Below are 906,754 nucleotides of genomic sequence, written 5' to 3' on the forward strand. Positions count from 1 at the left end.
TCGCGAGAAGCCGACAATTCGTCAGCTCGTGCAGCGCCTCGCCGGGCGCGCGCGGCCATTGGGTGATTGCCGGTCCGCCGGAAAAGATCGCCGACAACATCCAGACCTGGTTCGAGAGCGGCGCCGCCGACGGCTTCAACGTCATGCCGCCCTGGCTGCCCGGCGGGTTCGATATCTTCGCCGACCGGGTCGTGCCGATCCTGCGCAAGCGCGGCCTGTTCCGTCACGACTATATGGGTACGACGCTGCGCGACCACTGCGGCTTGGACCGTCCGGCGAGCATCTATTCCCACTCCATTCAGGCGATCGCATGATCGTCTGACGTTGCCGAGGCCGTCCGTCCTTTTACGGATAACGACTTCCACTGAACTCTCATCACGAAGCGACGCGAAAATCGTTCCGCCAGACCACACGACACTGCCGGTTTAGACGGTCCTCGGGAACGAGCAACCTGAATGCTGCGGGGATCACCTAGTCGAATAGGCGAACTCTAGCGCCGCTCCCGTCGTCGATATATCGCGGATCACACAGGGAAATTTGTCGCCTCCGTGGTCGATCTCCGCTGCCTTCTTGACCCAGTGACGTGGCGCAATTCGTGTCTCGACCATCCGCCAGCCCTTCCGAGGCTCATACAGCTTTGTGAACCACTCAAATCCCAAACGAGTGCCTGATCTGTCTCAGCATAGCCATGGCAGCATCGGTATATTGTCCGTGCGTGAGATACTCATCGAGCTGCGATGCGCCAAATAGCAAGAGAGCTGCAATCGCTAAATTCTTGATCATGGTGGGCCTCAAAGAGAGACCGCCAACCGGGCTGGTCGGTTAAAGCATTTAGAAATTCGCTATCGCGTTTCGTGACCTAGTTGCAATCGCGAAAGGCTGGCACCAATTCGTGACGAAGTTGTAAATTTGCGGCAGGGACCATCAAAATTTATGGACCCTCAGATTTTATGAATGCATCAAATTCTATGGTTGCATCTGTCGTTCACGGTCGGAGAACTACGGGCCGAACGCAACCCGGCCCCCGTCACAAAGCCAAGGGTCCGGACCGTATCAATATCGACTGGTTTCTGATCAGGTCGCCCACTGCAGTCGTTGAGCCCATTCACCCCAAGGGCCATGCCGGTGATCCTGACGACCGACGAGGAGCGCGATGTATGGTTGCGCGCGCCATGGGACGAGGCGAAGGCGCTGCAGCGGCCGTTGCCGGACAGGACGCCCAAGATAGTCATGAGAGGGCCTGACAAGGAAGATTGGACTGCAGCTCGCGCGGACCAGGCCGCTGACAAGCCCACGGCTCCCGGCGTAGGCCAGCTCCTACCCATTCCGATGACCGAGCTAGACGCCCGTCCCCGCCCCGCGGTGCGAACAACGTTCCGAGGATTACGTTCTTTGGTGGTGGCAGGCGCAATCGGACGCTTTTGATGCACGGATATACGGCATACGTCCTCCGCCCCGACGACCGCATCTTGTGGCGTGTTGACCTGTTCTGCGGCAACGACGACGACGCGCGAGAACAAGCCCAATATCTAGCGACCGGCGACCAGCCGGTGGAGCTTTGGGATGGTGCCCGGAAAATTGGAAAGTTCGCACCGCTCCTGAATTGAGTTCTCCCCCGCTGCTCTCCGACGCGGCGAAGACGCCCGCCTTGGCTCCTGCAACACCGATCAACCAGCCTTGCGCTTCTTGGCGGGTGCTTTCTTAGAGCATGTTGTTTTTTACCGGGATCGGGATTCCCAGCTGGGAGAATTTCTGATTCAAGCTCCATGCTGGGGAACGTAGGCCAGCATGGATGACACGACCCTACTCGGAAGATATTCGCGAACGCGCTCTGGCGCGGGCTGACACCGGCGAGACGGTTCGTTCGATTGCCGAAGCACTTCAGATCAGTCCCTCCTGTGTGACAAAGTGGAAGTATCTGAGGCGGGAGACCGGAGGCCTGTCGCCCGGCAAGATTGGTGGTCACAAGAGGCCGGTTCTGTCCGGCGCCAACGCCGACTGGCTGCGCAAACGCGTTCGCTCGGGGCCGTTCACCCTGCGCAAGCTGACGAGGGAACTGGCGGCGCGCGGCATTGAGACAGACGTGCGGACAGTGTGGACTTTTGTTCACGCCGAGGGGCTGACCTTCAAAAAAACGATCAAGCCGGCCGAGCAAGATCGCCCCGACGTCGCCCGTATCCACCTGACGTGACAGCGGCGATGATCGAGGCATATAGGCAGAGGCAGGCGTCGCGGTGAGCTCGGGAAAGGTTCTTTGTTTTCGATCTTTTCTCATGTGCCGCTGGGTGCTGGCCTGCTTTAACCCCTGGTGGCCCCAGTTTGATTTTGGCAGTGGCCTGAATTGAAATGCTGAAACAAATTCTTGGCTTGGCCGTCTTCTAGGGGGCAACCAATATCGGCTGCCTCTCGCGAGAATGCGAAGACCCAGCCATGTGTGACAAGTGCGTCGAGATCGACAGAAGGATTAATCACCTCAGGGGACTGGCCTCCCGCATCCTTGACCAGCAAATGCTTGATGGAATCGACAAGCTGGTTGCCGAGTTGGCGGCCCAGAAGGCCGCGATTCACCCCGAGCAAAAACAGTAAAGCCGCCAACTGAGGCGACCTCTTTCATCCCATATCCGTTCATGACTGTTGGGCCGCACACAGAAAACACCCCGCCATGCGAGAACGTGACGGGGCTGCATTCCAAAGCATCACAAGGTCAGCACCCGGGCAGGGTCCTGACGGCAAGACGCTAGGTGCGATATCCTAATCAATCCTTACGAGTCCGCCTCAGTTGGCGGCCTCGTTCATGTCAAGCGGGGGGCGGAACATGATTAGGCTGCAGTTCTCTCTAGCCGATGCTCCAAGGTAGGCTTCACCGCTCATTCCATCGCAGCCCGCTCCCCCTCGCGAGCTTCTCGTCCCATAAATCAACATTTCAATTGCAAAGCGCTCTTCGGATAAACGCCGTTCAAGGAAGCGCTTCTCCACCTCACTGAGCTTACCGCGCAGCAGCCCCTGATAGTGTTTGATGTTGTTCTCGTGCGCACCCAATTTTGCAATCTTACGTTCGTCCAAGACACGCCTCCCTCATTCTTCTCGGAACGTCATTCTGAGAACGCTGCCCGGTAGCCACCTCTACTCGCAGGAGCTGACATCACGGTGACGGCCGCGTCTTGGCGCAACTGCGCGGGTGTTCTTGCTGGTCGAAGGTTCCGCGCTCTACGAAAAGCCAGCCCTGCGGTGCCATCCTGAGATGAGAAGAGGCCGCTCACGCGCGGCCCCTTGCCGGTTTTCACAAATGAAAATTCACACCAGATCAAATCTAGCCCCGGCAAGAACTCATTAACGTTTTCCGCAGGCAAAGTGGACTCCGGAAAAATCCCGGTATTCCCGTCCGAAACGCAAAGGCCCCGACGCAGGGCCGGATGCGTCGAGGCCTTTGGATGAGGAGTCAAAACTGTTGACGCGCGTCATCTTGGTTTGTTCCGGCGTAGGCCAGCAATTAGGGACCGAGGAACTTTGCGACCCCACGAAGCTTAAAATGCTGATGTTCCGGACCGGGAACCGAAAGGGGAAAGACGACCATGGAACGGCGGCGTGTGAAGCACGATATTTCATTGGAAGAACGGCTAATGATTGAAGCTGGAGAACTGCGCGACCGGGCCAAGAACATGCCGCCCTGCGTCGAGCGCGAGGCACTGATCCGGCGCGCGCGGCAGAATGAAGCTGCAGCGCACATGTCGGATTGGCTTACATCGCCGGGCCTGCAGCCGCCTGAGTAAAGCTCAGGAACCAAAGCCAGTGTTGGATTGCAATGCCGCGTTATTACTTTCACATCTTCTAGGAAGATGCAGGGCCCGACCCTGACGGCGAAGAATTGCCCGATAAGTACGCCGCATGGAAAGAGGCGACGGTCACGGCCGGACAGATGTTGCAGTGTATCGACGGGCGTCTTAAGCCCGGTCGAACAGCCTATTTGTGCTGCACATCAACGCCGAGAACCAAGATTAAGGCGGATAGTGCCCGATCTCGAATCGGCATACTGTGGACCCATGCCACGCTTGGGAAGACTACCTAGGCATCCTGCGGCGACTGATCGCGAAGGGCGACCCGGCCAGCCATCCGCTCGCCGAACGAGCCATCAAGGAATACTGGGAAGCCACCCTCCCGGGCGGCTGGAAAAGTGGGCTCCGATTGAAACAGGCAGATGTTATGGTCCAAGCCCGCGCTGTTCTCGGAGACCGGCGTTCGTTCGCTGAAACGATGAACGCCAAGATCGAAAAGAAGCTGTCAGAGTAAGGGGCGGCCTCAGTTCATAGGAGCGTAGTTTGAACCAAGGCGCCGCCCCATGAGCGTGGCAGACGACATCCTGCGCGAACTTAGATCGAACCCGGGTCAGACCGAATGCGAGCTGGCCGAACGCATCTTTGTCAACGGTGGCACTCAGCAACGAACCCACGCGACATGTCGCAACTGCTGTTGAAGTGGCCGAAGAATTCTTTGGCTTGCCTCGCAGGGAGAGCGGGACGCTGCCGCGATCAAATTGCACGTTTTGAACGTGCTCTTGGCCCGGGCTGCCGCATAGCGGCGCGGCGATTACGAGATCGAATAAGCCCAGCGAGGTCTGGAAGGTCTGAACATCCTCGGCATGAAGGTTGCGTAGCGCGGTTCTCCTAGCGCCGTCGTGCGCCCCAAATTCCCACCTGCACGGTCGCCTCGCGCAGTCGCTGAGCCAAAACTTCCACGGAATGTCTTGCCTTCTCTCTCCGCCGCCTCCGCGGGTGGATTCTCGGTCCGTTCTGATCGCTCATTAGCCCGGGGGCTTCCGTCATCGCCGAGGTTTCGTTCAAGTGTCCGTGCTGCACGAAGTCGGCGTCATTCGCGAACTCGAGGAGCACGGCTGGATTCAGGACCTCACGGACCCCGCATGCTCGCGAGCGCGCGTTAGATATCGGCGACACGCGTCCGGAGTGTCCGGGAACGACTGGAACGCCGCCGCTGGATGCCGGCTACTGAGCGACCAACATGTTGCCGCTGAACATGCCGCGCTTGAAAGCCGGAGCGGTCAAGTCGGCGCCGAACAGCACCTGGTCGGCATCGCGGTCGTCCGCACCCAGAGTCAGGCTCCCGCCCTCCAAGGGTAAATCCAGCGATCCTTGCCGCCGAGCGCCTTGCCATCGTGCCTGCCTGAAACTGGCCGGTTGAACCATCAGGCGTTGGATTAAATGCCGCCGCTTTCCGGCTCGGACCCCTTGACCCGCGCTGTGACACCATCCAATTACCATCCACATAGATGGTATCAAGGATGGAATCTATGACCGGCAACGTCCGCGAACTTCGACCAAAGCTCCCTGATACGGAGAAAATCACGATCAATCTTGGTTATGTCGATCTTGGTCAGGTCGATTTGATGGTCCAGGAGGGGTTCTATTCCAACCGCACAGATTTCATTCGAACGGCGATCCGCAACCAGCTCGAACGTCACGCGGACGTGGTCAAGCAGTCCGCCGCCCGAAAGAGTCTGGACCTCGGGCTGCGGAACTACAGTCGCGAAGACCTCGAGGCGGCCCAGCGCGCCGGTGAGATGCTGGACATCAATGTGCTAGGCCTCGCCACCATCGCCCAGGACGTTACGCCCGAGCTCGCTCGCGCCACGATTGCCTCGATCACCGTACTTGGAGCCTTGCACGCCAATCCGGCGGTCAAGTCCGCTCTCGCCGACAGGACGAGGTGAGGCGATGCTGAAACAGGACATTGTTCGAGAAGCCACACGCCTCACACGCGCCGGCCAGCTCGTCGAAGCCACCGCACTCCTCCAGCGCATGCTTCGCGGCGAGAACGTGCCATACGCTACCGCGCCCGCCCCCATCCGGCCCGCCCCTGCGGGAAGAGAGCCGCCCGCGATCGAAGCCAAGGCAAACCCCGCAGGAACGAGGCCCCCGCGGCGCGTGCTCCGCACCCCGGCGGATCTCCCCAAGAATCTTCCCGGGTTCGGACTCGGAGGGCCGCTACGGCGCGCCCCGTCCGCGGCGGATATCGTTCCGGACGGCGCCAGATTCGTCGAAGGCAACTACGCCAATGCCGCGGGAAGCCGCGCCTATCGGCTCTTCATTCCCAGCGGCTACCATGGACAGGCCATTCCCTTAGTGGTCATGCTGCACGGCTGCACGCAGTCGCCGGAGGACTTCGCCGCCGGCACGCGGATGAACTTCATTGCGGAAGAACAGATCTGCTTCGTCGCCTATCCCGCGCAGCGCGCCGAAGCGAACCAGGCGAAATGCTGGAATTGGTTTCGTCCTGGCGACCAAAAACGCGGCGGAGGCGAACCCTCGCTCATCGCCGGCATCACCCGCCAGGTCATGCGCGACCATTCGGTCGATCCACGCCGGGTCTACGTCGGCGGACTGTCGGCCGGCGCCGCGTCCGCCGCGGTCATGGGTGCGAGATACGGCGATCTATACGCGGCGATCGGCATACATTCCGGACTAGCCTGCGGGGCCGCCACCGACCTTCCCTCCGCCCTGGTCGCGATGCGGCAAGGCGGCGGGCCCGAAGCAATGTCGGGCGACGGCCAGACTATTCCAACGATCGTCTTCCATGGCGATCGCGACGCGACCGTGCATCCCGATAACGGCGGCCGAGTCGTCCGCCAGTCCATCGGCGGGACGAACACGAAGAAAAAAGTACATCGCGGGCGGGTTCCGGGAGGGCATGCGTACACCCGGACGGTCCATACTGACGCCGGCGGGCGCGCAATCCTCGAGCACTGGGGCATCCACGGAGCTGGACACGCATGGTCCGGAGGCAGCCCCGCCGGGTCCTACACCGATCCGGACGGACCGGACGCGACGAGAGAAATGCTGCGCTTCTTCCTCGAGCATTCGCTCCCACAGAGGTGAAGCTAGACCGTACCCATCAAGCCCCTGCCGTGGCAGACGAAGGCTACGTCTTGCTTCGCCCTGTTGGTCAAGTAAAAATGCTGGGTGCTGATTGCCGGCGAACGCAAGCGCCCCGCCGCTGGCTGCATCATCCAGCACCGGGGCGCGATTCTCGAATCGTCGTTGTGGGGCCTTACCTTCTGACGCCTGCTCCGTAGAGTTCTCGCTCACGACGGATATCGTCCACCGCGAGCGGCGGACTGGCCGCATCGAACCCGGTCCATCCCGACTTCTGCCAGGCTGCGCTCCGTTCCTGAAGATTTACAGACGACTCGTGAAGAACGGCGTCCAATCGCGAGCGGTCCTGTTCGGAGACGCGGGCCGAAACCAACGTCCCTCCGCGGCGGATGCCTTCGGCGTATCGCGAGGCATCTTCTTTCGATATTCCCGCTTCGGTCAGCGCGCCGATGATGCCGCCCGTCGCGGCGCCGGCCGCAGCGCCGACGGCGGTCGAGGCAAGCCACCCTGCAGCGACCACAGGGCCCAGACCCGGAATCGCCAGCAATCCAAGGCCGGCCAAAAGGCCGGCTGCGCCGCCAAGTCCTGCACCGATGCCGGCGCCCTTGCCGGCGCCTTCGGCTCGATCGTCAACCCTGTCGCGATCGCGGTCCACCTTGCCACCGCGGCTGTACCAGTTGTCGGAATTGTTGGCGACGATGCTGATGTCCGAGTGCGGGACGCCGTCCGCCTCCAGACGAGTGACGGCCCGCTGGGCATTGGAATAGTTGTCGTACAGGCGAGAAATAGTGGTGGTCATGATGGGAGGCTCCTGCTCACTTGGAGGGGTTTACGTTGCCCTGGAAGTCGATGCTCACGTCGGTTTTGGTCCCCGCTTTGTCGGCCTTGCCGCGCCAGACACCATGGCTGTCTTTCTGAAGACCCGACACATTGGAATAGCCGGCGGCCTCGATCCTCGACTTGGCTTGCCCCTCCGTGAAGCTGTTGCGGCCCGCCACCGCAGCGTTGGAGTTCTTCTGGTCCGAGCTGTTTACGGCGTTGTTGCCCGGCCCGCCCTGCGCAGGCTGAGTCTGAGCATTGACGTGAGCCGATCCCATCAGCATGAGAGCGGTTAGAATCGCAATTGATCGCGCCATTATTTCCTTCTCCGGCGTTGATTGTGTCGGTCGACAACAGGCGGAGTCCGAAATGGTTGCGATGCGGCGCGGACAGCTTGCCGCGGGGGCTACTTCTGAGGTGCCGGCGCCTGGACGTTCGAGTTGTTCGGATTCTGTTTATTGGCCTCGTGGTGGCCGATGGCACATCCCGCCGCCGCGCCAAGCTTGCCGTGTCCGGCCATGTGGCCGGCGACACCGCCGACGATGGCGCCCTTGATGCAGCCTTTGGCTTCCGCCGAGGAAATCGAAGCAAGTGCGAGAACACACGCCGCGGCCAGAATTACTTTCATGATTGCTCTCCAAAAACAAGGAATAGTGTAGGTCAAGTCTACCCGCCGCCTGTCGTTCCTCATTGAGGGAAGGAACGTTTGCCGCCGCAGGTCGGGTCGTTCGCGCAGAAGCGGCGCGGTCCATTACGTCGGGAGCCGGCCCTCAAGCAAAGCACAGGTTCGGCGTGCTCACGATTCCGCGGGGATGCCGATAGCCCGGCGCTGGACGCAATTGCCTCGGGCTGACCGCTTTGCATTGTGTCGGGAACGGAATCATCAAGCGGTGGTTACGACGATAGAGAGGAAGTAGTCATCATGCGCCGCTCGAAGCCCCACCCGATCCGTAACAAGCTTGACCTGACCGACCGTACCCAAGTGCGTCTCATCAGAAAGCGCCTGAGGCTGTCTGACACCGAGCTGGCCGTGATCGTCGGGCGCATCGGAAACTCCCTCGCCGCGATCAGGAAGGAGGCCGCGCTGCAAAGGGCAAGCTTGCCGTCGGTGGCGGCCGAAGTATCTGCCACAGCGGTGATCGCGTCGACGACAGGCGGCGAGCAAACGGAGTGCCGAACAGCATCCTTCTTCAGAAGCCATTTGCCCCGGCTCAACTCGTGATAGCTATTTCTCAATTGCTGAACGCTGCCGCACCAAAAGCGAGCCCGGAAGAACCAGATGACTGAGGCCGCCGTGCTGCTAGTCGAAGACGAAGCTTTGATCCCCATGATGCTGGTCGAGATGATCGAAGAGCTCGGGCATCGCGTCGTCGCCGAAGCGGATCAGTCGCGCAAGGCAAATCCCCTGCTGAGGTCACCGTGTTCGATCTCGCGATACTCGACATCAACGTCAACGGCGAAAGCATTCAGCCGGTCGCCGAAATGGTAGCGTCCCGAGGATTTCCGTTCTTTTTCCGCAGCGGCTATGGAGTCGCGGGCGTGCCTGAACAGTTTCAGGACGTGCCCGTACTGACGAAACCCGTGCTGAAACAGATGATCGATCGCATCTGGAACGACGAGCCTCCCGGCAGAACCCGATACTGACCTAGCGCGGTGGCGCCGCCTCGGCGCACGATTTCGATTCCGCGCGCTCGATTGGCGCGCCGTTCCAGACGCTACCCCCGGATCCTTTGTCGTCACAATTGCGGGGCAGTCGTTCGAATTGGCGCTCGGCGCCTCGGCGTATTTGTCCCGTGGCGCACGCCTTGAGTCACCTCACCGTTCACCATCGACGAACGCTACCGCGGTCCCCTTCGTCACGCTCTCCGCCACGCGCTCGGCATCCCAGTTCGCGAGGCGAACGCAGCCGTGAGACTCGGCCTTCGAGACCTTCCCCGGCTCAGACGTACCGTGGATTCCATATCCATCGGCGGACAAGTTGATCCAGACCGTGCCGACCGGATTGTTCGGGCCTGGCTTGATGGTGAACGGCTTGCCGGAATGGACGCCCTTGAAATGATAGTCGGGGTTGTAGCGGTAGGTAGGATTGCGGCTGACCTCGGTCACTTTCAGCGTGCCGGTCGGCGACGGCTTCTCTTTGCTTCCGACCGTCGCAGGATAGAAGCCGATCAAGGCGTTCGACTTGTCGAAGAGCGTCACCGTCTGCCTGGCCTTGTCGACCTCGACCCGGTCCGCTTTGGCGGGCGCGCCGGCACCGTTCTCTCCGGTATCCACGACGATGATCGTATCGCCGGCGCGATCGAAACGCTGCCCGGGGTTCATGGCAGCCAACAGCTGCTGGCTCATGTGGTATTTCTCGGCAAGACCCTCCCGCGGGCTCGTGAAGCCGAGCTTGGGAAGATCCTTCATGTCTTCCATCTTGGACGGCATCTTGCTCAGAAACGGCCCGGCGACGTCCTTTTCGGTGATGGTGTAGTTGGCGATCACGGGTCGGTCGTCCGTGCGGAGCGCTTGCCAGGCGTCTGCCGTCAGCTCATCCGAGCCCGGCAGTTGACGCGCTTCGGCGTAGGCCCGCAGAGCCTTCTTGGCATTCTCGCCGAACTTGCCGTCGATCTCGCCGGGCGAGAAGTGCGCACGGTCGAGCAGAACTTGCAGTCTGACGCCCGCCGGCGTCGCCTTCTCCGTCGACAGGGTCTTCTTCGACGGTTCGGCCGAATTGATTGCGTCGGACGTCATCTCCGCGCTCAACGCCGGACCCGCGATCGCGACAGCGATCAGGGCAGCACAGATCGGCTTTGCTCTCGCGAACCACATTCCGTGTCCTCCCGCGTAGCTGAGGGTTTCCGACCGCCTTGCGCCTCGGATGAGGCGGCCACCAGCTTCTGGTATTGAGCTTCGTATTCTCTCGCCATTCTCGTCGCGGAAAAGCGCTCTTCAAACCGCGCACGGATCGCTCGTCTGTCGAGGCGCGGCAGCTCGCCGACGGCACGGACGGCCTCCTCCTCGTTCCCGACGATGAAGCCGGTTACGCCGTGCTCGACCACCTCGGGAACGGATCCGGAGCGATAAGCGATCACGGGCGTCCCGCACGCCATCGCCTCGATCATCACGAGACCGAAAGGCTCCGGCCAATCGATCGGAAACAGAAGAGCAGCCGCCTCGCCGAGGAAAGGCTGCTTCCTCGCCTCGTCCACTTCGCCGATGAGCCGAACCGCCTTAGCGTCGACGTGCGGCTCGATGATCTTCTTGAAATAGCCGGTCTCCGCCCTCGGTATTTTGGCGGCGATGTGCAGCGGCATCCCGGCGGCGCGGGCGATGCGAATGGCGACCTCCGGTCCCTTTTCCGCCGTCAAGCGGCCCAAGAATGCCAAATAGGATCCCGGTTCGTAGCACGGGCGAAGCTGGTTTGAAGGCAGTCCGTGGTGGATCGTGCCGATCCATTTCGTTTCTGGCAGAGGGATCCGCTGATTGCCGGAAATCGAGACGAAAGGCGCATCGGGAAAGGCGCGAATGACGTCTGGCAGTCCGGGCAAGTCCAGCCGGCCGTGCATGGTGGTCAGGAACGGCACGCCAAGCCGGCCGAGGAGCGGAAGCGGCAACCAGTCGATATGGGAATGAATGACGTCGAAGTCGGTCGCGCGGTCGGCGATTGCTTCCAGGAGCACGGAGATGGCGGAATTTGAGTCGATCCCTTTCCGCCCAAGCCGCAGCGCGCGTGGCCACACAGAGTGAAGTTTCCCTCGGGTACGGGAATCGCCGCTCGCGAACAGGGTGACCTCGTGGCCTAGATCAACGAGCTCGTCCACCAGCCAGGCGACCACCCGCTCCGTGCCTCCGTAAAGTTTCGGCGGAACGCTTTCGGCCAGGGGGGCGATCTGGGCAATGCGCATGGTCCTACTGACCTCCTCCGAACACTGAACGCATCACCAGTACGGCGACCGCAGAAAAAAGGTACGAAAAGACGAGCAGCGTCCATTCTGGTCGGGAGCTTCCGGCAAGGATTCGCCCGAGCAGCGCCTCCATCCGCCTCAGCATTCTTCTTCGGGAAGTCGTGCCAAGTAGGCTAGTCTGAAGCTTGCGAGCTCTTCGACGTCGCCTTCGCGCGCTTCCGCTCTCCCATTCAGATGACGCTCGAGCAGGCAGCGTCGGCCATCCGCCGCGCCGACGCCTTCATGCGTCGCGCAATACACCGTCCAGGCCGTATCGACCGCCATCCTGATCGCAGTGTCTTGTGCCATTTCGAGCTCCGGGCTCGGCAATATCGTCGGATCGGCAACGCAGCCCGGAGACGAAAGTTTCTACTTTTTCCCGAAACGCTCGCGCCGGCGAATTCGATGGATGCTTATGAGAGCCAAATCACACGCGCCGGCTCGACCGTCCGCTAAGGTGGCCGTCGTCCCTGCCTTCTCGAGGAGATCGAACCATGGACTGCGCTGCCAAGGCACCGGCGCGCGCGAAACCGGTGGGGATCCGCCGAGGAATTCAAGACGGTGGCGACCTTCTGCGGCGCTGCCTTCATGGCATCTACGATGCGCGATTGGTTTATGCAGCCGTTCAATCCGAGCGGGGCCAAGCAAGCTAAATTCGCCATCATGGAGCCCAACCCGCCGTTCACGACGTTCGGAAGCGGCGCCCAGCCCTATGAAGCTCCATGGGTCAGTGAACTGGGTCGAATCCAACCGCGGCAAGCGTACAAAAAGACCCCGGGTGACCGATCACCAAAACAAAAGTCTTCGCGGTCCCGTAGAACCGTGGCGCGTTCTGGTTGCAACAGGGATAACTGCCGCGGTCGGCGTTAGCGCTGACGTCGCTCTTCGGTATCTTACTGCGAGCGCATAGGGGCCTGCTTTAGTGCTTGCTTACTGATGTAGCTGGATCGAGCCTATGCATCTTCAATACGCGAGGCGTTCCAACGGAACGCTCAACTTTAGCCGAAGGCCATTTCGTCGCCAGTCGTGTTCGATCTTGCCGCCCAGCTCATCGGTCACGCTGCGCTCCGCAAGAATGCTACCAAAGCCGCGCGCTTGCGGTGTCACATCGATCTCGGGGCCACCGGTTTCGTCCCAATCAAGATGGAAGTCATCACCGGTCGCGTCCCATGTGACGTGGATCGAACCATTCGGTTGGGAAAGTGCCCCGTACTTAACCGCATTCGTCGCGCTCTCATGCAACGCGAGGGCAAGCCCCGTTACGGCCTTCGCCCCCACAGGCACATCGGGTCCGTTTAAGACAATGCGGTCGGGCGAGCCGTCTTCATAGGGCTGCAAGACTGTGCGCACCAATGCATCCACCGTCGTCTGCTTGCTTGCGTGTTCTGTGCCCATAATGCCAGGACGGACCAAGTCCTTGGCCCGCAATAACGCATCCAGCCTTCCACGAAGAGCTTGGGCCATCTCCCGCGGAGTACGGGCAGACCGGGCACTCAGACTGATCAGGGAGTGAAAATTGGCGAAGATGTTTTTGACTCGATGATCCGCCTCCCGGGCCAGCAATCGTTGGCGCTCTTGCGCGTTCTTCTGGCTTGTTATGTCAACCACCACGCCGACGAAGCGAGCGATCTTACCGTGCTCGCCCGGCAAGCATTCGCCCCGCGCCTCGACCCAGCGAATACTCCCGTCCTTTCGCAGCAGCCGGTATTCCTGAACATATTTTTCTCCGGTCGCGACGGCGTGTTTGACCGCGTTGGCGATCCGCTCTGCGTCCTCGGGATGGATGCCCGCAAGGTAATCCGCCAACGGTGCGCCCTTGTCCCCTTTGGCGGGATCGACCGAGAACATTTCTGCAAATCGAGCATCCGAGTAGAAAGTGTCGGACTGCACATGCCAGTCAAATGTGCCTACCATTCCAGAAGCGTTCAGGGCTTGACGCAACCGCTCCTCGGTTTTCGCTAATGCCCGCTCCATCAAAACCCGCTGGGTCGTCTCCACGACAATGGCAAGTACGCCCGTGGGACGGCCATTCTCGCCCATCACGGGGCTGTAATCGAGGTTCATCCAGACCTGCTCGGGAAAGCCTTTACGGTGAAGCGTTAGTTCCTGGTCGCGGTACGAGAGCGTGCCTCCACCCAAGCCTACCTTCATCACGTTGTCGTTGAAGTCGGCGACCTCGGGCCAACCCTCTCGCACTTTCGATCCGAACAGGACGGGATGACGTCCTCCAGCGAAGACCGAGTAGGCATCGTTGTAGATCATGATGCCGTCCGGCCCCCACAGGAGCACGATGGGGACTGGCGAGCGTAGCAGTATTCCAACCGTGGTCTTCAGGCTTTGTGGCCACCCGGAGATCGGCCCCAAGCCAGTGTCGGTCCAGTCGCGAAGACGGATGAGCGCGCCCATCTCGCCGCCGCCGTAAGGAAAGCTATCGTTGTTCCCGGAAGGTGCCATGCGTCTGTTGGACAATCGACCAAAGGCGTATTTTCTACCGTGAAGATACTTTGGCATACAAGTGTGAAAGCAGCCATATGCTAATCGCCTGCGGTCCGCTTTGGTCCACATCACCGAGGAAGCGGAAGGCTGTGAGGCCAATCCAGCGCTGCGCGGCCGGTGAACCGCCACGAGGGAAAAGCGCAAGCTCCTCCGTGACCGCTAACGATTTCTTGCCGGGCCGTAGCGACGCTACGCGAGCGGGTTGCGTATCGATCCCGCGAGGCCTCGAAACTCGACTTGCGTTAAAGAGCTGCCGTGCCGTTTCAGTTTCCCGACAATTACCCCGGCGCTGACAGGAACATGGGCCGCCGGGCCGGATTGATTTCCGATCCTTGCCTGTGGCCGGGCACCCGAAATGACGCGCTTTGTTGTACTGATCGTCGAAGACGAAGTTCTGATCCGCATGCAGGCGGCCGACATGGTCGAGCAGGCGGGGTTTCATGCTCTCATGGCGGAGAACGCCGACCACGCCATCGCCATCCTTGAGGCACGAGACGATGTCCGGGTAATCTTCACTGATATCGAGATGCCCGGTTCCATGGATGGCTTGAAGCTCGCTGCAGCCGTGCGCGACCGTTGGCCGCCCATCGGGATTATTGCCACGTCGGGGGCCGTGGGTGTGGGGGATAAACTCCCGGCTGGCGGCCGGTTCATTCCCAAGCCTTACAGCCGTGCCGAAATTGAAATGCATCTCCGAGCGGTGACGGCGAGCTAACGCTCATGCGTGCTCCGATCTTTTCATTCTTGGCTTACGGGATGATACCGCGTTATGGCTTGCCGACGGACCGCAACTTCCAGATAGAGCCGCGCCGCGCGGACTCGCGTCGCGCGGCCGATATCCGCGCCTTCCAACACCCGCTGTAACCCAGCCCTTAGCCACTCCTCGACGCGGCGCAGCCGAACAATAATCAGCTCCGCCGTGATCTCGGCTTTCGCCGTCTGCTTGGACTTCGTATCCCCTGCACGTGTGCACGAGACGTACCACAACTGAAATCGCTCCGGCAGCGCGGCTTGCCGCCGCCGCCGCCCCCGTATTGAAATGAAAGAGGCCGCCAACTGAGGCGGCCTTACGTCACAGAAGTCACCAACAGGGCAACGCACGCGATCACTGTTGCCGTGCTTAAGGTCACAACGACAAGGGCTTGTTCACTGCGGGCTTTCAGTGCGGCATCATCCATCGATGTCCAACGCTAGATAGCCCATTCTGGTTTCTTGGAATCTAACATTTGTTAATCTTGCTCCAAGTCAAAACAGGCCACTGCGATTTCCAAACTAGGCCACTGGAGGTCGGAAACAGGCCAGATGCACCAAGAGAACAAAAAAGGACGAAAAGTCTAGTCTGACGTTGATCGAAAGATGGAGACCGCCAGTAGGGTGCGTCGCGCGTATCGTCTTCGAGGACACTCGAAAAAATCGTCGTTCTGTCCGACGCGGCGGGCCGCCGCCTCGCGGCCCGCCGCGACGACCTCACTCTACTTCTTGGACCACCGTGCGGCTCTCGGGATCCACCAACATGACATGCTCGCCCGAATACACGTAGCGGTATCGGGTGAGCGACGGGCCCCATTCCTGGGGAACCGCTTCAAGTTCGACCTCGCGCGGCACCGGTGTACCCACCACGATTCTTTCGCGGGTCTCGACAGGCCGTATCCTGTGCTCGGTGACATAGCTGTGGATGCGCGTGCGGTACTCCGGCTCGATTTGCACGGCCCCCGCATGGGCCCTGCCCGTTGTCTCGACAACGGTAGACTGGGCAAAGGCGCCGGTCGACAGCAGGGTCGCGGCCGCGGAAATCAGAAGCATCTTTTTCATCGGTCTCTCCTCGCCGCGACATGCGGCGAAATAGAACTTTCGTCGTCGCCGCAGGGTTCCAAGAAGGTTTCCCGCATGAGCCCAAAACTGGAGGGAACCTAACGCCTATCTGAAAATTGTATTCCCCGTTCCGGGCATGGAACAAGAGGGGAGAGACGATGGAGCGACGCCGCTTGAAGCACGATCTTTCGCTTGAAGAGAAGCTGGCGATTGAAGCCCAAGAGCAACGAGAGCGGGCTAAGAACATGCCGCCCTGCGTCGAGCGCGACGCCCTAATTCGGCGCGCGCGCCAGAATGAAGCCGCTGCGCATATGGCGGATTGGCTGACCTCACACGGCCTACAGTCGCCGACGTGAACAAAAGCGCTTTGGTTCCTCGGGGCTAGCTTTAAGAACGCCCATGTCATCATTCAAAGCCGAAGAATATCGCAAGAAGGCGGAGGCGGCAGTTTGGCAACGATGGCACTCAGCAACGAATTAACCCGATATGTCGCAAGCTCGTTGATGAAGGCTCCAGACTCGGGGCCAAAGCTCGGAGGGCGCGACTCCAAGAGCCATAGCGACTTCCTCGATGGGCAAGCCGTAGTTGCGGGACTGCGCACGCCACCGTTCTCTCAGAGGTTCGAATGTTGCCGATGGCATGTCAGTCGCCCCCTAGCGTCGGATCATTGACGGCGGCTACTTTGGGCGTCATTCATGTCTGGTCGTGATGGTATCGGTCCGGTACGATTTGTTCGGCGACGCGATTTTTACGCCTATCTCTGAAGTGCCAGTCCAGTGTTGCGTAGATCAACGCGGCAAGGCGATACCCTCAGGCCTTTAGAACCTCGGCCACCCCGATCTGAGTCTCAAACTGACGAGCCTTCGCAAGTAGTCTGTCCCTTTCAGGGCCGGGTTCTAATTGCGCCGCCTTTGATCTCGCCTCGTTGGCAGCTTGAGCAAGACGCTCTTCCAAGGAACTGCTCGGACGGCTTCGATTTCGTTTCACGGTCATATTCGTCTCGACACCAAAGCGACATGAACGCGGGAACAAATCGCAGGTTCCTATGTTGAGGGCAAAACGGGGAGCCTGCCATGGATATTGATCGGTGCCCGAAGTGCGAGAAGCGCATGAAGGCCGTCCTCACGGAATCTGGAAGAACGGACTTTCGATGTCTCCGTTGCGATGCCGTCGATCCGATGAAAACGGGCGCAGTAAAAAGGGCTGATAGTCTGCTACCTAAGGCCCTTGAACGAGCTGGCCCGTAGTAGCCCCTCTATTCAACGTCTGCCGAAAACTTCGGCTCGACCCGTATCGCTTTGGGCTTTTTGAGTGGCTTACTCAATTTACTCGTAGGACTGATTGCGGTCTCGAGCGCTTTGCGAATCTTCGCCGACGTAGTTCGATTCCAGCCCGTGCCCACTTCCCCATGTAGACCAGGTCTTTGCCCTCCCGCTTTCCGAGATAGAGCGCGGCTATGCCCGTAGGGTCTTTGACAAATCCGACGATTGGAAAGTGCCCGCGCTGGACCGTCTTCACCTTCAGCCATCCTTCATTCCTATCGGAGCGGTACGGCGCATCGGCGCGCTTTGAAACAATGCCCTCATAATTCAGTCGGCTGGCATGCTCGAATAACTCCTGCCCGTCACCTTGGATGTGCTCGCTGACGAGAACAGGTTGTTCGAGCTTGTAGGTATCGAACAGGCCTTGCAGGATGGCCTTGCGCTCAACCTGCGGTCTTTTGCGTAGGTCTTGACCATCCAACCATAGAAGATCGAAGGCATAGTACAGCAAACGGTCCTGGTCCGCTCTGGCTAGTTCGGCCTGTAGCTCGGAGAAGTTGGTGCGGCCCTCATGGACCACGACAACCTCTCCATCAATGATGGCTTGCCCGGGAACGTCGAAGGCGCCGGCAATAACGGAGAACCGTTTTACCCAGTTCAAGCCGTTGCGGGTGAAGGCTTTGGCTTTCCCGCGATCGAGATGGAGCCGGACTCGGTAACCGTCGTACTTGATCTCATGAATCCACTGCGCCCCCGAGGGAGCGTTGCTCCGCAGGGTCGCGAGCTGGGGCTTAATGAACCCCGGCATGTTCGCAGGGCAGGCGGTATACGCGCGTGACGTGGTCACGATGTGGGCCCTTCCTAGAGCCAGCTGTCCGCGATCGGCTGGGCCCGAAACTCGTTAGCCAAGCGTGCTTCCTCAATCCTCCGGCTGATCGGCAAGTCGGATGCGCGTGACCTCAGAACAGCGCAAGACGCGGCCGTATTCGCAGCGACGTACCGCGGTGCAGCGACTTCGCCGAAGCGAGAAACGCCGCCCTAAAGCCTTCGACCGCATGTTGCAAAATGCAAAAAGCCCGTCGGGGTAAAAAGTCCGACGGGCTCATAGATGTCGCGGTGCGAGCTACATATCCGCAGCGCCGGCTAAATTAGCGCTGCCGGATACGCTTCCGGTGCCGTCGGCGGCGCTTCACGCTAAGCACTCCTCACGCTTTCGGCGTGTCGGATGGGCCGCGAGAAATTCCAGGTCCTGGGCGATCACATACTCGGCGCCTTGGTCGGCAGATATCCACTCCTTTGTGGCTCGGGTTAGAGCTGAGGGGAAGTTGCACCTTCCGACTCGTCTCGAATTTTTGTAAACTGAAAATATGAAGAAATCAATTTCTGTAAACAAAAAATCGCGCGGACGACCTAGGAAGGTTGGCGGGGTTCATCCTGTTTCAGCCGTGCGCTTGCCCCCGGAGGTGGGAGCCGCAGTCGACAAATGGGCCAGCGCTCAGGCAGACATGCCAGCGCGCTCCGAAGCGATCCGCCGGCTAGTCGAGATCGGGTTGAAGGCGAAGAAGTGAGCGAGACTTTTTCAACTTCGGTTTTTGTCGTCGAGGCTGACCGTGTGCCGATCGTAGCCATTGCTGCCAAAAAATATCTCGAAGCCGAGGCCTTTTTTATGGACGAGAGGGTTCAAGCCAAACTCAAATCCCTTCATTCTAGCGGCAAACCTCTTTGCGATGATTACTCGATTCTTCGCATCCGCCTGGCTCATGCAGACGAAAGAGTGCGCTACTTCGACGCGCGCAATGCAGCACGAGATCGCTCCGTGGTCTTTCTGGTGAATCTGGATGAAGTGGATCCCACTTCGTTGCTTTAAGCGTCCTCTCTCCGACCGAACTGAGCGGCCCGCGGCCTCGTCTTTGAACCTTTATCCGGACAGGATAGACGCAACTGACCCGGGGATTTGAGCGCCCGGCGACCAAACGAACGCCGCCAAGCATCATATTCAGCTCGGGCGATCGGATGTAGGACAATCACGACCTGTTCACGTACCGCGTCGCGAAGATCGGATTCGCGGCCATCGCAGCGTTTGGCCGTGGATTCATAGGGCACTATGAACTTGGCTTCTCGCGACTGGCGATCAGGATCGGCTGCCTTATCATTGCAACCTTGACCGCGCTCATCGTCGAAACCAAATCGGCTGTTCATGACGGGGCCGACGTCAAGGACGACAACGCTTTCGTGACGGTGGCGTTGTTGTCCGCCATTGGATTACTCGTCTCCTTGTGCCTCGCGATCTGCAGCCCGGATCTGGGTCTCGGAATAAGTGCGGGTTTCTACTGATGCGGCCGATATCACCGGCGGCTTTTCCACACCCACGACGCGCAGTAGCCCGCCGCCGGGGAAGCTTGGTCAAACATGATGTTCGATAGCGTTCGAACCGTCTGTAGCGTCGACCGATCAAACATCGACCGATGATGGAATGATTTCTAGGCGCTTGGTAGGACGCAAACGATCATGCCGGCCCAACGAGAACTCTATCACAGTTCGAACGGTGATCGCTGGTCGCTCTGCCGCGACGACGACGGACGGGTGTTTGTGTTGCACCAAGCCAACCTTTCTTCCGGCGGTTCTTCAGCAAAAATTGAGATTGCAGACTTCCTCCCCCGGCAAAATGGGACCGGAGCAGCAAGCACTCTTTCAATTGATCGGTTCGCTGATCGATTAACCTCGCGCGCGTTTCCAAGATAGAAGAAAAACGTCGCAGTGCCAGACGTCGAACACTGAAGGCCGGCTCGATAACGTTCGCCGGCGGCACGATTGATTGCATTGTCGCGATCTGTCTGAAACCGGAGCTGTGCGCTCAAGGTGGCTTCGCCCGTCGGAATCCCAAACCGCTTTCAACTGATCACGAGCGGGCCTTCCTGGCCTTCTTTATCGTGGCCTTTTTCTCGATCCGCACGCCCTTAAACTTCTTGGCAGCCTTCTTCTTTTTGGGCCGCTTCAGTGCCATGAACTCGCCGGATGACCGGTCGCGCTTCGCCCATGCGGACGCGCGCCGAGTGTTGTCCTGGTCTGAGAGCATTTCTTGACTGCACCTTTGCGCGCGTTGTCGCCGATCGGCTTGTTGACTGCCACTGACCCCTCCTACCCGGCGTTCGCCGCGCCTGTTGCCATGGCGTGCTCCGGAGCCGTGATACGCACCTCATGGCCCTGGCGGAGAGCCAGCGAGGCCGCAGTAACGGCAGCCCCAAATGCCGCCTCTATCGTTTCGTAGACATTCTTGGCTCTGCCCCTTACCTCGACGTCGACAGACAAAAGCGCAGCGACCGCCAGCAGCAGTATAGCCGAGACGAGAAGCGCGAGAAAAAAGCGGTCCATGGCGGCCCACGGGCGGCCGATAGCATCGTTCCTCCCAGGACTGGAAGTTGGTCATGCGAAAATGTCCGGCGAATGCTCGCGGAGCCCGACAAGACAACGGCCATCGGGGACGCTACGCCGCAGGGCCGCTGTTGGCACTGTCCCGCTCCCCGCAGAGATTCCGTCGCCGCGAAAACAACGCCGCGTCCGCGCGAGTCGTTCCCTCTCAATTGGACGGCCTTCGCCAGCCCTGCCGAGAGTCATTGCTCGCAAATGAATTTCTCGGACCGGCCGCAATTCTCGCAGCGGAAGTTGATGAAGTCGGGCTCGCCTTCGCGAGCCTCGTAGTTGGCGAAAAGCATCAGCCTGCTGCAGCCAAGACACGCCGGATCCTCGCCTGTGTCGATCGGATAAAGCAGAAACTCCTGGTCAGAGGACATCTGGCGATCCAACGCTGCCGCATGCGAAGCGGCCCGGGCAAAACTCAACGTACCAGGACCGCCCGCCGCCGGCCGCGGGCATGAGGAGACGAGGCCGGCGTGCACTGAGTTGATTCCAGCTGACGGCGTTCGTTCCTAAGGGTGTGGCACGACAAAAGCTGCACCGACATTGCGCAGCAAGACTCGGCCCCTACGTTGTCGATCCCCCTCGCCCGCGACGCGCCCAGCCCGCGGCTAACGGCTTTGGATTAGGAACAACCGTTCTCTGTGTCTGTTGCTCGCACTCTTCAACAAACGGACAAAGTAGCAAACATAGCTTTAGCAGCAGCATTCATCTTCGGATCAATTGCGGCAGCGACCGCGCAAGGCGCCGGCGGCGGCGGGGGCGCTGGCGGAGGTGCAGGCGGCGCGGGCGCTGGAGGCGGCGGCGGTAACTGACCAGCGATCACCAACGGTCAGGGAGTTAGCAGCAGCGGGCGCTCCGTAAATCCTGGTGCGATCATGAACGACACGAAGGAGAAGCACCGCTGAACCATCTCCTGAGAGGCGGCCGTTCCGCCTCTCAGGCCTCAATTTCGGATGGGTCGTCCATCCAACCACGATACTCGCCAGCCGTTGAATTTGGCACACCGAACGTAGCGGTTAAGCAGGCGGAGACAACAGGTTGGGCCATGCAACGCATTTATCTGGCTATCGTCTTTGTAGGAGTTACGACGCTCGTGTTTGCCGTGCTCGTGGCCCTGAACGATATGATGAGCGGATGAAAACGACTGGATCGGGTGACCCTCATTGCAGAAAGCTGTCCCGGATATTCGAACGCCCCGCCGGCGCGGATCTGTTGGCATGGACGATCGGACGACGTCACCGCTTTATCATCAGAAGCGCGGCTGCGATCCACACAGGTGAAAGGCCAAGCAGCGTCGCGAACCAAAAGCCAGGGTCGCACGTTGATGTTCCAACCGGATGCTTCGGTTCATCGAAACAGACGCCGCTCGTCAACCGCGTCATAAGCGTGTTCACCCAGAGCGAAGCGCAACCCGCGCAAAAACGTTCAGTCGTGTCAATCGGCGTCGTGTCGTGAAGTTCGCCTTTATAGCCATTTGTACGGTGGCCATGATTGGCTGGACCATCGCGATTTTCTGGGCAGCCTTCAGTCTCGCCCGGTGGCTGTTCTTCTCATAACAGACCCCCGGGGCATATGCAGGGCTATCGCATGTGGCCGAGGAGTTCAAAAAGGAAGGCATCGTTCCATCCGGCGCGTTTGAGCTTGCCGCGCAGGGAGACTGTGGTGTCTGGGTGAGCCTGGGCGACGTTGAGGGCCAGGCGGCGAAGCACGGCCAGATTGGCCGGTCCGTTGTCTTTGCGATTGCGAGCAAGATCCTCGTCGAGGGTGACGTCGAGCGGCCAGTGAAGGCTATTTTCGATGCCCCAATGAGCGCGGACGATGCGCAGGACCTCTTTGCGGCTATAGGGGCGGCTCATCAGGAAGTAGCGCTCGACCGTGTCGTCCTGGCCCCGCTTGCTGGTGATGCGGGCAACAGCTTTGAGGCCTGGAAAGTCGTGCTTCCTGGCCATGTCGGGAGCCGGTGCAACGAGAGCAACACGCTTTTCGTTGCGTCCATGTTCAGCGTCTTTGGTGGTGAGCGAGGTCTTGCCCTTGCGTTTGGCGGCGCGGATTGCGGCTTTGGCATCCTCCAACAGAGTAGGCTGGTTCGCCTTCACCGCCAGCACGTAGTCGCCGCCCCGTTCCACGATCGCCTTGGCCATCGCGCGGTGGCAATGCAGGGCGTCGGCTGTGACCACGCAGCCCTTGAGCTGCAGAAGCGCAAGCAACTGCAGGGCGCCATCGGCTTCGTTGTTGTTCGGCGCCAGCACATTGGCGAGCGCCATGCGCGTCTGCGCCGCCCAGGCGGTCACCATCACCGGCGGCATGTGGCTCTTGCCGCGTTCGTAGCCGCGCCGCAACGCTTTGCCGTCGAGCGCGATCACCCCGCGTGGCCGCTTGATCTTCGCGCCTTGCGCAAAGGCCTTCATGAAGCGCCGAAACGCGACCTCAAACGCCTTCGGGTCAAGCATCCGGAACACCCGACTGAATGTGTCGTGGCTCGGCAGACCGTTCTTAAGCTCCAGCACATCCTGCCAAAGATAGGCCTTCATCCGGGCAAACAGCGCCATGTCGGTGCAACTCGTCGCCCCGCACAGCGTCGCCATCAGCGCGAGGAACAATATCTCGGTCAGGTCATGCAGCGCGTTGTCGGCCCGCGGGTCGGGCAACTCCGAAAAGCATTCCGCAAATCTCTGCATCGGCTGCTCCCTCAAGATCAGGAGCTATCCTCAGAATCCTTTTCTTCCGATTTGGCAACTACTTGCAGGCACGCACATGCGATTCCCCTGGGGGCATATGCGGCGGGCCGCCGGCTTAACAAAACAAAGCTGCCGCTACCGAGTTGTGAACGGTGCGGTGGCTCTTCAACTTGAGTGAATTTTCGACGCCCGCGGAACGAATACTCGCCCGTTCGGTGGCAAGACCAACAGCTGAAGCCACGTGAGATTCAATTAAATGTCCAGCGATGCTCCGCAGGTAGACTTCAGCGCTCCCGCTGGCCTTTACAAATGGCCATCTCTAGCAAATGCGCGCCGAGAAGATCGGGAGCCTTATTCGATCTTGGAAGGCACCCTTGATGCGTGCATCCGGTCGCTCATGGCCAAACCGGAGAAAGCCCGGCACCTCTACGAAATCCGTACGAAATCTCAGGCATCGATTGTGACGCCAATACTGTCTCCGGAGCACGTTGTGGAACTCGCCAAACTCCGAGATTTTCTTTGATTAGCCCGCTTGGCTCGCTAGGGCGGGACCACAGATACGCGACGCCGATCAGGGATCTGCACGGGAAATCTATTAGCCACTGCCAGGGCTACAAGCTCATTTGTCTCCAGGGCTATCTTCTGGGCCAGCATGACGTCCCCCGCTACGAGTTGGCCCGACGGCACGAAGCACCAACCCACGGTCGCGCGGCCTTCGTCGTCGATCTCGTAGACATTTGTCGCTGTCCCGCGATGGATACGAAAACGCTTGCCACTCTGGCAGCCGATCACGTCGAAACAACCTTTGGTGTCGAACTGGGCGCGCTGCTCTGACGAAAGCCACTCCCGCAAAAGCAGAACGCCACGCGCCTCGCTCACGCCTTCGCCAGTCCAAATTCGGTATCGCTCGCGCAGGCTGTGCAGTCTGCGCAAAAATTCCGACCAAATCCGCTCCATGGTTTGGCCGGTATCAGTCATCGGACGCCAGAGCATCGTTTTGACAATTAGCCGCCAACGAGGCGCGGATAGAATAGCGTTTCTTCCGCGCTTGGATCGAACGAGCGGGTCACGGTGACCGCGCCACTGGGATCACGGACAGCTGCCGTAAAGCCGCGGCCCTTCAGCATCTTGAACCGCTCCTCGGCTCTCTGGAGAGCCTCCGTATCATCTAAATTGAACGAATGCCGGGTGTCGCCGGTATGGTCCATCACGATTTGGACAGCCATGCGATAGCGCTCCTAAAGTTGCTGAGCCCCAGCTCAATAGTAGCGGCGTTCGGGGAAAAATCGCGATCAAAATAGCGGCATGATCCACGAAGGCCCTTCGGCTCCTCAGGCGATCGCTAGCGGGATGCTGCAGACACTGGCCCCGCTCTCATCGGTCACTGAAATCGAACAATTCTCGGCAAGAAGTTCTGGCCGTGAGACGCGCAGCGAGCGCGCGAGCTTTATGGCTTCAACCTGCGCAATGGTCTCATCCGGTAAGTCGTGGACTCCGTGATCCGACACAAAGCGGCTATCGACGAGCTTAAAGTGAAAGAGCGGCATCTAACATACCAAGCAATTTCAGTGCCAGCGCGCCATCTCGGGTGTTCATTGACCGCGCGGCCGATCAAACCGGCCCCGCTAGCATCGCCGCGATTGCGCGTACGCGGGCTCGACTGGCAATGGCGCATCAAACCATAGGAACGTTCAACAAGCACGGTGATTGGCTTCCAAAGCTATTCAAGGAGGACATCATGGCTTTGGATACAAAAGAGACCGGCAATCTGATTGGAAGCGACAAGGTCGAAGGCACCGCCGTTTACGGAGCCGACAGCAACAAGATCGGCAGCATCGAACGGGTGATGATCGACAAGACGAGCGGTAAAGTTTCATACGCCGTCCTCAGCTTCGGCGGCTTCCTAGGCATGGGTGATGACCACTATCCCCTGCCCTGGCAATCTCTGAAGTACGATACCAACCTGGGCGGCTACGTCGCGGGGATCACAGAAAGTCAGCTTAAGGGCGCGCCGAAGTACCGGGACGAATCGGGCTGGAATTGGAGCGATCCGGCGGTCGGCCGATCGGTGAACGACTACTATGGCGTTCCTTTCTAAGTTAAGCCCGCGGTCCAAGGCGGCAGTCGCGCATAAGCGGCGCCGCTTGCCTTCAACATCGGGTCGTGTGGAACAGCCCGCGAAGGAATGGAGGAAACCCGGTGTCAAAGGCCTATATCGAGCCCCGGCCCAAAGGGCGGCATGACGGAGCGCCGATCGAGGATTACGTCGTTGAGGATCAAGCCGACAGCATCTTGGCAGCCTATAAAACTCAGCGCGAGGCGATCGAGTGGGCAAAGCAGAACGGCCATACACCTCATGTCGCGCGAGTACGGCATCTGAATGACAAGAAGAAACCCGATCATTGGCGGGAAGTTTGAGGCACTGATTGAAGAGGGCTCTTGCCGCAGCCGCCGTTAGTTGAGTCGGAGCGCCGCTTGATGCAGCCAAGCTCGATGGCCAACCTTCCGATTAAGGTGAGTTCAAAAATACAGCACCGGATCTAGTTGGACAAGAAATCCGATGGCGCCATGATGAGATAGAACGCGCACCAGACAATTAACGCGGCAAATGTGCGCCCTGCAGCCACAGCTAAGATTTCTTTTCTGCTCATTCCAATTCCGTTAACACTCCTAATCAAGACCGCTCTAGGGTTCGGAGGTCTCAGGCTCGAATGCCGCGGAGACGTGATTGTTCCAGATTGCGGAGGAAGTTTGACTCACCGTGGTCGCTTGCAGCAGCCCCAGTCAAGCCGGAGCGTAGCATGAAAAGCGTGAGCGAAGCTTCGCGGTCCGACGATTCAGGAATGCCATCCAGCTCCCGGCGCCAAGTTTGATGTGCATTCACGTCTTACGACGGCGCCGTTGCGGCGTTCTTGGCCTCCGTGTCTTATGTCCCCCGAGGTGCGAGGGGCGTGGCCCGCGGATCCACCAGGGATCTGTCTCTCGGCACGCTGGCTGCACTTACGCTTGGGCTGTCCCTCTGGGTCATCTACGGCGCCCTTCGTGGTGATTGGGTGATCGTGTCCGCCAACGTCGTCGGCACGGCGCTCGCGGCCATAGTTCTCGGCTGCAAAATCCGCGATTCTGGCTGACGCCCCACCTCTGCGGCAGCCGCCGCCGGAACGATCTTGAGGATTTGCAGGTTGTAGTCGGAAAGAGAGGCATCGACGAGGCGATGGTCAATAGGCACGTTCGATCCGAAGCATCCCAACCGTCGTCACCCGGCTGGGCTTTTGCCTCGCTCTTGGCATTGTTGGGCATCGCGCTTGCCTTGGAATATTTATTTCCGGACCCTGCGGCAGAGTCGCCACCGCTTGCTTCCCACCGTGTCCGGCAGGCCGCCGCCGAGGCGCACGGACGTAGCCGTCGAGCAACGACGCCTTCGGAAATCCCGGCTCGTGGCTGGAAGGACATCGTGCTGCGCGTGTATTTAAATATCTCGAAGCATCGTCTCCTATCCCTTGCGGCGGGCATGACCTACTATAGCATATTGGCCATCTTTCCGGCCACTGCGGCTCTGGTCGCGGTCTATGGACTGTTCTCCGATCCTTCGACGATAGCGCGGCACCTCGATCAACTTGCCGGCTTTCTGCCCGACGGGGCCATCGAGGTCGCGCGCGAACAGCTTACAAGGGTGGCCTCGAAGGGATCGCAGACGCTCGGGCTCACATTTTTGGTGGGCCTCGGCGTTTCGCTATGGAGCTCGAACGCCGCGATGAAGTCGTTGTTCGACACGCTGAACATCGTCCATGACGAAGAGGAGCAACGCGGCTTCGTCAAGCTTAACGCGATATCGCTCTTATTCACTGTGGGCGGGATTCTATTCATCATCGCCGCGCTAGGTAGAGTCGAGGATGGGCGCGGTAGCTTGGGGCCAATGGCCAACGCCCCGTTTCCCATCCCCGCTCATCAAACCGGACGGGCCGATTTCCGGCATCCGGCTTTCCGACCAGCTTCACCGCAAGGCACGCGACGGGACCGCTCGGGGCAGGCGTTGGAGGCACAGAACGCCGAGTTCTCGATGAATAACATCGAATGTGAATCGGCGATTGCCGCGCCCTTGCACCTTGTGCCTTCGCGCGAGGAACCTGCGCAATCGTTCAAAGACGTATTGGTCGACGCTGCGGTATGCCTTGCTCCGCGAGCCGTAGCCAAAGTAGTTGGACCAGCCTCGCAGAGACCTGTTCAGCTTGTCACATACTTCCGGCCATGGATCGATATTGCTCGGCACCAGAAGATCGCCAATTCTTGTCTTGAACCGTTGCACACTCTTCTTGGACGGGCTTGCACCCAGATACCAATTCCCGTTCGCCTCAAACCGATGCGCGCCGAACGAGTAGCCGAGGAAGTCGAAGCGTTCCTGTCGGGCGTTTCTCAACGAAGTTTTCGCCTCGTTGATCGTCAACCCGAGCTTGGTCATCACCACCTTCGTCCACGCTAGTGCCTCCGCCGCACGACCGCGGCTGAGGATAACGAAGTCGTCGGCATAGGAGACGACGTGAGCCTGGAAGCTCTCGCCGCAGCCAGTCAAACGCCAATGCTTCAGGAACCGGTTCATGTAGATGTTGGCCAGCAGTGGACTTGCGACACCGCCTTGCGGCGTGCCACGCGTGTTTCGCTTGCCGCCACTCATACTCCGGGCTCCGTCCGCGTCCCGTTCCTCGATCGGCGCCCTCAGCCACATCTTGATGAGGCACAGGACGTTTCGATCCACCACACGCCGGGCTACTGACTTCATCAGCTCGGAATGCGGTATCGTATCGAAGTACTTGGACAAATCAGCATCAACTACGTCGGCATAGCCCCGGCATAAATGCCGGTGCACTTCCTTGACCGCGTCCACCGCCCCGCGAGCGGGCCGGTAGCCGTAGGCATTGTCCTCGAAGTCAGCCTCGAAGATGGGTTCGATCACGATCTTGGCGGCAGTCTGAATCACACGATCACGAATGGTCGGAATGCCGAGCGGACGCTCGCCACCATTCGCTTTGGGGATCATCACCCGCCGCACCGGATCAGGTCGGTACGTCTTCGAGACCAGTTCCGCGCGCAAGCCCGCCAACCATGCTTCCGGGCCCTGCTCCTCGATGCGAGCAAACGTCATCCCATCCACACCCGGTGCACCCGCATTAACGCGGGCGAGCCGATAGGCGTGGTCTAGGATGTCCTCGCGACAGATCTTGTCGTAGAGCAGATAGAAGCGGAAGGTGGGCTCCGCCTTCGCTTTGCAGTAGAGCTTTCTCTGAAGGCTCCGGATCTTATCAGGCGTTGTCAGGCTCATCACCAATCACCTTCACCTCACCATCTTCAAAAGCGCACCAGAAGTCGGGGCCCTTTGCTCCACCGGCATTACCCGGCATCAACGCTCCTACTGCCCCGTCCGACTCCCGCCGTGACCACCGCCTGATGCGATGCTGAGGCCGCTACCCTCGTCCGCGACGGGTCTCCCCCTGTAACTGCGAACTACCCTTCCGACGTGCCGTGCCCACTACCCCGGCGGATCGCGTGGGTGCGCGTGTCGATTGCTTCCCCACACGTGCGGCCTTCCCCAAATGACCGGAGGGTCGGCATCCGCATTAGAACTTTCGAGGCCTGCTCGGGCTTCACTTTTGTTACGGCCCATCAGATCGCTCAGCAGCCCACGGCTGCCTTCGTCGCAGGGCTCCGACCCAGCCAGTTACCCGGCCGAGCCGCCTGCCAGCTTCCGGACCAATCGACAATTATCCGGGTGAGTTCCTCCCTCACTGGTAGTTCGCGCCCTCGGGGCGCACGGTCCATCGTCGTCGTTCCCGTCATTCTAGACTACGTGGGATTTTCAGGCTGGGGCGACATCCTCGTGCGAGCCGGCCGGTGGCCAGCGATGTTCCTGGTCCTGACTTTCGCGTTGGCCATCATTTATCGCTACGGCGCGAGCCGCAAAGCACCGCGGTGGCGCTGGATCACATGGGGTAGCTCGATCGCGGCCCTGCTCTGGCTGATCGTCTCTGGAGGGTTTTCCTGGTACGCAGCAAACTTCGGCAATTTCAACGCGACGTACGGCTCGCTAGGTGCCGTCGTCGGCTTCATGACTTGGCTGTGGATTTCCGCGATCGTCATCCTGCTTGGAGCCGAGATCGACGCCGAGATGGAGCATCAGACGACTCAGGACAACACGACCGGCTTATCAAAGCCGATGGGAGTACGAGGCGCGCGTATGGCAGATACCGTCGGGGCGCCGCAAGGAAGGTGACATGACCAATCTTCTCAAGCTCCCGGCCTGGGCCGACAAGGAACATATCGATGCCGTGGTCGAGACCCCTCGCGGCAGCACCTGCAAGCTGGACTTCGATCCCGAACTGCGGGCGTTCACGCTCGCGAAGCCCCTGATGGCCGGTCTCGCCTACCCCTACACTGGGGCTTCATTCCGTCGACGAAGGCGGAAGACGGCGATCCGCTTGACGTATTTGTGATCCACGACGCCCAGACATATCCAGGCGTCGTCCTTCGATGCAGGCCTGTCGGGATCCTGGAGGTCGAACAGAAAAAGAAGAACAAGGCGAAGGAGAGAAACGACCGCGTCTTCGCGGTACCGGACCGTTCCCCCCTCGAGACCGATCTGGTGGACATCCGCCGCCTATCATCTCGCGCCCGCGAAGAACTGGAGCAGTTCTTTCGGGCTACGAACGCGCTCGAAGACAAGGAGATCGAATTCTTGGCCTGGCGCGGGCCTGCCCATGCCATCAAAGCAATCAAGCGGCTATCCTCTCGGGAGTAATGAAGGTCGAAGACACATGCCGGAGAGCAATACCTAGCTAGAAGCCGCCAGGCTATTTCGTAAATACCACAGCGCGGCACATCTCGCGGCGGCCAACCGCGTCCGGAATGTGATGCAAACTTTCAGAGAAAACTTGACCGCGCTCGGGGGCATACTCTCGGAGACCGCGCCAACCCTTGAAGGTACCGTCGTAGCGGTCTCCGCCGATCACGAGCACAATTTCGGCAAGCGCCCACAGTGCCAGATCGTGCTTGTGGCAAGCCATGGCGTTGAAGGAGACGCCCATGCTGAACCTTACGTCCGACATCGATATCTCGCTCGAAAACAACCGCGCCTTCCGAACCTCCGCCAAGTGCATCTCCTCCCAAGTGAACTGTTCACGGAAAGCGCTCCGGCCCGTTCGACCGGCGGCCGACGGTGTCGCACGTCATAGGCATCTTGACCTGCCCGGCGTCGACTACGATCTTGTTGTGAATTTCAATCTCGCTGACGTCGACTCGGTTTTCTGAGGTTTGGCTGCACAGGACGTCGCAAGTCTGCCAGGGAAACCACAGAGGTATCTCGCCTCTGAGGGCTCTGCCGTGAGGGCTGCCCCATGACCACGATATCGATCCGTTGATCCGGCGGCGCGATCTGGTCTTCTGTTGGCTCACCACTGCCACCCAACCGGCTCCAGTCAGGGGGAAGGCCGTGCCATGCCAGGGCGTATGCGGCAAGGCCGTGGAGACAGTCCTGCTTAAGGCAACGAGCGCACCTGACCACGGCGCAATCTAGCCAAACTAGCGCATCTGCGATCGATCGCAGGACTCTTCGAACAGTCATGATGATCCTTCATGCGTATCTGCAGAAAGGATCAGGGTCTCAGCCTGCGGGCGGATTTCAGAATTCGAGATTCAGGCTACAAGCGAAATAGGACCGATTGCGAGGTGGCAGAGTACCATCCAAGATCGCCAACTGAAAGCTTTTGGCCCCTACATGCAGTTCACCGACAAGCAGACGAAGTCGTGGCTGCCTTGGTGACGACTGGAAATGATCGGCACGCGGAACGTCCGGGCGAGACTGGCGCAGACCGACGCCGGGCCCTGCGCCATCGCCATCGACACTGTAACCACGATAACGATCGGCTTCGCGCAGCAATGGCTGGCGTGGCACGACGAAGAGAAGTTCAGCGTCAAGCGCGGGAATTACATTGTTTCCCGCGCGAACGCCGACTTCACTTCACGGGCGGAAGACCGGCCACGGCCGCATCCGATGGATTGTTCAGGCATTTCGGATGGCCAAAACCGCCGGCGCTGTGGCCGACGCCGCCTTGCCCGTTGGGCGCTTGGCCGGTTCCGCCAGTGCCGTCAGCGTTCGGCGTAATGTCAAAGATGATGTTGTCGGGATGGGTCGCATCCGCAACGCCCTTGACGCCCTGCAACTGATCGAGGCCGAGAGCATTTCGAACCCGCCAAGCCACCATGTGATCGGTGCAGGAGGTGTCCCCGCTGACGCCAACTCCGCCGACTTTGACGCCGTTTCGATAGAGAGCGAGGCCGCCTCCGAAAACATTCACGCCGCCGACGCGCTGGCCGACCATCGGATCGTTTGGCGTGCCAAACGATGAACCGGAGGATGGGCTAGGGCTAAAGTTCGCTGTGCTGATGCTATTACCGGGAAATGAGGGACGGTTGCCATAAGCGACTGCTGTGTCGACGGGGTTGCTGTGCTGCAGCCCGTAAAGGCTGCCGCCTGGCTGAACGGCGGTGAACAGGTTGGCTGTCGACAAGGCAAGGCCGGTCGGAAATAGACTGCCGGCGGGTGTAGCGCCGTGACCGACACTGAAGTCATTCGCGGTGTTGGCCTTCTGGGCCGAAATAGCGCGGCTGCCCAGCCATTGCGAGGTGCCTTGGCTGCCCGAGAAGGCGACTGCGCAGACTGTGCCGTCATTGGCGACAAGCGTCCCCCACATGTGGAAGCCGAGGCCGCCATTTGCTCCAGCAGCCGGTGTGATGGCGCCGACAAGCGCGGAACGAAGTTGCGAAAAGTCCGGTAGCGCGGAGCAATCCGCAAAAGCCGGGCCGGCCACCAAAGTAACGAGAGCGCCGATTGCGCGTGAGAGTACCCGCTGCTTGGAATTCATTGTACTGCTCCTCAGGGCGATGGGTGATGAACGAAAGGAGCGCGGCCCCCGGGGGCTCGCGCGACCGTTGTTTATTCAGGTAGGAAATCGAAAAGTCGAACCGGCAACCAACGAGGCCACGCAATATACAAAGACGACGAAGCTCGCCGCTCTTACGGAAATTCGTTAATCAGCTAGACGCTGTTCTTGGGACGCCATCATGACAGTGAGGGTGACTAATCGATTTGATGGACCCCTATGTAAGTCTACGATTAGGCGAAGCGGTTCACAGAAAATCGAACGCCGCAGCATCATGCTGCATTGTCATCGCAAACTGCTCTAGAGGACAGCGCTGTTCGCACTGGTCGCGTGCGCGACGATAAGCACGTCCGCGAAACCGGACGATGCCGGGCGCGTCAACAACGACGTTGCAGCTTGCAAACGCAAGGGCGATGCGGAGAACATCATTCACTTCGTCCGCTCGACCGAGCGGCCGTCATTTCGTGAATATCTATCGAGCCTGCTTGCGTCAGGCCGCTGCAAGATGATGGCGAAGGGAACTCCGGTCGTCGTTTCGTCCGAAGCACCATCAGGCGAGACGATTGCCGTGCGAGCGATCGGCGCAACCGAGCACCTGTTCGTCGACCACTATGCTGTGAGCGAGGCCGACTAGCTTTCGGGCTGCGCCCTGCTCGCCGACGGCTGGACGCCAACGCGCTCAGCCAAGCGCGGCCTTAAGATCAAGCGTGGCGCGAAACGGAACGCTCTTCTTGCCGACAAGCGCCGTTCCGTCGACCGTTGCCGTTCCGTCGCCGTACGTGCCTGTGAAGCCGCATGTTACCTCGCGGCCACCGAAGCCCCCGCTCCCAACCGCAAATGGATCGCTGACTTCACGTATGTGTGGACAGCGGAGGGCTGGCTCTACGTCGCCGCTGTCGTCGATCTCTTCTCCCGCCGTGTGGTTGGCTGGTCGATGCAGACCGCCATGACGGCACAGCTCGTCACTGACGCCCTGGTGATGGCGATCTGGCGGCGGGGCAAGCCGGCGTGTAACCGGCGAGCTTCAGGCGACCCCAGGCGCTCTGGTCGAGGAACAAGACAGAATTCGGCGTGCAGCCTGAACGCAAGCACAGGCAAGAGAGTGGGGCATACCAGCGACAAAGCGCCCGCCACGCCGGCCATCAGCGAGTTGATCCGAGACCGTTGATGCTTGAGAAACGTGATAAAGGCCGCCGGGCGTAAAGCGGCGGGCTCCAATCTCGAGCAAACAACCCTAATCTCAAGCTGTCTTGGTGAACAACGTCAGGACGCCGTCGACGATGTTGATCGCGACAACTTGCGACGAGCTAAGGCCCTTGGCCTTGAGCGCGGATGCCGCCTCCGGTGTCGCGTCAATAGACTTCCGAAGTGACTGAATATCGTCCTCGCTCGTGTGCGCCACGAGCTCATCGACTTTCGAGCGCACAGCCGGCTGCAGCTCCTTGACGTCGACGACCTGTATGCTCCGTATGACAGTACCGGACCGAGCTGCCGGTGCCTGTGCCTCAGACTGAGAGGGAGCTCCTTGTGCTTGCACGAAGGCCGGCGTCCCTAGGGACAGGGCCGCAATTATGATAGAGGCCGTAACGATGCGCATACTCACTCCTTTTCCCTTTTCAGTTAGAAGGACTAGCTAGAACGGTTCCTACTCCCGAAATTTGGCCAGTGTCTGATTCTGATGTGGCCATTCAGTGAAACCAATGCGGCTGCATGCACGCGGCCTCTTGGATGACCAGCGCTTGCACACCTCGAATTGCGGAGTGCCGCGAGCCAGCAATGGGCTCCTACTCAATCCCTCGTCTGCCGCCGGCTACGCTTTGTGGATTGAAGTTTGGATCGCACTTGTTGCTTCGGCCAGTCGTGGTCTTCCTCGAGAACGCGGACGCGGCCCACATCGTCATCGCAGATCAAAGCGTACTCGCTAACGTCGCCCTCCATCGGAATAAGCTTCAGAATGGTCTCTGGCGTCCAACTCAACGTGATGTCCAGATCACCCGGGAATATTTGCCAGCGCGACCCATCGTCGAGTTCGACAATGTGGCTTTCGGAGTGAGACACGATTCTCACGCTTCTACCTCTTCCATTTCCAGACCGTCGAGTTGACGCGCAACCCGCCGTTTTGTTCACACACGCAATTCTGAGTGGAACCTTCGCATTCACCATAGTCCTTCGGTAGTCCATGCGCCGCAGGCTGTTGTGATTGGCTTTCCGATGTTCTCATTTGGAACGACGGAACCGCGGCAAAGCAGCAAGCGGTCCGTTTTTTGGATGGCCAAGGGAGGGCATACGTTTTGGATGAGCGCCACGCCGATACCGCGGACCTTGGCGGCGGGTCTTGCAGGTTTCAGGGATCTTGGCGTCTCATCGCGACACCGCTGGTTCATCGGTTTCCAGTCGTGACCAGGGTCACGCCGCTGTCCGACGCCGTCATCATCGCGGCAGTGCTGCGCGAGCAGAGGCGTCAGGGACAGAGTTTCCTGATCTGCCCGCGTATTCAGAATTTGGACCCGATGTTGGCGCGGGTTCAGGCGGCTGCTCCGGATCTCCGCATCGTCTGCCTTCACGGCAGGTTGCCCGACGGACGGACGGAGAAGACGTCGCTACATCCAGGACTGCTGGAACGAACGGCTGTTCTTCAGCATGCAAAAGCCCAACCGGGGATGATTGCAATTGCCGGCGCCAGCCAAATAGCTGTTGCGGCGCCAGGCCGTGCCGTCGGGCTACAGGAGAGACAGATGCCCCGCTCGCTGCGATCTCAGCGACGTCCGCGCCTTGTCCCGCTCCACGTTCGCCGACGGCCCGCACCGGTGAATACCTCGAGCCGATGAACCGGCTTAATGATAGCATTATCAACTGTGTCCGTTCTAAGCCTAACGGTTTTGAGAACCACCAGACTCGCAGATCAGGACATCATCAGGAAGGTGACCGCGGAACACCGCTTACGGAAATCCGAAACAGGGCGCCGCCTCACCAGCACATGCGAGAAATACCTCCATCGCCATGTTCCGGGTCGACGTAGGGGCTGCCGCCGGCGCTGGTCGGGAAGAGAGCCGTCCAGACTACGCGTGTCGTCATGCCGCCAATTTCCATCCCCGATCGTTAGTCGTCGGTCTTATCCAGCACGTCGCGCACCTTGGCGGCCAGGTCGTTGAAGCTGAACGGTTTGACGATGAGGTGCACGCCATTGTCGAGCCGGCCGTGATGAACTATCGCATTGCGCGCATAACCGGTCGTGAACAGGACTTTTAGGGAGGGCCGGATGGTCTTGGCTTGGGCAGCGAGCTGAGCGCCGGTCATCCCGTTCGGCAGGACGACATCGGTGAACAGAAGATCGACGCGGAACTCCTGGTCGAGAAGCCGCAGGGCCGAAGGCCCATCGCGAGTCTCCAAGACGCGATAGCCAAGCTCCCGCAAGCTGTCGACGGAATATGCCCTGACGTCGTCGTCGTCCTCGACGACGAGCAACGTCTCTTCCTGATCTGCCTCCGGATTGAGGGGTTGGTCGAGCTCCGGTTCGGGGACCGCATCACCGGCGAGGCGTGGCAGGTAAAGCTTGACGGTCGTACCCTGACCTGGCTCGGAGTAGATCTTGACGTGGCCGCTCGACTGTTTGACGAAGCCATAGACTTGGCTGAGACCGAGTCCCGTACCCTTGCCGACCGGCTTCGTGGTGAAAAACGGCTCGAAAGCCTGTGCCACCGTTTGCGGGTCCATGCCAGCGCCGGTATCGGTGACCGAGATCAGGGCATACTGCCCCGCCAGGACTTCGGCGTGAGCAGCGGCATAGGCTTCGTCAATATGGGCATTGACTGTTTCAAGGGTCAACCGGCCGCCTTCCGGCATTGCGTCACGCGCGTTGACGGCAAGATTGAGGATCGCCGCCTCGAGCTCGTTGGGATCAACCTCGATCCGCCACAAGCCGGCACCAAGCACGGTCTCTACCGCGATCGTCTCGCCGAGCGTACGGTGAACCATGTCGGAAAGACCATTGATGAGGGCGTTGACATCGACGGGCTTAGGATCGAGCGGCTGCCGGCGCGAAAACGCGAGCAGGCGTTGGGTCAGCGCGGCCGCCCGCTGCGCGCCGTTTATCGCGTGCCGCATGGCGCGTTGCAGACGCGGCGAATCGGTAGGCAGATTCCGCTGCAAGGTCTCGATATTGCCGATGATCACTTGCAAAAGATTGTTGAAATCGTGGGCGACTCCACCAGTCAACTGACCAACGGCTTCCATTTTCTGGGACTGGCGTAACGCCTCTTCGTTGCGCCTGAGTTGCTCGGTACGCTCCACTACCTGTTTTTCAAGCGTGGCATTGAGTTGGGTAAGCGCCTCCTGGGTACGTTTGCGTTCAGCGATCTCGCGCCTCATCGCCTGCGAAAGATTCGCATTGTCGATCGCAACCGCTGCTTCCGCCGCCAATCCCGACAGACCGCGCTCCGACCGCTCCGAAAACATGCCAGGTCTGGCGTGACCGAAGAAGAGCCCGCCCAGCACCTCGCCCGTGCGAGACATCACCGGGACCGCTAGATAGCTGCGAACAGGCAGATGGCCCTCAGGCATTCCCCTGCGGGGCGCGTTCTTGCCGTAACGGGGATCCTGCGTGATATCGTCCGAACGCACGATCCCCTCACCGCTGAAGGTCGGCGCGAACACTTCCGTATTTCGGGGCATGGGAAACTTCGAGAATGCCTCGATCGGAGCGCCCGAAAGCGTGTAGAGCATGTAGCTTTCACCAGCTTCGTTGGTGATGTTATAGAAGAAAGCGCCAAATTCCGCACCGCTCAGCTCGACACCGGCGTCGGTAACGATTTGAACCAGCCGCTCTAGATCGGTCTGAACAGCAAGGGCAGAGCCAGCGCGGTTAAGAACCTCCAGCGCGCGGCGCTCTTCCTGCAAGATTTCCTCGATCTGACGCTGGTTCGTGCGATCTCGCAGGATCTTGACGAATCCGATAATCGCCCCGCCTTCGCGAATCGGACTTAACTCGCCTACCGCCCAGAAATGGCTGCCGTCCTTGCGCACGCGCCAGCCTTCCTCGCCGCCGCCTTTACCGTGCACCGTGGCGTCCTCGATCTCCTGGCGCAAAAACTCCTGCCCGTCATCGGGGAAAATGCGGCTGAGGGATTGGTCAAGCATTTCCGATTCGCTCCAGCCTAGAATGCGGCTCGCGCCAGTATTCCAACCGGTCACTCGACCCTGATCATCCGTGCTGATAATGGCCGTGTCGGTTGCTCCGTTGACAATTTGGCGCCATTGGGCTGCGGTGATTGTACTGCGCGTATTCTCGGCGCCATCCACATCACTCATCGGTGCTCCTGACAACCTGCGGGCACGCCATCACGACACCTCAAGAATCGAAATCGCAATTTGACGGTCCTGGACAAACTTCGACCGTTCAGGCCGGCGTCAGTTACTCGAGTATGTTTGACGGCCTCCACGGCAATGGATTTGACTTGGGCCAACGCCACACGCGCGCGGCGAGTTCCTGCTAAGGGCGCGTCGCGGGTAAAAGCCGCGTGTCTCCACTGCAAAATAGTTGGGAACCGATTGTCGTGATGGTTTCCTGTTCGTGCCCATTGCCGCGTCAAATTTGACAATCAGGCTATCCGTGGCGTGATTGGTGCCTCGCCCTTAAGGACCGATCACGGATGAGCGTTGGCCCGCAATCGCCGGGCGGCCAAGCGATGCACCTCTTTTCGAGCGGTGGATCCATGAACAGGAGCCGAGGGGTATCGCGTGGAAGAAGTCTGAACGCGGTCCGTGGAAAAGAGGCGAACTTGCACGTCCCTGGAAGGGGCCATTCGCGAGCGCGCCGGTATGCCGCAGGTGATTCCCTATGCTTTGCGGCACTCGAGCATCGTGCGCGGTCTCCGAAAGGGCTTGCCCATCCAAGGGCAAAGATCACACGTTCGAACCATGTCGGGTGCGCCCACCACTCCAGAATTGTTGCGATTCCTCCTCAATCTTCCATTCTAGCGTAGCTCGATGATTACTGGCTGCTTCGCTGAGTTACTTTGCCCGGCCTGGAAGCCGTTGGGTCGGGCTCAAACCAAATTAATCACGACGTCGATATGGCCGCGTGTTGCTTTGGAGTACGCGCACGTCTGATGTGCTTCATCCACCAGGGCCTGAGCGACTGCCCGCTCCACACCCGGCAGGCTGACGTTAAGGCGAGATCGGAGGAAGTAGGCGCCGTCAGCCAGGCAGAGATCGACTTCGGCCTCGATGGCCAAGCCAGTTGGGAGAGCGACCGTCCGTTGGCAGGCCGCAAGCGCGATGGCGCTTTCGAGGCTGGCCGACCAGGCGGCTGCAAAGAGTTGCTCCGGATTGGCGCCGATACGCCCGGAGCCGGGGGTTGAAAGCCTGATGTCGAGAAAGCCGTCAAAGCTGCGCGAGGCGCCGTATTCGCGACCTCCCGTGGTTCTGGTCTTGACGGGCCGGCGTGCACTGAGTCGATTCCCGCTGTCAGCGTTCGTTCCTAAGGGTCCGAAATGACATTGCTGTACCGAAGTTGCGCTACAGTGCGACATACCAAAGGGACATCCAGGAAGCGAAGCGCTGTTCGAGACGGCGATGAAAGACGTGGCGCCTTAGCCTCGAACTAGGAACGATTAAACAAACGGTGAGTTCGCTCCGAAGCGCAATCAAAAAGCAAAACCAAGGGGATTGAATATGACGCGATCCATGGAGGACCTTAGGCGGGAGTCCGAGCGCAACCGAGCGGAATTGGCCGCGACGGTCGAACGATTGAAGCAGGGAATAACGGACACCACCCAGGACCTCCGGCAAATGGTCTCGCCCCAGCACATCAAATCCGAAGTCTCCGGTTACGTGAGCGACAAGGCTCAAGGCTGGATCGAAAGCCTCAAGCGGCAAGCGATGGATAATCCGATGCGCGCGGTGGCCGCGGGAACAGCGGTGGCCGTTCCGCTGCTGAGATTGGCGCGGGGTGTGCCCCTGCCGCTTCTCATGGTCGCAGCGGGTCTAGCTTTGACCTCAAAGACTGTGCGCGATCGTGCTGCCGACGCGGCCGCGCCGGTTATGGAAAGGGCCGGGGAACTGATCGACCAGGCCGCCGTAAGCGCTGAGGCGGTAAGGAGTGGAGCGCAGGAGCAGTTCTCCGCGTCACAGGAGCGCGCCGCCGGTGCGGCCAACGGTGTCAAAGAGGCGGTCATGAGCGCGGCCGACGATCTCAGGACGCGAGCAACCGAGGCGGCAGGTAAGGTCGGCGACAAGATCACCGGCGGCATGGATGCCATCCAGGGTTCGGCTGCCGCCGCTCCTGAACAGGCGCGTCAGATCATCGGCGATAATGCCGCGCTGATCGGCGGGCTAGGTATCGCCATCGGAGCAATCATCGCGGCCGCTCTTCCGGAAACGAAGATCGAATCCCAAACCATGGGCCAAGCAAGCGATAACCTGAAACATGCTGCGGGCGAAGCGGCTCAATCCGGGCTGGAGGCAGCCAAGGATGCGACGTTGTCGGCTGCCGATGCTGCGACGAGAAGCGTCGGCGAAGCCGATCTCGGCAGGCACGCGAGCCGCATGACCCGAAATATGGCCGACACCCTCAAGGACGCGGCTGGTGAGGTTGTAGACGCAGCATTGAGCCCTTCCCAGAATTCCAACACTTGAGAGAGAAGTATCATGAGCGATCCAGACGTGATCAAGCCGGCTAATTTCGCCCAGAACAAGAGCTCCACGAGCGGTCTAAAGGAACAGATCGGCGATGCGGGGGCCCAGATTAAGCAGCGCGCCGGAGGGGCCTTGCAGGCGTCGGCGGACGCGGCACGTGATAAGTTCCATGAAGCGACGGATGCCGCCACGGAAGTCGCGAGTGGCGCCGTGGATCAGATTCAGAGCCGCGCACGGGAGCAGCAACGGACGGGAGCCGATTTCGTCGAGCGCCTAGCGGGAAACTTTCGACAAGCTGCCGGCGCCTGCGAAAGTGACGTGCCATTTGCCGCCCGTGGCATTAGTTCGGCGGCAGACTATGTCGAGGAAGCCGCCGCGAAGATTCGCGACGGCAGCTTCCGCGATCTGGTCGACGGAGCCACGGACTTCGCGAAGCGGCAACCGGCGGCGTTTCTCGGCATATCGGTGCTGGCCGGGTTCGCAGCGGTGCGTTTTCTGAAGGCTTCCGGCGGAAACGCCTCATCTTCGCCAGGAGGTGGGTCGAGCTCGTCCCGCGCGGGGACCGCTTATGCGAGCGAGGACGGATTCTCGGCGCAAACTTCTTCGGGCTCTGAGCCTGGACAGCAAAAAAATACATCCTCGCAAAGCGGCAGCGCGTCATGACCATCGACCAGGATATCAAAACTGGGCAGAATGATCTGCGGCACGTTTCCGGCTTGGTCAGCGATGCCATCGCCCAGTTCGCCAAGCTTTTCCAGACCGAGGTCGATCTGGCCAAGGCCGAACTTAGTGAAAAAGTTCAAAAGCTAGGCGGAGCAGTAGGACTTCTTGTTGGGGGCGCCGTCCTCGTCATCCCGGCCATAACTATGGGGCTGCTGGCCTTGTCATCAGCATTGATCGCTGCAGGGTGGTCGCAACCTTTGTCGTACCTGACCTCGGCGATCGTCGCCGCCGTCATCTCGGGCGCTTTATTCGCCGTCGGCATCAACCGGCTGGACGCGCGCAAGTTGGCGCCCCGAGAGACCATCCGGCAGCTCGAAAAGGACAAGGATACTGTGAAGGGAATGATGCGATGAGCGACAGGCAAACCGGCTTTTTCGACAGTCTGATCGCCGCGGCGCGGGTTAACCCGCTATCCGCCGCCCTGATCGGAGGCGGCGCATTGTGGCTTCTGGTCGGTGACGAGAGGCTGAAAGGCGCTGCGCGTTCCGCCGTCACTGCAGCGACCGATGTTGTCGACAGCGGCACGAGCAGTTTGGCGACGGCCGCATCCGAATTACGGCGAACCGCAGCACCTCCGATGGGGGCGGAGACGGATCGTGGAGGAGGTGGAGCGCGCGGGACCCTGCGCGCGGCCACCGGTGCCGCAGCCGACTCCATGTCGGAAGCAGGGGAGAATGTCCGCGACCGTTTCGACGAGGGTGTCGCCTTCGCTCGCGAACAATTCGGCAAGCTGGATAAACCGTTGCCGGTAAAGGAGACCTTGACGAAGGCCCAGTCTTCGCTTGGCGATATGCTCGAGAGGCAACCGCTTGTTTTGGGCGCGGTTGGCTTGGCGATCGGTGCTGCTGTGGCGGGCGCGTTTCGGACGTCAGACATCGAGGACCAGTACATCGGCGGGATCAGCGACGATGTGATGGGCGAATTGAGCAAGCGTGGGACCCAGGTATCAAAGGCGCTGCGCGAAGCCGCTGATACTGTTATCGCCGAGGTGAGCGATACCGGAGCCGAGGCCATGGATCGAGTGAAGCAGGCGGGCACGGATGCCGCTCAGACAGCCAAGGGTAAGGTGAATTCGTCTTAGAGCATTTTCGAGCGAAGTGGACGCCTGTGCCGTGCTCGGACGTGACGCGTCAACTCAGCTCGTTCCACCTCATCCAACTCCACAAAGCGTCGACCCATGGCCTAACCTCCCCAAATCTGGAGAGTCCGCTGTGAATGCTGATCGAACTTTGACCCCCCTCAATCATCGCACGCGCAGATCTAAACTCTTGATTTTATTGATGTGGGAACGGTGACCCCGGCGCCGATCGGCGTCCGGACCCCACGCCTATTGACACCGCTATCTCGCGCGCCGCGCTCCTACCGCGGCTAACCTCCGTCAGGTCCATCTCATCCCGAGCGAACTGTTCGATGCGCTGCGGACGCGCGGCTTCGAAGTCCGTCCGGGAAATCTCGGCGAGAACATCACAACGCTGGGTCTCGATCTCGAATGCCATCCTCTGGGCACCAGGCTTCGCCTTGGTGCCTCGGCGATCGTCCGGCTGACCGGCTTGCGCACGCCGTGCATACTGATCGATCGCTTCGAGGCCGGATTGAAGGATGAGCTCCGAGGCGGCTTGCTCGGACCGCGTTTCAGGGCCGGCGTCATGGCCGTCGTATCGGACGGAGGCGAAGTCTCGCCGGGGGACTCGATCCGCGCGGTCCTGCCTCCACCTCCCCACCTGACCCTTCCACCGCTTTGATCAGGTCGGCCGTGGTCAATCACCCGGCGTGAAGATCGTGGATGACGGGTCGCAGGCCGACCGTCGTGATGTCGATCGTCGCAAGCGTTGTGGGCAGCTTGAAGCGTCGCCGGCCCGCGCTTCCCGGATTCAGGTAGAGCACGCCGTCCACAGTCTCGATCTTCGGCACATGGGAGTGGCCGGACACGACGACGTCGATGCCGCGCGCGACCGGATCGATCTGCAAGGTTTTCAGATCGTGCAGCACGTAGATCGACCTCTCCGCCAGGCGAACAAGTTTGGTCTCCGCGTACGCGGCTGCCCAGTCGCCAGTATCCACGTTTCCTCGGATTGCAGTGACCGGGGCAAGGCAGCAAAGCGCTTTGATGATGTCGGGATCCCCGATGTCCCCGCCATGAAAGATGTGGTCGACGTCGCTCAGGAGACGCTCTGCCTCCGGCCTCAGTAGACCATGCGTGTCGGAGTTGATGCCGATCCTGTAGGTCATTGGTCGAGGTGCCCAGCATCGGCTTTCGGGTGGCGCCGCGTCTCGCCCGGGCGCGTGGCCATTGCGTCGAGGCGAGGGAACCAATCCCCCGCGGACTGCGGCTTCTCGAAAGAGGCGCCTTCATCGATCCAACCATCAAACTCCGAGCTTGGCCAGCCGGTCGATCAGTTCGACCTGGCCGGACAGTATCTTCGTCTTCGCGGTGTCGAGATCAAACCACTCCGCGCGGTCGATTTCCGGAAATGTCTGAAGGCGTCCGCTGCGGGGCGGCCACTCGATTTCGAACGAATTGCTGACGAGCCTTGCCGGATCGAATTCACCTTCTCCGTAGAAAGCGACCACGCGCTTACCGCCACGTTGCCGAATCTCGCCCAGCGGCCGTAACTGTCCGATGGATGCCGCCGAGCCGAGCTCCTCGGCGAATTCCCGACGTGCCGCCGCCTCCGGATCTTCCGTTGCTTCGATTTCGCCCTTTGCGATAGACCACGCTCCGTTGTCCTTGTTTCTCCAGAACGGTCCACCGGGGTGGACGAGCAGAACTTCAAGGCCATCGCGCCCGCGACGATACGCCAGGATGCCGGCGCTCGATTTAGCCTTGGACAAGCGGAGGCCGTCCGTCATCTCGGTGTCCCCGTGGCCTAGGTGGCAATATATGTGCCCGACGCGGCTTTCCCGACGGAATCCCCAGCGTCTACCGCGCGAGCCGGGAAGCTTCGAACACGGCGAACAGCGTGGCTGGTCCCGGGTACACCTCGACGCAACCGCCCTTTCGGAGTGAGCCTTCCGTAAAGCCACCGCAGAGGACGCCGATCGTCTCGATGCCGGCCTTCCTGGCCGCCTCGGCGTCATAGGGCGTGTCGCCGATCGCGACCGCGTCCGCGCCTTCGATCTTCAGTTTCTTCAGGACGATCTCAAACACGTCTGGCGCGGGCTTGGATTCTTCGGCGTCTTCGGCCGATGTCGAGACCTCGACCAAGTCGGTGATGTCCGCGATCTTCAAATACTCCTCGAGTTCGGCCTTCTTGGCCGACGATGCGATGGCGACGCGAAGCCCCGCATCGCGCACGCGACGCAGCAGGTCTGGGACCGCCGAGAACGGACGAATGAGCGGCAGGTACTTGCTCTTGAACCGCTTGCAGCGCCACTCTTCCAATTCCTTGCCGTGGTCGTGCTGGTCGTACGCGGACAGGAAGACGGGAATCAGCTTGTCGCCACCCTTGCCGATCTGGCCGCGGGCTTGTTCGAAACTGACGTCGTGACCGAACATCACCATGGCCTCGTGCCACGCGATGGCATGGAGATCGACGGAGTCTAGTAGTGTACCGTCGAGGTCGAAAATCGCGGCTTTCGGCATTCAAGCTCCTCCGGGCGGTTCCCGCCCGATCTTTGCGTATCAAGCGAATAGGGCGTGTTTTTCGCCTTGTGCCGGCTGAGGTCCGGCGAGCCGTCCTTCCACCAAGGCAGCGCCCTCGCGTGCCGATCCTGCTTGCGACGGGATATGCCGGATCGGAAGACGGCGACAGCCTCGATGTCTCGCGCCTGGGTAAGCCCTATACCCAGGATCAACTTGCCTCCGAGATCGCCCCCCTCCTTCCTGACTGCAACCCTCAGGTCGCCCCCATGCAGCCGTGGTCGCCGGTGCGGGTTGGCCTCCGGATGAATTGCTCGAGCGAAGCTCGCTAGTCGTTTTCGGCCACCATTCGACATCCGGCTTCATAGTCCCTCATGGCCTGCCGCAATTCGCGTTCGGCTCGGTACCAGAACTCGCTGTCCTCCCCACCGGTCGGTCACTCCGCTCCCAGAACTGATGGGCACGCTTCCGGATCTCGTCTTCGGCCGGGCTTTCCTTGGCCAGAGCCTGATCTTCCAATTCGAGGCTAAATTCTATGACGCGCGCGATGGTCTCCCGGTCCGAGATCCAGCGGGCGAGCATGCGGTATTTATCGGCCTTGGCACGAAGCTGAGCGATGTCTGGATCCTTGGCCACGGTGACCTCCGATTACTCATCTTAAGACGGCGGACGGCCCGAAAAGTTTCGCCCTCGGCCTTCCGATCAAGGTGACTTAGACGCTCGCCTTGGGACACCAGCCCTTCGTACCAGTCTCATCTTTCGGCGAGCACACCATCCCGCCGTCGAAGCGACCAGCCAGCCGAGCGATGCGCCGATGAAAGCCGCCGCTACCCCGCGTTCCACCGTCAGCGAAAAGACGATCGCGAACGCCAGCATGCCAAGAGCACCGAGAACGGCCCCCGCGGCATCGAGGGCGGCGGCCTCTTCACCGCGTCGCCGGCCGTCGAGTCCCGCCTCCCGTTTGCGCCTGATTTCGTGCTTTTCGATCAGGGTCGCGCTCGCGCAGAAGATGGCCGGGAGGGCCAGAAACAGGCCCCCGATCGATGCGCCATACCGACTGCTGACGAGCCCGGTGAAGACGGTGGCGGCCCCACCCAATGCGAACCTCACCAGGTATTCGTACCACCGGCCCTCTTTGAGTGAGGAAGGCGAAAAGCCGATCGCGCTCATGTCCGGCCCCCGGCGACCACCAATAAACCGAAGGCGACGATCAGCCAGGCGACAACGGCGATCAGCGTCGCCGGCGCTGCCCTCAACCGCGCCCGCATCAGGAGTTGGCAGACAACGATGCCATAGACAGCCAGCGCAATGGCGCCGGCCATCATCGACCAGGTCTGCTGGGCGGCGTACCCTACTCCGTGCTGGTAAATCGCTATGCCAAGCGTAGCCAGGGCAACCGAGGGAGCGGCCGCGAACAGTCCTGCAAAGCTCTTGGGACGCAGCATGTCCCCAAGCATGGCAAACGCCGACACCACGATGCCGCCGATAAGAAAGCGGACGACGTACTCCATCATCTGACTTTGCTCTTGGACGGGCCGCCGCTCGCAACACCGGCCCGGTGACCGATCTGATACTCAAGAACCGGCATAACCGTCATCCTGTGACGGCTTTGTCGAAAAGCCGGTCAGAAGACGAAGAAACCTCTCCAGGGCGGCTCCAATCGCGAATCCCGCGACCACGTCGCTCGCCCAGTGCGCCAGGACCAGCACGCGGGTCAGCGACAAGCCGACCGCCAGCGTGCGGACCGCCCAACGAGGTCCAGCCGGCAATCCGGCCGCTGCCGACGCCAGCGCACCCATGTGCAAAGCGTGGCCAGACGGAAAAGCGTCCTCCCGCTTACCGGAAAAAGAGATGCCGCGAATATGCCCGACGACGGTCTTGCGGTCCGGGCGCGTTTGGTCGACTAGACGCTTCATTCCGTGAGGCAGCAGCGACGCGGCTGCGGCAACCAGCAAGGCATGATTGCCGGCGCATCGCAAAGGTTCGCCGGCACGTCTAGTCGCCAGCCAACCTGCAGCGGCAAGGATTAGCAGGACCTTCTCGTCTGCGCCCCATGTTAAGGCCCGCGCCAGTTTTTCAGGAGCGGGGCCGGTGTTCCGGGCGATCGTACGAGCGACCGAGATATCCGCCTTCGTGGGTCGAACTTCAACGGGAAACCGCGATCCTAAACGCGGGCGGACTTGCCGGGATCTTGGTGCGAGGGGCATCGGAAAAAGCCAACTGTCTTGTGGGGCCTTCCAACGCACCACAAGGTTTCGAGTTTCATTTTTCTGTCACAAAAGGGACTGGAGATCTCTTGAGCCCACCGCCGAGTGTCCATTGCTGGCGTTCTTCATCGCGGTCGAGGCGTGGCCTCACCCGCCTTGGCGTATTGATCGGTATTCGGTTGGGAGCGCGATTTGGCTGGCAAAAAGCCGCCGGCTCCCGCCGCCGGGGTCGGAATTGCCGCTAAGACGCCGCCGGGGAGCCCGCGCCGGACGCCTTCGACTGGCCGGCTCATCGCCCTCCCCGACCTGATACCCATGCGAAGGCCTCCGGCGGCGTTAGCAGCTTGGATCTCATTCTTTCTTGCCGAAGATGCCGTCGACGACCTGCTTTGCTGTCTCGCTGATGATGCCGCCGGTGGCACCGTCGCCCTTGGCCATGGCCGACATGAAGCCTCGGCCTCCTTCAGTGTGAGGTGCGGAGGGAGCGGCGCGACATCGGGATCGATTTTCACTTCGAGCACCACCGGCCGATCGCTGGAGAGGGCTTCCTGCCACGCAGATGCCAATCTGTCCGGTGAATCCACGAAGATTCCCTTGAAGCCAAGCATCTCTCCGAACTTTGCGTAGGCGAAATCGGGAATGTCCTGCGAGGCGTCGAACCTTGGATTGCCCTCCATGACACGCTGTTCCCAGGTAACTTCGTTGAGGTCCTGATTGTTGAACACGCATACGATCCAGCGCGGATCCGCCCAGCGCTTCCAATATTTCTGCACCGTGATCAGTTCCGCCATGTTGTTCATCTGCATGGCGCCGTCGCCGACGAGCGCAATCACGGGGCGGTCCGGATGCGCGGACTTGGCGCCGATGGCGTATGGTACCGCCACCCCCATGGACGCCAAGCCTCCGGACAACGATGCGGACTGGCCCTGCTGCACCCGGTAGTCACGGGCAAACCAGTTGGCACAGGATCCGCTATCGCTGGTGACGATGGCGTTCGCCGGCAGCAAGGGCGACATTTCCCAGACAACGCGCTGCGGATTGACGGGTTTGGCCTCCGTCTTCGCGCGCCCTTCCAGCTTCTTCCACCATGCAGCAATGTTGGCCTCGATCGTCTTCGACCATTCCCGATCGTCCTGGCGTCGAATCAATGGGAGCAGCGCTTTCAAAGTGGCGGCGGCGTCGCCATGCAGGTTGACATCGGCCGGATAGCGCAGCGAGAGCATCGAGGCCTCGATGTCGATTTGAACGGCGCGAGCGGCCCCGTCCTTGGGCAGGAATTCCGACCACGGAAAACCTGTTCCAACCATCAGGAGCGTGTCGTACCCTTGCATCAGGTCCCAGCTAGGCTCGGTGCCGAGCAGGCCGATCGCGCCGGTGACGAACGGCAGGTCGTCCGGTAACACGTCCTTGCCCAGCAGCGCCTTCGCAACGCCGGCCCCAAGAAGGGTGGCCATCTCGATCAGTAGCGGCGCCGTCCCTCGGGCGCCAGCGCCGACGAGCATCGCTACTCTCTTGCCGGCGTTCAGGATCTCAGCCGCTTTTGATAGGTCGACATCTTCGGGAATGATCTTGGGTCTGGAGTAACCGACGCCCGACCGCGTGAAGCCGTGCGCCACGGCCGGCTCGACGTAGTCCTCGTCCTGGATGTCTTTCGGTAGGATGATGACCGTCGGCGCATTGTTGGCTTTTGCGACTCTGATACATCGGTCCAGAAGGTGCCGTACCTGGGCCGGCGAGGACGCCTCCTGGACGAATCCAGCAACGTCCGCGAACATGCGGTCAAGGTTGAGTTCTTGCTGGTAGCTGGCACCGCGGACCGTCGCTTCGGCCTGGCCGCAAATTGCTAGAACCGGAGCGTGATCGAGCTTGCCGTCGTAAAGGCCGGTGATCAGGTGGGTCGCCCCGGGACCGCCGGTCGACAGGCATACTCCCAGTTCGCCGCTGAATTTGGCGTGCGCGACTGCCATGAAGGCGGCCATTTCTTCGTGCCGGACCTGGATGAATTCGATGTTGCCAGCCCGCTGCAGCGCGCCGATCACGCCGTTGATGCCGTCCCCGGGATAACCGTAGATGCGGCGAACTCCCCAAGCATGTAGCCGTTCGACAACAAAATCACCGACCTTCATTTTCACAACTCCGGATTGGCGGGAAGCGACGCGTTCTTCTCGATCAGCCCCTGTTGCTTGAGTTCGGCCCAGAAATCGGAAGGAATCTTGGCCTGCAGCGAATTATAGTCCTCCTGAATCTGCTGAGCGCTTCGCGCGCCCACGACCAGAGCGACAGCGACGTCCGCTGCCGACGAGAACTGAAGCGCAGCGGTGCGCAAATCGACGCCGTACCGGGCGGCTATCGCCTTGAGCTTCTCCCTCTTGTCGATCACGGCGCCAGGGATATTGAAGTTCTCCTTGCCGTAGTTGTAGCGCGGACTGCCGGAAATGAACCCGGCATTGAGCGAGGAGCCGATGACGAGCGAAACGTTCTTTTTGCGCACGACCGGGAATAGCTCGTTTACCGCGCTGGCGTGATCGACCAACGAATATTGCCGGGCGCACAGACAGACGTCAGGATCAGCATCCTCCATGACCTTAAGGATGGGCAGCGGCGTATTCACGCCGATGCCCCAAGCCCGGATGATGCCTTCGTCGCGCATTTTCGAGAGAGCCGGAAATGCACCTTTGCGGGCGATTTCGTACTGCTCCTCCCAGCCGTTCGGAAAGAATGCAAAGTCAGGTGAAATGTCGTGCACGAACGCCACGTCCAGGCTGTCGACGCCGAGACGCTGGAGGCTATCCTCGATCGAGCGGCGAACGCCGTCGGCGGTATAATCGAACACGATATCGTTTGGAGAATCAGAAAACGGATAAATCTCTGCATGCTTGTTGTTCTTGGAAGCCTTGAAGAGCTTTCCGACCTTGGAGGAGAGCAGATAGTCTTCGCGCTTCTGGTTGTGCAAAAAGTGGCCGAAGCGGCGCTCGGAAAGTCCAAACCCATACCAAGGCGCCACGTCGAAATATCGCACGCCCACTGCCCACGCAGCTTCGAGAGTCGCCTCGGCATCCTTGTCGGTATGCTTGTTGAATTCGTTGCCGAGGGATACGCCGCCAAGTCCGAAACGAAACTCCGGTTTGTAGATCTGATGCGCTCGATTGGTCATTGCGGCGTGCCTCGTCCGTGGGTGAGGACTGAACAAAAGGCAAAGACGCAAGTTCCATAGCTGAGACCTTTGAGGCCAGCCGCGACGCTCACCCACAACGGCGAGAGAAGAGCCGAAGGTGGAACCGGCTGATCCGCGGAGACTTTTCTTATGGGCATCGCCGCGAGCTTCTTCGTTCGCCGAGGAGGTCGAAATGGATAAGCCGGTCGGCCCTGAAGGCGGCCCTGAGGGCAAGATTAACCCGTTATCCAGTTCGGAATTCGTCCGCGTGCGCGGAGCCCGCGAGCACAATCTCAAGAATATTTCGCTCGATATCCCGCGCAACGCCCTCGTCGTGTTCACCGGCGTCTCTGGTTCCGGCAAATCCTCCCTGGCGTTCGGGACACTCTATGCCGAGGCGCAACGCCGCTATCTGGAATCCGTCTCGCCGTACGCACGCCGTCTGTTTCACCAGATGGCGGTGCCCGAAGTCGATGAGATTGAGGGTTTGCCTCCTGCTGTAGCACTACAACAACAGCGCGGATCGCCGACCACGCGTTCTTCGGTGGGCAGCGTCACGACGTTGTCCAATCTGCTGCGCATGCTGTACTCCCGCGCCGGTGACTACCCCCGCGGGCAGCAACTGCTCTATGCGGAATCATTCTCGCCAAACACGCCCGAAGGCGCGTGTCCGAACTGCCACGGAATCGGCCGCGTCCACGAAGTTAAGGAACGTTCGCTTGTTCCGGACGACAGCCTCACCATTCGCGAGCGGGCGATTGCGGCATGGCCGACCGCCTGGCAAGGCCAAAATTTGCGCGATATTCTTATAACACTCGGCTACGACGTCGATACGCCCTGGCGCAAGCTGCCCAAGAAGGATCGCGACTGGATCCTGTTCACGAACGAGCAGCCGACGGCTCCTGTCTACGCCGGCTATGACGCAGCGGAGGTCAAACGCGCATTGCGTCGCAAGGAAGAGCCCAGCTACCAAGGCACTTTTACCGGCGCCCGGAAATACGTGCTGCAGACCTTCGCCACCACCCAGAGCGCGATGATGAAGCGTCGGGTGGCGCAGTTCCTCACCAGCAGCGACTGCCCGGCGTGTCACGGCAAGCGCCTTCGACCAGAGCCGTTGTCCGTGAAGTTCGCCGGACTCGATATCGCAGAATTTTCAAGGCTGCCCCTGAAGCGGATGGACGCGCTGTTGCAGCCATTTCTCGGCGGGAAGAACAAGACCTCGGCGACACACCCGGAAAAGGCGATGGTGATCCATCGCATCGTCGAGGATCTGCAGGCCCGGCTGGCGGTGTTATTGGATCTCGGGCTTGGCTACCTGACCCTCGAACGCAGCACACCGACACTTTCGCCGGGTGAACTGCAACGCCTGCGCCTGGCAACGCAAGTGCGCTCCAACCTGTTCGGGGTGGTGTATGTGTTGGACGAGCCGTCGGCCGGACTGCACCCAGCGGATACGGAAGCGCTATTGCGGGCGCTCGACCGGTTGAAGGCGGCCGGAAACTCGCTTTTCGTGGTCGAGCATGAGCCTGATGTCGTCAGGCATGCCGACTGGATCGTCGACGTCGGTCCCGGTGCCGGCGAGCACGGCGGAGAAGTGCTCTATAGCGGTCCGCTTGCCGGTCTCGCCCACATTCCGGCGTCGCTGACGCGGCGATACCTGTTCGACCGCAGCGGCGGAAACGCGAGAGAGCGCCGTCCGGCGCACGGTTGGCTCAAGCTCCGCGGCGTCACGCGCAACAACTTAGACCGGCTCGACGTCGATATTCCTCTCGGCGTGCTCACCAGCGTTACCGGCGTATCCGGATCCGGCAAGTCCAGCCTGGTCAGCCAGTTTCTGGTCGAGGCTGTCGCCGACAAACTCGGTCAGCACAGCGAAGCCGTCGAGGAAGATAGTGATGCGCTGGACGCAGGCATCGAGACCTTGGCCGGCGAAGTCACGGGATATGAAGGCATCAAGCGGCTGCTAGTCGTCGACCAAAAGCCGATCGGCCGGACCCCGCGCTCGAATCTCGCAACCTATACCGGGCTGTTCGACCACGTCCGCAAGCTGTTCGCAGCCACGAAGCAGGCTCGAGCCCGGCGCTACGACGCCGGCAGGTTCTCCTTCAACGTCCCCAAGGGCCGCTGCGAGACCTGCCAAGGCGAAGGCTTCGTCTGCGTCGAACTGCTGTTTCTTCCCAGCGTCTATGCGCCCTGCCCGACCTGCAAGGGCGCGCGCTACAACGCCAAGACGCTCGAGATCAAGATCCGTGACAAATCCATCGCAGACGTCTTGGCCATGACGGTGGATGCCGCCTTTGAGTTCTTTGCGGATAATCCGCCGCTCCAGCGATCGCTCCGCGTGATACGCGAAGTCGGTCTCGGCTACATCCGCCTCGGTCAATCGGCTACCGAACTGTCGGGCGGCGAGGCGCAGCGCGTCAAGCTGGCAACGGAACTGCAGAGGGCGCAGCGGGGCGCGACGATGTACATCCTCGACGAGCCGACGACAGGCCTCCATCCATTCGACGTCGACAAGCTGATGAGGCAACTAAATGGACTGGTGGCATCGGGCAATACCGTCATCGTCGTCGAACACGATTTGGACGTGATCGCGGGCAGCGACTGGATCATCGATATAGGTCCGGGCGCCGGGGACGAAGGCGGCGGGGTCGTTGCTTCCGGAACTCCCGAACAAATCGTCGCCTCGTCAAACAGCAGGACGTCATTGTATCTCGCGCGGGCTTTTGCGCGGCGGCCGCTTGATAGGCACTGAATCCATTCGTCTGTGTCAGAGAATTTTCAGCCGGCAAGTTCGCGCACCAACACGTCGTACTTGTCGTTGAGGACGACTGCTTGAAGTCAAAACGGTGGTTTCTTCAGATGCAGATAGCTCGGATTAAACTGAGCGATTTTCCGCAATCGTTCCCAATTTTTGACGTGCAGAATGCCCCTATGAAAATCCATTGTTCGCGACTTTCGAAGATCGCGCAGTGTCCGGTTTACCGTCGCAATCGATAGCCCAAGGGTTTCTCCTAGTTGCACGAGGCTGATCGGCACCTCAAATGTTTCATTTCGGGTTAGGCTGGACGCTCTCGCCCGGTAAAACAATTCGCAAAACAAATGCGCCATCCGCGCATTCCCGGTCCTTGCGCTGTTGTTAGTTATGGCCTCTCGAAAGATGGCGGCGTCGATCAGCGTCTCCCGCCATATTGCAAAGCAAACAGAAGGCCGCCGCTTGAAAGTCGCGAGAAGATCCTTGTGCGGTATCAGCGCGACGGATGCGGACCCTATCGCACATACGGCGTGATCCATCTGGTCGATGAACAGCGCCTGAGAATCCGGCATGTCACCTGCCAGATGATAAGAAAGATACTGTCGCTTTCCGCTTTCAAGTAGATGATAGCGGGCAAGCATTCCGGACGTGACAAGCGCCGAAACGCCGGGATCATCGCCCTGACGGATCAGATCCTCATTTGCCTTGAGCACTCGCACAACGCAATTCAAGGAATGGACCGCTTCGCGATCTTCCTGACTTAGGCGGGAATGCTCAGCGAGCTTTCTGATAAGTATCGAATTCGCTTCAGACAACAGACCTCCAAAAAGGCGAAGAAGTCGTATCAGGTGATACGTTGCCTGCCCTGCGGAAGATATAGCCTCTTCGGTACCGGTTGTCGTCCTTTTCGTTCGTCGCGAGACCACGGCGAGTAAGACACAGCGAACCGGAAACGTATTTGCTTCAGGACTTTCCGATGGATTCAAGTCGATGCCCGAAGTGCACGAGACGGTTGATGGCGATGACCGACCGGACGGGTCGCACGAAGCTGATCTGCCTGAAGTGCGACGATATCGATCCCATGAAGACCGACGTGGTCAAATGGACCGAAAGTAGCCTCGCAAGACCTGCCCGGCCGAAACCTGCCGCAGGTTAGCTCCCTCGGAACGAATCAACCAGCGACCTGTTCGCTTCCACACCCAATGAAGGTAGGTCCACGATGTATCATCACGTCAAGAAGCTCATGTTCACTGTCCGCGTCGATGAGCCCGATCCGCGGTTTGGCAATATGCTGCTCGAGCAGTTTGGTGGGGCGAATGGGGAACTCGCCGCGGCCATGCAATATTCAATTCAAGGGCTGAACTGCGAAGATCCGGACCGAAAGGATCTCTTGATGGACATCGGCACAGAAGAGCTCAGCCATCTTGAGGTTGTCGGCTGTCTAGCACGCTTGCACCTTAAGCCCTCGAAGTTCGATCGTGAGGCAGCCGAAGCTGACCCCTTGATAGCCATTGCCGGCGGCGGCGGGGTCAATCTTTTTAATTCGCAAGGCAATGCATGGACCGCAGACTATCTTAAGATCACCGGCGAGCTCGACGTCGATCTGCGCAGCAATATCGCTGCCGAAGCTCGAGCCAAAATCGTTTATGAGCGTCTGATCAATTTCTGCGATGATGTCGGCACCAAAGACGCTTTGCAGTTTTTGATGACGCGCGAAATCACTCACATGAAGGCTTTCTCCCTCGCGCTCGAAAGTATGGGCAAGCCTGCCTTCAGTATCGGCCGCGTCGCCCCTACTCCGGGTCTTGTGAACCAGTTCATCAATGATTCCACCGGCACGGGCGATTACGGAGATATCGACACTCGGGGTCCCTGGAACGAAGGTAATGACTGGGTTTTCACGGCTTCGCCGGCTCTCCAAGAGAAGGATGCGAACGAAGTGTCATCCGTCGTCGCCGAGAGTTCGCCGCCAGAAGCCCCGATGAGCTTTGACGAACTGTTGATTGACCAGTTGCGGGACATCCTGCACGCCGAAAAGCAACTGACAAAAGCACTTCCCAAGATGGCGGAGGCTGCTCGTTACGACCAACTACGGGAGCTATTCGAAATCCATTTGGCCGAGACCGAATTGCAGGTCGGGCGTCTCAATGAATGCTTTGAGTTGCTCGGAAAAAGCCCTCGGGCCAAAGTCTGCAAAGGCATGCTGGGACTCGTCGAGGAGGGGCAAGAAGTAGTAGAAGAAAATGCCAAAAAGGATGACGCGGCCTCTGATCTTGCACTGATCGGCGCGGCGCAACGGGTGGAGCACTACGAGATCTCGGGTTACTCCACCGCCCGTAACCTAGCACAGCAGTTGCGCCATTCGGCTGTCGTAGCATTGCTTTCGAAGTCACTGGCGGAGGAAGAAAACGCGGATCAATTGCTCAATCAGGTCGCGCGTTCGCTGATGTCTGTAGCTAAAATGCCTGAAGTCATTGAACAGACGGCCTTTGAGGCAGAGCCGGCTGCTGAGTAGCTCAAGTCGCAGCGCAATGGAGCGGTCCCGATTTGGTCCTTCTATGTTTGAGCATCGGCAGTGCCTCACACAGGACGATTGCATGCCTCTTAAGCTTCGCCAATAACCAATCAAAGCTTAATGCTGAAGTAGGTAGCCGTTAGCTGACACCTCGCCTTCGCGCTGGATGCAGCCTTGAACGGCCACCTCAAACTCGATCCCGGCGATTTGCCGCAGGGCGGCCGGGTTTGCGAAAGCCCTACAGCCCCAGATGAAGTCATGAAAACACTTCGAGAGTTGATTGCGGCCTAAGGACCGTTGCCTGCAACTTCGTTTATCGCCGCCATCACCTCGCCCGTCGCCGTCTGATGCACCATGTGGCCGTTCTTTGGAACGCGGTGAAACGCGCTCTGCGAAACGTCTGAATGCAATCTAGCCGATTGCGTGTCACTATCGATTAGCCGGTCCTCTTCTCCAGCGATGATGACGACCGGCATTTTGAGGTCCGCGTACTTATTCTCGAAATGGCTGGCATCCGGAATCATGAGCGCCGACTCGGCGGCCGAAGCGCGAATCTGGGAAGGGCGAAGCGCCATCTCCTTCGGGAACTGCTCGAACTTGGCAGGCGGCGACTTGGGTCCGAAGATCTTGGCCGTGATGAGCGGCCACATCAGCCTGCTGACGATGGGCGACAGCGTGTGGCCCAGAATATCACCTACAACTGGGACGGCCGGAGCCGACATGGCCACGACGTCCGGACGCAGCGTTGGATAGTAGTAACCCGAGGCGAGAACCAGGCCGCGCACCATGTCGGGGAAGTTGAGTCCAAGAGCCACCGCGACGGATGCGCCCCAGGAGTGTCCCAGCACGATCGCCTGTGAAACCCCGAGCCGCTGAAGCGCGCGCTGGATCAATTGGGCTTGGGCTACGGGCGTCCAGATGACGTTCCGCGGTCGACTGCTGTGGCCGAAACCGGGGCGGTCGATAATGATAACCCTGTAGTTCCTGGCGGCCAAATCGACCAGGCCACTGGATACAAAATCCTCGATCATGCTGCCGTTTCCATGCAGAAGCACCAGCGGCTCGCCAGAGCCTCGCTCCGTGTAGTGCAGGCGGACACCGTCCACCTCAAGAAACTGGCCGGCCGGCGGATTGTCGTGCTCTGCCTTCTTCGCCAGATGACGGTTCAGAAGCGCGGTCGCAGCCAGCGCCCCTGCTGCTACGATCGCGGCCACCGCGTACGAATGCCCGGCTGCAGCGTTACGGTCCCATCTGACGGATGTCGGAAGCCGCCTTAGTCGTTTCATTGGGGTCATGCTCACACCTGGGGCGCCTGCCCGAAATGTCGGGCACCGACAAATGTTGCAGTGCAGGGTGAACCGTTCGGAGCACGGATCGTTCCTTGCTGCTCTGCGCCTTGGCCGCTTTAGGCAGGCTTTGAAGGTCGATGTTGTCAGCCACTTCAAGGATTCGGAACCATCACGCGGTTTTACGGTTTTTGGAGTCGAATCATTGAGGAGCGAAACGATGGGTATCTTCACAAAAGACATCAAGACAATGGACGAACTGTTCCTGCATCAGTTGGAGGACATCTACTACGCGGAACAGCAACTCACGAAGGCCATTCCGAAAATGGCGGAAATGGCGACAAACGCCGACCTCAAGGCCGGTCTCAAGTCGCACGCGATCGATACGCAGAACCAGATTGAGCGTCTCGACAAGGTCTTCGCCAAGCTCGGTCAGCAACCCAAAGGCACCGACTGTCCCGCAATCGACGGACTGATCAAGGAGGCCAACGCGACCGCGGGCGAAGTCGAGGACAAGTCTGTCTTGGATGCGGCTATCGTCGCTAGTTCCCAGGCCGTCGAACACTACGAGATGTCGCGCTACGGCACGCTCATCGCTTGGGCCGAGGAACTGGGTCACGATGACGTCGTGCGCCTTTTGACCACGAACTTGAACGAGGAGAAGGCGGCCAACACCAAGCTGAATACGTTGGCGACACGGAAGGGCCTAAACAAAAAAGCTTCTGCTGCGTAGGGCGGATGTACCCCTGCAACGCAAGGAAGGCCCCGAACTCGTTCGGGGCCTTTCGAATTCGGAGGGTTAGCGCTGATTAGAACCAAATGCTGGTAATTCTGCCCAACGCGCTTCCAGCCTGTGAATGCTGATCGAAAATTGACCCCGACCGGCATCATTGTGACCCCCGTAGGCCATTGATTTCTCTAAGTTGGAATAATGGGACCCCAGCGCCGATCGCAGCCGGCCCCCACGCCGATACACAGGCCCGCACGCCGGACCGCATCCTACAGCATCTCGGATAGGGATACGGTTCGGGCGGTCTCCATGGATCGCGAAACGGCCGCCATGACTGCAATGTTGCCTGCGATCTGCTCTTCGGTGAACGGGTAGGGCGCCTCGCCATCGATCGAAAGCGCGAACTGCTCGAGGTTGGCGCGAACGGCATCCCTGCCCGGCAACGTTGTGACGATCGGGGCCGAGTCGCGGTGATGAACCGCAAGCGTGCTCGGACGGGCTTCGTCCGGATGGGATCCGTCGCGGACTTCCGCCCAGGCTTCGCTCCCGAAGATCGTTAAGCGCGAATAGAATGGCGTGGCGAGCACGGTGCTGAAGTACCCCGTCGCTTTCGAGGCGAAACCGACATGCACCGATAGCGTATCGTCATAGCCTGTGCTCGCCATGCGGGTTGCCGGGAACGCCGTCACCGTCTCGATCGGACCGATCAGATCGATAAAGAGGTCAGTCAAGTGAATGCCCGTCGCCGTCATCGCAAGCGGTACGCCACCCTGCTCGCTCACCCGCCAATTATTGCCGGCGATACCGCGCAGTTTGTCATGATGAAACTCCGCTTCGACGTGCATGATTGTACCGAAAGATCCGTCGACCACCAACTTCCGCAGTTCTTCCATCGCGGGCTCGAAACGTCGTTCATGCCCGACGCCGAGGCGGATTCCTGCGGCGCGACACGCGTTCATCGAACGACGTACTTCCTCCACGGAAAGTCCGACCGGCTTCTCGCAGAAGACGTGCTTGCCCGCTCGGGCCGCCATTTCGATCTGTCGGGCGTGCTCCGCATGCGGCGTGGCGAGGATCACCAGGTCGATAGAACGATCCGCGAGCACACCAGCGAAGTCCGTCGTGAAGGTTACCCCATACTTTTCCGCCCGCGCCCGATGCTCGTCTCGGCTTCCCACCGCCCGCACCACGCGAACGATCTCGGAGCCGGTCGTTTGCCGCAGTATGTGCTGACCCCACCAGCCAAGTCCCACGATCGCCGCATGTTTCGGGCCATTTGTTCGCTTCGTCCACGACGTCATCCGTTGAACTCCATCACGTACAGCCCGCCGTTGTAGTCGGTGCTGTAGATAATGCCCGAAGCATCGACGAAAATGTCCGCAGACTGGATGACTTTCGGCCTACCTGGACGGGTATCGACCAGACTGACCGGCGCCGGCGGGACCAAGGCGCCGACTTCTCGAGGCGCGTACCGGTCGCGGATGTCGAACACCCGTACCCCGGCGTTCTGATAAGTCGTGAAGACGAGTTCGGAGCTCACGAAGCTTCCCGGTCGGTTCTCATGAAGGTTGTGAGGACCAAAATGTCCCAGCTTCGCCTTATAGTCGACGTCCGCGGGCGACTTGAAGGTCGAGATGCTCACCGGATTGGACGGCTTGCGGATGTCAAACAACCAGATGAGCTTCTCACCGTCCTCTTGATGATCAAGCACAGCTTCGTCGAGCACCACGAGCAGATGGCGGTCTGGCAAAGGCAGGCAGTTGTGGGTTCCCCCGCCGAACGGAGGCGACCAATTCTTGTGCGCGATCAGCTTGGGTTCAGCGCGATTCTTGACGTCCAGGATGACCAGTCCGGCATCGCGCCAGGCTAGATAGGCCGTGTCGTCGTGAACGATTGGATGATGCAGGCCCTGCCGCCGCGTGGGATCCGCTCCCCCGGCTTCCCCCGCTCCGACGTTCATGCCGGGCAACCAATAGCGTCCTGCCTCCTTCGGGCGGGTGGGATCGTTCATATCGATCGTGATGAAGATGTAGTCGCTAAAGCCGTCTATCAAAGCCGACGCGTAGGCCCAGCGCCCGCCCGTGTACCAAAGCCGGTGGATACCGCCGCCGTCGATCGGCATGAAGCCGATCTCGCGCGGCGCCTCGCTGCGCGAGATGTCGTAAACGGCAAGTCCCGCCCGCCAATCGCGCGCCCGCTTCCCGACGTCGGCCGTACCGACTTTCCGCCCGATCTCGCCCTTGTAGTACGCCTTCTCGTCTTGAAACTCCGCCGCCGCGAACATGTCCTTGGCGTTGATTACAAGAAGGAGATCCTCGTGCGTCTGGAGGTGGATGTTCCAGGTGTTCTGAGCCGCAGGCACGTACTGCACCGGCTTCGGCAGCGCGGGGTCCCTTACGTCGATGACGCTGAAGCCCTTTGAGAACATGTGGCCGATGTACGCGAATCCGCGATGGACCATAAGCTGGACGCCGTCCGGACGACCGCCTTGATCGGTATGCCCGATCACCCGCATGTTGCGCGCCAGCTCGGCAACCGGAATATCTTGACTTCTCATGTTCCTACCGAAGCTCCTATGCCGAGTAAAGGAATGCGGACGACGCGGTATGCTTGAGTATGCCAGGGATGCTGTGGAACTCGCGCCAATGCTCGCTCTTTGCGCCCTCTCCAGGAGATCCCTGCTCCAACATGTATTCTCCGAGGCTTCGGCCTTGCGCCACGGCTTTGCCGGCAATGGGCAGACGTTCGCGTTCGAATTGGGCAAGGCCTTCGAACAAATCTGGACTGATTGAGAGCGCATCAGCCAATACCTCGGCGTCGGTACCGGCCTTGGCAATACCCATGCCCACGTGAGGTCGGGCTACCGCAGCCGCATCGCCGATCAGCGCGACGCGGCCGTAGACCATCCGATCGACGAGAAGGTCGTAGATGGGCGTGAAGAACGGTTTGGAGACCCGCGAGAGAATTTCCCACATTGGAGGAGGAAGGAAATTCCGAGCGTCCTCTTTGAGGCGCGCGATGACGTCGCCTCGAACCTTCGGCGGCGGGATCGAGACGGCGTGATGGACGCCGTCCTCGTCCACCAGCATTTCATTCAATTCGGCCTGGGCTACGGCCCGGTACCAGACCCAATTCCATCGGCGATGACCGGGACGGAGGTCGTTGTCCGGTCCGGCGATCGGATAGCCGATATTCTTGTTGTGGGGCGGCAGGAAGAACGCGAACTTGTCGAAGATCGCCTCGTGCGCCCCCTTCGAAATCAGCCCTTCGTCGGCGAGACCGCGCCAAACCACGTAGCCCGCGTAGGTCGGCTGGATTTCCGGAGCGAACATGTTCCGCACGACCGAGCGGAAGCCGTCGGCACCAACGAGGATGTCTCCGGTCACACGCTCGCCGTTCTCGAAGATCGCCGTAACGGAATCAGCCGTCTGCTCGATGGTTTTGAGATTGTAGCCCAGATGGTGCGTACCGTGCGGGATCGTGGCGCGCACGATCTGATGCAATCGGTCCCACGAGGTGACGATCTGCTCGTACGGCAGCCGTTCGATCACGTTGCCCTCCGAATCCAGAGCGACGCGCTCGTGCACCGTGACGCCGAGGTCAGTCAGTTGCGCGCCGCTCCGTTCCAGCGATTGGATGAGATCGGGATGGGTCACGATCCCTGCGCCACGTCCCCGAAGCTCGACGTCGCTGCGCTCGTAGATGTCCGTCTCCCAGCCGGCCTTGCGCAGCAGCGAGGCGGCGAATAGACCCGACATGGAGCCGCCGATCACGATCGCGCGGCGCGGAGATGAAGAACCGCTTGTCCTTGTCATCGTGAAGCTCCCTTATTCTTTCCGCATCTTGGAGAAATCGTACAGGCTCATCAGAACGACCCCGAGCAACGGTGGTCCGACGACCACCAGAAGCGAAGCGGTCGACCATCCGGCGGTTTCCACCAGCTTGCCGAAGAGCCAGCCGGCGAATGGCCCCGGGATATAGAATGCCGCCAGAGCGACGGCTCCGGCGTAGCCGATCAGGCTCGGATCCACGCTCCGCTGAACGACGGACATGAACCGCGTGAACAGGAACCCGCTCATCGTCAGGCCAAAGACCAGCGACAGCAGCAAGTGAAGTCTGAATTGCGGGAGGCCGTCGAACAGGATGTATCCGGCGGTGGCCATCAGAAGCAGGCCACCGACGATGCTCCTGTTGCTCATCTTGTCGCCCAGCCAACCGCCGAAGACGCCGAGCATGGCCCCGATGCCGTACATGCCGAGCGCCGCGCCGGCATCGATCACCGAGAATCCGAGCACGGTATGGGCGTAGTTCGCGTAGAGCGCCGAGTACGAGAAGAACGAGAACCCAACGCCGGCGAAGGACACTGCGCTGAGCATGAGATTGCGCGTCCAGATCGATGCGGTAGGTTTCTCGGCGTCCCGTGCGAGTGACGGGGTTGGGCCGGCGTCGGTGAACTCTAGCGGAAGCACGACTGCAGCGACGATGGCCACGACGATCCCGGCCACTCCGTAGGCATAGAACGAAACCGACCAGGAATTCGCCCAGCTTTCGAGCCGCGTCCCGAGAACGGGCCCGAGGAACGCGCCCAAACCGAAAAAGGTCTGCATCGCGCCCATGGCCGCGCCGCGCCGCGCACCGAAATAGGCCCCCATGCAGGCGAAGACGGCGCCTACTTGCAGCGCTTCCCCGACGCCCGTAAGCGCCCGCAAAACGGTCAAGCTGACGAAGCCGGTGGCGAACGGCGTCAGCAGAGTGAAAAGCGAGTAGCAGACGAGGCCGCCCAAAAGGACGTGACGGCGTCCCAATTTGGCCATGAACCAGCCGCTCAGGGCTGCGAAAATCGCCACGTTAACCGTGAAGACAGTACTCACGAAGCCGGCTTCCGGAAGCGTGAGGCCGAATTCCGCGCGGATGCTGCCGAGCAGCGCCGGAAAGACCTGACGGTCCATCGCGTTGAACATGTACGAGACGCCCAGCAGCAGAACCAGGCCGACCGCCTGGCGCATGCTCGACGATCTCGCGTCGGACTCCACCATCGGTGGAGATAAGGCTTCGTTCGTCATCATCGTTTCGTTCCTCCAGATTTTTATGTTTTCGGTTTTTTATTGTTCGGCCGGCATCTCGAACTTCAGCGACGCCAACTTCCTCAGAAGATCGGTCTCGGCCGACTGGCCTAGCGGCACGAGCGGCGGCCGCACGATCTTCCAGGCCTCGCGGCCGGAGAAATGCGCCAAGGCGGCCTTCATGGCTGGAATAAGTTCGAACGACTGGAACGTCCGCCGCAGTTCGTCTACTCGCGCCTGCAAAGCTCGCGTTTCGTGGCTCGGCCCATCTCCATCCAACGCGCGGAACAGGCGGCTGATCGCGGCGGGGTTGACGTTCACGGTCGCGCTAATGCAGCCCGCGCCGCCGATCGGCAGCGAGTCCGACAGGAAGACCTCGCTCGCGGGAAATACGTCGAACCCGTCCTTAGCGAAGTTCTCGATCATCGCCTTCGAATTGGCCCAATCGCCGGAGGAATCCTTCGCGCCGGCGATCACGCGAGGATACCGTTTGAGAAGCCGCTCGATCAGCGACAGCGTGATCGGCACGTGGGTGATTTGCGGAATGTGGTACAAATAGATAGCGAAGTTTGGTTCCGCGACGGCGTCGATGACTTCCGCGTAATACGAGAAGACGCCCTCCTCTGAGACATTCCTGAAGTAAAAGGGCGGCAGCATCAGCATCCCTGCTGCGCCGTTCTTCACCGCATGCCTTGTCAGGCGAACGGCATCCTTCACAGAGCAGGCACCCGTTCCGGGCATCAGTTTGTCCGCCGGGATGCCGGCCTCGAGCAGTTCGTCGGTCAGACCGATCCGCTCGTCGGTGCTGAGTGAAGCGGCCTCGGAATTCGTCCCGAAGATCGCCAGGCCGGCGCCATTGACGAGCAGCCACCGAGAGTGGGCCAGGAAAGCCGCAAAATCAGGCTCGCGATCGTGATCGAAGGGAGTGAGCACCGGCGCAAGAACGCCGGTTATTCTGTTTCTTCGTCTCGACACGTCTTCCTCCTCCCTCGTTCAGACCACATTTTCGACGGTGCTCGCCGCTGAACTCTCGCTTGCCTGCGGACGTTCGATCGCGGCATCGCTTCGCGGGAGTCCCATGGCCAGGATCTGAGCCAAGTGCACGGCGGTACGCCCGGTCATGTGTTTGACCTGTTCGCGGCAACTGAAACCGTTTGTGAGGATCACGGTGTCGGCAGGCTGCTTGCGCACCTCGGGCGCCAGAACCAATTCGGCGACGTCTCGAGAGAGTTCGGCATGGTCGGGATTGAAGCCGAACGAACCGGCCATTCCGCAGCAGCCGCTATCGAGCCAAGTCGTCCGGGCGCCGGCTCTCTCGAGCATCGCGCGGTCGCCCCTACTGCCGAACAGCGAGTTCTGGTGGCAGTGCGTGTGAACGAGCACTTCGACGTCCAGCGGCGGTGGCTCGTAGTCGTGCGCGAGGAGAAAATCCCCCAATAGCACGACGCTCTGCGAGATGCGCTGGGCCCGAGGATCGTCGGGAAACAACTTGGGCAATTCGTCCTTGAACACGGACAGGCATCCGGGCTCGAGACCCACGATGCCGACTGGCCGCTCCTGGTCTACCTCCAACATCGGCGACAGAACGTCAACGATCTCCCGCAGCCTGGCCTTCGCGAGCTCAAGATAGCCGAAATCGTACAACGGACGCCCGCAGCACAGATGCCGCTTTGGCAGGATTGGCTCGAAGCCGGCATCCCGAAGGACGGCAACGGCGGCTTCGGCGATCTCCGGCTGGAAGTTGTCGCAGAACGTGTCCAGCCAGAGGATCACCGTCGGTTTGCCGTGGACGTCGGCCGGCCGATCCGCGACGAACGAGCGGCGAAAACCGGTTTTGGCGAATTTCGGAAGATTCCGATCGTTCGCGACGCCGGCGACCCATTTCGAGACGGACGAAAGTAGCGGCGCATTCGTCATGAAGTTCGTGAGACGGGGCATCGCTGCGGCCAGTGGAGCCCAGTCGCCGATGCGTCCCATTGACCATGCCTGACGGGGACGCGATCTACGTTCGTAGTAGCGGGACAGGAACTCCGCCTTGTAAGACGCCATGTCGGTATGCGTCGGGCAGTCGCTGCGACAGCCCTTGCAACTGAGACACGTGTCCAGCGCTTCCTTTACGGCCTCGCTTGTCCAGCCGTCCCGGACCACGTTCCCCTGCAGCATCTCCCACAGCAGCCTGGCCCTGCCGCGGGTCGAATAGCGCTCTTCACCTGTAGCTCGGAAGCTCGGGCACATCGTCCCGCCTTTCGTCGCCCGGCACTTTCCCATGCCGACGCACCGCTCGACCGCGCGCTGAAATCCGTCGCCTTCTTGGCTCCGGAACGTCATGTGCGTCGAGATCGGGACGACCTTGTAATCAGGGCCGGCGCGAAGGTTCTCGTCGACGCGGTAGGCGTCGACGACCTTGCCGGGATTCAGGAGGCCATCGGGATTCCAAATACGCTTGAACCGGCGCATCGCCTCGAGCAGTTCGTCGCCGAACATGATCGGGAGGAATTCGCCCTTTGCTTGACCATCCCCGTGCTCGCCCGAAAGCGATCCGCCGAAAGCGACGACGAGCTCGGAAGCTTCCCGCACGAAATTTCTGTATTTCTCGACACCTTGCTTCGACCGAAGATCGAACGTGATGCGCGCGTGAACACAACCGTCGCCGAAATGGCCGAATAGAGAGGTCCGGTATCCGTACCGCCTCACGAGCGCATCGAAAGCGCGGAGGTAGTCTCCCAATCGATGCGGATCGACCGCCGCGTCCTCCCACCCTACCTGCGGGTCCGGAATTGCCGGATCGATCGACAACTGCGTAGCCGAAGCGCCGTTTTCCCGGATCGACCAGATCCGTTGTTGCATGGCCCGCTCCGTCACAATTTTCGTGCTCGGCCGTGGACCGTGCGGCCTGGTATGGAAGTAAGCGGCGGCTCTCTCCGCCTGTTCGACCGCCGCGCCTTCCGTATCCGCTCCGAATTCGAGGACGACCCAGGCATCCCCGGACGGCAATAGATCGATTTCGGCCTGGGCGAGACCGCGCGCCTGGAGGCCCCGAATGATCATCCGGTCGAGACCTTCGACGGCGATCGGACGAAAGCGCTCGTAATCCGGAACCGCATCTGCGGCGACGTAGATATCATCGAAGCCGAGAACGAGCAGAACTCGGTGGGGAGGACTGACGACAAGATCTACGGCTGCCTTGAGGATTAGTGCGCAGGTGCCTTCGGTCCCGACGAGCGCGCGAGCCAGATTGAACCCGTTTTCCGGAAGAAGCTGATCTAGATTCAAGCCGGATACGCGCCGCTTGATCGGCGGAAACCGCTTCCTGATCAGGTCGGCATAACGGTCCCGCAGCTCTTTAAGATCCCGATAAATCTCACCTTTGCGTCCCCCAGCCAATATGATCGCTTCGATTTCCTCTTCGGTCGTCGGCCCGACCCAAAATCGCTCTCCATCGTAGGTCATGATCTCGAGAGCGCGGACGTTCTCAAGCGTCTTGCCGGCCATTACCGAGTGGGCGCCGCAAGAATTGTTGCCGATCATTCCTCCGAGCGTGCAGCGACTATGGGTCGAGGGATCAGGCGCGAAAGTTAGGCCATGGCGCTCGGCCGCCGCGCGTAGCGAGTCGCAGACGACTCCCGGTTCGACTGTTGCGCTCTTTGTAATCGGATCGAGTTCTAGAATGCGGTTGCAGAACGCCGACAGATCGAAAACCACGGCCATGTTGACAGTCTGGCCGCTCATCGACGTGCCGGCGCCACGGACGAGCAACGGCACCCGATTTTCGTGACAGATGGCCACCCCCTTCAGGAAGTCGTCCATGGAGCGCGGCACGACAACCCCGATCGGCACCTGTCGGTAATTGGAGGCGTCGGACGCATAGACCGCCCTATGCGCGGTGTCGAAACGGACTGCCGCACCGAGCGCGTTACCCAGCGCCTCCTGAAGAGGTTTCCAATTCTGGTTCATGCGCCGCCTCGAATCCGTCTCAGAAACTCGACCAGCGCCGCTCCGATCTCATGCGGACAATCCTCTGGCACATAGTGCTTGGCCTCGACCGTGACCTCGGTCTGGTTTGGCCATTGGCGGCAATGCTCGCGAGCGGCGCCGGCCGTTCCGTGACCCTGCGCGGCGTTGATGAAGAGCTTGGGAAGATTCTTGCTGGCGCCCATCCATTCGCTGTAACACTTGACCCGATCGAACATGTCGGCGGGTTCGCCGTCGAATGGAATCTCACGGGGAAAGACGAGGGTCGGCAGCCTCGACTCACGCGTCGCGAACGGCTCCGCGTACACCGCTTTTTCTTCGTCGGTCAGCTTCCTAATGACACCGTATTCGAACAACATCTTCTCGACGAAGTAATTGTCGCGCAACACCATCGTCTCTCCCTCGGGTCCGCGCAGGGAGCGGAATATTCGCTGACGCTCTGGCGGCATGTCGGTCCACAGTCGAGGGCGGACCATCGCCTCCATGTAGACAACCCCAATCACGCTGTCGGGATAACGCGAGGCACGGTCGAAGCCGAGCGCTGCACCCCAATCCTGGATCACGAGCACAATATTGCTGGTCAAGCCCAGCTTGTCGAACCACTCGTCGAGGTAGGCGACATGGTCGAAGTATCGATAGGCAGCGCGCGGTGACTTGCTGGATTGGCCCATACCGATCAGATCGGGCGCCAGCACGCGACCAAATGGAAGCGCGTACGGAATAACGTTGCGCCACATGTAGGAGGACGTCGGGTTGCCGTGAAGGAAAACTATTGGGTCTCCTTGTCCGACGTCGACATAGGCCATCTCGGCATCAAGCACAGGCAGTCGTTTCATGTCGTATTCAATGTGCTTTGCACTATGCCGGTCAGCCATCATTGTCTCTCCGTGTGGTGCAGCAAAGTAAGCTGCTGGACATCTCCGCGTTCAAGTCATGGCTCATCGAAGTGAGGCTCCATAACGCCCACGTTTGAAAACTCGAATTTGCTTTTTCCTGACGAACGATCGCGAGACTAACGCCCTTCGGTGAAAAGGTCTCCATTCCGCTTAGGAATAAGGCTTATCACTCTCTGAGATTCCAAGAGGCGAGCCTAATGCAGCAGCACACCCGCAGGCCGCCGATCTCTCTTTCAGCTGGTGGATAGTGCGCCACCGGGTTGACGCGCCCTCCCCTGGCGCGCCACAGCTCCGAAGGCGACGAGGTCCGCGTCGCCCGCCGCGACAATGGCCCGGCGCTCTCACCGGTGAAACCGCCCGCCGCGATCAGTGTACGGCTGAATCTTTGCCGCAGATGCTAGGCGGCGATCGGAGCCTGACGCTTGGCGATCTCTTCTATGCCCTTGATGCGCGGTTCGACCACGTGCAGATAGGCGATGCCGAGGCGACCGAGCTTACCTGCCACATACCCGAAGGTCGCGACCGGATCGCTGTCCGACATCGAGCCATAGGTGCCGCTTGGCGAGAGGCGCACGCCGACGCGATCGGCTCCCCAGACGGAGATCGCGGCCTGAGTGACTTCCAGGAGGAAGCGTGCGCGATTTTCAACCGGGCCGCCATATTCATCCGTGCGCTTGTTGGTGCCGTCCTCGAGGAATTGATCGGGCAGGTAGCCGTTCGCGCCGTGGATTTCGACGCCATCAAAGCCGGCGCGCAGTCCGCGCCTGGCGGCGGCGCGAAATTCCTCGATAATCCCTGGAATCTCCTCCAGCGCAAGTGCGCGCGGCATCGAGAGCGGGACTTCTCCGTCTTGGGTATAGGCATGGCCTTCTGCCGCGATCGCTGACGGCAAGACCGGCGGCTGGCCGTTCGGCTTGAGTACCAGCCTAATTCGCCTGCCCTTCACATCATCACCATGCCGCCATCGCATAGGATGTTCTGACCTGTCATGTAGTCGGAGTCTGGAGACGCCAAAAATGCCGCGATGCCGACGATATCTCTGGGGATCGAGTATCGACCGAGCGGGATACCGACACTGAATTCGGTGATCGCTTGATCCGGCTCCTTGGTCAGACCCTTGTCAATGAATTCCCGGTCGAGCTGATCCCACATCGTCGTTTTAACGACGCCAGGCCCCATGCAATTGACGTTGATCTTGTGTTCCGCGAATTGTCGCGCAGCCGCCTGACTGAGTGCGGCCACAGCCCACTTTGATGCGCAATAGTGGGCAAAGGCTGGGTAGCTCTGCTTCGACGCGATCGAGCTCGTATTGATGATCTTGCCACCCTTGCCCTGCGCAATCATCTGCTTGGCGGCTTCCTGGATACCGATCATGACGCCCATGCCGTTGACGTCCATCAGTTTCCGCCAGCTCTTCTCGGTCATCTCCAGAAAGGTCGCATGTTCGATGATGCCGGCATTGTTGAACATAGCGTCGAGTTGACCGAACGCGTCAACCGTCCTTTTGATCATTGCCTGCACTTCTGCGCGGTTCACGACATCGACCTTGACGGCGATGGTCTTGACACCATGTTTTGCCGCAATGTCGCCGGCGGTTTTCCTTGCCGCCTCTTCGTTGATGTCGGCAACGGTGACGTTTGCTCCCCGTTCGGCCAGCCCATTGGCTAGTCCGGCCCCAATGCCAGTTGCGTTACCGGCACCCGTGACGATGATGTTTCGGCCTTGCAGTTGCTTTGGCATAGATTCCCTCCCTGTTGAGCAAGATGAGCCTTACGGGTGCCCGTCGGGGCATCCCGCTCACTGCCCCGGATGGGCAGCAATCACATTTCGTGATCGTTCCAAGAGCCGCGAGTGGCCTTTCGGTCTCGCCCAGGTCTGGCGGCGCCTGATCGCCCACGCCCCCAGCCAGCAAGCAATAGCTCCGAGACCAAAACCGGCTACAAGAAAACGAAGCCGGCGTAGCCGCCATCAGCGGCCTCCTTGCACTTCTCCAAATACAACGGAACGCCACCTGTGAAGTTAAGACTCTCTCGACGCTTGCCGGGAATGTTGGCGCCCATGTACCAGGAGTCGGCCTTCGGTATCAGACTCTGTTGGACGGTATCGTCGACGAACTGCGCCCAGGCGGCGTCGGACTCCCTCGTCGATTCACATTTTGCATAGCCATTGTCGAGAATGTGCTCGAAGAGTGCCAGCAGTATCTCACCCTGATATTCAGCTGAACTTGGTCCGTTCCAAAAGCCCGCTGGGCTTTGAGGGCCATAGAGCCAGAAGAAGTTGGGAAAGCCTGATGCCGACAGACCAAGCTGGGTACGAATCCCGTCTTTCCAGTATTCGTTCATCGTCAGCCCCCCGACGCCAGAGATCTTCATCTGCCTGATCGCGCCAGAGACCGCATCGAACCCGGTTGCAATTGCGATGATGTCGACTTCAAATTCGCCCTCGGCCGTGACGATGCTATTCGGCGTAATCCTCGTGATCGGGGTCCGGCGAAGGTCAACGAGCGTGACGTTGTCCTGATTGAAAATTTCGAAGAAGCCGTTTTCAAGCGAACACCGCTTCACGCCGAATGGATGAACCGGAACGGTCGGCGCGAGCATCTCCGCAATTTTTGGATCTCGGATTCGCGCGCGTACCTTGTCCCGCCAAAAGCTGTAGGCTTCAGCATTGATCTTCTCGTCGGAGAAGATGTCGTGGTAGTTCCCCAGCCAGAATGTGAAGCCCTCAGTGCTCCAAAGGCGCTCCCAGGTAGCCTGGCGCTCCTCCGGCGTCGCATCAGCGCCAGCCGTCTCAATAAGACCGAAATCGAAACCGCCGAAAGTATGCGCGCGCCGCTCAAATCTGGCCGGATAGTCCTTCTTCCGCTCCGCTTGAATTTCGTCGGTGAACTGAAGTTGATCCATCGGCAGACAGGTGTTTGGCGTTCGCTGGAAGACGGTTAGCTGCCTCGCGACTTTTGCCGCCTCTTGCGCCACCTGCACGCCCGTTGCGCCGGTCCCGACCACGGCGACACGCTTGCCCTTGAAACTCAGTCCTCCTTGCGGCCAGAGCGCGGTATGGTGCATCTGGCCTTTGAAAGTTTCGGCGCCTTCAATCTCAGGGGTGTACGGTGGCGAGCTGGTGCCGGTTGCGAGAATAACAAAGCGGGCCGTCATGATCTGGTCGTCGTTGATCCGCAGCTCCCAAATGTTGTCGTTCTCGACGTAGGTCGCCGCCCGCACCCAACTGTTCAACTGGACATCTTTTTTTAGATCCCATTTCGTATCGACGTAGTCGAAATACCGCCGCAACTCCTGCCAGTCAGGATATTGCTGTGTCCAGTTCCAGTCACGCCAAAGCTCCGGATCCGAATATTCGTAGATTGGCACGTGAGTGTCGACGCGGGCTCCAGGGTAGCAATTCCAATGCCATATGCCGCCGATGTCGGCGCCCGCGTCGATCACACGCACCGACAATCCGAGCTTGCGCAGCTTGTGCAGTTGGTAGAGGCCGGCAAAGCCGGCGCCCACAACAATGACATCAAAGTCGACATTCGATGCAGCGCCTGACATTCTTCTGTTTGCCATGAATCTCCCCACTTCAATTGCGGTTGATCGGTTGTGATGAAGGAGACGTGTCTCCTGAGCTACTGCGGGGCCGGAGGATCGGCCGCTAAAGCTGATAGACGGTCGCCGCGGTACTGAAAAACAGGTCGTCTTTCTCACTTTCCGAACAGCCTGTGGCGATCTTCTTGAAGGCATTCCAAAGCACGTCGTACGAGACCGCGTTTTTTTCTACCGGGAAGTTGCTTTGAAACATGCAGCGCTTGGAGCCAAAGGCCTCGATCGCGTGCTCGTAATAGTGACGCTGCTCTTTGACGATCTCGTCCGACGTGGGTGGTCGCGGGCGCCCCTCGAAACCGAAGCCTTGCCAGGGCATCAGGAGGCCGCCGAGCTTCAATGTCACGTTGCTGCATCCCGCCAGCTCGCTGATGTCCCTCGACCACTCCTGAAACACTTCGGCACGGCGGCCTGCGTAGGGGCCGACCCCGAGCGGTGACCCCATGTGGTCGAGAACGATTTTGACTTTTGGCTGGGCGCGAGCCAGAGAGATCAAATGCTCGATATGCGGATGGTAGATCCACGTCTCGTAAACGAGATCCATATCCTGGAGGACGGCAACGCCTTCTCTGAACTTCGGGTTCAGGAAAATTCTGCCTTCCTCAACATCGTCGAGGGACATCACCTCGGGCGAGGCGTCCCAGGGCGCCATCTGCCTGATTCCCCTGAATAGCCGGCTGGCAGCCCTATGCGCCTCAAGCACTTCCCTAACCCTGGCGCCCAGGCGCAGCTCGGCTGTTCCCACGATTCCAGAAACCTGGGCCTTCATTGGATCCTTGTGCGACTCCCGCGCTATCCCATCCGCCCAGTAGGTCTCGCCAACCGGCTTGAGTTCATCTGCGCCGTCCGTCCGATAACCCTCCCAGCATTGCAGGAAGACGGTTTTCTGTATCCGATGTCCGTTTGTGTCCCGCCACAGGTCCCTTAGGTCGTAGCGGGGAAAGGCTGGATTCTGGCTGAAGAAATGCTGGTGCGGGTCGATGACGCGGCGTGACGGCTCGACGATTTCCTCCCGCGTATGGGACAGCCAGTCCTCTCTCACGACAATTGCCAAGGTGGGTCTCCTTTGCAGACACTTCGCGCTCGCTGAGCGCACCCGCTCAACGCTGCTGTCGTTGACCTGAAAGAAGATCAGATCGCGAGGAACCCGCCGTCGACATAAAGTTCAGCGCCGGTCGTGTAGCTGGCTTCGTCGCTTGCGAGATATAGGATGGCGTAGGCGAGTTCGATGGGCTTGCCCATGCGCTTCATCGGGGTGCCCGACACGACCAGATCATTGAGCTCCCGACTTTGGGCCGCAACCATAGGCGTCTCGGTGATACCGGGATGAATTGAGTTACAACGGATACCATCATCAACATAGGTCAGCGCGGCATTCTTGGTCATGGTGCGCACGGCTCCCTTCGAAGCATGGTAAGCAGCAGCGCCTGGCGCGCCGATTGTGCCCCAGATAGAAGAGATGTTGACGATAGATCCCTTTTTCTGCTTTCGCATGGTTGGGACGACGGACTTCATGCCGAGGAACGGGCCGGTCTGGTTGACGGCAATCGTCCGATTCCACGACTCGAGCGAGCATTCTTGGATCGGCTCATATGTCAGAATACCCGCATTGTTGACGAGGACGTCGATGCGACCGTATTTCGCAACCGTCGCCTCTACGAGCTTCTTCCACTCGTCTTCCTTGGTGACATCAAGCCGCATACCTTCAACGTTGGGCCCGAACTTTTCTTTCGGCTCACCCAAATCGCCCACCACGACTTTTGCCCCTTCCTTGACGAACAGTTCGACGACAGCACGGCCGATGCCCTGATTGCCGCCTGTGACGATTGCAACTTTATCTTTCAGTCTCATTTGTTGGCCTCTGCCTGATGAACGGTCGAGCGCAACATTAGTCCGCTTCGGAGAAAAGTCTCCATTCCAGTTAGGAATAAGACCTATCACTCGCGATCCATCATCCGAAGTAGCGAGCCTGATATCTCACCAGCAGCGCACCGCAGCGCTTATCTCTCTTCAACGATGAGACAGTGCGCGACTGGTGTGGCGCGCCAGAGGCTGGCACGCCACAGCTCTTGTCCGGCCTCAGACTGCTGCCGGCGCCGTTTGGGTGTGGGTCGGATAGTCGATGTAGCCTCGCCCGTCGCCACCGTAGAACGTCGAGCGGTCGTAGCGGGCCAAAGGCAAATTGCGCCGGAGCCGTTCGGGCAGATCAGGGTTGGAGATGAAGTGGCGCCCGAACGCGACGAGATCCGCGTCGCCCGCCGCGACAATGGCCGCTGCGCTCTCGCCGGTGAATCCGCCGGCCGCGATCAAGGCGCGGCTGAATTTTTGCCGCAGATGCTGAGCGGCGATCGGAGCCTGGCCTTTGGCGATCTCTTCGATGCCCTTGATCCGCGGTTCGACCACGTGCAGGTAGGCGATGCCGAGGCGATCGAGCCTCCCTACCACATAACCGAACGTTGTGACCGGATCGCTGTCCGACATCGAGCCGTAAGTGCCGCTCGGTGCGAGGCGCACGCCGACGCGATCGGCTCCCCAGACGGAGATCGCGGCCTGCGCAATTTCCAGGAGAAAGCGCGCGCGGTTTTCGATGGGGCCGCCATATTCGTCCGTGCGCTTGTTGGTGCCGTCCTGGAGGAATTGATCGGGCAGGTAGCCGTTCGCGCCGTGAATTTCGACGCCATCAAAACCGGCGCGCAGCGCGCGCTCGGCGGCGGAACGAAATTCCTCGATAATCCCTGGAATCTCCTCCAGCGCGAGCGCGCGCGGCATAGAGAACGGGACTTCGCCGTTTTGGGTGTAGGCATGGCCCTCTGCTGCGATTGCGGACGGCGCGACCGGCGGCTCGCCGTTCGGCTGCAGATCGCTATGCGACTGCCGACCGACATGCCACAGTTGCAGGAAGATCCGGCCGCCCCTGGCATGAACAGCATCGGTGACGCGGCGCCATCCTTCGATCTGACGATCCGAATAGATGCCCGGCGCGCCGGCATAACCGTAACCGCGGATCGAGACCGGGGTCGCTTCGGAAACGATCAGGCCGCCCTTCGATGCGCGTTGGGAATAATACTCGATCATCAGGTCGCTTGGAATGTCGCCCGGATCGGACCGCATACGCGTCAGCGGCGCCATCACGACACGGTGGGAGAGTTGGTAGGGACCAATCTTGATCGATGAGAACAGCTTGCTCATGGTTATCTCCTTCAGGGTTGACGACGACCGGCCGATGGTCGCTGGATGTGGCGCCCCATCGGCCGTCTCTCGGGAAGTGCGACGGGATCGCAGTCGCGCTTCCTGCTTTCTTGCCGCTGTCAGGCCTTGATGGCGGCAGCCCGCTGCAGCACCGGGATCATGTCTTCCGGCTCAGGCCGACGCGTGTAATCGGGGTTCACTTCGGAATAGAGGATCGTGCCGTCCTGGCCGATCACGTAGCGGCCCGGCATCGGCAGGGTCCAGCTCGGATCGTCGTTGAACGTCGGCAGATCGTTCTTGAGGCTCTTGTAGAGCTCGATCAGATAGTCGGGCAACTCGAAGCGCAGGCCAAACGCGGCGCCGACCTTACCCTTCGCATCCGACAGAATTGGGAAAGAGAGCTTGTTCTGACGCACCGACTTGCGGCTGTTCGGCGCGGTCTGCGGCGAGATCGCAAGCAGCGAGGCGCCATACCTGTTGAACTCCGCCTTGGCGGCCTCCAGTGCCTGCAGCTCCATGTTACAGTACGGGCACCACACGCCGCGATAGAAGCTGACAACGAGCGGGCTTTTCTTCAAAAGCTCATCTGAACTGACGATGTTACCTTCGGGATCCTTCAGCGAGAAGGTCGGAGCCACGTCGCCGGCTTTCTTGGCGCGCTTGGCGGCGCCGGAGGCGATCAACTCGGCAGTGGCGCGATGCATGGTCTCGATCACGGAGTGAGGAACGTTGTAAGGCGGCTTGCCGGCTTCGAAATCAGCTTTGAAGGCATCGAGTTTGGCTTGCAGTGACATGGGCAGGTCTCCCTTGGTTTCGCGGGGGCTGATGGATCGGACTTACGCGGAAGAACCTAAAGGAGACCGACATGGAGGGTAGCGAGGCCGTTGGACTAGACCCTATTCCGCTCTGGAATAAAGACTTCAGCAGCCACGGCAGATGACCAGCTTGCGATCGAGTTCGACATCGAGATCCTGTTGCTGGCGCTCCCATGCCGACAGGAGCTCGTATTGGGGAACGGGAACCTCGGCTCTGGTCGGCTGCCGATGACCGGTCGGCGCAAGCCAAGGCGAATGCGAGGTCAGAACGGCTGGGTTGTTTTGATCGAACGCCGCAGCAGGCGAGAGCAGACCGAACAGGGCAATGCCGGCAACAAGTGCTACGGCAACGTTCGCCGGATGATTCTTGTTCGAGTTGGACATGGTGTGACACTCCTTCTCGCGGGCTCGAGATGAGCAGCTCCGCTTGTGGTGTCACCCTGACTGACCGCGCCAAGACGCTGAATGCCGGGCGGGATCGAATAGATGCTCGTTTGTCTCATGTGCCGCAGAAGCCGCCGCCTCATTAACTCTTTGTCACGGGTTGAAGCTGCGTTCGAAGAAATCGACAAAGGCCCGTGCTTTCGCCGTCGCGCCACGCCCGCTCGGAAATACCGCCCACAGATCAAGAGGCGGAAGAGTCCATTCCGACAACACCGCGCGCACCGCGCCCGAGCGGAGTTCCGGGGTGAACATCCATTCGGATGAAATGGTAAGCCCAGCATGGGCAAGCACTGCGGCTCTAACTCCTTCGGCCGCGGTCACCTTCAATCGACTTTGAACCTTGACCGTCGCTTCAGAACTATCACGCCGAAACGACCATACGCTGCCTTCGCCCTGCAGATACACGACAGCCTGATGCTTGCTGAGATCGGCAGGCGTTGCGGGGGTGCCGGCGCCCTCGAAGTAGCCAGGGGTACCCAACACCAGTCGCTTGCATCGACCAATGCGACGGACCGTCAGCGCCGAGTCCACCATTTTTCCCATTCGCAGCGCCAGATCGATACCCTCCTGCACAAGGTCGATCTGGCGGTCGTCGAGCACGACCTCCAGATTGAGGTCCGGGTGTTGTGTGAGGAATTGCGGCAACAGGGGAATGAGGTGAATGCGAGCAAATGTGACGGCGGCGCAGATGCGCAGCCGTCCCTTCAGCCCGGTGCCGGCGCCGCGCGCGGCGAGTTCCGCTTCGTCGGCCTCCTCGATCGCGCGCTTGGCGCGTTCGAAATAGCCGAGCCCCGCTTCGGTCGGCGTCAGTCCGCGCGTCGAGCGCGTGAGCAGCTTGACGCCCAGATGGTTTTCGAGTTGCGCGACCGTCTTCGAGACCGCCGGCTGCCCGACGCGAAGCTGCCGCGCGGCACCCGAGAAGGATCCCGTCTCAACCACCCGGATGAAAGTCTCCATCGAAGCTAGGCGATCCATCCTTGTTCTCCCCTATTCTTCCTGGGAATGAGCGATATTGCCCGGTCCTGTCTGCCACGGCAGCGGAAAATTGGCCATGTCTTCTCGCGACCCAAGCGGTGCCTGGGCGAGGATGGAGACGACTGATGACGCACTACAGACAATCCCACGCCGACGGCCGTGAGGCCCCGTCAGCTGCTTTCCGCTCCAGACCGCGCACGAAAAGGCTTATCGCCGGAGCGGTACGGACGCTCAACCTGACCATTGCGGATGCGCTCTATGCCTACGCTGTGACAGGCAGCGCCTTTGCAACGCTGATGGTGCTCGCCGCGCCGCATCTGGAAGTGTTGGTGCGCTGCATCTTCCACGGGAGGGGATGAGCAAGCAGTCCGCAGATCTGTCAGCCTCGGGACACGAACGGGAGCTGATACAATCGGCCAGTTGCATCTAGGTCCTCAACCTTCCATTCGCCGCCAACGCCCTGGATCATCCAGTTCAGGAACGCCCAGAGATCGGTATCGACATCTTCGTCGCTCAAGGGCTCCAATGCGTCGGCGAGCGCGTAAATTTCGATTCCGTCGGGAAAAAGTTCTCCGCTGCGACCAACGAACACAAGCAGGTAGATCATCCCGGAAGGCGCGCGGACATAGCCCGGCCGCGACGGGCCACCGGTATCGAGCGAGAAGCGCCGAATGAAAAATTCCCGAAATTCCGGGCAATGGCCGACGCGATCTTCCGCGAGTACGAGGGCCGTCCTCTTTCCTACGTGGCTGGGCTTCTCGATGACTTCGACTTCGGTCATGGCTTGCTCCTGTCAATGCGATCGAGGAAGTCGTTGATCTTTCGCGCGATCTCGGCCCCCGAATCCTCTTGAAGGAAGTGACGGCCGGTGACCAGCTCAGGGCCCTCCGCGTGCGGCAACAGCTCCTTGAAGCGCGCCGCGAATGTCTTGTGGTCAAAGACCTCATCTTCCCGTCCCCAAACCAGCAGCGAGGGGAATTTGGACTCCTTTAACTCACGTTCGAGCCATTGAAACCGCTCGAGACCACGTGCAGTGTCGTCAAGCGGGATCCAGCGCGGCCAGGTCCATGTGAGAAGGCGAGATCCCGGATCGGGCAGAATGCCCTCGTAAACATTCTGCGCCTCATCGCGAAATCTCTTCCTGTCAACCAGCGACAGATACATTCCACGGCCAGCCAGCGCGTTGCGCCCTCGATGCGAGCGCGCACGGCTAGCCGCGCCTGGTTTGTGGTGACACTCATCCCTGAATTTGCATTTCAATGCGGCAGAGATCGCCGCCGGGATAGAAGCCTTGCGCTACAAGGAGCGCACGATCCTGGTGCGGAAGACCAAGAACAAGCGCGAGCGGCTTCACCGACATCGCGCGTTGGTTCGATATGCCCCTCTACAAATGGAACGGGATTTGGTTCTCCAGCGATATGGGCGCGCTGCACTTCGTGTACCGCTGGCGTCTCATGTTGGGCTGGCTCGAAATTCGTCGTTTTAGGTAGCTTGTGCCGGCCAAGAAGGTATGGGCCGACGAGGGGCGCGTGCATCATGCGCCACGGAAATATCCGCTTGTGGAACTGGGCCGCGGGAAGCGGCTACGCCCAGGTGCTCATGATCACGAGCGCACGGACGCGGTTGGAATTTGAAAGTGCAAAGCCAAGACCGGTCGGACCCGCCCCAATCGTGACAAACCACGGTCGCGTTGCGAACGTCGAGTTGCCGGAGCAAGCCGGTCAGGTTTGCGATGTGACCGTCAAGACTGTGCGCCTGTTCGCGGACGGGCTTTTCCGAGAGGCCAAATCCAACCATGTCCGGGACGATCACGCGCCGGCCAGCAGCCGTAAGCGGCTTCACGAATTTCCGGTAGAGGAACCCCCACGCGGGGTTGCCGTGCAAGAGAACCACGGGGTCGCCGGCTCCCTCATCGATGTAGTGCATGCGCCAGCCATTGACTCGCCTGAATCTTGGCTCGTACGGCCATTCGTTATGCACAAACTGCCCAGGCAACGCGGCCTTGCTTGCACCATCGAGCTTCATTAGGCTCTCCTCCTTGCGAACGGCTAAGCTCATGGAAAGAAGATCACGGCCTGGCCGTTCAGGCCGGGCAGCCTGGCAACGGCGCCGAGGCAATCTCCTGTCTCGAAGTCGAAAGCGACGACTTCGTCCTGAGCCACACAATACAGTCGGGTGTTCGGCCCAAAGCGTAGGCCCCGCGGCTTCTGAAACCGCACACTATGATTTGGCACAAAGACCCGCACGAGACGCCCGTCAGCGTGGTCATATTCGCGAACCGTAGTCACCGCATTCGTTGCGCCGAACGGATGCTCGCTGCTTACCACAATATTGCCGTTTGGTGCGATCGCGAGGTCGAGCGGGCTGAGCTCTGGATCTTTAACCTTCCACGACGTTAGCATCAGGCGATCGGACTCGAACGCCAGAATGGTGTTGTCGCGCCGCCCGGTCCGACGCCGGAGGCGAGAAAAAGCCGGCCATCATGCCCGAAAGCAAAACCGCGCGGAAACGGAACGATGTGCGGCGGCAGGACGTATTCGCCCGCGCTGTTGAGCTCGCGCGTAAACGCCATGATGGTGCGCTCGCCGCGCAAACCGACATAATAGCGACCGTCCGGCCCAAAATTGCCGCCGCCGGGATTTAGTCCGTCGACGGCTTTGCTCGCCCGCACGACCACTCCGGCGCGGTCGAGCGCGACAATTCGGTTTGAACCGCTGTTGACGAAGAGCAACTTGTCAACCCGATAGAGCCCGAGCCCACGAGGATCGGCGATATCTGAATCGTCGCCGAAGACGCCGATCGGCTTGCCGTCGTCGGCAAAGGCAAGAACCTTTCCGTAACCTGCCCCGTTCGCACCGGTTGCAATTGTGACGAAGAGTGGCATGGTCAGTCTCGATACATCCTCAAGGCAAGACCCTTTGACGCTTCAGGCTATCGACAGCCGCGATCAGCGACTTTGCCGAGTCCATCCGCTCGGTAAATCCGAACTCGTTGATCTTGTTGACGTCCGAGATGACGTCCGTCTCGGTATGGAAGATGAAATCGCCAAATGGCCATCCGACAAGCTTTGATAGATCCGGCTGCACCAAATCGTGCCGTTCAGCGATGCGCTTCCAGACCGACCCCTTGTCAGCCATATGCTGCGCAAGCTTTAAGGGAACTGGCGCTGCCACGTCGAGACCGAGATGCCGGGCGATGTCCTCCCACATCCGTTCCCAGCGAAAGACGTCACCGTTAGTGACATTGAAGGCTTCACCCGAGGCCTTCTCCTCCGTGGCCGCCCACACGCTTGCCCTCGCAAGCAGGCCCGCATCCGTGAACTGAACAAGTTGCTGGTAGGCCGTATCAGTACCCGGAAATCGCAGCGGGATACCCAGTTCGCGCGACAACTCGGCAAAGACACCGACCACCAACGCGATATTCATCGGATTGCCGAAGATATCTCCCACCACGACATCCGGAATGAGCGCAACATTGTCCCAGTCGGCGCTCGATGCACGCGTCCTGAGCTGTGTCCGCTGCGAAAGGTAGATATTGGGCGGCATATGTGGCGGATCGCTTTCTCTGGCCGGCGTCCGAACGTTGGCGCCAAGATGTATGCCGTAGATCTTGAACCCCTCGTAGCTGACGACCCGCCTTAGCGGCGCCCCCACTGTGGTGAGGCCATCCAATAGGTTTCCAAGCATCTGCCCATTCCGCTCGGCTTCAACGGACAGGTTGGGGTCTGGATTCAGAGCCGCGTAAAACAGATGCGTTGTGTCATTGGCGGGCCTGACCGCGGCCGCGATCGCATCCCCATTGGTGAGATCGACAGTGATCGTCTCGATCTCGGCAATCGGCCGGCGCGCAAGCGCACGCACGATCCAGCCTTGTCGTTTCAATTCCATCGCCACCGAGTGGCCGACAATGCCGCTGCCGCCCGCGACGAGGGCTACGCGGTGAGTGCCGCTGTCCGTCATATCGAGCCTCCCGCTTACAACTTAAACTTCGTTGGCACGCTCAAAGCGCGCTTAGGCCGCCATCGACGACGAGATCGGCGCCGGCAATGTAGCTGCTCTCGTCGGAAGCCAGGAACAGCGCTGCGGCAGCAATCTCCTCGGGGCGACCAAGGCGGTTGAGCGGAGTGGCAGCAGTAAAGCTCGCCCGTATCGCGTCAGCGCCTTCCTTCGTTGCCGCCTGCGCGTCGATAATGGGCGTGTCGATCGCCCCGGGGCTGATCGCATTGACCCGGATGCCACGGTCCTTGAGTTCGGCCGTCCACGTGCGCACAAACGAGCGAACGCTGGCCTTGGTTGCGCTGTAAGCAGTGTAGCGGGGAATGCCCTTGAACGCGGCAATGGACGAAATCAGGATAATGGCGCCGCCGTCCCGGAAGAGAGGCAGTGCCTTCTGGACTGTGAAGAGAAGCCCGCGCACATTGATGCCGAAGGTCTTGTCGAAATTTTCTTCCGTCGCGTCGACCAGCGGTTCTGGATCAATGAACCCCGCGTTTGCAACCAGAATGTCGATCTTTCCCTTCTCTCTCTTGATTCGCTCATAGAGCCGATCGAGATCTTGGAAATTCTGCACGTCCCCTCGAATGGTCCCTACACCATCTCCAATAAGAGCGGCCGCCATATCGAGTTCACTCTGGCGGCGGCCAGCGATGTAGACAAAAGCACCTTCTTTCACAAACCGCTGGGCCGTCGCGAGCCCGAGGCCGCTGCTGCCGCCAGTTATGACAGCGACTTTGTTCTGCAAACTTTGCATCATTCTCTCCCTTCCGACTAAGATATCGACGCCATCCGGACTACTTCGCGGCTGGCGGCAGGAGCTTGTGGTCGATCAGCGACTGTAGTGCGTTGCGGAACGAGACCTCGGTATCCATTGTCTTTGTGAACCCGGCCTGGCGCAGCTTAACGGTGCTCACGAAGGCCCGAGGTCCCGCCGGGGCACCGTAAGCGAACGCGAAATCCGCATGCTGGTCCCCTTGGCCAACCAGTCCCCGCAGGTCCCGCGAGTGAAGACCATGTTTTGCGACGATTTTGTCCCAGACGCCGGCGTTTTCAGCGATGTAGGCCGTCACGCTCGTCGGCGTGTCCGGTCCGGTCTTGGCGCCCAGTGTTTCGGCGATGCCGGGCCACACATTGCGCCACTCGAACACGTCGCCGTTGGTGATGTTGAAAGCCTCGTTCGCCGCCTGGGGCGACTGCGCAGCCCAGACCATCACGTCCGCGACTAGGTCTGCATCGGCGGCCTCCCAGACAAACGACGGACCGCCGGGGAATCCAAACGGCTCACCCTTCTCGCGGCGGATGGCCGCGTAGACGCCGATAGCGGGGATAACGTTCAACGCGCCCGGGGTGGGACCGGTGACGAGCTGCGGCCGTAGAGCCGTATAGTTGAAGCCGTGCGTGGCGCCCGTCTCACCCACATAGGCTTCCTGGTCGAAGAAGAAGTTCGGGTGATCCTTGCGGGCGTCACGTTCGCGGGCCGGGATCGGGATCGGGTGCAAGTGCACCCCGTATACCTTCGTTCCCTGCAGGATGCTGACGTGCTGGAAATTGGAGGCGCTCCGCACGATCGGCTCCACCACGTTGCGCAGCATGGCATTGTTGGTGTCGATCTGCTCCTTGCTCGACCAGCCGGCGACCAGTTCAGGCTTCTCGTGCAGAGCCGTATAGGCGATGTGCGTGACGTCGGTCAGCGGCTCGAACGCGGCGCGGCTTTTTTCCTCGTCCCGCAAGTCGACCGACAGAAAGTCAATATTGCGGCCGCTGGGCAGCGCCGGCTTGCGGCGTGAAACGCCAACCACCTCCCAGCCGGCGGCGAGAAACTTCTCGATCGCGGCGACCCCCAGTAGTCCGCTTGCACCTGTGACCAGCACTTTCTTCGGAACGATCTTGCTTTGATTGGTCGTGCTCATGATTCCAAACCTCGTTGTGTGATGAGGAGCGCTACACGTGAACGTGGCTAAGCGGACGTTGCGTTAGCCTCGAGCCACTTCTCGGCGTCAAGATCGATCGCGGAGCCGACGAACACATCCGGCACCATGCCAGTCGGCTGGGGCTTCTGATATGCAATCTTGCTCTGATCGATGGACCGGCGCTCGGGCGCCTGCAGTTGTTCGGATGACGATTTCATCGCAATTCTCCTCCGCCATTAAGACGTGTTCGCCTCGTTCGTCAGCCCACCTAAGCCCTGCGCGCTGTTTGTCCGAACAGGATCTTCTTCCCTTCTTCCGTAACTGCCGGGCGGTTCGAGTACGGCTCGCCCCTCGCATAAGCCCGCTGCGTCGCGGGACGTCCTCGCACCGTGTCGAACCAGCGCCGCAGGTTCGGGAAATCGTCCAGATTTTGCTGCTGGCGCTTCCAGGGAACGACCCAGGGATAGGAAGCCATATCGGCGATGCTGTAGCCGTCGCCAAGGATGAATTTGCGGTTTTCGAGATGACGATCGAGCACGCCGTAGAGGCGGTTTGTCTCCTTGACATAGCGATCAACCGCGTAAGGGATTTTGCTCGGCGCGTAGAGCCCGAAATGGTGGTTCTGTCCAGCCATCGGCCCCAGGCCGCCGGCCTGCCAGAACAGCCACTCCGCCGCCGTCTTGCGGCCGCGTACATCCTTCGGCAGGAAGCGGTCGGTCTTTTCGGCGAGATACAAAAGGATGGCGCCCGACTCGAACACGCTAATCGATTCGCCGCCGTCAGCGGGTGCGCTATCAATCATCGCTGGCATGCGGTTGTTCGGCGAGATCGCGAGGAAATCGGGCTTGAACTGATCGCCGGTGCTGATGTCGACCGGGTGGATCGTGTAGTCCAGTCCGGCTTCCTCCAGGAACATTGTGATCTTGTGGCCGTTCGGCGTCGGCCAGTAATAGAGCTCAATCATCTTCAGTCTCCTTGTGCGCCCGATGCAACGCGCCTCCAATGTCTCCGCCGCGCGGAAGCAAGGAGCGGCCTTGCTCGTGCGTCAGCCGGCGGGCTTCAGCTTGCCAGGCGCGCTCCACTCGGCAGCCTTCATGAATGCATCAAGTGGCGTCTGCGCGAGGTGGTTGGTGTAGTTCGAGATCAGCTTGGTCGCGGCGAGGACGAGCACGTCTAGTATCGCGCGATTGCCGTAGCCCGCCGCCTTGAAGGCGGATACATCGGCTTCGCTAACCACACCGCGGGTGCGCGTCACCTTGGCTGCGAACTGGCGCAGGGCTTCGAGCTTGGAATCGGCGATCGGCCGCCCTTCACGGACGGCAGAGATCGCCTCCGGCTCGACCTTGGCTACACGGGACAGGTTCGTGTGGCCTGCCATGCAGTACGTGCATTCGTTCTCGTAGATGATTGCGATGTAGGCGATGTTGCGCTCCTGTGGCGTGAACGCCGTCTTCTCGGCGATGCCCCAGAGGGTGGCATAGGCCTCGAGCGCTGCGGGACTCTCGGCTAGCACGCGGTGCAGATTTGGAACGAGCCCCCAGGCGTTCTGAACGCCATCCAAAATTTCGATCGATGCCGCAGGTGCGCTGGCCGTGTCGTGAAGCGTGAAACCGTTGATCACTTCTCGTCTCCTTCGAATGATTTGGCGGTGACAAACTTGCGTATCCGCCGGCGCCGGGAAAGTCGCCTCAGAGCGATATCGTTTATTCCGGTCCGGAATGCACGAGCACCCCGGTTTTCGAGCGTCGCGCGGCGCGGTCATGCTGGGCGACGCGTACCACGTCCTGCTTCAGGAGATAGAACGAGACGGCGAGCAGCACGACGTCCTTCATCAGGAAGGGGACATTGCCTGTCATCGCGGGGAAACCTCCCGCAGCAACGTCCCAACCTTCCGGCATGAAGGGAATGATCGTGACCGTTGCGATGAAGGTACCGGTCGAGCCGAGGGCACCGAGGATGCCGAGCCGCTTGTCCCAGAAGCCGGCGAACAACAAGGTCCCGAATGCCCATTCCGAGACGCCCAGGAAATAGCTGGCGCCAGCGTGGCCGAATACGGGATAGAGCCAAAAGATCAGCGGCCCGTTGCTGATGAACGGGACCAATCTTTCGAATTCATACGGCCACCACTTCTGGTAACCGAAGAAGAAAAACATGATTACCATCGATGCGCGGACCAGATGGTAGTCGAGATCCTCGGTGAGCAGGCCGGACCGCCTTAGGATCAGGACGAAAGGACTGATTGCCGTGTTGAGAATCGCGTTCATTGTCGTAACTCCATGTGTCGAGCGTCGACATGCAGTCGCTCCGCGCGACCGCGGGAAGTCGATTTCAGTGTCGGACCGTCGCCGCAAAGCAAGGGCAGCCTCGATGCCGGGTCAGGCGGCGGGTTTGAGCTTGCCGGGCGGCGTCCACTCGGCGCCTTTCATGAACGAATCGTTCGGCGTCTCGGCGAGGTGGTTGGTATAGTTCGAGATCAGCTTGGTCGCGGCGAGAACCAGCACGTCGAGCACTGCACGATTGTCGTAGCCTGCGAACTTGAAGGCAGCGACGTCGGCCTGGCTCACCACGCCTCGCTGGCGGGTGACCTTCTCGGCGAACTGGCGCAGCGCTTCGAGCTTCGCGTCGGGAATGGGGCGCCCTTCGCGGACGGCTTCGATCACCGCATTGTCAATCTTCGCCATGCGCGAAAGGTTGGTGTGCCCCGCCATGCAATAGGTGCACTCGTTCTCGTAAATGATGGCGAGATAAACGATGTTGCGCTCCTGCGGCGTGAAATCCGTCTTCTCGGCAATGCCCCACAGTGTGCTGTAGGCCTCGAGCGCCGCCGGACTTTCGGCGAGGATGCGGTGCAGGTTGGGCACAAAACCCCAACCCTTCTGGATTCCGTTGAGGAACTCGGCAGAGGCTGCCGGCGCGGTGGTCGTCTCGTGAAGCGTGAATCCGTTGATCATTTGTCTTCTCCCTTCTGGAACGATGGGCGCACCATCGCCCATTCCCCGGCGCCGCGGCAGACGCGATCTGGCGATATCATTCATTCCGAGAGGGCATGGGGCCCCTTGGCTTAAGTGACCGCCGGCCCGTTGCGCGGGAGCGATCATCTCGGGGAGCGCAGAAGTTCTCATTGCGCTCCGCTGCCTCGACATGGCCCCTCATCTCCCGCGTGTGCGTTCTCCTGCAGATGGACAAGCCCGAAGAACCTAGTTGGAGGCGCAACCGTCGCGCCGTTTGTCCCCGTAGGCGAGTTAAACGTTCTAAGGAGTTGTTAAATGCGGCGGGCGTCCCAAGCGAAGCGCCTGCAGATTGCGAAACCACGGTGAGTTGCGTCGTCGTCAAATATCACGGCGATTGCGCAAGATGATCAATTGGACGATGCGATCATTGTGAGGCGTGAAATAAAAGGCCAGGACGAGTGGGTCTGGCAGACCGCGCTTGTCAAAATTGCCGTCAATATCGGCGGTAATAATAGAATTGTCGTAGTGCTTCACGACTTTTGTAACTGCGATTGTCAGTCCTTCGCCGATGATGTCCCGTTCTGCCCAAGCCCTGATCGCCGCTGTGCCCCAGTAGTCCCGTAGCTGATCGTTGACAAGCGCATCGTCAGCAAACGTGGCCATGAGCCGCTCCAAGTCAAAGCGGTTCGTCGCCTCGACGAAGGCAGCAACCAGAGGAGGGAGCGTTATTGGCGCCTTGAATGAAGAACCGGGGCTTGGCATGTAATCCACAACCGTCGGGATCAACAGCATTCTCAACAACATGCCCCAGTTGGTGGGCCTTAGGTCATTGTATGATGTAAAAACTTGTAAATCGGGCCGTTTCGCGCCGACTTGCTGAGCTCCAGGGGGCCGTAAGCGGCTTCTGGCACATCCGGCAAAGGCAGATCGAAAAATCCTCGGTGCGGCGTACGATCGTGGTTACAAGTTTCAAGAAGCGCACGCGCTGCGTCGGCATGGTCAGGTGCTGCTTACGACCGTACTTGCAAGCTCTCAAGGAGCGCGCGCGCCTGCTTGAGGTCCTCGGTTTGAAAGCCTTCCGTGAAGCGGTCGAGAACAAGAGCAAGCTCACGACATGACTGATCCCTCTGTCCGCCTTCGGAGAGCAGACGCGCCAAAGCCATCGTCGACCGAAGTTCCAAGGCGACCGCTGATTGGATGCGCGCGACTTCGATCGCTTCGCTAAGGCAGCTCATGGCCGCCGCCCGGCCCTGCCGCGGCATGGCCGCGAGGATCTGCGCCTTGATCCGCAGAAGTTCGGGCATGTCGTAGGTCGATCCGCAATCCTGCGCGCGCGCAATTGCGCCATTGACCGTGAGAAGAGCTTCGTCCAACTGCCCGGTCATGCGCAGGCCGTCGGCCAGCGCTCCCGCAAATAGCGTGAGCAGGATGTTCAGCTTTTTGACAGACAGGGTCTCCAGCGCGCTCCGCAGCAAATCGAGACCCGGCCCCACTTCGCCGCGGACAAGGGCAAGGGCTCCCTTCAGTCCGAGGCCGGCGGCGCGGTAGGGCTCGAGCGAGTGTCGTCTTGCGTATTCGATGAGCCGTTCGACGTAGTGGCCGGCAGTCCGATAGTCTCCGTTCCAAAGAAAGACCGGTGAACAGTAGGTCAGCGCAACGCAGGTCGTAAGCGGGTCATCTCGGCTCACCGCTCCGTCGACGGCCCTTTCCGCGATAACGCGCGCCTGGTCGGAAAAGCCGCGCAGCCACAACGTTCGGGCGAGGCTAATGGGGGCGTAGATGCGATGATCAAACCCGAAAAAGTTCGGGACGACCGCGTCAGGCTCCGCTGCGCGAGCCATGCCCCGCTCGCCGTAAAATTGGGCGGCGGCCTGGTCTCCCATGAAGTGGTGACATGTACCAAGCATGAAATCCGCGACAATAAGGCTCGCCGGGTCTTCGGCCATGGTTGCGCTCTGCTTCGCGGCCGCGAGCGCGCCACGGAAGTCGCCAAGGCGCATGAGAAGCCGATACAAGCCGTAAAGAAGCTCCAGTTGGTGACGCCGGTCACCGAACGAATTTTCCAGAGCAAGTCCGCGCGCGATCGCGGTACGGACCTGGTCGGCGTTCCCCCGAGTGTACATCGAGGATAGCGCAAGGGCCTCCTGGAGGATCATCTCCCGTCTTGTGCCACGGGCCGCCTCCGGGAGCCACGCAAGCGCCCGTTCGCACCACCGGTCGCACTCCTCAAGCAGCGACAATCCGACAAACAAGGGCGCTGCCCAGGTAGCGAGCTCCACGCCGACCGCGGCATCGCCATCGTCAGAGAATGCCCATTCTAGCGCCGCCCGCACATTGCCAATGTACGAGGTGTATCCCGAAAGGTCACGCTCACCGAACCTCGATTGAACGATCTCGTCATGCTGGAGAAAGCTGCAAAAGAAACTAGCGTGCCGCCGAGCGACGCGATTCGCTTCGCCTCGCTCGACGAGCTTTGCTCTCGCATAGGCGCGCGTTGTATCCAACAGCCGATAATGTGTGGATCTGTGTAGCTGGGTAGTCGATATCAGCGATTTCGCCAATAGGCTGTCGAGAGCCTCTGTAGATCTTGCCTCGTCCGTTTCCGTCTCGGACGCAACAGAACAAGCCGCCTCCAGGGTGAAGTCCCCCACAAATACCGATAGCCGTTCAAGAACAGTCCTTTCGTCCCCGGGAAGGAGGTTATAACTCCAATCGAGCATCGCGTTGAGGGTCTGGTGCCGGGGCAGCGCGGTTCGGCGTCCGTGCCAGAGCAAGCTGAAGCGATTGTCGAGTAGCTCCGCAATTCCACCAATCCCAAGAGTGCCGGCGCGACTGGCGGCAAGTTCGATGGCAAGCGCAATTCCATCGAGCCGGCGGCAGATCGCGGCGACGATTGGCGCATCCGCGTCGCTTAACGCTGCGGTATAACCGCCAGCCGTCGCCCGCTCCATAAATAGCTGAGCAGCCGGATATCCCAATACTTTCGCGGCAGTCGGATTGGCATCGCGGGGTGGGCAATCAAGTGAATGCAACAAATGAACGCGTTCACCTTCGACACGGAGCGCTTCGCGGCTGGTCGCCAGAATATGCGCTTGAGGCGCCTCGCTGACGATCCGTTCGGCCAACAGCGCCGCCGAGCCGATCACATGCTCGCAATTGTCGAGAATGAGGAGGATTTTTTTATCGCCGAGAAACGCCACAAGGCTGCCGAACGGGTCTTGGCTCTGAGTCATAAACCCGAGCGACGAGGCGACCGCCGTTGGGACGAAGTGAGGATTCGTCAAGGCGCTGAGATCGACAAATGAGACCGCGCCGCTGAAACCGCCAAGTAGCGCATGCGCAACGGAAACGGCCACAGTCGTCTTGCCTATGCCGCCTGGGCCGACGATACTCACGAAGCGTCCGGTGATGAGTTCCTGCGACACGGCCCGGACCGCTTCATCTCGACCGACCATCCGTGCCAATCGAGGCGGCAGCTTCCTGATTCGTCCGCCGTCGGCAGTTCCTTCGGCTGTAATGGACGACCCTGCCGGGTCTGAGACTGTCGCGACAAAACAATAACCGCGACCGGCAACGTTCGATATATAACGGGCGCCGTTGTCTCCGTCGCCTAGCGCCTTGCGCAGGGCGGTAATCTGAACGCGGAGATTGGTTTCATCCACCGTCACATTTGGCCACGCAAGCGAGATCAGCTCCTTGTAGCTGACGACCTCGCCGGCCCGCTCTACCAGGGCGATCAGGACGTCCAGCGCGCGTCCGCCAAGCAGTATCCGCTCGCCAGCCCGCTTAAGTAGCCTGCCGGCCACAAACAGCGTGAACGGACCGAAGGAAAACACGTCCCTTGGCTGGGAATTACTACGACCATTCATACAAGCGTTCCGCGTTCCTGATGAGCACCGCGGATATCTTCGCGAAGTGGGCTCATGAAGTGCCTTTTTGGCGCCGAACCCGCGCGCTTTCTATCGTGCGTGCTTGGTCTGATGGGCCGGTTGCCAACACCGCCTCCACTCAGCCGCGGCAGCACCTCCGCTATGAACCGCAATCGCCTTGGGAACAAGGAAGTACATCATAGGACGATGACGTGAGGTCGACAAGTTTGGAATCTGCACAGCGTCTTCCGCTAGGAAGAAAGATGCCGCAGCGCAAGTGCTTCCACTCTGGCATTCCGTACAGGAATAAGCGTTATTGCGGAGGTCGACCTGTCGAAGTCGCGACATGTAGGTCTGATCGCAATTTTTGATCGCCTCACCCGGCGGAGATCATTCCATGACATCGAAGCCCTCCGTAAGTGATTGCCGAACCGGTTCGTACGGCGATCGGGAGGTTCGGCGTCACGTTGAAAGATGTTCCGGCCGTTGAGCTGGGAGCGACGGCCATCAATGCCGCTCTTCAGCGATCCGGCTTGCAGGCCGATGAGATCGGCACGGTAGTCATGGGAAATACAGTGCAAGCCGGTAACAAGTTGAACCCGCGCGGCAGGCGACGATCCATGGTGGATTGCCGGTCCAAGTGCCTGCGATGACTGTGAATCGGGTCTGCGGCTCTGGCGCGGAAGCCATCGTTTCCGCCGCGCACGAAATCCTGATGGGTTCGGTGGATACGGCCATCGCTGGCGGTATGGAGAACATGGACGCAGCCCCGTACCTGGTTGCCCGTGGCCGATGGGGTCACCGCATGGGCGACGTGGTCCTCTACGACAGCGTCCTGCGCGACGGGCTCAACGACGCGTTTTCGGATGCACACTCGGGTTGGCATACGGAAGATCTGGTGACGAAGTTTGAGATCAGCCGCGCAGCCCAGGACGAATAGGCGGTGCGGTCACACCGGCGTTTCACGGCAGCGCAGGCAGCCGGAAACTTCGCTGACGAAATCGCACCCGTTGAAGTTCCTGGGCGGAAGGGACCGAGCGCGTTCAAAGCGGACGAGCATAACCAGCCGGATGCGACAATCGAGGCGCTGAGCAGGCTGAAGCCAGTTCCGCGATGACGGCACGATCACAGCCGGCAATGCCCCTGGGCTGAACACGGCCGCCGCGGCGATGGTGCTGGCGAGCGAGGCTTGGGCAGATAGACGTGGTCTAGCGCCCGTTGCGGCTCGCGGCGTATGGCATCGCTGCGGTCGAGCCGGGTCTGTTTGGCCTCGGTCCGATACCTGCCGTCAAACAAACGCTTGCACGCGCCGGCTGGAGCAACGGCGACGTCGAGCGTATTGAAATCAACGAGGCCTTCGCCGTCATAACGCTCGCGGTCATGCAAGAGCTCGAGCTGCCATCCGACATTGTCAATGTCGAGGGTGGCGCCATCGCACACGGTCATCCGATCGGGGCGACAGGGGCTGTCCTAACAACCCGACTGCTCCACTCAATGCGTCGAGACGGACTCAGGAGGGGTGTCGTTACGATGTGTATCGGTGGCGGCCAGGGAATCGCGCTGGCCCTTGAGATGATCGCTTAGCGGCTGGATCACCATGGCCGCGCGAACCTCAGTGATGCACCACCTCACTCGGCAGCGAGCGCCGTGAGTTCCTCGGCTTCGTGCAGGATCACCCCGGAGAGCGGGTCGAACTGGCCGACCCAGGGCTCACGCGCGAGCACTGACTTAGTGTGGGCGTAGCCAGCGTCCCAACGCTGTTTGATGCCGGCGTAGCTGAAATCAACATCCTTGGTGTGGTCCTCGTGATCGAGTTGCGGAGCAAGCAGCTGCACGACATGCATCCGGGTCTGGCAGCCGTAACTCATCAGCTCACGCATCTCCGGCCTTTCGTGCTCAGCCTCGGGCAATCGCGCCGCGAGTTCGTTGATGACATGGCGCAACCGGTGCGCCTGCTGGTGTCGCGTAATCTGACTGGCCATCCGGCTTGAATATTGGACGTCCTTGTGGCGGTTAAGGACTTCCGCCATCGTGCTCGGCTCAGCGCCTACCGGATTCCAGAGGTGGACCGTGAAGATGAGCGAATCCCTGCGGGGGTCGTCGTCCAGCACCACCTCAGTGGGCGTATTGGAGAGGATGCCGCCGTCCCAATACAGTTCGCCATCGACGCGCACCGCAGGAAACGCCGGCGGGAGCGCGCCGGACGCAATGATGTGTTTCACGTCCAGCTTGCAGCGGCGGCTGTCGAAATACGTCATCTGGCTCGTGCGAACGTGCGCCGCCCCGACTGTGAGGCGAGGGCTTACTTTGCTGATCAGATCGAAGTCGACGAGCTCGGCGAGAGTAGCCTCAAGCGGTGCCGTCGAGTAATAGCCGGCGCGGTCTGCGCCCAAGGGAAAAAAGTCACCGGCATGGGCGAACGGATTGGGCGTGAAGAAGCCGGGTATGCCACTCGTCAAGGTCGTCCAGTAGGACCACTTATCACTAAATCCCCGCAAGACACCGCGAAAGTCCAACTGCGAGCCACGCTGCACCCTGCCCCAGAATTCGATGAGGCGCGGCAGCCGGTCCTGCGGCGCGTTTCCTGCGATCAAGCTGGCATTGATCGCTCCGATCGACGTGCCAACGATCCAGTCCGGCTCGACGCCAGCTTCTTGCAGCGCCTGGTAGACGCCGGCCTGATAGGATCCTAATGCGCCGCCGCCCTGCAGCACAAGCACAACTTGCCCCGGAAGATTGGCGCGATCCAACGCGCGGCTCCGGGAGGCCGGCACTGTCAGCCGTTCGGTCGATTGCTTCATTTGAGACATCCTCCTTCGCTTGTCGTAATTTGCCCGCATCAATCTCCTGACGAAGCCCTGTCAACTATGGAACATGCTACAGGGGGAAGCGGTGTTCACCTCGGCCATAGAAGGCGCACCGCAGCAGCATCTTCAGATGTGGCGCTGCGATGATGGCGAGGCTAGCGATCGCCCTGCCCATTATCGCATAGGCGAAAGGCGCCCTGGCTGTTCCGCTCAGGGTTTGCTTGGCCTGGAGGGCAATGGGGTTCGCTCGGATCTACGGCTCATGCCTGCGCAGGTTTTCCGGACCGACATCGTGGCCGGATGTTCGTGGGTTCTCATCGCTCTCTCCTTGTAACAACCGCTTAGATGCCCAGAGAGCTGCCCAATTCGCGTAGGTCACGGCGGACAGGGCGCCTCCTCCACGCCACCAGACAACGAAAGCCCAAGTCTTTCTGTTGCGTGTGGAAGGCACCATCCCGCCAGCACACTATATGCAGCTACCTCTGCTGTTCACGATCCGAGAGCCTCTGAGCGAAACGTGCCAGGCGCTCCTGGAAGCGACCGATCTGTTCCAAGGCATTTCCCCGCTCCGGTCCAGGAGGTAGCTGCAAGGCAGTTTCCAGAAGTCTCATCAGCAAGACAAATAGATCGCGAACTTCCGCGGCCCTCGGTCTGCATGGAGTGGCGTCGCTCATCCTCTGCTCCTTTCGTCTCGTCGTGCTGCCAGCACATGGCGACGTCCACCTGCGTTTCCAGAGACAGATTTCGACGCTGCAGCGCCCGATGCGCTAATTCTCTGCGTGTCCGGACTTCCAACGCGTTTGACGGCGCAAAAGAAGGATGTTTCGATCGAAGTGGAAGCTGAGATCGCCCTCATCCTTCAAGGAAATGCCGAGGCTACATGCCGACCGACGCTTCGCAATTGGCTGCGGACCAACACGCTTACGCGGCTGTGTTCTTGCCGAGCCTTGGCATGCCATCGAGCTTCAGGCCCACCAGCTCTGAAAGTCGAGCTCACCGGATGTTCCCTGCCAGCTCGCGCTTCCAACCGGACAATATCGAACACTTCCTGCCGATACGCAGCGCGATCAGTAGGCTGTGTTTGGTTCGCAAGGAGGATTCGTCCAAGGCGCTGTAGCAAATGCACCTACACGCGGCGCCCGAATACACGCTCCCTGATGTTCGACCGATGCGGCGCTGGCATGCGCCCCGACCCTGACGTGTCGGAATGCGGTGTGATTCCCCGCGGCGAGCGCCGGAGCGGCGAACGAGGCTGCGGTGAGCAGTGCAATGGTGAGAAACTTTGCCTTGGTCATTTGAGTTCTCCATACATGAGGCGAGCCATTTCACTCGGCCAGGGGGAGGCCCGAAGTGAGGAACTCCTCCCGCGTATCAAGCTAGTGCATGCACACGAGCGGTAAATGCCCGCGAGGATCGAATGTATGCTCGTTCTACTCATGGACCGTTTTGTGAAAGGCGCTCCGCTCCGCATTATCGAAGAGCACTGCCAGATCAGTACCACGTGCAGCTACGAGCACCCGAAGGAGCCCGGGGAGAGGATTGGTATCCGCGGAGTTAATGCTGCACCCGCCTGACAGAGCTATTGAGAATATCGAGCGGAGTCCTCCGCCGTGCTTGGCCGGAGAAAAAGGCCGGCGTCATCGACGGATGACAGGACTATATCGGTCCTGGCATCTTGCCATGTCAGCGGGACCACATGCAGTTTCCCCCGCATCCCACTACCAGTAAGTGCGCGTCATATCGGCGGCATTGGCGCCAGCATGTCCGAACGAGCCATGCTTGGCGCCTTGTATCTTGCAAACACGTGCAAATCGACGGCCCTTACACCCCTTCGCTCTTGCGCATGATGAGGAGATCCGCTTGCCGCGAGACGGGCATCGCAAAGCCGAACATGTTCACAGCCGTGGCCAGCTCCAGATCCCTTAATGGATACTCCGGCTTGGCAGGATCGGTGAACCACCTGCCGACGTCCGACTTTATCACGCGATCGATGTATGGTTTGGGATCAGGCTGATCCCCATTTAGCAACGCCGCTATGTAGTCAGCACAGGCTTGATCCTCGTCGCCATCTCTATCATTCGTAATGCCGGTGATGATGAAGGTCACCGAACTCGGCTCGAGGGACCCGACATAGTCTGCGGTCGCGCGCGCCGTTGGAAAGCCCGTCGCAACGAGGTGCATGGCATTCACGGATCGATGCACACCTTGCGTCCCGTTGCTGGTGCGATGAATTAACCGACGGCCCGCGAGATTCTGCCCGGCGATTTCGGCCGTCGAATTGCTGAAATCAAACTCGGGAACAGCGAGCGTCGCGACCTCACCCATAATGAGTGAACCGGCGAACTTCTTCTTCAAGGCGAGCGCATCGTCGACTTTTGCGGCGAGCACGATGTCTTGAGCTCCGCGGTCGAAAGCGTATGCTGCCGTTGTGAAGGCCCGCAGGACATCAATGACCACCGCCACGCCGGTCGCCTCATGGCTGTACTCGATGTTCACACTCTGAATTTTCATTTACGCATTCCTTGGCCGGGCAAGAGGCGCTATCGACTTGAACTCTCTGACGGCCGCCGTCTGAGCAGCCTCGTTCGGAATGCGCTCCATGGCGGACCCGCCCAGGAAGCCCTCAACCCCGGTCGTCCGGTGAAGTACATACTCAGCCTCTCGCGCGGTCGAAATCGGTCCTCCATGCGCGAAAACCAATATCTCCGGGTTCACTGCCTTGGCTGCATCCGCAATCGCCTGGACATCGCTAACGGCTTGATCGAGCGTACGCGCCTTTGCCGCACCTACCGAGCCGGAGACGGTCAACCCCATATGCGTCACGATGACATCCGCACCGGCCTCAGCCATCTGCCTTGTTGTCGCCGGATCATAGCCCCAAGGGGCGGTTAGCAGGCCCATCTTGTGTGCCAAGTTGACGACCTCGACCTCCCGATCGAGCGACAGACCGGATCCTTCGAGGTTTTCTCGGAAGACTCCATCGATCAGTCCGACCGATGGCCAGTTGAGAACGCCGCTCACGCCGTGGCTCCGGAGTTCGTTCAGGTAATGCGGCCAATACCGGAATGGATCCGTGCCATTGATTCCACCGATCACCGGTGCCCTCTTGACCACGGGAACGATCTCCCGCGCCATCTCCAAGGTTAGAGCGTTAGCGTCACCATAGGCGAGCATTCCAGCGAGCGAGCTCGCTCCAGCCATGCGATACCGTGCTGTATTGTAAATGAAGATCAGATCGCATCCTCCCGCCTCGCAGCACTTTGCCGAAAGCCCGGTTCCGCAACCTGCAGCCATGATATAGCGGCCCGACGCCACCTCGGCTTTGAGTTTGTCCAAGATCGATTGGCGGTCCATCATGCTCTCCTTTTCTCAAGCGCGGCCCTTGGCCTCGTCAATGACCGTGATCAACCGCCTTGCCATGGCAACTGCAAACTCAGGATCGTTGATATGCGTGTCCATTTCGACGACTTCGACAACAGACGGTTCGATATGCAGCTTGATCGCCCGAAACAGAGCCGCATCGGCTTCGGGGTCATAGAATGGCTTGCCCGGCACGTCGATTGATGAGATTCCGCGCAGGGGCAGAAACAGGTGAACGGGCCCCTTTGCCTTGTTCAGTTTTTTCGCCAGGTGCTCTCCGAGCAGCCGGCTTTCCTCAATCGAGGTTCTCATGATTGTTACGTGCGGGTTGTGCCTTACGAACACCCGCTCGCTATGTTCCGGTGGAACTGTCGCGGGTGGACCGAAGTCGCATATGTCGAGCGCTCCAACACTTACGACCTGCGGGAGTCCAGCTTGCCCTGCCGCTTCAAGTCGATTGGACCCTGCACTGTGAATCCCGCCGACGAGCTCATCGACCAGTTCGGTCGTACTCACATCGAGGACGCCTACAAACGTCCCGTCCGCCGCAAGCGACTCGAAGGATTGGCCGCCCGCGCCGGCGGCATGAAACGCCACTACGTCGAATCCCTCTTGTTCAAGAACCTTGCGCGCGGCATCCACACATGGGGTCGTCACGCCGAACTGCGTTGCACCTATGACACCTCGGCCGCCTGCTCTGAACGTAGTTCGCTCAACCTTCGCCATTCCGACGATCGCCGCGGCAGCATTCTCGAGAATTCGCACCAGAAGAGCATTTATCCCTGCTATGTCCGCAAGGGGGTACATCATCGCGATGTCGGTTCCCCCGACATAGGGCCGGGTATTTCCGCTCGCGAGCGTCGACACCATCAGCTTCGGCACGCCGATCGGAAGGCCCTTCATCACCTCAGTGATCGCCGATGTGCCTCCCGAGCCACCGAGTCCGATGATGGCGTCAAATCTGCCCTCATCGTAAAGTCGCCGGACCACGCTACGCCCCCCGTCGGCCATTGCCGCAATCGCGCGGCCACGATCGCCCGCCTCTCTCAAAGCTTCCAGCGTGGTCCCCGCCGCAATTGCAATCTCCCTTGCGGGAATATCCGGCTCGATGGTCGGCTCGGCGGCAACGCTGATGTCGATCATCAGCGTCTCTATCCCCTCCGAGCTGATACGATCCCGCAACCATCCATAGGCTTCGCCCTTGGTGTCGAAGCACCCGAGTAGTACAATCGTCTTTTTAGTCATGGCATCCTCCCTGCGGCCGTTGTTCTCGCGACCTTGTTGGCCGTCTTCTTGCTTCAGATGGGTAGCGGCGTATTGGGACCGTCGGTGAATTCGACGGTGACGAATGAAAGTGGACCCTCGCCGATATTCGTCAGATCATGGGTGATGGACCCATCCGTTCCTGCCTTCAGGTGACGCGTCTCTCCGCGCGCGTACTCAAACTCGCAAACCTTGCCGTCACCGTATCTGGATCGACCGCGCCCGGAGTGACAGCCGTCCAGAAGTAGTCGAGCACATGTCGATGAAACGGTAACCGCTCGCCAGGTTGCAGGTTAATGAGCCAAACGCGGACGCGGTCTGTTTCGGACAACAGCACCTGACCGACGCGTCCGTTCCGGCCGCTTGCAGCGAGCTCGTCCAGAGCTGCTTGGTCAAAATCTTCGGACGGTTCGTTCAACTGAAAGCTTCGTTCCGATATCATTGGCATGACAACCATCCTCGGTAGATTGGACTGATAAGAGAGTTGCAGGCGCACTCGGCGTTCTAGTTGATGTCGCCCGTTCTTCGGGGTCGGCAGGCGCCGGTTCAGTGCGTAGCCATTGGCTCTTCGCGGAAGACGAGTTCGACCAGAATGCCGTTCGGCGTGCGTACAAATAGCCGCCGTTCGTTCAACTCCGGTAGATCCATCGTCGAATAAGGCAGAGCTTGCCGATCCAACTTTCCGCGGAAAGCTCCGTATCCCTCCAGCTTGAAGCCAACGTGATCGATTGTTTCCGCATCGCGACCGACATTGCGTCCGCCGCCGGGAATGAGATGAACAATTGGACGACTGCCGCGATAGAGCCAGTACCCTGGAAACGGAAAATCGGGGCGGTAACCGACTTCAAGGTCAAGTAGACCTTCGAGGAAACGGCGGGTTCCCTCGATATCACTCGTCCGCAGCGTTACGTGGTCGATCTCCATGACCGCTACCCGATGATGCCGCCACCATCGACCCGGATCGTCGAACCGGTCGCAAACGGTGTTGTCAGTGCAAACAAGACAGCATTAGCGACGTCCGAGGGCTGCCCTATGGTCTTCGCCGGCAGCGAAGCGGCGACGCGCTTGAACATCGCTTCACGGCTCTCCGCGTCCATCTTCGACCAAAGCGGAGTGTTGATTACACCGGGGGAAACGGTGTTTACCCTCACCGGCGAGAGCTCAAGGGCCAATCCGCGCCCCAGCCCTTCAAGCGCAGCATTGATGGCGCCCTGAAGGACTGAGGTTGCCGACGGCCGCTCACTCAGAAAGCCCGATATGAACGTCAGGGTGCCGCGCTCCGTAAACCTGGCTGCGCGAGCAATTCGGTAGGCTCCCCAGAACTTGCTTTCCATAGCGCTCTTGGCGTCCTCCAATGAAAGCTTCCGAATCGGACCACCGGGAGTCTGGGCCGCTGATACAACGACATGGTCCCAGGGATCGCGGGACGCAAAGAAGGCGTTGATGCCGGCTTCGTCCCCCGTATCGAGCGATACCGAATCGACATTGCCGTGCAGCTCCTTAACAGCGTCGGCCAACTTGTCAGCGGATCGCGATGCGATCGTAACTTTCGCACCGGCCGCAGCTGCTTGCCCCGCGACCGCAAGGCCGATACCCGAACTGCCGCCGACGACGAGAACACGTTGGTCGTTGAGGGACGCCATCTGCCGATCCTTTCAGTTTCGCCAAGACATCGAGCTGTCCTGCTCGCTGGCGGGAAAGTAGCGACTAGGCGTATCGGCCAGAATAGCGATTGCAGGCCAAGGTCTCTTGCGGTATCAGCAAGAATGTGAGCGACAACCTCCTCGATATGCTTGTCTTCGTACAGGTTGTTCAGGCCGGCAGCTTATCGGCTGCGGCTCGCGAACTGCACGTCTCACTGACGGTGGTCAGTCGAAAGTTGGGACGGCTCGAGGAGAGATTGGGCGTTCGCCTTCTCAACAGGACGACGCGATCGTTGACGCTGACTGAGGAGGGCGCTCGTTTCTACGAGCGCTGTGTCCGAATCCTGGCAGAGGTTAACGATGCTGAGGCAGAAGTAACCAATGGCCTGGATACCGCTGTCGGGTTGCTGCGCGTGACGTCAACTTTCGCCTTCGGTAGCCAACTGCTCGCACCATTGCTCCAAGAATTTCAGGATAGACATCCTGCGCTCCACGTCCATCTCGACACGCGGGACGCTGTCACGAACATTGTCGAGGGAGGGTACGATCTTGCTGTTCGATTCGGCGCGCTCGCTGATTCCAGCCTCATCGCGAAGCAATTGGCACCCAACAGGCGCGTGATTTGCGGTGCGCCATCCTATCTTCAACGACATGGATATCCCCGGACGATAGAGGATCTGCTCAGCCATAACGTGATCGTATTCGGGGATCCGCCGAATAATCATTGGACGTTTGCTGACGGACGAAGCATCACGGTTAGCGGGAAGCTCAGTTCAAACAATGGCGAGCTTGCCCACCGGTGGGCGCTGCGAGGAGCAGGGCTCATTCTGAAATCAATTTGGGACGTTCACGATGACCTGAGATCTGGTCAACTTGAGCAGGTTCTTCCAGACCTCAAGATGCCTGCGGCTCCGATCCACGCTGTTTTTCCCCACAACAGACTGACGCCCGCAAAGGTACGACTGTGCATTGACTTTTTGGCTGACCGCTTACGATCCTTACGCTTTGACCGATAAGTGCTGTCCCAGCCTCTGGCGCCGCTACGGCGTAAAGGGCAACCTCCCGACGCACGTTTCGCTTCAAGGGCTGATTAGAATGCGACTGCCCGAAGACAGAAGTCAGATCATGCCGATCCTCTCCACTGCGACCGACCGCGGAGGTTGCCCGCGATCTCCAACCCCTCAGCCAGGGGAACGACGGGTGCCACGCCGTTGACCGATCGTCAGGGAGTGACCTCGCGCAGTACGGCACAGATAGCTGTCATACGAGCAATTGGGTGCTGAACAAAGCGCGTCACCGCAGCCACCACTGGGCCCACATCCACGTCCGGTGCGCTCGCAGGGAGAAACTGAGCTAGCTCGCGGCCATGTATTTCGGCTTGCCGTCGTACGGCGCGTGTCAGCGCACACAATTCTCCGCTCGCGTGAAGCGGGACCAATAGCGTGCGAGCGAGCGCAAGATACGGCGGCCAGTACGAAAGGTGTCGATACATACTCGCGATCAGCTCCGTGTCGGAATCCTCTCCAAACGTGTTCAGTTCGCTAATGAGACGACGAACGTCCGGGGCAATCTTCTCGAGCGCAGGAAGTGGAGGAAGCACCTCTTTTCGCTCACGAACCGCAGCCCTCGGAAAACTCAGCGTCGCCGCGGGGACTGTGTACGCACCCTCGCCACCTCGTTCTGCAAATCGAACACAAAAGGCCGAGAGGCAAAGAAGCGCCAACACATTTGTATGGTGATAACTGTCAAGTATGGCCCGAATGCCGGATGACGCATCCTCATTAAGACCGGAGTTTGTCATCACGTCTGTTGAGAGGGACGGAATTTTCGGCAGGGCCAATTGCTGGAACACTTGATCGGTTCGAGCGGGTGCGTGCTCCAGATATAGCGGCCTTACGGTTGTCCATACCCACTCCAGCACCCCAGGCATCGTTGCGAGATGCCGCCAAACTAGATTTACGACGCCAACTTCGAGGGTCTCGCGTATATCGGAGAAGACTTTTCGGATCCTAGGAGGCGCGTCTGCCTCGGTTACAGCCGGGAGAGGATCGTGTGAAAACTCTGATGGGCTCATGGGCGAGCGATCACCTTACGGGGATGGAAGTTGCTCGTAACGTACTGCACCCCCCTCGCGTAGCGATATCTGGATGCGCTTCTTTGGCAGATCTCGATATTCCTCGATAGAATGATTGATAGTGCTGCGACCGCTTACCGGATCGCCAATCCTCCCCACCAACTACATCAAAGAGCGGTGAGCCACTCTTTCGTACGAAGGCACGAGATAGTCTGGAAGAACAGTCACTGTGGCTCGCATCGGACCTCGACCCGAACTATCCGGTTCCGGTTCTGCAGCAAGCGGTACACTGCGGCGACGGGTAAATCAAATGATCCGGTTCTGCTCGCCTTAATATCCTATTCTACGACGAACATGTAGATCGACCTGTACCGATTGACCTACGCGATGTATCGCATGGCGTGAAGAGGCAGAAGACAAAGGATCCACGAACTACCCGGCAATCGGCGGCAGCGGCATGACCGCTGCTCGCGTCATCACTAGGCCAACGAGGGCGCATCCCCGTCCTTGGCTTACCTGCGTCCATCGACCATATCAGCCCCGGCGATCTTCGCCGGGTCCGCATCGACGGGAGCCGCCGGCCTTGCGAAGATGTCCCGCCCCCCTGGCTCCTGCATCTTGCGCCACTGCGCCGGCGTGACGCCCATGTGGCTCTTGAAGGCGCGCTGGAAGGCGGCTTCAGATTGATATCCCACCGCCTCCGCCACGGCACCCGTCGAAAGAGACGACTTCCTCAACTCGTTCGCAGCCAGCGTCATCCGGATGTCGGTCAGGAGATCGGAGGCCGATCGTCCGAGCTTCTCCTGGAACTGGCGGGCAAGCGTAGCGCGCGACATATTGCACAGGCGCGCGAGGTCAGGCAGCGACCATGCGCGCGCAGGCTCGTTGAAGAGAGCGGCTACGGCCGGCGCTAGGCGCGGATGACCAGCAAGCGCGAGGAGACCGCGCGGTGCGCCTTCGGCCTCGCTTGCAAACCGCAGTACCAATGCGAACATTGCGGTCGACAGCGCATTCAGCATCGCGCGACCGCCGAGATGATCGTCAGCCGACTCGCCGCGCATCAGGGCGACCAGGCCGGCGAGTTGCGTGGCATTCTCTCTTCCGTCGTGACCGCGGGCATGCACGACCAGACGAGGCGGCAGATAGCTGCGCACAAGGCGGTCGTGCGGGGGCGCGATCGCGAAATGTCCGCACAACAGGTCCAGCCGCTCCCCCGTGCCGGCGTTCTCGCTGATGACGAGATTGAGCTCTTGGCGATTTCGCGCCGGCTTCGGCCGCGCGCCGCTGCCGTCATGCATGACATGGCGCGGATTGCCTGGCAGCAGCAGGATGTCGCCGGTCTGCAGCCGCAGCGGCTTGCCGCCGGCGGGTTCTTCCAAGACGGCCGAGCCCCCGACGACCGCATGATAGGGAATCTCGTTCGCCTCGCCCGGTCCCTGATCGATCCGCCACGGCGCGCCATAGGAGCAGCGCAAGTCCAGACGACCGCGCACCGGCATCAACTCGAACAGCCTGCTGAGCCAGTCCATGGCGATTTTCCTCACGAACCCAACTTGAGACGATAGAGCACATAGTTGAGCAAAATCGACATTACAAGTCTCACATGCCGCTCATATTGTCACTCCGCAATTGTTCACCAACAAAGGAGTGCATCATTTCCCGTCTTTCCGGTCCCAATCTCGAATCCGATGCCGGCCCGTCTGGCCAAGTTTACGCGCAGATTAAGAAGGCGATCGGCAGCGTGCCGAACACCTTTGCGGCCATCGCGGCCCACGGTCCAGCCGCGCCCAAGTCCGTCCTCGCCGCCGATACCGTGCTCGCGTCCGGATCGCTCAGCGAGCGCGATCAGGAAACCATCAAACTGATCATTAGCGGTGCCGCTGGCTGCGACTACTGTGTGGCCGCGCATAGTCTGCTCGGCAAGCTCGCAGGACTGAAGCCTGACGAGTTGATGAACATCCGCGATGGTAAGCCCACAGGCGATGCCGAGCGCGATGCGCTCGCCCGTTTCGTCCGCAAGCTCACAAGCTCTTTCCTCCCCTGCCGGCGATATTCGGTTTGGATCCCGTCGGGAAGGTCGCGAATCTAACGATTTCAGTGCGCATTTGGAAAAAATGGCCGAAACGCGCTCCAGTGATCTCAATAGGTTGCCGGCCATTTCCAAATGAAAGCGCATCGTCCGCAGCAGAATTTGGACCGAACTGGCTCGATGCACTCTGCGCAAGTGGGCGCGTGAGCAGGCGGCGGACCCGGGATCGGCGTTTCCCGGTGGCGAGAAGGACGCCGAAGGTCAGTTCTGCGGCCCTTATGACCCGGCTCTCACCGCGCGTGCCGAGCGCAGTCACCCAAGACAATAGCGGGCTATGGCTAATGAGAGGCGCTTGGGAGAGCCTGCTGGCGGAGGCCAGCGCGCATATCGAGATGGCGCTCGAGCCGGAGATCCAGCGGATCATCCTGCTCGACGGCCCGGCCTATCTGGGCGACCCATCGGAATGGCCAAGCACCAGCGCCTGCCTCGCCTCCATAAGGGCACGGCTTTCTGCGCTGATCGCGGACGGGGTCGTCAGGACCGTCGACGCCGACGCCGCCACGCGATTGTTGAGCGGCGCTGCCTTCAATGCAGCGCTGTGGGTCGCCGCCGGACCCGAGCCACGGGCAAGATTACCGAAGGCGATCGCCGCGTTCCGCATGATGGCGGAGGGGTTGCTCGCGACGAGCGTTCGATAGCGGGATCATCTTTCCATGCACGTCAGGTCTGGCCGAGCCACCCGGCGATCGCGCGGGCACTGTCGCCGTAAAAGGTGCGGTAAAGGTCTTCGGCGACATAGCCGATGTGCGGTGTCGCCAGCACATTAGGCAGTGTGCGGAACGGGTGGGCGAGCGGGAGAGGTTCTTCGGCGAAGACGTGCACCGCGTACCCGCCGATCCGTTGCGCGCCGAGTGTTTCGATCAGCGCCCCCTCATCCACGATCGGTCCGCGCGAGGTTTTTATCAGCCAAGCGTCGCTCTTCATCCGTGCGATCATCGCCTCGTCCACCAGCCGTCGGGTGCGCCGGCTAAGCAATGTATGAATCGTGAGGATGTCCGCTCGCGTGAATAGCTCCTCCTTGCTGACCGCCGTGGCGCCGGCCTCGGCTGCGTGCTGTGCGGTTAGGTTCTGGCTCCAGGCGATCACCTTCATGCCGAACGCCGAGCCGATCCGCGCGACGGCCCCGCCGATCCGCCCGAGGCCGAGGATGCCAAGTGTGCGATCCGACAATTCGCGCCCGAGGCGATGCTGCCAGCCGCATACGCGACGACGACGCTCTCAAGGAAGGTGGAGATGCTCGGGGCCGCGATCGAGGGCGGAGTAGGCCCAATCCTGGACGACTGCGCCCTCGGACAATCCAAACTCTGGCGGTTTCTCGTAACATCAGGACCAGCAGGCCGAAGGCGCTTCATTCGATATTTCCGACACGATCTCCGACGGCGACAAGGAGCCGCGACTTTCCGTGACCGGTTTTGAGGCGTTCCAAGTCAGTCTCGGGACCGGTCTCCCGGCGCGGCCGCCAAGAAGTGGCGGTCGTCTTCAATGGACAGCGGACTCCGAATTTCCAAATGCACTCGCAAAAAAGTCGGATTTCCATAGCAATATCAATTGGCTGGGGCGGGAGGGATCGAACCTCCGAATGGCGGAATCAAAATCCGTTTGATTATTCAAGTATTTCAACGCGCATTTGGAAAAAATGACCGAAACGCGCTCCAATAATCTCAATAGGTTGTAAGCCATTTCCAAATGAAAAACGGATCAGCCGCAGCAGAATTTGGACCGAACTGGGTCGACGCGCTCAAAGGTGCCGTCCTTGCGTGCCGATTTGTCGAACACGGTTACATGCGGCTCGATGCCGTGTTCATCGACCAGCCAGCCCAGCATGTCGGAAGAACCATAGGCACTGTTACCGAGGAGTAGCGATAGGGCAGCTTCTGACCTGCGGGACAAAGATAGACGTCCTCCGCAGCGACATTAAACGAAGTCCTGTTTGCCAAAACGACCTTTGGCGTTGATGCCCGAGGTGATCGGCTTCCGTAGATAGACCGTGACGCCGGCTTCCTCACAGGCCACAATTCTGCTCGCCGCTGTAGTATCCACGATCGGCGACCGCCTCGATGGCCTCCGAACCAATTGCTGCCCGCGCCCGTTCGGACCCAACGTTGGTAACCTCATGCGCAACAATGAGATGATACTTGGTGTCGACGGCACTTTGCACATTATAACCAACCATCCCGCTGCCTCGGCCACTTGTGGCCATCGAGCGAGCATCTGGATCAGTCAGCGAGACCTGCTTGTCTTCGGTCTGCATCATCTGGGCGTTCAGGCTGTTCAAGCGGTCAATCTCCTGACGCAACGTCGCAATCTTCTCGTTAAGCCGGGCGGGTCTTGGCCTCCGGTACCGCATCCCCCTGGCGATCGGCGCTCTGTGAGAGATCGCCGCTCGACGAGAACGCAACGACAGCAAGCTTGCTCAACGCGAGGCGCTCCGCCGTTCGGAGCGTGGCACTTTCCGTGTTGCAGACTATCGGAGAGTCCGGCTTCAGATGTCCGCCCTTGCCGGCGTTGAACGCCTGCACGATGTAGGGCAAGCCGTGGGGGAGCCGCAATTTGCTTCCCTGGAGCGACATCGCTGCAAGTAACGATCAGGCCGCGAGGCAGCGACCGCGTGCTGAAGATCGGTGGTAAAGGTCGCTATGCCACGATCAGCTCGAAGCATGAGGCCGCATGAACCTCATGAGTGTTGTTCGGACCGCTCCCTGCCGGGAGGGAGCGACGCCCGGCTTCATGCGCGCTCCGAGCAAACGTACATGTTCGGTCTGGAGAGCGCGCTCGACGAACTTGCCCAGGCATTGCGCATGGATAGCCCGTTCCATAGCGCTGACGCGGCGTCCTTGACCCTGGCGGACGGCAAGCTCACGGCGGCGGACGGACGTAGCGAACCGCGACAATGAAGCGGAGAGCGCTCAAACCCAAACAATCAAATGGATCGGCTGGTAGCCGTTGGATCCCGGATTTATGCACGTTAACGTGCGGAACATTTATGGGCCCATAAGCCTGAACGCGTTCACGATGGGTTCCAGCGCGGAACACCGTGGTTTTCCGGAATCCATTTTCCCCGTGGAAAAAGCTAATGAAATCTTGCCGAGGCTAGATATTTTTATCTCGGATTTATTTTAATGATTCTCAACCGGCAGGGGCCACAGCGTGAGTGGCCCCCTTTCGATTCTTGTACTCAGCCCCGTCGCCCGAGCGACTGAGCCGCGCACGAAACCATATTTCGGGACGCAAGAAGCGGGCTGGAAATAAATCCGGCCTGACTTGGTAGGTTTGTGTTCATGAGCATCTTTGACAGACATCGCGGCACGTTAGTTCCCATCCATGCGGACAACGCCAGTACAAGAGATTGGCTGGTTCTACTGGAAGCGGCCACCATTGTTGGCCACCAACGTGACAAGCTTCGGGTAGCTCTGACCACTCAGGAGCGAAAGCTGGTCAAAAGGCGTAGGCTGTTCGGCAAGCCGGAGCATTTTCTGGTCATAGATGGATATGATCCACGAATACACGCGGTCTATTTTTGTCCGCAGCTTTACAAGAACGAGGACGGCAGCCTTGTGGCCGCTGACTGGGACAGAAATTGGAAAGTTGATGGCTCAAGCCCTTGAGGGCGGAGCGATTGAGAAAGCCCCGTGGTACGAGCCTGCCGACAGCTTACCGAAGGAGCCTGTGATCAAATCTTCTCCCGGAATGGAGTTTGATAGTTTGGTTGTCGATGCGCCGAGCCCCGAAGCAAATAAGCCAGCGGCGCTCCGCGCGGTGGTAAGCACTGACAAGGCAAAGACCTGATCGCCCAGCGTTGCGCCGGTTCACGCGTCCCTCTGCTGATCGGACCGCGCGTTAACTCGGTCCCGTTGGCCCCTCAAATCTCCCAAGGGTACCTATTGGCGACTTTGGAGCTTCATCGGAGCGCCATTGCTGTGGCCTCTCGACGTCCGTTGTTCGGGGGTACAGCGGACGCCGCAGTGACCGAGCGCGACTTCCGAGTTTGACCCGGAGCGGTCCTCACTCTGATGATCAAAACGCAAGGTGGCGAGAACCCTTCGCCTCGTACAACTCTTGAGGCGACTTCAAATGAAAGGACCTCGCCGCATGGGACCACCACGTGCCAGTGCCGAGCGACGGATGCCCGCAACGCCAGTCAATTCACTTATTCGCCGGCACCGCTTCCATCAGAAGCGCGAGCGCATTTCTGAAACCCACGCCGCCAGGCCCATCGCCTTTATAGTGTCCCATGCGCACGACGACGAGATCGTGCGACGGGATGATCAGCGTTGTCTGACCGCCGGCGCCCGCCATGTAATAGGCGTCCCTCGGCACCGGAAACGTGCCAGTGCCATTAATCCAAAAGCCGGCGCCGTAGATTGGGCGGTTATCGGCTTCCCAGGCAGGCGCCAGAGTACTCACGAACTTGGCATACCCTTCGGGGAGAATGCGCTCGCCGTTCCAGATGCCGTCCTGCAAATAGAGGTTGCCAAGACGCGCCCAGTCGCGACCCGACCCAACTTCGTAGCCTTGACCCAGAAAATTCCCGAATGGGTCCGTTTCGATCACCATGGTACGTATGCCGAGCTTGTCAAACAGCGCCCGCTGCGGGAATGACAGATATTCCTCGCCTCGTTTCTCGACGCCAAGCCGCAGGAGGTAGCTTGTCAATACCGGATCGGTGTTGCGGTAGCGGCCGATCGTGTTCGGCGGCCACTGCTGCGGACGCGTCGCGGCATAGTGGTAGGAATTTATACCACCAGTGTAGAGATAGAGGTGATCTGGATAGGTGCCGGCAGGGTCGTAGTCAGGGTCCTGTGGCGCCTTGATCCGCAGGCCGCTCGACATGTGAAGTATGTCTGCGATCCGAATTTTCGCACGTGGGTCGTTGGCGGATTGCCACTCCGGAATTGGCGCCGGCTGCCAGAGATCGTACACACCCTCCTTGATCAGAATACCCAACAGCGTAGCGGTGAGGCTCTTGCCCATGGACCAGCCTTCAAGTGGCGTGCGCTCGTTCAAGCCCTCGCCGTAGCGCTCGGCTATGAGCCGACCGCGCCAGGTCACCACGAACGCAGCCGTCAACGAATCCGCCGTCTCGAATGCAGCGTTGACGGCTTGCTTGAGCTTCGTTTCGTCGATCTCCTTCGGAAGCGGTTGCGTCGGCAGCACGTCCCCCATTGGCCAAGGCTGGGTTGATGCATCTGGCAATGAACTTTTGACCGCGAGCGGAGTAAAAAGTACCGAGTTCTTTCCAACTGGGAGGGTCACGCAGCCTTGGCTGCCAAGGTATTTTGCGGTGAGCGTGACGCCGTTCGGCAAGGTGATATGGACGGACTGGTTCACGCGGTCGATGACCGGTTTGCCGACTTTCGCACGCTCGCTATAGGGACTCGTAAAATATCCGACGTTCTCGGCCGCAAACTCAGGCGAAAGCCCCGTCATGTACACCGCAGAGCACATGATCTTCGCAAATCCGGCCGTGTGATGCTCCAGTGGGTCGCCGGGCGGCGGCACATAAGGGGTATCGAGTTCGAAGGATTTTGCGCGCGCGATGAGAGCGTCTTTTGGCGAGGGCACCTCTTGCGAGGCCGCAGCCCCAACAACGAGCGCTACGATAAGGCCAGCAACGAAGGCTGCTTTCATGGTGCCCCCTCCGAAATCATGCGAATACGCCTCTGGCATCTCATCAAAGAGGGTATCAGTTCGCGTGGGCGTTTGAAATGGACGTGATGACCGCTCCGGCCCATCGCGACGAAGTTTGCATGCTTCGCAAAGGTCCCCTTCGAAAGGAATAGCCGACGTGATTTGCTGACCAAGAGTATTACGGCTCGTGACCCGGAGCAGACCTATCGCAGTTGTGTCGGCCGATGCTTCAGATGCCGGTGCGAACTCGATCTCACACAACTGGCCGCCTTATGGCGTCATCCCCTTGGCCTTGATGATGGCAACGGCTTCTGGTGACTTGAGATAGGTGATCAACGCCGTCGCGCCCACCGCCTCTTTGGCGTCCGCTGAGCGCGCCGCCGTGAATACGACGTCCTGCTGCAACTCGGCGGGAAACGGACCGACCACGTCGAGACCCGGCGCGGTAAGCACGTTAATGAGAAATATGCCAAGCTCGACCTCGCCTTTGGCGACCACTGCGACGACCTGTGCGGGATTAGGCTGCGCCTTCATTCTGGCTTTCATCGGCTCAACGATGCCAAGGCGCTCAAATACCTTCGCGATCGAATAGCCAGTAGCGCTCTCCGGTATCGAGGCGATGGACTGCGCCCTGAGCAAAGTCACCTTCAGCGCTTCGGGCGTGCTGATATCGGGCTTTGGCGCCCCGGTTCGCACTGCGACGCCCAAGCCGACACGGGCGATATCGAGCGTCGGTCCGGCTGCGAACCTTGCCCGCGCGGTGGAATCCTGCATCACGTCGACGGGCACGATACCGACATCGAATGGCTTGCCCGAGGCCGCCTCCTTGATCAGATTGGGTGTGGTTCCGAAAAAGATAACGAGCTTGTGGCCGGAAGCCTGCTCGAATTTAGGCTTGAGCTCTGCCCAAACCTCCGTCATGGCGCCCCCGGCCAGAATCTTGAGCTCAGCAGCCTGCGCGCTGGCGATGGGCAACAGGGCTATCGCCATGCCCAGCGTTGACGCAATTGCAGTGCAAAGCCCTTTCACGATATTCCCCTTTTATTCCGGCGCAACTCCACTTCATCGATGATGTTGCAGCGGTGTTGAGTATTTGCGCTTGTTGGCACTAACACAAGACGAACGGACGGACCCCGCCATCGGTGCTTGGTGCGCGATCTCTGCTCCTGGCCCGTCGCGACAAAAGCAGCATTCTCTCAGATGGCCGCTGTGGCAGGCAGACCAGACACATCCGACGGGCGGCTAGTTCGAGACGCATGCCCCGGGCGGACATGGTAGCGCGTGAAACCGATCACACTACCGGCGCTTTTCCAGAGATCTGCCGACCTCGCGCGCGCCGTCAATAAAAAGACGTGCCAAGGGACTTAGGGTTCGGTTTCTCAAAGTTACGATCCCGATCGGTCGCGGGTGCGCAGGGAATTCGACCGGTACACGCTTGAACGACATGTGCTGACTGTGAACCAGCATCGATAGTGGTAGCGTGGTGAGGAAACGCCCCGTTGCCAGCAGATGTTGATGCAACGGAATCGAAAGCGACAGCACTTGGGCGCGTGGCGGCTCCAGTCCGGCGGCACGGAACGCTCCTGCGATATACGACCCGACCGCCGTCTCCCATGGCGGTAGAACCCAGGGCTCGCCCGTCAAATCAGCCAGGGAAATCTCGCGCCGGCGGGTCCATTTGCTTTGTGTGCCAGCCAGGACGACGTGCCGATCGTCAAATATGATCTCCGCGTTCGTATCCTGCTCCAGTCGCAATCCGGTCATCGGGATCACCGCGAGTTCGATGCTGCGTTGACGGAGAGCGCGATCGTAAAGCGTCGTCGGATCGGCTGCGAAGACATTGAACGCGGCCTTCGGATGTCGTGTAGACAGGTGCTCGATCACCACCGCTACGAAGCCCCCAGCCAGCGGCTCCGAGCATCCGATCGTCAGCTCTCCGGCCGACGGATCGGTCAGGAATTCGATCTCTTTGACGCCCTGTCGAAGGTCGTCGAACACAGCGACGCCGCACTTGAGCAACGCGCGACCGAAGATGGTCGGTTCGATCCCCAGCGGGCTGCGATCGAGCAAATGGACACCGAGTGCCTCTTCGAGATCGGCAATCGCCTTCGAAACGGCGGGCTGCGACACAGCCAGCTCAGACGCCGCCTTTCCCATGCTGCCAGCTCGCGCGACCGAGAGCAGGATGTGGAGGTCGCGGAGCTTGAGACGTCGCCCGATGCGATCAGACCACTGCTTGGCCAAGGGTCATATCCAAATGAATATGGCAATGCCCAAAAGATAGAATTACCCGATTACGATCGATCGGACTAGCCTCTTCGGCGCGGATCCGGCGACCACAGTAACGCCGGCTAAACCGGCGAGAGGAAGCGCCATGCCCAACTCCAAGGCTCTGCAAACGCTCTGTCTGATTTTGTTCATTGTGGCCGGAATCGCAGATTCCGGCCACGCGCAGATATCCGATGACGTTATCAAAATTGGGGTGATTACCGACATGACAGGCCCATTGGCCAGCGCCACCGGCAGCGGGTCGGTTGAGGCGGCGCGGATGGCTGCGGAGGAGTTCGGCTTCTCGATCAACGGCCGCCCCATCGAAATCGTGTCAGCGGATCATCAAAACAAGCCAGACATCGGTTCAGCCATTGTTCGCCGATGGTTCGATGTCGAGCACGTGGACGCCGTTGCCGACATAGCAAACTCCGCTGTCGGATTTGCTATCGTGGAGGTGGCGCGGCCACGCAACAAGATTGTCCTGATCGGAGCCGGATCGTCGGATTTTACCGGCAAGGCCTGCGCGCCGACCAGCATCCAATGGACGTGGGACACCTACGGGGCCTCGACTGGGACCGTGAAGGCAATTTTCGGTCCCGGCGCCGAAACATGGTTCTTCATCACATCGGACTTCGCGTTTGGGCATGCCCTCGAGCGCGACGGGGCGGCTGCCGTCGCCAAGCTCGGGGGGACTGTGCTCGGACAAGTGCGGCCTCCCTTCGGAACCCCGGACTTCAGCTCTTTCCTGCTCCAGGCACAGCGGAGCAAAGCGTCCGTGATCGCCTTCGCTACCGCTGGCGCTGACACGGTGAATCTGATGAAGCAGGCGGCGGAGTTTGGCTTGGCGAGACCAAGAATCCGCGTGATCCCGATGCAGCTCATGATCGACGAGGTCAAGGCGATCGGTCTCGACCTGGGACAGGGCAACTACGCTCTCATGGCCTTCCACCACGAGCGATCATCGGAAGCCAAGGCGTGGTCGCAGCGCTTCTTCGAACGTATGCACGCAATGCCGACGGCGATCCAGGCCGGTACCTATTCGAGTGTGCGCCACTATTTGCAGGCGGTGAAGGATATCGACACTGACGAGCCGCTTGGCGTTGTCGCCAAAATGCGCGCGACGCCGATCAATGACATGTTTGCGAGTGGCGGATATATCCGCCAGGATGGCCGGATGGTGCACGACATGTACCTCACCCAGATCAAGACGCCGGCGGAATCGGCCGGTCCCTGGGATCTGGTAAAAATCCTCAAGACGATCCCGGGGGACGAAGCCTTTCGGCCGTTATCTGAGAGTGAATGTCCACTGGTACGCCGACCGGATTAACATGGTGGATGCCATGAGCGCGGCGCACCTGTCGCAAATGATCGAGGGTTATCGGGTCAGCCAGATCGTCGGCGCACTGGCTCGGCTCGGGATACCGGATTGCCTGTCGGATGGGCCGCTCGACTGCAACGTTCTCGCCGAAACCATCGGGTGCGAGCCGCAGGCCACCTATCGGCTGCTCCGCGCATCCGCTCATGTGGGGCTGGCCGCGGCCTTACCCGACCGCCGTTTCAGCCTCACGCCACTCGGCGAACTACTGCGATCGAACGTGTCCGGCTCGATGCGCGATTCGGCGATTGCGTTGACCGCCCCGGGTCACTGGCTTCCGTGGGGCCGCCTGACGGAGGCCGTGCGGCGCGGCGAGCACCAAGCGGTGGCTGCTCTCGGTCAAGAGCTCTTCGACTACTACGCGGTGAATCCATCCGAGGGCGACGCGTTCACCGGCACCATGGCCCGCCATTCCGCCTCAATTGCCGACGAGGTTGCGTCCGCGCTCGACACCACAGGGGCAAACCACGTCGTCGATGTTGGCGGGGCTTCCGGCACGCTGATTGCGGCACTCCTTAAGAAGAATGCCGAACTCCGCGGCACGATACTCGAGCGCGCGGATGTCGTGCCACGTGCAAGGGCCGCGCTCGCCGAGAGTGGATTATCCTCACGCTGCCAGATTATCGCGGGCGATTTTTTCGAAAGCGTGCCCACAGCAGACCTCCTTGTCCTCAAAAAAATCATTCATGACTGGGACGACGAGCAAAGCGTCAAAATCCTCGGTAACTGTGCTCGCGCCCTGCGCCCGCAGGGCCGTGTTGCTCTCGTAGAGTGTGTGATGCCTGAGGATGGACAATCAGGCCCGGCAGCCCTCTCTGACCTAAATATGCTCGTCCTTTTGCCGGGCCGGGAACGTAGCGCGGGACAATTCGCTGCGCTGCTTCGCGCTGCCGGGCTGCAACTCGACCGGATCACGGAGGTCGCCTCCTCCGCTCATTTGATCGAGGCATCGCTGATAGCATAGATACTTCCGCTTATGACCCAGGCTGTGTAAAAACGTCTTTCCTCCCCCAAAAACTGCACGCAACCGGGGACTATCCGTGTCAGACACGACGGTCTGAGCATATTTTTGCTTTGTCGGGTCCAGAGTCAACCCGGCCGCAAGCCCGGGCTACGCTGGCTACCTGAACGGTCACACGATACGCATAACAACACGAACTCTTCACGCCCGGATTGCCATCAGGAGTGGCTTGATGCCGACGATGTTCATTACGCGCGTGAGGTTGTAGGCGAGTACGTTCAGCGCCATTTCGGTCGCTACATTGGGCAACCGCTTCATCAGAAAGTGCGTCGCACCCATCCGCATCTTCAGTGTGGCGAACGGGTGCTCGACGGTTTCGCGGCGCACACGCATGGCTTGCGGGTTCTGATCGAGCCGCGTCTGCGCGGCCTCGACGACATGTTCATGTTCCCAGCGCTTGATGCGGCGCTCGTTGGACGTTGTGCATTGATCCTTGAACGGGCAGATGCGGCACGCCTTCGTCAAGTAAATCCGCATTTTCTGGCCATCTTCATCAGCGGTGAAGTGGTGCGCCAGCTTCTCGCCGGCCGGGCAGCGGTAGACATCGTCCTCGGCCAAATAAACAAAATCAGATTTCCCAAAACGGCCTGCCGACTTGGCGCCCGAGGTCTGCGGCTTGGGCAGAGTGACCGCGACCCCGGCCCGTTCGCAGGCCAGGATTTCTTCACCTTTAAAGTAGCCCCGATCCGCCACGACGTCCAAGTTACCGCTGCACAGCGCGGCTTTCGCCGCCTGCGCCATCGTCGCCAGTTGCGATCTATCGGTGCCGACGTTGGTGACCTCGTGCGCGACAATCAGATGGTTCGTGGTGTCGACCGCACTTTGTACGTTGTAGGCGACCATGCCTGAGCCGCGTCCGCTCGTTGCCATCGAGCGGCAATCGGGATCGGTCAGCGATATCTGCTTGTCGGGCGAGGCGAGCAATGCCTTCTCAATCGCGGCCAGCCGTTTTACCTCTTCTTCTAGCTTCGCCAGCTTTTCCTTAAGCCGCGTCTTGGTCAGAAGCACCGTTTCCGACGGCTCTTCTCCTGCGGCAGTCTGACGGTCGGCGGTGTCGAGTTGGTTCATGTAGCGCGCCACGCTCTCTTCGATCTGCTTCTGGCGGCGCTGGATCTTGCCCTGCGTGAAGTTGTTGTCGCGACTGTTCACGGCCTTGAACTTGCTGCCGTCGATGGCAACGCTGGCCTTCGTCAGCAAGCCCATCTTGCGGCACAACGCAACGAATTGCGCGCAAACTTTCCTGATCGCTGGGCCATTGTCCTTGCGGAAGTCCGCGATCGTTTTGTGATCCGGCGCGAGCCGTCCGGTCAACCACATCACCTCGATATTGCGGCCAGCCTCGCGCTCCAGCCGCCGGCTCGATTGGATCCGGTTGAGGTAGCCGTAAATGTAGAGCTTGAGCATCGGCGAAGGATGATACGCCGGCCGGCCGGTCGCTGCAGGATCAACACCATCGAACCCGAGGTCGCGCAGTTCCAACGCATCCACGAACACATCGACCGCCCGAATAGAATTGCCCTCGTCGACCCAATCATCGAGGCATCCCGGCAACAGCGTCGTCTGCTGGCGATCCGCCCCTTGAACGAAACCCTGCATCTCTTCCCCCGCCGATTCAGCAAGAGAATCATAGCATCGACTGGGTTTTCACACAGCCTGGACCCTCCTCAGACGTCATCGATCAACATTGCTGACCTAAGAACGACGGTTGATCTCGCTGTCCATAGTTAAATTATTCAGGTAATCTCATTCGCGGAGCTGCCAACGGGATTGGCCGAAGTCCAGCGATCTGTAGCCATCATGCCATTGGCTGGTCCGACAAACCTCAAACTTTTTTATTAGTCACGCATGCCAGGCCGTGCGTGCCCATTCCATTTGGTCACAGGAGGAGCAGATCATGAAAGCCAAATTCACTGTTGCCCTCGCGATGGTTGGAGGCTTTGCAGTCGGTGCCGCTGCCATCGAAGGCTTGCACGCGCAGGCAACGGCAGCCGGCTACGTTATCGCCGAAGTCACCGTTAAGGACCCGGAAAAATACAAGGCAGAATTCGTCCCGCCGGCTACCAAGGCAATCCGAGAGGCGGGCGGCAAATACATCGTGCAGGGAGGAAAAAATATCTCTTTTGAAGGTGAGCCACCGGCGCCGCGCGTAGTGGTGTTTCAGTTCGATAGCATCGACAAGGCACAGGCATGGTGGAATTCACAGGGTCGTAAGGATGCTGATGCCATCGGCAACAAATATGCAACGTTCCGTGTCTACGCAGCGGAAGGTGTACCGCAATAGATTGCGCCGGCGCTTTTATCTTCATGTTTTAGAATTTTCGGTGACGCGCAGAAATGTCCGCACCTAAAGCGAAGCCGAAAACAAGAGCATCTTGCTGCAGTGCATGAGTCCGTTGTTGGCCCAAATGCGAAGTCCGATCGGGCTCTGAAATTGTCTGGTCACCAGAGTAGAGCGGAAGTAATCGGCGCGCTGGCAAACCGACGCGAATGACCCAAAGCCGACCTTGCGGCCCTTAGGCCAGGACGGCTTCGACCACGCTCACCGGCGATTGTGTCGCCACGACGCGACTGAGGCGGAAACCAGCCTTGTCCAGCAGACGGGAATACTCGGCTTCCGTGCGTTCCTGGCCGCCGATCAGCACCAGCATCACCATGTCCAGTATTTTCCCCGGATGTGGAGCGTCGCCGGGAGGCAGGACCATCTCGACGATCAACAGCCGGCCATCGGGCTTCATGGCTTTGCGGCAATGGCCGAGAATTGTCAGGCACCGGTCGTCGTTCCAGTCGTGCAGGATGTGCGACAGGATGTAGGCATCGGCCCGTGACGGCACTGCCCGGAAAAAATCTCCAGCCTCCACGCTCACGCGATCGGAAACACCGTTCGCTTTGAGCAACTTCTCCGCGTCGACCACGACGTGCGGCCGATCGAACAACACGCCCCGCGGTTCCGGGTGTCGCGCAAGGATCGCGGCGAGCATATTGCCGGACGCTCCTCCGACATCGACGACCGTCTTGAATGTTGAAAAATCATAGGCTGCCGCGACCGCCGGAGGCTCGGCCCCATGAAGCCCGACCATTGCTCCACTAAACACCGATGCGGCTTCGGGATGTTTAGCAAGATAGTCGAAGAACGGCATTCCCTGTGCTTTTTCAAACCCCGTGCGACCCGTCTGCAAGGAATGGAGAAGGTTGGCAAAGCCGCTTCCAACCCAACTGCTGCCTGTCATGAGCAAGGTTGATCTGGCTGATCCTGGAGCGCCTGTCTTCAATGCCTCGCCGAGCTTCGTTAGCGAGAAATGTTGCCCTTCGCCTTCGGAAAGGAGTCCAAGACCGGCCATCGTCCTCATCAATCTGTGCAGGGACGGCGCATGGAGAGCCAGTGGGTCGGCCAGTTCAGTCGCGCTCTTTGGGCCATCAGCAAGTCTATCCGCCAACCCGAGCCTTGCGGCGATGTGCACGACATTGGCGACAGCTCCGGCTGTCCCCATTTGTATCAGCTGGACATGCGGTGGAAGGGACGGGGGCGCTGCCTGAATCGATTCGGTCATGACTTGCTCCTGGTTCGCAGCCGCTTCAGGACGACGTTTTGGGCCAGGCGAACGTCTCAGCGCATGGACGGGCACGCTTAACCAGCGGCTTACTTTTTTCTTATCGGCAGCTTATTCTTGCAGTTGCAACCGGTGCTGCCTCGACGATCGGAGGCCAGCCGAGGGAATGGCAGCTTGCGCTTTTTGTTCGAGAGCTTCGTATTCGATACGGACCGGCGCGAGTTGCATCGCGGCTCGGATGTTGTCGCCCTCGCGCCACAAGTATTCGACCTGCTCGAGTTTCTGATCCGCAACCGGGAGCGCGTCGTCAGCAAGGACGACCTCATCAATGCCATCTGGAACGGGCGTAGCGTGTCCGATGCTGCGCTGACAACTCGCCTGAATGCCGCGCGCAGCGCGATCGGGGATTCCGGCGGCGAACAGCGCTTGATCAAGACTCTGCCGCGAAGAGGCTTCCGTTTCGTCGGACCAGTCCAGCAGGAGCATGGACTTCCTGGTGTGCCGGTCGCCGACGACGGTCGGATCGAACCCTCAAAACCCCTCCTTGCGCTTCCCGACAAACCTTCCATTGCCGTGCTGCCCTTCCAGAATCTCAGCGACGATCCGGATCAGGACTATTTCGCCGACGGCATGGTTGAGGATATCATCACGGGATTGTCGCGCTCGAAACTGCTGTTCGTGATCTCGCGAAATTCAAGTTTCACCTACAGAGCAAAAGCGGTTGATATCAAGCGGGTCAGCCGTGAGCTTGGCGTTCGCTATGTACTGGAAGGCAGCGTACGCAAGGTAGGAAAAAAGGTTCGTGTGACCGGACAGCTGATCGACGCAACCACCGGCGCGCACATCTGGGCGGACAAGTTCGAGAGCGAACTCGAAGACCTCTTCGATGTGCAGGATCGCCTGACGAGCAGCGTGATAGGTGCGATGTCACCGCAGCTTGAGCGGGCCGAGATAGAGCGCGCACGGCGCAAACCGACCGAAAGCCTCGAAGCCTATGACTATTATCTGCGCTCCAAGTTCAGTATCTACCAGTGGACTCGAGAGGGCAGTGACGAAGCTCTCAGGATGACTAAGCTTGCCATCTCGATCGATCCTGCATTTGCCGTCGCCTGCGCTTCTGGAGCCAACATTTTCGGTCAGAAGAAAGGGTTCGGATGGATCGAGGACGTGGCCAAGGAACGGGCTGAAGGCCGACGGTTGGCCGAACGCGCAGTGCAGCTCGACCAGGACGATCCTTTGGTTCTTGCGCACGCGGCGCAAGTGTATTCCTACTTGCTCGAAGAGCCGGAGACCGGTTCAGCGTTTGCCGAGAGGGCCATCGCACTCGATCCCAATCTTGCATTGGCGCGCCTTTGGGCTGGCTGGGCACAGGTTTATCTCGGCAATCACGACGCAGCGATCGAGCAATTTTCGGCAGCCATTCGTTTGAGCCCGATCGATCCCCACTTGTTCGTGCCGCAAACCGGGATGGCCTTCGCTCATTTCTTTGCCGGGCGGTATGAAGAAAGTTTGCTTTGGGCCACGAGCGCCATTCAGCGCCAACCGAATTTTCCGGGCGCTCAGCGAATGCGAATGTCGAGCCTGGCGATGGCTGGGCGCGTTGACGAGGCCCGCCGCGCTCGCGACGCAGTTCTGCAAGCCGACCCCGCCTTGCGGGTTTCGAGCATTAAAACCGCGCCATTTCGCCGACACGAAGACGTCGAGAAATTGAGCGAAGGTTGGCGAAGAGCCGGCGTGCCCGAATGACCGCTTATGGCCCAAGGGCGCACTGCCGACACCCCTCATGGTGGTCCGCTTAGCGGAGCATCGCTGACGGCATTTGCTCACGCTGAGTTTTTCGCGTTTTGACCCCAAGCGGACCTGAGTGCGTACTCAAATCTTAAGCTGTGCGCCAGGCGTAGAGCGTGATATCGAAAGCTCTTCCTCGTTCATGTCCGCTGATACATCCGCAAAAAGAGGTGTGCTCAGATAACGTTCGCCGGTGTCTGGAAGCATGCAAAGAATGTTTGTCCCTTTATCGGCTTCCGCAGCAACCTTCAGCGCGCCGGCGAACGTCGCGCCCGACGTAATGCCGGCAAAAATTCCCTCCTTCGCAGCGAGCTCCTTGCTCCAATGAACGGCGTCGGGCCCGGGGGTTGGAATAACGCGATCGATGAATTGCATCGCGACGGCGGCGTCGGTGATCTTCGGAATGAAATCCGGCGTCCAGCCCTGCATCGGATGCGGCTTGAACGTGGGATGCGGTGCTGCCGGTGCTCCGTCCGGATTGCGGTCCTGCTTGATACCGCTGCCCAGTAGTTGGGCATCGGTTGGTTCGCAAACAACAATCTTGGTTTTGGGGCTCTCCTTCGCGAGCACCCGGCCGACGCCATTTAATGTGCCGCCGGTTCCGTAACCCGTGACCCAATAGTCCAATGTTTCCCCACGGAAATCGTCGAGTATCTCGCGCGCGGTTGTGCGGGAATGGATATCTGGATTGGCTTCATTCTCGAACTGCCGGGTCATGTACCCACGATGTGCCTTGGCAAGCTCGATGGCTTGTTGATCATGCCGACGGCGCGCTCGGCGGCAGGAGTTACGATAACCTTCGCTCCCAGGAACCGCATAAGCTTACGGCGCTCGACGCTAAACGGCTCTGCCATTGTGATCACAAGCGGATATCCTTTGCCCGCGCAAACCATGGCAAGACCAATTCCCGTGTTTCCACTGGTCGCTTCGATGACCGTCTGACCAGGTTTGAGCTCTCCTGACCTCTCGGCTGCCTCGATTACCCCGAGGGCCAATCGGTCCTTGACCGAGCCGAGGGGGTTGAAGGCCTCTATCTTGACGAACAGGTTCACGCCCTGCGGGGCCAAGCGGTTGATCCTCACCACTGGCGTGTTACCGATCGTCTCGTTGATATTTTCGTATTTCCGCCCCATGCTGCCCTCACCAAATTTTGCGTGTGGATTCAGCGCCGGTGCGGCCCGTTGCCTTGTCACTCAGCCAAAGTGAAGCAGCTGTTTCTGCGATCGCTCTGGGCCTCAGGTCCGCCGATCCTTTTGTATTTACGTCTCCGTTCGACGCGCAAAGTTCAATCGCCCGAATGATTTTGCCTGTCGGATTTTGCATCTAGCGCAAGTGCCCGGGCCTATGCTCTGATAGATTCAGCATTTTCGATCCAGGAGGCTGTTGTGCCCGGCGAGCGCGTGGAGCGTCGACTGGCGGCGGTGCTGGCGGCGGATGTCGCCGGCTATAGCCGCTTGATGGGCCGCGACGAGGAGCGCACACTCGCGCAGCTAAAGGCACTGCGAAAGACCCTCGTTGATCCGACTATCGCTGAGTACCGCGGTCGCATCGTCAAGACCACCGGCGACGGCATGCTGGTCGAGTTCGCCAGTGCCGTCGATGCCGCGCGCTGTGCAGTGGATACCCAGCAAGCCATGGCCAAACAGAACGCCGCCCTGCCGCCGGACTTCAGGATTGAATTTCGTATCGGAATTCACGTCGGCGACATCATAATCGACGACAACGATATCTTCGGCGATGGTGTCAACATAGCAGCCCGCCTAGAAGGGATCGCCGAACCTGGCGGTGTCTGTATTTCCGATGATGCGCACCGGCAAATTCGCGGAAAGGTCGATATTTCTTTCGAAAGCATCGGAGAGCAGACTTTAAAAAACATTGCCGAACCGATGCGAGTATGGCGAACACGTCCTATTGGCGAGGATGCGCTCGTGGACCAATCGAGTGCGCCTCCGGTAAAACGATCTCAAGCTCTCCCCTTACCCGACAAGCCGTCTATCGTCGTTCTGCCGTTCGACAACATGTCTGCCGAAGCCGGGCAAGACTTCCTCGCAGATGGAATCGTAGAAGCGATAACGGCAACGCTTTCCTGCGTTCGTTCCTTTTTCGTCATCGCACGGAGTTCGGCATTCACCTATAAAGGCCGGGCAACTAGTGCCCGCGACATCGGCAAAGAGCTTGGCGTCGCTTATTTGCTTGAGGGCAGCGTGCAGAAAGCCGGCAGCCGTCTCCGTATCACCGTCCAACTTATTGAGACCGAGGGAGGTGCACACGTCTGGAGCTCGCGCTACGACGGCACGATTGACGAATTCTTTGATCTCGAAGATCGAATAACGCAGCAAGTGGCAGGTGCACTGCAGCCTTCCATTCGCATTGCCGAAGTTGAGCGGTCACGACGTAAACGGCCCCAGGACCTGGGCAGCTACGACTATACCATGAGGGCCATGCCCCACGTCTGGGCACTAGAGAAGGACGAAAGCGCCAAGGCGATTAAACTCCTCGATAACGCGCTGATAATTGATCCCGAATACCCCTTGGCGCTGGCGCTTGCCGGCTGGTGCCACGCCCAACGCGCCGTCTACAATTGGGCGGATGATATCGTGGAGAGCCAGGCAATGGCGCGGTCGCTTGCCGAGCGGGCCGCGAACCTAAGCGGAGACGACCCGCTTGTCTTGGCAGTGCTCGGCGCTGTGCATACGTTTGTACGTAATCATGGGACCGCTCGCGTGCTACTTGAGCGCGCCCTTGCTCTTGACCCTAACTGCGCATGGGCTTGGAGTAGACTTGGATGGATCGACAATTATTCTGACCACCCGAACGAGGCCATCGAGAAGTTCGAACGCGCATTGCGCCTCAGCCCGATTGATCCGATGAATTTCAACAACCATGCGGGCATCGGCTCGGCGCATGAAATTTCGCAAGACTACGACAAAGCCGCGTCGCTGTATCGGCGCGCGCTGGAAGAGCAGCCCAACGCCCATTGGTTATATCGCAATCTGGCATCGACCTTGTCGGGTGCTGGCCGGATCGAAGAAGCTAAGGAGGCCTTTGCGAAGATGCTGCTCAGTTACCCAGATCTGACTGTTTCAAAATTTAAACAGGCAATGGTGTTTTCAAACGTGGCTCTCGACCGCATGGCAGAGAATCTCCGAAAGTTGGGCTTGCCGGATTAATCCGGCCTTGTCCTTTGATGATGATTCCTGCATGTGAATCGGCGTGGGGTCCGGGCGCCGATATGCGTGTTAAGCCGCTGACATCGTTGGTGTGAGCGGGGTCACTCGATGGCTCTGACTCACTTTCGATGATGAAGAAGCGCGCCGATCACCAAATTCACCGATCGATCTCGTTGAAAAGACTCTCGATTTTTCATCAATGCTTCTGGCCACAGAGGTGCGACCATGAGCTAACCGCGCTTCTCGGACAGAGCATGCTTATGTTGATGGAATGACTCAGTGAATCACCCTGATGCGAAGCGGCGCATCATCGAATTTGCGTCAGAGCCACTCGATGGCGCCGATCCACACCCGACGGCCACGAACTCAGTTTCGCTCGGCCTTTGCTCCCAGTTGCCGTCCCATAGCATCTCGAAGCGGTCTGCCATTCCAAGAGACGCTGGGAGAGCGTATGGTGCGCCTCATTATCCGCTGAACCTGGGAGGCAATCATGCAGTTCAGGACAACCGGACTACTGCTGCTCGGCGCGTTGGCGCTTCCCGCCTCAGGGATCGCACAAACTACCCCCGCTTCACCGACAATTACACGAACAGTCGTCGCTGCAACCAAACTGCCGACCGTCACGGACGTGCCGCTCCATTTCAAAGCGGTGAGCGTCACTCTTCAGCCAGACGAGAAGAGCGCCGTCTCGGCGGCCAACGGCATCCTTTACCAGATGTCGGGTTCGACCGAGGTCGTGTTCGATGGCAAGACCAAAACGCTCAACGCCGGCGAGGGGCTGTTCGTCTCCGGCGGAAGGACTGCGGCGCTTACGGCGGGCAGCGGAGGGCCATCTATTTTCCTCCACTTCTTTGTTGCTTCCGCTGTGGACCTGGGTCGGCCTGTCGAAACCGCACCCGCCGCCGTGAGAGAATTATATCGCACAGCGAATCCGATCCCCGACCTGAAGCCAGGCGGTTATGATCTCAATCTCACGCGAGTCACGTTTCCGGCGCAGATGCCCTCCAACCCGCCACACCATCGGTCAGGAGCGGCTTTGTACTTTATCATTTCCGGCACCGGGGCGAACACGGTAGACGGCAAGACAGAAGCAAGGGGACCGGGTTCCTTGATCTACGAACCCTACGCCGTCGTGCATCAATGGGGAAACCCAGGCGACGAGCCGTTGACGTTCTTGGCGTTCAACATCAATCCGGAAGGTGTGGCAGCCGTGCTTCCGGGTGCACCAGCAAACAATCAATAGCTACGGCGGGCGGACCGCCGCATCAGAGGACCGCTCGAATCCACATTTCCAGGAAGCGCTCGACTTTGTTCAGGAAGTTACTGAGCTTGCCGAGACCGACAGCCATCACCCTGAGATCCGCTTCAGCTGGGGTTATCCCACTGTCTCTCTGAGCACCGATAAACTCAAGGGACTGCCTGTGAAGCATCATGGCGAGTGGTTACTTGATCGCCTCGGATAGGTCCCTCGACTTCAAGCAGTGAGAAGCTACGATATGAACTGGCGAATTTAAGTCATGGTGGCAACGAACGGTCGCACGGTCACCGTATTCGGCGGAACCGGCTTTCTCGGCCGCCGCATCGTTCGGCATCTGCGCTCTCGCGGATTTCCCGTTCGGATCGCGTCAAGGCACCCGGATCGGGGGCACAGACAGTTTGGCCCTGATGATCCGCAGCTTCAATCCGTCCAGTCGGATATTCAAGACGAGCGGTCAGTCGCGGATGCGCTTGCCGGCGCCTACGGCGTTGTAAATGCGGTTAGCCTTTACGTCGAGCACGGACAGGAGACTTTTCATTCCGTTCACGTCGAGTCTGCCCAACGGGTAGCGGCTCAAGCACACCGTGCCGGAATCGATCGGCTCATTCATGTTTCAGGAATCGGCGCCGACGCCGCCTCGCCATCCCGCTACATCCGAAAGCGCGGCGAAGGCGAACTGGCAGTCCGGGCCGCGTTCGTCGAGGCACTTTTCATCCGCCCGGCGGTGATGTTCGGACCGGACGACGCGTTTCTCAATACCATCCTCACACTCCTCCGCCGGCTTCCAGTCAATCCGATGTTCGGCCGCGGCGTGACCAGATTGCAGCCGGCCTATGTGGAGGATGTTGCGGAGGCGATTGGTCAGACCATGCAGGGAGCGGAGGCGCCTTCAACGATCTTCGAGTTAGGCGGCCCTCGTGTCTACTCTTACGAGGAGTTTCTTAGAGCGGTGGCGCACCAAGCTGGACTTGCGCCTCGACTGATTCCAATCCCGTTTGCCGTTTGGCATGCACTCGCTTGGGCCTCCGAAATACTCCCGAGTCCGCTCCTCACGCGCAATCAAGTGGAACTGATGCAAATTGACACCGTGTCATCGCCGGAGGTCCCTGGATTTGTTGAACTTGGGATTACGCCGCACTCGGTCGAGGCAATACTCCAGAAGATGCTGCCGAATTCCGGATGAAAGAGGCTCCGCGATTTCGGTCGTCTCAATAATTGCTATCTGGACCACGGTCGAGGCCGGCCGAGCGGCCGAGGGTCGCGCCCCGTCGGCGGCCAAACTCGAGCGCATCACCGAATTTTTCAACAATGAGGTTGCCACGGGGAAGCTGCCGGGTGCCGTCATATTTGATCCAGCAACATGGCAAGCCGGTCTATCTGAAGTGTTTCGGTGTCCAGGACGTCGCGACCAACGTTCCGATGACTCCCGATACGATCTTCGCACTCCATTCGATGACAAAGCCGATTACCAGCGTCGCTGCGATGATGCTGATCGACGCAGGCAAGCTCTCGCTAACGGACCCGGGCTAATTCATTCCGGGATTTTCCTGTGAAGGTCGGCGTCAGTTATTCTGACACGCCTGACGGAAAGCACATTCTAAAGCTTGCCCTACTAGTAGATCGGCCGATAACCATTATGGACCTGCTGCGCCATACGTCAGGCATCACCTACGATTATATCGGCGGCAAACTGGTCATGAAGGCCTATTCGGAATCGAGCCTTTTCGACGGGCATTATACCAATCAGGTGTTTGCGAACCGCATCGCCAAATTGCCGCTGGCGCGGCAGCCCGGGACGCTTTGGCGTTACGGTCATTCGACAGACGTCGTCGGTCGCATCATCGAGATCATATTGGCAAGGCTGTCCTCTATCCGCTCGCCGAGCTAGAGGCATGGGATCGGAAGAATCTCGTGATCTGCCGTGCTATAAGAAGATCAAGCGGGACGGAGTTTGAGACATCGGGATGATCACGAACGGTCACCTAGAGGCCGCTGCGCAGCGCTCGCTGCCGCAAGGCGGCATCCGAGACGCGTCAGCTAAGGTGCGGCCCCGGTCCGCCCGCTGCTTCTAGCACCGCCGCCCGCCATTCGCGCTTGACTGGCAGGATGGGCGGCATCGGAGCAAGATCGGGTTCCGCAGTGGGCTCAGCGATCGAAACGATGTTCTCAGTCTGCGAGGCTTTGCGCATGAAGAGATTGTAAATCAGCCATTGCGCACGATGTCGCTTGCCGCGCATCGGAAAACGACTGGCGATCGAAGATTTCGAATAAAAGCCTTCATAGGCACTCCCCTGGCCGATGCGGAGCTCGTCGGCGGACATCTGCGCCGGGCGATAAACCACACGACCCTGGTCATACATTGTCCAATCATAAGACACGATGCGATTCGCCTTCTTGAGCTCATACCATGTGAGCGTTCCGGGGTAGGGCGTCAGCACCGAATAGGCGCAGGCGTCGTATTTGGACGCGATGTTGAAATCTACGGTTCGCTCGAAAACCGAACTGTCGTCTCCGTCGAACCCGAACATGAACAGGCCGAACACCATGATCCCGTAGGTATGCACCTTCTCCACGAGGGTCGCGAAGGTCTCCGGGCGATTGACGTGCTTGTGCACGCTGGTGAGCGTGTCGCGCGAGATCGACTCAAAGCCGATACTTAGCATTGTGCAGCCGCTTGCGGCAGCAAGCTCCAGCATGCGGTCGTCCTGCGCAAGCTTGGAAGTGACGCCGGCCTGCCATTGGATGCCACGCCCCCTCAAGGCGCGCATCACCTCCTTGGGACGCTCCGGCGTGCCAAAGAAATCGGCATCGTTTATCGAGATGGTGCTTGAACCGCAATTCTCGATCTCATGAATCACCTCATCGACCGGTCGGTAGCGGAACTTGAGGCCATTCATAAGGGGCTCCGCACAGAAGGTGCAGCCCTGATGGCAGCCGCGCGATGTCTGAACGAAGGTGCGGTTCACATAGCGATTCTTCTTCAGGAGATCGTAGCGGGGCATCGGCATCCCAACCATCGGATGCAGCGCATCTGACTTGTAAGGTCCGCGCATCGTCCCCTGTTCGAGATCGGTCAATAGTCTGTCGATCACAAGCTCCACCTCGCCGATGACGACCGCATCGCAGTGCGTCAGCGCTTCGCGCGGCATAAAGCTCGGGTGCACACCGCCCATCGCGACGGGAATACCCTTGGCACGGAACCGGTCGGCGATTTCATAGCCGCGATTGACGTAACTCGTCATCGCCGAAATCCCGACAAGGTCCGCCTTGAGGTCAAAGTCGATGGACTCTATGTTTTCGTCGGTGAGCACCACCTCGTAGCGGTCCCGCGGGATCGACGCAGCGACCGCGAGTAAGCCGGCCAACGGAGAATACAGCGCCCGGTTCAGGTAGATCGGACGGGTGGTGAGCGAATCGGTCTTCGGATTGATGAGATGGATGATGCGGGTACGCACGATATTCTCCTGCGATACAGCCGACACAAGCGTCTTACGAGATCGTCAGAATTTGATGGAAAGCAGGCATTTCAATGACGCTTGATCGCCAATGGCATGGGCCCTCTCATGGCGCGGCCGAAGCCGACTACAATGTCATGCTGCGATGCGACTTCAATCCCCGCGGAGTGCTTGAAGTGTTTCCTCAGGATGGCAAGAAAGCAGATGCCAACGCGATCTTCATCGGGAACAACACGCCTTATCGTTCATTATTTTGATTATGTGTGACGCATACAAAGCGCCGAGTCTAGGTCGCCATCGATATCCCAGCGATGGAGGCCGGAGGGAGTCGAGATGATTAGCATCGTGCTTGTTGGTTTGTTCTTACTGGCAGGTGTCTCTCTTTCGGTAGCGCAGAGTGGTCATCCTGGCACTCCGCAGGAGCAACAAGCATGCTCTCGCGACGCTTCACGTTTTTGCCGCAAGCAGCTTGGAGACGAGGGAGCGGTTCAGCAGTGCTTGCAGCAGAACCGCTCCGAACTAAGCTCGGCGTGCCGGAAGGTGTATGAAAGCCACGGTATGTAAGGCAACCCCGAAGTAGGCGGCCAGCGTTCTGCCCTCGTGCACGCGGGGGCGGAAAGCGCCTGCCGCCGCTCGCGCCGACTTGCGCTGCGCCTTCGGAGACGACTTCTTGGTGGCCATTTCCTTCGTCGCCTTCTTGCCTTCGATCGGCATCAGCATTTCTTTCTGCCCTCCGAAGCCCTTCGCCCTTCTTCGCGGGCTTTGTGCTTGTTTTCCCTAGCGGCGTAATTTGACTTTGGCAGTGGCCTCAATCGGTTGGGCCGATGTCTCAGTAGGACACCGACATGGATTGTGCATTTATGGGGCGAGAACAACTTTCACAGTTATCCTAGGTTATAGGTCGCAAGTTCCATTCGGCCGTCTGGTCCGCCATGGGGCGGTTCCAATGATGCAGGACATGAAGGCGCATTTGGTGAAGCTTCGGTCGAAGCTGAGGAGTTCGAATTGATCAGCAAGCTCGCGACCAACGCGACCAAGAAAGAACTGTTCGCAAAGCTCGCCGCGCATCCAACCGGCGCTGGCTGAGGAGATCGAGCGCACGATGGATGTCAAGCTAGCGGCATGAAAGGCGCCGCAGATAGCGGCCTCTTTCGTCATGTCTCGTGGAGCGGTCAGCCCGGGCCGCGCTTTGCCGCTCGGCTAATTTGAATTTAACGGTCGCGTGGCTACGTTGAAGGCATGCCATTCGATAGACGAACAGGAATCGAGACCAGGCTATCGCGGTACCGCCTCGTGGAGCAGCGGCTTGCTGCGGAACCTGACGCCGCCTCGAACGCCGAATTGAAGAGACTGCGCCGGATTATTGCCGATTTGGAACAGCAACTTGTCGAGCTAGATGAAAAGTAAAGGCCGCCGCTCAGCTTGGCTACCTGCTGGAGGGCATCGACGGGCGGATGCCGCAACATACCTCGCGACCGCAGCCTCGCCGCACGCGTACATTTCGCTTCTCGCCAGCTGATTGAGTGTTTACTGTTCCACTCGGCGCTTGCCACCTGCCGCCATCCGCGATGCACCGCCTGCGGTCGTGGCCAAGCGCTCTATTAGTTAGAGACTTTCATCTCTTACCGCCCCCGTCAGCTCTAGCCCCCGGACGGGGGCTTTTAATTGGTGGCCTGTTTCGACGAGGGGCCTATTTCGGCCAGTGCCACAGCGCGTGGCAGTAGGGTATTTCGCACTGTCCGAAGGGGTGATGCGCGCGAGGGGCTCGCCAAGCTAAGTCCCTCAAAGTGGCCCCAGTGGTTGGGCACTGGGGCCTGTCCTGTGGGGGACATGACCCCGGGATTTGGGGTGCGGTCCGGGGCTACAGAGTTGATTCCTGCTCGAACAAATCGTTCCTAACTTCCGCGTGCTTGCTACCGTGCCCGCCGATCTCCGTCCGTGGGCCAAACGTAGTTGACGACGGCTTCGTTGACCTTGGCGCGATCCTGTCGTTCCGCTTCGGACAGCCGCGGCCATCCAGCATGAGACGACTTTCGGGATGCTTGTTCGCCCACTGCCAATACAGATCGAAGGCGTCCACTGGATCCTCCGGCTCACGCTACTTGCGAGTTCCGGTTACTACGTCGGACCGCGGGCCGAGTTCCTGCTGTCTGGGAGCGCGAAGCGCTCGCTACCCGCCGTGACGAGGATATGCTCTCGGCATAACCGAGGCCATCACCACGACCGATAGCACCGCCGAGATAGCCAGGCTGATAAAGGTGACCGGGGCGATCGTCCATGAGCTGGATCGCCAGGGCGTGGCCGAAGCGGTCGCCGATCTCGGGTTCGACCCGATGGAGATGGCGGGGGTGGTGGTCCCCGCCGCGGATGGCGAGGTCATCCCGCTGTTTCGGCCGAGGTCAGCTCCTTGATTCTGAGCGCGAAGCGCTTGCCAGGTATGCTTGTCGGGGTAGACCGGAAACGCCAAGTCGGCCGTTCCAACGGCGGTTTTGATCCTTAGCAGCCGGTGCCGCGCTCGATTCCGATGTCATCTAGTGGTTCATCACAGTGATTTTGACGTTTTGATACCGAGCCATTCGAGGATCGGCAAGTTTTCGGGTGGCAGGAGAATCTCGATGCTTCGGGGAACGCCGGGCTGACGGCGAATGAAACCGTTTCGTTCGAGGGTGACGATCATTTGGTGGACTGACGGCGGGCTGACGCGGAAATGGCGCTGAATGTCGGCTTCGGCGGGCGGCTGTCCGAACATGTACGAATAGGTATGGATGAAAGCGAGGTAGTGACCCTGCTTCTCGGTTAAGCGCGCGCCTGATTTTTGACTCATGGATCGATTCGTCCCGGCCTCCGACAAGGAGGCAAAGCATGAATGTACGTTATCGGGTCGAATTGAGCCAAGCCGAGCGCGACGAACTGACGGCGATGCTCGGCGGCGGCAAGCACGCCGCCCGCAAGCTCAAGCGGGCGCAGATTTTGCTGGCGGCCGATAGGGGCCGCAGCGACGAGGAGATTGCCCGGACCGTGAGTGTCAGCCTTTCCACCCTCAGCCGGACCAAGCGCCGCTTCGTGGAAGGCAATCTGGAGCGGGCCTTGAGTGAGGAGCCGCGTCCGGGCGCAGAGCGCAAGCTGACCGGAAAGGAGGAGGCCCTGCTGGTGGCGACGGCATGCGCCAAGCCGCCTGCCGGCCGCAAACGCTGGACGCTGACGCTGCTGGCCGACACGATGGTCAAGCTCACCGATCACGACAGCCTGTCGGGCGAGACCGTGCGTCGCCGGCTGGCCGAGAACGACCTCAAACCATGGCGCAGGGACATGTGGTGCATTCCCCATGTCGACGGCGAATACGTCGCCCGCATGGAGGACGTGCTCGATCTCTACGCCGAGACGCCGGATCCCGCCCGGCCGCTGGTCTGCTTCGACGAGACCCCCGTCCAGCTGATCGGCGAGGTGCGCCAGCCGGTTCCGGCCCAACCGGGACAGCGCGAGCGCTACGATTACGAGTATCGCCGCAACGGCACCGTCAATCTCTTCGTCACCTTCGATCCGTATCGGGGCTGGCGCAACGTCAAGCTCACCGACCGCCGCGCCGCCGTGGACTACGCCCACTGCATGCGTGAGCTCGTCGACGTCCATTATCCCGACGCCGCCTGCATCCGTGTCGTGCAGGACAATTTGTCGATCCATAAGCCTGGGGCGCTGTATGAGGCCTTCGCGCCCGCCGAGGCCCGACGCATCCTGTGCCGCCTCGAATTCCACTACACCCCGAAGCACGCCAGTTGGCTCAACATGGTTGAGTGCGAGATCAGCGTGCTTCAGCGCCAGTGTCTCGGCCGCCGCATCGACGACCCCAAAAGGCTCCGAAATGAGATCACAGCATGGCAACGGCGGCGAAATAAAACCCGAGCCCGAATCAAATGGATGTTCACAACCGACAAAGCCCGCGCCAAACTCGGCCGCGCCTATCCAGCCACCGCCAAAGAGTCAAAATCACTGTGGTAGACCACTAGTGCCCGTAGCAGACCACGTAGACTGAGACATAGGCGCAGCTTTGCTTGTGGTCGCGAGATCGAAGTCGGCATTGGTTGCAAGGGCAGCAGCCTTCTTGGCATCGCGCGCTTCCGCAGCGACCGAACCTCCCCTGCCGCGAGGGCAAGAGATTGGGAACGAAAGTCCTCGCCGCGACTTGGGAGAGTGAGATCGCCGCTCGCCGTTAACGACACGGCGCATGTCGCGGATAGCCAAAGGTCCTTCCTGCAAGGACCCGCTGTTCTAAGTAACAAGCGCTCGCGCAGATAGCCAAAAGCGGCGGTCTCCAGTTCCATATTGCTAGCCGCTCGCTGGGCTCCGGCGACTGCTGTTCGCCGAAACGAGCGCTCCCTCCAGGAGCACTCCCGGCACCTGCTCTGTGGCTCCTTGCTTTAGATTCTCAAAAAGCGGTTGCTTGACTCGCTTGGCTCACCTTAGGGTCGGAAGCTGCCGTTTTGCCCTCCGAAGGCACATTGTTCGAATCGTGTCGGGCGCGCCAGATTGCCACCATTCGGAATAAAACCGCGAACTCGAAAGATTCCGGGCACTTCGAGCGTTAGCGTCCCATTGGGCGGCAAAACCAGTTTTCGACCATATCGAAATCGGATTTTTGCCGCTCCACATGATGGACATACCCAATCATCCGGAATGTCCGCCCAACGCGTGCCGGGTGGCAACATTCCATCCGGATCGCCCTCCGCTTCGCTGTAGGCGTATTCGTCGTGACACACGATTCAATTGGCCTCGGCGAAGACGGTCCGACCCGTCAGCCGGTGGAGCAGCTCGCGGCGCTGCGTGCGATCCCGCATCTTGCGGTCTATCGCCCGGGTGATGCGGTCGAGACCGCCGAATGCTGGGAAGCCATCCTCAATACCCCTCGCCAAGCCGCACTCCTCGCCCTCTCCCGCCAGCCGATGCCTTTGCTCCGCCGCGAGCCCGGCAGCGAGAACAAGTCGGCCAAGGGTGGCTATGTGCTGCAGGAAGCCGAGGGTGGCGAGCGCAAGCTCACCGTCCGCAGCACGGGTTCGGAACTGCATCTTGCCGTGCAAGCGCGGGATATTCTTCAGAAGCAAGGTATTCTGACGGCCGTCGTCTCCATGCCTTGCCGCCTGGTGTTCGAGCGGCAGGACGCCGCTTACAAGAAGGCAGTCCTCCGAAGAACTCGTGCGCGCGTCGCGGTGGAAGCCGCGGTCGAGCTCGGCTGGGAACGCTACGTCGGTCTCGAAGGCCGCTTCGTCGGGATGCACTCCCTCGGAGCGTCAGCAAAGATTGCCGGCGTCTACAAGAAATTCGACATCAAAGCCGACGCGGTCGTGCGTGCCGCGCATGAGACATTGGCCGAGGTGGCCGCTCTCTAGCTGTGGAATCTCAGGCGCATGATCGCGCGATCTCACTCCGCCGCATGAAGCGCCTTGTCTGGGGCTGACAGACAATTAGGAACCTGCCTGTGGCGCCGGTGTTGGGTGCACAAATCAACCCGCACCACGGAGCGAACCCATGCCGGAGAAAGACCTCAACGCCCTCTTCCTCGATACCCTCGAGGACATCTATTACGCGGAAAAGCAGATCTACAAGGCATTGCCGCGCATGGCCAAGGCTGCGGCCTCCGATGACCTACGCGCCGCGTTCGAGAAACATCATAACGAGACGGAAGGACACATCGAGCGGCTTGAGCAAATCTTTAAGATCATGGGCAAGCCAGCACGTGGCAAGAAGTGCGACGCGATCGAGGGCATTATCGACGAGGGCAAGGAGATCATGGAGGAATACGCCGATACGCTGGCGCTCGATCCGGGCCTTCTAGCCGCGGCGCAGGCGGTCGAACATTATGAGATCTCCCGCTATGGCACCTTGAAGGCCTGGGCGTCCAAGCTGGGCATGAAGGACGCGGTCAAGCTCCTCGACCAGACGCTAGCCGAGGAAAAGAAGACCGACGATACGCTCAGCAAGCTTGCGATCAGCGCCATCAATGCCGAAGCCGCCTGAAGGAGATATCCGATGAAGCGATTAATTCTGGCCGTTGCCATCGCGGGCGCGTTCACCTCGAGCGCCCTGTCCCCCGCGCTTGCCCAATCGGTGGGCGAAAAGACCGGCGTCAACTCCATTCTCGGCGTCGCACCGAAGACGGAGGATTTCATCAAGGAAGCCGCCATGAGCGACATGCTGGAGATCGAAGCGGCCAAGATTGCCCAGCAAAAGGGCAACGCGACCGAGAAGAAATTCGCCGATCAGATGATCACCGATCACACCAAGACGACCACGGAATTAAAGCAGATGGTCAGTGGCGAGATGAGTTCCGCACTGCCAACCAGCTTGGATGACAGCTCGCAAAAAAAGCTCGACAAGCTCCGCGACGCCAAGCCGGAGGATTTCGCCAGCGACTACGACCCGATGCAGGTCAGTGCGCACAAGGACGCGGTCTCGCTGTTCGAACGCTACGCCAAGGGCGGCGACAATTCGAAGCTCAAGGATTGGGCTGGCAAGACCCTGCCCACGCTGCAACACCATCTCGCGATGGCCGAGGACATGGACAAGAACCGTAAGTAGCCGGCAAGAGCACGGCCATTGGGACGACGCGGATGGAAGGCGATTCGCGGCGGAGTCGGTGTCCGCCCGCGGCGCCGTGTGCCAAGTGTTGGAGACGATCCTTCCTGGCAAGGCAGGCGAACTCCAGCGTTCCCTGATAGATTGCGTGCCGATTCCAGATCTGAGCAATTTTTCGGAATCTAAGTGATCCTTGGGAAACTCGATGGCCCGACGCACCAGCAGCGCCGATCTCCCGCTCCATGGCGGACGCGTGCCTCCTTGGCTGGCGGAGCGCATGACGACCTTGGGCACCATCATCACACAGGCCGTGGCCACCATTACGGCCGAGATGCGTTCCTGCAACGGGTCTCGCACCCATTCTGGTTCCATCTGGCTAGGCCAACCCTCCAGCGTCGCCAAACGCGTGCTGGGCGGATGGACGCATTCCTGGAGGAGACCGACGACAACAAGCGCATGCCGTCGTTCGGCAAAGTCGCGATCGTCCCGTCGCCGGTAATGAAGATGGCGCCCATCACTGCCATGCCGAGTTATTCCAGGCGCTGAACGACGTCGGCTTCACCGTTCCGGCTGGCGGCGCCACCTACTGGGTCGGCAAAGCGATGGGGTCGACCGACTACAAGGATATCGATAAGCCCTACGACAAGACGGTGTCGAGCGCGGCCTATCTCGCCCAAAGGCAGCAGCCTATCCTGGCGTAACCTAGGCGCGGAGCGAGACATGCCGCTTCATCCGACCTGGACCGAGATCGCCATCCGCCTTGCACTGACGATTCTGGGCTGGCGCCGTCATCGGCTTTGACCGTGGCGCGCGCGTGCATGTGGCCGGCCTGAGAACCACTATCCTGGTCGGACTTGCCGCCTCGCTGTCGATGATCCAGGTCAATCTGCTTCTGACCGTCGAAGGAAAGGGCTCGACCTCCTTCATCGAGAGGATCTGATGCGGCTCCCGCTCGGTGTATTGACGGTGGAGCGGTTCATTGGTGCGGTACAATCGTCAAGAAAGGCGACCTCGTCACCGGTGTGACGACGGCAGCGACGCTCTGGCTTGTAACCGTGATTGGCCTTTGTCTCGGCGGCGGCCAGCTCGCGCTTGGCTCCGTGGCTACGATCATCGGCTTTGCCACGCTCGCGGTCCTCAAACGGATCGACGTCAAGATACCACGGCGTCATCGCGCGGCGCTGACGGTTCATTGCGAAGCCGATCCAGGCGTGATCGAGGCTATCCCGAAGTTGATCGAACCATTGCATCACAAGGCCCGGTTCCAGGAGCAGCGACGTAACAACGGATCTACCAACACCGATTACGTGTTCGAAGTGTCCTGGCGACGTCCCGAGGACGCTCGTCCGCCGGTCGATCTCCTGCGGTTACTCGAGGAACGCTTTGTCATCATGTCCTTCGAACTGACGACAACGAACGGCAAATAGGTTGGCCGTCCATTAGCCGCCCGTGGCGGGCGGGAATATTCCCGGGGGACGGTAGCTTAACCGGTCCGAACCATATCCGAACGAGGCGGCAGGGAACTCGGGAATGGCTTGGCGACCATGAGAGCCGCACGCTCGTTATTCTCCAACTCAATCTTCTGGGCGAGCATCACGTCGCCTGCGGCAAGTGAGCCGACCGGTCGAAAGCACCAGCCCATAACGACGCGCCCCTTGGAATCCATTTCGTAGACGTTTGTCGAAGTCCCGTAACAAATGCGGTATCGCTTGCCGGAATCGGAGCCGATGACGTCGAAACGCTTGTGTTTTTCGAATTGCGACAATTGCTCCGGCGAAAGCCAATCGGACAGAAGCGCAATTCCGCGGGCCTCGATCCTCTCGTAAGCGCGCCACCGGGCCCGTATCGCCGACAGCGTTGCGCGCACCGTTCCGGCCGCGCGGCGGAGTGCCACGAGCGCTCCAAAGTCGAAGCGGACGATCATGGCGTCAACCGCCGACCAGTCTTGGATAAAACAGCGTCTCTTCCGCGGTGGGATCCAGCGAACGGATGAGCGCCGCCTCCCCGTGCGCTTTCCGTGTCGCGGCAGTGTAGCCGTCTGATGTCAGCTGCTTGAAACGCGCTTCCGCCCAGGCCAACTGCGCACTGTCCTCGGGATCGAAATAATGGCGGGAGTCTCCGGTGTGATCCATGATCAATAACGTTGCCATCATGGTCTCCTTTGCTGCCGTGACAATCTGGTCAGCAAGCCAAAGTTCCTAAGCTACGCGCGTGCCGCGGAACCGGCAGCCCTTCGATCGAGAGAATCGCCAGGGAGCGATAGCAACAATCCGGATTTTTGCATGTTGGTCCGCGTGAGCGTCGGGCGGCGCTATGGGGTTATCGCCGACAGCCTCGCTCACCTCCCACAGTGTCCAGGGAACCCAGCAGATGAGAAACGAAGGATTGACCAATCCGACCGGCCGATATCCGAAGCCTCCTTTCAAGAAGCAGTCTCAGCCGTGGCCCGGTCTGGCAAACGCGATGGACCCTCGCCCTGATCACGGTGAGACCAGCTACAAGGGATCGGGCCGCCTGGCGGGCCGAAAGGCGCTGATCACCGGCGGTGATTCCGGCATGGGCCGCGCGGCGGCGATTGCTTTCGCCCGGGAGGGCGCCGACGTTGCGATCAATTATTTTCCGACGGAAGAGCCGGACGCCCAAGACGTCATCGCCTTGATCAAGGCAGAGGGGCGTATCGGGCTTGCCATTCCGGGCGACCTCAAGAATGAGGCATTCTGCCGGGACCTGGTCGCGCGGGCGGTCGAAGGCCTTGGCGGCCTCGACATCGTTGTCAGCAATGCGGCCCGACAGCAATCGCGTGACTCCATCCTTGACGTGTCCTCGGACGATTTCGATGCGACGATGAAAACCAACATCTATGCGCCGTTCTGGATCATCAAGGCAGCGCTACCGCATCTGAAGCCGGGTTCATGCATCATCGGGACCGCGTCCGAACAGGCCTACGATCCCTCGCCAGAAATCTATGATTACGCACAGACCAAGGCTGCGACCATGAACTACGTGAAATCGCTGGCGAAGCAGCTCGGCCCGAAAGGCATCCGGGTAAACGCCGTAGCGCCCGGTCCAATCTGGACACCGTTGCAGGTCTCCGGGGGAGCCTCGATGGAAAAGCTCGAGAAGTTCGGCGGCCAGACACCGCTCGGCCGTCCGGGCCAGCCAGCAGAACTCGCCTCGATCTATGTCCAGCTCGCGGCGGCGGACGCCAGCTATGCGACAGGTCAGGTCTACGGGGCGGCGGGCGGATCGGGCCAGCCCTGACGCGTAGGCTGCCGCGGTCGAGCCGTTTGTCGACCAGCCATCACATCGGGGTCAGCAACAACCTTATTCCAGCTGACCCAGGCCGGCAGTATCCTCGCCTATAGGCGAACCGAGAGGGACTTCGATGTGGCAAGATAGCCCCTCAGCTCCAAAGATCATTTCGCTCTTGGCTTTCAACGATGCGACCAGAGCCCGCTCGATGAGTTCGCGGCCGAAGCCCTTTCTGGCCGGCGCCGCGGCGGTCGGAACCCCAGCCTCCATCCGGTCGAGTGCCAGTATTGGCGCCTTGCCGTCGCTTGCCGAAGGTCCCAGGAGATCGCGAGCGTGCCGCCGGAATGTTTAAGCGCCCCGTACTTCAGCGCATTGGTGCTCAACTCATGCAGGGCTAGACCGAGCGTCTGCAGGAGTTCGAAGTTTAACGCAATCGGCGGGCCGCTTATCTGAACCTTCTCGCCTTCGGTCGCACCGACGGCCTCGATTTCAAAACGGATCAGATCCCCGAGGTCAACCTTGTCGATCGGTCCGCCGCTCACGAGACTTTGCACGCGGCCAAGAGCGGCGAGTCTGGCGGACAACACATCAAGCTTCTCGCCCTTGCCGATCGTTCTGCGCGAAATCGATTGAACCACCGTCAACAGATTGCGCGTGCGGTGTTGGAGCTCCGAGATAAGTACGTTCTGCCGGCTCTCGGCAACCGTGATCGTGGTAATATCGACGAACGCAATTACGACACCTTCGATCTTCTGATTGCCGCCGCGATAAGGCGACAGCCGAACCAGATAATGCGTGGCGCCGTCCTCCGTCCGCACCCGCCGTTCGACAGTTCCGCCCTGGTCGAGAACCAGCCGGATTTCCCCGGCCAGGCCGGCAAGGTTGAGCCTGCTGGACAGATCCGTGATGGGACGGCCGCGGTCTCCGGGCAGAATATTGAATATTCTGGCGACCGTCGGCGTATAACTACGGATCGTCAGGCCCCGGTCCAGAAACACCGTCGCGACATCCGTGCTCTCGAACAGGTTCTGCGGGTCGCTATTGGCGCGGTCGAGCGCATCGACCTTGTTGCTCAGCTCGGCGTTGACGGTGTGCAGTTCCTCGTTGACGGACTGAAGCTCTTCTTTTGACGCCTCGAGCTCCTCGTTGGTGGATTGCATTTCCTCATTGACCGAAACCAACTCCTCGTTGGAGGATTTCAGTTCTTCCAGCGCGGTTTCGTATTCCTCGATCATGGATTGCAGTCGATCCCGCGTCTCGCGCAACTCTCGTTCCACGTGCAGCGCCGCGCCCTGGTGCGCGAAATTTGCGCGCGCCAGCGCTTCTTCGGGGCTGAGAACAGGACCCTGATCGAGAAACAGACGATTTCTCGGAACAGGCGCAAGCGGCGCAAGACGGCTGCTCCTATCCGGGGTCGGATCGACTGGAAATTGCCGATCAAGCGGGGCGTTGCTTGCGACTGCCCATTCTTGCGCCCACCAAAACAAAGTGACAGTCCGATGCCCCGCCGAAAACTGACTGATCGCTTGCAGATTGCCGTTGGTCTCTCCGAACACGATCAAGATCTTCTGAGCAAGGTGCCTAAAACGATCCGCTCGTTCGCGGATCGGGAGCCCATCGTACGTCTGGGCGAAAGCCCGACGCGGTGCGTTCTCCTGATCGAAGGTTTTGCAATCCGACAGAAAGTCGTGGCCGGCTACAATCGGATACTCGCATTCTACGTCCCGGGCGATGCGCCTGACCTTCACGCGCTACATCTTCCGGTCATGGACCACGATCTTACAAGCGCAGGGCCGGCAACGGCCGCGTTCATCTCGCATGCCAACATCAGGACTATGCTACGCAGCTCCTACTCCCTTACCGATGCCTTCTGGCGTGAGACCCTGGTTGATGCCGCGATATACCGGGAATGGGTGGCTAACGTCGGGGCGCGCAATGCGATCGGCAGAATCGCTCACGTCGTTTGTGAACTCGCAGCCCGGCTGGAAATCGTTGGGTTGTTGAAGGATAACGTATTCGAACCTCCCTTCACCCAAGCCAACATGCCGGACGCCTGCGGTCTATCGAATGTGCATGTCAACCGGAGCTTGCAAGAGCTGAGGCATCGCGGCCTCATCAAGTGGCAAGGACGGACGGTAACATTGCTCAACCGGAGGGGTCTGGAGGCCGTTGCCGAGTTTCAACCCGAATATCTGCATCAAGACCAATAGCGTGCAGGTTGAAGCACCTTGCGACAGAAATGCCCTTTATCGGCGACGGGTCGGAAATGCACGTCCGCGGCCGACGGCCGTGTAGAGGACGCTTGAACTGGCGGTCTGAAATCGGATGCAATATCCGGACGGGAACGCAGATCCAGCGAAGCTCGCAACGGGTCATCCGTTCTTTCCGGTCGCGGCCGCGCGCTGATGCACCGTCCCGACGGCTCTCGTCAGGTTATGGACAGTGTTGATCAGGGCTAGATGCGATAAGGCCTGCGGAAAGTTTCCCAACTGCCGTCGCGCGACGGGATCATATTCCTCAGCCAGAAGACCGACGTCGTTACGTAATGACAGCAGCCGTTCGAGTAGCCTGCGCGCATCATGGCATCGGCCCTGCAGGACATAATTGTCCGCTAGCCAGAACGTGCAGGCGAGAAAGGTGCCCTCGCCTGCCGGCAGTCCGTCGTCTCCTTTCTCTGTACGGTAGCGCTGCACCAGGCCATCGCGCATCAGGTCCTTCTCAATGGCAGCTATCGTGTTACGGATTCGGATATCGGAGGGCGGCAGAAAGCCGACCATCGCGGTCAGCAGAAGACTGGCGTCAAGCTCCGTCGAACCATAGGATTGCACAAAGCTGTTCTGAACCGGGTCGTAACCTTGCACGCAGACCTCGCGGTGAATGACATCCCGAATGCTGCGCCAATGCGCGACCGGTCCGTCCAGACCAAGTTCCTCGACCGAACGCACCGCTCGATCGAATGCGACCCAGGCCATGATCTTGGAATGCGTGAAGTGCCTGCGGTCGCCGCGAACCTCCCAGATTCCGCTGTCGGGCTGGTTCCAGACGGCTTCGAGATGATCGAGCAACCTGCGTTCCAGGCTCCAGCTCGCGCGGTCCGACGGAAGGCCTGCCTTTCGCGCCACGTAAAGGGCGTCGAGGAGTTCTCCGTAGACGTCGAGTTGAAGCTGCTTCGCCGCGGCGTTACCGACGCGTACTGGCGAAGACCCTGCATAACCAGGCAACCACGCGAGCTCACGTTCCTGTTGGTGGCGTTCGCCAGCCACGCCGTACATGATCTGCAAATCGCCAGGACTGCCGGCAATTGCGCGCAGCAGCCATTCTCGCCATGCCCTCGCCTCCTCGACGAACCCGGCGCCGAGCAGGGCATATAGCGTAAAGGTGGCATCGCGGAGCCAGCAGAAACGATAGTCCCAATTGCGACTGCCGCCGACTTTCTCGGGCAGCGAAGTCGTTCCGGCGGCAACAATGCCGCCGGTCTCGCGATGCGACAGCGCCTTCAATGTCAACAGCGAACGCATGACCGCCTCTGACCATTTGCCCTCCTTCGTAAAGCGGTTCGACCAGTTGGCCCAGAACCCCTCGACCTGAGCCAACGCTTCACCGGGCTGATGCGGCGCAGGTGCCGGATCGTAGGAGCGTGACCAACTGAGTATAAAGCTCACTTGCTCGCCGGCCGTGATGTCGAATTTTCCGACGGTAGTCAGTCCCTCGCCGCGCAACGGTACGTCAGCTGCGAGGATTAGCATGTCGGGACCGGCCGTGATTTCACGGCGGCCATCGTCGCGTCTCGACACCCAGGGCACGATGGAACCGAATTCGAAGCGAACGATCAACTCTGTATGCATCGTGACGGTGCCGCGCTGGCCCCTCACGATCCTGACGAGATCGGCAACACCCTCGCGGCGCGACATGAAATCGATCAGGCAGATCGCGCCGGTTTCCGTTTCGATAGTCGTTTCAAGAATCATCGTGTCGCCGCGATAGCGGCGTGTCACGCACACGGGCTCGGCAAGCGGCGCGATCAGCCAGCGGCCGTGTTTCGGCTCTCCCAGCAGCGCCGAGAAGCACGCTGCGCTGTCGAAGCGCGGAAAGCTAAGCCAGTCGATTGATCCGTCCCGGCCGACCAGGGCCATGGACTCGCAATTGCCGATGGCGGCGTAGTCCTCAATGCGAGCCGGCATGGCGCCTCAACCTTGCCCGCTGATCGCGTCGAAGCCGTGGTTCCGCGACCGAGGCCGTCGTCAGCATTCCGGCTGCAAATATCAGCAGACCGCCGACCAGCAACGGCATCACCCGCGAAAGTGTGCCACTCGTTATGACAGCGTCGTTCCTTGCCTCGCTTCCAAAGCGGCCATGGGTCCGATGCAAAGAGGGAACAGGCGAGACCAGATTATCTTTCCGTTCCGGAGAAACCGGCTGCGTGGTCTCCTGGCCCTGAAAGGCAAATTTTGCGAGGTAGCGATCGAGAAAAGCCGGTAGAACCATGTTTCCAAGGATGACTTCGAGCGTGCTCAATCCGATCCAGTATTCCCGTCGCGGATGCCGAACCGCGTTGAACACTGCTCCAGCAATGACTTCCGGCTCAAACACGGGTGCGACCGGGCGAGGCTGCCGGGGCATGTGCGTCCGTGCCCAGTCGAATTGCGGGGTGTTGACCGCGGGCAGTTCCATGATTGTCAGGGCGATCCGGCTGCCTTCATGGATCAGCTCGGTTCGAAGCGAGTTGGTGAAGCCGCGGATCGCATGCTTTGAACCGCAATACGCAGACTGCAGTGGAATTCCGCGGTAGGCAAGCGAGGAGCCGATTTGAATGATCTTGCCACGATTGACGCGACGCATGTGCCGTAGCGCCGCCATCGTTCCATGGACGACGCCAAGATAAGTCACTTCGGTGACGCGACGGAATTCATCCGGCGTCATCTGCCAGACCGGCGCGAACACCGTGACCATGGCATCGTTGATCCAGACATCGATGGCGCCGAAGGCCGTTTTGACTTCGTCCGCAGCCGCGAAGATCGCCTCGGCGTCGGATACATCGCCTGCAGCAACCACGGCGCTGCCGCCAAGCGTTTCGATCTCGCGCTTGACTTCTTCGAGAGCCGTGGCGTCCCGCGCGATCAAGCCGATGCGCCAGCCGGCAGAAGCAAAGCGATGCGCGATCGCCCGTCCTACGCCGGCGGAGGCGCCGGTGATCACCACAACCTCGGGAGACGATGCATGAACTGTCGTCATTGAAGCACTCCGGCAACCGCCCGGCCGAGTATCCACGTAGCCGTTCCGCGCCAACCAGGCGAAGACCCACTTGGGCATATCCTCGGGCGTCATCTTTCCATTCGTATCAACGCAAGTCTCGTCGTCGACAACCTTTATGCAACGCGTCGGTCTTCCCGGCGGTTGACGTTCAAGTCGCCGCGCCGGGCAAGATTGCGGATTCGATCCGCGGTCCGGCACGCGATGGCCTGGATCGTGAGCGACGGGTTGACGCCTCCCACGGTCGGGAACACCGAACCGTCGCAGATCCAGAGATTGGGCACATCCCAGCTGCGGCAATCAGCATCGACAACGCTGGTTTCGCGGTCGTCGCCCATCCGGGCGGTTCCGTTGAGATGACAGGTGTCATCTTCCTGAGTCCAGATATTCTTGGCGTCGACGGCCTGCAGGGCTCGCGTCATGAATTTCAACGAATGATCGATCAGTCGCTTGTCGTTGTCGCACCAGGAATAGGTGACGCGCGGGATGCGAAGCCCGTACTGGTCGACCTCATCGGCAAGCGTGACCCGATTGGTCTTCTGCGGCAGCATCTCGCCGACGATCTTCAACCCGACCACGTGGTTGTAGTTCTTCATCTCCTCGATCAGGCGCCCTCCCCACAGTCCGTGCGCGCTCATCAGGGTATTGGCCCATAACTGCGGCAGCGGACCCTGGCTCATGTAGCTGTAGCCGCCGAAGAAGTCCTTGCCGCTATCCTCGTAGTTCCAATGTTCGGTAATCGCCAGCGATGGCGGTCCCTTGTAGGAGCGAACCTCTTGATCCATCAGGCCCCAAACGGCCTGGTTGGACTGCGCCATCAGGTATTTCCCGACCAGCCCCGAACGGTTCGCCAAGCCGTCGGGAAACTTTCCGTTGGCCGAGTTCAGAAGCAACCGCGGCGTTTCGATCGCGTAGCCGGCGACGATGACGTTACGCGCCCGCTGGAAGTGCCAGGCGTCCTCGCGATGATAATGCACACCGGTTGCCAGCCCATGATCGTCCGTTTCCACTTGACCGACCATCGCGAGATCGCGGATCTCCGCGCCAGCCGCGAGGGCGCGCGGAATCCAGGTCACCAGCGCGCTTTGCTTGGCATTGGTCGAACAACCGGTCACGCAGAAGCCGCGATAGACGCAAGGATGTGCCAGCCCGCGCGGTGCCGACAAGGTCGCAAGCGGCGTTTCCGTCCACTTGACGCCCAGCGCTTCGCATCCCCTGGCCAACACGCGGGCGGCGGCATTCAGTGGATGCGCACGATACGGATAGCGCGGACGATGCGGTCCCCACGGATAAGTCACGGGGCCGGCAATCTTCAGCGCCTGCTCGACCTTCGTGTAGTAGCTCCACATCTCGCGCCAGTCGAGCGGCCAATCCGCGCCGTAGCCAAGCAAGCTGCGGGACTTGAACCATTCGGGCCGGAAGCGAAGGGAGACCATTGCGAAATGCACGGTCGAGCCCCCCACTGCCTTGCCGCTGTTGTTGCTGCCCATCCGCAGCGGATTGGCGCCGTCGACGATACGATCGTCGGTCCAGTAGAGTTTTGTCTGTTCTGATTCGTCGGAAGCAAAGTCCTCGAGCGGACGGAAGTAGGGGCCAGCGTCGAACGCTACGACCGAAAAGCCGTATTCGGCCAGCTTGCAAGCGAGCGTGCCGCCGCCCGCGCCGGTGCCGACGATCGCGAAATCGACCGTCTCATCCTCATTGTATTCGCGCATCGGGACCCATCCGCCTGGACGAAACACGTCGGGGGCGCGGCCGCGACGCGCGCGCGGGGTGTGCAAGGGATCATCGAAGGGATCATCGAACATGGCGATTGATCCGGAGCACAGATGCTTCCTCGGTATCCCTGGCTTCGGCGGCCTCCCAGGGATCGCGATCGCCAAAATCGAGACGGACGTAGCCGCGTGGGCTCGCCGGCCCTCCCCAGCCGATTTCGCTCCACGCCGCCGGATACGCGTAGTAGGCAAGCACGATGTCGCGTGCCATGCGCTTCTCGAAAAAGTCCTTTGGCCGCAACTCGCCCCACTCCGGCGCGTGCAATTCGCCGCGCTGCATGCGTTCAAGCAGCGAGACCTGCAGCCCCTCCGCCAGGCTGCGGAAGCTCTCCCCATAGGCCGATGCGGCTTCGGCATCGATCGCCCTGAGGCCGAGCCGCCAAGCCTCACCTTCTCTCGGCATTCCCCCCACGCGATAGCCGTCGGACGCGCCGCTGTAAAGCTTGTGATCGATCGACGCGGCCACCGGTATCGGCGCCCGCGTTGCCGGCTGCGGCACGATGCGCGCCGCGAGCGCATTGACCGTCTCGAACTCTTGCGCGGTAAAGAATCGTGGCTCGCGTTCGATGGCCAGCCGGCGCGTAACGACGCGGCGGGTCTGTTCATTCCAGGATGGGCCCATACGCTTGGACAGCACATCGTATCCAGGATAGCGGTTCTGACGGTCTGAGGGCCGGTCAAGCATCGGCATGATCCTCCATCAGCCCAAGCGCGGCGAGGCCGGCAAGCGCGAGACCTGCGAAACTCGGCGGCGCCGGTATCGGAGGCCCGTTCAGGATGTTCTGGGACCAGTTCCGCCATCCGCCCATGTTGCGGGACACGCCGTAAGCGTGAAAGCCCGCGCCGGCGAATCCCATGACGGCCAGCAGCCGCATCCACCAGCGTGTAAATGCATGCCGCCGTCCACGGCCGCCCGCCACCGTGGATGCGAGCAGCACGGCGCCGATCGGCGGCAGCGTCACCGGAAGCAGCATGAACGGATTGTGATACGCGCCCCGGAAATGCAGCAGGCCCGCTTCGCCTGTCGTCCCCAGCAAACCCGCGCTCACCACTGCGGCCGTGGTACGCCCGGCCGGCAGATCAAAAATTTCCGGTCGGGCTCCCGGTTCACTTTCGCGCACGCGCTCCGAGCAGTAGCCGACCAGGCCGGACAGCAGGATGGCCATCGGCGCTCCCAGCGGGGCAGCGTAAAACAGATTCTGCCAGCTGAAGCCGCCAAGCTTCTTCCCGACGTTGTAAAGATGGAAACCGGATCCGGCGAGACCGGTGGCCGCCGCCAACAGATAGACGGTGTCGCGCGCCCGATGGGCAAACGGCCGAATATCCGATGTGCCGTGGATGCTGGTGGCGAGCGTCAGCGCCGACACGATCAGCGGCGTGAACATCGCCCTGTTCTTGAAGGAGCCTCGATAGTGCTCGATGCCGCTGTCGGCGAGCACAGACGCCGCCAGCGTTCCGGCCGCGCGATTAAGTCGCCGTGCCGCGAGCACGGTGCTCTGTGTTTTTCTCCTTTGCGCGGGCTTAAGCATGACGTCGCGCCCGTTTCGGCTCCGACCGTTCGCGGCGGCCACTGGCCGCGCGAGTGCCGATCCAAGCGCCACTCCCGCAAGAGCAAGTCCCACATAGACAGGAAAGTTAGGATCGTTTGTTCGGCTCATGGGCATTCGACCGCATAACGCGCGGCATCCTGACGTTTGAAGGACAGTCCGTTGCCGGGACGCGACCGGTCGGGACTTATCGCGCCGTCGCGAGGCACCGGCGCGCCGTCGAACAGCAGGCGTTCAATCCGGACATGATCGTGAAACCATTCCAGGTGCCGCAACCGTGACGAGGCGCAAGCGACATGCAGATGCTGGGCCGGCGCGCAGTGCCCCGAAAGGTCGGTGTGAAAGGCCTCGCACAACGCGGCGATTTGCAGAAACGCGGTGATGCCACCGCAACGGGTCACGTCGGCTTGCTGCACATCGACCGCGTTTGCCTGCAACATCCGACGCACATAATCGACCGTATACGCATACTCGCCGGCAGCGATCTCCATTCCGGCCGGCACGCGCCTGCGCATCTCGCGCAACCCCTCGAGGTCGTCGGAGGAGACCGGCTCCTCGAACCAACCGACCCCCTGCTCGGCGAACTCATGCCCGAGTTCGAGCGCCTGCTGCACTCGATAGGCCCCGTTGGCGTCGACGAACAATACAGCTCGGTCACCGATCGCCCGCTTTGCCATCTGCACGCGATGAGGGTCCTCCTCGGGGTGCGAACCGACCTTCATCTTGACAAACGAACAGCCCTGCTCGCCGACCCACCCGCCAAGCTGTTCTTGAAGCTCATTGTCCGAATAGGTGGTGAAGCCGCCGCTTCCATAGATCGGCACGGAGTTGCGGTAGCTGCCCAGCAACAGGAAGAGTGGGACATCGAGAATCCGTGCCTTGAGATCATACAGTGCAGCGTCGACAGCGGAAATGGCAGTCGCCGCCAGTCCTTCCCGTCCCAGATTTCGGGCCTCGCGATGCATCGAAAGCCACGCGCCTTGCGGATTCAGGACATCGCAACCCTTGATGGTCGAAGCGAGCTTGTTGCAGATCAGCCTGACGATCGCAGCACTTGAATACGTATAGCCGATGCCGGTCTGGCCGCCACCTGCAATTTCGACGATGACCAGCGTCGTCGAATCCCAGCTGATCGTCCCATCGGCCTCGGGCCGGTCGGTCGGAACCTCGAACGCCTGCGCACGTACACTTTCGATCGAGACGTCCGGCTTCATGGTCAGCCTTTCCCGGGCAGAACGCTCGTAAGCAATTCCTTGGCGCTGTTTTTCAGCACGCTTCCGAGTTCGGGCTCCGAGGGGATCATGCTGACGAAGTTCTTGGCATCCTTGAGCGTGATATGCGGCGGCAAGGGCGGCACGTTCGGATCAGTGTAGGCCTCTAAAATCACCGGGCGGTCCGCCGACAGCGCCTCGTCCCACGCCCGTCCAACCAGATCGGGGTTGTCGACAAAAATGCCCTTCAGGCCGATCAGTTCGGCGTACTTGTGATAGGGAAAGTCCGGAATGCTCTGGGTGGATTCGGTCTTGCCTGCGCCGAGCTGAATCCGCTCCTCCCAGGTCACCTGGTTGAGATCGCGGTTGTTGAGCACGAGCACGATCAGCCGCGGATTCGACCATTGTTTCCAGTATTTGGAGATCGTGATCATCACATTGAGGCCGTTCATCTGCATCGCGCCGTCGCCCATGCAGGCGATCACCGTGCGATCGGGATAGGCCATCTTTCCAGCGAGCGCGTAGGGTGTTCCAGCGCCGAGCGAGGCTAGGCCGCCGGACAGTGACGCCTTCATGCCACGGCGCATCTTCAGGTCACGCGCGTACCAGTTCGCGACGGACCCGGAATCGGCGGTGATGATCGCGTTTTCCGGCAGCCGCGGCGACAATTCCCAGAATACCCGTTGCGGATTGAGCGGCTCGGCGCTGTCCATCGCGCGCGCTTTGAGCGTCTGCCACCAATCCTTGAGGCCATCCTCGACACCGCGCCGCCACGCGGATTCCTCCTTCTGGGTCAGCATCGGCAGCAGCGCACGCAAGGTCGTCGCACTGTCGCCGACCATATTGACCTCCATCGGATAGCGCAGGCTCAGCCTCGTGCCGTCGATGTCGATCTGAACCCCGCGCGCCGCGCCGGGTTTGGGTAGGAATTCGCTGTAGGGGAAGCAGGATCCGACCATCAGAAGGGTGTCGCAGTTTTTCATCAGGTCCCAGCTCGGCTTGGTTCCGAGCAGTCCGATCGAGCCGGTGACGAACGGAAGATCGTCCGGCACCGCCGCCTTGCCGAGCAGTGCTTTGGCAACGCCGGCCTGCAGCCGTTCCGCGACCGCAATGACCTCGTTGGTTGCATCGAGGGCGCCGGCGCCAACCAGCATCGCGACCTTTTTGCCGCTGTTGAGGACATCGGCGGCCGCTGAAAGCAAGCTGTCCTCGGGCAATTTGGCGGGACCAGCATAACCGATCCCCGTGTGGGTCGCGCCGTGCGCGAGCGGCGGATCTTCGTATCGGAGTTCCTGGAGATCGTTCGGCAATATCACGCAGGAGACGCCGCGCCTGTTGTCCGCGATACGCACGGCGCGGTCGATCAGGTGACGGACCTGTACCGGGACGCTCGCAAGCCCGACATATTCCGCCACATCCTTGAACAGGTCCTGGAGGTCGACCTCCTGCTGATAGCTGGCCCCGAGCCCGCTCCTTGCCTGCTGGCCGACAAGTGCAACAACCGGAACGTGATCCATCTTCGCGTCGTAGAGCCCGTTCAGAAGATGGATCGCCCCGGGACCGGAGGTCGCATAGCACAACCCGACCTGGCCGGTGAACTTCGCATGAGCCGACGCCATAAATGCCGCCATCTCCTCGTGGCGGACCTGGACGTACTCCATCTTGTCCTTGGCCCGTTCCAGCGCGACGTCGAGGCCGCCCACACCATCGCCGGGATAACCGTAGACCCGTTTCAATCCCCACTCTGACAGTCGATGCCAAACGAATTCGCTGATGTTCATGTGCGCGTTCCGAGATGAAGCCTTTGGGGAAGCCTTGGGCCGGATTAGTTTTGGCCGGATTAGATGGGCCTGACAGTTTCCAAACGTGGCTTGCGAACGAACGTTGCATCATGAGTTCGTTTTAACTTTCGTCCCGACGCTCGGAAGCCAATCGGATGACGCGCAGGACGTCCGGACCAATGGCCTTATCCGAACTGCAACTAAAGGACGGCCGTCCTCGACGAAGGTATCGACCGGTTTTCGCCCCGAATTGGAACCGAGGCTGGAGGTGCCGGTTTATTTGCAGAGCAGCAGGCGGGCTTTGCAGGAACGCGCCATGTCCGAAACCGATGCACCGGCCGAACGAAAAGACCAAGACCGAAAAGACCAACACAACGCCACCGTCGAATACGATGGGCCCGCGGGCGGGTGGGGATCGCTCAAGGGCATCGTCCAGATATTCGGAAAGGAATGGGACAGTCCCACTGCGCTCGACACCCTGAGGCGGCAGAACAAGCCGAAGGGGTTCATGTGCGTGTCCTGCTCGTGGGCCAAACCGGCCGACTACCACACGTTCGAATTCTGCGAGAACGGCGCCAAGGCGACGTTGTGGGAACTGACTTCCCGCCGCTGCACCCCTGATTTCTTTGCCAAGCACACCGTCACCGAGTTGCAGGGCTGGGACGATTATGACCTCGAGCAGCAAGGTCGGTTGACCCATCCGATGCGTTATGACGCCGCCACCGATCACTACGTGCCGTGCACCTGGGACGAGGCATTTGCTGCGATCGGTTCACAGCTCAAACTGCTCGATCCGAAATCGCTCATCTTCTATTCCTCGGGGCGCGCCAGTCTCGAGACTTCCTATCTCTACGCCCTGTTTGCGCGGCTATACGGCTGCAACAACCTGCCCGACAGCTCGAACATGTGTCACGAGACGACGTCGGTCGCGCTGAAGAAGTTGATCGGCGTCGGTGTCGGCACCGTCGTGTTCGACGATCTGAGCAACTGCGACGCCATGTTCTTCTTCGGCCAGAACACTGGATCGAATAGCCCGCGATTTCTGCATCCGCTGCAAGATGCGGCGAAACGCGGCGTACAGATCATCACCTTCAATCCGGTGCGGGAAAAGGGTCTCGAGACCTTCATCAATCCGCAAAATCCAACCGAGATGCTGACCGGCAGGGAAACACGCATCAGCAGCCAATATCACCAGGTCAAGATCGGCGGCGATATCGCGGTCATTCTTGGCATCTGCAAGCACGTGTTCGCCGCCGACGATGATGCCAAGGCAAAGGGCAAACGGGTGCTCGACGTCCCCTTCATCGAGCAGCACACACACGGCTTCGAGGAATTCGAGGCCAAGGTTCGCGGTACCCGGTGGAAAGACATCGAAGCTGCTTCCGGCTTGACCCGCGCCGCGATCGAGAGCGCCGCGCAGGTTTACGTCGAAGCCGATCGCGTCATCGGCATTTACGGCATGGGCCTGACTCAGCACGTTCATGGCTTCGAGAACGTCGCGATGTTGGTCAACATGCTGCTGCTCAAGGGCAACATCGGCCGGGACGGCACCGGCATTTCGCCGGTGCGCGGCCACTCGAATGTGCAGGGCCAGCGGACCGTGGGCATTTCCGAAAAACCCGAACTGGTGCCGCTCGACAAGCTCGCGAAGCAGTTCGGCTTCGAACCACCGCGTGAAAAGGGCATGAACACGGTCGAGGCCTGCGAAGGCATCTTGGCCGGCAAGGTGAAGGCATTCTTCGGCCTGGGCGGCAATTTCGTCCGCGCCATCCCCGAACGCGCGGCGATGGAAAAGGCCTGGACGAACATGGAGCTTACGGTTCAGATCGCGACCAAGCTCAATCATAGCCATCTGGTGAACGGCAAATCCGCATATCTTCTGCCGTGCCGCGGGCGCACCGAGTTGGACGTTCAGGCGAGCGGTCCGCAGGCCGTCACCATGGAAGATACTTTCAGCTGCATTCAAGGCTCGATCGGTTTGCGGAAACCGGCCAGCGTTCACCTGAAATCGGAAGTTGCGATCGTGGCGGGGATCGCGACGGCGACGCTGCCTCCCAATCCCAAGGTAAGATGGAACGAATGGGTCGGCGACTACGGTCTGGTTCGCGATCTCATCGCTGAAACCTATCCGGACGAATTCCACGACTTCAACGCGCGCATGTTTACCCCCGGCGGCTTCTACCGCGGCAATCCCGCGCGGGAGCGGATCTGGAAAACAAAGAGCGGCAAGGCGGAATTCACCGTTCCGGAAATCCTCACCTCGACAGGCTTCGGAGATGCGCCCGACCGCTATCGCCTGCTTACCATGCGCAGCAATGACCAGTTCAACACGACCATCTATGGCTTCAGCGACCGGCTTCGCGGCATCGAGGGCACGCGCCAGGTTCTGCTCATCAATCCGGCGGAGATTGAGCGCGCGGGACTTCGAGCCGGACAGATGGTGTCACTCGTCAGCGACGCCGAGGACGGCGTTCACCGGGAGGTCGGCCCGCTGAAGGTCACGCCGTACCAGTTGCCGGATGGCTGCGTGGCGTCCTACTACCCGGAAATGAACCCGCTGGTTCCGCTTTCGCATCATGACGAGCAATCCAAGACACCAGCCACGAAGTCGGTCCCCGTCAAGATTCGCGCCTAGACGGCAGCAATGCCGCCACCAAGAGTGAGCTGAAGAGACCGGTCTATGCAGATCTTCAGGCCCGGCGCCGACACGATCGCGACGATGGTCCTCGCCTCACTCGGTGTCATCCCGATACTCTCCGTCGGCCTTGCGTACCAACTCGCGGGGTCACCCTACGTCACGGCTCAAAATGTGACTCGCGACCAGCCGGTGCCCTTCAGCCATGAACATCATGTCGCCGGTCTCGGTCTGGACTGCCGCTATTGCCACACCTCGGTCGAGACGGCGAGCTTCGCAGGGCTGCCGCCGACCGAGACCTGCATGACCTGCCATTCCCAGCTGTGGACCAACGCCCCGATGCTGGCGCCGGTACGAACAAGCCTCGCCGATCATAGACCGATTGTCTGGCAGCGCGTGAACAGGCTGCCGGATTACGTCTACTTCGATCATTCGATCCATGTCGCCAAGGGCGTCGGCTGTTCGACCTGCCACGGCCCGGTCGATCAGATGAAGCTCACTCGTCAAGCCGCACCTCTTACCATGAGTTGGTGCCTCGACTGCCACCGCGATCCCGCCAAGGCGTTACGTCCGCGCGACGCCATCTTCAATACCGAATGGCAGCCGCCAGCCGACCACGATCGCCTCGCACGCGAGATGATGGCTGCCTATCACATCCGCACCGACCACCTCACGGACTGCTCGATATGCCACCGCTAGACGAGCTTCCCGTAAGGGGATCGCAGTTTCGCCGGCGCGGCGCAGTTGCGCTCAACCGGCGCCAGGCGCTCGGCCTGCTCGCGAGTGGAATTACCTCGGGTCTCGCGGCCTGCAGCAAGCCTGCCGAGGCGATCATTCCCTACGTCAGCATGCCCGAACGTGTGGTCCCCGGCGAGCCGTTGAAGTTCGCAACCACCCTGGCGCTTTCCGGCTTTGGGCGGGGAGCCATCGTTACATCCATCGACGGCCGGCCGATCAAGATCGAGGGCAACCCGCGTCATCCCGCCAGTCTGGGCGCAACCGATGTTTTTGCAGAAGCCGTGGTGTTGTCGCTCTACGATCCCGATCGCTCCAGGACTGCTCTCAATAACGGATCGATCGCGTCAGCACAGGCATTTCGGCAGGCGTTGCAAGCCGAACTCCGCGAGTTGCGACAACGCGGCGGCGAGGGCCTCCGTCTGCTCACCGGCAATGTCACGTCGCCGACACTTTTGCGGCAGATCGATACTCTGCTGCAGCTGTTTCCGAAAGCGGCGTGGCACGCCTATGACCCGATCGACGAAACCAACGCCAGCACCGGCGCAACCCAGGCTTACGGGCGGCCTCTGCGGACGGTGCCGAGACTGGAAGAGGCTCGGATTGTCGTCGTGCTCGATGCGGACCCGCTCGGTCACGGTCCCGATCAAATGCGCAACGCCCGCGGATTCGCCGCCCGCCGCAAGCCACATGCGGACAACTTTTCGCGGATTTACAGCATCGAGGCCGTGCCGACGCTGACCGGCGCGAAGTCTGATCATCGTATCAGCCTGCACCCGCGATTGATCGGCGAAGTCGCGATTGGGATCGCTCATGCGATGGGCGCCAGTCTTCGGCAAGCCGCACTTCCCGACGATACCATGCGCCTCGTGAAGCAGATGGTGGCCGATCTATCGGTCCATCACGGCAGCGCTCTCGTTCTAGCCGGCCGTGCGCTTCCGCCCGAGACCCATGCGCTGGTGCACTGGATCAACGCTCGCTTGCAAGCACCCGTCGACCTTATCGAGGCCGGCAAGACCCCTGCCGGGCATGAACCGGCCGCGATCGCCGACCTGGTCCAGGATCTCACATCAGGCGTCGTCCGCCAGCTCGTGATGGTCGGCGTAAATCCGGTCTATGACGCGCCTGCCGAACTGGAGTTTGCCCGCCATTCGGCAAAGGCCCGGTTTCGGCTGCATCTCGGATGCTATGTGGATGAGACGGCGGCACTTTCGAACTGGCACATTCCGCAAACCCACGAGCTTGAGGCCTGGTCCGATCTGCGTTCAAGCGACGGCACGGCGAGCCTGGTCCAGCCGCTCATACGACCCCTGTTCAAGAGTTCGACGGCCCACGAATTGCTGGCACTTCTGACGAATCGCGCCGATGCCACCCCCTACGAACTCGTGCGCGAGACCTGGCAGACGCACGCGGACGGCGACTTCGAGGCATGGTGGTCGCGCGCATTGCAAGATGGCATGATCGCCGGGACCGCGCCGGCGCCAGCGCCGAGCGGAGAACCCAGGCTGCCGGATATCGCGGCGCCTTCCCCGGACAGCAGCGACCTGACCGTGCTGCTGCACCCCGACCCCTGTTTGTGGGACGGTTCATTCGCCAATAACGCGTGGCTGCAGGAATGCCCCAAACCGCTGACCAAGCAAGTCTGGGGCAACGCTCTGGCACTCAATCCGCTGGCCGCCAAACGGCTTGGCCTCGAATCCGGCGACGTCGCCGTCATCGCGGCGGGGGGGCGATCGGTCGAGGCCCCCGCTATCATCCAGCCCGGCATCGCGGATGGTGTTGCCTGTCTTACGCTCGGGCTCGGACGTCGCCAGGCGGGCGAGATCGGAAGCGGCGTGGGCACCAACGCCTATCTCCTGCGCGCGACCGCCAATCCCTGGATCGTGAGCGATGCGACGATAAATCGGACCGGCCGCCGCGACGAGATCCTGACCACGCAGAACATTGTCCGCGACCTTGAAGACGTGCGCGAACTCTATCCGCTGCTTGCGCTTTCCGAAGCGGGCAAGACGCTGGACAAATCGGTGTCGAAGCCGGAGCCGAGCCTGCTGCCGGAGAGACCCAGGCCGGATGATGGCCATGCCTGGGCTATGGTGATCGACGCCGCAATATGCATCGGCTGCAATGCCTGCGTCGTTGCTTGCCAGGCGGAGAACAACGTACCGGTGGTCGGCCCGGAAGAAGTGGCCCGCGGCCGCGACATGCATTGGCTGCGGGTCGACGTCTACGACCATGGTTCGCCGGACAAGCCGAAGCCCGGCTTTCAGCCGGTCCCCTGCATGCATTGCGAGCAGGCGCCCTGCGAACCTGTTTGCCCGGTGGCGGCTTCAGTGCACGACGGCGAAGGACTGAACGTGCAGGTCTACAATCGTTGCGTCGGCACCCGCTTCTGCGAGGCGAATTGTCCTTACAAAGTGCGTCGCTTCAACTTCTTCGGCTACGCTGACGGCGAAGAATACGCCAATCTTGGCCTCGAGTCTTACCGGGCGCAAAAGAACCCGGAGGTCACGGTGCGTTCGCGCGGGGTGATGGAGAAGTGCACGTATTGTGTTCAGCGCATTAGCGCGGCCCGACGAACCGCCGAGCGCGAGGATCGGCCGATCGGCGCGGACGAGGTAAGGACGGCCTGCCAGAGCGCCTGCCCGACCAGAGCCATCACATTTGGCGATCTCCACTCCAGGGATGCTGCGATCAACCAGCAAAAGACCGACCCACGCCATTACGCGCTGCTGGCGCATCTCGGGACGCGGCCACGCACCACTTACCTCGCCGACATCCGCAATCCCGCACCGGGCCTGGACGAGGACGCAACATGACCCCGCCACTGCTCGAGCAAGGCCTTCCCACAGCCCATCGCTGGATCGCCGCAGAGCGCACCAGCGACGTCGGTATTACGCAGGCCGTCGCCGACCCGGTGTTCGATCCGGCCGGAAAAGCGTGGTGGATCGCCATGCTCGCGAGCCTGCCTTTCGTGCTCTGGCTGATCGGATCGATCGTCTGGCTGTTCTACCGGGGCATTGGCATCTGGGGCATCAACTCCACCGTCGTCTGGGGCGTCGCCATCGCGAACTACGTCTGGTGGATCGGCGTCGGTAATGCCGGCACGTTGATTTCGGCGATGCTGCTGCTGACGCGGCAGAAATGGCGCAGCTCGATCAACCGCTTCGCCGAGGCCATGACGCTGTTTGCGGTGACGATCGCCGGCCTGATGCCAATCGTCCATCTCGGGCGGCCGCTCTATGCCTACTGGCTGGCGCCCTATCCGAACACGATGGCGCTGTGGCCACAATGGCGCAGCGCGCTGGTGTGGGATTTCTGGGCCATCGTCAGCTATCTGCTGTTCTCGATTCTGTTCTGGTACGTCAGCCTCATTCCCGATCTCGCGACCATGCGGGACCGCTCGCGCACGCGCGCGGGTCAGTTGCTCTATGGCGCATTCGCGCTGGGCTGGCGCGGATCGGCGCGCCATTGGCACGGGCTGCAGACACTGCATACCACGATGGCCGCGCTCGGCGTTCCCCTGGTCTGTTCGGTGCATTCGATCGTGGGCCTCGATTTCGCCGCGAGCCTGATGCCGGGTTGGCAGGAAAGCATTTTCCCTCCCTATTTCGTGGTCGGCGCGATGTACTCCGGCTTCGCGATGGTGATCGTGCTGGCGCTGGCCATACGCTGGGGCCTCAACCTGCAGGCGATCATCACGCCGGCGCATTTCGAAGTCATGGGCCGCATCCTGCTGATGGCGTCGATCGTGATGGGCTATTCCTATGCGAGCGAATGGTTTTTCGGCTGGTACGGCGGCAAGCATAGCGACCGCGGCCTTGTCGCCTTCGAATTCACCGGGACCTATGCGCCGCTGTTCTGGGCGCTGCTCGCCTGCAACGTCGTTCTGCCGCAGGCGCTGTGGTTTCCCGGCGTGCGTTGGTCGCTGCCGGCGCTCTTCACGATCGCCATCGCGATCAACATCGGCATGTGGCTCGAGCGAATCCTGATCATCTGGAACACGCTGTCTCACGACTACATGCCCGCGTTGTGGCGCACATTCCACTTCACCTTCTGGGATTGGTCGTTCCTGATCGCGCCTCTGGGCCTTTTCGCATTCCTGTTCCTGATCTTTGTTCGCGTGGTGCCGGCGGTGTCGATGTTCGACATGCGCGATCTCGCACATCGGGAGGGTGCGGCATGACCGGCCCCCTGCTTGCCGAGTTTCGCGATCCCGAGACGCTGAGGGTCGCGCTGAGCCAGGTCAAGCAGGGCCGTCATCTTGCGCTCGATGCATTCACGCCCTACCCGCTGGAAGGCCTCGACGCGGAGCTCGCGATCCCGCCCTCCCGCATTCGCAATGCCATGCTGGCAGGCGGCCTTTCCGCCGCGGCTTTCGCCTTTGGGCTGCAGTGGTACAGCGCCGTTGTCGATTATCCCATCAACAGCGGCGGACGGCCGCTTAATTCCTGGCAGGTGTTTCTGCTGGTGCCTTTCGAGGTCGGCATCTTTGCGGCGGCGCTGTGCGGCGTGGTCGCGCTGCTGTGGTCCTGCGGCTTGCCGCGCCTGCATCATCCGCTGTTCGAGGTCCCCGGTTTCGAACGCGCCACGCAGGATCGCTTCTTCCTGCTCGCCGCTGCGGAAGATGACGACGAGGCCGCGCGCGATCTGCGCCGGCTGCTCGAGGCCGCAGGCGCTGTCGTGGTGACGGAGGTCCGTCACCCATGAGGCGCCGTATCCTGTTCTGCTTTCCGGCCGCGCTGCTGCTTGCAGGCTGTCACGACGATTCCATGACGCGCCAAAACCGCTATGGCACCTATACAAGGGCCGCGCTGTTTCCTGACGGGACCGAAGCACAAGCACCACCGCCGGGCGTTGTCGCGCTAGGCGACCTTGCGCGCGCGGATCAGGCCGCAAAGGCACCGCCGGTCGATGCGCAGCTTCTGGTGCGCGGCCACGAGCGCTATGACATCTATTGCTCGCCCTGCCACGGCCTCTCCGGAGACGGCGACGGCATGATCGTCCGGCGCGGCTTCCCGGCGCCGCCGTCGTACCATATCGCACGACTGCGCGAGGCTCCTGCGCAGCATTTCTTCGACGTCATCGCCGATGGATACGGCGTGATGTACTCCTACGCATCACGGGTGGAGCCACGAGATCGCTGGGCGATCGTCGCCTACCTTCGGGCACTGCAGCAATCCCGCTACACAAGGCTCGCGGACGCGCCGCAATCGTGGAGCAAGCTGCCATGAGGCTCGCGCTCGAGAAACCGGAGTTCGTCAACCTCGCCAGCCGGCCGCTCGCGGCCGGGGTCGCCTTGTTGCTCGGAGCGGAAGCGATTCTGCTCTTGCTGGGATTGCTGATTCCGATGCGGGGACTGCTGCGCGGCTGGCTTGTCGGCTTTGCGATCTGGAGCACCATTCCCATCGGCAGCATGACGCTGTTGCTCATCCACCGGCTGACCGGCGGCGAATGGGGTGTAGCCGCAGCGCCGGTGTTGCGCCCGGCCGCCGCCATGACGGCGGTGGCAGCCCTTGCCTTCCTGCCGATCCTGGTCGCGCTGCCTGAAATCTATCCCTGGGCCGCCGACCCGTCAGTCGTCCCGGCCGACGTCGCGCGGTGGTACCTCAACGCGCCATCGTTCTGGATTCGCGCAGTGGCCGCACTCGGTGGCTGGTCCTTTCTCGGCATCGTCTTTGCTGCGGGCATGGGCAGCCGGCTTCAGGCCGGACTTGGGCTGGCCTTTTTCGGTCTGACCATCAGCCTGGTTGCCGTCGACTGGTATCTCTCGGTCGAGCCGCATTATGAAGCCACCGCGTTCGCGGCGATGATCGCCATCCAGCAACTGCTCGCGGCCCTCGCCCTGCTGGCGGTGATGGCACCGCCGGACTTAAAGGATCAGGTTGCCGGCGACGTCGGCGGCCTCATGATCGCGGCGCTGCTCGGCGTCGTCTATCTCGAGTACATGACCTTTGCGATCGCGTGGTACGGCAACCTCGCCGAGAAGGCCGACTGGTTCCTGAAGCGAGGCACCACCGGATGGATCATCATCCTGGTGTTGGCGATCACGATCGGCGCCGCGATACCATTCGCAATGTTGCTGAAGCGGGCGAACCGCTTCAGCCGCCGCGCCTTGCGCCTGGCAGGAACCTTGATCCTGTTCGGCAGCGCGTTGCACATTTCGTGGCTGCTGGTGCCGGCGTTCGACGATCAAACCGGCGTTATCGCCGGCGCATGCGCGAGTCTGGTCGTGCTGGCGGCGGTTTCGCTTCTGATCGGACCGGCGCTTGCATCACTGGCGGAGGCTCGCCATGCCGAATGAGGAAATGGGCGGCCGTGTCGTGCCGCAGCCCCCGGACGTCGCGACCCGCATCGTGATCATCACGGTTACAGGCTTCCTGGGCTTCGTTGCTCTAACATTGATCGGCCTGTTCTTCTTTCTCAAGGCTGGCGCGCCCACCGCCTTGAGAAAGGCGGTCGAACGACCATTTCCGGAGCCCACGCTTCAGACCGCTCCGCAAGACGATCTGAAGCAGTTTGAACGCGAGCAGCGCGCAGCGCTTTCACGCTACCGCTGGGTCGATCGTTCGAAGGATTTGGTACAGATTCCGATCGATGAGGCCATGCGTATTGTCGCTGCCCGTGGCGATCATGCCTACGATCCGATCGAATCCTCCGCGAGCACGCCAAGCGCCCCCACTCCGAATGGAGCCCAGCCATGAGACGCGCGGCACTGGGAGTTGTTCTGGCCCTGTGGCCCACCATGGCGTTCGCGGGGCTCACCGAGCAGCAGATTGCACAAGTGACGTTGTCGCCGCCGCCGGGCGCAAGAGTGCCGATGTCGCTTCGGTTCAAAGATCTTCAAGGCCGCAGCGAAACGCTTGGCGAAGCGGTCGGCGGCCGTCCCACCTTGCTGCTTCCAGCCGACTTCACATGCACGCAGATTTGCGGGCCGGCGCTGTCCATTGCAGCGAGCGCGCTCGGCCAAACCGGCCTCCGGGCGGGCGACGACTACAGCCTCGTCGTGGTCGGCATCGACTCCAGGGACGATCTCGGCGATGCGCGCCGCTTCACCTCGGGCCAGGTCGGCGGCACCGGCGTGTCCGTGCTCAGCGGCACCGAGAGTTCAATCGATTCACTGATGGATGCGATCGGTTACCGTTTCCGGCGCGATGCGGCCAACAATGCCATCGCCCATCCGGCAGCCTATGTGGCTCTCACAGCCGATGGCCGGGTTTCACGCGTGCTCTCCAGCCTCGCCTTGCAACCGACCGATCTCCGCCTCGCGCTGATCGAGGCCGGCGGCGGCAAGATTGGAGGCCTGAGCGGACGGATCGCGTTGCTCTGTTACGGCTTCGACGCGACGCATGGCATTTACACCCGACAGATCGCAACGCTGCTGCGGATCGGCGGTGGTCTCACGGTCGCGATCCTGATCGCAGCACTTGGCCTGATGCTGTGGCGAACCGGAAAGCGGAGCGCGTCGGCATGAACCCGATTGTCGCGCTTCCCGAGGCTTCAACCCACGCTGTCCGGGTCGATCACATTTTCTTCGTTCTGCTGATCCTTTCAGGACTCGTGATGATCCTGGTATTCGCGCTCATCATCGTCCTGGCGGTCCGCTACCGCCGCGGGTCCAGCGCGAAACGCGGGCCGCTGCCCGAGATTGTCAGCCGGGAATTCGAGATCGGCTGGACGGCGGCCACCGCGTTCCTGTTCATATTCCTGTTCTGGTGGGCCGCCTCCGCCGATCTCGGCAGCCTTTCGGCGCCCGCCAACGCGCTCGAACTTCACGTCGTCGCCAAGCAGTGGATGTGGAAGGCCCAGCACCCCAACGGCGCCCGCGAGATCGATGCGCTGCACGTTCCGCTCGACCAGCCGGTCAGGCTGGTCATGACGTCGCAGGACGTCATTCATTCGTTCTTTGTTCCGGCCTTCCGCATCAAACAGGACGTGCTGCCCGGGCAGGACACGGAGATCTGGTTCAAGGCGACCAAGACCGGGGTATTTCCGCTGCTGTGCGCCGAATATTGCGGGACCGACCATTCCAGGATGCGCGGCCACATCGTGGTGATGCGGCAGGAAGAGTACGCGAAATGGCTGGCAGAACAGCCCGAGGGCGACGACCTTGCCCATCTGGGCGCGAAGCTGTTCGTAGCGCAAGGCTGCTCCGGTTGTCACGCAGAGGCGTCCAGCGTCCACGCGCCGAAGCTTGCCGGCCTCTACGGACGAACCGTGCAGCTTTCCGACGGACGTCAGGTCACGGCGGACGATGCATACATCCGCGATTCGATCCTCCAGCCCAAGCGCGACATCGTGGCCGGCTATCAGCCCATCATGCCGAGCTTCGCCGGGCTCCTGGACGACGGCGAAATCCAGGAGTTGTCCGCTTACATCCGCTCCTTGACGCAGGAGAACAACAATGACTGACGCTTTGCTGGCCGGCGACCTGCCGCTTCCGCCGCGTCCCGATTACCTCGAACACGGAACCTCGCTGGCGTCGTGGCTCACCACCACCGACCACAAGCGGATCGCGATCCTCTACGCCATCACGATAACCGTCTTCTTTTTCATGGGCGGCGCGGCCATCACCGCGGTTCGTCTTGAACTGCTGGCGCCGAACGGCGGACTGATGACGTCGGAGACCTACAACAGGCTGTTCTCGTTCCATGGCATTGTCATGGTCTGGTTCTTCCTGGTGCCGTCGATTCCGAACACGCTCGGCAATTTCCTGTTGCCCCTGATGATCGGTGCTCCCGACGTGGCGTTTCCACGGCTCAACCTGTTCAGCTGGTATCTGACGATCGCCGCCGGCGCCTTCACCGTGTATGCGCTGGTCGCGGGCGGCGTCGATACCGGCTGGACCTTCTACACGCCCTACTCGACGATGTTTTCGAATAGTCACGTCTTCGCGGCAGCCGCAGGCGTGTTCGTCGTCGGCTTCGCGAGCATCGCAACCGGAGTCAACTTCATCGCCACAACCCACATGCTGCGCGCGCCGGGGATGACCTGGTTCCGGCTGCCGCTGTTCGTGTGGGCGATCTACGCCACCTCCATCATCATGGTGCTGGCGACGCCGGTACTGGCGATTTCACTGTTGCTGTTGATCGCCGAGCGATGGCTGGGACTGCCTATTTTCAATCCGGCACAAGGTGGCGATCCGATCCTGTTCCAGCACCTGTTCTGGTTCTACTCCCACCCGGCCGTCTACATCATGGTGCTGCCGGCGATGGGCGTGGTCTCGGAGATCATTCCCTGCTTCGCACGCCGCCGCATCTTCGGTTACGATTTCATGGTCTACGCCATGATCGCGATCGCCGGCATCGGTTTTTTCGTGTGGGGACATCACATGTTCGTCTCGGGGCAGTCGCCCTATGCGAACCTGATCTTCTCGTTCCTGTCCTTCATCATTGCCGTGCCCTCCGCGATCAAGGTCTTCAACTGGACGGCTTCGCTTTACCGCGGCCAGATCAGTTTCGAATCCCCGATGCTCTATGGCCTCGGTTTCGTCGGGCTGTTCACGACCGGCGGCTTGTCAGGACTGTTCCTCGCCTCGATCCCGGTGGATGTGCATGTCACCGACACCTATTTCGTGGTGGCGCATTTTCATTACATCATGGTGGGAGGATCGGTGTCCGCTTTTTTCGGCGGATTGCATTTCTGGTGGCCGAAGATCACCGGCAAGATGTATCCCGAAACCTGGGCGAGGTTTGCCGCCATTCTCATGTACTTCGGCTTCAACATGACGTTCCTGCCGCAATTCTTCGCAGGCTATCTCGGGATGCCTCGGCGCTACCATACCTATCCGGCGGAATTTCAGATCTACAATGTGATGTCCTCTTCAGGCGCAGCCGTGCTGGCCGCCGCCTATTTGTTGCCGCTCGGCTACTTCGCATGGTCGCTGCTTTATGGAGAACGCGCCGGCAAGAATCCCTGGGACGCTACGGGATTGGAGTGGACCACGACGTCGCCACCGCCACCGAAGAACTTCGATCGTCAGCCACGCATCGATCGCGATCCCTATGACTATCACGCCGAGGGACAATCGGCCGGGCTCGATCCACCTGAGGTCCAGAACGCGCGAGACGTGCAATGAGCGAAGCAACGGAGCTGCTCAGGGAGCCGTGGGATTCGTTCGAGCGTCAGCGTGGAGCCGGCAAACTCGGAATTTGGGTGTTTTTGTCCAGCGAAGTGCTGTTCTTTGGCGCGCTTGTCCTGACCTACACGGTCTGCCGTGTCGATCATGTCGACGCGTTCGCAGCGGCGGGACGCGAAACCAACATCTGGTATGGCACAATAAATACTGCCGTCCTTCTGACCAGCAGCCTCACCATGGCGGTCGCCTCGCAGGCCGCAACCTCCCACGCGGCATTTCGCCGGCTCGTCTTGTGGTGCCTGACGGCGACGGCGGCGCTGGGCCTCGTCTTTTTGGTGGTCAAGGGATTTGAATACAAAGAGGATATCGACAAACATCTCGTACCGGGTTCGCACTTCGCGCTTAAGCAAGCCGGCGCCCAGTTGTTCTACGGCTTGTACTGGCTCATTACCGGCGTGCACGCCATCCACTTGACGATTGGCATCTTTCTGGTGAGCCGGCTCGCCCTCCTCGGCAGCCTGAGAGACCTGCAACTCGAGAATAGCCCCGAGATCGAGGTCACGGGACTGTACTGGCATCTGGTCGATGTCATCTGGATATTTCTCTATCCCCTGATCTATCTGCCGGGGCGAGCATCATGAGCCCGGATAACGCAAGCCGGCGCGTCAGCGCTTGGCGCCTGTGGCGCAGAAACGGCATCATCTGGATTTCGCTGTTGCTCCTGCTGATACTCAGCCTTGCTTTGGCTTATGTGCCGATGGGCGTTTTCACTCTAACCGCCGGCATTGTGATTGCATTTGTCAAAGCTGGACTCGTCGTTCTGCTGTTTATGGAACTGGCGAAGTCAAAGCCCTTGATCCAGCTCGCTGCGGTGTCGGGCGCCGTTTTCCTGACCGCCCTGTTTGCACTCACGCTCGCTGACGTGCTGACGCGCTTGGTTGGAGGATGATCGATTTGATTACGGTCAATTCTTCCACACTGATAGCGCTCCGAAGTACTCCGAGCTGCACGCGACGAACCGTTGGAGTGAAGGGATTCTTGTCGTCTTTGGCGAACCCTGCAGTTCGGCGCTCGGGACCCCACGCCGATTCACAGGGATCCCGGAAAAGCGGCTTTCGTCTGACCCAACAGATGTGATCGTGCAGGGCGAACGCCGTGGTGGGGACCGGCGCTCCTTCGCCCAAGGGGTGAATGCCTACATAGAAGAAAGCTAGAACGTAGGTGCTACCCAAGCCGTCTCAAACAAGACCCCGACGCTCTTGGGAGCGCCGGGGTCAATTGTGTCTAGTCACAGCGGCGGACCCTGCGGACCGAGCCGTCGTCACGCTCAATCGTGACGGTGCGGCATCCGCGATCATAATCATAGGCGCGATAAGCGGGTCGATCGTATCCGTAGGCCCGATAGGCGGGTCGATCGTAATCGCGGTAATAGTGCCGCTCTGGGCCCACGGTCACGCCGCCGACCGGCGTATCAACGGAAACCTGGGCTGACGCAGGTGCAACCGAGATCGGCGTGGTGATAGCGAAACCAGCAACCGCCAATACGCTAGCTAGTAACAGACGTCGCATAAGAGGTTCCTCCTGAGTTATTGCCCGTTGCGCTTAACGTTCCAAGGCAGGTGACGTTCCTGTGCTAGTGCCTTGTATGCGGATTGGAACTCGGCTCGCGGCTGATGCGCACCTGGCAGAACATAGCTGACGATCAGGCCCCCCTGCCTGTGAAGGCGTCGTCTTCGGCCATCTCCTCTTTCAAGATCACGCTGCAACAATCCGCCTCCACGCTTCCGAGGGGCAACGGCCTTTTGAGTACATCCGTCATCCGAGACAACGGCTCGGGCGTCGTGGGTTCCCGCTTCCAGCGTGCCGGGCGACACGCCCTCGGCTTCCGGTATCTCCGCATCGATGGGTCTTGCGCAAGCATACTCAGCTGTTCACCAAGATGATGGGCGAAAGGACTTGGCGGCCGATGGAACAACTGAGCCGCGCGTGCTAGCACGCATGGGAAACGTTTTTTTGACAGTGATATTGGTCAGCCTTGCGCTGCCGATCGGGACGAGCGCATCGGCCCTTCGGCGCGGCTTCCCCGGAAGCAGCCTCAGACGTTATCCTTAGACAGCGAAGTCCTTCGACCGGAAGCTGATGTTTGTCACCGGTGTTATTGGCAGGAAACTGTCGCACCGCATGACGGCTGAGGGACGCGCCCGACGACCCGACGCGTCCAAGGTGAGATCCGCTCTCGCGCAGAACGCTCCTCTTCCGATGTCAGATTGACCATCATGCCGTGGGCCTGTGTCCAAAAACCTGCAGAATAGCGGACTTGGTGATGCCCGCGCTAGCCTGCGCTTGGAACCTCAGCGATCAGATGAGCGTTTCTTGCCTTTGGCCTCATCCAGGTGACGGCATGCGCCACGCTCGCGAGTGCAGCGAACAGGTATTTCTGGAAAAGGCGTACTGTCCGCCTGCGCCAAAGCCACTGTCGCGGCCATTGAAGCCGATAGCCCTTATTCGGGCCTTAAAGCGCAACCCGCTCGAATGCTGGGCGGCTCAGCACTTCGAACAACCGATTGTTGCGGGCGGGTTGCCCGTTGGGCACGTGCTGCTCGTGCACGAACCTGCCGCCATCCGCCGCGTCCTGCTCGATAACGCCGGCAACTATCGGAAGGACCATCTGCAACGCCGAGTGTTGTCGGCAGGATTGAGCGAGGGCCTGTTGAGTGCCGAGGGCGAGCAATGGCGTCTCCAAAGACGTGTTCTCGCCCCGATCTTTGCGCGCAAAGCGGTCATGGATTTCACGTCCGCAATGATGGAGGCTGCCGAGGCCCTGGTCGAGCGGTGGCGTGATCTCGGCGACCAGATAACGATTGATGCCGCAGCGGAGATGGCACGCCTTACGCTCAATGTTCTCGAACGGACCATCTTCTCAGACGGGTTCGGGTCCGACGGAGAGCGCATACGGACCGCCATGGCAACGTATTTCAAAACGATTGGGAGGATCAGTCCGCTCGATCTTATTGGTGCACCCGACTTCATTCCGCGGCTCAGCCGGCTCCGCGTGCGCCCAACGCTCAAATTGTTCGAGTCCGCGGTCGACAACGTCATATCCGCCCGCCGTCGAGTTCTAGCTGAGCAGCAGCCGGATGCAGTGCCCGACGATCTGCTAACGCGTCTGCTTGAGGCCGCCGATACCGAGTCCGACGACGGCATGACGGAATCCGAGGTGCGATCGAACATTCTAACCTTTATAGCCGCTGGTCACGAGACGACGGCGAACGCCCTGAGCTGGGCAATTTTCCTGCTCTCTCAATCACCACGATGGCGCGAGCGGGTCGCCGCCGAAGCCGATCGCGAGCTGGCCGGCCCGATCGCAGGAATTGCGGATCGTCTCATAGAAACCCGGGCCGTCATCGAAGAAGCAATGCGCTTATATCCCCCAATTGCAGCAATCAGTCGCGTTGCCCTTGGTCGCGATGACCTGAAAGGCGAGCCGGTAAGCCCGGGGTCGCTGATCGTCATCTCGCCCTATGTGCTGCACAGGCATCGTTTGCTGTGGAATCGCGCCGATGTGTTCGACCCTCGCCGCTTTCTTGGCAACGCCCGCGAAAGGATAGATCGCTTTGCCTACCTTCCATTCGGCGTCGGTCCGCGGAAATGCATCGGCTCCGCCTTCTCGCTTCAAGAAGCTACGCTCGTACTTGCCATGCTCGCAAAGCATTTCACCTTTCAACCGAAGCCGGGGCACGTGGTGTGGCCTGTCCTGCAGGTGACATTGCGCCCGGCGAACGGGCTGCCCATGGTCGTCAAAAAGCGCTCATTGAACGGCTCTGGTCATCAAAACCAGCAGTCCGCGGCAAGGTGAATGCGTAAAGTCGTTCCGCCGTCGGACTATACCGCGGCTTGCGCCCGATGCCTTTCGTAATTCCAAAGACCCGAACGCATGATGCACTTGCCGCAATGGAAAAACGCCTTTTCGACAGCGACGATCATCGCGAGATCAGGGACCCGGCCATCGTCGACCATCATGTTCCTGATATTCTGATCCCGGACAATGATGGCCTGACCGGTCACGCGAAGCGTTTCGCGTTGGCCCGGAACAAAGAAGATCAAGCCGACTCTAGAATTCCCTAGCACGTTGTGGAAGGTATCGACGCGGCGGTTGCCACGACGGTCCGGTATAGCAAGGGTCGCGTCGTCGACACACCTTACGAATCCCGCGCTGTCTCCCTTTGGCGACAGATCAACGAAGCCGAACGAATCGACCGAACCCACAACGACGAATGGCGACGCGGCGACAAAGTTCCGGCATCGACCGTCGAGTTTGTTGAGAATCTTGCTGGTGAACCACCTGTTGGCTGGCCCGACGATTTTCCGCAAATCCGATTCGGTTGTGATCACTTCGCTGAACCGCTGATGAAGCGGTATTGCCATTGAATCCAAGTACCTTTCCTTCTCCGTACGGCAAAAGCCCCGCAGATACGGGTGCGCTAACGCTTAGTTGCGGCGGCAGTGCGCCCGCAAATTGATTTTAGGAGGGCAGCGCTTCAGTAGATCGTGTGATGTCCATGGAGGTCTGCCCGTTTTGGCCGGTTTGAAATCCTAATGGGAAATGGCCTTGCCGCGGAAGTGCGACAAGGGGCATGGGCAGCCTGATCGCCCTTCGCCACTTTCGCGACGCCACACACGGCCCCCGTCGTACGCTGATGTAGCTCCGTGAACCCGCCTTCGGTTGTGTGGCCGGGAGAACGCTGAATGAAATTCGTCGCCGATGTCGATCCGGCCCTATCGGTCAGGAAAGAGCTTGTCCCTCACATAGCGCGAGGTGGGCGTCAGCCGAATGCCACGCGGCTTGCGCCCACACCGCCTTGTCGATCTCTCCTTTGTCGCCGATTTTCAAAGGACCAGAGGTCTTTTCGGCAACAAAGATCGCGTCGCTCATTTTCCGGCCAGACCGGGGGTTTTTGCCTTCACTTCCTTCCATAGCCGGACCCGCCCCAGTTTGAGCTTCGGAAGTTCTTCCTTGATCTCTCGTCGAAGGCAGTCCTTTTCGCTCTCACGCTCGCGCTTCCGTCCACCAGGAAACATCCAAAGTTGGTCGCGCCTGCGTCGCACCAGAAGAACCTTTCCGCGCTTTGCCGCTACCAGCTTTGAAGACTTCGCGATTCCGCGAATTAACCGCTATTTTGCAAGAGATGCAGAAATCAGTGATTAGGACAATGCTTGATTCTAGGGATAAGTCGAAGATCACTTCCGCCCCGCGGGGACCGCCGGGCATGCGTCCACCGGTCCAAAAACTCTTTCTCGGGTTCCAAGGAACCATCCCCGTGACGGCAGAAGCTGGGAACGAAAGTCCCTCAAACGACTTGGAAGCATGAGACCGCCGCTCGCCGTCAAACCAAGCGGCGCAATGTCGCGGATAGCCAAAGGTCCTTCCTGCAAAGGGCCCGCTGTTTTAGAATTAAGCGCTCGCGCAGATAGCCAAAAGCGGCGGTCTCCATTTTCAGGGAGGACCACCAGCCATGATGCTCGCAAAGGAGAGCTATGTGAGGGTAGACGCTCGGTCGTGCGCTGGGACAAGAGCGGTCTTAGCGATAACTGGTCGAGCGCGGAGGAGTAAATGCCATCGGTGAAACTCCGTGCCTCAAAAATCTTGACTGAATACGCTGAAGCGCAATCCGAATTGGTCGGCAAAGCCATCGCCCTTACCGACGGAAAGGCAGGCACGGTCGAGCATGTTTGGCTGGATGAGTTGCACGGGCTTCGTATTTCGATCAAAGGTCATGATGGAAGGTGGCCGGTCTCAACCATCAAGTTCGCGGAGGATTAGCGCCTCGCATTGACATCAGCGTTCTGTAGTCGCGTAGTCATGCCACCACGTGCGCGCGACAACGGGACAAAAACAGACTCAAACAGAACGACAATGATGATGAAGAACCTCTGAATAAGATCCACGAGGCCGCTCTTTTTTGATCTTGGACCGGGCTCTGTGTTAGCTAGGTGGACGCGTCGCTGGTGTTGAGAAGCTGGGAAACGGCCACCTTCAAAATCGTCAATTGAAAACTCACGCCACGCTCGCGACGCTGAAATCATAAAATGGAGCGGAAGAGTACGTTCAGCCCCGACCAATTGTCTAGCTGCCTCTGTGCGGGTGACCTCCCAGCCTTGGTTCCCGAATTAACCTGCAACCGCAGCATCAAGCTTAACAAACGAGTTTCGTTGCGAGGTCGCGCCGACGAGGTAGCGTGATCCCGCCGGACATTGCCCATCGTCCGGTACTACCCCGGCAAAAGCCGTCGAGTGATCCTACTCCGCTCGGCGGCTTTGTTTAAAACGGCGCGGTGCGGTTTAGCCATGACGACCATGCAGCAAATACTTCATGCACCCACAGTCGAGAGGCGGGCGATCGGCCGAACGCGCATCAATCGCAACGCGCGGCTGTTGTTTTCCGGAGAAACTCGCGTCTTCTCGTGCTGCGTGCGTGATGTCACGAATGAAGGCGCAGGTATCCGCTTGGACGGCCCCCACGTCATTCCCATAAACTTTGATTTGTCCTTCGACAATTTCCGAACGGTCCGCAACTGCCGCCTGATTTGGCGAGACAACGATCTCATTGGCGTGGCTTTCGGGAGGGCGAAATGCGCGCCGCCAACCGAGAAAGTCTGCAGATGCTGAGGCAGGAGCTGCAAACCCACGTGGGCTGAAGTCTGGCATCTAGGCGAACGGCGCTTCGGAGACTGAAGGTCGTCTGTCCAACGTTACTTTGGGACCCGCGCGCCCTGGGCTAGCCTTGCAAATCATATTCAGCCTTGAGGCGGGCGGCGATCCGTTCGAGCATCTCGCGACGCTCCGCATCGTCGACGTTTCCCTCTTGCAGTACTTGGACCTTCCAACTGTCACCGTCAGGCTGCACTGAAAACGACATATCGGTCGGCTCATCGCAAATGTCCTCCATTTCCACCTTGATCGCGGCCTCAAGCTCAGCTGCGGTCTTGCTAGGCTTCTTCATGCTGCATCTCCGCCTAACTGCGCACTGCGGGACGTACAACGCCTGGAAAGCGGTTTTGCACCCATCCCGCGTTAATATCTTGTTAACGATTTACTTTTGGTCGGCCCTATCTGCGCGGCAGAGGTGTTCGCGCGCGCGAGACCCCCGGGCCTGTCATGCCCCCGGTGGGTGGATTTCGTTGGCGCGCCGCCAGGGTGTGTTTCGGCGTCGAAGTATATGACCCCCGTGCCATATGTCGATCGGCGTCAGGACCCCGTGCCGATCAACAGCCATCACACCTCGACGTCGCCTCTCTTCTCCATACGCAGGACGGACGGCTACTTGATTGCCAACGCCTCCGTGACCTTATCCTGAGCGAGGTCCGGGGTTAGATACGTCGCGAACCCTGCGTGCCAACGTTGCCCGGTTCCATGGAAAGACGATCTCGCCGCTCCAGCCGTTTGACATTTCCGCTTGGCCACGAAATCGGACATCTCTGACGACGGGGGTCCGGGCGCCCATAGGAACTGATCGCCAAATTCGAGAACTATCTGCGTGGGCCTGAGAAGTCCGCTCGGCCCGTGTGCGTCCGTTCTGGTGCAATCGCAGTACCAAATACGAGATCCCAAATGCCCGTCGTCACTCCAAAGTTGCCTGGCACTGGGTGGTAATGATGGCGAAGATGCCGGAGCCTATGGCTGTGGATCCACGACTTCTCATCAAGTTGCCAACGATGTACGGCATTGTGGATCAAGAGATACAACACATATCCGACGATTAGGCCGCTCGTCGTTCCGCTAGCAATCTCGACGTCGTCGCAAAGGAGCGCGAGAAGGAAAAAGAAAGAAGGGAAGCTGACGATGCTTACCCAAATCGGCGCTCCAATTAGGTCGCGAGGACGCGAGTGGTGCATCCCATGGAGGTCCCTAACGATAGGTACCTTATGGTAGACGAAACGATGCACTAGATATTCGGCAAGCGTCCACAGCATCATTCCAGACACAGCAGCGAACCACCAACGCAAGTGCAAGGCAAAGCCGCTGCGGTCGAGATCATAGACCAACGATCCACCGACAATGGTCGGGTAGACAAACAGCTCGGCGTGGAAAACGATCTTGTTCTGGTACACCCTCTTCTCTCCACCATGCGCACGGCTAATCGGGATGCTCAGGAGAGTGCCCGACGGGGGTCCTTCCCACAACCCGAATGCGCCCAAAATCAATATGATCTCATCATGATCTCATCATTTGGATGCGCTCATCACATTAGGACGACCGCTGCGACCATCAGCTCTTAATGCGGATAACTTTCGGGTCTCGCCATCAACAAACATTCATGGGACCGACGACACCGCAGGATTCCGGTCTCGCAGGCCGCATGTCAGGTTTTGGGCCTCCGTCCCACTTCGTGATTCAACTCGGCCTCGCGAGCCAATCGCTCCGCCTTCAATCGCTCGCGGTTTGCATGAAACGCCTGTTGGGCGCGCTCATACTCGGACATCGCGACTTTGGCGACCGCCTTCTTGAAGGCCTTGCGAGCGTCACGTTCGGCCGCGGTGGGAATCCTCCGCTCGGAAATCTGATTGCTCATTTACTACCCCTCCTCGGGCGCAAGCGGTCGAGCGCTCAACGGAGAGCGCACCACGGCAGCCACCTAGGTTTTCCTCCGGCTTGGGCTTTTGGGGTGAGAGTGCCAGAGGCAGGGATTCGACGCCTGACGAACCCGTTGGTTCCAATCGTCTTGGCATCCTGATCGGTCCAATGGTCTCATTTGTTAGTGCAGGATGGCACGCCCATCGCAAACGCCGAGGATCCGGCTGCCGCCGCCGACGTAGCCGAGCGCCTTACGATGAAGCACGACGCGAACTAGCAGCTTGATCGTTTCGTTGATGCGAAGAAGGTCCCCCTGCCAGTCATCAGCCGTCGATCAGGGTGCCGACAAGGTTCAGGAGCGCTTGGTGTTCTGGACCGTTGGCCCGATCCTTACCGCCTTCTGGCCCGTCCTCGACTCCAAGAACCCTTAGGCTCGACGGTGAGCTGGTCTCGGGCAGTCCACGCGGCGCAGAAGCATCATGGATCGCTCGTTTATTTCTCGCCCGGCTCACAGGTCCGACATTCATTGCGATCACGCTCGGTATACTGATTGCCTCGGCAGGTACAAGAGCATGATCGTAGAAGCGCTCCATACCGACATTCTGTTCTATCTGTCCGGCCTGCTGTCCCTGCTCGCGGCCTCGCGATTGTCAACCTGCACAATACGTGGTGCGCAGACTGGCGCGTCATCGTCACGGTACTTGGCTGGCTGATGACGATCGGCGGTAATTGCCGCAGATCGCGGTTGCGATCGGTCCGAACACTATGGCGGCCGCGCCTCCACGATCATAGTCGCACTGATCATCGGCCAGTGGGGTGGTTTCATCGCTTCCTCGCTTCGGAGGAGGCGACGACTTTTGGTGCATCCGTCATTTGAGACAACGGCCCGGGGCGTCGTGGGGTTCCCGCTTCCGGGCTTCCGAGCGACGCGCCTTCGGCAGGTCGTCCGCAAAGGACCTGGCGGATGAAACAGCTGAGAGCCGCCCGTGCTAGCACGCATGGGAAATGCTTTTTTGACAGTGATATTGGTCAACCTTGTTGATCGGGACGAGCGCATCGGTCGTTCTGCGCGGCTTCCCGGAAGCAGCCTCAGACCTGCTGCCGTGCCCATGATAGCGAAGCCCTTCGACCGCAAGTTAATGTTCGTCACCCGTCTTATCGGCGAGAAACAGTGAGACCGCTTTCGCGCAGAACGCTCCTCTTCGGACGTCAGATTGATTGACCATCAAGCCGTAAGCCTACATCAAATCGGTCGATGCAGCTTCCATTGCAATTACCTCCCGTGGCGCAGCGGAACCAAAGTTCCAATTGGCGTTGGAATCGGAACTGCAAGGGAAGACGCGAAACGGATCTAACGCGTTGTTGACATGCGGTAAGCGTTCGGTGCCGGTACCGACCCCGAACGGCGAACTGAGCTCAAATGCGTCTGGTGCGACGCCATCGACCCGCTGAAAACTGAAGTTAGCGATCGTGCGGTGGCTTTTGCCGCCTGACTTTTCGTATGTCCTAACTCCTCGCAAAATCAGGCTGCGATGCCAGGGAACGATTTAATGACGAGGGATCTCTTGCGCTCATTGGAATTGCCGCATTGGCTGATGTTGGCCGGTGCACTGCTGGTGATTGTGGGCTGCATTGGGCTTACGATCCGCCGGAGGAAGTCCACGGAAACTGACAACGATCCGGTAAGCAAGCCGGGCTTGGAAGCACATCCGAAGATGCCTCCGTTGCCGACCCTCTTGGATTCTCGCCGCAAGGTCACACGCATCGCATCAGATAATCGGATCGGCCAACATCGTTCAGCCGGGGCCGAAAATCATGGAGAGCAGGATCGCGGCCAATATAACCGTCCACCCGATTGACGTGGCGAAAGCTTGGCCTCGGCGATCCTGGCGATCCGCTGCTGCTTGTCGGCGACCCAGTCGGGCAACTCGTCGCCACGTTTGTTGCCGCGCAGTCTGTCGTCTTCGGTATCCGCGGCCTCAGCGGCGGCCAGCCGGCGATCGACCTCGGCCTGCAGTTGGGCCGACATCAGGTCGGACAGAGGCCGTATTCCTACGGCCTGCGGCGTATTAACGGTGCTTTCGATAGGTTGGTCGACAAGAAGGCCTTCACACCAAGAAAAGTCCCCCCTTGAAGGCGCTTCTCTTCCTCCGCAGTCCATTTTCGCTGCATGGCTGGCGATCTCAGCGGAGGCTCCAACCTGTTCCATGCCGCCATCAAATTTACCGCTCCGTTTATCCTACGTTACTGACCTTTTGCGGTGCCGCGTTCTGAATGTCGTCTGTGAATCTACCCGATCATGAGAGCCGACATGAACAAGCGCAAGCGCATCAAACAGGCAACGTCGCTAAGCTCCAGGCTTTTCCAGCTTGCAATAGCCGCCAAGGCGAAAGCCAGCGAACTACCGCCAGGCAGAGATCGCGAACTGCTGCTCAAGAAAGCGCGCGAAGCCGAGCGAGCAGTCCAGATTGAACAGCTGCTCACCACGCCGGGACAGGACCTACCCTATTAGGAGGCCGCGCCCCCGAAAGGTAATGTCTTATCTTTATGTGCGGAACCGAACATAGCGAGGAACGACAGGGAAGGCGCGTTCGTTGACGATCATCACCGCACGGCCGTCGGCATTCATCGGTGACAGAGAGCCAGATGCTCCCGCCTGATCAAGCGGAGAGCCCCCATGCCCCTGTATTTCTTTCATCTGCAATTTGGCAACGAGCTTTCAATCACGGAAGACGCGATCGAACTCTCGAACCTCTCCGAAGCCGAGCACGAAGCAGAAGGCGGGATGCGCGACCTCCTGATCGAAGCAATCAGGTTCGGTAAAGAGCGGCTCCCGGACGCATTCATCATCGCAGACGGCAGCGGCAAATCGCTTCTCAGGGTGTCGCTCTCATCGATTTTGCCCGAACCATTGAAAATCCCTATCGCGCGCGGGCCTTCTCGGCCTTCTTTTTGGCGACCTTTTTCTCAATCCGGGCGCCCTTGAACTTCTTGGCGGCCTTCTTCTTTTTGGGCCGCTTCAGCGCCATGAACTCGCCGGATGACCGATCGCGCTTCGCCCATGCGGACGCGCCGCCGAGCGTCGTCCTGGTCTGAGAGCGTTTCTTGACTGCACCTTTGCGCGCGTTGTCGCCGAGCGGCTTGTTGACTGCCACTGAAGCTGCTACCCGGCGTTCGCCGCGCCTGTTGCCGTGACACGACCAGGAGCTGTGATACGCACCTCGTGGCCCTGGCGAAGTGCGAGCGAGGCCGCAGTAACGGCAGCCTCGAATGCCGCCTCTATCGTTTCGTAGACATTCTCGGCTCTGCCGTCATGACTGACCTGCCACCTGCCGCCGCTGCCAATGATTTCGTAGGACGCGAGTCCCATCTCGTGCTCCTCAATGAGTGCTGGTGCGATGCCATTTCTCCAGATCGAGATCGGCCTCGCCGTTCTGCTGTTCCTTTTCAGGATTGCCCTTCCATGGCTTGTCGGTCTGTTTGTGCGATCCGGAATCCGTCTGCTGTCGCGGATCGTCTTTTGGCGTCTCTTTGCTCATGTGGAACCTCCTCATGGAAGAAGCGCCAGCGCTAGCGGATGTTCCACGGGCTCCGGAACGAATCAATTTGGTCTCGATTGAATCCGGGTTCTGTGGCGTGGAGTTACTTTATGCGTCGGTCCAATTGGACGCCGTCGATCGTCCCCGGCGATGCCCAAACTGTCTACCTTGTCGCCGACGATTTTGGTCCGATCGGACGCGCCTGGCGCGAGGCTGATCTGGAGACCGCCGACCTCGAAACCGTCATCCAGGATTTGCTCGCCGGCGAGTATTCCAACCCGATCAGGATCGTCGCCTTCAATACCGCCGAGCACTGGGCGGAGGACGTCTCCGAAGATATCGCCCGCGAGCTGCAGCACCGCTGCGACCTGCAACTGACCGATGTCCCCTCGCACCTGCAGGCCTTTGTCGATCGCCATGCCGCCCGCGACCGGCAGCAGCTCACGCTGCGGCTGGTCTAGCCGTGCCGTTTCAGCGCAAGAAGCCCCTGGCGATCGGCACCAAGGCGCTCTTTCTGGGCTTCGTGGCGCCCGCACTCGCCACGCCGATCGAGAAGGTGTCGAGCGGAGAGCGCTGGATTCATGAGATCAAGTTCGACGGCTACCGCGTCCAGGTTCACCTTGCCAACGAGGCCGTGAAGATATCCGCCGATGTTGCAGTGACTGGCCATTATTCGTTTGGTGCCAATCAACTTCACATCGTCAAGGCATTGGACCAAATTCTTGACCATCTCGAAGAAAACCACCAATTGAAGATTTAGTTGTCCTACTGAAACCTCCGACGCTTGAACGCAGCCACGCCGCGTCCGAAAACGAGGAATCGTCTGCAGAATCAACGACTGAGAGATTTAATATCGGTGCCACCGCCAACAACCAGCGCGTAGTTTTCAAAAAAGCTGCGACAGGATAGATTGATGTTGTTGGTCGCTTGGCTTGGTTCTGGATTTCAATAGTGCAAAAATCGACTCCAATCGCATCCCCATTTACGTCAGCTTTGATCGCAATGTGAATGCCGGATTCTTTTTCAACGCAGCGTGGCTCGGAGAGTTATGTGGTCAATTGGTCAACCAAAGTCGATTCAAGGACGCCGATGAAATTCGCGACGCTTCTTGTCTTTGGCTTCCTATCTGCTGGCGTTTGGTTGCACGGCAGCGCGAGAGGCCAGTCCTCAGTCGCTCCGCCGCTCTCGCTTGCTCCGCCGTCAACGGAGCAGCTTGCGGCGCCTCCGGCCACCACGACCAACAACGCTTGGCCGCCTACGGGGGCCCCCAAAGCGGCGCAGCCGCGAGCGACCGCCAAGAATTCCAAGCACCTGGCAAAGCTCAATAGCGGGGCGTCATCTGCTTCGAAGGATGCGTTCTCGCAAGCGGCGTCCGACAAGGCTTCGCCTACACCATTGATCGGCGGGCCTCGGCCGCCGCTTAATCCAGCCGTCGACTATGATGGCTTTAGCGTCGGCCCCATCGACGACAGTGACAGGTCAGGCGAGGCCGGACGATCCACGAGGTCACGCGCGGCAAAAGGCGTCAGGCCCAATTCGGGGACGAATAGCGTCGCGGGGCAGCAATCGGCTGATCAAGAAGATGAGGCGTTGAAAGGCAAGCTTACGATCTGCCGTGGCTGCAAGTAGTGAGTTGCCAATGATGGCAGGAGCTGTTGACCCGTTCGGAGATCGCCGAGGATCGGCTCAAGCAGATGATCGGGCACATGGCTCGGCAGATCATGGAAGCGATGAGATTCGAACTCGACCGGTCAGGATTACGCATCACGCGGGAAAGCATGTTCACCACCGCAACCAGATACAAAGAGCCATCTAGCAACCGCGATCGTGCAATGAAAATTACTCAAGAACAGCGTCGTGCGTGGATTGAAAAGACGGCGGGGAGCCCGTTCAATCTTTGGCTCGATGCACAGGTGAAAAACACGGATGGGTCCCTCAATCTCGACCGACTTTACAAAGTCGCTTCTGGCTACGGCATCAAAAATGACTATCGGCACCTAAACCCTGGTCAGCAGCGGATGACGATCGGAATCAAGCTACGAACAAAGGTGCCAAAATCCGCGTACGAAACGGCGTGACCAGCGGCCCAATTCCGCACCGGACTTCTGCACCGAAAACACTCCTCGTTGGTGCCAGCCCGCTTTAGCTAGCACACCCCCGAACTCGCACGGTCGACCAGAGGTCGCCTCTGAGCGGCCGTTAGCCTTAGGTTTATAACCTACCGGTAACGCCCGTATCTCCTCGCCGACCCGTCAGGCACTTCAGGCACTTGCGGCGGCCAAGGCTCGGGGCTCGTCCTAGGGAGTTCCAAGCTGCACTTAGCCCGCGAGAGCGCATCCGTCGCGGCAAAAGCTGAGGCCGACCGACACGCAGCGAACGTCCTGCCGATTATCAAAGCAAAGAAGGCGGGTGAACGCTGCACTTTCGCACTTTCGCGCGCTGAATCAGTTGCGGATGTACGCCGGACTGCATGCTCGTTCGCACCTGTTCCCAAGTGAGCGAGCCCCGCATAAGATGCAACGTGCGGGGGACGAAACACATGGCGGGCGAGGACAAATTACCCGAACACTATTGGCACGACGTGTTCAACCGTGCGTGGGGTAACACGCTTCATCGTGTAGGATGGGACACCACCAAGGCCATCCTGGCGACTGCTGTTTTCATCGGCTCGTGGATACTGGGCGGCGCCGTGTACTCTGCGACCGGTGGCTTCTTGATCGGCATCTTGATGCTGGCCCCCATCCTATTCGTTTGCGGTGTCATTCAAGCCCAAGCTGACATGTATCGCGATCACGCGAAGCGACAAAGCGTCGCACCATCGGGACTTCCCCTAGCGGCACCCCAGACCAACCACTTAGCAACCCCAACACCCGACTTTGAGATGTGGCGGCACAGGGAACAGGTCACGCTCTTGGAAGCCGCGCAGTTATCGGCAGGGGTTAGACCGAGCGTAAGTTGGGGGACGCGAGGAACTGTCAATGACCTACGCCATGCTCACTGGCGCCATTCAAAAAGGCGAACTCTCGTTTATTGCGGATGGTTCGATTGACTCGCATGCTCGCGATACCGTGCGGCAAATGCGACGGCAGAAGCCACGCCCGAACACGCAACTCACACGGCCGGTCTCAAGGCCTTCGCGGACAAAAACGGGTATGACCCTGAGTTCCTACGAGGTCGAAGCGCTGGAGCCCGATAGAAGCGTTTCGCGATGGTTCTCATTGCGGGGGTACCCCTGCTCTGTTGGGATGGACTGGGTATCACCTCGTCGTGCCGAACGGTGCCGAGTGTGAAGGGGGCCATCTGCCGGACTCTGGAGAGTCGCTGAGGGCGCACGGGATCGATGTGGCGGCTTCGCGGAGAAAGCGAACCAGCGAGTCCGTGACCGGAAAAAATAGGGATAATGTGGGTCACAGGAGCTGACCCGTTCCGTGAAATAAGACCCGGCGTCGCACTGGCAAGTGAAACCATTTCGAACTCTCGGGGGTTGGATTTGCCAGGAGAATTGGCGGTGAAGCGAATCCTGAAACCGGTCACTTATGTCCTGGCCGCCCTGTATTTCTTGTTGGACGCGGCTTTTATGGCCATCGCCAAGCCGATCTCGGACTGGCTTGCCAGGCATGTCGCGCTGAGGCGATTGAGCGCCTGGATCAGATCGTTGCGGCCCTACCCGTCGCTGGCGCTGTTCTCGGTACCGGTGATCATGCTGGAACCGGTCAAACCGGTGGCGGCTTATCTTGCGGCTACCGGCCAGCTGCTCAGCAGCGTAGTGACATTGATCGTTGGCGAACTTCTCAAGCTTGTGCTAGTCGAGCGCCTATTCAGCCTTACCCGGGACAAACTGATGAAAATTCCAGCCTTTGTCTGGGCGTATACAATATTCCGCGAAGCCAAGGCTTGGCTGGAAGCCACCGAGGCTTGGCAAGTCATCCGCGCAATCAGCAACGCCGCCCGCCAGCATCTAACCGAGATGAAAAAATCCGCTGCGGTGGCGTTTCGGCAGTCTTGAACACTGCGGTTGGCACCAATCCGAGAGAGGTCCCGGGCCTTCGAGCCCAGCATAGTGCAAATAGCAATCGCCTGTGCTGAGGCCAAGCGGCCTAGCGCCGCCATCTAATCCTGGCAGCTGCCGAAACTGCCGAAGAGCCGCTTAGTCAGCTGTGCGCTCAAAGCCACATCGGCGGAGGGTTAGATCAACGCGTTCGTGGTGTCTTTCGCACACTGAGGCGGTAACGTTGATCAGTTAGGTTAACGTGCGAGTTTCGTTGTGCTGTGGCCACTGGCCGTTATTGTCCCGCAAAACGAACTCTTTTGTTTTAATGATTGATCGCGATGAAAAGACCGCTCGAAGTTTTGAGGGAGGTAGTTTGCCCTGCCTGCGATGGCACGGGGCTTCAGAAGGTCAATCAGCCAACGCAACCGGGTCACAAGATCTTTCCCCCGAAATGCACACGATGTCTCGGAAAAGGTCGGATAAAGAAACCCGCCGGGCCGTGAGTCAAATCCATCCGCCGGTCGCACTAGAGCGCATTCTCCAAAAAAGTGAATCGGAGGGGATTCTCTAGACGGGCGAATGCTGATTCCATCTTTGCGACTGAGTCGGGGGGATCTGATGGGCAAGCCGTACAGCATGGATTTGCGCGAGCGGGTAGTTAAAGGCGGGGTCTCGACGCGCCAGGCGGCGGAGCGGTTTGCGGCAACGGGGGAAGTTCGCCCTGCCAAACAGGGCAAACCGAAGGGATCCGTGCTTGATGGGCACGCGGATTTCATTCTCCGCGCGCTTGCAGAGGCGCCCGACACCACGCGATCGTGCCTAGCAAGGCTCACCGCGCAAACGGCGCAACCGACCAATTTCTTTCGACGCCGCCTTCATCAAATCCCCTGCCGCCTCGTGCTCCCGACCAACCACAAATCCGGACACGAATGCCTGAGCTCTCCGATTGGCGCGGGGGGCATTCAGTGCAGCTTTCATGCCCAACTCGCGGTGCGCCATAAAATCGTTCAATGAGCCAAGGGCCGATTGAATTCTCTTGAGCCGGTCGGAAAGCCCCGCAAGCTCCTTGTGATCGCTATGGGCGTACAGGCTCTTGAAGAATTCGATGCCGTAACGGATTTTCTTTATTCTGATGCGAAGTTTGTGCCGTTGCGTCGGATCGAGTTCGTGCAAGCGTTTGCCTTGCTTGCGTGCCTTCCTGATCCGCCGGTCGAGCAACGCTGCCGCATAGGGACCAATCAATCGCTCGTCATGGGTTGGCGCCCTGTTTGTCTCGATCCATTCGAGCACATCGAGCAAAAGACGACGAAACCGGACCGACGCGACCGCGCGCTCAGCGCGTTTGAAGGCTGCGAGCCGTTGGGCGGCAAACTTCCTCTCGATAGCGCGAGAGCCGCGTTTTGGCACGTTCTCATGCGCAACGGGATGAACGCTATCTTTCAAGAATACGTCGATCTCACGAGCCGGCGCGAGCTCACGAGTGAGCCATTCGAGCTCAGCCTTGATCTGCGCGGTATTCGTTCGCGGAAGAACATTGTTGAAGAGCGAGATGGCAGCGCGCGTTCGCCGCAAGCCTACCCGCATCTGATGAATCGCCTCCGAATCAAGCGCACGCACGGCATCCGCATTGCATGCGAAATGCTGGAGCGTCGCAAAAGCAATCATGCGGAAGGCTTCGTTTGGCGATAATTCACGATCAAGCTGAGTAGGTGCTGCATGCATCGCTCTTTCGCCGTCATCTTCAAAGAGCCGATAGCCCTTCTCGGATTTCGATCGCAAATCGAGCTCGGCGCCGGTCTTGCGGCCGAACTTTCGCGCCAATGAAAACAAATCTGCCGGACGTCCGGATTTTAGTTCAAGCTCAAATTCGGCAATCGATCGCGAGCGGCCGCCGGCCGAGATCTTGCCGCGATCCACCGCGAGCTCAATCTCGCTGCGGCGGGTTCGAATCGTCTGGACGGCACGACGAACCGATGTACGAAAGATAGGCTTCAGCTTCCGGGATAACTTCTTGGCGTTGAGAGCAAAGAGCGGCGTATCTTTCGCTTTGGCAATGTCTGGCTTGAGGCGATCGACTTCGGCCTCCCATTCGCCACGCGTGAGGTTTCCTGAAGCAGTGGACTTTATCGTCTGCACAAATTTTTTGTCGACCTCGCGCACCCTCAGCGAGAGGTCACTCCGCTTGAGCTTGCGCTTATTCGTATCAAAATACGTCGAAACAAGATCTTGCTTGGACCATTCGTCGCGCCGCACGCCGGCGACCCCGCCCTTCGTCATGGCCGATAGCCCACGGGGCGAAGCTCGGAACTTCAATTCGGTTTCGACACTCATTGTCAATTGCAAAGACGCCGTCCCGGAAAGGTTCCCGTCGCCGGGCGTAAGATTCTTCTGACTGAGACTGCGTGGCTATAATTTCTGGACCAATGCCTGCCCCGATCCGACCCGAACCGTATCAAAATTGAAGGAGCAAACTGTCTCCCGACGCATTCAAGCAAGGACACGGATTCCGGTGGCGAACGCCAAGAAAGGCGCCAAAGACCACTTCGCCCGGCAGCGGTCACCCAGAGAAGTGAGTAAATGACGTCGCCTCGCCCCTTTCGAGGCGGCGCCGCCAGTTTCGCCTAATTCTTCCGACGAAAGAGCGCGTCCGACCTTCAGCAGCTACGGCGCCCCAACTCGTTATTTCGGCGATTTGGAGAGGACTGGAACCGACAGGCTTTCCCGGTCTTGAACCTAATATTTCAATCGATGGAGGATCCCATGCCCCGCGGCGACAAGTCCAGTTACACTGAGAAGCAAAAGCGCCAGGCCGAGCATATCGAGGAGGGCTACGAGCACCGCGGCGTTCCGGAGAAGGAGGCCGAACGGCGCGCCTGGGCGACCGTGAACAAGGAGACCCACGGCGGTAAGAAGAGCGGCTCCGGTCGCGGGACGGAAGAAGACCATTCTCCGTCGCGGAAGGGCGGTCGTCTGGGCGGCGCGGCGTCCGCGAAGCGGCCCGCTGCGGATCGGTCGCGATCGGCCAAGAAGGCGGCGCGGACCAGAAAGCGGCGCGCTGCCTGAAGACGCATAGGTTGCGCCAGGTTTGAGGCGCCAGGTCGTAGCGGAGAGGCCGGCGGAGGTCCAGGCGACGGGCAGATCGTCAACCCACCCGCGAATGAAAACCCATCTCGAATTGCGGGGCGCTTGCGCATCGTGGCAGGACAGCATGGAAAAGCCGACGGACGAGCAGATACGCCAGCGCGCCCACGAGTTCTGGGAGGCCGCCGGCAAACCCGAGGGACGGCAGAACCAGTTCTGGTTCGAAGCTGAGCGTGAGCTAGAACGACCAGACCCCGCGCTTAATCCTGATGAGAAATCCGGCACCTTCACCGAGTGAAGAGAGGGCCGCTTAGCGCAATTCGCGCCGCAGGCGCCACAGGGAGACGGCGACCGCGAACCAGATCAGCGAAGCTGCGGCGAGGCAAAGGGCTGGCTGCGAGTCGGGAGCCTGCCACCAGATCACGACCGCGAAACAAGCAAGGCCCACGCTTCCCCAGCCGGTCCCGGCGGCATCAAGGGCCGCCGCACCCCTGCCGCGCTCTTCGCCACGCAGGCCCTTTTGTTGCTTGCGCTCACGCTCAGGCTTTTCGATCAAGGTAGCACTCGCGCAGAAGATCGCTGGAAAGGCCAACATTAGCCCACCGGCCACCGGCCCGGCTCAGTCGGCCAGAAGGCCCGCCGCAACGGTCGTCAATCCGCCCAATGCAAAACGCACCACATATTCGTAAGGCCGTCCCTGCTTAAGCGCGGAAAGTTTGAAATGGACTATCATGACCATCACCCAATCAGAACCTGCTTGAGGCCTGCCGCCACTGCAAGCCAGAGCGCGAAAGCGACGAGGGTCGCCTTCGGTGCGGACCAGTTGGCCCGCATCAACAACTGACAGACAACGAGACTGTAAGCCCGAAAATCATCGAACGGCCTTCGATCGCAACGTACTCGCCGCCATGTTTCCAGAAGGCAAGGCCCAGCGTCGCGAGCGCAACCGAAGGCGCGGCGCCAAACAATCCCGCGAAGCTCTTGGGACGCAGCAGGTCGCCTATCACCGCAAAGAGGGAAACGACCACACCCCAATCAAAAAGCGCAGCGCGTAGTCCACCATTCCTTCGTGCTTTTCGATTCGATAAAAGGCATCTAGGATGATCCTGGACTCGGCATGCTGATCGCCAAACCGACGATGCAAAGGCCATTGCCGCTGTTGATCGATTTGAGAACGAGGCGCTGGTCGAGAACTATGAAAGGCGCTCGGCGCGTCCAAGCGAACGAGTCCTGATTGCGGCAGGGCCTTCGAAAAGTTCGGCGGCCCGCCCGATCATGATGTTGTCGATCGATATATATCTTGACCGGCCTGATGAGCGTGCCGGTCTCTAGCATACTTTCTCGACTACCATGCTGCGCCAGCGAAACTGGCTTTGAGTGTGGAGCGGATAATGCAGGTGAGACATTGGCGGCTCGCGAGCCAGCCCGCTCCGCTGCCGACGTCGAAGAGTTCAAGACGAAAGCTATCTTCTGCGGTCTGGGACTACTGAACTGATCTTCGTGCTTGCAGCCATGAGCTACGGCCTGGATCTCGCCGTCTTCTGAACGCTCAGCACGCAGTCTAGGAAGCGTTCGACCGCGCGCGTTCACGCCCCTTGCGCCGACGCTCGCGACGTTCGCGTCGCCGCCTCGCCCGCTCGGCGGGCTGCGGCAGCGCGGGTACCGCCGCATCTACTTTCTCGGCCGGGACCGTCTGTATCGCCTGCTCGACGCCGGGGCGCGCCTCCATGAATTCGAGGACGACTCGGCCCCTGGCGGTTATCTTCCAGCCACCGTTTTCGCGCGCGACGAGACCTTGCGAAAAGATGTCGAGGTCCGGCACGCGCGCAGCCAGTCGCCGGGTGCGGTCGGCCCAGTCCGGGCCGCTGGTCGCCAGGATCGCCATGTCGCGCTTGAGGTCAGCCATCCCGGCAAATCCATCCGGGTAGCTGATCAGGATCTTCAGCACCGTGATCTGAAAATTCACCTCCGTCCCCTTCGGCCGCTCAACGCCACGTGGTCGGCGCCTGCGAGAGAGCTTGGCGCCGACCTGCTTGAGCCCCTCCCGACGCCTCCCCGCTTCTCGCGGATTCCAGAATCTTAAGGCGACATGGGTGCGGGTTCCGATCTCGCGGCGCGAAGCGCTCTCGCAGATTTCGTCCGCGCAAAAGCGCGGTGGCGCAGGTATGGAACACGAAATGCCCCCATGAGGGAAAGCCCGATCTTACTTAGCGCAAGTTTTCGCTCTCGGAATTCGGAATCTTGGCATTGCAGAGGTCAGAGTGGTTGCCCTACTCCGAGGGCCGACGGGCGCAGGCCACGATGAAACGCCGTTGCAAGCCGCCGTTGCTGTCGACTGTCCCGCTCCTTACGCGAATCTGTTCTTACCTCGTCTCGCCTTTGGTCGGCGTGGTGTCGGGATTCTGGATACCGCCGGACTTCGGTATGACCGTGCCCTTCATATTCGTCGCGGGCATACTTGACAGGACTTCGATTCGGTTTTCAGGCTTGAGCGCCTTGCAGTCCATGCCGTAGATCAACTCGCCCTTGGCACTTTGGCCGATCGGAGGACAGTCTTTCAGTGCTGCAGGGTCGGCAGCCTTGTCTTGCGCAAACGATGCTGTCGAGAGCAGGAGTATCAGGGCGGCGGCGAGCTTCATCATGACTTTCCCCCACCTACTTGAGATCATGGCTCAATCGACCGAATCAGGACAAGTTCCAACCAACTCGATGCTTGCGCGTCTCGATCTCACGGCTTCCGCTTTTGTGTCGGCTCGCCACGAGCGGCCCAGCTTCCGTGGCCAACGCGCCAAGGGGTCTAATAGGAACGTTCCGATAAGCGGCCATGTTGCCTTCAAAACTACATTTCGGGAGGTTCGTATGGCAATCGAAGATCGTGAGACCGGAAATCTGATCGGTAGCGATAAAGTCGAAGGTACTGCCGTTTACGGAGCGGGAGACAAGAAGATCGGCTCGGTCAAACGCGTCATGTTGGACAAAGCAAGCGGCAAGGTCGCCTATGCCGTCCTTAGCTTTGGCGGCTTTCTCGGCATCGGCGATGATTTCTACCCGCTACCTTGGCAGTCGCTGAAGTATGATCAGCGTCTCGAAGGATACGTCACCGGCCTAACCGAGGACAAACTAAGGGGCGCTCCAAGATACGCCGGCGACGATGCGTGGAATTGGTCAGATCGCGCCAAAGCCAAGTCCATCGACGACTATTACGGCATCGCCCTTACCTAGCGAGGGGGGTGGCCCGAGTAACGACGCCGCTGTCATTGACGACGGCGCCTCGATGGCGCGCCATGGTGGGCTTGAACCCGGGATGCGAGCGCGGCGCTGATCGGCTCGCCTCTTGAAAGGCCGGCCCGCGTCGAGATTTTCGAAGTCCTCCACGCTTGCCTGTGCAGGGCCGCGACTCGGCAAGTGCCGGAGAGCCCAGAGGACGGCGTCGTAAACGGCGGCCGCTTCCGAATGCAATACCCGCAGGAACGAAGCCGCGCCACGCGCTCTTATTACCGATCTCGCGACTGCGAAACATTCTTCGATCTCCGCACTAAGGCAGGAGCCAACATCATGGCTGATTCCGCGCCGATTCCGCCTGTCAAGGCGGTTCCAAAACCCCGTGAGCAGCACTTGCGGGACATGGCAGACTGCATCCGCTTCCTGTCGATGGACGCAGTACAGCACGCCAAAAGCGGGCATCCAGGTGCACCGATGGGAATGGCCGACATCGCGACCGTCCTTTTCAGGGATTTCATGAAATTCGACGCGGCGGATCCGCATTGGTTCGACCGCGACCGCTTCGTGCTTTCGAACGGTCACGCCTCAATGCTGCTCTATAGCCTGCTGTATCTGACCGGATTCAAGGACATGACCTTGGACGAACTGAAGCGGTTCCGTCAGATCGACAGCAAGACGGCCGGCCATCCCGAGTACAAGCACGCCGACGGTATCGAGACGACCACCGGCCCGCTCGGCCAAGGCATCGCCGATGCGGTGGGCTTCGCGCTCGCCGAACGCATTCTGAACGCCAAGTTCGGTGACGACCTGTGCGACCACTTTACTTACGTCTTCATGGGCGACGGTTGCCTTATGGAGGGCATCAGCGAGGAAGCGATTTCGATGGCGGGCCACTACAAGTTCGGGCATCTGATCGCGTTCTGGGACAACAATTCAATCACGATCGATGGCCCTACCCGCTTGGCGGTTTCCGACGCCGAAACCCAGCGCTTTCGTGCCTCCGGCTGGCACGTCCAGGAGATCGACGGACACGACACCGATGCTATCCGCGACGCCATCGCGACCGCCCGTGCGGTCGTCGATAGGCCGTCAATGATCGCTTGCAAAACGATTATCGGGTTTGGCTTCCCGACCAAAGCCGGCACCGAGAAGGCTCACAGCGACGCACCCGGTGAGGACGAGATCGCCGGTGCCCGCAGGATCCTTGGCTGGGATTCGCCGCCGTTCGTGATCCCCGAACCGCTGCTGCGCGAGTGGCGTGAGATCGGCACGAAGGGCCGCGCGGCCCGAATGGCGTGGGCGGATCGAGTGGCGGCCACGTCGCCCGACTTGCGCTCGGAATTCGAACGTCGCAACGACGGCAAGTTGCCGATCGACTGGCAGAAGGCTATTGCGGCAGCCCGTGCCGAATTCATCGCCAGCGGCAAGGAAGTGGCGACGCGAGCTGCCAGCGGCACCGTCCTCAACCATCTGGCTGCGGCCATTCCCGAACTGCTGGGAGGCTCCGCAGACCTGACCACCTCGAACAACACCAAGGCCAAGGGCATGATCGAGATTAAGCCAGGAGAATACGGCGGCTCCTACATGCACTATGGCGTCAGGGAGCACGGTATGGCCGCCGCCATGAATGGCATCGCGCTGCACGGCGGTTTGATCCCCTACGGCGGAACCTTCCTCTGCTTCTCGGACTACTGCCGCCCGTCGATCCGCCTGGCGGCCATGATGCAGGTCCGGACGATCTTCGTCATGACTCACGATTCCATTGGCCTTGGCGAAGACGGTCCAACCCATCAGCCGAGCAACTTGCGGCGCTGCGGGCGATCCCGCATCTCGCGGTCTACCGCCCTGGCGACCCCGTCGAGACCGCCGAGTGCTGGGAAGCAATCCTGAACACGCCCCGTGAGGCCGCCATCCTCGCTCTCTCTCGTCAACCTATGCCGCTGCTCCGCCGTGAGCCCGGCAGCCAGAACAAGTCGGCCAAAGGCGGATACGTGCTGCAGGAAGCGGAAGGCGGCGAGCGCAAGCTCACCATCTTGAGCACGGGTTCAGAACTGCATCTAGCGGTCCAGGCGCGGGACATTCTTCAAAAGCGAGGGATCCCGACCGCCGTCGTCTCCATGCCATGCCGTTTGCTGTTTGAACAGCAGGATGCCGCCTACAAGAACGCGGTGCTTGGCAAGACCCGAGCGCGCGTCGCGGTTGAAGCCGCCGTCGAACTCGGATGGGAGCGGTACCTCGGCCTCGAAGGGCGGTTCGTCGGGATGCACTCATTCGGAACATCCGGAAAGATCGCCGACGTCTACCAAAAATTCGACATCAATGCCGAAGCTGTTGTGCGCGCCGCGGAAGAGACGCTGGCGGAGGTCACTGCTCTCTAGCTGGAGACTTAAGATATCATCAGTTCCTTAGCCTTGATTTCGGCAGACGCCCTCGAGCACCTTATCGGCACCTGGCTGCACCTTCCCGGGGCAGTCACGATAAGACTTCCGAGAGGCGAAGATGGCGACTTTGGAACTCGCGTGCCGTGCTTGGGTTGCAACGTGAGAGTTGTGTAAACGAACTCGCGTGACGCTAACGGTAAGGGCAAGCGACATGAAGTCGACAACACTGGCGGCAACTGCATTCGCACTCCTGATCTCGACATCGGCATTTGCGCAGTCGGTCGGCGAGAAAACCGGTGTGAATTCTACACTCGGTGTCAGCCCGACGACGGCGGATTTCGTCAAGGAAGCCGCGATGAGCGACATGACCGAAATAGAGGCCTCCAAGCTGGCGCAACAGCGTGGCAACGCCGCAGAGAAGACGTTCGCCAGGCAGATGATCACGGATCACACGGAGACGTCCGGGGAACTCAGGACAATGGCCCCCGGCAATGCGAAGACGGTGTTGCCAGAGACGCTCGACAGCTCCTCGCAAGACAAGATTGATAAGCTCAAAAACGCCAAGCCGGACGACTTTTCCTCCGATTTCGACGCCATGCAGGTCAGTGCGCACAAGGACGCCGTGTCGTTGTTCGAGCGCTACGCCAAGGGCGGCGACGACCCAAAGCTCAAGGACTGGGCCGCCAAAACCCTTCCCACGCTCCAGCATCATCTCGAGATGGCGCAAAATCTCGGGAAGACGAAGTAGGTCGAGCGGGTTTACGGAACGTTTCTGGCGAGCGGACAGCACGCCTGCGACATCCCTCATTGAAGCTCGTGTTCCTAACCGGCATTCGAAGCGGCGAAGCGCGCGGTCGCTTGGCCGAGAAATGCAAACTCCTACTAGAGCCAGACATCGAAGGACTAGTGCGGTGCTTCGGATGCTCGAGAAAGGAACGCGCATTTCCTTCGCCCCGTGGCCTTCCGGATCAATATAGGATCCGGCCGCATTTCCTCCCGACCAGGCGTGCCGGTGCCGTAGATGTTCCAATGTTCCAGGATCTCAGGTTCGCCGTCGGCGTGGGTCGCGCGGGTGTACTCCATCGCTTGCAACTTTTCAGCCTAGGCAGCGTTTGCGTTTGTAGGTAGCCGGAGATTTACAGATGTCACACGCATCGCAGATCAAAGAACACATGGACGTCATTTCGTCCGATCGGAAGACCGTAGGCAAAGTCGACCATCTCGACGGGCCCGACAAGATCCACGCCTGCGGCCGTCCGGTAGATGACAAAGAGCTCTGTCCGTTCGGGCGCATTGGCAGCACGAGGGACGAAACTAGACTTGCTTGGCTCGGTCCCGTGACGTCGGCGCCGGTCTTGCTGAGGTGCACATGTTGGTCGACATGCCTCGGCCGGCAAAACGGCGGAGGCCATCATGACCGAACTGGACAACAAAGAGCCCGCGCGTGGTTTTAACAGACGCGCGTTCATTGGCGGGGCGGTCGGCGCCGCAACTCTGCCCTTAGCGGTGAAAGCTGCCGGAGATGGGCAAGGTGCCTTTGCGGCAGTCGATCCCAGGTTGCCAGTCAACGTGACCCTTCAAGTCAACGGCACGGCTCGGTCTCTCGATATCGATGCCCGCACAACTCTGCTTGATGCACTCCGAGAGCATGTCGGTCTCACGGGTTCCAAAAAAGGCTGCGATCACGGCCAGTGCGGCGCTTGCACCGTGATGGTCGAGGGCCGACGGGTGCTTTCGTGCCTCACCTTGGCGTTGGCCGCCCAAGACCAGCCGATCACCACGATCGAGGGACTATCACAGGGCGACGAGCTGCATCCGATGCAGCAGGCCTTCATCGATCAGGACGCTTTCCAGTGTGGCTACTGCACGCCCGGACAGATCGTCTCGGCGATCGCTTGCGTCAAGGAAGGCCATGCCGGCAGCGATGGCGACATCCGCGAATACATGAGCGGCAACATCTGCCGCTGCGGCGCCTACCCGAACATCGTCGCCGCGGTCAAACAGGCGGCGCCGGCGATGTCGGACGAACAGAAGGGCTGAGCGCATGCGTCCCATCATCTACCAACGAGCGACCGACGGGCCATCCGCCATACGGGCACTGATCGCTATAGCGCCTGCCAACAATCCTGTCGTCACCGATGCCGGCATCCAGCCGCTCGCGGGCGGGACCACCCTGCTCGATCTGATGAAGCTCGACGTGATGCGGCCGCGCGTTCTCGTCGACATCAATCCGCTCTCGAACATTTGGTCTGCGATCAGCCTCGACGGCGGAAATCTGAAGCTTGGCGCCTTGGCACGCATGTCGGACGTCGCCGCGAACCTCGACATCCAGCGCAACTATCCGGTGATAGCGGACACGCTCAAGCTTGCCGCCAGCCCGCAGTTGCGGAACATGGCGTCGCTCGGTGGCAATGTTCTGCAGCGAACCCGCTGCACGTACTTCCGCGATGTCAGTTATGACAACTGCAACAAACGCCATCCGGGATCCGGATGCGCCGCGATGGACGGCTTCAACAGGACGCACGCGATTCTTGGCACAAGCGAACAGTGCATCGCGACTTACCCGGGCGACTTCGCGCAGGCGCTCATCGCCCTGGACGCCGTCGTGGAGATCACGGGCGAGTCTGGCGTGCGCAACCTGCCATTCGGCGAACTGCACAAAGCGCCGGGAACTTCACCGCAAGTCGAGACCTCCTTGATGCCGGGCGAACTAATCTCGGCCTTCTCGATCCAAGGACGCTGGCCGCGATCGACCTATCTCAAGGTCCGCGACCGCCAGTCCTACGAATTCGCCCTGTCTTCAGCCGCGATCGCGCTCGATATCCAGGACGGCGCGGTCCGCGACGCGCGGGTAGCACTCGGAGGCGTCGCCACCATCCCATGGCGGGCTCGCGAGGCAGAGGCGTTGCTTAAGGGCCAGAAATTCGACGAAGCGATCGCTATGCGGGCTGCCGAAGCGGCCTTCAAGAGCGCCACCGGCCGCAAACACAACGCCTTCAAAATCGCCCTCGGCAAGCGCGTCGTGTCACGCGCGCTGCACCAAGCCGCTACGATGGAGGTCTGAGATGTCGGTCGCCGCGCCCGAGCCGAAGGCCAACATGGGCCAGCCCATTCCGCGCTACGACGCCGTCGCCAAGGTGACCGGCAAGGCGCAGTACGGCGCAGATGTGGCGCTGATGAACCCCGTCTATGCCTATCTCATTACTAGTTCGATCGCGAAAGGACGCATCGAGGGGTTCGATCTGTCTGCCGCCAAGCAGGTTCGCGGCGTGGTCGACATCGTCACCCATGAGAATGCCGAGAAGTTGAAGGAAGCAAAGCTGTTCAGCAACGGCGGCTATTCGTCCAGCACCATTCAGCCGCTGAAGTCGCCAGACATCGCGCAGGCAGGCCAGATCGTCGCCGTCGTGCTGGCCGAGACCTTCGAGGCCGCCCGACAAGCGGCGTACGCTGTGACTGTCAATTATACCGCCGCCATTCCGACGACGACATTCGGCTCGCCGGGCACCACAACCGCCCCCGCGAAAGGTCAGTTGGCCCAATTCAAGGAAGACCCCAAGGTTGGCGACTTCGCCAAAGCGTTCGAGGCGGCCGAGGTCAAGATCACCGCCGAGTATGAAACGCCGCCGCAGCATCACAATCCGATGGAATTGTTCGCCACTACCTGCGCCTGGAACGGCGACAATCTGACGATCTACGAGCCGACGCAGTACGTCCACGGGCTCAAGAACGGCGTCGCCGAACAACTCGATATCGATGCCGACAAGGTCAGAATCATCAACTCATACGTCGGCGGCGCTTTCGGCTCGAAGGGATCCATGACGCCTCGGACGGCGATCATCGCCTCGATCGCCCGGCGGCTCGGGCGCCCTGTCAAGCTGGTCGCCACCCGAGACCAAGGCTTCACCATCGCCACGTTCCGCGCCGAGACTCGTCACCGGATCAAGCTTGGGGCCAGCCGCGATGGCAAGCTGACTTCGCTCCGCCACGAAGGCTGGGAGATCTCGTCCCGACCGGACCCCTACGCCGTCGGCGGTACCAAAACAACGACACGCATGTACGCCTGCCCCAACGTCGACAGCCTGGTGTCGATCGTGCGGGCCGATCGCAACACGCCCGGTTTCATGCGAGCACCACCTGAAGTACCCTACATGTTCGCGTTGGAAAGCGCGATGGACGAGCTCGCTTATGAACTGAAAATGGACCCAATCGAGCTTCGGCGCGTCAACGACACCATGAAAGAGCCGATCAAGGGCAACTCCTTCACGTCTCGGTCTCTCATGGCGTGCTTCGACGAGGGCGCGAAAGCTTTCGGATGGTCGCAGCGGAAGGCAGAGCCGAAGTCGATGGCTGACCGAGATTGGCTGGTCGGATACGGCTGTGCGACCAGTTCCTACCCGACGCAGATGGCGCCGGCTGCCGCCCGCGTGCGCCTGCAGCGCGACGGTAAGGTGAGAGTGCAGATCGCCGGCCATGAGATCGGCAACGGCGCCTACACTGTGATCGGTCAGGCCGCCGCCGAAAAGCTTGGCGTTCCAGTCGAGAAGGTGTCGGTTTTCATCGGCGACAGCGATCTCCCGCCGGCACCGGTGGCAGGCGGCTCGAACTCGACGGCGAGCACCTGCTCGACCGTCATCATGGTTTGCGAGCAGATCCGGCATAAGCTGTTCAAGGCGACGATGCCGAACGAGACCCTGATCGATAACGCGAAGGAAACGGTGGGCGCGGGGCAAACTCCGGTCACCCGCGCAGCGAAAGGCGATCGCCCGATCGACTATGAACGCGCGTTCGATGCGCTCGGGGTCAGCGTGATCGAGGAATACGGCGAGTGGAAGCCGGATGGGGCACCGATGGACGCGTTTCGCGCCATGAACAAGGGTCAAATGAGGATGGTCGGCGGTCCGGAGATGAAGGACAAGATCGCCTACGCGTTCGGGGCAGAATTCGTCGAGGTTCGGATCAACAGGTGGACCCACGAGATTAGAGTGCCACGGCTGCTTGGTGCCTTCGCAGCGGGTCACGTCATGAACCCTCGCACCGCCCGCAGCCAACTGATGGGTGGCCTCATTTGGGGAATGTCATCGGCACTCCACGAGGCAACCGAGATGGACGAACGCTATGCCCGCTACGTCAACGACAATCTGGCCGACTACCTGCTTCCGGTAAACGCCGACGTTGCGAGTGTCGAAGTGATCATGCTGCCGGAGCAGGACGATCACATCAATCCGGCGGGCGTGAAAGGGATCGGCGAGCTCGGCAATGTCGGCACCAATGCCGCAGTCTGCAACGCGATTTTCCACGCGACGGGTCAGCGGCTTCGAAAACTACCCGTAAGGCTCGAGCAACTGGATATTTGAGATCGGCTGTCCCTTCTGATCGGGGATTCACCAGGATCCTGAAACCGGTGGTCATTGGCACAAGCAACAACGACAGAGCAAGACGGGCCTCGCTGCTGGGCCGCCGGCACGATTTGGCTCTTTGACGCTTTCCGTTCTCGACGGTTCGATCGCTAATTGTGAATCGGCGTGGGGTCCGGACGCCGATCGGCACGTTAAGGCACTGACATCATTGGTGTGCGCGGGGGTCATTGGATGGCGCCGAATCACACCGCACGCCTATCCTCCCGTTAGCTCGCGCAGTGTCCCCGTGATCTCCGCCACGGTGTAGGGCTTGGGCAAAAACCGTCCGCCCTCGGGGAGCTCATAGTCACAAAGCCTGAGTCGACCTGAGGTCGCGATGATCTTGATCGGTGGCCAGCGGTTTCTGACCAGATGGGCTAACCGCAGGCCGTCTATCGAACCTGGCATCTGAATGTCGGTGAAGATCACGCGAATATCTGTTCGTGCTTCGAGCACGAGAATGGCCTCGGCCGCGTTTGCCGCCTCGATCACGTCGAACCCGGCATCCTCGATCATCGCTACGGCATGCCATCGCAAAAGTGCCTCGTCCTCGACGACGAGCACGACCGGGCGACGGCCAGCTAATTGCTGCATCGGACCCTACTGATTGTAGAATGATGGCAATTGGCGCTTTGAGACCCGCGTTTCTGCCGCAGGTGCGCTTCACCCAATTCCTAATGTCGGAAATCGGACATAGGCGGTGTTGGTGTGGCAATTCGCTTGTTGACTATTTGTTCCTGGAAGCGCCCGATACAAGGGAAGAAGTACCAAAGCTGCGTCAGAAACAGGCGCGTCTGCCCAATGACAATGTCGGACTTCCGACAGATGAGGGCTCTGACGACCACGTTTGTCCGACAGAAAGCACCGGTGTCCTTATAGGCAGGCACCTGAACGCCACTCGGCCGAAGCTTGGTCTTGAGACGGAAACCGGACGGACAACGGCCGCCGGTCGTCATAACGTATTCTTTTCCCGCGCGGCGCGTCCCCTCGGAGCTCGCACCCTACCCCTTGCGGTAAATCGCCCGACCGATCGGGCAAGGATACCGCAGGTGCACGCGCCTTCAACCACTCCGCTGGACAACAAGCTGCTCGCATCACTGCCGCGCCGCGAGTTTGACGTGCTCGCCACCCACCTAATAACAGTTGTGTTGCCGCAAGGCCATTCCGTCTACGAAGCAGGCGGCGAGGTCGAACAGGTCTATTTCCCTCACAACGGCATGTTTTCGTTGCTCGCCGTAATGCGCGACGGCAAGGCCATCGAGACCGCGACCGTCGGCCGCGAAGGCGTAGTTGGTGCAATGGCTGGATTGGGTCTCTACAAATCCCTTGTCCGAGTGAACGTTCAACTACCAATGACAGCCAGCAGGATACCCTCAGCAGCTTTCAGGAGGTCAGTCACCTCAAGCCAAGCGATACGAGACCTCTGCATAGGCTATAACGAGGTCCTCTTAACCCAAGCTCGCATTACGGCAGCCTGCAATGCACTGCATCCAATCGACCAACGCTTTTGCCGTTGGCTATTGCAGTCGGCCGACCGCGCGGCAAGCGATACCGTCATGCTGACGCAAGAGCTCCTTGCCGATATGCTCGGAGTGCGAAGGACGTCGGTGACAGAGGTCGCCATCAAGGTACAGGATCAAGGCATAATCACCTACGCGCGAGGCGTCATTAAGATATTGGACCGCGGCGCGCTCGAGCGGATGTCCTGTGAATGCTATCGGACGCTCGTCGAATATGAGGCCACTCTGACCAACTGAGCGGAGCGAGCTGTATGAAGTCGCCGCGGCTCGAGCGGCGGGGTCTTGACGAAACCCACAATCCGCTGCAGCAGCCCGATCTTTGTCGGCCACCGGACAGACGCCCGACCCCAAAGGGTCTTTAATTGCCCGCGGGCAAGGTAGTAAGGGCTGGAGAGGACCCAATGGTTCAACAGCGCAGACGGATCGAACACGAGCAGACCTTTGAACAACGGCTAGCAGAAGAGGCTCAACGCTTCAAAGAGGCAGCAGATCAGCTTCCTCCCGGCACAGCCCGCGAACTGCTTCTGCGGCGAGCCCGACAAGCCGGCACCGCCGCTCACATCAGCGAATGGTTGACATCGCCCGGGCTGCAGCCTCCTAAGCCATCTAAAACTTGCTGACCGATCAGAAGGGTAAGGCCGCTGCTAGGCTAAATAGAAGTCGAGGGCTCCCTTGATCCCCTGACGACCAAAGCCATCGAGCTATGGCGATCAGGTCGCATGATCGCGACATTCGAGCCCGACTTGGGACGGTGAGAATGATTATCGATCGACTATTAAGAGACCGCCCGTTTGAGCCGAAGATCTCTAGCCGCATCATGACGGCTTACGAGCAAGCGCTGCATACGCTCTGCGTCAAGGACCGTGACGACCCGCTCACGGAAATGATCGCGAAGACGATTATCAAGGTCGCTCAAACGGGTGTCGAAGACCCCGCAGAGATTTCGGCTCAGGCGATCAAGGAACCGGAAGTTCGGTGACCAAGCGACGGTAGACCGTGGGGCATGGCTGCGGAACGGAAGGAGACCCAATGTGTCCCTGATACTTACTGGCACTGGCGTATCTGCGCGCTCGTTCGTCGTTCTGGAAATTGTCGATGAAGAAAAAGCTTTTGAGGTCGCGCGACGGATCGCAGAAAGCACGGGGCGTGAAGTGACTGTGCGTGATGCGAACTGGGTAGAGCTGGTTATCATTCCGGGTGGAAAGAAGCACTGAGAGGCGCTCAGCCCTAAAAGTAAGGACCGCCTCAGTCCGCGACCCGCGCCACCTGTTGCTGTCACCTACTGGCCCATCGCGTTGGTCAGCAGGTGTCCGCTCTCGCGCCGCTTGTGGTGCTGAGCAGACGGTCAACCAATATGGCCGAACGGTCGTGATTTACGAGTCCCGTGGTGACGAGGGCTGCGTGTCGGGTAAGTGCTTCGCTGCGCTGGTCGGCCTGCTGAGCGGATGCTCTTGGATGATGATGCCACTCGGTCTGCAGGCGACGATTGCCGTCAGGCGCGCGAGCTGGCAATGTTGATCTGCACCAGTGAGGAAGCAGTTGAGACATTCATTGCGCATTGCGATGTCGCGGCGCGTGATTTGTTGATGCCTTTGATCCCTTAACGGAAATGATCGCGAAGAAGATAATCAAGATCGCGCAAACCGGCATCATGGACCCTGCACAGATTTCGGCCTTGGCGATCAAGGAATTGCAGCTTCGGTGAGGCCGCCGCTGCATCTCATGCCAACCCGCTTGGAACTAAAAGCGCAGTCGCCAAGTCGCTCGGGTGAGAGTACTCACGCGACTGCAATCGGTTCCCCTCCCGTATCATTCGCGTTGGCGAGCTGCGCGAGGTTGTTCGCGCTGGTGGCAGTGCATTCCTTGAAGTGTTCTGAGAGTGCAGCAGCCGCCAGGTGATCCCAGTACTCTGCCTCCGCGAGCAGCTTCCAGCTTCTGTCAGAATTGTATGCGGCACTCTGTCGGCACAGCGACGCCATCGCGCGCAAGCGGCGTGCGGTTTCCATGCGATCCTCCCGTCGTTTTCCCACCTTATTTTTTGTTTTTGCATCGGAGTTATCATGATTATGACTCAGAACTAATTTTTACGTTCTCGCGGCAGCGAATGGCGCGGTTGATTGCGAATTATTTTCGGTTCGGGTTCACATCAGTCTCGAAGCGTCCGAACACTGTCTCGTCGGGGAGCTGGCGGCAGCTTTATTCCGTGGAGACGCCACGTTATAGGCGATCGACGGCGTACCAAAGGCCAAGTTAGCGTGGGACATTTCGTACGGCATCTGATCCCCACGTCCCGGCGGCCATCTTAGGCAGCCTTGCTTGACATAAGCTCCCATGCCGCCAATCGCCCGGCTTCGGTCAGGCCCCCCAAAGCTCGATCTCCACTCGCCGCGCGTTTGATAATCCTGCGCGCGATGTAACGGCGCGCCGCATGATTATCGGTGCCCTTCGGCAAATGCTGACAGGCCCTTTCCAGTGCGACATCCATGTTGGCAAAGGTCCGACTGTCAAACCTTTCTGCAATCGCCATGATCGACCTCCTGAACAATCACTTCGGTGGGACGAATTCGGCGCTGCCGATCCATCACATCGCCTCGGAGCTAAGCGGGTCGGCCTGCACCTGAACGTCTTGGACGTTTCCGCACTTGGTGCAGCGCAATGTCCAGTGCTCGAAGCCGGGCCTGGCCTCGACCACGTGCAGTACGGTCATGCGGACTTGGCATCTAAGGCAGCGGGGATGCTGCATCGCCCGAGGCGGAAGGACGGATGGCGTTGACTGCGTTTCGGACATGGTGGTGCACGTCTGAGAGCAAATTCCAACTCCCATATTTAGAGCCGGAAATTTTCACTTTGCAATCACATTCTAGCGCCCGACGTGAACTGGGTGCGATGCAACGTGGGCTCTGAGGGGGTCTCAGTCGGAAAGCGATCCCACGCTAACTTGGCCTTTGGTGTGCCGTCGATAGCATGCGCGGCGTCTCGCAGAATATAAATCCGTTTTGATTATTCAAGTATTTCAACGCGCATTTGGAAATAATGACCGAAACGCGCTCCAATAATCTCAATAGGTTGTAAGCCATTTCCAAATGAAAAACGGATCAGCCGCAGCAGAATTTGGACCGAACTGGGTCGACGCGCTCAAAGGTGCGGTCCTTGCGTGCCGATTTGTCGAACACGGTTACATGCTGTTAATCGGCGCACAATATTGGCTCTGACGCTGCTCCGATTATTCTGCGCCGATTAGTCTGGCTTGAAGCAGATCGATTTTCCCGCGACCGTACATTTGACGTCTGACGAGTGTGAGGCGCGTGATCTGACCTTCAGTCTGCCCGTTGGACCACGGCGAAGTGATCGCCGCCCGCACTGCCGCCTCATCCTTGGCGACGCCGTTGGCGAACGAAGCCACGAGACTGGCGCGGGCGCGCTCGATCCATGGGGTGAGTCCCTTGCGCCGGATCATCACGTGGAATTCGGCGATGATCTCGCGCGCCTCGACCAGGTTTGGTACGCCAGCTTCGATCGCCGCGACCGTGACGGTCTCAGCCTTCGTAAGCAAATCCCGCCCGATGGTCATGAGGCGCGTAATCGTTCTGGCCGACGGAATCCGCTGAAGGTTTTGTGCGTCGGCCCTTTCAGCCCGTCGTCTGCGGGTCGTCCATTCGTCTGCGGGTCGTCCATTCGCTGATGACGCGAAGCGAGTCTCGGAAGCCACGCGCCGTCAAGCGGCGCCAAAGTTCAGCCCCGTTTCGACAGTCCGACGCCCACTGATCGTCGAGCCATGGTAAATGCAAGTCCAGCGAACTTTGCCGGGTCCGGAAGACATCGTTCCGTTCGCCACGGATCACCTGCCGTACGAGCTTCCTGCTATGGCCAGTCTGGCGCACGATCTGCTTGATACGCCGTTCTTCGACAGAGCCAGGCAGCTGCTCAAGCGTGACTTACCTCTTGCGAACATGCTCTTCGCCGTTCAGCCGCCACTGTTTGTCTTGGGCGCGCATTGTCGCGTTGCGAACTAATTATCCAGCTCTGCTTGCTCTTCAGGCGAGCGATCTCTCGGCGCGGACACGGTTCGGTGATCTCGCTTGACGACGCACTTCTTCAGGCGCGTGATTTCGGTTTACGCTTCATCCAATTGTACGGGAGAGGTCCAGGTTCGATCCGTTATGCGCCCACGGAAGGTCACTGCGCGAAGCCGAGATGACAATTTTATGACATAACAATGAACCCTCGGGCGAGTGGCGCGTTGCAAACCTACTTAGGTTCCGAAACCCGGTGCGATGCAAACGGAAACTGCAATTCAAGCCCTCGGCCTCGGGCGCCGGGCAACAAGCATTCCCCTTCCGATAACGGTTAGGCCGACGGAAGTTGATGTCGCAATCGCGGATGCGATCGCCCGCGATACGGCGCCTGCATCGGAGGAGATCGCCCGCGTCCTGACTTGGGGCGCGGACGAGAAAATCCTGCTGCTTCTGGCCGCTGCTGGCTGGATCGCCTCGCGCGGACGCAGCGAGCCGCTGCGGCGAGCCGGCAGTCACGCTCTGCTGGTCACGGTCGCTGCGTCATTGCTCCCGCATGGATTGAAGCTTTTCTTCAACCAGACCCGTCCGGACCGCCGGACCGTGGTTGGGCACCTCCATGGAATCGAACTGTCGGGCAAGCGCCAGGACGCCTTTCCTTCCGGTCACGCGCTGCACATGGGCGCGCTTGCATCTGCGGCCGGTGCATTGCCGACGGGCCCACGACGAGCGGTGCGGGCCCTCGCGGTCGGCCTCTCGCTGACGCGAATCCTGGTGCTGGCGCATTGGGCGAGCGATGTCGTCGCCGGTTTTGCGCTGGGAGCGATCCTGGAGCGGGCGCTCAGGCTGCAGACCGGCTATCCCGCCGAAGCTTCGGAGCGGGCCGAGCGCACCAAAGGCTTGGGGGGCAAGCAGATACCTGGGACACACGGCACCGGCAGTCACGTATCCCAACTCCGGAAGAAAGCGAAATGACGGAATATGTCATCCGCTTTTTGCTAGGAGGGTTCGTGGTGTCGGCTTTCGCGATGATCGGCGACATTCTACGTCCCAAGAGCTTCGCGGGGCTGTTCGGAGCGGCGCCCTCTGTCGCGCTCGCTACCCTCGGTATCGCCTTGTACCGGCACGGCGTCGATTATGCGGCCGTGCAGAGCCGAGGGATGATGGCGGGGGCGATTGCGCTCGCCGTGTACAGCGTCGCCGTCTGCCATCTGCTCATTCGCACACGACTGGGAGCCACGAGCGCGACGTTGCTCTCGCTGGTGGTCTGGCTGATCGTGGCGGTGGGCCTTCTGAACCTCACCGGGGTCCAGACATGACCCCGTTCCACTTTTCCCCGTCTTCGCTGCGGGAAGGCCGCTGGTACGAATACCTGATCCGCTTCGTGCTCGGCGGCGTCGCGACGGTGGTCACGGGGCTCATCAGCAGCCGTTTCGGAACCTCCATCGGGGGCCTCTTCCTGGCCGTTCCGGCCATCTTTTGCGCCAGCGCCACGTTGATCGAGGCGCATCAAATCCGCCGCAAGAGGGAGGCCGGCGTTCCCGGTAAACGACGCGGTAAGGAGGCGGCTGCGCTCGATGCCGCCGGCGCCGCGTTGGGTGCACTCGGACTGCTGGCCTTCGCGATCGTGTTTTCGCTTACGGTGAAGGCCAGCATCACGAGCGCCTTTATCGGTGCGTCGGCAGCATGGATGCTGGTGGCGGTGACGGGCTGGTACGTACGCCGAAGCTGGCGCTCGGTGCAGAGCGGAATAACCTCGGAGACAACCGCAACTCGGGACGGTGGTGGCGTCGTACGGGCCAATGGGACCAGCGGCATCGGGTCACGCTCTAGGCCCTCGCGTTGAGCGCGGTTGCCCGGGCACCGTATTGCGAATTCGGTCGTCGACTTGTGGCTGGGCCGATGAGGTCAGTATTAGACGTATCGTGTCGCAAGAGCGGAATGGAACGCCTTCCCCTTGGTCGCCGTTCTCGTGCTTGACAGCATTCGGAGGACCAAATGACGGATGGGCAAGAACACTTCGCCACCCTGCTGGGGGGGCGGCGATGGACCTGTGGGGCGACTGCCGCGCGACATCCAGGAAGCGCTGTTCGAGACGGCAATGAAGGGGCTCGACACAGAGCGTGAGGAACTCGCGCGCCTGCTGCACGACCGGCATCCCCGAACCCTGCATCCGAGGAAGCCGCATTGAGCACGTGAAGCCCTCCGCAGCGCTAATACCGCTGCACACCGTTCTCGCAAAGAGATCTGACAAGCAGTGCCGCTGTGACCTGCAGCTAACGGGGGTCCCTCGCGCCGTCAGGTCTTTGTCGATAGCCGATCTGGGCCACGGGCCGCGCCTTCTGCATCGTCTCACCCGCTTCAATTTCGGCGGTATCGTCAGCCCGCTGCTGTTCGGCTGGTTCATGGAACAGCACATGCCGCATAGGGTGTTCGGCGCCTCTGTTGTCTTCATGGTGCTGACCGTACTGCTGGCGCTCATATCAAGCGCAAGCCGCAAGCGTCCTGTATCCGGCTAAGAAGGCGAAGCCGAAGCGCATGAGCCGGACCGCTCCTGGCGATCGACATGTCTTCGGTGGCACGCGCGCAAGAACTTCAATCATCGACAAACGAGACCGGCGTGCCTTTTGATACCCGTTCGGCGACGCGTTCGGCATCCCAGTTCGTGAGCCGGACGCAGCCGTGCGACTCCGATTTGGAAACCTTCCCGGGCGAGGGGGTGCCATGGATGCCGTATCCCTCGCCTGAGAGATTGATCCAAACAGTGCCCACAGGATTGTTTGGACCAGGCCTGATGGTGAACGGCTTGCGGGTATGGACGCCCTTGAAGTGATAGGCCGGGTTGTAATGGTAAACCGGATTGCGGTCGATTTCGGTTATTTTCAGCAAGCCGGAAGGCGACGGCTTCTCCTCACTGCCGACAGTCGCCGGAAAGAAACCGATCATTGCGCTTGACTTGTCGAAAAGCTTCACCGTCTGCCGGGTTTTGTCGACTTCGACCCTGTCCGCCTTTTCCTGGTTCTGGTCAGTGCCGGTGTCGACCACGACGACGGTGTCTCCAGGCCGCGCAATATGCCCGCCGGGATTCAAGGCGGCCAGTAGATCCTCGCTTATATGGAATTTCTCGGCCAAGCCTTCTCGCGGGCTGGTGTAGGCCAGCTTCGGGATATCCTTCATGTTCTCCATCTTGGTCGGCAGCTTGCGAAGGAATGGGCCCGCGACGTCCTTTTGTTCAACGGTGTAACTCGCGGTTACCGGCCGGTCATCCGTAGCGAGTATCTTCCAGACGTCGTCAGTGACCTCGTCCGATTCCGGCAGGCCGTGCGCTTTTTCGTAAGCACGCAGCGCCTTCTTGGCGTTGTCTCCAAACTTGCCGTCGATCTCGCCCGGCGAGAAGTGGGCCCTATCGAGGAGGACTTGCAGCCGGACGCCTGCCGGCGTCGGCTTCTCGTTGGATAACGTCTTCTTCGATGGAACGGAGGAATTGATCGCGGACACGTTGAACTCGGCGCCGAGCGCAGAGCCTGTCGCAGATGCAATCATGAATCCGATAAAGAGGCACGTCGCGGGGTAAGGCTTCATGCCTGCAAGTCCACGTTTCCAGGAAAGACACTCATGCAAACGGGCGGCCTGCCCCTCTGTTCCTCGTTCAACTTCGCGGTCAAAACCGTTTTACGGCCGAGGTCGTCGTTGCGGTCTGCCTAACCGCCGTGTCAACGGACTCCGATGCAAGACGCGAATGAGCCGCAACGATCCAGACCACCCGCCTTTTAGGTAATTATCGCGTGCGGGCTTGGGCGTTTGTGGCGCAATCGGCGCAAGAAGCCCCCGTGACTGCCAGCCGAGCCGGCTCAGTTAAACTTGGTTCAGCCGCGTCGCGACGGGATGGCCGAATCCGGACTGCCGTGGCTTCGCAGCGCTCGAAGCGGTCGGCTTCTTCGCCAGCGTCCGGCGATGGTAGCCCCGAAGCAGGACGTCATCACGAATGTCGGCGCTTACCGACCGGGCGACGCGCTTCTTCTTGCGCCAGCTTCCGGTGATGCCCGAAGGGATAGAATTTCCGCGCGAAACGACCAGCAGGTCGCCGCCGCTCAAGTAGACGTCATACATTTTACTAAGACCCCCACCAGCGAGCGTAGCTCAGATGCATCGACCGGATGGTGGCCGGAGGACAACAGCTGCAAGGAATCGCTAGGCCGCGCGTCCGCGCAAGAGCGCTTGCATCGCATCGCGTGCAACCACCTGGAGCGCCCCCAGCGTCCGCTTTCCGCGTCGGGCGGCGCGCAGCAGCTTCCCAGCAACGAACTTCCTACTCTCGTGGTCCCCACCGGAGTTCGGCAGCGTCCTGCACGCGTCGTCCAAGACGACGTTCAGGTTGGCCGATGTGCGCTCGTCGAGTGTTTTCATCGGAATGCTCGAAATTCAAAGGGCGAACTGGGCTGCTCAAATTTTCAGCGATGCAGGATGAGGCCGATGAAGCTCCCGGACTAGCGTCGCGCCGACGTTTTCCCCGCTTTCCCCGGCAACCTGTCGGGCATCTGCGAACACCAAATGGAACGACGCGGTCTTCGGCCGTTCTAGAGCTGCCGCCGCGGCACCAGACGAGACGATAAGCCTCAAATTCGAGAAGATCCCACGCGGATCGAAGCCGCCAGAAGGTAGCGTATCGGCGGCGGAAACCTGATTCGAACAAGAGCGGATAGAGCTCTCAGGGTCAATGGACCGGCTGCGGCAGGCGTTCCCTCCACATGGCCCGCGTGGTTCCGGGTTTTTTTCAGCCGCCCGTGGAACAATGGCCGGCACGCTCGCTCCATCCGGTGCCGGAAGGTGATCGGCTGTCGCCGTGCCCGGAACAACTCCGAAAGTAGCTAGACCTGGAGCGAGGAAAGACTGGGTATCGGCCGCACGTGGTCCTACACTGGCGCCATCACTGGCTCGGCAAAAGGCGCCGGTGGCTGAGAGTGCTTTACGCTCCCGCCTGCAGCGAGGAGTCGTCGCGTTCGCTCCTCCGTCCGGAGACGAACCATGGATATCACCAGCGCACTCGTCAGAAAGCTCGGGATCGGCGCGAAGCTCGACGTCGAGGACATCAGCGGGATCCGGTCCCTTCCTATCGCGGTCAAACAATTGTCGAGCGGCGAAACGATCGCAAGCGAAGGCGAACTCGCGACCTCCTGCTGTCTCTGCATCGAAGGATTCATCTATCGCGCGAAGAACACCTCGGATGGCGACCGCCAGATCCTTTCGGTGCACATTCCCGGCGATATGCCCGACCTGCAGAGCCTTCACCTTCGCCTCATGGACCACGACCTCATCGCGATGACGCCGTGCACAGCCGGCTTTGTCCCGCACGCCGCCCTGCGGCGATTGGTGCGCAGCCGGGCGAACGTCGCGGAAGTGCTCTGGAGGGACACCCTGATCGACTCCGCGATTTTCAGGGAGTGGATGGTCAATCTCGGACAGCGGGAATCTCTCGGGCGCCTCGCCCACTTCGTACTCGAGATGCAACGACGGCTCGATGCCGTCGGCATGGTCGATGGCGGTTCGTTTCGGTGGCCGATCGTGCAGCACCAGATGGGCGAGGCCCTTGGAATCTCGGTCGTGCACGTCAACCGCGTACTGAAGGAGCTGCGCGAGATGGGCCTGATGGAGGTGCATGGCGGCATGCTCACGATATTGGACCAGGCCGGTTTGGTGGTGGTCGGGCAGTTCGACGCCGCCTACTTGCATGACGAGCAGATGCACTGAGATCGCCCTCCCCGCCGACGAGACGCAGTTCTTCAAGACGCCGGTCGGGTCGGTATGGAAAGGTTTCTCTGCCGCGGATATGAAATCCAAGGCACTCCGGAGCCCGGAAAGGTCTCGAGTGCGGTTCAAGCCGGTGAGGCCCCGGTATCTAGCAGCTGCGAGACCGCGGCAGCCAATTGCGCCGGCGCGAAGGGCTTCTGGATCAGGACGCTGCCGTCGACGCCCTGCGATTTCCAGTCCGGCGCGCTGGCGCTCGTCATATAGATTACAGGAAAGCCAGGCGAGATTTCCCTGATCTGCTGCGCCAGTTCCCAGCCGCTTATGCCACCGCCCGGGTTGACGTCGGTCAGCAGGACCCGACATCCCTCGCGGCCCCCGCGAAACGTGGACAGGGCCACCTCCCCCGAATGGACCGAGCAGGCCTCGAAACCGCCGTCGGACAAAGCGTCCTCGACGAACCTGGCGATGAGATCTTCATCCTCCGCGACCAGAACACGAACGGCATCACTCACTTCAAGTCTCCTCCGCGATCGAGCTAGGGCGGGCGGCGGTGCGTCGGCCCGCGGTCGGGCAGAGGAGCGAGCTTCGCCGTCGGCAGCCAGCCGCCAAAGTGTCGAGCCGCCTCAAGCCACCGGCACATCGTAATAGGCGTTCACGGACCGGGTGGTCGCGGGATCGCTCCAATTCCAACTGCTCTCGTCGGCGTATTTGGGGGCGCCGCGGAGTTGGTCCTGCGTGATGCCGGTGACGTAGCCGCCGAGGTTGGTGTCGTATTTCAGCGTCTGCCAGGGCAGCGGATAGTGGTCGTCACCGATGCCGAGCAGACCGCCGAAGCTGAGCACTGCGTACGACACCTTGCCGCTGACCTTGTCGATCATGACGCGCTCGATGTAGCCGACCTTTTCCCCATTGGCCCCGTACACGTTCGTGCCCTCCACCTTGTCGCTGCCGATCAGGCTGAACGTCTCGCGATCTTCCATGGCCATGTTGACCTCCTGGAGGTTGTCTTGGGAAGTAAACGGGACCACGATGTCTCCGTTCCCGGCAGAGTCCGCGGCAAAATGTTGGTCTTCCAGACATCGAACGGCCGGACCGGATGACGCGGCGGCAATGCCTGCCGGAACAAGTTGACAAGCGGAGGCCGAGGATGGAGCTAACCGATCTGGAACGCGAATTTCTGAGGAAGCTCCTTGGCGAATCCTGGGTTAGTCCGCCGACGTTCGACCATGAAATCGTAGCGCGGCTCGTGGAGCTGGGTCTCGTGGAAACCGAACCGCTTCCATCGGGAGAGATCGAATACCGCATCACCGACGTCGGGCGGGCGGCGGCTACCGCGTAAGCACAGATCAGCCAGCCCAGCGGATCGCCGAGTCAGGGGGCTTCGTAATCGTGCTGCCCCATTGAACTGCAGGGACCGTCGCCCGCCGTTGAACTACGGCGCCTGTCGCGGATAACCAAAGGTTTTACGACTCGCTATTCAGAACTAGCGCTCGCGAGGATAGCCAAAGGCTGCGGCCTCTCAGAATTTACCGTCTTTTTCTGCGCGCCGACTGGACCCCCTTATCCTCGCGGAGTCACGCGCCGCCTCCCCGGCGCGCTCGCGAGACCCATCCCGCACCCGACTTACCTGCCGCGCAGCGAGAGGCTGATCCGCGTTACGATATCGTCCCACTCGCGCTCTTCGCTCGCCGGGTAGTTGATCAGGACGCAGTGAATCAATCCACCCGAGAAGTTGCACCGGTCGTACCAGACCTTCTCGCCCTTATAGCTGGACACCGCGAAAAACCGAGGCGTCGTTCGCTTGTACTGAATGCGCGCGGGCGGATGCTTCTTTGCGAGAAATGCAGCGGGTGAATCGTTCGAGACGTTGGGGGCGGCCTGTATCGTAAGGTCGGCTCGGCCGTCGGCCGTCCGAAATCGCTGTCCGTAGCCGTCAGGCCGGCCCGCTTCGTCGGTAAAGATCGACGCCGGGAAATCGACAGAGGTACCGGTCTGCGGGATGGAATAGGTCGTCCACCTCACCGGTTGCGCAAAGGCCGCGGCGGTCAAAGTGACAAGTCCAAGGACGACCGCTGATACTGTCGATTTCATCGCGCCTCCTCCAGCACTCATGGAGACCTGATCCAGAAGGTCACTTCTGGCCCGACGGCGCCTGAGCATTCGAATTGTTCGGGTTCTTGTTCGCCTCATGATGGCCGATCACGCAGCCGGCGGCAGCGCCGAGCTTGGCGTGTCCCGCCACGTGGCCGGCGACGCCGCCGACGATGGCGCCCTTGATGCAGCCATTCGCGTCCGCGCCAGAGGTCGAAGTCAGCGCCATAGCCACGCATACCGCGGTGAAGATCCATTTCATGAGCTTTCTCCGGGTTCAGTTTCCGCGAGATCAATTCGATGCGGAGGCGGTCGTTCCTCCTGCGAGCACGTTCCTGACTGCAGCCCCGCGATTCGCTCGTCGGCAGCGAATTCGGTCTCGCCGGCGACCGCTCCCCAACCCTCTCGTCAAGGAGCAAGTCGCGGGCCTCCGAGTTTTCCATCCGTTAGAGTGAAATCATTCATGCTCGGAGAGGTCATGCGGGCGGTCAAGGAGAGCAAACGGTCCAAGAGGTCCCGCTTCCTCCGCGACGCGATGGTCGACGTGCAGATCGCCAGCCGCGGCATTCGCAGCAGGCGGGTCCTGTTGGCGATGCGGCAGGTGCCCCGCGAAATTTTCCTTGATCGGCGGTTCGCGGAGGCCGCGTACGAGGACAGCGCCGTACCGATCCGGAAAGGGCAAACCATCTCTCAGCCCTACATTGTCGCCAAGATGCTTGAGGCTGCCGCGATCGCTAAGTTAGACCGGGTGCTGGAGATCGGCGCGGGTTCGGGTTATCTGGCGGCACTCGCCACCAAGCTCGGGCGGGAGGTTTGCGCGATCGAGCGCCATCAAGCATTGGTGCAGCGCGCCCGATCGCGTCTTCGGCATCTCGGTTGCCGAAACGTGGATCTACGTCAGGCCGACGGGACCGCAGGATGGCCGGACGGCGGCGAGTTCGACGTGATCCTGGTGTCGGCCGCGAGCGCACAGATACCCCCGGCTCTCAAGGCTCAACTAGCTCAGTCGGGACGACTTCTTATCCCGCTTGGCGATCCTGACGATGTGCAGTGGCTGACGAAGCTGACACGCGAGCCGGACGGTCGTTCGCGCCGTCATGCGGATCGAGAGCCGTGGTGACCGGCGCGCGCCCGCTCCTCCTCCGTCAATTCGGCCGGCTGACCGTCGAGTTCTCGCAGACCGCTGGTGTGACCGTAGGGAAAGTCTACGGCAACCGCGATCCACTTCCAGCCCTCGGCTGCGATCGTCTCGGCCTCGGTCTTGAGCCTTTCGGTCACCAAACGATCGAGCAACGGGACATCCTGCAGCCAACCACCATCGTCATGTTCGAAGAGGTCACGCAGTACCGGACCGCCGGCCTGCTCATAGGTATCGAGCCCGATGAATTGGACGCGGCGGTCCGAGGCTCGCACGGTATTTTCCGTGAGCATCCGACGGATCTGGTAGGGTTCATCGAGGTGAGACCGGTTCACATGGTCCCAGACCTGCTCCTGACGCGCCTGGTCGCCGGTGACGGAAAAAGCCATCAGCTGCTCCAGCGTCATGCCGTCGTCGGCATAGACGTCGTGAAGCTTCGGCGACACGGAAGCCAGACGCAGCCGCTGCTTGACGATCGCCGGCGTCGTGAAATGCCGCGCCGCGATGTCCTCTTCGCTCATACCACCCTTACGGAGGATCTGGAATGCGCGGAATTGATCGAGCGGGTGCAGGCCGATCCGCTCATCGTTTTCGGCGAGCGAGTCGTCCTCGGCAATACCGCTGTCTCTTATCACACAGGGGACCGGTTGCGTCTTCGCCATCCGCTTCTGCTTCACCAAAAGCTCAAGGGCACGATACCGTCGACCGCCGGCCGGAACCTCGAACATGCCGGTCTCCGCGCCGTCTGAATCGACGACGGCGCGGACGCTGAGGCTTTGCAGTAGCGTGCGCTGCGCGATGCTCTCGGCCAATTGCTCGATCGAAACGCCGGCCTTGACGCGACGAACGTTGGACTGGCTCAAGACCAGCTTGTTGAAGGGGATGTCCCTGGACGGACTGAGCTTGATCTTCTGAACGGCGCTTACCATGTCGGATTCTCCGCGACGGGCGGTCGAAAGACTCTCTCTCGACCTCCAACCCGTCACGAAAATCACGGCCGTTCTCTCACTCTTCGATGCATCGCCGCGAGCGCAAGCCGAGACGGCCGAAGATACATCACGCGGCCTCCTCATTTCCCTCGCCGTCAACCGCGATCACGTGCGGTAGAAAGGCAAGCAGGAAATCGGCGGCCTTCGATGCCGCGCTCGCCGCGCGCACGACGGCGCGGTTGTCCTCGCGCAGCACCTCCAGCCACGAGCCGATGTAGTCGGCATGGCGCACGGTCGGCACGATGCCAAGCGAGGCGCAGACGAACGCGCCGGCCATCTCCGCGACCAACTCCTCGCGTGCGTAGGATTTGGAGCCGAACGAGCCCGAGAGATCCCGGCCGAGCCGGGAACCAGCGCCAGTCCAATGGCCATTATGCCGATATCGGCATAATGGCCATAATGCCGCGATCCGGATTATGCCGCATCTGCTCGACGGGGCGCGGTTGGCGGTATGATCGCGCCAATCCCATTCGGCATAATCTTCGTCGCTCCAACAACATGGAGCACGACGATCATGCCTCAATATATGCAGACCTGCATCGAGCCGTATCTGGACTCGTTCGCCGAGAGTTTTGCGGCGGAGAATTACACCGCCGGCACGGTGAAGACCTACCAATCGATCCTGCGGAAGGTGGGTCACGCGATGGATGTCGAGGGCATCAGCCCCTCGGCGTTGACGCTCGACATGGCCGAGCATCTGGGACGGAAGGTGCCGCGCAAGAAGACCGGCACGATATGGCCGTACAGGTTGGGCCGCCGGTTCGCGCAGCATCTGCTCGATATCGGCGTGACGCAGCCGGTGCCGTTGACGGAGGCGCAGCAGGCGCGCGCGACCCTGCTGGCGGACTTCGAGACCTATCTGGTCAAGCATCGCGGCCTGAGCCCGCGGACGATCTATCACACGCTACGGTTCGCCAACCGGTTCCTCGATCATCGCTTCGGTGATGAGATGGTTGATCCTGGGCGGTTGCGGCCTGCCGACGTGATCAGCTTCGTCGAGCATGTGTTGGCAGGCGCGCGTCGCGACAAAACGGTGGCGACGCACGTTCGTATCTTCCTGCAATATCTGTTCGGCAGCGGCGCGACAGCGACCAATCTGGCGCTGAGCGTGCCCAGGGCGGCGAAGCGCTGGGGCGCACGACTGCCGCGCCATCTATCGCCCGAGGGCGTCGAGGCGGTGCTCGCCTGCGTGCGCGACAACCCCCGGCACGGCGCTCGGGACTATGCGATGCTGCTCATCATGGCCCGGCTCGGCTTGCGTGCTGCCGAGGTCATCGCGATCCAGCTGGACGATATCGACTGGCGCGCGGGCGAACTCTTGGTGCGTGGCAAGGGGAAGCTCCACGATCGCGTGCCGATCAGCGCGGAGGTTGGCGAGGCGCTCAGCCGCTATCTGCGCGAGGAACGCGGACCCGCATCCTGCCGCACGATGTTCGTCACCCATCGCGCGCCGCACCGTCCGTTCAAGGACAGCCAGATCGTCAACGCCGTCCTCAAGGATGCGCTGAAGGCGACTGGCCAGAAGCCGGTAACGCCCTATGTGGGATCGCACCTGCTGCGTCATAGCCTTGCCACCCAGTTGGTGAACTCGGGTGCATCGCTCGACGAGGTGGGCGATGTGCTGCGGCACCGCTCACGCACATCGACCATGATATATGCCCGTCTCGACATCGACGGGCTGCGGTCGGTGGCAATGCCCTGGCCCGTGGCGGGGCGCGCGCAATGAGCCTCACCTCCCAGCTCGACCGCTATCTGGCTGTGCGGCGCCTCCTCGGCTACGACCTGAGCACCAGCGAGCGCATCCTTCGCCGCTTCACGCGGTTCGCCGACCGCGAGCGCGCGACGCATATCGACACGGCGCTGTTCCTGCGCTGGCACGCTACGCTCGGCGAGGCCAACAGCATGACGCGATCGGCGCGGCTTACCGCCGTGCGCCTCTTCGCGCAGTGGCTGAGCAGCTTCGATCCGGCGCATGAACCCCCGCCATGGGGCCTGTTGCCGGACACTGTCATGCGCTCGCGTCCGCATATCTACAGCGATGCCGAGGTCGCTTCGATTATCGCGGCCGCAAAGGCGCTGCCGTCGATCTGCGGGTTGCGCGGGCTGACCTGCTCGACGCTGTTCGCACTCATCGCCATCACGGGCTTGCGCGTCAGCGAGGCGCTCGCGCTCGATGGGGACGACCTTAACGCCGATAATGGTGTGCTGCGCGTCCGACAGGGCAAGAACGGCAAGGAACGGTTGCTGCCGCTCGACCCCAGCACCGTCGAGCGACTGCTCGACTATCGCGTCAAACGCGACCGGTTGATCGGTCGTCCGGCAATGCCGCTGTTCGTAACCGACAAGGCGACCCGGCTAACCGACTGTACGGCCCGCTACAACTTCGCGCAGGTATGCCAGCAGATCGGCTTGCGACCCGAGCAGCAATACCATCGGCATGGCCGGGGGCCACGCATCCACGACCTGCGCCACACCTTCGCCGTGCGCACGATGATCGACTGGTACCGGACCGGCAAGGACCCAGCGCGCGAGATGATCCGGCTGACGACCTATCTGGGTCATAGCAGCCCCTCCGGAACATACTGGTATCTGGAGGCGGTCCCGGAACTGCTCGATCTGGCGATGGCCCGCGCCACCGCGAGCGGCGGGGAGACGGCACAATGAACGCTATCACCTTGCCTGCGCTGATCCAGCGCTTCTTCACCGACCGGCTTTGCACGCAACTGGAGGCGAGCCGACATACGGTCGCCGGCTATCGCGATACGTTCCGGCTGCTGCTCAGATATGCGAGCGCTCGCCGCAAAAAGCCGCCGGTCAACCTGACGGTCGAAGACATCGACGCCGATCTGGTCGCGGACTTCCTCGCCCACACCGAGGCCGCGCGGGGTAATAGCGCTCGCAGCCGTAATACCCGGCTCGCCGCGATCCGATCGTTCTTCCGCTTCGTCGCGATGACCGATCCGACCCGGCTGCTGCACTGCCAGCGCATCCTCGCCATGCCCAATAAGCGCTATGTGAAGCGTGCGGTCACGTTCCTCGATGCTGAGGAAATGGCGGCGCTGTTGGCGGCTCCAGATCGTACAACATGGGCGGGGCGGCGCGATCATGCTCTGCTGCTGCTTGCGGTCCAGACAGGCCTGCGGGCTTCCGAACTGGTTGGCCTCACGCGGGGCGATGTCGTGCTGGGGACCGGCGCGCACATCCGTTGCACGGGCAAGGGCCGGAAGGAGCGCGCCACCCCGCTTCGCCGCGAGACAGCCAAGCTGCTGGCGACGTGGATCGGCACCGACAAGGATGAAGGCAAGCCGCTGTTCCCGTCGATCCGGGGCGAACGGCTGAGCCGTGACGCTCTTGAGCATCTGGTCCGCAAGCACTGCCTCACGGCGTCGCGCGTGTGCCCGAGCATCGGCACCAAGCGGGTCACGCCACATACGCTGCGCCACAGCACGGCGATGGACCTGCTCCACCACGGCGTCGATCAAGCGGTGATCGCGCTCTGGCTTGGTCACGAGAACGTCGAGACCACCCAGATCTACATCCATGCCGACATGCGGATGAAGGAAAAGGCGCTCGCGCGCGTCGCCGCCCCAGCGACGCCGCCGGGCCGGTTCCGGCCTGACGATCAACTCCTCGCGTTCCTGGAAGGGCTCTGATTATGCCGAACAGCCGCATGGCCAATGCCGGGCTATCCGGCCTCCAGCGCAGGCCATGCGGCATAATCTGGATCGCGGCATTATGCGAAAGTTCGTGGAACGCCGTCCGATGCCAGTTGATCGACTCGAAATACGCCGCCGGTGGTGGAACCTGAACGAAATCGCCAGTCGTGTTGTAGTAGGCGCGCGCGCCACCGATCCGGAAGTCAGCGCCAGTGGCCGCGATCAAGGCACTTGCCTGCGGCTCAATCCGGTCCGGGAGGGGCGGGACAACTGGGCCGCCGACGCCCTCTGGCAGGCCGTCGCACTGGTTGGTGTTAAAAACGGTAAAGCGCTTGAGGAACGGAATCGCGCCTGGCTCTTCGCCGGTTTCCGCGGCACGCTGACGTTCGCCCTCCGGCACGAAACGATCGGCGAATACGACGGTCGTACCCTGCTCGCCCTTCCTGACGTGGCCGCCGAGCCCAAGCGCCTGGCGAAAGGTCAGCCAGCTCTGGCCGGAGAAGCCACGTTCAATAACGGTACCCCACAGGATCAGCACATTGATTCCGGAATAGCCCCGCTGCGTCGAGGCATTCCGCGGCATGCCGAGTGGCGCCTTGATCGCCGCCGTCCCCCATGGCTGCACCCAAGGAATGCGGCCGGCCTCCAGTTCGGCGATGATCTTGTCGGTGATTTCGGTGTAAAGGCTTGCCCGACCCTGACCGGTGCGCGCGTGTGATTTCTGGCTAAGCATCGCGGTTCTCCGCGACGGGCGCCGGGAGCCTCTCTCCCAACCCTCAACCCGTCACGGCGAACCCGGCCGGCACTCTCAATCTCAAGGCGCGCTGACGCGAGACTCCACCGGAGAACGAAGGTCATCTCTGAACAGGGGTTCCGCGGAGCGCCGAAGCGAAGCGGAGCGGAGCCAGAGAAAAACGGCACCCGCAGGAGGGTCAGCATAGCGCCGACGCGCAAGCGGCGGGACCCGGGACCGAGTGCAGTCGCGAGACCGGTTAAGAAGGCACCCGACCGCGGGACAGTGATAGCGACGCCGGCATGCAATGACGGCGGGGCCCGCGAGCGAGTGCCTCCGGCGAGCGACACATTATGTGCGCGAGGGATCGAAGCCTGAGGGCCGAGACGCTGCGCGGCTCGGTTTACGAGAGCGCGATGCGGCATCAGCCGCACGCGCAGAAAACCAAGTCTGCAGGAAACTCATGCTCGCGGAAGCTGGACTTCCTCTCGACCCTTTGTCAGAGCGTCGTAAATCCGCACCTGAAGCATGGGAAAGCGCCTCTTCAATTCTTCCGCTCCTGACCAAGCCCCGTCTCTGGTCGTAAATTCGGCTTTGAATCGGCCGTCCACTTCGAGCGCATAACCCGAAGCAGGAAGCTCACCAACGGCTACCACCATTTTATTCCTTCGAAATAGTCTGACGGGGATTGATTAGACTGAGTCGCCCTGCACGGGCCAGACATCGCCGCCTGGAACTAACGGCCCCCACAGAGATTCCTAGCGAAGGAGCGGTTTCGATGCTGATGACGAAAGAGCGACGACCGGCGATCCGCACTCTGCGTGGCTGGGCGGTCTCGTGCTGCAGGAGGCCGGCGCCATCCGCGAGTGCGACGAGCACGGCTGGATGCAGGACCGTGCTGATCCGCACGCCCGCGAGCGCGTCTTCATTGACGCTCGCCAGGATCCGCCGCCGGGCGTGTCAGCCGACGCCGCTGCCCTCGCAATCGATGAAGTGCTGGATTCGATCGGCGACACCTGCCCCGAGTGCCCGCCCGAGACCTAGTGGTCTACCACAGTGATTTTGACTCTTTGGCGGTGGCTGGATAGGCGCGGCCGAGTTTGGCGCGGGCTTTGTCGGTTGTGAACATCCATTTGATTCGGGCTCGGGTTTTATTTCGCCGCCGTTGCCATGCTGTGATCTCATTTCGGAGCCTTTTGGGGTCGTCGATGCGGCGGCCGAGACACTGGCGCTGAAGCACGCTGATCTCGCACTCAACCATGTTGAGCCAACTGGCGTGCTTCGGGGTGTAGTGGAATTCGAGGCGGCACAGGATGCGTCGGGCCTCGGCGGGCGCGAAGGCCTCATACAGCGCCCCAGGCTTATGGATCGACAAATTGTCCTGCACGACACGGATGCAGGCGGCGTCGGGATAATGGACGTCGACGAGCTCACGCATGCAGTGGGCGTAGTCCACGGCGGCGCGGCGGTCGGTGAGCTTGACGTTGCGCCAGCCCCGATACGGATCGAAGGTGACGAAGAGATTGACGGTGCCGTTGCGGCGATACTCGTAATCGTAGCGCTCGCGCTGTCCCGGTTGGGCCGGAACCGGCTGGCGCACCTCGCCGATCAGCTGGACGGGGGTCTCGTCGAAGCAGACCAGCGGCCGGGCGGGATCCGGCGTCTCGGCGTAGAGATCGAGCACGTCCTCCATGCGGGCGACGTATTCGCCGTCGACATGGGGAATGCACCACATGTCCCTGCGCCATGGTTTGAGGTCGTTCTCGGCCAGCCGGCGACGCACGGTCTCGCCCGACAGGCTGTCGTGATCGGTGAGCTTGACCATCGTGTCGGCCAGCAGCGTCAGCGTCCAGCGTTTGCGGCCGGCAGGCGGCTTGGCGCATGCCGTCGCCACCAGCAGGGCCTCCTCCTTTCCGGTCAGCTTGCGCTCTGCGCCCGGACGCGGCTCCTCACTCAAGGCCCGCTCCAGATTGCCTTCCACGAAGCGGCGCTTGGTCCGGCTGACGGTGGAAAGGCTGACACTCACGGTCCGGGCAATCTCCTCGTCGCTGCGGCCCCTCTCGGCCGCCAGCAAAATCTGCGCCCGCTTGAGCTTGCGGGCGGCGTGCTTGCCGCCGCCGAGCATCGCCGTCAGTTCGTCGCGCTCGGCTTGGCTCAATTCGACCCGATAACGTACATTCATGCTTTGCCTCCTTGTCGGAGGCCGGGACGAATCGATCCATGAGTCAAAAATCAGGCGCGCGCTTAACCGAGAAGCAGGGTCACTACCTCGCTTTCATCCATACCTATTCGTACATGTTCGGACAGCCGCCCGCCGAAGCCGACATTCAGCGCCATTTCCGCGTCAGCCCGCCGTCAGTCCACCAAATGATCGTCACCCTCGAACGAAACGGTTTCATTCGCCGTCAGCCCGGCGTTCCCCGAAGCATCGAGATTCTCCTGCCACCCGAAAACTTGCCGATCCTCGAATGGCTCGGTATCAAAACGTCAAAATCACTGTGATGAACCACTAGATAGACAGGCGCCGGAGGGGCTCGGGCCGGCGAGGAAGTCCTTTTAGCGACCGAGCCCTTCTACATGCGCTTGCGCATGTTGCCGACCTTCTTGACCGCTTTCTTCACCGCCGACGCCGCTGGTTGGCCGTCACTGCTATTCACCCCATCAAGGACAAGCGCGCGTTCTCCGTGTCGCCGCTCAATACATCAAGAATGGCACGGTCAAATTCCCTCGAAAGGGTTGCGAGGCATTGATTTCCAGCTTCTTGGGTTTGGCTCAGAGAAACATGACGACTTGGTAGACGCAATTGTGAACCTGATCCTCAGGGTCGCGCAGGACGGCATCGAGCAAAAGGTTGTCCACTACGTCTAATCAGTGGCTCGAAGCCGAGCGCGATTTCCATGTAGTCGCGGTCGCCGCCGGCTATCGCCCTCTACACGGACAAGCCGCGTTGCGCAGACGGAGGACTACGAATGAGCGAAGAACGGGCGAATGAGATGAAGTATTTCTTCTGCTTTCGGCAGATCATACCGGCGCCGCCCGGTCGATGGGTCGTGGTGGGACCATTCGACACTTGTGAACAGGCGAAGGCAGAGCGGGATAAAGCCAAAGCTCGGGATGCTCATGTCACGGCACCGTTCGTAGCCAAGGACAAGGTCGAATCCCAAAGCAAGTGCGGCATCTTTTAGTCGAAGCAACTTTGAAAAATCTGTGTCGTGCGACATCGCAGGAAGAGCTGGCAAAATCACTGGGCGCATGCGTCGTGAAATGTTATCGTTGCCTGCTTTCTTGGAGAACTGCCCAATGACGCCAACAGAGACGAAGCTAACGGCTAGGTTTCAAGTTGAGCGGAAAGACGGGTCTCAGGAGACCGTAACCGAGCACACGACCTTTTTGATCCACAGAGGAGACGGCCATAGATCTCCAGCACAAATCGACTGGTATCTCGACGGTGACACCATGATCCGTGATCAGAATGATCACGACATCTTCAGAAACGGCCTTACGGGAGAGGAATTTCGAAGAGTTCGTTAGTCCTCTTATCGAGGGCGTCGCTTGGTCGTGCCCTTGCTCACGGCTGACCGGTCACGAAATTTATACTCTGCGCCCCGGACCGATTCGCGATTGGTCAAGCGCTGGGCAGCCTTCTCCCCCAGATAAGTTTTTAGATTGACCATTGCTGTAAGGCGCAGCCCCCAATATTTGTGTTCACGACAAGAGCTGGCCGAAGCGTGTAGGGGACACCGGTAGGCGGTAAACGTCCAAAAATCCCCAACCCGCTGGCTCAACGCGCGATGTCGGCTAAGTTAGGACCCCGCGCAGGGATGGGAGGACACCATGACGGTGTTACTCACTCTCGAAGCCAGCCAACCGAACGGCAAGACATATCGTCTTGGTTTCGGATGCAATCTGCATCTGGCTTCGATGATAGCTTTGTTGACCAGGTTGTTCTGAATGGACGGGACGCTCTGGAAACGGAGCGTCCTTTCCTTTTTAGGGCACGTTCTTTGACCGCACGAGATCCCGGTACTCGTCGAAACCAGCGTCCGAGAGAGCTGTACGGTCGGGCCTGGCGAAGTACTTTGCGATCCGTGCCGCGGTAACTTCTGCCGTAAGCGTGTAGGTCATCCCACGTAGCGGATGATGTTCGATTGTCAGAGAATCTCCTGGTGATTTGTCCCAGGAGTTCATGAGAGCGAACATATGTCTGATACGAAGAATTTCGAAGTTATCACAGCGGCGGCCGAGCGGCTTTCGGTGAGTCCCGGGCGGAGCTACCGCACCTGGTCGCGGGAGGAGAAGGATCGCATCGTCGGGGAAACGTTTGCGCCGGGGGCGAACGTGTCGGCGATAGCGCGCTGTCATGGGATCGATCCATCGCAGTTGTTTGCGTGGCGACGCAAGGCGCTGGCCTCGGGAATGGTGGCGCCGCTCTCTGGGGCGCGAGACCGAGCGGTTAAGTTCGCGCGCTTTGAGACCATGGCGGGGGAGATGGTGGAAATCGTCATCGGCGATGTCGTGGTGCGCGTTGGTGGAGATGTGGAGGCGGGGCGGCTTGCTGCTGTGATCCGGGCGGTTCGGCAGGCATGATCCCGGCGGGTGTTCAGGTTTACGTGGCCAGCACGCCGGTCGACTTCCGCAAGGGAGCCACGGGTTTGATGGCGCTGGTTCGAGATGGTGGGGCCGACCCCTTCAGCGGAGCACTGTACGTGTTCCGTTCGAAAAGGGCGGATCGGATCAAGGCGGTTTGGTGGGACGGCAGCGGGGTATGCCTGTTTGCCAAGACTCTCGAGGAGTCAAAGTTCTGCTGGCCGAGGATTGCGCCGACCCGGGTGCAGCTGAACCATGCGCAGTTGCTCGCGCTGATTGACGGGCTGGACTGGACGAAGGTGCGTCCGGTGGTTGTGAAGCGCCCAGAAACGGTAGGCTGACAAGCTGCGGCGAATTGAATCAGGGTGCTGAAAAGTTTGGAAGAGTGGCGGCGACTCTGCTGTGATGGCGACGATGACGACGCCCGTTACAGAGCTCCCGACGACGCTTGCCGAAGCCCACGCGCTGATCGTCGCCTTGGCGGAAGAGCGGGCGGCGATCGAGGCCGAGAACAGCCGCATTGCCGCTGCAAACACCGATCTTACGGCGATCAACAAGGCCGCCGATGCGCGGATCGTGGAGCTGACGGCGATCGTCAAAATGCTGGAGCGCACGCTTTACGGCACGCGGTCGGAACGCTTGCGCAGCGACAAGCTGAGCACGGAGCAGATCGCCTTCGTGTTCGAGGAGATTGAGACCGGCGTGTCGGCGGTTGAAGCCGAACTGGCCAAGGCTGGCGGCAAGGACATGCCGAAACGCGTGCCGCGGCCGCGCAAGGAGTTCGGGGCGCATCTGGAGCGGGTGGAGATCGTCATCGAGCCGGAGGTTCCTGCCGGGTGCGAGGGGCTGGAGAAGGTGCTGATCGGCGAGGACGTGTCGAAGCGGCTGGATGTGACGCCGGCGAAGTTCCGCGTGATCGTCACGCGCCGCCCGAAATACGCCTATCGCAACCGCGACGGCGTGGTACAGGCGCCAGCGCCTGCCCATTTGATCGAGAGCGGCCTTCCGACTGAAGCGCTTCTGGCCCAGATTGCCGTCTCCAAATATGCGGACGGGCTGCCGCTTTACCGGCAGGAAGCGATCTACGCCCGCGATCGGGTCGAGCTGGACCGCTCGTTGATGGCGCAGTGGATGGGCAAGGTCGGCTTCGAATTGCAGCCGCTGGCCGACTATGTGCTGGAAAAGGTCAAGCAAGGCGAACGGATCTTCGCCGATGAGACGACCCTGCCAACGCTCGCTCCCGGATCCGGCAAGACGCAAAAGGCCTGGCTGTGGGCTTATGCCCGTGACGACCGGCCGTTTGGCGGCATCGGTCCACCGATGGTCGCTTATCGCTTCGAGGACAGCCGTGGCGGCGAATGCGTCGAGCGCCATCTGGCAGGCTTTGCTGGCATCCTCCAGGTCGATGGCTATGCCGCCTATAATCGGCTCGCCAGGTCGGCGGGCGCCAACGAGGGAGTGCGGCTTGCAGCGTGCTTTGCCCACGTCAGGAGACGGTTCTACGAGCTTCACGTCAACGAGAGCTCGCGCCTGGCGACACAGACCGTCACCACCATGGTCGAGCTGTGGGAGATCGAGGCCGATATCCGCGGCCAGGATCCTGAGACGCGGCTGAATGCGCGCCAGCAAAGGTCCGCCCCCATCGTTGCGGCGCTGTTCGATCTGTGGGAGAAGGAGCTGCCGCGTCTGTCCGGCAAATCCAAGCTCGCCGAGGCGATCCGCTATGCCACATCCAGACGCGCCGCACTCGAGCGCTTTCTGAGCGACGGTCGTATCGAGATCGACTCCAATATCGTCGAGCGGACCATCAGACCCCAGGCAATCACAAGAAAAAATGCGCTCTTCGCGGGTAGCCCTGGTGGCGGCCGCTCCTGGGCGACCATCGCTACGCTTCTGCAGACCGCCAAAATGAACGACGTCGATCCACTCGCCTGGCTCACGCAAACGCTCGAGCGCATCGCGAACCGGTGGCCGATCACTCAGATCGATGCCCTCATGCCGTGGAACTTCAGAGCCTGAACGGCTTCGGCTACACGCTTACCTTCTGCCGACGAGTTCGTCAGATCGCAGTTAAAGGCCGTTATCGCCGTTTGCGGCGGCACTAGCTTGCCTGGATTTGGAACAAAGCCGGCAGCAACGCACGTATCCCGTATGTCCTCATACACCGCCGTCAGCAGTGCCTCATCGTCATGCGAGCCAATGAAGTCGTCGAGATAGACGGAGATACATACTCCCTTCTCCCTCGCGCGCTCTATGGCATCAGCAACCTCCGACTTCATCAGCGCTAGGCTTGCAAGCAACGGGGATTGCACGAAGCCAATAGGAAGGGCGTGCTTCGGTCCCGGCAACGGATTACGCACGCAGGACCACATAGCGAAAGTATTGGCTCCCGGATAACCCCACTGGCGCAACGCCCGCGTCACCCGCATTCGCGCGATCGAGTAGTAGAAGTTCTGGATGTCGATTTTGAAGAAGAAATGATTATTCAAGTGAGCATGTAGAGCCGCAACATGGCCGCCCTTTTTGAAATGGTACATGTAGTCGGGAAACGTGACGCGCCGTTTGAAATAGGCAAGCATGCGCCGGCCGCGACGCTCACATTTGTCATTAGGGACAAAGAACCACTTACCGCGCGAGGGATATTTGAACTTGTAATTGACGATCATGGCAGTTGGCGACCTTACCCACAATTTCGATCAGAAGCTTGACGACGGGCAGAACCGGTATCAACCATTCCGCGATCTTGCGGGTAAGGGTCGCCACACGTGCTAAAAATTTGCGCATGCGGCAATCTCCATAGTCCACCGCCAGCTACCCGCGACCCAATAACTTGGAGTCGTCAACCGAGAAGCATCTGATACGTCATGCTTCGCACGTCGCACCAGTTGTCCGAACCGAACGCCACGTACATGCATACGAAACGCCCGATGTCGCCAGGTCATCGCCAGCGGAGGACCTCAACGTAGAGATACGGTTCCAATATTCAAGGGACTCAAGGACCAATGTTCTATTTTTGTTCAATATGGAAGTTGAGACCCGGGCGGCGCCCTTACCCATAGTTAGCGGATCACGGCCCGTTGCAGCGGCGGTGTCGTGGACGATCGCACGCAGACGCGGCGATGCGTCTACCAAGAAGAGTTGGACCTACACACGTTGTCTGAACCCGTGGGAGAAACTTTCCGCTCGCCCGGCTGGAGAGCCCGCTGATGTGCCCACGCTGCGGATGTCGACGCGTCGTGATCGTATTCCGGCCGCCTGCGGAGCCACAGCGCAAAGCTGTGAAGCGGGCGTAGGCACCCGTGGAGCGGGTCGGGTCGCTCCCGCAACCACAATAAGCCGCCCCGATCTAATCAGAGCGGCTTTTTTCAACTTGGCTACTCGCGTTACTTCGCCGCGTTTTCCTTGAGCCACTTTTGGGAGCCGGCGCGTACGTTTTTGATGGCCTAGAACGTGTCCGGCCTGTTTGAGGAAGGCCTTGTTGCCGTCGCGCGTGCCAGCGCAAATTGATGGGCAATCGCACGCCAAAACTCAAGGCGACCTCACGGTCGCAGGTTTATTTTCTACCGAGCTTCTGTTCCGCCACAATGGCGCGCGTATCATCGAACCATACGTCGACCGACTGCGACAAGTCTCGTTGCAAAGCGCGCGACAATTCTCCAATGGTTGTCTTCAACGCTTCGTTGCTGGCTTGTTCAAGATCCGCGCGACCAAGACGCTCGCTTGCTCGGTTGGAGACGTAATCTAACAATAGCCCGCCGCTGGCTCCCAAAATCCAGCCGGCGAACGTCCCAAGCCCTGGGTCAACAACCGAACCGGCTACGGTACCGTAGATTTCAGGCTGCATACTTGCGACGGCCCGGCTGGCGATACCCAGAAAACTGCGGGCGAGAGCACGGTTGATTGTTGGACCGACCGATTTTGCGATCAGTCCAGTGACGACAAGGTCGCCCATTCCTTGGATAATGGCCCGAGAGGCCTCGTCGTCTGTCGAGTAGCGGGGCGCCTTCCATTTCTGGGCATCCCAATCAATCGTTAGATCAGCCTGTTTGAGCGGATCGACGACCTCCAGATGCTGCGTATATTGGCCTAAGAAACGTTGCACCCGGTCGTCGATCGTTGTGAGTGTCTCAAGATAACGTTGATGCGCCTCGGCAAATACTTGAGAAATGCCGGCTTGAATGGACGGATCGCGCAGCTCAGGTTTGAGGACGATCCGCTCGTAGTTTCTGATGAGGTAAGCTTCAACCTGGTTGCGGGCTCCTTCCACAAATCCTTGGACGTTATTGACGCCAATGCCATTCAGGCCTCCGACAGTTCCTTCCTTGAGAAGAAGGTAGGACCGACCCCACTCGTAATACCAGTCTGCATAATGCGTGATGCACTCCTGGCCGTCAGAAAATGCGTTGGCGAGGACCGCATCTATCCCGACCTGCACTTCGGCCTTGAGCCGGGCGCGTCCGGTTTCAAGATAGTCGAGTGTTTCGTTAATGAAGCGATCGAGATCGGTCTGCTCGACGAGCACCCGCTGGAGAGAGCCATCGCGATCTCGATAGATCAGCGTCTTGGGTGTCACGAAGGCGCGGGCGACATGGGTCTTGAACGTGGTGTGATCCACATGCACCGGCTCACGGTGCAGCATGCGTTGTTCTGCAGAATTCAGTAGTCCCGGAAGAATCCAGGCTGCAGCGAACGCGATCGCGATAAACCCGGCGGTCCCAAACGTATAGCGCACAGCCTGGGACAGTGCCCTGCCGAGCAGCTGGACCAACATTGATTGTTTTTGATTTTGAGGGGACCGCCTACGAACATTGCGTACCGTATCACTCCAAGCGTCGGCCACATCTGATGGCGTGTCTCGCACGGCTACAAGCTTCTCCATCCCCGAATCTCCTTCTTCGAGTCGAGACAGCCAGCTCCCGAGCGAGTTTTATGCGATTCCTTCTGCCCTCACAATCAACACTACGATACCGACAAAGCGGCCACATGTTAGGCGGCAGGCGCGCCGACCCACGGCGGAATCGTTAAAATAGCCACCTAGGTGACGAAAGCGATCGTAAGACGGCCAGGTGCAATTCCGTGATCAGGCGTTCAGTTCACCGTGATGGTCTAACGCGGTCATAAGAGCGCTATTAGCATTGGTGAAATTTTCCAGCTGATCAGCGAGTTCATATGCCCATTTCATTCCGTGAAAGAGATTGTTCCTGTAGCGAAGAATGATGATCAAGACCGTTGCCACCCTCGCAACTTCGTCATTGTTGCCACCACCGATGACCGATCGGACGAGCGGCATCTGATCTCCGGGACGCAAATGAAGATGCGCAAATTGATAGGTGAACTCGTTATTCGCAAAGTAGCGTTGTTTGAAGTAGGCCAACTCTGCGTCATAGGCGTCCGCCCGCAGAGCTCCGTTCTCGTGCCAGCGATGCACGGTGTCTCGTACGGTTCTGGCATTGCCACTATTGTTGAGTATTCGTGCCTCGAACAAGCTCCACAACAGCGAGAAATCGACGATGGCTTGTCGTTCCTCTACCGCGAGGTTGCTAAATCCCGGCGCATTGGCCAGTAGCCATTGCATGCTCATTGGAGTCGATTCCTTCGGGACGCACATCGGGAAGTTGAACGTTGGGACGAACTGACCGCGCTCAGGCGGCTTTTAGGAACCGGCTACGGCTCGGATGCACTTCGCTATCGTATCATAAACCGGCGAACTGACCGAACTACCGCAGGAGTGGATGAGCCGCAATCGACCCGGAGACCCTTCCACTCATCAGGGTGGAAATCGCGGTGCCGGCTCTCAAGCAGGATCAGGCGGAGCAATTTCCACCCGCAAGTCGTCGAGCACTCCAGCGAGACCAGGAGCGCGGATCAGCAGTCGGACGTCCGTCGCCCGCAATTTTGATACTGCGCGATGATACACGGCAAGGTTGGTTTGGCCGTTCAGCCGGGACGCGTAAATGATGCCGTCGGGGTGGCTGGGATGTTCGTGGAACGCGACCGACCACTGTCTGGCGAGTCGCTGGGACGACGCACGAGCAACGTCGGTCGGAACCCCCATGCGAATGGCGCCGTCCTTGCGCAAGTCTACCAACGTCAGAGCCGAGGTGACTTCGATCTGTGCATAGTTTTTTTCGTGGAGCTCCCCTTCGCCCATGAGCAGCGAGCCGTCTGTGCCGTCGCGTCGATCGCGCAGGACAGCCTCAAGGAAGCAAACCTTGAGGCTGTCGCCAAGGTACAACACCCCAAAACGATTGGCATCGATCCTTCGCCGCGGGTCGCTGAATCGACTGGGAGATTTGCCGTATCCGAGCGGGTCTGGATAACGCTCAAGATAAATTCGTCCGAACTGCTCACCCGTGGCCACGGTGTGGAGCTCAAGGCGCGACCCGGCAAACTTCGCCGGTGGCTCCTTGCCGGCCACCTAGCGAAAATCTCCTCGTCCGATGCTCTCGGCTGCCGCGAGCAAAGCTTCCTCCCGCCCCTGCTCCAAGGCTTGTCGCCCCGTCAGGCCATCGAGTTCCTCGTGAGGCTGCACCAGAAAACGGAAGACCGCCCAAGGGCCACCCAGCCGCTCTCGAAGAACCGGCAACTCTGGATACGGTTTTCCATCTCGATTGAGCTGCCAGAGCGGAAAGCGAAACCCGCGTTTGGCTCCGTCCAGGCCGAGAACAAGTCCGCTTTGCCGCTTTGAGTTAATCGTCACGCGCGTTGTGCGAAGCAGTTTCGCAAAGTCGTCAGCATTGACCATGTCTTTGCCCGAAAGAATCTCGGCCGCCCTGATCTGACCTCGTTCGCGAGCCGCTGCTAAGGCTCTTTCAAGCTTGGAATCGCCCCTTTCATTTTCTGCTGCTTCGCCTGCTGCCGGAGAAGTTGGTTGCTCGATAAACGTCGAGACAGCACCGCCACGAGAATCAACGTTGACCCGAAAGCTGATGGGACGCTTTTCCTTGGCGCTTTTTTCGACAACTTCGACGTATTGCTCGATCAACAGACCTACGTTTTCTGGTTCGACCGCCATGGCTTGGACAGCGGTTTTATATCCCTTGGTCTGGATATTCCGGAGGCGCTTAGCCACTACTCCCTTCAAATGAGTCATGAAGGATATTTTCGATAGCGACTTCTTCTTGCGAACTCGCGCGGCCGACTTTCGCGGTACCGCCTTCTTGGGATTTGCCATCGGCGTGGCTCCAATCAATAAAAGTGCTCGCGGTTAGCTAGATCAGTTCCGTCGTGACCCTAGACAGCGGTGGCGGGCACAATGCGACTACCAGTCGGGAAATGGGTCACTTCGATAAGTTCGTCAAGTCCGTAAAGTTGGATTAGCGTGCGCCGACTTGACAAGCGAATTTCTATTACCCATTTTAAGAGTACCACGTACGAAATGAGTAATACTCCATAAATGAGTAATAAAATGGACCGCCCGCCGTACGAAATACTCGGGAGATTGCTGGTCGAACTCCGCCACCAAGCGGGCATTGGCAGCCAAGCCGAGTTTGCCAAGCTGGTTAGAAGTACTCAACAGACGGTAAGTCGATGGGAATCGGGGCAAACGCGCCCCAGGGACAAGCAGATGCCATTGGTTGCCGCCGTCCTCAGGGTGGACCTGGCAGACCTCCTCGCCGCTGCCGGACTTACCCGCAAGACGGCGGTGGTGAGTTTTGATCAGCCCTTCCCGATCGATGGCCTCACACCCGACAGCTTCGAACGTTTTTGCCGACATTTCTTGCAGGCCACCTACCCCACCGCACGCGTCGAACACGCCGGCGGACACGGCCACACGCAAGACGGCCTCGACGTTACCGCCACCTTTCCTGACGGCCCAACGTTCAGCTTTCAGTGCAAGCGCGTCGACGAATTCGGGCCGCAGAAAGTCCATGCCGCCATTGCCAAGCACACGGTCGCCGCCACGAAGAAGATTTTGTTACTGACGAAGATTGCGAGTCCGCAAACTCGCGCGGCCATCAAGGATTATCCCGACTGGGAAATTTGGGACAAAGAGGACATCTCCTACAAAATCCGGCAGCTCTCTATCGATGATCAGGTGAGACTCGTCGACATCTTTTTCCGTGGTCAGCGCTTTGCCCTTCTCGGAGTTACCGAAGCTGGCCCCTGGGAGACGAGCGAAGAGTTTTTTGCCGCCTTTAATAATGCCGACGGTGTGTTCAACCACGTCTGGAATCTCGTCGGTCGTCAAGGCGATCTCGACGCGTTGGTGCAGGCCCTCAAGGATCCGACCGGAACTGCCGTGCTGCTGATGGGTACCGGTGGGTCGGGAAAATCGCGCGTTCTCAAGCAAGCAGTCGAGACGTTCGAAGCGGACAACAAAGGCGTTGTCGTCCGCTATCTGTCGCGCAACGCGGAGCTCACCAAGAAGAGCTTGGAGGATTTGGGCGACAGGCAAAAATTGCTTGTCGTTGATGACGCTCATGACCAGAGCGATCTGCAAATTCTCTTCCAATATGCAGCCGACCCTTCCAACAAAACCAAGCTGGTTCTCTCGTTCCGTCCCTACGGACTAGACCACATCAAGGCCCAGGCCAGCACGTTCTCCCTGGTCGGCGAGGCTCTCAGGCAAATTGCGCTTAAGCGCTTAACCCCTGAAGAGAGTGAACAACTCGCCACGCAAGTTCTGGCAAAGCATGGCGGGGAGCTATCGACGGCGAAAGACATTGCCCGCCTGACTCGCGACTGCCCCCTGGCTACCGTTGTTGGTGCTCAGGTCGTGGCCAAGGAAAAGCGTCAGTTTAATCTGGCTCAACAAGAGGACACGTTCCGGACCGTGCTCTTCTCCCGGTTCCAAGACATCATCGCCGGCCAGATCGGGAACAAGGGCGAAGCCGAGACAACCAAGAGACTCTTGCGGGTATTAGCGTTGTTGCAGCCCATCCATCCCGAAGACCAGGCGTTGCTTCGGGTCATCGAGCAGATTGAGGACATCGAACCGCACGATGCCAGTCGTATCATGCGATCGCTGACCGATGCAGGCGTCCTGTTTAAGCGCGGCTTACAGTTCAGGCTCTCGCCTGACGTATTGGCCGATTACATCATTGAAGAACATTGCGTCGGTCCCTTGGGTGCCTCCTCGGGATATGCCGAAAAGGTTTTCGATGTCGCTAATGAAAACCAGGTCGAGTATCTCCTCATCAACCTTAGCAGGCTCGACTGGCAGCGCTCGAATGGCGATCCCAGCAACAGCAAATTGGTTGACGGCGTTTGGAGCAGACTCAAGCCCGAGATGGATTACGGTGATCCACATATCAAGGCCGTTGCTGCGGTTGCCTACTACCAACCCGTCAAAGCCATCGAATTTGTTGAGCGATTGATCCGCGAAGGAAGGTTTCTTCGGCAACTTCCCGAAATTCTTCGCAACGCCGCATTCAATTTCGAACATGCGGCTCGCGCCTGCGAGGCGCTGTGGGAACTCGGTAAGGGTGATGCCCGCCCGCTTGGTCAAAACCCCGAGCACCCCATCCGCCTTCTGGCGGAATTGTGCGAAATCCAACCTAGTAAGCCGCTCATTTACAACGAGGTAATCGTTGACTTCGGGCTCAAACTACTTGAGCGGCCCGACTCCTGGCAACATGCCTACACGCCTCTGGATGTGCTGACCCCCATCTTTCACACCGAAGGGCACATCACCGAGTCGCGCAACTTCTCCCTTGCGTTCAAGCCGCATTTCGTGAACGTCAAAGCGATTGCGCCGCTGCGAAACAAGGTCTTGCATGCGATCATTCACCTCCTGTTCAACCCGGATGCCCGGATCGGGGTGTTGGCGGCCGAAGCGTTGGCTAACGCCTTCAGATATCCCATGGGTATGTTCAACAGCGCGCCCGCCGCGGAGACGCGTAATAAATGGACCGACATTTTTGTCGAAGGGTTTCAGGCAATAGAGAGCGCCCTCAAGGCGCGGGCCGCGGAAGGTCTCGTTCTATTTTCGGTATGGAAGGCCGTCTCATGGCACGCGTTGTTCGGCAACGACGACGCGGCTGTTGCCGCGCGCAAGCTTAAGGCCCTCCTACCTAACACGCTTGAGTTCCGAACCCTAACGGTTCTTATCGACGGCCACGGCGGCGAACTGAGACGAGTGGATCGGGCCAATTATGAGAGGAAATGGGCGGCTCATATCGCCGCCTTGGTCGACGATTTGACGGCCGTATATTCCGATGCGGAAGATCGTCGCGCCTTCATAGCGGGCCTGCTCGGTCGTATCACCAAAAACTACACGCGGTCATCGCCGGCGCCCTATCCTTTGTACGAAGCCATGATCCGGGCATCGATCGAGTTCTGCAGGGCGACACTCGACAACGCCTTGGCCGATCCCAAGTCCGAGACGGTCCGGTTCGTGTTTCGCGCGCTTACCGCCTTGTGGGACCACGACCGCGAGGAAGCACGTGCTGTTATCTCGAGGTTGCTGGCGACTGGGCATGAGACGCTGCGCGTCTCGGTTGCTCAATCCTATTCTAGGATTCTGAGCAGCGGCCTCTACAACGACGTGGATATTACCGTCCTGAAAGCGCTACTCGCCGATCCGGTCGAATGGGTGGCAAAAAATGCGATGATGAACTTAAGCAGCTTGCCGCAGGAGAAGGGTGACCTCGTCATTGAGCTTACGCATGCGGCGAACATCGGCGACTCCCACGTGTTAGCGGACGAACTTCTGACCGTTTTTACATTCCACCAATTGTTCAAAAGCCTGACTGCTGAAGATGCGAGCGTCCTCCTTGAAAAGCTGATGGCGGTCGCTCAACTCGACGGTCATTGGATCGAGGAATTTCTCGCCCAAGCTTCGGAAGCTTTTCCGAAAGAAACCATGGCCTTCTTCATGCATCGCGTCGAGCGCGCCGGCGAGAGCGAGGATTGGCATTACCGCCCGATCAACAACGGGCCTTATGGTCACGTCCCGCTGCGCTTTCGGGATTCTCCGATCCATGGTGAACTCCTAAGGGCGGTCGCGGAGTGGATGAGAACGGGAAAGAATAAGCCGTTTCTGTTTGGTTATCGCGCCAAAGAGCTCTTCGAAACCTGCTTCGGGCCATTCGATGGAGAGACTGTCACCTTTCTTGAAGAGTGGATTGCCACCTCCGATGAACACGACCTGCGCTTGATTGCCGATATTCTCGGCGAAGCCGATCCATCCTTTGTATTTACTCATCGACCGTTCGTTGAGCGGTACCTCGAAAAGACCAAGCAGGTAAGCCTGGACGCCGTAAAGCGGGCTATCGGCGCGCTCTTTGGCTCGGCCATTAGCGGCATTCGCATCGGAACGCCAGGAGAGCCGATGCAGCGAGATGTTTCTCTGAAGGATGAGAGCGAGAAAATCCTGCAATCGCTGCCAAGGTTCTCACCCGCCTACGAACTTTACAACGGATTGCGAAAACACGCCGAAGACGGCCTCGCGGACTCGCGGCGGACCAAGGAAGCATTTGAAGATTGATTGCCGACGGATGAGCAGCCATACCACCAACGACCTTCGCGACACCCTTCGGAAACTCAAGCCGACCGGCGAGGACGGTTTGAGGGACTGATGGCGACTGCCGATGAGGCGGAGCGGACGGCCGAGCGCATCGACCAGCATGTAGATCTTGGTGGTCAGTCCACCTCGGGAACGCCCCAGCGCCTGATCCTTGGCCCCCCTTTTCCGCTCGCCGCCTGCTGGTGTGTGTTTCGGCATGGAATAAGGACCCCGTATTCGGGGTAATCGGCATCCAATCGGGACCCCGGGACAAGGGTCCACAGTGGCTTCCATCAAGTCATGGAAGCCGAGGTTGGGATGCTGGTGGTGGAGACGATTGCGAAGATCCGTCGCGCCTATTTTGTTCATGGTCAGCCCATCAAGGCGATCTGCCGGGAGCTTGGCGTATCGCGCAAGGTGGTCCGCAAGGTCATCCGTTCGGAGGCGACGGAGTTCCGGTACGAGCGAGAGACGCAGCCGCTTCCGAAGATGGGCCCGTGGAGTGCCGAGCTTGACCGGTTGCTGGCGGCGAACGAGAGCAAGACGACGCGCGAACGGCTGACGCTGATCCGCTTGTTCGAAGAGCTTCGCGGCCTCGGATATGCCGGCGGCTACGACGCGGTTCGTCGCTATGCGCGGCGGTGGAGCCGAGAGCGTGGCGCCTCGACGACCTCAGCTTATGTGCCGTTGAGCTTTGCGCCCGGCGAAGCCTACCAGTTTGACTGGAGCCACGAAGTCGTCCTGTTGAGCGGGACCACGGTGGTGGTGAAGGCGGCGCATGTCCGGCTTTGCCACAGTCGGATGCTGTTTGTTCGGGCCTATCCGCGCGAGACGCAGGAGATGGTGTTTGACGCCCACAACCGGGCGTTCGCACTGTTCAAGGGGACTTGCCGGCGCGGCATCTACGACAACATGAAGACGGCGGTGGAGACGATCTTTGTCGGCAAAGGCCGCCTCTACAATCGGCGCTTCCTGCAGATGTGCAGCCATTATCTGGTCGATCCGGTTGCCTGCACGCCAGCGTCGGGCTGGGAGAAGGGACAGGTCGAGAACCAGGTCGGGTTGGTCCGCGAACGCTTCTTCACCCCGCGGCTGCGCTTCAAGACATTGGATGAGCTGAACGCCTGGCTGCTCGATAAATGTATCGCCTACGCCAAGGCTCATCGGCATCCAGAGTTCGCCGACCGGACTGTCTGGGAGATCTTCGAGGCCGAGCGACCCAATCTCGTGCCGTATGCAGGTCGGTTCGATGGCTTCCATGCCGTCCCGGCCTCGGTCTCCAAGACCTGTCTGGTGCGCTTCGACAACAACAAGTACTCGGTTGCGGCAAGCGCGGTCGGGCGGCCCATTGAGGTCCAGGCCTATGCTGACCGCATCGTGATCCGCCAGGACGGCCGGGTCGTTGCCGAACATCCGCGATCATTCGGTCGCGGCGAAACGGTCTACGACCCCTGGCACTATGTGCCCGTGCTGGTGCGCAAGCCCGGTGCCTTGCGTAATGGCGCTCCCTTCAAGGACTGGGTGCTGCCCGCAGCGATTGAGCGTGTACGGCGCAAGCTCGCCGGTGCCGATGATGGCAATCGACAGATGGTCGATATCCTCAATGCGGTGCTGACAGACGGATTGCCCGCGGTGGAAGCCGCCTGCGCCGAGGCGGTCGCTCATGGCGTTCATTCCGCTGATGTCGTGCTCAACATCCTGGCTCGTCAACGTGAACCTGCCCCACCGGCCAACATCATGACGCCGGCCGCCTTGACGCTTCGCTATGCGCCGATCGCCGATTGTGCCCGCTACGACAACCTCCGGAGGACAAACTGATGGAACGAACCCAAATCTTCGATCTCATGGGCGAGCTTAAGCTCTACGGTATGAAGGCCGCCTTCGACGAGATCATGGCGACCGCCGTCAAACGCCAGCACGAACCCCAGCGCATCGTCGGCGATCTGCTCTCCGCCGAGATCAACGAGAAGCAGGCCCGCTCGATCAAATACCAGCTCACCATCGCCAAGTTGCCGCTTGCCAAGGACATCGCAGACTTCCAGTTCGACGGCACGCCGATCAACCAGACGCTTGTCAATGATCTCGCCGGCGGCGGCTTCATCGCCCAGCAACGCAACGTCGTCCTGGTCGGCGGAACGGGCACCGGCAAGACCCATCTGGCCATTGCTATCGCGCGAAGCTGCATCCGATCCGGCGCCCGTGGCCGCTTCTATAACGTGGTCGACCTCGTCAACCGCCTTGAGACCGAGACCCGCAACGGGCGACAGGGCCGGCTTGCCGAGCACCTAACCCGCATGGACTTCATTGTCCTGGACGAGCTCGGATATTTGCCCTTTGCCCAGTCCGGCGGTCAGCTTCTCTTCCACCTCGTCAGCCGCCTTTATGAGCGCGCCTCCGTCCTCGTCACCACCAATCTGGCATTCGGCGAGTGGCCGAGCGTGTTCGGCGACGCCAAGATGACAACCGCGCTGCTCGATCGTTTGACTCATCACTGCGACATCGTCGAGACCGGTAACGACAGCTGGCGCTTTAAAAGCCGCGACGACGATCAAACAACCCGCGCTCGCGCCGTCTCCGCAACCCCGGCCAGCTCCGACGCCGCGAGCGCTACCATCAAGACTCGCCGATCAAAGGGGTCCCCTTTGGACGCCGATCGGGGGTCCCAGTCCAACGCCGATTGACATCAGCGGATTATTCTCAAACAGCTCAAAGAATCGGGGGCAGACCTGCGATACCATGGCGACTACGATTGGCCAGGAATTTCGATCGCCAACTATGTGATTGCGAAATACGGCGCCGTAACGTGGCATTTCTCAGCGGCAGACTACGTCGCCGCCGCCAAAAGCGCTCCTCAGCTCGCAATACCGCTCAGCGGACGGCCCGTCATCGCTTCATGGGATGCTGATCTCACCACGGCCATGATAAAGACCGGAATCAAGATCGAAGAGGAGGCCATCGCCGAGCGGATCATTGACCTTTTAGGCAAAGGGTCGCTACAGGCCTGACCAAATCCGAGAACGCACCCCGTCCGGACGATCGACCGCGAGTACGTCGACGATGGAGCAGATCTCGTCGGTTCGGCCCTAAGGGAGACTCCGCGCACGCGGCTGTTCCTCAACAATTTACATGCTTTCGGCGATTTCAAGGGAACCTGCATCGGGGAGAAACGAGCGACGCTAAGTTTGCTTAGGGCGAGGCTTAAGTTGAACAACATGGGTTAAGCCGCTCCTCGACGTCGTCGACCAGGGCTCCTCAAACTCCAAAATATCCTCGGTCTGAACCTGCGCCATTTCTAAGAATAATGCACAAGAGCTTGTTGATTTTGGCATCCGTACGTTGCATCTTCGCAGCAGAGTGGGCGCATCCTTACGTTTGTGGGCGAGTGGCATACCCACCCCGAAAGTTTCCCTACGCCTTCGTCAATCGATCTGAACACGTGGCGCGCCGTTACACGAAAGAACGCAACCGGCAGCACCGTCTTTCTCATCAGAGGATACGACGGCTGGTGGGCAGGCCTCGCTTGCGGGAACGTGCTCTCGAAACTGTCGATTGTCCCAACTGAGGATGACGCCTGACGGCGCGAATAGACGAGGTGAAGGGCTCGCTCTTGTTGGTGCGCGAACCCAACATTAGTTCGGTGTCAAGCAGCGCTAGAAGTGAGCGGACCACTACCTAGTCGCCGACGTCCGATCGTTGTCGTGACGATACGCCCAGTCGTAAATCGTGCAGGTGAGCCGCTGAGCGAATGGCATCGTGCTCGGTTCTGCGGCTTTCGGAGCGGATAGACTGACTTGTGACTGTTGTCCGCCAGCTTTCGCTCGTCGATTGTATCTCACGTGGCCCTCCTATTCGCACAAAAGCTCGACAGGACAAGAGTTGTGCGACAAGCAGCGTCAAATCGGCCGGACCGTTCCAGCGATCGTCACCTTCCTACCTCCCGGCTTCCAGAGCTACGGAGCGGGTCAATGATCTGAACGTCCTCGAAGTCCTTTTCATTGTCGCTCACGACGACGCACTCGTTGGCTTCGGCTACAGCGGCAATAATTGTGTCTAGCGCGCTTCGCGAACGGCCTTTGGCTTTACCGTTGGTCATCAGCCGCGCCCACACGAGGCCAGCTTTCTCGTCGAACGATAGGACGCGGCCAGCGAACAGCGCTTGCGGGCCTTCGGGGCCTGCGAACCATGTTTCAAGGCTGCTGCGCTTCTTGCCCTTCGGTTTCTCTAAGATGCCCCGGCGGATTTCGGCGACGGTAAGCGAAGCGATGAAGAGGTCGTCGTCTTTCTGAGCACCCATCCACGCCAACAGCGAGTCCGACGGCTCCGGCTTTATGACGTTGCTGATGATATTGGTATCAAGGAGGTAGCGCGTCACAGATCGACCTTACGCCCCTCATCTCGCGGACGGCTGAAGTCCATATCCGCGCCGACCATAGGTGAGCGACGCAGCGCGGCGAGAATACCGCCCGCTTTCGGAGGCTCGCCCGTCACTGCCTGCTGTATGGTCCGGCGGAGCTGCCCGGCTTCCGGGCCGCCCTCAGTCAATTTCCGGGCAAGAGATCGAAGCAGATCGCGGTCGGCGTCGAGCGCCTGGATCTCGAATCGCGCGATGCCACGCTCCGTCAGTCGGGACCGATAATTCTCGAGGGCTCTCTTCTGCGCAGTGTTGCTCATCGCGTGCTCCGTACTATATCCAGATATATAGCCGTATTTCCTTAGAGCGCAAGGTCGGTGGAATTGCTATCGGTCCCGGCCAATGAAGGCGGCTTCTCTAAGGCATTTTTGGATACCGGGGGGTTGCCACCGTGACAAGACACCCTCCTTCCAAGGGGGCGATCGCAAAAATTTTATTGCCACGACGATGGTCGACCCGTCCCCCGCCACTACGCTGCCCATCGCCAGCATTCGCCGTGATGCGCCGCAAGACATTGATTTGCAACAAATTTTCACCTTGCCAATGCTCCGTCACTTGGCGTCATTGTCGCGAAGCGGGGCATACCGCGCGAGGTCAAGGACGCGATCGTGGCGCGACGGAGACGTACAACAGCCGAAAGGCTTCGCGTGGTCCCAAGGCGGCCCGCGAACCGGCTGGGCCTGCGCCGTCGAAGGCCGCCACGTCTCATCAATCTGGTCCGGCTGCTGGCGCGACAGGCGCGGGGCTGCGTTCAGGCCGAAACAAACAGCCGGTGCGAGACCGGCTCCCGGAGTAAGGAGGTCGCCTCGTGAGAGTTGCGCTCTATGCTCGGTACACATCGGACAATCAGCGAGACGCCTCGATTGAGGATCAGTTGCGGCTCTGCCGCCTCCATGCCGAGAAGCAAGGCTGGACCGTCGTCGACAGCTATACCGATCGCGCGATCTCCGGCGCGTCACTCCTCATTCAAGAGCTGGGCAGCGACGCGATGCGCGGCATATTCGCCGTCGTGCTCGCAGAGGCGATGGATCGCCTGAGCCTCAATCAGGAGGATATCGCTGGACTATTCAAGCGTATGGCCTTCAGCGGAGTGCGTATCGTCATGCTGCCGGAAGATGACGTGACGCATTTAAGGGCCGACTTCGGCAGCTCGCGGTTCCGATGCCACGCTTTGCCATAATTCCAATGGGTTCCTGGCCGCGTCGTATGCCCGCTGCAATCGCAGCGGGATATTGCGGAGAGCAGACCGTCGAAGCATTTCTAAAACGAGTCGGCACGGAGTATCCTCAACCACGCGTGAAAGAAGGGAGGCGTCAGTTGTGGTTGAGAGACGATCTGGACCGAGCCATTGCCCCGGGCATCGTGCCGGGCGACCTCGCCGAGGATTTGTGACGTTGGAGCGCCCGCTTCCACGCTTCGTGGAGGTGCGTCGGCTTGCGCACGGTTCGGCCGCATTCTACTTCCGGATCCCGACCCATTACCGCAACCTCGGCTGCGAAATGGCGAATGAGCCACTTGGGACGAGCTACGAAGCCGCATGCGGCACTGACGGCAGAGGCGGACGCGCCGCCACGCTCAATGCCTTGTTCGATGAATGGAATAGCCAGCGCAGAGGGCAGCCGGGCGAGCAGGGAAAAATCGCGCGCTACGGCACCGTCGATTGGCTATTCCGGCAGTACAAGACGGAGAAGGCATACACTGAGAAGGTTTCACCTCGGTCGCGCCCCGACTACGAACGGATCATGCAATTGATCTGCGACACTGTCGGCAAGAGCGGCCGCCGGATCGGTGAACGGCAGATACTGGAAGTTACGCCAAGAGCCGCTGATAAGATCTACGACAAAATCATCAACGGCCCGAACGGCATCAGACTGCGGCAGGGAGAAAAGGTGGTCGGACTCTGCCGGAAGGTATGGCGGATCATGCGTCGTCTGCACCCGGAGCTGTTCGATAGGAAACACCCGAACCCCTGGGATGATTTCACCCTAAAGAGCCGTACCAGGACCAAGAAACACGCGGTCACCCGTGAGGAGGTCTAAAAGTTCGCGTGGGGCTGCATCAAGGAAGGCCGGCCTGAACCCGCGGCTGTCGCGGTGATCTGCTTTGAATGGCTGCAACGGCCGGAGAACGTGGTGGCCGGGTTTTTGACTTGGCCTGACTACCGCAGCAAGAACTGGCCGCATGCCGTGCGTATCGAGCACCACAAGAACAAGGCGCTGGTCTGGCACCCGCTCGAAGAGACCCTCGAAGGAGAAACCGTCAAGTTTTATGCCGAAGCTGAGGACGTTTTGAGCCATCTTCCCAAGCTTGGCGTCCCAATGATCATGCGTCGGGTCGAAAGAGGTGAGCGCAAGGGCGACGCCAAAGTATGGTCCTATCCCGGCATGGAAAAGGTCGTACAGCAGATGCGAAAGAAGATCGACGGCGTGTCGAAGCTATTCACGCTCGATGCCTGTCGACACGGCGGCATGACCGAGCTTGAGGAAGCCGAACTGACGGACGGCCAGGGACGTGCGCTTTCCGGACACAAGACCGCACAGGCCTATCGCGGTTACGCCAAGGAAACGATGGCGCGAGCGTTAGCTGCGACCCGGAAACGACACGCGCATCTCCTTGCGCAAAAGGAGATCGATCAACAGCAGGTTGCTGAGGATGCAGCATCGCCTCGAGATGAAACGCTAGCGACCAAGACCAGCACCGGCTCGCAAAGATAGACTTCGAGCTTCGTTCAACGCTTCAAAGGCCGGTGGCATTTTCGCCGGCGCCGGCATCCCGCGACGGGATAATCCCCAGCTGCCGAAAACTCAAATCCCCTACAGCAGTGAATGAGCAACGCTCAATTTCATTGACGATTTCGGCAGCCCGATTCATCCGAAAACGAACCCAGCACAGAATTTCCAAATGCGGGCTGAATCGAATTTCCAAACGCGCCGAAATCTTCGGCACGGCAAATAGAATTTACCTAACGAATTCAAAATCTTGAATATGGCTGGGGCGGGAGGGATCGAACCTCCGAATGGCGGAATCAAAATCCGCTGCCTTACCGCTTGGCTACGCCCCAACGTGCCGATCGAGGGCAACGCCGGTCTATAGAGTGAGGCCTCCGATTTCAACAGGGCGAGGCGCGAAATCCCGCGAAAGCGAGCGGCCGGGCGCAGTACCCCTAACATAAAGTGTCGCCGCGGTGGCCGAAACGGACCGCGCAGCGTCCGTTCGAAGAGTTGAGAGGCGGCGGGTTTCGTGGGAAGACGGTTGCCAAACGCCTTGTCGGGAGTAACGCCATGACCTACCGCGCGCCGATCAACGATATCCTGTTGTCCCTCAATCACGGCGCGGGGCTCGCCGCTGCCGTCAAGGCCGGCCATTACGGCGATTTCGACGGCGACATCACCGCCGCCGTGCTGGAAGAGGCCGGCAAGTTCGCCGGCGACGTGCTGGCGCCGTTGAACAAGGTCGGTGACGAGCACGGCATCAAGCTCGACAACGGCAAGGTGACGACGGCGCCCGGCTGGCCCGACGCCTATCAGCGCTGGACGGCTGCGGGGTGGAACGGGGTATCGGGACCGGAAGCCTTCGGCGGCCAGGGTCTGCCGCTCGCGATCAACGCCGCCTGCACCGAAATCTGGAGCGCGTCCAACGTCGCGTTCGGCCTCTGCCCGCTGCTGACGCTGTCCGCGATCGAGGCGCTCGATGCCCACGGCAGCGAGGAGCTCAAGACCATCTATCTGGAGAAGCTGGTCACCGGCGAATGGACCGGCACGATGCAGCTCACCGAGCCCAATGCCGGCTCCGATGTCGGCGCGCTGCGCACCCGCGCCGAAAAGCAGCCCGACGGCACCTATCGCATCAAGGGCACCAAGATCTTCATCACCTACGGTGAGCACGACATGACCGACAACATCGTGCATTTCGTGCTCGCACGACTGCCCGATGCGCCCGCCGGCACCAAGGGCATCTCGCTCTTCCTGGTTCCGAAATTCCTGGTCAACGCTGATGGCTCGCTCGGCGACCGCAACGACATCCATGCCTCTGGTGTTGAGCACAAGCTCGGCATGCATGCTTCGCCGACCTGCACCATGACGATGGGCGATAAAGGCGGCGCGATCGGCTATCTGATCGGCGAAGAGAATCAAGGCATGCGCTGCATGTTCACGATGATGAACCAGGCCCGCCTCGGCGTCGGCCTCGAAGGCGTCGGCATCGCCGACCGCGCCTATCAGCAGGCGCTCGCCTACGCGCAGGAGCGCCGCCAGGGAAAGGCCGTGGGCCGCAAGGTCGACGGCATGGATCCGATCATCGTGCATCCCGACGTCAAGCGCATGCTGATGCAGATGCGCACGATGACGGCGGCGGCACGCTCGATCTGCTACGCCACGGCGGTTGCGCTCGACGTCTCGGTGCGGGCCAAGGACGCCAAGGTGCGCAGCGAGGCCGCCGCGCGCGGCGCGCTGCTGACGCCGATCGCGAAGGCATTCTCCACCGACATCGGCAACGAGGTCGCCTATCTCGGCGTCCAGATCCATGGCGGCATGGGCTTCATCGAGGAGACCGGCGCCGCGCAGCATTATCGCGATGCCCGCATCACCTCGATCTATGAAGGCACTAACGGCATCCAGTCGATCGACCTCGTCACCCGCAAGCTCGGCGCCAATGGCGGCGCCTCGGTGTGGGCGCTGCTCGACGAACTCTCCGCGACGGTCAAGCAGGTCGAAGCCTCCAACGATCCGGCCTTCGGCACCACCGGCGCCAAGCTGCGCGACGCGCTCGCAGCCCTCGATCGCACCAGCAAGTGGCTGCTCGAGCGGCTTGCCGCCGCGCCGAACGATGCGCTCGCCGGCGCGACACCCTATCTGCGGTTGTTCGGCGCCACCCTCGGCGGCTGCATGCTCGCCGGCGAAGCGCTGGCCGCGAAAGCCAACGGCGAAGCCGAGCCGCAGCGCTACGTCGCGCTGGCGCGCTTCTTCGCCGAGAACCTCGCCGTGCAGGCGCCGTCGCTGGAGAAGACGGTGACCGACGGCGCGGAAGCGGTGAACGGCGCGGATGCGGTGTTGTTGGGGTAAGCTCCCAGCACGCGTCGTGCCGGACGATGCAGACCTGATTTTCGATACTCCGTCGAAATAGCTCACTTGCGGTGTCATCATCCGCGCATGCGCATGCGGGTGATCCAGTATTCCAGAGACGGTTGTGCTTGAGCCGATGGGCCGCGGCGTACTGGGTCGCCCGGTCCCAGTGCGCAATTGCGCACAAGGCCGGGCGATGACAACGGTGGTTGAGGACGCAGCTTCTCGGTCTCGCGACACGATTTGTCCGAGCTTTGCATTTCGTTTGCCCTCTCTCTTGGTAGAGGGCGCAGGGAAAGCCGGGTGCCGATCGCACCCATGGGCCCGGTGCAACAAAAAGCACCGGGGTAGGACCACAGGTGTAACCGGGAACAACCCGGCTTTCCCTGCGCGATGGGTTACGGCTTATACGTGCTCTCCCCGGTGAGACTGGGCTCTTTTGTCACCGTCACCAGCGAGAGACATTGCCCTCTCTGACGAGACACCTGCCACTAGGGCGTCAGGCCTGCACGACTTCGCCGTCCGCCTCATGCGCACTCGTCTGTTGCGCAATCGGCGTCCACCGCATCCCACCGCGCGTTCGTGACGTGCGCTCGCCCCTCGATCGGGTGGGACGGGAAGAGTCATACACTAAGTCGCACTTCCAATAAACCGAAATATTTTTATTCGAAGGACTTGCCTCGTCGGGCAAATCAGTGCTTGGCGCGCATTCTCTATCCGCGTACGAAAGCAGCGTCACGCATCCATCGTGTGAGGACAGACATGCAAGCTGACCTCGTTCAGACCTACCGCGCGTTTGCCTACAACAACGCATGGGCCAACCATCGCCTGCTCAGGGCATGCGCCCGTCTCAGTCAGGCGGAGTTTGCCGCCGCGCGGACCGGATTTTTCCCGAGCCTGCAGCAGACCCTGAACCACATCTATGTCATCGACCTGTTCTATGTCGACGCGCTGGAAGGCGGATGGCTCGGGCCGAAGGCGTGGGCGAACGAAGTGCCCTGCCCGTCGGTCGCCGAACTACAACCGGCGCAACGTGCGATCGACCAGCGCCTGATCGCGGTCTGCGATGCGCTGACGCCTGACCTGCTCGGCGATGTCGTGCGGATCAATCGCGACACCAGGGTGCAAACCGAACGGCGCGACCGCCTGCTGATGCATCTCTTCCAACACGATATCCATCATCGCGGCCAGGCCCACGCCATGCTCTCGGCAACGGCCGTCAAGCCGCCACAACTCGACGAGTTCTTCGCAGCCGGAGAAGCGCCGCTCAGGGCCAATGAGTTCGCGGAGCTCGGTTGGACGGAAGCCACCGTGTGGGGCGACTGATTGAACTCTTGAAGAGGCGATGTCCGCAACGGCACTTCGATCACGAGAACAAAAAGGTGCCAATCAAGAGCCCCGCCGCAAACGCCCACAGCCCCAAAGTGCAGGCTGAAACGACGCGGGCGAAGTTACGCAAATCTACGTCTTGCGAAGTCTCGTGGGATCGATCCGTCAACTGCAGGCACCCCCCTGCGATGGCCGCCTTGGTATCCTTCCCGAGCGCAGTAGTCTTCCCATAGGTGCCCAAATGAAGGCAACAGGCGATCACGCCGGATCACGGATTTGCACGACCGCGGGACTGGCCTGAAGATGCCGGAAGGGTCAGGAGGACGAACCCATGACACGCATCTGGACTATCATTGGCGTGGCCGACGTGCTCCGTAGCTACAGGTGGTATCAGTCGCTCCTTGGCCTGCCGGAAACGGCGCCAGCCCATGACTATTTCGGGCAAATCGTCGACCCGGATGGGACGGTGTTACTCTGTCTCCACGCTTGGGGCGCCCACGAGCATCCCACATTGACAAGTCCCGCCCACGCCAAGCCTGGCAACGGCCTCCTGTTGTTCTTCCGGGTCGACAATCATGACGCAGCATTGGCAAGGGCACGTCCCCTCGTCAGCCGGCTGGAAGAACAGCCGCATGTGAATCCGAATACCGGCACTCGGGAGTTTTCGCTGCGGGATCCTGACGGATACTACGTCACCATCAGTGCGCTCGATCCGGCCTGACCGCCCTGCTCGGATGCATCGAGGATCTCAGCCGACGTCCGGCATCCGCTCGAGCAGCTTGTCGAGCGTGATCGGTAATCGCGGACGCGCACGCCGGTCGCATTGTAGATCGCGTTGGCGACCGCCGCGGCGACGCCGCAGATGCCCAGCTCGCCGACGCCCTTGGCCTTCATCGGCGAGGAGATCGGATCGGTCTCGTCGAGGAAAATCACTTCCTGATGCGGGATATCGGCATGAACGGGCACCTCGTAGCCGGCGAGGTCGTGGTTGACGAAGAAGCCACGGCGCTTGTCGATCACCAGTTCTTCCATCAACGCAGCGCCAACGCCCATAGTCATTGCGCCGATCACCTGGCTACGCGCCGTCTTCGGATTAAGGATGCGGCCGGCCGCGCAGACCGCCAGCATCCGCCGCACCCGGATTTCCGCGGTCGCGATATCGACGCCGACCTCAACGAAATGCGCGCCGAAGGTCGATTCCTGATACTTCTTGTCGAGGTCGCCATATTCGATGCCGTCCTCGGCGGATAGACCGCCCTCGCCTGCCGCATCCGCGAGCGGCACGTTGCGATTGCCCGATTTGACCTGACCGTCGGCAAAGACGGCTTCGGCCGAATTGAAGCCGAGCTTCTGCGTCACCGCGTCGCGCAGCTTGACACAAGCAGCGTAAACGCCCGACGTCGAATTGTTGGCGCCGAACTGCCCGCCCGAGCCGGACGACACCGGAAAACTGGAATCGCCGAGCCGAACCTTCACGCGCTCGATCGGAATGCCCATCATCTCGGCCGCGGTTTGCGCAATGATGGTGTAGCTGCCGGTGCCGATGTCGGTCATGTCGGTTTCGACCGTTACAACGCCCGCTTTGTCGAGTTTGACGCGCGCGGCCGACTTCATCAGAAGGTTGTTGCGGAACGCAGCCGCGACGCCGATCCCGATCAGCCAGCCGCCGTCGCGGACCCGGCCCGGCTGCGGCTTGCGTTCGCTCCAGCCGAACCGCTCCGCACCCAGGCGCAGACATTCGGTCAACGCCCGCTTCGAGAAACGACGCTCAGGCTTTTCTGGATCGACCTGGGTGTCGTTGAGGATGCGAAGCTCGATGGGATCGATGCCAAGCTTCTCTGCCAGTTCGTCGACCGCGATCTCGAGCGCCATCATGCCGGGCGCCTCGCCCGGCGCGCGCATTGCGTTACCTTCCGGCAGATCGAGCAGTGCCGTCCGCGTCGCCGTCATGCGGTCGGCACCGGCATAGAGCAGGCGCGTCTGGTTGACCGCCGTCTCGGGCTGTCCGCCCGGCAAGTTACCCGACCAGCTCTCATGGCCGATCGCGGTGATCTTGCCGTCGTCAGTCGTGCCGATGCGTATGCGCTGAATGGTGGCGGGGCGATGGGTCGTGTTGTTGAAGATCAGCGGGCGCTGCAACGCGACCTTCACCGGCCGGTCGGCCGCGCGGGCGCCGAGCGCCGAGCGCCGCCATCAGGGAATCCGCGCGCGAAAACAGTTTTCCGCCGAAGCCGCCACCGATAAAGGGTGAATCCAGGCGGACGTTCTCCTTGGGCAGGCCGAGCGTCTTGGCCATGTCGGCCTGATTCCAGGCGATCATCTGGTTGGACGTCCAGAGCGTGAGCTTGTCGCCGTCCCACGCGGCGATCGATGCATGCGGCTCCATCATCGCGTGCGCCTCGTCCGGCGTGGTGTAGGTCGCATCGAGCTTGACGGGCGCCTTCGCGAAGGCGCCGGCGAAATCGCCGGTTGCGGTGTCGGGCGGACCGCCGACACCGGGCACTGGCTTACCGGTGTCAGCTACGGCGCTGAGATCGAAGGCGCCATCGGCGCGCGCATAATCGACATGCACAAGTTGCGCCGCCGAGCGCGCCTGTTCGAAGGTCTCGGCGACGACGACCGCGATGGCCTGGTGATAATGCTGGATCTCGGGGCCGCCGAGCAAATTGGCGACATTGTTTTCGCCTTTGCCTAGCTTGCCGGCGGTCTCGGCGGTAACGATCGCCAACACACCGGGGGCGGCCTTGGCGGCGGCCAGGTCCATCACCCGGATGCGGCCCTTTGCGATGGCCGACCCGATCACATAGCCGTAGGCCGCGTTCGGCGCGACGTCGTGGCGCTCATAGGCGTAAGGCGCGGTGCCCGTGGTCTTGAGCGGACCGTCGATACGGCTCATAGGCTTGCCGATGACCTTGAGCTGGTCGATCGGATTTTCAGTGGCGGGCGTATCGAATAGCATATCTCAGCCTTTCGCTTCCGCCAGCATGGCGTCGAGCGTGCGCTCGGCCAAAGCCAGCTTGAATGAATTCTGCTGGGTCGGTTTGGCACCGGCCAGCAGCTTCGCAGTCACGGCCCGGGCGCCCCGCGGCATCTCCGCCTCGGCCGCCTCGACGCGCCACGGCTTGTGCGCAACGCCGCCGAGTGCCACACGCCCGGTGCCGTCGCGCTGCACGATGGCACCGACCGACACCAGCGCGAAGGCGTAGGAGGCGCGGTCGCGAACCTTGCGGTAAATCTGCTTGCCGCCGACGGGCTTGGGCAGAACAACGGCGGTGATCAATTCACCCGTAGACAGGTTTGTCTCGAACTGTGGCGTATCACCGGGCAGGCGATACAAGTCCGCGATCGGAATGCTGCGCGTCGCACCGTCCGGCTTCACCGTCTCGACCGTGGCGTCGAGCGCGCGCATCGCGATCGCCATGTCGCTCGGATGGGTGGCGATGCACGCATCGCTCGATCCGATCACCGCGTGCTGCCGGCTGAAGCCGCCGATCGCAGCGCAGCCGCTGCCGGGCTCGCGCTTGTTGCAGGGCTGGTTGGTGTCGTAAAAATAAGGACAGCGCGTACGCTGGAGCAGATTTCCGGCGGTGGTCGCCTTGTTGCGCAGCTGGCCGGACGCGCCGGCGAGCAGCGCCCGCGACAGCAGACCGTAGTCGCGCCGCACCCTTGCGTCCGCGGCGAGATCGGTGTTGCGCACCAGCGCACCGATCCGCAGGCCGCCCTCCTGCGTCGCCTCGATTTTGTCCAGCGAAAGCCCGTTGACGTCGACCAGATGGGCCGGCGTCTCGATCTCGAGCTTCATCAGGTCGAGCAGATTGGTGCCGCCGGCGATGAATTTGGCCTCGCTGGTGCGCGCAGCCGCGGCCGCCGCCTCGCGCGGTGAGTGCGCGCGCTCGTAGGTAAAAGCTCTCATGCGTCCCTCCCGGCGACCTCGGTGATCGCCTCCGCAATGTTGGAATAGGCGCCGCAGCGGCAGATGTTGCCGCTCATTCGCTCGCGCAGCTCTGCATTGGTCAGCTGAGGTTGCGCATTGAGGTCGGCGCTGACATGGCTCGGAATGCCCGACTTGACTTCGCTGAGCACGGCGACCGCCGAGCAGATCTGCCCCGGCGTGCAATAGCCGCACTGATAGCCGCCGTGCTGAACGAAGGCGGCCTGCATCGGGTGCATCCTGTCGGGCGTGCCCAGCCCCTCGATGGTCGTGACGCTGTCGCCCTCGTGCATCACCGCGAGCGACAGGCATGAATTGATTCGCCGGCCGTTGACGATGACCGTGCAGGCGCCGCATTGACCGTGATCGCAGCCCTTCTTGCTGCCGGTCAGCTGCAAATTTTCGCGGAGCGCGTCGAGCAGCGTGGTGCGGGTGTCGAGTTCGAGCTCGTGCACCCCGCCGTTGACCTTGAAGGAGACTTTCATCATCGCTGGGGCTCCAGTTGAGACTGCCGATCCCTGCGCCGCCGCCAGCCGTGAGGGCGCCGTCGCAAAGACCGGCACGGCCAGCGAGCCGGCGCCGGCGATCAAAAGATGGCGCCGCGAAAGCTCCAAACCGCAGCGTTCCGGCATGCCGCGCTCCATGGTCGTGTTGCACTGCCTCAACTTGCGGGTCCGCCAAGTGTTTCAATTTGCTGTTTCAATTTGCGAACCGCGAGCAACTTTAGGCCCGCAGCGGCCGGGAATTAGGTGCAAAAACCTGCAAATACTTATCGATGGGGCTCACAGATCCCAGGCTCGGCGCGACCGTCGACCTGCATCGCCTAGTTAACTGCATTGCGCAGCTCTCATACCCGCGTAGGGGAAAACGCCCGGGAACACTTGGGGCTTGCAGCGGATCATGTAAGGTTGGTGTAAGGTTCATGTAAGGATAGCCGCGATGAGCTGGACTGGGCCGGCAGCGACGACGCCGGCCGCCGATGCAAGGGACCGCTTGATGACCGCGCATGTGATCGTGACCGACGAAGCCGCCACTCGCGTGATCAAGCTGCGCCGGCCCGAGAAGAAGAACGCGATCACCCACGAGATGTATCGCGCGATGGGCGACGCAATCGACAAGGCGCAGAACAATCCGAAGATCCGTTGCCTGATCGTCACCGGCGGTTCCGGTGTCTTCACCGCAGGCAATGATATCGAGGACCTCCTGAGCGAGGGCGCCTCGGAGGCCGATCCGCCGCACGCCTCCAACCAGATCAAGTTCCTCTATTCGCTGGCGCACAACGTCAAGCCGATCATCGCGGCCGTCGACGGCGTCGCGATGGGCATCGGCACCACCATGCTGTTCCATTGCGACTACGTGCTCGCCAGCACGACCGCGCGGTTCTCCACCCCGTTCAGCAATTTCGGCCTGGTGCCGGAGGGCGCCTCCAGCCTGCTGATGCCGCGCTGCATAGGTCATCAGCGCGCCTTCGCGATGCTGGTGATGGGACGCACCATGACGGCCGACGACGCCCGCGTCGCCGGTTTCGTCAACACGGTGGTGGCGCCGGGACATGCCGAGGTCGAGGCCCACAAGGTGGCGCGCGAGATCTGCGCGCTGCCGGCGGAGGCGGTGGCGATCTCGCGGCGGCTGATCCGGCTGCCGCCCGAAGACGTCACGCGCCGGATCGACCAGGAGAACCATTTGTTCGCCGAGCGCATGCGCTCCAAGGAAGCGATCGCCGCCTTCAGGGCGTTCATGGCGCGCACGAAGGATTGAACGCCAGCGTCGCAAAAATGTAGTGGCGATGCCCCATGGTCGTGTGCTCCATGGACAGGTCATGAACCGCTTCAATCGTTCGTCCCTCGCCGCCACGCTCTGCGCGCTCGCAATCGCGTTCGCAGTTTCCATGGCCAGTCCCTGCCTGGCGCAGAGCGCGGCGCCGGTGGACCTGCGCATTCTCGCCATCAACGATTTTCACGGCTATCTGCGGCCGCCGCCCGGCGGCATCCGCATCACCGATCCCGCCGATCCGACCAAGAAGATCATGGTGCCCGCCGGCGGCGCCGAGCGGATGGCGACCGCCGTCAAGAAGCTGCGCGAGGGGCACAAGAACAACATCTTCGTCGCGGCCGGCGACCTGATCGGCGCCAGCCCCTTCCTGTCGGCGATGTTCCACGACGAGCCGACCATCGAGTCGCTGTCGATGATGGGCCTTGCGATCTCCTCCGTCGGCAATCACGAGTTCGACGAGGGCAAGGACGAGTTGCTGCGGATGCAGAACGGCGGCTGCCACCCGGTCGACAATTGCCAGGGGCCGCATCCGTTCACCGGGGCAAGGTTCCACTATCTCGCCGCCAGCACGTTCGACAGGGCCACCGGCAAGAGCGTGTTTCCGCCTTACGAGATCAGGGAGTTCGATGGCATTCCAGTGGCCTTCATCGGGCTGACGCTGAAGGACACGCCGAACCTGGTGTCGCCAGCCGGCGTCGCGACGCTCGAGTTCCGCGACGAGGCCGAGACCGTCAACGCGCTGGTCCCCGAATTGAAGGCGCGCGGTGTCGAGGCAATCGTGGTGCTGATCCACCAGGGCGGCTTTCCGACAGGCGACTACAATGAATGCCCCGGCATCTCGGGGCCGATCGCCGACATCGTCAAGAAATTCGACAAGGCGGTCGACGTCGTGATCTCCGGCCACACTCACCAGGCCTATGTCTGCGAGATCGACGGACGGCTCGTCACCTCGGGCGACAAATACGGCACGCTGGTCACCGCGATCGACCTTCAGCTCGATCCGAAGACCCATGACGTGATCAGCGCCAAGGCCGACAACACCATCGTGCGGATCGGCAGCTATCACCGCGATCCCGAGCAGACCGCGCTGCTGGAATCCTACGACCGGCTGGCCGCGCCGATCGCCAATCGCCCCGCGGGCGCGGTGACCGAAACGCTGTCGCGCACGCCGATCGAGACCGGGGAAAGCGTGCTCGGCGACATCGTCGCCGACGCGCAGCTCCTTGCCACCAGTTCGGAACCGAATGGCGGCGCGGTGATCGCCTTCACCAATCCCGGCGGCGTGCGCACCGACATCGTCAAGCACGATGATGGTGCGGTCACCTATGCGGATATCTTCGCAAGCCAGCCGTTCCGCAACCAGCTCGTGACGATGACGCTGACCGGGCAGCAGCTCAAGGACGTGCTGGAGCAGCAATGGGCCGACCCGAAACGGCCGCGTCCGTTGCAGGTCTCCAAGGGCTTCGCCTATGCGTGGGATGCGACCAAGCCGGATGGCGCGCGCATCATCGCCGAGCGGATGTCGCTCGACGGCAAGCCGATCGACCCCAAGGCGAGCTACCGCGTGACCGTGAACAATTATCTGGCCGAAGGCGGCGACGGTTTCACGGTGTTCAAGGACGGCGCCGCGCAGCAGTTCGGCGCCTACGACGTCGACGCGCTGTACGCCTATTTCAAGACCAACAGCCCGGTCGGCCCGGCGGCGGGCGGCCGCATCGCGCGGGTGAATTGAGCCGGAACAGAGCCCCTTCGCCCTCTCGCCATGCGGGCAGATCGAATGCAGCCCTTTCCGGGGAGCGGTTAAGCGCCTAGATTAGGCCTTCGTCATACGCGCAGCATTTGCGCCGGGAATTCGCATGACACTGCTTCTGACGCATTCCGCCTGTCTCGACCATTTGACCCCTCCCGGACATCCCGAACGCCCCGACCGGCTGCGCGCCGTCGACGAGGTACTGGCGGAAGACCGCTTCAAGGCGCTGGTGCGTGATCTGGCGCCGGAGGGCGATCTCGACTCCGTGATGCTCTGCCATGGCGAGCATTATGTCGGTGAGCTCCGCCACATCGCGCCGAGCTCGGGCATGATTTATGTCGACGGCGACACCTCGATGTCGCCGGGGACCTGGGAAGCGGTGATGCGCGGCGTCGGCGGCGCGGTTGCCGCAGCCGATGCGGTGATGGCAGGCCAGCATCGAAACGCCTTCGTCGCGGTGCGCCCGCCGGGCCATCACGCCGAGAAATCGACGCCGATGGGGTTCTGCTTCTTCGACAACGCCGCGATCGCCGCGCGCCATGCGCAGCGCAAATTCGGCATCACGCGCGCCGCGGTGGTCGATTTCGACGTCCATCACGGCAACGGCACGCAGGACATCTTCTGGGCCGATCCGACCGTGATGTACTGCTCGACCCACCAGATGCCGTTGTTTCCCGGCACCGGCGCGATGAGCGAACGCGGCGAGCATGACACCATCGTCAACGCACCGCTGGCGCCCGAAGACGGCAGCGCCAAGTTCCGGGCAGCCTTCGAGAACCTGATCCTGCCGCAGCTACAGCGGTTCTCGCCCGAGCTCATCATCATCTCGGCCGGCTTCGACGCGCACCACCGCGATCCCCTGGCCTCGATCAACCTGAAAGCCGACGATTTCGGCTGGGTGACGCGCAAGCTGATGGATGTCGCCGACAAAAGCGCCGAGGGCCGCGTGGTCTCGGTGCTGGAGGGCGGCTACGATCTGCAGGGCCTCAAAGAGTCGGTGGCATCCCACGTCACCGCATTGATGGGCGCCTGAATCCCCGCCACAATACCTCCGCATAAATTCGATTGATTCTGCGCCACCGCAAACGGCGCAGTCGGGAACAGTGTATGGCCGAAAATACCCAGATGGACGTCAAGAAGCTCTCCTTCGAGCGCGCCATCGAGGAACTGGAATCGATCGTCAAGCGGCTCGAGGACGGCAAGGTCCCGCTCGAGGAGTCGGTCACGATCTACGAGCGTGGCGAGGCACTGAAGCGGCGCTGCGAGGAGCTGCTGCGCCAGGCGGAGGCCCGCGTCGACAAGATCACCACCGACGCCGCAGGCCAGGTGACCGGCACCGAACCACTGGACATCCAGTAGCGCCAAGGCGCGGATCGAATCAGCTGGCCGAGCGGCCGGCTGCCGCCGAAATAGGCGAGATGGAACCCGAAGGACGGCGCAACCATTGAAAAATCTAGATTTTTCAAGGCCGGGCATTGGAACCCAGCGCGGCTAGTGGGTTGGCTTTGACCGTCGCTTTAGTGTAATGCTTCCAGTTCTATGGGCATTTGGGGGCGGCGGGCGGCCGGATCATTCCGGCGGCAAGCGCTTCAAATGGTTCGGAAAACTGAACCGGGACGGGTGAAGAGCCGACCAACGTGCGGGATATCACGTGGTCCAATCCGGAGTGCATCTAGGCTACAGACCAGGCACCGGCCTGCCGGGGCGGTACCGAGTGTCTGGCTTTTCGCTGCGCGGTGAGCGCGCAACCCACCTCGCGTCGGGCCGTTCGTCCCGATAGGCAAAATTGGAATATCGCTGTGACCACATTTAGTAAAACGCCGCTTCTTGACACCATTCACACGCCGGAAGATCTGCGCAAGCTCAAGGTCGAGCAGGTGCAGCAGGTTGCCGACGAACTGCGGCAGGAAACCATCGACGCCGTGTCGGTGACCGGTGGGCATTTCGGCGCCGGCCTCGGCGTGGTCGAACTCACCACCGCCATCCACTACATCTTCGACACCCCGCGCGACCGCCTGATCTGGGACGTCGGCCACCAGGCCTATCCGCACAAGATCCTGACCGGGCGCCGCGACCGCATCCGCACCCTGCGCACCGGCGGCGGCCTTTCCGGCTTCACCAAGCGCACCGAGAGCGACTACGACCCGTTCGGCGCCGCGCACTCCTCGACCTCGATCTCGGCCGGCCTCGGCATGGCGGTCGCCCGCGACCTCGCCGGCGGCAAGAACAACGTTATCGCCGTGATCGGTGACGGCGCGATGTCGGCGGGCATGGCCTATGAGGCCATGAACAATGCCGGCGCCATGAACTCGCGCCTGATCGTGATCCTCAACGACAACGACATGTCGATCGCGCCGCCGGTCGGAGCGATGAGCGCCTATCTGTCGCGGCTCTATTCCGGCAAGACCTATCGCACGCTGCGCGAGGCGGCCAAGCAGATCAACAAGCGCCTGCCGAAGATCCTCGCCAACCGCGCCAACCGCGTCGAGGAATATTCCCGCGGCTTCATGATGGACGGCGGCACGCTGTTCGAGGAGCTCGGCTTCTATTATGTCGGCCCGATCGACGGCCACAATCTCGATCACCTGCTGCCGGTCCTGAAGAACGTCCGCGACATGGAGACCGGGCCGATCCTGGTTCATGTCGTCACGCAGAAGGGCAAGGGCTACGGCCCGGCGGAAGCCTCCGCCGACAAATACCACGCGGTGGTCAAGTTCGACGTCGCCACCGGCACCCAGGCGAAAGCAAAACCGAATGCGCCGGCCTACCAGAACGTGTTCGGCCAGAGCCTGGTCAAGGAAGCCGAGAAGGACGACAAGATCGTCGCCATCACCGCGGCGATGCCGTCCGGCACCGGCGTCGACATTTTCAACAAGGCGTTCCCGCAGCGCACCTTCGACGTCGGCATCGCCGAGCAGCATGCCGTGACGTTCGCCGCCGGTCTCGCGACAGAGGGCTACAAGCCGTTCTGCGCGATCTATTCGACCTTCCTGCAGCGCGGCTATGACCAGGTGGTCCATGACGTCGCGATCCAGAGCCTGCCGGTCCGCTTCGCGATCGACCGCGCCGGCCTGGTCGGCGCCGACGGCGCGACCCATGCCGGTTCGTTCGACAATGCCTATCTCGGCTGCCTGCCGAACTTCGTGATCATGGCCGCCTCCGACGAGGCCGAGATGGTTCACATGGTGGCAACCCAGGTTGCGATCAACGACCGCCCGAGCGCGCTGCGCTATCCGCGCGGCGAAGGCCGCGGCGTCGAGATGCCGGAAGTCGGCGTGCCGCTTCCGATCGGCAAGGGCCGCATCGTCCGCGAGGGCAAGAAGGTCGCGCTGCTGTCGCTCGGCACCCGCCTTGCCGAGTGCGAGAAGGCAGCCGACGAGCTCGCCGCCCACGGCCTGTCCGCCACCATCGCTGACGCGCGCTTCATGAAGCCGCTCGACGAAGACATGATCCTAAAGCTCGCGCGCGAGCACGAGATCCTGATCACCATCGAGGAAGGCTCGATCGGCGGCTTCGGTTCCCACGTCATGCAGCTGCTCTCCGACAACGGCATGCTGGATGGCGGCATGCGGATGCGCGCGATGATCCTGCCCGACGTGTTCCTCGACCATGACACGCCGGCGGCGATGTACGCCCGCGCGGGTCTCGACGCCAAGAGCATCGTTGCCAAGGTGTTCGAAACCCTCGGCAAGGATTATAAGACCGAGACCGTCAAGCTCGCGTAATCCTTCCGGGCGGCGCGGATGCGCCGGCAAGTCCATGATCGTCTATCTGGCAGGTCCTGACGTGTTCCTGCCGGATGCCGTGGAGATCGGCCGCCGCAAGGCGGAGATCTGCGCGCTGCATGGCCTGACCGGGCTTTATCCGCTCGATAATGCCGTCCAACCTGCCGCCGCCGGCGCGTCACTGACCATCTTCAAGAGCAACGAGGCGATGATGGAGTCTGCCGACGCCATCATCGCCAATTTGACGCCGTTTCGCGGCCCCAGTGCCGACGCAGGCACGGTCTATGAACTCGGCTACATGGCGGGATGCGGCAAGCTGTGCCTTGCCTACTCGAACGATCCCGGGTCCTACGCCAATCGGGTGGCGCGGCTGCATCGGGTGACGGCGGCACCCGACGGCCGCCTGATCGACGCCGACGGGCTGACAGTGGAAGAGTTTGGACTGCCGGACAATCTGATGATGATACACGCGCTCGAATTGCACGGCGCCCCGCTGGTGACGCCGAGAGAGGCGCCCGAGGACATCTGGCACGATCTCGCGCCCTTCGAGGCCTGCGTCCGGCTTGCGGCTGAGCGCGCGCGAAACCAGTCGGGCTTCCATTGACCGCCAATGACGACAGCGATGGGCCGGGTGGCAAGCGCATCGACGTGCTGCTGGTCGAACGCGGCCTGTTCGAGAGCCGGGCACGGGCGCGCGCGGCGATCGACGCCGGGCTCGTGATCGCCGACGGCAAACAGGTCGCGAAAGCCTCCGAGATCATCGCGGTGAACGCGCAGCTTTCCGCCGAGCCCGCGCACCCTTGGGTCTCACGCGGCGGCGTCAAGCTCGCCGGTGCGCTCGAGCACTATCCGATCGAGATCGAGGACCATGTCTGCCTCGACGTCGGCGCGTCCACCGGCGGCTTCACCGAGGTGCTGCTCGCCAACGGCGCCAGCCTGGTGTTTTCGATCGATGTCGGCCACGGCCAGTTGCATCCCTCGCTGCAGGGACATGCGAAGATCGTCTCGATGGAGGAGACCGACATCAGGAGCTTCGAAGGCAAGCGCCTGCCAGCGCGGCCCGATGTCGTCGTGGTCGACGTCAGCTTCATCTCGCTGAAGGCGGTGTTGCCGGTGGCGCTGTCGCTCGCGGCGGCGCCGATGCAACTGCTCGCGCTGATCAAGCCGCAGTTCGAGGCGCAACGAAAACACTCCAAGCGCGGCATCATCCGCAACGCGATGGTGCATCAGGAGATCTGCGACGACATCGCCGCGTTCGCCGCCTCGCTCGGCTGCACCGACATCCAGGTGTTCCCGTCCTCGATATCGGGCGGCGACGGCAATATCGAGTTCTTCATCGGCGCGCGCCGTGGCTGAAACCGTCACCATCGATCATGTCGGCCACCGCGGCGACGGCGTTGCGGTTGTGAACGGGCGCAGCGTCTACGTACCCTATACGCTCGGCGGCGAGATCGTCGAGGTCGAGGCGGCCGATAACGATCCCGACCGGCTGCGGCTGGCCCGTGTCATCAAGGCGAGCCCGGAGCGGATCGCGCCGTTCTGCGATTATTTCGGACAGTGCGGCGGCTGCGCGATCCAGCACTGGCAGGCGGATGCCTATCGCGCCTGGAAGCGCCGGATCGTGGTCGACACGCTGGCGCAAGCCGGCATCGCTTGCGAGGTCGCCGACATCGTCGACGCACATGGCGCCGGCCGCAGGCGCATCACCCTTCACGCCCGCCGCGGCACCGACGGCGAGCTGCGCATCGGCTTCGCCGCCGCAGGCAGCCACGCGATCGTTGCGATCGCGGATTGCCCGATCCTCGATCCGGGATTGCGCGGCGCGCTCGACGCCGCGCGCGCGGTTGCCGAGGCGTTGAAACCCACCAACAAGCCGCTCGACATCCAGATCACCGCGACCGGCAGCGGCCTCGACGTGGACGTCCGCGGCTCCGGCCCGGTGCCGACCGCCGTCATCACGGCGCTCTCGCGTATTGCCGAGCAGCACCGTCTGGCGCGGCTGACGCGCCATGGCGAGCTCGTGCTGATGCGCACCCCTCCGATCGTCACCATCGGCGCTGCGCAGGTTGCGCTGCCACCCGGCTCGTTCCTGCAAGCGACCGCGGCCGGCGAAGAGACCCTGGCCGCGCTGGTGCAGGATCGCTGCAAGCGCGCCAGACACATCGCCGACCTGTTCTGCGGCGTCGGGCCGTTCGCGCTGCGGCTCGCCGCGCGCACACGCGTGACCGCTTTCGACAGCGATGCCGCCGCCGTCATGGCGCTGCAGAAGGCTGCGATCACGACCAAGGGCCTGAAGCCGCTCAAGGCGGAGGCACGCGACCTGTTCCGCCGCCCGCTGATGCCGCAGGAATTGCGCGACTACGACACGATCGTGTTCGATCCGCCGCGGCAGGGCGCGCAAGCGGTCGTCACGCAGCTCGCCGCCAGCAAGGTGCCGACCGTCGTCGCAGTGTCCTGCAACGCCGCGACCTTCGCGCGCGACGCGCGGATCCTGATCGATGGCGGCTATCGAATCGAGGGCGTCACCCCGGTCGACCAGTTCCGCCACACCGCGCATGTCGAGCTGGTGGCGCGGTTTTCGCGCTGAGCAGGCGGGATGCATGAGAGCTCAACAAGCCGATTGCCGTCGCAGCGGCACGGTTTGATGGGTATCGCTGCGCTCCACCCATCCTACATGCTGAGATCCGTAGGATGGTGGAGCGAAGCGATACCCATCACTTCGCTGTGCTTCCCTGCGAACGCTCGCCGAACACATCACCGAGATCAGAGAGATCGCCGGCCCAGTCCTCGGGATAAATCGCCAGTTTCACCATCCGGTGAAAAGATGAATACGGCCAATCCACCACCCGCGTCACGTAGCCATGTTTGACCGGGTTGATGTGGATGTAATCGACGTGACGGGCGAAATCGCTCTGGTCCCGAATCGTGTGCTCCCAGTAGCGTCGTTGCCAGATCCCACGTTCGCCTTTGCCGGCGCGGCTCTCGGAGATTCGTTCGCTGGCCGGCAAGCTGCGCGAGAATGCCGTTTTGACCAATCGCCACCGCGTGGAGAAATCCGGATCAGCCTCGGGCATTGTCCAGACCGTATGCAGATGATCGGGCAGGACGACCATCGCCTCGATCGTGAACGGATGATCCCGCCGCGTCTCCCGAAATGCGGTCCGCAATTCATCGATGTGATCCGTCAACAGCCGCTGCCGTCGGTTCGCCAGATTGACGGTGAAGAAGAAGCTGCCACCCGCGATGAAGTTGCGACGGTAATCGGTCATGCTTCACATGGCGCGGTTTGATGGGTATCGCTACGCTCCACCCATCCTACGACACCATTACCTTCCCCACCTGTCCTGCCAGATCTTCTCGCCGATCAAGCAATTGACCCGTGGCTCCTTCTCGGCGGTCCGCACGACGGGCCGTTCCGGGGTGCGGCCGGCGACTTCGAGCAGGAGTTTGGTGCGGATCGCCTCCTTGAACTTCTCGCGGTCCTTGATTGTCACGACGAAAGAGCCCGGACCGCCGATCACGCAGTCCTCGTAGTACCAATCGAGATTTTCGATATCCATCGTGGAGTAGGACGGCTCCTTCACCATGATCGGAAGACCGTTGATGATGATGCCCTTCCCGAGCGCTGCTTCGCGCGCCGGCGTGATCGGTGTCCCGTTGTTGTTGGGCCCGTCGCCGGAAATATCGATCACGCGCCGCAGGCCGCGATACGGATTCTCGTCGAACAGCGGCATCGCGAAATAGATCGCGCCCGAGATCGAGGTACGCGAGGCACGGCGGACCGGCGTCTTCATGATCTCGGCCGAGACGGCATCCGCGGATTCAGGGCCGTCGATCACCCGCCAGGGGATGATGACCTTCTGATCGTTGGAGGCGGCCCATTCGAAATAGGTGATCGCGATCTTGCCGTTCGGGCCGGCCTTCAGCGCCTGCAAGAACTCCTTGGAGACGATCGCCTGCGCGTAGCCTTCGCGCTGGATCGCGAGTTCGTCCATGTCCATCGAATAGGAGACGTCGACCGCAAGGATCAACTCGATATCGACGCTCGGGGTGGACTCCTTTTCAACCAGCCGTTGGCCGGGCTGTGTTGCCGGCGCGGGCGCGGCAGCACCGGCCACATCGCCGCCGGCAAGTATGCCCGCGACAAGCACCGCTCCGATCGAGACATACCAGCGCATCGCGGCCCTCCCGTCGTACGAATGTCATCGTGACACGCAAATCAGGCGGCGAAAAGCACGAACATCGTTTGCTCTTCACATTCAGTTCAGAGCGTTTTCGAGCGAAGTGGGCACCGGTTCGCGTAAAGAAAACGCGTCAAAAGAAGAGAATCTGGAGCCTGTTCCGATTCCATCGGAACGGGCTTCAGGCACGGCACGCCTTGATTTGGGCGACAATCGCGTCGCACGCCGTGCCGTCGCCGCAATGAGCCCGTGCAAATCGGCCGGTTCCAACGAAGGCCGGAAGGTATTATCTTTACGCGTGCAACCATGAGGGAGGTGCCGGGCGATGCCCGATACCGTCGTCAAGCCGAAAACCAGGACGAAGACCAAGGTCGAGCGACCGCGCCTGCACAAGGTGATCCTCGTCAACGACGACTACACGCCGCGCGAATTCGTCGTCACCGTGCTGAAGGCGGAATTTCGCATGACCGACGATCAGGCCTACAAGGTGATGCTGGTCGCGCACCAGCGCGGCGTCTGCGTGGTCGCCGTGTTCGCCAGGGACATCGCCGAGACCAAGGCGACGCGCGCGACCGACGCCGGCCGCGCCAAGGGATATCCGCTGCTGTTCACCACCGAGCCGGAGGAGTAGCCGGCGATTACCGTTCCGCCGGCTGCGCAAGTTGAGCGCGCCGCTCCGCCGCGATGTCGGCGACAACGGCTCCCATCACCAGCGCGCCTCCGACGAGCGCGCGGACCGACGGCACCTCGGCAAACGCCAACCACACCCAGAAGGGCATCAGTGGTGTTTCGAGGGTGGCGACGAGCGACGCCTGTCCTGATGGCAACAACCGGGAGCCCAGCGTAAACAGCGTGAGGCCCAATCCAACCTGGCAGAACCCGAACATGGCGAGCACGCCGAGGTCTGGCGCCGTGACCGAGCCGAGCCCCTGCGCAAAGGGAATGCTGACCGCGCTGCCCAGAAAATTCGATAGTGCCGCTGCCGCGACCATCGAGGTGTCCCTGTGCCTGCGAATGGCGACCGTCATGACCGAAAGCGCCAGCATCATCACGCAGGCAAGACCGATGCCCCTGTAGTCAGCGATGCCGCCGGCGCCGCTGACGGTGACGACTACGCCTGTGAACGCCGCAACGCTGGCCAACAGCGTCCTCCGCTGCACCGCCTCCCGAAGCCATATCCAGGCGATCGCGGCAGCAGCAAACGGCTGGACGGCGATGATGATCGCGACATTGGCGACACTGGTGAGTTGCAAGGCCGGAATGAACGTCACCATGCCGACGGTCGAAAGGCCGGCCACCAGCCATCCGCTGGGGCGCATCGCGACGAGATCGCGTACGCCGCAGCCGCCTTGCATGACGACCAGGACCAACGCGATCGCGCCGCCGCCGAACAGCCCGCGCCAGAACAGGATGGTCCAGGAATCGAAGTGAAGCAGCCGGGTGAAGAACGCCGCGGTGCTCCATGCCACTGCCGCCGCAACGATCAGTGCAACACCGGCGCGATGCTGGGCGGCGATGTCGGACACGTCACGCCGCCTTTTTGTTTGCTCTAGGTAGAAGCCGCGTGCGGCGCATCGTCGTGCAGGCCATAGACCCGCGCGGCCTTCGAGAAGCCGGCGACCGGGAACTCGCCGAGATCGCTCCAGCCGCCGTCGCAAATGCCGGCGAAACGTTCGGAGGCGACGACGGTGCGGCCGAGGCGGCTCGCGATCTTCTCCAGCCGCGCGGCGAGATTGACCGCGGGCCCGATGCAGGTGAAGTCGAGCCGGTTGCCGCCACCGATATTTCCGTAGAGCACGCGGCCGAGATGCAGCGCGACGCCGAAGCGGAAGCGCTCGACGTCATCGCCATTGGGAAACTGCAATGCTGCGACACCGGCACGGGATTCGCGCGCAGCCTCCAGCACGCGGGAGCAGACCTGCGCCTCGTCACCGACATACTCGTCGACCGGAAACACCGCGAGCAGGCCGTCGCCCATGAATTTCAGCACCTCGCCGCCATTAGCGCGGATCGCCTGCACCTGACAGTCGAAATAGAGGTTGAGGATCTCCACCACGGTCTCGGACGGAAGGCGGTCTGACAAGGCGGTGAAGCCGCGCAGGTCCGACAGCCAGATCGCGGCATCCATCGTATCGGCATGGCCGCGCCTGATCTGGCCGCCGAGAATCTTTTCGCCGGCGCGGTTGCCCACATAGGTGTCGAGCAATAGCGTCGCGGTGCGGCGAAGCGTAACGATCTCGATGTAGCGCGCCAGCGGAACGGTGATCGACCGGATCGCGTTCAACTGCTCCTCGGTAAAGCCGCCGGGCTGCCTGGTGGTCCAGCTCGAAGCGTTGACGAAGCCGTCGGTGTAGACCAGCGGCAGCGCGATATAGTCGGTGACGCCTTCGGCGCGCAGATCCTCGATGATGGGAAACCGTGCGCTGGCGGGATCGTCGAGCCGCGCCCTTACCTCGAGCCCCTGCTTGAACACGATCGACAATGGGCTGGCGGCAAACTCCGGGGAGTCCTGAATGTTGTGATCGACAGTACCGACCTCGACCTCGGCGCCGGGCTTCCAGAGGAAATGCCGACCGAAGATCTCGGGATGCAGCGTGCGGACGAAGACGCCGACGCGCCACAGCGGCAGGCCGGCCCGCGCCAGCCGTTCGCAGCACTCCGCCATCATCTGCGGCGGGGTCGGGGCCGACCGCGCGCCGTCGATCATCCACGCGATGATGTCCCGTAGCTCCGACGCGTTCATGGCAGCTCCGCTGGCGAGCACCTGATCTCGCGATCAGTATATAGGCGATCAGCGCCCGGTCTGCCCGCGATCGCGCAGAAAATGATCGGCCAGCACGCAGGCCATCATGGCCTCGCCGACCGGCACCGCCCGGATGCCGACGCAGGGGTCGTGGCGGCCCTTGGTCAGGATGTCGGTGTCGGCGCCCTTGCGGTCCACCGTGCGTTGCGAGGTCAGGATCGAGGATGTCGGCTTGACCGCGAACCGCACCACCACCGGTTGGCCGGTCGAGATGCCGCCGAGAACGCCGCCGGCGTTGTTGGACAGAAACCGCGTGCCGTCATTGCCGGTCCTCATTTCGTCGGCATTCTCTTCGCCCGAGAGTTCGGCGGCGCCGAATCCCGCGCCGATCTCGACGCCCTTCACCGCATTGATGCTCATCATCGCCGCGGCGAGGTCGCCGTCGAGCTTGGCATAGATCGGCGCCCCGAGCCCGGCCGGCACGCCCTCGGCGACGACCTCGATGACAGCCCCGATCGAGGAGCCGCTCTTCCTGATGCCGTCGAGATAGGTTTCGAAGAACGCCGCCTTGTCCTTGTCGGGGCAGAAGAACGGATTGTTCGCGATCTCATTCCAGTCCCACTTCGCGCGGTCGATCTTGTGCGGTCCGATCTGCACCAGCGCGCCGCGCACCTTCACGTCGGGCAGGACCTTGCGCGCGATCGCGCCGGCGGCGACGCGGGTCGCGGTTTCGCGCGCCGAGGAACGGCCGCCGCCGCGATAGTCGCGCAGGCCGTATTTCGCCTCATAGGTGAAGTCGGCGTGGCCGGGGCGGAACTTGTCCTTGATCTCGGAATAGTCCTTGGAGCGTTGATCTGTGTTCTCGATCAACAGCGCGATCGGTGTGCCCGTCGTCACCTGAACGCCGGTCTCCGGATGCGCCATCACGCCGGACAGGATCTTCACCTCATCCGCCTCCTGGCGCTGGGTGGTGAAGCGCGACTGGCCGGGACGGCGGCGATCGAGATCGCGCTGGATCTCCTCCACGCTGAGCGGGATCAGCGGCGGGCAGCCATCGACCACGCAGCCGATCGCAACCCCGTGGCTCTCGCCGAAGGTCGTGACGCGGAACATGTGGCCGAAGGTGTTGAAGGACATGGTGTGTGGTATCTCGCAGGATCGGTAGCGTCAAACAGGTTCGTCATGCCTGGGCATAGCCGTCCGAAGGACGGCGTCGCTTCCGCTCGCCTATGCCCCGGGCATCCACGGCTTTCTTGCCGTGTGCGGCGCGTGGATGGCCGGGTCAAGCCGGCCATGACGTGGTGAGAGCTGCGCGCCTCTTAACTATACTTCCGCAAGCCGCCCTCAGCGAACACGTAGACCGCTCCTTGCTCGATGAAGAGGTCCGCGGCGCTGGCGGGGGTCTCGAAGCCGAGTGCCACCATCAGCGCCCGCGCGGTGCCGCCATGGGCAACCGTGACCGTGGCTGAGGTCACCGAGCCGTACCAGTCGGTCATCCGCGCCTGAACGTCGACATAGCTCTCGCCGCCGGGCGCCGACACCGTCCATTTCTCGACCTGGCGCCGCGCATAGAGCGCGGGGTCGGCGGCTTGCGCTTCCTTCAGCGTCGAGCCCTCCCACACGCCGTAGCCGATCTCGCGCAGCCGACTATCGAGCGCATAGTCGCCCAGCGGCAGGCCGAGCTCGGCGCGCACCAGCTCCATGGTCGCACGCGCCCGAATCAGCGGGCTTGCGACGAACGGCAGTGCAGCGGTATCGCGGCCGTCGCGCGCGAGCAGATCGGCGAGGATGCGCCCGGCATCGGCCGCCTGCCGGCGGCCGAGATCGTTCAGGGCAATGTCCTGCGCGCCCTGAAGCCTGCCTTCTGCGTTCCACGATGTCTCGCCGTGGCGGATGTAATAGATTGTCGGCACCGGCATGGCTCTGGCGGGCTAGTCCTTTGCGAGCGTGACATCCGGCGCGTCGAGCCGTTTCATGCCGACGACGTGGTAGCCGGAATCGACGTGATGTACCTCGCCGGTGACGCCACGCGACAGATCAGAGAGGAAGTACATTCCGCTGTCGCCGACCTCCTCGATGGTCACGTTGCGGCGCATCGGCGCGTGCAGCTCGGTCCATTTCAGCAGGTAGCGGGAGTCGGCGATGCCGGCAAATGCCAGCGTCTTGATCGGTCCGGCGGAGATCGCGTTGACGCGGATGTTCTTCTCGCCGAGATCGGCGGCGAGATAGCGCACGCTGGCCTCGAGTGCCGCCTTCGCCACGCCCATCACGTTGTAATGCGGCATCCACTTCTCGGCGCCGTAATAGGTCAGCGTCAGGATCGAGCCGCCGTCGGTCATCAGTCGCTCGGCGCGCTGGGCGATCGCGGTCAGCGAATAGCAGGAGATCAGCATGCTCTTCGAGAAATTCGGCTCCGAGGTGTCGATATAGCGGCCGTCGAGCTCGTCCTTGTCGGAGAAGGCGATCGCGTGCACGACGAAGTCGATCTTGCCCCATTGCGCCTTCAGGGCGTCGAACGCGGCATCGATGGTCGCGGCATCGGTGACGTCGCAATGGCCGAGCAGGAGCGCGTCGATCTCCTTGGCCAGCGGCTCGACCCGCTTCCTCAGCGCATCGCCCTGCCAGGTCAGGGCGACCTCGGCGCCGGCCGCGTGGCATGCCTTGGCGATGCCCCAGGCGATCGAACGGTTGTTGGCGACGCCCAGGATCACGCCGCGCTTGCCCTGCATCAGCCCTGAAATCTGCGACATGGGTTTCCCATCACGCTTCGAATTTTTCCGGTCTGGAGGTACACCAGCACTTTGGCCGGGTACAGCCTAAATTGGCCGCTGATAACTCCGGGTGCGCAAGTCCGCGCAGCCGGAATAGTCACGCAATTTGGGTGTTATGTTGGGCAAGGCGGTTGTCGCCGAGACCATCGAAGACGGGTATGCATGACCGCGTTTCGTCAAAGTGTCGAAGCCATGATCCCGGCGCTCCGTCGCTACGCCCGCGCGCTCACGCGCGACGCCGACATCGCCGACGATCTGGTGCAGGATACGCTGGTGCGCGCGCTGCGCTCGGAGCGGCTGTTTCTCGGCGGCGACGTCAGGAGCTGGCTCTATACGATCCTGACCAATTTGAACAAGAACCGCCGGCGTTCGCTCGCGCGGCGGCCACCATTGATGCCGCTGCTCGACAACAATGCCGATGCCAGCGGCACGGAGGCGGAGGGGCGCGATATCGCGCGCGCGCTGTCGACGCTGGTGGAGGAGCAGCGTTCGGTGCTGCTGCTGGTGATGCTGGAGGGCATGAGCTACCGCGAGGTCGCCGACATCCAGGGCGTGCCGATCGGCACCGTGATGTCGCGCCTCGCCCGCGCCCGCGCCCATGTCAGGGCGTCGCTGGACGGCGAGCGTCCGGCGCTCAGGCGGGTGAAATGACGAAACGATAAGGTGCGTGGCGAGCGTTATGCATGAACGATATCTGAACAGGATTTGGCAGAGACGACTGAAATGACCAACCCCAACATCCCCGTCACCGAAGACGAGCTTCATGCCTTTGTCGACAACGAGCTGCCGGCCGAACGCCGCGGCGACGTCGAGGCGTGGCTTGCGGCGCATCCCGACGACGCGGCACGGGTGCAGTCGTGGCGCGCGATGGCGGATGCGCTGCACGAGCGCTACGACTCGGTGCTCGACGAGGCCGTGCCGAAGCGGCTCGAGCTTGAGCGGCTGATGCGCCAGCCGCGGCGCTGGGTCTACGGCGCGATCGCGGCAACGCTCGCCGCCTTTATCGCCGGCGGCGGTGTCGGCTGGGTCGCCCGCGGCGCGGCCGCTACGCCGTCGACCTTCCAGAGCTTCACGCTCGATGCGCTCGATGCGCATCGTCTCTACGTGGTCGAGGTCCGCCATCCCGTGGAAGTGCCCGGCAGCGAACGTGACCATCTGCAACAATGGCTGACCAAGCGCTGCGGCTGGGATGTCCGGGCGCCGGAGCTGGCCGGGCTGAAGCTGGTCGGCGGCCGCCTGCTGCCCGGACCGAGCGGGCCGGCATCGTTCCTGATGTATGAGAGCACGTCCGGCGAACGCTTCACGGTCTACACCGCGAAGGCCAAGACCGAGGCCACCCAGATGCGCTACTCGCTCCAGGGCGGCGATGGCGCGCTGTTCTGGGCCGACCGCGGCGTCGCCTATGTGGTCTCAGGCGGCAGCGACCGCGGACGACTGACGCAGGTCGCGCAGGCGGTCTACGACCAGATGGAGAAGAGCGGCGGATGATGCCCGTAATTCTACGGAAGTTCACCCCTCGCGGACGCACGCAATTGCGGTGAGTGAATCCAGCCTCACTCAACGTCCCAATTCCGACATTGAAAACTTCGAATCGCGTCATTGGCGCGTCTCAATATCGCACCGGATGCTCACGCGAAGATGATTAGCGCCCGATCCGCCGATCGGCGCACGCGGCCTCGATTGGGGTTTGGTACCGCGCTGGTCCCCCTCTCGAGGCCGCACTTCTTCTTCCGTCGGGCCGATTGCTCGCCGCAGAATCGAACCGGGCCGCCTGTCATCCTTTGACGCGCTCTCAATGCCCGCTGTCTACCCCGGCAGACTCCGGGGCAGGTCAGTTTCGCATCTGATGCGCGTCGTCGGCGGTTAACCGAGGTCGCTGCGCGGATTGTAGGGGTGTTTATCGCGCCACGTTTGCATCAATGCCTCAAGGTCGGCATCGTTCCCATCGGGAAGGATGATGCGGGTGGTCACGTAGAGATCGCCTGAAACGCCTGCCTTCGGCAGACCCTTGCCCTTGAGGCGAAAGGTGCGGCCGCTCGAGGTGTTTTTCGGGATCGACAGCTCGACTGCGCTGCCAAGCGTCGGCACACGGACCTTGCCGCCGAGCACGGCCTCATAGAGCGTCACGGGCAGATCGATCCTGAGATCGTTGCCGTCGACCTTGAAGAACGGATGCGGCGCGATCGAGATCGTGATCAGGAGATCGCCCGGTGAATGACCGGGCGCGGTTTCGCCCTGTCCCTTCAGCCGGATCTGCTGGCCGGCGGTGACGCCTGCCGGAATCTTGACGTTGAGTTCGCGCCCCGTCGGCAGCCGGACGCGCTTCTCGCCGCCGCTGACCGACTCCTCCAGCGTAACCGTCATGGCGACGGAAAGGTCGAGGTCGACCCCGACCCCGCCGCCGTCGAATTCGAACGGGCTGGCTCGTCCCGCACGGGCACCCCCACGGCCGGCGTTGCCGAACATGCTGTTGAGAATGTCCTCGAAGCCGCCGCCACCCATGGCGCCGCCCGGACCGGTGCGGAACGTGTGGGTCTCGAATCCACCAGGACCAGCCCGGCCAGCCGTGCCGCCGCCGGGGAAACCCTGGAAGCGCGGCTTGCCATCGCCATCGATCTCGCCGCGGTCGAACTGCTTGCGCTTGTCCTCGTCGCCGATGATCTCGTTGGCGGTATTGAGCTCCGCAAAGCGGGCAGCCGCTTTCGGGTCGTTGTTGTTGGCGTCGGGATGATGCTTCTTGGCGAGCTTGCGATAGGCGCTCTTGATCGTCGCAGCGCTGGCGCTCCGCTGCACCCCCAAGACCTCATAGGGGTCGCGCATCCGTCACGTCTCCTTTAGGGAAAAACAGTCCTGAACTCGGAACCCACATGGCCCCAGTTCGCCTTTATGTGGGGGCTCAGTGGCATTTTTGCAACTGGTCCCGGCGTCGCAAATCGCTCGCAAACGCCGGTGCCGGCCGCTCAGGATTTTCTCCACGGCGTCAAACTACGAATTTCCCACCGTCCCCGTCCACCCTTGCAAGCGGCGCCCTGCAGCCAGGTCTCGGTGGTTCCATTGACGTAGCTGGCAAGGAAGTCCCGGCAGGACTGGCCGTCCTCGCCCGAATAGGCTTCGGCCAGCGGCGTCACCGAGCCGCGCGCACCGGTCTCGGGGTTCTCCCAGGGCTGGCTCGCATCCTTGTCACCCTTGGTGAGAACGTCGGAGGCGGCGTTGCGGGCGAAGGCGAGATCGCCCTCGGTCGGCATCTGTGCGTTCACCATGGTCGGGCTGATCGAGCCCGTCACATCCTTGTCGTCCATCCTGGCGAAAGCATCGCTGCGCGACAGGCTGCAGCCGCTTGCACCCACGCCAATTAGAATCAATGTCACCGCCGCGCCCGCGGGGCGGATCGCCGATAGGCCAACGCGCCCCCATGTCCTATATAGGGCTGATAACGCGTTCTGGGACGCGGGCAGATGCAAATCGGGACCCCTGACATGACCGACACGACCTCCATCAAACACCCGGCACCGTTAACATCGGGTGATTTTACCGCCGCAGCGGAGCCGTTTGCGCTGTTCGGTGAATGGTTTGCGGAGGCGGTCAAGTCCGAACCGAACGATCCGAATGCGATGGCGCTCGCCACCGTCGATGCCGACGGCCTGCCCGACGTTCGGATGGTGCTGATGAAGGGCTACGACGGCGACGGCTTCGTCTTCTACAGCCACATTGCGAGCGCCAAGGGCCGCGAATTGGCCGCAAATCCTAAGGCGGCTTTACTGTTTCACTGGAAATCGCTGCGCCGGCAGGTCCGTATCCGCGGCGCCGTCACACCGGTGACTGAGGCCGAGGCCGACAACTATTTCGCCACCCGGCCGAAACAGGCGCAGATCGGCGCCTGGGCCAGCAAGCAGTCGCAGCCGCTCGAAAGCCGGTTTGCCTTCGAGCAGGCGATCGCCAAGGTCACGGCGAAACACATCATCGGCGAGGTGCCGCGCCCGCCGGGCTGGAGCGGCTGGCGCATCACCCCCTCGCGCTTCGAGTTCTGGCACGATCGCCCCTACCGCCTGCACGACCGCATCGAATTCCGCCGCGACCGCACCGGCCAGGACTGGTCCAAGGTGCGGCTCTATCCCTAAAACTGATTTCATGGCCGGGCTTGACCCGGCCATCCACGTCTTGATCTTCAGTGCGTCGAAGACGTGGATGCCCGGCACAAGGCCGGGCATGACGACGAACGAAAGCAACCGCCGATGTCCCCTCCTTCCAACGCGCCGCGCCGTACCTTGCTGCTCACCGGCGCCAGCCGCGGCATCGGTCACGCCACCGCGATCCGGTTTTCATCCGCCGGCTGGCGCGTCATCACCTGCTCGCGGCATGCCTTTCCGGAAATCTGCCCGTGGGGCGCGGGACCGGAAGATCATATCGAGGTCGATTTCGGCGACCATGACGACACGGTTCGCGCGATCGCCGAAATCCGCAAGCGGCTGGTGAACGACGAGCTGCATGCGCTCGTCAACAACGCGGCGATCTCGCCGAAGGGCCAAGGCGGCGCGCGGCTCGGCACCATGGACACCGATATCGACACCTGGCTGCATGTGTTCCGCGTCAACTTCTTCGCGCCGATCATGCTGGCCCGCGGGCTGATCGATGAGCTCAAGCACGCCAAGGGCGCGGTGGTGAACGTCACCTCGATCGCGGGCTCGCGCGTGCATCCGTTCGCCGGCGTTGCTTATGCGACCTCGAAGGCGGCACTTGCTTCCCTCACGCGGGAAATGGCATCCGACTTCGGCCGCGTCGGCGTCCGCGTCAATTCGATCGCGCCGGGCGAGATAGATACCGCGATCCTGTCGCCCGGCACTGAGAAGATCGTCGAGCAGCAGATCCCGATGCATCGCCTCGGCACGCCGGACGAAGTTGCGAAGATCATCTACGTTCTGTGTACGGAAACCAGCTCTTACGTGAACGGTGCGGAAATCCACATTAACGGTGGTCAGCACGTCTAGGCGCTGGATGGGCTGGTCATTTCTGGGAAGGGAGTTGCCGGCCGCCGCCGCGGCCGCAATTCAGGAGATTGCTTCGATTGCGGATGCAATGAGGCAACCAGGCTTCTGCCTCTAGTCCGCGTAGAACCTGCGGGGCTTCTTCTCAAGCGGCTGCAGCGCGATGTCGTTCAACGCGCTGGAGCATTCGTCTTCGTTCTCACCATCGAGCAACGCAGCGCCACAGTAGCGACAGAGCCCCGGCGAGATCGCCTGCACCCTGCCCCCCGCGCGGTCCTGTTGATAGCGCGCAAAGTCAATGACGTTACGCCGTGGCGTTATGATTTTCTCAACCATTGCTGTCCTCCGGCTTCGAGGCGGGCGTTATCGCAGACAAGTTTCGCCCAAACGTTCAGCGCAACGCTCAAATTTTAGCAGAGGAAATAAGGCAGAAGGCGCGTCCCAAAACGCGACGCGCGCGCCGTTCCGATCAAATCAGTCCAGAGCCCCGGATTCTTGTTTGCCGCGTTTTATTCGCGCGAACCGGCATCCACTTCGCTCGAAAACGCTATCTACAGCCATTTCTTCCACTTGAAGATCCAGTACGGCACGATCGCCGCAGCCAGCATCATGACCAGCGCCAGCGGATAGCCGTGCGCCCATTCGAGTTCCGGCATCACCTTGAAGTTCATGCCGTAGATCGAGGCGATCAGCGTCGGCGGCATCAACACCACAGCCATTACCGAGAACAGCTTGATGATGTTGTTCTGCTCGAGATTGACGACGCCGAGCATGGCATCGAGCACGAAGGTGATCTTGCTGGAGAGATAGGAGGCGTGGTCGGTCAGCGAGGCGACGTCGCGCTGCATGGTCTTGAGCTGCTCACGCATGTCCTTTGACCATTTGACGCCCTCCACCACCGCGGAAAGAAAGGTGACGACGCGGCCGATCGACACCAGGCTTTCGCGAACCTTCGAGGTCAGGTCGCCCTTGCGTCCGATCGAGATCAGGATCTGCGAATAGCGCTTGGCGTTGCCGTGGCGTTCGCTCTCGGGCTCGAAGATGTCATGAGAAACCTGGTCGATATCGGCGCCGCAGCGCTCCAGAATGTCGGCGCAACGGTCGATCACCGCATCCAGCAATTCCATCAGCACCATCTCGCCGGTGATGCCGGGCGCGCAGGCGCGTGCCAGCTTGTTCTCGACCAGCGCGAAAGGCTTGGGCAGGTCGTAGCGCACCGTCACCAGGCGATGCCCCGACAGGATGAAGGTGACGGCGGTGGTGCGTGGCATGTCGGTGTCGGATTGACACATCAGCGTAGCCGTCATGTAGCGCGCGCCGTTCTCGAGATAGAGGCGGCTGGAAATCTCGATCTCCTGCATGTCCTCCCGGGTCGGAACCGCAATCCCTGCCAGCTTCTCGACCGCATGGTCCTCCTCCATGGTCGGTTTCACCAGATCGACCCAGACCGCGCTCTCGGGCAGCGCCGCCAAATCGGCCGTGGCGGCCTTCTTGAGTGAGACATCGGAGGGGACGAACACCGACAGCATAAGGAACTCCGGGAAACGGCGGGAAGGCGGGGAGACGGGCCTTTGGGGCTTAGCCCGATTCTGGCAAGCGCTTCATGACCGGTGCATTAACCGGGCGTCCATATTTGTGGCGGCCAGGCGGCGGCGACGTGGCGTGGATTCGACAACCGTTGCCTGTTTGCACAAAAATCCGCCCCGCGCCAGAAAACTTGCGGCAAAAAAGCCACAGACGACGTCTCGCAACGCGGGAGGGGCATCTAAACGCTGGGAATGATGGGAGGTTTCGGCGATAATGGCATTAATGGAATCGTGGCGTTTGGGGCGCAATAATGGCGCTTTGAGGCGCGGATTTTCGATTGGACCGTATCATGTCGCTCAAAATTACCTTGGGGATCCTGGCCGCCGGCCTGATGTTGTCGGGCTGCATGCAGGCCACGACCTATGAGGCAACCAACACCTCGAACTTCAAGCCGCACGACAAGGAGTTGCTCGCCAAGGCCAGCTTCGTCCAGACGCCGGTTGCCGAGCCGTTTCGTCGCGCCATCGTAGACTATCACCGCAAGGAAGCCCCGGGATCGATCGTGGTCGATTCGGACAACCACTATCTCTATTACGTGCTGAATGACGGCAAGGCGATCCGCTACGGCATCACCGTCGGCGAGGAAGCCATGGCTTGGTCCGGCATCGCCAAGGTCGGCAGCATGACCGAGTGGCCGGCCTGGCATCCGACCGCCGGCGAAATCTCCCGCCTCGGCGTACCGACCTTTGTGGCACCCGGCCCGGATAACCCGATGGGCTCGCGCGCAATGTACTTGTACGCGAACGGCAAGGACACCCTGTTCCGCATCCACGGCACCAACCAGCCGGAATATATCGGCGCGTCGATCTCCTCGGGCTGCATCCGGATGACTAACGTGGATGCCATCGACCTCTATAACCGCGTCAAGATCGGTACCGTCGTCGTGGTGCTGGAGCCGAAGCACGGCGACTCGCCGTACAATTCGCAGATGGCATTGCAGGGCGGCGGCGCCAACACCGGCGGCAGCGCCACGACCTACTGATCCGCCAAGAGATCTGAATGAGATCAAAGGCGCCGGCTTTGCCGGCGCTTTTTTGTTGGCGGCGGCGTGGTCTGCGTCGCAGCGTCAGGCGCGGGCTCCTCAACCTTGGCCGCATCGGGCTTGCCTTCATTGGGCTTGGCCGCGTCGGATTTGTCGGCGACCTCGCGCGGCGGCGCCTCTTCCGGGCGTTCGGCCGGCAACAGCGGCGCGACCTGCGGCAGCGGGTCGTACACGTTCCACTGGCAGATCCGGTAATTGTTGCGCCGTTCCATCAGGTCGAGATGGATGTGGTCCTCGTGGTACCAGTCCGAGCCCGGGCCGAGCACGGTGGAGAACCGCGCGCAGACCGAATGCAGCACGGTCTCGCGCAGATCGCGCGGCACATTGCGGTCGGTCAATGAGATCGACTTGCCGTTGGCAAGGCCGATGGCGCGCACGTCGAGCGCATTGGCGCGGCCATGCTCGGAGAGCGGCGCGCCGGTGACACGGTTGCGGCCGCGGCATTCGAAAGAGTCGAAATTGTCGAGAGTGCTGATCCCGCCGCCGAGGCTCTGCGCAAGCGGGGCGATGTCGGTACGGACCCAGTCGGCGATCGCGGTCGCCATCTTGCAGCGGAGGATCGCCGCGGGCTTCACGGCGACCTTCTGCCTGCCCGGCAGCACGATCGCTTCCAGCCGCACCAAATCCTCACCGCCGCAGCCGCCGGGGCCATGGATGTCGGGAATGCTGGGCGCGATCGCGATCTCCTCGGTCAGCGCCTGCCGGCAGGCCGAGAGCTGAGGTGCGGCAGGCGCCGCGGATTCGGCCGGCTTGGGTGCCTCGGCGGCAGGCCTGGGTGCCTCGACGGCAGGCCTGGGTGCCTCGACGGCAGGCCTGGCCGCCTCGGCCGGCGCTGCTGGAGGCTGCTGCCCGGCCGCGGGCTGTTGGGGCTCCGCCGCCGGCGCCTCGGGTGGGCGCGGCTTGGGTAGCGGCACCGCTGCGCGGCGCGCGATCGCGCGCGGCCTGGGCCGCCCGCCGCCGAACAGGTCATCCCAGGGGAAGCTGACCGGCCGTCGCGCCGCCTCCGCCGGCCCGGCTTGCATGCCAAGCCAGAGCAGCGCCACGGCAGCGGTAACCATTGCGGTGCCCCCGCAGCGAAACGCGTCATCAGCCCATTTTCGGCTTGCTTTCTCCGCGCTACAGTTCATGTCAATTCCATGATTTCACTGCCGGCCGCCCAAGACGCCGGTGGATCATGCGCGAGGATCGAGGAGGGATGTGCGTATGCTTGGCTTGATGCAAGACTGGCCGTTGCTGTGTCACAAGATTATTGAGCATGCAGCGAAATATCACGGCACGCAGGAGGTCGTGACGCGGTCGGTCGAAGGTCCGATTCATCGCACCAACTACGCCGAAATCCATGCCCGTGCACTGAAAGTCTCGCAGAGTCTGGAACGCGACGGCATCAAGCTAGGCGACCGCGTCGCCACCGTCGCCTGGAATACCTGGCGCCACCTCGAGGTCTGGTACGGCGTCATGGGGATCGGTGCGATCTGCCATACCGTCAATCCGCGCCTGTTCCCGGAACAGATCGCCTGGATCGTCAACCACGCCCAGGATCGCATTGTCATCACCGACCTCACGTTTGTTCCGGTGCTGGAGAAGATCGCAGGCCAGTTGCCGAGCGTCGAACGCTACGTGGTGCTGACCGACAAGGCGCATATGCCGGAGACGACGCTGAAGAACGCGGTCGCCTATGAGGACTGGATCGCGGCATCCGACGGCAAATTCCAGTGGGAGACCTTCGACGAGAACACGGCGGCGGCGATGTGCTACACGTCAGGCACGACGGGCGACCCCAAGGGGGTGCTCTATTCGCACCGATCCAACGTGTTGCACGCGCTGATGGCGAACTCGAAGGATGCGCTCGGCACCTCCGCCGCCGATACAATGCTTCCGGTGGTGCCGTTGTTCCATGCCAACAGCTGGGGCATCGCCTTCTCGGCGCCGTCGATGGGCACCAAGCTCGTGATGCCCGGCCCGAAGCTCGATGGCGCCTCGGTCTACGAGCTGCTGTCGACCGAGAAGGTCACCCACACCGCGGGGGTGCCGACGGTCTGGCTGATGCTGCTGCAATACATGGCCGCCAACAATCTCAAGCTGCCGGCTCTGCAGATGGTGATATGCGGCGGCTCGGCGATGCCGCGTTCGATGATCAAGGCGTTCCTCGACATGGGCAGCCAGGTGCGCCACGCGTGGGGCATGACCGAGATGAGCCCGCTCGGCACGCTGGCCACGCTGAAGCCGCCGTTCGACCAACGCGCCGGCGAGGAACGGCTCGACATCCTGCAGACCCAGGGCTATCCGCCCTACGGCGTGGAGATGAAGATCACCGACGATGCCGGCAAGGAGCTGCCATGGGACGGCAAGACCTTCGGGCGGCTGAAGGTCTCCGGGCCGGCGATCGCAAAAGCCTATTTCCGGGTCGATGCCAACATCCTCGACGAGGAAGGCTTTTTCGACACCGGCGACGTCTCGACGATGGACGAGCACGGCTATATGCGGATCACCGACCGCTCCAAAGACGTGATCAAGTCAGGCGGCGAGTGGATCTCCTCGATCGATCTTGAGAACCTTGCGGTCGGCCATCCGGCGGTCGCGGAAGCCGCCGTGATCGGCGTCCATCATCCCAAATGGGATGAGCGGCCGCTCTTGATCGTGCAGCTCAAGCAGGGCGAGAGCGCCTCGCGCGAGGACATCCTGAAGTACATGGACGGCAAGATCGCGAAATGGTGGATGCCCGACGACGTCGCCTTCGTCGACGGCATTCCACACACCGCAACCGGCAAGATCCTCAAGACCGCGCTGCGCGACCAGTTCAAGGACTACAGCTTCCCGCCCGCCGCGGCGTAGTTGTAACCCTCTCCTCTTGTGGAAGAGGGTTACGAGCGAAGCGAGGCGGGTGAGGGGTTCTCTCCGCGGATAGGGACCCCTCATCCGTCGCGGACTGCGCATAGCCGACGCAACGCGTCGGCGTCTCTTCGAAGAAACGGCGGCCAGAGGCCGCCTTTGGCCACCTTCTCCCACAAGGGGAGAAGGGAGGAGGCCCAAGCGCATAGCTCCCAAATCCCTTGAATTTGCCGCAGGTCCGTGGTCTCACACGGCCTTTGGAGCCGGTCCGCCCGGCGGAACAGCAACCGGCAGACTTCCCGACGATGGCGCGCAGGTTTTCCGCTCCCTACCAGCAGGAGCCCGTGTCCGGTCTCGCCACCTGGTCGCGCAATCTCGCCATCTTCTCCGTCGTCGCGGTGCTGGTCTCGATCATCATCGTCCGGTTCGGCTTCCTCGAGGTGAAGCCGGCGGTGATGACGTTCTTCGGCGCGCTGGGTTGCGCCGGCCTGTCGATCCTGGTCGGCCTCGCCGCCTTTGCCGCGATCTGGCAGAACGGCACCCGCGGCATGGGCCGGATCCTGCTCGCCTTCCTGATCGACGCCTCCGTGCTCGCCTACCCTGCCTACCTCACCTATCAGTACCGCAAGCTGCCGCGGATCTACGACATCACGACCGATCCGATCGACCCGCCGAGGTTCGAGGCGCTGGCGCGGTTGCGCACCGGGGAAGGCACCAATCCGGCGGCCTATGCCGGCCTCTATTCGGCCGAGCAGCAGCGCCTCGCCTACCCTGATATCGAGACCGTCGAGCTCGAAGCTCCGGTCAACCGCGCATTCGAGGTGACGCTGCGGCTGGTCAACCGCCGCAAATGGCTGGTCATCGACGAGCGCGCGCCACAGCCGCCACGCAGCATCGGCCGGATCGAGGCGGTGGCGCGCACGCCGATCATGGGTTTCCGCGAGGACGTTTCCATACGGGTCACCGCCGATGGCGAAGACTCGCGGGTCGATATCCGCTCCGCCTCGCGTTACTTCGACGCCGATCTCGGCAGCAATGCCGCACGCGTGAAGAGACTGATCGACGATATCAACACCGCGATCGACAATGGCGACGCCAAGCCTGCGCCGAAGAAACCGCCGGCCGCCCCGAAGGCGGCGGCGAAGACGGTAAAGAAATAGCGAATGGTGATTGGCGAATAGCGAGTAGGGAAGAGAGCCTCGTCCCCTCTCCCATTCGCTACTCCCTATTCGCCATTCGCCAGCCGATAGGTCCCGCCGATCACCGGATCGCTGTCCGTCGCCACGACCCCGCGCGCAACCAGATCCTCCAGATGCGCCAGCACGGAATAGCCGGCGGCATTGGCGAGCCGCGGATCGAGCCCGATATAGATCGCGCGCACCATGGTCGGGATGTCGGCCTCGCCCTTGGCCAGCCGATGCAGGATCGAGGCTTCGCGCGCCCGGCGATGACGCGTTAGGAAGCGGACATAGCGCGGGCCTTCCGGAATCTCCGGACCATGGCCCGAGAAGTATAGTTGCTCGGGCCGCCCCTCCAGCCGTTCCAGCGAGGCCATGTAGTCGATCATCGAGCCGTCGGGCGGCGCCACGATCGAGGTCGACCAGCCCATCACATGGTCGCCGACGAAATTGATGCTGCGCTCGCCCCAGGCGAACGCCAGATGATTGGCGGTGTGGCCGGGGGTAGCGACCGCCTCCAGCGCGAAGCCTGCGCCCTGGATGATGTCGCCGTGCTTGACCTGCACATCGGGACGGAAGTCGCGATCGGCACCGGATTCCGGATTGTGCTTCTCGCTCTCGAAGCGCGGACGCGAGGCACGGTGCGGTCCCTCGGCATAAACAGGCGCGCCGGTCGCAGCCTTGATCCGCGGCGTGTTCGGCGAATGGTCGCGATGGGTGTGGGTGACCAGGATATGCGTCACGGTCTCGCCCCTGACCGCGTCGAGCAGCGCCTTTGCGTGCGCCTCGTCGTCCGGACCGGGATCGATGATCGCGACCTTGCCCTGGCCTACGATATAGCTGACCGTGCCGGTGAAGGTGAACGGGCTCGGATTGTTGCAGAGGACGCGGCGCACGCCGGGGCGCACTTCCTCGACCACGCCGGGCTTGAGCGGGAAATCGCGGTTGAACGGGATGTCGTCGTTGTCGACCATTTGAATTGTTACTCCGACGTCATTCCGGGGCAGCCCGCCAGGGCTGAACCCGGAATCTCGAGATTCTCAGATGCGCAATTGCGCACCATAGTTCGATGCTGGCGCATCGCCCCGGAATGACGGTGAATGTTTACGAAAACGCCTGGATGCCGGTGATGGCGCGGCCGAGGATCAGGGCGTGGACGTCGTGGGTACCCTCGTAGGTGTTCACGGTTTCCAGGTTCGCGGCGTGGCGCATCACGTGATACTCAATCTGGATGCCGTTGCCGCCGTGCATATCGCGCGCCATGCGGGCGATGTCGAGCGCCTTGCCGCAATTGTTGCGTTTGACGATCGAGATCATCTCCGGGGCCATCTTGCCCTCGTCCATCAGGCGGCCGACGCGGAGTGAAGCTTGCAGGCCGAGCGCGATCTCGGTCTCCATGTCGGCGAGCTTCTTCTGCACCAGTTGGGTGGCGGCGAGCGGCCGGTTGAACTGCTTGCGGTCGAGCGTGTATTGCCGCGCGCGGTGCATGCAGTCTTCAGCGGCGCCCAGCGCGCCCCAGGAGATGCCGTAGCGGGCGCGGTTGAGGCAGCCGAACGGACCCTTGAGACCGGAGACGTTGGGCAGCAGTGCGCTTTCCGGCACCACCACATTGTCCATCACAATCTCGCCGGTGATCGAGGCTCGGAGCGAGAGCTTGCCGTCGATCTTCGGGGCCGACAGGCCCTTCACGCCCTTCTCGAGGATGAAGCCGCGGATCTGGTTGTCATGCGCCGCCGATTTGGCCCAGACCACGAAGACGTCGGCGATCGGCGCATTCGAGATCCACATCTTGCTGCCGTTGAGCCTGTAGCCGTCGGCCACCTTCTCGGCGCGGGTCTTCATGCCGCCTGGATCGGAACCGGCATCCGGCTCGGTCAGGCCGAAGCAACCGACCCACTCGCCGGTCGCAAGCTTGGGCAGGTATGTCTTGCGCTGCGTCTCGTCGCCATAGGCGTAGATCGGATACATCACCAGCGAGGTCTGCACCGAGTTCATCGAGCGATAGCCACTATCGACGCGCTCGATCTCGCGCGCCACGAGGCCATAGGCCACGTAGCTCGCATGGGCGCAGCCATATTCCTCAGGCAGCGTGACGCCGATCAGGCCGAGTTCGCCCATCTCGTTGAAGATCTCGCGGTCGGTCTTCTCGTCGAGATAGGCCTTGGTGACCCGCGGCAACAGCTTGTCCTGCGCATAGGCCCGCGCGGTGTCGCGGATCAGGCGCTCGTCTTCGGTCAACTGATCGTCAAGCAGGAACGGATCATCCCACTGGAAGCTGGCCGCAACCGGTTTGTCCTTGGCCTGGGGGCGCACGCTCATGAAACTTCCTTTCGCATCGTGTCTCGGAAATTGGCGGATAAGTTAAAGCGCTAGGCTGCGAAGCGCAATTGAATTGGGATCATCGTCATTCCGGGGCGTGCGATAGCGCGAACCCGGAATCTCGAGATTCCCCGGGGCGCAATCGCGCCCCTGAGGTTCGATGCCACGCATCGCCCCGGAATGACGTGCGTCAGCCGTCGAATTTCTCGTTACACACGATCTCGATGCCGAAACCGGACAGACCTTTGTAGTCGTGCACCGACGAAGTCAGATGGCGGATCGAGGTGACGCCGAGATCCCTGAGGATCTGCGCGCCGACGCCGACTTCGCGCCATTGCTTGTTGCGGTCGGCTTCCGCGCTCTTTTGTTCGCCGACCGGCTGGACCGGAACACCGGCGGCGCCATCGCGCAAATACACCAGCACGCCACGCCCTGCGAGCTTGAACTGCCGCAACACGGCTTCCATCCGCGCCGGGCCGGTGAACAGGTCCTTCACGATGTTGGGCTTGTGCAGCCGCGTCAGCACGCTCTTGCCGTCGCCGATGCCGTTGTAGACGAAAGCTGCGTGCATGATCTCGTCGAACGGTGAGCGGTAGGCATAACCCTGCAGCGGCCCGATCGGGCTTTCGGTGGTGAAGGTCGCGACGCGCTCGATCAGCTTCTCGCGGGCCTGGCGATAGGCGATCATGTCAGCGATCGTGACGTGCTTGAGCTTGTGGGCGGCGGCGAATTTCGCGACCTGCTCGCCCTTCATCACGGTGCCGTCGTCGTTCATCAGCTCGCTGATGACGCCGACCGGCGGCAGGCCGGAGAGCCTGCACAGGTCGACCGCAGCCTCGGTATGGCCCGAGCGCAACAGCACGCCACCGTCGCGCGCGATCAGCGGGAAGATGTGGCCCGGGCGCGCAAAATCGTTGGCGCCGGCGTTGGGATTGGCCAGCGCGCGGCAACAGGAGGCGCGCTCCTCGGCCGAAATGCCGGTGCCGCCGTCGGGCTTGTAGTCGATCGAGACGGTGAAGGCCGTGGTGTGGTTGGACTCGTTATGCGCCACCATCGGATCGAGCCGCAGCCGCCGCGCGTCCTCGGTCGTGATCGGCGCACAGACGATGCCGGAGGTGTGGCGGATGATGAAGGCCATCTTCTCCGCCGTACAGAACGACGCCGCGACGATCAGGTCGCCCTCGCCTTCCCGGTCGTCATCGTCGGTGACGACAACGAGTTCGCCCATTGCAAAGGCTTGCAGCACTTCCTGGATCGTATCGGCCATTGTCCTGACATCTCGTTGAATTGCAGGCAGTGGATTAGCCGGGTTCCGAACCCCGCGCCAGTATCATTATGCAACCCGCCATGCGTTGGGCAGGCATACCAGAAGGCCACCGACGGCCTACGGCAGCACTTCGCGCCGGTCGCCGAGCTGGACGTCCATCTCGGCGCGCTTGTCGTCGAGCAGGCCGGCGTCGGCGGCCTCGATCACGGCATAGAGTTCGCCGGCGTCGCTGATCCGGGTCACCGTCACGCAGTTGGCGCCGGCGGTGTAGAGATCGTCGACATCGGCCAACAGGTCCGCGGTCGCGACGATCTTCGCGGACGGGTTCAAATTGCGGACACGGCGCACCAGCTTTTGATTGTCGGGATGCGCCTGATCTCGCCGTGGCCGCCCTCTTCCGCACCCTCGCCGTCCTGGGCATGGTCGAGATCGCGCAGCCCGATCCGCTTTAGGGGACCGATCAGGCCGCGGACGACCTGATCGCTGCGGCCCATCACGAAGGTCGAGAGCACCGCCAGCACCACGAAGGCGAACGAAGCCGCATTCGCCGTCTCAGTCGCGATGTGGTTGGCCGCGATCCCGGTCTGGATCACCACCAGCGAGAATTCGGAGATTTGTGCCAAATTGATCGCCGGCAGCAGGCTGGCGCGCAGGCCCTGCTTCATCAGATAGAGTGGCGCGAACGTCGTCACCAGGCGGCTCGCCACCGTGAACGCCGCGATGACAAGCGCTAGCCCGATCACCGAGAGGCCGGGAATCGGGATCGTCATGCCGAGCGCGACGAAGAAGAGGGTGATGAAGAAATCCCTGAGCGTCGTGACCTTCGCGGTGACGTCGAGCGCATAGGGGAAGGTCGACAGCGAGACGCCGGCGACCAGCGAGCCCATCTCGCGCGACAAATGCAGCCGTTCGGCGATCTCGCCGATCAGGAAACACCAGGCGAGCGCGCCGAGCAGTACCAGCTCGGGCCGGCGCGCGATCTGGTGGAACAGTTTTGGCAGCACATAGCGGCTCAACACCAGTGCCGTCGCGACCAGCACGGCGACGCGGCCGATCGACAGCAGCACGACGCTGATCTGCAGATTGTCGAGGCTCGGCTGCACCGCGAGGAACAGGATCGCGAAGATGTCCTGCAATACCAGCACGCCGAGCGTGATCCGGCCCGGCAGCGTATCCAGCTCACGCTTCTCGTAGAGCACCTTGACGATGATGACGGTCGAGGACAGCGCGCAGGCGATGCAGAGATAGAGTGCATCGAACTTGCCGCCGCCGATCGCAAGCCCGATTCCCGCAAAGAACAGGATGCCGGCGAGACAGCCGCCCAAAAGCTGGCCGGCGCCGGCGAACAGGATCACCTTGCCGGCACGAACGATCTTCTTCAGGTCGATCTCCAGCCCGATCATGAACAGCATGAAGATCAGGCCAAGCTCGGAGATGACGCTGATCGACTCCTGGGACTTGACCCATCCCATGCCGAATGGACCAATGAAAAAGCCGGCGATAAGGTAGGCGAGGATCAGCGGCTGCCGGGAGAAATGGGCCAACAGCCCGAGCCCCCAGGCAAACAGAATACAGAGCGTGATATCGCCAATGAGTTCGTGCATGCGTCAAGACTTCCTGTGGCCGCGACCAAGGGGGAAGAGCGTGGGGATCAAGCAGGCAATGTGTCACATCCGCGCAGGCGGCTTTTTTCTGGCTATTCTCACCTGCCTGCTCACCGCGTACACGGACGGTGCCCTCGCACAATCTGCCGGAACCATTGAACAAAATTTTGCGAATTCACTGACCCCCGTGCCGTCGGAAGCTCTCACCGTGTCAGGAGCGTTCTATGTGCCGGTCTATTCCAGCGTGGCGATGAGCCAAGGCAAGCTCAGGGCCGATTTCTCGGTGACGCTGAGCGTGCACAACGCCTCCGAGACCAGGCCTCTGGTGCTGAAGCGGATCGCCTATTTCGACACATCAGGCAAGATGGTGGAGAGCTACCTCAAATCCCCGATCGCGCTAAAACCGTTCTCGACCGTGGAGGTCTTCATCGCCACCACGGATGTCAGGGGCGGCACCGGCGCCAATTTCGTGGTCGATTGGGCGGCAACGAGCGAAATCGCCGAACCGGTGGCGGAGGCGCTGATGGTCGGCGGCGTCGGCGCCGGACACTATGCCTTCATCAGCCAGGGCCGGTCGATCAAGCTGGTCGGCAAGAACTAACGCAAGAACTAACTCAGGGACGGCCGCGACAGGCCTTTTCAACAAAAAAACAAGACGGAGCGAAACATCCATGTCCACCTCACCCCAGTTCGACTTTGCACCGCTGCTCCCGGCCGGCCTGCCCGCGCCGGCCGCGCGGTGGACCGGACTTGCGAAGTACAGCTTCGTCGGCGGCAACAACGATCCCGAGCAGGTCCCGGTCGACGGGCTGCTGGAGGCGGTCAGCGCCGTGCTGAAGCGCGACGGCCGCAATCTCGCGACCTACAACCTCGCGCACGGGCCGCAAGGCTATTTGCCGCTGCGCCAATTCCTGACCGAGAAGCTGAAGCGCGACGCCCGGATCGCCTGTACGCCGGAGGAGGTCATGATCGTCTCCGGCTCGCTGCAGGCTCTCGACCTGGTCAATCAGACGCTGCTTGCCAAGGGCGATACCGTGCTGATCGAGCAGGAGACCTATCAGGGCTCGCTGAACCGATTGACCCGGCTCGGCGTCAACGCGGTCGGCATTCCGCTTGATAGCGAAGGCATCCGGATCGACGCGCTCGCCTCCGCGCTCGCCGACCACAAGCGGCGCGGCATCACGCCGAAATATATCTACACCATCCCGACGGTGCAGAATCCGACTGGAAGCATCCTTCCCGAGAGCCGCCGCGCCGAGATGCTGAAGCTCTCGCAGGAATATGGCGTGCCGATCTTCGAGGACGATTGCTATGCCGATTTGATCTGGAGCGGCGAGCGGCCGCCGGCGATCTACGCCATGAGCACGCATGGCGGCGTGATCCATATCGGCTCGTTCTCCAAGTCGATCGCGCCGGCGCTGCGCGTCGGCTTCATCGTCGCGCCCTGGGAGATGATGTCTCGGATGCTGGCGCTGAAGACCGACGCCGGCTCCGGCGCGCTGGAGCAGATGGTGCTCGCCGAATATTGCGCCCCGCATTTCGCGACCCACGTGCCGCGGCTGACACGCGGCCTGCGCGCAAAACTCGACACGCTGATGGAGGCGCTGAACGAGCAGTTCGGCACCGCGGCCGAATTCACGGCGCCGAAGGGCGGCATCTTCCTATGGGTCAAACTGCCCGACACTGTCGACACGCTCAAACTGTATCAGGCGGCGCTCGCCGCCGGCGTCTCGATCAACCCGGGACCGGAATGGTCGACCAGCAAGGCCCATTCCGGCAGCCGGCTGCGGCTGTGCTTCGCGAGCCCTTCACATCAGCAGATTCGAGAGGGCGTCGCCGTCCTCGCCGAGGTGTGCCGCAAGGAGTTTGGCGTGCCGACGCGAAGCAGCAATGTGGAGAAGCGTGGTTAGCGGTCTGCCTGCCGCAAGCTCCGCCCGCAATGACGGTTGCGTCGCGCATGCGACAACAGAATACCGTTCCTGAACAACCGTTCAGAAAACTCCTCCGATTCCTCCGGAACGTTTCCATCGCTGCGCTGTTTCATTCTCGCTCAAGTGAGGAGGACGAGAGATGAAGAAGTTTGGTTTGGTTTTTGCAGCGATTGGCGCGCTTGCCGTTGCGGTACCGTCGATTGCCAGCGCCGAGACCGTCGTGATCAAACACGGCGGGTACCATCACAGGGATCGCGCCTGGGATGCCCGTGCCGAAATGCGCCATGATCGCGGCTGGCACGGTGACCGGCACCATCATCACGACCGCATGCGGCATCGCCACTAAGGCATCGCCACCAAGACCGACACACAACGCCGACACAACGGAAAATGGCTCTTCCCGGAGCCATTTTCTTTGTCGAGATGCGGCGACCGTCTCAGCCGTTCAGATGTGCTGCGCCATGATCTGGCCGGGCCGCGCATCCGGCCGCGGCGCGATATCGACCGACCAGAGGTCGTGGTTGTCAACGTCCTTCAGCGTCACCGTCATCACGGAGGTTTTGCCGTCGATGTCGACGCGGCCGAAGAATTGCAGGCCGAAGCATGGCGCGAGGTTGTCGCCCTGCTCCGCGTTGCAGCCCTTCTGATACATCGCTTTGGGACCGAAGGTGTTGTCGAGCTCGCCTGGCGACCAAGTGCCGGCATGCAACGGACCGGAGACGAACTCCCAGAACGGCTCGAACTCCTGGAACACCGCGCGGTTCGGATCGTAGTGATGCGCGGCGGTGTAGTGCATGTCGGCGGTGAGCCACACCGTATTGCGCACGCCGGCGCGCTTCATGAAGGACAACAAATCTGCGATCTCATGCTCACGCCGCTCGGGCGGCCCGTCGCCGAGCGCGACGGCATCCAGGCTGATCAGGCCGATCGGCAGATCCGCCGCGATCACCTTCCAGGTCGCATCCGACGCCACCAGTTCGCGCTTCAACCAAGCGAGCTGGCTTTGGCCGAGGATGAAAGTCTTGTCCGGATCGCCCTCTTTATTCCAGGTCGAATCGCAGTAGGAGCGCATGTCGATGATGAAGACATCGAGCAGCGGCCCATAGGCGATCTTGCGATAGACCCGGCCATCGCGCTCCGGCATCAGCCGCATCGGCATGAACTCGTGGAAGGCGCGGCGCGCCCGCGCCACCAGAAGCGAGGTGCCATCGGCGTCGTAGCCGGTCGCGTCAGTAGTGCCGATCGGCGACCAGTCGTCGGCCACCTCGTGATCGTCCCATTGCGCGAACATCGGGACATCAGCATGGAAGGCGCCGAAATTGTCGTCGAGCCAGTTGTATTTGTAGTTGCCGCGGAACTCGTCGAGGCTGTGTGCAACGACGGATTTTTCTTGCGTGACGATGTTGCGCCAGACCTCGCCGTTCGGGAGCTCTAGCTCAGACGGCACCGTGCAGTCGGCATAGATGTGATCGCCGGAATGGATGAAGAAGTCGGGGCGGTCGTTCAGCATGGTGCGGTAGCTGCGCATGCCGCCCCGCGCGGCATCGATGCCCCAGCCCTGCCCTGCAACGTCGCCGGACCAGACGAACGAGACCGAACGCCGATCGACCGGCGCAGTGCGAAAGTGTCCGACGCGGCTCTCACCGACAACTCCGTCGCGATCGTCGAAGCGTAGGCGGTAGAAGATGCCCTGTCCCGGCGGCAGGCCATCGAGCAGCAGCTTTGCGGTGAAGTCGCGCTCGGGCAGCGCGTCGGTGGATGCCGTGCGCAAAATGGTCGCGAAGCTTTCGACCGTGGAGCATTCGACCTGCATCCGCGCCGCGCGGTCGGCCCGCGCCCAGATCACGCCGGAGTCGCTTGCAACGTCGCCGGACTGAATGCCGGCGATCTGCGGGCGGTCCGCGGCGCGGCTGAGATAAGGTCGTGCGAGCGAGCCCAATCCGGCGAGCGCCGCCGTGGAGGCGGAGCGTACTAGAAGCTGACGCCGCGTGACGCCTCGCCTCCTCGCGGGAATCGCTATCGCCATCGGAAAACCTTCGTCGAATCGCGACGACGGTTTTGCCTGCGCTGCTTGACTCGCGGCTTACGGTTTTACGACAGCGGGACGACTCTCAAGGGGCCTTCTCACCGATGCCAGTTGCAGATCCCGCCGGAGCGGCACGGCCAGGTCTGGATCCGGATATCGCGCGCCTCCGCGTCGAGCGGGTTGGTATGCCGCCGCGCCAGCTTGGCGCGCGCCGGAACGCGCGCGACCTTGTGCGGCCGCTGCGCCGGCGCTGTCACCCTGGTCGTACGCACCGGCTTCTGCGGCTCGACCTTCGGCTGTTCGACCCTCGGCTCGGTACTCGCCTGCGTGTCATTGCCGCGATCGCCATTCGCCTCGACCGGCACCGGCTCGAACTGCGCCGGCGGACCGAGCCGCTTGGGCGACAGCACGGCCGTCGAGAGATTGAGACCGAAATACTCGCTCGGGCGGTACTCGTCAGCGAAAGCCACGCCGCCCAACGCCAGGCACGCGGTACAAACAGCTGCAACAAAAACGCTTTTCAGGACCATGACGCGGCCTCCTGAAATCACTCAAAACGGAACAGGGTTGATGTAGGAACCCGGCCGCGCAAATCCAGCCGATGCTGCGGGCAGAGTTACCAGTCAACCATGGCGGCCGCGGAAAGTTCCCGCGGCCGGCCGCCCGCTCTACTCGGCCGCCTGCGCCACCGGCGGGCCGATCGCGCTTTCCAGCCGCGTACATTCGGCGCGGTAGCGGGCGACGTTGGCTTCCTTGATGTGGCCATACCCGCGCACCAGGTCCGCGGCCTTTGCCAGCGCCACCAGACGCGGCAGGTCGAGCGGCCTCTTGCCGTCGAGATGACGCAAGATCATCGCCGCATAGTCGACCGGTAACGCACGTTCCATCTTGCGCTCGGCGGTGTAGCCGAAAATGTCCAGCGCGGTGCCACGCAGGCCCTTCAGCCGCGCCAGCAGTCCGAACGCCTTGAACACCCATGGGCCGAACTCACGCTTCTGTAGATGCCCGGTGACGGGATCACGGCGCGCCAGCAGCGGGGGCGCCAGCAGCACCTTGACCCCGGAATCTCCCTCGAACTGCTCCGTCAGCGCCCGGGCGAACTCGCCGTCGGAATAGAGCCGGGCGACCTCGTACTCGTCCTTGTAGGCCATCAGCTTGAACAGGCCCTTTGCGAACGCCTCGGTCAGTTCCTGCGAGCCCGGCGCCGCCGCGGTCTCAGCCGCGCGCACGCGCGCAACGTCGTCAAGGTAGCGCCTGGAATAGGCGTCGTCCTGATAGTCGGCGAGGGTCTTGGCGCGCAGCGCGATCGCCTCGTCGAGCGTCCGCTTCACGGGCGCCGCGCCGGCGCTCTTGAAGCGGGCCGCGCTGACGACGCGCGGCAAATCGTGCGCCGCCAGCCGGCCCCACGAGAACGCCATCTTGTTCATCTCGATCGCGGCGCCGTTGAGTTCGATCGCCTTCAGGATGGCATCAAGCGACAGCGGGATCGCGCCGCGCTGGAACGCGAAACCGAGCATGAAGGCGTTGGTCGCGATGCTGTCGCCCATCAGCGCGGTGGCGAGGCCCGTGGCATCGAGGATGTCGAGATCATTTGATGTCACCGCGCCGTTCAGCGCGTCGCGCATCGCACCGGCTTCGAAATCGATGTCCGGGTCGATCACGAAGCTTGCGGTCGGCAACAGGTCGGCGTTGACGACGGCGCGGGTGACGCCGCGCTCGGCCCGGCTCAGCGCCGGGACGCTGGTGGCGACGACGAGGTCGCAGCCGAGGATCAGATTGGCATTGCCGGGCGCGATGCGGACGGTGGTGAGCATGTCGGTCGCCGGCGCGAGACGGACATGGCTCATGACCGCGCCGTTCTTCTGCGACAGGCCGGTGAAGTCGAGTGTGGAGCAGGCCAGGCCCTGGACGTGCGCGGCCATGCCGAGCAGCGCGCCGATGGTGATGACGCCAGTGCCGCCGATGCCGGTGATCAGGATGTTGTAGGGAGCGGCGAGCGCGGTAGCCGGCGGCGTCGGCAGATCCGCGAACAGCGCCTTTGGATCGACGGCGGTGCGATCGGCCTTGCGCAGCTTTGGATCCTGCACCATCACGAAGCTCGGGCAGAAACCTTCGATGCAGGAGAAATCCTTGTTGCAGTTCGACTGGTCGATGCGGCGCTTACGGCCGAACTCGGTCTCCAGTGGCTGCACCGAGACGCAGTTCGACGCGACCGAGCAGTCGCCGCAGCCTTCGCAGACGCGCTCATTGATGAAGACGCGCTTCGGCGGATCGGGGTAGAGCCCACGCTTGCGGCGGCGGCGCTTCTCGGCGGCGCAGGTCTGGTCGTAGATCAGGACCGTCAGGCCCTTGATGTCGCGCAGTTCGCGCTGCACGGCATCGAGCTCGCTGCGGTGATGCACGGTGGCGCCATCGGGGAAATAGTTCGCTGGATATTTGTCCGGCTCGTCAGAGACAATCGCGAGCCGTTTGGTCCCTTCGGCCGCGACCTGGTGCGCGATCTGCGACACCGAAAAACCACCCTCGGCGGGCTGGCCGCCGGTCATCGCCACCGCGTCGTTGTAGAGGATCTTGTAGGTGATGTTGACGCCCGCGGCGCCCGCGGCACGCAGCGCCAGCAGACCGGAATGGGTGTAGGTGCCGTCGCCGAGATTCTGGAACACGTGCTGTTCGTCGGTGAACGGCGCCTGTCCGATCCAGTTCACGCCCTCCGCGCCCATATGCGAGATCGTCGCGGTGCGGCGATTCGGCACCGACAACGCCATGCCGTGACAGCCGATGCCGGCCATGGCGCGGCTGCCCTCGGGGATCTTGGTCGAGGTGTTGTGCGGGCAGCCGGAACAAAAATACGGCGTGCGCGCCAGCTTGACGGCACCCGTGCCCTCGGCCGGACGATCGAACGCCTCGAGCTTGGCAAGGCGCTGCTCCAGCATCGGGCTGCGATGGCCGAGCTTGCGCAGCCGCGCGACCACGGCGGCCGCCACCATGGTCGGTGTCAGCTCGCCTTCACTTGGTAACAGTGGCGCACCGCTCTCGTCGCGCTTGCCGACCACCGAAGGGCGTCTCGCAGCGTCCATGTTGTAGAGGATACGGACGAGCTGATCCTCGATGAAGCCACGCTTCTCCTCGACCACGAGGACGTCTTGCAGGCCATCAGCGAACGCGCGCGCGCCGCGCTCTTCGAGCGGCCAGGTCAGCGCCACCTTGTAGATGCGCAGGCCTAGCGCCTGCGCGTCGGCATCCGTAATGCCGAGATCGGCGAGCGCTTGGCGCAGGTCGAGATAGGCCTTGCCGGTCGCCATGATGCCGAGCCGCGCGGGCTTCGAATCCAGCACGATACGGTCGAAGCGATTGACGCGGGTGAAGGCGGCGACCGCGTCCATCTTCGGACCGTGCAGGCGCCGTTCGGCCTCGAGCGACGGATCTGGCCAGCGGATCGAAAGGCCGCCGGGCGGCATCTCGAAATCGTCGGGCATGATGATCTTGATGCGATCGGGATCGCTGACGATCGAGGCCGAGCTCTCGACGGTCTCCGAGATCGCCTTGAAGCCGACCCAACAGCCGGAATAACGCGACAACGCAAAACCGAGGATGCCGAGATCGAGATAGTCCTGCAGCGTGGCCGGATTGACCACCGGCATCAGCGCCGAGGCGAACACCTGCTCGCTCTGATGGGCCAGCGTCGAGGACTGGCAGCCATGATCGTCACCGGCCAGCGCGATCACGCCGCCGTTCGGCGAAGTGCCGGCGGAATTGGCGTGCTTGAGTGCGTCGAGCGAGCGGTCGACGCCGGGGCCCTTGCCATACCAGATGCCGAACACGCCATCGACCTTGGCGCCCGGGAACATGCCGACCTGCTGGCTGCCCCACACCGCGGTCGCGGCCAGATCCTCATTGAGGCCCGGCACGAAGGCTATATCGTGCTCTTTCAGGAAGGATTTAGCGCGCCACAGCGCGTGGTCGTACATGCCGAGCGGCGAACCGCGGTAACCGGAGATGAAACCTGCGGTGTTCAGCCCTTGCGCGCGGTCGCGTTCGCGCTGCAACATGGGCAATCGGACCAGAGCCTGGGTACCGGAGAGGAAGATTCGTTTCACGTCCAACCGGTACTTGTCGTCCAGTCCAACTTCCATCAACGCCATCAGCCAGGCTCCCGTTTGTGCCGTGCCGGTCCGAACCGGTCTCATTATCTGCACAGGATCATGCATCAGCATGCACTGATTTTGCTATGCATGAACAGCCTTGTTCCATGGCCGCAGCACATATCTCGAGGTTGCGCCCGCATGCCCTTGCCGAACCGGACCTTCTTTGAAAAATTGGCAGTCAAAGGGAGAGACCAGGATGATTACAGTCGAAACCGCGTTCACGACGGAAATACTGGAGAACGGCAACCTGCTGGTGGGTCCCTGGCGCAGCCCGAAACAGATGCTTCAGGCCCAAATCTACGACGCCCACGCTTCGATTCATGACGACGCAACCGCGCAAAAGCTCGGCTTCCGGGGCGGCACGATCGAGGGACCCACGCACTTCAGCCAGTTCGCGCCCCTGTGCGAGCGGATCTGGGGCCGGGCCTGGTTCATGACCGGATGCTTGTCCGCGCACTACCGCAACCCCGTCTTCGAAGGCGAAGAGGTGCAAGCCCAGATCGAGAAGCCGAAACCGGGCCAGACCGTTTGCGCGATCGGGATGATCAAGCGCGACGGGACCGAGATTTTGCGCGGCACCGCTTCCATCGACGGCGACGGTACAGAAACAGCGCTCAGCCACCGGCTCGGCGAATTGAAGCCGCTGACCGACCCGGTCATCCTCGCCGACATCAAGGTCGGCATGAAGACGCCGCGTCAGGCAATCAAGATGGATTTCGACCAGAAGATGGGCGATCTCTATCCGTTTTCGCTGGCCGACAAGCTGAAGGTGATCACCGAACCATCAGACTATTATTCGCTGGAGCACAATCCCTGGGGCCGCGCCATCATCCCGATGGAAATGCTGAGCGTGCTGTTCCAGTACCGCGCGCGCGAAGACCGGCTGCCCGTCCGCGGCCCAGCTGTCGGACTGTTCGCCGATCAGGAAATCCGCCTGCTGCGTGGTCCGCTATTTCCGGGCGAGACCTATTGGGCCGAGCGCGAGGTCGTCGCACTCTCCGGCAGCAAGCGCACCGAAAGCATGTGGGTGCGCACGACCGTGTTCGATGCCGATAACGCAGTGGTCGCGACCATGCTGCTCAACGGCGCCAGCATGAAGCAGTCCTACGCCCATTATGACAGCGAGTACAAAGCGCTTTACGGCTGAACCAGCAGCCGCGCGTTCCCGCACGCCGCCGAACCAAGGACAACAACAATGGCCCGCCTGCCCTATCTCGAAGCCGATCAGGTCGCTCCTGAGTATCGCGACATGCTCAAGCGCAATACCAATCTGCACAAGCTCCTGGTCAACTCACCTGACATGGCGCGCGCCTTCAATGGCATCGGTGGCTATATCCGCTTCAAGAGTAAGCTCGATCCGCGCTTGCGCGAGCTCGCGATCCTGCAGGTTGGTTGGCTCGAGAAATCAGAGTACGAATTCACCCACCATGTGAAGATCGGCAAAGAGTTCGGCGTCACCGACGAGGACATTCAGGGCCTGATCGCGGAAACCGAAGGCAAGCCGTCGAAGCTCGAGCCGCTCGCCAAGGCGATCCTCAAGGGCGCCCGCGAGATGGTCCGCGAACTCGCGATGTCGGATGCGACCTTCGCGGAGATCAAGATGCACCTCTCCGACGAGCATATGACCGATCTGGTGCTGACCATCGCGTTCTACTGCGCCGTGGTCCGCGTGCTCGCCACGATGAAGATCGACAACGAACCCACTTACAAAGAGGTACTGCAGCAGTACCCGATACCGGGAGTGAAGTGAGATGCGCTTGCAGAATCGTGTCGCCATCGTCGTCGGCGCTGGACAGAGCCCTGGCGAAGGCATCGGCAACGGCCGTGCCACCGCGCTGACCTTCGCGCGGGAGGGCGCCAAGGTGCTGTGCGTCGATCACAATCTGGACTCGGCGCAGGAAACTGTCGATTTGATCACGGCCAAGGGCGGCGCCGCAGTCGCCTTCAGGGCCGACGTCACGAAAAATGCAGACCTCAAGGCGATGGTCACCGACGCGCATGGGCGCTGGGGCAGCGTCGATATCCTGCACAACAATGTCGGCGTCAGCCTGTCCGGCGGCGACGCCGAGCTGCTCGACATCACCGAGGAGGCATTCGAACGTTGCGTGGCGATCAACTTGAAGAGCTGCGTCCTTGCCGCCAAGCATGTGATCCCGATCATGCGGCAGCAGCAGCGCGGCTCCATCATCAACATCTCGTCGATCGCGGCGATCACGACCTACCCCTACGTCGCCTACAAGGCGACGAAATCGGCGATGATCGCTTTTACCGAGCAGCTCGCCTACCAGAATGCGCAATACGGCATTCGCGCCAATGTGATCCTGCCCGGACTGATGAACACGCCGATGGCTGTCGACACCCGCGCCCGCGAATTCAAGAAGAGCCGCGCCGAGGTCGAGGCCGAGCGCGACAGCAAGGTGCCGCTGCGCCACAAGATGGGCACCGGCTGGGATGTCGCGAACGCGGCGCTGTTCCTCGCATCCGACGAAGCCAACTTCATCACCGGTGTCACGTTGCCGGTCGATGGCGGCGCAAGCGTGCGGCGCGGTTAACCCAAGTTATAAATTCTCAAGCGATTAACTTCTGTGACGACGTCACGCATCAATGCACTGCACGATTCGAGAAAATTGAAACATTCCAATGACACGACGATGTGACGGCGTGTCCACATAAATCGAAATCCTGACTCGTTGTGGTCGCACGAACTTCATCTGCGCTGGGTATCTGGCACCCATGAATGGAAGCGCGTTGTCTGACGCGTTTTCTCCAGCGGATTGGTTACCGGTTCGCCGGAAACCGCTACGGAAAGTGCCTGAACCATGAACGAAGAACTCGACCTCGAACTGCGACCAGATCAGTGGGATGCGTTGAAAGCATTGCGGACTCCCGCAGAGAACCCTTCAAAACTGAGCCGGTTTGCCGTCGAAAGCCTCATTACGCTCGGCTATGTTGCGATGCGGGGCGATTCGTTTGTGTTGACGCCTGCGGGCCGCAAGGTGCTGGTCCGTGGCTCCTCGCAATTGCTGCTGGACATTGCAGCCTGACCTTTCCGAAATGTCATGAACGAGGCACGCGGCATCTTGCCGCGTGCGCTTTCCCGGAAAATCACCACATCGTCTGCCCCGCGCGCTCGGGCCATTCCCGATCGTATTTTTCGCCACCGACCGTATGCTCGCTCATCTCGGCGAGGATCTGGCCCGGCGTCGGCAAGGTCCTCGGGTCAACCTGCTTGTCTGGGTTCCAGAGATCGGAGCGCACGATCGCACGCGCGCACTGGAAGTACATTTCCTCGACCGTCATCACGATCACCGTGCGCGGCGCCTTGCCATCCATCTTGAAGGACGCGAGCAGTTCCGGCTCGGCGGACACAAGGCCGCGGCCATTGACGCGCAGCGTGCTGCCGGAGCCCGGGATCAGGAACAGCAGCGCAATGCGGGGATCGCGCACGATGTTGCGCAACGAATCGCAGCGGTTGTTGCCGCGACGGTCCGGCATCATCAGCGTCTTGTCGTCGTGGATGCGGACGAAGCCGGGCAAGTCGCCGCGTGGCGAACAGTCGAGCCCCTCGGGTCCGGAGGTCGCCAGCGACACGAAGGGCGATTTTTCGATGAGCACGCGGTAGAGCGGCGTTACGCGATCCGCCACCTTCACGGTCGAGGCGTCGTTCGGAAAACCGTAGATCGCCTCAAGCTGCTCGATCGATTCAATCACTGACATTCACATCCTCTCGTTGCTGCTAACCGTCCCAGCGCTCGCCTTTGATGATGCGAACCAGCTGACGCGCGTGATAGTCGGCCGTGCCGGAATTGACGATGGTGAAATCCGCCGTGGTCTCGTCGACGGTGCGGGCGAGCCGCTGCTCGAGCCGGCCGTCGCTGGCGCGCGCCCGCGCCGCGAGCCGCGCGGCGAGCACATCGGGCGGCGCGGTGATCGCGACCACAACGGCGCTGGCATAGTTGCCGCGCGCCGCGGATATCACCGTGCGCGAGACGTTCGCGATCACCGTGCGGCCGGCGCGGATGTCGTCATCGATCGTCCGCGACAACGCGTAGCGATGCCCATGCGCTTCCCAGTGCATGGCGTAATCACCGCCGGCAACCGCGCGCTGGAAGGTATCGGCGCTGACTTCCTCATTGTCTTCTGACGCCGAGGCCTCGCGGGTGATCAGGCGACGCGGGAACACAATGTTGCGGTCGTCGGCGCAGGCTGCTTTCGCTAACCCCAGCAGCGTGTCCTTGCCGGCGCCGCTCGGACCGACCACCAGGACGAGGCGGCCGGGGCCAATTGCGGTGACGCGTTGCTCGGCGATGACGGGGGCCTCGGTCATGCGACCCTGCCTCCTTCGCGCCAGACGCTGCGCACCACCGGCAGGTCGCGCGCGACATGCACGCGGATCAAGTCAGCGCGCCTGCCGACCGCGATCTCGCCACGATCGGCAAGCCCAACCGCCTCGGCCGGCGTCTTGGTCACGGTGCGGACGGCGGAGGCGAGATCAATCGCCGGCACGTGCTGCGGCAGCTGCAACGCCGCCATCAGCAGGCTCGACGGGATGTAGTCCGACGACAGGATGTCGAGCATCCCCTCGCGAGCGAGGTCGACGGCCGCGATGTTGCCGGAATGCGAGCCGCCGCGCACAACGTTGGGTGCTCCCATCAACACATCGATGCCGGCCGCGTGCAGCCCGCGCGCGGCCTCCATCGTGGTCGGGAATTCTGCAACCGCGACCTTGTCGTTGATCGCGTCCGTCACGTTCTCTTCGGTGGTGTCGTCGTGACTGGCCAGCGGAATCCTGTACTCATGCGCCAGCGCGACGATCGCGCGCATATTGGTCGCGGCATATTGCTTCTGATAGTCGAAGCGGCGTGCAAACAGCACGTCGAGCTGGGCATCGGTCATGCCGCCGCCCTTGCCGCGATAATAGTCGCGCAGCTTCACCTCGTCGCGGAACTGGCGCTGGCCCGGCGTGTGGTCCATCAGCGACATCAGCCGCACATCGGGCCGGTCGATCAGCTCCTTGGCCTCGGCAACCACATCCGGCATCGGAATTTCGCAGCGCAGATGTAGGAAGTGATCGGCGCGCAGCAGGTCCTCCTCGCGCGCAGCTGAAATTGCCGCCGCCAGCACACCGGCGCGGCCGTCGACATCCTCGGCGCCGTCCTCGCGCCAGACCCGCAGCGAATCCAGCACCGTGGTGATCCCTGACGTTGCGAGCTGACCGTCATAGGAGATCACGGCAGCGACCGGATTCCAGTACACCTTGGGCCGCGGCACATAGTGCATCTCAAGATGATCGGTGTGCAGCTCGATCAGCCCCGGCATGATCAGGTCGCCGCCGGCATCCTCGGCCGCCCCGGGTGCCCTGCCCTCGCCGAATTCAACGACCTTGCCGTCTGACATGGCGACCCAACCCTGCTCGATCACGCGGTCGGCGAGGACGACACGGGCGTTGCCGATGATGGTGTCTTGCTTGCCAGTCATTTCAAACGGTCCTTCAGGCAGAAGCGGCAAACGAGGTCACATCCACAATGCGGTCGGCGATCAGATGGCGGATCTCGTCGTCATGGACGATCGCGACCATCGCGACGCCCCTGGTCTTCTTCTCGGCGATCAGTTCGACCACCACGGCGCGGTTGGCGGCATCGAGCGAGGCGGTCGGCTCGTCCAGCAGCAGGATCGGCAGGTCCGAGATGAACCCCCGCGCGATGTTGACACGCTGCTGCTCGCCACCGGAGAAGGTCGAGGGCGGCAGCGCCCACAGCCGCTCCGGGATATTGAGCCGGCGCAGCAATCGGCCAGCGTGGCCGCGGGCCTCCTCGCGCGCCACGCCGTTGACGAACAGCGGCTCGGCGACGACGTCGATCGTCGCCACCCGCGGCACCGCGCGCAGGAACTGGCTGACATAGCCGATGGTCGAGCGGCGCACGCTCAGCACCTGGCGGGGTTCGGCGGTCGCGAGGTCGATCAGCGTACCATGGTGGCGGATGCCGATCCGGCCGCCGTCGCAGCGGTAATTGCCGAAGATCATCTTCAGGATCGAGGATTTTCCGGCGCCCGACGGGCCCGACAATACCACGCATTCGCCCGGCTCGACGTGGAACGAGACGCCGCGCACCACGGGCAGCTCGATGCCGCCCTGCAGATGCATGGTGAAGGTCTTTTCAGCGTTGGCAAGTTCGATCATCGCGGTCATTGGCACACTCATGCCGGAAGAATTGAGGAGACGAGCAGTTGTGTATAGGGCTCGTGGGGATCGTCGAGCACTTGATCGGTCAGACCGGTCTCGATGACACGGCCCCCCTTCATCACCATCACGCGGTGTGAGAGCAAGCGCGCAACCGCGAGATCGTGGGTCACGACGATGGCGGCAAGCCCGAGCTCGCTGACGAGGTTGCGCATCAGATCGAGCAGGCGCGCCTGCACCGAGACGTCGAGGCCGCCGGTCGCCTCGTCCATGAACACCAGCCGCGGCTCGGTGACGAGGTTGCGCGCGATCTGCAGCCGCTGCCGCATGCCGCCGGAGTAGGTCTTGGGCGCATCGTCGATACGGCCGACATCGATCTCGACCCGATCGAGCCAGTTCGAGGCGGTGTCGCGGATCCGGCCGTAATGATTCCAGCCGACCGCCATCAGCCGCTCGCCGACATTGGCGCCGGCCGAGACCGCCATGCGCAGCCCCTGCGCCGGATCCTGGTGCACATAGCCCCAGTCGGTACGGAACAGGAAGCGCCGCTCGGCTTCTCCGAGTTCGGCGAGGTCGCGCAGGACACCGTCACGCATCCGGTACGACACGCGCCCCGCGCTCGGCGCGAGCTGCGCCGACAGAAGCTGCAGCAAGGTCGACTTGCCCGAACCGGATTCGCCGACGATCGCCAGCACCTCACCGGGATAGAGCAAGAACGAGACGTCGCGGCACGCCGCGAGCTGGCCGTAATTCTTGGCAAGCCCCTCCGCGACCAGCAGCGGCTCGGCGTCGTCGAGGCTGAAAGGCTCAGACATGGGCCTTCTCCTTGTGTGGCGCCGCGCTCTCGGTGCCGTGGTGACCGGCCGCCTGGCGCTGTTCGCAGAAATCGGTGTCGGAGCAGACGAACATCCGCCCGCCTTTGTCATCGGTGAGGATCTCGTCGAGATAGGAATTATCGGCGCCGCACAGCGCGCACGGCGCATCGAAACGGTAGCGCGTGAACGGGTGATCCTCGAAATCCAGCGAGACCACCGTGGTATGCGGCGGGATCGCATAGATCCGCTTCTCACGGCCAGCGCCGAACAGCTGCAGTGCCGGGCAATTGTCCATCTTCGGATTGTCGAATTTCGGCGTCGGCGACGGATCCATCACATAGCGCGCATTCACCTTCACCGGATAGGCGTAGGCCGTCGCGATATGGCCGAAACGGGCGATGTCCTCGTAGAGCTTGACGTGCATCAGGCCATACTCGGCGAGCGCGTGCATGCGCCGCGTCTCGGTCTCGCGCGGCTCGAGGAAGCGCAGAGGTTCAGGAATCGGCACCTGATAGACCAGCACCTGCCCGGCATGCAGCGGCGCCTCGGGAATGCGATGCCGGGTCTGGATCACGGTTGCATCCGGCGTTGCGGTCGTGGTCGCGACGCCTGCGGTCTTGCCGAAGAATTTTCGGATCGAAATCGCGTTGGTGGTGTCGTCGGAACCCTGGTCGATCACCTTCAGCACATCGTCGGGACCGAGGATCGCCGCCGTCACCTGCACGCCACCGGTGCCCCAGCCATAAGGCATCGGCATTTCGCGACTGGCGAACGGCACCTGATAGCCGGGGATCGCGATCGCCTTCAGGATCGCGCGGCGGATCATCCGCTTGGTCTGTTCGTCGAGATAGGCGAAGTTGTATGTTGGCGCGTTCATTCCGCGGCCTCCTGCATTTCGGGAGCCTCATTCGCCTCGGCGAATTCCTGGCGCAGCTTGCGCAGCAGGCCAAGCTCGGACTGGAAGTCGACATAATGCGGCAGCTTCAGATGCTCCACGAAGCCTGTCGCCTGCACATTGTCGGAGTGCGACATCACGAACTCCTCGTCCTGCGCCGGCGCCGTGACCTCCTCATCCAGCTCGCGCGCCCGCAAGGAACGGTCGACCAGCGCCATCGACATGGTCTTGCGCTCGCTCTGCCCGAAGGCAAGGCCGTAACCGCGGGTGAAGCACGGCGCTTCGGTGGCCGAGCCCTTGAACTGGTTGACCATCTGGCACTCGGTCAGCGCGATCGCGCCGAGCGGCACGGCAAACCCGGCATCCTCGGCGAAGAACTCGACCTCGACCTCGCCGAAGCGGATTTCGCCGGCGAAGGGATGGTTGCGGCCATAGCCGCGCTGCGTGGAATAACCGAGCGCGAGCAGAAAACCCTCGTCGGCGCGCGCGAGGTTTTGCAGCCGCAGGTCACGATCGGCCGGGAAGTTCAGCGGCTCGCGCGTGAGATCGCCGACGGGTGCGTCGGCATCCGCCTGCGGCGACGTTTCGATCAGGCCGTCGCGGCCGAGGATGTCGGTCACGCGCGGCGTCGCCGCCTGAGACGCTTCCGCCGTCAACGGCTGCTCCGGCACGAAGCCCTCGGCAAGTTGCGGATCGAGCAGGCGATGGGTGTAGTCGAAAGTCGGTCCCAGGATCTGGCCGCCTGGAATGTCCTTGAAGGTCGATGAGACGCGACGCCGCACCTGCATTTCGCCGGTGTTGACCGGCTCGGTGGCGCCGAAGCGCGGCAGCGTGGCGCGGAAGGCGCGGACCAAAAAGATCGCCTCGATCATGTCGCCGCGGGCCTGCTTGATGGCGAGCGCCGCGAGCTCGCGGTCGTAGAGCGAGCCTTCGGTCATGACGCGGTCGACGCCGAGCGAGAGCTGTTCGGCGATCTGCGCCAGCGACACATCGGGCACATCGCGGTCGCCGCGCCGCTCATGCGCGAGCAGGCGATGAGCGTTCTCGATGGCGCGTTCGCCTCCCTTGACGGCTACATACATCGCTTACACTCCGCTTGCGACCAGCCGCGTGGTGCGGGGGATCGCGACAATGGCATCGTCATGGACCAGCACGACATCGATGCCGCGCGGGAACAGGGTTTCGTTGATGGTGAGCCGCTCGAACAGGTCGCGCGGCTGGATCATTGCCTGCAACAGCGCGGTGCCGTCGATGCCGGGACCCTTCAGCTCGAACGCCGGCCCTTGCGTCACGCTGTCGACCTGCAGGATCAGCGTGGTCGAACGATCCGGATATTCGTTGGTGCCGAACGCGAAGCGATCGAGCGCCGCAAGATTGCCGGCATCGCCGATCAGCGCGAAGCTGGCGATCGAGGAATCCGCAAGCACCGGCGCGCTGGTGTGGAACTTGAGCCACCTCGCGATATCCGGTGTCGCCGACATCGCGGCATCGAGCCAGATCGGCGTGTCGTGGTCGAACAGCGTCAGCGCGATCGCAGACGAGCCGCGCATCATGCCGGCGGGCGTTCCCGCTTGGGCCGTGATGCGCTGGACGTTGCCCGGGCGCGCCATTGCGTCCATGACAGAGCGGAAGGTCGACTGCGCCGACAACACCTTGTCGGCAAAGCCTGTGGGCAATTCGGCAACCGTCGTCATCGCATCATCCTTCACCGCGCACCATCGTGTAGAAATCGACCCGCGTCGCCGCGGTTTCCGCAGCCTTGCGGCCGCGTTCGGCGTCCAGGCTTGCGCGCAGCGGCGCGATCACCTTCGCCTCCACCTCGCCCGACAATTCCGCCGACTGCACCATGGCGTCGCACAACGCGATCATCTGCGCCTTCTGGCTGTCGCGGCCGAGCGTGTAGCCGAATCCGACATCGCCGGTCGCAAGCCGCACCGCCGCGCGCGACACCGTCGCCTCGCCCAGATTGAACGGCGCCCCGTCGCCGCCGATCCGCCCGCGCACCATCACGAGGCCGTTCTCCGGCTCGCGGAGGTTTTCATGTGCCGGCACCGCGATATCAGCTAGCCTTCCCGCGATCTCCGCAGCGCCGGACTGCGCCAGCACCGCCATCGCGGCCTTGCGCTGCGCTTCTTTGCCGTTCCGCACCATCGAGTTCATGAGCAACCTTGCCTGAATCAAGTTGTCTATGATAATAGACAACTTGATAGCGAAACGCCATGACTGTTTCGTGACAAATCGACGATTTCTGGTTATCACCGCGCCATGAGCATGCAGGAAAGTTCCGGCGTCGCCTTGTGGCGGCAGGTCGCCGACGGTATTGAGCGCGGCATCGCCGACGGCCGTTTTGCCGCGGGCGAAAAGCTGCCGGGCGAGGTCGAAATCGCTGAGACCTATCGCGTCAACCGCCACACCGTGCGGCGCGCGCTCGCGGCGCTCGCGGAACGCGGCCTGGTGCGCGCCGAACGCGGCAGCGGAACCTATGTCGAAGCGCAGCGATTGGCCTATCCGTTGCGGTCGCGAACACGGTTCTCCGAGATCGTCGGCGCCGGCGGCCACGAGCCTCGTGGCGAGCTGATCGACGCCGGCAGTGACGTCGCCACCCGTGAGATCGCGCGTGAACTCGGTTTGAAAACCGGCGCCCCCCTGATCCGGATCGAGTCGGTGCGGCTCGCCGACCGCACGCCGATCTGCGTCTCCACGACCTGGCTGTCGGCCGAACAGTTTCCCGACGCCGGCAGCGTATTCGCCGACGTCCACTCGATGACCAAATTGCTGGCGCATTACGGCATCAAGGATTACCGGCGCTCCTCGACCCGGATCACCGCTGCGATTGCGGACGCCACCGACGCCGCGCGGCTCGATCTCGCGCTGGGCCGTCCTGTGCTGGTTGTCGATTCGACCGACGTCGACACCGCGGACAAGCCGCTGGTCACCAAGCGCTCGCGCTTCGCAGCGGAGCGGGTGGAGTTTCTGGTGGAGAATAGTTGAGTATTCGTAGGGTGGACAGAGCGAAGCGTGCCCACCATCGCAAACACGCCGTGAATGGTGGCACGGCGCATCCGCGCCTTTGCCCACCCTACGAACTACGCAACTGCGCGCTGTCCAATAATCGCAAAGCGCAGCTTGCTCGAGATGAAGTCGATCACGGCGACCGCGATCAGGATCATCAGGATCAGGAACGACACCTTCTGCCATTCCAGCACCCGGATCTGCTCGGCGAGCTGCAGGCCGATGCCGCCGGCGCCTACGATGCCGATGATGGTGGCCGAGCGCGTGTTCGACTCGATGTAGTAAAGCACCTGGCCGGCGATGACAGGCAGTACCTGCGGCAGCAGGCCGAAGCGAATTTCATGCAGCGCGTTGCCGCCGGAGGCCTTGATGCCCTCGACCTGCTTGCGGTCGGCGGCCTCGATCGCTTCCGAGAACAGCTTTCCGAACGCGCCGAAATCCGAAACCATGATCGCCAGCACACCGGCGAACGGGCCGAGGCCGACCACGTTAATCCAGACCAGCGCCCAGATCAGCGTGTCGACGCCGCGGATCGAATCCAGGAAGCGGCGCACCGGAAAGCGGATCAGGTTCGAAGGGATGATGTTGCGCGCCGCCAACAGGCTGACCGGCAGCGCCAGGACGGCGGCCAGCGTGGTGCCGAGCAGCGCGATCGACAGCGTTTCACCCATCGCCTGCATGTAGAGCGGAAACGACGAGCCCGGGTTCGGCGGGATCATCATCATGGTGATCCAGCCGAGCTGGCTGACGCCCGAGATCAGCTTCGATGGCGAGAAGTCAAGGTCGACCAGCCCGAACGCGAAGATCGCGAGCGCGGCCACGATCATCGCCGGCGTCGCCAGCCGCGCCGAGGCGGGCCGCTGGAACACATCAGGATATTTCGCGCGCAGCTCGGCGGTGTCCGGCTTCGGCAACTGACTCATCGGCGCGTCTCCTTGCCGAACAACTGGGCGCGCAACCACCCCGTCGAGATGTCGATGATGAAGACGGTGACGATGATGGTGACAAGGATGGCGCTAACGTCGGAATAGTAGAACTTGCGGATCGCGACCATGAACTCCTGGCCGATGCCGCCAGCGCCAACGAAGCCCATCACAGAGGCTTCACGGACGTTGATCTCGAAACGCAGTAGCGCATAGCTGGCATAGCCGGTCACGACCTGCGGCAGCACCGCGAAACGCATGCAGGACAGCCAGCTTGCCCCGGTGGAGCGAATACCCTCGACCAGCTTCATGTCGGCATTCTCGACGATCTCGGCGAACAGCTTGCCGAGCGCGCCAGTCGAATGGATCGCGATCGCGAGCACGCCGGCCATCGGCCCGAGCCCGAAGGCGATCACGAAGATCAACGCGAACACGATGCCGGGCACGGTGCGGGCAAATTCCAGAAGGCGGCGTACCGTGAAGCGCAGCCAGGGCGATGGCGAGGTGTTGTGCGCGGCGAAGAAATTCAGCGCAAAGGCGAAGACCGCACCGATCAGCGTGCCGACATAGCTGATCAGGATCGTCTCACCGAGCAGCCGCAGCCACTTCTTCAGGCCCCAGAACCACTCGACCGGATTGGTCCAGACCCGCGCGCCGGAATCCAGCGTCAGGATACGATCGAAATAGCTGAGGAAATTGCCGAAATAGGTGAACAGCGTGCGCAGGTCCACTTCCGCGCCCACTGCGGCGATCAGCAACGCCGCGCAGAACACCGCGGCGGCAAGCGTCATCTTCAGCCGCTTGCGCGCCACGGCCTTGCGGTAGGCGTCGTTGAGCACCGCAAGCTGCGGGGCTGGAAGGATGGATACAGCCGTCGCCATTACGGACCAATCTGGTTAAGGGACGAGCGAAAAAGGGCCGGGTCGTCCAACCCGGCCCAATTCACTGGCCTTGCGCGATCAGGACGCCTTCTTGCGCAGATTGTCCACGAACTTGATCAGGTCGATGGTCTTGTCGTAGTCGGCGTTGGTGATCGGGGCCCACGGCTGGTTCTTGCCGTCGGAGAGCTTCTTGAAAGCTTCCGGATCCTTCTTGTCGGCCTCGAGGAAGGCCTTTTTGATCGCGGCCTTCATATCGTCAGGCAGGCTCTCGAGATAGGCGTAGGGCGAGTTGATGATGAGGTCGGACTTCACGATGATGCGGAAGTCTTCCTTCTTCAGCGGCGTGCCGTCGCTCGACTTCACCATGTTCTTGTTGAGCATGCGGGTGAGGTTCGAATCGTCGTCGGCGTTCCACCAATTGGCGGCGACGTCGACGGTGCCCTGCGCCAGCGCCAGCACAGCGTTCTCGTGGCTGCCGGTGAAGACCACCTTGGAGAAATAGGCGTCGGGATCGATGCCCATCGCGTTCAGCTTGAAGCGCGGCATGTTGTTGCCCGAGGTCGAGTTGGGGTCGACCAGGCCGAGGTTCTTGCCCTTGAGGTCCTCGATCTTGTGGTACGGGCTCTTGGCCAGCACATAGAACACCGAGTAGTAGCCCTTCGAGCCGTCGGAATTGACGTCGATCACGAAGGCGTCGGTCTTGACGCCGGTGACGCGGGCGCGGGCGAACGACGCCGGGCCGTAATAGCCGATCTGGATGTTGCCGGCGCGCTGACCTTCGATGACGGCAGCGTAGTCGTTGGCGACGCGCAGGACCACCTTGACGCCGAGCTCCTTTGATAGATAGCTCACGAACGGGGCGAAGCGGTCGGAGACGCCGGAGGCGTTCTCGGCCGGGACCACCGCGAAGGTGATCTCCGGATATTTGGTCTTCCAGTCTTCGGCCGAAGCCGAGCCGGCGAACGCCAGCGCGGCAGCGCCGGCCAGCACGATGCGACGAGTGATCATGGTAACCCCTCCATAAGTTGCGACGTTCAGGCGGCGGCGACGGAGCCGAGCGCCGGAACAGTTGCGCCATCGGGCGCGGGCAACGGCGCCCCGCCCATGACATCATTGGCCTCGAGGTCGTAGAGTTCTCGGGCGATGTGGTCGGTCAGCGTCGCCGGTGCGCCGTCGAACACGACGCGCCCTGCCGCCATGCCGATCAGGCGGTCGCAGTAGCTCCGCGCCAGATCGAGCGAGTGCAGATTGCAGAGTACCGTGATGCCGAAGTGCTTGTTGATGCGCAGTAGCGCATCCATCACGATCTTGGTGTTGCGCGGATCGAGCGAGGCGATCGGCTCGTCGGCAAGGATGATGTCGGGCTCCTGCACCAGCGCGCGCGCGATCGCGACGCGCTGCTGCTGGCCGCCGGAGAGCTGGTCGGCGCGCTGCGCCGCGAGCTGCGCGATGTCGAACTGCTCGAGCGCGGACATCGCCAGCGCTCTGTCGTGCTCCGGCCACATCTGCGCCAGCGACCGCCACGACGGAATCTGCGCCAAACGGCCCATCAGCACATTGGTCAACACGTCGAGCCGGCCGACCAGATTGAACTGCTGGAAGATCATCGCGGAGCGCGCGCGCCACTGCCGCAGCGCCTTGCCGTGCAGCGCTGTGACGTCGGTGCCTTCGAACAGGATGCGGCCGGAGGTCGGATCGGCGAGACGGTTGATCATCCGCAGCAATGTCGACTTGCCGGCGCCGGAGCGGCCGATCACGCCGACGAAGCTGCCCGGCGCAATCGAAAAGGACGCGTTGTCGACCGCGGCTTTTGTGCCGAAACGGCACGTCAAACCATCCACCACCAGCATGCAATGCTCCAACCGCGCCGCGTTGGGGCCATCGCTATCCCCGGTGTTTAACAGTTATGTGACGCGGCTGCTGCGGTGCGGCGATCGTACACACCACCATGGTTGCAGTCATCGCGATGTCATGCTGTTGTCATCAAGCACCTTGATGAGAGGCCCTCCTCGTTGGAAGTCGTGATGAATGTGGAGGCAATGATGGCCGGAAAAGCACTCTCGGTCGTACCGACAATCGATCCCACAGCATCGGTCCGCGAGAGCAAGCTCGGCACCTATACCGAGGTCGGCGCCCGCACCATCCTGGTCGAAGTCAGCATGGACGACTACTCTTATGTCGTGAACGACAGCCAGATCACCTACACTACGATCGGCAAGTTCTGTTCGATCGCGGCGATGACCCGGATCAATCCCGGCAATCATCCGATGCATCGCGCAACACAGGCGCATTTCACCTATCGTGCCAGCGCCTACTTTTCGGGCGAGAACGACGACACTGACTTCTTCAGCTGGCGACGTGCGCACCACGTGCATATCGGCCATGACGTCTGGGTCGGTCACGGCGCCGTGGTGCTGCCGGGACGCAACATCGGCACCGGAGCGGTCGTTGCCGCCGGGGCGATCGTGACCAAGGACGTGCCCGCCTATACTATTGTCGGCGGCAATCCGGCACGACCGATCAAACGGCGCTTTTCGGAAGCGGTCGCCGATCGTCTCACCGCGCTGGCGTGGTGGGAGTGGGATCATGAGACACTTCGCCGCGCCCTGCCCAATTTTCGCAAGCTTTCGGTGGAAGACTTCCTCGACAAGTACGAGGCCGAGGGTGCGGCCCAATCACACAGCGAACCACGGAGTGCCGCATCGTGACTGATATTTTCATCGAGGGCGGCCGCACGCTGGTGGACGGCGTGTTCGTCGAGACTTCGCTGCGGACGTCGGGCCGCGATATCGGCGCGCTTGACGGCGAGCAAGGCCGCACCGCGCTCCATATCAATGCCGGCGGGTTGCTGGTCTTGCCGGGCATCGTCGACCTGCACGGCGACGCCTTCGAGCGCCAGATGATGCCGCGTCCCGGCGTCGACTTCCCGACCGACGTCGCGCTTGTTGACAGCGACCGGCAGGTCATCGCCAACGGCATCACCACTGTCTTCCATGGCACGACCTGGTCGTGGGAGCCCGGTCTGCGCAGCGCCGAGAATGCGCGGAAGCTGCTTGAGGCGATCGAGGCGCTGCGGCCGCAGCTTGCCGCCGACACCCGCTTCCATCTGCGCCACGAGACCCACAATCTCGAAGCCGAAGCCGAGATCATTCAATGGCTCACCGAAGGCCGCATCGATTTGTTCGCCTTCAACGACCACAGCAACGTCAAGCCGAAGAAGCGCGGCCAGCTGGCCGAGCGCACCGGTCTTTCGCACGAGGCCGTCGGCGAACTGCTCGACCAGGTCGTCGCCCGCCGCCCCGACGTGCCCGCCTCGATCGCAAGCCTGGCGGCCGCCGCGCGCGCGGCCAATGTGCGCATGCTCTCGCATGACGACAACAGCCCTGCCATGCGCCAGGAGTTTCGCACGCTGGGCGTCACGATCGCCGAATTCCCCATCAACGAAGAGACCGCACGCGACGCCGCCGCGGCCGGTGACTTCATCGTGTTCGGCGCGCCCAATGTGGTACGCGGCGGCAGCCACACTGGCTGGACCAAGGCCTCCGACATGATCGCCGAGGGCCTCTGCTCGATATTGGCATCTGACTATTACTATCCGGCGCAGCTGCTCGCGGCGTTTCGCCTTGCCGCCGACGGCATCCTGCCGCTCGCCAAGGCCTGGGATCTGATCTCGTCGGCTCCGGCGCGCGCTGCCGGGCTCAAGGATCGCGGCGCGCTTGCGGCAGGCCACCGCGCCGACATCGTCGTCGTCGATGACAAGGTGCCGCTGCGGCCACGCATCGTGGCGGTCATTGCCGCCGGGCGGCTGGTGCATCTGACGGATGCCGGCCGGCTCGTCCATTCGCCCGCGCCGCGCAAGACGGTTGCGGCGGCGTAAAGCGGCCTTATTCTGGCGATCATGGCAAATCATCCGCGCTACGCGATCTACTACGCGCCGTCGTCCGACAGCGTGCTGCACCGCTTCGGTTCGACGCTGCTTGGCTACGACGCCGCTGATGGCGGCGACCTGCCCTTCCCCGATGGTGTCGCGTCCGACTGGCGCGAACTGACGCAGGACCCGCGCAAATACGGCTTCCACGCCACGCTGAAGGCGCCGATTTCGCTCGCTGACGGCAAGCGCGAGGCCGATCTCCGAGACGCCTGCGCCACCTTCGCGCGGCGTGCGCGGCACATTCCGGTGATCGAGCCAGTGGTCGATGCCATCAGCGGCTTCATCGCCGTGATTCCGGCTGTTCGTTCGGACGAACTCCAGCAGTTCGCCGCGGACTGCGTCACAGAGTTCGACGCATTCCGCGCACCGCTCTCTCCGGAAGATCGCGCGCGGCGCAACCCTGCGAAACTCACCGCGCGGCAGCGCGACTATCTGGATCGCTGGGGCTATCCTTACGTGATGGAGGAATTCCGCTTCCACATGACACTGACCGGGCGGCTGAACGACGAGCGGCGCGGTCCGACCGTGGCGTGGCTGCGGGAGCGGTTCGCGACGACGGGCCTCACGACGCTCGCAATCAACCGCATCGCGCTGTTCAGGCAGGACGACGCCGCGTCGCGCTTCCGGATCATCGGAAGCTGGCCGCTGCGTTCATAACGGCGCGCTACTCGTCCGGCCGGGTGCGGGCGATGATCTCAGCGGCGCCCTCGTCGAGCAGTTCCAGTCCCACCGCACGGCCGAGTTCGCGCGGGCGATCCGCGGCACCGTGCCTGACCACCTCGACGAAGCGATCCCCGGATACGTCGAGCACGGATGCGCGCAGCGTCATCTCGTGGCCCGCGATCATGGCGTGGCCGGCAATCGGCGAATTGCAGTGGCCGTTGAGGACCCACAGCACCTCGCGTTCGGCCTCGGCGCTGAGCCGCGCCTGTGCGTTGTCGATTCCCGCGAGGTGCGCACGCGTCGTCCAGTCAGTCTCGACGCATTCGACCGCGACGATGCCTTGGCCAACCGCCGGCAGCATTTCATCGACGGTAAAATCATGCGCGATGCGCGCGGTCATGCCGATGCGCTCGAGGCCGGAGCGCGCCATCACCAGTGCATCCGCCGGTCCGACCTCGCCTCCGTCAGGCAACCGCTGCTTGTCGCCGCGATCGAGCTTTGCGATCCGCGTGTCGGCAGCGCCGCGATACTGAATCACGGCAGCTTCGGGAAACAGCCGGCGCAGATAGGCGGCGCGGCGAACCGCATTGGTCCCGATCATGAAGCCCTTGCCGCGGGAGGCGCGGAAGGTCTCCAGCGACAGGCCGGACCTCAGCACGAGCGAATCGTTGGCAGCGTCGCGCGCGAGCATCGCCGCGATAACGAGACCGGGTGTCTCTTCATTGCCCGGCACGTCCTTCAGCGAATGCATCGCCGCCTGCAGCGTGCCGGATCGCATCGCCTCGCGGATCTCGGCGACGAAGGCACCGCCCTTGCCACCGTGCCGCAGCAGCTTGCTGGTCTGGTCCTGGTCGCCGCGGGTCTCGAACTTGACGACTTCGACGGCAAGGTCCGGCGCCGAGGCGCGCAGCAGCCGCGCGACCTCGTCGGTCTGCGCCAACGCCATCGCGCTTTTGCGCGTGCCAATCCGTAAAGCCTGTCCCGACACGGAATCTCCGCCGCAATTAGACGTCAACAGCGGGCATTAGAACAAAAGGCCTGTCAAAACAATGGTTTTTGCCCGCGCTAGACAGCACTCAAACGATGTCCTCGACCAATTCAACGCCGGCCTCCGTCATGGCCGCGGTGGCTGACACGAGCGAGCCCGCGAGATCGATGGCGCGGCAGCCCGACAACACGACCGCGGTCTTGAAGCCGAGACGCCGCGCATCGAGCGCCGAATACTGCACGCAGTAATCGGTCGCCAGTCCTGCCATGACAATGCGCTTCAGGCCGCGCTCGCGCAGATAGCCCACGAGCCCGGTCGGCGTCTTCAGGTCATTCTCGAAGAACGCCGAGTAGGAATTGATCGCCGGACGAAATCCCTTGCGGATGACGAGTTCGGCCTTGTCGGTGGCCAATTGCGGATGAAACGCCGCCCCCGGAGTGCCCTGGATGCAATGATCGGGCCATAATGTCTGCGGGCCATACGGCATCGTGATGGAGGAAAACGGCGCGGCTCCCGGATGCGAGGTCGCAAACGAACGGTGTCCCGTCGGGTGCCAATCCTGGGTCAGCACGACATGGTCGAACCGCTCCGCCAGCCGGTTGACGACGGGCACCACCGCGTCGCCATCCGCGACGGCCAGCGCCCCGCCCGGACAGAAGTCGTTCTGCACGTCGATGATGAGCAAAACGTCATCAGGCTGGATCTTCATCGCGCTCACGTTCCGATCCGGAGCGGAGCGCGCAGCTTGCGCAAACAGGCGATCACCGACAGCGCGGTGATGCGGCCCGTCTTCGGGTTCTCCGAGGGAATATTCTCGATCATCATCGAGAACCGCGCGGAATCGGAATCGACCTCGATGCGGTGGGTGTTGCGGGTCACCGTCGGGTCGGCCCAGATCTCGACCCGGGTGCGATCGGGGCCGATGCCGGCGAGCGACAGTGCCACCGCGACGTTGAGATTGGCCGGAAAGCCCTTTGCGGCGTCGCGCGCGCTGCCTTCGAAGATGCGCAACGGTTCGGTGATGCCTTCGATCTGGATGTTGTTCTCGACCAGATGCGGTGCGCCGAGCAGCCCCGCGATGGGCTTGCGCGTCACAAGCGTCGCCGAATGGATGGTCCCGACCGCGGCAGCGGTGACGGCGTCGAGCCCGATCAAGGCGCCGGTCGGCACGATGATCTGGCCGCCATGCGCCTTGGCGAGATCGATCAGGTCCGCGTTCTGCAACAGCGCGCCGACGCTGAGCACGACCGCGGTCTTGCCGCGCTCGACCACTGGCGCCACGATCGAGCGGACCACCTTGCTCGGCGCGCATTCGACCACGATGTCGGCGATTTCGGCGAGTTCTTCGATCGGCACCAGCTTCGGCGCGCTCTTGAGGCCTGCGAGCCAGCCGCGATGCTTGTCGGGGCTGTTCGCCGACACGGCCACGAGCGTCAGGCCCTCGATGCCCTGATCGAGCGCCTTGACGATATCAGCACCGATCGCGCCGAGCCCGGCGACTGCGACACGCGTCTTTGTCCCTCGCTCTCCCATCACTTCCCGCCGGCCAGCATCTTGACAAGGCGATAGAGATATTCCTCGCCATCGTAGAGCGATTTCACGAGCACGCGCTCGTCCTTGCCATGATTCCGGTTGTCATCGACGTCGGCAGCAAGCCCGGAATGGCCATAGGTCGGAATTCCCGCATTGCGCAGAAACAGGCCGTCGGTCGCACCGGCGCTCATGACCGGGACGATCGCGGCATCCGGCCAGAATTCCTTCGACAGCTTCTCGATCGATCCCATGATCTCCTCGTCGAGCGGCGACGGCGGGCTCAGCACGGCCTTGCCGCCCTTCACCTCGATCTGCTTGTCATCGAGCGCGCGCTCGATCTGGGCCTGGACGCCTTCGATCGGCTCGCCGGGCAGCACCCGGCAATTGACCCCTGCGGTCGCAAGCTGCGGCAGCGCGTTGATGGCGTGGCCGCCTTTCAACAGAGTGGCGACGCAGGTGGTGCGGAGCTGCGCATTGTATCCGGGGATCCCGGACAGCCGCGCCAGCGCCGCCGGGTCCGGCTGCGGCGCCAGGATGGCGCGGATATCGTCGGCGTTCTGCTTGCTCTCGGTCTCGGCGGTCTTGGCGAAATAGATCCGCGTCGTCTCATTGAGATTCATCGGGAAATCGTAGTTGGAGAGGCGAACCAGGCCTGCGGCGAGGCGATAGATCGCGTTGTCCTTGCGCGGCAGCGATGAGTGGCCGCCGCGGTCCGTCACCGTGAGCTGATAGCCGGTCGAGATTTTCTCGCTGGTCTGCACGCTGTTGCGGATCGCCTTGCCGTTCTTTAGGCCGACGCCACCGCCTTCGTTCAGCGCGAACTCGGCGTCGATCAGGTCGCGGTGGTTCTTGATCAGCCACTGGATGCCGAGGCCGTTGCTATCGCCGATCTCCTCGTCGGTCTCCAGCGCCACGATGATGTCGCGGTCGGGCTTGTAGCCCTCCTTCTTGTAGCGGATCAGATTGGTGATGAAGGAGGCCGCCATGTATTTGTCGTCGCTGCTGCCGCGCCCGTAGAAATAGCCGTCCTGCTCGGTGAGCTTGAACGGATCGAATGACCAGTCCTCGCGGTTGGCGGGGACGACGTCGAGATGGGCGACCAGCAGGATCGGCTTGCGCGCGCCCGAGCCGTGCAGCCGCGCCACCAGATTGCCCTTGTGCGGCGCCGGCGAGAACACGTGGACGTCGTCGTCGGAAAAGCCCGCCGCGCGCAGCCGTGCGCCCATCGCGTCGGCCGCCTTCTGCGTATCGCCGGTTGCGGTGGTCGTGTTGATCTCGACCAGCTCCTGGTAGATGCTGCGGGCAAATTGCTGCTGCTCGGTCAACCCGTCAGCCGCGGCGCCCGTTGCAAGCCACAGCGGACCGAGGACGGCCGATAGCAGCAGCGATCGACCTATTTTTCTGATTTTGTGCGACATCGCGCTCTCCCGGAATCCCACCGCCTCACCGGGCCGGATTCAGACAGGCGGCACGTGTTTTGGCAAGCGGGCGAGCCGTTTCATTTGCGCGCGCATGCCCCGCACTTTTGCTCACATTATTTGGCATCCTTATTCGGATCCTTGCTCCTGTCTTTGGCCGCGACCACCTCGATCTCGACCAGGAAACCCGGATTGGCGAGCGCGGCGACCCCGACCACGGAGCGCGCCGGCAGGTTCGGCTGGCTGCCGCCGAAGAACTGCGTGTAGCCCTCCATGAAGGCCTTGAAGTCCATCGGCGCCGACGTGCTGTGCACCAGGAACACCTGCATCTTGACGACGTCGCCCATGCTAAGCCCGAGCCCTTCCAGGACGCCCTTGATGCGGTTGAGCGCGCCGATGGTCTGGGTCCTGATGTCGCCATAGGCCTGCGGGCTCGACGGATCGGCGTCCTTGTTGATCACGGGCGGCACCTGGCCGCTGATATAAACCGTCGTGGCATTGCCGGTGACGGTGACGGCCTGCGCGATCGGGAACGTCGAGTTGGGGATCGGATGCCGGATCACGTCTGCAGAGGCAGTAGTCGCCGCGGCCGACAGCGCGGCGCCCAGCACGATGGTTGCAAGCTTCATGAGTCCCCCTCGATGTGTTTGAGCATGATCTTTCGGAAAACCGCTTCACACTTTTCCGGATCATGCTCTAATGGCGCGCGTCCTGGACGTCCCTGGCCGTCACCGCGTCCGGAAAGTCGTTGCCGAAATGCGTCCGCACATAATTCACAACGGCGGCAACCTGGCCATCGGTCATCATGTCGCCGAACGCCGGCATGCCGCGGCGGCCGTTGACGATGAGGAAGATCGGGTAACTGCCAGCTTCGAGGTTCTTGTTGCCGGCGAGCGACGGATAGGTCCCTGCCCCGACAGCCCCGGTCGCATCAGGCATGTGGCAGCCCTGGCAGACATTGGCGAACAATTCCTCGCCGGTCATCTCAACGAAGCGATAGCCGGAACTGAAGGTGCGCCGGCTCGCCGCGCTGTCCTGCCCGATGGCCGAGGTGGCCGACAGCAGCGTCAGTGCGGCGACCGCCGATATGCTGACTCGCATCATCATGTCTTCACCACGCGTTCATGCAGCCGCGCGATCGCGTCGAGCGAGGACAGGATCGCGCCCTCCTGCCACGCCGGCAGATCGGAGGCATGCTCGCCCGCCAGCACGATGCGGCCGTCGATCTGGCAGAGATTGCGGTAATGCTGCGCGCGCCCGGCATCGCTCCATTCACCGCTGCAGCCAAGCGTGAAGGGCACGCGATGCCAGGCCACCGCGACGCCGGTTTCGAACTCGCTTTTGTACTGCGGATGGATCATGGCGCCGAACTCGACGGCGCTGGCGACGCGTTCAGCGGGCGTCATCGCGGTGAACTCGTAGGCATTAGCGCCCTCGTATAGATAGGCGCCGAGCAGGATGCCGCGCCCAGTGCGGTTAAAGCCGTAGTTCGGATAGGCGATCTGCCGGATCGGCAGGTCGGTGAAGCTGATGCCGCCATAGATCGCCTCGTCCTCCTCCCAGAACCGGCGCTTGAATTGCAGCCCGATCTTCACCGAGTCGGCATAGGGCACCGCATCGATCGCGTTCTTCATGGGCGCGCTGACATCGACCGGCAACTGGCTCAGGATCGACAGCGGAATAGTGCAGACGCACCAATCGGCGGTTGCCTGCTGCACGACGGATGGATTTGTCGCATCGACATAGCTGACGGTGACGCCGGAGCCGTTCTGCTGGATTTGCGTCACCTTGGCGTTATAGCGGATGAGATCGCCGACCTCGCGCGCGAAGGCCTTTCCGATCATGTCCATTCCGCCGACCGGCTGAAACATCGTGGTCTGGAAATTGTAGCGCGAAAACGCCTGCAGATAGCGCCATAGCCGCGAGCGCAGAATCTCCGACAGTGCGATCGGATCGCTCAGCAGCGGATCGGCGGTCAGCCCGCCACCGGGATCGCGGGTATATCCCCGGAACTCGGCGGAGCCGAGATTGGAATTGTACTTGTAGTCGCGGTCGAGCGCGCCCCAGGCGCGCAGCGATTGCAGCAGGATCTCCTGGTCTTCCTTTGTGACCGTCTCGTCGAGCTTGCCTTGTTGGGTGACCTTGGCGAGCAGCTCCGATACCTGGCCCTGGAAATCCGCCTTGATGCTGCGCAGACGCTGCGGTTTGCCGTCGAATGCGCGTGCCGCATGCAGATAGGCGTTGTGGTTGATCTGGATGAAGGGTTCGAGCGCGACGTTGAGCCGCCGGCAATAATCGAGCAGCGCGCGATGGTGGTACGGAATCCGCCACGGGCCGGGATTGATGTAGAGCCCCTGCTCGAACTCGCAACTCTGCCTGAAGCCGCCGAGCTCGACAAAACTGTCGCCGCCGCGGATCGTCCAGTTGCGGCCGCCGGCGCGGCTGTTGAATTCGAGGATCTGGACCTTGTAGCCGGCCTTGCGCAGCTCCAGCGCCGCCGTCATGCCCGCCAGCCCTGCGCCGAGGATCAGCACGGAGGCGCCTTTCGGATCGCCGGGAAGCTCGAGCGGACCCTTGTAGGCGGACTCGGACGCAACGCCGAGGCTCGTCATTGCATGATACATCGCCGAGCTCCCGGCGATGGTACCGATCAGCGCGAGCAGGTCTCGCCGCTTGATCACAGGTCCGTTCTGCACCGGCGTTCACCCAGCCTTATTCATCGTATGGAGAGGGAAACGGTTGACGCGACCGCTGTCAAGAAAGGCCGCAGGCTTCCGCGCGCACCCACACGCGCTTTTGATGCATCAGACCACGCGCTCGAGATGCACGCGCCGGCAATCCATCTCGTAGTCGAGGCCTACCACCGGCGGCCGGTCGAAATGCCAGGTCAGGCCGTTGCGGAACACGCCGCGGCGGCCGAGTTCGCTTTCGAGGACCGGATACGCGTCGTGCACGGTGTAGAGTTGCACTGCGGTGGTGTCCTTCCAGGAGCCGCCGAACGCGCTCATCCGTCGCTCCATCTCGTTCAGCACCGATTTCGCCTTGGCCAGCATGCCGGCCGGGCTGGTGTCGCCGAGCGCGACGATGTGGTCGCGATAATTGGCCTTGCCTTCGACCGATTCCCCGCTGCCGGCCACGACGAAGCTCGCGGGCGCGTCCTTGGCGGCCGGCACCGTATATGAGAAGGCGTGGAAGCTCGGCTCGTTCGGCGGATCGATCTTCGGACAGACATTGCTGCGTGCCACCGGATTGACGCCGTCGCGCATCACGCCCCACTCGATCAGTGTCTTGATGTAGATTTCGTTGAACGCCTTGAAACCTTGCTCGGTGAACGGCGCCGGCGAGCGCAATTCGCAGGCGCCAAAGGCCGTGAGCGGACGCCCCGAGGCCTTGAGGATGTCAGCGATCCGGGCAAAGCCCGCCTTCAACGGCACCGGTTCAAAGAACCTGACGCGCTCGATGGCGAAGCCCGGAAGCGCACTGACGCCGCAGGAATACTGGCTGACGCCGGGCATGAAACGATAGCCGCTGTCGGGAGCCTCGATGGTGGTGGTCATTTCGCCTCTTTGGATGTGAACGTGATGGATTCGGTCGTCACCGCGACGTCTCCAATGCAGGATACACTCGATTCAAGATGCCAAACAACGCGGTGTCATCACCCGCCACCAGCGTAGTCCTGGCGAAAGCCAGGACCCGTAGCCACTGATGTTGGTTGTAGAAGGGAGTGCGGCCCCCGCGCCACAATAACTGGCATTTGGGGTAATGGGTCCTGGCTTTCGCCAGGGCGACGCGGAGTTGTTGCGCGGTCTGAACGTCATACGTTCGCCATCTCGCGACATGATTTGCCCGAGCTTTGCTCTTGGTTTTTCGCCCTCTTTAGGTAGAGGGCGCAGGGAAAGCCGGGTGCCGATCGCACCCATGGGCCCGGTGCAACAGAAAGCACCGGGGTAGGACCACAGGTGTAACCGGAAACAACCCGGCTTTCCCTGCGCGATGGGTTACGACTTATACGTGCTCTCCCCGGTGAGACTGGGCTTGCTTGTCACCGCCGTCAGCAAGAGACATCAGTCTCTCGCTGACAGGACACCTGCCACTAGGGCGTCAGGCCTGCACGACTTCGCCGTCCGCTTCATGCGCACTCGTCTGTTGCGCAATCGGCGTCCACCGCATCCCACCGCGCGTTCGTGACGTGCGCTCGCCCCTCAATCGGGTGGGACGGGCCATTCATACACCGAGTTTCGCTTCTGATAAATAGAAATATTTTTAACGCGACACCTTGCGCCGTCGGGCAAATCAGTGATCGGCGTGTGAGGGACGTACCGGCGGAAGGGTTCCCTCCCCCCTTGCGGGGACCCACAAGCGGGAGAGGGAGCCGAGTTCCTTCGCGGTTGCTATTCGACCTAATCTCATCCGCCCTAGCCTTGTGTGCGCTGCGCTTCTAGGCTGCGGCTGTAGCGCGACATCGCAAAACAGAACACGAAGTAGATCGCGCCGACGAAGACGTAGACTTCCACGCTGAAGGATTGCCAGGCCGGATCGACGATCGCGGTCTTCGCCGTCGTCAGCAAATCGAAGATGCCGATGATCAGGACCAGGCTGGTGTCCTTGAAGAAGGCGATGAAGGTGTTGACCAGCGGCGGGATCACGTGGCGGATCGCCTGCGGCAGCACGATCAGCGCGTTCTTCTGCCAGTAGGACAGCCCGATCGCATCCGCGGCCTCATATTGCCCGCGCGGCACGGCCTGCAGGCCGCCGCGTACGACTTCCGCGAGATAGGCGCCCGCGTAGAGGATGAAGGCGATCTGCGCGCGCAGCAATTTGTCGATGTTGACGCCGTTGGGCAGGAATAGCGGGAACATCACGCTCGCCATGAACAGCAGGCTGACCAGCGGGACGCCGCGGATCAACTCGACATAGAGCACGCAGAGCGAACGGATCGCCGGCAGTTTTGAACGCCGCCCGAGCGCGACCAGGATTCCAAGCGGGAAGCCGAAGGCGAGCCCGAAGGTCGCCAGGATCAGCGTCACCGGCAGGCCGCCCCAACGATCCTGCGAGACAAAGGACATGCCGAACAGGCCGCCCCACATCACAAGCCCGATCACGACCAGCGCGGCGCCCCAGAGCAGGATCAGCTCCTTGCGCCAGAAGCTGCGCCGGCTCGAGACCACGAACAGCGCGATGAAGATCGCGACCGCCAGCGCCGGCCGCCATTGCTCGTCGAATGGATAGGTACCGAACAGGATGAAGCGGTACTTTTCGGGGATCACCGCCCAGCAGGCGCCGAGACCGTGCACCGCGCGGCACGCGCTGGTGTCGCTGCCGGGCATGGTCCAGACCGCGTTGGCGATGCCCCATTGCCAGAGGCTGATGCAGGCCTTGCCGAGCACGGCCAGCATCAGCAATGTCACGATGCTGGACGGGATCGACGGGAACAGATTGGCGCGCAGCCACGCAGTAACCTGGCCACCGAGCGTCCGCGGCGCGCGCGACCTGATGACCGGAAGCGGATCCTGCGGGACATCTGCGACTGAGCTCATCTCAGCGCTCCACCAGCGCGATCCGCGCATTGTACCAGTTCATGAAGAAGCTGATGCCGAGGCTGATGGTGAGGAACACCATCATGATCAGCGCGATCGATTCGATCGCCTGCCCGGTCTGGTTCAGCGTCGTGTTGGCGATCGAGACGATGTCCTGGTAGCCGACCGCGACCGCAAGCGAGGAGTTCTTGGTCAGGTTCAAATACTGGCTCGTCATCGGGGGGATGATGACGCGCAGCGCCTGCGGCAGCACGATGTGCTGCAGGACGAAACCGCGTTTCAGCCCGAGCGCCTTGGCGGCATCCGATTGCCCGCGCGGCACGGACTGAATGCCGCTGCGCACGATCTCGGCGATGAAGGCGGAGGTGTAGGTGACGAGCGCGATCAAGAGCGCAAAATATTCCGGCGCCAGTGTCGCCCCGCCGACGAAATTGAAGCCGCGCAGCTCAGGCAGCGTGATGCCCCAGTCCGCACCCGCGAGATACGACACCAGCACCGGCAGCACGACAACGAGGCCAAGCGCATAGGACCAGGCCGGCCGCCTCTTGCCGTCCAGCATCTGCTGCGCGATCAGGCGACGCCTGACGAGGTGCAGTACGATCAGCCCGACGATCAACGCGAGGATCGTCCACCAATTGGATTCGTGCAGCGGGACCGATGGGATCACGAGGCCACGATTCGACAGGAATACGCCCTCGACCGGCTTCCATGCCTGCCGCGCCGCCGGCAACCCCTGCATCAGCACGTACCAGAACAGCAGCTGCAACAGGACCGGCAGGTCGCGCAGCACCTCGACATAGACGGCGGCGAGCCGCGACAGCAGCCAGTTCGACGACAGCCGCGCGATACCGATGAGCGTGCCGATGATGGTCGCCAGCACGATGCCGATGACGGCGACCCGCAGCGTATTGACGATACCGACGAGGAAGGCGCGCAGGTAGGTGTTCTTGGGGCTGTAGTCGATCCAGCTATCGGCGATCGGCATGCCGGCCTCACGGCCGAGGAAGGCGAAGCCGGTCGAGATGCGGCGCGCCGAGAGATTATGGACGGCGTTCGACCACAGCCAGGCGACAACAGCGATCGCGATGCCGACCACCACGATCTGCCAGAACAGCCCGGCGACGCGCGGATCGCTCAGCGACAGGCGCCAGGGGCGCGCAGGAGGGCGTTTCGGCGTCGATGTCGTCACAGCACAAGGATCCTCGTGAGAAGCGATCTTCTGCCATGCGCCGGGGGCGCACTTCATATGTTGCACCAAATCGTGATCTGTGCAACATATGTTTCATGGCCCAGGCTCAGCCGAAACCATCGCCCCTCAACGAATTGTGCAGCGCGCTGCCCTCGCTGCCGATGCGGTTGCAGGAGGTTGGTCGTTTTGTCGCGGCTAATGACTACGACGCCACGACGCGCTCGATGCGCGACCTCGCCTCTGTCGCCGGTGCCGATCCCGCTTCCTTTACCCGCCTCGCCAAGGCGCTCGGCTATTCCGGCTGGGATGAGTTGCGCGCCGCGCTGACCGAGGCGCGCCGGCCCGCGCAGGTGTCGCCGTTCTCCGGCCGCGCCAAGCGCCGCGCCGGGCCGAATGCCGATGTCACGCTGGTCAACGAGAAACTGGAGGCCGAAGCCGCAGGCCTTGCGCGCATCTCGTCGAGCGCGATCGCGGACGCTGCCCGTGCGTTGCACAGCGCTGATAGAATCTGGATCACGGGGTTTCGCAGCTGCCGCAGCGTCGCGGAGCTCCTGACCTACCAGCTCCGCCTGTTCCGTCCCGGCGCGGTGCAGCTGGTCGGCGGCTCCGGGCCGTTCGACCTCGACCACGGTGCGTTCCGACCCGGTGACGCCGTCGTCGTGCTCGGCTTTGCGCCCTACTCGACCGCCAGCATCGAGACCGCGCGCGCGGCGCACGAGGCCCGCGCCACGCTGATCGCGATCGCCGATACGATCAGCGCGCCGATGGCCGAGGGCGCCGACCACCTGCTGCTGTTCGAAGCCGCGACCTCCCCCGGCTTCTTTCCGAGCCTGACCGGCGCGATCGCCATCGCGCAGTCGCTGGCCGCCGTCACCTTCACGCTGGGCGGCGCGAGCGCCAAACGCAAGCTGGAAGAGACCGAGGGCCGGTTGGCCGAGATGTCGCAATATTTTGTCGAGAAAGGATGAGTGTCATGGCAGTCCCCTTGGCAGCCCCCTTGGCAGCCCCCAAGAGCCGCGTGATGCATCGAAGCCTGCGCGAGACCCCGCCAAAAGCGATCGGCGGCGACGGCGTTTGGCTGATCGCGGAGGATGGCCGCCGCATCCTCGATTCCTCGGGCGGTGCCGCGGTCTCCTGTCTCGGCCACCAGCATCCGCGCGTGCTTGCCGCCATTGCGAAGCAGGCCTCGACGCTCGCTTATGCCCATACCGGTTTCTTCTCGTCCGAGCCCGCCGAAGAACTCGCCGAGCGGTTGGTCGGACACGAGCCCGGCGGATTGGGCTACGTCTACTTCGTCAGCGGCGGCTCGGAGGCGATCGAGGCCTCGATCAAGCTGGCGCGGCAATATTTCATCGAGTGTGGCGAACCGAAGCGCGCACGCTTCATCGCACGCCGCCAGAGCTATCACGGCAACACGCTGGGCGCGCTGTCGGCCGGCGGCAACGCCTGGCGCCGCGAGCCCTATGCGCCGCTGCTGTCGCCCGCGTTCAGCCATGTCACGCCGGCCTTCGCCTATCACGAGAAGCACGACCATGAATCCGAGAGCGACTTCGTCAGCCGCCTCGCGGCCGATCTCGAGGCCGAATTCCAGCGGCTCGGCCCCGACACTGTTGCGGCCTTCATCGCCGAGCCCGTGGGCGGCGCCACTGCCGGCTGCGTGCCGCCGCCGGAGGGATACTTCAAGGCGGTGCGCGAAATCTGCAATCGCCACGGCGCGCTGCTGATCCTCGACGAGGTCATGTGCGGCATGGGCCGCACCGGCACGCTGCATGCTTGGGAGCAGGAAGGGATTTCGCCCGACATCCAGGCGATCGCCAAGGGGCTCGGTGGCGGCTATCAGCCGATCGGTGCGATGCTCGCCAGCAACGCCATCGTCGACACCGTGCGCAACGGCTCCGGCGCGTTCCAGCACGGCCATACCTATCTGGCGCATCCGCTGGCCTGCGCCGCCGCGCTCGAGGTGCAAAAGATCATCAGCGACGAAAAACTGCTCGACCAGGTCAAGGAGCGCGGCAAGCAGCTCGAGCAGCGGCTCACCGAGCGCTTCGGCAATCACCGCCACGTCGGCGACATCAGGGGCCGCGGCCTGTTCTGGGGAATCGAGCTGGTCGCCGATCGAGCTACGCGCCAGCCGTTCGATCCCAAGCTGAAACTGCACGCGCGGATCAAGTCGGCCGCCTTCGCAGGCGGGCTCGCCTGCTACCCCTCGGGCGGCACGGCCGACGGCCAGAGCGGCGACCATGTGCTGCTCGCCCCGCCCTACATCGCGACATCAGGCGACATCGACATGATCGTCGAAAGGCTAGGCGCTGCGGTCGACAGCGCGTTGAAGGATATTGGTCAGGGAGCATGATCCGGAAAAGTGGGTACCGGTTTTCCGACAGCATCATGCTCAAACACGAGGGGAGTAAAATGTACAGGGGCATTACCATTGCAGCATTGCTTGTCGCAGGCGTTTCAAGCGCAACGGCAGCGACACTCGACACCGTCAAGCAGCGCGGCACGCTGGTGTGCGGCGTCAGCGCCGGCTTCGCCGGTTTCTCGGCCCCGGACTCGCAAGGCAATTACAAGGGCCTCGACGTCGACTATTGCCGCGCGCTCGCCGCCGGCGTGCTCGGCGATCCCAACAAGGTGCGCTATGTCGCACTGACCGCGCAGAACCGCTTCACGGCGCTGCAGTCCGGCGAGATCGACGTGCTCTACCGCAACTCGACACAAACCTATCTGCGCGGCACCACGCTTGGCCTGCGCCAGGGCCCGGTCAATTTCTACGACGGCCAGGGTTTTGTGGTGAAGAAGGACACCGGCGTAAAGGACCTCAAGGGTCTGAACGGCGCCACCATTTGCGTTGCGCAAGGCACTACGCATGAGGTGACGCTCGGCGATTACGGCCGCGCCAACGGCATCGACTGGAAGCCTTTGGTGTTCGACCGGGTCGACACCATGTACCAGACCTTCTTCGGCGGCCGTTGCGATGCCATGACGCAAGATGCCTCTGCGCTCGCCGGCGCGGTCGCGACCGCAGCGCCGAAGGCGGACGATTATGTCGTGCTGCCGCAGACCATCAGCAAGGAGCCGCTCGGCCCGTTCACCCGCAACGGCGACGAGGTCTGGAGCGACATCATCACCTGGCTGCATTACGGCCTGGTCGAGGCTGAAGAGCTCGGCATCACGCAAGCCAATGTCGACGGAATGACGACGTCACAGGTGCCTGCGATCCAGCGCCTGGTCGGCGCATCAGGCGATCTCGGCTCGCGGCTCGGCCTCGACAACAGATGGCTGGTCGCGGCGATCAAGGCCGGCGGCAATTACGGCGAGATTTTTGAGCGCAATGTCGGCAAGGCGAGCCCGCTCAAGCTCGAACGCGGCCTCAACGCCAGCTGGACCAAGGGCGGCATGATGTACGCCATTCCGTTTAAGTAATAGTCTTCACCTCGCCCCGCTTGCGGGGAGAGGTCGGATAGCATCGAAGATGCGATCCGGGTGAGGGGGAGGCTCCGCGTACCTTCCTCTCAGCTATTATGACGATAGAGCCCCTCACCCCAACCCTCTAAGAGCGAGCTTCGCTCGTCTCGACCCCGTGAAGAACGGGGAGAGGGAGAAGAAGCAGCGACCATGCGCATCACGCTCATTCACGCCCTGAAGCACTCGATCGTGCCGATCGAAACGTCGTTCGCACGATTGTGGCCGCAGGCGCGGCTGATGAATCTGCTCGACGACAGCCTGTCGGCCGATCTCGCGCAGGACGGCAAGCTCACCGAACGCATGACCGAGCGCTTCCTGACCATGGGCCGCTATGCGGCCTCTACCGGCGCCGACGGCATTCTCTTCACCTGCTCCGCGTTCGGGCTCTGCATCGAGGCGGTCGCCCGCGAACACGCGCCGATGCCGGTGCTGAAGCCGAACGAGGCGATGATTGAACAAGCCGTCGCGAAAGGAAAAAAGATCGGCCTGCTCTCGACCTTCCCGCCAACGCTGGTCTCGATGCCGCCGGAGTTTCCCTCCTCGGTCCAGCTCGTGCCAAAGCTTGCCGAGGGCGCATTGGCCGCGCTCGACCGTGGCGACCGCGCCGAGCACGATCGGCTCGTGGTTGAAGCGTCGAGAGACCTGCGCGACTGCGACATGATCGCGCTCGCCCAGTACAGCATGGCGCCGGCGGCCGAGCGCGTCGCCGAGGCGACCGGCAAGCCGGTGCTGACGACGCCCGACAGCGCGGTGACGAAACTGAGGACGATGCTCGGGGTCGGTTAAGGAGTCCTAAAATCGTTCCGTCCGGCAAATTATGTGAACCACATCACATATCCGACCGGCAATTGAAGGTAACATCCCGCCGAGGGGCGCAGGCTGAATTCGATGGAAGACGCTAAAGCACCGAGCGCACCAACGGCACACCCTCAGGGGTCCGTCCAACGGAGCGGGGCATGGTCGATCCATCAGTGGCAAAGCAGCTTGTCCAGGCCATCATTGACAATTTGCCGAAACCTGTCCCCGGGCAGCGGCCGGTTCACACGCTCGGCATCGGCGTGGAGGCCAAATTCGTGGCGTCGGATGTGGCGCGCACCTATTGCATCGCAGAGCACTTCCAGGGACAGCCCGTCGACGTGTCGGTGAGATTCTCCAACGGATTGGGGGGGCCGGACCGGCATGATGGATGGTCCGACGTCCGGGGAATGGCGGTGCGTTTTCACCTGTCGGAGGGGCTGGGAAGCGACCTGATCGCCACGACGCTCGGCGAGTTCTTCGTCCGCAACGTCGATGACTTCTTCGAATTCTCGAAGATCGCGACGCTTGCGCCGTATCGAAGAGAACACTGGTGGCGGAAGTTTTGCGACCTCTTGAAGCTCAAGGTGCCGCCGCGCAACCCGTACCCGGGCGAAACCGAGAACGTCGATGCTGGAGCGCTCCATTATGCCGACCTGCATCGCTTTGCCCAGCTGGGCGTATTTCAGGTGGCTGCGATCGGCGCACCGGTGAGCTATGCCCGCGCGGCCTATTTCGCGGTCCACACCTTCTGGGTAACAGCTCCCGATGGCGTTCGCCGCCCCGTTCGCTTTTCCTGGCAGCCGGTCGCAGGCGTTTGCAACACCGATCCGGAGGCCGTGCCGCGCGATGACTATCTGCGCGCGGAGCTGCGAGACCGCCTGCGACGGTGGCCGGCCCGGTTCATGCTGATGATGACGATCGGCGAGGCGGGCGATGCGCTCGACGATCCCACCAAGCCTTGGCCGGGGACACGAATCCGGATCGCGATGGGGACCCTTACGCTGAACAAGGTAGCCGAAGATCAGGAAAAGGCTGGCGAACGCATCAGTTTCAATCCGAACCGTCTCGCACCAGGCATCGACGTCTCCATGGATCCGATCCTCGAGGCCCGCCTGGGCGCCTACGAAGCCTCGCGTGAAATGCGCGGCGGGTGTCCCTTCAAGTGGAGGCCGGACCATGCCAAGTGACGGAGGCTTGCTCGATCGCTTTGTGGACTGGCTGCCCACCACCCTCTTCTTCAAGCGCGCGGCGTCATGGATCCTGGTGCCGATATGGGCGCGAAAAACGCCGGTGAAACCTCTCCCCGGCGGTCCCCATCCGTCGTTCCAGTATGGTGACAATGTCCAGTGCATGATGAATCTGATCATGCCGCTCAAGGTCAAGTCGCCGATCGGACGAGCGGAAGCCGCGCTGGCGATCGCGCAAAACAAGGATGCGATCTATGCCGGATTGAACAACGTCGGCACGGTGCATTTCGCGCGCTTCGTCATCGTCGGCGACAACATTTGCATGCTCTCCGTCTATGACGGGGATTTCACCAATTACATTCGAGATTTCATCGCCACGATCGGCCAGGTGTTCAATGCTGTGGTCGAACTCGTCGAAGGCGGAGATGACGTGATCCCTTGCGAGGAGCATGTCGATGCGTTCATCCAGTGGGTGCACGAGCGCGACCTGTACCAGGTGCCGGACACCGCCACCGATTTTCTGAGAGACCAGGAAGCCTTGAATGGAGACACGGCCGTGTCCGGCAATGACGATCTGACCCTGCTTCCGCGCAAATTAGTCCTGCAGCTGCGCGCCAATCCGAACGTCTCGCTCGGCAACGGCTACCGGGCTTATCCCGGATTTTCGGTGGCTCAGGTCCGCAAACAACTCGGGTTAGGCTGGTGAGCGCCATGGTCGACCTCGCTGATCTGCAGGGCAATATCTTGCGCGGCTATACCAGGAAGCCGTACGTGCGCTACCTCATCCTGGAAGTCGCCAATCGCACCGCAGCCCGGCATTGGCTCACAGCCTCGGTATCCGGCCACCGTGACGATGTTCCGCAGATCACGCGCGGGGACTGGGGGACAAACAGGCCAAACACCTGCTTCAACATTGGCCTGACCTATGAGGGATTGGGCGCCCTCGGCACGCCGAGCGCTTCGCTTGCGATGTTCCCGAACGAGTTCATCGAAGGCATGACCGCCCGCGCCTTGAAGCTCGGGGATGTCGGGCCGAGCGCGCCGGAAAACTGGCCAGCTCCCTTCAACGAGCCCAGGCGGATCCATCTCATCGCGACGATCTACGCCGAGACGATCGAGCAGTTGGACGACGTCCAGACCCGCGCCCTCGCCGATACGAGCGCCCTCACACTGGTCGGTACCCGCGAGGGCTACAGCTTTCCCGAGGACCGCGTTCACTTCGGCTACCGCGACAACATCATGCAACCAAGGTTCGAGGGCATTCATGACTCGGATCGCTATGACGACGGACAACCCAAGGCCCCGCTCGGCACCGTGTTGCTGGGACATCGGACCAACCTGGAAGGTTTGAGGTGGCGGGTTCCTCAGCCTGAAGAGTTGGGACACAACGGCACCTTCAACGCCTTTCGCGTGTTGCAGCAGGACGTGGTTGGCTTCGAGGAATATCTCGATCAGGCCGCCTCCGATTTGCTCAAGCACAAGCAGGTCGAGGAATTGCTGCCGCGCGGCGCCGAAGCGAAAATCGGCGAAATCCTCTCGATCAAAGACCCGACGCCTCATGGTGCCTTGCGCGAGATCGTCGCCGCCAACCTGTGCGGCCGATGGCGCGATGGCACGCCGCTGGCCCTCTCGGCGGACCTGCCTGATCCCGACCTGATCAAGAAGAAGTTCGACTACGTCGGCGCGTCCGGTTGCCCCTACGGAGCCCATATCCGCCGGAGCAACCCGCGGGGCGGACAGATCGTGCAACGTATTGCGAACAACGGCCGGCGCCTCGTCCGGCGAGGCGTACCTTATGGACCAGCCTATGACCGGACGCTGCCCCGTAATCCGAACGGACCCGAGCCGGAACGAGGCCTCTTGGGCAACTTCATCGGGGCGAACCTTGGCGCCCAGTTCGAAGCCATGTCCTGCGATTGGCTGAATCTCGGCCTCCAGGACCCGCGCCTCACCGGATCCAACGATGCAATCACGGGCGCCAACGATCCCAACAACAGCTGGTTCGACCTGCCGCTCAAATCCGGTAGCACGATCCGGCTGCGGGGGTTGCCGCGATTTGTCCAGACGCGGGGCGGCGCCTATGCGTTCCTGCCGAGCCTCAGGGCGATCCGCTTCCTGGGATCGTTGACGACGTGAGCCGTTGGCGCCTGAGCTGCGGCCCCTCACCCGATTTGCTGCGCAAACCGATTCAACCCAACTCCATCCCGCTCTAGCTCAGCACTCTCACCAAATCATCGGCCTCACGCAGATCGCGGGAAGTTTCCGCGGATGCAAACTTCGCCCGGGTCGATATCAGCAGGTCTCGTGCGTCGGCGCGCTTGGACGCGCTCTCGCCGGCGCTGACCAGGCGCGCGATGCTGATCGCCGTGCGCAATTCCCAACCGACTGCCCCGACCTTCCTGGCAGAGGCAAGCGAGCGTTTGAACAAGCGCATGGCGGCCCGGTCGTCTCGCATTGGTTCCTGACACAACAGTGTGCCGTGGATCCGATAGATCTCGGCAGCAGCCCAGCGCTCGCCGGTTTGCTTCACCAGGGACTCGGCCGAAGCGGCGAAGCGGCGAGCCCTTTCTATCTGCCCGATCCGTCCGAATTCCGTGGCGAGCAGAATTCGATAGAGCGGAATCTGAATGCACCGATCCTCGACGGGTAGTTTTTCGAGCAGGCCGCACAGTTGTTCGAGCACCTCCGGCGCGGAACCTCGTGCCGCCAACGCAGAGGTCGCCCACAAAGGACCGATGACCCGGTACATCGGATAGCCATACTCGTCAGCGACCTTCAGGCCGCGTTCGACGCTGTCAAGGTTGGCCGCAAGATCGCCTTCATACCAGTGATCGGACACGCCAAGAATGGAGGCAAATGCCAGCATGAAAGGATGCCCGATCTCATTCGCGAGCTGCCGCGCCGTCTCACAGCACTCTCTGGCCCGGCCGGGCCGGCCCAGCAGCCATTCGATGTGTCCGGAATAGACCAGCGACACGATCAATGGATCATGCTGATAGATCTGGACCAGCTTGCCGTGGTCACGAGGATTGTAACGGGCGCTGATCAGAGCGGCGAGTTCGCTCGCCTGCTCCAGACGACCGAGAAAGAAATTGGCGATCAGGGCAGCGGTGTACGCCATGAGGGCAGCTTCGTCGTCGCGCCACTCCTCGGCCCTCCGGACGAAATCCTGCGCATGCTCGAGGCCCTTGGTGAGTTCGCAGTTGACGAGCTTCGCTATGGTACTTCCCCACAGCACCGTCGCCTTCTCGCGAGTGGTGCCATGGCTCGCACAAAGCTTGAGTGCGCGACTGTAGGATCCATAGACGTGCGGATCGGACCACCCTGCGTTTGCGGTGTAGGCCATCGCCAGGCTGGATTGCAGCGCGATTTCGGACTCGAAGCGCTGTTGCGAAGCGGGCAGCTTCGGAATCAGCGAGAGCCCCTCGCGCAGATGGGCCACGGCCTCCTTGGTGGCTGATCGGCTGAGCGCCGATTTGCCCGCCTGAAGCCAGGCCTCGATCGCTTCCGGAATATTGCCGGCGCGCGCATAGTGATACCCGAGCACGGCGGGCTGACTGCTCTCCCGGATCGCAGCCTCCTGAAGCAGCGATGATGCAACACGCGCATGCAGCTCGCGCCGCTCCTCCTTGAGTAGCGAGGAGTAGGCGACTTCCTGGATCATCGCGTGCTTGAACGCGAAGGTGGTGCCTTTGGATTTCTCAACGCGATACACAATCTCGGCGCTCTCCAGTGCCCGCAACGCGTGTTTCAGCGTTTGGTCGTTACCCGGAAGCACGTTGAAGACACCTTCATAATCGAATTGCCTGCCGAAGACGGAGGCGATCTGGGCGACACGCTTGGCCGGACCGAGGCGATCAAGGCGCTCCATCAGCGAGTCCTGAATGCTCGACGGCACCAGCGGTTCGGGCAATTTCTTGCTCAGCGCCACGCCGTCAGCGGCGAACTCGACCGTGCGGGCATCGATCACGGCCCGCGTAAACTCCTCGATGAAAAGCGGCACGCCATCCGTTCTCGCAACGATCTGGCTGGCGATCCGGCGCGGGACGATATCGCTGCCGGCAACGGCTGCCACCATTTGCTCGCATTCGCGCGGTGCCAGCTTCTGCAGAGCAATCCGTCGAACTGCCGGATCCGACAACCAGTCTGCCTTGTAGTCATCGCGATGTGTGATCAAGATCATCACCCGCTCGCCGGAACAGCGCTCCGCGATGCGTTCCACCAGTTCGATGGTGGTCGGGTCGATCCACTGGACGTCCTCCGCGACGATCAGGATCGGCCGCTTGCTCGAGGCCGCGATGAGAACATCGATGAACACCTCGAAAGCCCGGTCACGCTCAAAGGGAGAGCCGAGATCCGCGGGTTCGTATTCCGGGCAGGCGGGTATCGACAGGACAGCCCCGTAGTAGCTGAGTGCGTCTGCGACTTTGGGGGCTTCTCTTGCCAAAAACGAGCGCAATTTTGCCAATGCGAGTTCCGCATCGTCGGCCTGCTGGATGCCGGTCACGCGCCTGAGCCGCTCGATTTCCGGGGCAAGCGGCGTGTTAACGTGGAACGGCGAGCATTGCAGCGACACAACGCTCCGCCGAGAGGCATCGAGGGAGCTGCGGAACTGGCGGATCAGCCGTGACTTGCCGATGCCAGGTTCGCCGGAAATGACGCCGACCTGTCCTGAGCCCGCTACCGTCTGCTGCCACATCTCGGCAAGCAATGCGCTTTCGCTGGCTCGGTTGATCATCGGAGCAAGAGGCAACCTCTGCGCCCTGTCGAACCTGCTCTCGCTGGAGGCGAGCGCTTCCGCGCTCCAGGCGTCGACCGGCTCCTCCACGCCCTTGAGCGGTCGTCTGCCAAGCGGCGCGTAGCTGAACGTTCCGCGGGTCAGCTCGTAAGTGCTCGCGCCGACCACGACACCATTCTCATTAGCGAGGCCCTGCAGGCGGGCAGCAACATGTGCGGAGCTGCCGAACACTTCCCGCCGCTCGGGGGGCTCGCCGGGCACGCTGCCCACGACGACCACCCCCGTGTTCACCCCGATCCGCACACCAAGGCGGACGAAGCTGCCATCCGACAGCGGAAACTGATGTTCCTTGATCGCCGCGGCGACCGCGAGCGAAGCGCGCACCGCGCGTTCGGGATCATTTTCATGGGCTTGTGGCACGCCAAAATATGCCAACAATCCGTCGCCGATCAATCTCGCGATGTGACCGCCGTAGCGGTGAAGCTCCTCGTCGCAGATATCGCGGTAGGTTTTGATAATCGCAAAGAATTCTTCGGGATCGATGCGCTCACTCAGGGGTGTCGAGCCGACGATGTCGATAAATGCCACGGTAAGCTGCCGGCGCTCGGCATGCGGAGCCTCGCTCTCGACGTTCGCCGGCGACCGCGTCCACTGAAGTCCGCTCGCCTGATCCGCACTCGGCAGGCTACTCATGACGCCACCATGTTCCGTTTCCGCCGTACCTGCCGCGAGGCTAGATAGACCGCGAGCCTCCGGTTGACGCTGCCAAGCTGCCTGCACTCAGGCAGGAGGCCAGCAATCCCAAGGATTGAACACCACGGGCTCGCAGCCGTATAGCTGATTTTGCGCCGGAGGACTATGATTTGGAATGGCGATGCTTCCCATTCCCTCTTGAGGGCGGGTCCACCACCGCACGACGTTGTGCTCGCCGATCTTCGACTTTAGTCAAAAAGCTGTCGCAGGCGCGACGTAAACTGCTGGTGAGCTATGGGCCACTATCCGCCATCGGCAACCGCATCGTGGACGTTCAGATCGACGCCCTGCGGATCCTTGATTGTGGACACCGTGACCAGAGAGATCAGCGACAGTACCGCGATATAGACGCCGACACGCCAGGATTCGCCGTAGGTCCCGATGATCCATTGCGCGATCATCGGCGCGAAGGCGCCGCCGAGAATGGCGCCGAGCGCGTAGCCGATCGAGACGCCGGAATAACGCACCTTGGCCGGGAACAGCTCGGCGTAGAGCGCCGCCTGCGGCCCGTAGGACAGGCCGAGCGCGACGGTGAGGCCGACCGCGCCGATGAAGAACAGCAGCAGGTTCTTGGTGTCGATCAGGAACCACATCGGCACCGCCCACAGCACCATCAGCCCGTAGCCGATCTGGAAGCACCTGACGCGCCCGATCTTGTCGCCGAGGATGCCGCCCACCAGCGTGAAGATGAACCAACTCACGGCAGCCAGCGTTCCGCCGAGCAGGAGCTGCTCCGACGGCATCTTCAGCGTGTTGGCGCCGTAGCTGATGATGAAGGCGATCAGGATGTAGCCGGCCGCGTTGTTGGCCATGAAGATCAATGCGGTGCGCAGGATCTCCTTGCTGTGGTTGCGGAACAGCTCCTTGATCGGCGCGGCCGATTCCTTGCGCCGTCGCTGCATCGCCTGGAACACCGGAGATTCCTCGACGGTACGGCGGATCACGATGCCGACCACGATCAAGAGGATCGACAGCAGGAACGGGATGCGCCAGCCCCATTCGATCATCGCCTGCTTGCCAAGCGTCGTGGTGAGCACCCACAGCACGCCGGTCGCCAAAATCATGCCGAGCGGCGTGCCGATCTGCGGGAACGAGCCGAAGAAGCTGCGCCGGTCGCGAGGCGCCGACTCCACCGACATCAGCGCAGCCCCGCCCCATTCACCGCCGGCCGAGAATCCTGCAGGATGCGCAGCAGGATCAGGAGCGCCGGCGCCCAGGCGCCGATCTGCGCGTAGGTCGGCAGCATGCCGACCAGCGCGGTCGCAGCCCCCATCAGGAGCAGCGTGACGACGAGCATGTTCTTGCGCCCGAACCGGTCGCCGAGGTGGCCGCAGACGATGGCGCCGAGCGGACGGAACAGGAACGACAGGCCGAGCGTCGCAAACGACACGATCTGCGCCAGCAGCGGATTGTGCTGGTTCATCGGCGCGAAGAACAGCGCGCCGAACACCAGACCCGCTGCCTGCGCGTAGACGAAGAAGTCGTACCATTCGATCGTGGTGCCGACGAGCGTCGCGGTGAGAACCTTGCGTTCCTCATCCGACAGTTCAGCGCCGCGCGTGCGCGCCGACTGTTCGATAGACATGTGGCCTCCCCTGACCTGGTTCTTGTCCGTGCGGGGGCGCTCGATCTGCCGCGGCGCCATGCCCGCATGGTTTCTGTTGCCGGGATAGCAGAACTTCGCGCAGGGCACGAGCGAAATAGTTGCACACGCAACGGTTATGGGGATGGCGACGCCCGGCTCCTGACCGGGCTACCTCACCCGCGATTGACGGGCACCCATCCCAAAACGCCCGTTGTGCACCGCAGCAAGATGGCTATGGTTCGGAGTTCCCAAGAGGTGGATAAGTGTCTGAAATCAATGCCGATGCCTGGGTCTCCTCAGGCCACCGCCCGATGGGCTTTCCCGAATTCGTTGTCGTTATCGCTTCCATCATGGCGTTGAACCCGCTGGCGATGGACATGATGCTGCCGGCGCTGCCCAACATCCGCTCCGCATTTGGCATCGTCGACGCCAACCGTCCGCAGATGGTGCTGTCGATCTTCCTGGTCGGCTTCGGCGTCGGCCAGTTCATCATGGGCCCGCTGTCGGACCGGTTCGGCCGCCGCCCCGTGCTGCTCGGCGGCATGACGGTCTACTGCATCGCCGGCCTGCTCGCGATCATGGCGCCTTCCCTCGAGACGCTGCTGCTGGCGCGCGCGCTGCAAGGCCTCGGCACCGCGGCAACCCGCGTGATCGCGACCTCGATCGTGCGCGACTGCTACGCCGGACGGCGGATGGCGAGCGTGATGTCGCTGGCGATGATGGTGTTCATCGCGGTCCCCGTGATCGCGCCGTCATTCGGCCAGGCCGTGATGCTGCTGACGCATTGGCGCGGCATCTTCGTCATCCTGATGGTCTATGGCGTGATTGCGCTGGCCTGGAGCGCGCTGCGCATGCCGGAGACGCTGGCACCGGACAATCGCAAGTCGCTGGCGATCCCGGACGTGCTCTCCGCGTTCCGCCAGACCATCACCAACCGCCAGACACTCGGCTACGCGCTCGCCGCCGGCGCCGTGCAGGGCGCGCTGTTTGCCTTCGTATTCTCGTCGCAGCAGGTCTTCACCGAGATCTTCAAGCTCGGCCATTTCTTTCCGGTCGCCTTCGCGGCGTGTGCGGTCGGCGTCGCGATCGCCGGCTTCCTCAACTCCCGCATCGTCGGCCGCATCGGCATGCGCGTGATCTCGCACGCCGCGATATCAGGCTTTGCCGTCGTCGCCGCGGTGCTGTTCGTCGCGGTGAAGACCGATATGCTGTCGCTGCCGCTGTTCATGGCGCTGGCGGCGCTGATGATGTTCGCGTTCGGCCTGATGATGGCGAACTTCACCGCGCTCGCGATGGAGCCGCAGGGCAAGATCGCCGGCACCGCCTCCTCGCTCTACGGCACCATCACCACCCTGCTCGGGATCGGCATCGGCACCACCATCGGCCAGAACTATGACGGCACGCTCGTACCGTTCGCGACCGGCTTCTTCCTCTGCACGCTGGCCGCACTGGCGGTAGTGCTGGTGACGGAAAAGGGCCGCATGTTCCGACCGCACCATCATCCGATTTGATGACTACTTTCCGGGCACCGACGAAAACAGATAGACCAGCCCCTCCGTCATGGTCGGGTGCGTGACGATGAGATCGCGCAGGGTCGTGTAGGGCAGCCCCGCGCTCATCATCAACTGGACCGGTGCCAGCAGTTCGCCGGCGTTGACGCCGAGAGCGGTGAACCCGAGAATTCGATCGTCGTCGCCGATCAGCGCCTTCAGAAAGCCGTGGGTCTCACCGAGCGTCTGCGCTCTGAGCACGGCCGCCGTGGGAAGCTTCGCCAACCGATAGCCGAGGCCCTGCTGCCTGGCATCGGTCTCGCGCAGACCGATGTGCGCAAGCTCGGGATCGGTGAACAGCGCGTAGGGCACCTGGCGGCCGATGGTCGTACGCCTTTCGCCTCGGAGCGTTCGCTGCACGATACGGTAGTCGTCGAAAGCGATATGCGTGAAGTGGGGGCTGCCGGCGCAATCGCCCACCGCATAGACGTTGTCGGCGGTCGTCCGCAGCACCTCGTTCACCTCGATATGCCCGGTCGCGGTGAGTTTGATGCCGGCCTTTTCCAGTCCGATCCCGTCCGTGTTGGGCGCCCGGCCGACGGCTGCGAGAATGTGGGTGGCCCTGATGGTCTCCTCGCCGGCCGCGGTGCTTATCTTGACGACGACCCCATCTCCGGAGCGTCCCTCCACAGACTCGACCGTGGCGCCCAGCAGGAACCGGATGCCCTCCGCGGCAAGCAGTCTGCCGAGTTCGGCCGCGACATCTTCATCCTCGCGCGGCAGCAGCCGCCCGCTCCGGTCGATCACCGTCACCGCTGAGCCGAAGCGCGCCATGGCCTGCGCGAATTCCAGCCCGACATAGCCGCCGCCGAGGATCAGCAGATGTCCGGGCAAGGTATCGAGTTCGAGCTCTTCGACATGCGTCATCGGCTGCGCCTCGCGCAGACCGGCGATTTCGGGAATGATCGCGCGCGATCCCGTACTCACGATCACCGTGTCGGCGCTCAGTGACCGGGCACCGCCGTGCTCCAGCTCAACGGATAAGTTGCGGGGACCGGTGAACACGCCCCGACCGTGGATGAACTCGACGTGGTTGGCAGCGAAGCGCTTATTGTGAATCTCAACCAAGCCATTCACCATCGCGCGTTTGCGGTCGCGGACCACGGTCATGTCGATGCCGGGTGCCGGGGCGTTAAGTCCGAAGTCCTGCAGTCTCCGCGCGTACCAGGCTACTTTGGCGGAATGCACCACGTTCTTGCTCGGCAGACAGGCGATATTGGGACACGACCCGCCGACGTAGCGCCGCTCGACGAGCGCAACACGTTTGCCCTCGGCGCCGAGCGACCAAGAGAGGTATTTGCCGGCTTCTCCGCTACCGAGCACCAGAGCATCGAAGGTTTCGACCGGTGATCCTGCACTGACCATTTTTGAATTCCTTGCTTGTCGCGAACCGGCGCGCTTCAGGACCTCGCCCAAGCGGATGTCATGTGACCCTTACGCGTCCGAACGAAAGGTTAGCTGCCCGGCGTCAGGTTTTCTACGGTCCCGACAGCGGACGATGCCTTCGCCCGTTCCGCCGGAGGTGCCGACCGCTCGGATTGCCGCTTCCGCAGTACTCTGTCGCTGATATTACGCCTGGAGACTGATAGTGTCGGTCCCACGGGAGAAACCAGCCCCGTCACGAATGTAGAAATGTGGGTTCATGACGCAGTCTGTTGCGGGTCGTGATTCAACAAACATAAAAAGCGATGCGTTTTTCCTTATCGATCCGCGTCAGGGCGATGTCGAGGACGACGCTGCGAGTCCCGGACAAAGGTCGTTGCTCGCGATCGCCGGAAGTCTGCTGGTCGAAATCAGCCTGCCGAAGTTGCTGTTCGCCTGGACGGTTTCGCTGGTGTTGCCGGCAGTACTGCTCGGCCTCACGCCGCTGGTGGCAACCGCATGGCTCGCCACGGTTTCGGGGCATATTCTTGCGCTAACGGAAGTCGGCGCCGCACTGGTACTGGCCGTCCTCGCGGTGCTGGGATGGATCGGATGGCGGCCGTTGTTTCGGGTCGCCGAGACCAACTTCTGGTCGCTCAACGCGCTGGCCGTGCAGCCGGCCTATGTATTTTGCCGTGAGGCGCTGCGCCATCTGGCGGAGCGGACGTTCGCCCGGCATTTTACCCCGGCCGGGCGAGCGCGGATGCGCGCGACGAGTTCCGCCGTCGCCGGCATCACCGTGTGCGGATGCGCAGCGTTCATCGCGATTCTTGTTTGGCCGGGTTCGCGCTGGATCGGCACCGCGTCTGACCTCACGGTACCGCATCACTTGATCGTGCCGACCCTCTGCAACGCCATCGTCCTGGTGTCGTGTTATCTCACGCTCGCGGCGCTGGTCTGGGGCTTTGCGGATGCCAGCATGGACCAGCCGTTCGATCTTGCTGCATTCGATACCGCGCCAGCCGGTAGCCGCACATGGCGCGTCGCGCATCTTTCGGACCTTCATGTCGTTGGTGAGCGATATGGTTTTCGCATTGAAAGCGGACGCGGCGGTCCGTGCGGCAACGAACGTCTCGACCGCGTTATGGCTCGCCTCGAGGCCATCCATATCTCGCAGCCGCTCGATCTTGTGCTGGTCACCGGCGACATGACCGATGCCGGCCGCGCGACGGAATGGGCGGAGTTCTTCGACGCGGTGACGCGGCATCCCGCTCTCGCCGCACGCATGATGGTGTTGCCCGGCAACCACGACCTGAACATCGTCGATCGCGCCAATCCAGCGCGGCTCGACTTGCCGTTTAGCCCGGCCAAACGGCTGCGGCAGATGCGGACGCTGTCAGCGATGGCTGCGTTGCAGGGCGATTGCGCACGGGTAGACGGCGCCGGCAAACCTGCGCCGACGCTCAATGAGGCGCTGGCGCCGTATCGCCTGCGCATCGCGGCTTTCGCGGAGAGCGGCGGCCTGCGCCGCGCCGCCGGGCTCGGGCGCGTCTTCGACGATCAGTTCCCGATGATCCTGCCGCCCGATACGGAGGACGGTTTTGGCGTCGCTATCCTCAATTCCAACGCGGAAACGCATTTCTCCTTCACCAACGCACTCGGATTTGTCTCCGCCGAAGAAACCCGCCGCCTCACGACTGCGATCAGCAGGTTTCCGAAGGCGTGCTGGTTGATCGCCTTGCATCACCACTTGATCGAATATCCGATGCCGGTCACGGCGTTTTCCGAGCGCATCGGTACGGCGCTCGTCAACGGCAGCTGGTTTGTGCGCAAGCTCCGGCCGTTCGGGCCGCGCATCGTGGTCATGCACGGTCACCGCCATATCGACTGGATCGGCACCTGCGGTTCGGTAAGGATCGTCTCCGCCCCGTCGCCGGTGATGAAGTCGACAGATGACGCATCCACCCATTTCTACATTCACACGCTCGCTGCCGGTCCCGACGGGCCGCTTTATCTACTTGCGCCCGAGCGCATCGAGATCGCGGGGATCGAGCTTCGATCCGCTGACTAGTTGATCTGGTTGATTTTCGTCCGTAGCGGTCCGCCGAGCAGGTCGGCGAGCCACCGGCTCGACGGATGCTGGCCGCAGAAGCTGAGAATAGCGAGGGCGATCGGCACGCCGATGAAAGTCCCGAACAAGCCCCACAGAAAGGTAAAGAAGAAGATCGCGAACAGGACGACCAAGGGAGAGATCGAGAGCACGTTGCCTGATACGCGCGGCTCGATATAGCTGCCGACGACGAACTGGATGACATTGAGGCAGGCGAAGACGCCAAGAACCGCTTGCCAGGTGTCGAACCGCGTCATCGCCAGTAAAGTCGGAAACAGCGTAGCAATAAAAGGACCGATGAACGGGATATAGTTGAGCACGAAGGCGATCACCCCCCATTCAACCGCGAACGGCAGCCCGATGATCCAGGCGAACGCCCCGACGAGCAGGCCGGTCATGATGCTCATCTGCGTCCGCACCAGCAGGTATTTCCTGAACTTCTCCGCGGTCGCAGCGCTGCCGTCGAGAAGCACGCGCGCTGCCTCGCGGTTGTCGAGTCCTTCGATCTTCCGCCTGATATCGTCGACTTCCAGCAAACCCAGGATGACATAGACCAGTGCAATCAACCAGAAGCTGAGCGTGGTGTTGACGCGGCCCGCGACCTGCTGTGTCGCACGCAACAACCACGCAACGTTGAAATGCTCGGCCCACAGACCGGCGACCGATACGCCGTGGCCGTCGAGCCATGTTATCAAGTCAACATAAAGCGTTTGGTATCGTGGCGCATCCGCGATGAGCGAACGGCCTACCCGGCCGAAGCCCCAGACCACCATCGAGCCGAAAGCGAGGCATACTGTGATCGTTACAACGATCGTGATCGCCAGCGCCACGAGCTTCGGCATCCGCGCCTGCAGCCGGTTCTGCAACGGCCACACGATCGCGATGATGAAGATTGCGAGCGCAACAGGGGCAAACACCTTGTTTGCCTGCGCGACGGCGGCCGCGAGCAGGACCGCCGCAATGATCCCAACGGAGGTCTTCATGCCCCCACCATGGTTTGAAGCTCAAGTGCTTTGAGAAACATACCGGCAACTGCCGGAGACGCAAACTCAATCCAGCCAATTCAAGCCAGGTGACTGCTCTGGCTCATCGTCATCGCACAGCGATATCCGGGGCCGCAGGCATGCTCCCCGATATCGCTTATCCAGGCTGCAATTCTTGGGACGCGTCAGGCTTCCTTCGTCCGCCCCACACTGCTCCGTGCTCGCGCCGGAGCCATACGCCGCCGCGACGTGGCGAATCCCTCCATCCCGAGTTGCCATTGCAGGCCGACGATCGCGCCCTTGGTCGGCTGCAGCAAGCCTAGCGCGCTGAACAGCGTGAAGGGCAGCCAGATCGCCAGTTGCAGCCACGCCGGCGGCGCGTAGGTCATTTCCATCCAGAGCAGCGCCGGCACCACGATGTGACCGACCACGACGATGACGAGATAGGCCGGAAAATCGTCGGCGCGCTGCGGGGTGAAATCTTCGCCGCAGATTTCGCAATGGTCGGCGACCTTCAGGAAACGGCCGAACAAATGGCCGCGTCCGCAGTTCGGGCACTTCATCGTGAAGCCACGCAACATCGCTTTTGGCAGTGAGACCGTTTCCGTCATGGCCGTCGTCCTTGACCTGATCTGATGCTCCATACAATATGCATTGCGAGACCTACAATCAAAGACAATTCGCCGGATTGCATGGATTGGATCCCTACAGTTTCCGAATGGCACGGCCCGATGTTCCAGCGCATCGTCGACGCACTCGCGGCCGATATCGCCAGCGGCCGGCTGGTGCGCGGCGAGCGGCTGCCGACCCATCGCGCGCTGGCGTCGGCGCTGGACATCGATCTCACCACGGTGACGCGCGCCTATGGCGAGGCACGGCGCCGCGGGCTGCTGGATGCCCGCGTCGGCCAGGGCACTTTCGTCTCCGAGACCACCGCGCGCGCCGCATCCGATCTGCCGGCGCCTGTTAACATCGACCTGTCGATGAACCTGCCGCCGCAGCCGGTCGAGGCCAATCTCGATCTGCGCATCGCGCAAGGGTTGGCGACGCTGCGTGCCGACGCCGGCTTTTCCGCCTATCTCGGTTACGCGCGTCCCGGCGGCAGCGCGGACGAACGCGAAGTTGCGGCAAACTGGCTGCGGCCGCGCGTGCCGGAGGCATCGCCCGACCGCATCGTGATCTATCCGGGATCGCAGGCGATCATCTTCAACGCCCTGCTCGCGCTGACATCGCCAGGCGATGTGGCGTTGACGGAAGCTTTGACCTTTCCCGGCGTGAAGGCCGCGGCGGCGCGACTCGACATCCGCCTTGTCGGCGTCGCGATGGATGCGGAAGGTATCAGTCCCGATGCACTTGACGAGGCCTGCCGCAAGCACAAGCCGAAGGTGGTCTATCTGGTGCCGACACAGCAGAACCCGACCACCGCCACGATGAGCGCCGGCCGGCGCAAGGCGATCGCCGATATCATCCGCAAACGCGGCTGCGTGTTGATTGAGGACGACGTCTACGGCCCGCTCGAACCACAGGTCGCGCCGATCGCGACCTTGATCCCGGAACGCACCTACTACGCCGCGAGCATCGCAAAATGCATCGCGCCGGCGCTGCGCGTCGCCTATTTATTGGCGCCCGATCAGGCCGCCGAGCAGCGGATGCGCGCCGGGTTGCAGGCCACCATGCAGATGCCGCCGTCGCTGATGGTCGGGCTGGTTACGCAATGGCTGCGCTCCGGGGTTGCCGCCGAGATCATCCGTGCCATCCGCAACGAGGCGGCCGCGCGCCAGCAGCTCGCGTCACGTTTCCTCAGAGGTGTCGCCTATGCGGCACGGCCGGCCAGCCATCATCTCTGGATGCCGCTGCCAAAACATTTCGACGGCACCGACCTGTTGTCGCATCTGATGCGCAACGGACTGGCGGTCGTCGGCGAAGATGCCTTTGCGGTGGGAGGCGCCGCGCCGCGCGGCCTGCGCGTCTCGCTCGGCGCCGCGCGCAACCGCGCCGAATTGAGCAAGGCGCTGCAGATGTTGTCGGGCGCGGTCCTCACGCCGGTCGGCGCAACGCAAATTGTGTAAATTTCGACGATCATCGCCGGAATATTACCGCTGGAAAATACTATGTTACATGTGATGCCCACGCTAGAACTGCGGCATTCGAGGCATGAGGCAGGGCGCAGTATTAATGTCATGCAGCTTTGATCGGGCCGTCCATGTTGCCACGCGAGCCTTTCGCGCGGCGACGATAGCGATCGTGTGTCTTGCGCCGGTCACAATCCGCTCCGCGCGCGGGTCCGACATCCCTGCCCCGTCGCCGGAAAAGCTCGAGCGCATCACGGCGTTCTTCAACAACGAGGTCGGAAGCGGACGGATTCCGGGCGCCGTCATCCTGATCCAGCAGCACGGCAAGCCGGTCTATTTGAAGAGCTTCGGCTATCGCGACGTCACGACCAGGGCGCCGATGATGCCGGACACGATCTTCGCGCTGCATTCGATGACCAAGCCGATCACCAGCGTCGCCGCGATGATGCTGGTCGACGAGGGCAAATTGTCGCCGCAGGACCCGCTGTCCAAATACATTCCGGCGTTCGCCGACGTGAAGGTCGGGATCGAGCCGGATAATGGAAACGATCTGAGCAAGCTCGAATTGGTGCCGCCAATTCGCCCGGTGACGATCCAGGACATCATGCGGCACACGTCGGGCATCACCTACGAATATATCGGCGCCGATTGGATCCAGAAGCTCTACCACGAAGGACATCTGTTCGACGGCCACTTCGACAACAGGGAATTCGTCGCGCGGCTGGCGAAACTGCCACTGTCGCGGCAGCCCGGCACGCTCTGGCGCTATGGTCACTCCACCGACGTGCTCGGCCGGGTGATCGAGGTCATCACGGGCAAGACGCTCTATCAGTTCGAGAAGGAGCGCATCTTCGATCCGATGAAGCTGAAGGACACCAGGTTCGTGCTCGATCCGGACACCGAACGGACGCGGCTCGCCGAGCCGCTGCCGTCGGACACCATCCTGATCGACGGCGAGCGCGACCGCCGCGCGCACCCCGAGTGGCAATCCGGTGGCGGCGGATTGCTGTCGACGGTGCCCGACTATGCACGCTTTGCCCAAATGCTCCTCAACGGCGGCGAGCTTGACGGCAAGCGCTACATCAGCCCCGCCGCCTTCAAGGACATGACGACGGACCATATCGGGCCGGGCTCCGGCGTCGGCCGCGACTACTGGTATTTTCCCGGCGACGGATTCGGTTATGGCTACGGCATCGCCGTGCGCACCGATCCCGGCATCGCCAAGCCGCCGCCGCCGGGCTCGATCGGCGAGCTGAAATGGGACAGCGGCAGCGGCACCTATTTCGGCGTCGATCCGAAGCTCGACATGATCTACATCTTGCTGGAGCAGACCCAGAGCGAGCGCCAGCGTATTACGCCGGCGTTCAGGAAGCTGGTCTACGACGCGTTCGAGCCTGACTAGGGCGGGATGAAGCCAAGTTGAATCGGTCGAGCGGCGGACTCGCTGCACCTCTCCCGCTTGCGAGAGCTTTGCGCAATCGCCTCTGCGGGAGTGAGGGCCTGTATCAGGGATTTTTTTGCTTGCTCTTGGACGGCGCGCGAGGATGTACGGCCTCGTTTGCCCAGCCGATCGACAGTATTGCGGAGCGGCGGTCATGCCGGAACTCCGATTGGGCGCAATATTGCCCATCGTTTGAGGTTCATGGCCAGGCAGAGAAGGCGCAGATGAGTGTGGTTGCGTGCCAGGCCCAGATAGCGAGCGCGGGCCCAGCCGTAGACGCCCTTGAGGCGCGCGAAGACTTGCTCGACCGGCGCGCGGCGCCGTCCCACGGCATCGTTGAAGCGCTTCTGTCGCTCGGTCAGGGCATGATGCTTGTTGGGCCGGAACATCAGCCGCGGCTTGATGCCCCGGGCCGCGAGCCCGGCGCGGCGCTCGTGCTTGTCATAGGCTTGGTCGGCGTAGACCGCCTTCTCGTCACCGCTGATCAACTCGTCGGCCGGCACCGTGTCGTTGACCGCGGCGTCGGTCAGCTTGCTGCGACGGATGATCGCCGAGCTCTGGTCGACGCCGACATGCGCCTTGTAGCCGAAGTACCGCTTGCCACCCTTCTTGGTCCATCGCGCATCCGCATCGCGCTCGCTGTTGACCAGCTTGCTCGGCGCGCGCCCGTCCGGGCCGGGCGGCAGTGGCTCCTTCGGTGGCTTCGGCGGCTTCACCGCCGACGGGATCAGGCTGGCATCGATCAATGTGCCTCGGCGCAGCACCAGCCCGCGCGCGTCGATCTGGCGCAGGATCTCGGAGAACAGCGTCTCGTCCAGACTGGCCTGCTGCAAAGCTTCGCGGAAGCGCCAGATCGTCGTGTGGTCGGGCGTCTCGTCACCGAGCACAAAGCCGCAGAATTCTCGGAACGAGGTCCGGTCATCGAGCGCTTCTTCCAGCTCCGGATCGGACAGCCCGTACCATTGCTGCAACAGCAGCGCCTTGAACATCACCAGCCGCGGATAGGGCGGCGCGCCACGCTCCGGTTCCGGGAGGCCGCGCAGCACGCGCTCGATAGCCGCCCAATCGACCAGCTCGCAAATCCGCCTCAGCACCGCACCCCCTTTCCCCCGCCGCGACGCCAGCGCATCTGCGAAGCTCGCTTGCCCAACCTGCCGATACGCCATCCCCAGCTCCATGTTCAGCTCGGTCTTAGAGAATCGCAGATTCGCCTTTACGCAAAGCCCTCGCTTGCGGGGGAGGTCGCCGCGCGCAGCGTGGCGGGTGGGGGCTCTCTCCTCAGCGTGACTCGCTGAGGAGAGAGCCCCACCCCAGCCCTCCCCCGCAAGCGGGAGCGGGAGCGCAGTTTCCTCGCGGTTGTAATTCGACCTCATCTCATCGCGCGTTAGGCGCGACGCTCGCGCGTTGGCCACTTGCGGTGGACCATCTCCCGCCTGCGCCGCGCCGCGGCCTCGATCAGGCTCGCCGTGCAGTCGTTACAGACATAGGCGCATTCGTCCGTGAACAGGCCGACCCTCGCGTCGAAGCCGATCCCCGCGCCGTCGACAAGACCATCGATGACGCCGCCGCAGCACGAGCATTGGTGCTGCGGAGCCAACTCACGTTCCATGACGCGACCCTTTCGCTGTCGGCTGCTTTCCACGCGCTATATGCTATCGTATATATCGACCGTGACAAGGCAGGCGGGTGAACAATCCGTTCGGGTCTCGACCCGTCAGATCACGTAAAATCCATGCGTCCCGTCGCGCCGCAATTGTTCGACGAGGCCATACTCCCAGTCGAGATAGGCCTGCATCGCCGCCTCCGCGACCTCGGTGCCCTCATAGGGGCGCCGGTAGCGGTGCGCGGGATCGGGTTTGGGCAGGACTTGCGGCGGTCCGACGTCCAGCGGGCCGTAATAACCGCCATCCAGCACGTAAACGTCCCACCCCATCTGCGCGAGCCAGGAGCCCGTCATGTCGGCGCGGATGTTCCTGTCGTCGGTCAGCACGATACGGGCCCCGCGCACCGGAGCCGCCATGTCGATCTCCTGGACGAGCTGGCCACCGGCGTAATGGCGGAAGCCGGCAAGATGTCCGGACGCATACTCGTCCGCATCGCGCACATCGAAGCGGTAGAGCGTGCGATGCGTCTCCTTCTCCAGCAAAGCGAGCTCGCTGGTGCCGATGTGCCGGACACCGGCGCGATAGGCGACGTCGCGCGCGTTGTCCTCTGCCCCATCGAATGGTCCGATGTCGCCGCGCCTGCCGGCGCCGTGCTCGAGACCGTGTTTGGCCAGCGTCCAGCCGATCGTGCCGTTGCGCAACGCCCGCACCTTGTTGGCAGCCCCGCATTGATCAGCGATTGGGTCCCGATGATCGAGCGGGTGCGGCCGGCGCAGTTGACGATGATGGTAGTGTCAGGGTCGGGTGCCGCGCGGCCCGCGCGCAGCACCAGCTCGGCGCCGGGCACGCTGACCGAACCCGGGATGTTCATGGTGGCATATTCGTCGAAGCGGCGAACGTCGAGGATCGCGATATTGGCCTTCTCCGCGACCAGCGAGGCGACCTCGTCGGCGCTGAGGGACGGCGTGTGACGCCGCGCCTCCACCAGTTCGCCAAACGCCTTGGCGTAGGAATTGACGTCCTGGAACACCTCGTAGCCGGCCGACCGCCAGGCCTGCAGGCCGCCGGCCAGTGCGCGGATGTTGCTGTAGCCCAGTGCCTGCAATTGGTGCCTTGCGGCGTCAACCAGCCCTTCACCATCATCATAGAGAACGATCGGCGCATCCCTGCGCGGCAGCCGCAGATCGGCCTCGAGCGCAATCCTGCCGGCGGCCATGTTGACGGCAAACAGCGGATGGCCGGTGGCGAAATCAGCCTCATGCCTGAGATCAAGCAGCGAGATCTCCTGGCGCAGCAGCAGCGCCGAGCGGATGTCCTGGGGTGTCACGGTTGAAATCGTCACGGAATTCAGACCTTGGCGGAAACGACGGGCCTCCTCTATACCGAAACCGCGTCCCGTCAATGGCCCGCGAGCCGCCGCCTCGGCCCCTGCGCTGCATGCAGGTCCATGCCCTTCGGAATCACGGAACGAAACGCGCCGTACCGCTTTGCTCAATCGGGGCCGCTTGCTACCGTGCAGGCGGCCCCGTTGTGCCCGATCAAGCCTTCCGGACAAGAGAAGGCAGCGGGGCCATGCGTGAAGCCCGGGAGGAAGACCATGAGAACAGTCGTAAACGAACCGCTGTCGCGCCACGCCCTCGCCTTCGTGCTGGCCGGCGGACGCGGCAGCAGGCTGCAAGAGCTGACCGACCGGCGCGCCAAGCCTGCGGTCTATTTCGGCGGCAAATCCCGGATCATCGATTTCGCGCTCTCCAACGCGGTGAATTCGGGCATCCGCCGCATCGCGGTGGCGACCCAATACAAGGCCCACAGCCTGATCCGGCATCTGCAAGGCGGCTGGAATTTCTTCCGCCCGGAGCGGAACGAGAGTTTTGATATCCTGCCCGCGAGCCAGCGCGTCTCGGAGACGATGTGGTATGTCGGCACGGCGGATGCGGTCTATCAGAACATCGACATCATCGAGGCGCACGGCACCAAGTACATCCTGGTGCTCGCCGGCGACCACGTCTACAAGATGGACTATGAGATCATGCTGAAGCAGCATGTCGAGAGTGGCGCCGACGTCACCGTCGGCTGCCTGGAAATGCCGCGGGCGGAATCCAGCGGCTTCGGCATCATGCATATCGACGAGAGCGGCCTCATACAGTCCTTCCTGGAGAAGCCGGCTGATCCGCCGCCGATGCCGGGCAAACCGGACAAGTCGCTCGCCAGCATGGGTATCTATGTCTTCAATTCGGACTTCTTGTTCGACGAATTGCGCCGCGATGCCTCCGACCCGAACTCGGCGCACGATTTCGGCAAGGACATCATTCCCTACATCGTGAAGCACGGCCGCGCGATCGCGCATCAATTCAACGATTCCTGCGTCCGCTCGGGCGACGATCCCCGCGCCTATTGGCGGGATGCCGGCACCGTCGACGCCTATTGGGGCGCCAATCTCGATCTCACCGACGTCGTGCCGGAGCTCGACCTCTACGACCGCTCCTGGCCGATCTGGACCTATGCCGAGATCACGCCACCCGCCAAATTCGTCCATGACGAGGACGGGCGGCGCGGCCAGGCGGTGACGTCGCTGGTCTCGGGCGGCTGCATCATCTCCGGCGCGGCGCTGCGCCGCTCGCTGCTGTTCACAGGCGTCCACGTCAATTCATACGCCTATGTCGAGAATGCGGTGATCATGCCCTACGTCAATGTCGGCCGGGGCGCACGGCTCAAGAATGTCGTGATCGATCGCGGCGTGAAGATTCCGGAGGGCCTCGTGGTCGGAGAGGATCCCGAATTCGATGCCAAGCGATTCCGCACCACCGCGCAGGGAGTCACGCTGATCACGGAGCAGATGATCGACAGGCTCGGTGCATGACACCCATCAGCGTCCTTGCGGTCGCCTCCGAGATCTATCCGATCGTCAAGACCGGAGGCCTCGCCGACGTGGCCGGCGCTCTGCCGGCAGCACTGCAGGAGCACGACGTCGCGACGCGGACGCTGGTGCCGGGATATCCCGACGTCCTCAAGGCGCTTCCATCGGCCGAAACGCTGCTGGATGTGCCTGAATTTTACGGCGGCCCGATCCGCGTGCTCGGCGGTTCGCATGACGGCCTCGATCTCTACGCGCTCGACGCGCCGCATCTGTTCGCGCGCCCGGGCAACCCCTATGTCGGCCCCGACGGCCGGGACTGGCCGGACAACGGCATCCGCTTTGCCGCGCTCTCGCGCATGGCGGCCGAGATCGGCCAGGGTGCGATCCCCTCCTTCGTGCCCGACATCGTGCATGCGCACGACTGGCAGGCCGGGCTGGTGCCGGCCCATCTGCATTACAGCAATCGGCCGCGGCCCGGCACTGTGATGACGGTGCACAACCTCGCCTATCAGGGACAATTTTCGCCTGACATGCTCGCGAGCTTCGGACTGCCCGGAGAATCTTACGCGGTTGGCGGCGTCGAATATTACGGCACGATCAGCTTCTTGAAGGCCGGCCTGCAATTCGCCGACCGCATCACCACGGTGTCCCCGACCTATGCGCAGGAGATTCAGAGCGACGAAGGCGGCATGGGTCTCGGCGGCCTGCTGCGCGAACGCGCCGATGTGCAGAGCGGCATCCTCAACGGCATCGATATAGCGGTGTGGAATCCAGCCACCGATCCGAGCATTGCCGCGCATTTCAGCGCGGACCAGCCGGCGGCACGCGCGGCCAACAAGGCGGCGTTGCAACAGCGCTTCGGCCTCGATCCCGCGCCGGACGCACTCTTGCTCGGCGTGATCAGCCGGCTGTCATGGCAAAAGGGCCTCGATCTCCTGCTCGACAATGCCCCGACGCTGCTGAGCGAAGGCATCCAGTTGGCGCTGCTCGGAAGCGGCGATCGCGAACTTCAAGACCGCTATCAGGCGCTGGCTAATGCCAATCCCGGACGGATCTCGGTTGTGATCGGCTATGACGAGGCGTTGGCCCATCTGATCCAGGCAGGCTCCGATGCGCTCGCCGTGCCGTCGCGCTTCGAGCCCTGCGGCCTCACCCAGCTCTGCGCGCTGCGCTATGGCGCGGTCCCGATCGTCGCCAATGTCGGCGGCCTTGCCGACACGGTGCGCGATGTTGGCGAAGCCGCGGTCGCGGGCGGGGAGGCGACCGGCGTCAAGTTCGCACCCGTCACCTCGGATGCGCTCGCCCATGCGCTGCGCAAGGCGAACCTGTTGTTCAACGACCAGGTGACCTGGCGCCGGCTGCGGCAGGCCGGCATGGCAACCGACGTGTCCTGGCATAATCGTGCCGGCCAATATGCGGCCCTCTATCGCGAACTCATCGCGACGCGCCGGTAACGCGCGATCAGTGCAGCAGATCGCAGGCCGCGACGCGGTTGATGTCGGCCAGCCGCCGGTCGGTAGTTCCGCGCAGATCGAGACTGGCGACGAGATCGAGCAGACGGCCATAAGCGCGGTCGGCGACCGCGACCGGCAGCGGAGCTTCATCGAAAACCTCGATGTAGCTGCCGACGAGACCGCTCAGCAGCCGGCACACGGCCCGCTGTTCGGGGTCGTCGCTGCTCAAGCTCTCAAGTTTTTGCTGGAAGGTTTTGAAGGTCCGCAGCCCGTGGTGCTGTTGCGAAAGCCACGTATGCAAATCGGACGGCAGTAAGTCAGTCATGTCAGCCTCTTCAAATCGGAGAAGAAGCTACGGGCTTATACAGCCGATCAGGATGCCGCGCCATCACAATTTTTCGCATCCCACCTCCCGCGTTTGCGCAGCCGGTGTCATCGCATTGGCATGCATTGCGGTTATAGTCGCGCGAGCGTCGGAAGGATCTTGTAGCGCGCTATCTCGTGCGGATACTCGCCGCGATTGGCGAGCAGCACGATGCCGAGCTTCCGCGCCGGCACCAGACCGACATAGGCTGACGCGTTGTTGAGACCACCGGGCTTGTCGACGACGGTGACGCCGTCGAGGCGCACAGTCTCCCACGCCATGCCCTGCCCGAACCTGTTGTCGACGCGGAAGCTCTCGCGCTCGGTCATCTCCAACGCCGCGCGCAGATCCGGATCGATCACCGCGCCGTCGAGACAGGCGCGGAGGAAAATGCCGAGATCGCGGGCCGAGGAGAACATCTGGCCGGTGCCTGCGAAGTCGTAGTAGCTCTGCTGGTTGCCCGGCGGACCGATCGGCACGCCCTGATCGGAATAGCCCTGAGCCACAAGCTGCATTAGCGCGGGCGTCATCACCGCGCGATTGTCCTCGCCGCGATCCGGAATGTACGTCGACGCCATGCCGAGCGGCTTGAGGATGCGGCTTTCGATCAGCGCGCCGATCGCCATGCCGTAGCGCCGCTCCAGCACGAACTGCAACAGCACGTAGCCGGCGTGGGTGTAGATGCGCTGCTTGCCGGGCTCTTCTCCGGCATGCGGGGTCCATGCATTGAGCATCGCGATGAACTGGTCACGGTCAAAAGTTTCGCTCGGCCAGGGCGGATGATCGGGCGGCAGCAGCAACCCCGATGTATGCGTGACGAGATCGCCGATGGTGACGCGGCTGATGTAGTCGCCACGCAGTTCGGGCAGATATTTGCTGACGGGATCATCCAGCCGCAATTCGCCGCGGCCCGCGCCGAGTGCGACCAGCGTGGCTTCGAATATCTTCCGCAGTGATGCGAGGTTGAACAGCGTGTCCGGCGTCACCGGCCGTTTGGCGGCAGCGTCGGCGAAGCCGTAATTAAAGAATGCGAGGCGGCCGCCGGCATAGACGGCTGCAGCAAGGCCGCCCGGATCGGCCGCAGTCGCGGTCGGCGCGAGGTCGGCGTTCACGATGTCCCTGATGTGCGCATCCATGTCGGAATCACCCAGCGCGCCCGGAGCCACAACAAGGAGAGGCACGATCAGAACCCAGAACAGCAATTTCATGGAAGCCGTCGTGCAGATTCAAAGAGACGCGTGCGGGGAGCCTTACGCACGCCCCGGCGGGTTTGATGTTACCGCACAACCGGTGCATCCGATCTCACGATTGCGCGCACCGCGCCATTTCGAACACATGCCGGGGCGAACACATGCGCGGAAAGAGGCGGCGCAACCACTGTTCCGGTGATCACCAGCCACGGTGCTGGAACTCCGTATCCGCATCGGCGAAAACGGCGCTCCGGTCTCGAACGGCGGCTTGCGAATCTGCCGCGGATCGAGACAGTCAGGAAGATTTCTGACTAGCAACAGTTCGTCAATCGAAGGTTGCGGCGGTCTCCGGGATTCGACCGAAAACCGTCGCGTTACCGGGTTCCACAATCTCTGGTTCCCGCATCAAGCCACGACGTTTGGCCTTCAATCAGCGCGGGTTAACCGATCACCAGCTCAGTGAAACGTCGCGAGCGGCGCGACAACCTGCCTCGCCGTCCAGGCCGCATATAAGATTACCTGCACCCCATGCGGGGCCGCTACGCGGTGCGCAATCGAGCAACCGACTGCGGCAGCGATGCCAGCAGCAGCACGACGCAGACGCAAAGCAGCACGATATCCTTGAAGACGAACTCGCCGGCCAGGTTCCAGGCCATCGGATCGGTCGACAGGCTCCATTTCACGACACCGGGTGTCGTAAAGAAGAACGACCACGTGATTGCGAAGGTCACCACGCCCATCAACGAGCCGACCGCCGACAGAATCGGGCCGAACGCGCCGGCCGCGAGCAGCGCGGCGATGGTGAACTCGACCACACCGAGGACATAGGCCTCGCCTCTGAGGCCGAACACCGACAGCCACGAGATGAACGGACTGTTACTGATGAACTGGACGATGCCCTGCGCCGACTGCAACGTGAATTTCTGCATGCCGAACGAGACGAAGATAACGACCATGACCCATCGCAGGATTGCGAGCATGCGATAGGATCCCCCGCCCTCTTCGGCGACGTTGAACGACATTTTCATGCGGATGTTTTTCCTGATTGCGATTGGCCTGAGCCGACGTGCGGCCGGATTCGAACAGGTCTACGCAGCGCGCCGCGCCGTCGTTACGGGCGAGACACGGTCGCCCGGTTCACGATGACGTGGGGACGAAGTGACGAATGCGGTCGGCTGAACGCCGCGTCGGCTCAGGCGCGCTGGCGCTGCCCCTTCGCGGCGTCCTTGGCCGGCAGCGGCATGGTGAAGCCGTACAGGAACAGATCCACCACCATGTCGGCGAATTCCTTGGGATCGACTCCGCCCTTCGGGTCATACCAAGTGTGGCTGAAGTTCAGGATGCCGAACAGCATCATGCTGTAGATCTTCCTGGTCCGCTTGACGATCTTGCCTTCCTTGTCGAGCCGGATCAGGAGGTCGGCAACCACGTCGACCAATTGGCGCTCCAGCGCCTTGATGGCGTCCTGCTCGGTCTCACCGAGGAACGACAAATCGTTCAGGATCACGCGCTGCTCGTCGCTGGAGCGCGCGTTGAGTTCGACGATGGCATGGATCGCGGCGCGGAACTGCTCCAGCGTCGTCGTCTTGCTGGCCATCGCGGCCTCGACGTCCGCGATCATCTCGCGGATATGCGCATCGAGGATCGCGAACAGGATCGCCTCCTTGGATTCGAAATAGTGGTACAGCGCGCCGCGTGAGAGCTTGCAGGCGTCGGCGAGGTCCGAGATCGACGCACGCATGTAGCCCTGCCGGGCGAACAGGCCGCAGGCCGAGGCGAGAATGCCGCGCTGAATGTCGTCGTAATTTTCCGAGCGCGTCCGCGCCATCACCGTCTCTCTTGTCCACCATCGGCGTCGCCGCGATCGGGCGACTCCCGTGTCTCTATACTACCGCCGCCCCTCGCACTCCCGCGCTTTGCGGTGCCATCCACCAGAACCTCATGCAACACAGCCACGCCCCTGACCGAACCTTCTCTCGAACCTTCTCTCGAACCTTCTCTCGAACCTTCTCTCGAACCTTCTCTCGAACGTTCTGTCGCACCTCGGGCCTGCAGCAAAAAATAATTTGAACGGCCGTTCGGATTATATTAGGGTAGCGGCCGTCAAGCAAGCAGATGCGCGCACGCCGGGACCAACCGGCGGCATCGAGGGAGGTTGTCTCGTGGATGTTCAGAAGGTCGATGCTTTCGTAATCGGAGCCGGCGCCGGCGGGCTGTGCGCGGCAGCGCGCCTCGCCCATGGCGGCCTGCACACGCTCGTGGTCGACGACAAGGACCGGCTCGGCGGGCGTGCCTCGACCGAAGAGATCGACGGCTTCAAGGTCAATATCGGCGCGATCGCGATCGAGTTCGGCGGCGTGTTCGAGGAGACGTTCCACACCGTGGGCGCCCCGCTCGATATCCGCGCCCCGGAGCCTGCGAGCTCCTTCTTCATCGACGGCAAGCTGATCGACGTTGGCCGCGGCGGCTGGTCGTTGCTGCTGGGACAGCTGACCAAGCAGGCCTCGCGCATCCTGGAGAAATTCGCCGACGCGCGCTCCGGCAATCTGCCGGATGGACGGCAATCGACCGAAGACTGGCTGAAGGGCTACACCAGCAACGCCACCGTGCACGCGCTGTTCCGCAATCTCTGCGCCGCGATCTTCGCCTGCAACGCCGCCGAGCTGCCCGCCCGCGCCTTCCTCACCTATTTCACCAGCAAGGGCGCCTTCAAGAAATTCGGCTTCTGCCCGCAGGGCACGATCGGCGTCTGGAACAGCCTTGGGAGCGCGATTCGCCGCAATGGCGACATCTGGCTCGTCACGCCGGCCGCAACGATCCATACCACGGGCGGACGTGTCGAAGGCGTCACCGTCATCAGGAATGGGGAGCGGGTGCGGATCGACACCGATCTCGTCATCAGCAATGCCGGCCCGAAGGCCACCCTTGCGCTCGCCGGCGAAGCGGCTTTTCCGGCTGAATACGTCGCCCGGGTCCGGAACGAGCTGCGCCCCGCCGCCAACATCGTCATCAATGTCGCGAGCCGCGAGCCGCTGATCAACCATCCCGGCATCGTGACTTTCGGCAAAACGCGCCGGCTCTGCAACATGGCGAACCTCACCGCGACCTGTCCGGAGCTCGCTCCATCGGGCTGGCATCTCTATGTCGCCTATGCCGTGCCGGTCCCCGCGCTTGGTGACTTCGATTCGGAGGCCGAGGTCGAACTCGCGCTTGCCGACTTGCGCGACCAGTTCAAGAATTTCGACCAGGCCAAAATCCTGTCGATCCGCGTGATGCGCGACGACTGGCCGGCGCAACGGAGCTGCGCCGGCTACGATCTGCCGCGGGAAACCGGCATCGAAGGCCTCTGGTGCGTCGGCGACGCCGTCAAGCAATATGGCAATGGCGGCACGCAGGCCTGCGCCGAGACCGCGAAGATCGTCACCGATGCGATCTTCGCCGCTCGCCCGCGCATGCCGCAGGCCGGCCGGGTCTGAGCGAGATGCCGACGACGATCCCGACCGAGAGATCTACCGGCGCGCCACAGGCGGCGCCGGCGGCGGACAGTCTGCTCGAATTCCGCAACATCCGAATCGTCTACGACAATGCGATCGAGGCGATCCGCGACGTCTCGATCGCTGTCCCCAAGGGCGGCATCGTCGCCCTGCTCGGCTCCAACGGTGCCGGCAAGTCGACGCTGCTGAAGGCGATGTCCGGCATCCTCTATACCGAGGAAGGCGTGATCGAGAACGGCAGCATCCGCTTCCGTGGCGACGACGTGCACCACCTGGCGCCGGAAGAGCTGGTCCGCCGCGGTATCGTCCAGGTGCCGGAGGGTCGGCGCGTGTTCGCCGCGCTGACCATCGACGAGAACCTGCAGATGGGCGGGTACACCAGGACCAATGCGGACGCACGCCAACGCCGCGACAAGGTGTTTGCGCTATTTCCGCGGCTCCACGAGCGGCGCGACCAGATCGCCGGCTACATGTCCGGCGGCGAGCAGCAGATGCTCGCGATTGGGCGCGCTCTGATGACCGACCCCACTCTGCTCGCGCTCGACGAGCCGTCGCTCGGGTTGGCGCCGCTGATCATCGACCGCATCTATGAGGTGATCGCTCGTCTGCGCGACGAGCTGAAGATGACGGTGCTGCTGGTCGAGCAGAACGCGCAGCGCGCGCTCGACATCGCCGACTACGGCTACATCCTGGAGATCGGCCGCGTGGTGCTCGACGGTCCGTCGAACAAGCTCACCGCCAATGAGGACGTCCAGGAATTCTATCTCGGTGTCTCCCGCGCGGGGCACAAGAACCTGCGCGACGTCAAGCATTACAAGCGCCGCAAGCGGTGGCTGTCGTGACCGCTCTCCTCACCGTCGAGAACCTCAGTAAGCGCTTCGGCGGCCTGCAGGCGGTCGCCGACGTCAGCCTCAACGTCACGCGGGGCGAGATCTGCAGCGTGATCGGGCCGAACGGCGCCGGCAAGACCACCCTGTTCAATATGATGTCCGGCGTGCTGCGGCCAAGCGGCGGCCGTATCGTGTTCGACGGCATCGATCTTGCGACCATCTCGCCATGGCGATTTGCCGCGATCGGCATCGGACGGACCTTCCAGAATCTTGCGCTGTTCAAGCACGGCACCGTGGTCGAAAACATCCTGACCGGCCGCCACACCCATTTGCGCTCCACCGTGCTCGATGCCGTGGTGTTCTTCGGCCGCACCCGCCGCGAGGAAATTGCGGCACGACAGCGCGTCGAGCACATCATCGAGTTCCTCGAGATCGAGCATGTCAGGGACGCCGTGGTCGGCACGCTCTCTTACGGGCAGCAGAAGCGCGTCGAGCTCGCGCGCGCGCTCGCTTGCGAACCGAAATTGCTGCTGCTCGACGAGATGGTCTCCGGCATGAACCAGGAGGAGACCGAGGATATCGCGCGCTTCGTGCTCGACATCCGCGACGAGCTCGGCATCACCGTGCTGATGATCGAGCACGAGATGCGCATCGTGATGGACATCTCCGACCGCATCCATGTGCTGAATTTCGGCCGCAAGATCGCAGAGGGCACGCCTGAGGAAATCAGGCGCGATCCCGCCGTCGCGGAGGCCTATCTCGGCGGGCACCGCGCCGAGGCTGCAGCGAAGGCAGGCGCCTGATGTCGACGCTCGACAGCCTGCGAACAGCGCATCCGCCGCTACAAGCGAACGCCGCACGCAACGCACCAGCGACCGATACGGCTGCGTTCCAGACCGCCCTACAGGACGCCGCCATCACCATTCCGCAATTGCTGCAGCGGCGCGCCGCGATGCATGGTGACGCCCCGGCGCTGCGCGAGAAGGAGTACGGCATCTGGAATCCGTATTCCTGGCGCCACTACTACGAGACCGCGCGCGCGGTTGCGCTGGGCCTGCTGTCGCTCGGCATCAAGCCGGGCGACCGCGTCGCCATCGCAGGCGAGAACACGCCGGAGTGGTTTTACGCCGATCTCGGCATCCAGATGATCGGCGCGGTGGCGGTCGGCATCTATCCGACCAATCCCTGGGTCGAGCTGCAATATATCGTCAAGCATTCGGGCGCCCGAATCGTCGTCACCGGCGACCAGGAGCAGACCGACAAGGTGCTGGACGCAATGGCCAACAATGGCGGCCTCCCGGATCTCGAGGCCATCGTCTGCATCGACATGAAGGGACTGCGGCACTATCGCCAGTCGCAACTGATGTCATTCGAGGCGCTGTGCGAGCGCGGCAAGGTCTACGCGCAAGAGAATCCGGAGGCGAACGCGGCGCTGGACCGCTTGATCAGCCAAAGCGCGCCCGACGACGTCTGCATCCTCGTCTACACCTCCGGCACGACAGGCCCGCCGAAGGGCGCGATGCTGACCCACCGCAACCTGGTCTATGCGGCCTATGTCTACGCCAAAACCGTCGGCATTGCCGACAAGCCATTCGAGGCGGTGAGTTACCTGCCGTCGTGCCACGTCGCCGAACGCTGCTACGGCATGGTGACGCACCTCGTGCTGGGCGGCACCGTGAGCTTTGCCGAATCGATCGACACCGTCGCGCTCAACATCCGCGAGATCGCGCCGAGCTTCTTCGTCGGCGTGCCCCGCATCTACGAGAAGCTGCAGCAGGGCTTTCTGTTCAAGCTCGGCGAAAGCGGCAGGCTGCGACAGAGTTTTACAAAGGCCTGCCTCGCCTGGGGCCGCAAATTGTCCGACCGCCGGCAAGCGGGCAACGACCACTGGCTCGATCGCGCGGCCTACGGACTGCTCTATCTCCTGATGTTCCGCAATTTGCAGCGCCATCTCGGCTTCGCCTACAGCCGGCATCGCCTCTGCGCCGGCGCGTCGATCTCGCCGGAGACGTTGCGCTTCTTCGACATCATCGGCCGCCCGGTGTCGCAGGGCTATGGTCTGACCGAGAGCGGCGGCGTCGCCTTCATTCAGACCGGGAGCCATCACCGGATCGGCTGCTGCGGGCTGCCGCTGCCGCAGACCGAATGGAAGTGCGATGCCGACGGCGAGATCCTGTTGCGCAATCCCGGCATCTTCAAGGGCTACTTCCTCGACCAGACCGCCTCGACCGCTTCGCTCGAACCTGGCGGCTGGCTGCGCACCGGCGATATCATCGAGGTATCAGATAATGGCGAGATCGCCGTGGTCGACCGCAAGAAGGCGATCATCATCACCGCCGGCGGCAAGAACATCGCACCTTCGGAGATCGAGAACGCGCTGAAGGATTCCGAATTCATCAAGGAAGCGATCGTGGTCGGCGAAGCCAAGAAATATCTCGGCGCCATCATCCAGGTCGACTACGACAATGTCGGCCGCTGGGCCCGCGACCGCGCACTGGCCTACACCAACTACAAGTCGCTGTCGCAGCTTCCCGACGTGCATGAGCTGGTCCAGCGCATCGTCGACGAAACCAACACGCGCTTCGCGCGGGTGGAGAACATCAGGCGCTTCGCCATTCTCGAAAAGGAGCTCGACCACGACGACGGCGAACTGACCGCCACGCAGAAGGTCCGCCGCGCCATGATCGAGAAGAAGTTCGCGCGCGAACTCGCCATCATCTACCGGGAGGGCTGAATGCAATATCTCCTGCAGCTCCTGATCTCGGGCCTGGCGATCGGCGCCATCTACGGCCTGATCGCGATGGGTTTTGCCGTGATCTACAAGTCGACCGGGCTGGTCAATTTCGCGCAAGGCGAGATGACCATGATCACCGCCTATATCGCCTGGACCATCTCGACGATGGTCAGCGGCAACGTATTTGTGGTCGCGATCGGCGCGATCCTGGCCGCAATCCTGCTCGGTCTTATCATCGAGCGTGTCGTGATGCGGCCGATGCTGGGTGAGCCGGTGTTTGCGACCGTGATGGTCACGATCGGGCTCGCGGTGATCCTGCGCTCCGCGATCAACTTCATCTGGGACGCCTATCCGCACGGTCTCGATATCGGCATCGGCGGCGGCATCGTCCATCTCGGCGGAATCAGCGTGCGCACCGCCCAGATCGGTGTCATCGCGACACTGCTGGCGCTGCTGGCGGCGATCTGGGCGTTCTTCCGCTACAGCAAGATGGGTGTGGCGATGCGCGCTGTCGCGGCCGACGACCGCACCGCGCTGTTGATGGGCATCAGCGCCACCAGGGTCCATGCACTGGCGTGGGCTGCGTCCTCCGTCATCGCCGGCATCGGCGGTGTATTCTTCGCGCTGTCCTATGATTTGTCGCCGGCCATGTTCCAGCTCGGGCTGAAGGCGTTTCCTGCGACGATCCTCGGCGGCCTCGACGCCGTGCTCGGCTCCGGCCTTGGCGGCCTCCTGATCGGCATCACCGAGAACCTCGCCGGCGGCTATCTCGGCTCCGGCATGAAGGAGGTCGCGGGCTTCGTCATGATCATCGTCGTGTTGATGATCCGCCCGTTCGGCATTTTCGGCGAACGTGACATCGAGAGGGTCTGATGCGCACCGGCGATTACAAGCAGACCTATGGCGAACTGGTCGCGCTGGTCGATTCACCGCCGGTCTGGCTGTGGTCGGCTGTACTGGTGCTGGCGCTGATCGCAGCGCCGCATCTGTTGAACTCCTACGCATTGTCGTTCCTGACCATCATCCTGATCACGGCGACCGGTGCGCTCGGCCTCAACATCCTGACCGGCTACACCGGGCTCATTTCGCTCGGTCATGTCGGCTTCCTCGTCACGGGGGCCTATGCCTATGCGATCCTGGTGTCCAAATACCACATGCATCCGTTGATCGGCTTCCTGGGCGCCGGGGTGGTGCCGGCGCTCGCCAGCCTGATCGTCGGCGCGCCGTCGCTGCGGCTCAAGGGGCTTTATCTCGCCATCACGACGCTGGCGTTCTCGTTCATCATCAACAATTTGATCCTGGAGATGCGCTGGCTCACCAATGGTGCCCGCGGCCTGCAGGTGGCGCGGCCGGAGATTTTTGGCATCAGCTTCGATAGCGACGCCGCCTTCATTTATCTCTGCCTCGGCGTGGCCGTGCTGACGCTGTTGGCCACCCTCAACATCCGCCGCAGCCGGGTCGGCCGCGCCTTCGTCGCCATCCGAGACAACGACACCGCGGCCCGTGTCATGGGCATCAATCTGCACGCCTACAAGCTGTTCGCCTTCGCGACGTGCGCCTTCATCACCGGCATCGCCGGCGCGCTCTACGGCATCTATTTGTCGTTTGTCAGCGTCGAAGGCTTTCCGTTCCTGCTCTCGATCGAGGCGCTGGCAATCCTGATCGTCGGCGGTCTCGGCTCTGCGCTCGGGGCCCTTCTCGGCACCGTGCTGATCGTGCTGTTGCCGGAGGCTGTCAGGCTCGTCCTCGGCCTGTTCAGCGCCCAGATGGACGCGGTCTTCACGACCGGCGCGCAGGAGCTGAAGAGCATGCTCTACGGCCTCGTCATTATCCTTTTCCTGCGCTTCCAGCCACGCGGGCTGGTCGGCGCATGGCACGACATCAAGCGGACCTGGGTGCACTGGCCGCTGCGCTACTAACGAAAAAGCACATTAAGAGGAGGAAACCATGATCAAACACTTTGCGGCAGCCTCGCTATTGATTTCCGCTATCTGTCTCGGCATCGGTCCGGCGAGAGCCGCGGATCCAGCGATCACCGACACCGAGATCCTGATCGGCGACGTCGAGCCCTTGACTGGACCGCCGGCGTTGCTCGGCGTCGCCGCCTCGCTCGGTCACAGAATCGCCATCGCGGAGGCCAATGCCGCCGGCGGCATCAACGGCCGCAAGATCAAATATGTGCTCGAAGACGACGGATACATCACCGCGCGGACCATTCAGGGCGTCAAGAAGGTGATCGACGTCGACAAGGTCTTCGCCATGCTCGGCATCTCAGGCTCGGGCCAGTCGATCGCGGTGATGCCGGTGCTGGAGAAGGCGGGGATTCCCACCGTGATCGACGTCGCGCCGGTCAAGTTCCTCTGGGAGCCGCCGCGCAAGAACGTGTTCGTGGTCGGGCAATCCTACGAGGAAGGCATCATCCATCTCGTCGAATATCTCGCCGACAAGAACCCCGGCAAGAAATGGGGCCTGATCACCCAGGACGACGACTATGGCATCACCGTCCGCGACGGTTTCGATACCGTGGTCAAGGCGAAGAAGCTGAACGTCGTCTACAGCGGCAATTACAAAAAGGGCCAGCAGGATTTCTCGTCCGACATGCTGCAGCTCAAGGAGTCCGGCGCCGAGGTATTTCTCGCAGGCGGCATCATCGCCGAGAACATCGCGATGATGAAGGAGATCGAGAAGCTCGGCGTCAAGCCGGTGACCGGCATCTTCTGGCCGGGCCGCATCGAGCCGGTGCTGAAGCTGATGGGCCCGGCGGGTGACGGCATTTACGCCGTCGACTATGTCGAGCCGTTCGCGAGCGCCGCCGGCAAGGCGTTCCTCGAAAAAGCCAAGCCGCTGCTGTCGGAGGCCGAGTTCAAGGGCATCAACCGCTACACCATGACCGGCTATGCCGCAGCGAAGGTATTGATCGCCGCGATCGGGCGCTGCGGTAAAGAACCGACCTGGGCCTGCACCATCTCCGAGCTGGAGAAGACCGGGAACGTCGAGACCGGCGTGATGGCACCGATCAGCTTCGGTCCGGGCGTCCGCTTCTCGAACCAGAAGCTGCAGATCATGCAGGCTGACGCGGCGACGCCGAGCTTCAGGCCGGTGAACTAGCGAAGCGAGTTCCAACGGCTTCGGCCACCTCTCCCCGTTGGGAAGAGGTGAACCACCTAAGCCGCGCCAGCTCAACCTGATCTCATCGAGGGCAGGCGCGTTCAAATCATCTCCCGCAGCAGCGCGACCAGACGGCCGCACTCGTCGTCGGTACCGACGGTGATGCGTAGGAAATCTGCGATCCGTGACTTGTTGAAATGCCGCACCAGCACGCCGAGTTCGCGAAGTCGGGTGGCAAGATCGCCGCCACTATGGCTGCGATGGCGTGCGAAGACAAAGTTCGCGGCGGATGGAAGCACTTCGAAGTCCAATTCAGTGAGGTCACGGGTGAGCGATTCGCGCGTCGTCATGACGCGTCGGCGCGTCTCCTGAAACCATTCATTGTCGTTGATGGCGGCGATCGCGCCGGCGATGGCAAGGCAACCAAGCGGATACGAATTGAAGCTGTCCTTTACTCGTTCCAGCGCCTCGATAAGGGGTCGCTGGCCGATGGCGAAGCCAACGCGCAGCCCGGCCAGGGCCCGCGACTTCGACAGTGTCTGGATGACCAGCAGGTTGTCGTGGCGTGCAACCAGCGATACGGCGCTCTCGGCACCAAAATCGACATAAGCCTCGTCGATCACCACCACTTGATCAGGATGTTCGGTCAGCAGCGCTTCGATCGAATCGCGGGAAAGCGCGATCCCGGTCGGGGCGTTCGGATTGGGCAGAATGATAGCTCCGCAGGGCCGCCGGAAGTCGGCGATCTGCACCCGCATCGCCGCGTCAAGCGGCACCTCCTCATAGCTGACGCCATACAGGCCGCAATAGACGGGATAGAAGCTGTAGGTGATGTCGGGGAATAGCAGCGGGGCATCATGCTTCAGCAGAGCCTGGAAGGTATGGGCTAGAACCTCGTCGGAGCCATTGCCGACGAACACCTCCTCAGGCGCGACATCGTAGCGGTCCGCAATCGCCTCCCGCAGGCTCGACGCGTGCGGATCTGGATAGAGCCGCAGACGGTCCGTCGCGGCAGCGATCGCAGCCAGCACGCGCGGCGACGGGGCGTAGGGATTCTCGTTGGTATTGAGCTTGACGATGCCATCGCGCTTTGGCTGCTCGCCAGGCACGTAGGGCGACAGATTGTGAACGACCGAACTCCAGAAGCGACTCATGATCTCTGATCCAGGGGGTGGATCGGATCACACTAGGGCATGCCGCGCGCACGCGAAAGCCCGCCTGCGATGCCCCTCACATCCGCTTCGCCACCTCCTCCAGCATGACCTCGGTGGCGCCGCCGCCGATGGTCAGCACGCGTGCGTCGCGCACCATGCGCTCGATCGGGGTGCCGCGCATGAAGCCGCTGCCGCCATGCAGTTGCAGGCAGCCATGCACGACCTCGTGTAGCACCTCCGGCGACAGCGCCTTCACCATCGAGACCTCGCGCAGGCACTCCTGTCCGGCTTCTGCCAGTTCGGCGGCGTGATAGGCGAGTTGCCGCGCCGCTGCCGCCTTCGCGGCAAGCTGGGCGAGCTTCAGCCGCACCGCCTGCTGGTTCCAGAGCGGACCTCCGAAGGCCTGCCGCGTCTTGACATAATTCGTCGTCAGCTCGATCGCCTTGGCGCACTCGCCGGCGCAGATGCCGCCGATGACGATGCGCTCGTTCTGGAAGGTTTCCATGATGCCATAGAAACCCTTGTTCTCCTCGCCAAGCAGGTTCTCGGCCGGCACGCGCACGTCCTGGAAGGCGATCTCGGCGGTGTCGGAGCAGAGCCAGCCATGCTTGTCGAGTTTTGTGACCGCGATGCCGGGCGTGTTGCGCTCGACGATGAACAGCGAAATGCCGCGGCTGCCCTTGGCATGCGGATCGGTGCGCGCGGCGACGATCAGAAGGTCACCATAGACAGCGTTGGTGATGAACATTTTTGCGCCGTTGATCACCCAGCTATCGCCATCGCGCGTCGCGCGCGTCCTCAGGCCTGCAACATCGGAACCCGCGTCAGGCTCGGTCACCGCGATCGAGCAGACGGTCTCGCCACGAATGATCGCCGGCAAATATTTCCGCTTCTGCTCCGGTGTGCCGCGTAGCGTGATGTGTACCGCCGACATATCGGTATGCACGAGGATCGACGAGGTGAAGCCACCGAAGCTCGACCGGCCCAGTTCCTCGGCGAACAGCATCGAGGCCAGCGGCCCCATGTCGGTGCCGCCATATTCGGCGGCATGGCGCATGCCGAGCAGACCCAGCGCGCCCATGCGGCGAAAAATGTCGCGCGGTATCTTGCCCTCGCGTTCCCACGCTTCGCCATGCGGCACCACTTCCTTCTCGACGAAGCGGCGGACCTGCTCGCGCAGTATGCGCAGTTCCTCAGGCAGGTTGGGCTGCTCCGAGAAATGGAATTCGGCTTCGATCAACTGGCGCGGGTCGTTGGCAGAATCGTTCATCTCAGCCGCCAATCCCCATGCCGCCGGAGACACCGAGCGTCTCGCCGGTGATATAGGCGGCCTGGTCGGATGCCAGGAATCGCGCGGCAGCCGCCACTTCCTCGGGCTCGCCGAGGCGGCCGAGCAGCGTCGCATCCGTCATCGCGCGCAGGATCTTGTCGCCACCTTTCGCCACCGCCTGCTCCAGCATCGGGGTGCGGATCGGCCCCGGCGCGATCGCGTTCGCGGTGATGCCGAAGCGCGCATTCTCGCGCGCGATGCTTTTCGTGAAGGCGATCACGCCGCCCTTGGCCGCAGAATAGACCGAACCGCCCTTCGAACCAAGCCGCGCCGCTTCTGAGGTGATGTTGATGATGCGGCCGAACCGCGCCGCCTGCATCGCCGGCAGAACGGCCTGGGTGCATGCCAGCACCGAGGTGAGATTGACCGCGATCAGCCGCGCCCAATCATGCGCGGTGGTGTCGGTGAAGAAAGCGTGCTGGTCGATTCCGGCGTTGTTGACGAGGATGTCGAACGGGCCGTCCTGCGCGATGACGGCCTGCACTGCCTTGACGTCGCTGACATCAAGTCCTGCGATGCCGGCGTTGATCTCTTGGGCGAGTTCCGAGGCTGCCGCAACGTCGAGATCGGCGATCACGACCTTGGCGCCAGCGCCCGTAAAACTTCGCGCAATCGCCGCCCCAATGCCGCGCGCGCCGCCGGAGACGAAGGCACGGCGGCCATCGAGACGCCCGAATGGCAAGGCGCCGGCCACGCCTCAGCGTCCCGTGAAGATCGGTTTACGCCGCTCGATCACAGCGGCGAGGCCCTCGCGGGCGTCAGCCGTGCCTGACAATTCGGACACCGTGCGCGCCTCCTCCGACAGGCATTGCTCGATGCTGGTGCCGGTACCGGCCCAGACCAGCCGCTTGGTCGCCGCCAGCGCCTTCGGCGCACCGGCCGCCAGTTCACGCGCCAGCGCCAGCGAGGCGTCGGCGAGTTCGTTGTCCGGCACGACCTTGGTCACGATGCCCATCTGCAGCGCCTCGGCGGCCAGAATGACCGGATTGGTCAGCAGGATCGACATGGCGCGCCGCAAGCCGACCAGCCGCGACAGCGTGACGGAGACCCCGGCATCCGGCGCCATCGCGACCCGCGTTGCACCTGCAAGGAATTTCGCCGACTCCGCGGCGATCACGATATCGGAGGCACAGACGAGGCCGAACCCGCCGCCGCCAGCGGCAAAGCCCTGCACCGACGTAATCACGGGCGCCTCCAGCCGCATCAGGCCCGTCACCGCGTTCTGCAGGTAAGCGGTCGCCTGGCGAATATAGTCCGGCAGCTTCTCGCCCTTGGACGCGAAAGCGCGGACGTCGCCGCCGGCGCAGAAGTTGGCGCCCTCGCCGCTCAGCAGCACTACGCGCAAGTCGGGATGGCCGTGGCAGACCATGATGGCGTCGCACAGCGCACTCAACAGCTCGGCGCTCATGCCGTTGGCCGCATCCGGCCGGTTCAGCCGCAACTGCGCGATGCCATCGGCGATGTCGAGCAGAACGGGTCTCTTGTCGATCATGGCGAGACCTTTCCTAAACCAGGAATGATAGCGTGTAGATCGCCTTGTCGTTGTTGACGAGGACGACCTTCTTGTAGGCGATCCGCAATTCGCCATCGACATGGCGCAACCGGTATTTGTTGCGCGCGGCCCACAGCGTGTCGTCGCGAAGGCTCGATTCGAAGATCAGGCTGTTGCTGGCGACCACGATGTCGCCGTCATCAGGCTGCTGGTCCATCAATTCGATGTTGGAGACGAGCCGGCGCAGGTTCGATTGCGGCGTCTGGGTGAAGTGCTTGCCGGTCAGGAGTTGCCGGACGCGCAGCGCGATCCGCGAGCGGTTGTCATAGATAATCGACATCTGCCGCTCCGGGTCGATGTCCGCGCCATTGGCCGGCACCCAGTAGACGCCGTCGTCGGTCCAGAGCTTTTCCCAGGCCTCGTACTGATGCTCGTCCTGCAGCCGCGCCTCGCGATAGAGGAAGGCGGTGACGGCGCTCATCAACGTGGCGCTGCTTTCGCGCGACAGCATCAGGCTGGCCCCATCAGCTTGCGGTAATGGCGCCAGATGCCGCGCGACGGCACCTCATCAGTGACATGGCCGATCGTGAAGCCGAGTTCGTCCCGGCGCTCGCGCTTCTCGCCGCGCCCGAGGAATATCCATTCGGGATTGCGCGCCTGCACGCCTCGGTGGCAGCGCTCATACATCTCGGAATCGTCGGCAAGCAGGAAGCCGGCCGGGCCGACCGAGCCCATGGTCTGCTGGCGCAAGCGCCGGTTCAGGTCCGGCGCGCCCTTGAATTGCAGCGCGGTGACATGCTGCACGCTGTCGTCCACGCCGAGCGGCTGGATCACGAACATCTGGATCTCGGCGATGAACAGGTTCGGGAAGATCATCACATGCGGCGTGCCGTCGATCATGATTTCGCGCGCCGCCGTGTCGCCATAGGCCGCCCTCATCCGCGCCGTGTAATCCGGCAGGCGCTCCTCACTGGTGCCGAACCAGCTCATCGGCGCGTTGCGCTTGCGGAATTCGGGACGCAGGTCGATCTCGGTATGGCCGTTGCCATAGTCGCGGGTCAGCGCGGTCGAGGCGCCGCCATAGAGCTTGCCGATCATGCTGTCGGCGACGCCGAAGATCGAGGTGTGCACGAAGGCCGGATGGTAGCCGTCGCACTCGTTCTCCAGGATAAACTTCCAGTTCGCCTTGACGCGATGCTTGAGGAAGCCCGCGGTAACCTCGACCTCGCCTTCCGGCGAGCTGCGCACCAGCCGATCGATGGTCTCGGCGGCGCCGCCGAGATGCTCCTTCAGCGTCGGCCCGTCGGCTGCGAACGAACCGAACACGAAGCCGCGATAGGTTTCGACACGCGTCACCCGCCCGAGCGCGAGCTTGGATCTATCCTGCCCCTCATAGCCATCGGGGAAGGCATAGCCGACCAGGCGGCCGTCATTGGCAAACGTCCAGGAGTGGAACGGACAGGTGAAGGAGCGTGCATTGCCGCGCTCGTAGGAGCAGACTTGGTTGCCGCGATGCGAGCAGCGGTTGAGCAGCAAATTGACCTTGCCCTGCTCGTCACGCGTCATGATGATGGATTGCGGCCCGATCGACTTGACGACGTAATCGTTGGCGTTGGGCACCTCGCTCTCGTGCCCGACATAGACCCAAGTCCGGTACCAGATGCTCTTGAGTTCAGCCTCGAAGATCGCGGGATCGGTGTAGAGCGAGCCGTGCACCCGGTCGGGCCGGATCAGTTCATTCCATTGCGACATACGCGGCACGACGTTCATCGCTTGACCTCCCACGGCTCGCCGGTCTCCCCGGGGCCGCCTTGTCCGGCGCTCCTTCGGGAAGCGAACTGAATAATAATCCGACCGACCGTTCGAATTATAACGGGCGGTGGTTGGCTCTGCAAGGCTATTTGTGGCCCGACGAGCCAAAGATCGGGAAAGCGCCTGTACGGCGAGCGCGCCCTCATCAGGATGAGGCGCCATGACGTGGCCGCCCAATCTCACCAAGTTCCATCATGTGTTGAATCCCGGCAACACCATCCGACAAAATGCGCGACGAGACAGATTGCGGCATCCGGAATCACGACTGTGCCGCATCACGGTTCAATCCTGCGTGTGGGTGGGTCGCGAACACACAGTATTGGGGAAAGTCTTCATGCAGCAGGAACCGTTGGGCGCGGGGAGCGCGGAGCCGTCTGGATATGTTTTCTATTTCCAATTTGCCAGCAATGGCACCAGACGCGCGTGCAGTCTCACGATCCAGGCGGATAGCGCCAATGAGGCCGCGAAGATTTTTCGCGAGAACTGGATCACGATCGAAGAGATGGCGCGCGAGGGCGTGAGCACGGGGACGATCGACTCGGCGACCGTCGTGCTGGCCGCCAATTGACGCGCGCGTGGGCCGGCAAGGCCGGCGCGCTCTGAGCGATCGCGATCTGCGACCGTTTGCCGCGCCGACGCGTCATCGAAAGCCGTGACCACCATCGTGGTGCTGTCAACCGGCACTAAGTACCGTCCGCGCATGCGTCGCGACGATGGGGACTCGGACGGCGCAGCATGGCGCGTCGCGTCTTAGAGAGATTCAAGTCCACTGCGGTTCTTTTCGTCAGCGGCGGCTGCTAGAGGCCGCGTGGTGAATGAACTCGCTGAGTGGACGCAAGACGTGACTGTAAATGCTGATGACCGGCCGGTCGGAAACCATCGCAACCCCGCCGACAAGAGCCGCACCCATCTGCTGATCGGCGCGGCAATCCTGTTCGCCGATGTCTCTTCGGTGACGAGCGCGAGCGCGCAATCGAGCGTCGCACTGCCGCCCGTCACGGTGGAATCGCCGACGAAAAAGCGCCAGCCCGCGAGCGCCGCGGCCAGATCGGAGCGACGGACGCAAGCGGCTGCCACGGCCCGCCAGCGCAACCGGAATGCCCAGCCGGCGCAACCGACACCATCGGAGCGCGCCGCCGCGGCAGCCGCCGTGCTGAACGAGGCCAAGCTCGGCTATCGCGCGATGCCGAGCTCGACGACGCTGCGCAGCGGCGCCTCGCCGCTCGATACCTCGCGATCGGTCAACGTCGTGCCCGAGCAGGTGCTGAAGGATCAGCTGCCGCGCAACCTCGACGACGCGCTGATCAATATCAGCGGCATCACCCAGACCAACACGCTGGCCGGCACCCTGGACGCCGTCATCCGCCGCGGCTTCGGCGACAATCGCGACGGCTCAATCATGCGCAACGGCATGCCGTTGGTGCAGGGGCGCAGCCTCAATCCGGCCGTCGAAAGTGTCGAGGTGCTGAAGGGCCCGGCGTCGCTGCTCTACGGCATCATGGATCCCGGCGGCATCGTCAACACCATCAGCAAGCGCCCCGAGCTCTATCAGCACGGCTCGGTCAACCTGCTCGGCTCGAGTTTCGCCGGTCCCAGGACCGGTGCGGACGGCACGGTCGACGTCACAGGCCCGATCGGCAACAACGGCCTCGCCTATCGCTTCATCGGCTACGGCGTGAGCGAGGACTATTGGCGCAATTTCGGGCGCCACCGCGAAATGCTGGTCGCGCCGTCGCTGGCCTGGTACGGCGAGACCACGACCGTTCAGCTCAACTACGAGCATCGCGAGTTCATCACGCCCTTCGATCGCGGCACCGCCTTCGATCCCGTCACCAAGGCACCGCTGGCGATCCCGGCGATGCGCCGGCTCGACGAGCCCTTCAACAACATGTGGGGAACCTCCGACCTGATGCAGGCATAAGCTATACGCAGTCGCTGAAGCCGAGCTCGACCATCGCGCCGCTTACCGGCGGCGTCGTGATCAGCTCCAACATCGCCCCCGAAGAGGGCACCCAGTACGAGACCGGCGTCAAGTTCGACTTCAACAAGCGCCTCTCCGGCACGCTCGCGGTCTACGACATCGACAAGAAGAACGTGCTGGTCGGGCAGCTCAACCAAATAACAAACATCGTCGAATACCGCACCGCCGGCAAGGTCCGCTCGCACGGCGTCGAGCTCGACGTCACCGGCAGGCTGACGGACAATTGGAGCATGATCGGCAGCTACGGCTACACCGACGCACGCGTGATCGAGGATCCGACGCTGGCCGGCAAGGCGCTGCAGAACGTCGCGCTCAACACCGCCTCGCTCTATCTGGTCTACGATTTCGGCACGGCCCTGCCCGGCCGGCTCCGTCTCGGCGGCGGCGCGCGCTATGTCGGCGACCGGCCCGGTGACGCCAACAACAGCTTCGTGCTGCCGTCCTACACGGTCGCGGACGTCTTTGCGACCTACGAGACGAAATACGAGACGCTGCCCGTCATCTACCAGTTCAACGTCAAGAACCTGTTCGACACCGTCTACTACCCCTCCGCCGTCAGCAACCTCACCGTTGCGATGGGCGACGCGCGGCGCTTCTCGCTCTCGGCAACGGTGAAGTTCTAGCGATGGGCGCAAGGCGGACAGCGATCGGATTGCTGACCGCGCTGGCGTCGATCTCTGTCGCCTGCACGGCGGCGCTCGCCGACGAGATCACCCTCTATTCGACCCGGGAAGCCGGCCTGCTCGAACCTGTCATCGCGGCCTTCACGGAAGCGAGCGGCACCAGAGTCAAGAACGTCTTCGTCGCGGACGGCATGCTCAAGCGCCTGACCTCCGAAGGCGACGGCTCGCCGGCGGATGTTGTGCTGACGATCGGCCTCGACAAGACCACCGAGCTTTCCGTGCACGGGCTGACGCAGCCGCTTGAATCTCCACAACTCGACCAGGCAGTGCCGGCAAACCTGCGCGGCGACACGTCGCAATGGATCGCGCTCGCGATACGCCCGCGCGTCGTGATGGTGCGAAAAGACAGCCCCCTCACCACCATCGGCTATGAGGATCTCGCCGATCCGAAATGGCGAGGCAAATTGTGCATGCGCCCCGCCCTGCATCAGAACAATGTCGCGTTGGTCGCGGCCTATCTCGCCCATCACGGTCGTGATGCGACCGAGGCCTGGCTCAACGGCCTGAAGGCCAATCTCGCGCGCACGCCGGCCAGCAAGGACAATGACGTGATCCGCGAGATCGCGGAAGGACGATGCGAGATCGGTATCGGCAACACTGTCGCATTGGCGCAGCTCCGCGACGGACGCGACGGCAACGGCTGGCGCAGGTCGGCAGAGGCCGTGAAGGCGGTGCCGACGACATTCACGGGCGGCGGAACCCACGTCAACCTGACCGGCGCGGCGATCGCAAAACACGCGCCCCACCCGGCGGCGGCGCGTCGCTTCATCGAATTCCTGCTCACGCCGGCCGCGCAGACCATCTTTGCGGCCGCCGAGCTCGAATATCCCGTGCTGGCAACGGCGAAGCGGCACCCGATCCTCGACGGGATCGGATCGTTCCCGGTCGACGCGTTGCCGATCGACCAGATCGCCGCGCATCAGCCGGCTACGATCTCGCTAATCAGGAAGGCCGGCCTCGATGAATGAAGCCTGGCGCGCCACCAAGGCCGTCCTGCTGCAGGTCCATTCCTGCATCGGCCTCGTGCTCGCGCTGCTGTGGGCCGTGGTCGGGATCACCGGCGCGACGATGGCGTTCGAGGATGAGATCGCGGCAAGCCTGAATGCCGGCATCATGCGCGTCGATGCCAGCGCGACGCGGCCGCTGACGCCGGACGAACTGGTCGCGCGGCTGCAGGCGGTCGGCGACTTCGGCAAGGCGTCGGCCGTGACGATGTCGAGCGATCCGACGGCCGCGGTGCGCATCCGCTTTGCCCGCAGCGAAGGCGGCGCGCGGCCGCCCTCGGTCTATGTCGATCCCTCTGACGGGCACGTGCTCGGCGCGCCGCGCGGCGAGGAGTTCTTCGCCACCGTCCGCAAGCTGCATCGCTGGCTGCTGTTGCCCGGCGACGGCAACGGCTACGGCCGCAAGATCACCGGCACCGCCGCGATCTGCCTGATCGTGATGTTGATCACCGGCCTCGTGCTGCGCTGGCCGCACCGCGCCCGCAGCGTGAAGATGTGGCTGAAGCCGAATCTGGCGCTCCGCGGCCGCGGCCTGCACCGGTCGCTGCACGCCGTCATCGGCACCTGGGTGCTGCCGATCTATTTGGTGATGACGCTCACCGGCCTGACCTATTCGTTCGAATGGTACAAGGACGGTGCGAAATGGCTGCTCGAGCGACCTGCGGCAACGGCCGCAGCGATGCCGCCGAAAGCGCCCCGAGGCATGGTTGCTGCGAAGGCCGAAGCAGCGGCCGAAACAAAACCCCTCACCTTCGATCTCGTCTGGGCTACGTTCCTGAAAGAACAAGGTAACCGTTACGTCAGGGCACTCATGACGCTGCCAGCCGGTGCGGGCACGGTTGTGCGTGTCAGGTCGTGGCCGCGCGGCAGCTCGCTCGACACCGCGCGCGACGAACTCCGTATCGACGCCATCACCGGCCGTCTGATCTCGTCGAATCTCTACGCGGACAAGTCATTTGGCGAGCGCATCCTCGCCAGTGTGCTCGACATTCACCGCGGTGCCATCCTTGGATGGCCGGGCAAGCTCGCCTTCATGCTGGCGGCGGCGCTGATGCCGCTGTTTACGGTGACGGGCTTGCTGCTCTATCTGTCGCGCCGCAGGCACCGCCGCCTTGCACGGCAACCGATCGGAAGCCTGGTGCCGGGCGAATGAGGGGGCATCATCGAATACGTGGCGGCCGGCCGTGGCTCAGGGGCGCTGCGTGACGACGCCGGTCGGTGTCGCAAAACCCTGAAGGGTTCTGATCCGCTTCTCGAGCCACCAGCCAAACTCGGGTGACCAGTCCTCGAAACGCTTGTTGATGCCGAGCTCGTGGGCCCAATGGTGAGCCACGTTCGGATTGAACTGCGACTGCCGCCCGACGGCGATCAGGTCGGCCTGCCCGTTCTGAAGGATGGCCTCGGCCTGTTCTGCCTCGAGAATGATGCCGACCGCCATGGTAGTGATATCAGCTTCCTTGCGGACCCGCTCCGCAAAGGGCACCTGAAATCCAAGGCTGCGCGTGACCTGGGCCGCGGTCGCCGCGCCGGAGATACCGCCCGAGGAGCAGTCGATGACGTCGACGCCGCGCGCCTTCAGCTCACACGCATAAGCCACCGTGTCATCCATATTCCACCCCTCCACGGTGCCGTCGACGGACGAGACGCGCACGAAGAGCGGCATCGATGCGGGCATTTCGCGGCGCACGGCCTCGACAATTTCGAGCGGCAGACGCATGCGCCCCGCCCGGTCGCCGCCATACTCGTCGTTGCGCGTATTGGAAACCGGCGACAGAAAAGAGGCCAGCAGATAGCCATGCGCGGTGTGGATCTCGATGGTGTCGAACCCGGCATCAACTGCCCGTCGCGCGGCTGCCGTCCAGGTGTCGACCATCGTCTTGCATTCGGCCGTGGTCAGTTGACGCGGCGTGAGCCAGCCATCGGCGACAGGCTCGGCGGTCGGTCCCACCGGCTGCCAGACCTTGGCGCCGGCTTTCAGATTTTCCTCGGTGAGCGGTCCCATGCCCTGCATGGCCGTTTGCGACGAAGACTTGCGCCCGCCATGGGCAAGCTGAATGCCTATCGCAGTGCCCTGGCGCTTCATGAAGGCGATCAGCGGCTTGAAGCTTTCGCCTTGCGCGTCGTTCCAGATGCCGAGGTCATTTTCGTTGATAAGTCCGACTTCGTCAACCGCGGTCGCCTCGACAAAGACGAGTCCGAAGCCGCCTAACGCGTAGCGGCCGAGATGAACGACATGAAATGTACCGCAGGTGTGTCCGGGGTCGCAGCGGTAATGGACCATCGGCGGCACAACGAGGCGATTCTTCAGCGTGAGCCCTCGAATGGCGAGCGGCTGGAACAGCATCGGCTGCACCACTTTCTCGCCGTTGATCATTCCGTCGGTCATTCCAACTTCTCCTTGCAAGCTGTCGCCGCGAGGGAAGGCCGAGATTTGCGCCCTCGCTCATCGATCACAGCACCCAATCGGCCTTGATGGGACGGCGACCGGCGCGGCCTTCCGGGTCGGGCGTCTTCCAGGAGGACACTTCAACGAGGCCCATCGGCGCCACGGTATCGAGTTCAGCCCCTTCCACATCGCGGGCGATGATGACGAGGCCGGACAATTGCGCACCGTCGATCTGAAACGGGCGCGGCAGCGAGAACGTCGTGCCGACGCACTCGATCAATAGCGGTTGTCTGCTTTCGACGACCTGAACCAGTCCCTTGATCCGCAACAGGCGTTCGCCGAGTGCGCCGGCGAGATTGTCGAGCCAGGCCGCGAGATCGGAATAGGCGACCTCTCCGGCGGGTTTAGCAAGGCAGAGGGCGATCCGCGGATGCGCGCTTCCCGGAGCAACGGCGATGTCGAAGCGCGGCGGCGCCGTCAACGGCGCAAACGCCAAAAGCACCGAGCTGGCACGATCCGCGGTCGCAACCACTTCGGCGAGCGGATTGACATCCGCGATAGCAGATGGCGCGGCGGCCAGGTCCACGGCGGTGACGAGGTCGGCCTTGGTTGCGACAATGCGATGCGCGGCGGTCCATTGCGCCACCGCCTCCTCATACGCCGCCGCGTCGCCGCCGTGCTGGAGATCGAAGGTGCCGATCACGGCCACCCGCATTCGGTGTTCGGCCAAGGTTGCGAGCGTCCGCAGCACCGGCCCGGGCATCGAAAGCCCGCTGGTCTCCAGGATGATCCGGCGCAGCGGGCCGGCCCCGGGCGGCCGTGGCGTCATGATCAGCCGGTCGATGGTGAAGGCGAGATCGCTGCCGATCTGGCAGCAGACGCAGCCGTTGGACAGCATCGCAATCGGCAGATCGCTGCCGCCCTCGCGGAGCACGACGCCGTCGAGCGCGATCTCTCCGACCTCGTTGACGATGACAGCCGTATCGGCCGCCTCGGGACACGCGAGAAAATCACGCAGCAGCGTGGTCTTGCCCGAGCCCAGAAATCCCGTTAACACGAAGAAATCGAGCGGCTCGCCGTTCATTCCGCCGCAGCCCGCGCGACGAATTTTTCCGGAACGTCGCTCTCCCAGCTCGCCTTCACGAGTTCGCGGACGTCGGCGAGCAATTCCTCGGTATCGTAGATGATGCCGTCCTTGATGGTGAATCTCAGGCCGCGATGCCATTCGACCGCGTTGGTCGCATCGTTGAACCGCATCGCACCGGTGCCATAGAGCAGCTTGAAGTCGGTGAGCGGATTGTGGTCGTGCACCAGCATGTCGCCGCGCATGCCGACATCGATGGTGCCGACCTCGTCCTCGATTCCGCACAGCGCAGCACCTTGCGAGGTCGCGGCGCGGATCACTTCCAGCGGATGGAAGCCGGCCTCCTGCAACAGCTCCAGCTCACGCACATAGCCGAAGCCGAAGATCTGGTAGATGAAGCCGGAATCGCTGCCGGTGCAGACGCGCCCGCCCCGATTCTTGTATTCATTGATGAACGCCATCCACAGTCGGTAGTTCTCCTTCCACTCGACCTCGTTCTGGGTGGACCAGCGATACCAGTAGGAACCGTGACCGCCGCGCTGCGGGGTGAAATAGTCCCACATCGATTTCCAGGTGTAGTCCTTGTGCCAATAAGCCTGGCGTGCGCGCATCAGGTCGCGATTGGCGTCGTAGATGGTGAAGGTCGGAACGAAGGTGAAGCCGATCTCGAGGAATTTCTCCAGCGTCTCTTCCCATTTGCGCGAGCCGGGCTTGGCGGCCTGCCCGAACATCTGGCCCGAGACCGAGAAACGGAAATATTCGTCGGTGTAGTTATAGTCGAGCGGGAAGTTCTGCACGATGCGGTCATCGTACAGCGCTTCGGGCAGACCGTAATAATGCTCGGCGCTGGTCAGGCCCCAGCGCGCGGTGGTGAGTGCGTTCATCCGCGTCACCGCCATCTGCGCATGATGGCAGCCGGAGCGCAGGCCGAGCTTCTGGCACTCGTCGAGCGCCGCTTCCATGATCGCCGGCGGCGCGCCGAAGAACTTGATGCCGTCGGCGCCGCGATCCTTGACCTTGCGCAGCCACTCCCTGCCCTGCTCCGGCGTGTAGATGGTCTTGATCATGTCGTTGACCGCCGGAAAATAGGCATAGGCGAGCAGCCGGGGCGCCGCGATGGTATTGTCCGCCGAGCGCTGCCGCTGGTCGATGACCCAGCCGAGACCATTCATCGAGCCCATTTCGCGCACGGTGGTGACGCCATGGGCGAGCCAGAGCTTGTAGACATAGTCGACCGGCGGCACCCAGCCGTTCGCGGAATGATAGGCGACGCCGGCATGGGCGTGGCAATCGACAAAGCCCGGCGTCACCCATTTTCCGCGGCAATCGATCTCGTGATCGGCGGGCTCACCTGGATCGGCGCCATAGCCTGTGACCTTCTTCAGGCTGACGATGCGGCCATTCTCTACGATGATATCGACCGGGCCAATCGGGGGCGCGCCGGTACCGTCGATCACCGTGGCGCTGCGCAGCGCGAGCCGCTTGAACGGCCCGATGCCGCGATCGCGCGACGTCGCCTTTGCGACGATCGGGGCCTCGCCCTTGTTGCGGATGCGCGCGAGCTCATCGCCCGGAAGAACTTCCGTTTTCGCCTGATCGGACATCGATCGTTTCCTTCCTGTCCAGCGGTCGCTGTGAACGTTCCGCGGTTATCTCACCCGATAGCGCCGCGCAAACGCGATGCTGCCGAAAATCGTAAAGCTCATGGTCACCGCGAGCAGCATGAAGGCCAGCGCGGCACCCATCGGCCAGTTGTTGCCGCGCACAAATTGGTCGAAGATCGCCGGTGCCATCATCTTGAAACGCGGCCCGCCGAGAAGCACCGCAGTTGCATAGGTGTTCATGCACAAAACGAAGACCAGGATCGACCCGGCAGCGATGCCCGGCGCCGACAGTGGCAGGATCACACGCCAGAATGTTTGCAGGGGAGAGGCGCCGAGATTGGCGGCGGCATCCTCCAGGTCCCGGGGAATGCTCTCGATCACCGAGGCAATGGTCAGGATCATGTAGGGCAGCACCACTGCGATGATGCCGAACACGACCGCCTTTGGCGTATACATCAGCGTCAGCGGCTCGCTAATCGCATGAACCTTGATGAGAACCGTGTTGATCAGTCCGTCGCGCGTAAAGAGTGCCATCCAGCCGGCTGAGCGGACGACATTGCCGACCACCAGCGGAAACAGCGTCGCGATCACGACCAGGCTTTTCCAGCGGCTTTGGAGACGTCCGACCCAGTATGCCGCCGGAAAGGCAATGACCAGCGTCAGCGCCGTGCAGAGGAGCGCCATGCCCAGCGTCGTCAGGATGACCTCCTGATAATAAGGATCCGCCGTTGCGCGCGCGTAATTCTCGAACGAGAACGCCTCGATCATCAGCTCCGTCGGGCTGAACCGATTGAGCGAGATCCGGAACATCAGCAGCATCGGCCCGATCAGGAGCCCAAGCACCAGCAGGCCGGCCGGCAGCACCAGCAGCGCCATCCCCGGTGCAGCCGATTTGACGTTCGTCTCCCTCGTGTCGCGGTGCGTGTCAACGAACGTCAAGTCCGAAGCTCCAGCATCACGCCTTGAACTGCTTGTTCCAGAAATCAAGCGTGCGTTGTGAGCGCTCGGATTGATATTTGTAGTCGGGTTTCAAGAGCCTGGCGCGGTCGGCCTCGCTCAGGCTGACCTGCTTCGCAAGATCTTCCGGCAGCACGGCGTCCGACACGGTCGGCACATATCCCATCTTGTCGGCGAAGGCGATTTGAGCCTTGGGATCGAGCATCGCGTCGAGATAGGCGAACCCGCCGTCCTTGTTGCGCGCATTGCGCGGCACGCTGGCTTCGAACACGATCGATGCCGCGCCCTCCTTCGGCACGACATGCGAGAGCGGAATGCCGGCCTTCTTCCACATGAAGCCGCGCGCAAGCCACATTGCCGTAAGCCAGACCTCCTCGGATTTGAGCCCGGCTGCGAGTGCCTCGTTGGACGGATAGATCTTTGCATCCAGCGAGCGCAGCTCCAGCAGCTTCTGTTCCGCCGGATCGAGATTGCTGACGCCGCCGCCGTTCGCCAACGCCGCCGCGAGCGTGTTCCATGCATAAAGGATATCGGCAAGACCGACCCGGCCGCGCCATTTTGGATCCCAAAGGTCGGCCCAGGAGGTCGGCGGGACCTTGACCTGGTTTTCGTTGTAGAGGATCACCAGCGCCGAGTAGATATGCGGAATGGCGGTGTCGGTGCGAAGCTCGGGAAATACCTTGTCGAGCCGCGAGACTTTCGCAGCATCGACCACCTCAAACACGTTGGTCGTGGCGACGACATAATGGTCGGTGTCCGAGAGACAGGCCACGTCCATCGATCCGCGCCGGCTTTGCCGCTCCGCCAGCAGCTTCGTCTTCCGCGGATCGGCGTTGGCGACATCCTGCAGCACCTCGATGCCCTTCGGTGCCAGAATCGGCTTGTCGATGAGATCACTGAGCAGTTGCCCGTAATCGCCGCCCCAGGTGCCGACAATGATCTGCCCCGGTTCCGCGCGCGCGATCGGCGCGCCTGACGCGAACATGGCCGCAGCCCCGGCGCCGGCGGACAACAAATGACGTCGCAATATCATGACCATCTCCCTCAAGAGGATTTCTGCGGGACCAGCCGCGGGGCCTTGCCATCCCAGCGCAGCGAAACCTGATCTTGCGGCTTGACCGAAGCCAGCGGCTCGTCCGCGCCCGGGGTCTGCTGCACCACCACGAACACCTCCTCGCCGACGCGCACATGGTATTCGGTCTGCGGCCCAAGATAGGTCGCGGCCTGCAGCGGCCCGTGGAGATCGCCCTCGGCACCCGGGCGGATCGAAATCCGTTCCGGCCGCAGCGCAAAGGCGTCGGCATTCTTGCTCTCGTTCGGCGCGATGTCGACTGGTAAAATGAGCCCGCTCTCGGTGCGGAACTGGGCCTCGTTCTCTCGCCGGCCCAGCAGGATGTTGCAGCGGCCAACGAAGTCAGCCACGAACGCGTCCTGGGGCTCGTCATAGAGTTCGCGCGGCGGGCCGACCTGCCGCACCCGGCCGCCTTCCATCACGACCAGACGATCGGCCATGGTCAGCGCCTCCTCGCGGTCATGCGTGACCAGGAGCGTGGTCAGGCCAAGCCGCTGCTGCAGCGCCCTGATCTCGATCCGGACCTCGGCGCGCAGCTTGGCGTCGAGGTTGGACAAGGGTTCATCGAGCAAAAAGAGTTTCGGATTGATCACCAACGCCCGAGCAAGCGCGACCCGCTGCTGCTGCCCGCCAGACATTTCGCGAGGCAGGCGACCGGCCAGATGCGACAGCCGCACCAGCTTTAGCGCCTCCTCGACCCTGGCCTGACGCTCGGCGCCGCCGACGCTGCGCATCTCCAGCCCAAAACCGACATTCTGCGCCGCGGTCATGTGCGGAAACAGCGCATAGGACTGAAACACCATTCCCGTTGCGCGCTTGTGCGCGGGCAGATGGGTGACATCCTCGCTGTCGAACAGCACGCGCCCGCTGGTCGGCGGAAGAAATCCTGCGACCATGCGCAAGGTCGTGGTCTTGCCGCAGCCGGAGGGACCGAGCAGCGCGACCAGTTCGCCTTCCTGCACCGCAAGATCGAGGCCGTCCACGGCGACCGACGAGCCGAACCGCTTGGTGAGACCTTCGATCGACAGGCTCGCCATCAGACGACCCGTGACAATTTGACGAAGCGATCGGTAACCACCATCAGTCCCCCGACGATCACGATCTGCACGGTTGCGACCGCGGCCAGCGTCGGATCGATCCGGAATTCGAGATAGTTGAGCATCGCAACCGGCAGCGTGGTCCGGCCGGGACCGACCAGGAGCAGCGACAGGTCGAGATTCTCGAAACTCTGGATGAACGAGAACATCGCGGCCGCCACGATGCCGGGCCGCATCATCGGAAGCGTAATGCGGCGAAACACCGTGAACGGGCCGGCGCCGAGATTGGCCGCGGCCTCCTCGGCCGCGCGGTCGAGCCCCTGCAGGCTCGCAACCACGAGTCGCACGGTCCAGGGAATCGTAAGCATCACATGGGCGGCGACCAACCCTTCGGTCGTCGCCTTGATATCGCGATCGAGTGTATTTTCCGCGAGCACATAGAACATATAGAGCCCGGAGCCGGCCACGACTCCGGGGACGGCGAGCGGCGCCAGCAGCAGCGCGCTGATGACCTGCTTGCCGGGAAAGTCACCGCGTACGATGGCGAGCGCGGCCGCGGTGCCGATCGGCACACCGACGGCGGCGGCTAGCAGGGCGACCTGGAGGCTTGTGATGAGGCCGCGCAGGAATTCCGGCTTGTCCCAGGCATTGGCGTACCAGTGCCAGGTCAGCGCCGGCGGCGGAAAGCTGACGATCTCCTGGGAGAAGAAGCTGGTTGCGACGATCATCGAGACCGGCGCGAAAATAATGATATAGGCGATCAGAACCAGTATCCGCATCAGGATGCGGCCGGACGACGGCCGCTCCATCAAATTGGCAAGCAGTGACGCCGGCATCCTTCGCGGCTCGTTCCCTGGAGCGATAAATTCGGCCGCATCGTAGTCCGACAGCGTTCCGGTCGCCAAGCCCGCATTATGGACGAAAGCTGCTCAGGACGCAGCCGCATGTCCAGGGCGGTCTTCCGTCTTCTGAACAGCACTGCCCGCGCCTACCGCGTAAGGATCGGGTCCACGATCTGCTCAATTTGCTAGTCGCGCCCTATTGATGGCTGTTGGCAATCAACGCTGACGTCAGGGCCATGCACTTGCGGGAATGCGCCTCGCCGGCCTGCACCCTACTCCTGTAGCCGTGGCGCCAGTATCGCCCATGGACAACCAGCGCTGTGACGATCGATGAGCCGGCGCGCTATAGGCTCGCTTGCTGCCTTGCTCCGGCAGGCCTCGTTGCTGCGGCGAGCGGCTACCGGTCAAGGATGAAATCGGCGCCCTTCTCCGCAATCATGATCGTCGGCGCGTTGGTATTTCCCGAAACCAGTCGCGGCATGATGGACGCGTCGATCACCCGGAGCCCGTCGATGCCGTGAACGCGGAGGCGGTCATCGACAACGGCAAGCGGATCCGAGCCCATCTTGCAGGTGCCGACCGGGTGATAGATGGTTTCGCAGGTCCGACGAACGTAGCTGTCGATATCCGCGTCCGACTTTGCGCGGGACCCCGGGGCGTATTCGTCTCCGCGATAGCGATCAAAACCCTTCTGGGCGATGATCTCGCGGCCGATCCGGATGCCGTCGCGCATGTTGCGGACATCCTCGCGCGCCTCCAGATAGTTCGGGCGGATTGAAGGATGCTGCAGCGGATCGGCCGACTTGATCATGATGCTGCCGCGACTGTCCGGGCGCGCGATGTTGAAGTAGGCCATGAAGCCGTGTTCGTTCTCGATCTTGCGGCCGTGATCGCTGTACATCAGCAGAACGAAAAAGAACTGAAGATCCGGTGCAACCAGATCAGGCTGCGATTTGAGGAACGCCATTGCTTCCAGGCCGTGCGACGTCGCGGGACCGGTCTTGGTCAGGACGTACTGGATGAAGGCCTTGGTGGCGCCCAGCGGCTTGGTGTGCTTGAGGAACGAGATCGGCTGGCTGCACCGCTGCTTCACGCCACACGCGAGATGATCCTGCAGATTCTGCCCGACGCCCTTCAATTCTTGGACCACCTTGATGCCGAGCGATCGCAGATGGTCTCCGTCGCCGATTCCAGACAATTGCAGCAATTGCGGCGAGTTGATAGCGCCGCCTGACAGGATCACCTCACGCTCGGCCCGCAACGTATGGACTTGACCATTCCTGACGTACTCGACGCCGGCGGCGCGCCCGCCTTCGATCAGCACGCGTGAGGCGAGCGCCTTCGTGATCACCTTGAGATTGGGCCGGCTCCGGACCGGGTGCAGATAGCAGCGCGCCGCGCTGGCGCGCTGGTTGTCGGCAATCGTGCTGTCGACCGGACCGAACCCTTCCAGTTCGGCGCCGTTGAAATCATCCGTCGCACGATATCCGGCCTGCTTGCCGGCTTCGAACCAGGCCTTGGTCAACGGATGGGTTATCTCCGGCAGCCGGCTGGTCCGCAATGGACCGTCACCACCGTGAAAATCGTCGGCACCCGCTTCGCGCCCTTCCGACCGAATGAAGTATGGCAGGCAGTCGGCGTAGGACCAGCCACGATTGCCGAGTTGCGCCCATAGATCATAGTCGGACGCATGGCCGCGGATATAGACCATGCCATTGATGGCGCTCGATCCTCCGAGCACCTTGCCGCGCGGCCAGAACAGGACCCGGTTGTCCAGATGCGGCTGCGGGTCGGTGTGGTAATGCCAATCGACGCTGCCGGATTTCATCAGGGCGAGATATCCCGCCGGCATGTGGATGAATGGATTGGTGTCCTTGCCACCGGCCTCAAGCAGAATGACTTCGTTTCCGGGCGACGCTGACAAACGATTTGCCAGCACGCACCCGGCCGAGCCAGCGCCCACGATGACGTAGTCCACCATTTTTTCCTCCGTCTTCTTATCCGTCGATGGTCGCCGGTTGCCGGAAGCGGCCAACGCCCAACCATCGCGCGGTGGCACCTCGTCACTCCCGCGAGGCTTGACGTCCGCCTACCCGAATTAGGCCCGCAGCAGCGTCCGCGGCCTGGTTTCGTCCGACCCATTGATGACCTTGCCGGTCGCCGGCTCGAAGAGCCTGATCCTGTCGAGCGCGGGCACCAGCCTGATCGGATCGTCCGGCGACAGGTCAAGGCGATCCTGCGTGATGGAACAGACCTCCTGTCCGCCGACATCGGCATAGATGTGAATTTCGGGACCGGTCGGCTCGACGACGGACACCTTGGCGGGAATGCCCTCGCTGCCGGTGCCGGGCCGCAGATGTTCGGGCCGGATTCCATACTTCACGATCTGCCCGGCGGTGACCTTCGCATCCGGCGGCAAGGGCAGCGTGACGCCGTTGGCGCGGACGACCGGACGGCCCTCTTCTGCGGCGACCTCACCGGACAGGAAGTTCATCGAGGGCGATCCGATGAACTCCGCGACGAACAGATTTGCCGGACGGTCGTAGATCTCGAGCGGCTTGCCGATCTGCTCGATATTGCCGTCGCGTAACACCACGATCGTGTCGGCCATCGTCATGGCTTCGATCTGGTCGTGGGTGACATAGATGATTGTGGTCGACAGCTTGTGATGCAGTTCCTTGATCTCGGTTCGCATCTGCACGCGCAGCTTGGCGTCGAGATTCGACAATGGCTCGTCGAACAGGAATACAGAGGGATCGCGCACGATGGCGCGCCCCATCGCAACGCGTTGGCGCTGGCCACCCGACAATTGCCTGGGCTGGCGGTCGAGATAGGGCGTGAGGTTGAGGATCGAGGCCGCCCATTCCACCTTGCGCCGGATCTCGTCCTTCGGAAGCTTCTTGAGCTGCATCGAGAACGCCATGTTGTCGAACACGCTCAAATGCGCGTAGAGCGCGTAGTTCTGGAACACCATCGCGATGTTGCGATCCTTCGGATGCAGATCGTTGACCACGACGTTGCCGATGCTGATCTGGCCCGAATTGATCGCTTCGAGCCCGGCCACCATCCGCAGCAATGTCGACTTGCCGCAGCCGGAGGGTCCCAGAAGCACGACGAACTCGCCATTGGCGACGGCGAGATCGATGCCGTGCAGCACCTCGAGCCCGCCATAGGACTTGCGCACATTGCTGATGGTGACCGATGCCATGACTGAACCCTTCCCGCTACGCGCCCGCCCTCGCCCATGATGCGAGGAATCGCATCATGGGCTCGTCTGTTTGATTGAGCATGATCTCCGCGCAAACGAGTTTCGCGTTTGTCGCGAGGGAAAACCGGTCTCCACTTTTCCGGATCATGCTCTCGCCGCCAATATTCGCTCCGCAATCTCAACGAAGCCTTCGCCGCCGCGCTTGCTGGCAACGAAGGCTGGAGTTGCGGACATGACCCCTTCGAAATCCCGTACGTTCGCGACGCCGCAGGCGTAGGGGAAGAATCCGAACATCGGTGCATCGTTCGGGCTATCGCCGCAGAACACGATGCGGTCCCTCGCCTCGTCGAGATCGAGACCCAGCCTTTCGCGCAGGAAGATCCGGGTCATGGCCAGCTTGTCGTAACGGCCGAACCATCCGTTGACGTGGATGGAAGACACCTTGGCGATGCCGCCCGCACTTTCAAACAGCCAGACGATCTTGTCGACGGCGGCGCGCGGCAGGGGCGGCACGTCCTCGCAGAAGTCGATCGCAAGGTCGGCTTCGCGGTAGAGTTGGTCGGCCGAGATCGCTGCACCCGGCACCTCGGACAGAATTCGCTCGCTGAGCGCCGTCAATCTGCTACGGTTCGCGGCGCGCTCGGCCTCGGTTGCGATGAATTTGCGGATCATCTTCCGCGCCACCGGATCGTGCCGGAAATAAAACGCGCCGTTCTCGCCGATCACGCCGTCGACCGGCCAGAACCGCGCAATCATGTCGCACCAGCCCGCCGGCCGGCCGGTGACGGGAACCACGGCAAGGCCTGCGCTGCGCAGCCTTTCCAGCGCGGCATAGGACGCCGCCGGAAGCTGCCCGTCGGTGGTCAGCGTATCGTCGATATCGGTCAGGATACAGACGATGCGGCGCGCGGTTTCCGCCGGAAAACTGGCCATCGGCTTCATGACGGCGCGCCATCGGCAAACGACGCAAGGCGGGCGTTCCAATCGCACAGCTTGGGCCAGAGGTCGGCGTGGATGGTCCGCAGCTCGGCGTAGCGCGCCACATTGGCGGATTCAGGCTGGAATGTTCGTGCTGGAGGTCTCGTCATCGCCGCGGTGGCTTCAGCGATCGTCCCGTACCAGCCGGCGCCCTTGGCCGCGGCGATCGCAGCGCCAAGTGACGATGCTTCCCGCGCCGTCGAGCGGGACACCGGGCGGCCCGACGTGTCGGCCAGGATCTGCAGCCAGAGATCGCTGTCCGAACCGCCGCCGATCGCCGAAAATTGTCCGATCTCGCCGCCAGTTGCCGCCGCGATCTTCTCGGCTTGAGCGGCAATTTCGAGCGCGATGCCTTCCAGCAAGGCCCGATAGATGGCGCCGCGCCGGGTCGAGCCGGACAGTCCGGCGATGACACCGCGCGCATAGGGATCCCAATAGGGCGTCATGCAGCCGAGCCAATACGGCAGCACCACGACGCCGCCTGCCCCGATTGGGCAGGTCGCCGCTTCCGCTTCGAGTGCCTGGAAGACGTTCCGTTGTGCAGCCGCATCGATCCCGAACATCTCGCGGGCCATCCAGTCGAGCAGGAAGGTTCCGGTGCGAACGCACTGCTCGTAGATGTAGCCGTCGTCGCACACCGCCTTCTCGGTGCGAAAGGCGCGGTCATAAGCATAGTTGAGACCATAACTGCCGGAGACCACTGCCGTCCCCAAATTGATGTAAGCGCTGCCCGGAGAGGTGACGCCGGCGCCGGTGCTGGCGCACTGGCCGTCGCCGCCTCCGGCAACGACCGGTGTCCCGGCGGACAGGCCGGTGAACGCGGCCGCCGCGTGCGTGACCTCGCCCATTCGCGCCCCAGGAGGCAACAGCGCCGGTAATTTTTCGATAGCGATGCCTGCGGCATCGAGGATCTCGGCCGACCAGACGTTCCCAGTCATATCGAGCAGCCCGGTTGGATCGGCCGAGGCCGTCGAGGTCCGCCATCGGCCGGTCAGGCAGTGCGTCAGATAGCCGTGAACTTCGGCAAAGCGCGCGGCACGCGCAAAGATCTCCGGCTCCTGCTCCGCCATCCAGATCATGCGGTAAAGACAGGGCAAAACATCCAGCGGCTTGCCGGAGATCGCATGAACGCGCTCGGCCCCGAACGATTTGCCGAAGCGCACGACCTGAGGTCGCGCCCGCTCATCGAGCCAGGTCATGCCGGGCCTGATGGCGGTCCCATCCTCGGTAAACGCACTGAAGGTCTCGCGCTGATTGGAAATCGCGACCGCAGCGATGCGCTCCGAGGCGACCTGATCGGTGATGCCGCGCAAGGCGGCCGCCGTCGAATCCCACCACTCGTCCGGGTTCTGTTCGAAGTATCCCGGCTGCGGATTGGCAAGGCCGATGGCCTTGCGTCCTTCGGCCACGGCACGGCCGCTGCGGTCCCAGGCGATCGCCTTGGTCGCCGAGGTCGAGCTGTCGATACCGATCACCAGATCTTTGGTCATGCCGTCTCGTTTCAAAAGAAGCGAAGGCGACGGGCGCCGCCTTCGCGAACTCTTGCAATGCAAGCCCTAGAGCAGGCCGGCATCCTTCACCTTGGCGTCGATGTCCTTTGCCAGGGCGTCCATGCACTTCTTCGCGTCGCCATCATAGGCCTGTCCCGTGAGCAGCTTGCCGAGTTCGGTGGGGATTTCATTGGTCGACAGGCCCGCCCACAACTGCATGTGCGGCTCGGTGGCCATCGCGTTGTCGATGACCCATTTCACGGTCTCCAGATGCCGCGTGGTGCCCGGGCCGACCTTGGCCTTGGCCTTGACGCGCGGATCAGCGAACGAGGAGTTACGCATCGGCGCGAAACCGCCGAGCAGCGTGCAGCGTGTCATGATCTCCTTGCAGCAGCCCCACTGCATAAATATCCACGCTGCTTCCTTGTTCTTGGAGTATTTCGAGAGCGAGATGCACGAGCCGCCCTGATGGCCGAGGTTCGGCTGCTCGTTGAAGCCGGCCTCGGAAGCCGGGCGCAACTTCTTGGCCGTCAGCGGATGGGCAGGCTCCCACAGGCCCTTGACCTTGGAGTCGTCGGCATCAAGGCCCGGGAAGAACTCATCCCAGCTCTGCGCCATCGCGATCTGTCCGGAATGCATCATCTCGAACTGGCCGTCCCAGGTCGATGCCGTCGAATTCGGCGGCGAGACCTTCAGCAGCTCCTGGTACCATTTCAGGCCGGCAATGCCCTGCTCGTCATTGCCGGAGAATCTCTTGTCCTTGTTGAAGATCGAGCCGCCATGGCCCCACACCGCCTGGCTCCAGTCGCATTCCAGCGAATAGTGCCCGGACTTGGCCTGAAGGCCGGTTCCGAACACACCGTTGGCCTTCTCGGCCTCGGTGATCTGCTTGGCGGCGGCGAGGAAGTCTTCGTAGGTGGTCGGCACTGCGATCTTGTGCTTCTCGAGGATGTCCTTGCGGTACATCATCGTGAAGATCGGGATGTCGAAGGGAATGCCCATCCATTTTCCCTCGACCTGGGCGATATTCTGGACCAGCGGCTTGGAGAAGTCGTCCCAATCGAAATCGGGCATCGCCAGTTCCGGCTTGTCCTTGTAGTAGGCGATCGGATCGACGCAATCGGGCTGGAACATCGAGATCCAGGATTGATCGAGATAGTAGAGATCGTAGGAACCGAGTTGGCCCTGCACGTCCTGCGCCGCCTTGGCGAGCACCTGCTCCAGCGGCACGATCTCGACCTCGACCTCGATGCCGGTCGGGTCGGTGAACTCCTTCTTGATCTGGTTGAGGATCACCGACGGCGGCGTCGATTCGGTCGAGTAGCGAATCTTGGCGCCCTTGAACTTGCTGCCGACATCCTTCAGCCATTTGGCCTGATTGTCCGGCAGGCCGTCGGCATAGGCCGCGGTGCCGAGCATGTTCCCGTTGCGCAAGCCGCGCGGATTGCCGAGCATTCCGGCGCCGAAGGCCGAGAACCCGACACCTGCCAATCCCATCCGACGCAGGAATTCGCGCTTGGATATCTGCTTGTTCGTATAGGCGTTCGCGCTATCGACGATGAATGTCTGCTGGTCGAATTTCTTGAAGCTCATAGATACTCCTCCCAATGTTCTTGTTGACTTTCTGGTCTCCGTACGTGCGCCTACTCCTTGATGGATCCGAGGGTCAGGCCACGGACAAGCTGCTTCTGGACGAGCAAGATGAAGATGAAGCTCGGGATCACCGCGGTGGTGCCGAGCGCCGCGATGAAGCCCCATTCCGAGCCCGTCGAGGTGACGAAGGTCGTGATCTTGACCGGCAACGTTCGTATCGAATTGGTCAGGAACAACGACAGCAGGAATTCGGTCCACGAGAAGATGAAGCAGAGCACCGCCGTGGCCGCGACACCGCCCTTCACCATCGGCAGCACGACGCGCCAGAAAATCTGCAATCGCGTGGCGCCATCGATCATGGCAGCCTCGTCGACGTCGACCGGGACGTCGTCGTAGAACGACTTCATCAAGAGCACGGCGATCGGCAGGTTGATCAGCGTATCCACAATGACCAGCCCGAGCCTGGTGTCGAGCAGCGACATGTAGTGGAACATGAAGACGACAGGCACAATGATCGCGATCGGCGGCATGAAGCGCTGCGACAGGATCCAGTTCAGATAGGCCTGCCGTCCGAAGAAGCGCATCCGCGACAGCGCATAGGCCGCCATCACCGCCAGCAGCACCGTCAGTGCGGTCGAGCCCATTGCAACGACCAGCGAGTCGGTGATGGTCTGGCGGCTGTCATAGGAACTCGCGCCGCCGACGCCGAATGTGTTGCCGGATTCGATCGCGAGCTCGGCCCGCGACTTGCCGAACATGGTCACGGCGTAGTTCACCAGCGTCGGCTTGAAATTGAACCAGACGATGCCGTCCTTGTCGAAGATCGCGGACGTCGGCTTGAACGACGTCAATGCCCACCAGAACAGCGGAAACATGAACAGGCCGACCACGAACACCGCAGCCACGTCACGCAATCGCTTCTGCCAAAACGTTTCCTGCATCAGAACCGCACCTTGAACAGCTTGATGAAGATGCTCGAGGTGACGATCACCAGGAGCAGCGTGAACAGCGAAATCGTCGAGGCATAGGGGAAGTCGGCGTTCTTGAAATAGATGGTGCCGGCATAGGACGTCAGCGTCTCGGTCGCGGTGCCAGGCCCGCTGTCCGTCATCACCTTCACGTAGTCATAGATTCGGAACAGATCGACACCGCGGATCAGCACGGCGAGCGCGATGATCTTGGAGAGCATCGGCAAGGTCAGGCGGAAGAAAGCCTGGCTCGCCGTCGCTCCGTCGATCGCCGCGGCCTCGAACGGCTCCTTCGGAAGAGCGCGGAGGCCTGCGAGCATGATCAGCACCATGAACGGCGTCCACTGCCAGATGTCGGCCAGCAGAACGCCGGCCAGTGCTGAATTGCCGGAGGCGAGAATCGGATGCTGCGCCGGCCACAGCCCGAGCGACACCAGCCCCGTGCTCAGCACGCCGAAGGATCCATCCAGCATCAGCAGGAACATCATGCCGGTGACCGCGGGCGGCACCACCAGCGGCAGCGTCATCAGCGCACGCAGCAATCCGTAGCCCTTGCGATCACTGTCGAGCAGCAGCGCGATGGCAAGCCCAAGGCATAGTTCGATCACGAGGGCAGCGATCGTGTAGAGATAGGTGTGGCCGATCGCACCCCATACCCGGTCATCGGCGAACAACTTCCCCCAATTCCAGGTCGGGTTGAAGACGTTCAGGCGGGTGATCGGGTTGCGCTTGAAGAGCGAGAGCCACAGCGCATACAGCAGCGGATAGACGCCAAACGCCAGGATCAGCGCGGTAATCGGCGCCAGCCAGGGGAACGGGTGTTCCGAGGTCAGAAATCGCGGCCAGGCCCGGCGGCGCGGCGTGCCCGATACCGGCACGTCGACAGCCAGACTTTGCGCATCCAGACGCTGTGCATCCAGACTTTGCGCACCCGGACGTGGCGCATAGTGCGAAACCATTGACGTTTCCTCGCGCATTCGCTTCTTCTCGGCGCCGGGCTCTTTGGCCCAGTTCGCAGTCTTGTTTCAGGGCCGGCGGGACACTCCGGTTCGGGCAGATCGGGCCGCACGCGGCACCAGCGCTTTCGCCGTTGCCACGTCCGTGACCAGAATCGTTGCGTAATTTTTGTTGAGCGCGGCATAGACCGCGTCGATCTTGTCGCTGCCGCCGGCGATGCAGATACGTTCCGGCACCTTGGCGATCTCGTCGAGCGTTAATCCGATCATCTGATTGTCGAGCGCGCCCAGGATCGGCTCGCCGTCGCGGCCGATGAAACGCCCGCTCACGACGCCGACCGCGCCGCGCGCGAGATACGGCCCGATATTCTCTGATGACATGTAGCCGCTGCGCATCGCGGTGCCTGCGTCGTCGACGCTGCCGACGCCGAACAGCACCTTGTTGCTCGAGTGGATGATCTTGAAGGTCTCGACCAGCGCCGGCTCCTGCATGAACAGGCGCTTGATCTGCGCGGTCGAGACGATGCCGGGGGCATGCAAATTGACGCAGCGCGCGCCAAGCCGGTTGGCGATATTGGACGTGCACAATTCCGGCGAAAATTCCGTCGTCCCGATCGAACAGCCGGTAATCTGCGCAACGGTTACGCCCGGCAGCTTCATCTCGGGCAGTGCTGCCGACAGCGCCTGCACCGTCCGGCCCCAAGACACGCCGAGCACATCGTCGGGCTGCAACCGTTCGATCAGCAGCCGCGCACTGGCCCGGCCGATCCGTTCGTGGACCGGCAATCGGCCTCCGTCGTCGGGCACGACGAGACAGTTGGTGAGCCCGTAAGCGTCAGCCACCTCGCGTGCAAGACTGATGGTCTGCAGGTGCCGCGAGGAGACGGCAATCGTGACGATGTTGCGGTCGCGGGCCTCCTGCAGGAAATTCACGACCGAGGCGCGCGAGACCCCGAGCTGATCGGCGACCTCCTCCTGCGTCATGCCTTCTTCGTAATAGAGCCACGCCGCCCACACGACAGGATCACTGTCGAATTCTGCCGGAATCGACCGCGCGCGGCGCTTGATCCGCGACGGCGTCACGTTGCGTTGCAGCGTCTTGGTCATCAACGATCCGGCCCGAGTATGACGGTTCACAAAATGCACATCGGGTTGACAATTGTCAATCGTCTCGCTTAATTGCCAACCAGCGTTGACTATTGTCACGATCGGGGCTGCGTCTTGCCGATGTCGAAGCAGAACTGGACCGCACTGATCGACGATATGGTGGCTGGCCGCTGGACCAACCCGGTGACCGGCGCCCAGGTCAAGGTGCCCTACGACTCCATCGTGATCGAGGACAGCCTCGAAGGCCGCGAGGCAGAACTCGTTGCATCGTTGAAGCTGGGGCACCGCCTTGCTCTGGTCGCCGACCAGGCGACCTATGACGCGATGGGCGCGCGCGTCGCGAAGGCCTTGCGCGAACTCGGCCCGATCGAGGCCATTGTTCTCGATCGTCCCCATGCCGACATGGCCGAGGTTCGCAGTCTCACCGAGAAGCTGCGCGGATTCGATTCCGTCGTTGCCGTCGGCTCCGGCACCGTCAACGACCTCAGCAAATACGTCACCGGCCTGGACGGAAGGCGTTATTGCGTCTTCGCAACCGCGGCTTCGATGAATGGATATACCTCGTCAACCGCTTCGCTCACGCTCGACAGCGGCCTGAAGGTGTCGCTGCCCTCGCACACGCCGGCCGGCTTCTTTGTCGATCTCAAGGTGTCCGCCGTGGCGCCGCCCTATCTCGCCGCCTCCGGTTTCGCCGACTGCCTCGCCCGATCGGTCGCGCAGACCGACTGGTGGATGTCGCACCGATTGCTGGGAACGGCTTATTTCCAGGAGCCCTACACGATCCAGGCAGCCGACGAGATCGAGCTCAACAAGCGGGCCGGGAATCTGCCGAAGGGCGACATCGAGGCGATGGGATATCTCTATCGCGTGCTGACATTGTGCGGACTGGGCATTTCCTTCACCGGAATCTCGCACCATGGCTCGATGGGCGAGCACCAGATCTCCCATTACATCGATTGCTTTGGGGGAGCGCGGCATCCGGGCAGCCTGCACGGCCAGCAGGTCGGCATCGCCTCGCTCAGCATGGCACGGCTGCAGCAGCACATGCTCGCCGCCGACCGGCCGCTGTCCGTTCACGCCACCCAGATCGATGTCGCCGGCATGACGCGACGCTTTGGCGAAGAGGTCGCCTTGCAGTGCCTGGCCGAGCTGAAACAGAAGGCCTTCGACAGCGATGGCGCGATCGCATTCAACCGCAAGCTCCAGGATACCTGGCCGGAGCTTCGGCGTGAGCTTGCCGCCTTCACGATCCCGGTCGGCGAGATGAAACGGCTGCTGTCGGCTGCGGGCGGCGCCACGACCGCCGCCGAACTCGGCGTGCCCGTCGATCTCTATCACGAGGCCATCATTCATTGCCGCGAAATGCGCAACCGCTTTTCATTCCTCGACATAGCCGCAGATGCCGGAACGCTGGAGGCATTTGCGCAACAAGAACATTGAAAACGAACATTCATGGGAGGGCCGCGACATGACCGCACAACCGCTTGTTGCCGTGACGGGTGCGAGTTCGGGAATCGGAGAGGCGACGGCGCGCGCCTTTTCCGCGGCCGGTCATCCGGTGCTGCTGATGGCCCGCCGTATCGACCGGCTGGAGGCGATGCGGCTGCCGAATTCGATCTGCCGCCAGGTCGACGTGCGCGACCGCGCCGTGCTGACCGCAGCGGTGCGCGACGCCGAAACCAGATTCGGCCCGGTCGACATGATGTTTGCCAATGCCGGCGTCGCCAGGCTGGGTGACATCGGCAAGCAGGACCCGGCCGACTGGGACGAAATGATCGCCATCAACGTCAATGGCGTCATGAACAGCGTCCACGCCGTGATGTCCGGCATGATGGAGCGCCGCCACGGCACGCTGGTCATGATGAGCTCGATCGCGGGACGCAAGGTCTATCCCGATCACACGGTCTATTGCGGCACCAAATATTTTGTCCACGGCGTGTCCGACAGCCTTCGCGAGTATCTGTCCGAGTATGACGTCCGCGTCATCATCATTTCCCCCGGCATCATCGAGACCGAGGTGCTGTACGGCGTGAAGGATCCGGTGACGCTCGCCAACTACAAAGCAAACAAGGCGGCGATCGGCGGCGGCATCGGAGCCGAGCACGTCGCCGACCTGATCCTCGACGCCTACAACCTCCCGCAAAACGCGCTGGTGCAGGAAATCTGCATCACGCCGACCCGACAGAAATATTGAGCGCCGTTCGCGCTGATCTCAAGGAGCCGACCATGACCGACACCGAACTTCAGCTGCGCGAGACGATCATCGCGAAGTGCCGCTGGATGAATGCCACAGGGCTGAACCAAGGGACCTCCGGGAACATCTCCGCGCGTCACGGCAACACCATGCTGATTTCGCCGTCGGCCACGCCTTACGATTCGCTCACGCCCGACATGATCGCCGCAATGCCGATCGAAGGCGACTACGGATCGTGGAGGGGCCCGCTCAAACCCTCCACCGAATGGCGCTTTCATCTCGACATCATGAAGGCGCGCCCCGACGTCGGAGGCATCGTCCATACCCACTCAACCTATTCCACCGTGCTGGCGATCGCGCGCAAGGAAATTCCTGCGTGTCACTACATGATGGCAGCGTTCGGCGGTATGAACGTCCGAGTTGCCGGTTACGCCAGGTTCGGCACCAGAGAGTTGTCCGAGCATGCGCTCAAGGCGCTCGAGGATCGGACCGCCTGCCTGCTTGCCAATCACGGAATGATCGCCACCGGGGCTTCGCTCGACAAGGCGATGTGGCTTGCGGTCGAACTCGAGACGATTGCCCGGCAGTACTATCTCTCGCTCGCGATCGGTGGACCGGTACTGCTGAGCGATGCCGAAATCAGCGAGACCGCCGCCGCGTTCGGCAGCTACGGCGTGCAGGATCCGCCAGTCAGGGAAGCAGCAACGACGTAACACCCAAGATGAAACGATGTAGCCATGAAACGCATCGCCGGATTGCGCGAGATCGCCGATCAGTTTGATCTCTTCCTGGTGGACCAATACGGCGTCCTGCATGACGGCATCGCGCCCTGTCGTGGCACGATCGACGGACTGGCCAGGATTGCGGCATGCGGGCGAAAGATCATCCTCCTGACCAATTCCGGAAAGGGCGCGGCAGCAAACCTAGCCCGCCTCCGTGCGCTCGGCTTTGCCGACTGCCATCTAGATGCCGTCGTCAGCTCCGGCGACGTGGCCTTGCAATGCGTCAAGAACGGCATATTGGGGCCGCCGTTCACCGCCGGCGCGAAAGCCTGCGTGATCGGCCGCCGCGACGATCGCTATGCCTTCTCGTCTGATGACTTCGAACTGGTCGACCGGCCGCAAGACGCCGACTTCCTGGTCTTCGCCGGATCGGACGCGCCCCGGACGCCGCTGCAAGCCTATCACCGCGACCTCGCAGGTTCGGCGAAAGCGGGCGTACCCGCGATCTGCATCAACCCTGACATCACGATGATCCGCGATGGCGAGCTCGTGCCTGCCCCCGGCGCGATCGCGCGGCTCTACGAAGATCTCGGTGGCGCGGTCGAGTATATCGGCAAGCCTCGCCTGCTGATCTTCGCGCACGCGGTTGCGACCGCAGCGTTGGCGCCCGATGCGCGCGCCGTCATGATCGGTGACAGCCCGGAGCATGATGTTGCCGGCGCCCGGCCGTTAGGGCTGTCAACGCTTCTGGTGCGAACCGGCATTCATCGCGACCTGCCCGAGCAGCAACTGCTGCGATTGTGCGAGAGCTGCGGCGGCATCCCGGATTTCCTGACGCCGGCCTTTGAATGGTGACGCCTGGACCATTTTTGCCGCGAACCTCGGCCCCGCTGGCGTCGGTCAGGACGTCCGCGTCGGCCCTTGCCTGGTTCTCACCTTGGCACCGTCACTGAGATCGACCGCCGGATTGAGGATCACCTGATCGCCGCGCTTGACGCCGCTGTTGACGAGGACCTGACGCCCGAGGTCGCGGACCACGCCGACCTTGCGCAAGTGCACCACGCCCTGCTCGACGACCGCGACCTGCACGCCTGCCTGGTTGAAAATGATCGCATCCGCGGACACCGTGAAGCTCGGCGTCTTGCGCGGGACATGCAGCTCGATGGTGCAGTAGATGCCCGGCGTCAGCGCGCCATCCGGATTCGGAATATCGATCTCGGTGAGCAGCGTGCGCGAGCCGGGATCGATCGCGTCCGCAATCCGCGTCACGGTACCGTGAAACGTGCGGTCCGGGATTTCGGCGACGTGGACCGCGGCATCTATGCCCGGGCGCAATCCAAACGCCTGGTCCTGCGGCACGAACACCTGGGTACGAATCACGTTGCCCTGCATCAGGTTGAACATGAAGGTGCCCGATGTCGCATCGGCCTGCACGAGGCTACCGACATCGACATTGCGCTGGGTGATGACGCCGTCGAACGGTGCGACCACGCGCTGATAGGCCTTCTGCTGATGCAACACCTGAAGCTGGGCTTCCTCGGCGGAGATGTTGGCCTGAGCGACCGAAACAGCGGCCTCCTGGGCCTTCTGCGTCTGCTCGTCGATCGTACCCTGCTGCGCCGTCACCCATCCCTTTTGCACCAGCGGCCTGTCGCGATCCCAGGTGACCTTCGCAAGTTCGAGATTGGCTTGCGCCTGCTGCAGCGACCATTTGAGCTGGGCGAGCGTGGCCTCCGCTTGCGAGATCTGGTGATCGAGCTCCGGCGCGACGATCTCGGCCAGCAATTGCCCCTGCTTGACCTTGTCGCCGATATCGACCTCGCGCTTGGCGATGTAGCCGCTTGCACGTGCGAAGATGTTGGCGGCGGCAAAGGCGGCGGTCGTTGCGGGCAGTTTTACCACCTCGACATCGCCGCTGGGTTCGACGCCCTCGACGCGAACCTGCGGCACGAAATCGCGCTCCTGCTCGGCTGCGTCCGCGCTCAGGCGATACTGGGTCAAATGGGTCCAGGCACCGGAGGTGAGCGCGCCCGCCAGCACGATCACCACGCCGAGCACCATCAGGCGCCCTCGCCGTCCGCGCTTCCGTTCCGTCGGCAGCTCCACCGCCCGGTCGGTTTCGTCCTTGAACGGCCCGTTAAAGTTCATTCCAGCACCTCTTCAAATACGCCGTGATGTGTCTTGCCGTCATTGCCCTTGCGCAGCATGGCAAACAGATAGGGGACGACCAGCAGCGTCGTCGGTGTCGCGAACAGAAGTCCACCGATGACCGCACGCGCCAGCGCGGCGTTCTGCTCTTCACCGGCTCCGCCGATCGCCATCGGGATCATGCCGACGATCATCGCCGCGGCCGTCATCAGAACCGGCCTGATCCTGGTATGCCCGGCCTCGATGGCCGCCTCGAAGGCGGTCTTGCCGGCAAGCTGCTGCTCGCGTGCAAAGGTCACGAGCAGGATCGAGTTTGCGGACGCCACGCCGACCGCCATGATCGCTCCCATCAGCGACGGCACATTGAGCGTCGTGCCGGTGATGAACAGCATGGTCAGAATGCCGCACAAGGTCGCCGGCAGCGCCAGGATGACAACGAAAGGATCGCCGAAATTCTGGTAGTTCACGACCATCAGGAGGTAGACGAACACGGCGGCAAACAGCAGACCGATGCCGAGATTGATGAACGCGCCGTTCATGCTCTGGATCTGGCCGATGAGCTGGATGCTGTTGCCGGGCTTCAGCTCCTTCTGCAACTGTGCCACGATCGTGCTGATCTCGCTGGCCACGCCGCCGAGATCACGCCCCTGGACACTGGCGTAGACCTCGTAGACGGGTTGGATATTCGCCTGGTTGGCATTGGTCGGAATGCTGGTGCGCTTGAACGTCGCCACGTTGCCAAGCAGGCCCGGGATCTGGGTGTCGGTCTGGGTCGACGCGAGCGACGTGGAAACCGGCGTGTTGGCGAGATCGTTGAGGGAAGAAATCTGGTTCTCCGGCGTTTGCACGGCGAAATAATACGGGATGCCCGATTTCGGATCGGTCCAGAAATTCGGCGTCACCTGCTCCGAGGAGCTCAGGCTGACATTGAGGTTGGTCGCGATCGTGTTCGCGTTCAGCCCAAGCTGTACCGCCCGCGCGCGATCGATGTCGGCATAGAACGCCGGCGCGTCGACCTCCTGCTGCAGATGGGCATCGGCAATGCCTCTGATCGCGGCAATGCGCTGACGCAGCTCCCTGGCCACGCGCAGATTGTTCTCCCGGTCATAACCAACCGTACGAACGTCAATCTGCGCCGGCAGTCCGAAATTGAGAATTTGCGTGACGATGTCCGCCGCCTGGAAATAAAAGGTATCCTCGGGGAAGGACGCCGGCAGCACCTGGCGCAGCTTGTGTACATATTCGGCGGTCGGCCGATGGCCTTCCTTGAGCGACACCAGGATCACGCCGTCGTTCACGCCGATGGTCGAGCCATCAGTAAAGGCGAGATTGTAGGAGCGTGCCGGCAGCCCGATATTGTCCACGATCAGGTCGCGGTCGCGATCGGGAATGACTGCGCGGATCTTGTTCTCCACTTCCTGGAAAATCCGCTCCGTCGCCTCAATGCGGGTGCCGGCGGGCGCGCGGACATGAAGCTGGATCTGTCCACCGTCGATGACGGGGAAGAAATCGCGGCCGACAAGTGGAAACAGCACGACGCCAAGCCCGCCCATCAAGACCATGCCGATTGGAATAATGAAGCGGTGCCTGAGCAATTCGGTCAGCGAACGTGAATAGGAATGACGCATCGTCTCGAAGCCACGCTCAAAGCCAGCATGAAAGCGCGCGAACACGCCACGCGGCGCATCGCTGGACGGGCCGTGATGTTCCCCCTTGAGCAACAGGCCGATGACGATCGGCGTCAGCGTCCGCGACAGGCCGTAGGACGCCAGCATCGCGAACACCACCGCAAGCCCAAGCGGCGTGAACAAATATTTCGCCGGCCCATCGAGGAACACCACCGAAGTGAACACGCAAGATATCGCAAGCGTCGAGACCAGCGTCGGCACGGCGATGCCAGCGGCGCCGTGCAGCGTCGCCTGCGGCAAGGGCAGTCCCTCTTCGGTGAGCAGACGATGGGTATTCTCGATGGTCACGGTCGAGTCGTCGACCAGGATGCCGACCGCGAGCGCGAGCCCACCCAGCGTCATGGTGTTCAAGGTCTCACCGAGGAAATAGAGCACCACGAGCGAGGTCAGAATCGACAGCGGTATCGAGATCATGACGACGACGGTCGACCGCCACGATCCCAGGAACAACAGGATCATCAGCGCGGTCAGTGCAGCCGCGATCGCACCCTCGCGCAGCACGCCGACCACCGATTGCTTGACGAACACGGACTGGTCGAACAGTTCGGTGATCTGCATGCCGGGCGGCGCCGCGGCACGCGCCGCCTGCAGCGCCTGGTGCACGGCATTAACCACGGCAACCGTCGAGGCGTTGCCGTTCTTGATGATCGAGAGCAGCACCGAACGGCGGCCGTTGTCGCGCACCACATTCTGCTGGACCAGCCAGCCATCATGAACCTGGCCGACGTCCCTGACGAAGACGGTCGCCCCGTTCACGACCTTGATCGGGATGTTGTTGAGGTCGTCGATCGACGGCGGCGTGGCGTTGGTGCGGACGACATATTGCTTATTGCCGAACTTCGCCGTGCCTGCCGGAAGCGTCAGGTTCTGCGTGTTGACCGCATTGACGACATCGAGCGGCGTCAGGCCCTTTGCCAGCAGTTTTGCCGGATCGATATCGACCATGATCTGGCGGTACTTGCCGCCCGCAGGCGTCGGCAGGGTGATGCCGGGTATCGGCGCGAGCTGCTGGCGGATGCGGTAGATGCCGTAATCATAGAGCTGCTGTTCGCTCAGCGTGTCGGAGCTCAGGCTGATCTGCAGCACAGGTACGCTGGAGGCATTGAACTGCACCACGACCGGCGGCTGGATTCCAGCCGGCATCAGCGCGCGGATCGCATTGGTTGCCGACACGATCTGTGCAATCGCGAGGTCGAGATTGACGTCGGGCTGGAAGTAGATCTTCTGCACCGAGAGACCAGCCATGGTCTGCGCTTCGATGTTCTTGATGCCGTTGACGTTGGCGCTGATCGAGTACTGGCTGTAGGTGGTGACGCGCTGCTCCATCTCGGGCGTGCTCAAGCCCGTATAGCTCCAGATCACCGTCACCACGGGAATATTGATCTCGGGGAAGATATCCGTCGGCGTCTTGATGCAGGCGACCGAACCCAGAAACAGGATCAGGGCGGCGACGACGTAGAAAGTGTGCGGAAAGCGCAGCGCAAAACGAACGATACCCATGGCCCGTCCTCACCTATTCCAGGGATGTACCGACGGCATAATCCGCCGCAATATTCCGCGCTCGCATGCAAAAGGAGATGCAATCAGGATCAGGTTGCTTCCGGACATGGTCAGGCGTTCGCGTGCTAAAGACTTCGGGACAGCCCCGCCTGCGCGTTTCCCACGAATTCCTTATTGGAGACTGCTTCGAGTACCGCGCGACACGGCTGACGCACCGAGAGTTCGTCAAAGGCATCAGGCGCGCGGCTCGGCACCCTCAGATCAAGACGCATGTAGGACGGCGAGGCCCAATCCGCAGCCGGTGTTGCCGCCAAACCCATCAAGAACGCTTCTGATGGCTGACAAAATTCGGTGATGTGAAGCTGGGGGCCCACTCAAGATTAGTTGAGAACAATCTTCCTCATGTGCCGAGTGGCGTTCTCCGGGCAGAGTGTGTCGGCATGTGTCCGCGTGATGCGGCTGCTCTCCGATCGGCGCTGCGCGGGTCCGCTACGGCCGACAAGACGAGATTGTCCGGCGCCGCGGGGGCAACAGTTCAGCCTCGATCCGGCTACTTCATCCGCTTGTCTGCCGCGACGAAATCGATGAACGTCCGGACCTTGGCAGAGAGATATTTGCGGCTCGGATAGACCGCGAACAATCGACCATCGAAGATGACCTGCTCGGGCAGGATGTGCTCGAGGCGCCCGGCAGCGATGTCTTCGGCAACAAGCCATTGCGGAAGAACGGCGACGCCCATGCCTTCCAGCGCGGCCAAATGGAGCAGCGTTTCGTTGCCGCTCCGCAAGACCGGATTGAACTTGACCGTTTCGATACCGCGGTCTCCCTGGAAGGTGAGGGTCTCGCCCGGCGAATACAGCGCATAGTGCAAGAGGGCCTGGCCGGACAGTTCGGCCAGCTTTGTCGGCCGTCCGACGCGATCGAGATAAGCGGGCGCGGCGACCATGCGAAACGCGACTTTCGTAATCAGCCGCGCGATCAGCGCCGGGTCGGGTGTTCCCGTCGCGCGCAGGGCAAGATCAAAGCCCTCCTCGACCAGATTGACCAACCGTCCGCTCAGGTCGACGTCCAACCTCACGTCTGGATATTGGACCTGGTAGTCCGCCAAAATCCTCGCAAACATCGGATTGGCCATCCAGACCGGTGCCGTCAGCCGCAACATCCCGCGTGGGACAACGGTCGCCTTGCTGACCGCGGTTTCGACTTCGTCGAGTGAATCGAGCATCTGGCGCGTTTGCTCGAAATAGATGGCGCCGCTCTCACTGAGGCTGACGCGGCGTCTGGTCCGATTCAGAAGCCGCGTGCCGAGCCGCTGCTCAAGCTGCATCACATGCTTGCTCGCCATGGCGGGGGAGATGTTCAAGCGGTCCGCCGCGGCCACAAAGCTCCTCAGCTCAGCTACCTGGCAAAACACCCTCATACTGGTCAGCGTATCCATCAGATCATCAACATCTAAGAAATGAACCAATCCCACACCGCATGATGATCAATGATACAGAAACTATCAAATGGCGGCGACCGCAATGTTCAGGAGATCCCCATGTCGACCATGACTGAAACGGCCCCAATTGGACGCGCCCTCCGGATCAGCCTCTGGGTTGCCCAGACCCTCATCTTCCTCACCTTCGTCGCGGCCGGACTGGTGAAACTGTTGACGCCGATTCCGTAGCTCGCGGCCATGATGCCCTGGACTGGCGAGCATTCCGAACTCTTCGTCCGCGTCATCGGCGCGATCGATCTCGCCGGCGGAATCGGCATCCTGCTGCCGGCGCTCACCAGAATCCTGCCAAAGCTGACCGTGCTGGCGGCGCTCGGCTGCTCGGTGTTGCAGGTCTTCGCGATCATCTTCCACGTCTCCCGCGGTGAGGCTGCTGTCACCCCTCTCAACTTCGTCCTGTTGGCGCTCGCCCTGTTTGTGCTGTGGGGACGCGGCCGCACCGCGCCGATCGCTCCGCGCCGGTTTTGACGGACCGCCCTTGTCCAAGGCAGCAGGCCAGCAATCAAGATGATCTCCATTCCATCAGCATGGTCTCGCAGGGGACTGCTCGCCGGAGCATCGATCCTCACCGCGGCCGGGTCTCCCGCGATGGCGGCGAAGGAGGATCGTCTCGTCGACGGCGTCGTGATCCTTATCAGCAACAACGAGCCTTATGCGATGGGGCACGCGATCAGCTACTCAGCTAATCTGGCGAAGTATTTTGCCGGGAGAGGCGCCAAACTGCAGATCGAGGTGGTCGCGAACGGAAAAGGCATCGACGTGTTTCGGGCGGACAAGACCGCGCTCGCCGGGCCCTTGGCAGTGCTGCGACAATCGCTGCCGAATCTCACCTACAGCATGTGCGCATCCTCGAAGGCGATCGCCGAGGCTAATGAGCACGTCGTCATTCCGTTGATCGATGGCGCTGTACTCGTGCCTTTCGGCATCGGGCGCGTGGTCGACCTGCAGCTGAAGGGTTGGGCTTACATCCATGCGTGATGGGATCAACCGAGGCGGCGGGGCCCTGTCCCGGCGCTCGCTGCTGCTGGCGGCGCCCGCGTTCGGCCTCGCCTCGCTCCATGCCAGTGCTGCGCGTCCCAACGACGCGGACTGGCCTCCAATATTCGAGACCGGCCGCAACCAATTCACCGTTGTGAGGCCTCGGGCGCCAGTGCCGCCGTTACGGCTTCAGGACCTGCGCGGCAAGGACGTGCTGCTGGCGCCCAGACCGGGACGAATAACCCTGATCAACTTCTGGGCAACCTGGTGCTCCGCCTGCCGGCTGGATTTGACCACCATGGCGAGCCTCGCGCGGCAGCGGCGTGATGCGCTCGACGTCTACGCCATCTGCACCGACACGCGGGACGTCAGAAAGATCCACAAATTTCTCGACGGCGTGAATGCGCCCGACCTCGCATGCTACGTTGACGCTTACGCAGTCATTACCGCGCCAACCAATTCTTCCACTGCTGTCTTCAGCCTTGTCGGCATGCCCGTCACCTATCTGGTCGGAGCAGACCAGCATGTCGAGGGCTACATGACCGGGGCGGCAGACTGGCTCTCGGCCGAAGGCGCTCGCCTGCTGCAGTTCTATCGCGAGCAAGCTCCATAGGGGCTGGCGCCGTTGTCGTGGTGAGCGACATCAGGTCATTCTTCCTCGCGGAATTCCCTTGTACAGCAGACGATGGCGGGATTTGCACGAGCGTTCCGGCAATCGGAACGCAGTCAGATTCGCAGGGCGCCATGCCGGCCGAAGGGGTTGCCCGCGATGCGCGATTCCTGCAGGTGATCATTGGAAAAATCCGAACCTTTGGGAATGAAATGTCCAAGACAAAAAGCTCGTCTGTCCATGCCCTGATCGCAACCGCCGTCGCCTCTCTGCTGTTCACCGCAAATGCTGCACGTGCAGAGGATGGCGTTCTCAAGGTCGGCATCATCACCGACATGAGCGGGCAGTATTCCGACGGCAATGGCCCCGGATCTGTTATCGCCGCGCAGATGGCGGCGGAGGAAATCGGCGGCACGGTCGCCGGCCGCAAGATCGAGATCATTTCCGCCGATCACCAGAACAAGCCCGATGTGGCGACCGGCATCGTGCGCAACTGGATCGACACCAAAGGTGTCGACGTCATCGCCGAAGGCGTCAACTCGGCGGTGGCGCTCGCGATCCAGACCGTGACGCGCGACCGCAAGAAACTGTTCCTGATCTCGGGCTCCGGCTCGTCCGACCTCACCGGCAAGCAATGTTCGCCGACCAGCGTGCAGTGGACCTACGACACCTATGCCTCATCGAACGCGACCGCGAAGGCGGTGGTGGCGCGCGGCGGCACGCCCTGGTTCTTCCTGACGGCGGACTATGCCTTCGGCCAGGCGCTGGAGCGCGATGCGAGCAAGGCCGTGACATCCGCGGGCGGCAAGGTGCTGGGGGCGGTCCGTCATCCCTTCGACACCGCCGATTTTTCGTCGTTCCTGCTGCAGGCTCAGGCCTCCGGCGCCAAGATCCTCGCGCTCGCCAATGCCGGCTCGGACTTCCGCAACGCCGTGTCCCAGGCCGACGAGTTCAACATCCGCTCGACAATGCAGATCGTCGCGCTGCAGGTGACGCTCACCGACGTGCCGGCGCTCGGCCTGGCGCACGCGCATGATTTGCTCTTCACCGACTCCTTCTACTGGGACCGCACGCCCGAGACGCGCGCGTTCTTGCAGGAGTTCTTCAAGCGACACGGCGCCATGCCGACGGCGTACCAGGCCGGCGTGAACTCGGCGCTGCGGCACTACTTCAAGGCGGTCGCCGCGACCAACTCGGTGGATTCAGAAACGGTGATCGCGCAGATGCGCAAGACGCCGGTCAATGATTTCTTTGCCCAGAACGGCGTCGTCCGCGAGGACGGCCGCATGGTGCATGACATGTACCTGATGCGCATCAAGAAGCCGGAAGAGTCGAAGAGCAAATGGGATCTCTATGAGTATGTCGCGACCGTGCCGGGTGACCAGGCATTCCGTCCGCTCGATGAAGGCGGCTGCCCGTACGTGACCAAGGCGCACTGAGTGCGATGCCCGAGATTTTGGCCGGGACCGCCGGCATCATTGCCGATGGTCCAGCGCCAGGTTCAGGACGAGAATCTTCTGCGTCCTTCAGCCGTGATACGCGAACAGCTCGATCGGCTCACTGAATCCGCGCACCGCGTGTTCGCCGACGTGCTCGAGGTCGAATTTGCTCGCGACCAGGTCGGCGAAGGCGCGGGACAGCAGCACCTGCCTGCCCAGTTGCTTGGTGAGAGTCTCCAGGCGCGAGGCCATGTTGACGGCGGGGCCGATGACGGTGAAGTCGAGCCTGGAGCGCGAGCCGATATTGCCGTACATGACGTCCCCGACGTGGACGCCGATGCCATAGTGCAACGGCGCGCCTCCGGTCTCGCGATTCTTCTCGTTCAGCGTGGTCATGGCGTGGCGCGCCTCGGTCACGGCATGCAGCAGATTGGCGCAGGCCGACGGCTGGTCGAGCGGAAAAATCGCGAGCAGGCCGTCGCCCATGAATTTCAGGATCTCGCCGCCATGTCGCACGATCGGCTCCGACATCGCATCGAAATAATCGTTCAGGAGATCAATGACGTCATCGCGCGGCCAGTTATCGGAGATCTTGGTGAACTCGCGCAGATCGCAGATCATGATGGCGGCGCGCACCGTCGTCCCGCTGCCGCGCCTGGTGGCGCCGGCCAGGATCATTTCGCCGGCATGCGAGCCGACATAGGTCTCCAGCAGCGTGCGCGCCAGCCGGTTCTTCATGCGGATTTCACTGACCAGCGCCAGGATCGGCAGCAGTTTCGACAGGCTCGCGATATGCGCATCGTCGAAACCGCCGGGCCGGTCGGTCGAAAAGGCCACGACGTGCCGCTTTCCGAGCGTATGGTACATCGGCCACGCCACATAGTCGGTCAGGCCCGCCGACCGTAACTCCTCAAAGACGCCATGCTTGCGGCCGAGCGAAGCATCGCGTTCGAGATTCTCGCGTATCTCGACGACGCCGCCCTGGATTTCCTCCACGGGACTGCCGATATATTCGGATCGCTTGCTGACATCGTAGTCGACCCGCGTAATCGTGGCCTCCTGCATCCCGTCAACCCACAGGACCCGGGCGCCGAGCCATTGCGGGTGATGGATCAGGAGATGAAGCGACGCCCGCTTGATGGGAATCCCCGCGCGCTGCAGCCGGAGACACAGCTCGGCGAAAATATTGTCGATAAAGCGCTGGTCGCGCGTCTCGTTGGTCAGCCAATGGATGACGTCGTCGTCCGCGGCGACGGGATCGATGTTTGGCGGCGCGTTCATATCCTGCTCCTGGGCCGTCACCTGGATCGACGGTACGGGATATGTCGTGTCTCCGGGCGACGTCGTCAACCGCGTCGCGGCATGAGTTGCCCGATAACAGGCAAATCGACCCTGCCCGGCTCGCCGTCAAGCCCGACCAGGAAAAAGGTCCTCCTTTTTAAGTAATCAGCACGTTGCTGCGGGTTTCTTCGGCGTGTTGGCGGCCGCGGCGCGCTGGTAGGCCGGCCTCGCTCTGGTGCGTTCGAGATACGGCAGCGCGCTGTCGCAGATTCCGACACCGTAGTCGATGGCCCAGGTCAGACACGTCGTCAGGATGATGTCAGCGGTCGTGAACTGATCTCCCATCAGGTAGGTCCGGCCATCCGTGAGCGCGACGTCAACGTGCCGCAACTGCTCGCGGAAATATTCGGCCGCCTTGCTCACGACAGCGGGCGCCTCACCGTAGATATGCGCCAGCCCGTTATTGGTGCCGTGCCGACGCATCACGTAGAGGCTTGTCGAATCCAGTTCGGCGACGACGAAGAAACACCACTCCAGCCATTTAGCCTGCGATGATTTCTCGCGGGGTATCAGCACGTGATCCGGCGTCGAATAGGTTTCGGCAAGGTAGGCGACGATCGCCGCACTCTCGCCAATCCGGAAATCGCCATCCATCAGCAACGGAATCTTCTGCCTGGCGTTCAGCGCGGTATATTCAGGCGTCTTGGTCTCGCCCGAGCGCGGCAGGATCGGCCGCGATTCGTATGGCAAATCGAGTTCATGCAGCGCCCAATGAGCGCGGATGGTGCGCGAGGTGCCGACACCCCAGAGAACCAGTTTGTGATCCATCACCATGTCTCCACTGACGGGCGCAAGTCGAGCTCGTGCGTCCAGCCATCCCGGCTCTGCAGGTGCGAGAACCAATAGGCTTCGGCGATCGAGGAGGTCTTGGTCAGGCTATCCGGCGGAATGTCGGACGCGGAAATACCCTTTGCCGCCTTCATCCGCTGATGGATCGCCTCGCTGTCGACGCCGGCATCGATCAGGAGGTGAACGACATGGATATTCTTCGGGCCGAGCTCACGCGCCATCGACTGCGCGACCGCGCGCAAGCCGAATTTGGCCGAGGAAAATGCGGCAAATCCGGTGCGGCCCTTCACGCTGGCGGTGGCCCCGGTGAAAAGCATCGTGCCGCGGCCTCGGGGCACCATGTAACTTGCGGCTTCGCGGCCGACCAGAAATCCCGCGTAACAGGCCAGCTCCCAAGCCTTGAAGAACAGCTTCTCCGTCGTCTCCAACAGCGGTTTGCTGACATTCGAGCCAGCGTTGAACAGGCACACTTCGATCGGTCCGACTTCCTTTTCGACCTCGGCGAACAGCGCCTTGACGTCGTCCTCCTTGCGCGCATCGACCGAAAACGCCCGCGCCTTGCCGCCCGAGGCGTTGATCTCATCGACCACCGCTTGCGACTTGGCGGCTTCGCGCCGCGCGATGCAGACGGCGTATCCGCCGTGGGCGAAGCGTCTTGCGACGGCGGCGCCGATGGCGTCTCCGGCACCGACCAGCAGTGCGACCTTGGCTGCTTCTGTCATGGACTTGTTCCTCGCCTTTGCTTTTGATTCTAGGTCGCGACGCGGACGCTTCGATCGCCGATCATCGTTTCGATGTCGGCGTCGCTGTAGCCGAGCTCGCGCAAAATATCCTTCGAATGCTGTCCCACGCGGGGCGCCGGTCCGCCGATAACGGCTTCATTCAGCTCGAATCGGGCTGCCGGCTTCGGTTGCCGGACGCGGCCGACGGAAGGCTGCTCGAATTCAGCGATGATGCCGCGAGCGACGACTTGCTCGTTCTGGACGATCTCGCTTCGACGCAGGATCGGAGCGCAGGGAACATCCGCCGCATCCAGCCGCTCGAGCCATTCGGCCGTCGTGTGCTGCGCGATATATTCGGCCATCCTGTGGATGCGCGCGGTGGCATTCACCGAACGCGCGGCGGGCGTTGCGAAACGGGGATCCTTGACCAATTCAGGGTCGCCGGAAGCCCGGCAGAAGCCCTGCCATTCGGAGTCCGAAATGGTGCCGGCGGTGATGTAGCCGTCGCTGGTCTTGAACACGAGATCCGGCCGGTCGTTCGGGTCGGCAGCCGCCGCCTCCCGGCCGACGACCGTGTATTGCATCATGCCCTCCGGCCAGAGATACGAAACCATCACGTCGAGCATCGCGACCTGGATGTGGTCGCCCTGACCGGTTTTCTCACGGGCATAGAGTGCGGCCGCCACGGCCTGCGCCGTGTAGACCGACGTCGTCTTGTCGCAAACGATGGTGCGGATCATCTGGGGCCGGTTGGTGACCGGCTGCGACTGGATATCGGCAAACCCGGACAGGCCCTGGATGATGGGGTCGTAAACCCGCTTCTTGACATAGGGTCCGGTATCGCCGACGCCGCTGATCGACACGTAGATGAGGCGGGGATGACGCTTTCGGAGCTCCTCGGCTCCCAGACCAAGTCGCTCCATCGTGCCTGGACGAAAATTCTGCACCAGTACGTCGGCTTGCCCGACCAGCTTAGCCAGCACTTCCCGGCCGGCATCGCTCTTCACGTCGATCGATAACGATCGCTTGCCACGATTCGACGAGATGAACATGGCGGAGAACTCTCCAGCCTTGTCGATGGCGGCGCGGCTACGGCGGGCGCTGTCTCCCGTGATCGGCTCGATCTTGATGACGTCGGCGCCCTGATCGGCCAAAAACATGGTCGCGAACGGACCCGACACGACGGCAGTCAGATCGACGACACGGACGCCTTGGAGTGGACCTGACATGGGTTCTTCCTTTCCTGGAATGCTGATGGTCTTGCCGTGGTGCTTAGCGTGGTGCTTAGCGCGGTTCTTGGCGCGGTTCTTGGGATGGATCCGATCCCGGCTAGACGCTGAGGCCGGTCTTGGGTGGAATCTGTATATCGGTGCTGGTGGCAGCGACGGCCGTGATGACAGGCACACGGGCAATGCGTGCGACGCGTATGGTCGCTTCGGCCATGCATTCCTCCCTCGATCGCCACGACCCCTTGGTCGAGCTGTAGACCGCGCAGATCGAACTTCTCGATCGTCGGGCCGTTGTTAGCCGATCTCGATAGGACGGACCGGGAAAGCCCGCTTCCGACATCGCGCCATATCTTCGTAAAAGCGCCGAAATAGTTGCTGGCAATCCGGCGTTCGCAGTGGATTCTTCGTGATCAAGACCGGACGCGCTGCCGGAATGCGGACGGCGTTTCGCCGGTAGCCTTGCGGAAGCTTGTCGAGAAGTGCTGCGCGTGCCCGAAACCGGTGGCAAACGCGATGTCGGTGATGCTGTCGGCAGACCGGGAAAGCCGCTGCTTCGCCTCCTCGATGCGCAGGGCGAGGACGTATTTGTAGGGCGATGCGCCCGCGCTTTCCTGGAACGCACGCAAAAAGTGCCGTTTGCTCAGACCCGTTATACCCGAAAGCTCGTCAAGACAGATCGACTTCGAAAGGTTGGCCCTGACGAAATCTTTCAAACGGCGAAGGCTGGAATCCGGCAGCCCGCCTCTTGCACCGGCGCGTGGTTGATCCGAATGTTTGCCGCGGAGGCGTGCGATATGCGCGAGCGCCTGGATCGTCCATCCCTCGGCCATCATTTCGAACACATCGTCCGGGGTCATGGCTTCGCGTGCGAGTTCGGTCAATCCTCGCGCCAACGTATCGTGTCCGAACCCGATGATGGGCTCTGATATCTCCGCACCGAGGCGATCACTGCAAAGGGCGGGATTGAGGAACACGACGGTATAGTCGAGGGTGCGACCGACGTCCCATTCGCCGACGATCTCCGTCGATGCCGGAAAGATCGCGAGCCTGGACTTGCCATTGAACGGACGATCGACCTTTCGTCCATCCACCGTCGCCTGCAACCTCGCGGCCCCTTTGGAAAACAAGAAGAGCGACGGCTCAGGCTGACGGAAGTGCCAATGCATCCGTCCCTTTGTTTCCCTCCGCAACACCTCGAGCCGCATCGACCTGGTGTCGGTGATGGCCGATGATACAAGGTCGCCTCCGACGGAGCGGACAAATTGACTTGATTGACCCACAAAGACCTCCCGAAACCTCTGGCGTTTAGGCGATCAAGCGCTTTCCCGTCTTTCCGAGTAATGCAGCCGACTTGGAGGAATAGACCCTCATCTCTCGTCGTTGAAGCTGAGCCGCCTTGGCTTTCTCGGTGCATCGGGCGCGGATTGTCCGCTGAACCGTTTTCGGTTGAACGGTACGGCACCGGGGCCCGCAACAACTTCGATGTCTTCAATTTGCAATGGCTTGCCGGCGGCCGACAACACGGCAGGATATTCGATCTGTCGGCCGCTGCCCCGATCCCTGAAGACCACCTGTGCTCCATCAGGCTCGGCGAGCCAGTCATCACCCCATCTTTTCAGCGCAAGGTACGTGGGGAAAAAGTCTCTTCCCTTTTCAGTCAAGACATACTCATAGCGTCCGGCATGTTCCGGAAGCGGCACCCTGGTCATCATTCCGAGATCCACGAACTTCTTCAAACGCGCGCTGAGAATGTTCGAGGCGACGCCAAGATAGTATTGAAACTCGTCAAAGCGATGAGTGCCGTAATAGGCCTCCCGAAGCAGCAGGATCGACCAACGGTCGCCGACCACTTCCATGGCACGTGCGATCGAGCATTCCTTGTTCGAGGAACGCTGACGCCTCACTTTCGCATTTCGCACGTCACGCGCCATTCACGGCTCTCATCCTTTTGGCGGAAGTATCCCTCACCTGCACGGTCCTTGCGGTCAAGCTGCCTGATCCGGCGCCTCCGGCTTGACTGCGGCGGCGGTCTCCTGCGCCCGGCGATGCGCCACCAGCGCGCCAGCCTCAGTCAACCTTTGCAGATCCGCCTCGCTCAAGCCCAGTTCGCGAAACACTTCCTTGTTGTGTTCGCCCTGGAACGCCGGCGTTCCGATCGGCGTCAGTTCATCCCGGGAGAAGCGCCACGGGCGGCCCGGCAGACTGTATTCGCCGCCGCTTCGATCGGAAACAAGCTGGACGGCCCCCCAATAATCGCTCCACTCGGATTTCGCCAGTTCCTTGAGCGAGCGTATCTCGCCCATCGCGATCTTCGCTTCATCGAACTGCGCGTCGAGCGCGGCCATATCAGGGAATGTCATGATCCAGGACTGGATGATTTCGTGCAGCGCGCCAAAGTTCAGCCGCCTTGCCGCTGCGCTCGAAAACCGATGATCTTCCAGGAGATCGACGCGTCTCATCGCGCGAAGCCAGGAGGGAAAGGTTCGGCTTCCGACGATGCTGGTGGCGACGGTGAAGAACTCCCCCTCGGGGCCGGTAAAGAAAGAGCAATCGGTGGCACCGAGGATTGCAGGCTCGGCACCAATGTCATCGTCGGACAGATCGACATGGGCTCGCTCATTGACGGCCAGAAGCGTCGCCGCCATGGCGACGTCGATGTATTGTCCCTGCCCGGTCCTTTGCCGGCTATTCAGCGCCGCGAGAATGGCCAGAGCCGCCTGCAGGCCGGCATAAACATCGGCGTGCGACAGGCTGTCCGTGCGCGGTTCTTTCAACGCCTCGCCATAATGGCGCATGCTGTTTTCGGTAAAACCGGCCTCTGCCTGCACCGTCGGCGCATACGCCATCCGGCTGCGCCAGGGTCCGCCCTGGCCGTAACCGGTGATCGATGCGTAGATCAGCTTCGGATTGCGCTTCGAGAGAGTTTCGTAGTCGAGGCCGAAGAAGCCAAGCGTCCCGGCACGAAAATTCTCAACCACGACGTCGGCGGTATCGCAGAGCTTCAACGCCAGTTCCCGGGCACCGGAAACGTTCAGGTTGATGCTGACATTGCGCTTGCCGGCGTTCTGCTGTGCATAGTAGCCCGACATTCCGTCGGTCGACGGAAACGCGAAGCGCGAGACATCCGGGCTCGGCGGCTCGACCTTGATGACTTCGGCACCGAGATCCTGCAAGGTGCGCGCGCACAACGGGCCAGCAAGGACGCGGGAAAAATCGACGACACGAATTCCGCTGAGAGGACCACTCATGATCAGCGCCCCGCGAACTTGGCAAGACCGGGGCCATTCTTGCGGAACGAGGCAAGGCCGGCCTTCAGATCTTCCGATGCCCAGATCGGCACCTGCACACTCGCCATCGCTTCGTCGGCAGCACCCACACCTTCATTGACGGCAATATGAACCAGCTTCTTGGTCGCTGCGTGGGCAAGCGTTGGACCTTGCGCGAATTCCTCGGCGATCGCCATCGTGGCTTTCTCCAGCGATTCTTCCGGGACGGCCCGATTGATCAGACCCCAATTCTCCAGCGTCGACGCATCATACCGGCGCGCCAGCATGGACATTTCCTTGGCGCGGAGCGCGCCGATACGCTGGACCTGCCGCTGGATGCCGCCCAGCAGCGGGTGCAATCCAAGCGTCGCCTCCACCGAACCGATCTTGGCCGACGTCGCCGCGATGATGTAGTCGCAAGCGAGCGCCAGTTCGAGCCCGCCGCCAAGGCAGACACCATGCACACTCGCGATCAGCGGGATCGGCAGCAATTCCATGAAACGCAGAAACTCGACGCCGTTCAAGCGGCGGTTTTCCCCGCTCGGATCGCCACTGCCCTGCTCGACGCGCTTGTCAAAAATGTCGAGATCCGCGCCGGCGGAGAAATGACGAAGACCGCTACGCAGCACAATTGCGCGGCTGCCGGCTTTCTGGGCTTCATCGATGCTGTCGACGATCGCATTGATCAGTTTCGGTCCCAGCAAATTGTAAGGCCGGTACATCATCGTCAGAACGGAAATACCGCCGCGCTGCTCGCGCACGATCAGAGCATCCTCGGACACGACTTACCTCCCTTTTTTGCGACACAACGACTTTGCGTCGGCGCCTCTATGGTCGAGCTAAGACAAGTGACTTGCACTTTGCAAGTGATAAACCATGACCTCTCGGTAAATTGAATGATTGACATCATCCTTTGGGGCTATGCCAAACCGCCCGCCGAAAGTCGGCCACCGGCGCCATTGCTTGCGTCACGGAAGTCGCCATCTCTCTCGCACCGCAACCCACTCATGGCAGGATATCTTCATGGCCAAGCTCGACGGCAAGATCGCTCTCATCAGCGGAGGCACCACCGGTATCGGTGCGGAGACCGCCAAGCTCTTCCAATCCGAAGGCGCCACGGTCGTCGTGACCGGCTCCAGCGACCGCTCGGTGGAAGCCGCCAAGGCGACGCTGCCCGGAATAGAAGTATTGCTGTCGGACGCCGGTAACGTCGCCGCCACCAAGGTCCTCGTCGACCAGGTCAAGGCCAAACACGGCCGCATCGACGTCCTGTTCGTCAACGCCGGCATCGCCAAGTTCGCGCCGATCGCACAGGTCGATGAGGCCCTTTACGACAGCCAGTTCAATATCAACGTCAAGGGCGCGTTCTTTCTGATCAAGCACGCCATTCCAGTCATTCCGGACGGTGGCGCGATCATCCTGACGGCTTCGGTCGCCGGCGCGAATGGCGGCCTGGGCGGCGCCACGGTCTATGGTTCGACGAAGGCCGCGCTGCGCTCGTTCGGCCGCACCATCGCCAAGGAACTGACCCCGCGCGGCATCCGGGTCAATACGATCAGCCCCGGCCCGATCATCACGCCGATCCTCGACAAGGGCGGCCTGACACCGGCCCAGAAGGATGGCTTCATCGAGGGCGCCAAGACCCGCATTCCGCTCGGCCGCACCGGCACCGTCGCCGAGGTTGCCGCAGCAGCCCTCTACCTCGCCGCTGACGCCACCTACACCACCGGCGCCGAACTGTTCATCGATGGCGGCTTGATTGATTTGTAGGTCCTTGCGCCGCACGGCACGGTCGTCACGTCGATCAACCCGGGCCCGTCATCCCGCCGCTGCCGGCTAGGTGCGCCCGGCGGCGGTCTAAGGGCAATCACTGATTTGCCCGACAGCGCGAGGCGTCGGGATGCGGCGTCCTCAGAGCGGCGCGGATGGCACGATTCGGGCGAGCAGAGGCAGGTTCGATTGCCACAACATGCAATCGCGCGCCCGGGCAGGCTGCGAATACGACGCGAAACCCGATACCGCAACGCTGTCTGCTTCATGTCGCAAAATTTCTACAGTTACGTTCGCCGGCGACGCGATCGTCGTCGCGTTGAGCTCAGCCAGCGCACGATCTACGACGTCGAAGGCGAAAGTCTGGCTCGAAATTGTTTAGATGTGTAAATCGGCAAATAGGCGGGAAGAAAATACATCAAAACAAGAATCCAGCGTCGGTTCTGGATTTAATCAAAACTCGAAATCTGGCGCGATGCTCGCCGATGAGGCGTGATGCCCATTTTTCGCCCGTCGACCGAAGCCCTCCCTTGCGATCGAGAATTTTCTAGGCAGCATGCCAGGATTGCCTCCGAAACGGACCCGACGGGCAACTCGGCAAAACCTGTCAATCCCTTCTTTGAAAAATATTTCGGTTTATCGTAATGGCAGCTCAGTGCTATAGATTTACCCGTCCCACCCGATTGAGGGGCGAGCGCACGTCACGAACGCGCGGTGGGATGCGGTGGACGCCGATTGCGCAACAGACGAGTGCGCATGACGCGGACGGCGAAGTCGTGTGGTCCTGACGCTGCAATGCAGGCGGAAAGTCCGTGAGAAGCTGACGCTTCTCAGGGGCGACGGTGGCAACAAAGCGCTCACCGGGGAGAGCACGAAGGAAACCGTAACACCATCGCGCAGGGAAAGCCGGAGTTCCCGGTTACACCTGTGGTCCTACCCCGGTGCTTTCTGTTGCACCGGGCCCATGGGTGCGATCGGCACCCGGCTTTCCCTGCGCCCTCTACAAAGTAAGAGGGCAAACTAAATGCAAAACTCGGACAGATCATGTCGCGAGAATGCGAAGCCACATCCAAAGCTGTCATCGCCCGCCACCGGGTCGCGCGAATGCGCGCCCGATGACAGGCTCCAGCGGGCGATCCAGTACGCCGCGGCCCATCGGTTCAAGCACGACCGCCTCTGGAATACTGGGTCGCCCGGTCAGGCCGGGCGATGACACCGGGGATCGGGCCGGGAGGCGGCGCCATTAGACCGAAGGCGCGTTGACGCGGCTCCCCAAATGGTTGCAAAAGAAACCAATATGGCCGGGCCTCCAAGGGCCCGGGAGCAAGCAATAATCGGCCAATGCGCCAATCCAGGGAGGGAAACAGGATGATCGCCAGACGACTAGCCATGTTCGGGACGCTCGCAGCAACGCTGCTGGCCTCCTCGGCCGTATCAGCGCAGGTCTCCGACGACGTGGTCAAGATCGGCGTGCTGACCGACATGAACGGTCCGGCTTCGACGCCGACCGGACAGGGCTCCGTCACCGCTGCACAGATGGCGGTCGACGACTTTGGCGGCACGGTGCTGGGCAAGCCCGTCACGGTGATCGTCGGCGACCATCAGCTCAAGCCCGATATCGGCGCCGGCATCGCGCGACGCTGGTATGATGTCGAACAGGTCGATCTCATCGTCGATGTGCCGGTGTCCGCGGTCGGGCTCGCGGTGCAGAACATCGCCAACGAAAAGAAGAAGCTGTTCATCACGCACTCGACCGGCGCGACCGATTTCCATGGCAAGTTCTGCTCGCCCTACGCGATACATTGGGTGTTCGACACCAGGGCGCTCGCCGTCGGCACCGCGCAGGAAGTGGTGAAGCGCGGCGGCGACAGCTGGTTCTTCATCACCGACGATTATGCGTTCGGCCACTCGCTGGAAAAGGATGCTTCCGCCGTGGTGACGAAGAACGGCGGAAAGGTGCTGGGCGCGGTGCGGCCGCCGTTTGCGACGCCAGATCTGTCGTCCTTCATCCTGCAGGCGCAGGCCTCGAAGGCGAAGGTCATCGGGATTGCCGGCGGCCCGCCCAACAACACCAACGAGATCAAGACCGCCGGCGAATTCGGCGTCATGTCGGGCGGCCAGCAGATGGCGGCGCTGCTCGCGCTGATCACCGACGTGCACTCGATCGGTCTGTCGGCCGCGCAGGGCCTTCTGCTCACCACCTCGTTCTACTGGGATATGGATGACAAGACCCGCGAATGGTCGAAGCGCTATTTCGCCAAGATGAACCGGATGCCGACGATGTGGCAGGCGGGTGTCTACTCCTCCGTGATGGCGTACCTCACCGCGATCAAGGCGACCGGCACCGACGAGCCGCTAAAGGTCGCGGCCAAGATGCGCGAGACGCCGGTCGAGGATTTCTTCGCCCGCAACGGCAGACTGCGCGAGGACAATCTGATGGTGCACGACCTCTGGCTGGTGCAGGTCAAGACGCCGGCCGAGTCGAAATATCCGTGGGACTATTACAAGATCCTGGCCAAGATTTCGGGCGAGGACGCGTTCGGCCCGCCGGACCCGGCCTGCGCGATGGTCAAGAAGTAAGCGAATGGCGAATAGTAAGTGGCGAATAGCGGGCGACGAGTGACGAGCGGAAACAATTATTCGCGATTAGCTACTCCCTATTCGCCTGCTTCATTTCGCTACCCCGATCTCACGGAAAAATCTGAGCACGCCGGGGTGGATCAGGTTGATCTCAGGCGCCGCGGCGACGGTGTTCGCCGCCGTCGTTTCGCAGGCCTGCGCGAGCTTCTTGCAGAAGGTCGCCTCCGACCCGTGAAGCGTTTTCGCCAGCCGGTAGGCGACGTCGTCGGGCAGGCTGTCGCGCACCAGGATGTAGCTCCAGGAGCCAACCGAGGAGATCGCCTCGGTCTGCTTCGGATAGCTGCTCGCGGCGATCGTCAGTGGCTTGAGGAACGTATGCTTGGCGCGGATCTGCGCGATTTCGTCCGCGGTCGGTGCGATGAAGCGCGCACCGGTCGAGCTCTCGGCTATCCTGGTGAAGCCGGGCCAGCCGCTGCCGGCGCCCCACAACGCTGCGACGCGGCCATCCTGCACCATCGCCGGACCATCGCCGGCGTGATCGAGATAGATCGACTTGAAATCCTCGTCCTGCTTCAGCCCGATGCCATCGAGGATGTAGCGCGACAGGATCGGCAGGCCCGAGCCCTTGGCGCCGAAGGCTATCGGATGGCCGACCAGATCATGAATCGTCTTGTACGGGCTGTCGGCGCGGACCACGAACATCCCCGGGTTCGAATACATCGCGGTGAGGATCTTCAGCTTCGTCGCCGGTGGCCGGCCGATGCCCATGAAGGCCTCGTAGGACGGCTCGCCGGCAACGGTTGCGATATCGACGCTATCAGCCTCGAGCAGCGGGATGTTCTCGTTGGAGCCCTTGGTGTTGCGCGGCTCGATCGACAGCGTCGGATCGGCTGCGTTCATGACCTCGGCGAAGGCGTTGCCATAGAGCGGGAAGCCGCCGCCCGGCGTCGCCGTGGCGAAACTGATCGTGGTCTTCGACAAAGCGTTGCCCCCCTCTTGCGCCACCGCACTGCTCGCCAACAGCAACGCAACAGTGCAAATCATAACAGCGAATTTCATCTCGAGCCTCAAGCCGCATCCATGCAGGGCAGACTATCGTCGCACGGGCGGGGTCGTAGGCAAAGGCGTCGTTTTGTGAAACCATGCCGCGCAACGCTCACAAGAAAATGACGGGGGAGATGATGATCCGGTTGGTCCGTGCTGCGCTGCTTGGTCTGGTCTGCTGCGTCGCCTCCGTCACCACCTCGTCCGCGGCGGACTACCCGAACCGCCCGGTGCGCTGGCTGATCGGCTTTGCCGCCGGCGGCCCGGTCGACATCGTCGCGCGCATCATGAGCCAGTGGCTGTCGGATCGTCTCGGCCAGCAATTCGTGGTCGAGAACCGCGCAGGCTCCGGCGGCAATATCGCAGCCGCCGCTGCGATCAACTCGCCGGCAGACGGCTACACGCTGTTGTTCGTCGCGCCCAACAACGCGATCTCGGCCTCGCTCTACAAGAGGCTGCCGTACGATTTCCTGCGCGACACCACACCGGTTGCGAGCATCATGCAGCTCACCAACATGCTGGTGGTCGCCAACGCGATGCCGGTGAAGACCGTCCAGGAGTTCATCGACTACTGCAAGGCCAATCCGGGCAAGATCGCCTACGCCTCGTCCGGCAACGGCACCTCGGTGCACATGTCGGCCGAACTGTTCAAGGCGATGACCAAGTGCGACATGCAGCACGTGCCATACCGGGGCTCGGCCATCGCCTTCCCCGACATCATCTCCAACAAGGTGCAGCTGATCTTCGACAACCTGCCCTCGGCGCTGGAGCAGTCACGCGGCGGCAGCGTCCGCGCGCTCGGCGTCACGTCGCCGCAGCGCTGGCCCACATTGCCCGACGTGCCCGCGATCGCCGAGACGGTGCCGGGCTTTGAGTCGGTCGGCTTCTACGGCATCTCCGCCCCGAAAGGCACGCCGCCTGACATCGTCGACATCCTCAACAAGGCGGTCGGCGAGGCGCTGAAGGACCCGAAGCTCGTGGCCCGCCTCGCCGAGGTCGGCGGCATTGCGAAGCCGATGACGCCGGCCGAATTCGGCAGACTGGTTACCGACGAGACCGAGAAATGGCGGAAGGTGGTGGAGTTCGCGGGGGTATCGGTGGATTGAATCAGGCTTGGTGGATTTGAAACAAGTTTGGCCGAATGATTTTGATCGATCGCAGCAACGGCTGAGGCGGAATTTTTTCCGCTGCGTGATGCTGCGGCAGCATTGCCCGAACGCCGGTCACCCTGTAAACGATCCCGGCACCGTTGCCGGCCGCCATCCGCGGCCGCCCGCGGCGGGGCCTGTAGCTCAATGGTTAGAGCCGGCCGCTCATAACGGTCTGGTTGCAGGTTCGAGTCCTGCCGGGCCCACCAATGAGATCAATAGCTATCGGTTCGCAGCGGACCTGACTCCGATTCGCGCTAGCTGACTCTCGGTCCCGCTCTCACGTACAAGGTGGAAGTATCATACCTCTGATCGTCGTCTCCGTTCCGCAGCTTCAATGGTTAGAATTGACTGTACATAACCGTCTGATTTCAGGCTCGAATTCCCGTTCGGACGCATTGATCGCGACGACGACTGTGCGGACTACGAAAGAGTGACTCGATTCCCGAATAAGAGTGACTCGATTTCGTAAACTGTTGATTTGATTCGTCAAATCCGCCTGGATTTTTTCCACACTGATTCTGGGCGCGAAAAAAGAGAGGGGTGTTTTCAGAAACGCGCCGGTCGGCGTAGCACCACAGCCGGAGATCCGGACCGGTCGAATCGGGTCTTCTGCGGCACGGCGGTCGGCAAGTCTGCCCGCTCGCGCGAGCACGTCATTCCGATGTGGCTGCAGCGAGCCACTGGAGATCCCCATCGAAAGATCAAGATCGAGAGCGCCCCATAGCGACCGTTCCAGACCTCACGGGATTGAAAATTTGTACGTCGCCCGACGGTCGCGGAATTAATCGGGCATGCCCTGGTGCGGCAAGCCCCGCTTCGTTCTTCTGGTATTGGACCGGTCCCGTCAACCGGGAGGCTGCCGGCGCGTCCGGCCAGCAATTCAAGACGGCGCTGGTCTATTGCGTGAACTGCCACCACAACGTGTTGGACGCCATTAAAGTTTGGACTGCTGCCACCCAGGCTGGACGCAGCTCCACATATGTCTGGACTGGTGGAACGAAAGCCCTCCCTCCTCACGCGGCTTCAATGGCTAGGGCTGGCCTTACTGGCTTCTCGCTGCCCCTGCCGCGGCGACCGCACCAGATACGTGCACCTTTCTTTCATGCGCAGGTTCGCGCACCACAACGATTTGACGATGATGAGGCAGTCGGTTCGCCAGATCCGCAAGTGTTCATCCGAATGCTCGAAGGAGACTGCGACTGTGCATGCTCATCTAGCCAGTTGAGGACGTCGGCGCAAGCGAGTTTGTCAGGTCCAAGAAAGCGCGTCTCGATAAGCCGGCCATCATGAATGAGCTCGTTACGCGTGTTCTTGAAGGCGGGTGGAAGCACGCGGACGTCGATGCGTTGCGCCGCATCCTCAAGGCCGTCATAGAAAGGAAGGTTGCGGCTCTGGCGGTCGCCTCCGTGGCGACGATCACCTATTGCAGGGTCGTGGCCCTTTGATAGAGGTTCTCAAGGGACCAGCAGGCCAGCGCGTCGAGCCAGTGATGAACCAGCGGGCGTGCCTTCTCGACTCGGCCGGCCTTCGGCCATGCGACGCTTCTCAGCAGGGAGCAAGAGCCTCTTGCGGCTTCGAATCGGCTGCACTGAAATCCATCCGGCAGCCGGGCGCCTCTCCGTGGAAATGGAAGAACGGCGTACGCCTAAGCGCATCGCTCCCCTAAAGATGACAACCGGGCAGCGTGGGCATAGCGACCCCAAAGGACACGCGGGACGAGGCAGCGGCGAGACCGGTTAAATGCGGCACCCGGGAACGGGCAGTGATAGCGGTCGCAAGGCGAGCCCCTTTCCCGAGTGTCCCCGGCGAGAAACACATCAGATCTTGCGCGATGGATCGTGACCCGGATGGGTCGAGGCACAGACTCGACAAGCACGGCCTGTAGAACCCGGTCCGCGGTCGTGGACGCGCCGTCCAAATCACCATCTTTCTATTCCTGGCCGGTGCGCGTGTATGTCCTTCTCCGCGCTTTGTGCACCGCTCTCGGCTGAATGGCGCAGGTGCGTTGTGCTCACTCCCGACTTTGCGCAGGCGTATTGACCGTTTCTGGCCTGGTCGAACTGACCGACTAGGCGCTTAGCGAAACACTTGCAAACGGAGCGCCGGCATGAAATTAACCGTTGAAATTGTATTTTAGGCCACCATGGTTGTACAAACTTACAATATTGCCGAACTTCCCGATTATCTTGCCTTCCAACAGCTGGCTCGTGCGTTGTGGCGCAACGGCTCTGTTCGCGGCGCCTCAGTCTTGGTTGGCGCGGGGCTCAGCAAGAATGCGGAACGGCCTGGCGAAGATACGCCAGAACCGCCGTTGTGGTCCGAACTAATGACGGAAATGGTCGAACGGCTTTATCCGCATGATAAGAAGAAGACTCCGAGTAACCCTCTGCGCATTGCCGAGGAATATCGAACCTATTTTGGTCAGGCAGGACTCGACGACTTTCTGCGGACACGGTTCCCGGACAAGTCGTGGATCCCGGGACTGCTACATGGCGCTCTGCTGAGCTTGCCGTGGGGCGACGTACTCACGACCAACTGGGACACGCTCCTCGAACGTGCCGAACACGCCAGCGACCAATCCTATGAAGTCGTACGAACGGAAGCCGATCTCACGTACGCCCGATCGCCGCGCATCGTGAAATTGCACGGAACGATCGGCGATCCTGGCCCGCTGATCTTTGCAGAAGAGGATTATCGGACATATCCCGTGAAACATGCGGCGTTTGTCAATCTCGCGCGCCAAATCTTTATCGAGAACGAACTATGCTTGGTTGGGTTCTCCGGCGACGATCCAAACTTCCTACAATGGGCCGGCTGGGTACGCGATCATCTTGGAGGCAGCGCACGTCGCATTTATCTCGCGGGCAACCTGCGTTTGGAACGAGCGACCAGAAAATACTTGGAAGCTCATAACATTGCTCCGATCGATTTTGCGCCTCTCGTGGAAAAGCTGGCGCCGGATCTTCAGCATGCCGCTGCAACTCGGATTTTTATCGACGAGCTCAGCAAAGCGAAACCGCCTCTACAGAATGAGTGGAAGTTGACCCCCAACAGTCAGTTCCCATTCATGAAAGCAGGCGGCGATGCTCATCAACGTGTTCACAAAGATAACGAATTTGCTGCCGGCCTTTTGAAAGAGACAATCCCGTTACTTAGGGCTGACCGAGAAAACTATCCGGGATGGCTAGTTTGTCCAATTCGACACCGCCGATCGATAGCTCACGCAGGTGAAACAAATTGGTTGGTGCGGAAGCCGGTGCTCGATCTCTTGGAGCCCAAGTTTCGCGCCGAAGCTCTATTTGAGATTCTGTGGCGCCGTACCGTTGCGTTTGCTCCTTTAGACATACGCCTTGCCGATGCGCTCGCTGAAATTGTCGACAATGAATCGGCAGAGATCGACCCCAATCTGTGCCTGCAGTTCGCCTTGGCGCTTATGCGTGACGCACGCGTGTCGCGCGATGAGGCTGGCTTGACGCGGTGGGCAGCGGTCATTGAATCCAGCGCTGCTGCCGACGCGACTGTACGGCAAGAGGCAGAGTATCAATGGTGCTTGCGCGCGCGTGATCGGATGGATTTCACCACGCTGGCTACGCGCCTTGTTAAGTTGACGCCAGAAGACCCGATTTGGAAGTTGCGCCGCGCCGCCTTGCATACCGAGCTCGGCGAGTACGCAAAAGCTACAAAGCTGATCAAAGATGCAACGGCGGAACTTGAACGCCGCCACAGGCTCGATCGCAATTCATTGGTAGTCAAATCGCATTTGGCCTGGGCAAGTTGGATCAACAGGGCGTGCGATATGTGGGATACCATCGGTCGGGCCGACCGTCCACCTCTCCCTAGAAACTTCAAGCAACTCGACATTGACCCTCGGAGAGAGATTGAGCATATCGAAAATCAGGCTGCCGAGATCGTGAAGAAGCGCGGCGAAGACGCCGTGGCAGTTCAGCCGGCATTTGAGCCCGGCCATTATCGCGAGGGATCCGCGACGATACACATGGGTTCGGACCCGGGTGTCGAATTGCTCTATGAGCTCGACCAGCTCATTGAACATACCGGCCTACCTCTCCGGATCAATCGAGTTGATCTTTGTGCGTCGGTAGCACGTTCTGTCGTTGAGGCTGCGCCTCAAGTCGATCCGGAATGGTACGTCTGGCTTTTCCGCGCGTTGCAGTCTCATTCCGACAAATCATTCGAGCGGCATTTCAGTCGGATCGCGACAGCACGAATACCCGTTGCAACAGTCTCAACGCTTCTTTCGACCGTCGACGCTGCCGTCACGTTGTGGACTTTCCGGGTCAAGGAAGCGCGTAGCCCCGAGCTTCGGAACGATCTTGACTACGCGATCGATGCGCTACGCCTGATGCTGATGATCCTATCGCGCCTGACGGTTCGGATGACCCCGGATCAGGCAGCTCAAGCATTGCGTAAAGCGATCGAACTGGCGAAAGAGCCTCTCGTCACGCACCCCTGGCTGGTTGAGGCCATCGGAGAATTGGCGAAGTACGCCGTTAAAGCTATCCCTCCTGCACAGCGAGGCGCCTTCGCATTGACCGTGCTCGAGTTTCCGCTGCCTTCGGAGAAAGGTGTTGGTCAGAACCATCGCTGGCCGCAGGTTGTTTTTGACATTTGGAATGTACCGCCAACTCGGGAGGCTAGCGATACCCGTTGGGATCGTCGTTTGGACCAACTCTTGGCTCTCGCACAGAAGGGCAGCAGCGACAGGGAGCAAGCCATTTCGCAGCTCGCCTATCTCGCCGTCAGAGGGGCACTCAGGCCTGACGAAACGACAGCGTTTGGAAACGCCCTTTGGTCAGATCTCGATGCGCAAGAGGCTGGCCTTCCCGCAAATACGGTCTTGAATCCCGGTGCGTTTCTGCGGCTACCTGCGATGGAAGGTATTGATAGACAAGCGAGGGTGTCGGCTCGGCTGCTTGACACGAATTTGCGCGAAGTCATGCGGCTGTCAGCGCAGATTGACACCCGCGAATTGAGCCAGAAGACTAATCATTTTGCGTCAATCGCTAATGCCGTACAGTTCGGCCTCGTCATACCCTCCGATCAGGCGGCGGAAATGTTTGACGAGATCGTTGCTTGGGAGCTCCAGCAGGTAAAGGACAACAGAGATCCGTTCGCCATATCATTTGCCAAGAGTTTCAACGATACCATTCGGCTAGCGGCGGGCAATTTGTTGACCGTTGCCGTAGTGCCCGCCATGCGCGCCGACCAACGGACAGTCGCGCGGGCGGAAGCCCTTATCGCTTTCATTCGACGCGCGCAGTCTTGGAGCAGCATGCAGGCGTTACCGCACTTTCTTCCGTCTGCGGCAGAGCTTACGACTGATGTGATTTCCGTCGTTCGTGCGGGATTGTTGGGTCCAGATTCCCAGCAAGTGGGGAACGCAGCCGAGGCCATCGTCGGCTGGGCCGAATTGGTCCGCAGCGGCGCACTTCCTCAGTTGCCGCAAGCTCTGGTCGAACGGCTTGTAGCAACGATCGAGGTACGTCGTTCGATTGGCCTCACAGCTATGCTCGCTGCGGCGCTCAAGCTCCTGAACCTTGAGTTCCTTGGAAAAGATGACATTAAGCGCCTGATGGAAACGATCTCAGAAATTCGCGGCGTGCGTTACGAGGATATCGCACTCAATACTATGGAGGCTGTCTCCGCGTCCCTTGTGCGCGCAGAGTGCGTGAAATTAGCCGCGGCGTTAAAGGAGCGCGTTGCGGACGACGGATCATTGCAGGCTTGGATTGATGAAGCGAAAAACGATCCGTTACCAGAAGTCCGGTTTAGCCTGACGGAGCCCAGCCAAGACGACACAGAATGAGTGGCCGATACATCGATCTCCAAATCTCCGGTAATCCAAGATCGAAGGAAATATCGACGCCGCGACCTCGCCTGGTGGAGCCAAAGCGCTACACCTTTTCTGATAAGACCTCTTCAAGCCTAGCGACGAGAATGGCTCGCTTGTTCGCGGACAGCTTATCCAGATTCTGCTGACGCCAACGCACGGCAGGTAGGTCTGCGGCGCCAGGCACGCCTAGCAAGTCCCAGTCGGGCTGACCTTTTTCAAAGGAGATGAGAAATTTACGGTGATCGTCGGGCATATCGCCGACGATGGATTTTATTAGCGTCGCTCTCGCAGCGAGCAGATCGGCGAGTTCGACGGGATCGCGGGCCATGCCCGCAAAGCCATGCTTGAACGCATCCTCGATATTCTTGAGCGTTGGCGCCAGCACTTCCGACATCGGCCGGTCATGGCTGAGCAGGTAGACGATGAACGCCTTGCGTAAGGCGTCGCTGATGCCTTCGTTTGCAATGAGATCGCGCACATCAAAAAGGTCGCGCGGGTGCTGACGGTCGAGGGCTGCAACAATCTTGCCGCCATAGAGATCTTCGAAGGACACGGTTCGTGCCTCAGCAAACCCAAACTCCTCTTCAACAGTTGGCTTAACCTGAATGATTGCTGGCTCGAAGACACAGCCACGTAGGACAGGCGTCACTTCAATCTTGATCTGTACGCCTTGTGAGCGAACGATCAATTTGACCACAGTATTTTCGATCTTGCTTTCGGTAACCTGCGCATCTGGAATTTTGGTTTTGATGTTACCGACGATGCGTTTCATGGCGGCGTTGATATCGGCTAATGATTCCGGACGCGGTGCTACGGGCAAGTAGGTGAGGTCGATATCGACGGACAGACGCGGCAGATCTCGGACGAACAAGTTGATCGCGGTGCCGCCTTTGAGAGCGAAACAAGCTTCGTCCGTAACGAAGGGAAGCACGCGAATGAGCAGGGCGACTTGCCTCTTGTAGATATCAGCGAACGCCATTCAAATCCTCAGGCACTGTTATTTGGTAGGTGGGATCGAGAACACCGCCTTTGACAAGCATACGCTTGCCGCTGCCAAGATCGACATTCTCTTTCTTGACGTGCTTGAGCCACGGATGCTTATGCCGATCGGCGAAGAAGAAAAATAATCGCTTCACCTTAACGCTGGTGCAGTCATTCAATAATTTCTGCAAGCGTTTTGGCCGCAGATTGCTGAGGCCGCCAAACAAGGCATCAACCTGATCGAAGTTCTCGTGACGTGGCAGTTCGTCGAGCAACTCAAGAACCGCACGCTCGGGCGTTGATAGTGTTAAGGGCCAATCCCACTGACCCCAGGCAAGCTCTGTGACCTCGCCGCCACGAAAGCTCGTCTCGTCGCGGGCCTCGCCTTTTTCGACGTTCCATCTGAGGCTACCCAGCCCCTTGGTCACCGGCTCGTTTTTGAAGAGCCGTTGGTCATTGTGATAGACGAAGCGGACCTTGAGCGGCAGCTTCGCGACCCAGCTCGGCGGAGCCTTTGGGCCATACAAATGGACAGTCGTGGCCGACGACTGCGCGAGGTAGTGAGCGTAGCCCTGCAGTTCGAGCGCCGTACGACCGCCTACAACAAGCGGTGAGTAATTGAGGATGGTCTGGAGCGAGATCACGACTTGTTGCCAGCTCAAGGTCCCGCGGGGCCGACGAAACACACTGCGGGCGGGTTGCTCAAGCCAGCCTGATTTCACGTACAGATGTTGGAGCTGCGGCGAGTAGCCCTGAGCTGTAAGCCATGCAGCATCCACAAGCATTCCCTCGGGAAGCTTGTTGGCGAGCTGGTTTAAAAGTCCTCCTCTTTCTCTATTCATAATTTATTAATATAGCATATTTGGAAACCAGCCGCCAGTTTGAAAATATCCAATAAAATCAATTCACAGTTTAGTTTTATAGACAAATGTAAACCAGTTCTTTGGACCTGTTGACGCCGCCTGAGCAAATATTGCTTCTCGAACAAATACGGAACAAAATGCTATATGACTCAGGAATCATATGAACCAGCCCAAATCGCAGCTCCGTCGGCGACGGGCAATGCCGGGGCTCAGTTCGAGGCCAAGGTTGGTGCATTCTATGTTCTGGCTCTGCTTTCCGGCGGCGAGCCGCGTGGCCTGCCGGGCGCGATCGTGCGCAATGTCGCCTTTCAGCAGCGGGTCGCCGAACATCCTCTCGACGATGTGGTCATCAAGGCAGTCAATCGCGATGGTTCGTCAGCAACGCTCGAGATTCAGGTCAAACGCACCCTCACCTTCACTGCCTCGGATACGGAATTCCGCGAGGTGGTCGGACAAATCTGGGAAGCGGCGAAGAAGCATGACTTCGAGACGAGCCGTTACGAGCTTGCGGTAGCGATCGCGCGTACGACCACTCGCATCGAGCACGAGTGCCAGGAAGTCCTGCACTGGTCGCGCCAGCTCCCCGATAGCATAACCTTTGCGACGCGTATCGGCAGACCCACATTCGCATCGAAAGGGATGCGTAGCTTCGTCGCTGTCTTCCGCGCCAATCTTGCATTGGTCGGCGCGCCGACGGATGACCAAACGGTTTGGCGCCTGCTTCGCCGACTTCAGATTCTGGTCTTTGATTTCGAGTCAGCGGGCTCCGACTACGACCATCGAGCCCGCGAGCATTTGCGCTGGATTCTTCCTCCCGATCAGGCAGACCGCACCAACGAGCTCTGGTTGATAATCATCGATCAAGTGGGTGCAACCGCCCGCGCGGCTGGCTCAATGGATCGGGCCACGGTCGTTAAGATGCTTGAGCAGCAGCATGGAGTTCGCTGCACGCCGCATGGCTATGTGCGTCCGGCCTATGAACGTCTAGCGGAAGCTGCCGAGCAGGCGCTCGATGAAATAGATGAAACCGTTGGCGGTGCCCGTCTTGCGCGCAATGGGCTGATCGATGAAGCGCACAATCTCCTCCAACAGCATCGGGTGATGCTGATCGAAGGCCGGCCCGGCGTCGGCAAATCCGCCGTCATGAAACACCTAGCGGCTCGTCTGCAACCGGAGAGTTGCATCCTGGTTCTGCGCCGCGGCAGGATTATTCCAGGCGGCTGGTCAGTGATGGCTCACACGATCGGCTGGTCCGGCTCTCAGGCGGACCTGTTCAATGAGCTTGGGACCGGTGGCGGGGCGATCCTATTCGTCGACAATATCGACCAGATCGACGATCATGGCGAATGGACCACAGTAACCGATCTGCTGTCGCAAGCAAGCCGGAGTCAGGGCTGGCGTGTCGTCGCAACGTGCGGTGTCGAAAGCGATGACTGGAAAACGAAACTTCCTGCACGCGTAAGAGCTGCCGGTATCGGCAGTTTGGCGGTCGAGGCCTTGTCGGATGAGGAAAAAGCCGAGCTATCGTCGCAGAACACAGCACTGGCCCTGATCTTGGCCGACGGCCATCCGGCCAAGGGCATCGCCGAAAACCTTTTCTATCTCTCGCGCATGGTCGAACTCGGCGTCGGGCAGGACGCCAGCATTGCAACCGAACTTGATCTCGCGCGTTTGTGGTGGCGTTACGGAGGTGGACGCTCCGAGGACGACCGGCGATTTGCGCGCTTGAAGCTTCTCCGCACGCTCGGCGCGCATGTGATCTCGAACCCGTCTCAGGCGACTTTCAATGTCGACAGTCTCGATTCTGCGACCGCGGTTGAATTGCTGCGCCTTGAAAGCCTGCGCGAAGAGATCAAGGGCGCAAGCGTAACCTTTCGACACGATGTTCTTCGTGACTGGACGATTGGATTTCAGGTGCACGAAGACACGAGCCTCCTTGCAGCACAACCGATGGAACGGCCATTGCCAGCTGTCCTAGCCCGAGGCCTGGAGATCGCGGCACGGCTGGCGTTGGCCGATGATCCGACAGGACAGCGCTGGCTGGCGCTCCTTGCCATCGCGGAGCGCGAAGGCAGTCATGGAAGCTGGAAGCGGCCGATCTTGCTCGCACTTCCGCGCTCAGAAGATGCCTTGACATATTATGTCGCCTTGGCACCGATCCTACTTGATGCAGGTGGGCGCCGTCTGCGCGAAATTATCCGGCTGATGATCGCGGTCGAGTCCGAACCTCTCGCTGCTCTAATCGCACGCATCAGGCCGGATATTCCTATCCCGGCCGGCGCTGGCGACCTTATCGCGCCGAAAGGCCCCGGTTGGATTTCGCTCGTGGTCTGGCTGACGATCTCGGCCAAGTCTCTGCCGACCGAACTCATTCCGGACGCCGTCAAAGTTTTCCAGGCCTGGTTGATGACGACGCAAGGCCATAATTATCAAATCAACGCTCAGATTGCCGAAAATCTCTTTGATTGGCTCGCGCTGGTCGAGTCCCATCTGACGCACCGCGTCTACAGGGACATCAGCGAGGTTCCGCCAAGTCTCAATATTGATCATCTGGATGATGTGCGCGGCGAAATCCGGATGATCGTGTTCACTTACGCCAACCTGAATCGGGCTGCGGCGGAACGCTATCTCTCCCACATAAATTCAGAAGCGATCCGCTATCATGATCAGCAAACTCTTCTCAAATCACCCGGAACGCTGTCCGAGGCGGCGCCAGGGCCGTACGCAGACTTTGTGCTGGCAGCGTTGATTGAGAAGGATCATCCGGACAGTTATCATTCGCGGCGCCGTGACTACGGGCCGTTCGAAGTACATGAGCATGTTTTTCTGGATATGCCACCCGATGGTGGCCCGTTTCTCACTGTCCTGAACAGCTCTCGCGCTGACGGATTGCGGCTCGTGCGAGAGCTCGTCGAGCACGCGACGAACTGGCGCCGTGAGCAATACCAGCAACAGCGAGTACTGTTTCCGCAGGTCAAGATTTCATTTCCTGGCGATGAGAAGACCTTCGAGGGCGATCTGACGGTCTATCGCTGGGCGCGTGCCACGGGTCCCTCTTTGATCACAGCCACGGCGTTGAGAGCAATTGAAGCCTGGGGCCATCTTCAGATTGAAGCAGGGCGTTCATTCGACGATGTGCTGCAAGATGTTTTTGGTCCCAGCGGCTCAAGTGTTGCATTTCTCTCCGTGGCGATTGACCTCGCCCTGTCGCATTGGTCGGCTGCCGCTGACGCGGCTTGGCCTCTGGTGGCCAGTCCACGACTGCTGCAGTTTGATGAAGACCGCTTCAGGCACGACATCGCCGGCATCAATCGTCCCGCGCGAGCGATAAGCCAGCAAAATACGTCCACTATTCGCGTGGATCTCAACGCGCGGCCTTCTCGTCGCACACGCTTGTTAGACGGGATCGGGCGCTATGTTTTCGGTGAGGACACTGCGACACTCACACGTCTTCGAGCCACTCTCGAACAAGCTCGAGACGAACTTAACAACGAGGTCAAGGACAACCAAAATCAAGTCGGCGAGTTGCGCGCGACGGCTGCCCGCGCCATTCGGATGACGGATGCGGCGAACTGGGAATCTGTGACGCGCACCTTGCAGGACGGTACGCAGGTTGATGCCTATCAGTTCAAGGAAGCTCCTGAAGAACAGCAGGAACGGGAAGACCAGGCTACACGCGCAAGCGCCGGTCTTCAGCGTATGAATATCCGGCTTCGCATACAGTCCGCTCTTCTTGAACCCGGTCAATCAACTCCGGAACTGGTGGGAGCAGCGCATGATTGGGCAAAAGACCGGCCCTCGGAACCTCAATCGACGTCAGAAGATGAGGACGACAACTACGACGCCGAATGGGACCGGAGAGCCGTGGTGATGGCTGCGGCACTCGTCGCACGTGATTATGAGGCCGCAGATCGTGCCGATGTGATGAGCTGGGCAGTACCCATCTTGCTGACCGCATCAACTCAACGGGCCAGAGAATACCATGGCAATCAAATCGAATACAATACGACGGCGATCGCAACGCTGGGATTCGTATCCATTTTTCTGAGGGACGAAGATAAAACAACGCGGGGTCATGTCCTGCGCGCTGCGGGACACGACCACCCCGCTGTGCTGGAAGCACTCGGCCAAAATCTGCAACGTCTCGGCCAGATCGACGATCGGCTTCCGCGATCGATTGCACGTGTCATCTTGATCCGTGCTGTCTATCCTCGCCGGGGCTTGAGTGTCGAGCAACAAAAAGAAAATGACCGTCGTCATCGCGAGATGGTCGACGCCGCCATCGACACCGAACTGCACTGGCTCGACGGAGAAGGTGGTGAGCCGGCATGGCCCGCGTTAGCGTCCTGGCGAACAAGACTTCGGCGCGGTATTCGCCTCGGAGACGACGAGTATATCGAAGACGATGATCTGGAAGATGAGCTGCCGAGCCATATTGTCGACGAGAGAGCGACAGGTACACTTGTTCACCACCTCATCCGCTTTGCGATCGGCGACCCACCAGTCTGGGTGAAGGATCTGGCCGTTCACTTCATGGCGTGGACCGACGAAGCAAATGGTCCGCATGGCAAAGACGTGCGTGAGCGCGACCATCGGCCGGACACTTGGAATATCAACTTTTTCGATTTTGTCGGGATTTTGAGCGTCGCGCTGCCGCATTCGGAGGTCGTCGATTTGTTCTTGAATCGCATCGTGACATTCAATGACGAGGCGTTCCATGATGTAATGGCATCGTTCCTTCGCGGCTATGACCGAGCAACAATAGCAACAGATACCCGGGAGCCCGAAAATCCCGGCGCAGTCCGCGCTCTACTTGCTGACCGCCTCAAACGCGGCTGGAATTATAGGCGGCTTGGACGTGAAAAAGGGTTCAGCAGCGAAACTCACGCGGGCGATGCACTGCATGCGATGTTCTATCAGGCCTCGCGTTGGGCAAATAGCGAACGCCCAACGATCCCCGTCAATTGGTCAGGCTTACAGGTAACCATTGCAACGTTGACCGATGTTGTTGTCGGCGTGCCGTCGTCTGGTTATGTCGCGGGCCTATTTCTGAACTTGGTTGAATCTTCGCACGATAAAATTCTTATCCCGTTCGTGATCCAGGCGATGGAGGCTTGGTGCTCGGCCTACGGCGTTGACCGGAATTTCTGGGCAGAGAAGAATATTGGCAGCCGCATTTGCACCTGGTTCGATGCAGCTTTGGCGAAAGATTCCACGGTGCATGACGCTCTGACTGAGCGGGCGGACCAACTTTTCAAATGCCTTGATATTCTTGTTCAGTCGGGCGTTGCGCAAGCGCGCATTCTTGAGGAGAAGATCGGCAAGGCTGGCGACGGCCGCAAAACCGGCTAGCTAGTCGACATTCCATCCACGTTCGAAGGTCCAATCCACTTCGAAGGGGAAGCCGCCCATAGAATGCGACGGGCGTGTCAGCCACGAACGTCTCTAACCAGTCGAGGTCCTTGCCGACCATTCGCGCACCTCGCTACCGACGTGGCGTTCGCCCACCGAATCGCAATTCCCGCCCTACTCTCTCAAAACAACGATTAATTCAGATAGCTAAATAGCTCGTGTTTTGTTCTCGTTCCGGGCGTCTTGGTACTGTTGAGGTGTATAATGACGCGCTTCGGTTTGAACTGGCGGGCTATGACGGCCGAAGCCTTCCCGGACCTCTTTCATCCGCAGAAGGCACTGGTGGCGACCTCCTCCTTTGTCGACGCCGATCCTGGCTCTCCTTGGGGCCAAGGAGGAATGATGGCTCATGCCCAAGATTGGCGAGCCGAGTTCATGCGGGCGCATGCTTGCCTCTTCGAGACCGCTACCTATGAGACACGGCATGCACCCGGCCAACGCTGTTCGAAGAAGGTTGGCGCGAAGTGCTGGAGCGACTCTGCCTCCGCATCGAAGCCCCTCTACGGGAGCATGAGACATTCCATTGGGTCCGTATAAAGCAAAAATTCGGAATCGGTCGCTTCGCTTCGATTGGGTCGGCAAGGTCTCGGACGAGACGAGGCTTCGGATCGTTCGCTCCGTCGATCTTGCCGTCGCGTGTTCCCGCGAAATCTGCGCGAGCGTCGGTCATCTGTACAACAGCCGTGGCTTGCTCGCTATGCACTGCACCGATCACGCCGCCGGCGATCCGGTACCCGTCGAGGCCAGCCGCGAGAACGTTCGCCGTTACCGCCGCACCCTGGGCTGTGAATAAGCTCCGAAGCGGGACCCCTGCCGAAACCGCGCCAACCAATTGAATCAGCTAAGGAAGCCAGCAGCGTGATGGGGTCCCGATCGGCGCCGATCGGGACCCCATCTCAAAGGAAATTCCTCGCGAAGTATCAATGCATTGAGGCTGATCAGGGCGGGGTCCCACTTCGGTGCTTGTCCACATTGTAACTTGCGCGACGCTTCGATGCCGCGGGCTACAACGTTCAGTTCAGTAGGATTTTGGCTGTAGCTTTTCCATTTCCGGCCCCTCAGACCGAGGGCCTAAGACATGACGAGGATGTAGCCGACCTCGGGAGGCGCGCGCCCGTTTAGAACCTCGAGGTACGTGTCTGTAATGTTGTCCGGCGCTAGCTTCTCTCGAACCGACAATAGCGAGGCGAATGAATTGATGAAGTCCAATGCGGCGGCCCTGCGACGTTGCTCGAACTCAACCACCCCCCACTTTTCCCTGAGGGGACCCATGTGGTCAGGACCGAAGAATCGGGTCGGTGCAGGACCAGAAAGTGGTTCGGTCTGCGCAGGCGCGTCCCAATGGGCGAGCCCGACTTGCGCGCTGTGTCGCAGGTTGTTGCCGTAGAGCGTGTGAATCCTGGCTCTCAACTCTCCGTCACCTGCGATGTCGAACAAGACGCTAGTCCGACCTGGTTCCAATTCGTCCAAGTTGTCGTAGCTCACGACCCGATCATAATAATCGAGTTTTTTTACGAATGGCACATTTCGGCTTGACGTAAGCCCGATCACCTCGATCAAAGCGCCAGACTTGTGCAGCAGATATGCCAGGGCAATAGCCGTCTTGCTTGAGGCGCTCGTGATGATGACATTCCGGGCACCGAAGAAGGCGTTCTCGGAGAAGTAAATTGAGGCCAGCCACGATACCAGGAACAGCGGGCGAAGCAGGATGAGATAGTCGCCTTGACGGCCCTCGAATGCAGGGTCGCCGCTGATCCGCTGGTATTCGTTGTAGGGAGCCGCCGCGACGGCGCGATGCGGCGCGCCATCGCGAAAACGGCCTTGAGCCACGTCAGCGGGCTCGAGCGTCGCGTGAGAGGCCATGGGGAAGTAGCCAAAGAGCCGTTCGCCGACGGCGATCCCTGGATGCCGCGAGGCGATAACATCCCCGAATCCCCACGCCGGGATTACGCCAAAACCGTCGGGAGCCGGAAACAGATCCCAGTAGTGGAATTGCTCGCCGAGAACCGCGTAGAGAATATTGTTGGCGGTCAGGGAAATGCGATCGACCTTGATCAGGATCGCGCCGTCGGCGAGATCGACCGGGTCAGCGCCCGGTGCATCGACGACCCTGCAGTCATCGAGCTTCGATTTTCTGACCATGAAGCGCCAGGATCGTGCCGGCGCTTTCGACTTCATTTGCATCGCTTTCTCCATTTGACCAACTAGAGCGTTTTCGAGCGAAGTGGATGCCGGTTCGCGTGAAGAAAACGCGTCGAAACAAGAATCTAGAGCGCCGTTCCGATTCCATCGGAACGGAAATAGCTCTAGTGCCGAGCATGCATGAGCACGCGTCCGAAGGGACGATCCTCGATCAGATAGCGAACGGCTTCGACAGCCTCGGATAAGGGGAAGACCTTGCCGATCGTGGGCTGCAGCGTCCCTTCCTTGAGGTACGCCAGGAGCGCTGCATTGGCTGCCGCCACCGTTTGCGGGGTGAAGAGTCTGAAGGTGAACCCACGGATTGTCGCAGCCTTCCAGATGATGTCGGTAACGTTGACGTCCGCTTCGCGTCCTCCGGCATAGCCGGCGATCACAAATGTACCGCCGAAGGCGAGTGAAGACAGCGCTTGACCGGTCAGCCTTCCGCTGACGCCATCCACGATGACATCTACGCCCTTGCCTTCGGTGATACGCAGAACGCCGTCCTTGAGGCTCTCCTTGGAGAGGTCGATGACATGCTCATATCCGGCCGCGCGAGCGCGTTCGGCTTTCTTGGTATTGCCCGCGGTGGAGATCGCCAATGAGGCGCCAAGGCGGCGCGCGACCTGCACGGTTTCCATCCCGACCGCGCCGCCAATGGCGGGCGCGAGCACGGACTGTCCGGGCCTGAACTTCGCGAACTCCGTCAGAGCCAGATACCCCGTCAGGTATCCTGCGCCCGCGAGGTAGGCTGCGGCGTGATCGTCATCGGTCCCGTCAGGGATATGTGAAAGACCCGCCGCCGATGCAACGACGAACTCGCGCCAGGTGCCATCGGCCGAAAGGCCGAAGCCCGGTCCCCTAACGAAAACGCGATCGCTGACACTGAAAGCTTCGCTCTTTGTCTCGACGACCGCGCCCGCGCCCGTCTGACCACCAATGCGGGGCAGGTTTTGAGGCGTTGCCGCGTAGTAGTGACCCGAACGAAACGTATTGTCCAACGGGTTGATGCCGACCGTATGCATCTCGACGAGAACCTCGCCGTCGCGAAGTCGGGGCTGCGGCAGTTCAACGAGGCGGTTTTCGCTGTAATCGCCGTAGGACTGATACTGGATGGCTTTCATCATATTGCTCACTGCTGAGTGGCTGCGGCGTCGCGTTGAAGGACGATTTATGCCTTCCAAATTCTGGCAGTAGCAGATAAATTCGGGAACAACCCTTTCATTGGTGGAAGGCTATGGATCGCCTTGAGGCAATGACTATCCTGGTGGCTGCGGTGGACACCGGGAGCCTCTCCGCTGCCAGCCGCCACCTCCGCATCCCTCTCGCGACGGTCAGCCGACGGGTTTCGGAGCTGGAGGAGCACTTGAATGTCCGCCTGCTCCACCGGGGCAATCGCAAGCTTGTTTTGACCGACATTGGGCGGAGCTATGTCGCCGCATGCCGTCGGATCAAGGAGGAGATTGCGGAAATCGAGCGTGCGGCGTCGGGCGAATATCGGGCGCCGCAGGGTGAGCTGATCATCACCGCGCCCGCGGTATTGGGCCGCAGCCATCTTCTGCCGATTGTCGTGGAATTTCTGCGCGCCTTTCCGGATATCCGGATGCGGCTACAGCTCACCGATCGACACGCTAACCTGGTAGAAGAGCACGTCGACCTCGCCGTGCGCATCGGGGAACTGCCGGACGGCAGCACGATCGCAATGCGGGTTGGGGCTATTCGTCTGGTCCTGTGCGCCAGCCCCGCCTACCTGAAGAAGCGAGGCACGCCGAAACAGCCTGTTGATCTCGCGGCCCATGACTGTGTGATACACGAGGGTCATGCGACTTCGTACAATTGGGGGTTCTTTACCGAAGAGACCGCGCAGACGATCCAGGTCCCGTCGCACCTCGCGGTGAACCTGGGCGAGGCGGCAGTTGCCGCTGCGGTCGCCGGGGCCGGAATTGCGCGCGTCTTGTCGTACCTCATCGATGACCTGGTGAAATCGCGATCACTGGTGAAGCTGTTGGAAGCCTACGAGCCTCCTCCCATTCCGATCAGCTTGATCTATCCGAGCCAGCGCCAAGTGCCATTGAAGTTGCGCGCCTTCCTGGACTTTTCGATTCCGCGACTGCAGCAGCGGCTCGGCTACAAGAATACGTAGCAGTTAACCGATAGAGGTTATCTGACCTTTGTGGAGGCGGCACCGCAGATGCGAACTACCTAAAGTAGAGACTGAAAACACTCGCAAAATTCAATTAACCTTCAGCCGCGACGCATACAGACGTGTCAGAATGGCGTTACAAAAAAACTCTAGGACTTCTCGCTAATTCATTGAAATAGATGTTGGAGCGGGTGAAGGGAATCGAACCCTCGTATTCAGCTTGGAAGTCTCGAAATACGGTAGCGTTTTCAACGGTCGTTCTGACATTTTCGCTGGTTTTGGCCCATTGAGATCATTACAGAATTTCTCGTTGTCAGAATCGCGGTTGCGAGCCCCATGGTCGCAAAGCATTCGGCTCGGGCTCAGTGAAATCAGCGCTGGCGCGGGCCGGGCTTCTTCCGAAGTTCAAGGGCGAAAATTCCCTTCTGAAGTCACGGCTAGTGCTACTGGCTCATTGTATCGGAACAGCACGGACCGAGACATCCACTTGCAACCCGGTTGGATCGTCCGCATTGCCGATAAAGCCGCCCGATATCGGGAGCGCCTGCCCCGCCTCCCTGGTCACGCCCACGCGAATCAGATTCGCTCCGGCAACCAGACCGTTTGTCGGGTCATATTCGACCCAACCTGCGCCGGGTAGATAGACGCTGCACCAGGCATGCGTGCTGCCACCGCCACGGGTCGTGCCCGAGGAATCGTCGTACAGATAACCCGTGACAAAACGGGCGGCGAGGCCAAAGCTGCGCAGCGCTTCCATCATCAGCACCGCAAAGTCGCGACAGGTGCCGGAATTGAGCGCCAGTGTCTGGGCGGCTGTCTGCGTGCCCTCCTCGTAGCGTGCGCGATAACGGAACTCCTGCTTGATCGCGTGTGTCATCGCTTCCAGCACCTTCAAGGTCTGCTTGCTGGTTGCGTCGGACACGACACGGCGGGCCCAGGCGTCGACCTTTCGGTCGGGGTCCGGCATCTGGCGTTCGGCAAGGCGCGCGAGATCGGGAATCTCGTGGGCGGCGTAGGAAAACGGAAACTGTTCGGCAGCTGCGTCGAGGCTGTAGACGGGAAGCGGCTGGCCGTCGGGGTGATGCGTCATATCGAGCGTCGATACGATGCTGAGCCGCTTGGTCCTGAGCGCTTCGGGCCATTCAAGGAAGCAGATGGAATTGTTGAAGACGTCATGCTTCCAGTACACGCCGGTCGGCTCAGGTTCGACCTTTAGCGTCGCACTGTGCAGGCGGAGATCATGGCTTTCGTCCGGCCGCACCATGAGCTTATGGCGCAGCAGGCCCACCGGATTGCGGTAGATGTATTCAGTCGTATGCACGATACTGATCTTCGCCATGCGAGCCTCACCTGACCGGGGTTAATTTAATCCATACCCAACGGGCTCAATTTACCGAGGGCAAGACAGTCCTCCTGGTACACCGCGGGAGTCAACTTCTGGATTTACTGTTCGGTCGTCCTATTAGAGGTATATGATGAACCTCGATCTCGCCCTCGTCCTGATGATGCTCGCGGCCGCCATTGTGATGTTCGTCATCAACCGGCCCCGCATGGACGCGGTCGCGCTGCTCGTGATGGCGGTGATGCCGTTTACCGGTATTATTACCATGAACGAAGCGCTGGCAGGGTTTGCCGATCCGTCGATCATATTGATCGCCGCGTTATTCGTGATCGGTGAAGGTCTCGTGATGACCGGGGTTGCACGACGGCTCGGCGATTGGCTCGACGCAACGGCCGGCAGCAGCGAGAGCCGCTTGTTGATCCTGCTGATGGCAGCCGTAGGTGGCCTCGGCTCCTTGATGAGCTCAACCGCGGTGGTCGCCATTTTTATCCCGGTCGTGCTCCGCATCTCGCAAAATCGCAACACGGCGCCAAGCCGGCTTATGATGCCTCTGAGTTTCGCCGCGCTGATCAGCGGAATGCTGACACTGGTGGCGACGGCGCCCAATCTGGTGGTGAACGCCGAACTGATCCGGCAGGGCGCGCAGGGATTCAGTTTTTTCAGCTTTACTCCGTTCGGGCTGCCGCTGCTCGCACTCGGCATCGTTTACATGCTTTTCGCGCGCGGCCTGTTGGTCTCCAAGACCAGCCTGCCGGCCGCGGCGGACCGCCGCCACAGCCTTCAGCGGTGGATCGCGCAATACGGCCTCGCTGATCGCGAAAAGCGCGGCCTTATAAGCGCTGACTCGTCGCTTGTCGGAAAGCGCCTCGACGAACTGTCGCTCCGCTCCGCGGGCGTGAACATTCTTGCCATCGAGCGCGGGGCGGGGTTTGCGGCCAAGGTGCTCCGTCCAACAGCGCAGACGGAACTGCAGGCAGACGATGTACTGCTCGCCGACGTGCACACCTCAAACGACGGCGTCAACGAGCTGTGGCAGTCCCTGAAGCTCAAGCCGCTGCCGCTCAGCGAGATCGGAAACTACTTTGTCGACCGCTCTCAGGAGATCGGCGCAGCGGAGGTCATCCTGCCGGCCGAATCCAAGCTAATCGGTCAGGCCGTGCTCGACGCCCGGATTCGCTCCGAATACGGCCTCACCGTCATCGGGTTGCGGCACGGCAACAAAGTGGTCATGCACGACCTTCTGGAGGAAAGGCTGAAGATTGGAGATATTCTGCTTTTGATCGGCTTCTGGTCCGACATTCAAGATCTCCAGTCCCACATGGACGACGTGGTCGTACTGAACATGCCGGTAGAACTGGAGGAAGTTCTTCCCGCAGCACGGCGGGCGCCGCATGCGCTCGCAGTACTCGGTCTGGTTGTCGCGCTGATGATCAGCGGTTTGGTGCCGAACGCCCAGGCCGCGCTGATTGGCTGCCTGCTGATGGGGCTTTTAGGCTGCGTCGATTTCAACAGCGCCTATCGCTCCATCAATTGGAAGACCCTCATCCTGATAGTCGGCATGTTGCCGTTCTCACTGGCCTTGCAGCGGACAGGAGGGGTCGACCTCGCCGCCGATGCCGTGGTCGGCCTGGTCGGAGGCACAGCGCCGCGTCTCGTGTTGGTGACCTTGTTCGTGATCACGGCAGGGCTGGGCTTGTTCATCTCCAATACGGCCACGGCCGTACTGATGGCGCCCGTGGCGCTCGCCATCGCCAAGGAGCTCGGAGCCTCGCCCTATCCGTTCGCGATGATCGTCGCGCTGGCCGCGTCCACGGCTTTCATGACGCCCATCTCCTCGCCGGTGAACACGCTGGTCGTGGGACCCGGACAATATAGTTTCGGCGATTTCGTGAAGGTAGGTGCGCCGTTCACTGTCGTTGTTGCAATCGTGAGCGTTCTGCTCGTTCCAATATTCCTTCCGTTTCACTAGGCGCAATTTTCAACCGGTCTCCACTTTTCCGGATCATGCTCCAGCTTAACCATCCGAATAATCGGTGAACGTTTTGTAGGACCAACGCCGTCCGTTCCAGCGCCGCCATACCGTACCCCAAACCAAACGGCCCGTGATCGAAAGCCTCTGCTTTGGACCTGTCCTATTTTTACGCCATGGTCGCCGATTTCCGCACGCGCGTTCACTACCTCCTCTCCAAACCAAGATATTCGGTCTTGATGAGCTCGCACCTCAACCGGTCTCGATCAGTGCGGAGGAATACGACAACCCATCAAGAGACACACGAAGCAGTCGATCGGAAAGCGAGCATCAGAACGTGTAGAGCAGCCCATTTGTCAGAATGAAATCCGACCGTCGCGCTCAGTCTTTGAAAAGGCTGGAGCGGGTGAAGGGAATCGAACCCTCGTATTCAGCTTGGAAGTCGCCGCATTTTCCAATGTTATCAAAAACCATTGTGACATTTCTCAGCTTTTTGGGCGATTGAGATCGTTACGGAATTTCTCTTTGTCGGAATGACGATTGGCACCCAAGTCGGTCCTACCGTCCAACAACGAGGGCCAACGCCGGTCACCGTTTGCTGCCTGAGGCACCCCTCAACCGATCGCGGAGCCACCGGTGCGCCGGATCTCGGTCGGTACGGAGGTGCCATAGCATCGTAACATCATAGGCGCTGACCTCGACCGGCAAGGGCGACACAGCCAGACCGACCGCGTCCGCGCAATATTGCGCCACGAGCCGCGGCACCGCCGCGACTGCCGCTACGCCGTGGAGCACGTAGGGAAGGACCAGGAAATTGGAGGAGGCGATGACCACGAACCGTTCCCGCCCGAGTGCAGCCAGTTTCTCGTCCACTTGACCGGATGGTTCGCCGCGCAGAGACATGATCAGGTGCGGCAGCTCGCAGTAGTCATCCAGCGATAGCGGCGAGGTCTTGCCGCACGCCGCCGGATCGAACAGGCACACGAGTTCCTCTCGAAAAAGCAGCTCGCTCCGCTGCATGGCCGTCGGTTCGCCGAAATTTCCGATCGCGACATCGATCATCCCGGATTCCAGCAGAGCTCCGACGCCATCGCGATCAACGGTTCGGAAGACGAGTTGAATCCCGGGAGCGCCGGTCCGCAGATCAGTAAGAAGCTCCGGGATGAGTACTGTCTGTGTCTGATCCGATGCGGCAATCCTGAATGTCCTGTTTTCCACCTCCGGGTCGAATACCCGCTGGCTGAGGACTGAGCTTCGAATATCCGCAAGGATCCGCGCGATCGGTTCGGCGAGTTCGAGGGCACGGGGAGTCGGCTGCATTCCCGATCCCACACGGACAAACAGCTCATCACTGAGCTGGGCGCGAAGCTGGGAGAGCGAATAGCTCATGGCGGGCTGTCCGACACCAAGCTGGGCGGCCGCGTTGGTCACGCTTCGCTCGCGCATTAACGCCTCAAAGACGAGCAGCAGGTTCAGGTCGAAGCGACGAAGATCAGTCATTCCGATCGACCCCATTGAAACATTCGATTTGTTCGGTTGTCCGCGTCGCTGCTACTGATGTGCCCGAACACCGTCCATTTAAAACGAGGCCGCAGATGAAAATCGGAGTGATCGGCGCCGGAAACGTCGGGACCGCCCTGGCGAAGCGCCTCGTGCCGCAGGGCCACGAGGTCATGCTGAGCTTCAGCCGAGACATGGTCAAGCTCGACGCCGACGCCAAGGCATTGGGGGCGACGTCAGGAACACCGCGACAGGCCGTCGCCTTCGCCGACGTGGTGGCGCTGACGGTCCCCTGGGGCGCCGTGAAGGAGGCGATCGCCCTGGCAGGTCCGCTCACTGGCAAGATCATCTGGGACTGCACCAATGCGCTCAAGCCGGACTTGAGCGGTCTCGAGGTCGGCACCGACACGTCCGGCGCCGAGATCATCGCCGCGCTCGCAGCGGGCGCCAGGGTCGTGAAAGGCATTCCACCATTCGCCGAACTGCTCCACAGCGACGATCCAACCGTTGGCGGTAGACCGGCAGGCACCTTCCTGTGCGGCGACGACGATGACGCCAAGGCCGCTGTTCGTGTGCTCCTGGAAGCCCTCCCGGCCGACGTGGTCGACGCTGGTCCGCTGGTGAATGCTCGGTTTGTCGAGCCGGCAGCCATGTTGCTGGTCCGCCTCGCCTATGGCCTCGGCATGGGTGTCCGCCTGTCGCTCGCCCTCAATCGTGCCTGACGTCGAACCGAGACGGGAGATCGAAATCGTGAACGCAATGACCCCGCAACCCGCAAAGCCTGCGCGCAAGCCCATCCCTTCAGGTCAATTGCTGATCAATGGGGCGTGGCGCGCCTCGTCGAGCGGCGAGATCATGACGACCGTCGATCCGACGACGGAGGCCGCCATCACGACCGTCGCCAAGGCGACGGTCAAGGACACCGACGAGGCGGTAGACGCCGCCTACGCGGCTTTCGAGGACGGTCCCTGGAGCCGCATGCATCAGGAAGAGCGGGCCAAGATCCTGTTTCGCATGGCCGACTTGATGGACGCGCGCGCCGACGACTTCGCGATCCGCGAGGCCATGGACATGGGCATGCCGTACCGGGATTTCCGCGAGACCATCATGCCGCACTGCTCGGGGCTGTTCCGCTTCTTCGGGGGGCTCGCGATGTCGGCGATGAACGGCGGCTATCGTGGCTCCTACGAACACGACATCCGCCTCCTGACCCGGCGCGAGCCTCTCGGGGTGGTGGCGGCGATCACGCCGTTCAATTTTCCTCTCGCGCTCTCGTGCGCGAAGATCGCTCCTGCGCTTGCGGCGGGAAACACGCTGATCCACAAGCTCGCGTCCGATACGCCCCTCAGGTTGGCGACTACGTGCAATGGACCTCGGGCGGAGTTGATCAATTCAAGTCTCCGCGCAAGATCACGAGCATTGAGGGTCGGCATGCCTTCGTTCACGGCAGCCAAACGGGTATCGATATGAGTGAGCTAACAGCGGCAACAGCTCCGGCCCCGTCTCCGATCGGGGTTGCCAAGGTCGCGACCGCATTGGCGGCCGCAGAGGGTGATGGCAACGAGATCAGCGTCCTTCTTACCGCTAACTACCGGCTGCAAATCACGGCCGACGTGGATGCGGCCGGGTTGGAGAAGCTTGAACAGATGCTTGTAAAATACAAAGAGATTTTGGCGCTGCTACAATGAAAGAGGCCGCCAACTGAGGCGGCCTTACATCACAGAAGTTACCAACAGGGCAACGCACGCGATCACTGTTGCCGTGCTTAAGGTCACAACGACAAGGGCTTGTTCACTGCGGGCTTTCAGTACGGCATCATTCATCAATGTCCAACGCTAGAAAGCCCATCTGGTTTCTTGGAATCTAACATTTGTTAATCGAGGGCCGCCTCAGTTGGCGGCCTTCTTACTGCCCGAAGATCAAAAAGATCGCGGCGCTGAGCGCGAGGAAAAATCCGGCAATGGGGAGCGCAAAAAGCAGCCCATCACGGCGTATTTGTCGGCGAAATATTGCGATGTTTCGGTGCTCAAATGACCCTGTCATGCCACCCTCCGTCGCTTGAGCCGGCCTTCTACGGCTCCGATACCAAAAACTATTAGGTGGCTTTGGGGTTCCGGAAACTCAAGCGCCGAAGCGCCGGAGTCCTAGCGCGGCCTCGGTCCCCCGTGCACGGGATCATCCCGGAAACCACCATAGCAGTGTAGCCCTGTGTCCGGTTAACGACATAGGCAAAAAATCAAATTAGACCAGCACCCGGCCTTACTTTTGGTCTAGCTCAATAAGCTGTTGCTCCAGATCGGCGATGACCCGGCGCAGCCTCTTCAGCTCATGGTCAGAGTCCGGTTCCGTGACGAGCCGCTGCTCTATGAGGCGGTATCGCGCGAGCCTGGTCTCGATTCCTGCTCGTCTATCGAATGGCATGACCCAAACGTAGCCACGCGATTCTTAAATTCTACCTACGTCTATGCACGTAACGGTGCGGAACGTTTATGGGGCGATAGATTTCGCGGTGCGAAATCGCCGAGCGACCATCCGCAAAGCTCCTCCGTATCCATACCGAGTCCGCCCGCTCAACCAATTGGGACACTCCAAAAATCAAAAGGGAGCACTGATGTTTGGTGGGGATGGAAAGGGGCCAGCACCAATGGCTCATGAGAACAAAAAGAGAACTAAGAGGCGAGCCCCGGATTCCGATGCGCAAGTCGCGGAAACCCCTCATTTTCGGCAAAAATAGAAAATCCTTCTAGGTGGCCTACTTAAGCCGAAGATAGAATCTACTGTCGAGGCCTAAAAACCCCTCAAATAGAAAATTCCATTTGCGCCATCCGTGTGCAAATTAATCGACGCGCAATCCCGCGCAAAGGAGTACAGCCCATGACTAAGGGCGAAGCGGCACTCCTCTGGTACGCAAAGAACGGCGAATGGTTGAGGCAAGAGATTGAACGCCGCAACCTGGAGTCCTTTCACCAGCGGATCTTGAAAGTGTTGAAGAAGTAAGGGAAGCCCCGTCACTTCGGTGACGGGGTTTTTTTCTCTTTGCCCATCCTGCGGACCTTTCAACAAGCCCAACCCACCCGATGGCTGGGTCCGATTCTGACCTTGCTGAAAGACACGGGGCGACAACCAACGCTGTGCTTGAGGCTGTGACCCATCGGCCCACGAAAAAGGGCGCCACGCAGGCGCCCTCTTTAATTGGTGCGGGGATGGGGCTTTAAACCCCACTCACGGTCTTTCAAACCGGCTCATGTTCATCACTTCAAATCGGCTACTTGGACGGCTGGCCAAGAAGGGCTCCCCGCAGCGCCGTGAGCAGTCCCAGAATTTCCACGTGTAGCACCATGTGAATCTCCATCATCCCTGAGAGGTTGAACCAAACAACAGATGCGAAGAGCCCAACGGCAGCCGTCCACGAGGCCGAGATGAAGGCTTTGATGTACATGACCCAGCAAGAACTGGTCAGTTAAGATATGGCTATTCGGATCGCCAGATTCAAGCGGCCAGTTCTTCCAGCATGCCGCCGCTGCTTTCACCCACGCCGGTTGCGTGTCCCTGCCCGACCCACGAGTAATCGGCCTTCTGATACTTCGGCTTTGCGGGAGCGGCTTGGAGGGGCTTTTGCTTGGCCTGTTGAACAACGAGAGCGAACAACGAGAGCGCCGAGGCGTTCATCCGAGCTCGCCTACATCATTGTATCAGGCCCCATGCTCCCCGATCTCAATGAAGCGCTCGCGATCTTGATCAAACTTTCGAAAGCGCTTCTTGAGCTGATGCACCCGAGCACCCAGCCGTCAGATTACTTGATGCGTAGTTGCTCCTGATGAGCCTTCACGAGATCATGCATGCTGGTGAACTGGAAGTCGACGCGTGGCATCTCGCCCGGATTCATTGTGGCTCCGAAACCCTGCTGGGCGTGACGACGGTAGATCCAGCACGACTTCAAGCCGTGCTCGTTCGCCGGCTTGTGGTCGTGGAACATGCTCTCGGCCGTGTGAAGGATCTTCTCTTTCTTCACGCCGATCTCTCCCAACTTCTCGATCATATAGTCGAAATTTCGGGGTGACGGCTTGTAGGATCCGATGTCTTCCGCGGTGTAGATCGCGTCAAACTCCACTTGCAGCCGTCGATTGCTTGCCTGGAAGCTCTCGTTGTCCACGTTGGAGAGGATCACCAGCCTGAAATACTTCTTGAGATACTGAAGCGCTCCCGGCGAATCCTCGAACGCCGGCCAATTCCCGACGGACCGGCCGTATTCGACGCAATCTTCGTGGGTGACGTGCATCCCCCACTCTTCGGCAAGGCGCTTGTAGACGATCGGAAGCAGCTCCCGATACCGCTTCGCCGGAGTGTATTTCTGTTGGCTCGACTCATGCCGCGCGTGCGCTTCGAGAATCTGGTCGCGCGTCAGTGGACGCGTCACACGATCCGTGAGGCTTCTCAGAGCCTCGACCATCCCGCTCTCCCAATCGATCAAGGTGCCGTAACAGTCAAAGGTCAGAGCGTCGAAATCCGAAAGCAACATGATGATGTCTCCTCTTTGATTTTGGCAGTGTAGACAAGACGGATGGCAGTAGCGCCGCGTCCAAACGGGCTGACCCGCAGAACCGATCGGATTTCAACCTCGGCGCAGCACAATCTACCGCCGGCGTAGCATCGATTATCCGCTCGGGAACCGGAGCAACTCCGTATCGGAGGGGATCAACACAAAGCTCCAGGAGTGACAACTGCCGAACATCGCGCCATTTCGGCAGAGCCTTCTTCGAAATTGCAGCCGAACGGCAAGCGCTGCCGCGCGAATGCGCGATGGTGACCCGACGCCAATCGGGAGCCGCAGCATGTCCTACTCGATACAAATTCACGCGTTTCGCGAGATTCTGGACCAGACAGGCGTCGTAGAAGATTCGGAGCGGATCGCCACCTACACCACGGATCAACGCCAGCTCTTCACCGGCTCGACCTTCGCAGTGCTCAAGCCTGCGACCACGAAGCAGGTCGCCGGCATCGTGAAGCTGGCGGCCCGTCTGGGCATCGGTATCGTTCCGCAGGGTGGCAACACCAGCTACTGCGGCGGCGCGACGCCGGACGCTTCCGGACGGCAGATCATCGTCAGTCTCGAGCGGATGGACAGGATCCGCGAAATCGACCCCCTCTCCATGAGCGCCTCGGTTGATGCCGGCGCCATCCTGAAGAACGTCCAAGACGCAGCCGCAGCCGCCGGGCTCCTTTTGCCGCTCAGCCTCGGCGCTGAAGGAAGCTGCCGGATCGGCGGCAATATCGGCACGAACGCCGGCGGCCTGTCCGTCGTCAAATACGGAATGACGCGCGACCTGCTCCTCGGCATCGAGGCGGTCCTGTCGGACGGCACCGTGGTCTCCGACATGCGCAAGCTGCGGAAGAACAATACCGGTTACGACGTCAAGCAGTGCTTCGTCGGAAGCGAGGGGACCCTCGGTATCATCACGGGCGCGGTGCTGCGTCTCGCGCCCTTGCCGGCTCGCCGCGCGACCGCCTGGCTGATGCTCACCGCGGGCGCCCCGCTGGCCGAGCTCCTCTCGTTGGTCCGGCGCCAGTCGGCCGACCTCCTCACCACGTTCGAATTCATGACGGCCAGATCGATCGCGCTCGCGACCGACGCGATGTCCAATCCGCCATCCGTCGGGGCCGGCCCAGGCGGTGCCGTGCTCGTCGAGCTCGCCTCTTCCTCCGATCACCTCGATCTCGACGGACTGATGGAGGCCATCCTCGGCGAGGCAGTCGAATCCGGCTGGGTCGATGATGCCTATCTTGCCCAAAGCGGATCCCAGCGGGCCACGATGTGGGAGGTACGCGAGACGATTCCGGAGGGCGAGAAGCGCCGCAACGGATCGGTGAAGCACGACATCTCCGTGCCGCTCTCGGCCATTCAGCGCTTCCTGAACCTGGCCGGTTCGCAGGTGCGCGCCTATGACGCCGATCTCGAACTGTCCGTCTACGGCCACGTCGGCGACGGCAATCTGCATTTCAACGTGCTGGTCCCTCCGGACGCCGACCGGCTCAAGTTCACCCTCGAGATCGAGAGCAGCTTGTCGCTGCAGCTCTACGACACCGCCGCTTCCCTCGGCGGCACCTTCAGCGCGGAACACGGCGTCGGTCGGTTCAAGAAACATCTCCTGGAGAAGTACGGCGATGCGGGCCGAATCGCCGCGATGCGCCGGATCAAGACCGCCTTCGACCCATCGGACCTTCTGAACTCCGGCGCGGTAGTCAGCCCGTTCGAGCACGGCAGCTTCCGCTGAGATGATGTTCGGTGCCTCTCGTCCGAGCGACATCGGTGGTCCTCCGGCGCCGCTCAGGCGGCGCGCCTGGATGTGATCTTCAGGGCTGGTCTGACTTCCGCCGAGTAGGCGGCCGACATGGTGGTCAGTTCATCCAGGTCGACATCGCGAGCGATAATGACGATTCCTCGTCCCGCCGCGAGATCGGCTTCCGCCCAGCGAGGCTCCGCGAACGTCGTGCCGACGCCGTCGATCAGGATCGGTCTTGACACGCCCCCCACCGACACCAGCCCTTTGACGCGCAGCAGCCTATCGCCGCAAAGCCCAGCGAGATCTTCGAGCCAATCGCCTAAATCGCCCCACGGAACGGGGCCCGGCCATTGCGCGAGGAAGACGCCGAGCCGTGAGTGATCGGTGGCAGCGATCGCCTGAAATCGACCAAAAACGGACTTTGCTTCGACCTCGCTCGGCGCAAACGCGGCACGGGCGCGATCCTGCCTGTCCCCCGTCGTGACCAGAGCAGCCGCTGGATTGAACTTTCTGGCAACGCGCTCGGCAGCGGCGATGCCGCCGGCAGAGACCCGGTCGAGCTTCGTAACGACGATGGACCTGGCGGCCGTAAGCTGCGCCGACCGGATCGGGAACAGCACGTCGGCCGCTTCCGGATCGACGGCGTCGAGCGTCGAGACGATACGCAGTCGGTATTCAGCCCGGTCGTAGCGCATCAGCGAGCGCAGTATGGGGCCTGGCATCGCCAGTCCGCTCGTCTCCAGGATGATACGGCGAAACTCGCCAGCGCCGGCTTGGCGACGAGTGACGAGCAATTCGTCGATCGCCGAATGAAGATCGTCGCCGAACGAACAGCAGACGCAACCGTTCCCAAGCAACGCCATCGGAAGATCGCGCCGTCCGGAGGCGACAACGGCCCCGTCGACATTGATCTCGCCGGCCTCGTTCACGATCACACCGGTGTCTGCGGAATCAGGCAGGGAAAGATAGTCGCAAAGCAACGACGTCTTGCCGCTACCGAGGCTGCCGGTCAGCAGGACGAACTCCGGCGTCGTGGGCCGGTCATGCAAGCCGGTTCTCAAGCCGCCCTCCGGCGCGCTTCGACCATCTCCTCGACGTCGGCAAGAAGCTCGGCTGGGTCGAAGATCGAGCCTTCCTTGATGACGCTGGAGATGCTGCGCTTCCACGCTACCGACGCGGTCGGGTCGTCCAGTCGCATGGCGCCAGTTCCATAGAGAAGCTTGAAATCGTTGAGCGGATTCTCGTCGTGCACCAGGATGTCGGCGAATTTTCCGACCTCAAGCGTTCCGACGTCGTCCTGGACGCCGAGAAGCTCAGCGCCCCATGTGGTCGCGGCCCGCAATACCTCTAGGGGCGTAAAGCCGGCCTCCTGCAGCAGTTCGAGTTCGCGGACCAGGCCGAAGCCGTACGTCTGAAACATGAATCCGGAATCCGAGCCGACGCAGACGCGCCCTCCGAGATTCTTGTAGTCGTTGACGAACCTCATCCACAGCCGAAACGTTTCGCGCCACTCGACCTCGTTGGTGGTCGACCAGCGGTACCAATAGGCGCCGTGCCCGCCTCGCTGCGGCTGGAAGTAGGCCCACAGTGTCGGGTCGGTGAAGCGATCGTGCCAATCCGCACGGCGGGTGCGCATCAGATCGCGATTGCCGTCATAGACGTTGAAGGTGGGAACGAAGGTGTGGCCGGCCACGAGAAACGCCTGGAGTACCTCGTTCCACTTCTGCGAGCCGGGCTGCGCCGCCTGGAGGAATGTCTGACCGGCGGTCGAGAAGCGGAGGTATTCGTCGTTGTAGTCGTACTCGGGCGGGAAGGATTGCAACGTCTGACCGTCCAGCAGCGCCTCGGGAATTCCGTATGAATGCTCCGTGCTCGTCAATCCCCATTGCGCGGTTCGCAGCGAGTTCATACGACCAACTGCGAGTTGCGCGTGATGACAACAAGAACGTAGGCCCAGACTCGCGCATTGTTCCAGCGCTGCCTTCATCATTGCTGGCGGAGCTCCGAAGAACTTGATGCCGTCCGCCCCCCGGTCCTTCACGGCTTGGAGCCACCTGCGTGCTTCGTCGGGAGTGTGAATCGTCTTCACGTAGTCGTTCGTGCCGGGGAACGGCGCGTAGGCCATGATGCGAGGAGCGTCGATTCGGTGGTCAGCCGCTGCCTGCTTCTGCTCGAGCGTCCACTTTAGACCGTTGAAGCAACCAGTCTCGCGGACGGTCGTGACCCCGTGCGCCAGCCATAGTTTGTAGACATAGTCAGCGCTCGGCATGGGCCCGTTCTCGGCGTGGAATGGCGCACCGATGTGGGCATGGGCATCCACCAGGCCGGGTGTCAGAAATTTGCCGGTGCAATCGATCTCGAAGTCGCCTGCAGCGGGACGTCGGTCCGGATTGATCGGCAGCCTCGGCGTGCCGACCTTCTTCAGCACCGTGATCCGGCCATTCTCGACGACCACGTCGGCAGGCCCCCATGGCGGGGCACCGGTACCGTCGATGATCGAAGCTCCACGCAGCACCAGTCGTTTGAACGGGCCGCGCCCTCGGGTGCGGGCCGTTGCAGCCTCGACCTGAGGCAGGCCGGCCGCCGCAAACATCCTGGCGAATTCTTCGCCGACGCCATCGGTGTCAGGTCGCGTCATCGAGTATCGCCTTCTTACCGTAGCAGGCGTCCAGAGCGGAGCGCGACGAGCTCAGGCCAGACCGTTCGTTGGTCATCCGGAACGCGCCGTCGGGTCGCAACTGCATGACAAGGATCAGAGTGACGGCGATCGCGAACTCGCGAAGCGATGCGATCTGCACAGCATCCAGTCCCGGGAGCACGGCTGCGATGAAGCGGGTCGCTTCGAGCAAAGCCACCAGGGCCAACGAGCCGACCACGGCACCCGCAAGGCGGGTGTAGCCGCCGACGGTGACAGCAAGGAAGATGTAGATTGTCAGTTGGGTTATGAAAACGTCGGGCGCGATGTAGCTGGTGAAGTGCGCATAGAGCGCGCCACCGAGCCCGGAGAGTGCCGCCCCGATTCCGAACGCCTGGAGCTTGAGCCGGAGCACCGACTTTCCGGCCACTGCCGCGACCTGCTCGTCGTCGCGTACTGCGCGCAACGCCCGCCCGAAGGGGCTCCGAAGGAGCCAGCTGAGCAGCAACGCGACGATACCGACGAGAGCCCAGGTCAAAATGAGATAGAAGACGGGAAAGGTATCCCCGAGATGGCTCTTGAGCGGCGCCACGATACCTGAGATCCCGTCGCTGCCCTTCGTCAGCCATTTCTCGTTCGTTTCCGCCAAACGCAGGATCTCGGCAAACCCGAGGGTCACGATCGCGAGATAGTCGCCGCGCAGATTGCGGACGACGAAGCACAGAGCCACGCCCACCGTGGCTGAAACGGCAGCGGCCGCCATCCAGTCGATCCAAATCGGATACCCCGCGCCGGAGAGCAGCGCCGACGTATAGGCACCCAAGCCTACGAACCCAACGAGGCCAAGGTTCACCAGCCCGCCCTGCCCCCATGCCGTGACCAAGCCGAGGGAGAGCAGAGCGTAGAACCCGGCGATCGTGCCAGCGAATACGAGATAGGAGATCATTTTCGTACTCCCGAGACGCCAGAGAAGATGCCGCCCGGACGCGCGAGCAAGGTGATCAGGATCGCGACGAAGGCTGTCAGCGACTGATAGACCGGCGGGAGGACCAGAAGACCCAATTCGCCGATGACGCCCATCAGAAGTGCGCCGGCGACCGCTCCCGGAAGGCTCGTCAGACCGCCGACGACGCTGCCGGCGAAGATCAAGAGGATCAGCCGGGATCCCGTCGAGGGATCGACGCTGGTGTCGATCGCGAGGAGTGCGCCACCGACGCCAGCCAGTCCCATGCCGATGAACGTGGCGAGGTTGGCGAGACGGACCGGTTCGATACCCTTGAGCCGCGCGAGATCGACGTTGTCGGCGACGGCGCGCATGGCCTTGCCCAGTTTGGTGAGCGAGAAGAACAGCGCGAGAAGAACGGCAAGCCCGATCGCGATCTCGAGGTTGTGCAACTGCTGAAGCCCGATGCGGATGCCGCCGACCTTCATGTCGCGGGCGATCGGCATGTCGAAGCTGTTCAGGTCGCTACCGAAGAAGAAGCGATAGGCGTTCTCCAACGCCATGTTCAGGGCGATCGAGACGACCGCCACCATCAACGGCGTCTGGGCGCTCGGTTTGCGCCGTATCGGAGCGAGCGCTATGCGGTCCGTCACGACGCCCAGGGCCCCGGCGACAAGGAAGGCGATGATCAGAACCGGCGCAAGCGGCAGATGGAGCGTCGTATTCGCCAGCCAGCCGGCGTATGCGCCGGCCGTGAGTTGCGCAGCGATGCTGAAGTTGACGAAACCCAGCACGCTGAAGATCAACGTCAGACCGAGCGCCGGCAACGCGATGAGCGCGCCGACAATCAGTCCGTTCACCAAATACTGCAGCAGGTCGGTCAACATGGCGTCCGCTCTCGTTCGCTTCGTCAACCGACCTTACGAACGACGAGCTTGCCGTCCTGCACCTGCTCATAACGGAAGAACACGCCCTTCACGTCGCCGTTGTCGGCGAATTCGAGCGGGCCGCTCGGACCGTCGTAGTTCACCTGTCCACCGCCGGTGACCGTCTTCAGAGCCTCGACCGCGTCGTCAGTCCGCTTGCCTTCCCCCTCGGAGATCGCGCGCAGATTGTCGCGGACCACGGTTCCGCTCGCCTGTCCGGACGTCGCGCGCGCAAGCGCCAGCGATGTCAGGACGACGTGATCGTAAATCTGGCAGGAGTAGCTATCGAGAGACGGCCGCTTGATCTTGGCAACGAGGCGCTTATAGGCTTCCGAGTTTTCCGCGGCGGATGGAATGAGCGAATAGGCCCCTTCGGAGACCTCGGCGGGAACGGCCTTCGTCAGAGCGTCGTTGATACCGAAGGAGAAGCCGATCTTTTTACCCGTATAGCCAGCACGGTAGAGATCCTTGAGGACGACCGACGTGTCGGGAACATAGCCGCCAAGCACGATGACGTCCGGGGATTCCTTGAGCGCCTGGTCTACCTCGGACCTGTAGCTCGACTTCTTGTCTTCGTAGATCAGACCGCTGCCCGATCCGCCGGCGGCCTTGAAGATTCCGGAGATAATATCGATGTAGGTCTGCGCAAACGGGGTCTGCGGACCAAGGAAGAACATCTTCTTGCCGCCGAGCTCGACCGCATATTTGCCGACGCTGGTGCCTTGAAGGGTGACGGTAGGTGAAGTCCGGAAGATGTAGCCTTGATGCGGTAGCTTGGTAATGCTGTCGGCACCCGATGAAGTCAGCAAGACGGTCTTTCCTTCCCAGCACAGCGGCGCGATGGCCGACGTCACGGCCGACGCGTACGAACCTCCGATCGACACGACCCTGTCGACGTCGATCAGCTTGTGTGCGGCACGCACCGCGGCCTCGGGATTGCTCTGGTCATCCTCGATGACGACCTGAATCGGACGACCGCGTACGCCGCCCGCGCCATTTATTTCGCCCTCCGCGATCTTGGCCACCTGGCCCATGGTGGCGCCGAACTGGCTGGTCGCCCCCGTGAGCGGGATGATCAGGCCGATCTTGATCGGATCGCCCTGCTGCGCCCATGAGCGGGAGAGGCTCGACGAGAGCATGAGTCCACCGACGCCTATGCCGGCCTGCAGGAAAGTACGTCTATCCAAATTCGACATGTTCAACTCCTCATCGTTCGTCAGCTGCAATCATTCAATGTCGGTGCGCGACCGCCGGAGCGGCCCGCCCCAGGAACAGATGCCTGATCTCGTCGTCCTGGATCACGGAGGCAGAAGCATCGTCGAGGACCTTCTTGCCTGCGACGAGCACGATGCCGCGCGTTCCGTACTCCAGCGCCAAAAGCGCGTTCTGCTCGACCATGAGGATCGCCAGACCGCTTGCGGCGAGATCGCGGATCAACACGAAGATATCTTTCGCGGCTGCTGGCGAGAGACCCGCCGTCGGCTCGTCCAGAAGCAGGACGCTTGGGTTGGTCATCAGGGCGACCGCCACCGCCAGCACCTGGCGCTGACCACCGGAGAGATTGCCGGCCTTGTCGCGGAGCCGCCCGCGAAGCATCGGAAAGCGGCTCAACTGCTCTTCGATCCGGCTCTTCAGCCCGGACCGCAGCAGATAACCGCCCATCTCCAGGTTCTCCTGGACCGAAAGGCTGCCGAATACGTTTCGCTCCTGCAGCACGAAGCTGACGCCGCGCTCGCAGGCAGCATGAGCGTCGCCGGCGGGAAGAGCAGTCCCGTCGATCGAGACTTCGCCGGTCCGCTTCGGCAGAAGGCCAGCGAGCAGCTTCAGGAACGTCGACTTGCCGGCGCCGTTGGGGCCGATGATGACGGCAAGATCCCTGGGCGCCACCGTGATATCCACACCCTTCACGATGAAATCGGCGGTCGCGTATCCGCCGCAAACAGCGCTCGCATTCAGCGTCGTCATTGCAGTTGCACTCCGAGATAGCATTCCTGCACGCGACGATCGGCCGTCACCTCGTCGAAGCTGCCCCTCGTCAAGAACTTTCCTTCAGCCATGACGATGACGTCGTCGCAGAGCCGCTCGATGAGCTCCATCTCATGCTCGATCAGCAGGATGGTGACGCCCGACTCTCCGAGCACGGCAAGCTGCTCGGCGATCTCGCCGACGAGGGTGGGATTGACGCCGGCCATCGGCTCATCGAGCAGGACCATCATGGGCTCCGCGAGCAGCACCCGGCCGATTTCGAGCAGCTTCTTCTGCCCTCCGGACAAGTCGGTAACGAGGTTGTCGAGCACGTGGTCGAGCCTTAGCCGCTTGGCGACCGCATATGAGCGCTCGCGCAACTCTTCCTCCCGCCGGCGGACGGCTCCGGGGCTCGCCAGAGCCCGGAACACGCCCTCGCCCGCCTGCCGCGGCCCGTACAGCATGAGATGCTCGAACACCGTCATGAGCGGGCACCCGCGCGCGAGCTGAAACGAGCGCACCAAACCGGATCGGGAAACGACTTCGGGACGCGCACGGGCGATATCGGCGCCGTTGAAGCGCACGGCGCCCGAGAAGCGGTCGACGAGACCGGAGATGCAATTGAAGATGGTAGTCTTGCCGGCGCCGTTGGGGCCGATCAGACCGGTGATGGTGCCCGCTTCGACGGAAAAACTCGCGCCGTCGAGCGCGCGGACGCCGCCGAAACTCGCCCTGATATCGTTCACCTCGAGCAACGACGCTGTCGTCGTCATCGGTACACCTCGTGACGTTCCACCGGACGGATGAAGGGTTCAGTTCGCCTTTGCGCCGCACCCGCCGGATTTTTCCCGGCATTTCTATTTAACTGTTTCCACCCATCACCTATTCGGTTAGGTTACCTGTACCTATACACTTAGTGCTATAGGTGTCGGACACTTAAGTGTCCGGCCGGAACCGAAGGCCGGGGAAGAAACATGAGAAACGCGCCCGCCGACATCGACTTCCGCCGCGCGTTTCAGGACGCACCCGTCGGCCAAGCCATCGCCAGCAACCGCGTGATCACCGCCTGCAACAAGGCGTTCGCCGAGATATTCGGCGGCAAGCCGAACGAGTTCACAGGGACGACGTTCGAGCGGCTCTATCCAAGCCACACGCATTTCGAAAGCGCCGGCGTGCGCGTCGGCCCGCTGCTGGCGACGGACAAGGTGTTTTCGGACGATCGCGTGATGCGCCGCCTCGACGGCGAATTGTTCTGGGTCCACGTGCGCGGGTTCACGTACACGCCCAAGGACCCGCACCGGAACACCCTGTGGGTCTTCACGGAGCTGTCGAACCGGCAGCCGAAGAACCTCACGATCCGCGGCTCGCTGACGCCGCGCGAGCGCGACATCGCTGCGCTCCTGATTGAAGGAAAGACCGGCAAGGAGGCCGCGCTCTCCCTCGGAATAAGTCCGAGGACGGTCGACATCTACAAGACCAGGCTGCTGCGCAAATACAGCGTCACGAACACGCCGGACCTGGTGCAGAGACTTCTCACCGGCTGACGCCGTCGGGCTCCGCTTGCTCATCGCGCAGTCAGACCGCCGATGTGGAAGGCCTTGATCTCCAGATATTCGTCGATGCCGAACCTGGATCCTTCGCGACCGATGCCCGATTGCTTGATGCCGCCGAACGGCGCCACTTCGAGCGAAACAGATCCGGTGTTCAGACCGACCATGCCGAATTCCAGCCGTTCGGCGACGCGCCAGGAACGATTGATGTCCGAGGTGTAGAAGTATGAGGCCAACCCATACGGAGTGGCATTGGCGATCTGAATGGCTTCGTCCTCGTGCTTGAAGCGGAACAGGGGAGCGACGGGTCCGAAAGTCTCCTCGTTCGCCAACTGCATGCTTACCGTCGCGTTCGAGAGCACGGTCGGTTCGACGAACTGGTCCTTCGATCCGGTCTTTCCGCCGAGCATCAAGTTGGCGCCGTTGGAGAGCGCGTCATCGATGTGCCGACGGACCTTGTCGACCGCGGCGCGGTTGATCAGCGGCCCGATAGTGACCCCTTCGCGCAATCCGCTGCCGACCACCAGCTTCAACGTCGCGGCCAACAGACGGTCGGCGAATTTGTCGTAGATTCCCTCCTGAACGAGGACGCGGTTCGCGCAGACGCAAGTCTGGCCGCCGTTTCGGAACTTGCTTGCCATCAATCCCGAAACGGCGAGATTGACATCGGCATCGTCGAACACGATGAAGGGGGCGTTGCCGCCCAGTTCGAAACTGACACGTTTGACCGTGGAGGCCGACTGCTGCATCAGGAGTTGCCCGACGCGCGTGGATCCCGTGAAAGAGAGCTTGCGGACCAAAGGGTTCGACGTGAGCTCGCCGCCAATCGCCTGAGGCATTCCGGTCACCACCGAGAACACGCCCTTCGGAATGCCGGCGCGCTCCGCGAGCACGGCCAGCGCTAGCGCGGAGAACGGCGTCAGTTCGGAGGGCTTGGCGACGATTGGACAACCGGCGGCGAGAGCCGGACCGGCCTTTCGGGTGATCATCGCGTTCGGAAAGTTCCAGGGAGTGATCGCGGCAGATACTCCCACCGGCTCCCTGAGGACAAGAATCCGGCGATCGGACGTCGGCGCCGGAATGGTGTCGCCGTAGAGGCGTCGCGCCTCTTCTGCGAACCATTTGATGAATCCGGCTCCGTATCGGATCTCCCCGCCCGATTCCGCCAGCGGCTTGCCTTGTTCCATTGTCATGATCAGCGAGAGATCGTCGATGTTTTCGAGCATCAGGCGGCTCCACTCTTCGAGCAGCAGTCCCCGCTCGCTGCTGGGAAGAGCGCGCCAGGCTGGCCAGGCCTCTTCTGCCGCCTTGATGGCCTGTCGGGTTTCTTGTGCGCCCAAGGCCGGCACCTTACCGATCTCGGCGCCGGTGGCCGGATCAACAACCGCGAGTGTGGCGCCCGCGGCGGCATCGACCCAGGCACCGCCCGCGAAAGCCTGCTCACGAAACAGACCTGAATCCTTCAAACGCTCGCCTAGCGACATGGAGACCTCCCGAATTGAGGCCTTCAGCATCGCATCCTCGCGCTCGCAGGCTCTGCCGATGAATCCTCACCGACACGCCGATATTGCCGTCTCCGCCCCTCTTACGAAATGTCCTGCTGCGCCCAAGTGATCTAATGAGCTTTCAGGGCGAGCCGCCGGGATCGACGGAGTGAGACCATGACCGACCTCAAGCCTCTCGCCACTTACGACGACTTCGCACGGCTCGACATCCGGATAGGCAAGGTCGTGGAAGTCCAACCCTTCCCCAGAGCGCGCAATCCTTCCTACAAGGTCGGCGTCGACGTAGGAGCGGAGCGGATCATGTGGTCGAGCGCACAGATCACGAACTACACGCCTGAGACGCTGATCGACACGCGCGTCGTCTGCGTCTGCAACCTCGGTCCCAAGAATATCGCCGGTTTCACGTCCGAGCTCCTTATCCTCGGCGCGAAGGATGCCGAGGGCAATGTGATCGTGCTGAGCCCCCGCAGCGATGTCGCGGTCGGAGAACAGATCTTCTAGGACGACAGCACGGCTTGCGGTTTGGCGGTCAATGACGACAGAGCATGCTGTCTGGCCGCCGTCTTCGGCAAATTGATCGATGCGAGGTGCTTAGGATCCAGACAAGGCCGGCGCCGGTCGCCAGGCCGATGCACCAGCAAGGGATCACGCCATGTCAGCCGCTCAATCTACCGCCGGAGAACTCGCCGCACTGCGCAGCGCCAACGTTCCACGCGGTGTTCTAACCGCCCACCCGATCATGGTCGCCCGCGCCGAAGGTGCGCACGTCTGGGACGTCCAAGGTAAAAAGTATCTCGATTTCGTCGCCGGGATTGGCGTGCTCAACGTGGGGCACAATCATCCGCGCGTCGTGGCCGCGGTCAAGAAGCAGCTCAAGGACGTCACGCACATGGCGTTTCAGGTTGCCGCGTACCGGCCGTACCTCGAGCTCGCCGAAAAGCTCAATCGCCTGGTCGGTAAGGGCGAAGCCCACAAGACCATTTTCCTGACGTCCGGAGCCGAGGCCGTCGAGAACGCCGTCAAGATCGCCCGCGCCTACACCAACCGCTCCGCCGTCATCGCGTTCAGGGGCGGCTTTCATGGCCGTACCATGCTGGGCATCAGCCTCACCGGCATGAGCCAGCCTTACAAGCAAAACTTCGGACCGTTCGCCTCCGAGATCTTCCACACTCCGTTCCCGGACGCCTATCACGACATGACTACCGAGCGGGCGCTTGAGGCTCTCGACGAAGTGTTCGCGACCCAGATCGCTCCGGATCGCGTCGCCGCGATCATCATCGAGCCAGTGCAGGGCGACGGTGGCTTCTTGCCGGCTCCGGCACCCTTCCTTAAAGCGCTGCGCGAGATCACCAAACGGCACGGAATCGTCCTCATCGCCGACGAGATCCAGACCGGCTTTGGCCGTACCGGCAAGCTATTCGGGTTCGAACACTCCGGGATCCAGCCCGATCTGGTGACGGTCGCCAAGAGCCTCGCCGGCGGCTTTCCGCTCTCCGGCGTTGTCGGCCGAGCAGACATCATGGATGCTCCCCTGCCCGGCGGTCTCGGCGGCACATACGGCGGCAATGCCGTCAGTTGCGCCGCAGCGCTCGCCGTCCTCGAGGCCTTTGAGAAGGATGGTCTGCTCGATCGTGCCGAAAAGCTCGGTCAGCGACTTCAGGCCGGACTCTGCGAAGTAGCCAAGAAGCACTCGGTCAACGGCAACGTGCGCGGCCTGGGCTTCATGCAGGCGATCGAACTGGTCACCGACCGGAAGACCAAGACGCCGGATCCGGATCGCGCCCAGCGTGTGATCGACAATGCCCGTGCGCGGGGGCTACTGGTGATCAAGTGCGGCGTTCACCGCAACGTCATCCGGTTTCTGGCTCCTCTCGTCGTATCGGACGAGGATCTCGACAAAGCTCTCGGGATCATCGACGTCTCACTCTCGGCAGAAAGCGTGAAGGCGGTTGCCTAGGTCGAACTCTGTCCTGAAAGAGCCGGACACTTAAGTGTTCGGCTCTCTCACGGCGCACGCAGGCCACGCTATAATGACCCAAACGTCGGCGTTCGAAGCCATCTGGTCGCTGTGCCATGGAGACACGGTGGGCACGAGGCGGTTCGCTCGCGTCGCTCGTAGATTTCTGAAGCCGTATAGCCAATCCTAACAAAGCGGCCCGCACGACAGATTAGCCAGCAGCAAGGAGACGTTTGATTGAATGGCTCGCCGAAGCTCGACCGGATCGACTTGAATATCTTGGTCCAGTTACAGAAGGACGGCAGGATGACCAATGCAAATCTTGCAGACGCCGTTGGCCTTTCGGCGAGTCCTTGCCTGCAGCGCGTTAAACGCTTGGAATCGGCCGGCTACATCACGGGTTACGGCGCGCAGATCAACCTTGCGAAACTCACCGAGAGCATAACGGTATTCACAGAAGTCACCCTGATCGATCACCGCAGGGAAGATTTCGTAAAATTCGAGGCCAATATGCGCAACGTCGACGAGCTGATGGAGTGTCATCTTGTCAGCGGTGGTTACGATTACCTTCTCCGTTTCGTGTGCCGCAACATCACCCATTATCAAGAGCGGATGGAGAACCTGCTCGAACGAAACGTCGGGATTGAAAAGTACTTCAGCTATATTGTTTTGAAATCACCCATTGTGAAGAATGCCCTGCCCCTTAAGGCACTGCTCGATCCCTCTCAGTGAGCCTCACGCCATTTGCGCGATGAAATCCGCAGCAATACTCCGCTAGTAACAATCAGGTAGAATACAGACCTTGTTCAGGATAAGCCGAGGCTCGCGGCTTTGCTTAGCTAACCCTGCACGCGAAACGACTTCACCAGCTACGCCAAACTACGCGATAGCATCCGACTGCACTACGCCCACTCGATTGTTTAAAGCGCGCATAGCGTATTGAAATTCCACCGAAATTGTTTCTGCGACCAAAAATATTCCGGCTATGGGTGCGTCAAAAAGTTACGCTTTTGATTTCAAAGGGAAAATCATCGCAAAAATATTTTTGTGGTTTCGCCAGCTATCGGCGACATTCGGTCGATTCTAGCGACTCAACGCGGACGGCGCCGTGTTCAACCTCTCTCTGAAAAGTACCGTCACCAATCGCTTCTAATAGGAAACGGATAAGTTCTCCAGCGTGCTGCTGCCCGCATAGCGAACGGCCCATGACGCTCAGTCGTGGCGTTGGACATTCGCCACTCCTCGACTGGCTCATCGGCACCGTTCTTGACCTGCCCTCGCTCAAAATGCTGCCGCTCGTCGCGGCTGAGAACTGGCGTCGACCGGCAATACATCCGCGAAAAGATACCGATCAAACCATGTCGGAAACGCGCGGGCCAGATCGCGCTTTCCAGAAAGCTCGAGCCCCAGCCGTTTCGCTTCGATGAAGCTGGCGTCCCCCCGCCACCACGCAACTAGAACTGGTAGCTTCGCGCGCACGAGCAACGGCTCGGGGAACCCGGGGTTCACCAGACAAAAAGATATTTCGGATGCTTTGAGCAGCAGAAAGCGTGGCCTCATACCGTCGATCTCGAACCGAACGACGATCGGTCGAAAGGGGAGCGCATCGCTCCGCACGCGCCGCTGCATATCGACGAACAGCGGCTCTGCGTCAAGATTTTCCTTCTCGGGCTGACGCGGCAGGAAGCGCTGACCCCATGTGCCCAAGGCCATGACGACGGAGCTGATCTCCTTCCCGGACGCAGTGAGTTCATATTCCGGCCCCGAGTTTCCATCGTGGCGCTCGACTGCGCCGATAGCGATCAGTTCCTGGAGCCTCTCCGACAACATGGTTTTGGAGATGCGAGGAATGCCTCGGCGAATGTCGTTGAAGCGTCGGCTCCCGCAGAGCAGTTCCCGCACCACAAGCAGCGTCCAGCGTCCACCCAAGACTTCATGGGCGCGCGCAATCGAGCAAAACTGTCCATAACCGGCCATCGCGGCAGACTACCATGTATGGCCGAGTTGCACAGGTCCGGAATCCGTACCCCCGCGCCACAATCGCACCTGTCAAGATGCGAGAGCGTGGCAAGTTCAGAAGGGTGCAAGCATGGCCCAGGTGCCCACCCTCCGATTGAATCCGGCTAATGGTTGTGTCGCGACGAGTATTAAGTCTCGTCGGTGACGACGATGATCGTCGGCGCGCCGCCGGAACTGATCGACGCGGCGTGCTCCAGGGCTTCCTTGCCGCCCTTGGACGTTGCACAGCTTTTCAGTGCATCGATCGTCGGAAAGCTTACATCGGACATCAAATGGTAGGGCGGTGGCGCAAACGCCGGCCCGACCACGCGCTTGGTGGCGACACCTGTCGCGCTGATGAGTCTCGAGCCGGCGTAGGAAAGATGCTCGTCATGATAGGCGCGCTCAAACGCCACGGCGTCTTTGGGGATAGGATAGATAATGAGGAGATGAGCCGACATGGTGCGTTCCTTCCTAACCATGAGTGAAGTTGCGAGAGAGTATGGATTTAACGGCGTTGTCGGAGGGGTATGGAATTCTGACCTTGCTCGTTGAACGCCGCCCGGGTGTGGCGTCGCCACGCGAGACCGAGCCGATCGGTCGTCTCGGAAGCCGCTATCGCGACGAACAGGTGTGATCGCGGCAAACGATGCGGCGACGCCTGTCGTCCGAGTCCACCGTCGTTCCGCTCCGTCGCTTCGTGCGGGAGAACAGGATGCTACGACGCGTCTTCCGCGTTGCTGCGGCCAGCGTGGGAATGCCTATCGCTTCGGCTTCCTCAGTCTAGGCGGCGGTCAATAGTACGGTTGCACCCAGAGGCTTCCTTGACGATCAATGATTTCGACCGGCGCGTCTCTGCCGGTGACATGTTCTTCGCCCCACTGCGTCAGCGCCAGAAACCTCGGCGAAGCGGTCCGGATTACGCACCCAACGCGCCAGTATTTCGGAGCGATAATATCCTCGAACGGCCTACATAGGAATCGAGGACATTTTTCGGTGCACGGCTCTCGTTGCTTGCCGCGCACATTTCAGGAGAGCAGATCAATGGATATCAAGATCCCCGAAACACTGGACGCCTGGAACGCAGCCGGCGCCGATTATCTCCCCGGTCTCCTTGGGATGCGCTTTCGTAAAGTAGAGGCTGATGAAGTTGTCGCGACGCTTGAGGTAAGCCGCGCCGTCCTCGCCTGGCATGGCTATCTGCACGCCGGCACCGTGACGTCACTCGCTGACACTTGCTGTGGTTACGGGACTATGCGCGGCCTTCCGGCCGGCGCCAGTGGTTTCACCACCGTGGAGCTCAAGAGCAACCTAATCGGAACGGCACGCGAGGGCATCTTGGTCTGTACGGCGCGTCCGATACATAAAGGACGTACCACGCAAGTGTGGGACGCCGAAGTGCGCCGCGATGCCGATGGCGTCGCAATCGCTTACTTTCGCAACACGCAATTGGTCCTGTGGCCGAAAGCGTGATTGGCAGTCGTCGGCTACGCCGTAACCCGGCTCCGTCCGGAGTCGATGCTGAGGGGCTCGCCAAGGTAGAAGAACGGTTCACCGACAGCGAAGGACACTTGCTCGCCCACAGCACGACCACGTGTCTCATTTTTGGGGCGCCGAGCGATTGAGGTATGGCTTACCAAATCCAGCGTTATCCTGCCGAATTGATCGACGTGGAGCGCATCGGTCAGGCCGGCGTGCTCACTCCTGAGGAGCGCGGACTGAGCCGCACCAAAGTCGCCATCGCTTCGCGGCAACATATGCTTCAAAGAATCCGATGTTCGCTGCCGCCGGCGGGACGATCTTCGACAAGTTCCAGTATTCGTCCGCAGTGAAAGCAGGCGGCCTGGTCTTTGTGGCGGGACAGATCGGTCTCAACGCTGACGGGACTATCCCGGAGAAGCCGGAGCAACAGTTTATCAATGCGTTCGAGCGTCTGAAGCTGGTGCTTGAGGAAACCGGCAGCGAGATGACCGACCTCGTTGAACTCGTCTCCTATCATGTGGGGCTCAGCACGCATCTGGCGGAGTTCGCCAAAGTCAAAAGTCAGTATGTCCCCGAGCCGTTTCCCACGTGGACAATCCTCGACATAGCTGGTCTTGCTCGCCCCGGTCTTATTATCGAGATTAAGGCGGTAGCTGTCGCCGAGGGCTGAACGACGAGCCATTTCTCAGCGGTGCCGATTCCGTTTGAGTCGGCGCCGGTTCGATTGACAAGACAGGCTCTGCCCATCAGGCCACCGCTTCTCCCTCAGCTTGGTTTAGTGGGTTGAGAAACAGCCAACAAATATCCATCAGCTGGCAACTGTCCATCTTGCGCCAAACCCTGCCGTTTCTCGAAAACTGGAGCTTTAGACGCCCCGCCCTTCTGTGCGATTAATTGCGCCGGGCAATATTTCTTCAGCTGCGCAATCGTTCGATATCGGCATCTATCGACCTCAATCGCTCGCTCCTCAAAGCCGTCACGTGTTCAATAACGCGTACGATTTGATGAATCAGAAATTGATGCCTACTGAAAACCGGTCGCCACAACTGATCGGCACAAGTTCTCAAGCGCGCAAGCCGTTGGGATTCGCAACCAGCGATGCTGACATTCGCTGATTGGTAGCCATTTGATAAATCAGCCGAGGTGTATTCAGCTTGAAAGTCGCAAAAAACTATAGCACTTTCAAAGGCCGTTCTGACATTTTCGGTGTTTTGGCCCCTTTGAGATCATTACAGGATTTCTCGTTGTCAGAATGGCGGTTGCGAACCCCATGGCCTCCACTTGCAATGTAGACACCGCCCGAAATCAGAAGCATTGCAATCCAGTCGCTTGTTGCTGGCCGTTCGCCGAGGATCGGGATAGCCAAGAGTGTCGTCATGACCGGGGATAGGGCCGCGAACGCCGAGCCGTTCGACGCGCCGAGAATGCTGACCGCGCGTCCGTAAAGCCAAAACGAAATCACTGGAAGACATGGGCTGCCGCTGCTTGTCGAACCGGCGCCTACCCGCGCCGGCCTTAGTCGAAATCACCGCGAGATTCGATGTGATCGCGGCTCTGGCCTTGCGTTGCTGAAAGCTGATCAGCACCTCGGCTAAGTCAAGTCGAGGATTTCAGCAGCTCCGTATTGATGGGCAGCGTCCGAATGCGCTGGCCGGTGGCGGCGAAGACCGCGTTGGCCACGGCCGGGCCCACTGCGGCTGTCGCGGTCTCGCCGATGCCGCCAGGGGCTTCTGCGCTCTTGACCAGATGGGTCTCAACCACCGGCACCTCATCGATGCGCATGGGCAGATAGGTGTCGAAATTGGCTTGCTCGACCCGTCCGTTCTTCAGCGTAATGGCTCCGTGCAGCACGGCGGTAAGGCCGACGATCGCACCGCCTTCGACCTGCGCCGCAATGGTGTCGGGATTGACCTGCAGGCCGCAGTCGACGGCACAGACCAGGCGATGGACCTTGACCCCGCCATCTTTGGCGATCTCGACTTCAGCCACCATCGAGACGTAACTGCCGAAGGCGAACTGAACCGAAACGCCGCGGCCGCGGCCAGCCGGGAGCGCCTGGCCCCAGCCGGCCTTGTCCGCAGCCAGGGTTAACACACCGAGGGCACGCGGATTATGGGCGAGCAGCGCCTTGCGATAGGCGACCGGATCGGTCTTGGCCGCGGCGGCGAGTTCGTCGATGAAGCTTTCAACCACGAAGACATTGTGGGTTGGGCCGACGCCACGCCACCAGGAGGTCGGGATGCCAGGCGGCTCGACGCGGACATAGTCAACATGGATATTGGGGAGAGCATAGGGCGGCTCGGCCGCGGCCTCCACGGCGTCGGAATCGATCCCGTCTTTGAAGGCGGGCGGGAAGAAACGCGCCAGAATCGAGGAGCCGGACACCCGATGGGTCCAGGCCACCGGCTTGCCGGACGCGTCAAGCCCGGCCGACAGCCGGTCATAGTAATAGGGCCGGTACATGTCGTGCTGGATGTCCTCCTCGCGGCTCCAGATCACCTTGACCGGTCCATCCACTTGCTGCGCCACTTTGACGGCGTGGGCGACGCCGTCGGGCTCCAGCCGGCGCCCGAAGCCACCGCCGATAAGGTGGTTATGGAGCTTGACCTTTTCCTTAGGCAGTCCTGTGATTTGCGCGGCCACGGCCTGGGCCCTGGTCGGCACTTGCGTTCCGACCCAGATGTCGCAAGCATCCTTCCGCACATGCACCGTGCAGTTCATCGGCTCCATTGCCGCATGCGCGAGAAATGGCAGCTGATAGATCGCCTCGATGCGCTCTGCTGCGCCGGCCAGCGCTTTCGGGACATCGCCTTCGTTGCGGGCTACGGCGCCCGGTTTCTTTGACGCCTCGTCGAGTTGACGGACGATGTCGGCACTGCTGAGCGTGGCATTCGGTCCATCATCCCACTGGATAGCAGTGGCCGCGAGCCCTTTTTTCGCGGCGCCCATATGATCAGCTACGACGGCCACGGCTTCGTCGGTCTTGACCACCTGGCGCACGCCCTTGACCGCAAGCGCGGCAGCTTCGTTTAGCGATTTCGGCTTGCCACCGAACACCGGTGAGATTGCGATCGCCGCAAATTTCATACCCGGCAGCTTCACGTCAATGCCGAACTCAGCCTTGCCGACGACCTTGTCCGGCGTATCGATCCGCTTTGCCGGCGTACCGATCAGAACAAAATCCTTGGGATCTTTGAGGGCCAGGCTGTCGGGCGCGGGCACGGGCAGAGTGACCGCGGCATCGGCGAGCGCGCCATAACCGAGATGGCGCGAGCCCGTGGCATCCGAGACGACGCCGCGCTGCGCGCGGCAGGTGGCGGGATCGATGCCCCATTGCTTCGCCGCGGCGGCGATCAACAATGTGCGGGCGACTGCCCCCGCCTGGCGCAACGGTTTCCAGAAGGCGCGGACCGAGGTCGAACCGCCGGTGATTTGGCCTCCGGTCAGGGAGTTGCCGTAGAGCGCATCATCCGGCGGCGCATGTTCGACCCGGACCTGATCGAGGCCGACCTCCAGCTCCTCGGCCAGCAACATGGCTTGCGCGGTGTAGATGCCCTGCCCCACTTCGACCATCGGCATCACCATCGTCACCACGCCTTGTCGGTCGATGCGGATGAAGGCGTTCGGCGCAAATGCGCTGGTGTGGTCCGCTGCCATGGCGGGACGGAGCACAGGCGGCAGAGCGACGGTCAACGCAAGGCCACCGCCGAGGGCCGCACCCACCTTGAGAAAACCGCGGCGGTCGAACCGGGAGGTCAGCGAAGTATCGAGCATGATCAATCCTCTCCTCAGGCCGTGGCGCGATGGATCGCGGCACGGATGCGTTGATAGGTGCCGCACCGGCAGACGTTACCGGACATGGCGGCGTCGATATCGGCATCAGTCGGTTTTGGGGTGCTCGCGAGCAGCGCTGTGGCCGACATCAGTTGACCGGACTGGCAATAGCCGCATTGCACGACTTCGAGATCGAGCCACGCCTGCTGCAGAGCCTTGCCGTGCTGCGTCGCGCCGATGGCCTCGATCGTGGTGACGGCGCTGTCGCCGATACTGTCGATCGTTGTGACGCAGGAGCGAACGGCTTGCCCGGCGACATGAACGGTGCACGCGCCGCACAAGGCCGCACCGCAACCGAATTTAGTGCCGGTCATGGCGAGCACATCGCGCAGTACCCACAGCAGCGGCGTGTCACCGTCGACATCGACCTCGCGGTCAATTCCATTTACCTTGATTTTATAGGTCATGACAAACTCCATTCTGGTGACATCGCCGCGACGTGCGTCCGTCTCTCTAAATTTTGCGGTCTCCGGTGGGTGCACACCGGCAGGTCTGCGTTCAAGGTCTTCAGCAGAGCGAGCGCTTCAAGACGAGTGATGAAACTGTCCGACCATGGAAACGCGTGCTTCCTGACGCCCTCGTCCGCACTCGCCGTACTGACCGGCAGAAGGAGGATCAAGCAAATTGAAAGTGCCGTTCGAAGGGCCAGTCCTAACTTTGGTTCGCATGATCTGCTCTGCATGGTTACCTCTGCTTCCGCCCGGTCGTATCAGTTGCCGTGATAGACTGGAGGCCGGCCTTCGGCTTCCGCCGCGCGGCCTTCTAGGAAGTCCTGTGTGTGGTACAGTGCGCCATATTGCGCATCGAGCTTCGACAGAGCCATTGCCTCCGCAGGATCAATTACAAGGTGCGCCGATGCTAGCGATGTCTTGATGCCAAGGGGGCCACAAGCGGCAACCTTGTTTGCGATCTGGACCGCACGGTCGAGCGTCGCCTGCGGTGTGTCGGCGATCTCCTGCACCATGCCCATTCGGTAGGCCTCCTGAGCGCTCCAATGGTCGCCGGTCAGAATGTAGCGCATGGCATTGCCCCATCCCGCCTCGCGCACAAAGCGCACGGTCCCGCCACCGCCCGGAAAGCGGCCGTGCGTGTTCTCGTCCTGGCCAAACCTCGTGTTGGCTGCAGCAACACGGATATCGGCCGTAAGAAAGAGCTCGTGCGCCATATTCCAGGTGTCGCCGTGCACGGCTGCGATTAATGGCTTCGTCATCGCCGGCTTGCTCTTCGCAAGCGGGTCGATCATCCCATCACCGCTGAGCAGCCGTTTGCCGGAGCTCACGAGAACCTTAAATCCCTCGACATCGATGCCTTGCGAGAAATTCTCGCCATGGCCGAACAGGATTGCGGCACGGAGCGATGGATCGTGATCGTAGTCGTAATACGCCTTGGCTAGCGCCTGGAACGTCTCCGGATCGATACGGTTCTGGATATAGGACCGATTGATGCCAAACAACGCGACCTGACCCCGCCGCTCGATCGTCAGCTTCGCCTTCGGAGCAAACGCGACTTCGGCCAACGTCGTCGCCGGCGCGGCGTCGGGCTGATCGGCGGCGGCAGCGGCAACCGGTATGGTAGTTAAGGGAAGCAGAGCAGCAGCAGCCGCGGTGCTCTTCATCAAGCTGCGGCGGGAGAAATTCGGTTCTCGTTCCACGCGAATGGCTCCAAAAGGGTCACACGGACCCGTGACTAATAGGACTTCTCGCCGATGATCGGCCGCCGCGGATTCAGTTCGCGCCGGCCCGCCACCGACCGAGATCGAGATGCGTACAGGGTGTTTCCCTCTCCTGTCGGGTCTTGGGATAGCGCGACAAAGCGTGCATATGCCAACATCGATATAAGTGCATATGCTGATATCGGTCAAGCTGCGGCTATAGCGATAGCCGCAATCGGAAAGGTCGTGGCGACGCGCGAAACAGGCGATTGCAGGCAAACGCAGGCCTCGGAGCAACTGTTGGGGATCACTATCGGGTGATCACCAAGCGCTGCGCTCCGTCGCACGGGTCGCGACTCTCCGCCCCCGCTGCCACACGGACTTCGATTGCAACAGCTTGTGATTGCCGGACGAGACCAGTTGCTTCCCGCCCCTTGGCTTGCCCGAGCGTGACACTATTGCGACGGCTCGCTTCGGCCTCCGATGCCGCGTGCGGTTTGTTCGCCGTTTTTCCCGCTTCCGACTTCGCTCTCTTATTCATACCTGCCACGCCTCTCTCAGGACATGACGCTTGATAACTATTGGCATATGCATGCATTGGGCGATGTCACAGGAGCGCCGTGGGCTGACGATCAGGTCGAGCGGTGGTTGCGTTAGCAAAAGGGTCATATGGATACGTTGAGCTCCGGCCGCTTCTCCACCCGTGGCGGCATATTACAGGCCATGGCGCTCGCGGCAGCGGGAATGGCGGTCGCAAACAGTGCGTCGGCCGGCGATCAGCGACCTCCGGATCCTAGCGACGATGGCGCAACCGATGGGGTGAATCTGACGGTTACCCTGGAGCGCCACGGTCAGGTGCTGCTGATCGGCATCAACCGTCCGGCCATGCAGAACCGCCTCGACCCTGTAACCTATCAACTGTTGGGGCAGGCCTATTTCCTCTACGAGCACGATCACGATCTAAGGGCCGCAGTGCTGTTCGGTCATGGAGACCATTTTTGCAAGGGCATCGACGTGACTGCGTTCGAAACGCGGATCGCCGGGCCTAGTGCTCCGACGAGCCAGCCGGACACGATTGATCCGTTCGGAAAGACGCTGCCGCGGCTATCGAAGCCGATCGTGGCCGTCGCCCACGGCGACACTTGGAATATTGGCCACGAACTCTGTCTGGCGGCGGACATCCGCGTCGCCTCGGTCGATACTCAATTTGCTCAGATGGAGTGTACCCAAGCCCGTATGCCGGGCAGCGGCGCCACCGTCAGGTTCGTACGCGACGCCGGTTGGGGCCACGCTATGCAACATATCTTGACAGGTGATTCCTGGGGAGCGGAGGAAGCCAAGCGGATGGGTGTAATCCAGGAAGTCGCTCCCGACCAGGCTTCAGCGCTGGAACTTGGGATAGACATTGCGACCAAGATCGCGGCCTGCGCCCCGCTCTCGATCAAGACGACACTCGCATCGGCACATTTCGCAATCGACAAGGGCGAAGACAAAGCGCTTCTTGCTTTGAACGCTCAACGGTCCAGTCTTTACCGAACCCAAGATTTTCAGGAAGGCTTGCGTTCGCACGCTGAAGGTCGGACGCCGATTTATGAAGGCCGCTAAAACGGTGATGCATCGCGGATACCTGATGAGCCAATGCAGGATCTGTCCTTGAAGCGCCCCATCGAACCGCAGTCCTCCTTCTGAAACGTAGATCCTTCATGAAAAAGCCGTCACCTCGCCGCAGCGACAGGCGCTTTTGGTGCTGATCTGCACCTACGTTTTGCCACCGAGCGGGCGATCCTGAAGATTGGGCGAAGGGTTGTGCTCTAGGTGGTCGTTCGGGAGCGCGGCTTGCGCGATCGCTTGCCAACGGCGCTTGGGGTCTCTTCGAAGTCGATAGATGCGACGAGCGCCAGGGTTTCGCGTAGGACTGCCGCCCTGTCAGCTCCGAACGCCTGCTCGAATTGATCTTGCGCTGTTTGCCACAGCTTGGTGGATTCCCGGAGCTTGGCTTCCCCCCGCTTGGTGAGCCGGATAGTCCGGCTCCGTTTGTCAGCAGCGCCGACGTAGATCGCGACGAATCCATCTCTCTCTAAGGGTTTTAAGTTGTGTGCCAGCGCGGAGCGGTCGAGAACCAAAGCGACGGCGAGTTCGCCCACGCTCGGGGCACCGGCCCTTGCGATATGGATGAGAATGGAACGTTGCGTTGAACGCAGTCCACACGGCGCTAGGGCTACGTCGTAGAGTTGAGAAACGCGCCGCGTCGCCTTGCGCAAGGCGGTGCTATTGCAGCGCCCTAGGTCAGCGATTTGGAGCCGTGCCCCCTCCCCTACGGGCACGATCCCCGTTGGTCTCTTTCCCGGTCGCATCGGCCTCGGCACGGAGCCCCCATTTAGTGATTGCATATGCACATAGTTGAGATAAGTGCATATGCCAGTTTTTAGCTCGGCACAGAGGACAGGGCAAGGCCCGCTTGAGCCTTTGTCGGCTGCATCACTCGGACGAGAAGATTTCTGCACCTGGCCGCAATTGGCCCCCGCAACGGCCTACCAATCTGGAAGGAAAACAACCATGCGCATTCTAGTCGTCGGCGCAGGCTCGATCGGCGGATATTTCGGGGGACGGCTTGCTCAGGCGGGACGCGATGTGACGTTCCTTGTTCGTCCGGCGCGCGCCGAGTTTCTTAGACAGAATGGGCTTCAGATCATCAGCCCCGATGGCGACGTCACGTTGACGCCGAAGCTCGTGACGGCAGAGACGCTGTCGGCTCAGTTTGATGTCGTTCTGCTCACGGCGAAGGGCTTCTCGCTCGACGCCGCGCTCACCGACCTCGCGCCGGCTGTCGGTCCCAAGACGATGATCTTGCCTGTCCAGAATGGGATGCGGCACGTCGACCTGCCGGCGGAGCGCTTTGGCCGCGAAGTTTTGGTAGGATGCGTGTGCAAAGTTGCGACGATCCTAGACGATCAAGGCCGGATCGTTCAGCTGACCAACTTGCAGGATCTTGCCTATGGCGAGATGGACCGCAGAGCTTCAGCCCGGATCGCCGAACTCGACGCAATCATGCGCAACGCTGGCTTCGACGCCCGTCTGTCCGCCGATATCGAGCTCGAGATGTGGGAAAAATGGGTCCTGCTCGCGACCGTGGGCGGCGCCCCCTGCCTGATGCGAGGCAATCTCGGCGAGATCGAGGCCGCCGGAGGCGGCTCGGACATCACACTTCGCTTCCTTGATGAAACAGTCACGGTTGTCAGCGCGGTGGGCCGCACTCCGAGCGAGCCATTCGTCACAGCCGCCAAGGCGCAACTTGTGCAGAAGGGTTCGACCCAAACCTCGTCCATGTTCCGGGATCTTCAGAAGGGAAGACCGGTAGAAGTCGATCAAATTATTGGCGACCTGGTGGCCCGAGCGCGTCGAGCGGGAGTCGACACCCCGCTTCTTGATGCCGTGCTCACACATCTCTCCGTCTACCAGAACCGACAGTTATCCCAGCCATGAGCGAGGAAATGCTTACCGGCCTCGGAATAACGTCGAGCCGGCGGTCCGGAAATTCGACCGGTGGCAGATTCCGGCGCGCTGGCGACCGCGAAGGCCGTCGCGGGCCGCGCGAAAGTTGACCATTTCGCCCGGCGAGCATGCGCTAGAACCGGTGAGATGTGGCTGTGATGTGGCGGGGCAGCCCCGCCACACCGAAGCAATCGTTACTTGGCGAACCCGACGCTGCTGCCGGGATGCGATTGGATCGTGGTTTTTGGAGCCGAAACCGGCATCAGGATGATCGGATGGTCTCTTTCGAGTGCTTCCACGAAAGGCCCGCCGTTATGGGGGTCTCGGCTGACGCCTTTCAGCATGTCCGGGTTAGGTTCAATGAACATCACGTGCGGGCCGACAACGTAGGGGCTCTTGCCGGGCGGCGACTTCGTGTGTGAGGGATCGGCCTGGTCTGCCGCCCAACCGCCCTGGAGCATGTAGGCCAGGCCGACGCGGTCGATCTTCGCCTGCCGGCCCTCCATGCCCGCGTGCATCCATTCCATCCAGACGTCGTCCATGCACATCGGATCGTTCGCCGGGGTGTCGGGTCGATCAGGCATGCACGTCCAGCCATTGGTGCCCTTGCGCAGAATGGGCATCTCGCCGCCCATCTTCGTCGGCCAGTCAACGACGGTGGAGGCTTTCGAAATGCCGTCGGGTCCGGCGCTCTCGGCATTGGCGATCAAGGCTGCCAGGCTGGGGCGGCCGGAGGGTTCCTGCACCGCGAGCGCGGGCGCCATCCCAGCAAGAATCGCAAGGGATGTGGCACCGATGGCGCCGGCGGCGATCAGTTTGGCTCGGTTTGTCAGGGTTCGCATTCTGGCTCCTGGCGGTGATTCTGGTTTAATAATAGGCCCAGCGCGCTCGGCCTTGCCGCTCGCCTCACCAATCGGTCCAATGATCGAACCGACCCGAAATGATCCGGCGAGAAGCGCATTATCTGCATATGCTATCATTTCGGTGCACAACAACTGCATGTGCTGATAACTTCCGTCAAGAACTGAACACGAAGAGGTGAGTGAGATGGCAGGCGGGAAAGATCAGGTCGCGAGACCCGGCAATGGCAAGGGGTGCAGTTGCACCACATTGCGCAAAGCCACACGCCGCATCTCGCAGCTCTACGACACGGCTCTTGCCCCGAGCGGCCTGAAGACGACGCAGCACGCGATCCTCGCTCAGATCGGACGGTCGGAGCCGACCACGGTTGGCGAACTCGCGGGGGCGCTGGTGATGGACTCCGGCGCGCTCGCCCACACACTAAAGCCGCTGGAGCGCGACAGTCTCGTCGAGGTCGCAGTCGACCCGGGCGATCGGCGAAATCGGCTGATAACGCTGACCCGGCGCGGCCGGGCGAAGCTCGCCGAAACCGATGTCTTGTGGGCGAAGGCTCAGCGGGGCTTCGAGGCCGCCTTGGGCCGCGCCGAGTCCAAGGCGCTGCGTGAGGTGCTGCATTTCCTGATCTCGGACGACTTCGCCGCAGCGTTTGGGAACGCCCAACGTGCGTCAGTCCGCTGAACCCGGCGGTGGTTCGCGCCTGTCAACCCGATAGTGGAGAGGTCCGGAGCATCGAAGGGCCACTGCTTCGACAGCGGTCAGATACGAAAATTGAGAACAAACTGCAAAGCACCAGGAAAGCAGGCGCAACGCCGGACGTGTGCATTATGAGGATATCTGACGGTCGAGCACCTAAAGCGTCATAGCAATCCGTTTCAGGGGGCAGGAATATCACATATGTGTTCTTGCTGGTAACAGAGCTAACTTCCTTGCCAAGGGCATCCGCGCCGCGCAACTTTGTCAGCATCGTCACCTCGAGACAAAAAACGAAAATCGTCACCCCGAGACAACAAACGACAAGGGAGGAGACATGCTGTGCAAGTCGCTTATGATTGCTTGCGTGGCGTTGGGCTGGGCTACAGCCTGCTGGACCACGGAAACGCTCGCCCAAAAGAAATATGATCCCGGAGCAAATGATAGCGAAATCAGAGTAGGCAACATCATGCCCTACAGTGGGCCCGCGTCATCCTACGCTCTGATCGGTCGGACGCAGCGAGCCTATTTCGACAAAATCAACGACGAGGGCGGTATTAATGGCCGAAAGATCGTTTTTCAATCGTATGACGATGCCTACAGCCCTCCGAAAGCAGTTGAGCAGGCACGGAAACTCGTTGAGAACGATGAAGTACTGCTCATTTTCTCGCCCTTGGGCACCGCATCCAATCTAGCGATACAAAAGTATCTGAATGCCAAGAAGGTCCCTCAACTCTTCGTTGCCACCGGCGCCACGCGGTGGGGCGATCCAAAGCACTTTCCGTGGACAATGGGCTTTCAACCGAACTACCAGAGTGAAGGCCGCATCTACGCGAAACACATTCTCCAGCACCACCCAACCGCTAAGATCGCCACGTTGTGGCAGAACGACGACTCCGGCCGAGATCAGGTCAAGGGGTTGCGGGATGGACTGGGCGACAAAGCCGGGATGATAGTTGCTGACGCGTCTTTTGAGGTGTCTGAGCCCAGCATCGACTCACAAATCGCCAGGTTGAAAGATTCCGGCGCCGATATTTTCGTCTACTGGGGTATACAAAAGGCTGCTGCACAAGCGATCCGTAAGATTGCCGAACTGCGCTGGAAGCCTGTATTTTACCTGAGCAGCACATCGAATTCGATCGGGAGCGTTCTTCAACCGGCCGGCTTTGAGAACTCAATTGGGATCATCTCGGCCGGTTACTTGAAGGATCCAACAGATCCCGAAATGAAAGCCCTCCCCGACGTCCAGCAATATTACGCCTTCATGGACAAATATGCGCCGCAGATAGACAGATCTAACAGTACAGTGGTTTACGGATACGTTTCGGCGGGGTTGATGGCCGAGGTTCTGCGGCGATGCGGTGACGATCTTACCCGCGAGAACGTTATGAAACAGGCGAGCAATCTCAGGGCAGTCAAGATCGGAATGCTTTTGGATGGCATCACCGTCAACACCGCCCTTGACGATTACTGTCCGATCGAACAGATGCGGTTGAAAAAGTTCGACGGCCAAAAGTGGAAGTTGATGGATGAACTGATCGATGACGCGATCGGAAATACAAAGGGAGATTAAACTTTGACTTGCTGCCAACTCCTGCGTGAGCCTTTCAGCTGCATATGCGTCGCTCATTTCTCGAGTTGGGCGAAACTGCGGCGATCCCGTCCCCGGAGAACAATCGAGCTCTAGGCGGACAATTTGCTGACATACTTGATCGACGCTTACCGCGTCACAGCCGATCTGCTCGGCCTTCAGCGAATGACGGACAGAGGTGCACTTGTGGATCACCTTGATCCCATTTTCCCGGAGTTCCGGTAGCCACTTGGCCGGATCGTTGCCGGCGGTCTCGACGATCTTCACGCCGCCGTCGATAATCGCCCTCACGTAGCCAGGATAATCCGGCGGCTTGACCGCCGGCAGGAAAGTCAGATTGACACCGAACGGCTTGTCGGTCTGTTCACGGCAGCGCGCGATCTCTTTTCTCAGGTTCTCGGGCGTGCAGTCAGGCCTGTAATGATTCCCAACCCGCCGGCATTCGACACAGCGGCCGCCATCTCAGCATAGCCCACCATGTGCATACCACCTTGAAGAATGGGATGCTCAATACCGAAAAGCTCGGTGATACGGGTCGCGATTGTCACGGGCCTAGTCCTTGCGTCGTTAGTCGCTGGGTTACGCGCTCATCAATAGGCACGTCAGATGTCGGTACTATCGGATCCAACCGGGAGTGGCCCACATCCGGCGGCCCAGTTGGTCGCGCGCGGCAGCAGATCACTCGTGGCTCCTTATGCGCGAAGGCGAAGTCTTCACGCGCGGTATACGGGCGTGAACTCGACCGGCATGTCAATAATAGCGTTGAACCAGATCGAGCGCAGGAACCGAGGCTTCCCCACGGGTCGGATATCCGGAATCTGGGCCACCAGTTCTTTCAGGAGTAGCCTGAGTTGCGTCCGGGCGAGCCGGGCACCGATGCAGACATGTGGGCCGGTGCCGAAGGACAAGTGTTTGGCAGCGTTCTCTCGCGTGATGTCGAACCGATCGGGATCGACGAACACCTCGGGATCCCGGTTCGCCGCAGCATATGACAAGTAGATCTTTTCACCTGCCGTGATCGGTTGCTCGCCGACCGTGGTGTTGGCGGTCGCCGTGCGGCGGAACTGAATCACTGGCGGCGCAAAGCGCAGAACCTCCTCGATGGCATTTGGCAGATACTTGTCGGGATCGCTGCGCAGAAGGGCATACTGGTCTGGATGTTCATTCATCAGTCGCACGAAATGTGCGGCCGTCCCGCGGGTCGTCTCATGCCCGGCGATTGACATGGTCACGAAGAACGTAGCAATTTGCTCCTCGGTGAGCTTGTCGCCATCCACCTCTCCATTGACGTACGCGCTCATCATCGAATGGTCGGGCTTGCGCCGCTTCTCCTGAGCAAGCTTCGCCGAAAAAGCGAACAATTGGGGCAGAGGATTCTCTCCAACGGGTTTCTCGGACTCCACGTCCGCCGCGGCATTGCCCAGTCGGAAGATTTGCTCACGGTCCTCTTCCGCGATGCCCATCAATGTGCAGAAAGTGTAGACGGGCAGCCGTGAAGCCACATCAAAAACGAACTCGCAAGACCCTCGGGAAGCGACAGCGTCTACGATCTCCCGCGCTGCGCGGGCGACATCAGGCTCGAATGCGGCCAACGCTTGGTTCGCAAAGGGCAGCAGAACGAGGCGCTTGACCTTGGCGTGGAGCTCCGGCCGCATACCCATCAGCCCCCCCTGCTGATGGGCCAAGCGCACCGGATCTACAAAATCCCAGATGATAGGACCGCCCGTATGGGACGAGAACAATGACTGGTCGCGCGAGACGTCGAAGACATCTCGATATTTCGTCAGAACCCAGAAACCCTCGCGCATGGCCGCGCCTGGCAAGACAACGCGGTAGGCAGCCGGATCCGGGGCCGGATTCCAATGGACAGGATCCATGCGTCGCCAAGCCGCGAAGAGATCATAGGGCGAACCGCACCGGCCAGGGATGAGATCAGCGTCGGCAAGATTGGTGTCGAGGGCAGTTGACATCAGGCGGCTAACTCCGGGCTGGTTTTCGGTGCAATCGCGTCGACCCGGGCGAGCCAGGGCCGAACGTTGCGGGTGCGATCGAGAGCGGCGCGGCCCTCCTCGGCATAGAGCAGCGCATCGACCTGCGCGATGACCGCGAGGTCTGCAGACGAGACACGGTCACCCACCAACCACTCGCGGCCCTCCAGCAGGCTGTCGAGCGACTTGAAGTGCCGGTCGGCGTCCGCCACCACCTGCTCGCGCGGCTTGCGACCCAGGCCCTGCGCGCGAGTCAACGCGCCCACCCCCTCGAGGATTCGGGTCTTGAGCTGATCGCGCGGAATTCCTGGCATGCCTCGTGCGAATTCATCGAGCGCCGCCTCCAGATTGTGTGGCCATGCCAGCCGCATTGTCATTTCGTAAAAGTACAGGCTCTCGTCAGCCCAATCCTCGATGACATGTGCCATCGCACGCTCGCGCGGATCTGTAGGCAATAATGGGCGCTCGAGAAAGGTGCGGTCGAGATATTCGAGGATATCTGTGGAATCCAGCACGGTCTGTCCGTCATGCTCCAGCGCAGGAAATTTTCCGCTGCCGCTGACATGGCTGTACTTGCCACCGGCCACCGCAGCGCGGTCTACCTCGTGGACGTCGAAGGCAAGCCCTTTGTAGTTGAGCGCGCGGCGAACCTTCTCCGTGAAAGGTGAAGTGGCAAACTGGTAGAGCGTGATCATCTCGATCCCCGTTCGTTAATCTCAGCGAGCACAGCGGCCAGAACCTTTTTGACGTCATACCGTTCTGCCCCGTCGACCCAGGGTGCCTGGGCCGCGAAGGCGGCCGCCACTTCCCGGCTCCGGGCTTCTGCAGCTGGGAGGAGACCGGATGAGTTACGATGAGGAAATCACTGCGGATGACGCCATCCACGGCGGCGACGGCCACAGCAGACGCCGGCATGCCGCGACGGACGATGGCCTCACCGATGGCCAATTGAGCTGGATCAGACTGGGGTAGCCGGCTGTGGCGGCGTGAAAGGTGGATCTCCGTCGCGACGAGCCCCGGGCAGAGGACGCTCATCTTCAACGTTGGCGGCAACTCGGCGCGGAGCACCTCCGCCAGTCCCAGCACTGCGTGCTTGCTGGCGGTGTACAAGCCGGCGCCGGGGTGCTGCAGGCCGAGGGCGTGTTCCGAGGCTGTGATGCAAAAACGCCCCGGACGCCCCGCGGCGATCATTCGACTGGCGAAGGTCGTGACCGTGCTCCACGCCCCGCGGACATTCACTCCGAAGACCCAGTCGAATTCCTCAGGTATGGCCGCGACGAGTGGCCCGGAGAGGCTCACTCCGGCATTGGCGAAAACCATGTCCACAGGCCCAAGGTCGCGCTCAGCAGCTTCTGCCAGAGCTTCAACAGACTTGTGGTCGGCGACATCGCACTGACCGGATACGACTGCTTTGCCAAGCTCGGCGGCGACCGCGCGCGCGCGCTCTCCATCGATATCGGCGATCATGACCGTCACGCCGCGGGCCAGGAGTTCCTTGGCCAAAGCGCGACCATGCCAGAAGCGCCGCCCGTGACGACCGCTCGGGTCCCCTTCAGCTCCATCTCGCCACACCTCAAAGCTTGATCGTCACGCACTTGAGTTGCGTATAGTGATGAAGGGCTTCGATGCCCTTCTCACGGCCATACCCGCTCTTCTTGAAACCGCCGAGCGGCGTCTCAACACCGCCGGCCTGATACTCGTTCACGTAGATCTGACCAGCGTCGATGGCCGCGGCGACGCGATGGGCTCGCGAGAGATTCTGGGTCCATATCCCGGCGGCGAGGCCATACTCGGTGTCGTTGGCGATCCGGATGGCCTCCGCTTCATCATCGAACGGAATCACCGACAGTACCGGCCCGAAGATCTCCTCGCGAGCCAGACGCATGTCGTTGCGAACGTGGGCGTAGATAGTAAGCGGCACAAACCACCCCTCTCCCCACGCGGGATCCGCGACGAGTTCGCCTCCCACAACCGCACGGGCACCCTCCCCCCGAGCAACGTCGAACCAAGTCTTCACGCGCTCGTATTGCGCCTTGGTAGTCAAGGGTCCCACCATGGCATCGGCTTGTGGACCGACCTTCAGCGCCTTGACCGCCGCGACCAGGCCCTCGACCACTTGATCGCGCACCGAGCGCTCGACCAGCAGCCGAGTGCCCGCCAGACAGACCTGTCCGGCCTTGACCACGAAGGCCCGCACGGCTCCGGGAATGGCCAAGCTGAGGTCGGCGTCCTCAAAGATGATGTTGGGGGACTTGCCGCCGAGTTCGAGAGTGAGTGGAATGATCCGATCGGCCGCGACGCGCCCGATCTCGCGGCCGGCCCGAACGCTACGGGTGAAGGCGACCTTGCGCACCAGAGGATTTGAGACGATAGCCGCGCCGCATTCCGATCCAGCGCCCAGCACGACATTCAAGATACCCGGCGGCAAGCCGCACTCCGCGGCCAGGCGGCCTAGCTCGGCGCTGGTGCCAGAGGTAAACTCCGAGGGCTTAAGTACGACAGCATTTCCCGCGGCAAGCGCCGGTGCAACGGCCCGAGCCGCCTGGTTGAGGGGGGGCGTTCCAAGGGGTGATCACCCCCACGACTCCAAAGGGTTCACGCGAGGTGTAGCAATGGTAACTGGCGCCGAGGTCGATCTTCTCGCCCTGGAAGAGATTGACGAGCCCGCCGTAGAACTCGAAGTACTGCGCCGCCATCTCAATCTCGGCGGGCGCCTGCCAAGCCGGCTTGCCGGTTTCCAAGCGCTCGATCTCTGAAAGGTGCGCAGATTTTTCTCGGATCTTTTGGGCGATCGCTAGTAGAATCCGGCCGCGCTCAATGGGCCGACGGGCGCGCCAGTTTGCCGCCGCTACTGCGGCGGCGCGCACCGCAGCCTCAACGTCAGCGCTCGCTCCCGCCGCCACTGCCGCAGCTTGCGCACCTGTCCTCGGATCGAATGACGGCAGATACTGGCCGGAAGCAGGTGGCAAGACCTTGCCGTCGATGAAATGGTCCCACTGATGTCGTCCCATCCGTTTCCGCCCCTCGATACTCATTGGCGGCAAGTATTCCCCCGCATGGCCAACGTATGGAAGGGGGCCAGGACAGTGATTACGATTGTGATGGTGGCTTGCGGACCTACGAACCGGACGCGCGCTTTGATGTTTGGTGGGAAAAGCGCTCGTAACAGTAAGGCTCTCCTAACGGTCGCCCTGGCAGCGCCGTAACCAATCCATTACATATGTAATTGAAACAGCAGGAAGCCGAGTGGTAATGTCGCAAAACACAGATGCAATGGGAGGACGTCATGGCAGCATCGACGCCACGGAAGATCAAGTCTGCCGAGCGGACGCTCGCCCTTTTTGAGCTGTTTTCGCGCGAGCAGCAACCCTTCACAGTGGGCCGCATAGCCAAGGGGTTGGGTATTCCACAGCCCAGCGTCAGCATGTTGCTGCGGAATCTTGTGTCACTTGGCTACCTGGAATACGACGCCCATAATCGGACCTTCACACCGAGCATCCGGGTGGCTTTGCTCGGCAGCTGGATAGACCGCCGATTTGGCGATGCCGGCGCGATTGGCGCACACCTTAACGAACTTCATCGCAAAGTCGGGTTCACCGCCTTCATCGGCATCCAGAACGGTGCTGAAGCGCAATACGTTCTGGCACAAGGCTCTGATGAGCCCGATCGGCTCCACGTCTCCTCAGGCATGTATCGGTCCCTCACCTGTTCAGCGATGGGTCGCGCGTTTCTCAGCCTGTTGCCCCACGCCGAGGTTCGGTCGTGGGTCCGTCGCTGCAACGCCGAGGCGACCGAGGAACGCTTGCGCGTCCGGGAAGATGATTTCATCGCGATGATGCATAGGGCGCGGACCTTGGGCTACGCAGAGACGAACGGCGATTCCGTACCGACGCAGAGCGCATTCGCCGTCGCTATCGCCTCACCGATGGGCGGCACACCTCTTGCGGTGGGAGTCGGCGGTCCGACCGCGAAGATTCACTCCAAAAAGGACGCCGTATTATCCGCGTTGAACGAGTTCGCCAGCAGGTTCGGGCGACCGCCGGTCGCGGCCACCGCGACACGATCACCACATCGGCGGGCGGTTAGGGCCAAAAGCGCCACCCCCCGCCTGGCGTCGGCCGCGTGAACGATCGGCAAACTCAAAGCCCGAAGAGCTCGGCCTTCTCTCGTGTGTTCCTGACCATTCCAGGATATCACCCCGTCGATCATCACCCCGTCGACCTGGACGGCGCCGAGCCCCTTGGCTTCGCTCTCGCGATAGGCTGCCTCAAGCCGGCGAGCGCGGGCGATATCCTTTGCGGTCGGCGAAACAATTCTAGTGCTGGGGCGAATTGCGACTGGATGGCCCACGTCCCGACCATACCGAGCGAGCGGGCACGCGCCGCCTCAATGAAGTAGCCTGCTTCATCCTTAAAGTGCTCATTGCCGACGTGTCATTCGAAGTTTCTGACCTGACCGTGGATTCCCAAGTCGCACGGAGCACGAAAGGCCAGTCGCGTGAACGAATGGCAGTCCTAAAGCCCGAAGAGCTCCGCCTTCTCTAGTGTGTTCCTGACCATGCGCAGGATCACCACGTCAATCATGACACCATCGACCTGCACCGCGCCGAGGCCCTTGGCCTCACCTTCGCGGTAGGCTGCCTCGAGCCGGCGGGCGCGGGCGATGTCCTTTGCGCTCGGCGAAAATACGTCAAGTGCGGGGGCAATCTGAGATGGATGGATGGCCCACTTCCCGACCATACCGAGCGAGCGGGCACGCGCCGCCTCAATGCGGTAGCCTGCTTCATCCTTAAAGTTTCCGAATGGGCCATCCACAGCGTCGAGGCCGAGGGCGCGGGCCGCCATGGCGATGCGGAAGCGCGCGTAGTGGAAGATGTCGCCGGGATAGGTGCCTGCCGAGCCGCCGATGTCGCGGGTATCGATGCCCTGGGACGCAGAATAATCCCCCATGCCGAAGATGAGACATTCCATTCGGTCCGTGCAGCCCGCGATCTCTTCGACGTTCTGCAACGCCTGGACCTCCTCAATCAGGACCTCAAGGCCGATCCGGCGCTCGAGCTTCAGTTTCTTCTCAAGTTGGCCCAGCATACGGTCCAAGAACAGCACGTCCGCGGCCGTGTAAGGCTTGGTCAGCATTATCGTGTCGAGGTTGGCACCGGCCTGCTCGACAATCGAGATGATGTCGTCATGGCACCATTCGGTCGTGATGTCGTTGATCCGAACACAGCGGACCTTGCGGCCCCAGTCGAGATTATTGAGGGCCCAGCCAATCTTCTGGCGGGCTTCGATCTTTGCGCTGGGTGCGACGGCGTCCTCCAGGTCACAAAAGACGTGATCGGCGGCTGACTCGACAGCCTTCTGAAGCATCTTCTCGCTGCTACCGGGTACGGAGAGTTGCGAGCGGCGGGCGCGGCGGGGACGGTTCGACATCGATGGATCCTCTTCAGTAATCGTGAGCAATCGCCGTTCGGGCGTCGACGAGCGCCTGAACGGCTTCGTCAGACAGGCCGGCGCGGCGCAACTGGGTTCGGGTCTGCTCGCCGAGGAGCGGCGCGCGGCTGCGAACCGCGCCTGGCGTCACAGTCATCTTGATCGGCACGCCGGCAACCCGGAGCGGAACGGAGCCTGGTTGCTCGACCTCGACGATCATCTTACGTGCGGCGAAATGCGGATCGGCGTCAATCTCGGCAATGTTCAGCACCGGCCCGAACGGGATCTTGCCGCCAAGCCGAGCCATGAGTTCAGCCTTGGTGAATCGTTGCGTGAATTCGCCGAGTTCTTGATTGAGCTCTTTGCGGTGAGTCCTGCGGGATCGCTCGTCGCAGAATCGGGAGTCCTGCAGAACCGCCTCCGCATCGATCGCTCGGCAGAGCACCGCGAAGAACTGCTGTTGGTGTGCCGCGATGGTTATGAAGCCGTCGCTTGCCGGAAACATGCCGAAAGGAGTGAGGAACGGATGGTGGTTGCCCTCCGGCCCCGGGATTGCGCGATCTATTGAATGTTGCCAGACCGGTCGTTCGCAGACCGACAATATAGCGTCTACCATGGACACATCGACGAACTGGCCCAAGCCGGTACGCCGCGCGTTGTGAATGGCGGCGAGAACTCCAAACGCCAGCATCATGCCCGGGACGACATCGCCGACGCCGGGGCCTACCTTGGTCGGGGTGTGCGCATCCGGCCCAGTGATCGCCATGATACCGCCCATTGCCTGAGCGACGACGTCGTAAGCGGGCCACGCAGAGTAAGGAGATGCGCCGGTCCTCTCATCGCCGAAGCCGCGGAGCGCGCCATAGACGAGGCGTGGGTTGACTTCCTTCAGCACTTCATAGCCGAGCCCGAACCGCTCCATGACGCCGGCGCGGAAGTTCTCCACCACGGCATCTGCGCCGCGAACAAGTGCAAGAAAGGCAGCACGGCCCTCCGGCGCCTTTAGGTCAAGGCTGACGCTCTGCTTGTTGCGATTGACGCTCTGGAAATAGCCATTGAGGGCTCGCACTTGGTCATCGGGACGGAACGACCCGCCACGACGGGTCATGTCACCCTCGATCGGCTCGACCTTGATGACCTCCGCTCCGTGATCAGCCAGCAGCATGGAGCCGAACGGCCCGGCGAGCATCTGCGTCAGATCGATAATCCGCAGATCCGAAAGAGATCCGAAAGCACTCGTCTCGCTCACTGGTCCGCCCAATGGCTCTTGCGCTTGAGGAGAACCTTGCGGTCGATTTGGGCGACCTGCTCGTCACGCTGATTGTAACCGTAATGGCGAAAGATCACGATGCCTGCATCCTCCTGCTCGGAGTCTTGCGTCTCAAGAACTTCGCTGCAGGCATATAGCGTGTCCCCGTGCCCCACCGGCTTGGTCAGGCGAATGCCGTCGAGGCCGACCTCCGCCAAGGCGTTCTCGCAGCAATCCTGGGAGGCCAGTCCCAGAACCAAGGAGAAGTTCACGCCTCCGTAGGAGACTACTCCACCGACCGGAGATCCCTGCATCAGGTGCTCGTTGAAATGTCCGGCGGCAGTGTTCATCACCAGGTTGGTGATCAGGACGTTCTCGAGCGGCGTGACGGTCTTGCCGCGGGCATGCCGGATCACCGTCCCCACCTTGAAGTCCTCGAAGTAATTATTCTTGCCGGTCAGCTTGGCGAGTTCACCCATCACGCAGCCTCCACCTTGGGGTTGCGCAAGCGCACTAGATTGGATCGCCGGAATCCAACCACACGCTTGCCGGCCTCGTCGAAGCCCTCCGTGAGCCAGCTCACGATGCCGCTTCCGGGCCTGCTGTCGGATCGACGGGTTTCAGTGGTGGTGGTGCGGGCGACAATCGTGCTCCCGGGATACACGGAACGGTCGTAGGTCAGCTCGAACACGCCGAGAAACGGCCCGCCGATCTCGCTACAGTCTTCGACGCTCAGGCCAAGCACCACGTTGAAGACCAGTTGCGGATTGACGACGATGTCCGGATGCCCGTGCGCCTTCGCGTAGGCGCGATTGAAATAGAGCGGATTGAAGGACAACGTCAGAGTCGAAAACAACACGGTATCCGCCTCGAAGATCGTGCGACCCCAATGGTGATCGAACGTCTGCCCGACATGAAAATCTTCGAAGAGTCTCCCCTTCGGCCAAAGCGTCGCACGCTCTCTCGGATCGTTTGCCATAAATTTCTCCTCTCCACTCTTGTCCGATGTTGAGGATGGTCCTGCAATCTCGACATTGGCTTGACCGCAAGTCATTACATACGAAATGGCACGCTAGACGGTCGCCGCGGCGACTATGGTATCGGTGATGGCAAGAACCTGCCGCGCCTGGTCGAGATGCAGGCGCTCCACCATGCGACCTTCCACTCGGAGCACACCTTGTCCGGTTGCCTCCGGGGCGGCGAAGGCGGCAACGACGACGCGAGCCCACGCCACCTCCTCCTGACTTGGTGCGAACGCAGAGTTGGCGGTTGCGACTTGCGAAGGATGGATCAGCGTCTTGCCGTCGAAGCCAAGCTCCACACCCTGCTGGCACTGGCGGCGGAAGCCGGCCTCGTCCTCAATTGCGTTGAAGACGCCATCAAGAACAATAAGACGATGTGCACGGGCGGCCGCGACGGTGAGGCTGAGCGGTGCGAGCAGTGGCGTGCGCGTCACATCAGGCCGACAGCGCATCTCTTTCGCAAGATCGTTGGTTCCCGATACCAGTGCTGCCAGCCGCGTCTGGCGTGCCGTAGCTGCGATCTCTTCCAGGTGGAACAGCGCCCGACATGTTTCGACCATGACCCAAAGCTTGGTGCGTCCGGACAGCGCCGCATCGTATGCCATGACATCGGCAGCTGCCGACACCTTGGGCGCCAAGACCGCATCCGGGCAGATTTCCGCGACGGCGACCAGATCGTCCCGACCCCAAGGAGTGTCGAAACCGTTGATACGCACAACCAGCTCGCGACGTCCGAAGCCGCCCGCCTTCAACGCGGCAACAGCTTGGCCGCGGGCGGTGACCTTCATGTCCGGGTCCACGGCGTCCTCAAGATCGAGGATCACCACGTCGCAGGGCAGGCTTCTCGCCTTCTCGATTGCCCGAACGTTTGCAGCCGGCATGTAGAGTGCGCTGCGACGGGCGCGCAAGGTATCCATGTTTTTCTCTCCAAGACGAAGCGAAAGGAAGGCCGAACGATGATGGGGAAAGCAACCGCGCTTTATCTCAACGCGATCGATATTACAGACGGAATGATTGTCTGGTCTCCGGAGTTGCAGGCGGATGCCTGTGTATAGTCCCGGTCGGCGCCCTTCCGGCGCCTCGTGTACGCCATTCGAGGCAAGTGGGAACGCAGATGCCAAACATTCACGAAACAAGTCTCCAAGGTCGGGTCGCCATCGTCACCGGTTCTGGTCAGAACATCGGCGCAGCGATCGCCCGACGACTGGCAGAGGCCGGTGCGGCCGTGGTGGTCAACGGCCACAGCTCCCAGAAACACATCGATCGCACTGTCGGCGAGATTCAGGACTCGGGAGGAAAGGCCATCGGGATCCTGGCCGATGTATCGGATCCAAAGGATGTCGCGCGCCTGGTGCAGGAAGCGACGTCCGCTCTTGGCCCCGTCGACATCGCAATTTCGAACGTTGGCCGGCGACTGCACAAGCCGTTCGAGACCATCACGGTCGAAGACTGGGACTGGGCAATCCGCACCAATCTTTCATCCTGCTTTTACCTCGCACACGAGGTGGTACCGTCGATGAGAGCTCGTGGCTGGGGTCGGGTGATCCACGTCTCGGGATACGATGGCTTCACCGGGCATCTGGTAAATCGCGCCTACAACATTGCCGCCAAGGCCGGCATGCACGGATTTTCCAAGGCGCTGGCTCACGAGCTCGCACCCTTCGGCATTACCGCCAACACCGTCGTGCCTGGCGCAATCGACACAGAGCGCGACTGGAGCCAGTACCCGAACGCGACCCGTGACGACGTGGCAAAGAGGATCCCGGTCCGTCGTTGGGGACATGTCGACGACCTCGCCTATGCCTGTCTCTACCTTTGCACGACGGGCAGTTTCGTCAATGGTCAGGCCCTCCACTTGAATGGCGGCGAGTTCACATTCTGAGGCGGGTCGTCGGCAAGCTGAGGCGGATCGTCGGCAAGTTGTTATGAACGCGTCGGTTTGCCCAGCATCACCTCGGAGATGATCCGCTGCTGAATCTCCGACGTGCCCTCGAAGATTTTTGTAAGCCGCGCATCGCGCCAGTATCGCTCGATCGGATGAAGAGTCGTGTAGCCTGCGCCGCCGAGAACCTGTAGCGCCTCGCTGGTGGCCCGCTCCGCCATCTCCGCTGCGAAGTATTTCACCATTGAGGTTTCCTTGCGCGCGGGCCGACCTGCATCAATCTCGGTGCAGGTGAAGTACATGAGCTGCCGAGCCGCCTCGATTTCGGTCGCCATAGTCGCAAGCTTGAAGCGAATCGCCTGGAAGTCGGAGATTGGACGCCCGAACTGCTCGCGCTCCTTGGCATATCCAGTCGCATGATCAAGCGCTGCCTGCGCCAATCCGATCGAACGCGCTGCGGTATGCGCCCTGGCGAGTTCAAGGCCGTGAGCTGTAGCCTGGAACGCTCGACCTATATTCGCCGGCTCCGTAGACCGCGCCGGGCAGCGGACCCCGTCGAAATGCAGTTCCCAGGTCTTCCAGCCAAAATAGCCGATCTTCGGGATTGGAGATCCCGTCACTCCTTTCGGCAGTTCCCCCGCGGGCTTCTCGACAACAACCGAGACCGTGCCCGAACGACCATCAGGCGCTGATGGATCATGGATGCGACACAGCACGTTGATGAAGTCCGCACCGTCGGCGAATGTGCACCAATACTTGTTGCCGGTGATGACCCATTCATCGCCTTCGCGCCGGGCGAGGCACGCCACATTCGACAGGTCTGACCCTGTCTGCGGTTCTGACAGCGCCGCGGCGCCCAGGTAGCGTCCACGCGCCATAGCTTCGATCTTTGCGCGACGGGTTTCGCCTTCCGCTCCGATTGCGCGATAGAAGCTGTTGCCTCGGGCAATGATGCTGGCGACACTCATCCAGCCTCGGGCCAACTCTTCAGCGACCATGCAGTATTCGAAGGCACCGAGTCCCAGGCCGCCGTACTCTTCCGGAATCAAGATGCCGAAAAAGCCGAGGTCTCCCATCTTGTGGATGAGCTCACGCGGGATGACGCCCCTTTCCGGGTCAAGCCGGTTGGCGAGCGGGGTCACCTCCTCCCGGGTAAAGTTCCGGGCCAGCTCCTGCATCATCAGGCGCTCTTCGGTGAAGTAGGATCTGTCTTGGGCCAACTCGTCTCACTCCATCCGGCCTCGCGCGCGGAGCTGCGCATCGGTAGGCGCTCTCACCGGATGGGCCGGTCATCGCGAGAGCGAGATGGCTACCGCCGTAAAGCGGAATAGGTCGCATCATGGCGCGAACGTGCGACCAATCCGAAAGTGAGGCAACGCCTCAATACAGGCGAGGCTTCGAAATTACAGATGAGATCGCCGCCAGCACGTTCCGAGGGCTAAGCTGGCGTTTGGATAGCAGATGGCGAGCCGGCACCGTGCCAAGCCGCTCGGACCGCATCAAGCACAGGCAACAGATATTCCAGGAAAGCATCGGGATTTTCGGACATCGGGAAGTGACCGACGTTTTGCATAGCTTGCCAGGTCGAGCCGGGAACCGCCTGGTGAGCGGCTTGGCCATGCTCAAGCGTACTGCTGCAGTCATATTCGCCTGTAAGGATATGAACCGGTGTGCGGCGCGTGTCGATCTTGCGAGCCTCTTCGCGCAAATCGTAGTCGACCACATAGTAGTAGAGATCGCCGCGGAAGCCAGGAGGCCACCCGGAGGCGTAAACTGCGCTCGTCTCCTTCCGAAACGCCTCGGGCGAGGTAGGACTCATCAGGCCGTTCATCAACCGCGCCTTGTATTCATTGCTGACCTGGGGATGCCAAAGCTCCTCAAGTGCGCTCCAGGGCGTATCGATCTTCAACCCGCCTTCCAGCGAAATCACTGCCGCAAACTGATCGGAATGGTGACGTGCGAGGTCTAGCGCGAGCATGCCACCCACCGAGCATCCCATAAAGACAGAGCGTTCACAACCGAGCGCTTTGGCCAAACTGATCGGCACAGCTCGCAGAAACTCCTTTGTGAGAAGGTATTCTTCCGACCACCACTTGGGCCCGACCGGGGGCAGCGATTTGCCGTGAAATGGCAGATCATACGCAACCAGCCGAAAATGGTCGGTGATCTCCCAACGTTCGAACAGATGGCGCCATTGCGAACCGTGGCAGCCAGCAGTGTGCTGAAGCAGAAGCGGAATTCCTGATCCGCCCTCTTCGAAATAAATGCGGTAATCTTGGCCCAGTAGATCGAGATGGATGTAGCGGCCGATGGGGCTGTCAAATTGCCCAGGGTTTCGCGGTGGTTCACGCGCGGGACCACTGACGTCCCGCGGTCGCAGGAGCTCTATGGCACGCATCACGGCCGGATAGTACTGAGCAAAAACCACAGCGTCTGCCTGCCTCGTGATCTGCCCCATGCCGATCAAAGGTGAAATGTCATTGTAGAACCGCTTTGGCTGCGCTGCGAGCAGCTCGACCCAGACGCCATCCGGGGCATCGAGCGCAATTACACCTGGCGCACCCGCATCTGGCACGCCGGCGCGCAGCTGTCCATCGACGAGTCCAAATCCAATGACGCCGCTAGAGCTCGACAACCGCAAGCCACCCGTCCAATGACGCGCCGCCAAACGAAACTCGCCGTCGGCGGCACACATGCCGAACAGTTGGTCTAGAGTAAACCTGTCGTTCCCAAGCATTTCCCAAACCCCATCCAATAAAATTCGATAGCCCTATCCCGCCCCAGCGCCGAAATCCATCCCGAATGGCGCGCTATCCCGAATACGATGTTAGTCAGCATCGGATGACAGGTTCATTGAAGGACGGACGTGGCTGAGTCAGTGCCTGTCTAATCTAAGCCAAGCCGAGCCCTACCGTACGACCCACCGCAGACGATGCACGCCGCAACCGACGAAGGCAAATACATCTGTAATGCTTGAGCCACGCGGCCCCCCGAACGTGTTGGTGCCATCGGGTCGACAGCTCACTCTCTGCACAACACGGAGGGGAGCCTTGGGAAAATTGATCACCGAATCCAGTCGTTCAATCAATCGGCTGACAGCATGATGCAACCAGATGGGTCTCATTGGGCCTGTCCGGCCTTGCCTTTGCCAGTGGCAGGTAGATGTCAGCCACAGTCGAGGCGTTGGTGAGGTGAACGTCGTTTTGCTCCAGCACTAAAATGGATTTGGCGCCGTCGTCAGCTTTCCAAGCGGCAAGCTTGGGAAACTTTTTGTTAACAGCGACCTGCATCCGCTCGGTGCGCAGCTTGTCGATGTTGTTAAGCGCGCGGGCGATGTGGTGTGTTCCCATCTGCCCCACGCACGAGCTCAACGAAGTATTCTTTTTCAAGCAACGCGCTACCAGACGCATTGAACCGGATCTTTCCGCGCGGCGCATCGAAACTCACCGTACGCAATGCGGCAGTGAACTGCGACGCGTCCTCCGGAATCTTTGCGAGTGAGCAATCGAACGGGAACGCAGCCGGCCCCTTATGTTCGCCGACAATGGAAGAGCGAATCTTGTGCGTTGTTTTTTCGATCTTGGGTTAGACCGGTGTTTGGCGTTCGGGGACCTTGGGCCAAACACCCTCTGAAGGTTCTACAGCTGCGCTCGCTTGAGGCGTAGACGTCTCGCAAGGCGCAGTTTCCGCAAAGTAGCTGGCTGCGCAACGCTCGCTTATAGGGAGCGGCTCGCTTTGTATGCATCGAGAAATTCTTTCGAAGAAACCCGATCCGCTAGCGCACGCAGCATGCCGGCAGACTTTGAACCTAGAACGGTCTCGACCCGACCGTTCGCCGCCGCCCAGAGCAGCCGCCCCTCACGAAGGCGCTTTCGACCCGTTTTGGTCAGCACGGCATGCTTGGTCCGTTTGTCGTGCTCGTCGCCGCGTAGCTGCACGAGATCATCCCGCACGAGCGGGCGGAGTGCATAGGTAAGGGCAGAAATGGAAATAGCCATTTCTTCTGCCAGGGCTTGAAGCGTTGAGCCCTTCTGACCGCCCCATTTGTCGATCTGCCGCAGCAATGCGACCTGGGTTGCCTTGAGTTCCGTCGACGACAGGGCCTCGTCGTAAAGATTGCCTAATTGGCGCGCAGCCCGCCGCAGTGCCGCGTGCGTACACGCGAGATCCTCCAATGCGTCGACCGCGGCTTGGCCCTGATCGGAACCCGAATCATCTTTTCTTGCCATGTTCATCAAATAGTTGAGCACTGTAGCATTGAAAAGAGCCCCTTGAGTGTTTATCGTTTGAGCACTCAATTGTCTGCGCCCGGTGATCGCGCAAATACTTGAGTACTCAATTAATTGGGAGATTCACAGTGTCAGACCCAAATTCGCATAAGGTTGCCGTTGTTACCGGCGCGTCGTCGGGCATCGGTTCCGTCTACGCCGATCGGCTCGCCAAACGTGGATATGACCTAATCCTCGTGGCGCGTCGTGCCGATCGCCTTCAGGCGCTGGCCGAGAAAATTACTGCCGTTCATGGTCGCAAGGTTGATGTGCTCGCAGCCGACCTTCAGAAGGAGGAAGACCTCGTCCGCGTCGAGGCGGTGCTCTCCTCGAATCCACACATTCGGGTGCTGGTGAACAATGCGGGCATGGCTCGCCTTGGATCCGTGGCAACGGCGCCGGTCAATGACTCCCTCACGCAGATCGCGCTCAACATTACAGCTTTGACCCGGCTTACGCACGCGGTTCTCCCGGGCCTCATCGCAAGAAATCAGGGCGTGATCGTCAACATCGCGTCCGCCCTCGGCATCCAATCGCTACCGATTAGCTCGGTCTATAGCGGTACGAAGGCATACGTATTGAGTTTCAGCCGTGGTCTGCAGGCCGAACTGGCGCAAACGAAGGTGAAGGTTCAGATTGTTCTGCCCGCCGCCACCGCGACCGATATCTGGGACAGCGCCGGACTACCGCTCTCCTCGCTAGATGTGAACAAGGTCATGAGTGCGGAGAACCTCGTGGACTCCGCACTTGCCGGCTACGCCAAGGGCGAGATCATCACCTGGCCATCCGTCGGGGACGAGAAGCTTTGGGAAAAATTTGACGCTGCTCGGGCTGAACTATTCGATGCCTCCCAGACCGGAAAGCCCGCCGCTCGTTACGCGGTGGCGTAAGCACGAAGAAGTCAAACGAGTCGAACTAGATTGCAGTCTGCACCTGCGGACTGTCATTCACACACCAAAGGTGTTGGGACCAAGAAAACCGAGCTGGAACTGGACATATGAGACTTGATGGAAAGATCGCCGTCATCACAGGCGGAAATTCTGGTATTGGACTGGCGACAGCCAAAACCTTTGTTGCCGAGGGCGCCCGAGTGTACATCACGGGGCGTCGCCAGACCGAACTAGATGCTGCTGTGGCAACACTCGGTCGCAATGCCGTCGCCGTAAACGGCGATGTCTCGAAACCGGCGGATCTTGATCGGCTCTATAGCTTGGTGCGCGAGGAAGTGGGGCATATCGACATCGTGTTTGCTAACGCCGGAATTGCCCGAGTGGCGGCACTTCCCAAGGTGACGGAGGATCATGTCGACGCGCTCCTCGACATCAATTTCAAGGGCGTGATCTGGACTGTGCAGAAAGCACTTCCGTTGATGGGCCGCGGCGGCTCCATCATCCTGAACGCTTCGATCGTCGCGAGCAAAGGTTGGGGAGACTGGAGCATCTACAGCGCAACAAAGGCGGCAGTTCGATCGTTCGCACGCACGTGGTCATCCGACCTCAAGGGGCGGGACATTCGCATCAACGCCGTTAGCCCCGGGATCATCGCAACGCCTGGCCATGACAACACCGGCGTTCCAAGCTCGGACGTGGAAGAGTTCTTCGCTTATGCGGCGACAATCACGCCGCTCGGCCGCGTTGGAAGGGATGACGAGGTTGCAAAGCTCGTTACGTTTCTTGCGTCGGACGAAAGCAGCTTCGTAACTGGAAGCGAATTTTTCGTCGACGGTGGAATAGCACAGATTTGACGGACACCAAAAGGCTGAAACGACGAGCGTCTCACATCTATCAGAGCTAGAAAAGGGATTATCATGAGTTCAGCGCGATGTAACCGGCGCCGTCGTCTATCTGGCGAGCGATGCTTCGGGATTGGTGACCGGTTCTTCGGTGGTGATCGACGGCGGTTGGACGGCAGATTGAAGACATCTTGCGAGGCATGCGCCATGATTGCCGTCCGTCGGAAGTATTTTTTGAGCTGAACTAACCAAACGTATTCACGTGGGAGTCTCACTATGCCTTACCTTCGACTTGACCTTCCGGGGCGGTATCCCGGCGAAACCAAACGGCGGCTCGCGGCGCAGCTTTGCGAGGCCTATGCCGAAATCATGCAAACTCAGCGTTGGCGCCCCAATGTTGGCATTGCGGAACTCGGGGAGGACAACCTCTTCCACCTCGGTCCCGACGGTCTCGAACCGGTCGCGATGGTGATGGTCGAGTTTCGACGCGGTCGTCCGGATGAGGCTCGTCTGGCGCTGGGCCGTCGGATCGTCGACCTCTGCGCTTCAGCGCTCGATATCCCGCCCAAGATGGTTCTTGTGGAGTTCACGCCACATCCCGGCACCGAGATCCTTCGCGACGGAGACTGGGCGTCGGACTGGACACCATCTGAGGCGGCCGCGCGGCCATAGAGCAAGGAGCAAAATAACAATGCCTACAGCCAAAATCCACGTCCACGAGGGAACCTACGACGATCAGAGACTGGCCAAGCTAGGAGAGGCAATTCAGGCAGCGTTGGAGGCCGTTCTAAAGATTCCCTCCGAGGATTACTTTCGGATCTTTCACGTCCTGCCGGATAAGAGGTTCGTACATACCCCGGCCTTTCTCGGAGAAAAGTACACCAAGGACTTCATCCTCTTGGAGGTGACGTTTATCGCCGGACGTCCGAAGGAGACCCGATTGGCGTTGCTGAAGGAGCTTAACGCCCGGATTGTCGAGGCGGTTGGCATTGCGCCCGATGACCTCAACATCCTGCTTTATGAATTACCTGGCGAGAACATCTCGTTCGGGCACGGTTTGGCGCAGCGGGCTCACATATCTTCCGGAACATAGCGCTCGTTCCTGCGCAGCGGCCAGGCATACCGGCAACGGCCGCTCCTGCTTGGCCGTTGTCGGCTCTTTGCGATCTTGGTGGGCTGAAAGCTGACCACGAACTTTTAGCCGTCAGACCGCGAACGCAAATCGCTATTGAGCTAGTTCGGCTTCTGCATCGTCGGGTGCGGGAAATCGAGCGTTACGCCGAATAACCTGGGGCGGCTGTCCGAATGCCCGAAGGAATGCGCGCCGCATCCGATTACGGCCGGCAAATCCGGTCAGGCGGGCGACGACATCGATCGGGTGGCTTGTCCTTATCGTAAATCAAATCCGGCCATATTGATGGTGCAGTCCGCCCAGGATCGGATGGCAGATAATACGTCCAGCTGTCTCGGCGGCGCGTGACATCGGCGCGTCTATGTTCAATGACAAGTGGGTGCGCGTGCCCTTATGGTAATACGCCGTTACACGCCGCGTCCGTCGAACGAACCTAGAAACCCGAGATCTTACGCAAGACTCCCTCGTCAACGGGGTGGGTGCAGCATTTCGTCCAGCATGCTCACTGGCGATCAGGCTTAAGTGCTGATCGTATTTTGTTTTTTCGGCTCAGTCAGTCCAATCCATCACGAGACCCATTTTGGGCTAGCTCCCGCCCCAACGATCAAAGCGGAAAGAAATTGGTCTACTTCGCGCGAATTGTTGCCGATGCCTCATCTGAGGCTTTGCCTTGCGGGCTCCTGCCCTTCTGTGCGCTGTAATGCGCCACAGTACTCTGATCGCAGAGGAACGTGGATTTCATACTTCGATCAGGGTTAAGTGGCGGACATATCTTAGATCAACTCTCGCATCTGAGAGGAAGTGAGAACGAACACCCTCACAAAACTACGCCAAAGCGCGCGATAGCCGCCGGCGGCCCCATTCCCACTCTATTGTCCTGAGCGATAATAACCCATTGATTTATAAGCGAAAGTTTTTTCTGCACACGACGAAGAACCGTCTCTTCGATCCGTCAAAAATTTGCGCTCTTGATTTCCAAAGGGGAATTTCGCTCATTTAGAATCTGCGTGGTCTCAGCGACTATCGGCGGCTATTGGTCGATTTTTTTGAACTCGGCGACCAGATTGCATACGCAGTCCGCTCGGAAAAAAGACCGTCAGCGACAATAGCACGATCTATTTCACCGCCCCTCATTCGGGGCTGACGCCATCATCTGTGGCCGGTCTGGCGATCACATCATCTGCGGGCGGTTTAATCTCCCGAAGGACGTCGATGAAGGCCCGCAAGCTGGCTGGAACATTCCGCCGACCGGGGTAATAGAGGCATAGGCCGGGCTCTGAAGGCAGCCATTTGTCGAGCACGCTAACCAGACGACCGGCAGCGACATCTTCCGCGATCCACGCCTCACGCATGTAGGCGAGCCCGGCCCCGGCCAGCGCCGCTTCCCGCACCAGTGTCGGTTCGTCGAGCGTGAGCACGCCGGGAACATCGATATTGAGCGCCTCCGAGCGTTGTTCAAACTCCCAGCGATAGATGCGGCCGCTGGGCAGGCGGGCGCGGAGGCAGCGGTGTCGTGTCAGATCGGCGGGCGTCCTAGGCGGCAGATTCTCCTCGAAATAGGCCGACGATCCCACGACTGCGTAACGCAGGTCAGCGCCAAACGGGACCGCGATCATATCGCCCGGCACCATATTCCGCGGGCGAATACCGGCGTCGAAGCCGCCGGCGACTATGTCGGTGAGGCGACCTTCGGTGACGATTTCGACCTTCACGTCCGGATAGCGGCGCGAATATTCGAGCACGACGGAAACCAGAATGCGCCGCGCCGCGGTGACAGTCGCATTGATTCGCAACGTGCCGGCCGGCTTGTCGCGGAAGTCGTTGACGCCCTCAATCGCGCTCCGGATTTCGGAAAGCGCCGGGCTGATCCGGGCAACGAACTGCTCGCCGGCTTCCGATAGAGACACGCTGCGCGTGGTCCGGTTGAACAGGCGCACGCCTAAGCGCGCCTCCAGACCATTCACTGCACGGCTTAGCGCCGTCGGTGACATTTCCAGGTCGACGGCGGCCGCGCGAAAGCTTCCCCGCTTCGACACGGCTACCACGGCATCCAATTCCACTAGGGCCGATTCACGCATTATCGCGCTTTCCGCACCCGGACATGCCGGTCTGTATCACTTATCGGCGCAATCCTAACAGCCGATCTTGGGGAAGGAAATCGAAACGCACGGAGGATTGTCATGGATTACGTAAGACTTGGGGCGTCGGGCCTAAAGGTGTCCCGCCTGTGCCTGGGCTGCATGAGCTACGGACAAGCAACAACCGGGTATTCTCATGCGTGGGCCTTGAGCGAGCAGGATGGCCGGAGCTTCATCAAGCGCGCCCTCGATCTGGGCATCAATTTCTTCGACACGGCCAATAACTATCAGGACGGCGAGAGCGAAGCGGTGCTGGGGCGCGCCATCCGCGATTTTGGCCTCCGCGACGAGGTCGTCCTCGCTACGAAAGTGGCTGCGCCAGTTCGGCCAGGACCCAACGGCCGAGGCCTTTCACGGAAGGCGATCCTGTCCGAAGTCGACAAGAGCTTGCAGCGGCTCTGCACGGACTACATCGATCTCTACCAGATCCATGTGTTCGACACGCAAACACCGCTCGAGGAGACGCTCGCCGCGCTCAATGACGTGGTCCGCGCCGGCAAGGTCCGCTATCTCGGCGCAGCAAATTTCCATGCTTGGCAGTTGATGAAGGCGATCGGACTTCAACGCGCGAATGGGTGGCCGACCTTCATATCGATTCAGAACCTCTACAACCTTCTCAATCGCGAAGAAGAGCGCGAGATGCTGCAGCTCTGTTTGTCCGAAGGGGTGGGAGCCAATCCTTGGTCGCCGCTTGCGCGCGGGCGCCTGACGCGCCCTTGGTCCGACGAGCCGACAACCGACCGTGCAAAAACTGACGCCTTTGGGAAAAGCTTATTCGAAAGCACGGCAGCGATCGACAAGCCGATTGTGGACCGTTTGATCGAGGTCGCCCAACAGCGCGAATTGCCGGCTTCGCAGATCGCGCTGGCATGGATGCTTCGCAATCCAGCAATCGCCGCGCCGGTTGTCGGCGCGACCAAGCTCAATCATCTTGACGACGCTGTCACCGCCGTTTCCGTCGAGCTTTCAAGCGAAGAGGTCGACCGCCTCGAAGAACCCTATCGGCCTCATCCACTACCTCCTCAGCTCGCTTGACGCCGTGCCCTGAAGAGCTTGGGACTACCAAGAGCACAGACAACAAACCCGCCGATTTCTACGCTGGGCTGCGCTGCAGCTCTCTCACAGACATATTGTGCTTCCCTTTCGTCATGTCTCGGTTCAGATGGTAGTGATAGGGATTGAGCGATGGGCTTGTGAATCAGACTGAGATGCGTGGGGTTAGTCGTCGAGCTAAACACGGGAAGTAATTATCTCCCCCTCACTCCCACTCAATCATTTAGGAGCACACTATCGCGTTGACCTGCCAGCACAATGTCCCAAGACTGACGGACAAATTCCGACGGTACGTCCGCCCTAACTTTCCGGTCTTGAATTCACAGGAAAATTTGGGCACCCCAAACAAGCTGTCGTTCCAGCGACTATCGAAGTCGATCGGGCAGTCCACGATATATGCGCCTGTGTGGTGTGCGGCCTTCGCTCGATTTCCGACTGCTGTGCTTTTCCCGATACCGTCAATTTCCGGAGGCAAGTTAGTTTACGCCTGCATGCGGCCTTGAGCGTCTTTTGTCCTCCTCAGGCTGTCGTAGCGGGCACAGTCGGCCGTGGGCGCGTGCGGCCACCGGCTCGTCTGCGAAAACGTTCGCGCCCCCAACGCCGCGAATAGAAAGCGGAGCCTGGCCATGACCTGTTGCTGTGGTCGACACGAAGCCGGGAATACCGGCTGTCAGGTCCTCCAGCGTATCGATATTCGCAGCGCTTAGGCTAGCAACGTCCATCGCGCTTACGGCGACCGGCACGTCCTGCAATCGTTGATCGCGACGCTGCGCGGTAACGATGATGTCCTCTGTACCTTGAGACGCATCCTGTTCGGGGGTCGCGCCGCTCACAACCTGCGCTGCGCATTCTGTCGAGGCCAACGCGAGCGCCGCCGTCGCAAACATCACTTTCATTCCATCCTCCCTCAATTTTGGCGGGCAGATGCGCTCCGACGAAATGGGAGACCGAGACGGGAACATGCCTAGATGGTCCCGGCGATGTTGACGGCTGAAGCGCCATCTCCATCAGATCCAGCCTTGCCCTCCTTCTGCTCGACTCTGCGAGCTTGTAGCAGGATTAGTAAGTTCATATATTAGCGACAATATACGAACCGACATGCCGCATATCGCGCTTCTGGTATTGAACGGCGGTGCATCTCCTTGCGAAAGCGACTATCAACGCGGCAGGAAGGCAAGGCTATCGATGCAATCAGGAGCTAAGATTCGGGGCGCTGCTCCACTGCGCACCGGACTCTCCGGGCGCGAACGACCTTGCTCGGCAATGCGCGCCATCGACATACTGGGGGACGGGTGGGCCTTCCTCGTTCTGCGCGAGGCGTTCTTCTCCGTAAGGCGGTTCGACCAGATCCTTCGGCATACTCAAGCACCCCGTGCCGTCTTGGCGGACAGGCTCGATCGACTGGTGCGCAACGGGTTGCTCAAAAAGGTGCGCTATCAGGAGCGCCCTGAGCGCTTCGAATACCGGCTCACGCCGATGAGCCACGATCTCTACCCGGCTATCGTTCTTATGATGAACTGGGGCGACCGTTGGCTTCAGACCGACGGCCCGCCCAGGCGGCTGATCCACAAACCCTGCGGATCCGAGTTGATAGGGAAAGTCATTTGCTCGCATTGTGGTGAGGAAATCTCCCCGCGTGATGTGACTCCGCAGGCAGGCCCCGGAATGGCTGAAATTGAGTCCCAGCCGACAGAACGTCTCCGACGGCCGAGCGACAAAGATGTTTACTGCAGGGGGCGTGCGTGCTCCGTAGCACGCACCTTGAGCGTCATTGGCAATCGGTGGGCAGCGCTTACCCTCCGCGAGGCTCTGTCGGGAGCCCGGCGCTTCGACGAATTTCAGGCGCGCACTAACCTGCCAACGACCACGCTCACCAGTCGTTTGCGCCTGTTCGTGGAAAACAGAGTTTTGAAGCGGGTCGCATATCAAGACCGCCCCGCGCGATACGAATACCGCCTCACCAAGATGGGCTACGACCTCTATGGGATCAGCACCGCGCTCATGGCATGGGGAGATCGCTGGACGTCCGAGGACAAAGGGCGCCCACTGCTCCTGCAACACAACACCTGCGGTCATCTGTTCGAGCCGACGATCGTCTGCAGTTGCTGTGCCGGCGCCATCGACGCACATGACGTTGAGGTCGAGGAGCTGGCGAGACCGGAAGACACCGCCGATAAACGCGCCACGGGCTGACGGCAGCCGGCACCGTCATTCAGTTCACCGAACCACACTGGCCCACCCGTAAGAAGCGCGCGCCTCTTCCCGCGTCGTTCCATCGGGACGCGCATCCGCGCATCGATCGATGAACTCGTGCCGCCCCATCATTCCATTCTCTGTGCTTCCGTGTCGTGCCCCGCCATCGTTCAATTCCGCCCGATCCGTGATTTTTCTGGACATCCCGGCCAATAGGACCAATAATTGAACTGACTCGAAAAGTAGCCTGTCAGATTGGTTGGGAGGGGATGCATGGATTTCACGCTTTCCCCGCGTGACCGAGATTTCAGTGGCCGCATTCGGCACTTCATGGATGAAGAGGTGCGACCGCAACGCACTGCCTATCTACAGGAGCAGCTAAGTGGTGATCGCTGGCGGCCCCTGGACGTCATCGAAGATCTGAAAGCTAAGGCAAAGCTCGCAAGTCTCTGGAAGCTCTTCATGCCGCCAGCCCCTGCCGGCCCGGAGCGAGATGCCGCCTTTACGTTCATTGGCGAGCGCCTGAGCAACGTCGAATATGCGCTTTGCGCCGAAGAGATGGGCCGCGTCGCCTGGGCATCAGAAGTCTTCAATCGCTCGGCCCCCGACACCGGGAACATGGAGGTGCTCCATCGCTACGGCACGACGCCGCAGAAAGACGCCTGGCTGACACCTTTGATGGATGGCCGCATCCGTTCGGCGTTCTTGATGACCGAGCCGGACGTGGCGTCGTCCGACGCGACGAATATCCGCACCTCCATTCGACGAGAGGGCGATCACTACATCATCAAAGGTCGTAAATGGTGGTCCTCGGGCGCAGCCGATCCACGATGCAAACTGGCGATCGTCATGGGGAAGACCAATCCCGACGCGAAACGCATCGCCAACAGTCGATGCTCCTGCTCGACATGACATCCCCCGGTGTCACGATCGAACGCACTCTCCCCGTCTTTGGTTACGACCATGCCCCCCACGGGCACGCGGAAATCCAACTCACTGACGTCCGGGTGCCGGCGGAAAGCATCCTGCTTGGCGAAGGGCGCGGCTTCGAGATCGCGCAAGGGCGGCTTGGTCCAGGGCGGATACATCACTGCATGCGTACGATCGGAGCCGCCGAGGAAGCACTGGAGGCGATGACCCGTCGTCTCCTCACCAGAACCGCATTCGGCCGGCGGATTTCAGAATATTCAATATGGGAGGACCGCATCGCGCGAGCGCGGATCGACATCGAGATGACCCGCCTCCTTTGTCTGAAAGCCGCCGATATGATGGATCGAGCCGGCAACAACGCCGCACAAAGCGAGATCGCGATGGTCAAAGTTCAGGCGCCGATGATGGCGCTGAAGATCATCGACGACGCCGTACAGGCACACGGCGGGGCCGGCGTCTCGGACGATCTGTTGTTAGCCTCCGACTGGGCTCACATCCGCACACTTCGTATCGCCGATGGCCCTGACGAGGTGCATGTCCGATCCATCGCTCGCGCCGAATTAAACCGATACCGGGAGCTCGTGCGATGACCGATCTCAACACGGACGCACTCTCGCGTTGGATGAACACCTCGCTGACAGGCTCCCCGACTGTCAATAGTGTCGAGAAGTTCGCTGGAGGCCAGTCGAATCCGACATATCAACTAGAGACTGGTGGGGGACCATTCGTCCTGCGCCGAAAGCCTTTCGGTACGCTGCTTCCCTCAGCGCACGCAATCGAGCGGGAGTATCGCATCCTCGCTGCTCTTCATCCAACTGGATTTCCTGTACCTCGTCCCATAGCCCTCTGCGAAGACAGAGACGTGCTCGGCGCGCCCTTCTATCTGATGGAGCTGGCCGACGGCCGAAACTTCGTCAATGGCACGCTGCCGCATGTATCGCCCTCTCTTCGACGTCCGATCTACGAAGCGATGGTCGACACGCTGGCTGAGCTCCACGCCATCGATCATGAAGCGCTCGGGCTCTCGGATTTTGGTCAAGCCGGCAACTATTTCGCCAGACAGGTTGAACGATGGACAATCCAATACAGGGCAGCCCAGACCGATCACATCCGCGAAATCGAACTGCTGATAGATTGGCTGCCAAAAACGGTGCCAGCCCATACGCAGCGTTCAATCATCCATGGCGACTTCCGACTAGACAATCTCATATTCTATAACGACCGCCCCGCCGTTCAGGCGGTGATCGACTGGGAACTCGCGACGATTGGCGATCCCCTGGCGGACTTCACCTATTTCGCTATGCACTGGTTGATGCCACAGGACGGCAGATCAGGCCTCGGCGGCGTCGAATTACACGACGAGGGCATTCCGACACTCGACGAAATTGTCGAGCGTTACTGTGCAGCCACGGGCCGCGACGGTTTACCCGACCTCCATTGGTATTTCGCCTACAACCTCTTCCGCCTCGTCGGCATTCTGCAGGGCATCAAGAAGCGTGTCGCTGAAGGTAACGCCTCTAGCGAAGACGCCCCTCAGTTAGAAAAGCGCATCGTCCCGCTCGCTCAGATCGCGTGGACAGAGGCACGCAAAGCCGGCGCCACAGCTAAATAGGAGAAGCGAATTGGATATCTTCGATCTCAGCGGCAAGGTCGCTATCATTACGGGCTCATCTCGCGGGATCGGCCGGGCAATCGCCGAAGCGCTCGTTGACGCCGGCGCGCAAGTCGTCATCTCAAGCCGCAAGCAGCATGCGTGCGACGAGGTTGCCAATGCGATTAACGAATCGCACGGGCAGGACCGCGCACTGCCGATTGCCGCAAGCATTTCCGACAAGGCCGGTTTGGAAACCTTGGTTGCGAAAACCCGCGAGCGCTTTGGCAAAATCGACATCCTCGTCTGCAACGCCGCCTCAAATCCATATTATGGTCCGCTCTCCGGCATCACTGACGATCAGTTTCGCAAGGTTTTTGAGAATAATGGCTTGCCAATCATTGGCTGACGAGCATGGTAGCTCCCGATATGGCCTCACGGGGAAACGGCTCGATCATCATCGTCTCTTCCATCGGCGGTTATCTCGGATCGACGACGATCGGCGCCTACAACATCTCCAAGGCCGCCGATTTCCAGCTCGTGCGAAACCTCGCGCGAGAACTTGGCCCTCATAATATCCGGGTCAATGCTATCGCCCCCGGCGTAGTTCGCACCGACTTTGCGCGTGCGCTATGGGAAAACCCTGCGTACGAGGCAGCACTTCAAGAATCAACGCCGCTAGGCCGCATAGGCGAACCGTCAGATATCGCGGGAGCCGCAGTCTTCTTGGCGTCCAGGGCGGGGTCGTTTGTCACAGGGCAAAGCATAGTCGTGGATGGCGGATCGATGATCGCAGGTGCGCCATGACTAGGGCGAGGCTGTCAGACTTGTACTTTTGCCATCCACGCAGGTGAGGGCATCGTGGGAGCAGCCGGGCACAAGCAACTGGACGCGGCGGCTCAACGTCGACTGCGAAATGCCAAGGACCTCTGCGGTTCTCCGGAAACTACCAGTCTCCGCCGCGAGGATAGCGTATTTCAGGTAGCGCAGGTCGAAGGCTATATCCGGCACTACTTGTTCTTCCCCATTCTCTCCAACGATCCTAGACCGCGGCCGTCGATGCGCGGCGATCAGGCCGCACTGTCAGCCACATCTGCGAACTGACGTCGCGCAGCTCTCTCGCGGACACGGCCGGTCGCGGCGGCATGATTGCCCGATAGACCTCAAGCCGATTTCCGCGATCGCTTCGTCTTGCCAGCAGGCCACGTCGAGAGTGCCTGCTCGGCCACAGCTTCAAGCTTCTCACGGCTGAACCCGGCTTTGGCCTGAACCGCCATGCCATGTACCACCGCCATCAAATATGCGGCCAGAGCGTAAGGCTTTGTGCTCTCCGAATAACGTGAAATCTTCGCTCGGGCGCCACGTCAGCGTGGCTTCGGGCGAGAAGTCGTTGAACTTGCGCCGCGGCACGGCCGTCGTGATCGGCACGTAGAAATTCTCGGGATACAGGCTCTTTATCTCGCTCGAATACCGGCCGCCGACCGACAGCTCGAGCGTATCAAAAAGCGTGTAATTGGCCTGCGCAAATGCGGAATAAGTGTCTGACTTCTGCGTCGGTGCGACGTGCGAAGCATGACGTATCAGATGCTTCTCCCGCGTTGTTGAACAGGGTGATAGGCGCGTTCGCGTTATACGCCGCGATGAACACGTCGTAGAGATTGACGTGCTGGTAATAAGCGCCGGCAACGAGCTTCAGCGGACCGGCGAAATCGGTGACGACGCGGAATTCCTGAGAGAATTCGCGATCGCGGAGCGCCTGGTAGTTGGCGAGCAGTTGCGCGGGATTGATTGCGCCGTTGGTCGTATCGACGTACGCCGTGTCGGCATAATAATAGCCGGTGTTCGACGCGAGCTGGATCGTATCCGAGATGTCATAGTCCATCTCCAGGCTGGCGAGCAGCTGCTTCTGGATCAGATAGGGCACGCCGTTGCCGTCGTGCCGATCGACGTTGGCGAAATTGGGCCCGAGGTTCGAGCGGACCACCGTATCGTTGATGCTGCAATCGAGCGTACCCGCGCCGACGTGCGACACCACCGTCGGGCATTGCACCATCTGCTGGTTTTCCGCCGGCACATTGGTGGTCAGCTTGTTGTAGCTGAGCTTGAGCCGCGCGTTGAAGGCGCCGCCCCTACGAACCGGCAATGACTGTAGCGGAACACCCTCTTTGCCGGACCGTCTCAGAATAAGGCAGGCTGCCAAACGAGTATTGTCAGAGCAATTTGCATCGGGCTTAGAGGCGCTGCTAGCGGGCGGCCATAAGCCGCTATAAAGCCAGATCCGAGAGCCAATTTCGATATTTCAATTCGTCGCCCGAGGTAATCCGCCTCGTCGTGCTGATGTACATCCGGTTTCCGTTGTCGCTGCGGAATGTCGGGGATCTGCCCTTCGAGCGAGGGATCGACCTTAGCCATTCGACGGACAGGTTCTGGTGGAACAGGTTCGGGCCGATGTTCGCAAGCGAGGTCCGCCGTCGTCGCGTCGATCGCATGCGCGGCCAGCCTGGGGGCGTCCCCTCGAGCCCGGCTCGTAATTTACTGTCGGTGCCGGCACCGCGGAAACGTCACAGCAAGGCCGAGAATTCCGTAAGTTTCGCTATTGACTCCAGTAGTTGAACTGACTAGTGAAATGGTAAGCCCGACGCGAAGCCGGGCCTGGAGAAGGAGCCACGGGAGACGGCTGTTAGCACAGCCCATGCGTGTGGACCCCAATCTCCCAAAAACTGCCGAAGACCTGACTCTGCCGCACCGTCGGTTGAGAGCGGCAGCATCAGTTGAACCGATGATATTGAAGGAGAGACCAGTATGGGACTGTTCCACACCATTTCGCCGCCGGAACCCAAGCTCCCCGAGTTCCAGCAGCTTTTGTTCGAGGCGCGCGATCGCGTCGCCTACATCACGCTCAATCGCCCTGACGTCACAAACGCGCTCTCGATCCAACTTTCGAACGACCTGACCAAGGCGGTTGAATATCTGCGCGACAGCGAAGCGTTCAACGTCGTCGTAATCAAGGGCGCGGGCGGAAACTTCTGCGCCGGCGATGATCTGACCGAGATGGGATCAGGCGCATGGGGCAATGGCAATCAGGTCATGCGCCGCGTGCGTTTTTATCAGCATATGGCCAATACGCTGGAGGAACTCGACAAAGTCACGATTTGTGCGGTCGACGGTTACTGCGTGGGTGGCGGCCTGGAGATTACCATGGCGTGCGACTTCGTGATCTGCACGGAACGTGCGCGCTGGGGCATGCCTGAGGTCGATTGGGGCATCACGCCTGGCTGGGGTGGCACCACGCGAATGGCGCGTTTGATCGGGCGCCGCAAGACGAAGGAAATCAACCTGCTCGGTGCGCTTCACCCCGCTCGTCGCGGCGTCGAGCTTGGCCTCTTTAGTCGGATCGTCGATAACGACGCTCTCGATGAAGAGACTGCGAAGCTGGTCGATCTCTTGCTGATGAAGAACCAGCAGGGCGTGCGGCAGCTCAAGTTCATGATCAACAAGAATGTGGAGACCGATCTCTATACGGCTCAAGGCTTCGAGGCTCTTGGTGCCGCGTTGACGGGTACTGTCCTGGGCGGCTGGGAGGTGCCTGATGCCGACGGCAAGCATGGTTGGCATGATTACAAAAGTAAGGATCCGAACAGCGCGATCCGCAAGCGTCGCGAGGCCGCGCTGGACTTCTGGGTGGATTGACGCCGATGCCGCAGGACACGATCTTCGAAGTCTTCGCGGATCGGGTAAAAGCCCATCCTGAGGCACCGGCTATCATCGGACAGGGGGAGCGCGTCAGTTATGGCGCGCTCCACACCCGAGCGCTCCGTCTTGCCAGCGGACTGCTCAAGCGGGAGCTAAGCTCAGGCAGCCGCATCGCCTATGTCGGAAAATCGACCGTCGACTATGCCGCGCTGCTGCTGGCTTGTGCTGCAACCAACATTGTTCTTGTGGTCGTAAACTGGCGGCTTTCGCCGGCGGAGATGAACATCATCATCGCGGATAGTGAAGCTGAGCTTCTCGTCGCGAGCAAGGAGTTCGTGTCTTTGTTCACAGAAGCAAAAGTGACCGCCGGATGCGACGTGTTTGTCACCGGGGGGCATAATGTGGCGGCCTTACCCGCACTTTCGACTGTGGAAAGAGAAGTCGCTGTTCTGGATGACGCGTCGGATGATGAGCCTTTTGTTCAACTATATACGAGCGGCACCACCGGGCTTCCCAAAGGCGTTCCCCAAACGCATCGCATGCACCTCTCGGCCTATCGTGCATGGACGGCCTCTGGCTTCGGCCCCTACGCGGTGGGAGACACGGTGCTGGTCGCGCTGCCGGTGTTTCATACGATCGGCACGAATTTCATCCTCTACGCTTTGGTGCAGGGCGCGACGGTCTGGTTGCTGCGCGAGTTTGATCCCGACACGGTGCGCGATGCTCTGACGAGCGGCAATGTCCAATCGGTCACGCTCGTTCCTACTGTGCTTGCGATGATATCGGAGCCCGGCTTCTTCCGTGAGGGTGAGCCGCCGCGTCTCAATGACCTTATTTATGCAGGGTCGTGCATCCAACCCAAGGTAATGGAGCGCGTCCTCCGCGTGTTCGACAATGCGCGCCTACACCAGGTCTATGCCAGCACTGAAACGACCGGTGCTGGAACTATACTTTCCAACGAAGATCATCGCGGCGGAGACCACCTCTGGGCGTCAGCGGGGCGCACGATGCCCGGCTACGAGATCACGATCGTCGACGAGCATGGGGATATGTGCGCCGCGAGCACGGTGGGTGAAGTCGTTATCCGCGGTCCGTCGGTGTATAGCGGCTACTGGCGAAACGCAGCGGCAACCAAGGAAGTGCTGATCGGGGACGCCTACCACACCGGCGACGCTGGCGTACTGGACGAGCGCGGCTATTTAACAATCGTTGATCGCACGCGCGACATGATCATCACCGGCGGCGAGAACGTCTACCCCTCGGAAGTCGAACTTCCACTCTCTAGTCACCCCGCGATTGCTGAGCTTTCGGTGGTCGGATTGCCTGACGAAAAATGGGGACAGCTCGTGTGCGCGTTCGTCGTGCTGCGCGCGGGACATGCGCTCACGCTTGAGGACGTTCGGGGCCACCTCAATCCGGTGCTCGCCCGGTACAAGCACCCCAGGCGCGTCATCGCGATCGAAAGCATCCCGAAAAATCCCACCGGAAAGGTGTTGCGCAAAGCCCTGCTTGAGTTTGCCGGTGGAGGAGCCCAGTGAAGAGTTTCGTACCTCCGATCGAGGACTATCGTTTCCTTCTTGAGCGAGTGCTCGGCTTTGAAGCGTCGATGGCTGCGGTCGGAAACAGCGAAATCGGCGTTGAAGTCGCTCTCTCTGTGCTTGAGGAGGCGGGGCGCATATGCACCAACCGGCTCCAGCCCCTTAATCGCCCGGGGGACGAAGAAGGTAGTAGGCTTCCGCACGTTCGCCGTCGCGCTGGCCTCCTGTCCTACGCACGCGCCGCCATCTACGCGCCGACGGCCACCGGCTCCGGCGCCAGCATGATGCCCCCGGAAAAGCGAGGCTTCGCGTTGTCCATCGCTCCTGCAAGAAGGAATTTCGTCGCGACTGCTGTGGCGTTCCTAGAAACCGGGCGTTCCGGTTGCGCGACGCGATCCGGCAGCCATTATGAATCGAACGAGACGATCTCGGTGAGGCGTCCGTCACGCCACGAGGCTCTCTGCCGGCTGGCGGCTCATCGGAACGGGCAATGCAGCGCCGAGGACAGCAGGGGCAACGTTCCGCAGTCGCAACGCAAATTCAGATTCCAAAGCAGATCTGAAGGCGTGGAGGAATTCTTCAAGCAGATTACCACGAATCGAACGATAGAGGTTCCGCATTGCTCGCGACCACGAACGTGGATGTCGCACCGTAGGTTACCCGGGCATCAGTGGCTCCTACTCCTCCTAGCGGCCGACTCCCCACCCCTCGGCACCCAACAGAGCCCTTAACTACGGGGCTTTTTAGATTCTGCTTCATTCGCAGCGCGGGCTCTCTTCGCAATCGCTCGCTTCTCAGCAAGCCCTTTCATCGCGCGCTTCTTGGCGCCTTTCTTCCAGTTTTTTCTGATTTGATTTGCCGTCACGGCTTTCCTCATTCTTCCAACCCCTGCTCAATGTAGATTCTTCCAAATAGCGCGACAGCACCGCTTCCGCCAGATCTTACGCGGCGCGCGCTCGGTCCCGGGCTTAGCAGACGTCCGGATCTCGCCTTTTCGCGCGCTCAGGTACGCTGCACTAACCCGCCGGCGAACCGCCTGTTGGATATCCGCTTCCACCGAGTTAAGCGGAGTGTACAACAGGCCAGAGCTACACGAATGAACCTACGCCAATCTACCCGATAACCGCCGAGTGCCCTATTCCCACTCGATTGTTCAAATCGCACATAGCATATTGAAATTCCTCCGCAATTTTTTCTGCGGCCAAACATATTCCGACGATGGGTCCGCGAAAAAGTTACGCTTTTGATTCCAAAGGGAAAATCATCACAAAAATATTTTTGTGGTTTCGCCAGCTATCGGCATCATTCGGTCGATTGTAGCACTTCGAAGCGGCCGGCGCAGTGTTCGATCACCGTCTGCAAAGTACCGTCAGCGCGGTCGATCAAGGCGGAATTCGTCGACCGGCACGTCGACACGCCAAGCATTGCGAGGATGCACGATGAAGTCATCATCATAATGGTTTAGGCGGCAGTAAATCTCCGCCAAAGGCACGGTCGCGACATAGACCGCCGGATTCGCGAGATCATAGTACTCAACGTGATGTGCTGCGTACCAGATCGCTCTATCGAGCGGTGGCGCACGACATGCCCATACTGTGCGCCGGTCCTGCGCACCCCCGGAACAACGTGAGCCGGCCCTCCTTTTCAAAAGTTAGCGCCTGGCCCAACGGCTTGAGCATGCAGAGACGATCCCGATTGCACGCATCGAATACGGATTTGACCACCGATAAGCCGTGCTCGCAAAAATGAAATGAGTGCACGTAGGCGTCCAACCATGCCGCCCCGAGAGCTCCCATTGGGGCGACCATCCGATAGTTGCGGATGATGAAGCCGAGGCTCTCCGCCGGGATGTAGCCGTGGAAGTTTTCCCCGCGCGCAATCGCGTTTCTGACCTCGTTCGCGTCCCGCTCGGTCAGTCCGGCAAAATCCAGTCGTTCCAAATCCGGTCGCTCTCCTGGCGCCGCGCCGTCATCTTCCATCGAGGCCTCCACCGTGCTACCCGCGCCAAATTCAGCGATCTCCCGGCGTCGGCGGTAAAGAGCAGCGCGCATACCTAAGGTCGCTGGTTGCCGCGAAGGCCTAATTGTCGCTCCAACCACCTTGTGGAAATTTCAATCTCTGGCTATATTACTGGAAATATGCCAGAGGTCACTATGGGAAGTTCACAGAAGCGCGCCATCCAGAATTATCGATCCCGCCTCGGCGAGCGCGGCCTGGCACGCTTCGAGGTGCTCGGCCGGGATGCCGACCGCGATCTTATCCGATCGGTCGCAAGACGCCTTTCGGAGGATACGCCCGAGGCGTCTGAGCTTCGCGCCACCATGACCAAGTCGATCGCTGGCGAGCCGCCCAAACCAGGCGGGATTCTTGCTGCATTACGTCGTTCGCCGCTTGTAGGCGCCGATCTCGATCTTTCCCGACCGCGTGAAAAGGGGCGGAAGGTCGACCTGTGACGCGCTATCTCCTCGACACCAATATCATAAGCAACGTGGTCAAACCCCAGCCGTCGGAATCTCTCCTCTCCTGGATGTCGACGCAACGCGACGAGGATTTGTTCATCGCTTCGCTGACCGTTGCAGAAATACGTCGCGGGATTTTGGAGAAGCCGCGCGGCAAGAAGCGCGACGCACTCGACCAGTGGTTCTCCGGGCCTGAAGGACCCCAAGCGCTCTTTGCAGGGCGCATATTATCGTTCGACGACAAGGCTGGGCTGATCTGGGCGCGCCTGATGGCTGAAGGCAAAACGGCCGGCAAGCCGCGAAGCGGGCTCGACATGATCATCGCCGCAGTCGCTGGCGCGAACGAATGTGTTGTGGTGACTGATAACGAAAAGGACTTCGTCGGACTCAAGGTCGTCAATCCAATACGCGGAGCGATCTGATGCAGCGGCGGGGCACGGAATGGTCGGGAGGACGAGATGGCTGAAACTCAGATTGAGTGGACTGACTCCACCTGGAATCCTGTCGCAGGGTGTTCGATAATCACCGCGGGGTGCACACACTGTTACGCCATGGAAATGGCGAAACGGCTGGAGGCCATGGGTATCGAAAATATTCGGGGCTAACACGAAAGACGGGCAACGCACCGTTTGGAACGGCGTGGTCCTGGGGCGTCGAACGGGCCGATCATTCAATCCCGGCCTCCGTCGCCCATAGGGGGACCCACTATGCCTAAAAGCAGAGTAATTGCGTTCCGGCGGCAATCAGAATGACGCCTAAAATATATCGCGTAGTGACCTGGGACAGCCATCTCAAGCCGATCATCGTCCCGACGACCGCGCCACCGAGCGCGGCCACTGCGTAAAGGCCGAAGTAAGACGACGGAAACTGCCCGGCCAAGAGAACAGCGACTAGCCCGACAGCGGAGTTCGCCAGAATGAACGGAGCCGATAGTGCGGCGGTCTGCTTCGGAGCCGCCCAGCGCAACGCAATGAGCGTGGGTGCTAGGAAAACGCCTCCCCCGACGCCGGTAAGGCCCGAGACCAGTCCGACGACAGCACCAACGCCCAACCCGCCCCAGAGCGGGGTCTCTCGATCCCGATCAGCAGCAGGTTCGCGCCGCAAGATCATCGCGGCGCCAGCGAGAAGCAGTACGGCGCCCGTCGTGGTCTTGTAGACGTGTTCATCGAGAACGATGAAGCCGCCGGCGAACGCTGTCGGCAGCGACGAAAGCAGAAGCGGCCGCAGCTTCCGCCAATCGACGACTTTTTCGCGGTTGAAGACCCAGGTCGAGTACGTGGCGGCCACGATGTTGAGCGCAAGCGCCGTCGGCATCTCCGACGGAGGAAAGGCGGCGAACGCCATTAATGCCAAAAATGCGGTCCCGCCCGCCTGGCCTACGGTCGCATAGAGGAGCGAGATAACGCCGAAGAAAACAGCGAGCATGGCGGCCTGAAGCAGGAACGGAAAACGACGATGACGCATCCGGCCCGGAGAATCTAGGCCTGCCGCGGCCACAGCCAGCGCGCGAGCGGGATCGCGAGAGCCGCCCCGGCAAGCTGAGCCGCGACGAACGCCGCCATTGCGTGCGGAGCGATGCCGGCTAACGTATTGGACAGCGACCGGGCGATGGTCACGGCGGGATTGGCGAACGACGTCGACGCCGTGAACCAGTAGGCCGACGTGATGTAGAGGCCGACAGCGTAAGGAACGGCGGTCGGCGTGCGAGCAGCGACCCCGAAGATTGTCGACAGCAGACCGAATGTCGCCACCGTCTCGGCGATCCACTGCCCGGTCGTCCCGGCGCGCTCCGTGAGAGAAGACTGCCAGATGGAAGCTCAAACATCAGATGCGCGATCCAAACGCCAACGACCGCGCCGGCGAATTGTGCCACGACATAGATCGCCGCCTCCGTCCAGGTCACTCCGCCGCGAAAGACAAACGCCACCGTGACCGCCGGATTGAAATGGCCTCCGGACACTGGACCGAACATCAGGATCAACACGACGAGGATGGCACCAGTGGGGATCGTGTTGCGCGGAGCGCCAGCGCTACATTCCCGCCGGCGAGCCTCTGCGCCATGATTTCGGAGCCTACGACGGCAGCAAGAAGAAGGGCCGTCCCGAACTACTCGGCGAAGGCGCGTTGAGCGAGGTTCGGCATCAGGCGCTGCGATCGAGGGGAACGCGCTCGCCGTCTTCCTTGACGAACTCGCCGTGCTGCGCCGGCAGCAGGTCTGGGACCAGTTCGGAGGGGCGGCAGAGTTTCACGCCTTGCGGCGTTACCACGATCGGCCTGTTGATCAGGATTGGATGCGCCATCATCGCGTCGAGAAGCTGGTCGTCGGTCAGGGCTTCATCGCCCAGCCCGAGTTCCTGGTAAGGGGTGCCATTTTCGCGAAGCGGGTCGCGAACGGAGATTCCCATCCGCACGACAAAGCTGCAGCAGCAGCGCCCGCGACGGTGACGTCTTCAGGTACTCGATCACGTGCGGCTCGATGCCGGCGCCCCGGATCATGGCGAGCGTGTTGCGCGACGTGCCGCAGACCGGATTGTGGTAGATGATCGCGTCCATCGCGCAGGCCCTCGACCTCAGCAGCAGGCCGAAGATTGTTTCGGCGTCGCCTCGGGCGCGCAGCAGGCGGACTGCTTCTCACGGGCGACCCGCGCCTGGTTCTCGCCGAAGCCGTCGCCGTAGACGGTGCTCTCACCGGTCGTGTGGAACGTTTCCCAGGCGATACCGGCGGAATCGTCGATCCAGGATTTTTCGGATTTGGCGTAGCAGCAAGTCGTCTGGCCCTGCTCGATGACGTTGCCGCCCGCCTGGCGCAGGCGGACGTAGACTTTCTGCAGTTCTTCTGTGCCCTCGACCTGGATGCCTAGATGGTCGAGGCCGGGCTTGCGCCCCCGCGTCGAGATCGCGAAGTTGACGCGTGGATCCTCGAGCATCCACTTCGCGTAGTCGGATTTCACGACCGTTGGTTCGGCGGCGAACAACGCCGAATAGAAGCCGATGGACTGCGGGATATCCTCGACGGAGACGTGGACGTGCAAGCGCTTCATGGCGTGTCCTTTCAGGCTGGCACGTTGGCGCGCTTCCGCGCGGGTTTGCACGCCGCGGCCGGGAGGCATGACGCGCCGCCACAGCAATATTCGGTCATGAAGCCGAGCAACGCGTTCATCGTCTCGAACTGCGCAGCATAGATCATCGAGCGCCCGGCGCGCCGGACCGTGGCGAGACCAGCCATCCGGAGCCGGTCGAAGTGGAACGTCAGCGTGTTGGGCGGCAGATCCAGCGCTTCCGCGATCGCGCCGGCAGTCATGCCGTCGGGGCCGGCCTGGACCAGCAGACGAAACACGTCGAGGCGATTATCCTGGGCGAGGGCGGAAAGCGCCGCCACCGCAGCTATCTTTTCCATATTTCAACGATTATTGAAATGAAGAGTGCCTGTCAATGGGTTTCCAATCCGTGGGTATGCTGTCAGGAGTTGGCCGCGCGGAGCACTGACCCCGCGGTCGGTCAGGCCCGGCGCGTACTTACAGAACGCGACCGGGCCGCTCCTTCTCCGCCACCCTCATTCCTCGCAGGTACCAGTTTATGAAGCGCGCCCAAGGCCTCGACATCCCGCAAACCCTCGAAGAAATCTGCGATCCGAACCGGATGGCACTGGTCGTCTACGACATGCAGATCGGGATCCTGAAGCAGATAAAGAACCCGGAGGCGATCGTAGCCAAGGTCTCTCGCGTGCTTGACGCTGCCCGCGCAGCCCGCGTCCGGACTTTCTTCATGCGGCACATGTCGCTGCCGAAGGAGTTGATGGGCGCGTTCTGCCACCGCATGACGATGGCTTGGCAGCGCACCGACGATCCGGAGAAGGTCAATCCCTGGTTCCTACGGGACTCGCCGGGCTTCGAGATCACGCCGGAACTGGCTCCGCGCCAGAGCGAGGCGATCTTCGACAAGCTCACCATGCCCGCCCTGGAGGGCACACCCCTGTCGATCGCGTCGCGCGACTGCGGTATCACATCGATGGCGCTCGTCGGTGTCGCGATGGAAATCGGCATCGAGCCGACCGCCAGGCACGCCGCCGACCTCGGCATCGTTCCCGTCATCGTAGAGGACGCCTGCGGCAGCGGCCATGCCGAGGGGGCCCAACGCTCGATTGAGTCGCTGAAATTCGCCGGAGTCACCGTTTTCACCGACGTGAAGGAGTTCTGCCAGACGCTGAAGCGCAAAGGCGGATGAATGACTTCGCGCGATCCGTCGGCGCCGCCTTATCGCTGATTGGCGAAGCCGACCCCGAGCTTCTCGGCATCGTCGCTCTGTCGCTGCGCGTCACCCTGACGGCGAGCATCGTCGCGTTGTTGATCGGCGCACCCATCGGAGTCTGGCTTGCCATCACCCGTTTCCGCGGACGTCAGGTGATCATCGTGCTGACCAACGCGCTTCTCGGCCTCCCGCCGGTCGTGGTGGGTCTCGTGCTCTACCTCTTGCTTTCGCGGTCGGGGCCCCTCGGGTCGGCGGGACTGCTGTTCACGCCAACCGCCATGGTGATAGCGCAGACGATGCTCGCCGCCCCGATCGTGGTCGCGCTGGTGCACCGGCCATCCACGCTGCTCTGGGCGGAGTACGGCGATCTCGCGCGCACCGACGGTCTGTCGGCCGTGCGCAGCATCGCGCTGCTGTTCGCTCTGGGCCGGGCATCACTGCTGACCGCCTTTCTCGCCGCCTTCGGGCGGGCCATCGCGGAGGTCGGCGCCATCATCATCGTCGGCGGCAACATCCGCGGATTCACGCGGACGATGACGACGGCGATCGCGCTGGAAACCAGCAAGGGAGACCTGCCGCTGGCGCTTGGGCTCGGACTGATCCTGCTGGCGCTCAGCTTAGCGGTCTCTACCGTCGCCTTCCTGCTGGTGGGACGCGTTGGGGAAAAATAACCGCTCACCGCCGACCTGATAGCCAGCGATGGTCTCCTGCCCCTTCGGCGAGATGAGCCAGTCGATGAACGCCTGCCCGTCCCGCGCCCTCACATTCGGATGTTTCGCCGGATTCACCAGCATGACGCCGTACTGGTTGAACAGCCGCTTGTCGCCTTCGGTCAGGATGGCCAGATCGCCTCGGTTCTTGAACGACAGCCAGGTGCCGCGGTCTGACAGCAGGTAGGCGTTCGACGACGATGCCATGTTGAGCGCCGACCCCATGCCCTGGCCGATCTCGCGATACCAGCCGCCTTTCGCAGCCCCGACGTCGATGCCGGCTTCCTTCCACAGCCGAAGTTCGGCTTCATGCGTGCCAGAATGATCGCCCCGCGAGATGAACGGCGCCTTCGCCGCCGCGATCTTGCGCAGAGCGTCGACCACGTCCTTGTCGCCGCCGATATGCGCGGGATCGCTCTTCGGTCCGACGATGACGAAGTCGTTGTACATGACGTCGAAGCGCTTCACGCCCTGCCCGTCGGCCATGAACTTGTCCTCGGCAGGCCGGTCATGGACGAAGACGACGTCCGCGTCGCCCCGCCGGCCCATGTCGAGTGCCTGGCCGGTGCCTACGGCGACAACCTTCACATTGATACCCTGCGCTTTAGAGAACTGCGGCAGCAGGTAGCCGAAGAGACCCGACTGCTCTGTCGACGTCGTAGAGGCGACTGTGATGGCGCGCTCCTGGGCCTCAGCGGCGCCGAACCACCCCAAAACGGCGAAGATGATGACGACAATTCTCATCGATACGTTTTCCTGCTGGATCTGGAGTCGATCGCAGTGCGCGCTAGAATACGCCGCGGCGGCCGAAAAAACGCGAGAACGCGAAATTGCTCGCCTGTGCCTTATCAAAATCGATCAGTACAGCATTTGGTACAGCATGACACCTGACGACCCTGCTTAAGTGCTGATTGTACTTTCGTTTTTTCGCTTAGTCGGTCCAGTCCATCATGGGCCTATTTGAGCAAGTTCAGAGCAAGCAGCGGCAAGTTGAGAAATCTAGCTCTACCGAAGCGCCTCTCGGAGACCAAGTCCACGCTTTGGATGCTTTGTCGAGCGAGGGCCATAGGCAACGCGGATACTGCGCGGACGCAGTCGCGAGGGTGCTCTTGAGCTCACGCTAGGGCTGCAACTGCACGTAACCCTGCTGAACCAGTTCGACGACACGAAAGTTCGCCCCGGCGTTGATCTTCACGCCTGGCAGCATGTTGCCGTTCACCCAGTGATTATCCGTCATGGTCTTTCCGCATTCCTCGAATTGCACGCCGAGGCCCTGAAGTTCGGCGATTTGCTTCTTGTAGGGATTGCCGTCCGGCCAATTTCGCACGCGACCATAGACGGCGTCGTTGAGAACCATATAGCCGGAGGCACCGTGGAAGACCGCGACGATATGGGCCTTGACGCCGTCCTTTTGGAAGCGGGCGGTCATGACGCGCAGAAAAGAGAGCGCGGCCGGCTCATCGCCCTCAAAGGCGGGATGGCTGATATTCAGGACGATCTTCGCTTCCTTGATGTTCGCTGGGATGTCGATCTTGAGGCCACCATTACCTTCCCTCTCATCGGCCAAGGCGGGAGAGAGCGCGAGCAATGCGAGGGCAAACGCGGCCACGGCCGATTTGATGTGAGACCGAAAACCCGGCGCATGCTTCGGTTGCACGCGACAATTCTGAATTTTCATAAGAGGCTCCGTTAGAGGCTGGACCTATCCGTAACACGGACAGCCTAACCTCATATATCGACATACGGAACCTTGGCTTTTGTTGAGAGAAGCGATCGCGTTAGATTGAGGGCAGCGGAAGACAACAAGAGAAAGACTTGCACCGTCTTTGCGATGTAAAAATATGCCTGTAGCATCGGCGAATTCTCCTTGAAGGAAGGCAGTGGCGCCACACGAGTGGCGAAAAAACTTGAGAACATCATCCCAAACTTGAGTCCACGGTCCGTTTCACCCACGTCCTTTTCAAGGACGGTCGCGATGATGAAGTTGACCGAAACCGCCACGATACCAATCTCTCCAAGCACAGATGCCACAACACTTAGTCCATCCTGCTGCTCGGCTGAAGCAAGAGCTGACTGCAGAGAAAGAAAAGCCAGACACATAATATCCACGAGCACCAGACGCTCTATGACGCTGACGATTTCATTTTTTGCAAGAGCGGTCAGGGTGGTCACAAAGGAGATGGCACAGGTAAACAGTTTCAGGCCGGCTAAGAAAAGTTTCACGAATTTGCTGAAGCCCCCCGCAAACGGCGAAATGCCAGTCAACACGCCCGTTAAAAGCCGACCTGCTGCTGCGACATACGACAAGCTTGTTGTGGCTTGCCACGGCAGAGAGTCAGGGCTGGATACTTGCGCCTGTAGACCAAACGAAGCATGGGGAGCAGACTCGAACTGAACCCGGAGGGTCGCCTCGAAGGCATCCAGTGACCCGGCCTGGGAGAGTGCGTCCGCCTGTGCGCTAGAAAACGGGGCTCTTTGGAGCGGCGAAAGCTTGCAGGCCACCGTCGCGGGAATCGCCGCGATCAGGCAACTCGCATCCAGGATCGTCAACTTGCTCCCCGGCGCGACGATATTCTCGTAAATCCAGGTGATGACCGGAATATCGATATGGGCGTTTAGGATGGCAGAGACCGCCTTGACCGCGATCGCGGTGACGTCGCAGATGGCGACGACAATGTTCTTCGCCGTCTCGATTACCGCGCCCGTGAAAGCGGCGACCATGCGCTGGAAGATTTCTTCCAGATTGAAATTCCTGATGTTTTTGACAATATCGCTGGCGACGTCCTCGAACGCCGCCTGGATGGCCTTGATATCGTCTTCGCCGACGGCCTTGAGCAAACCCGCGATCGAGTCCGGCGGCAGGTCGGAATAACTTGCGCTCGCCCGGCCGAGCGTGTGCCGGTTCAGCTTGCCGATGATCCAGCTCGTTTTCGGATCCCGTGTGATATCTCCACCATTGCCGGCCTTGGCCACGGCCACGATGGTCATATGAGACACGCCGCCCGCCGGCAGATTGAGTTTCTGGCCAACGACTTTCGCTTTAAGGACATCCAGCGCGGTGGCGACCTCCTTGGCAGCCGTGGAGGCGGAAACCTCCATCTGCTTGAGACTGAGCTGCGTCATTGTCCGCATCACCTCATGGGTGTTGAGGATGTCGTCCCAGTCGAACAGGAAGCTCAGCCACAGGATCAGTTCATCGATCAGGGCGCCGATCTCGTGAAACACCCATTCGATCACGCTCCAGACCTGCTCCGCGAATTTCACCACGGCCGAGTACGCGCTCTTCAACCCGTGGATGACGATCCGCAGTCCGTCATCGACCTTCTCGATCACGATCATCTCGACTTCGAACAGGCCGTTTGTCACGGCTTGCCATGCATCGCCGAAAGCGTGATCAATCGTGTCGAAAATACCCTCCGGAGCGCCGAGGCGGGCCGGCGCGGCGGCGGCTGTCCGAAGCGTCAGAACATTCCCGTCTTGCAGATGCGAAACGTCGAGAGGGGTCGCCACGGCGCTGGTGAGTGGCTTGATGTCATATGACTCCGGGCCAGCATCGCCGACGTCGACAGTGACGTCATCGGCTTTGCCGGGCTGCGACAGGCGGGTTTGAACCTTGACGAGTTGCTGCAGGGACTTGGCTGCGTCGCCAAGCTTGCCCGATTGATGCGCGGGAATCAGCGGTATCTTCTTTTTGTCCCGCGTGATGGTTGCCGCCTTCAAATCGTCGGCACTGATGGATTTCAGCCGGTTTGCCACCACCGCCTTGGGGTCGAAGTCGATCGCCTCCTTCATGAAATCGCCGGCGATCCGGATCCTGGGGGTCGCGAGCCCCTCGGCCACCGTCGCGACGCTGAGCATGCCGAGAGCGTTTGTCTCGACCGTGGCGGCTTGGCCGGACTGGTCGACGAAGAAGTGCGACCCGTCGATGGAGACGAGGCATAGCGATGAAGCGGATATCTCGACGGTCTGATTGGCAAGCGGGACGCCATCGGCATCGCTCAGCACGATTTGGGTGGTATAGGCATCGCACTCCACGGTCTTGTTCAGATCGTGCGCATCGACCGGCAACAGGATCGATCGCGCCGACCATAGCGTCGTCGTCTTGTCCTGCGCGAGGTGAGTCAGGGAATGGTCCTCATCGACGGTGAACAGATCGATCTCGCCACTCACCGGATTGCGCCATGCCGTCATTTCCCCGATCTGCTTTTGCAGTGCGATCGGATGCCTCCAGCCGCCGGCAGGCTTTTCCTCGACAAAGGACAGGACGCCGTTGTCGTTCAACCACCAGACTTCCAGTCGGCCGTCGGGATGGCGTCCGGCCGCCATCGCAAGCGCCGAGGCATCCGGTCCCATGGACACGATCCTGGTGGACGCCTCCGACACGTCCGCAGCATCCTGCGTCATCTGCTGGTCCGGGCTGAGCCCGTAGAGGCTGTCGGTGCCGAGAAACAATTGTGTATCGCCCGAGGGCAGGCCGATGGCTGCAAGGGCGGTCGGACTGATGGTGACCGGCACGGCATGATTGTAGATGCTGAAATCGGGGAAAGACGTCACGATCACGCGCGTCGTGGCATCGTCAATGCGAAGCAGCGTGTAGATCAGGCCCTCGAGCCCCGGTATGCCGGCCTCGAGCTTGGAGTTGTGGCCGATCGCCATATCCACAACACCGCTGCCGTTGAGCGGCAAAGGGACCTCCTTCCAAATGGTGTCCCCTCCCTTCGGGTCGGGATGGAGGAAGAAGGTCGACATCCGTCGTTGCCCGTCGACGGCCGCCACCGCCACGACCGGCCGGCCGTCGGCAGTGGAGCCGGTTGTCATTGCGGTGATCTCGACGCCGCTGCGCGAGCCTCGCGGACTCCAGCGCTTCGGCCTCGGCGTGGGCGTGAAGTCCGTAGCGACATAGACTGTCCGCTGGTCGCCCGATTGCGGTGCGGTCGCGATCGCCAGGATCGGCGAACCGTCAACCGCCTGCGCCGCGCACAGATGCAGCGTGCGGACCCCCGCCGGCAGATCCGCACTGAGGTCGGTTCGTTCCCACCCCGTGCTTGATCCCGGCGCCTTGGCGAGCATGTAGACGTGCTCGTTAACACCGACAGAAAACAGCAGGAGCGTGCCGTCCTTCTGCATCGCCGCGGCAATGTCCCGGTCACCGGAAATCTCGCTTCCCGGTATGTAGTCTTTCATGATTTCTGAACGGAGGCTGACGTTGATCATCGGTCTCTCCTGCAGAGATTGGAGTATTGAAGGTTTTCGGGATCGCCTCAGGCGCGTGTTGCCAGCCGGGCTCAGTTTCGGATCGTTGTCGTCATCTTGAGATGGCCTTGTTCCGTCGTGGCGATGTCCTTGAAGATGAATTCGGAACCGGCCGCGAGAACGATGCGTGACTTCAGGTTCATCCCGCTGGCTTCGAGCGGCGCCGAAATGATTTTGGGCCAGGCCTGATTAGCCATCTGCTCAAAAATGCCGTTTACGGAGTTGTCTGAAATCGCCGACAACGCCGCATCAGCGATAATGGCGAGTACACCCTCAAATTCCCCAAGTGCGTTGGGATGCTCCTGAATCTGGTGGCTTGTCGTGCTGTTCCGGACGTTGAGGGTCAGGTTGTTTGCGGGGTCAAAGTCAAAAGCGAAATCGGCGTTCCAGAACATCTGGACGTCGGCATATCCGACATTGCTACCGGCCATGTCGTCGGCATCGACCCGCCATGCCACGCGGATCTGGCAGGAATATCTCGGCTCACCTGCGATCGGCTCAAAGGTGACGGTGGTGAATCTGCCGGATTGGTCCGGCCCCGATGCGGTGACACTATTGCCGGACTGTTTGAAATCCTGCGCCTGAAACCCGAAGAGCTTCGCCACAGGCGGTACCAGGAGCCCCATCACAAGGCGCTGGGCAATCACATAGGCGCCTTGGACCTGATCCGAGTTGAGCCAATTGGCGTCGAAGAGACCCGACTTGGCATCGGTTGGAACCGGACGACCTTTCGTTTCCGACAGGAAGTTAAGACTGCTCCGGCCAGGATCCGAGCCGTCCGCATAGATGGAATAGCTGGATCCGGTCGGTATGAACATCGCGTCCACCGCCGGCACTTTCTTGTTTGTCGCCGTGTATCCAAGGATGAACGGGTTGTTTGATCCGCGCAGGGTCTCGATCACACCTTGTACGACCGCCCGGAGCTGCGTGATCACATTCGGCGAGACGAGATCGGCAATCTTTACCCCCGCGGCCGGAACGAACTCGTAGCTATCGAGGATCAGATCCGCGTCCTCGAAGTCGAGGAACAGGTGCCTGATGTCGTACATGTCGACCGTGAAAGCAGTCAGCTGCCGCTTCACGGCGTCGGGAATGAGCTTGTGTGCCGCGATGTCCGCCTGGGCGATCTCGGCAAGACTCATATTGACCGAGACCCTGAGCCCCCACCCTGCCATCGGGATCGTATTCTTGACGACCGAGGGCTTGCCGCTCCCATCGCGCCCGAGGCTCGAATAGGTCATCGTCCCCCCGGTGAAGGGAAAGGTGACGTTGAGCGCTCTTGCACCGGCATTGCCGGTTACCGCGTTGACGGCCGGCGCCCCAACTTTAAGGTCGATAGCCCAGAACCCTTCTGGATCGGCAGCCGTCCACGAGGTCGGCAGAACGGAGAGAGCCGACAGCAACTCCAGCTGATTGTTTATCGTTCTCTGGCTGACGGCATAGACGAGGTCATAACCACTCAATCCAAGCATGTCTTCTCTCCCGACGCGGGTCATGGTCGGGAGACTTTCACGGCATGACGGGCACCCGTTAGTTCATCCGTCTCCGAAATTTGGGCATTTCGTCTCCGCTCCGCAGTTCGGCTTGCAATCGTTGACGATGGTTTAGGAACCGGAAAGCTCAGTACTTGAATTTCGCCAAAAAATGGCAACAACTAGAGATGTTTTCGTTAAGTCATTGCTGACTGCTGCGTTAGTCCCCATTCCGGTGGCAATCTGCGCGGCGTCCTTTCTGTTGCGGTCACGATACAACGGCAACCGAGAGCGGCCTCTCGCGTCAGGATTCGAGTTTCCAACTGCTCTTCGCATTGTGATCCCGCTCACTCAAAGACCGCTTGCAAGCGCATTTACCGGAAGCTACAGGCACAGGTTGAATTCGGGTTCGATGAAATGCGGTCGATGCTTCAAGGGCGCGGTGCGGACGTGTTGGAGCAATTGCGCGCGCGAACGAGGGGCATTTCCGAGATCATCCCGCTCACCTCCGAAGGCGATTTCGAGATATCTGCGCGATCGATCTGGCTGCCGATGGCAGCCGGGGGCGCGTTGCTGAGCGACTCCGCTACAACCGGGGTGCGGTACGAGCGCACGGCTGCGCATGTCGCCCTCGGTAGCGTGAACGTCTATCAAATCGCCGAATGTACCGAAGGAGAAATGGTTTTCAGCTCGAGCCGCCTCGAATTGACGTTGCGGCCTGGCGACATTTTCCTGGTCGATATGGCGCAATCGAGCCGGACCATTCTGGTCGAGGGTACCAATCGTCGCTGCCGCGTGCGGGCTTTGGTCGTACCTCGATCGGTATTGTCGCAGCGCCTTGCCCACCCGGATTCCGCGACGGGGTTGCTCTATCGAAACGATCGGCGCACAATGTCGCCTCTGGCTCGTCAGTATGCCGACATTTGGAGATGGGCTGAGAACGAAGAAGGTGATCCCGCCTTTTTGATTGACGCAATCGGCGATCTTATCGCTGACGCGGTAGGAAGCGTTGCGGATACTGAGGGTGATGTCGAACGGACGGACCGCCGGCTATTCCTCGCGATGATCAAGCGCTATATCGAAACCCATCTCGAGAGTAAGCCGCTGGCTGTCGAAGACCTTTATGATCGCTTCGGCATTTCGCGCGCCAGCCTTTATCGGATGTTCAAGCCGGAAGGAGGCCTTGCGGGTTACGTCCAGGATCAACGGTTAAATCTCGCCATGAGGCGATTGGCTCAACCCGACGGACAGAAAACGCGGTTACTCGACCTCGCGATCGATCTTCATTTCAGCAGCGACTCCACTTTTGTGCGGGCGTTCCGCCGCAAGTTCGGACTGACGCCGGGAGAGCTGCGCGGGAAATCGCAAGCATGGTTAAGGGAGGGTGCCCGCTCAAATGCCTTGGTCGGTGCGCTGCACAGATTCGCACGTCGCTGACACAGGTAGTGGCGCCGGTAACGTGAGGGTGCAGCCTTGCGCTTGCGTTACTGCCGGCATCTTGCAGAACGGGCTCAAGATCGTCGCCTGTTTGGGCAAACTACGAAACCGAATGCGCGATGGTCGTTGCCAACTTGTTGTTCGATTCGCGGCGTGCCGCTTCGAACAACAAAAAAATATGCGTGGAACCCGCAATTGAGACGTTGGGCACAGCGCGGGTTCTCGCGCTTTGCTAGCCATCCAAGCTCGTGCTGCGGTCAAACGTCGCCCGCAGCATCCAGAATTTGGAAGTTGAGCGGTTGGAATGCAGTCGGGCGCAGGGAGCGATGAGCTACGATTCACGGCGATCGGTAGCCGTCGTCCCACATCGCTCGCCAGGCTCACCACATCTTCGGTACCGGTCGCCGATCGGCTGGATTATTGGCGTGACCTGCTTGTTTGCTGTGACATCTCCCGTCCGGAGACAAGCGGCGGGAGCGATTTCTGCGGCGAATTGTTATGCTGCAGGGATCGCGATGGTGTCGCGTTCTTCCATGTCAGGGGCGATCCGATCGTTTGCAGCTTTGGCAGGCGCAAAAGCGGCCTTGTGCTTGTGGGACACGTTCGCTCAGGCTCCTTCAGCGCCAGCCATGACGGGCGCACGACAGATCTGGACAGCAACACCGGGTTGATCCTGTTCGACTGCGACCGCCGCCTCGTGGTGTCCTCCACCAGATACGAACTCGCCCTGGTCGCTCTTCCCCGCCCGCTCGTCATGAGCTTGCTCGGTCGCAGTTCCACGCTGCTTGACGGGGCCGTTGTCGAGTTACCCAAGAACGGCCTGACACCGATTCTGCTTGCCCAGTTCGAGACCATGTCACGGTATTGCACCGGCCTGGACGCGACGGAGGCCGCGGCGGCGATGCACGCAACGACCTCGCTGGCGGTTGCCGTGCTGTCGTCTGTTGCGCGGAGCGTCCACGAGCAGAATGAACTCGGCGAATATTTCTTCGCGGCAGCAAGACGCTATATCGAAGCACATGCTTCGCACCACGAACTGACTGCAGCCAAGATAGCGGCAGCGATAGGATGTTCAAGAGCGCATCTCTACCGATTATTCGCCGATCGGTCCACGCATGTCGGAGCCCTGTTGCGGGACATCCGGCTCACTCGCGCGCACACACTCATCGAAACACACGCCAGGCGGCCGGTCGGCCTGATCGCATTCGATTGCGGATATTCCGATCTCTCGGCCTTCGGAAAGGCGTTCAAGCGCCGATACGGCTTGTCGCCGGGTGAATATCGCAAGGAAGTCGCTCCAGACCCTTCGGGCAAGCGCCACTGAGGCGGCAGGTGCCCGCGACCGCGGTCCACGCTGACATGAAGGAAGGCAGATTATCCATTAGGATGTGAGCGAGAAGATCGCATGGGGAGAAGCGCGATGACGACCAGCGCAAGCATGGCGGCGGTGACGGAACGCCCGACGCGCCACGGCGTTCCCATCGGTGCTTTGGACGAGGCCAACTGGCGGGGAGCCACTCTCGGCCTGCTGACGGTGCGGGTCGTCGAGGGCTTCATCTACTGGGGTGGGGGATCACGCCGTTTCATTTATGCCCCCGAGAAGCTCGACCCCAGCGGCCACGAGTGGATGGCCAACAAGCTGCACGACGCGATGCCCGGCGCACTTTTCGGCACCGATCACGTCATCTCCTTCGTGCTAACCCATTTCAATATTCTCTATCCGGCGATCATCGTGTTCAGTGTCGGTGAGCTGCTTGTCGGCATCATGCTTATTGCCGGTTTCATGACGCGCATCGCCGCTGTCGGCGCGCCGGGCTTCTCGGTCCTGTTGATGGTGATGTTCGGTTGGGTAGGAGCCATCTGCCTCGAGGGGTGGACGATGGCGGCTTGCAACATAGCGATGTCTTGCGCTCTCATGCTCAACCGCAGCGGCGTCTATTCGCTCGACAATCTGCTGCTCAGGCGCCGTCCGCAACTTGCCGAACGCGGATGGTTTAGGTGGATCGGCGGAAGCCTGCCGCTGCCGCTCTCGGAACGCGGATTCCACAGGCTGGCTCTCGCCCTGTTCCTGATCGCCACCGACTTCATCGTGGGGCTTTACAGCCATTATCGGGGAGCCGTGCTGACGCCTTTCCACGCAGGCCCGGTGAGCCCGTCCGTAACGCATTTCAGCCTGGACGGAGCCCACATCGACGGGAACGCGGTAGACGTCCGCGCTTATCTTGATGCCGGCACGCCCGAAGCGCCGGCATACATCGTGGCAGCTGCGCTGGAGGATGGCTCGGGCAAGGTTCTGGCGCAGTGGGACGCGGCAGCTCTCGCCGCCCTGCCGCCGGACCACATCGAGAACAAGTATGCCTACAACCAGATCGTTCCAGGACCGCATGGGCTTGTCGCGCGCATGGGGGCCAAGGCCGTGATCCGGCTGCCGCTGGAATCCGAGCTTCCCCCTGCTTCGCAGGATGCCACGATCCGGCTGACCACCGTCGACGGCCGAAGCTTTGCTGCTAAACTGGAATCGAGCCAATAAGGGTCGATCCATCGAGAACCGGCATCCTCGGGATGGTGCAACAGGCGGAGCTGCGCGTGACCATTGAGCAAATGCCGAGCGCACTAGCGCGTGCGCCTAGTAGAGGTGTCCGGCCCTCGTGGAGTCCAGGCTGGCCGCACCTCTGCCAGCGCTTCGCTGCTCCAACCTCAGCTTTCGCCGTACACCAGTGGCGGGACGATCGAGCGTACGAGATCGCACAAAATCGTGGTCGGGCGTACAAAATCTTCAAATGGCGGAGAGAGTGTCAGTCAATCCCCATTGAAAGACAAAGCATCTTCGATCTTCCGAGGCCAAAACCCACCATTTGAACTACGGCCAAAGAATGGGGTTTTCATCTACCAACCGGGTTCAAATCCTGACCTGCAACCATCTCAAATTGCTGCTCGAAACGGTCGCCGACCGGAACCCCATCAAGCGATGGTCAAAGGGCCGCGTGACCTTGCTGGGCGATTCTGCCCACGCAATGCTCCAGTCGCTCGCTCAATGAGCTGGCATGGCAATCGAAGGCGCCGTCCATCTCGCAAACCTGCTCAAGACCGCAAATGGCGACGTGGTGCTGGCATTTTCAGCTGTTCGAGCACGATCGCGTCCTACGGACATCACGAGTTCAGCTCGAACCCCGGGCGTTGTGGGACATGTATCATGAGGAAGATCCGATCGCCCGCGCAGTACAACGCGAGCAGTATCAGGGCCGCATCGCCGAAGACTACTACCGCTGTCTGACATGGCTCTGGGAAGCCGGTCGAAATTCCACCAGGTCCGGCGATCCGCGGTTGTGGATAACGACGAGAATTCCGCAGCACGCGAGGCCGCGCGAACGCACCCCCGCTTGCCTGGGGCGTCAAACACAAGCCAGGGAGACGCTACTGATCCCGCAGCACGCAAGATCGAGATGTCGCAGTGATCCGAAATCTTTTTAATTTCGGCATCGATCAATATCAAAAAGGAAATTGACGGCCACACAGGGCCCTTCACAATCGAGGTGAAGCTCGGATTGGAAGAGCAATCGGGCCGTCTAAGGTCGAACGTTACAAGCGACGGAGAAGCTTATGCGCGGAAATCTACTGTCAATCTCGCTGCTGGCGCTCGTCGTCTTGATGGGTCCTGGTATCTCGACGGGACACACGGAGTCCTTGCTGCCAGTGGGAGCGAAGGCGGGCGACCTCGACCTGTCTCCCTTCTATCGCTGGTCCCAAACGCAGCCGGAGCAGCCCGGTGCAATGCTGCGCCAGGAGCCGATGCGGGCGCAGCCCGAAATCACGAGTGCAGGTCTCGCCCAGCGGATTCTCTACACGTCCACCGATTGGCGCTGGCATGCCGGCATCGTTCCGGTGAGCGGGACAGTTTATCTGCCCAAGGGCGAGCCGCCGCCGGGGGGATGGCCCCTGGTCGCCTGGGCACATGGCACGCTCGGCGTATCCGATGCCTGCGCGCCGTCTTGGACCGGGCACAAGCCGCGTGATGCCACTTACATCCAGCGCTGGCTCGAAAGCGGCTTCGCGGTCGTGGCCACGGACTATCAAGGGCTCGGCGGACCAGGCCCGCATCCTTACCTGATCTGGGAGGCGGAAGGCCGCTCCGTACTCGACAGCGTGAAAGCAGCACTGTCCGCGTATGGGGACAAACTCGCGCGAAAGGTCTTCATCACCGGTCAGTCGCAAGGCTCGGGTGCTGCGATCGGCGCAACCATGATTGCGGCAAGCTACGCAGCCGATGTACCGCTGCTTGCGACCGTGGCCACGGGGCTTGTCTCGACCTTCCGGGACGGTCCCTACAAGCCGCCACAGCCGACCACGATCAGTTCGCCGATCTATACTACGCTGATGCTGCTCGGCGGTTCTCTGCCTGATGGCGTACCAACGGCTGACGAACTCATCTCCGAGAAGGGCAAGCTGATCCTGAAGGCCGGGCGTGAGAGCTGCACACCGGAGATGCGCGAAGTCGCGCGCCGGGAAGGCGTTACCGAAGACAACATCTATGTCGAGCCGATCGCCCAGATCATGGCGCGGCTGACTCCCATCACGGACATGCGAGCCAAGAAGTTCAATGTGCCGGTGCTCCTCGGCACCGGCCTTGCCGATTCGACGCTGGTGCCGACACGCCAGTATGCGGAGGTCGCAGCCCTATGTGCGGTTGGGAACGCCGTCATTTGGAAGACCTATCCCGGCGCCACGCACAATGGCGGCTTGCACGCGGCCTTCCCGGATGCGCTGGCCTTCTTCCGCGACGCGCTGACTGGACGAAAGCCGCAGAGCAATTGTGCCGGCATCGCAGAACCCGGTCCGCCCGGCGAAGCGACAAAAGGGATCGCCTTCAACGACTAGGCGCGGGATATTTCTCACCCAAGGCTAGGAGAGCAATTTGCGAGCGCCCTTCGCGCCGAGCGCTTTCTGAATAAAGCGGATCTGGTCGCGCAGGCCTGCTTCGGTGTCTTCGCCGTGCTGAACGCAGTGCTCAATCAGAATCGGATGGAAGAATGGCATGAACGCCGATCTGACCGCTCGCGCGGCTTCCGCGGCATCTTCGACGTCGAACTCGCCCGCCTCGACGCCCTCGCGTATGATCGCCTCGAAGATCGTCACCATCCGCTCGATATGCGTCTGGATGATCGGCCAGTTCTCCTGTGTGGCGGCAACGATTAATTCATGTATGGGCCTTGCCTCGACCAGCATCATCTTGGCGTGGTGGTGAACAGCGGTCAGGAGCCGCTCGAGTTTTTCCATGGCCGGCGCATTGGTGCGGGCGATCGCAAAGGCCATGTCAGCAACCTCGTTCATAACACGCCCGCAGATGGACTCGTTGATCGAGTCCCTGGAGGGAAAGAAACGGTAGACGTTCGCCGGGCTCATGCCGAGTTCGGAGGCGATGTCCGTCACCGACGTCTTTTGGTAACCGATGCGGCGAAAGTGCTCCTCCGCCACCTCCAGGATGCGCGCGCGCGTCTCGTCGGGATCAGTTCCCGTTCGGACCGGACGATTCATGGATTCAACAGCCCTACTCGGCAGCCATTGCTGTTCGCAATTCCGGTTCCTCCGTCGAATCCTCATGGGTCTCATCCGCAGTCGGCTTGATCCGGAACCATGCGGCATAGAGGGCAGGGAGAAAGAGCAGAATCAGCACGGTGCCGACCGCCGTGCCGCCGATCAAGGTATAGGCCATCGATCCCCAGAAGACGGAGTGCGTGAGGGGGATGAAGGCCAGCACGGCGGCAAGTGCGGTCAGGATCACGGGCCTCGTGCGTTGCACCGTGGCTTCGATGACGGCGTGATAGTCATCGAGGCCGGCAGCAAGGTTCTCCTTGATCTGTTCGGTCAGGATCAGAGTGTTGCGCATCAAGATGCCGGCCAGTCCTATCAGCCCCAGAATGGCGTTGAACCCGAAGGGCTGGTGAAAGGTCAGCAAAATCGGCACGACGCCGACGAGGCCAAGCGGTCCCGTCAGCACGACCATGGCCATCGTCGAGAACGATCGGACCTGCAGCATAATGACGATCAGCATGGCGGCGATCATGGCGGGAAAGATCGTCGCCAATGCGTCGTTGGCCTTCGTTGCCTCCTCGATCGATCCGCCCAATTCGATCCGATAGCCAGCCGGCAGGGACGCGATCAGCGGCTGAAGAGCCGTCTTGATCTCCTTCGAGACCTCCGGAGGCTGGGTCGCCTCATTGATGTCCGACCTGATCGTGACGACGGGGGTGCGATCGCGGCGCTTCATGATGGGCTCTTCCAGTCGGACTTCCGAATGACCGACCTGGTCGAGCGGAACCGGGCGGCCGTCCCTGCTCATCAATGAGAAATCCGCCAGACGCGTCGGATCCAGCCGTTCTCTGCCGGCACTGCGTGCCACGATGGGGACATTGCGAATGTCCTCGCGGACCTGCGTAACGGCGATGCCGGTAAGGAGGAACTGGAGTTGCCGGCCCACCTCCGCTGGCGAAAGGCCGATGAGGTTCAGTCGATCCTGATCCGGGATGAAGCGGAGCACGGGTGTGCGATCACCCCAATCGCGGTTCGCCTGGCGCACATCGGGAACGCCACGCATGATACCGAGCGCTTTTTCAGAGATGGCGTACAATTGCGCCGGATCAGGCCCCATGATCCGAAACTCGACCGGGAACGGCGTGTAGGGTCCGAACACGAGCTGCGTGACGCGCACATTGGCTTCAGGTGCAAGCCCCTGTGACACCGCCTGCCGAAGCCGGAGCTTCAGATCTTCGCGCGCCTCCGCGTCCGGCGTCAGCACGACGATCTTGGCGAAGGCCGGATCGGGCAGTTCCGGCGCCATCGCGAAGAAGAAGCGCGGCGCGCCCTGACCGACATAGCTCGTGACGATCTTGGCCTCGGGCTGATCGTGCAGCCACCGCTCGAGCTTCTCGGCTGCGGCGGTGGTCGTCTCGATGCTGGTGCCTTCCGGCAGACGAACCTCCACTAGCACTTCGGGGCGGTCAGAGGTCGGGAAGAACTGCTGTTTGACGCCGCCCATGCCGACGACCGACAGCGCGAAAGCGACGGCGACGATGCCACTGGTTACGAACTTGTGGCGCACTGCAAAGGTGATGAGCGTGCGCAGGCGCCGATAGTTTGGCGTACCGTAAATCGCGTGGTGACCGCCTTCGATCGGTTTGATGGCGGGCAGCATCTTGACGCCCAGATAGGGCGTGAAGACGACCGCGACGATCCAGGAGACGATGAGGGCAAACCCCACGACCCAGAAGATGTTGCCGGCGTATTCGCCGGCCGTCGAGCGCGCAAAGCCGACCGGCAGGAAGCCGGCGATCGTCACGAGTGTACCGGACAGCATCGGCGCCGCAGTATGGCTCCACGCATAGGCCGCCGCCTTGATGCGGTCCATGCCCTCTTCCATTTTCACCACCATCACCTCGATGGCGATGATGGCGTCGTCCACGAGAAGACCAAGCGCCAGGATGAGGGCGCCGAGTGTGATGCGGTCGAAGAAGCGGCCGGTCTCCAGCATGATGAGGAACACGACGGCAAGCGTCAAAGGAACGGCGGCCGCCACGACGATGCCGACGCGCCAGCCGAGGCTGAGCAGGCTCACCAGCAGCACCACGCCGAGCGCCATTGCGAACTTCATCATGAACTCGTCAACCGCCGAGGTGATGTTGACGGCCTGGTCGCTGACCTTGACCAGAGACATCCCGAGTGGCAGCGTCCGGGAGATCGCTGCGGACCTCTCCTCCAGTGCCTCGCCGAGCGCGAGGCCATTCCAGCCCTCCTGCATCACGGCCGCGAGCATGATCGTGGGCTCACCCTGGTGTCGGATGAGGTAGGTGGGAGGATCCTCGTAACCGCGGCGGACTTCGGCGATGTCGGAGAGTTTCAGCGTCCGTCCCGCAGCGACGATCGGCGTGTCAGCGATCGCCTGGACGCTATCATAAGCGCCATCGACCCGGATAAAGACCTGCGGCCCCTTGGTGTCGATCGAGCCTGCCGGTGTGACGGTGTTCTGCCGCTGCAAGGCGGCAACGATATCCTGTGCCGACACGCCGAGGGTTGTCAGTTTGGCGTAGGAAAACTCGACGAATATCTGTTCGGGACGTTCACCGAGGATGTTGATCTTCTTGACGCCCGGCACGTGCAGCAGGTCCTGGCGAATGGTCTCGGCCTGCCTGGCGAGTTCGCGCATCGGCATGCCCTTGGCCTTGAGGGCATAAAGCGCGAAGCTCACGTCCGAATATTCGTCGTTGACGAAGGGGCCGAGCACGCCGGACGGCAGCTTGCGCGCTTCATCGCCGAGCTTCTTGCGGGCCTGGTAGAATTCCTCCTGCACGCTCGAAGGCGGCGTGCTGTCCTTCAGCGTCACCGTCATGTACGCATAACCCGGCCGTGTGGTGGTCTCCACCCGGTCGTACCAGGTTAGTTCCTGAATCCGCTTCTCCAACGGTTCCGCGACCTGGTCCTGCATCTCGCGCGCAGTCGCGCCCGGCCATACCGTCGTCACCGTCAGGGTCTTGATCGTGAACGAGGGGTCCTCCGCCCGCCCGAGCTTGAGGAAAGCGTAGGCGCCCGCGGCCGCCAGCAGCACGATGAAGAACAGGGTGACGGCCCGTTCGCGAACGGCGACCGCGGAAAGATTGAAGCTCATCAGTTGCTCCTGCTTTCAGCGGCAGTCCTGACGCGTGCGCCCTCCTGCAGCAGGTGAGCGCCCAGCGAAACAACCCGATCAGCCGAGCTCAGGCCGGAGATAACGGCCGTTTCGCTGGTCACACGCACAAGCTTGATGGGCTGAAAGTGTACGGCCGAGGTGCCGCTGTCGAACACCCAGACGCCTGTCATTCTGCCGTCATCGAGCACGGCTCCCAGCGGCACCTGGACCTCCGGCAGAGTCTCTTGGCTTGCAAGCCGAATGGTGACCGTCGCGCCAAGAGGTGCCGCCGCGGCCTCTCCGTCGAGCACATAGCGGGCCTCGTAGGTACGGGTCTGGACATCGGCGGAATCCGACAACTGCCGCAGATGCGCCGTATAGCGCCGCCCATCGGCCGCCCCATACACGCTGGCCTCGGCCACGGAGCCGATCGCAGGCCGGATCGTTTCGGGAAGCGCGACGACTGCTTCGCGGGGCCCCGCCTGAGCAAGTCGAACGACGGTCTGTCCGGCAGAGACGACCTGTCCCGGCTCGCCGAGCGTTTCGACGACCGTTCCGTCCGCGTCCGCAAGCAGGACGGAATAGGTGGCTTGGTTCTCGGCGACCAATGCGTCGGCTACGGCGGAGGCGACTTGCGCCTTCGCCGTGTCCGAAGCCGCCTTCGCCTGCTCGTAGCGCTGTCGAGAAGCCCATCCGTCGCTCACCAGCTTGGCGTATCGCTGCTCATCCGCGTCGGCCTGAACGAGAGATGCACGCGCTGCGGCAACGGCGTTGCGCTTCGCGGTGAGCGCAAGGCGAAGGTCGGTTTCGTCGATCCGCATCAGCGGCTGTCCGGCTTTGACCTGCTCACCGACATTCACGAGCCGTTCCACGATCTTACCGGCGACGCGAAAGCCGAGATTGCTCTGGACCCTCGCCCCTATGGTCCCCGTGAACCCGCGTTCGGATCCGCTCACCCGCGCGGCCGTCACCAGGCTGACGATCGGTAGTTCCTGCCTCGGGTCGCGCGCCGCGGAGGCTTGGTGAGCGGGAATGACAAAAGTTGCTAGTGCGACCGCCCCGGACGCCGCGATCAGGATACCTGCCAAGGCCACAAGTCTGCTCGTTTTCATCGCCATCTCCATTCCAGCTTAGATTTCGCTCGAACTCTATAATGCAGTTAGAAGTCGATCGCAATCTAATTTCGAGCGCTAACGAGAGTGTGATCCCCGGAAACCGGCCATTTCGACCTCCCGCGACGCCAAATCCGGCGACGCCACTTGATAGATTGCGATTAACCTCTATCTCGAATATAGAGTTCGAACGAAATCCAAATGGAGGTCCACGATGCGCGTGAGTCGCATTCAAGCCGCGGAGAACCGCGAGACCGTGATCAATGTGGCGAGTCGTCTCTTCAGGGAGCGCGGCTTTGATGGCATCGGGCTCAAGGATCTGATGGAGGGGGCCGGGCTAACCCAGGGCGCCTTCTACAAGCAGTTCGAGTCCAAGGAGGACTTGGCGGCACTGGCGTCCAGACGCGCATTGGAGAGCGCCTCGCAACGCTGGTCGGCCGCGATCGCGGAGAACCCTGATGATCCGCTTGGCGCGGTGATCGCGTTCTACCTGAGTGCGGGCCATCGCGAAGAAAAACTGGACGGCTGCCCCGTCGTGGCGCTCGGCTCGGATGCCGCCAGGCAAGGGGCCAGCGTGAAAGCGGCGTTCGAAGAGGGGATCAAGGCGTATCTCGCAGTCCTCGGCCCCTTGCTTCCCGAGACAGACGGCGAGGATACCAATGGTAGGGCCATGGTCGTTCTGTCGACGATGGTCGGCGCCCTGACGCTATCGCGCGCCGTCAACGACCCCGATCTCGCTCAGGCTTTTCTGAATGCGACCGTCGAACACGTTCGCGAAGCCGCTGCAGTTTGAAAGATCGCCCCTCAAAGCAGCGAGAGATCGAATGCTTAGCGTGACTGAAGTCAAATCAAGTTTGCTCAAGATATCGGACACGCTAAGTGTACGTTTTCAAAAGACCGGGAGCGGACCTCCGCTGCTCCTCATACATACGATCCGGACGCAGCTCGAATATTTCCGCAGCCTTGCGCCCCTCCTGGCGACATCGCACACGGTGTACGCCATTGACCTCCCGGGCCACGGACACTCACCAATAGATGCAAGCGCGAGCTTCGACGAACCCTACTTCAGGCAGGCCATCATTCACTTCATCGAGGAGCTGAACCTCTCGGCAGTCACAATCGTTGGCGAGTCGATCGGCGGGGCATTGGCCCTAACGGTGGCGGCGGCGCTTCCACACCGGGTGAAGCGGGTCTATGCGATCAATCCCTACGACTACGAGACCCGCTATTGGGACGGCATTCGGCGCGGCAACGGGCTCGCGAACTTCATCATCGGGAGCTTGCAGATCCCGCTGCTCGGCGCGGTGAATGCATCGCTCGAAAACAAGCTGATCCTCGGCAAGATCATGGGCGGCGGATATCACGACCCGCGGAAGCTGCCGGCCGACCTGCTCGCCGAGTTCGATGAAGTCGCCCACCGCCCGGGATACAAGCGGATCGCACGCAAGGTGCTGGCAGGATGGCGATCCTGGAGCAAGGCACGCGATTACTATCGGCACATCTCGGCGCCCGTGACGCTCATTTATGGCGATAGCGATTGGTCTCGGCCAAATGAGCGTGAACGCACACGCTCGCTGATCCCTGCTTCGCAGATGGTGATGCTGAAAAATACCGGTCACTTTTCAGCCGTCGAGAGTCCGTCGGAGTTGGCTCGTGTGATATTGGCGACTGAATGACCGCAACGATCGAACACAGGAGTGTGCAACGATGTTCAAGCGCTTTTGGGAAAGATTGAACTATTGGGCAGACGTCCTGGACATGGACGATCGCCGCGGAGGGTACGTGTTAAGGCTGGAAGACCGTGTTGCCAAGCTCGAGCGCGAAGTTGAAGGTCTTCGGATCCAGTCCCAAGCAACGCTGGTTGGGTCCGAGGGCCGTGTCCATCAATTGCAATCGTGAACGCCGACGCTCCTGAGATACCAATTTCCCCATTGTCAGCCAAGCCGACCTCGAAAGCCATGTGATCATGCGTCGTATCGTCGTTACGGGACTGGGGCTCGTATCACCGCTGGGCTGCGGTAGTGAGCTGGCATGGTCGCGGCTGCTCTCGGCCTGCTCAGGACTTGCCGCGCTCCCGGAATGGGCGGCTGTCCTTCCCGCGCGAGTCGCCGGAATCGTTCCGGCGAAGTGCAACGACGCAGATGGCGGCTTCGATCCGGATCTGGTCGTTCCTCCCAAGGATCAGCGGAGGATGGATCGCTTCATCCTGTTCGCCCTCGTCGCCGCATCTGAGGCCATAGCACAGGCAGCCTGGATCCCTTCAGATGCGCATTCAATGGTGCGCACGGCAACTGTGATCGCATCGGGCATCGGAGGCTTTCCAGCAATCGTCGAGGCGGTTCGCACCACCGATCAGCGCGGCGTGAGGCGCCTCTTGCCCTTCACCGTGCCGTCCTTCCTCGCAAATCTCGCGGCCGGCCATATCTCGATCCGCTACGGCTTCAAGGGGCCGATCGGTACACCGGTCACCGCCTGCGCCGCAAGCGTGCAAGCCATCGGCGATGCCGCACGCCTCATCCGGGCCGGAGAAGCTGACGTTGCAATTTGCGGCGGCTCGGAAGCCTGCATCGATCTGGTGAGCCTCGGCGGCTTCGCCGCCGCCCGGGCCCTTTCGACCGGCTTCAACGAAACGCCGGCGCGAGCGTCGCGTCCCTTCGATCGCGACCGCGATGGCTTCGTCATGGGCGAAGGTGCCGGTATCCTCGTCATTGAAGAGCTGGAACATGCCATCCGCCGCGGCGCCAAACCGCTCGCCGAAATCGTCGGCTATGGCACGACCGCCGATGCCTACCACATCACGTCAGGACCCGAGGACGGCGACGGCGCCCGCCGTGCCATGGAAGGTGCATTGCGGCAGGCCAGCCTCAGGCCCGGTGACATCCAGCATCTTAATGCCCATTCCACCTCGACGCCGGTTGGAGACCTTTCCGAGTTGGAAGCGATCAAAGCCGTGTTCGGCCGCGACGGAAAAATTGCCGTGAGCGCCACCAAATCGGCGACTGGTCATCTGCTCGGCGCAGCCGGCGGAGCCGAAGCAATCTTCACTATCCTCGCGCTACGGGACCAGGTGGCACCGCCCACTCTCAATCTCGACAATGGCGACACGGCAGCCCAAGGCGTCGACATCGTGGCCCACGAGGCAAGGCGTATGTCCATAGAGCATGCGATTTCCAATGGATTCGGTTTCGGGGGCGTCAACGCGAGCGTGATCTTTCGATGTTGGCAATGACGCCTTCACTCACCCATGCAGCTCTAGTCGAATTCAGATGCCCACTGGACCTTCCCGCGCCGTTGCTGGCGGTTTGATCGCGCAAAGCTTGGCGACCGGCCTCCAGGAGGGTGTCTGACGCGGTGTTCAGGATCGTAGAAGATCGTAGCTTGGCGTACAAAATCGTGTATCTGGCGGAGAGAGTGTCAGTCAATCCTCATTGAAAGATAAAGAATTTTTGGCCTTCTTGGGCCAAAACCCACCAATCGCGCTACGGCCGAAAACTGGCTTTTCGCCTCCAAACTTTTTCATGGGATCCATCGTGGATCATCGACGACGTTCCACCCCTTTCGCGTGAGGACGTATTCGTTGCGGTCCGGCCCAGTCTGGCGCCGCACGATCAGTTCATTCTCGTTCAAATGCTCAAGCCGGTCGGACAGGGTAGCATGGGTGATGCCCCGCAACCGAAATGAGGACGGGCAGCTTCGCAAGCGCTCCCTTCGGAGACGATGCGAGCGCCTAATTGTCACGATAGCCCGGGTCGCGGTAAACTTCCTTGCCGCCGACACAGGTCGAAAGCGCCTTCATATTGGGAATGGCTTCGACCGGCACGGACAAAAAATCATCCGTCAGCACGGCAAAGTCGGCGAGCTTGCCGGGTTCGATCGAACCACGGTGATCCTCTTCGCCGATCATCAGGGCATAGTTGATGGTGACGAGTCTCAGGAGTTGCGCACGCGAGGCGACCTTCTGACTATCGCCGTAGATGCCGTCGGAAATCGTGTCGCGGCTGGCAAAGTGATAGAGCTCCCAGAACGGATTGAAGGGGATGACGGGAGAGTCGGTTCCGCCGGCCACCAGCAGTCCTGCGTCGAGATAGGTTTTGAGCGGGGTCACCTCGCTCGCAAGGTCTGAGCCCCAATATCGTTTCAAGACCGGCGCGGCGAGATAGAGATGATCCTGCGCCGATACCATCAATTTCAGATCCTGCATTCGCTTCACCAGATCCGGCCGAGCGATGAACGCATGCTCGATGGTCCACCGCTTGCCGATCAGCGGCTTGTCCTTGTTGGCGAGTTCATAGCCGGTCAGCACCTCGTCCACCGCGGCATCCCCGACGGCATGCGTGGCGGCGCGCCAGCCCAGCCGATTGACCTCGCGCACGACGGAATTGTACGCATCGGGAGGTGACACCGTCAGGCCCGAATAGGTCCCGCCCTTCCCGTATGGCTCCTGATAGTTGCGCGTGAGATGGCCGCCTTCGAATCCGCCATCCACGGCGAGCTTGATGCCGCCGATTCGAACGAAATCGTCACCCTCGTCCTGCTTGACCTCCCATTTAGCGATCGCATCGCCGACCTGCTGGGCCGTGCGAAAGCCGAAGCCCGGCATGTAGACCGTGTAGCGCAGGGTCAGGGCGTGCTCGGCGTCGGCCTGTCGCATCAGCTTCAACGCCGGGAGCACATCTCCTCCCTTGTACGCACCCGGAATCCGTACCGCAGTGAGGCCGTAGGGATTGAGCGCCTTCTGCGTCGCAAGGATGTCGTCCATCGCGAGCGGCCTTGGCTTGGGCAACGGCACCAATGCCTTGGCGGTGTCGAACAGCTCTCCCGACAGCTCGCCATTGGCCTCGCGGCTGATCTGTCCGCCGGCCGGGACCGGCGTGTCCTTTGTGATGTTGAATTTCGCCAGCGCGACCGCATTGAGGATGTAGGAATGGCCGCCGCGCACCAGCACGATCGGATTGTTCGGCGCGGCCTGGTCCAGCTCGCGCGCAGTCGGCAGACGCTGCTCCTTCAGCTGGGCTTCGTGCCAGTCCTGGTTCGAGACAAGCAGCGCTCCAGGCTCGGCCCTTGTCGCGGCATTGGCGACGGTCACCATCAGCTCCGCCGTGCTGCGCACGTGAGACAGGTCGATGCCGCTGCCCCCACCCTCATTGTGGAAATGACCGTCGGCAAGGCCGGGGGTGACGAAATGCCCTTTCAGGTCGATCACCCGTGTGCTGGCGCCGGCAAGCTTGCGCACATCCGCATTGCTGCCGACGGCGATGAACCGATCGCCCGTCACCGCGAACGCCTCTGTGAGATTGTCCCTGGCGTCTGCGGTGAAGACCTTGCCATTGACGTAGATCGTGTCGGCCGTCGTCTGCTCGGCGCCGGCGGGTGAGCCGATCAAGCTGACCAGGAGACCCAACAAGCTCCACCGATATGCCAGCCGGTTTCCAGTCATCACCACCCTCTTTCGCTCTCGACGTTTCAATTTGTCTTGCCGCACCACGCTCGATGCCATCCGAAAAATGATGCCGCGGGTCACGCGGCATCAGTTGGCTTCGGGGAAGCAAACGAAGCTAGAACTTCATCGTAATGCCGGTATACAGGCTCGACTCGGTGCAAGTGTTGTTGCTCACACCTGGCGAGATGGTGCACAGCCTGCTGACGTTGTGATCCAGGCCGTATTTGTTTTGCCAATAGCGATAGGCAACCCAGACGTCGACGTAGTGCGACCACTTGGGACCCCACACCGCCTTCGAGGCATCGAAGGTCAGGCGGAACGGCTCCGAGTTGAGGGAAACGGCCGTGAGCGAATTGGTAGGTGAAGCAACCGGCAACGGATTGGCAGGAAGTTGACCATTCTCGGGGCCCATGGTGCCAATCAACTGCGCGCGACCACTGATGGAGAAATAGCGCATGCTTTCCGGCAAGAAGCCAAGATCCATGTAGTAATTGGTCTCGATCGACCAGGTCGGCTTGTATTGTCTGTTGGCGTCATCAATGCAACTCACGCCGGGCACCGGCGGGGCAAATCCACCGCCGCACTGCAAGAAGCCCAAGTGAGCAACGTAAACCCAGGTCGCCATGGGCGCGACGTTAATGTAGCCCCTATAGGGAAGATCGAACTGGAACTGCAGGCCGGCCGACACGACCTGGGCCGCGGCGGCTCGAAAATAATCCGTCGTGGCCGCGTCCAGACCGACTTCGAAAGAGACGTTCCGGAGCGGGCCATACGTAAAGGCCTTGGTGTTGAATATTTCGTTCCAACCGAATGTCGAACGAAGTTGCCCGGTGACATATTGCGCACCCGCACAATTGGCGGGCGTTGTAATGCCAGTACCCGGATTGGTGACATTTCCCGCGTTGGTGCAAGGGCTCGCTGGATCGTTGTGATCGGCCTTGGACATTGAGACGTTGAGGAAATTGGTACCGTATCGCCAGATGTCGAAGTGAGTGAACGAGTAGACCTGCAAGGCAGTCGTACTATTGAGCGTTCCGTTCGGATTTCTCGAAAACACACCGGGATCCGTCGCTTTGGGCGCCCACGAAATGCTCACACGATCATCGATCAGCGAAAAGAATGGCTGATCGGACGGCGCAGGCACAGCCTTGATCGGCAAGTCTCCCGCCCGGCCCGCCGTGCTTCCTAACGATACAAAGGCCAGTGCCATGAGTATTGGCTGAATATGACGCTTCACTTGCCCCTCCAATGTTCTCTATGCTCGGTCGAAAAATCTCGACGCTGTCGTGATCCGGCGCGTTTCCCCTCGAACCGCCCGGTCAAGTTCGATGAAGCAGCATAGGCAGTGGACGCGGGACAAATAGTCCGGCAATCGGTACAGTCACGTTCCAAGATTGGAACGATGATGCGCCGGCTGAAGCGCCGCTGCTGATCATGCGACGAGATGTCCAGGAAGAGCGCTTGGATTTTTTCGTCGAAGCTGGACAGTTGTGTCTGAAGCGTCTGCAGAGGGTGCCTATGGGAACAGTCGATGACCTGACACTGCTCGTCGAAATCATCGAGGCAGGGAGTCTGTCGGCGGCAAGCCGCAAAACTGGCATTCCCAAGTCAAGCCTGAGCCGCAGGATCGGCGACCTCGAGAGCCAGCTTGGCGTGCATCTCGTTCATCGCGGCCCGCGAAACTTCTCGCCGACTGAGATAGGTCTCTCGATCTATGAGCGAGGTCAGAAGATCCGGGAAGAGCTGGTCGCCATCAAGGCTCTTGCGGAGGACAGCACCAACCGTCCCTCCGGAATGTTGCGCATTTCCTGCCCAGCTGTTCTCTCCGAGATTCTGGTCACGGATTTCGCGATACAGTTTGCCGAGACCTATCCGGACGTGCGCCTGACCCTGGACAACACAAAGGGAACGTTCGATCCGAAGATCGATCACTATGACCTGGCAATCCATCCCGCCCGAGAGGATCTCGCGGACTCTGAATTGATATGCCAGAAACTCACCACGACGCCTTACCGGTTGGTCGCTGCGCCTGACCTGATGGAGCGCCTCGGCCCTTGCTCGAGCCCTGCAGACCTTGAGGGCCATCCAGGGATCGGATGGGGCGCGGATGGCCTGATGACGCGTTGGCGGCTCCTCGGCCTCAGCGATGAGACGATGGAGATCAACGTCAGACTCAAGTTCTCCGCAAACAATCTCAACATCATTCGTCAAGCCTCGATACGTGGTCTCGGTCTGGCGCGACTACCAATCCCGATGTGCGAGGCAGATCTGCTGGATGGAAGACTCGTTCTACCTCTCCCCGACTGGTCGCCGCCACCGGTGACGTTCTACGCGCTTTATCCTTCGCGCCGATCCCTGACGGTCGCCGGCAGGTTGTTTCTGACCGGTCTCGCGAAATTCCTCCAGAATAGGCTGCTCACGTCGGACGGTCGCGTCCAATCGCGTTCGCCCCCCGCCGTGAAACCAAAATCCCAACGCGCTTCGAAAAAGCGCAGAGGGAGATCGACCAAGAGTTGATAGCCCCGGGACGTGCCAGCGCGCATGTCGTCAGACGCGAAAGTGAACGGTCGACGAGATCTCGACCAAATGGCGATCGCGCGGCTACGCCAATACGCCCTGGACCATGAATCTCGTTTCATGGCCCAGGTCGGGAATCCGTTGACCGAACCACCACGTCCGATGCGGCCAACGAAAAGACATTCCTCTAACGAACGATCAAGACCGCACTCCTGAAGCCAACTCTCGACACCTTCGCGCAAAGGAAAAATCGTTTCCGTCTCGCGAACCAGCGACTCGCCACACCAACTTGCTGGTCAAGTAACGTAACGCGATGCCGCAACGCGACGATCAAAGTGCAGGACCGTCTGCTCCGCCGCAAAGGCGGGCCATTTAGGCAGGCCGCTACCGTTGGGATCTCCCGCTTCCGCAAACGCTGCAATCGAGCCTCTGAAAAGCCGGCTCAGGTCCTGTACTTCTCGCCTGTCCGCGCCTTTGACCATCGGAGCGGCCTGCCAAACATCGATGTTGCCAAACAGGAATGGAAGATCGATGCAATGGCACGCTCCCAATCCCGGAATGGACGACTGCCAATCGAATGAATAGGTGAACGCTTTTCGACCAAGCCGGGACTGCGTCGTTGCGATCTGCAGGCTCTGCTTCGTGAATATCCGGTCACTGTAAAAGTCACCCAGGATCATGCGAGGTGTTGCAGGCGCACGCGCGGAACGCAGGTTTGACACGGTTGTGCGTGCGTCGTCTTCACCTTGGGATCGAATCAAGTCCTCAAGTGCGTCGTCGGACAGTTGGTCAAGCGAGGGATTCGAGATGGAGAAAGCGGCATACTCTTCTCGCGTCACCCCGATCATCATATCGCACCAATGCGCTCTGCCCATCTGAATGGACTCGCTAGGATCGCGTTGAACAAGGGCGTCATCCAGAACCGGCATGAATGGCGGCGTGATATCTCCAGGACTCGCTGGAGGCTTCCTTTGCAGGATTCGCAACCCCTCGAAGACCCGGTCGACCGGCATCGTCCGGAGCTTATCGACATCGTTCGAGCCTGCTCCGAGAACATCGAGGATCGCATCGGCGACCGGTCGCGCCTGTTCAACGGTACGTAGCTTGATGCCGACGGGCGCGCTCATCATGATCGCCCGATTGAAGAGCCTGGAGCCATCTTCGGTGGCAGCAAGGGCCGCGATGCTGAAAGCACCGGCCGATTGGCCAATGATCGTAATCCGTTGCGGATCCCCGCCGAAAGCGCTGATGGCTTGCGCGATCCAACGAAGCGCCGCGACTTGATCGTGAAGACCAAGGTTCAATCCCCCAAGGCCGGGGTGGGAAAAGAAGCCAAATATGCCGAGCCGATAGCTAATGTTCACGACCAAGAGGCCGTTCTCTTTCGCGAGGATGCCCCCATCGTAGCAAGGCAACGAACCTCCTCCGGTCATGAAGGCGCCGCCGTGAATGAATACCAGGACAGGCGCACGGTGCCCCTCCGCATGGCTGGTCCAGATGTCCAGGTGGAGACAGTCCTCACTCTGCTCCACATCGTAGGTCCCCATCACTGCATCAAGGCGGGATGGATTCTGGGGAGGAATCGGCCCAGGCGCGATTGCGTCGCGAACGCCTCGCCATCGCGGAGCTGATGACGGCATCTCGAAGCGCAGCCGCCCAACCGGGGCTTCCGCATAAGGAATTCTCCGAAACGCGGTCACTCCCTCCGATCTCACGCCGCGCAATCGACCGAACGGCGTTTCCAACTCAACGTGCTCGACACCAGTCATTCCTGTCTCCAACAAGGCACTCTGCGGCCCAACGCTAGGTGCTTCGGCCAGGCTCATCTAGCGCCCGAAAATGGCGACTAGCGTTCCAGATTTGAAACGCTGAATCATGCCATGCTAGGTTTTGTGCCGCCGTCCCTCACCAGCCATGGCGTCGGCGATTATTTACCCTCTCGCCGCAAGTGCGGGAGGAGTGCGAAGATTGCGAGCAGCGTGGGAAGCGTGGCCGCGAGCACGATCGCTTTCGGGCCAATGCCCATCGAAACCAGAAAACCGACGACGGCGGGCCCCACGATGGATCCAATACGGCCGGCGGCGGCTGAGAAGCCGACACCGTGGGTTCGAAGCGTTTCGGGATAAATGGACACAGCAAGGGCCGACTGACCGACACTACACGAGATCAGACCTGCGCCTGTTCCGGCGATCAACAGCCAGACACCGACCGGAAGCATGTCGTGCGCCGCAAGCCCTGCCGCAGAGACCACCCCGATCACGACGGCCAACAACAGGATACGCGCAACCGGAAATCGGCTCGCGAGGACCATCACGACGACATTCGCCATCAACCCGCCGGCGCTGAAAAAGCTGATGCCCAATTGTGAGTATTCGGGGGAGAACCCGAGCTTGAAGAGTAGCGATGGAAGCCAGAAGACCAGCGCGTACCCATCGGCAAAGATGAGAAAGGCGAAAATCCAGAGACTGATGGTCTTGATCGCGAGGCCCGCTGCCAGCAGATCTCCGATCAACTTGAGGCCACCTCGGCGCTCTTCGCGCCCATTCTTCAGCGCCAGTCTTTGTTCGGTGATCGGCCGGGGCAGCCAAAGCAGGAGAGCGACTGAGAGGGCGAGCGGAAGGGCTCCCCCAATGTAGAAAATGGACTGCCAGCCAAATTGCGCTGTCAGGACTGCGCCGAGAACGCCCCCCAGAATGCCTCCCGCGGCCAACCCGGTACCGACAATGACCGCAGCCGTCTCCCTGAGACTTGGCGGGCATTGGGAAGTCGCAATGGCAATGGCCGACGGCAATGCCGCACCGAGCCCGATTGCCGTGACCAGACGCAGCGCCGCAAGCTGCCCCACCGAACTCGCGAGCGGCGTTGCCAGCGAAAGAACGCCAAATGCCAACGCGCTGGCAACCAAGACACGCCGTGCCTGCCAGCGGCTGACCAGCGGCCCAGACGCCAGATATCAGAGAACCGCTCCTACGCTCGTCAACACGAAGGCAGGGGTGAGCGACGCCGGCGAAACCATGAAGTTGGCCGCGATAGCTGGAGCCGCCACGCCAATCGAACTCGTATCCAGTCCATCGAGGAGCACCGCGAAGAAGCACAGCGTGATCGCGACCCAAGGCAATGTCGACGAACGATCGGCGGACGAACTCCCAAGGATCTTGCTATCGACGGAGCTGGAGCCGCTTCCCTGGCTGGCGCCCGCCCGCGAATTTGCTTCTGCTACGTTCGTCACCCTGCTGCCTCCGCACAAATCTCATGACGGAAGGTGAAGGGACTTCCAGATTCTCTGTCCAGCTCCACGACTGGAACGCTCGGTTCCAGAATTGAGACATGGGCAGAAGCCGCACCGCCTTAGCTGGGACGGCAGCCGCATCGCGATGTCTCGGCCGTTGCCGATATGGACGGATGTCTCGGCGACATGGAGAGATACGCGCCGTGAACGTGACGCTTCGACAGATACAAGCCTTCTTGGCGGTCACAGAGCTGGGCAGCTTTCCGCGGGCGGCTGATCGTCTCGGCATAAGCCAGCCGGCGCTGTCGCAGCTCGTGCGCGACTTGGAAGGGATGCGTCTCATTGATTGTACTAGCCGGCGAACGGAAGTGGCGGCGAACGCGATCGAGTTCGAGCAAGCCATGCGGGGTCTGATGACGCAGTTCACGGACGTGATGGCGACCGCCGTGAATCTGGCCTCGCTGAAGTGGCTGCTGAGCGGCGGCGGCCATCATGACCATGGCCATGGTCGCAGCCACGGACCAACTGATGCGGGGCACGATCACGATGACACGCACCCGATCGAGACCGCAGGCGGCGACCTGGTTCTAGAGGTGTTCGAGGACGGAGTTCCGCCGCGCTTCCGGCTTCGCTCCGACTCCGGCCCTCTGCCGCTTGCTTCCGCTGTCTCGATCGAAACCGTGAGACCGGACGGTGCACGGCAACTGTTCGACCTCGCCGATCGCGGCGACTACCTGGAAACGGTCGATGAAATTCCCGAGCCCCACGCCTTCAGCGCCAAACTCAAAATAGGTGAACAAGCTTACTCTATAATTTTCGAAGAACATGAACATGCCCATGGGGCGACGGCCCGCGACAACAACATGCGCGCCGCCGTCATCCACGTCATCGCCGACGCAGCCGTGTCGGTGCTGGTCATCGTTGGCCTGTTGCTTGCGCGTGCCTTTGGCTGGCTCTGGATGGACCCGCTGGCCGGTATCATCGGTGCATTTGTTATCGGCAGTTGGTCATTCGGGTTGATCCGCGATACGGGAGCAATCCTGCTCGATATGACCCCGGACCGACGTATGGCCGAGAACCTCCGCCGCTCGATCGAGGACGAGGGCGACCAACTCGCCGACCTCCACCTCTGGCGATTGGGGCCAGGTCATCTCGGCGCCATCGTGTCGGTGATCACGTCTTCACAGCGGGGCGAGGCTTATTATCGCGCGAAGATAGCGCGGTTCCGGTCGCTTTCGCACCTGACCATCGAGGTCAGACAACTTGATCCGTCGGCCACTGGCAGCGTTGTCTAATCCGGGTAAAGCGGCGCTATTTCCAGATGGCCGGCGCACCGCCGCTTGGCTACCTGCTCCATATGCGCCCTCGCCGCCCATCAATTCGCGGCGAACGGGCTCTGGAGAGCAACCACCGTCTTGAAACGCGGGCACGATCTCGCGTAGAGTTGTTCATGAGGGGATAAGGCAGACTCCCCGTGAGACCTCGGTCCAAGCTCTGCGCGACACCCGACCTGTCGTGGAGCTTGCGCATGGACACCGAACAACAGACATCTCATCGTTCCAAAGTCGCGATCCTCTGGCGCGGCGACGGCGCCGCGCGCCGGGAGGCGACTCCGCAAAACAACCGGTTCGTCCGTGTATTTGAAGCGCTCGCCGCTTCTGGCATCGAGGCGATTCCCGTCGTCTACGACGAGAGCTTCGCCGACGCGGTTCGGGACCAACTGCAAACAGTGAATGGCGTCCTTGTCTGGGTCGACCCGATCCATCAGGGAAAGACGCGCGTGGCGCTCGATCCACTGCTGCGCGAGATCGCGGCGCAAGGCCCATGGGTGAGCGCGCATCCCAACGTCATCCTGAAGATGGGTGTCAAGGAGGTGCTCTACCGGACGCGCCATCTGGGCTGGAGCGCCGACACGCATCGATACGACAGCGTCGATACCCTCCGCGCCGAACTCCCGCCGCGCCTTCGTGCGCACGGCCCACGCGTACTTAAGCAGAACCGCGGGCGCTGACAAGATGTCCGGCCCGCGATCCGCACGAACTGGCGGAGAAGTTTTCGCAAATAGTATCCTTGCGGAAATCCGCGATGGTCTTGAAGTCCGGCGCCAACTCCCTTGCGGAAGTCGACCGGCGTGCTGGCCACGTAAACCTGAACACCCGCCGGGATCATGCCTGCCGAACCGCCCGGATCACAGCAGCAAGCCGCCCCGCCTCCACATCTCCACCAACGCGCACCACGACATCGCCGATGACGATTTCCACCATCTCCCCCGCCATGGTCTCAAAGCGCGCGAACTTAACCGCTCGGTCTCGCGCCCCAGAGAGCGGCGCCACCATTCCCGAGGCCAGCGCCTTGCGTCGCCACGCAAACAACTGCGATGGATCGATCCCATGACAGCGCGCTATCGCCGACACGTTCGCCCCCGGCGCAAACGTTTCCCCGACGATGCGATCCTTCTCCTCCCGCGACCAGGTGCGGTAGCTCCGCCCGGGACTCACCGAAAGCCGCTCGGCCGCCGCTGTGATAACTTCGAAATTCTTGGTATCAGACATATGTTCGCTCTCATGAACTCCTGGGACAAATCACCAGGAGATTCTCTGACAATCGAACATCATCCGCTACGTGGGATGACCTACACGCTTACGGTTGAGAAGGCTTGGCGGCGTTGTTTTGCTGTGCTGCACAGGCCGATTTCGCTTCTCGCCAACCGATTTGAGTGTTTACTGTTCCACTCGGCGCTTGCCCCTGCACCGCCATCCGCGAGCGCCTTATTGGTTAGAGACTTTCATCTCTTACCGGCCCCCGTCCGCTCTAGCCCCCGGACGGGGGCTTTTAATTGATGGCCTGTTTCGCAAAGCGGAGTGGCGCTAGAATCGAAAGGGGCCACCTCACGCTGTGGCCCTTGCCGGTTTTCAGAAATGAAAATCGAAACGGGATGAAATCTAGCCCCGGCAAGACCTCGGTAGCCGGCTCGGCAGAGACCAGGCCTCCTCGCTGATTTCGGCCAGCAGGGAGCTCGTTGCTGCGGCTAAGCCACCGCCGCGCGAGGATCCGGCCCAATTCGCCCCAGCCTGGCGGTCAGATCGCGAACGGTGGCTTCGAGATTGTCGCGACGGGTCCGGAGGTGACGAGCCAATAACGGATATTTGGCATCGGTGACATAGCGATGCCGGTGCTGGCTCTCTTCTGCATCGATGTCAGCCTTGATGACCGCGATCGTGCGGTCGAGGTCGGAGATCAGTTTGCAAAGGGTCGCTGCTTCGCGCGCGCGTCTCAGAATTTCAATTTGGGGCAACTAGCTCATGTTTCGTCCCATGGATACACAGGTTGGTTTCGCTGGGCGGCTCATAGGGCCGATTGAGCAACCCGTGTGCCATCGGGGTTTCCGAAATGCGGATCAACTGAAGCGCTTTGCAAAATAGTGTGAGGCGATTGCCTCATTGCCCCTTGCCCACGCGCCCCGGTTGCGGAAGGATGCCGCTTTTCGAGGCGTAATATGAACAAATCCGCAATTGCGCTGGCGGCATTTGGTTTCATCTGCGGCGTGATGGTCGCGCTAAGGCGACTTCATCTCAAACAGGAACGTTCCCCAGGGGACACTGCCTGTCTGCGTACAGCTCACCGCGCTCGAGCTCGAGCCGGAGGTCGATATCGTCTGATCGCAGAGGCGCAGGCTTCGGAACGTATCGGCGGCGACATCGCCGCCGCGATGGGTAAAGCGCCGCCGGCGCCTGAGGGCGCGCCAATGAACGCCGTGCCTCTGTCTGCTACAAAGCCGTGACCCGAAGGATCGATTAGCCAAAAACCTCATATCGACCGGCTACGCCTCAGCTTGCATGGTCCGCCCTTGCCCTTGTCAGACGAAAGCCCGCTCGAACTTGTGCCGCTATCGACGCGTGTTCGCAACGCGCTCAGGGAGGCGGGCTTCAAGACGGTCGGTGAAGTGCGTCAGACCTCAGACGCAAATCTTCTAAGCCTGCAAAATCTTGGGCGCGGATCGATCAAGCACCTGCGAGAGCTTTTCAAATAAACGTTCCGTTCACCAAAGCCTTCTAATGTATGGGTGCTTCGTTTGAACTGCTGAGATAGGCGTCGCTGCTGCGTTGTGTTCTGGCGGTGGCGTCCATTCTCGGAATGGCCCGATTGGTCACGCGGCTCCCTAGCAGACGACCGCGCTGTTGTCCTGAGCGATCAGCTCAATCCGCGTCATGTCGTTGAAAAGCGGTCGCGTGGTAACACCATCCGACCAACTAATCTCCACTCCGAAGCGATTGATCTCGGTCACAAGCCCCGTTGCTTCATCGTCCCCGATCCAACGAACGCGATCGCCTTTTTCCAGCCGTCGTGCCTGCTCTCTGGTCATCTTAAAGTCAAACACCATCTCCCGGCTGAACGAATGAGACGCCAATCCAAGCGCCCCCGCGCCATATCACGCGACAGAGAAACGTCGCACTGCGCGGCACTATCAACCTGAATTCGTCAGGCACTTCCGATTGGGCGGCTACCTGCACGGCCGCTCCAGTGTCGGAGACGTCTCGCAGAACGCAGCTCATTGAAAGGTCGCCGAACCTTATCAGCGCCGTATCGAGCACTTTACGTCGCAGGGTCTTCCGCCTGTCGGAGAGGACTATCATTTCGGGTCCGTCAACTGAGCAAGGCAATTCGCTTCATCGTACACGGGAATGATTGCGAGTTTGCTAATAGCTAAGCGGGGAGCACCATGCCGGCCGCGTAGCTCAAGCCTCGTACAAATTGAGTTCCCGAATCAACCGCTGACGGGCGCATCAAGCTTAACCAGCGACTTCGATTGCACGCCGCGCTCTTGAGGCTATCGTCGCCTCCACGGACAATTGCAACACCTGTCGGCGGCAAGCGCGCCACGGACGTCACCGAAGCCGACGTCCGGAAACTTCATCGCCAGATCGGGATCGACGCGCACAAGTCATCGACCGCGAACCAAACCAATTTGGACATTTTCGTTGCCGAACACCCGCGGCGCCTATCGCGAGAATCGATCAAAATGACTATCGGGGTGCCTTCAGGGAGCGATGGTCTATGGGCCGCGCTCCCTCTTCGCTCATTCTTGATAAGGGCGAGCGGAGAGTGCCGCTGTCGGGATCATTCGGAGCGCGGCTGTTGAGCATGGCAACGGCATTGTTCATAGTTTTGGTATTGGCTTCCAAGTGAGAACGATAATCCTGAGCAATATCTCGCAATTCAGAGATTTTAGCTCCAAATACCTTGGCGATTTCGCCTCCAATTTGTTGAGGTGCTCTTGATCTGCTCCACCGACACCCGACCCAACGTTCCTAGCACGCGACTTGCATGCGGAGACCTTCTTGCCAGCCCGCTTGCCCATTTGCCGATCCGCCCGGTTCAGGCCCCATCGGCGTTTGAGGTAAGGAGCATAACCGGCTCAATAGGCATCAATTATGCTATTTCTCAAGATATTATCCTGGCTGTCGTGACAGACCATTTTGTATTATATCAATTGGTGTTACGAATTATAGTTTGAGTTGGGGAGATTTGATATGAGCGAACGGATTATCCCGGCCTGCTCTTTTAATCGGCTTTTCTTCGGCGCGTTGCTTATCGGCTGCTTGTTTTCATTTATTGCGCCCATGCGAGCCGAGCCGACCGACGATGCGAGCATCGCGAAGAACTTGGCGGAAATGCTCCGCGCAGCACGTCAAGTTATTTCGAGTAACCAAGCCCGCATCAACGATCCAAATCTTGGTGACAAGGGGCTGACCGGCCGAGTCGTCTTGCAGCAAGCTGTTGAGATCTTCAAGAAGACGACGGGAACGGATCCAGCAAGTATCGATTCGAAGTCGCGCTTCGGCAAACTCATGCAGGCGCAGATGGATGCAATCGTCGAGACTACCGACGCTAATCAGGCAACTATCAACGCCAAGGGTGTCGGGTTCAAAGCCTTCATTCCAGCGGTCTTTGCTCGGCTGGTCAATGAATCATTTGAGAGCCACGCCCGGAACGAGGCGCAGATCAAGGTAACGGCTCCGGAACAACTCGTAAGAAACCGGAAGTCGCGACCCGATGAGTGGGAAAGTGAAGTTATTCGCAGCAAGCTACTTCGAGAGGATTGGCCGCGTGGCCAAGCCTATGCCGCGGATGTCGACACTAAAGGGCGGACGGCATACCGGATGATGATGCCGGAATATTATGCGTCCTCATGCCTAAGTTGTCACGGGTCGCCGAAAGGCGAAACCGACATCACTGGCTATCCCAAGGAGGGAGGCAAAGAAGGTGATCTCGGTGCGGTCATCAGTGTTACGCTCTTCAAGCAGTAGCCAAATATGTGGCGGTTTCCCCGATCATGTGTCGGAGGCCACTCTCCCGATAGGGAACGAAGGCGTGTTAAGGCGCCCGCCGTGAGGACTCGCGAGTGATGTCACATCTCACCATTCGCGCGAGACTCGCTATTTTGTCGAGCGTGTTACTGTGCATACTGATCGCAACAAATCTGTATTTGCTGCGCACGCTTGCAAAAAACTCGACCGCCGTTGCGACCGAGACTGAGCTTAGCAGCATCATCGAGTCGGCGAACGGCGCGCGCATAGCGTTCGGCGAAATGCGCTATTGGCTCACCGACCTGGCGGTCAGCCTACTTACTCCTTCAGAGCGCAGCGCCGACGCAGCGCGCGGCCGTATGAACGGCTATCTTGACCGACTCGCGCTTCAAAAGCCGAAGCTGGTGGCGGAGATTCGCAGCGAGCGCGACGAGTTCGAGAAGTCAGCAAACGAGGCCGTGGATCAATACACCAACGACAGGCGCGTCATTGGAAATTCGCTGCTGGCGCAGGCTCGTCAACACAGTGTCAAGGTCGACGAATTGCTGACGTCGCTCATCAATGAGTTAAGAGGCGACCTAGCGGCCGAGCGTGACGGGATAGTCAATGACGTGGCTGCGACGACAAACAGAACACTCATCGCCGATGTTTTCATCCTAGCTTTGGGTTTTGTGCTGACATTCATCATTCTCCGTTCGATCGCGGTCCCGCTTCGTCGTCTTGTGGGCGCGATCGACGGCCTCAGCGCCGGCGATTTGTCAGTATCAATTCCCGCCGCAGGGTCTGACGAGATCGGCGTCATGGCACGCACCCTCGCCCTATTTCGCGACAGCCTCAAGGAGCGCAACCGCTTCGCCGCCGAGGCTGAAGCGCAGCGAAAGACCATAGCTGCTGCGATCGCCACTATCTCGGAAGGCTTTGTACTGTACGATTCAGGCGATCGGATCGTTTTGTTCAATGAACAATTTCGCGCCATTTACCCGGGCCTTTCCGACATCATCAAGCCGGGAACGACTTTCGGGGAAGTGCTTGAGGCGGTGGTTTCGCGTGCACTGGTCGATCTTGGAAATCAAAGTGCACAGGACTGGATGGCCGAGCGCTGGGCAAGGCGCGAGCATTCAGGAGGCTTTGCCGAATACAGGTATGGTGGCCGCTACGTCCGCATCAGCGAGCGTCGTATTCAGGGTGGTGGGACTGTTGCGGTTTATTCCGACATAACTGAACTCCGGCAACACAACCTTGAACTCGAGGAGGCGCGCGAGCTATCGGAAGTCGCCAACCGAACCAAGAGCCAGTTCCTGGCAAATATGAGCCACGAATTGCGGACACCGCTCAACGCCATTATTGGTTACAGCGAGATCCTTCAAGAAGACGCGGCCGATGGCGGCCAGAAGCAGCTCGTGCCCGACCTAAAGCGAATCGAGGGCGCCGGGCGGCATCTGTTGGGACTGATCAACGATATCCTCGACCTTTCAAAGGTTGAGGCCGGCAAGATGGAAGTGTTTATAGAGGAAGTGGACCTTCTGTCGCTTATCGAAGAGGTAGGAGAGATCATAAGACCTTTGGTGACTAAAGGCGGCAACACGCTTGAGCTGAGTGTGTCAGAAAACATCGGCAGCATGCGCACCGATCGCACTAAGGTGAAGCAATGCCTCCTCAACGTCCTCAGCAATGCAAGCAAATTTACCCAGAACGGGAAGCTGAAGCTCGAAATTGGGCGGGCGGATCGAGCCACGGTCCGCATGACGATCTCGGATAGCGGCATCGGTATGAGTACAGAGCAACTTGGCCGACTATTTGAAGCGTTCAGCCAAGCCGATGCTTCGACCACGAAAAAGTTCGGCGGAACCGGTCTTGGCCTGGCCATTACGCGACACTTCTGTCGGCTGCTTGGCGGCGATATCACGGTCGCGAGCAAGGTCGGGGAAGGCTCGACCTTTACCATCGTCATTCCCGATCAAACGGCCGGGCCAAAGCCGCCGGAAGCGACGAGCGAGCCATCTGAGGAGCCAATAATCGGCTCGCAGTACGAAAGCGGGTCGGTCACAGTGCTTGTCGTCGACGATGATGCTGCTTCGAGGGATTTGCTGACGACAAGCCTCAGGCGTGAGGGGTACCGCGCCGTCCAGGCGCGCGGCGGCGATGAGGCGCTCGAGCTTGCCCTCAAGGTACGGCCAGACGTGATCACACTGGATGTCTTAATGCCGAAAACGGATGGTTGGGCCGTTCTCGGCGCTCTCAAAGCCAATCCCGAACTCTGCGACATTCCGGTTATAATGGTCACGGTGGCGCCGGATCGAGGTATTGGTCTATCGCTGGGCGCAGCTGAAGTGATGACCAAGCCGGTTGACCGGGCAGAACTAACCTCGCTGCTGCGCCATCTCCTGTCTCGCGACGGTCCTATCCTTCTTGTCGAGGATGACCTAGCAACCCGTGATACGGTGCGTGGCACAATTGAGAAGATGGGCTTGACCGTTGCGGAGGTCACCAATGGACGGCTCGCCCTTTCATGGCTCGCGGAAAATCCCGCACCCGCACTGATCCTGCTCGACTTGATGATGCCAGAAATGGATGGCTTCGAGTTTCTTGATACTTTTAACAGTCGCGCGGAATGGCGTCATGTGCCGGTGGTGGTCATAACGGCCAAGCAGTTAACCGTGGCCGAGCGAGGCCTTCTGGCCGTGAGCACCGTCATCGAAAAAGGCGGTTCGATTGACAAAGATATTGCCGCAGCGATTGCCAAAGTAGTAGGCCGGCGTCCAGTCCGCGCAGATATTGATATGTAGTCGTCAAGGCGATGATGAGATGGTGATCTAATGGCAAAGATTTTATTGGTCGAAGATAACGAAATGAATCGCGATATGCTCTCGCGCCGCCTGCTCCGCAAGGGACATGAAGTCGTGATGGCGGTCGATGGCGAACAAGCGGTCGCCATGGCTCAAAGTGAGAACCCGGATTTGATTTTGATGGACATGAGTCTGCCGGTTATTGACGGATGGGAGGCGACACGTCGCGTTAAGGCAACCGAAGTATCTTCCCGTATTCCAATCATCGCGCTCACTGCACATGCCATGTCGGGTGATCGCGAGCGGGCGCTTGGCGCGGGATGCGACGACTACGATACGAAGCCGATTGAAATGTCGCGACTGCTCGAAAAGATCGATACGCTCCTGGCACGCCATTGAGACGATCATGTAGGTTCCAATTAGCATGACAGATCCGGACCAGCGACTCCAACGTGCGCGCACGGCCTTCGTGCGCCAGGAGTTCGCGGCTCCGATCTCCACCATTCTGGAACTGACTGAAATCCTGATCGAGGACGCCCGCGGCAGCGAGGACAAACCGCTAGTCTCGGACCTTGAACGCATCCATTCGGCTGGCCTCATGCTCCAAGAACATCTCGGCCGACTGGTTAGTCTGGCTACGCTGGGTTCGCCGGACACCAGAGAGGGTTCTGCGGCTCTCAGCGCCACACTGCGGCATGATTTGCGGACCCCGCTCAACGCCGTCAAAGGTTATGGCGAATTGATCATGGAGGATGCGCGCGAAAGCGGCAGTGAGGATCTGGTTGCCGATCTCGCAAAGATTATGGCGGCTGCCGACCAATTGCTCGGGCAGATCGATGATCTGTTTGGCTCCGCCGGTGCAAGCGATCATGAGCCTTCGAGTACACCTTCAGTTGCCGGGATATCGCGCGATTTGGCCGGTGACATCATGCGGTCAATCCAGCCGATCACGCCCAATCACAAGCCCCACATGCTGTCAGGCCGTATCCTCGTGGTCGACGACACAGAGGCTAATCGCGATCTGCTTTCACGCAGGCTCCGGCGCCAAGGGCATACCGTTGCCACGGCCGAAAGCGGCAGATCGGCCCTCGAGGCCGTGGCCAAATCTCAATTTGACCTCGTTCTGCTCGATCTGATGATGCCGGACATAAACGGGTTGGAAGTGTTGAACCAGCTTAAGGCCCATCCAGTAGACCAACATATTCCAGTCATGATGATCTCGGCGCTGGATGAGATCGACAGCATCGTTCGTTGCATCGAGGCCGGGGCCGATGATTACATTCAAAAGCCTTTTGATCCCGTGCTGCTCGGCGCGCGTATTGGGGCATCCCTGGAACGAAAGCGGCTGCGCGATCGCGAACTGGCTTTCATCGAAGAGTTGCGGGTCGAGAAAAGCAAGACGGAAGCGCTGTTGCTGAACATTCTGCCGGCAACGATAGTAAGCCGGATCCGCGACGGAGACGTTGTTATTGCCGACAATTTTTCGGATGCGACCATCCTGTTCGCTGATCTGGTGGATTTTACCCACTTGGCCGGAAAAGGTTCACCAGCGCGCATCGTTGACCTCCTGAATACCCTGTTTTCGGCTTTTGATGCGCTGGCGAAGGAGCTCAAACTGGAAAAGATCAAAACGATCGGCGACGCCTACATGGTCGCGGGTGGAATTCCAGAAGAAAGTTCAGGTCACGCGCATGCCATTGCCGATATGGCGCTCGGTATGATCGATGCGGTACTGAAGACCGGCAAACAGTTCGGCGAATCGCTCGAGGTGCGGATCGGTATCCATTCTGGGGAGGTGGTGGCTGGCCTCATCGGCCAGCATCGATCAATCTACGACGTCTGGGGCGATACCGTGAATACGGCAAGCCGTTTGGAGTCCTCCGGAATACCAGGTCGCATTCAGATCTCTGAGACGACCTATCAAAAGCTCAGGGATGCATTTCATTGTGAGTTGCGCGGGCAAGTGCCCCTAAAGGGCAAGGGTATGATGCTGACTTACTTCCTTGGCGAACGCATCAACAGTCCGTCGGCTGATCCCACATCGCTCTGATTATGTTTTTTGAGCAGTGACCTATAGCCAATCCAATTCGCACATTGGGTGCTGTGGAAGAATTCAGCCTTTGAGCGAACAAGCGTGTCGTCGAGCGGCACCACGTGGATACAGATGCGCAACGACCGCATTGATCTCAGAAGCAGACCGTCAGCGCCGTCCATCGCGACGTTCCGCAAAGGGCAGAGGCTGTGCCAACGCCTTGATTCTGACCCGCAGGAGGTGCGTCACGGTCGAGAGACCGTCGAGCATCCGTTCGGCAAGATGCGCAGCTATCAGCGTCTTGATCCCGACGATGTTCTGACCCGCGCTAGATTATAAGCCAAGACCGAGAGCGCCTTCTCGGCGGCTACTTTTGGTAGCGTTTTAGTGAGGAAGTGCGTCGCCTGTCAATCGGCGCTGGACCGGGACCCCCGGTCGGCGTCCAACTTGTTCCAAGCCGAAGCACAATGCCGCAAGGGAAACGCAGCCCACCGACATCCCGCGTGCGCGCGCGTTGCCGGATTTCGGTCATGTCCGTCTCCTCAAGCCAGCGCCAGTTCAGGATTTCCGTCCACCAGGTAGGTGTCGACCCGCTTCAAGTCGGCCTCATAGTGACGCGAGGTGACCATGAAGAAGCCCGCCGCCAGCAGGCCGAAGGCAGGCATCACCGCCAGCGCCGTCTCGAGCGACCATGCATCCGACACCCAGCCCGCGATGAAGGGCCCTCCGGCCAGGCCGAGCAGGTTCTGGAACAACGACAGCACGGAGGCGGCGGTAGACCGGACGCCGGGATGCACCACGTCGATCACCACCGCCGTGACCACGCCGGAGATGCAGGCCATGAAGAAGCCGCCAAACGCGATCAACCCGAACTGCGTCTGCGTGTCCAACGCGACCCCGAGGCGCGGGGCGCCGAAGGCGAAGCTCAGCATCACAGCTGAGACGGCGCACAGCACCCCCACGACTTGCAGCTTGACGCGCGGTCGCGAGCGGGCGGCGCGGTCGGCCACGGCACCCCAGACCACGCTGCCCGCGGCGCCGCACAGCACTACCAGCGCCGCGCGGATAGCGGCCTGGTCGGTCGCGAGGCCATGTACGCGATGCAGGTAGCTCGGCAGCCAGGTCCAGACCGAGGACACCAAGATGACCTGCGCGGGCGCCGCCAGGCACAACCACAGCAAGGTGCGCGAATCGAGCAACTGCCGGACGATGAAGCGGGCCGTACCGAGACTGGGGAGCGCGGCCGGATTCCGGGGCGTGAGCGACACGGTGCGGTAGTCCCGCACTTTCATATACAGTACCGCCAGCACCAACCCCGGGACACCGACCACACCGAACGCGGCGCGCCAGCCCCAGTGCGTCGCCATGATGCCGCCGAGCATCACGCCCAGCACCGAGCCGACGGAAGCGCAGGCTATGAAGGCCGCCATCAGAGTGCCGCGCATGCGCGATGGAAAGTGGCTGGCGATCAACACCGCGCCGACCGAGCCATAGCCGGCCTCGCCCAGCCCGACAACGGCGCGCGCGGTCATCAACTGGCCGTAGCTGCCGGCGAACATGCAGGAGATCGACGCCAGGCTCCAGGCTAACGCCATGACGACGATGCTTTTCACGCGGCTGAAGCGATCGGCGATCAGCGCCACCGGAATGCCGGCCAGCGCCACCGTCAGCGATACGATCGAGGCCAGGGCCCCCAGTTGCTTGTCCGAGAGGCTCCATTCTTCCTTCAAATGGGGAAAGAGCGACACGATCACTTGGCGGTCGATGTAGTCGAACAGCATCAGGCCGCAAGTCATGACAAAGGCGAACCAGGCTGCGCCAGGCCCGATCAGGTAGCCATCCGGGGCGCCCTGCTTCCCCTCGAATCCGTGGACATTCATGACAATCTCGCTTCCTTGGTGAATGTGCTTAGGGGACGAGCACGGTGCGCCGGTGGTCTTGCGCGCTTTTGACTACGACATAGGCGTGGCCCACCCGAGCTTCACCGGGGCCTGAATCACCGACCTCGACCTGCTCGAAACGAAGCACTGACGGACGGTCGAGACAAACGGCGTGGGCCATTACAATACTTCCCTAGGCGCTGAGGCGTTGCTTCAGCCAGCAATGCGAAACGGTTGCATCGAGTTCGTTGATCAGGGCTTCGGCCTGCGGCCATTCGCCGAAGCCGGATGATGGATTGAGGTGGCCGACCTCGCCGAGGTCGACCAGCTTGCTGCCCCATAATCGCGCCAACGTTGCGACGCGACCGTATGAGGCAAGAGGATCGTTGCGACTGGCTGCGACGATGGAGCGAAACGGCAGCAGGTTGCGCGGCACCGGCAGCCAGCCTCCGTCTTCCAGGGATTCCATCGACGGATAGCCTATCGGTAACGGCTGATCGAAATCCGCTGGCGTTGCCAGCAGCGCGCCGCGAACGACCCGCCGAGTCTGCTGCACCCAGTGCAGCACTGAGATCACGCCACCGGAATGCGCGACCAGAATGATCGGTCCATCGATCTCGGCCGCGGCCTTCTCGATCGCTTCGACGCGGGCGAGACAATTGAGGTCGTCGCGCCCCATTGGTGTCACCGCGCGCCCCCGCGGCAGCCGCGAGGCCAGCAGAGTCTGCCAATGCTGCGGCACATCGTCCCGCAAGCCTGGTACGATCAGAACTGTGGCCTCGCGTGTCATCGCCCTACTCCGCAGCCTGCTGGAGAGATTGGACACCTACGCGGTTCGGCGCGAAGCCGGTCTTCGCCAGCGTCTCTTCGATGCTGTCGTAGAAGGTGCCGATCTGCAGGATCTTCTTCGCTTCCTTGCCGTTTGCCACGTCACGGCCGAATTCACGCGAGATCCGCACAAGCTGCTCGATCTGCTTGACGGTGCCCATCTTGCTCTTGCGATCCTGGCTCCAGATGTTGTCCTCGATGCCGCAGCGTACATGCAGGCCCATGGCGATCGCCATCATGTTGACCGGCAGCGTGTTGAGCATGGAGCTCTCCAACGTCAGCGCGACACGTTCGGGCATTGCGCGCAGGAAGTTGGCGAGGTTGTAGATGGTCGGGGCGTCCATGCCACCGCCGATCGCGACCCAGTTCGCCACCAGCGGCCCCTTGTAGACGCCGCGCCGGATCATCCGCTCCACGGTCTCGAAGGAGTTGATGTTGTAGAACTGGAATGCGCTCTGGATACCCTTCGCGCTGAGGCGCTTGATGTGCTCTTCCGCCCAGGTCGGACCGGCCGGAACGATCATCTCGCGGAACGCTTCGTGCAGCGCGGGTTCGCCGAGCGACGTGCCGGCATAGTCGCGCGGATCCATCTGCTCGAAGATGTTCATCTGCGCCGTGTTGACGGTAACTGTCACCTGATCCGGCGTCGGCGTTAGCTCGGCCAGCATGTGGCGGGTGTCGTCCGAGAGCCACTTCGCCCTGTCGCCTTCGCTTTCCGGAGCGAACGAGATCGAGCCGCCGACCTGGAGCACCATGTCGGGCACCGCGACGCGCAGCCGCGCCAGTAGTTCGTTGAACTTCGAGAGCCGCTTCGAGCCCTTGCCGTCAATCTCGCGGACATGGGTGTGCAGCACTGTGGCGCCGGCATTGTAACAATCGACCGCCTTCTGCACCTGGTCGTCCATCGAGACCGCAATGTCCTCGGGGAAATCCGAAGGCAGCCATTCCGGGCCGTAGGGAGCCGCAGTGATTACCAGCTTGTCCTGGTTCAGGGGATGAAGTGCGCCGTCGAGGAAGTTCATGATCGTTTCCTTTCGCTAGGTGGTATGGGTTGAAGTGCAGTTTAGAACGGGGCGTCGCCCTTGATGCCAGCGCGCTCGATCTTGCCATGACGGGGCGGGGTACAGTGCTGGGTCGCGCGGCTGTCCCAGAACGCGTTCGGCAATGTACGGCAACAGCAGTGCACGGATGTCCTGCATCAACGCCGGATCGCGCGAGGCCACGTCAAGATTGATTGAGCGGCGATGGCCATGGGCTGATCCTCCATTGTTGAGTTTGCTGCATCGCGGCCGTGCAACCGGCTCTGCTTGCGACGATCCGAAACTAGGCGAGAAGGCTCGGCCATGTTTGACCGATTGGGACGGGCGATTTAACATTCGGGGACATCGGGCGAGTTGCGAGCGTTCGCGCTTGCCCGCGGAGAGCCGGGGACGGCAGATGCCAAATCTGATCCGCAGCGCGGTGTTGAGCAATTACATCGAAGTGGCCCGTGCGGCCGGCCTCGACCCGTACCGCATGACCGCCGAATTCCATCTGCCGCCGGCAAGTCTCACGGACCCGGAGGTGAAGGTCTCGGCAGCCGCAGTCGGCCGCCTGCTCGAGGAGTCAGCGGCGCGGTCGGGCAAGCTCGACTTCGGTTTGCGGCTTGCAGATCAGCGGACTGTCGCCAACCTCGGCGCCCTGGCGCTGCTGGTGCGGGAACAGCCGACCATCCGTAAGGCGCTCGATGTGCTGGTCGGCTACATGTTCCTGCACAGCGAGTCGCTGTCGCTGAACATGCGCGAGCAGAATGGTGACGTGATCCTGAGCCTTACGATCGAGGTTGAGCGTCCAGTGCCGATCCGGCAGGGCATCGAGCTTGGGATCGGTTTCCTGCATCGCAGTTTTCAGCAATTGTTTCGCGAACGCTGGAAGCCGGAATCGATCTGCTTCGCTCATTCAGCGCCCGCGAAAAAGGACGCCTACCGCAAGTTCTTTGGCACCGACGTGCGGTTCAACCAGGATTTCAACGGCATCATCTGCGCCGCACGAGACATCGATGCCGCCGTGCCGGCGGTTGACACCAGGATGGCGCGCTACGTGCAGCAATATCTCGATACGCTGGCAGCGCGCCGGAACTCAAGCATGAGCGCGAGCGTGCGCGAATGCATCTATACGATGCTGCCGTCTGGGCTGTGCTCGGCTGATTCGGTCGCGGCACGGCTCGGCGTCGATCGCCGCACCGTCCACCGCCATCTTGCCCATGAAGATAAGACCTTCTCGTCGATCATGGACGCGGTCCGCGCCGAACTCGTCACACGTTACATCGAAAATCGTGATCGGCCATTGGCATCGGTGGCGGAACTGCTGGGTTTTTCGGCACTCAGCGCTTTTTCGCGCTGGTTTAGGAACCAGTTCGGCTGCAGCGTATCGGAATGGCGTGCCGATCGACCGGCGCGGGCCGACGCGCATGGCGGTCCAGTGTAAATCGGCGATTGTCCCGAAAAGTAAAGCTGCTTGTCCCATCCGGTCAAACGTCGGGTGCGGATCAATTCTATCGTCGGCTCCAATGATCGGTGCAAATGAGCGCCAGAGGAGAAGACGACCGATGTGGCCCCACCTGGCATCCGATTGTTTCATTGACCCCGTTTTCCGCACGCGACGGAGGTCGTGATGATCGTCTGCTGCTGCAATGTCTTCAGCGACGCTCAGGTTCGGTCCGTTATCGCGAATAGCCCGCAACGTCCTCGCATGAGCCGCGTCTATGCGTCGCTGCACTGCGCCGCACAGTGCGGCCGATGTGCCAAAACCATAAGTGGCATCATTCTAGAATGTCGGCATCACGCAGCATCGGAAGCTCCCCAAAACATCGCCCGGTAGCATTGCAAATCCAGCTGCCCGCAAGCTCAATGCGCAAGAACCTTTCCATTTTTTCGCCGCAGCGTGAGATTCCGCGAGTGCTGACCAGGCGGTCACCGTGCGCGATCGTGTTCGTTTCGGAATTTCGAGGCGAACCAAATATGAAGCCGCAATAACGGAAGGATGGATCAGCTCACCAGCAAAGAGCGGGCGTTACGAATTCTTTTTCATTCCTGTTACTGCTGGACTAGCATCGAAGGGTCGGAGATCGGGGCAGGTTATCGGTCGTCGGCCAAGCACAACTGATAAGCTTTTGCGTATTTCTTTATCAGTAGCGAACTGGCTTTGGTTGCAACCAAGCCGTTTTGGCCCAACAGCCGGTCGCCTTAAGCGAAGCAAGCGCGCGCCTCGTACTCGGCTAGGCGGCGGGATGGCGATCCTGTGGCGAGAGGCATTGGAGCGGCAGCGGCCGGACCAAGAAGGATCCCTCCTCCGATTTCCGGGGGTGCGCGCAAAGCCGACCTCGCCCCGTTAGCGGGGCGAGGTCGATCAAGTTCAGGTGCCTTCGAACTTGAATGACACGTTAAGCTTGGCGCGATAGGCCTCGACCTTGCCCTTGGCGTCCAGTTGGATATCGAGTTTGACGACTTCTGCGACACGAAGATCCCGGAGAGATTTTGCGGCTTGTTCGACCGCGTTAGCGGCGGCTTTTTCCCAGGATTCGCTGCTGGTACCGATCAGTTCAATGATCTTATAGACGCTCTCAGGCATGTCGTCCTCCCGTTCGGTATGAAACAGGGAGCAGATACTCCCTGCCGCCCTCAAACCTAGCACTGCGATATCGGCGCTGGAAGCACGCCGCGGGTTGGCGGATACTCGAGCCCAACATGCGCTCCAAGGGCGAATGAACCGGCAAAGTGGTACAGCTTAATGATCGCGAACATCGGCACGCCCTCGTAGTGATTAAAATGCACATTCACGCGGTCCGGGACAATCGTCAGTCGGAATTTGCTTGACCTGAACCAGGCTTTTCAAGCTGTGGCTTCAGTTGCTCAATTTCCTCATCGCTTATCTCCGTCTGGGCTACCAAGACGCTGCATCGAAGACGCTTCACTAGATAGCTACCGACAGACCCGAACCACCATCGTGCCAACGGGCCTTGCGGACGATGGCCGACGACCACAAGGTTTGCTTCAATCAGTTCGGCTACTTCTGCGATTTTCTGCCCGGGGTCTCCCATCTCCAATCTTGAGGTGGGAGAAAAACCCAATGCTTTAAGGCGCTCCACCCCTTCGGCCAGAACGGCTTTGTAATTTGCATTTTGCTCCCCCATCGAAAGGCTAAGGCCAGCCTCTGGGGTCATGATGGAGGGTAGCTCAACAACGGCCAGCAGGAAAACCTCGGCGCGGCAGAGCTGCGCGAGCTTCGCCCCCTCCCGCAACGCACGCCTCCCTTCGATTGAGCCATCATAGGCAAGAAGGACCTTTTTATACATGAGGCGTCCCCCGACGATCGTCGCGACCATTAGCTGGTGAAGCCTAGCATTGTTCAGCTGGAACAGATCAATTTAACGGATTAAACCTACTTGTGCCAGGCTCGGTCCTCGTTACCGTGACACTCTCCGGCGCATGCCGAGGCAACGCACGACTAGCGCAACCCGCGATAACCGCCTAGATTCAGGATTGCGCACGGCACAAAGCGTAGGTGGCGATCGAGAACTCGAACCGTGGACTGGCGCTGGAGCGCCATCGGGACGCTTCGGACGCGAGCCTTTTCGTATTCAAACAGTCAGCGTAAGATTATTTCCAGATCGTTAGTTGAGAATTTGGCGAGCCGTTGCTAACAACGATTGCTCTCCAAACACCGAGGAGTTGAGACGTTGAAAGCTGCCAATACCAAGAAGAAAACTGCCCGTCGTGAGTGGACTGCGGCGGATTTGAGAGACCTCAAGAAGCATTCGAAGGCACGCACACCCATAGAGAAAGTCTCGAAGACGATGAAGCGCACTATCGGCGCGCTGCGCGTAAAGGCTTCGCAACTCGGGTTGGGCTTAGGTCATCAGCGCTGAGACCCGTGAAAAGGTGCGCGCCCCCATCAGCCGCGAATAGCTGGTCATTTAGGCTGCCAATACTGACCGCTATTGTGCTGAAAACTTTACTTCCGGCCGCCCGACGCTGCTTCGTCGTCAGCCGTGACTTCAAGGCTGTATCGATTGAAACCTATTGGTTTGGCTTGCCACCTCACGGCCTTTCCGGAAAGTGTCGCAAGTGTACCGAAAGCAAAATTCGCGCACCAATCGACAGGAAGATCGGTCGTACAACTGTAACGGCGGGCAACTACGTCAGCCCGAGTTCAGGCATACTTGCGACGATTGTCAGTCAAGACCCCATGCATGTCGCATTCGCCGTCTCCTCGCAAAAAGCGATATCACTGAGTCGTCGCGCTGCTGAGACGCCGGTAGTAATCAAAATCCGGTTGGGGGACGGACACATCTACGACCAGATCGGCACTTTGAACTTTTTCGACAATGTGGTGGCCGGCAATACCGACACCATTACTCTGCGCGGAGACATCCGCAATCTGCCGATTGTCAGCAAGGAAAACGGCGGTACAACGCGAGAGCTCGTCGATGGCCGTTGCTATGTTACAGACAGTCCGTAACAGGTCAAGCTGGCATGTTGCGCTTGGGAACCTTGCCGCTTCAGCCCCGTTTTTTCAGGGGCTGCCGAGGGAGAGGTCTAATGGACAATCTCACCAAGCATGAGATTTGGGTCATCGGCGTAACCGCGTTGGCCGGGCCAGTCATCGCGGGCATAGGCATAGCGCTCCTCTCCGGCCTGATCGCGATCTAGGCCGAGTTTGGTCATGCATTTTGATGGCTCGCGCTGAATGTAGCGTTCCCAGTTGCCATGTTGCTGTCACGGCGTCGGCGCGCGACCGCAAACAGGGTGGTGCCTGCGTGGCCGCCTCGGTTGGCGCATCAATTCGTTGCCGCAGGCCGTCGTCGACACTGAGGCGTACCAAAATTTATTCCCTGAAGAGGTGTGCGCCGTTTCGCGCCTCCGTCTAGGACGCTTAGGCGACCACCGCTTCGTAATCTGAGCTGAGCCGCGCCGTCAGATTTCGTACGGTTGTTTCGAGGTTATCGTGACGCACACGCAGGTGATGGGCCAATAGCGGGTACTTTGCACCGGTGCGGTCACGAAAGCGGTGCTGTGCCTCTTCTGTCTCGATGTCGGCCTTGATGATTGCAATCGTTCTGTCGAGGTCTGCTATTAGCTTGCGAAGGAAGGCTGCTTCGCGCGAGTTGCGGATGGTCTCGATTTGGGGCAGCTGGCTCATGATGTGTCCTACAGGTGCACAGGTTGATCTAGCCGGCGTCGGTTAGCGCCTAGTTGAGCAACCTACGTGCCAGCGGGGCCGCGGCCTGGACGGGTCCGGTCTATCCGACCTGCAGCTATTCTTGTGGCTCTCGTAAACGGCGGTTAAGATCCGGGAGTGGGCATAGCTTCGCCTGTTAGACTAAGCATGTCGTAAACGGTCGGACGAGTCCTCTCGAGACATAGACGGGATCAGCGCAACTTTTGGGGGAGGGAGGCCGGGTCATGCGGTCGGCCTTTACTGCGCGCTTTGACGCGGAAGAAGCGGACACTGCGCGAAGTCCGAGAAGGGCCAACAACCGACACCCCCGGCTTGATTCGGAGACCATCCGGCGACCGCTATGTCGTCAACTCGGACAATGAAGCTTCGGCGCGGCGCTCGAAGATGACAGCCCCCTGGCGCCTCGCGATATCGGCCGCAGTCGTAAAAGCCGATCGCGCCTCGGCCTTGTTGCGACGATCGAGCGCCAAAAGGCAGGCACCACGTAAGCGATAAATCTCGGGCAGATAGATGCCGACGCCTGCTTCGTCGATGCCGGCGATCGCGCGATCGAGATGGCCGAGCGCGTCCGCAGGCCTGCCGGCGGCCAGCAGCACTTCCGCTGCGACGCCGAGATAATATTGCGGCAGCGGACCGACAGCGGTGGCGTTAGCGATTTCGGTATCGATCAGCCGCACGGCGTCCGCGCTGGCCGCGCCAGTCGCCGTCGCCCATCCGACCAAGATGAGGCTGCTGGCGCGCCACGGCGGCAGGTCGAACTTGTCGGCCAGCGTGGCCGCTCGATGTGCCGCCGTGCACGTAGCTTCGCGGTCTCCTCCAAGCTGATGACCAATACCGGTGTTATGCAGACCGTGCGCGAGGCTGTTTGGATGCTCGAGCATTTCGGCTAGAGCAATGGCCTGTGCAAAATGCTGTCTTGCATGCAGCTCTTGTCCCGATAGCTGCCAAGAATTGCCGCATTGCGCATGCGCGCAGACGCCAGGATCGTGGCCACCAAACGCATGCGCAAGGTGACGGTGCTGCTTCATATCATACAGCGCAATAGCGTGTTGGCAGCCCTCCAATGCGCCGCGGACATCGCCACGAAAATGCGCCGTTGAAAGCTGACAATGATAAGCCTCGAGCAGCAGCTCGCGATCGCCGGACTGTTGCGCGAGCGACACCAATTCGCTGGCGCGGTCGCGCGCCAATGCTGTCTTGCGGCTCAGATTGGCATTGATCCAAAGGCCCCATTTGGCTTGGAAGGACGCGGGACCATCGCCGAGTTGCTCGCCGATCTCTGCAGCTTCGGTATAGGCCGTTTCGGCCTGACTACTCTGAAGCCCGTGCGCGACCACCGAGGCCGAACCAAGCTTTAGCCAGAAGTCCAGTTGTCGCCGGAGGACATTCTGTGGCGGCAGAGCCTTGGCCAGCTCGAGACCCGCACGGAAATGCGAAATCGCTTCCGCATAGGCCGAGCGGCTGACGGCCTGGTCGCCGGCCCGCATGCGGTAGTCGCAAGCGAGAGAATAGATTTTCGCTTCGCCGAAGTGGTAGGCCAGCAATTCCGGTTCGCGCGCGGCCACATCGCCAAAACGCTGCTCTAGCGCCTGGGCAACGCGCCCATGCCATTCGCGACGGCGCGTCAGCAACAGGCTTTCGTAGGCGGCGTCACGCACCAGCGCGTGCTTGAAGACAAAGCTCCGCTCGAGGCCGCGCTCCTCGGGAAACACAATTCCGGCGGCTACTAGCTTTGCCACCATGCCTTCAAGTTCACTAGCGTCCTTATTGGAAGTCGCCCCCAGCAAGGCGAAGGTGAATTGACGGCCGATCACCGAGGCGATCTGGGCAACTTCGCGGGCGCCGCCAAGACGATCGAGGCGGGCCATCAGCGAGTCCTTCAGCGTCGCCGGCACTGCGGAAGCCTCACCCGCCGATTCCATCACGCTTCGAGTTAGTTCCTCGACGAACAGGGGCACGCCGTCGGTCTTGGCGACAATCGCGGCGACTGTGTCCGCCGACAGACCATGCGCCGCGGCCACGCCGGTGACCACTTGCGTGCACTCGGAGCGGCCCAGGCGTCCGAGCGTCAACTGGGTTGCGTGCGGTCTTGCCAGCCATGGCGGCACGAAATCCGACCGCGCCGACACCACAGCAAGCAGCCGTGCTCGGCCGATGCTGTCGGTCAACCGCGTCATCATCTCGAGCGTGGTCGCGTCGATCCAGTGCGCGTCTTCCAATACGACCAATACCACGTCATCGCCCGCCCGCATCAGGATCTCGATGACCAGCGCGAGCGTGGCTGCCTTGCGTTGCGCTGGGGATGACGGCGTCGGGGGCGCCTCGGCCAGCGGAATCGACAACAGCTCGGCCAAGAGCGGCAGCGCAAAGGGATTTGCGATGGGTCGTCCAGTTAGGAACGCGCGAAGCTTATCGGCGCGCGAGTCCGGTGGATCGGCCGGCACAAAACCTGCAGCTCGGTTGAGATAGTGGATCACGGGATAAAGCGCGCTATCGCTATGATAAGGCGAGCACTGCAGATTGATGCGAGCATGCGCTTCGCCTGCGAGTTCTTCCTGCAGCGCTTCGATCGTGCGCGATTTACCGATGCCGGCCTCACCGATCACGGTCACGATCTGGCCCTCGCCTTGCCGCGCGAGATGCCAGCGTTCGCGCATCAATCCCATTTCATGCGCGCGGCCGATCAGTGGCAGGCGCCCGGTGCGGATCGCGGCAAAGCGGGATTCGACCGAGGCTTCGCCACACACTCGCCAGGCCGGCACCGCGCCGGCAAAGCCCTTGAGCTCGTGCTCGCCGCTGTGGGTGAGTTCGAAGAGGCCGCCCAACAATTTTTGGGTCGACTCGCTGATGAGGATGCAGTTTGTCTCCGCGAGCGCCTGCAGCCTTGCGGCGAGGTTAGGCGTTTCGCCGACGATCATCCGCTCCTGCGCCACCCCGGTACCGATGATTTCGCCGACCACGACGAGGCCCGTAGCGATGCCGATCCGCGCCTGCACGTGCGTGCCATCAGGCCCTTCGATGGCGCCGATCTCCGACAGAATTCCAATGGCGGCGCGGACGGCGCGTTCCGCCGCATCTTCGAAGGCATGGGGAAAGCCGAAATAAGCCAGCACGCCGTCGCCCATGAACTTGGCGACGAACCCACCGTAACGTCCGATCGCACCTGCCACCGCATCCTGGTATCGTCGGATCAGGCCGCCCAACAGCTCTGGATCAAGCTTCGCCGACAGTGCGGTGGAACCGACCATATCGGCGAACATCACGGTCACTTGGCGTCGTTCAGCATCGCCGGAGCCGAGCCGCTCCGCCGTGGACAAAAATTTGTCGGGCGCAGAAAACCTGTCGGGGGGGCCCGCCAGGGTCTTGCGCTCCCCGATCGCCCTCAAAAGCCGGCGGCGATTGCCCAGCGACAGACCTAGTTGCGCGAGATCATGGTCGTCAAGGTCGGGCAGGATATCGAGGTCAATGTCATTCGCCTCGAACGCATCGGCATATTGCTCCAGACTATTTCCACGCAACCAGTCGCGCAGATCGCTCATGCCCTCAGTTCCCCATCCGCTCCAAAAGCAGATTGGCACATCTACAGGGTCTTGGGCTACAGACTTTGGGTCCGCGATTTCGAGCGGCAGAAGGAAATTCGACCGATTCCGCCTTGGGTCAAAACGCGAAGAATTCAACGTGAGTAAAGCTAGTCCGCTATGCCGCACTGAGCAGGCCTCGACGAGGCGTGCCGCCACCTCGCTGAGGGCCAGGAGCCGAAATATGGCGCCGCAGCAAATTCGGCGCAGATTTTGCGATTGGGCTGACCTCGACCAGCTTATCGGCGAGCCGTAACCCACAACGCCGCACCAGCCGAATATGTTGGCCGGGCGGCGTTGGTTTACGCACTGAGGCGCTGAAATTCCTCAGCGCCTTTTGTCGGCAGGCGGATGTGGGTTCGTGATCTCTGACTCTGTTGGCTTCGAGAGGGTCGCGGGGCGAATTGTAGAAGTGCAATCCGCCACGGCTGCCCCCTCGGCGTGCTGACCCTTTGGCGCGCCCATCGAAAAGCCCGGCGAGCGGGCCGGCTGTTCCCAAGTAGATCAAGGTGAAGAACCGAAGTCATCCGGCGAGGGAAAGAGTCAAGGAAGCACTCGCGTGACCACAACTACGGCGCCGTAGACGGATTGGTGACTGTGCACCGCGCCAATAGACTATAACACCGCGCTCGCGTAAGGTGTGTGTGTGGCTGCTGGGCTGGTCACTTTGAAGAGACGGTCGCGTTTCCTTTTGGGAGACGCCGCCGCCAATATTCGATGGAGGACATGCCATGACATCCCGCCTGCGTTTCGGCGTTTTTCTCGCGCCCTTCCATAAGCCCGGCATTAATCCGACGTTAGCCCTACAGAACGATCTGGATCTGGTCGCTTGGCTCGACCGCCTCGGTTACGATGAAGCGTGGTTTGGTGAGCACCATTCCGCCGGTACGGAGATCAGCGCGTCGCCCGAAATCATGATCGCGGTTGCGGCCGAGCGCACGCGTCACATTAAGCTTGGCACGGGCGTCGTCAGCCTTTCCTACCACAATCCGCTGTGGGTCGCGGAACGCATCGTGCTGCTCGATCACCTGACCCGCGGGCGCGCGATGTTCGGTGCCGGGCCAGGCTCGCTGCCGACGGACGGCATCATGATTGGGGTGTCTCAGTCCGAGACGCGTGAGCTCCTCGAGCAAAGCCTTGACGTCATCATGAGGCTGCTGGCAGGAGATGAGCCGGTGACATTCAAGAACCATCGTTGGGATCTCCGAGACGCACGGCTGCATCTTCGGCCTTATTCCAATCCGCTTTTCGACGTGGCGGTGGCGGCCGTGGCGTCGCCCACGGGGGCCAAGCTCGCAGGACGGCATGGCATCGGGCTCCTCTCGGTCGGCGCGACGACAGCGGCCGGCTTCGATGCCCTGGCACTGCATTGGGATGTGCTGGGCGAGGAAGCGCGGGTGCACGGCAAGACGGTCGACCGCTCGAATTGGCGCCTCGTCGGCCCGATGCACTGTGCGGAAACCAAGGAGCAAGCGATCGCCGACGTACAGTACGGCATCGAGCATTGGTTCCGTTACTTTCAGGCAGTTGCGGCCTTCCCGCAAATGGCCGTGCTCGGCGACAGCGCCGCTGAAATGATCGACTTCATCAACAAATCCGGGCTCGGCGTGATCGGAACGCCGGAAGAGTGCGCCGCGCAGATCGACCGGCTCGTCAAGCAATCAAACGGCGGCTTCGGTTGCTATCTGCTGCTCGGCCACAATTGGGCGAATCCGCAGACGACGGCCAAGAGCTTCGAGCTGATCGCCCGCCACGTCATGCCCCACTTCCAGGGACAGGCCCAGTCGACGCTTGATTCCGCCGAGCGGGCCCGCGCCGCGCGGCCTGAACTCGCTGGTCTGCATGCCAAGGCTGTGGAGGCTGCTGGCGAACGTTACGCCAAGGAGCGTGGTGCGCGGACGCATTAAGGTCGTCGTCGACGGGATTTCGCCGAGGTTGATGCCGACGCGGAACTCGATGCGATTGTCCGCCGGCACGTCCGTATTGCGATCCTGCATCGCGCGTTGGACCTCGACCGCGCATTGGACGGCTTCGACCACGCTCGGGAATTCCAAGCGGTCCGCCACCTTGCGCGCCTCAGTGGCCCGCTCGGCTGATGCCTGGACCGTGCCGCCGTAGATGGTCTCTCGTGATTTGGCACCCATGCCTGCATGATGAAAGCGCGTCGTTGGCGGCGGCGCAAATTGTCAATACGTTGGGCATTGGTCCGTAGCGAGCTACTGGTCGTCGTGGGTGTGGATGAGTCCGCTGTTAGGGGTAGATCGGACTTAGGGCTGCGCGCGTTGGTTCGCCCGCTTTTGACCCTGGCTGTGTGAAAACGCTGTGCCGCTATGATTCCCGCATTGAGTCGGCGGGGCTGGGCATGACGCGCTTCGTGCAACGGGCTGATCGGGGGCAATCGGCTCTGTTGCCGGAATGCCTGGATGACTGGGTTGCAGATGACAATCCGGTTCGCGTGATCGACGCCTTCGTTGCGGCGCTCGATCTGGCTGACCTTGGGTTCGGTGGCGTTGAGCCTGCCGGGACAGGTAGGCCGTCGTATCATCCGGCCGCGCTCTTAAGGCTCTACATTTACGGATATCTCAACCGTGTGCATTCGAGCCGCCGGCTCGAGCGTGAAGCTGGCCGCAACGTCGAAGTGATGTGGCTGCTCGCCCGGCTTGCGCCCGATCACAAAACGATTGCCGATTTCCGCAAGGACAATGGTCCCGGCATCAAAAAAGTCTGCGCGCGCTTCGTCGAGATGTGCCGCAAGATGGGATTGCTCGCGACGGCCAGCGTCGCCATCGACGGCAGTAAATTCAAAGCCGTCAATAATCGCGATAAGAACTTCACGCGCGGCAAAGTCGAGCGGCGGCGCACGCAATTGGAGGAGAGTGTTGCGCGCTATCTCGCTCAGCTCGATACCGCCGACCGGCAGGAGCCGTCGGAAACGCTGGAATTAAAAAAGACGCGGATCAAAGAACGGCTGGAAAATCTGACTGTTGAAATGGCGAAACTCGCAGCCATTGAACAACAGGTCCTGGCGTCGCCCGATCAGCAGGTATCGTTCACCGATCCCGACAGCCGTTCGATGGCCACGAGCGGTCGTGGCTCCGGCGTCGTCGGCTACAACGTGCAGACGGCGGTTGATACAGAAAACCATCTGATCGTCGCGCACGAGGTGACAACAAGCGGCTCAGACCGGTCGCAACTTGCGAATATGGCCCGGCAAGCCAAGGCCGTTCTTGAGGCCGACACGCTCGGTGTTGTCGCCGATCGCGGCTACTTCAAGGGCGAAGAAATCCTGGCGTGCGAGCAATCTGGCATCACGGTGACGTTGCCAAAGCCGATGACGTCGGGTGCGAAGGCTTCGGGGCGCTTCGGCAAGCAGGACTTTGCTTATCTGCCGGACGAGGATGTTTATCGCTGCCCGGCCGGCGAGAAACTCAAATATTACTATACCAACGAGGAAGACGGCCAGAAGCTGCGCAACTATTGGACGAGCGCCTGCAAAACCTGTCCACTCAAATCGAAGTGCACGCCGAGCCCGCAACGCCGTATCAAGCGATGGGTGCACGAGGACGTTCTCGAACGCGCGCAGGCGCGGCTCGACAAGAATCCAAACGCCATGCGCACACGCCGCGAGACCGTCGAGCATCCGTTCGGCACACTGAAGATGCGCATGGGCGCAACGCACTTCTTGTGCGTGACGCTGCCGAAAGTTGCGACCGAGATGGCGCTGTGCGTGCTCGGCTACAATCTGACACGCGTGCTGAACATCGTCGGGGTGAAACCGCTGCTGGCGGCGGTGAGGGCCTGATACGGGCGTTGCCGCGCGCCGGTGCGGTTCATAGGGCACGTGAAAGAGCCCCGACGTTGCGTCAGGATGAATTCCAGTCGAGTGGCCGTAAAATGTGCCCAAATTGATCGGACTGCGATAGCCTGAGTTCAACCGCGCCGGTCAGCGTCATGCAACAGCGTTTTTACACTACCAAGACCCTAATCGGACATGTTCTCTGAACGGATAACGCCTTCCAGCGACATACACATAGGACGAGGTGACTGGGTTCCTTTTTCGGGAGGCATGAATGCGCGCGGTCCTGTGCACAGCATTCGATGGGATCAAGTCCCTGAACATGGGCGAGATCGCGGAGCCGCGCCCAGCGCCTGACGAGGTGCTGATCGACGTGCACGCCGCCTCGGTAAGCTACATGGATTATTTAATGGTCTCCGGCGGCTACCAGATGAAGCCACCGCTCCCCTACGTGCCAGGAACGGATGCTGCGGGAGTCGTCGTGGCTGTCGGCGGTCAGGTCGATCGATTTCGCCCGGGCGATCGCGTGACGTGCGGCGGATGGCATGGCGGCTTCGCGGAGCAAATGACCGCGAAGGCCTCCAGAACTAGTCGACTACCCGACAACGTCGATTTCAATGCGGGGTCGACCGTGTTGCATATCTATCTGACGGCTTACTACACGCTGGTGGACCGGGTCCGGGTTGAACCGGGCGAAACTGTCTTGGTGACGGGCGCGGCGGGCGGCGTGGGGCTGGCCTGTGTCGAGGTGGCCCGCCTGCTCGGTGCCCGCGTTATCGGTGCTGTCGGTAGCCCCGCCAAAGCTGCGATCGTCCGCGACTATGGGGCCGAGGCGGTCATCGATTATTCCAGCGAGGACGTGCGCGACCGAGTCAAGGCGTTGACCGCCGGCGAAGGCGTTGACGTCTGCGTCGACAACGTGGGTGGCGCCTTGTTCGGGACGTTGGCGCGACTGATGAGGTGGAACGGGCGGCTGGCGCCGATCGGCTTTGCCGGCGGAGAGGTGCCGTCGCTGCCTATGAATCTCCCGCTTCTGAAGAACTATTCCATCGTCGGCGTTTTTACCGGCGCCTGGGCGGACCGCAGTCCGGATGAAAGCACACGCGCTGCCGACAAGATATTGCAATGGGTTGGTGACGGGAAGCTGCGCCCCCGTATCGATCGCGTGCTGCCGTTGGAGCGAGCGGCCGAGGCGATGGTTGCGATCCAGAATCGATCGGTCTCGGGCCGAATTATTCTTCAGTTGGGGTGATCTATGATGATATCATCGAGTCCGATCAAGCCGATCGAGGAAGTACGCGACATCTCTGCCATCACTTATGGAAGCTTCACGCTCGAGCCGGCGGCTCGAATGCACGCGGTTGAGATACCCGTAAATATAGAGCCTTAAGAGCGCGGCCGGATGATACGACGGCCTACCTGTCCCGGCAGGCTCAACGCCACCGAACCCAAGTTCAGCCAGATCGAGGGCCGCAACGAAGGCGTCAATCACGCGAACCGGATTGTCATCTGCAACCCAGTCATCCAGGCATTCCGGCAACAAAGCCGATTGCCCGCGATCAGCCCCTTGAACGAAGCGCCTCATGCCCAGTCCCCGCCGAATCAGTGCGGGAATCATAGCAGTGCAGCGTTTTCACACAGCCAGGGTCATTTGCGCCGTTTCGGCGGCCGCCCGGTCGCTTCCGGTCTACCTCCAAAACCAGACCACCGCGAGCCGATCTGGACGTCGCAGACGGGCCCACGAACGGACATGGACTGAGATTTATAGCGGACACAAACGGCCGTCGAGCCAACCGCTTAAATATCTGTGCTTCCCTTCGCGCGCGATACGCAGACCATCATGGTTGAATTGGCCTGCCTCTCGGACGGCGAAAGAATGCTGTCCCTGTGATCCACCTCTCCCTTCAACACGCCCAATTCGCACGAGCCGCAAATTCCCTGTTCGCAGGATTTCGGTACACTAATGCCAGGCCGCGAACACAGCACCTCGAAGCGCAGTGAGGCATCGCTCCGAGATGCGCGAGGCGTCTTCAGCGCTTGGGATCGGCCAGTGCTTCCGAGCCTCGGAGCTGTGTCGAAACCGTCAACTCGCCGATCTTCCGACCCATGTCCTTACCTACCTCTGTCGAGAAGCGGTAATGAAACCCGGCATAGATACGCGCATTGGCAACTTCGTCGCTGTAGTCTTGGAGCCGGGTCCACTTGCGCGTTACGCCAGGCGCGGTGGGACTGGTCAGCGAAAATTCACCGAACTCTTCGCCAACGATATTCCGAAGAACGGCGGAGATCGCGGCGGAAGTGATGCAGTGTGCGCACGGATACTCTGGATGCATGGGAGTATCACCTAACGGCAGCCATGACTCTTCGCGCGGGGTCGCCGGATTCTGAGTGATATCCGCGTTCCGTATTGCCGTAATCGGTCGCCAGAGGTTGTACTGATATTTCGCATCGAACACCGCGACAAGAGCATCATTGCCGGCGATCGAGGTAAGGGCGAACAGGCGAGCGCAATCCACAACGTCCATATTTTTGGCCATTGCAGCTTGCCGGACGATTGGATTGTAGGTGCGAGGCCCCACCAGGAACCAAAACCGCCCGATCGTCGTCTGCTCTGCCGTCCGAACGGTGCTGTTGCGAGCGCCAATCTCACGGATTTCGTTGAGGTCTCTGGTCCACGTCTCGGAATCGAGCGCAGGGGGCGGCCCCGGACGGAATTGCGCGCCGGAGGTCATGACCCAAGGGGTTGTCGCTCCAATTGTGGAAAAGAGCGGCACGATGGTCGGCACATAGGCGCCCGGCTTCGCATATGGGCGGTAATTTTCCCTTGCGTCACTGCCGTCGCTGGCACGAAACGCGATCACGCCCTCTGCGGCTTTTTTCCCGAGTTCAATTCCGTTCAACTTTCCTTCTGTTTCCGGAATGCTGGAAAGCGAAGCTGCAAGCGCGGTGTCAAGGACGGATTTCTGATCTGGATAGATCGTAAAAAGAACGTCGTAGGCAGCCGTAGCCGCTGCCGCTTCCTTGGAAGTGGAGCGGTCCGCGGACAGCATCAGCTTGTACGGCGTGTATCTCCGTTCTATCGCGTTCACCGCTTCGAACATGGCAATGTCGACATTGCGCGGCTCTGCTGTGCAGGCAAAACCTGCATTTGCGCCGCAATTGCATCGGCTTTAGCATTCCAGTCCATAATAACATCAGCATGCGCCGTTCCAGCGATAGCTGCGCCTGCAATCGCAAACAATACTTGGGTCATTGCGGGAAACGTCTTCATCTTCGTACTCCTCGCTGCGAATTCGAAGCAGGGCGGACCATGCACGCGCAAGGACCGAACAGGAATTGAGAGGAACTGGGAAGTGCCAGACGACTTTAGGCTCGGATCAAGCAGGCCGTAGTGAACCAGGTTACAATCGACGTCGCTTCGATCGCAAAATTTCCGAGAACCAACGACGAGCTTTCTAGAAGCGCATGCGTCCCCCGATCGATACGACAGGGTTCCATTTCGACTTTCTCGGACCACGGCCTTCGTATCGGGCACGGGTTATCTCAGATGTAGGTCGAGGTAGGCGCGCGAAGGTTCAAATCTCCTCGGTTTTGCCCTCAATAATGTCAGAGGGACATCCCATGGTCGGCTTCGGGTCAATCTCGACATTCTTGCCGTTGGCGAGTCGCGTCCGGTCTACCCCTAACTTCAGACATGCCGCTGCACTGCACCAGCTGATGCGATGGGCCAAGAGTTGACCAGGATGGCGCGCTTATCAGCGACTCGCTCGCAATAACCACGGATCGGACGGTCTTGCTTAGTATAGATCAGCCGTCCAGCAGCGCTGCCATCCTATGTCGATCGATGATGTTGGGGTCCGACGGTAACGGATGGCCGTTCAATTCGGCGAGTTTGGCTACGACGTGCGGTCGAGCAATGACCTCCTGTGGTAGCGCAACACACATTGCGATTTCGATCATGCCACGCAGCACGTCGGCGTCCTGGGATGCGGCAACGAGAAGCTTGGCCATGACCGGGTTTGGCGCCGGCATCGGCAAGTCCTCTTCCAGAGCGTTCATCTCGGCGACCCGCACGCGGTCCGCGGCGATCTGGTTTCGATAAAACGGGCCGACCTGCCGTTCTGTCTCCACGTCGTACTCTCGGGCGAACGTTCCGGGATCGTTGATGTGTCGGCGAACAACATTGCGGAGCACCTGCGCGTGTAGAAGACCGACGCTCAGGCCCCGTCCGGCGGACGGGTTGGTACACGCCCATGCATCACCGACAGCGGCGAAGCCTGTGATGATGGGCTGACCGTCGACGATAAACCGCCGGTACCGGTCGATAACCCCCGCCATTAGAAGGACAGGCGTTATTGGCTCGCCGTCGAGCCAATGAGCCTGCCGCGAGCATGCCGAGACGACACGATGGAATGTGGTTGTATCACGCAAGGCTCGCATCGCCTTGTTCTTCGACGAGGTATACAAGGTGATCGACCACGTGTCGTTGTCCCCGTCCAGGGTCAGGATCGAGAATAGGCCCATCGGCGTGAGCGCGCGTCCCATCCTGCGAGGCCGTTGAGAGCCGGAGAAATATCGGGTAAAATAGGCGAAGTTGCTGTCTTCGGCTTCCTCAATCGGGTTGCGGCCACCGGCGTTGACGATCCATTCGCAGGCCGGGCTTCGCCGTCCCATGGCGTCGATGACCAGATCAGCGCGAATCTCTTCGCCAGATGTGGTGCGTACTCCGGCAACGTGAGGCACACCAAAGACGGCCGAGGCACCCGTGGTCAATTCGCGAACCTTCGTCCCTCGACGGATCGTCACGTTGGGGGCGGCTTGCGCCATTGCAGCCACAGCCGACTCAATGATCGGCCTTCGACCGGTGACGTAACGTATGGCCTCATCACCGGCACGTGGTGTCCTATCCGTTATTGTTGGAGGAAGACTGTCGAGATAGTCCACCCAAACGCCGCCAGCTCGAAGCAGGTCATCCGTCAGCCCTGGCAGTTCCTGCTCGCTGATCATCCGAAACCGTGACGTGAGATTGTGAGGTTGCCTGAATTGGGCAACTCCCGGGCGTTCCCACGAGTCCCACCCCTCGACATGGGTCATAGGCTGGTCGGCAGGGTCAGCTTCCATGACTGTGACACGATGGCCGTCGCGACCGAGCATGGTCGCTGCGCACAATCCGATCACTCCACCGCCGCAAATCAGGACTTTGCTCATCTCTTCGCCTCCTGAAAATGACTTTGTGGATCAATGCTCACGCAGAATTATCGAAGCTCGCGATGCAGGGAAGCTTGTCTTCGGACCAACATCAGACTGCCCCCGCAACCACGGCGTAAACTTTCGGACTACTCTTTTGGCGGCACCGTGCGCAAATATGCGACGATGGCGTCGAGATCGGCCGCTGACACGGTTGCGTAGTAATGAAAACCCATGGGCGGATTGAGCTTGCTGCCATCCTTGCTCACGCCTTGGGTGATTGCGCGCTTGATCTCGTCATCCGTCCAGCCGCCGATGCCGTTTGTCTTGCTGGAGGTGATGTTCCTGGAAACCGAGACGCCCCAAGGTCCCGGAAACTTGCCGCCGCCAGCGCCCAGCTTGGTTGCAAATTCTCGCCCCTGCGGTCCCATCGGTGTGTGGCACTCCATGCAGTGCGCGATCGTGGCGAGGTAGAAACCTTGCTGCACCCTGTCACCCAACATCGTCTCGGCGAACGGACTTTCGCCGCCCGGGGGGATCGGGTGTCCCTGCTTCATCTTGTAGACTGGGGCCGGCGCCACATTGTTGATTGGCTTGATCGTATGCAGATAAGCGATCACCGCATCGAGATCGCGGTCGCTCATGATTTCATAGAAGCCGCTCGGCATGACCATGGCGACCCGCATGCCGTTGCGCTTGACGCCCTTGCGCAGCAGTTGTTTGAGCTCGGCGTCGGTATAATTGCCGATGCCGGTTTCCTTGTCCTGCGTGATGTTCGATGCGGTGACCTTGAAGGGTGGCTCATCCCATGACGCGCCGCCGGAAAATGCCTTGTCTGTAATTTCCCCGGAAGGACCCTTCGGCGTGTGGCAGTTGCCGCAGGTCAGGATGCCATTGACCAAATAATCACCCCGCTTGACCAAGTCCGATTGTGCGCTGGCCGGGCTGGTCAATACCACGCCGATCACGAGCGCTACCGATCCAATACGAATCATGAGCATGCCCCAATCTCTGAAAGTATGAATTGACGGATATTTCGAGTATCAAAAGCTGCTTCAGCGAAATTTGCACACCCGTATCAACGTAGCGAAAAGCCGTATGCAAACCGTCATATTTGGCGCAAGAAATTTCAGCGCGCAGGTTGAAGAAAGAGACACTTGCCGACAGTATGATCGCGTCGCTGCCCTTCCCTCTAACGAGGATTTCGGCACGTCTGGTTACGCGAGGGCCCTGCGCAAAACCTAGCAGATTTCACGCTCTTGGGAAGGCGGTTCTAATATCCGGCCCAATGTCTCATGTGCCGCTGCGCGGCTCTGATATTAAAACGTCCGCATATTCCTCTACCCTCCACTCATTCAGGCCTCTCTAGCCAAGGCAATTGAGGCGGACAGAGTCACCGGACGCAAGGCCCTTAAATGTCCGGGTCGGTAGAGTCGAGGATGGGCGCGGTAGCTTGGGGCCTATGGCCAACGCCCCGTTTCCCATCCCCGCTCATCAAACCGGACGGGCCGATTTCCGGCATCCGGCTTTCCGACCAGCTTCACCGCAAGGCACGCGACGGGACCGCTCGGGGCAGGCGTTGGAGGCACAGAACGCCGAGTTCTCGATGAATAACATCGAATGTGAATCGGCGATTGCCGCGCCCTTGCACCTTGTGCCTTCGCGCGAGGAACCTGCGCAATCGTTCAAAGACGTATTGGTCGACGCTGCGGTATGCCTTGCTCAGCGAGCCGTAGCCAAAGTAGTTGGACCAGCCTCGCAGAGACCTGTTCAGCTTGTCACATACTTCCGGCCATGGATCGATATTGCTCGGCACCAGAAGGTCGCCGATTCTTGTCTTGAGCCGTTGCACACTCTTCTTGGACGGGCTTGCACCCAGATACCAATTCCCGTTCGCCTCAAACCGATGCGCGCCGAACGAGTAGCCGAGGAAGTCGAAGCGTTCCTGTCGGGCGTTTCTCAACGAAGTTTTCGCCTCGTTGATCGTCAACCCGAGCTTGGTCATCACCACCTTCGTCCACGCTAGTGCCTCCGCCGCACGACCGCGGCTGAGGATAACGAAGTCGTCGGCATAGGAGACGACGTGAGCCTGGAAGCTCTCGCCGCAGCCAGTCAAACGCCAATGCTTCAGGAACCGGTTCATGTAGATGTTGGCCAGCAGTGGACTTGCGACACCGCCTTGCGGCGTGCCACGCGTGTTTCGCTTGCCGCCACTCATACTCCGGGCTCCGTCCGCGTCCCGTTCCTCGATCGGCGCCCTCAGCCACATCTTGATGAGGCACAGGACGTTTCGATCCACCACACGCCGGGCTACTGACTTCATCAGCTCGGAATGCGGTATCGTATCGAAGTACTTGGACAAATCAGCATCAACTACGTCGGCATAGCCCCGGCATAAATGCCGGTGCACTTCCTTGACCGCGTCCACCGCCCCGCGAGCGGGCCGGTAGCCGTAGGCATTGTCCTCGAAGTCAGCCTCGAAGATCGGTTCGATCACGATCTTGGCGGCAGTCTGAATCACACGATCACGAATGGTCGGAATGCCGAGCGGACGCTCGCCACCATTCGCTTTCGGGATCATCACCCGCCGCACCGGATCAGGTCGGTACGTCTTCGAGACCAGTTCCGCGCGCAAGCCCGCCAACCATGCTTCCAGGCCCTGCTTCTCGATCTGAGCAAACGTCATCCCGTCCACACCTGGTGCACCCGCATTAACGCGGGCAAGCCGATAGGCGTGGTCTAGGATGTCCTCGCGACAGATCTTGTCGTAGAGCAGATAGAAGCGGAAGGTGGGCTCCGCCTTCGCTTTGCAGTAGAGCTTTCTCTGAAGGCTCCGGATCTTATCAGGCGTTGTCAGGCTCATCACCAATCACCTTCACCTCACCATCTTCAAAAGCGCACCAGAAGTCGGGGCCCTTTGCTCCACCGGCATTACCCGGCATCAACGCTCCTATGGCCCCGTCCGACTCCCGCCGTGACCACCGCCTGATGCGATGCTGAGGCCGCTACCCTCGTCCGCGACGGGTCTCCCCCTGTAACTGCGAACTACCCTTCCGACGTGCCGTGCCCACTACCCCGGCGGATCGCGTGGGTGCGCGTGTCGATTGCTTCCCCACACGTGCGGCCTTCCCCAAATGACCGGAGGGTCGGCATCCGCATTAGAACTTTCGAGGCCTGCTCGGGCTTCACTTTTGTTACGGCCCATCAGATCGCTCAGCAGCCCACGGCTGCCTTCGTCGCAGGGCTCCGACCCAGCCAGTTACCCGGCCGAGCCGCCTGCCAGCTTCCGGACCAATCGACAATTATCCGGGTGAGTTCCTCCCTCACTGGTAGTTCGCGCCCTCGGGGCGCACGGTCAATCGCGCCGGTTTGGCCCTCCGGTTATAACGTCCGGTCAGCCCTAACGAGCGGACCTCTTTAGCGCCGGTCGGAATGTCTCAGAAGGGCCAATAGTCGGCGTTCGCGGGTGTCGCAGAAACCACGATTGTGCGATGTATCGAAAAGGGCTCTACTGATCCATATTCCCTCATCAGTTATTCGGACGAATGAGTGACCTCATTTCGCGGAGACGATTCGGAATTGCCGCGACGGCTGCCATCACACTCAACGTCTGGCCGGCGGTAGGCCCGCTTCGGGCAGCGGGATTTGACGCCACGCAAGCCCGTGTAGCGATCGCGCTGCGTGCTGCGTTCCAAAGCGTGGCGTGGATCGGCGCGGAGGCTGGAATATTCTAGCGGCAAGGCATCGACGTCACGTTCTCCACTCTCGAAGCTGGCGGTCCTCAAGCCGTTGCTGGCCTGGTGCGCGGCGACTGGGAGTTTTGCCATACCGGCGACCTTCCCGTTGTTCAAGGCGTATTGCGCGGGGAGGATCCCGTTCTGATTCTCACGCCGACTGAGCTTCACGATGGAGTATTCGTGATGGCCAGGAGTGACATTACCAAGCCTGAGCAACTCGAAAATGGCCGTGTTGGTGTGGTCGATGCGACGGGCCAGTTAGGCCGGCCCGTGCAGGCGCTGCTGAAGCAGTGGAATGTGTCCGCGACACTCGTTTCCTTGGGATCGTTCCAGGCCATCTAACGCCGTCTAGCAACCGAGGCGATGGCTACCATCGTCGCAGTTGCCTCCACGTCGAGAGGACTACAGAACCGCCTCGATCAGACCCAGATTTTTTGCTTCCTGCGCCTCAAGAAACCAGTTCGACGGTCCCTTCTGCATGACCTCTTCGAGCGTCACGTTCGATCCAAGAATGAGATTTTGAAAGCCTTCGTTCTGCATTGCGATTGAGCATTCGATCTCATTGAGCGTCGCCCTCACGACGGCGATGCAGGTCGTTAGCGGGTCGTCGATCACGAGGCTCTTCGAGAGCTTCCGCTCGTGGATCATCAGCCGAGTGCCACGCGGAAGATAGCGGTTCGGCCGGGCGAAGAAGCTCATGAACGTAACGCCGGCAGAATAGATGACGGCCTTTCCGAGAAAGACGAACCGCCGTTGCGGTTCCATCTCGCTCGCGAAACGAACATCCTCGCCCATCTGGCGACCTCTGGATCGCCGCCAAGCGTCGACATTTCGATGACGACAAGGTCCTTTTCGGATGCGTTGTCGAACTGCGATCTGAAGTTCGTATACATGGTGTAGTCGACCACCCCGGTCAGGCTGATGGCCGGCGATTTGAAGGCTGTGGCTGGAAGCGTTGCGAGTTCCATTGAAGGGCACCCTTTGGTTTTTGGTCCCCCTCCACATGCAGATGCCGTGCCGATCACGAAACTCTCGTTCGCAACCGCAACAACGAAGTTTGTTGCCCAATGCAGCCGAGCGCGTAATCTCGTGGCATTGCGAAACGTCGATTTTAGCACCTTGGGGATTACTGTGACCAATGACACCGTCGTTTATGACGCCGTCCGCCTTGATCCTAAGTCCGGCGAGCAAGAGTGGATCGGACGTATGGGTACGCGAGAGGCAATAACTCGGGACGGGCTTGTTTTGGACGCTGCCTCGATCGCCTACTGTCCGCACGAGTGGATCGGTGGTAGCGGCTACGTTGATCTTGAGCTCGTCAGAAGGTTTCCTTTTCCGTGTCTCTCGGCGTTCTAACCGCGCAACGAATGCTTTCGGTTAGCAGTTCCGTGGCGCCGTGCATCGTTGGATTGCCGGGCCTTGACCGGCCCGTGGTGTGCTCGGGGCGAACCTTGCGCAAACTGTAGCGGCTTGCTGGCCTCATTGTTCACCGGCACAATTCGGCAACGCCATGGGCAGCAAATCGCGAGAGAGCATTTACGGTGGCGCCGTTCGGGCTAAAGCCGAACGCGCGGCGGACGCGCGCAAGGCCGCCGATCGGCTTGCGTGCGAAGCATGGACCGCCCGCATGCTAGCCTTCCAACGGCCGGCGCAGCCGTCCGCTGCCCTAGGCGACGCACTCAATGCGGGCTATCGTTACCTCGAAGTGAAGTGCCTAGGTTGCGACACTCATCAGACCGTAGCGCTCGACGTTGTGCGCCGGCCGAAGTCAACGCCGGTCCATGCGCTGGAGCGGTACATGCGGTGCAAGCTGTGTTCAGAACAACGCAGGTATCCACACCCACGACGCGCAGTAGCTCGCTGCCGTTCCGAGGCGAAAGGGATTGATAATTTACATCTTGGCGGCGGCCTCGCTCTCATAGCGCGTGACTATGGCAGAGAATAGAGCGGCAGCCCGAGCCTACGCGCAGGGGAGCAAGAGCGCAGGGGATAAGGCAACGGCGGGGGGAATACTGGGCCGGCCTGCAGTTTGCGATTGCGCGCGGCTGGCTCGAATATCGCGATCATCAATCGCGCCGTTGCTTCGTTGATTCATCAAGCCGCAGAGATCGATTTTTTGAGAAAGACCATTTATCTCCAGGACGTCGATCCAAGAACTCAAATCATGAGCGCGATGAACAGGTTTTCGAACCGCGTTTAGCTGATCTCGACGCCACGCGGTCCTGCACGCCGCAGACCACACGTTAGATCTACGCCACCAAGTCTATTCGGCGCGTTTCTCGTTGCGCTTTAAACGCGGCGATGAACACCTTGAGACCGGCGGCGGTCAAGCCGTCCTCGCCGACGAGCCCGAGCTGGATGAGGTTGGCCATTTCGGTCGGACTATCGCCACGCGTCGAACCACCGCCGAACAGCTTGACCAGAATTCGCTGTTCGCGGCGCGTAAGCGCATTCCAGAGCGTCAAGTCAGGCACCCATGCCTCGCGCGAATCGCTGCACAACACGAAGGATTAGCCGGTCGCTCAGCGGCGGAATCGTGGCAGAGGCCGCAATGCTCGGAGGAGAGCTTACGTTCTCAACAGGTTATTGCGACGTCAGGCGATCCGCTTGGTGCCGCTTTTGCCGACGCCACTGAAGATAGATCGTACTGCGCATCTTATGGCTGAGATGACAAAGCCGGATTCGGCAATGGTGCAAACTGCATCTCCGCGAACGCAGAGCCGGCATACGCGCTGGCGATCAAGATCATGATCCGGATGGCGACGAACATTAGTGCCTCTCTTCGCTTTTCTGTTGTCTATGGATGCCAGAGAGTCGTTGCCGGCCGATGAGGAAAGCTGGTTGCCGCGATCTTGAGGGTATTGGTGAGTCAAAGCTTTACGGCATCACGTTTATGAAGTGGGAACCGTACCAGCCGATCACCCGCCCGGCTAAACGAGAGGTATACCGTCAGATGGCATTATCGCCTCAATCAAGAAGGCGCAAACACGATGCCAGTTTCCAGGGTTCTCCTTTCCGTCCTCGCGGGATTCCTCGCCTGTTTGTACCTCTACGATGCCTGCTTTGGAGAGGGCGGCGCCTCAGTGCCTTCGGCTGGCGCTGTCCTTGCGCATCGGTGGCCTGACGCAGTCGAATTCCGCCCCACTGTGGAGGCGGCTTCTGCTCCCCCCACTGACACAACGCCTGCGGCCCGCGTTAGGGAACCGTTTGCGATGTTCATGCCGAGCGATGACCGCGGCGCGCTTCGACCACTCCCTGCGCCTGCAAAGCCACAGGGGTAATGGCCGCGCGCCATGCGCTGGACTTTGCTGCGGACGCCATTGGGGCTAACCGCGGGCGGCTTCCCCGACGGACCACGCGATCGGCGCTCGCGTATGCGACGTTATGGAATTTTGCTTGGATGCAGCGCAGCAACAACTAACATCCGTAGCGGTTTTGAAGTCGGGCAGGCATATTGCGGACGCAGGGCAATCCCGTTGCTATGGGGCTGGAAGAGCGGTATTGAGGGCAATCGATCTGTTACCACCGATTTGCCAGCCTCCCGCGGAGTCGACATGACGCTGGAGGAGCTGATAGAGTTTACTTGGCTGTTAGCGCTCGCATCGAAGCCCTTGAGCGTGGCGTTATCGAGCCTTAGCCAAAACCTCGTATCGACCGCCGTCTGCGCCTCAGCTCCTCAGCTTGCATGGTCCGCCCTTGCCCCTGTCAGACGAAACCCCGCTCGAACTTATGCCGTTATCGACGCGTGTTCGCAACGCCCTCAAAGGGGCGGGCTTCAAGACGGTCGGTGAAGTACGTCAGACTTCAGACGCAAATCTTCTAAGCCTGCAAAATCTCGGGCGCGGATCAATCAAGCACCTACGCGAACTTTTCCAATAAACGTTCCGTTCACTAAAGCCTTCTAATGTACGGGTGCTTCGTTCTAACGCCTGAGATGGGCGTCGCCGCTGCGTTGTGTTCTGGCGGTGGCGTCCATTCTTCGAGGGTGACTAGCTCGATTGCCCACGCCGCTCCCTATCAGACGAGCGCTTTGTTGTCCTGACCGATTAACTCGTCTGCTTCATGTCGTTGAAGAACGGTCGCGTGGTACGACCATCCGACCATCTAATCTCCACTCCGAAGCGGTTGATTTCGGTCACAAGCCCCCTTGCCTCGTCGTCGTCGATCCAACGAACGTGAGCGCCTTTTTCCAGCCGTCGTGCCTGTTCTCTGGTCATCTTAAGTCAAACACGATCTTGCAGCTGGACGAATGAGACGCCAATCAAAGCGCCCTGGCGCCATATCACGCGACAGAGAAACGTCGTACTGCGCGGCACTATCAACCTGAATTCGTCCGGCACTTCCGATTGGGCAGCAACCTGCACGGCCGCTCCAGTGTCGGAGACGTCTCGCAGAACGCAGCTCATTGAAAGGTCGCCGAACCTGATCAGCGCCGTATCGAGCACTTTACGTCGCGTGGTCTTCCGCCTGTCGGAAAGGACTATCATTTCGGGTCCGTCGACTGAGCAAGGCAATTCGCTTCATCGTGCACGGGATTGATTGCGAGTTTGCTAATAGCCAAGCCGGGAGCAACCTGCCGGCCGTGTTGGCTCAAGCCTCGTACAAATTGAGTTCCCGAATTAACCGCTGACGGACGCATCAAGCTTACGGCCATGGGCTCGCGGCCGACATCGTCAGCATCGACGGCGCGAGAGGCGCACCCGTCCGCTGGGACGACTTCGTGCATATCCCACGCAATACATCAGATCGTTCGGGAAAAGAATTACAAGAAGCGGAACCCATGTTGTGTCGGGCCGCGTTGGTACTTGCGACCGGAGAAGAGGGGAAGCGGCGAATTGCGTTTGCCAGCGATTTTAAGCGAAAAGCTTTCCAAGCGGCAACGTCTCCTCACCCGGAAGCGATCAACACATTCGGACGGCGAAAGCCCCGTAGGGGACCGGCACTGGTCACGAACGCACTCTTCAAGGCGGACCAAGCTCTCTTTTCCGAAATTAGACATATCATGGAGTCGAAAGGCGCATCCGCATATGCGGCTGCATGCGAAGCGATCCGCGCGGTCAATCGCTACGTCGGCAACCTCCCATCGATCCCCGGCGTCTTTCCGGATTATCCCGCCCCGGTGATTCGCAACACCGACACCGAACGTGAGATGGCACTAATGCGTTGGGGCATGCCTCCCAAAGGGCTTCACGGCCTTTACGACGCCTCGTGAGGCACTAGATTGGTGTACTAAGCTCCACGACCCCCAGGGGAAAGCCCCCTCCACGCTTGTTGCAGCCAGGATTATTTGCAGACGGCGTCCTCGTGCCAGGGGTCTTGATCGTAATTATAGCTTATGTCGATAGTCATCGACTTGTTAATCCGGTCGATCACATACCGCGTCGTGCTCATCAACTTTCCCGTCGTCTTTACGTTTATCCAAGCTACCCTCTCGTTGCTGATATCGGCTTTCTCTGGGCCAAATGGGCCATTGGTGACCGTGGGTGATAGCTTCGCCCAATGAGTCGCTTCCTTCTTAACTGTGTCAATCAGGATAATGCGCGTCACTGACTTCCCCGGGCTACATTCCATGAGTTGGATCTCAGCTTTTGCACCTAACGCAGAAAGTGCAAGCAGCATTATAGCGGCCAGGTATTTCATGGAGCCCTCCCAATTTTTTGTCTACGCGCCTTCGTGGCCTAACCTTAACCCAACCTTGCGCTCAAGAGGCTATTCCCATTCGTAGTCGATTAACAGCGAGGCCCGCCTTCCGTTGTGCACAACCTGAGCTTGCCATCGGGGTGGATGTATCGCAGATTGGAGATATTCTGAGAACAGGTGAGGATCGCGCGGGTCGCCCATGCCAATGAACTCTGAAGACAAGGTCGTCTTCGCGGCCTTGTCTGTATTCGCCGCGTGGCTGTTCGTTGGGTTGCCATTTTTGTACATGCCATCCGAGGGTAATATGTTTGAATGGGGAACGGCTCCGCAGTGGCTTACGGCCCTTATTGCCGGTGGGGCGTTGATTGCCGCTGTAACGTCCATAAGCAGTCAACGTGAAATTGCGCGCAAGCGGGCTGCGATGGACTTCTTCTCAAAGACTGAGATGGATCGAGATACACTTGCTTCACACAAGAAATTCACTGACGCTGTTGCAATGCTCGAGACCCATCTAAAGGCGGGGAATTCGTGCGCCGGTTTTGTCTCAACTCCTGAATACTGGCATATAAGAGACTATCTAAATGATACAACTTGGCCATCCAAGCCTACAGGGGCGTCGGTGTTGATGCCGAAGCGCTGGCGAGCACCTACTAGTTGTCAGAGACTTCGCGAGCTACGTGAATGGCCGAAGCGAACAAGAGGTAGCCGTCTCGGGTGAGACGGCGTTACCCTCGGCCATGTCTAAAGGATTGGATTACGACCGCGGTCGCACCAAAAGGCACAACGAGGACGCGAGTCCGACCTGATTTCCATAGCTGAGCACCTCCTCTTGAGGAGTAATCGCGACCAACCAAACCGCAATCCTAAATCTATTCCGCGTCGTCAATCGCCACGTCGGCAGCCTCCCGCAGATGCCTTGCGTATTTCCCGACTACCTCGCGCCCGTGATCCGCAACTCCGACGACGAGCGGAAGATGATCCTGATGCGCGCGAGTGCTGGTCGCCTCGCGGACAAGCGCTTCGATGCAGGAAGCGACCGCGATAACATCATTTCTTCCCACTCCATGGTCCTCTAACTCGTCTTTTTAGCTCGCTCTTGTCGTCGTACGGAAACGGAAGCAAGCGCTTCAGCAGGATCAACAAGTTGAGAAGGTAAGACGCAACGACGTAAGTTAGGGCAAAATAGGACCAGGGTCCCAACGTAGGATGCGTCCAAATATCCTTGAGGATCATCCAATGTATTGCGGCGGAGGCAACAAGTGTGGACAGAAACACGAACACCACAAGCAGCGCTATAACAACAGTCACCAGCTTCGCTGGTCCCGTTGAGAACTGCCCGCGCTTACGCTCAAGAGGCAAGTAGAGCCTAAGATTAAAGCCAATTGGCAGCGCGTACGCAGCATATTGTCCAAACCGCGCGTTGGCTGTTCTCTGAGAAATGCCCTGTATCATGTTCACTGTCGTGTCACGCGTACCGGTAATCGCTCCGATTGCTATTGCGACGGTAGCCGAAAACGCCAATAGAAACTCCTTGAGGCCGGGAGCATTTTTCACGGACAGGCCAAATAATGAGAAGGTCGCGTCGCTGGAAACGAATTCAACGGCCAAAAATCCGAGAATAGCAAATTGAATTACGCTCAGTTTGATAAGCGAATCGTCGAGTTGCTTGATGGGCTCCGAAAGCCGACGGATGTAATCTTCACTGAAGAATTCTTCGGCTCCGGGCTGTCGGAATGCATCGTCTAGATCAGCGTCCATGCGCTGGCGGTAGGTTAGCCACTTTACAGACATGCAGTTACCTCCTGGAACTTGCTTCTCATCCTCCTAGCATTCTTCCTTAAATTGCGCTCCAATGGATTGGCAACTGGCTCACCGTTCGAAGTCAATCTGGGAGTTTTCTGACGTCCACGCCCAACGTGGTTGTTGAGCAGATACATCCTAAGTCCATGCCGGTGATCCTGACCACCGACGAGGAGCACGACGTTTGGATGCGCGCGCCTCGGGATGAGGCCAAGGCGCTAGACCGTTGCCGGACGACGCATTGAAGATCGTTATGAGAGGACCGGACAAGGAGGACAAGGCGGCTGCATGAGCCGGCGTTGCTTACGCAGGTCGCGGACGGCCGGTCCGCCGCTTCTGAGATGCGGTGAATGGGATTTTGCAGACGTGGGAGCGGCATTTGCTTATAACGCTATGGAGTGATCGGCTGTTGAGGAGGAGTTTGCTGTGTCAGATGATGGCAAAGGCGAAGATCGTTCGTCTGCACTTATACAAATAAAGGACCTTTTTGGTTTCTCAGGGCGCCGTCAAAATTATTGCTGAGGGTATTGTCCGAGGCGTGGGCGCTTGGGCTCGGCCGTCACTGACAAGAAGACAAGCTGAGGCGGACGTCGGAGCAGTTCGGCTATGGTCCGACGCATTGGAGGAACGAGGACTATCCATCAGCGCTGCTGAACTCTCTCTCAATGATCGCGCAGCCATTCGTATAATGGCGGACGACCAAAGACATCAGCTAAACCGCGAAGCTATTGCCATCTGCGCAGTTGACGAGATTCGGGCAGATGGAGAGAATTTGAGCAAGTCAAAAGGACAACCGTTTGATCCTGATTGGCTGGATCGCTTCTGGTCATTTGCAGAGAACGTAAGCAACGAAGATTTCAGATCAATTTGGGCGCGCATCCTCGTGCGACAAGGCTCGGGGAAAGGCTCATATAGTTTTCGGACGCTCTACACGCTGAGCATGTTGGCGCGTAACGAGGCAGAGGCGCTCTCAAGGCTCGCACCCTTTGCAACCACTAGTGAAATGACGACAGCTATTTGGCTGACAGTGGCTGACCATCTTGATCAATATGTCAAACGGAATCTGACCGAGTCCTCCGGTGCGGCTCTTACGCAGATCAACCGTCAACTACAGACGCTTATTGAGCCCGTTCAACAAGAGGTCTTTGGTCCCGCCGGAATAATGGTCGATACTGGTTGGGCCTATGAAGCTCGCGCCACCGTCGCGGTGGGAACGGCCTACATAAAGATCGCCGGAGTGCCCTACTCAATATCGGGATTTCCATCACCGTTGCCGATCATATCGGACAATGGTGAGCGCGCGGCGTTGGGCGCTGGCACTAGCTTCAGTTCAGTCGGAGCCGAGATTATTGAATTGATCTCGGCCCAGCCAGACGGGCGATACGTTGAATTACTCACTAGTGCCTTTCGCCTCCACGGACTTGATCTCGCAAGAAGTGGTTGAATGGTAGCCATGAAATTCGCGGCTGATCGCCCCTCCGCCGATACCGAAACCAGGCGCGCACGCTGAGAAACTTTGCGCCCATGACCGCGCGTGGCGCGAGCAGCAGAGGCGGGAGTGACAGATGCGTTGCGCGCGCTCACCCCTGACAGTCACAGATCAAGGCAGAGCGCGAACTAGCCGATTTCCAACCCCGTATTTGTACGGACGGCTTGTTGCTAAACAGGACCGCTTGCGCACGCGTGCAAGTTGCGGAACAATGGCGTCATTAAGAGATACGAATTTCTTTCTCTCTGCGGGCCGGCGGCGCTAGCCACCATTAGAGATTTTTTCTAGGACGAAAACTTTGCCCGCATATTCGTCAAAGGCACAACCCTACTTGGATGCGATTGCCAACGGTGTCTTTTCCTCACAGAAGGTCAGAGATTGGCTGATCAAGGGGACGTCGGTCGAGGCCGAGTATGTCGGCTCTAGCGCACTTTTTGAAGAGCAACGCAACGTCCGTTGGCAACAACGTCCAACGAAGCAACCGTTCTGGGCAAATTATTGGTGTGGGAAAGACTCTCGTTGCACTTGTAGGATCGATGGCAGCAAAGGCCTGGAATCCGATGCGATATTCTTCCTTCGTAATTCCTCGAAGAAGGTCCTAGCTGTACACGTCGAATTCAAGCATGCAGGCGAGGCGTTTGGATTTGGGCAGCCCGAGGCTTATCTATTGCGTGCTGAATGTTTTGCCCGAACCTATTCGGCGCGACCAACGATCAATCCGCATAGCGATTGGACAACCGTAATCGTTTGCGGCGAAGACGCATTGTTAGACGAGCGGACTTCCTGCTTTCAACGCATCATTACACACGATCAAGCCGCAGTAGTGATCCCAGGCTATCCCCAGTGAACTTCACGCGTGAGAAACCTGAATGCGAAAGATTTATGTTCCATCAAAAGGCCCGGAGAGCTGGCAAGCGCTCCTTGCTGATCCCGACAAGCATTGGAAAACCAAATTTTCTGCTCGAACCCTGGCGCATTGCTGGGAGGCCGCAGACGGATTGCCGCCAGAGATCGCCAAGCTATTCGGGCTGGGCAGCGAACTGCTCATTGCGATCCCTGAGCACAAGGTGTCACTGGGCGACGCAGCACGAGAAAGCCAGACGGACGTTTTCGCTCTGGTCAAGTCAAATAATCGCACCATCGCCGTCGCAGTCGAGGGCAAGGTCAACGAATCCTTCGGACCCACGATAAAGGATTGGTACGCAGACCCGTCTCCCGGAAAGCAGCAGCGGCTCGCGTTTCTCTGTGATCTGATCGGCGTTAACTGTCCACCTCCGGATGATATCCACTATCAACTGTTTCACCGCACTGCCTCGGCCGTTCTCGAAGCCGAGCGCTTCAACACCGACGATGCGGCGATGATCGTCCATTCGTTCTCGCCCGATAATAAAGAGTTTGATGCCTACAGGGCGTTCCTTGGGCTCCTTGGCCTAGCGGCAGAACCTGGGCAACTGCTTAGCAAGGGGCTGCCTGACGGGCGAACCCTTCATTTTGGGTGGGCTAAAGGTGATCCTCGTTTTCTATCGGCGTGAAGTTGTGATTGCCGCAAGGAAGATCGGCACATTGCGATCAGTGAATAGGGTGATAGGAGGCACCAAGTGGCGTTGATTAAATGTTGGGAATGTGCGCTGCTCGCCCCTTGAGCATCAGCTGACAATTTTTGTTGTCGTCAACGAAGTGCATACTGATCTTAAGCCTCATTGGGTGAAGGTGTTGGCCACCCGCCGGGATTTCAGAATGTATGGAATCCAAACAAGTGCGGCGATCGAGGTGGCAATCAACTGCCCCGTATCTTTCGCATCGAAGCTCAAGAACTCGACGAATGTCCTACCAGTAGCGAACGCAATCGTGAACGCAGCCCACAGCAAAGCGACAATTGGCATACAAATCGTCGCTACGAACTGAAGAATAAAGAATCGCGGGAAACTGCGAGACCGCCGGAAAAACAGCGCCGCCGTGTAAGCGTAGAGGCAAAATTGCGCCCCGTTCATCACCGCTTCACCCCACATGGTAGTCGGAAATTTCTCGAAAAGCTGTCCATCCATACTGCTATAGTACTCGCCGATGGCAACTAGAAAGCGCAGGATTCCGGCAAGTTGCCCGAACCCGATGAGCGCCAGCCAGCCGCCGAGCCCTGTGAGCTTCGGCTTTACGTCTTTGAAATGGGCTGCGTCCTCAGCGTCAACCACCGGCTCGCGCACAAGCGGAGCCGACGCGGGGGGTATCGGAGGCGGCCCTGGCCTCAGGGGCGGCGGCCGGAACACCTGCTGTGCGACCTCGCGCACTTCTTCAACCGGCTTCCAATCATCGAAGCCATGACGCCATATCATAGTGCGTCGGGGGTCGGAAAATTCGTAAGAGCAGCGGGATTAGCTCGTCGATCGATAATGGTCCGCGGGTCTTCTCGCCTTCGGCGTAGTACCATAGGTCTGTCACTGAAAAACGCCCCTGCGCCGTTATTGGGTAAGCGTGTAGGTCATCCCACGTAGCGGATGATGTTCGATTGTCAGAGAATCTCCTGGTGATTTGTCCCAGGAGTTCATGAGAGCGAACATATGTCTGATACCAAGAATTTCGAAGTTATCACAGCGGCGGCCGAGCGGCTTTCGGTGAGTCCCGGGCGGAGCTACCGCACCTGGTCGCGGGAGGAGAAGGATCGCATCGTCGGGGAAACGTTTGCGCCGGGGGCGAACGTGTCGGCGATAGCGCGCTGTCATGGGATCGATCCATCGCAGTTGTTTGCGTGGCGACGCAAGGCGCTGGCCTCGGGAATGGTGGCGCCGCTCTCTGGGGCGCGAGACCGAGCGGTTAAGTTCGCGCGCTTTGAGACCATGGCGGGGGAGATGGTGGAAATCGTCATCGGCGATGTCGTGGTGCGCGTTGGTGGAGATGTGGAGGCGGGGCGGCTTGCTGCTGTGATCCGGGCGGTTCGGCAGGCATGATCCCGGCGGGTGTTCAGGTTTACGTGGCCAGCACGCCGGTCGACTTCCGCAAGGGAGCCACGGGTTTGATGGCGCTGGTTCGAGATGGTGGGGCCGACCCCTTCAGCGGAGCACTGTACGTGTTCCGTTCGAAAAGGGCGGATCGGATCAAGGCGGTTTGGTGGGACGGCAGCGGGGTATGCCTGTTTGCCAAGACTCTCGAGGAGTCAAAGTTCTGCTGGCCGAGGATTGCGCCGACCCGGGTGCAGCTGAACCATGCGCAGTTGCTCGCGCTGATTGACGGGCTGGACTGGACGAAGGTGCGTCCGGTGGTTGTGAAGCGCCCAGAAACGGTAGGCTGACAAGCTGCGGCGAATTGAATCAGGGTGCTGAAAAGTTTGGAAGAGTGGCGGCGACTCTGCTGTGATGGCGACGATGACGACGCCCGTTACAGAGCTCCCGACGACGCTTGCCGAAGCCCACGCGCTGATCGTCGCCTTGGCGGAAGAGCGGGCGGCGATCGAGGCCGAGAACAGCCGCATTGCCGCTGCAAACACCGATCTTACGGCGATCAACAAGGCCGCCGATGCGCGGATCGTGGAGCTGACGGCGATCGTCAAAATGCTGGAGCGCACGCTTTACGGCACGCGGTCGGAACGCTTGCGCAGCGACAAGCTGAGCACGGAGCAGATCGCCTTCGTGTTCGAGGAGATTGAGACCGGCGTGTCGGCGGTTGAAGCCGAACTGGCCAAGGCTGGCGGCAAGGACATGCCGAAACGCGTGCCGCGGCCGCGCAAGGAGTTCGGGGCGCATCTGGAGCGGGTGGAGATCGTCATCGAGCCGGAGGTTCCTGCCGGGTGCGAGGGGCTGGAGAAGGTGCTGATCGGCGAGGACGTGTCGAAGCGGCTGGATGTGACGCCGGCGAAGTTCCGCGTGATCGTCACGCGCCGCCCGAAATACGCCTATCGCAACCGCGACGGCGTGGTACAGGCGCCAGCGCCTGCCCATTTGATCGAGAGCGGCCTTCCGACTGAAGCGCTTCTGGCCCAGATTGCCGTCTCCAAATATGCGGACGGGCTGCCGCTTTACCGGCAGGAAGCGATCTACGCCCGCGATCGGGTCGAGCTGGACCGCTCGTTGATGGCGCAGTGGATGGGCAAGGTCGGCTTCGAATTGCAGCCGCTGGCCGACTATGTGCTGGAAAAGGTCAAGCAAGGCGAACGGATCTTCGCCGATGAGACGACCCTGCCAACGCTCGCTCCCGGATCCGGCAAGACGCAAAAGGCCTGGCTGTGGGCTTATGCCCGTGACGACCGGCCGTTTGGCGGCATCGGTCCACCGATGGTCGCTTATCGCTTCGAGGACAGCCGTGGCGGCGAATGCGTCGAGCGCCATCTGGCAGGCTTTGCTGGCATCCTCCAGGTCGATGGCTATGCCGCCTATAATCGGCTCGCCAGGTCGGCGGGCGCCAACGAGGGAGTGCGGCTTGCAGCGTGCTTTGCCCACGTCAGGAGACGGTTCTACGAGCTTCACGTCAACGAGAGCTCGCGCCTGGCGACACAGACCGTCACCACCATGGTCGAGCTGTGGGAGATCGAGGCCGATATCCGCGGCCAGGATCCTGAGACGCGGCTGAATGCGCGCCAGCAAAGGTCCGCCCCCATCGTTGCGGCGCTGTTCGATCTGTGGGAGAAGGAGCTGCCGCGTCTGTCCGGCAAATCCAAGCTCGCCGAGGCGATCCGCTATGCCACATCCAGACGCGCCGCACTCGAGCGCTTTCTGAGCGACGGTCGTATCGAGATCGACTCCAATATCGTCGAGCGGACCATCAGACCCCAGGCAATCACAAGAAAAAATGCGCTCTTCGCGGGTAGCCCTGGTGGCGGCCGCTCCTGGGCGACCATCGCTACGCTTCTGCAGACCGCCAAAATGAACGACGTCGATCCACTCGCCTGGCTCACGCAAACGCTCGAGCGCATCGCGAACCGGTGGCCGATCACTCAGATCGATGCCCTCATGCCGTGGAACTTCAGAGCCTGAACGGCTTCGGCTACACGCTTACGTTATTGGCCGCACCATTCTGTTGCGGTGCATGAGTCGGGAAGCAGCATCACCGCAGGCAGCCCGCTTCATTGATGCCGTTTGAGTACAGTCAGCCAAGGCCGACACTCTCCGTCAGTTTAGTTCGTGCTGACGCCGTTTTCGCTTTATCATCCGAGCCGCTCGACGTTCAGCAGCTACCCAAGCCATTGCTTTGTAGCCGTATCTGTTTCCAATCGATCCAAAGAAAAATAGTGCGACGGGATACCACCACCATCTGACCCGCCAAGTGGGCATAAGTGATGCCAATTGCGTTTTCGGCACAGGCGGAGGCGGAGGCGTCATCGCTCGCAATTTTTCGACGTCCCCAGCTATTTTCCAATCAGGGAATCCTTTGCACCACACCAGCACGTTTTCAGCATCCGGCAACGTAATGAGCGTTTTCTTCAGACCCTGAAGACTGATAGGGCCTATTCTCAGCCCAGAATCCACATAGAACCAAGCTTCTTCCGACACAACGTCAGCCTTCTGCGGGAATTTCAGATCCCTGCATCAATACTATTCGTCCGCAATTTTGTACCAGTTGCCATTGGAATCTTTCATATCGCGATGTGCAGTCCCCTCATCCCAATCGAAACACTTTCGAATATCGACCGAATCATTAAACGAGCAGATTTCTCGACGAAGAATCTTATCGTTCATATCCTTTGTCACTTTCACCGTAGATAGTTTGCCATCATCGCCGACGACCGTAATTGCATCGTAGCATGTCTTGAATTCTGGCTGGCAGCCGCGGGTGTAGTTCGGTTTGCCATTGTTCTGAGCGGCAGACCGTTTGATGACCCTATCCAGGAACTCACTCCATGATGGCGGCGCTGCACTTTTCGTCTGCGGCTGCAACTGCGTGGGGTCGCCCGGTTGCGTCTGCTTCGGCACAATCGAAGGATCAGCTGTGGCCGTGGCAGTTGGCGAAATGGGCGTCTGAGATGGTTTCCCAACCATCGTCGTTCCCATCGACTGCAAATCCTGAGGGGAAAGCCAGACCATCTCATTCGGTGGCGTTACCACCATACGGCCAATAATCGCTGCAGGTACGCCGAGTTTTTTCGCGGCCCGTGCCATGGACACCGTAGCTGCGCCCGATTCGACCGTTTCCTCGCCCTGTTTATCGGACGCACCATGGATGCCGACTTGAGCGGTGTAATTGGCAAACTTCGTAGCGCCGGCCGCGTAGACAAGGAAACATGCCGAGGCGCAAGTTGCATTTCCAGCAACATTCGTCGCGACCTTTGCAAATCGCACTGCATCCGCGAGCTTAAGTCCCTCAAGAAGATTTCCGCCCGGGGAATTTAAGCGAATTCCGGATACCAGCTTTCCAGCATCGTTCGCGGTTTTTATCGATGCTTCGAGCGTCTCGGAATCACCTTCGACGATTTCGCCGCTCAAAAGAATAATCGTCTTGCCATCCTTTGTCGCGACGCTCTTAACGGTCGCGGCCGAAGCGGCCGATGGAATGGCACATGAGATGACGATGGCTGAAGCGATTCGACCAACGCGCAGAATTCCAAGTTTCATTGCCAAGCCCCCCGGCCAGGGAAATTATTTTCGATCGTAGATTGAGTCCATCGCCGCCCGCAACATTTTGACAGATTTTTTGCCAGCTGTTGGGGACCGAGAGGCATGTCGAAATAATTTATTTATATATATAACAAGTACTTATCTGGATAACGTGACGGAGAGAGAGGGATTCGAACCGGCAGCACGGATCTGTCAGGACTGCCTTTCGGTCCACGCCGTGGAGATCGAACCCTGTCCCGCTGCCACGCGCTGGGCGTGGCAGTCGACCGTGAGATTCCCAGTTTCCTCAAATCCCTACCGGAGATACGGCCGAATACGACCGCGCCCTGCGGGTCGCAGTCACTGAACGGAATATCCGATCTTGTCAGGTTCGGGTCCGAAAACTCCCAAGATTGACTCCGGCCACCGCCGCGCAGTGGTGACCGAACGTAGTCTCCGGCGTCAGTCTCCCGAAAACGGGAATATTCGCGATGGCAGCCGGAGACTTTCGCATATTGGCCTTGGATTTGGCAAATTCGGAAGCTTGGAGACAGTCCGCCAACTTGCAAAAGCCTGCCAATTGTGGGCCTTTTTGCCAATCCCGAGGGTAGTTTCTCCGGTGCCGCGACTGGATGGCTGGGGCGGGAGGGTACTCACCCCTAAACCGAAACGCCAAAAATGACTGCAAACGCTGCATAACTCGCAGCAACATGGTCATTGTGTAGCAGATGTGTGAATCATGTCGCAAGAGCGCCGCGAACTTGCGTCGGGCACCCAGACCAGCCGCCTGCTTGCGAAGCAACGTCCGGTACGTAGCGCCCTGGCGGCGCCAGACGGTTACGCAGAGGCTCGGGAGAAGACGTAGCCCTTTCCTGACCCTGGGGGCTTTCGGCTACCCAAGCGGCAGCTACCGGGCCAAGATCACCCGTTCCCCTCACCTTCTGCGCCCTAGTTAGCCAATTGGAGTTCACAGCCTAATTGTGGGGTGCGCGCTTGCTCTTGGGTCAGGCGGGTGTGAGCGTGCCGCGATCCATCGATCACGTCTTGGGACGGCAGTTTGGACGAGGCACGCAAGGCCCACCTGCGGTTGTTTGAACAAACATTCCGCTTCGATAAGTGGAGCGTCTGCGGGGGTTAGCGCTAGACTATGTTAGCAAGTGCATCGATATATATCCTCACTGCCGCCGAAGCGATACCGTTGGCGATGACGACGAGGTCCCACGCCCCGGGGGACATTCCGAGCGGCACTTCCACATCGCAAGAAACCGAGCCAGGGACCGCGATTCCGAGTGAGGAGAAATTAAAACTGCGCAGATATTGTACCCTCCGCGATTCGACGCCGGTGAGCTGTACAATTGGATAGTTGGTAGCCATTTGGGCGTCGTCGCCATAGCTGTTAGCCTGTGAAAAGCCGTTGAAATGGGTCCCACTCAGAGTGTAGGTCTGACCCGCCTTGAGCACCATGGGGAGCTGTGCCGAGCCGAAGTTGCTGATCGAGGGACGCGATACGGCAGGCTTAAGCTCAGCGGTGCTCGGCCGATAGAGAGCAAAGGTCGTACCATTCGTGCTGCAAAGGACCTGCCCATTCGGCAAAAGCAAAAGGCGTGAGGTCCAAGTGAAGCCACCGTTCACGTCTGGCTGATGGGTTAGAGCCACCAGCCCCGAACGCGGTCGCGCTGGATCGAACTCGTAGAATGTCGTGGGAATGTTGAAGAAGCCAGACACGTCGCCGCCGGGCGTCAGCAGCTTGTCCGAATTCATTAAAGCGTTCGCAGGCACAGCCCACTCTCCAGCGCCCACTTCCCCGAAGCCAAACGATGCACTAACGCCGCGTCGATATATACGCGGCCATCCGCCTGGTCCGTCACAGTATAGCCAACCTGACAAAAGAACCTGTCCAACGATATTCGCTCGCACTGTAGGCCGCGAACCTTCAAGTCCTGACGATGAGTGGTGAAATTGACGAGAGCCTCCCGCTCATACGCAGACTGAACATCCTCGACCTTCGGGCTTCGGTCGATCAAGTTGCATGCCGTGGTGGAGAGCAAACAAATCCAGAGAACGAGATCAGAAAGCATGTCGCGATTCCGTGCTACTTGGCTTAGGTCCTTCGCAGTTCCGATAAACTGTCAGTTGGAGTTCGCCGGAACGACCCGAACCACATGCATCATGCCGCCGTCCTCGTGTTCGAGAATATGACAATGAAAGACAAACTCCCCAACCTTATCGAAGGGAATTTGAATTACCACCGGCGTTACAATGCAACTCGGCGTATTTTTCGCTTTAAGGTTCGTCTCATCTATCGGACACGAATTTCCGCGCGGCGGATGATCTTTGTATTTTCCATCTGGGGTTAAGGAGATAAAGGGCAGCGGCACATTATCTTCCACAATTCCGGCGCTCTTATTCGCGGCGACATTAGAAAGAGCCATTTTGGGGTCGTCAGGATCGCCCACCAGAAATCGACCTTGATGAATGTGAAAGTTATACATTTCTAGGGTGAGGTTGACGATTTCCCACGTTTCTGTGACTCCTTTCGTAACGCAGACTATTTGAGCTGGATCAAATCTAGTCAAATTGATGAACGTTCCCTCCACCGACTCCCAGTCGTTGCCGTTCTTTCTAATCTCCTCATAACCGATTCCGAATATTGGATTGCCATCTTGATCGTTTCCTGCATTGTCTGCGCCATTTGGATCAATTGGCTTCGCATTTCCAAATCCAACCGGATTCCCAAAATAAAGTCGTCTTCGCTGGCCCTCTGGAAGAGGGGCACAACCTATCGAATTACGAACGGGAGGTCCCGCATTGACCGACTTTGGCTGCGCAACCATAAGCTCGCTGATCGTCGCCATATATCCGGACTGCAGCAATTCAAGCGCATTCGGATTGAATATTGGATTGCGGTCCGATGAAAAATTTATCTTAGCCAAGTTGACCGCTGGCCACAGGTCCCCTGACGGCCCCATGTTGCAGATTACATCGTCATTCTGCACTGTATTGTCGTCAGTCCTGCAGCCAACCGTTCTTAATATCGCGCCCATCGCTGGCGGTGCCGTTGTGGCAAGCCCTGACGCATCCCGCCACGTCACATAGACCTCCACCCGGGAGCTCGGCATCATGACCAGATCTGTTACACACACAGGCGTTGAATCTAGCACGATCGCTGGCGTTCTTCCATTTAGCGGGCACGGTGCCATTCTAAATCGTGCCCCACCAACCATCGTAAGTTCGTCGGCGGTGGCTCCAGCGGGGATATGAATATTGATTCCGTCAACTGCAAGCAATTGCATCAGCATCTTGGTCGGCTTCCCAGCTGGATCGCCTTTTTGGTCCCTCTTACTTGGATCGTATTGTATCAACTGAAGATCGTACGTTGCGCTGCCAGACGCGTTTTGAATACGCCATACTTCTCCATTGCCGTCGCGGAAATTCTCGGTTGGGAATTGTTGTCCATTCACGGTGAAATACCAATTCCCTCCGCTGTTTTTATGTTGCGTTCCGCTGGGGTCCGTAAAATCTGTACCCCTGCAAAAGCCCTCATGAATCACGAAGGAATTGCCGTTGGAGGAACAGAATGACGTATCTTCCTGTAATAGCGGATTACCATCTTTCATCACTTGCATGTCTTTGAGGATAAGGTGATGCGGAGCCGGAACGGTTGACTTGCAAGGTTTGTTGTCGCCGCTTTCACCGCAAGCATATACGCCCACATTCCCGACGGTGATGATACCGGCGAGTCCCGCCGTTATCTGGTTGAGTGCGATGCCGTGCAGGTGAGGATGGATCCAAAATTGGCCGGACGGATGGTTAGTCGGGAGCTGAATGCGATAGTCTACGACGCCGGTCGATACGACGTCCCCATGAGCGTGCAGAAGGCTGTACGTTCCGGGCTCGATATTCGTTTTTAGGTGATTCTTAGGGTTGAACACTGAAACGAAGATGAAGTCGCCGTAGACCGGAGTTTCAGGTGGAACGATCGAATTGGGATTTGCATCCACAAGCAGCCCGTGGGTATGGATGTTCGTCGGATTTAGGGCAAGAAGCGGATCATCGTATTTGCGTTCGAGATCGGATGAAATGCTTGGCAGCTCGTTGACCAACCGAATCTTTAGAAGATCGCCAGGCTGCAATTCAAAGCGAAACCCTCCGTAAAGACCACGTGTGCCGCTCGGACAGGAATTGCGACGAGCCGGTCGATAGCATACTTGATATACCCAGCCGGTCGGCGAAGCCTTGGGCGAGTTGAAGTTCACCGTCTGCGGTTCCGCAATCATTAGGACGCGAAGGCTTCGCCGTCGATGTTCTGCCCGATATGATCGCGCGGTTTCGACACAGCTTTCCAGGCGTGACTTTCGATCTGCGTGTGACGGTCTCGACCGTAACCAACCGGCTGATCCAAGAGGGTACGGCAGATGTCGGCGTAACACTGAGCCATTCGCCGCTGCGCGGCTTGACCGTCGAGAGAATGACCCATCGCTCCATGTACGCGGTGATGCCGAGCGGCCATCCTCTGGCCAAGCGGCGGAGCGTCTCCATGGCGGACATCGTGCCATTTCCGGTCGCGCTGCCTGAACCCAGCACCCAGCGCAACTTGATCTACGCCTGCTGCAACTCGCAGGGGCTCGTACTCGAGCCGGTGCTGTCGACCAATTCCGTGGCGGTGCTGCGCAGATTCGCGGCGGCTGAGGGCTGTATTCAATTAACCAGCGCGCACAGCAAGCGCGGTCCTATCGGGACCACCGATTTCGCGGCCGTCCCGGTCGTCGACCCCGGTTTGATCGACAATACCGTGCGTGTCGTGACCCTGAGGGGCCGAACCTTGCCGGCGGCGGCGCGAGCTTTCCTTGACCTGCTGCTGACAGAGATGGCAGAGGGAGCCATTGCGTGGGCGGGATAATGCAACCGGCATCGTGTTCCCGGTCGTTAGGCCGAGACCAAAACCAGCTTGATTTTGGAGAGTGCCTCATCGGCTCCGGTTCACCCCGCCCTCGCGGCAACCCGGTTGTGCCTTGCCAATAGTGCAACGCGTCATTCGAATTATTGTACTTGCTGCGTCGCAATATCGGCCATATCAGGTGGTGCCGGCTCTGATTTCACTTCAAACCTCCTGTCTTGCCCATTGCGCGGTTTCTCGTGCGCGGTTTCTCGTGCGTGGGTCCATATGGATCAATTGGGTCAGTGGAGCGTCGCTGCTGAGTAACTTCAGATAGTCGCGGATCTCCGCGCAAATGAGGAGAATGTCGTGCCTATCGATGTGCAGGCCGTGGACACGCGGGAGCGAATTGAGGCCGTCGAGCCGGCCGAACCGATCGAGAGCAGTCTCCATATCGAACAACTCCTTGGCAAAGTCGCAGCCGCAGCGGCGTTGGCAGGTTTGAATGATTGCCTCGCGTTTGTCGTTGACCAAAACATGCGATTGCTCGATGCCAACGATGCGGCCAATGCCAAGCTGTTCGATACGTTGTGCGCGCGCCGCCACGGGCGCGTTGTTTTCAGAGATGCGCAACTGGCTGGCAAGGTTGCACGCGCGGTCGCAGCTACAATAGCTGGTTGTTCGGGCGAGCGGTGTTGCCACGTCGACGGCGACCATCACTGGGTAATAACCTTTGGCCGGCTTCCGTCTCTTCAGGTTGCGGATCTCGTGTTCAGGGAGCCGAAAGTCCTGATTGCGATGCGGGATCTGCGAGTCTGCGGGATGGGCATGGAGGTCGACTTAAGCGCATTCACCGCGTTGTACGAGTTAACGCCGACCGAAGAGCGCCTGTGCAGGGCAATGGTCATGACGTGCGATTTGGCCGTCGCTTCCAAGCAAGTTGGAATCACCCACGGGCACGCGCGCCAGCGGCTCAAAGTAATTTTTAGGAAGACCCAGACCGTCAAACAGTCAGATCTGTGCATCTTGCTCGCTCGCTACATGAGCGCGTGTTCCATCGCCCTGGTGAGCCTGTATTCGGGATTGCAGCATTGCATCGCTCGACATCATGACTCGCTGGCAGACTTGCTCGATGGGGCCGTTTCCGCAGCGCTATGATAGCGCCGCCGACCTCGCCTCGGCCTCATCTTCAGCGGCCATGTCTGATTGCTATCCAGCGACGAGAGCCGGCAACGATTTCGTGTGTCACATTGCCTTGCGGCTTTTCCAATGGCTGCTCACTGCGCCAAGAAGAACGGCCACCGTCTGACAAATTGCCACGCGCGAGTGGATTACGATCTCAGAACTGCGCGCCAGGCGAACCTTGCTGCTTCATCCGCGCCCTCACCCACCAACCGATCGTAAGGCCCAGGATCAATCCTCCATAAATTCCCGCAGCGCAGAGGATTGCTCCCCCCGCCAGGAGACCGATGAGCGCACCAGACCCCGCGCCAATGCCCCAGATCAAGACAGGCTTGAACTCTTTGCTTGGCATTGCGTTTAGCATCCCATCTCGGCCGACAAGTGTTTGTGACGTTTGATCACGAAAGATCGTGGACACGTCGAGCTGGCCAAGCACATGGCGTCACTTCGAGGGAACGGGGTCGGCACCGCCGACAGTCGACATACGTGAATGCGACGTGCCGATGATGTCATTGGATCACGCCCTGCCTTCGACCGTCGATGACAAGAGTTAATCATCGACGGCATCGCCGATTCCTCTCGTCCACCAACCGATACCAATGCCGAGCGTCATCGCGCATATGGTTGCAGCCGCAAGAGAGACCTTTCCGGACAAAAGAAATCCAACCACGGCCCCGAATACCGCCCCAGCTGCGATGACGAAGATGGCTTCGGGCCGTTCCTCATGTTCCCGCATTTCCGTTCGGGCGTCTGCGACGGCGGGAGTTTTGCAATGTACCGTCATCATCGCATCCCTTCTAGAGTTTGCATTTCAAAAAACCGATGCGCGCTTCGCGACCTCGTACCGCAGAGTCTCTATTTGGACGCTGCAGTGACAGTTCGCAGAGTCAGCTCCAGCGCGGACGCGTTGGACGCCTAGCGGCTGATCACATTGCGAATTCCAGCTGAGGCGTCACAATCGTGCCTCGCCCTCATTAGTACAGCCTGGAGAAAGTGCCGGACCTCCCAAACGGGAGCCAAAAATGACGGGGCACCCGAACGCGGGACAGTGATGGCGACGCCGGCATGCAATGACGGCGGGGACCGCGGACGAGTGCCTCCGGCGAGCGACACATTATCGGGCGCGAGGGATTGAAGATCCTGTGCGCGGGAAAACGAAATTATCACCCGGTCGATGGCGTGTCCTCTGTGCCAAGCTGCGACCACTCCTACCGGAATGGCGATTGTGACCGAGATGACGAGGCTCATCGCAAGCAGTGAGAACGTCGGTCCCACTCGCTGACCTATCATTTGCACAACCGGCTGATTGGCAAAAATCGACCTGCCAAGATCTCCATTCGCAAGCTGCCATATCCAAAAGCCGAACCGGATGTCTCGCCGCCCCCGGGTTTAAGGGAATGAGCCTGTTCCCGAGAACACTGGTCTCCAACCCCCGGGGCGAAGCAAGGTGCGGCCGAACCAGCGCTCGGCGGTCGGCCGCACCAGCGGCGCAACGCCCTCACCGCTTACCAGCGCGATCCGGTCGTCCCAGGCGGCTGCGAACGGCGCCGGCGCGTCGGCCCGGGCGGCGATGATGCACAGGCTCAGTAGACGATCAGCATGCCGCCCCGCGAGACCAAATCCGGTCATGCCTCCCTGAGACACCCCGACGAAATGCGCCCGCGAAACCGCGAGCGCATCGAGAACTGCGATGTTGTCCGCCACCAGATCGTCCATGGCATAGGGCGCGGGCGGCGCGTCTTCAGGCCGCGCTCGAACTTCTCGCCCCGTGGTCTCGTCTCGCTCATTGTCATCGTCTCCTTTTTCCACGCGCCTTATGCCGGCTGCATTTCGGCCAGCGGTTCGTTCCAGGCGTCGTAGCCATAGACCCAATCCGGATCGGTGCGGTTCTTCAACCATGTGTTGGTGCGCGAGCTGAGCTGGACGCGCGAGGTACGCGGCTTGCGCGTCGCCTCGAAGCGGCGGAACGCGTCGGCCACGCCGTCGCGATCGACACTCGTCAGGCAACGCGAGAGCACGGCCGCGTCCTCGATCGCCATCGCGGCGCCCTGCGCCATGTAGGGCGTCATGGGATGGCAGGCATCGCCGAGCAACGTGACGTTGCCCTCGCTCCAGCACGGCAACGGATCGCGATCGACCAGGGCCCATTTGTGCACCGACGGACAGGCCTCCAGCAGCCGGCGCACCTGCGGATGGAAATTTGCGAACGCCGCGCGCAGTTCGCGCACGTCGCCCATCGCCGACCAGGATTCCACCGTGAAACCCGGCTCCGGCTGGCTGGTGACGAAGTAGACCTCGCTGCGATCCGGCTTGACATAGTAGATCACGATGTGACGATCCGGTCCCCACCATTTGGTGCAGTCGTCGATCTCATAGCCATTGAGAAGAGAGGCCGGAAACACCGTGCGGTAGGCGATGCGGCCGGTGACATTCGGCTCAACGTGGCCGAACATTGCGTCCTTGACGAAGGAATGGACGCCGTCCGACGCCACCACCGCGTCCACCGAGGTCTTGCTGCCGTTCGCAAACGTCAGGTCGACGCCGCGATCCGCGCGCTGCGCGATACCTACAAGCTTGTGATCGAGGTGGACGATGTCCGCAGGCACGGCGCTGGCGAGCGCAGAATGTAGATCACCGCGGTGGCCGAGAAGATACGGCGCGCCGTAGCGGTCTTCGGCAGACGGGCCGAACACCATGTCGAAGCGCACCGCGCCGGTATCGAACTCCTTGTTGTTCCACGAGCGGGGATAGAACGCTTCGCGCCGCAGGACTGGCTCTAGCCCCCACGCACGCATCACCGTCATCGCGTTACACCCGATCTGGATGCCGGCGCCGAGCCGGGCAAATCGCGTCGCCTGTTCATAGACCTGCACATCCACGCCGGCGCGGGTGAGCGCCGCGGCAGTCGCAAGGCCACCCATGCCGGCCCCGATCACAGCCACCGAAAGTTTGCTCATTGTCACACCTCGTCGCTCCAGCGCCGGTTTCGGCCAACCTCTGGCATTTGTTGCCAAGAGCGGCTGGTCGCCGCAAACGAGTAATGCTGACGGGATGTGAGATATCCTGACAGGATGACCGACGGCGTCAGTTCTGGCGGTCACCGCCTGTGAGTTCAGTTCACGCTCCCCGAGCTTTAGTCGTTTGCGCTTGCGGCTATCGCACTCCACTCTCCCTGGCAAATCCGTGCGGCCGCCTTCGCCTTCCGGCAGGTGCAAGATCGGATGGCTATCGGCTGGGAGGAGACGGAAGCATCATGACCGTCATTGCGAACCACAGCGCGATCGGCACATCAAGCCCCACGGTGCCGTGGTTTGGCCGGCTCTATGTCCAGGTGCTGCTCGGCATCGCCCTCGGCTCATTGATCGGATACCTCTGGCCGGATGTCGGCACGGCGCTCAAACCGCTGGGCGATGCGCTGATCAAGATGATCAAGATGGCGATCGCTCCCATCATTTTCCTGACAGTGGTCCACGGCATCGCCAGCCTCGGCGACATGCGCAAGGCCGGCCGCATCGGCCTCAAGGCGCTGATCTACTTCGAGGCGACCACGACCATCGCGCTCATCCTCGGATTGATCGTGATCAACCTGACGCAGCCGGGCGTCGGAATGCATGTCTCTCTCGCCTCGCTCGATTCCAAGCTCGTCGCCAGCTATGTCACCCAGTCGCACGACCAGTCAGTCGTCGGCTTCCTGATGAACATCATTCCCTCGACCGTCGGCGGCGCGTTCACCAGCGGGGACACGCTGCAGGTGCTGTTCTTCGCAATTCTGTTCGGTATCGCGCTGCAGCGTTTCGGCGAGAGGGGAAAACCGGTGCTCGACCTGATCGAGCAGCTCTCGAAGATCTTCTTCATCCTGATCGGGATGATCATGCAGGTAGCACCGATCGGTGCGTTCGGCGCGATCGCATTCACGATCGGCAAATACGGCGCCGGCACGATCGTGTCGCTGTCACACTTCATGCTCACCTTTTATGTGACCTGCCTGTTGTTCATATTCATCGGGCTCGGCGTCGTGGCACGGCTGGCCGGTTTCAGTATCCTCAAGCTGATCCGCTATCTGCGTGAAGAATTGCTGCTTGTGTTCGGCCTCTCCGGCTCGGAATCGGTCATGCCCCGTTTCATGACCAAGATGACTTTGGCGGGTTGCTCGGAATCCACCGTCGGCCTCGTGATACCAACCGGCTATACTTTCAATCTGGACGGCACCTGCATCTATCTCACCATGGCGGCGGTGTTTCTCGCGCAGGCAACTGATACGCCGTTAACGGTCGCCCACCAGATCGTGCTGGTCGTGGTCTGTCTGCTGACGTCGAAGGGCGCCGCCGCGATCCCGGGCAGCGGCTTCATCGTGCTGGCCGCGACACTCGACTCGATCGGCCATGTGCCGGTCGCCAGCATCGCGCTCCTGCTTGGCATCGACCGCTTCATGTCCGAAGCGCGGGCGCTCACCAACTTCATCGGCACGGCCGTCGCGACGGTGGTGATCTCCAAATGGGAGGGCGAACTGGACAGCCGGCAGCTTGCCCACATCCTCGACAACCCTGATGCGGTCAAGCTATCCTTCTGAGCTGAGGAGATCGCCTACGCATGAGAAAACTGCCACCGCTCAACGCGGTGAGAACGTTCGAGGCCGCCGCGCGCCACGTCAGCTTCACCAAGGCGGCGGATGAACTCCATGTCACCCACGGCGCCGTCAGTCGCCAGGTCGCGCTGCTGGAAGACTGGTTCGGCGTGAAGCTGTTCCGCCGCGCGCCGTCCCAGCTCACCCTCACCGCCGCCGGGAAAATCTACTACCGCGAGGTCACAGCCATCCTGGACCGGTTGGCGTTGGCCTCCATGGACATGAAGCAGTACGGCGCACCGTCCGTGCTGCGGATCAGCGCACCGCCGACCTTCACCATGCGCTGGCTGATCCCGCGCATCTCGACGTTCCAACGCATCCGCGCCAACGTCGAACTGCGGTTGACCACCTCGATCGGCCCGCTCAACGTCCACGACACGAGTTTCGATGTGGCAATCCGCGGCAATGTCGGCGAGCCACTGGGCTGGACTTCGCAATACTTCATGACTGAACTGATCGCGCCGGTCTGCCATGTCGACCTGCTGTCGCGCGGCAAGCTGAAGATACCAGAGGATCTGCGACAACACACCCTGATCACCTACCTCACCGAACCTTACGGCTGGAGCCAATGGCTCGACCAGACCGGCCACGAGATGGCCGCCGAGCAGGAGACGCTGCGTTTCGAACAGATGTTCTTCGCCCTGCAGGCAACGCAGGAACGCATGGGCATCGGCCTGTTCCCGCTGTTCCTCGTGATCGACGAGCTGATGGCCGGGCAGCTATGCCTGCCATTTGGCGATCTCGGCCTGCGCAAGCGCGAGTACCGTTCATTCTACCAGGCCGAGAACGAAAGCTCGTCCGTCATCGTCGACTTCACCGCGTGGCTTGCCGACGCCGGGCGCGAGACCGAACAATTCATGCAGAATTGGGCCAGCTCGATGGGTTGGGGGTTCTGATATCTCTCTCGTCACGTCTGCGGCCGGTTCTGGTCATACAGCACCCGCACGCGGATAGTGCCGTGAACCGCCCTCAGCTCGGCCAGCAGGTCCTCGCCCTCGCCGCCGACAACGTCGGTCTCGAGCACGACATAGCCGACTTCCGGATCGGTCTGCAGATATTGCGCCACGATATTGATCCCGTGCCGGGAGACCGCGTCGTTGACCTGGCGCATCACGCCGGGAACGTTGCGGTGGACATGGATGAAACGGGTGCCGGTCGGCCGCGCCGGCAACTGCACCTGCGGGAAATTGACCGTGCCGAAGGTCGAGCCGACATCGGAATAATCGATCAGCTTGCGGGCGACCTCGCCTCCGATGCGATCTTGCGCTTCTTCCGTCGAACCACCGACATGCGGCGTGAGGATTACGTTGGACAAGCCTTGCAACGGCGAGACAAAGCGATCATCGTTCGACGTTGGTTCGACCGGAAATACGTCGACCGCAGCACCTGCCAGCCGGCCCTCACGCAAGGCGCCTGCCAGCGCATCGAGATCGACCACCGTGCCGCGTGAATTATTGATCAGATAGGCCTCCGGCTTCATCAGCAGAATCTGGGCCGCGCCAATCATGTTGGCGGTGGCCGGCGTCTCCGGCACATGCAGTGAAACGACATCGCTGACTGCGAGCAACTCATCCAGCGTCTCGACCGGCTCGGTATTGCCGTGACGCAATTTGTCGGTCTGATCGAAATAGATCACGCGCATGCCCATGGCTTCCGCGAGATTCGATAATTGCGAACCGATGTTGCCGTAGCCGACGATGCCCAACGTCTTGCCGCGCACCTCGCGGCTGCCCTCGGCGGACTTGTCCCAGCCGCCAGCATGAGCCGAGGTCGAACGTGGGAATATCCGGCGAAACAGCATCACTATCTCGGCGATGGTCAGTTCGGCCACGCTGCGGGTGTTGGAGTATGGCGCGTTGAACACCGGAATTCCGAGGCGTCGCGCGGCATCAAGATCGACCTGGTTGGTACCGACGGAAAAGCAGCCAACCACCATCAGCCGGTCAGCGGCCTCCAAGATCTCCGCAGTCAACTGTGTCCGCGAGCGGATTCCCAGCATATGGACGCCGGAAAGCGCCTCTTTGAGCTCTCCAGGTGCCAGCGCCTTGGGCAGGCGTTGCAGCTCGGTATAGCCATTGGCTTGGAACATCCGTACTGCGGAATCGTTCACGCCCTCCAGCAGCAGGACGCGTATCTTGGTTTTGGGAAGAGATAACATCGTCGAGATTCGCCTTCGTTGTTGCTGAGTTCGCTCTCGCGAGAGCTACCATGCGCGGTTTCTATCAGCCACGTGATAATGAAGAGAGCCATTTCGCTCAGGGCAAGGCCGGCCCTTTGCCCATATCAACTCTTCGACGGTATCTTCCCGTGCGAGACGTCGGGCGTGCCGCGGAACAGTGACATATGCGTGTGCGTCGCGGCCCAGGGATCGCCGACCTTGGCGCGGGTGAAGGCAACGGTGGCGCGACCCTTGCGGTCGAAGGGTTTGCCGTCAGGATGATAACCGGTCGAATCCCATACCGCGAGCCCGACCGCAAACAGCCTGTCCGGCGAGACCAGCGCCTTTGCATCGTCGAGCCGCCAGACGAAACCGTCGATGGTGGGCCAGACGTTGCGCCATTGATTGCTTTCGGCGAGCTCGCGCCCGATCATGAAGTCGGTGAAGGTGCCGAAGGCGACAAAATCCTCGGCAAAGAGATGGCGTGCCGCGGCAAAATCGACCGAGCGCACATGCTCTGCGAGTTCGCCAAACCAGACCTTGACGGCGGCAAGATCCTCAGGCGAGGCTTGCGGCAGGCTCATGGGACATCCTCGCTATCCGTCGTCGGTGGCACTATTCTACACAAGGAATAGCCGCCCTGAAAGACGGCGGACTCGTGTCGGATAGGCGTCGCAAGGGATGCTCGCGCGCCTCGCTCATCAAAAGGATCGTCATGTCCGTCGACACCCAGGCCGCCACTGACCGCCTCATGCGCTTCCTCGCTGTCGAGGGTGTGACTGGAAAGGAGGCAGCGATAGGGCGCGAGCTCACCGAGGCGCTGAAAGAAAGCGGCGTGCCGGCGGCCGCGATCCGCCTCGACGACGCGAACACGCGGATTCCTGTGCCGACCGAAACCGGCAACCTCATTATCGATCTGCCCGGCCGTGGCGCGATGCACAACCAGCCGCGCATCATGTTCATGACCCACATGGACACCGTCCCGCTGTGTGCCGGAGCCAAGCCGAAGCTTGCCGGCCGGAAGATCGTCAACGATGCGAAGACCGCGCTCGGCGGCGACAACCGCGCCGGCTGCGGCGTTCTCGTCACACTGGCCGCCGAGCTTGCGAAGCAGAAGCTCGATCATCCGCCAATCACGCTGTTGTTCTGCGTGCGGGAGGAAAGCGGGCTATGGGGCGCGCGCCACGTCAAGACCGCGGAGCTTGGCTCCCCGGTCATGGCCTTCAACTACGACGGCGGCTCAGCCTCCAACGTCACCATCGGCGCCGTCGGCGCGGATCGCTGGCAGGTCGAGATTTTTGGCCGTGCCTCGCATGCCGGCGTCGCGCCGGAGCGCGGGATCAGCTCGACCATGATCCTCGCGCTTGCGCTCGCCGACGTGAGGGCTGGTGGCTGGTTCGGCAAGGTCGTCAAAGGCAAGCGAAAGGGTACCAGCAATGTCGGCCCCGTCACCGGCGGCGACGGCCGGCCGGCCGGAGATGCCACCAACGTCGTTACCGATTATGTGAAGGTGCATGGCGAAAGCCGCAGCCACGACCGGACCTTCTTCCGAGAGATCACCAGGGCCTACAAGGCGGCGTTCGCGAAGGCTGCAAAGCGCGTCAAGAACAGCGATGGCAAATCAGGCCGCGTCAAGTTCAAGGCCGAGACCGACTACTATCCGTTCCGCATGAAGGACAGCCTGCCCGCGGTCAAGCGCGCGGTCGCGGCGGTGTCCGGCATTGGAGGAACGCCAATCATCCGCTCCGCGAATGGCGGGCTCGACGCCAACTGGATGGTCCGTCACGGTGTTCCGACCGTCACCTTCGGCGCAGGGCAGAACGACGTGCACACGATCGACGAGTGGATCAATCTGGACGAGTACGACCGGGCGTGTGCGCTTGCGGTGCAGCTCGCGACGATGCGGTGAGGCTAGCCTCCGAGGTCGCCGCGGATAGCCGCAAGCGTCAGCTGCTCGAACTCCGCTTCGGTCAGTTGCCGCGGATTGGAGCCTGCGGTCGGATCCTTCACCGCGTCGGCCGCGATCGCCTTCGCATTGGCTTCCTTGACGCCGAGCCCCGCGAGCGTATGCGGCACGCCGAGCCTTTTCCGAAACGCAAGTATCCAATTGAGGACCGCATCGAAATCGCGGCCCGGCAGATCGAGCGCGCGGGCGACGTGTGGAATCTTGTCGGCGATCGCCGTCCTGTTGCAGACCAGAACATACGGAAAGACCACGCCGTTGGTGAGGCCGTGATGGGTATCGTAACGCGCACCGACCGGATGGGAGACCGAATGGATCGCGCCCAGCCCCTTCTGAAACGCCGTGGCCCCCATCGAAGCCGCCGCAAACATGTAGGCGCGGGCTTCGAGATCCCGGCCATTCTCGACGGCACGCGGCAGGTAGGTGTCGATAATCCTGAGTCCCTCTAGCGCGATACCGTCGGCGAGCGGATGAAACGCCTGTACACAATACGCCTCGAAGCAGTGGGCGAGCGCGTCCATTCCGGTCGCCATCGTCAGGAACGGCGGAAGGCCGACGGCAAGTTCAGGATCCTCGATGGCAATCCTTGGCATCATCAGGGGGTGAAAGATGATTTTCTTCTCGTGGGTATCTTCGCGGGTGATCACACCCGCCCGGCCGACTTCCGAGCCGGTCCCGGCGGTGGTCGGCACCGCGATGATCGGGGCGATACCGTCAGTGTTGGCCCGGGTCCACCAATCGCCGACGTCCTCGAAATCCCACACCGGGCGGGACTGCGCCACCATGAATGCCACGCACTTGCCGACATCCAGCGCCGATCCGCCACCCACCGCGATAACACCGTCATGGCCGCCGGCCTTGAAGGCGGCAACACCGGCGTTCAAGTTCGATTCGGTGGGATTACCCTTCACGTCCGAGAAGACGCTGATCGGAATTCCGGCATCGCGAACGCGCCGGACAATGCCGGCGATCAGATCGTTCTCCGCAAGGCCCCGGTCAGTCACCAGCAACGGCCTCGCGATGCCGTTGGCCCGGCACGCGTCGGGAAGGTCGGCAATGCGCCCGGGGCCCGTGACGATACGTGTCGGAAAATTCCAGGCCCCGGTGATTTGAACTGCCATATCGTGCTCTCAGTGTTCGATGCGAAGGTGAAACGATTTGAGGCCAAGGCCTGCTTCAGATGATCTCGAAATAGCGCGCGAGTTCCCAGTCGGTGATCGCTTTGCGGAATTCGCGCTCCTCCCAGTGCCGGGTCATGGCATAGTGATCGACGAAGACATCGCCGAACAGATTGCGGGCGGCCGACGACCCGACCAGCCGGTCGGCGGCTTCTGCCAGCGTGCGCGGCAGAGCGCGCGCAGCCGGATGCGTCACGTCATAGGCATTCCCCGTGATGGGCTCGCTGGGTTCGATCCTGTTCTCGATCCCCCATAGGCCAGAACCAAGCGCCGCAGCGATTGCAACATACGGATTGATGTCGGCGGCAGCGATCCGGTACTCGACGCGCTGGCTCGACGGGGAACCTGGAATGACACGCAGCGCGCAGGTCCGGTTTTCGATTCCCCAGGTGGCGTCGGTCGGTGCCCAGAAGCCCGGGATTAGGCGCGAGTAGCTGTTCACGGTGGAGGCCACCATCGCCAGCAATTCGGGCATCAGGGCCTGCTGGCCGCCGACGAACCAGCGCATGGTGTCCGACATGTTGCCCGGCCGTCCATCCTGGTGAAACACCGGCTTGCCTTCGGCATCGCGCAGCGAAAAGTGCAGATGGCCGGACTGCCCCGGATAGGCATTCGACCACTTGGCCATGAAAGTCATCATCTTGCCGCGGCGCTGCGCCCAGACCTTGGCGAACGTCTTGAACAGCACCGCGCGGTCGGCGGCGGCGAGCGCATCCGTATAATGGATCGCCGCCTCCAGAACGCCCGGTCCGGTTTCGGTATGAAGCCCCTCAATCGGTATATCCATGTCGTCGCAAAGCTTGAGCAGCGACTTGTAAAATTCCGACTCGACCGAGGCCCGCAGCATCGAATAGCCGAACCAGCCCGGCGTCAGGTTCTTCAGGTCGCGATAGCCCTTTTCCCTGATACTGTGCGGCGTTTCGTCGAACACGAAGAATTCGAACTCGGCCGCGACGGTCGCGGCAAGCCCCATCGCGGCAGCACGCTCGATGACGCGGCCGAGCAGGCGCCGCGGACACAGATCGGCGGCGGTGCCCTCGAACTCGCCGAGGAAGAACAGCATATTGTCTTCGTCCGGAAGATCGCGGCAGGTCGCCGGATCAATGCGTGCGGTCGCATCGGGAAATGCGGTGTGCCAGCCGGTGAACGCGGACTTGTCGTAGAGCTGGTCGGCGGAATCCCAGCCAAAGATGACGTCGCAGAATTTGAAACCCTGCTCCAGCGCGTTGAAGAATTTATCGCGCACCAGGTATTTTCCGCGAATGACTCCGTCGAGGTCCACCACCCCGAGCTTGACGTGGGACAGGCCACGCGCCTCGACCAGCGAGCGGGCATCTGCGGCAGTTTTTACGCTTCTCGAATCCATGGGCTGCGGGTCTCTTTGGGCTGGACGATGATCAGGCCGGACAAACCTCGCGCAGGACTTCGTCGCAAGCGGCGACGAAGATGTCCGCATGGTCCTTGGTGAAACAAAGCGGGGGACGGATCCTCAGCGTATTACCGAAGAGCCCGGCCGCTCCCGTGAGAATACCTCGATGACGCAGCCGGTCAATGAGCTGGCTCCGGCACCGAGCGCTTGGCGGCCCGCCGAACGCGCCTGAGCCGACTCCCTGGGCGATCTTGCGTCAGGACGGAGGCCGCCCGCACTCGCAGCTCACGACCGCGATCACCACTTCAAGGCGGCCGTGCGCACGGGGGCATCCCAGAGCGAAGTCGTCTCGGTGTCGAGCAGGCTGACGGTGAGCGAGCAGCCGGCCATATCCAGCGACGTGACGAAGCTGCCGACCAGCGAGCGGGCGATGCGTAAGCCGCGCTTCTCCAGCATCCGGCGCGCCGCATTGTACATCAGATAGAGCTCGATCATCGGCGTCCCACCAAATCCGTTGACGAGTAGCAGAGCCTCGGTTCCGGCCCGTGCGTCGAGATCATCAGCGATGGCCGTCGTCATCTCGGAGGCGATCGCATCGGCCCGCTCCAGCTTGACCCGACGACGTCCCGGCTCGCCGTGGATGCCGACCCCCATCTCCATCTCGTCCTCGGCGAGCACAAAGGTCGGCGTGCCTGCCGCCGGGACCGTGCAACTCGTCAGCGCTACCCCCATCGAGCGTGTTCGCGCGTTGACGCGCTCGCCGAGCGCAACGCAGGCCGCGAGATCGGCGCCGTTCTCGGCTGCTGCTCCGACGATCTTCTCGACGATCAAGGTCCCGGCCACGCCGCGGCGCCCGATGGTATAGCTCGAGTTTTCGACCGCGACGTCATCATCGGTCATGATGGTGGCGGTACGGCCCTCAGCGATCTCCGTCGCCATTTCGAAGTTCATGCGGTCTCCCGCATAGTTCTTCACGATGAACAGGACGCCGGCCTCGCCCGCGACCGCCTGCGCCGCCTCGACGATCTGATCCGGCGTCGGCGAGGTGAACACCTGTCCGGGACAGGCGGCGTCGAGCATGCCATAGCCAACGAAGCCGGCATGCAGCGGCTCATGCCCGCTGCCGCCGCCCGATATGAGCGCGACCTTCTTCGGACTCAGCTCACGGCGCCGCACGAATTTCCGCTCCGCGCCGAGCGTGACGAGATCGGCATGCGCGGCTGCAAAGCCGTCGAGGCTCTCTGCGAGCACGCCGTCGACCGAATTGATGAACTTCTTCATTGTTTCCTCCCGATCCTCTTTTTCTGACCTCACGCTTACTTTTCTCGCATGATGGCGATCAAGCGTCGTGTGAATTCCTGGAGCAGCGCATCGAGTTCGTTGTTCCGCTTCGCGCTGCCGAGATCGGGCAAGTGCAGCGTCAAGGTCCGCTCGTGCGATCCTTCGCTCAGCCGGCCGATCCGGCGCGGATGCGCGCGGGCATAGGCACGCAGGAAGGCGCTCTTCGCCTGCGGCGGGAAGTGGCAGACATCGAAGATCGTATTGAGATGCTGCACAGGTATCGGCACCGGATAGGCGGGATTGCTGATCTGGCTGACAAAGCTGCGGTTCTTGCCCATGGCGTGCGCAAGACGAAGTCGCATGCCTGACGGACGGCTCTCCAGCACCTCCTTGAAGATGCGCTTGTAGACCGCAACAGCGCCGGCTTCGGCGGGTTCATCGGTCGCCGTGTCAGCCAAGGCTGCCTCCGCTGCTCAGCCGGTCGATCGTCTGCTTGATCTGCGCGAGCGCCGATGCGTTCACGGAAAGCTCGCGCAGGCCACAATTCAGCAATGCCGGAAGACAGTCCGGATCGCCGGCCATGTCGCCGCACAGGCTGACGCTGGTCCCTGTGCGCCGCCCGTGCTCCGCAGTCCTCGCAATCAGTTCCAGCACGGCCGGATGCAGCGGATCCATCAGGGACGCGAGAGCTCCATTGGAGCGATCGCAGGCAAGCACATATTGCGCAAGATCGTTCGAGCCGATCGAGAAGAACGCGGCCTTGAAGCTCTTGATTGCGAGGGCCGCCGCCGGGACTTCGACCATGATTCCCAAGTCGGGAAGCATCGCGGCAACACCGTCCGCCTGCAAGCGCTGCACGACGCCGGCGAACAGCTTCCGCCCCGCCTCCAGCTCGTCCGCCGACGTAACCATCGGAAACATGACCTTGAGGTTTCCATGCACCGCGGCCCGCGCCAGTGCGCGGAGCTGAACGGCAAATATCTCGGGCCGGGCCAGGCAAAGCCGCAAGCCGCGAACCCCGAGGAAGGGATTGGCCTCGCCATCCGGAGTAAAGCCGGCCACCGGCTTGTCGCCGCCCGCGTCAAACGTCCGGATGGTGACCGGGCGCCGGTCGGCCCAACGCAACACCGCATCGTAGGCCTGGAATTGCGTCTCCTCGTCGGGCAGACCGCCACGCTCGGTCAGCAGGAACTCGGTGCGCATCAGGCCGATGCCGTCGGCATATTGCGCATCTGCGTGATCGAGATCGCCGACGCGCTGGATGTTGATGAGCAGCTTGATCCGCTCGCCGCGCCACGATGCCGTCGGCCGTCGCAGGATCGCGCGCGCAGATGCCCTGCTCTTGCGATGGCTCTCGTGCCGCTTCTCGAACAGGCGGACCTGCTCCGCGCTGGGATCGAGTTCGAGCGTCGCCCCCTCGCCGTCGAGGAGTGCCGTTGTCCCGGCATCCGGAATTGTGCCGAGTTGCACGACCATGGGGATGCCGCGCGCGCGTGCCAGCATCGCGACATGGCTCGTGGGGCTGCCGCCCAACAGCGCCAGGCCGCCGCCGGACCAGTCGATCTCCAGGAATCGCGAGGGCGGCAGATCCTCGGCGCAGACGATGGCACCGCTCGGAATGGTCGGAGCGTGGCCCACGCCTCCCCGCAGAATGTTGATGACGCGGTCGCGCAGGTCCGCAAGATCCGAGGAGCGTGCCTTTAAATATTCATCCGGCGCCGAATTGTAATCTGCGATCTGCGCGTCGAGCGCCGAACGCCACGCGACGTCGGCCGGATCGCCGTCGCCGATCGACGCGAAGATCGCCTCGACGAGGTCCTCATCCTCCAGCAGCGCGACCTGGAATTCGAGAATCTGCGCGGCTTCGCCGCCGGCGATTCCGGCCAAATCCGCGATCTGCCCGCTTGCCGTGTCGATCGCAGCACGAAGCGCAAGCGCTTCCTCAGCCAAATTGCCCGCGACACGCTCGCCTTTCGTGCCGGCATCGATCCGCACGAATGGACCACGGGCAAAGCCGATCGAGGCGGTCCTGCCGCGATAGGCCAATCCTGCAGCACCGCCCTGCATGCTAGGAAGCCCCGTCGGGAAAATCGGTTTCGATCAGGTCGACCAGCGCCGCAACGGCGGCCTCCGCGTCACTGCCCGACGCCTCGATCTCGATCGTGCTGCCGTGTGCTGCGCGCATCGCCATGATCTTGGCCACGCTCTTGGCATTGATCCAATCGGCCGCGCCGGCGACCCGGACGGAAATCTGGGCCTGGAACTTCTTGGCAAGCTTGGTCAACTTGACCGCCGGGCGCGCATGCATGCCCACCGCGTGCACCAGCCGTACATTGCCGGTGAATATCTGTCCGTCCGCTTTGTCCAGCATGCTCATATTCCATCATCGCTTCGCCGACAGGTCAGTCGGCAGAGAGTTCCTCGGCCACGGCCTTCACCTGGGCCAGTGAGCTGCCGCCCGCTGCCTCGGTTGCCGCCATCACAGCGCCCTCGACGATCGGCGCGTTACATACGACGACGAGATCGCGGCGCGCGGGTTCCAGCATTTCAACCGCCATCTCGCTGTTGGTCTCGGCGCCGCCAAGGTCGACGAGGACAGCAACGCCCTTCGCCGACCACGCATTGTTGATGGCGTCGATGATCAGGGGAACGCTGGTACCCAATCCGCCGTCGGGATCACCGCCGCAGAAAGCCACCTTGACCTCGGTGCCGACCATCTGCCGCACCATGTCGGCAGTACCCTTGGCGATGTCCTGGGAGTGCGAGACGATCACGATACTCACGGTTTCGGTCATGGCTTCTCCTCCAGGCTCGCGCAGACTGCCTGCACGAGCAGGTAGCTCGAACGTGCGCCGGGATCGACGTGTCCGATGCTGCGCGCTCCGAGGAACGACGCCCGTCCCTTGGTCGCCTGCATCGGCGCGGTCCGCTCAAGCGCATCGGCTGCCGTGGTCCGGACCCGCGCGATCAGATCAGGCTGACCAGCCGCGCTCTTCAATGTCTCCAGCACGGGAACAAGCACATCCAGCATCGTCTTTTCGCCGACGTGCGAGCGGCCGCGCGCGCTGACCGCGTTCACGGCGTTGCCAAAGACGTCAGCGAGATCGTCAGGCAAATGCTTGTCATGCGAGAGTGCTTCGCCCGCGGCGAGAAAAAAGCTGCCGTAAAGCGGCCCGGAGGCGCCGCCGACCGTCATCACCAGGGTCTTGCCGATCATCTTCAGCGCTTCATCGAGCGGCTGTGCGGAGATCGCGTCGAGCTTGCCGAGCACAGCTTCGCATCCGCGCTTCATGTTCGTTCCGTGATCGCCGTCGCCAATCGCCTGATCCAGGGTCGTCAGCTCCGGCGCGCTGGCGATGACCTGCTCCGCGGCCACCTTGACCAGCGATTTGAACGTCTCAGGTTGCAGTGACATCGACTTGATCCTCTAGTGAACCATCGCAGGGATACGTTGCCCCGCGTGATCGAAACAGAGCGGATGCACAAGATGCAACTCGACCTCCTGGCCGGCCTGCAGCGGCTGATGCGGATCCGCAAGAGTCACCAGCATCTGCCCCTTATAGTCCAGGTGAACGTGATTCTGTTCGCCGAGGTGCTCGACGCGGTGTACGCGACCGATCATCTGGCCACCGTTGCGCGCCCCGATCTGCAGATGCTCGGTGCGGATGCCGACAGTCTCCGTTCCCGGCGGTATCGGCATCTCGGACAACAGACGAGCCGGTAGGACGTTGATCTGGGGCGTGCCGAGCCGCGAGGCCACATAGAGGCTGGAGGGATTTTCATAGATCTCCCGCGGCGTGCCGAGCTGAAGCAACTGGCCATCCCTGATCACGCCGATCCGGGAGGCCATCGTCATGGCCTCGACCTGATCGTGGGTCACGTAGAGAATGGTTGCGCCAAGCTCGCGCTGGATCCGCTTCAGCTCGAGACGGAGCTCCGCGCGGAGCTTCGCATCCAGCGACGAGAGCGGCTCGTCCATCAGGTAGATCGCGGGATCGCGCACCAGCGCGCGGCCGATGGCCACCCGCTGCATTTCGCCACCGGACAGGCGCGTTGCACGGTTGTTCAGCTTGCTTTCGATATGCAACAGCTCCGCCGTCTGCTCAACGCGCTTGCGAATCATTGGCTCCGGCACCCGCCGCGCGGGCGAGCGCATCGGAAACGCCAAATTGTCGTAGACCGTGAGATGCGGATACAGCGAATATTGCTGGAACACAAACGCGATATCCCGAGACCCTGGCGGTTCATGCGTCATGTCGCGCCCGTTGATCATGATCGAGCCGGTGTCGGGACTCTCAAGCCCGGTGATGAGCCGCAGCGTCGTCGTCTTGCCGGCGCCGCTTGGGCCCAGCAGGACCATGAATTCTCCGTCGTTGATCGTCAGCGAGAGCTCGCGCACCGCCTCCACCGTGCCGAAGCGCTTGCTGATGTTGCGCAGGACGACGTCAGCCATGTCGTGCGCGCTCCTCGTTGGCGGTCCGAATGGCGAGGCCGCTGCCGACGTCGAACAGCGCGACCCTCTCGGAACGGAATTCAAGACCGACCGTCTCGCCGATCTGCACCGACGCGCTCGACGGCAGCCGCGCCGCGACGCGTCCATGCGCCGTGTCGACGGTGACAATCTGCGTGGTGCCGAGATATTCAGCGCCGAACACCTCGCCGCGGACGGGCGCCGCGTCGGCGAAGCGGATATGCTCCGGACGGATCCCGAGCGCGAGTTCGCCGCTCGCGCGGTCCTCGCGGATCTCCGGGACCGCGATCCGCGTGTCATGGAACCTGATCGCCCGATCACCGGAGTGCAGGCCGCCCTCAAAGCGCAGAAAGTTCATGGGCGGCGAGCCGATGAAGTCGGCCACGAACATGCTCGCGGGCCGGTCATAGATCTCCTGCGGCGAGCCGATCTGCTCGACGTGTCCCTTGTTCATGACGGCGATCTGATCCGCCATCGACATCGCCTCGAGCTGGTCGTGCGTCACGTAGACCGTGGTCGCACCAATGCGGTCGTGCAAATCACGAAGCTCACCGCACATCAGATGACGAAACTCGGCGTCAAGCGCGCCCAGCGGCTCGTCCATCAAAAAAGCCTTCGGCCGCCTGACCATGGCGCGCCCGAGCGCGACCCGCTGCCGATCCCCGCCCGACAGTTTCGACGTCTTGCTCGACAGCAGATGTTCGATCCGCAACAGCCGCGCGGTCTCCTGCACTTGCTCGTGAATCTCACGTCGACCCATGCCCTGGCATTTCAGGGGAAAGCCGATGTTTTGCGCGACATTCATATGTGGGTAGAGCGCGAAGAGCTGGAAGACGAACGCGATGTCGCGCGCCGCCGCACGGCGGAACGTCACGTCCTCGCCATCCAGCAGAATGCTGCCTTCGGTCGGCAGTTCCAGCCCCGCAATCATGCGCAGCGTGGTGGTCTTGCCGCAGCCGGACGGCCCCAGCATCGCAAAGAAGGTGCCGTCGTCGATGGTGAAGTTCGAGCCTTGCACGGCCGTGAACTGATCGAACGATTTGCGCAAACTCTCGACGCGGATCTGAGCCATGTCTGCCGCCCTATTCCGGAAAATGACTTACGATCATGAAGCCGATCGTACCGACTAGGATGGTTATGAACGAATAGCTGTACAGATCGATCGACCAGGGCTGCACCAGCATGAAGATGCCGCCCCCGATCAAGCTCATCGCCCCAGCCTCCCAGGGCCCGCGACGGAACCAGCGAGCGATCCCGCCTTTGGCAACCGCAGAATCGCTCATTTGCGCACAGCTCCGAAGGTAATGCCGCGCAACAAATGCTTGCGCAACAACACGGTGAACAGGACGATCGGCAGGACGAACAGCGTGGTCGCGGCCGCAACGGCCGGCCAATCCTGCCCGCCCTCGCCGATGATGAAGGGAATGAATGGAGGCATGGTCTGGGCCTCGCCGCTCGTCAGGAGAACCGCGAAGGCATATTCGTTCCACGAGAAGATCAGGCAGAAGATCGCGGTTGCCGCGATTCCGGTGACGGCTTGCGGCAACACCACCTTGCGCAGGGCCTGCAGCCGCGTATAGCCGTCGACGAGGGCGGCCTCCTCATACTCGCGCGGGATCTCGTCGATGAACCCCTTGAGCAGCCAGACCGCGAGCGAGACGTTCACAGCGGTATAGAGCAGGATCATGCCGAGCCGCGTGTCGGTCAGGTTGAGCTCTCGGTACATCAGATAGATCGGGATCGCGACCGCGATCGGCGGCATCATTCGCGTCGAGAGGATGAAGAACAACAAATCGTCGGCGAGAGGAATGCGGAACCGCGAGAACGCGTAGGCCGCGAGCGTGCCGAGAAACACCGCCAGGAACGTCGACCCGAACCCGATGATCAGCGAGTTGACGAAGCGCGGCACCACCTTCGACGGTCCAGCGATGACCATGTCATGCTGGCGCACGAGCTTGTCATACCAGGTCTGCGGCGGCGGCAGCTTGGTGATGAAATCAGGCGTCTGGCGGGTGCGCACGGTAAACAGGTTCACGTAGCCTTCGAGGGTCGGCTCGAACAGCACCTTGGGCGGATAGGCAATGGCATCGCTCTGCGACTTGAACGCGGTGGCGACGATCCAGAGCATCGGCAGGATCGTGATCACGGCGTAGAGAATCACGAGACCACCGGCCACGGCCTTGCCACGCGGCGTGGCTTCGACGATGGAGTGAGCGGTGGACCTGGCCACGACGGGTTTGGCGACGGCAGCGGTCATCGTTGCTTCACCTTGTTGAGCGCTTTGACGTAGATGTTGGCGGCACCGAACACGGTCACGAACAGGATGATGGCGAGCGCGGAGGAATAGCCGGTGCGCCACTTCTCGAACGCCGCGCGCTTCAGCGTGATCGACACCAGTTCGGTGGTCGAGCCAGGTCCTCCCGACGTCAGGAGATTGACCATGTCGAACATCTTGAAGTTCTCGATCGCACGGAACAGCACCGCAAGCATCAGAAACGGTACCGCCATCGGCAGCGTGATCGACCAGAATTGCCGCAAGGGTGAGGCGCGATCGACCTCGGCCGCCTCATAGATGTAGTCGGGAATCGATCGGAGCCCGGCGAGGCAGATCAGCATGACGTAGGGAGCCCACATCCAGGTGTCGACGAGGACGATGGTCCAGGGCGCGAGCGCGACCTGCCCGGTCATGCTGAACGAGCTCGGCGGCACACCGGTGAACAGGCTGATCAGAGAGTTGAACGGCCCGATCTGCGGCTGCAACAGCAGTGTCCAGAAATTGCCGACCACCGCCGGCGACAGCATCATCGGCAGCAGGATGATCGTGGTCCAGAAACTATGACCACGAAACTGGCGGTTGATCAGGAGCGCCAGGCCAAAGCCGATGAACACCTGCAGCGCAACCGAGCAGATCACGAATTGCGCCGTCGTCTGCAGCCGGAGCCAGACGTCCTCATCGGTCAGGATGTCGCTGAAATTGTCGAGCCCGACGAACCGCAGCGGCAGATAGGACATGCTGAGATTGAGGTTGGTGAAGGACAGCCGGATCATCCACACCAGCGGAAAGATGTTGATCGCAAGCAACAGGAGAATCGTCGGGGCAACGAACAGCCAGGCGATGGTTCGGTCGGAAAGGCCGCGCGCGCGACGCGAGGCCCGAGATCTGGCGGGCTCGCTGACATCAGCCATCGCGGCATGATCAGGTTGAAGGATCGTCGTCATCTGGTCCATCGACTGGCTGGCTGGGGCTTCCCCGAGGCACCGCCCCGGGGAAGCAGTTCGGTTGGAGGATTGCCGCGTCTATTGCGACGCGACTTCCTTGCCTTGCTCCTTGAAGACCTTGGTCCAGTCCTTGACCAGGAGATCGAGCGCCTGTTGCGCCGTGCCCTTGTCGGCGACGACGTAGTCATGCACCCGCTTCTGCATGTCGAGCAGCAGTTGCGCGTAGGACGGCTCGGCCCAGAAGTCCTTGACGATTCCCATCGACTCCAGGAATTGCGGTGCGAACGCTGCGCTCTTCGGGAAATCGGGCGCATCGACCACCGCCTTCAGGGCCGAGTAGCCGCCAAGCTGCCACCACTTCTGCTGCACGGCGGGCTGCGCGAACCATTTGATGTAGGCGAGCGCGTCGTCCTTGTGGTCCGAGGTTGCTACGACCGAGATGCCTTGGCCGCCGAGCTGGGTGAAGTGTCCCTTGGGACCCGCCGGATTGACGAAGAAGCCGATCTTGTCGCCGCCAACATTCGGATCCTTGTAGAGACCGGGGAAGAAGGCGAACCAGTTCATCTGCATCGCCACCTGACCCGACTTGAAGGCATCGAGCCCTTCCTGCATGTAGGCGTTGGTCATGCCGGGCGCGGTGCAGCACTTGTAGAGTTCCTTGTAGAACTCAAGGCCCTTGGCCGCCTCCGGCGAATTGACGATACCCTGCATCTGATACGGCTTCTTCGGATTTTCATAGTTGAAGCCGTAATTGTAGAGCACGTTGGTCACGCCCATGGTGATGCCTTCCGAGCCGCGCTCGGTGAAGATGTAGGCGCCATAGACCTTCTTGCCGTCTATCTCGCGGCCCTGGAAGAACTCGCCGATCTGCTTCAACTCGTCATAGGTTTTCGGCGGCGCGAGATCGCGGCCGTACTTGGCCTTGAACGCAGATTGAATGTCAGGCCGCGAGAACCAGTCCTTGCGATAGGTCCAACCCACCGCATCGGCCATGGCCGGCAATGCCCAGTAGTTCGGCGTGTTCTTCGGCCACTGCGAATAGCCGACGACCGTCGCTGGGACGAAGTCGTCCATCGATATCTTCTCCTTGTCGAAGAAATCGTTGAGCTTGACGTACCACTTGTTCTCGGCGGCGCCGCCGATCCACTGGCTGTCGCCGATGATCAGGTCGCAGAGCTTGCCGTGGGAGTTGAGCTCGTTGAGGAAGCGATCGGCATAGCTCGTCCAGGGGACGAACTCGTATTTCATCTCGATGCCGGATTGCTTGGTGAAGTCCTTGCCCAGTTCGACCAGGGCGTTGGCCGGATCCCATGCCGCCCAGCACAGGGTGAGCTGCTTGCCTTCCGCTGCGGCTTGGCCACTGCCGAGCATTCCCAACGCAGCGACTGCAAGGATCGCCGACGCTGCTGCATTTCCTAACCAATTCAATCTTCGCATATCCGTTTCCTCCCTATCGTTGAAGCACCAAACCCGTTCGGCGCGTCCTGAAAGGGACGGCGCCGAGACCTGAATCCGAGTTGATGAGCGATGAGGGAGAACGAGACGGTCCCTTTCCGGAAACATGTCCGGACAGGATGGGCTCCTTCCCCACATCGGCTCGATGCGCGATGTTTAGTTTTTATTGTAGAACTAAACGTATTACTAAATTTTGGAGGCCGTCAAGCCGGTTTCCCGCAAGCCGGGTGAAAAGTTCGCTGCGCTCGCGTGCGCAAGCGCGACGTTCGCAATGCAGCATTATACATGATGATTTCGCGCACCAACGACCGCCGACCTGCTCGGCGAGAGTGACTCAGCCGATCCAAACAGCAGGAAAATCAGACGATTGGCTGTAGCCGTATGTTTAGCAAATGGCTTTACTGAACGTTCAATGATGTCATCGGAAGCGCGAGCAGGGCCCGGACCAGCCAGCGACTGGTTGACGTCAACTAACTGGATTAGACTGAGCCGGTATCAGTTCGGGGGCATGCCAGCATGAAGAATGACGAACTTCAGATCAATTTCCAGGCGTCAGCGAGTCTTCGCAAATGGCCATCGCTCAACAACGAGCGCCGCCCCGGTTCGGGTGCCTATGTGGTCGTTGATGGTACGCTCGATGACTGCATACGCGCGTTCATGTCAAAGCCGGCATCGGCGCGACATCTGTACGAAATCCACTGCACGCCGCAGCCGCCTTTGGTGACTGACGTTTTGTCGCATGAGCACGTCATTGAATTGGCCCGGCTGCGCGAATTCCTGTGATCGTCTCTGTTTTTCGACGGTCGTCACTACGGGAAAGCTGTGCTAACAAACCTGCTCTGACCCAAAGGAGCACCGATCGTGAAGAAGGCGACCAAGAAACGCGTTAAGCGGCGCGAGTGGACCAAGAGCGACATCAAAGAACTCAAGGCACACTCGAAGGCACGGACTCCCGTCGTCAAAATAGCCAAGACGACCAAGCGGACCGTCGGTGCGCTACGCCAAAAAGCGCTTCAACTCGGGATCGGCCTCGGACACCAGCGCTAGGGCTGCGCAACTACGAGCGGCACTACATTGTTGATGGGCGCCGCTCGTAGCAGCCGGCCCGATCGCTGACCGGCGACCAGCGCTATTTCTTCTGGCCTTGGGTAGAGCCCGGCTGCCAGTTCGCCGCCTTCTGGCTGGGTGCCGCAGCAATGACCTTGATCTTTTCCTTCTTGGGCTTCTTAGCTTCCCGACCGCCTCGCCGCTCGCCTTTACTAGTCATCTCAGTCTTCTCCTGCGCTTCGAAACAATGGAATTCGTCGGACGATAAGGCTTGCCCGCGCGGGGTGCAGATCCTCACGTCCATGTGGCCTTGCAAGTAGCCTTGCTGCCGAAGTCGTCTGACTTTACCGAGCGCACCGGTCGCCGCGCCGCGGCCGAAATATGCACGCAACGCTCAATCACCGGTGAATGCCGTAGGAATGCGGTGATCTCGGATCGTACGCCGGCATCCCGACAATAGCGAGCGCTAAAGCGCCCGGCGACGGCCGCGGCGGAATCACGCTGCGCGCCGCAGGGAAGCGCTTCAAGATAGCGATGGCTATTGCGGCCGAAGGGGCGCATGCTGCCACATCGGCACCGCTGGCGTAGTCGTTCGCGAAAAGGCAGGCGCGTGACCAACCGCTCCCAACGTGAGGTCGTTACCTTCAGGCACCCCTGCCGCATCAGGGGCATCGCTGACGCGCAACGCATTGACGCGAGCGCTTCCGATGTCTGACGAACCGCTCGATCTCGACAAGCATCGCGGCATGGCGGCAAAGAAAGCGACCGATCTCCGCCGTGCGCTGGCTGAGGTCGAAACCCATGCAAGGGAGCTGCGGGAGCGCCGAGCCGAGATCGAACATCATTTGCTGTCGTCCCCGGCCACGTCATGGGCGGAGGCGGCCGTCAAGGCGCGCTATGTCCTGAAGCTATATGCCGCGGGACTGCCGCAGGAAGATACCAAGCATCACGCGCTCGTCACGGCCATCCTTGATGATTTTGCCCGGCTCACCGAGCAGGGCTGAGGTATTGGTCGCTACGTCGCTTTGAAAGGAATGGGACACATGACGCTGATGCCTGGTCGTTTGATCGGATATGAATACGACAGGATGGTCGTCCGGTTCTCGATGCTCGATGGCGTCAGGGAGGTTCCTTGCGCGATCTCGACTTCTGCGATGGACGACCTGGAAGGTTCCGTTCGAGCGAAAGCAGAACAGCGCGAGGAACAGTTCATGCGGCTGCGTGAGCGCATCGAAGCCTGCGCCGACGGCAAATACCGGGCAACCGAACTCGAGGGCACGCCGCCGGGGATCATCTTGCGCAGCATCGATTTCCCGAAACAGAGATAGCGCTTCCTCTCTGTACACTATTTAACATTCGCCAACGCGTTTTGGGTGTAAGGTCTCCCGCACTATCGCCCGGCCTTTTGATATCCATCGGTAACCCAGATTTTTTCTCCCACCGCAAACAGGGAGATTTGCGTTGCCCGACGCGCAACTCACAAACAAGCTTTCGGTTCGCGAAACAGCGCGCCCCCGTTGTCCGTTGTGCCCCAGCGATATGGAGATCCTGCATGTCGCGTCGGGACGACCCGGCTTCGAGCATTGGACCTTGAGGTGCACCAGGTGCGGGCTGGTGCATCAAGCACAGGCCGCCGCGGATCCAATCAGTTCTGAAGCGTTGCGCTGGTGCGACGGCGAACTGAGACCGCCCAGATAAGGCGAATCGGATCGATTTCTTAAAGCGCAGAGGGCGGCATTTCCTGGATCAGCTCTGCCATTCGTCACCCCAGAGCTGGACGACATGGCCCGGCGTGACCTCGCGGTACTGCCGCGCGGGCGGATGATAGTCGGGGGCGCGCACGGGACTTCTGATCTCGTCGTTCGACACGCCACGTCTCGCAGTACGGCGCGCAGGATCAGGAATCGGCGCGGCTTTCATCAGCTTTTTCGTATAGGGATGTTGCGGATTCCCGAAAACCGCCGCGCGAGGACCGATCTCGACAATTTCGCCGAGATACATCACCGCGACGCGATGGCTCATCCGTTCCACGACCGCGATGTCATGGGAGATGAAGAGATAAGCCAGACCCATGCTCGCCTGCAGGTCGAGCATCAGGTTGACGACCTGGGCCTTGACTGAGACATCGAGAGCCGAGACCGCCTCGTCGGCAATAATCAGCTTGGGGCCAAGCGTCAGCGCGCGGGCGATGCAGATGCGCTGGCGCTGGCCACCGGAGAACTCGTGCGGGAAGCGCGAGGCCATGTCGGGGGTCAGCCCCACGCGAACGAGCAGATCGGCAACGATGTCGCGCGCTTGCGACGACGACGCGAGCCCGTTGGCATGCAGCGGCGCGGCAATCGCCGAACCGACCGACATGCGGGGATTGAGGCTTGCGAAGGGATCCTGAAACACCAACTGCATGTGCTTGCGAAACGCGCGCAACCTGCTCGCGTTCATGCCGAGAACATCCTGGCCATCGACCAGAATGGCGCCGCTGTCGGGCTGAACCAGCTTGAGAATCGATCGGCCTGCGGTCGACTTTCCGCAACCGGACTCGCCGACCAGCGCCAGCGTTTCCCCCGCACGCAGACTGAAGGAGACGTTCTCGACCGCGTGAACGCGGCCCGAAACCCTTCCAAACAGTCCCGACCGGATCGCAAAGCGCGTGGTCAGGTTGGTGACCTCGAGTACCGGGCGCCCCACGGCATCGACTGTATCCGGCGTCTCCGTCGGCTCGTCCGACGTCCCGGTCACCTTGTCGACGACAGGAAAACGCATCGGCCGCGGCCGTCCTTCCATGGAGCCGAGACGCGGCACGGCCGCGAGCAACGCGCGGGTATAGGGGTGCGCCGGGGCAGCGAAGATCCGCGCCGTCGTGTCGATCTCCACGGCCTGACCATCATACATCACCACGGTGCGATCGGCGATTTCGGCCACCACTCCCATGTCGTGCGTGATGAAGAGGATCGACATCCCCTCTTCCTCCTGCAGGACCTTGAGGAGCTCCAGGATCTGCGCCTGAATCGTGACGTCGAGCGCGGTCGTCGGCTCATCTGCGATCAGCAGCTTCGGCTTGCAGGCCAGCGCCATCGCGATCATCACGCGCTGGCGCATGCCGCCGGAGAACCGATGGGGATGTTCGTGGAAACGCGATTTCGCGGCGGGGATGCGCACACGCTCGAGCAGGCGAACGGTCTCGGCCTCGGCTGCCGAGCGCGACATGCCGCGATGGCAGATCAGCGCTTCGGCGATCTGCAAACCGATGGTCAGCACCGGATTGAGGCTTGTCATCGGCTCCTGGAAGATCATGGCGACTTCGTTGCCACGCACCTCCTTCATCCGCAGCTCTGGCAACGTCAGGAGATCGCGGCCGACCAGCTCGATGCTGCCCTGGATGCGCCCGCTCTCCTGCGAAATAAGCCGCATGATGGAAAGGGCAGTAACGCTCTTGCCCGAGCCCGACTCCCCGACAATGGCTACGGTTTCCTTGGCGGCAACGTCGAACGACACGTTCCTGACCACTGGTACCCATTGCCCATCGCGCATGAACGAGGTGATCAGACCTGAGATCGACAGCACCGGGCTCTGCCGTGCGCCAGGTGAGCTCGGCTCGCCGGCCGGCTTCGCGGCGGCAGCGGGTTGGTCAGGTCCACGAGAGCCAATACTCATCCTGAAGCCTTCAATGCATGGTTTCAGTAGCCGCGTTCACGATCGACGCGACCTGGCAATGCTTCGCCGCGGCGATGGCGAGCGATGGTGTCGAGCACGAATTCAACCGCGGTTTCCGGCGTCGTCATGCTCGCATTGTGCGGTGTCAGGAGAACCCGCGGATGGCTCCAGAAAGGATGGCCAGCGGGCAGCGGCTCGGGTTCGGCGACGTCGAGAACGGCAGCCGACAGCGCGCCGTGATCGAGAGCCGCGATGAGATCAGCTTCGACCAGATGACCGCCTCGCCCGACGTTAAGAAGCCGGGCACCACGCGGCAGACGCTCGAAAAGGTCGGCGTTCAGAATGCCGCGCGTCTCGCCCGTCAGAGGCAGCAGGCAGATCAGGATATCGGTCTGCGCGAGAAAGTCTGCGAGCGCGTCCGCGCCCGAATAGCAGGTGACGCCCCCGATGGTGCGCGGCGAGCGGTTCCAGCCCGCGAGCGGAAAGCCGAACGTTTTGAGACGCGCCAGCACGGCCTGGCCAAGCAGACCCAGTCCCATCACGCCGACGCGCCGTTTCGCGGCCGGTGTGATCCGGATTTCGCACCAAATTTGCTCGCGCTGCTGCGCGATGAACTCCACGAGATCACGGTGCAGTGCGAGCACCGCCATAGTGACGTAGTCAAGCATGCTCTCCGTGATGCCGGGCTCCAGCATGCGGACGATCGGGATATACGCCGGCACCTTCGAGGCGTCGAACTGGTCGACCCCCGCGCCGACCGAGAAGATCAGCTTGAGATTAGGGAAGGTCGCCGCGATATCGTCCGGTGGCACCCACGTTGCGAGATAGTGCACTTGCGCGGGGTCGCCGATATCGGGCCAGAGCCGGAACGGCAGGTCGGGTGCGCGCTCGGCAAAGAAGCTGGCCCATTCCGCGCCACGAACCGCATTTGCCTTGTAAAGGAACGTCATGCCGCCGCCCGCATCCAACGCGTTCAGAACGGGCTGACCGGCGCGAGCGGCCGGCCATCGATGAGACGCATATGGCTGTAAGCTGCCGGATCGACCAGCGGCGCAGCGCCCGTCGCGATGTCGGCGGCAAGCTTGCCGGCCGCCGGACCGATGCCGAATCCGTGGTCGCTGAAGCCGGTCGCAAGGAAGAAGCCCGGCAGCGCATCGACGGACGAGATCACCGGAATGGTATCGGGTGTGCAATCGATGGTGCCGCCCCAGGCTTCCGCGACTTCGATGTCCTTCAGCTCGGGATTTGACTTGATCAGCGCGGCCAATGCCGAATTGACCAGCGACATGTCCGGCGCCGGATCGCGCACGCGCTCCGCTTCGAACGGCGACGGCGTGTCGAAGCTCCAGCTCGTGCCACGCATGACCTGATCGAAGAACGACTTCCCGAACGACAGCTTCAGCCCGTTGCGGCGATGCTTGTAGGTCGGCCAGAAGGTCCGCGCGTAACGAAAGAGATCCGGCGACAGCTCCACCGTGCCGCGGTTGCGGAGCGCCAGCGTGAAGCCGCCGTCGAGGCGGCGGCGAATGCAATAGAAGTCGGTGCCGAGGGCACCGGACGTGATCTCCGGCCCCGGTGTGGTGCGGCATGCGGTTGCGTTGACCAGACCGATCGGGAGCTCGATGCCGTGGCGCCGACAGAACAGCGACGACCACGCCCCTCCCGCAAGCAGCACGGATTGCGCGCGAATGGTCCCCTTCTCGGTGACAACAGCGCTGACCTGGCCGCCCTGCGTCTCGAGCCCGCGCGCGGCGCAGCCCTGATGGATCGTCACGCCGTGCTTGCGCGCGGCCGCTGCGAGCGCAGGCACCGCCATCGACGGTTCGGCGCGCCCGTCGCTCGGCGTGTACAGGCCACCGATCCAGGCCTCGGCGTTGCCAGGCATGCGCTCGGCGATCTCGGCAGGCGACAGGATCGACGAGTGAACCTGCAGTTCGCGCGCGGTCTCGGCCCACTTCTCCCAGCCGGCCAGCTCCTGCGGATTCTTGGTCAGGAACAGGACGCCGGTGCGCCGAAAGCCGGCATCGACACCGGCATCGTTCTGCATGTCGTCCCACAGACGCAGGGCCTCGCGGGCCAGCGGAATCTCGGCGCGCGCACGGCCCTGCTGGCGGCACCAGCCCCAGTTGCGGCTCGACTGCTCGGCGCCGACATGCCCTTTCTCGACCAGGGCAACGGAATGCCCCTTCTTCGCCAGATGATAGGCCGCCGAGACGCCGATGACGCCGCCGCCGATGACGACGACGTCCACCTGCGCAGGCAAGCGCTCGTCGCTGGTTATACGGTTGAGCGGGGGGGACATGATGCTCTCCTGACAATCAGTCTGATCGAAGCCTGTTGGCGCTTCATGGGATGTTCATCCGCGGATCGAGTGCGTCGCGCAGCCCGTCGCCGAGGAAGTTGAAACTGGTCACCGCAAGCGTGATGGCAACACCCGGCGCGATCGCGAGCCAGGGCGCACTGGTCAGATAGATCTGGGCATTGTTGAGCATGTTGCCCCAGCTCGCGGCCGGCGGCTGGATGCCATAGCCGAGGTAGCTGACATAGGATTCGAGCAGGATGGCCTTGGCGACGTTGAGCGTGGCCGCCACCACGATCGGCGCCATCGCATTGGGCACCAGTTCGCGGAACATGATCCGCAGGTTCGAAGAGCCGAAAGCTATGGCGGCGACCGCGAAATCGCGCTCCCGAAGCGAGCGGACCTGAGCCTCTACCACACGGGCGACGCCCATCCATGCGGTGGCCGCGATCAGCACGGTGGTCGTGACCAGACCAGGCTCGGTCAGCGCCGCGAGCGCCAGCAGCAGAAAGATCGCCGGAAAGCACAGTACCGCGTCCACAAGCCGCATCAGTACCGCGCCGGGAACACCGCCATAGAATCCGGCGAACGCGCCGACGACGATACCGACGGCCATCGCAATCACCATTGCAACGATGCCGATTGCGAGCGAGATACGACCTCCCATCATCAGCCGCGCCAGCACGTCGCGGCCGAGCTCGTCCGTGCCGAGGAGATGGGCTCCGGACAAAGGCGGCGCGAACCGCTTCATGACGTCGATGTAAGTATCGTCGAACGGCAGCAGATAAGGTCCGAACGTCGAGCCCAGGACGAGGACCAGAATGATCACAGCCCCCGCCAGCGCGAGCCGATGACGGCGGAAGCGCCGCCAGGCGGCCTGACCGGGCGTGGGCTGGACGAGTGCTAGGACCGCCGTGCTCATCGCCTATCCCACCCGGATACGTGGATCGACGACGGCATAGAGGATGTCGGCGAGGAGCGAACCGAGCAGCACCATCGTCGCCGAGAACATCAGAATGCCCATCACCACCGGATAGTCACGATAACCGATGGAATCGAGAAACAAGCGGCCCATGCCGGGCCAGGTGAACACGGTCTCCGTGACCAGCGCGCCGCCGAGCAGCGTTGGAAACTGAAGGCCCGCAACGGTGATCATCGGCAGCAGCGCGTTACGCAATGCATGCCGTGTCAGGATGCGCCATTCCGGAATCCCCTTGGCCCGCGCCGTGCGGATGTAATCCTGATTGATGACCTCGAGCATGGAGGAGCGCATGAAGCGCCCCCACATCGCGGTCTCGACCAGCGCCAGTACCAAGGCCGGCGCGATCAGATGATACAGAAGGTCGAGCAGCGAGCCGTCGCCAATCGTCGACCGGTTGCCGGACGGCAACCAGTCGAGCTTCACCGAAAACACATAGATCGCGACGAGCCCGAACCAGAAGGTCGGAATGGATAGCGCGATCATGGCGCCAACGGTCGCAAGCGTGTCGAACAGCGAATAGCGGCGCAGGGCGCCAAGCACACCAATCCACGAGCCGAGCAGCACCGCAATGATGGTCGCGGTCGCCATCAATTCGAACGTGGCACCGAGATGCGAACCGATCACGGACAGCACGCCTCCACCATCCCGGTAGGAGTGGCCCCAGTCACCTCGAATCATGCGGCCGAACCAGTCGAGATACTGAATCGGAAGCGGACGATCGAGGCCCAACTGCCTGGAGACGCGATCGAGGTCCTCCTGCGACATTTGCGACGAGACCGCGTATTGCGAAAGTGGACCGCCAGGCGCCAGATGCAGGATCGCAAAACCGATCGCGGAAACGATCACCAGCAACATCATCGCCTGCGCCAGGCGATTGGCGACGTAACGGGCCATTTCAGCTAATCCCGCGGAGCGGACGCATCAGGCCCAGTACCATTCGCGCACGTTCCAGCAGTTGGACGAGGTGTTGATGTTGGGGCGGAAACCCTGCAACCCCTCCTTCACGCCCTCCGCGACAAAGCCCTGGAACAGCGGCAGGATAGCGAGGTCGTTACGGACGAGCTTCTGAAGGTCGCCGTAGATCACCTTGCGTTGCGCAAGGTCAAACTGCCTGGCGCCCTCGGCGAGCAGCCGGTCGGCCTCCGGGCTCTGGTATTGATAGGTGTTGTAACCACGGCCGCCCTTGGCAGGAATGGCGCCGGACCCGAAGCGCGGCGTCACGTCCGGGTCACTGCCCAGCATGAAGTTCACGGACACCAGGACCGAATTGAACTTCGACTGCTGCCAGAAGTCTCCCCAAATCACCGCCGCTGGCATGTTGTTGACCCGCATCGCAGCGCCGATCGCACGCCAATCCTGGACCAACAATTGCTGTGTTTGTTCGCGCACGGCATTGCCGGATGTCGTCGAGTTGGTGAATTCGAGCTTGACGCCGGCTTTCTCGCGGACGCCGCCGGCGCCCCGGACCCATCCCGCGGCGTCGAGCAGCGCGTTGGCTTTTGCAGGATCATAGACGTGCTGCGGCAGCCCTTGCTGGAACGACCATGCCTCTTGGGGCACGAAGCTCTCGGTCTGCACCGGCAGGCCGTAGTTCAGCGCATCGATGATCGCTTTCTTGTTGATCGCGAAATAGAGCGCCTCGCGTACCGCGCGGTCGGCGAAAGGGCCGAATTCGAGGTTCGGTGCGATATGCTCCACCGAGGCCATCGAGGAGACGATGATCTTGTGGCCGCGCAACGTTTTCGCCTCCTGCACAAAGTTCGGCAGGATGCCTTGCAGGCCGGTGTAGTCGACCTGACCGGTGCGGAATTGCGTGTAGAGAACGGTCAGATCGGGGATGTATTTGAAGATCAGGCGCTCCAGATAAGGCCCCTTGCCGTGGTAGGCGCTATTGGCATTCAACTGAATGTGGTCGCCGGGCACGCGCTCGCCCCAGCGAAATGGTCCGGTCCCGACCGGCGCATTGTTGAACGGCGAGCTGTTCGGGTCGGACACCTTCTCCAGGATATGCCTGGGCACGATGAACGTCAGAGACAGGATCGACATATAAGGCGAATAGGGTGCCTCCATTCGCCAATGGATCTCGTCGGGGGCAACGACCTCGATGTCCTTGACCAGGCTGTGACCGACGCGATTGCGCACGCGGAAGTCCGGGTTGTTGATCAGTCCGAGGGAAAACTTGACGTCATCAGCCGTAAACGCTGTGCCGTCGTGCCACTTTACGTCGCTGCGCAGCTTGATCTTCCAGGTCAACCCATCGGCCGACAATCCGCCATTCTCGATGGTCGGGACTTCGCGGGCGAGATCGGGAACGAAGTTGCCCTCGCTGTCGATGAACCAAAGCGGCGAGAACACCTGCCACCAGACGCCCTGATCGACCTCGATGCCGGGCATCAGGGGATGAAAGACCGTGGGCTCCTGTGACAGAGCCGCAATCACCTGCCCACGCGGCTTGCCTGGTGGATTGGCCGGACGCTCGGTCTGCGCAAATGCGGACCCCGCTAGGGTCCATGCCGCCGCAGCGCTCGTGCCAAGCTGGATGAACTGGCGCCGGTTAGGACTGCCGAAGGGTATTTTCGGCGCCGGGACGCCGAACTTGCCGGTTTCGTCTGCCATGACCCGCCTCCGTACCTGCACGCCATCGGCTTTCGCGGCCCGAACCTCGCAAGCGAGGTGCGGGACGAGTGATCAAGCTTTAGGCAGCATGAATATTCTTATCAAAATTTCATCACAGCTAAATATTTGTGTCAATGCTATTGATGGACCGCGTCGATTTGTTCAATCAGGCTAACTTGCCCGGGTGTCTGGCGGGCGAGCAGTTGAGCGACGACGGCACAGGAGAACGACATGAGTGACGGCAGCAGCGCGACCGCTCCCAAGGACGCCCAAACGATCGAACGCGACGAGGCGGGCGACCAGCGTCTCGGCGAGACCGTGCGACTCCTCCGCCAGCGTGCAGGGTTCTCGATTCAGGACGTCGCCACCCGCACCGGCCTGTCCACCGGCATGATCAGCCAGCTCGAACGCGCGCGCGCCATGCCATCCGTGCGCACGCTGCGCCTGCTCAGCATCGCCCTCGACGTGCCGATTTCCTATTTCTTCGAAGCCAGCGATGCCGGCGAACCTCAGCGCTACATCGTGCGAAAGGGCAATCGACGGCTGCTTCGGCTCACCGCCAGCGGCGTCGTCAAGGAAGCGCTCACGCCGGCAGGCAAAGGCGAGCTCGAACTCTACGAACTCACGCTCAATCCGGGCGGCTCTTCGGGCACCGATTTCTTCCAGCACACCGGTGAGAAGGCCGGCTACATCCTGTCCGGCAGCCTGCGTCTGTGGCTCGACCATCAGGCGCATGTGCTCGAGGCGGGCGATAGCTTCCGCTTCCCGAGCATCGTGCCGCACATGTTCGACAATCCGACACAGCAGGTCGCGCGCGTCATCTGGGTGACCACGCTGCACCAAGCCGATCCGCCGGCCGGTTGAAATCGCAACCGCATGAGCGGCAGCGCTGCTTCAGCCCTTGAGCGCAGTCACCACCACTTCAATGAGAGCGCTGCCGCCGAGATCGGCAACGCCGACGGTCGCACGCGCAGGCAGATTGTCGCCGAAGAACTCGGTCCAGACCGCATCCATCTCCTTCTTCCCTGAGAGATCGGTGACGAAGATCGACGCGCTGACCACGCGCGACGGATCGGTTCCCGCCTCTTTCAGATAACCGGCGATCTTGCCAAGGATGTTGCGGGTCTGCTCGCCCATCGAGACGCTGGTGTCGTCGGCGATCGTGCCGCCGACGAAGACGAAGCCGTTGGCTTCGACTGCGCGGTGCATGATCGGGGTGCGGATGCTGCGGGTGACGCTCATGATGTCCTCGTACTGGCTCTAAGATGTGGAAGGATGGAAACGGTCGATGCCGAGCTCGCCGATCCGGGTCTGCGTGCCGCCGTTGACGATCAGCTCCGCCATGACGGCGCCGGCACCGGGGCCGAGCTGGAAGCCGTGCAGCGAGAAGCCGAACTGGTGATAAAGCCCTTTGTGACGGACACTGGGTCCCAGCACCGGCAGATCATCTTGTGTCTTGGCCTCGATGCCGGCCCAGGCCCGAACGATGGTCGCGCCGCGCATGACCGGAAACAGCTCGAACACGGTGCGGGCGCTCACGGCGAGGCCGCGCCAATCCAGCACGGTCTCGTTGCGGTCCTGGTCCGGCGTCGCCAGATGGCCGCCGCCGATCAGCACGGTGCCGTTGGCGAATTGCTTGAAGGACAGCTTGCGGCCGCGCAGGATCACGACGGGATCGAGGAAGTGCGGCACGCGTGATGTGATCATCAGCATCGGCGCCACGGTCTCGACCGGGACCGGCTCGCCGAGGTCGGCGGCGATCCGTCCGGCCCACGCGCCGGCGGCATTGACGAGCACCGGCGCGGCATAGCTGTCCGCGCCAACATCGACCTGCCACAGCCCGTCGCGGTGCCGGATATTGCTCGCAGCCACGCCTTCGCAGACCGTAGCGCCCAGCAACGCCGCCTTGCGCCGAAACGCTGTCGTCGTCTGGGCGGGATTGGCCGCGCCATCGCGCCGCGACACCACGCCACCAGGGCAGCTGTCGGCCACCGCAGGCACCAGCCGCCGCAACTCAGCTCCGTCAATCAGCTCTTCATGGGTGAAGCCAAGCGCGTTCAGCTCCGCGACGCGGGCACGGCATGTCGCCATTTCGGCGTCATTCTCCGCGACCAGAACCTGGCCGCGGCTTTCGAAGCTGCAGTCGTCGTCGAGCAGCTCGGCGATCCGCTCCCAGATTTCCATCGAGCGGATCGAAAGCGGAATCTCCGGGACGTGCCGCGCCAGCTGACGGACGCCGCCCGCATTGACGCCGGACGCATGCCGGCCGGCGTAGTCCTTCTCGATCAGCACGGGCTTCATGCCCGCGAGGCACAAATGAAGCGCTGTCGAGCATCCGTGGATGCCGCCACCGACGACGATCGCATCCACGAGCCTGGTCATTGGCGCGCCACCGACTTGATGTCGGCCTCCGTCTTCGGAACCGAGGCAAGCTCCGCCAGCGTGATCGGCTTCACCGGTGCGCGCAGCCGATAGTAACCGATCTCCTGCGGACTCTTGCCGCGGGCCTGTGCCATCAACTCGGTGACGGTGAGACCGCAGAGCCGCCCCTGGCACGGACCCATGCCGGTGCGGCGATAGGCCTTGAGCTGGTTCGGCCCGGTCGCGCCGATCGCAACCGCGTCGAGAATATCCTTCGCCGTCACCTCCTCGCAGCGGCAGACGACTGTATCGCCCGAGGGGATGCGAAACTGCGGCGCCGGACGGAACAGCGTGTCGAGAAACGCGCGGCCACGCTCCGACTGCGCCAAGGCCGTCCGCAACGTCGCCATGGCCGTGAGCTTCGCGGCAGCCATAGGCGCGAGCGCCTCCACCGCGGCGCGCGCCGCGATGCGGCCGCGACACACAGCAGCTCCTGCGCCTGCGATCCCGGCGCCATCGCCTGCGATTGCGATACCATCGATCGACGAATTGCCGTCCTGATCAAGCACCGGCGACCAGCACAATTGCCGCTCATCCCAGCGATGGTCGATACCAGCCGCCATCGCGAGATTGACGTTGGGCACGACGCCCTGATGCAGCAACAGCAGATCCGCGGCGATCGTCTCGCGCCGGTTACCAGCCGCATAACTCACGGATGCGATCTGGCCTTCGCCGGCTGCGGCGAGTTCCGTGACCCGGGAGATAACAGGGACCTTCGCCTTCACCTCCCGCATCAGGGCAAGGCCCTTGGCGAAATAGGGTGAGGTCAGAAAGGCGAAGGCGTGAGGCAGCGCGGCGAGATAATTGCGGCGCTCGGTGGTATCGAGGATGCGATCGACGCGGCCACCAAGGCGCAGAATCTGCGCCGCAAGCAGCCACAGCAGCGGCCCCTGCCCAGCGATCACCGTGCGCGCGTCCGGCACCAGCGCCGATGATTTCAGCATGGTCTGCGCAGCGCCCGCGGTCATCACGCCGGGCAGCGTCCAGCCCGGAATTGCAAACGGCCGCTCCAGCGCACCGGTCGCGAGGATCACACGCCGAGCCTTGACGAAGGCCGAGACGCCGCCGGCAGAAATCGCGATCTCGAGATGACGATCGAGGCTCCAGACCGTCGCTTGCTGGATGATCTCGGCACCGCTCGCGCGCAATGCCTGAACGAGTTCCGCACCCGCCCAATAGTCGGCACCGAGGCGGTCGCGCTCCACTACCGGGGTCGACGCGATGGCGCGCCAGACCTGGCCGCCGGGTCCGGCATTCTCGTCGAGCAGCAGCGTCGATAATCCGGCCTCCGCCGCAGTCGTGGCCGCGGCGAGCCCGGCCGGCCCGGCCCCGATCACCACGACGTCATAGCTGTCGCGCTTCGGTGTCGTGGTCATTTTCCGATCTCCCGCTTACCCTTCTGGATCTCGATCTGCATGCCCTCGGCGACCGGCACCATGCAGCCCTGGCGGTTGCCGACGCCGTCGATGGTGACGAGACAGTCGAAGCAAACACCCATCATGCAATAGGGCAGTCGCGGTGCGCCGCTCACCGCCGTCGCACGGCGGACGTCGCGGCCTGATGCGAGCAGCGCCGCAGCAACCGAGTCGCCCTCGTGCGCCGCAATGGCTGCGCCGTCCACGAACACCTGCACGGCTGGTCTGTTATCCTGATCGGATCGCTTGAACATTGAGATGCCTCCGGGCCTCTATCAGCTGTCAATCATTGCCGCGCCGTCGCCTGCGAAGCGACGCGCCGAGAACGCGCCGACCAGTTCCGGCTCGAGCGCCCCCGCTGCGACCATGCGCGCGACGTCGAAGGCGTGGTTGGGGGCGAGCGTCACGCCGGAATGGCAGCAGGCCACGAATGCTCCCGGATGACTTTCCGACTGGTCATAGATCGGGAAGCCATCCTGCGGCATCACGCGGATGCCGGCCCAGCTCCTGACGACATTGAGCCGAGCCAAATGCGGGAACATCCGCTGGGCGCGATCGGCCATCGCAGCGCTGATCGGATGTCTCAGCACCCGATCGTCGAGCTCGTCTTCCTTGCTGTCTCCGATCATCACCGTGCCCTCGTCGGTTTGGCGGATCGTGGTCAGCGGATGCGGCAGGAACGGCATGGTGCGCTCGGTCACCACAATCTGCCCTCGGGTCGGGCCCATCGGCGCCGACAGGCCGACCATCGGCGCCAGCGTCTGATTGGCATTCCCGGCGGCAAGCACGATCTTGCCGGCATGGATCTCGCCTTTCGGCGTCGACAGACGGAATTCACCGCGATCGTGAGAGATCACCGAAACCGGCCGCTCCGGGAAATAGTCGATGCCGAACTGCGTGAAGCCGGTATGGAACGCGCGGAAGGTGCGCAGCGAATTCACGTGCCCATCGAGCGGACAGAAGCTGCCGCCGGAGACCTCCGGGCCGATCAGCGGCAGCATCTTCCTGACCTCGGATGCCGGCAGCATCTCCATCCGATAGTCGGCCGCGCCGACCTGGTTGTGCATGCGAGTGACGAGTTGGCTGCGCTGCTCGAACTCGGCATCGCCGAGCGTCAGATGGAAGCCGCCATTGCGCTGGTGGCAAACGTCGAGGCCGGTTTGCTCCTTCAACTCGGTCGCGAGCCTGCTCCAGCTCTCCGACGCCCACACGGTCCAGCCGGTATAGGCCGGCATGCGCAATCCCTTGCTCTGCACCCACACCAACGCGAAGTTGGCACGCGAGGCGCGCTTGGCGATGTCGCCCTCGTCGAGGACGGCAACCGTCTTGCCGAGCCGGCCGAGACCCCAGGCGATCGCGGAGCCGAGCAGCCCGCCGCCGACAATGGCGACGTCATAGTCCCTGTGCATGAGTTCTCCTATCGCCCCGTGTCGCTCTTGCCGGCGAGGACGCGGTCGAGCCCGTAGAAGCGGTCGAGCAGAATCAGCGCTGTCATGGTGACCGCGATCACGCTGGCCGAAACCGACGTCACCAGCGGATCGATGTTGTCCTGGATATAGAGGAACATGCGCACCGGCAGCGTCTCGGTGCCCGGCGCGGCCAGGAACACAGTCATGGTCAAATCATCGAAGGACTGGATGAAGGCGAGCGCCCAGCCCGAGATGACTCCCGGAAGGATGAGCGGCAATGTCACACGGCGGAACAGGGTCCAGCCGCCGGCCCCGAGCGAGATCGCCGCCATCTCGACCGAACGATCCATGCCGGTGGCCGCCGCGAGCGTCAGCCGCAGCGCGAACGGAAACACCACGATCACATGCGCTATGATCAGCGCCGGAAAGCTGCCGCCCATTCCGATCGAGGTGAAGAAGCGGAGGAAGGCGATGCCGAGCACGACGTGAGGAATCATCAGCGGCGACAGGAACAGCGCCGCGAGCGCATCGCGACCGCGAAACCTGTAGCGCGCGATCGCGAGCGCCGCCGGAACCGCGAACAGCAACGCCACGAAGGAGGACAGCGCGCCGAGGCCGAGGCTGATCCAGAAGGCGTGGACGAATTCAGGATAGTTCGCGATCTCCCTGAACCAGCGCAGCGAGAAGCCGTGGGTCGGCAGCGACAGATATCCCTCGGGCGTGAAGGCGACGAGACAGACCACGACGATCGGCGCCAGCATGAAGATGACGAACAACGCGTGGAAGATCAGCGCGAGCGGGCCGTTCCGTCTCATCGGAACGCCTCGGCGTACCGCCGCTCGATCAGCGCGTTGCTGCCGACCACGATCAGCACCAGCGCGACCAGCAGCAGGATGGCAACCGCCGCGCCAAGCGGCCAATTCAGCGTGTTGAGAAACTCGTCATAGGCCAATGTCGCCGCGACCTTGAGCCTGCGGCCGCCGATGATCGCGGGAGTGGCGAATGCGCTCGCCGAGAGCGAGAACACGATGATCGCGCCCGACAGCACGCCCGGCACGATCTGCGGCAGGATGATGCGGCGAATGACGGTCGGCGCGCTGGCGCCGAGCGAGAGCGCGGCATTCTCAATCTGTGGATCGAGCCGCTGCAGCGCAGCCCACACCGACAGCACCATGAACGGCATCATGACATGGGCGAGCGCGACCACCATGCCGGTCTCGGTGAACATGAAGCGCAGCGGCGCGCCGATCAGCCCGAGCGACATCAGGAGCTTGTTGACCAGGCCGTTGTTGCCGCCGAACAGCAACGCCCAGCCGAGCGTGCGCGCCACCACCGAGATCAGCAGAGGCCCGAGGATCACGAGCAGGAAGAAGCTCTTCCAGCGCCCGCTCATGCGATTGAGGATGTAGGCCTCCGGTGCACCGAGCACGGCGGTGATCAGCGTGGTGAGCAATGCGATGCGGAACGTCCGCAGGAACATCTCGGCGTAATAGGGATCCGTCGCGATCTCGCGCCAGTTCTTCAGGATGAAGACCGCCTCGATGCCCTTGTACTGGCCCCAATCGTGAAACGACAGTATCACGGTCATCGCGAGCGGAATCAGCAGCACCCCGACGAACAGCATCAGCGCGGGCGCCGTCAGCACCCAGGGCGCGCGGTTGGCCTGCTCACCCGAAGCTGCTGCAACGATTGCCGGAGCTGTGTCGGAGGCCGCGCTCACGCGGCGCCTCCGGCGCGCAGGCTCATGTCATCCTGTCGCCAGGCAAGCCGCACCGCGTCGCCTTCGGCGGGCTGCGGCTGGCCGTCGTTCTGGCGGATCACGATCGCAGGACCGCATTCGCTCTCGCACTGGAACAGCCAATGGTTGCCCTGGAAAATTCGCGTGACGATCTTCGCGGCCAGACCAACATCGGCGAACCCGATCCGCTCCGGGCGGATGCTGACCATCACGGGGCCCGTCAATCCGGCCGGCGCCGGCGCATGCCACGAGCCGGCAACCAGCCGTGCCGGGGCAGCGGTTCGATCGATCGTCGCGGCGAAGTCGTTGGTCTTGCCGAGGAACTGCGACACGAAGGCCGAGGCCGGCCGCTCATAGGTTTCCTGCGGCGTGCCGATCTGCTCGATGCGGCCCTGGCTCATGACGACGATCCGGTCCGACAGCGACATCGCCTCGTTCTGGTCATGGGTGACGAGGATCGTGGTGGTGCCGAGCGTCCGCTGGATCTGGCGCAGCTCGATCTGCATGCCTTCGCGCAGCTTGGCATCGAGGTTCGACAGCGGCTCGTCGAGCAACAGCACGCTCGGCCGGATCACCAGCGCGCGGGCGAGCGCCACGCGCTGCTGCTGGCCGCCAGACATGCGGCGCGGATAGCGTTCCTCATAGCCGGCGAGGCCGACCATCGCAAGCGCCGCACGAACGCGCTCGGCACACTCGGCGCGTGACACCCGGCGCATCTCGAGGCCGAAGGCGACGTTCTCCGCCGCGGTCATGTGCGGAAACAGCGCGTAGCTCTGGAACACGATGCCGAGCCCACGCTTGGCCGGAGGCACCGCGGTCAGGTCTTTGCCCTCGAGCCGGATCGCGCCGCGCGAGGGATCGAGGAAGCCCGCGATCATCTGCAAGGTCGTGGTCTTGCCGCAGCCGGAGGGGCCGAGGAAGGAGATGAACTCCCCCTTGCCGACCACAAGGCTGAAGTCATCCACGACGGTCTGCGCGCCGAACTGCTTGCAGAGGCGATCGAGCTCGAGAAAGGCCATGGCTCTTGTTCCGGTGCTGCGATCAGCTCAGCGCTCGACCTCGCGATTCCAGCGCTTGGTCCACTCCTCGCGCCTGTCGTTCATGATGCTCCAGTCGGGTGTGTAGAGCTTGGCGGCGCGCTCGCCGATCGGCGCCATCTTCCCGAGTTCGGGTGCCACCACCAGCGATTTCAGCACCGGGCCATAGCCGTAATCCTTCAGCATCACGAGCTGAATTTTTGGCTCGAGCAGTTTCTGGATGAAGCTGGATGCGAGCGGCGACGCATTGGCCTTGGCGATCGGACAGGCGGTGGTCAACAGCGTGACCGCGCCTTCCTTGGGATAGACGAAATCGACGGGAAAGCCGCTATTGGCGAAGCTCTGCACACGGCCCGAGCCCCAGACCGCCAGCAATGCCTGGCCGGATTGGAACAGCTCGGTCATCTTTCCCGGCGAAGGCTCATAGGCCAGCACGTTGGGATTGATGTCGTCCTTGAAGATCTTGAAGCCGGCATCGACATTGGCTTCGCTGCCGCCGTTCATCCTGGCGAGCATCAACAAGGCGTTCAGGCCGTAGGTGTTGTTGATCGGCGGAATCACCAGCTTGTTTTGGTACTTCGGATCCTTGAGATCGTTCCAGGAAGTCGGCGGCGCCCAGCCTTTCTCGGCAAAGACCTTGGTGTTGTACATCAGGCCGGTCGCGACCAGACCGATCGCAACCGCGCGATCGTCCTTGAAACGAGCCGCGTCATAGAGACCGGCCGGCACACCCTCGACCTTGCCGCAGAAGCCCAGCTGGATCGCCTGGTACATCGGACCGTCGTCGACGATGATGACATCGATCTGCTGGTTGCCTTTCTGCGCCTGCAGCTTGGCCAGCGTGTCCGTCGAGTTGCCGGCGACATATTCGACCTTCACGCCGTTCGCCTGCTCGAACGCCGGGATCACCTCATCGCGGATCGTCTTCTCGAACGAGCCGCCATAACCGGCGACGTAGAGGGTCTTCTGCTGGGCCGAGGCATCAGACGGAAGGGCGGCCAGCGCCGCGATGCTGATCGCCGTCAGAAGGCTGAAACGCTTCATGTGGACCAATCTCCAACCAAAGGGAGCCCATGCCCCCTATGTGCCGCAAAAACGGGCTGTCTCCAGCGCTGATGAAAAAGATCGCAGCGCACGCTTCCATCGTCCAATGAATAATGGCACCCTCTGCATGCCGAAATGTTATGAATGGATGTGGGATGGCGCGGATCAACCCGCGGCAGGTGGAAGCCTTCCGGGCCATGATGCAGACCGGGAGCGTGACCGAGGCGGCAAAACTGATGGCCGTGACCCAGCCGGCGGTCAGCCGGTTGCTGCGCGACTTCCAGGCGCTTTTGAAGATGGAACTGTTCGAGCGGCGAGGCGCCGGACTGGTGCCGAGCGCCGCCGCAATGGCGCTCTATACCGAGGTCGAGCGCTCCTTTGTCGGTCTCGATCGCATTACGGCGGCGGCCGAAGAAATCCGCGGCCGCCGCACCGGCACCTTGCGGATCGCGGCGCTGCCGGCGCTCTCGAACGGCTATCTGCCGCGGCTCGCCGGGCACTTCCTGAAAGAACGGCCCAACCTCAACCTTGCCTTCTTCGGCGTGATTTCGCCGATCGTGGTCGATTGGGTGCTGAACAATCAGTGCGACCTCGGCTTCGCCGAAGTGCCGATCGCGCATTCCGGTCTGCCGAGCCTGCGATTGCCGGCACCGGCGCGCGTCGCGGTGCTGCCGGACGGACACCGCCTTGCGGCAAAGCAAGTTCTCGAGCCGCGCGATTTCGAGGGCGAGACGTTCGTGTCGCTGTCGGCCGGAACGACCGGCCGGCACCTGATCGACCAGGCCTTCAACCGCGACGATGTCCGCCGCGTGTTGAGGGTCGAGACCCATCTTTCGGAGATCATGTGCGGAATGGTGTCGTCCGGCCTCGGCGTCGCAATCTGCGATCCCTTCACGGCGCAGGAGTTCGCAACGCGCGGGGTCGTCGTGCGTCGCTTCGTGCCACGGATCGATTTCGAGTTTGCGGCGGTCTTTCCTGCGCAACGCAGCCCATCCCCCGTGGCTCTGGACCTGGTGGAATCCGTGCGGCAGGCGCTCGTCGAGATGGATCGCAATCCACTGTGATCGCCACGCATCCGGCAAGCTTGCCTGCGCACTCATTTGGCGTGCGTCGGATCGCCGTTGCCAGACAATATCTGGGCGGCGCCGCCGATACCGCGGACGAAGGCTTCATCGAAGGTCACGCCGCGGAACTGCCAGCTATAGTCCTTGCCCCGCCAGGACATCTGGTAGCGCGTGGTCCAACCGAGATCATTGTCATCCCAGACCAGCCGCCCCACCAGCACGGCCTCGCCGCCGAGCGCCGATGCGATCGATGCCAATGTCGCAGGCGGCATTGTCAACAGTTCGATTTCCCTTGCGTTCGCTGCCGCCAGTGCCGCGGCGGCCGGCAGCACGACCTGCATGCCGCGCTTGCCGGCCGCCGTGGCGAGCGCATCGCGCTGCAAATCCGACTTCGTCCCGTCTGACGTGACGATGAAATCCTTCGCCCCCTGCTGCATCTCGACGAAGACGCCGAGCACCGGCCGGTGCGACAGCCACGGCTTGAGCTTGAGTTCACCGAGGATGCCGTCGACCTGCTTGGCGTCGAAATTCACCGTCAGATCGTAGGGCCGGTCGCGGGTGCCCTGCTCGTCGCGATGCGGCTTGCCGGCGAACTGGTCGTGATAGCTGAAGCTGCTGACGAACTCCTTCGCCTTCGCCTTGTAGGGCGGCAGCCGGTCATCGCCCGCGAGATCGGGCTGACCGGAGACCTTGATCAGGACATCCTCGAGGCATGCGCCGAAGCCGAGCAGGCGATTGGGCTCAAGCTGGCCGGTGACGACGGCTTGCGCGTGGTAGAGATTGTCGTCGGCCGCAGCGGCCGCGTGGCTCCAGCAGATCAAGGCTGCCGCGAGGATAGCGATGAGGCTCCGTCCCGATTCACGTAAGGCTGCCATGATCCCCTCCCGCTTCGCGATATCGGTTGTCATCGGCGCAGATTGCCCGTATTTCGCAGCCCCGCCAACCGGCTCGGACATGCAGGCCACGCTCCGCGCGCACTATGGCCACCCGTAGCCAGCCTGACATATGCTCGTCCCGCAACACATGGTTTGCAGGAGACGTCCCTTGAAATGCTATGAGCTGCAAGGTCCTGATGGCGTTGACGCGCTCGCGCTGGTCGACAAGCCGGTTCCGCAAGCCGGCCCCGGCGAGGTGCTGGTGCGATTGAAGGCGGCGACGCTGAACTATCGCGATTTGCTCACGGTCAAGGGCGGCTACGGCTCGCGCCAGAAGTTTCCGCTGGTGCCGGTCTCCGACGGCGCGGGTGTCGTCGAGGCGGTCGGGGCAGGCGTCAAACATTTCGCACCGGGCGACCGCGTCATCGGCAGCTTCTTCGAAAACTGGCTCGGCGGCGAGCCGAATGAGATGCGGATGCGCGCCGCGCTCGGCGGCAGCGTCGACGGCGTGCTGACCGAGTACCGGGTGTTTCCAGCGCACGCGCTGGTGCGTACGCCGGCTCATCTCAGCGATGTCGAGGCAGCGGCGCTGCCATGCGCCGGCCTCACGGCGTGGAGCGCGGTGGTCAAACTCGGCGATTTGAAGCCCGGACAGACGGTGCTGACGCAGGGCACCGGCGGCGTCTCGCTGTTCGCACTTCAGTTCGCCAGGATGTGCGGCGCGAGGGTCATCGCGACCTCCTCCAGCGACGCCAAGATCGCGCGACTGAGGGAGCTCGGCGCCGACGTCACGCTCAACTACAAGAGCACGCCCGACTGGGGCAAGAAGGCACGCGAACTGACCGGGCGCGGTGTCGATCTCGTCGTCGAGGTTGGCGGCGTCGGCACACTGAACGAGTCGATCCGCGCAACACGAATCGGCGGCACCATCGCCTTCATCGGCGTGCTCGCCGGGCCTGCTGCTTCTGAAACGCGGCTGCCGCTGATGGTGATGCAGCAGCAACGGCTGCAGGGCGTCACGGTGGGATCGGTCGAGGACCTGCAGGCGCTCTGCGACGGCATCAGCCTGCACGGCGTCAAGCCGGTGATCGACAAGGTGTTCGCGTTCGACGAGGTCAAGGACGCGTTCGCGCATATGGCGAGCGGAGCGCATTTCGGCAAAGTGGCGATCGCCATCGGGGAGCGTGACTGAGGTCAAGACCTAGCGCCCCGTGAACTGCGCCTTGCGCTTCTCGACGAAGGCCTTGCGGCCTTCCAGCGCATCCGCGCTCTGCCGGATCACGGACTGCAGCTCGATCTCGCGGCGGAACTGCGCCTCGTAGCTGGCGTGCTCGCTCTCCTCGAGCAGTTGCCGCGTTGCGACCAGCGCCCGGGTCGGCCCCTCGCCGAGACGGCGGGCGAGCGTCATTGCCTCGTCGAGCAATTTACCGTCGTCGACGATCTCGCGCACCAGCCCCACTCCTTGGCCCGCTCGGCCGAGAGCGGCTCGTTCAACAACATCAGGTCGAGCGCGCGCTGTCGGCCGATCAGGCGCGGCAACAGCCAGGTCGAGCCGAGATCGGGCACAAGGCCGATCCGGCTGAACACCTGGATGAAGCTCGCCGAGCGCGTCGCGATGATGATGTCACCGGACATCGCGAGGCTGAAGCCGCCCCCGGCCGCGACGCCGTTGACGGCGACGACGACCGGGACGCGGCATTCGCGCAAGGACCGCATTGCCGGCCAATAATGCGTCATGACGCCGGCGACGATGTCGTTGCCGAGCGACTGGAACGCCTTGAGATTCTGGCCTGAGCAGAATCCGCGCCCTTCCCCGGTCAGCACCAGCGCACGGATGCCGGCATCATCCGTCATCTCGCCGACCGCAGCCGCCAAATCGCCCAGCAGTTCCGGCGTCATCGCATTCAGGCTGGTAGGGTCGTTCAGCGTCAATATGCCGACATTGCTGTCCCGCTCGCGCTTCACAATGGTCATTTTCCTCTCCCGTGGAATGGCTTCTTCTTGCGCTGACTGTGCCATGCTTGGCATGCTACGCCAACTCGCCCCATCAGCAACAACAACAGCGAAAACAGCGCCATGTCCGATCAGTTCTCCAACTCGCAAGTGATCCGCAAACCCGCCGTCGCATCCAAGGGCGGCATCGTCGCCACGCAGTCGCGCAAGGCCGCCGAAGTCGGTGCGGAGGTATTGGCTGGTGGCGGCGATTGCGTCGACGCGGTGATTGCAACCACCTTCGCACTCGGCGTGCTCGAGCCGTGGATGAGCGGCGCCGGCGGCGGCGGCGCCATGGTGCTCTATCGCGCCCGTGAGAACCGCTATGAAGTGATCGACTACGGCATGCGCGCGCCCGACAGCCTGCGCCTCGAGGATTATCCGCTGGCCGGCAGCGGTACCGCCTCCGACATCTTTCCCTGGGCGCGGGTCAAGGACGACCGCAATCTGCACGGCCCCGGCTCGATTGCGGTCCCCGGCGTGGTCGCGGGCATGGAGGAGGCGCATCGCCGCCACGCCAGGCTGCCGTGGAAAGATCTGGTTGCGCCGAGCATCGAGCTTGCCGGCGAAGGCCTGCTGGTGGATTGGTGGACCACCGCGATGATCGCAAGCTCCGCCGCCGATCTCCGCCGCTATCCCGCCAGCGCCGCGGCGTATTTGCAGGACGGCCTGCCGCCGACTGCGCCATGGGGCATCAAGTCGGTCGTGCGTATGCCACAGGACCGGCTGAAGGCGACGATGGCGCAGCTTGCCGCGGCGGGTCCGCGCGATTTCTACGAGGGCGATCTGGCGCGCAGTATTTCCGACGACATCCAGGCCGCCGGCGGCGCGCTGTCGGTGCGCGATCTCGCCACGTTCCGTACTCATCTGCGCGAGCCGCTGGCGATCCCCTATCGCGGCGGCACGGTCTACGCGACGCCGGAACTGACCGCGGGTCCCACCATGGCGCGCACGCTCGGTCTTTTGCAGAAGGCCTTCGAGCCCACGCGCGGCGGCCCGGATGCGGCGGCCTATGCGGCGTATGCTGAAACACTGCAGGCCGCCTATCGCGAGCGGCTGAAGGACATGGGCGATGTCGACGGCCGCCGTTCGCTCGGTGCCGAGGCGATCGCGCCGGCCTGCACGACGCATTTCTCGGCGGTCGATCGTGACGGCAACATGGCCGCAGTGACGCAGACGCTGCTGTCGAATTTCGGCTCGCGCTTCGTGACGCCGAGCACCGGCCTCACCATGAACAACGGCATCATGTGGTTCGATCCGACGCCGGGCAATTCGAACTCGCTCGCCGGTGGCAAGCGTTGCCTGACCAATTACACGCCCGTGGTGGCGCAGGCCGCCGATGGCCGCCGCCTCGCCGCCGGCGCATCCGGCGGCCGCCGCATCCTGCCCGCGGTGTCGCAACTGCTGTCTTTCGTGATGGATTTCGGCATGGACCTCGACACCGCGATCCATCAGCCGCGGATCGACGCCAGCGAGGGCGCGGTTGTGATCGGCGACGTGCGGCTTCCGGCCGCCACCCGCGATATGTTACGCGGCCGTTTCGACTTCGTGGAAGCGCGCATCCAGACCCTGCCAATGAAGTTCGCCTGCCCGAGCCTCGTGCTGCGCGACGGCACCACCAACAGCGGCGCCACCGAGCCGTTCCAGCCCTGGGGCGATGCAGTGGCGGAGGGGTGACTCGCTGTCATCCCTGCGAAAGCAGGGGACCCATTACCACCGCTATCAGTTGTTGCGTTACGCTGAAACGACGAGTCCCATTCACAACACGGGCCTCGGCGTATGGGTCCCTGCTTTCGCAGGGACGACAGCGAATGTGTGGCGTGTCCTGAGTCATACAGCCGCGTTCTCGCGACATGATTTGCCCGAGTTTTGCGTTTCGTTTGCCCTCTCATTGTGTAGAGGGCGCAGGGAAAGCCGGGTGCCGATCGCACCCATGGGCCCGGTGCAACAGAAAGCACCGGGGTAGGACCACAGGTGTAACCGGGAACTCCGGCTTTCCCTGCGCGATGGGTTACGGCTTATACGTGCTCTCCCCGGTGAGACTGGGCTTGCTTGTCACCGCCGTCAGCAGAGAGATTTCCCCTCTGCTGATGAGACACCTGCCACTAGGGCGTCAGGCCTGCACGACTTCGCCGTCCGCCTCATGCGCACTCGTCTGTTGCGCAATCGGCGTCCACCGCATCCCACCGCGCGTTCGTGACGTGCGCTCGCCCCTCAATCGGGTGGGACGGGCACATCTATAGCACTGAGTTGCGCTTCCGAAAATCAGAATATTTTTCACTCAAGGTCTTGCCCCGTCGGGCAAATCAGTGCCATGGGGCAGCAGCCCTCCCCCCATTATCTGTAAATGCATGTAAATTAAGCTGAAGCGATCAGCCGCGCGTGAAGCGCAATATCCCACATTTTGGGCAAAATTTGCCGTTTATTTCGACGCGTTGACGTCCATATTAACCTGTATATACATACTTTGTTCGAAGCCTGGGGGAGCTTGCGATGAGCCGCGACACCACGATCGAGATGCGTGAGGCCTGTACCTGCATGCGGTTGCGCCGCGTCGGCCGCCGGGTCACCCAGCTCTACGACCGTCACCTTGCATCGGTCGGCCTGACGTCGGGCCAGCACGGGCTGCTGGCCCGGCTACACAGCGCGAGCCTGCACGGCAAGACCGCGCTTCCGATCGGCACGCTCGCCGACCTGCACGGCATGGACCCGACCACGCTGACGCGAAACCTCAAACTGCTACTCAATGCGAAGCTGGTGCGCAACGGGCGCGACGAGACGGACCGCCGCGTGCGCACGGTGGCGCTGACCGACGCAGGCCGCAAACGCCTGCTCGAGGCCGCGCCGGAATGGCGCAAGGCGCAGCGCGAGGTCGAGAGCGCGCTCGGCACCGAAGCGACGCTGGCGCTCAACGGCCTGCTCGACCTCGCCAACGCAAAGCTTCCGGCCTGACGCCACGAACGGAGATATTGATCATGTCGCAGACGTCGCCTTCCCGCCGCGCGGTCGCGCAACCAGGCGTCATGCGCGCGCCGGCCGACATGCTCGACGGCCCGATCGTGCCTACGCTGCTGCGCCTGGCACTGCCGACGATCGTGGTCCTGGTGATGCATACGCTGGTTGGTGTTCTCGAAACCTATTTCATCGGCTTTCTCGGCACCGCCGCGCTTGCCGGCACCGCGCTGGTGTTTCCAGTGCTGATGCTGATGCAGATGACGTCGAATGGCGGCGTCGGTGGCGGCGTCGCCTCGGCGGTTGCGCGCGCGATCGGCGCCGGCCGCCGCGACGACGCCGAGGCGCTGGCGTGGCATGCGGTGGTGATCGCCATAGCGCTCGGCGCGGTGTTTTGCATCGCTGCGATCGCCAGCGGCCCGCTGCTCTATCGCGCGATGGGCGGCCAGCATGACACGCTCACCGCGGCGCTGACCTATTCGAACGCGGTGTTCGCGGGATCGATTCCGATCTGGATCGTCGCCCTGCTCTCGGCGGTACTGCGCGGTGCGGGCAATGTTCGGGTACCCGCGATGGTGACGCTGACGGGCGCGATCCTGCTCGTGCCGCTGTCACCGGCGCTGATCTTCGGCATCGGCCCGATGCCGCGGCTCGGCGTGGCCGGCGGCGGTGTCGCGATCGTGAGCTATTATCTGATCGGCCTGGCGATGCTGGTCGGCTTCATGCGATCGGCGCGCAGCCCGGTCAGGCTGCGCATCACGCCGCTCAGCGGCCGGCTGTTCCGCGACATCCTCGGGGTCGGTTTCCTGTCGGCCATCGGCACCATCATGGCCAACCTCACGGTCGCGCTGGTCACCGCCGCGGTCGGGCGTTTCGGCGCCGACGCGATCGCCGGTTATGGACTCGGATCGCGGCTCGATTATCTGCAGATCCCGCTGATGTTCGGGCTCGGCACCGGGCTGGTCACGATGGTCGGCGTCGCCACCGGCGCCGGCCAGACCGCGCGCGCGACCCGCATCGCCTGGACCGGCGTGGGCATTGCGTTCGTCATTACCGAGACGATCGGGCTCGCCGCGGCGCTGTTCCCGACCGCCTGGCTCGGCCTGTTCTCCAGTGCGCCGCAGGTGCTGGCGGAAGGCTCGCTCTATCTGCGCACGGTGGCGCCGTTCTACGGCGTGGTCGGCGCCGGCATGGCGCTGTATTTCGTAGGCCAAGGCGCCCGGCGCGTGTTGATCCCGCTGCTCGCCGGCGCCGTGCGCCTGATCGTGGCCGCCGGCTTCGGCTGGCTCGCGGTCGCCGTGTGGGGCGCGGGACTGCCGACCTTGTTCAGTATCGTGGCCGTCTCATCGGTGCTGTTCGGCGGCATCATCGTATCAGCGACATTCGCGCGAACGCGGAACGAGCGCCGTGCCGTGATCCAGCCCGTTCCCGCCGAGTAGGCGCCGAGGGGATCGCGGCCCGCAGGGCATCGCTGCGTCTGATCGCCGTGCTCAGCCTGAGATGCATTTAAGGTCTTAGAGACCGAGTGTGATCTCAACCCAGTGAACGATGGTTTCACTATTGAGGAACGCGATCACTGTCGGTTCAAGCGCTGTTGCATCAGGGTGCGCGACGAGGGCCGTTGCGACGACGACGTCGCATCGATCATTGAACGCAATCGCCACGGCCGACCCTCGGGACCTTGCAGTCGTGTGTACTCGGCTTCGACCTTTCATGCGGCCAACGGTAATGGCACTTCCGGCGGGTGAAGCGAGGCGCGGTTCGCCGATGAATCTGAGATCGGCTACGCGATCGAGTTCCTCATCATCTGCAACGCCTGTGGTACAGTTACAGAAGCCGAGCTTCGCGCGGATATAGAGTTTGACCCCGACGCCGCAGTCGGTAGCCGCGCACTCGAACGCCTTGCCCTTTCCCCATTCGTCCATTGGAAATGGCCATTCTGCTTCCGTCCAGAGGGGGTGGTGAGGAGTTGCCAGCTTGCGGTCGTTTGCGACTGAGCGCCATCCGTCATAGACGAGCGGAATTGAGCCTCCGAGGCAAAGGCCCGCGATGACGGCTATGAGAATGCTTCTTCTCATCGGACGCAGCCAGAGTCACCGTTTTCTTAATTGCCTGCCACAAACGATCGGGCCGCCACCAAGGACGGCCGATCCGAATTGGATTCGGCCGCAAGTTCGATCAGCTTGCCGTAGAGCACTTTCGCCTTGGCCGCGTCACCCGAGACCTGTGCTGCCGTGGCCGCCCCGACATAGCCGTTGAAGCGATTTGGCTCCTTCGCCATCGTGGCTTCGAATACTGCGAGCGCCTCTTTTGCCTTGCCGTAGTCCAGCAGCATGAACCCATACAACTCCCGCGCCGGCGCCAACGGGCCAGGTGTGACCGGCGCCTTTTCAGTCGCATCCTCGGCATCGACCGCGGAGCTCATTGCCTTCAGCGCTTCATCACGCGTGCCGGTCACGTAGAGGAGCCAAGCGGTGGCAGCCTGTTCCTGGACATCGACCTGGCCGGCCCAATAATCGTTCTTTGTCTCGCGAAGACTGTCGCGGAGCTCGGCGAGCTTGGCAATATCGCTTTTGGCGGCATCGATCTTGCCGGAACGAGCGGCGCCGATCGCCCGGGCAAAATGCGTAATCGCCATGGCTTGGGGAAATTTGCTGGTTTTGACGTCCAGGCTGGCCGCGCCCGTCCAATTGCCACGTTCCACCATATAGCGCGCCGGTGCGGCAGCCTGCGAGAACGCGGCCGCGAAAGCATCCGGAGCCGGTTGTGCAGCCTCGATGTCATTGATGACGGCGAGCGCTTCCTTGTCCTGGCCGAGCTGCAGATAGGCGTAGACGAGATAATCCTCTCCGTGCAGTTGGTCTCCGATTTCCTTTCCCTCCTTGGCAGCACGAACGGACGCCAGGTTTGCGCCGATCGATTCCTTCCAGTAACCGACCCGGGTAAAGATGTGCGACGGCATGTGCTGCGCGTGAGGCGCGTTCGGTGCAATCTTTGCGTAACGAAGCGCAGCGGGCAGCCCCCGCGCGGCGATCGATGGATAGTCATACAGATGGATCAGATAATGAGCGACGCCCGGATGCTGCGGTAGACGCGCGAAGATCGGCTCGAGAATGGCCGCGCCCTTGAGCTGATTGGCGTAGGTCTTGTCAGAAGGAAGCGCAGTAACGTTAAGTGCGATTGCATAGAATATCTGTGCCTCGTCATCCTCTGGATAGCGGCTGGCTAGAGCTTCCATCGCCTTGAGGTAGGACTGGACCCGCGCTTGGTGCGGGACTTTCTCGTAGTCAAGATACATCGCAGACAAGGCATCGATGTAGTCGCGTTCACGCTGGGTGGCGGCGCCGACCTCCTTTGCCTTTTCGATAGCCGCACGCCCGAGCGGGAGATTGGGCGCCGGAATCGGGCTGTGCGGGTTATTCAAGTATGATAACGCGATGCCCCAATACGCGATAGCGCATTTCGGATCGGCCTTGAGCACATCCTCATAAATTTCCCTCGACGCCGTGTACCAGAACGAATGCTGATACCGCATGGCACGGTCGAAACGCCGTTGCGCGGTCTCGTTGCACGACGTTTCGAAGTGAACAATCCCAAGCTTCTGATCGGCGTTCTCTTGTGCGATACCCGGTCCAGGAAATCCAAGACTTGTCACGCCTGCGATGCCAATTGCAAAAAGCGAAATGCGCATGTTGGGTTCTCCCTAATCGATTAAGTAAGTTTCTAGTCACAAATTTTCTCAGAGTATAAAACCTATCCGGTCGAAGCCTCCAACGTAACTCGTCGCAATACAACAGGCTTGGGGTGTTCGGGACAGCCCTGACATCGCACCGCTCGTGTATTCCGCTTTTCGCTGGTGACGTGCCGGACCTGCCGATGGACGTTGTAGGACGTGAACGGCCTGATACCATCGACCTGAAGATATCACAGCGGTGATCGACTTGGCTGATCAAAACGCGGACATGCCGCCCGGCGCCCAACTCCTCGGACGGGAGTGGCTGGGCTTTGACGGCGAGACAGCCTCGATCCGCTTCCAGGCGCAGCCGTCATTCACCAACCGCCATGGAACAATTCAGGGCGGCTTCCTCGCGGCCATGCTGGATTCAGCAACGGGGCTTGGTGCCCTGGCGGCGCTTCCTTCGACCCAGACGGTGGTGACGAAGAGCCTGAACACAAGCTTCCTCAAGGCCGCGAGCGTTGGCCCGATCACGGCCCATGCAAGAATAGTCTCGCGAACCGAGCGCGACATGATCGTTGAGGCCGATCTGGTCGACATCCAGGGCGTGACAGTGGCCAAAGCCACGGCGGAGCTACGCGTTCTCGAAAGGAAGTAGTTTCCGAGCCTCTACATCGGGAGACATCTACACGCCCAGCCGGTCCCTCACCCGCCCTGTCAGCACCGCGGCGGTGACGCCGACCCGCCAGAACGGATGCATCGGGATCGGCTTGATGCCGGTCACGGGCATGTCGATCTCGCACCTGTCGCCGCCGATCAGGCGGCGGGCGAGTTGCGCGCCCATCGCGGTCGAGAGCGCGACGCCGCGACCGTTGCAGCCGAGCGAGACCACGAGATTTTCCGCGGGCTCGTGGACATGCGGATAGTGATCGGCGGTGATGGCGAGCCGGCTGTTCCAACCATGGGTCCAGCCGACGCCTTTGAGCTGCGGCCACAGCCGCTCGGCGTAACGCATCAGATAGGCGACGTCAGTCGGCTTGCTGATCCAGCGCATCGGGCCGCGGCCGCCCATCAGCAGGCGATTGCGCTGGTCGATACGGTAATAGACCGTGATGTGGCCGCTCTCATAGAGCACCGGCCGGCTCGGCATGATCGCGCGTGCAACCTCGTCGGGCAGCGGCGCCGTACAGGCGATCGACGAGAACACCGGCACGATGGTGCGACGGAGCGAAGGCCAGAGATCGTCCGTAAAACCATTGGTCGCGAGCAGTACCTTGTCGGCATGCACCACCGCGCGCGGGGTCTCGATTCGCCAGCGGCCGCCGTCGCGGCGCAGCGACACGGCCGGTGTCTCGCCATGGACGGCGACGCCCGCGCCGATCGCGGCGCGTGCCAGTCCGCGCGCGTAGCTGAGCGGGTGCAAATCGCCACCGCGCGCATCCGACATGGCGCAGAGATAGCGGTCACTCCCGGTCATCTCGCGCATCTCGGTGGCATTGAGCAGCTTCACCGGCATGCCGCGCGCGATGCATTGCCTTGCGGTGGTCGCGATCGCGGCGGCGCTGGCTTCATTGTAGGCCGCGCGCAACGTGCCGTTCTGCCGCGCCTCGCAGGGGATCTGGTAGCGGCGGATCAGATCATGCGTGAAATTGGTGGTGCCGTAAGCGAAATCGATCATGCGGCGGCCGAGATCGGAACCGAAGTCCGCCTCGATCTGATCGGGGTCGTGCTTCAGCCCCGGATTTGTCTGCCCGCCATTGTTGCCGGAGGCACCCCAGCCAGGCTCCTGCGCTTCCAGCACCGTCGCAGGCACGCCCTGTTCGGCAAGATGCAGCGCGGTGGAGAGCCCGGTGAAGCCGCCGCCGATGATCGCGACAGGCACGCTCTTGTCCGTGGTCAACGGCGGCGTCGGCGTCGCCTCCACTGCGGTGTCGGCATAGAGGCTCGGCGGAAGCGGCAGGCGGATGGATGAGGTCATCGAAGGATACCAACTAACAGATGTTGTTGAGGCTCTCGGCGCGGCGGCGCACTCCGCTCACCTCTCCCGCTTGCGGGCAGGGCTATCGCATGTGGCCGAGGAGTTCAAAAAGGAAGGCATCGTTCCATCCGGCGCGTTTGAGCTTGCCGCGCAGGGAGACTGTGGTGTCTGGGTGAGCCTGGGCGACGTTGAGGGCCAGGCGGCGAAGCACGGCCAGATTGGCCGGTCCGTTGTCTTTGCGATTGCGAGCAAGATCCTCGTCGAGGGTGACGTCGAGCGGCCAGTGAAGGCTATTTTCGATGCCCCAATGAGCGCGGACGATGCGCAGGACCTCTTTGCGGCTATAGGGGCGGCTCATCAGGAAGTAGCGCTCGACCGTGTCGTCCTGGCCCCGCTTGCTGGTGATGCGGGCAACAGCTTTGAGGCCTGGAAAGTCGTGCTTCCTGGCCATGTCGGGAGCCGGTGCAACGAGAGCAACACGCTTTTCGTTGCGTCCATGTTCAGCGTCTTTGGTGGTGAGCGAGGTCTTGCCCTTGCGTTTGGCGGCGCGGATTGCGGCTTTGGCATCCTCCAACAGAGTAGGCTGGTTCGCCTTCACCGCCAGCACGTAGTCGCCGCCCCGTTCCACGATCGCCTTGGCCATCGCGCGGTGGCAATGCAGGGCGTCGGCTGTGACCACGCAGCCCTTGAGCTGCAGAAGCGCAAGCAACTGCAGGGCGCCATCGGCTTCGTTGTTGTTCGGCGCCAGCACATTGGCGAGCGCCATGCGCGTCTGCGCCGCCCAGGCGGTCACCATCACCGGCGGCATGTGGCTCTTGCCGCGTTCGTAGCCGCGCCGCAACGCTTTGCCGTCGAGCGCGATCACCCCGCGTGGCCGCTTGATCTTCGCGCCTTGCGCAAAGGCCTTCATGAAGCGCCGAAACGCGACCTCAAACGCCTTCGGGTCAAGCATCCGGAACACCCGACTGAATGTGTCGTGGCTCGGCAGACCGTTCTTAAGCTCCAGCACATCCTGCCAAAGATAGGCCTTCATCCGGGCAAACAGCGCCATGTCGGTGCAACTCGTCGCCCCGCACAGCGTCGCCATCAGCGCGAGGAACAATATCTCGGTCAGGTCATGCAGCGCGTTGTCGGCCCGCGGGTCGGGCAACTCCGAAAAGCATTCCGCAAATCTCTGCATCGGCTGCTCCCTCAAGATCAGGAGCTATCCTCAGAATCCTTTTCTTCCGATTTGGCAACTACTTGCAGGCACGCACATGCGATTCCCCTGCCCTTGCGGGGGAGGTCGCATTGCATCGAAGATGCAATGCGGGCGGGGGCTCTCTCCGCAATACGACTCGCGGTGAGACCCCCACCCCAGCCCCCCCCCCGCAAGCGGGAGAGGGAGGGGAGTGTCGATGCGGCTCGACTGGGCGTCATCAGCGTGAATCACAACGGATGCAGCACGCGGCGCAGGAAGTCCTGGGTGCGCGGGTGCTGCGGCTGGTTGAGGACGGATTTGGCGGCGCCCTGCTCGACGATGACGCCGCCATCGATGAACAGCACACGATCGGCGACGTCGCGGGCGAAGCCCATCTCGTGGGTGACGACGACCATGGTCATGCCGTCGTCGGCCAGTTTGCGCATCACCGAGAGCACCTCTCCGACCAATTCAGGATCGAGCGCCGAGGTCGGCTCATCGAACAGGATCGCTTTCGGCTGCATCGCCAGCGCACGCGCGATCGCAACGCGCTGCTGCTGGCCGCCGGACAGTTGCGGTGGGTGCACGTCGGCCTTCTCGACCAGCCCGACCTGCGCGAGCAGTGCCCGGCCGCGCGCGATCGCCGCATCGCGCGGCTCCTTCTTCACATAGAGCGGCCCCTCGATGACGTTCTCGAGCGCCGTGCGGTGCGGGAACAAATTGAAACGCTGGAATACCATCGAGACCTGCGTGCGCACCGCGACGATCGAGCGGTCGTTGCGATCAACGCGCGTGCCCTCGATGCTGATGTCGCCGGCATCATAGCCCTCCAGCCCGTCGATGCAGCGCAGGATGGTCGACTTGCCGGAGCCCGATGGGCCGATGATGCAGACCACCTCGCTCTTGGCGACCGAGGCGGTGATGCCCTTCAGCACCTCGACCTTGCCAAAGCTCTTGTGGACGTCCTTGAGCTCGATCATTTGCGGTTGGCCTTGTTCTCGAAATGCCGAACCAGCAGAATCAGTGGAATGCTCATGGTGAGGTACATCAGCGCGACAAGCGTGAACACGCTGGTGTTCTTGAAGGTCGACGAGGCGATCAGCTTGCCCTGCAGCGCCAGCTCGGCGACCGTGATGGTCGATGCCTGCGAGGAATCCTTCAGCATCATGATCATGACGTTACCATAGGGCGGCAGCGCGATCTTGACCGCCTGCGGCAGCACCACGCGGCGCATGGTGAGCCACCATCCCATCCCGATGGTCTGCGCGGCCTCGATCTGGCCCTTGTCGATCGCCTCGATGCCGGCGCGGAAGTTCTCGGCCTGGTAGGCCGAGTAGGCGATGCCGAGCCCGATGATCGCGGCCTGCAGCGCCGTCAGCGCAATGCCGAAATCAGGCATCACGAAGTAGATGTAGAACAGGAGCACGATGATCGGGATGCCGCGGATCAAATTGATCAACGCGGCGCTGAAGCCAGCAAGGATGCGGATGCCGGACACCCGCATCAACGCCCACAGCAGCCCGAGCACGGTCGACAGCACCAGCGAGCCGAGCGTGACGACGATGGTCAGCCAGACGCCCTGCAGCAGGATCGGCACGAACTCGACGGCGTCGCTGTAGAATTTCTGCATCGGGTCAAGCGCGGAGCTTCATGGAAACGGTTGACCAGTTCGCGCACGAGAGCCCGTAAATGTATCCAAGCCCGTCATTGCGAGGAGCAAAGCGACGAAGCAATCCATCTTTCCGCGGGCGCAGCACAATGGATTGCTTCGCTTCGCTCGCAATGACGTGGTTAGAGCTGTGAGCGCACGCAATCACGACGCATTGGCCTTCTGGCCCCATTTCTCTAGGATTTTTGCAACCGTGCCGTTGGCCTTGAGCTTGGCGAGCGAGGCGTTGATCTTGGAAAGTAGCTCCGCGTCACTCTTGCGGACGCCGATCGCCACCGTGCCGACGGTGACCGGCTTGTAGCTGTCGACCAGACGCACGTCGGCGAAATTGCCCTGCTGCAAATTGTAGGCGAGGATCGGATAGTCGGCGAACCCGGCCTTGAGGCGGCCCGCATTGACGTCGCGCAGGATGTCCGGAATGTTGTCGTAGACCTTGACCTCGCTGAACAGTCCCGTCTTTTTCAGCGCATCGACGAAAGCGGTCCCGACCTGGGCGCCGACGACCGTGCCCTTCAACTCCTCCTGCGAGACATACGCCTTGGTGTCGGCCTTCGGCACCACCAGACCCTCACCATAGGTGTAGACGGCATCGGAGAAGTCGATCACCTCCTTGCGCGCCGCGGTCGCGAACATCGCAGCCGCGATGATGTCGATCTTGTTTGATGTCAGCGAGGGGATCAGCGCCGAGAACTGCATCGGCTCGATCTGCACGGCAAAGCCGGCGTCCTTGCCGACCTCGGTGGCGAGATCGACCATGATGCCCTGGATCGTGTTGGTCTTGGTGTCGAGGAAGGTGAAGGGGATGCCGGTCGGCGTCGAGCCGACCTTCAGCGTTTGCTGTGCCTGAGACGGCGAACTCAAGGCCATGGCGAGGACCGCGGCGGCGGCCGTGACGAGACGCTGAAAGGACATCGCAAGTGCTCCCAAAGCTGACACCGGTGGCCGCGTCGCCCGTTTCGAGCTTATGGTTGCGGACGACGCCGTTCCGGCCTATTTTCACCAATATGAAATTGTGGTCACGAAATGGCAGGTAATGCAAGCGGTTTTCATGCACATGAAGGAAGCGGCCTGACGTGAGCGGCGGCAAGAGAATGCGCAAAGCGACGGCAGCCAAGTCTGCAAAAACGAAGTCTGCAAAAACGAAGCCTGCAACAACGAAGCCAGCGACCACGCGCCGCGCGGCGCGGAAGCCGGCCGAGCCGGCGATGGATCTTGCGGTCGGACGCCGCATCCGCGATCTGCGCCGCGCGAGAGCGATGTCGCTGGAGACGGTCGCCGCGCGCGCCGACCTTTCGATCGGCTTCATCAGCCAGATCGAACGCGGCCTGTCGTCGCCCTCGCTGCGCGCGCTCGCGACGCTGGCCGACGTGCTCGGCGTCGGCATCGCCGCGCTGTTCGGCGCGACGCCAGGCGACGGCGGCGCGTCAGACGGCGTCGTCACACGCGAGGTGCAGCGTGCCGAGCTGAAGCTGTGGCGCACCGGCGTCTCAAAGCAATTGCTGAGCCCTGCCGGCATCGAGAGCCGGCTCAATCTGTTCCTGGTGCATCTCGAGCCCGGCGGCAGCACCGGCGACGAGCTCTACACCCATGACGGCGAGGAAGCCGGCCTCGTGCTTCAGGGCGAGATGATTCTGACCGTCGACGCCGAGACCTGGACGCTGAAAGAGGGCGACAGTTTCCGGTTTGCCAGCCGCAGGCCGCACCGGTTTTCCAACCCGGATAGTGAGGCGAAGGCGGTGGTGCTGTGGGTGAATTGCTTGACGGCGGCGGGGTGAATCGTAGAGCCTGTGAACCAATTGGGTTTGTGTAGCGGCATCCGAAGTAGGAGCCGTTAGTTCTTGCGTGCAGAGGAGCAATCGGGTCGGATTGCTCGGCTGTGGTTGCGGGGACTATGCCTTGGCGAGGCGATGGCCTTGCAGGACGTTGTTGGCGAGAGCGTACCAGAGCACGACGGCGCGGACCTTGTTGATACCGCGCACGGTCAGTTGCCTGAGGTCCCAGTTGCGCCAGCGGGCATGGATGCATTCGCAGATCGTACGGACCTTGTACTGTGCCTTGCCTGCTTCGCTGGTCATGCGAGCCCGCCAGGCGGATACTCCGGGACCATCGCTGCTCCGGGGTAAAAAAGGATCGACACCGCTCCTGGATTGAGGCGGAGGGCAGTAGACCTCGATACCTTCGCCATGCGCCCATTCGATGTCCTCGCCGCTGCAGAACCCGCCGTCGACGAGGTGGCGGCGAGGAAAGCGCTTCAGCAATGCGTGGGTTCGTTCCAGCATCGGCCGCATCAGGCCGCGATCTGATCCATTGTTGTCGACATCGACCGTGACCACGATCAGTTCGCCCGCCGCACTGGCGACCTGCACGTTGTAGGCCGGGCGGAAGCCGGCATCCGCCATCTTCATCACCCGTGCCTGCGGGTCGGTGGTGGAAGCTCGAGGCTCCTTCGGCTTTTTGCCATTGCCGCCTTTTTCGTCGAGTTGCTTTCGCTTGCGCTTGATCTCGGCCAGTGCCGCTTGCGCCGCTTGCACCCGTTCGTTGCGTTCGCGTGCTGCGCGCTCCTTGGCGGCTCGGATCCGCCGATTGCTGGCTTCCGGATCCGCATCGACCTCGCGCTTGAGGTCCTCCACCACCGCCTGGGCCTGGGCCATCTGCCGATCTAGCGTCGCCTCTCGTCGGAACGAGCCAGTTCCTGCGCTCGCCCGTATCCGCACCCCGTCCTGAGCCAGCTTCTCCAGATCAACCAGCCCCACCTTGCTCAGGGCCATCAGATGCTCGACCAGCAAACGGTCGAGCAGGTCAGCACAACCGACCCGGAAGTCCGACAGCGTGTGATAGTTCAAAGAGACGCCGCCGCAGAGCCAGCGGTAAACGTCGTGGCTGTTGCAGAGCCGGTCCAGCGCCCGCGCGCTGCCAACGCCGTCACTTGTTGCGTACAGCCACAGCGCCAGCAGCAGCCGGGGTGATGGCGCCGGATGACCCGGCCGGTTCTCTCGCGCTTTGACCCGGTCTTCCAATGCACTGAGGTCGAGCCCTTCGACATAAGCCCAGATCACCCGTGCTGGATGATCCTGCCCAATCAGGCTGTCGATATCGACCGCTCGCAGTTCCACTTGGTCGCGCACCGGCTCCCGCAGCCGAGGTGCACCGCGCGGCATCGCCTCGGTCCGTGGCGCCGACTGCTCCGGCAAGTCGTCGAACAGCTTGTCGTCAGCCATCAGTCTCTCCAGCAAATCAACCTGCCAAGAGAATCACATCAGCCCGACATATGGCATAAAAAGATTCACAGCCTCGTAGGGTGGGCAAAGCGAAGCGTGCCCACCCTCGCGAGCACGGTGCCGGATGGTGGGCGCGGCGCAAGCGCGCCTTTGCCCACCCTACGAACCGCTGCTCCGCTATCGCGTCAAGCCGATAACCCCATCACCAATTCCTCGATCCTGATCGGAAACCGCCGGACGCGGATGCCGGTGGCGTGCCAGACGGCGTTGGCGACCGCGCCGGCGCTGCCGGTGATGCCGATCTCGCCGACGCCCTTGATGCCGAGCGCATTGACATGCGGATCGTGCTCGTCGACCGTGATCACGTCCATCGGCGGCACATCGGCATTTACAGGCACGTGATACTCGGCGAGGTTCGCGTTCAGGATGCGGCCCGATCTGTGATCCGTCACCGCCTCCTCATGCAGCGCGAACGACAGGCCCCAGATCATGCCGCCATAGAGCTGGCTCTGCACCATCAGCGGATTGATGATGCGGCCGGCGGCAAATGCGCCGACCATCCGCGTCACGCGAATCTGGCCGAGCTCCGGATCGACCTTGACCTCGGCAAACACGGCGCCATGCGCGTGCATCGCGTAGTGCGACTGCGCCGCCGGGTCAGCCGCGCCGCTGCCGCTGGCGTCGATCTCGGCAAGACCCGCGCGCGTCAGGATATCGGCATAGCTTTCGTTGCGTGTCTCGTCGTCGCGGCGATGCAGCCGCCCGGCCCTTGCGGCCACACCGGCATTGCCGGCGCCGAACAGCGGCGAGCGTTCGTCCGACATCGCGAGATCCGCGAGCCTGGCGATCACGGCGGCGCCGGCGTTGTGGATCGCAGCACCGACGGTTGCCGTGTGCGCCGAGCCGCCGGCGATGCCGGCATCCGGCAGATCCGAGGTGCCGGATTTGAACGCGACCTGATCGAAATCGAGGCCGAGCGCGTCGGCCGAGATCTGAGCCAGCGCCGTCCAGGCGCCCTGCCCCATGTCATGCGCGCCGGTTTCCATCGCGCCACGCCCGTCGGCGCGGAGCACCGCGCGCGCATTGCCCTGGAACATCAGCGCCGGGAACGTCGCGGTGCCCATGCCCCAACCGACCAGAAAGCCGGCCTCGTCGCGCATCTGCTTCGGTTGAAGCGGACGCCGCGCCCAGCCGAAACGTTCGGCGCCTTTGGCGTAACACTGGCGCAGCGCCTTCGAGGAGAACGGTTTGCCCGTGGTCGGCTCGACCTCGGCATAATTCTTCAGGCGGAACGCCAGCGGATCGATGCCGCAGGCAAACGCCGCCTCGTCGATCGCGCTCTCCAGTGCGATCGATCCGGTGGCCTCGCCCGGCGCGCGCATGAACAGCGGCGTACCGGTGTCGACGCGCACCGCCTCATGCGCGGTCCGGATCGCCGGGCTCGCATACAGCGTGTGCGAGGCATCGGCTGCGGGCTCGTAGAAATCATCGAAGCTGGAGGTCGTGATTTTGGCGTGATGATCGATCGCCGTGAGCATGCCATCATCGTCGGCGCCGATGCGCAGCCGCTGCCGGGTCGGTGCGCGATGGCCGACGGGGCCATACATCTGGCTGCGGCGCAGCACCAGCTTGACCGGGCGCCCGACGAGCTTTGCCGCCATGACCCCGAGCACCTGCGGCCCGGAGACGAGGCCCTTGGAGCCGAAGCCACCGCCGAGAAACGGGCTGTTGATGTGGATATTAGCAGGCGGAATACCGAACAGCCCGCCGATCCGCATCTGCGCCATCGCCATGCCCTGGCTCGGCGTGTCGATGAAAAGTTTGTCACCGTCCCACACCGCGACAATCGCGTGCGGCTCCATCGCATTGTGATACTGCGCCGGCGTCTCATAGGTCGCGTCAATCCGCTTCGAGGCCGCGGCAAGGCCCGCATCGATATCGCCGTGCGAGACTTCGGCCGGATTGCCGATTCCGACCACTGGCGGGACGTAGCTGTCGCCGGCGTCGAGGCCGACGCGCGCAATCTCGACCTGATAGCGCGGCGACAACTGCGTCGCGCCTTCGGTGGCGGCCTCCAGCGTCTCGGCAATCACGACCGCGATCGCCTGGTTGGCGTAGCGCACCTCGTCGCTCTGCAGGAGCTCCATGCGGAACGCAAACGGATTACCCTTGGCATCGGGGTCTTCGGCAAGCTGTGGCTTGTGCGCCGGCGTCATGACGTCGACGACGCCGGGATGGCGTTTCGCCGCGGCGATATCGAGCGAGGTGACGCGACCGCGCGCGATGCAGCTCGTCGCGATCACGGCATAGAGCATGCCGGGCGGATGATTGTCGGCGGCATAACGAGCCTTGCCGGTCACCTTCAGGACACCGTCCGTGCGGGTCAGCGGCCGGCCGATATTCGAGCCGTGCCTGAGATGGGCGGGGTCGCGGGTCAAATGGATCTCGGGCGCCATGCGTTACGCTCCTGAAACGGACGAGAAGGGAGAGCCGGGCAGCGCGGCAATCCGGGCCGGGGTGCCGGCGGCGGCAAGCGTCAGCGCACGCACGATGATGCGTTGCGCCAGTTCGATCTTGAACGCATTATCGCCGGACGGTTTTGCCTCGGCGAGTGCGGCGCGTGCCGCCTCGCGATACTTGGCCGCATCGGGCGCAGCGCCGGCGAGCAGCTGCTCGGCCTCACGCGCCCGCCACGGCTTTGCGGCGACGCCGCCGAGCGCAAGCCGTGCCTCGCGGATCCGGCCTTGCTCGATCCGAAGGCCGGCTGCCACGGACACCACTGCGAAGGCATAGGACGTGCGCTCGCGGACCTTGATATAGCGCGCATGCGCGGCAAAGCCTTGCGCCTCGGCCGGCAGGCGCAACGCGACGATGAGATCGCCGGGCTCCAGCGCGGTCTCGCGCTCCGGCGTGTCGCCGGGCAAACGATGCAGCGCCTCGAGCGGCAATTCGCGGCGTCCGCGCTTGCCCTCGATCTCGACCACGGCATCGAGCGCAACCAGCGGCACGCAGAAATCGGACGGATGGGTCGCGATGCAGCCCTCGCTCCAGCCGAGCACCGCGTGCAGGCGGTTCTCGCCCTCGCGCGCGTCGCAACCGGCGCCTGGTGAGCGGCGGTTGCAGGAGCTCGCCGCGTCGTAGAAGTAAGCGCAACGCGTCCGCTGCATGAGATTGCCGCCGACGGTCGCCGCGTTGCGCAGTTGCGCCGACGCGCCGGACAGCAGCGCCTCGGCGACGGCAGGATAGGCGCGCGCGAACGCGTCGTCATGCGCGAGGTCGGCATTGCGCACCAGTGCGCCGATGCTCAGAGAGCCATCGGCCAGTGGTTCGATGCGATCGAGGCCCGGCAGGCGCGTGACGTCGACCAGGCGGCTCGGCCGGCTGATACCACCCTTCATCAGATCGAGCAGATTGGTGCCGGAAGCGAGATAGGCCGATCCCTGTTCCGATGCCGCCGCGATCGCCTCGGATACGTTGGCCGGCCTGACGTAATCGAAATTCATCATGCGGAGCGCCTCTGTTTGCCAGCGTTGATATCGGCCTGTGCCTCGATCACGGCCTCGGTGATCCCGGCATAGGCGCCGCAGCGGCAGAGATTGCCGCTCATGCATTCGCGGACGCGCTCCGGGTCGCCGCCGGCCTGGCCCTCCTCGATCAGGCCGATCGCGCTCATGATCTGGCCCGGCGTGCAGAAGCCGCACTGGAAGCCGTCATGCGCGATGAATGCGGCCTGCACCGGATGCAGCTGATCGCCGTGCGCGACGCCCTCGATGGTGGTGATCTCGGCGCCGTCATGGCTGACGGCGAGCGCGAGGCAGGAATTGATCCGGCGTCCGTCGACCAGGATGGTGCAGGCGCCGCACTGGCCGCGGTCGCATCCCTTCTTGGTTCCGGTCAGGTCGAGCCGCTCGCGCAGCAGATCGAGCAGGGTGACACGGGGATCGTCGAGCGCGATGTCGCGGCGCACGCCGTTGATGGTCAGGCTGATGGGGAGATTCATGCAGGGCTCCGATCCGTGTATGGTCGGTTGAATCGAGGACAACGCCAGCCAATGACGGCCGATCCATCATCGGCACGCCTTGTCAGGCCGGGTGCTGGTCGCCATATACGGAGGCATCCTCCGGTTAACAAGGGAGGGGAAAAAGAAAAAGGGATGGCCAGTCGCTCAACAAAATTTGCAACAGAAATTGCGGCAGAAATTGTCCGCAAGCCGCGCGCGGATGCGGTGCGGAACCGCGAGCGCGTGCTGGAAGCGGCAAAGGCGGTGTTCTCGGCCGGCGGCAGCGAGGCCAGTCTCGAAGCGGTCGCGCGGCATGCTCGTGTCGGCATCGGCACGCTGTATCGTCATTTCCCGACGCGCGAAGCGCTTTATGAAGCCGTCTATCGCCGCGAGGTCGAGCAGCTCGGCGAGCTCGCGGAGCAATTGCAAACCGCGCCCGAACCGGTGGATGCGCTGCGGCGCTGGCTGCGCGCCAATGTCGAGTTCGTCGCGACCAAGAAGGGCATGGTCGCCGCGCTTGCGCTGGTCGCGCACGGCTCGACCGAGCTGCACGCCTATACGTTCGATCGCCTGACCAGGGCCGTCGGCGCGCTGCTGAGCCGCGCGGTCGCGGCCAACGCCATCCGCGCGGACATCAGCGCCGAGGACGTGCTGCGCGCGCTGATCGGCATGTGCTACATGCACGACCAGCCCGGCTGGCAGGCGACCGCACTGCGGCTGCTGGACGTGTTCGTGGATGGGCTGCGCGTGCGGCCGGCTGCCAGAGCAACCACAACGGCAAAAACTGCGGCGAAAAAGGCCACTCGAAAGCGGTCACGCTAGCCGCCGAGATTCGGACCAATGTTCAAATGTGCACAGACCGCGTGACGGACATTCCGGTAAACCATCCGCATTGCCTGGCTAAAAGATACTTGCCTAAAAAATACCTGCGTTGAAAATACTCGCGATCAGCCCGGCCATCGCGGCCGGGCTTTTCGTCTGTCTTGAAGCCGACGTCGGTCAACGCCGTCATCGCCGGCTACGAACTAGCCCCGCTCACGCGAGACCGTCCCGCCATCACTGAGGATTTGTCGTTGTGCCGCTATTGCCGGGCAGGTTCGACGTCCCGGTCCCCGTAGCGGAATTGTTATTCGGCATCGTGGTGCTTGGGTTGTTGAGGTTGCCGGTGGTGCTGCCGGGCGGATTGCTCATCCCGGATGAGTTCGTTCCAGGTGAGCCGGTTCCCATACCGGTGGTTCCGCCAGCGCCCGAAGTGCCCGTCCCAGCCCCGGTTCCTGCTCCTGAACTGCCGGTCCCCGCGCCTGCAGCAGCGCCGCCTGCTCCGCCACCAGCACCGCCGGCCCCACCACCGCCGCCGCCGCCCGCGGCGAACGCAAGCGAGGTGGATAACATCATGGCCGCAGCCAAACCGATCGTTGCCAGCTTCTGCATGTGAAGTCCTTTCCTGATTGGATCAGGAGCAACGTGGTCCGCCGGAGCGCGTTCCTAATGTGCGAGCCGGCCGCATGAGCGTCGATGTCGGGCTTCCTTGCGGGCAGATATCTCGTAGTCGGCGAGAATTTGCTGTATCTGCATTCACCCGTTTCAAACGCCCTCAGCCAAACCGGTGATCATAACGGCTGATCGACAATTCCTTGGTGTCGATCTCGGGCGTCTTGCCCGAGAGCAGATCGGCCAGCACGCGGCCCGAGCCGCAGGCCATGGTCCAGCCGAGCGTGCCGTGCCCGGTGTTGAGGTGCAAATTGGCGTAACGCGTCGCGCCGAGCACCGGCGGGCCATCCGGCGTCATCGGGCGCAGGCCGGACCAGAACGTTGCCTTGCCGAGATCGCCGCCGCGCGGGAACAGATCGGTCAGCGAATGATCCAGCGTCGCGCGCCGTGCATCATAGAGCTTGGTCGAATAGCCCGAGATTTCCGCGGTGCCGCCGACGCGGATACGGTCGCCCAGCCGCGTGACCGCGACCTTGTAACTCTCGTCCATCACGGTCGACACCGGCGCGCCGTCGGCGTTCGCGACCGGCACGGTGATCGAATAGCCCTTCACCGGGTAGACCGGAAGCCGGATGCCGAGCGGCCGCACCAGTCGCGGCGAATAGCTGCCGAGCGCGAGCACATAGGCGTCCGCCTGGATCACGCCGGCACTGGTCGCAACGCCGGTGATGCGCGTGGCATCTGCGTTCAGTCCATCGATGCCGACGTTGAAGAGAAAACGCACGCCGAGCTTTTCAGCCTCCAGCGCCAATGCCTGGGTGAACATGTGGCAATCGCCGGTCTCGTCCTGCGGCAACCGAAGCCCGCCGGCGAATTTCTCCTTCACGGAGGCCAGCGCCGGCTCGGCGGCGACGCAGCCGTCGCGATCCAGCACCTCGAACGGCACGCCATATTGCTTGAGCACGGCGATGTCGCCGCCGGTGTGATCGAGCTGGGCCTGATCGCGGAACAGCTGCAGCGTGCCGCGGTCACGTTCGTCGTAGCGGATGCCGATCTCGGCGCGCAACGCGCGCAGACAATCGCGGCTGTATTCGGCGATCGGGATCATCCGGCTCTTGTTGACCGCGTAACGCGCCGTGGTGCAGTTGCGCAGCATCTTCGCGAGCCAGAGCCACATCACCGGATCCAGCCTGGGGCGGATCACCAGCGGGCCATGCTTCATCAACAGCCACTTGACGGCCTTCACCGGCACGCCGGGCCCGGCCCAGGGCGAGGAGTAGCCGGGCGATACCTCGCCCGCATTGGCAAAGGAGGTTTCGAGCGCGGGCTTGGGTTGACGGTCGATGACCGTCACCTCATGGCCGGCGCGCGCAAGATAATAGGCCGACGTCACACCGATGACGCCGCTGCCGAGAACAAGGACTTTCACACTTCCTCACATCCTGCAGCGGCAAGACTATCGCCGCCGCGAAAACATCTGCTTCGCAACGGCGACAGCACGCTTCAGGGAAGCAATAATCAGGCCGCGCGCTTGATGGCGTCGCCGAGGATCGAGACGATGTCGTCGATGTGATTCTTCTCGACGATCAGCGGCGGCGACAGCGCAAGCGAGTCGCCGCTCATGCGGAAGTAGAGGCCGCGATTGAAGCAATCCACCATGATGTCGTAGCCACGCGCACCGGCAACGCCGTCGCGTGGCGCAACTTCGACCGCACCCATCAGGCCGATGTTGCGGATGTCGACGACGTTCGGCACGCCCTTCAGCGAATGCAGGCCGTCGCGGAAATAGTCCGCGAGCGAGGCGCCGCGGGTCAAAAGCCCTTCGTCCTTGTAGATGTCGAGCGTGGCAAGGCCCGCCGCGCAGGCCACCGGATGTGCCGAATAGGTGTAGCCGTGGAACAGTTCCATGGCGTTGTCCGGGCCGGTCATCAGCCCGTCATGGACCTGGCGGCTGGCGAACACCGCGCCGCAGGGCACGGTGCCGTTGGTGATGCCCTTGGCGGTCGTCATCATGTCGGGCGTGACGCCGAAGAAGTTGGCGGCGAACGGCGTGCCGAGGCGGCCAAAACCGGTGATGACCTCGTCGAAAATCAGGAGGATGCCGTGCTTGGTGCAGAGTTCGCGCAGGCGCTGCAGGTAACCCTTCGGCGGCGGCAGCACGGCGGTCGAACCGGGCACCGGCTCGACGATCACGGCGGCGATGGTGTCGGCGCCATGCAGCGCCACCATCCGCTCGACGTCGTCAGCGAACTCGGCGCCATGGTCCGGCTGATCCTTGGCGAAGGCATTGCGCGCCATATCATGGGTGTGGCGGATGTGATCGACACCCGGCAGATGGGTCGCGAACTGGCGGCGGTTGGCGACCATGCCGCCGACCGACATGCCGCCGAAGCCGACGCCGTGATAGCCGCGCTCGCGGCCGATCAGGCGGGTGCGGGTGCCCTGTCCGTTGGCACGATGATAGGCCAGCGCGATCTTCAGCGCGGTGTCGACCGACTCGGAGCCGGAATTGGTGAAGAAGATACGGTCGAGGCCCTTCGGCGCGATCTCGGCGAGCCGCTCGGCGAAATCGAACGCCAGCGGATGGCCCATGTTGAACGAGGGCGCGAAGTCGAGCGTGGTGAGCTGGCGCTCGACGGCGCTCGCGATCTGCGAGCGTCCGTGGCCCGCATTGACGCACCAGAGGCCGGCGGAGCCGTCGATCACCTGCCGACCGTCGACGGAGGTGTAGTACATGCCCTTCGCGGAGGAAAACAGCCGCGGCGCCTTCTTGAATTGCCGGTTCGCCGTGAACGGCATCCAGAACGAATCGGTCTTGATCGTGTTCGGAATCTGATGAACGGTCACGGCTAAGCTCCATTGCTGACTAAAGTACTCCGACCACGCTTCCAGACGCTCAACAAGTCCTTTTCTGCGGCGCCGCAAGCCATTGATCTCGTTGGGGTGGTCTGCGCATATTTGCGCGATCCGCAACACCTGCAACAGGGATTGGGCCATGAGCGTGGATATCGGTGGACGGCTGCGATTCATCCGCGCGCGGCACAAGCTGTCGCAGCGCGAGCTGGCCAAGCGCTCCGGCGTGACCAATTCGACGATCTCGCTGATCGAATCCAACCAGATGAACCCGTCGGTGGGCGCGCTCAAGCGTATCCTCGACGGCATCCCGATGGGGCTTGCGGAATTCTTCGCGATCGAGCCGGAGCGGCCCCGCAAGGCGTTCTACCGCGCCGAGGAACTGACCGAGATCGGCAAGAAGCCGATCTCCTATCTTCAGATCGGCGATAATTTGTTCGGGCGAAGCCTGCAAATCCTGAAGGAGCGCTACGAGCCCGGTGGCGATACCGGGCGGGTGCCGCTGGTGCATGACGGCGAGGAAGGCGGTATCGTGGTGTCCGGCCGGCTCGAGGTCACGGTCGATGACGAGCGGCGCGTGCTGAACGCGGGTGACGCCTATTATTTCGAAAGCCGCCGTCCCCACCGCTTCCGCTGCATCGGCACCAAGCCCTGCGAGGTGATCTCGGCCTGCTCGCCGCCGACGTTTTGAACCGGGCGCGCGCACGCAGCTTCGAACCTTTGGCTTCGAACCTTCTTCGAACCTTGCACGATGCCGCCGAGACTAATCTTCGAGAGCACAAATCCCCCGCCTCGCGGAGTGCATTGCCATGTTCGGCCGAAACGGCATCCTGTCGCGCCTGATCGTCGCGGCATTCGTGCTGTGCGTCGGCACATCAGCCCATGCCGAGAAGCGCGTTGCCCTGGTGATCGGCAATTCCGCCTACCGGACCGCGCCGAAGCTGCCGAACCCGGCCGGCGATGCCAGGCTGATGTCGGATACGCTGTTGTCGCTCGGCTTCTTCGTGGTCGGCGGCGGCGCCCAGACCGATCTCGACAAGGCCGACTTCGACAAGGCGCTGCAGGTCTTCGGCCGTGAATTGACCGGCGCCGACGTGGCGCTGTTCTATTATGCCGGCCACGGCGTCGAAACCCATGGCCTGAACTACCTCGTGCCGGTCGACGCCAATCCCACCGACGACGGCGACGTTTTCATGCAGGGTGTCGGCATGGCCGGTGTGCTCGACCAGATGGAGAAGTCCGGCACCAAGATCAACCTCGTGCTGCTCGATGCCTGCCGCGACAACCCGTTCTCGCGGCCGCGGCGTGCACTCCACGACCGGCGGGCTCGCACAAATGCAGGCGCCGCCCGGCACGCTGATCTCGTTCGCGACCCAGCCGCGCAGCGTCGCGCTCGACGGCGACAACGGCCACAGCCCCTACACGCGCGCGCTTGCCGCCACCATGCAGCACCAGGGCTATGGCCTGTTCAGGACCTTCAACGAGGTCGGGCTGGCGGTCGAGAAGGCGACGCATGGCGAGCAATTGCCATGGGTCGCATACTCCCCGATCGCAACCCGCTTTTACTTCGCGGGCAAGCCGGCAGCGGCGCAAACCGTGCAGGCCGCGCTGACGCCGGAGACGGATGCGTCACCGGCACGGCCGTCGGACGAGGCCCTGCGCCGCGATCTGATCACCGACTGCGATCGCCTTGCGGCCATGCCAAACGACCTCGGGCACGACCCGAGCCTGGCCGGCGTCGAGACCGACAAGATCAAGATCCCGGAGGCGACGGCGGCCTGCAACGCGGCGATGCAAGCCTATCCCGACGTCGGACGCTTTGCCTTCGAAGCCGGCCGCGTGGCCTCGGCGCGAAAGGACTACGCAGAGGCGCGCCGTATGTTCGACAAGGCCGTCGCCGCGGGCTATCCGCTCGCACTGCATAATATCGGCGTGATGTATGAAAGCGGCGACGGCGTGCCGCTGAGCAACGCCGAGGCCGCGCGCTGGTACAAGAAGGCGGTGGCGCTCGGCGAGCCGATCGCAATGGTCGATCTGGCCTGGCTGTATCAGGCCGGCGAAGGCGTGGCCAAGGATTGCGCGGAAGCGATCCGGCTGAACGAAGCCGCGGTCCAGGCCGGTAATCCCGACGCCATGAATAATCTCGGCCTGCTCTATTTGCGCGGCACCTGTATCCGCCGCGATTATGCCGAGGCGCACCGGCTGTTCGAGAGTTGCATCGCGCTCAACAACGCCGCCTGCATGAACGGGCTTGGCGTGATCTACAACGAGGGCGACGGCGCTCCCCGCAACACCAAGGTTGCACGCGAATGGTTCGAGAAGTCGGCTGCGTTAGGCAATCCCCAGGCGAAGCAGAACCTGCGTGGAATGCGGCACTGACGTCAAAGTGACTGCAGCGACGCATCCTGCACCGATGCCAGCAGCAAACTTGGTTGCTCGTGCCGGAAACCGCCCTAGGATGTCATGCGTAAGAGCAGGTATCCGATATGGAGCCCCTTATGCGCGCAATCGCTCTCCTCGCCGCCATTCTGGTCGCCCTTGCCTCACCGGCCGCGGCCGACGACCTCACCGCTACCGCGCAGGGCGTGATCCGCGCCCAGGAACAGGCGTTCGGCCAGGACAACGCCACTACGGCCTATTCCTATGCCTCGCCCGGGGTGCAGGCGATTTTTCCGCAGGCCGACATCTTCATGTCGATGGTGCAGAAGGCGTACCGGCCGGTCTATCGCCACAAGAGCTTCGAATTCGGCGAGACGCACGCCGACGGAGACCGCATCGCACAGCAGGTCCACATCATCGATGCCAATGGCGATGCGTGGGAGGCGCTCTATACGCTGGAGCGGCAAGCCGACGGCAGCTTGAAGATAACCGGCTGTTCGCTGCTCAAGGCCGGCCAGTCGGTATGAGGTCGCCGCGCGACCTGCATAAGACGCTTCAGGCCATCGCCAGCCGCTGCCGCGCGCGCATCAGGAGCAGCAGCATGATGGTGACGTTGAGCAGGTTCCAGGCGAGGCCATTGACGAAGGCCGCGGCGTAGGAGCCGGTGGCGTCGAAGATCACGCCCGAGACCCAACCGCCGAACGACATGCCGAACACCGAGGCGAAGATCACGATGCCGATGCGGGTCGCGGCCTCGGAGGCCGGCATCGCCTCGCGCACGATGATCGCGTAGCTCGGCACGATGCCGCCCTGAAACAGGCCGAACATCGCCGAGATGATGTAGAGCGAGGTCAGGCTGTCGAAGAACAGATAGAACAGCAGCGCCGACCCTTGCGCGATCGAGCCTATCAGCAGCGTGCGGATGCCGCCGATCCTGTCGGCGAGGAAGCCCGAGCCGATCCGGCTGATGATGCCGAAGCCGAGCATCAAGGACAGCATCTCGGCACCGCGCGCCACGCCGTAGCCGAGATCGCCGCAATAGGCGACGATATGGACCTGCGGCATCGACATCGCCACGCAGCAGGAGATCGAGGCCAGCGCCAGGATCGCGGTCAGCGCATTGGTTGAGAGCCGCAGATCGACCCGTGGCGGCGGCGCGTTGACATGGTTGCGCCTGATGGCCGTCCCCATCAACAGGCGCAGCACCGTAAGCGCGAGCGCCATGGCGATCGCGGTGAAGATACCGATTGCGATGTGGGTGGTCCGCCATCCGAAGCTCTGGATGCCGAAATTGACCAGCGGCGGCCAGACCGTACCGCCGACATAGTTGCCGCTCGCTGCGATCGCCACCGCAAGCCCGCGATAGCGCTCGAACCAATACGAGGCCTCCGCCATCAGCGGGCCGAAGGTCGCCGCCGACGACAGGCCGATCGCGAAATGGAGCAGGATGAAGGCCCAGATCGACGGCGCGTAACCGGCGGAGATATAGCCGAGGCCGAGGATACCGATCCCGGCGCCGATCGCCGCGACGATGCCGCAGCGGTCGCTGATCTTGCCGGTCACAACCTGGCCGAGGCCGAAGCCGAGCATCACCATGGTGAAGGCGAGCGAGGCGGTTCCACGCGTAGCGCCGAAGTCGGCCTGCACCTCCGGCAGCGCCACGACAACCGACCACATGCCGACGCTGCCTAACGAGCCGATGACCACGGCAACAGCAAGCCGCAGCCATGCTCGGCGGGAGTCGGGAATGAACGCAACGGATTTAGGAGGGAATTGAGAAGAAATTTCCACGGCAGGCGCAACTTCGTCGGCATTTGCCTCTGGGTCAAGCCGTAATGCTGAGAGATTAGGCATGCAGGAGCAACGGGTCATTTCTCCTCGACGGGAGACATGTCTCGACGCACCGCCCGGAGATCAATTGCCGAAATTCGGATCCTGGGCCCGGAATGCACTGCATTTGGCGCCCGTTCCGAACCGCTGGTCGAAGTCAACCGTGCCGCCTCCGACCGGAACCCGCGTTGGTGGCAGGCCGCGGGTGTATTGGTCAACCGTCACAGTCTTCTTGTCAGCGCTGAGCGTAACACGCACCGGCTCGAGCGATTTGCCCTTGTTGGCGTCAGTCAGATCGAGCGTGTAGTAGCCGGTCGTCGCCTGACCCGCACGCATGCCATCCTTTGCGAATACGGCCGATTGCGGAAGATAGACCTCCATCCTGGCACCCTCGCCTTCGCAAGCCAGCATGCGGATCAACCAAGCCCTGTCGTCGGGGAGGGTTACGGCCGAAGCCGGTGCGGAAGACATGATCGCGGCCGCGGCGAGACCGATGACCACCGCGCGGTCTCTTCCGTTCGACATTGGATGCTCATGACGATGACGCTTCTGCGTTTCGTCGCCTTTCGGGTTCCAGACGTTCAAGCAGTCCAACCGTTTGTACGAACTACGCCGGCGCCCTGAGAAGGGTTCGCGCACATAAGCAGGCCGATTCATCTCCGGGCGGCGGCGCTGACACCATGTCGCGACCGAAAACGCCCCCGAATGCCCGACCTTGGAACCCTGCATTAACGCTTTGCTAACCATACACCCGGCAAGAATTGCCGAGTGAAGTCGAGTGTCGTCGATCGCGTATGACGGGCGGAGATCCCCGTGGACGCCAGTGCGGTGCCTCACTTTCGGAACGGCGGCCCTGCGGCCGTCGCGCAGACGTTTGGCAGCCGCGGCCGCCAATCGCGAGGGGGAGCGGCTACCATGGTCGACGTCACAGCGGGTCAGGGTACGGCAGGCAAAGGCGGACTGCCGAGCTTCAGCGAGATCGTCGATACCCTGAGGCGCGGCGACCTCGCGCTGGCGCTCGGCGTCATCACCATCCTGGTGGTGCTGATCCTGCCGCTGCCGTCGATCGTGCTCGACCTCTTCCTGGCGGTCTCGATCACGATCTCGATCCTGATCCTGATGACCTCGCTCTTCATCCAGGCGCCGCTGGAATTCTCGTCGTTTCCGACCATCCTGTTGATCTCGACCATGATGCGGCTGTCGCTGAACATGGCCTCGACCCGGCTGATCCTGAGCCACGGCCATGAGGGCACCGCCGCCGCCGGCCACGTCATCGAGGCGTTCGGCAACTTCGTGATGGGCGGCAACTTCGTGATCGGCATCATCGTGTTCGCGATCCTCGTGATCGTGAACTTCGTGGTCATCACCAAGGGTTCGGGCCGCATCGCCGAAGTCGCGGCGCGTTTCCAGCTGGACTCGATGCCCGGCAAGCAGATGGCGATCGACGCCGATCTGAACGCCGGCCTGATCGACGAGAAAGCCGCCAAGGCGCGCCGCAAGGCGCTGGAGGACGAGAGCGGCTTCTTCGGCGCCATGGACGGTGCCTCGAAATTCGTCCGCGGCGACGCCATCGCGGGTCTTCTGATCGTCGCCATCAACGTCGTCGGCGGCATCATCATCGGCGTCGCGCAGCAGGGACTGGGCTTCGGTGAAGCCGCCCGCACCTACACCGTGCTGACCGTCGGCGACGGCCTCGTCACCCAGGTGCCCGCCTTGATCGTCTCGACCGCGGCGGGCCTTCTGGTCTCCAAGGCCGGCATCAGCGGCGCCGCCGACAAGGCGCTGATGCGGCAGCTCTCCGGCTATCCGCAGGCGCTCGGCATGTCAGCCGGCGTGATGCTGGTGCTGTCGCTGCTGCCCGGCATTCCGATGATTCCGTTCATGCTGCTGGGCGCCGGCGCCGGAGCGCTGGCCTGGAGCGCGGGCAAGCGCAAGAAGGTGGAGGCGGACGCTGAAGCCGCCGCTGCTGCGGCCCCGGCCGCGGCTGCCGCCGCTGCTGCTGGGGACGAGCCGATCTCCGCCGCGCTGAAGATCGACGACCTCAAGATCGAGCTTGGCTACGCGCTGCTGCCGCTGGTCAATGGCCCCGACGGCACCGACCGCCTCACCGAGCAGATCAAGGCGCTGCGCCGCTCGCTCGCCGTCGAGATGGGGTTTGTGATGCCGGCGGTGCGCATCCTCGACAACGTGCAGCTCGAGGCCAACAGCTATGTCATCAAGATCAAGGAGGTCGACGCTGGCACCGGCAAGATCTGGCCGAACCAGTTCATGGTCATGGACCCCGGCGGCAACCAGGTCCAGGTGCCCGGCATCCACACCATCGAGCCGACCTTCGGCCTGCCGGCGACCTGGGTCGATGCCGGCCTGAAGGAAGAGGCCGCGCTGAAGGGTTACACCGTGGTCGACGCGGCCACCGTGCTGTCGACGCATCTGACCGAGCTGCTCAAGACCAACATGTCGGACTTGCTGTCCTACGGCGAGGTGCAGAAGCTGCTCAAGGACCTGCCGAAGGAGCAGGCCGAGCTGATCAAGGATATCGTGCCGAGCCAGGTCACGGTGTCGGGCATCCAGCGCGTGCTCCAGCTGCTGCTCGCCGAACGCATTTCGATCCGCGATCTCTCGACCATCCTCGAAGGCATCGCCGATGCGCTGGCGTTCTCGCGCAATCCGACCACCATGGTCGAGCACGTCCGCGCCCGTCTGGCGCGGCAGATCTGCGCCCAGAACACCTCACCGAACGGCTACCTGCCGCTGATCGCGCTGTCGGCCCGGTGGGAGCAGGCGTTCGCCGAGTCGATCGTCGGCACCGGCGACGAGCGCAGTCTTGCGATGCAGCCCTCCAAGCTCTCGGAGTTCATGACCGCCGTTCGCAACGCTTTCGAGCAGGCGGCCCGCGAAGGCGAGGCGCCTGTGCTGGTGACCTCGGCTGCGATCCGGCCGTTCGTCCGCTCACTTGTCGAGCGGTTCCGGTCACAGACCACCGTGCTGTCGCAAGCCGAAATCCATCCCCGGGCAAGGCTGAAGACGGTCGGCAGCGTCTAAAGCGCGATGAGATTGGGTTGAATCGTCATCGCGCTTTAGCTTCCTGTTTGAGCATGATCTTTTCGGAAAACCGCTTCACACTTTTCCGGATCAAGCTCTAGCAGGGCGCAAATCAGCACTGTTCGCGCTGTGTTTTTGCGTCACAGGCAACCGATTTGTGTGGATTGGGCCGAAACGGCCGGTTCTTGACCACGAACCCGAAATTCGCATTCAAGGCATTGACAATACTTAACATAATCTCATTTTCTTGGTTCCAGCGGCGATTTCCAATCGCGGCCGTTCAAGTCTTTTCACCGCCTTGTGATCGCCTCTAGGGAACGGAATCGGCACATCCTACGTTAGCGGGGCGAGAGAGTTTGAACCGGGCGGCGGACCGGACCGACAAATCCGCAAGATGCAGGAAGCCGGCAGGAGACTTCCATGAACCACTCGATCTACAGCGCAGATCGTACGACCCATCTGAAGATCGTGGTCGTTGCCTTGGTGGCAGGTATCCTGGTCGCCGGTTTCGGTATCACGGCGCACAATTCGTCGGACGAAGGTTACACCCAGACGGCACGGGTGATGAAGGCCGGCAAGCCGGTCGCAATCACCAGCTCGGGCACCTCGGTCGTCCGCTAAAGGAGAATTTACGGAATTCACGTGGCTCTTTACAGCCCCCCAAAGTCGCTACGTGGATATTAAGACCCCCAACTACCCCCAAGTTGACTGTTGAAAACGCCCGCTCCCCACGGGCGTTTTCTTTTTGTGCGCCCTTCACGGCTGCCGCAAATTGTCGATGCAGCGCCGCAGCAGCATTGATAGCTGTTCAACCTCGGCTCGATTCAATGATTTGGTCATCCGCGTCTCGATCTCGGCGACGACGGCGTGCGCGCGTCCGAGTACGCCACGTCCGTGGCGGGTCAGTTCGCTGCGCAGGATCCGGCCGTGCTGGGGATCGGCGCTGCGCCGCATAAGCCCGCCGCGCTCGAGATTGGCAACGATGCCCTGCATCGACTGCGGGGTGACGAAAGCCGCGCGCGCCAGCGCGGCATTCGAAATGCCCGGGTCGAGATCGACCGCGACCAACACCGCGAACTGCGGAGCCGTGATGCCGAGCGGCCGGATCGCGTCGTCGACCTGAAGTCTGAGCGCATGCTGCGCAAGCTTAATGCTGTAACCCAGCGCGCCCGAAACCGGCGCCGGCATTCCTTGCGAGCTTGACATATAAGGGACCTGATATAATATATAAGGAGGCTGATATTACGGTTTGCCATCGGCTTTGGCAATTGCCGGACCCAAGGCTTGTCGGAGCCAAAACTTGCCGGATCGAAGGCATCCGACCGAAGGAGACGCCCGTGAAACATCCGCAAAAGGTGATCATCATCGGCGCTGGAACGGGCGGGCTTTGCCTGGCGCATGGCCTGAAATCGGACGGTATCGACGTCGAGGTCTTTGAACGCGATCGTTCGCCGACCGATCGTCAACAAGGCTACCGGTTGAGTATCAGCGCAACCGGTAGCGCTGCGCTTCGCGACTGCCTGCCCGCGGAGCTGTTCGACAGACTGGTGGCGAACTCCGCCGAGCCGAGCCAGGGCGTCACATTTGTTGATCACCGGTTGAACCGTCTGCTTGCGATCGACTTCCCGCAGCGCAACCGCGAGGATCCCGACGCGGAACGGCCGATCGCGCGAACGGCGCTTCGTCGCATTTTGCAGGAAGGCCTCGACGACATCACGCGCTTCGGCAAGACATTCTCTGCATTTACCGATGGACCGGACGGATCCGTCACTGCGCGTTTTGAGGATGGGAGCACCGCAACGGGCGACGTTCTGATCGGTGCGGATGGCGCTGCCTCCCGCTTCCGCGCGCAACTGCTACCGCATGCCCGGCGCGTCGAAACGGACGTCATCGCCATAAGCGGCAAATTTACGCTGAACGACGATAACCGCGCGGCAATCCCGCCGACCATTTTGCGCGGCCCGACACCCGTCCTGGGGCCGCATGGCGATTTTCTGTTTGCGAACGCGGTCCAATACCCTCACTGCAGCGGCAATGCACCATCGGATCCGGATCGTTTTTCGGACGAGCGGGAGCCATACGTGATGTGGGGCTTTTCCGCGCGCCGCAAGGTGTTTGCGTCGGTCGATCTGAACAAACTTGGCGGCGAGGAATTGAAAGGCGTCGTCCGTGCGAGGATGCAGGACTGGCATCCCGCCCTGGGGCGCCTTGTCGAAATGGCCGATCCATCCACGGTTTCGGCATTCGCGGTGAAAACGTCGGTTCCGATCGACCCGTGGACGACGCGGAATGTGACGCTGCTCGGCGACGCCTTGCACAACATGACGCCGTTTCGCGGCATCGGCGCCAACACCGCCCTGCGCGGAGCGGCTGTCCTCCGCAAAGCCCTTTCGTCTTGCGTCCGTGGCGAGCAGGAGCTGATTCCAGCGCTGGCGGGCTACGAGCGCGAAATGATCGCATACGGATTCGATGCTGTGCGAACCTCGCTTGCGGACATGGAACGCTTCCATGCGCAAGGCGATCTGTCGCGATTTCGCGTCAAGATGGCCCTGCGGGTTGCCGACTGGATTCCACCGCTCAAGGCTCGGCTTCGGCGCGGCCGATGATCGAAATCAGCGCGGCGCCGGATTCTGTGGCGGCGGCACCGTCTCGATCAGCTTGCCGGTGAAGACCGGCGCGGAGGTCGGCTGGCCGTTGGGTGAACCACCGGCCTGCTCGACGGTCACCGCGTAGGTGGCTCCATCGATGACGTCGGGAGCATAGGACGACAGCACGGGGCGTGCCGTAAAGTCATCTACGCCGATCACTCCGAGCGAGCGCGGTTGCGGCAGCTTGTCGGAGATCAGCCAGAGTTCGAAGCTCTTGCCGGCCTCAGGGGTCGCGCCGACCTTGCGGACCGTGAAGTTCCTGGTGGCGCCGTCGATCGTCATGATGAAGGCAGGACCACCGCCCTGGCCCTGGAGCAGAGCGACATACTGCGCTGAGGGCGCGAGCGCGGGCGCCGGCACCTTCACCTCGACGGTCTGGATGCGCGGTTTCGGCCGGATCGCCTGCGGGAGGGCATCGGGCTGGTAGATCTGCAAGCCGAACATCACGAGCAGCGCCGCCGCGATCGCGCTTGCGACCGACGCGAGGCTGCGCCAGCGCCTCACGCGGCTTGCGAGATCGATGACGTTGCTGTTGTCGGCGACGGGCACCTGCCGCATCTCGGCCGGCTCGACTACCGGCGGCGCCGGTGGTGGTGGCGGCTCAGGCAGGACAAGCGGCGCTTGCGGCTCGGTGGAGAGCCCGATCGCCAACTTGATGTTGTCCCAGACGATCGGGCGCGGCTCGACCGAACCCACCATCTGATTCAGCGACCCGAGCCTGAACTCCCACGCCTGCACGACAGCGGCGAATTCCTTGTCGACGGCCATCATGGTATCGACCTGGGCGCGCTCATCGGCATCGAGTGTACCGAGCGCATATTCCGCGGCGAGCGCGATATGGTCTTCGCTATAGGCCATCAGTTAGAGTCCAAGATCTTCAAAGTCCAAGACACTCCCGGATATCGATCATGCTGCGGCGCAGCCAGGTCTTCACCGTATTCACCGGTGTCTCGAACTTCGCGGCGAGCTGCTCGCGGCTCCAGCCATTGTAATAGGCCAGCAGCACGAGCTTCTGCCGATCCGGCTCCAGACGACCGATGCACTCCAACAAACGCTTCAACTCTTCCGTCATTTCCCGGCGCGCCAGCGGATCGGGGGAATCGGCAGCGGCTTCCATCGCCGCGGGCTCGTCTTCCAACGAGACCTCGGTTCGCTTGCGCACGACATCAATGGCGCGGTTCCGCGCAATCGATGCCATCCAAGTGATCGGAGAGGACAGGGCTGGGTTGAATTGTCCGGCGCTGTTCCAGATCTTGACGTAAGCCTCCTGAATGACCTCCTCTGCGAGGTCCTGACGCCGCAAGATACGGAGCACCACACCGAAGAGTTTCGCGCGTGTGGCAGCGTAAAGACGCTCAAAGGCGGCTTCATCCCCCTTCGCGACGGCAGCGATCAGCCAGACCAGCTCAGCCGGCGTCAGCATTCAGCGCCCCCAAAGCCCGCTTCCCCCATCGCGTCGTCGCCCGTCGTCTCGCTTGTCAATCGTGTTGCCACGTGTGTCCGGGACGGTCGTAGCATAGTTTCTGGCCACCCGGTCCACCAGTGGGCCGGCTGTGGACATTATCAAACAAAACCCGGGCCGAAGGCCCGGGTTGCTCCGTCTTTCGACGTGGATGAAATGCGTCAGGCGATGACGCCGAGACGGGCGCGCATCAGGCCGATCGAGTCCATGTCGGCCTGCTCGCGGGCGGTCTCTTCGGCGCGCTCACGCGCCTGATCGCGCTCGTCGAGCAACTCGACCTTCTTCAGTTCCTCGAAGGCTTCCGACAACAGCGCCTTGGCATCATCGAGCTGGGCGCGCAGTTCGTCCGCGGAGCGGGTCAGGTTTTCCCGACGCTGGATCGCCGCCTTGGCGTAGGTCGGATAAGCGAAATGGGAGGGATCGTTGATCCCGGCGCGCTCCTGCTCGACCTGGATCTCGCGCTCGAGTTCGACCGACATGCGCTGGAAGTCGGCGATCATGCCTTCGATCTGGGTAACCCGGCGGCGCTTCTCATCGACCTGAAACTTCTTCAGGCGGATCAGCGTTTCACGTGACTTCATCGACTCATACTCCCCAGAAGTCCCTATTTTGAACGCGGGACAAAGCCGGCTCCCCACAGGACCCCGCCGGCATCGCTACTAGTGCACCGCGGATGATGGCCTGACAAAGTTAGCGTTCCGTTTCCAAACCCGAGAGGATTTGAGCCAGTTGGCGATAGCCGTCGCCCAAGCTGGTCGCCTCATCCTTGGCCTGGCGCAGGAATGCCTCCAGCGGCTCATGGAGCCGAATTGCCTCATCGACCTCGGCGCTGGAACCCGGCCGGTAGGCGCCGAGCCGGATCAGTTCCTCCATATCAGCATAGGTCGCCATCACCTGCCGCGCCTTGGTGATGAAGGGCAGGAAGCCGGGGTCGGCGGACCGCGGCATGGTGCGCGAGACCGATTTGAGGATGTTGACCGCCGGATAGCGCCCACGCTCGGCGATCGCCCGCTGCATCACGATATGGCCGTCGAGGATGCCGCGCACCGCATCCGCGATCGGTTCATTGTGATCGTCGCCGTCGACCAGCACCGTGAAGATCGCGGTGATGGTGCCGACGCCGGTGCCTGGCCCGGCCCGCTCCAGCAGCTTCGGCAGTTCGGTGAACACCGTCGGCGTATAGCCCTTGGCGGTCGGCGGCTCGCCGGCGGACAGGCCGATCTCTCGCTGCGACATCGCAAAGCGCGTCACCGAGTCCATCAGGCAGAGCACGTCCTTGTCCTCGTCGCGGAAATACTCCGCGACCGCGAGCGTCAGATAGGCCGCCTGCCGCCGCATCAGCGCCGGCTCGTCCGATGTCGCGACCACCACGACCGAGCGCGCCAAGCCCTCTTCCCCGAGGTCTTCCTGCAAGAACTCCTGCACCTCGCGGCCGCGTTCGCCGATCAGCCCGATCACGGAAATGTCGGCATCGACATTGCGCGCGAGCATCGACAGCAGCACCGACTTGCCGACGCCGGACCCGGCGAAGATGCCGAGCCGCTGGCCGCGGCAGCAGGTCAGGAACGTATTCAGTCCGCGCACCCCGAGGTCGAGCGGCGCGCCGACCCGCTTGCGCGAATGCGCCGGCGGCGGCGAATTGCGGTAAGGCATCGGCGAGGCGCCTTGCTGCAGCGGGCCCTTGCCGTCGATCGGCTCGCCCATCGCATTGATGACGCGGCCGAGCCAGGCCGGGGACGGCCGCACTTGGCTCGCCGCATTGGCGATGACGGCGCGGCAGCCGCGCCTGACGCCTTCGAGCCCGCCGAACGGCATCACCACGGCATTGCTGCCGGAGAAGCCGATCACTTCGGCCGAGATGAAGCGGTTGGCGCCGACGTCGATCACGATGCGGGCACCGACCGACATCGCGTGGATCGGCCCCGCGATCTCGACCATCAGCCCGCGAACACCGACCACACGGCCATAAATATTGACGCCGTCGATGTCACCGATCTGTTCCGCGAGCGCCTTCATTGCGAAAACCTTAAGTTTCCGCGATTTTGCCCCGGCCGCTTAACTTCGTGTTTACCCGCATCGTTAATCATTGCGTCACTGTCTTTGGTGACTGGGGTCGCTTGCCCGTCAGAAGAAGGGCGAGTCGCGAGAGTCGGTTAGGCCCGTCTCTTAATGTGGAACTTGAGCGAGAACGGATAGCAAAAGCTTCTTCTACGCAATATCTTAGGGCGATTCGACAAAAATTGCACGGTTAGAGCTTGCGAAGCGGAATCAGTTTTTGTTAACCATATCTCGTCAGGATCCGAATCAGTTGTTCAAAGGCGTTTTGTAAGTGCCGCGAATGCGGCCGACCTGACGCCCGGAGCGGCGACGATGGGGAACTTGGCATGCGCGTTTTGCTGATTGAAGATGACAGCGCCGTCGCGCAGTCGATCGAGCTGATGCTCAAGTCCGAGAGTTTCAACGTCTATACGACGGACCTCGGGGAAGAAGGCGTCGATCTCGGCAAGCTTTACGACTACGACATTATCCTGCTCGACCTCAACCTGCCCGACATGTCCGGCTATGACGTGCTGAAGCAGCTTCGGGTGTCGAAGATCAAGACACCGATTCTGATCCTCTCCGGCCTCGCCGGCATCGAGGACAAGGTCAAGGGTCTCGGCGTCGGCGCCGACGACTACATGACCAAGCCCTTCCACAAGGATGAACTGGTCGCCCGCATCCACGCGATCGTGCGCCGCTCCAAGGGCCACGCCCAGTCGGTCATCCAGACCGGCGATCTCGTGGTCAATCTCGACACCAAGACGGTCGAGGTCGGCGGCCAGCGCGTGCATCTGACGGGCAAGGAATACCAGATGCTGGAGCTGCTCTCGCTCCGCAAGGGCACCACGCTCACCAAGGAAATGTTCCTCAACCACCTCTATGGCGGCATGGATGAGCCGGAGCTGAAGATCATCGACGTCTTCATCTGCAAGCTGCGCAAGAAGCTCGCCAACGCCTCCGAAGGCCGCAACTTCATCGAGACCGTGTGGGGCCGCGGCTACGTGCTGCGCGAGCCGCACGAGGCCGAAGAGCGCATCCCGGCCTGATCCTCACGAGCTTCATGTAGAACCTCACGGTTCACGCCTCCCGACCTGGACCCCGCCCTCAACGGCGGGGTTTTTGTTTGGGGATTATGCGATCGGGATTGATACCAGCGCCGCAACGAGATCTGCGCCTTTCGGCACGCCCAATCCTGTGCAGGCGTTCCAGCCGGTACCAGCGTCGTAACCTAGCCCGTCGACGCGGTTGTCGCCGTGGTCGATCTGTCTGAACAGCGCTGGATTGGAATACAGCGCGGAGTTGACGAAGCCGAGCGGCGTGTCGCGACCCGCATTGGCGATCGCGATCAGTCCGGCCCACAGCGGGGCCACCGCACTGGTGCCGTCCTTGATCGTCACCTGGCCATTGAGAACGATACGGTATCCCGGCGTCCCGGCGGCAGCCGCGGCGACGTCGGGAACGCCTCGCCGCGAGCCGCCATCGTTGACCGACGGCGGCAGCGCCAGGCCGGTTTGATAGGCCGGCACCGGAAAGACGTCGCTGATCCCGCCTCCGGTCCCACCGGCGCCGTCATTCCAGACGGTTTCCTCGTTCGACCCCGCGCCGGCAATGCCGCTGGCAGGCCGCGTGCCGCCGCAGCTGAGCGCATAGGGGCTCGATGCAGGAAACCACACATGCGCCGCGCCGTCGTTCAGTCCGCCGGTCGCCAGTTCGTCGCCGGCCGCAAACAGCACCGTGACGTTCAGCCGCTTGGCGTCGGCCAACACCCCCTGCATCGCATCGCGGGCCGACGGGCTCCAGAATGTCTCCGCACTGCCCCAGCTGACCGACAGCACCTGCGGCCGGTTGACTTTGTCGAAGATCGCCTGGTTGATCGCTCCGACCAGGCTCTGAATGGTGTTGCCGGCGAAATAGACGACGATCCGCGCCTTCGGCAACAGGCTTGCCAGGACCTGCAGATCAAGCGCGATCTCCTCATCGGACACCGTGCCGCCGCCGAATTGATTGCCGGCCCCCGGCGGCGGCGCGGCGCCGGGCACGGCGGGCTTGACCGTGACGGCTCGGTCGATCACCTCGGGCGCCGCCCGTCCCGTCGCGGCCAGCGCCTGGGCGAGATCGGTTTTGAGGTAGCCGCCACCGAGCGCGATGATGCCGACACAGATTTTCGAAACGTCGCGGTCGAGCGGAATCCCGTAAAGCGCAGCTACTTCGGTCGGCCAGAGCCCGCTCCCCGCTCCATTACCGGCGAGCGCGCGTAACCGCGGTGCTGGCCTGAATACCGGCCGGTCGTCGAAGCCGAGGATAGCGCGCGTCCATGGCGCGATTTCCTTCGGCACCACTAACGTGCCGACGCGCGCGCGGAAGCGACACTGGCCGTCATGATAGATGCGCAGCGTCGCGCCGAGGATCTCCGTCAGCAACCGCGCGGGAGCCTCCAGCGTGACGATGCGCTGCGACAGGTCAACATCGCGCACCGTGACATGAAACTTCGCCGCCAGCTTCCTGATGCGCTCGGCGGCGCGGCCGTGAGTGCGGCGGCGTTGCGCCGCGAGCGCGCTCCGCGTGATCGGCTTCGACAGCCGGGCGAGGTCTCCGGCGCTGCCCGGTTGAAACGCGTCGGGCGTGCGCCGCTTCAGATAGACCGTCACGACGATGCGTTCGTCGGGTTCGACCTCGCCGACATATGTCGCACCGGGTGGAGCGGCGCGATAGCTGCCGGCGAGTTGTATCTTTTGTCCGGTCACGGATGCCGCCGCCGCTTCACTTTCCCTTGCAGTTTCGATTGACCTTTGGCGGGGTCTGCGTGTCGTCGAGGGCGCAGAACGGGACCGACCAGACGAAGTCGGCCGACGTCGCGACCTGCGCGAGGCCGCTCATGCCCTGGAAGATCGGCGGCTGGCTCGAGAAGCTCCAATACCAGCTCGGCTGGATCGGGCCGAGCGGCGCGCCGTTATCGTCAAATCCGCCGCCTGACGTCATGGCGCCGGTCTTTGTCCCATGCGGCGCGGCCGTGACAGGTCATGCACGAGGACTGATCGACAAAGGTGTTCTCAGTGACCGAATTGCCGAGACGGACGTCGAGGCCGGTGGCGTCTGTGAAGTCGGTCTGCGATCCCTTCAGGCAATAATTGGCAAACGCCGGATCCCAGTCAGCGGATGCGATCATGGCTGCCAGCGCCGGCGTCTTCACGCAATCCGGATAGCCCTGGGTCGGTTGCGGATTCGGATTCACCACACTGGTCTGCGCGCCGAAGGAATCCCTGCATCCGATGATGTCGCATCGCGACGGATTGAACTTGTGCTCGAACGTCGCCCACGTCCAGTTCGGAACGGCCTTGGAGATGATGTGCATGGACACGAAGGCATATTGCTTGCCGTCAGCGCCGGTGTTGACATGATACAGCTTGGGCACATCGGCGAGCGTCACCTTGCCGAGGCTGAAATCCGGAATATCCGTCACCAGCATCCAGTTCGCCTTGATCTCCATTGCGCCGACCGGAAATGAAATGGTCTTGCCGAACGCGGCGCGCAGGCCGGTCACCTTGTACAGGTTGTTCTGCACGATGAAGTCGAACGACTCCTTGTTGCGCCGCGACTCTTCCAGCGCGCCCTTGCCGGGCGGAATCGCCGGGAGCAGCTTGCCGGCCCGCTGCAGCGCCAACCGGCCCAAGCCGGGCACCGCAGGCTCATGAAGTGCGAGCGGCGCCGGCGTCGTCGGAAACTGCGGGTCCACCTTGAACGTGTCGGTGTCGCTGGCCCAGGTCTCGAACAGCGCATTGCTGCCGCCGGCGCGGGTGTTCACCTGGATGAAGAATTGCCAGGCCAGCTGATCCGGTGAATTCATCGCAGGGTTGGGCGTCGATTGCGCCGCGGCCGGAAGGCCGGGAAGCATCAGCAGTCCACAGACGAGCGCCGTGCCGATCGATCTTCTCATCGTTGCTCTCCATCAGGGGTTCAGGGTTGGAATCCGTCAGTCATCCAGCTCGAATAGGTATCCAGCGAGTCCTGCGTCCATTTGTGGCCGGGCGGCATGAATCCGGACGAGAGCGCGGCGAACACGCGGCGGGCATTGGCGTGGTCCGCAAAGTCATCATCGGCGGTGGGGTCGCACATCCAGGTGGCGTCGCCGAGATGAACATTTTTCGGCGTCATGCATCCGATGTCACCCGGTCGGAACATCGGCAGGATGTCTTGGCCATAGCTCGTCGTCATGCGATCACCGATCCAACTCGGGACATTCACTTGAGGTTGCAAACGATTTAGACGACTATTACGGGAGGCGCTGTGAAGTGGATCACAACCTTGCGTGGCAATTCTTCTCGCGCCGCAGCGCGGCCGGCCGGCCCCGGATTGAACCCGCGCTTCGCGAACACCGACCAATCGGCTATACTAAAACCGACACGCGGCAGTTCGGGCGGCCCCACATGATTCTGCAATCCCTCGCCGGCCTGCCGGCATTCCTGGTCTATTTCTGCACCGCGCTGATTGCCGTCGTCGCTTACCTCTTTGTCTACACGCGCGTTACGCCGCACGACGAATTCAAGCTGATCCGCGATAACGATCCGGCGGCGGCGGTCGCGCTGGGCTTGAGCCTGCTCGGCTTCGTGCTGCCGGTCGTCAGCGCCATCGCGCACTCCGCCAATGTCGTGGACTGCCTGATCTGGAGCATGATCGCGCTGATCGTGCAGATCATCGTCTATTACATCGTCAAGATCCCGGTGCCCAACCTGTCGGCGCGGATCGCCTCCGGCGAGATGGCGGCGGCGATCTGGCTTGGGCTGTCCTCGCTGGCCGCAGGCGCGTTGAACGCCGCCTGCATGATCTACTGACCATGGCAGCCAAGCCGAAGCTGGAATTCGGCAAGCGCCGGCCGGCGACGCCGCCGCCGCCCGGTCCGCCGGTCAAGCGCTCCAGCCATGTTGCGCTGCTGATGATGGGCACGCTCGCGGTCGGCGGCGGTGCCTATGCGCTGATGCCGCGCAACAATTGCCAGCCGGCCTCGCCCGGCATGGCCGCACCTGCGGTCCCGCAACCGGGGGCCACGCCCGCGGTGCCGCAACCGGGCGCCGAATGCACATCACGCAGTTCGTCGTCCGGATCCGGCGACCATGGCTACTACGGCGGCTCCTCGCGCTATAGCTTTTTCGGCGGCAGCTCCTCGTCGGACGGAGGGGCGTCCTCAAGCTCCGTGAGCCGCGGCGGCTTCGGCTCGTTCGCTCATGCCTTCGGCTTTCATGGCGGCTGATATCGTTGCTGCATATTCATGTTTCGTCACTTGCCCAAGGCGCTCACGTGATGGACACTCGAAGCTGCTTGCCGGGGAGAGGATCAAATCCATGAAACGCTCACGCCGTGTCGTGCTGACAATGATGGGGACTGCAGCCGCCAGCGCAGTCTCGATGGGCTTTGTGCCCCGCGGCGATTGCGGGCCCGGCAACGTCGTGGTCCCCGGCCCGGACGGCAGGCCCTATTGCCGGCCCGCCTTTGGCGGCTTCGGCGGCGGACCGCGCGGCTTCGGTGGCCACCCCCACGGCGGTCACGCGCATGGCGGCGGCTGACGCACCGTTGCCTGGCGCGTTTTGTCACGCAAACCGGACATCACTTCGCTCGAAGACGCTGTGACCCATGAAACGTATTGAATGCTCCGAGCGCGACGACTGGCGCACCACGGCGGAGAACGCCGGCTTCGATTTCCACACCATCGACGGCGAACGCTACTGGGACGAGCGCGCCTACTACGCATTCACGCTGGATGAGATCGAACGTGGCATCGAGGCGCCGACCGGCGAAATCGACGCAATGTGCCTCGAGCTCGTCGGCCGCGCGGTCGACGACGAGAATGATCTGCGCCGGCTGAAGATTCCTGAAGCCTTCTGGGACCTGATCTCGGAGAGCTGGCATCGCGATCAGATGAGCCTCTACGGCCGGCTCGATCTCAAATTCGACTGCAACGGCCCGGCAAAACTGCTCGAATACAACGCCGACACCCCGACCTCGATCTTCGAGGCGGCGGTGTTTCAATGGACTTGGCTCGAACAGGCGATCGAGCGCAACATCATCCCGAAGCGCGCCGACCAGTTCAACTCGATCCACGAGCATCTGATCGAGGCCTGGAAGAAGCTCGGCGGTTCGCATCCGCTGCATCTCACCGGCATGACCGAAAATGTCGAGGACGCCGGCACGCTCGCCTATCTCGCGGACACTGCGGCCCAGGCAGGCTTGAAAACCACGCTGCTCGACATCGAGGCGATCGGGCTGCGCGACGACGGCCGGTTCGTCGATCTCGACGACCGCGAGATCGAGGTCGCGTTCAAGCTTTACCCCTGGGAGTGGATGTTCCACGATGCATTCGGCAAGGATCTCGCGAAGGCGCCAACGCGCTGGATCGAGCCGCCGTGGAAGGCGATCCTGTCGAACAAAGGCATCCTGCCGCTATTGTGGGAGATGTTTCCGAACCATCCCAATTTGCTGCCCGCCTATTTCGAGGACGACCCGCAGGCCGCACAGCTCGGCACGTCCTTCGTGCGCAAGCCGATCTATTCGCGCGAGGGCGCCAATATCGAGCTGGTCAGCGCCGGCACCACGCTCGCCGCGCAGGAAGGGCCCTACGGCGCCGAAGGCTTCATCCGCCAGGCGCTGGCGCCGCTGCCGAACTTTTCAGGGCAATATGCCGTGCTCGGAAGCTGGCTGGTCGATCACACGCCGTGCGGCCTGTCGGTTCGCGAGGACGAGAATCCGATCACCGGCAATACATCGCGCTTTCTGCCGCACGCGATTTTGTGAAGTCGTCTTCTGAGCTGAACGCTTTTTCTCCATCATCCTGAGGAGCCGCGGAGCGGCGTCTCGAAGGACGAACGGCCCGGCTGGTGGCCGTCGATCCTTCGAGACGCGCGCAAGAGCGCGCTCCTCACGATGACGGAGAAAAAGTTGAAGGTCGCTCAGAGAAAGAGACACATCAGCGCGCGGCTGAGGCCACTGCCTTCAACACATGCGGCGCAACGCCGGCGCGCGCCACCGGCGCGGTGTTCGGCTGATAGAGCCCGCGCCTGTCCTGATAAGGCTTGAACGCGCTGGTGATGCCGACTACGGATTCGGCAGCGCCGAGCGCCAGCACGCCGTCGGGCTCAAGCATCCGGCCGATCTTGGCAAAGATGCTGGCCTTGGTGTCCTGGTCGAAATAGATCAGCACGTTGCGGCAGAAGATCACGTCGAAGGTGCCGAGATGGGTGAGGTCCTGCAGCAGATTGAGCCGGCGGTGCTGGACCATGCTGCGGATGTCGGCGTTGAGCTGCCAGAGCTCGCCCTTCTGCGTGAAATACTTCACCAGCATCTGGATCGGCAGGCCGCGCTGTACCTCGAACTGGCTGAACAGGCCGGCCTTGGACTTTTCCAGCACCGCCTGCGACAGATCGGTCGCGACGATCTCGATGCGCCAGCCTGAAAACAGCGCGGTCGCTTCCTTCAGGCACATCGCGATCGAATAGGGCTCCTGTCCGCTCGACGAGGCCGCGCACCAGATGCGCAGACTGCGCCGCGCGGCGCGCGCTTGCGCGAGCGCCGGCAGCACCGCTTCCTTCAAATGGTCGAACGGAATCTTGTCGCGGAAGAAGAAGGTCTCGTTGGTGGTCATCGCCTCGACCACATCAGACGTCAGCGCCTCGGCGCCGCCCCTCATCTTCTGAACCAGCTCGGGGATGCCGGCGAGGTTCGACCGGCGCGCCAGCGGTGCCAGCCGGCTCTCCACCAGATATTGCTTGTCGGCGGAGAGATCGAGACCGGAACGCTCTTTCAAAAGCTTACGCAGATACTCGTAGTCCAGGGGGGTCACGAACGGTCTCCCGAAAACACACGAACAAGTTTCGGTGCGATCTGATTGAGCGGGAGCACGGCGGCGCAGATTCCGGCGTTGGCGGCCGCACCGGGCATGCCCCACACCACGCTCGAGGCCTCGTCCTGGGCGATCACGCTGCCGCCGGCCGCGACGATGTCCTTGCCGCCACGCATGCCGTCCGAGCCCATGCCGGTCAGGATCACCGACATGATGCTGCCTTGCCAGACGTCGATCGCCGACGTGAACATCGGATCGACCGCGGGCTTGCAGAAGTTGATCGGCGGCCCGTCGTCGAGCGCGATCACGGCATCGATGCCATGACGGACGATGCGCATGTGGCGACCGCCGGGCGCAAGATAGATCTGGCCGGCCTTGACGGTCTCGCCGTCGATGGCCTCGTGCGCCGGGTGCTTGCCGGTGCGCGCAAGGTGCTCGGCGAGAATGGTGGTGAAGGTCGGCGGCATGTGCTGGGTGATCAGCACCGGGAAACGATCGATCAGCGGCCCGATCTCGGCGACCAGCGTCATCAGCGCCTGCGGGCCGCCGGTCGACGCGCCGATCAGCAGCACCTTCGGTGGCAGCAGGCCGAACGCGCGGCGGGCGATTGGCGCCGGCGCAGGAGCCGCGGCGCGCGGTTTGTCATTGCTCGGTGCGAGCGGCGGGCTCGCCGGTGTCGCGTGCGGCGCGCTGCGGCGCGCCTTGGCGCCGAGATAACGGATCTTCTGGATCAGGTCGTGGCGGAAGGTTTCCGCGGCGGTCGCTTCGCGCGTGCTTTCCGGCTTCGGAATGTAATCGGATGCGCCGAGCGACAGCGCCTTGAAGCTGATCTCCGCGTTGCGGCGGGTCAGCGTGGACGCCATGATGACGACGAGGTCGCGCTTCTTCGCCAGTAATTGCGGCAGCGCCGAGATGCCGTCAAGCTCGGGCATTTCGATATCGAGCACCGCGACGTCCGGATTGATGCGTTCGAGCTGGTTGACGGCATCAAGGCCGGTGCGCAGGGAGGCCGTGACCTCCATGTCGGGCTCGGCGCCGATCCAGCGCGAGATCATCCCGCGGATGACCACGGAATCGTCGACCACCATCACCCGTACCTTGTCGGTACGGGTCGATGTCGGGGCCGCACTTGTCAACGCAACACTCATGACTTCACCGGCGACGCAACGGCACAGGTTACAAACGTTGAGCCGAAGGCTTCCGCCGCCGGATCGAACGCAAACTCAGATCAGTCCGACTTCCTGGAACTTCGCGGTGACGATGTCCCTGTCGAACGGCTTCATGATGTACTCGTTGGCACCGGCATGGAGCGCACGCGCGATATGCGCGACGTCGTTCTCGGTGGTGCAGAACACCACCTTCGGCACGTCGCCGCCGGGCATGCGGCGCAGATTGCCGAGGAACTCGTAACCGTCCATGACGGGCATGTTCCAGTCGAGCAGCACCGCATCGGGCATCCCGCGCTTGCAAACCTCAAGCGCTTTCTCACCGTCCTCGGCTTCCACGATCTGGAAATCAAGACCTTCCAGGATGCGGCGGGCGACCTTGCGAATGACGCTTGAGTCATCGACAACAAGACACGTTCTCATTTGCGACCTCTAGTTCCTCATCCCCAGGGGATGTTTCGGTTCATCAGTTCTGTTCGCCGTGATCTCACGCCGCTTTGGCGTCGGGCATCAATTCCAGCACGCGATCGACATCGAGGACGACCATGAGCTGACCGTCGAGGCGGTGGACGCCGCCGGCGAGCTTGGCCATGCGGGGATCGAGGTTGACGGGGTTTTCCTCGCGGCCGTCGTCGGGCAGCCGCAGCACCTCGCCGATCTGGTCGATCAGGAGGCCATAGGATTCGCCGCGCAGGTCGACGCCGACCGCCATCGGGACCTTGCCGTCACCGGCCTTCGGCAGGCCCAGGCGAGCGCGCATGTCGACCACGGTGACGATGCGGCCGCGCAGATTGAGCACGCCGGCGATTTCGGCTGATGACAGCGGCACCCGCGTCAGCCGCTCCGGCATGAACACGTCCTGCACCCGCGAGATCGGCAGGCCGAACAGCTGGCCACCGATCACGGCGGTGACGTATTCGACCATGGCGCCTTCGCTTGTCTCGGTCTTGCTGGTCATCGTTACAGTTCCTTCAAGCCCCGTTTTATCCCTTGAGCATGATCTGATCGGAAAACCGGTCCCCACTTTTCCGGATCATGCTCTACGCCGCACGGCGAAGTTCAGCGGTCTGTTCCTTCAGCGCCGCGATCAGGCCGGGCCGGTCGAACTTGGCGACATAGTCGTGGAAGCCGGCCTGCCGGCCGCGCTCGATCGCCGCCGGCGACACCATCGCCGACAGCGCGATGATCGGCAGCCCGGTCAGATTGTTGTCGGAACGGATGCTCTCGGCGAACTCGAAGCCGTTCATCTCGGGCATCTCGATGTCGGTCAGCACGACGTCGAAGGCCTGCCCCGAGCGCAGCACGGCAAGCCCCTCCTGCGCGGTCGGCGCGGTCCGCACCTTGTAGCCGGCGGCTTTGAGCACCGGCGCCAGCATGTTGCGGAAGAAGGCTGAGTCATCCACCAGCAGCACCGACTGCGAGCTCGCCGAGGGGCGCATCTCCTTGCGCGAGAACCAGTCGGCAAACGCCATCGGGAGGAAGTGGCCGACGTCGATCACCTCGGTGGCCTGGCCCTTGATCACCGCCGAACCCAGGATGCCGTCCTGGGAGCCGGCGACCTCGATGTGGAGCCGCTCCTCGACGATGTCGATGATCTCGTCGACCACAAGCCCCATCGAGCGGCCGTCGTCGGAGAACACCAGGATCGGCTGGGCGCCCTGGGTCTGCACATTGACGCCGACCATTTGCACCAGCGGCATCAGCTGCTCGCGGTACTGCACCATGTAGCGGCCGTTGGAGAGCTCGATCTTGTCGGTGGCGATCTCCTCCAGCCGGGTGACGAGGCCGAGCGGTACCGCCTTGGGCTGCGAGGTGCCGGCGCGGAACACCAACAGCGAAGTCAATTGTTCGCCGGAGGTGGCATGGGCGGCTGCGCTGTCGTCGGCCATGCCATGGGCTGAGGAGCCCGCAGCGCCCAAGGCCTTGGCGATGCCGTTGGGGTCGATGATCATGATGACGGCGCCATCGCCCAGGATGGTATTGCCGGAGAACATGTCGATGTGGCGTAGTTTTGTGGACATCGGCTTGACCACGATCTCCTCGGTGTGGAACACGCCGTCGACCACGATGCCAAAAGTCTGGCTGCCGACTTGCGTCACCACGATAAAGCCGTTCTCGGGATCGGAGGTCGCGCCGTCGTCGATCTTCAGCAGCTTCTTCAGATGGATCAGCGGCAGCAGCTTGTTGCGCAGCCGCAAGACCGCGGTGTCCTTGATCCGCTCGATGCGGTGCTCGGAGTTGGCGCGGGCCCGCACCAGTTCGACCACGGACAATTGGGGAATCGCAAAGCGGTCGCCGCCGGCTTCCACGATCAAAGCCGAGACGATCGCCAGGGTCAGCGGGATCTTGATGGTGACGGAGGCACCCTCGCCGGCCACGCTCTTGATGTCGATGGTGCCGCCGATCTGGTCGATATTGGTGCGCACCACGTCCATGCCGACGCCGCGGCCGGAGACCGAGGTGATGGCGGCAGCGGTCGAGAAGCCCGGCGCGAAGATGAACTTGTGGATCTGGGCTTCGGTCATCTTCTCCAGTTCAGCCTCGGTGACGAGACCGCTCTGGATCGCCTTGGCCTTGATCCGCTCGGTGTTGAGCCCGCGGCCATTGTCGGCGATGCAGATGATGATGTGGCCGCCCTCGTGATAGGCGGACAGCCGGATGGTGCCCTGCTCGGGCTTGCCGGAGGCCTGCCGCTCGGCCGGGGTCTCCAGGCCGTGGTCGGCGGAGTTGCGCACCATGTGCGTCAACGGATCCTTGATCAGGTCGAGCACCTGGCGGTCGAGCTCGGTGTCGGCGCCGTGCATCTCGAGTTCGATCTGCTTGTTGAGTTCGCCGGAGAGGTCGCGGACGATGCGGGGCAGCTTCTGCCAGGCGTTGCCGATCGGCTGCATCCGCGTCTTCATGACGCCTTCCTGCAGTTCGGCGGTGACGTTCGAGAGACGCTGCAGCGGCACCTTGAACTCGGTGTCCTCGTTGCGGCGGGAGATCTCCAACAGCTGGTTGCGGGTCAAGACCAGCTCGGAGACCATGGTCATGAGGTGTTCGAGGGTGTCGACATTGACCCGGATCGACTGGTTGGCGATCTTGTCGCCTTCCTGGACGTCGGTCTCGGCGACGGCCGCCTTGCGGGCCGGCTTCCTTGCCCCGGCCGGCTCGACCGCGGCAACCGCAGGTGCGGCGGGCTTCGCGACTGGTGCCGGCGCCACTTCAGGCGCGGTCTCGCGGAAGGCGCGCTCGAGTTCGTCGAGCGAGACCTCGCCCGGACGCAACGGACGCTCCAGCGTCTGCACCACCAGGGTGCCCTCGGTCATGGCCGGCTGCACGGGAGGTGCGGCCACTTCAGGCATCTCGTCAACAGGAGCGGCCTCACCAGCCGCCGGCATCGACTGCGTCGAGCCTGACGATATCGACTGCGTCGAATCGGACATCGCGGCCATACCGCGCTCGACCATGGCCTCCAGCTGATCGATCAGATCGCGGTCGGTGCCCTCGGGCTCGGCCTCGGTGGCCTCGAGCCCGGCCAGGATCTCCTTGATGCGGTCGATCGAGGACAGGATCAGCGTCACCGCCTCTGCCTTGACCGGCATGCCGTCGCGGAACTTGCCCATCAGGGTCTCGCCGGCATGCGCCAGCGCTTCCAGCCGCGGCAGCCCGAGGAAGCCGCAGGTCCCCTTGATGGTGTGGACCAGGCGGAAGATGTTATCCAGGATCTTCGCGTTGTTGGGGTCCTGCTCGAACCGCACCAACTGATTGTCGACCGTGTCGAGGCTCTCGCCGGTCTCGGTCAAGAACTCCCGCAACAAATCATCCATGAAACTGGCCTCGAACGCAGTGGCGCGCGATATCGTCGCGCCTGACGGAACCGCGCCAGCTTCTCTGCAAACCGTTTAATATTGGTTGAGCAAATGGAAAAGAACGGGATCAACAAAGAGATAAGGCCGCGCGATCGGATCGCGCGGCCTGTGGTAACGCTTGATTAACGATGTTCCCGCCACAGCGCTCAGGCCGCGGCGATGATGACCTTTTCGCCGTCGAGCGTCAGCGTCACTTGCAAGCCGCAGGCTTGCGCCAACAGGCGCGTGTAGTGCGGCTGCACCGCATGCGCATCGACCGAACTGGATGACGTCGCGCTGAGGAGGTCGACGATGTTCTGCGGCACGCGGGCATTGAGACCGGCGGCCGTGATGCGGAAATTGATGGCTTCGCCCTCGCCGACCGGATCGACGACGAGCGTGCCACCGCGCGGGATCGTCTGCTGCGCGATGACAAGCATGTTCAACAGCAGCTTGACCCGATTCTTAGGCAGCAGGAGCCGCGGCAAATTCCATGTCAGCGTGACCTTGCCGTCCTCGATATGCCCCCTCGCCATGGTCTGGGCATCGCCGAGATCGATCTGCGCGCCGGCGGAACCGGCCGCTCCGAAAGCCAGGCGGCAGAACTGCAGCCGCGCCGAGGCGGTTTTGGCGCTCTTGCGGATCAGGTCGAGCGCGAACTCGCGATCTTCGGGCTTGGGATTGTCGTCAAGGACCTCGAGCCCATTGACGATCGCGCCAACCGGACTGATGAGATCGTGACAAACCTTCGAGCACAACAGCGCTGCGAGATCGAGCGCATCGGGAGCGGAACCGGGAGACGAAGTGCCAGACATTGATTGTTCCTGGAAAGCCGCACGCCGCTTGAGGGGTGCGAATCATGCATGCCTGTCGGCTTGATACACCGCGCAGACGCATGCTGCCAGCTTGCGGCGGGACTGATAAAGCATGATCCAGAAAAGTGGAAACCGGTTTTCCGAAAAGATCATGCTCAAACAAGGAGATGAGACTCGCTCATGAATGAGGCACAATCGCCCGCGATCGGCTGCGAAGCCGCCGCTACGCTGCTCGAATCGTTGACCGAACTGGTGATCCGGGCCGGCGAGGCGATCCTCGCGGTCGACCGCTCCGCGATGCGGGTCACCGGCAAGGGCGACGGCTCGCCGGTGACGGAGGCGGATCTGGCCGCCGACCACATCATCGTCGAAGGACTCACGCGGCTGGCGCCGCGAATTTCGCTCCTGTCGGAGGAACGCGTTCATCTGGCAAAGCCGCCCTACAAGGACAGTTTTTTCCTGATCGATCCGCTCGATGGCACCAAGGAGTTTGTCGCCGGACGCGACGAGTTCACGGTCAATGTGGCGCTGGTCACTCACGGTGCGCCGCTGCTCGGCATTGTCAGCGCGCCGGCGCTCGGCTTGATCTGGCGCGGCATCGTCGGCCAGGGCGCCGAGCGGCTGACGCTGCGTGACGGCGTGGTTGCCGAGGCGGTACCGATCAAGACCCGCCGGTGTCCGCCGCGAGGTGAGGAATGGACGGTTGCGGTCAGCCGCTCGCACGGCGACGAGCGTACCGAAGCCTTCATTGCCGGCCGCATCGGCGCGATCCGCTCCGAGCTGGGCTCGGCGGTCAAATTCGGCCGGGTCGCCGAAGGACAGGTCGATATCTATCCCCGCCTCTCGCCGACGTCCGAATGGGATGTCGCGGCCGGTCATGCGGTCGTCGTCGCGGCCGGTGGCAAGGTGACGGATTCGCACGGCCGCCCGCTGCATTTCGGGCTGGGCCGCGAGGACTTTCTGGTGCCGGAGTTCATCGCCTGGGGCGACCCGGCCGCGGTGGCCTGATTTATTGCAATTTATTGCGCAAGATTTGCTTCCAGCTCTGGCCAGCGCGCCATCGCTTCCTTCAGGAAGCGCGCCGGATCGGCAGCAAAGGCGTCGCGGCTCTTTTCCCGGTTGAAGAGATAGAGCCGGTTCCCGGCGACCACAAAGAAGTGCGGATTGCCCGCACAGGTCACCCCGCGTACCAGATCGGTCGGATCGTAGCCCCCGAACTGCGGACCATAGATATCCGGGTGAGCGACGAATGACGCGCGGTTACCCTCGTTGCGGAATCGCCAGACTGCGCCGCCTTCGGCCGCTTCGAATTCCCGCCGTCCGAGGCTCGCAGCGGCGTCCGTGAAATAGGCGACGGGATCGAAACCCTCGATCGCGAGGCCGGAATAGCGGTTGGTCACCACCCGCTCGGTTGTGGAAGCCTGGACCGCGAGAGGCAGGCAGCTAGCCGCCAAAATGCCCGCCAACAGGCCGAAAAAGGCCATTCCACGGCACCAACCGTATCTTTCCTGCCGCTGTGCCGTCATAGTTGAAACCGATAACATTCGAGTCGAGGGGACACCGGACGCAACCTAGAGCCGTGCATGTTGGCATCAGGTTAAAGGGCGGCGCCCGGATTTCGATAGCAGGGGTTCTTAATGACTTTCGCATCACGCCTTGCCGCGGTCGCGTTCGCCGCGCTGATGTGCTGGACCGCACAGGCGTCCGCACAGCAGCCCCCGGCGCCGCAATATCCGCCGCCCCAGCGCGAACCTGGCCCGAATACCTATGGGCCTGACGAGCTGGCCAACGCCGGACACAGGTTCTTCGGCAATGTTTCGCGCGGCCTCGCTTCGGTCATTGAACGCGCCGTCAGCCAATGGGGTCTGCCCAACGGCTATGTGCTCGGCGAAGAGGGCTCCGGCGCCTTCGTGGCTGGGCTGCGCTACGGCGAAGGCACGCTCTACACCAAGAACGCCGGCGACCTCAGGGTCTATTGGCAGGGGCCTTCGGTCGGCTTCGACTGGGGCGGCGACGGCGCGCGCACCATGACGCTGGTCTACAATCTGCCGTCCACCAATGCGATCTATCAGCGCTTCGTCGGCATCGACGGCTCTGCCTATATTGTCGGCGGCTTCGGCATGACGGCGCTGACCGCGAACAACATCGTGCTCGTACCGATCCGCTCCGGCCTCGGCTTGCGGCTCGGCGCCAATGTCGGCTATCTCAAATACACCCCCCGCGCGACCTGGAACCCGTTCTAGGCGTCGTCCTTGCCGGTGATTTGCGTCGGCCGACACAGCGCGATTTAGCGATTTAGGTTAACCCGGCAATGGGCTGGCCTTTGGCCGGCCCGCCGTGGCATTGTGATTAACAAATTCCTTCTTCCTCCGGAGTAACCCTTCATGATCGAACCGATCATGTACGCAGCGATCGGTTTCCTGATCTCGATGCTGTGCGGCCTGATGATCGTCCCGCTGGTGCATAACCGCGCCGTACGGCTGACGACGCGTCGCATGGAGGCGGCCACCCCGCTCTCGATGGCCGAGATCCAGGCCGACAAGGACCAGCTCCGCGCCGAGTTCGCCATGTCGGCGCGACGGCTCGAGATGAGTGTCGATCAGCTCAAGAGCAAGACCACGAGCCAGCTCGCCGAGCTCGGCAAGAAGACCGATGCGATCAACCGCATGAAGATCGAGCTGGGCGAGAAGAACGCCGCGATCTTCGCGATGGAAGCGCGCGAGAAGGCGATCAAGGAGCAGCTTCGCGCCACCGAGGAAGAGTTCACCGCCAAAACTGAGCTGTTGCGCACCGCCGAGCAGGCGCTGGCCGACAAGCGGACCGAGCTTGGCAAGATCAACGCCGAACTCAACGATCGTTCCATGACGGCCGACAGCCGCCAGGTCGAACTCGTCACGGTGCGGACCCAGATCGAGGAGCTGAAGGGCCGGGTCGGCGATGCCGAGAAGGAATTCGCGGCGACCCAGGCCCGCCTCGCCCAGGAACGCAGCCAGTCGGAAACCGCGACGCGCGACCTGACCGATGCGCGCGGCCGAGTCGAAAATCTGAGCCAGCGCGTGACCGATCTCGACCGCCAGCTTATCGTCCAGGTCAAGGAAGCCGAGATGCTCGGCAACCGCGTCAACGACCTCGAAACGCGGCTTGCCACCCAGGGCAAGCTGCTGGCCGAGCGTGAATACGAGAACAACCAGCTCAAGCAGGCCAACGACACCGCCGAGCGAACCGTGAAGGAGCTGCGCCAGGAGATCGCCGCGACGAGCGGCGGCAAATCGCCGGTGCTCGAGAAGTTGCGCCAGGAGAAGGCCGCCGCCGAAGAGCAGCTCGGCATCGCGCGCGACGAACGCGCCAAGCTGCAGCGTGACATCAACGCGATCCAGCAGCAGGCCGAAAGCTCCTGGGCGACCGAGCGCATGGAAAACGCGCTGCTGCGCGAGCGCATCAACGATATCGCCGCCGAAGTCGCCAAGCTCGCGATCCAGCTGGAAGGGCCGAATTCGGCGATCGAGGCGATGCTGGCGGCTGAGCCGACCGTGCCGGCCAAGGCGGCCGCAAAGCCCGCGAATGGGGTTTCTCCGGCCAGTGGCGTGCCCGAGGGTGGCGGCACGCTGGCCGAGCGGATCCGGGCGCTGCAATCCCACGCCTCCCGCGCCCGGCAGCAAGGGGCCTGATCCCGACGGTCTTGACTTGACACCCCTACCCGGCACTTCGTAAATCGCGGGCTCGGACGAAGCGCCTTTCGACCGGCCGCAGACCAGCGGCCCTTCGCACGTCAAATCCCGGACGCATAGCTCAGCGGGAGAGCGTTCCCTTCACACGGGAGAGGTCCAAGGTTCGATCCCTTGTGCGTCCACCATTAGCTACATAAATCCAATAACTTAGCAGACCGCTTCCCCGTGAGAGTGCCCCGAAATATTCGGGGCACGACGGGGGCACACCTTAAATTCGGCACCGCTCAAGAAAAAATGGCTCGGCGTCTTACAAGGCTCAACGGACGCCCCGGTTACTCGCACATGAAGCGCTTCGAGTTCGACGAGATTTCCGACTTCATGAAGAATTTGTTGAAGCCACAATCGGATGGCCCGAAGCCCATGAACCTCGGCTTAGTACTGTCGGAGAACCTGCGCTTCTCAACGGCCCCCGAGCCGGGTCTAGAGCTCGTCGATATTCTGACGAACGCGACGCGGCGCGCACTGAGGGGGAACCTTCAAGCCGAAGGCTGGCAGGACATTCCCTCGATCATAATCGCCAGGAACCCGAACACTATCCAGTTGCTTTCGCTCGATTCCAACGTTCCTGAGAGCATGAAGCTGCCCTACGGGAAGACGGTGATGGAATTCCATAAAAACGCGAAGTCCATGCTTACGGCCAAAAACCACAAAGAGAAGTGGTGAAGCCTCAAGTGAAGTAGCCGTGCATATACCCATAGGTGCAGGCAGCGGCCCAAGTAACGCTCCAACGGTCCATGCCACCATGCGTCACGGTGGGTTTGCTTGGTCATTGGCCCATCCATTCGTAGACGGCTCGCGAATGACGAAAGCGCGTTTACATTCCGACTCCGAAACGTTGGTACGGAACGAATCGGAATCGAGCGAGTCAGCCGACGCAAATTCCAAACATTCTCCTACAGCGAGAAGCGGCAACGCCGCCACTAGGCGGCCGCTTGTCAAAAACCTCAAGTTGAAATCATAATCAGAAGTTCAGCGCCTCCTCCCCTCCGCGCTGAACAAGCCCACTCCGGAGCGCCTTTTAACTAGGTGATTTATGGCCACTAAGCGCTGCTTGTACATCTCGACGTTCGGCCCCGGTAACGCTCCGCCCCACAATGCCGCCGAGGCCGTCTACAACACACTTGTCGCACCAGTCTTTCGGATCGATTTTCCGGACTTTGAGCTAGTTCGGTATCAATCTGAACGGATACACGGTTCAATCAACGATAGACTCCTGGATGAGGTTCTGACAGCGGATTTGGTGATAGCAGACCTTACGGAGCTAACCTCCAACGGATTTTACGAGTTGGGAGTGAGGCACGCCACAAACCTCCCCACCATCTTGATGGCGCAAGCTGGTCACCCGCTTCCGTTCGACCATAAGGATTTTCGGTTTGTCGTTTACTCCTACCGTGCGACTGACGACGAAGTGGAGCAGCGAACCCGCGAAGCGCTCATAGAAGCGATCAGAGATGCTGACGGAACGCCTGCTGCACCTGGGTCGAATCTCCCCGCACAGAAGAAATCTCCGCGTGAGGCACGTCAAGAGCTGGCTTCACGCATACAAGAAGCTGCGGATGCGCTTTTGTCGTTACGGATAAATTCGGCCGGCGACATCGTCGCTTCCCTGCAAAAGATTTCTACGGACCTCGAAACCATCGAAGACGAGAATGCTCCTTCCGCAGTGAAAGACGCCGGCGAAAAGGTCTTAAAGGTTCTTTCGCGGATAGCCGACCAGCTTGCGACCGTGAAGGGTTCGCGCATCATCGTTGCAGGAATCATCTCACTTGTCTTGGGTGGTGCGGGGTACCCCGCACTCACGATTTACGGACTCACGCTCGCATTCTGGCAAGGACCTGAGATATTCTCAAAGGCAATCGAGGCGGTGGCAAAGCGCGAGCCGCGGAAGAAGTAGTTGTTCGACTCGAATTGAAATCGAGAAAATCGGTGCCGGATGATCCGGGTTGATGTTCGTCAGGCCACCGTAATCACGCGACAACATCAGCTTGTTTGTTTCTGGCACCGCTGGTTCGATTCCGGCCAGGGGCACCAACTAGGCTGTTCGCGCCCGTTCGTAAGCGCCCGCCGCCGTCCGCGCAGCGCTTCAAACCCTTGAAAAATAGGCACTTCTGCATAACTCGAAGTTCGTCACCGTTTGTTCTCATCCGATCCCAGCCGTTCGATTTGTTGGTATTTTTGTTGGTATCGGGAGAACAGACGTTCACGGCGACTTCCGTTATTCCCAACTAAGGAATCGAGCAGATGGCCCGCAAGAACGACGGCGCGCATGCAAATACAAAGCAGATCAGGACCGACGTCGACTGCCGCGCTGCCCGACCGAAATTCAGCGGGGGTGCGTGGAGCCCGGCCAAGATTTCGTACGTGACCGGCGGTGGCCTCTATCTATTCGTCACGCCGGACGTGGCCAGACCCGGCAACGCTGCTTCCAAACTCTGGCGGATGGGTTATCGCTTCCAGAACCGTCAGAAAACCTACTCCATCGGCCCTTACGGCGATGGTAGCGATGGCACATTCTCGCTTGCCGATGCCCGGCGCAAGCGCGACAAGGCCAAAGACCAGCTCAAAGAAGGCAAAGACCCGAGCATCGAGAAGCAGCTGGCCAAGCACAGGCAGGCGGCCGCCCGGTCTTTCGAACAATGGGCCGACGAGTGGCTCGCAAAGAAAAAGGTGGAGACCCTGCTTAGCAGATGAAAGCCTTCTCCGCGGCACGATCCGGTTGAAATCCCGATATCGGCCTTACTTTGAGCTGTGATTGATTGCCGATTCTGGATACACGAACAGATAGGTGTGCAAATCCGATAAACGATGGCTATGGCTCGCAAATCAAACCGGAAGTTAGAGGCAGGCCCATCGCATGGCCTGGTTTACGACGTTCGAACTTTTCGGCGCTTGGTTCATGCAACCGGCAATTTAGCCTCAGGACTAAATCGTAATCGACAGGTTATCGCAGTCGAAGCAATTGACACGATCGTCAAGGCTTTCATGGCCAACCCAATCTACCGAAACCTGCTAGCGGCAGACGCATTCCCTCGCGCTCATGCGAAAGTGAGAAGTGGCAAGGGCTTGCGGCCTGTAAACGAGGGATTCGACGTGGTCTGGGCGGCCGCGATATTATCCCACTATACTGAGGAGCTAAATGATTACCTTCTTTTGAAAGAACGATATTCAGACTTCTATCTCGGATCAAATTTTCAATCGGCGGCGAAAGTTCTAGACGACGTAGAGAAAAAATTTGGCTTATCGTTGTGGGCTACCAATGCACACCTATCCATTGCGCAAGTGACGACCGGGATTGCTGGTCAAAAAGCAGCCCTCAATGAGATCGTCAAAGTTCCGGGCATTGATCCTCTGTATGCTTACATTGCGTTCTCTTGTAGTTACAGCCTCGAGGAAAACGTCACGCTCAACGATGTGCGGCGTGAATTTTCGGACCCATCCAACATTAGGGACTATTTCCTCTATCACGTTAGCCCGTTCGATCTCGAAGATATCGATCATCCCCACGACGTAATAGCATTAGAGGCTAGCTCTCCAGTAATAGACCGATTCGAGACGTTAGTAGACATGATGTCACTCCTTTATTTGAGAGGAAAATGTCAAGCCGAGATCAGGCAGGCAGTTTCGTTACTTGAAAGTATCAGCGACCAACGAATTGCCAATTTACAGTTTATGGTGTCCGTCGATGGCATTCCCCCCACTCAGGCAGCCGATTTCCTGACGGCCTGCGACCAATACACGTTGGGCAAGCATGACCTAGCAGCGAACTCGTTAGACTCGATTCTCAAAGTAAATCCTAGCGCAGCATGGGCCTATGAACTGGTCGCGCGGAACGACAGCGCCTTGCAAAGAACCCGGAAGGTTCTGACGATCGCTGACGCTATCATTTGCGAAACGCGCGCATTCCTTGATGTCTCAAGCGATTTATCAGCTGTGCGCCGAAAGCTTATTAAGATTGGATTTCAGACCCGCAAGCTGGTTGCAGCCAGGCTGATTGCGGGTTTGCTCGATAGAGTGCTGGACGCGCCGATCTCCGAAACAGCATCGCCGAGCCAAGGTCTGAGTTGTCTTAACTCCCCGCTAGTTCAGCCATCGAACTATGGCTTCTTGAGACGAATTAATGAGAAGGCATTCGAGCGACTCTTAGGCAGCCTCAAAGGCTCGCCCTCGCCTGCTCACAACGTAGGACTCATTTCCGTTTCCGACATGCCTGATGCGGAACTAAAAATGAGCAAGCTGCACATACCTGCAAAGCGCGCCAGTCTATATCTTGCATACAATGCTTATAACCGAAATCTTTACGAGGAAGCCGCGCAGTATCTTGCCAATTATCGCTCGATCGACCCTGCAAAGACCAACGCACGAACTCAGACGTTCCAATACGCACTTAATAGGCAACAAAACCGGCTGGACGTCGCGCTAAGCGATTTTGTCGAAGCATATTTCGCGAATCCGTTGTCTCATTCGCTCTATTCAATGGCGGAGTTTGCGAGCTGGGCTATATCTCAGTCAGCCGTGGACAAGTGTGCCGCCGATCGAGCAATTTTGCTTCACATATATTCCACTTATTATTGGCCTCGACACGATGGAGACTTGTCCGATGCGCTGGAAGATACGTTAGACTATTTTTGTGTTCGTACGCCTAGCGGCCTAATCGATGCATCTCCTGATCGCGTACGCCTTATCTACATTCTTCGGTTCGTCGCCAATATAGAGCGCCTTGAAGACACAACGCGCTTCGATTCAGTTGACGAAATAGAAGCCGAGCGAATTTTACTACTTCAGTGGCTCGTACAAAATGACGCCACCAATAGAGCCGTCTATACCTCGGAAATTTCGTCCATAACAAAGGATCAGGAAGTCGCAAGGCTTTCTGCTCAATTTGAGCGAAGTAAAATTTATGTACACGAAGAGGGCATCAAGAGAACGTTTGATACGGAAATCAGACCGCTATTCGTTCGATATCGACAACTCATCTTAGATCCGGTTGTAGGCGCTCAGGTCGATCAAATCGAGCAACGAATCCGAAAGCTACTGAAAGAATCAGACTTACAACTAACTTATCTGATCATTCCATCGACTGAACGAGACTCTCTGTTCTTCGCAATGATCCAGCGAGCTTACCAAATCCTCGTGCTTGATCCAAATCACGGCTTTAAAACTTATCTCAGCACCAGGATTTTGCATGGAATTTTAGAAGGTGAGCTGCGTGCGAGCTTCGTTAGCGAAGGTCTCCTAGTGTCGGTCGACGGCAAAAACAAAGAACATGAGGCGCTTGAGCGCTGGCGAGATAAATTTTCGTACTTGCGTGATCACGAACTTCTGGAGATGGCGAGATACGTCGTTAAGTTTTCAGACGGCGTGATTGAGGCTATTACCGAATTGAAAGATAGACGCATACGGATTCTATCCAAGGAGTTACCGGAAGGGCTATTCGCGGTGGAACTGTCTGATGCTTCTCTTAGCCGGCTAAAGCAAAGCCTGACAGGCACAACTACGTACGAAGAGTTCTTAGACCGCTTAATGCAGAATTTTTGGGAAAGCATTGATGCATGCCTGCGTGACGTCAAGCTGGAACTGTCCGGGAGGTTTCGCAAGCAGATCATGACTTGCTTTGACACCTTAGAATCTAATCTAACTTCCACGGCATTTAGTTCGAGGCCTGCGGAGGTATTGGATGCGATCGCACGCTGCCGAACGTCGTTCGGCTTCGATTTGCAGCGAGTCATCGCTTGGTTTGCGCGCGCCGGTTTATTGGCCCGTGAGCCTTTTCTGGCGAGCACTGCAATTCGGGTGGCAGGAAGGATCACCAATAACTGCTATCCCCAACATCCACTGGATATTGCAACAAACGCAACCGAGACAGTTGAGATTGACGGGGAGCTATTGAACCCGCTTGTGGACTTACTAACGAACTGCTTTCAAAATGCTGCCGAACACTCGGGCTTTGATACGAGAGCTCCGGCCCTGAAGGTGAACGTGAACCCCGACGTGGACGGCGGCTTGGCCTTCGAGGTAATAAGCGAACTATCTGAAGTGATAGAATTGACGAACTGCCGAAACGAAATCGAGGGGCTTGTCGAGGAAGACGACGGAGCCAACCCCACGGCAGTCGCTGGTGAGGGCCGAACGGGAATTCGAAAGATTAAGCGTATAATTCGACATGATTTTCAATCGAACAAAAAACTCGTGGTAAATGTCACCGATGATCGTTCTGTTTGTGTAGTCTTCAGTGTTCCGGGAGAATATGTCCGTGAACGTTCTTATCATTGAAGATGATTCCCAAAAGGCAGAGCGTGTCGTCTCTGTAGTCAAGGCTGTCGCTCCTCAGGCCTCGATCGACGTTTGCCGATCCTATCAGAGCGGCTTAAAGTTTCTCGATAGACACGACAAAATTCGCCTAGTTATTCTGGATGTTAGCTTGCCGACGTTCGATCCCGATCCTGCTGTTCGCCATGGAAGGCCTCGGCCGCTTGGTGGTTACGATATTCTTCGCAAGATCAGACGGGCTGAAAGACAACCGGCAGTGGTCATCCTCACAGCCCTTGAGCACTTTGGTTCGCCTTCTCAGCAATACTCCCTGGAACAGCTTAGTCAAAAATGCGCTGAAGAATTTCCCGGCTACTTCAAGGGCGCCATCTACTACTCACAGTCCCGCACCGGGTGGCGCGACCAACTTATCGATGTAATTCGAGATATTAGCCAATGATTTCCATTCTTCTAGTCGAGGACAATCAAGCGAAGATTACGGCTGTTGCGTCGACAGTCGAAGAGTGTGGAATTGATCACACGCTGAAAGTTGAGATGAATGTAGTCGACGCGAAGAAGCAATTACAGGAGCGTCGATTCGATCTATTGTTGCTCGACATAAATCTTCCGCGCCGAGCGTCGCTTCCGCCAGAGAGCGACGGTGGGTTGGAACTGATGCGCTGGCTTAAAGCAAGAGGCCAATCCTATCGCCCATCTCACGTAATAGGACTCACGTCGTTTGAAGAATCGTTTCAGCGGGCCAAGTTGGAGTTTAACAATCTTATTTGGCAGGTTATTAGCGTTAACCTCGATGAGGGCGCGTGGCGATCACAGCTTAGGGAGACAATCTGGGCAATCGAGCAACAAATCCGACCGCCATTTATGGGGGACGGCGCTTCATTCAAGACTGATGTGTTTGTTGTGACTGCTCTTGCTGAACCAGAATTGAGCGCGATACTGGCGCTGGAAGCTGACTTTCAACGCGTACAAGTCTCTCATGATGCAAGTTTGTATTATAGCGGGAGGCTGGTAAGAGATCGTCAACGCGTCAATGTGATCGCCGCTTCGGCGTCAGACAAGGGGCTGGCTGGTGCTGCGATTGCGGCGACCAAGGGGATAATGTCCTTCTGGCCACGTTACCTTTTCATGACGGGGATCACCGCAGGTGTTAAGGGACGTGCAGCGATAGGCGACGTTGTTTTCGCCGACCTATCTTGGGATTGGGGCAGCGGTAAAATCAAGACAATCAAAGGTAAGGAACAATTCGTACCGGCACCTTACCAGAGGCGGCTAGATGAAACTATTTCGCGCCAAGTCAAAGAGCTGAGTAAAGATGATGCATTTCTGAAAAAGATTTGGCTCGAAACACAGCTTCCGAAGCCAAAAACTCCTCCTCGAATATTGCCAGGAGCAATGGCATCAGGCGCCTCAGTGCTTCAGAGCAGTGGCGCCGTGAAGAAAGTCATTGATCAGCACAAAGACCTCATTGCTGTCGAAATGGAGGCTTTCTCAATAATGTTCGCCGCGCAAGCCGCACCCCTGCCTCGACCGCTTCCGATAGTCGCGAAGAGTGTTTGCGACTACGGGGACGGCAAGAAGAACGATAAGTATCAAGCGTACGCTGCATATACATCTGCGCGGGTATTTGAAGAGTTCGCGCTGCGCTTTCTCGTGCCAAAATCGGCGCATTGACGACGCGACGCCAACGACGCGATTCGCGTGGCGAATCGTGTTTTGGCTGCAGAGCCGGGTGCCACCCGATGCACGGTTCCGTTGAGCACGATGTTTAGCCTGAATTGGTGCGGAAGACTGTAAGCGCGATATCTCCGCACCTTTTGCTTTTGAGTGCTCTGATGCATGAGGTGTCCACCAAAAGTACGCCTACGATGAAGACCGCCTTGTGTGAATAAGCTCCGAAGCGGGACCCTTGCCGAAATCGCGCCAACCTATTGAATCAGCTAAGGAAGCCAGCAGCGGGGTGGGGTCCCCACCTCAAATGCAATTCGTGGCGAAGTATCAATGCCTTGAGGTTGATCTGGGCGGGGAACTTCGGTGCTGATCGACACTCCAGCTATGACAACTCCCGCGATCTTGTGGGCGTGTGCGAGTCCGTCGGGTGGTTGGCGCAAGGTCGGCGAGGTCTTATGCGCGGCATGTGACGCCGTGCCGGCGGCCGTTCCCAACGAGTTTCGCGAGAGGTTCCGACAAATGAAGTAATAATGGCTCCCCTCATTCCTTCGAGTATTGGCGCTGCATCTTAGCGTGATTTTCTTGATGGCAGCCTTGAGGGGATTGCTGCGCAGCAGGCTGATGACGCCTATCTGACAGGTTGCGTTAGGAACCCTACAAACAAAGGTTTGGCAGGTGGCTAACTCAACAAGCTTAGGTATCCTAGCGGCATCGGTCGCACAATGCGCGGACATGTCAGACGAAGGAGATCGCAGATGGCCTACAAGAAACTCATCAATCAAAGCAGGCTGACGCTTACGGTGTTGCTCATCACGCGTGTTGGCTCGGAGCCGAACCAGTACGGACCGATTGTCCCGGCGGCGCTACCGGCGGGCGGCAGGCAGACGGTTGAGTACGGCAATAACAGAATCCTCTCCTCAACGGGCTCGTGATTTCCTCGTCTTCCGATGGCGCGTTTACGAACGCCTCGCAGAGCGTGACAACTGGCGGCAACAGCTGGGACAATCTGCTGAACACACACGATACGCTGACCTTCAGCGGAGCAGCTGGCCTGAACGTGGTGGGCTCGAATACATAAACGCAGCCAGGCAACCGGAAAGCCCGCCGCCGCAGCCCTGTCCGCGACTTAGCGAAACTGCTGTCCGTTAGTTAGCGAAACCGCTGTCCGGTTTTTGCGAAATACGCACTGGACAAGCTCGGGATCCCACGCGCCACGTTTTATAGATGGTATGATCGCTACCGTGAGTGAGGGCGGCATTGAAGCGCTGGCCGATCATCGATCCCGACCTGACCGGGTCTGGAATCGCATCCCCGACGACGTGCGGGGCCAGATCATTGATTTGGCGCTGGAGCTTCCGGAGTTGTCGCCGCGCGAACTGGCCGTGCGGTTCACCGACGAACGGAAGTATTTTGTCTCCGAGGCGTCGGTCTATCGGCTGCTGAAGGCGCATGACCTCATCACCAGCCCGGCTTATGTGGTGATCAAGGCGGCGAACGAGTTCAAGGACAAGACCACCGCCATCAACCAGCTCTGGCAGACCGACTTTACCTGCCTCAAGATCACCGGCTGGGGCTGGTACTACCTGTCGACCGTGCTCGATGACTTCTCGCGCTATATCGTGGCTTGGAGGCTTGGTCCCACGATGTGTGCCTCCGACGTCACGGCCACGCTCGATCAGGCACTCGCGGCCTCCGGCCTTGACCATATCACCGTCGCGCACCGGCCGAGGCTTCTCAGCGACATGGCTCGAGTTACGTCGCGGACGATCTGGCCAGGTGGCTCGACCATAAGGGCATGCAGCATGTGCTGCGGTGCTCCGTATCATCCCCAGACCCAAGGAAAGATTGAGCGCTGGCATCAGACTCCGAAGAACCGCATTCTGCTCGACAATTACTACCTGCCTGGCGATCTCGAACGGCAGGTACGCGCCTTCGTCGAACACTACAATCATGTCCGCTATCATGAGAGCATCGACAACCTCACGCCTGCCGATGTCTACTTCGGCAGGGCGGAAGCGATCCTAGCAGAACGCAAACGCATCAAGCTTGTCACTATCGCAAACCGCCGCTTGCAGCGTCAGCTGCAAGCCGCTTAAACTCTAAACCCTGATGAGCCAGAGCCTCCCTTCTCGAAAAGCCCGATAAGTCTCAAATTGTCTGACGACATCGCGTTGGAGTCGTTGAGCCAGCGATCGAGGTTCACCGTGTTCCATTTGATCGCGCTGCGCTTGAGCGAGGGCGAAACCGGGTTGTTTGCCTGCGGTCTTGCCGACGATCCCGGCGAGGGAGGGACCGATCGGATTTCGCCCCGCGTCATCGAGTGGCAGCCAGCGCACTGCTGGCCAAACAGCCGCGCGCCCGACAATGGCGCGGACGCCGGCACCGACTGCGCGTGCCCCTGGCTTAGCTTGGCAAGGGTGAGGAATCCAAGAATGAGTCCGATCCAGATGAGTTTCCACCGGTAGCGATATAGGGCGACTCGCATCGATGATGCGCCCCGCTCCGCCTATTCCAGGAAATCCAGCACTTCTCCACTTGGCACGTATGTTGCTGAGCGGACTCAAGCGGTGGCCGTGCCTGATGATCGGGTCATGTCGTCACAGCCAAACTGCAAAAAGCCCCGCCGCGCCAGGGAAAGGAGATTAGCGATGACTGAGGCACTCACACTCAACAAGATCACAAGCCAGAAGGGCATCAGTATCGGGGAGGCGACGCGCCTCATCGCCGATCTGGGCTGGACCCCGTCCTATGTGCAGGACGCGATGGCGTTCCCGACCGACTACAAGATCAGCAAGACGCCGCGCGACCCGATGAAGCAGGTGCTGCGTTCCTATTTCCCCATGCAGGAAGAGAAGGACAATCGCGTCTATGGCGCGCTCGACGCAGCCTTGCGCGGCGACATGTTCCGCAACGTCGAGCCGCGCTGGATTGAATGGATGAAGCTGTTCCTGGCGATCATCCCCTTCCCCGAGATCTCGGCCGCCCGATCAATGGCGACGCTCGGGCAGCTCGCCCCCGGCGATCATCTGCGCACCGGCTTCACGATGCAGATGGTGGACGAGTTCCGGCACTCGACCATCCAGATGAACCTCAAGAAATGGTACATGGAGAATTATATCGATCCGGCCGGGTTCGACATCACCGAGAAGGCGTTCGGCAAATGCGCTGCGACGACGATCGGGCGGCAGTTTGGCGAGGCCTTCCTGACCGGTGATGCGATCACCGCATCGAATATCTATCTCCAAGTCGCCGCCGAGACGGCGTTCACCAACACGCTGTTTGTGGCGATGCCGTCGGAGGCCGCACGCAACGGCGACTACGCGTTGCCGACCGTGTTCCTCTCGGTCCAGAGCGACGAAAGCCGCCATATCGGCAACGGCCATTCGATGCTGATGTCGGTACTGAAGGAGCCAGATAATCATCTGCTGTTGGAACGCGATATTCGTTATTCCTTCTGGCAGAACCACATGTTCGTTGACGCGATGATCGGTACGATCATCGAATATGGCACCAAGAATCGCGACAAGAATAAGGAGAGCTACGCGGAGCTGTGGCACCGCTGGATCTTCGAGGACTATTATCGCACTTATATGCTGCCGCTCGAAAAATACGGCATCAAGATCCACCACGACGACGTCCATGAGGCGTTCGATTCGATCGTCAAGAAGGGCTATGTCCACAAGGTCGCGCAGTCCATCTCGGCCGGCTGGTGGGCGAATTTCTGGCGGATCGAGGCGCAGACCGAGCGCGACTTCGAATGGTTCGAGGCCAAGTATCCGGGCTGGTACGACGAGTTCGGCGCCTGGTGGGAGAATTACGAGAAACTTTCCAAACCCGGCAGCGAGATCATCACCTTCGCCGACACCGGCTACGTTTATCCGCATCGCTGCTGGTCGAGCCTGCTGCCATGCGTCGTCCGCGAGGACTTCTGCGTCGACGAGGTGGACGGCGAACTGTTCACCTATGCCAGCGAGGTCGACCGTTGGACCCACAAGGAAGCGTTCGCCGCCGAATATCAGGGCCGTCCGACCCCGGCGATGGGCCGCTTCTCGGGCCGCCGACAGTGGGAAGAGGTCTATGACGGCTGGGATCTCGCCGACGCCATCGTTGACATGGGCTTCGTGCGTCCTGACGGCAAGACGCTGATCGCTCAGCCGCACATGTCGTTCGAGGAGAAGGACATGTGGACGCTTGACCATGTCCGAGGCCACACCATCCGCAGCCCGCTGCTCGCGCTGCGCGAACTGAAGCCCGAGGCGCGGGCCAAACATGTCGAGGACTATCGCAAGGGTTTCAAGATCCGCCGGATCTGACCCCCGCCGGCCGCCGGGGAGGTGGTGTCGCCGCCTCCCCCGGCATCCGCTGCGACTGCCTCACGGAGAATGATCATGGGACAGGAAATGCCTCAGCGCAGGCCGGCGGTGCACAAGGTGCGCCTCGAGCCGGTAGGGGTCGAGATGGAAGTGGAGGAAGGTGAGACCGTCCTCGACGCAGCCTTCCGCCAGGGCGTCGCCCTGCCGCACGGTTGCAAGGAAGGGCAGTGCTCCGCGTGCAAATGCATCCTCAACGAAGGGGATGTGGAGATGCTCAAATATTCGACCTTCGCGCTCTCCGACCCGGAGAAGGAGAGCGGTCGGGTCCTGCTGTGCCGGACGCTCGTCTATAGCGACATCGAGGTCGAGCTGCTCAACTATGACGAGGACCTGCTGTCGCGCTCGATCGCAGTCAAGGCGTTCAACGGAAAGCTGGCGAGCGTCGAGCCGCTGACACACGACATCGTTCGCATCGCGATCGACCTAGACGAGCCGATGAAGTTCTGGGCCGGACAGTTTGCGGACCTGACGCTCCATGGCGTGGAGATCACGCGCTCCTATTCGATGGGCAATCCACCGAGTGAGCCCGATCGCCTGGAGTTCATCATCAAGCGTTATCCCGGCGGTGCCTTCTCGACCGCGATCGGCGAGGCGAAGATCGGTGATCCGATCACGGTGAAGGGGCCTTATGGCTCTTGCTTCCGTCGCGAGCAGCGCGACGGGCCGATGATCCTGGTCGGCAGCGGATCGGGCATGGCACCGTTGATGTCGATCCTGCTCGACCAGGCGGCAAGCGGCGAGACGCGCCCGGTTCGCTTCTTCTACGGCGCCCGGACAACGCAGGATCTGTTCGCGCTCGACGTCTTCGCCGACCTTGAAGCGCGGATGCCCGACTTCAAGTTCATTCCCGCCTTGTCACATGTCGAAGCGGATTCGGAGTGGAACGGCGAAACTGGATTCATCCACGACGTGCTGCGCCGCCACCTGCTCGACATGGAGAATACCGAGGAAGCGGACGCCTATAGCTGCGGTCCACCGCCGATGATCGATGCCGCACTGCCGACCCTGCAAATGGCCGATATCGACCCGGCCAGGATGTATTTCGACAAGTTCACGCCCGCCACCCAAGCATGAGGCCGAATGCCCAAGAGAGAGAGGGAGAAGACGATGTCTGGACGAGTGATGGAGCAGGAGCAGAGGTCCGCAGCGGCGGGCGCCAAGACCTTTCCGGGATCGGATAGCCGAGCCTATAATTATTTCGAGCCGAAGGGGCGTCGGGCGACGCATTACGAGGACGTCACCGTTGACGTCCAGCCGGACCCCGAACGCTACCTGCTCCAGAACTGGATCATTTCCTTCGGGGACGGCACGCCGACATACTCGAAGGAGTGGACCGCGCTGAAGAGCAGCGACTGGCACCTCTATCGCGCGCCCGACCAGGAATGGGAACGGACGCACTATCAACGCCAGTCGACCATCTGCGGCATGATCAAGAACGTAATCGACAACGCGCGGCGCGCCGGCGCACCGAGGCGCTTCGACAAGGCGTGGGTGAAAATACTGCAAGATCATCTGGGTGCCTTCAAGCATGCCGAATATGGCATGGGCACCGCGCTGATGCGCGCGCAGCGCTACGGCTATACCCAAATGGTCAACAACGCGATCCTGACCAACTCGTCCTACAAGCTGCGGCTGGCGCAGGATCTAACACTCTATATCGGCGAGATCGCGCTCGACATCGAAGGCTTCGACGTCGACGCCGGCAAGCGCAATTGGCTGGAGAACTCGATCTGGCAGAAGGCTCGCGAAGTCGTGGAATCTGCACGCGGCGCCGAGGATTTCCTGGAACAGTATTTCATCGTCAACGTGCTATTCGAGCCACTGGTCGGCGAGTTGTTCCGCTCTGGTTTCGTCATGCAGGTCGCGGCGGCACAGAACGACTATTCGTCGCCCGCCGTCATCTCAGCGGCGGAAGCGGATTACGAGCGCAACCTTGCCAATACGGTCGAGCTGTTTGCGACCCTCGTGCGCGATCCCGCGCATGGTGAGGACAATCGGCTCCTGCTGAAGGACTGGTTCGACAAATATTCGCCGATCGCGACCCAGGCGGCGCTCGATCTGCAACCCATCTGGTCACAGCCGCGGGTGAAATCCGCGCAGTTCGCCGAATCTTATGCGTCGGCGATCAACCGCCTGCAGGCGATCGTGTCGGAGATCGGCGTCTTCTCGACGCAAATTCCGATGCCGGAGCTGCAGGTCGCCGAGCCCGTCGAATAGTCGCGCCACGAAAGGAACCCACAACATGGCCGTTACCACCGGGCAGCAGCTCTTCACGCCGCTCAAGGACATCACCCAGGAACGCACCATCTCGCATCAATGCGGGGTGACGATGAACGACAGCGTCGAGGCACGCTGCATCGCCGAGATCATGGAACAGCGTCCCGGAATCAAGGTTACCTACCTGCCGGCGATGATCCGCGTTGACGGCGAGGGTAAGATCGTCTTCGACATGGCCGAGATCAGCGAGGCGCTCGGCCGCGAGATGACACCGCACATCTTCGAGATTTCCACCTCCACCCATTACGGCCGGATGGTGATGATCGACGAGAACACCGTGATCCTCTTCGGGGACATGGACGAGGCGCTCCAATACGAATGACACGATCGCGCGCCGGTGGCCGCTCCACCGGCGCGTGCAGATCCCCCTAGCCAGACCGGAATGACAAGGCTCGGCCCAACGGATGGCGGCGCACACAGGAGACGATGGATGGCCAAGATCATGCTTTTCGATGCTGAAGCTAGGGCGGCGCTTGCGCGCGGCGTGGACCAGCTTGCCCGCGCTGTAGTCGGTACGCTCGGCCCCAAGGGAACCAACGTCATCATGGATCGCCCGATCGGGACGCCGTTGGTGTCGCGCGATGGTGTCAGCATCGCGGCCGAGATCGAGTTACCCTGCCGGTTCGAGAATCTGGGCGCGCAGGTTGTTCGCGAGGTGTCCGCCCAGACCAATGAGACCGCCGGTGACGGCACCACGACCGCGACAGCGCTCGCCAATGCGCTGGTGCAGGATGGCGTGAAACTGGTCGAGCACGAGCACAAGGCGGTCGACGTTGTCGCCGGCATGGACCACGCCCGCGATCTGGTCATCAGAGCACTGCGAGAGGGCTCTCGGCCGCTGCGTCAGGGCGAATTGCGCATGGTTGCAAGCGTCGCGGCCACCGAGACGTCACTGGGAGAGCTTATAGCGGAAGCGCTCGAGCGGGTCGGCATCGAAGGCGTCGTCCATGTCGAATATGCGTTGCCGGGCTCACCGACGCGGCTGGAGGTCGACGAAGGGCTCGTGCTCGATCGCGGATTCGTATCGCACCATATGGCGACCGACAGTTCAAGCCTGGCCGCCGAACTCGACAATCCGGCGATCCTGCTGACCGACCACAAAGTGCCATCGGCCGAGCCGATCCTGCGTATCCTCGACCAGCTCAAGGAAAGCGGGCGTCAGCTGCTGCTGGTAGCGGACGAGATCGCGCCTGAGGTCATCGCGGCGGTGATGCAGGCTCGGCTTCAGGGACGTGGCACCGTCGTCGCGATCAATCCGCCGGAATTCGGCCATTGGCGCAAGGCGATGATGGAGGATCTCGCGATCATGACGGGTGGCCGGGTGATCGCGCGCGACCTGGGTGCCCGGATCGAGGAGGTGACGATCGCCGATCTGGGCAATGCGACGCGCGCGAGGGTATCCGCATCCGCGACCGTGATCGTGGGCGGCAATGGCGACAAGGTGGCCATCGACGGGCGGCGGCAACTGGTCCAGAAGCTGTGGGACGAGGCACCGCAGAATATCGAGCGCGACAAGCTGGCCGATCGCCTTGCAAAGCTTACCCGCGGGACCGCACTCCTGCTCGCAGGCGGCGCCACGCCGGTCGAGCAAAAACGCACGGCGCAACTCCTCGAAGATGGCCTTAACGCAGCCCGGGCTGCCCGTGGCGAAGGTGTGGTGGCCGGTGGCGGTACTGCCCTCGCGCAGGTCGCAGCGCGGCTCGATCCGTTGGTGGATCAGGAGGTTGATGGCGCACGAGCCGGTGCGATGCTGGTCCGCGACGCGATCAAGCGTCCATTGGCGATCATCGCCGGCAATGCCGGACAGGATGGCGCTATGATCGTGACACGGGTCGTCGCCGAGCAGCCCGGCACGGGCTTCGATGCCAGGAGCGGCAGATTTACCGACATGTTCGAAGCCGGCGTCATTGATCCCGTCAAGGTTACCTGCGCCGCTCTCGAGAATGCGGTGTCGGTGGCCAAGCTGATCCTGACGACCCATTCGCTCGTCGTCGACCTTCCCGAAGGCGTCGATCCTACCGCCGGCCCCGCGCGCGGCGGCGGTGCCGAAGTTTACGGCCGGAGCTGATCGGCGCGGACCGACGATCGCCATCGCGTTCGTTCCGCTCCAAGCGTGCTTTCCGAGAGCGGCACGGAAAGCACCCCATTGTGTTGGCTGCTATGGGGCCGGGACAGGATATGACGTCTGCCCGGACCCTTTGCCAGAATCTCTTGAAGCATGTGGAGGCCCTGTCGGAGCAAATAGCAGAACTGGAAAAAGGACTACGCAGGCGCGCCAGACGGGACGAGGTCGCTTCACGTTTAATGACCGTTCCGGGGGCGGAGCAATCTGCGCCACAGCGATAGAGGCCTTGGTGCCCTCAGCGGAGACCTTTTCCAAGGGTCGCGATCTTGCGGCCTGGATCGGTCTCACGCCCAAACAGAATTCCTCCGGAGGCAAAGACAGGCTTGGCAAGATCTCCGGGATGGGCCAGCGAAATCTCCGACGCCTCCTTATTCTTGGCGCGACCGCCGTGGTGCGATGGGCAAGACGATATGGATCGCCCGTCGGATCATGGCTGGCGAGAATGCTTTCGAAGAAGCCCCCAAAGCTGATTGCGGTCGCTTTGGCGAACAAATTAGCGCGCATCGCGTGGGCCTTAATGGTCCGCGGTGGCGTGTACCAAGCTCCGGCGTCTGGCCCAGCGTAACGCAAAGTCGCAAAGCCACAAGCCGCGAGACGTCGGGAATGTGGTAAGGTCTAAGAGAGGATTATGGGCAATCGGTCAGAGACTGGGATTGGAAGAATCAACAGGTGGATGAGTGCCAACGAGCACGCTTAGCCGAATTGGATCCAATCCACGTATTCCATAAGGGCCCGCGACGTGTCGAAGTCGCGTCACGAGGCCGGACACACGTCAGCACCCGACCACATGCTCTATATCGAAGCACCTGATCCTTCGCCTCGGCGAGTTGCTCGAGATTGTTGACGAGATCGACCAGAAGAAACTCCTTCGTCAGTTTCCTCGGAAAGTGCGGCTTCACACGGAAGGCAAACGTGCGGCTGCCCGGTCGAAAGTCGCCATGGCGCTTGTGATTGTAGACGACGGTCTTGTCATAGAGCTGCGTCGTTCCCAGTCCCAGGCTGTTGTACGCGTTGGGTGAGGCCAGCAGAAATCGGTCATCCTTCAGGAACGCGCCAACGACATCCTTGTCAGAGGCGGGTGCGGGGCCGAACGCTCTTTCTTTCGAACAGGCGTAGAGGCCGCCTGACAGCTTCTTCAGAGCTCCCTGCTCGACCAGTTGCTTGATGTGCCGATCGACGGATGGGCGGCGGCGATCAAGGTGAGAACGCGCTCTCATTCTGTTTGTCGCTCCACAGTGCATCGCTGTAGATCAGCGTGAGCGGACCAACAGCGGGGTTCTCCTGTTGAAGACGACTCCCAGACCTTGCAGCTCATATCGACGGTTTGCGGGATGCATCGCCGTGCAGATCGGCAGTCTCGAGTTGCGAGAGATAGCGGACGATGCTCTCGCTGGCGTTTCGCATTTCTTATTCTCGTGACACCCGCAGACGCAGGAATGATCACGTGACCAAACAAAGCTACGACGACACTTGGCAAAATCCTGAGAACTACCCAAAAAAAGGGGCCATGGCGCGATGCCGAAGCCGAAGCCGAGGCTGCTGCTGCGCGCGCATATGTCTCGCGTTACTGCCTCGGAACGCCTCGATGAGAACAATTCGCCTATCGCCGTGGTCTGAAGCCGTGCAGATTGAGCAAATTGACGAAGTCCTTTGCTCCCGACGGGTTCGCCTTGACCGCTTGTATGGCCGACTCCATATCCTGCGACGGCCATACCTCAATAGGCATTCGCCAGTCTTGCGTGAACCATATGGACATTTCGATCTAAACGTGAAAGTCTGTCCCAATCCCATTTCGAAGTCGATTTGTGTTCTTCTTTCTGCCGCCTCGATGGGGTAGCGACATGATTGAAGCTGTTGCCGACACGTCGTTTTCCGAACACGTCCGACTCTGGCTGTCAGTGGTGCTCGGCCCAGCCGTTACTGCCATAGGGTTTGCGTTCATATACAAGCAGCTACAGATCTCCGCGCGGCAAGCGAAGGTCGCCTCAGATAACTATTTTCTTTCGGTAGAAACAGCCACGCGGGCGACAGTGCAAGCTGCTGAGCAACAAAATTGGAAAAAGGCAGAATTTCTAGCTAATCAAGTCAAGGACTTCTTCAGCGACGAGAGTGTCGAGCGGACGGTATACATGCTCGACTGGCACATCAGAAAGCTCGTCATCGCGGATGATGACGACGAGATAGTGCTTACGCTGCATGATGACAGAGTTCTCGCAGAAGTGGCAAATCGGCGTAACCTGCGCGATGAATTCCTGAATACCGGCCGATCGGTCGTCGTCGCGCGAGCTCTTCGAACGCACGATGACAAAGAGTTTTCAGAGCACGAAGCTGTAGTACGAGATAATTTTGATTGGCTTTTTTTTAGGCTCGGACAGTTTCAACATATGATCCAATCTGGACTATTCACGTACCAAGAAGTCGATATTCACATGAGTTACGTGCTAGATCTTGTTTCTGGTGGACTGGATTATGTATCCCCAGCAGTGACGGCTGCCATCGCTCGCTATGTACGCGAATACGACTTTCCGGCAACCGAGGCGCTCATGGACTCTCGGATCGACTGGCGCGAAGGGAAGAAAACAAAGCCATAGGAGCTCCAATCGCAAGTAGCCCCGCTAGGCTGTGCCCTTGAAGCTCAAACAGTTGCTTGCTGTGGGCCGCTACGCCCTCGGTCGCGATTTTCATCTGTGCAGGCAGAGCTGGGGGGCATTTCCGGGGAAGTGAATAAAGGTCCTGGCCCCGAGCTGATCCGGACGCCGAAGTGCTTGAGGTGCGCGTCGGTGGACCGCATCAAGCCACTCGGGACGTGGCGCGTGCTTGCGACGCGCCGCTAAGAAATTGAAGCCTGGGACGCACGAAGCGATCTTCATCACCAAGAGGTAACCGTTCATTAGCTCAAGGAAACGTCAGCGTTTGAAAAGGATCCGCGCCGTTCGCACTGATCTGCCGCCAATCGAAGGAATACTGTTCTTGCGGCAACCAATCGTCCGGTAGTTTGATTTCGAAATAGCCACCGATCGCCATCTCGTATCCGGGGACTGGGCTACTGTTACCAGTGTAGCCTTCTGGACCAAACTCTATGGTAACAAACTGCGACGCGAGGATTGCGACGAGGCCGCACATCGCGTCGAGCATATTGTTAAAATTGCTCTGATCAAAGTTTTCGTGGCGCGAGTGTTTTGCGCTGTTATAGGCTTGGCACCAAGCCAGACTACCGCCGATCTTCCATGCGGCGAAGGGAGTACGAGGATTACTGCTCCCTTCCAGATCGGTAACCGTACCTGAACCGACGACAAGTGATGAGTCGGATCGAGCTTGCGATAGTCCTTCATACTCCAACTGCCGGAACCCGGGTAGTTGTTTTCTGCCAAGATTGCTTTGCAGTTCGCTTCGACTTCTATGCAAGCACGCGTATGCAGCTCGTGGATGCGATACGAGTAACAATCATTGTTCTTGTCCGTCGGTTCCACGTAATTAAACAGTTCGAGCACATCCTTTTGCAACAATTGAAAGGCTCGAATATAGTGCACTGGCTCAGTCGCATACAGCGGATGCCTAACGTAGTGTCCGTACCCGTAATATTTTCCATTGGCGTCCGGTGTGCCCCAAAGTGATGGACCACCGATCTTACATCGTAGCTTTTTTGCCCCGCGTGGGAGAGACCTCCCCGGCTGATTTCGCGATGGCGCGGCGTTAGACATAAATCTTCGTCGATGCCGCTTCGCTCCGATACCGGTCGCCGTTGCGCAAACAGCAAGTATCGCGACGGGCCATCAGTGTAAGTGATTAGCCGCGCGATCAATCGTTCCGAAAGGCTCGAGGCTCCAGTTGCTCCCCATTGAAAATATGAAGCATCCCGCGTCAAAGATCGAGAATTTCATTCCGCTGCCGCGTGCCCCGGCCACAACCGGACGCTCACGAAACCATAAATGCATTTGGGTTCAGAGCAAAAAAGAAGACGGTTAGCCCTTTCGCCTCGAAGTACTGCAGAAACGACCCGATCGTGAAGTTTTGACGAAAGACCCCAGGCACCGACTGGTTCGAAAAGACGGGTGTGGCATCGACGGTACCGTTGCCGGCCGCACCGACGATGCCAACGTGCCCATGCTGAGCTCCCTTTGTTGGAGCTATGATAATAGCGCCGGGTTTCGCGTCATCCTTCGAACCCAGCTTGACATGCTGTGTTTGCAGAGCTCGGAACAAATCATCCGTACTGAGTCCATTTTGCTCCGCGGTTCCCGAAATCGGTTTGCCGAGCGCGAGCCTTGCGACTTCGTTTACGGCCCATGCACATGCCAAAATGCCGTTGTCCGTACCGGGAACGTTGCTTGTCACATGGCCTACGAACGCTTGAGCGGTCAAAAACATCCTTTGGCCGATGTCGTCGTCAGCCTTAGGAGCCGGTCCCGCTGGAGCCGTAACCTTGCTTGGCTGCTTTTGTTGTTGGGCTTTGCTCAACTCCGCGGCAACGGCAGCCGGCACGCTAGCACCCGGCTCGATCGGCAGGATCACGGTGTCGCTGTAGAGCAACTCGGGCTGCGCATCGCCAAGTTGGCGCATCAGCGTCTGACCGCCTTCATTCGGACCGGTCAGGTTCAGGAGCCAATACACATTTTTGCCGCTGATGGTCAAAACGACCAGCGTGCGCGTCATGTCCGTCGGAAACGTATTGGCGTCAATCGTCTTCAAGTCGACGGTGAAGGTCGGTGGATCCGGCGACTTGCCGATGTCAACATTGTCCGGGATGGGAACAGAGACGGTGCAGCTAGCGTCAGTGTTTAAGCCGAGCGCATGCGCCAGGCCAGGTGAGAGATCAGCGATGCGTCCGGTGTCGATATTTGGACCCCAATCGACCGGGGTCGCCATAATCGATTTTCCGTTCGCGGAAACGGTAACTGATTTTCCCCGCAAGAAATCAGGCGGCGTAACCGCATAATTCCATCGGTACGCCATATAGTTGAACGCCGGATTGAGGCGTCTTGCCAACCCTGTCGTGCCCGGCGGCTGTGCAGTCAAGAGAAGCCCCGCAGGTGCGTTCAGAGCCTGAGCGTCGTCATACAACGCCAATCCCTCATCAGGACTGACGCCCATATCCTGTGGGCCACCAAACGTCGACATCTTGCCGCTCTGGGTTATGCTCCCCAGAGAATCGACATCGCCGTCGATGAACGTTGCCTCAACCGTGAACGTTCCCTTGTTGTCATTGATTGCGGTAATCGTGTTCGCCTGGACCGAAGCAAACTCCTTGATTATTTGCTTCAGATTGGCTTCCGGCACTTCGTCTAGTGCTTCAATCTCGACCGGCATTTATCGATTCTCCCAGCCAATTGGCACCTATAGTTTCCCTGCATCCTTCAGTGCTTTGACCAACTGCTGCCGCTGGGTCGTATACTCCGACCCGTGGACAACAAGCGGAAGTTTCCTGATGGCCAAACCCAGCTTTGCCAAATAGGGCGCGAGCGATTGCACGCGGTCGTTGTCCCAAGTCCCGGTATTGTTGGGATCGAGATAAGTCTCGAGCACGGTGGAATTAGTATCCGTGAAAAAAGCGGCCCTGGTGACTTTCGGCTGAGCCGTATTGTCGACCACCAGGCTCTTCTTTGGCGGCACCGTCGCTCCGCTATGCACGAGGGTGGTCGTCGTGTTGATGTTTGCTTCAATTGTCGTAGGCATGCAGAGACGCAAGTAGTTGCGCAACAAATAGATCGCCGTTGCCTGGTTCGTCACCTGCCAATTTTTAATCTTCTCCCGGTACGCCCCTTGCGTACCGTAAACGACTTCCTGGATGGTCGACTGATTGACCGCAATAAGCAGCCGGCTGTTCCAGTTCGCATAGGTTGCGCTCGCCAGGCCGAACGCCGCTGTCACTATGTTGAGGGCCTCGGGGTTAGATCCCGTAACGGTCATGATCGAGTGAACTGCCGTATTGATCGCGGAGATCTCGGCTATAACCGGCTCCTTATCACGACGTTGAGCATCGATCCAGGTCAGAAAGCCATCACAGCGCAGATCGATGTCGTTCATGCCGGCTTGCACGAACACCGCCCAGTCGCTGCCGCAACTCGAGCCCGCCTGCTGACAGACGAAGTTGATATAATCGTTGAGAAGAACTGCCTGCTTGGCCCGCTCAGGTGTGTAGAGGTCGACCCCTGCCCCTTCGTTCAAATAGGTGCGTTCCGTAACCGGATCGCAACCGGACAGGAACACTGCCGCGCCAACGCTGACCACAACTTTTACGAACGCGCTCATTGTCGCCCTTGCGCGCACTCAACCAGAGCTGTTGAGGCTCAATTGATCAAAATAAAATTAAATTTTTGCGTTAAGACAAGTTAACAGCAGCCCCCTCGCCTTGCCACCTTTGATTGAGCAGAGCGAGTCACTTTTCGACCGCTGTTGCAGAACGGTGACAACTACCGCTTTGGTTGTTGCGCTCAACGTGCATGCGGATCGCGACCAATATTGCTGTTCAGCGAGCTAAAAGATCCAAGCAGGCCGGAGAACCCCGACGACCCAGCCTCACTCGGCGCGACGAGACCATGGAAGAGCGGCAGCCGACGAGGTGCAAGGTCGGAGTGCTAGGTGTTCTGGTTAGACGAGCGGCCACAACGACCATTGGACTGAACGCAATCCGATTTGGGGCGTTTGGAAATTCTTGGAAATTGCGGCGCCACCAGCGTATGAGACGTAGCTCAGCCTACGGGCCCGACGATTGGGGCGGTGACGTCCCTGCTCAGTCGACAAGAGAAAGCCGCCTCCTCGCGCGCCAATAGCATACCCGCGGGTACGCGAGCGAGCTCGACGATCCGCGTGCCGAAGGTCTCATCAGGTCTGCCACCTCAACTCCAAGAGGTCCCTTCTCTACCGAAAGTTGCCAATCGGCAACATGTCGTTCTTTTTCACGAGTTGCTAATTTACTCATCTTGCACTTTTACGTGTAGCGGCTCTGACTAAGAGCATTTGTGTGGGGCACGCGCAATATCGGGGGGTGAGCCATGGCGAAGAATGCAAAGCGGAAGGCGGGCGCAAAGAAGACCACGGCGGCGGCGAAAGCCTATGCCAAGAAAGCACCGGCATACGTTGCCGTCGCAAAAAAGAAAAAGACGAAAAAGGCCGCAAAGAAGGCCACCAACGCCGATAGATCGCTCGGTTGCTGCACCATCATCTATGACGATCACTCGGAACAGGTACCGAATGTGACCCAGCAGCAATGCACCCGTCTTGGCATCGCCCGCGGCGGAACAGGTCTATGGAATCCCGGATCGTGCGCCTGAGCTGACACACTTCTCTTTTCTATTGCGTCGTAGTCGTTTTAAACTAAACGATTGAGCCATGCCATGCGGCAGTCGAAGGCGTTTGCCTGTATTTCGTCGTTCGCGTTTGCTTCAATTTTGGGCGGCTGTGCCGTCCCGCTTTACGATGTGCCCTACACCAATGTCGGCCATCCCACGGTCAAAACGATCGTCGAGCGCATCGAGTGCGAACTCAAGGATCTGGTGCGTTCCGACATTGCTGATCGCAGCGCACCGTCAAAGATCTACGGCGGATTTCTGTTGAACCAGGACTTCGACGTGCTGATCTCGATGTCGATCGACGTCACCAACTCTGGCGGCCTGACGCCAACGCTGTCATACATGAATCCACCGACATCGTTCACGTTCAGTGGCAGCGGAACGCTGAGCGAGTCCCGCGACCACACCTTCACAGAAAACCTGCAGTTCTCGGTGCGTCAGATCTATATCGATTGGTATTCCTACCAGCTTCCGGCGAAAGCCGGTCTCGATCCGACATCCCTGGGTCTGACCGCCCACGAATGTCCAGAAGCCAACACCAACCTGGCCGGCACGCTCGGGATTGTCGACTTCGTCGCCATGGCGGCCCGATCCGACGGGCTCGATTTGCAGAAGTCTTCCGACGACGGCGTGTTCGGTGGGACAATCCAGTTCATCGTGACGAAGAGCCTCAGCGCGGTCGGCCCCACCTGGGCGCTGGTCAATTTTAACGGGCCTGGAGGTCTCGGCGGATTGTCCCAGGTCAATACCGACAAGATTACGCTTGCTTTCGCCCGAGGCACAAACCTCGGCAAGCCCATGCTGCTGCCGACACTGGCTCAGCTGAGAAAGGGCATTTTCGCAACGGCCGCGAAGCGACCGACGAACGCCAGAGCCTATATGTTCCTGCAGCAGCAACTGACCAGTGGGATCACCACGCAGCTCGGCATCCTGCAGAATAACCTGCTGACAAGGCCAGGGAGGTAGGAGAAGCGAATTCGCACAAGCCCGCGGTCGCGCAAGGTCCATCGTTGGGCCTACCCGAATAAGCTCCTGGAGTCTGCTGCTCCGACCATTTGCAGAAAAAAATCGATCTTCCTACGTAATCGACTCTAGGTAGAGAGAACATTCCGTGCTATCTGGGCAATGAAATTGCATTGCTGATGTGATGAATTTGCGTTGCTCTGGCGAGAATTGGGACGATTGGCCGGGCACGACTTGATGTCTCATGGAAATTCTGGCGCGCCCCCCGCTCCGGGAGCGCGGCGCTCTTGGCATTTTACGCTTGGTGCCGTTGTCGGCCACCGTTGGGCTGTCCGCGGGCTCCGTTGGTCAATCACGAAAAGGCCGTCGTTATGGCAAAACGAGCGCAACTTGGGACGCCCTCCTCTGGTCAGCCCACGAAGCCCATGGTCGTGGTCCGAGCCTTGCTGAATGAAGAGCTTTTCGAGGCTGAGGTCCGCAAGCCCGCGCGGCTGATACGCGTCGCACAGGAATGGAACTATATTTTGCGGGTCCGCGCACGCTGGGCGCGCGACGCCGATCTTCGTAACCAACTTGGCCAACGCGCCGTCAAGGACCTTGGCTCGCTTGGCATTTCTGAGGTCGAGCTTCAGCGCCTCGCCTCGGCCGACAGCATCGAAGTCGAACTCGCCAACCTCGACGGAAGCGGCTTTGAGGACGGGGATATCTACGAGGCAGCGTCGGAAGCGCCGTGGGAGTATCTGATCAGCGCCGCGACGCGCGCCCAAGGCCGATTTCGCTCGCTCCTGATCACGCGGCTTTTGCGTAACGGATTGGGCGCGGTAACGCCTCACCCGCCCAAGAGCGTCCTGTTCGTGGAAAGCGCACCAGGCCGTTTGAAGGATGAATATTCCTTTGAGGAGGAGGAAGAGCGGATCTCGGCCGCCGTCGGTGTCGGCAACACGCGGACAGCGCTGCCGCCCGCCTGGAAGACGGTCAAGACGCCCTCTGTCAGCCAGCTGACAAGTGAGATTCGCAGTGCGGAGGTGCGCAATGCCCCGTGGGAGGCCGTGCACGTCACCGGCGTCGACAACCACCAGGCCGGATGGTTCATCAAAGGCTTCTATGAGGACCTCGAAGCTAAGAGTCCCGAGACACTCAAGGCGGTGATCGATGCGCATGGGCGCCTGACCGATGGAATGATTCTTTGGGAGGGCACCCGGAGCGAGCTGCCGGTCTCGTTTCATCAGCTCGGGCAAGCGCTGGTGGGAGATAAGCCAGCCCGGATCGTCACCCTGAACCTGTACTACTCGGGCGCCCGGATTGGACGCGAGCTAGTCAGGAGAGGTGCTCACGTCGCCCTCGGTTTCCTCGACGAGATCGACGACGAGGTCGCCGAGAATTTCTTTCAGGAGTTCTATTGGTCCTGGTGCCGTCCCGAGGACGCTATTCTTTCCATTCCCAAGGCCTTTCTCAGTGCCTGGAGAAAGGTCAGCGGAAAGAACCTGCATGGCACGTCGATTGTCATCTGGATGGGACGAAGTGTCTTTGAGACCGATGCCCCATCGGCAAAGCCGCCGCGTCAACGTGCGGCTTCGAAACGGAGAGCGGCCCGATGACCGTGATCAAGAAAGGCAAGGACGGGCTGCAAAGCGCATCACCCGCGGGCAAGCTGATCCAGGTTGATCTTCAGGTCGATGACACGATCAATTATTCGCTGTTGCACAACAATCGCGCGTTGCTGAACAAATTCACCCTGACACGGCTGACGCCCGAGCCCGTGTCCGATGTGACGGTTCAGGTCGAGCTGTTCGTTGGCACCGAGCACTATCCGTATCGGCAGACCATCCCTGTTCTTTCGGAACTGCAGCTTCATCTGTCGTCCATGGTGACCATTCCCCTCACCTCGGTGCTGACGCGCTCGCTGCACGAGCGCGTTCACTCCACGGTCTATGTGAAGGTCGCCTGCGAAGGCCAAACAGCATACGAAGAAACCCGGCGCGTCACGCTCATACCGGTCGATGAATGGCTTGATGACACCGACAACAATCCATGGCTGCCCTCCTTCGTGTTGCCGCGCGATCCCGCGATCCTCAAGATCGTCCACTCGGCAAGGCGCTATTTGATTGGCATCACGGACGATCCCGCCGCAGGCTTCGACGGCTACCAGGAAGAAGCTGCAGCCGTCGACAAGCAGGTCCAGGCGCTCTGGACGGCCATCGTCAACGAATACCGGCTGCAATATATCAATCCACCCCCCGCCTATTCCGAACAGACGCAACGCCTGCGCACGCCAACGGAAGTCTTGAAGTCGAACAGCGGCACGTGCATCGATCTCGCGCTTCTGCTTGCGGCCTGCTTCGAATATGTTGGCATCTATCCGGTCGTCGTTCTCCTCTCCGGGCATGCCTTCGTCGGCTATTGGCGGTCCGACGCATCCCACGACGAACTTGTGGTCGTTGGCAAGACGCCTCCCACGGTGCCAAAAGTCGGCGATAGCATCGGGCGCACGGCGGGGCTACCTTACATCGACAAATACGGCTGGCGCCTCACCCGGCTGAACTATGCGGAGATCTTGGCCTATGTGACGTCGGGCGATCTCGTCATGGTCGAGGCGACGTTCCTGACGGGTGCGAACAGCTATCAATCCGCGGTCGACGAAGGGCGCGCCAATCTGCGCAGCCTCAAGGAATTTGACAGTCTGCTCGACATCCAGCTCGCGCGCACCGCTGTTCCGCCGGTCACGCCGCTTCCGATCATCAGCGATTAGGCCGGAACCGTCATGCCGCAGGAATTTTCCGAAGATCCCACGCGCTTTCAGTCGCAGATCAGCGCATCTGAGGCGTGCGACGACCTCTTCGCGGATCTGTATGTTTCCTACGACGCCGAGAGCGAATCGATTGCGGGCCTGCGGCGCCGGCGGCGCCGCGCCGCGAATACACCCGATGACCCGATCAAGACGGTCTCGCTGGTCGAAGAGAACGGGGTGCTGTACTGGCGGGACGGAATCCCGGCGCCCGGCCTGCCGTCCCGCCGGCGCCGCGCGTCTCGCGGTGAACTCGCCGGTCCGCCCGGAACGATCATCATCACCAAGGAATTCCCGGTGCTGGCCCCCAACAAGGTGGTGACGGCGGTTGCTGCTATTGACCGGCGTCTCAACCAATCATTGGACGTTTCGTTGCGCTCGCGGCTGCGGCTGTTGCGTCAAACCAGCGACCCGATCGCGACTTTCGTGCTGGATCCTGGTGAAATCAAGGGGCCGTTCGGCGGCAGCACGCTGTTGTTCGTGCACGGGACCTTTTCCAATGCCACGAACATGCTCAACGAATTTCTCGCAACGACGCCCGGCGAGCAATTCATCAACGGCGCAGTGAGTGGGGACCACAAGTACGACCAGGTCCTGTTCTTCGAGCATCCGACCCTCGCCGTGAGCCCGGTCATCAATGCGCTCGAGCTCGGACGCTGTTTTGCCGGCTCGTCCGGCCAGATTGACGTCGTCGCGCATAGCCGGGGCGGCTTGATTGTGCGCTGGTGGCTGGAGGCGTTTGGCAGCTCGCTTGCGCCCAACCCGCAAAGGCCGGTTCGCGTGGTCTTCGCCGGCTCTCCGCTGCACGGAACGTCGCTCGCTGCCCCGGACAAGCTGCAAAGCGCGCTGAGCCTAGTCTCCAACATCGGATCCTTTGCAGAGGCGACCCTCAAGATCGCCGGGGCCGCCAACCCGTTCCTCTGGGTTGGCGGCAAGCTGGTCGAGGTGATCGTCTCGGTCACCGGGGCGCTTGCCAAGACACCGATCGTCGATGCTCTCGTCGCGCTGGTGCCGGGGTTGTCCGGTCAGTCGGCTGTTTCCAACAACTACGAGCTCAATCGTCTGCGCCTTGGCCCGTGCGCCGTGGAGCCGGACTATTATGCAGTTCGGTCCAATTTTGAAACGCCGAATCCGGGTTGGCAATTCTGGAAAAACTTTCGCGTGGCGCGGCTTGGTGATCTGGCGGCGGATGCGATCTTTGAGAGCGAAAACGATCTAGTGGTGGATACCGCATCGATGACCGATCTCGGTGATCCCGACTTCGCCCTGAAGATGTCGGCCGACATTTGTGACTTCGGCACGTCGGACACCGTTTGGCACTGCAATTATTTCCGCCAGCAGAAGACGGTTGACTATATCGCGGCCAAGTTCAGCTGAGACGGGGTACTGCCAACGGTCGCGCATGCTGCGAGTAGATGCGGCGCAGCTGTCTGCGCAGCGGAGCCAAGGCGTGAAAGCCGCGACCAAGCTTCGCGGACGGTCCGATCAGGTAGGCCTGCAGCTCGTCGGGAATGACATGCTTGGCATAGCCGGCCTCGGCGATCTTGTGCTCAAGCCTGGCTGTATTGTGGCGCGCGATCGCCTCGCGCACGCGATCGCGGTAGGTGTGATCGACGAAATAGAGCGCGTGAGCCAATTCGTGCTGCAGGGTGGTCTCGCCACGGCCGTAGATGCCGATGACGTAGAACGCCTTCCGTAGCTTGGCGAACAGCGCGAGCAAGCGCTTTTCCTTTTCGCTCAACGGATCGAACTTGCCATCATAGAATGGACGCAGCGCCGTCGACGGCACATTGAAGCCTGTCCAATCCTGGTAATATGTAAAGTTTCCGTGCCGCTTGGCATACCAGTCCATGTACTGCTCGAGACCGAAAACGCGCCCATGAAACTGGGGCGATTCGTAGTGCTCTTGAATGCGTAAGAACGTCGCCGTCAGCTCATATTGCGTCTCGAACTGCAGCAGATAGATATTGCCGGCAATTTTGTGCTTCCGAATCCGCATCCGACGAGCTCCTCAAGGTCCGGATCAGCGGACTATGGCACGGGGGTTGCGAATGGGCGATATCGATCAGGTTGCGGCATCGCCGAACCAAACGCGGCCGTTTCACCCGTCCGACTGCCCGCCGTTGCGGATTGAGCCCGATCTCGGGCCGGCGAGCCTGCCGGCGCTGAGCCTCGCGCAGCCCAGCGACAAATACCGATTGCCGCACCAGAACGCGGTTTGTAACTAATCGGGCGCAGGCGAATATTGCGGACGCTACTTCTTTGTTGATATTTTTACGCGCTTCGTCATCTGAATTTTCCGAGCGAGCCGAGCGAGGTCTCCCAAGCGATACTCAATTCTGATTGCCGCGGGCTGTGTTTTTCTGGCCGGAGCACCGGCACATGCCTGGAACAGCTTTGGCCACATGGAGACCGCAGCCGTTGCCTGGACAAAGCTAACGCCGGCCGCCAAGACGGAGGCAACCCGGCTTCTCAAGCTCAACCCACAATACAAGACCTGGACCCGGGGTGTATCAGCCAGCCCAGCGCGATCAGGTGGCATTCGTGAAGGCGGCGACCTGGCCGGATGAAATCAAATTGCTGAAGGGTTACTCGAACGATGCACCGCCCCAAAGACACCGGCGGCGTCGCAGAATATCGGCTACAAGGATCACTTTCGCCACAAATACTGGCATTTCATCGACGAACCATTCTCGACGGACGGGACGCCTTTGAAGCAACCGGTGGCGCCAAACGCACAGACGCAGGTCCCGCTGTTTCGTCAGACTTTGGCCGACACCGGTGCGTCCGATTCGGTCCGGTCGTACGATCTTGCCTGGTTGCTTCATCTGGTCGGTGATCTGCATCAGCAGCTGCACGCAACGTCGCGCTTCAACAGCGCCGAGCCCAACGGGGATGCGGGCGGCAATGACGTCAAGATCAGCTGTGCGCTTTCCTGCGACAGCGCCAAGGAGCTGCACGCCTTCTGGGACGACCTGCTAAGCCGGAACAATGCGCCCGTGCAGGACGCCATCGATGCCGCAGGCGCACTACCACCGGCCGACGCTCAGCAGGCATCGCAAGCGGACGAAAAGGATTGGATCCAGCAAAGCTTTGCGCTCGCAAAGAGCCAGGTCTATCTGGATCCGCCTGTCGGGAACGGCGACGACCCCTTCGCGCTGACGGGATCGTATCAGACCGGGTCGCTGGCGATCGCAACGAAGCAGATTGCGCTCGCGGGCGCCCGCTTGGCCAATCTGCTGAACGACGCCCTGAAGTAACCAGTTCCTGGCGATGCACAAGCGGCCGCGCGGATGGCACCGCGCGGCCGGAGCGCAAGGCCAACTGTCAGGCGGCTTCGGGCTCAGATGCCGGTCGTGCGGCCATCGGGTTGCGCAGCGGTGCGGGCAGCCAACCCTTGCCCGCACGGCGCTCGGCGGCGGCGGCGGCAAGCGTCTTGAGACCGGCGAGGTTTTCGGCGGCCTCCTTGGAAACCCCCTCGCGCACGGCGTCGAGAATGCGGTCCTTGGAGACGCGGCTGCAGCATGCCGTGGGCTGCGATGCTGGCGGCGAGCGCTGCGACATCCTCGGCGGAATGCGGGGTCTTGCGGGCGTTGCGCGGGGATTTCTTCCAGCGGTTGAGCGGGATGAACTCAAGCTTCCCGCCATCGATCGGCCCGCGCGCCGATCGAGCTCGCTGCAAAACGCAGGTGACCGATGGGCTGCGATGCTGGAGGGGCGCGCCGGAGAAATTCGCGGGCAAGCACTGAAGCTATCCATGATGGTGGACCTGTCCGGATCTTTCGCATTTCAATGCACGCCGAGCGCTATCGCGAGGCGTTGACGCGAGGGCGAGTTGCTGCGGCGGCCGCAACGCCGGTGCGAGCGCATTCAGCATCCTCGTGTCACCGGGACCGTTGTAGCATCGCGATCACTCTGGGCGGCCACTCCCGGCAAGTTGGCTGGCAACGCGCTGTTGCGGCCGAGGCGCTGCAGACTCTGCTGTACGCCTGAGCAGCCTGCAACGTGCCCGGCACTTCGATTTCAAGATGTTTCGCCCAAGGCGATAGTTTTCGCCTGTGGGTTGCATGGCCCACACAACTGTGATCTCCTTTGATGCAGGGGATCGGGGATTTCGGACCGCGGTTATTCTCGCGGCCGGCGCTCTCCAGGCATTTTTGATACGGATTATTCGCTTCGACTTGATCGCAAGCGTAGGGCGGAGCATTGCGCCATGACGAAACAGCCTGGCAAGAAGCGGGCAAAGGCACCCAAGCGCAATACGCGAAAAGCTGGCGCCAAGAAAAAGAGCGGGGCGGCCAAGCGACGAGCTCCGCCAAAAGCTGTCGCAAAAAAACGGTCTCACAAAAGAGCCGTGCAAGCAATCGACAGGATTGCGAGTTCGACGAGTTACGCGGATCTCTTTGCCGATCATCTGATCCGTTCAGCGCCGACCTATGCCAGCCTGCAAGAGCGGCTGACGACATTTCTGCTGGCAGACTTCAGCGCCGTTGTTAACAATCCGCAATTGAACGCGGCGGTCCCCAGCGAGTTTACGACCAATCCAAATAATTTGGATGTTAGCTGCCAACGCCTTCGATCGAACTTTCAGAACGATCCGTCATGGGGCGTCGACGCGGCAAGATTCACATTGGACGGCGGTCGTCTGCTGGATGCGATCAAGGCGTACGACGCGCAGCACGCAGCAGATCACAGGACAGCAACCTTCGGCTGGTTGCTCTCGCTGATCTATCACTATGTGCTTGCAGCCAGAAGGAGAAACGCGGCATGAAGCGCGCGGCTTTCTATCTGGCGGCATCGGCGGCGAGCGTCCTACTGTCTGCCGAACTTGCCTATGCGGACGACGGCGGTGACTGCGGAAGGTCCTATACGACGCCATTTCACATCCTGCTGCGCAGCGATTTCAACGACCTCGGTCCGCTCAGCTGCACGCACAGCCAGGTAGCCGCACAGGGGGCGACGTTCTCTTACGGAAACAATCTTCTCACCGGTCAGAATTCGGCGGCCGCCGACGGTCTGGTGGCGCTCGAGTACAGTTATGTCGACAGGGCGGCGACGTTGTTCAAGGCCGCCGCGATTGGCGTCTATACGCAGGGCGACGACACCTATCAATTCCAGCCCACGAGCACGCAAGCGTACAACGGCTACACACTGACGCCCGGCGGCTTTGCCGAGGTCGTGCTGGTCAATCCAGTTTTCGGTTACGGCTCGGATGATTTTCGCATACGCGACGGTGAGGCCATCGCAAGCACGGGGACAAGATCGAATAGCTTCGTCGGCGAATGGATCCCAAGCTACCGGCTCGGGAATCAGCTTCAACTCGCATTGCCCACGCAGTTGGGCAGTGCACCGATCATGTACACGTTTACGCCCGAACTGATGGTGCAACACGACCAGTTCGACAGCGGACCGAAGACGGCTTCGCTGTTTGCCTCCCGCAACCAGGCCTTGCGGATTGGTCCCCAGTTCCAACTGATCTTGACGCCTGACAGCCACGTCAGCGATTTTCTGACGGGCGTCGGTCAACCGGGCAATCTCGCGCCGGGTGACCTGGCCAGCATGCTGCAGCGATTGTCGCTGACCCTGACCAATCACGAGTCGTGGGACCAATATACCGGCAGGGAGTTCAGCTGGTCGTCGATCGCGCTCGGCTATACGTTCGCTCCCTGGCTGCAGTTTCCCAACGCACCGAGCTTCGGTTTGAGCGCAAGCTTTGGCGTCGGCAACTCCGAGGCGACCGGCAATTACATGAAACAGTTCAAGATCGGTCTCGCCGCAAAGCTGTAGGCAGCGGACGCCCCGATCGTTCAGACAACAAGGGCCTTGCTGTGTCTTAGGATGAAGTGAACGCCACATCCGGATGTCAGCCAGACCGACGGATACAGCGACACCGTACCGTCTTCTTCAATTCGGAATCTCCATGTCGGGGGCGTTGCTTGAGACAGGCTGATTTGCCCGATCTCGCCGCAATGGTCGGGACAGTTCATCATCAGCCATTTGGGACCGGTGGTTCCCTTGACGATGACGATCGCGTTTTCATCTGCGAGCCACGGCGCGGCCTCGGCCTGGGACTCGACCCAACGCACCGATCCATACGGAACGGTGTCGCGATATGAGACGGCGTGCATTGGCGCAGGTTGCTCCTCGGGCACAGGCGCAAGCGGCACCAGCCAGCGCCACAGGGCTGTGAGCCATGCGATGAAAGCTCTCAGGATCCACATAGAGCAGCCTCAGCACTGAGGATCAGCCCGGCCGGAAGCCAGTAGGCCTCCGAATTTCTCTTCCCCCACCAGAGGAGATGGGCAGCGACCACGATTTGATATTCGATCTCGCTGACAATTCCGCCCATCTGAAGTCTGACCTGGCAGACCGCATCGGCACGTCGATTGTCGGACCGCGGCATGGCCTTTGGGGTCAGCAGCGGTGCGGTATAGAGCGCCTGCAGAGTTAGGGTCCAGTCCGGGGCCGGCATCCGGATCGAAGGCGATCGCACATTCCAGCTCGGCGGGATCTCGCGACGCCGGCGCGATCCCACTGCGCAGAAAGTCGATCAGCACGACTTCGCCCGACTGCCTGACAAAGATGTTTTTCAGATGCAGATCGCCGTGCGAGCACACATCATGTACCGCCATGAAGGGCATCCCGCGCAGCTTGTCGAGCAGGTCTTCAGGCTTTGGAAAACGCTCGGGGCGCTCAAGACCGACGTAAGCCGCCAAATAGAGGAGTGGATTGTCCTTGATGAGGCCGGTTGGCCCCAAAACATATTCGCGAGCCTGTAACTCTTCACGGCGGGCCGGGAGCGCCAGACGCGGAGCGCATCATCGAAGATCGAGAGCACCACCCGGTTGAGATTATGAAAGTGCGCGTAGTCAGACAGCAGGATCGCGCGGTCGACAAAGTGCGACACCAGCGCCGATCGTGCCGCTCCGGGCGTATAACGCTGAGGGATCATGGGAGGCATAAACGGGAACGGAATCGTGTCCGTGCACAGCGCGATGTTGGCGCGTTCGGACATTACTTTGGCGAAGGTATCGACCTTCACCAGAAAAGGAACCGGGTTTATCGCAGGCACGAGTCTCACTGACCCAGACTTGACGGTGCGGTCGCAATGCATGCTTGTACGATGGTACCAGATTCCGCCGGCAAGGCGAGCGTCGGCGGCGCTCCGCTCACCCAAGCTATTCTAGCCACACGGCAATTGGGGCATCGAGCGGTGACGAGCAGCTTGTCGCCGCTCCCTCCGCAAGGTTCTTGACGTCGCCGATCGAGATTCGATGCCGTCGATTCCAATGAGCTCGCGCGGAGCTCACCGCGAGGCCTTCAGCCAAGCCGACAACAGCCCAGGCTTCCTTGTTTGAGTGATGGCAAAGCTGTCGATCGAGATATTCCTGAACCGCGCCTGAAAGCCACCAGCTCATTGACACATCATCGATCGGCGCAACCTTATCCGACTCCGGTGGCGGTGGGTCTCGCAGATGGCATCCCGAGCGCGCCCCGGACGGCGTCGGCGGGGTTTGGTTGAACACCTGGAAACGGACATATTTGATGTGATCGGCCGCGCGCGCGGCCTCGACCGCCTGGGCGGCATGGCCGCCGCGCGTCCCGACCAGCGCTGCGACGGGATTCGTCAGGCTCTCGAACCATTGCGAGGTTCGAGGGCTCGGCATCTTGGGCGCCTTCGAGGCAGGCATGCCACCGGGGGATACATTGTCGTCGGCACGCTGCACCGGATCGTTGGTGATGTGGATGATAACGGGCTCAATTCCTGGTCGAAGCTCCCTGATCGCGCGCGCGACCTCGAGCGCGGTGGTGACGCCGTCGTTCTCGAAGTATCCGCCGTCCACGGCCCGTTCCGACGCCTTTCGAGGATCAGCGGTCGGGACCGCGCCATAGGGAGAAACGATGGGGAAGCGGGCACTGAGGGTTGCTGCGGTCGATAGTGGAACATCGTGGTCCGGGAACTCTTCGAACAGGTCGTACGCTTCGGGGAAGACGCGCCGTTGCCGCTTGCTGGCGTCGGAATAGCTCGGCGCAAGCTCGGAAGCGATCACCCGGCGGCCGGTATCGACCGAGGTTGCGTTCAGCAGGAGCAGCGGCGCCCAGTGAGGCCCTGCGGTGAGATGTCCCAGCGGCGTCGCAAGCCCGCTGCCGTTCGAAAAGTACGGATCCGAGCCAATCATTTGGCCGGCTCGAGAGAAGAAGCTCGTCGGATCCGCCAACAAGGTCGCGTACCGGATTTCAAACGACCGCTCGAGCAAGACCGCTCGGTCCTCGCTGCCAATCCTCTTTGCCAGGCCGAAGCCGCTCCATGGATCACGGAATGCCAACCCAAGAATTGCCGGCGACAGGAAGTCACCTGCCGCGATGCTTTGAAGGCACGCCTTCCACGACGTCTGTTGCACCGGCTGAAGGGAAAATGCGCTGAACAGGCCACGCCCCTCAAAACCATACCAGAGAGCATCGGTGCTCTTGCACGGCGCACGACCGTTGGGTCCAGCGGCCGTCAGCGCGGAGCGCATCATTGCCGCCGCGACCGCGCCACCGGACACGCCGGAGATCGCAAACATCTGCCCACCAAAATCATGAAAGGCGGGGTCTTCCTGGGTCAGGTCAAGAATGTCGCCGAGCACCGTAACGGCAAGGTAGGACGCGCGGCTGGCGCCTCCGGCGAGCGCCACGATGACCGGATGCTGGCCGCAGCCCCTGTTGTTGTCAGGCTGACTGGCGCCGCAGTTGAGCTTCTCCCATTGCTTGAGCGCATCCTCCAACCCGATCTGCCGTTGGCTCGATCCGGCCTCGTCGGCCTTGAAGTACCTGATATCGTGGTACGACGGCGCGAGAATGGAGAGAAGGCCAAACAGAAGCACGAGCAGGAAGAAGATCGGAAAGCGTAGCCTGTGAGAGAACGCGGTAAGGATAGATAGTGGGAATACGGGCAATCCCAGCATGACTGGCACGAACCAGGCGCGGGGCACCAGATAGCCGAACAGAAGCGGCACGATCATGGAGGCCGCAAAGCAAACCAGGACCACGATCACGATCAGAATCGCGATCCAGTCTGCCTTGATCCCGCCGTAGTGCGCCGCGCGCGCCACACGCTGTCGGCGGGACAGCAGAAATTTCAGGAACCAGATCGGGCTTGGCTCTGCGATGACGGCTTTTGGGTCCCCCCAGACCAGCTTCTCAAGGGACGTGCTGTACAGCCGGCGAAAGATCACGATCAACAGAAACAGCAATGCCGTTCCCATGGTCGCGGCCAAAAGACCATGGAAGTATGAGCTCATCCCGTCGCCGCCGGTATCCATCAGAGCCGATGTCTTCGCGGCACCGACAACGCCCCAGGCAATCGCGCCGAAGCAGGCGAGCCCGAGCAGCCTTGGCAACCAAGTTCCGATGAAGGCGAACTGCTGCTGCAGCGGGTGGGCAATGTTCGGTGGCAGCGGAAGGGAATGATTTCCGGCGGCCCAGGCCTGCTGCTCGAGCGCTTTCCTCGCGCCGTAGTGCACGCACAAAGCCCAAGCCAGCGCGAGCACGAAGAACACCAGCCAATAGAGCAGCCCGGCGTTGATCTCAACAAACAGATCGCGCGCCGGCGTAACGCGGGCAAACAGCAGGAGCCCGAGGCTCACACTGATGGCGCTGACGCGGCAAACCCACACGGCGCGCCCGACGCGGGCGAGATAGCTGCGGGGCGCTGGAAAGAGGCAAAGCACAAACCCGATCGCAGCGAACGCCAGGATGACCATAAACATCGATCAGCTCACGTTTAAATATGCGAAGTCCTTCTATGTCCGCCTGATATCGTTCATCCCGGGCAGCTTCAATTTGCAGTTTTCGTCTGAGGCGCGTACGGGCCCCGCCGGCCGCGGCAGCCTCACTCAAACACTTGGTCGGACCGGCCGCCGCGCGTCCCAAACCTTCCCTTAAGGTCGCAAAGCACAACCGAAGCGATAATTTGACTATTTCCTCAATGCGAGGTGAATTGCGTTTCTATAAGTTTCCAAGACCCTCATCTTAACCGAGCGATGCACGGTGATGGCAATACAACCTTGTGGCTAACCCGAACTCTGACTTGAAGCCGGCACAGCCTGTGGCATAGTCGTCTTGATGATCAGAGCCTTTTTATCAAGACATCCATCGGCCTAATCGGCGCGGATTCACCGCGCGCTCAAAAAAGAATTGTCTGTAACGGAACGACGATTGCGGTCGGCAGCATCGCTACACCGTCGATTCACGCGTGTCCTTGCGACCGTAATCCGGCGCTTCCGGACTGACCAACTCCCATCGGGATCATTCTTCCAACCATGGCGGACTTGGTTGTTGCCTTTCTGCGATCGCAGCTCTGAACCATTCTGGGTCGGCTAGCGGCTTTTACTTTGTTCGGGCGCTCTTTTTCAAAACGCGAGGATCGCAAGCATGAATACGACTGCGGCAGATGCCATTCGCTGGTTCAAGGTGCAGTTCTCGACAAGCGTTTCGAAGGCTTTCCAAGGAACACCGTTTAGCACGGACATGGCGGCCGCGATTGCGATGCAGGAGACGTTCTCGGATTGCTGGGGCCGCGTCTATCAAACGATGCCGGTCGGCACCGTCCTGCAGCTCTGCGTTGGCGACACGCTTGACTACCCAAAGCGCGGCGCGAGCGCCTTTCCGAAAGACAAGGCGAATCTGTGCCAGACCGCGGCCGGAGAAGAGATGTTCGGGATCGCGCGGCAGGCCCTGGAGGATATTGCCAAATACAACAATGATTACGCGGCTGCGGCGAGGAATCCGGACAAGTTCTGTCACGGCTTTGGTATTTTCCAGTACGACATCCAGCATTTCGAGGAGGCCTCCGGCAGGGATTTCTTCCTCAAGCAAGGATGGTACGATTTCGACCAGTGCGCTGCAAAGCTGACGGAAGAGCTCAAGCAGGCTTTGGTGACCGCGTACGGATCTCACAAGACCTCCCTCAACGACGGCGAGATGATGTATGTGGCCATCGCCTACAACAGCGGGCATGTGCGTGTTGGTGGGGGTCCGAAGCAGGGTTATCAGGACGACGACGGCAAGTACTACGGCGAGAACTTCCAGACTTATCTGGCATTGGCCCATTCGATCAGCAGCGCTGGCCCGTTGATTGCTGCCATCGCCGCGCCTCCGCCGTCTGCGCCCATGTTGCCGGCAGGACAGGCGCCGCTTCCCGCCCTTGCCCAGCACGCCCTCGCCATTATGGAGGTGCAGCAACGGAGCGGTTCGGTTCCCTCGAATGCGGCACAGCCCACAGCACTTGAAAAGCAGGTCGATCAGTTCTGCGACCTGATGACTGCGCTGGCCGGCGGCGCCAGCGCCCGTCAATTGGGACCCGTCAACGGCGCGCTCGGTCAAACGATCGGAAGAATGCTTGATGGAAAGAAGAGCGCCATCGGCATTGTCGGATCGATGGTAACCGCTGTCCTGCAGGCCGCTGGATCGGAACTCACGACCACCGTGCCGGTGGTCGGCTCGTTCAAGGAACTCGGGCAGGCCGCCTTGCCCATTTTCCTTGCGACGGCCGCATGGGGCGTTCTGGGCAAGATGGAGAAATGGTCGCCGCCATAGGCCCCATTAAGCACTGCCAGGGCGGCGTGAGGCAGGCCTGAATCGGAAAATTGCGTTGGGAGACGAAGCTCGTGCGAATGGTAGTGGCGTTGCGCGAGTTATCTCGCATGTGGCGTCAGAAGGCGCCGCGGGCAGCAAAAAGTCTGGGTCAGAGCTAGCCGGATTGGCCCGATGTGGGCCCTTGGACCAATTTCGCTTCCGAAGCGACCGGGCAACTCTTGCAACAAGAGGTTATTTATGATTGTATTTGTCATATAAAACCCGCATTACGTGTCCATTCATTGATCGAGCTTGCCCCACTTGAATTCCTTTGGCCCTTTTGAATATCCGAAAGTGCTGGGATGCGCTGGAGCCGTATGCCGGCCAATGGGTGTTTCACTATCCGATTTTTCTGAACACCTACTGTCTTGCCTTCCACCTGGGGCGCTTCCTCATCCATCATCACAAAGACAGGCAGCACGTGTCGAACGCGCTGCTTCGACAGGAGCACTGGGCTGCAACCGACGAAGTCGCCGAAGGCGCGCTGGTCGCCTCCTTTGGGGAAGGATCCAGATCGAATTGTTCATTGCCGGCGAAGATTTGATTGGGAAAGTTTGCGACGCGGCCGGCGGACGGGTTGAGAGGATTCCGTTCACTTCGCTCTGGCTGCGCTGGGTTCTGCTGCATCGCAAGAAGATTGCAGACGAACTGCGCATTGCACAACGCAGGGTCGACGTCAGCACCGACGGCTTGATCACGTTCATTCGTGAACACAACGTCAGGAGACTTTGTATCGTGATCGACGTGGGACCGACCGCGAACCAGTTCGTCACGGACCTCAGCCGCAGGCTCAGCCCTCATCAGGTCCAATTCGATGTTCGGGACTATTGGACGCGCGAAGAAGCGGATTTCTACGACCGAACGCCGAAATTATACGTTTTCAGTGCGCCCTTGCTGTCGCTCCTGAAGCAATCCGGGTCGAAATATTGCCTCATCGACGTCAGCGACGTCCCTCCGTTTGAAACCTACGGTGGAGCCTATGTCCGGGCCGGGAACGAGGGATAGGCTGTTGGCCGATGTGACGTCCGGCATCAGTGCGTATTTCCAGCAAGTGTTCCGCTTGGCAAAGGCCGCCGATACGCTCGATCGAACAGGAATTCCACCCTGGTGGCTGGGGGTCGAGATGCGACCGCGGCCCAAGCCATGATTTGCTGGTTTCTGGATCGTCGGCCCACATCATGCCCCTCCTCCACCCACACACCTAGATCTGCCGCAGCGTATGCTGCTTCAACGCATGGTCTGATCCAGTCGGCGCCTCGCAAGGGACCGAAGCTACCCTCACGGCTCGGAACATCGGGCGTCAAGCGTAGCCTGAGCTTTTCGAAGACTTGGAGCTCATCCGCTCATCCGGCCTCCCGCCGCCTCCGGTGGGATCGTCTGAGTTCATCGCGCATCCCCCTGACGCAACTAACCCGCCTTCGCATCAGTGGTTGGGCCGCATGCGCCGGCCGGGAACTTCTGCCCGAACCGCTCCCGCCCCCAACCGACTAGCAATAAGACGTAAGCACTTGTAACATTTCATGTTTCCGAGGTCCTGGGACGTCGATCGAGCGCTCTGAGCTCCTCCTGCGGGTCGACATCGCACGATGCGGCTGTCACAGAAATCTGGCGCTGCGGGATGGCAAGGCGACAACCGGATTGGTCGTTGCCGTGGTGGTGACCCGGACGGCGAAGAGTACTTGACAGGGGCGTTGCTAGGGGCAGAAGGGAACAAGCGGTATCACGCTCTAAATGTTGAGAAAAAGGCCAGCCTGCATCTTGAAATTGAGACCGCAGCGCGTATGTTCCGGTTGAGGAGAATTCCGATGAAGATGAAGCTCGCTTTCTACGCCCTGCTGTTGTCGACACTTTTCGCCAGTGTGGCTATGGCGAAGCCGATTTGACCTCCGCAGGTTTCCAGCTGCAGCGCTGACCGATTTCAGCTCGCACTGCTGCAATGAGTTGTTCAAGCCGTCGCTGCTGAGCGTCATCGAGTTCATTGTCGGTCTTTGTGTCCTCGATGTATTTGACAGCGCTGTTGGTATAGAAAAGCGCTGTATTGCACGACATTGTCGATGGCCTGTCTTCCCCTGAGAACAACACGGCCGAGAGCGCGACGGCCAGGTTTGCCTGGAGCATAAAGTCGGCGTCGATTAAGGCATGCTGCTCCGGCTTGCTGTTGGTCTTTGCATCCTTGGCCTCCGCCGAAGGCGCCTCATCTTCTTGGGGGCAAAGGAAGGTCTTTTCCTTCGTCAGTCGCTTGACCATCAGCGCATCGAGAGAGGTCACCGGGACGTTGTCCAATGCCATAGCGGGAGCATGAAGCCTTGTTTGCAGCATTGCGGCAAGATGACTGACTGCGTCAATCCAGTTCTCGCGCTCAGCCTCGGAGATTTCTCCCCCGTTTAGCGAAGCCTGCACAAAGATGTCGGCCTCTGCGGTCAGGGTCGCAAACAAGTTGCGCAGGAAAGTATCGTAAACTCCACGCATCTTATCCGGATGATCCAGGGGCTTGTCGTCCACGGCGTTGCAATCACCGGGCGCGTCCGTCTTCTCCTTCTCGGATTCAGGAATTCGGGCAGCGCTAAGCGACATCATCAAATTGGCGCCGGTTGTTGCGAATTCGATGTCGGTTCGCGCATCCGCGACGGCAATCGGTCCCGCCGTGTTCAGCCACGCGTCCGTGGTTTGATAAAACAGATTGATGATCCCGGGCGAGATCAATTCTGCCGAACGAGGAAAATCCTTGGTCATCTTGATCAGGAAGTCGGTCTTTTCCCGGTCGCCTGATATGAGGGCAATAAGATCCGAAACAGCGCCCGTGAAGTAGGAATCAAACACCACGACGGCAAGAACAGCGGGCTTGTCACGCTGCTGCTTTTTCATGATGGGTAGTGCGGCATCGTAATTACTCGCGATGACCTTGGCGTCCGTCTCGACGCGAGACGGATTGATGGCTTGAGCCGAACACTCCTGCGCAAGAGAGTTCACATGTCCGACAAACTCGTTTGCGTGCAGACTCAACTGCGCAAGAAACACCTGCAATTTGTCCTCGGCCGCAGCCTTGGTATCGGCATGAAGTTTGAGGAAAAAGTCCTCCCACACCACCGCATACGCTGTCAGTTCCCAATCCTTTGTGGCGGTACGGATGGCGTGAGCTTTGTTCAGACAGAGAAGCGCGGCAATCACCGGCTCCACGTAAGGTGCCAAACGTTCCGTGATAGCGCTCGTCTGCTTTTGAACCGGGCTCTGAAGCAGTGCACGAGCCCATCCGCGCGAGTTGTTCGCAAACAAGAACTTCTGTTCAAACTTCTCATACTGATGAAACGCAACCTGTTCGCGGAAATCCTTTAAATTCAGATGCGCTTCGCGCAAAGATGCGGTCGGAGCACGATCCGCAAAGGTGGCTTCGAACTCGCCTAGTTTCAAAGATTTCAGATATTGTAGCAGATCTGGCCTCAGGATCAGGGCAATTGCGGCAAGAATACCGATTGCGACGGCGCCCTGGAGCGCCCAGGCCGACTTTTCGCTTTCGCCAACCACGGCGCGGCCGAGACCACGGATTGCCTTGTCGATGTTTTCACGCTGCTGTTCAACGAAAAAGCCAACGATGCCGGCAAGCAGAACACACTGAACACGCACTCCCGTGAAGAACGCCTTGAGGCTGAGCAGGTACGTGAAGACGGCTGCGCGATCGGTCGCAGACGCGACGATCACGACGAGGATCGCGAGCGCAACTACGAGCACCAAGAACACAACTGCGAGCGCGAATTGGGCGTTGGGACTTAGCCGCCTCTGATTTGGCTGCGCGGAAGCCGATCGAACCAAACGGATCACCTTCGAAATCGTCCAGCCGATCACGCCGCCAGCAAGAAAATACCAAAACAAAAACATTCATTTACCCTTGAATGAGGTGCAGTTGGTCACGATGCGTCTGCAGGCAAAGGGTCGCGAGCACGGCACCTGCCCAGTTCCGGATCGTCAATCCGGCGGCCCCGCTCAAGCGGTTCTTTGCCATTGTGCAGCCCGTACCCTGGCTGATCCAATGTGCACCCAGGCTGAGGCGCTGATGGCGATGTCGATCGGCTTCGAGAGAGGTCAGAATCTTGGGCCCGAGCTGCGGCCATGAACGCGCGCCGCCGTGGCGACGCGATATGACGGCAAACCCAACGACGTTGGAATCCAGGAAGCGAGCTCTGGGCTCTTTGAAGGCTTTGCGATCGCCGGTCGTGGCCGGGGCGTCGTCCGGCTTGTCCGCGTGGCGCATCAATAGGTTCACACCACGCAACGTGGTATGCCTTCAATCATTAGCGAATAAATTGCAATGGTGATTGGGGTAGCATAACGCGATATTCGTCGGCGACGCAACCTAAACTTTCCCGCTGCGCGGCCTGCGGATGAAGCGCAGCCGCGTGGCGCTTGCCTCGCAATGGGAGAAGCAGGACCGGTCAAACCAAAATTTTGGGTGGGCTGATAGCGGCGGGCGCAACGCTGGATACCAACTGCGCCCCATCAGGGCGCTCCTGGCGGGGTAAGGCCGTGTAGCCAATCACAGGCTCGCTGGCCAACATGGCCGAAGCCCGGCATGCCGAACTTCACTCACATCAGCAGGAAGGTGAAAGAGGTGGTGCGAGCCGCTGGCCTGCGTCTCGTGCGACAGGCTGTCGTGTTCGGTGAGATTGACTATCGCACCTGCCAGCAGCTTGAGCGTCCAGCGGGCACGGCCCTTTGGGGGGCTGGCACAGGCGGTCGCCACCAGCAAGGCTTCTTCCTTGCCCGTGAGTTTGCGCTCCGCTCCGGGACGCGGCTCTTCGCTCAGCGCCCGCTCCAGATTGCCTTCCACGAAGCGTCGCTTGGTCCGGTACACGGTCGAGCCGCTCACGCCAACGCTCCTGGCGATCTCCTCGTCGCCGGCCGCGGCATCGGCAGCCAGCAAAATCTGTGCTCGCTTGAGCTTGCGGGACGCATGCTTGCCGCCGCTAAGCAGCGCCTTGAGTTCGGTCCGCTCGACTTGGCTGAGTTCGACCCGATAGCGTACATTCATGCCTGCCTCCTTGATCGAGGCACGCACGAACAACTGAATCGGATGGCCGGCGTGAGTCCTTCGGCAAAAGCCTTCACGCCCAAACAGGGGCAGTACCTCGCCTTCATCCACCTCTATACGCGTCTGCACCGCAGACCCCCGGCGGAAACCGACATGCGAGAGTATTTTCGCGTCACCCCGCCTTCGGTTCACCAAATGGTGCTCTCGCTCGAGCGAGGCGGCCTCATCAAAAGGCAGCCCAGGACACCTCGTAGTATCGAAGTCCTCGTTGATCCCAACCACCTGCCGGAGCTAATCTGACCGCCGACCCAACCCGTCAAAATCACTGTGCAGAGCCACTAGAAGCGATGGGCGAAGTCTGCTTGCGACATGTTTGCCGCCGCCCTATCCACTTCACTTTGCGTCTATCGACGACTTCCACTCTCCTGGCGTCAGCCTCTTCTTGGCAGCGTCATGTGGCCGGTTAAGCAGCGAAATCAGTAGCAGCATCGTGCCCGACATAAACTTTCTTCGGGCATCAGCATCTTTATCGCGCGCAGGAACGACCAGGTTGCCGCAGAGGTCTCTCACCCTGTCGGTCTTGAACGCGACTTCAACTCGATGGGCAAATTTATTTCTCACCTTGCGTAAGGTGTCGCACTGCTTTGCCTCCGCGTCAGTAATTAGCCCGAGCGCGTGGCAGCCGGTAATTCGAGTGCTCAGCGTTCCGAATGGAGCGTTGAATCCGCTGAGGAGCTTGTCGTTGCTTTCGTTCCTCAGCATGAAGGCTGCAAGCGCGTCTGTGAGTAGCTTATCCAGAAAGGACGTTGCGACCAGCGCCACGCCGCGGTCGGTCTCCCCATTCAGCTCTTCGAGAGCGGCGAGAAATCCCTTGTAGTGCGGGTCTTTCTCCCAAATTTCATCACGGCCAACAGCGTATGTTTCCGCCCAGTCGGGCACTTTCTCGGTCAACAAGGATCTCCGGTCGGTCAAGGCACGTCGCCGACCTTCCTACTACCACCAATTGAATGGGGAGGATTCTAAAAATATTGCCGGTTACCCATGGCCGCTTCAGCAGATTGGTCGATCGCCACGATATTTGTCTGGACGTACTGATAACACCAACCTTCCTGCAAAGCGATGTTGCGGCGCTTCGCCAGAGCGTCGAGGAAGGGCGGGTTAGCACTCCGATATCAGCTCGCAAGCTATCGAGAATGGCGGCGGTCGGCGCAATTTTCGCCCACATACTCTGATCCGGGTAGTCGTTTAGTCCGTACGCTTACCGGAGGCGTTCTGACTGCAGAGAAACAACAATTCGTCGGCTCTAAAATTGCGAAGACCCGGCGTGGCGACAAAAGCGGAAAAGGCCGCACAGAGAGGCCAGCCGGCATGCCGGCTTGGGGCACCGGGCGATGCGCTTGCCACCTCAGGCGTGCCGACCGATATTTTCTCCTCAGGTTCCTCATTTGCCGAGGTCGTGCTGTCGTTCCACGCTGACGCGCTGGCGCTCACGATGTCGATGGGCACTCCGGTCCGAGGGCAGTGATAGCGGCGCCGGCACTTGCAGGCGGCCCCGGGCCCGAGTGCCCCCGGCGAGACATTCAATGCTCTCTTGCGCGAGGGATCGTTACCCGAAGGACCGAGATAAAGGCTTGGTGAGCGCGCTCATAGAGCCCGCTCCTCACGGACGCGCCAGCTTCACGAGACATACGCGCGTCTAAAGTTTGCGCCACTTGTCCCTGCCTGGTCCGATGTCCCGCACGCGTTCAACGTGGATCGTGGCGTCATGATCAATGACCCTGGCTCTATCAATCGCTTCGGCCTGTGTATCGGCTGTTGCGCTCGCGCGATCTGCATTGGGTCGCAGCACATTGTAGCGACCATCGGACCGTTGCTCGATAAAGAACTCATTCCTGCTCATCTTCTTTTCCTCTTTGCTTGGGTAAGGAGTGACCAAGACAGCAGCCGTTTCGCTTGCGTCGGGCGAGTCGTTGACAAGTCGGCATCATCACGAACGTCGGACGGCGACCCCAGATACGGCCGAAGGCCGCGAGGTTATTTCGCAGCCTCCAGCGTATATTCGGTTTCGACTGTGATGCTCCCGACATAGCCCGGAAACTTGCTCTGCTGCTCGTCCTTCAGTGCCTTGTGCGAATAGTCGGGATTTGACGAATAGATGTGGACCTTGTCACCATTGAGACCGAAGGTGATGTCGCCGGCCTTGTTCTGGGTGATGACCTTGTAGCCAGTGTAGTAGTGCAGATGCCGGGATGCCGCCTCGCCGATCACAATGATCTGCGGGTCGAGTTTTTCGAGCCAGGCATCAGGTATCTTTCCTGACTTGCGGCCGTGATGAGCCGCGAACACCACCGTCGTCTTGGTGAGATCGATGTCATCGGTGATCTTGTCCATAAATTCGGTCTCGAGATCGCCGAGCCAGAGGAAGCTCGCGCCGCCGACCATTGAGTAGCGTATGATCGCAGACATATTGTTGAAGCTCAGGCCCGCTTCGCCGTCCGCGAGCGCGTCCTTGAAATGCTGGTTGGACGTGTCGGGCCACAAGATGCTGATCCCGGCAGCTTTGCGTTCGTCATTGCTCTGGTTCATCCAGCGCCGGGAACAGTCCTTGTAGATGTAGAAAGCCTTTTCAGTGTCGTCACGCAGCTTGCAATAATGCTTGAACGATTCGGTTTCATCATCCTTGATGACCTCGTTTTTGACGACGTAGAAGTTCCTGATCGGCATTTCGGCGTCAAGCCGTTCGATACCGCCGAAATGATCGTCGTCCGGATGGGTAGAGATGAACCGCGTAATGCTCTTGTCTGCCGATTGCTCCTTAAGCTCAGCGATGATCGCGTCCGCATTTTCATCATTCAGATCGCAGTCGATGATCGTGAAGTTATCGGTGTTGTGTCTGATGTAATAGGTATCGCCATTCCCGACGGCGAAGCTCTTGATATGGGCCAATTTATCCCTCCGCTCGTCTCGAATGAATGTCTTAAGAGGCTTGTACGCGTTTGGCGCGCGGCTTGGCTGGTGCGGGCTGCTTTCGGAGGTAAGGCGATTCAAAGCAAAGCAGGAGTTGCCGGGCATAAGTGCAGGCAGCCTCGGTAACAGCCGCTCTCGTCGAGAACACCAGCAGATAGCAGGCGTGCAAAAACGCGATCACGAACACAGGCGTGAGCTCAGGATCGGCTTTCGCCGGCCAGTGAAAGACATATTGGCCGATGCAACCGGCCACGATCAGCACGTTCACGACCAGCGCGATCCATTTCAGGGCGTAGAGGTTGCGCCGGTAGCCGTAACTGATGTTCTCGTTGAACAGGATGTCGAATTTCTTCTGATTTCGCGTATTCTCGCGAAGCCAGTCTCCGGCTCGCTTGTAGAACGCGTCGGCGGCTTCCGGATCCTGAGCTTCCTGCGCTGGGGTCGGCGCGGCCTCGGAAATCTTGGCCGCGAGAAACGCATGCATCCGGAGCTTTGTCGCCGCGTCGAAAGCGGCATCGCGATGGCGCAGCATGGTGATGCTTGGTAACCCGCCCATCGCCTCGATCAGTCTGGGCTCAATGGCCTTGCCGCGCCGCCGGGCAGCGTCCGCGAAGGCCAGCAGCAGCACGGCGAGCGCGGTCCCGGCGATACCATGTACCAGCCTGATCTCGGTACCCGACGTCACCACCACCCAGGCCAACGCCAGCGCTGGAGCAGCGGCGATGACGGCGGGGAACAAGCGCGCAAACAACGTGTACTTGTCGAACTTGGGCATTATCCTAATCATCCTCAACATCCGGGTTGAAAGGAATGACGTGGGCATCGACGACGCCGGCGCGCCGGTCATACCCGTTGACGAAATTGATCCAGGAGAGACGGGTGGCGTGGATCTTGTAACCGCGTCGTGTGAAGGCGTTGGCGACCTTCCTGCGAGGATAGATGTCCGCGTTCTTGCCGATCGAGGCGACGGCGTAACCCCGATCGGCCGCCGGATAGGTGCCCAGCCAGCGGTTCAAAACGGCTGGCGTGACATTCCGCCGGCTGCCATGGTGGGGAATCTGAACCAGATCGGGCTGGATCAGCAGACTGGTTTTTTCGGCATACTCGGCCGCTTCGGCGAGACCTTCGGGCCCGGCATCGGCGGTAAGCAAAATATGCTTGCCGTCGATCAATGCCCATTGCACGACCGAGGTCTCATTCGATGCAGATGTCGCCGGCGGGTTATTGTCGAGGGTCTCGAAATCGATGCGTTCCAGCACCTTCTCCGCCACATCAGCGATCCTGCGCAAGATCCCGCCAAAACCCTTGGCCCCGTCTGCGGCATAGGAAGGTGGTGTCTTGTCGAGATCGGGGATCAGCTGCACGTAGCGGGCGCGGCTCGGCGCCAACACGGTGAACGGGCCGATCACAGCGCCCTGCAGCGGCGCCCGGATCGCGATGCCGCGCCGTAGCGCGATCTCCTCCATCTCGACCAGATAGGGGTGCATCTCGCGCATTCGCTTGATGAGACCGTCGCGCGTATAGGCGCCATGGAAGCTGCCGATGACCTCGTCGACGTAGTCCCAGGGCCGGTTCATCCAGAGCGTCGAGATGGTGAAACGTGGATGCTCGAGCACTTGAATCAAGCCGGCGGCATGATCGTTGTCGGCATGCGAGAGCGTGACGTTGGCGATATTCGCCGGCCTCGCGTAGTAGCGTTCGACATGGTCGATAATCTGGTCGCCCGTATCGGCGAAGCCGCCGTCGACGATGTTGATAGAAAACGGACTGTCCTTGGTGACGCCCCAGCGAAGGATGATGGCGTCGCCGTTGCTGTCGCCAGCACGAAGAAAATCGATCTCGTAAGGCAAGGCACACCCCCGCGTTCGGCCGCCTTGTGAGGCGGTCGGCGTCAGCTTGAAAAGTCGGAGAGTCTCGTTCGAGTGATCCCCACTAGGTGGCGAACAATTTGGGAACGAAAGGGAACTATTCAAGAGGCTATGCAGGAGAATTTTCTAAAAGAGAGCAAGATTCTCGGCCGAAAATCGCCATTAAAGGGATTACATAAGGACAATAATACTGACCGTTATTTTACCGGGACGATGAAGGTTCCCAAGAACACAGGGCATCTTTGGAGCGATTAAAGCCCATAACGCAATCGCTGTCGTTGTTTGGCAACGCCTGGCAGCGGTCGCATAGCGCGCCGCTTAAGGAATCTAGCGTCCGGCGTGGACGCGCATGCGCTCGATTTCGCTCCGGTTGTAATCGATGTCCGGCCATGTTCAGTCCTTCAGATTTTGGCCGGCTTTGGATGCGGAAATACAGGGGCGCGCTGCCTCGGCCAGAAAAGTCGTGGATGCCCCGTTACATGGCGTAAATGACGAACTCACCGGCTCCAGAATGCCGATGTCGCCTTGAACCGCCGCCATCTCCTGCGCAGCGTTTTCGCCACCGCAATCTGATCGCGGGCTTGCCAGCCGGCCACCGCGCCGATGGCGAGACTAAGCGCAGGCTGGTCTTCCTGCTGGATCGTATCGAGCAGGACGCGGGTGCTTGCGATGTCGCGCGCGTGTCCGAGAACGGCCTGGAGTTTGGCGAGCCGCCTCACGTAGCGTTTCGCGGGAGCATGGGTGGCATAAATCGGCAGGGAGAACTCCGCCGCATAGCGCAACTTCTTGAGGTCGATTCTGAGATTGTGTTGCGCACCGATGTTGAGCTGCCGAAAATGCGCGCCACGCTTGAGCGCCTTGCGATGCAATCGTGTCAGAATTCTATCGGCGAGTGCCTGCATCGGTTGCGACAGGACGGCCAGCGCTTCGCTGTCGATCTCGTTGCGCCAGCCGCGGCGTTCTACCAGGCGCCCCAGCGAGAGCAGGAAACGGCTGCACCAGGGATCGGCAAGAACGGTCTGCAAGGTGCCGTAGCTCGACTTGCGCCGCCGTTCGACCGCCTCGCGCAGACCGCCGAGCTCGACATCCGGAGCCGCCACAGCCAGCCGAGCGATGGTCGTCTTTGCGAAAACATCCCATTCCCGAGCCGGGCCGAGCTGCTGCATCAGCCACCGCGCTTCGCTGTTGAGCACCTGGTATGCCGGGGAGGGAATATCGCGCCGGAATAGCGCACAGATCGTCCGCAAACGGCGCAAGGCGACGCGCATCTGGTGGACGCCTTCCGGGTCCGATCCCGCCTCCGCCACCACGTGATTCTTCAGAAGATGACGCCAGCAGGACCGCACCAGGAGTGCAATGACGTCGTCGGTCACACGCTCGGCGGTCATGCCGGACAATTCGGCTTTGGCCGCGGGCTGCACAACGTCGAATGCGAGCGCATAGCCACGTTCCGCCTTGCTGCGCGTGCCGACCTTGAGCGGCGTGGCGTCGAGCAGCTGCGTTCCGAGATCGAACAGGACGCCGGCATTGCTGCTCTTCAATTCGAGTTCGATTTCGGACATGGCTTCCTGGCGCGCACCGGCCTCGATCGTCCCCTCGTCGAAGACGATTTCAACCGACGCGCCGGGCAGGTCGAGCTGCCGCGCGTGCCGGTGAACCTTCGTTGCAAAAACCGGCACCAGCGCGTCGTTGGTCACCATCGTCATTGGATCGCCGATCTCGTCGATGGGGAGCTGCGCCAGATCAGGGCCGACGCCGGCGACCGGCGCTTCCGACTGCCGTCGCATCAGAAGTTGCGCGCCGTTGGGTGAGAGCTTTAGCGTCTGGATGAAGTGTTTGCCGCTGCGTCGCACGCGCAGCGACATGCCATGTTGGAAGAGCAGCCGCTCCGGCGTGTCGTAATACACCGTTTCCAGCCGGTGAAACGCGCCCCGGTTGCGTGCATGCTGCACAATAACGGGCAGCTCCGCAGTTTTCGAGGGATCCTTGCGGTGCAAGCAGCTTGAGTTCGATTTCGGCGTGCTCACCCGGCCGTACGGCAATGGCGGCGCCGGAATCGTTCACGACTGGCGGCCGCGCGTTCAATGAGATCTCCATCGGAGATGGGTTATGAAGGTTTTATGACAATGGCGAGGCATATCCAAGCTATCCAAGGGTATGAATCCGCAAATTGACGCGAAGGCCCGCGCGGTGAGGTTGTCTGCCGCCCTGATGCTGCTAGCCCAAGTCGGGCAACGCCTCGCTTCGGCAGGGCCAGACCAAGAGGAGAGTTCTTGCTCCGTCGCGGCTGACAGTTGGGACCCGCTCGGTCGCGAAGCGCGTAACTATTCTCTGCCCTTATTCGGAACCCGAAAGGAGACGGACACGTGTGGGACCGCTGGGCCCGTTCGCTTAATCGAGCCAGCGAGGCCGCTGTTTCGAACCTAAACCTTTGTGAGCTTGCGAATATCTAGGGCCGCCGACAGCACAAACCAGAAAATCGTTCCGGTTCGGACACGGCGTCCGCCGACCTGTTTACCCGCAGGCAGATCGGCTATCCCGCCGCTCACAACAGGCTTCTTTCAGGTTCAGCTCTGTCCGGTAAACACGGCGCCCGAATCCACAACGTGATCGGCGGCTCGCATCCTATTTGCACTCTTAACTAGCCGAATTCCCTACATTTAATGCGAGCGCTTTTCGCCTTCGTTCTTCTCTGCTCCTATGTCCCATCGACTTCGATCAAGGGAGCAGAAAGTGGCGAGGCGTCGCGGACTTATGCATTTTCGTCCGTCGATTGGCACACAGCGGATGGTGCCGCCCTATTCCTCGACCGAGGTCGCGACGGCGATAGGTGTTTCACTAGATACATTCTATCGCACGCGCCGCCTCCGGCACGAGCGCGACGGCTTGCCGCCGCCGATCAGCGAGCGCGGGCCGCTTAAATGGGAACGCACCGGCTTCGACGCCTGGCTTACACGACATCATCCCATGCGCCCGAAGACGATCGCTAATGACACGTTCGCGCCACCGCCAGCAGCAAGCGACGACGAACATCGCGAGCGGTTAAAGACGGCCTACGGACACCGCGGCGCTTGACAGACGAGATCGTGCTAGATTCCAATGGGTGCGATCTCTTACTGGCACCAAGGCTTTCCATGGCCGATCCAAAATTTCCCTATGTGAAGTGGCGTGACGGCCGTCCACGCTCATCGCATGGCGCTTATGCCAGGGCACTCGGCTTTGTCGATGCCGACTTGCGCCATCCGCCCTATGATGAAAAAGGCCGCCCGGTAGGCGCGTGGTTCGATGTTCAAGAGGCCTCGGATTTTTCCGACAAACGAGAGTCGGAAATCGAAGCGGCGCGCCGCGCTGGTAAATTGCCGACAAAGATTACGGTTCGGAAGCGCGCCACGATCGAAGATCTTCTGGACGATTGGAGCAAATCGGCCGAGTTCAAGGTGCTGTCGGCCGCGTCGCAGTCCTCCTATCGAAAGTGCATCTCCGCTATCCTCTATCGGCCGCAGACGCGCGATGCCGCTGCGAAGATGCGTGCTGAAATCCGCGCTGCGAAGCTACTCGGAGTGGCAGAGCCCGCTCGCGAAGTCGAGGCGATCGCGACTGCCACGCCAACGTCAATCGGCAAGCCGGAGCTCCGAGCGTTCTATAACTATGCAAAATCGGTACGTGGTCATCATATGGCGCTGGCGATGATCGCGACGCTCTCCGCCGCATTCACCTGGGGGCAGGAAAGCATCCTGTGGCGCCTGGGACCCAACCCGCGAGAAGACATGGAGTTCGATCATCCGGACGGTCGCATCGTGCTGGTCGCGATGTCCGAATTTTCCGCTTGGGTCGCCGCGGCCGATGCAATCCAACGGGCCTCGATCGGCGACAGCTTCTATCTCGCGCTGTTCACCGGGCAGCGCCAGACCGACCGTCTGATTATGCGTAACGAGAGCGGCATCGAGGGAAGGCACGCGTTCCGACAGAGCAAGACTGGCGAACTCGTCGACATCAAAGAGGCGCCACAGCTCAGCGCACGGCTAAACGCCTCGCGCGTGCGAATAAAGGGGCTCAAATTGCGCCTTCAGCTCGAGAAGGTGCCGCTCGAACTCGTCGTCAACGAAGACAATGGTGAGCCTTATGACGAGAACACCTATCGCCATTGGGTCTCGACCGCGCGCGCTGTCGCCGTGTTCGGCTTTCTCGCACGCGATACCGTTCGCCAGGCAATCGTTCGCGCAGAGCAGCTGAGCACCGAACTGATCGGAAACGTCGACAAGCTGTTCGCGGCCTTTTCGCTTGATGGAGAGAACAAGGCGCAGCGTGCCCGCGCGGTCGATCAGCGCAAGCGGGTGTTGGCGGAATGGCTGAATGCGCAAGCGACGCGCGACGGCAATGGCGATGAGACGGCATGGCGCCTGAAGCCGTGCCCTGCGCTGATGTTCGTCAACGGCGCCGGCAAACTAGACCAGAAGCACGACCAAGACCTGCGCGATACGTGCGTTATGCTGCTCGATCGCGCCGGCTGCGACCTGTTGACGATCTGCGACATCACCGGGCACTCGTACCGAAGCGCGCAGACCATCGTGAAGCACTACCGCGCCCGCAATGTGGATCGCGCCGATTCCGGCATCGACCGGCTCCAATTGCAGGTGCGCAAGGAAGGTATGAAGGGCTGATCGCAGAGCGGTTGAATCTCATTTCGGCGCCGGCTTGTAGCCATGCACGATGCCGTGATGCTTAGCGTAGTAATATTCGGGATTGCTGGCATGGCGAAGGCATCCCGTCGATCGCCGTGCCAAGCGCCACGAACGTCTCGCAACGCAGCCTGATTCGCAGGGGCGCTGTAGCGCCCCCCATCAGCGCCAACACCTAGTCAAGCACAATCTACGCCCGGCGCTCCGCTTCCTTTTAGGGACGATATTCCTACAATCCTTCCGGCTATCGACGGTTCCCGCGTGCCTGATTCCGGGTGAGAACGGGAGCATCGTCAACTCGTCGCACGGCGTGCGACGTACGACCACGAAAAACGTCGCACGACCACACTTTGTTCTATCAGTGAAAATGAAAAAAGCCCCGCAGGGCCAACCTCTTGAGGGTGGTGGGCGCACCAGGGCTCGAACCTGGGACCCGCTGATTAAGAGTCAGCTGCTCTACCAACTGAGCTATGCGCCCGGAACTTGTCCGGAAGTGACCCTTGCAAGAGGGCCGTCGTTTAGCAAAGCGATCCCGGGATGTCCAGCAAACCGGAGCAAGTTTTCCCGTCTTTTGGCAGCGCCCCCGACAAATCAAAAGCCGTCGGATTCCGGCGGCTTTTCCAAGGGTTAGTAAGGATGCCGCAGCCGGCTCTCAGAGCCGGCCCGAGCGCTCCTGATCCGGCCCGCTGTCGCGGTCGAAATGGTCGCGACCACGGTCGTCGCCGCGGTCCCAGCGGTCCCCGCCGCCCTCGCGGTGGCGCCGCCAGCCCTCGGCCCCGAAACGATGTTCCATGTGGGTCAGGATGGTCAGCCGCCGTTTCTGGTTGTCGTCGAGCGTCTTGTAGAGCGGATCGGCGGCATCGGCGATCTTCTTCAGCCCGGTCGCGGTCGCCCCCATGTTGTCGGCGCGCTCGCGCAGGCGCGCGACGGGATCATCGGGCTTCTCGGCCTTGTCGGCGTCGTTCTTGTCCGCGGTCATCCGCGCATTGGCGCGATCCATCCGCATCTTGGCGAAGTCGCGTACCGCGGCTTCGACCGGCGGCCACAACTTCTCCTGATCCGCCGTCAGCTTCAGCCCGGCATGGACGGCGGCGATGCGCGCGTCGAGGAAGGCGGCCCTGTCCTCAGGGCTCATCCGCACGTGATCGTGCGACCATGGACGTTGCTGGGCATAGACCACAGTCGAACCGGCAATCGCGAGCGCCGCGATACCGGCAAGCAGAACTTTCTTCATACGAACCTCCTTTGAAGGTTGCTTGAAGATGAGGCCACAGCAGTCGGCCTTCAACTTACGGATTGGACAGAGAGACGTCTCTTACCAAGATGTAATCCCGCTTCGTTGCCCGTCAGAAATATTCCGGATCATGCTCATGGAATCATTCCCACCAATCGCGGCAGCCACAGCGAGATCTCCGGCACATAGGTGATCAGGCCGAGGAACACCAGCATCGCGCACAGCCATGGCAGCACCGAGATGGTGATCTCGCTGATCCCCATCTTGGCGATGCTGCTCGCGATATAGAGATTGAGCCCGACCGGCGGATGGCACAATCCGACCTCGGTGTTGACGATCATCAGGATGCCCAAGTGCACCGGATTGACGCCGAGCTTGGTCGCCAGCGGAAACAGGATCGGCGCCATGATCAGCAGGATCGACGACGGGTCCATCACATTGCCGGCGAGCAGCAGGATGACGTTGACGACCAGGAGGAACATCCAGACCGAGAAATTCTTGTCGATGATCCAGGCCGCCATCTCCTGCGGGATCTGCTCATGCGTCATCAGGAACGAGAACAGCACCGCGTTGGTGATGATGTAGAGTAGCATCGAACTCATGCTCGCGGCCTGCAGTAGCACCTTCGGCACCTCGGAGAGCTTGAGCTCCTTGTAGACGAACACCGTGATGAAGAAGGCGTAGGTGGCGGCGACAGCGGCCGCCTCGGTCGGCGTGAAGATGCCGCCATAGATGCCGCCGAGCACGATCACGATTAGCAGCAGGCCCCAGATACTCTCGCGGAACGCCGTGAACTGCTGGGCGATGGTTGCCTTCGGCATCTTCGGGTAACCGTTGCGCTTCGCGACGAAGAAGGTCACCGCGGCCAGCATCAGCGCGAGCAGGATGCCCGGCACGATGCCGGCCATGAACAGCGCGCCGATCGAGGTGTTGGTGGAGACGCCGTACAGCACCAGGATGATCGACGGCGGCACCAGGATGCCGAGCGCGCCCGATGTCGAGATCACGCCGACGCCGAAGCGCTTGGGATAGCCGTGATCGACCATCGCCGGCATCATGATCGAGCCGATTGCGACCACCGTGGCGACGCTCGAACCCGAGATCGCCGCGAACATCGCGCAGGCGGCGACGCCGGCGAGCCCGAGGCCGCCGGGCAGATGGCCGACCAGCGAGGTCGTGAATGCGATCATCCGCCGCGCGACGCCTCCCCGGGTCAGGAAGGTGCCGGCAAGGATGAAGAACGGGATCGCCATGATGCCGAAATTGTCGAGACCCGAAAACAGCTTCAGGCCGACGCTCTCGATCGGCACCTCCGTCATGGTGAACAGGAAGGTGAGCACGGTCAGGCCGAGCGAAATCGAGATCGGCATGCCCGTGAGCATCAGGGCAAACAGCAGTCCGAAGATAAGGGCGGCGCTCATCACGCTTCTCCAAGCGCGATCGGCGCATTCTTGCTGGTCTCGACGCCGTCGACATGGGAGGCGTCATGGTGCGGCAGATCGCTTGTCCACCAGTAGTTCCAGCACACCTGCAGGAAGCGGAAGCACATCAGGTAGGAGCCGAGCGGAATGCAGCCATAGACGATCCAGCTCGGGATCTCGAGGTCGGGCGAGACCTGATCGGTATGCATCAGCTCGAACACGAACTTGGCGCCCATGGTGCCGACGATCGCGGTGAACAGCGCGCCGCCGAGCAGGCCGAACATGATGACGACCTTGCGCCAGCGGTCGTTGAGGCGGTTGATCAGGACGTCGACGCCGACATGAATGCCGGTACGCACGCCATAGGCGGCGCCGAATTTCGCCATCCAGATGAACATGTAGATGCAGAGTTCCTGCGACCAGGCCAGATTGATGCCGAACAGGTACGGATAGAGCACGGGAACGTCCACCAGGAAGCGGTGCACGACGGTGATGAAGGTGAGCAGCGTCGCAGCGCCCATTAGGCTCGCGATGATGATTTCCTCAAGCCTGTCGAGAATTTTCAGCAGCATCGATCTCCCCCGTCATGGCCCGATGCGGCGATCCGGCCATGCCCCTGCCCGCGACCTCACGCGGCCGCGGCGTTTATTGGTTTGCGCGACGATCTCGATTGAGAAGGCCCATCCGCGAACTCCCTGCACCTCTCCCGCTTGCGCGGGGAGGTCGCATTGCATCGAAGATGCAATGCGGGTGGGGGCTCTATCCACAACTCGACTCGCGGAGAGAGCCCCCACCCCAACCCTCCCCCGCAAGCGAGGGCTTTGCGCAATCGCCTCTGCGGGAGTGAGGGCCTGTATCAGGGATTTTTTTGCTTGCTCTTGGACGGCGCGCGAGGATGTACGGCCTCGTTTGCCCAGCCGATCGACAGTATTGCGGAGCGGCGGTCATGCCGGAACTCCGATTGGGCGCAATATTGCCCATCGTTTGAGGTTCATGGCCAGGCAGAGAAGGCGCAGATGAGTGTGGTTGCGTGCCAGGCCCAGATAGCGAGCGCGGGCCCAGCCGTAGACGCCCTTGAGGCGCGCGAAGACTTGCTCGACCGGCGCGCGGCGCCGTCCCACGGCATCGTTGAAGCGCTTCTGTCGCTCGGTCAGGGCATGATGCTTGTTGGGCCGGAACATCAGCCGCGGCTTGATGCCCCGGGCCGCGAGCCCGGCGCGGCGCTCGTGCTTGTCATAGGCTTGGTCGGCGTAGACCGCCTTCTCGTCACCGCTGATCAACTCGTCGGCCGGCACCGTGTCGTTGACCGCGGCGTCGGTCAGCTTGCTGCGACGGATGATCGCCGAGCTCTGGTCGACGCCGACATGCGCCTTGTAGCCGAAGTACCGCTTGCCACCCTTCTTGGTCCATCGCGCATCCGCATCGCGCTCGCTGTTGACCAGCTTGCTCGGCGCGCGCCCGTCCGGGCCGGGCGGCAGTGGCTCCTTCGGTGGCTTCGGCGGCTTCACCGCCGACGGGATCAGGCTGGCATCGATCAATGTGCCTCGGCGCAGCACCAGCCCGCGCGCGTCGATCTGGCGCAGGATCTCGGAGAACAGCGTCTCGTCCAGACTGGCCTGCTGCAAAGCTTCGCGGAAGCGCCAGATCGTCGTGTGGTCGGGCGTCTCGTCACCGAGCACAAAGCCGCAGAATTCTCGGAACGAGGTCCGGTCATCGAGCGCTTCTTCCAGCTCCGGATCGGACAGCCCGTACCATTGCTGCAACAGCAGCGCCTTAAACATCACCAGCCGCGGATAGGGCGGCGCGCCACGCTCCGGTTCCGGGAGGCCGCGCAGCACGCGCTCGATCGCCGCCCAATCGACCAGCTCGCAAATCCGCCTCAGCACCGCACCCCCTTTCCCCCGCCGCGACGCCAGCGCATCTGCGAAGCTCGCTTGCCCAACCTGCCGATACGCCATCCCCAGCTCCATGTTCAGCTCGGTCTTAGAGAATCGCAGATTCGCCTTTACGCAAAGCCCTCGCAAGCGGGAGAGGGAGCACACCGCCTCCTTGGCGGCTGCCATCGTCCCTAGTTCATCGGGCCGCGGCCGGTTTCCTTGAGGAATTCGTCGATCAGCGGCTGACCGACGCGGGAGGCGACGTCCTTGTATACCGGCATCATCGCCTTGCGCATCGCCTCGTCCTGCTCGGGCGTCAGCGCGATGATCTCGGTCTTGCCCGCCTTCTTGATCTCGGCGAGCGCGTCCTCGTTCTCCTTGGCCGACTGGTTGTTGCCGAACTCGGTCGCTTCCTTCATCGCCTTGTTCAGGTCGTCGCGGATATCGGCCGGCAGGCCGTCCCAGAACTTCTTGTTTACGACCACGACGTAGCCGATATAGCCGTGGTTGGTGACGGTGGCGTATTTCTGCACCTCATGCATTTTCTGGGTGTAGATGTTCGACCAGGTGTTCTCCTGGCCATCGACGACGCCGGTCTGCAACGCCTGATAGACATCCGAGAACGCCATCACCTGCGGGATCGCGCCGAGCGCGCGGAATTGGGCTTCCAGCACCTTGGACGACTGGATGCGGAATTTGAGGCCCTTGTAATCAGAGGGCGCGACGAGCTTTTTGTTGGCGCTCATCTGCTTGAAGCCGTTGTCCCAATAGGCCAGACCGGTCATGCCCTTCGAATCCAGCAGCTTGAGCAGCCTGGCGCCGAGCGGGCCGTCGGTGACCTTGCGCAGCGCCTTCAGGTCGGGGAGGATGTAGGGCAGATCGAAAACTTCGAATTCCCTGATGCCGATCGGGCCGAACTTCGAGTTCGACGGCGCCAGCATCTGCACCGCGCCGAGCTGCAGCGCCTCGAGTTCTTCCTTGTCCTTGTAGAGCGTCGAGTTCGGGTAGACCTCGACCTTCACCTTGCCGTTGGTGTATTTCTCGGCGAGTTCCTTGAACTTGTCGGCCGCCTTGCCCTTCGGCGTGTCCGCGGCCACGACGTGGCTGAATTTGATGACGATCGGCGACTGCGCCGACGCCGGCCCGACAAAAGTCAGTGCCGCGATCGACGCCGCGGCCAAAATGAACTTACGCATGTTTCCTCCCGCGTAATTGCGGAGCACGAACCACCGGCCCCGGGACATCCGGCCGCACCAATACAGAGAAGCGGCGGCGAATGCCATTGCCCCTTTGGCAGGGTCTAATTTGCCTGATTGCTGCACTGCAAAACGGACGTGGTGCTCACTTGCAGGGTCCACATTTTCGGTGTCATCGCCCGGCTTGCCGCCTCCGCTAAAGCTTCGGCGCGCCTGGCAGTGTGAGCCTCGTCGAAGCCTTGGCGTAGACGGGACCGGGCGATCCAGTATTCCAGAGACGGTTGTGATTGAGCCGATGGGCCGCGGCGTACTGGGTCGCCCGGTCCCAGTGCGCAATTGCGCAAAGGCCGGGCGATGACAAAGTGGATGGGATGCAGCTTCGCGTTCTCGCGACATGAATTGCCCGAGCTTTGCTTTTCGTTTCGCCCTCTTATCATGCAGAGGGCGCAGGGAAAGCCGGGTGCCGATTGCACCCATGGGCCCGGTGCAACAGAAAGCACCGGGGTAGGACCACAGGTGTAACCGGAAACAACCCGGCTTTCCCTGCGCGATGGGTTACGGCTTATACGTGCTCTCCCCGGCGAGACTGGGCTCTTTTGTCACCGCCATCAGCAGGGACGTTAGTCCCTCGCTGATGAGACACCTGCCACTAGAGCGTTTCACGATTTGGCGGAAGCATAACCTGCGTTGGCGAAATAGTTGCTGCATTCGCGGGGCTGGATAGTTGCAACAAGGTCGCCGATGTGACGCCAAGTGTCTTCGAGGGTGCGCTTCTGGGCGATGCGCATCCAATGCTTGATTTTAGCAAAGGCCTGCTCGATCGGATTGAGGTCTGGTGAGTAAGGCGGCAGATACCAGAGCCTGGCGCCGGCGCCGCGGATGGCGCGGCGCAGAGCGGCCGACTTATGGCTGCCGAGATTGTCCATGATGACGATGTCGCCCGGCTTGAGAACGGGGATGAGCTGCTGTTCGACGTAAGCTCGGAAGCACTCGCCGTTGATTGGCCCATCGAAGACGCAAGGGGCCGTGAGGCCATCGCAACGCAGAGCGCCGAGAAAGGTCAGCGTTCGCCAGTGGCCGTGCGGGGCAAAACCTCCCACTCGCTCGCCCTTCGGTCCCCATCCGCGCAGCGGGGCCATGCTGGTTTTGATCCAGGTCTCATCGATGAAAACCAGGCGCTGGGGATCCAGGCTGGCCTGCCATGACCGCCAGCGTCGCCTCCGACGCGCAACGTCAGCGCGGGCTTGCTCGAGGGCGAACAGCGTTTTTTTTGAATCGCAGCCCTTCGCGCCGCAGGAATGTCCAGACCGCATTGTGAGAGACCTTGACCCCGCGCGCAGCGAGTTCGTCCTTCAACTTGTGCAGCGTCAGATGCGGTGTCTGGCGAATCCGCTCTTTGATGAACGCGCGGTGCGGTTCCAGCACCGGCTTCCGGTGCCCGCCCATTTTGCCCGGCGCCACTGAGCCGGTCGCCCGGTAGCGCTGCGACCACTTCACTACAGAGGACACTGCAACACCAAACCGTGCCGCCACTATACGGCAGCTCTCGCCAGTTGCCACCGCTGCCACCACGCGCTCTCGCAGGTCATTGGAAAGAGGTCGGCCCATCAGATGCTGGCCCCCAGCCCAGCCAGCATCTTGAATCACAAACCGCCCCTCAGGGGAATCCCTCCCGATTCATCCTAGAGCGTTTTCATGGTTGGTGACGATAACCGGCATCGGCGAGAAAGTTCAGGCATTCTGTTGGCGAGAAGCGGGTAAGGGCGTCGGCGATTGCGTTGTCGAGGGCTTCGAGAGTTCGTGCGCCTGCCTTGCGCAGCAGGGACTTTAATTTGGCGAAGAACTGCTCGATCGGATTGAGGTCCGGGCTGTATGGCGGCAGATAGCGCAACATCGCACCGGCCGCCTCAATGGCTTCGCGGACGCCCCTGACCTTGTGGCTCGACAGATTGTCCATCACGACAATGTCGCCCGACCGCAGCGTCGGAACGAGGAACTGCTCGACCCAGGCGAGGAATGTCTCGCCGTTCATCGGGCCGTCGAAGACGCACGGCGCGGTCATGCCGTCCTGGCGCAAAGCTCCGACGAAGGTGGTTGTTTTCCAATGGCCGTGCGGGACTGTGCAAACGAGCCTCTTGCCGCGCGCGCAGCGGCCGTAAAGCCGGGTCATTTTGGTGGACGCGCCGCTCTCGTCGATGAAGACCAGGCGCTCCGGGCTCAATTCCGCCTGACCGGCGCGCCATTCCACACGCGCCTCGGCGACATCGGCCCGATCTTGCTCCGCAGCTCTCAGTGACTTTTTTTGAGCGTCAGGCCGAGCTGGCGCAGGCGCTTCCACAAGCAGCCGATACTGACCTTCACGTCGTGCGTGGCCAGCAGCCACGCCCGGATCTCCTCCAGCGTGGCGTCTGGCTTGTGCACGATCCGCTGGCGCAGCGCTTCATCGTGAGCAGCAAGTTTCGGAGCCGGCCCGCGGCCCGACGGGCGAGCCGTCGTCTCGCCAGTCGCCCGCCAACGCCCCAGCGCCTTGTAAATGTAGGAAACGCTGACCCGCAGCAGCGGCGCTGCCTGATACGCTCCCATTCCGCCGTCGACGACGGAAATGACCCGTTCACGCAAATCTTGAGAATAAGGTGCTCCCATCAAAGCCTCCGCCTCGAATCAATGCGGAAACTGAATCATGGAGCAACCGCGCTGGGAATCCTCCGATTCCACCAATTGTGAAAATGCTCTAGCCATGAACCGCTCTAGGGCGTCAGGCCTGCACGACTTCGCCGTCCGCCATCTGCCACGATCGTCCATCGTGACATCGGCGTCCACCGCATCTCACCGCAACACTCGTGACGATCGCGACGCGCCCCTCAATCGGGTGAGACGGACGGATTCATACACCGAGTTACGCTTCTGATAAAGCGAAATATTTTTGCGCCAGGGGCTGGACAGCTTTTACTGATTTGCCCGTCGTGTCCAACCGGCAACACCATTGGTAGCGGGAAAGATCGTAGGGCGGGTTAGCGGGGAATTCGGCGGATTACGCTGCGCCAACCCGCCCTACCCTGCTCATTCCGATTTTACCCGAACAAAAACGCGGCGCCGAGGGGCCGCGTTTTTATTCATTGATCAAGCAGGCCGCCAGCGAGGCTCACCTACGGAAAATCACTCCGCGCCTGGTTCACCAGAATCGGAATATCGTTGCCGCCGCCGGCGGTATTGGTGATCGCATTCTGGCCGCTTTGCACGCCCGTCACGCGCGGCCAGGGCTCGCCGGACCACCAGCCGAAGAACGGGCCGCCGGACTGCCCGGGCCAGACGTCCGCCTTCTGCAGCAGGCCTTCGTCGGTCGGGTCGTCACTGCCTTCCGTGCCGTTGATCGCGATGTTGCCCTGGAAGGTCGGCCGCGCAGCGCCAGTGAGATCTCCGGGATAGCCGATGTGGCTCCATGCCGTCAGGCCGTTCCAGGAGTCGGAATAGCCTCGCGTTCCCATCCAGCCGCAGACATCGCCGAGGCGGTTGTTGAGCACCAGCACGACGTAATCCTGCTGGGTATCGTCGACGTTCAGATTCGGGCCGACCACCTTGCGGAACGCATACCAATGGATGATGCCCGAATTTCCGAACGGCGCGTTGCCGTCGAAATAGGACGGGGTGAAGGTCACTTGGTTGACCGTGTTGTCCGGATTCCAGGTCATCATGTGCGATGCGCACAACAGGTGCCGCGGCCCGATCAGCACACCGCTCCCGGTGCCACCGGTGACGTCGACCCGCCCCACCGTGCACCAGGGGAACGAGGTGTCGGAGAACACGCGGCGCTGATCCGGCTGAAACACCGTCGTCGCCATGTATTGCCCCTTCTTCAGCACCGCGGCAGGATCGAAGAACGCCTTGTGCTGAAACCGCTGTTCGAGCGCGGGCACATGCGGATTGAACGCCAGGTGATCGGGCACGAAGCCCACGAGCTTCTTCTCGATATCGGCGGCGGCAGCGTCGGATTTGGCGGGACGTTGCAGGATCGTGCCCTTGATCGGATCCGGAAACACCCGAACGCCGGGCTTCGGCGGCACGAGCTGCCGTTCGAAGGAAATTTTGACGTCGGCCGGTTTCGATGCCGGATGCGACTTGAGCGCGGACTTCACTTGCTGCGAGCTGAGAGGATTTTCCATGACGCATTCTCCCGTTGAGGGACACTCGCGGGCGGGCGAGTACCGAGAGTGAAAATGACTCGATGCAATGCGGTTGCGATCCAGCAATCGACCTAACGTTATGTCATAATATCTTCGCAACCTGACGCGCTTGTAGCACTCGATCTCCGGACCGGATGTGAACAGGCTTACACACGGTGCGCGACCGGTTCACATACACGCGATGTGCGCCGGGATCACAGAAGCGGAGGGAGAGCGATTTCGTCGGGTGGGCAAAGGCGCGCTTGCGCCGTGCCCACCTTCACCACTCTGCTCGCGATGGTGGGCACGCTTCGCTTTGCCCACCCTACGAACTGAGCAAACAAAAAACGCGGCGCCAAAGCGCCGCGTTTTCCTATGCCCTATGCCCTATGCGATCGTACGACGACGTCAGCCAGCGGCTTTTGCCGGAGCCGCGTCGCGCTGGCGCTTCATCACGATCTTGTTGAGCGCGCCGAGATACGCCTTGGCCGAGGCCACCAGCGTGTCCGGATCGGCGGCACGCGCGGTCATCGAGCGGCCCTCATGGGCGAGACGCACCGAGACTTCCGCCTGCGCGTCGGTGCCTTCGGTCACCGCGTGCACCTGGTACAGTTCGAGCTTGGCCTCGTGCGGCACCAGGCGCTTGATGCAGTTGAAGACGGCGTCGACCGGGCCGTTGCCCTCGGCTTCCTCGATCTTGATCTGGCCGTCGACGTCGAGCTTCATGGTCGCGCGCTGCGGACCATGGGTGCCGGCGATCACGGTCAGCGAGGCCAGCTTGATGCGGTCGTGGGCGGCCGCCATTTCCTGATCGACCAGTGCCTCGATGTCCTCGTCGTAGATGTCCTTCTTGCGGTCGGCGAGCGCCTTCATCCGCGTGAAGGCGTCCTCCAGCTGGTTGGCGCCGAGCTTGTAGCCCATCTCCTCCAGCTTATGAACAAATGCATGACGGCCGGAGTGCTTGCCGAGCACCAGCGACGACTGCTTCAGGCCGACCATCTCTGGCCGCATGATCTCGTAGGTCGAGGCATCCTTCAGCACGCCATCCTGATGGATGCCGCTCTCATGGGCGAACGCATTGCGGCCGACGATCGCCTTGTTGTACTGGACGGGAAACGAGGTCGCGGCCGAGACCACCTTCGAGGCACGGGTGAGCTGCGTGGTGTCGATCTTGTTCCAGTACGGAAACTTGTCATTCCGCACGTTGATCGCCATCACGATCTCTTCCAGTGCGGCATTGCCGGCGCGCTCGCCGATGCCGTTAACGGTGCATTCGACCTGACGGGCGCCGCCGACGATGCCGGCCAGCGAGTTCGCAACAGCCATGCCGAGATCGTTGTGGCAATGGACCGAGAACACCGCCTTGTCGGAGTTCGGCACCCGCTCGATCAGCGTCTTCATGAAGTGCGTGTACTCGTCAGGCGTGGTGTAGCCGACGGTGTCGGGGATGTTCACCGTGGTGGCGCCGGCCTTGATGACTGCTTCGACGATGCGGCAGAGATAGTCCATTTCGCTGCGGGTGCCGTCCTCGGCCGACCATTCGACGTCGTCGATCTGGTTGCGGGCACGAGCGACCATGGCGACCGAGATCGCGATCACCTCCTCGGGCGTCTTGTTCAATTTCACCCGCATGTGCAACGGCGAGGTCGCGATCACGGTGTGGACGCGGCCGCGTTTTGCAAACTTCACGGCTTCGGCGCAGCGGTCGATATCGGCAGGATGCGCACGGGACAAGCCCGCGATCACCGAATTCTTCGAGCGGCGGGCGATCTCGCTGACGGCCTGAAAGTCGCCTTCCGAGGTGATCGGGAAGCCGGCCTCAATGACGTCGACGCCCATATCGTCGAGCATTTCGGCGATCTCGAGCTTCTCCTCGAAGGTCATGGTGGCGCCGGGGCACTGCTCGCCGTCGCGCAACGTGGTGTCGAAAATGATGACGCGGTCCTTATCGGACTTGGTGGCGGTGGTCATTTCAGAAATTCCTTTGAGCTTTTGCGCTCGTCATGCTCTGGGAGCGCTTCTGGGTCCGGTGATCTCCAACCAACCCCTGAGCGCCCAGGCACAAAAGCCCAGCCGGCCCTCAGGGGCAGGTAAGAAGAAGGCCGCCAATAAGCAGGGTGGGCAGCGCGGCCGGGACCGTGGCGGCGGCCAGAGCCACCTCCTCCGAAATCCCATCAATTTGGCCGCGAATCACCATTGCCAGACCCTTTTGAGCGCAAATCCTCGGTCAAAACCGTTGACGGTTGGTTGCCGGAGGCCCGCGCAGGGGTGTTTCTAGACGAGAAGAATTTTCGCACTGAAATCGCTATTGTTTTTGTCGTTGTACCAACGACTGTACCCACAGAGATTTAGTGCGTTGCCCTGATCCGCACTGATCTATCCTAACCCCATTGACTGTCAAGGGCGCGAGGAATAGGTGAGGCCTGTCGTGAGGTCGAAAGCGCCCCTCCGTGGGATAGACGTGATCGCCTTGGGCAGAGGGATACAGGCCATATGGTCCCCTTGGAGTGCCGTTGAACCGGCCGCCAAGGCACAACCATGTCCGAGCCTCTGTCTCTGTCCCCGCAAGGGGCCGCCGAATATCTCTCCCTCAGCAAGCCAACTATCTACCGCCTGTTAGCCGCTGGCACCATCGCGGGCAAGCGGCACGGCACGCGGACGTTGATCGATGGCAAATCGGTCCGCGCGTATTACGCGAGCTTGCCGGACTACGCGGCGGGCAATTCGATTCCAAACTCTCCCCGGTCTCTGCACCGCCGCAAACCCGCGACGAAGGGAGGGCGCCGGTCATGAGCCGAACCATAATTCCCGCCCTACCGGGTTATTTCATCGCGAGCTTCATAGAGGCCAACACAGACTATGAGGCCGACGAATTTTCGCTGACACCAATCATCGCGTGGGTGATCGATCTCGATCTCAGTGAGAAGGGAACGTTGACCGGCAGTCCCATGCCGATCGGAGCGTGTTTTGGAGTCATCGACGATAGGAGCTACATCAAATGTCCGGACGGCCAATTCTTTAGAGGAGATGACCAGATGGACAATGAGGCGATTGCACTTGCCAACGCAAGGCGCTCCAAATGACATCTCCCCATGACCATGTTAAGCCATTCGTCGATGTGTTCCTCGCGGATGTCGCCGTTGATCCGGCGCTGAAGCTTGAACTTCAGCAGGCCCTTCTAACGATCTTTGGCGGCTACATCTGTGAGGGTTGCCCGCACGGGGAGAACGATCTCGTAAGAGGCGCGCTCCTCTGGCTGGACGAGTCTGATCCGGGGCCGTCACCGGAGCCGATGAGCAAGGCGGAGTTTATTCAGCGCACCGGCTGGTCTTCGCCGTGACGGGCGACTGCCGATTTTCAACACCGAAATTCGCTCAAAAACGGTGTTGAAAATCGGGACCTAATTCAGGGTCGGCCGACGCGTCGATGGCGCGTCGGCGCCGAGAAGGTCGGCGAGATCGTCATCGTTGTCCGCCACGATCCCCGCCGCCGTGTGCTTCGTTTCCCCGGTGACGGAATGGCTCGCGAGATACATCCCGATCACCTCGCTTTCGGTGAACTTTTTGCCTGCCTTCGCTTTCGCTGCCGCCTCACCGAGCAACCACGGATATAGCTTTCTGCCGTTACGTCCAAACGGTCTAATCGAATCGCTGCCTCTCTTCTTTCCCCATTTGACGGCGTCGAGAATTTCGAGAGCTTTTCCGATCGCTCGATCGCCAACCTTTATGTTGGCTCGCTGGAGAAGTTCGCGGATTTCCGGCAGTGTCATGACAGACGGCCACGTGCCGATGTTCTCTTCGATATACCGCGCGTGATCGCCAGCGCCCGCTAGGATCATGTCGCCTTTCGCTTCGGTCACAGGGGCCGCCGCCGCGCCGCTGTAGTTGCCGCAATCGTGCGTCATCAGGTGATGAGCGACCGCAGCAATGGCTTCAGGGTCCCGGAGCTTCGCGTACAGCGCATCATAATATTCCGGAGTCCTCTTCATCGCGTCGGTGCGCAGCACGAGGTAGCGCCGGTCAGAGAGATCGAGCGAGATCGCGGCGTCTTCGTTCGTCATCGCGATCAGGCCGAAAAAGTTCTCCATGTTGAACCGTGGGATGCCCTTCTCGTTGATCGTGATCCGCTCCTCGGTGATGATGTCGTGCAAGGCAGTCTTGACCTCGTTGCGCTCGACGGCGCGCAGCTCCTCGATCACGAGGAGCTTGGCGCGCATCGCGTAGCCATTGAAGTCGCCGCGCAACGCGCCTTGCGATACCACCGACTGATTATGCTCGCCGATGATCTTGGTGAGCATATTGGAGATGAAGCTTTTGCCCGTGCCTTGGATACGACCTTGGATGAGCAGCGCGTGTTTCGGTTTCTTGTCGAGATTCTGGACGAACCACGCAAGCCAATTCGTGAGCATGCGCCGGTCCAGCTCGTCGGGGAACAAGAAGGCCAGATGATCCTGCCACCAACTGATGTCACCCTCTTTCGGGATCACGCTGGACGGTCGATAGAGATTGAACATTCGTCCGCCTTCAAGGTCCTGCCCGGCGCCCGGCTTGTACCCGACACATTCATAGCGCGCCACGGTGCCCGTCTTGTTGGACAGCATGTTGTCGGAGACCTTGCCCTTGCTGAACAGAAACTTGAAGTGGGCGTCGATCACGCCGCGCTTCCAACGGATGCGCGGATCGGCCTTCTTGAGGAAGCGATCAAAGTCGCCGCCGACATAGACGAACTGTTCGATGAACTTAGCCTTGCTCCAATCGGTCTGAGCCTTCTGCCCTTCGGGTTTCTCGGCTTCCGCCTTGCGGGCCTTAGTGCGAGCGCGCTTCTGCTTCGCGATGTCCTTCGGATCACCGAACGGCACGATCGCGGACGAGTCGAAGTCGCGATCCTCCTCGAAATCCAGCTCGGCGGTGCGGTCGCCACCACGCGATTGACTCGCGTAGCTGTAGGCATTTTTGACTTTAATTTCCAGACCCTCCGCGTCCCATGGCGGGATACAGCGAGGGCTATAGTATTCGAGCATCAGCGCGAGGCACAGCTCCGGCGAAATACCTTTGTCGCGGACGCCCATCGCGATCTTGAGTGTTTGAAACTCGCCGCCCTTGCCCTCGATCGCAGGTTCGGCGTCTTCCTTCAGGAACGCGATGGCCCAATCGACGTTGGCAGGCTTGTCGGTTTCGATCGCCATCTCGCCTGCGTCGCTGAGGCCGTGCTTCGCTTTCGCTGCGCTCAACACATCGTAGAACCAGCTCGGCGCCTTGGCGACTGGGCTCTCGCGCACCGACTCATAGCATGTGCCATTCGCGAACTGACACCCGGCGATCAGGACGTAGTTGGGCGAGTCGATGTTAAGGCCGAAGCCGTGCTCGCCCAGTGCGAAGACATGCTCGCCTTCGTAGTATTGATGACGACCCCCGCTTGGTGTGCGGACTTCCTCGGTCGGTTCGGGCCAGCCATATTCGAGATCGAGATCGGCGTAGGTCGCCTCGCCACTCTTGCCCTCCTTCGTGTCCACGTCTACAACGATGAGCTGATCGCCCTTCAAGGCGAGTCCCCAATTGCAGCCGGGATAGAGATTGGCCCACGTGCGAAGTTGCTTCTCGTCGGCCGACGCGGTGACGAGATAGTTTTTAATCAGCGGAGGGAATTTCGCGCCGGGCTTCACGGGAAGGAGACGCCGCCGGGGATTCATCGCAGTATAGCTCAGCGCAAGCGCGAGCGACTGGGCCTTCGTAAGGCCCTTGATTTTTGGTGGCTTCGGTGCTACTTTACTCATCGTTATTGCTCCAGTTTCGGCGGTTCAGCGCCGTAGCTCACAGACCCGGCCTTCGCGGCCGGGTTTCGTGTTTCAGGCCCTCTCGAAAATGCGGCGTCGCTGCGCAGCATTGCGCCGGATCGAGGAAACGCTGCCCGGCGTGTAGCCGTCCCGGTCGCGACGATCGACGCAAATCGTTACGGTATAATCCAGCATCATGGCGCAGATGATCCAACGCCGCGCGCGGTCGCGATCTCGCGTCGATAGGCCGATCCACGACTTCCCATAATAGTCTACCGCGAGAAGTGGATGCCCCGCGTGCAACGCCGTCGATCGCTTGTCGTAGATCGCATGCGGCACTGTGAGGCAGTAAGGCGCAGGCGCAGAAAAGCGCGTCAGCAGCCAATCGGCGGCGGCCTCGGAAACCTCTTCGTCGGTCGCGGATTCTGCAAGCGAGAGAAGCCGGTTTTCCGCCTCTCTCGCTTGCTTTTCGCCTTCGATTATCTCGACTGGCTCACGCACAATCATCCTCGGTGGGGACTTCCGACGATCTTCTGTCGCGCACCAAGCATCATTTTCCGATGCGCGAAACCTAGTTAGGCCGAAAAATTTTAGGGCCAGCGCATCACGCGCCGGACCGATGCGCGCCGTCGCGGCGCGCCATTGCTCCCAGCTCGCCGACAGCGCATCGACGCCGATCTCGCGCAACATCGCATCGCGTTTGTGGAAGAGGGCTGTCAGCTCGGAAGCATAATGTTCCTGGATATTGCGATCATATTTTCGTTCGATGTCTCGCGTCGTCATGCGGTGGTCCCCTCTCTGGGCTGATACGACCACGCGCCGGGGTGGGGACGACCCGACGATGGCCTACGGAGCCCCGGGAGGGGCCTGTCTTTCGCCCGGCGTGTGAGGCCGCGCTATCGGAAATATCGAATCCTGCGCCCGCGCTCGCTGTTTCCATCGCGGTTGCGCGCTCTCGGAGGAGCTGCGCTCGTTCGAATTGGCCTACGGATTCCAAAATCGCGGCGCGAGTGTACATCGACTGCACTGCGTTGCTCATCGGTTGGTCGCTTTCGCGTAAGCTTTGGCGATCGCATCCGCGTGCTTCTCGAAGGCAAGCTCCGCCGCAGCGGTCGTCAGCGCCAGCGCTTCGTAAACGGTCAGCGGCGTGAGACTTCCGACGAGATCGCGGAAGTGTCTTTCGTTCAGGAACGTCTCGGCGCCGGTCTCCAGGTCTTGCTCGACAAAGACCGGCATCCGCAGCGCGTCCGGGATGTCCAGATACGCGCGTTGCTCGGTCAGCATGAATTCAGACGACGGCGCGGGCTCGCTCAGCACGAGTCCAAAATTCGGCTCAGCATGTTGCTGCCCGATGCCAACGTCATCGGCTCGTGACATGAGGCTGTGGAAGTCGATCATTTTACTCTCACTCCTCCGGGGCGCGGCTCATCACCGATGCCTTCCACGGGATCGTCATATCGGCTCGACTGCGGAGCTGGCCGCACGACCGGCGGTGCAGCACCCTGCGCAAGCGCGGCTTGTTTTTCCTTCCAGCGCTGCAACAAGTCAGCCAGTAAGGGAGTCATCGGCAACGGAGCGGATGGCTTTGGTGCAGGTTCTGGCGCGGGCGCTGAAGCCACCTCTTCGATTGGTGCGGCCTCGATCGCATCATCGCTGTCAAGGCCCAGCTCCTCTTCAAGCGTCGGTATGTGCCGCGTGATCAAAGGCACCTCCTGCACAGGGATCGGCGGTGGTGCGGGGCGCTCATACTGGTGGCGCACAATTTGGACCCCGCTTGTCTTATTCTCGATCGAAACGTTGGAGTGTGAGCCCCAGACCTTGGGATGGTGCGCCGCGAGCAACGCAAGCACTCCGGCCACGGGTGGAGCGTGCACGATGGTGTGCTGAATTCGGTTGCCGTGCTCATCGCGCTTGTATCGATCGCGAAGTCCAAGGATCGCCAGCGTCTCGTCATCGACGCCGACTAGCGACTCGTCTTCAACCCAAGATGGTAAACCTTTATAGTACACTTTTTCTGTGGTCCCGATCAGAGACCGCCGGGTGAACAGCGCTTCGATCTCGGCCACAGCGGCCTTGCGCGCCATGGCGACCGCTTCGTGGAAAAGCACGCGGCTCCCCATAAAATCGATCGACCAATCCGCGTCACCGGCCTCTGCCTTCTGGCTGGCGCTGAGCCACGCGAAAAATGTGCTGTTAGCTACTCCGACATGCAGGGAAGCCGCGCTCAGAGACGGGTTCACCATCAGAAAATCCGCGACGGCAGTTAGATTCTCAACGCTGCGCTTAGTCATTTCTCTGGCAACCCTGTGGCTCGACGAATTAAGTTGGTGAGGTGCGACGCGGCAGCACGGCTGCGCTCGCTCTCGTAGACGCTCCGATGCCTCGGAAAATTTTTGCCGAACTGCGCGCGACGCCGCGCAGCGGCCGCCTCTTCAGCGGCTTCCTTCGCCGAGAGATTGTATTTCGCTGGTGTCAGCGACAGGCCTCTACCGATGACGAGCACCATGGACGTCTCTTTACCTGCGCTTGATGGCGCGAGCGGCGTCGCATGCAAATAGGCGGAGCGGTTCAGGGGGCTCGACCAAGCCGAGCGCTTCGTCCTGTAGCCGGGCACGATCGCGAGCTGCATGGTCCCGGGCGACCTGCATTGCATCGGGCCGTGGATTCGCGAGAAGCCATTTCCTCAGAGCGTCGGCGACGGCGCCGCGCGATACCTTGACCGCTGCTTCAGCGTCGCGGAGTCGATCTCGCGCCGCTGCGACAGCGTAGAGATTCTTCTCGACTTCCGCCGCAGTTTCGGCGGCTGTGGCGGAAGTTGATGGCTTGTCCGCCTCCGCCGTGATGGTGCGGCGAATGCGACCGGTGCCCGCGACTTGCTGGCGCGTCACCGTCCCCGCGCCGAACCGCTTGAGCACGTCGAGACGCGGAGCGCCGTCGTCAGTCCAATGCGAATCGTCGGCGTCCGAGAGCTTAAGAAGTGCAGCGTTAAGGCTCATTTTCTAATTCCTTTTTATCGGTGTTGAGATCGGAGGCCGAGAGCCATCTACGCTTTGAGGATTAAAAGCACTCCCGGCCTCGTCACTCGTTCTCCCGGATTGCACCGTCAGCCGCGTGATCGGCGCGTCTGGACATTGGCGGGGCCGGGGACGGAGGCATCACGCCTCCGGTTTCAGATTGGGGGTAGCCCAGCAGATTTCCTCTGTGCTGCCAGAACAGCGTAGAGTGCATCCGTGAACGTGACCTGAGGCTGCGCGAGGCGATCGGCTTTTTGCGCGGCGTCGAGCGCTCGAAGCGCGACCGGTAGCGCCTTGCGCGCTGCCACAAGCTCGTCTTCATCTTCCTGATTTTTCAGCCCGGCCGAAATCAGCTCGGCAAAGCAGCCCCTTTGCTCTTCGGTCAGCGCGGTAATTTCGGAATCTTGGAAGTCCGTCCTTAGGCGGCCGTAATGATCAAACAATTCCATGTGATGGCCTTTCGATTGTTGTTGAGGTGCGGGATGCATGCCCCCAAAAGCACGCATCCCGCTGGACCGACGAGGCTCATGACCAAAAGCCGCGCCGATTCGTGGGGAGCTACCGGCGGCGGTGCGTGAGCCCGGCGGGAATGCGCGCCACCGGGTCGGCGGTCGAGCGGTTGCGCATGCCATGAGTGGTCGGGTCGGCTTGCTCACTGGAGATTTTTCGCTCCTGATCACTGAAGCCATTGCCCTTTAGATACTCGCGCACGTCATCGTTCGGCGCGAGCGGATTCTTCGGAGACGCCTGACCGGGCAGTAAACTGGACGGCAGCGCGCCTTGATTGGTGCCGAGCGGCTGCCCAGCGAGATGTTCGATTGGCTTCACGGGTTTCATGGTCGTTCCCTCACTTCCACGCGGGCGATCGAAGCGCCCGGTTTTTCTTGCGGATGGTGTACATCGCCGCCTGAAGCGCGGCGCCGCGCTTCACTGGCGGATTGAAAAATCCCGGTGCGGTTTTCGGAGTCACTGCCGGTGATGTCTGTTTGGTCTTGGTCTTGGTCGTGCTCATCTCATCGCCTCTTCACAGTTCGTGCGCGGGACTTCCAATTGAAGGGATCGATCGAGGGCTGATACTCGACCCGATGACCGATCCGGATTTGAGCCATGTTGCGAGTGTCGCGGCCGTCGAAGTACAAGTAGTCCCCCGTCTCATCCGACCTCACGAAGCCATAGTTCATCCCGATTGCATTGACTCGGATGGTCGTTATCAGACCGGTGAGGAACGGCAGCGGTTTGACTTCAGTCGCCCGTCGCTTTCCCGCTACCCGTTCGATCTCGAAGGAGACGCGGAGGCCGCGCTCGATCTCTACCGGGATGATGCCTCTTGCGAGCGAATCCTGATCAAAAATCACTCGCTCTTCCGGCGATACTCGGCGCCCTTTGCCCGCGTCTTCGTCGCTGACGATCAGGCCCCAGAGCTTGCCCGGCGGGCAGTGGGTGGCGATGTTCACAACGCTGCCCAACATGCCATCTACTCCGCGCTGTCGAGCCCGACCGCCGCGCCATCGTCGAGCAAGTCCTGCGCGACGCGCTGGCCCGCCGCTGGATTATGTTGGCCGCGATGACGGCGCGATGGCGTAGAAGGATGAACCGGCACAGGACGTGACTTCGGATGCGTGCCGAGCTGTAGGGCAATCATCGCCGCTCCGTAGCCGGGGTCTCCAGCTTGCGGGCGATAGCGTTGTACGCCCGGTTGCGGGCCGCTCGGATCGCTGGGTGTGGGACCTGGGCCAGTCGAGCCCGGCGCTGGGAATGCGCTCAGGCCGCCCGGCTGCGCCGCGCGAGATAGGCGCGTACCCTGAGCCGGAAGGTTGCGAGAAGAACGTGCCATGGGCCTAGCACCCATTCAACGAGTCGCCGCGCCTGTCCCTGCATCCGGGATTAGTGGGCACGGGCGCGAGCTGCTTCTCGATCGTCGGCCGCCGCGTCACCAACGGAGCGTTACCGCCGTCGAGCACTGCGGCCGATTGAGTGCGGCTCAGCTTCCGCGCGGTGACGGTGCTTCCGTCGCGCAACACTACGCTGTGCGCCATGCCGTCATGAACCGGCGCGGGCGCCGTGGTGAAGTTCTTCGGCCTCCGGCCGTCTCTGCCGATTGATCTCATGGTGGCCCTCCTAGTTGAAAGCTGGATTTGGTTTGGTGGAACCGACGACGCAGCCGCAGGATTTTGCGATCGACTGCGCCCGAGCTAAACCCATCGACCGGACACAGGCGCCCTGCCGGGTGATGTTCCAGCCCGCTGCGCTCCACGGATTTTTGGCGCGCTCCGGATCGAATGGCTTCTTGCCGGTCGCACCGGGCTTGGGAGCGCTGCGCGGATCGTAGGGATTGCTGAAGCCGTGTTGCCGCATCACTTCCTCGAAGCGCTGCTTGCCGAGCTGTTTGTACAGCGCACTCACCGCCGTAAGGTTGCCCGCTTTGGCTCGGTCGATGAGATCGCCAGTGTCAGGCGGAAAGAAATGCGGCTTGCTCTCGCGCAGGTTCTTGGTCCACTCCTCAATCGAAACACCCTCGGCGTTCACGAGGCTGTCGCCGTGCGCCTTGAAGGTCGGCGCGAACGTCGCGATTGCATCGTCCTTTGCCGTGGTGAAGATGTCGGCGAACTCATCGGCCGACAGCAGCTTTTCCATTTCGAGTTTAGCGTCGCGATATGCCATGTGGGGCTCCCCTAGATTTTGCGCTCGACAATCGGCCACGTATCGACCCAGCGCTGAAGCTCCGTGCGCTCGATCACGACATAGACGCCGTGGCGCCGCGCGGTCAGCTCGCCAGAGCGGACGGCCGCATTGACTTTGTTGCGCGAAATGCCAAGGGCTTTCGCCGCGCTCACTTGTGAGAGCGCGATGGGCTCGACTGTTTCTGACATGGTCCGATGCTTTGCTATCTGCGCACTGTCGCGCAGCGATTGCGGCGCTCAGTGCAAGGCGTAAGCGCCATGGTCTATAATATGTCCGACAGAATCTCCGAACAACTGGCAATTAACGAACGAGCGCAGCGCTCGTGATCGCGTCTCGATCGAGTCCCGATCGAGTCTCGATCGAGCGCAGCGAGAGTCACGCAAAGCCTATGAAACAAGGCGTTTGCAGCTCATGAGCTTCGATGATCTTGCTAAGCCATCTACGGAGACGACCGATCGGACCGCGCCGCGCGTCTACAAAGAGATCGCCGGGCATCCGGTGGCGCCGCTTCACTGCGCGCTGATTTTCAACGTGTTGAAAATCGAGAGGATCGAGGTGGGGCGATCTCGGCGCGGCCGTCGCCAACGGATGCTGGCGCCGTCACCATCGCCGGATGCTGGCGCGGCCGTAGCCCGGTTGTCAGGGGGCGGAGCGTGGAGAGAGAGAGAGAGAGAGAGAGAGATGACTCAGGAGCCGCTATCGTCGAGATCGAGCCGGGCGATCTCTTTCGTATCGGCGCGGGCGCGGCCGGGATGTTGCGTCGCGCGGCGGGCGGGCGCGGCCGAGCCATTTGTCAGGGGCGCTGGCGTCCGGCGCGGCCGTAGTCGTTCAAGGGGCGGGGCCGGGTTCGTTGTCAGGCGACGGACGCCCGCGAGCCTCTAAAGGGTTGCGCGGTGGTTGCGGGGGATAAAGGGGGACGTTTTGGCCAGCTATTAAAAAGGGCGAACTGGTGCGGCCGGAGTCGTCAAGGGGCGGAGCCGGTGTCCGTGGAGAGCGGCCGGGCGCCGGGCACGGTGTGCCTGCGTGCCTGCGTGCCTGCAATCTTTTCACTCCGCTACAGCGGCGCTGCACTGCTGTACGCTGTGCTCCCCTCTCTAGATTTATATATCAATCTATAAAAAGAAGTAGGCACAGCAGGCACAGGCCACAATAACACGATAATTCAATGGCTTAAGCGTGCCTGCATGATGTAGGCACGTGGTAGGCACACGTAGGCACGCCGGTATTTCGTTTTATTGGCCTGATAGATGGCTTTTCAGACGAACTGGACCGGCCTCTATTTCGGTTTATTGCCAGATCGGCCAAAATCGGGGCCGTTAACCTTTCTTATTAAGGTTAATAAAGCCTAAAACGACATTTTCGTTCGTTTTCGGCGTCATAAACGACACTTTCTGTCGTTCGAGCCCGCCGAGACGACACTTTGTTGCGAAGACCGCGCCTGTGGTAGCGTTAACGTTACTAAGTAGCGTTAACAACAGCTCGGCCCTGCCGGGCGTTAACCACGTCGAGCGAATCCCCTTGACGTGCGCCCGGCGCATACCGCGTGAGATGGCTTCTGGCCTTCCGAAAGCCTTGCATTTTAGCGATCTCACGCGCTGGCGTGCTGCTGATATTCCGAAATTAACCCTTTGCTAACCATCTATTCAGTTGTCGCTTGCGTTTGAAAACGCAAGCAATATCAATTGCTTATGAGATATGCCATAACATCCAATTTCGGAATGGTTGCACGTGCAACGATCATGCTGAATAACAGAACAACATCGCGACTCGTGGTTAACAACAGGTGAGCCCCGGGGCCGCCGGGCCGCGTGGGACCGGTACGGTAGCACCGATGAGCTATGGGGTACCATTATACCAATCCGGCAAACGCCAGATGCTGATGGCCCCTAGCTTAAGCGCTCTCTTCGACTGGAGAGCCCATATTTCGGAAAATAGAAAGAGAGATTGCACCCCAAAACCGAGGCGGATATTCCGGAATTCCGGAAAATGGGGCGCTGTTTTGGCACCTCCAGCCCCTTGACCCCGGGCAAAGAACACAAAAACACCCCTCGAAAACGAGAAAAATCGAAAAACTACCTGCCATTGATTTCATTGAGCTTTTTCGACCGTGTTTCGTTTTATTGGCTGAAAAATAGTTCAATCGTCGAAAAATAACCCATTGATTTTAAAGAGCTTTCCATTTTGAAATTTCCGCGCGTTTTCGTGTTTTCGAGGTCGCGGGCCGGAAACGTAGGCCAGATGGCTTATAAACCGAAATACTAGGCGCCTTTTGCAGGGCGCCGTCCGGCCCTACTCGCCCCGCTTCTCGCCCCGCCGCTCGGCTTCCGCCTCGATCAGAAGCTCGACCCAAGAGGCGACGCTGCGCCGATCGTCTCGCGCCATCTGCTCGGCCAACGCCTTGATGGGCGGCCGGACCTTCATGTGAAAGGCGGCAGAACGGACCTCTTCGACGGGCTTTTTGGGCATGGCGGAATCGTCTTAACCAAACCTTAAGAACACAGCAACCTGACAGCTCTCCGACGCTAACTAAGCAGCAACATGCTGCTATGTTGGCAGTCAGGCGCACCCAGCGCCCGGAGGCAATGACAGATGCTTTATAGAGCCCAACTCCTAACCAAGCCTGACTACCAGCCCGGCGCCCGCAACGCCGTGATCGGCCGCGCGTGGCTGAACATCGGCAAGCCAACCCGGAGGATCGCCAAGGCCGAACAGCTCTTGCGGTCGATCCGGATCGACCGGCCGGACGCGGTCCTGCGCATCCAAGAGGTGGCAGCATGACCCTCCCACCGAAAGAGCAGTATCTCGGAGACGGGGTGTACGCCTCATTCGACGGCTATCAAATCCAGCTCCGCGCACCGCGTGAGGATGGCGACAGCATCGTCTATCTGGACTCCGAGGTCCAAGCCGCGCTGGTCGAATTCATTGAACGCATCGTGAGGGCCGCACCATGAAGCCGCTCACACCAGAGGAAGCACGCCAGCTTGCGGCAAAGACGCACAAGCTGATCGACGGGGCTCTCGCCGAGATCGAGATCGCGCGCGAGGAGCTGATCGAGCTGGCCGCCATCGATCGCATGCGCCTCGCCCGCAACGTGATCCCGTTCCCGCTGAAGCGTCCCGACCCGGTGCCGCACCTGTCGGCGGAGGCAATGGCTTTCGCACGCCACCGAGCCCGGCAGCGCCTGCCCTACGGCCACACGCGGCCCTCCGCGACGGTTCTTCAGTTCGTGCGCGATGAGCGCGGGAGCAATTCCATTGAATATAGCCTCCTCGCGACGCTCGTGGCGTGTGCTCTGGTCGCGATCATTGCTTCGCTCAGCAGCACGTTGGGCCGCAGCTTCGCGAGCATCGCCGCGTACCTGGGAGGCGCCTGACATGGATCACGCCTTCATCCAACGCCTGCGCGATGCAGCGGCGTCCGGCGGCCCGGTAAGGCTGTCGGCGCACGACTTCATCCGCGCGGTTCAGTCCGGCCTCATCGAATACAGGCAACGTCACGGAGTCAGCATCAATGGAAACTTCATCGGCGAATGCGCGGCGTCGATCGACGGCGCTGCGGTCACTGTCGATTGACGGGAGGCGCGGCATGCACGACAGCAGCGAGGAGCGCACAACCATCATCAGCGAAGCTTGGACCGTGCTGGCCGCAGCGAAGTCGCTGGACGACACGGCCACCGCCGTCACCGCTCGGCGCATCATCGCCGATCACTTGAGCGGGAAACGGCCAAGGATGACGGACGTGCGGGAGATTGAGAAGTACTTCCGCTGAAGCCCAAAGACGGACGTGATCGAAGAGCCCGGCCTAGCGCCGGGCTTTTTCGTTGCCGGGACCAGATGGTTTCCGCCGGGTTGATGCGCAGCGCCAATTTGAGCCGACCGATTCAGCGGCCTGCAATGACTCTCCAGCATGATCGCCCCGCAACCGAGAGGCGATCATGGCCCAGAAAACACCCGAAGAACTGTCGGCGGATATCGCCGCGCTCCTCAACAGCGGCGACGCCAACACACTGAGCAGCATGCGAGCCATGCTGGAGAGCTTCGCCGAGCTGGCGTCGCTGGAGGCCGACGAAGAGAAGGCGATCCGAGCGCTACGCGCGAAGCTGCGGCGCCAGCACAAGCCGCTCGGCGTGCCTACGAAGCAGCGGCGCCGCGCATGAGGAGTCAGCCGACAAAGGCCGAGCTGGTGAAGCGCATCAAGGGCTCGCGCAGCCGCGTGCGCGTCGCCAAGGCCGTGCAGTGTCTCCTCACCGACCACGGCCTGACACAGACCAAGGTCGCACAGGTGGCCGGGAAGTCGCTCGGCTGGGTCAACGCGCTCGCGCGATGGGACATGACCACGCAAGCCAGCCCGTGGCCGACCACCCGGGCGGAGCGAATTCAACGTGTTGAAAAAAGCCGATACAGGAAGCGTGCCCGCAAGCGCCGGGAGGAAGGTGGCAGCCGCAAGACGAAGAGCGACTGGCCCGCATTGACGCGCAAGGGTCGCTCTGCCTCGTTGCTGCCTTACGATCATCCGGCCGTCGAAGAGGCGCGCACGATTTATCCGACAACGGTGCAGATGGACTCCGCCGTGCTCAAGCCGGGCAACTATCAGTGGAAGCTCGGCGGAGAAATCCTCAAAGGCGACTGGCGCGGATTCCCGGTGTTCTCACTCACGCTGGAGGAGCGCGCCACATGTCCGGTATCCTGCAAGCACTGGCGATCCTGTTTCGGCAATCGGATGCACCTTGCGCACCGCATGCCTCATGGCGAGGACCTGGAACAACGCTTGCGACTCGAAGTCGCGCAGCTCGCGGCCGAGCACACCAATGGCTTCGCGATCCGGCTGCACGTGCTCGGCGACTTCTACTCGCCCGGATATGTCGCGGTCTGGCGCCAGTTGCTGGACCACCATCCCGAGCTGCACATCTGGGGCTATACCGCTCGGATCGACGTGACTAGCGATCCGATCGCGGCTGCGCTGGTGGAGCTGGCACAAGATCAGCCGGAACGGTTCGCTATGCGCTTCTCCAATGCGCCGCCGTCGCTCGGCGTCGCAGCTACGATTTCGATCGAGCACCCGAAACAGCTCCCGCCGGACGCCACGGTCTGCCCACAGGAAACCGACAAAACGGAATCGTGCAGCAACTGCGCCCTGTGCTGGAGCCCGGCGCATCGCACGGCACGGGTCGCCTTTATCCAGCATTAGCGGGAGACCAAACGAAAGAGCCGCCGCTGCCGGATTGGAGAACGGCAGCGGCGGCTCTAAGTGGATTCGAAGCTCGTCCAACGAACCCCACCCGACGAACATTGCGGCGCGAACCCTGAACAAAGGGTGTAGACACGGCCTAGACCCACTAATTTGCTTTCATGAAGTCGCTGAGCAACAAACGTAAGTCTCACCCCATCATAGAGGCGCAAGCCATGTACAGTTCCGAACTGTGTCGCGCACAAATGGATGAATGCAAGGCTCTGCTGTCATTGGCGGAGAGCCCGGCCGAAACGACGGTGCTTAACCTCTTGGTGCGCAATTGGCGGAACATCGCCAGCCAGACAGATCGCTACACTGAGTTAGTGCGTGACAGACCTCCGAAAGAGTGAGGTCGCCTCAGCCCGCCGCCCTCAGCCCGGGGTGCCTGTGCGCTGGCGCTGGACGGCCGACCGGATAGACCGGGACACCGAGCGGCCCCTCGCTGCGCCCCGTAATGGCTTCCTAGGGGCTGGTGCAGTAGTCCGACCACGCTTGAAGCATCGGGCGCAACGCCTTCAATTGGTCGTCCCTGTCATATCGTTCATATGCGGCCTCGGTCGCGGTGCGCCCGGCCGCGTGCGCCTTGGCAAGCTCGCGAAGGTCTTTCGGGTAGCCGTTAGCCTTGGCCCACGAGGTGAAAGCGGTGCGCATCCCGTGCACCGTCACAGAGGCATTAGGGCGTAACGCGGCGAGCACGTCATTCAAGGCCGACTTGTGCATCCCACCAAAGATCAAGCCAGACGCCTTGCGCGTGCCGAGTAGAGCGAGGGCTTCGCGGCTTAACGGGACGGCATGCTCCTCGCCTTGTTTCATCGATCTCTCTTCCCGGCCGCCGGGGATGATCCATGCGTCCCCTACGATCTCGCGCCAGTCAGCCAAGCGAGCTTCCGCGTTGCGAGCGACGGTCAAAATCGTGAAGGCGAGGGCACGGGCAGCGGCCGAACCATCGGCGACAAGCTCACGATAGAACGCGGGCACGCCATCACGATGCATCGCAGGCCGGGGTGTGCTCTTGGGCGCGCTCTGGATTAGTTGCCCGATGATCTCTTTGCGGGCCGGGTTGGGACCGTCCGCCCGGGCCTTCTTTGCCACGGCGTGAGAGATCACGAGCCCGATCCGGACGCGCATCTTGTCGGAGTTGGCGAGCGCATCGCTCCAGCGAGTTCGCAATTCGGTCTCAACATCCGTGTGCGTGATCTCATCCGCCCATAGCCTGCCGAGCGCGCCGGTCTTCAGGAGACGGTAGTTGCGCGGTTCGTTGCTCTTTACCTTCCACTCCGTGGCCCTCAATGAAATGAAGCTCTCGACAACATCCGCGAACCGCATGCGCTTGGGCGCATCGCTCTTTGGTTCGGTCGCTGGCGCGGCGGAGTTGAGCACGGCAAGGCCCCGGCGCGGGATGCGCTGTTCATACCGCTTCGCCGCGAACGCGTTGCGTGCGTTGCGCGCGGCGCTCAGGCTCATCCCGTGGTGATAGCTGCCGAGGCTGGTCGAGCGGAAGCTAATGCCGTCCCGGAATTTGTAGACCCAGAGCGCGGACCCGCCCCGGATTTTTAACGAGAGGCTGGCACCATCGCTAAGCGTCTGATCCGCGCCGCTGGCAATGGCTTTGGTGATGTCGGCCGGGCTGAGATTCCCCATGGGAAAAGGCTCCGTGTGTACCCACTTCTGTACCCACAATATGCCCTCCAGCCTGATCCAGCAAGAGCCGGTGTGAGAAAACAGACCATCTCTAACTCATTGGTAAATGAGGCAGAATGCGCCACCATGATCCGGGATGAGAAAGTCTTAAATTTTCTAGACGAGAAAGGCGGGCGGCCGCAATGGGGAAAGAGGGACAGGGGAGTTGACCTAACGCTTCGCGACCTACGCTCACGCAAGGGACGCACCGGCGGACGGGTTCCCTCCCCCCTTGCGGGGGAGGGTTAGGGAGAGGGGTACCGCACGGCGTGCTCTCTCAATCTGTTCGACGACACACGATAGAGTTGCGAGAGCGACGATCCCATCAATCGTCTCGCCCGGGGCCACCCCTCTCCCCGACCCTCCCCCGCAAGGGGGGAGGGAGCCTGACCGGCGTGCTCGCCTCACTGCGCGAGGCTCTACTTCTTCGGCGCCGCCGCCACCTTCTCCACCACCTCGCCCTTCCCTTCCGCCTCCAGCGCCTCGCGGATGCGCTTGAATTCGTCCAAATCGGCCTTGTCGACGTCGGGGAATTTCAGGTCGAGGCTGTCGAGCGCGCTGACGATGGCCGAGCCGATCACGACGCGGGCGAACCATTTGTGGTCGGCGGGCACGATGTGCCACGGCGCTTCCTTCGTCGACGTGTGGTGGATCATGTCCTGGTAGGCAGCCTGGTATTTCGGCCAAAGTGCGCGTTCGGAGATGTCGGCCATCGAGAACTTCCAGTTCTTGGCCGGCTCGTCCAAGCGGTCGAGGAAGCGCTGGCGCTGCTCATCCTTGGAGACGTTGAGGAAGAATTTCAGGATCATGGTGCCGTTGCGCGCGAGATAGCGCTCGATCGCCGAGATATCCTCGAAGCGCTCGCGCCAGATGTCCTTCGTCACCAGGCGCTTCGGTATCTTCTGCTTCTCGAGCACCTCTGGGTGCACGCGCACGATCAGGCATTCCTCGTAATAGGAGCGGTTGAAGATGCCGATGCGGCCGCGCTCCGGCAGCGCGATCATGGCGCGCCACATGTAGTCGTGGTCGAGCTCTTTGGTCGACGGCTGCTTGAAAGAGGAGACCTCGCAGCCCTGCGGATTGATGCCGTCGAACACGCTCTTGATCGCGCTATCCTTGCCGGCGGCGTCCATGCCCTGGAAGATCAGCAGCAGCGACCAGCGGTCCTCGGCATAGAGCTTCTCCTGTAAATCGGACAGGCGCTTGCGGTTGGCCTCGATGATCTTGCTGCCTGCATCCTTGTCGAGGCCGCCCTTCTCGGCGGTCGGGTAGGATTTCAGGTGGAATTCACTCGAGCCGTCGAAGCGGAACGGCGCGACGAACGGCTTCAGTTCATCGGTGAGCGATTGGGACGGTTTCTTGCTCATGGCCTCTCGGTGGCTTGCGGGGCGATTTGATGCGGTCGATAAGGCTACCAAGAATGCCCTTGGGCAGGAAGATGATGAAGAGCACCAGCAGCACGCCATAGACCAGATTGTCCCATCCCACCGCCCTGGTCCCGAAGCCGATACGCAAGCTCTCGGCGAGCACGATCGTGATGATGGCGCCGACCGTAGGTCCCAGCGCGACATAAACGCCGCCGACGATGGCCGCGAACACCATCTGCAAGGAGAGCGCGATGCCGCTGACTGTGTCGGGCGAGATGAACATTTGGTACTGGCAATACAGTGCACCCGCCAGCGCGGTCATCATCGCGCTGATCAGGGTGATCTTGAGCTTTTCGGCCGTGACGTTGACGCCGGCTGCGGCAGCCGCATCCTCGTCCTCCGAGATCGCCTCCATGGCGTGCCTGATCATGCTGCGGTCGATCCAGCGCCAGATCACAAGGCCTGATAGCCAGACCGCGAGCGCGATCAGATACCAAATCGCCTTGTCGTCGAACTGCAGCGCGACGATGCTGCTGCCGCCGGCGCGATTCGGCGTATAGCCGAGCGAGCCGCCAGTATAGTCACGGGTCGCGGTGATGACCTGCAGCACGATGCCCGACAGCGCCAAGGTCACCAGCACGAAATAGTGGCCGGTGATGCGGAAGCGAAAGCAGGGATAGGCGACAACCAGGGCCAGCACGCCCGCGGTCACCATGCCCAGGGGAATGCCGATCCAGGGCGAGACGCCGAGATGATTCCACAACAATGCTGTGACATAGGCGCCGATGCCCATGAAGCCGCCATGACCGAGCGAGACCAGGCCGAAGCGGCCCATGATCGACCACGAGGTGTAGGCGAACGACCAGATCAGGATCAGTACCAGGAGGTGCAGATGATAGGGATCACTATGCACGAAGGGCAGCGCGACGAGCGCGATCAGCGCGACGATCCAGCCGGCGAGCTTGCTGTTCACGCGCGTCGCCTCGCGAGCAGGCCCGCGGGGCGAATGAACATCATCACGATGAAGAAGACAAAGGCCAGCACGTAGCCCCATTCGAGATCGGAGAACAGGCCGCCGAGCGAGATGATCTCGGCAAACAAAAACGCGGCGATGAAGCCGCCGATGAAATTGCCGAGGCCGCCAAGCACGCAGATCAGGAAGGTGATCGGGCCGAACGACAGGCCGACGAACGGATGAACGTCGTATTGCAGCACCAGAAGGCACGCGGCGAGGCCGGCGAGCCCGCCGCCAATCGCCGAGGTGATAAGATAGAGCCGCTTCGCGTCGACGCCCATCAGCGGCATGATCTGGCGATCCTGGGCGATGGCACGGATCGCGGTGCCCGTGAAGGTCCGGGTCAGGAACAGATAGACGCCGATCATGCCGACCAGCGCCGCCGCAAACGACAGAAGGCGCGCGTAGCTGAAATTCATCTCGCCGAGCGCCAGCACCGGCAGGCGGATGCCGAGATTTTTGAAGTCGATGCCGAAAGCAACGGTGGCGAAGCTCTGCAGGATGAACAGCACGCCGCCGGTGGCGAGCAGCTGGTTGATCGGCGGCGCGGTCAGCAACGGCGCGATGACGAGGAAGTGCAGCGCGGCGCCGAGCAGCGCGACCAGCAGGATGACCAGCGGCGCCGCGGCCCAGTACGGCAGATGGAACACCTGCACCAGATAGTACATGCCGTACATGCCGATCATTACCAGCTCGGCGTAGCAGATCCAGGTGACGTCGATGACGCCGAAAATCAAATTCAGCCCGAGCGCGAGCAGCGCCAGCACGCCGCCAAGCAGGATGCCGTTGATGACGGCCTCCAGCAGGTAGATGTCGAAGATATCGAGGAAGGATTGCATGGCGGCCTCTTGCTTACTTCTCCCGCTTGCGAGGGAGGTCGGATCGCATCGCCAGATGGGATCCGGGTGGGGGCTCTTTCCACAATACGACTCGTGGAGACACCCCCACCCCGGCCCTCCCCCGCTTGCGAGGGCTTTGCGTAAAGGCGAATCTGCGATTCTCTAAGACCGAGCTGAACATGGAGCTGGGGATGGCGTATCGGCAGGTTGGGCAAGCGAGCTTCGCAGATGCGCTGGCGTCGCGGCGGGGGAAAGGGGGTGCGGTGCTGAGGCGGATTTGCGAGCTGGTCGATTGGGCGGCTATCGAGCGCGTGCTGCGCGGCCTCCCGGAACCGGAGCGTGGCGCGCCGCCCTATCCGCGGCTGGTGATGTTTAAGGCGCTGCTGTTGCAGCAATGGTACGGGCTGTCCGATCCGGAGCTGGAAGAAGCGCTCGATGACCGGACCTCGTTCCGAGAATTCTGCGGCTTTGTGCTCGGTGACGAGACGCCCGACCACACGACGATCTGGCGCTTCCGCGAAGCTTTGCAGCAGGCCAGTCTGGACGAGACGCTGTTCTCCGAGATCCTGCGCCAGATCGACGCGCGCGGGCTGGTGCTGCGCCGAGGCACATTGATCGATGCCAGCCTGATCCCGTCGGCGGTGAAGCCGCCGAAGCCACCGAAGGAGCCACTGCCGCCCGGCCCGGACGGGCGCGCGCCGAGCAAGCTGGTCAACAGCGAGCGCGATGCGGATGCGCGATGGACCAAGAAGGGTGGCAAGCGGTACTTCGGCTACAAGGCGCATGTCGGCGTCGACCAGAGCTCGGCGATCATCCGTCGCAGCAAGCTGACCGACGCCGCGGTCAACGACACGGTGCCGGCCGACGAGTTGATCAGCGGTGACGAGAAGGCGGTCTACGCCGACCAAGCCTATGACAAGCACGAGCGCCGCGCCGGGCTCGCGGCCCGGGGCATCAAGCCGCGGCTGATGTTCCGGCCCAACAAGCATCATGCCCTGACCGAGCGACAGAAGCGCTTCAACGATGCCGTGGGACGGCGCCGCGCGCCGGTCGAGCAAGTCTTCGCGCGCCTCAAGGGCGTCTACGGCTGGGCCCGCGCTCGCTATCTGGGCCTGGCACGCAACCACACTCATCTGCGCCTTCTCTGCCTGGCCATGAACCTCAAACGATGGGCAATATTGCGCCCAATCGGAGTTCCGGCATGACCGCCGCTCCGCAATACTGTCGATCGGCTGGGCAAACGAGGCCGTACATCCTCGCGCGCCGTCCAAGAGCAAGCAAAAAAATCCCTGATACAGGCCCTCACTCCCGCAGAGGCGATTGCGCAAAGCCCTCGCTTGCGGGAGAGGGAGAAGAACACCGCTCGTGTCGATCCCAGCATGCTCACACCCCCAGATACGCCTGCTTGATGGTGTCGCTCGCCGCGAGCTCGGCGGCGGTGCCGGTCGCGCGGATGCTGCCGGCCTCCAACAGATAGGCGCGGTCGACCACGCGCAGCACCTGCTGTACGTTCTGCTCGACGATCAGCACGGTCAGTCCGCTGTCGCGGATGCGTTTCACCAGCTCGAACACCTGCTGCACCACGACCGGCGCGAGCCCCGCCGAGGGCTCGTCAAGCAGCAGCAGCTTTGGATTCGACATCAGCGCGCGGCCTATTGCGCACATCTGCTGCTCGCCGCCCGACATGGTGCCGGCCATCTGATGACGGCGCTCCATCAGGCGCGGGAATAGCTCGAACACGAAGGCGAGCCGCTCGGCGTAACGGGCGCGCGCGCTCGGCATATAGGCGCCCATCTTCAGATTGTCGTCGACGGTGAGCCGCGGAAACAGCCGGCGGTTCTCCGGCACATGCGCAATGCCGAGGCTGACGATGCGATGCGCCGGCGTCGCCACGACGTCGGCGCCCTGCATCGCGATGGCGCCCTTGATGGGCCGGATCAGGCCCGAGATCACGCGCATCAGCGTGGTCTTGCCGGCCCCGTTCGGGCCGATCACGCCGACCGCCTCGCCGGCCCTGACGTCGAGGCTGACGTCGAACAGCGCCTGGAAGCTGCCATAGCCCGCGTTGATCGATCTGAGCTCGAGCATGCCGGTCACACCCCGACCGTGCGGCGCGCCTGCTCGGCAACGGCGGCCGCAAGAGACGCATCGGCGTCGGTGCCGAGATAGACCTCGATCACCTTGGCGTCGCCGGCGACGTCGGCCGGCAGCCCTTCGGCGATCTTCTCGCCGTGATCGAGCACCATCACGCGATCGACCACGCGCATCAACACGCCCATGATGTGCTCGACCCAAATGATGGTGATGCCGAGTTCGTCGCGGATCCGGCGCAGCATGTCGGCGGCCTGGTCCATCTCCTTTTCGTCGAGCCCGCCGAGGCTTTCATCGGCGAGCAGAAGCTTTGGCCCGGTAGCGAGCGCTTTCGCCAGTTCGAGCTTTTTTAACCCCGCAGCACCAAGACCCTCGACGCTAGCGTGGCGATCGGTCGGCAGGCCGACCATCGCGAGCGCGCGTTCGGCCGCCTGCTCGGCTTTGCTGCGGCTATGGCGGCCCTGGCCGTAGAAGCCGGCGAGCGTGACGTTCTCGAAAATGCTGAGGCGATGGAACGGACGCGGGATCTGGAAGGTGCGCCCGACGCCGCTATTGATGATCCGGTGCGGCGCGAGCCCTGCGATCTCGCGGCCGTCGAACAGGATCGAGCCTGAGGTGGGCGGCAGCGTGCCCGAGAGCAAATTGAAGATCGTGCTCTTGCCCGAGCCGTTCGGGCCGATCAGGCCGAGGATCTCGCCCTGCTCGACGCGAAACGACACATTGTTGACGGCGCGAAAGCCGCCAAACCGCTTGACCAGGCCTTCGACGGCGAGCACGGCGGTCCCTTTCGCGCGCGACTTACGTGTTGCTGGAGGTCGTGCCGGCCGGCAGCGGCAGCACGATCTCGCGCTGCATCTGGCTCCTCGGCCACATGAAATCCTCCTCGGAGATTGTGCACTGCGTTTTTGTTCTTGATGCGGCCTATCACAGGGGGAGCGACCGAGGATGTCAAGCGCAATGGCTGCATCGGCGCGGCGCAGCACCGACCAGCGGGTCATCACATGGTTGCAGAACAGCGGCGCTACGCTGAAAGCTGCGTCTCGATGAACGCCGTGACGAAGCGCGGCATCGCGGCGTTGAGATCGGCGCGGCTGCGCACCAGATGGATCGCGGCGAGTTCGGGATCGTCCTGCCGCGCGATATTGGCCTCGAGCCGCGCGCGCAGCGCCTCGCCTGAGATGTCGATGCGCAGGATTTGCATCATCGCCAGCGCCGGCCCGGTATAGACGCAGTGCCAGTCGGCATCCGCGCGACAATCCGCCGGCGTCAGCCCGGTCTCCTCCTCGAGTTCCCGCAGCACGCTGCCGGCGATATCGACGGTATCGCCCCTGATGTCGTTGAGATCGGGCGTACCCGATGGAAAGTAGATCCGCCCGGGATTCGAGGTGTGCTGGCCCATCTCGCCGAGCACAAAGGCGCCGTCGCTCGCCAGCAGCGCGCCCATGCCGAAGCCGTTGAAGACCTCCCTGTCTGGAAAGCCCCAGTCGCGCCAGGCGAGGAAGCTTGCGAAATCGGTCTCGAAATAATTGGCGCTGAGCCGATCGCCCGCGAACACCGGATCCCGGCCGAGCAGCACGCGGCCGTTCCACAGGCTCGGATTGGCGCGCTGCTGGGCGGCGAAGTGCGCGTCGATCTCGGCGCGGCGCTGGTCCGCGAACGGCCAGGGCCGTCGCTGCAACGCCAGCTCAAGTGTCGTCACGCGATGAATCAGCGGAGACTGCATGCAGTTCACCGGGCCCTTTGTTTGAGCATGATCTTATCGGAAAACCGCTGCACACTTTTCCGGATCATGCTTACTTGGCATTCATCCCGGTGGTCTTCTTGACCTGCTCGACATATTTATTAGTGTAGGTCTTGGTCACGTCGATGCCGGCCTTCGCCACCTCCGGCGATCCCTCGCTGAACACCGCGAGCACCGCGTCGGCGCCCTTCGGATCCATCTTGCCGGTCTCCGAGAACATCGGGATCGTGTTCTTCAGCGCGGCGAGATAAAGCTCCTTGTTCTTGCCGACGATCTCGTCCGGCATCTTCGCCATGATATCCTCGGCCGAATGCGAGTGGATCCAGGACAGTGTCGCCATGATCGCATTGGTCAGCGCCTGCACTTCCTTCTCGTGGCCGTTGACCCAGACCGTGGTGGAATAGAGCGCGCCGCCCGGATATTCGCCGCCGAACACCGCGAGCGTATCGTGCTGGGTGCGGGTGTCGCTGAGGATCTTGAGGTCGGCGTGACTGCCCTGCAGCACGGTCACGGACGGATCGAGCATCACGGCGGCGTCGATCTGGCCCTGCTCCATCGCCGCGATCGCAGTCGCGCCGAGACCGACGCCGATCACGGAGGTGCCCATCGGATCGAGGCCGTTCTTCTTCAGCATGTATTTCAGGAAGAAATCGGTCGACGAGCCCGGTGCGCTGACGCCGACCTTCTTGCCGGCGAGATCCTTGACCGAGTTGATCTCGGCGGTGTGTTTCGGCGAGACCACCAGCACGAGGCCGGGATAGCGGTCATAGACCACGAAGGACTGCAGCTCCTGCTTCTTGGCCGCGAGGTTGACGCAATGGTCGAAGTAGCCGGAGACGACATCGGCACTGCCGCCGAGCACCGCTCGCAGCGCGTCCGAGCCGCCCTTGAGGTCGACCAGTTCGACCGCGAGCCCAGCCTTGTCGTATTCGCCGAGCTGCTTGGCCAGCACCGTCGGCAGATAGCACAGGCAGGCGCCGCCGCCGACCGCGATGGTGATTTTCGTTTGCGCCGCGGCAAGGCCTGTGCTCATGGCAAGCGCCATCAATGCGCCCGCGACCTTGCCAAACATCGTCCTCATGACGTCCTCCGCTTCGAAATTCGGCGGCACGATAGTGCAGCACGGCGGGCTTGAGAAGGCGACTTTCCGATAGCTGGTCAAGCCTGCATCCGCGGCATAGCATCCGCCCCACAAAAAACACTTGAAACACTTGGGGAGGCCTCTCAATGAATCGCATTGCCACGACGCTGTCGCTTGCCGCAGCCTTTGCCGCCGGTTGCGGCGTCACCCATCTGCTGCGGCCGGCGCTCGCCGCCGATGCCATCACCGCGCAGGTGATCCACACCGGCGAGATGGAGGGCGACAAGCTCGGCGATGCCAACAAGATCGGTTTCCGCTCAAAGATGTTCGTCTCCGCCGACGGCGCCACCGTCTCGATCCAGGACGGCAATGTGCCGAAGCACATGCATCCCAACACCAACGAGCTGCAATATATCCTCGAAGGCACCGGCACGGTCTGGTTCGGCGACAAGGAGATCACGGTGAAACCGGGCGATCTGATCGTGATCCCGAAGGGCACGCCACATGGCGGCACCAAGCCGAACGGCCGCCCGATCAAGGCGATCGCGATCAAGACCCCACCGCAGGCGCCTGACGATACGAAGCTGCTGGATTGAGTCCCGGCTCGTTCGTGACGTGTAGGGTGGGCAAAGGCGCCCTTGCGCCGTGCCCACCATTCACACCGTGCTCGCGAGGGTGGGCACGCTTGCGCTTTGCCCACCCTACGATTTTCCCCGCCCCTCCCGCGTCGCCCCGACCATTCCGTTAAATGATACTCGACATATAATTGACTTGCCCCGAACTGGGTCGTCTCATAATATGACGCATGACATTCTATGTAGGGCAACCGCCATGAGCTTGGACGATCACCCCACGGTCAGGGCTGTGCGCGCTCGCAACAGCCGGGAGGTCGACGACGCCCCGGTTTCTGCGGAACTCTTGAAAAAGATCGCGCTGGCGTGCGGAGCCGATGATGTCGGCATCATCGAGTTCGACCGGGCGGCGATCGCGCCGCAGCGGGACTATATTCGAAAGGTCTACGGCCGGACCCGTTCCCTGCTCGCGATCGCCTGCCACATGAACCGGGAACCGGTGCGCTCTCCCGCGCGCTCCGTCGCCAACGAGGAGTTCCACGGCACCTACGATCACGTGAACGAAACCGGACGCGCCATCGTTCGCGCGCTCGAACAGCACGGCATCCCGTCCTGCAATGCCGTCGCCGCCTTCCCGATGGAAATGGACCTGCCCCGGATCATGATGGTCCAGCACAAGCCGATCGCCGTGGAAGCGGGTTTGGGGCGCATGGGCATCCATCGCAGCGTCATCCATCCGAAATTCGGAAGTTTCGTCCTGCTCGGCACCATCTTGCTTGGACGCGAGGTGGACGCCTATGACCAGCCGATCGACTACAATCCCTGCCTGGAGTGCAAATTATGCGTCGCCGCCTGCCCGGTCGGAGCGATCAAGCCGGACGGCGGGTTTGATTTCCTGTCCTGCCACACCCACAATTATCACGACTTTCTCGGCAACTTCGCACAATGGGTCGAAAAGGTCGCGGATTCAAAAGACGCAAAGGACTACCGCGCCCGCGTTCCCCGCACCGAAACGTTGAACATCTGGCAATCGCTCTCGTTCAAGCCGGGCTACAAGGCGGCCTATTGCATCTCGGCCTGTCCGGCCGGCGAAGATGTGATCGGACCGTTTCTGCAAGATCGCGACACGCATTTCGCAGACGTGGTCAAGCCGCTGATCGACAAGGACGAGTTGGTCTACGTGATCCCGGATACCGACGCCGAGGATACGGTGACGCGGCGCTTTCCGCACAAGAAGATTCAGCATGTCGCGTCGGGCCGCCACACCGGCAGCATCCAGGCCTACATTTTTTCGCTCTCGCTCGGATTTCAGCGCGGCAGGGCGAGAGGTCTGGATCTCGTGACGCATCTGAGCTTCACCGGCGCAACCGCGCTTGAGTTGACTGTCGCGATCAAGGGAAAGGACCTCAAGGTGACGCCCGGACGTCATGTGGGAGATGCGGCCTTGCGCATCACGGCGGACACCCAGGCATGGTTACGCGTGCAGAACCGCGACCTTGAACTGGCCGATGCAATCGACTCACAGCTCGTCAGTCCCAGCGACGAAGGTTTGTTCGCCGCCTATATGCGGTGCTTCCCTCTCTGAATCAGTTGCGCAGGGTGGCAAAGCCGTGCAGCGCTGTGCGTCTCACACCAGCAGACCACCGCCATCCACCGGAAGCGTCTGCCCGGTGACGTAGCCGTTCAGCATCAGATAGACATAGGCCATGGCCGCCTCGCCCGGTGACGCGGCGCGGGGCAGCGGCAAGCCCGCCACGTAGCCGCGCACCATCTCCTCGGGCATCTTCTTGACGGGCTCGGTGAGAATGAGGCCGGGGCAGACCGCGTTGACACGCACCGGCGCGAGATCGACGGCAAGCCCACGGGCCAGGCCCTCCATCGCTCCGCCGGATGCGGTCACGAACGGCATCCCCTTTCGCGGACGATGCGCCAGCATGCCGCCGGTCAGCGTGATCGAACCATCAGGAGCGATCACGCGGCAGCCATGCTTGACCGCCGCGAGCGAGCCCCAGAAGCGGACGGCCATACCGTCGCGCGCGGCGACGAGATCGAGATCGCGCGTCGCGGCAAATCTTGAGTTGTTCCAATCGCCGGCCGTGATCGCAAGATGATCAAACGCGCCGACCTGATCGAAGAAGCGCGATACGCTGGCTTCGTCGCGCAGATCGACGGTGATGCCCGAAGATCCAGGCAGGCGCGTGACCGCCGCATCGACATTGGCCGCGTTGCTGGACGCAATTACCACTTCCGCGCCGCGCCCCTGCGCGAGCGCAGCAACGGCGAAGCCAATCCCCGACGATCCCCCGATTGCGATCACACGCTTGCCATCGAGCGACATAGTGCCACCGTTCATGGTTCGCTCTCCCTACTGCGCGAAATAAGCCGGATGATCGATATCGGCGATCAACCCGGGCTGCTGCGGCTGCCAGTCGAGCAGCGACCCGGTGCGCGCGCTCGAAGTCGGCACGTCGAAGCTCACGAACCTGCCGAAGAAGCCGAAATGCTCCATCGCTTCTTCCTGCGACTTCGACACCAAGGGAATGTTGAGGCGCCAGGCGATCACCTCGGCGATCGCCTTGAACGACACGCCTTCGTCGGCCACAGCATGGAACGGCCCGCCTTCGGCGCCGCGCTCGAGCGCAAGGCGATAGACGCGCGCCGCATCGAGGCGATGCACCCCCGGCCAGCGGTTCAGCCCTTCTCCGATATAGGCGGAGACGCCCTTCTCGCGCGCAAAGCCGACGAGACGCGGCACGAAGCCGTGATCGCCATGACCATGCACCGAGGGCGGAAGCCGAACCACCGTGGCGCGCACGCCACGCGCCGCCACCGCCATCGTCGTCGCTTCGGACGCACGCGGATAGGCAGACGAGACCGGAATCGGCGGATCGTCCTCGGTCGCGACGCGGCCCTGTGCCACCCGCGCCACGCCCGACGTGGTGATCAGCGGGCGCTTCGATCCTTCGAGCACAGCGCCGAGCACCTCGATGGCACGGCGGTCATCCTCGCAATTCCTGGCGAACCTGGAAAAATCGTGATTGAAGGCGCAGTGGATCACCGCATCCGACTGCGCCGCGCCGCTCTTGAGGCTATCCAGGTCTTCGAGCGTTCCGTAGTGAACGTCGGCGCCATCGGCGGCCAGCGCCTCCGCCCCCTTGTCTGAGCGGGTCATGCCGAGCACCTGATGGCCGGCGGCGATCAGATCCCTGGTGACGGCCGAGCCGACCCAGCCGGTGGCGCCAGTGACAAACACGCGCATGCGAAAAATCCTTGCTTGATCGATTGCGACGGCGGAGGCGCTTTCGTCGCAGCGCCTCCGTTGCGTTTCTGAAGAGCGAGCTTCAGCTGTCCTAGGTGCGCAACTGCTCGAGATCCGCGAGCACCCCCGGCCCGGTCGGAGTCCAACCGAGCTTCTTGCGCGTCTGCTCGCTGGAGGCCAGCATGTCGAATGCCACGAACGTGCCCAGCCAGCCAAAGAAGGCCTGGGCCTCCTCCGGGGTGATGGATTTGACCGGCAGCTTCAGGCGCCGCCCAATCGTTTCAGCAATATCGCGGATCGGGACCCCCTCTTCCGCGACGGCGTGATATCTCGCGTTCGGCTCTGTCTTTTCGATCGCCAGCCGGTAGAGACGCGCGACGTCGAGAACATGCGCCGCCGGCCAGCGGTTGCTTCCGTCGCCGACATAGGCGCACACGCCCTTCTCGCGGTACACCTCGATCAGGGGCGTGATGAGGCCCTGCTTGACCGGGTCATGGACTTGGGGAAGACGCATGGCCGCCGCGCGGACGCCCTTCAGCGCCAGGGCCGTCTGTTCCGACACGCGGGGGAACGGGAAATCCGGCGATATCACGTTGTCCTCGGTCGCGATCTGGCCGGGCCCGGCCAATCCCGCCAATCCGCCTGTCACGATCAGCGGCCGGTCGGATCCCGCAAGCACGGCACCCAAAGTCTCGATGGCACGGCGGTCGGTCTCGCAACTCTTTGCGAAGTTCGACCAGTCGTGCACGAAGCCCAGATGAATGACCGCATCCGAAGCGGTTGCCCCCTTGCGCAGACTATCAATATCTTCAAGCGAACCGCGGAGAACGTCCGCGCCAGTGGCGGTGACGGATTTGGCTCCTTCGTCCGAACGGACCATACCGAGGACTTTATGTCCGGAGGCGATCAGCTCCCTGACGACGGGAATGCCGATAAATCCGCTCGCACCGGTGACGAAAACACACATGAGGAAGTCTCCTTGTTTCGTTGGAGACATATCTCGGCTGTTAGGCTATGATGGTAAAGTAGTGACTTTATCATGGTATAATAGCTAACCGGATGAGCGAGCACCTCACTCACGAGAATCTTCTCGGGACCTATCTGAAGGGCCGCCGCGCCAAGCTCGATCCCGATGCGCTTGGCTTTCCTTCGGAACGCCGGCGCACGCCTGGCCTCCGCCGCGAGGAAGTGGCCCAGCGCGCCAATATCAGCCCGACCTGGTACACTTGGCTCGAGCAGGGCCGCGGCGGCGCGCCTTCGGCTGACGTGCTCGACCGCATCGCACGTGCACTGATGCTGACGGACGTCGAGCGCGAGCATCTCTTTCTGCTCGGCCTCGGCCGCTCGCCCGAGGTGCGCTACCAGAAGAACGAGGGCATCACGCCACGGCTGCAGCGCGTGCTCGACGCGCTGGAGCCGTGCCCCGCGATCATCAGGACCGCGATATGGGACATCGCGGGTTGGAATCGAGCCGCGACCGTCATGCTGACCGACTATGGTGCGCTGCCACCGCACGAGCGCAACGTCCTGCGCTTCATCTTTCTCGATCCGCGTGTCCGAGCTGCGCAAGCCGACTGGGAAAGCGTGGCGCGCTTCGTGCTGGGTGCGTTCAGGGTGGATGCGGCGCGTGCAGGTGCAGCGGCGGAGGTGCAACCGCTTGTCGATGAACTGTCTCGGCTGAGCCCCGAATTCGCGGCGATGTGGCGCGACAACGACGTCCGCAGCCATGGCGAGGGTATCAAGCACCTCAGCCATCCGATCCTCGGTCCCGTCTCCTTCGAATATTCCGCATTCGCAATCGATGGCCGGCCGGATCTCGCCATGGTGGTCTACAATCCGACGGACCCTGATGTGGTGGAGAGGATCCGCGGGCTGATGGAGTCGACACCGGCGCGCGAACGGATGTGATCTCGCGGTCGCGCTGATCCAGGTGTGGGGCTTTGCAGGCGCTGAGGCGCAACCACCAGATCCGTCGCAGGCCCGTTCGCCGAACTGTCGTCAAGTTCCGATAAAGCTCTTTCAGCCAATATGGTATCCCCCGCCATGACTGCATCCGACAGCGAAACATTCGACCTCGATCTCAGTCGCCGCAGGCTGCTCGCGGCGGCAGGCATCGGCGGCGCGGCTGTCGTGGCGGCCTCCCTCGTCGGAAGCGGAAGCGCGCAGGCCGCCCCCCTCTCGCGCGAAGCGTCCGATCCGGTGGCGACACCTCCGGTCGCAGGATTACACCTGCAGTTCGGCACGGATTCGTCGTCTGAAATGGTGGTGTCCTGGCACACGCTTCAGCCCGTTCAAAATCCCCGCGTCATCCTCGGACATCTCGACGGCAAGCTCGAGCAAACGGTCGCGGCCCAGGCGACGAGTTACACCGATGGCAAGTCCGGCCAGCACGTCTATGCCTATCATGCGAAGCTCAGCGGACTGCAGGCTGACCTGGCCTATCTCTATGGCGCCATGCATGACGGCGCCGAGCCGGAGTTCGCGACTTTCCGCACCGCGCCGCGTGGCCGCGCGCCGTTCACGTTCACGAGCTTCGGCGATCAGGGCACGCCGACGCTCGGCAAGAAGTTCGTGCCGCCTGAAGGCGTGACGATCCCCAATCCCCCCTTTGTGAACGACAATCTCGGCTCGCCCGCGGCGGGCGATACCACGCTCGGCGTCGAACGGCTAAGACCGCTGTTTCACCTGTTCAACGGCGACCTCTGCTACGCCAATCTTGCCGAGGACCGGGTGCGGACCTGGTGGGATTTCTGGGACAACAACAGCCGCAGCGCGCGCAAACGCCCCTGGATGCCCTCGCCCGGCAACCACGAAAACGAACTCGGCAATGGACCGATCGGGTATCAGGCCTATCAGACCTTTTTCGCGGTGCCGGAAGCCGCCGGCCAGACCGAGGTCACGCGTGGACTTTGGTACGCCTTCACCGCCGGCTCGATGCGCGTGATCAGCATCGCCAACGACGACATCTGTTACCAGGACGGCGGCAACTCCTACGTCCGCGGCTATTCACAAGGCGCGCAAAAGACCTGGCTGGAAAGGGAGCTGGCCGCGGCCCGCGACGATCATGATATCGACTGGGTCGTCGTGTGCATGCACCAGGTCGCAATCTCGACGGCGGACATGTTCAACGGCGCGGATCTCGGGATCCGCGAGGAATGGGTGCCGCTGTTCGACAAGTATGGCGTCGACCTCGTAGTGTGCGGGCACGAGCACCATTACGAGCGCTCGCACCCGATCCGCGGCCGGGAGTCCAATGCGACGCTGACGCCGGTGCCGGCTGCGCGCGCAACCGACGTGATCGATACGACCCAGGGAACGGTCCACATGGTGATCGGCGGCGGCGGAACGTCCGTCCCCTCGAACCAGCTGTTCTTCAACCCACCGGCGTGCCGCGTGATCACCGCGGTCGGCGAACCCGACCCGAAGACCGGAAAGCGTCCGCCTGTCTATATCAAGGAGCCGGCGCCCTGGTCGGCGGTGCGAAATGCCGCGCATGCCTACGGCTTTGCGGCGTTCACGCTCGATCCGGGTCCGGCGCGCGGAGGCACCACCTCGATCAAGGTCGTCTATTACGACGTCGTGGGACCAGACGGTCAGTTGGCCCCATTCGAAACCTTCACGCTGCGCCGCCCCCGCCGCGACTGAAGCGTGACGGAGACGCTGCAATCGCGTCCGGTCAGGAGGCGGCTGAACCGGGTGCGCGCTCCACAGCGTGGCGCAGCCAGACCATTCCGCCTTCAAGCGTCTCGCAGTGGGTCAGCCGAAGCGCCTGACCGGCACCGGGGCGATCACCTTCCGGGCCGTGATAGTCGACAATGCTTTGTGTTCCAGCCACGCCGTCGACGGCTGGATGGATCAGCGTGCTGAATTCGTCGATCAGCCCGTGCTTGAGGAATGCGCCGTTGATCCCGCCGCCGCCTTCAAGAAGCATTGTCTTCACGGCGAACACCGAGGCAAGCTGCTCCATCGCGCGAGGCAGATCGTCGCCCTTCGCGCCGGCGAAGATGTAGGACACGCCGTCCTCGCGCAGCTCCGCGAGATAGGCGTCGGAGACTTGCTCGCCGAGCACCGCAACGGCGTGATCGCCGCCGACATTGTCCTTGCCATAATGGACGCGGCCCGAAGGATCGATGCCGACCGCGAGCTTGCGGCCGTTGCGATTGGCGACGTGAGCCTCGCGCGGGACCTTCGGCGCATTGGCGACGTACCGCTCGGAGCCCTTGGCCATTTCGCTCATGGTCTTGCGGCCGATGATCCATCCATCGGCGTCGAAACCGTCGTGGATCTTCTCATAGTGTCCGCGCAAGGCACTGGCCGAGATGTCTGCGGCCACCGAGGTGAAGCGGCTTGGATGAAGGCGGCCGTCGATGGACGTGCCCATATGGCAGATGATGTGGGGACGCATAGGCAGACTCTCTTTGGTTTGAGCGGTGCTATGACGGGAGCCTCGGTGGCGGCCACGTCGGGCATCGCTCCATTTATGTCATTGCCCGTGGCGATCAACCTCGCCTCGCCCGTCCTAGTCTCGCGGCGCCGCCGTCGGCCGCCAGACCAGCAGCCGCTTCTCCACCGCGGTCACGACCATGTCGATCAGGATGACAAACGCCGACAGCACGAACATGCCGGCGAACACGCCGGCGACGTCGAACACGCCTTCGGCCTGCTGGATCAAATAGCCGAGGCCGGCCGCCGAGCCGAGATATTCGCCGACGACGGCGCCGACCACCGCGAAGCCGACGGAGGTATGCAGCGAGGAGAACATCCAGGACAATGCCGAGGGCCAGTAGACGTGGCGCATCAATTGCCGCTCGCTCATGCCGAGCATGCGGCCGTTGTCGAGCACCGTCGTCGGGACTTCCTTGACGCCCTGGTAGACGTTGAAGAACACGATGAAGAACACCAGCGTGACGCCGAGCGCGACCTTGGACCAGACGCCGAGGCCGAACCACAGCGCAAAGATCGGCGCCAGCACCACGCGCGGCAGCGCATTGGCCATCTTCACATAGGGATCGAACACGTCGGCGACGCGCGGCTGCCGCGCGAACCAGAAGCCGACCAGGATGCCGGCGGCAGAGCCGATCACGAAGGCGAGGATCGATTCCCACAAGGTGATCGCGAGATGCTTCCAGATCACCCCGGTGGCGAACCATTTGACGATCTGGCTGATCACGTCGAGCGGGTTCGAGAAGAAGAACGGCGGCAGCAGGATCTTGCCGAACAGCGGCACCGTGGTGAAGACTTGCCACAGCGCCAGCGCGACGACGGCGACCAGAATTTGCAGCAACAACAGTGTCACACGCGACATCAGGCCGCCCCCGCCTGCGAGGACTGGACGTAGCCCTTCATCACCTCGTCCTTCAGCACGCTCCATATCTCGCGGTGCAGGGCGTGAAAGTCCTTCTCCATGCGGATCTCGGCAATATCGCGCGGCCGCGGCAGCGTGATACGCCAGTCGCCGATGATGCGGGCGCCGGGACCCGCCGACATGATCACGACGCGGTCGGCGAGCGCGATCGCCTCCTCGAGATCGTGGGTGACGAACAGCACCGCCTTGCGGTCGGCGGTCCACAATTCCAGCAGCAGATTGCCCATGATCTGCCGGGTCTGCGCGTCGAGCGGGCCGAACGGCTCGTCCATCAGGAGGATTTTTGGATCGCGGATCAGCACCTGCGCGAGGGCAACGCGCTTGCGCTGGCCGCCGGACAGCATGTGCGGATAGCGGCCCGCGAAGGCGCCGAGCCCGACCGAGGCGAGCCATTTTTGCGCGCGCGCCAGCGCCTCCGACCGCGGCGTACCCGTGATCTCGAGGCCAATTGCGACATTGTCGATCGCAGTCTTCCACGGGAACAGCGCGTCGGCCTGAAACAGATAGCCGGCATCGCGATTGAGACCCGCCAGTTGCTTGTCGAAGATCCGCACGGCGCCCGCCGCCGGCCTCAGGAGTCCGGCCGCAACGTTCAGCAGCGTCGACTTTCCGCAACCCGTCGGCCCGACGATGGCCACGAACTCGCCATGGGCGACCGAAAGATTTGCCTTCTCGACCGCGGTATAGACCCGTCCATCCGCCAACCGGAACGCCACCGTCGCGTCGTCAAGCGCGACCGCCGTCGGCCCTGTTATCTCCACCGCGTCTGCCTCCCGAACTTTCGGGGATGGCTTAGCGATTCGAGCGGGCAAGTTCAACGCAGGAAGATGGCGCAGGCGGCGGCTGCTCCGGGCCGGAAAACGATCGCTTCACGCAGTTTTTAGGGATAGCCGGTTGAGAATTGGCCGGACATCGTTAAGGCTGCTGCGATCACTACGGCAGCGCGCCCGGTCCCCGGGCCATTCGGCGAGCCGGGCCAGGAGACAGATCATGCGGATTGCAGTCGTTGGCGCTGGAGGCGTGGGTGGAGGCTTTGGTGCGGCGCTGGCGCATGCCGGAGCCGATGTCACCTTCATCGCGCGCGGCGCCCATCTCGCGGCCATGCGCAGCGAAGGGCTCAAGATTCAGGGCGGCCGAGGCGAAACCCATCTGGTGCCGACCCAGGCGACCGACGATCCGGCCAGCGTCGGCCCGGTCGACGTGGTGCTGTTTTGCGTCAAGCTCTGGGACGTCGAGAGCGCCGGTCAGCATATCAAGCCGATGGTCGGTCCCGACACCGCGGTGATCCCGTTGCAGAACGGGATCGACGCGCCGGAACGGCTGATCCCGATTCTGGGACCGAACGCCGTGATGGGCGGCGTCGCGCAGATCAGCGCGTCGATCATCAAGCCCGGCGTGATCAACCAGGTCGGCACCTTCATGCGCATGATCTTCGGCGAACTCGACGGAAGCAATACACCGCGCGGCAGGGATTTCCTGGCGCTCTGCCTGAAGGCCGGCTTCGATGCGACGCTGAGCGAGCAGATCGTCACCGAGCTCTGGATGAAGTTCGTCGGGCTCGCCACCAATGCCGGCATGACATCAGTCACAAGGCAACCGATGGGCAAACTGCGCGATGATCCCGATCTGCGTCCGCTGTTCGTGTCGGCCTGCCAGGAAACCATCGCGGTCGGCCACGCCAGCGGCATCAAGCTGCCTCCGGACGCACTTGCGAAGGTGCTCGATTTCATCGGACATGCGCCGCCGGCCATGAAGGCCTCGATGGCGCTCGATCTCGAGCGCGGCAACCGGCTCGAATTGCCCTGGCTGAGCGGCAAGGTGGTCGAGCTCGGCCGCAAGCTCGGCGTGCCGACGCCGACGCACAGCATGCTCTACGCGGTATTGAAGCCCTATGTGATGGGTGCGCCCGCGTAAGGCGCGTACTCATACAACGCGAGACGTCCGCTTTTGAGGCTGGCGCCGATCTGTGCCGGGACGCGCTGGAACTGTGCCTTTTGACCCGAAACGCTCATCCGAGCCTCGCCAAACCACAATGGCTTGCACAACTTGCGTGTTGCAATTCGGATGCAATCTAAGGCAAACTCACTCATAAATTGAGCGGCCTGATCAATGCGCGGCAGCCAATGGGCCCAACATTGAAGAGCTACGGATTCGCCACCGCCATAGGACTGTTCCTGGGGATTGCGATGGTTTGGTGGGTTCGGCCCGACACCAGCGCCGGAACGATATTTATCGTGGTCGCAAGTACGGTTTTCTGTTTCATTGCAAGCGTCGTGATAACATTTGTGGGCAAGTTGTTTCTCAAAGCCCCTGCAGCAGGTGGCCACGATGACACGAGCTAGATTTTTATTCGTCTTGCTGATTGCGATTATTTTTTCCGGCAGTGCTCACGCCGAGTGTCGACTTGATCCCCCCGCGTGCAGGGCGCTGGAAGAGGCCGCAAGAGCCGCCGAGAAGGCCCACCAGGATGCCGGCCACAACGCCGGGCATGCAATCGAGAAAAGTCACGACGCCAGGCCTGCCGTGGAGGGCGCGGGCCACGAGGCCGGGCCGGCTGTCGAACACCCAGCTGTCGAGCACGCCGGCCACGACACCGGGGGCGCCGTCGAAGACTCCGGCGGCGGCGGTGGCGGGTTCACCCCGCATCGAGCTGCCGTCCGCCCCGGCCGTGCTGCGACCACCGCCGGCGATAGCGGCTCTGTTACCACGCCCCTCGAGCCGGTCCGCGCGTATGTGCGCGCGAAGGAGATTCCTCCGGTCGGAGCCGGCGCATACGGCCTCGTCGTTTTCCATTCGAAAGCCACCTCAGCGAATCGATCCAAGCTGACGATGGTCTGCAATTCCTTCGTCGCGTTCTTTCCTCGTCAGGAAACCGCCAGCGCTCCGCTGAAAGATCAGATGATCACGATCTGGCCGCTCGATAATCCGGACGCCCAGCAAGCCAGGGACGACGACTGCGACTTCGCGGTCGCTCACTATGATCTCAACGCCTCGGAGGCCGCCATCCGCGATGCGCAGCTTCAACACGCCAACTTCGATGGCGAGGGGCCCTATTTGGTTGGCTGGTCCCCTTCCAATGCCAGAGGCGAGCCAGACAAGCTGGTTCTCGTCATCGACATGTCCGCCGATAACAGCCAGGCGTTGATCGATCAGAAATTCCTGTTCTGGAAGAAGCAGATCGTTGAAGATCCGTCTCGTTGGAGACATGGATTTTCGATCGAAAGCGTACGGGCCGCGATTCGGATTTTCGCCGATCAATATGGTCAGGCGATGCTCGACGCCATCAAGCTGGTTGGAGACAACAAGCCCTGAGCGGGTCAAGCCGGGCTGCAAGGCCTCTCACGAGCAGCCGGCATTTCGCCTTATCCGGGCCCAAACAGACGTAGGCACTGATCCATTGACGGTGTAGCCTCCCGGCGCGGCCAAGCGTTTTTGCTGGCCGAGAGCTGCAGATAAAACGGAGACACGCCGAATTCTCCGCTTGCGAGCGTTGCAGCCTGATCCATCGGCAATCATTGTTTTCGACTCAGGAATTTAACGGTCAGCGAATGCGCGCACTCACCTGTGGCGCGCATCGACATAAGCCAAAGATCATAGGGAGTATCACATGAAAACAGAATACACCGTTGCCTTGTCCATGCTTGCCGGCATCGCGGTTGGCGCCGTCGCCATCCAGGGCCTTCACGCGCAGTCGTCGCCGAAGGCCTATGTCGTCACGGAGATCGAGGTCATCAATCAGGAAGCGCAAAGTGCGTTTCTCCCGAAAGTCGGTGAGGTGATCAAGTCGACTGGCGGAACATTTCTGGCTCGAGGCGGGAAGATTGTCGCGCTCGAAGGCACGGCGCCAAAACGTGTGACCATTGTGGTCTATGATAGCCTCGAAAAGGCCCAGGCTTCGCGCAGCTCGGCAGCCTGGACGGCACTTCGCCCATTGCGAGACAAGGCGATCAAATCCACGTCTTTCATCACCGAGGGCGTAGCGAATTAGCTCAGAACGATAAATGCCCATTGCGAGGCCGCCCGCGTTGGCGGCCTCTTTGGTTTCACTCCAAGCCGTGTCAGCGCTGCGGCATGCCTTCGGGGATGACGGTTTCGACGATCGAGGCATCCAGCGCCTCGTAGTCGTGCAGCCTGATCATCGCGTAGAGCTCGGCGCGGGTCTGCATCCGGTCGATCATCTTGTGGGGGCTGCCGTCGCGCGCGAGCGCCGTGTAAAGCAACTCCTGCGCCTTGTTCGCCACCCGCAGCGACGACACCGGCCAGATCACCATCGCGTAGCCCATCGCCTCGAACTCGGCGGCGGTGAAGAACGGCGTCTTGCCGAACTCGGTCATGTTGGCCAGCAACGGCGTGCCCGGCATCCGCTCGGCGAAGGCGCGAAACATCTCGGCCGTGTTGAGCGCCTCGGGAAAGATCGCGTCCGCGCCGGCTTCCATGTAGAGCTTGGCGCGCGCCACCGCGCCATCGAGGCCTTCGCTCGCGGCGGCATCGGTGCGCGCGATCACCACGAGATCACGGCGCGCCTTCGCCGCAGCATGCACCTTGGCCGCCATGTCGTGGGCATCCGCAAGCTTCTTGTCGTTCAGGTGACCACATTTCTTGGGAAGCAACTGGTCCTCCAGATGGACCGCGCCGGCGCCCGCTTCCTCGAAGACGCGAACCATGTGCATCACATTCAAGGCCTCGCCATAACCGGTATCGCCGTCGACGAGGACCGGCAGGCCGGATGCACGCACAACCTGACGCACGAAGAACGCGACTTCGTCGACCGTGATCACCCCGAGATCGGGCAGGCCCATCGACGCCGTCATCGCCGCGCCGGACAGATAGAGCCCCTTGAAGCCCGCCGCCTTGGCCTGCAGCGCCGCCATGCCGTTGTGTGCGCCCGGTAGCTGCAGGATGCCGGGTTCGCGTAGTAGAGCACGAAACCTGCGCCCGGCACTCTCGGAGGGAAGATCGGCGGCGACAAGATACGGCATGACGGCTCCTATGCGGCCCGCACCGGAGACGGCGACTTGCCGCGCTCCCCGAGCGGGATAAAGGTCAGGTTCTCCGGGCCGACGTAATTCGCCGAGGGGCGGATGATCTTGTTGTCGATCCGTTGCTCGATGACGTGAGCGGCCCAGCCCGAGGTCCGCGAGATCACGAACAGCGGCGTGAACATCGCCGTCGGCACGCCCATCGCATGATAGGACACCGCGCTGAACCAGTCGAGGTTCGCGAACATCTTCCTCGCCTGGCCCATCACCGTCTCGATCCGGTCGGCGATCTCGAACATCTTCATCGACCCGTTCTCGCGCGACAGCCGGCGTGCGACTTCCTTGATCACTTTGTTGCGAGGATCAGCAATCGTGTAGACGGGATGGCCGAAGCCGATCACGACCTCCTTGGCCTCGAGGCGGCGGCGAATATCGGCCTCCGCCTCGTCGGCGTCGGCGTAACGCTTCTGGATCTCGAATGCGACCTCGTTGGCGCCACCGTGCTTGGGACCGCGCAGCGCCCCGATCCCGCCCGCGATCGCGGAATAGATGTCGGAGCCGGTACCGGCGATCGACCGCGCGGTGAAGGTCGAGGCGTTGAACTCGTGCTCGGCGTAAAGAATCAGCGAAGTGTGCATCGCCCGTTCGTGCGAGGCCGACGGCTCCTCGCCGTGCAGCAGGTGCAGGAAATGGCTGCCGATCGAATCGTCGTCGGTTTCCACCTCGATGCGGCGGCCGTGATGGGCGAAGTGGTACCAATAGAGCAGCATCGACCCCAGCGACGCCATCAGCCGGTCGGCGATGTCGCGGGCGCCCGGATGATTGTGATCGTGAGCCTCCGGCAAGACGCAGCCGAGCGTCGAGACGCCGCTCCGCATCACGTCCATCGGATGCGCCGCGGCCGGCAGCGCCTCGAGCGACGCGCGGACCGCACCCGGCAGACCGCGCAGGCCCTTCAGCTTGGCCTTGTAGGCGGACAGCTCCGCAGGCGTCGGCAGCGTGCCGTGCACCAGCAGATGGGCGATCTCCTCGAATTCGCAGCTCTCAGCGACGTCGAGAATGTCGTAACCGCGGTAGTGCAGATCGTTGCCGGTGCGGCCGACCGTGCAGAGCGCTGTGTTGCCGGCGACGATGCCGGACAGCGCGACGGATTTCTTCGGTGCCGGCTTCACGGCCGTCTTGGTCTCGTCAGCCATCATATCCTCCTGCTCGGCCGCCGCGGCGCGGCTGCTATTTTTTCCAATCGAAGATGCCGGACGGTTGCGCGCCGCCGAGACGGTCTGGCGCAACGCTGAAGGTCAACCCGCTCAACTCGCCTGCGCTGAGTGATGGCAGGCGTTCGACGGTGGCCAGAAAGCGATCCTGCTCGGCAGCCGCGATGACGCCGTCGGCAAGGCTGCGGAACTTGGCGACGTATTGCGGCCGTGCGAACGGCCGCGCGCCGAGCGGATGGGCATCCGCCACCGCGATCTCGTCGCTGATGATCGAGCCGCCCTTGAGCGTGACGACGACACGGCCGCCGAATGCCTTCTGGCGCGGATCGATGCTGTGATAGCGCCGGGTCCACTCGGGATCCTCAAGCGTCGAGATCTTGTGCCACAGCGCGACGGTCTCGGGACGCCCGGCGCGCTCCGGTGCGTAGGACGCCTGGTGGTGCCAGCCGCCGTCCTCCAGCGCGACGGCGAAGATGTACATGATGGAGTGGTCGAGCGTTTCGCGGCTAGCCCTCGGGTCCATCTTCTGCGGATCGTTGGCGCCGGTGCCGATCACATAATGGGTGTGGTGGCTGGTGTGGATCACGATGCTCTCGATTTTGGAGAGATCGCCGATCTTGGGTCCAAGTCTGCGCGCGAGATCGATCAGCGCCTGGCTCTGATATTCCGCTGAGTGTTCCTTGGTGTAGGTGTCGAGAATGGCGCGCTTGACCTCGCCCTTCTCCGGCAGCGGCACGGTATATTCGGCCTTCGGTCCGGACAACAGCCAGGCGATGAAGCCGTCTTCGCCTTCCCATGCCGGCGACGGCGCGCCCTCGCCGCGCATGACGCGGTCGACGGCCTCGATCGCCATCTTGCCGGCGAAGGCGGGTGCGTAGGCCTTCCAGCTCGAGATTTCACCCTTGCGCGACTGCCGGGTCGTCGTGGTGACGTGAAGCGCCTGCTGCACCGCCTGATAGATCGTCTCAGTCGGCAGGTTGAGCAACGTGCCGATGCCGGCCGCCGCGGAGGGCCCGAGATGGGCGATGTGGTCGATCTTGTGCTCGTGCAGGCAGATCCCCTTCACGAGGTCGACCTGGATCTCGTAACCGGTCGCAAGTCCCCGGACCAACGCCGCACCGTCGAAGCGGCAATGCTGCGCAACCGCGAGAACCGGCGGAATGTTGTCGCCAGGATGCGAATAGTCGGCGGCCAGAAACGTGTCGTGGAAATCGAGCTCGCGGACCGCGACGCCGTTAGCCCAGGCCGCCCATTCCGGCGAGATGCGCATCGACGGCGCGAGACCAAACACGGTCGCTCCGGGCTGGAACGGATGGGCCTGCGCCTGGGCGCGCGCACTTCGCACCGGCCGGCGCGCGATCGAAGCGGCTGCGACCGCCGCATTGTCGATGATGCGGTTGCCGATCATCTCGACCACGGCAGGCACGACGGCGACCGGGTCGGCGGCCACTTCCGCGATCTTCCAGGCGAGTTGGTCGGCCCGCGCGAGCTTCTCGGCGGATTTGTAGGTGCGAACGGTATGCTGCTTCACGAAAGCTTCCTTGCGCTCAAGTCAATTGAAAGGCAGGCTGCGGCGGATCGGCCACGTCGCCCATCGCGGTCGGGCGGCCGGCATCGTCGACCGCCACCATCTCGAAACTACCGCGAACGACCGACCGCCGTTGCCCGCTGATCGGATTTTCCCGGATTATCTCGACGGCGACCGTCATCGAGCTGCGGCCCTCACGCTCGACGCGCGCAATCACCTCGACAAGCTCGCCGACCGCGATCGGTTCGGCGAATTCGATCTTGTTGGAGGTCGCCATCACGACATTGCGGCGGGCCCGGCGCACCGCAGCGATGAAGGCAGCCCGGCCCATCAGGCTCAGCGCATTGCCGCCGAACAGCGTCCCGTAGTGGTTGGCGCGATCCGGAAAGACAACATCCATTAAGCGTGTCTCGCCAGCCGGCCCCGGGTCGTCGCGCACAGCGGATAAATTCATTCTGTTCGGCTCCGGACCCTTGCCATTCGGCCATAACTTCGCAATATCCACCTCGCCGGCCAGTTGAAAATGGCTGAAATTGTGGAATTTTGTGTAAGAATTCAAACCTTTTTGCAAAGTTTGCAAAGTCGAGGACGAGCCAATGAAGAAGACATTCATGGGTGTCCGCCTGAGGCGACTGAGAGAGGAGCGGCACCTGACCCAGGCCGCCCTCGCAGCCAAACTCAACATCTCGCTCAGCTACCTCAACCAGCTCGAGAACAACCAGCGGCCGCTGACGCTGCCGGTGCTGCTCGCGTTGAACAGCGCCTTTGGCCTCGACGTGCAGTCATTCTCCGAGGACGATGAAGCGCGGCTGATAGCCGACCTGCGTGACGTCCTCGCCGATCCCGCACTGGGCGAGACCATCTCGACCGCGGAGTTGCGCGAACTTGCGATCAACATGCCGGCGGTCGGCCGCGCCCTGATCGGCCTGCACCGCCGCCATCGCCAGGCGGCCGAACAGGCCGCGACGCTGGCCGCACAACTCGGCGAAGACCGCCAAGCCGAAACCGTCCTGCTACCGTCGACCCCCTACGAGGAGGTCCGAGATTTCTTCTATGCGAACAACAATTACATCCCCCGGCTGGATGAGGCGTCGGAGGCCCTGTCGTCCGAACTCGCGCTCGCACCGGGCGCCATGGCCAACGGTCTGACGACCTATCTCGCGCGCGAGCACAAGGTGTCCATCGTCATCGATCCCGACGCCACCGGCACGCAGCGCCGCTTCGACCGCAGCGCCAATATTCTGCATGTCTCGCAGCGGCTGCAGCCGGGACAGTTGGCCTTCCAGCTCGCGACCCAGGTGGCGATGCTGACCTTCGATCGCGACGTGACCGAGCTCGTGAAGGCGTCGCGATTCAGCAGCCAGGAGGCAGAAAGCCTGGCGAGAATCGGTCTCGCCAACTACTTCGCCGGCGCGCTGATCATGCCGTACCGACGGTTCCTGGCGTCGGCTGAGCGGCTTCGCTACGACATTGGGCTGTTGGGCGAGGAGTACGGCGTCGGCTTCGAGACCGCATGCCACCGGCTCAGCACGCTGCAGCGGCCTGCGGCGCGCGGCATTCCCTTCTTCTTCATTCGGGTCGATCGCGCCGGCAACATCTCCAAGCGCCAGTCGGCGACCGATTTCCACTTCTCGCGCATCGGAGGCACCTGTCCGCTCTGGAATGTGTACGAGGCGTTTGCAAGCCCAGGCAAGATCCTGACCCAGATTGCGCGCATGCCCGACGACCGCGTTTATCTGTGGATCGCGCGAACCGTCACGCACAGTCCCGGCGGCTACGGCTCCTCGGGCAAGACGTTCGCGGTGGCGCTGGGCTGCGATCTCAGGCACGCCGAGCAGATCGTCTATTCGCGCGGGCTCGACCTTGCGAGCCCCGAGAGCGCGACGCCGATCGGGGTGAGCTGCAAAGTCTGTCAGCGGCGGGAATGCCCGCAACGCGCCTTCCCGCCGATCGGACGCCCACTCAATGTCGACGAAACGGTTTCACGCTTCGCACCCTACGCCGCCGCACCGGACGCAACGCGTCCGGGTCCGCATCGGCGAAATTGAGGGGTGTCAGCGGTGACGACGCGTCCGGCGTCGCGGCGGCGGACCTGCGTAATAGGGGTTGACCGAACACATCGCTGGACGGCCCGACGCCGTCGCCTGGCATTGCGGTATCGAGGTGAAACTGCAATCGATGTAGTTTCCGCCGAACGAACCGCCATAATAGTGCATGCATACCGGATAGTTCGGATCGTAGGCTTGCGCACCGGCGGGTCCGGCGAATGACACGCCAAGGGCCGCGATCGCATAAAGTTTCCAGCGCATCGGATTCTCCGTTGTTCGGACCGTTTCCTCCAACGGCCGGAATTAGTCAACAGGCCGGCTGATCAAAGCGGCGAGATGCGGATGCGCGCGGTCAAGTCATAGCCGTCGCGCTACTGCTGATCGCCCGTCGCCGGCCTGTCTTCGTCTTCTCCGAGGCAACGGATGATGAAGGCGATGGTGTCCCGCGGCAGCACTTGCGGGCCTTGAGGCGGCATTCGATCTGCGCGATCTGGCGTGCCCGCTGCCGGTCGCTCGGCAACGAGGCCTGTCACAGCCGGCGCAGCCTGATGGGCGAGCCATCCGACTCGAAGCTCAATTCGTACTTCTTGCCGTTCCGGTCGGTGGCGGCGCAGGTGATGCTGGACACTTGCCGCGTCACGAAGCTTCCGATCTGGCGGCACGAGCCGGTCGACATCTCGACCTGCGGCACCGGCAGGCCATCGACCCTCGGCCGGTCGCGCGACTTGAGCAGCATGCGGTCGACCGAAGCCTCGAACAGATTGTCCTGGGTCCGCTCGGCGCTCTCACCGGAGAACGAGACGATGTGGCTGTTGTCGGCGGGGTCGTCGAGCACGACGGTAAATTCCGAACGGCCGCGCAAATTGTGGAAGTAGGCGACTGCCTTGCAGGTGTAGCTTCGCCAGCGCATACAAATCGACATCGTAGACCGGCCCGGACAGGGCGAGTGCAGGCCAGCAGCCGATCGCGACCGCAATCAGCCACGCGAAACGGGATGTCATACCGGCACGACGGCGATTGCAATCAAGAGGCAGGCGCATGGCCCAAGGTCGCCGATTTGCATCGACCGCGCAACCCGGTGAGACAGCCAAATATCAGCTCTGCGGACCGGACAATCCGATCTCGCGTTCCGCGCGAAACACGTTGCTGTAGAGATTGGCGATCCACTGCCGTCCGCTCGCCGTCATATTGAGGTCGCTGATCGCGCCGTGAATGTGCGGCGCCACCATGTTCCAGTAGAACTGGGGATAGCGATCGACGATGTCGGCCGGCGATTCGTAGCCGAGTTGGCGGTTGACGCCGACCTCCTCGAACTCGTGATAGAGCGCGTTGGCTTTCCTGATGTAATTGGGATCGCCGAGCTGGCCGATGAAATCGGCGGCGCGGACAATCGCCGCTTCATCGTCATATTGCTGGCCTTCCGACGCCGGAAACCTCGTGCCCTCGATGTTGCGCGCGACCCGCTCGCGGTCGAGTGGAATCACGGCCTGCAGCCGGTCCAAAACGTAGAGCTTGGACCGGTCGACATGATAGAGCATCAGCCCTGCGTCCGACGAACCGCGCGGCAACGCCACCTTCTTGCCGGCGGCGTCGATGACGTAACCGTCGGGACCGTCGCCCTTCAAAAGGCCGCGAACATAGCCGATGTCGTGGGTCAGGCAGGCGATGATCGTATGCGTGTAGTCCTCTGCGGTGACGTGGGTACGCAACGCGCGGCCGCACATGATGTCATGCCCGGCGAGCGTGACCAGCATCGTATGTTCGACATTGTGGTAGAGCGCATCGCTGTTGCCGATGCATTCCAGGGCAATGCGGGCGGCGGCCGGCAGCAATTCGCCAAAGCGTGCTTGCGACGCCCCGAACGTGCGGCTCACATGCGTGGCGAGAAACTTCTCCAAGGCGGTTGCCGCCAATTCAGGTAACGTCATCATCGATGCAGCCCCGACAGCGCAACGTTCCTCGCTGGTCCCGATCTCACGTCGTAGTTGGGCACGGACTATAGCGCATCCGCAGCCGTGCGGCTACGCGCAGCCGGTAGCCATAATCCAGGCCAAGCAGTATTTTCCCGGAACGACTCACGACGAGGCCGTGGGCTGATAATGGCATGAACCCTGCATAAATCGAATCAGACCGGGTTATTCCTATCGATAAGGGCCGTCATGCTCGTTACGCTCGTCGCGATTCTCTGCAATTCCCAGCTCTGCATGGAGAAAGTCGTCACCACCAGCGATCAATCCGGCATCACCATGAGTGCCTGCGCCGTCAATGCGCAAATCGGCATCGCCGACTGGCTGGCGAACGGGCCGTATCACGAATGGCGACTGCAGAGCTACAAGTGCATCATGGGCAAATACGTGCCCAAGAACGATGTGTGATGTGCTCACAGGCGGGCCGGTACGGGCCGCCGTCCTGACAAGCATCTGACCGGATCAGCAACTGCGCGACCGCGGGACGGCGCCTTCGGCTCGAGTCAAAGCGGCTTTTATGGGTTATCACTGTCGTTGATGATGGTGAACCTTGAGGCCGCTCCGCAATGCCCGCAACGCCGCTGATCGCCTATGTGCATGTCGGCAAGAGTTTTGATGGCGGCCGCGTGCTGGCGGTCGACGATGTCTCGCTCGACGTGGCCGAGGGAGAGTTCCTGGCGATCGTTGGCGGCTCGGGCTCGGGCAAGACCACGCTGCTCAGACTTGCCAACCGGCTGATCGAAGCCGACCGCGGCCAGATCGCGGTCGAGGGTGAGGATGTCAGCGGCATCGACCCGATCCTGCTGCGGCGCCGCATCGGCTATGTCTTCCAGAGCGGCGGGTTATTTCCGCACCTGTCCGTCGCGAGCAATATCGGCATCACGCCAAGGCTTCTGGGCTGGCCGCAGCCGGAGATATCGGCGCGGGTCGACGAGTTGCTCGACCTCGTGCGGCTCGACCGCGCGCTGTATCGCGACCGGCTGCCGCATGAGCTCTCCGGCGGCCAGCGCCAGCGCGTCGGCGTGGCCCGCGCGCTGGCAGCCAGGCCGCGGATCGTGCTGATGGACGAACCGTTCGGCGCCCTCGACCCCCTCACCCGCGACGCGCTCGGCGACGACTATCGCTCGCTGCATCACGAGCTTGGCCTGACCACTGTGATGATCACCCATGACATGACGGAGGCGATCCTGCTGGCCGATCGTGTCGCCGTGATGCGCGCCGGCAAGCTGCTCGCGCAGGGGACGCCGGCGGAGCTTTTGGCCAGCACCGAGCCTTACGTCGGCGAACTCATGCGCACGCCGCGGCGGCAGGCCGAGCGGCTGGGCGCGCTGCTCCCGCGAGACGATGCGGCATGAGCCTGTTCGCCGATACCCGCTGGAGCGAGGCACTTGGACATTTGCCAGATTATCTCGGCAATCATGTCCGCGTCAGCCTCGCCGCGCTGGCACTCGGGCTCGCCGTCAGCCTGCCGCTGGCGATCGTCGCCCGCAACCGGCCGCTGCTGCGCGGCGCGCTGCTTGGGCTTGCCAGCGTCGTGCAGACGGTGCCGGGCCTCGCACTGCTGGCGCTGTTCTATCCGCTGCTGCTGGCGCTCGCGGCACTGACTGGCGCATGGTTCGGTTTCAGCTTTTCGGCATTCGGCTTCCTGCCGGCGGTGCTGGCGCTGGCGCTCTATTCGATGCTGCCGGTGTTGCGCAACACCATCACGGGACTTTCTGGCGTCGATCCCGCGATCCTGGAGGCCGCCGAGGGTGTCGGCATGACACCGCGGCAGTCGTTGTTCACGGTCGAGCTGCCGCTGGCGCTGCCGGTGATGATGGCGGGCATCCGCACCGCGGCGGTGTGGGTGATCGGCACCGCTACGCTGTCGACGCCGATCGGCCAGACCAGCCTCGGCAATTACATCTTCGCGGGATTGCAGACCCAGAATTGGGTATTCGTGCTGTTCGGCTGCCTCTCCGCGGCCGTGCTCGCACTGGTCGTCGACCAGTTGCTGGCGCTGATCGAGAACGGCCTGCGCAACCGCAGCCGCACGCGGGCCGGGCTTGGCGGCCTCGGCATCGCCGCCCTGATCGCGGCCACGCTGTGGCAGGCGAACGCGCGCCCACATGCAAGCTACGTCGTCGGCGCCAAGACCTTCACAGAGCAATATGTATTGTCGGCGCTGGTCGCCCAGCGGCTGCAATCGGCTGGACTATCCGCCACGACGCGCGCAGGCCTCGGCTCCAACGTGATCTTCGATGCACTCGCCACCGGCGACATCGACGTCTATGTCGATTATTCCGGCACGCTGTGGGCCAATCAATTCCACCACACTGATATCAGGCCGCGTGCCGAGTTGCTGGGCGAGCTGAAGGCCACGCTGGCGAAGCAGAACATCACCCTGCTCGGCGAGCTCGGCTTCGAAAATGCCTATGCGCTGGTGATGCCGCGCAAGCGCGCCGACCAGCTCGGAATCCACTCGATCGCCGACCTCGCGTCGCGAACGCCAAGCATGGCGATCGCCGGTGATTACGAATTCTTCTCGCGGCCGGAATGGGCGGGCATCCAGAAGGCCTATGGGCTGTCGTTCCGCGCCCAGCGGCAGATGCAGCCGGATTTCATGTACGCCGCGGTCGCTTCCGGTGAGGTCGACGTCATCGCGGGCTACACCAGCGACGGGCTGATCGCGAAGTACGACCTGGTTGCGCTCGAGGACAGCAAGCACGCGATCCCGCCCTATGACGCGATTATGCTGCTGTCGCCGCGGCACCGCGACGATCAGGCGCTGAAGACGGCGCTGCAGCCGCTGCTCGGCAAGATCGACATCGCCGACATGCGCGAGGCCAATCTGCGGGCGTCGGGCAACGATGCGTCCTCATCGTCCGACGCCGTGGCGCGCTGGTTGTGGGAGAAGATCGGCGGGAAGTAGCTCGGCTGCCGTAGGACGGGCAAAGCGAAGCGTGCCCACCCTCAAGAGCACGTCGTGAATGGTAGGCACGGCGCAAGAGCGCCTCTGCCCACCCTACGGATCATCGCAACGACCGCGTCTAAAGTCCCTTGATCATGCCGGCATCGATCAACAGCCGATTGAAGCGGCGGGCTTCGGCGCCGTCCATGCAGGAATAGAAACTGCCGTTGCAGCGGAGCATGATAGCCTTCTGCTCCTCGAACGACGGATCGAGCGGAATGCCGGCGGCTTCCTGGATCACCAGCGGCAAGTAAGCGGCGTCGATCGTGTCCATCACGGCCGGGCTCTTCACCGGCTCGAAGTTGACGGCGTCGATCGCGTAGTAAGTCGCGTAGTAGCGCGGGTCATATGCCATGAGCTTCTTGCCGATGCCGGCCTCGTCGAGTTCAGGATCCAGCAATTGCGGCGAGAATTCCGGCTGATGATCGCCGTAGCGCACGATCAGAAACGGTTGCGCCGGAAACTTCTTCTTCAGCGCCGCGATGAAGCCGGCATAGTCGTTGGCGCTCATGGTTTGCCGGCGCAGATATTCGTCGATCGCAGGCGCGTTACCCGGCCGCTTCCATGACGGCAACAGGTCGGGCCGAAATTTCGTCTCCCACGGGAAATGGTTGGCCGCGAGATAGACGAAGGTGAACAGCGGCGTGCCCGGCGTGTTCTGCTCAGTCATCAGGCTCACAGCCTTGTCGTAGAAGAAGCTGTCTGGCTCGACGTCCTTGGCGTGCAGGTCGTGCGCATCATAGAAATGCTGGATGCCGGTGGTGGCCTGGAAGCTGCCCGCGCTCATGAAGGCGCCGAATGCCGGATACAGCGAAAGCGTATCGTAGCCGCAGCGGCGCAGCGCCAACGGCAGGCCGCGCTCGACGCGGCCTGAGGCAATGCGGGTCACGAAATAGGAAAAACGACCGAACGAACGCGACGACAATCCAGCCAGCACGTTGTACTCGGTGAACCAGCTCGGGCCGCCATTGCTCTCGGCGAGGAATCTCCGCTCCACGCCGTCATACGACTTGAACTGGCCGCCATAGCCCGGCGGCACCTTGACGCCATCGGCGGCGCGAATGTCGAAGCTCGACTCATCATGGATCATGATGATGTTCGGCCGCCGGCCGGCAGGATGGCAGGCATCGACCAGCGGTACCTTCAGTCGCTCATTCACGCTCGCATCCGACTCCATGAAGCCGTAGCTGACGAAATCGGACACGGCGGTGACGCCGGAGCGCGCGAACTTCGAGAGATAGCCGTCGTCATAGTAGCCGCGCCAGGCCTCATCCGGCCAGGCGACGGCATAGGCCGAGAGCGCCGCGGTGCAGGCAAGGAAGGCCGCGGCGGCCGGCAGGCGGCGGATGCGAAACGGATCAAGCCACCACAGCGCGTACATCAGCGGCAGCGTGACGAAGCCGGCGCTAATGATCGACCAGCGCAGGTTCGGGAAGATCGTGAGCAGGAAGGCCGCGGTGTCGCGGTCGATGACCATCAGGTCGACGAAGTTCGCGGTCATCTGCACCACGTCGTGCTTGAACCGCGACAGCAGCACCAGGACCACGACCATCGTTAGCGACAGCGCGCCCGACAGCGCCGGCCTGCGGAACAGCGCGATGAACAGGAAGTTCAGGATTCCCCAGGTGAACAGGAAACAGAGCCGCGAGCCGAAATCGGTCTCGGTCCGCAGCATCAGGATCAGCGCACCGAAATGCGGCGCGGCGACCGCCATCAGACGCCAGATGCCGATGGCGACGAGGCCGCCGGCTAGCGCGGCAACGGATGAATTTGGCTGTGGCGCGGGCGCCATGGGTGAGACGCAATACGACCCGGCGCAATACTAAGGCCTTGGCTGGCAGCGGCCAGGAGACGCACGGCGCAGCCGGAGCCTGCGCCGCGTCACAAAACCGTAGTGGAATTGTCATGAACGCGCAATGAACCACGCGGCCGCCCGGCGCTACGCGCGTTAAACTTTCGCAGCAGAGGCCGCGCGATTTGCAATGCCCGCGATGAAGAGATCGATGATCCCTGCGGCCGTCGGCTCGACCTCCGCATCCGTGACGCCCCAGCGCGGCAAATGGCCGTCGATATGCATCCGCGCGAAGCCATAGACCAGCGCGCGGCCGGCGATCTGGACCTGCTTCAAGTCGCCGGCGCGGAGCTGGCCGGCCGAAAATGCTTCCGCCAGCAGGCGCTCGGTCAGGGCGATCAGTTCGGCATTGTCGCTGGTCACAGCGGCCGACCGCTCATGCTCGAAGTAACGGCGGTTGGAGATGATTTCGAAATGGGTTGGGTTGTTCATCGCCCAGCGCAGATAGGCCATCCCGAGCCTGCGGAAGCGGGCCAGGGGATCGTCCAGCGGCGCGTCTGCGAGCACCGCCTCGATCTCCGCGCGGAAACGGCGCTGCGCCTCCTCCGCCACCGCGTTCATGAGGGCGTCCCGGCTCGGAAAATGCCGGAACGGCGCCCCTGGCGAGACCCCGGCGCGGCGGGCAGCCTCGCGGACGCTGACGGCCTCCGGCCCGCCCTCGCCGACCAGTTGCATGGCGGCGTCGATCAGGACGCGCCGGAGGTCGCCGTGATGATAGGGCTTCGCCGCCGGCACGTGCCCGGCAGCCGGGCGCTTGGCCTTTCGGGATCCGGACGGTGAACGCGTGGCGGGGCGGCGCATCCGGGACATCTAGCATCACCCGCTTGTGAATGTAAGCGCTGATTACACGGATTGACCGCGCGTCACTGCGTCATGTAACTGATGATTACATTGGCGCGGGAGATGGACATGCCGATGCGTCGAAACTGGTTCGAGGGCTGGCGGCTGTTCGCCCTGCTCACGCTCACCCTGATTGCGCTTTCGATCTGGATCGCCGGGATGCGGCAGTTCGAGGTCGAGGGGGTGCGGATGATGATCCGCTTCACGGCGCGAACCTCGCTGCTGTTCTTCTGCCTCGCCTTTTCGGGGGCGGCGCTGGCCCGGCTATGGCCGAACGCCTGGACCCGATGGCAGCGCCGCAACCGCCGCTACCTTGGGGTCACCTTCGCCGCCTCGCATGCGATCCACGCGGTCGCGATCGTCTGGTTCGCAAAAATCGATCCGCAGGGCTTCGCGGGCGCGACCTCGGCTGCGTCCTACATCTTCGGCAGCATCGGCTACGCCTTCATTGTCACGCTAACCGCAACCTCGTTCGACCGCACCGCGGCGATGCTCGGCCCACGTGCCTGGCGCGCGCTGCATCTGACCGGCGGCTACTATCTGCTGCTGCAGTTCACGGTGTCGTTCGGCAGGCGGATTCCCGAGATGCCGCTCTACGCACTGTTCCTGATCCCGCTCGCCCTTGTGTTCGCGCTGCGGATGGTCAGCATGGCCGCGCGGCCCGCACCGCGTCCGGCGCAGGCGGGCTAGGCCCGCAAGCGGGGATGCATCCGGCGCTAGATCAGATGAAATTTGCGGCCAAGCTGGCGATGTATCGACATGACGGCACGGTCGACGTCGCTGATCAGGCTGTCGCCCAGCACAACGTTCGGGATTTCCCAGTTGCGGCCGCTTCCCGCATGCGGCAGCGCGGCAACCATCGCCACGCGCGCCGTCTCGCATCCGGGATGGGCGCGCAACGCATCGTCCGCAAGGCGGGTCAGTTCGTCCAGGCTCTTTCCGTCGGTCATCACCATTGGCGTGACATCGGAAGATGGCTCACTGATGGCCGAGATTTTCCAGCTCCTTGGCGCGCGCTTCCGTCATGTTGCGCATGCATTCGCCCGCATCGATGCGGGCGATGGTGCCCTCGCCCAGCCCGTAATAGAGGCAATTGGCGTCACGATACTGGACCCATAACCGTTGCGCGGCACGCAACTGTTCGCCCTGCTTCTCGCCGGCATCCTTGATCGCCTGCTGATAGGCGATATTCATCCGCTTGTCCCACTGCGCGGTCTTGGCCTTCAGGCACTCGACCATCTGAAATGTGCTGCCGTCGCAGGATTGTTCGGGATCCCTGTCGTCGCCGGCCTGCGCCGACGAGGCGAGGACCGCAATGAAGGCGGCGGCGGCCAGCCGTTTTGTGGTAAGCTGGCCGATGCCGGTAAAGATCCTCATGATAACAGCAGATCTCATGTCGCCTCGCCTTGCTCTGGTAGGTAGCGCATGTGGCCCAACCCCACATTAGTGCAACGGCGGCGGTCTCCGTTCACTTCCTGACCATGGCGGGCGACCGCTGGCCTTCCTGATCCGCGCAGGATATCTCAGGGGCATGGAGGGATCATGCGGCACACGGTGAGGCCTGCGATCGTTCTGGCCATCTTCGGCCTGCTCATCGGCGGGCTGTTTCGTTATGTCTTCGACGAAGCCAGCGAAGCATCCGCCACAAACTATGTGCGCAGCGCCCTGGAAGGCGCCGCTCTCACCATGATCGTCTGGGGCACGCATGTCTTTTTGACCGCCCGCGGCGGCGGCTGGTTGCGACGACAGCCGCTCATCGTCGAGCTGATCGCCCGATCCGTCATCATGGCCATGGTCGTTGCGGTCGCGACGATGGCGCTGGAGGTTATTCTTTACGGCCATGGCATCGAGGCGAAATGGATCGGCGAGAGCTTTCCAAAGATCATCGGCATCACACTCTCGCTGTCGATCCCGATCACGATGATCTACGAGCTGATCCGGATGATCGGCGGCCGGACGCTGCTCAATGTCATGCTTGGCCGCTATCGACGCCCGGTTCGCGAGCAACGCGTGTTGCTGTTTCTCGACCTCGTCGGCTCGACCACGCTCGCGGAGAAGATGGGCGAGCTACGCGTGCAAGAGCTCCTGACGCGCTTCTTCTCCGATATCGATGAGGCGATCGTGTCGCATGGCGGCGAGGTCCACGCCTATGTCGGCGACGAGGTCATCGTGACGTGGCCGGTCCTTGCCGGCCAGCCATCGCCGCGCTGTCTCGACTGTGTGTTCGCGATCGAGGAGCGCCTTGCTCACCGTGCCGACTACTATCGCAAGGAATTCGGCGTCGTACCTGCGTTCCGTGCCGGGATCCATGCCGGTCCGGTTGTCGTCAGTGAATGCGGGAATTCGCGGCGGCAAATCGCCTATTTCGGCGACACCGTGAATGTCACCGCGCGGCTGCAGGGGCATTGCAAGGAGGCGGGTCGGCCGCTGTTGGTATCAGGCGAGTTGCAGCGCCTGCTCGCGGCGGACCGGCGCCTTGCCATCGAGGCGCTCGGTTCGACGCAGCTCCGCGGACGCTCCGCGCCGATCGAGGTGTTTGCTGTCTCCCGACACCCGGCAGCCTCGACGCACCGACAAGCCTCGTCCTAAACAAACTCTTAAGAAGCCCGGCCGCGCGCAAAAGCGCGAATTGAATCCTATCCGGTCGCCGCCCGTTAAGGATGCGATGCACCCGTATTGGCATCGGGTTCCAGCTTAACGCAGGTGTAAGACCAGGCGCGGCATGTTCCACGCAGGTGTCATCCAACAACAACAGGCCGCCCATCAATGGCGCAACAGCCGGCACAATCGATCATTGCCGAACTTGAAGATGCAGTCCGGGACGGGACGACCGCCAAGCGCGTGCAAACGCTGCGGCGGGTCACCGACCTGTTCCTGAACGACGGCGACCGCCTCAACGACGAACAGGTCAAGGTGTTCGACGACGTGCTCTGTCTCCTGATCGCGCGTGTCGAAACGCGAGCGCGGGCGGAGCTCAGCAAGCGCCTCGCGCCACTCGACTACGCGCCGTTCGAGGTGATCCAGTCTCTCGCCTGGGACGACGACATCAGCGTCGCCGGCGACGTGCTCACCCATTCCAGCCGCCTCTCGACCGAGGCGCTGCGCGAGATCGCCAGCACCAAGGGACAAGAGCATCTGTTCGCGATCTCGGCCCGCGACAACCTGCCAGAGGCCGTCACCGACGTGATCGTCGACCGCGGCGAAGACAAGGTGATCCGGCGTCTGGCCAAGAACGCGAGCGCGCAGTTCTCCGACGACGGCTATTCCAACATTGTCGCCCGCGCCGAGGGCGACGACGAGCTGGTGGAAATCCTCGGGTTGCGCATCGATCTGCCAGCCAAGCTGTTGCGCGAGCTGTTGCGCCGCGCCAAGGATGCGGTGCGCGCCCGCCTGCTTGCGCTCGCGCCGCCCGCGGTGCGCAACGAGATCCAGAACGTGCTGAACGACATCGCCCAGGAGGGCGGCGCCGCACCGCGCCGCAATTACGGCGTCGCCGAAGAGCTGGTCAAGCTGATGAAGCAATTGAGCGAGCTCGACGACGCGGCGGTCTACAAATTCGCCGAAGCCGGCAAGTTTGACGAGGTCACGGTCGCGCTCGCCGTCCTCAACGACATGCCGATCGAGATGATCGAGCGGCTGATGCTCGGCCCCCGTTCCGATCTCATCCTGATCCCCTGCCGCTCCGCCCGCCTGAACTGGCCGACGGTCGAATCCGTCCTGCGCAACCGGCCGATGTCGCACCCGGTCGACGAAGTGACGCTCAAGATCGCGGAGCGCGACTACCGGCGGCTGTCGCTGGAAACCGCACAGCGTACCGTGCGCTTCTGGCAATTGCACAACAGGCTCGAGAAGCAGCCGATGGCTGCCGGGTAGCCGGCGCCGCATTTTCATGACGCTACAAACGAAAGGGTGAGCCAGGCGCAAAAGCCATGCTCACCCTTCGGTATTTTGACTGTGTAGGGTGAGCAAAGCGAAGCGTGCCCACCACCACGAACCGCGCAAGGAATGGTGGGCACGGCGCAGGAGCGCCTTTGCCCACCCTACGAGTTCGGCGTACGAACTCAGTTCTTGGTCTTGTCGACCAGCGCGCCCTTCTTGATCCACGGCATCATGTCGCGGAGCTTGGCGCCGACTTCCTCGATCGGATGCTGCGCGAGCTTGGCGCGGGTCGCCTTGAACGAGGTCTGGTTGACCTTGTTCTCCAGCATCCAGTCGCGGGCGAACTTGCCGCCCTGGATGTCGGCGAGAACGCGCTTCATCTCGGCCTTGGTCTCCGCCGTGACGATGCGCGGACCGGTGACGTATTCGCCGTATTCGGCGGTGTTGGAGATCGAGTAGTTCATGTTGGCGATGCCGCCTTCATAGATCAGGTCGACGATCAGCTTCACTTCGTGCAAGCACTCGAAATAGGCCATCTCCGGCGCGTAGCCGGCCTCGACCAGCGTCTCGTAGCCGCCCTTGATCAGCTCGACCAGCCCGCCGCAGAGCACCACCTGCTCGCCGAACAGGTCGGTCTCGCACTCTTCCTTGAAGGTGGTTTCGATGATGCCGGCGCGGCCGCCGCCGATCGCCGAGGCGTAGCTGAGGCCGAGATCATGGGCATTGCCCGAGGAGTCCTTGGCGATCGCGATCAGGCAGGGCACGCCGCCGCCGCGCTGATATTCGGAGCGCACGGTGTGGCCGGGGCCCTTCGGCGCGATCATCAGCACGTCGAGGTCGGCGCGCGGATCGAGCAGGTTGAAGTGGACGTTGAGGCCGTGCGCAAAGACGAGCGCCGCGCCCTTCTTCATGTTGTCGTGCAGGTGCTCGCGATAGATGTCGCCCTGCAATTCGTCCGGGGTCAGCATCATCACGAGGTCGCCCCATTTGGCGGCCTCGGCGACTTCCATCACCTTGAAGCCGGCGTTCTCGGCCTTCTTGGCCGAAGCCGAATCCTTGCGCAGCGCGATGGCGACGTCCTTGACGCCGGAATCCTTCAGGTTGAGTGCATGGGCGTGGCCCTGGCTGCCATAGCCGACGATGACGACCTTCTTGCCCTTGATCAGGTTCAGGTCGGCATCGCGATCGTAGTAAACTCGCATCGTGTTTTCCTCGTTTTAAAGGGGGCCAAAATCGGCCGATGGTCAGGCTTTCGGAAGGACGAAACCGCCGGGCGCCCGCGAATTTCCGGCGTTGTCTAGAGCATTTTCCCCGTCAGGGGAAACCCCCATCTCGCATGGCGCGGTGCGGCATCATGCGTCCATGAAGACGGGGTAGAGCGAGGCCAGCAACAGGATGGCCATCACCACGTTGAAGACACGGATCGCCCGGCGCGAGGTCAGGACCGGCCGCAGCGCAGTGCCGAACATGGCCCAGGCGGTGCAGGAAACGACTCCCAAGATCAGGCTGAAACCAACCTGGATCGCGATGTTCCAGGGGAAAGCGGCGATCGCCGCATAGGCCGTGATGGTGCCGATCACCATCACCCAACCCTTGGCATTGATCCACTGGAACATGGCCGCGCCCCAGAAGGTCATCGGGCCGCGGCCGGGCTTTGCATCCTCCGGGTCGGCCGACGGCGGCTCGGCCACGGCGATGACGACGGCGAGATAGACCAGATAGGCCACGCCGGCATATTTGAGGATCGTCTGCAGCACCGGGTAGGCAATGAAGATGGCGCCGAGCCCGACGCCGACCGCGCCCACCATGAAGGCGAAGCCGACTGTGATGCCGGCGATATGCGGCACCGTACGGCGCAAGCCGTACGTCAGCCCCGAGGCCAGCAACATGATGTTGTTCGGACCCGGCGTGAAGTACATCACGACAGCAAACGCGACGTAAGCCAGCATCAATGAATGCGACATGGTCCCCTCACACGACTTTCGGCAGAGCCTTTTGTGGCAAAGCCTTGGGCCGCTTCGACAGTAACATTGCGGCGATGCCCCCGACGACGGTGATCATGCCTGCCAGCCGCAGCGGTCCGAATTTCTCGCCGAACACGATGCTGGAGGCCGCCGAGCCGACGAACGGCACCAGCAGCGCAAACGGCACCACCTGCGCAGCGGGATAGTCCCGCAACAGCCGGCCCCACAGCCAATAGGCAATGCTGGTCGAGATAGCGCCGACGAACAGCATCGAGACGATGCCGGCTGGCGACAGATGCGACAGCGCATGCCACGTCAGCCCGGCCCCGAGGGTCACGAGCGACAGGATAAACAAAGGTACCGCCGCGCACAGACAGAGCCAAGCGAACAGGTCGAACATGCGCGCGCCCTGCGCCGGCCGCAGCAGCAGGTTCCCGATCGCGAACGAGATCGGCGAGATCATCAGGATGGCGAAGGCCGCGATGCTGAAGTCGTGCCCCACGGTGCCGCAGATCATCAGCAGACCGATCGCCGCGATGGCGATGCCGACCGCCTGCATCCGCGAGGGCAATTCGCCGAACAAGACGGCGGCAAAGCCGATGGTGAACAGAGCCTGGCTCTGCACGATCACACTAGTGAGCCCGACCGGCACGCCACGGGCAATTGCAATGGACTGCGCGAGAAACTGGCCGAGGAACAAAGTGAGGCTGATTCCGATCAGAAGCGGCCACGATACCTGTCTCGGCTTGCGCAGGAACAGGCACGGCACGGCGGCGATGCCGAAGCGTAGCGCAGTCATCAATTCAGGCGGCAGCTCGTCGAGGGCGACCCGGCTTGCGACGAACGCAAGCCCCCAGATCACCGCGACCATGACGGCGATGCCAACATCAGCCGGCTTCATTGTCTTTCTTCTTTTGGTTCCGTTTCGGTCAATTCGATTTGGCGTCTAGATCTGCTCGTCCGGCTTCGGTTTGCGCAGCAGATAGGTGCCATGCAGCGGCGCGTGATAATCGGCGGTAACAAGCGTGAAACCGGTCTCGGTCAGCATGCGCTCCATCACCCAGCCGAACGTGGAGTATTCGTCGCGCATGTGGGTCACCACGCTGTCGCGCTCGAAATCGTGGTTTTTGATCGAGAAATCGGCCCAGCCCTCGACGTCGCGGTCGACGCCGTCGGGCATGCTGACGAACACCATGTCGCGCAGATAGAAGTTGGCGCCGGGCTTCAGCGCGTTGAAAATCCGTGACATTGCCACGGCTTTCCAGAAGTCCGGCAGATGGTGCAGCGTGAACTCGCTGACGATCAGGTCATAGGAATTCGGCTGATAGGCGAAAGAAAGCAGGCCGGCCGGCTGGGTCCGGATCGGCGCTTTGCGGTCACGGGCGTAGATTTCGGCAAGCCCGAGCATCGCCGGCGAGATGTCGATGGCGTCGACCTCGGCCCCCAGCAGCGCAGCTTCGGTCGCCAGCACGCCGTTGCCGCAGCCGATGTCGGCGACCCGCCAGCCCGGCTTGACGCCGAGCGTGGTCAGCGCCTGACGGGCGCGGCCATCGCTGTCATCGTGGCGGTCATAGATCGAGGCGACCGCGGTATCGAGACCGACCTGCCGCCGTTGCGTGTAGTACCAGTCGCGCGCCAACATGATTCACATCCCTTCCGGCCCGCGCGTGATCGCGGCCACCCCGGTTCGTGACACCTCGACCAGGCCCAGCGGGCGCATCAGGTCGATGAATTGATTGATCTTGGCCGAATTGCCCGTGATCTCGAACACGAAGCTCTCGGTCGTGGCGTCGATCACCCGCGCTCGAAACGCGTCCGCCAGCCGCAGCGCCTCGACGCGGTGGTCGCCACCGCCCCTCACCTTGACCATCGCAAGCTCCCGCTCGATCGCCTGTCCGGTCACCGTCATGTCGACGACGCGATAGACCGGGATCATGCGGTCGAGCTGGTGCTTGATCTGCTGGATCACCATCGGCGTGCCCGTGGTGACGATGGTGATGCGCGAGAGGTGTTTCTGGCTCTCGGTCTCCGAGACGGTGAGACTTTCGATGTTGTAGCCGCGGCCGGAGAACAGGCCGATCACGCGGGCGAGCACGCCAGGCTCGTTCTGCACGAGCACGGACAGCGTGTGCGTCTCCTTGGGATCGTGGCGCTCTTCGAGGAAGTAGGCGGATGCGGGCTGGTTCATGGTCGTCCCCTTACAGGCTCATCATCACGCCACCGCCTGCCCGGCGGCCGGCTTGGCATCCGTTTTGGCATCCGTTCCGACCCAGGTGCGGAACAGATCGAAATCGATATTGCCGCCGCTCAGAATCAGGCCGACCCGCTTGCCGGCGAGCCTGCCCTTCTCCTGCAGCGCGGCGGCGAGCGGCGCGGCGCCGGCGCCTTCGGCAAGGTTGTGCGTGTCGGTCCAGTAGGCGCGGATCGCGTGCCCGATTTCGTCGTCGGTGACCTGCACGATGCGGGACACGCCCTTGCGGATCAGCGCGAACGCTTCGGGATCGGGAATCCGCGTCGCCATGCCGTCGGCGCGCGTGTTGCTGGTCTCGGTGGTCACGATCTTTCCGGCCGCCAGCGACAGCGCGTAGGACGGCGCTTCGGTCGACTGCACGCCGACGATCTCCGTCTTCAGACCGAGCAGGTCGCGCGCCATGATGCAGCCGGAGATGCCGGAGCCCTGCCCGATCGGCACATAGAGGATGTCGATATCCGGCGCGGTCCGGAACAGTTCGAGCGCGTAGGTCGCGACGCCCACGACCAGATCCGGATGGAACGACGGCACCATGTGCAGCCCGGCGAACTGGGCGCGGCGCTCGGCTTCTTCGCGCGCGGCCTGGAAATCCTCGCCATGCTCGACCAGCTCGGCGCCGAAGGCCCGCATCGCGCGGTTCTTCTCGACCGAATTGCCTGATGGCACATAGATCACCGCCGGCACGCCGTGGCGGCTGGCAGCGAAGGCCAGGCTCTGGCCGTGATTGCCGCGCGTCGCCGAAATGATGCCGGGCACATTTGGCCGCTCGCGCTTCAGCCGTTCGAGATAGACCAGGCCGCCACGGACCTTGAAGGCGCCGATCGGCGTGTGGTTCTCATGCTTGACCACGACCCGCGTGCCAAGCCGCTCGGCCAGCAGCGGCCACGCATACGCCGGTGTCGGCGGCACCGCGGTGCCGACGATGGCGTGCGCGCGTTCGAGTTCGTTGAGGTCAAACATGTTGGCCAATCCTGGATTCTCGCTCTCTCCTGTCATCCCCGCGAAAGCGGGGATCCAGTATTCCAGAGACGCCTGAGTGCAATCGAGACGCCGCGGCGTACTGGATCGCCCGGTCAAGCCGGGCGATGACAGTGGAATGTGTGCCAGCCATCATCACACCAGCGCCTTGCCGCCGGCGAAGGCGGTTGCGGTGGCTTCATCGGTTGCCTCTTCCGGCAGCAGCATCTCGTTATGCGCCTTGCCCGACGGGATCATCGGGAAGCAGTTCTCCAGCGCCGCGACGCGGCAGTCGAACAGCACCGGGCGCTTGACCGAGATCATCTCCTTGATCGCGCCATCGAGGTCGGCGGGCTTGATCGCCTGCAGGCCGACGCAGCCATAGGCGTCGGCGAGCTTGACGAAGTCCGGCAGCGCCTCCGAGTAGGAGTGCGACAGGCGGTTGCCGTGAAGCAGTTGCTGCCACTGCCGCACCATGCCCATGTACTGGTTGTTCAGGATGAAGATCTTGATCGGCAGATCGTGCTGGACCGCCGTCGACATCTCCTGGATCGTCATCTGCACCGAGGCGTCGCCGGCAATGTCGATCACTAGGCTGTCGCGATGCGCCACCTGCACGCCGACCGCGGCAGGCAAGCCATAGCCCATGGTGCCGAGACCGCCCGAGGTCATCCAGCGGTGCGGCTCCTCGAAGCCGAAGAACTGCGCGGCCCACATCTGGTGCTGGCCGACCTCGGTCGTGATGTAGGTGTCCTTGCCGCGCGTCAGCTCGAACAGGCGCTGGATCGCGTATTGCGGCAGGATGATATCGTTGTTCTTCCGGTAGGACAGCGAGTTGCGCGCGCGCCATTGCGCGATCTGCTGCCACCACGCCTTGATGTCGGGTTTCTTCGCCTCCGCCTTGAACACCTGCAGCAGGTCGCCCAGCACGTTGCCGGCGTCGCCGATGATCGGCACGTCGACGCGGATGTTCTTGTTGATCGAGGACGGATCGATGTCGATGTGGATCTTCTTCGAGCCCGGCGAGAACGCATCGACGCGCCCGGTGATACGGTCGTCGAAGCGCGCGCCGACGCACAGCATGACGTCGCAATCATGCATGGACATGTTGGCTTCGTAGGTGCCGTGCATGCCGAGCATGCCGAGCCAGTTCGGGCCGGAAGCCGGATAGGCCCCCAGCCCCATCAGGGTCGAGGTGATCGGGACGCCGGTCGCCTCGACCAGCGCGCGCAGCGTTTTCGACGCCTCCGGACCGGAATTGATAACGCCGCCACCGCTGTAGATCACCGGGCGCTTCGCGGCCGCGAGCAGCGCCACGGCCTTGCGGATTTGCGTCGCATCGCCCTTCACGCGCGGCGTGTAGGAGATGTGCACGTCCGACTTGCGCGGCGGATGATAGGTGCCGGTCGCAAACTGCACGTCCTTTGGCACATCGACCAGCACCGGCCCCGGACGGCCGGTGCTCGCGACGTAGAAGGCTTCATGCAGCACTTTTGCCAGGTCATTGACGTCACGCACCAGCCAGTTGTGCTTGGTGCAGGGCCGCGTAATGCCGACCGTGTCGCATTCCTGGAAGGCGTCGTTGCCGATCAGGTGCGTCGGCACCTGGCCGGTGATGCAGACCAGCGGAATCGAGTCCATCAGCGCATCGGTCAGCGGCGTCACCATGTTGGTGGCGCCGGGACCCGAGGTCACCAGCACCACGCCCGGTTTGCCGGTCGAGCGCGCATAGCCTTCGGCGGCGTGGCCGGCGCCCTGCTCGTGGCGGACCAGGATGTGCTCGACCTCGCTCTGCTGGAAGATCTCGTCGTAGATCGGAAGCACCGCACCGCCGGGATAGCCGAAAACATGCTGCACGCCGTGATCGATGAGCGCGCGCACGATCATCGCGGCGCCGGTCATCTGATTGGGGTCGTGGCTCTTGTCGTTCATGGTTCGCTCCGGATGCGCTTGGTTTGCGCGGCTTCTGTTGGTTTCTTCTGTCGGTTTCTTGCAGTTCTGGCTCGGGCAATAAAAAAGGGCCCCAGAGGCCCCATGCACACCGCCCGAATTTGGATGGCCGCTAGCCATCCCCGGCGGTGTGCCTGGGTACGACTACAATAAGGAGTTTGGTAATAATGTTGCGCACGTGGCTGCTCAGGCTTCCCAAAGGTTGCGCGAACATAGCGGCCAAAGCCCGAATGTCAAGGCGAGGCAACGACTTTCGCGATTTCCGTACTCTAACGGGGTTCCGGCCGTTCGGCGAGTGTTTTTGCGCGGCTGCACGCGCATGGCAGACGGGCGCGGCGCTACGAAGCGTGACCCTCTAACCACTCCCGTGCCTTCTCCGGCGCCACCCATTCAAATTCCGGCAGCTGGTGGCGGAACCAGGTGAACTGACGCTTGGCGTAATGGCGGGTGTCGGCGCGGCCGATCTCGGCGGCCTCTTCGCGGCTGATCTCGCCATTCAGATGCCGGATCAACGCGGGCACGCCATGGGCCTTCATGGCCGGCAGCAGCGGGTCGAGCCGGCGGTCCGCCAGCGCCGCGACCTCATCCAGCGCGCCGGCGCGGAGCATCGCCTCGAACCGCGCATCGATCCGCGCGTAGAGCTGGCCACGCTCCGGCGCGAGGAAGACAGCGGAAAATTCACCCGGCGGGAGCAGGGGCGGAAGGCCGTCGCGATGCCATTCGGGCAGTGGACGCCCCGTCGCCTCGACGACCTCGAGCGCGCGCGCGATCCGGGTGCGGTCGCGCGGCTTCAGGCGCGCGGCGGACACGGGATCGCGCTGCGCGAGCTCGGCATGCAGCGCCTCGACGTCGTGCTGCTCCAGACGGGCACGCACGCTGTCACGCACCTCGGCAGGGATCGGCGGCACCGCTGAGAGCCCGCGCGTCAGCGCCTTGAAATAGAGGCCTGAGCCGCCGATGAGGATCGGCCGGCGGCCTTGCGTGCGCGCCTCGCCGAGCGCCTTTGCGGCATCGACGACCCAGGCGCCGGCCGAGAAATTCACGCCGGCATCGACATGGCCGTAGAGCCGGTGCGGAACCAGCGCCTCCTCGTCCTCGGTCGGCCGTGCGGTGACGACCCGGAGGTCGCGATAGACCTGCATGGAATCGGTGTTGATCACGACCCCGCCGGTTCGTTGCGCAAGCTCGAGCGCCAGCGCCGACTTGCCGCTGGCGGTGGGCCCTGCGATAAGCACTGCCTTGTCCAACAATCCCGAATGCGCCTGCATGTCCCTCGTCGCCACGCTCATTTGCAATCCCGCGAGCCCCGCGCTCGACTCCACCATCGTCGACGGCGCGTGCGCTGTGCTGCCCTCGCCCGGCCCGGCGCAATGGCTGTTCAACGAAGTCGCGGTCGACATTCCCTTCGAGATCGAGAACCCAAGCCAGGACGACATCAAGGCGATCGAAGCGCGCCTGCGCCTGGCGCGCGGTGACCTGCCGATCGACATTGTCGTGCAACCTCGGATCGCCAGGCGCAAGAAGCTTTTTTTGGCCGACATGGATTCGACCATGATCGGCCAGGAATGCATCGACGAACTCGCCGATTTTGCCGGGCTCAAGGCCCATGTCGCAGGCATCACCGAGCGCGCGATGCGCGGCGAGATCGAGTTCGAGAAGGCCTTGCGCGAGCGGGTCGCGCTGCTCAAGGGCCTGCCGGTCAGCGTGGTCGACGAGGTGCTGGAAAAGCGCATCACGCTGACCCCGGGCGGCCGCGCTGTTGTCATGACCATGCGCGCCCACGGCGCCTATACCTGCCTGATCTCGGGCGGCTTCACGCTGTTCACCAACGTGGTCGCGGCGAAGATCGGCTTCCAGGAGAACCGGGCCAACCAGTTGCAGGTCGAGGACGGCAAGCTGACCGGCGAGGTGGTCGAACCGATCCTCGGCCGCGCCACCAAGCTCGCGACCCTGGTCGAGCTGATGGAATCCTTCGACCTCGACGACATCGACACGCTGGTCACAGGCGACGGCGCCAATGATCTGAGCATGATCCAGGCCGCGGGCCTCGGCGTCGCCTATCACGCCAAACCGGCGGTCGCGGCGGCCGCCGCAGGACGGATCGATTACGGCGACCTCACCGCGCTGCTTTATGCGCAGGGCTATCGGCGCGACGAGTTTGTGGGGGGGTGAGTGGCATCGCGCGACACGCGCTGTCGGTTCGCAGCGAGATATGGTCGTCATTGCCAAAGCCGTCATTGTCACCGGACACAGTTTTGCTGTTCCGCGGCGTAAATCGCCCGGACTTTGCTTGTTCGCCCTCATCGAAGGGAGGGCGCAGGGAAAGCCGGGTGCGCGCTGCACCCGCGGTCTCGCGTGCAAAGTAGAAAGGAGAGTGTGCACACGAGCATACAGGTCCAGCGGAGGCATCCCGGCTTTCCCTGCGCGATGGTTTACGGCTTACTTCGTGCTCTTCCCGGTGCCCAGGCGTTTTGGTCACCGTCGTCCGTGATCGGCGTTGGCCTCTCACGAACTTGACGCCGGCCTTGGGGCGTCAAAACCACACGACTTCACCGTCCGCCTCGGGCGCCCTCGTCAGTCGCACCCTCGGCGTCCACCGCATCCCACCGCGCGTTCGTGACGTGCGCACGCCCCTCTCATCGGGTGAGACGGGCGCGGGTATAGCGGTGAGTTGGGGTGGGAGTCAATTAAAATTCGCCAAATCCGAAATTACAGGAGGACCGAAAGCGTGGCTACGGACCTCTGACACTGGGCTACGAACCCACGCCGCTTCGTCGATAGGACGCCCCTTCGCGTCGTCGCTAACGCGGCACCACCTAAGTCTCTTCCTCACCGCGGGTCGCAGGGTGAAAATAACGATTCAGTCCTTGGCCAAAAGAGATAGTTGTAGCTCGGAAGGCTTTCCAGTAGCGATTGTCTAAACGAATCGATTCTGAGACTTTACGGGGACGAATTGGCGGTGAAGACACTTGCAAACGCAATTTCGGTCTTCGGCGCAAGCGCCAAGGCAAAGCTGAGCAATCCCGCGATCAGCGGCGCGCCGGAAGACCAGTTGCGCGGACCTCTTGAAGTTCTCCTGCACGACCTTGCCGAGATCGGAGGCTTGCCAGCCAAGGCCATGAACCTCGTTGGCGAGACGACGCTAGCGCATCTCAAGACGCGACCGGACTACGCCGTCACCGTCACCAATGCTCTCGTAGGCTTCATCGAGGTTAAGGCGCCGGGCAAGGGCGCTGATCCTCGCAAATTCACCGATCCACATGACAAGGATCAGTGGAACAAGCTGAAATCACTTCCAAATCTTCTTTACACCGACGGCAACGCCTTCAGCCTTTGGCGAGATAGCGAATTGGTCGGCAAGGTCGCTCATCTGGACGGTGATATTGAATCATCCGGGGCAAAGCTGGCAGCGCCGACGACGCTCGCTCCGATCATCGACGATTTCCTTCGATGGAAACCCATTCCGCCGAAGACCGCCAAGAAGCTCGCCGACGTCTGCGCTCGCCTCTGCCGCCTGCTGCGCGACGAGGTAATCGAGCAGATGGCCGTCGGCAATTTGGGTCTCACCGCGCTTGCAGAGGACTGGCGCAAGCTCCTTTTTCCCCAGGCAGACGACACGCAATTCGCCGATGGTTACGCGCAAGCGGTAACATTTGGCCTGCTGGTCGCGCGCTCCCGGGACATCTCGTTGTCTGGCGGCATCGACCATGCGGCGCAAGGGCTTCGAAAGTCTAACTCCCTGATCGCGACCGCACTCAGGCTGCTGACTGACGATGCCACAAATCAGGAAGCCCTGAAAACTTCGCTCGCAACCCTCACGCGCGTTCTGGACGAAGTCAATTGGCACACGATCAGCAAGGATAAACCGGAAGCCTGGTTGTATTTCTACGAAGATTTCTTGGAAGTCTACGACAACAAGTTGCGCAAACGGACGGGCTCTTACTATACACCTCCAGAAGTCGTCTCCGGGATGGTCAATCTGATCGACGAAGCTTTGCGTGGCCCTCTCTTTGAACGTACCGCCGGCTTCGCCGCTCCGATGTCGTCGTAGCCGACCCGGCAGCAGGAACTGGCACGTTCCTTCTTGGGGTGCTGCGTCGGGTCGCGTCGACTGTTGCGCAAGATCAAGGTCCGGGAGCTGTCCAAGGCGCGATCAAGGCTGCGGCAAAGCGCTTAATCGGTTTCGAGCTTCAGTTCGGGCCGTTCGCTGTAGCGCAACTTCGGCTCGCCGCGGAAATGCAAGCGCTGATGAGTACTTCGCAGTTGATACCCTCAGTTCCCGACTTGCTGCTATTTATCACAGACACGCTTGCTAACCCCTTCATTGAAGAGGAGGCACTTGGCCAAATTTATGAACCAATCGCGAAGTCGCGTCGCGAAGCAAACGCGATTAAGAAAACCAAGCCGATCACCGTCGTAATTGGCAACCCTCCTTACAAGGAGAAAGCGGAAGGACGCGGTGGATGGATCGAGGCAGGCTCAGGAGGAAAACTCGTCGCTCCGCTCGACCGTTGGAGGCCGCCGCCGGAGTGGGGCATAGGCTCGCACGTCAAGCATCTCAAGAATCTCTACATCTATTTTTGGCGATGGGCGACTTGGAAAGTTTTCGGCTCCGGCAACTACGCGGCGACTGGATTTCCAGATAGAGACGAAGAGGGGATAATTTGCTTCATTACAGTGGCGGGCTTTCTGAACGGTCCCGGCTTTGAGAAAATGCGAGACGATCTCCGACGCACTTGTTCGGAAATTTGGATCGTTGACTGCTCTCCCGACGGACACCAGCCTGAAGTAGCAACGCGCATATTTCAAGGAGTACAGCAGCCAGTCTGTATCGTGCTTGCCGCTCGCAAACTTGGTAAGAGCGTCGAGGAATCGGCCAAGGTGCACTTTCACGCTTTACCGAAGGGGGCGCGGGAAGAAAAATTCCTGGCACTTGCAGAGCTGTCTCTTAATAGTAACAGTTGGGCCGATTGCCCTTCGAGTTGGCGCGCGCCATTTCTGCCATCTGCGACCGGTCTGTGGGCAACTTTGCCTGCCTTAAGTGAGCTCTTTCAATATGATGGTTCTGGAGTCATGCCCGGGCGCACGTGGATTATTGCGCCCGACGCAGATTCTCTCCGCGCGCGTTGGACGCATCTTACGCATGAAAAGGACGAAGCAAAAAAGGAAATCCTCTTTCACCCCCACGAAGGAGGCGACAAGACTTTGTCTAAAGGATCGAAGGCCGGCTTGGCTGGGCACGAGCATCGCCCGGAATCTGTAGGCAACGATAAGGGCGAGTCAATTGTGCCCTCGCGCCTTGCCCTCAGATCCTTCGACCGTCAATGGATCATTCCCGATGCGCGGTTGATCAATCGGCCGAATCCGTCTCTTTGGAACGGATACTCTTCGCGCCAGATTTTCTTGACTGCCCCGGAAGATCGTTCTCCCTCGTTCGGGCCGGCACTCACTTTCACCGATCTCATCCCCGACCTTCACCACTACAACGGCAGGGGAGGTCGCGTTTATCCACTTTGGCAAGACCGGGCCACGTTGCTTTCGAACATCAAGCCAGCGCTGGTAATTTACCTCGCTAAAATCTACGGTCACCCCGTCAAGGCCGAGGACGTTATGGCCTATATCGCTGCGGTAGTGGCACACCCGGCATTCACAGCTCGATTTCAGTCTGATTTCGTCCAACCGGGTCTTCGCCTTCCCATCACGGCGGATGCGAAGTTGTTCGGCGAAGCCATCGCCCTCGGCAACGAAGTGATTTGGCTACATTGCTATGGCGAGCGCTTCGTGGACCAAACTACGAACCGCCCAAAACAGGCGCCTCGCTTACCAAAAGAAAGTGCGCCTACAATTCCCGTCGGCGGTACGATTCCATCCGCACCTGAGCCTCTGCCCGATACGATGGATTATGATCCGACAACGCGACGGTTGAAGATCGGTAAGGGATACATTGAGAATGTTACGCCCGAAATGTGGGCGTATCAGGTGTCAGGCAAGCAGATACTTTGGCAATGGTTCAGCTACCGTCGACGTGATCGCAGCCGCCCAATCATCGGCGATCGCCGCCCGCCATCGCCGCTCGATGCCATCCAGCCGGAGGGATGGTTGCCGGAATATACGACCGACCTTCTCGATTTGCTGCACGTTCTCGGGCGGGTGATCGCACTGGAACCGAAACAAGCCGACTTGCTGAACCGCATTTGTGCTGGGCCGTTGCGAAGTGCGGAGGAACTCCGGACTTCCGGAGCGTTTGTAAGCCCCGAACTGGGCGCCCCAAAGCCAAAGTCCAAAAGCAAGAGCCAACTTAGGGATACGTGAGGTACGGGGACAAGTCCACCGAATGGCTCGCGCCGGGCCGTAGGATCGCGCAAAGTCGAAGTGATTCGACAACCATCGCGTGACACATGGCCTCTTCCCGGCAACGAGACCTCTTCCAGCCCGAAGAACAATCCGACCTGTTCGACGACGAGGCACCAACGCCCGAATACCGTGCTGATCCTGATGCCGTTCGCACCGAATTGTACAAGATTCTAGCCGAAGCTCGCGCAGCTCGAAAGCTGGAACCGAAGACCGTCCTCCTTTACCGGACAATCTTCCCACAGATGACGAATTGGCTTCCAGACGAGGAAGGCGCGCAGCTGCGGTTCGAGTTCGAGACGGAAATCAAGCGTCTCGAAGCGGCTTAAGAGTTCCTCGGCCTGACGCCATCCTAATCTAGCTCGGTCGCCAACGTCTCCTGTATAGCGAGCCGAAGCTGACGTCATTCCACTGATAAGCCCGGCAATCGGGAGGGTTCGACGCTTCGCATCGCCCCGGAATAACTCGCCCCTTGCTCCATCCCTACTGCACGCCGAGCGCCACAAACCGCAGTTCACCGTCGCCGTTGGAGACGAGCAGCAGCACCGACTTCTTGCCGTCGGTCTTCAGCTTCTCGACACGGTTCTTGATGTCGGCGGCGCTGGAGACTGCCTCCTGCGCGACTTCGACGATGACGTCGCCGGCCGACAGGCGCTTCTCGGCGGCGTCGGAGGCGCCCTCGACACCGGTGATGATGACGCCCTTCACGCTGTCCTTGATCTTGTACTTGGTACGCAGATCCTTGCTCAGCGACGCCAGGTCGAGGCCCAGCGCCTTCTGCGTCACCGGCTTCTCGGCGGGCTCGTTCGGCTTGGCATTGGCCTGCTGAACCTTGTCGGTGTCCTCGAGGCGGCCGAGGGTGACCTTGTGGGTCTCTTCATTGCCCTTGCGGATGATGACGACGTCGACTTCCTTGCCGACCGCGGTGTCGGCAACGATGCGCGAAAGGTCCTTCGGATCCTTCACGTCCTTGCCGTCGAACTTCACCACGACGTCACCGGGTTCGATGCCGGCCGGCTTGGCCGGGCCCTTGTCGTCGATACCAGCGACCAGCGCACCACGCGCCGGCTTGATGTTGAGGCTTTCCGCGATCTCGTCAGTGACCTGCTGGATGCGGACGCCGAGCCAGCCGCGGCGCAATTCGCCGAACTTCTGCAACTGGTCGACGACACCGGCCACCGTCTTCGACGGCACGGCAAAGCCGAGACCAATCGAACCGCCGGTCGGCGAGATGATCAGCGTGTTGACCCCGATCACTTCGCCGTCGAGGTTGAATAGCGGTCCGCCGGAATTGCCGCGGTTGATGGCGGCATCGGTCTGGATGTAGCTGTCATACGGCCCCTGGCTGATGTCGCGGTTCTTGGCCGAGACGATGCCCGCGGTCACCGTGCCGCCGAGGCTGAACGGGTTGCCGATCGCGACCACCCAGTCGCCGAGACGAATCTTGTCGCTGTCGCCGAACTTGACCGCGACGAGCGGCTTCGGCGGCTTGAACTTCAGCACCGCAAGGTCGGTCTTCTTGTCGACGCCGACGATATCGGCCTTGATCTTGGTGCCGTCGTTGAGGATGACGTTGATCTCGTCGGCGTCGGCGATGACATGGTTGTTGGTGACGACGATGCCTGACGTGTCGACGATAAAGCCCGAGCCGAGCGAGTTGGTCTTGCGCGGCGCGAACTCGCCGCTCTTGTCGCCACCCTTGCCGCCGCCCGGGCCGCGGCGGTTCTTGAAGAAGTCGTCGAAGAACTCCTCGAACGGCGAGCCCGGCGGCAGTTGCGGCATCGCGCCGCCGCCCTTGGCCTCGATCGTCTGCGACGTCGAGATGTTGACGACGGCGTCGATCACCTTCTCGGCGACGTCGGCGATGCCTTCGGGGCCGCGGGCGAAGGCCGGCACTGCGCTCAGCATGCTCGCAGCACCGATCGAGATCGCAGCTCCCATCAAACGGAGGCGACGGCTCAGGGCTGGTCTGGCAGCGGTCATGTCAGCTTCTCTCCAGGCAAACGGGTGAATGTCGTTTGGTCGCACAGTGCGCCCGAACGGGCTTTCGGCGCAAGCATCTGAGCCGGCCATTTCGACGAAAAACCGGCCGCAAAAGGCTCACGATTGCGTTCTTTCCAGCACGTTTTCAGTGCTGGAACATGGAACGATCAGCGCCGCACCAGCCAGATCAGGACCAGCCCGCCAACCGCCGAGCCGATGCCGACGATACGCAGGATATTGTCGGGCGTCGCCAGCGCGCTCTTCATCGCCCGGCGCATCCAGGCCGGACTTGCCGCGAACATGATGCCTTCGAGCACGAACAGAATTCCCAAACCGATGAGGAAGTCGCCGAACGCTATGGACCTCATCGGATGAGAGCCTCCCGCTTTGATGTTTGTTTTTCTTGAACTGCGGCGACGCGTTGACCACGTCGCCGCCATTTCTGGAAGTTGAGGTTCTTAAAGTTACTGCTCTCGGCGCTACTGTTTCGGCGCGGCAGCCGCTTCAGCCGGCTTGCCGCTCGAACTGCCGAAATATTTGAAGAATTCGGAGTCCGGCCGCAACAGGAAGCGCGTGTCGCCCGCCTTCAGGCCGTTTTCGTACGCCGACATCGAGCGATAGAAGGCGAAGAAATCCTTGTCCTGGTTGTAGGCTTCGGCGAACAGGCGGTTGCGCTCGGCATCGCCGGCGCCGCGTGTCTGTTCCGCCGTCGAGTTGGCCTCGGCGACGATCACGGTTGCATCGCGGTCTGCCCTCGACCGGATCTCCTGCCCCTTCTGGGCGCCCTGGGCACGGAACTCGGCGGCCTCACGCTGGCGTTCCGTCTGCATGCGCTGATAGACCGCCTGGCTGTTCTGCTCCGGCAGATCGGCACGGCGGATACGCACGTCGACGACCTGGATGCCGTAGCCACCGGCCTCCTTGTCGAGCTGATCGCGGATCCGCCCCATCAGCTTCTCGCGCTCGTCGCGGACCACCGTGATGAAGGAGACTTCGCCGAGCACGCGGCGCAGCGAGGCGTTCAACAGCGTGGTGAGCTGAAGATTGGCAGCCTGGATCGAGCCGACGCTGGTGTAGAAACGCAACGCGTCCTTGATGCGGTAACGCGCGAACGCGTCGACGACGAGCCGCTTCTGGTCGGATGCGATTACTTCCTGCGAGGGGTTTTCGAGGTCGAGGATGCGCTTGTCGATCAGGATGACGCTGTCGGTGAACGGGACCTTGAAGTTCAGGCCCGGCTCGGTGACGACGTCGACCGGTTTACCGAACCGGACCACGAGGGCCTGCTCGGTCTGCTGCACGGTGAACATCGAGCTGTAGGCGACGATGGCCAGGACGAACAGGACGATGAGGGCCGCAATGCCCGCGACGGGGGATCTCATCGCGTGCCTCCCTGCGGCTGGCCGGTTGTGGCCGGTGCTGCCGGACGCCGCGGCGTCAATTCACCGAGCGGAAGATAAGGCACGATGTTCTGGCCCGGTCCGCCGTCGTAGACGAGCTTCTCGGAGCCACCGAGCACGCGCTCCATGGTCTCCAGATAGATCCGTTCACGCGTCACTTCGGGAGCCTTCTTGTACTCATCATAGACTTTCAGGAAGCGGGCGCTCTGGCCCCGGGCCTCGGCGACTGCCTGTTCCTTGTAACCTTCGGCGGCCTGCAGGATCTGCGCGGCACGACCGTGCGCCTCGGGCACGACGCGGTTGGCGTAGGTCTGCGCCTCGTTCTGCGCGCGCTCGAGGTCGGAGCGCGCCGCCTGCACGTCGCGGAACGAATCGATGACCTGGGCCGGCGGGTCGACCTTCTGCATCTGGACCTGCGCAATCTGGATGCCGGCGCCGTAGCCGTCGAGCGTCTTCTGCATCAGCTCCTGCACGGTCGTTTCGGTCTGGGTCCGCGCGCCGGTGAGGATCGGCTGAATCTCGGAGCGGCCGATCACCTCGCGCATCGCGCTTTCGGCAACCGCCTTCACGGTGCCTTCGGGATTCTGGATGTTGAACAGGAATGCGCCGGCTCCGCCCGGCTTGATGCGCCACAGCACGGTGAAATCGACGTCGACGATGTTCTCGTCCCCGGTCAGCATCAGGCTTTCCTCCGGCACGTCGCGCACAGTGCGGCCACGCCGGGCCGGATCGTCGATCAGCGTCATGCCGATCGATAGCGTGTTCACGCGCAGCGCCTTCGGCAGCAGCACGGTTTCGATCGGATACGGCAGGTGATATCTTAGGCCCGGCTCCGCATCGCGCACATACTTGCCGAAGCGCAGGACGACGCCGAGCTCTTCCGACTGAACACGGAAGATGCCGGTCGCAAACCAGATCACCAGCGCGGCAACCAGCACCAGCGCGATACCCATGCCGCTGAAATGTCCGCCGGGCAGCCATTGCTGCAGCCGGTCCTGACCGCGGCGCAGAAGGTCCTCAAGATCCGGCGGCCTGGGGCCGACCGATTGCGGACCGTTGCCCCATGGTCCTTTCGGACCCGAGCCCCACGGCCCTCCGCCTTGATTCTTCCACGGCATCAAACATCTCCTGGGCAAGCCCGGACCGGAACGGTCCAGGCTCGAATGTCCGGCCCGGTTATAGGGGACCGTCGGGGCCCTTACAACGCAAGCTTCTGGCGGCACGAGCTAAGCGCAGGGCCATAATTGTCAATGCAAACATTGGTTAACGTTGGACGCGCCGACGATATGTCACATAGGAGAAGTCGGCACTGTCGCCCTCGCCGGCCGGATTTCTCACGCGCGCGATCTCTTCCCAATCCTTCGCATCAATTGTGGCAAAGCGCGTGTCGCCGTCAGGACGGGCATGGACTTCGGTGATTTCAAGCCGGTCGGCCACATCCATCCACTGCGCATAGATCTCCGCGCCGCCGATCACCGCGATCTCGGTGGCGAAACGTCGCAGCGCGTCGCCACGCGCAATCGCGTGGGCGTTCGCGAACGACGTCGTGACGACGGCGCCGCGCGCCCTGTAGTTGGCGTCGCGCGTCACGACGACATTGGTCCGTCCCGGCAGCGGCCTGCGCAGGGATTCAAAGGTCTTTCGTCCCATCACCACGGGCTTGTTCAAGGTCATCGCCTTGAGACGCTGCTGGTCGGCTTTCAAGCGCCACGGAATCGTGTTGTCGCGACCGATCACGCCATTTTCGGCGGCCGCGACAATGAGCACGATCTCCATCAGCGCGCTCCTTCCGCCAGCGCCGTGAGCGCCGGACCAAAGACGCGGCAGATCGTCCATTCGTCCATCAGCTCAGCGCCGAGCGATTTGTAGAACGCGATCGACGGCGCGTTCCAGTCGAGCACCGCCCATTGCAGGCGCGACCAGCCATTGGCGAGACAATGCTTCGCCAGATGCACGAGCAACGCCTTGCCGATGCCCTTGCCGCGCAGCGCCGGGCGCACGAAGAGATCCTCGAGATAGATGCCGTGCCTGCCTGCGAAGGTGGAGAAGTTGACGAACCAGACCGCGAAGCCGGCGGGCTCGCCGTTCCACTCCGCGATGTCGCAGAACAGCCGCGGATTCGGACCGAACAGCGCCTCGGCGATATCGGCCTCGCTGGCGTGAACCTCGTGGAGCAGCTTTTCGTACTCGGCGAGCTCGCGGACCAGCGAGAACACCAGTCCGGCTTCATCGGGCCGCGCACGGCGGATGGTGAGAGACATCAATCGCTCACACCGCTATTCATACAGCCACTCATACAGCCACCTGGGCCTTGATGTGCGGATGCGGGTCGTAGCCTTCGAGTTTGAAGTCCTCGTAGCGGAACGCGAAGATATCCTTCACATCAGGATTGATCGTCATCGTCGGCAGCGGTCGCGTCGGCCGCGTCAGTTGCAGCCGCGCCTGCTCGAGATGGTTGGAATAGAGATGCGCATCGCCGAGCGAGTGCACGAAGTCACCAGGCTTCAGCCCCGTCACCTGCGCCACCATCATGGTCAGCAACGCATAGGAGGCGATGTTGAAGGGCACGCCGAGGAACACGTCGCCGGAGCGCTGATAGAGCTGGCAGGACAGTTTGCCGTTCGCGACATAGAACTGGAACAGGCAGTGGCACGGCGGCAGTGCCATCTTGTCGACCTCGGCCGGATTCCAGGCGCTGACGATCAGCCGCCGCGAATCCGGGTTGCGCTTGATCATCTCGATCAAATTGGCGATCTGGTCGATGCTGCGGCCATCGGGCGCGGGCCACGATCGCCATTGCGAGCCGTAGACCGGGCCGAGATCGCCATTGGCGTCGGCCCACTCGTCCCAGATGGTGACGCCGTTGTCGTTGAGATATTTGATGTTGGTGTCGCCGGCGAGGAACCACAACAGCTCGTGCACGATCGCCTTCAGCGGCAGCCGCTTGGTGGTCAGCATCGGGAAGCCGGCCGACAGGTTGAAGCGCATCTGGTGGCCGAAAATCGACAGCGTGCCGGTGCCGGTGCGGTCGTGCTTCTCGGCGCCATCGGCGAGGATGCGTTCGAGCAGGTCGTGATACTGGTTCATGGCGCGGGCTTCGGGGGTTGTCGGGGAGCGCGAATTTAGCGGCCAGGGCCGCCGATCGACACGCCGATTCGGCTGATTGCACCGATTATACCCGGAAAAATGATCATCCCGTGCACAAACGACAAGGGGCGGAACCGGTGTTCCGTCCCTCCCCTATCCGCTTGATCGGATTGGCTTAAGTTGCCGGCAATACGATCAGCTCTCCGACTCCACGAACACCTCGTCGCGCTTGGCGCGCAGCGCCGGCAAGATCGCGAGCACCAGCAGGCCGCCTGCGATTGCGAGCAGCACGGCCGATAATGGACGCGACACAAAGACGCTCCAGTCGCCGCGCGAGATCAGCAGCGCGCGGCGCAAATTCTCCTCCATCAGCGGGCCCAGCACCATGCCGAGCAACAGCGGCGCCGGTTCGAAATCGTGCTTGATCAGCCAGTATCCGACCAGACCGAACACGCCCGCCAGAATGACGTCGACCGGCGCATTGTTCACCGAGTAGATGCCGATCGCGCAGAAGATCACGATCGAAGGGAACATCAGACGGTACGGCACGCGCAACAGGCGAACCCAGATGCCGACCAGCGGCAGGTTGATGACGATCAGCATCAGATTGCCGATCCACATCGAGGCGATCATGCCCCAGACCAGATCCGGCTGCTTCACCATCACCTGCGGACCCGGCACGATACCGTGAATGGTCATCGCGCCGACCATCAGCGCCATCACCGCGTTCGGCGGGATGCCGAGCGTGAGCAGCGGGATGAACGAGGTCTGCGCCGCGGCGTTGTTGGCGCTTTCCGGTGACGCCACGCCCTCGATCGCACCGCGGCCGAACCGCGACGGATCCTTTGCGATCTTCTTCTCGAGTGTGTAGGCCGCGAACGACGCGATCACGGCACCGCCGCCCGGAAGAATACCGAGAATCGATCCCAGGATCGTGCCGCGCACGATCGCAGGGAAAGAATCCTTCAGATCCTTCTTGGTCGGCATCAGCCCGGTGATCTTCTGCTGCACCAGGTCGCGGTTCATTTCGGAGCCGGCGTCGAGGTTGCGGATGATCTCGGCGAAGCCGAACACACCCATCGCCACCGTCGCGAAGCCGAGGCCATCGGCAAGCTCGGGAATGTTGAAGGCCATGCGCGAGGCCCCGGTTTCGATGTCGGAGCCGACCATCGAGAGCAGGAGGCCAAACACGATCATCGCAATCGCCTTCAGCACCGATCCCTTCGCGAGCACCACCGCGAAGATCAGGCCGAGCACCATCAGCGAGAAATATTCGGCCGGCCCAAACGCCAGCGCGAGCTTCGTCAAGGGCGCGCCGAGCACAGCGATCAGCACGGTGGCGACGCAGCCGGCGAAGAACGAGCCGATCGCGGCGATCGCAAGGGCTGGGCCGGCGCGGCCTTGCTTGGCCATCTGGAAACCGTCCAGCGCGGTAACGACGGATGTCGCTTCGCCTGGGATGTTGACCAGGATCGACGTGGTCGAGCCACCATATTGGGCACCGTAATAAATGCCGGCGAGCATGATCAGCGCACCGACCGGCGGCAGGCCGAAGGTGATCGGCAGCAGCATGGCGACGGTCGCAATGGTGCCGATGCCGGGCAGCACGCCGACCAGCGTGCCGACCAGCGCACCGATCAGGCACATCAGAAGGTTGATCGGCGAGAGGGCGACGGCGAAACCGTGCGCGAGATTGGCAAAGAGTTCCATCACGCCCTCACTGGATCAGGAAACGCGGGAACATCGGCATCGGCAGTCCCAGCACGTAGGGAAAGAGTAGCGCGCAGCCGAGCGTCAGGCAGGCGCCGACGATGATCGCCTCGAGCCATTTCGTCTCGTGCGAGCCGAGTGACGCGATCAGGAAGCTCGAGAAGGCGGAGACGACGAGCCCGAGCGGCCGGATCGCCAGCGCAAAGAACAGGATCGACAGCATCACGAAAAGCGGCCCGCGCCAGGCATAGGTGGCGATGTGCGGGCCGTCCTTGAGGACACCCGTCAATGCGATCGCGGCGCCAAGCAGCAACAGCAGCACGGCGAACATGCGCGGCGCGGTGCCGGCGCCGAACGAAAATCCGTGCATGCCCTGCAGATCGCTGGAGGCCCACAGCGCGAACAGGGCGATCGCCATCAACGCAACGCCGCCGACAAAGTCCTGCGGACCGCGGATCCATTTTGGCAGGATGGATCTGACCGGCGCCTCGCTCGGCGTGTCACTCATGATGTCACTCCCCCATGGCAGGCTTGCCCGCCCGTTCTGATTGGATGGCTTGTGATGCTGGCCCGATGACTTGCTAGCGATTTTCGTCAGACAACGCCAGCAAAACCAAAAATGCCGCCAGCAAGCAGCAGCCAGAAAGGATTGACTCGCGTTGCGAAGGCAAGCGCGGCTGCGACAATCGTGATCAGCGCTGCGATCCAACTTTGGTCTGATGCCTGCGCCAGGATCAGCCCGCTCGCCGCCATCAGGCCGATCGACAGCGGAACCAGTGCGGCCTGAACGAGCGCGGGCCAGCGCGCATGACGCGAGCGTTCGAGGAAACGGCTCACATAATAGGCAAGCAGTGCGGTCGGACCACACATCGCAAGTGTTGCCGCCAATGCGCCGGCGACGCCTGCGACAGAATAGCCTATCAGCGTCACGATCAGCACATTCGGTCCCGGCGAGAGCTGCGCGATCGCGAAGACGTCGGCGAACTGCTTGTCGGTCAACCAGTGATGCACATCGACCGCGGCACGGTGCATTTCGGGGATCGCCGAATTGGCGCCGCCGACCGCAAACAGCGACATCAAGCCGAAGGTCCAGACCAGCATGGCGATCGGGTTGGACTCCGTGCTCATGGCTTCACCTTGCGCCGTGTCAGAACCGTGATCGCGAGGCTGAGCGGGATCGCGACCAGCAGCACGATCTGCAGCGGCCATCGCATCAACCCGATCGCGACGAAGACCAGGACCAGGGCGACGAGGCCTGTGACATCACCCCGCTTGAGCAGCGGCGCCATCATCTTGAATACGACGGCGATCAGAAGCCCCACGGCCGCGCAGGACACGCCGGCGAGCGTGCGGCGCAGGGCATCGATCTCGCCGTAGCGCACGTAGAGCGCGGCGAGGATGGTGGCGATCACCATCGGCGGGCCGACCAGGCCAGCGAAGGCCGCAAGACCACCGGCGATGCCGCGAAAGCGGGAGCCGAACACCACGGACAGGTTGACGATGTTCGGACCCGGCAGGAAGTGGCAGAGCGCGAAGGTCTCGTTGAACTCCTCCGCCGTCATCCAGCGGTGCTGCTCGACAATGCCGCGCCGGGCCCAGACCAGCACCCCGCCGAAGCCGGCCAGCGACATCTTGGCAAAGGCAAAAAACAGCTCGGACAGGCCGGGCTGGCTGGGTGGCGATGACGGGGGGATGTCCGGTGCCGGGACGGCAGTCGGCTGGGATTCCGGAGGCATGGACAAAATCTAGAACGGCCGCGCGACACGGACCAACCCAAATCGGCGTGTTTTCACACCCGAAGAGCCCGGAATCGGCTCTATTTTTCTCAAGCGTTGCCGCCTATATTGGGGGTGCCGGTTCGCCGGCTATGGAAATAAATGGCCGTCGCAATAAACCATTCGGACCCGGGGGCGGTACCCGGCGCCTCCACCAAAACCCATCCTTCGAGGTGGCTTTCGGCGGGGGCGAAATAGGATCGACGAGGGCGTAAAGGGCGTGTTTTTTCTCGGTATGGTTCCGCCGTTATCGGGCTAATGCAATAGTTGCCAACGACAACTTTGCTCCGGTTGCTCAGGCTGCGTAACGCAGTTTGAAAGACCATACTTAAAGTCCTAACGGGTTAAGCTCCGTTAGGCGGGGTTCGGAGGCACCTGGCAACAGAAGCCTCCACTTCATTCCAGACCGGACGCTTTCGGCGCATTTCCGGTGCTTCCCCTGCTGATTTCCGGCGCCCGGCGGGGTAGCATGGCCTAAAAGGGGCGAGTCGGACGGTCCGGCGCCGCCGCCAAGCCGGCCATTATTTCGAACGCGACAGGATCACCATGGCGACCGATCACATCCGATATGACGTGCTGGCGCGGGATGCGCTGCGCGGGGTGCTGCGCCGGGTTCTGACCGACGCTGCCGAACACGGCCTGCCGGGCGAACACCATTTCTACATCACGTTCCTGTCAACCGCCGACGGCGTAAAGATCTCGCCGCGGCTGCTGGCGCAATATCCGGAGGAGATGACCATCATCCTGCAGCACCAGTTCTGGGACCTGGTGGTGACGGAGGACCGGTTCGAGGTCGGCCTGTCGTTCGGCGGAATTCCCGAGCGGCTGACCGTGCCGTTTGCCTCTGTCACGCGCTTCCTCGATCCGTCCGCCCCGTTCGACCTGCTGTTCGATGCTTCGGACGTCGTGGCGGAGGAACCTTCGGCGGGAATGCCGGCTGCATCGCCGGCCACCCCCCTGCCCGCACCGACGGCCCGGCCCGCGGCCGAAACCAGGGCCGCCGAGACCAACGAGGAGCCGGCGAAGCCCAGCGAAGGCGCCGAGGTGGTGCGGCTCGATCGCTTCCGTAAGAAATAATCCAAGCGCAGATCAAACCTCGACCTTGTAGGGTACTTGCGAAGATCGGGATGACAGATCGTCATCCCGGACTATCTTCTGCATGAGCGCGGCCCAGCGCAAACGCGTCGCGTTTGACGCGCGGGGAGCCGGTGCCCATCTCCGGACCATGTTCTCGTGAGGCAACGGAAACCATCATGGCTCAATCAACGACACCCTCCAAAACTACACCTGCCAAGACGGCTGCCAAAGCAGCGACCCGCAGCGAGACCGACAGCTTCGGTCCAATCGACGTGCCCGCCGACCGCTACTGGGGCGCGCAGACCGAACGCTCGCGGCAGAATTTCAAGATTGGCCACGACCGGATGCCGATCGCGATCATCCATGCGCTCGGAATCGTCAAGCTTGCGGCGGCCGAAACCAACCGCGAGCTCGGCCAGCTCGACGAGCGCCGCGCCGACGCCATCATCAGCGCAGCGAAGGAAGTGATCGAAGGCAAGCTCGACGATCATTTTCCGCTGGTGGTCTATCAGACCGGCTCGGGCACCCAGACCAACATGAACGTCAATGAGGTGATCGCCAACCGTGCCAACCAGATGCTCGGCGGCGAGCTCGGCGCTAAGCAGCCGATCCATCCGAACGATCACGTCAACATGAGTCAGTCGTCGAACGATTCCTTCCCGACCGCGATGCATATCGCGGCGGCGAGCCGGATCATCGCCGACCTGATTCCGGCGCTCACCGAGCTGCATCAGGAGCTGCACAAGAAGCAGGAGGCGTTTGCCAAGATCGTGAAGATCGGCCGCACGCATACCCAGGATGCGACGCCGCTGACGCTCGGCCAGGAATTCTCGGGCTACGCCGCGATGGTCGGGAGCGGCATCGCGCGGCTGCGTGTGGCGGTGAAGGAGCTGTTTCCGCTGGCGCAGGGCGGCACCGCGGTCGGCACCGGCCTCAACTCCAAGCCGGAATTCGCCGAGACCTTCGCCAGACATGTCGCCGAGATCACCAAGCTGCCGTTCACCAGCGCCGAGAACAAATTCGAGGCGTTGGCCTCGAACGATGCCTATGTGCTGGTGCACGGCGCGATCAATTCGGTGGCGACCGGCCTGTTCAAGATCGCCAACGACATCCGCTTCCTCGGATCGGGCCCGCGCTCGGGCCTCGGCGAACTGATTCTGCCAGAGAATGAGCCGGGCTCGTCGATCATGCCGGGCAAGGTCAATCCGACTCAATGCGAGGCGATGACGATGGTCTGCTGCCAGGTGTTCGGCAATCAGACCACGATCACGATCGCCGGCAGCCAGGGGCATTTCGAGCTGAACGTGTATAAACCCGTGTTGGCATATTGTATGATCAATTCCATTCAATTGCTGTCGGACGTTGTCCGCTCATTTACTGAGCATTGCGCTGTCGGCATACGCGCCGACGAAAAGCGCATCAGCGAGTTGATGCAGCGCTCGCTGATGCTGGTGACGGCGCTCGCGCCGAAGATCGGCTACGACAACGCGGCCAAGGTTGCCAAGACGGCGCATGCGCGCGGAACGACGCTGAAGGAAGAAGCCGTGCGGCTCGGCTTTGTATCCGCCGACGAATTTGATCGTCTGGTGCAGCCGGACAAAATGACACACCCGGGCTGAGTGAACGAAAGAAAGTCCGGACAATTGCCGTCGGCGCGGCTGATATAATTATAGATCATAACGCCTAAAGACTAAGGCAGGTCATCTATCGGCTCTGCGTTGGCGCATGTTACAGCAAGACAGATGTCAAGTTTTCGCAGAGCGAAACGGATTCTTTGATGCTATCACGAAGCATCAAACGGGGATTCTGGATGGATATCGAGCCAGGAGCGCAGCGCGACCACCCTTGCTTTCGTCACGATGCATCACCAATTCGCACAAGGGGACGATGAGGGACGAGCATGGGCGACGTGGTCAATCTGAAACGATTCAAGAAGCGGGGCGAGCGCGAACAAGCGGCGAAGCAAGGCGAAGCCAATCGCGCGCTATTTGGTCGCACCAAGTCCGAACGCGTGCGCGATGAACTAGTTGCCGAGCGCAGCGCTTATCAGCTCGAGCAGCATCGCATGGATGGCGGAGACGCATCATGAAATCTCCCGTCGTCAAACGTTCGATCGTCGTCGCCGGACACAAGACCAGCGTCAGCCTTGAAGAGGCGTTCTGGAACGGCATGAAAGAGATTTCCGGTCTGCGAAACATGACGCTGTCGGAGCTGGTCGGCGAGATCGACGGCAATCGCCAGCAGGGCAATCTGTCCTCCGCGATCCGCCTTTTCGTGCTGGACTATTTCCGCTCGCGCGCCACGCCGGCCGTGCCGGAGGCAAGGCTTCCGCAGGTCGATACGCGTCAGCAGGCCTGACGGCTTCCCGCGCGCGATCGCCAGCATGCCATCGTCGGCATGCTATGGAGCAGGCGATCGTATTGTTGCGTGGACATCAGCATGAAAGTCAAACGCATCGTCGCCGACATTGCCGCCACCGACGTGGCGGCAGCGAAGGGATTCTATCAGGACATCCTCGGACTGACGCCGCTGATGGATTTCGGATGGGTTGCGACCTACGGCTCGTCCGAAATGATGCAGGTTCAAATCAGCTTCGCATCGGAAGGCGGCTCGGGCAGACCGGTGCCTGATCTCTCGATCGAGGTCGACGATCTCGACGAAGCGCTTCGTCGCGTGACGGCGGCGCGCATTGCGATCGAATATGGACCGGCGAATGAGCCATGGGGCGTGCGGCGCTTCTTCGTCCGCGATCCCTTCGGCAGACTGGTCAATATTCTCCAGCACCAGCCGTAAGCTAATTCTGTAACGCCGGCCGCGGCGGCGGATTGGCGACCTGCGGCATCAACGACAGCGGCGGCCGCGGTCGCGGCTTGACCGCGCCCGGCACCGGCTTGATCTCGATCGGCGGCGGCAAAGGTGCAACCTGCGGCTGGCTTGCGATCGGCGCCGGCGGAGCAACGGCAGGCACTGCGGCCACTGGCGGACGCGGCGCCACGATCTTCGGCTTCGGCGGCGCTCGGCGCGGCAACGGCACGTCCGCAGACGGCAACGCCGCCGAATTGGCGTTCGGCGTCTCGGGTCCGGGCGCGCCGGGCTGCGGAATCGCCGCCGGCATCGGCTCCTGTGGTGGCGGCGGCTCGCCGCGCTCGATCGCGTCAAGCCGCTTCGTCTCGCGATCGATCGCACGCACCGCAAGCCACGACGACAACGCCGCGATGTCGACGCTGCGCGACAGTCCGTCGGGCGTGCCGACCGCAAGCAACTGGATCTCGGGGTGATTGTTAGCCGTGCCAACCTGGGTCGACGCCATCGCGGCGCGGATGTCGGCCTGGTCGGCCGGAATGTCGTAGCCGCCGGACACGATGGCGTTGGCGCCGTTGGCCGGTAGCGTGGTCGCGCCGACGCGGATGCGGCCGTCGCGGATGTTGAAGGGAATTTGGGCTGACGCGATCGACAGCGTGCCGGCGGCGAGCACCGGCTCGACGATCTGCTTCAGCTTGATGTCGTCGGTCGCCTGTCCGCTGTCGCTGGCGCGGATCGCGACGTCGAACGCCCGCGGATCGAGGCCTGCGAGCGTGACCCCGTCCAGCGTGACGGTGCCGCTGCCGGAGAGCGCCCCCGTCAATGCGGAGGCGCTGCGGCCCTGACTCAACAACGTCATCTGCATCGACGCACGGCCCTTGGGCATCGCGAGACTGCGATAACGCAGTGCCGAACCGTCGACGCCCATGAGCTGAACGCTCGCATTCAGTGCCAGTCCGTTCGGACCCTGCCGCGCGTCGACGGTGGCCGCGACCTCGCCGCCCCCGATCTTGCCCTTGATGGCATCGAAGGTCAGCGACTGTCCGTCGGACTTGATGGTGCCGCTGACCGGTTGCAGTTCGGCGCCGCCCGGCAGCAGGCCGCGCAGCGCCTCGAATGTGACCTTGCCGCGCCATCCCTTGGTCAGCCCCGCGCCGAGCGGCTCCGTGGCATCATGATTTGTGGCCCCGATCACGGTCGCAAAGATCGGCGCCAGCGCGATCTGATCGAGGCCGACTTCGCCTTCGACGCTTTTCTCGTCGGCGAGCGTCAGCGCCAGCCGCCCGCGCAGCCGCGAGCCGGCGACAATGCTGTCAAGATCATCGAAGGTCAGTCTGTCTCCCGCCAGCGTCACCCGCGACGACAGGCGGATGTTTCCGGCTTGATCCGATGGTTTCATCTCCAGCAGGGGACCGATGTCGGCGCTGCGGACACGCAGACTGACGCTCGATTTGGCGTCCTTCGCCCAAGGCTCGGCGGTGCCCTCGGCATCCACATCAAGCCCGGCGCCCCAGAGTCTGGCTTTGAGCCGCAACGGCGCACGCCATGCGCCGTTCACGGTGCCCTCGAACTGCGCCGGGCCCGCACCGGCCGCGATCGTATGGTCAAGTCCAAGCAGCGCCAGCAGGGCATTGCCCTCGCTGGCCGAGAAATTGGCCTCCGCTGCAATGTCGCCGCGGCCAAGCGCGTCAAGATCCAGCGCGCGGATCGCGGCAACCGAAGGGGCAGCCGACATCATCGTGTGCCCCTTGACCTGCGGCCCATCGAGATCGAGCGTCGCCCGCGCGGTGGCCCGATCGGCAGCCTGCCCCTTGCCTTTGCTGAGGTCGAGCGCAAGCTTCGCGCGGACAGGACCGGCATCTGGCCGGAGCGCGCCGAGCCGCGTTGCGAGCGATGGTGCGAACGGCTGAACGATCGCGGCAAGACGTCCGAACGACGCAGCGGTCGCATCGATCGCCAGTTTGCCGGTCGAATTGATCCGGTCGAAATTGCCGCTGCCGTCCAGCGTGACGTTGTCGGGTTGACCGATCTGCACGCGCTCGAGCACGATGTCCTTTGGGCCATAAGCGAGCTTCGCCACCAGCGGCCGCAATTCCTGGCCCGCAGACAGCGCGCGCCCGATGTCGAGCGAGAGTTGCGCCTCATCAGGCCATTCGGCCTGCGGGCCGGCCAGCGAACGGATGAAGGCTGCGGTTGCGTCGAGATCGAGCCTGTCAGCCTTCAACTGCGCCTCGACCTTCGATCCGTTGGCTACGTCGCGGTGCAAGAACGCGACACGGCCTTCGACCGCGCCGCCCTCGATCTCTGCCTTCATGGCATCGATCGCAAAGCCCGCCGGCGACACCGTGACATCGCCGCGCAGCCGCAGCGGCTTCTGGCTGCGATAGGCGATGTCACCACGCCCCTGCAGCCAGCTCATCAATGCATCCGGCTCCGACGATTCGATATCGAGCGCGGTCTTGAAGCTGCCGGACGCGCCCGCCTGCGCGCCGGCGCCGCTCATCGATATCAGCGTGGAGCCCGGCGCACGAAACTCCAGCCGGCGCACCATCCAGGATTTCGCGTCCGAGTACAGCTCGGCCGAGATGTCCTGCAGCGGACGGCCGCCGAGCATGATCTGCTCGGTGGCCAGTTCGAGCTGCGCCGGGATCGGGCTCTGCGGAAGGCCCGAGACCAACGCGCGCAGCGCCGGCAATACCCGCGCCGGCTCGGCATTTCCGTCCTTGCCGTCGGCCGCGGCAAATTTGTCGGCGTCGAGCTGGCGTGCCGAGAGCGAGGCGCGCAACAGCGGCGCGGCGCCAAAACGGATATCGCCGCTGCCTGCGAGCTTCAGCGAGCGGTCCTCGGCACCATAGCTCGCCTCAATCTGGTCGAGGCGCGCGGCCGAATAATCGGTCTTGATCCTGGCGGCGATCCGCCATGCCGGCTGATCGCCGCCGCGCTGGCCCGGCGTGCCCGCCAGCGTCACCGCCCCATCGAACCGCGGCGCGCGCGCCTCGAAGGTCAGGATGCCGTCGAGATCGGCCGAGATCGGGCGCTGGCCGGGATCGATGCTGAGATGCAGGCGCGTGCCGTTGCCGTCGGGTCCGAGCCCCGACGAGACCCGAAACGGGTAGCGATTGCCGTCGAACAGGAAATTGCCATCGCCGCGGACCGCACCCGCAAGCGAGCGGACATCGCCGCTGAAGGCGATGTCGCTCAGCTCGAGCGTGCCGCGGCTAGCTGCGTCGTGCAGCGCGACGCGGCCGGTGAGATTGAACCGGTCGATCGCGAGCGACGCCAGATTGAAGGTGCCGCTGGAGGTGGGCCAGTCGATCCGCCCTTTGGAATCGAGCCCGAGATCGAGCGACACGCCATTGATCGTGAGTTCGGTGGCGCGCCACTCGCCGCGCATCAGCGAGCTCAGGCTGAATTCGACGTCGAGCTTGGCGGCGCGGACCTTGCCGAGGTGATTGGCGCCGCCGACGGTGACGGTCTTCAGCCGCAGCGAGGGAGCCGGCAGCAGGCGCGCGTCGAGGTCGCCGGCAACGCGGACCGGCGCACCGATGATCTTGCTCGCCTCCGCCTCGAACTGCGGCCTGAACTGGTTCCAGTCGACGAAATACGGACCGACCAGCGCGGCCACCAGCGCAAGGATGAAAGCGATTGCCAGGCCGAGCAGCGTCGTCTGCACGGTGTCTCCCTTTGAGCCGGCTCCGCGGCAGCCCGCCCACGCCGAGCCTGAACCGGAGCAGCTCAATATATAGAGACAAGTATGGCGAAGTCACAGCGGCTTTGCTGCTGTGACTTCAGGCAGGACGGTGTTTTCCGCTCAACAGCGCGTGCGCGGCGGGATCGCGACGCGCCCGAGAAACCGAGCGATCACCAGCTCGCGGGCAGCCTCTTCAGCCCGCGCAGCACGAAGGTCGGCCGCCACTCCGGATTCTCCGCGTCATCGAGCCGCAGGTCCGGAAGCCGGCGCAGCAGGGTCGAGATCGCGATTTCGGCCTCGATCCGTGCCAGCTGGGCGCCGAGGCAGAAATGGATGCCGCCGCCGAACGACAGCGGCCTCACGTTCGGCCGCGTGATATCGAGCCTTTCAGGGTGGTCGGGATAGACCGCCGGGTCGTGATTGGCCGAGCCGAGCAGGCACAGCACGCTCTCGCCCTTCGGAATGCGCTTGCCGCCGAGATCCTCGATGTCCTCCAGCGCAACGCGGCCGGTCAGCTGCACCGAGGAGTCGTAACGCAGGAACTCCTCGATCGCGTTGGTGATCAGGGCGGGATTGGCCTTCAGCAGGGCGAGCTGATCCGGGTTGCGATGGAGCGCCAAGAGGCCGTTGCCGATCAGGTTCACCGTCGTCTCATGGCCGGCGCCGAACAACAGGATGATGTTGGCGGTGAGCTCTTCGTTGGTCAGCTTCTCGCCGTCCTCCTCGGCCTGCACCAGTTGCGTGGTGAGGTCGTCGCCGGGCTGCTTGCGCCGCAGTTCGAACAGCCGATGGAAGTACATCGCCATCATCGCGTTGCCGGCATTGCCCTGCTTGATCTCCTCGGGCGACATCGGCACCGGGTCGAGCAGGCGTCCGCCATCGCGCGAGCCGCTATAGAAGGCCTCGCGATGCTCCTCGGGGATGCCGAGCATGTCGCAGATGATCGTCACCGGCAGGCGGAAGGCGAAATCCTCGATCAGGTCCATCTTCCCCTGCGGGATGATGCGGTCGAGCGTTTGGTCGACGATGTGCTGGATGCGCGGGCGCATGTCCTCGACCCGGCGCGCGGTGAAGGCCTTCACGACGAGGCCGCGCAGGCGGGTGTGATCGGGCGGATCCTGCTGCAGCATCCAGTGGCTCATGCTGCGGAACACCGGCTCATCCATGATCTTGGGGCCGTAGCGGCGGACGGTGCGGTCGACATAGTCCTTGCCGAAGCGCTTGTCGCGCAACACCAGGCTCACCTCGGCGTGGCGGCTGGCGACAAAGGCGCCGTGCGCGTTGACGTGCATCGGATCCCCGGCGCGCAACCGCTCGTAATGCGGATAGGGGTTGCGAATGAATTCGGGCGCCAGTGGGTTGAAAAGCGGTTCACTGTTCGTCGACTGAACATGCTCGTTCATGGTGACCTCCTTCGATCGCTGCGCCGGTGCCTGCACGCTGGCGCGCCTTGGTGTCATCCTCGGGACCGGACCGCAAAGGCCCGGCTGTTTTGGTTCGATTAGATGCAACTCGATACACTCTTGTATCGAGTTGCATTCTGCCCTAAAATGCGCGGATGTCAAGGGTTAGAACCAGACCGACACGGGACGACACCTGCGAGAAGCTGTTCGAGGCAGCGGCGCGGGTGTTCGAGGACCAGGGAATTAGCAGCGCCAGCATCGAGGCGATCGCGGCCGCGGCCGGTTTCACACGCGGCGCCTTCTACTCGAACTTCAAGAGCAAGGATGAGTTGATCATCGCGATGCTCGAGGACCACGTCGAGCAATCGATCCGGCGGTGTCTCGACCTGCTCGATAAGCACAAGAACCTTCCAGATTTCCTCGAGGCGCTCAGGACCATGGATCGCAGCCGGCAGGACCCGCTCGGCCGCTCGCCTCTGCTGCATATGGAGATGATCCTGTTCGTGGCGCGTGCCGAGAAGCGCCGGCCTGAACTCGCCAAGCGCCTGCGCGCGCGCCGCAAGCTGATCACCGACATCGTCACGACGACGCTGAAGAACTCCGGCAAGAACGGCGCACTCAACCCGGAATGGACCGGCGCGATCGTGCTGGCGCTGGAAGACGGTTTCCGGCTGCATCGCCTGATCGATCCGGAGACCACGCCATCGGACAGCTTCCTGCGCGCGATCACCGATCTGCAGCGGGCCATCGGAGTCTCGCCCTCCTGATCCTGCTCAAGCCGCGCTCGCGATCTTGTGCATCTGTCCCGCGACGGCGCGGACCCCGCGGGGCGCGGCCTGCCAGATCGCGAATGCCGACAGCAGGCTCACGGCGATCCCAACCATGAACGCCGCCGTGTAGCTACCCGACAGATCGTACAATTGGCCGGTCACCCACGGTCCCGCGGCGCCGCCGGCCAGTGCGGCGAGCATGATGGTGCCGAAAATGCTGCCGTAATGCTTGCCCTGGAAAATCTCCAGCACCACCGGACCCATCACGGAGGTGAGGCCATAGCCGAGCGCGCCCTGCGTGAACACCATCAGATAGATCAGCGGCATGGCCGGCCAGTATTTCAGGGCAACGAGCGCAGCAAAGCAGATCGCGAAGCCAAAGCAGGCGATTGCCCAGACCCATTCACGGCCGATGCGATCGGACAGATGCCCGAGCCAGATCTGGCCGGGAATGCCGAGCGAGCTGACGACGCCGAGCGCCCAGACGCTCACGCTGGAGCTGAAGCCGATGTCGAGCAGGAACTTGGTCTGGTGCACCTGCACCGCGTACCAGATGTATAGCGCGCAGAAATAGCCGACCGAAATCCACCAGAACCGCGCGGTGCGCAGCGCGCGCGACAGCGTCCAGTCGATGCTGGCCCAGGCGGGATCCACGATGTTGGTGGCCGGTCTGACCGATGTGGCCGTCGGTGCGGCATCGCCGTCGGGTTGCAGTCCGATATCCTCGGGCCGCTTGTGCAGCAGGAGGTTGATCGGCACCAGCACGACCAGCACCACGATCCCCATCGCCGTGCAGGCGGTCCGCCAGCCGGTCTGCTCGATCATGTGCTGCACCCATGGCAACAACGTCACCGAGCCGATGCCGACGCCGGCGAAGGCCAGCCCGATCGCCAGCCCGCGACGCCGGATGAACCAGTTCGGCAGGAACAGCGACTGGCCGGAATAGCCGAGGCAAACGCTGCCGGCACCGACCAGCACGCCGATGGTGAGATAGAGATGCCAGGGCTGCGAGGTCAGCGGCGCCAGCAACAACCCGGCTCCCATCAGCAGGACGCCGATTTCCATCACCGCGCGCGGCCCGCGGCGGTCCATCAAGCGGCCGATCAGCGGGCTCGCAATGCTCGACGCCACGAAGCCGAACGAGAACGCACCGGCGGTGACGCCGCGCTCCCAGCCGAATTCACTAAGGATCGGCGGATAGAACAGCGAGAACGCGGTGCGTGCGTTGACGCCGATCGCCATGGTGATGAAGGTCACCGCAACGATAACCCAGCCGTAGAAGAAAGGAGGTCGCATGGTCATCTTGTGGCAGAGTTGAATCGCGGTGTCGATGCTCCGTTCACGCTCCTGGCCGTCGCGTCCAGCGATCGGCGTTGACGGCACCGACAGGAATTTCACCGGCAATAATCTTCGCGACCTGGCGCACCGTTTCCGACGATTGATGCTCGATTGCCTGCGGAGTCAAGCCGCCGACATGCGGGGTCGCGATCACGTTTGGAAGCTTCGCAAGCTCGGGTGTCGGCATCTGGTCGGGCGCGCGGCCGACGTCCATCGCCGCGCCCGCAATGCGATCCTCGTGCAGCGCCGCGGCAAGCGCCACCTCGTCGACGAGATTGCCGCGCGACAGGTTGACGAAGAACGCGTGCGGTTGCATCCGCGCCAGCGCCGCCTGCCCGATCAGGTTCTCGGTCTGCGCGTTGGCGATCGCAAGACAGACGACGTAGTCCGCCTGCGCCAGGAGATCATCGAGCGGCGCGTGCCGGATCGCGGCGTCATCTGGCGTGGCGAAGGGGTCGGCGACCAGCACGTTCATGCCGAGCACCTTGGCAATGCCGGCAAGATAGCGGCCGATGGCGCCATAACCGATGATGCCGATCGTGCTGCCGGCAAGCTGCCGGCCCATCATGACGTCAGGCACCCTGCCGGCGTGGTAGTCGGAGGTGGCGCGCGAGACGCCGCGCGACAGATCGACCATGAATCCGACCGCGAGCTCGGCGACCGAATGGATGAAGCCGGGGCTTGCCTGCGTTACCAGCACGCCGGCGGCGGACGCGGCTTCGACATCGATATTGCGGATATCGACCGCGCAGCGCACGAAGGCCCGCAGCTTTGGTAGCAGCGGAAAGATCTCGCCGGGGCCCGGCGTCATCCGGTCGGCGACGATGATGTCGACATCACCGGCCGCCTCTACCAGAGCCGCCGCGTCGAGCGCCACCTCGCCCTCGTGCAGCTTGACGTCGGTCAATGCGCGCAGGCCGTTCAAGCTACGCTCGCCGTAATAGTCACGCCGCATCTGCGGGGTATGGGCGAGCAGCACTTTCACGAGCGCATTCTCCTAGTAACCCAGCGCGTGCGGCAGCGCGGTGCTGATGGCGGGCACGAAGGCGATCACCAGGAGGCACAGCAGCAGCAGGCCGAGATAACCAATGATCGGCTTGATGGTCTGCTCGATCGGAACATTGCCGATCAGGCAGGCGCCGTAGAGCCCAAGGCCGAGTGGTGGTGCAAAGAGGCCGAGCCCCATCGCGATGACCAACACAACGCCGAAATGCAGCGGATCGATACCGAGCTTGACGGCAACCGGCAACAGTAACGGGCCGAAGATGATCAGCGCCGCGGCGCCTTCCAGCACCGAGCCCATCACCACCAGCACCGCGATCGACAACAGCAGGAACAGCCAGACGCCGTGGCTGGCGGAGATCGCCAGCATGAACTCGCCGACCGCATGCGGCACCTGCTGCAGCGTCAGGATGAAGGCGAGCGATTGCGCCGCCGCGACGATGAACAGGACCAGGCCGGAGCGCGTCGCCGCTTGCACGAAACAATGCGCCAGGCTCTTCAGTCCAAGCTCGCGGAACACCAGGCTGCCGACGGTGATCGCGTAGACCACGGCAAAGGCCGAGATCTCGGTCGCGGTGGCAAAGCCGCTCTTGAAGCCGAAGAAGATCATGAAGATCAGCCCGAACGACGCGATCGCCCCGGTCCACAGGCCGGACACCGCCGCGCGAGGTTCGACGTCACTGCTCGCTGCCGGGCGTTTGCCGAAGATGATCGACACCGCGATCAGCGCCACTGCCATCAGCGCGGCCGGCAGCATGCCGGCGACGAACAAGCCGCCGATCGAGAGATTGGCGACGAAGCCGAGGATGATCAAATTGATGCAGGGCGGAATCGTCTCTGCCATCACCGCTGAGGCGGCCAGCAGCGCCACCGCGCCGCCCGGATTCTGCCGCGAGCGGCGCGCCGCCGGGATCAGCACCGAGCCAACGGCCGCGACGTCGGCCATCTTCGAGCCCGAGATGCCCGAGAACAGCACCATCGACATCACCATCACGACGTTGAGCCCGCCGCGCATGTGCCCGGCCGCGCGCTGCAACAGCTCGATCAGCCGCACCGACATGCCGTTGGCTTCCATCAGGTAGCCGACCAGGATGAAGAACGGGATCGCCAGCAGCACGAAATTGTCGATGCCGCGCGCCATCTGCTGGGCGAAGATCACGCCGGGTAGCGTGCCCTCCACCCAGAGGAAGATCAGCGCCGCCAGCGCCAGCGCAAATCCGATCGGCAATCCTCCGACCAGTGTGAGGAAGAAGCCGACCAGCATCAGCGTTTGCGACGACGGTACCGACGACGGCGCCAGCCCATCCCACGCTAGATACAGGCCAGCGATGATCCCGATCGCGATGACGCCCGCGATCATGTCACCCAGCCGCCGGCCGCAGAATAGTTCGAACGCAAAGATCGTCATCAACAACGCGCCGACGCCCATCGGATAGAACGTCCATTCCAGCGGCAGACCGGAGCCCGAGGTCTGGCCGGTGGTCAGCCAGCCCATCTTGAGGGCGTTGAACGCGACATAACCGGCGACGATCGTGACCAGCAGCGCGCCGACCGCATCGACGACGCGCCGCGGGCCTGAAGGCAACATATTGACGAAGAAGGCGACGCCGAGGTTCTCGCTGCGCGCCAGCGCGCTCGCCGCACCGAAGAAGCTCGACCCGACCATCAGGCCGCGCGCGACGTCGTCGGACCATTCCACGGGCGCATTGAACAGATAGCGCGCGAGCACGGAGACGCAGACCACCACGAGGTCGGCGGCGAGCAGGATCGCAGCGATTGCATCGCTCAAGCCAAGCAGCGGCGCCGTGATCCGATAGCTGCTGCTGGGCGCGACTGCGGTGACTGACATCACGCCGGCCTCAGGCCTGGGTGGCGCGGATCATGTCGACGACGGCCTTTGCCTCGGGCCGCGCCTTGATGAAATTGTCGGTCTGCGGCAGCACGCGCTTGCGGAACGCCTCCTTGTCGCACTCGACGACGGTGACGCCCTTGTTCGCCAGCGCCGTCTGCGCCTCCTTCTCGACCGCGAGGCCATGGGTGCGGGTATCGGCAGCGGCCTTCTTCGCGGCATCGAGAAAACCTTCGCGCAGCTTCGGGTCCATCCGATTGAATGTGGTGTCGCTGAAATAGACGGCGAGCGGCGAGAAGATGTGCTGGGTCAGCGCGTAATATTTCGCGGTCTCGTAGAACTTGCTGGCGAGGATGGTCGGCGGATCGTGCTCGAGCCCGTCAAGCACGCCGGCCTGCAGCGCCGTATAGATCTCGCCGAACGCCAGCGGCGTCGCTGCCGCGCCCATCAGGCGCAGGCATTCGGTGATGATCGGATTGGGCAACGTGCGGATCTTCAATCCGGTGAGGTCCTCCGGCGTCTTCACCGGCTTCTTCGACAGCACGCTGCGCGCGCCGAAATTATAGGCCCAGGCGATGATGTGGATATTGCCGCCCTTGAGCAGCGCATCCTCAATCGGCTTCGCAGCACCGGCGTCGAACGCCTTGGTCTGCTGCGGGAAGCTGTTGAAGAGATACCCGAGGTCGAAGGTGCCGACCAGCGGCACCAGGTTCGCAGAGATCGACGAGCCCGACACCATCAGGTCGATCACGCCGAGCTTCACCGAATTGATGACGTCGATTTCCTGGCCGAGTTGATTGTCGGGGAAAAAGGTGACGTCGATCTGCTCGCCGAGCCCGTTGGCTTTGATCTGCTTGACGAGGTTGTCATAGTAGACGCGGCCGTTGGCGTATTTGGGATCGTTGGGGAGCGATGACGAGCACCGCATCTTCATGGTCGCGGCCTCGGCGCGCCCGATGAGCGCGGGTGCAACGGCAAGCCAGGCGGTCGCGGCCACCGACGATTGCAGGACGAGACGACGGCTGACGGATTTAGCCCTCAAGTTCTTCGATCCCATGCGCTTCTCCCGATTTTTTTGACGCCGCGGCGAGACCACTGCGGAGCTTGGCAGCTTATTTGTCATAATGTATGACAAAACAAAGTCGGTTACGCAAGGGCGCAACCGGGTTGTGCAAGGCGCCTGCCTGATGGCACGCGCGTCAATCGCAGCGAGGCTCTCCGATGTTCCAGACATCCAACGCGTTGCGCCGGAACGTGCACAGCCAGGTCACCGACCGGGTCGGCGGCAGCATCGTGCGCGGCGAGATCGGCATCGGCGAAACGCTGCCGCCGGAAATGCAAATGTGCGAGATGATGGACGTCAGCCGCACCGTGGTGCGCGAGGCGATCCGCACCCTTACCGGCAAGGGCCTGATCGAGTCGCGGCCGAAGAGCGGCACCCGCGTCCGTCCGCCCGAGCAGTGGAATCAACTCGATCCCGATGTGCTGCGCTGGCACCTCGAGACATCCGACATGGATCGCTATCTGGCAAAACTGTTTCAGTTGCGCTCCGCCGTCGAGCCGGGTGCGGCAGCGCTCGCCGCGATCCATGCCAGCGAAGAGGACATCGCGCGCATCCGTTCCGGCTGCGACGGCATGGACGCGGCGAACCTGAACGAGGAGTTCGTCGTCGCCGACATCGCCTTCCACCAGGCGATCTATTTCGCAACCCGCAACGAGTTCTTCTGGCCGATCGCCCAGATGTTCGAGATCACCCTGCGCCAGAGCTTTACGATCGCCGCGACAGGTTCGCATCGTTCGCGCGCACTGGTCGAGCATCGGGCTGTGCTGGACGCGATTGCGGCCGGAGACGCTGAGGCCGCGCGCGACGCCACGATCGTGTTGCTGGCGCATTCCGCCGACGACCTCGTCCGAATACGCGGCCGCGAATTCGAGAAATCGGCGCAGCAAGCGAAGCGATGACGGTGGCCGCGACGAATCCACGGCTCTCACCCCATCGTCGTCCCGGCGAAGGCCGGGACCTATAACCACAGGCTCGTGTTGTTTGAAGCGAGTTGTGGCCCCAGCGTCGCGGAACAATTCGCATTTGGGGTAATGGGTCCCGGCCTTCGCCGGGACGACATTGAGATTGTTGCGCGATCACGAGTCATACATCCACATTCTCGCGACATGATTTGCCCGAGTTTTGCTTCTCGTTCCGCCTTCTCTCTTCGTAGAGGGCGCATAAGACCAGTCCGAAAGCTCGCTTTTTGTTCTTGACTAATTAGTCCAGAACATGGAGTGTAGCCCAATGGCAAGACCAAAAGAATTCGATCGCGATGTCGCGGTGGAACGGGCGATGTCGGTGTTCTGGTCGAAGGGCTACGCCGCGACGTCGACGGACGACCTGCTGCAAGCCATGAAGATCGGGCGGCAGAGTCTGTACGACACCTTCGGCGACAAGAAGCGTCTCTACGTCGAAACGCTTGAGCGATACCAGCGCGAGAGCGTTGCCGGGCACATCGAGCGGCTCCGTTCGGGCGCATCACCTTTGGCCGGGATCGAGGCTCTGCTCGTCGGCCTGGTCTCCCCGGACGAGACCACGCGCAAAATGGGATGCATGGGCGTCAACTCGGTCAGCGAGTTCGGCAACACCGATCTCGATCTGGTCAAGCTTCGCACCCGCAGCAGCCGCCTGCTGCACAAGCCGCTGATCGAACGGCTGCGAGCCGCCCAGGATGCGGGCGAGATCGGACGATCCGTCGACATCGAAGATGCTGCCCGGTTCGTCGCGATGACGATGCTCGGGCTACAAGTTGCGGCGAGAGCGGGAGAAAGCATCCAGGCTCTGCGCAAGGCGGCTGGTTTTGCCGTTGCGGGCTTAAGGAACCGTTAGACTGATGACGAGGCAGCTTCTCGTCGTCGCATGCGCAATTCTGGACTGATGTGTCAATAAAGGACGATACGATGAACAATGGACTTGAGCTTGCAAATAAGGTCGCACTGGTTTTCGGCGGCTCGCGGGGTATCGGTGCCGCGATCGTACGGCAGCTCGCAGCCGATGGTGCAGCTGTCGCCTTCACGTATGTCAGTTCGCCGGACAAGGCCGCCGAGACCGCGCGTGCGGCGGAGATCCACGGCGGGCCGGCGATGGCGATCAGGGCGGACAGCGCCGATCCGGAGGCAGTGAAGGATGCCGTGGCGGAGGCGGTCGCGCGCTTCGGCCGGCTCGATATTCTGGTGGTCAATGCCGGTCTCCTGATACGCGGCACCGTGGACGAATTCAGCCTTGATGACTTCGATCGGATGCTGGCCACCAATGTGCGCGGCGTCTTTGTCGCCATTCAGGCATCGGTGCCTCATCTCGCCGATGGCGGACGGATCATCACGATCGGCAGTAACACTGCCATCAGGACCGCCTTCCCCGGCGCAAGCGTGTACTCGATGACCAAGGGGGCCATCGCTTCGATGGTCCGTGGTGTGGCGATCGATCTCGCATCCCGTGCGATCACGGTCAACAACGTTCAGCCCGGTCCGGCGGCGACCGACATGGCCGCCAAGCACGCCGAGATGGTGAAGCCCCTCATCCCGCTCGGGCGCATGGGTGAGCCAGAAGAAATTGCAGGCCTGGTCGCCTACCTCGCCAGCGCCAAAGCCGGCTTTATCACCGGCTCAAGCCTGACGATCGACGGCGGGTATGTGGCATGATCAGAGGTGAGTGGCTGCGTCGGCGGTCCAGAAACGGACCGGACATGAATGCGAGCGCGTTCCAGATTTAATGTTCGGGATGTGCGTGTTACCTTACTACCGGGGATGGCATTCCCGTCCCGGCATTGGGAGGACATAGCTATGAAAGCCTCGTCACTCTTCTCCACGAATCTCGCAGTCGCCATCTTATCGGTCGTACCCCTGTTGTGCGGATCCAGCACAGCATGGTCGCAACCCACCACAACCTCGCTTCCTGACATCCTGGTCGAAGCACCGAAGCACGTCACCGCGCAACACAAGCCGAAACACTACGCGGCTGCCAACAGCACCGGGTCCGCTCGCGTAGCTATAACTCCCGGATCAAGCCTTCCGTCAGGCGAGCATCCCTGGCTCGGATGCTCCGGGTCTGCCGGGGCGTATGCGTATACGGGGTGCAGAAACATTGGACCCGGCGGGGTCCCTTTCAAGACCTACAACGAATGCGCTGAAAATGGGCTGAAGGGCGGCTGGAGAAGCGGTGAAATCTCGTTTTATTGCTCCAGCCTGGCGTTGAAGCAGTAGCTCGTAGGGTGGGTTAGCCGAAGGCGTAACCCACCCTACGCCCCAGTTAATCGCAGCTACTTCTTCAGCGCCACCGTGGTGCCGTCCCAGTCTTCGCCGACGGGATTGGCAAGCCGGTGGTTGCACCGCTCGATCATCAGCGACGAGGCCGCATCCTCGCCGCGCAATTCGAGCGCCATCTCGAACGCGGCGGTCGCCGCCTTGAAATCACCGGCGCGCCAGGCTGCGAGCCCGGCCTGATAGGGTGTGATCCAGTCGCGCGCGAGCGCGCCATCGTCGGCCATTCCGACCAGCTCATAGATCTCGAGCCCGCCGGCGCGACCGTAGACGGCGAGCCGGTCGAGTTCGCGGACGACGATGCGATTGCCCACGAGGCGCCGTGTCTCCGGACCGATGATGATGGTCGAACCATAGACCTTGTTGGTGCTTTCGAGGCGGCTTGCAATGTTCACGGCATCTCCGATCACCGTGTAGTTCAGCCGCACCTCGGAGCCGATATTGCCGACCAGCATGTCGCCGGAATTGATGCCGATGCGGATCCTGATCGCCTCACCCTTGTCGTCGGCGAGGCCGGCCTGCGCGACCGCGCGCTGGCAGGCGAGCGCCGCGCGACAGCAATCGGCGGCATGATCGGGATTGGCTGAAGGCGCGCCCCAGAACGCCATGACGGCGTCACCGATGAACTTGTCGATGGTGCCGCCCTCGTTCTGTATCTCCGTTGAGACGGCGTCGAAATAGCGCGAGAGCAAGGGGATGATGCGGTCGCCCGATCGTTCCGACATGCCGGTGAAGCCGGCGAGATCGATGAACATTACGCTCATCGGCCGCACCGCGCCGCCGAGCCGCGCAGCGTTGCCGTCGCTGACCAGCCGCCGGACCAGATCGGCCGGGATGTATTTGCGGAACGCGGCGAGCCCTTGCGCCATGTCACCGATCGCTCCCGACAGGTTTTCGATTTCGGTCAGCCGCGAGGGATGCCGCTCCACCTTGTCCAGATCGAAGCGCTCGACGTGCCTGATCTCGCCCATCACCTTGATCAGGGGCGCAGCGATCAGGCGCTGGGCAAGCCATGCCGACACCAGCCCGGCGAAGACGATCAGGACCGCCAGGCCGATCAGCAATTTCCGAATCGTCAGTTCTACGGGACCGAGAAACTCCGACTCCGGGACCACCGTCACCAGCGACCAGCCCGGGAAGGAGATCGGCGTCAGCACGGCCTGGTAGGCCTTGCCGTCCCGCGTCACCTGGGTGTGCAACGGTTGCCCTTCGTCGGGGTTGTAGGCGCTTCCTGCCTGCCGCATCGCATCGACCGCGACGGGAAACAGCGGATGATTGGTCTTCAGCGCGTTGATTTCATTGGCGTCCGGATCGGGAGACGCCACGGCACTGCCGTCCCGCTCCAGAATGAAGGCGCCGGCCGATTTTCCGACCGTGAGCTGCGACAGGAAATTCGAAACCCGGGTGAGTTCGATGATGATCGCCAGAACGCCGGCCGGCTTCTGATCGACCTCGATCGGTGCCGCAAAGGACGCGGCCAACCGCTCGCCGCTGGGAAGCGTCGTCAGCGTCGACCAGTGCTCGTCGTTGGTTTCCATGGGCACGCGAAACCATTCCTGATCGGCGACCCGATATTTGGTGTCCTCGGTCCGGCTGCGTGCAAGCCGCAAATCGTTACCGACGAATTCGTAGCGGTCGCGCCGCATCTTGCCGTCGGGTGCGATCTCGATCATTTCGATCACGGCGTCGCCGAGCTTGTGTCCGGCAAAGAACGATCCGTCCGGCCAGCCGAATGCCACCCAGGAGATGGTCGATTGAGAGAGCAACTGCGATTTGAACACGAACTCGCGCTTTTCGGCGTCACGTACGTCGAACACCTTTCCCGCCAGCAGCGTGCGAACGGCCAGCATCGACGAGCGCGCCTCGGTTGTGATCGACTGCAGCTCGTCGCCGACGGCGGAGACGATCTGGTCGTTGATGGTGTCGCCTAGCGTCTGGCTGACGCCTTGTGCAGTGCGCCACCACAGCAGGTGCACGCCGACGGCGCTGACCACGATCGAGGTCAGCACGAGGGCGGAGATGGCACTGCGGATGCCGATGCGCATTGGGAAGTCCGGATTGGCGGTTTCTTTACCGCATTACGGAACATATCCGCGTTTGTTTCGCCAGCGGGGATACGGTCTGGCGCCCGGACACGGGCCTGTGACCATAGTTGAACTTGCCAATAACGAAACTTCTGGATTGTTGGCCGCGTACACGCCAAGACAGGACAGTTACCCCTCGAAGGTTCATCGATGCACGACGTCTCGATTCCGGCCGCCTTGATTGCCGGCCTTGTCAGCTTCCTGTCGCCCTGCGTGCTGCCGCTGGTGCCGCCCTATCTGATTTACCTGACCGGCGCGACCATCGAGCAGGTCAATCAGGACGGCGCGACGGCCGCCTCCAAGCGCGCGGTGATGACGGCAGCGCTGCTGTTCGTGCTCGGCTTCTCCACCGTGTTCATCGCGCTCGGCGCCAGCGCGTCCTTTGTCGGCGGCCTGATCCGGGCCTGGTCGGCCGAACTGTCAATCCTGGCCGGCGGCGTCATCATCATCATGGGCCTGCACTTCCTCGGCGTGACCCGGATCGGACTTTTGATGCGCGAAGGGCGGCTGACCGCGCCCAAGCCGGTCGGGCTGTGGGGCGCCTATGTGATGGGTCTTGCCTTCGCGTTCGGCTGGACGCCGTGCATCGGACCGATCCTCGCGGCGATCCTCTCGATCGCCGCGGCGGAATCTACCGTGACCCGGGGCGCCGGCCTGCTCGCGGTCTATTCGGCCGGGCTCGGCATCCCCTTCCTGCTGGCGGCCCTCATGGTCAAGCAGTTCTCCTCGCTGTTCGCGCGGATGAAGCGGCAGCTCCACAATGTCGAGCGCGCGATGGGCGTGCTGATGGTGATCACTGGCATCGCCTTCCTGACCGGCAGCGTGTCGACCGTCAGCGTCTGGCTGCTGGAAACCTTCCCGGCGCTGCAAAATATCGGTTAGGCCGCAGTAACAAGCGGCTCACCCGAGCGAAACTCCTCCCATGACGCGGCCGTAGCTGCTGGCGCGAGCCGTTTGACACAGGCCTCGCCCAGAACGACGGCGCAGCCGCGTGACGAGATGCACGGGAGGGTTTCGCATGACTTTCATCGTCAACCTGCTGATTTTGCTGCCGGCGCGGATCGCGTCCTATTTCTCCTGGGCCGGGCCGCTGCTCATGCGGATCATCGTCGGCTACACCTTCATGCTGGCCGGCTGGGGCAAGCTCACCAACCTCACGCAGGTCACTCAGAACTTCGTCGAGTGGGGCATCCCCTTCCCGCATATCCTCACGCCCTTCGTATCCGGCGTCGAATGCTTCGGCGGCATCATGCTGATCCTCGGCCTGTTCACCCGCATCCCGGCCGCGATGCTCGCGGTGGTGATGCTAGTCGCGATCAAGTCGGCGAAATGGGGCGACGTCGATTCGCTGGAGACGCTGCTCGGCTTCGAGGAGATGACCTACTTTGCCGCCTTCATGTGGCTTGCGATCGCGGGCCCCGGCGACGCCTCGCTGGACCGCCTGCTGGTGAATGCCGCGGGACATCCGAAGGAATCGACCTGAGGCGGCGGCTCACATTCACGTGACATCGCGAGCCTCGATCCGGGCGGGCGCGTAGCTCCTCCAACCACGCGACTGAGGGAACTGCCATGAAACTCACCCGTGCCGTTGCCGTTCTCGCGGCGCTGATCTCGTCCCCGTCGCTCGCCGCCGACGGGCCGGCATGGGGTGACTGGAACAACGATCTGTTCGCGCATGCCACGGCCGAAAAGCGCTTCGTCATCCTCGATCTCGAGGCCGTGTGGTGCCATTGGTGCCACGTGATGGAGAAGACGACCTACGCCGATCCGAAGGTGCAGGACCTGCTGTCGGCAAAGTATCTCCCCGTCCGCGTCGACCAGGACGCCAATCCGGACCTGTCGAGCCGCTATGGCGACTGGGGCTGGCCCGCAACCATCGTGTTCGCGCCCGATGGTACCGAGATCGCCAAGATCAGGGGCTATATCGAGCCGGAGCGGATGCAGGCGCTGCTCAAGGCGATCATCGACGATCCCTCGCCGGGCCCGTCGGTCGGCGAGGCCTTCGAGGTTAAGCCGACGACATCGGCGTTCCTGACCAAGGAGCAGCGCGCCGAGCTGACCAAGAACTTTGACGAATCCTGGGACAACAAGCTCGGCGGCTGGGGCGAGAACCAGAAATATATCGACGCCGACAGTTTCGACCTTTCGCTCACGCGCGCCGAGGCGGGCGATGCGGTTGCTGGCAAGCGCACACGGCAGACGCTCGATGCCGCAGTGACGCTGATCGATGCGGAGTGGGGCGGCGTGTTCCAGTACTCGGAGGCCGGCACCTGGAGCCATCCGCATTTCGAGAAGATCATGTCATTCCAGTCGCAATATCTGCGGCAATACAGCCAGGCCTATGCGCTGTGGAAGGATCCGAAATATCTCGCGGCCGCACACGATGTCGAACGCTATCTCACAAGCTTTCTGCTGAGCCCTGACGGTGCCTTCTATGTCAGCCAGGATGCCGATCTCAACCACGATGTCGATGGCCACACATACTATGCGTTGTCCGACGCCGAACGCCGCAAGCTCGGCCTGCCGCGCATCGACACCAACCTCTATGCCCGCGAGAACGGCTGGGCGATCTCGGGGCTCACGGCCTATTACGACGTCACCAACGACCCGAAGGTTTTGGCGATCGCCGAGCGGTCGGCCAAATGGGTGCTCGCCAATCGCGCGCTGCCCGATGGCGGCTTCCGCCATGGCGAGAAGGATCGCGGCGGGCCGTTTCTCGGCGACAGCGTCGCGATGGGCCAGGCGTTCCTCGATCTCTATGCCGCGACCGGCAACCGCGACTGGCTGACATCGGCGGCCAAGGCCGGCGATTTCGTCGCGACGTTCAGCGACGAGGCCGGCGGCTTCTTCACCTCGAAGACATCGGAAGGCAAAGCCGGCGTGTTCGCAAAGCCGGCCAAGCTGATCGACGACCAGATTCAGGTCGCGCGCTTCATGAACATGCTCAATCGCTACTACGGCACCGAGAGCTACCGCCAACAGGCCGAACACGCGATGCGCTACCTCAGCGCGGCGGCGGCCGAGATGCAGCGTCCAATGCCCGGCGTGCTGCTCGCCGACGAGGAGCTCGCGGTCGAGCCGACCCACATGACGATCGTCGGACACAAGGACGACAGTCGCGCGCAGGCGCTGCATGCCATCGCCCGCGCCTTGCCCGCGCGCTACAAGCGGCTCGATTGGTTCGACGTACGCGAGGGCAAGCTGCCCAATCCTGATGTCGAGTATCCCGACCTCGGCGAGCCCGCGGCCTTCGCCTGCAGCAACCGCATCTGCTCATTCCCCGCCTTCAGCGCAGAAGAATTGCAGACGAACGTGGCGCAGATGGCGAAGCTGAAACCGGCGCGGGCAGCACTCAACTGAATTACATCGAATTTGTGCGATGCAGCGAAGACTGCGGCCACACGCAATGAAATACTCCTGACACCGCGGGGTTCAACACGAACGGGCTGTCCAACGCGCCAAAACAAAATTTTCTTTTGAAACTCTGTAACCAAATCATCCGATGCCCCGTAGCTGCCCTTGGAACAGCATTCAGACCGCGGAAGCACCGTCCTCCGGCCGCCGCTGCGATCTGATTGTTGTCCGAATGTCCAGTCGTTGTGCGGTCTGGGGTCGAACGATCGTCGGAAGCCCACAGCGTCACACTTAGTATTCAAACAATTATCGAGGAGATCGTCATGAAATTGAATTCCAAGTCTGGTGCGACGCTCGCGGCCGCTGCCGCCACCCTGTTCCTCGCCGGCGCGGTGGTCTCGACCACTTCGGCGCCCGCGAACGCCGCCATGGGCAAGTGCATGGCCGGCAACGCCTGCAAGGGCCAGAGCGCCTGTAAGGGCGGCGCCAATGCCTGCAAGGGTCAGAACGCCTGCAAGGGCACCGGCTTCTCGATGACCTCCGAGAAGAAGTGCGCCGCGGCCGGCGGAGCCTACGTCAAGAGCTGAGCATCCCGATCTGACACAAGAGGGTCCGGTGTCGATGCCGGGCCCTCTTCATTCGGGGCGCTCGGCCGATCCACAAAATCTCGGCTGTAAAAAACTTAAGCGACCCCGTAACCAAATCCGATCACAGACGTAATTTTCCCTGGGTGCAGCCCTCAGCCACCACGCGGTTTGTCGGCGGCGCACCTTCAAACTTTCGAGGAGACGCGCATGAAGGTTACTTCCAAGTCCGGTGCCGCTATCGCCGCCGCTGCAGCCACTTTGTTCCTGGCCGGTGCTACGATGTCGACGACAGCCTACGCCGCCGGTGAAGGCCACTGTGTCGGCGCCAATGCCTGCAAGGGACAGAGCGCCTGCAAGGGCGGCAATCATGCCTGCAAGGGTCTGAACGCCTGCAAGGGTCAGGGCTTCTCGGCCATGACCAAGGACAAGTGCGAAGCCGCCAAGGGCAAGTTCGAGCCCGCCTAAGCGCATCAGATCAAGCGGGGCCTGGTGTAGGCCGGGCCCCGTTTCCATGCTAGTTTTGCCAACCATCATTCTGCAAGTCGGGCGCCGCGGTCGTGGCGCCAGCAGCGCGGAGACGCCATGAACGTCGCAAGCCGATTGCCTGATCCATCGACCGCGCACCCCGGACGTCCGATGCAATCAGCCAAGCCGCCGTTTCTCGGTTTCGGCCTCGGCCTGCGCGCGCAGCACTACGACGAGATCCTGAGCGGCAATCCGCCGATCGACTGGTTCGAGGTGATCAGCGAGAACTACATGCTGCCGGGCGGCCAGCCGCTGCGCATCCTCGACCAGATCTGCGAGCGCTATCCGGTGGTGATGCACGGCGTCTCGCTGTCGATCGCCTCCACCGCGCCGCCAAATTTTGATTATCTGCAGGGCCTGAAGGACCTCGCCAAGCGCGTGCAGCCGAAATGGATGTCGGACCATCTGTGCTGGACTGGCGTGCACGGCGAGAATTTGCACGATTTGCTGCCGATCCCCTACACGCAGGAAGCGCTCGATCATGTCGTGAGCCGCGTGCAGCTGGTGCAGGATTTCCTCGGCCGCGCCATCGTGCTCGAGAACGTCTCGACCTATGTGCAGTTCAACAATTCCGAGATGACGGAATGGGAATTCCTCTCAGAGCTGTCGCGCCGCTCGGGCTGCTGGCTGCTGTTCGACATCAACAACGTCTATGTCAGCGCCTTCAACCACGGCTATGACCCGCTGACCTTCCTCAACGGCATTCCGGCGGACCGCGTGGTGCAATTCCACATGGCCGGCCACAGCCATATGGGCACCCACATCATCGACACCCACGATCATCCGGTGTGCGAGGACGTCTGGGATCTCTACGTCGCGGCGCTGAAGCGGTTTGGCCGGGTCTCGACCATGATCGAGCGCGACGACAACATCCCGCCGCTCGACGAATTGCTGGTGGAAGTCAACCGGACGCGCGACATCGCGGAGAAGGTACTGCCCCGGGTCGCGCCGGCGCGACCCGGCGCGCCTGCGCGATGAGCGACTTCGCGCGCCAGCAGAGCGAATTCCAGCGCGGCATCCTGACCGGCGACGACACGATCCTGGCCGAAATCCTGGACAGCCCGCAAGAGAAGCGCGAGACCCTGTTCGGCGTCTATCGCTATGCCTACGGCTCGCGCCTGGTCGAGGTGATGCGCAACGACCACGAGCTGCTGCATCTCTATCTCGGCGACGAGACGTTTGACGAGATGGGCCATGCCTATGTCAAGGCGCGGCCATCGCAGCATCCGAATTTGCGCTGGTTCTCGCAAGCGCTGCCGGACTTCCTGCGCTCCAACGAGCCTTACAGTAACCATCCCGTGCTGGCCGACCTCGCCGCGCTGGAAAAGGCGTTGAACGACGCCTTCGATGCCCGGGAAGACGCCGTGCTGGGGCTGGAAGCGATGGCCGGCTTCGCGCCCGAAGTGTGGAACGACCTCGTGTTCGCGCCGCATCCGAGCGCCAGCCGAATTGATCTGGCGACCAATGCCGCCGCGGTCTGGATGGCGCTGAAGAACGACGAAACGCCGCCGGACGCTGAAACGCTCGCCGAGCCGTCTCGCCTGCTGATCTGGCGCCAGGACACCACGCCGATGTTCCGCGAGCTTCCGACCGAGGAAGCCATGATGTGGGACGAGGCAACCAACGGCATTCCGTTCGGCGTGCTCTGCGAAATGCTGGCGACCTATGACGATCCCGACGGCGCGGCCGCGCGCGGCGCCGGCTATCTGCACGGCTGGATCACGGCAGGACTCCTGACGGCAGCATCCGTCCGCACATAAAGGGCCTGGCATGGGCGCCGACACCATCAGTCACTTCATCGAGCGCCTCACCTGGGACCAGGTGGCGCGCCGGATTGCGGCTGATAGCCCGGCCATCCTGCCGATCGGCGCCGCCGCGAAAGAACACGGCTTTCATTTGCCGCTCAACACCGATCTCGTGCAGGCCGAATGGTTTGCGGCACGACTGGCCGAGCGCATCGACGCGCTGATCTGGCCGACCGTCACCTACGGATACTATCCCGCCTTCGTCGAATATGCCGGCAGCGCCAGCCTGTCGTGCTCGACCTTCGAGGCCATGATCCACGAGATCGCCGCCGAAATTCTTGAAAGCGGCTGCGAGACCCTGTTCGTGCTCAATACTGGCATCAGCACGCTGGCTCCGACCGAGCGGGCGCTGGCCCGGCTCGACACCGGCAAGGTCCACCATTTGCGCATCTACGACGGCCCCCGCTTTGGCCGCGCCACGGAGGCGTTGAGCCAACAGAGCCACGGCAGCCACGCCGACGAAATCGAGACATCCCTGATGCTGACCATCGCCCCTGATATCGTCGACATGGCGCGCGCCGAGGCAAGCCCGGCCATCACGCAAGAGGTGCCCGGCCGCCTGACGCCATCGGATGCAAGCTCGCCGAACTACAGCCGGTCCGGCAGCTACGGCGATCCGACGCTGGCGACCCGCGCCAAGGGCGAGGTCTTGCTGCATGCGCTGCTCGACGATCTCCATGAGCAGGTGGCCGCGGCGCTGGGCGAGCGCAAGGCACCGAAGCCACGGAGCGTGTCGCGATGAAGAGCATCCCGACATATCGGGTGATCGCCGCAGCCATGCTGGCTGCGTCGCTGCTGATCGGCGTGGCGTCCTGGCACGTCGAGGCGCAGTCCGAGTTCATGCGCGGCGACCGCATGCCATACGACGCCTTCGACAAGCTGCCCAAGACCGACCTCGAGGTCTCCGGCGCGACCATCCATGTCGGGTTCGCGCCCGGCGAGATTGCGCTGCCGAAGGAAAAAATCCTCGACTGGGTGAAGACCTCGGCCAAAGCCGTATCCACCTATTACGGACGGTTTCCCGTGGATTCGCTGCGGCTACTGCTGGTGCCGGTCGACGGGCCGCGCGTTCGCGGCGGCACCACCTGGGGCTATCGCGGCGCCGCGATCCGCGTGATGCTGGGCCGCGATTCGAGCGAGGACGACCTCAAGCACGACTGGGTGTTGGTGCACGAGATGGTGCACACCGCCCTGCCCGACATCGACGACCGCTACGCCTGGCTCTCCGAAGGCCTTGCGGTCTACATCGAGCCGATCGCCCGCACGCAGGCCGGCGATCTCACCGCACGCGAGATCTGGCAAGCGATGATGCGCGACATGCCGAAGGGCTTGCCGCAGGCCGGTGACGAGGGGCTCGACAACACCGACACCTGGGGCCGCAAATATTGGGGCGGCGCGATGTTCTGCCTGCTCGCGGATGTCGAGATCCGCAAGCGCACCGGTAACCGGCTCGGACTGCAGGATGCGATGCGCGGCGTGCTGGCCGCCGGCGGCAATCACGAGAAGGACTGGTCGATCGGGCGCGTGCTTTCGACCGCCGACAAGGCGGTCGGCGTCGACGTGTTGACGCGCCTGCACGACGAGATGGGACCGAAGCCCGTGACCCCTGATCTCGCCGCGCTGTGGCGCGATCTCGGACTCAAGATACAGGGCGACACCATCGCCTTTGACGACGCCGCACCGCTGGCGGCGATCCGCAGGGCGATCACCGAAACGCGCCCCCGATAGCGGCGGTCCTTCGCGGCTGCACACGGCACGACGCCGCTGGCTTTTGGCTGCGCGATGTCGGAATAATTCCCTAGAGATGAGCTAAGATCGAGTCGGAACGGCGTCGAAGGTTCACCTCTCCCTTGGGAGAGGTCGATTTGCGCAGCAAATCGGGTGAGGGGTTACGGTCTATCGAGAAAGCAAGAGCCCTCACCCGGCGCTTCGCGCCGACCTCTCCCCACCGGGGAGAGGTGAACCGAAGCCGCAAACCGACTCGACCAAAATTCATCTCGCTACAGCACAGCAGCAGCCGCCAGGAGAGAGACCGGAGCGATGGCCCAGGATCATTCACCACGCGCCAACTGGCCGATCTTCCGTTCGCTCAAAGCCTTCCGTCCAAGCGATCTGCCGGGCGACCTGATCGCCGGGTTGACGCTGGCCGCGATTGCGATCCCCGAGCAGATGGCGACCGCGCGGCTCGGCGGCTTCTCGCCGCAGATCGGCTTCTTCGCCTTCATGGCGGGATCGCTCGGCTTTGCGATGTTCGGCGCCAACCGCTTCCTGTCCTGCGGCGCTGACTCCACGATCACGCCGATCTTCGCCGGCGGACTGGCGCTGATGGCAACAGCCGGCTCGCCGGACTATCAGGCGCTCGCGATGGCGCTGGCGCTGCTGGTCGGTGCGATCATGATCGCCGCCGGCCTGTTCAAGCTCGGCGGTATAGCCAATTTGCTGTCGACGCCGGTGACGGTCGGCTTCCTCGCCGGCATCTCCGTCCACATCCTCGTCTCGCAACTGCCCGGCGTGCTCGGCCTTGCCTCGCCGGACGGACCGACGCTTTACAAGCTCGGCGTTCTCGCCGGCGAGATCGACAAGACCAACCCCTACACGCTGGTGACCGGTCTCGGCGTGCTGGCGCTGGTCGCGGGTGCGGAGAAAATCAGCGCGCGCATCCCCGGCGCGCTGATTGGTCTCGTCGCGGCGACCATCGCCGTGATCGTCGGCCATCTCGAAAGCAAGGGCGTCAATGTGGTCGGCACGGTGCCCGGGACATTACCGAAGCCCTCGTTTCCTGACATTGCGCCTGAGCGATGGGTCAAGCTGTTGTCGCTGGCGCTGCTGATCGCAATCGTCGTCATGGTGCAGACGGCGGCGACGACGCGCTCGTTTCTATCAGATCCCGACAAGCCGGCCGACGTCGACCGCGACTTCCTCGGCGCCGGCGCCGGCAGCGTCCTCGCGGGACTGTTCGGCGCATTCCCGGTCGATGCCAGCCCGCCGCGGACCGGCATCGTGTCGGAGACCGGCGGCCGGACCCAGCTTGGCGGGCTGGTTGCCGCGGCGATCGTGCTGGCACTGCTGGCGTTCGGCGCGACGCTGCTGCAGCACGTGCCGGACGCGGCGCTTGGCGGCGTGCTGCTGTTCGTCGCGCTGCGCATCATCCGCGTGACGCAGATCGTCACGATCTTCAGACAGTCGTTCTATGAATTCCTGCTGGTGGTGGCGACATCGGCCGCGATCATCGTGCTGCCGATCGAACAGGGCGTCGCCGTCGGCATCGCGCTGTCGCTGCTCCACGGCATCTGGACCACGACGCGTGGCCGGCTGGTCGAATTCGTCCATGTCCCCGGCACCACGATCTGGTGGCCGTCGGGCCCGCATGTCACCGGCGAACACAAGCCCGGAATCGCCGTCGTCGGCTTGCAGGCCCCGCTGTCGTTCCTCAACGCGGAAGCCTTTCACGGCGCTGTGCTCAAGGTGATATCAGCAGCGTCACCGAAGCTATTGGTGATCGAGGCCAGTGGCGTGGTCGAGATCGATTTCACCGCGGCGCAAGCCCTGCACGACCTATTCCGCGAGTGCCGCGAGGATGGGGTGACGGTCGCCGTCGCGCGGCTCGAATCGGCGCGCGCGCAGGCTGCGTTCGAGCGCTTCAAGCTCTACGACGTTCTGCCGCAAGATCGCGTCTTCCGCAGCGTCGACGAAGCCGTGCACGCGCTCGGCGCGCAGGCTTAGAGCGTATCCTCATAACGTCGGCTCTCGGGAACACAGCCGACGTCCTATGCTCCGGTCCGGGATTTTCTGGCTTATGACCCAATCCGGAAACGGGCAAGGTCAGGCGGTTCGACGAACCTCCTGGAAGCTCTCAGGCTAACTGCACGGGCCCATGATCATCGCAATGATCACCGTGCGGATGGTGCAGCCGGCCGTCTACGAGATAGTCTACGTGATCGCCATGCGGCACCGCTTCGTGTCCGCAATGTGGACCGTGTACATGCGAGCAATGGACGTCAGGTGTGCACTTCACGGGATTTGTGGCATTGACCGCGATAGCGTGCTCATCCACGTGATTCTCGTGCATATGATGGAGATGGCCGTCATGAAGATAGTCCAGATGGCCATCATGGCGGATCGCCGTGTGCCCGCAACCCGGACCATGCCTATGGGAGTGGTTGTCGTGGTGCTTCTCGGTACATGTGGCCATTCGCGATGTTCCCTTCGGTTGTTTGAGTTCTCTCGATAATCGATTCCATCATGAAAATAGTTGCCAGGGCCAGCGCGCCAAAGTGCCCCACAACTCAAATTGAAATACGTAATGTTATAGCGTTGCTCGCAGCGAGGCATCACCACGCGGGGGCCCAAGGCCGGCATGCTTCCATGTCGGATACGACGTGCGCCTTCGAGGATAAAACCGACGTGACGAATTCACGAGTACACGCCCTGGCCGGAGCAATTCACTTCGGCTCCCCCTCCATGCGCGCGCTCGGTGGGCAGGCTAGACAATGTGTCTCATCGCATTACCGAACGCGGAGATGACAGACGTTTAGGCAGTGAAATTCAACAGTCGTGCCGCGGTGCGGCCGAGGATGTCGGCCCTGTGGTCGTCGGAAAGCGAGTCCGATGCGAAAATATGGTCGACCGGTTGCAACTGGAATGGATAGGGATAGTCGCTGCCCAGCACGACCTGAGCGGCGCCGACCTGGGCGACCAGATGCCGGATCGCCTCAGGCGTGAAGATCACCGAATCGAAATAGATCTGCTTGAGATATTCCGTCGGCGCCTTCTTGAGCTGGATGTTCGGATTGCAGCTTTTCGGACTGACCAGACAGGCATGGTCCGATCGATCGGCGTAGGACGGCAGGTAGCCGCCACCATGGGCAGCGATCACTTTGAGCTTTGGAAATCGATCGAACGTTCCCTCGAAGATGAGGTGCGAGAGCGCGATCGTTGTTTCCAAGGGATAGCCGATCGTGTTGGTGAGCCAACCGTTGCCGGCCAATCTCTTCGCAAGCTCGGGGATGCCCGTCGGATGAATGAACAGGGGCACGCCGAGTTCTTCCGCCTTGGCCCACACCGGATGAAATTTCGGATCGGAAAATGCGTCGCCGTTGACGGCGCCGCCGATCGCGGCTCCCTTAAGCCCCTGTTTGCTGACCGCGGTTTCGAGTTCCTGCACGGCGAGATCGGGCGCCTGCAAAGTGAGCGAGGCGAAGGCCGCAAACCGGTCGGGTTTGGAGGCGCAGAGTTCAGCCAGCTTTTCGTTCTGCAATTTCACGATCTGTGCGGCAAGATCGCGCTCGCTGCCATACCAAAATGGATTGATCGACAGCACTTCCATGTCGACGGCCTGCGTGTCCATCGCGGCGAGCCGCTTGTCGATCTCGATGAAGGCCACGGCCGCGACCTCGGCGAATGGTCGTCCGTCAACCAGCGAGGCAGTGCTGGCGCCGAGCAGTGCACCGGCTTCGCGGAACTGGCAATGGGCGTGCACGTCGATCGTTTTGACCCGTTTGCCGCTGACCATGACGGGTAATTTCTGCCGTGTCGGCTGCTGGGCGTGCGCCCCATGCGAGAGACCGCAGCCGCAAAAGACGATGCCGGTGGCGGCAGCAGCCCCGCCCGCCCTCAGAAAATGACGACGCGTGGTCATGACAATTTCCTCCAGAGTTTGCCGATGATATCGATGCTGCGACCGCGAAGCTAAAACCGACGCAACCAATTCACGGGTACACGCCCTGGCCGGAGCAATTCACCCCTGCTCGCCCTCCAGCGTCGGATGCTCCTTCAGCACCTCGGCCTTGATCGAGCTCGCGTGAATCGCGCGGAACAGCGCCCGCGCCGTCTTCATGTTGTGAGCCTTCATGCAGAGGCCGACGATCTCGCGTACCGCGGCGTCGCGCACCAGTTCGTCTGAAATTTTCATCGCGATCGCCATCGCGGCCTTGGCGGCGCGCTCGTAGCGTTCGCGTTCGGGCTGAAGTTTCTGCGGCGCGCGGCCGTCTGATGTGCCGATCTTCTCGGCGCAATCGGCGGCCGCGCGGCAGATCGCGCGAATCCTCTGCGCAGCCTCGATGTCGCCGAGTTGTTCGGCAACGGGTTCGTCCCAGACCTCGACGCGCTTGGCCTTGCTGAACCACAACATCGCCACATCCTGTGGCCGGAAGATCGCAGATGAACTAGACCGCCGGGACGATCTTTCCGGGATTGAAAATATTCTGCGGATCGAGAGCGCGCTTCAGCGCCCGCATTGCGTCGAGTGCCTCGGAGCCGAGTTCGGCCTTCAAATATTTCTGCTTGCCCTGGCCGATGCCGTGCTCACCGGTGCAGGTGCCGCCCATCGCCTGCGCGCGTTCGACGAGCCGATGCATGAAATCCTCGCCGCGCGCCATCTCATCCTTGTTGTCGATGTCGCAAACCAGCGAGCAGTGGAAATTGCCGTCGCCGACATGGCCGACGATCGGCGACAGCAGATTGAGCCGTTTCAGATCGTCCTCGGTCTCGGTGACGCAGTCGGCGAGCCGCGAGATCGGCACGCAGACGTCGGTCGCGACCACGCCAATGCGGTCGCCGGGGCGTAGCGCTTTCACCGACCAATAGGCGTCGTGCCGCGCCTGCCACAGCTTGGTGCGGTCTTCCGGCTTGGTGGTCCACGTGAAGTCGCCGCCGCCGCATTCGGCCGCAATGTCCCTGAAATTCTTCGACTGCTCGGCGACCTCGACCTCGCTGCCGTGAAACTCCAGCAGCAGCAGCGGCGTCTCCGGCAGCGTCAATTTCGAATAGGCATTGCACGCCCTCACCTGCTCGGCGTTGAGCAGTTCGATCCGCGCGACCGGGATGCCGGTTTGAATGGCCAGGATCGTCGCCTGGCAGGCGCCGCGCACCGTCTCGAATGAACAAGCCGCCGCCGCGATCGTCTCGGGGATGCCACGCAGCTTGATGGTGAGTTCGGAGATGATGCCGAGCGTGCCTTCGGCGCCGACAAACAGATGCGTCAGGTCGTAGCCGGCGGAGGATTTCTTGGCCCGCGTGCCCGTGGTGATGATCTCGCCGTCGCCGCGCACGACTTTGAGCGCCAGCACGTTCTCGCGCATGGTGCCGTAGCGCACGGCGTTGGTGCCCGAGGCGCGGGTCGAGGCCATGCCGCCGAGCGAGGCGTCAGCACCGGGATCGATCGGGAAGAACAGGCCCTGGTCGCGCAGATGCTCGTTCAGTGCCTTCCGGGTCACGCCGGGCTGGATCACGCAGTCGAGATCGTCGGCGTGGACTTCCAGCACCTGGTTCATGTCGCGCAGATCGATGCAGACGCCGCCGGCCGGGGCGTTGACCTGCCCCTCCAGCGAGGTTCCGGTGCCGAAAGCGATCACCGGCACGCCGTGTTTGGCACAAATCCGCACCACGTCCTGGATATCGGCGGTTTCCTGGGCCATCACCACCGCATCCGGCGCCTGGGTCGGCAGCCATGTGGTGGTATGGCCGTGCTGCTCGCGCACGGCCTGCGATGTCACGAGCCGGTTGCCGAACCGCGCCGCCAGCGCATCGATGACACCCTTCAGGGCTTGCGGCTCGGGTCGCGTCAGATTGCTCGAAATCGTTGTCGCCACGTCAAGTTTCCTCCGGCTTTGAGAGGACCGTGGCAAAGCTTCTATAAGGGGTCAAGAGAGCATGACTTGAAAAAACGGGCGCCGGCCTTTCAGAATAGCTCATGCTCAAACCGCACCAAACAGACAGGGATGGATCATGACGTCAGTGACTGCTGCCCGGGAGATGCCACTTCCGCCCGCCCCATTCAAATCCTCGGTGATGCAGATCGATCCGCAATGGATCGACTATAACGGCCATCTCAACATGGCCTACTACAATGTGATGTTCGACCGCGCCGTCGACGAAATGTGGCTGCAGATCGGCATCGGCCCGGCCTACATGAAGGAGCGGCACTGCTCGACCTTCACCGCCGAATGCCACGTGCGCTACTTAAGGGAAATCCATCTCGGCGACCCCGTGCAGGTCTCGGTCACTCTGCTCGGCGCCGACGAAAAGCGGCTGCACACCTTCCAGGAGTTGCGCCACGCCACCGAAGGCTGGCTCTCGGCGACCTCGGAAAACATGTCCTTGCACATGGACATGACAGCGCGGAAGGTGGCGCCCTTTCCGCCGGATATCCGCGCCCGCGCTCAGGCGATCGTGGACAGCCACGCGGCCCTGCCGCGTCCTGAGGGTATCGGCCGTAACGTGGCGATGCCCTCGAGATAGACTGTCGTCGCACTAAACCCGTGTGCGGCCGCGTGCCAATCCGACCACCGCCGACACCAGGAACAGGATGATGGCGATGAAGAAGATCGCCTTGGCGATTTCGATGGAGGCGCCCGCGACACCGCCGAAGCCCAGAATGCCCGCAATCAGGGCGATGACCAGGAACGTGACGACCCAGCTCAGCATAACCACACCTCTGCTTCGTTTCGCTTGCTGCGACCAGCTGACGCCGGCGCATGAACTGGAGAAATAATCCGGCCGCGAAATGCTGGTTCCTGACCGTGAAACCGCGAAATTTTCGCCGGTTTTTGGAACCAGGGCGGCGGTGAGCCGGCTGTGGAGCCGTTCCCGCGCGATCCGATAAAACCTGTCAAAACCGCCGACGAGGCCCTATATCGCCTTCAATCCCTGTTAAGAAGGCTCCCTTTCACCGTCCCGCGGTGCCATCGTGGGGCGGAGACGATTCGCGGATGACCGAACCGAGCAAGCTGCCTATTCACGGCGTTCCCGAGCACCAGCCTTTGGCTGGCGGCATCGCCGCGCGTGCGCGGGCAGCCGCCGGTCCGCAATATCTCAACGGCCTCAATCCGGAACAGCGCGAGGCGGTCGAGACGCTCGACGGCCCAGTGCTGGTGCTCGCCGGCGCCGGCACCGGCAAGACCCGCGTGCTGACCACGCGCATCGCGCATATCCTGAGCCAGGGCCGCGCGCGGCCGCAAGAAATCCTGTCGGTGACCTTCACCAACAAGGCGGCGCGCGAGATGAAGCTGCGCCTTGGGCACATGCTGGGTCAGGCCGTCGAAGGGATGCCGTGGCTCGGCACCTTCCACTCGATCGGCGGCCGCATCCTGCGCATCCATGCCGAGCTGGTGCAGCTCAAATCCAATTTCACGGTGCTCGACGTCGACGACCAGGTGCGGCTGCTGAAGCAGCTGCTGCAGGCCGAGAACATCGACGACAAGCGCTGGCCGGCACGGATGCTGGCAGGCCTGATCGACGGCTGGAAAAACCGCGGGCTATCGCCGTCGCAGGTGCCGGCCGGCGAGGCTGCCTCGTTCGGCAACGGCAAGGGCGGCAAGATCTACGCGACCTATCAGGAGCGGCTGAAGATCCTCAACGCCGCCGATTTCGGCGATCTGTTGCTCGAGAATATCAGGCTGTTTCGCGAGAACCCCGATGTGCTCAAGCAATACCAGAACCGCTTCAAGTTCATCCTGGTCGACGAATATCAGGACACCAACGTCGCGCAATATCTGTGGCTGCGGCTCTTGTCGCAGGCGCCGTCGCGGCCGGGTCGGTCTCTCTCCGAAGTCATTCCGGGGCGCATCGAAGATGCGAACTCCGATGCGCAATCGCGCATCGGAGAATCTCGAGATAAAGAGGACTCAGCTCGAGATTCCGGGTTCGCGCCTGACGGCGCGCCCCGGAATGACGGTGGAAACGCCGCCTCTCAGCCTCCCCTCAAAAACATCTGCTGCGTCGGCGACGACGACCAGTCGATCTACGGCTGGCGCGGCGCCGAGGTCGACAACATCCTGCGCTTCGACCACGACTTTCCCGGCGCCAAGGTGATCCGGCTCGAGCGCAATTATCGCTCCACCGGGCATATCCTCGCCGCCGCCTCGCATCTGATCGCGCATAATGAGGGACGGCTCGGCAAGACGCTGCGCACCGAGGATGTCGACGGCGAGAAGGTCACCGTAACAGGCTCCTGGGATTCGGAAGAGGAAGCGCGCGCGATCGGCGAGGAACTCGAGGAGTTGCAGCGCGCGGGCGAAAACCTCAACAACGTCGCGATCCTGGTGCGCGCCTCGTTCCAGATGCGCGAATTCGAAGATCGCTTCGTCACGCTCGGCCTGCCCTATCGCGTGATCGGCGGCCCCAGATTCTACGAACGCGCCGAAATCCGCGACGCGTTGGCCTATTTGCGCACCATCAACTCGCCGGCCGACGACCTCGCCTTCGAGCGCATCGTCAACGTGCCGAAGCGCGGCCTGGGCGACGCCACCGTGCAGATGCTGCACGATCATGCCCGCAAGCGCCGCATTCCGCTGTTCGAGGCGGCGCGCGCCGTGGTCGAGACCGACGAATTGAAGCCGAAGGCGCGCGGCTCGTTGCGCGAGCTCGTGATGCAGTTCGACCGCTGGCGTGCCCAGCGCGAGGTCACCTCGCATACCGAGCTCGCCGAAATCGTGCTCGATGAGAGCGGCTATACCGAGATGTGGCAGAAGGACCGCTCGGCAGACGCCGCCGGCCGGCTTGAGAACCTGAAGGAACTCGTGCGCTCGATGGAGGAGTTTGAGAACCTGCAAGGCTTTCTCGAGCACATCTCGCTGGTGATGGACCGCGACGGCGACGCCAGCGACGAGGCGGTGTCGCTGATGACGCTGCATTCGGCCAAGGGCCTCGAATTCGACAACGTGTTCCTGCCGGGCTGGGAGGAAGGCCTGTTCCCGAGCCAGCGCACGCTCGACGAACAGGGCCGCGCCGGGCTGGAGGAGGAGCGGCGCCTCGCCCATGTCGGGCTGACTCGCGCCCGCCGCCGCGCAAAAATCTATTTTGCCACCAACCGCCGCATCCATGGCACCTGGTCGACCACGATCCCTTCGCGCTTCCTCGACGAGCTGCCAGCGCACAATGTCGAGATCACGGAATCGAAGGGCGGCTCCGGCTGGGGCGGCAGCGGCGGCTATGGTGCGTCGCGCTTCGACAATCTCGAATCGTTCGGCTCGAGCTATTCGACCCCCGGCTGGCAGCGCGCCCAGGCCAATCGCAACCGCGGCGGCCAGGCGCGCGGCGGTGGCGGCGATCGTGGCGGGTTCGAGGAACGGCAGTCGTCGTTTTCGGGCGGAAGAAGCGATGCCTCGGGCTCATCCCGCGGCTTCGACCGAAGCAAGCGCGGCCCTATGATCATCGAGGGCGAGCTGGTCGCCAAATCGACCGGCACGGTGTCGGAATTCTCGCTGGAAGACCGGGTGTTTCACCAGAAATTCGGCTACGGCCACGTCGTCAAGATCGACGGCAACAAGCTCACCATCGCCTTCGAGAAGGCCGGCGAGAAGAAGGTGGTCGACAGCTTCGTGGAGCGGGCGTGACGAAAGTCACTCCTCTCTTCGTAGCCCTTGACCATCGCTGATTTCATGGGTTCAGATGGCCCCATGGTCCGGGGAGGGTTTTTCCTTTTTGTCATCGCGCTCACCGCGCCGTCGCTGGCGGCCGCGGAGACGATGAGCTTTGGCGATGCGGCGGCAGCGCTTGCCAGGAGCTGCGGCGCCGACATCACCGCCAATTGCCGTGGCGTCAATCTCGACGCCAACCGCCTCAAGGAGTGCCTGTCACGCAACCGCGACGTGATATCGGCCGATTGCAAGGCGGGCTATCCCTCGGCGCTCGATGCGATCCAGAAGCGCATCGCCGCGCGCGTCACCGTCGCCAATGCCTGCAGGCTCGAGATCGTCAGGGTGTGCGGCGGCTCGACCAAGGAAACCAGCAAGTCGGTGCCCTGCCTCGTCACGGCAAAGGGCGCGAGCCGCAATTGCACCCAGGCGATCAATGATGCGGGGTATCGGTGATGCGCCCGCTGATGCGAGGTCTGCGCACGGTCGGCCTGCTCGGTGCGCTGATGCAGCTGGCGACACCGCTCGCGCAGGCGCAGACGGCCGTGACACGCGACGATGTCATCGCCAAACTGAATCATTTCGAGACGCCGGTGACGATCGATCTTCCCGCGCTGCGCCAGCAGGTGCTCGAGCGGTCGCGCTCGCGATCGAGGAACGAACCGCCGCCGCAAAAGCGGCCGCCGATCGCGCCCGACCTGACCACGGCGCCGACGTTCAACGCCGACATCCAGTTCGACGTCGACACACCGATCGTGTTGCCGGCGTCCTACGAGACCGTCGGGCGGATCGCCGATGCGCTGACGCACGCGTCGCTGCTGCCCTACAATTTTCTGATCGTCGGCCACATCGAATCGACCGGCCGGCGCGAGAACAATGTGCTGCTGAGCCAGCGCCGGGCCGACGCGATCAGGGACATCCTCGTCAACACCTTCAAGGTCGCCCCCAAACGCCTGCAATCGATCGGGCTCGGCGAAGAACAACTGCTCGACCCCGCCCATCCCAACGCGCCTGCTAACAACCAGGTGCAGATCCTGACTGTCTCCAAGGTGGCCGACACCGAGCCGCCCGCGCACCCGGCGCCGGCTGCCGCCAAGAAACCGGCGAAGAAGCGATAGACCGGCAACTTCAACAATCACGGCAGCCAATGCTAACCGGCAGTCGCGACATCATTCGGCGCCTGGAACGCGAAGGATGGACGCTGGTCCGGGTCTCTGGCTCCCATCACGTGTTCAAAAAGCCCTCTTCCGGGGAAACCCTCGTCGTTCCGCACCCCAAGAAGGACTTGGGAAAAGGCCTTGTACGTGCCATTTATGAGGGAGCGGGTTGGCAGCCTGACTGAGGTAGATTTTGACTCACTACGTCGCCGTTATTGAGGACGCGGGACCGGACCACGCCATAGGCGTCTGGTTTCCGGACCTTCCCGGCTGCACATCCGCTGGTGACGACATTGACGAGGCGTTACGCAACGCGCCGGAGGCCCTGGAGTTGTATGCGGGGGTCCTCGAGGAAGACGGCAAGGAACTGCCGCGCCCGAGGACGCTGACCGAGTTGAGGGCCGATCCGGAAGTGGCCGATGATCTGAAAACCTACATGGTTGCATTGGTCGAGTTGCCGGTTCGAGCCCACGCCGCAGAATAGATTTTCTATTCAGCCGGGTGATTGCAGAACGGATTAAGCGTCCCTATCTGCCGTTAACCCCCGTCCCCGCCTCCCCGGGCCGCCGCTTCGCGCGCGCCCCCATCCCCCACATCATTGACCGTCCATGTCGTCGATCATTTCCGTTTCCAATCTCTCGAAAACCTACGGCTCCGGCTTCAAGGCGCTTGATAACATCAACCTCGACATCTTCAGGGGTGAGATCTTTGCGCTGCTGGGGCCGAACGGCGCCGGCAAGACCACGCTGATCAGCATCATTTGCGGCATCGCCAATCCGAGCCAGGGCAAGATCCTGGTCAATGGCCATGACATCATCACGGACTATCGCGCAGCGCGGGCGATGATCGGGCTGGTGCCGCAGGAACTGCACACTGACGCGTTCGAGACCGTGTGGGCCACCGTCAGCTTCAGCCGCGGCCTGTTCGGCAAGCCGAAGAACCCCGCCCATATCGAGAAGGTGCTGAAGGACCTGTCGCTGTGGGACAAGAAGGACAACAAGATCGTCACGCTGTCCGGCGGCATGAAGCGCCGCGTGATGATCGCCAAGGCGCTGTCGCACGAGCCGCAGATCCTGTTCCTGGATGAGCCCACCGCCGGCGTCGACGTCGAGCTGCGCAAGGGCATGTGGGAGGTGGTGCGCACGCTGCAGGCCGCCGGCGTCACCATCATCCTGACCACGCATTACATCGAAGAAGCCGAGGAGATGGCCGATCGCATCGGCGTCATCAACAAGGGCGAGATCGTCCTGATCGAGAACAAATCGACCTTGATGCAGAAGCTCGGCAAGAAGCAACTCACGCTGCAACTACAGAACAGGCTCGACGCCGTGCCGCCTGATCTGGCCGCCTACAATCTCGAACTGTCCGGCGACGGTCGCGCGGTGACCTACGATTACAACACCAAGGGCGACCGCACCGGCATCACCAGCCTGCTCAGCGACCTCCGCAATGCCGGCATCCGGATTTCGGATCTCGACACCAGGCAATCCTCGCTTGAAGACATTTTCGTAAGCCTCGTGAGGGCGCCATGAATTTCCGCGCAATCCAGGCCATCTATCTGTTCGAAATGGCGCGCACCTGGCGCACGCTGCTGCAGAGCATCGTCTCGCCTGTGGTGTCGACCTCGCTCTATTTCGTGGTGTTCGGCGCCGCGATCGGCTCGCGCATCACGCAAGTCGAAGGCGTCAGCTACGGCACCTTCATCGTGCCGGGCCTTGTGATGCTGTCGGTCCTGACCCAAAGCATCTCGAACGCCTCGTTCGGCATCTACTTTCCGAAATTCGTCGGCACGATCTACGAAATCCTGTCGGCGCCGATCTCCCACTACGAGATCGTGATCGGATATGTCGGCGCCGCCGCCACCAAGTCGATCATCCTCGGACTGATCATCCTGGCGACAGCCGGACTTTTTGTGCCTTTGCATATCCAACATCCGGTCTGGATGCTGACCTTCCTGGTGCTGACCGCCGTGACCTTCAGCCTGTTCGGCTTCATCATCGGCATCTGGGCCGACGGCTTCGAGAAGTTGCAGATGATTCCGATGCTGGTGGTGACGCCCCTGACCTTCCTCGGCGGCAGCTTCTATTCGGTGAACATGCTGCCGTCGGGTTGGCGGACCATCACGCTACTCAATCCCGTGGTCTATCTGATCTCCGGCTTCCGCTGGAGCTTCTACGAGATCGCCGACGTCAGCGTTGCGCTGAGCCTCGGCATGACGATCGGATTCCTGGTCGTCTGCATGGCCGTCGTGGCGTGGATCTTCAAGACCGGCTACCGGCTGAAGAACTGAGCCCTGTAGTCCGCTGAGATCTGTAGCCCGGAAGAAGCGGAGCGCAATCCGGGTCACGGGATGCGGTGGTAGCGGTCCCGGATTTCGCTTCGCTCCATCCGGGCTACGATCCTATGCTTACCGATAGCAGCGGAAATGGCCGTAGCTGTTGTAGTAGCCGCGGCAGCGATGGCGCCAGCCGTGGTTCGGCAGCCCGAGGACGCCGTTGACCGCGCCCATGGCGCCTCCGACACCGGCGCCGACGGCTCCGCCGACCACGCCGCCAACCGGTCCGGCGGCTCGATTGCCTTCATAGGCGCCTTGCTGGGCGCCACGGACGATGCCTTGGGCATGGCCGGCATGGGGGAGAGCCAGCAGCGTAAGCGCAAGGGCTGCGGTCGCGAGCAGGGGCCGCGCAAAATGGCCGGCAGGGACGACGGCCGCGGTCTTAACCTTGGTCTTGTTCATCTTGCTTCCTTCAAACGCGACGCGATTGCGTCGCCGGGCGGGAATGTGAAACGCCCCAGCGGCCAAATGGTTGCGCCCCAGTTCCCAACCAGGACAAACGCCCCGCAGCCCACGAGGGATTGCCGGGCTTTTTCTTTAGGCCGGAATGCCTCCTGTCCCAGGCACTTTCCCTGTTCCCGTCAGCCGCGATGGTCTATGAATCGCCGCCATTCATCCTTCGGTTTTTCAAGGAAGCCCTGTTTTGATGTTGATCCGGCCAGCATTACTCGGCGCGCTCGCAGGCGCATTCCTCGGCATTGGCGCGGTGTCCGCGCAGGAGAAAACGACACTGCTGGAATCGCGGGAGTCGCTTTACAACAACATCTACGTGTATCAGCGACCGCCCTATGTCATCATGACGTTCGGGCACAACAAGCAACTCTACACCGAGAGCGTGCTCGATACCGGCGACGACCGCGTCTTGCCGGTGCCCTATACCCGTTTCATGACCTTGTCGCTGATCTACGCGAAGAACGTGAATTCGATCCTCGAGATCGGATTCGGCGGCGGCCGCGTCGCATGGTACCTGCACCGCTTCCTGCCTAATGTCAGTATCACCTCGGTCGAACTCGACCCCGCGGTGCTGGCGCTTTCGCGGAAATATTTCGGGATCAGGGACGAGACGAACTTCATCCTCGAGGCCCGTGACGGCCGCCTGTTCCTTTCGCAGTCAAAGGACAAATACGACATTATCCTGATCGACGCCTATCGCGGCCCCTTCGTGCCGTTCCATCTCATGACCAAGGAATTTTATCAGATCGTCAAAGACCATCTCGCCGATGGCGGCGTCGTGGTGCAAAATGTCGATCCCGACACCATGTTGTTCGATTCCGCCGTCAAAACCATCGGCGCGGTGCTTCCGCAGATCGAGCTCTACAAGACGAACGACACTTCGGACGATAACCTAGTGACCGTCGCCTATGACGGCGCGCCACGCAAGGCGGAAGACCTCGCCACAGCCGCAAGCGAGCGCGACAAGGCTTACGGCCTGCGCTATCAGCTCGCCGGCATGCTGGCCGGACGCAAGCGCATCGACATCAACGATACGCAGACGATCAGCGCCAAGGCCAACGTGATGACCGACGATTTCGCGCCGGTCGATACGTTGAAAAGCATCGAGCAGCATAACAGGAAGTTGCCTTGACGCCGTCCCGCTCGCTCGCGCCGACCATCTACCTCATCGCCTTCATTGCCGGCGGCGTTCTGATGGGTTTCGAGATGCTGGGCAGCCGCTATCTCTTTCCCTATTTCGGCGGCGGCATCGGCACATGGGCCAGCCTGATCTCGACGGTTCTCTGCGCGCTCGCCATCGGCTATTTTACCGGCAGCGCCATCGTCGACCGCTATCCGTCGCGGCGCGCCATCGGCGCCGCCATCCTGGTCGCGGCTTGCTGGCTCGCGCTGGTGCCGGCAACCGCCGACGTGATCATGCGGAATATTCTGAACCATATCGGCGACGGCCCCGCCGCGACGCTGTCAGCCTCAACCGCGCTCCTGCTGGTTCCGCTGGCACTGCTCGGCACTTTCTCGCCGATCGCCGTCGGCCTGCTGACCAGATCGGCCAATGAGGCCGGCCGCGTGGCGGGACGGGTCTACGGCGTCTCTACCATCGGCAATGTCGCCGGCACCCTGCTGACGACGTTCATTCTGATTCCTTCCATCGGATCGCGCAACATCACCTACATCTTCGCGGTGATGCTTGCGATCTGCGCCGCGTTGCTATTTATGGCGCCTGCACGGCAGCCAACCGAGGTCTGAATGATGCTGCAAAACCTCCGATTCCAGATCGTCTTCGTAGCCGCGCTGCTGCTTCTCCAGCCCGGGCCGCTTCGGGCCGAGGTCAATGCCGACCAGATCAAGCTTGAATCCTGGGACGGCAAGCGTGCGCTCGCCACGATCGTGGACTTGTTGCGATTCACCCCGCGCGCGATGGAGACGCCCGGACACCAGCAGGCCATCGACTACATCATGGCCGAGGTGAAGAAGACGAAATTCGAGAACATCATGACCCAGCGCTGGCGTGCGAGCGAGGCCGGCCGCACCATGGCGATGACCAACATCATTGCCCGTTTCAACCCCGCAAATCCGCGCCGCGTGATCGTCGCCACGCATTACGACAGCATCATCAAGGCCTATCGCGATTCCGAACATCCGGACGCGCCGATGCCCGGCGCCAACAATTCCGCCTCCGGCGTCGCTGTGCTGCTGGAGACGGCGCGCGTGTTGTCGGAAATGCGTGATGCGCCGCCGATCGGGATCGACATGATTTTCTTCGACGGCGAGGAGGGCCCGATCTCGATGGGGGCCGGCGATCCGAACTTCCACTCGATCGGCTCGCCGCACTTCACCGAGCACCTTGCCGAATTCTATCCGAATGCCAGGCCGGAGAAGATGCTCGACTTCGACATGGTCTGCGACCGCGATCTGCACCTGAAAGCCGAGCAATCCGGGCTCCACTCGGCGCCAGCGGAGGTGAAGAAGTTCTGGGACATCGGGATGAAGATCGCGCCCGGCGCCTTCGAGAAGCAGCCGGCACCCTACGCGATCGACGATGACCACACCGCGTTTCAGCTCGCGGGCATTCCGAGCTTTGTCGTGATCGATTTCGAATACGAGCCGTTCTACAACACCACCGAGGACACGCCCGACAAGTGCTCGGTGCAAAGCCTGGAAGCGGTGGGGCGCACCTTGTTGAAGTATCTTTACGTGCCCTGAGCGGACCGGCCGCCAGATCAAAGCGATCGAGGAGCTGGACGCCCTGCAATGCGAGGCCGTAGGGCCCGCTTTCGCGAGGCGGACCAGAGCCTTGCAGACGCAGAGAAATCACAATTGGAGTGAGTTTTTGGGGGGCTCTGTCAGGGGGTTCCCCCCGCCCAGCCGGGGCCTAAGCTGTGGCCGGCGCTCGCGAAAAAGTCAGCACGCCGTGACTGACAAACCCGTCTTCGGCCTTGTTTGCGCCGCGCGCCGGATTAACGATGGGCTGGTACGCCACTGGAACCAAAGCCGGATTCCGTGCATATTGAATGCCGGGGACGGAGAGCCGCGGCGCCGCGATCAGGCTTGGAGGCCAGGGTAAAATGCGTTCGTTCCTCATTGCTTTGACCAGTGTGATGCTTTTCACGGCCGGCGCTGCGCAGGCGAAGGTCGACATCACTATCGACAAGGACAATCAGCAGATGACCGTCGCGGTCGACGGCGTCGCACGCTATCACTGGCCGGTCTCGACCGGCATCCCCTCGCGCGAAACGCCGAACGGCAGCTTCCGCGCGTTCCGCATGGAAGAGGATCACTTCTCCAAGGAATTCGACGACGCGCCGATGCCGCATTCGATCTTCTTCACCAAGATCGGGCACGCGATCCACGGCACCGACTCGGTTGGCCGCCTCGGCACGCCGGCCTCGCACGGCTGCGTGCGGCTGTCGCGCGACAACGCGACCACGCTCTACGCGCTGGTCGAGAAGGAAGGCGTGCTCAATACCACGGTGACGTTGACCGGTTCGGCGCAGGTCGCCTTGGCGCGCAATCCACGTCCGCGCAACGACACCGCCGTCGCCCGCCGTGCGCCGCAGCAGTATGACCAGCAGGACAGCGCCGTCGGCGAGCCCGTGGTGCTGACGCCACAGCCGCGCGAATATCCGGCACAGGCGCGTGCCGACGATGGCTATATCTATCCGGCGGACGGCAGTTCGAGCGACCAGCGCTACCCGGCGCCGCCGTCGTCGCGGACAACCCGCCGGGTCTACGACGCGCAAGGCTATGGTCAGCAAGGCTACGGTCAGCAAGGCTATGCTCAACAGGGCTATGCGCAGCAGGGCTATGGCCAGCAGCAGTACTACGGCAACCAGGGCTACGCGCCCGCGCCGCAGGGCTACTACCAGCCGCGGTCCTATTATCAGCAGCCGCGCGGCTACTATCAGGACTGAGTTATCTGAACGCACGCTCGCCGCGTTCGGATATCTTATGGACAGCGTCGACGAAGGCACGGGCGACCGGCTCGAGTATTTCTGGCCCGGTGGCATCGAGATCATCGGCCGGCGTATGAAAGCTGTGATGCCGGCCGGCGAGCCCGAGGAAGTTCGGGTAGCCCGCAGCATGCACGTCGCGCAACTCTCCGATCGCCTGCTTCTCCGCGACCATTCGCTTTGCGTCGATCCCGGCCAATGTTTCGCCGGCGAGCGCAACGGCGGACGGGCTCAGCACCAGCGCACGTTCGCTGTCGACCCGATCGGTACGGGCACTCCCCTGCGCGGCCTCGGTGAAGCCGTTGCATGCATTCGAGGAGCCGAAATGCACCCAGGCGAGCGTCTCCTTCGGCGGCGGGGCGCCATACTTCAGGAACAGCTCCATCCCGCCATGGCCGATCTCGTGGCCGACGGTTGCAACGAAGATGAAATTGCCGCGCCACCAACACGACCGGCTGGAACTCGACGCGAAAACCTGCGGCCTTTAGTTCGCCAGCAATCCAGTCGGTGGTGGCGCGGTCGCCCGGCGAGCCGAACCGATGCAGGCCGAATGAGGCATAGCGTGCCACGTCCTGATAGAGGCTCTTTCCGGGCAGAACGTCCTCCGCTGCGGCCGAATGTTCGAGCGTCATTGCCGCCACCATCGCGATCAGAACACGCCATCCTGCCATTTGATCATGTCCCGGGATCATGTCCCGGCCATGTGTTGCTTCCCCCGCATTATGACCATTTTTGGCTCCCGTTCACCCGCTTGTGACCCTTCAAACCCGCTGCGGCGTCCGCAAGCCGTGGCCGGTGGCCGCGCTGTCATCGGATTGTAAAAATAGCCCTTTAATCGGCAGTGATAGCGCCCGCTAGCCTTTCGGAGGCCATGTGATGCGGAGTGCCTGTTGAATCAGAGACAGAGCGCGTCCACGCACCGCAACAAGAGGTCACCATGAAACGGGGCATCGTTGTCCTTTGCCTGTGCACCGCCGCGATCGCGGCCTACTTCTCGGCGGACCGATGGGCGATCCGCCACACGACGCTGACATTTCATGACGTGCTGCGTGAGGATCGCGACGTCACCGTCGACGTCGCCGTGCGCCGCGACAAGGAAATGCAGGCCTTGGCCGAGATGATCGAGCTGCCGGTCGCGATCCTGAGCCACGGCAACACCGTCAAATTCACCGAGTATTCCTTCCTCACCAACATCTTCGCCTCGCGCGGCTACCTCGTGGTCAGCATTCAGCATGATCTCGACAGCGATGCTCCAATGGTGACCAAGGCCGGCGAGGAATATGCCGGCCGCCGCATGCAATATAATCGCGGCGCCTTCAACATCATGGCTGCGATCGACGAGATCAAGAAGCTCTATCCGAATGCGAATTATCACAGCCTGACGATGATCGGCCACTCCAACGGCGGCGACATTTCGATGTTCTTCGCCAAGCAGCATCCCGACCTGGTCAAGAAGGTCGTCACGCTGGACAATCTGCGCGTGCCCATCATCACCGACGGCAAGGTCAAGATCCTCTCGTTCCGCTCGAAGGATCCGGTGTTCAAGGCGGATCCGGGTGTCGTGCCTGACGACGAGATCTGCGCCAAGGCCGGCGTCAAGGTGGTCAGAACCGAGTTTCAGCACAACCAACTCAGCGATCGCGGCCCTGACAGCGTCAAGTCGTCGATCCAGGCGACGGTGGAGCAATTCCTCGACGAGGATGAGGGCCCGCCGACGATGCCGCTGCTCACCGCGGCGGCGCCAGGTCCGGACAAGCCAGCGGCTGTCGATAACAAGTAACGGGCCGTCGGAGTTACTGCTCGCCGTCGCGCAGGCGGCGGTACACCGCGCCGAGCACGTTCGAATAGTCGTCGGTCCAGACCCGCTGGCCCTCGGTGGGCTCGGTCTCTGCCCAGACGTCCGACGATGCGAGATTGCCGACATCGGCCTCCTCGCGCGCGGAAACCACGACCGAGGTCGCGAAGATATATTCGTCGTCGCGATTGGAATCCTCGCTGTAGACCCAGCTCTTCATCTCGTTGGCGTCGGCGATGCCGATGATCACGCTGGCGAGCTCGAGATGCCGGTTGGAGACGTGCATCACGACCGCGCCCTGCGGCGCCAGCTTCTGCTTGTAGATCGCCATCGCCTCCTCGGTCGCAAGGTGGATCGGGATCGCGTCCGACGAATAGGCATCGACGATGATAAGATCGTAGACGCCGTCGGGCTCCCTGGCGAAGGTCAGCCGCGCGTCGCCGATCACGGGCTTCAGGTTCGGCTCGCAGTTCTGGATGTAGGTGAAATATTTGGGGTCGCGCGCCGTATCGACCATCGACTGGTCGATCTCGAAGAATTTCCAGTCTTCGCCGGGCTGTGACGCACAGGCCAATGTGCCCGAGCCGAGCCCGATGACGGCCACTTTCAGCGGCGCGCCCTTGCGCTCGCGGATTGCCGTGATCGCCTGCCCGATGCCGCCGTCCTTGTGATAGTAGCTGATCGGCTCCGGCCGGCCGGTCACCGGCGTGCCATCATCGTTCTTGAATTTCTCGGCGCCATGGATCGTGGTGCCGTGCATCAGCACGTGATACTGCCCGTTCGGCGTCACCACGATCTTGTGGACGCCGAAGAAACTGCGGACCGTTTCGACACGGCCGTGGTCGGAGGGGTAGATGCGCAGCAGCACCAGCGCGACGGCAACGGTGGCGAAGATCTTCCAGCGCGTGGCATTCAGCGCGAGCGCCAGCAGCGCCGACAGCACGCCGACCGCGCCGATCACCCAGATCCGCCAGTCGTCGAGCCGGCTGAAGACTCCATCGAAGACTTGATTGAAGATTTGGCCAGCCGAATATGATGGCGCGATCAGAGCGACCGCGAGCACCGCGAGGAACGGCCAGTACCAGGCGCTCCAGCGCGGCAGCCGCTCGGCGCCGCCGGGCGGACGGCACAATGCGGCCAGCGCCAGCAGGATCGGATATTCGGCGATCCATGAGAAGGTGAACGGCGCGATCAGCCCTGCGAACAGGCCGCCGACCATGCCGCCGAACGACAGCGCAACGTAGAAGCCAGTGAGATATTTCGCGGCCGGTCGCGTGCGGGCCAGTTCGCCATGGCAGGCCATCGCGATGATGAAGAAGCAAAGCAAATGGCCGCCGAGCGTCAGCAGCAGATTCTGTTCGCCGCCGATCGCGAGCAGGATGACGACACCGGCAATCGCCAGCGGCTGCGCCAGCAGCATCCATTTGTGCGGCAGCAGCGGATGCGACTGGAACACCAGCACCCATGTCAACAGATACAGCGACAGCGGCAGCACCCAGAGCAGGGGTGCGGCGGCAACGTCGGTCGAGATATGCGCGGTGACCGCGATCAGCAGGCCGGACGGCACCGCCGCCAGGAAGATCCAGCGCGCGCGCAGCATCCAGGATGGTGCGGGTGCATTCGCATCATCAACCCCAAGATTGAGCGCCCCAGCATCGGCGGGCGAGCTCAGCAGCAGCGCGCCGCAGCCCGCGATCAGAACGATCAGGACGCCATAGCCGCCGGTCCAGATCAAATTCTGGGTGCGCAGGGTGAACATCGGTTCCAGCAGCACCGGATAGGATAACAGCGCCAGGAAGCTGCCGATGTTCGACGACGCATAGAGGAAATACGGATCGGGCCCGTTGGGATGGCCGGTGCGCACGAACCAGGCCTGCAACAGCGGATTGTTGGCGGCGAGCGCGAAGAACGGCAGGCCGATCGAGACCACGAATAGGCCGAGCAGCCAGAATGCGTAGCCGGAGGTCGGCGGCTCGCCCCAACCGCTGCGGATCGCCAGCGGCAGCGTCAGCAGTGCGACGACCAGCAGCACCAGATGCACCGCGACCGGAAGCACGCGGTTTTTCAGCTTCATCAGCAGATGCGCATAGGCATAGCCGCCGAGCAGCAGCGACTGGAAGAACACCATCGCGACCGACCACACCGCCGGCGAGCCGCCGAGCCGCGGCAGCACCATCTTGGTGAACAGCGGCTGCACCGAGAACAGCAAGAGCGCGCTGACGAAGATCGCGGCGGTGTAGACAACCAGCACCAGCCGGTTTCGCGAGGCGGACGGTTCAGACTTCATGGAAGCTCCGGCATGAACCCGGCGGGCGCCGGAAGCGGATGGTCCGGCGGCAGCGCGCCCGACAGCTTGATTTGAGCATATGGCATCAGCACGGGCAAGAAACGCCGATAACGCGGACTTGACGCAGCGCGGTTCAGGCGCGACAGCAAGGTAGATCTATTGTTTTGAGCATGATCTTTTCGGAAAACCGGTCTCCACTTTTCCGGATCATGCTCTGATCACTCCTTCTTGAAGCGGACATGAACGAAACTGATGTCGTCATCATCGGCGCGGGGCACAACGGCCTCACCTGCGCGGCCTATCTCGCGATGGCGGGCTTGCGGGTCCGGGTCGTGGAGCGGCGCAAGGTGGTCGGCGGCGCCGCCGTCACGGAGGAGTTCGTTCCGGGCTTCCGCAATTCGGTCGCGGCCTACACGGTGAGTTTGCTCAACCCGCAGATTATTGCTGACCTGAAACTTGCCGATCACGGCCTTGGGATTGTCGAGCGCCGCGCCCAAAACTTCGTGCCCGCTCCCGACGGCAGCTATCTGCTCACTGGCGAAGGCCGCACCAGAGAGTCGGTTGCGAGATTGAGCCAGCGTGACGCCGTCGAAATCGACGCGTTCTCGCGGGAGCTCGAGGCGATCGCCGACGTGCTGCGCCAGTTCGTGCTCCGCGCGCCGCCGAATGTCGTCGAGGGATTTGGCATCGGTGCCGTGACCGAAGCTTTCAACGCGCTCGGCAGCGCCAACATGCTGCGGCGGCTATCGCTGGAGCAGCAGCGCAGCCTGCTCGATCTGTTCACGCGCTCGGCCGGCGAGATGCTCGACGAACGTTTCGAGAGCGATCTGGTCAAGGCGCTGTTCGGCTTCGACGCCATCGTCGGCAATTACGCCAGCCCCTACGCGGCCGGCTCGGCCTATGTGATGCTGCATCACGCCTTCGGCGAGGTGAACGGCAAGAAGGGCGTCTGGGGTCACGCCATCGGCGGCATGGGCGCGATCACGCAGGCGATGGCGCGCGCCGCGCGCGGCCATGGCGCCGAGATCGCGACCGACGCCGGCGTGCGCGAGGTGATCGTCGAGAAGGATCGCGCCTGCGGCGTCATCCTCGACAATGGCGAGACCATCCGCGCCAAATATGTCGTCTCCAACGTCAACCCGAAATTGCTCTACACGCGGCTGGTGCCGGAGGGCGCGCTGGCGAGCGAATTCCTCGCCCGCATCTCGCGCTGGCGCAACGGCTCCGGCACGTTCAGGATGAACGTCGCGCTTGATGCCCTGCCCTCGTTCACCGCACTGCCCGGCCCCGGCGATCATCTCACCGCCGGCATCATCATCGCGCCCAGCCTCGGCTACATGGATCGCGCCTGGCGCGATGCGCATGATTTCGGCTGGAGCCGCGCGCCCGTCGTCGAGGTGCTGATCCCCTCGACGCTCGACGACAGCCTGAGCCCGCCGGGCCAGCACGTCGCGAGCCTGTTCTGCCAGCATGTCGCGCCCCAATTGCCCGACGGCAAGTCGTGGGACGACCATCGCGAGGAGGTCGCCGACCTCATGATCGCGACCGTCGATCGATACGCGCCCGGCTTCGCCGGCAGCGTGGTCGGCCGGCAGATCCTGTCGCCGCTCGACCTCGAGCGGCAGTTCGGCCTGCTCGGCGGCGACATCTTCCACGGCGCGCTGACGCTGAACCAATTGTTCTCCGCGCGCCCGATGCTCGGCCATGCTGACTACCGCGGACCGCTGCGCGGCCTCTATCATTGCGGCTCCGGCGCCCACCCCGGCGGCGGCGTCACCGGCGCCCCCGGCCACAACGCCGCGCGGGTAATCCTGGGGGACCATCGGGCGCTGTTCTCGTAAGGCAGGCGCCAGGGAGGTGGCCGTCGCCCACCGAACCTGTGGACAGCTTGTGGAGAAGCGGTGGATTGGCCCTGCATAGGTCCTGGACTGTCCGGGAGGAGTGAAAGGGATATCGCATATGGCACTCATGGCTTCTGCAACTGACGTGTCCACGTCGTCATGGCCGGGACAAAGCCGGGCGAGCTATGGAACGTGGGCTGATAGCCATATGTGCCAGCCTGCCGTCGCAGGGCGCACTGCCAAAAATACCGAAAACAACCCCATGCAAAGTAGCCGGCGGCTGCCGGCGTTTGACACGACGATTGACACGTCGGGCAAATCAGCGGCATTATTCCATTATTCCGAAATCGCGCAGGCGCCCCATCGCCCCCCGGCTATCGCGCATGGCGCTTGAGGACTCCACCAGCTAACGTTCGACGTCGTCATGGCCGGCCCATGGACGTGGCCGTCGCCATGTCCGATTGCCCTGCGGAGGAGTGGAGGAAACCACTGTGGATTGGCTATGGAGTGCTAGCCAACAACCCCGCCACAATCATCAATCCACTGCCAAGCTGGTATTGGACGCGCGCTGTCCTCCCACTCGACTAGCATCAATGGATATGGCGCTTGTGATTTTTGCGGCTTCATGGCCCGAAATTTCAAACTGAGACACTACCGGACGGACACCCGGTAAACTCCTAATGTCCTGTTGATAAGTGCGGGACATCCTGTGGACAGCGGGTGCCTCGCATGCCGGCCGAGACACTTCAGCCGACAGACGCTCATCGCGCCAAGCGGCACAAAATGGGTGCTGCCCCCTATCCGATTAGGCTAAAGATTGATTGATCCCCCGCGTAGGTTGCGACAAGGTGGTCGCGGGTAGGGGGAAATCATTTTATGCGATCGGTAATTGTCGCGGCGCTTTGCGCCGCGCTAGGCGGTTGCGCGTCCGTAACGCGCGGGACCACAGAGAATATTTCGATAGCTTCGACACCTTCCGGTGCACAGGCCGATATTGCCGGCCTGGAGATCCCGACCGCTTGTGTCACGCCCTGTGTTATCCAGGCAAAGCGCAATGCCGACATCGTCGTGACGGTGAGCAAGGAAGGCTTCGACACGCAGGTCATACCGTTGACCAAGGATATCAGCGGGGGTGGCGGGGCAGGATTTGCCGGCAACCTGCTTCTTGGCGGGGTCGTGGGCATGGGCGTCGATGCAGCCACCGGTGCAGCACTGGACCACAAGCCAAATCCGGTCATTGTCACGCTGCAACCGATCAGGCCTCCGCAGCCACCGCCGGTCGAAAAGCGCCGATCACCGAAGCCGCCGACGTCTTGAATCTGCCAGATCGTCGATCTGAGCGACTAACCAGGCGCCCCGGCTTGCGACCGGCAAAAGAAAACACCGGGCGACAGGTCGCCCGGTGTTTGAGAACGCCGTGGGGTGGTTCGATTATTTCAGCGAGGTGCTGATCGACGTAAAAGTGGTGCTCAGCGCCGTGCCGACGCCGTTCACCGCGGCGATGATGGCGATGGCGATGCCGGTTGCGATCAGGCCGTATTCGATGGCGGTGGCGCCGGATTCATTCTTCAAGAACTTAACGATAAAAGCCTTCATTGTTGTCCTGCCCTCAGCTTGGTGATGCCTTTTGGAACGGGGAAAAGTTCCGGTTCCGGAACCAGTAATACTACGGCAAAATCTAAGGTTGTTTTTACAGACCACACGTCAATTTTCGCGATAATCGAACGAAATCTAAGTTGAAATTTTAGCAAAGACCGCGCTACCGGCATCTGATGACACCCTCGACACATCGCGCCAGCGTCACGCTGGCGGACGAATCGACCGGAAAACGCGTGGTCGACGCGCTTTCCGATGCGTTTTTTGACGATTCTGCGGCTTTCGCCGCCTTCGAGCGGCCCGACGGCCGCTGGGATGTCACCGTCCATTTTGCCGACGCCCCGGACGAAGCGCTGCTGCGCGATCTCGTCCAAAAGTCGGTAGGGCGGGATGTCGCAGCCGCCATGACCTTCGATACCCTGGAGGCCAAGGACTGGGTGAAGGCTTCCCTGGAAGACCTCGTCCCGGTCCCGGCCGGGCGGTTTATCGTCCACGGCCAGCATGACCGGACGCGAATTCCGCCGAACAAGATCGGCATCGAAATCGAGGCGGCGCTCGCCTTCGGCACCGGCCACCACGGCACCACGCGCGGCTGCCTGCTGCTGCTCGACCATGTGGTGAAGGCCCATCAGCCGCGCCGCGTGCTCGATCTCGGCACCGGGACCGGCGTGCTGGCGATCGCCGCCGCCAGGGCGCTGCATCGCCGGGTGCTGGCAAGCGACATCGACCCGCCGTCGGTGCGGGTCGCCGAGGAGAATGCCGGGCTCAACAGAGCCGGGCATCTGGTTGATGTGATCAAGGCCACCGGCTTCGCTGCACCACAATTTGCCGAGGACGGACCATTCGATCTCGTGCTCGCCAACATCCTCGCGAATCCGCTGCGGCAGCTGGCCGGCCCGATGACGCAACATCTCGCAGCGTCGGCGCGGGTCATCCTGTCGGGCCTGCTGACACACCAGGCGCCGGCGGTCATCGCCGCCTACCGCGCCCGCGGGCTGGTGCCGATCAAGCACCTCAGGATCGAAGGCTGGAGCAGCCTGTTGCTGCGCGCGGTAAAATGACGGCAGCCAGCAGACAGTGCGGCGACTGCACGCTCTGCTGCAAGGTCATGGCGATCGAGGAACTGGCAAAGCCTGCCAACATTTGGTGCCCGCATTGCCGGCCGGGCCGCGGGTGCCAGATTTACGCGAGCCGGCCGGCCGAATGTCGGTCCTTCAGCTGCGTCTGGCTCCTCAATGAGCTGCTGGAGGAGCACTGGAAGCCAAGCCGATCCAAGCTTGTCCTGACCACCTCGGAAGACGGCCTCGAGGTCCGATGCGACCCCGGCTTCCCCGACGCCTGGCGCAAGCAGCCGTTCCGCAGCGAGATGCACGAATGGGCGGTGTCCGGCGAGCCGCTCGACATGACCATCGTCGTCATCGTCGGCCGACGCATGACGCTGGTCACGCCCGACCGGGAGTTCGACCTTGGCGTCGTCGGTCCTGACGAGCGGATTGTGCGGGAACTGGAAGGCTCCAAGGTCGTCAATGCGACCGTGGTGAAGGCATCCGACCTGGAGCGGTAATCAGAGGGATGATTATTCGGACCTCGCGGGATCGCCGGGGACGATCACGAGCTTGTCTTGCTTCAGCGAACGCCGGACGCGCGCCTCGACAAAGCGGTCCAGCATCTGGACGATGACGCCGCGTTGCTTCTGCTCGATGGGCGGGATCGGGCCGCCGCGGGCCGGCGGCGAAATCTTCTCAAAGGTGAAAGCAGGCACGCTGCATCTCCTCGCCATTGAGTTGAGACACTGTTGGGCGCTCCAGTCCCCTAGACGAACGACTTGCCGTGGAATCCGTTCCGTCTTTTCTAATGGTTATGCCACGATTCAAGCATAAGTTATGCCAAATTGTGGTCATGCCGGCGGAATTGCGGACGTGTCCACCCGAACGGGAGCCTGATCCGGCACAGTCGAAACCGGCTTTTCCCTCGCGACAAACACGCCGCGTTTGCGCGAAGATCATGCTCGATCCAAAGAGAGTGCGAGAGCGATGTTCGAAGCCCATTTCCAGACATTCGAAGAACCCGAAAGCGGCGTGGCGCTGACCGCCCGCTTGAGCGCCTTCCGCGAGGAGCTGGTCCGGCGCAAGCTGACGGGATTCGTCATCCCGCGGGCCGACCAGCAGCAGAACGAGTATGTCGCGCCCTCCGAGGAGCGGCTGGCCTGGCTGACGGGCTTCACCGGATCGGCGGGGCTGGCGATCGTGCTGACCAAGCAAGCCGCCGTGTTCGTCGACGGCCGCTACACCCTGCAGGCCGGCAAGCAGGTCGACCGCAAGGCCTGGGAGGTCGAGCCGCTGGTCGATCCGCCGCCGGAGCACTGGCTGACGCGGCACCTCGCGAGCGGCGATCGCCTCGGATTCGACCCATGGCTGCACACTTCCGCAGCAGCCGAACGGCTCGCCGCCGCCTGCGCCAAGGCCGGCGCCGAGCTGGTCGCGGTCGACAACAATCCGGTCGACGCGATCTGGACCGAACGGCCCCAGCCGCCGCTCGGCCCGGTCACGGTCCACGGCGCGCAATTCGCCGGCGAGATCGAGGCCGAAAAGCTCGAGCGCATCCGGCTCGAGATCGACAAGCTCGGCGCCGATGCGCTGGTGCTCTCCGACAGCCACGCGGTGGCCTGGGCCTTCAATATCCGCGGCGCCGACGTCTCGCATACGCCGCTGCCGCTGTCCTACGCGCTGGTGCCGAAGGAGGGCCGGCCGCTGGTGTTCATCGATCACCGCAAACTCTCCAACGCGACCCGCAACCATCTCGAGCAATCCGCCGATGTCGAGGAGCCGGCAGCGCTGACGCCAAAACTCACCGAGCTCGCCCGGCGCGGCGCCTCGATCGCGCTCGACAGCGCGACCGCGGCTGACGCCTTGAGCCGCCTGATCTCGGGGGCCGGCGGCAAGCCGGTGCGCGGCAATGACCCGGTCAGCCTACTCAAGGCGGTGAAGAACCTCACCGAGATCGAGGGCACACGCACGGCGCATCAGCGCGATGCGGTGGCGCTGACGCGCTTCCTCGCCTGGATCGACCGCGAGGCGCCCTCGGGCGCGCTCACCGAGATCGACGCCGTCGAGGCGCTGGAGACGTTCCGCCGCCAGACCGGTGCGCTGAAGGACGTCTCGTTCCCCACGATTTCCGGTACTGGACCGAACGGCGCCATCGTGCATTACCGCGTCACGCGCAAGAGCAACCGCCGGATCGAGCCCGGCGACCTCCTCTTGATCGATTCCGGCGCGCAATATGAGGACGGCACCACCGACGTTACCCGCACCATCGCGATCGGCCAGCCGACCGACGAGATGCGCGACCGCTTCACCCGCGTGCTGCGCGGCCACATGGCGATCGCGCGCGCCATCTTCCCCGACGGCACCACCGGCGCGCAGCTCGACACGCTGGCGCGACAATATCTCTGGCAGGCCGGCCTCGATTTCGAGCACGGCACCGGCCACGGCGTCGGCAGCTATCTCAGCGTGCACGAAGGGCCGGCGCGGATTTCAAAGCTCGGCACCACGCCGCTGAAGCGCGGCATGATCCTGTCCAACGAGCCCGGCTACTACAAGACCGACGCCTACGGCATCCGGATCGAGAACCTCGAGCTCGTTGTCGGCGCCGACATCGCGGTCGCCGAGAAGCCGGTCAATGCATTCGAGACGCTGACACTGGCGCCGATCGACCGCCGCCTGATCGACACGAGCATGCTGAACGCAGGCGAGTTGGCATGGCTCAACGACTACCACGCCCGCGTCGCCAGCGAGGTGCGCCCACATCTCGACGACAACGCCACCAGGCTGTGGCTCGATGAAGCGACGGCGGCGCTGAAGTAGCGGCACGTACAAGCATCCACACACTCAGTGTCATCCCCCGCGCAGGCGGGGGATCCAGTACGCTGCGGCCCATCGGCTCAACAACGACTGCCTCTGGAATACTGGGTCCCCCGCCTTCGCGGGGGACGACAGTCATTATTGTTGCGCGGGGCGTGCTTGTTGCGCGTGGCGGAACATCGCGCTCCCTCGGCTTCCGAAACGCATGGCCGCATGCCGAAACACGCGTATGCCGCGCGAATGAGATCGCTACAGTCCGATTCACAACATTGGATCGGACCTGAATGCACGGCGTGATGGGCAAGCCGCCCGGCGCGGCCCAGAAAAATATCAAGGACAATATCGCGACCTCGAAGGTCATGCTGCTGATGCTCGTCGTGATGACGGGCGTGGCACCAATCTCGCTCTATATGCTGGTGCCTGCGCTGCCGGTGCTCGCGACCACGTTCGGCCGCGATATCGGGGTCGCGCAGATGACGGTGTCGCTCTACATGGTCGGCATCGCCCTGTCGCAGCTGATCATGGGTCCGCTGTCCGACAAGTTCGGCCGCCGCCCGGTGCTGCTTGCCGGCCTCAGCCTGATGGTGGTCGCGGGGACAGGCTCGGTGTTCGCCGAGACCCTGCCGCAGCTCATCGCCGCTCGCTTCTTCCAGGCGCTTGGCGGCGCCAGCGGCATGGTGATCAGCCGCGCCATCATCCGCGACCTCTATCCGCGCGAACGCGTCGGCGCCATGATCAGCCTCGTCGTCGCCGCGCTGATGATCGCGCAGATGGTGAGCCCGCTGACCGGCGGCCTGCTGGAAACCGCATTCGGCTGGCGCGCGATCCTCTATCTGATCACCGCAGCATCGCTGATCATCGCGATCTTCATCGCGTTCGCGTTGCCTGAAACCCGCCGCGATCGCACCGAGAGCTCCAGCTTCCGCGGCGATCTCGGCAAGCTCCTGAAGAGCCGCGCCTTCGTCGGCTATCTGCTGTGCCAGGTGTTGGCCTCGCAGATCATCTTCGCTTTCGCCGGCGGCGGCCCCTATATCGTGGTCACCCAGATGGGCCGCAGCAGCGCCGAGTATGGCGCATGGTTCGCGATGACGGGGTTTGGCTATTTTGTCGGCAACCTCCTGTGTGTGCGCTTTGCGCCGCGGCATTCGCTGGAGCGGCTGATCTGGTTCGGCCTGGCGCTGCAGCTCGGCGGCAGCCTGTTGAACCTGATCTGGAGCTTTACGGGGTTCAACCAGGCCCCGCTCTGGCTGTTCGGCACCCAGATGATCGTGATGGTCGCCAACGCCTTCGTGATGGCCAATTCCGCCGCCGGCGCCATCAGCATCCGCCCCGAGGCCGCCGGCACCGCATCGGGCGCGATGGGTTTCCTGCAGCAGGGGATCGGTTCGCTGATCTCGCAGTTCGGCGCCTATCTCGGCGGCCACTCGGCCACCACGCTGCCGCTGACGGCGGCGATATCAGCGATCTCGATCGCCTGCGTATGCACGATGATCTTCATCGTGCCACGGCGCAATGTGGTGGTCAGCGAGGCGCTGATCGAGCAGGCGGAGGAGGAGTCAGGGATGATGTGAGGGGCGTGTCTCGCGCCTCACTCTCCCTCGTCATCCCCGCGCATGCGGGGATCCAGTACGCCGCGGCCTATCGGCTCAACAACGACTGCCTCTGGAATACTGGGTCCCCCGCTTTCGCGGAGGACGACAATGGAGTATGGGCGAAGGCGAGCGTCACTCCCCGATCAATCCCAGCCACTCGTCCTCGGTCAGCACCGCAACGCCGAGCTCGCGCGCCTTGGTGAGCTTGGAGCCGGCGTCCTCGCCGGCCACGACATAATCCGTCTTCTTCGACACCGAGCCGGCGACCTTGGCGCCGAGACGTTCCGCCACCGCCTTGGCTTCGTCGCGGGTGAACTTGGTCAGCGAGCCCGTAAACACCACGGTCTTGTCCGAAACCGGCGAACTCTTGCGGGGCTGTTCGGCCGGCTTCACCTCGATCTCGCGCAACAGCTCGCCGAGCGCCTTGACGTTGCGCGGCTCGGCGAAGAACTCGACCACGGCGTCGGCGACGATCTCGCCGATGCCGCCGATATTGTTGAGGTCCTGATAGGCCTCGGTCGTATTCTCTTCGTCCTTGCTGCCCTTGGCCGCAGCCAGCATCGCTTCACGGAAATTCTCGACGCTGCCGTAGTGCCGCGCGAGAAGCTTGGCATTGCCCTCGCCGACGTGACGGATGCCCAGCGCAAAGATCAGACGATGCAAATCGATCGTGCGCCGCGCATCGATCGCACTGAACAGATTGCGCACCGAGGTTTCGCCGTAACCCTCGCGCTGCATCAGCGGACTGCCGGAACGGGCATCGCGCTTCTGCAGCGTGAAGATGTCGACCGGCGACTTCACGAGATCGTCTTCGTAGAACTCCTGGATCTGCTTGTCGCCGAGGCCATCGATGTCGAAGGCGAGGCGCGAAACGAAATGCTTCAATCGCTCCACCGCCTGCGCCGGGCAGATCAAGGTACCGGTACAACGGCGCACCACCTCATCTTCCTCGCGCACCGCATGGCTGCCGCAGACGGGACAGGTGTCCGGGAACTTGTAAGGCGGGAACTTGTAACCATTGGCATCCTTCGGCCGCTTGTCGAGCACCACGCTGACGATCTGTGGAATCACGTCGCCTGCGCGCTGTACGACGACGGTGTCGCCCACGCGAATATCGATGCCATCGCGGAGCGGGCTGCCGTCGTTACCGATACCCTTGATGTAATCCTCGTTATGCAGCGTCGCGTTCTGCACCACCACGCCGCCGACCGTGACCGGCGCCAGCCGCGCCACCGGCGTCAGCGCCCCGGTGCGTCCGACCTGGATGTCGATGCCGTTGAGAATGGTTGTCGCCTGCTCGGCCGCGAATTTATGCGCGATCGCCCAGCGCGGGCTGCGCGACACGAACCCGAGACGATCCTGCCAATCGAGACGATCCACCTTGTAGACCACACCGTCGATGTCGTAGCCGAGCGTGGCGCGCTCTTCGCCGATCTTGCGGTAGAAGGCCAGGACCTCGTCGACATCCTTGCACAGCGTGATCAGCGGATTGACGGTAAAGCCTGCTTTGTCCATCCATGCGAGCATGCCGTGCTGGGTATCGGCAGGCCGCTCGCTGAGCTCGCCCCAGGTATAGGCAAAAAACTTCAGCGGCCGCGACGCGGTGATCGAGACGTCTTTCTGACGCAACGATCCCGCCGCCGAATTGCGCGGATTGGCAAAGATCGTGTCGTCGGATTCGGCCTGCTTCTTGTTCAGCTCGAGAAAATCCTTCTTGAGCATGTAAACTTCGCCGCGCAGTTCGCAGGCCGCCGGAATATTCCGGCCCTTCAAATGGTGCGGAATGTCCTTGATGGTACGAACATTGGCGGTGACGTCTTCGCCGGTAAAGCCATCGCCGCGCGTCGCCGCGCGGACCAATTCGCCGTTCTCGTAGCGCAGTGACAGTGATAGCCCGTCGATCTTCGGCTCGGCGACGAGCGCCGGAATATGCTCGGCGTCGAGCTTGAGAAAGCGTCTGATACGATCGACAAACTCGGTCACATCCTCGTCGGCAAAGGCGTTGCCGAGCGACAGCATGGGAACAGCATGCTGCACCTTGGCGAAACCGCGCGCCGGCGCGGCGCCAACTTTTTGCGACGGCGAATCTTTTGCAACGAGATCTGGAAACCTGGCCTCGATCGCCTCTAGCCGCTGACGCAGCGCGTCATAGGCCGCATCCGACACCGTCGGAGCATCCTTCTGGTAATAGCGCTCGTTGTGGCCCTCGATCTCGAGCGCCAGCCGCGTCAGTTCGACCTTGGCCTGGGCCTTGGTGAGCTTGGCGATGTCGACCAGCGCTTTCTTCGCCTTGGTAGCCATGGGAGCAACTAACTCGCCGCCCGCAGCAGCCGGTCTGCCGCAGCACGTGCCTCCGCCGTGATCTCGGCGCCGGCGAGCATGCGGGCGATCTCCTCGCGGCGGTGGTCGGCGGCCAGCGCGTTGACCCGGGTGGCGACGCGCTTGCCCTTGTCGAGGGCATCCTTGGAAATCAGCAAATGCTGGCTGGCGCGGGCAGCGACCTGCGGCGCGTGGGTGACGGCCATCACCTGCACCTTGCCGGCGAGACGCGCCAGCCGGGAGCCGATCGCGTCGGCCACCGCGCCGCCGACGCCGGTGTCGATCTCGTCGAACACCAGGGTCGGCGCCGAGCCGCGGTCGGCCAGCACGACCTTCAGCGCCAGCAGGAAGCGCGACAGCTCGCCGCCGGAAGCGACCTTCATCAGCGGCCCCGGCTTGGTGCCTGGATTGGTCTGCACCCAGAACTCGACGCGGTCGATCCCCTCCGGACCCGGCGACTTCACGTCGGTCTCGACCTGGGTCATGAACTTGGCGCGCTCGAGTTTCAGCGGCGCCAGTTCGGCGTTGACGGCCTTGTTCAGTTTTTCGGCGGATTTGATTCGCGCCGCTGACAACTTCGCCGCGGCGGCGCCATAGCGCTGGCCGGCCTCGGCGGCGGCGGCCTCGAGCTTCTTCAACTGGTCGGCACCAGCATCGATCAGCGCCACGTCGGCGGCGTATTTGGCGGCCAGCGCCGCCAGGCCATCGACGGGGGTGGAATATTTGCGCGCGGCGGCGCGCAGCGCAAACAGCCGCTCTTCGATTCGCTCCAGCTCGGCCGGATCGAAATCGGCCGCCCGCAGCGCGACGTTGAGATGCTGGTCGGCCTCTTCCAGCGCATTGATGGCCGCATCGATTGCCTTCACCGCCGGCTCGACCAGACCAGGCATATTTCCCGCACGGCGCTCAAGCCGGCGCACCGCTGCCGACAAGGCCGCGACCGGCGAATGATGGCCGCCCACCGCCCCCTGCGCCTCGCGCAGATCGCTGGCGATCTTCTCGCCCTGCATCATCGTGGTGCGGCGTTCGGCCAGCGCGGTCTCCTCGCCGTCCTTCGGTTTCAGCTTTTTCAGTTCATCGGATGAATGGCGCAGGTAATCCGCCTCGCGTGCCGCCCGCTCCATGCCGGCGCGGTGCTCATCGAGCGCGGCATAGGCGGCGCGCCGCGAGTTCCACAGCGCTTCCAGCGCCCCGACATCTTTTTCCAGCCCGGCAAACGCGTCGAGCAGCCGGCGATGGGTGGAGGCGTCGACCAGTGCGCGGTCATCGTGCTGGCCGTGGATCTCGACCAGAGCGGCGCCGACTGCCTTCAGGGTCTGAACGCTGATCGCCTGATCGTTGATGAAGGCGCGGGTGCGGCCGTCGGCGAGCTGCACACGGCGCAGGATCATCTCGCAACCCTGTTCGGAATTCGTGTCGTCGAGGCCGTTCTGGACGAGGATGCTGGCTGCCGGGTGGCCCTTCGGCACATCGAACGTCGCGGTGACCTGCCCCTGCTCGGCGCCGTGGCGCACCAGCCCGGCATCGCCGCGGCCGCCAAGCGCCAGCGCAAAGGCATCGAGCAGAATGGATTTACCCGCGCCGGTTTCGCCGGTCAGCACCGCGAGGCCACGGGAAAATTCGATATCGAGCCGTTCGATCAGGACGATGTCACGGATCGACAGACGCGCCAGCATGCGAAGACAATTCCTAGCCGAGGCCTATCTTCTTGAAGGTCTTGCTGATCCAGGACCCCTGATTCTCGCTCGGTTCGAGACCGCCCGACTTTACTAGATTATAGGCGTCCTTGTACCAGCGGCTGTCGGGAAAATTGTGCCCGAGCACGGCGGCCGCGGTCTGCGCCTCGCCGACGATGCCGACCGCCATATAGGCCTCGGTGAGCCGGTAGAGCGCCTCCTCGACATGGCGCGTGGTCTGGTACTGCGTGACCACGGTCTTGTAGCGATTGATCGCGGCGGTGAAGTCGCGCTTCTCCATGTAGTAGCGGCCAACCGCCATTTCCTTGCCGGCCAGCTGGTCGCGCGCGGCTTCGATCTTGGACTTGGCGGTGGTGGCGTATTCCGACGTCGGATATTTGCGCACTACCTCTTCCAGCGCCGCGATTGCCTTCTCGGTGCGGCCCTGGTCGCGGGAGATGTCCGGGATCTGGTCGTAATGCGACGCTGCGATCAGGTACTGGGCATAGGCCGCATCCGGGCTGCCGGGATGCAGCGTGACGTAGCGGGTGGCGGAGCCGATGCAGCTGTCGTAGTCGCCGGCCTGATAGTAGGAATAGGCCGACATCAGCAGCGACTTGCGCGCCCACTCCGAATAGGGGTGCTGGCGGTCCACTTCCTCGAACTTCTTCGAGGCGGCCTTCAGATCCTTCTTCTGGTTCATCATGTACAAGCCCTCATTGTAGAGCTTGTCCGCGGGCTCATCGACGAAGGTATCGTCCTTGGCCGTGAACTTGTCCCAGAGCGCGCCGGTGCCGCAGCCGCTCAGAGGCAGTGCCAGTACGATCAGGCCCGCCGCGAAACGCAGCGCGCGCGCGGCCTGCTTCAGGCCGGAGACGTCAAAAGAATTGCGTGGTTCGAGCGCCATCAGCTTTGCCGACATGAAATATAAAACCTGACGCCTTTGATGCGGTTAACGGCGAAGCCCACTCCATCCATGAACCGCGATCATGGATACAATATTCCCCGTGCCATCGGCGCAGTGTCGTGCAACCTCAGGCCTGTTTAGCCGAAAAAATGGTCGTTGACCAACCGAATACGTAGCTATTCCGCCCGGATTAAGGCGGCCGGACACACCTGCTAACAGCCGCGGCACCTACGCAATCTGGAACGAGTGCCGCCGGCCGCGACGATCAGGACACGTCCGGGCCGTAGGCCGGGGCGATCATGCCGCCCAGCGTGCCCGCGCCGGCTTCCACATGGCCGCGAACGGGGCGCCGTGCGGTCTCCGATTCGACCACCCGCCAGGCGCTGCGGTCGGCGAGCAGCGCCTTCAGCACCGCATGGTTGAGCTTGTGACCGCCGCGCGTCGAGCGGTAGCTGCCGAGCAGCGGCAAGCCTGCCAGCGCCAGATCGCCAATCACATCCAGAACCTTGTGGCGGACGCATTCGTTGCCGTAACGCAGCCCTTCGGGGTTCAGCAGGCGGGTTTCGTCGAACACCACCGTATTCTCGAACGACGCGCCGAGCGCGAAGCCGGCGCTCCAGAGCCGCGCCGTATCACCCACGCAGCCGAAGGTCCGGGCACGCGAAATATCGCGGCGGAAGGCTTCAGGCGACATATTGAAGGAGAAGCTCTGGCGGCCGATCACCGGGTTGGTGAAGTCAATCTCGACCTCGGCGCGGAACCCGCCGGCAAACGGACGCAGCTCACCGACGGAACCGCCGATCTTGACCTGCACCGGTTTCAGCACCTGGATGAAGCGGCGGACGGCGGGCTGGGTGACGATGCCGGCCTGATCGATCGCTGCGACGAAAGCCGCAGCGCTGCCATCCATGATCGGAACTTCGGGACCGTCCACCTCGATGGTGGCGTTGTCGACGCCCATGCCGCGCAGCGCGGCCAGTACATGCTCGGCGGTGGAAACCAGCGGCCCTTCGCGATCACCCAGCACCGTCGCAAAATCGGTTGCGATCACGGCGTCGGCGACGGCCTGAATTTCGCGGTCGGCCCCGTCGAGGCCGGTGCGGATAAAAATAAAACCCGCATCGACAGGCGCAGGTCCCAAGGTGAGATGAACAGGAAGACCAGAATGAACGCCGACGCCCGTCACGGTGGCTTGCGACCGAAGCGTTGTTTGGCGGCTGAACTTCATGCGATATTGCCCACTACCCGACTTCGCTCAAGCGAGCGGCCAATTTCCCCAAGGCCGATTCACTTAAGCTCCCCAAGTCACGGCAGACCATAGTCACTGCCCTAAACTGCGCCAACTCACGCTTCTTTACCGATTGTTACCCCATCTCTGCCGCATTCAGGCCAAGGGTTAACCAAATTACGGCAGCGAAAAGCGCTCATCCGGCGCGCGCATCTGACCATGAGAAGGATAATTAATCATTTAAAATCAGCTGCTTGCTCACCTGACTGCGACCACTTGTCCGCCTAAAGACGAAGGCCCCGGCGGTTCCTGCCGGGGCCTTCTCTGGTCGCCAAAGTTGTAACAAACTTCAGTTGGCCTGCCGTCTCAGGAAGGCCGGGATATCAAGATGGTCGTCACCCTGTGGCGCCGGCGCAACAGGTGCAGGGCGTCCATGCGCGTCCAGACCCTGCGGAGCGGGACGCTTCGCATATTCAGATACCGGTGATTCGTTCGAGGCGATCTGCTGCGCGACGCTGCGGGCCGGCCGGCGCTCAGGCAGCGGCGGCATCGACGGCGCCGGACCGGAGGCGCGGGCCGCGATCGGCGGCTCGGTCTCTTCGTCGCGGCGGCCGAGGCCGACATTGGCGAGGCGCTGCAGCAGCGACAGCCGGGTCTTCTGCGGATGTTCCTCCTCGCCGTCGCCGCGGGCCTGGCGGATTTCGGCCTGCGCCGGCATCGGAAGGTCCTCGAACTTCGGCATCCGCGGAGCGCGGACCGGCGAACGCTCGGCCGCCTGCGGGATGAAGGTCTCGGGAGGCATCGGCTCGTGCTGCTCGGCCCGGGCGACGTCGTGATCGGGGAACAGCGTCGGCTTCTGGGCGATCGGGCGCACGGTGACGTCCCCGTAGGAGCCCGGCTGCATCGGTGCCGAATTGTCCGGGGCAACTGCGGCGGCGATCGCTGCGAGCGCGGCGCGCTCGAGATTGTTGGCGGCAGGACGCGGCTGCTGCGGGGCGGCAGGCGCGGCAATCGGAGCGACGGTTACGCCGGTCGGCGGCTCCATCTTGGTGCGCTCGGCAAGACGCTGATTGTCGGCACGCAGGCGTGCGGTCAGATCGGCCAGCCGGCTTTCCGGCGAACCGGCGGCCGGGGCGGCGGCAGGCGCTGCGGCACGCGCGATCGCGGCTTGCTCGATGCCGGTCGCGACCACCGAAACGCGGATGACGCCGTCAAGCGATTCGTCGAAGGTCGCGCCGACGATGATGTTGGCGTCGGCATCGACTTCCTCGCGGATACGGGTCGCGGCTTCGTCGACCTCGAACAGCGTGAGGTCCTTGCCGCCGGTGATCGAGATCAGCAGGCCGCGGGCGCCCTTCATCGAGCTATCGTCGATCAGCGGGTTGGCGATCGCGGCTTCGGCGGCGGTCAGCGCGCGCTTCTCGCCGGTGGCCTCGCCGGTGCCCATCATCGCCTTGCCCATCTCACGCATCACGGCGCGGACGTCGGCGAAGTCGAGGTTGATCAGGCCTTCCTTGACCATCAGGTCGGTGATGCAGGCGACGCCCGAATAGAGCACCTGGTCGGCCATCGCGAAGGCGTCGGCGAAGGTGGTCTTCTCGTTGGCGACCCGGAACAGGTTCTGGTTCGGGATGATCAGCAGCGTGTCGACCACCTTGTGCAGTTCGGCAATGCCGGACTCGGCGGTGCGCATGCGGCGCTGGCCCTCGAAGTGGAACGGCTTGGTCACCACGCCGACCGTAAGGATGCCCATCTCGCGCGCGGCCTTGGCGATGACAGGTGCTGCCCCCGTCCCGGTACCGCCGCCCATGCCGGCGGTGACGAACACCATGTTGGCGCCGGTAAGGTGATCGCGCAGCTCGTCGATGACCTCCTGCGCCGCGGCGGCGCCGACATCAGGCTGTGAACCGGCGCCGAGGCCCTGGGTGACCTGGGTGCCCATCTGGATGATGCGCTGCGCCTTCGACATGGTCAGCGCCTGGGCGTCGGTGTTGGCGACGACGAAGTCGACGCCCACCAATCCGGCGGTGATCATGTTGTTGACGGCGTTACCGCCCGCACCGCCGACGCCGAAGACGGTGATCCGCGGTTTCAGCTCGCTGATGTCAGGGGGGGTCAGATTGAGTGCCATGGTTGCCTCTCTGGATTACGCGCGCGTTGGTTCGCCCCGGCCGGCGGCCGCGGGAGTTGGTGAAAATCGTGTGAGCCGGGATGCGGTCATCAGAAGCCCTCGCGAAGCCATCGTCCGACCTTTCCGAAGTAACCGTCAGTCCCTGTCCTGAGCTGCCGCGTACGCCGCGGTTCGACATGTTCAAGATGAGCGTATTGTGGATAGACCAAGAGGCCCGCGGGCACCGCGAACGAGGCGCCCTTCGCCTCGTTCGGCAGCCGGCCGAAGCCGAGCGGGCGGCCGATGCGGACCTGGCGATTCAGGATGCGGGCGGCCAGTTCGACGGTGCCGGTGAGCTGCGAGGCGCCGCCGCTCAACACCACTCGCGCCCTCGGCTCAGCCGCAAAGGGGGAATCCGCGAGCTTGTCCCGGACCATTTCAAAAATCTCCTCGGCGCGATGCCGGACGATGTTCGCGATCGTGGCGCGGGACACGATCTGCGGAGTCTCCCGATCATCGCCTGCGGTCGGAACGGACATCAGCTCGCGGGAGTCCGAGCCGCCGGTCAGCACCGTGCCGTATAAAGTCTTGATTCGCTCGGCATCCGCAATGCACGCTCCGATGCCGCGTGCAAGATCCATCGTGATGTGTTGCCCGCCGAGCGCAAATCCGGATGCATGCACGAAGCGGCCGCCGGAATAGGTCGCGATCGTGGTCGATCCCGCGCCCATCTCGACGACGGCGGCGCCGAGGTCGGCCTCGTCGTCGGTCAAGACCGACAGACCCGCAACATAGGGGCTCGCCGCCATGGCTTCGACGTTGAGATGGCAGCGCTCGACCACCAGCATCAGGTTCTTGGCCACCGTCGCATCCGAGGTCACCACGTTCATGTCGACGCCGAACTGCCGCGCCACCATGCCTCTGGGGTCGCGGATGCCCTTGACGCCGTCGAGCGCGTAACCGACCGGCAGCGCGTGCAGCACGGTTCGGCCCGCGCCGGTGGCGTGGCGCATGCCGGCTGACGTGACGCGGCTGATATCGTCTGATGTTACCGAGCCGCCGCGGATATCGGCAGCGGCTTCAACGAGTTGGCCGTGCAGCCGGCCGCCGGACACGGACAGCAGGACGGACTCGACGCGGACCTTGGCCATGCGCTCGGCGAGCGCCACGGCATGGCGGACCGCCTTCTCGCATTCGGCCAAATCGACCACGGCGCCGGCCTTGACGCCGCGCGACTGGATCTGGCTGTAACCGATCAGCTCGATGGCGTGGCTACGGCCGCGCAACGCCTCGTTCGGCGGTGAGGGCTTCAGCCGCGCGATCATGCAGGCGATCTTGCTGGAGCCGACGTCGAGCGAGGCCACCAGCGCGGTGCGCTTCTGCATCGGACGCGTCTTCGGCGTCAAATTGCGGTCGAGGCCGGTCATGCGGAGTCACCCGGCTTCTTCTTGGACTTCTTGTCTTTGAACAGGTCGTCGCGTGCCTTGCCGGCGTCCTCGGACAATTGCACGACCAGGCGGTCGGGCAGCCGCATGTCGACGGCGACGATGTCGCGCGAGAACAGCTTGTCCTCCTTGTCGAGCTTGGACAGCGCGGCGAGCGCGTTGCCGACGTCGTTCTCCGGCAGGCGGATGTCGAGGCCGTCCTTCAGGCGCAGGTTCCAGCGCCGTTCACCGACGAAGATCGCGGCCTTGGTCACCGAGCGCACCTGCGGATAGCGGTCGAGCAAGGCCAGGAAATCCCTGGCTCTGACATCGGCGCCCTTGCCCACCACCAGCGGCAAATTGAGGAAGCGGCGCGACACGTAAGGCTCGAGCACCGCGCCGTCGGAGGCGATGACGGAGAGCCGGCCGTCCTGCTGCCACAATGCGAACGCGGTGCGCTCGACGATGTCGATCTGCAGCCGGCCCGGATAGAGCTTCAGGATCGTCGCATCGGCGATCCAGGGATTGGCCTTCAGCCTGCCGCGCACCGTCTCGGCGTCGAGGAACAATAGTGAGGAGCGGCCGTTGACGCCGCCGATCGCAAGGACCTCGTCCTGGCTCAACTGCTTGCGGCCCTTGATCCCGACGGTGGTGATGCGGAAGCCCGCGGTATTGGCCAGCGCATTGCGGGTATCGCTGAGCGTCGCAACGAACTCGTCGACATGGCCGCCTTTGACGATGCCGAAGCCGGCACTGCCGATCAGGATAGCAAGCGTCGCGGCGAAGCCGACGCGGCGAGGCAAATAGCGCTCGATCAGCAGGATGTAACGGTTGGGCGGCTCGCGATCGATCACGGGCTGCCGGGCGGGACGCCGGCGGCGGGCGAGAACCACGCCGACATACTCGCGCAACAGCACCGCCGCTCCAATAGCGGCGGCTTTCAGGTCAGCTTGGGGCCCCAGCGATCGTAGCGATCGAGCGAGGCGTCCTGCTCCATCCATTGCACGAGCTCGTCACATGTTGTGCCCGCAGCACATCGCGGGTCCCGGCGCAGGTGACCTCTCGGCAATACCGGTGGGATAGAGTGACCCCCTGTTCCCTGGTTGCGTTCCTCGAAGCGGAAATCCGCGACAGCTCACGCCCCGGCAGCCAAGCGCTACACGCGCCGCCAGCGTTAACCTTCGGGCTTGCTGGTAAACAAACGGTAAACAGGGCGCGCCCAGAGCGTGTTTTGATCAACGCCAAGAGTACTTTGCCGCGAACTCGTTAGCATTTTAGCAACAGTGCGGGTTCCAACCGGGACTCACCGCTCGGAGGTTCCCCTCCTCGGCCCTACTTCTGCGTGCGGCGCCGGGCGAGCTCGATCTGGTCGTGCAGGAAATCGGCAAATGCGATGCCCTGCGCCTTCAGGGCCTTCGGATACAGCGACGCCGCGGTGAGCCCGGGCAGCGTGTTGGTTTCGAGATAGACCGGTCCCTTGGGCGAGACGATGAAGTCGCTGCGGGAATAGCCGGAACAGGACAGCGCACGATGGGCCCGCAGCGCATGGTCCATGATCGCGGCGCTGACATCAGGCGCGAAGCGGCCGGGGCAGATCTCCTGCGTCGACTTCAGCAGATATTTGGCAGTGTAGTCGAATGCTCCCTCCGCCGGCACGATCTCGATCGGCGGCAGCGCGAACATCGTGCCATCGGACTGCTCGAGCACGCCGCAGGTTCCTTCCACGCCCGATACGAACGGCTCGATCAGATAGTCCTCGCTCTTCGCGGCATTGCGCACAGCAACGAGGTCCTGCTTCGCGTTGATGAAGATCAGCCCGTAACTCGATCCGTCCCTGGCAGGTTTCGCAATCAGCCTGCCGTGCTCGGCGAAGGCCTGATCGATCTGTTCGAGCGCTATGCCCTGCGGCGCATTCAGCCCTGCGATCGCGGCAAACCGCTTGGCCGCGACCTTGTCGAAGGCAAGGTTCGACGACGCCGAGCCGGAGCCCGTGAAGGCGATGCCGCGCATCTCGCACATCGCCTGCAACTCGCCATTCTCGGCACGGCCGCCATGCAGACCGAGCACCAGCGCGCGCTCCTCGACCTTCGCCTGGTCGAGCGCCTCGCTGAGGCCCATGCCGCGGTCATCGGGCTTGAAGTCGATCTCGAACGGCCGCGCGTGACCAAGCAGCTTTTCGGACGTCACCGCATGCACGGTGTCGTCGACGTCCCAAAACCAGAGATCCGCATCCGGCAGCGCGCGGTGCAGCGCCTGCGCGCTTGCCACCGAGACCAGCCGCTCCTTGTTGGTGCCGCCGAAGAGAATGGTTACCCGCATCAGGTCTTCTCCATCCCAATCCGCTTGATTTCCCAGTGTAGCTCGATTCCGGAATTTTGCTTCACCCGCTCGCGCACCGTCTCCCCGAGGGTTTCGATGTCGTGTCCGGTGGCATTGCCGGTGTTGATCAGGAAATTGCAGTGCATCTCCGAGACCTGCGCCCCGCCGACCTTGAGGCCGCGGCAGCCGGCGGCATCGATCAGCTTCCAGGCGCTGTTGCCGGGTGGGTTCCTGAAGGTCGAGCCGCCGGTCTTTTCGCGGATCGGCTGCGCGGTCTCGCGATGGGTCTGCACCTCGAGCATGCGGGCGCGGATCGCATCGGCATCCCCGATGGTCCCGCGAAACCGCGCGGATGTGAAGATCACCGACGGATCGACGCCGCTGTTGCGATAGACGAACTTCATGTCGGCATTGCTGAAGGTTCGCTTCGCGCCGTCGCGGCCAATGCCGCGGGCCTCGACGAGCACATCCTTTGTCTCGCCGCCATTGGCGCCGGCATTCATCCGCAGCGCGCCGCCGACGGTGCCGGGAATGCCGAAGAAGAACTCCATGCCACCGATATTGGCGCTCGCCGCCGTCTCCGCCACTCGCTTGTCGAGCGCAGCAGCCCCTGCAGTCACAACCTCATCAGCCGCGCTGGTTTCGCCGAAGGCGCGCGGCGCAAGGCGGATCACCACACCGGACATGCCGCCGTCGCGCACGATCAGGTTTGAGCCGACGCCGACCGCATAGACCGGCAGATCTTTCGGCAAGTTCGCCAGGAAATAAGCCAGATCATCCTCATCCGCCGGCGTGAACAACACCTGCGCCGGCCCACCGACGCGAAACCAGGTCAGCTCCGCCAGCGACTGGTTGGCAAGCAAGCGCCCGCGCAACTCCGGCATCGCGGCTTTCAGGTCGGGCGTGATGTCGGGAAAGGTCACGATCACCCCAGCGCCTTCAATTCGTCGGGCAGGGCGTACGCCCATTGCGTGATGTTGCCGGCGCCGAGGCAGACGACGAGGTCGCCGGGCTTCCCAAGGCCGTGGACGATCGTTGCGAGCTCGCCGGCGTTCGGCAGCGGCACCACCTCGCGATGGCCGCGTGCGCGCAAGCCGGTGACGAAATGATCGCGGTCGATGCCGGGGATCGGCGCCTCGCCGGCGGCATAGACCTCCGCGACCACGACCGCATCGGCGTCGTTGAAGCAGGTGCAGAATTCCTCGAACAGCGATTGCAGGCGCGTGAAGCGGTGCGGCTGCACCACGGCGATGATCCTGCCGCTGTACGACTCGCGCGCGGCCTTGAGCACGGCCGCGATCTCGACCGGGTGATGGCCGTAATCATCGATCACGGTGACCCCGTTCCACTCGCCGGTCTTGGTGAAGCGCCGCTTCACGCCGCCGAAGCCTGCCATCGCCTGCCGGATCACATCGTCGGAAACACCGAGTTCATGTGCAACCGCAATCGCCGCTGTCGCGTTCGACGCATTGTGGCGGCCCGGCATCGGCAACATGATGTCTGAAATCTCGTGCGCCGCGCCGGTCTTGCGATCACGGATCGCGACCTTGAATTTCGATCCGCCCGCGATCGGCGTCAGATCCATCAACCGCGCATCGGCCTGCGGATTCTGGCCATAGGTGATGATGCGGCGATCCTCGATCTTGCCGACGAGGGTTTGCACCACGGGGTGATCGATGCACATCACGGCAAAGCCGTAGAACGGCACGTTCTCGACGAAATCGCGGAAGGCGTCCTGGATCGCCTCGAAGGTTTTGAAGTGATCGAGATGCTCCGGGTCGATATTGGTGACGATCACGACGTCGGACGGCAGCTTCAGGAAGGTGCCGTCGCTCTCGTCGGCCTCGACCACCATCCAGTCGCCGCCACCGAGACGCGCGTTGGATCCGTAGGCGTTGATGATGCCGCCATTGATCACGGTCGGGTCGAGCCCGCCGGCGTCGAGCAATGTCGCCACCATCGTGGTGGTCGTGGTCTTGCCGTGGGTGCCGGCGATCGCAACGCAGCTCTTCAGCCGCATCAATTCCGCCAGCATCTCGGCACGACGCACCACTGGAATGCGCTGTGCGCGCGCCGCCATCAGCTCCGGATTGTCGCGCTTGATCGCGGTCGACACCACGACGACATCGGCGCCGTCGACATTCTCGGCGGCGTGGCCAACCGAAACCCTGGCGCCCTTCTTGCGCAACCGATCGAGATTGTAATTGTCCGAGGCGTCCGAGCCCTGCACGGTGTAGCCGAGATTGAGCAGCACCTCGGCGATGCCGCTCATGCCGATGCCGCCGATCCCGACGAAATGAATGGGTCCGATCTCGCGCGGCAGTCTCATGATCCGGTTCCTGACATCATCGTCCACGCCAAGCGACCTTGGCCGCGAAGTGGGCGATCCAGCTTCTGTGCGCGCTTCCAATCAGCCGCGCTGGTTACTGGATGCCCCGCTTTTCCCCGGTGTGACAAGGGATTTTTCCGGGCTCCGGCCGCGGAAATGTCGCGATCACCGGCTAGCCGCGGCGACGCTCCGACGATGTGATCCTCGGTGACAGACATCTCCATGTCGCGCCGCGGCTACGCCGCCCCCGACCGCACGGACAGCGCAGCCCGCGCCTCCGCTTCATCCTGCATCTCGATGACGCGCAGATAATTTCGCAGCCGATTGGTCTCGAGCGCGCGCAGCAGCTTGTTCTGGTGATATGGCAGCACGAGTTCAGCAAGCGATTGGCTCCAGGCAGCGTCCATGTCGAACAGCACGCCGAGACCGAAGACGGCGGGTATTTCAGCAAAGCCAAATTCCCTGCCCGCCCGAAGTGACTCCGCGAGGAAATCATCGATCGCGGTCATCACGCCATTGCGCGGGCCGCCTTCGAGGTTTGCGAATGCGAATTGGCTCATGCCGCGAAATCCGCGGCCCGCAACCAGGAGCGCCTGATCCAGAGTGGCGCCCGCATCGTAACGATGGGGTTGCCGGTACTGTGCCGGGATTTGTCCGGGCGCGTAATACGAGTCACGCCGGCCGCACGGCCAGCCTACATCGTGCAGGAAGACCAGGGCGGCCTTCCCGGCGCGACGGTTGATCGCGTCTATCTGCTTGAGCTCGTGATAGACGGTGTACCAATTGTGGTCGCCATCGACGACCCAGGCGTCGGCGGCATCCAGTTCACCGAAGGCCTCGAGGCTGGTCTTCGCCAGGTGGCGAACATGCGGATTAGCCGTCAGCCAGTCGAGGAATTCGCGTTTCGGCGCGGGATCGATGCTGGTCAACTGCCCGCCGCGCACCTTGCAGTGCTCGGCGAGCAGTGCCGACATGCCGCCATATTCCGCGCCGATCTCGACGACATCTCGCGCGTCCGCCAGCCGTAGCGCTTCCAGGATCAGATCTGAAAATTCCGAGACAGAATGAATCAGCAGACCCGTCATGACGAAATCTCCTCGCGCTTTCGGTTGATCTGACGCATCAGAGTCTTGCCACTTTAGAGTCTTGCCACTTAAGAGTCCTGCCACTTTACAGTCCTGCCACTTTCATCACCAGATCCGCCAGCCGCTCCGCGGCGTCGAGCCGGCCGACGCCGCGCGCGGCCTGCGCCATCACGGTCAGCTTCGCAGGCTCGGCGGCAAAGGCCGAGATCTCGGCCGCGAGACGATCGGGCGTGAAGTCAGGCTGCGCGATGCGGATCGCGCCGCCGGCCTGCGAGAGCACGCCGGCATTGGCGAACTGGTCCTGGTCGATCGCACCGGGCAGCGGCACCAGGATCGAGGGCCGGCCGATCGCGCCAAGTTCGGCGACGGTGCCTGCGCCGGAGCGCGAGATCACCAGTTGGCTCGAGGCCAGCCGTGCCGGCAGGTCGGCGAAGAACGGCGCGAGTTCGGCATTGATCTCGAGCCGGTCGTAGACGGCGCGCACCCGCGCCATGTCCTCTTCGCGGACCTGCTGGGTGAGGGTCAGGCGGCCCCACAGCGCAGGATCAAGCTTTTCGATCGCGGGTGGGACGATGTCGCTCATCACCCGCGCGCCCTGGCTGCCGCCGACGACGAGCAAGCGCAGCGGACCGTTCACCTCTGACGAGGCATATTTCACCGCGGCGGCGGCCAGGATCGCCGGCCGCATCGGCGTGCCGACGGTCGTCGCCTTGCCGGCCAGCGCGGGATCGCGATCGAGCACGCCGGGCAGCGACGTCGCGATCGCATCGACGCGGCTGGAGAGGAAACGGTTGGCGCGGCCGAGCACCGCATTGGCGTCGTGGATGATGCCGGCCACGCCGAGCAAGCGCGCCGCGATCAACGGTGGCAAGGTCGGGTAGCCGCCGAAGCCGACGACGGCTACCGGCTTCAGCCGCCGCACCACATTGGCCGCAACCATGGTGCCATAACCGAGCATCAGCACGGTGCGCGCCAGCGAGATCGGATTGCGGCCGCGCACCGTCGCGCTCGGCACCATGTCGATACTGTCCTTGCCGAACAGACCGCTGTAGCGCAACGCGCGGCCATCGGTCGCAAGCCGCACACGCAAGCCACGCCGGATCAATTCCACGCCGAGCGCTTCGGCCGGGAACAGATGGCCACCAGTGCCACCGGCCGCCAGGAGGATGAGGGGTGCTTGAGCCATAGTGACAATTTATACCGTCATTGCGAGCGACGCGAAGCAATCCATAGTGCCGCACATGGGACGGATTGATTGCTTCGTCGCTCCGCTCCTCGCAATGACGACAGGAAACATTACGCGTAGGCGCGCAAGGCGCTACTGGCCCCTTCCATCGATTCGATTTCAGTGCGCGGACGTTGCCGCGTCAGCGCCAGCATCATGCCCACGCCATAGGCGAGCGATACGAACGAGGAGCCGCCATAGGAGATGAACGGCAACGTCATGCCCTTCGCCGGAATCAGTTGCAAATTGACCGCCATGTTGATCCCGGCCTGCACGCCGAACAGGATCGCAAGCCCCGACGCGGCAAAACGTGCGAACATGTCGTCGGTGGAATAGGCCCGCGTCAGCGTCCGGATCACGACGAAGGCGAACAGCGCCACCAGCATCAGGCAGAGGATGATGCCGAATTCTTCGGCGGCGACCGCGAACACGAAGTCGGTGTGGCTGTCCGGCAGGCT

At 61.7% G+C, this 906,754-nt stretch carries 854 protein-coding genes, 4 tRNA genes, 1 other RNA gene and 49 pseudogenes (2 of these 908 only partly in view); 396 read left to right on the forward strand and 512 right to left on the reverse strand.

Annotated features, from left to right (window positions below):
• Positions 1-314 (forward strand): annotated as a pseudogene (locus ACP2YO_RS33570) (NtaA/DmoA family FMN-dependent monooxygenase) (its annotated part extends 613 nt beyond the left edge of the window); the annotation flags it as partial.
• A gap of 1,478 nt (positions 315-1,792) precedes the next feature.
• The gene (locus tag ACP2YO_RS33575; RefSeq protein WP_426435415.1) at positions 1,793-2,191 is read left to right on the forward strand and encodes a helix-turn-helix domain-containing protein; all 399 of its coding nucleotides are present in this window, start codon (positions 1,793-1,795) and stop codon (positions 2,189-2,191) included.
• Between the two features lie 107 nt (positions 2,192-2,298).
• Here the strand turns inward: ACP2YO_RS33575 and ACP2YO_RS33580 are convergent, their stop codons facing one another.
• A complete protein-coding gene (locus ACP2YO_RS33580) occupies positions 2,299-2,595 on the reverse strand; it encodes a hypothetical protein (RefSeq protein ID WP_426435416.1) in 297 nt (98 codons plus the stop codon).
• Positions 2,596-2,775: 180 nt separating this feature from the next.
• Positions 2,776-3,063, reverse strand: coding sequence for a hypothetical protein (locus ACP2YO_RS33585; RefSeq protein WP_426435417.1), 288 nt, complete (start codon positions 3,061-3,063; stop codon positions 2,776-2,778).
• Between the two features lie 524 nt (positions 3,064-3,587).
• On the opposite strand from ACP2YO_RS33585, the gene ACP2YO_RS33590 reads away from it, so the two are divergent.
• Both ACP2YO_RS33590 and ACP2YO_RS33595 read left to right on the forward strand, forming a co-directional pair.
• Complete coding sequence (locus tag ACP2YO_RS33590; protein WP_426435418.1) at positions 3,588-3,770, forward strand: hypothetical protein; 183 nt, start codon at positions 3,588-3,590, stop codon at positions 3,768-3,770.
• Positions 3,771-3,856: 86 nt separating this feature from the next.
• Positions 3,857-4,066 (forward strand): annotated as a pseudogene (locus ACP2YO_RS33595) (hypothetical protein); the annotation flags it as partial.
• Between the two features lie 931 nt (positions 4,067-4,997).
• On the opposite strand, the gene ACP2YO_RS33600 reads toward ACP2YO_RS33595, so the two are convergent.
• Positions 4,998-5,126, reverse strand: coding sequence for a hypothetical protein (locus ACP2YO_RS33600; protein ID WP_426435419.1), 129 nt, complete (start codon positions 5,124-5,126; stop codon positions 4,998-5,000).
• Positions 5,127-5,302: 176 nt separating this feature from the next.
• Between ACP2YO_RS33600 and ACP2YO_RS33605 the strand changes: the two genes are divergently transcribed.
• Complete coding sequence (locus tag ACP2YO_RS33605; protein WP_426435420.1) at positions 5,303-5,722, forward strand: CopG family transcriptional regulator; 420 nt, start codon at positions 5,303-5,305, stop codon at positions 5,720-5,722.
• A gap of 4 nt (positions 5,723-5,726) precedes the next feature.
• A complete protein-coding gene (locus ACP2YO_RS33610) occupies positions 5,727-6,887 on the forward strand; it encodes an extracellular catalytic domain type 1 short-chain-length polyhydroxyalkanoate depolymerase (protein ID WP_426435421.1) in 1,161 nt (386 codons plus the stop codon).
• Between the two features lie 172 nt (positions 6,888-7,059).
• Here ACP2YO_RS33610 and ACP2YO_RS33615 read toward each other — a convergent pair whose 3' ends face one another.
• The 3 genes from ACP2YO_RS33615 to ACP2YO_RS33625 all read right to left on the reverse strand — a co-directional run bounded on the left by ACP2YO_RS33615 (position 7,060) and on the right by ACP2YO_RS33625 (position 8,331).
• Positions 7,060-7,683 (reverse strand): hypothetical protein, encoded by a 624-nt coding sequence (locus tag ACP2YO_RS33615; protein ID WP_426435422.1) that lies wholly within the window; start codon positions 7,681-7,683, stop codon positions 7,060-7,062.
• A 16-nt stretch (positions 7,684-7,699) separates the two neighbouring features.
• Positions 7,700-8,020 carry a hypothetical protein gene (locus tag ACP2YO_RS33620; RefSeq protein ID WP_426435423.1) on the reverse strand — a complete coding sequence of 107 codons (321 nt, stop codon included), beginning with the start codon at positions 8,018-8,020 and terminating at the stop codon, positions 7,700-7,702.
• 89 nt (positions 8,021-8,109) lie between these two features.
• Positions 8,110-8,331 (reverse strand): hypothetical protein, encoded by a 222-nt coding sequence (locus tag ACP2YO_RS33625; protein WP_426435424.1) that lies wholly within the window; start codon positions 8,329-8,331, stop codon positions 8,110-8,112.
• 294 nt (positions 8,332-8,625) lie between these two features.
• On the opposite strand from ACP2YO_RS33625, the gene ACP2YO_RS33630 reads away from it, so the two are divergent.
• Together ACP2YO_RS33630 and ACP2YO_RS33635 are read left to right on the forward strand one after the other, a co-directional pair.
• Complete coding sequence (locus ACP2YO_RS33630) at positions 8,626-8,925, forward strand: hypothetical protein (RefSeq protein WP_426435425.1); 300 nt, start codon at positions 8,626-8,628, stop codon at positions 8,923-8,925.
• A gap of 197 nt (positions 8,926-9,122) precedes the next feature.
• Entirely contained in the window at positions 9,123-9,347 is a 225-nt protein-coding gene (locus ACP2YO_RS33635) for a hypothetical protein (protein ID WP_426435426.1), read from the forward strand.
• Between the two features lie 171 nt (positions 9,348-9,518).
• On the opposite strand, the gene ACP2YO_RS33640 is transcribed toward ACP2YO_RS33635, so the two are convergent.
• From ACP2YO_RS33640 to ACP2YO_RS33655, 4 genes are all read right to left on the reverse strand, one after another.
• A complete protein-coding gene (locus ACP2YO_RS33640; RefSeq protein WP_426435427.1) occupies positions 9,519-10,517 on the reverse strand; it encodes a L,D-transpeptidase family protein in 999 nt (332 codons plus the stop codon).
• Positions 10,478-11,593: a glycosyltransferase family 4 protein gene (locus tag ACP2YO_RS33645; RefSeq protein ID WP_426435428.1), complete on the reverse strand. Its 1,116-nt coding sequence runs from the start codon at positions 11,591-11,593 to the stop codon at positions 10,478-10,480. The genes ACP2YO_RS33640 and ACP2YO_RS33645 overlap by 40 nt, the downstream gene beginning before the upstream one ends.
• Positions 11,594-11,731: 138 nt before the next feature.
• Complete coding sequence (locus tag ACP2YO_RS33650) at positions 11,732-11,941, reverse strand: hypothetical protein (RefSeq protein ID WP_426435429.1); 210 nt, start codon at positions 11,939-11,941, stop codon at positions 11,732-11,734.
• A 654-nt stretch (positions 11,942-12,595) separates the two neighbouring features.
• A complete protein-coding gene (locus ACP2YO_RS33655) occupies positions 12,596-13,894 on the reverse strand; it encodes a PAS domain-containing protein (RefSeq protein WP_426435430.1) in 1,299 nt (432 codons plus the stop codon).
• 589 nt (positions 13,895-14,483) lie between these two features.
• Here ACP2YO_RS33655 and ACP2YO_RS33660 point away from each other — a divergent pair.
• Positions 14,484-14,843: a response regulator gene (locus tag ACP2YO_RS33660; RefSeq protein WP_426435431.1), complete on the forward strand. Its 360-nt coding sequence runs from the start codon at positions 14,484-14,486 to the stop codon at positions 14,841-14,843.
• 752 nt (positions 14,844-15,595) lie between these two features.
• Here ACP2YO_RS33660 and ACP2YO_RS33665 read toward each other — a convergent pair.
• Positions 15,596-15,940 carry a DUF1236 domain-containing protein gene (locus ACP2YO_RS33665; RefSeq protein ID WP_426435432.1) on the reverse strand — a complete coding sequence of 115 codons (345 nt, stop codon included), beginning with the start codon at positions 15,938-15,940 and terminating at the stop codon, positions 15,596-15,598.
• Positions 15,941-16,113: 173 nt separating this feature from the next.
• On the opposite strand from ACP2YO_RS33665, the gene ACP2YO_RS33670 reads away from it, so the two are divergent.
• On the forward strand, positions 16,114-16,296 hold the full coding sequence (locus ACP2YO_RS33670; RefSeq protein ID WP_426435433.1) for a hypothetical protein: 183 nt from the start codon (positions 16,114-16,116) through the stop codon (positions 16,294-16,296).
• 964 nt (positions 16,297-17,260) lie between these two features.
• On the opposite strand, the gene ACP2YO_RS33675 is transcribed toward ACP2YO_RS33670, so the two are convergent.
• Complete coding sequence (locus tag ACP2YO_RS33675; RefSeq protein ID WP_426435434.1) at positions 17,261-18,049, reverse strand: RNA ligase family protein; 789 nt, start codon at positions 18,047-18,049, stop codon at positions 17,261-17,263.
• 636 nt (positions 18,050-18,685) lie between these two features.
• On the opposite strand from ACP2YO_RS33675, the gene ACP2YO_RS33680 reads away from it, so the two are divergent.
• On the forward strand, positions 18,686-19,069 hold the full coding sequence (locus ACP2YO_RS33680) for a hypothetical protein (protein WP_426435435.1): 384 nt from the start codon (positions 18,686-18,688) through the stop codon (positions 19,067-19,069).
• A 1,271-nt stretch (positions 19,070-20,340) separates the two neighbouring features.
• Here the strand turns inward: ACP2YO_RS33680 and ACP2YO_RS33685 are convergent.
• From ACP2YO_RS33685 to ACP2YO_RS33710, 6 genes are all read right to left on the reverse strand, one after another.
• The gene (locus ACP2YO_RS33685; protein ID WP_426435436.1) at positions 20,341-20,574 is read right to left on the reverse strand and encodes a hypothetical protein; all 234 of its coding nucleotides are present in this window, start codon (positions 20,572-20,574) and stop codon (positions 20,341-20,343) included.
• Between the two features lie 239 nt (positions 20,575-20,813).
• A complete protein-coding gene (locus ACP2YO_RS33690) occupies positions 20,814-21,098 on the reverse strand; it encodes a hypothetical protein (protein ID WP_426435437.1) in 285 nt (94 codons plus the stop codon).
• Positions 21,099-22,199: 1,101 nt separating this feature from the next.
• Positions 22,200-23,297 (reverse strand): ISAs1 family transposase, encoded by a 1,098-nt coding sequence (locus ACP2YO_RS33695; protein ID WP_426435191.1) that lies wholly within the window; start codon positions 23,295-23,297, stop codon positions 22,200-22,202.
• A 540-nt stretch (positions 23,298-23,837) separates the two neighbouring features.
• Positions 23,838-24,275 (reverse strand): hypothetical protein, encoded by a 438-nt coding sequence (locus ACP2YO_RS33700; protein ID WP_426435438.1) that lies wholly within the window; start codon positions 24,273-24,275, stop codon positions 23,838-23,840.
• Between the two features lie 26 nt (positions 24,276-24,301).
• Positions 24,302-24,523 (reverse strand): hypothetical protein, encoded by a 222-nt coding sequence (locus ACP2YO_RS33705; RefSeq protein ID WP_426435439.1) that lies wholly within the window; start codon positions 24,521-24,523, stop codon positions 24,302-24,304.
• Positions 24,524-24,628: 105 nt separating this feature from the next.
• Positions 24,629-24,844: a DUF6894 family protein gene (locus tag ACP2YO_RS33710; RefSeq protein WP_426435440.1), complete on the reverse strand. Its 216-nt coding sequence runs from the start codon at positions 24,842-24,844 to the stop codon at positions 24,629-24,631.
• Between the two features lie 191 nt (positions 24,845-25,035).
• Here ACP2YO_RS33710 and ACP2YO_RS33715 point away from each other — a divergent pair, with 191 nt between their 5' ends.
• From ACP2YO_RS33715 to ACP2YO_RS33730, 4 genes and pseudogenes are all read left to right on the forward strand, one after another.
• Positions 25,036-25,395, forward strand: coding sequence for a PRC-barrel domain-containing protein (locus ACP2YO_RS33715; protein ID WP_426435441.1), 360 nt, complete (start codon positions 25,036-25,038; stop codon positions 25,393-25,395).
• Positions 25,396-25,496: 101 nt separating this feature from the next.
• A complete protein-coding gene (locus tag ACP2YO_RS33720) occupies positions 25,497-25,715 on the forward strand; it encodes a hypothetical protein (RefSeq protein ID WP_426435442.1) in 219 nt (72 codons plus the stop codon).
• Positions 25,716-26,209: 494 nt separating this feature from the next.
• A complete protein-coding gene (locus ACP2YO_RS33725; RefSeq protein WP_426435443.1) occupies positions 26,210-26,428 on the forward strand; it encodes a SemiSWEET family sugar transporter in 219 nt (72 codons plus the stop codon).
• A gap of 380 nt (positions 26,429-26,808) precedes the next feature.
• Positions 26,809-27,117, forward strand: a pseudogene (locus ACP2YO_RS33730) (YihY/virulence factor BrkB family protein); the annotation flags it as partial.
• Between the two features lie 174 nt (positions 27,118-27,291).
• Here the strand turns inward: ACP2YO_RS33730 and ltrA (ACP2YO_RS33735) are convergent.
• Complete coding sequence (gene ltrA, locus ACP2YO_RS33735) at positions 27,292-28,614, reverse strand: group II intron reverse transcriptase/maturase (protein WP_426435444.1); 1,323 nt, start codon at positions 28,612-28,614, stop codon at positions 27,292-27,294.
• A 492-nt stretch (positions 28,615-29,106) separates the two neighbouring features.
• On the opposite strand from ltrA (ACP2YO_RS33735), the pseudogene ACP2YO_RS33740 reads away from it, so the two are divergent.
• From ACP2YO_RS33740 to ACP2YO_RS33750, 3 genes and pseudogenes are all read left to right on the forward strand, one after another.
• A pseudogene (locus ACP2YO_RS33740) lies at positions 29,107-29,562 on the forward strand (YihY/virulence factor BrkB family protein); the annotation flags it as partial.
• Position 29,563: 1 nt separating this feature from the next.
• Entirely contained in the window at positions 29,564-29,782 is a 219-nt protein-coding gene (locus tag ACP2YO_RS33745; RefSeq protein WP_426435445.1) for a hypothetical protein, read from the forward strand.
• A complete protein-coding gene (locus tag ACP2YO_RS33750) occupies positions 29,734-30,087 on the forward strand; it encodes an inorganic diphosphatase (protein ID WP_426443373.1) in 354 nt (117 codons plus the stop codon). Before ACP2YO_RS33745 ends, ACP2YO_RS33750 begins: the two co-directional genes overlap by 49 nt.
• Positions 30,088-30,139: 52 nt before the next feature.
• Here the strand turns inward: ACP2YO_RS33750 and ACP2YO_RS33755 are convergent, their stop codons facing one another.
• The 4 genes from ACP2YO_RS33755 to ACP2YO_RS33770 form a co-directional block, all read right to left on the reverse strand.
• Complete coding sequence (locus ACP2YO_RS33755; RefSeq protein WP_426435446.1) at positions 30,140-30,394, reverse strand: hypothetical protein; 255 nt, start codon at positions 30,392-30,394, stop codon at positions 30,140-30,142.
• A gap of 664 nt (positions 30,395-31,058) precedes the next feature.
• The gene (locus ACP2YO_RS33760; RefSeq protein WP_426435447.1) at positions 31,059-31,199 is read right to left on the reverse strand and encodes a hypothetical protein; all 141 of its coding nucleotides are present in this window, start codon (positions 31,197-31,199) and stop codon (positions 31,059-31,061) included.
• 101 nt (positions 31,200-31,300) lie between these two features.
• Complete coding sequence (locus tag ACP2YO_RS33765; protein WP_426435448.1) at positions 31,301-32,209, reverse strand: hypothetical protein; 909 nt, start codon at positions 32,207-32,209, stop codon at positions 31,301-31,303.
• Positions 32,210-32,474: 265 nt separating this feature from the next.
• The gene (locus ACP2YO_RS33770) at positions 32,475-32,660 is read right to left on the reverse strand and encodes a hypothetical protein (protein WP_426435449.1); all 186 of its coding nucleotides are present in this window, start codon (positions 32,658-32,660) and stop codon (positions 32,475-32,477) included.
• Between the two features lie 75 nt (positions 32,661-32,735).
• Here ACP2YO_RS33770 and ACP2YO_RS33775 point away from each other — a divergent pair, with 75 nt between their 5' ends.
• The gene (locus ACP2YO_RS33775; RefSeq protein ID WP_426435450.1) at positions 32,736-32,861 is read left to right on the forward strand and encodes a hypothetical protein; all 126 of its coding nucleotides are present in this window, start codon (positions 32,736-32,738) and stop codon (positions 32,859-32,861) included.
• A gap of 183 nt (positions 32,862-33,044) precedes the next feature.
• A pseudogene (locus ACP2YO_RS33780) lies at positions 33,045-33,233 on the forward strand (DDE-type integrase/transposase/recombinase); the annotation flags it as partial.
• 234 nt (positions 33,234-33,467) lie between these two features.
• Here the strand turns inward: ACP2YO_RS33780 and ACP2YO_RS33785 are convergent.
• Positions 33,468-33,824: a hypothetical protein gene (locus ACP2YO_RS33785; RefSeq protein ID WP_426435451.1), complete on the reverse strand. Its 357-nt coding sequence runs from the start codon at positions 33,822-33,824 to the stop codon at positions 33,468-33,470.
• A 674-nt stretch (positions 33,825-34,498) separates the two neighbouring features.
• Between ACP2YO_RS33785 and ACP2YO_RS33790 the strand changes: the two are divergent.
• Positions 34,499-34,803: pseudogene (locus tag ACP2YO_RS33790) on the forward strand (hypothetical protein); the annotation flags it as partial.
• A 130-nt stretch (positions 34,804-34,933) separates the two neighbouring features.
• On the opposite strand, the pseudogene ACP2YO_RS33795 reads toward ACP2YO_RS33790, so the two are convergent.
• Together ACP2YO_RS33795 and ACP2YO_RS33800 are read right to left on the reverse strand one after the other, a co-directional pair.
• Positions 34,934-35,074 (reverse strand): annotated as a pseudogene (locus ACP2YO_RS33795) (hypothetical protein); the annotation flags it as partial.
• A 252-nt stretch (positions 35,075-35,326) separates the two neighbouring features.
• Entirely contained in the window at positions 35,327-37,534 is a 2,208-nt protein-coding gene (locus tag ACP2YO_RS33800; RefSeq protein WP_426435452.1) for a PAS domain S-box protein, read from the reverse strand.
• A gap of 352 nt (positions 37,535-37,886) precedes the next feature.
• Here ACP2YO_RS33800 and ACP2YO_RS33805 point away from each other — a divergent pair.
• Positions 37,887-38,119: pseudogene (locus tag ACP2YO_RS33805) on the forward strand (tyrosine-type recombinase/integrase); the annotation flags it as partial.
• A gap of 152 nt (positions 38,120-38,271) precedes the next feature.
• Here the strand turns inward: ACP2YO_RS33805 and ACP2YO_RS33810 are convergent.
• Positions 38,272-38,757, reverse strand: a complete 486-nt coding sequence (locus tag ACP2YO_RS33810) for an Ohr family peroxiredoxin (protein ID WP_426435453.1) — start codon at positions 38,755-38,757, stop codon at positions 38,272-38,274.
• Positions 38,758-38,899: 142 nt separating this feature from the next.
• On the opposite strand from ACP2YO_RS33810, the gene ACP2YO_RS33815 reads away from it, so the two are divergent.
• The 5 genes from ACP2YO_RS33815 to ACP2YO_RS33835 all read left to right on the forward strand — a co-directional run bounded on the left by ACP2YO_RS33815 (position 38,900) and on the right by ACP2YO_RS33835 (position 42,327).
• Positions 38,900-39,862, forward strand: coding sequence for a DUF3618 domain-containing protein (locus ACP2YO_RS33815; protein WP_426435454.1), 963 nt, complete (start codon positions 38,900-38,902; stop codon positions 39,860-39,862).
• 12 nt (positions 39,863-39,874) lie between these two features.
• Complete coding sequence (locus tag ACP2YO_RS33820; RefSeq protein ID WP_426435455.1) at positions 39,875-40,525, forward strand: hypothetical protein; 651 nt, start codon at positions 39,875-39,877, stop codon at positions 40,523-40,525.
• Positions 40,522-40,938, forward strand: coding sequence for a phage holin family protein (locus tag ACP2YO_RS33825; protein ID WP_426435456.1), 417 nt, complete (start codon positions 40,522-40,524; stop codon positions 40,936-40,938). The genes ACP2YO_RS33820 and ACP2YO_RS33825 overlap by 4 nt, the downstream gene beginning before the upstream one ends.
• Complete coding sequence (locus ACP2YO_RS33830) at positions 40,935-41,666, forward strand: hypothetical protein (RefSeq protein ID WP_426435457.1); 732 nt, start codon at positions 40,935-40,937, stop codon at positions 41,664-41,666. The genes ACP2YO_RS33825 and ACP2YO_RS33830 overlap by 4 nt, the downstream gene beginning before the upstream one ends.
• 334 nt (positions 41,667-42,000) lie before the next feature.
• On the forward strand, positions 42,001-42,327 hold the full coding sequence (locus ACP2YO_RS33835; RefSeq protein ID WP_426443374.1) for an MOSC domain-containing protein: 327 nt from the start codon (positions 42,001-42,003) through the stop codon (positions 42,325-42,327).
• A gap of 19 nt (positions 42,328-42,346) precedes the next feature.
• Here the strand turns inward: ACP2YO_RS33835 and ACP2YO_RS33840 are convergent, their stop codons facing one another.
• The 9 genes and pseudogenes from ACP2YO_RS33840 to ACP2YO_RS33880 all read right to left on the reverse strand — a co-directional run bounded on the left by ACP2YO_RS33840 (position 42,347) and on the right by ACP2YO_RS33880 (position 49,526).
• Entirely contained in the window at positions 42,347-42,814 is a 468-nt protein-coding gene (locus ACP2YO_RS33840; protein WP_426435458.1) for a metallophosphoesterase family protein, read from the reverse strand.
• Between the two features lie 135 nt (positions 42,815-42,949).
• The gene (locus tag ACP2YO_RS33845) at positions 42,950-43,435 is read right to left on the reverse strand and encodes an NUDIX domain-containing protein (RefSeq protein WP_426435459.1); all 486 of its coding nucleotides are present in this window, start codon (positions 43,433-43,435) and stop codon (positions 42,950-42,952) included.
• Positions 43,436-43,505: 70 nt separating this feature from the next.
• A complete protein-coding gene (locus tag ACP2YO_RS33850; protein WP_426435460.1) occupies positions 43,506-44,168 on the reverse strand; it encodes an HAD family hydrolase in 663 nt (220 codons plus the stop codon).
• A 369-nt stretch (positions 44,169-44,537) separates the two neighbouring features.
• Positions 44,538-44,801 (reverse strand): hypothetical protein, encoded by a 264-nt coding sequence (locus tag ACP2YO_RS33855; RefSeq protein WP_426435461.1) that lies wholly within the window; start codon positions 44,799-44,801, stop codon positions 44,538-44,540.
• Between the two features lie 66 nt (positions 44,802-44,867).
• Positions 44,868-45,335: a DUF3147 family protein gene (locus tag ACP2YO_RS33860; protein ID WP_426435462.1), complete on the reverse strand. Its 468-nt coding sequence runs from the start codon at positions 45,333-45,335 to the stop codon at positions 44,868-44,870.
• The gene (locus ACP2YO_RS33865) at positions 45,332-45,679 is read right to left on the reverse strand and encodes a DUF3147 family protein (protein ID WP_426435463.1); all 348 of its coding nucleotides are present in this window, start codon (positions 45,677-45,679) and stop codon (positions 45,332-45,334) included. Before ACP2YO_RS33865 ends, ACP2YO_RS33860 begins: the two co-directional genes overlap by 4 nt.
• Before the next feature lie 60 nt (positions 45,680-45,739).
• Positions 45,740-46,120, reverse strand: a complete 381-nt coding sequence (locus ACP2YO_RS33870) for a phosphatase PAP2 family protein (RefSeq protein ID WP_426435464.1) — start codon at positions 46,118-46,120, stop codon at positions 45,740-45,742.
• A gap of 603 nt (positions 46,121-46,723) precedes the next feature.
• A pseudogene (locus ACP2YO_RS33875) lies at positions 46,724-48,504 on the reverse strand (thiamine pyrophosphate-requiring protein).
• Positions 48,501-49,526 (reverse strand): aldo/keto reductase, encoded by a 1,026-nt coding sequence (locus tag ACP2YO_RS33880; RefSeq protein ID WP_426435465.1) that lies wholly within the window; start codon positions 49,524-49,526, stop codon positions 48,501-48,503. The pseudogene ACP2YO_RS33875 and the gene ACP2YO_RS33880 overlap by 4 nt, the downstream one beginning before the upstream one ends.
• Before the next feature lie 193 nt (positions 49,527-49,719).
• On the opposite strand from ACP2YO_RS33880, the gene uvrA reads away from it, so the two are divergent.
• Positions 49,720-52,281: an excinuclease ABC subunit UvrA gene (uvrA, locus tag ACP2YO_RS33885; protein ID WP_426443375.1), complete on the forward strand. Its 2,562-nt coding sequence runs from the start codon at positions 49,720-49,722 to the stop codon at positions 52,279-52,281.
• Between the two features lie 86 nt (positions 52,282-52,367).
• On the opposite strand, the gene ACP2YO_RS33890 is transcribed toward uvrA, so the two are convergent.
• The gene (locus ACP2YO_RS33890) at positions 52,368-53,096 is read right to left on the reverse strand and encodes a Crp/Fnr family transcriptional regulator (protein ID WP_426435466.1); all 729 of its coding nucleotides are present in this window, start codon (positions 53,094-53,096) and stop codon (positions 52,368-52,370) included.
• A gap of 200 nt (positions 53,097-53,296) precedes the next feature.
• Here ACP2YO_RS33890 and ACP2YO_RS33895 point away from each other — a divergent pair, with 200 nt between their 5' ends.
• Together ACP2YO_RS33895 and ACP2YO_RS33900 are read left to right on the forward strand one after the other, a co-directional pair.
• Complete coding sequence (locus ACP2YO_RS33895) at positions 53,297-53,437, forward strand: hypothetical protein (protein WP_426435467.1); 141 nt, start codon at positions 53,297-53,299, stop codon at positions 53,435-53,437.
• Positions 53,438-53,500: 63 nt separating this feature from the next.
• On the forward strand, positions 53,501-54,796 hold the full coding sequence (locus tag ACP2YO_RS33900) for a DUF892 family protein (RefSeq protein ID WP_426435468.1): 1,296 nt from the start codon (positions 53,501-53,503) through the stop codon (positions 54,794-54,796).
• Between the two features lie 287 nt (positions 54,797-55,083).
• Here ACP2YO_RS33900 and ACP2YO_RS33905 read toward each other — a convergent pair whose 3' ends face one another.
• On the reverse strand, positions 55,084-56,082 hold the full coding sequence (locus ACP2YO_RS33905; protein ID WP_426443376.1) for an alpha/beta fold hydrolase: 999 nt from the start codon (positions 56,080-56,082) through the stop codon (positions 55,084-55,086).
• A 220-nt stretch (positions 56,083-56,302) separates the two neighbouring features.
• Here ACP2YO_RS33905 and ACP2YO_RS33910 point away from each other — a divergent pair, with 220 nt between their 5' ends.
• Positions 56,303-56,815 carry a ferritin-like domain-containing protein gene (locus tag ACP2YO_RS33910; RefSeq protein ID WP_426435469.1) on the forward strand — a complete coding sequence of 171 codons (513 nt, stop codon included), beginning with the start codon at positions 56,303-56,305 and terminating at the stop codon, positions 56,813-56,815.
• A 266-nt stretch (positions 56,816-57,081) separates the two neighbouring features.
• On the opposite strand, the gene ACP2YO_RS33915 is transcribed toward ACP2YO_RS33910, so the two are convergent.
• The 16 genes from ACP2YO_RS33915 to ACP2YO_RS33990 form a co-directional block, all read right to left on the reverse strand.
• A complete protein-coding gene (locus ACP2YO_RS33915) occupies positions 57,082-58,113 on the reverse strand; it encodes a Gfo/Idh/MocA family protein (protein WP_426435470.1) in 1,032 nt (343 codons plus the stop codon).
• On the reverse strand, positions 58,110-59,369 hold the full coding sequence (locus ACP2YO_RS33920; RefSeq protein WP_426435471.1) for an LVIVD repeat-containing protein: 1,260 nt from the start codon (positions 59,367-59,369) through the stop codon (positions 58,110-58,112). Before ACP2YO_RS33920 ends, ACP2YO_RS33915 begins: the two co-directional genes overlap by 4 nt.
• A 16-nt stretch (positions 59,370-59,385) precedes the next feature.
• Positions 59,386-60,627: an FAD binding domain-containing protein gene (locus ACP2YO_RS33925; protein WP_426435472.1), complete on the reverse strand. Its 1,242-nt coding sequence runs from the start codon at positions 60,625-60,627 to the stop codon at positions 59,386-59,388.
• Between the two features lie 12 nt (positions 60,628-60,639).
• Positions 60,640-61,878, reverse strand: coding sequence for an MFS transporter (locus ACP2YO_RS33930; protein WP_426435473.1), 1,239 nt, complete (start codon positions 61,876-61,878; stop codon positions 60,640-60,642).
• Between the two features lie 36 nt (positions 61,879-61,914).
• Entirely contained in the window at positions 61,915-62,850 is a 936-nt protein-coding gene (locus tag ACP2YO_RS33935; protein ID WP_426435474.1) for a dihydrodipicolinate synthase family protein, read from the reverse strand.
• An 18-nt stretch (positions 62,851-62,868) separates the two neighbouring features.
• The gene (locus ACP2YO_RS33940) at positions 62,869-65,682 is read right to left on the reverse strand and encodes an FAD-binding and (Fe-S)-binding domain-containing protein (protein ID WP_426435475.1); all 2,814 of its coding nucleotides are present in this window, start codon (positions 65,680-65,682) and stop codon (positions 62,869-62,871) included.
• 143 nt (positions 65,683-65,825) lie between these two features.
• A complete protein-coding gene (locus ACP2YO_RS33945; protein ID WP_426435476.1) occupies positions 65,826-66,683 on the reverse strand; it encodes a haloalkane dehalogenase in 858 nt (285 codons plus the stop codon).
• Positions 66,684-67,140: 457 nt separating this feature from the next.
• Positions 67,141-67,713, reverse strand: coding sequence for a hypothetical protein (locus tag ACP2YO_RS33950; protein ID WP_426435477.1), 573 nt, complete (start codon positions 67,711-67,713; stop codon positions 67,141-67,143).
• Positions 67,686-68,483: an SDR family NAD(P)-dependent oxidoreductase gene (locus tag ACP2YO_RS33955; RefSeq protein WP_426435478.1), complete on the reverse strand. Its 798-nt coding sequence runs from the start codon at positions 68,481-68,483 to the stop codon at positions 67,686-67,688. Before ACP2YO_RS33955 ends, ACP2YO_RS33950 begins: the two co-directional genes overlap by 28 nt.
• A gap of 197 nt (positions 68,484-68,680) precedes the next feature.
• The gene (locus ACP2YO_RS33960) at positions 68,681-70,309 is read right to left on the reverse strand and encodes a flavin-containing monooxygenase (RefSeq protein WP_426435479.1); all 1,629 of its coding nucleotides are present in this window, start codon (positions 70,307-70,309) and stop codon (positions 68,681-68,683) included.
• 85 nt (positions 70,310-70,394) lie between these two features.
• Positions 70,395-71,396, reverse strand: coding sequence for an amidohydrolase family protein (locus tag ACP2YO_RS33965; RefSeq protein WP_426435480.1), 1,002 nt, complete (start codon positions 71,394-71,396; stop codon positions 70,395-70,397).
• Between the two features lie 77 nt (positions 71,397-71,473).
• Positions 71,474-72,193, reverse strand: a complete 720-nt coding sequence (locus ACP2YO_RS33970) for an SDR family NAD(P)-dependent oxidoreductase (RefSeq protein ID WP_426435481.1) — start codon at positions 72,191-72,193, stop codon at positions 71,474-71,476.
• 228 nt (positions 72,194-72,421) lie between these two features.
• Positions 72,422-73,531 (reverse strand): alkene reductase, encoded by a 1,110-nt coding sequence (locus tag ACP2YO_RS33975; protein ID WP_426435482.1) that lies wholly within the window; start codon positions 73,529-73,531, stop codon positions 72,422-72,424.
• Positions 73,532-73,650: 119 nt separating this feature from the next.
• Complete coding sequence (locus tag ACP2YO_RS33980; RefSeq protein WP_426435483.1) at positions 73,651-74,325, reverse strand: peroxiredoxin-like family protein; 675 nt, start codon at positions 74,323-74,325, stop codon at positions 73,651-73,653.
• A gap of 126 nt (positions 74,326-74,451) precedes the next feature.
• Complete coding sequence (locus tag ACP2YO_RS33985; RefSeq protein WP_426435484.1) at positions 74,452-74,730, reverse strand: hypothetical protein; 279 nt, start codon at positions 74,728-74,730, stop codon at positions 74,452-74,454.
• Positions 74,731-74,883: 153 nt separating this feature from the next.
• Positions 74,884-75,765, reverse strand: a complete 882-nt coding sequence (locus ACP2YO_RS33990; RefSeq protein ID WP_426435485.1) for a LysR family transcriptional regulator — start codon at positions 75,763-75,765, stop codon at positions 74,884-74,886.
• A 125-nt stretch (positions 75,766-75,890) separates the two neighbouring features.
• Here ACP2YO_RS33990 and ACP2YO_RS33995 point away from each other — a divergent pair, with 125 nt between their 5' ends.
• Positions 75,891-76,124: a hypothetical protein gene (locus ACP2YO_RS33995; RefSeq protein ID WP_426435486.1), complete on the forward strand. Its 234-nt coding sequence runs from the start codon at positions 75,891-75,893 to the stop codon at positions 76,122-76,124.
• A gap of 20 nt (positions 76,125-76,144) precedes the next feature.
• Here the strand turns inward: ACP2YO_RS33995 and ACP2YO_RS34000 are convergent, their stop codons facing one another.
• The 15 genes from ACP2YO_RS34000 to ACP2YO_RS34070 form a co-directional block, all read right to left on the reverse strand.
• A complete protein-coding gene (locus ACP2YO_RS34000) occupies positions 76,145-76,546 on the reverse strand; it encodes a hypothetical protein (protein WP_426435487.1) in 402 nt (133 codons plus the stop codon).
• Positions 76,543-76,929: a hypothetical protein gene (locus ACP2YO_RS34005; protein WP_426435488.1), complete on the reverse strand. Its 387-nt coding sequence runs from the start codon at positions 76,927-76,929 to the stop codon at positions 76,543-76,545. The genes ACP2YO_RS34000 and ACP2YO_RS34005 overlap by 4 nt, the downstream gene beginning before the upstream one ends.
• Before the next feature lie 318 nt (positions 76,930-77,247).
• Positions 77,248-77,823, reverse strand: a complete 576-nt coding sequence (locus ACP2YO_RS34010; protein WP_426435489.1) for an alpha/beta fold hydrolase — start codon at positions 77,821-77,823, stop codon at positions 77,248-77,250.
• On the reverse strand, positions 77,820-78,167 hold the full coding sequence (locus ACP2YO_RS34015; RefSeq protein ID WP_426435490.1) for a hypothetical protein: 348 nt from the start codon (positions 78,165-78,167) through the stop codon (positions 77,820-77,822). The genes ACP2YO_RS34010 and ACP2YO_RS34015 overlap by 4 nt, the downstream gene beginning before the upstream one ends.
• Positions 78,167-78,649, reverse strand: a complete 483-nt coding sequence (locus ACP2YO_RS34020; protein WP_426435491.1) for a hypothetical protein — start codon at positions 78,647-78,649, stop codon at positions 78,167-78,169. The genes ACP2YO_RS34015 and ACP2YO_RS34020 overlap by 1 nt, the downstream gene beginning before the upstream one ends.
• 19 nt (positions 78,650-78,668) lie before the next feature.
• Positions 78,669-79,724, reverse strand: coding sequence for an SDR family oxidoreductase (locus ACP2YO_RS34025; RefSeq protein ID WP_426435492.1), 1,056 nt, complete (start codon positions 79,722-79,724; stop codon positions 78,669-78,671).
• A 40-nt stretch (positions 79,725-79,764) separates the two neighbouring features.
• Entirely contained in the window at positions 79,765-80,514 is a 750-nt protein-coding gene (locus ACP2YO_RS34030) for an SDR family NAD(P)-dependent oxidoreductase (protein WP_426435493.1), read from the reverse strand.
• A gap of 40 nt (positions 80,515-80,554) precedes the next feature.
• Positions 80,555-81,670 (reverse strand): SDR family oxidoreductase, encoded by a 1,116-nt coding sequence (locus ACP2YO_RS34035; RefSeq protein WP_426435494.1) that lies wholly within the window; start codon positions 81,668-81,670, stop codon positions 80,555-80,557.
• Positions 81,671-81,717: 47 nt separating this feature from the next.
• A complete protein-coding gene (locus ACP2YO_RS34040; protein WP_426435495.1) occupies positions 81,718-81,888 on the reverse strand; it encodes a hypothetical protein in 171 nt (56 codons plus the stop codon).
• Positions 81,889-81,938: 50 nt separating this feature from the next.
• Positions 81,939-82,634 carry a glutathione binding-like protein gene (locus tag ACP2YO_RS34045; protein ID WP_426435496.1) on the reverse strand — a complete coding sequence of 232 codons (696 nt, stop codon included), beginning with the start codon at positions 82,632-82,634 and terminating at the stop codon, positions 81,939-81,941.
• Between the two features lie 81 nt (positions 82,635-82,715).
• Positions 82,716-83,291, reverse strand: coding sequence for a carboxymuconolactone decarboxylase family protein (locus ACP2YO_RS34050; protein ID WP_426435497.1), 576 nt, complete (start codon positions 83,289-83,291; stop codon positions 82,716-82,718).
• Positions 83,292-83,373: 82 nt separating this feature from the next.
• Entirely contained in the window at positions 83,374-83,934 is a 561-nt protein-coding gene (locus ACP2YO_RS34055) for a YkgB family protein (RefSeq protein ID WP_426435498.1), read from the reverse strand.
• Positions 83,935-84,045: 111 nt separating this feature from the next.
• Positions 84,046-84,621 (reverse strand): carboxymuconolactone decarboxylase family protein, encoded by a 576-nt coding sequence (locus ACP2YO_RS34060; RefSeq protein ID WP_426435499.1) that lies wholly within the window; start codon positions 84,619-84,621, stop codon positions 84,046-84,048.
• A 378-nt stretch (positions 84,622-84,999) separates the two neighbouring features.
• Positions 85,000-85,407, reverse strand: a complete 408-nt coding sequence (locus ACP2YO_RS34065) for a nuclear transport factor 2 family protein (RefSeq protein WP_426435500.1) — start codon at positions 85,405-85,407, stop codon at positions 85,000-85,002.
• A 224-nt stretch (positions 85,408-85,631) separates the two neighbouring features.
• Positions 85,632-88,490, reverse strand: coding sequence for an ATP-binding protein (locus ACP2YO_RS34070; protein WP_426435501.1), 2,859 nt, complete (start codon positions 88,488-88,490; stop codon positions 85,632-85,634).
• 419 nt (positions 88,491-88,909) lie between these two features.
• Here ACP2YO_RS34070 and ACP2YO_RS34075 point away from each other — a divergent pair.
• Positions 88,910-90,074: pseudogene (locus ACP2YO_RS34075) on the forward strand (thiolase family protein).
• A 44-nt stretch (positions 90,075-90,118) separates the two neighbouring features.
• Here ACP2YO_RS34075 and ACP2YO_RS34080 read toward each other — a convergent pair.
• From ACP2YO_RS34080 to ACP2YO_RS34110, 7 genes are all read right to left on the reverse strand, one after another.
• On the reverse strand, positions 90,119-91,291 hold the full coding sequence (locus ACP2YO_RS34080) for a patatin-like phospholipase family protein (RefSeq protein ID WP_426435502.1): 1,173 nt from the start codon (positions 91,289-91,291) through the stop codon (positions 90,119-90,121).
• Between the two features lie 1,827 nt (positions 91,292-93,118).
• On the reverse strand, positions 93,119-93,808 hold the full coding sequence (locus ACP2YO_RS34085; RefSeq protein ID WP_426435503.1) for a 2-phosphosulfolactate phosphatase: 690 nt from the start codon (positions 93,806-93,808) through the stop codon (positions 93,119-93,121).
• Complete coding sequence (locus tag ACP2YO_RS34090) at positions 93,809-94,651, reverse strand: phosphoenolpyruvate hydrolase family protein (protein ID WP_426435504.1); 843 nt, start codon at positions 94,649-94,651, stop codon at positions 93,809-93,811.
• A gap of 15 nt (positions 94,652-94,666) precedes the next feature.
• A complete protein-coding gene (locus ACP2YO_RS34095) occupies positions 94,667-95,902 on the reverse strand; it encodes a Tm-1-like ATP-binding domain-containing protein (protein ID WP_426435505.1) in 1,236 nt (411 codons plus the stop codon).
• A 166-nt stretch (positions 95,903-96,068) separates the two neighbouring features.
• Positions 96,069-96,368, reverse strand: a complete 300-nt coding sequence (locus ACP2YO_RS34100) for a hypothetical protein (RefSeq protein ID WP_426435506.1) — start codon at positions 96,366-96,368, stop codon at positions 96,069-96,071.
• Positions 96,369-96,466: 98 nt separating this feature from the next.
• Positions 96,467-96,844 (reverse strand): glyoxalase, encoded by a 378-nt coding sequence (locus ACP2YO_RS34105; RefSeq protein ID WP_426435507.1) that lies wholly within the window; start codon positions 96,842-96,844, stop codon positions 96,467-96,469.
• A gap of 5 nt (positions 96,845-96,849) precedes the next feature.
• On the reverse strand, positions 96,850-97,563 hold the full coding sequence (locus ACP2YO_RS34110) for an SDR family oxidoreductase (protein ID WP_426435508.1): 714 nt from the start codon (positions 97,561-97,563) through the stop codon (positions 96,850-96,852).
• A gap of 89 nt (positions 97,564-97,652) precedes the next feature.
• Here ACP2YO_RS34110 and ACP2YO_RS34115 point away from each other — a divergent pair, with 89 nt between their 5' ends.
• Positions 97,653-98,579 (forward strand): LysR family transcriptional regulator, encoded by a 927-nt coding sequence (locus tag ACP2YO_RS34115; protein ID WP_426435509.1) that lies wholly within the window; start codon positions 97,653-97,655, stop codon positions 98,577-98,579.
• A gap of 1,570 nt (positions 98,580-100,149) precedes the next feature.
• On the opposite strand, the gene ACP2YO_RS34120 is transcribed toward ACP2YO_RS34115, so the two are convergent.
• Positions 100,150-101,166: an AraC family transcriptional regulator gene (locus ACP2YO_RS34120; RefSeq protein ID WP_426435510.1), complete on the reverse strand. Its 1,017-nt coding sequence runs from the start codon at positions 101,164-101,166 to the stop codon at positions 100,150-100,152.
• A gap of 74 nt (positions 101,167-101,240) precedes the next feature.
• Here ACP2YO_RS34120 and ACP2YO_RS34125 point away from each other — a divergent pair, with 74 nt between their 5' ends.
• Positions 101,241-101,726, forward strand: coding sequence for a carboxymuconolactone decarboxylase family protein (locus tag ACP2YO_RS34125; protein WP_426435511.1), 486 nt, complete (start codon positions 101,241-101,243; stop codon positions 101,724-101,726).
• Positions 101,727-102,007: 281 nt separating this feature from the next.
• Positions 102,008-102,364 carry a hypothetical protein gene (locus ACP2YO_RS34130; RefSeq protein ID WP_426435512.1) on the forward strand — a complete coding sequence of 119 codons (357 nt, stop codon included), beginning with the start codon at positions 102,008-102,010 and terminating at the stop codon, positions 102,362-102,364.
• A gap of 22 nt (positions 102,365-102,386) precedes the next feature.
• Here the strand turns inward: ACP2YO_RS34130 and ACP2YO_RS34135 are convergent, their stop codons facing one another.
• The 4 genes from ACP2YO_RS34135 to ACP2YO_RS34150 form a co-directional block, all read right to left on the reverse strand.
• On the reverse strand, positions 102,387-102,896 hold the full coding sequence (locus ACP2YO_RS34135; RefSeq protein ID WP_426435513.1) for an NAD(P)-dependent oxidoreductase: 510 nt from the start codon (positions 102,894-102,896) through the stop codon (positions 102,387-102,389).
• Positions 102,897-103,424: 528 nt separating this feature from the next.
• Complete coding sequence (locus ACP2YO_RS34140) at positions 103,425-103,550, reverse strand: hypothetical protein (protein ID WP_426443531.1); 126 nt, start codon at positions 103,548-103,550, stop codon at positions 103,425-103,427.
• 178 nt (positions 103,551-103,728) lie between these two features.
• Positions 103,729-104,001, reverse strand: a complete 273-nt coding sequence (locus ACP2YO_RS34145) for a hypothetical protein (RefSeq protein WP_426435514.1) — start codon at positions 103,999-104,001, stop codon at positions 103,729-103,731.
• A gap of 37 nt (positions 104,002-104,038) precedes the next feature.
• On the reverse strand, positions 104,039-104,275 hold the full coding sequence (locus ACP2YO_RS34150) for a hypothetical protein (protein ID WP_426435515.1): 237 nt from the start codon (positions 104,273-104,275) through the stop codon (positions 104,039-104,041).
• A 201-nt stretch (positions 104,276-104,476) separates the two neighbouring features.
• Here ACP2YO_RS34150 and ACP2YO_RS34155 point away from each other — a divergent pair, with 201 nt between their 5' ends.
• The 3 genes from ACP2YO_RS34155 to ACP2YO_RS34165 all read left to right on the forward strand — a co-directional run bounded on the left by ACP2YO_RS34155 (position 104,477) and on the right by ACP2YO_RS34165 (position 105,512).
• Positions 104,477-104,620, forward strand: a complete 144-nt coding sequence (locus ACP2YO_RS34155) for a hypothetical protein (protein WP_426435516.1) — start codon at positions 104,477-104,479, stop codon at positions 104,618-104,620.
• A gap of 384 nt (positions 104,621-105,004) precedes the next feature.
• Positions 105,005-105,331: a hypothetical protein gene (locus ACP2YO_RS34160; protein ID WP_426435517.1), complete on the forward strand. Its 327-nt coding sequence runs from the start codon at positions 105,005-105,007 to the stop codon at positions 105,329-105,331.
• On the forward strand, positions 105,315-105,512 hold the full coding sequence (locus ACP2YO_RS34165; RefSeq protein ID WP_426435518.1) for a hypothetical protein: 198 nt from the start codon (positions 105,315-105,317) through the stop codon (positions 105,510-105,512). The genes ACP2YO_RS34160 and ACP2YO_RS34165 overlap by 17 nt, the downstream gene beginning before the upstream one ends.
• Positions 105,513-105,869: 357 nt before the next feature.
• On the opposite strand, the gene ACP2YO_RS34170 is transcribed toward ACP2YO_RS34165, so the two are convergent.
• The 3 genes from ACP2YO_RS34170 to ACP2YO_RS34180 all read right to left on the reverse strand — a co-directional run bounded on the left by ACP2YO_RS34170 (position 105,870) and on the right by ACP2YO_RS34180 (position 109,598).
• The gene (locus ACP2YO_RS34170) at positions 105,870-107,354 is read right to left on the reverse strand and encodes a serine hydrolase domain-containing protein (RefSeq protein ID WP_426435519.1); all 1,485 of its coding nucleotides are present in this window, start codon (positions 107,352-107,354) and stop codon (positions 105,870-105,872) included.
• Positions 107,355-107,624: 270 nt separating this feature from the next.
• Positions 107,625-108,329, reverse strand: a complete 705-nt coding sequence (locus ACP2YO_RS34175) for a molybdate ABC transporter substrate-binding protein (RefSeq protein ID WP_426435520.1) — start codon at positions 108,327-108,329, stop codon at positions 107,625-107,627.
• A 321-nt stretch (positions 108,330-108,650) separates the two neighbouring features.
• On the reverse strand, positions 108,651-109,598 hold the full coding sequence (locus ACP2YO_RS34180; protein ID WP_426435521.1) for a LysR family transcriptional regulator: 948 nt from the start codon (positions 109,596-109,598) through the stop codon (positions 108,651-108,653).
• Positions 109,599-109,728: 130 nt separating this feature from the next.
• Between ACP2YO_RS34180 and ACP2YO_RS34185 the strand changes: the two genes are divergently transcribed.
• Both ACP2YO_RS34185 and ACP2YO_RS34190 read left to right on the forward strand, forming a co-directional pair.
• A complete protein-coding gene (locus ACP2YO_RS34185) occupies positions 109,729-110,952 on the forward strand; it encodes an ABC transporter substrate-binding protein (protein ID WP_426435522.1) in 1,224 nt (407 codons plus the stop codon).
• Positions 110,953-110,965: 13 nt separating this feature from the next.
• On the forward strand, positions 110,966-111,964 hold the full coding sequence (locus ACP2YO_RS34190) for a methyltransferase (protein ID WP_426435523.1): 999 nt from the start codon (positions 110,966-110,968) through the stop codon (positions 111,962-111,964).
• A 198-nt stretch (positions 111,965-112,162) separates the two neighbouring features.
• Here the strand turns inward: ACP2YO_RS34190 and ACP2YO_RS34195 are convergent, their stop codons facing one another.
• Positions 112,163-113,617: an IS1182 family transposase gene (locus ACP2YO_RS34195; RefSeq protein ID WP_426435524.1), complete on the reverse strand. Its 1,455-nt coding sequence runs from the start codon at positions 113,615-113,617 to the stop codon at positions 112,163-112,165.
• Between the two features lie 298 nt (positions 113,618-113,915).
• On the opposite strand from ACP2YO_RS34195, the gene ACP2YO_RS34200 reads away from it, so the two are divergent.
• A complete protein-coding gene (locus tag ACP2YO_RS34200; RefSeq protein ID WP_426435525.1) occupies positions 113,916-114,302 on the forward strand; it encodes a DUF1330 domain-containing protein in 387 nt (128 codons plus the stop codon).
• Positions 114,303-114,534: 232 nt separating this feature from the next.
• Here ACP2YO_RS34200 and ACP2YO_RS34205 read toward each other — a convergent pair whose 3' ends face one another.
• Positions 114,535-115,569 (reverse strand): methyltransferase, encoded by a 1,035-nt coding sequence (locus tag ACP2YO_RS34205; RefSeq protein WP_426435526.1) that lies wholly within the window; start codon positions 115,567-115,569, stop codon positions 114,535-114,537.
• A gap of 174 nt (positions 115,570-115,743) precedes the next feature.
• On the opposite strand from ACP2YO_RS34205, the gene ACP2YO_RS34210 reads away from it, so the two are divergent.
• A complete protein-coding gene (locus tag ACP2YO_RS34210) occupies positions 115,744-117,315 on the forward strand; it encodes a winged helix-turn-helix domain-containing protein (protein ID WP_426435527.1) in 1,572 nt (523 codons plus the stop codon).
• A 126-nt stretch (positions 117,316-117,441) separates the two neighbouring features.
• Here ACP2YO_RS34210 and ACP2YO_RS34215 read toward each other — a convergent pair whose 3' ends face one another.
• Together ACP2YO_RS34215 and ACP2YO_RS34220 are read right to left on the reverse strand one after the other, a co-directional pair.
• Positions 117,442-118,074, reverse strand: a complete 633-nt coding sequence (locus ACP2YO_RS34215) for a PLP-dependent cysteine synthase family protein (RefSeq protein WP_426435528.1) — start codon at positions 118,072-118,074, stop codon at positions 117,442-117,444.
• Positions 118,071-118,490, reverse strand: a complete 420-nt coding sequence (locus ACP2YO_RS34220) for a PLP-dependent cysteine synthase family protein (RefSeq protein WP_426435529.1) — start codon at positions 118,488-118,490, stop codon at positions 118,071-118,073. Before ACP2YO_RS34220 ends, ACP2YO_RS34215 begins: the two co-directional genes overlap by 4 nt.
• A gap of 252 nt (positions 118,491-118,742) precedes the next feature.
• Between ACP2YO_RS34220 and ACP2YO_RS34225 the strand changes: the two genes are divergently transcribed.
• The 5 genes and pseudogenes from ACP2YO_RS34225 to ACP2YO_RS34245 all read left to right on the forward strand — a co-directional run.
• The gene (locus ACP2YO_RS34225; RefSeq protein ID WP_426435530.1) at positions 118,743-120,527 is read left to right on the forward strand and encodes an adenylate/guanylate cyclase domain-containing protein; all 1,785 of its coding nucleotides are present in this window, start codon (positions 118,743-118,745) and stop codon (positions 120,525-120,527) included.
• A gap of 490 nt (positions 120,528-121,017) precedes the next feature.
• A complete protein-coding gene (locus tag ACP2YO_RS34230; RefSeq protein ID WP_426435531.1) occupies positions 121,018-121,770 on the forward strand; it encodes a cupin domain-containing protein in 753 nt (250 codons plus the stop codon).
• Entirely contained in the window at positions 121,748-121,990 is a 243-nt protein-coding gene (locus tag ACP2YO_RS34235) for a 4a-hydroxytetrahydrobiopterin dehydratase (protein ID WP_426435532.1), read from the forward strand. The genes ACP2YO_RS34230 and ACP2YO_RS34235 overlap by 23 nt, the downstream gene beginning before the upstream one ends.
• A 54-nt stretch (positions 121,991-122,044) precedes the next feature.
• Entirely contained in the window at positions 122,045-122,968 is a 924-nt protein-coding gene (locus ACP2YO_RS34240; RefSeq protein ID WP_426435533.1) for a complex I NDUFA9 subunit family protein, read from the forward strand.
• A gap of 37 nt (positions 122,969-123,005) precedes the next feature.
• Positions 123,006-123,637, forward strand: a pseudogene (locus ACP2YO_RS34245) (serine hydrolase domain-containing protein); the annotation flags it as partial.
• Positions 123,638-123,818: 181 nt separating this feature from the next.
• On the opposite strand, the gene ACP2YO_RS34250 reads toward ACP2YO_RS34245, so the two are convergent.
• Positions 123,819-125,240, reverse strand: coding sequence for a B12-binding domain-containing radical SAM protein (locus ACP2YO_RS34250; RefSeq protein ID WP_426435534.1), 1,422 nt, complete (start codon positions 125,238-125,240; stop codon positions 123,819-123,821).
• A 74-nt stretch (positions 125,241-125,314) separates the two neighbouring features.
• Between ACP2YO_RS34250 and ACP2YO_RS34255 the strand changes: the two genes are divergently transcribed.
• Together ACP2YO_RS34255 and ACP2YO_RS34260 are read left to right on the forward strand one after the other, a co-directional pair.
• Positions 125,315-125,497 carry a hypothetical protein gene (locus ACP2YO_RS34255; RefSeq protein WP_426435535.1) on the forward strand — a complete coding sequence of 61 codons (183 nt, stop codon included), beginning with the start codon at positions 125,315-125,317 and terminating at the stop codon, positions 125,495-125,497.
• 76 nt (positions 125,498-125,573) lie between these two features.
• On the forward strand, positions 125,574-125,804 hold the full coding sequence (locus ACP2YO_RS34260; RefSeq protein ID WP_426435536.1) for a cysteine rich repeat-containing protein: 231 nt from the start codon (positions 125,574-125,576) through the stop codon (positions 125,802-125,804).
• Here ACP2YO_RS34260 and ACP2YO_RS34265 read toward each other — a convergent pair.
• A complete protein-coding gene (locus ACP2YO_RS34265) occupies positions 125,760-125,960 on the reverse strand; it encodes a hypothetical protein (RefSeq protein ID WP_426443532.1) in 201 nt (66 codons plus the stop codon). The genes ACP2YO_RS34260 and ACP2YO_RS34265 overlap by 45 nt on opposite strands.
• Positions 125,961-127,498: 1,538 nt before the next feature.
• On the opposite strand from ACP2YO_RS34265, the gene ACP2YO_RS34270 reads away from it, so the two are divergent.
• Positions 127,499-127,651: a hypothetical protein gene (locus tag ACP2YO_RS34270; protein WP_426435537.1), complete on the forward strand. Its 153-nt coding sequence runs from the start codon at positions 127,499-127,501 to the stop codon at positions 127,649-127,651.
• Positions 127,652-127,782: 131 nt separating this feature from the next.
• Here the strand turns inward: ACP2YO_RS34270 and ACP2YO_RS34275 are convergent, their stop codons facing one another.
• Positions 127,783-128,064, reverse strand: a complete 282-nt coding sequence (locus ACP2YO_RS34275) for a LexA family protein (protein ID WP_283039996.1) — start codon at positions 128,062-128,064, stop codon at positions 127,783-127,785.
• Positions 128,065-128,102: 38 nt separating this feature from the next.
• Here ACP2YO_RS34275 and ACP2YO_RS34280 point away from each other — a divergent pair, with 38 nt between their 5' ends.
• Positions 128,103-129,236: an IS630 family transposase gene (locus ACP2YO_RS34280; protein ID WP_426435538.1), complete on the forward strand. Its 1,134-nt coding sequence runs from the start codon at positions 128,103-128,105 to the stop codon at positions 129,234-129,236.
• A gap of 461 nt (positions 129,237-129,697) precedes the next feature.
• On the opposite strand, the gene ACP2YO_RS34285 is transcribed toward ACP2YO_RS34280, so the two are convergent.
• Positions 129,698-129,943 (reverse strand): rubredoxin, encoded by a 246-nt coding sequence (locus tag ACP2YO_RS34285; protein WP_426443377.1) that lies wholly within the window; start codon positions 129,941-129,943, stop codon positions 129,698-129,700.
• 42 nt (positions 129,944-129,985) lie between these two features.
• On the opposite strand from ACP2YO_RS34285, the gene ACP2YO_RS34290 reads away from it, so the two are divergent.
• The 7 genes and pseudogenes from ACP2YO_RS34290 to ACP2YO_RS34320 all read left to right on the forward strand — a co-directional run bounded on the left by ACP2YO_RS34290 (position 129,986) and on the right by ACP2YO_RS34320 (position 133,234).
• Positions 129,986-130,621 carry a transketolase-like TK C-terminal-containing protein gene (locus ACP2YO_RS34290; protein WP_426435539.1) on the forward strand — a complete coding sequence of 212 codons (636 nt, stop codon included), beginning with the start codon at positions 129,986-129,988 and terminating at the stop codon, positions 130,619-130,621.
• A 139-nt stretch (positions 130,622-130,760) separates the two neighbouring features.
• Positions 130,761-131,249, forward strand: a complete 489-nt coding sequence (locus tag ACP2YO_RS34295; protein ID WP_426435540.1) for a ferritin-like domain-containing protein — start codon at positions 130,761-130,763, stop codon at positions 131,247-131,249.
• 12 nt (positions 131,250-131,261) lie between these two features.
• The gene (locus ACP2YO_RS34300) at positions 131,262-131,810 is read left to right on the forward strand and encodes a DUF4142 domain-containing protein (protein ID WP_426435541.1); all 549 of its coding nucleotides are present in this window, start codon (positions 131,262-131,264) and stop codon (positions 131,808-131,810) included.
• Positions 131,811-132,012: 202 nt separating this feature from the next.
• Positions 132,013-132,176, forward strand: a pseudogene (locus ACP2YO_RS34305) (DUF763 domain-containing protein); the annotation flags it as partial.
• Position 132,177: 1 nt separating this feature from the next.
• Positions 132,178-132,508: pseudogene (locus ACP2YO_RS34310) on the forward strand (NADPH-dependent oxidoreductase); the annotation flags it as partial.
• Positions 132,509-132,627: 119 nt separating this feature from the next.
• Positions 132,628-132,747: a hypothetical protein gene (locus ACP2YO_RS34315; protein WP_426435542.1), complete on the forward strand. Its 120-nt coding sequence runs from the start codon at positions 132,628-132,630 to the stop codon at positions 132,745-132,747.
• An 82-nt stretch (positions 132,748-132,829) separates the two neighbouring features.
• Positions 132,830-133,234: a hypothetical protein gene (locus tag ACP2YO_RS34320; protein WP_426435543.1), complete on the forward strand. Its 405-nt coding sequence runs from the start codon at positions 132,830-132,832 to the stop codon at positions 133,232-133,234.
• A gap of 56 nt (positions 133,235-133,290) precedes the next feature.
• Here the strand turns inward: ACP2YO_RS34320 and ACP2YO_RS34325 are convergent, their stop codons facing one another.
• Together ACP2YO_RS34325 and ACP2YO_RS34330 are read right to left on the reverse strand one after the other, a co-directional pair.
• The gene (locus ACP2YO_RS34325; RefSeq protein WP_426435544.1) at positions 133,291-133,701 is read right to left on the reverse strand and encodes a hypothetical protein; all 411 of its coding nucleotides are present in this window, start codon (positions 133,699-133,701) and stop codon (positions 133,291-133,293) included.
• Between the two features lie 34 nt (positions 133,702-133,735).
• The gene (locus ACP2YO_RS34330; protein WP_426435545.1) at positions 133,736-133,957 is read right to left on the reverse strand and encodes a hypothetical protein; all 222 of its coding nucleotides are present in this window, start codon (positions 133,955-133,957) and stop codon (positions 133,736-133,738) included.
• Positions 133,958-134,177: 220 nt separating this feature from the next.
• Here ACP2YO_RS34330 and ACP2YO_RS34335 point away from each other — a divergent pair, with 220 nt between their 5' ends.
• Complete coding sequence (locus tag ACP2YO_RS34335; protein WP_426435546.1) at positions 134,178-135,068, forward strand: SDR family oxidoreductase; 891 nt, start codon at positions 134,178-134,180, stop codon at positions 135,066-135,068.
• 173 nt (positions 135,069-135,241) lie between these two features.
• Here the strand turns inward: ACP2YO_RS34335 and ACP2YO_RS34340 are convergent, their stop codons facing one another.
• Positions 135,242-136,294 carry a PAS domain-containing protein gene (locus ACP2YO_RS34340; RefSeq protein ID WP_426435547.1) on the reverse strand — a complete coding sequence of 351 codons (1,053 nt, stop codon included), beginning with the start codon at positions 136,292-136,294 and terminating at the stop codon, positions 135,242-135,244.
• A 3-nt stretch (positions 136,295-136,297) separates the two neighbouring features.
• On the opposite strand from ACP2YO_RS34340, the gene ACP2YO_RS34345 reads away from it, so the two are divergent.
• On the forward strand, positions 136,298-137,269 hold the full coding sequence (locus ACP2YO_RS34345; protein ID WP_426435548.1) for a Crp/Fnr family transcriptional regulator: 972 nt from the start codon (positions 136,298-136,300) through the stop codon (positions 137,267-137,269).
• 162 nt (positions 137,270-137,431) lie between these two features.
• On the opposite strand, the gene ACP2YO_RS34350 is transcribed toward ACP2YO_RS34345, so the two are convergent.
• The 7 genes from ACP2YO_RS34350 to ACP2YO_RS34380 form a co-directional block, all read right to left on the reverse strand.
• The gene (locus ACP2YO_RS34350; RefSeq protein ID WP_426435549.1) at positions 137,432-139,240 is read right to left on the reverse strand and encodes a glycoside hydrolase family 15 protein; all 1,809 of its coding nucleotides are present in this window, start codon (positions 139,238-139,240) and stop codon (positions 137,432-137,434) included.
• The gene (locus tag ACP2YO_RS34355) at positions 139,224-140,384 is read right to left on the reverse strand and encodes an SDR family oxidoreductase (RefSeq protein ID WP_426443378.1); all 1,161 of its coding nucleotides are present in this window, start codon (positions 140,382-140,384) and stop codon (positions 139,224-139,226) included. Before ACP2YO_RS34355 ends, ACP2YO_RS34350 begins: the two co-directional genes overlap by 17 nt.
• Before the next feature lie 41 nt (positions 140,385-140,425).
• Positions 140,426-142,117, reverse strand: coding sequence for a GMC family oxidoreductase (locus ACP2YO_RS34360; protein WP_426435550.1), 1,692 nt, complete (start codon positions 142,115-142,117; stop codon positions 140,426-140,428).
• Positions 142,107-142,769, reverse strand: a complete 663-nt coding sequence (locus tag ACP2YO_RS34365) for a gluconate 2-dehydrogenase subunit 3 family protein (protein ID WP_426435551.1) — start codon at positions 142,767-142,769, stop codon at positions 142,107-142,109. The genes ACP2YO_RS34360 and ACP2YO_RS34365 overlap by 11 nt, the downstream gene beginning before the upstream one ends.
• Positions 142,762-143,613, reverse strand: coding sequence for a hypothetical protein (locus ACP2YO_RS34370; protein WP_426443379.1), 852 nt, complete (start codon positions 143,611-143,613; stop codon positions 142,762-142,764). The genes ACP2YO_RS34365 and ACP2YO_RS34370 overlap by 8 nt, the downstream gene beginning before the upstream one ends.
• 125 nt (positions 143,614-143,738) lie before the next feature.
• A complete protein-coding gene (locus ACP2YO_RS34375; protein ID WP_426435552.1) occupies positions 143,739-144,845 on the reverse strand; it encodes an enolase C-terminal domain-like protein in 1,107 nt (368 codons plus the stop codon).
• 2 nt (positions 144,846-144,847) lie between these two features.
• Complete coding sequence (locus ACP2YO_RS34380) at positions 144,848-146,623, reverse strand: thiamine pyrophosphate-requiring protein (RefSeq protein ID WP_426435553.1); 1,776 nt, start codon at positions 146,621-146,623, stop codon at positions 144,848-144,850.
• A gap of 316 nt (positions 146,624-146,939) precedes the next feature.
• Between ACP2YO_RS34380 and ACP2YO_RS34385 the strand changes: the two genes are divergently transcribed.
• From ACP2YO_RS34385 to ACP2YO_RS34445, 13 genes are read left to right on the forward strand one after another with little or no spacing between them, the layout of a single operon-like run.
• Positions 146,940-149,258, forward strand: coding sequence for an FdhF/YdeP family oxidoreductase (locus ACP2YO_RS34385; protein ID WP_426435554.1), 2,319 nt, complete (start codon positions 146,940-146,942; stop codon positions 149,256-149,258).
• Positions 149,259-149,303: 45 nt separating this feature from the next.
• On the forward strand, positions 149,304-149,957 hold the full coding sequence (locus ACP2YO_RS34390; RefSeq protein WP_426435555.1) for a cytochrome c3 family protein: 654 nt from the start codon (positions 149,304-149,306) through the stop codon (positions 149,955-149,957).
• On the forward strand, positions 149,945-152,809 hold the full coding sequence (locus tag ACP2YO_RS34395) for a 4Fe-4S dicluster domain-containing protein (protein WP_426435556.1): 2,865 nt from the start codon (positions 149,945-149,947) through the stop codon (positions 152,807-152,809). Before ACP2YO_RS34390 ends, ACP2YO_RS34395 begins: the two co-directional genes overlap by 13 nt.
• Complete coding sequence (gene nrfD / locus ACP2YO_RS34400; protein ID WP_426435557.1) at positions 152,806-154,176, forward strand: NrfD/PsrC family molybdoenzyme membrane anchor subunit; 1,371 nt, start codon at positions 152,806-152,808, stop codon at positions 154,174-154,176. The genes ACP2YO_RS34395 and nrfD overlap by 4 nt, the downstream gene beginning before the upstream one ends.
• Positions 154,173-154,700, forward strand: coding sequence for a DUF3341 domain-containing protein (locus tag ACP2YO_RS34405; protein WP_426435558.1), 528 nt, complete (start codon positions 154,173-154,175; stop codon positions 154,698-154,700). Before nrfD ends, ACP2YO_RS34405 begins: the two co-directional genes overlap by 4 nt.
• Complete coding sequence (locus ACP2YO_RS34410; protein WP_426435559.1) at positions 154,697-155,224, forward strand: c-type cytochrome; 528 nt, start codon at positions 154,697-154,699, stop codon at positions 155,222-155,224. The genes ACP2YO_RS34405 and ACP2YO_RS34410 overlap by 4 nt, the downstream gene beginning before the upstream one ends.
• Positions 155,221-156,294 (forward strand): hypothetical protein, encoded by a 1,074-nt coding sequence (locus tag ACP2YO_RS34415; protein WP_426435560.1) that lies wholly within the window; start codon positions 155,221-155,223, stop codon positions 156,292-156,294. Before ACP2YO_RS34410 ends, ACP2YO_RS34415 begins: the two co-directional genes overlap by 4 nt.
• A gap of 4 nt (positions 156,295-156,298) precedes the next feature.
• A complete protein-coding gene (locus ACP2YO_RS34420) occupies positions 156,299-156,694 on the forward strand; it encodes a hypothetical protein (RefSeq protein WP_426435561.1) in 396 nt (131 codons plus the stop codon).
• A complete protein-coding gene (locus ACP2YO_RS34425; RefSeq protein ID WP_426435562.1) occupies positions 156,691-157,464 on the forward strand; it encodes an SCO family protein in 774 nt (257 codons plus the stop codon). Before ACP2YO_RS34420 ends, ACP2YO_RS34425 begins: the two co-directional genes overlap by 4 nt.
• Positions 157,461-158,402, forward strand: coding sequence for a cytochrome c oxidase subunit II (coxB, locus tag ACP2YO_RS34430; RefSeq protein WP_426435563.1), 942 nt, complete (start codon positions 157,461-157,463; stop codon positions 158,400-158,402). The genes ACP2YO_RS34425 and coxB overlap by 4 nt, the downstream gene beginning before the upstream one ends.
• A complete protein-coding gene (ctaD, locus tag ACP2YO_RS34435; RefSeq protein ID WP_426435564.1) occupies positions 158,395-160,068 on the forward strand; it encodes a cytochrome c oxidase subunit I in 1,674 nt (557 codons plus the stop codon). The genes coxB and ctaD overlap by 8 nt, the downstream gene beginning before the upstream one ends.
• Positions 160,065-160,709, forward strand: coding sequence for a cytochrome c oxidase subunit 3 family protein (locus ACP2YO_RS34440; protein ID WP_426435565.1), 645 nt, complete (start codon positions 160,065-160,067; stop codon positions 160,707-160,709). The genes ctaD and ACP2YO_RS34440 overlap by 4 nt, the downstream gene beginning before the upstream one ends.
• Complete coding sequence (locus ACP2YO_RS34445; RefSeq protein ID WP_426435566.1) at positions 160,706-161,017, forward strand: cytochrome C oxidase subunit IV family protein; 312 nt, start codon at positions 160,706-160,708, stop codon at positions 161,015-161,017. The genes ACP2YO_RS34440 and ACP2YO_RS34445 overlap by 4 nt, the downstream gene beginning before the upstream one ends.
• A gap of 335 nt (positions 161,018-161,352) precedes the next feature.
• Here ACP2YO_RS34445 and ACP2YO_RS34450 read toward each other — a convergent pair whose 3' ends face one another.
• On the reverse strand, positions 161,353-161,637 hold the full coding sequence (locus ACP2YO_RS34450) for a hypothetical protein (protein WP_426435567.1): 285 nt from the start codon (positions 161,635-161,637) through the stop codon (positions 161,353-161,355).
• An 832-nt stretch (positions 161,638-162,469) separates the two neighbouring features.
• On the opposite strand from ACP2YO_RS34450, the gene ACP2YO_RS34455 reads away from it, so the two are divergent.
• The gene (locus ACP2YO_RS34455; protein ID WP_426435568.1) at positions 162,470-163,924 is read left to right on the forward strand and encodes a cytochrome P450; all 1,455 of its coding nucleotides are present in this window, start codon (positions 162,470-162,472) and stop codon (positions 163,922-163,924) included.
• A 26-nt stretch (positions 163,925-163,950) separates the two neighbouring features.
• On the opposite strand, the gene ACP2YO_RS34460 is transcribed toward ACP2YO_RS34455, so the two are convergent.
• Entirely contained in the window at positions 163,951-164,493 is a 543-nt protein-coding gene (locus ACP2YO_RS34460) for an MSMEG_1061 family FMN-dependent PPOX-type flavoprotein (protein WP_426443380.1), read from the reverse strand.
• Positions 164,494-164,844: 351 nt separating this feature from the next.
• Positions 164,845-165,225 (reverse strand): annotated as a pseudogene (locus ACP2YO_RS34465) (NUDIX hydrolase).
• 454 nt (positions 165,226-165,679) lie between these two features.
• Here ACP2YO_RS34465 and ACP2YO_RS34470 point away from each other — a divergent pair.
• Positions 165,680-165,889, forward strand: coding sequence for a PRC-barrel domain containing protein (locus ACP2YO_RS34470; RefSeq protein ID WP_426435569.1), 210 nt, complete (start codon positions 165,680-165,682; stop codon positions 165,887-165,889).
• A 954-nt stretch (positions 165,890-166,843) separates the two neighbouring features.
• On the opposite strand, the gene ACP2YO_RS34475 is transcribed toward ACP2YO_RS34470, so the two are convergent.
• The 4 genes from ACP2YO_RS34475 to ACP2YO_RS34490 form a co-directional block, all read right to left on the reverse strand.
• Complete coding sequence (locus tag ACP2YO_RS34475; protein ID WP_426435570.1) at positions 166,844-167,068, reverse strand: hypothetical protein; 225 nt, start codon at positions 167,066-167,068, stop codon at positions 166,844-166,846.
• Positions 167,069-167,594: 526 nt separating this feature from the next.
• Positions 167,595-168,176 (reverse strand): sterol desaturase family protein, encoded by a 582-nt coding sequence (locus ACP2YO_RS34480; RefSeq protein WP_426435571.1) that lies wholly within the window; start codon positions 168,174-168,176, stop codon positions 167,595-167,597.
• 251 nt (positions 168,177-168,427) lie between these two features.
• Positions 168,428-168,637: a hypothetical protein gene (locus ACP2YO_RS34485; RefSeq protein ID WP_426435572.1), complete on the reverse strand. Its 210-nt coding sequence runs from the start codon at positions 168,635-168,637 to the stop codon at positions 168,428-168,430.
• 1,815 nt (positions 168,638-170,452) lie between these two features.
• A complete protein-coding gene (locus ACP2YO_RS34490) occupies positions 170,453-170,848 on the reverse strand; it encodes a hypothetical protein (protein WP_426435573.1) in 396 nt (131 codons plus the stop codon).
• 102 nt (positions 170,849-170,950) lie between these two features.
• On the opposite strand from ACP2YO_RS34490, the gene ACP2YO_RS34495 reads away from it, so the two are divergent.
• Complete coding sequence (locus tag ACP2YO_RS34495; protein WP_426435574.1) at positions 170,951-171,151, forward strand: hypothetical protein; 201 nt, start codon at positions 170,951-170,953, stop codon at positions 171,149-171,151.
• 165 nt (positions 171,152-171,316) lie between these two features.
• Positions 171,317-171,625, forward strand: a complete 309-nt coding sequence (locus ACP2YO_RS34500) for a DUF6894 family protein (protein WP_426435575.1) — start codon at positions 171,317-171,319, stop codon at positions 171,623-171,625.
• 177 nt (positions 171,626-171,802) lie between these two features.
• Here ACP2YO_RS34500 and ACP2YO_RS34505 read toward each other — a convergent pair whose 3' ends face one another.
• A complete protein-coding gene (locus ACP2YO_RS34505; protein ID WP_426435576.1) occupies positions 171,803-172,009 on the reverse strand; it encodes a hypothetical protein in 207 nt (68 codons plus the stop codon).
• Positions 172,010-172,019: 10 nt separating this feature from the next.
• Positions 172,020-172,178 (reverse strand): hypothetical protein, encoded by a 159-nt coding sequence (locus ACP2YO_RS34510; RefSeq protein WP_426435577.1) that lies wholly within the window; start codon positions 172,176-172,178, stop codon positions 172,020-172,022.
• A gap of 110 nt (positions 172,179-172,288) precedes the next feature.
• On the opposite strand from ACP2YO_RS34510, the gene ACP2YO_RS34515 reads away from it, so the two are divergent.
• The 4 genes and pseudogenes from ACP2YO_RS34515 (at position 172,289) to ACP2YO_RS34530 (ending at position 176,184) form a co-directional block, all read left to right on the forward strand.
• Positions 172,289-172,639 (forward strand): hypothetical protein, encoded by a 351-nt coding sequence (locus tag ACP2YO_RS34515; RefSeq protein ID WP_426435578.1) that lies wholly within the window; start codon positions 172,289-172,291, stop codon positions 172,637-172,639.
• A 2-nt stretch (positions 172,640-172,641) separates the two neighbouring features.
• A pseudogene (locus ACP2YO_RS34520) lies at positions 172,642-172,821 on the forward strand (DNA ligase); the annotation flags it as partial.
• Positions 172,822-173,833: 1,012 nt separating this feature from the next.
• Positions 173,834-174,256 carry a hypothetical protein gene (locus ACP2YO_RS34525; protein WP_426435579.1) on the forward strand — a complete coding sequence of 141 codons (423 nt, stop codon included), beginning with the start codon at positions 173,834-173,836 and terminating at the stop codon, positions 174,254-174,256.
• 1,430 nt (positions 174,257-175,686) lie between these two features.
• Positions 175,687-176,184: a hypothetical protein gene (locus ACP2YO_RS34530; protein ID WP_426435580.1), complete on the forward strand. Its 498-nt coding sequence runs from the start codon at positions 175,687-175,689 to the stop codon at positions 176,182-176,184.
• Positions 176,185-176,988: 804 nt separating this feature from the next.
• Here the strand turns inward: ACP2YO_RS34530 and ACP2YO_RS34535 are convergent.
• Positions 176,989-178,446: a CHAD domain-containing protein gene (locus tag ACP2YO_RS34535; RefSeq protein WP_426435581.1), complete on the reverse strand. Its 1,458-nt coding sequence runs from the start codon at positions 178,444-178,446 to the stop codon at positions 176,989-176,991.
• A 483-nt stretch (positions 178,447-178,929) separates the two neighbouring features.
• Here ACP2YO_RS34535 and ACP2YO_RS34540 point away from each other — a divergent pair, with 483 nt between their 5' ends.
• Both ACP2YO_RS34540 and ACP2YO_RS34545 read left to right on the forward strand, forming a co-directional pair.
• The gene (locus ACP2YO_RS34540) at positions 178,930-179,232 is read left to right on the forward strand and encodes a plasmid stabilization protein (protein ID WP_426435582.1); all 303 of its coding nucleotides are present in this window, start codon (positions 178,930-178,932) and stop codon (positions 179,230-179,232) included.
• Between the two features lie 145 nt (positions 179,233-179,377).
• On the forward strand, positions 179,378-179,548 hold the full coding sequence (locus ACP2YO_RS34545) for a DUF2934 domain-containing protein (protein WP_426435583.1): 171 nt from the start codon (positions 179,378-179,380) through the stop codon (positions 179,546-179,548).
• 12 nt (positions 179,549-179,560) lie between these two features.
• Here the strand turns inward: ACP2YO_RS34545 and ACP2YO_RS34550 are convergent, their stop codons facing one another.
• The 4 genes and pseudogenes from ACP2YO_RS34550 to ACP2YO_RS34565 all read right to left on the reverse strand — a co-directional run bounded on the left by ACP2YO_RS34550 (position 179,561) and on the right by ACP2YO_RS34565 (position 181,892).
• Complete coding sequence (locus ACP2YO_RS34550; RefSeq protein WP_426435584.1) at positions 179,561-179,806, reverse strand: hypothetical protein; 246 nt, start codon at positions 179,804-179,806, stop codon at positions 179,561-179,563.
• Between the two features lie 182 nt (positions 179,807-179,988).
• Positions 179,989-180,313 (reverse strand): annotated as a pseudogene (locus ACP2YO_RS34555) (DUF3147 family protein).
• Positions 180,314-180,811: 498 nt separating this feature from the next.
• The gene (locus ACP2YO_RS34560) at positions 180,812-181,216 is read right to left on the reverse strand and encodes a hypothetical protein (protein WP_426435585.1); all 405 of its coding nucleotides are present in this window, start codon (positions 181,214-181,216) and stop codon (positions 180,812-180,814) included.
• Positions 181,217-181,613: 397 nt separating this feature from the next.
• Complete coding sequence (locus ACP2YO_RS34565; protein WP_426435586.1) at positions 181,614-181,892, reverse strand: hypothetical protein; 279 nt, start codon at positions 181,890-181,892, stop codon at positions 181,614-181,616.
• A 217-nt stretch (positions 181,893-182,109) separates the two neighbouring features.
• Here ACP2YO_RS34565 and ACP2YO_RS34570 point away from each other — a divergent pair, with 217 nt between their 5' ends.
• From ACP2YO_RS34570 to ACP2YO_RS34600, 7 genes and pseudogenes are all read left to right on the forward strand, one after another.
• Entirely contained in the window at positions 182,110-182,472 is a 363-nt protein-coding gene (locus ACP2YO_RS34570) for a PRC-barrel domain-containing protein (RefSeq protein ID WP_426435587.1), read from the forward strand.
• A gap of 333 nt (positions 182,473-182,805) precedes the next feature.
• Positions 182,806-184,850, forward strand: a pseudogene (gene tkt, locus ACP2YO_RS34575) (transketolase).
• Between the two features lie 214 nt (positions 184,851-185,064).
• Positions 185,065-185,601: a DUF4142 domain-containing protein gene (locus ACP2YO_RS34580; protein ID WP_426435588.1), complete on the forward strand. Its 537-nt coding sequence runs from the start codon at positions 185,065-185,067 to the stop codon at positions 185,599-185,601.
• Positions 185,602-186,025: 424 nt separating this feature from the next.
• A complete protein-coding gene (locus ACP2YO_RS34585; RefSeq protein WP_426443381.1) occupies positions 186,026-186,307 on the forward strand; it encodes a DUF2171 domain-containing protein in 282 nt (93 codons plus the stop codon).
• Positions 186,267-186,893: a (2Fe-2S)-binding protein gene (locus ACP2YO_RS34590; RefSeq protein ID WP_426435589.1), complete on the forward strand. Its 627-nt coding sequence runs from the start codon at positions 186,267-186,269 to the stop codon at positions 186,891-186,893. Before ACP2YO_RS34585 ends, ACP2YO_RS34590 begins: the two co-directional genes overlap by 41 nt.
• Positions 186,894-186,897: 4 nt before the next feature.
• Positions 186,898-187,917 (forward strand): FAD binding domain-containing protein, encoded by a 1,020-nt coding sequence (locus tag ACP2YO_RS34595; protein ID WP_426435590.1) that lies wholly within the window; start codon positions 186,898-186,900, stop codon positions 187,915-187,917.
• A gap of 1 nt (position 187,918) precedes the next feature.
• Positions 187,919-190,210 (forward strand): xanthine dehydrogenase family protein molybdopterin-binding subunit, encoded by a 2,292-nt coding sequence (locus ACP2YO_RS34600; RefSeq protein WP_426435591.1) that lies wholly within the window; start codon positions 187,919-187,921, stop codon positions 190,208-190,210.
• A gap of 258 nt (positions 190,211-190,468) precedes the next feature.
• Here ACP2YO_RS34600 and ACP2YO_RS34605 read toward each other — a convergent pair whose 3' ends face one another.
• Positions 190,469-190,846, reverse strand: a complete 378-nt coding sequence (locus tag ACP2YO_RS34605; RefSeq protein ID WP_426435592.1) for a response regulator — start codon at positions 190,844-190,846, stop codon at positions 190,469-190,471.
• A 20-nt stretch (positions 190,847-190,866) separates the two neighbouring features.
• On the opposite strand from ACP2YO_RS34605, the gene ACP2YO_RS34610 reads away from it, so the two are divergent.
• From ACP2YO_RS34610 to ACP2YO_RS34620, 3 genes are all read left to right on the forward strand, one after another.
• The gene (locus ACP2YO_RS34610) at positions 190,867-192,009 is read left to right on the forward strand and encodes a Crp/Fnr family transcriptional regulator (RefSeq protein WP_426435593.1); all 1,143 of its coding nucleotides are present in this window, start codon (positions 190,867-190,869) and stop codon (positions 192,007-192,009) included.
• Positions 192,010-192,529: 520 nt separating this feature from the next.
• Positions 192,530-192,751 (forward strand): hypothetical protein, encoded by a 222-nt coding sequence (locus ACP2YO_RS34615; RefSeq protein WP_426435594.1) that lies wholly within the window; start codon positions 192,530-192,532, stop codon positions 192,749-192,751.
• A gap of 52 nt (positions 192,752-192,803) precedes the next feature.
• The gene (locus ACP2YO_RS34620; RefSeq protein WP_426435595.1) at positions 192,804-192,986 is read left to right on the forward strand and encodes a hypothetical protein; all 183 of its coding nucleotides are present in this window, start codon (positions 192,804-192,806) and stop codon (positions 192,984-192,986) included.
• A gap of 564 nt (positions 192,987-193,550) precedes the next feature.
• Here ACP2YO_RS34620 and ACP2YO_RS34625 read toward each other — a convergent pair.
• The 4 genes and pseudogenes from ACP2YO_RS34625 to ACP2YO_RS34640 all read right to left on the reverse strand — a co-directional run.
• Positions 193,551-193,778, reverse strand: coding sequence for a hypothetical protein (locus tag ACP2YO_RS34625; protein WP_426435596.1), 228 nt, complete (start codon positions 193,776-193,778; stop codon positions 193,551-193,553).
• Between the two features lie 296 nt (positions 193,779-194,074).
• Positions 194,075-194,299 (reverse strand): hypothetical protein, encoded by a 225-nt coding sequence (locus tag ACP2YO_RS34630; protein ID WP_426435597.1) that lies wholly within the window; start codon positions 194,297-194,299, stop codon positions 194,075-194,077.
• A gap of 54 nt (positions 194,300-194,353) precedes the next feature.
• Positions 194,354-194,479 carry a hypothetical protein gene (locus ACP2YO_RS34635; protein ID WP_426435598.1) on the reverse strand — a complete coding sequence of 42 codons (126 nt, stop codon included), beginning with the start codon at positions 194,477-194,479 and terminating at the stop codon, positions 194,354-194,356.
• 516 nt (positions 194,480-194,995) lie between these two features.
• Positions 194,996-195,665 (reverse strand): annotated as a pseudogene (locus ACP2YO_RS34640) (ISL3 family transposase); the annotation flags it as partial.
• Between ACP2YO_RS34640 and ACP2YO_RS34645 the strand changes: the two are divergent.
• From ACP2YO_RS34645 to ACP2YO_RS34670, 6 genes are all read left to right on the forward strand, one after another.
• On the forward strand, positions 195,555-195,785 hold the full coding sequence (locus ACP2YO_RS34645; RefSeq protein ID WP_426443533.1) for a hypothetical protein: 231 nt from the start codon (positions 195,555-195,557) through the stop codon (positions 195,783-195,785). The pseudogene ACP2YO_RS34640 and the gene ACP2YO_RS34645 sit on opposite strands and share 111 nt — an antisense overlap.
• Positions 195,786-196,046: 261 nt before the next feature.
• The gene (locus tag ACP2YO_RS34650) at positions 196,047-196,760 is read left to right on the forward strand and encodes a phosphatase PAP2 family protein (RefSeq protein WP_426435599.1); all 714 of its coding nucleotides are present in this window, start codon (positions 196,047-196,049) and stop codon (positions 196,758-196,760) included.
• The gene (locus tag ACP2YO_RS34655; RefSeq protein ID WP_426435600.1) at positions 196,757-197,104 is read left to right on the forward strand and encodes a DUF3147 family protein; all 348 of its coding nucleotides are present in this window, start codon (positions 196,757-196,759) and stop codon (positions 197,102-197,104) included. Before ACP2YO_RS34650 ends, ACP2YO_RS34655 begins: the two co-directional genes overlap by 4 nt.
• The gene (locus ACP2YO_RS34660) at positions 197,101-197,631 is read left to right on the forward strand and encodes a DUF3147 family protein (RefSeq protein WP_426435601.1); all 531 of its coding nucleotides are present in this window, start codon (positions 197,101-197,103) and stop codon (positions 197,629-197,631) included. Before ACP2YO_RS34655 ends, ACP2YO_RS34660 begins: the two co-directional genes overlap by 4 nt.
• Positions 197,632-197,838: 207 nt before the next feature.
• Positions 197,839-197,976, forward strand: a complete 138-nt coding sequence (locus ACP2YO_RS34665; protein ID WP_426435602.1) for a hypothetical protein — start codon at positions 197,839-197,841, stop codon at positions 197,974-197,976.
• Between the two features lie 115 nt (positions 197,977-198,091).
• Positions 198,092-198,304 (forward strand): hypothetical protein, encoded by a 213-nt coding sequence (locus ACP2YO_RS34670; RefSeq protein ID WP_426435603.1) that lies wholly within the window; start codon positions 198,092-198,094, stop codon positions 198,302-198,304.
• Between the two features lie 76 nt (positions 198,305-198,380).
• Here ACP2YO_RS34670 and ACP2YO_RS34675 read toward each other — a convergent pair whose 3' ends face one another.
• The 3 genes from ACP2YO_RS34675 to ACP2YO_RS34685 form a co-directional block, all read right to left on the reverse strand.
• The gene (locus ACP2YO_RS34675; RefSeq protein WP_426443382.1) at positions 198,381-199,328 is read right to left on the reverse strand and encodes a L,D-transpeptidase family protein; all 948 of its coding nucleotides are present in this window, start codon (positions 199,326-199,328) and stop codon (positions 198,381-198,383) included.
• 312 nt (positions 199,329-199,640) lie between these two features.
• Positions 199,641-199,895, reverse strand: coding sequence for a hypothetical protein (locus tag ACP2YO_RS34680; protein ID WP_426435604.1), 255 nt, complete (start codon positions 199,893-199,895; stop codon positions 199,641-199,643).
• 81 nt (positions 199,896-199,976) lie between these two features.
• Positions 199,977-200,192: a hypothetical protein gene (locus ACP2YO_RS34685; protein WP_426435605.1), complete on the reverse strand. Its 216-nt coding sequence runs from the start codon at positions 200,190-200,192 to the stop codon at positions 199,977-199,979.
• A 618-nt stretch (positions 200,193-200,810) separates the two neighbouring features.
• On the opposite strand from ACP2YO_RS34685, the gene ACP2YO_RS34690 reads away from it, so the two are divergent.
• Positions 200,811-201,533, forward strand: a complete 723-nt coding sequence (locus tag ACP2YO_RS34690; RefSeq protein WP_426435606.1) for a Crp/Fnr family transcriptional regulator — start codon at positions 200,811-200,813, stop codon at positions 201,531-201,533.
• 125 nt (positions 201,534-201,658) lie between these two features.
• Here the strand turns inward: ACP2YO_RS34690 and ACP2YO_RS34695 are convergent, their stop codons facing one another.
• Positions 201,659-202,045 (reverse strand): response regulator, encoded by a 387-nt coding sequence (locus ACP2YO_RS34695; protein ID WP_426435607.1) that lies wholly within the window; start codon positions 202,043-202,045, stop codon positions 201,659-201,661.
• 111 nt (positions 202,046-202,156) lie between these two features.
• Entirely contained in the window at positions 202,157-202,519 is a 363-nt protein-coding gene (locus ACP2YO_RS34700) for a PRC-barrel domain-containing protein (RefSeq protein ID WP_426435608.1), read from the reverse strand.
• 161 nt (positions 202,520-202,680) lie between these two features.
• Here ACP2YO_RS34700 and ACP2YO_RS34705 point away from each other — a divergent pair, with 161 nt between their 5' ends.
• Complete coding sequence (locus tag ACP2YO_RS34705) at positions 202,681-202,872, forward strand: hypothetical protein (protein ID WP_426435609.1); 192 nt, start codon at positions 202,681-202,683, stop codon at positions 202,870-202,872.
• Between the two features lie 284 nt (positions 202,873-203,156).
• Here the strand turns inward: ACP2YO_RS34705 and ACP2YO_RS34710 are convergent, their stop codons facing one another.
• Positions 203,157-203,624 (reverse strand): hypothetical protein, encoded by a 468-nt coding sequence (locus ACP2YO_RS34710; RefSeq protein WP_426435610.1) that lies wholly within the window; start codon positions 203,622-203,624, stop codon positions 203,157-203,159.
• Positions 203,625-203,664: 40 nt separating this feature from the next.
• Positions 203,665-203,886 carry a hypothetical protein gene (locus ACP2YO_RS34715; RefSeq protein WP_426435611.1) on the reverse strand — a complete coding sequence of 74 codons (222 nt, stop codon included), beginning with the start codon at positions 203,884-203,886 and terminating at the stop codon, positions 203,665-203,667.
• Positions 203,887-204,102: 216 nt separating this feature from the next.
• Between ACP2YO_RS34715 and ACP2YO_RS34720 the strand changes: the two genes are divergently transcribed.
• Complete coding sequence (locus tag ACP2YO_RS34720; RefSeq protein WP_426435612.1) at positions 204,103-204,744, forward strand: protein-L-isoaspartate(D-aspartate) O-methyltransferase; 642 nt, start codon at positions 204,103-204,105, stop codon at positions 204,742-204,744.
• A gap of 8 nt (positions 204,745-204,752) precedes the next feature.
• On the opposite strand, the pseudogene ACP2YO_RS34725 reads toward ACP2YO_RS34720, so the two are convergent.
• Together ACP2YO_RS34725 and ACP2YO_RS34730 are read right to left on the reverse strand one after the other, a co-directional pair.
• Positions 204,753-205,691 (reverse strand): annotated as a pseudogene (locus ACP2YO_RS34725) (ParB/RepB/Spo0J family partition protein); the annotation flags it as partial.
• A gap of 127 nt (positions 205,692-205,818) precedes the next feature.
• Positions 205,819-206,121: pseudogene (locus tag ACP2YO_RS34730) on the reverse strand (zincin-like metallopeptidase domain-containing protein); the annotation flags it as partial.
• A 144-nt stretch (positions 206,122-206,265) separates the two neighbouring features.
• On the opposite strand from ACP2YO_RS34730, the gene ACP2YO_RS34735 reads away from it, so the two are divergent.
• The 3 genes and pseudogenes from ACP2YO_RS34735 to ACP2YO_RS34745 all read left to right on the forward strand — a co-directional run.
• Positions 206,266-207,477, forward strand: coding sequence for a tyrosine-type recombinase/integrase (locus ACP2YO_RS34735; protein WP_426435613.1), 1,212 nt, complete (start codon positions 206,266-206,268; stop codon positions 207,475-207,477).
• Entirely contained in the window at positions 207,474-208,415 is a 942-nt protein-coding gene (locus tag ACP2YO_RS34740; RefSeq protein ID WP_426435614.1) for a tyrosine-type recombinase/integrase, read from the forward strand. The genes ACP2YO_RS34735 and ACP2YO_RS34740 overlap by 4 nt, the downstream gene beginning before the upstream one ends.
• A pseudogene (locus ACP2YO_RS34745) lies at positions 208,412-209,290 on the forward strand (tyrosine-type recombinase/integrase); the annotation flags it as partial. The gene ACP2YO_RS34740 and the pseudogene ACP2YO_RS34745, both read left to right, overlap by 4 nt.
• Here ACP2YO_RS34745 and ACP2YO_RS34750 read toward each other — a convergent pair.
• Positions 209,172-210,140 (reverse strand): ArdC family protein, encoded by a 969-nt coding sequence (locus tag ACP2YO_RS34750; protein WP_426435615.1) that lies wholly within the window; start codon positions 210,138-210,140, stop codon positions 209,172-209,174. The pseudogene ACP2YO_RS34745 and the gene ACP2YO_RS34750 overlap by 119 nt on opposite strands.
• A gap of 778 nt (positions 210,141-210,918) precedes the next feature.
• Between ACP2YO_RS34750 and ACP2YO_RS34755 the strand changes: the two are divergent.
• Positions 210,919-211,184, forward strand: a pseudogene (locus ACP2YO_RS34755) (hypothetical protein).
• 4 nt (positions 211,185-211,188) lie between these two features.
• On the opposite strand, the gene ACP2YO_RS34760 reads toward ACP2YO_RS34755, so the two are convergent.
• A complete protein-coding gene (locus tag ACP2YO_RS34760) occupies positions 211,189-212,322 on the reverse strand; it encodes an IS630 family transposase (RefSeq protein WP_426435616.1) in 1,134 nt (377 codons plus the stop codon).
• Positions 212,323-212,360: 38 nt separating this feature from the next.
• Here ACP2YO_RS34760 and ACP2YO_RS34765 point away from each other — a divergent pair, with 38 nt between their 5' ends.
• From ACP2YO_RS34765 to tnpC (ACP2YO_RS34785), 5 genes are all read left to right on the forward strand, one after another.
• Entirely contained in the window at positions 212,361-212,642 is a 282-nt protein-coding gene (locus ACP2YO_RS34765; protein ID WP_283039996.1) for a LexA family protein, read from the forward strand.
• A 467-nt stretch (positions 212,643-213,109) separates the two neighbouring features.
• A complete protein-coding gene (locus ACP2YO_RS34770) occupies positions 213,110-213,325 on the forward strand; it encodes a hypothetical protein (RefSeq protein WP_426435617.1) in 216 nt (71 codons plus the stop codon).
• Between the two features lie 1,015 nt (positions 213,326-214,340).
• Positions 214,341-214,727 (forward strand): transposase, encoded by a 387-nt coding sequence (locus ACP2YO_RS34775; protein ID WP_426433795.1) that lies wholly within the window; start codon positions 214,341-214,343, stop codon positions 214,725-214,727.
• Complete coding sequence (gene tnpB / locus ACP2YO_RS34780) at positions 214,724-215,068, forward strand: IS66 family insertion sequence element accessory protein TnpB (RefSeq protein WP_426433797.1); 345 nt, start codon at positions 214,724-214,726, stop codon at positions 215,066-215,068. The genes ACP2YO_RS34775 and tnpB (ACP2YO_RS34780) overlap by 4 nt, the downstream gene beginning before the upstream one ends.
• 73 nt (positions 215,069-215,141) lie before the next feature.
• A complete protein-coding gene (tnpC, locus tag ACP2YO_RS34785) occupies positions 215,142-216,746 on the forward strand; it encodes an IS66 family transposase (protein ID WP_426443210.1) in 1,605 nt (534 codons plus the stop codon).
• Here tnpC (ACP2YO_RS34785) and ACP2YO_RS34790 read toward each other — a convergent pair.
• From ACP2YO_RS34790 to ACP2YO_RS34810, 5 genes are all read right to left on the reverse strand, one after another.
• Positions 216,707-217,393, reverse strand: coding sequence for a reverse transcriptase domain-containing protein (locus ACP2YO_RS34790; RefSeq protein WP_426435618.1), 687 nt, complete (start codon positions 217,391-217,393; stop codon positions 216,707-216,709). The two genes, tnpC (ACP2YO_RS34785) and ACP2YO_RS34790, sit on opposite strands and share 40 nt — an antisense overlap.
• An 887-nt stretch (positions 217,394-218,280) precedes the next feature.
• Positions 218,281-219,606, reverse strand: a complete 1,326-nt coding sequence (locus ACP2YO_RS34795; protein WP_426435619.1) for a hypothetical protein — start codon at positions 219,604-219,606, stop codon at positions 218,281-218,283.
• A 201-nt stretch (positions 219,607-219,807) separates the two neighbouring features.
• Complete coding sequence (locus tag ACP2YO_RS34800; RefSeq protein WP_426435620.1) at positions 219,808-220,308, reverse strand: hypothetical protein; 501 nt, start codon at positions 220,306-220,308, stop codon at positions 219,808-219,810.
• A gap of 213 nt (positions 220,309-220,521) precedes the next feature.
• Positions 220,522-221,145, reverse strand: coding sequence for an RES family NAD+ phosphorylase (locus ACP2YO_RS34805; RefSeq protein ID WP_426435621.1), 624 nt, complete (start codon positions 221,143-221,145; stop codon positions 220,522-220,524).
• Positions 221,146-221,901 (reverse strand): XRE family transcriptional regulator, encoded by a 756-nt coding sequence (locus ACP2YO_RS34810; protein ID WP_426435622.1) that lies wholly within the window; start codon positions 221,899-221,901, stop codon positions 221,146-221,148.
• A gap of 234 nt (positions 221,902-222,135) precedes the next feature.
• Between ACP2YO_RS34810 and ACP2YO_RS34815 the strand changes: the two genes are divergently transcribed.
• On the forward strand, positions 222,136-226,158 hold the full coding sequence (locus tag ACP2YO_RS34815) for a helix-turn-helix domain-containing protein (protein ID WP_426435623.1): 4,023 nt from the start codon (positions 222,136-222,138) through the stop codon (positions 226,156-226,158).
• A 102-nt stretch (positions 226,159-226,260) separates the two neighbouring features.
• On the opposite strand, the pseudogene ACP2YO_RS34820 reads toward ACP2YO_RS34815, so the two are convergent.
• A pseudogene (locus ACP2YO_RS34820) lies at positions 226,261-226,382 on the reverse strand (IS5-like element ISNeu3 family transposase); the annotation flags it as partial.
• Positions 226,383-226,494: 112 nt separating this feature from the next.
• Between ACP2YO_RS34820 and istA the strand changes: the two are divergent.
• The 4 genes from istA (at position 226,495) to ACP2YO_RS34840 (ending at position 229,751) form a co-directional block, all read left to right on the forward strand.
• Entirely contained in the window at positions 226,495-227,994 is a 1,500-nt protein-coding gene (gene istA, locus ACP2YO_RS34825) for an IS21 family transposase (protein WP_426443088.1), read from the forward strand.
• Positions 227,994-228,857 carry an IS21-like element helper ATPase IstB gene (gene istB, locus ACP2YO_RS34830; RefSeq protein ID WP_426435624.1) on the forward strand — a complete coding sequence of 288 codons (864 nt, stop codon included), beginning with the start codon at positions 227,994-227,996 and terminating at the stop codon, positions 228,855-228,857. Before istA ends, istB begins: the two co-directional genes overlap by 1 nt.
• A 45-nt stretch (positions 228,858-228,902) precedes the next feature.
• On the forward strand, positions 228,903-229,181 hold the full coding sequence (locus ACP2YO_RS34835; RefSeq protein WP_426443383.1) for a DUF2399 domain-containing protein: 279 nt from the start codon (positions 228,903-228,905) through the stop codon (positions 229,179-229,181).
• Between the two features lie 369 nt (positions 229,182-229,550).
• The gene (locus ACP2YO_RS34840) at positions 229,551-229,751 is read left to right on the forward strand and encodes a hypothetical protein (protein WP_426435625.1); all 201 of its coding nucleotides are present in this window, start codon (positions 229,551-229,553) and stop codon (positions 229,749-229,751) included.
• Between the two features lie 347 nt (positions 229,752-230,098).
• Here the strand turns inward: ACP2YO_RS34840 and ACP2YO_RS34845 are convergent, their stop codons facing one another.
• Both ACP2YO_RS34845 and ACP2YO_RS34850 read right to left on the reverse strand, forming a co-directional pair.
• Positions 230,099-230,548 carry a type II toxin-antitoxin system VapC family toxin gene (locus tag ACP2YO_RS34845; protein WP_426435626.1) on the reverse strand — a complete coding sequence of 150 codons (450 nt, stop codon included), beginning with the start codon at positions 230,546-230,548 and terminating at the stop codon, positions 230,099-230,101.
• A complete protein-coding gene (locus ACP2YO_RS34850) occupies positions 230,545-230,847 on the reverse strand; it encodes a hypothetical protein (protein ID WP_426435627.1) in 303 nt (100 codons plus the stop codon). The genes ACP2YO_RS34845 and ACP2YO_RS34850 overlap by 4 nt, the downstream gene beginning before the upstream one ends.
• Before the next feature lie 548 nt (positions 230,848-231,395).
• Between ACP2YO_RS34850 and ACP2YO_RS34855 the strand changes: the two genes are divergently transcribed.
• The 3 genes from ACP2YO_RS34855 to ACP2YO_RS34865 all read left to right on the forward strand — a co-directional run bounded on the left by ACP2YO_RS34855 (position 231,396) and on the right by ACP2YO_RS34865 (position 233,301).
• Positions 231,396-231,767 carry a recombinase family protein gene (locus ACP2YO_RS34855; RefSeq protein WP_426435628.1) on the forward strand — a complete coding sequence of 124 codons (372 nt, stop codon included), beginning with the start codon at positions 231,396-231,398 and terminating at the stop codon, positions 231,765-231,767.
• A 214-nt stretch (positions 231,768-231,981) separates the two neighbouring features.
• Entirely contained in the window at positions 231,982-232,626 is a 645-nt protein-coding gene (locus tag ACP2YO_RS34860; RefSeq protein WP_426435629.1) for a hypothetical protein, read from the forward strand.
• Positions 232,627-232,719: 93 nt separating this feature from the next.
• On the forward strand, positions 232,720-233,301 hold the full coding sequence (locus tag ACP2YO_RS34865) for a hypothetical protein (protein WP_426435630.1): 582 nt from the start codon (positions 232,720-232,722) through the stop codon (positions 233,299-233,301).
• A gap of 22 nt (positions 233,302-233,323) precedes the next feature.
• On the opposite strand, the gene ACP2YO_RS34870 is transcribed toward ACP2YO_RS34865, so the two are convergent.
• Both ACP2YO_RS34870 and ACP2YO_RS34875 read right to left on the reverse strand, forming a co-directional pair.
• Positions 233,324-233,533, reverse strand: coding sequence for a hypothetical protein (locus ACP2YO_RS34870; RefSeq protein ID WP_426435631.1), 210 nt, complete (start codon positions 233,531-233,533; stop codon positions 233,324-233,326).
• Positions 233,534-233,573: 40 nt separating this feature from the next.
• A tRNA-Gln gene (locus ACP2YO_RS34875) sits at positions 233,574-233,648 on the reverse strand.
• Between the two features lie 220 nt (positions 233,649-233,868).
• On the opposite strand from ACP2YO_RS34875, the gene ACP2YO_RS34880 reads away from it, so the two are divergent.
• The 3 genes from ACP2YO_RS34880 (at position 233,869) to ACP2YO_RS34890 (ending at position 237,697) form a co-directional block, all read left to right on the forward strand.
• Entirely contained in the window at positions 233,869-235,647 is a 1,779-nt protein-coding gene (locus tag ACP2YO_RS34880; RefSeq protein ID WP_426435632.1) for an acyl-CoA dehydrogenase, read from the forward strand.
• A 762-nt stretch (positions 235,648-236,409) separates the two neighbouring features.
• Complete coding sequence (locus ACP2YO_RS34885) at positions 236,410-236,973, forward strand: DinB family protein (RefSeq protein WP_426435633.1); 564 nt, start codon at positions 236,410-236,412, stop codon at positions 236,971-236,973.
• Between the two features lie 334 nt (positions 236,974-237,307).
• Positions 237,308-237,697, forward strand: a complete 390-nt coding sequence (locus ACP2YO_RS34890) for a VOC family protein (RefSeq protein WP_426435634.1) — start codon at positions 237,308-237,310, stop codon at positions 237,695-237,697.
• Between the two features lie 27 nt (positions 237,698-237,724).
• Here ACP2YO_RS34890 and paoC read toward each other — a convergent pair.
• The 3 genes and pseudogenes from paoC to paoA form a co-directional block, all read right to left on the reverse strand.
• Positions 237,725-239,935, reverse strand: a pseudogene (gene paoC, locus ACP2YO_RS34895) (aldehyde oxidoreductase molybdenum-binding subunit PaoC).
• A 3-nt stretch (positions 239,936-239,938) separates the two neighbouring features.
• Positions 239,939-240,889, reverse strand: a complete 951-nt coding sequence (locus tag ACP2YO_RS34900; protein ID WP_426435635.1) for an FAD binding domain-containing protein — start codon at positions 240,887-240,889, stop codon at positions 239,939-239,941.
• The gene (gene paoA / locus ACP2YO_RS34905; protein ID WP_426443384.1) at positions 240,886-241,551 is read right to left on the reverse strand and encodes an aldehyde dehydrogenase iron-sulfur subunit PaoA; all 666 of its coding nucleotides are present in this window, start codon (positions 241,549-241,551) and stop codon (positions 240,886-240,888) included. Before paoA ends, ACP2YO_RS34900 begins: the two co-directional genes overlap by 4 nt.
• Positions 241,552-241,903: 352 nt before the next feature.
• Here paoA and ACP2YO_RS34910 point away from each other — a divergent pair, with 352 nt between their 5' ends.
• From ACP2YO_RS34910 to ACP2YO_RS34945, 8 genes are all read left to right on the forward strand, one after another.
• The gene (locus tag ACP2YO_RS34910) at positions 241,904-242,665 is read left to right on the forward strand and encodes an enoyl-CoA hydratase-related protein (RefSeq protein WP_426443385.1); all 762 of its coding nucleotides are present in this window, start codon (positions 241,904-241,906) and stop codon (positions 242,663-242,665) included.
• Positions 242,666-242,726: 61 nt separating this feature from the next.
• The gene (locus ACP2YO_RS34915) at positions 242,727-244,412 is read left to right on the forward strand and encodes a bifunctional metallophosphatase/5'-nucleotidase (protein WP_426435636.1); all 1,686 of its coding nucleotides are present in this window, start codon (positions 242,727-242,729) and stop codon (positions 244,410-244,412) included.
• 124 nt (positions 244,413-244,536) lie between these two features.
• Positions 244,537-245,463 (forward strand): histone deacetylase family protein, encoded by a 927-nt coding sequence (locus tag ACP2YO_RS34920; protein WP_426435637.1) that lies wholly within the window; start codon positions 244,537-244,539, stop codon positions 245,461-245,463.
• Positions 245,464-245,537: 74 nt separating this feature from the next.
• Positions 245,538-245,789: an exodeoxyribonuclease VII small subunit gene (locus ACP2YO_RS34925; protein ID WP_426435638.1), complete on the forward strand. Its 252-nt coding sequence runs from the start codon at positions 245,538-245,540 to the stop codon at positions 245,787-245,789.
• 440 nt (positions 245,790-246,229) lie between these two features.
• A complete protein-coding gene (dxs, locus tag ACP2YO_RS34930; RefSeq protein ID WP_426435639.1) occupies positions 246,230-248,155 on the forward strand; it encodes a 1-deoxy-D-xylulose-5-phosphate synthase in 1,926 nt (641 codons plus the stop codon).
• A gap of 34 nt (positions 248,156-248,189) precedes the next feature.
• Complete coding sequence (locus tag ACP2YO_RS34935) at positions 248,190-248,759, forward strand: nucleoside 2-deoxyribosyltransferase (RefSeq protein ID WP_426435640.1); 570 nt, start codon at positions 248,190-248,192, stop codon at positions 248,757-248,759.
• Positions 248,756-249,511: a TlyA family RNA methyltransferase gene (locus ACP2YO_RS34940; protein WP_426435641.1), complete on the forward strand. Its 756-nt coding sequence runs from the start codon at positions 248,756-248,758 to the stop codon at positions 249,509-249,511. The genes ACP2YO_RS34935 and ACP2YO_RS34940 overlap by 4 nt, the downstream gene beginning before the upstream one ends.
• The gene (locus ACP2YO_RS34945) at positions 249,504-250,742 is read left to right on the forward strand and encodes a class I SAM-dependent RNA methyltransferase (RefSeq protein ID WP_426435642.1); all 1,239 of its coding nucleotides are present in this window, start codon (positions 249,504-249,506) and stop codon (positions 250,740-250,742) included. Before ACP2YO_RS34940 ends, ACP2YO_RS34945 begins: the two co-directional genes overlap by 8 nt.
• A gap of 127 nt (positions 250,743-250,869) precedes the next feature.
• Here ACP2YO_RS34945 and ACP2YO_RS34950 read toward each other — a convergent pair whose 3' ends face one another.
• Positions 250,870-251,424 (reverse strand): REP-associated tyrosine transposase, encoded by a 555-nt coding sequence (locus ACP2YO_RS34950; RefSeq protein ID WP_426435643.1) that lies wholly within the window; start codon positions 251,422-251,424, stop codon positions 250,870-250,872.
• A 57-nt stretch (positions 251,425-251,481) separates the two neighbouring features.
• Entirely contained in the window at positions 251,482-252,333 is an 852-nt protein-coding gene (locus ACP2YO_RS34955; RefSeq protein WP_426435644.1) for a DUF1194 domain-containing protein, read from the reverse strand.
• Positions 252,334-252,661: 328 nt separating this feature from the next.
• Here ACP2YO_RS34955 and clpS point away from each other — a divergent pair, with 328 nt between their 5' ends.
• Positions 252,662-252,967: an ATP-dependent Clp protease adapter ClpS gene (gene clpS, locus ACP2YO_RS34960; RefSeq protein WP_426435645.1), complete on the forward strand. Its 306-nt coding sequence runs from the start codon at positions 252,662-252,664 to the stop codon at positions 252,965-252,967.
• Between the two features lie 7 nt (positions 252,968-252,974).
• On the opposite strand, the gene ACP2YO_RS34965 is transcribed toward clpS, so the two are convergent.
• The 5 genes from ACP2YO_RS34965 to fabI all read right to left on the reverse strand — a co-directional run bounded on the left by ACP2YO_RS34965 (position 252,975) and on the right by fabI (position 257,829).
• Positions 252,975-253,862 (reverse strand): DMT family transporter, encoded by an 888-nt coding sequence (locus ACP2YO_RS34965; RefSeq protein WP_426435646.1) that lies wholly within the window; start codon positions 253,860-253,862, stop codon positions 252,975-252,977.
• A 23-nt stretch (positions 253,863-253,885) separates the two neighbouring features.
• Complete coding sequence (locus tag ACP2YO_RS34970; RefSeq protein ID WP_426435647.1) at positions 253,886-255,079, reverse strand: adenylate/guanylate cyclase domain-containing protein; 1,194 nt, start codon at positions 255,077-255,079, stop codon at positions 253,886-253,888.
• Between the two features lie 48 nt (positions 255,080-255,127).
• Positions 255,128-256,216, reverse strand: coding sequence for a chorismate synthase (aroC, locus tag ACP2YO_RS34975; protein WP_426435648.1), 1,089 nt, complete (start codon positions 256,214-256,216; stop codon positions 255,128-255,130).
• Between the two features lie 182 nt (positions 256,217-256,398).
• Entirely contained in the window at positions 256,399-256,998 is a 600-nt protein-coding gene (locus ACP2YO_RS34980) for a histidine phosphatase family protein (protein WP_426435649.1), read from the reverse strand.
• A gap of 12 nt (positions 256,999-257,010) precedes the next feature.
• A complete protein-coding gene (gene fabI, locus ACP2YO_RS34985; protein WP_426435650.1) occupies positions 257,011-257,829 on the reverse strand; it encodes an enoyl-ACP reductase FabI in 819 nt (272 codons plus the stop codon).
• 183 nt (positions 257,830-258,012) lie between these two features.
• On the opposite strand from fabI, the gene ACP2YO_RS34990 reads away from it, so the two are divergent.
• Together ACP2YO_RS34990 and ACP2YO_RS34995 are read left to right on the forward strand one after the other, a co-directional pair.
• Entirely contained in the window at positions 258,013-258,501 is a 489-nt protein-coding gene (locus ACP2YO_RS34990) for a sigma-70 family RNA polymerase sigma factor (protein ID WP_426435651.1), read from the forward strand.
• Positions 258,502-258,573: 72 nt separating this feature from the next.
• The gene (locus tag ACP2YO_RS34995) at positions 258,574-259,338 is read left to right on the forward strand and encodes an anti-sigma factor family protein (protein ID WP_426435652.1); all 765 of its coding nucleotides are present in this window, start codon (positions 258,574-258,576) and stop codon (positions 259,336-259,338) included.
• Positions 259,339-259,713: 375 nt separating this feature from the next.
• On the opposite strand, the gene ACP2YO_RS35000 is transcribed toward ACP2YO_RS34995, so the two are convergent.
• Together ACP2YO_RS35000 and ACP2YO_RS35005 are read right to left on the reverse strand one after the other, a co-directional pair.
• Positions 259,714-260,670: a DnaJ C-terminal domain-containing protein gene (locus tag ACP2YO_RS35000; RefSeq protein WP_426435653.1), complete on the reverse strand. Its 957-nt coding sequence runs from the start codon at positions 260,668-260,670 to the stop codon at positions 259,714-259,716.
• Between the two features lie 140 nt (positions 260,671-260,810).
• Positions 260,811-261,218 (reverse strand): RT0821/Lpp0805 family surface protein, encoded by a 408-nt coding sequence (locus ACP2YO_RS35005; protein WP_426435654.1) that lies wholly within the window; start codon positions 261,216-261,218, stop codon positions 260,811-260,813.
• 108 nt (positions 261,219-261,326) lie between these two features.
• On the opposite strand from ACP2YO_RS35005, the gene pdxH reads away from it, so the two are divergent.
• Positions 261,327-261,968, forward strand: coding sequence for a pyridoxamine 5'-phosphate oxidase (pdxH, locus tag ACP2YO_RS35010; RefSeq protein WP_426435655.1), 642 nt, complete (start codon positions 261,327-261,329; stop codon positions 261,966-261,968).
• Positions 261,969-262,082: 114 nt separating this feature from the next.
• Complete coding sequence (locus tag ACP2YO_RS35015) at positions 262,083-262,835, forward strand: SDR family NAD(P)-dependent oxidoreductase (protein WP_426435656.1); 753 nt, start codon at positions 262,083-262,085, stop codon at positions 262,833-262,835.
• Positions 262,836-262,946: 111 nt separating this feature from the next.
• Here ACP2YO_RS35015 and ACP2YO_RS35020 read toward each other — a convergent pair whose 3' ends face one another.
• Positions 262,947-263,168 carry a hypothetical protein gene (locus ACP2YO_RS35020; protein WP_426435657.1) on the reverse strand — a complete coding sequence of 74 codons (222 nt, stop codon included), beginning with the start codon at positions 263,166-263,168 and terminating at the stop codon, positions 262,947-262,949.
• Positions 263,169-263,383: 215 nt separating this feature from the next.
• Entirely contained in the window at positions 263,384-264,361 is a 978-nt protein-coding gene (locus ACP2YO_RS35025; protein WP_426435658.1) for a magnesium transporter CorA family protein, read from the reverse strand.
• 347 nt (positions 264,362-264,708) lie between these two features.
• Between ACP2YO_RS35025 and ACP2YO_RS35030 the strand changes: the two genes are divergently transcribed.
• Entirely contained in the window at positions 264,709-265,401 is a 693-nt protein-coding gene (locus ACP2YO_RS35030; RefSeq protein WP_426435659.1) for a L,D-transpeptidase, read from the forward strand.
• A gap of 23 nt (positions 265,402-265,424) precedes the next feature.
• On the opposite strand, the gene ACP2YO_RS35035 is transcribed toward ACP2YO_RS35030, so the two are convergent.
• Positions 265,425-266,588, reverse strand: a complete 1,164-nt coding sequence (locus ACP2YO_RS35035) for an extensin family protein (RefSeq protein WP_426435660.1) — start codon at positions 266,586-266,588, stop codon at positions 265,425-265,427.
• Positions 266,589-266,664: 76 nt separating this feature from the next.
• On the opposite strand from ACP2YO_RS35035, the gene ACP2YO_RS35040 reads away from it, so the two are divergent.
• Both ACP2YO_RS35040 and ACP2YO_RS35045 read left to right on the forward strand, forming a co-directional pair.
• Positions 266,665-268,293, forward strand: coding sequence for a fatty-acid--CoA ligase (locus ACP2YO_RS35040; RefSeq protein ID WP_426435661.1), 1,629 nt, complete (start codon positions 266,665-266,667; stop codon positions 268,291-268,293).
• Positions 268,294-268,595: 302 nt separating this feature from the next.
• Complete coding sequence (locus ACP2YO_RS35045) at positions 268,596-269,450, forward strand: DUF1499 domain-containing protein (protein ID WP_426435662.1); 855 nt, start codon at positions 268,596-268,598, stop codon at positions 269,448-269,450.
• 65 nt (positions 269,451-269,515) lie between these two features.
• On the opposite strand, the gene ACP2YO_RS35050 is transcribed toward ACP2YO_RS35045, so the two are convergent.
• The 4 genes and pseudogenes from ACP2YO_RS35050 to ACP2YO_RS35065 form a co-directional block, all read right to left on the reverse strand.
• Entirely contained in the window at positions 269,516-270,442 is a 927-nt protein-coding gene (locus ACP2YO_RS35050; RefSeq protein WP_426435663.1) for an MBL fold metallo-hydrolase, read from the reverse strand.
• Between the two features lie 130 nt (positions 270,443-270,572).
• Positions 270,573-271,787, reverse strand: coding sequence for an acyl-CoA dehydrogenase (locus tag ACP2YO_RS35055; protein ID WP_426435664.1), 1,215 nt, complete (start codon positions 271,785-271,787; stop codon positions 270,573-270,575).
• A 190-nt stretch (positions 271,788-271,977) separates the two neighbouring features.
• A complete protein-coding gene (ribB, locus tag ACP2YO_RS35060) occupies positions 271,978-273,054 on the reverse strand; it encodes a 3,4-dihydroxy-2-butanone-4-phosphate synthase (RefSeq protein ID WP_426435665.1) in 1,077 nt (358 codons plus the stop codon).
• 117 nt (positions 273,055-273,171) lie between these two features.
• Positions 273,172-274,658 (reverse strand): annotated as a pseudogene (locus ACP2YO_RS35065) (cation:proton antiporter).
• A 58-nt stretch (positions 274,659-274,716) separates the two neighbouring features.
• On the opposite strand from ACP2YO_RS35065, the gene ACP2YO_RS35070 reads away from it, so the two are divergent.
• The 3 genes from ACP2YO_RS35070 to ACP2YO_RS35080 all read left to right on the forward strand — a co-directional run bounded on the left by ACP2YO_RS35070 (position 274,717) and on the right by ACP2YO_RS35080 (position 276,935).
• Complete coding sequence (locus ACP2YO_RS35070) at positions 274,717-275,259, forward strand: DUF3124 domain-containing protein (protein WP_426443386.1); 543 nt, start codon at positions 274,717-274,719, stop codon at positions 275,257-275,259.
• Between the two features lie 70 nt (positions 275,260-275,329).
• Positions 275,330-276,568 (forward strand): PLP-dependent aminotransferase family protein, encoded by a 1,239-nt coding sequence (locus ACP2YO_RS35075; protein ID WP_426435666.1) that lies wholly within the window; start codon positions 275,330-275,332, stop codon positions 276,566-276,568.
• A gap of 160 nt (positions 276,569-276,728) precedes the next feature.
• Complete coding sequence (locus tag ACP2YO_RS35080; protein WP_426435667.1) at positions 276,729-276,935, forward strand: hypothetical protein; 207 nt, start codon at positions 276,729-276,731, stop codon at positions 276,933-276,935.
• Between the two features lie 99 nt (positions 276,936-277,034).
• On the opposite strand, the gene ACP2YO_RS35085 is transcribed toward ACP2YO_RS35080, so the two are convergent.
• The 3 genes from ACP2YO_RS35085 to ACP2YO_RS35095 all read right to left on the reverse strand — a co-directional run bounded on the left by ACP2YO_RS35085 (position 277,035) and on the right by ACP2YO_RS35095 (position 282,757).
• Positions 277,035-278,615 (reverse strand): alkaline phosphatase D family protein, encoded by a 1,581-nt coding sequence (locus ACP2YO_RS35085; protein WP_426435668.1) that lies wholly within the window; start codon positions 278,613-278,615, stop codon positions 277,035-277,037.
• Positions 278,616-278,713: 98 nt separating this feature from the next.
• Entirely contained in the window at positions 278,714-279,145 is a 432-nt protein-coding gene (locus tag ACP2YO_RS35090; RefSeq protein WP_426435669.1) for a hypothetical protein, read from the reverse strand.
• A 138-nt stretch (positions 279,146-279,283) separates the two neighbouring features.
• A complete protein-coding gene (locus tag ACP2YO_RS35095) occupies positions 279,284-282,757 on the reverse strand; it encodes an indolepyruvate ferredoxin oxidoreductase family protein (protein ID WP_426435670.1) in 3,474 nt (1,157 codons plus the stop codon).
• A 199-nt stretch (positions 282,758-282,956) separates the two neighbouring features.
• On the opposite strand from ACP2YO_RS35095, the gene ACP2YO_RS35100 reads away from it, so the two are divergent.
• The 4 genes from ACP2YO_RS35100 to ACP2YO_RS35115 all read left to right on the forward strand — a co-directional run bounded on the left by ACP2YO_RS35100 (position 282,957) and on the right by ACP2YO_RS35115 (position 285,804).
• The gene (locus ACP2YO_RS35100) at positions 282,957-283,907 is read left to right on the forward strand and encodes a hypothetical protein (protein WP_426435671.1); all 951 of its coding nucleotides are present in this window, start codon (positions 282,957-282,959) and stop codon (positions 283,905-283,907) included.
• A 48-nt stretch (positions 283,908-283,955) separates the two neighbouring features.
• Positions 283,956-284,510: a carboxymuconolactone decarboxylase family protein gene (locus ACP2YO_RS35105; protein WP_426435672.1), complete on the forward strand. Its 555-nt coding sequence runs from the start codon at positions 283,956-283,958 to the stop codon at positions 284,508-284,510.
• Between the two features lies 1 nt (position 284,511).
• On the forward strand, positions 284,512-285,312 hold the full coding sequence (locus ACP2YO_RS35110; RefSeq protein ID WP_426435673.1) for an SDR family NAD(P)-dependent oxidoreductase: 801 nt from the start codon (positions 284,512-284,514) through the stop codon (positions 285,310-285,312).
• Between the two features lie 267 nt (positions 285,313-285,579).
• Positions 285,580-285,804, forward strand: a complete 225-nt coding sequence (locus tag ACP2YO_RS35115) for a hypothetical protein (protein ID WP_426435674.1) — start codon at positions 285,580-285,582, stop codon at positions 285,802-285,804.
• 61 nt (positions 285,805-285,865) lie between these two features.
• On the opposite strand, the gene ACP2YO_RS35120 is transcribed toward ACP2YO_RS35115, so the two are convergent.
• From ACP2YO_RS35120 to phnG, 9 genes are read right to left on the reverse strand one after another with little or no spacing between them, the layout of a single operon-like run.
• Positions 285,866-286,477, reverse strand: coding sequence for a pyridoxamine 5'-phosphate oxidase family protein (locus ACP2YO_RS35120; protein WP_426435675.1), 612 nt, complete (start codon positions 286,475-286,477; stop codon positions 285,866-285,868).
• Between the two features lie 19 nt (positions 286,478-286,496).
• Positions 286,497-287,087, reverse strand: a complete 591-nt coding sequence (phnN, locus tag ACP2YO_RS35125; RefSeq protein WP_426435676.1) for a phosphonate metabolism protein/1,5-bisphosphokinase (PRPP-forming) PhnN — start codon at positions 287,085-287,087, stop codon at positions 286,497-286,499.
• Complete coding sequence (locus tag ACP2YO_RS35130) at positions 287,084-288,238, reverse strand: alpha-D-ribose 1-methylphosphonate 5-triphosphate diphosphatase (RefSeq protein ID WP_426435677.1); 1,155 nt, start codon at positions 288,236-288,238, stop codon at positions 287,084-287,086. The genes phnN and ACP2YO_RS35130 overlap by 4 nt, the downstream gene beginning before the upstream one ends.
• 13 nt (positions 288,239-288,251) lie before the next feature.
• A complete protein-coding gene (gene phnL, locus ACP2YO_RS35135; RefSeq protein ID WP_426435678.1) occupies positions 288,252-288,950 on the reverse strand; it encodes a phosphonate C-P lyase system protein PhnL in 699 nt (232 codons plus the stop codon).
• A gap of 8 nt (positions 288,951-288,958) precedes the next feature.
• Positions 288,959-289,756: a phosphonate C-P lyase system protein PhnK gene (gene phnK, locus ACP2YO_RS35140; protein ID WP_426435679.1), complete on the reverse strand. Its 798-nt coding sequence runs from the start codon at positions 289,754-289,756 to the stop codon at positions 288,959-288,961.
• Positions 289,749-290,633 (reverse strand): alpha-D-ribose 1-methylphosphonate 5-phosphate C-P-lyase PhnJ, encoded by an 885-nt coding sequence (locus ACP2YO_RS35145; protein ID WP_426435680.1) that lies wholly within the window; start codon positions 290,631-290,633, stop codon positions 289,749-289,751. The genes phnK and ACP2YO_RS35145 overlap by 8 nt, the downstream gene beginning before the upstream one ends.
• The gene (locus tag ACP2YO_RS35150) at positions 290,630-291,733 is read right to left on the reverse strand and encodes a carbon-phosphorus lyase complex subunit PhnI (protein ID WP_426435681.1); all 1,104 of its coding nucleotides are present in this window, start codon (positions 291,731-291,733) and stop codon (positions 290,630-290,632) included. Before ACP2YO_RS35150 ends, ACP2YO_RS35145 begins: the two co-directional genes overlap by 4 nt.
• A 3-nt stretch (positions 291,734-291,736) precedes the next feature.
• On the reverse strand, positions 291,737-292,345 hold the full coding sequence (gene phnH, locus ACP2YO_RS35155) for a phosphonate C-P lyase system protein PhnH (protein ID WP_426435682.1): 609 nt from the start codon (positions 292,343-292,345) through the stop codon (positions 291,737-291,739).
• Between the two features lie 4 nt (positions 292,346-292,349).
• A complete protein-coding gene (phnG, locus tag ACP2YO_RS35160; RefSeq protein WP_426435683.1) occupies positions 292,350-292,811 on the reverse strand; it encodes a phosphonate C-P lyase system protein PhnG in 462 nt (153 codons plus the stop codon).
• Between the two features lie 105 nt (positions 292,812-292,916).
• Here phnG and phnF point away from each other — a divergent pair, with 105 nt between their 5' ends.
• Positions 292,917-293,642, forward strand: coding sequence for a phosphonate metabolism transcriptional regulator PhnF (phnF, locus tag ACP2YO_RS35165; RefSeq protein ID WP_426435684.1), 726 nt, complete (start codon positions 292,917-292,919; stop codon positions 293,640-293,642).
• A gap of 95 nt (positions 293,643-293,737) precedes the next feature.
• On the opposite strand, the gene phnE (ACP2YO_RS35170) is transcribed toward phnF, so the two are convergent.
• The 4 genes from phnE (ACP2YO_RS35170) to phnC form a co-directional block, all read right to left on the reverse strand.
• Positions 293,738-294,586 (reverse strand): phosphonate ABC transporter, permease protein PhnE, encoded by an 849-nt coding sequence (gene phnE, locus ACP2YO_RS35170; RefSeq protein ID WP_426435685.1) that lies wholly within the window; start codon positions 294,584-294,586, stop codon positions 293,738-293,740.
• Positions 294,583-295,467: a phosphonate ABC transporter, permease protein PhnE gene (phnE, locus tag ACP2YO_RS35175; RefSeq protein ID WP_426435686.1), complete on the reverse strand. Its 885-nt coding sequence runs from the start codon at positions 295,465-295,467 to the stop codon at positions 294,583-294,585. The genes phnE (ACP2YO_RS35170) and phnE (ACP2YO_RS35175) overlap by 4 nt, the downstream gene beginning before the upstream one ends.
• 78 nt (positions 295,468-295,545) lie before the next feature.
• Positions 295,546-296,475: a phosphonate ABC transporter substrate-binding protein gene (phnD, locus tag ACP2YO_RS35180; protein WP_426435687.1), complete on the reverse strand. Its 930-nt coding sequence runs from the start codon at positions 296,473-296,475 to the stop codon at positions 295,546-295,548.
• Positions 296,476-296,501: 26 nt separating this feature from the next.
• Positions 296,502-297,317 (reverse strand): phosphonate ABC transporter ATP-binding protein, encoded by an 816-nt coding sequence (gene phnC, locus ACP2YO_RS35185; RefSeq protein WP_426435688.1) that lies wholly within the window; start codon positions 297,315-297,317, stop codon positions 296,502-296,504.
• A 192-nt stretch (positions 297,318-297,509) separates the two neighbouring features.
• On the opposite strand from phnC, the gene ACP2YO_RS35190 reads away from it, so the two are divergent.
• The 3 genes from ACP2YO_RS35190 to ACP2YO_RS35200 are packed head-to-tail and all read left to right on the forward strand — an operon-like array spanning position 297,510 to position 300,055.
• Positions 297,510-298,175, forward strand: coding sequence for a chloramphenicol acetyltransferase (locus ACP2YO_RS35190; protein ID WP_426435689.1), 666 nt, complete (start codon positions 297,510-297,512; stop codon positions 298,173-298,175).
• Complete coding sequence (locus tag ACP2YO_RS35195) at positions 298,172-299,344, forward strand: alpha-D-ribose 1-methylphosphonate 5-triphosphate diphosphatase (RefSeq protein ID WP_426435690.1); 1,173 nt, start codon at positions 298,172-298,174, stop codon at positions 299,342-299,344. The genes ACP2YO_RS35190 and ACP2YO_RS35195 overlap by 4 nt, the downstream gene beginning before the upstream one ends.
• A gap of 21 nt (positions 299,345-299,365) precedes the next feature.
• A complete protein-coding gene (locus ACP2YO_RS35200; protein ID WP_426435691.1) occupies positions 299,366-300,055 on the forward strand; it encodes a DUF1045 domain-containing protein in 690 nt (229 codons plus the stop codon).
• 7 nt (positions 300,056-300,062) lie between these two features.
• Here ACP2YO_RS35200 and hemC read toward each other — a convergent pair whose 3' ends face one another.
• From hemC to ACP2YO_RS35250, 10 genes are all read right to left on the reverse strand, one after another.
• On the reverse strand, positions 300,063-301,007 hold the full coding sequence (gene hemC, locus ACP2YO_RS35205) for a hydroxymethylbilane synthase (RefSeq protein ID WP_426443387.1): 945 nt from the start codon (positions 301,005-301,007) through the stop codon (positions 300,063-300,065).
• 130 nt (positions 301,008-301,137) lie between these two features.
• Entirely contained in the window at positions 301,138-301,758 is a 621-nt protein-coding gene (pncA, locus tag ACP2YO_RS35210; RefSeq protein WP_426443388.1) for a bifunctional nicotinamidase/pyrazinamidase, read from the reverse strand.
• Between the two features lie 5 nt (positions 301,759-301,763).
• Complete coding sequence (locus tag ACP2YO_RS35215) at positions 301,764-302,582, reverse strand: aspartate dehydrogenase (RefSeq protein WP_426435692.1); 819 nt, start codon at positions 302,580-302,582, stop codon at positions 301,764-301,766.
• Positions 302,582-304,000 (reverse strand): M20/M25/M40 family metallo-hydrolase, encoded by a 1,419-nt coding sequence (locus tag ACP2YO_RS35220; RefSeq protein WP_426435693.1) that lies wholly within the window; start codon positions 303,998-304,000, stop codon positions 302,582-302,584. The genes ACP2YO_RS35215 and ACP2YO_RS35220 overlap by 1 nt, the downstream gene beginning before the upstream one ends.
• A 116-nt stretch (positions 304,001-304,116) precedes the next feature.
• Positions 304,117-304,629: a RidA family protein gene (locus tag ACP2YO_RS35225; protein WP_426435694.1), complete on the reverse strand. Its 513-nt coding sequence runs from the start codon at positions 304,627-304,629 to the stop codon at positions 304,117-304,119.
• A gap of 67 nt (positions 304,630-304,696) precedes the next feature.
• Positions 304,697-305,101 carry a c-type cytochrome gene (locus ACP2YO_RS35230; RefSeq protein WP_426435695.1) on the reverse strand — a complete coding sequence of 135 codons (405 nt, stop codon included), beginning with the start codon at positions 305,099-305,101 and terminating at the stop codon, positions 304,697-304,699.
• Positions 305,102-305,103: 2 nt separating this feature from the next.
• A complete protein-coding gene (locus ACP2YO_RS35235) occupies positions 305,104-306,696 on the reverse strand; it encodes an NAD(P)/FAD-dependent oxidoreductase (RefSeq protein WP_426435696.1) in 1,593 nt (530 codons plus the stop codon).
• Positions 306,697-306,804: 108 nt separating this feature from the next.
• On the reverse strand, positions 306,805-307,557 hold the full coding sequence (cnbZ, locus tag ACP2YO_RS35240) for a 2-amino-5-chloromuconate deaminase CnbZ (protein ID WP_426435697.1): 753 nt from the start codon (positions 307,555-307,557) through the stop codon (positions 306,805-306,807).
• 858 nt (positions 307,558-308,415) lie between these two features.
• Positions 308,416-309,537 carry an amino acid ABC transporter permease gene (locus ACP2YO_RS35245; RefSeq protein WP_426435698.1) on the reverse strand — a complete coding sequence of 374 codons (1,122 nt, stop codon included), beginning with the start codon at positions 309,535-309,537 and terminating at the stop codon, positions 308,416-308,418.
• Position 309,538: 1 nt separating this feature from the next.
• Positions 309,539-310,726, reverse strand: coding sequence for an amino acid ABC transporter permease (locus tag ACP2YO_RS35250; protein ID WP_426435699.1), 1,188 nt, complete (start codon positions 310,724-310,726; stop codon positions 309,539-309,541).
• 95 nt (positions 310,727-310,821) lie between these two features.
• Between ACP2YO_RS35250 and ACP2YO_RS35255 the strand changes: the two genes are divergently transcribed.
• The 7 genes from ACP2YO_RS35255 (at position 310,822) to ACP2YO_RS35285 (ending at position 318,312) form a co-directional block, all read left to right on the forward strand.
• Complete coding sequence (locus tag ACP2YO_RS35255) at positions 310,822-311,694, forward strand: MurR/RpiR family transcriptional regulator (RefSeq protein WP_426435700.1); 873 nt, start codon at positions 310,822-310,824, stop codon at positions 311,692-311,694.
• A gap of 29 nt (positions 311,695-311,723) precedes the next feature.
• Positions 311,724-313,079 carry an aspartate aminotransferase family protein gene (locus ACP2YO_RS35260; protein WP_426443389.1) on the forward strand — a complete coding sequence of 452 codons (1,356 nt, stop codon included), beginning with the start codon at positions 311,724-311,726 and terminating at the stop codon, positions 313,077-313,079.
• 59 nt (positions 313,080-313,138) lie between these two features.
• Positions 313,139-314,149, forward strand: a complete 1,011-nt coding sequence (locus ACP2YO_RS35265) for an amino acid ABC transporter substrate-binding protein (protein ID WP_426435701.1) — start codon at positions 313,139-313,141, stop codon at positions 314,147-314,149.
• Between the two features lie 192 nt (positions 314,150-314,341).
• A complete protein-coding gene (locus tag ACP2YO_RS35270) occupies positions 314,342-314,977 on the forward strand; it encodes an aspartate/glutamate racemase family protein (protein ID WP_426435702.1) in 636 nt (211 codons plus the stop codon).
• Positions 314,978-315,147: 170 nt separating this feature from the next.
• A complete protein-coding gene (locus tag ACP2YO_RS35275; protein ID WP_426435703.1) occupies positions 315,148-316,176 on the forward strand; it encodes a catalase in 1,029 nt (342 codons plus the stop codon).
• Complete coding sequence (locus ACP2YO_RS35280) at positions 316,166-316,882, forward strand: hypothetical protein (protein WP_426435704.1); 717 nt, start codon at positions 316,166-316,168, stop codon at positions 316,880-316,882. The genes ACP2YO_RS35275 and ACP2YO_RS35280 overlap by 11 nt, the downstream gene beginning before the upstream one ends.
• Positions 316,883-317,172: 290 nt before the next feature.
• A complete protein-coding gene (locus ACP2YO_RS35285; protein WP_426435705.1) occupies positions 317,173-318,312 on the forward strand; it encodes a Dyp-type peroxidase in 1,140 nt (379 codons plus the stop codon).
• Positions 318,313-318,385: 73 nt separating this feature from the next.
• Here ACP2YO_RS35285 and ACP2YO_RS35290 read toward each other — a convergent pair whose 3' ends face one another.
• On the reverse strand, positions 318,386-321,502 hold the full coding sequence (locus ACP2YO_RS35290) for an AAA family ATPase (RefSeq protein ID WP_426435706.1): 3,117 nt from the start codon (positions 321,500-321,502) through the stop codon (positions 318,386-318,388).
• A gap of 407 nt (positions 321,503-321,909) precedes the next feature.
• A pseudogene (locus tag ACP2YO_RS35295) lies at positions 321,910-323,312 on the reverse strand (MFS transporter).
• A gap of 251 nt (positions 323,313-323,563) precedes the next feature.
• Here ACP2YO_RS35295 and ACP2YO_RS35300 point away from each other — a divergent pair.
• Positions 323,564-324,763, forward strand: coding sequence for a multidrug effflux MFS transporter (locus ACP2YO_RS35300; RefSeq protein WP_426443390.1), 1,200 nt, complete (start codon positions 323,564-323,566; stop codon positions 324,761-324,763).
• A gap of 3 nt (positions 324,764-324,766) precedes the next feature.
• Here the strand turns inward: ACP2YO_RS35300 and ACP2YO_RS35305 are convergent, their stop codons facing one another.
• On the reverse strand, positions 324,767-326,167 hold the full coding sequence (locus tag ACP2YO_RS35305; RefSeq protein WP_426435707.1) for a dihydrolipoyl dehydrogenase family protein: 1,401 nt from the start codon (positions 326,165-326,167) through the stop codon (positions 324,767-324,769).
• Positions 326,168-326,561: 394 nt separating this feature from the next.
• Between ACP2YO_RS35305 and ACP2YO_RS35310 the strand changes: the two genes are divergently transcribed.
• Positions 326,562-328,235, forward strand: coding sequence for a metallophosphoesterase family protein (locus tag ACP2YO_RS35310; protein ID WP_426435708.1), 1,674 nt, complete (start codon positions 326,562-326,564; stop codon positions 328,233-328,235).
• Here the strand turns inward: ACP2YO_RS35310 and ACP2YO_RS35315 are convergent.
• Together ACP2YO_RS35315 and ACP2YO_RS35320 are read right to left on the reverse strand one after the other, a co-directional pair.
• Entirely contained in the window at positions 328,232-329,257 is a 1,026-nt protein-coding gene (locus tag ACP2YO_RS35315; protein WP_426435709.1) for an AI-2E family transporter, read from the reverse strand. The genes ACP2YO_RS35310 and ACP2YO_RS35315 overlap by 4 nt on opposite strands.
• A 185-nt stretch (positions 329,258-329,442) precedes the next feature.
• A complete protein-coding gene (locus tag ACP2YO_RS35320; RefSeq protein WP_426435710.1) occupies positions 329,443-329,868 on the reverse strand; it encodes a DUF983 domain-containing protein in 426 nt (141 codons plus the stop codon).
• 120 nt (positions 329,869-329,988) lie between these two features.
• On the opposite strand from ACP2YO_RS35320, the gene ACP2YO_RS35325 reads away from it, so the two are divergent.
• Both ACP2YO_RS35325 and ACP2YO_RS35330 read left to right on the forward strand, forming a co-directional pair.
• On the forward strand, positions 329,989-331,326 hold the full coding sequence (locus ACP2YO_RS35325; protein ID WP_426435711.1) for a PLP-dependent aminotransferase family protein: 1,338 nt from the start codon (positions 329,989-329,991) through the stop codon (positions 331,324-331,326).
• A 106-nt stretch (positions 331,327-331,432) separates the two neighbouring features.
• Positions 331,433-332,731 (forward strand): serine hydrolase domain-containing protein, encoded by a 1,299-nt coding sequence (locus ACP2YO_RS35330; protein WP_426435712.1) that lies wholly within the window; start codon positions 331,433-331,435, stop codon positions 332,729-332,731.
• 191 nt (positions 332,732-332,922) lie between these two features.
• Here the strand turns inward: ACP2YO_RS35330 and ACP2YO_RS35335 are convergent, their stop codons facing one another.
• The 3 genes and pseudogenes from ACP2YO_RS35335 to ACP2YO_RS35345 all read right to left on the reverse strand — a co-directional run bounded on the left by ACP2YO_RS35335 (position 332,923) and on the right by ACP2YO_RS35345 (position 335,716).
• Positions 332,923-333,936, reverse strand: coding sequence for an IS5 family transposase (locus ACP2YO_RS35335; RefSeq protein ID WP_426434110.1), 1,014 nt, complete (start codon positions 333,934-333,936; stop codon positions 332,923-332,925).
• Positions 333,937-334,154: 218 nt separating this feature from the next.
• Positions 334,155-334,379, reverse strand: a complete 225-nt coding sequence (locus ACP2YO_RS35340) for a hypothetical protein (RefSeq protein WP_426435713.1) — start codon at positions 334,377-334,379, stop codon at positions 334,155-334,157.
• A gap of 105 nt (positions 334,380-334,484) precedes the next feature.
• Positions 334,485-335,716, reverse strand: a pseudogene (locus tag ACP2YO_RS35345) (rhodanese-like domain-containing protein).
• 255 nt (positions 335,717-335,971) lie between these two features.
• Here ACP2YO_RS35345 and glgC point away from each other — a divergent pair.
• Together glgC and glgA are read left to right on the forward strand one after the other, a co-directional pair.
• The gene (gene glgC, locus ACP2YO_RS35350) at positions 335,972-337,234 is read left to right on the forward strand and encodes a glucose-1-phosphate adenylyltransferase (protein WP_426435714.1); all 1,263 of its coding nucleotides are present in this window, start codon (positions 335,972-335,974) and stop codon (positions 337,232-337,234) included.
• On the forward strand, positions 337,231-338,685 hold the full coding sequence (gene glgA, locus ACP2YO_RS35355) for a glycogen synthase GlgA (protein WP_426435715.1): 1,455 nt from the start codon (positions 337,231-337,233) through the stop codon (positions 338,683-338,685). Before glgC ends, glgA begins: the two co-directional genes overlap by 4 nt.
• Before the next feature lie 7 nt (positions 338,686-338,692).
• Here the strand turns inward: glgA and ACP2YO_RS35360 are convergent, their stop codons facing one another.
• The 4 genes from ACP2YO_RS35360 to ACP2YO_RS35375 all read right to left on the reverse strand — a co-directional run bounded on the left by ACP2YO_RS35360 (position 338,693) and on the right by ACP2YO_RS35375 (position 342,067).
• Positions 338,693-339,010, reverse strand: coding sequence for a hypothetical protein (locus ACP2YO_RS35360; protein WP_426435716.1), 318 nt, complete (start codon positions 339,008-339,010; stop codon positions 338,693-338,695).
• Positions 339,011-339,141: 131 nt separating this feature from the next.
• Positions 339,142-340,257, reverse strand: a complete 1,116-nt coding sequence (locus tag ACP2YO_RS35365) for a serine hydrolase (protein WP_426435717.1) — start codon at positions 340,255-340,257, stop codon at positions 339,142-339,144.
• Positions 340,258-340,778: 521 nt separating this feature from the next.
• Positions 340,779-341,267 (reverse strand): DUF417 family protein, encoded by a 489-nt coding sequence (locus tag ACP2YO_RS35370; RefSeq protein WP_426435718.1) that lies wholly within the window; start codon positions 341,265-341,267, stop codon positions 340,779-340,781.
• A gap of 164 nt (positions 341,268-341,431) precedes the next feature.
• The gene (locus ACP2YO_RS35375; RefSeq protein WP_426435719.1) at positions 341,432-342,067 is read right to left on the reverse strand and encodes a TetR family transcriptional regulator; all 636 of its coding nucleotides are present in this window, start codon (positions 342,065-342,067) and stop codon (positions 341,432-341,434) included.
• A gap of 334 nt (positions 342,068-342,401) precedes the next feature.
• Here ACP2YO_RS35375 and ACP2YO_RS35380 point away from each other — a divergent pair, with 334 nt between their 5' ends.
• From ACP2YO_RS35380 to ACP2YO_RS35410, 7 genes are read left to right on the forward strand one after another with little or no spacing between them, the layout of a single operon-like run.
• A complete protein-coding gene (locus ACP2YO_RS35380) occupies positions 342,402-343,715 on the forward strand; it encodes a phytoene desaturase family protein (RefSeq protein WP_426435720.1) in 1,314 nt (437 codons plus the stop codon).
• Positions 343,716-343,720: 5 nt separating this feature from the next.
• On the forward strand, positions 343,721-344,575 hold the full coding sequence (locus ACP2YO_RS35385) for an ABC transporter ATP-binding protein (protein ID WP_426435721.1): 855 nt from the start codon (positions 343,721-343,723) through the stop codon (positions 344,573-344,575).
• Positions 344,572-345,366 carry an ABC transporter ATP-binding protein gene (locus ACP2YO_RS35390; protein ID WP_426435722.1) on the forward strand — a complete coding sequence of 265 codons (795 nt, stop codon included), beginning with the start codon at positions 344,572-344,574 and terminating at the stop codon, positions 345,364-345,366. Before ACP2YO_RS35385 ends, ACP2YO_RS35390 begins: the two co-directional genes overlap by 4 nt.
• Positions 345,366-347,297: an AMP-dependent synthetase/ligase gene (locus tag ACP2YO_RS35395; RefSeq protein ID WP_426435723.1), complete on the forward strand. Its 1,932-nt coding sequence runs from the start codon at positions 345,366-345,368 to the stop codon at positions 347,295-347,297. Before ACP2YO_RS35390 ends, ACP2YO_RS35395 begins: the two co-directional genes overlap by 1 nt.
• Positions 347,298-348,170, forward strand: coding sequence for a branched-chain amino acid ABC transporter permease (locus tag ACP2YO_RS35400; protein WP_426435724.1), 873 nt, complete (start codon positions 347,298-347,300; stop codon positions 348,168-348,170).
• Complete coding sequence (locus ACP2YO_RS35405; RefSeq protein ID WP_426435725.1) at positions 348,170-349,216, forward strand: branched-chain amino acid ABC transporter permease; 1,047 nt, start codon at positions 348,170-348,172, stop codon at positions 349,214-349,216. The genes ACP2YO_RS35400 and ACP2YO_RS35405 overlap by 1 nt, the downstream gene beginning before the upstream one ends.
• Positions 349,217-349,244: 28 nt before the next feature.
• A complete protein-coding gene (locus ACP2YO_RS35410) occupies positions 349,245-350,405 on the forward strand; it encodes an ABC transporter substrate-binding protein (protein ID WP_426435726.1) in 1,161 nt (386 codons plus the stop codon).
• Between the two features lie 101 nt (positions 350,406-350,506).
• Here ACP2YO_RS35410 and hisC read toward each other — a convergent pair whose 3' ends face one another.
• The 6 genes from hisC to ACP2YO_RS35440 form a co-directional block, all read right to left on the reverse strand.
• Complete coding sequence (gene hisC / locus ACP2YO_RS35415; RefSeq protein WP_426435727.1) at positions 350,507-351,559, reverse strand: histidinol-phosphate transaminase; 1,053 nt, start codon at positions 351,557-351,559, stop codon at positions 350,507-350,509.
• A gap of 76 nt (positions 351,560-351,635) precedes the next feature.
• Positions 351,636-352,829, reverse strand: coding sequence for an acyl-CoA dehydrogenase family protein (locus tag ACP2YO_RS35420; protein ID WP_426435728.1), 1,194 nt, complete (start codon positions 352,827-352,829; stop codon positions 351,636-351,638).
• 1 nt (position 352,830) lies between these two features.
• Positions 352,831-353,583: an SDR family NAD(P)-dependent oxidoreductase gene (locus ACP2YO_RS35425; protein WP_426435729.1), complete on the reverse strand. Its 753-nt coding sequence runs from the start codon at positions 353,581-353,583 to the stop codon at positions 352,831-352,833.
• Positions 353,584-353,586: 3 nt separating this feature from the next.
• Positions 353,587-354,381: an enoyl-CoA hydratase/isomerase family protein gene (locus tag ACP2YO_RS35430; protein WP_426435730.1), complete on the reverse strand. Its 795-nt coding sequence runs from the start codon at positions 354,379-354,381 to the stop codon at positions 353,587-353,589.
• A 13-nt stretch (positions 354,382-354,394) separates the two neighbouring features.
• Positions 354,395-354,892 carry an aromatic-ring-hydroxylating dioxygenase subunit beta gene (locus tag ACP2YO_RS35435; protein ID WP_426435731.1) on the reverse strand — a complete coding sequence of 166 codons (498 nt, stop codon included), beginning with the start codon at positions 354,890-354,892 and terminating at the stop codon, positions 354,395-354,397.
• The gene (locus ACP2YO_RS35440) at positions 354,892-356,151 is read right to left on the reverse strand and encodes an aromatic ring-hydroxylating oxygenase subunit alpha (RefSeq protein WP_426435732.1); all 1,260 of its coding nucleotides are present in this window, start codon (positions 356,149-356,151) and stop codon (positions 354,892-354,894) included. Before ACP2YO_RS35440 ends, ACP2YO_RS35435 begins: the two co-directional genes overlap by 1 nt.
• 202 nt (positions 356,152-356,353) lie before the next feature.
• Here ACP2YO_RS35440 and ACP2YO_RS35445 point away from each other — a divergent pair, with 202 nt between their 5' ends.
• From ACP2YO_RS35445 to ACP2YO_RS35460, 4 genes and pseudogenes are all read left to right on the forward strand, one after another.
• Entirely contained in the window at positions 356,354-356,761 is a 408-nt protein-coding gene (locus tag ACP2YO_RS35445; RefSeq protein ID WP_426435733.1) for a hypothetical protein, read from the forward strand.
• A gap of 360 nt (positions 356,762-357,121) precedes the next feature.
• A pseudogene (locus ACP2YO_RS35450) lies at positions 357,122-358,797 on the forward strand (TonB-dependent siderophore receptor).
• Between the two features lie 2 nt (positions 358,798-358,799).
• Complete coding sequence (locus ACP2YO_RS35455; RefSeq protein WP_426435734.1) at positions 358,800-359,825, forward strand: extracellular solute-binding protein; 1,026 nt, start codon at positions 358,800-358,802, stop codon at positions 359,823-359,825.
• The gene (locus ACP2YO_RS35460; RefSeq protein WP_426435735.1) at positions 359,818-361,014 is read left to right on the forward strand and encodes a PepSY-associated TM helix domain-containing protein; all 1,197 of its coding nucleotides are present in this window, start codon (positions 359,818-359,820) and stop codon (positions 361,012-361,014) included. Before ACP2YO_RS35455 ends, ACP2YO_RS35460 begins: the two co-directional genes overlap by 8 nt.
• Positions 361,015-361,050: 36 nt before the next feature.
• Here ACP2YO_RS35460 and ACP2YO_RS35465 read toward each other — a convergent pair whose 3' ends face one another.
• The 15 genes from ACP2YO_RS35465 to ACP2YO_RS35535 all read right to left on the reverse strand — a co-directional run bounded on the left by ACP2YO_RS35465 (position 361,051) and on the right by ACP2YO_RS35535 (position 379,143).
• The gene (locus tag ACP2YO_RS35465; protein ID WP_426435736.1) at positions 361,051-362,247 is read right to left on the reverse strand and encodes an NADH:flavin oxidoreductase/NADH oxidase; all 1,197 of its coding nucleotides are present in this window, start codon (positions 362,245-362,247) and stop codon (positions 361,051-361,053) included.
• 64 nt (positions 362,248-362,311) lie between these two features.
• Positions 362,312-363,331 carry a CobW family GTP-binding protein gene (locus ACP2YO_RS35470; RefSeq protein WP_426435737.1) on the reverse strand — a complete coding sequence of 340 codons (1,020 nt, stop codon included), beginning with the start codon at positions 363,329-363,331 and terminating at the stop codon, positions 362,312-362,314.
• The gene (locus tag ACP2YO_RS35475) at positions 363,328-364,935 is read right to left on the reverse strand and encodes an amidohydrolase family protein (RefSeq protein ID WP_426435738.1); all 1,608 of its coding nucleotides are present in this window, start codon (positions 364,933-364,935) and stop codon (positions 363,328-363,330) included. The genes ACP2YO_RS35470 and ACP2YO_RS35475 overlap by 4 nt, the downstream gene beginning before the upstream one ends.
• A gap of 45 nt (positions 364,936-364,980) precedes the next feature.
• Positions 364,981-365,811 carry an ABC transporter permease gene (locus ACP2YO_RS35480; RefSeq protein WP_426443391.1) on the reverse strand — a complete coding sequence of 277 codons (831 nt, stop codon included), beginning with the start codon at positions 365,809-365,811 and terminating at the stop codon, positions 364,981-364,983.
• Positions 365,812-365,890: 79 nt separating this feature from the next.
• Entirely contained in the window at positions 365,891-366,925 is a 1,035-nt protein-coding gene (locus ACP2YO_RS35485) for an extracellular solute-binding protein (protein ID WP_426435739.1), read from the reverse strand.
• 11 nt (positions 366,926-366,936) lie between these two features.
• Entirely contained in the window at positions 366,937-368,001 is a 1,065-nt protein-coding gene (locus ACP2YO_RS35490; RefSeq protein ID WP_426435740.1) for an ABC transporter ATP-binding protein, read from the reverse strand.
• Complete coding sequence (locus ACP2YO_RS35495; RefSeq protein WP_426443392.1) at positions 368,001-368,810, reverse strand: ABC transporter permease; 810 nt, start codon at positions 368,808-368,810, stop codon at positions 368,001-368,003. The genes ACP2YO_RS35490 and ACP2YO_RS35495 overlap by 1 nt, the downstream gene beginning before the upstream one ends.
• A 430-nt stretch (positions 368,811-369,240) precedes the next feature.
• Positions 369,241-370,824, reverse strand: a complete 1,584-nt coding sequence (locus tag ACP2YO_RS35500) for a choline dehydrogenase (protein WP_426435741.1) — start codon at positions 370,822-370,824, stop codon at positions 369,241-369,243.
• 117 nt (positions 370,825-370,941) lie between these two features.
• Positions 370,942-372,051 carry an ABC transporter ATP-binding protein gene (locus ACP2YO_RS35505; RefSeq protein ID WP_426435742.1) on the reverse strand — a complete coding sequence of 370 codons (1,110 nt, stop codon included), beginning with the start codon at positions 372,049-372,051 and terminating at the stop codon, positions 370,942-370,944.
• A 144-nt stretch (positions 372,052-372,195) separates the two neighbouring features.
• Positions 372,196-372,993, reverse strand: a complete 798-nt coding sequence (locus ACP2YO_RS35510; protein ID WP_426435743.1) for an HAD-IIB family hydrolase — start codon at positions 372,991-372,993, stop codon at positions 372,196-372,198.
• On the reverse strand, positions 372,990-374,519 hold the full coding sequence (locus tag ACP2YO_RS35515; protein WP_426435744.1) for a xylulokinase: 1,530 nt from the start codon (positions 374,517-374,519) through the stop codon (positions 372,990-372,992). Before ACP2YO_RS35515 ends, ACP2YO_RS35510 begins: the two co-directional genes overlap by 4 nt.
• A 66-nt stretch (positions 374,520-374,585) precedes the next feature.
• Positions 374,586-376,112, reverse strand: a complete 1,527-nt coding sequence (locus ACP2YO_RS35520; RefSeq protein WP_426435745.1) for an ABC transporter substrate-binding protein — start codon at positions 376,110-376,112, stop codon at positions 374,586-374,588.
• 50 nt (positions 376,113-376,162) lie between these two features.
• The gene (locus ACP2YO_RS35525) at positions 376,163-377,053 is read right to left on the reverse strand and encodes a carbohydrate ABC transporter permease (RefSeq protein WP_426435746.1); all 891 of its coding nucleotides are present in this window, start codon (positions 377,051-377,053) and stop codon (positions 376,163-376,165) included.
• The gene (locus ACP2YO_RS35530) at positions 377,053-378,039 is read right to left on the reverse strand and encodes a carbohydrate ABC transporter permease (RefSeq protein ID WP_426435747.1); all 987 of its coding nucleotides are present in this window, start codon (positions 378,037-378,039) and stop codon (positions 377,053-377,055) included. Before ACP2YO_RS35530 ends, ACP2YO_RS35525 begins: the two co-directional genes overlap by 1 nt.
• A gap of 66 nt (positions 378,040-378,105) precedes the next feature.
• Positions 378,106-379,143, reverse strand: a complete 1,038-nt coding sequence (locus tag ACP2YO_RS35535) for a sugar-binding transcriptional regulator (RefSeq protein ID WP_426435748.1) — start codon at positions 379,141-379,143, stop codon at positions 378,106-378,108.
• A gap of 120 nt (positions 379,144-379,263) precedes the next feature.
• Between ACP2YO_RS35535 and ACP2YO_RS35540 the strand changes: the two genes are divergently transcribed.
• Genes ACP2YO_RS35540 through ACP2YO_RS35555 form a run of 4 tightly spaced genes read left to right on the forward strand, consistent with a single transcriptional unit; the run spans position 379,264 to position 382,914 of the window.
• The gene (locus ACP2YO_RS35540) at positions 379,264-380,583 is read left to right on the forward strand and encodes an iron-containing alcohol dehydrogenase (protein ID WP_426443393.1); all 1,320 of its coding nucleotides are present in this window, start codon (positions 379,264-379,266) and stop codon (positions 380,581-380,583) included.
• Between the two features lie 28 nt (positions 380,584-380,611).
• A complete protein-coding gene (locus tag ACP2YO_RS35545; protein ID WP_426435749.1) occupies positions 380,612-381,337 on the forward strand; it encodes an SDR family oxidoreductase in 726 nt (241 codons plus the stop codon).
• A 32-nt stretch (positions 381,338-381,369) separates the two neighbouring features.
• On the forward strand, positions 381,370-382,050 hold the full coding sequence (locus tag ACP2YO_RS35550) for a class II aldolase/adducin family protein (RefSeq protein WP_426435750.1): 681 nt from the start codon (positions 381,370-381,372) through the stop codon (positions 382,048-382,050).
• Positions 382,051-382,074: 24 nt separating this feature from the next.
• The gene (locus tag ACP2YO_RS35555) at positions 382,075-382,914 is read left to right on the forward strand and encodes a TIGR01459 family HAD-type hydrolase (RefSeq protein WP_426435751.1); all 840 of its coding nucleotides are present in this window, start codon (positions 382,075-382,077) and stop codon (positions 382,912-382,914) included.
• Between the two features lie 45 nt (positions 382,915-382,959).
• On the opposite strand, the gene ACP2YO_RS35560 is transcribed toward ACP2YO_RS35555, so the two are convergent.
• From ACP2YO_RS35560 to ACP2YO_RS35570, 3 genes are all read right to left on the reverse strand, one after another.
• Positions 382,960-384,207 (reverse strand): efflux RND transporter periplasmic adaptor subunit, encoded by a 1,248-nt coding sequence (locus ACP2YO_RS35560; RefSeq protein WP_426435752.1) that lies wholly within the window; start codon positions 384,205-384,207, stop codon positions 382,960-382,962.
• A complete protein-coding gene (locus ACP2YO_RS35565) occupies positions 384,204-387,395 on the reverse strand; it encodes an efflux RND transporter permease subunit (protein WP_426435753.1) in 3,192 nt (1,063 codons plus the stop codon). Before ACP2YO_RS35565 ends, ACP2YO_RS35560 begins: the two co-directional genes overlap by 4 nt.
• A gap of 550 nt (positions 387,396-387,945) precedes the next feature.
• Entirely contained in the window at positions 387,946-388,833 is an 888-nt protein-coding gene (locus ACP2YO_RS35570) for a LysR family transcriptional regulator (RefSeq protein ID WP_426435754.1), read from the reverse strand.
• Between the two features lie 102 nt (positions 388,834-388,935).
• On the opposite strand from ACP2YO_RS35570, the pseudogene ACP2YO_RS35575 reads away from it, so the two are divergent.
• The 4 genes and pseudogenes from ACP2YO_RS35575 (at position 388,936) to ACP2YO_RS35590 (ending at position 391,920) form a co-directional block, all read left to right on the forward strand.
• A pseudogene (locus tag ACP2YO_RS35575) lies at positions 388,936-389,361 on the forward strand (DoxX family protein).
• Positions 389,362-389,400: 39 nt separating this feature from the next.
• The gene (locus ACP2YO_RS35580; RefSeq protein WP_426435755.1) at positions 389,401-389,871 is read left to right on the forward strand and encodes a hypothetical protein; all 471 of its coding nucleotides are present in this window, start codon (positions 389,401-389,403) and stop codon (positions 389,869-389,871) included.
• On the forward strand, positions 389,864-390,484 hold the full coding sequence (locus tag ACP2YO_RS35585; protein ID WP_426435756.1) for a TlpA family protein disulfide reductase: 621 nt from the start codon (positions 389,864-389,866) through the stop codon (positions 390,482-390,484). Before ACP2YO_RS35580 ends, ACP2YO_RS35585 begins: the two co-directional genes overlap by 8 nt.
• A 209-nt stretch (positions 390,485-390,693) precedes the next feature.
• Entirely contained in the window at positions 390,694-391,920 is a 1,227-nt protein-coding gene (locus ACP2YO_RS35590; protein WP_426435757.1) for an ABC transporter substrate-binding protein, read from the forward strand.
• An 87-nt stretch (positions 391,921-392,007) separates the two neighbouring features.
• Here ACP2YO_RS35590 and ACP2YO_RS35595 read toward each other — a convergent pair whose 3' ends face one another.
• The 8 genes from ACP2YO_RS35595 to ACP2YO_RS35630 form a co-directional block, all read right to left on the reverse strand.
• A complete protein-coding gene (locus tag ACP2YO_RS35595) occupies positions 392,008-393,201 on the reverse strand; it encodes an adenylate/guanylate cyclase domain-containing protein (RefSeq protein ID WP_426435758.1) in 1,194 nt (397 codons plus the stop codon).
• Between the two features lie 165 nt (positions 393,202-393,366).
• Entirely contained in the window at positions 393,367-394,029 is a 663-nt protein-coding gene (locus tag ACP2YO_RS35600; protein ID WP_426435759.1) for a glutathione S-transferase family protein, read from the reverse strand.
• On the reverse strand, positions 394,029-394,772 hold the full coding sequence (locus ACP2YO_RS35605) for an SDR family NAD(P)-dependent oxidoreductase (RefSeq protein WP_426435760.1): 744 nt from the start codon (positions 394,770-394,772) through the stop codon (positions 394,029-394,031). Before ACP2YO_RS35605 ends, ACP2YO_RS35600 begins: the two co-directional genes overlap by 1 nt.
• A 29-nt stretch (positions 394,773-394,801) precedes the next feature.
• Positions 394,802-396,001 (reverse strand): CaiB/BaiF CoA transferase family protein, encoded by a 1,200-nt coding sequence (locus ACP2YO_RS35610; protein WP_426435761.1) that lies wholly within the window; start codon positions 395,999-396,001, stop codon positions 394,802-394,804.
• A 410-nt stretch (positions 396,002-396,411) separates the two neighbouring features.
• On the reverse strand, positions 396,412-396,882 hold the full coding sequence (locus tag ACP2YO_RS35615) for a helix-turn-helix domain-containing protein (RefSeq protein WP_426435762.1): 471 nt from the start codon (positions 396,880-396,882) through the stop codon (positions 396,412-396,414).
• 486 nt (positions 396,883-397,368) lie between these two features.
• Positions 397,369-397,932, reverse strand: a complete 564-nt coding sequence (locus ACP2YO_RS35620; protein WP_426435763.1) for a winged helix-turn-helix transcriptional regulator — start codon at positions 397,930-397,932, stop codon at positions 397,369-397,371.
• A gap of 54 nt (positions 397,933-397,986) precedes the next feature.
• The gene (locus ACP2YO_RS35625) at positions 397,987-399,249 is read right to left on the reverse strand and encodes a CaiB/BaiF CoA transferase family protein (RefSeq protein ID WP_426435764.1); all 1,263 of its coding nucleotides are present in this window, start codon (positions 399,247-399,249) and stop codon (positions 397,987-397,989) included.
• Positions 399,250-399,251: 2 nt separating this feature from the next.
• Entirely contained in the window at positions 399,252-400,049 is a 798-nt protein-coding gene (locus ACP2YO_RS35630) for an enoyl-CoA hydratase/isomerase family protein (RefSeq protein ID WP_426435765.1), read from the reverse strand.
• A gap of 241 nt (positions 400,050-400,290) precedes the next feature.
• Between ACP2YO_RS35630 and ACP2YO_RS35635 the strand changes: the two genes are divergently transcribed.
• Together ACP2YO_RS35635 and ACP2YO_RS35640 are read left to right on the forward strand one after the other, a co-directional pair.
• Positions 400,291-401,037 carry an SDR family oxidoreductase gene (locus ACP2YO_RS35635; protein ID WP_426435766.1) on the forward strand — a complete coding sequence of 249 codons (747 nt, stop codon included), beginning with the start codon at positions 400,291-400,293 and terminating at the stop codon, positions 401,035-401,037.
• Between the two features lie 1,368 nt (positions 401,038-402,405).
• A complete protein-coding gene (locus ACP2YO_RS35640) occupies positions 402,406-403,617 on the forward strand; it encodes an ABC transporter substrate-binding protein (RefSeq protein WP_426435767.1) in 1,212 nt (403 codons plus the stop codon).
• Positions 403,618-403,707: 90 nt separating this feature from the next.
• Here ACP2YO_RS35640 and ACP2YO_RS35645 read toward each other — a convergent pair whose 3' ends face one another.
• Entirely contained in the window at positions 403,708-404,676 is a 969-nt protein-coding gene (locus ACP2YO_RS35645) for a TAXI family TRAP transporter solute-binding subunit (protein WP_426435768.1), read from the reverse strand.
• A 107-nt stretch (positions 404,677-404,783) separates the two neighbouring features.
• Between ACP2YO_RS35645 and ACP2YO_RS35650 the strand changes: the two genes are divergently transcribed.
• The 3 genes from ACP2YO_RS35650 to ACP2YO_RS35660 all read left to right on the forward strand — a co-directional run bounded on the left by ACP2YO_RS35650 (position 404,784) and on the right by ACP2YO_RS35660 (position 411,636).
• Entirely contained in the window at positions 404,784-405,767 is a 984-nt protein-coding gene (locus tag ACP2YO_RS35650) for a Bug family tripartite tricarboxylate transporter substrate binding protein (protein WP_426443394.1), read from the forward strand.
• A 175-nt stretch (positions 405,768-405,942) separates the two neighbouring features.
• A tRNA-Ile gene (locus tag ACP2YO_RS35655) sits at positions 405,943-406,018 on the forward strand.
• 1,937 nt (positions 406,019-407,955) lie between these two features.
• Entirely contained in the window at positions 407,956-411,636 is a 3,681-nt protein-coding gene (locus tag ACP2YO_RS35660) for an SIR2 family NAD-dependent protein deacylase (protein ID WP_426435769.1), read from the forward strand.
• A gap of 88 nt (positions 411,637-411,724) precedes the next feature.
• On the opposite strand, the gene ACP2YO_RS35665 is transcribed toward ACP2YO_RS35660, so the two are convergent.
• Positions 411,725-412,642, reverse strand: coding sequence for a nucleotidyl transferase AbiEii/AbiGii toxin family protein (locus tag ACP2YO_RS35665; RefSeq protein WP_426435770.1), 918 nt, complete (start codon positions 412,640-412,642; stop codon positions 411,725-411,727).
• Complete coding sequence (locus tag ACP2YO_RS35670; RefSeq protein WP_426435771.1) at positions 412,629-413,486, reverse strand: type IV toxin-antitoxin system AbiEi family antitoxin domain-containing protein; 858 nt, start codon at positions 413,484-413,486, stop codon at positions 412,629-412,631. The genes ACP2YO_RS35665 and ACP2YO_RS35670 overlap by 14 nt, the downstream gene beginning before the upstream one ends.
• Positions 413,487-413,651: 165 nt before the next feature.
• On the opposite strand from ACP2YO_RS35670, the gene ACP2YO_RS35675 reads away from it, so the two are divergent.
• A complete protein-coding gene (locus ACP2YO_RS35675) occupies positions 413,652-418,859 on the forward strand; it encodes a hypothetical protein (protein WP_426435772.1) in 5,208 nt (1,735 codons plus the stop codon).
• Between the two features lie 1,131 nt (positions 418,860-419,990).
• Here ACP2YO_RS35675 and ACP2YO_RS35680 read toward each other — a convergent pair.
• The gene (locus ACP2YO_RS35680) at positions 419,991-421,103 is read right to left on the reverse strand and encodes a DUF2855 family protein (RefSeq protein ID WP_426435773.1); all 1,113 of its coding nucleotides are present in this window, start codon (positions 421,101-421,103) and stop codon (positions 419,991-419,993) included.
• A 122-nt stretch (positions 421,104-421,225) separates the two neighbouring features.
• The gene (locus ACP2YO_RS35685) at positions 421,226-422,227 is read right to left on the reverse strand and encodes a quinone oxidoreductase family protein (protein WP_426435774.1); all 1,002 of its coding nucleotides are present in this window, start codon (positions 422,225-422,227) and stop codon (positions 421,226-421,228) included.
• Between the two features lie 110 nt (positions 422,228-422,337).
• On the opposite strand from ACP2YO_RS35685, the gene ACP2YO_RS35690 reads away from it, so the two are divergent.
• Positions 422,338-423,243: a LysR family transcriptional regulator gene (locus tag ACP2YO_RS35690; RefSeq protein WP_426435775.1), complete on the forward strand. Its 906-nt coding sequence runs from the start codon at positions 422,338-422,340 to the stop codon at positions 423,241-423,243.
• 451 nt (positions 423,244-423,694) lie between these two features.
• Here the strand turns inward: ACP2YO_RS35690 and ACP2YO_RS35695 are convergent, their stop codons facing one another.
• Entirely contained in the window at positions 423,695-424,582 is an 888-nt protein-coding gene (locus ACP2YO_RS35695; protein WP_426435776.1) for a transglutaminase family protein, read from the reverse strand.
• A 136-nt stretch (positions 424,583-424,718) separates the two neighbouring features.
• On the opposite strand from ACP2YO_RS35695, the gene ACP2YO_RS35700 reads away from it, so the two are divergent.
• Entirely contained in the window at positions 424,719-426,554 is a 1,836-nt protein-coding gene (locus ACP2YO_RS35700) for an SLC13 family permease (protein WP_426435777.1), read from the forward strand.
• 588 nt (positions 426,555-427,142) lie between these two features.
• Here the strand turns inward: ACP2YO_RS35700 and ACP2YO_RS35705 are convergent.
• Positions 427,143-428,054: a LysR family transcriptional regulator gene (locus tag ACP2YO_RS35705; RefSeq protein ID WP_426435778.1), complete on the reverse strand. Its 912-nt coding sequence runs from the start codon at positions 428,052-428,054 to the stop codon at positions 427,143-427,145.
• A 59-nt stretch (positions 428,055-428,113) separates the two neighbouring features.
• Here ACP2YO_RS35705 and ACP2YO_RS35710 point away from each other — a divergent pair, with 59 nt between their 5' ends.
• The 5 genes from ACP2YO_RS35710 (at position 428,114) to ACP2YO_RS35730 (ending at position 431,051) form a co-directional block, all read left to right on the forward strand.
• Positions 428,114-428,776 carry an NADPH-dependent F420 reductase gene (locus tag ACP2YO_RS35710; protein ID WP_426435779.1) on the forward strand — a complete coding sequence of 221 codons (663 nt, stop codon included), beginning with the start codon at positions 428,114-428,116 and terminating at the stop codon, positions 428,774-428,776.
• 37 nt (positions 428,777-428,813) lie between these two features.
• A complete protein-coding gene (locus tag ACP2YO_RS35715) occupies positions 428,814-429,524 on the forward strand; it encodes an aldehyde dehydrogenase family protein (RefSeq protein WP_426443395.1) in 711 nt (236 codons plus the stop codon).
• Entirely contained in the window at positions 429,521-429,742 is a 222-nt protein-coding gene (locus ACP2YO_RS35720; RefSeq protein ID WP_426435780.1) for a hypothetical protein, read from the forward strand. The genes ACP2YO_RS35715 and ACP2YO_RS35720 overlap by 4 nt, the downstream gene beginning before the upstream one ends.
• A gap of 205 nt (positions 429,743-429,947) precedes the next feature.
• Complete coding sequence (locus ACP2YO_RS35725) at positions 429,948-430,088, forward strand: hypothetical protein (RefSeq protein WP_426435781.1); 141 nt, start codon at positions 429,948-429,950, stop codon at positions 430,086-430,088.
• A gap of 840 nt (positions 430,089-430,928) precedes the next feature.
• Entirely contained in the window at positions 430,929-431,051 is a 123-nt protein-coding gene (locus tag ACP2YO_RS35730) for a hypothetical protein (protein ID WP_426435782.1), read from the forward strand.
• Positions 431,052-431,543: 492 nt separating this feature from the next.
• Here ACP2YO_RS35730 and ACP2YO_RS35735 read toward each other — a convergent pair whose 3' ends face one another.
• Positions 431,544-431,723 carry a hypothetical protein gene (locus tag ACP2YO_RS35735; protein ID WP_426435783.1) on the reverse strand — a complete coding sequence of 60 codons (180 nt, stop codon included), beginning with the start codon at positions 431,721-431,723 and terminating at the stop codon, positions 431,544-431,546.
• Positions 431,724-431,847: 124 nt separating this feature from the next.
• Complete coding sequence (locus ACP2YO_RS35740; protein WP_426435784.1) at positions 431,848-432,573, reverse strand: haloacid dehalogenase type II; 726 nt, start codon at positions 432,571-432,573, stop codon at positions 431,848-431,850.
• Between the two features lie 313 nt (positions 432,574-432,886).
• Between ACP2YO_RS35740 and ACP2YO_RS35745 the strand changes: the two genes are divergently transcribed.
• Entirely contained in the window at positions 432,887-434,326 is a 1,440-nt protein-coding gene (locus tag ACP2YO_RS35745) for an FAD-binding oxidoreductase (RefSeq protein ID WP_426435785.1), read from the forward strand.
• Positions 434,327-434,379: 53 nt separating this feature from the next.
• On the opposite strand, the gene ACP2YO_RS35750 is transcribed toward ACP2YO_RS35745, so the two are convergent.
• From ACP2YO_RS35750 to ACP2YO_RS35780, 7 genes are read right to left on the reverse strand one after another with little or no spacing between them, the layout of a single operon-like run.
• A complete protein-coding gene (locus ACP2YO_RS35750; protein ID WP_426435786.1) occupies positions 434,380-435,396 on the reverse strand; it encodes a CobW family GTP-binding protein in 1,017 nt (338 codons plus the stop codon).
• Complete coding sequence (locus tag ACP2YO_RS35755; protein WP_426435787.1) at positions 435,393-436,973, reverse strand: amidohydrolase family protein; 1,581 nt, start codon at positions 436,971-436,973, stop codon at positions 435,393-435,395. The genes ACP2YO_RS35750 and ACP2YO_RS35755 overlap by 4 nt, the downstream gene beginning before the upstream one ends.
• Positions 436,960-437,916, reverse strand: a complete 957-nt coding sequence (locus tag ACP2YO_RS35760; RefSeq protein ID WP_426435788.1) for a branched-chain amino acid ABC transporter permease — start codon at positions 437,914-437,916, stop codon at positions 436,960-436,962. Before ACP2YO_RS35760 ends, ACP2YO_RS35755 begins: the two co-directional genes overlap by 14 nt.
• Entirely contained in the window at positions 437,913-438,800 is an 888-nt protein-coding gene (locus ACP2YO_RS35765; protein WP_426435789.1) for a branched-chain amino acid ABC transporter permease, read from the reverse strand. Before ACP2YO_RS35765 ends, ACP2YO_RS35760 begins: the two co-directional genes overlap by 4 nt.
• A 23-nt stretch (positions 438,801-438,823) precedes the next feature.
• Positions 438,824-440,035 carry an ABC transporter substrate-binding protein gene (locus ACP2YO_RS35770; protein ID WP_426435790.1) on the reverse strand — a complete coding sequence of 404 codons (1,212 nt, stop codon included), beginning with the start codon at positions 440,033-440,035 and terminating at the stop codon, positions 438,824-438,826.
• A gap of 34 nt (positions 440,036-440,069) precedes the next feature.
• Entirely contained in the window at positions 440,070-440,804 is a 735-nt protein-coding gene (locus tag ACP2YO_RS35775; protein WP_426435791.1) for an ABC transporter ATP-binding protein, read from the reverse strand.
• A complete protein-coding gene (locus tag ACP2YO_RS35780) occupies positions 440,801-441,577 on the reverse strand; it encodes an ABC transporter ATP-binding protein (RefSeq protein WP_426435792.1) in 777 nt (258 codons plus the stop codon). The genes ACP2YO_RS35775 and ACP2YO_RS35780 overlap by 4 nt, the downstream gene beginning before the upstream one ends.
• 201 nt (positions 441,578-441,778) lie before the next feature.
• On the opposite strand from ACP2YO_RS35780, the gene ACP2YO_RS35785 reads away from it, so the two are divergent.
• On the forward strand, positions 441,779-442,348 hold the full coding sequence (locus ACP2YO_RS35785) for a LuxR C-terminal-related transcriptional regulator (RefSeq protein ID WP_426435793.1): 570 nt from the start codon (positions 441,779-441,781) through the stop codon (positions 442,346-442,348).
• A gap of 20 nt (positions 442,349-442,368) precedes the next feature.
• Here the strand turns inward: ACP2YO_RS35785 and ACP2YO_RS35790 are convergent, their stop codons facing one another.
• Positions 442,369-443,838, reverse strand: a complete 1,470-nt coding sequence (locus tag ACP2YO_RS35790) for an NAD-dependent succinate-semialdehyde dehydrogenase (RefSeq protein ID WP_426435794.1) — start codon at positions 443,836-443,838, stop codon at positions 442,369-442,371.
• A 177-nt stretch (positions 443,839-444,015) separates the two neighbouring features.
• On the opposite strand from ACP2YO_RS35790, the gene ACP2YO_RS35795 reads away from it, so the two are divergent.
• The 3 genes from ACP2YO_RS35795 to ACP2YO_RS35805 all read left to right on the forward strand — a co-directional run bounded on the left by ACP2YO_RS35795 (position 444,016) and on the right by ACP2YO_RS35805 (position 446,548).
• Positions 444,016-444,360, forward strand: coding sequence for a tRNA-binding protein (locus tag ACP2YO_RS35795; RefSeq protein ID WP_426435795.1), 345 nt, complete (start codon positions 444,016-444,018; stop codon positions 444,358-444,360).
• Positions 444,361-444,511: 151 nt separating this feature from the next.
• Positions 444,512-445,816 carry a 4-aminobutyrate--2-oxoglutarate transaminase gene (gene gabT / locus ACP2YO_RS35800; RefSeq protein WP_426435796.1) on the forward strand — a complete coding sequence of 435 codons (1,305 nt, stop codon included), beginning with the start codon at positions 444,512-444,514 and terminating at the stop codon, positions 445,814-445,816.
• 237 nt (positions 445,817-446,053) lie between these two features.
• Complete coding sequence (locus ACP2YO_RS35805) at positions 446,054-446,548, forward strand: Lrp/AsnC family transcriptional regulator (RefSeq protein WP_426435797.1); 495 nt, start codon at positions 446,054-446,056, stop codon at positions 446,546-446,548.
• Between the two features lie 549 nt (positions 446,549-447,097).
• Here ACP2YO_RS35805 and ACP2YO_RS35810 read toward each other — a convergent pair.
• Together ACP2YO_RS35810 and ACP2YO_RS35815 are read right to left on the reverse strand one after the other, a co-directional pair.
• Positions 447,098-447,793, reverse strand: coding sequence for a winged helix-turn-helix transcriptional regulator (locus ACP2YO_RS35810; protein WP_426435798.1), 696 nt, complete (start codon positions 447,791-447,793; stop codon positions 447,098-447,100).
• Between the two features lie 170 nt (positions 447,794-447,963).
• Entirely contained in the window at positions 447,964-448,275 is a 312-nt protein-coding gene (locus tag ACP2YO_RS35815) for a hypothetical protein (protein WP_426435799.1), read from the reverse strand.
• A 583-nt stretch (positions 448,276-448,858) separates the two neighbouring features.
• Here ACP2YO_RS35815 and ACP2YO_RS35820 point away from each other — a divergent pair.
• Both ACP2YO_RS35820 and ACP2YO_RS35825 read left to right on the forward strand, forming a co-directional pair.
• On the forward strand, positions 448,859-449,287 hold the full coding sequence (locus ACP2YO_RS35820; RefSeq protein ID WP_426435800.1) for a PaaI family thioesterase: 429 nt from the start codon (positions 448,859-448,861) through the stop codon (positions 449,285-449,287).
• 301 nt (positions 449,288-449,588) lie between these two features.
• Complete coding sequence (locus tag ACP2YO_RS35825) at positions 449,589-449,966, forward strand: RidA family protein (protein ID WP_426435801.1); 378 nt, start codon at positions 449,589-449,591, stop codon at positions 449,964-449,966.
• A 501-nt stretch (positions 449,967-450,467) separates the two neighbouring features.
• Here the strand turns inward: ACP2YO_RS35825 and ACP2YO_RS35830 are convergent.
• The 4 genes from ACP2YO_RS35830 to ACP2YO_RS35845 all read right to left on the reverse strand — a co-directional run bounded on the left by ACP2YO_RS35830 (position 450,468) and on the right by ACP2YO_RS35845 (position 455,060).
• A complete protein-coding gene (locus ACP2YO_RS35830; protein WP_426435802.1) occupies positions 450,468-450,758 on the reverse strand; it encodes an EamA family transporter in 291 nt (96 codons plus the stop codon).
• Between the two features lie 134 nt (positions 450,759-450,892).
• Positions 450,893-453,070: a molybdopterin cofactor-binding domain-containing protein gene (locus tag ACP2YO_RS35835; RefSeq protein ID WP_426435803.1), complete on the reverse strand. Its 2,178-nt coding sequence runs from the start codon at positions 453,068-453,070 to the stop codon at positions 450,893-450,895.
• Between the two features lie 14 nt (positions 453,071-453,084).
• Positions 453,085-453,537 (reverse strand): (2Fe-2S)-binding protein, encoded by a 453-nt coding sequence (locus ACP2YO_RS35840; protein ID WP_426435804.1) that lies wholly within the window; start codon positions 453,535-453,537, stop codon positions 453,085-453,087.
• A gap of 302 nt (positions 453,538-453,839) precedes the next feature.
• On the reverse strand, positions 453,840-455,060 hold the full coding sequence (locus ACP2YO_RS35845) for an enoyl-CoA hydratase-related protein (protein WP_426435805.1): 1,221 nt from the start codon (positions 455,058-455,060) through the stop codon (positions 453,840-453,842).
• A gap of 390 nt (positions 455,061-455,450) precedes the next feature.
• Between ACP2YO_RS35845 and ACP2YO_RS35850 the strand changes: the two genes are divergently transcribed.
• Positions 455,451-456,386 carry a crotonase/enoyl-CoA hydratase family protein gene (locus ACP2YO_RS35850; protein WP_426435806.1) on the forward strand — a complete coding sequence of 312 codons (936 nt, stop codon included), beginning with the start codon at positions 455,451-455,453 and terminating at the stop codon, positions 456,384-456,386.
• A gap of 206 nt (positions 456,387-456,592) precedes the next feature.
• Here the strand turns inward: ACP2YO_RS35850 and ACP2YO_RS35855 are convergent, their stop codons facing one another.
• The gene (locus tag ACP2YO_RS35855) at positions 456,593-456,925 is read right to left on the reverse strand and encodes a MarR family winged helix-turn-helix transcriptional regulator (protein ID WP_426435807.1); all 333 of its coding nucleotides are present in this window, start codon (positions 456,923-456,925) and stop codon (positions 456,593-456,595) included.
• A gap of 412 nt (positions 456,926-457,337) precedes the next feature.
• Between ACP2YO_RS35855 and ACP2YO_RS35860 the strand changes: the two genes are divergently transcribed.
• Positions 457,338-458,264, forward strand: a complete 927-nt coding sequence (locus ACP2YO_RS35860) for a ketopantoate reductase family protein (protein ID WP_426435808.1) — start codon at positions 457,338-457,340, stop codon at positions 458,262-458,264.
• A gap of 203 nt (positions 458,265-458,467) precedes the next feature.
• Here ACP2YO_RS35860 and ACP2YO_RS35865 read toward each other — a convergent pair whose 3' ends face one another.
• On the reverse strand, positions 458,468-459,274 hold the full coding sequence (locus ACP2YO_RS35865; RefSeq protein ID WP_426435809.1) for a hypothetical protein: 807 nt from the start codon (positions 459,272-459,274) through the stop codon (positions 458,468-458,470).
• 46 nt (positions 459,275-459,320) lie between these two features.
• On the opposite strand from ACP2YO_RS35865, the gene ACP2YO_RS35870 reads away from it, so the two are divergent.
• Both ACP2YO_RS35870 and ACP2YO_RS35875 read left to right on the forward strand, forming a co-directional pair.
• Positions 459,321-459,812, forward strand: a complete 492-nt coding sequence (locus ACP2YO_RS35870) for a MarR family winged helix-turn-helix transcriptional regulator (RefSeq protein ID WP_426435810.1) — start codon at positions 459,321-459,323, stop codon at positions 459,810-459,812.
• A gap of 349 nt (positions 459,813-460,161) precedes the next feature.
• Positions 460,162-461,397 carry an ABC transporter substrate-binding protein gene (locus ACP2YO_RS35875; protein ID WP_426435811.1) on the forward strand — a complete coding sequence of 412 codons (1,236 nt, stop codon included), beginning with the start codon at positions 460,162-460,164 and terminating at the stop codon, positions 461,395-461,397.
• 138 nt (positions 461,398-461,535) lie between these two features.
• On the opposite strand, the pseudogene ACP2YO_RS35880 reads toward ACP2YO_RS35875, so the two are convergent.
• From ACP2YO_RS35880 to ACP2YO_RS35890, 3 genes and pseudogenes are all read right to left on the reverse strand, one after another.
• Positions 461,536-461,957: pseudogene (locus tag ACP2YO_RS35880) on the reverse strand (NAD(P)H-dependent flavin oxidoreductase); the annotation flags it as partial.
• Positions 461,958-462,128: 171 nt separating this feature from the next.
• The gene (locus ACP2YO_RS35885) at positions 462,129-463,385 is read right to left on the reverse strand and encodes a cytochrome P450 (protein ID WP_426435812.1); all 1,257 of its coding nucleotides are present in this window, start codon (positions 463,383-463,385) and stop codon (positions 462,129-462,131) included.
• Entirely contained in the window at positions 463,385-464,098 is a 714-nt protein-coding gene (locus ACP2YO_RS35890) for a glutathione S-transferase family protein (protein ID WP_426435813.1), read from the reverse strand. The genes ACP2YO_RS35885 and ACP2YO_RS35890 overlap by 1 nt, the downstream gene beginning before the upstream one ends.
• 148 nt (positions 464,099-464,246) lie before the next feature.
• Between ACP2YO_RS35890 and ACP2YO_RS35895 the strand changes: the two genes are divergently transcribed.
• The gene (locus ACP2YO_RS35895; RefSeq protein WP_426443534.1) at positions 464,247-464,375 is read left to right on the forward strand and encodes a hypothetical protein; all 129 of its coding nucleotides are present in this window, start codon (positions 464,247-464,249) and stop codon (positions 464,373-464,375) included.
• A gap of 72 nt (positions 464,376-464,447) precedes the next feature.
• On the opposite strand, the pseudogene ACP2YO_RS35900 reads toward ACP2YO_RS35895, so the two are convergent.
• The 3 genes and pseudogenes from ACP2YO_RS35900 to ACP2YO_RS35910 form a co-directional block, all read right to left on the reverse strand.
• A pseudogene (locus tag ACP2YO_RS35900) lies at positions 464,448-464,870 on the reverse strand (SDR family oxidoreductase); the annotation flags it as partial.
• A 106-nt stretch (positions 464,871-464,976) separates the two neighbouring features.
• Positions 464,977-465,894, reverse strand: a pseudogene (locus ACP2YO_RS35905) (aldehyde dehydrogenase family protein); the annotation flags it as partial.
• Complete coding sequence (locus ACP2YO_RS35910; protein WP_426435814.1) at positions 465,893-466,438, reverse strand: aldehyde dehydrogenase family protein; 546 nt, start codon at positions 466,436-466,438, stop codon at positions 465,893-465,895. The gene ACP2YO_RS35910 and the pseudogene ACP2YO_RS35905, both read right to left, overlap by 2 nt.
• Positions 466,439-466,689: 251 nt before the next feature.
• On the opposite strand from ACP2YO_RS35910, the gene ACP2YO_RS35915 reads away from it, so the two are divergent.
• Positions 466,690-467,529, forward strand: a complete 840-nt coding sequence (locus tag ACP2YO_RS35915; protein ID WP_426435815.1) for an IclR family transcriptional regulator — start codon at positions 466,690-466,692, stop codon at positions 467,527-467,529.
• Positions 467,530-467,917: 388 nt separating this feature from the next.
• Here ACP2YO_RS35915 and ACP2YO_RS35920 read toward each other — a convergent pair whose 3' ends face one another.
• The 5 genes from ACP2YO_RS35920 to ACP2YO_RS35940 form a co-directional block, all read right to left on the reverse strand.
• Positions 467,918-468,832, reverse strand: coding sequence for an HpcH/HpaI aldolase/citrate lyase family protein (locus ACP2YO_RS35920; RefSeq protein WP_426435816.1), 915 nt, complete (start codon positions 468,830-468,832; stop codon positions 467,918-467,920).
• A gap of 13 nt (positions 468,833-468,845) precedes the next feature.
• Positions 468,846-470,081: a CaiB/BaiF CoA transferase family protein gene (locus ACP2YO_RS35925; RefSeq protein WP_426435817.1), complete on the reverse strand. Its 1,236-nt coding sequence runs from the start codon at positions 470,079-470,081 to the stop codon at positions 468,846-468,848.
• Positions 470,078-470,560: a MaoC family dehydratase gene (locus ACP2YO_RS35930; protein ID WP_426435818.1), complete on the reverse strand. Its 483-nt coding sequence runs from the start codon at positions 470,558-470,560 to the stop codon at positions 470,078-470,080. The genes ACP2YO_RS35925 and ACP2YO_RS35930 overlap by 4 nt, the downstream gene beginning before the upstream one ends.
• Positions 470,560-471,060, reverse strand: a complete 501-nt coding sequence (locus ACP2YO_RS35935; RefSeq protein ID WP_426435819.1) for a MaoC family dehydratase — start codon at positions 471,058-471,060, stop codon at positions 470,560-470,562. Before ACP2YO_RS35935 ends, ACP2YO_RS35930 begins: the two co-directional genes overlap by 1 nt.
• A 93-nt stretch (positions 471,061-471,153) precedes the next feature.
• Positions 471,154-472,020, reverse strand: a complete 867-nt coding sequence (locus ACP2YO_RS35940) for an HpcH/HpaI aldolase/citrate lyase family protein (protein ID WP_426435820.1) — start codon at positions 472,018-472,020, stop codon at positions 471,154-471,156.
• Between the two features lie 197 nt (positions 472,021-472,217).
• Here ACP2YO_RS35940 and ACP2YO_RS35945 point away from each other — a divergent pair, with 197 nt between their 5' ends.
• Complete coding sequence (locus tag ACP2YO_RS35945) at positions 472,218-472,985, forward strand: SDR family NAD(P)-dependent oxidoreductase (protein ID WP_426435821.1); 768 nt, start codon at positions 472,218-472,220, stop codon at positions 472,983-472,985.
• A 41-nt stretch (positions 472,986-473,026) separates the two neighbouring features.
• On the opposite strand, the gene ACP2YO_RS35950 is transcribed toward ACP2YO_RS35945, so the two are convergent.
• From ACP2YO_RS35950 to ACP2YO_RS35965, 4 genes are all read right to left on the reverse strand, one after another.
• The gene (locus ACP2YO_RS35950; RefSeq protein WP_426435822.1) at positions 473,027-474,166 is read right to left on the reverse strand and encodes an acyl-CoA dehydrogenase family protein; all 1,140 of its coding nucleotides are present in this window, start codon (positions 474,164-474,166) and stop codon (positions 473,027-473,029) included.
• A gap of 257 nt (positions 474,167-474,423) precedes the next feature.
• Positions 474,424-475,722, reverse strand: a complete 1,299-nt coding sequence (locus ACP2YO_RS35955) for an alpha/beta fold hydrolase (protein WP_426435823.1) — start codon at positions 475,720-475,722, stop codon at positions 474,424-474,426.
• Between the two features lie 343 nt (positions 475,723-476,065).
• On the reverse strand, positions 476,066-476,344 hold the full coding sequence (locus tag ACP2YO_RS35960; protein WP_426435824.1) for a hypothetical protein: 279 nt from the start codon (positions 476,342-476,344) through the stop codon (positions 476,066-476,068).
• 357 nt (positions 476,345-476,701) lie between these two features.
• Positions 476,702-477,283 (reverse strand): MarR family winged helix-turn-helix transcriptional regulator, encoded by a 582-nt coding sequence (locus ACP2YO_RS35965; protein ID WP_426435825.1) that lies wholly within the window; start codon positions 477,281-477,283, stop codon positions 476,702-476,704.
• A gap of 59 nt (positions 477,284-477,342) precedes the next feature.
• Here ACP2YO_RS35965 and ACP2YO_RS35970 point away from each other — a divergent pair, with 59 nt between their 5' ends.
• From ACP2YO_RS35970 to ACP2YO_RS35990, 5 genes and pseudogenes are all read left to right on the forward strand, one after another.
• Entirely contained in the window at positions 477,343-478,143 is an 801-nt protein-coding gene (locus ACP2YO_RS35970) for an SDR family NAD(P)-dependent oxidoreductase (protein WP_426435826.1), read from the forward strand.
• A gap of 107 nt (positions 478,144-478,250) precedes the next feature.
• Entirely contained in the window at positions 478,251-478,997 is a 747-nt protein-coding gene (locus tag ACP2YO_RS35975; protein ID WP_426435827.1) for an SDR family NAD(P)-dependent oxidoreductase, read from the forward strand.
• A 76-nt stretch (positions 478,998-479,073) separates the two neighbouring features.
• A pseudogene (locus ACP2YO_RS35980) lies at positions 479,074-479,169 on the forward strand (SDR family oxidoreductase); the annotation flags it as partial.
• Positions 479,170-479,261: 92 nt separating this feature from the next.
• Positions 479,262-479,657 carry a hypothetical protein gene (locus ACP2YO_RS35985; protein ID WP_426435828.1) on the forward strand — a complete coding sequence of 132 codons (396 nt, stop codon included), beginning with the start codon at positions 479,262-479,264 and terminating at the stop codon, positions 479,655-479,657.
• 19 nt (positions 479,658-479,676) lie between these two features.
• The gene (locus tag ACP2YO_RS35990; protein WP_426435829.1) at positions 479,677-480,078 is read left to right on the forward strand and encodes a tautomerase family protein; all 402 of its coding nucleotides are present in this window, start codon (positions 479,677-479,679) and stop codon (positions 480,076-480,078) included.
• A 1,169-nt stretch (positions 480,079-481,247) separates the two neighbouring features.
• Here the strand turns inward: ACP2YO_RS35990 and ACP2YO_RS35995 are convergent.
• Positions 481,248-482,195 carry a LysR substrate-binding domain-containing protein gene (locus tag ACP2YO_RS35995; protein ID WP_426435830.1) on the reverse strand — a complete coding sequence of 316 codons (948 nt, stop codon included), beginning with the start codon at positions 482,193-482,195 and terminating at the stop codon, positions 481,248-481,250.
• A gap of 102 nt (positions 482,196-482,297) precedes the next feature.
• Here ACP2YO_RS35995 and ACP2YO_RS36000 point away from each other — a divergent pair, with 102 nt between their 5' ends.
• Entirely contained in the window at positions 482,298-483,290 is a 993-nt protein-coding gene (locus ACP2YO_RS36000) for an aldo/keto reductase (RefSeq protein WP_426435831.1), read from the forward strand.
• A 494-nt stretch (positions 483,291-483,784) separates the two neighbouring features.
• Here ACP2YO_RS36000 and ACP2YO_RS36005 read toward each other — a convergent pair whose 3' ends face one another.
• Positions 483,785-484,204, reverse strand: coding sequence for a TonB-dependent receptor plug domain-containing protein (locus ACP2YO_RS36005; protein ID WP_426435832.1), 420 nt, complete (start codon positions 484,202-484,204; stop codon positions 483,785-483,787).
• Positions 484,205-484,406: 202 nt separating this feature from the next.
• On the opposite strand from ACP2YO_RS36005, the gene ACP2YO_RS36010 reads away from it, so the two are divergent.
• The 4 genes and pseudogenes from ACP2YO_RS36010 (at position 484,407) to ACP2YO_RS36025 (ending at position 488,829) form a co-directional block, all read left to right on the forward strand.
• The gene (locus ACP2YO_RS36010) at positions 484,407-485,501 is read left to right on the forward strand and encodes a winged helix-turn-helix transcriptional regulator (RefSeq protein WP_426435833.1); all 1,095 of its coding nucleotides are present in this window, start codon (positions 484,407-484,409) and stop codon (positions 485,499-485,501) included.
• A gap of 273 nt (positions 485,502-485,774) precedes the next feature.
• Positions 485,775-487,021, forward strand: a pseudogene (locus ACP2YO_RS36015) (acyl-CoA dehydrogenase family protein).
• Positions 487,018-488,043 (forward strand): phosphotransferase family protein, encoded by a 1,026-nt coding sequence (locus ACP2YO_RS36020; protein ID WP_426435834.1) that lies wholly within the window; start codon positions 487,018-487,020, stop codon positions 488,041-488,043. The pseudogene ACP2YO_RS36015 and the gene ACP2YO_RS36020 overlap by 4 nt, the downstream one beginning before the upstream one ends.
• Before the next feature lie 10 nt (positions 488,044-488,053).
• Positions 488,054-488,829, forward strand: a pseudogene (locus ACP2YO_RS36025) (SDR family NAD(P)-dependent oxidoreductase).
• Here the strand turns inward: ACP2YO_RS36025 and ACP2YO_RS36030 are convergent.
• The 4 genes and pseudogenes from ACP2YO_RS36030 to ACP2YO_RS36045 form a co-directional block, all read right to left on the reverse strand.
• Entirely contained in the window at positions 488,830-489,033 is a 204-nt protein-coding gene (locus ACP2YO_RS36030) for a LysR family transcriptional regulator (protein WP_426435835.1), read from the reverse strand. It lies immediately after the preceding pseudogene.
• Positions 489,034-489,185: 152 nt separating this feature from the next.
• Positions 489,186-489,341: pseudogene (locus ACP2YO_RS36035) on the reverse strand (TetR/AcrR family transcriptional regulator); the annotation flags it as partial.
• Positions 489,342-489,411: 70 nt separating this feature from the next.
• Positions 489,412-489,606, reverse strand: a pseudogene (locus ACP2YO_RS36040) (hypothetical protein); the annotation flags it as partial.
• Positions 489,521-490,165 (reverse strand): hypothetical protein, encoded by a 645-nt coding sequence (locus tag ACP2YO_RS36045; protein ID WP_426443535.1) that lies wholly within the window; start codon positions 490,163-490,165, stop codon positions 489,521-489,523. The pseudogene ACP2YO_RS36040 and the gene ACP2YO_RS36045, both read right to left, overlap by 86 nt.
• A gap of 659 nt (positions 490,166-490,824) precedes the next feature.
• On the opposite strand from ACP2YO_RS36045, the gene ACP2YO_RS36050 reads away from it, so the two are divergent.
• Entirely contained in the window at positions 490,825-491,712 is an 888-nt protein-coding gene (locus tag ACP2YO_RS36050; protein ID WP_426435836.1) for an enoyl-CoA hydratase/isomerase family protein, read from the forward strand.
• A 5-nt stretch (positions 491,713-491,717) separates the two neighbouring features.
• Positions 491,718-493,253, forward strand: coding sequence for a class I adenylate-forming enzyme family protein (locus ACP2YO_RS36055; protein ID WP_426435837.1), 1,536 nt, complete (start codon positions 491,718-491,720; stop codon positions 493,251-493,253).
• 1,562 nt (positions 493,254-494,815) lie between these two features.
• On the opposite strand, the gene ACP2YO_RS36060 is transcribed toward ACP2YO_RS36055, so the two are convergent.
• Positions 494,816-495,232: a hypothetical protein gene (locus ACP2YO_RS36060; RefSeq protein ID WP_426435838.1), complete on the reverse strand. Its 417-nt coding sequence runs from the start codon at positions 495,230-495,232 to the stop codon at positions 494,816-494,818.
• A 174-nt stretch (positions 495,233-495,406) separates the two neighbouring features.
• On the opposite strand from ACP2YO_RS36060, the gene ACP2YO_RS36065 reads away from it, so the two are divergent.
• The 3 genes and pseudogenes from ACP2YO_RS36065 to ACP2YO_RS36075 all read left to right on the forward strand — a co-directional run.
• Positions 495,407-495,706, forward strand: coding sequence for a hypothetical protein (locus ACP2YO_RS36065; protein WP_426443396.1), 300 nt, complete (start codon positions 495,407-495,409; stop codon positions 495,704-495,706).
• Positions 495,703-496,134 (forward strand): PIN domain-containing protein, encoded by a 432-nt coding sequence (locus ACP2YO_RS36070; RefSeq protein WP_426435839.1) that lies wholly within the window; start codon positions 495,703-495,705, stop codon positions 496,132-496,134. Before ACP2YO_RS36065 ends, ACP2YO_RS36070 begins: the two co-directional genes overlap by 4 nt.
• Before the next feature lie 36 nt (positions 496,135-496,170).
• Positions 496,171-496,331, forward strand: a pseudogene (locus tag ACP2YO_RS36075) (DUF5131 family protein); the annotation flags it as partial.
• A gap of 92 nt (positions 496,332-496,423) precedes the next feature.
• On the opposite strand, the gene ACP2YO_RS36080 reads toward ACP2YO_RS36075, so the two are convergent.
• The 5 genes and pseudogenes from ACP2YO_RS36080 to ACP2YO_RS36100 all read right to left on the reverse strand — a co-directional run bounded on the left by ACP2YO_RS36080 (position 496,424) and on the right by ACP2YO_RS36100 (position 499,091).
• On the reverse strand, positions 496,424-497,176 hold the full coding sequence (locus ACP2YO_RS36080) for a sulfite exporter TauE/SafE family protein (protein ID WP_426435840.1): 753 nt from the start codon (positions 497,174-497,176) through the stop codon (positions 496,424-496,426).
• Positions 497,177-497,190: 14 nt separating this feature from the next.
• Positions 497,191-497,854 (reverse strand): annotated as a pseudogene (locus tag ACP2YO_RS36085) (aquaporin).
• Positions 497,854-498,265: pseudogene (gene arsC / locus ACP2YO_RS36090) on the reverse strand (arsenate reductase (glutaredoxin)). Before arsC ends, ACP2YO_RS36085 begins: the two co-directional pseudogenes overlap by 1 nt.
• 17 nt (positions 498,266-498,282) lie before the next feature.
• Entirely contained in the window at positions 498,283-498,753 is a 471-nt protein-coding gene (locus ACP2YO_RS36095) for an ArsI/CadI family heavy metal resistance metalloenzyme (RefSeq protein ID WP_426435841.1), read from the reverse strand.
• A gap of 11 nt (positions 498,754-498,764) precedes the next feature.
• Positions 498,765-499,091 carry an ArsR/SmtB family transcription factor gene (locus tag ACP2YO_RS36100; RefSeq protein WP_426435842.1) on the reverse strand — a complete coding sequence of 109 codons (327 nt, stop codon included), beginning with the start codon at positions 499,089-499,091 and terminating at the stop codon, positions 498,765-498,767.
• A 197-nt stretch (positions 499,092-499,288) separates the two neighbouring features.
• Between ACP2YO_RS36100 and ACP2YO_RS36105 the strand changes: the two genes are divergently transcribed.
• A complete protein-coding gene (locus ACP2YO_RS36105; RefSeq protein WP_426435843.1) occupies positions 499,289-499,936 on the forward strand; it encodes a cysteine hydrolase in 648 nt (215 codons plus the stop codon).
• Positions 499,933-500,631: an ABC transporter permease gene (locus tag ACP2YO_RS36110; protein ID WP_426435844.1), complete on the forward strand. Its 699-nt coding sequence runs from the start codon at positions 499,933-499,935 to the stop codon at positions 500,629-500,631. Before ACP2YO_RS36105 ends, ACP2YO_RS36110 begins: the two co-directional genes overlap by 4 nt.
• Here the strand turns inward: ACP2YO_RS36110 and ACP2YO_RS36115 are convergent.
• The 4 genes from ACP2YO_RS36115 to ACP2YO_RS36130 form a co-directional block, all read right to left on the reverse strand.
• Positions 500,578-501,414 carry an extracellular solute-binding protein gene (locus ACP2YO_RS36115; protein ID WP_426435845.1) on the reverse strand — a complete coding sequence of 279 codons (837 nt, stop codon included), beginning with the start codon at positions 501,412-501,414 and terminating at the stop codon, positions 500,578-500,580. The genes ACP2YO_RS36110 and ACP2YO_RS36115 overlap by 54 nt on opposite strands.
• A 376-nt stretch (positions 501,415-501,790) precedes the next feature.
• On the reverse strand, positions 501,791-502,258 hold the full coding sequence (locus tag ACP2YO_RS36120; protein ID WP_426435846.1) for a DsrE family protein: 468 nt from the start codon (positions 502,256-502,258) through the stop codon (positions 501,791-501,793).
• Between the two features lie 140 nt (positions 502,259-502,398).
• Complete coding sequence (locus ACP2YO_RS36125) at positions 502,399-505,884, reverse strand: hypothetical protein (protein ID WP_426435847.1); 3,486 nt, start codon at positions 505,882-505,884, stop codon at positions 502,399-502,401.
• 71 nt (positions 505,885-505,955) lie between these two features.
• Positions 505,956-507,395, reverse strand: coding sequence for a hypothetical protein (locus ACP2YO_RS36130; protein ID WP_426435848.1), 1,440 nt, complete (start codon positions 507,393-507,395; stop codon positions 505,956-505,958).
• A 417-nt stretch (positions 507,396-507,812) separates the two neighbouring features.
• Here ACP2YO_RS36130 and ACP2YO_RS36135 point away from each other — a divergent pair, with 417 nt between their 5' ends.
• From ACP2YO_RS36135 to ACP2YO_RS36150, 4 genes are all read left to right on the forward strand, one after another.
• Positions 507,813-508,832, forward strand: coding sequence for a helix-turn-helix transcriptional regulator (locus tag ACP2YO_RS36135; protein WP_426435849.1), 1,020 nt, complete (start codon positions 507,813-507,815; stop codon positions 508,830-508,832).
• Positions 508,833-509,499: 667 nt separating this feature from the next.
• Positions 509,500-510,156: a helix-turn-helix transcriptional regulator gene (locus tag ACP2YO_RS36140; RefSeq protein WP_426435850.1), complete on the forward strand. Its 657-nt coding sequence runs from the start codon at positions 509,500-509,502 to the stop codon at positions 510,154-510,156.
• 96 nt (positions 510,157-510,252) lie between these two features.
• Positions 510,253-511,362, forward strand: a complete 1,110-nt coding sequence (locus tag ACP2YO_RS36145) for a TQO small subunit DoxD (RefSeq protein WP_426435851.1) — start codon at positions 510,253-510,255, stop codon at positions 511,360-511,362.
• A gap of 1,070 nt (positions 511,363-512,432) precedes the next feature.
• Entirely contained in the window at positions 512,433-513,707 is a 1,275-nt protein-coding gene (locus ACP2YO_RS36150; protein WP_426435852.1) for a lipase family protein, read from the forward strand.
• 24 nt (positions 513,708-513,731) lie between these two features.
• Here the strand turns inward: ACP2YO_RS36150 and ACP2YO_RS36155 are convergent, their stop codons facing one another.
• The 3 genes from ACP2YO_RS36155 to ACP2YO_RS36165 are packed head-to-tail and all read right to left on the reverse strand — an operon-like array spanning position 513,732 to position 518,600.
• Entirely contained in the window at positions 513,732-514,364 is a 633-nt protein-coding gene (locus ACP2YO_RS36155; protein ID WP_426435853.1) for a TetR/AcrR family transcriptional regulator, read from the reverse strand.
• A 13-nt stretch (positions 514,365-514,377) separates the two neighbouring features.
• Complete coding sequence (locus ACP2YO_RS36160; RefSeq protein ID WP_426435854.1) at positions 514,378-517,488, reverse strand: efflux RND transporter permease subunit; 3,111 nt, start codon at positions 517,486-517,488, stop codon at positions 514,378-514,380.
• A complete protein-coding gene (locus tag ACP2YO_RS36165) occupies positions 517,488-518,600 on the reverse strand; it encodes an efflux RND transporter periplasmic adaptor subunit (protein WP_426443397.1) in 1,113 nt (370 codons plus the stop codon). The genes ACP2YO_RS36160 and ACP2YO_RS36165 overlap by 1 nt, the downstream gene beginning before the upstream one ends.
• 214 nt (positions 518,601-518,814) lie before the next feature.
• Between ACP2YO_RS36165 and ACP2YO_RS36170 the strand changes: the two genes are divergently transcribed.
• From ACP2YO_RS36170 to fabF, 3 genes are all read left to right on the forward strand, one after another.
• Complete coding sequence (locus ACP2YO_RS36170; RefSeq protein WP_426435855.1) at positions 518,815-519,393, forward strand: TetR family transcriptional regulator; 579 nt, start codon at positions 518,815-518,817, stop codon at positions 519,391-519,393.
• Positions 519,353-520,276 carry an alpha/beta fold hydrolase gene (locus ACP2YO_RS36175; protein WP_426435856.1) on the forward strand — a complete coding sequence of 308 codons (924 nt, stop codon included), beginning with the start codon at positions 519,353-519,355 and terminating at the stop codon, positions 520,274-520,276. The genes ACP2YO_RS36170 and ACP2YO_RS36175 overlap by 41 nt, the downstream gene beginning before the upstream one ends.
• A 290-nt stretch (positions 520,277-520,566) precedes the next feature.
• A complete protein-coding gene (fabF, locus tag ACP2YO_RS36180) occupies positions 520,567-521,829 on the forward strand; it encodes a beta-ketoacyl-ACP synthase II (protein ID WP_426443398.1) in 1,263 nt (420 codons plus the stop codon).
• Between the two features lie 287 nt (positions 521,830-522,116).
• Here the strand turns inward: fabF and ACP2YO_RS36185 are convergent, their stop codons facing one another.
• The 3 genes from ACP2YO_RS36185 to ACP2YO_RS36195 form a co-directional block, all read right to left on the reverse strand.
• Entirely contained in the window at positions 522,117-522,377 is a 261-nt protein-coding gene (locus tag ACP2YO_RS36185) for a winged helix-turn-helix transcriptional regulator (RefSeq protein WP_426435857.1), read from the reverse strand.
• Complete coding sequence (locus tag ACP2YO_RS36190; protein WP_426435858.1) at positions 522,328-524,037, reverse strand: amidohydrolase; 1,710 nt, start codon at positions 524,035-524,037, stop codon at positions 522,328-522,330. Before ACP2YO_RS36190 ends, ACP2YO_RS36185 begins: the two co-directional genes overlap by 50 nt.
• A 118-nt stretch (positions 524,038-524,155) precedes the next feature.
• Positions 524,156-525,250 (reverse strand): hypothetical protein, encoded by a 1,095-nt coding sequence (locus tag ACP2YO_RS36195; RefSeq protein ID WP_426443399.1) that lies wholly within the window; start codon positions 525,248-525,250, stop codon positions 524,156-524,158.
• A 251-nt stretch (positions 525,251-525,501) separates the two neighbouring features.
• Between ACP2YO_RS36195 and ACP2YO_RS36200 the strand changes: the two genes are divergently transcribed.
• Positions 525,502-526,557, forward strand: coding sequence for a LysR substrate-binding domain-containing protein (locus tag ACP2YO_RS36200; RefSeq protein WP_426435859.1), 1,056 nt, complete (start codon positions 525,502-525,504; stop codon positions 526,555-526,557).
• A 296-nt stretch (positions 526,558-526,853) separates the two neighbouring features.
• On the opposite strand, the gene ACP2YO_RS36205 is transcribed toward ACP2YO_RS36200, so the two are convergent.
• Together ACP2YO_RS36205 and ACP2YO_RS36210 are read right to left on the reverse strand one after the other, a co-directional pair.
• Positions 526,854-528,326, reverse strand: a complete 1,473-nt coding sequence (locus ACP2YO_RS36205; protein WP_426435860.1) for a carboxylesterase/lipase family protein — start codon at positions 528,324-528,326, stop codon at positions 526,854-526,856.
• Between the two features lie 158 nt (positions 528,327-528,484).
• Positions 528,485-529,462, reverse strand: coding sequence for an MFS transporter (locus ACP2YO_RS36210; protein ID WP_426435861.1), 978 nt, complete (start codon positions 529,460-529,462; stop codon positions 528,485-528,487).
• An 88-nt stretch (positions 529,463-529,550) separates the two neighbouring features.
• Between ACP2YO_RS36210 and ACP2YO_RS36215 the strand changes: the two genes are divergently transcribed.
• From ACP2YO_RS36215 to ACP2YO_RS36225, 3 genes and pseudogenes are all read left to right on the forward strand, one after another.
• The gene (locus tag ACP2YO_RS36215) at positions 529,551-529,823 is read left to right on the forward strand and encodes a hypothetical protein (RefSeq protein ID WP_426435862.1); all 273 of its coding nucleotides are present in this window, start codon (positions 529,551-529,553) and stop codon (positions 529,821-529,823) included.
• Between the two features lie 166 nt (positions 529,824-529,989).
• A complete protein-coding gene (locus ACP2YO_RS36220; RefSeq protein WP_426435863.1) occupies positions 529,990-531,081 on the forward strand; it encodes a cation diffusion facilitator family transporter in 1,092 nt (363 codons plus the stop codon).
• A 233-nt stretch (positions 531,082-531,314) separates the two neighbouring features.
• Positions 531,315-531,791, forward strand: a pseudogene (locus ACP2YO_RS36225) (Cj0069 family protein); the annotation flags it as partial.
• A gap of 160 nt (positions 531,792-531,951) precedes the next feature.
• On the opposite strand, the gene ACP2YO_RS36230 reads toward ACP2YO_RS36225, so the two are convergent.
• Both ACP2YO_RS36230 and ACP2YO_RS36235 read right to left on the reverse strand, forming a co-directional pair.
• Entirely contained in the window at positions 531,952-532,338 is a 387-nt protein-coding gene (locus tag ACP2YO_RS36230; protein ID WP_426433795.1) for a transposase, read from the reverse strand.
• A gap of 476 nt (positions 532,339-532,814) precedes the next feature.
• Positions 532,815-533,081, reverse strand: a complete 267-nt coding sequence (locus ACP2YO_RS36235; RefSeq protein WP_426435864.1) for a hypothetical protein — start codon at positions 533,079-533,081, stop codon at positions 532,815-532,817.
• 201 nt (positions 533,082-533,282) lie between these two features.
• On the opposite strand from ACP2YO_RS36235, the gene ACP2YO_RS36240 reads away from it, so the two are divergent.
• Together ACP2YO_RS36240 and ACP2YO_RS36245 are read left to right on the forward strand one after the other, a co-directional pair.
• The gene (locus ACP2YO_RS36240) at positions 533,283-533,567 is read left to right on the forward strand and encodes a hypothetical protein (protein WP_426435865.1); all 285 of its coding nucleotides are present in this window, start codon (positions 533,283-533,285) and stop codon (positions 533,565-533,567) included.
• A gap of 99 nt (positions 533,568-533,666) precedes the next feature.
• Complete coding sequence (locus ACP2YO_RS36245; protein WP_426443400.1) at positions 533,667-533,816, forward strand: DNA-directed RNA polymerase subunit alpha C-terminal domain-containing protein; 150 nt, start codon at positions 533,667-533,669, stop codon at positions 533,814-533,816.
• Positions 533,817-533,945: 129 nt separating this feature from the next.
• Here ACP2YO_RS36245 and ACP2YO_RS36250 read toward each other — a convergent pair whose 3' ends face one another.
• Both ACP2YO_RS36250 and ACP2YO_RS36255 read right to left on the reverse strand, forming a co-directional pair.
• Positions 533,946-534,194: a hypothetical protein gene (locus ACP2YO_RS36250; RefSeq protein WP_426443536.1), complete on the reverse strand. Its 249-nt coding sequence runs from the start codon at positions 534,192-534,194 to the stop codon at positions 533,946-533,948.
• On the reverse strand, positions 534,157-534,420 hold the full coding sequence (locus ACP2YO_RS36255; RefSeq protein WP_426435866.1) for a PilZ domain-containing protein: 264 nt from the start codon (positions 534,418-534,420) through the stop codon (positions 534,157-534,159). The genes ACP2YO_RS36250 and ACP2YO_RS36255 overlap by 38 nt, the downstream gene beginning before the upstream one ends.
• An 897-nt stretch (positions 534,421-535,317) precedes the next feature.
• Here ACP2YO_RS36255 and ACP2YO_RS36260 point away from each other — a divergent pair.
• From ACP2YO_RS36260 to ACP2YO_RS36275, 4 genes are all read left to right on the forward strand, one after another.
• Positions 535,318-536,094, forward strand: coding sequence for a Tll0287-like domain-containing protein (locus tag ACP2YO_RS36260; RefSeq protein WP_426435867.1), 777 nt, complete (start codon positions 535,318-535,320; stop codon positions 536,092-536,094).
• Between the two features lie 98 nt (positions 536,095-536,192).
• Positions 536,193-538,880: a response regulator gene (locus ACP2YO_RS36265; protein WP_426435868.1), complete on the forward strand. Its 2,688-nt coding sequence runs from the start codon at positions 536,193-536,195 to the stop codon at positions 538,878-538,880.
• Between the two features lie 30 nt (positions 538,881-538,910).
• Positions 538,911-539,279: a response regulator gene (locus ACP2YO_RS36270; protein ID WP_426435869.1), complete on the forward strand. Its 369-nt coding sequence runs from the start codon at positions 538,911-538,913 to the stop codon at positions 539,277-539,279.
• Between the two features lie 25 nt (positions 539,280-539,304).
• The gene (locus tag ACP2YO_RS36275; protein ID WP_426435870.1) at positions 539,305-540,930 is read left to right on the forward strand and encodes an adenylate/guanylate cyclase domain-containing protein; all 1,626 of its coding nucleotides are present in this window, start codon (positions 539,305-539,307) and stop codon (positions 540,928-540,930) included.
• A gap of 524 nt (positions 540,931-541,454) precedes the next feature.
• Here ACP2YO_RS36275 and ACP2YO_RS36280 read toward each other — a convergent pair.
• From ACP2YO_RS36280 to ACP2YO_RS36290, 3 genes are all read right to left on the reverse strand, one after another.
• Positions 541,455-542,792, reverse strand: coding sequence for an MFS transporter (locus tag ACP2YO_RS36280; protein WP_426435871.1), 1,338 nt, complete (start codon positions 542,790-542,792; stop codon positions 541,455-541,457).
• 193 nt (positions 542,793-542,985) lie between these two features.
• The gene (locus tag ACP2YO_RS36285) at positions 542,986-543,582 is read right to left on the reverse strand and encodes an RBBP9/YdeN family alpha/beta hydrolase (RefSeq protein WP_426435872.1); all 597 of its coding nucleotides are present in this window, start codon (positions 543,580-543,582) and stop codon (positions 542,986-542,988) included.
• Between the two features lie 4 nt (positions 543,583-543,586).
• Positions 543,587-544,642 (reverse strand): 3-keto-5-aminohexanoate cleavage protein, encoded by a 1,056-nt coding sequence (locus ACP2YO_RS36290; RefSeq protein WP_426435873.1) that lies wholly within the window; start codon positions 544,640-544,642, stop codon positions 543,587-543,589.
• Between the two features lie 415 nt (positions 544,643-545,057).
• Here ACP2YO_RS36290 and ACP2YO_RS36295 point away from each other — a divergent pair, with 415 nt between their 5' ends.
• A complete protein-coding gene (locus ACP2YO_RS36295) occupies positions 545,058-546,086 on the forward strand; it encodes an AraC family transcriptional regulator (protein ID WP_426435874.1) in 1,029 nt (342 codons plus the stop codon).
• 927 nt (positions 546,087-547,013) lie between these two features.
• Here ACP2YO_RS36295 and ACP2YO_RS36300 read toward each other — a convergent pair.
• Together ACP2YO_RS36300 and ACP2YO_RS36305 are read right to left on the reverse strand one after the other, a co-directional pair.
• The gene (locus ACP2YO_RS36300) at positions 547,014-547,229 is read right to left on the reverse strand and encodes a dodecin family protein (protein ID WP_426435875.1); all 216 of its coding nucleotides are present in this window, start codon (positions 547,227-547,229) and stop codon (positions 547,014-547,016) included.
• Positions 547,230-547,455: 226 nt separating this feature from the next.
• Entirely contained in the window at positions 547,456-547,953 is a 498-nt protein-coding gene (locus tag ACP2YO_RS36305) for a universal stress protein (RefSeq protein WP_426435876.1), read from the reverse strand.
• A gap of 384 nt (positions 547,954-548,337) precedes the next feature.
• On the opposite strand from ACP2YO_RS36305, the gene ACP2YO_RS36310 reads away from it, so the two are divergent.
• Entirely contained in the window at positions 548,338-548,526 is a 189-nt protein-coding gene (locus ACP2YO_RS36310; protein WP_426435877.1) for a hypothetical protein, read from the forward strand.
• A gap of 74 nt (positions 548,527-548,600) precedes the next feature.
• On the forward strand, positions 548,601-549,119 hold the full coding sequence (locus ACP2YO_RS36315; RefSeq protein ID WP_426435878.1) for an HlyD family efflux transporter periplasmic adaptor subunit: 519 nt from the start codon (positions 548,601-548,603) through the stop codon (positions 549,117-549,119).
• A 414-nt stretch (positions 549,120-549,533) separates the two neighbouring features.
• Here the strand turns inward: ACP2YO_RS36315 and ACP2YO_RS36320 are convergent, their stop codons facing one another.
• Positions 549,534-549,800 carry a hypothetical protein gene (locus ACP2YO_RS36320; protein ID WP_426435879.1) on the reverse strand — a complete coding sequence of 89 codons (267 nt, stop codon included), beginning with the start codon at positions 549,798-549,800 and terminating at the stop codon, positions 549,534-549,536.
• A gap of 377 nt (positions 549,801-550,177) precedes the next feature.
• Entirely contained in the window at positions 550,178-553,378 is a 3,201-nt protein-coding gene (locus tag ACP2YO_RS36325; protein WP_426435880.1) for an ATP-binding protein, read from the reverse strand.
• 770 nt (positions 553,379-554,148) lie between these two features.
• On the opposite strand from ACP2YO_RS36325, the gene ACP2YO_RS36330 reads away from it, so the two are divergent.
• From ACP2YO_RS36330 to ACP2YO_RS36340, 3 genes are all read left to right on the forward strand, one after another.
• Entirely contained in the window at positions 554,149-555,324 is a 1,176-nt protein-coding gene (locus ACP2YO_RS36330; RefSeq protein WP_426435881.1) for an LLM class flavin-dependent oxidoreductase, read from the forward strand.
• A gap of 455 nt (positions 555,325-555,779) precedes the next feature.
• Positions 555,780-557,219 carry an IS1182 family transposase gene (locus ACP2YO_RS36335; RefSeq protein ID WP_426435882.1) on the forward strand — a complete coding sequence of 480 codons (1,440 nt, stop codon included), beginning with the start codon at positions 555,780-555,782 and terminating at the stop codon, positions 557,217-557,219.
• A gap of 268 nt (positions 557,220-557,487) precedes the next feature.
• On the forward strand, positions 557,488-558,465 hold the full coding sequence (locus ACP2YO_RS36340; protein ID WP_426435883.1) for an NADPH:quinone oxidoreductase family protein: 978 nt from the start codon (positions 557,488-557,490) through the stop codon (positions 558,463-558,465).
• A gap of 72 nt (positions 558,466-558,537) precedes the next feature.
• Here the strand turns inward: ACP2YO_RS36340 and ACP2YO_RS36345 are convergent.
• The 7 genes and pseudogenes from ACP2YO_RS36345 to ltrA (ACP2YO_RS36375) form a co-directional block, all read right to left on the reverse strand.
• Positions 558,538-558,798 (reverse strand): annotated as a pseudogene (locus ACP2YO_RS36345) (transposase); the annotation flags it as partial.
• Between the two features lie 212 nt (positions 558,799-559,010).
• Positions 559,011-559,199: a 2Fe-2S iron-sulfur cluster-binding protein gene (locus ACP2YO_RS36350; RefSeq protein ID WP_426435884.1), complete on the reverse strand. Its 189-nt coding sequence runs from the start codon at positions 559,197-559,199 to the stop codon at positions 559,011-559,013.
• Positions 559,200-559,243: 44 nt separating this feature from the next.
• A complete protein-coding gene (locus ACP2YO_RS36355; RefSeq protein ID WP_426435885.1) occupies positions 559,244-560,314 on the reverse strand; it encodes a vanadium-dependent haloperoxidase in 1,071 nt (356 codons plus the stop codon).
• Positions 560,299-560,484 (reverse strand): hypothetical protein, encoded by a 186-nt coding sequence (locus tag ACP2YO_RS36360; protein WP_426435886.1) that lies wholly within the window; start codon positions 560,482-560,484, stop codon positions 560,299-560,301. Before ACP2YO_RS36360 ends, ACP2YO_RS36355 begins: the two co-directional genes overlap by 16 nt.
• Before the next feature lie 536 nt (positions 560,485-561,020).
• Complete coding sequence (locus tag ACP2YO_RS36365) at positions 561,021-562,421, reverse strand: FAD-dependent oxidoreductase (RefSeq protein WP_426435887.1); 1,401 nt, start codon at positions 562,419-562,421, stop codon at positions 561,021-561,023.
• Positions 562,422-562,549: 128 nt separating this feature from the next.
• Positions 562,550-563,401: a c-type cytochrome gene (locus tag ACP2YO_RS36370; protein WP_426435888.1), complete on the reverse strand. Its 852-nt coding sequence runs from the start codon at positions 563,399-563,401 to the stop codon at positions 562,550-562,552.
• 539 nt (positions 563,402-563,940) lie between these two features.
• The gene (ltrA, locus tag ACP2YO_RS36375; protein ID WP_426435889.1) at positions 563,941-565,263 is read right to left on the reverse strand and encodes a group II intron reverse transcriptase/maturase; all 1,323 of its coding nucleotides are present in this window, start codon (positions 565,261-565,263) and stop codon (positions 563,941-563,943) included.
• A 937-nt stretch (positions 565,264-566,200) separates the two neighbouring features.
• Between ltrA (ACP2YO_RS36375) and ACP2YO_RS36380 the strand changes: the two genes are divergently transcribed.
• Positions 566,201-566,479, forward strand: a complete 279-nt coding sequence (locus tag ACP2YO_RS36380) for a hypothetical protein (RefSeq protein ID WP_426435890.1) — start codon at positions 566,201-566,203, stop codon at positions 566,477-566,479.
• Positions 566,480-566,539: 60 nt separating this feature from the next.
• Here the strand turns inward: ACP2YO_RS36380 and ACP2YO_RS36385 are convergent, their stop codons facing one another.
• The gene (locus ACP2YO_RS36385) at positions 566,540-566,836 is read right to left on the reverse strand and encodes a hypothetical protein (RefSeq protein ID WP_426435891.1); all 297 of its coding nucleotides are present in this window, start codon (positions 566,834-566,836) and stop codon (positions 566,540-566,542) included.
• Positions 566,833-567,105, reverse strand: a complete 273-nt coding sequence (locus tag ACP2YO_RS36390; protein ID WP_426435892.1) for a hypothetical protein — start codon at positions 567,103-567,105, stop codon at positions 566,833-566,835. Before ACP2YO_RS36390 ends, ACP2YO_RS36385 begins: the two co-directional genes overlap by 4 nt.
• A 542-nt stretch (positions 567,106-567,647) precedes the next feature.
• On the opposite strand from ACP2YO_RS36390, the gene ACP2YO_RS36395 reads away from it, so the two are divergent.
• On the forward strand, positions 567,648-568,082 hold the full coding sequence (locus ACP2YO_RS36395) for a hypothetical protein (protein ID WP_426435893.1): 435 nt from the start codon (positions 567,648-567,650) through the stop codon (positions 568,080-568,082).
• A gap of 304 nt (positions 568,083-568,386) precedes the next feature.
• Here the strand turns inward: ACP2YO_RS36395 and ACP2YO_RS36400 are convergent, their stop codons facing one another.
• Positions 568,387-568,611, reverse strand: a complete 225-nt coding sequence (locus tag ACP2YO_RS36400) for a hypothetical protein (RefSeq protein WP_426435894.1) — start codon at positions 568,609-568,611, stop codon at positions 568,387-568,389.
• 1,222 nt (positions 568,612-569,833) lie between these two features.
• Between ACP2YO_RS36400 and ACP2YO_RS36405 the strand changes: the two genes are divergently transcribed.
• Positions 569,834-570,016, forward strand: a complete 183-nt coding sequence (locus ACP2YO_RS36405; RefSeq protein WP_426435895.1) for a DNA-directed RNA polymerase subunit alpha C-terminal domain-containing protein — start codon at positions 569,834-569,836, stop codon at positions 570,014-570,016.
• Between the two features lie 344 nt (positions 570,017-570,360).
• Here ACP2YO_RS36405 and ACP2YO_RS36410 read toward each other — a convergent pair whose 3' ends face one another.
• Positions 570,361-570,624, reverse strand: coding sequence for a PilZ domain-containing protein (locus ACP2YO_RS36410; RefSeq protein ID WP_426435896.1), 264 nt, complete (start codon positions 570,622-570,624; stop codon positions 570,361-570,363).
• Between the two features lie 233 nt (positions 570,625-570,857).
• On the opposite strand from ACP2YO_RS36410, the gene ACP2YO_RS36415 reads away from it, so the two are divergent.
• Entirely contained in the window at positions 570,858-571,349 is a 492-nt protein-coding gene (locus ACP2YO_RS36415) for a hypothetical protein (protein ID WP_426443537.1), read from the forward strand.
• Positions 571,350-571,420: 71 nt separating this feature from the next.
• Here the strand turns inward: ACP2YO_RS36415 and ACP2YO_RS36420 are convergent, their stop codons facing one another.
• Positions 571,421-571,777 (reverse strand): hypothetical protein, encoded by a 357-nt coding sequence (locus ACP2YO_RS36420; RefSeq protein WP_426435897.1) that lies wholly within the window; start codon positions 571,775-571,777, stop codon positions 571,421-571,423.
• A gap of 304 nt (positions 571,778-572,081) precedes the next feature.
• On the opposite strand from ACP2YO_RS36420, the gene ACP2YO_RS36425 reads away from it, so the two are divergent.
• Positions 572,082-572,495, forward strand: a complete 414-nt coding sequence (locus tag ACP2YO_RS36425; protein WP_426443401.1) for a DUF4760 domain-containing protein — start codon at positions 572,082-572,084, stop codon at positions 572,493-572,495.
• A 329-nt stretch (positions 572,496-572,824) separates the two neighbouring features.
• Here the strand turns inward: ACP2YO_RS36425 and ACP2YO_RS36430 are convergent, their stop codons facing one another.
• Complete coding sequence (locus ACP2YO_RS36430) at positions 572,825-573,568, reverse strand: hypothetical protein (RefSeq protein WP_426435898.1); 744 nt, start codon at positions 573,566-573,568, stop codon at positions 572,825-572,827.
• A 104-nt stretch (positions 573,569-573,672) separates the two neighbouring features.
• On the opposite strand from ACP2YO_RS36430, the pseudogene ACP2YO_RS36435 reads away from it, so the two are divergent.
• The 4 genes and pseudogenes from ACP2YO_RS36435 to ACP2YO_RS36450 form a co-directional block, all read left to right on the forward strand.
• A pseudogene (locus ACP2YO_RS36435) lies at positions 573,673-573,869 on the forward strand (SOS response-associated peptidase); the annotation flags it as partial.
• 396 nt (positions 573,870-574,265) lie between these two features.
• The gene (locus ACP2YO_RS36440; RefSeq protein ID WP_426435899.1) at positions 574,266-575,021 is read left to right on the forward strand and encodes a DUF2806 domain-containing protein; all 756 of its coding nucleotides are present in this window, start codon (positions 574,266-574,268) and stop codon (positions 575,019-575,021) included.
• Between the two features lie 376 nt (positions 575,022-575,397).
• Positions 575,398-575,913, forward strand: coding sequence for a hypothetical protein (locus ACP2YO_RS36445; RefSeq protein ID WP_426435900.1), 516 nt, complete (start codon positions 575,398-575,400; stop codon positions 575,911-575,913).
• 22 nt (positions 575,914-575,935) lie between these two features.
• Complete coding sequence (locus ACP2YO_RS36450) at positions 575,936-576,598, forward strand: DUF6946 family protein (RefSeq protein WP_426435901.1); 663 nt, start codon at positions 575,936-575,938, stop codon at positions 576,596-576,598.
• A 165-nt stretch (positions 576,599-576,763) separates the two neighbouring features.
• Here ACP2YO_RS36450 and ACP2YO_RS36455 read toward each other — a convergent pair whose 3' ends face one another.
• Positions 576,764-577,267, reverse strand: coding sequence for a DUF2569 domain-containing protein (locus tag ACP2YO_RS36455; RefSeq protein WP_426435902.1), 504 nt, complete (start codon positions 577,265-577,267; stop codon positions 576,764-576,766).
• A gap of 354 nt (positions 577,268-577,621) precedes the next feature.
• On the opposite strand from ACP2YO_RS36455, the gene ACP2YO_RS36460 reads away from it, so the two are divergent.
• The 3 genes from ACP2YO_RS36460 (at position 577,622) to tnpC (ACP2YO_RS36470) (ending at position 580,027) form a co-directional block, all read left to right on the forward strand.
• Positions 577,622-578,008, forward strand: coding sequence for a transposase (locus tag ACP2YO_RS36460; RefSeq protein ID WP_426433795.1), 387 nt, complete (start codon positions 577,622-577,624; stop codon positions 578,006-578,008).
• Entirely contained in the window at positions 578,005-578,349 is a 345-nt protein-coding gene (tnpB, locus tag ACP2YO_RS36465; protein ID WP_426433797.1) for an IS66 family insertion sequence element accessory protein TnpB, read from the forward strand. Before ACP2YO_RS36460 ends, tnpB (ACP2YO_RS36465) begins: the two co-directional genes overlap by 4 nt.
• Positions 578,350-578,422: 73 nt before the next feature.
• On the forward strand, positions 578,423-580,027 hold the full coding sequence (tnpC, locus tag ACP2YO_RS36470; RefSeq protein WP_426443210.1) for an IS66 family transposase: 1,605 nt from the start codon (positions 578,423-578,425) through the stop codon (positions 580,025-580,027).
• Positions 580,028-580,162: 135 nt separating this feature from the next.
• Here tnpC (ACP2YO_RS36470) and ACP2YO_RS36475 read toward each other — a convergent pair whose 3' ends face one another.
• From ACP2YO_RS36475 to ACP2YO_RS36490, 4 genes are all read right to left on the reverse strand, one after another.
• On the reverse strand, positions 580,163-580,543 hold the full coding sequence (locus tag ACP2YO_RS36475) for a DUF4339 domain-containing protein (protein WP_426435903.1): 381 nt from the start codon (positions 580,541-580,543) through the stop codon (positions 580,163-580,165).
• Between the two features lie 42 nt (positions 580,544-580,585).
• Positions 580,586-581,602, reverse strand: coding sequence for an ATP-dependent Clp protease proteolytic subunit (locus ACP2YO_RS36480; RefSeq protein ID WP_426435904.1), 1,017 nt, complete (start codon positions 581,600-581,602; stop codon positions 580,586-580,588).
• Positions 581,603-582,724: 1,122 nt separating this feature from the next.
• Positions 582,725-583,345 (reverse strand): hypothetical protein, encoded by a 621-nt coding sequence (locus ACP2YO_RS36485; RefSeq protein WP_426435905.1) that lies wholly within the window; start codon positions 583,343-583,345, stop codon positions 582,725-582,727.
• A gap of 368 nt (positions 583,346-583,713) precedes the next feature.
• Complete coding sequence (locus ACP2YO_RS36490) at positions 583,714-585,840, reverse strand: multicopper oxidase domain-containing protein (RefSeq protein WP_426435906.1); 2,127 nt, start codon at positions 585,838-585,840, stop codon at positions 583,714-583,716.
• Positions 585,841-585,899: 59 nt separating this feature from the next.
• Between ACP2YO_RS36490 and ACP2YO_RS36495 the strand changes: the two genes are divergently transcribed.
• Together ACP2YO_RS36495 and ACP2YO_RS36500 are read left to right on the forward strand one after the other, a co-directional pair.
• Positions 585,900-586,484: a LysR substrate-binding domain-containing protein gene (locus tag ACP2YO_RS36495; RefSeq protein ID WP_426435907.1), complete on the forward strand. Its 585-nt coding sequence runs from the start codon at positions 585,900-585,902 to the stop codon at positions 586,482-586,484.
• A 345-nt stretch (positions 586,485-586,829) separates the two neighbouring features.
• On the forward strand, positions 586,830-587,618 hold the full coding sequence (locus ACP2YO_RS36500) for a helix-turn-helix transcriptional regulator (RefSeq protein ID WP_426435908.1): 789 nt from the start codon (positions 586,830-586,832) through the stop codon (positions 587,616-587,618).
• Between the two features lie 574 nt (positions 587,619-588,192).
• On the opposite strand, the gene ACP2YO_RS36505 is transcribed toward ACP2YO_RS36500, so the two are convergent.
• The 3 genes from ACP2YO_RS36505 to ACP2YO_RS36515 all read right to left on the reverse strand — a co-directional run bounded on the left by ACP2YO_RS36505 (position 588,193) and on the right by ACP2YO_RS36515 (position 590,599).
• Complete coding sequence (locus ACP2YO_RS36505) at positions 588,193-588,429, reverse strand: hypothetical protein (RefSeq protein ID WP_426435909.1); 237 nt, start codon at positions 588,427-588,429, stop codon at positions 588,193-588,195.
• A 602-nt stretch (positions 588,430-589,031) separates the two neighbouring features.
• Positions 589,032-589,358, reverse strand: coding sequence for an alpha/beta fold hydrolase (locus ACP2YO_RS36510; RefSeq protein WP_426435910.1), 327 nt, complete (start codon positions 589,356-589,358; stop codon positions 589,032-589,034).
• A 98-nt stretch (positions 589,359-589,456) separates the two neighbouring features.
• Positions 589,457-590,599 (reverse strand): FAD-dependent monooxygenase, encoded by a 1,143-nt coding sequence (locus ACP2YO_RS36515; RefSeq protein WP_426435911.1) that lies wholly within the window; start codon positions 590,597-590,599, stop codon positions 589,457-589,459.
• A gap of 296 nt (positions 590,600-590,895) precedes the next feature.
• On the opposite strand from ACP2YO_RS36515, the gene ACP2YO_RS36520 reads away from it, so the two are divergent.
• Together ACP2YO_RS36520 and ACP2YO_RS36525 are read left to right on the forward strand one after the other, a co-directional pair.
• Positions 590,896-592,212 (forward strand): dicarboxylate/amino acid:cation symporter, encoded by a 1,317-nt coding sequence (locus tag ACP2YO_RS36520; RefSeq protein WP_426435912.1) that lies wholly within the window; start codon positions 590,896-590,898, stop codon positions 592,210-592,212.
• Between the two features lie 20 nt (positions 592,213-592,232).
• A complete protein-coding gene (locus tag ACP2YO_RS36525; protein WP_426435913.1) occupies positions 592,233-593,162 on the forward strand; it encodes a LysR substrate-binding domain-containing protein in 930 nt (309 codons plus the stop codon).
• An 11-nt stretch (positions 593,163-593,173) separates the two neighbouring features.
• Here the strand turns inward: ACP2YO_RS36525 and serA are convergent, their stop codons facing one another.
• Together serA and ACP2YO_RS36535 are read right to left on the reverse strand one after the other, a co-directional pair.
• Positions 593,174-594,424 (reverse strand): phosphoglycerate dehydrogenase, encoded by a 1,251-nt coding sequence (gene serA, locus ACP2YO_RS36530; RefSeq protein ID WP_426435914.1) that lies wholly within the window; start codon positions 594,422-594,424, stop codon positions 593,174-593,176.
• A 125-nt stretch (positions 594,425-594,549) separates the two neighbouring features.
• Positions 594,550-595,008 carry a YybH family protein gene (locus tag ACP2YO_RS36535; protein WP_426435915.1) on the reverse strand — a complete coding sequence of 153 codons (459 nt, stop codon included), beginning with the start codon at positions 595,006-595,008 and terminating at the stop codon, positions 594,550-594,552.
• Positions 595,009-595,139: 131 nt separating this feature from the next.
• Here ACP2YO_RS36535 and ACP2YO_RS36540 point away from each other — a divergent pair, with 131 nt between their 5' ends.
• Entirely contained in the window at positions 595,140-596,333 is a 1,194-nt protein-coding gene (locus ACP2YO_RS36540) for a M20/M25/M40 family metallo-hydrolase (protein ID WP_426435916.1), read from the forward strand.
• A gap of 2 nt (positions 596,334-596,335) precedes the next feature.
• Here the strand turns inward: ACP2YO_RS36540 and ACP2YO_RS36545 are convergent, their stop codons facing one another.
• The 14 genes from ACP2YO_RS36545 to ACP2YO_RS36610 form a co-directional block, all read right to left on the reverse strand.
• Complete coding sequence (locus tag ACP2YO_RS36545) at positions 596,336-597,508, reverse strand: iron-containing alcohol dehydrogenase (protein WP_426435917.1); 1,173 nt, start codon at positions 597,506-597,508, stop codon at positions 596,336-596,338.
• A gap of 55 nt (positions 597,509-597,563) precedes the next feature.
• Positions 597,564-598,931, reverse strand: a complete 1,368-nt coding sequence (locus ACP2YO_RS36550) for a glutamine synthetase family protein (RefSeq protein WP_426435918.1) — start codon at positions 598,929-598,931, stop codon at positions 597,564-597,566.
• A 300-nt stretch (positions 598,932-599,231) separates the two neighbouring features.
• Entirely contained in the window at positions 599,232-600,215 is a 984-nt protein-coding gene (gene dhaK / locus ACP2YO_RS36555) for a dihydroxyacetone kinase subunit DhaK (RefSeq protein ID WP_426435919.1), read from the reverse strand.
• 35 nt (positions 600,216-600,250) lie between these two features.
• Positions 600,251-600,673, reverse strand: coding sequence for a hypothetical protein (locus tag ACP2YO_RS36560; protein WP_426435920.1), 423 nt, complete (start codon positions 600,671-600,673; stop codon positions 600,251-600,253).
• On the reverse strand, positions 600,666-602,282 hold the full coding sequence (gene ptsP, locus ACP2YO_RS36565) for a phosphoenolpyruvate--protein phosphotransferase (protein ID WP_426435921.1): 1,617 nt from the start codon (positions 602,280-602,282) through the stop codon (positions 600,666-600,668). Before ptsP ends, ACP2YO_RS36560 begins: the two co-directional genes overlap by 8 nt.
• Before the next feature lies 1 nt (position 602,283).
• On the reverse strand, positions 602,284-602,586 hold the full coding sequence (locus ACP2YO_RS36570) for an HPr family phosphocarrier protein (RefSeq protein ID WP_426435922.1): 303 nt from the start codon (positions 602,584-602,586) through the stop codon (positions 602,284-602,286).
• A 31-nt stretch (positions 602,587-602,617) separates the two neighbouring features.
• A complete protein-coding gene (dhaM, locus tag ACP2YO_RS36575) occupies positions 602,618-603,010 on the reverse strand; it encodes a dihydroxyacetone kinase phosphoryl donor subunit DhaM (protein ID WP_426435923.1) in 393 nt (130 codons plus the stop codon).
• Positions 603,007-603,630: a dihydroxyacetone kinase subunit DhaL gene (gene dhaL, locus ACP2YO_RS36580; RefSeq protein WP_426435924.1), complete on the reverse strand. Its 624-nt coding sequence runs from the start codon at positions 603,628-603,630 to the stop codon at positions 603,007-603,009. Before dhaL ends, dhaM begins: the two co-directional genes overlap by 4 nt.
• 12 nt (positions 603,631-603,642) lie before the next feature.
• On the reverse strand, positions 603,643-604,668 hold the full coding sequence (locus ACP2YO_RS36585; protein ID WP_426435925.1) for an ABC transporter ATP-binding protein: 1,026 nt from the start codon (positions 604,666-604,668) through the stop codon (positions 603,643-603,645).
• A complete protein-coding gene (locus ACP2YO_RS36590) occupies positions 604,661-605,758 on the reverse strand; it encodes an ABC transporter ATP-binding protein (protein ID WP_426435926.1) in 1,098 nt (365 codons plus the stop codon). The genes ACP2YO_RS36585 and ACP2YO_RS36590 overlap by 8 nt, the downstream gene beginning before the upstream one ends.
• Before the next feature lie 10 nt (positions 605,759-605,768).
• Positions 605,769-605,897, reverse strand: a complete 129-nt coding sequence (locus tag ACP2YO_RS36595) for a hypothetical protein (RefSeq protein ID WP_426435927.1) — start codon at positions 605,895-605,897, stop codon at positions 605,769-605,771.
• A gap of 68 nt (positions 605,898-605,965) precedes the next feature.
• Positions 605,966-606,943, reverse strand: a complete 978-nt coding sequence (locus ACP2YO_RS36600) for a carbohydrate ABC transporter permease (protein WP_426435928.1) — start codon at positions 606,941-606,943, stop codon at positions 605,966-605,968.
• Entirely contained in the window at positions 606,940-607,914 is a 975-nt protein-coding gene (locus ACP2YO_RS36605; RefSeq protein WP_426435929.1) for a carbohydrate ABC transporter permease, read from the reverse strand. Before ACP2YO_RS36605 ends, ACP2YO_RS36600 begins: the two co-directional genes overlap by 4 nt.
• 69 nt (positions 607,915-607,983) lie before the next feature.
• Positions 607,984-609,276: an ABC transporter substrate-binding protein gene (locus ACP2YO_RS36610; RefSeq protein ID WP_426443402.1), complete on the reverse strand. Its 1,293-nt coding sequence runs from the start codon at positions 609,274-609,276 to the stop codon at positions 607,984-607,986.
• A gap of 600 nt (positions 609,277-609,876) precedes the next feature.
• On the opposite strand from ACP2YO_RS36610, the gene ACP2YO_RS36615 reads away from it, so the two are divergent.
• Together ACP2YO_RS36615 and ACP2YO_RS36620 are read left to right on the forward strand one after the other, a co-directional pair.
• A complete protein-coding gene (locus tag ACP2YO_RS36615) occupies positions 609,877-610,143 on the forward strand; it encodes a hypothetical protein (RefSeq protein ID WP_426435930.1) in 267 nt (88 codons plus the stop codon).
• Positions 610,144-610,221: 78 nt separating this feature from the next.
• Positions 610,222-610,407 carry a hypothetical protein gene (locus tag ACP2YO_RS36620; RefSeq protein WP_426435931.1) on the forward strand — a complete coding sequence of 62 codons (186 nt, stop codon included), beginning with the start codon at positions 610,222-610,224 and terminating at the stop codon, positions 610,405-610,407.
• 82 nt (positions 610,408-610,489) lie between these two features.
• Here the strand turns inward: ACP2YO_RS36620 and ACP2YO_RS36625 are convergent, their stop codons facing one another.
• Positions 610,490-610,798: a hypothetical protein gene (locus ACP2YO_RS36625; protein WP_426435932.1), complete on the reverse strand. Its 309-nt coding sequence runs from the start codon at positions 610,796-610,798 to the stop codon at positions 610,490-610,492.
• 316 nt (positions 610,799-611,114) lie between these two features.
• On the opposite strand from ACP2YO_RS36625, the gene ACP2YO_RS36630 reads away from it, so the two are divergent.
• A complete protein-coding gene (locus tag ACP2YO_RS36630; RefSeq protein WP_426435933.1) occupies positions 611,115-611,411 on the forward strand; it encodes a hypothetical protein in 297 nt (98 codons plus the stop codon).
• Between the two features lie 39 nt (positions 611,412-611,450).
• Positions 611,451-611,735: a DUF1488 domain-containing protein gene (locus tag ACP2YO_RS36635; RefSeq protein WP_426435934.1), complete on the forward strand. Its 285-nt coding sequence runs from the start codon at positions 611,451-611,453 to the stop codon at positions 611,733-611,735.
• 418 nt (positions 611,736-612,153) lie between these two features.
• Here ACP2YO_RS36635 and ACP2YO_RS36640 read toward each other — a convergent pair whose 3' ends face one another.
• Genes ACP2YO_RS36640 through ACP2YO_RS36665 form a run of 6 tightly spaced genes read right to left on the reverse strand, consistent with a single transcriptional unit; the run spans position 612,154 to position 619,955 of the window.
• Positions 612,154-614,058 carry a dipeptide ABC transporter ATP-binding protein gene (locus ACP2YO_RS36640; RefSeq protein WP_426435935.1) on the reverse strand — a complete coding sequence of 635 codons (1,905 nt, stop codon included), beginning with the start codon at positions 614,056-614,058 and terminating at the stop codon, positions 612,154-612,156.
• 23 nt (positions 614,059-614,081) lie between these two features.
• Positions 614,082-615,008: a 2-hydroxyacid dehydrogenase gene (locus ACP2YO_RS36645; RefSeq protein WP_426435936.1), complete on the reverse strand. Its 927-nt coding sequence runs from the start codon at positions 615,006-615,008 to the stop codon at positions 614,082-614,084.
• Between the two features lie 23 nt (positions 615,009-615,031).
• Positions 615,032-616,360 carry an NAD(P)/FAD-dependent oxidoreductase gene (locus ACP2YO_RS36650; protein ID WP_426435937.1) on the reverse strand — a complete coding sequence of 443 codons (1,329 nt, stop codon included), beginning with the start codon at positions 616,358-616,360 and terminating at the stop codon, positions 615,032-615,034.
• A gap of 43 nt (positions 616,361-616,403) precedes the next feature.
• A complete protein-coding gene (locus ACP2YO_RS36655) occupies positions 616,404-617,279 on the reverse strand; it encodes an ABC transporter permease (protein ID WP_426435938.1) in 876 nt (291 codons plus the stop codon).
• Positions 617,280-617,282: 3 nt separating this feature from the next.
• Positions 617,283-618,233 (reverse strand): ABC transporter permease, encoded by a 951-nt coding sequence (locus tag ACP2YO_RS36660; protein WP_426435939.1) that lies wholly within the window; start codon positions 618,231-618,233, stop codon positions 617,283-617,285.
• A gap of 27 nt (positions 618,234-618,260) precedes the next feature.
• Positions 618,261-619,955, reverse strand: a complete 1,695-nt coding sequence (locus tag ACP2YO_RS36665) for a peptide ABC transporter substrate-binding protein (protein WP_426435940.1) — start codon at positions 619,953-619,955, stop codon at positions 618,261-618,263.
• Positions 619,956-620,186: 231 nt separating this feature from the next.
• Between ACP2YO_RS36665 and ACP2YO_RS36670 the strand changes: the two genes are divergently transcribed.
• Positions 620,187-620,819: a helix-turn-helix domain-containing protein gene (locus tag ACP2YO_RS36670; RefSeq protein ID WP_426435941.1), complete on the forward strand. Its 633-nt coding sequence runs from the start codon at positions 620,187-620,189 to the stop codon at positions 620,817-620,819.
• A gap of 30 nt (positions 620,820-620,849) precedes the next feature.
• Here the strand turns inward: ACP2YO_RS36670 and ACP2YO_RS36675 are convergent, their stop codons facing one another.
• The 9 genes from ACP2YO_RS36675 to ACP2YO_RS36715 all read right to left on the reverse strand — a co-directional run bounded on the left by ACP2YO_RS36675 (position 620,850) and on the right by ACP2YO_RS36715 (position 629,019).
• Positions 620,850-621,197: a RidA family protein gene (locus ACP2YO_RS36675; RefSeq protein ID WP_426435942.1), complete on the reverse strand. Its 348-nt coding sequence runs from the start codon at positions 621,195-621,197 to the stop codon at positions 620,850-620,852.
• Between the two features lie 18 nt (positions 621,198-621,215).
• Positions 621,216-622,337 carry an NAD(P)/FAD-dependent oxidoreductase gene (locus ACP2YO_RS36680; protein ID WP_426435943.1) on the reverse strand — a complete coding sequence of 374 codons (1,122 nt, stop codon included), beginning with the start codon at positions 622,335-622,337 and terminating at the stop codon, positions 621,216-621,218.
• Positions 622,334-623,752, reverse strand: coding sequence for an NAD(P)/FAD-dependent oxidoreductase (locus ACP2YO_RS36685; protein WP_426435944.1), 1,419 nt, complete (start codon positions 623,750-623,752; stop codon positions 622,334-622,336). The genes ACP2YO_RS36680 and ACP2YO_RS36685 overlap by 4 nt, the downstream gene beginning before the upstream one ends.
• Positions 623,749-624,045, reverse strand: a complete 297-nt coding sequence (locus ACP2YO_RS36690; RefSeq protein ID WP_426435945.1) for a (2Fe-2S)-binding protein — start codon at positions 624,043-624,045, stop codon at positions 623,749-623,751. Before ACP2YO_RS36690 ends, ACP2YO_RS36685 begins: the two co-directional genes overlap by 4 nt.
• Positions 624,046-624,066: 21 nt before the next feature.
• The gene (locus tag ACP2YO_RS36695; protein WP_426435946.1) at positions 624,067-625,200 is read right to left on the reverse strand and encodes an NAD(P)/FAD-dependent oxidoreductase; all 1,134 of its coding nucleotides are present in this window, start codon (positions 625,198-625,200) and stop codon (positions 624,067-624,069) included.
• Between the two features lie 8 nt (positions 625,201-625,208).
• A complete protein-coding gene (locus ACP2YO_RS36700; protein ID WP_426435947.1) occupies positions 625,209-626,015 on the reverse strand; it encodes an ABC transporter permease in 807 nt (268 codons plus the stop codon).
• On the reverse strand, positions 626,012-626,824 hold the full coding sequence (locus ACP2YO_RS36705) for an ABC transporter permease (RefSeq protein ID WP_426443403.1): 813 nt from the start codon (positions 626,822-626,824) through the stop codon (positions 626,012-626,014). The genes ACP2YO_RS36700 and ACP2YO_RS36705 overlap by 4 nt, the downstream gene beginning before the upstream one ends.
• A 92-nt stretch (positions 626,825-626,916) precedes the next feature.
• Entirely contained in the window at positions 626,917-627,957 is a 1,041-nt protein-coding gene (locus ACP2YO_RS36710) for an ABC transporter ATP-binding protein (protein ID WP_426435948.1), read from the reverse strand.
• A gap of 27 nt (positions 627,958-627,984) precedes the next feature.
• Positions 627,985-629,019, reverse strand: a complete 1,035-nt coding sequence (locus ACP2YO_RS36715) for an ABC transporter substrate-binding protein (RefSeq protein ID WP_426435949.1) — start codon at positions 629,017-629,019, stop codon at positions 627,985-627,987.
• A 155-nt stretch (positions 629,020-629,174) separates the two neighbouring features.
• Here ACP2YO_RS36715 and ACP2YO_RS36720 point away from each other — a divergent pair, with 155 nt between their 5' ends.
• Positions 629,175-630,083 carry a LysR substrate-binding domain-containing protein gene (locus ACP2YO_RS36720; protein WP_426435950.1) on the forward strand — a complete coding sequence of 303 codons (909 nt, stop codon included), beginning with the start codon at positions 629,175-629,177 and terminating at the stop codon, positions 630,081-630,083.
• A 32-nt stretch (positions 630,084-630,115) separates the two neighbouring features.
• Here the strand turns inward: ACP2YO_RS36720 and ACP2YO_RS36725 are convergent, their stop codons facing one another.
• Positions 630,116-630,958, reverse strand: a complete 843-nt coding sequence (locus ACP2YO_RS36725; RefSeq protein ID WP_426435951.1) for a DUF2066 domain-containing protein — start codon at positions 630,956-630,958, stop codon at positions 630,116-630,118.
• Between the two features lie 169 nt (positions 630,959-631,127).
• On the opposite strand from ACP2YO_RS36725, the gene ACP2YO_RS36730 reads away from it, so the two are divergent.
• The gene (locus ACP2YO_RS36730; protein WP_426435952.1) at positions 631,128-632,150 is read left to right on the forward strand and encodes a zinc-dependent alcohol dehydrogenase family protein; all 1,023 of its coding nucleotides are present in this window, start codon (positions 631,128-631,130) and stop codon (positions 632,148-632,150) included.
• A gap of 9 nt (positions 632,151-632,159) precedes the next feature.
• On the opposite strand, the pseudogene ACP2YO_RS36735 reads toward ACP2YO_RS36730, so the two are convergent.
• Positions 632,160-632,986: pseudogene (locus tag ACP2YO_RS36735) on the reverse strand (enoyl-CoA hydratase-related protein).
• 48 nt (positions 632,987-633,034) lie between these two features.
• On the opposite strand from ACP2YO_RS36735, the gene ACP2YO_RS36740 reads away from it, so the two are divergent.
• From ACP2YO_RS36740 to ACP2YO_RS36750, 3 genes are all read left to right on the forward strand, one after another.
• Positions 633,035-634,627 (forward strand): gamma-glutamyltransferase, encoded by a 1,593-nt coding sequence (locus ACP2YO_RS36740; RefSeq protein ID WP_426435953.1) that lies wholly within the window; start codon positions 633,035-633,037, stop codon positions 634,625-634,627.
• An 816-nt stretch (positions 634,628-635,443) separates the two neighbouring features.
• Positions 635,444-635,902 carry a MarR family winged helix-turn-helix transcriptional regulator gene (locus ACP2YO_RS36745; protein ID WP_426435954.1) on the forward strand — a complete coding sequence of 153 codons (459 nt, stop codon included), beginning with the start codon at positions 635,444-635,446 and terminating at the stop codon, positions 635,900-635,902.
• 23 nt (positions 635,903-635,925) lie between these two features.
• Positions 635,926-637,341 carry an MATE family efflux transporter gene (locus ACP2YO_RS36750; protein ID WP_426435955.1) on the forward strand — a complete coding sequence of 472 codons (1,416 nt, stop codon included), beginning with the start codon at positions 635,926-635,928 and terminating at the stop codon, positions 637,339-637,341.
• Between the two features lie 75 nt (positions 637,342-637,416).
• Here ACP2YO_RS36750 and ACP2YO_RS36755 read toward each other — a convergent pair whose 3' ends face one another.
• Entirely contained in the window at positions 637,417-637,980 is a 564-nt protein-coding gene (locus tag ACP2YO_RS36755; RefSeq protein ID WP_426435956.1) for a hypothetical protein, read from the reverse strand.
• A gap of 26 nt (positions 637,981-638,006) precedes the next feature.
• Positions 638,007-639,593, reverse strand: a complete 1,587-nt coding sequence (locus ACP2YO_RS36760) for a tetratricopeptide repeat protein (protein ID WP_426435957.1) — start codon at positions 639,591-639,593, stop codon at positions 638,007-638,009.
• A gap of 241 nt (positions 639,594-639,834) precedes the next feature.
• Between ACP2YO_RS36760 and ACP2YO_RS36765 the strand changes: the two genes are divergently transcribed.
• The gene (locus ACP2YO_RS36765) at positions 639,835-640,236 is read left to right on the forward strand and encodes a PaaI family thioesterase (protein WP_426435958.1); all 402 of its coding nucleotides are present in this window, start codon (positions 639,835-639,837) and stop codon (positions 640,234-640,236) included.
• Between the two features lie 27 nt (positions 640,237-640,263).
• Here the strand turns inward: ACP2YO_RS36765 and ACP2YO_RS36770 are convergent, their stop codons facing one another.
• From ACP2YO_RS36770 to ACP2YO_RS36790, 5 genes are all read right to left on the reverse strand, one after another.
• A complete protein-coding gene (locus ACP2YO_RS36770; RefSeq protein WP_426435959.1) occupies positions 640,264-641,556 on the reverse strand; it encodes an NAD(P)/FAD-dependent oxidoreductase in 1,293 nt (430 codons plus the stop codon).
• Positions 641,557-641,638: 82 nt separating this feature from the next.
• On the reverse strand, positions 641,639-642,736 hold the full coding sequence (locus tag ACP2YO_RS36775) for an ISAs1 family transposase (RefSeq protein WP_426435191.1): 1,098 nt from the start codon (positions 642,734-642,736) through the stop codon (positions 641,639-641,641).
• 248 nt (positions 642,737-642,984) lie between these two features.
• Positions 642,985-643,716, reverse strand: a complete 732-nt coding sequence (locus ACP2YO_RS36780) for an amino acid ABC transporter ATP-binding protein (protein WP_426435960.1) — start codon at positions 643,714-643,716, stop codon at positions 642,985-642,987.
• Positions 643,713-644,366: an amino acid ABC transporter permease gene (locus ACP2YO_RS36785; protein WP_426435961.1), complete on the reverse strand. Its 654-nt coding sequence runs from the start codon at positions 644,364-644,366 to the stop codon at positions 643,713-643,715. Before ACP2YO_RS36785 ends, ACP2YO_RS36780 begins: the two co-directional genes overlap by 4 nt.
• Before the next feature lie 183 nt (positions 644,367-644,549).
• A complete protein-coding gene (locus ACP2YO_RS36790; protein WP_426435962.1) occupies positions 644,550-645,317 on the reverse strand; it encodes an ABC transporter substrate-binding protein in 768 nt (255 codons plus the stop codon).
• A 161-nt stretch (positions 645,318-645,478) separates the two neighbouring features.
• Here ACP2YO_RS36790 and ACP2YO_RS36795 point away from each other — a divergent pair, with 161 nt between their 5' ends.
• A complete protein-coding gene (locus ACP2YO_RS36795; RefSeq protein WP_426435963.1) occupies positions 645,479-646,180 on the forward strand; it encodes a cupin domain-containing protein in 702 nt (233 codons plus the stop codon).
• A gap of 114 nt (positions 646,181-646,294) precedes the next feature.
• Here the strand turns inward: ACP2YO_RS36795 and ACP2YO_RS36800 are convergent, their stop codons facing one another.
• The 4 genes from ACP2YO_RS36800 to ACP2YO_RS36815 all read right to left on the reverse strand — a co-directional run bounded on the left by ACP2YO_RS36800 (position 646,295) and on the right by ACP2YO_RS36815 (position 651,623).
• Entirely contained in the window at positions 646,295-647,623 is a 1,329-nt protein-coding gene (locus ACP2YO_RS36800) for an IS1182 family transposase (RefSeq protein WP_426435964.1), read from the reverse strand.
• A gap of 185 nt (positions 647,624-647,808) precedes the next feature.
• On the reverse strand, positions 647,809-650,079 hold the full coding sequence (locus tag ACP2YO_RS36805) for a xanthine dehydrogenase family protein molybdopterin-binding subunit (protein WP_426435965.1): 2,271 nt from the start codon (positions 650,077-650,079) through the stop codon (positions 647,809-647,811).
• 3 nt (positions 650,080-650,082) lie between these two features.
• Positions 650,083-651,129: an FAD binding domain-containing protein gene (locus ACP2YO_RS36810; RefSeq protein WP_426435966.1), complete on the reverse strand. Its 1,047-nt coding sequence runs from the start codon at positions 651,127-651,129 to the stop codon at positions 650,083-650,085.
• Positions 651,126-651,623, reverse strand: coding sequence for a (2Fe-2S)-binding protein (locus ACP2YO_RS36815; protein WP_426435967.1), 498 nt, complete (start codon positions 651,621-651,623; stop codon positions 651,126-651,128). The genes ACP2YO_RS36810 and ACP2YO_RS36815 overlap by 4 nt, the downstream gene beginning before the upstream one ends.
• Before the next feature lie 153 nt (positions 651,624-651,776).
• Here ACP2YO_RS36815 and ACP2YO_RS36820 point away from each other — a divergent pair, with 153 nt between their 5' ends.
• Positions 651,777-652,445 (forward strand): TetR/AcrR family transcriptional regulator, encoded by a 669-nt coding sequence (locus ACP2YO_RS36820; protein ID WP_426435968.1) that lies wholly within the window; start codon positions 651,777-651,779, stop codon positions 652,443-652,445.
• Between the two features lie 234 nt (positions 652,446-652,679).
• Here the strand turns inward: ACP2YO_RS36820 and ACP2YO_RS36825 are convergent, their stop codons facing one another.
• From ACP2YO_RS36825 to ACP2YO_RS36835, 3 genes are all read right to left on the reverse strand, one after another.
• Positions 652,680-653,054 (reverse strand): hypothetical protein, encoded by a 375-nt coding sequence (locus ACP2YO_RS36825; protein WP_426435969.1) that lies wholly within the window; start codon positions 653,052-653,054, stop codon positions 652,680-652,682.
• Positions 653,055-653,217: 163 nt separating this feature from the next.
• Positions 653,218-654,483: a D-amino acid dehydrogenase gene (locus tag ACP2YO_RS36830; protein WP_426435970.1), complete on the reverse strand. Its 1,266-nt coding sequence runs from the start codon at positions 654,481-654,483 to the stop codon at positions 653,218-653,220.
• Between the two features lie 89 nt (positions 654,484-654,572).
• On the reverse strand, positions 654,573-655,901 hold the full coding sequence (locus ACP2YO_RS36835; protein WP_426435971.1) for an aspartate aminotransferase family protein: 1,329 nt from the start codon (positions 655,899-655,901) through the stop codon (positions 654,573-654,575).
• Positions 655,902-656,049: 148 nt separating this feature from the next.
• Between ACP2YO_RS36835 and ACP2YO_RS36840 the strand changes: the two genes are divergently transcribed.
• From ACP2YO_RS36840 to ACP2YO_RS36855, 4 genes and pseudogenes are all read left to right on the forward strand, one after another.
• Complete coding sequence (locus ACP2YO_RS36840) at positions 656,050-656,598, forward strand: cupin domain-containing protein (RefSeq protein WP_426435972.1); 549 nt, start codon at positions 656,050-656,052, stop codon at positions 656,596-656,598.
• A 118-nt stretch (positions 656,599-656,716) separates the two neighbouring features.
• Positions 656,717-657,178 (forward strand): annotated as a pseudogene (locus tag ACP2YO_RS36845) (caspase family protein); the annotation flags it as partial.
• Between the two features lie 64 nt (positions 657,179-657,242).
• Positions 657,243-658,286, forward strand: coding sequence for a caspase family protein (locus tag ACP2YO_RS36850; protein WP_426435973.1), 1,044 nt, complete (start codon positions 657,243-657,245; stop codon positions 658,284-658,286).
• A gap of 119 nt (positions 658,287-658,405) precedes the next feature.
• Positions 658,406-658,813 (forward strand): DUF4864 domain-containing protein, encoded by a 408-nt coding sequence (locus tag ACP2YO_RS36855; RefSeq protein ID WP_426435974.1) that lies wholly within the window; start codon positions 658,406-658,408, stop codon positions 658,811-658,813.
• A 28-nt stretch (positions 658,814-658,841) separates the two neighbouring features.
• Here the strand turns inward: ACP2YO_RS36855 and ACP2YO_RS36860 are convergent, their stop codons facing one another.
• Both ACP2YO_RS36860 and ACP2YO_RS36865 read right to left on the reverse strand, forming a co-directional pair.
• Entirely contained in the window at positions 658,842-660,077 is a 1,236-nt protein-coding gene (locus tag ACP2YO_RS36860; protein ID WP_426435975.1) for an MFS transporter, read from the reverse strand.
• 123 nt (positions 660,078-660,200) lie between these two features.
• Positions 660,201-660,641 (reverse strand): hypothetical protein, encoded by a 441-nt coding sequence (locus tag ACP2YO_RS36865; protein WP_426435976.1) that lies wholly within the window; start codon positions 660,639-660,641, stop codon positions 660,201-660,203.
• Between the two features lie 390 nt (positions 660,642-661,031).
• Here ACP2YO_RS36865 and flhA point away from each other — a divergent pair, with 390 nt between their 5' ends.
• On the forward strand, positions 661,032-663,158 hold the full coding sequence (flhA, locus tag ACP2YO_RS36870) for a flagellar biosynthesis protein FlhA (protein WP_426435977.1): 2,127 nt from the start codon (positions 661,032-661,034) through the stop codon (positions 663,156-663,158).
• Between the two features lie 420 nt (positions 663,159-663,578).
• Positions 663,579-663,779 (forward strand): hypothetical protein, encoded by a 201-nt coding sequence (locus tag ACP2YO_RS36875; protein ID WP_426435978.1) that lies wholly within the window; start codon positions 663,579-663,581, stop codon positions 663,777-663,779.
• Positions 663,780-663,914: 135 nt separating this feature from the next.
• Here the strand turns inward: ACP2YO_RS36875 and ACP2YO_RS36880 are convergent, their stop codons facing one another.
• The gene (locus ACP2YO_RS36880; RefSeq protein WP_426435979.1) at positions 663,915-664,364 is read right to left on the reverse strand and encodes a MarR family winged helix-turn-helix transcriptional regulator; all 450 of its coding nucleotides are present in this window, start codon (positions 664,362-664,364) and stop codon (positions 663,915-663,917) included.
• 149 nt (positions 664,365-664,513) lie between these two features.
• Here ACP2YO_RS36880 and ACP2YO_RS36885 point away from each other — a divergent pair, with 149 nt between their 5' ends.
• On the forward strand, positions 664,514-665,764 hold the full coding sequence (locus ACP2YO_RS36885; protein WP_426443404.1) for an FAD-dependent oxidoreductase: 1,251 nt from the start codon (positions 664,514-664,516) through the stop codon (positions 665,762-665,764).
• Between the two features lie 6 nt (positions 665,765-665,770).
• Here the strand turns inward: ACP2YO_RS36885 and ACP2YO_RS36890 are convergent, their stop codons facing one another.
• From ACP2YO_RS36890 to fliI, 4 genes are all read right to left on the reverse strand, one after another.
• Positions 665,771-666,664 carry an anti-sigma factor gene (locus ACP2YO_RS36890; protein ID WP_426435980.1) on the reverse strand — a complete coding sequence of 298 codons (894 nt, stop codon included), beginning with the start codon at positions 666,662-666,664 and terminating at the stop codon, positions 665,771-665,773.
• A gap of 19 nt (positions 666,665-666,683) precedes the next feature.
• A complete protein-coding gene (locus ACP2YO_RS36895; RefSeq protein ID WP_426435981.1) occupies positions 666,684-667,229 on the reverse strand; it encodes a sigma-70 family RNA polymerase sigma factor in 546 nt (181 codons plus the stop codon).
• 200 nt (positions 667,230-667,429) lie between these two features.
• Entirely contained in the window at positions 667,430-667,849 is a 420-nt protein-coding gene (gene fliJ, locus ACP2YO_RS36900; RefSeq protein WP_426435982.1) for a flagellar export protein FliJ, read from the reverse strand.
• Between the two features lie 109 nt (positions 667,850-667,958).
• On the reverse strand, positions 667,959-669,284 hold the full coding sequence (gene fliI / locus ACP2YO_RS36905) for a flagellar protein export ATPase FliI (RefSeq protein ID WP_426435983.1): 1,326 nt from the start codon (positions 669,282-669,284) through the stop codon (positions 667,959-667,961).
• A gap of 368 nt (positions 669,285-669,652) precedes the next feature.
• On the opposite strand from fliI, the gene ctrA reads away from it, so the two are divergent.
• Positions 669,653-670,354, forward strand: coding sequence for a response regulator transcription factor CtrA (gene ctrA, locus ACP2YO_RS36910; protein WP_029587227.1), 702 nt, complete (start codon positions 669,653-669,655; stop codon positions 670,352-670,354).
• Between the two features lie 84 nt (positions 670,355-670,438).
• Here ctrA and ACP2YO_RS36915 read toward each other — a convergent pair whose 3' ends face one another.
• Genes ACP2YO_RS36915 through ACP2YO_RS36930 form a run of 4 tightly spaced genes read right to left on the reverse strand, consistent with a single transcriptional unit; the run spans position 670,439 to position 673,520 of the window.
• Positions 670,439-672,052: a S53 family peptidase gene (locus ACP2YO_RS36915; RefSeq protein ID WP_426435984.1), complete on the reverse strand. Its 1,614-nt coding sequence runs from the start codon at positions 672,050-672,052 to the stop codon at positions 670,439-670,441.
• 16 nt (positions 672,053-672,068) lie between these two features.
• Positions 672,069-672,287, reverse strand: a complete 219-nt coding sequence (locus ACP2YO_RS36920; protein WP_426435985.1) for a hypothetical protein — start codon at positions 672,285-672,287, stop codon at positions 672,069-672,071.
• The gene (locus tag ACP2YO_RS36925; protein ID WP_426435986.1) at positions 672,265-673,242 is read right to left on the reverse strand and encodes a hypothetical protein; all 978 of its coding nucleotides are present in this window, start codon (positions 673,240-673,242) and stop codon (positions 672,265-672,267) included. The genes ACP2YO_RS36920 and ACP2YO_RS36925 overlap by 23 nt, the downstream gene beginning before the upstream one ends.
• Before the next feature lie 20 nt (positions 673,243-673,262).
• Positions 673,263-673,520, reverse strand: a complete 258-nt coding sequence (locus ACP2YO_RS36930) for a hypothetical protein (RefSeq protein WP_426435987.1) — start codon at positions 673,518-673,520, stop codon at positions 673,263-673,265.
• Positions 673,521-673,732: 212 nt separating this feature from the next.
• On the opposite strand from ACP2YO_RS36930, the gene ACP2YO_RS36935 reads away from it, so the two are divergent.
• The 4 genes from ACP2YO_RS36935 to ACP2YO_RS36950 all read left to right on the forward strand — a co-directional run bounded on the left by ACP2YO_RS36935 (position 673,733) and on the right by ACP2YO_RS36950 (position 676,091).
• Positions 673,733-674,137, forward strand: a complete 405-nt coding sequence (locus ACP2YO_RS36935) for a DUF350 domain-containing protein (RefSeq protein WP_426435988.1) — start codon at positions 673,733-673,735, stop codon at positions 674,135-674,137.
• A gap of 2 nt (positions 674,138-674,139) precedes the next feature.
• Positions 674,140-674,553: a hypothetical protein gene (locus tag ACP2YO_RS36940; RefSeq protein ID WP_426435989.1), complete on the forward strand. Its 414-nt coding sequence runs from the start codon at positions 674,140-674,142 to the stop codon at positions 674,551-674,553.
• A gap of 91 nt (positions 674,554-674,644) precedes the next feature.
• Positions 674,645-674,866 carry a hypothetical protein gene (locus ACP2YO_RS36945; protein ID WP_426435990.1) on the forward strand — a complete coding sequence of 74 codons (222 nt, stop codon included), beginning with the start codon at positions 674,645-674,647 and terminating at the stop codon, positions 674,864-674,866.
• A 67-nt stretch (positions 674,867-674,933) separates the two neighbouring features.
• Positions 674,934-676,091 (forward strand): glutathionylspermidine synthase family protein, encoded by a 1,158-nt coding sequence (locus ACP2YO_RS36950; RefSeq protein WP_426435991.1) that lies wholly within the window; start codon positions 674,934-674,936, stop codon positions 676,089-676,091.
• Positions 676,092-676,263: 172 nt separating this feature from the next.
• On the opposite strand, the gene ACP2YO_RS36955 is transcribed toward ACP2YO_RS36950, so the two are convergent.
• From ACP2YO_RS36955 to chpT, 6 genes are all read right to left on the reverse strand, one after another.
• The gene (locus ACP2YO_RS36955) at positions 676,264-677,136 is read right to left on the reverse strand and encodes a CheR family methyltransferase (RefSeq protein WP_426435992.1); all 873 of its coding nucleotides are present in this window, start codon (positions 677,134-677,136) and stop codon (positions 676,264-676,266) included.
• Positions 677,133-678,284 carry a protein-glutamate methylesterase/protein-glutamine glutaminase gene (locus tag ACP2YO_RS36960; RefSeq protein WP_426435993.1) on the reverse strand — a complete coding sequence of 384 codons (1,152 nt, stop codon included), beginning with the start codon at positions 678,282-678,284 and terminating at the stop codon, positions 677,133-677,135. Before ACP2YO_RS36960 ends, ACP2YO_RS36955 begins: the two co-directional genes overlap by 4 nt.
• A gap of 75 nt (positions 678,285-678,359) precedes the next feature.
• A complete protein-coding gene (locus ACP2YO_RS36965) occupies positions 678,360-678,725 on the reverse strand; it encodes a response regulator (protein ID WP_426435994.1) in 366 nt (121 codons plus the stop codon).
• 64 nt (positions 678,726-678,789) lie between these two features.
• Positions 678,790-679,260, reverse strand: coding sequence for a chemotaxis protein CheW (locus tag ACP2YO_RS36970; protein WP_426435995.1), 471 nt, complete (start codon positions 679,258-679,260; stop codon positions 678,790-678,792).
• Positions 679,261-679,342: 82 nt separating this feature from the next.
• A complete protein-coding gene (locus ACP2YO_RS36975) occupies positions 679,343-682,114 on the reverse strand; it encodes a hybrid sensor histidine kinase/response regulator (protein ID WP_426435996.1) in 2,772 nt (923 codons plus the stop codon).
• A 188-nt stretch (positions 682,115-682,302) separates the two neighbouring features.
• Positions 682,303-682,950, reverse strand: a complete 648-nt coding sequence (chpT, locus tag ACP2YO_RS36980; protein ID WP_426435997.1) for a histidine phosphotransferase ChpT — start codon at positions 682,948-682,950, stop codon at positions 682,303-682,305.
• Between the two features lie 180 nt (positions 682,951-683,130).
• On the opposite strand from chpT, the gene cysQ reads away from it, so the two are divergent.
• Complete coding sequence (gene cysQ / locus ACP2YO_RS36985; protein ID WP_426435998.1) at positions 683,131-683,958, forward strand: 3'(2'),5'-bisphosphate nucleotidase CysQ; 828 nt, start codon at positions 683,131-683,133, stop codon at positions 683,956-683,958.
• Between the two features lie 11 nt (positions 683,959-683,969).
• Here cysQ and ACP2YO_RS36990 read toward each other — a convergent pair whose 3' ends face one another.
• A complete protein-coding gene (locus ACP2YO_RS36990; RefSeq protein WP_426435999.1) occupies positions 683,970-684,434 on the reverse strand; it encodes a YHS domain-containing (seleno)protein in 465 nt (154 codons plus the stop codon).
• 153 nt (positions 684,435-684,587) lie between these two features.
• Between ACP2YO_RS36990 and ACP2YO_RS36995 the strand changes: the two genes are divergently transcribed.
• The 17 genes and pseudogenes from ACP2YO_RS36995 to ACP2YO_RS37075 all read left to right on the forward strand — a co-directional run bounded on the left by ACP2YO_RS36995 (position 684,588) and on the right by ACP2YO_RS37075 (position 703,953).
• On the forward strand, positions 684,588-685,193 hold the full coding sequence (locus ACP2YO_RS36995) for a DUF1134 domain-containing protein (protein WP_426436000.1): 606 nt from the start codon (positions 684,588-684,590) through the stop codon (positions 685,191-685,193).
• Between the two features lie 141 nt (positions 685,194-685,334).
• Positions 685,335-686,618: a hypothetical protein gene (locus ACP2YO_RS37000; protein ID WP_426436001.1), complete on the forward strand. Its 1,284-nt coding sequence runs from the start codon at positions 685,335-685,337 to the stop codon at positions 686,616-686,618.
• A gap of 110 nt (positions 686,619-686,728) precedes the next feature.
• Positions 686,729-686,803: transfer RNA gene (locus tag ACP2YO_RS37005), tRNA-Val, on the forward strand.
• A gap of 157 nt (positions 686,804-686,960) precedes the next feature.
• The gene (locus ACP2YO_RS37010) at positions 686,961-687,341 is read left to right on the forward strand and encodes a hypothetical protein (RefSeq protein ID WP_426436002.1); all 381 of its coding nucleotides are present in this window, start codon (positions 686,961-686,963) and stop codon (positions 687,339-687,341) included.
• A gap of 388 nt (positions 687,342-687,729) precedes the next feature.
• Positions 687,730-688,572, forward strand: a complete 843-nt coding sequence (locus tag ACP2YO_RS37015) for a hypothetical protein (protein WP_426436003.1) — start codon at positions 687,730-687,732, stop codon at positions 688,570-688,572.
• Between the two features lie 347 nt (positions 688,573-688,919).
• Entirely contained in the window at positions 688,920-689,369 is a 450-nt protein-coding gene (locus tag ACP2YO_RS37020; protein WP_426436004.1) for an Arm DNA-binding domain-containing protein, read from the forward strand.
• 114 nt (positions 689,370-689,483) lie between these two features.
• The gene (locus ACP2YO_RS37025; RefSeq protein ID WP_426436005.1) at positions 689,484-692,948 is read left to right on the forward strand and encodes a hypothetical protein; all 3,465 of its coding nucleotides are present in this window, start codon (positions 689,484-689,486) and stop codon (positions 692,946-692,948) included.
• Positions 692,929-693,384, forward strand: coding sequence for a response regulator (locus tag ACP2YO_RS37030; protein WP_426436006.1), 456 nt, complete (start codon positions 692,929-692,931; stop codon positions 693,382-693,384). Before ACP2YO_RS37025 ends, ACP2YO_RS37030 begins: the two co-directional genes overlap by 20 nt.
• The gene (locus ACP2YO_RS37035) at positions 693,381-694,616 is read left to right on the forward strand and encodes a response regulator (protein ID WP_426436007.1); all 1,236 of its coding nucleotides are present in this window, start codon (positions 693,381-693,383) and stop codon (positions 694,614-694,616) included. Before ACP2YO_RS37030 ends, ACP2YO_RS37035 begins: the two co-directional genes overlap by 4 nt.
• Before the next feature lie 752 nt (positions 694,617-695,368).
• Positions 695,369-695,545, forward strand: coding sequence for a hypothetical protein (locus ACP2YO_RS37040; protein ID WP_426436008.1), 177 nt, complete (start codon positions 695,369-695,371; stop codon positions 695,543-695,545).
• A 245-nt stretch (positions 695,546-695,790) separates the two neighbouring features.
• Positions 695,791-696,709 (forward strand): annotated as a pseudogene (locus tag ACP2YO_RS37045) (IS3 family transposase); the annotation flags it as partial.
• A 552-nt stretch (positions 696,710-697,261) separates the two neighbouring features.
• Positions 697,262-698,926: a methane monooxygenase gene (locus ACP2YO_RS37050; RefSeq protein WP_426436009.1), complete on the forward strand. Its 1,665-nt coding sequence runs from the start codon at positions 697,262-697,264 to the stop codon at positions 698,924-698,926.
• 75 nt (positions 698,927-699,001) lie between these two features.
• Positions 699,002-700,060 carry an NADH:ubiquinone reductase (Na(+)-transporting) subunit F gene (locus ACP2YO_RS37055; RefSeq protein WP_426436010.1) on the forward strand — a complete coding sequence of 353 codons (1,059 nt, stop codon included), beginning with the start codon at positions 699,002-699,004 and terminating at the stop codon, positions 700,058-700,060.
• Between the two features lie 33 nt (positions 700,061-700,093).
• Positions 700,094-701,203 carry an aromatic/alkene monooxygenase hydroxylase subunit beta gene (locus ACP2YO_RS37060; RefSeq protein WP_426436011.1) on the forward strand — a complete coding sequence of 370 codons (1,110 nt, stop codon included), beginning with the start codon at positions 700,094-700,096 and terminating at the stop codon, positions 701,201-701,203.
• Positions 701,204-701,228: 25 nt separating this feature from the next.
• On the forward strand, positions 701,229-701,585 hold the full coding sequence (locus ACP2YO_RS37065) for an MmoB/DmpM family protein (RefSeq protein ID WP_426409439.1): 357 nt from the start codon (positions 701,229-701,231) through the stop codon (positions 701,583-701,585).
• Between the two features lie 108 nt (positions 701,586-701,693).
• Entirely contained in the window at positions 701,694-703,331 is a 1,638-nt protein-coding gene (gene groEL / locus ACP2YO_RS37070) for a chaperonin GroEL (protein WP_426436012.1), read from the forward strand.
• 286 nt (positions 703,332-703,617) lie between these two features.
• On the forward strand, positions 703,618-703,953 hold the full coding sequence (locus ACP2YO_RS37075; RefSeq protein WP_426436013.1) for a transposase: 336 nt from the start codon (positions 703,618-703,620) through the stop codon (positions 703,951-703,953).
• A 97-nt stretch (positions 703,954-704,050) separates the two neighbouring features.
• On the opposite strand, the gene ACP2YO_RS37080 is transcribed toward ACP2YO_RS37075, so the two are convergent.
• The gene (locus ACP2YO_RS37080) at positions 704,051-704,605 is read right to left on the reverse strand and encodes a hypothetical protein (protein WP_426436014.1); all 555 of its coding nucleotides are present in this window, start codon (positions 704,603-704,605) and stop codon (positions 704,051-704,053) included.
• Positions 704,606-705,229: 624 nt separating this feature from the next.
• On the opposite strand from ACP2YO_RS37080, the gene ACP2YO_RS37085 reads away from it, so the two are divergent.
• Positions 705,230-705,979, forward strand: coding sequence for a hypothetical protein (locus tag ACP2YO_RS37085; RefSeq protein WP_426436015.1), 750 nt, complete (start codon positions 705,230-705,232; stop codon positions 705,977-705,979).
• Between the two features lie 304 nt (positions 705,980-706,283).
• Here ACP2YO_RS37085 and ACP2YO_RS37090 read toward each other — a convergent pair whose 3' ends face one another.
• The 3 genes from ACP2YO_RS37090 to ACP2YO_RS37100 form a co-directional block, all read right to left on the reverse strand.
• The gene (locus ACP2YO_RS37090) at positions 706,284-706,727 is read right to left on the reverse strand and encodes a hypothetical protein (RefSeq protein ID WP_426436016.1); all 444 of its coding nucleotides are present in this window, start codon (positions 706,725-706,727) and stop codon (positions 706,284-706,286) included.
• Between the two features lie 576 nt (positions 706,728-707,303).
• Complete coding sequence (locus tag ACP2YO_RS37095) at positions 707,304-708,695, reverse strand: hypothetical protein (protein ID WP_426436017.1); 1,392 nt, start codon at positions 708,693-708,695, stop codon at positions 707,304-707,306.
• Between the two features lie 27 nt (positions 708,696-708,722).
• Complete coding sequence (locus ACP2YO_RS37100; RefSeq protein WP_426436018.1) at positions 708,723-709,637, reverse strand: hypothetical protein; 915 nt, start codon at positions 709,635-709,637, stop codon at positions 708,723-708,725.
• A 743-nt stretch (positions 709,638-710,380) separates the two neighbouring features.
• Here ACP2YO_RS37100 and ACP2YO_RS37105 point away from each other — a divergent pair.
• The 5 genes from ACP2YO_RS37105 (at position 710,381) to ACP2YO_RS37125 (ending at position 715,802) form a co-directional block, all read left to right on the forward strand.
• Positions 710,381-710,659, forward strand: a complete 279-nt coding sequence (locus tag ACP2YO_RS37105; RefSeq protein ID WP_426436019.1) for a hypothetical protein — start codon at positions 710,381-710,383, stop codon at positions 710,657-710,659.
• A gap of 147 nt (positions 710,660-710,806) precedes the next feature.
• On the forward strand, positions 710,807-711,643 hold the full coding sequence (locus ACP2YO_RS37110; protein WP_426436020.1) for a hypothetical protein: 837 nt from the start codon (positions 710,807-710,809) through the stop codon (positions 711,641-711,643).
• A gap of 422 nt (positions 711,644-712,065) precedes the next feature.
• Positions 712,066-713,238: a hypothetical protein gene (locus ACP2YO_RS37115; protein WP_426436021.1), complete on the forward strand. Its 1,173-nt coding sequence runs from the start codon at positions 712,066-712,068 to the stop codon at positions 713,236-713,238.
• Positions 713,235-714,389 carry a hypothetical protein gene (locus tag ACP2YO_RS37120; protein WP_426436022.1) on the forward strand — a complete coding sequence of 385 codons (1,155 nt, stop codon included), beginning with the start codon at positions 713,235-713,237 and terminating at the stop codon, positions 714,387-714,389. The genes ACP2YO_RS37115 and ACP2YO_RS37120 overlap by 4 nt, the downstream gene beginning before the upstream one ends.
• Positions 714,390-714,401: 12 nt before the next feature.
• The gene (locus ACP2YO_RS37125; protein ID WP_426436023.1) at positions 714,402-715,802 is read left to right on the forward strand and encodes an esterase/lipase family protein; all 1,401 of its coding nucleotides are present in this window, start codon (positions 714,402-714,404) and stop codon (positions 715,800-715,802) included.
• Here the strand turns inward: ACP2YO_RS37125 and ACP2YO_RS37130 are convergent.
• Positions 715,795-716,424 carry an ABC transporter ATP-binding protein gene (locus ACP2YO_RS37130; protein ID WP_426436024.1) on the reverse strand — a complete coding sequence of 210 codons (630 nt, stop codon included), beginning with the start codon at positions 716,422-716,424 and terminating at the stop codon, positions 715,795-715,797. The genes ACP2YO_RS37125 and ACP2YO_RS37130 overlap by 8 nt on opposite strands.
• A 52-nt stretch (positions 716,425-716,476) precedes the next feature.
• Here ACP2YO_RS37130 and ACP2YO_RS37135 point away from each other — a divergent pair, with 52 nt between their 5' ends.
• Together ACP2YO_RS37135 and ACP2YO_RS37140 are read left to right on the forward strand one after the other, a co-directional pair.
• Positions 716,477-716,653, forward strand: coding sequence for a hypothetical protein (locus ACP2YO_RS37135; protein WP_426436025.1), 177 nt, complete (start codon positions 716,477-716,479; stop codon positions 716,651-716,653).
• A gap of 408 nt (positions 716,654-717,061) precedes the next feature.
• Positions 717,062-717,685 carry a S1/P1 nuclease gene (locus ACP2YO_RS37140; RefSeq protein WP_426443405.1) on the forward strand — a complete coding sequence of 208 codons (624 nt, stop codon included), beginning with the start codon at positions 717,062-717,064 and terminating at the stop codon, positions 717,683-717,685.
• 83 nt (positions 717,686-717,768) lie between these two features.
• On the opposite strand, the gene ACP2YO_RS37145 is transcribed toward ACP2YO_RS37140, so the two are convergent.
• A complete protein-coding gene (locus ACP2YO_RS37145; protein ID WP_426436026.1) occupies positions 717,769-718,167 on the reverse strand; it encodes a ParB N-terminal domain-containing protein in 399 nt (132 codons plus the stop codon).
• 471 nt (positions 718,168-718,638) lie between these two features.
• Here ACP2YO_RS37145 and ACP2YO_RS37150 point away from each other — a divergent pair, with 471 nt between their 5' ends.
• Entirely contained in the window at positions 718,639-719,196 is a 558-nt protein-coding gene (locus ACP2YO_RS37150) for a hypothetical protein (RefSeq protein ID WP_426436027.1), read from the forward strand.
• Positions 719,193-720,212: a hypothetical protein gene (locus tag ACP2YO_RS37155; RefSeq protein ID WP_426436028.1), complete on the forward strand. Its 1,020-nt coding sequence runs from the start codon at positions 719,193-719,195 to the stop codon at positions 720,210-720,212. Before ACP2YO_RS37150 ends, ACP2YO_RS37155 begins: the two co-directional genes overlap by 4 nt.
• Before the next feature lie 20 nt (positions 720,213-720,232).
• Here the strand turns inward: ACP2YO_RS37155 and ACP2YO_RS37160 are convergent, their stop codons facing one another.
• From ACP2YO_RS37160 to ACP2YO_RS37175, 4 genes are all read right to left on the reverse strand, one after another.
• Positions 720,233-720,646 (reverse strand): DUF6527 family protein, encoded by a 414-nt coding sequence (locus ACP2YO_RS37160; protein WP_426436029.1) that lies wholly within the window; start codon positions 720,644-720,646, stop codon positions 720,233-720,235.
• 9 nt (positions 720,647-720,655) lie between these two features.
• Positions 720,656-721,066, reverse strand: a complete 411-nt coding sequence (locus ACP2YO_RS37165) for a hypothetical protein (protein ID WP_426443406.1) — start codon at positions 721,064-721,066, stop codon at positions 720,656-720,658.
• Positions 721,015-721,467 carry a hypothetical protein gene (locus tag ACP2YO_RS37170; RefSeq protein WP_426443538.1) on the reverse strand — a complete coding sequence of 151 codons (453 nt, stop codon included), beginning with the start codon at positions 721,465-721,467 and terminating at the stop codon, positions 721,015-721,017. Before ACP2YO_RS37170 ends, ACP2YO_RS37165 begins: the two co-directional genes overlap by 52 nt.
• Before the next feature lie 136 nt (positions 721,468-721,603).
• Positions 721,604-724,177 carry a hypothetical protein gene (locus ACP2YO_RS37175; protein ID WP_426436030.1) on the reverse strand — a complete coding sequence of 858 codons (2,574 nt, stop codon included), beginning with the start codon at positions 724,175-724,177 and terminating at the stop codon, positions 721,604-721,606.
• 664 nt (positions 724,178-724,841) lie between these two features.
• Here ACP2YO_RS37175 and ACP2YO_RS37180 point away from each other — a divergent pair.
• The 5 genes from ACP2YO_RS37180 (at position 724,842) to ACP2YO_RS37200 (ending at position 727,927) form a co-directional block, all read left to right on the forward strand.
• Complete coding sequence (locus tag ACP2YO_RS37180; RefSeq protein ID WP_426436031.1) at positions 724,842-726,005, forward strand: hypothetical protein; 1,164 nt, start codon at positions 724,842-724,844, stop codon at positions 726,003-726,005.
• A gap of 310 nt (positions 726,006-726,315) precedes the next feature.
• The gene (locus ACP2YO_RS37185) at positions 726,316-726,588 is read left to right on the forward strand and encodes a hypothetical protein (protein WP_426436032.1); all 273 of its coding nucleotides are present in this window, start codon (positions 726,316-726,318) and stop codon (positions 726,586-726,588) included.
• Entirely contained in the window at positions 726,564-727,049 is a 486-nt protein-coding gene (locus ACP2YO_RS37190; RefSeq protein WP_426436033.1) for a hypothetical protein, read from the forward strand. Before ACP2YO_RS37185 ends, ACP2YO_RS37190 begins: the two co-directional genes overlap by 25 nt.
• A gap of 4 nt (positions 727,050-727,053) precedes the next feature.
• Positions 727,054-727,191 (forward strand): hypothetical protein, encoded by a 138-nt coding sequence (locus ACP2YO_RS37195; RefSeq protein ID WP_426436034.1) that lies wholly within the window; start codon positions 727,054-727,056, stop codon positions 727,189-727,191.
• Between the two features lie 439 nt (positions 727,192-727,630).
• The gene (locus tag ACP2YO_RS37200) at positions 727,631-727,927 is read left to right on the forward strand and encodes a hypothetical protein (RefSeq protein WP_426436035.1); all 297 of its coding nucleotides are present in this window, start codon (positions 727,631-727,633) and stop codon (positions 727,925-727,927) included.
• Here ACP2YO_RS37200 and ACP2YO_RS37205 read toward each other — a convergent pair.
• The 4 genes and pseudogenes from ACP2YO_RS37205 to ACP2YO_RS37220 form a co-directional block, all read right to left on the reverse strand.
• The gene (locus ACP2YO_RS37205; protein WP_426436036.1) at positions 727,908-729,917 is read right to left on the reverse strand and encodes a hypothetical protein; all 2,010 of its coding nucleotides are present in this window, start codon (positions 729,915-729,917) and stop codon (positions 727,908-727,910) included. The two genes, ACP2YO_RS37200 and ACP2YO_RS37205, sit on opposite strands and share 20 nt — an antisense overlap.
• A 4-nt stretch (positions 729,918-729,921) precedes the next feature.
• Positions 729,922-730,290: a hypothetical protein gene (locus ACP2YO_RS37210; protein WP_426436037.1), complete on the reverse strand. Its 369-nt coding sequence runs from the start codon at positions 730,288-730,290 to the stop codon at positions 729,922-729,924.
• Between the two features lie 378 nt (positions 730,291-730,668).
• Positions 730,669-731,067 (reverse strand): annotated as a pseudogene (locus ACP2YO_RS37215) (helix-turn-helix domain-containing protein); the annotation flags it as partial.
• 393 nt (positions 731,068-731,460) lie between these two features.
• A complete protein-coding gene (locus ACP2YO_RS37220; RefSeq protein WP_426436038.1) occupies positions 731,461-732,018 on the reverse strand; it encodes a transcriptional regulator in 558 nt (185 codons plus the stop codon).
• Between the two features lie 373 nt (positions 732,019-732,391).
• Here ACP2YO_RS37220 and ACP2YO_RS37225 point away from each other — a divergent pair, with 373 nt between their 5' ends.
• Positions 732,392-732,592 carry a hypothetical protein gene (locus ACP2YO_RS37225; protein ID WP_426436039.1) on the forward strand — a complete coding sequence of 67 codons (201 nt, stop codon included), beginning with the start codon at positions 732,392-732,394 and terminating at the stop codon, positions 732,590-732,592.
• 171 nt (positions 732,593-732,763) lie between these two features.
• Here ACP2YO_RS37225 and ACP2YO_RS37230 read toward each other — a convergent pair whose 3' ends face one another.
• The 5 genes from ACP2YO_RS37230 to ACP2YO_RS37250 form a co-directional block, all read right to left on the reverse strand.
• Positions 732,764-732,967, reverse strand: a complete 204-nt coding sequence (locus ACP2YO_RS37230) for a DUF2188 domain-containing protein (RefSeq protein ID WP_426436040.1) — start codon at positions 732,965-732,967, stop codon at positions 732,764-732,766.
• A 134-nt stretch (positions 732,968-733,101) separates the two neighbouring features.
• Positions 733,102-734,013, reverse strand: a complete 912-nt coding sequence (locus tag ACP2YO_RS37235) for a ComEC/Rec2 family competence protein (protein WP_426436041.1) — start codon at positions 734,011-734,013, stop codon at positions 733,102-733,104.
• Positions 734,014-734,044: 31 nt separating this feature from the next.
• The gene (locus ACP2YO_RS37240; protein ID WP_426436042.1) at positions 734,045-734,809 is read right to left on the reverse strand and encodes a hypothetical protein; all 765 of its coding nucleotides are present in this window, start codon (positions 734,807-734,809) and stop codon (positions 734,045-734,047) included.
• 4 nt (positions 734,810-734,813) lie between these two features.
• Positions 734,814-735,884 carry a hypothetical protein gene (locus tag ACP2YO_RS37245; RefSeq protein WP_426436043.1) on the reverse strand — a complete coding sequence of 357 codons (1,071 nt, stop codon included), beginning with the start codon at positions 735,882-735,884 and terminating at the stop codon, positions 734,814-734,816.
• A 515-nt stretch (positions 735,885-736,399) separates the two neighbouring features.
• Positions 736,400-737,854 carry a CHAD domain-containing protein gene (locus tag ACP2YO_RS37250; protein ID WP_426436044.1) on the reverse strand — a complete coding sequence of 485 codons (1,455 nt, stop codon included), beginning with the start codon at positions 737,852-737,854 and terminating at the stop codon, positions 736,400-736,402.
• An 835-nt stretch (positions 737,855-738,689) separates the two neighbouring features.
• Here ACP2YO_RS37250 and ACP2YO_RS37255 point away from each other — a divergent pair.
• The gene (locus ACP2YO_RS37255) at positions 738,690-738,977 is read left to right on the forward strand and encodes a hypothetical protein (protein ID WP_426436045.1); all 288 of its coding nucleotides are present in this window, start codon (positions 738,690-738,692) and stop codon (positions 738,975-738,977) included.
• 59 nt (positions 738,978-739,036) lie between these two features.
• The gene (locus ACP2YO_RS37260; RefSeq protein ID WP_426436046.1) at positions 739,037-740,563 is read left to right on the forward strand and encodes a hypothetical protein; all 1,527 of its coding nucleotides are present in this window, start codon (positions 739,037-739,039) and stop codon (positions 740,561-740,563) included.
• A gap of 420 nt (positions 740,564-740,983) precedes the next feature.
• Here ACP2YO_RS37260 and ACP2YO_RS37265 read toward each other — a convergent pair.
• The 10 genes from ACP2YO_RS37265 to ACP2YO_RS37310 all read right to left on the reverse strand — a co-directional run bounded on the left by ACP2YO_RS37265 (position 740,984) and on the right by ACP2YO_RS37310 (position 752,440).
• Positions 740,984-741,059: transfer RNA gene (locus ACP2YO_RS37265), tRNA-Lys, on the reverse strand.
• A 174-nt stretch (positions 741,060-741,233) separates the two neighbouring features.
• Positions 741,234-741,815: a Spy/CpxP family protein refolding chaperone gene (locus ACP2YO_RS37270; RefSeq protein ID WP_426436047.1), complete on the reverse strand. Its 582-nt coding sequence runs from the start codon at positions 741,813-741,815 to the stop codon at positions 741,234-741,236.
• A gap of 134 nt (positions 741,816-741,949) precedes the next feature.
• Positions 741,950-743,236: a TRAP transporter large permease gene (locus tag ACP2YO_RS37275; RefSeq protein WP_426436048.1), complete on the reverse strand. Its 1,287-nt coding sequence runs from the start codon at positions 743,234-743,236 to the stop codon at positions 741,950-741,952.
• The gene (locus ACP2YO_RS37280) at positions 743,236-743,808 is read right to left on the reverse strand and encodes a TRAP transporter small permease (protein ID WP_426436049.1); all 573 of its coding nucleotides are present in this window, start codon (positions 743,806-743,808) and stop codon (positions 743,236-743,238) included. The genes ACP2YO_RS37275 and ACP2YO_RS37280 overlap by 1 nt, the downstream gene beginning before the upstream one ends.
• Positions 743,809-744,180: 372 nt before the next feature.
• The gene (locus ACP2YO_RS37285; RefSeq protein WP_426434110.1) at positions 744,181-745,194 is read right to left on the reverse strand and encodes an IS5 family transposase; all 1,014 of its coding nucleotides are present in this window, start codon (positions 745,192-745,194) and stop codon (positions 744,181-744,183) included.
• Between the two features lie 110 nt (positions 745,195-745,304).
• On the reverse strand, positions 745,305-746,309 hold the full coding sequence (locus ACP2YO_RS37290) for a TRAP transporter substrate-binding protein (RefSeq protein WP_426436050.1): 1,005 nt from the start codon (positions 746,307-746,309) through the stop codon (positions 745,305-745,307).
• 659 nt (positions 746,310-746,968) lie between these two features.
• Positions 746,969-747,917, reverse strand: a protein-coding gene (locus ACP2YO_RS37295) for an IS630 family transposase (RefSeq protein WP_426433951.1) whose coding sequence is annotated in 2 segments (ribosomal slippage) — positions 746,969-747,580 and positions 747,582-747,917 — 948 coding nt in all. Because the reading frame shifts where the segments join, the coding sequence is not laid out codon by codon here.
• Positions 747,918-748,002: 85 nt separating this feature from the next.
• Positions 748,003-748,952 (reverse strand): IS630 family transposase gene (locus ACP2YO_RS37300; RefSeq protein WP_426435017.1). Its coding sequence is split into 2 segments (ribosomal slippage): positions 748,003-748,616 and positions 748,616-748,952, totalling 951 coding nucleotides; the frame shifts between segments, so codons are not numbered across the junction.
• 503 nt (positions 748,953-749,455) lie between these two features.
• On the reverse strand, positions 749,456-750,469 hold the full coding sequence (locus tag ACP2YO_RS37305; protein ID WP_426436051.1) for a trypsin-like serine peptidase: 1,014 nt from the start codon (positions 750,467-750,469) through the stop codon (positions 749,456-749,458).
• A gap of 408 nt (positions 750,470-750,877) precedes the next feature.
• Positions 750,878-752,440, reverse strand: a complete 1,563-nt coding sequence (locus ACP2YO_RS37310; protein ID WP_426436052.1) for a 2-isopropylmalate synthase — start codon at positions 752,438-752,440, stop codon at positions 750,878-750,880.
• 567 nt (positions 752,441-753,007) lie between these two features.
• On the opposite strand from ACP2YO_RS37310, the gene ACP2YO_RS37315 reads away from it, so the two are divergent.
• Genes ACP2YO_RS37315 through ACP2YO_RS37325 form a run of 3 tightly spaced genes read left to right on the forward strand, consistent with a single transcriptional unit; the run spans position 753,008 to position 753,809 of the window.
• Complete coding sequence (locus ACP2YO_RS37315) at positions 753,008-753,262, forward strand: helix-turn-helix domain-containing protein (protein WP_426436053.1); 255 nt, start codon at positions 753,008-753,010, stop codon at positions 753,260-753,262.
• On the forward strand, positions 753,259-753,552 hold the full coding sequence (locus tag ACP2YO_RS37320; protein ID WP_426436054.1) for a hypothetical protein: 294 nt from the start codon (positions 753,259-753,261) through the stop codon (positions 753,550-753,552). Before ACP2YO_RS37315 ends, ACP2YO_RS37320 begins: the two co-directional genes overlap by 4 nt.
• Entirely contained in the window at positions 753,549-753,809 is a 261-nt protein-coding gene (locus tag ACP2YO_RS37325) for a hypothetical protein (RefSeq protein ID WP_426436055.1), read from the forward strand. Before ACP2YO_RS37320 ends, ACP2YO_RS37325 begins: the two co-directional genes overlap by 4 nt.
• A 60-nt stretch (positions 753,810-753,869) precedes the next feature.
• On the opposite strand, the gene ACP2YO_RS37330 is transcribed toward ACP2YO_RS37325, so the two are convergent.
• The 16 genes and pseudogenes from ACP2YO_RS37330 to ACP2YO_RS37405 form a co-directional block, all read right to left on the reverse strand.
• The gene (locus ACP2YO_RS37330; RefSeq protein ID WP_426443407.1) at positions 753,870-755,537 is read right to left on the reverse strand and encodes a primase-helicase family protein; all 1,668 of its coding nucleotides are present in this window, start codon (positions 755,535-755,537) and stop codon (positions 753,870-753,872) included.
• A 234-nt stretch (positions 755,538-755,771) separates the two neighbouring features.
• Positions 755,772-756,242 (reverse strand): annotated as a pseudogene (locus ACP2YO_RS37335) (bifunctional DNA primase/polymerase); the annotation flags it as partial.
• Between the two features lie 72 nt (positions 756,243-756,314).
• Positions 756,315-757,025, reverse strand: coding sequence for a hypothetical protein (locus ACP2YO_RS37340; RefSeq protein ID WP_426436056.1), 711 nt, complete (start codon positions 757,023-757,025; stop codon positions 756,315-756,317).
• 252 nt (positions 757,026-757,277) lie between these two features.
• Complete coding sequence (locus ACP2YO_RS37345; RefSeq protein ID WP_426436057.1) at positions 757,278-757,640, reverse strand: hypothetical protein; 363 nt, start codon at positions 757,638-757,640, stop codon at positions 757,278-757,280.
• Positions 757,637-758,533, reverse strand: coding sequence for a hypothetical protein (locus ACP2YO_RS37350; RefSeq protein ID WP_426436058.1), 897 nt, complete (start codon positions 758,531-758,533; stop codon positions 757,637-757,639). The genes ACP2YO_RS37345 and ACP2YO_RS37350 overlap by 4 nt, the downstream gene beginning before the upstream one ends.
• Positions 758,530-758,748, reverse strand: coding sequence for a hypothetical protein (locus ACP2YO_RS37355; protein WP_426436059.1), 219 nt, complete (start codon positions 758,746-758,748; stop codon positions 758,530-758,532). The genes ACP2YO_RS37350 and ACP2YO_RS37355 overlap by 4 nt, the downstream gene beginning before the upstream one ends.
• A gap of 10 nt (positions 758,749-758,758) precedes the next feature.
• Positions 758,759-759,238 (reverse strand): hypothetical protein, encoded by a 480-nt coding sequence (locus tag ACP2YO_RS37360; protein ID WP_426436060.1) that lies wholly within the window; start codon positions 759,236-759,238, stop codon positions 758,759-758,761.
• A gap of 173 nt (positions 759,239-759,411) precedes the next feature.
• Entirely contained in the window at positions 759,412-759,705 is a 294-nt protein-coding gene (locus tag ACP2YO_RS37365) for a hypothetical protein (RefSeq protein ID WP_426436061.1), read from the reverse strand.
• 109 nt (positions 759,706-759,814) lie between these two features.
• Positions 759,815-760,093, reverse strand: coding sequence for a hypothetical protein (locus ACP2YO_RS37370; RefSeq protein WP_426436062.1), 279 nt, complete (start codon positions 760,091-760,093; stop codon positions 759,815-759,817).
• 10 nt (positions 760,094-760,103) lie between these two features.
• Positions 760,104-760,268, reverse strand: coding sequence for a hypothetical protein (locus tag ACP2YO_RS37375; RefSeq protein ID WP_426436063.1), 165 nt, complete (start codon positions 760,266-760,268; stop codon positions 760,104-760,106).
• 1 nt (position 760,269) lies between these two features.
• A complete protein-coding gene (locus ACP2YO_RS37380; RefSeq protein ID WP_426436064.1) occupies positions 760,270-760,710 on the reverse strand; it encodes a hypothetical protein in 441 nt (146 codons plus the stop codon).
• A 20-nt stretch (positions 760,711-760,730) separates the two neighbouring features.
• Positions 760,731-760,898 carry a hypothetical protein gene (locus tag ACP2YO_RS37385; RefSeq protein WP_426436065.1) on the reverse strand — a complete coding sequence of 56 codons (168 nt, stop codon included), beginning with the start codon at positions 760,896-760,898 and terminating at the stop codon, positions 760,731-760,733.
• 196 nt (positions 760,899-761,094) lie between these two features.
• Positions 761,095-761,364, reverse strand: a complete 270-nt coding sequence (locus tag ACP2YO_RS37390; protein ID WP_426436066.1) for a hypothetical protein — start codon at positions 761,362-761,364, stop codon at positions 761,095-761,097.
• A gap of 10 nt (positions 761,365-761,374) precedes the next feature.
• Positions 761,375-761,917, reverse strand: a complete 543-nt coding sequence (locus ACP2YO_RS37395; RefSeq protein ID WP_426436067.1) for a hypothetical protein — start codon at positions 761,915-761,917, stop codon at positions 761,375-761,377.
• Between the two features lie 11 nt (positions 761,918-761,928).
• Complete coding sequence (locus tag ACP2YO_RS37400) at positions 761,929-762,126, reverse strand: helix-turn-helix domain-containing protein (RefSeq protein WP_426436068.1); 198 nt, start codon at positions 762,124-762,126, stop codon at positions 761,929-761,931.
• A gap of 2,101 nt (positions 762,127-764,227) precedes the next feature.
• On the reverse strand, positions 764,228-764,404 hold the full coding sequence (locus tag ACP2YO_RS37405; RefSeq protein ID WP_426436069.1) for a hypothetical protein: 177 nt from the start codon (positions 764,402-764,404) through the stop codon (positions 764,228-764,230).
• A gap of 123 nt (positions 764,405-764,527) precedes the next feature.
• Here ACP2YO_RS37405 and ACP2YO_RS37410 point away from each other — a divergent pair, with 123 nt between their 5' ends.
• The 7 genes from ACP2YO_RS37410 (at position 764,528) to ACP2YO_RS37440 (ending at position 767,125) form a co-directional block, all read left to right on the forward strand.
• Positions 764,528-764,716, forward strand: a complete 189-nt coding sequence (locus ACP2YO_RS37410) for a hypothetical protein (RefSeq protein WP_426436070.1) — start codon at positions 764,528-764,530, stop codon at positions 764,714-764,716.
• A complete protein-coding gene (locus tag ACP2YO_RS37415; RefSeq protein WP_426436071.1) occupies positions 764,713-764,889 on the forward strand; it encodes a hypothetical protein in 177 nt (58 codons plus the stop codon). Before ACP2YO_RS37410 ends, ACP2YO_RS37415 begins: the two co-directional genes overlap by 4 nt.
• On the forward strand, positions 764,886-765,311 hold the full coding sequence (locus ACP2YO_RS37420) for a Flp family type IVb pilin (RefSeq protein WP_426436072.1): 426 nt from the start codon (positions 764,886-764,888) through the stop codon (positions 765,309-765,311). Before ACP2YO_RS37415 ends, ACP2YO_RS37420 begins: the two co-directional genes overlap by 4 nt.
• 1 nt (position 765,312) lies before the next feature.
• Positions 765,313-765,510: a hypothetical protein gene (locus ACP2YO_RS37425; RefSeq protein WP_426436073.1), complete on the forward strand. Its 198-nt coding sequence runs from the start codon at positions 765,313-765,315 to the stop codon at positions 765,508-765,510.
• A 13-nt stretch (positions 765,511-765,523) separates the two neighbouring features.
• The gene (locus tag ACP2YO_RS37430; RefSeq protein WP_426436074.1) at positions 765,524-765,706 is read left to right on the forward strand and encodes a hypothetical protein; all 183 of its coding nucleotides are present in this window, start codon (positions 765,524-765,526) and stop codon (positions 765,704-765,706) included.
• 166 nt (positions 765,707-765,872) lie between these two features.
• On the forward strand, positions 765,873-766,094 hold the full coding sequence (locus tag ACP2YO_RS37435; protein ID WP_426436075.1) for a hypothetical protein: 222 nt from the start codon (positions 765,873-765,875) through the stop codon (positions 766,092-766,094).
• Between the two features lie 26 nt (positions 766,095-766,120).
• Complete coding sequence (locus ACP2YO_RS37440) at positions 766,121-767,125, forward strand: GP88 family protein (protein ID WP_426436076.1); 1,005 nt, start codon at positions 766,121-766,123, stop codon at positions 767,123-767,125.
• Between the two features lie 504 nt (positions 767,126-767,629).
• Here ACP2YO_RS37440 and ACP2YO_RS37445 read toward each other — a convergent pair.
• From ACP2YO_RS37445 to ACP2YO_RS37460, 4 genes are all read right to left on the reverse strand, one after another.
• Positions 767,630-768,808 carry a tyrosine-type recombinase/integrase gene (locus tag ACP2YO_RS37445; protein ID WP_426436077.1) on the reverse strand — a complete coding sequence of 393 codons (1,179 nt, stop codon included), beginning with the start codon at positions 768,806-768,808 and terminating at the stop codon, positions 767,630-767,632.
• A gap of 458 nt (positions 768,809-769,266) precedes the next feature.
• Positions 769,267-770,214: a polyphosphate kinase 2 family protein gene (locus tag ACP2YO_RS37450; RefSeq protein WP_426436078.1), complete on the reverse strand. Its 948-nt coding sequence runs from the start codon at positions 770,212-770,214 to the stop codon at positions 769,267-769,269.
• Positions 770,180-771,187 (reverse strand): branched-chain amino acid ABC transporter permease, encoded by a 1,008-nt coding sequence (locus ACP2YO_RS37455; protein ID WP_426436079.1) that lies wholly within the window; start codon positions 771,185-771,187, stop codon positions 770,180-770,182. Before ACP2YO_RS37455 ends, ACP2YO_RS37450 begins: the two co-directional genes overlap by 35 nt.
• Positions 771,184-772,068 (reverse strand): branched-chain amino acid ABC transporter permease, encoded by an 885-nt coding sequence (locus tag ACP2YO_RS37460; RefSeq protein ID WP_426436080.1) that lies wholly within the window; start codon positions 772,066-772,068, stop codon positions 771,184-771,186. The genes ACP2YO_RS37455 and ACP2YO_RS37460 overlap by 4 nt, the downstream gene beginning before the upstream one ends.
• Before the next feature lie 191 nt (positions 772,069-772,259).
• Here ACP2YO_RS37460 and ACP2YO_RS37465 point away from each other — a divergent pair, with 191 nt between their 5' ends.
• The gene (locus ACP2YO_RS37465; RefSeq protein ID WP_426434110.1) at positions 772,260-773,273 is read left to right on the forward strand and encodes an IS5 family transposase; all 1,014 of its coding nucleotides are present in this window, start codon (positions 772,260-772,262) and stop codon (positions 773,271-773,273) included.
• A gap of 178 nt (positions 773,274-773,451) precedes the next feature.
• On the opposite strand, the gene ACP2YO_RS37470 is transcribed toward ACP2YO_RS37465, so the two are convergent.
• The 4 genes from ACP2YO_RS37470 to ACP2YO_RS37485 form a co-directional block, all read right to left on the reverse strand.
• Positions 773,452-774,156 (reverse strand): ABC transporter ATP-binding protein, encoded by a 705-nt coding sequence (locus ACP2YO_RS37470; RefSeq protein ID WP_426436081.1) that lies wholly within the window; start codon positions 774,154-774,156, stop codon positions 773,452-773,454.
• Between the two features lie 5 nt (positions 774,157-774,161).
• The gene (locus tag ACP2YO_RS37475; protein WP_426436082.1) at positions 774,162-774,935 is read right to left on the reverse strand and encodes an ABC transporter ATP-binding protein; all 774 of its coding nucleotides are present in this window, start codon (positions 774,933-774,935) and stop codon (positions 774,162-774,164) included.
• A 245-nt stretch (positions 774,936-775,180) separates the two neighbouring features.
• Positions 775,181-775,882: an NUDIX hydrolase gene (locus tag ACP2YO_RS37480; protein WP_426436083.1), complete on the reverse strand. Its 702-nt coding sequence runs from the start codon at positions 775,880-775,882 to the stop codon at positions 775,181-775,183.
• A 70-nt stretch (positions 775,883-775,952) separates the two neighbouring features.
• A complete protein-coding gene (locus ACP2YO_RS37485) occupies positions 775,953-776,981 on the reverse strand; it encodes an ABC transporter substrate-binding protein (RefSeq protein WP_426436084.1) in 1,029 nt (342 codons plus the stop codon).
• 146 nt (positions 776,982-777,127) lie between these two features.
• On the opposite strand from ACP2YO_RS37485, the gene ACP2YO_RS37490 reads away from it, so the two are divergent.
• Both ACP2YO_RS37490 and ACP2YO_RS37495 read left to right on the forward strand, forming a co-directional pair.
• On the forward strand, positions 777,128-777,577 hold the full coding sequence (locus ACP2YO_RS37490) for a cupin domain-containing protein (RefSeq protein ID WP_426436085.1): 450 nt from the start codon (positions 777,128-777,130) through the stop codon (positions 777,575-777,577).
• 79 nt (positions 777,578-777,656) lie between these two features.
• Complete coding sequence (locus tag ACP2YO_RS37495; RefSeq protein WP_426436086.1) at positions 777,657-779,138, forward strand: 4Fe-4S binding protein; 1,482 nt, start codon at positions 777,657-777,659, stop codon at positions 779,136-779,138.
• A 42-nt stretch (positions 779,139-779,180) separates the two neighbouring features.
• On the opposite strand, the gene ACP2YO_RS37500 is transcribed toward ACP2YO_RS37495, so the two are convergent.
• The 3 genes from ACP2YO_RS37500 to ACP2YO_RS37510 form a co-directional block, all read right to left on the reverse strand.
• Positions 779,181-779,906 carry an SDR family oxidoreductase gene (locus ACP2YO_RS37500; protein WP_426436087.1) on the reverse strand — a complete coding sequence of 242 codons (726 nt, stop codon included), beginning with the start codon at positions 779,904-779,906 and terminating at the stop codon, positions 779,181-779,183.
• Between the two features lie 12 nt (positions 779,907-779,918).
• Positions 779,919-780,812, reverse strand: a complete 894-nt coding sequence (locus ACP2YO_RS37505) for an SDR family oxidoreductase (RefSeq protein ID WP_426436088.1) — start codon at positions 780,810-780,812, stop codon at positions 779,919-779,921.
• A gap of 91 nt (positions 780,813-780,903) precedes the next feature.
• On the reverse strand, positions 780,904-781,779 hold the full coding sequence (locus ACP2YO_RS37510) for an SDR family oxidoreductase (RefSeq protein ID WP_426436089.1): 876 nt from the start codon (positions 781,777-781,779) through the stop codon (positions 780,904-780,906).
• Between the two features lie 92 nt (positions 781,780-781,871).
• Between ACP2YO_RS37510 and ACP2YO_RS37515 the strand changes: the two genes are divergently transcribed.
• Both ACP2YO_RS37515 and ACP2YO_RS37520 read left to right on the forward strand, forming a co-directional pair.
• Complete coding sequence (locus ACP2YO_RS37515; RefSeq protein WP_426436090.1) at positions 781,872-782,720, forward strand: helix-turn-helix transcriptional regulator; 849 nt, start codon at positions 781,872-781,874, stop codon at positions 782,718-782,720.
• A gap of 135 nt (positions 782,721-782,855) precedes the next feature.
• Positions 782,856-784,457, forward strand: coding sequence for a purple acid phosphatase family protein (locus ACP2YO_RS37520; protein WP_426436091.1), 1,602 nt, complete (start codon positions 782,856-782,858; stop codon positions 784,455-784,457).
• Between the two features lie 31 nt (positions 784,458-784,488).
• On the opposite strand, the gene ACP2YO_RS37525 is transcribed toward ACP2YO_RS37520, so the two are convergent.
• The 3 genes from ACP2YO_RS37525 to ACP2YO_RS37535 form a co-directional block, all read right to left on the reverse strand.
• Positions 784,489-785,217 (reverse strand): dihydrofolate reductase family protein, encoded by a 729-nt coding sequence (locus tag ACP2YO_RS37525; RefSeq protein WP_426436092.1) that lies wholly within the window; start codon positions 785,215-785,217, stop codon positions 784,489-784,491.
• A 114-nt stretch (positions 785,218-785,331) separates the two neighbouring features.
• Positions 785,332-786,117: an ABC transporter permease gene (locus ACP2YO_RS37530; protein WP_426436093.1), complete on the reverse strand. Its 786-nt coding sequence runs from the start codon at positions 786,115-786,117 to the stop codon at positions 785,332-785,334.
• Complete coding sequence (locus ACP2YO_RS37535; protein ID WP_426443408.1) at positions 786,117-786,932, reverse strand: ABC transporter ATP-binding protein; 816 nt, start codon at positions 786,930-786,932, stop codon at positions 786,117-786,119. Before ACP2YO_RS37535 ends, ACP2YO_RS37530 begins: the two co-directional genes overlap by 1 nt.
• Before the next feature lie 235 nt (positions 786,933-787,167).
• Between ACP2YO_RS37535 and ACP2YO_RS37540 the strand changes: the two genes are divergently transcribed.
• From ACP2YO_RS37540 to ACP2YO_RS37550, 3 genes are all read left to right on the forward strand, one after another.
• Positions 787,168-788,091 (forward strand): ketopantoate reductase family protein, encoded by a 924-nt coding sequence (locus ACP2YO_RS37540; RefSeq protein ID WP_426436094.1) that lies wholly within the window; start codon positions 787,168-787,170, stop codon positions 788,089-788,091.
• Positions 788,092-788,532: 441 nt separating this feature from the next.
• A complete protein-coding gene (locus ACP2YO_RS37545) occupies positions 788,533-789,489 on the forward strand; it encodes a hypothetical protein (RefSeq protein ID WP_426436095.1) in 957 nt (318 codons plus the stop codon).
• 325 nt (positions 789,490-789,814) lie between these two features.
• Positions 789,815-790,165 carry a DUF1330 domain-containing protein gene (locus ACP2YO_RS37550; RefSeq protein ID WP_426436096.1) on the forward strand — a complete coding sequence of 117 codons (351 nt, stop codon included), beginning with the start codon at positions 789,815-789,817 and terminating at the stop codon, positions 790,163-790,165.
• A gap of 70 nt (positions 790,166-790,235) precedes the next feature.
• Here ACP2YO_RS37550 and prpB read toward each other — a convergent pair whose 3' ends face one another.
• The 4 genes from prpB to ACP2YO_RS37570 are packed head-to-tail and all read right to left on the reverse strand — an operon-like array spanning position 790,236 to position 794,298.
• Positions 790,236-791,156, reverse strand: a complete 921-nt coding sequence (prpB, locus tag ACP2YO_RS37555; RefSeq protein ID WP_426436097.1) for a methylisocitrate lyase — start codon at positions 791,154-791,156, stop codon at positions 790,236-790,238.
• Positions 791,157-791,164: 8 nt separating this feature from the next.
• Entirely contained in the window at positions 791,165-792,355 is a 1,191-nt protein-coding gene (gene prpC / locus ACP2YO_RS37560) for a bifunctional 2-methylcitrate synthase/citrate synthase (RefSeq protein ID WP_426436098.1), read from the reverse strand.
• A 31-nt stretch (positions 792,356-792,386) separates the two neighbouring features.
• The gene (locus tag ACP2YO_RS37565) at positions 792,387-793,901 is read right to left on the reverse strand and encodes an MmgE/PrpD family protein (protein ID WP_426436099.1); all 1,515 of its coding nucleotides are present in this window, start codon (positions 793,899-793,901) and stop codon (positions 792,387-792,389) included.
• A 16-nt stretch (positions 793,902-793,917) separates the two neighbouring features.
• On the reverse strand, positions 793,918-794,298 hold the full coding sequence (locus ACP2YO_RS37570) for an acyl-CoA thioesterase (protein ID WP_426443409.1): 381 nt from the start codon (positions 794,296-794,298) through the stop codon (positions 793,918-793,920).
• A 196-nt stretch (positions 794,299-794,494) separates the two neighbouring features.
• Between ACP2YO_RS37570 and ACP2YO_RS37575 the strand changes: the two genes are divergently transcribed.
• A complete protein-coding gene (locus ACP2YO_RS37575; protein WP_426436100.1) occupies positions 794,495-795,946 on the forward strand; it encodes a short-chain fatty acyl-CoA regulator family protein in 1,452 nt (483 codons plus the stop codon).
• 6 nt (positions 795,947-795,952) lie between these two features.
• Here ACP2YO_RS37575 and ACP2YO_RS37580 read toward each other — a convergent pair whose 3' ends face one another.
• The 3 genes from ACP2YO_RS37580 to ACP2YO_RS37590 form a co-directional block, all read right to left on the reverse strand.
• Entirely contained in the window at positions 795,953-796,207 is a 255-nt protein-coding gene (locus ACP2YO_RS37580; RefSeq protein WP_426436101.1) for a DUF3551 domain-containing protein, read from the reverse strand.
• Positions 796,208-796,475: 268 nt separating this feature from the next.
• Positions 796,476-796,856 carry a hypothetical protein gene (locus ACP2YO_RS37585; RefSeq protein WP_426436102.1) on the reverse strand — a complete coding sequence of 127 codons (381 nt, stop codon included), beginning with the start codon at positions 796,854-796,856 and terminating at the stop codon, positions 796,476-796,478.
• Between the two features lie 184 nt (positions 796,857-797,040).
• The gene (locus ACP2YO_RS37590; RefSeq protein WP_426436103.1) at positions 797,041-797,877 is read right to left on the reverse strand and encodes a metal-dependent phosphohydrolase; all 837 of its coding nucleotides are present in this window, start codon (positions 797,875-797,877) and stop codon (positions 797,041-797,043) included.
• Between the two features lie 228 nt (positions 797,878-798,105).
• Between ACP2YO_RS37590 and ACP2YO_RS37595 the strand changes: the two genes are divergently transcribed.
• From ACP2YO_RS37595 to ACP2YO_RS37605, 3 genes are all read left to right on the forward strand, one after another.
• Positions 798,106-798,321, forward strand: coding sequence for a hypothetical protein (locus tag ACP2YO_RS37595; protein ID WP_426436104.1), 216 nt, complete (start codon positions 798,106-798,108; stop codon positions 798,319-798,321).
• Between the two features lie 158 nt (positions 798,322-798,479).
• On the forward strand, positions 798,480-799,268 hold the full coding sequence (locus ACP2YO_RS37600; RefSeq protein WP_426436105.1) for an ATP-binding cassette domain-containing protein: 789 nt from the start codon (positions 798,480-798,482) through the stop codon (positions 799,266-799,268).
• On the forward strand, positions 799,265-800,824 hold the full coding sequence (locus ACP2YO_RS37605) for an ABC transporter permease/substrate-binding protein (protein ID WP_426436106.1): 1,560 nt from the start codon (positions 799,265-799,267) through the stop codon (positions 800,822-800,824). The genes ACP2YO_RS37600 and ACP2YO_RS37605 overlap by 4 nt, the downstream gene beginning before the upstream one ends.
• Before the next feature lie 118 nt (positions 800,825-800,942).
• Here the strand turns inward: ACP2YO_RS37605 and ACP2YO_RS37610 are convergent, their stop codons facing one another.
• Positions 800,943-802,655, reverse strand: a complete 1,713-nt coding sequence (locus ACP2YO_RS37610) for a sulfatase-like hydrolase/transferase (protein WP_426436107.1) — start codon at positions 802,653-802,655, stop codon at positions 800,943-800,945.
• A gap of 156 nt (positions 802,656-802,811) precedes the next feature.
• Positions 802,812-803,525 (reverse strand): TetR/AcrR family transcriptional regulator, encoded by a 714-nt coding sequence (locus ACP2YO_RS37615; protein ID WP_426436108.1) that lies wholly within the window; start codon positions 803,523-803,525, stop codon positions 802,812-802,814.
• Positions 803,526-803,624: 99 nt separating this feature from the next.
• On the opposite strand from ACP2YO_RS37615, the gene ACP2YO_RS37620 reads away from it, so the two are divergent.
• A complete protein-coding gene (locus ACP2YO_RS37620) occupies positions 803,625-804,245 on the forward strand; it encodes a hypothetical protein (protein ID WP_426436109.1) in 621 nt (206 codons plus the stop codon).
• A gap of 26 nt (positions 804,246-804,271) precedes the next feature.
• On the opposite strand, the gene ACP2YO_RS37625 is transcribed toward ACP2YO_RS37620, so the two are convergent.
• Positions 804,272-804,505 (reverse strand): hypothetical protein, encoded by a 234-nt coding sequence (locus ACP2YO_RS37625; protein WP_426436110.1) that lies wholly within the window; start codon positions 804,503-804,505, stop codon positions 804,272-804,274.
• Positions 804,506-804,533: 28 nt separating this feature from the next.
• Positions 804,534-804,950 (reverse strand): lysozyme inhibitor LprI family protein, encoded by a 417-nt coding sequence (locus tag ACP2YO_RS37630; RefSeq protein WP_426436111.1) that lies wholly within the window; start codon positions 804,948-804,950, stop codon positions 804,534-804,536.
• Positions 804,951-805,097: 147 nt separating this feature from the next.
• On the opposite strand from ACP2YO_RS37630, the gene ACP2YO_RS37635 reads away from it, so the two are divergent.
• A complete protein-coding gene (locus ACP2YO_RS37635; RefSeq protein ID WP_426436112.1) occupies positions 805,098-806,144 on the forward strand; it encodes an adenylate/guanylate cyclase domain-containing protein in 1,047 nt (348 codons plus the stop codon).
• Positions 806,145-806,321: 177 nt separating this feature from the next.
• On the forward strand, positions 806,322-807,428 hold the full coding sequence (locus ACP2YO_RS37640; protein ID WP_426436113.1) for a DUF2336 domain-containing protein: 1,107 nt from the start codon (positions 806,322-806,324) through the stop codon (positions 807,426-807,428).
• A 188-nt stretch (positions 807,429-807,616) separates the two neighbouring features.
• On the opposite strand, the gene ilvC is transcribed toward ACP2YO_RS37640, so the two are convergent.
• The 8 genes from ilvC to miaA all read right to left on the reverse strand — a co-directional run bounded on the left by ilvC (position 807,617) and on the right by miaA (position 815,845).
• Entirely contained in the window at positions 807,617-808,636 is a 1,020-nt protein-coding gene (gene ilvC / locus ACP2YO_RS37645; protein WP_426436114.1) for a ketol-acid reductoisomerase, read from the reverse strand.
• A gap of 150 nt (positions 808,637-808,786) precedes the next feature.
• Complete coding sequence (locus tag ACP2YO_RS37650) at positions 808,787-809,398, reverse strand: LysE family translocator (RefSeq protein WP_426436115.1); 612 nt, start codon at positions 809,396-809,398, stop codon at positions 808,787-808,789.
• A 7-nt stretch (positions 809,399-809,405) separates the two neighbouring features.
• Positions 809,406-810,299: an EamA family transporter gene (locus ACP2YO_RS37655; protein WP_426436116.1), complete on the reverse strand. Its 894-nt coding sequence runs from the start codon at positions 810,297-810,299 to the stop codon at positions 809,406-809,408.
• A 45-nt stretch (positions 810,300-810,344) separates the two neighbouring features.
• Positions 810,345-811,040, reverse strand: coding sequence for a class I SAM-dependent methyltransferase (locus ACP2YO_RS37660; RefSeq protein ID WP_426436117.1), 696 nt, complete (start codon positions 811,038-811,040; stop codon positions 810,345-810,347).
• Positions 811,041-811,043: 3 nt separating this feature from the next.
• A complete protein-coding gene (gene ilvN / locus ACP2YO_RS37665) occupies positions 811,044-811,586 on the reverse strand; it encodes an acetolactate synthase small subunit (RefSeq protein ID WP_426436118.1) in 543 nt (180 codons plus the stop codon).
• 24 nt (positions 811,587-811,610) lie between these two features.
• Positions 811,611-812,609 carry a threonine dehydratase gene (locus tag ACP2YO_RS37670; protein WP_426436119.1) on the reverse strand — a complete coding sequence of 333 codons (999 nt, stop codon included), beginning with the start codon at positions 812,607-812,609 and terminating at the stop codon, positions 811,611-811,613.
• Positions 812,610-812,762: 153 nt separating this feature from the next.
• On the reverse strand, positions 812,763-814,538 hold the full coding sequence (locus ACP2YO_RS37675) for an acetolactate synthase 3 large subunit (protein ID WP_426436120.1): 1,776 nt from the start codon (positions 814,536-814,538) through the stop codon (positions 812,763-812,765).
• Between the two features lie 356 nt (positions 814,539-814,894).
• Positions 814,895-815,845 (reverse strand): tRNA (adenosine(37)-N6)-dimethylallyltransferase MiaA, encoded by a 951-nt coding sequence (gene miaA, locus ACP2YO_RS37680; RefSeq protein ID WP_426436121.1) that lies wholly within the window; start codon positions 815,843-815,845, stop codon positions 814,895-814,897.
• Here miaA and serB point away from each other — a divergent pair.
• The 4 genes from serB to ACP2YO_RS37700 all read left to right on the forward strand — a co-directional run bounded on the left by serB (position 815,823) and on the right by ACP2YO_RS37700 (position 821,236).
• A complete protein-coding gene (serB, locus tag ACP2YO_RS37685; protein WP_426436122.1) occupies positions 815,823-816,728 on the forward strand; it encodes a phosphoserine phosphatase SerB in 906 nt (301 codons plus the stop codon). The genes miaA and serB overlap by 23 nt on opposite strands.
• A 931-nt stretch (positions 816,729-817,659) precedes the next feature.
• Positions 817,660-818,607, forward strand: coding sequence for a hypothetical protein (locus ACP2YO_RS37690; RefSeq protein ID WP_426436123.1), 948 nt, complete (start codon positions 817,660-817,662; stop codon positions 818,605-818,607).
• Positions 818,608-818,804: 197 nt separating this feature from the next.
• Complete coding sequence (locus tag ACP2YO_RS37695) at positions 818,805-820,868, forward strand: type ISP restriction/modification enzyme (RefSeq protein WP_426436124.1); 2,064 nt, start codon at positions 818,805-818,807, stop codon at positions 820,866-820,868.
• 86 nt (positions 820,869-820,954) lie between these two features.
• Positions 820,955-821,236, forward strand: a complete 282-nt coding sequence (locus tag ACP2YO_RS37700) for a hypothetical protein (protein WP_426436125.1) — start codon at positions 820,955-820,957, stop codon at positions 821,234-821,236.
• 154 nt (positions 821,237-821,390) lie between these two features.
• Here ACP2YO_RS37700 and ACP2YO_RS37705 read toward each other — a convergent pair whose 3' ends face one another.
• The 11 genes from ACP2YO_RS37705 to ACP2YO_RS37755 form a co-directional block, all read right to left on the reverse strand.
• A complete protein-coding gene (locus ACP2YO_RS37705; protein WP_426436126.1) occupies positions 821,391-822,890 on the reverse strand; it encodes a Do family serine endopeptidase in 1,500 nt (499 codons plus the stop codon).
• A gap of 167 nt (positions 822,891-823,057) precedes the next feature.
• Positions 823,058-823,258, reverse strand: coding sequence for a DUF2065 domain-containing protein (locus ACP2YO_RS37710; RefSeq protein ID WP_426436127.1), 201 nt, complete (start codon positions 823,256-823,258; stop codon positions 823,058-823,060).
• 111 nt (positions 823,259-823,369) lie between these two features.
• Positions 823,370-824,272, reverse strand: a complete 903-nt coding sequence (gene hflC, locus ACP2YO_RS37715; protein WP_426436128.1) for a protease modulator HflC — start codon at positions 824,270-824,272, stop codon at positions 823,370-823,372.
• Positions 824,269-825,408, reverse strand: coding sequence for an FtsH protease activity modulator HflK (gene hflK, locus ACP2YO_RS37720; RefSeq protein WP_426436129.1), 1,140 nt, complete (start codon positions 825,406-825,408; stop codon positions 824,269-824,271). The genes hflC and hflK overlap by 4 nt, the downstream gene beginning before the upstream one ends.
• A gap of 145 nt (positions 825,409-825,553) precedes the next feature.
• The gene (locus ACP2YO_RS37725) at positions 825,554-826,066 is read right to left on the reverse strand and encodes a dihydrofolate reductase (RefSeq protein WP_426436130.1); all 513 of its coding nucleotides are present in this window, start codon (positions 826,064-826,066) and stop codon (positions 825,554-825,556) included.
• The gene (locus ACP2YO_RS37730) at positions 826,066-826,551 is read right to left on the reverse strand and encodes an N-acetyltransferase family protein (RefSeq protein WP_426436131.1); all 486 of its coding nucleotides are present in this window, start codon (positions 826,549-826,551) and stop codon (positions 826,066-826,068) included. The genes ACP2YO_RS37725 and ACP2YO_RS37730 overlap by 1 nt, the downstream gene beginning before the upstream one ends.
• A 31-nt stretch (positions 826,552-826,582) precedes the next feature.
• Positions 826,583-827,377 (reverse strand): thymidylate synthase, encoded by a 795-nt coding sequence (locus ACP2YO_RS37735; RefSeq protein WP_426436132.1) that lies wholly within the window; start codon positions 827,375-827,377, stop codon positions 826,583-826,585.
• A gap of 195 nt (positions 827,378-827,572) precedes the next feature.
• Positions 827,573-829,090 (reverse strand): tripartite tricarboxylate transporter permease, encoded by a 1,518-nt coding sequence (locus ACP2YO_RS37740; protein WP_426436133.1) that lies wholly within the window; start codon positions 829,088-829,090, stop codon positions 827,573-827,575.
• A gap of 4 nt (positions 829,091-829,094) precedes the next feature.
• Positions 829,095-829,595, reverse strand: a complete 501-nt coding sequence (locus ACP2YO_RS37745; protein WP_426436134.1) for a tripartite tricarboxylate transporter TctB family protein — start codon at positions 829,593-829,595, stop codon at positions 829,095-829,097.
• A gap of 86 nt (positions 829,596-829,681) precedes the next feature.
• Positions 829,682-830,215 (reverse strand): chromate transporter, encoded by a 534-nt coding sequence (locus tag ACP2YO_RS37750; protein ID WP_426436135.1) that lies wholly within the window; start codon positions 830,213-830,215, stop codon positions 829,682-829,684.
• On the reverse strand, positions 830,212-830,823 hold the full coding sequence (locus tag ACP2YO_RS37755; protein ID WP_426436136.1) for a chromate transporter: 612 nt from the start codon (positions 830,821-830,823) through the stop codon (positions 830,212-830,214). Before ACP2YO_RS37755 ends, ACP2YO_RS37750 begins: the two co-directional genes overlap by 4 nt.
• A gap of 77 nt (positions 830,824-830,900) precedes the next feature.
• Between ACP2YO_RS37755 and ssrA the strand changes: the two genes are divergently transcribed.
• From ssrA to ACP2YO_RS37785, 6 genes are all read left to right on the forward strand, one after another.
• Positions 830,901-831,258, forward strand: a transfer-messenger RNA (tmRNA) gene (gene ssrA, locus ACP2YO_RS37760).
• A gap of 150 nt (positions 831,259-831,408) precedes the next feature.
• Positions 831,409-831,939: an SspB family protein gene (locus ACP2YO_RS37765; RefSeq protein WP_426436137.1), complete on the forward strand. Its 531-nt coding sequence runs from the start codon at positions 831,409-831,411 to the stop codon at positions 831,937-831,939.
• Positions 831,940-832,115: 176 nt separating this feature from the next.
• Positions 832,116-833,558 carry a class II fumarate hydratase gene (gene fumC, locus ACP2YO_RS37770; protein WP_426436138.1) on the forward strand — a complete coding sequence of 481 codons (1,443 nt, stop codon included), beginning with the start codon at positions 832,116-832,118 and terminating at the stop codon, positions 833,556-833,558.
• Between the two features lie 281 nt (positions 833,559-833,839).
• Positions 833,840-834,028 (forward strand): DUF4169 family protein, encoded by a 189-nt coding sequence (locus tag ACP2YO_RS37775; protein ID WP_426436139.1) that lies wholly within the window; start codon positions 833,840-833,842, stop codon positions 834,026-834,028.
• The gene (locus ACP2YO_RS37780) at positions 834,025-834,297 is read left to right on the forward strand and encodes a ribbon-helix-helix domain-containing protein (RefSeq protein ID WP_426436140.1); all 273 of its coding nucleotides are present in this window, start codon (positions 834,025-834,027) and stop codon (positions 834,295-834,297) included. Before ACP2YO_RS37775 ends, ACP2YO_RS37780 begins: the two co-directional genes overlap by 4 nt.
• Positions 834,298-834,378: 81 nt before the next feature.
• The gene (locus tag ACP2YO_RS37785; protein ID WP_426436141.1) at positions 834,379-834,732 is read left to right on the forward strand and encodes a VOC family protein; all 354 of its coding nucleotides are present in this window, start codon (positions 834,379-834,381) and stop codon (positions 834,730-834,732) included.
• A 1-nt stretch (position 834,733) separates the two neighbouring features.
• On the opposite strand, the gene ACP2YO_RS37790 is transcribed toward ACP2YO_RS37785, so the two are convergent.
• The gene (locus ACP2YO_RS37790) at positions 834,734-838,414 is read right to left on the reverse strand and encodes an AsmA family protein (RefSeq protein ID WP_426436142.1); all 3,681 of its coding nucleotides are present in this window, start codon (positions 838,412-838,414) and stop codon (positions 834,734-834,736) included.
• Between the two features lie 188 nt (positions 838,415-838,602).
• Positions 838,603-839,835, reverse strand: a complete 1,233-nt coding sequence (locus ACP2YO_RS37795) for a cytochrome P450 (protein WP_426436143.1) — start codon at positions 839,833-839,835, stop codon at positions 838,603-838,605.
• A gap of 155 nt (positions 839,836-839,990) precedes the next feature.
• Between ACP2YO_RS37795 and ACP2YO_RS37800 the strand changes: the two genes are divergently transcribed.
• Positions 839,991-840,602 (forward strand): TetR/AcrR family transcriptional regulator, encoded by a 612-nt coding sequence (locus ACP2YO_RS37800; RefSeq protein ID WP_426436144.1) that lies wholly within the window; start codon positions 839,991-839,993, stop codon positions 840,600-840,602.
• A gap of 6 nt (positions 840,603-840,608) precedes the next feature.
• On the opposite strand, the gene ACP2YO_RS37805 is transcribed toward ACP2YO_RS37800, so the two are convergent.
• The 4 genes from ACP2YO_RS37805 to ACP2YO_RS37820 are packed head-to-tail and all read right to left on the reverse strand — an operon-like array spanning position 840,609 to position 845,851.
• Positions 840,609-841,901 (reverse strand): MFS transporter, encoded by a 1,293-nt coding sequence (locus ACP2YO_RS37805; protein WP_426443410.1) that lies wholly within the window; start codon positions 841,899-841,901, stop codon positions 840,609-840,611.
• Positions 841,902-841,944: 43 nt separating this feature from the next.
• Positions 841,945-842,928: an NAD(P)-dependent oxidoreductase gene (locus ACP2YO_RS37810; RefSeq protein ID WP_426436145.1), complete on the reverse strand. Its 984-nt coding sequence runs from the start codon at positions 842,926-842,928 to the stop codon at positions 841,945-841,947.
• A 12-nt stretch (positions 842,929-842,940) separates the two neighbouring features.
• Positions 842,941-844,794 (reverse strand): TRAP transporter large permease subunit, encoded by a 1,854-nt coding sequence (locus tag ACP2YO_RS37815; RefSeq protein ID WP_426436146.1) that lies wholly within the window; start codon positions 844,792-844,794, stop codon positions 842,941-842,943.
• 10 nt (positions 844,795-844,804) lie between these two features.
• Positions 844,805-845,851: a TRAP transporter substrate-binding protein gene (locus ACP2YO_RS37820; protein WP_426436147.1), complete on the reverse strand. Its 1,047-nt coding sequence runs from the start codon at positions 845,849-845,851 to the stop codon at positions 844,805-844,807.
• 164 nt (positions 845,852-846,015) lie between these two features.
• Between ACP2YO_RS37820 and ACP2YO_RS37825 the strand changes: the two genes are divergently transcribed.
• From ACP2YO_RS37825 to ACP2YO_RS37835, 3 genes are all read left to right on the forward strand, one after another.
• Positions 846,016-846,756: a FadR/GntR family transcriptional regulator gene (locus ACP2YO_RS37825; protein WP_426436148.1), complete on the forward strand. Its 741-nt coding sequence runs from the start codon at positions 846,016-846,018 to the stop codon at positions 846,754-846,756.
• A 376-nt stretch (positions 846,757-847,132) separates the two neighbouring features.
• Positions 847,133-847,669, forward strand: a complete 537-nt coding sequence (locus ACP2YO_RS37830) for a TetR/AcrR family transcriptional regulator (protein ID WP_426436149.1) — start codon at positions 847,133-847,135, stop codon at positions 847,667-847,669.
• 71 nt (positions 847,670-847,740) lie between these two features.
• Positions 847,741-848,481, forward strand: a complete 741-nt coding sequence (locus ACP2YO_RS37835) for a 3-oxoacyl-ACP reductase family protein (RefSeq protein WP_426436150.1) — start codon at positions 847,741-847,743, stop codon at positions 848,479-848,481.
• A 617-nt stretch (positions 848,482-849,098) separates the two neighbouring features.
• Here ACP2YO_RS37835 and ACP2YO_RS37840 read toward each other — a convergent pair.
• A complete protein-coding gene (locus ACP2YO_RS37840; RefSeq protein WP_426436151.1) occupies positions 849,099-851,144 on the reverse strand; it encodes an adenylate/guanylate cyclase domain-containing protein in 2,046 nt (681 codons plus the stop codon).
• A gap of 189 nt (positions 851,145-851,333) precedes the next feature.
• Between ACP2YO_RS37840 and ACP2YO_RS37845 the strand changes: the two genes are divergently transcribed.
• From ACP2YO_RS37845 to ACP2YO_RS37895, 11 genes are all read left to right on the forward strand, one after another.
• The gene (locus tag ACP2YO_RS37845; RefSeq protein WP_426436152.1) at positions 851,334-852,065 is read left to right on the forward strand and encodes a cytochrome c biogenesis CcdA family protein; all 732 of its coding nucleotides are present in this window, start codon (positions 851,334-851,336) and stop codon (positions 852,063-852,065) included.
• 136 nt (positions 852,066-852,201) lie between these two features.
• Positions 852,202-852,666 carry a DoxX family protein gene (locus tag ACP2YO_RS37850; protein WP_426436153.1) on the forward strand — a complete coding sequence of 155 codons (465 nt, stop codon included), beginning with the start codon at positions 852,202-852,204 and terminating at the stop codon, positions 852,664-852,666.
• A gap of 86 nt (positions 852,667-852,752) precedes the next feature.
• Positions 852,753-854,543 carry a DUF255 domain-containing protein gene (locus tag ACP2YO_RS37855; protein WP_426436154.1) on the forward strand — a complete coding sequence of 597 codons (1,791 nt, stop codon included), beginning with the start codon at positions 852,753-852,755 and terminating at the stop codon, positions 854,541-854,543.
• Positions 854,544-854,860: 317 nt separating this feature from the next.
• Positions 854,861-855,124 carry a hypothetical protein gene (locus ACP2YO_RS37860; protein WP_426436155.1) on the forward strand — a complete coding sequence of 88 codons (264 nt, stop codon included), beginning with the start codon at positions 854,861-854,863 and terminating at the stop codon, positions 855,122-855,124.
• Positions 855,125-855,331: 207 nt separating this feature from the next.
• Positions 855,332-855,589 (forward strand): hypothetical protein, encoded by a 258-nt coding sequence (locus tag ACP2YO_RS37865; protein WP_426436156.1) that lies wholly within the window; start codon positions 855,332-855,334, stop codon positions 855,587-855,589.
• 171 nt (positions 855,590-855,760) lie between these two features.
• Positions 855,761-856,627 carry a DUF692 domain-containing protein gene (locus ACP2YO_RS37870; RefSeq protein WP_426443411.1) on the forward strand — a complete coding sequence of 289 codons (867 nt, stop codon included), beginning with the start codon at positions 855,761-855,763 and terminating at the stop codon, positions 856,625-856,627.
• Complete coding sequence (locus tag ACP2YO_RS37875) at positions 856,624-857,409, forward strand: putative DNA-binding domain-containing protein (RefSeq protein ID WP_426436157.1); 786 nt, start codon at positions 856,624-856,626, stop codon at positions 857,407-857,409. The genes ACP2YO_RS37870 and ACP2YO_RS37875 overlap by 4 nt, the downstream gene beginning before the upstream one ends.
• Positions 857,410-857,419: 10 nt before the next feature.
• Positions 857,420-858,196 carry a creatininase family protein gene (locus ACP2YO_RS37880; RefSeq protein WP_426436158.1) on the forward strand — a complete coding sequence of 259 codons (777 nt, stop codon included), beginning with the start codon at positions 857,420-857,422 and terminating at the stop codon, positions 858,194-858,196.
• Complete coding sequence (locus ACP2YO_RS37885; protein WP_426436159.1) at positions 858,193-859,182, forward strand: hypothetical protein; 990 nt, start codon at positions 858,193-858,195, stop codon at positions 859,180-859,182. The genes ACP2YO_RS37880 and ACP2YO_RS37885 overlap by 4 nt, the downstream gene beginning before the upstream one ends.
• Positions 859,183-859,494: 312 nt before the next feature.
• Positions 859,495-861,177, forward strand: a complete 1,683-nt coding sequence (locus tag ACP2YO_RS37890) for a SulP family inorganic anion transporter (RefSeq protein ID WP_426436160.1) — start codon at positions 859,495-859,497, stop codon at positions 861,175-861,177.
• Positions 861,178-861,328: 151 nt separating this feature from the next.
• Positions 861,329-861,685 carry a hypothetical protein gene (locus ACP2YO_RS37895; protein WP_426436161.1) on the forward strand — a complete coding sequence of 119 codons (357 nt, stop codon included), beginning with the start codon at positions 861,329-861,331 and terminating at the stop codon, positions 861,683-861,685.
• 300 nt (positions 861,686-861,985) lie between these two features.
• On the opposite strand, the gene ACP2YO_RS37900 is transcribed toward ACP2YO_RS37895, so the two are convergent.
• The 3 genes from ACP2YO_RS37900 to ACP2YO_RS37910 all read right to left on the reverse strand — a co-directional run bounded on the left by ACP2YO_RS37900 (position 861,986) and on the right by ACP2YO_RS37910 (position 865,043).
• Complete coding sequence (locus ACP2YO_RS37900) at positions 861,986-863,092, reverse strand: amidohydrolase family protein (protein WP_426436162.1); 1,107 nt, start codon at positions 863,090-863,092, stop codon at positions 861,986-861,988.
• Positions 863,093-863,191: 99 nt separating this feature from the next.
• Positions 863,192-863,584, reverse strand: coding sequence for a hypothetical protein (locus ACP2YO_RS37905; RefSeq protein ID WP_426436163.1), 393 nt, complete (start codon positions 863,582-863,584; stop codon positions 863,192-863,194).
• Positions 863,585-863,618: 34 nt separating this feature from the next.
• Entirely contained in the window at positions 863,619-865,043 is a 1,425-nt protein-coding gene (locus ACP2YO_RS37910) for an FAD-binding oxidoreductase (RefSeq protein ID WP_426436164.1), read from the reverse strand.
• 163 nt (positions 865,044-865,206) lie between these two features.
• Here ACP2YO_RS37910 and ACP2YO_RS37915 point away from each other — a divergent pair, with 163 nt between their 5' ends.
• The gene (locus ACP2YO_RS37915; protein ID WP_426443412.1) at positions 865,207-865,692 is read left to right on the forward strand and encodes a thioesterase family protein; all 486 of its coding nucleotides are present in this window, start codon (positions 865,207-865,209) and stop codon (positions 865,690-865,692) included.
• 12 nt (positions 865,693-865,704) lie between these two features.
• Here the strand turns inward: ACP2YO_RS37915 and ACP2YO_RS37920 are convergent, their stop codons facing one another.
• Positions 865,705-865,878: a DUF1328 domain-containing protein gene (locus ACP2YO_RS37920; RefSeq protein WP_426436165.1), complete on the reverse strand. Its 174-nt coding sequence runs from the start codon at positions 865,876-865,878 to the stop codon at positions 865,705-865,707.
• A gap of 284 nt (positions 865,879-866,162) precedes the next feature.
• Here ACP2YO_RS37920 and ACP2YO_RS37925 point away from each other — a divergent pair, with 284 nt between their 5' ends.
• From ACP2YO_RS37925 to ACP2YO_RS37955, 7 genes are all read left to right on the forward strand, one after another.
• The gene (locus ACP2YO_RS37925; RefSeq protein WP_426436166.1) at positions 866,163-868,787 is read left to right on the forward strand and encodes an ATP-dependent helicase; all 2,625 of its coding nucleotides are present in this window, start codon (positions 866,163-866,165) and stop codon (positions 868,785-868,787) included.
• 63 nt (positions 868,788-868,850) lie between these two features.
• Positions 868,851-869,264 (forward strand): hypothetical protein, encoded by a 414-nt coding sequence (locus ACP2YO_RS37930; protein WP_426436167.1) that lies wholly within the window; start codon positions 868,851-868,853, stop codon positions 869,262-869,264.
• Entirely contained in the window at positions 869,264-869,926 is a 663-nt protein-coding gene (locus ACP2YO_RS37935; RefSeq protein ID WP_426436168.1) for an OmpA family protein, read from the forward strand. The genes ACP2YO_RS37930 and ACP2YO_RS37935 overlap by 1 nt, the downstream gene beginning before the upstream one ends.
• 29 nt (positions 869,927-869,955) lie before the next feature.
• Complete coding sequence (locus ACP2YO_RS37940; protein WP_426436169.1) at positions 869,956-870,150, forward strand: type II toxin-antitoxin system HicA family toxin; 195 nt, start codon at positions 869,956-869,958, stop codon at positions 870,148-870,150.
• An 8-nt stretch (positions 870,151-870,158) separates the two neighbouring features.
• A complete protein-coding gene (locus ACP2YO_RS37945) occupies positions 870,159-870,449 on the forward strand; it encodes a type II toxin-antitoxin system HicB family antitoxin (protein ID WP_426436170.1) in 291 nt (96 codons plus the stop codon).
• A 124-nt stretch (positions 870,450-870,573) separates the two neighbouring features.
• Positions 870,574-871,497: an ABC transporter ATP-binding protein gene (locus ACP2YO_RS37950; protein WP_426436171.1), complete on the forward strand. Its 924-nt coding sequence runs from the start codon at positions 870,574-870,576 to the stop codon at positions 871,495-871,497.
• Entirely contained in the window at positions 871,494-872,255 is a 762-nt protein-coding gene (locus ACP2YO_RS37955) for an ABC transporter permease (RefSeq protein ID WP_426436172.1), read from the forward strand. The genes ACP2YO_RS37950 and ACP2YO_RS37955 overlap by 4 nt, the downstream gene beginning before the upstream one ends.
• A 117-nt stretch (positions 872,256-872,372) precedes the next feature.
• Here ACP2YO_RS37955 and ACP2YO_RS37960 read toward each other — a convergent pair whose 3' ends face one another.
• Positions 872,373-872,702: a hypothetical protein gene (locus tag ACP2YO_RS37960; protein WP_426436173.1), complete on the reverse strand. Its 330-nt coding sequence runs from the start codon at positions 872,700-872,702 to the stop codon at positions 872,373-872,375.
• 244 nt (positions 872,703-872,946) lie between these two features.
• On the opposite strand from ACP2YO_RS37960, the gene ACP2YO_RS37965 reads away from it, so the two are divergent.
• The 4 genes from ACP2YO_RS37965 to ACP2YO_RS37980 all read left to right on the forward strand — a co-directional run bounded on the left by ACP2YO_RS37965 (position 872,947) and on the right by ACP2YO_RS37980 (position 876,664).
• Positions 872,947-873,885, forward strand: a complete 939-nt coding sequence (locus tag ACP2YO_RS37965) for a spermidine synthase (RefSeq protein ID WP_426436174.1) — start codon at positions 872,947-872,949, stop codon at positions 873,883-873,885.
• Positions 873,882-874,499: a fused MFS/spermidine synthase gene (locus ACP2YO_RS37970; protein WP_426436175.1), complete on the forward strand. Its 618-nt coding sequence runs from the start codon at positions 873,882-873,884 to the stop codon at positions 874,497-874,499. The genes ACP2YO_RS37965 and ACP2YO_RS37970 overlap by 4 nt, the downstream gene beginning before the upstream one ends.
• Positions 874,500-875,456, forward strand: a complete 957-nt coding sequence (locus tag ACP2YO_RS37975) for a M28 family peptidase (RefSeq protein WP_426436176.1) — start codon at positions 874,500-874,502, stop codon at positions 875,454-875,456.
• Positions 875,457-875,818: 362 nt separating this feature from the next.
• A complete protein-coding gene (locus ACP2YO_RS37980) occupies positions 875,819-876,664 on the forward strand; it encodes a L,D-transpeptidase family protein (protein WP_426436177.1) in 846 nt (281 codons plus the stop codon).
• A 1-nt stretch (position 876,665) separates the two neighbouring features.
• Here ACP2YO_RS37980 and ACP2YO_RS37985 read toward each other — a convergent pair whose 3' ends face one another.
• The gene (locus ACP2YO_RS37985; RefSeq protein ID WP_426436178.1) at positions 876,666-877,088 is read right to left on the reverse strand and encodes a hypothetical protein; all 423 of its coding nucleotides are present in this window, start codon (positions 877,086-877,088) and stop codon (positions 876,666-876,668) included.
• 552 nt (positions 877,089-877,640) lie between these two features.
• Here ACP2YO_RS37985 and ACP2YO_RS37990 point away from each other — a divergent pair.
• The gene (locus tag ACP2YO_RS37990) at positions 877,641-878,483 is read left to right on the forward strand and encodes an alpha/beta fold hydrolase (RefSeq protein WP_426436179.1); all 843 of its coding nucleotides are present in this window, start codon (positions 877,641-877,643) and stop codon (positions 878,481-878,483) included.
• A gap of 13 nt (positions 878,484-878,496) precedes the next feature.
• On the opposite strand, the gene ACP2YO_RS37995 is transcribed toward ACP2YO_RS37990, so the two are convergent.
• Positions 878,497-880,785, reverse strand: a complete 2,289-nt coding sequence (locus ACP2YO_RS37995) for a spermidine synthase (RefSeq protein ID WP_426436180.1) — start codon at positions 880,783-880,785, stop codon at positions 878,497-878,499.
• A 239-nt stretch (positions 880,786-881,024) separates the two neighbouring features.
• Between ACP2YO_RS37995 and ACP2YO_RS38000 the strand changes: the two genes are divergently transcribed.
• Together ACP2YO_RS38000 and ACP2YO_RS38005 are read left to right on the forward strand one after the other, a co-directional pair.
• Positions 881,025-882,626, forward strand: a complete 1,602-nt coding sequence (locus ACP2YO_RS38000) for a phytoene desaturase family protein (protein WP_426436181.1) — start codon at positions 881,025-881,027, stop codon at positions 882,624-882,626.
• Between the two features lie 876 nt (positions 882,627-883,502).
• The gene (locus ACP2YO_RS38005; RefSeq protein ID WP_426436182.1) at positions 883,503-883,943 is read left to right on the forward strand and encodes a translation initiation factor 2; all 441 of its coding nucleotides are present in this window, start codon (positions 883,503-883,505) and stop codon (positions 883,941-883,943) included.
• Between the two features lie 114 nt (positions 883,944-884,057).
• Here the strand turns inward: ACP2YO_RS38005 and ACP2YO_RS38010 are convergent, their stop codons facing one another.
• A complete protein-coding gene (locus ACP2YO_RS38010) occupies positions 884,058-884,222 on the reverse strand; it encodes a Flp family type IVb pilin (RefSeq protein WP_426436183.1) in 165 nt (54 codons plus the stop codon).
• Between the two features lie 176 nt (positions 884,223-884,398).
• Here ACP2YO_RS38010 and ACP2YO_RS38015 point away from each other — a divergent pair, with 176 nt between their 5' ends.
• Both ACP2YO_RS38015 and ACP2YO_RS38020 read left to right on the forward strand, forming a co-directional pair.
• Positions 884,399-885,283: a 50S ribosomal protein L11 methyltransferase gene (locus tag ACP2YO_RS38015; RefSeq protein WP_426436184.1), complete on the forward strand. Its 885-nt coding sequence runs from the start codon at positions 884,399-884,401 to the stop codon at positions 885,281-885,283.
• The gene (locus ACP2YO_RS38020) at positions 885,280-885,786 is read left to right on the forward strand and encodes a hypothetical protein (protein WP_426436185.1); all 507 of its coding nucleotides are present in this window, start codon (positions 885,280-885,282) and stop codon (positions 885,784-885,786) included. The genes ACP2YO_RS38015 and ACP2YO_RS38020 overlap by 4 nt, the downstream gene beginning before the upstream one ends.
• Positions 885,787-885,798: 12 nt before the next feature.
• Here ACP2YO_RS38020 and ACP2YO_RS38025 read toward each other — a convergent pair whose 3' ends face one another.
• Positions 885,799-885,984, reverse strand: coding sequence for a hypothetical protein (locus ACP2YO_RS38025; protein WP_426436186.1), 186 nt, complete (start codon positions 885,982-885,984; stop codon positions 885,799-885,801).
• Positions 885,985-886,255: 271 nt separating this feature from the next.
• Between ACP2YO_RS38025 and ACP2YO_RS38030 the strand changes: the two genes are divergently transcribed.
• The gene (locus ACP2YO_RS38030) at positions 886,256-888,085 is read left to right on the forward strand and encodes an aminopeptidase P family protein (RefSeq protein WP_426436187.1); all 1,830 of its coding nucleotides are present in this window, start codon (positions 886,256-886,258) and stop codon (positions 888,083-888,085) included.
• Between the two features lie 281 nt (positions 888,086-888,366).
• Positions 888,367-889,653 (forward strand): multidrug effflux MFS transporter, encoded by a 1,287-nt coding sequence (locus ACP2YO_RS38035; protein WP_426436188.1) that lies wholly within the window; start codon positions 888,367-888,369, stop codon positions 889,651-889,653.
• 153 nt (positions 889,654-889,806) lie between these two features.
• On the opposite strand, the gene ligA is transcribed toward ACP2YO_RS38035, so the two are convergent.
• From ligA to ftsW, 14 genes and pseudogenes are all read right to left on the reverse strand, one after another.
• Positions 889,807-891,975 carry an NAD-dependent DNA ligase LigA gene (gene ligA / locus ACP2YO_RS38040; RefSeq protein ID WP_426436189.1) on the reverse strand — a complete coding sequence of 723 codons (2,169 nt, stop codon included), beginning with the start codon at positions 891,973-891,975 and terminating at the stop codon, positions 889,807-889,809.
• 8 nt (positions 891,976-891,983) lie between these two features.
• Positions 891,984-893,669 carry a DNA repair protein RecN gene (gene recN / locus ACP2YO_RS38045; RefSeq protein ID WP_426436190.1) on the reverse strand — a complete coding sequence of 562 codons (1,686 nt, stop codon included), beginning with the start codon at positions 893,667-893,669 and terminating at the stop codon, positions 891,984-891,986.
• 13 nt (positions 893,670-893,682) lie between these two features.
• Positions 893,683-894,591, reverse strand: a complete 909-nt coding sequence (locus tag ACP2YO_RS38050; protein WP_426436191.1) for an outer membrane protein assembly factor BamD — start codon at positions 894,589-894,591, stop codon at positions 893,683-893,685.
• Positions 894,592-894,841: 250 nt separating this feature from the next.
• Entirely contained in the window at positions 894,842-895,804 is a 963-nt protein-coding gene (lpxC, locus tag ACP2YO_RS38055; RefSeq protein WP_426436192.1) for a UDP-3-O-acyl-N-acetylglucosamine deacetylase, read from the reverse strand.
• 349 nt (positions 895,805-896,153) lie between these two features.
• Positions 896,154-897,935, reverse strand: coding sequence for a cell division protein FtsZ (ftsZ, locus tag ACP2YO_RS38060; RefSeq protein WP_426436193.1), 1,782 nt, complete (start codon positions 897,933-897,935; stop codon positions 896,154-896,156).
• 89 nt (positions 897,936-898,024) lie between these two features.
• Positions 898,025-899,341 (reverse strand): cell division protein FtsA, encoded by a 1,317-nt coding sequence (gene ftsA / locus ACP2YO_RS38065; protein WP_426436194.1) that lies wholly within the window; start codon positions 899,339-899,341, stop codon positions 898,025-898,027.
• Entirely contained in the window at positions 899,338-900,339 is a 1,002-nt protein-coding gene (locus tag ACP2YO_RS38070; RefSeq protein WP_426436195.1) for a cell division protein FtsQ/DivIB, read from the reverse strand. The genes ftsA and ACP2YO_RS38070 overlap by 4 nt, the downstream gene beginning before the upstream one ends.
• 86 nt (positions 900,340-900,425) lie before the next feature.
• Positions 900,426-900,573 (reverse strand): annotated as a pseudogene (locus ACP2YO_RS38075) (D-alanine--D-alanine ligase); the annotation flags it as partial.
• Between the two features lie 97 nt (positions 900,574-900,670).
• Positions 900,671-901,657, reverse strand: a complete 987-nt coding sequence (locus tag ACP2YO_RS38080; RefSeq protein WP_426436196.1) for a D-alanine--D-alanine ligase family protein — start codon at positions 901,655-901,657, stop codon at positions 900,671-900,673.
• On the reverse strand, positions 901,657-902,580 hold the full coding sequence (murB, locus tag ACP2YO_RS38085; protein WP_426443413.1) for a UDP-N-acetylmuramate dehydrogenase: 924 nt from the start codon (positions 902,578-902,580) through the stop codon (positions 901,657-901,659). Before murB ends, ACP2YO_RS38080 begins: the two co-directional genes overlap by 1 nt.
• A 2-nt stretch (positions 902,581-902,582) precedes the next feature.
• Complete coding sequence (gene murC / locus ACP2YO_RS38090; RefSeq protein ID WP_426436197.1) at positions 902,583-903,986, reverse strand: UDP-N-acetylmuramate--L-alanine ligase; 1,404 nt, start codon at positions 903,984-903,986, stop codon at positions 902,583-902,585.
• 236 nt (positions 903,987-904,222) lie between these two features.
• Entirely contained in the window at positions 904,223-904,960 is a 738-nt protein-coding gene (locus tag ACP2YO_RS38095; RefSeq protein WP_426436198.1) for a class I SAM-dependent methyltransferase, read from the reverse strand.
• 196 nt (positions 904,961-905,156) lie between these two features.
• Positions 905,157-906,257 (reverse strand): undecaprenyldiphospho-muramoylpentapeptide beta-N-acetylglucosaminyltransferase, encoded by a 1,101-nt coding sequence (murG, locus tag ACP2YO_RS38100; protein ID WP_426436199.1) that lies wholly within the window; start codon positions 906,255-906,257, stop codon positions 905,157-905,159.
• Positions 906,258-906,367: 110 nt separating this feature from the next.
• Positions 906,368-906,754: the 3' portion of a putative lipid II flippase FtsW gene (gene ftsW / locus ACP2YO_RS38105; RefSeq protein ID WP_426436200.1), read on the reverse strand. Its footprint extends 768 nt past the window's final position; only the last 387 of its 1,155 coding nucleotides appear in the window; its start codon lies beyond the right edge, outside the window; its stop codon occupies positions 906,368-906,370.

Source organism: Bradyrhizobium genosp. P, assembly GCF_049949265.1.
Lineage (GTDB): Bacteria > Pseudomonadota > Alphaproteobacteria > Rhizobiales > Xanthobacteraceae > Bradyrhizobium.

Coding starts and splice junctions, on each gene's coding strand:
- ACP2YO_RS37775 (WP_426436139.1), top strand. CDS start 833,840: ATGGGCGACGTGGTCAATCTGAAACGATTCAAGAAGCGGGGCGAGCGC.
- ACP2YO_RS35645 (WP_426435768.1), bottom strand. CDS start 404,676: ATGAAATTCGCTGTTATGATTTGCACTGTTGCGTTGCTGTTGGCGAGC.
- ACP2YO_RS37635 (WP_426436112.1), top strand. CDS start 805,098: ATGCGGCACACGGTGAGGCCTGCGATCGTTCTGGCCATCTTCGGCCTG.
- ACP2YO_RS37850 (WP_426436153.1), top strand. CDS start 852,202: ATGACTTTCATCGTCAACCTGCTGATTTTGCTGCCGGCGCGGATCGCG.
- ACP2YO_RS36600 (WP_426435928.1), bottom strand. CDS start 606,943: ATGACCGCTGCCGTCGCCAAACCCGTCGTGGCCAGGTCCACCGCTCAC.
- ACP2YO_RS37345 (WP_426436057.1), bottom strand. CDS start 757,640: ATGATCGACTTCCACAGCCTCATGTCACGAGCCGATGACGTTGGCATC.
- ACP2YO_RS35540 (WP_426443393.1), top strand. CDS start 379,264: ATGTCGAAGCAGAACTGGACCGCACTGATCGACGATATGGTGGCTGGC.
- ACP2YO_RS36060 (WP_426435838.1), bottom strand. CDS start 495,232: ATGGAAGATGACGGCGCGGCGCCAGGAGAGCGACCGGATTTGGAACGA.
- ACP2YO_RS35870 (WP_426435810.1), top strand. CDS start 459,321: ATGGCAGGCGGGAAAGATCAGGTCGCGAGACCCGGCAATGGCAAGGGG.
- ACP2YO_RS34360 (WP_426435550.1), bottom strand. CDS start 142,117: ATGTTCGATGATCCCTTCGATGATCCCTTGCACACCCCGCGCGCGCGT.
- ACP2YO_RS35990 (WP_426435829.1), top strand. CDS start 479,677: ATGCCTACAGCCAAAATCCACGTCCACGAGGGAACCTACGACGATCAG.
- ACP2YO_RS37795 (WP_426436143.1), bottom strand. CDS start 839,835: ATGAACGAGCATGTTCAGTCGACGAACAGTGAACCGCTTTTCAACCCA.
- ACP2YO_RS37725 (WP_426436130.1), bottom strand. CDS start 826,066: ATGGAGATCGTGCTCATTGTCGCGGCCGCCGAAAATGGCGTGATCGGT.
- cnbZ (WP_426435697.1), bottom strand. CDS start 307,557: ATGACCACCACCATCGAGGCTCCCGACAGCGGCTATCGTTTCATGCCC.
- ctrA (WP_029587227.1), top strand. CDS start 669,653: ATGCGCGTTTTGCTGATTGAAGATGACAGCGCCGTCGCGCAGTCGATC.
- ACP2YO_RS35070 (WP_426443386.1), top strand. CDS start 274,717: ATGTGTCACATCCGCGCAGGCGGCTTTTTTCTGGCTATTCTCACCTGC.
- ACP2YO_RS34100 (WP_426435506.1), bottom strand. CDS start 96,368: ATGCCAATGATATCGGAACGAAGCTTTCAGTTGAACGAACCGTCCGAA.
- ACP2YO_RS36815 (WP_426435967.1), bottom strand. CDS start 651,623: ATGAATCTCCCCATCAGCCTGACCATCAACGGCGTGCGCCGCGACATC.
- ACP2YO_RS35440 (WP_426435732.1), bottom strand. CDS start 356,151: ATGAACGTCGTGCCGCGTATGTCGCAATGGAATGAACTGATCCGGCCC.
- ACP2YO_RS35455 (WP_426435734.1), top strand. CDS start 358,800: ATGGGCGCAAGGCGGACAGCGATCGGATTGCTGACCGCGCTGGCGTCG.
- ACP2YO_RS35500 (WP_426435741.1), bottom strand. CDS start 370,824: ATGGTGGACTACGTCATCGTGGGCGCTGGCTCGGCCGGGTGCGTGCTG.
- ACP2YO_RS33705 (WP_426435439.1), bottom strand. CDS start 24,523: ATGGCTGTCCAAATCGTGATGGACCATACCGGCGACACCCGGCATTCG.
- ACP2YO_RS34095 (WP_426435505.1), bottom strand. CDS start 95,902: ATGACTAAAAAGACGATTGTACTACTCGGGTGCTTCGACACCAAGGGC.
- ACP2YO_RS36260 (WP_426435867.1), top strand. CDS start 535,318: ATGAGCGAACGGATTATCCCGGCCTGCTCTTTTAATCGGCTTTTCTTC.
- ACP2YO_RS34790 (WP_426435618.1), bottom strand. CDS start 217,393: ATGATCGTCAATTACAAGTTCAAATATCCCTCGCGCGGTAAGTGGTTC.
- ACP2YO_RS36965 (WP_426435994.1), bottom strand. CDS start 678,725: ATGAGAACGTGTCTTGTTGTCGATGACTCAAGCGTCATTCGCAAGGTC.
- ACP2YO_RS34885 (WP_426435633.1), top strand. CDS start 236,410: ATGCAAGCTGACCTCGTTCAGACCTACCGCGCGTTTGCCTACAACAAC.
- ACP2YO_RS33655 (WP_426435430.1), bottom strand. CDS start 13,894: ATGATCTACAACGATGCCTACTCGGTCTTCGCTGGAGGACGTCATCCC.
- ACP2YO_RS35560 (WP_426435752.1), bottom strand. CDS start 384,207: ATGAACTTTAACGGGCCGTTCAAGGACGAAACCGACCGGGCGGTGGAG.
- ACP2YO_RS34275 (WP_283039996.1), bottom strand. CDS start 128,064: ATGAGTCAAAAATCAGGCGCGCGCTTAACCGAGAAGCAGGGTCACTAC.
- ACP2YO_RS36065 (WP_426443396.1), top strand. CDS start 495,407: ATGGGAAGTTCACAGAAGCGCGCCATCCAGAATTATCGATCCCGCCTC.
- ACP2YO_RS36410 (WP_426435896.1), bottom strand. CDS start 570,624: ATGATAGTCCTTTCCGACAGGCGGAAGACCACGCGACGTAAAGTGCTC.
- ACP2YO_RS33880 (WP_426435465.1), bottom strand. CDS start 49,526: ATGACCAATCGAGCGCATCAGATCTACAAACCGGAGTTTCGTTTCGGA.
- ACP2YO_RS35640 (WP_426435767.1), top strand. CDS start 402,406: ATGATCGCCAGACGACTAGCCATGTTCGGGACGCTCGCAGCAACGCTG.
- ACP2YO_RS34000 (WP_426435487.1), bottom strand. CDS start 76,546: ATGACCGAAGTCGAAGTCATCGAGAAGCCCAGCCACGTAGGAAAGAGG.
- ACP2YO_RS34410 (WP_426435559.1), top strand. CDS start 154,697: ATGAGGCGCCGTATCCTGTTCTGCTTTCCGGCCGCGCTGCTGCTTGCA.
- ACP2YO_RS35740 (WP_426435784.1), bottom strand. CDS start 432,573: ATGTTGCTTTCGGATTTCGACGCTCTGACCTTTGACTGTTACGGCACC.
- ACP2YO_RS37445 (WP_426436077.1), bottom strand. CDS start 768,808: ATGGGGAATCTCAGCCCGGCCGACATCACCAAAGCCATTGCCAGCGGC.
- phnE (WP_426435686.1), bottom strand. CDS start 295,467: ATGGCGACGGCTGTATCCATCCTTCCAGCCCCGCAGCTTGCGGTGCTC.
- ACP2YO_RS34200 (WP_426435525.1), top strand. CDS start 113,916: ATGAAAGCCAAATTCACTGTTGCCCTCGCGATGGTTGGAGGCTTTGCA.
- ACP2YO_RS35315 (WP_426435709.1), bottom strand. CDS start 329,257: ATGAAGACCTCCGTTGGGATCATTGCGGCGGTCCTGCTCGCGGCCGCC.
- ACP2YO_RS35120 (WP_426435675.1), bottom strand. CDS start 286,477: ATGTCAGTGATTGAATCGATCGAGCAGCTTGAGGCGATCTACGGTTTT.
- ACP2YO_RS37650 (WP_426436115.1), bottom strand. CDS start 809,398: ATGTCGCATTCATTGATGCTGGCTTACGTCGCGTTTGCTGTCGTGATG.
- ACP2YO_RS36770 (WP_426435959.1), bottom strand. CDS start 641,556: ATGACCTCATCCATCCGCCTGCCGCTTCCGCCGAGCCTCTATGCCGAC.
- ACP2YO_RS36110 (WP_426435844.1), top strand. CDS start 499,933: ATGAATGACTTCGCGCGATCCGTCGGCGCCGCCTTATCGCTGATTGGC.
- ACP2YO_RS35795 (WP_426435795.1), top strand. CDS start 444,016: ATGACCGACCTCAAGCCTCTCGCCACTTACGACGACTTCGCACGGCTC.
- ACP2YO_RS35015 (WP_426435656.1), top strand. CDS start 262,083: ATGTCCCCTCCTTCCAACGCGCCGCGCCGTACCTTGCTGCTCACCGGC.
- ACP2YO_RS37765 (WP_426436137.1), top strand. CDS start 831,409: ATGGCGACCGATCACATCCGATATGACGTGCTGGCGCGGGATGCGCTG.
- ACP2YO_RS34990 (WP_426435651.1), top strand. CDS start 258,013: ATGACCGCGTTTCGTCAAAGTGTCGAAGCCATGATCCCGGCGCTCCGT.
- ACP2YO_RS37020 (WP_426436004.1), top strand. CDS start 688,920: ATGGCCCGCAAGAACGACGGCGCGCATGCAAATACAAAGCAGATCAGG.
- ACP2YO_RS34375 (WP_426435552.1), bottom strand. CDS start 144,845: ATGAAGCCGGACGTCTCGATCGAAAGTGTACGTGCGCAGGCGTTCGAG.
- ACP2YO_RS36230 (WP_426433795.1), bottom strand. CDS start 532,338: ATGTCTGATACCAAGAATTTCGAAGTTATCACAGCGGCGGCCGAGCGG.
- prpB (WP_426436097.1), bottom strand. CDS start 791,156: ATGCCGTATCTTGTCGCCGCCGATCTTCCCTCCGAGAGTGCCGGGCGC.
- ACP2YO_RS34460 (WP_426443380.1), bottom strand. CDS start 164,493: ATGGCAATACCGCTTCATCAGCGGTTCAGCGAAGTGATCACAACCGAA.
- ACP2YO_RS36355 (WP_426435885.1), bottom strand. CDS start 560,314: ATGTTCGAAGCGGTGAACGCGATAGAACGGAGATACACGCCGTACAAG.
- ACP2YO_RS36670 (WP_426435941.1), top strand. CDS start 620,187: ATGAGTGACGGCAGCAGCGCGACCGCTCCCAAGGACGCCCAAACGATC.
- ACP2YO_RS38035 (WP_426436188.1), top strand. CDS start 888,367: ATGCACGGCGTGATGGGCAAGCCGCCCGGCGCGGCCCAGAAAAATATC.
- ACP2YO_RS37730 (WP_426436131.1), bottom strand. CDS start 826,551: ATGTCTCTCACCATCCGCCGTGCGCGGCCCGATGAAGCCGGACTGGTG.
- ACP2YO_RS34655 (WP_426435600.1), top strand. CDS start 196,757: ATGACGGAATATGTCATCCGCTTTTTGCTAGGAGGGTTCGTGGTGTCG.
- ACP2YO_RS36665 (WP_426435940.1), bottom strand. CDS start 619,955: ATGGCAGACGAAACCGGCAAGTTCGGCGTCCCGGCGCCGAAAATACCC.
- ACP2YO_RS33825 (WP_426435456.1), top strand. CDS start 40,522: ATGACCATCGACCAGGATATCAAAACTGGGCAGAATGATCTGCGGCAC.
- ACP2YO_RS36925 (WP_426435986.1), bottom strand. CDS start 673,242: ATGAGAAGATCGATCGGCACGGCGCTCGTCTGTGGACTGCTGATGCTT.
- ACP2YO_RS34850 (WP_426435627.1), bottom strand. CDS start 230,847: ATGAGCAACACTGCGCAGAAGAGAGCCCTCGAGAATTATCGGTCCCGA.
- ACP2YO_RS35465 (WP_426435736.1), bottom strand. CDS start 362,247: ATGACCGACGGAATGATCAACGGCGAGAAAGTGGTGCAGCCGATGCTG.
- ACP2YO_RS34425 (WP_426435562.1), top strand. CDS start 156,691: ATGAGACGCGCGGCACTGGGAGTTGTTCTGGCCCTGTGGCCCACCATG.
- ACP2YO_RS34770 (WP_426435617.1), top strand. CDS start 213,110: ATGAGCGAAGAACGGGCGAATGAGATGAAGTATTTCTTCTGCTTTCGG.
- ACP2YO_RS36300 (WP_426435875.1), bottom strand. CDS start 547,229: ATGCCTGAGAGCGTCTATAAGATCATTGAACTGATCGGTACCAGCAGC.
- ACP2YO_RS37310 (WP_426436052.1), bottom strand. CDS start 752,440: ATGACCACCGCCACCAAGTCCGATAAGGACCGCGTCATCATTTTCGAC.
- recN (WP_426436190.1), bottom strand. CDS start 893,669: ATGCTGGCGCGTCTGTCGATCCGTGACATCGTCCTGATCGAACGGCTC.
- ACP2YO_RS37540 (WP_426436094.1), top strand. CDS start 787,168: ATGCGGATTGCAGTCGTTGGCGCTGGAGGCGTGGGTGGAGGCTTTGGT.
- ACP2YO_RS38015 (WP_426436184.1), top strand. CDS start 884,399: ATGACACCCTCGACACATCGCGCCAGCGTCACGCTGGCGGACGAATCG.
- ACP2YO_RS37520 (WP_426436091.1), top strand. CDS start 782,856: ATGACTGCATCCGACAGCGAAACATTCGACCTCGATCTCAGTCGCCGC.
- ACP2YO_RS33755 (WP_426435446.1), bottom strand. CDS start 30,394: ATGTCGGACGTAAGGTTCAGCATGGGCGTCTCCTTCAACGCCATGGCT.
- ACP2YO_RS37290 (WP_426436050.1), bottom strand. CDS start 746,309: ATGCGTAAGTTCATTTTGGCCGCGGCGTCGATCGCGGCACTGACTTTT.
- ACP2YO_RS35035 (WP_426435660.1), bottom strand. CDS start 266,588: ATGAACTGTAGCGCGGAGAAAGCAAGCCGAAAATGGGCTGATGACGCG.
- ACP2YO_RS37825 (WP_426436148.1), top strand. CDS start 846,016: ATGTTCCAGACATCCAACGCGTTGCGCCGGAACGTGCACAGCCAGGTC.
- coxB (WP_426435563.1), top strand. CDS start 157,461: ATGAACCCGATTGTCGCGCTTCCCGAGGCTTCAACCCACGCTGTCCGG.
- ACP2YO_RS35420 (WP_426435728.1), bottom strand. CDS start 352,829: ATGAACGATTCTGCCAACGACCCGCGCCAGTTGATCGAAGCCGAATTC.
- ACP2YO_RS33920 (WP_426435471.1), bottom strand. CDS start 59,369: ATGAGAAGTCAAGATATTCCGGTTGCCGAGCTGGCGCGCAACATGCGG.
- ACP2YO_RS37885 (WP_426436159.1), top strand. CDS start 858,193: ATGAAGAGCATCCCGACATATCGGGTGATCGCCGCAGCCATGCTGGCT.
- ACP2YO_RS36725 (WP_426435951.1), bottom strand. CDS start 630,958: ATGGCAGCCTTACGTGAATCGGGACGGAGCCTCATCGCTATCCTCGCG.
- fliJ (WP_426435982.1), bottom strand. CDS start 667,849: ATGAAGTCACGTGAAACGCTGATCCGCCTGAAGAAGTTTCAGGTCGAT.
- ACP2YO_RS34890 (WP_426435634.1), top strand. CDS start 237,308: ATGACACGCATCTGGACTATCATTGGCGTGGCCGACGTGCTCCGTAGC.
- ACP2YO_RS36610 (WP_426443402.1), bottom strand. CDS start 609,276: ATGCTCGGCAGTGGCCAAGCCGCAGCGGAAGGCAAGCAGCTCACCCTG.
- ACP2YO_RS36305 (WP_426435876.1), bottom strand. CDS start 547,953: ATGTATAAAAAGGTCCTTCTTGCCTATGATGGCTCAATCGAAGGGAGG.
- ACP2YO_RS37920 (WP_426436165.1), bottom strand. CDS start 865,878: ATGCTGAGCTGGGTCGTCACGTTCCTGGTCATCGCCCTGATTGCGGGC.
- ACP2YO_RS35865 (WP_426435809.1), bottom strand. CDS start 459,274: ATGCAGTTGTTGTGCACCGAAATGATAGCATATGCAGATAATGCGCTT.
- ACP2YO_RS35810 (WP_426435798.1), bottom strand. CDS start 447,793: ATGGCCGGTTATGGACAGTTTTGCTCGATTGCGCGCGCCCATGAAGTC.
- ACP2YO_RS36995 (WP_426436000.1), top strand. CDS start 684,588: ATGACTTTCGCATCACGCCTTGCCGCGGTCGCGTTCGCCGCGCTGATG.
- ACP2YO_RS35545 (WP_426435749.1), top strand. CDS start 380,612: ATGACCGCACAACCGCTTGTTGCCGTGACGGGTGCGAGTTCGGGAATC.
- ACP2YO_RS37990 (WP_426436179.1), top strand. CDS start 877,641: ATGAAACGGGGCATCGTTGTCCTTTGCCTGTGCACCGCCGCGATCGCG.
- ACP2YO_RS34030 (WP_426435493.1), bottom strand. CDS start 80,514: ATGCAAAGTTTGCAGAACAAAGTCGCTGTCATAACTGGCGGCAGCAGC.
- ACP2YO_RS36295 (WP_426435874.1), top strand. CDS start 545,058: ATGCCAAATCTGATCCGCAGCGCGGTGTTGAGCAATTACATCGAAGTG.
- ACP2YO_RS36745 (WP_426435954.1), top strand. CDS start 635,444: ATGAGCCGCGACACCACGATCGAGATGCGTGAGGCCTGTACCTGCATG.
- ACP2YO_RS34515 (WP_426435578.1), top strand. CDS start 172,289: ATGCGTCGGTCCAATTGGACGCCGTCGATCGTCCCCGGCGATGCCCAA.
- ACP2YO_RS34570 (WP_426435587.1), top strand. CDS start 182,110: ATGGCAATCGAAGATCGTGAGACCGGAAATCTGATCGGTAGCGATAAA.
- ACP2YO_RS35610 (WP_426435761.1), bottom strand. CDS start 396,001: ATGTCAGGTCCACTCCAAGGCGTCCGTGTCGTCGATCTGACTGCCGTC.
- ACP2YO_RS38010 (WP_426436183.1), bottom strand. CDS start 884,222: ATGAAGGCTTTTATCGTTAAGTTCTTGAAGAATGAATCCGGCGCCACC.
- ACP2YO_RS34595 (WP_426435590.1), top strand. CDS start 186,898: ATGCGTCCCATCATCTACCAACGAGCGACCGACGGGCCATCCGCCATA.
- glgA (WP_426435715.1), top strand. CDS start 337,231: ATGACACCCATCAGCGTCCTTGCGGTCGCCTCCGAGATCTATCCGATC.
- flhA (WP_426435977.1), top strand. CDS start 661,032: ATGGTCGACGTCACAGCGGGTCAGGGTACGGCAGGCAAAGGCGGACTG.
- ACP2YO_RS35765 (WP_426435789.1), bottom strand. CDS start 438,800: ATGTTGACCGACCTGCTGCAGTATTTGGTGAACGGACTGATTGTCGGC.
- ACP2YO_RS33980 (WP_426435483.1), bottom strand. CDS start 74,325: ATGTCACTGCAAGCCAAACTCGATGCCTTCAAAGCTGATTTCGAAGCC.
- ACP2YO_RS34760 (WP_426435616.1), bottom strand. CDS start 212,322: ATGAATGTACGTTATCGGGTCGAATTGAGCCAAGCCGAGCGCGACGAA.
- ACP2YO_RS37395 (WP_426436067.1), bottom strand. CDS start 761,917: ATGGCATATCGCGACGCTAAACTCGAAATGGAAAAGCTGCTGTCGGCC.
- ACP2YO_RS33605 (WP_426435420.1), top strand. CDS start 5,303: ATGACCGGCAACGTCCGCGAACTTCGACCAAAGCTCCCTGATACGGAG.
- ACP2YO_RS35040 (WP_426435661.1), top strand. CDS start 266,665: ATGCTTGGCTTGATGCAAGACTGGCCGTTGCTGTGTCACAAGATTATT.
- ACP2YO_RS36460 (WP_426433795.1), top strand. CDS start 577,622: ATGTCTGATACCAAGAATTTCGAAGTTATCACAGCGGCGGCCGAGCGG.
- ACP2YO_RS33865 (WP_426435463.1), bottom strand. CDS start 45,679: ATGATGGAGTACGTCGTCCGCTTTCTTATCGGCGGCATCGTGGTGTCG.
- ACP2YO_RS36895 (WP_426435981.1), bottom strand. CDS start 667,229: ATGCTGACGCCGGCTGAGCTGGTCTGGCTGATCGCTGCCGTCGCGAAG.
- ACP2YO_RS35685 (WP_426435774.1), bottom strand. CDS start 422,227: ATGATGAAAGCCATCCAGTATCAGTCCTACGGCGATTACAGCGAAAAC.
- ACP2YO_RS35190 (WP_426435689.1), top strand. CDS start 297,510: ATGGCCGGAAAAGCACTCTCGGTCGTACCGACAATCGATCCCACAGCA.
- ACP2YO_RS37820 (WP_426436147.1), bottom strand. CDS start 845,851: ATGGGATCGAAGAACTTGAGGGCTAAATCCGTCAGCCGTCGTCTCGTC.
- ACP2YO_RS35620 (WP_426435763.1), bottom strand. CDS start 397,932: ATGGCGCGTGACGTGCGAAATGCGAAAGTGAGGCGTCAGCGTTCCTCG.
- ACP2YO_RS37900 (WP_426436162.1), bottom strand. CDS start 863,092: ATGACCACGCGTCGTCATTTTCTGAGGGCGGGCGGGGCTGCTGCCGCC.
- ACP2YO_RS36820 (WP_426435968.1), top strand. CDS start 651,777: ATGGCCAGTCGCTCAACAAAATTTGCAACAGAAATTGCGGCAGAAATT.
- ACP2YO_RS36880 (WP_426435979.1), bottom strand. CDS start 664,364: ATGTCAAGCTCGCAAGGAATGCCGGCGCCGGTTTCGGGCGCGCTGGGT.
- ACP2YO_RS35080 (WP_426435667.1), top strand. CDS start 276,729: ATGAAGAAGTTTGGTTTGGTTTTTGCAGCGATTGGCGCGCTTGCCGTT.
- ACP2YO_RS35300 (WP_426443390.1), top strand. CDS start 323,564: ATGGGCTTTCCCGAATTCGTTGTCGTTATCGCTTCCATCATGGCGTTG.
- ACP2YO_RS36020 (WP_426435834.1), top strand. CDS start 487,018: ATGACCGATCTCAACACGGACGCACTCTCGCGTTGGATGAACACCTCG.
- ACP2YO_RS36335 (WP_426435882.1), top strand. CDS start 555,780: ATGACGCGCTTCGTGCAACGGGCTGATCGGGGGCAATCGGCTCTGTTG.
- ACP2YO_RS37580 (WP_426436101.1), bottom strand. CDS start 796,207: ATGCGCTGGAAACTTTATGCGATCGCGGCCCTTGGCGTGTCATTCGCC.
- ACP2YO_RS35910 (WP_426435814.1), bottom strand. CDS start 466,438: ATGAGTATCGAGGGGCGGAAACGGATGGGACGACATCAGTGGGACCAT.
- lpxC (WP_426436192.1), bottom strand. CDS start 895,804: ATGAAGTTCAGCCGCCAAACAACGCTTCGGTCGCAAGCCACCGTGACG.
- phnD (WP_426435687.1), bottom strand. CDS start 296,475: ATGATCACTCGTCGCATCGTGCTGGCCGGCGCTGCCGCGCTGGCGTTC.
- ACP2YO_RS36700 (WP_426435947.1), bottom strand. CDS start 626,015: ATGAGACGGAACGGCCCGCTCGCGCTGATCTTCCACGCGTTGTTCGTC.
- ACP2YO_RS37350 (WP_426436058.1), bottom strand. CDS start 758,533: ATGACTAAGCGCAGCGTTGAGAATCTAACTGCCGTCGCGGATTTTCTG.
- ACP2YO_RS34680 (WP_426435604.1), bottom strand. CDS start 199,895: ATGTATGACGTCTACTTGAGCGGCGGCGACCTGCTGGTCGTTTCGCGC.
- ACP2YO_RS35935 (WP_426435819.1), bottom strand. CDS start 471,060: ATGGCAAACGATCCGAGAGAGCGTGCGACGCTTTGGCCGAAGGGGAGA.
- ACP2YO_RS36680 (WP_426435943.1), bottom strand. CDS start 622,337: ATGACCAGGCTCGTGGATGCGATCGTCGTCGGTGGCGGCATCCACGGA.
- ACP2YO_RS37240 (WP_426436042.1), bottom strand. CDS start 734,809: ATGCCCAAGTTCGACAAGTACACGTTGTTTGCGCGCTTGTTCCCCGCC.
- ACP2YO_RS36595 (WP_426435927.1), bottom strand. CDS start 605,897: ATGAGCTTGATCGGGGGCGGCATCTTCATGCTGGTGCAGCCCTGGTCG.
- ACP2YO_RS36800 (WP_426435964.1), bottom strand. CDS start 647,623: ATGGCTGACGACAAGCTGTTCGACGACTTGCCGGAGCAGTCGGCGCCA.
- ACP2YO_RS33765 (WP_426435448.1), bottom strand. CDS start 32,209: ATGAATTCCAAGCAGCGGGTACTCTCACGCGCAATCGGCGCTCTCGTT.
- ACP2YO_RS35505 (WP_426435742.1), bottom strand. CDS start 372,051: ATGGCATCGGTCACCATCAGCAATGTGCGCAAGTCCTATGGCGGGCTC.
- gabT (WP_426435796.1), top strand. CDS start 444,512: ATGTCAGCCGCTCAATCTACCGCCGGAGAACTCGCCGCACTGCGCAGC.
- ACP2YO_RS34920 (WP_426435637.1), top strand. CDS start 244,537: ATGACACTGCTTCTGACGCATTCCGCCTGTCTCGACCATTTGACCCCT.
- ACP2YO_RS36805 (WP_426435965.1), bottom strand. CDS start 650,079: ATGGCGCCCGAGATCCATTTGACCCGCGACCCCGCCCATCTCAGGCAC.
- ACP2YO_RS37755 (WP_426436136.1), bottom strand. CDS start 830,823: ATGCCTCCGGAATCCCAGCCGACTGCCGTCCCGGCACCGGACATCCCC.
- ACP2YO_RS37700 (WP_426436125.1), top strand. CDS start 820,955: ATGGCCTCTTCCCGGCAACGAGACCTCTTCCAGCCCGAAGAACAATCC.
- ACP2YO_RS35320 (WP_426435710.1), bottom strand. CDS start 329,868: ATGACGGAAACGGTCTCACTGCCAAAAGCGATGTTGCGTGGCTTCACG.
- ACP2YO_RS34005 (WP_426435488.1), bottom strand. CDS start 76,929: ATGTATCTGTCGCTGGTTGACAGGAAGAGATTTCGCGATGAGGCGCAG.
- ACP2YO_RS37410 (WP_426436070.1), top strand. CDS start 764,528: ATGCTTTATAGAGCCCAACTCCTAACCAAGCCTGACTACCAGCCCGGC.
- ACP2YO_RS37305 (WP_426436051.1), bottom strand. CDS start 750,469: ATGGAAAATCCTCTCAGCTCGCAGCAAGTGAAGTCCGCGCTCAAGTCG.
- ACP2YO_RS37785 (WP_426436141.1), top strand. CDS start 834,379: ATGAAAGTCAAACGCATCGTCGCCGACATTGCCGCCACCGACGTGGCG.
- ACP2YO_RS35525 (WP_426435746.1), bottom strand. CDS start 377,053: ATGCAGGAAACGTTTTGGCAGAAGCGATTGCGTGACGTGGCTGCGGTG.
- ACP2YO_RS34705 (WP_426435609.1), top strand. CDS start 202,681: ATGGAGCTAACCGATCTGGAACGCGAATTTCTGAGGAAGCTCCTTGGC.
- ACP2YO_RS35490 (WP_426435740.1), bottom strand. CDS start 368,001: ATGGCGAGCCTGTCGATCGAAGGTCTCACCAAGCGGTTCGGCTCGTCG.
- ACP2YO_RS35385 (WP_426435721.1), top strand. CDS start 343,721: ATGCCGACGACGATCCCGACCGAGAGATCTACCGGCGCGCCACAGGCG.
- ACP2YO_RS34710 (WP_426435610.1), bottom strand. CDS start 203,624: ATGAAATCGACAGTATCAGCGGTCGTCCTTGGACTTGTCACTTTGACC.
- ACP2YO_RS38030 (WP_426436187.1), top strand. CDS start 886,256: ATGTTCGAAGCCCATTTCCAGACATTCGAAGAACCCGAAAGCGGCGTG.
- ACP2YO_RS36505 (WP_426435909.1), bottom strand. CDS start 588,429: ATGATGACGGTACATTGCAAAACTCCCGCCGTCGCAGACGCCCGAACG.
- phnC (WP_426435688.1), bottom strand. CDS start 297,317: ATGCTGGTGGTGGATGGTTTGACGTGCCGTTTCGGCACAAAAGCCGCG.
- ACP2YO_RS35365 (WP_426435717.1), bottom strand. CDS start 340,257: ATGAAATTGCTGTTCTGGGTTCTGATCGTGCCTCTCCTTGTTGTGGCT.
- ACP2YO_RS37010 (WP_426436002.1), top strand. CDS start 686,961: ATGAAGCGCTTCGAGTTCGACGAGATTTCCGACTTCATGAAGAATTTG.
- ACP2YO_RS35370 (WP_426435718.1), bottom strand. CDS start 341,267: ATGAAAATGTCGTTCAACGTCGCCGAAGAGGGCGGGGGATCCTATCGC.
- ACP2YO_RS34580 (WP_426435588.1), top strand. CDS start 185,065: ATGAAGTCGACAACACTGGCGGCAACTGCATTCGCACTCCTGATCTCG.
- ACP2YO_RS34040 (WP_426435495.1), bottom strand. CDS start 81,888: ATGAAATCGTCATCCGAACAACTGCAGGCGCCCGAGCGCCGGTCCATC.
- ACP2YO_RS35270 (WP_426435702.1), top strand. CDS start 314,342: ATGCGCATCACGCTCATTCACGCCCTGAAGCACTCGATCGTGCCGATC.
- paoA (WP_426443384.1), bottom strand. CDS start 241,551: ATGGAGCGCGGCATGCCGGAACGCTGCGGTTTGGAGCTTTCGCGGCGC.
- ACP2YO_RS35775 (WP_426435791.1), bottom strand. CDS start 440,804: ATGACGACGCTGAATGCGAGCGCTGTTTGCGGCGGATACGCGACCGCC.
- ACP2YO_RS35730 (WP_426435782.1), top strand. CDS start 430,929: ATGACTAAGGGCGAAGCGGCACTCCTCTGGTACGCAAAGAACGGCGAA.
- ACP2YO_RS34815 (WP_426435623.1), top strand. CDS start 222,136: ATGGACCGCCCGCCGTACGAAATACTCGGGAGATTGCTGGTCGAACTC.
- ACP2YO_RS36290 (WP_426435873.1), bottom strand. CDS start 544,642: ATGAACTTCCTCGACGGCGCACTTCATCCCCTGAACCAGGACAAGCTG.
- ACP2YO_RS35115 (WP_426435674.1), top strand. CDS start 285,580: ATGAACGAAGAACTCGACCTCGAACTGCGACCAGATCAGTGGGATGCG.
- ACP2YO_RS33785 (WP_426435451.1), bottom strand. CDS start 33,824: ATGCGCATCGTTACGGCCTCTATCATAATTGCGGCCCTGTCCCTAGGG.
- ACP2YO_RS34085 (WP_426435503.1), bottom strand. CDS start 93,808: ATGAAAATTCAGAGTGTGAACATCGAGTACAGCCATGAGGCGACCGGC.
- ACP2YO_RS34280 (WP_426435538.1), top strand. CDS start 128,103: ATGAATGTACGTTATCGGGTCGAATTGAGCCAAGCCGAGCGCGACGAA.
- ACP2YO_RS36175 (WP_426435856.1), top strand. CDS start 519,353: ATGCGACCGTCGAACACGTTCGCGAAGCCGCTGCAGTTTGAAAGATCG.
- ACP2YO_RS35670 (WP_426435771.1), bottom strand. CDS start 413,486: ATGAATAGAGAAAGAGGAGGACTTTTAAACCAGCTCGCCAACAAGCTT.
- ACP2YO_RS37025 (WP_426436005.1), top strand. CDS start 689,484: ATGGCTATGGCTCGCAAATCAAACCGGAAGTTAGAGGCAGGCCCATCG.
- phnL (WP_426435678.1), bottom strand. CDS start 288,950: ATGACCGCGATGATCGAACTTGCCAACGCTGAAAAGACCTTCACCATG.
- ACP2YO_RS34205 (WP_426435526.1), bottom strand. CDS start 115,569: ATGACCGAATCGATTCAGGCAGCGCCCCCGTCCCTTCCACCGCATGTC.
- ACP2YO_RS37210 (WP_426436037.1), bottom strand. CDS start 730,290: ATGCGCCACGCGGACAAGCCGGACGACGCCCCGGCCACGACCGGCGAT.
- ACP2YO_RS37605 (WP_426436106.1), top strand. CDS start 799,265: ATGAGCCTGTTCGCCGATACCCGCTGGAGCGAGGCACTTGGACATTTG.
- ACP2YO_RS37835 (WP_426436150.1), top strand. CDS start 847,741: ATGAACAATGGACTTGAGCTTGCAAATAAGGTCGCACTGGTTTTCGGC.
- ACP2YO_RS36615 (WP_426435930.1), top strand. CDS start 609,877: ATGAAGAATGACGAACTTCAGATCAATTTCCAGGCGTCAGCGAGTCTT.
- ACP2YO_RS37150 (WP_426436027.1), top strand. CDS start 718,639: ATGACGAAACAGCCTGGCAAGAAGCGGGCAAAGGCACCCAAGCGCAAT.
- ACP2YO_RS34700 (WP_426435608.1), bottom strand. CDS start 202,519: ATGGCCATGGAAGATCGCGAGACGTTCAGCCTGATCGGCAGCGACAAG.
- ACP2YO_RS37085 (WP_426436015.1), top strand. CDS start 705,230: ATGATTGAAGCTGTTGCCGACACGTCGTTTTCCGAACACGTCCGACTC.
- ACP2YO_RS37230 (WP_426436040.1), bottom strand. CDS start 732,967: ATGAGCAGGAATGAGTTCTTTATCGAGCAACGGTCCGATGGTCGCTAC.
- ACP2YO_RS34995 (WP_426435652.1), top strand. CDS start 258,574: ATGACCAACCCCAACATCCCCGTCACCGAAGACGAGCTTCATGCCTTT.
- ACP2YO_RS37175 (WP_426436030.1), bottom strand. CDS start 724,177: ATGTTTATGGTCATCCTGGCGTTCGCTGCGATCGGGTTTGTGCTTTGC.
- ACP2YO_RS36205 (WP_426435860.1), bottom strand. CDS start 528,326: ATGACTGGTGTCGAGCACGTTGAGTTGGAAACGCCGTTCGGTCGATTG.
- ACP2YO_RS35055 (WP_426435664.1), bottom strand. CDS start 271,787: ATGAGCGTGCGCCCCCAGGCCAAGGACAAACCGGTTGCGGCCAGCTTC.
- ACP2YO_RS36320 (WP_426435879.1), bottom strand. CDS start 549,800: ATGAGCCAGCTGCCCCAAATCGAGACCATCCGCAACTCGCGCGAAGCA.
- hflK (WP_426436129.1), bottom strand. CDS start 825,408: ATGCCGTGGAAGAATCAAGGCGGAGGGCCGTGGGGCTCGGGTCCGAAA.
- ACP2YO_RS35400 (WP_426435724.1), top strand. CDS start 347,298: ATGCAATATCTCCTGCAGCTCCTGATCTCGGGCCTGGCGATCGGCGCC.
- ACP2YO_RS34445 (WP_426435566.1), top strand. CDS start 160,706: ATGAGCCCGGATAACGCAAGCCGGCGCGTCAGCGCTTGGCGCCTGTGG.
- ACP2YO_RS34090 (WP_426435504.1), bottom strand. CDS start 94,651: ATGGACCGCCAATCGATCTTGGACAAACTCAAAGCCGAGGTGGCGTCG.
- ACP2YO_RS35430 (WP_426435730.1), bottom strand. CDS start 354,381: ATGATCGACAAGAGACCCGTTCTGCTCGACATCGCCGATGGCATCGCG.
- ACP2YO_RS36570 (WP_426435922.1), bottom strand. CDS start 602,586: ATGCTGGACAAAGCGGACGGACAGATATTCACCGGCAATGTACGGCTG.
- ACP2YO_RS37800 (WP_426436144.1), top strand. CDS start 839,991: ATGTCAAGGGTTAGAACCAGACCGACACGGGACGACACCTGCGAGAAG.
- ACP2YO_RS35025 (WP_426435658.1), bottom strand. CDS start 264,361: ATGCTGTCGGTGTTCGTCCCCTCCGATGTCTCACTCAAGAAGGCCGCC.
- ACP2YO_RS36450 (WP_426435901.1), top strand. CDS start 575,936: ATGCGAAAGATTTATGTTCCATCAAAAGGCCCGGAGAGCTGGCAAGCG.
- ACP2YO_RS34105 (WP_426435507.1), bottom strand. CDS start 96,844: ATGGAGATCGACCACGTAACGCTGCGGACGAGTGATATCGAGGGAACC.
- ACP2YO_RS37895 (WP_426436161.1), top strand. CDS start 861,329: ATGATCATCGCAATGATCACCGTGCGGATGGTGCAGCCGGCCGTCTAC.
- ACP2YO_RS38050 (WP_426436191.1), bottom strand. CDS start 894,591: ATGTCGGCAAAGCTGATGGCGCTCGAACCACGCAATTCTTTTGACGTC.
- ACP2YO_RS36095 (WP_426435841.1), bottom strand. CDS start 498,753: ATGAAGCGCTTGCACGTCCACGTCTCCGTCGAGGATATCCCGCAGTCC.
- ACP2YO_RS35230 (WP_426435695.1), bottom strand. CDS start 305,101: ATGCGAGTCAGCATATCGGCGGTCGCCGCACTGACGCTGCTGTCGGCC.
- ACP2YO_RS36420 (WP_426435897.1), bottom strand. CDS start 571,777: ATGAAATACCTGGCCGCTATAATGCTGCTTGCACTTTCTGCGTTAGGT.
- ACP2YO_RS36660 (WP_426435939.1), bottom strand. CDS start 618,233: ATGGCCCGTTACGTCGCCAATCGCCTGGCGCAGGCGATGATGTTGCTG.
- ACP2YO_RS38070 (WP_426436195.1), bottom strand. CDS start 900,339: ATGGATGGAGCAGGACGCCTCGCTCGATCGCTACGATCGCTGGGGCCC.
- ACP2YO_RS35665 (WP_426435770.1), bottom strand. CDS start 412,642: ATGGCGTTCGCTGATATCTACAAGAGGCAAGTCGCCCTGCTCATTCGC.
- uvrA (WP_426443375.1), top strand. CDS start 49,720: ATGGATAAGCCGGTCGGCCCTGAAGGCGGCCCTGAGGGCAAGATTAAC.
- ACP2YO_RS36855 (WP_426435974.1), top strand. CDS start 658,406: ATGCGCGCAATCGCTCTCCTCGCCGCCATTCTGGTCGCCCTTGCCTCA.
- ACP2YO_RS35705 (WP_426435778.1), bottom strand. CDS start 428,054: ATGACTGATCTTCGTCGCTTCGACCTGAACCTGCTGCTCGTCTTTGAG.
- ACP2YO_RS36975 (WP_426435996.1), bottom strand. CDS start 682,114: ATGGATGATTTGTTGCGGGAGTTCTTGACCGAGACCGGCGAGAGCCTC.
- ACP2YO_RS37845 (WP_426436152.1), top strand. CDS start 851,334: ATGCACGACGTCTCGATTCCGGCCGCCTTGATTGCCGGCCTTGTCAGC.
- ACP2YO_RS35535 (WP_426435748.1), bottom strand. CDS start 379,143: ATGACCAAGACGCTGCAACGCAACGTGACGCCGTCGCGGATCAAGCGC.
- ACP2YO_RS37390 (WP_426436066.1), bottom strand. CDS start 761,364: ATGAGATCAATCGGCAGAGACGGCCGGAGGCCGAAGAACTTCACCACG.
- ACP2YO_RS35660 (WP_426435769.1), top strand. CDS start 407,956: ATGGTTGTACAAACTTACAATATTGCCGAACTTCCCGATTATCTTGCC.
- ACP2YO_RS37470 (WP_426436081.1), bottom strand. CDS start 774,156: ATGCTCGAGCTCAGATCGATCAACGCGGGCTATGGCAGCTTCCAGGCG.
- ACP2YO_RS35275 (WP_426435703.1), top strand. CDS start 315,148: ATGGTCGATCCATCAGTGGCAAAGCAGCTTGTCCAGGCCATCATTGAC.
- ACP2YO_RS36790 (WP_426435962.1), bottom strand. CDS start 645,317: ATGTCCTTTCAGCGTCTCGTCACGGCCGCCGCCGCGGTCCTCGCCATG.
- ACP2YO_RS35395 (WP_426435723.1), top strand. CDS start 345,366: ATGTCGACGCTCGACAGCCTGCGAACAGCGCATCCGCCGCTACAAGCG.
- ACP2YO_RS34650 (WP_426435599.1), top strand. CDS start 196,047: ATGCAAACGGAAACTGCAATTCAAGCCCTCGGCCTCGGGCGCCGGGCA.
- ACP2YO_RS36010 (WP_426435833.1), top strand. CDS start 484,407: ATGCCGCATATCGCGCTTCTGGTATTGAACGGCGGTGCATCTCCTTGC.
- ACP2YO_RS37745 (WP_426436134.1), bottom strand. CDS start 829,595: ATGAGTGACACGCCGAGCGAGGCGCCGGTCAGATCCATCCTGCCAAAA.
- ACP2YO_RS33810 (WP_426435453.1), bottom strand. CDS start 38,757: ATGTCGCACTGTAGCGCAACTTCGGTACAGCAATGTCATTTCGGACCC.
- ACP2YO_RS37115 (WP_426436021.1), top strand. CDS start 712,066: ATGGTCGTGGTCCGAGCCTTGCTGAATGAAGAGCTTTTCGAGGCTGAG.
- ACP2YO_RS35145 (WP_426435680.1), bottom strand. CDS start 290,633: ATGAACGCGCCAACATACAACTTCGCCTATCTCGACGAACAGACCAAG.
- ACP2YO_RS36935 (WP_426435988.1), top strand. CDS start 673,733: ATGATTCTGCAATCCCTCGCCGGCCTGCCGGCATTCCTGGTCTATTTC.
- ACP2YO_RS34130 (WP_426435512.1), top strand. CDS start 102,008: ATGAGAGGCGCTTGGGAGAGCCTGCTGGCGGAGGCCAGCGCGCATATC.
- ACP2YO_RS37040 (WP_426436008.1), top strand. CDS start 695,369: ATGGCCTACAAGAAACTCATCAATCAAAGCAGGCTGACGCTTACGGTG.
- ACP2YO_RS33900 (WP_426435468.1), top strand. CDS start 53,501: ATGTATCATCACGTCAAGAAGCTCATGTTCACTGTCCGCGTCGATGAG.
- ACP2YO_RS37505 (WP_426436088.1), bottom strand. CDS start 780,812: ATGCGCGTGTTTGTCACTGGCGCCACCGGCTGGGTCGGCTCGGCCGTC.
- istB (WP_426435624.1), top strand. CDS start 227,994: ATGGAACGAACCCAAATCTTCGATCTCATGGGCGAGCTTAAGCTCTAC.
- ACP2YO_RS36155 (WP_426435853.1), bottom strand. CDS start 514,364: ATGAATCGTCCGGTCCGAACGGGAACTGATCCCGACGAGACGCGCGCG.
- ACP2YO_RS35790 (WP_426435794.1), bottom strand. CDS start 443,838: ATGTCGCTAGGCGAGCGTTTGAAGGATTCAGGTCTGTTTCGTGAGCAG.
- ACP2YO_RS36385 (WP_426435891.1), bottom strand. CDS start 566,836: ATGAGCTTCTTCGCCCGGCCGAACCGCTATCTTCCGCGTGGCACTCGG.
- ACP2YO_RS34080 (WP_426435502.1), bottom strand. CDS start 91,291: ATGAAGCAATCGACCGAACGGCTGACAGTGCCGGCCTCCCGGAGCCGC.
- ACP2YO_RS33990 (WP_426435485.1), bottom strand. CDS start 75,765: ATGGATCGCCTAGCTTCGATGGAGACTTTCATCCGGGTGGTTGAGACG.
- ACP2YO_RS36515 (WP_426435911.1), bottom strand. CDS start 590,599: ATGAGCAAACTTTCGGTGGCTGTGATCGGGGCCGGCATGGGTGGCCTT.
- ACP2YO_RS35875 (WP_426435811.1), top strand. CDS start 460,162: ATGCTGTGCAAGTCGCTTATGATTGCTTGCGTGGCGTTGGGCTGGGCT.
- ACP2YO_RS34255 (WP_426435535.1), top strand. CDS start 125,315: ATGACGCTTGATCGCCAATGGCATGGGCCCTCTCATGGCGCGGCCGAA.
- ACP2YO_RS35030 (WP_426435659.1), top strand. CDS start 264,709: ATGTCGCTCAAAATTACCTTGGGGATCCTGGCCGCCGGCCTGATGTTG.
- ACP2YO_RS35495 (WP_426443392.1), bottom strand. CDS start 368,810: ATGGAGCGGCCGTCGTCCGGCCGCATCCTGATGCGGATACTGGTTCTG.
- ACP2YO_RS37125 (WP_426436023.1), top strand. CDS start 714,402: ATGCCGCAGGAATTTTCCGAAGATCCCACGCGCTTTCAGTCGCAGATC.
- ACP2YO_RS35605 (WP_426435760.1), bottom strand. CDS start 394,772: ATGACAGAAGCAGCCAAGGTCGCACTGCTGGTCGGTGCCGGAGACGCC.
- dhaL (WP_426435924.1), bottom strand. CDS start 603,630: ATGTCACTGCAACCTGAGACGTTCAAATCGCTGGTCAAGGTGGCCGCG.
- ACP2YO_RS36145 (WP_426435851.1), top strand. CDS start 510,253: ATGACGACCAGCGCAAGCATGGCGGCGGTGACGGAACGCCCGACGCGC.
- ACP2YO_RS36715 (WP_426435949.1), bottom strand. CDS start 629,019: ATGAAGCGTTTCAGCCTTCTGACGGCGATCAGCATCGCGGCGCTGGCC.
- ACP2YO_RS35825 (WP_426435801.1), top strand. CDS start 449,589: ATGTTCGCTGCCGCCGGCGGGACGATCTTCGACAAGTTCCAGTATTCG.
- ACP2YO_RS34155 (WP_426435516.1), top strand. CDS start 104,477: ATGTTCGGTCTGGAGAGCGCGCTCGACGAACTTGCCCAGGCATTGCGC.
- ACP2YO_RS33925 (WP_426435472.1), bottom strand. CDS start 60,627: ATGACAAGGACAAGCGGTTCTTCATCTCCGCGCCGCGCGATCGTGATC.
- ACP2YO_RS34500 (WP_426435575.1), top strand. CDS start 171,317: ATGCCCCTGTATTTCTTTCATCTGCAATTTGGCAACGAGCTTTCAATC.
- ACP2YO_RS33775 (WP_426435450.1), top strand. CDS start 32,736: ATGGCGAAGGGAACTCCGGTCGTCGTTTCGTCCGAAGCACCATCAGGC.
- ACP2YO_RS35090 (WP_426435669.1), bottom strand. CDS start 279,145: ATGGTCCTGAAAAGCGTTTTTGTTGCAGCTGTTTGTACCGCGTGCCTG.
- ACP2YO_RS35225 (WP_426435694.1), bottom strand. CDS start 304,629: ATGAAGCTTGCAACCATCGTGCTGGGCGCCGCGCTGTCGGCCGCGGCG.
- ACP2YO_RS37330 (WP_426443407.1), bottom strand. CDS start 755,537: ATGGGCGTCCGCGACAAAGGTATTTCGCCGGAGCTGTGCCTCGCGCTG.
- ACP2YO_RS35285 (WP_426435705.1), top strand. CDS start 317,173: ATGACCGCCCGCGCCTTGAAGCTCGGGGATGTCGGGCCGAGCGCGCCG.
- ACP2YO_RS36890 (WP_426435980.1), bottom strand. CDS start 666,664: ATGGCCTATAGCGAAGACCATATCGCGCTCGCCGCGGAATATGCGCTC.
- ACP2YO_RS35955 (WP_426435823.1), bottom strand. CDS start 475,722: ATGCTTGGGAACGACAGGTTTACTCTAGACCAACTGTTCGGCATGTGT.
- ACP2YO_RS36370 (WP_426435888.1), bottom strand. CDS start 563,401: ATGCTCATGATTCGTATTGGATCGGTAGCGCTCGTGATCGGCGTGGTA.
- ACP2YO_RS36640 (WP_426435935.1), bottom strand. CDS start 614,058: ATGAGTATTGGCTCTCGTGGACCTGACCAACCCGCTGCCGCCGCGAAG.
- ACP2YO_RS34610 (WP_426435593.1), top strand. CDS start 190,867: ATGATGGCAATTGGCGCTTTGAGACCCGCGTTTCTGCCGCAGGTGCGC.
- ACP2YO_RS37960 (WP_426436173.1), bottom strand. CDS start 872,702: ATGAACAAGACCAAGGTTAAGACCGCGGCCGTCGTCCCTGCCGGCCAT.
- fabI (WP_426435650.1), bottom strand. CDS start 257,829: ATGTCGCAGATTTCAGGGCTGATGCAGGGCAAGCGCGGCGTGATCCTG.
- ACP2YO_RS37430 (WP_426436074.1), top strand. CDS start 765,524: ATGCACGACAGCAGCGAGGAGCGCACAACCATCATCAGCGAAGCTTGG.
- ACP2YO_RS34370 (WP_426443379.1), bottom strand. CDS start 143,613: ATGCTTAAGCCCGCGCAAAGGAGAAAAACACAGAGCACCGTGCTCGCG.
- ACP2YO_RS35745 (WP_426435785.1), top strand. CDS start 432,887: ATGTCCTACTCGATACAAATTCACGCGTTTCGCGAGATTCTGGACCAG.
- ACP2YO_RS35360 (WP_426435716.1), bottom strand. CDS start 339,010: ATGACTGACTTACTGCCGTCCGATTTGCATACGTGGCTTTCGCAACAG.
- ACP2YO_RS37200 (WP_426436035.1), top strand. CDS start 727,631: ATGCGGCTGTCACAGAAATCTGGCGCTGCGGGATGGCAAGGCGACAAC.
- tnpB (WP_426433797.1), top strand. CDS start 214,724: ATGATCCCGGCGGGTGTTCAGGTTTACGTGGCCAGCACGCCGGTCGAC.
- ACP2YO_RS34190 (WP_426435523.1), top strand. CDS start 110,966: ATGAGCGCGGCGCACCTGTCGCAAATGATCGAGGGTTATCGGGTCAGC.
- ACP2YO_RS36705 (WP_426443403.1), bottom strand. CDS start 626,824: ATGCTGTTCGTCGGGGTGCTGCTGATTCCGCTCGCGATGACCGTGATA.
- ACP2YO_RS34195 (WP_426435524.1), bottom strand. CDS start 113,617: ATGCAGGGTTTCGTTCAAGGGGCGGATCGCCAGCAGACGACGCTGTTG.
- ACP2YO_RS33840 (WP_426435458.1), bottom strand. CDS start 42,814: ATGACCTACAGGATCGGCATCAACTCCGACACGCATGGTCTACTGAGG.
- phnH (WP_426435682.1), bottom strand. CDS start 292,345: ATGACGACGGTTGCCGAATTGCCCACAGGCTTTGCCGACAAGGTGTTG.
- ACP2YO_RS33700 (WP_426435438.1), bottom strand. CDS start 24,275: ATGACTGATACCGGCCAAACCATGGAGCGGATTTGGTCGGAATTTTTG.
- ACP2YO_RS38080 (WP_426436196.1), bottom strand. CDS start 901,657: ATGCGGGTAACCATTCTCTTCGGCGGCACCAACAAGGAGCGGCTGGTC.
- fliI (WP_426435983.1), bottom strand. CDS start 669,284: ATGAAGGCGCTCGCGGAACAGATCGGTGACATCGACGGCGTCAATATT.
- ACP2YO_RS35720 (WP_426435780.1), top strand. CDS start 429,521: ATGAGTGAGCTAACAGCGGCAACAGCTCCGGCCCCGTCTCCGATCGGG.
- ACP2YO_RS35625 (WP_426435764.1), bottom strand. CDS start 399,249: ATGAGTGGTCCTCTCAGCGGAATTCGTGTCGTCGATTTTTCCCGCGTC.
- ACP2YO_RS34565 (WP_426435586.1), bottom strand. CDS start 181,892: ATGATGAAGCTCGCCGCCGCCCTGATACTCCTGCTCTCGACAGCATCG.
- ACP2YO_RS34585 (WP_426443381.1), top strand. CDS start 186,026: ATGGACGTCATTTCGTCCGATCGGAAGACCGTAGGCAAAGTCGACCAT.
- ACP2YO_RS35445 (WP_426435733.1), top strand. CDS start 356,354: ATGACGTGGCCGCCCAATCTCACCAAGTTCCATCATGTGTTGAATCCC.
- ACP2YO_RS33665 (WP_426435432.1), bottom strand. CDS start 15,940: ATGAAAAAGATGCTTCTGATTTCCGCGGCCGCGACCCTGCTGTCGACC.
- ACP2YO_RS34735 (WP_426435613.1), top strand. CDS start 206,266: ATGCCTCAATATATGCAGACCTGCATCGAGCCGTATCTGGACTCGTTC.
- ACP2YO_RS36525 (WP_426435913.1), top strand. CDS start 592,233: ATGAGAAAACTGCCACCGCTCAACGCGGTGAGAACGTTCGAGGCCGCC.
- ACP2YO_RS36395 (WP_426435893.1), top strand. CDS start 567,648: ATGGGCAGCAAATCGCGAGAGAGCATTTACGGTGGCGCCGTTCGGGCT.
- ACP2YO_RS36635 (WP_426435934.1), top strand. CDS start 611,451: ATGACGCTGATGCCTGGTCGTTTGATCGGATATGAATACGACAGGATG.
- ACP2YO_RS37060 (WP_426436011.1), top strand. CDS start 700,094: ATGTCTGGACGAGTGATGGAGCAGGAGCAGAGGTCCGCAGCGGCGGGC.
- ACP2YO_RS36755 (WP_426435956.1), bottom strand. CDS start 637,980: ATGAGAAGAAGCATTCTCATAGCCGTCATCGCGGGCCTTTGCCTCGGA.
- ACP2YO_RS35150 (WP_426435681.1), bottom strand. CDS start 291,733: ATGTATGTAGCCGTCAAGGGAGGCGAACGCGCCATCGAGAACGCTCAT.
- ACP2YO_RS34950 (WP_426435643.1), bottom strand. CDS start 251,424: ATGACCGATTACCGTCGCAACTTCATCGCGGGTGGCAGCTTCTTCTTC.
- ACP2YO_RS35690 (WP_426435775.1), top strand. CDS start 422,338: ATGGATCGCCTTGAGGCAATGACTATCCTGGTGGCTGCGGTGGACACC.
- ACP2YO_RS35460 (WP_426435735.1), top strand. CDS start 359,818: ATGAATGAAGCCTGGCGCGCCACCAAGGCCGTCCTGCTGCAGGTCCAT.
- ACP2YO_RS35590 (WP_426435757.1), top strand. CDS start 390,694: ATGTCCAAGACAAAAAGCTCGTCTGTCCATGCCCTGATCGCAACCGCC.
- ACP2YO_RS34605 (WP_426435592.1), bottom strand. CDS start 190,846: ATGCAGCAATTAGCTGGCCGTCGCCCGGTCGTGCTCGTCGTCGAGGAC.
- ACP2YO_RS37890 (WP_426436160.1), top strand. CDS start 859,495: ATGGCCCAGGATCATTCACCACGCGCCAACTGGCCGATCTTCCGTTCG.
- ACP2YO_RS37965 (WP_426436174.1), top strand. CDS start 872,947: ATGTTGATCCGGCCAGCATTACTCGGCGCGCTCGCAGGCGCATTCCTC.
- ACP2YO_RS34285 (WP_426443377.1), bottom strand. CDS start 129,943: ATGTTGCCACCCGGCACGCGTTGGGCGGACATTCCGGATGATTGGGTA.
- ACP2YO_RS34220 (WP_426435529.1), bottom strand. CDS start 118,490: ATGGGGCGGAAATACGAAAATATCAACGAGACGATCGGTAACACGCCA.
- ACP2YO_RS33910 (WP_426435469.1), top strand. CDS start 56,303: ATGGGTATCTTCACAAAAGACATCAAGACAATGGACGAACTGTTCCTG.
- ACP2YO_RS33945 (WP_426435476.1), bottom strand. CDS start 66,683: ATGAAACGACTGCCTGTGCTTGATGCCGAGATGGCCTATGTCGACGTC.
- ACP2YO_RS36480 (WP_426435904.1), bottom strand. CDS start 581,602: ATGAAACTTGGAATTCTGCGCGTTGGTCGAATCGCTTCAGCCATCGTC.
- ACP2YO_RS35095 (WP_426435670.1), bottom strand. CDS start 282,757: ATGGCGTTGATGGAAGTTGGACTGGACGACAAGTACCGGTTGGACGTG.
- ACP2YO_RS37105 (WP_426436019.1), top strand. CDS start 710,381: ATGGCGAAGAATGCAAAGCGGAAGGCGGGCGCAAAGAAGACCACGGCG.
- ACP2YO_RS34415 (WP_426435560.1), top strand. CDS start 155,221: ATGAGGCTCGCGCTCGAGAAACCGGAGTTCGTCAACCTCGCCAGCCGG.
- dhaM (WP_426435923.1), bottom strand. CDS start 603,010: ATGACCGAAACCGTGAGTATCGTGATCGTCTCGCACTCCCAGGACATC.
- ACP2YO_RS35435 (WP_426435731.1), bottom strand. CDS start 354,892: ATGCTGTCGCGCGAAAGCAGCGCCACGTTGATGAGCGCCGTCACCGCC.
- ACP2YO_RS34110 (WP_426435508.1), bottom strand. CDS start 97,563: ATGGCGTCCCTCAACGACCAACGTGTTCTCGTCGTCGGCGGCAGTTCG.
- ACP2YO_RS37490 (WP_426436085.1), top strand. CDS start 777,128: ATGAATCGCATTGCCACGACGCTGTCGCTTGCCGCAGCCTTTGCCGCC.
- ACP2YO_RS36390 (WP_426435892.1), bottom strand. CDS start 567,105: ATGGAACTCGCAACGCTTCCAGCCACAGCCTTCAAATCGCCGGCCATC.
- ACP2YO_RS33640 (WP_426435427.1), bottom strand. CDS start 10,517: ATGTGGTTCGCGAGAGCAAAGCCGATCTGTGCTGCCCTGATCGCTGTC.
- ACP2YO_RS37405 (WP_426436069.1), bottom strand. CDS start 764,404: ATGCCCAAAAAGCCCGTCGAAGAGGTCCGTTCTGCCGCCTTTCACATG.
- ACP2YO_RS35075 (WP_426435666.1), top strand. CDS start 275,330: ATGTCCACCTCACCCCAGTTCGACTTTGCACCGCTGCTCCCGGCCGGC.
- ACP2YO_RS33645 (WP_426435428.1), bottom strand. CDS start 11,593: ATGCGCATTGCCCAGATCGCCCCCCTGGCCGAAAGCGTTCCGCCGAAA.
- ACP2YO_RS37630 (WP_426436111.1), bottom strand. CDS start 804,950: ATGAGATCTGCTGTTATCATGAGGATCTTTACCGGCATCGGCCAGCTT.
- ACP2YO_RS36265 (WP_426435868.1), top strand. CDS start 536,193: ATGTCACATCTCACCATTCGCGCGAGACTCGCTATTTTGTCGAGCGTG.
- ACP2YO_RS34395 (WP_426435556.1), top strand. CDS start 149,945: ATGCCACCGCTAGACGAGCTTCCCGTAAGGGGATCGCAGTTTCGCCGG.
- dhaK (WP_426435919.1), bottom strand. CDS start 600,215: ATGAAGAAGTTCATCAATTCGGTCGACGGCGTGCTCGCAGAGAGCCTC.
- ACP2YO_RS35565 (WP_426435753.1), bottom strand. CDS start 387,395: ATGGGTATCGTTCGTTTTGCGCTGCGCTTTCCGCACACTTTCTACGTC.
- ftsZ (WP_426436193.1), bottom strand. CDS start 897,935: ATGGCACTCAATCTGACCCCCCCTGACATCAGCGAGCTGAAACCGCGG.
- ACP2YO_RS36590 (WP_426435926.1), bottom strand. CDS start 605,758: ATGGCTCAGATCCGCGTCGAGAGTTTGCGCAAATCGTTCGATCAGTTC.
- ACP2YO_RS33575 (WP_426435415.1), top strand. CDS start 1,793: ATGACACGACCCTACTCGGAAGATATTCGCGAACGCGCTCTGGCGCGG.
- ACP2YO_RS36330 (WP_426435881.1), top strand. CDS start 554,149: ATGACATCCCGCCTGCGTTTCGGCGTTTTTCTCGCGCCCTTCCATAAG.
- ACP2YO_RS37570 (WP_426443409.1), bottom strand. CDS start 794,298: ATGGATGTTGTCTTTCCGGATCGCGCCAACCACTACGGGACGCTGTTC.
- ACP2YO_RS37425 (WP_426436073.1), top strand. CDS start 765,313: ATGGATCACGCCTTCATCCAACGCCTGCGCGATGCAGCGGCGTCCGGC.
- ACP2YO_RS36115 (WP_426435845.1), bottom strand. CDS start 501,414: ATGAGAATTGTCGTCATCATCTTCGCCGTTTTGGGGTGGTTCGGCGCC.
- ACP2YO_RS34330 (WP_426435545.1), bottom strand. CDS start 133,957: ATGGCAACGTTATTGATCATGGATCACACCGGAGACTCCCGCCATTAT.
- ACP2YO_RS33895 (WP_426435467.1), top strand. CDS start 53,297: ATGGCGATGACCGACCGGACGGGTCGCACGAAGCTGATCTGCCTGAAG.
- ilvC (WP_426436114.1), bottom strand. CDS start 808,636: ATGCGAGTTTACTACGATCGCGATGCCGACCTGAACCTGATCAAGGGC.
- ACP2YO_RS37465 (WP_426434110.1), top strand. CDS start 772,260: ATGGCGTATCGGCAGGTTGGGCAAGCGAGCTTCGCAGATGCGCTGGCG.
- ACP2YO_RS35100 (WP_426435671.1), top strand. CDS start 282,957: ATGATTACAGTCGAAACCGCGTTCACGACGGAAATACTGGAGAACGGC.
- ACP2YO_RS36760 (WP_426435957.1), bottom strand. CDS start 639,593: ATGCGCATTTCGCTTTTTGCAATTGGCATCGCAGGCGTGACAAGTCTT.
- ACP2YO_RS34675 (WP_426443382.1), bottom strand. CDS start 199,328: ATGATTGCATCTGCGACAGGCTCTGCGCTCGGCGCCGAGTTCAACGTG.
- ACP2YO_RS37050 (WP_426436009.1), top strand. CDS start 697,262: ATGACTGAGGCACTCACACTCAACAAGATCACAAGCCAGAAGGGCATC.
- ACP2YO_RS36000 (WP_426435831.1), top strand. CDS start 482,298: ATGGATTACGTAAGACTTGGGGCGTCGGGCCTAAAGGTGTCCCGCCTG.
- cysQ (WP_426435998.1), top strand. CDS start 683,131: ATGAATGAGGCACAATCGCCCGCGATCGGCTGCGAAGCCGCCGCTACG.
- ACP2YO_RS34015 (WP_426435490.1), bottom strand. CDS start 78,167: ATGCTAACGTCGTGGAAGGTTAAAGATCCAGAGCTCAGCCCGCTCGAC.
- ACP2YO_RS34380 (WP_426435553.1), bottom strand. CDS start 146,623: ATGAACATCAGCGAATTCGTTTGGCATCGACTGTCAGAGTGGGGATTG.
- ACP2YO_RS37515 (WP_426436090.1), top strand. CDS start 781,872: ATGAGCGAGCACCTCACTCACGAGAATCTTCTCGGGACCTATCTGAAG.
- ACP2YO_RS36440 (WP_426435899.1), top strand. CDS start 574,266: ATGGCGGACGACCAAAGACATCAGCTAAACCGCGAAGCTATTGCCATC.
- murC (WP_426436197.1), bottom strand. CDS start 903,986: ATGAGACTGCCGCGCGAGATCGGACCCATTCATTTCGTCGGGATCGGC.
- ACP2YO_RS37675 (WP_426436120.1), bottom strand. CDS start 814,538: ATGAACGACAAGAGCCACGACCCCAATCAGATGACCGGCGCCGCGATG.
- ACP2YO_RS34300 (WP_426435541.1), top strand. CDS start 131,262: ATGAAGCGATTAATTCTGGCCGTTGCCATCGCGGGCGCGTTCACCTCG.
- ACP2YO_RS34025 (WP_426435492.1), bottom strand. CDS start 79,724: ATGACGGACAGCGGCACTCACCGCGTAGCCCTCGTCGCGGGCGGCAGC.
- ACP2YO_RS34795 (WP_426435619.1), bottom strand. CDS start 219,606: ATGGAGAAGCTTGTAGCCGTGCGAGACACGCCATCAGATGTGGCCGAC.
- ACP2YO_RS37375 (WP_426436063.1), bottom strand. CDS start 760,268: ATGAGCACGACCAAGACCAAGACCAAACAGACATCACCGGCAGTGACT.
- ACP2YO_RS36780 (WP_426435960.1), bottom strand. CDS start 643,716: ATGATCGAGCTCAAGGACGTCCACAAGAGCTTTGGCAAGGTCGAGGTG.
- ACP2YO_RS34510 (WP_426435577.1), bottom strand. CDS start 172,178: ATGAGCAAAGAGACGCCAAAAGACGATCCGCGACAGCAGACGGATTCC.
- ACP2YO_RS34505 (WP_426435576.1), bottom strand. CDS start 172,009: ATGGGACTCGCGTCCTACGAAATCATTGGCAGCGGCGGCAGGTGGCAG.
- ACP2YO_RS35715 (WP_426443395.1), top strand. CDS start 428,814: ATGACCCCGCAACCCGCAAAGCCTGCGCGCAAGCCCATCCCTTCAGGT.
- ACP2YO_RS35885 (WP_426435812.1), bottom strand. CDS start 463,385: ATGTCAACTGCCCTCGACACCAATCTTGCCGACGCTGATCTCATCCCT.
- ACP2YO_RS35585 (WP_426435756.1), top strand. CDS start 389,864: ATGCGTGATGGGATCAACCGAGGCGGCGGGGCCCTGTCCCGGCGCTCG.
- ACP2YO_RS35265 (WP_426435701.1), top strand. CDS start 313,139: ATGTACAGGGGCATTACCATTGCAGCATTGCTTGTCGCAGGCGTTTCA.
- ACP2YO_RS35780 (WP_426435792.1), bottom strand. CDS start 441,577: ATGACGACGACAGCGTCGTTGCTCGAGGTGAACGATATCAGGGCGAGT.
- ACP2YO_RS36825 (WP_426435969.1), bottom strand. CDS start 653,054: ATGCAGAAGCTGGCAACGATCGGTTTGGCTGCGGCCATGATGTTATCC.
- ACP2YO_RS35045 (WP_426435662.1), top strand. CDS start 268,596: ATGGCGCGCAGGTTTTCCGCTCCCTACCAGCAGGAGCCCGTGTCCGGT.
- ACP2YO_RS34535 (WP_426435581.1), bottom strand. CDS start 178,446: ATGACGAAGGGCGGGGTCGCCGGCGTGCGGCGCGACGAATGGTCCAAG.
- ACP2YO_RS34935 (WP_426435640.1), top strand. CDS start 248,190: ATGATCGTCTATCTGGCAGGTCCTGACGTGTTCCTGCCGGATGCCGTG.
- ACP2YO_RS36280 (WP_426435871.1), bottom strand. CDS start 542,792: ATGAATGTCCACGGATTCGAGGGGAAGCAGGGCGCCCCGGATGGCTAC.
- ACP2YO_RS34185 (WP_426435522.1), top strand. CDS start 109,729: ATGCCCAACTCCAAGGCTCTGCAAACGCTCTGTCTGATTTTGTTCATT.
- ACP2YO_RS34060 (WP_426435499.1), bottom strand. CDS start 84,621: ATGATCAACGGATTCACGCTTCACGAGACGACCACCGCGCCGGCAGCC.
- ACP2YO_RS37100 (WP_426436018.1), bottom strand. CDS start 709,637: ATGAGCGCGTTCGTAAAAGTTGTGGTCAGCGTTGGCGCGGCAGTGTTC.
- ACP2YO_RS37640 (WP_426436113.1), top strand. CDS start 806,322: ATGGCGCAACAGCCGGCACAATCGATCATTGCCGAACTTGAAGATGCA.
- ACP2YO_RS34215 (WP_426435528.1), bottom strand. CDS start 118,074: ATGACCCGGCAGTTCGAGAATGAAGCCAATCCAGATATCCATTCCCGC.
- ACP2YO_RS37365 (WP_426436061.1), bottom strand. CDS start 759,705: ATGGAATTGTTTGATCATTACGGCCGCCTAAGGACGGACTTCCAAGAT.
- ACP2YO_RS37120 (WP_426436022.1), top strand. CDS start 713,235: ATGACCGTGATCAAGAAAGGCAAGGACGGGCTGCAAAGCGCATCACCC.
- ACP2YO_RS36540 (WP_426435916.1), top strand. CDS start 595,140: ATGTCCGTCGACACCCAGGCCGCCACTGACCGCCTCATGCGCTTCCTC.
- ACP2YO_RS34365 (WP_426435551.1), bottom strand. CDS start 142,769: ATGCTTGACCGGCCCTCAGACCGTCAGAACCGCTATCCTGGATACGAT.
- ACP2YO_RS37205 (WP_426436036.1), bottom strand. CDS start 729,917: ATGTTTTTGTTTTGGTATTTTCTTGCTGGCGGCGTGATCGGCTGGACG.
- ACP2YO_RS37480 (WP_426436083.1), bottom strand. CDS start 775,882: ATGCAGTCTCCGCTGATTCATCGCGTGACGACACTTGAGCTGGCGTTG.
- ACP2YO_RS38020 (WP_426436185.1), top strand. CDS start 885,280: ATGACGGCAGCCAGCAGACAGTGCGGCGACTGCACGCTCTGCTGCAAG.
- ACP2YO_RS34720 (WP_426435612.1), top strand. CDS start 204,103: ATGCGGGCGGTCAAGGAGAGCAAACGGTCCAAGAGGTCCCGCTTCCTC.
- ACP2YO_RS36360 (WP_426435886.1), bottom strand. CDS start 560,484: ATGAAGACGTTTCCCGCAATGACCCAAGTATTGTTTGCGATTGCAGGC.
- ACP2YO_RS34800 (WP_426435620.1), bottom strand. CDS start 220,308: ATGAGCATGCAATGGCTACTGGCCAATGCGCCGGGATTTAGCAACCTC.
- ACP2YO_RS35405 (WP_426435725.1), top strand. CDS start 348,170: ATGCGCACCGGCGATTACAAGCAGACCTATGGCGAACTGGTCGCGCTG.
- ctaD (WP_426435564.1), top strand. CDS start 158,395: ATGACTGACGCTTTGCTGGCCGGCGACCTGCCGCTTCCGCCGCGTCCC.
- ACP2YO_RS37360 (WP_426436060.1), bottom strand. CDS start 759,238: ATGAGCCTTAACGCTGCACTTCTTAAGCTCTCGGACGCCGACGATTCG.
- ACP2YO_RS37415 (WP_426436071.1), top strand. CDS start 764,713: ATGACCCTCCCACCGAAAGAGCAGTATCTCGGAGACGGGGTGTACGCC.
- ACP2YO_RS36535 (WP_426435915.1), bottom strand. CDS start 595,008: ATGAGCCTGCCGCAAGCCTCGCCTGAGGATCTTGCCGCCGTCAAGGTC.
- ACP2YO_RS35985 (WP_426435828.1), top strand. CDS start 479,262: ATGCCTTACCTTCGACTTGACCTTCCGGGGCGGTATCCCGGCGAAACC.
- ACP2YO_RS35840 (WP_426435804.1), bottom strand. CDS start 453,537: ATGACCTATAAAATCAAGGTAAATGGAATTGACCGCGAGGTCGATGTC.
- ACP2YO_RS35890 (WP_426435813.1), bottom strand. CDS start 464,098: ATGATCACGCTCTACCAGTTTGCCACTTCACCTTTCACGGAGAAGGTT.
- ACP2YO_RS33830 (WP_426435457.1), top strand. CDS start 40,935: ATGAGCGACAGGCAAACCGGCTTTTTCGACAGTCTGATCGCCGCGGCG.
- chpT (WP_426435997.1), bottom strand. CDS start 682,950: ATGTCTGGCACTTCGTCTCCCGGTTCCGCTCCCGATGCGCTCGATCTC.
- groEL (WP_426436012.1), top strand. CDS start 701,694: ATGGCCAAGATCATGCTTTTCGATGCTGAAGCTAGGGCGGCGCTTGCG.
- ACP2YO_RS36545 (WP_426435917.1), bottom strand. CDS start 597,508: ATGGCAGTTCAAATCACCGGGGCCTGGAATTTTCCGACACGTATCGTC.
- ACP2YO_RS35510 (WP_426435743.1), bottom strand. CDS start 372,993: ATGAAGCCGATGGCCAGTTTTCCGGCGGAAACCGCGCGCCGCATCGTC.
- miaA (WP_426436121.1), bottom strand. CDS start 815,845: ATGAGCGTGGCGACGAGGGACATGCAGGCGCATTCGGGATTGTTGGAC.
- ACP2YO_RS36940 (WP_426435989.1), top strand. CDS start 674,140: ATGGCAGCCAAGCCGAAGCTGGAATTCGGCAAGCGCCGGCCGGCGACG.
- ACP2YO_RS34350 (WP_426435549.1), bottom strand. CDS start 139,240: ATGCCGGCTCGCATTGAGGACTACGCCGCCATCGGCAATTGCGAGTCC.
- ACP2YO_RS36720 (WP_426435950.1), top strand. CDS start 629,175: ATGGCGCGGATCAACCCGCGGCAGGTGGAAGCCTTCCGGGCCATGATG.
- ACP2YO_RS34625 (WP_426435596.1), bottom strand. CDS start 193,778: ATGGAAACCGCACGCCGCTTGCGCGCGATGGCGTCGCTGTGCCGACAG.
- ACP2YO_RS37840 (WP_426436151.1), bottom strand. CDS start 851,144: ATGCGCATCGGCATCCGCAGTGCCATCTCCGCCCTCGTGCTGACCTCG.
- ACP2YO_RS35325 (WP_426435711.1), top strand. CDS start 329,989: ATGTTCCAGCGCATCGTCGACGCACTCGCGGCCGATATCGCCAGCGGC.
- ACP2YO_RS33680 (WP_426435435.1), top strand. CDS start 18,686: ATGGGCCAGCGCTCAGGCAGACATGCCAGCGCGCTCCGAAGCGATCCG.
- ACP2YO_RS35950 (WP_426435822.1), bottom strand. CDS start 474,166: ATGATGCAGGAGCTGGCCCGGAACTTTACCCGGGAGGAGGTGACCCCG.
- ACP2YO_RS36150 (WP_426435852.1), top strand. CDS start 512,433: ATGCGCGGAAATCTACTGTCAATCTCGCTGCTGGCGCTCGTCGTCTTG.
- ACP2YO_RS33985 (WP_426435484.1), bottom strand. CDS start 74,730: ATGTCCAACTCGAACAAGAATCATCCGGCGAACGTTGCCGTAGCACTT.
- phnN (WP_426435676.1), bottom strand. CDS start 287,087: ATGACCGAGGCCCCCGTCATCGCCGAGCAACGCGTCACCGCAATTGGC.
- ACP2YO_RS34390 (WP_426435555.1), top strand. CDS start 149,304: ATGCAGATCTTCAGGCCCGGCGCCGACACGATCGCGACGATGGTCCTC.
- ACP2YO_RS37625 (WP_426436110.1), bottom strand. CDS start 804,505: ATGACCGACGGAAAGAGCCTGGACGAACTGACCCGCCTTGCGGACGAT.
- ACP2YO_RS37865 (WP_426436156.1), top strand. CDS start 855,332: ATGAAGGTTACTTCCAAGTCCGGTGCCGCTATCGCCGCCGCTGCAGCC.
- ACP2YO_RS34485 (WP_426435572.1), bottom strand. CDS start 168,637: ATGAGCAATCAGATTTCCGAGCGGAGGATTCCCACCGCGGCCGAACGT.
- ACP2YO_RS35515 (WP_426435744.1), bottom strand. CDS start 374,519: ATGACCAAAGATCTGGTGATCGGTATCGACAGCTCGACCTCGGCGACC.
- prpC (WP_426436098.1), bottom strand. CDS start 792,355: ATGATGGCTGACGAGACCAAGACGGCCGTGAAGCCGGCACCGAAGAAA.
- ACP2YO_RS35485 (WP_426435739.1), bottom strand. CDS start 366,925: ATGATATTGCGACGTCATTTGTTGTCCGCCGGCGCCGGGGCTGCGGCC.
- ACP2YO_RS35335 (WP_426434110.1), bottom strand. CDS start 333,936: ATGGCGTATCGGCAGGTTGGGCAAGCGAGCTTCGCAGATGCGCTGGCG.
- ACP2YO_RS36005 (WP_426435832.1), bottom strand. CDS start 484,204: ATGAAAGTGATGTTTGCGACGGCGGCGCTCGCGTTGGCCTCGACAGAA.
- ACP2YO_RS33905 (WP_426443376.1), bottom strand. CDS start 56,082: ATGAAACGACTAAGGCGGCTTCCGACATCCGTCAGATGGGACCGTAAC.
- ACP2YO_RS37695 (WP_426436124.1), top strand. CDS start 818,805: ATGAGTACTTCGCAGTTGATACCCTCAGTTCCCGACTTGCTGCTATTT.
- ACP2YO_RS33620 (WP_426435423.1), bottom strand. CDS start 8,020: ATGGCGCGATCAATTGCGATTCTAACCGCTCTCATGCTGATGGGATCG.
- ACP2YO_RS34880 (WP_426435632.1), top strand. CDS start 233,869: ATGACCTACCGCGCGCCGATCAACGATATCCTGTTGTCCCTCAATCAC.
- ACP2YO_RS35850 (WP_426435806.1), top strand. CDS start 455,451: ATGGATACGTTGAGCTCCGGCCGCTTCTCCACCCGTGGCGGCATATTA.
- ACP2YO_RS36945 (WP_426435990.1), top strand. CDS start 674,645: ATGAAACGCTCACGCCGTGTCGTGCTGACAATGATGGGGACTGCAGCC.
- ACP2YO_RS33630 (WP_426435425.1), top strand. CDS start 8,626: ATGCGCCGCTCGAAGCCCCACCCGATCCGTAACAAGCTTGACCTGACC.
- ACP2YO_RS37260 (WP_426436046.1), top strand. CDS start 739,037: ATGGCCGATCCAAAATTTCCCTATGTGAAGTGGCGTGACGGCCGTCCA.
- ACP2YO_RS36740 (WP_426435953.1), top strand. CDS start 633,035: ATGTCCGATCAGTTCTCCAACTCGCAAGTGATCCGCAAACCCGCCGTC.
- ACP2YO_RS34490 (WP_426435573.1), bottom strand. CDS start 170,848: ATGGAACAGGTTGGAGCCTCCGCTGAGATCGCCAGCCATGCAGCGAAA.
- ACP2YO_RS36645 (WP_426435936.1), bottom strand. CDS start 615,008: ATGACGTTCCTTTACAAGGCAAATGCGGTTCGTGGCGCGGAATGGGCC.
- ACP2YO_RS35255 (WP_426435700.1), top strand. CDS start 310,822: ATGGCCCAGGCTCAGCCGAAACCATCGCCCCTCAACGAATTGTGCAGC.
- ACP2YO_RS33975 (WP_426435482.1), bottom strand. CDS start 73,531: ATGAGCAAGCTGTTCTCATCGATCAAGATTGGTCCCTACCAACTCTCC.
- ACP2YO_RS34165 (WP_426435518.1), top strand. CDS start 105,315: ATGGCTCAAGCCCTTGAGGGCGGAGCGATTGAGAAAGCCCCGTGGTAC.
- ACP2YO_RS33950 (WP_426435477.1), bottom strand. CDS start 67,713: ATGCGATGGCGGCATGGTGATGATGTGAAGGGCAGGCGAATTAGGCTG.
- ACP2YO_RS36255 (WP_426435866.1), bottom strand. CDS start 534,420: ATGATAGTCCTCTCCGACAGGCGGAAGACCCTGCGACGTAAAGTGCTC.
- ACP2YO_RS34450 (WP_426435567.1), bottom strand. CDS start 161,637: ATGCGACGTCTGTTACTAGCTAGCGTATTGGCGGTTGCTGGTTTCGCT.
- ACP2YO_RS35920 (WP_426435816.1), bottom strand. CDS start 468,832: ATGTCGAACCGTCCCCGCCGCGCCCGCCGCTCGCAACTCTCCGTACCC.
- ACP2YO_RS37655 (WP_426436116.1), bottom strand. CDS start 810,299: ATGAAGCCGGCTGATGTTGGCATCGCCGTCATGGTCGCGGTGATCTGG.
- ACP2YO_RS37400 (WP_426436068.1), bottom strand. CDS start 762,126: ATGTCAGAAACAGTCGAGCCCATCGCGCTCTCACAAGTGAGCGCGGCG.
- ACP2YO_RS34295 (WP_426435540.1), top strand. CDS start 130,761: ATGCCGGAGAAAGACCTCAACGCCCTCTTCCTCGATACCCTCGAGGAC.
- ACP2YO_RS37610 (WP_426436107.1), bottom strand. CDS start 802,655: ATGGCGCCCGCGCCACAGCCAAATTCATCCGTTGCCGCGCTAGCCGGC.
- ACP2YO_RS37340 (WP_426436056.1), bottom strand. CDS start 757,025: ATGACGACGCGAGACATCGAACGAAAATATGATCGCAATATCCAGGAA.
- ACP2YO_RS37035 (WP_426436007.1), top strand. CDS start 693,381: ATGATTTCCATTCTTCTAGTCGAGGACAATCAAGCGAAGATTACGGCT.
- ACP2YO_RS33615 (WP_426435422.1), bottom strand. CDS start 7,683: ATGACCACCACTATTTCTCGCCTGTACGACAACTATTCCAATGCCCAG.
- ACP2YO_RS37600 (WP_426436105.1), top strand. CDS start 798,480: ATGCCCGCAACGCCGCTGATCGCCTATGTGCATGTCGGCAAGAGTTTT.
- ACP2YO_RS36510 (WP_426435910.1), bottom strand. CDS start 589,358: ATGGACGATCTGGTGGCGGACAACATCGCAGTTCTCGATGCGCTCGCG.
- ACP2YO_RS34685 (WP_426435605.1), bottom strand. CDS start 200,192: ATGAAAACACTCGACGAGCGCACATCGGCCAACCTGAACGTCGTCTTG.
- ACP2YO_RS37860 (WP_426436155.1), top strand. CDS start 854,861: ATGAAATTGAATTCCAAGTCTGGTGCGACGCTCGCGGCCGCTGCCGCC.
- ACP2YO_RS34630 (WP_426435597.1), bottom strand. CDS start 194,299: ATGGCGATTGCAGAAAGGTTTGACAGTCGGACCTTTGCCAACATGGAT.
- ACP2YO_RS35245 (WP_426435698.1), bottom strand. CDS start 309,537: ATGAGCTCAGTCGCAGATGTCCCGCAGGATCCGCTTCCGGTCATCAGG.
- ACP2YO_RS36840 (WP_426435972.1), top strand. CDS start 656,050: ATGAGCGTGGATATCGGTGGACGGCTGCGATTCATCCGCGCGCGGCAC.
- ACP2YO_RS34260 (WP_426435536.1), top strand. CDS start 125,574: ATGATTAGCATCGTGCTTGTTGGTTTGTTCTTACTGGCAGGTGTCTCT.
- fabF (WP_426443398.1), top strand. CDS start 520,567: ATGCGTCGTATCGTCGTTACGGGACTGGGGCTCGTATCACCGCTGGGC.
- ACP2YO_RS34420 (WP_426435561.1), top strand. CDS start 156,299: ATGGGCGGCCGTGTCGTGCCGCAGCCCCCGGACGTCGCGACCCGCATC.
- tnpC (WP_426443210.1), top strand. CDS start 578,423: ATGACGACGCCCGTTACAGAGCTCCCGACGACGCTTGCCGAAGCCCAC.
- ACP2YO_RS38000 (WP_426436181.1), top strand. CDS start 881,025: ATGAACGAAACTGATGTCGTCATCATCGGCGCGGGGCACAACGGCCTC.
- ACP2YO_RS35085 (WP_426435668.1), bottom strand. CDS start 278,615: ATGGCGATAGCGATTCCCGCGAGGAGGCGAGGCGTCACGCGGCGTCAG.
- ACP2YO_RS34385 (WP_426435554.1), top strand. CDS start 146,940: ATGTCCGAAACCGATGCACCGGCCGAACGAAAAGACCAAGACCGAAAA.
- ACP2YO_RS36865 (WP_426435976.1), bottom strand. CDS start 660,641: ATGTCGAACGGAAGAGACCGCGCGGTGGTCATCGGTCTCGCCGCGGCC.
- hemC (WP_426443387.1), bottom strand. CDS start 301,007: ATGGCGTTGGCGCAGACCGACGAGGTCGCGCGGCTGCTGCGCGCCTCG.
- ACP2YO_RS37620 (WP_426436109.1), top strand. CDS start 803,625: ATGCCGATGCGTCGAAACTGGTTCGAGGGCTGGCGGCTGTTCGCCCTG.
- ACP2YO_RS36160 (WP_426435854.1), bottom strand. CDS start 517,488: ATGAGCTTCAATCTTTCCGCGGTCGCCGTTCGCGAACGGGCCGTCACC.
- ACP2YO_RS33625 (WP_426435424.1), bottom strand. CDS start 8,331: ATGAAAGTAATTCTGGCCGCGGCGTGTGTTCTCGCACTTGCTTCGATT.
- nrfD (WP_426435557.1), top strand. CDS start 152,806: ATGACCCCGCCACTGCTCGAGCAAGGCCTTCCCACAGCCCATCGCTGG.
- ACP2YO_RS33710 (WP_426435440.1), bottom strand. CDS start 24,844: ATGCCGCTCTTTCACTTTAAGCTCGTCGATAGCCGCTTTGTGTCGGAT.
- ACP2YO_RS34475 (WP_426435570.1), bottom strand. CDS start 167,068: ATGAAGAAGCCTAGCAAGACCGCAGCTGAGCTTGAGGCCGCGATCAAG.
- ACP2YO_RS33960 (WP_426435479.1), bottom strand. CDS start 70,309: ATGGCAAACAGAAGAATGTCAGGCGCTGCATCGAATGTCGACTTTGAT.
- ACP2YO_RS37130 (WP_426436024.1), bottom strand. CDS start 716,424: ATGCGGATTCGGAAGCACAAAATTGCCGGCAATATCTATCTGCTGCAG.
- tnpB (WP_426433797.1), top strand. CDS start 578,005: ATGATCCCGGCGGGTGTTCAGGTTTACGTGGCCAGCACGCCGGTCGAC.
- ACP2YO_RS37815 (WP_426436146.1), bottom strand. CDS start 844,794: ATGTCAGTCACCGCAGTCGCGCCCAGCAGCAGCTATCGGATCACGGCG.
- pdxH (WP_426435655.1), top strand. CDS start 261,327: ATGACCGACACGACCTCCATCAAACACCCGGCACCGTTAACATCGGGT.
- hisC (WP_426435727.1), bottom strand. CDS start 351,559: ATGAGTCGCTTCTGGAGTTCGGTCGTTCACAATCTGTCGCCCTACGTG.
- ACP2YO_RS34070 (WP_426435501.1), bottom strand. CDS start 88,490: ATGAATGGTCGTAGTAATTCCCAGCCAAGGGACGTGTTTTCCTTCGGT.
- ACP2YO_RS37940 (WP_426436169.1), top strand. CDS start 869,956: ATGCTAACCGGCAGTCGCGACATCATTCGGCGCCTGGAACGCGAAGGA.
- ACP2YO_RS36190 (WP_426435858.1), bottom strand. CDS start 524,037: ATGACTGGAAACCGGCTGGCATATCGGTGGAGCTTGTTGGGTCTCCTG.
- ACP2YO_RS36325 (WP_426435880.1), bottom strand. CDS start 553,378: ATGAGCGATCTGCGCGACTGGTTGCGTGGAAATAGTCTGGAGCAATAT.
- ACP2YO_RS34925 (WP_426435638.1), top strand. CDS start 245,538: ATGGCCGAAAATACCCAGATGGACGTCAAGAAGCTCTCCTTCGAGCGC.
- ACP2YO_RS33695 (WP_426435191.1), bottom strand. CDS start 23,297: ATGCAGAGATTTGCGGAATGCTTTTCGGAGTTGCCCGACCCGCGGGCC.
- ACP2YO_RS36550 (WP_426435918.1), bottom strand. CDS start 598,931: ATGGATTCGAGAAGCGTAAAAACTGCCGCAGATGCCCGCTCGCTGGTC.
- ACP2YO_RS34545 (WP_426435583.1), top strand. CDS start 179,378: ATGGAAAAGCCGACGGACGAGCAGATACGCCAGCGCGCCCACGAGTTC.
- ACP2YO_RS36605 (WP_426435929.1), bottom strand. CDS start 607,914: ATGGACCAGATGACGACGATCCTTCAACCTGATCATGCCGCGATGGCT.
- ACP2YO_RS35330 (WP_426435712.1), top strand. CDS start 331,433: ATGTCATGCAGCTTTGATCGGGCCGTCCATGTTGCCACGCGAGCCTTT.
- ACP2YO_RS38005 (WP_426436182.1), top strand. CDS start 883,503: ATGCGATCGGTAATTGTCGCGGCGCTTTGCGCCGCGCTAGGCGGTTGC.
- ACP2YO_RS35410 (WP_426435726.1), top strand. CDS start 349,245: ATGATCAAACACTTTGCGGCAGCCTCGCTATTGATTTCCGCTATCTGT.
- ACP2YO_RS37485 (WP_426436084.1), bottom strand. CDS start 776,981: ATGAGGACGATGTTTGGCAAGGTCGCGGGCGCATTGATGGCGCTTGCC.
- ACP2YO_RS34125 (WP_426435511.1), top strand. CDS start 101,241: ATGCCGCTCATATTGTCACTCCGCAATTGTTCACCAACAAAGGAGTGC.
- ACP2YO_RS35375 (WP_426435719.1), bottom strand. CDS start 342,067: ATGGCGCGGACGCGCTCGGAAAATTACGACGACATTCAGCGCGGCATT.
- ACP2YO_RS36785 (WP_426435961.1), bottom strand. CDS start 644,366: ATGCAGAAATTCTACAGCGACGCCGTCGAGTTCGTGCCGATCCTGCTG.
- ACP2YO_RS36950 (WP_426435991.1), top strand. CDS start 674,934: ATGAAACGTATTGAATGCTCCGAGCGCGACGACTGGCGCACCACGGCG.
- ACP2YO_RS37180 (WP_426436031.1), top strand. CDS start 724,842: ATGAATACGACTGCGGCAGATGCCATTCGCTGGTTCAAGGTGCAGTTC.
- phnE (WP_426435685.1), bottom strand. CDS start 294,586: ATGAGTCAGTTGCCGAAGCCGGACACCGCCGAGCTGCGCGCGAAATAT.
- ACP2YO_RS35785 (WP_426435793.1), top strand. CDS start 441,779: ATGAGAAACGCGCCCGCCGACATCGACTTCCGCCGCGCGTTTCAGGAC.
- ACP2YO_RS35995 (WP_426435830.1), bottom strand. CDS start 482,195: ATGCGTGAATCGGCCCTAGTGGAATTGGATGCCGTGGTAGCCGTGTCG.
- hflC (WP_426436128.1), bottom strand. CDS start 824,272: ATGAGATCCCCCGTCGCGGGCATTGCGGCCCTCATCGTCCTGTTCGTC.
- ACP2YO_RS34140 (WP_426443531.1), bottom strand. CDS start 103,550: ATGCTGGGCTGGCTGGTCGATGAACACGGCATCGAGCCGCATGTAACC.
- ACP2YO_RS37590 (WP_426436103.1), bottom strand. CDS start 797,877: ATGATGACGTTACCTGAATTGGCGGCAACCGCCTTGGAGAAGTTTCTC.
- ACP2YO_RS35835 (WP_426435803.1), bottom strand. CDS start 453,070: ATGCTCGATACTTCGCTGACCTCCCGGTTCGACCGCCGCGGTTTTCTC.
- ACP2YO_RS36775 (WP_426435191.1), bottom strand. CDS start 642,736: ATGCAGAGATTTGCGGAATGCTTTTCGGAGTTGCCCGACCCGCGGGCC.
- ACP2YO_RS34635 (WP_426435598.1), bottom strand. CDS start 194,479: ATGACCGTACTGCACGTGGTCGAGGCCAGGCCCGGCTTCGAGCACTGG.
- ACP2YO_RS36810 (WP_426435966.1), bottom strand. CDS start 651,129: ATGATGAATTTCGATTACGTCAGGCCGGCCAACGTATCCGAGGCGATC.
- ACP2YO_RS36125 (WP_426435847.1), bottom strand. CDS start 505,884: ATGATCAACGTCAGCCTCCGTTCAGAAATCATGAAAGACTACATACCG.
- ACP2YO_RS37450 (WP_426436078.1), bottom strand. CDS start 770,214: ATGAGCAAGAAACCGTCCCAATCGCTCACCGATGAACTGAAGCCGTTC.
- ACP2YO_RS35555 (WP_426435751.1), top strand. CDS start 382,075: ATGAAACGCATCGCCGGATTGCGCGAGATCGCCGATCAGTTTGATCTC.
- ACP2YO_RS37855 (WP_426436154.1), top strand. CDS start 852,753: ATGAAACTCACCCGTGCCGTTGCCGTTCTCGCGGCGCTGATCTCGTCC.
- ACP2YO_RS36240 (WP_426435865.1), top strand. CDS start 533,283: ATGAACAAATCCGCAATTGCGCTGGCGGCATTTGGTTTCATCTGCGGC.
- ACP2YO_RS36650 (WP_426435937.1), bottom strand. CDS start 616,360: ATGTCCCCCCCGCTCAACCGTATAACCAGCGACGAGCGCTTGCCTGCG.
- ACP2YO_RS35520 (WP_426435745.1), bottom strand. CDS start 376,112: ATGAGCTTCAAGAAATTCGACCAGCAGACATTCATCGTCGATAGCGCG.
- ACP2YO_RS37080 (WP_426436014.1), bottom strand. CDS start 704,605: ATGAGAGCGCGTTCTCACCTTGATCGCCGCCGCCCATCCGTCGATCGG.
- tnpC (WP_426443210.1), top strand. CDS start 215,142: ATGACGACGCCCGTTACAGAGCTCCCGACGACGCTTGCCGAAGCCCAC.
- ACP2YO_RS37320 (WP_426436054.1), top strand. CDS start 753,259: ATGAGCCGAACCATAATTCCCGCCCTACCGGGTTATTTCATCGCGAGC.
- ACP2YO_RS35860 (WP_426435808.1), top strand. CDS start 457,338: ATGCGCATTCTAGTCGTCGGCGCAGGCTCGATCGGCGGATATTTCGGG.
- ACP2YO_RS36270 (WP_426435869.1), top strand. CDS start 538,911: ATGGCAAAGATTTTATTGGTCGAAGATAACGAAATGAATCGCGATATG.
- ACP2YO_RS36690 (WP_426435945.1), bottom strand. CDS start 624,045: ATGTTCAAGCGATCCGATCAGGATAACAGACCAGCCGTGCAGGTGTTC.
- ACP2YO_RS37255 (WP_426436045.1), top strand. CDS start 738,690: ATGGTGCCGCCCTATTCCTCGACCGAGGTCGCGACGGCGATAGGTGTT.
- ACP2YO_RS37880 (WP_426436158.1), top strand. CDS start 857,420: ATGGGCGCCGACACCATCAGTCACTTCATCGAGCGCCTCACCTGGGAC.
- ACP2YO_RS33970 (WP_426435481.1), bottom strand. CDS start 72,193: ATGAGACTGAAAGATAAAGTTGCAATCGTCACAGGCGGCAATCAGGGC.
- ACP2YO_RS35550 (WP_426435750.1), top strand. CDS start 381,370: ATGACCGACACCGAACTTCAGCTGCGCGAGACGATCATCGCGAAGTGC.
- ACP2YO_RS35815 (WP_426435799.1), bottom strand. CDS start 448,275: ATGTCGGCTCATCTCCTCATTATCTATCCTATCCCCAAAGACGCCGTG.
- ACP2YO_RS37160 (WP_426436029.1), bottom strand. CDS start 720,646: ATGTGGATCCTGAGAGCTTTCATCGCATGGCTCACAGCCCTGTGGCGC.
- ltrA (WP_426435444.1), bottom strand. CDS start 28,614: ATGAGCCTGACAACGCCTGATAAGATCCGGAGCCTTCAGAGAAAGCTC.
- ACP2YO_RS37270 (WP_426436047.1), bottom strand. CDS start 741,815: ATGAAGAAAGTTCTGCTTGCCGGTATCGCGGCGCTCGCGATTGCCGGT.
- ACP2YO_RS34540 (WP_426435582.1), top strand. CDS start 178,930: ATGCCCCGCGGCGACAAGTCCAGTTACACTGAGAAGCAAAAGCGCCAG.
- ACP2YO_RS33850 (WP_426435460.1), bottom strand. CDS start 44,168: ATGCCGAAAGCCGCGATTTTCGACCTCGACGGTACACTACTAGACTCC.
- ACP2YO_RS34750 (WP_426435615.1), bottom strand. CDS start 210,140: ATGCTTAGCCAGAAATCACACGCGCGCACCGGTCAGGGTCGGGCAAGC.
- ACP2YO_RS33800 (WP_426435452.1), bottom strand. CDS start 37,534: ATGAGTGATGTGGATGGCGCCGAGAATACGCGCAGTACAATCACCGCA.
- ACP2YO_RS35340 (WP_426435713.1), bottom strand. CDS start 334,379: ATGGAACGTGAGTTGGCTCCGCAGCACCAATGCTCGTGCTGCGGCGGC.
- ACP2YO_RS34170 (WP_426435519.1), bottom strand. CDS start 107,354: ATGAAAGCAGCCTTCGTTGCTGGCCTTATCGTAGCGCTCGTTGTTGGG.
- ACP2YO_RS36105 (WP_426435843.1), top strand. CDS start 499,289: ATGAAGCGCGCCCAAGGCCTCGACATCCCGCAAACCCTCGAAGAAATC.
- ACP2YO_RS37275 (WP_426436048.1), bottom strand. CDS start 743,236: ATGAGCGCCGCCCTTATCTTCGGACTGCTGTTTGCCCTGATGCTCACG.
- ACP2YO_RS34910 (WP_426443385.1), top strand. CDS start 241,904: ATGACCGCGCATGTGATCGTGACCGACGAAGCCGCCACTCGCGTGATC.
- serB (WP_426436122.1), top strand. CDS start 815,823: ATGTCCCTCGTCGCCACGCTCATTTGCAATCCCGCGAGCCCCGCGCTC.
- ACP2YO_RS35530 (WP_426435747.1), bottom strand. CDS start 378,039: ATGGTTTCGCACTATGCGCCACGTCCGGGTGCGCAAAGTCTGGATGCA.
- ACP2YO_RS36425 (WP_426443401.1), top strand. CDS start 572,082: ATGTTTGAATGGGGAACGGCTCCGCAGTGGCTTACGGCCCTTATTGCC.
- ACP2YO_RS35695 (WP_426435776.1), bottom strand. CDS start 424,582: ATGGCGAAGATCAGTATCGTGCATACGACTGAATACATCTACCGCAAT.
- ACP2YO_RS35305 (WP_426435707.1), bottom strand. CDS start 326,167: ATGGTCAGTGCAGGATCACCGGTCGAAACCTTCGATGCTCTGGTGCTC.
- ACP2YO_RS34120 (WP_426435510.1), bottom strand. CDS start 101,166: ATGGACTGGCTCAGCAGGCTGTTCGAGTTGATGCCGGTGCGCGGTCGT.
- ACP2YO_RS37985 (WP_426436178.1), bottom strand. CDS start 877,088: ATGGAGCTGTTCCTGAAGTATGGCGCCCCGCCGCCGAAGGAGACGCTC.
- ACP2YO_RS34495 (WP_426435574.1), top strand. CDS start 170,951: ATGAACAAGCGCAAGCGCATCAAACAGGCAACGTCGCTAAGCTCCAGG.
- ACP2YO_RS34810 (WP_426435622.1), bottom strand. CDS start 221,901: ATGGCAAATCCCAAGAAGGCGGTACCGCGAAAGTCGGCCGCGCGAGTT.
- ACP2YO_RS36495 (WP_426435907.1), top strand. CDS start 585,900: ATGATCGCGCGGTTTCGACACAGCTTTCCAGGCGTGACTTTCGATCTG.
- ACP2YO_RS33685 (WP_426435436.1), bottom strand. CDS start 20,574: ATGGACCGCTTTTTTCTCGCGCTTCTCGTCTCGGCTATACTGCTGCTG.
- ACP2YO_RS34055 (WP_426435498.1), bottom strand. CDS start 83,934: ATGAACGCGATTCTCAACACGGCAATCAGTCCTTTCGTCCTGATCCTA.
- ACP2YO_RS36285 (WP_426435872.1), bottom strand. CDS start 543,582: ATGACACGCGAGGCCACAGTTCTGATCGTACCAGGCTTGCGGGACGAT.
- ACP2YO_RS37575 (WP_426436100.1), top strand. CDS start 794,495: ATGAAGAAGACATTCATGGGTGTCCGCCTGAGGCGACTGAGAGAGGAG.
- ACP2YO_RS36990 (WP_426435999.1), bottom strand. CDS start 684,434: ATGGCCTTTTTCGGCCTGTTGGCGGGCATTTTGGCGGCTAGCTGCCTG.
- ACP2YO_RS37935 (WP_426436168.1), top strand. CDS start 869,264: ATGCGCCCGCTGATGCGAGGTCTGCGCACGGTCGGCCTGCTCGGTGCG.
- ACP2YO_RS36920 (WP_426435985.1), bottom strand. CDS start 672,287: ATGACGTCAGGCGGCGGATTTGACGATAACGGCGCGCCGCTCGGCCCG.
- ACP2YO_RS37750 (WP_426436135.1), bottom strand. CDS start 830,215: ATGAGCACGGAGTCCAACCCGATCGCCATGCTGGTCTGGACCTTCGGC.
- ACP2YO_RS35200 (WP_426435691.1), top strand. CDS start 299,366: ATGGCAAATCATCCGCGCTACGCGATCTACTACGCGCCGTCGTCCGAC.
- ligA (WP_426436189.1), bottom strand. CDS start 891,975: ATGGCTACCAAGGCGAAGAAAGCGCTGGTCGACATCGCCAAGCTCACC.
- ACP2YO_RS35820 (WP_426435800.1), top strand. CDS start 448,859: ATGGATATCAAGATCCCCGAAACACTGGACGCCTGGAACGCAGCCGGC.
- ACP2YO_RS36585 (WP_426435925.1), bottom strand. CDS start 604,668: ATGGCTGACGTCGTCCTGCGCAACATCAGCAAGCGCTTCGGCACGGTG.
- ACP2YO_RS36685 (WP_426435944.1), bottom strand. CDS start 623,752: ATGACCACGACACCGAAGCGCGACAGCTATGACGTCGTGGTGATCGGG.
- ACP2YO_RS37710 (WP_426436127.1), bottom strand. CDS start 823,258: ATGAGGTCCATAGCGTTCGGCGACTTCCTCATCGGTTTGGGAATTCTG.
- ACP2YO_RS34355 (WP_426443378.1), bottom strand. CDS start 140,384: ATGACGCCCGAGGATATGCCCAAGTGGGTCTTCGCCTGGTTGGCGCGG.
- ACP2YO_RS36630 (WP_426435933.1), top strand. CDS start 611,115: ATGTCTGACGAACCGCTCGATCTCGACAAGCATCGCGGCATGGCGGCA.
- ACP2YO_RS37165 (WP_426443406.1), bottom strand. CDS start 721,066: ATGCCCTTCATGGCGGTACATGATGTGTGCTCGCACGGCGATCTGCAT.
- ACP2YO_RS34915 (WP_426435636.1), top strand. CDS start 242,727: ATGAACCGCTTCAATCGTTCGTCCCTCGCCGCCACGCTCTGCGCGCTC.
- istA (WP_426443088.1), top strand. CDS start 226,495: ATGCTGGTGGTGGAGACGATTGCGAAGATCCGTCGCGCCTATTTTGTT.
- ACP2YO_RS36960 (WP_426435993.1), bottom strand. CDS start 678,284: ATGAGTGTTGCGTTGACAAGTGCGGCCCCGACATCGACCCGTACCGAC.
- ACP2YO_RS37955 (WP_426436172.1), top strand. CDS start 871,494: ATGAATTTCCGCGCAATCCAGGCCATCTATCTGTTCGAAATGGCGCGC.
- ACP2YO_RS33660 (WP_426435431.1), top strand. CDS start 14,484: ATGACGCGCTTTGTTGTACTGATCGTCGAAGACGAAGTTCTGATCCGC.
- ACP2YO_RS35635 (WP_426435766.1), top strand. CDS start 400,291: ATGGCCAAGCTCGACGGCAAGATCGCTCTCATCAGCGGAGGCACCACC.
- ACP2YO_RS36365 (WP_426435887.1), bottom strand. CDS start 562,421: ATGAGCAAAGTCCTGATTTGCGGCGGTGGAGTGATCGGATTGTGCGCA.
- ACP2YO_RS36850 (WP_426435973.1), top strand. CDS start 657,243: ATGCAGGCGCCGCCCGGCACGCTGATCTCGTTCGCGACCCAGCCGCGC.
- ACP2YO_RS35650 (WP_426443394.1), top strand. CDS start 404,784: ATGACGGGGGAGATGATGATCCGGTTGGTCCGTGCTGCGCTGCTTGGT.
- ACP2YO_RS35020 (WP_426435657.1), bottom strand. CDS start 263,168: ATGGTTGAGAAAATCATAACGCCACGGCGTAACGTCATTGACTTTGCG.
- ACP2YO_RS34160 (WP_426435517.1), top strand. CDS start 105,005: ATGAGCATCTTTGACAGACATCGCGGCACGTTAGTTCCCATCCATGCG.
- ACP2YO_RS35700 (WP_426435777.1), top strand. CDS start 424,719: ATGAACCTCGATCTCGCCCTCGTCCTGATGATGCTCGCGGCCGCCATT.
- ACP2YO_RS35050 (WP_426435663.1), bottom strand. CDS start 270,442: ATGGTCGACAACGACGACATCCCGTTCAACCGCGATTTCCCGCTCAAG.
- fumC (WP_426436138.1), top strand. CDS start 832,116: ATGGCTCAATCAACGACACCCTCCAAAACTACACCTGCCAAGACGGCT.
- ACP2YO_RS36130 (WP_426435848.1), bottom strand. CDS start 507,395: ATGCTTGGATTGAGTGGTTATGACCTCGTCTATGCCGTCAGCCAGAGA.
- ACP2YO_RS34240 (WP_426435533.1), top strand. CDS start 122,045: ATGGTGGCAACGAACGGTCGCACGGTCACCGTATTCGGCGGAACCGGC.
- ACP2YO_RS37530 (WP_426436093.1), bottom strand. CDS start 786,117: ATGTCGCGTGTGACACTGTTGTTGCTGCAAATTCTGGTCGCCGTCGTC.
- ACP2YO_RS37325 (WP_426436055.1), top strand. CDS start 753,549: ATGACATCTCCCCATGACCATGTTAAGCCATTCGTCGATGTGTTCCTC.
- ltrA (WP_426435889.1), bottom strand. CDS start 565,263: ATGAGCCTGACAACGCCTGATAAGATCCGGAGCCTTCAGAGAAAGCTC.
- ACP2YO_RS34230 (WP_426435531.1), top strand. CDS start 121,018: ATGCAGTTCAGGACAACCGGACTACTGCTGCTCGGCGCGTTGGCGCTT.
- ACP2YO_RS36675 (WP_426435942.1), bottom strand. CDS start 621,197: ATGAGCGTCACCCGCAGCATCCGCACCCCGATCATGCACCGCGCAGTC.
- ACP2YO_RS37660 (WP_426436117.1), bottom strand. CDS start 811,040: ATGTTGGCGCGCGACTGGTACTACACGCAACGGCGGCAGGTCGGTCTC.
- ribB (WP_426435665.1), bottom strand. CDS start 273,054: ATGGCCGATACGATCCAGGAAGTGCTGCAAGCCTTTGCAATGGGCGAA.
- ACP2YO_RS34265 (WP_426443532.1), bottom strand. CDS start 125,960: ATGCTGATGCCGATCGAAGGCAAGAAGGCGACGAAGGAAATGGCCACC.
- ACP2YO_RS35595 (WP_426435758.1), bottom strand. CDS start 393,201: ATGAACGCGCCGCCAAACATCGATCCCGTCGCCGCGGACGACGACGTC.
- ACP2YO_RS37500 (WP_426436087.1), bottom strand. CDS start 779,906: ATGAACGGTGGCACTATGTCGCTCGATGGCAAGCGTGTGATCGCAATC.
- ACP2YO_RS33930 (WP_426435473.1), bottom strand. CDS start 61,878: ATGATGACGAACGAAGCCTTATCTCCACCGATGGTGGAGTCCGACGCG.
- ACP2YO_RS35000 (WP_426435653.1), bottom strand. CDS start 260,670: ATGCGCGACCCCTATGAGGTCTTGGGGGTGCAGCGGAGCGCCAGCGCT.
- ACP2YO_RS37095 (WP_426436017.1), bottom strand. CDS start 708,695: ATGCCGGTCGAGATTGAAGCACTAGACGAAGTGCCGGAAGCCAATCTG.
- ACP2YO_RS36750 (WP_426435955.1), top strand. CDS start 635,926: ATGTCGCAGACGTCGCCTTCCCGCCGCGCGGTCGCGCAACCAGGCGTC.
- ACP2YO_RS35110 (WP_426435673.1), top strand. CDS start 284,512: ATGCGCTTGCAGAATCGTGTCGCCATCGTCGTCGGCGCTGGACAGAGC.
- ACP2YO_RS36050 (WP_426435836.1), top strand. CDS start 490,825: ATGGGACTGTTCCACACCATTTCGCCGCCGGAACCCAAGCTCCCCGAG.
- ACP2YO_RS37065 (WP_426409439.1), top strand. CDS start 701,229: ATGGCCGTTACCACCGGGCAGCAGCTCTTCACGCCGCTCAAGGACATC.
- ACP2YO_RS35580 (WP_426435755.1), top strand. CDS start 389,401: ATGATCTCCATTCCATCAGCATGGTCTCGCAGGGGACTGCTCGCCGGA.
- phnF (WP_426435684.1), top strand. CDS start 292,917: ATGAGCATGCAGGAAAGTTCCGGCGTCGCCTTGTGGCGGCAGGTCGCC.
- ACP2YO_RS34900 (WP_426435635.1), bottom strand. CDS start 240,889: ATGAGAGCTTTTACCTACGAGCGCGCGCACTCACCGCGCGAGGCGGCG.
- ilvN (WP_426436118.1), bottom strand. CDS start 811,586: ATGAACCAGCCCGCATCCGCCTACTTCCTCGAAGAGCGCCACGATCCC.
- ACP2YO_RS33915 (WP_426435470.1), bottom strand. CDS start 58,113: ATGACGTCGTGGACGAAGCGAACAAATGGCCCGAAACATGCGGCGATC.
- ACP2YO_RS37705 (WP_426436126.1), bottom strand. CDS start 822,890: ATGACCGCTGCCAGACCAGCCCTGAGCCGTCGCCTCCGTTTGATGGGA.
- ACP2YO_RS33610 (WP_426435421.1), top strand. CDS start 5,727: ATGCTGAAACAGGACATTGTTCGAGAAGCCACACGCCTCACACGCGCC.
- ACP2YO_RS35930 (WP_426435818.1), bottom strand. CDS start 470,560: ATGGGTGAACTCGCCAAGCTGACCGGCAAGAATAATTACTTCGAGGAC.
- ACP2YO_RS36655 (WP_426435938.1), bottom strand. CDS start 617,279: ATGAGCACGGCGGTCCTAGCACTCGTCCAGCCCACGCCCGGTCAGGCC.
- ACP2YO_RS33940 (WP_426435475.1), bottom strand. CDS start 65,682: ATGGACGACTTCCTGAAGGGGGTGGCCATCTGTCACGAAAATCGGGTG.
- ACP2YO_RS34590 (WP_426435589.1), top strand. CDS start 186,267: ATGACCGAACTGGACAACAAAGAGCCCGCGCGTGGTTTTAACAGACGC.
- ACP2YO_RS35915 (WP_426435815.1), top strand. CDS start 466,690: ATGGCAGCATCGACGCCACGGAAGATCAAGTCTGCCGAGCGGACGCTC.
- ACP2YO_RS34690 (WP_426435606.1), top strand. CDS start 200,811: ATGGATATCACCAGCGCACTCGTCAGAAAGCTCGGGATCGGCGCGAAG.
- ACP2YO_RS36430 (WP_426435898.1), bottom strand. CDS start 573,568: ATGTCTGTAAAGTGGCTAACCTACCGCCAGCGCATGGACGCTGATCTA.
- ACP2YO_RS35675 (WP_426435772.1), top strand. CDS start 413,652: ATGACTCAGGAATCATATGAACCAGCCCAAATCGCAGCTCCGTCGGCG.
- ACP2YO_RS34035 (WP_426435494.1), bottom strand. CDS start 81,670: ATGAGCACGACCAATCAAAGCAAGATCGTTCCGAAGAAAGTGCTGGTC.
- ACP2YO_RS35105 (WP_426435672.1), top strand. CDS start 283,956: ATGGCCCGCCTGCCCTATCTCGAAGCCGATCAGGTCGCTCCTGAGTAT.
- ACP2YO_RS36340 (WP_426435883.1), top strand. CDS start 557,488: ATGCGCGCGGTCCTGTGCACAGCATTCGATGGGATCAAGTCCCTGAAC.
- ACP2YO_RS35600 (WP_426435759.1), bottom strand. CDS start 394,029: ATGGATCACAAACTGGTTCTCTGGGGTGTCGGCACCTCGCGCACCATC.
- ACP2YO_RS37830 (WP_426436149.1), top strand. CDS start 847,133: ATGTCGGTGTTCTGGTCGAAGGGCTACGCCGCGACGTCGACGGACGAC.
- ACP2YO_RS35770 (WP_426435790.1), bottom strand. CDS start 440,035: ATGTCGAATTTGGATAGACGTACTTTCCTGCAGGCCGGCATAGGCGTC.
- ACP2YO_RS35220 (WP_426435693.1), bottom strand. CDS start 304,000: ATGTCGCACAAAATCAGAAAAATAGGTCGATCGCTGCTGCTATCGGCC.
- ACP2YO_RS37370 (WP_426436062.1), bottom strand. CDS start 760,093: ATGAAACCCGTGAAGCCAATCGAACATCTCGCTGGGCAGCCGCTCGGC.
- ACP2YO_RS35760 (WP_426435788.1), bottom strand. CDS start 437,916: ATGATCTCCTATCTCGTATTCGCTGGCACGATCGCCGGGTTCTACGCT.
- ACP2YO_RS37670 (WP_426436119.1), bottom strand. CDS start 812,609: ATGTTTGACCTCAACGAACTCGAACGCGCGCACGCCATCGTCGGCACC.
- ACP2YO_RS36520 (WP_426435912.1), top strand. CDS start 590,896: ATGACCGTCATTGCGAACCACAGCGCGATCGGCACATCAAGCCCCACG.
- ACP2YO_RS34970 (WP_426435647.1), bottom strand. CDS start 255,079: ATGAACGCGTCGGAGCTACGGGACATCATCGCGTGGATGATCGACGGC.
- ACP2YO_RS33650 (WP_426435429.1), bottom strand. CDS start 11,941: ATGGCACAAGACACTGCGATCAGGATGGCGGTCGATACGGCCTGGACG.
- ACP2YO_RS35130 (WP_426435677.1), bottom strand. CDS start 288,238: ATGACTGGCAAGCAAGACACCATCATCGGCAACGCCCGTGTCGTCCTC.
- serA (WP_426435914.1), bottom strand. CDS start 594,424: ATGTTATCTCTTCCCAAAACCAAGATACGCGTCCTGCTGCTGGAGGGC.
- clpS (WP_426435645.1), top strand. CDS start 252,662: ATGCCCGATACCGTCGTCAAGCCGAAAACCAGGACGAAGACCAAGGTC.
- ACP2YO_RS37135 (WP_426436025.1), top strand. CDS start 716,477: ATGGGCGATATCGATCAGGTTGCGGCATCGCCGAACCAAACGCGGCCG.
- ACP2YO_RS37055 (WP_426436010.1), top strand. CDS start 699,002: ATGGGACAGGAAATGCCTCAGCGCAGGCCGGCGGTGCACAAGGTGCGC.
- ACP2YO_RS35475 (WP_426435738.1), bottom strand. CDS start 364,935: ATGTCCGATCAGGCGAAAACGGAAGTTCTTCCGGGCGATGAGCTCGCG.
- ACP2YO_RS37950 (WP_426436171.1), top strand. CDS start 870,574: ATGTCGTCGATCATTTCCGTTTCCAATCTCTCGAAAACCTACGGCTCC.
- ACP2YO_RS37155 (WP_426436028.1), top strand. CDS start 719,193: ATGAAGCGCGCGGCTTTCTATCTGGCGGCATCGGCGGCGAGCGTCCTA.
- ACP2YO_RS35975 (WP_426435827.1), top strand. CDS start 478,251: ATGAGACTTGATGGAAAGATCGCCGTCATCACAGGCGGAAATTCTGGT.
- ACP2YO_RS34740 (WP_426435614.1), top strand. CDS start 207,474: ATGAGCCTCACCTCCCAGCTCGACCGCTATCTGGCTGTGCGGCGCCTC.
- ACP2YO_RS34765 (WP_283039996.1), top strand. CDS start 212,361: ATGAGTCAAAAATCAGGCGCGCGCTTAACCGAGAAGCAGGGTCACTAC.
- murG (WP_426436199.1), bottom strand. CDS start 906,257: ATGGCTCAAGCACCCCTCATCCTCCTGGCGGCCGGTGGCACTGGTGGC.
- ACP2YO_RS35280 (WP_426435704.1), top strand. CDS start 316,166: ATGCCAAGTGACGGAGGCTTGCTCGATCGCTTTGTGGACTGGCTGCCC.
- ACP2YO_RS37735 (WP_426436132.1), bottom strand. CDS start 827,377: ATGAACCAGTATCACGACCTGCTCGAACGCATCCTCGCCGATGGCGCC.
- ACP2YO_RS36970 (WP_426435995.1), bottom strand. CDS start 679,260: ATGACCAGCAAGACCGAGACAAGCGAAGGCGCCATGGTCGAATACGTC.
- ACP2YO_RS35735 (WP_426435783.1), bottom strand. CDS start 431,723: ATGAACGCCTCGGCGCTCTCGTTGTTCGCTCTCGTTGTTCAACAGGCC.
- ACP2YO_RS37355 (WP_426436059.1), bottom strand. CDS start 758,748: ATGGTGCTCGTCATCGGTAGAGGCCTGTCGCTGACACCAGCGAAATAC.
- ACP2YO_RS36165 (WP_426443397.1), bottom strand. CDS start 518,600: ATGAAAACGAGCAGACTTGTGGCCTTGGCAGGTATCCTGATCGCGGCG.
- ACP2YO_RS37585 (WP_426436102.1), bottom strand. CDS start 796,856: ATGCGCTGGCGAAGCTACACCTGCAAGGCAGTCGCCTACTTCCACAAT.
- ACP2YO_RS36695 (WP_426435946.1), bottom strand. CDS start 625,200: ATGCACAGGGACTATGACGTCGCCATTGTCGGCGGCGGGCTGCTCGGC.
- ACP2YO_RS34045 (WP_426435496.1), bottom strand. CDS start 82,634: ATGATTGAGCTCTATTACTGGCCGACGCCGAACGGCCACAAGATCACA.
- ACP2YO_RS37780 (WP_426436140.1), top strand. CDS start 834,025: ATGAAATCTCCCGTCGTCAAACGTTCGATCGTCGTCGCCGGACACAAG.
- ACP2YO_RS36195 (WP_426443399.1), bottom strand. CDS start 525,250: ATGGCACTGGCCTTTGTATCGTTAGGAAGCACGGCGGGCCGGGCGGGA.
- glgC (WP_426435714.1), top strand. CDS start 335,972: ATGAGAACAGTCGTAAACGAACCGCTGTCGCGCCACGCCCTCGCCTTC.
- ACP2YO_RS35895 (WP_426443534.1), top strand. CDS start 464,247: ATGAGTTACGATGAGGAAATCACTGCGGATGACGCCATCCACGGCGGC.
- ACP2YO_RS37315 (WP_426436053.1), top strand. CDS start 753,008: ATGTCCGAGCCTCTGTCTCTGTCCCCGCAAGGGGCCGCCGAATATCTC.
- ACP2YO_RS38095 (WP_426436198.1), bottom strand. CDS start 904,960: ATGTCGGCACTGCTCGCCGAGCACTGCAAGGTGCGCGGCGGGCAGTTG.
- ACP2YO_RS34660 (WP_426435601.1), top strand. CDS start 197,101: ATGACCCCGTTCCACTTTTCCCCGTCTTCGCTGCGGGAAGGCCGCTGG.
- ACP2YO_RS37870 (WP_426443411.1), top strand. CDS start 855,761: ATGCAATCAGCCAAGCCGCCGTTTCTCGGTTTCGGCCTCGGCCTGCGC.
- ACP2YO_RS37805 (WP_426443410.1), bottom strand. CDS start 841,901: ATGCGACCTCCTTTCTTCTACGGCTGGGTTATCGTTGCGGTGACCTTC.
- ACP2YO_RS37420 (WP_426436072.1), top strand. CDS start 764,886: ATGAAGCCGCTCACACCAGAGGAAGCACGCCAGCTTGCGGCAAAGACG.
- ACP2YO_RS36710 (WP_426435948.1), bottom strand. CDS start 627,957: ATGGCCTTTCTCGAGCTCGATCGCCTCTGCAAGCAGTTCGGCGCGCAG.
- ACP2YO_RS34715 (WP_426435611.1), bottom strand. CDS start 203,886: ATGAAATGGATCTTCACCGCGGTATGCGTGGCTATGGCGCTGACTTCG.
- ACP2YO_RS35480 (WP_426443391.1), bottom strand. CDS start 365,811: ATGGCGCTGCTGGTGCTGCCGGCCGGCCTGCTGGTGCTTGGGCTCCTG.
- ACP2YO_RS37550 (WP_426436096.1), top strand. CDS start 789,815: ATGCTTGCCGGCATCGCGGTTGGCGCCGTCGCCATCCAGGGCCTTCAC.
- ACP2YO_RS35940 (WP_426435820.1), bottom strand. CDS start 472,020: ATGGATACCTTGCGCGCCCGTCGCAGCGCACTCTACATGCCGGCTGCA.
- aroC (WP_426435648.1), bottom strand. CDS start 256,216: ATGTCCTTCAACACCTTCGGCCACATGTTCCGCGTCACGACCTTCGGC.
- ACP2YO_RS35470 (WP_426435737.1), bottom strand. CDS start 363,331: ATGAACGGCGAGCCGCTCGATTTCTTCGTGTTAACGGGATTTCTGGGC.
- ACP2YO_RS37875 (WP_426436157.1), top strand. CDS start 856,624: ATGAGCGACTTCGCGCGCCAGCAGAGCGAATTCCAGCGCGGCATCCTG.
- ACP2YO_RS34600 (WP_426435591.1), top strand. CDS start 187,919: ATGTCGGTCGCCGCGCCCGAGCCGAAGGCCAACATGGGCCAGCCCATT.
- ACP2YO_RS37905 (WP_426436163.1), bottom strand. CDS start 863,584: ATGTTGTGGTTCAGCAAGGCCAAGCGCGTCGAGGTCTGGGACGAACCC.
- ACP2YO_RS34335 (WP_426435546.1), top strand. CDS start 134,178: ATGAGAAACGAAGGATTGACCAATCCGACCGGCCGATATCCGAAGCCT.
- ACP2YO_RS33820 (WP_426435455.1), top strand. CDS start 39,875: ATGAGCGATCCAGACGTGATCAAGCCGGCTAATTTCGCCCAGAACAAG.
- ptsP (WP_426435921.1), bottom strand. CDS start 602,282: ATGCAGGGCGGTGCTGCAGGATTGGCCTATCGCGGCAGGACCGCCTCG.
- ACP2YO_RS33955 (WP_426435478.1), bottom strand. CDS start 68,483: ATGCCAAAGCAACTGCAAGGCCGAAACATCATCGTCACGGGTGCCGGT.
- ACP2YO_RS34955 (WP_426435644.1), bottom strand. CDS start 252,333: ATGCGCTGGTATGTCTCGATCGGAGCGGTGCTTGTCGCGGGCATACTT.
- ACP2YO_RS37285 (WP_426434110.1), bottom strand. CDS start 745,194: ATGGCGTATCGGCAGGTTGGGCAAGCGAGCTTCGCAGATGCGCTGGCG.
- ACP2YO_RS37980 (WP_426436177.1), top strand. CDS start 875,819: ATGCGTTCGTTCCTCATTGCTTTGACCAGTGTGATGCTTTTCACGGCC.
- ACP2YO_RS34405 (WP_426435558.1), top strand. CDS start 154,173: ATGACCGGCCCCCTGCTTGCCGAGTTTCGCGATCCCGAGACGCTGAGG.
- ACP2YO_RS36055 (WP_426435837.1), top strand. CDS start 491,718: ATGCCGCAGGACACGATCTTCGAAGTCTTCGCGGATCGGGTAAAAGCC.
- phnK (WP_426435679.1), bottom strand. CDS start 289,756: ATGTCTGAGCCTTTCAGCCTCGACGACGCCGAGCCGCTGCTGGTCGCG.
- ACP2YO_RS37280 (WP_426436049.1), bottom strand. CDS start 743,808: ATGCTGCTGAAAATTCTCGACAGGCTTGAGGAAATCATCATCGCGAGC.
- ACP2YO_RS37595 (WP_426436104.1), top strand. CDS start 798,106: ATGCTCGTTACGCTCGTCGCGATTCTCTGCAATTCCCAGCTCTGCATG.
- pncA (WP_426443388.1), bottom strand. CDS start 301,758: ATGAAGATCCAGCCTGATGACGTTTTGCTCATCATCGACGTGCAGAAC.
- ACP2YO_RS37915 (WP_426443412.1), top strand. CDS start 865,207: ATGCCACTTCCGCCCGCCCCATTCAAATCCTCGGTGATGCAGATCGAT.
- ACP2YO_RS37930 (WP_426436167.1), top strand. CDS start 868,851: ATGGTCCGGGGAGGGTTTTTCCTTTTTGTCATCGCGCTCACCGCGCCG.
- ACP2YO_RS37525 (WP_426436092.1), bottom strand. CDS start 785,217: ATGCGTCCCCACATCATCTGCCATATGGGCACGTCCATCGACGGCCGC.
- ACP2YO_RS33845 (WP_426435459.1), bottom strand. CDS start 43,435: ATGACGGACGGCCTCCGCTTGTCCAAGGCTAAATCGAGCGCCGGCATC.
- ACP2YO_RS36930 (WP_426435987.1), bottom strand. CDS start 673,520: ATGACGACGAGCTATGGCCAAGACATCCTGCCGATGTTCCGACCGGGT.
- phnG (WP_426435683.1), bottom strand. CDS start 292,811: ATGAACTCGATGGTGCGGAACGGCAAAGAAGCGCAGCGCAAGGCCGCG.
- ACP2YO_RS34010 (WP_426435489.1), bottom strand. CDS start 77,823: ATGAGCTTAGCCGTTCGCAAGGAGGAGAGCCTAATGAAGCTCGATGGT.
- ACP2YO_RS35570 (WP_426435754.1), bottom strand. CDS start 388,833: ATGGATACGCTGACCAGTATGAGGGTGTTTTGCCAGGTAGCTGAGCTG.
- ACP2YO_RS35945 (WP_426435821.1), top strand. CDS start 472,218: ATGCCAAACATTCACGAAACAAGTCTCCAAGGTCGGGTCGCCATCGTC.
- ACP2YO_RS36485 (WP_426435905.1), bottom strand. CDS start 583,345: ATGAATTCGGACAAGCTGCTGACGCCCGGCGGCGACGTGTCTGGCTTC.
- ACP2YO_RS36135 (WP_426435849.1), top strand. CDS start 507,813: ATGCGGTCGATGCTTCAAGGGCGCGGTGCGGACGTGTTGGAGCAATTG.
- ACP2YO_RS34440 (WP_426435565.1), top strand. CDS start 160,065: ATGAGCGAAGCAACGGAGCTGCTCAGGGAGCCGTGGGATTCGTTCGAG.
- ACP2YO_RS35755 (WP_426435787.1), bottom strand. CDS start 436,973: ATGACGCGACCTGACACCGATGGCGTCGGCGAAGAATTCGCCAGGATG.
- ACP2YO_RS37385 (WP_426436065.1), bottom strand. CDS start 760,898: ATGATTGCCCTACAGCTCGGCACGCATCCGAAGTCACGTCCTGTGCCG.
- ACP2YO_RS34020 (WP_426435491.1), bottom strand. CDS start 78,649: ATGCCACTCTTCGTCACAATTGCAACCGGTGCGAACGGGGCAGGTTAC.
- ACP2YO_RS36875 (WP_426435978.1), top strand. CDS start 663,579: ATGAACCACTCGATCTACAGCGCAGATCGTACGACCCATCTGAAGATC.
- ACP2YO_RS37000 (WP_426436001.1), top strand. CDS start 685,335: ATGATCGAACCGATCATGTACGCAGCGATCGGTTTCCTGATCTCGATG.
- ACP2YO_RS35215 (WP_426435692.1), bottom strand. CDS start 302,582: ATGGGAGAGCGAGGGACAAAGACGCGTGTCGCAGTCGCCGGGCTCGGC.
- ACP2YO_RS37615 (WP_426436108.1), bottom strand. CDS start 803,525: ATGTCCCGGATGCGCCGCCCCGCCACGCGTTCACCGTCCGGATCCCGA.
- ACP2YO_RS33815 (WP_426435454.1), top strand. CDS start 38,900: ATGACGCGATCCATGGAGGACCTTAGGCGGGAGTCCGAGCGCAACCGA.
- ACP2YO_RS34615 (WP_426435594.1), top strand. CDS start 192,530: ATGATTATCGATCGACTATTAAGAGACCGCCCGTTTGAGCCGAAGATC.
- ACP2YO_RS36080 (WP_426435840.1), bottom strand. CDS start 497,176: ATGCGTCATCGTCGTTTTCCGTTCCTGCTTCAGGCCGCCATGCTCGCT.
- ACP2YO_RS37975 (WP_426436176.1), top strand. CDS start 874,500: ATGATGCTGCAAAACCTCCGATTCCAGATCGTCTTCGTAGCCGCGCTG.
- ACP2YO_RS33995 (WP_426435486.1), top strand. CDS start 75,891: ATGACGCACTACAGACAATCCCACGCCGACGGCCGTGAGGCCCCGTCA.
- ACP2YO_RS37510 (WP_426436089.1), bottom strand. CDS start 781,779: ATGTGTGTTTTCGTCACCGGTGCGAGCGGATTTATCGGCATTCCCGTC.
- ACP2YO_RS34470 (WP_426435569.1), top strand. CDS start 165,680: ATGCCATCGGTGAAACTCCGTGCCTCAAAAATCTTGACTGAATACGCT.
- ftsA (WP_426436194.1), bottom strand. CDS start 899,341: ATGACCGGCCTCGACCGCAATTTGACGCCGAAGACGCGTCCGATGCAG.
- ACP2YO_RS36275 (WP_426435870.1), top strand. CDS start 539,305: ATGACAGATCCGGACCAGCGACTCCAACGTGCGCGCACGGCCTTCGTG.
- ACP2YO_RS33860 (WP_426435462.1), bottom strand. CDS start 45,335: ATGAGCGCGATCGGCTTTTCGCCTTCCTCACTCAAAGAGGGCCGGTGG.
- ACP2YO_RS34645 (WP_426443533.1), top strand. CDS start 195,555: ATGCAAGTCCAGCGAACTTTGCCGGGTCCGGAAGACATCGTTCCGTTC.
- ACP2YO_RS37925 (WP_426436166.1), top strand. CDS start 866,163: ATGACCGAACCGAGCAAGCTGCCTATTCACGGCGTTCCCGAGCACCAG.
- ACP2YO_RS37435 (WP_426436075.1), top strand. CDS start 765,873: ATGGCCCAGAAAACACCCGAAGAACTGTCGGCGGATATCGCCGCGCTC.
- ACP2YO_RS37460 (WP_426436080.1), bottom strand. CDS start 772,068: ATGCAATCCTTCCTCGATATCTTCGACATCTACCTGCTGGAGGCCGTC.
- ACP2YO_RS34980 (WP_426435649.1), bottom strand. CDS start 256,998: ATGCCGGTGCCGACAATCTATTACATCCGCCACGGCGAGACATCGTGG.
- ACP2YO_RS33745 (WP_426435445.1), top strand. CDS start 29,564: ATGACCAATCTTCTCAAGCTCCCGGCCTGGGCCGACAAGGAACATATC.
- ACP2YO_RS33715 (WP_426435441.1), top strand. CDS start 25,036: ATGGCTTTGGATACAAAAGAGACCGGCAATCTGATTGGAAGCGACAAG.
- ACP2YO_RS37995 (WP_426436180.1), bottom strand. CDS start 880,785: ATGAAGTCTGAACCGTCCGCCTCGCGAAACCGGCTGGTGCTGGTTGTC.
- ACP2YO_RS34775 (WP_426433795.1), top strand. CDS start 214,341: ATGTCTGATACGAAGAATTTCGAAGTTATCACAGCGGCGGCCGAGCGG.
- ACP2YO_RS34340 (WP_426435547.1), bottom strand. CDS start 136,294: ATGATCGAGGAATACGAAACCGCGCTGGAAGAACTGAAATCCTCCAAC.
- ACP2YO_RS34455 (WP_426435568.1), top strand. CDS start 162,470: ATGCGCCACGCTCGCGAGTGCAGCGAACAGGTATTTCTGGAAAAGGCG.
- ACP2YO_RS35680 (WP_426435773.1), bottom strand. CDS start 421,103: ATGCAAATGAAGTCGAAAGCGCCGGCACGATCCTGGCGCTTCATGGTC.
- ACP2YO_RS36170 (WP_426435855.1), top strand. CDS start 518,815: ATGCGCGTGAGTCGCATTCAAGCCGCGGAGAACCGCGAGACCGTGATC.